At 40.5% G+C, this 922,746-nt stretch carries 771 protein-coding genes, 8 tRNA genes and 4 riboswitches (2 of these 783 only partly in view); of the genes, 344 read left to right on the forward strand and 435 right to left on the reverse strand.

The annotated features are described in order from the left end of the window. Positions 1-832, forward strand: the 3' portion of a protein-coding gene (locus ABFX33_RS02580) for a translocation/assembly module TamB domain-containing protein (RefSeq protein ID WP_346084109.1). It extends 3,554 nt beyond the left edge of the window; 832 of the gene's 4,386 nt are visible here — the last part of the coding sequence; its start codon lies beyond the left edge, outside the window; the stop codon is at positions 830-832. Positions 833-1,057: 225 nt separating this feature from the next. On the opposite strand, the gene ABFX33_RS02585 is transcribed toward ABFX33_RS02580, so the two are convergent. Both ABFX33_RS02585 and ABFX33_RS02590 read right to left on the reverse strand, forming a co-directional pair. Continuing rightward, entirely contained in the window at positions 1,058-2,383 is a 1,326-nt protein-coding gene (locus ABFX33_RS02585) for a trigger factor (protein ID WP_346084111.1), read from the reverse strand. Between the two features lie 68 nt (positions 2,384-2,451). Continuing rightward, positions 2,452-2,533: transfer RNA gene (locus ABFX33_RS02590), tRNA-Leu, on the reverse strand. 149 nt (positions 2,534-2,682) lie between these two features. Here ABFX33_RS02590 and ABFX33_RS02595 point away from each other — a divergent pair. The 5 genes from ABFX33_RS02595 (at position 2,683) to ABFX33_RS02615 (ending at position 7,874) form a co-directional block, all read left to right on the forward strand. After that, entirely contained in the window at positions 2,683-3,294 is a 612-nt protein-coding gene (locus tag ABFX33_RS02595) for a hypothetical protein (protein ID WP_346084113.1), read from the forward strand. Then, positions 3,291-3,593 (forward strand): winged helix-turn-helix domain-containing protein, encoded by a 303-nt coding sequence (locus ABFX33_RS02600; RefSeq protein ID WP_257093123.1) that lies wholly within the window; start codon positions 3,291-3,293, stop codon positions 3,591-3,593. The genes ABFX33_RS02595 and ABFX33_RS02600 overlap by 4 nt, the downstream gene beginning before the upstream one ends. 51 nt (positions 3,594-3,644) lie before the next feature. Then, on the forward strand, positions 3,645-4,136 hold the full coding sequence (locus ABFX33_RS02605) for a Coq4 family protein (protein ID WP_120259564.1): 492 nt from the start codon (positions 3,645-3,647) through the stop codon (positions 4,134-4,136). A gap of 4 nt (positions 4,137-4,140) precedes the next feature. Further along, positions 4,141-5,625, forward strand: a complete 1,485-nt coding sequence (gene creD / locus ABFX33_RS02610) for a cell envelope integrity protein CreD (protein ID WP_346084115.1) — start codon at positions 4,141-4,143, stop codon at positions 5,623-5,625. Positions 5,626-5,792: 167 nt separating this feature from the next. Beyond that, positions 5,793-7,874 (forward strand): S9 family peptidase, encoded by a 2,082-nt coding sequence (locus tag ABFX33_RS02615; RefSeq protein WP_346084117.1) that lies wholly within the window; start codon positions 5,793-5,795, stop codon positions 7,872-7,874. A 784-nt stretch (positions 7,875-8,658) separates the two neighbouring features. On the opposite strand, the gene ABFX33_RS02620 is transcribed toward ABFX33_RS02615, so the two are convergent. Both ABFX33_RS02620 and ABFX33_RS02625 read right to left on the reverse strand, forming a co-directional pair. Next, on the reverse strand, positions 8,659-9,606 hold the full coding sequence (locus ABFX33_RS02620) for an MlaD family protein (RefSeq protein ID WP_346084119.1): 948 nt from the start codon (positions 9,604-9,606) through the stop codon (positions 8,659-8,661). 62 nt (positions 9,607-9,668) lie between these two features. Beyond that, a complete protein-coding gene (locus tag ABFX33_RS02625) occupies positions 9,669-10,469 on the reverse strand; it encodes an N-acetylmuramoyl-L-alanine amidase family protein (protein ID WP_244211742.1) in 801 nt (266 codons plus the stop codon). Positions 10,470-10,670: 201 nt separating this feature from the next. Between ABFX33_RS02625 and ABFX33_RS02630 the strand changes: the two genes are divergently transcribed. From ABFX33_RS02630 to ABFX33_RS02640, 3 genes are all read left to right on the forward strand, one after another. Then, positions 10,671-13,301: a putative LPS assembly protein LptD gene (locus tag ABFX33_RS02630; protein WP_346084121.1), complete on the forward strand. Its 2,631-nt coding sequence runs from the start codon at positions 10,671-10,673 to the stop codon at positions 13,299-13,301. 145 nt (positions 13,302-13,446) lie between these two features. Then, complete coding sequence (locus ABFX33_RS02635) at positions 13,447-14,706, forward strand: competence/damage-inducible protein A (RefSeq protein WP_346084123.1); 1,260 nt, start codon at positions 13,447-13,449, stop codon at positions 14,704-14,706. Between the two features lie 112 nt (positions 14,707-14,818). Beyond that, positions 14,819-16,168 (forward strand): dihydrolipoamide acetyltransferase family protein, encoded by a 1,350-nt coding sequence (locus ABFX33_RS02640; protein ID WP_346084124.1) that lies wholly within the window; start codon positions 14,819-14,821, stop codon positions 16,166-16,168. A 123-nt stretch (positions 16,169-16,291) separates the two neighbouring features. Here the strand turns inward: ABFX33_RS02640 and ABFX33_RS02645 are convergent, their stop codons facing one another. After that, entirely contained in the window at positions 16,292-17,665 is a 1,374-nt protein-coding gene (locus ABFX33_RS02645) for an MATE family efflux transporter (protein WP_257093136.1), read from the reverse strand. A gap of 240 nt (positions 17,666-17,905) precedes the next feature. Here ABFX33_RS02645 and ABFX33_RS02650 point away from each other — a divergent pair, with 240 nt between their 5' ends. The 4 genes from ABFX33_RS02650 to ABFX33_RS02665 all read left to right on the forward strand — a co-directional run bounded on the left by ABFX33_RS02650 (position 17,906) and on the right by ABFX33_RS02665 (position 21,858). Further along, complete coding sequence (locus tag ABFX33_RS02650; protein ID WP_120259556.1) at positions 17,906-18,424, forward strand: Sec-independent protein translocase subunit TatA/TatB; 519 nt, start codon at positions 17,906-17,908, stop codon at positions 18,422-18,424. Between the two features lie 86 nt (positions 18,425-18,510). Next, positions 18,511-20,748, forward strand: a complete 2,238-nt coding sequence (locus ABFX33_RS02655) for a Tex family protein (RefSeq protein ID WP_346084126.1) — start codon at positions 18,511-18,513, stop codon at positions 20,746-20,748. A gap of 130 nt (positions 20,749-20,878) precedes the next feature. After that, positions 20,879-21,586: a hypothetical protein gene (locus tag ABFX33_RS02660; RefSeq protein ID WP_257093144.1), complete on the forward strand. Its 708-nt coding sequence runs from the start codon at positions 20,879-20,881 to the stop codon at positions 21,584-21,586. Further along, positions 21,583-21,858: a hypothetical protein gene (locus ABFX33_RS02665; protein WP_120259553.1), complete on the forward strand. Its 276-nt coding sequence runs from the start codon at positions 21,583-21,585 to the stop codon at positions 21,856-21,858. Before ABFX33_RS02660 ends, ABFX33_RS02665 begins: the two co-directional genes overlap by 4 nt. A 518-nt stretch (positions 21,859-22,376) precedes the next feature. Here ABFX33_RS02665 and ABFX33_RS02670 read toward each other — a convergent pair. The 9 genes from ABFX33_RS02670 to ABFX33_RS02710 all read right to left on the reverse strand — a co-directional run bounded on the left by ABFX33_RS02670 (position 22,377) and on the right by ABFX33_RS02710 (position 37,346). After that, the gene (locus ABFX33_RS02670; RefSeq protein WP_257093147.1) at positions 22,377-23,534 is read right to left on the reverse strand and encodes a sialidase family protein; all 1,158 of its coding nucleotides are present in this window, start codon (positions 23,532-23,534) and stop codon (positions 22,377-22,379) included. Between the two features lie 64 nt (positions 23,535-23,598). Then, entirely contained in the window at positions 23,599-25,470 is a 1,872-nt protein-coding gene (locus tag ABFX33_RS02675; protein WP_346084129.1) for a family 20 glycosylhydrolase, read from the reverse strand. A gap of 117 nt (positions 25,471-25,587) precedes the next feature. After that, positions 25,588-26,808, reverse strand: a complete 1,221-nt coding sequence (locus ABFX33_RS02680) for an AGE family epimerase/isomerase (protein ID WP_346084131.1) — start codon at positions 26,806-26,808, stop codon at positions 25,588-25,590. Positions 26,809-26,840: 32 nt separating this feature from the next. Next, positions 26,841-28,946: a GDSL-type esterase/lipase family protein gene (locus ABFX33_RS02685; RefSeq protein WP_346084133.1), complete on the reverse strand. Its 2,106-nt coding sequence runs from the start codon at positions 28,944-28,946 to the stop codon at positions 26,841-26,843. A gap of 29 nt (positions 28,947-28,975) precedes the next feature. Next, the gene (locus ABFX33_RS02690; RefSeq protein WP_346084134.1) at positions 28,976-30,211 is read right to left on the reverse strand and encodes an MFS transporter; all 1,236 of its coding nucleotides are present in this window, start codon (positions 30,209-30,211) and stop codon (positions 28,976-28,978) included. Positions 30,212-30,239: 28 nt separating this feature from the next. Further along, entirely contained in the window at positions 30,240-31,376 is a 1,137-nt protein-coding gene (locus ABFX33_RS02695) for a hypothetical protein (RefSeq protein WP_346084136.1), read from the reverse strand. A gap of 88 nt (positions 31,377-31,464) precedes the next feature. Then, positions 31,465-32,385: a dihydrodipicolinate synthase family protein gene (locus tag ABFX33_RS02700; protein WP_346084138.1), complete on the reverse strand. Its 921-nt coding sequence runs from the start codon at positions 32,383-32,385 to the stop codon at positions 31,465-31,467. Positions 32,386-32,461: 76 nt separating this feature from the next. Then, positions 32,462-34,027 carry a RagB/SusD family nutrient uptake outer membrane protein gene (locus tag ABFX33_RS02705; RefSeq protein WP_346084139.1) on the reverse strand — a complete coding sequence of 522 codons (1,566 nt, stop codon included), beginning with the start codon at positions 34,025-34,027 and terminating at the stop codon, positions 32,462-32,464. Between the two features lie 10 nt (positions 34,028-34,037). Continuing rightward, positions 34,038-37,346, reverse strand: a complete 3,309-nt coding sequence (locus tag ABFX33_RS02710) for a SusC/RagA family TonB-linked outer membrane protein (protein ID WP_346084141.1) — start codon at positions 37,344-37,346, stop codon at positions 34,038-34,040. A gap of 148 nt (positions 37,347-37,494) precedes the next feature. On the opposite strand from ABFX33_RS02710, the gene ABFX33_RS02715 reads away from it, so the two are divergent. The 5 genes from ABFX33_RS02715 to ABFX33_RS02735 all read left to right on the forward strand — a co-directional run bounded on the left by ABFX33_RS02715 (position 37,495) and on the right by ABFX33_RS02735 (position 45,749). After that, positions 37,495-38,223 (forward strand): FadR/GntR family transcriptional regulator, encoded by a 729-nt coding sequence (locus tag ABFX33_RS02715; protein ID WP_346084142.1) that lies wholly within the window; start codon positions 37,495-37,497, stop codon positions 38,221-38,223. A gap of 142 nt (positions 38,224-38,365) precedes the next feature. Then, positions 38,366-39,898 carry a sulfatase family protein gene (locus tag ABFX33_RS02720; RefSeq protein ID WP_346084144.1) on the forward strand — a complete coding sequence of 511 codons (1,533 nt, stop codon included), beginning with the start codon at positions 38,366-38,368 and terminating at the stop codon, positions 39,896-39,898. Between the two features lie 587 nt (positions 39,899-40,485). Then, complete coding sequence (locus tag ABFX33_RS02725) at positions 40,486-43,668, forward strand: SusC/RagA family TonB-linked outer membrane protein (protein WP_346084146.1); 3,183 nt, start codon at positions 40,486-40,488, stop codon at positions 43,666-43,668. Between the two features lie 5 nt (positions 43,669-43,673). Then, the gene (locus ABFX33_RS02730; protein WP_346084148.1) at positions 43,674-45,221 is read left to right on the forward strand and encodes a SusD/RagB family nutrient-binding outer membrane lipoprotein; all 1,548 of its coding nucleotides are present in this window, start codon (positions 43,674-43,676) and stop codon (positions 45,219-45,221) included. Between the two features lie 102 nt (positions 45,222-45,323). Continuing rightward, positions 45,324-45,749 (forward strand): tetratricopeptide repeat protein, encoded by a 426-nt coding sequence (locus tag ABFX33_RS02735; RefSeq protein ID WP_346084150.1) that lies wholly within the window; start codon positions 45,324-45,326, stop codon positions 45,747-45,749. On the opposite strand, the gene ABFX33_RS02740 is transcribed toward ABFX33_RS02735, so the two are convergent. After that, the gene (locus ABFX33_RS02740) at positions 45,746-46,516 is read right to left on the reverse strand and encodes a glycerophosphodiester phosphodiesterase family protein (protein WP_346084152.1); all 771 of its coding nucleotides are present in this window, start codon (positions 46,514-46,516) and stop codon (positions 45,746-45,748) included. The two genes, ABFX33_RS02735 and ABFX33_RS02740, sit on opposite strands and share 4 nt — an antisense overlap. A gap of 485 nt (positions 46,517-47,001) precedes the next feature. Here ABFX33_RS02740 and ABFX33_RS02745 point away from each other — a divergent pair, with 485 nt between their 5' ends. Together ABFX33_RS02745 and ABFX33_RS02750 are read left to right on the forward strand one after the other, a co-directional pair. After that, positions 47,002-49,332 (forward strand): TonB-dependent receptor, encoded by a 2,331-nt coding sequence (locus tag ABFX33_RS02745; protein WP_346084153.1) that lies wholly within the window; start codon positions 47,002-47,004, stop codon positions 49,330-49,332. Beyond that, positions 49,333-50,514 carry a PepSY-associated TM helix domain-containing protein gene (locus ABFX33_RS02750; RefSeq protein ID WP_346084155.1) on the forward strand — a complete coding sequence of 394 codons (1,182 nt, stop codon included), beginning with the start codon at positions 49,333-49,335 and terminating at the stop codon, positions 50,512-50,514. It begins immediately after the preceding gene. Between the two features lie 169 nt (positions 50,515-50,683). Here the strand turns inward: ABFX33_RS02750 and ABFX33_RS02755 are convergent, their stop codons facing one another. From ABFX33_RS02755 to ABFX33_RS02785, 7 genes are all read right to left on the reverse strand, one after another. Then, positions 50,684-52,168, reverse strand: coding sequence for a RagB/SusD family nutrient uptake outer membrane protein (locus ABFX33_RS02755; protein ID WP_346084156.1), 1,485 nt, complete (start codon positions 52,166-52,168; stop codon positions 50,684-50,686). 36 nt (positions 52,169-52,204) lie between these two features. Then, entirely contained in the window at positions 52,205-55,315 is a 3,111-nt protein-coding gene (locus tag ABFX33_RS02760; protein WP_346084158.1) for a SusC/RagA family TonB-linked outer membrane protein, read from the reverse strand. A gap of 263 nt (positions 55,316-55,578) precedes the next feature. Next, the gene (locus tag ABFX33_RS02765) at positions 55,579-56,304 is read right to left on the reverse strand and encodes a LytR/AlgR family response regulator transcription factor (protein WP_346084159.1); all 726 of its coding nucleotides are present in this window, start codon (positions 56,302-56,304) and stop codon (positions 55,579-55,581) included. Between the two features lie 76 nt (positions 56,305-56,380). Continuing rightward, positions 56,381-57,700: a RagB/SusD family nutrient uptake outer membrane protein gene (locus tag ABFX33_RS02770; RefSeq protein WP_346084161.1), complete on the reverse strand. Its 1,320-nt coding sequence runs from the start codon at positions 57,698-57,700 to the stop codon at positions 56,381-56,383. 20 nt (positions 57,701-57,720) lie between these two features. Further along, a complete protein-coding gene (locus tag ABFX33_RS02775; RefSeq protein ID WP_346084162.1) occupies positions 57,721-61,059 on the reverse strand; it encodes a SusC/RagA family TonB-linked outer membrane protein in 3,339 nt (1,112 codons plus the stop codon). A 34-nt stretch (positions 61,060-61,093) separates the two neighbouring features. Continuing rightward, the gene (locus tag ABFX33_RS02780; protein WP_346084164.1) at positions 61,094-63,697 is read right to left on the reverse strand and encodes a zinc-dependent metalloprotease; all 2,604 of its coding nucleotides are present in this window, start codon (positions 63,695-63,697) and stop codon (positions 61,094-61,096) included. A gap of 310 nt (positions 63,698-64,007) precedes the next feature. Further along, a complete protein-coding gene (locus tag ABFX33_RS02785) occupies positions 64,008-65,357 on the reverse strand; it encodes a sensor histidine kinase (protein ID WP_346084165.1) in 1,350 nt (449 codons plus the stop codon). Positions 65,358-65,535: 178 nt separating this feature from the next. Here ABFX33_RS02785 and ABFX33_RS02790 point away from each other — a divergent pair, with 178 nt between their 5' ends. From ABFX33_RS02790 to ABFX33_RS02800, 3 genes are all read left to right on the forward strand, one after another. Then, entirely contained in the window at positions 65,536-68,706 is a 3,171-nt protein-coding gene (locus ABFX33_RS02790) for an AsmA-like C-terminal region-containing protein (RefSeq protein ID WP_346084167.1), read from the forward strand. A gap of 179 nt (positions 68,707-68,885) precedes the next feature. Further along, positions 68,886-70,133, forward strand: a complete 1,248-nt coding sequence (locus tag ABFX33_RS02795; protein WP_346084169.1) for a hypothetical protein — start codon at positions 68,886-68,888, stop codon at positions 70,131-70,133. A 98-nt stretch (positions 70,134-70,231) separates the two neighbouring features. Beyond that, the gene (locus ABFX33_RS02800) at positions 70,232-70,765 is read left to right on the forward strand and encodes a hypothetical protein (protein ID WP_257093267.1); all 534 of its coding nucleotides are present in this window, start codon (positions 70,232-70,234) and stop codon (positions 70,763-70,765) included. Between the two features lie 20 nt (positions 70,766-70,785). Here ABFX33_RS02800 and ABFX33_RS02805 read toward each other — a convergent pair whose 3' ends face one another. Both ABFX33_RS02805 and ABFX33_RS02810 read right to left on the reverse strand, forming a co-directional pair. After that, positions 70,786-71,202, reverse strand: a complete 417-nt coding sequence (locus ABFX33_RS02805) for an NUDIX hydrolase (RefSeq protein WP_120259537.1) — start codon at positions 71,200-71,202, stop codon at positions 70,786-70,788. A gap of 228 nt (positions 71,203-71,430) precedes the next feature. After that, on the reverse strand, positions 71,431-72,597 hold the full coding sequence (locus ABFX33_RS02810) for an aspartate aminotransferase family protein (RefSeq protein WP_346084171.1): 1,167 nt from the start codon (positions 72,595-72,597) through the stop codon (positions 71,431-71,433). A gap of 221 nt (positions 72,598-72,818) precedes the next feature. Here ABFX33_RS02810 and pdxR point away from each other — a divergent pair, with 221 nt between their 5' ends. Together pdxR and ABFX33_RS02820 are read left to right on the forward strand one after the other, a co-directional pair. Continuing rightward, positions 72,819-74,258, forward strand: a complete 1,440-nt coding sequence (gene pdxR / locus ABFX33_RS02815; RefSeq protein WP_346084172.1) for a MocR-like pyridoxine biosynthesis transcription factor PdxR — start codon at positions 72,819-72,821, stop codon at positions 74,256-74,258. A 305-nt stretch (positions 74,259-74,563) separates the two neighbouring features. Beyond that, entirely contained in the window at positions 74,564-75,562 is a 999-nt protein-coding gene (locus ABFX33_RS02820; RefSeq protein WP_120259534.1) for a beta-ketoacyl-ACP synthase III, read from the forward strand. Between the two features lie 136 nt (positions 75,563-75,698). Here ABFX33_RS02820 and ABFX33_RS02825 read toward each other — a convergent pair whose 3' ends face one another. From ABFX33_RS02825 to ABFX33_RS02870, 10 genes are all read right to left on the reverse strand, one after another. After that, positions 75,699-77,147, reverse strand: coding sequence for a fimbrillin family protein (locus ABFX33_RS02825; RefSeq protein ID WP_346084174.1), 1,449 nt, complete (start codon positions 77,145-77,147; stop codon positions 75,699-75,701). A 20-nt stretch (positions 77,148-77,167) separates the two neighbouring features. Then, complete coding sequence (locus ABFX33_RS02830) at positions 77,168-78,814, reverse strand: fimbrillin family protein (protein ID WP_346084176.1); 1,647 nt, start codon at positions 78,812-78,814, stop codon at positions 77,168-77,170. A 365-nt stretch (positions 78,815-79,179) separates the two neighbouring features. Next, on the reverse strand, positions 79,180-80,295 hold the full coding sequence (locus ABFX33_RS02835; RefSeq protein ID WP_346084177.1) for a clostripain-related cysteine peptidase: 1,116 nt from the start codon (positions 80,293-80,295) through the stop codon (positions 79,180-79,182). Positions 80,296-80,646: 351 nt separating this feature from the next. Further along, complete coding sequence (locus ABFX33_RS02840) at positions 80,647-82,923, reverse strand: multicopper oxidase family protein (protein WP_346084179.1); 2,277 nt, start codon at positions 82,921-82,923, stop codon at positions 80,647-80,649. Between the two features lie 10 nt (positions 82,924-82,933). Continuing rightward, the gene (locus ABFX33_RS02845; RefSeq protein ID WP_346084180.1) at positions 82,934-83,398 is read right to left on the reverse strand and encodes a DUF2231 domain-containing protein; all 465 of its coding nucleotides are present in this window, start codon (positions 83,396-83,398) and stop codon (positions 82,934-82,936) included. Positions 83,399-83,402: 4 nt separating this feature from the next. Then, entirely contained in the window at positions 83,403-84,059 is a 657-nt protein-coding gene (locus tag ABFX33_RS02850; protein WP_346084181.1) for a DUF3347 domain-containing protein, read from the reverse strand. A gap of 11 nt (positions 84,060-84,070) precedes the next feature. Continuing rightward, positions 84,071-84,502 carry a hypothetical protein gene (locus ABFX33_RS02855; RefSeq protein WP_346084182.1) on the reverse strand — a complete coding sequence of 144 codons (432 nt, stop codon included), beginning with the start codon at positions 84,500-84,502 and terminating at the stop codon, positions 84,071-84,073. Positions 84,503-84,513: 11 nt separating this feature from the next. Then, entirely contained in the window at positions 84,514-85,407 is an 894-nt protein-coding gene (locus tag ABFX33_RS02860) for a DUF3347 domain-containing protein (protein WP_346084184.1), read from the reverse strand. A 401-nt stretch (positions 85,408-85,808) separates the two neighbouring features. Then, positions 85,809-86,267: a hypothetical protein gene (locus tag ABFX33_RS02865; protein ID WP_257093302.1), complete on the reverse strand. Its 459-nt coding sequence runs from the start codon at positions 86,265-86,267 to the stop codon at positions 85,809-85,811. A 209-nt stretch (positions 86,268-86,476) separates the two neighbouring features. Next, a complete protein-coding gene (locus ABFX33_RS02870) occupies positions 86,477-87,283 on the reverse strand; it encodes an alpha/beta hydrolase (RefSeq protein ID WP_346084186.1) in 807 nt (268 codons plus the stop codon). A gap of 249 nt (positions 87,284-87,532) precedes the next feature. Between ABFX33_RS02870 and ABFX33_RS02875 the strand changes: the two genes are divergently transcribed. From ABFX33_RS02875 to ABFX33_RS02885, 3 genes are all read left to right on the forward strand, one after another. Continuing rightward, positions 87,533-87,958 carry an SRPBCC family protein gene (locus ABFX33_RS02875; RefSeq protein ID WP_120259522.1) on the forward strand — a complete coding sequence of 142 codons (426 nt, stop codon included), beginning with the start codon at positions 87,533-87,535 and terminating at the stop codon, positions 87,956-87,958. A gap of 185 nt (positions 87,959-88,143) precedes the next feature. Continuing rightward, complete coding sequence (locus ABFX33_RS02880; protein WP_120259521.1) at positions 88,144-88,602, forward strand: MaoC family dehydratase; 459 nt, start codon at positions 88,144-88,146, stop codon at positions 88,600-88,602. Between the two features lie 48 nt (positions 88,603-88,650). Then, positions 88,651-89,112, forward strand: a complete 462-nt coding sequence (locus tag ABFX33_RS02885; protein ID WP_257093309.1) for a GNAT family N-acetyltransferase — start codon at positions 88,651-88,653, stop codon at positions 89,110-89,112. Positions 89,113-89,160: 48 nt separating this feature from the next. On the opposite strand, the gene ABFX33_RS02890 is transcribed toward ABFX33_RS02885, so the two are convergent. Then, positions 89,161-90,135: a YeiH family protein gene (locus ABFX33_RS02890; RefSeq protein WP_120259519.1), complete on the reverse strand. Its 975-nt coding sequence runs from the start codon at positions 90,133-90,135 to the stop codon at positions 89,161-89,163. A gap of 350 nt (positions 90,136-90,485) precedes the next feature. On the opposite strand from ABFX33_RS02890, the gene ABFX33_RS02895 reads away from it, so the two are divergent. Beyond that, positions 90,486-90,845: a bleomycin resistance protein gene (locus ABFX33_RS02895; RefSeq protein ID WP_120259518.1), complete on the forward strand. Its 360-nt coding sequence runs from the start codon at positions 90,486-90,488 to the stop codon at positions 90,843-90,845. 259 nt (positions 90,846-91,104) lie between these two features. Here the strand turns inward: ABFX33_RS02895 and cysM are convergent, their stop codons facing one another. The 4 genes from cysM to ABFX33_RS02915 form a co-directional block, all read right to left on the reverse strand. Beyond that, positions 91,105-91,977 carry a cysteine synthase CysM gene (cysM, locus tag ABFX33_RS02900; protein ID WP_120259517.1) on the reverse strand — a complete coding sequence of 291 codons (873 nt, stop codon included), beginning with the start codon at positions 91,975-91,977 and terminating at the stop codon, positions 91,105-91,107. A gap of 7 nt (positions 91,978-91,984) precedes the next feature. Further along, positions 91,985-92,794, reverse strand: coding sequence for a serine O-acetyltransferase (locus ABFX33_RS02905; protein ID WP_346084189.1), 810 nt, complete (start codon positions 92,792-92,794; stop codon positions 91,985-91,987). A gap of 203 nt (positions 92,795-92,997) precedes the next feature. Further along, positions 92,998-93,381, reverse strand: coding sequence for a DUF3037 domain-containing protein (locus ABFX33_RS02910; RefSeq protein ID WP_120259515.1), 384 nt, complete (start codon positions 93,379-93,381; stop codon positions 92,998-93,000). Further along, the gene (locus tag ABFX33_RS02915) at positions 93,359-94,156 is read right to left on the reverse strand and encodes a HipA family kinase (RefSeq protein WP_346084191.1); all 798 of its coding nucleotides are present in this window, start codon (positions 94,154-94,156) and stop codon (positions 93,359-93,361) included. The genes ABFX33_RS02910 and ABFX33_RS02915 overlap by 23 nt, the downstream gene beginning before the upstream one ends. Positions 94,157-94,386: 230 nt before the next feature. Between ABFX33_RS02915 and ABFX33_RS02920 the strand changes: the two genes are divergently transcribed. From ABFX33_RS02920 to ABFX33_RS02935, 4 genes are read left to right on the forward strand one after another with little or no spacing between them, the layout of a single operon-like run. Then, on the forward strand, positions 94,387-94,929 hold the full coding sequence (locus ABFX33_RS02920) for a DUF1599 domain-containing protein (protein WP_120259513.1): 543 nt from the start codon (positions 94,387-94,389) through the stop codon (positions 94,927-94,929). A 7-nt stretch (positions 94,930-94,936) separates the two neighbouring features. Continuing rightward, the gene (locus ABFX33_RS02925; protein WP_346084192.1) at positions 94,937-96,121 is read left to right on the forward strand and encodes a BT_3928 family protein; all 1,185 of its coding nucleotides are present in this window, start codon (positions 94,937-94,939) and stop codon (positions 96,119-96,121) included. A 6-nt stretch (positions 96,122-96,127) separates the two neighbouring features. Next, a complete protein-coding gene (locus ABFX33_RS02930) occupies positions 96,128-96,643 on the forward strand; it encodes a shikimate kinase (RefSeq protein ID WP_346084193.1) in 516 nt (171 codons plus the stop codon). A 17-nt stretch (positions 96,644-96,660) separates the two neighbouring features. Beyond that, positions 96,661-97,602, forward strand: a complete 942-nt coding sequence (locus ABFX33_RS02935) for a glycerophosphodiester phosphodiesterase family protein (protein ID WP_346084194.1) — start codon at positions 96,661-96,663, stop codon at positions 97,600-97,602. A gap of 118 nt (positions 97,603-97,720) precedes the next feature. Here ABFX33_RS02935 and ABFX33_RS02940 read toward each other — a convergent pair whose 3' ends face one another. Beyond that, on the reverse strand, positions 97,721-98,320 hold the full coding sequence (locus ABFX33_RS02940) for a DUF502 domain-containing protein (RefSeq protein ID WP_346084195.1): 600 nt from the start codon (positions 98,318-98,320) through the stop codon (positions 97,721-97,723). Positions 98,321-98,369: 49 nt separating this feature from the next. Beyond that, complete coding sequence (locus tag ABFX33_RS02945) at positions 98,370-100,811, reverse strand: bifunctional UDP-N-acetylmuramoyl-tripeptide:D-alanyl-D-alanine ligase/alanine racemase (RefSeq protein ID WP_346084197.1); 2,442 nt, start codon at positions 100,809-100,811, stop codon at positions 98,370-98,372. A gap of 75 nt (positions 100,812-100,886) precedes the next feature. Here ABFX33_RS02945 and ABFX33_RS02950 point away from each other — a divergent pair, with 75 nt between their 5' ends. From ABFX33_RS02950 to ABFX33_RS02960, 3 genes are all read left to right on the forward strand, one after another. Further along, positions 100,887-101,375: a regulatory protein RecX gene (locus ABFX33_RS02950; protein WP_120259507.1), complete on the forward strand. Its 489-nt coding sequence runs from the start codon at positions 100,887-100,889 to the stop codon at positions 101,373-101,375. Between the two features lie 112 nt (positions 101,376-101,487). Beyond that, positions 101,488-101,560 (forward strand) — tRNA-Gly (locus tag ABFX33_RS02955). Positions 101,561-101,565: 5 nt separating this feature from the next. Continuing rightward, positions 101,566-101,650 (forward strand) — tRNA-Leu (locus ABFX33_RS02960). Between the two features lie 239 nt (positions 101,651-101,889). Here the strand turns inward: ABFX33_RS02960 and ABFX33_RS02965 are convergent. Genes ABFX33_RS02965 through ABFX33_RS02980 form a run of 4 tightly spaced genes read right to left on the reverse strand, consistent with a single transcriptional unit; the run spans position 101,890 to position 103,944 of the window. Beyond that, complete coding sequence (locus ABFX33_RS02965) at positions 101,890-102,153, reverse strand: PD-(D/E)XK nuclease family transposase (RefSeq protein WP_346084198.1); 264 nt, start codon at positions 102,151-102,153, stop codon at positions 101,890-101,892. 21 nt (positions 102,154-102,174) lie between these two features. Next, on the reverse strand, positions 102,175-102,720 hold the full coding sequence (locus ABFX33_RS02970; RefSeq protein WP_346084199.1) for a hypothetical protein: 546 nt from the start codon (positions 102,718-102,720) through the stop codon (positions 102,175-102,177). A gap of 39 nt (positions 102,721-102,759) precedes the next feature. Further along, complete coding sequence (locus ABFX33_RS02975; RefSeq protein ID WP_346084200.1) at positions 102,760-103,371, reverse strand: peptidase associated/transthyretin-like domain-containing protein; 612 nt, start codon at positions 103,369-103,371, stop codon at positions 102,760-102,762. A 21-nt stretch (positions 103,372-103,392) separates the two neighbouring features. After that, on the reverse strand, positions 103,393-103,944 hold the full coding sequence (locus ABFX33_RS02980) for a hypothetical protein (RefSeq protein ID WP_346084201.1): 552 nt from the start codon (positions 103,942-103,944) through the stop codon (positions 103,393-103,395). A 718-nt stretch (positions 103,945-104,662) separates the two neighbouring features. Between ABFX33_RS02980 and ABFX33_RS02985 the strand changes: the two genes are divergently transcribed. The 3 genes from ABFX33_RS02985 (at position 104,663) to ABFX33_RS02995 (ending at position 107,925) form a co-directional block, all read left to right on the forward strand. Next, positions 104,663-104,902 carry a hypothetical protein gene (locus ABFX33_RS02985; RefSeq protein WP_346084202.1) on the forward strand — a complete coding sequence of 80 codons (240 nt, stop codon included), beginning with the start codon at positions 104,663-104,665 and terminating at the stop codon, positions 104,900-104,902. A 22-nt stretch (positions 104,903-104,924) separates the two neighbouring features. Continuing rightward, positions 104,925-106,820, forward strand: a complete 1,896-nt coding sequence (locus ABFX33_RS02990) for a hypothetical protein (RefSeq protein WP_346084204.1) — start codon at positions 104,925-104,927, stop codon at positions 106,818-106,820. A gap of 550 nt (positions 106,821-107,370) precedes the next feature. After that, the gene (locus tag ABFX33_RS02995; protein WP_346084205.1) at positions 107,371-107,925 is read left to right on the forward strand and encodes a phosphatidate cytidylyltransferase; all 555 of its coding nucleotides are present in this window, start codon (positions 107,371-107,373) and stop codon (positions 107,923-107,925) included. A 186-nt stretch (positions 107,926-108,111) separates the two neighbouring features. On the opposite strand, the gene ABFX33_RS03000 is transcribed toward ABFX33_RS02995, so the two are convergent. Then, complete coding sequence (locus tag ABFX33_RS03000; protein ID WP_346084207.1) at positions 108,112-110,751, reverse strand: alpha-L-rhamnosidase; 2,640 nt, start codon at positions 110,749-110,751, stop codon at positions 108,112-108,114. Positions 110,752-110,986: 235 nt separating this feature from the next. Beyond that, positions 110,987-111,082, forward strand: a riboswitch (TPP riboswitch). A gap of 60 nt (positions 111,083-111,142) precedes the next feature. Between ABFX33_RS03000 and thiS the strand changes: the two genes are divergently transcribed. The 8 genes from thiS (at position 111,143) to ABFX33_RS03040 (ending at position 118,397) form a co-directional block, all read left to right on the forward strand. Beyond that, on the forward strand, positions 111,143-111,349 hold the full coding sequence (gene thiS / locus ABFX33_RS03005) for a sulfur carrier protein ThiS (RefSeq protein WP_223579580.1): 207 nt from the start codon (positions 111,143-111,145) through the stop codon (positions 111,347-111,349). Positions 111,350-111,396: 47 nt separating this feature from the next. Beyond that, positions 111,397-113,211: a phosphomethylpyrimidine synthase ThiC gene (gene thiC / locus ABFX33_RS03010; protein WP_346084209.1), complete on the forward strand. Its 1,815-nt coding sequence runs from the start codon at positions 111,397-111,399 to the stop codon at positions 113,209-113,211. After that, positions 113,208-113,822 carry a thiamine phosphate synthase gene (locus ABFX33_RS03015; protein WP_346084211.1) on the forward strand — a complete coding sequence of 205 codons (615 nt, stop codon included), beginning with the start codon at positions 113,208-113,210 and terminating at the stop codon, positions 113,820-113,822. The genes thiC and ABFX33_RS03015 overlap by 4 nt, the downstream gene beginning before the upstream one ends. Further along, positions 113,771-114,406, forward strand: coding sequence for a thiamine phosphate synthase (thiE, locus tag ABFX33_RS03020; protein ID WP_346084212.1), 636 nt, complete (start codon positions 113,771-113,773; stop codon positions 114,404-114,406). Before ABFX33_RS03015 ends, thiE (ABFX33_RS03020) begins: the two co-directional genes overlap by 52 nt. After that, a complete protein-coding gene (locus tag ABFX33_RS03025) occupies positions 114,403-115,173 on the forward strand; it encodes a thiazole synthase (protein WP_346084214.1) in 771 nt (256 codons plus the stop codon). The genes thiE (ABFX33_RS03020) and ABFX33_RS03025 overlap by 4 nt, the downstream gene beginning before the upstream one ends. A 9-nt stretch (positions 115,174-115,182) precedes the next feature. Next, positions 115,183-116,307: a 2-iminoacetate synthase ThiH gene (thiH, locus tag ABFX33_RS03030; protein ID WP_346084216.1), complete on the forward strand. Its 1,125-nt coding sequence runs from the start codon at positions 115,183-115,185 to the stop codon at positions 116,305-116,307. A gap of 4 nt (positions 116,308-116,311) precedes the next feature. Next, positions 116,312-117,022 carry a HesA/MoeB/ThiF family protein gene (locus ABFX33_RS03035; RefSeq protein WP_257089860.1) on the forward strand — a complete coding sequence of 237 codons (711 nt, stop codon included), beginning with the start codon at positions 116,312-116,314 and terminating at the stop codon, positions 117,020-117,022. 133 nt (positions 117,023-117,155) lie between these two features. Beyond that, on the forward strand, positions 117,156-118,397 hold the full coding sequence (locus ABFX33_RS03040) for a YaiO family outer membrane beta-barrel protein (protein WP_346084218.1): 1,242 nt from the start codon (positions 117,156-117,158) through the stop codon (positions 118,395-118,397). Here the strand turns inward: ABFX33_RS03040 and ABFX33_RS03045 are convergent. The 9 genes from ABFX33_RS03045 to ABFX33_RS03085 form a co-directional block, all read right to left on the reverse strand. Next, on the reverse strand, positions 118,394-121,816 hold the full coding sequence (locus tag ABFX33_RS03045) for a sulfatase-like hydrolase/transferase (protein ID WP_346084219.1): 3,423 nt from the start codon (positions 121,814-121,816) through the stop codon (positions 118,394-118,396). The two genes, ABFX33_RS03040 and ABFX33_RS03045, sit on opposite strands and share 4 nt — an antisense overlap. Beyond that, positions 121,810-122,877: a hypothetical protein gene (locus ABFX33_RS03050; protein WP_346084221.1), complete on the reverse strand. Its 1,068-nt coding sequence runs from the start codon at positions 122,875-122,877 to the stop codon at positions 121,810-121,812. The genes ABFX33_RS03045 and ABFX33_RS03050 overlap by 7 nt, the downstream gene beginning before the upstream one ends. A gap of 9 nt (positions 122,878-122,886) precedes the next feature. Beyond that, positions 122,887-123,243 (reverse strand): response regulator transcription factor, encoded by a 357-nt coding sequence (locus ABFX33_RS03055; RefSeq protein WP_120258120.1) that lies wholly within the window; start codon positions 123,241-123,243, stop codon positions 122,887-122,889. Positions 123,244-123,247: 4 nt separating this feature from the next. Then, positions 123,248-127,162, reverse strand: a complete 3,915-nt coding sequence (locus ABFX33_RS03060) for a response regulator (protein ID WP_346084223.1) — start codon at positions 127,160-127,162, stop codon at positions 123,248-123,250. A gap of 334 nt (positions 127,163-127,496) precedes the next feature. Further along, positions 127,497-128,651, reverse strand: coding sequence for a TIGR03364 family FAD-dependent oxidoreductase (locus tag ABFX33_RS03065; protein WP_346084224.1), 1,155 nt, complete (start codon positions 128,649-128,651; stop codon positions 127,497-127,499). 18 nt (positions 128,652-128,669) lie between these two features. Beyond that, positions 128,670-130,010: a DUF5690 family protein gene (locus tag ABFX33_RS03070; protein ID WP_346084225.1), complete on the reverse strand. Its 1,341-nt coding sequence runs from the start codon at positions 130,008-130,010 to the stop codon at positions 128,670-128,672. Between the two features lie 185 nt (positions 130,011-130,195). After that, positions 130,196-130,774, reverse strand: coding sequence for a helix-turn-helix domain-containing protein (locus ABFX33_RS03075; RefSeq protein ID WP_259178541.1), 579 nt, complete (start codon positions 130,772-130,774; stop codon positions 130,196-130,198). Between the two features lie 151 nt (positions 130,775-130,925). Continuing rightward, positions 130,926-131,750 carry a glycoside hydrolase family 16 protein gene (locus ABFX33_RS03080; RefSeq protein ID WP_346084226.1) on the reverse strand — a complete coding sequence of 275 codons (825 nt, stop codon included), beginning with the start codon at positions 131,748-131,750 and terminating at the stop codon, positions 130,926-130,928. A gap of 113 nt (positions 131,751-131,863) precedes the next feature. Beyond that, complete coding sequence (locus tag ABFX33_RS03085) at positions 131,864-132,352, reverse strand: nuclear transport factor 2 family protein (RefSeq protein WP_346084228.1); 489 nt, start codon at positions 132,350-132,352, stop codon at positions 131,864-131,866. Between the two features lie 486 nt (positions 132,353-132,838). Between ABFX33_RS03085 and ABFX33_RS03090 the strand changes: the two genes are divergently transcribed. Genes ABFX33_RS03090 through ABFX33_RS03100 form a run of 3 tightly spaced genes read left to right on the forward strand, consistent with a single transcriptional unit; the run spans position 132,839 to position 134,736 of the window. Beyond that, a complete protein-coding gene (locus ABFX33_RS03090) occupies positions 132,839-133,771 on the forward strand; it encodes a ring-cleaving dioxygenase (RefSeq protein ID WP_346084230.1) in 933 nt (310 codons plus the stop codon). 33 nt (positions 133,772-133,804) lie between these two features. Then, positions 133,805-134,104 carry a GNAT family N-acetyltransferase gene (locus ABFX33_RS03095; RefSeq protein WP_120258127.1) on the forward strand — a complete coding sequence of 100 codons (300 nt, stop codon included), beginning with the start codon at positions 133,805-133,807 and terminating at the stop codon, positions 134,102-134,104. Positions 134,105-134,115: 11 nt separating this feature from the next. After that, positions 134,116-134,736: an alpha/beta hydrolase gene (locus tag ABFX33_RS03100; RefSeq protein WP_346084231.1), complete on the forward strand. Its 621-nt coding sequence runs from the start codon at positions 134,116-134,118 to the stop codon at positions 134,734-134,736. Between the two features lie 178 nt (positions 134,737-134,914). On the opposite strand, the gene ABFX33_RS03105 is transcribed toward ABFX33_RS03100, so the two are convergent. Next, positions 134,915-136,201, reverse strand: a complete 1,287-nt coding sequence (locus ABFX33_RS03105; RefSeq protein WP_346084232.1) for a Gfo/Idh/MocA family protein — start codon at positions 136,199-136,201, stop codon at positions 134,915-134,917. A gap of 405 nt (positions 136,202-136,606) precedes the next feature. On the opposite strand from ABFX33_RS03105, the gene ABFX33_RS03110 reads away from it, so the two are divergent. Continuing rightward, on the forward strand, positions 136,607-136,798 hold the full coding sequence (locus tag ABFX33_RS03110; protein ID WP_077434921.1) for a cold-shock protein: 192 nt from the start codon (positions 136,607-136,609) through the stop codon (positions 136,796-136,798). Positions 136,799-136,994: 196 nt separating this feature from the next. Then, on the forward strand, positions 136,995-138,119 hold the full coding sequence (locus ABFX33_RS03115; RefSeq protein WP_120258130.1) for a DEAD/DEAH box helicase: 1,125 nt from the start codon (positions 136,995-136,997) through the stop codon (positions 138,117-138,119). A 68-nt stretch (positions 138,120-138,187) separates the two neighbouring features. Here the strand turns inward: ABFX33_RS03115 and ABFX33_RS03120 are convergent, their stop codons facing one another. From ABFX33_RS03120 to ABFX33_RS03130, 3 genes are all read right to left on the reverse strand, one after another. Further along, complete coding sequence (locus ABFX33_RS03120; RefSeq protein ID WP_346084233.1) at positions 138,188-140,458, reverse strand: cation:proton antiporter; 2,271 nt, start codon at positions 140,456-140,458, stop codon at positions 138,188-138,190. 175 nt (positions 140,459-140,633) lie between these two features. Continuing rightward, positions 140,634-141,359: a LytR/AlgR family response regulator transcription factor gene (locus ABFX33_RS03125; RefSeq protein WP_346084235.1), complete on the reverse strand. Its 726-nt coding sequence runs from the start codon at positions 141,357-141,359 to the stop codon at positions 140,634-140,636. Next, complete coding sequence (locus ABFX33_RS03130) at positions 141,349-142,083, reverse strand: histidine kinase (RefSeq protein WP_346084236.1); 735 nt, start codon at positions 142,081-142,083, stop codon at positions 141,349-141,351. The genes ABFX33_RS03125 and ABFX33_RS03130 overlap by 11 nt, the downstream gene beginning before the upstream one ends. Positions 142,084-142,479: 396 nt before the next feature. Here ABFX33_RS03130 and ABFX33_RS03135 point away from each other — a divergent pair, with 396 nt between their 5' ends. Then, on the forward strand, positions 142,480-142,698 hold the full coding sequence (locus tag ABFX33_RS03135; protein ID WP_046672939.1) for a hypothetical protein: 219 nt from the start codon (positions 142,480-142,482) through the stop codon (positions 142,696-142,698). Positions 142,699-142,794: 96 nt separating this feature from the next. Here ABFX33_RS03135 and ABFX33_RS03140 read toward each other — a convergent pair whose 3' ends face one another. Continuing rightward, a complete protein-coding gene (locus ABFX33_RS03140; protein WP_346084238.1) occupies positions 142,795-143,973 on the reverse strand; it encodes a thiolase family protein in 1,179 nt (392 codons plus the stop codon). A 383-nt stretch (positions 143,974-144,356) separates the two neighbouring features. Between ABFX33_RS03140 and ABFX33_RS03145 the strand changes: the two genes are divergently transcribed. Together ABFX33_RS03145 and ABFX33_RS03150 are read left to right on the forward strand one after the other, a co-directional pair. Next, positions 144,357-145,535, forward strand: coding sequence for an acyl-CoA dehydrogenase family protein (locus tag ABFX33_RS03145; RefSeq protein WP_346084240.1), 1,179 nt, complete (start codon positions 144,357-144,359; stop codon positions 145,533-145,535). Positions 145,536-145,566: 31 nt separating this feature from the next. Beyond that, on the forward strand, positions 145,567-147,681 hold the full coding sequence (locus ABFX33_RS03150; protein ID WP_346084241.1) for a 3-hydroxyacyl-CoA dehydrogenase NAD-binding domain-containing protein: 2,115 nt from the start codon (positions 145,567-145,569) through the stop codon (positions 147,679-147,681). A 217-nt stretch (positions 147,682-147,898) separates the two neighbouring features. Here the strand turns inward: ABFX33_RS03150 and ABFX33_RS03155 are convergent, their stop codons facing one another. From ABFX33_RS03155 to ABFX33_RS03200, 10 genes are all read right to left on the reverse strand, one after another. Continuing rightward, complete coding sequence (locus ABFX33_RS03155) at positions 147,899-149,350, reverse strand: bifunctional 2-methylcitrate dehydratase/aconitate hydratase (RefSeq protein ID WP_120258136.1); 1,452 nt, start codon at positions 149,348-149,350, stop codon at positions 147,899-147,901. Between the two features lie 152 nt (positions 149,351-149,502). Then, positions 149,503-150,654, reverse strand: coding sequence for a bifunctional 2-methylcitrate synthase/citrate synthase (gene prpC, locus ABFX33_RS03160; RefSeq protein WP_346084242.1), 1,152 nt, complete (start codon positions 150,652-150,654; stop codon positions 149,503-149,505). 68 nt (positions 150,655-150,722) lie between these two features. Beyond that, positions 150,723-151,604, reverse strand: coding sequence for a methylisocitrate lyase (gene prpB, locus ABFX33_RS03165; RefSeq protein WP_346084244.1), 882 nt, complete (start codon positions 151,602-151,604; stop codon positions 150,723-150,725). Positions 151,605-152,086: 482 nt separating this feature from the next. Then, on the reverse strand, positions 152,087-153,589 hold the full coding sequence (locus ABFX33_RS03170) for a SusD/RagB family nutrient-binding outer membrane lipoprotein (protein ID WP_346084246.1): 1,503 nt from the start codon (positions 153,587-153,589) through the stop codon (positions 152,087-152,089). 50 nt (positions 153,590-153,639) lie between these two features. Continuing rightward, positions 153,640-156,870: a SusC/RagA family TonB-linked outer membrane protein gene (locus tag ABFX33_RS03175; protein ID WP_346084248.1), complete on the reverse strand. Its 3,231-nt coding sequence runs from the start codon at positions 156,868-156,870 to the stop codon at positions 153,640-153,642. Positions 156,871-157,187: 317 nt separating this feature from the next. Next, the gene (prfH, locus tag ABFX33_RS03180) at positions 157,188-157,808 is read right to left on the reverse strand and encodes a peptide chain release factor H (protein WP_346084249.1); all 621 of its coding nucleotides are present in this window, start codon (positions 157,806-157,808) and stop codon (positions 157,188-157,190) included. Positions 157,809-157,814: 6 nt separating this feature from the next. Further along, on the reverse strand, positions 157,815-159,206 hold the full coding sequence (locus ABFX33_RS03185) for an RtcB family protein (protein WP_346084251.1): 1,392 nt from the start codon (positions 159,204-159,206) through the stop codon (positions 157,815-157,817). Between the two features lie 459 nt (positions 159,207-159,665). Beyond that, entirely contained in the window at positions 159,666-160,979 is a 1,314-nt protein-coding gene (locus ABFX33_RS03190; protein WP_346084253.1) for a PDZ domain-containing protein, read from the reverse strand. A 356-nt stretch (positions 160,980-161,335) separates the two neighbouring features. After that, positions 161,336-162,412: a ligand-binding sensor domain-containing protein gene (locus ABFX33_RS03195; protein ID WP_346084255.1), complete on the reverse strand. Its 1,077-nt coding sequence runs from the start codon at positions 162,410-162,412 to the stop codon at positions 161,336-161,338. Positions 162,413-162,516: 104 nt separating this feature from the next. After that, the gene (locus ABFX33_RS03200) at positions 162,517-162,672 is read right to left on the reverse strand and encodes a hypothetical protein (protein ID WP_257089810.1); all 156 of its coding nucleotides are present in this window, start codon (positions 162,670-162,672) and stop codon (positions 162,517-162,519) included. Positions 162,673-162,802: 130 nt separating this feature from the next. Between ABFX33_RS03200 and ABFX33_RS03205 the strand changes: the two genes are divergently transcribed. Beyond that, the gene (locus ABFX33_RS03205; protein WP_346084256.1) at positions 162,803-163,666 is read left to right on the forward strand and encodes a winged helix-turn-helix domain-containing protein; all 864 of its coding nucleotides are present in this window, start codon (positions 162,803-162,805) and stop codon (positions 163,664-163,666) included. 226 nt (positions 163,667-163,892) lie between these two features. Here ABFX33_RS03205 and ABFX33_RS03210 read toward each other — a convergent pair. Both ABFX33_RS03210 and ABFX33_RS03215 read right to left on the reverse strand, forming a co-directional pair. Then, positions 163,893-163,972 (reverse strand) — tRNA-Leu (locus tag ABFX33_RS03210). Between the two features lie 114 nt (positions 163,973-164,086). Beyond that, complete coding sequence (locus ABFX33_RS03215) at positions 164,087-164,821, reverse strand: SIMPL domain-containing protein (RefSeq protein ID WP_346084257.1); 735 nt, start codon at positions 164,819-164,821, stop codon at positions 164,087-164,089. Between the two features lie 93 nt (positions 164,822-164,914). Here ABFX33_RS03215 and ABFX33_RS03220 point away from each other — a divergent pair, with 93 nt between their 5' ends. Together ABFX33_RS03220 and ABFX33_RS03225 are read left to right on the forward strand one after the other, a co-directional pair. Continuing rightward, positions 164,915-167,743, forward strand: a complete 2,829-nt coding sequence (locus tag ABFX33_RS03220; RefSeq protein WP_346084258.1) for a S9 family peptidase — start codon at positions 164,915-164,917, stop codon at positions 167,741-167,743. 171 nt (positions 167,744-167,914) lie between these two features. Further along, positions 167,915-170,104, forward strand: coding sequence for a glutamine synthetase III family protein (locus ABFX33_RS03225; protein ID WP_120258147.1), 2,190 nt, complete (start codon positions 167,915-167,917; stop codon positions 170,102-170,104). A gap of 96 nt (positions 170,105-170,200) precedes the next feature. Here the strand turns inward: ABFX33_RS03225 and ABFX33_RS03230 are convergent, their stop codons facing one another. Next, positions 170,201-172,654 (reverse strand): TonB-dependent receptor domain-containing protein, encoded by a 2,454-nt coding sequence (locus ABFX33_RS03230; protein ID WP_346084260.1) that lies wholly within the window; start codon positions 172,652-172,654, stop codon positions 170,201-170,203. A gap of 393 nt (positions 172,655-173,047) precedes the next feature. Here ABFX33_RS03230 and ABFX33_RS03235 point away from each other — a divergent pair, with 393 nt between their 5' ends. The 5 genes from ABFX33_RS03235 (at position 173,048) to ABFX33_RS03255 (ending at position 179,243) form a co-directional block, all read left to right on the forward strand. Beyond that, positions 173,048-175,066 carry an FUSC family protein gene (locus tag ABFX33_RS03235; RefSeq protein WP_346084261.1) on the forward strand — a complete coding sequence of 673 codons (2,019 nt, stop codon included), beginning with the start codon at positions 173,048-173,050 and terminating at the stop codon, positions 175,064-175,066. 203 nt (positions 175,067-175,269) lie between these two features. After that, a riboswitch (SAM riboswitch) is annotated at positions 175,270-175,382 on the forward strand. Between the two features lie 10 nt (positions 175,383-175,392). Further along, on the forward strand, positions 175,393-175,527 hold the full coding sequence (locus ABFX33_RS03240) for a hypothetical protein (RefSeq protein ID WP_257089796.1): 135 nt from the start codon (positions 175,393-175,395) through the stop codon (positions 175,525-175,527). A gap of 113 nt (positions 175,528-175,640) precedes the next feature. Next, positions 175,641-176,951, forward strand: coding sequence for an O-acetylhomoserine aminocarboxypropyltransferase/cysteine synthase family protein (locus tag ABFX33_RS03245; protein WP_077434955.1), 1,311 nt, complete (start codon positions 175,641-175,643; stop codon positions 176,949-176,951). Positions 176,952-176,978: 27 nt separating this feature from the next. Then, positions 176,979-178,022: a homoserine O-acetyltransferase family protein gene (locus ABFX33_RS03250; protein ID WP_346084263.1), complete on the forward strand. Its 1,044-nt coding sequence runs from the start codon at positions 176,979-176,981 to the stop codon at positions 178,020-178,022. A gap of 39 nt (positions 178,023-178,061) precedes the next feature. Continuing rightward, the gene (locus ABFX33_RS03255) at positions 178,062-179,243 is read left to right on the forward strand and encodes a homoserine dehydrogenase (RefSeq protein WP_346084264.1); all 1,182 of its coding nucleotides are present in this window, start codon (positions 178,062-178,064) and stop codon (positions 179,241-179,243) included. A gap of 309 nt (positions 179,244-179,552) precedes the next feature. On the opposite strand, the gene ABFX33_RS03260 is transcribed toward ABFX33_RS03255, so the two are convergent. Then, entirely contained in the window at positions 179,553-181,895 is a 2,343-nt protein-coding gene (locus ABFX33_RS03260; RefSeq protein ID WP_346084266.1) for a GH92 family glycosyl hydrolase, read from the reverse strand. 329 nt (positions 181,896-182,224) lie between these two features. Between ABFX33_RS03260 and ABFX33_RS03265 the strand changes: the two genes are divergently transcribed. Next, entirely contained in the window at positions 182,225-183,556 is a 1,332-nt protein-coding gene (locus tag ABFX33_RS03265) for a glucosidase family protein (RefSeq protein WP_346084267.1), read from the forward strand. 52 nt (positions 183,557-183,608) lie between these two features. Here ABFX33_RS03265 and ABFX33_RS03270 read toward each other — a convergent pair whose 3' ends face one another. Continuing rightward, positions 183,609-184,343: a GntR family transcriptional regulator gene (locus ABFX33_RS03270; RefSeq protein ID WP_120258154.1), complete on the reverse strand. Its 735-nt coding sequence runs from the start codon at positions 184,341-184,343 to the stop codon at positions 183,609-183,611. A 97-nt stretch (positions 184,344-184,440) separates the two neighbouring features. Between ABFX33_RS03270 and ABFX33_RS03275 the strand changes: the two genes are divergently transcribed. The 3 genes from ABFX33_RS03275 to ABFX33_RS03285 all read left to right on the forward strand — a co-directional run bounded on the left by ABFX33_RS03275 (position 184,441) and on the right by ABFX33_RS03285 (position 188,919). Then, complete coding sequence (locus ABFX33_RS03275) at positions 184,441-185,781, forward strand: sugar porter family MFS transporter (RefSeq protein ID WP_346084269.1); 1,341 nt, start codon at positions 184,441-184,443, stop codon at positions 185,779-185,781. Positions 185,782-185,843: 62 nt separating this feature from the next. Beyond that, positions 185,844-187,592 (forward strand): class I mannose-6-phosphate isomerase, encoded by a 1,749-nt coding sequence (locus tag ABFX33_RS03280; protein WP_346084271.1) that lies wholly within the window; start codon positions 185,844-185,846, stop codon positions 187,590-187,592. Positions 187,593-187,623: 31 nt separating this feature from the next. Then, complete coding sequence (locus ABFX33_RS03285; RefSeq protein WP_346084272.1) at positions 187,624-188,919, forward strand: amylo-alpha-1,6-glucosidase; 1,296 nt, start codon at positions 187,624-187,626, stop codon at positions 188,917-188,919. Between the two features lie 270 nt (positions 188,920-189,189). On the opposite strand, the gene ABFX33_RS03290 is transcribed toward ABFX33_RS03285, so the two are convergent. The 4 genes from ABFX33_RS03290 to ABFX33_RS03305 all read right to left on the reverse strand — a co-directional run bounded on the left by ABFX33_RS03290 (position 189,190) and on the right by ABFX33_RS03305 (position 195,925). Next, positions 189,190-190,626: a c-type cytochrome domain-containing protein gene (locus ABFX33_RS03290; protein WP_346084274.1), complete on the reverse strand. Its 1,437-nt coding sequence runs from the start codon at positions 190,624-190,626 to the stop codon at positions 189,190-189,192. Beyond that, positions 190,623-191,504, reverse strand: coding sequence for a sugar phosphate isomerase/epimerase family protein (locus ABFX33_RS03295; protein WP_346084275.1), 882 nt, complete (start codon positions 191,502-191,504; stop codon positions 190,623-190,625). Before ABFX33_RS03295 ends, ABFX33_RS03290 begins: the two co-directional genes overlap by 4 nt. A 3-nt stretch (positions 191,505-191,507) precedes the next feature. Further along, the gene (locus ABFX33_RS03300; protein WP_120258159.1) at positions 191,508-193,007 is read right to left on the reverse strand and encodes a DUF1501 domain-containing protein; all 1,500 of its coding nucleotides are present in this window, start codon (positions 193,005-193,007) and stop codon (positions 191,508-191,510) included. Between the two features lie 161 nt (positions 193,008-193,168). Continuing rightward, on the reverse strand, positions 193,169-195,925 hold the full coding sequence (locus ABFX33_RS03305; protein ID WP_346084276.1) for a DUF1553 domain-containing protein: 2,757 nt from the start codon (positions 195,923-195,925) through the stop codon (positions 193,169-193,171). Positions 195,926-196,494: 569 nt separating this feature from the next. Between ABFX33_RS03305 and ABFX33_RS03310 the strand changes: the two genes are divergently transcribed. Together ABFX33_RS03310 and ABFX33_RS03315 are read left to right on the forward strand one after the other, a co-directional pair. Beyond that, complete coding sequence (locus ABFX33_RS03310) at positions 196,495-198,732, forward strand: glycosyl hydrolase family 95 catalytic domain-containing protein (RefSeq protein ID WP_346084277.1); 2,238 nt, start codon at positions 196,495-196,497, stop codon at positions 198,730-198,732. Positions 198,733-198,756: 24 nt separating this feature from the next. After that, positions 198,757-199,755 (forward strand): metallophosphoesterase family protein, encoded by a 999-nt coding sequence (locus ABFX33_RS03315; RefSeq protein WP_346084278.1) that lies wholly within the window; start codon positions 198,757-198,759, stop codon positions 199,753-199,755. 141 nt (positions 199,756-199,896) lie between these two features. On the opposite strand, the gene ABFX33_RS03320 is transcribed toward ABFX33_RS03315, so the two are convergent. After that, positions 199,897-200,532, reverse strand: coding sequence for a nitroreductase family protein (locus ABFX33_RS03320; RefSeq protein ID WP_120258164.1), 636 nt, complete (start codon positions 200,530-200,532; stop codon positions 199,897-199,899). Between the two features lie 258 nt (positions 200,533-200,790). Then, entirely contained in the window at positions 200,791-201,768 is a 978-nt protein-coding gene (locus tag ABFX33_RS03325) for a DUF6268 family outer membrane beta-barrel protein (RefSeq protein ID WP_346084280.1), read from the reverse strand. A 304-nt stretch (positions 201,769-202,072) separates the two neighbouring features. Between ABFX33_RS03325 and ABFX33_RS03330 the strand changes: the two genes are divergently transcribed. Together ABFX33_RS03330 and ABFX33_RS03335 are read left to right on the forward strand one after the other, a co-directional pair. Next, positions 202,073-203,134, forward strand: a complete 1,062-nt coding sequence (locus ABFX33_RS03330; RefSeq protein ID WP_346084281.1) for a sensor histidine kinase — start codon at positions 202,073-202,075, stop codon at positions 203,132-203,134. Continuing rightward, positions 203,131-203,844, forward strand: coding sequence for a LytR/AlgR family response regulator transcription factor (locus ABFX33_RS03335; RefSeq protein ID WP_346084283.1), 714 nt, complete (start codon positions 203,131-203,133; stop codon positions 203,842-203,844). Before ABFX33_RS03330 ends, ABFX33_RS03335 begins: the two co-directional genes overlap by 4 nt. Positions 203,845-203,872: 28 nt before the next feature. On the opposite strand, the gene ABFX33_RS03340 is transcribed toward ABFX33_RS03335, so the two are convergent. After that, positions 203,873-204,112, reverse strand: coding sequence for a hypothetical protein (locus ABFX33_RS03340; RefSeq protein WP_120258168.1), 240 nt, complete (start codon positions 204,110-204,112; stop codon positions 203,873-203,875). A 235-nt stretch (positions 204,113-204,347) separates the two neighbouring features. Between ABFX33_RS03340 and map the strand changes: the two genes are divergently transcribed. After that, positions 204,348-205,112, forward strand: a complete 765-nt coding sequence (gene map / locus ABFX33_RS03345; protein ID WP_346084285.1) for a type I methionyl aminopeptidase — start codon at positions 204,348-204,350, stop codon at positions 205,110-205,112. Between the two features lie 83 nt (positions 205,113-205,195). Here map and ABFX33_RS03350 read toward each other — a convergent pair whose 3' ends face one another. The 6 genes from ABFX33_RS03350 to ABFX33_RS03375 form a co-directional block, all read right to left on the reverse strand. Next, positions 205,196-205,435, reverse strand: a complete 240-nt coding sequence (locus ABFX33_RS03350; protein WP_147420342.1) for a hypothetical protein — start codon at positions 205,433-205,435, stop codon at positions 205,196-205,198. A gap of 27 nt (positions 205,436-205,462) precedes the next feature. Continuing rightward, positions 205,463-205,738, reverse strand: coding sequence for a hypothetical protein (locus ABFX33_RS03355; protein WP_120258171.1), 276 nt, complete (start codon positions 205,736-205,738; stop codon positions 205,463-205,465). A 22-nt stretch (positions 205,739-205,760) separates the two neighbouring features. Continuing rightward, the gene (locus tag ABFX33_RS03360; protein ID WP_346084287.1) at positions 205,761-207,188 is read right to left on the reverse strand and encodes a TolC family protein; all 1,428 of its coding nucleotides are present in this window, start codon (positions 207,186-207,188) and stop codon (positions 205,761-205,763) included. A 16-nt stretch (positions 207,189-207,204) separates the two neighbouring features. Continuing rightward, positions 207,205-210,351 carry an efflux RND transporter permease subunit gene (locus ABFX33_RS03365; RefSeq protein ID WP_346084288.1) on the reverse strand — a complete coding sequence of 1,049 codons (3,147 nt, stop codon included), beginning with the start codon at positions 210,349-210,351 and terminating at the stop codon, positions 207,205-207,207. Positions 210,352-210,362: 11 nt separating this feature from the next. Beyond that, positions 210,363-211,508, reverse strand: coding sequence for an efflux RND transporter periplasmic adaptor subunit (locus tag ABFX33_RS03370; protein WP_346084289.1), 1,146 nt, complete (start codon positions 211,506-211,508; stop codon positions 210,363-210,365). 196 nt (positions 211,509-211,704) lie between these two features. Continuing rightward, complete coding sequence (locus tag ABFX33_RS03375; protein ID WP_120258176.1) at positions 211,705-212,604, reverse strand: helix-turn-helix transcriptional regulator; 900 nt, start codon at positions 212,602-212,604, stop codon at positions 211,705-211,707. Positions 212,605-213,195: 591 nt separating this feature from the next. Here ABFX33_RS03375 and ABFX33_RS03380 point away from each other — a divergent pair. Then, positions 213,196-214,047, forward strand: a complete 852-nt coding sequence (locus ABFX33_RS03380; protein WP_346084290.1) for a helix-turn-helix domain-containing protein — start codon at positions 213,196-213,198, stop codon at positions 214,045-214,047. 213 nt (positions 214,048-214,260) lie between these two features. Here ABFX33_RS03380 and ABFX33_RS03385 read toward each other — a convergent pair whose 3' ends face one another. After that, a complete protein-coding gene (locus ABFX33_RS03385; RefSeq protein ID WP_346084291.1) occupies positions 214,261-214,815 on the reverse strand; it encodes a cysteine hydrolase family protein in 555 nt (184 codons plus the stop codon). Between the two features lie 175 nt (positions 214,816-214,990). On the opposite strand from ABFX33_RS03385, the gene ABFX33_RS03390 reads away from it, so the two are divergent. Next, positions 214,991-215,770, forward strand: a complete 780-nt coding sequence (locus ABFX33_RS03390) for an alpha/beta fold hydrolase (protein ID WP_346084292.1) — start codon at positions 214,991-214,993, stop codon at positions 215,768-215,770. 76 nt (positions 215,771-215,846) lie between these two features. Here ABFX33_RS03390 and ABFX33_RS03395 read toward each other — a convergent pair whose 3' ends face one another. The 9 genes from ABFX33_RS03395 to ABFX33_RS03435 all read right to left on the reverse strand — a co-directional run bounded on the left by ABFX33_RS03395 (position 215,847) and on the right by ABFX33_RS03435 (position 223,686). Then, positions 215,847-217,145 (reverse strand): cryptochrome/photolyase family protein, encoded by a 1,299-nt coding sequence (locus tag ABFX33_RS03395; protein WP_346084293.1) that lies wholly within the window; start codon positions 217,143-217,145, stop codon positions 215,847-215,849. A gap of 156 nt (positions 217,146-217,301) precedes the next feature. Next, positions 217,302-218,360 carry an NAD(P)-dependent alcohol dehydrogenase gene (locus ABFX33_RS03400; protein WP_346084294.1) on the reverse strand — a complete coding sequence of 353 codons (1,059 nt, stop codon included), beginning with the start codon at positions 218,358-218,360 and terminating at the stop codon, positions 217,302-217,304. Positions 218,361-218,500: 140 nt separating this feature from the next. Beyond that, a complete protein-coding gene (locus tag ABFX33_RS03405) occupies positions 218,501-219,226 on the reverse strand; it encodes a LytR/AlgR family response regulator transcription factor (protein WP_257089719.1) in 726 nt (241 codons plus the stop codon). After that, positions 219,219-220,277 carry a sensor histidine kinase gene (locus tag ABFX33_RS03410; protein ID WP_346084295.1) on the reverse strand — a complete coding sequence of 353 codons (1,059 nt, stop codon included), beginning with the start codon at positions 220,275-220,277 and terminating at the stop codon, positions 219,219-219,221. The genes ABFX33_RS03405 and ABFX33_RS03410 overlap by 8 nt, the downstream gene beginning before the upstream one ends. Positions 220,278-220,353: 76 nt before the next feature. Next, entirely contained in the window at positions 220,354-220,863 is a 510-nt protein-coding gene (locus tag ABFX33_RS03415) for a GNAT family N-acetyltransferase (protein ID WP_257089713.1), read from the reverse strand. A gap of 70 nt (positions 220,864-220,933) precedes the next feature. Further along, entirely contained in the window at positions 220,934-222,352 is a 1,419-nt protein-coding gene (locus ABFX33_RS03420) for an aminotransferase-like domain-containing protein (protein WP_346084297.1), read from the reverse strand. 67 nt (positions 222,353-222,419) lie between these two features. Then, positions 222,420-222,650 carry a hypothetical protein gene (locus ABFX33_RS03425; RefSeq protein WP_346084299.1) on the reverse strand — a complete coding sequence of 77 codons (231 nt, stop codon included), beginning with the start codon at positions 222,648-222,650 and terminating at the stop codon, positions 222,420-222,422. Between the two features lie 7 nt (positions 222,651-222,657). Further along, positions 222,658-222,951, reverse strand: coding sequence for a hypothetical protein (locus tag ABFX33_RS03430; RefSeq protein ID WP_257089707.1), 294 nt, complete (start codon positions 222,949-222,951; stop codon positions 222,658-222,660). Between the two features lie 153 nt (positions 222,952-223,104). Beyond that, a complete protein-coding gene (locus ABFX33_RS03435; RefSeq protein ID WP_346084300.1) occupies positions 223,105-223,686 on the reverse strand; it encodes a TetR/AcrR family transcriptional regulator in 582 nt (193 codons plus the stop codon). A gap of 85 nt (positions 223,687-223,771) precedes the next feature. On the opposite strand from ABFX33_RS03435, the gene ABFX33_RS03440 reads away from it, so the two are divergent. Next, entirely contained in the window at positions 223,772-224,350 is a 579-nt protein-coding gene (locus ABFX33_RS03440; protein WP_257089703.1) for a GNAT family N-acetyltransferase, read from the forward strand. Here ABFX33_RS03440 and ABFX33_RS03445 read toward each other — a convergent pair. From ABFX33_RS03445 to ABFX33_RS03465, 5 genes are all read right to left on the reverse strand, one after another. Then, positions 224,314-224,880, reverse strand: coding sequence for a DUF6624 domain-containing protein (locus ABFX33_RS03445; RefSeq protein ID WP_346084301.1), 567 nt, complete (start codon positions 224,878-224,880; stop codon positions 224,314-224,316). The genes ABFX33_RS03440 and ABFX33_RS03445 overlap by 37 nt on opposite strands. A gap of 87 nt (positions 224,881-224,967) precedes the next feature. Continuing rightward, positions 224,968-225,804, reverse strand: a complete 837-nt coding sequence (locus tag ABFX33_RS03450) for a GNAT family N-acetyltransferase (protein WP_346084303.1) — start codon at positions 225,802-225,804, stop codon at positions 224,968-224,970. A gap of 98 nt (positions 225,805-225,902) precedes the next feature. Continuing rightward, positions 225,903-226,574 (reverse strand): type A chloramphenicol O-acetyltransferase, encoded by a 672-nt coding sequence (gene catA / locus ABFX33_RS03455; protein WP_257089695.1) that lies wholly within the window; start codon positions 226,572-226,574, stop codon positions 225,903-225,905. A gap of 49 nt (positions 226,575-226,623) precedes the next feature. After that, the gene (locus ABFX33_RS03460) at positions 226,624-227,019 is read right to left on the reverse strand and encodes a cytidine deaminase family protein (protein ID WP_120258190.1); all 396 of its coding nucleotides are present in this window, start codon (positions 227,017-227,019) and stop codon (positions 226,624-226,626) included. Between the two features lie 214 nt (positions 227,020-227,233). Beyond that, positions 227,234-227,833 (reverse strand): GrpB family protein, encoded by a 600-nt coding sequence (locus ABFX33_RS03465; RefSeq protein ID WP_346084305.1) that lies wholly within the window; start codon positions 227,831-227,833, stop codon positions 227,234-227,236. Between the two features lie 572 nt (positions 227,834-228,405). On the opposite strand from ABFX33_RS03465, the gene ABFX33_RS03470 reads away from it, so the two are divergent. After that, a complete protein-coding gene (locus tag ABFX33_RS03470) occupies positions 228,406-229,986 on the forward strand; it encodes a hypothetical protein (RefSeq protein WP_346084306.1) in 1,581 nt (526 codons plus the stop codon). A gap of 157 nt (positions 229,987-230,143) precedes the next feature. Here ABFX33_RS03470 and ABFX33_RS03475 read toward each other — a convergent pair whose 3' ends face one another. Then, positions 230,144-230,935 carry a helix-turn-helix domain-containing protein gene (locus ABFX33_RS03475; protein ID WP_346084307.1) on the reverse strand — a complete coding sequence of 264 codons (792 nt, stop codon included), beginning with the start codon at positions 230,933-230,935 and terminating at the stop codon, positions 230,144-230,146. An 81-nt stretch (positions 230,936-231,016) separates the two neighbouring features. On the opposite strand from ABFX33_RS03475, the gene ABFX33_RS03480 reads away from it, so the two are divergent. Further along, entirely contained in the window at positions 231,017-232,072 is a 1,056-nt protein-coding gene (locus ABFX33_RS03480) for an SDR family oxidoreductase (RefSeq protein ID WP_346084308.1), read from the forward strand. A gap of 87 nt (positions 232,073-232,159) precedes the next feature. On the opposite strand, the gene ABFX33_RS03485 is transcribed toward ABFX33_RS03480, so the two are convergent. Then, positions 232,160-233,059 (reverse strand): DUF4421 family protein, encoded by a 900-nt coding sequence (locus ABFX33_RS03485; protein WP_346084310.1) that lies wholly within the window; start codon positions 233,057-233,059, stop codon positions 232,160-232,162. 239 nt (positions 233,060-233,298) lie between these two features. Between ABFX33_RS03485 and ABFX33_RS03490 the strand changes: the two genes are divergently transcribed. The 5 genes from ABFX33_RS03490 to ABFX33_RS03510 are packed head-to-tail and all read left to right on the forward strand — an operon-like array spanning position 233,299 to position 236,547. Next, complete coding sequence (locus ABFX33_RS03490; protein ID WP_346084311.1) at positions 233,299-233,901, forward strand: RNA polymerase sigma factor; 603 nt, start codon at positions 233,299-233,301, stop codon at positions 233,899-233,901. Continuing rightward, complete coding sequence (locus ABFX33_RS03495; RefSeq protein ID WP_346084313.1) at positions 233,898-234,368, forward strand: anti-sigma factor; 471 nt, start codon at positions 233,898-233,900, stop codon at positions 234,366-234,368. Before ABFX33_RS03490 ends, ABFX33_RS03495 begins: the two co-directional genes overlap by 4 nt. Positions 234,369-234,394: 26 nt before the next feature. Further along, entirely contained in the window at positions 234,395-234,838 is a 444-nt protein-coding gene (locus tag ABFX33_RS03500; RefSeq protein ID WP_346084314.1) for a hypothetical protein, read from the forward strand. Further along, on the forward strand, positions 234,835-235,248 hold the full coding sequence (locus ABFX33_RS03505) for a hypothetical protein (protein WP_257089670.1): 414 nt from the start codon (positions 234,835-234,837) through the stop codon (positions 235,246-235,248). Before ABFX33_RS03500 ends, ABFX33_RS03505 begins: the two co-directional genes overlap by 4 nt. A gap of 12 nt (positions 235,249-235,260) precedes the next feature. Then, entirely contained in the window at positions 235,261-236,547 is a 1,287-nt protein-coding gene (locus ABFX33_RS03510; RefSeq protein ID WP_257089668.1) for a retroviral-like aspartic protease family protein, read from the forward strand. Between the two features lie 18 nt (positions 236,548-236,565). Here the strand turns inward: ABFX33_RS03510 and ABFX33_RS03515 are convergent, their stop codons facing one another. Together ABFX33_RS03515 and ABFX33_RS03520 are read right to left on the reverse strand one after the other, a co-directional pair. Continuing rightward, positions 236,566-237,015: an SRPBCC domain-containing protein gene (locus ABFX33_RS03515; RefSeq protein WP_346084315.1), complete on the reverse strand. Its 450-nt coding sequence runs from the start codon at positions 237,013-237,015 to the stop codon at positions 236,566-236,568. A gap of 86 nt (positions 237,016-237,101) precedes the next feature. Then, positions 237,102-237,407 carry a hypothetical protein gene (locus tag ABFX33_RS03520; RefSeq protein ID WP_346084316.1) on the reverse strand — a complete coding sequence of 102 codons (306 nt, stop codon included), beginning with the start codon at positions 237,405-237,407 and terminating at the stop codon, positions 237,102-237,104. A gap of 137 nt (positions 237,408-237,544) precedes the next feature. On the opposite strand from ABFX33_RS03520, the gene ABFX33_RS03525 reads away from it, so the two are divergent. The 6 genes from ABFX33_RS03525 (at position 237,545) to ABFX33_RS03550 (ending at position 247,885) form a co-directional block, all read left to right on the forward strand. Continuing rightward, a complete protein-coding gene (locus tag ABFX33_RS03525) occupies positions 237,545-238,114 on the forward strand; it encodes an RNA polymerase sigma factor (RefSeq protein WP_120258202.1) in 570 nt (189 codons plus the stop codon). A 142-nt stretch (positions 238,115-238,256) separates the two neighbouring features. Beyond that, positions 238,257-239,402, forward strand: a complete 1,146-nt coding sequence (locus ABFX33_RS03530) for a FecR family protein (RefSeq protein ID WP_346084317.1) — start codon at positions 238,257-238,259, stop codon at positions 239,400-239,402. 100 nt (positions 239,403-239,502) lie between these two features. Continuing rightward, positions 239,503-242,934, forward strand: a complete 3,432-nt coding sequence (locus ABFX33_RS03535; RefSeq protein WP_346084319.1) for a TonB-dependent receptor — start codon at positions 239,503-239,505, stop codon at positions 242,932-242,934. A gap of 20 nt (positions 242,935-242,954) precedes the next feature. Further along, on the forward strand, positions 242,955-244,832 hold the full coding sequence (locus ABFX33_RS03540) for a RagB/SusD family nutrient uptake outer membrane protein (protein ID WP_346084321.1): 1,878 nt from the start codon (positions 242,955-242,957) through the stop codon (positions 244,830-244,832). 30 nt (positions 244,833-244,862) lie between these two features. Further along, positions 244,863-246,185 (forward strand): IPT/TIG domain-containing protein, encoded by a 1,323-nt coding sequence (locus tag ABFX33_RS03545; RefSeq protein WP_346084322.1) that lies wholly within the window; start codon positions 244,863-244,865, stop codon positions 246,183-246,185. Between the two features lie 149 nt (positions 246,186-246,334). Further along, a complete protein-coding gene (locus ABFX33_RS03550; protein WP_346084324.1) occupies positions 246,335-247,885 on the forward strand; it encodes a DUF1565 domain-containing protein in 1,551 nt (516 codons plus the stop codon). A gap of 55 nt (positions 247,886-247,940) precedes the next feature. Here ABFX33_RS03550 and ABFX33_RS03555 read toward each other — a convergent pair whose 3' ends face one another. Both ABFX33_RS03555 and ABFX33_RS03560 read right to left on the reverse strand, forming a co-directional pair. Further along, positions 247,941-249,086 (reverse strand): acyltransferase family protein, encoded by a 1,146-nt coding sequence (locus ABFX33_RS03555; RefSeq protein WP_346084325.1) that lies wholly within the window; start codon positions 249,084-249,086, stop codon positions 247,941-247,943. Between the two features lie 102 nt (positions 249,087-249,188). Continuing rightward, complete coding sequence (locus ABFX33_RS03560) at positions 249,189-249,806, reverse strand: hypothetical protein (RefSeq protein ID WP_346084326.1); 618 nt, start codon at positions 249,804-249,806, stop codon at positions 249,189-249,191. Positions 249,807-250,218: 412 nt separating this feature from the next. Here ABFX33_RS03560 and ABFX33_RS03565 point away from each other — a divergent pair, with 412 nt between their 5' ends. From ABFX33_RS03565 to ABFX33_RS03585, 5 genes are all read left to right on the forward strand, one after another. Then, positions 250,219-250,806: a Crp/Fnr family transcriptional regulator gene (locus ABFX33_RS03565; RefSeq protein ID WP_346084327.1), complete on the forward strand. Its 588-nt coding sequence runs from the start codon at positions 250,219-250,221 to the stop codon at positions 250,804-250,806. A gap of 93 nt (positions 250,807-250,899) precedes the next feature. Continuing rightward, entirely contained in the window at positions 250,900-251,364 is a 465-nt protein-coding gene (locus ABFX33_RS03570) for a DoxX family protein (protein ID WP_346084328.1), read from the forward strand. A 106-nt stretch (positions 251,365-251,470) separates the two neighbouring features. Continuing rightward, positions 251,471-252,070 (forward strand): Crp/Fnr family transcriptional regulator, encoded by a 600-nt coding sequence (locus ABFX33_RS03575; RefSeq protein ID WP_346084329.1) that lies wholly within the window; start codon positions 251,471-251,473, stop codon positions 252,068-252,070. A 62-nt stretch (positions 252,071-252,132) separates the two neighbouring features. After that, on the forward strand, positions 252,133-252,753 hold the full coding sequence (locus ABFX33_RS03580) for a hypothetical protein (RefSeq protein ID WP_077435053.1): 621 nt from the start codon (positions 252,133-252,135) through the stop codon (positions 252,751-252,753). 12 nt (positions 252,754-252,765) lie between these two features. Further along, complete coding sequence (locus ABFX33_RS03585; protein ID WP_346084330.1) at positions 252,766-253,167, forward strand: DoxX family protein; 402 nt, start codon at positions 252,766-252,768, stop codon at positions 253,165-253,167. Between the two features lie 152 nt (positions 253,168-253,319). On the opposite strand, the gene ABFX33_RS03590 is transcribed toward ABFX33_RS03585, so the two are convergent. After that, positions 253,320-254,840 (reverse strand): glycoside hydrolase, encoded by a 1,521-nt coding sequence (locus ABFX33_RS03590; RefSeq protein ID WP_244211689.1) that lies wholly within the window; start codon positions 254,838-254,840, stop codon positions 253,320-253,322. 160 nt (positions 254,841-255,000) lie between these two features. Here ABFX33_RS03590 and ABFX33_RS03595 point away from each other — a divergent pair, with 160 nt between their 5' ends. Next, a complete protein-coding gene (locus ABFX33_RS03595; RefSeq protein ID WP_346084331.1) occupies positions 255,001-255,426 on the forward strand; it encodes a DinB family protein in 426 nt (141 codons plus the stop codon). Between the two features lie 67 nt (positions 255,427-255,493). Here the strand turns inward: ABFX33_RS03595 and ABFX33_RS03600 are convergent, their stop codons facing one another. Both ABFX33_RS03600 and ABFX33_RS03605 read right to left on the reverse strand, forming a co-directional pair. Beyond that, the gene (locus tag ABFX33_RS03600) at positions 255,494-255,946 is read right to left on the reverse strand and encodes a GNAT family N-acetyltransferase (RefSeq protein WP_346084333.1); all 453 of its coding nucleotides are present in this window, start codon (positions 255,944-255,946) and stop codon (positions 255,494-255,496) included. Positions 255,947-256,037: 91 nt separating this feature from the next. After that, a complete protein-coding gene (locus ABFX33_RS03605; RefSeq protein WP_346084334.1) occupies positions 256,038-257,027 on the reverse strand; it encodes a GlxA family transcriptional regulator in 990 nt (329 codons plus the stop codon). 134 nt (positions 257,028-257,161) lie between these two features. Here ABFX33_RS03605 and ABFX33_RS03610 point away from each other — a divergent pair, with 134 nt between their 5' ends. Together ABFX33_RS03610 and ABFX33_RS03615 are read left to right on the forward strand one after the other, a co-directional pair. Beyond that, entirely contained in the window at positions 257,162-257,614 is a 453-nt protein-coding gene (locus ABFX33_RS03610; RefSeq protein ID WP_120258218.1) for a DUF1569 domain-containing protein, read from the forward strand. 159 nt (positions 257,615-257,773) lie between these two features. After that, positions 257,774-258,298 (forward strand): hypothetical protein, encoded by a 525-nt coding sequence (locus ABFX33_RS03615; protein WP_346084335.1) that lies wholly within the window; start codon positions 257,774-257,776, stop codon positions 258,296-258,298. A 7-nt stretch (positions 258,299-258,305) separates the two neighbouring features. Here the strand turns inward: ABFX33_RS03615 and ABFX33_RS03620 are convergent, their stop codons facing one another. Continuing rightward, complete coding sequence (locus tag ABFX33_RS03620; RefSeq protein WP_120258220.1) at positions 258,306-258,515, reverse strand: hypothetical protein; 210 nt, start codon at positions 258,513-258,515, stop codon at positions 258,306-258,308. A gap of 257 nt (positions 258,516-258,772) precedes the next feature. Between ABFX33_RS03620 and ABFX33_RS03625 the strand changes: the two genes are divergently transcribed. Further along, positions 258,773-258,967: a YqaE/Pmp3 family membrane protein gene (locus tag ABFX33_RS03625; RefSeq protein WP_120258221.1), complete on the forward strand. Its 195-nt coding sequence runs from the start codon at positions 258,773-258,775 to the stop codon at positions 258,965-258,967. 62 nt (positions 258,968-259,029) lie between these two features. Here the strand turns inward: ABFX33_RS03625 and ABFX33_RS03630 are convergent, their stop codons facing one another. Together ABFX33_RS03630 and ABFX33_RS03635 are read right to left on the reverse strand one after the other, a co-directional pair. Then, positions 259,030-259,809 carry an alpha/beta fold hydrolase gene (locus ABFX33_RS03630; protein ID WP_346084337.1) on the reverse strand — a complete coding sequence of 260 codons (780 nt, stop codon included), beginning with the start codon at positions 259,807-259,809 and terminating at the stop codon, positions 259,030-259,032. A 45-nt stretch (positions 259,810-259,854) separates the two neighbouring features. Beyond that, entirely contained in the window at positions 259,855-260,283 is a 429-nt protein-coding gene (locus ABFX33_RS03635) for an SRPBCC domain-containing protein (RefSeq protein WP_346084339.1), read from the reverse strand. Between the two features lie 161 nt (positions 260,284-260,444). On the opposite strand from ABFX33_RS03635, the gene ABFX33_RS03640 reads away from it, so the two are divergent. Continuing rightward, positions 260,445-261,002, forward strand: coding sequence for a hypothetical protein (locus ABFX33_RS03640; RefSeq protein ID WP_346084341.1), 558 nt, complete (start codon positions 260,445-260,447; stop codon positions 261,000-261,002). A 170-nt stretch (positions 261,003-261,172) separates the two neighbouring features. Here ABFX33_RS03640 and ABFX33_RS03645 read toward each other — a convergent pair whose 3' ends face one another. Further along, the gene (locus tag ABFX33_RS03645; RefSeq protein ID WP_346084342.1) at positions 261,173-262,330 is read right to left on the reverse strand and encodes an Atu1372/SO_1960 family protein; all 1,158 of its coding nucleotides are present in this window, start codon (positions 262,328-262,330) and stop codon (positions 261,173-261,175) included. A 156-nt stretch (positions 262,331-262,486) separates the two neighbouring features. Here ABFX33_RS03645 and proA point away from each other — a divergent pair, with 156 nt between their 5' ends. Beyond that, complete coding sequence (gene proA / locus ABFX33_RS03650; protein ID WP_487047291.1) at positions 262,487-268,210, forward strand: anti-phage protein ProA; 5,724 nt, start codon at positions 262,487-262,489, stop codon at positions 268,208-268,210. A 7-nt stretch (positions 268,211-268,217) separates the two neighbouring features. On the opposite strand, the gene ABFX33_RS03655 is transcribed toward proA, so the two are convergent. From ABFX33_RS03655 to ABFX33_RS03665, 3 genes are all read right to left on the reverse strand, one after another. Beyond that, positions 268,218-268,580, reverse strand: a complete 363-nt coding sequence (locus ABFX33_RS03655) for a DUF7674 family protein (RefSeq protein WP_346084346.1) — start codon at positions 268,578-268,580, stop codon at positions 268,218-268,220. Between the two features lie 191 nt (positions 268,581-268,771). Next, positions 268,772-269,143: a hypothetical protein gene (locus ABFX33_RS03660; RefSeq protein ID WP_346084347.1), complete on the reverse strand. Its 372-nt coding sequence runs from the start codon at positions 269,141-269,143 to the stop codon at positions 268,772-268,774. 185 nt (positions 269,144-269,328) lie between these two features. Further along, on the reverse strand, positions 269,329-269,820 hold the full coding sequence (locus ABFX33_RS03665; protein WP_257089581.1) for a hypothetical protein: 492 nt from the start codon (positions 269,818-269,820) through the stop codon (positions 269,329-269,331). Positions 269,821-270,026: 206 nt separating this feature from the next. On the opposite strand from ABFX33_RS03665, the gene ABFX33_RS03670 reads away from it, so the two are divergent. Together ABFX33_RS03670 and ABFX33_RS03675 are read left to right on the forward strand one after the other, a co-directional pair. Next, a complete protein-coding gene (locus ABFX33_RS03670; protein WP_346084348.1) occupies positions 270,027-270,713 on the forward strand; it encodes a hypothetical protein in 687 nt (228 codons plus the stop codon). 66 nt (positions 270,714-270,779) lie between these two features. Beyond that, positions 270,780-271,421 carry a DUF4272 domain-containing protein gene (locus ABFX33_RS03675; protein ID WP_257089577.1) on the forward strand — a complete coding sequence of 214 codons (642 nt, stop codon included), beginning with the start codon at positions 270,780-270,782 and terminating at the stop codon, positions 271,419-271,421. 109 nt (positions 271,422-271,530) lie between these two features. On the opposite strand, the gene ABFX33_RS03680 is transcribed toward ABFX33_RS03675, so the two are convergent. Continuing rightward, positions 271,531-272,742 carry a DUF1266 domain-containing protein gene (locus ABFX33_RS03680; protein ID WP_346084349.1) on the reverse strand — a complete coding sequence of 404 codons (1,212 nt, stop codon included), beginning with the start codon at positions 272,740-272,742 and terminating at the stop codon, positions 271,531-271,533. Positions 272,743-273,023: 281 nt separating this feature from the next. On the opposite strand from ABFX33_RS03680, the gene ABFX33_RS03685 reads away from it, so the two are divergent. Together ABFX33_RS03685 and ABFX33_RS03690 are read left to right on the forward strand one after the other, a co-directional pair. Beyond that, a complete protein-coding gene (locus ABFX33_RS03685; protein WP_346084350.1) occupies positions 273,024-273,548 on the forward strand; it encodes a Crp/Fnr family transcriptional regulator in 525 nt (174 codons plus the stop codon). 54 nt (positions 273,549-273,602) lie between these two features. After that, positions 273,603-274,199, forward strand: a complete 597-nt coding sequence (locus tag ABFX33_RS03690; RefSeq protein ID WP_346084351.1) for a DinB family protein — start codon at positions 273,603-273,605, stop codon at positions 274,197-274,199. 188 nt (positions 274,200-274,387) lie between these two features. Here the strand turns inward: ABFX33_RS03690 and arsC are convergent, their stop codons facing one another. Then, a complete protein-coding gene (arsC, locus tag ABFX33_RS03695) occupies positions 274,388-274,744 on the reverse strand; it encodes an arsenate reductase (glutaredoxin) (protein WP_257089565.1) in 357 nt (118 codons plus the stop codon). 38 nt (positions 274,745-274,782) lie between these two features. Next, positions 274,783-275,154, reverse strand: coding sequence for a winged helix-turn-helix transcriptional regulator (locus tag ABFX33_RS03700; protein WP_257089563.1), 372 nt, complete (start codon positions 275,152-275,154; stop codon positions 274,783-274,785). A gap of 84 nt (positions 275,155-275,238) precedes the next feature. Here ABFX33_RS03700 and ABFX33_RS03705 point away from each other — a divergent pair, with 84 nt between their 5' ends. The 3 genes from ABFX33_RS03705 (at position 275,239) to ABFX33_RS03715 (ending at position 278,544) form a co-directional block, all read left to right on the forward strand. After that, entirely contained in the window at positions 275,239-276,066 is an 828-nt protein-coding gene (locus ABFX33_RS03705; protein ID WP_346084353.1) for an NAD(P)H-binding protein, read from the forward strand. Positions 276,067-276,551: 485 nt separating this feature from the next. Then, positions 276,552-277,460, forward strand: a complete 909-nt coding sequence (locus ABFX33_RS03710) for a helix-turn-helix domain-containing protein (protein WP_346084354.1) — start codon at positions 276,552-276,554, stop codon at positions 277,458-277,460. 82 nt (positions 277,461-277,542) lie between these two features. Beyond that, the gene (locus ABFX33_RS03715) at positions 277,543-278,544 is read left to right on the forward strand and encodes an aldo/keto reductase (protein ID WP_346084355.1); all 1,002 of its coding nucleotides are present in this window, start codon (positions 277,543-277,545) and stop codon (positions 278,542-278,544) included. Positions 278,545-278,755: 211 nt separating this feature from the next. Here the strand turns inward: ABFX33_RS03715 and ABFX33_RS03720 are convergent, their stop codons facing one another. Both ABFX33_RS03720 and ABFX33_RS03725 read right to left on the reverse strand, forming a co-directional pair. After that, on the reverse strand, positions 278,756-279,844 hold the full coding sequence (locus tag ABFX33_RS03720) for a porin (protein ID WP_346084357.1): 1,089 nt from the start codon (positions 279,842-279,844) through the stop codon (positions 278,756-278,758). An 886-nt stretch (positions 279,845-280,730) separates the two neighbouring features. Continuing rightward, a complete protein-coding gene (locus ABFX33_RS03725) occupies positions 280,731-281,210 on the reverse strand; it encodes a hypothetical protein (protein ID WP_346084358.1) in 480 nt (159 codons plus the stop codon). A 124-nt stretch (positions 281,211-281,334) separates the two neighbouring features. Here ABFX33_RS03725 and ABFX33_RS03730 point away from each other — a divergent pair, with 124 nt between their 5' ends. The 4 genes from ABFX33_RS03730 (at position 281,335) to ABFX33_RS03745 (ending at position 284,495) form a co-directional block, all read left to right on the forward strand. After that, on the forward strand, positions 281,335-282,066 hold the full coding sequence (locus tag ABFX33_RS03730) for a class I SAM-dependent methyltransferase (RefSeq protein WP_257089549.1): 732 nt from the start codon (positions 281,335-281,337) through the stop codon (positions 282,064-282,066). A 128-nt stretch (positions 282,067-282,194) separates the two neighbouring features. Further along, entirely contained in the window at positions 282,195-282,926 is a 732-nt protein-coding gene (locus tag ABFX33_RS03735) for a 3-keto-disaccharide hydrolase (protein WP_120258242.1), read from the forward strand. A 505-nt stretch (positions 282,927-283,431) separates the two neighbouring features. Then, the gene (locus ABFX33_RS03740) at positions 283,432-283,983 is read left to right on the forward strand and encodes a hypothetical protein (protein ID WP_346084361.1); all 552 of its coding nucleotides are present in this window, start codon (positions 283,432-283,434) and stop codon (positions 283,981-283,983) included. Between the two features lie 131 nt (positions 283,984-284,114). Then, complete coding sequence (locus tag ABFX33_RS03745) at positions 284,115-284,495, forward strand: hypothetical protein (RefSeq protein WP_346084362.1); 381 nt, start codon at positions 284,115-284,117, stop codon at positions 284,493-284,495. 86 nt (positions 284,496-284,581) lie between these two features. Here the strand turns inward: ABFX33_RS03745 and ABFX33_RS03750 are convergent, their stop codons facing one another. From ABFX33_RS03750 to ABFX33_RS03760, 3 genes are all read right to left on the reverse strand, one after another. Next, on the reverse strand, positions 284,582-285,052 hold the full coding sequence (locus ABFX33_RS03750) for a hypothetical protein (protein WP_120258246.1): 471 nt from the start codon (positions 285,050-285,052) through the stop codon (positions 284,582-284,584). A gap of 209 nt (positions 285,053-285,261) precedes the next feature. Then, entirely contained in the window at positions 285,262-285,579 is a 318-nt protein-coding gene (locus ABFX33_RS03755) for a DMT family transporter (protein ID WP_120258247.1), read from the reverse strand. A 78-nt stretch (positions 285,580-285,657) separates the two neighbouring features. Beyond that, a complete protein-coding gene (locus ABFX33_RS03760) occupies positions 285,658-286,215 on the reverse strand; it encodes a Crp/Fnr family transcriptional regulator (RefSeq protein ID WP_257089539.1) in 558 nt (185 codons plus the stop codon). A gap of 158 nt (positions 286,216-286,373) precedes the next feature. Between ABFX33_RS03760 and ABFX33_RS03765 the strand changes: the two genes are divergently transcribed. The 3 genes from ABFX33_RS03765 to ABFX33_RS03775 all read left to right on the forward strand — a co-directional run bounded on the left by ABFX33_RS03765 (position 286,374) and on the right by ABFX33_RS03775 (position 291,123). After that, positions 286,374-286,736 (forward strand): DUF1801 domain-containing protein, encoded by a 363-nt coding sequence (locus ABFX33_RS03765; RefSeq protein ID WP_346084363.1) that lies wholly within the window; start codon positions 286,374-286,376, stop codon positions 286,734-286,736. 113 nt (positions 286,737-286,849) lie between these two features. After that, on the forward strand, positions 286,850-290,116 hold the full coding sequence (locus tag ABFX33_RS03770; protein WP_346084364.1) for a TonB-dependent receptor: 3,267 nt from the start codon (positions 286,850-286,852) through the stop codon (positions 290,114-290,116). Positions 290,117-290,178: 62 nt separating this feature from the next. After that, positions 290,179-291,123 (forward strand): 3',5'-cyclic-nucleotide phosphodiesterase, encoded by a 945-nt coding sequence (locus ABFX33_RS03775; RefSeq protein ID WP_346084365.1) that lies wholly within the window; start codon positions 290,179-290,181, stop codon positions 291,121-291,123. A 142-nt stretch (positions 291,124-291,265) separates the two neighbouring features. Here the strand turns inward: ABFX33_RS03775 and ABFX33_RS03780 are convergent, their stop codons facing one another. Beyond that, entirely contained in the window at positions 291,266-291,865 is a 600-nt protein-coding gene (locus ABFX33_RS03780) for a nitroreductase family protein (RefSeq protein ID WP_346084366.1), read from the reverse strand. A gap of 142 nt (positions 291,866-292,007) precedes the next feature. Here ABFX33_RS03780 and ABFX33_RS03785 point away from each other — a divergent pair, with 142 nt between their 5' ends. From ABFX33_RS03785 to ABFX33_RS03795, 3 genes are all read left to right on the forward strand, one after another. Next, positions 292,008-292,307 (forward strand): winged helix-turn-helix transcriptional regulator, encoded by a 300-nt coding sequence (locus ABFX33_RS03785; protein ID WP_288810578.1) that lies wholly within the window; start codon positions 292,008-292,010, stop codon positions 292,305-292,307. 33 nt (positions 292,308-292,340) lie between these two features. Beyond that, a complete protein-coding gene (locus tag ABFX33_RS03790) occupies positions 292,341-292,913 on the forward strand; it encodes a Crp/Fnr family transcriptional regulator (RefSeq protein ID WP_346084368.1) in 573 nt (190 codons plus the stop codon). A 72-nt stretch (positions 292,914-292,985) separates the two neighbouring features. Continuing rightward, positions 292,986-294,068 (forward strand): DUF418 domain-containing protein, encoded by a 1,083-nt coding sequence (locus ABFX33_RS03795; protein WP_346084370.1) that lies wholly within the window; start codon positions 292,986-292,988, stop codon positions 294,066-294,068. A 120-nt stretch (positions 294,069-294,188) separates the two neighbouring features. On the opposite strand, the gene ABFX33_RS03800 is transcribed toward ABFX33_RS03795, so the two are convergent. Beyond that, positions 294,189-295,097 (reverse strand): NAD(P)/FAD-dependent oxidoreductase, encoded by a 909-nt coding sequence (locus ABFX33_RS03800; RefSeq protein ID WP_346084372.1) that lies wholly within the window; start codon positions 295,095-295,097, stop codon positions 294,189-294,191. 144 nt (positions 295,098-295,241) lie between these two features. Continuing rightward, a complete protein-coding gene (locus ABFX33_RS03805; protein ID WP_346084374.1) occupies positions 295,242-295,838 on the reverse strand; it encodes a class I SAM-dependent methyltransferase in 597 nt (198 codons plus the stop codon). A gap of 273 nt (positions 295,839-296,111) precedes the next feature. On the opposite strand from ABFX33_RS03805, the gene ABFX33_RS03810 reads away from it, so the two are divergent. Further along, on the forward strand, positions 296,112-296,774 hold the full coding sequence (locus tag ABFX33_RS03810) for a DUF1349 domain-containing protein (RefSeq protein ID WP_120258261.1): 663 nt from the start codon (positions 296,112-296,114) through the stop codon (positions 296,772-296,774). Positions 296,775-296,822: 48 nt separating this feature from the next. Here the strand turns inward: ABFX33_RS03810 and ABFX33_RS03815 are convergent, their stop codons facing one another. Together ABFX33_RS03815 and ABFX33_RS03820 are read right to left on the reverse strand one after the other, a co-directional pair. Beyond that, positions 296,823-297,668 (reverse strand): response regulator transcription factor, encoded by an 846-nt coding sequence (locus ABFX33_RS03815; protein WP_346084377.1) that lies wholly within the window; start codon positions 297,666-297,668, stop codon positions 296,823-296,825. A gap of 43 nt (positions 297,669-297,711) precedes the next feature. Then, positions 297,712-300,267: a BamA/TamA family outer membrane protein gene (locus tag ABFX33_RS03820; protein WP_346084379.1), complete on the reverse strand. Its 2,556-nt coding sequence runs from the start codon at positions 300,265-300,267 to the stop codon at positions 297,712-297,714. Positions 300,268-301,041: 774 nt separating this feature from the next. Between ABFX33_RS03820 and ABFX33_RS03825 the strand changes: the two genes are divergently transcribed. The 13 genes from ABFX33_RS03825 to ABFX33_RS03885 all read left to right on the forward strand — a co-directional run bounded on the left by ABFX33_RS03825 (position 301,042) and on the right by ABFX33_RS03885 (position 319,926). Further along, positions 301,042-302,343: an ATP-binding protein gene (locus ABFX33_RS03825; protein WP_346084381.1), complete on the forward strand. Its 1,302-nt coding sequence runs from the start codon at positions 301,042-301,044 to the stop codon at positions 302,341-302,343. Positions 302,344-302,447: 104 nt separating this feature from the next. Then, the gene (locus tag ABFX33_RS03830) at positions 302,448-303,047 is read left to right on the forward strand and encodes a TetR/AcrR family transcriptional regulator (RefSeq protein WP_120258266.1); all 600 of its coding nucleotides are present in this window, start codon (positions 302,448-302,450) and stop codon (positions 303,045-303,047) included. Between the two features lie 78 nt (positions 303,048-303,125). Then, complete coding sequence (locus tag ABFX33_RS03835; protein WP_120258267.1) at positions 303,126-304,322, forward strand: efflux RND transporter periplasmic adaptor subunit; 1,197 nt, start codon at positions 303,126-303,128, stop codon at positions 304,320-304,322. Positions 304,323-304,341: 19 nt separating this feature from the next. Next, positions 304,342-307,530: an efflux RND transporter permease subunit gene (locus ABFX33_RS03840; protein ID WP_346084384.1), complete on the forward strand. Its 3,189-nt coding sequence runs from the start codon at positions 304,342-304,344 to the stop codon at positions 307,528-307,530. Between the two features lie 24 nt (positions 307,531-307,554). Then, positions 307,555-308,982, forward strand: a complete 1,428-nt coding sequence (locus ABFX33_RS03845; protein ID WP_346084385.1) for a TolC family protein — start codon at positions 307,555-307,557, stop codon at positions 308,980-308,982. A gap of 306 nt (positions 308,983-309,288) precedes the next feature. Further along, a complete protein-coding gene (locus tag ABFX33_RS03850) occupies positions 309,289-309,771 on the forward strand; it encodes a DUF4822 domain-containing protein (RefSeq protein ID WP_346084387.1) in 483 nt (160 codons plus the stop codon). A gap of 526 nt (positions 309,772-310,297) precedes the next feature. Then, complete coding sequence (locus ABFX33_RS03855; RefSeq protein WP_120258270.1) at positions 310,298-311,404, forward strand: sensor histidine kinase; 1,107 nt, start codon at positions 310,298-310,300, stop codon at positions 311,402-311,404. After that, a complete protein-coding gene (locus tag ABFX33_RS03860; RefSeq protein WP_346084388.1) occupies positions 311,401-312,162 on the forward strand; it encodes a LytR/AlgR family response regulator transcription factor in 762 nt (253 codons plus the stop codon). The genes ABFX33_RS03855 and ABFX33_RS03860 overlap by 4 nt, the downstream gene beginning before the upstream one ends. A 230-nt stretch (positions 312,163-312,392) precedes the next feature. After that, positions 312,393-313,502, forward strand: coding sequence for an efflux RND transporter periplasmic adaptor subunit (locus tag ABFX33_RS03865; RefSeq protein ID WP_346084389.1), 1,110 nt, complete (start codon positions 312,393-312,395; stop codon positions 313,500-313,502). Positions 313,503-313,537: 35 nt separating this feature from the next. Then, on the forward strand, positions 313,538-316,687 hold the full coding sequence (locus ABFX33_RS03870) for an efflux RND transporter permease subunit (RefSeq protein ID WP_346084390.1): 3,150 nt from the start codon (positions 313,538-313,540) through the stop codon (positions 316,685-316,687). A 1-nt stretch (position 316,688) separates the two neighbouring features. Then, a complete protein-coding gene (locus ABFX33_RS03875) occupies positions 316,689-318,110 on the forward strand; it encodes an efflux transporter outer membrane subunit (protein ID WP_346084391.1) in 1,422 nt (473 codons plus the stop codon). A gap of 385 nt (positions 318,111-318,495) precedes the next feature. After that, positions 318,496-319,374, forward strand: coding sequence for a DMT family transporter (locus ABFX33_RS03880; RefSeq protein WP_346084393.1), 879 nt, complete (start codon positions 318,496-318,498; stop codon positions 319,372-319,374). 186 nt (positions 319,375-319,560) lie between these two features. Further along, complete coding sequence (locus ABFX33_RS03885) at positions 319,561-319,926, forward strand: VOC family protein (RefSeq protein ID WP_257089464.1); 366 nt, start codon at positions 319,561-319,563, stop codon at positions 319,924-319,926. A 71-nt stretch (positions 319,927-319,997) separates the two neighbouring features. Here ABFX33_RS03885 and ABFX33_RS03890 read toward each other — a convergent pair whose 3' ends face one another. The 3 genes from ABFX33_RS03890 to ABFX33_RS03900 all read right to left on the reverse strand — a co-directional run bounded on the left by ABFX33_RS03890 (position 319,998) and on the right by ABFX33_RS03900 (position 324,131). Beyond that, positions 319,998-321,227 (reverse strand): DEAD/DEAH box helicase, encoded by a 1,230-nt coding sequence (locus tag ABFX33_RS03890; RefSeq protein WP_346084394.1) that lies wholly within the window; start codon positions 321,225-321,227, stop codon positions 319,998-320,000. Positions 321,228-321,354: 127 nt separating this feature from the next. Next, positions 321,355-322,539, reverse strand: coding sequence for a Na+/H+ antiporter NhaA (gene nhaA / locus ABFX33_RS03895; RefSeq protein ID WP_346084396.1), 1,185 nt, complete (start codon positions 322,537-322,539; stop codon positions 321,355-321,357). A 605-nt stretch (positions 322,540-323,144) separates the two neighbouring features. Beyond that, on the reverse strand, positions 323,145-324,131 hold the full coding sequence (locus ABFX33_RS03900; protein WP_346084398.1) for a hypothetical protein: 987 nt from the start codon (positions 324,129-324,131) through the stop codon (positions 323,145-323,147). 270 nt (positions 324,132-324,401) lie between these two features. Between ABFX33_RS03900 and ABFX33_RS03905 the strand changes: the two genes are divergently transcribed. Continuing rightward, entirely contained in the window at positions 324,402-326,027 is a 1,626-nt protein-coding gene (locus ABFX33_RS03905; RefSeq protein ID WP_346084399.1) for an ABC-F family ATP-binding cassette domain-containing protein, read from the forward strand. A gap of 161 nt (positions 326,028-326,188) precedes the next feature. Here ABFX33_RS03905 and ABFX33_RS03910 read toward each other — a convergent pair whose 3' ends face one another. After that, on the reverse strand, positions 326,189-327,043 hold the full coding sequence (locus tag ABFX33_RS03910; RefSeq protein WP_346084401.1) for an endonuclease/exonuclease/phosphatase family protein: 855 nt from the start codon (positions 327,041-327,043) through the stop codon (positions 326,189-326,191). 332 nt (positions 327,044-327,375) lie between these two features. On the opposite strand from ABFX33_RS03910, the gene ABFX33_RS03915 reads away from it, so the two are divergent. Genes ABFX33_RS03915 through ABFX33_RS03925 form a run of 3 tightly spaced genes read left to right on the forward strand, consistent with a single transcriptional unit; the run spans position 327,376 to position 330,786 of the window. Further along, positions 327,376-328,551 carry a glycosyltransferase family 4 protein gene (locus ABFX33_RS03915; RefSeq protein WP_346084403.1) on the forward strand — a complete coding sequence of 392 codons (1,176 nt, stop codon included), beginning with the start codon at positions 327,376-327,378 and terminating at the stop codon, positions 328,549-328,551. After that, positions 328,539-329,540 (forward strand): lysylphosphatidylglycerol synthase transmembrane domain-containing protein, encoded by a 1,002-nt coding sequence (locus tag ABFX33_RS03920; protein WP_346084405.1) that lies wholly within the window; start codon positions 328,539-328,541, stop codon positions 329,538-329,540. Before ABFX33_RS03915 ends, ABFX33_RS03920 begins: the two co-directional genes overlap by 13 nt. Next, positions 329,527-330,786: a glycosyltransferase family 4 protein gene (locus tag ABFX33_RS03925; RefSeq protein ID WP_346084406.1), complete on the forward strand. Its 1,260-nt coding sequence runs from the start codon at positions 329,527-329,529 to the stop codon at positions 330,784-330,786. Before ABFX33_RS03920 ends, ABFX33_RS03925 begins: the two co-directional genes overlap by 14 nt. Here ABFX33_RS03925 and ABFX33_RS03930 read toward each other — a convergent pair. The 6 genes from ABFX33_RS03930 to ABFX33_RS03955 form a co-directional block, all read right to left on the reverse strand. Continuing rightward, on the reverse strand, positions 330,743-331,963 hold the full coding sequence (locus ABFX33_RS03930) for a sterol desaturase family protein (protein ID WP_346084407.1): 1,221 nt from the start codon (positions 331,961-331,963) through the stop codon (positions 330,743-330,745). The genes ABFX33_RS03925 and ABFX33_RS03930 overlap by 44 nt on opposite strands. Before the next feature lie 337 nt (positions 331,964-332,300). Beyond that, positions 332,301-333,884 (reverse strand): MDR family MFS transporter, encoded by a 1,584-nt coding sequence (locus tag ABFX33_RS03935; RefSeq protein WP_346084408.1) that lies wholly within the window; start codon positions 333,882-333,884, stop codon positions 332,301-332,303. A gap of 2 nt (positions 333,885-333,886) precedes the next feature. Continuing rightward, positions 333,887-334,990 carry an HlyD family secretion protein gene (locus ABFX33_RS03940; RefSeq protein ID WP_346084409.1) on the reverse strand — a complete coding sequence of 368 codons (1,104 nt, stop codon included), beginning with the start codon at positions 334,988-334,990 and terminating at the stop codon, positions 333,887-333,889. Positions 334,991-335,004: 14 nt separating this feature from the next. Then, complete coding sequence (locus ABFX33_RS03945; protein ID WP_346084411.1) at positions 335,005-336,315, reverse strand: TolC family protein; 1,311 nt, start codon at positions 336,313-336,315, stop codon at positions 335,005-335,007. Next, entirely contained in the window at positions 336,305-336,922 is a 618-nt protein-coding gene (locus ABFX33_RS03950) for a TetR/AcrR family transcriptional regulator (protein WP_346084412.1), read from the reverse strand. Before ABFX33_RS03950 ends, ABFX33_RS03945 begins: the two co-directional genes overlap by 11 nt. A gap of 466 nt (positions 336,923-337,388) precedes the next feature. After that, positions 337,389-337,781 carry a DoxX family protein gene (locus ABFX33_RS03955; RefSeq protein ID WP_257089436.1) on the reverse strand — a complete coding sequence of 131 codons (393 nt, stop codon included), beginning with the start codon at positions 337,779-337,781 and terminating at the stop codon, positions 337,389-337,391. Positions 337,782-338,022: 241 nt separating this feature from the next. Between ABFX33_RS03955 and ABFX33_RS03960 the strand changes: the two genes are divergently transcribed. Beyond that, the gene (locus tag ABFX33_RS03960) at positions 338,023-339,087 is read left to right on the forward strand and encodes a tetratricopeptide repeat protein (RefSeq protein ID WP_346084413.1); all 1,065 of its coding nucleotides are present in this window, start codon (positions 338,023-338,025) and stop codon (positions 339,085-339,087) included. 21 nt (positions 339,088-339,108) lie between these two features. Here the strand turns inward: ABFX33_RS03960 and holA are convergent, their stop codons facing one another. Then, positions 339,109-340,116 (reverse strand): DNA polymerase III subunit delta, encoded by a 1,008-nt coding sequence (gene holA, locus ABFX33_RS03965; protein ID WP_346084415.1) that lies wholly within the window; start codon positions 340,114-340,116, stop codon positions 339,109-339,111. 191 nt (positions 340,117-340,307) lie between these two features. Here holA and ABFX33_RS03970 point away from each other — a divergent pair, with 191 nt between their 5' ends. The 8 genes from ABFX33_RS03970 to ABFX33_RS04005 all read left to right on the forward strand — a co-directional run bounded on the left by ABFX33_RS03970 (position 340,308) and on the right by ABFX33_RS04005 (position 350,445). Beyond that, complete coding sequence (locus ABFX33_RS03970; RefSeq protein ID WP_257089430.1) at positions 340,308-340,769, forward strand: type I restriction enzyme HsdR N-terminal domain-containing protein; 462 nt, start codon at positions 340,308-340,310, stop codon at positions 340,767-340,769. A gap of 169 nt (positions 340,770-340,938) precedes the next feature. Beyond that, positions 340,939-341,640 carry an ATP-dependent Clp endopeptidase proteolytic subunit ClpP gene (gene clpP, locus ABFX33_RS03975; RefSeq protein ID WP_257089428.1) on the forward strand — a complete coding sequence of 234 codons (702 nt, stop codon included), beginning with the start codon at positions 340,939-340,941 and terminating at the stop codon, positions 341,638-341,640. Between the two features lie 2 nt (positions 341,641-341,642). Then, a complete protein-coding gene (clpX, locus tag ABFX33_RS03980; RefSeq protein ID WP_346084417.1) occupies positions 341,643-342,893 on the forward strand; it encodes an ATP-dependent Clp protease ATP-binding subunit ClpX in 1,251 nt (416 codons plus the stop codon). A gap of 250 nt (positions 342,894-343,143) precedes the next feature. Beyond that, on the forward strand, positions 343,144-343,968 hold the full coding sequence (locus tag ABFX33_RS03985) for an AMP nucleosidase (protein WP_120258294.1): 825 nt from the start codon (positions 343,144-343,146) through the stop codon (positions 343,966-343,968). A gap of 386 nt (positions 343,969-344,354) precedes the next feature. Next, on the forward strand, positions 344,355-345,518 hold the full coding sequence (locus ABFX33_RS03990; protein ID WP_346084418.1) for an efflux RND transporter periplasmic adaptor subunit: 1,164 nt from the start codon (positions 344,355-344,357) through the stop codon (positions 345,516-345,518). A gap of 72 nt (positions 345,519-345,590) precedes the next feature. Next, the gene (locus ABFX33_RS03995; protein ID WP_346084419.1) at positions 345,591-348,743 is read left to right on the forward strand and encodes an efflux RND transporter permease subunit; all 3,153 of its coding nucleotides are present in this window, start codon (positions 345,591-345,593) and stop codon (positions 348,741-348,743) included. After that, on the forward strand, positions 348,740-350,206 hold the full coding sequence (locus tag ABFX33_RS04000) for an efflux transporter outer membrane subunit (protein WP_346084420.1): 1,467 nt from the start codon (positions 348,740-348,742) through the stop codon (positions 350,204-350,206). The genes ABFX33_RS03995 and ABFX33_RS04000 overlap by 4 nt, the downstream gene beginning before the upstream one ends. Before the next feature lie 26 nt (positions 350,207-350,232). Then, positions 350,233-350,445 (forward strand): DUF6965 family protein, encoded by a 213-nt coding sequence (locus tag ABFX33_RS04005; protein ID WP_120258298.1) that lies wholly within the window; start codon positions 350,233-350,235, stop codon positions 350,443-350,445. 30 nt (positions 350,446-350,475) lie between these two features. On the opposite strand, the gene ABFX33_RS04010 is transcribed toward ABFX33_RS04005, so the two are convergent. The 5 genes from ABFX33_RS04010 to ABFX33_RS04030 all read right to left on the reverse strand — a co-directional run bounded on the left by ABFX33_RS04010 (position 350,476) and on the right by ABFX33_RS04030 (position 354,866). After that, positions 350,476-350,841 (reverse strand): response regulator transcription factor, encoded by a 366-nt coding sequence (locus tag ABFX33_RS04010; protein WP_257089411.1) that lies wholly within the window; start codon positions 350,839-350,841, stop codon positions 350,476-350,478. 257 nt (positions 350,842-351,098) lie between these two features. Continuing rightward, a complete protein-coding gene (locus tag ABFX33_RS04015; protein WP_346084422.1) occupies positions 351,099-351,302 on the reverse strand; it encodes a YwbE family protein in 204 nt (67 codons plus the stop codon). A gap of 243 nt (positions 351,303-351,545) precedes the next feature. Then, positions 351,546-352,871: an RIP metalloprotease RseP gene (rseP, locus tag ABFX33_RS04020; protein WP_346084423.1), complete on the reverse strand. Its 1,326-nt coding sequence runs from the start codon at positions 352,869-352,871 to the stop codon at positions 351,546-351,548. Positions 352,872-352,886: 15 nt separating this feature from the next. Then, positions 352,887-354,044, reverse strand: coding sequence for a 1-deoxy-D-xylulose-5-phosphate reductoisomerase (locus tag ABFX33_RS04025; RefSeq protein ID WP_346084424.1), 1,158 nt, complete (start codon positions 354,042-354,044; stop codon positions 352,887-352,889). Between the two features lie 15 nt (positions 354,045-354,059). After that, positions 354,060-354,866: a beta-carotene 15,15'-monooxygenase gene (locus tag ABFX33_RS04030; protein ID WP_257089410.1), complete on the reverse strand. Its 807-nt coding sequence runs from the start codon at positions 354,864-354,866 to the stop codon at positions 354,060-354,062. A 269-nt stretch (positions 354,867-355,135) separates the two neighbouring features. On the opposite strand from ABFX33_RS04030, the gene ABFX33_RS04035 reads away from it, so the two are divergent. After that, positions 355,136-355,843: a hypothetical protein gene (locus tag ABFX33_RS04035; protein WP_346084425.1), complete on the forward strand. Its 708-nt coding sequence runs from the start codon at positions 355,136-355,138 to the stop codon at positions 355,841-355,843. Between the two features lie 18 nt (positions 355,844-355,861). Beyond that, a complete protein-coding gene (locus tag ABFX33_RS04040) occupies positions 355,862-355,987 on the forward strand; it encodes a hypothetical protein (RefSeq protein WP_346084426.1) in 126 nt (41 codons plus the stop codon). 63 nt (positions 355,988-356,050) lie between these two features. Here the strand turns inward: ABFX33_RS04040 and ABFX33_RS04045 are convergent, their stop codons facing one another. Further along, on the reverse strand, positions 356,051-358,177 hold the full coding sequence (locus ABFX33_RS04045; protein ID WP_346084427.1) for a S9 family peptidase: 2,127 nt from the start codon (positions 358,175-358,177) through the stop codon (positions 356,051-356,053). 118 nt (positions 358,178-358,295) lie between these two features. Further along, positions 358,296-359,393, reverse strand: a complete 1,098-nt coding sequence (gene dinB / locus ABFX33_RS04050) for a DNA polymerase IV (RefSeq protein ID WP_346084428.1) — start codon at positions 359,391-359,393, stop codon at positions 358,296-358,298. 328 nt (positions 359,394-359,721) lie between these two features. Here dinB and ABFX33_RS04055 point away from each other — a divergent pair, with 328 nt between their 5' ends. Beyond that, positions 359,722-360,126, forward strand: coding sequence for a hypothetical protein (locus ABFX33_RS04055; RefSeq protein WP_121121613.1), 405 nt, complete (start codon positions 359,722-359,724; stop codon positions 360,124-360,126). A 21-nt stretch (positions 360,127-360,147) separates the two neighbouring features. On the opposite strand, the gene ABFX33_RS04060 is transcribed toward ABFX33_RS04055, so the two are convergent. From ABFX33_RS04060 to ABFX33_RS04075, 4 genes are all read right to left on the reverse strand, one after another. Next, positions 360,148-361,101: an exonuclease gene (locus ABFX33_RS04060; RefSeq protein ID WP_346084430.1), complete on the reverse strand. Its 954-nt coding sequence runs from the start codon at positions 361,099-361,101 to the stop codon at positions 360,148-360,150. A 4-nt stretch (positions 361,102-361,105) separates the two neighbouring features. After that, positions 361,106-361,687 carry a dephospho-CoA kinase gene (gene coaE, locus ABFX33_RS04065; protein WP_346084432.1) on the reverse strand — a complete coding sequence of 194 codons (582 nt, stop codon included), beginning with the start codon at positions 361,685-361,687 and terminating at the stop codon, positions 361,106-361,108. Between the two features lie 9 nt (positions 361,688-361,696). Next, the gene (locus ABFX33_RS04070; protein WP_120258309.1) at positions 361,697-362,647 is read right to left on the reverse strand and encodes a YbbR-like domain-containing protein; all 951 of its coding nucleotides are present in this window, start codon (positions 362,645-362,647) and stop codon (positions 361,697-361,699) included. Between the two features lie 332 nt (positions 362,648-362,979). Beyond that, entirely contained in the window at positions 362,980-363,984 is a 1,005-nt protein-coding gene (locus ABFX33_RS04075) for a BtrH N-terminal domain-containing protein (RefSeq protein WP_257089404.1), read from the reverse strand. Positions 363,985-364,483: 499 nt separating this feature from the next. Here ABFX33_RS04075 and ABFX33_RS04080 point away from each other — a divergent pair, with 499 nt between their 5' ends. Further along, complete coding sequence (locus ABFX33_RS04080; protein ID WP_346084435.1) at positions 364,484-365,119, forward strand: hypothetical protein; 636 nt, start codon at positions 364,484-364,486, stop codon at positions 365,117-365,119. A gap of 149 nt (positions 365,120-365,268) precedes the next feature. Here the strand turns inward: ABFX33_RS04080 and yajC are convergent, their stop codons facing one another. From yajC to ABFX33_RS04100, 4 genes are read right to left on the reverse strand one after another with little or no spacing between them, the layout of a single operon-like run. Next, the gene (gene yajC / locus ABFX33_RS04085; RefSeq protein ID WP_120258318.1) at positions 365,269-365,589 is read right to left on the reverse strand and encodes a preprotein translocase subunit YajC; all 321 of its coding nucleotides are present in this window, start codon (positions 365,587-365,589) and stop codon (positions 365,269-365,271) included. Between the two features lie 26 nt (positions 365,590-365,615). Continuing rightward, positions 365,616-366,077 carry a DUF1573 domain-containing protein gene (locus ABFX33_RS04090; protein WP_346084436.1) on the reverse strand — a complete coding sequence of 154 codons (462 nt, stop codon included), beginning with the start codon at positions 366,075-366,077 and terminating at the stop codon, positions 365,616-365,618. Positions 366,078-366,091: 14 nt separating this feature from the next. Further along, positions 366,092-367,039 carry a transcription antitermination factor NusB gene (nusB, locus tag ABFX33_RS04095; protein WP_108632211.1) on the reverse strand — a complete coding sequence of 316 codons (948 nt, stop codon included), beginning with the start codon at positions 367,037-367,039 and terminating at the stop codon, positions 366,092-366,094. 60 nt (positions 367,040-367,099) lie between these two features. Beyond that, a complete protein-coding gene (locus ABFX33_RS04100; protein WP_346084437.1) occupies positions 367,100-368,179 on the reverse strand; it encodes a Glu/Leu/Phe/Val family dehydrogenase in 1,080 nt (359 codons plus the stop codon). A gap of 181 nt (positions 368,180-368,360) precedes the next feature. Here ABFX33_RS04100 and ABFX33_RS04105 point away from each other — a divergent pair, with 181 nt between their 5' ends. Further along, positions 368,361-370,142, forward strand: coding sequence for an ABC transporter ATP-binding protein (locus ABFX33_RS04105; protein WP_346084439.1), 1,782 nt, complete (start codon positions 368,361-368,363; stop codon positions 370,140-370,142). A 133-nt stretch (positions 370,143-370,275) separates the two neighbouring features. After that, positions 370,276-370,620: a magnetosome magnetite crystal formation protein family gene (locus tag ABFX33_RS04110; RefSeq protein ID WP_346084440.1), complete on the forward strand. Its 345-nt coding sequence runs from the start codon at positions 370,276-370,278 to the stop codon at positions 370,618-370,620. Positions 370,621-370,750: 130 nt separating this feature from the next. Here ABFX33_RS04110 and ABFX33_RS04115 read toward each other — a convergent pair whose 3' ends face one another. The 6 genes from ABFX33_RS04115 to ABFX33_RS04140 form a co-directional block, all read right to left on the reverse strand. Continuing rightward, positions 370,751-371,995, reverse strand: coding sequence for an MFS transporter (locus tag ABFX33_RS04115; RefSeq protein WP_346084441.1), 1,245 nt, complete (start codon positions 371,993-371,995; stop codon positions 370,751-370,753). A 328-nt stretch (positions 371,996-372,323) separates the two neighbouring features. Then, entirely contained in the window at positions 372,324-373,415 is a 1,092-nt protein-coding gene (locus ABFX33_RS04120; RefSeq protein WP_346084443.1) for a dipeptidase, read from the reverse strand. A 1-nt stretch (position 373,416) separates the two neighbouring features. Further along, positions 373,417-374,523 carry a D-TA family PLP-dependent enzyme gene (locus tag ABFX33_RS04125; RefSeq protein ID WP_346084444.1) on the reverse strand — a complete coding sequence of 369 codons (1,107 nt, stop codon included), beginning with the start codon at positions 374,521-374,523 and terminating at the stop codon, positions 373,417-373,419. A 10-nt stretch (positions 374,524-374,533) separates the two neighbouring features. Continuing rightward, entirely contained in the window at positions 374,534-374,998 is a 465-nt protein-coding gene (locus ABFX33_RS04130) for a RidA family protein (protein WP_120258327.1), read from the reverse strand. 33 nt (positions 374,999-375,031) lie between these two features. Next, complete coding sequence (locus tag ABFX33_RS04135) at positions 375,032-376,360, reverse strand: GntT/GntP/DsdX family permease (RefSeq protein ID WP_346084445.1); 1,329 nt, start codon at positions 376,358-376,360, stop codon at positions 375,032-375,034. A 583-nt stretch (positions 376,361-376,943) separates the two neighbouring features. After that, on the reverse strand, positions 376,944-378,410 hold the full coding sequence (locus ABFX33_RS04140) for an aminoacyl-histidine dipeptidase (RefSeq protein WP_346084446.1): 1,467 nt from the start codon (positions 378,408-378,410) through the stop codon (positions 376,944-376,946). A 127-nt stretch (positions 378,411-378,537) separates the two neighbouring features. On the opposite strand from ABFX33_RS04140, the gene ABFX33_RS04145 reads away from it, so the two are divergent. Further along, complete coding sequence (locus ABFX33_RS04145; RefSeq protein ID WP_346084447.1) at positions 378,538-380,022, forward strand: glycoside hydrolase family 130 protein; 1,485 nt, start codon at positions 378,538-378,540, stop codon at positions 380,020-380,022. Here the strand turns inward: ABFX33_RS04145 and ABFX33_RS04150 are convergent. Next, positions 379,994-382,207 carry a glycosyltransferase family 4 protein gene (locus tag ABFX33_RS04150; RefSeq protein WP_346084449.1) on the reverse strand — a complete coding sequence of 738 codons (2,214 nt, stop codon included), beginning with the start codon at positions 382,205-382,207 and terminating at the stop codon, positions 379,994-379,996. The genes ABFX33_RS04145 and ABFX33_RS04150 overlap by 29 nt on opposite strands. 220 nt (positions 382,208-382,427) lie before the next feature. On the opposite strand from ABFX33_RS04150, the gene ABFX33_RS04155 reads away from it, so the two are divergent. Continuing rightward, complete coding sequence (locus ABFX33_RS04155) at positions 382,428-383,015, forward strand: sugar O-acetyltransferase (RefSeq protein ID WP_257089376.1); 588 nt, start codon at positions 382,428-382,430, stop codon at positions 383,013-383,015. 62 nt (positions 383,016-383,077) lie between these two features. Here ABFX33_RS04155 and ABFX33_RS04160 read toward each other — a convergent pair whose 3' ends face one another. The 3 genes from ABFX33_RS04160 to ABFX33_RS04170 all read right to left on the reverse strand — a co-directional run bounded on the left by ABFX33_RS04160 (position 383,078) and on the right by ABFX33_RS04170 (position 388,568). Continuing rightward, a complete protein-coding gene (locus tag ABFX33_RS04160) occupies positions 383,078-383,539 on the reverse strand; it encodes a GNAT family N-acetyltransferase (RefSeq protein WP_257097651.1) in 462 nt (153 codons plus the stop codon). Next, positions 383,539-385,044 (reverse strand): NAD(P)H-hydrate dehydratase, encoded by a 1,506-nt coding sequence (locus ABFX33_RS04165; protein ID WP_346084451.1) that lies wholly within the window; start codon positions 385,042-385,044, stop codon positions 383,539-383,541. The genes ABFX33_RS04160 and ABFX33_RS04165 overlap by 1 nt, the downstream gene beginning before the upstream one ends. A gap of 101 nt (positions 385,045-385,145) precedes the next feature. Next, a complete protein-coding gene (locus ABFX33_RS04170; protein WP_346084452.1) occupies positions 385,146-388,568 on the reverse strand; it encodes a trifunctional glycoside hydrolase family 18/polysaccharide deacetylase/glycosyltransferase family 2 protein in 3,423 nt (1,140 codons plus the stop codon). Between the two features lie 163 nt (positions 388,569-388,731). On the opposite strand from ABFX33_RS04170, the gene ABFX33_RS04175 reads away from it, so the two are divergent. The 5 genes from ABFX33_RS04175 (at position 388,732) to ABFX33_RS04195 (ending at position 394,519) form a co-directional block, all read left to right on the forward strand. Next, positions 388,732-389,568: a DUF4846 domain-containing protein gene (locus tag ABFX33_RS04175; RefSeq protein ID WP_346084453.1), complete on the forward strand. Its 837-nt coding sequence runs from the start codon at positions 388,732-388,734 to the stop codon at positions 389,566-389,568. A 258-nt stretch (positions 389,569-389,826) separates the two neighbouring features. Next, a complete protein-coding gene (hmpA, locus tag ABFX33_RS04180) occupies positions 389,827-391,029 on the forward strand; it encodes an NO-inducible flavohemoprotein (RefSeq protein ID WP_346084454.1) in 1,203 nt (400 codons plus the stop codon). Between the two features lie 88 nt (positions 391,030-391,117). Continuing rightward, complete coding sequence (locus ABFX33_RS04185; protein ID WP_120258337.1) at positions 391,118-391,582, forward strand: RrF2 family transcriptional regulator; 465 nt, start codon at positions 391,118-391,120, stop codon at positions 391,580-391,582. A gap of 1,645 nt (positions 391,583-393,227) precedes the next feature. Further along, entirely contained in the window at positions 393,228-393,890 is a 663-nt protein-coding gene (locus tag ABFX33_RS04190) for a hypothetical protein (protein WP_346084455.1), read from the forward strand. Positions 393,891-393,898: 8 nt separating this feature from the next. Continuing rightward, positions 393,899-394,519 (forward strand): hypothetical protein, encoded by a 621-nt coding sequence (locus ABFX33_RS04195; protein ID WP_346084457.1) that lies wholly within the window; start codon positions 393,899-393,901, stop codon positions 394,517-394,519. A gap of 42 nt (positions 394,520-394,561) precedes the next feature. On the opposite strand, the gene ABFX33_RS04200 is transcribed toward ABFX33_RS04195, so the two are convergent. Further along, entirely contained in the window at positions 394,562-395,041 is a 480-nt protein-coding gene (locus tag ABFX33_RS04200; RefSeq protein WP_346084458.1) for an SRPBCC family protein, read from the reverse strand. 117 nt (positions 395,042-395,158) lie between these two features. On the opposite strand from ABFX33_RS04200, the gene ABFX33_RS04205 reads away from it, so the two are divergent. Together ABFX33_RS04205 and ABFX33_RS04210 are read left to right on the forward strand one after the other, a co-directional pair. Beyond that, positions 395,159-395,668: a GNAT family N-acetyltransferase gene (locus ABFX33_RS04205; RefSeq protein WP_346084459.1), complete on the forward strand. Its 510-nt coding sequence runs from the start codon at positions 395,159-395,161 to the stop codon at positions 395,666-395,668. Further along, positions 395,665-396,510: a metallophosphoesterase gene (locus ABFX33_RS04210; RefSeq protein WP_346084461.1), complete on the forward strand. Its 846-nt coding sequence runs from the start codon at positions 395,665-395,667 to the stop codon at positions 396,508-396,510. Before ABFX33_RS04205 ends, ABFX33_RS04210 begins: the two co-directional genes overlap by 4 nt. A gap of 48 nt (positions 396,511-396,558) precedes the next feature. Here the strand turns inward: ABFX33_RS04210 and ABFX33_RS04215 are convergent, their stop codons facing one another. Further along, positions 396,559-397,140 (reverse strand): TetR/AcrR family transcriptional regulator, encoded by a 582-nt coding sequence (locus ABFX33_RS04215; RefSeq protein WP_120258343.1) that lies wholly within the window; start codon positions 397,138-397,140, stop codon positions 396,559-396,561. Positions 397,141-397,198: 58 nt separating this feature from the next. Between ABFX33_RS04215 and ABFX33_RS04220 the strand changes: the two genes are divergently transcribed. The 3 genes from ABFX33_RS04220 to ABFX33_RS04230 all read left to right on the forward strand — a co-directional run bounded on the left by ABFX33_RS04220 (position 397,199) and on the right by ABFX33_RS04230 (position 398,253). Continuing rightward, positions 397,199-397,387 carry a hypothetical protein gene (locus ABFX33_RS04220; protein WP_259182968.1) on the forward strand — a complete coding sequence of 63 codons (189 nt, stop codon included), beginning with the start codon at positions 397,199-397,201 and terminating at the stop codon, positions 397,385-397,387. Further along, the gene (locus ABFX33_RS04225) at positions 397,342-397,788 is read left to right on the forward strand and encodes a hypothetical protein (RefSeq protein WP_346084462.1); all 447 of its coding nucleotides are present in this window, start codon (positions 397,342-397,344) and stop codon (positions 397,786-397,788) included. Before ABFX33_RS04220 ends, ABFX33_RS04225 begins: the two co-directional genes overlap by 46 nt. 174 nt (positions 397,789-397,962) lie before the next feature. Then, entirely contained in the window at positions 397,963-398,253 is a 291-nt protein-coding gene (locus tag ABFX33_RS04230) for an RNA polymerase alpha subunit C-terminal domain-containing protein (protein WP_346084464.1), read from the forward strand. Between the two features lie 134 nt (positions 398,254-398,387). On the opposite strand, the gene ABFX33_RS04235 is transcribed toward ABFX33_RS04230, so the two are convergent. Continuing rightward, positions 398,388-398,816, reverse strand: coding sequence for a cold-shock protein (locus tag ABFX33_RS04235; protein ID WP_346084465.1), 429 nt, complete (start codon positions 398,814-398,816; stop codon positions 398,388-398,390). Between the two features lie 281 nt (positions 398,817-399,097). Between ABFX33_RS04235 and ABFX33_RS04240 the strand changes: the two genes are divergently transcribed. Then, entirely contained in the window at positions 399,098-399,379 is a 282-nt protein-coding gene (locus ABFX33_RS04240; protein ID WP_120258347.1) for a GNAT family N-acetyltransferase, read from the forward strand. Positions 399,380-399,434: 55 nt separating this feature from the next. Here ABFX33_RS04240 and leuS read toward each other — a convergent pair whose 3' ends face one another. Next, complete coding sequence (gene leuS, locus ABFX33_RS04245; RefSeq protein WP_346084467.1) at positions 399,435-402,218, reverse strand: leucine--tRNA ligase; 2,784 nt, start codon at positions 402,216-402,218, stop codon at positions 399,435-399,437. 218 nt (positions 402,219-402,436) lie between these two features. Here leuS and ABFX33_RS04250 point away from each other — a divergent pair, with 218 nt between their 5' ends. The 5 genes from ABFX33_RS04250 to ABFX33_RS04270 are packed head-to-tail and all read left to right on the forward strand — an operon-like array spanning position 402,437 to position 406,135. Continuing rightward, the gene (locus ABFX33_RS04250; protein ID WP_120258349.1) at positions 402,437-403,315 is read left to right on the forward strand and encodes a cell division protein FtsX; all 879 of its coding nucleotides are present in this window, start codon (positions 402,437-402,439) and stop codon (positions 403,313-403,315) included. A 2-nt stretch (positions 403,316-403,317) separates the two neighbouring features. Then, positions 403,318-403,563, forward strand: coding sequence for a DUF3098 domain-containing protein (locus ABFX33_RS04255; protein ID WP_120258350.1), 246 nt, complete (start codon positions 403,318-403,320; stop codon positions 403,561-403,563). A 15-nt stretch (positions 403,564-403,578) separates the two neighbouring features. Next, a complete protein-coding gene (locus tag ABFX33_RS04260; RefSeq protein ID WP_120258351.1) occupies positions 403,579-404,373 on the forward strand; it encodes an undecaprenyl-diphosphate phosphatase in 795 nt (264 codons plus the stop codon). Positions 404,374-404,382: 9 nt separating this feature from the next. Continuing rightward, positions 404,383-405,105 carry a tRNA pseudouridine(55) synthase TruB gene (gene truB / locus ABFX33_RS04265; RefSeq protein ID WP_346084469.1) on the forward strand — a complete coding sequence of 241 codons (723 nt, stop codon included), beginning with the start codon at positions 404,383-404,385 and terminating at the stop codon, positions 405,103-405,105. Positions 405,106-405,160: 55 nt separating this feature from the next. Next, positions 405,161-406,135, forward strand: coding sequence for a bifunctional riboflavin kinase/FAD synthetase (locus ABFX33_RS04270; protein ID WP_346084471.1), 975 nt, complete (start codon positions 405,161-405,163; stop codon positions 406,133-406,135). A gap of 161 nt (positions 406,136-406,296) precedes the next feature. On the opposite strand, the gene aroQ is transcribed toward ABFX33_RS04270, so the two are convergent. Beyond that, positions 406,297-406,719 (reverse strand): type II 3-dehydroquinate dehydratase, encoded by a 423-nt coding sequence (gene aroQ / locus ABFX33_RS04275; RefSeq protein WP_120258354.1) that lies wholly within the window; start codon positions 406,717-406,719, stop codon positions 406,297-406,299. A 197-nt stretch (positions 406,720-406,916) separates the two neighbouring features. After that, complete coding sequence (locus ABFX33_RS04280) at positions 406,917-408,590, reverse strand: gliding motility protein RemB (protein WP_346084473.1); 1,674 nt, start codon at positions 408,588-408,590, stop codon at positions 406,917-406,919. Between the two features lie 196 nt (positions 408,591-408,786). Between ABFX33_RS04280 and ABFX33_RS04285 the strand changes: the two genes are divergently transcribed. From ABFX33_RS04285 to ABFX33_RS04300, 4 genes are all read left to right on the forward strand, one after another. Further along, positions 408,787-410,202: a glycoside hydrolase family 125 protein gene (locus ABFX33_RS04285; protein WP_346084474.1), complete on the forward strand. Its 1,416-nt coding sequence runs from the start codon at positions 408,787-408,789 to the stop codon at positions 410,200-410,202. Positions 410,203-410,256: 54 nt separating this feature from the next. Next, on the forward strand, positions 410,257-411,081 hold the full coding sequence (murI, locus tag ABFX33_RS04290) for a glutamate racemase (protein ID WP_346084476.1): 825 nt from the start codon (positions 410,257-410,259) through the stop codon (positions 411,079-411,081). Positions 411,082-411,150: 69 nt separating this feature from the next. Then, positions 411,151-411,396, forward strand: coding sequence for a hypothetical protein (locus ABFX33_RS04295; protein WP_346084477.1), 246 nt, complete (start codon positions 411,151-411,153; stop codon positions 411,394-411,396). Between the two features lie 128 nt (positions 411,397-411,524). Further along, entirely contained in the window at positions 411,525-412,775 is a 1,251-nt protein-coding gene (locus ABFX33_RS04300) for a PQQ-dependent sugar dehydrogenase (RefSeq protein WP_346084478.1), read from the forward strand. Positions 412,776-413,335: 560 nt separating this feature from the next. On the opposite strand, the gene ABFX33_RS04305 is transcribed toward ABFX33_RS04300, so the two are convergent. Together ABFX33_RS04305 and rlmH are read right to left on the reverse strand one after the other, a co-directional pair. Next, positions 413,336-413,464 carry a hypothetical protein gene (locus tag ABFX33_RS04305; RefSeq protein ID WP_259182944.1) on the reverse strand — a complete coding sequence of 43 codons (129 nt, stop codon included), beginning with the start codon at positions 413,462-413,464 and terminating at the stop codon, positions 413,336-413,338. 44 nt (positions 413,465-413,508) lie between these two features. Then, on the reverse strand, positions 413,509-413,982 hold the full coding sequence (rlmH, locus tag ABFX33_RS04310) for a 23S rRNA (pseudouridine(1915)-N(3))-methyltransferase RlmH (RefSeq protein ID WP_077435332.1): 474 nt from the start codon (positions 413,980-413,982) through the stop codon (positions 413,509-413,511). A 138-nt stretch (positions 413,983-414,120) separates the two neighbouring features. On the opposite strand from rlmH, the gene ABFX33_RS04315 reads away from it, so the two are divergent. After that, positions 414,121-415,014, forward strand: a complete 894-nt coding sequence (locus ABFX33_RS04315; protein WP_346084480.1) for a DUF3078 domain-containing protein — start codon at positions 414,121-414,123, stop codon at positions 415,012-415,014. A gap of 128 nt (positions 415,015-415,142) precedes the next feature. Here the strand turns inward: ABFX33_RS04315 and dnaB are convergent, their stop codons facing one another. Then, on the reverse strand, positions 415,143-416,756 hold the full coding sequence (dnaB, locus tag ABFX33_RS04320) for a replicative DNA helicase (RefSeq protein WP_120258361.1): 1,614 nt from the start codon (positions 416,754-416,756) through the stop codon (positions 415,143-415,145). A 414-nt stretch (positions 416,757-417,170) separates the two neighbouring features. Here dnaB and ubiE point away from each other — a divergent pair, with 414 nt between their 5' ends. The 6 genes from ubiE (at position 417,171) to ABFX33_RS04350 (ending at position 421,503) form a co-directional block, all read left to right on the forward strand. After that, positions 417,171-417,911, forward strand: a complete 741-nt coding sequence (ubiE, locus tag ABFX33_RS04325) for a bifunctional demethylmenaquinone methyltransferase/2-methoxy-6-polyprenyl-1,4-benzoquinol methylase UbiE (protein WP_346084482.1) — start codon at positions 417,171-417,173, stop codon at positions 417,909-417,911. An 87-nt stretch (positions 417,912-417,998) separates the two neighbouring features. Next, entirely contained in the window at positions 417,999-418,760 is a 762-nt protein-coding gene (locus ABFX33_RS04330) for an SDR family oxidoreductase (RefSeq protein ID WP_120258362.1), read from the forward strand. Positions 418,761-418,770: 10 nt separating this feature from the next. Continuing rightward, a complete protein-coding gene (locus ABFX33_RS04335) occupies positions 418,771-419,220 on the forward strand; it encodes a GatB/YqeY domain-containing protein (RefSeq protein ID WP_223578792.1) in 450 nt (149 codons plus the stop codon). Positions 419,221-419,309: 89 nt separating this feature from the next. Continuing rightward, a complete protein-coding gene (locus ABFX33_RS04340; RefSeq protein WP_257089322.1) occupies positions 419,310-419,765 on the forward strand; it encodes a GNAT family N-acetyltransferase in 456 nt (151 codons plus the stop codon). Positions 419,766-419,774: 9 nt separating this feature from the next. Beyond that, positions 419,775-420,149: a DUF423 domain-containing protein gene (locus ABFX33_RS04345; protein WP_120258365.1), complete on the forward strand. Its 375-nt coding sequence runs from the start codon at positions 419,775-419,777 to the stop codon at positions 420,147-420,149. Positions 420,150-420,155: 6 nt separating this feature from the next. Next, a riboswitch (Fluoride riboswitch) is annotated at positions 420,156-420,218 on the forward strand. Positions 420,219-420,255: 37 nt separating this feature from the next. Then, positions 420,256-421,503 (forward strand): voltage-gated chloride channel family protein, encoded by a 1,248-nt coding sequence (locus tag ABFX33_RS04350; RefSeq protein WP_346084484.1) that lies wholly within the window; start codon positions 420,256-420,258, stop codon positions 421,501-421,503. A 69-nt stretch (positions 421,504-421,572) separates the two neighbouring features. On the opposite strand, the gene mgtE is transcribed toward ABFX33_RS04350, so the two are convergent. The 4 genes from mgtE to ABFX33_RS04370 form a co-directional block, all read right to left on the reverse strand. Then, the gene (gene mgtE / locus ABFX33_RS04355) at positions 421,573-422,889 is read right to left on the reverse strand and encodes a magnesium transporter (protein ID WP_120258367.1); all 1,317 of its coding nucleotides are present in this window, start codon (positions 422,887-422,889) and stop codon (positions 421,573-421,575) included. Positions 422,890-423,059: 170 nt separating this feature from the next. After that, the gene (pepE, locus tag ABFX33_RS04360) at positions 423,060-423,770 is read right to left on the reverse strand and encodes a dipeptidase PepE (RefSeq protein ID WP_346084486.1); all 711 of its coding nucleotides are present in this window, start codon (positions 423,768-423,770) and stop codon (positions 423,060-423,062) included. A 90-nt stretch (positions 423,771-423,860) separates the two neighbouring features. Further along, positions 423,861-424,037: a type II toxin-antitoxin system antitoxin gene (locus ABFX33_RS04365; RefSeq protein ID WP_120258369.1), complete on the reverse strand. Its 177-nt coding sequence runs from the start codon at positions 424,035-424,037 to the stop codon at positions 423,861-423,863. 10 nt (positions 424,038-424,047) lie between these two features. After that, positions 424,048-424,911, reverse strand: coding sequence for an SPFH domain-containing protein (locus tag ABFX33_RS04370; RefSeq protein WP_346084488.1), 864 nt, complete (start codon positions 424,909-424,911; stop codon positions 424,048-424,050). Positions 424,912-425,008: 97 nt separating this feature from the next. On the opposite strand from ABFX33_RS04370, the gene ABFX33_RS04375 reads away from it, so the two are divergent. The 5 genes from ABFX33_RS04375 to ABFX33_RS04395 all read left to right on the forward strand — a co-directional run bounded on the left by ABFX33_RS04375 (position 425,009) and on the right by ABFX33_RS04395 (position 431,115). Next, positions 425,009-425,491 carry a DNA-deoxyinosine glycosylase gene (locus tag ABFX33_RS04375; RefSeq protein ID WP_346084490.1) on the forward strand — a complete coding sequence of 161 codons (483 nt, stop codon included), beginning with the start codon at positions 425,009-425,011 and terminating at the stop codon, positions 425,489-425,491. Between the two features lie 53 nt (positions 425,492-425,544). Continuing rightward, positions 425,545-426,723, forward strand: coding sequence for an AIR synthase related protein (locus ABFX33_RS04380; RefSeq protein ID WP_120258372.1), 1,179 nt, complete (start codon positions 425,545-425,547; stop codon positions 426,721-426,723). Between the two features lie 57 nt (positions 426,724-426,780). Further along, positions 426,781-427,218 (forward strand): ATP-dependent zinc protease family protein, encoded by a 438-nt coding sequence (locus ABFX33_RS04385; RefSeq protein WP_120258373.1) that lies wholly within the window; start codon positions 426,781-426,783, stop codon positions 427,216-427,218. Positions 427,219-427,277: 59 nt separating this feature from the next. Then, on the forward strand, positions 427,278-428,213 hold the full coding sequence (rimK, locus tag ABFX33_RS04390; protein WP_346084492.1) for a 30S ribosomal protein S6--L-glutamate ligase: 936 nt from the start codon (positions 427,278-427,280) through the stop codon (positions 428,211-428,213). Positions 428,214-428,373: 160 nt separating this feature from the next. Beyond that, on the forward strand, positions 428,374-431,115 hold the full coding sequence (locus tag ABFX33_RS04395) for a DUF3857 domain-containing protein (RefSeq protein WP_346084493.1): 2,742 nt from the start codon (positions 428,374-428,376) through the stop codon (positions 431,113-431,115). A 71-nt stretch (positions 431,116-431,186) separates the two neighbouring features. Here ABFX33_RS04395 and ABFX33_RS04400 read toward each other — a convergent pair whose 3' ends face one another. From ABFX33_RS04400 to thrS, 5 genes are all read right to left on the reverse strand, one after another. Continuing rightward, the gene (locus ABFX33_RS04400) at positions 431,187-431,633 is read right to left on the reverse strand and encodes a DUF3060 domain-containing protein (protein WP_208642462.1); all 447 of its coding nucleotides are present in this window, start codon (positions 431,631-431,633) and stop codon (positions 431,187-431,189) included. Positions 431,634-431,896: 263 nt separating this feature from the next. After that, a complete protein-coding gene (gene rplT, locus ABFX33_RS04405; protein WP_046674462.1) occupies positions 431,897-432,241 on the reverse strand; it encodes a 50S ribosomal protein L20 in 345 nt (114 codons plus the stop codon). A gap of 99 nt (positions 432,242-432,340) precedes the next feature. Beyond that, on the reverse strand, positions 432,341-432,541 hold the full coding sequence (rpmI, locus tag ABFX33_RS04410; protein ID WP_002993964.1) for a 50S ribosomal protein L35: 201 nt from the start codon (positions 432,539-432,541) through the stop codon (positions 432,341-432,343). A 39-nt stretch (positions 432,542-432,580) separates the two neighbouring features. Beyond that, positions 432,581-433,141, reverse strand: a complete 561-nt coding sequence (infC, locus tag ABFX33_RS04415; protein WP_120258375.1) for a translation initiation factor IF-3 — start codon at positions 433,139-433,141, stop codon at positions 432,581-432,583. Positions 433,142-433,152: 11 nt separating this feature from the next. Beyond that, entirely contained in the window at positions 433,153-435,078 is a 1,926-nt protein-coding gene (thrS, locus tag ABFX33_RS04420; protein WP_346084495.1) for a threonine--tRNA ligase, read from the reverse strand. A gap of 343 nt (positions 435,079-435,421) precedes the next feature. On the opposite strand from thrS, the gene ABFX33_RS04425 reads away from it, so the two are divergent. Then, positions 435,422-436,045 carry a 7-carboxy-7-deazaguanine synthase QueE gene (locus tag ABFX33_RS04425; RefSeq protein ID WP_121121488.1) on the forward strand — a complete coding sequence of 208 codons (624 nt, stop codon included), beginning with the start codon at positions 435,422-435,424 and terminating at the stop codon, positions 436,043-436,045. 104 nt (positions 436,046-436,149) lie between these two features. Here ABFX33_RS04425 and ABFX33_RS04430 read toward each other — a convergent pair whose 3' ends face one another. The 3 genes from ABFX33_RS04430 to ABFX33_RS04440 all read right to left on the reverse strand — a co-directional run bounded on the left by ABFX33_RS04430 (position 436,150) and on the right by ABFX33_RS04440 (position 439,230). Then, on the reverse strand, positions 436,150-437,397 hold the full coding sequence (locus tag ABFX33_RS04430) for a hypothetical protein (protein WP_346084496.1): 1,248 nt from the start codon (positions 437,395-437,397) through the stop codon (positions 436,150-436,152). 143 nt (positions 437,398-437,540) lie between these two features. Continuing rightward, complete coding sequence (locus tag ABFX33_RS04435; RefSeq protein ID WP_346084498.1) at positions 437,541-438,611, reverse strand: Gfo/Idh/MocA family protein; 1,071 nt, start codon at positions 438,609-438,611, stop codon at positions 437,541-437,543. 28 nt (positions 438,612-438,639) lie between these two features. Continuing rightward, positions 438,640-439,230 (reverse strand): phosphatase PAP2 family protein, encoded by a 591-nt coding sequence (locus ABFX33_RS04440; protein WP_346084500.1) that lies wholly within the window; start codon positions 439,228-439,230, stop codon positions 438,640-438,642. Positions 439,231-439,695: 465 nt separating this feature from the next. On the opposite strand from ABFX33_RS04440, the gene hisG reads away from it, so the two are divergent. Together hisG and hisD are read left to right on the forward strand one after the other, a co-directional pair. Next, positions 439,696-440,547 (forward strand): ATP phosphoribosyltransferase, encoded by an 852-nt coding sequence (hisG, locus tag ABFX33_RS04445; protein ID WP_257089274.1) that lies wholly within the window; start codon positions 439,696-439,698, stop codon positions 440,545-440,547. A 21-nt stretch (positions 440,548-440,568) separates the two neighbouring features. After that, a complete protein-coding gene (gene hisD, locus ABFX33_RS04450) occupies positions 440,569-441,855 on the forward strand; it encodes a histidinol dehydrogenase (protein ID WP_346084501.1) in 1,287 nt (428 codons plus the stop codon). Between the two features lie 190 nt (positions 441,856-442,045). Here the strand turns inward: hisD and ABFX33_RS04455 are convergent, their stop codons facing one another. From ABFX33_RS04455 to ABFX33_RS04465, 3 genes are read right to left on the reverse strand one after another with little or no spacing between them, the layout of a single operon-like run. Then, complete coding sequence (locus ABFX33_RS04455; RefSeq protein WP_346084502.1) at positions 442,046-442,969, reverse strand: YARHG domain-containing protein; 924 nt, start codon at positions 442,967-442,969, stop codon at positions 442,046-442,048. A gap of 34 nt (positions 442,970-443,003) precedes the next feature. Next, positions 443,004-443,672, reverse strand: a complete 669-nt coding sequence (locus ABFX33_RS04460) for a DUF2306 domain-containing protein (RefSeq protein WP_346084504.1) — start codon at positions 443,670-443,672, stop codon at positions 443,004-443,006. A 7-nt stretch (positions 443,673-443,679) separates the two neighbouring features. Then, entirely contained in the window at positions 443,680-444,924 is a 1,245-nt protein-coding gene (locus ABFX33_RS04465) for an ABC transporter permease (RefSeq protein ID WP_346084505.1), read from the reverse strand. Between the two features lie 184 nt (positions 444,925-445,108). Here ABFX33_RS04465 and queA point away from each other — a divergent pair, with 184 nt between their 5' ends. Together queA and ABFX33_RS04475 are read left to right on the forward strand one after the other, a co-directional pair. Further along, complete coding sequence (queA, locus tag ABFX33_RS04470; protein WP_120258383.1) at positions 445,109-446,158, forward strand: tRNA preQ1(34) S-adenosylmethionine ribosyltransferase-isomerase QueA; 1,050 nt, start codon at positions 445,109-445,111, stop codon at positions 446,156-446,158. 85 nt (positions 446,159-446,243) lie between these two features. After that, a complete protein-coding gene (locus tag ABFX33_RS04475; protein WP_346084507.1) occupies positions 446,244-446,927 on the forward strand; it encodes a 2-C-methyl-D-erythritol 4-phosphate cytidylyltransferase in 684 nt (227 codons plus the stop codon). 11 nt (positions 446,928-446,938) lie between these two features. Here ABFX33_RS04475 and ABFX33_RS04480 read toward each other — a convergent pair whose 3' ends face one another. The 9 genes from ABFX33_RS04480 to ABFX33_RS04520 all read right to left on the reverse strand — a co-directional run bounded on the left by ABFX33_RS04480 (position 446,939) and on the right by ABFX33_RS04520 (position 453,882). Next, positions 446,939-447,094: a lmo0937 family membrane protein gene (locus ABFX33_RS04480; protein ID WP_120258385.1), complete on the reverse strand. Its 156-nt coding sequence runs from the start codon at positions 447,092-447,094 to the stop codon at positions 446,939-446,941. A 70-nt stretch (positions 447,095-447,164) separates the two neighbouring features. After that, positions 447,165-447,941, reverse strand: a complete 777-nt coding sequence (locus tag ABFX33_RS04485) for an MBL fold metallo-hydrolase (protein ID WP_257089262.1) — start codon at positions 447,939-447,941, stop codon at positions 447,165-447,167. After that, positions 447,938-448,207: a hypothetical protein gene (locus tag ABFX33_RS04490; RefSeq protein ID WP_346084510.1), complete on the reverse strand. Its 270-nt coding sequence runs from the start codon at positions 448,205-448,207 to the stop codon at positions 447,938-447,940. The genes ABFX33_RS04485 and ABFX33_RS04490 overlap by 4 nt, the downstream gene beginning before the upstream one ends. Positions 448,208-448,363: 156 nt before the next feature. Then, positions 448,364-449,491, reverse strand: coding sequence for a glycosyltransferase (locus ABFX33_RS04495; RefSeq protein WP_346084512.1), 1,128 nt, complete (start codon positions 449,489-449,491; stop codon positions 448,364-448,366). A 5-nt stretch (positions 449,492-449,496) separates the two neighbouring features. After that, complete coding sequence (locus ABFX33_RS04500; protein ID WP_120258389.1) at positions 449,497-450,447, reverse strand: glycosyltransferase family 2 protein; 951 nt, start codon at positions 450,445-450,447, stop codon at positions 449,497-449,499. A 98-nt stretch (positions 450,448-450,545) separates the two neighbouring features. Continuing rightward, positions 450,546-451,148 (reverse strand): DUF4199 domain-containing protein, encoded by a 603-nt coding sequence (locus tag ABFX33_RS04505; RefSeq protein WP_346084513.1) that lies wholly within the window; start codon positions 451,146-451,148, stop codon positions 450,546-450,548. Positions 451,149-451,150: 2 nt separating this feature from the next. Then, entirely contained in the window at positions 451,151-451,825 is a 675-nt protein-coding gene (locus tag ABFX33_RS04510; RefSeq protein WP_257089250.1) for a hypothetical protein, read from the reverse strand. A gap of 3 nt (positions 451,826-451,828) precedes the next feature. Next, on the reverse strand, positions 451,829-453,097 hold the full coding sequence (locus tag ABFX33_RS04515) for a dihydroorotase (protein ID WP_346084515.1): 1,269 nt from the start codon (positions 453,095-453,097) through the stop codon (positions 451,829-451,831). 215 nt (positions 453,098-453,312) lie between these two features. Beyond that, the gene (locus ABFX33_RS04520; protein WP_120258393.1) at positions 453,313-453,882 is read right to left on the reverse strand and encodes a UbiX family flavin prenyltransferase; all 570 of its coding nucleotides are present in this window, start codon (positions 453,880-453,882) and stop codon (positions 453,313-453,315) included. A gap of 348 nt (positions 453,883-454,230) precedes the next feature. Here ABFX33_RS04520 and ABFX33_RS04525 point away from each other — a divergent pair, with 348 nt between their 5' ends. Continuing rightward, the gene (locus ABFX33_RS04525; protein WP_346084516.1) at positions 454,231-454,881 is read left to right on the forward strand and encodes an ankyrin repeat domain-containing protein; all 651 of its coding nucleotides are present in this window, start codon (positions 454,231-454,233) and stop codon (positions 454,879-454,881) included. Here the strand turns inward: ABFX33_RS04525 and ABFX33_RS04530 are convergent. Both ABFX33_RS04530 and ribD read right to left on the reverse strand, forming a co-directional pair. Continuing rightward, positions 454,878-456,161, reverse strand: coding sequence for a DUF2851 family protein (locus ABFX33_RS04530; protein ID WP_346084518.1), 1,284 nt, complete (start codon positions 456,159-456,161; stop codon positions 454,878-454,880). The two genes, ABFX33_RS04525 and ABFX33_RS04530, sit on opposite strands and share 4 nt — an antisense overlap. Positions 456,162-456,232: 71 nt before the next feature. Beyond that, positions 456,233-457,276: a bifunctional diaminohydroxyphosphoribosylaminopyrimidine deaminase/5-amino-6-(5-phosphoribosylamino)uracil reductase RibD gene (ribD, locus tag ABFX33_RS04535; RefSeq protein ID WP_346084519.1), complete on the reverse strand. Its 1,044-nt coding sequence runs from the start codon at positions 457,274-457,276 to the stop codon at positions 456,233-456,235. A 33-nt stretch (positions 457,277-457,309) separates the two neighbouring features. Here ribD and prmC point away from each other — a divergent pair, with 33 nt between their 5' ends. The 5 genes from prmC to ABFX33_RS04560 all read left to right on the forward strand — a co-directional run bounded on the left by prmC (position 457,310) and on the right by ABFX33_RS04560 (position 462,400). Continuing rightward, positions 457,310-458,170 (forward strand): peptide chain release factor N(5)-glutamine methyltransferase, encoded by an 861-nt coding sequence (prmC, locus tag ABFX33_RS04540; RefSeq protein ID WP_346084520.1) that lies wholly within the window; start codon positions 457,310-457,312, stop codon positions 458,168-458,170. 118 nt (positions 458,171-458,288) lie between these two features. Further along, positions 458,289-458,361, forward strand: a tRNA-Lys gene (locus tag ABFX33_RS04545). Between the two features lie 827 nt (positions 458,362-459,188). Next, on the forward strand, positions 459,189-460,232 hold the full coding sequence (locus ABFX33_RS04550; protein ID WP_346084522.1) for a LacI family DNA-binding transcriptional regulator: 1,044 nt from the start codon (positions 459,189-459,191) through the stop codon (positions 460,230-460,232). A 91-nt stretch (positions 460,233-460,323) separates the two neighbouring features. Beyond that, positions 460,324-461,634: a Gfo/Idh/MocA family protein gene (locus ABFX33_RS04555; protein ID WP_346084523.1), complete on the forward strand. Its 1,311-nt coding sequence runs from the start codon at positions 460,324-460,326 to the stop codon at positions 461,632-461,634. 13 nt (positions 461,635-461,647) lie between these two features. Further along, positions 461,648-462,400, forward strand: coding sequence for a 3-keto-disaccharide hydrolase (locus ABFX33_RS04560; RefSeq protein ID WP_346084524.1), 753 nt, complete (start codon positions 461,648-461,650; stop codon positions 462,398-462,400). 105 nt (positions 462,401-462,505) lie between these two features. On the opposite strand, the gene ABFX33_RS04565 is transcribed toward ABFX33_RS04560, so the two are convergent. The 4 genes from ABFX33_RS04565 to ABFX33_RS04580 are packed head-to-tail and all read right to left on the reverse strand — an operon-like array spanning position 462,506 to position 465,383. Further along, positions 462,506-463,351 (reverse strand): hypothetical protein, encoded by an 846-nt coding sequence (locus tag ABFX33_RS04565; protein WP_346084526.1) that lies wholly within the window; start codon positions 463,349-463,351, stop codon positions 462,506-462,508. Continuing rightward, complete coding sequence (locus ABFX33_RS04570) at positions 463,348-463,731, reverse strand: GntR family transcriptional regulator (RefSeq protein WP_346084527.1); 384 nt, start codon at positions 463,729-463,731, stop codon at positions 463,348-463,350. The genes ABFX33_RS04565 and ABFX33_RS04570 overlap by 4 nt, the downstream gene beginning before the upstream one ends. Before the next feature lies 1 nt (position 463,732). Beyond that, complete coding sequence (locus ABFX33_RS04575) at positions 463,733-464,548, reverse strand: hypothetical protein (RefSeq protein WP_346084528.1); 816 nt, start codon at positions 464,546-464,548, stop codon at positions 463,733-463,735. Next, positions 464,532-465,383 (reverse strand): ABC transporter ATP-binding protein, encoded by an 852-nt coding sequence (locus ABFX33_RS04580; protein ID WP_257089208.1) that lies wholly within the window; start codon positions 465,381-465,383, stop codon positions 464,532-464,534. Before ABFX33_RS04580 ends, ABFX33_RS04575 begins: the two co-directional genes overlap by 17 nt. Positions 465,384-466,133: 750 nt before the next feature. On the opposite strand from ABFX33_RS04580, the gene ABFX33_RS04585 reads away from it, so the two are divergent. After that, a complete protein-coding gene (locus ABFX33_RS04585) occupies positions 466,134-466,607 on the forward strand; it encodes a hypothetical protein (RefSeq protein WP_346084530.1) in 474 nt (157 codons plus the stop codon). Here ABFX33_RS04585 and ABFX33_RS04590 read toward each other — a convergent pair whose 3' ends face one another. The 3 genes from ABFX33_RS04590 to ABFX33_RS04600 are packed head-to-tail and all read right to left on the reverse strand — an operon-like array spanning position 466,608 to position 469,388. After that, on the reverse strand, positions 466,608-467,384 hold the full coding sequence (locus ABFX33_RS04590) for an enoyl-CoA hydratase/isomerase family protein (RefSeq protein WP_346084531.1): 777 nt from the start codon (positions 467,382-467,384) through the stop codon (positions 466,608-466,610). Between the two features lie 9 nt (positions 467,385-467,393). Continuing rightward, positions 467,394-468,233 (reverse strand): hydroxymethylglutaryl-CoA lyase, encoded by an 840-nt coding sequence (locus ABFX33_RS04595; protein ID WP_346084533.1) that lies wholly within the window; start codon positions 468,231-468,233, stop codon positions 467,394-467,396. A gap of 6 nt (positions 468,234-468,239) precedes the next feature. Further along, on the reverse strand, positions 468,240-469,388 hold the full coding sequence (locus ABFX33_RS04600) for an acyl-CoA dehydrogenase family protein (RefSeq protein WP_120258408.1): 1,149 nt from the start codon (positions 469,386-469,388) through the stop codon (positions 468,240-468,242). 153 nt (positions 469,389-469,541) lie between these two features. Between ABFX33_RS04600 and ABFX33_RS04605 the strand changes: the two genes are divergently transcribed. Further along, positions 469,542-471,149 (forward strand): acyl-CoA carboxylase subunit beta, encoded by a 1,608-nt coding sequence (locus tag ABFX33_RS04605; RefSeq protein WP_346084534.1) that lies wholly within the window; start codon positions 469,542-469,544, stop codon positions 471,147-471,149. Positions 471,150-471,359: 210 nt separating this feature from the next. Here the strand turns inward: ABFX33_RS04605 and ABFX33_RS04610 are convergent, their stop codons facing one another. The 4 genes from ABFX33_RS04610 to ABFX33_RS04625 form a co-directional block, all read right to left on the reverse strand. Then, positions 471,360-472,019 carry a 3-oxoacid CoA-transferase subunit B gene (locus tag ABFX33_RS04610; RefSeq protein WP_346084536.1) on the reverse strand — a complete coding sequence of 220 codons (660 nt, stop codon included), beginning with the start codon at positions 472,017-472,019 and terminating at the stop codon, positions 471,360-471,362. 3 nt (positions 472,020-472,022) lie between these two features. Beyond that, positions 472,023-472,724: a CoA transferase subunit A gene (locus ABFX33_RS04615; RefSeq protein WP_346084538.1), complete on the reverse strand. Its 702-nt coding sequence runs from the start codon at positions 472,722-472,724 to the stop codon at positions 472,023-472,025. Between the two features lie 146 nt (positions 472,725-472,870). After that, on the reverse strand, positions 472,871-473,224 hold the full coding sequence (locus ABFX33_RS04620) for a hypothetical protein (RefSeq protein ID WP_257089191.1): 354 nt from the start codon (positions 473,222-473,224) through the stop codon (positions 472,871-472,873). 172 nt (positions 473,225-473,396) lie between these two features. Next, positions 473,397-474,443: a ferredoxin--NADP reductase gene (locus ABFX33_RS04625; RefSeq protein WP_257089189.1), complete on the reverse strand. Its 1,047-nt coding sequence runs from the start codon at positions 474,441-474,443 to the stop codon at positions 473,397-473,399. A gap of 177 nt (positions 474,444-474,620) precedes the next feature. Here ABFX33_RS04625 and ABFX33_RS04630 point away from each other — a divergent pair, with 177 nt between their 5' ends. Next, positions 474,621-475,337, forward strand: coding sequence for a superoxide dismutase (locus ABFX33_RS04630; RefSeq protein WP_120258413.1), 717 nt, complete (start codon positions 474,621-474,623; stop codon positions 475,335-475,337). A gap of 64 nt (positions 475,338-475,401) precedes the next feature. On the opposite strand, the gene ABFX33_RS04635 is transcribed toward ABFX33_RS04630, so the two are convergent. Continuing rightward, positions 475,402-475,800: an SRPBCC family protein gene (locus tag ABFX33_RS04635; RefSeq protein WP_257089187.1), complete on the reverse strand. Its 399-nt coding sequence runs from the start codon at positions 475,798-475,800 to the stop codon at positions 475,402-475,404. Positions 475,801-475,819: 19 nt separating this feature from the next. Next, positions 475,820-476,470 (reverse strand): orotate phosphoribosyltransferase, encoded by a 651-nt coding sequence (pyrE, locus tag ABFX33_RS04640; RefSeq protein ID WP_120258415.1) that lies wholly within the window; start codon positions 476,468-476,470, stop codon positions 475,820-475,822. A 22-nt stretch (positions 476,471-476,492) separates the two neighbouring features. Between pyrE and ABFX33_RS04645 the strand changes: the two genes are divergently transcribed. From ABFX33_RS04645 to gloA2, 4 genes are all read left to right on the forward strand, one after another. Further along, positions 476,493-477,080, forward strand: coding sequence for an NUDIX domain-containing protein (locus ABFX33_RS04645; protein ID WP_346084541.1), 588 nt, complete (start codon positions 476,493-476,495; stop codon positions 477,078-477,080). A gap of 57 nt (positions 477,081-477,137) precedes the next feature. After that, on the forward strand, positions 477,138-477,854 hold the full coding sequence (locus ABFX33_RS04650) for a 3-ketoacyl-ACP reductase (protein WP_346084543.1): 717 nt from the start codon (positions 477,138-477,140) through the stop codon (positions 477,852-477,854). A 117-nt stretch (positions 477,855-477,971) separates the two neighbouring features. Further along, on the forward strand, positions 477,972-479,033 hold the full coding sequence (locus ABFX33_RS04655; RefSeq protein ID WP_346084545.1) for an NADH:flavin oxidoreductase/NADH oxidase: 1,062 nt from the start codon (positions 477,972-477,974) through the stop codon (positions 479,031-479,033). After that, complete coding sequence (gene gloA2 / locus ABFX33_RS04660) at positions 479,030-479,422, forward strand: SMU1112c/YaeR family gloxylase I-like metalloprotein (protein WP_346084547.1); 393 nt, start codon at positions 479,030-479,032, stop codon at positions 479,420-479,422. Before ABFX33_RS04655 ends, gloA2 begins: the two co-directional genes overlap by 4 nt. Before the next feature lie 58 nt (positions 479,423-479,480). On the opposite strand, the gene infB is transcribed toward gloA2, so the two are convergent. The 4 genes from infB to ABFX33_RS04680 form a co-directional block, all read right to left on the reverse strand. Next, a complete protein-coding gene (gene infB / locus ABFX33_RS04665) occupies positions 479,481-482,627 on the reverse strand; it encodes a translation initiation factor IF-2 (RefSeq protein ID WP_346084549.1) in 3,147 nt (1,048 codons plus the stop codon). Between the two features lie 103 nt (positions 482,628-482,730). After that, entirely contained in the window at positions 482,731-483,972 is a 1,242-nt protein-coding gene (gene nusA, locus ABFX33_RS04670) for a transcription termination factor NusA (protein ID WP_120258421.1), read from the reverse strand. Between the two features lie 5 nt (positions 483,973-483,977). Continuing rightward, positions 483,978-484,442, reverse strand: coding sequence for a ribosome assembly cofactor RimP (rimP, locus tag ABFX33_RS04675; RefSeq protein WP_346084551.1), 465 nt, complete (start codon positions 484,440-484,442; stop codon positions 483,978-483,980). Positions 484,443-484,581: 139 nt separating this feature from the next. Then, on the reverse strand, positions 484,582-485,358 hold the full coding sequence (locus ABFX33_RS04680; protein WP_346084553.1) for an XRE family transcriptional regulator: 777 nt from the start codon (positions 485,356-485,358) through the stop codon (positions 484,582-484,584). Positions 485,359-485,459: 101 nt separating this feature from the next. On the opposite strand from ABFX33_RS04680, the gene ABFX33_RS04685 reads away from it, so the two are divergent. Next, positions 485,460-485,783 (forward strand): GIY-YIG nuclease family protein, encoded by a 324-nt coding sequence (locus ABFX33_RS04685; RefSeq protein WP_257089170.1) that lies wholly within the window; start codon positions 485,460-485,462, stop codon positions 485,781-485,783. A gap of 94 nt (positions 485,784-485,877) precedes the next feature. Here ABFX33_RS04685 and ABFX33_RS04690 read toward each other — a convergent pair whose 3' ends face one another. Then, a complete protein-coding gene (locus tag ABFX33_RS04690; protein WP_346084554.1) occupies positions 485,878-488,124 on the reverse strand; it encodes a penicillin-binding protein 1A in 2,247 nt (748 codons plus the stop codon). 515 nt (positions 488,125-488,639) lie between these two features. Between ABFX33_RS04690 and rpoN the strand changes: the two genes are divergently transcribed. The 3 genes from rpoN (at position 488,640) to ABFX33_RS04705 (ending at position 492,222) form a co-directional block, all read left to right on the forward strand. Continuing rightward, complete coding sequence (gene rpoN, locus ABFX33_RS04695) at positions 488,640-490,106, forward strand: RNA polymerase factor sigma-54 (protein ID WP_346084555.1); 1,467 nt, start codon at positions 488,640-488,642, stop codon at positions 490,104-490,106. Between the two features lie 83 nt (positions 490,107-490,189). Then, positions 490,190-491,065, forward strand: a complete 876-nt coding sequence (locus ABFX33_RS04700; RefSeq protein WP_346084557.1) for a carbon-nitrogen hydrolase — start codon at positions 490,190-490,192, stop codon at positions 491,063-491,065. 80 nt (positions 491,066-491,145) lie between these two features. After that, complete coding sequence (locus ABFX33_RS04705) at positions 491,146-492,222, forward strand: agmatine deiminase family protein (protein WP_346084559.1); 1,077 nt, start codon at positions 491,146-491,148, stop codon at positions 492,220-492,222. A 170-nt stretch (positions 492,223-492,392) separates the two neighbouring features. Here the strand turns inward: ABFX33_RS04705 and agaR are convergent, their stop codons facing one another. From agaR to proS, 3 genes are all read right to left on the reverse strand, one after another. Beyond that, positions 492,393-493,154 (reverse strand): transcriptional repressor AgaR, encoded by a 762-nt coding sequence (agaR, locus tag ABFX33_RS04710; protein ID WP_120258429.1) that lies wholly within the window; start codon positions 493,152-493,154, stop codon positions 492,393-492,395. Between the two features lie 234 nt (positions 493,155-493,388). After that, positions 493,389-494,177, reverse strand: coding sequence for a Rossmann-fold NAD(P)-binding domain-containing protein (locus ABFX33_RS04715; protein WP_346084561.1), 789 nt, complete (start codon positions 494,175-494,177; stop codon positions 493,389-493,391). Between the two features lie 12 nt (positions 494,178-494,189). Then, the gene (proS, locus tag ABFX33_RS04720) at positions 494,190-495,662 is read right to left on the reverse strand and encodes a proline--tRNA ligase (RefSeq protein ID WP_257089157.1); all 1,473 of its coding nucleotides are present in this window, start codon (positions 495,660-495,662) and stop codon (positions 494,190-494,192) included. 178 nt (positions 495,663-495,840) lie between these two features. On the opposite strand from proS, the gene ABFX33_RS04725 reads away from it, so the two are divergent. The 6 genes from ABFX33_RS04725 (at position 495,841) to purH (ending at position 502,784) form a co-directional block, all read left to right on the forward strand. After that, positions 495,841-497,004, forward strand: coding sequence for a hypothetical protein (locus ABFX33_RS04725; RefSeq protein ID WP_346084563.1), 1,164 nt, complete (start codon positions 495,841-495,843; stop codon positions 497,002-497,004). A gap of 74 nt (positions 497,005-497,078) precedes the next feature. Then, positions 497,079-498,668: an OmpP1/FadL family transporter gene (locus ABFX33_RS04730; RefSeq protein WP_346084564.1), complete on the forward strand. Its 1,590-nt coding sequence runs from the start codon at positions 497,079-497,081 to the stop codon at positions 498,666-498,668. 114 nt (positions 498,669-498,782) lie between these two features. After that, complete coding sequence (locus ABFX33_RS04735) at positions 498,783-499,538, forward strand: hypothetical protein (protein ID WP_346084566.1); 756 nt, start codon at positions 498,783-498,785, stop codon at positions 499,536-499,538. A gap of 11 nt (positions 499,539-499,549) precedes the next feature. Further along, a complete protein-coding gene (locus ABFX33_RS04740; RefSeq protein ID WP_346084567.1) occupies positions 499,550-500,467 on the forward strand; it encodes a LysM peptidoglycan-binding domain-containing protein in 918 nt (305 codons plus the stop codon). Positions 500,468-500,503: 36 nt separating this feature from the next. Next, positions 500,504-501,142: a uridine kinase family protein gene (locus ABFX33_RS04745; protein ID WP_223578639.1), complete on the forward strand. Its 639-nt coding sequence runs from the start codon at positions 500,504-500,506 to the stop codon at positions 501,140-501,142. A 115-nt stretch (positions 501,143-501,257) separates the two neighbouring features. Continuing rightward, positions 501,258-502,784, forward strand: coding sequence for a bifunctional phosphoribosylaminoimidazolecarboxamide formyltransferase/IMP cyclohydrolase (gene purH, locus ABFX33_RS04750; RefSeq protein ID WP_346084569.1), 1,527 nt, complete (start codon positions 501,258-501,260; stop codon positions 502,782-502,784). Positions 502,785-502,837: 53 nt separating this feature from the next. Here the strand turns inward: purH and ABFX33_RS04755 are convergent, their stop codons facing one another. Continuing rightward, positions 502,838-503,209 carry a YkvA family protein gene (locus ABFX33_RS04755; RefSeq protein WP_257089145.1) on the reverse strand — a complete coding sequence of 124 codons (372 nt, stop codon included), beginning with the start codon at positions 503,207-503,209 and terminating at the stop codon, positions 502,838-502,840. Positions 503,210-503,762: 553 nt separating this feature from the next. Between ABFX33_RS04755 and ABFX33_RS04760 the strand changes: the two genes are divergently transcribed. Beyond that, positions 503,763-504,473, forward strand: coding sequence for a DUF4397 domain-containing protein (locus ABFX33_RS04760; protein WP_346084571.1), 711 nt, complete (start codon positions 503,763-503,765; stop codon positions 504,471-504,473). 108 nt (positions 504,474-504,581) lie between these two features. Here the strand turns inward: ABFX33_RS04760 and ABFX33_RS04765 are convergent, their stop codons facing one another. Next, entirely contained in the window at positions 504,582-504,887 is a 306-nt protein-coding gene (locus ABFX33_RS04765) for an FtsB family cell division protein (protein WP_120258442.1), read from the reverse strand. A 236-nt stretch (positions 504,888-505,123) separates the two neighbouring features. Between ABFX33_RS04765 and lpxB the strand changes: the two genes are divergently transcribed. Then, positions 505,124-506,239: a lipid-A-disaccharide synthase gene (gene lpxB, locus ABFX33_RS04770; RefSeq protein WP_346084573.1), complete on the forward strand. Its 1,116-nt coding sequence runs from the start codon at positions 505,124-505,126 to the stop codon at positions 506,237-506,239. Between the two features lie 56 nt (positions 506,240-506,295). Continuing rightward, a complete protein-coding gene (locus tag ABFX33_RS04775; RefSeq protein WP_346084575.1) occupies positions 506,296-506,931 on the forward strand; it encodes a hypothetical protein in 636 nt (211 codons plus the stop codon). Positions 506,932-507,013: 82 nt separating this feature from the next. On the opposite strand, the gene ABFX33_RS04780 is transcribed toward ABFX33_RS04775, so the two are convergent. From ABFX33_RS04780 to ABFX33_RS04790, 3 genes are read right to left on the reverse strand one after another with little or no spacing between them, the layout of a single operon-like run. Further along, positions 507,014-508,093, reverse strand: a complete 1,080-nt coding sequence (locus ABFX33_RS04780) for a DUF3810 domain-containing protein (protein WP_346084576.1) — start codon at positions 508,091-508,093, stop codon at positions 507,014-507,016. Positions 508,094-508,099: 6 nt separating this feature from the next. Beyond that, complete coding sequence (locus tag ABFX33_RS04785) at positions 508,100-509,158, reverse strand: nucleoid-associated protein (protein WP_257089127.1); 1,059 nt, start codon at positions 509,156-509,158, stop codon at positions 508,100-508,102. Positions 509,159-509,167: 9 nt separating this feature from the next. Continuing rightward, the gene (locus tag ABFX33_RS04790) at positions 509,168-510,094 is read right to left on the reverse strand and encodes a histone deacetylase family protein (RefSeq protein ID WP_346084577.1); all 927 of its coding nucleotides are present in this window, start codon (positions 510,092-510,094) and stop codon (positions 509,168-509,170) included. A 167-nt stretch (positions 510,095-510,261) separates the two neighbouring features. Between ABFX33_RS04790 and ABFX33_RS04795 the strand changes: the two genes are divergently transcribed. From ABFX33_RS04795 to ABFX33_RS04810, 4 genes are all read left to right on the forward strand, one after another. Then, the gene (locus ABFX33_RS04795) at positions 510,262-510,903 is read left to right on the forward strand and encodes a YceH family protein (RefSeq protein WP_346084578.1); all 642 of its coding nucleotides are present in this window, start codon (positions 510,262-510,264) and stop codon (positions 510,901-510,903) included. Between the two features lie 3 nt (positions 510,904-510,906). After that, the gene (locus tag ABFX33_RS04800) at positions 510,907-512,097 is read left to right on the forward strand and encodes an MFS transporter (protein ID WP_346084580.1); all 1,191 of its coding nucleotides are present in this window, start codon (positions 510,907-510,909) and stop codon (positions 512,095-512,097) included. Between the two features lies 1 nt (position 512,098). Further along, the gene (locus tag ABFX33_RS04805; protein ID WP_346084581.1) at positions 512,099-512,986 is read left to right on the forward strand and encodes a DUF72 domain-containing protein; all 888 of its coding nucleotides are present in this window, start codon (positions 512,099-512,101) and stop codon (positions 512,984-512,986) included. Positions 512,987-513,089: 103 nt separating this feature from the next. After that, positions 513,090-513,329, forward strand: a complete 240-nt coding sequence (locus ABFX33_RS04810; protein WP_147420354.1) for a hypothetical protein — start codon at positions 513,090-513,092, stop codon at positions 513,327-513,329. A 98-nt stretch (positions 513,330-513,427) separates the two neighbouring features. Here ABFX33_RS04810 and eno read toward each other — a convergent pair whose 3' ends face one another. The 9 genes from eno to ABFX33_RS04855 all read right to left on the reverse strand — a co-directional run bounded on the left by eno (position 513,428) and on the right by ABFX33_RS04855 (position 519,368). Beyond that, positions 513,428-514,723 (reverse strand): phosphopyruvate hydratase, encoded by a 1,296-nt coding sequence (gene eno, locus ABFX33_RS04815; RefSeq protein WP_077435516.1) that lies wholly within the window; start codon positions 514,721-514,723, stop codon positions 513,428-513,430. A 212-nt stretch (positions 514,724-514,935) separates the two neighbouring features. After that, a complete protein-coding gene (carA, locus tag ABFX33_RS04820) occupies positions 514,936-516,036 on the reverse strand; it encodes a glutamine-hydrolyzing carbamoyl-phosphate synthase small subunit (protein ID WP_257089121.1) in 1,101 nt (366 codons plus the stop codon). A gap of 229 nt (positions 516,037-516,265) precedes the next feature. Continuing rightward, the gene (locus ABFX33_RS04825) at positions 516,266-516,547 is read right to left on the reverse strand and encodes a DUF2752 domain-containing protein (protein ID WP_346084583.1); all 282 of its coding nucleotides are present in this window, start codon (positions 516,545-516,547) and stop codon (positions 516,266-516,268) included. A gap of 29 nt (positions 516,548-516,576) precedes the next feature. Further along, positions 516,577-516,930, reverse strand: coding sequence for a TM2 domain-containing protein (locus ABFX33_RS04830; RefSeq protein WP_257089117.1), 354 nt, complete (start codon positions 516,928-516,930; stop codon positions 516,577-516,579). 332 nt (positions 516,931-517,262) lie between these two features. After that, entirely contained in the window at positions 517,263-518,261 is a 999-nt protein-coding gene (obgE, locus tag ABFX33_RS04835; protein WP_120258454.1) for a GTPase ObgE, read from the reverse strand. 38 nt (positions 518,262-518,299) lie between these two features. Next, the gene (locus ABFX33_RS04840) at positions 518,300-518,869 is read right to left on the reverse strand and encodes an adenylate kinase (protein WP_223578602.1); all 570 of its coding nucleotides are present in this window, start codon (positions 518,867-518,869) and stop codon (positions 518,300-518,302) included. A gap of 74 nt (positions 518,870-518,943) precedes the next feature. Beyond that, a tRNA-Arg gene (locus ABFX33_RS04845) sits at positions 518,944-519,017 on the reverse strand. Between the two features lie 172 nt (positions 519,018-519,189). After that, positions 519,190-519,263, reverse strand: a tRNA-Arg gene (locus ABFX33_RS04850). 31 nt (positions 519,264-519,294) lie between these two features. Then, positions 519,295-519,368 (reverse strand) — tRNA-Arg (locus tag ABFX33_RS04855). A 186-nt stretch (positions 519,369-519,554) separates the two neighbouring features. Between ABFX33_RS04855 and ABFX33_RS04860 the strand changes: the two genes are divergently transcribed. After that, positions 519,555-520,382: an alpha/beta fold hydrolase gene (locus tag ABFX33_RS04860; RefSeq protein ID WP_346084586.1), complete on the forward strand. Its 828-nt coding sequence runs from the start codon at positions 519,555-519,557 to the stop codon at positions 520,380-520,382. Positions 520,383-520,497: 115 nt separating this feature from the next. Here the strand turns inward: ABFX33_RS04860 and ABFX33_RS04865 are convergent, their stop codons facing one another. Further along, a complete protein-coding gene (locus ABFX33_RS04865; protein ID WP_104382695.1) occupies positions 520,498-520,833 on the reverse strand; it encodes a DUF3276 family protein in 336 nt (111 codons plus the stop codon). 264 nt (positions 520,834-521,097) lie between these two features. Here ABFX33_RS04865 and ABFX33_RS04870 point away from each other — a divergent pair, with 264 nt between their 5' ends. The 6 genes from ABFX33_RS04870 to ABFX33_RS04895 all read left to right on the forward strand — a co-directional run bounded on the left by ABFX33_RS04870 (position 521,098) and on the right by ABFX33_RS04895 (position 526,679). Then, complete coding sequence (locus tag ABFX33_RS04870; RefSeq protein WP_346084587.1) at positions 521,098-521,979, forward strand: LiaF transmembrane domain-containing protein; 882 nt, start codon at positions 521,098-521,100, stop codon at positions 521,977-521,979. 3 nt (positions 521,980-521,982) lie between these two features. After that, complete coding sequence (locus tag ABFX33_RS04875; protein ID WP_346084589.1) at positions 521,983-523,029, forward strand: sensor histidine kinase; 1,047 nt, start codon at positions 521,983-521,985, stop codon at positions 523,027-523,029. Further along, positions 523,022-523,762: a LytR/AlgR family response regulator transcription factor gene (locus tag ABFX33_RS04880; RefSeq protein ID WP_346084590.1), complete on the forward strand. Its 741-nt coding sequence runs from the start codon at positions 523,022-523,024 to the stop codon at positions 523,760-523,762. Before ABFX33_RS04875 ends, ABFX33_RS04880 begins: the two co-directional genes overlap by 8 nt. 31 nt (positions 523,763-523,793) lie before the next feature. Then, positions 523,794-525,236: a serine hydrolase domain-containing protein gene (locus ABFX33_RS04885; protein ID WP_346084591.1), complete on the forward strand. Its 1,443-nt coding sequence runs from the start codon at positions 523,794-523,796 to the stop codon at positions 525,234-525,236. Between the two features lie 319 nt (positions 525,237-525,555). Next, the gene (locus tag ABFX33_RS04890; RefSeq protein ID WP_257089105.1) at positions 525,556-526,530 is read left to right on the forward strand and encodes a 2-hydroxyacid dehydrogenase; all 975 of its coding nucleotides are present in this window, start codon (positions 525,556-525,558) and stop codon (positions 526,528-526,530) included. Continuing rightward, positions 526,527-526,679, forward strand: a complete 153-nt coding sequence (locus tag ABFX33_RS04895; protein WP_346084592.1) for a hypothetical protein — start codon at positions 526,527-526,529, stop codon at positions 526,677-526,679. Before ABFX33_RS04890 ends, ABFX33_RS04895 begins: the two co-directional genes overlap by 4 nt. Here ABFX33_RS04895 and ABFX33_RS04900 read toward each other — a convergent pair. Beyond that, positions 526,676-527,542: a mechanosensitive ion channel family protein gene (locus ABFX33_RS04900; RefSeq protein ID WP_346084594.1), complete on the reverse strand. Its 867-nt coding sequence runs from the start codon at positions 527,540-527,542 to the stop codon at positions 526,676-526,678. The two genes, ABFX33_RS04895 and ABFX33_RS04900, sit on opposite strands and share 4 nt — an antisense overlap. 146 nt (positions 527,543-527,688) lie before the next feature. On the opposite strand from ABFX33_RS04900, the gene ABFX33_RS04905 reads away from it, so the two are divergent. From ABFX33_RS04905 to ABFX33_RS04930, 6 genes are all read left to right on the forward strand, one after another. Further along, entirely contained in the window at positions 527,689-528,555 is an 867-nt protein-coding gene (locus ABFX33_RS04905; RefSeq protein WP_104382702.1) for a helix-turn-helix domain-containing protein, read from the forward strand. Positions 528,556-528,557: 2 nt separating this feature from the next. Next, positions 528,558-528,983 (forward strand): DUF983 domain-containing protein, encoded by a 426-nt coding sequence (locus tag ABFX33_RS04910; protein ID WP_104382703.1) that lies wholly within the window; start codon positions 528,558-528,560, stop codon positions 528,981-528,983. Positions 528,984-529,009: 26 nt separating this feature from the next. Continuing rightward, on the forward strand, positions 529,010-530,188 hold the full coding sequence (locus ABFX33_RS04915) for a cysteine desulfurase family protein (RefSeq protein ID WP_346084596.1): 1,179 nt from the start codon (positions 529,010-529,012) through the stop codon (positions 530,186-530,188). Between the two features lie 80 nt (positions 530,189-530,268). Continuing rightward, entirely contained in the window at positions 530,269-530,595 is a 327-nt protein-coding gene (locus ABFX33_RS04920; RefSeq protein ID WP_104382704.1) for a HesB/IscA family protein, read from the forward strand. A gap of 251 nt (positions 530,596-530,846) precedes the next feature. Continuing rightward, a complete protein-coding gene (asnA, locus tag ABFX33_RS04925; protein ID WP_346084597.1) occupies positions 530,847-531,893 on the forward strand; it encodes an aspartate--ammonia ligase in 1,047 nt (348 codons plus the stop codon). A gap of 137 nt (positions 531,894-532,030) precedes the next feature. After that, positions 532,031-533,335, forward strand: coding sequence for a DEAD/DEAH box helicase (locus ABFX33_RS04930; protein ID WP_346084599.1), 1,305 nt, complete (start codon positions 532,031-532,033; stop codon positions 533,333-533,335). Between the two features lie 90 nt (positions 533,336-533,425). Here the strand turns inward: ABFX33_RS04930 and ABFX33_RS04935 are convergent, their stop codons facing one another. The 4 genes from ABFX33_RS04935 to ABFX33_RS04950 form a co-directional block, all read right to left on the reverse strand. Continuing rightward, on the reverse strand, positions 533,426-534,154 hold the full coding sequence (locus ABFX33_RS04935) for a menaquinone biosynthetic enzyme MqnA/MqnD family protein (protein ID WP_257089091.1): 729 nt from the start codon (positions 534,152-534,154) through the stop codon (positions 533,426-533,428). After that, positions 534,147-534,773 carry a histidine phosphatase family protein gene (locus ABFX33_RS04940; RefSeq protein ID WP_346084600.1) on the reverse strand — a complete coding sequence of 209 codons (627 nt, stop codon included), beginning with the start codon at positions 534,771-534,773 and terminating at the stop codon, positions 534,147-534,149. Before ABFX33_RS04940 ends, ABFX33_RS04935 begins: the two co-directional genes overlap by 8 nt. Before the next feature lie 17 nt (positions 534,774-534,790). After that, on the reverse strand, positions 534,791-535,990 hold the full coding sequence (gene mqnE / locus ABFX33_RS04945; RefSeq protein WP_120258469.1) for an aminofutalosine synthase MqnE: 1,200 nt from the start codon (positions 535,988-535,990) through the stop codon (positions 534,791-534,793). 133 nt (positions 535,991-536,123) lie between these two features. After that, complete coding sequence (locus ABFX33_RS04950) at positions 536,124-537,947, reverse strand: ABC transporter ATP-binding protein (protein WP_257089085.1); 1,824 nt, start codon at positions 537,945-537,947, stop codon at positions 536,124-536,126. Between the two features lie 270 nt (positions 537,948-538,217). On the opposite strand from ABFX33_RS04950, the gene ABFX33_RS04955 reads away from it, so the two are divergent. Then, on the forward strand, positions 538,218-539,378 hold the full coding sequence (locus ABFX33_RS04955) for a pyridoxal phosphate-dependent aminotransferase (protein ID WP_346084602.1): 1,161 nt from the start codon (positions 538,218-538,220) through the stop codon (positions 539,376-539,378). Positions 539,379-539,462: 84 nt separating this feature from the next. Beyond that, the gene (locus ABFX33_RS04960; RefSeq protein WP_257089081.1) at positions 539,463-540,344 is read left to right on the forward strand and encodes a prephenate dehydrogenase; all 882 of its coding nucleotides are present in this window, start codon (positions 539,463-539,465) and stop codon (positions 540,342-540,344) included. Positions 540,345-540,510: 166 nt separating this feature from the next. Here ABFX33_RS04960 and ABFX33_RS04965 read toward each other — a convergent pair whose 3' ends face one another. The 3 genes from ABFX33_RS04965 to ABFX33_RS04975 form a co-directional block, all read right to left on the reverse strand. Continuing rightward, positions 540,511-541,707 (reverse strand): tetratricopeptide repeat protein, encoded by a 1,197-nt coding sequence (locus ABFX33_RS04965; RefSeq protein ID WP_346084604.1) that lies wholly within the window; start codon positions 541,705-541,707, stop codon positions 540,511-540,513. 72 nt (positions 541,708-541,779) lie between these two features. Continuing rightward, the gene (locus ABFX33_RS04970; protein ID WP_120258474.1) at positions 541,780-542,163 is read right to left on the reverse strand and encodes a hypothetical protein; all 384 of its coding nucleotides are present in this window, start codon (positions 542,161-542,163) and stop codon (positions 541,780-541,782) included. 102 nt (positions 542,164-542,265) lie between these two features. After that, on the reverse strand, positions 542,266-544,866 hold the full coding sequence (locus ABFX33_RS04975) for a TonB-dependent receptor (protein WP_120258475.1): 2,601 nt from the start codon (positions 544,864-544,866) through the stop codon (positions 542,266-542,268). 408 nt (positions 544,867-545,274) lie between these two features. Between ABFX33_RS04975 and ABFX33_RS04980 the strand changes: the two genes are divergently transcribed. The 12 genes from ABFX33_RS04980 to ABFX33_RS05035 all read left to right on the forward strand — a co-directional run bounded on the left by ABFX33_RS04980 (position 545,275) and on the right by ABFX33_RS05035 (position 556,097). Next, positions 545,275-545,901 (forward strand): Crp/Fnr family transcriptional regulator, encoded by a 627-nt coding sequence (locus tag ABFX33_RS04980; RefSeq protein ID WP_346084605.1) that lies wholly within the window; start codon positions 545,275-545,277, stop codon positions 545,899-545,901. A 153-nt stretch (positions 545,902-546,054) separates the two neighbouring features. After that, entirely contained in the window at positions 546,055-546,903 is an 849-nt protein-coding gene (locus ABFX33_RS04985; protein ID WP_257089067.1) for an NAD(P)-dependent oxidoreductase, read from the forward strand. Positions 546,904-547,004: 101 nt separating this feature from the next. Next, complete coding sequence (locus ABFX33_RS04990) at positions 547,005-547,748, forward strand: dienelactone hydrolase family protein (RefSeq protein ID WP_346084606.1); 744 nt, start codon at positions 547,005-547,007, stop codon at positions 547,746-547,748. Positions 547,749-547,881: 133 nt separating this feature from the next. After that, on the forward strand, positions 547,882-549,045 hold the full coding sequence (locus ABFX33_RS04995; protein ID WP_346084607.1) for a hypothetical protein: 1,164 nt from the start codon (positions 547,882-547,884) through the stop codon (positions 549,043-549,045). Between the two features lie 53 nt (positions 549,046-549,098). Next, positions 549,099-549,941, forward strand: a complete 843-nt coding sequence (locus ABFX33_RS05000; RefSeq protein ID WP_346084609.1) for a VanW family protein — start codon at positions 549,099-549,101, stop codon at positions 549,939-549,941. A gap of 173 nt (positions 549,942-550,114) precedes the next feature. Further along, a riboswitch (TPP riboswitch) is annotated at positions 550,115-550,207 on the forward strand. Positions 550,208-550,286: 79 nt separating this feature from the next. Beyond that, positions 550,287-551,090, forward strand: a complete 804-nt coding sequence (gene thiM, locus ABFX33_RS05005) for a hydroxyethylthiazole kinase (RefSeq protein ID WP_346084610.1) — start codon at positions 550,287-550,289, stop codon at positions 551,088-551,090. Beyond that, on the forward strand, positions 551,080-551,712 hold the full coding sequence (gene thiE, locus ABFX33_RS05010) for a thiamine phosphate synthase (RefSeq protein ID WP_346084612.1): 633 nt from the start codon (positions 551,080-551,082) through the stop codon (positions 551,710-551,712). The genes thiM and thiE (ABFX33_RS05010) overlap by 11 nt, the downstream gene beginning before the upstream one ends. Next, positions 551,709-552,551: a bifunctional hydroxymethylpyrimidine kinase/phosphomethylpyrimidine kinase gene (gene thiD, locus ABFX33_RS05015; protein ID WP_257089045.1), complete on the forward strand. Its 843-nt coding sequence runs from the start codon at positions 551,709-551,711 to the stop codon at positions 552,549-552,551. The genes thiE (ABFX33_RS05010) and thiD overlap by 4 nt, the downstream gene beginning before the upstream one ends. After that, complete coding sequence (gene tenA / locus ABFX33_RS05020) at positions 552,535-553,188, forward strand: thiaminase II (protein ID WP_257089043.1); 654 nt, start codon at positions 552,535-552,537, stop codon at positions 553,186-553,188. The genes thiD and tenA overlap by 17 nt, the downstream gene beginning before the upstream one ends. Before the next feature lie 224 nt (positions 553,189-553,412). Beyond that, positions 553,413-554,156 carry a GIN domain-containing protein gene (locus tag ABFX33_RS05025; protein ID WP_346084614.1) on the forward strand — a complete coding sequence of 248 codons (744 nt, stop codon included), beginning with the start codon at positions 553,413-553,415 and terminating at the stop codon, positions 554,154-554,156. A 233-nt stretch (positions 554,157-554,389) separates the two neighbouring features. Beyond that, positions 554,390-554,920 (forward strand): DUF1572 family protein, encoded by a 531-nt coding sequence (locus tag ABFX33_RS05030; RefSeq protein ID WP_346084616.1) that lies wholly within the window; start codon positions 554,390-554,392, stop codon positions 554,918-554,920. Positions 554,921-555,209: 289 nt separating this feature from the next. Further along, on the forward strand, positions 555,210-556,097 hold the full coding sequence (locus ABFX33_RS05035; protein ID WP_257089035.1) for a helix-turn-helix domain-containing protein: 888 nt from the start codon (positions 555,210-555,212) through the stop codon (positions 556,095-556,097). On the opposite strand, the gene ABFX33_RS05040 is transcribed toward ABFX33_RS05035, so the two are convergent. The 20 genes from ABFX33_RS05040 to ABFX33_RS05135 form a co-directional block, all read right to left on the reverse strand. Continuing rightward, positions 556,094-556,894 (reverse strand): DUF2490 domain-containing protein, encoded by an 801-nt coding sequence (locus ABFX33_RS05040; RefSeq protein ID WP_346084617.1) that lies wholly within the window; start codon positions 556,892-556,894, stop codon positions 556,094-556,096. The two genes, ABFX33_RS05035 and ABFX33_RS05040, sit on opposite strands and share 4 nt — an antisense overlap. Positions 556,895-556,919: 25 nt before the next feature. Then, positions 556,920-557,810, reverse strand: a complete 891-nt coding sequence (locus tag ABFX33_RS05045) for an urea transporter (protein ID WP_257089027.1) — start codon at positions 557,808-557,810, stop codon at positions 556,920-556,922. 43 nt (positions 557,811-557,853) lie between these two features. Next, positions 557,854-558,645: an urease accessory protein UreD gene (locus tag ABFX33_RS05050; RefSeq protein ID WP_346084619.1), complete on the reverse strand. Its 792-nt coding sequence runs from the start codon at positions 558,643-558,645 to the stop codon at positions 557,854-557,856. 2 nt (positions 558,646-558,647) lie between these two features. Next, entirely contained in the window at positions 558,648-559,286 is a 639-nt protein-coding gene (gene ureG, locus ABFX33_RS05055) for an urease accessory protein UreG (protein ID WP_257089023.1), read from the reverse strand. Positions 559,287-559,297: 11 nt separating this feature from the next. Next, positions 559,298-559,993: an urease accessory protein UreF gene (locus ABFX33_RS05060; RefSeq protein WP_346084621.1), complete on the reverse strand. Its 696-nt coding sequence runs from the start codon at positions 559,991-559,993 to the stop codon at positions 559,298-559,300. A gap of 3 nt (positions 559,994-559,996) precedes the next feature. Then, the gene (locus ABFX33_RS05065; protein WP_257089019.1) at positions 559,997-560,545 is read right to left on the reverse strand and encodes an urease accessory protein UreE; all 549 of its coding nucleotides are present in this window, start codon (positions 560,543-560,545) and stop codon (positions 559,997-559,999) included. 9 nt (positions 560,546-560,554) lie between these two features. Next, the gene (locus tag ABFX33_RS05070) at positions 560,555-561,139 is read right to left on the reverse strand and encodes a hypothetical protein (protein WP_346084622.1); all 585 of its coding nucleotides are present in this window, start codon (positions 561,137-561,139) and stop codon (positions 560,555-560,557) included. A 156-nt stretch (positions 561,140-561,295) separates the two neighbouring features. Continuing rightward, positions 561,296-563,017 (reverse strand): urease subunit alpha, encoded by a 1,722-nt coding sequence (gene ureC / locus ABFX33_RS05075; RefSeq protein WP_120258493.1) that lies wholly within the window; start codon positions 563,015-563,017, stop codon positions 561,296-561,298. Continuing rightward, complete coding sequence (locus tag ABFX33_RS05080) at positions 563,014-563,388, reverse strand: urease subunit beta (RefSeq protein WP_120258494.1); 375 nt, start codon at positions 563,386-563,388, stop codon at positions 563,014-563,016. The genes ureC and ABFX33_RS05080 overlap by 4 nt, the downstream gene beginning before the upstream one ends. 18 nt (positions 563,389-563,406) lie before the next feature. After that, a complete protein-coding gene (ureA, locus tag ABFX33_RS05085; RefSeq protein ID WP_077435612.1) occupies positions 563,407-563,709 on the reverse strand; it encodes an urease subunit gamma in 303 nt (100 codons plus the stop codon). A gap of 159 nt (positions 563,710-563,868) precedes the next feature. Further along, positions 563,869-564,279, reverse strand: coding sequence for a hypothetical protein (locus ABFX33_RS05090; RefSeq protein ID WP_257089016.1), 411 nt, complete (start codon positions 564,277-564,279; stop codon positions 563,869-563,871). A gap of 113 nt (positions 564,280-564,392) precedes the next feature. Next, on the reverse strand, positions 564,393-566,831 hold the full coding sequence (locus ABFX33_RS05095; protein WP_346084624.1) for a TonB-dependent siderophore receptor: 2,439 nt from the start codon (positions 566,829-566,831) through the stop codon (positions 564,393-564,395). Between the two features lie 177 nt (positions 566,832-567,008). Continuing rightward, positions 567,009-567,590 carry a GNAT family N-acetyltransferase gene (locus ABFX33_RS05100; protein ID WP_346084625.1) on the reverse strand — a complete coding sequence of 194 codons (582 nt, stop codon included), beginning with the start codon at positions 567,588-567,590 and terminating at the stop codon, positions 567,009-567,011. Positions 567,591-567,659: 69 nt separating this feature from the next. Further along, a complete protein-coding gene (locus ABFX33_RS05105; RefSeq protein ID WP_257089011.1) occupies positions 567,660-568,487 on the reverse strand; it encodes an ABC transporter ATP-binding protein in 828 nt (275 codons plus the stop codon). Next, positions 568,484-569,500 (reverse strand): FecCD family ABC transporter permease, encoded by a 1,017-nt coding sequence (locus ABFX33_RS05110; protein ID WP_346084627.1) that lies wholly within the window; start codon positions 569,498-569,500, stop codon positions 568,484-568,486. Before ABFX33_RS05110 ends, ABFX33_RS05105 begins: the two co-directional genes overlap by 4 nt. Further along, complete coding sequence (locus ABFX33_RS05115) at positions 569,497-570,498, reverse strand: ABC transporter substrate-binding protein (RefSeq protein WP_346084628.1); 1,002 nt, start codon at positions 570,496-570,498, stop codon at positions 569,497-569,499. Before ABFX33_RS05115 ends, ABFX33_RS05110 begins: the two co-directional genes overlap by 4 nt. Continuing rightward, positions 570,488-570,967 (reverse strand): urease accessory protein UreE, encoded by a 480-nt coding sequence (locus ABFX33_RS05120; RefSeq protein ID WP_257089007.1) that lies wholly within the window; start codon positions 570,965-570,967, stop codon positions 570,488-570,490. The genes ABFX33_RS05115 and ABFX33_RS05120 overlap by 11 nt, the downstream gene beginning before the upstream one ends. Before the next feature lie 83 nt (positions 570,968-571,050). After that, positions 571,051-571,779 (reverse strand): hydrogenase nickel incorporation protein HypB, encoded by a 729-nt coding sequence (gene hypB, locus ABFX33_RS05125; protein WP_120258501.1) that lies wholly within the window; start codon positions 571,777-571,779, stop codon positions 571,051-571,053. Positions 571,780-571,792: 13 nt separating this feature from the next. Then, positions 571,793-572,137, reverse strand: coding sequence for a hydrogenase maturation nickel metallochaperone HypA/HybF (locus tag ABFX33_RS05130; protein WP_077435628.1), 345 nt, complete (start codon positions 572,135-572,137; stop codon positions 571,793-571,795). 90 nt (positions 572,138-572,227) lie between these two features. Continuing rightward, positions 572,228-572,626 carry a hypothetical protein gene (locus tag ABFX33_RS05135; RefSeq protein WP_346084630.1) on the reverse strand — a complete coding sequence of 133 codons (399 nt, stop codon included), beginning with the start codon at positions 572,624-572,626 and terminating at the stop codon, positions 572,228-572,230. 204 nt (positions 572,627-572,830) lie between these two features. On the opposite strand from ABFX33_RS05135, the gene ABFX33_RS05140 reads away from it, so the two are divergent. Continuing rightward, positions 572,831-573,571, forward strand: a complete 741-nt coding sequence (locus tag ABFX33_RS05140) for a YqjF family protein (RefSeq protein WP_346084632.1) — start codon at positions 572,831-572,833, stop codon at positions 573,569-573,571. A gap of 418 nt (positions 573,572-573,989) precedes the next feature. Here the strand turns inward: ABFX33_RS05140 and katG are convergent, their stop codons facing one another. Continuing rightward, on the reverse strand, positions 573,990-576,269 hold the full coding sequence (gene katG / locus ABFX33_RS05145; RefSeq protein ID WP_346084634.1) for a catalase/peroxidase HPI: 2,280 nt from the start codon (positions 576,267-576,269) through the stop codon (positions 573,990-573,992). 267 nt (positions 576,270-576,536) lie between these two features. Between katG and ABFX33_RS05150 the strand changes: the two genes are divergently transcribed. Continuing rightward, on the forward strand, positions 576,537-577,118 hold the full coding sequence (locus ABFX33_RS05150) for a DUF4126 domain-containing protein (protein ID WP_346084635.1): 582 nt from the start codon (positions 576,537-576,539) through the stop codon (positions 577,116-577,118). Positions 577,119-577,272: 154 nt separating this feature from the next. On the opposite strand, the gene ABFX33_RS05155 is transcribed toward ABFX33_RS05150, so the two are convergent. The 8 genes from ABFX33_RS05155 to ABFX33_RS05190 form a co-directional block, all read right to left on the reverse strand. Further along, a complete protein-coding gene (locus tag ABFX33_RS05155; protein WP_257088991.1) occupies positions 577,273-577,725 on the reverse strand; it encodes an Hsp20/alpha crystallin family protein in 453 nt (150 codons plus the stop codon). Positions 577,726-577,832: 107 nt separating this feature from the next. Next, positions 577,833-578,126 carry a hypothetical protein gene (locus tag ABFX33_RS05160; RefSeq protein ID WP_257088989.1) on the reverse strand — a complete coding sequence of 98 codons (294 nt, stop codon included), beginning with the start codon at positions 578,124-578,126 and terminating at the stop codon, positions 577,833-577,835. 245 nt (positions 578,127-578,371) lie between these two features. Next, positions 578,372-578,710, reverse strand: coding sequence for a hypothetical protein (locus ABFX33_RS05165; RefSeq protein ID WP_077436740.1), 339 nt, complete (start codon positions 578,708-578,710; stop codon positions 578,372-578,374). 10 nt (positions 578,711-578,720) lie between these two features. Further along, the gene (locus ABFX33_RS05170; protein WP_199768592.1) at positions 578,721-579,278 is read right to left on the reverse strand and encodes an RNA polymerase sigma factor; all 558 of its coding nucleotides are present in this window, start codon (positions 579,276-579,278) and stop codon (positions 578,721-578,723) included. A 202-nt stretch (positions 579,279-579,480) separates the two neighbouring features. Beyond that, positions 579,481-580,362, reverse strand: a complete 882-nt coding sequence (locus ABFX33_RS05175; protein WP_346084637.1) for an FAD:protein FMN transferase — start codon at positions 580,360-580,362, stop codon at positions 579,481-579,483. 140 nt (positions 580,363-580,502) lie between these two features. Then, a complete protein-coding gene (locus tag ABFX33_RS05180; protein ID WP_346084639.1) occupies positions 580,503-582,701 on the reverse strand; it encodes a PepSY domain-containing protein in 2,199 nt (732 codons plus the stop codon). Between the two features lie 6 nt (positions 582,702-582,707). Next, positions 582,708-583,193 carry a DUF2271 domain-containing protein gene (locus ABFX33_RS05185; protein ID WP_257088969.1) on the reverse strand — a complete coding sequence of 162 codons (486 nt, stop codon included), beginning with the start codon at positions 583,191-583,193 and terminating at the stop codon, positions 582,708-582,710. 4 nt (positions 583,194-583,197) lie between these two features. Next, positions 583,198-584,709, reverse strand: coding sequence for an ankyrin repeat domain-containing protein (locus tag ABFX33_RS05190; protein ID WP_346084641.1), 1,512 nt, complete (start codon positions 584,707-584,709; stop codon positions 583,198-583,200). Between the two features lie 310 nt (positions 584,710-585,019). Here ABFX33_RS05190 and ABFX33_RS05195 point away from each other — a divergent pair, with 310 nt between their 5' ends. Then, positions 585,020-585,967 (forward strand): alpha/beta fold hydrolase, encoded by a 948-nt coding sequence (locus ABFX33_RS05195; protein ID WP_346084642.1) that lies wholly within the window; start codon positions 585,020-585,022, stop codon positions 585,965-585,967. A gap of 184 nt (positions 585,968-586,151) precedes the next feature. Here the strand turns inward: ABFX33_RS05195 and ABFX33_RS05200 are convergent, their stop codons facing one another. The 4 genes from ABFX33_RS05200 to ABFX33_RS05215 form a co-directional block, all read right to left on the reverse strand. Beyond that, the gene (locus ABFX33_RS05200; RefSeq protein WP_346084643.1) at positions 586,152-587,243 is read right to left on the reverse strand and encodes a family 43 glycosylhydrolase; all 1,092 of its coding nucleotides are present in this window, start codon (positions 587,241-587,243) and stop codon (positions 586,152-586,154) included. Between the two features lie 102 nt (positions 587,244-587,345). Beyond that, complete coding sequence (locus ABFX33_RS05205) at positions 587,346-589,190, reverse strand: glycoside hydrolase family 2 protein (RefSeq protein ID WP_346084645.1); 1,845 nt, start codon at positions 589,188-589,190, stop codon at positions 587,346-587,348. A gap of 29 nt (positions 589,191-589,219) precedes the next feature. After that, positions 589,220-591,265, reverse strand: a complete 2,046-nt coding sequence (locus tag ABFX33_RS05210; RefSeq protein ID WP_346084646.1) for a beta-L-arabinofuranosidase domain-containing protein — start codon at positions 591,263-591,265, stop codon at positions 589,220-589,222. Positions 591,266-591,423: 158 nt separating this feature from the next. Then, positions 591,424-592,587: an aldose epimerase family protein gene (locus tag ABFX33_RS05215; RefSeq protein ID WP_346084647.1), complete on the reverse strand. Its 1,164-nt coding sequence runs from the start codon at positions 592,585-592,587 to the stop codon at positions 591,424-591,426. A 171-nt stretch (positions 592,588-592,758) separates the two neighbouring features. Here ABFX33_RS05215 and ABFX33_RS05220 point away from each other — a divergent pair, with 171 nt between their 5' ends. Together ABFX33_RS05220 and ABFX33_RS05225 are read left to right on the forward strand one after the other, a co-directional pair. Then, positions 592,759-595,914, forward strand: coding sequence for a ligand-binding sensor domain-containing protein (locus tag ABFX33_RS05220; RefSeq protein ID WP_346084648.1), 3,156 nt, complete (start codon positions 592,759-592,761; stop codon positions 595,912-595,914). A gap of 2 nt (positions 595,915-595,916) precedes the next feature. Then, entirely contained in the window at positions 595,917-596,684 is a 768-nt protein-coding gene (locus ABFX33_RS05225; RefSeq protein ID WP_120258518.1) for a response regulator transcription factor, read from the forward strand. A 326-nt stretch (positions 596,685-597,010) separates the two neighbouring features. Here the strand turns inward: ABFX33_RS05225 and ABFX33_RS05230 are convergent, their stop codons facing one another. The 5 genes from ABFX33_RS05230 to ABFX33_RS05250 form a co-directional block, all read right to left on the reverse strand. Beyond that, positions 597,011-599,188 (reverse strand): hypothetical protein, encoded by a 2,178-nt coding sequence (locus ABFX33_RS05230; RefSeq protein WP_346084649.1) that lies wholly within the window; start codon positions 599,186-599,188, stop codon positions 597,011-597,013. 176 nt (positions 599,189-599,364) lie between these two features. Continuing rightward, positions 599,365-600,177 (reverse strand): DUF3823 domain-containing protein, encoded by an 813-nt coding sequence (locus tag ABFX33_RS05235; protein WP_120258519.1) that lies wholly within the window; start codon positions 600,175-600,177, stop codon positions 599,365-599,367. Positions 600,178-600,302: 125 nt separating this feature from the next. Further along, on the reverse strand, positions 600,303-602,363 hold the full coding sequence (locus ABFX33_RS05240) for a RagB/SusD family nutrient uptake outer membrane protein (RefSeq protein WP_346084651.1): 2,061 nt from the start codon (positions 602,361-602,363) through the stop codon (positions 600,303-600,305). A gap of 21 nt (positions 602,364-602,384) precedes the next feature. After that, the gene (locus ABFX33_RS05245) at positions 602,385-605,564 is read right to left on the reverse strand and encodes a SusC/RagA family TonB-linked outer membrane protein (protein ID WP_346084653.1); all 3,180 of its coding nucleotides are present in this window, start codon (positions 605,562-605,564) and stop codon (positions 602,385-602,387) included. Between the two features lie 125 nt (positions 605,565-605,689). Further along, on the reverse strand, positions 605,690-607,147 hold the full coding sequence (locus ABFX33_RS05250) for a glycoside hydrolase family 76 protein (RefSeq protein ID WP_346084655.1): 1,458 nt from the start codon (positions 607,145-607,147) through the stop codon (positions 605,690-605,692). Positions 607,148-607,537: 390 nt separating this feature from the next. Here ABFX33_RS05250 and ABFX33_RS05255 point away from each other — a divergent pair, with 390 nt between their 5' ends. Further along, the gene (locus tag ABFX33_RS05255) at positions 607,538-610,015 is read left to right on the forward strand and encodes an FBX42 beta-propeller domain-containing protein (protein ID WP_346084656.1); all 2,478 of its coding nucleotides are present in this window, start codon (positions 607,538-607,540) and stop codon (positions 610,013-610,015) included. Positions 610,016-610,072: 57 nt separating this feature from the next. Here ABFX33_RS05255 and ABFX33_RS05260 read toward each other — a convergent pair whose 3' ends face one another. From ABFX33_RS05260 to ABFX33_RS05310, 11 genes are all read right to left on the reverse strand, one after another. Beyond that, positions 610,073-610,822, reverse strand: coding sequence for a YoaK family protein (locus tag ABFX33_RS05260; protein ID WP_346084657.1), 750 nt, complete (start codon positions 610,820-610,822; stop codon positions 610,073-610,075). Next, positions 610,806-611,306 (reverse strand): hypothetical protein, encoded by a 501-nt coding sequence (locus ABFX33_RS05265; protein ID WP_120258524.1) that lies wholly within the window; start codon positions 611,304-611,306, stop codon positions 610,806-610,808. The genes ABFX33_RS05260 and ABFX33_RS05265 overlap by 17 nt, the downstream gene beginning before the upstream one ends. Beyond that, positions 611,293-611,811: a hypothetical protein gene (locus ABFX33_RS05270; protein WP_346084659.1), complete on the reverse strand. Its 519-nt coding sequence runs from the start codon at positions 611,809-611,811 to the stop codon at positions 611,293-611,295. The genes ABFX33_RS05265 and ABFX33_RS05270 overlap by 14 nt, the downstream gene beginning before the upstream one ends. Before the next feature lie 129 nt (positions 611,812-611,940). Next, positions 611,941-613,371, reverse strand: a complete 1,431-nt coding sequence (locus ABFX33_RS05275) for a TolC family protein (protein ID WP_346084660.1) — start codon at positions 613,369-613,371, stop codon at positions 611,941-611,943. A 10-nt stretch (positions 613,372-613,381) separates the two neighbouring features. Further along, on the reverse strand, positions 613,382-614,743 hold the full coding sequence (locus ABFX33_RS05280) for an HlyD family secretion protein (protein WP_346084662.1): 1,362 nt from the start codon (positions 614,741-614,743) through the stop codon (positions 613,382-613,384). Beyond that, positions 614,733-615,734, reverse strand: a complete 1,002-nt coding sequence (locus ABFX33_RS05285; RefSeq protein WP_346084663.1) for an ATP-binding cassette domain-containing protein — start codon at positions 615,732-615,734, stop codon at positions 614,733-614,735. Before ABFX33_RS05285 ends, ABFX33_RS05280 begins: the two co-directional genes overlap by 11 nt. 61 nt (positions 615,735-615,795) lie before the next feature. Beyond that, positions 615,796-616,227, reverse strand: a complete 432-nt coding sequence (locus ABFX33_RS05290) for a hypothetical protein (protein ID WP_346084665.1) — start codon at positions 616,225-616,227, stop codon at positions 615,796-615,798. 133 nt (positions 616,228-616,360) lie between these two features. Further along, a complete protein-coding gene (locus tag ABFX33_RS05295; RefSeq protein ID WP_120258530.1) occupies positions 616,361-617,719 on the reverse strand; it encodes a HAMP domain-containing sensor histidine kinase in 1,359 nt (452 codons plus the stop codon). Positions 617,720-617,747: 28 nt separating this feature from the next. Further along, positions 617,748-618,464, reverse strand: a complete 717-nt coding sequence (locus ABFX33_RS05300; protein WP_282255615.1) for a response regulator transcription factor — start codon at positions 618,462-618,464, stop codon at positions 617,748-617,750. 229 nt (positions 618,465-618,693) lie between these two features. Further along, positions 618,694-619,518 (reverse strand): siderophore-interacting protein, encoded by an 825-nt coding sequence (locus ABFX33_RS05305; RefSeq protein WP_346084667.1) that lies wholly within the window; start codon positions 619,516-619,518, stop codon positions 618,694-618,696. A 78-nt stretch (positions 619,519-619,596) separates the two neighbouring features. Continuing rightward, entirely contained in the window at positions 619,597-620,586 is a 990-nt protein-coding gene (locus tag ABFX33_RS05310) for a helix-turn-helix transcriptional regulator (protein WP_346084668.1), read from the reverse strand. 146 nt (positions 620,587-620,732) lie between these two features. On the opposite strand from ABFX33_RS05310, the gene ABFX33_RS05315 reads away from it, so the two are divergent. Next, complete coding sequence (locus ABFX33_RS05315) at positions 620,733-621,050, forward strand: hypothetical protein (RefSeq protein WP_257088847.1); 318 nt, start codon at positions 620,733-620,735, stop codon at positions 621,048-621,050. 468 nt (positions 621,051-621,518) lie between these two features. Here ABFX33_RS05315 and ABFX33_RS05320 read toward each other — a convergent pair whose 3' ends face one another. The 7 genes from ABFX33_RS05320 to ABFX33_RS05350 form a co-directional block, all read right to left on the reverse strand. Further along, the gene (locus ABFX33_RS05320; protein ID WP_346084670.1) at positions 621,519-622,649 is read right to left on the reverse strand and encodes a cytochrome-c peroxidase; all 1,131 of its coding nucleotides are present in this window, start codon (positions 622,647-622,649) and stop codon (positions 621,519-621,521) included. A gap of 37 nt (positions 622,650-622,686) precedes the next feature. Further along, positions 622,687-624,162 (reverse strand): DUF6850 family outer membrane beta-barrel protein, encoded by a 1,476-nt coding sequence (locus ABFX33_RS05325; RefSeq protein WP_346084671.1) that lies wholly within the window; start codon positions 624,160-624,162, stop codon positions 622,687-622,689. Positions 624,163-624,244: 82 nt separating this feature from the next. Continuing rightward, entirely contained in the window at positions 624,245-625,609 is a 1,365-nt protein-coding gene (locus ABFX33_RS05330) for a DUF4876 domain-containing protein (RefSeq protein WP_120258536.1), read from the reverse strand. 15 nt (positions 625,610-625,624) lie between these two features. Beyond that, on the reverse strand, positions 625,625-628,336 hold the full coding sequence (locus tag ABFX33_RS05335) for a TonB-dependent receptor (RefSeq protein ID WP_346084673.1): 2,712 nt from the start codon (positions 628,334-628,336) through the stop codon (positions 625,625-625,627). Positions 628,337-628,713: 377 nt separating this feature from the next. Then, positions 628,714-629,892 (reverse strand): purple acid phosphatase family protein, encoded by a 1,179-nt coding sequence (locus ABFX33_RS05340; protein WP_346084674.1) that lies wholly within the window; start codon positions 629,890-629,892, stop codon positions 628,714-628,716. 68 nt (positions 629,893-629,960) lie between these two features. Next, positions 629,961-631,703, reverse strand: a complete 1,743-nt coding sequence (locus ABFX33_RS05345; protein ID WP_346084675.1) for a RagB/SusD family nutrient uptake outer membrane protein — start codon at positions 631,701-631,703, stop codon at positions 629,961-629,963. Positions 631,704-631,707: 4 nt separating this feature from the next. Next, complete coding sequence (locus ABFX33_RS05350) at positions 631,708-634,974, reverse strand: SusC/RagA family TonB-linked outer membrane protein (protein WP_346084677.1); 3,267 nt, start codon at positions 634,972-634,974, stop codon at positions 631,708-631,710. A 390-nt stretch (positions 634,975-635,364) separates the two neighbouring features. On the opposite strand from ABFX33_RS05350, the gene ABFX33_RS05355 reads away from it, so the two are divergent. Together ABFX33_RS05355 and ABFX33_RS05360 are read left to right on the forward strand one after the other, a co-directional pair. Then, positions 635,365-635,547 carry a hypothetical protein gene (locus ABFX33_RS05355; RefSeq protein ID WP_346084679.1) on the forward strand — a complete coding sequence of 61 codons (183 nt, stop codon included), beginning with the start codon at positions 635,365-635,367 and terminating at the stop codon, positions 635,545-635,547. Further along, positions 635,522-635,869: a TlpA family protein disulfide reductase gene (locus ABFX33_RS05360; protein WP_346084680.1), complete on the forward strand. Its 348-nt coding sequence runs from the start codon at positions 635,522-635,524 to the stop codon at positions 635,867-635,869. Before ABFX33_RS05355 ends, ABFX33_RS05360 begins: the two co-directional genes overlap by 26 nt. A gap of 49 nt (positions 635,870-635,918) precedes the next feature. Here ABFX33_RS05360 and ABFX33_RS05365 read toward each other — a convergent pair whose 3' ends face one another. Beyond that, positions 635,919-636,806, reverse strand: coding sequence for an SPL family radical SAM protein (locus ABFX33_RS05365; RefSeq protein WP_346084682.1), 888 nt, complete (start codon positions 636,804-636,806; stop codon positions 635,919-635,921). 15 nt (positions 636,807-636,821) lie between these two features. Next, positions 636,822-637,235, reverse strand: a complete 414-nt coding sequence (locus ABFX33_RS05370; RefSeq protein WP_346084684.1) for a GNAT family N-acetyltransferase — start codon at positions 637,233-637,235, stop codon at positions 636,822-636,824. Positions 637,236-637,532: 297 nt separating this feature from the next. On the opposite strand from ABFX33_RS05370, the gene ABFX33_RS05375 reads away from it, so the two are divergent. Both ABFX33_RS05375 and ABFX33_RS05380 read left to right on the forward strand, forming a co-directional pair. Then, entirely contained in the window at positions 637,533-638,369 is an 837-nt protein-coding gene (locus ABFX33_RS05375) for a cold-shock protein (protein WP_257088794.1), read from the forward strand. A gap of 217 nt (positions 638,370-638,586) precedes the next feature. Beyond that, entirely contained in the window at positions 638,587-639,057 is a 471-nt protein-coding gene (locus ABFX33_RS05380; RefSeq protein ID WP_346084685.1) for a hypothetical protein, read from the forward strand. Positions 639,058-639,083: 26 nt separating this feature from the next. Here the strand turns inward: ABFX33_RS05380 and ABFX33_RS05385 are convergent, their stop codons facing one another. The 3 genes from ABFX33_RS05385 to ABFX33_RS05395 all read right to left on the reverse strand — a co-directional run bounded on the left by ABFX33_RS05385 (position 639,084) and on the right by ABFX33_RS05395 (position 644,018). Then, positions 639,084-640,850, reverse strand: a complete 1,767-nt coding sequence (locus ABFX33_RS05385) for an alpha-L-fucosidase (RefSeq protein ID WP_346084686.1) — start codon at positions 640,848-640,850, stop codon at positions 639,084-639,086. A gap of 33 nt (positions 640,851-640,883) precedes the next feature. Continuing rightward, entirely contained in the window at positions 640,884-642,167 is a 1,284-nt protein-coding gene (locus tag ABFX33_RS05390) for a Gfo/Idh/MocA family protein (protein ID WP_346084688.1), read from the reverse strand. Between the two features lie 174 nt (positions 642,168-642,341). After that, entirely contained in the window at positions 642,342-644,018 is a 1,677-nt protein-coding gene (locus tag ABFX33_RS05395) for an FAD-binding dehydrogenase (RefSeq protein WP_346084689.1), read from the reverse strand. A 299-nt stretch (positions 644,019-644,317) separates the two neighbouring features. Here ABFX33_RS05395 and ABFX33_RS05400 point away from each other — a divergent pair, with 299 nt between their 5' ends. Continuing rightward, positions 644,318-645,301: an aldo/keto reductase gene (locus tag ABFX33_RS05400; RefSeq protein WP_346084691.1), complete on the forward strand. Its 984-nt coding sequence runs from the start codon at positions 644,318-644,320 to the stop codon at positions 645,299-645,301. Between the two features lie 197 nt (positions 645,302-645,498). On the opposite strand, the gene ABFX33_RS05405 is transcribed toward ABFX33_RS05400, so the two are convergent. From ABFX33_RS05405 to ABFX33_RS05415, 3 genes are read right to left on the reverse strand one after another with little or no spacing between them, the layout of a single operon-like run. Next, positions 645,499-646,482 (reverse strand): Gfo/Idh/MocA family protein, encoded by a 984-nt coding sequence (locus tag ABFX33_RS05405; protein WP_346084693.1) that lies wholly within the window; start codon positions 646,480-646,482, stop codon positions 645,499-645,501. Positions 646,483-646,522: 40 nt separating this feature from the next. Continuing rightward, positions 646,523-647,005 (reverse strand): YdeI/OmpD-associated family protein, encoded by a 483-nt coding sequence (locus ABFX33_RS05410; protein ID WP_346084694.1) that lies wholly within the window; start codon positions 647,003-647,005, stop codon positions 646,523-646,525. A gap of 30 nt (positions 647,006-647,035) precedes the next feature. Beyond that, positions 647,036-647,995 carry an aldo/keto reductase gene (locus ABFX33_RS05415; protein WP_346085464.1) on the reverse strand — a complete coding sequence of 320 codons (960 nt, stop codon included), beginning with the start codon at positions 647,993-647,995 and terminating at the stop codon, positions 647,036-647,038. Positions 647,996-648,230: 235 nt separating this feature from the next. On the opposite strand from ABFX33_RS05415, the gene ABFX33_RS05420 reads away from it, so the two are divergent. From ABFX33_RS05420 to ABFX33_RS05430, 3 genes are all read left to right on the forward strand, one after another. Next, positions 648,231-649,271 (forward strand): sensor histidine kinase, encoded by a 1,041-nt coding sequence (locus ABFX33_RS05420; RefSeq protein WP_257088769.1) that lies wholly within the window; start codon positions 648,231-648,233, stop codon positions 649,269-649,271. Further along, positions 649,261-649,986, forward strand: a complete 726-nt coding sequence (locus ABFX33_RS05425) for a LytR/AlgR family response regulator transcription factor (RefSeq protein WP_257088767.1) — start codon at positions 649,261-649,263, stop codon at positions 649,984-649,986. Before ABFX33_RS05420 ends, ABFX33_RS05425 begins: the two co-directional genes overlap by 11 nt. 125 nt (positions 649,987-650,111) lie before the next feature. Next, on the forward strand, positions 650,112-652,637 hold the full coding sequence (locus ABFX33_RS05430) for a TonB-dependent receptor (RefSeq protein ID WP_346084696.1): 2,526 nt from the start codon (positions 650,112-650,114) through the stop codon (positions 652,635-652,637). A 90-nt stretch (positions 652,638-652,727) separates the two neighbouring features. Here the strand turns inward: ABFX33_RS05430 and ABFX33_RS05435 are convergent, their stop codons facing one another. The 3 genes from ABFX33_RS05435 to ABFX33_RS05445 form a co-directional block, all read right to left on the reverse strand. After that, a complete protein-coding gene (locus ABFX33_RS05435) occupies positions 652,728-653,438 on the reverse strand; it encodes an HAD family hydrolase (RefSeq protein WP_257088757.1) in 711 nt (236 codons plus the stop codon). A 101-nt stretch (positions 653,439-653,539) separates the two neighbouring features. Beyond that, on the reverse strand, positions 653,540-653,989 hold the full coding sequence (locus tag ABFX33_RS05440) for a DoxX family protein (RefSeq protein WP_346084697.1): 450 nt from the start codon (positions 653,987-653,989) through the stop codon (positions 653,540-653,542). A gap of 53 nt (positions 653,990-654,042) precedes the next feature. Beyond that, positions 654,043-654,609, reverse strand: coding sequence for a Crp/Fnr family transcriptional regulator (locus tag ABFX33_RS05445; RefSeq protein ID WP_346084699.1), 567 nt, complete (start codon positions 654,607-654,609; stop codon positions 654,043-654,045). Positions 654,610-654,778: 169 nt separating this feature from the next. Here ABFX33_RS05445 and ABFX33_RS05450 point away from each other — a divergent pair, with 169 nt between their 5' ends. Further along, positions 654,779-655,618 carry a helix-turn-helix domain-containing protein gene (locus tag ABFX33_RS05450; protein WP_346084700.1) on the forward strand — a complete coding sequence of 280 codons (840 nt, stop codon included), beginning with the start codon at positions 654,779-654,781 and terminating at the stop codon, positions 655,616-655,618. An 84-nt stretch (positions 655,619-655,702) separates the two neighbouring features. Here ABFX33_RS05450 and ABFX33_RS05455 read toward each other — a convergent pair whose 3' ends face one another. From ABFX33_RS05455 to ABFX33_RS05465, 3 genes are all read right to left on the reverse strand, one after another. Then, positions 655,703-657,289, reverse strand: a complete 1,587-nt coding sequence (locus tag ABFX33_RS05455) for a glycoside hydrolase family 16 protein (RefSeq protein ID WP_346084701.1) — start codon at positions 657,287-657,289, stop codon at positions 655,703-655,705. A gap of 169 nt (positions 657,290-657,458) precedes the next feature. Continuing rightward, positions 657,459-658,658 (reverse strand): transglutaminase-like domain-containing protein, encoded by a 1,200-nt coding sequence (locus tag ABFX33_RS05460; protein WP_346084702.1) that lies wholly within the window; start codon positions 658,656-658,658, stop codon positions 657,459-657,461. Positions 658,659-658,859: 201 nt separating this feature from the next. Then, positions 658,860-659,858 (reverse strand): hypothetical protein, encoded by a 999-nt coding sequence (locus ABFX33_RS05465; RefSeq protein WP_346084704.1) that lies wholly within the window; start codon positions 659,856-659,858, stop codon positions 658,860-658,862. Positions 659,859-660,451: 593 nt separating this feature from the next. Here ABFX33_RS05465 and ABFX33_RS05470 point away from each other — a divergent pair. After that, positions 660,452-662,989: a TonB-dependent siderophore receptor gene (locus ABFX33_RS05470; RefSeq protein WP_346084706.1), complete on the forward strand. Its 2,538-nt coding sequence runs from the start codon at positions 660,452-660,454 to the stop codon at positions 662,987-662,989. 101 nt (positions 662,990-663,090) lie between these two features. Here the strand turns inward: ABFX33_RS05470 and ABFX33_RS05475 are convergent, their stop codons facing one another. Then, on the reverse strand, positions 663,091-663,279 hold the full coding sequence (locus ABFX33_RS05475; protein WP_257088728.1) for a hypothetical protein: 189 nt from the start codon (positions 663,277-663,279) through the stop codon (positions 663,091-663,093). A 204-nt stretch (positions 663,280-663,483) separates the two neighbouring features. On the opposite strand from ABFX33_RS05475, the gene ABFX33_RS05480 reads away from it, so the two are divergent. After that, the gene (locus ABFX33_RS05480) at positions 663,484-664,530 is read left to right on the forward strand and encodes a hypothetical protein (RefSeq protein ID WP_346084707.1); all 1,047 of its coding nucleotides are present in this window, start codon (positions 663,484-663,486) and stop codon (positions 664,528-664,530) included. Between the two features lie 81 nt (positions 664,531-664,611). On the opposite strand, the gene galB is transcribed toward ABFX33_RS05480, so the two are convergent. The 6 genes from galB to ABFX33_RS05510 all read right to left on the reverse strand — a co-directional run bounded on the left by galB (position 664,612) and on the right by ABFX33_RS05510 (position 678,473). Beyond that, on the reverse strand, positions 664,612-667,128 hold the full coding sequence (galB, locus tag ABFX33_RS05485) for a beta-galactosidase GalB (RefSeq protein ID WP_346084709.1): 2,517 nt from the start codon (positions 667,126-667,128) through the stop codon (positions 664,612-664,614). Between the two features lie 65 nt (positions 667,129-667,193). Continuing rightward, a complete protein-coding gene (locus tag ABFX33_RS05490) occupies positions 667,194-669,425 on the reverse strand; it encodes a glycoside hydrolase family 3 C-terminal domain-containing protein (RefSeq protein ID WP_346084711.1) in 2,232 nt (743 codons plus the stop codon). A 149-nt stretch (positions 669,426-669,574) separates the two neighbouring features. Then, positions 669,575-671,800 carry a glycosyl hydrolase family 95 catalytic domain-containing protein gene (locus ABFX33_RS05495; protein WP_346084712.1) on the reverse strand — a complete coding sequence of 742 codons (2,226 nt, stop codon included), beginning with the start codon at positions 671,798-671,800 and terminating at the stop codon, positions 669,575-669,577. Positions 671,801-671,890: 90 nt separating this feature from the next. Next, positions 671,891-673,837: a right-handed parallel beta-helix repeat-containing protein gene (locus tag ABFX33_RS05500; protein WP_346084713.1), complete on the reverse strand. Its 1,947-nt coding sequence runs from the start codon at positions 673,835-673,837 to the stop codon at positions 671,891-671,893. A gap of 62 nt (positions 673,838-673,899) precedes the next feature. Beyond that, on the reverse strand, positions 673,900-676,179 hold the full coding sequence (locus ABFX33_RS05505) for a hypothetical protein (protein ID WP_346084714.1): 2,280 nt from the start codon (positions 676,177-676,179) through the stop codon (positions 673,900-673,902). A 41-nt stretch (positions 676,180-676,220) separates the two neighbouring features. Next, on the reverse strand, positions 676,221-678,473 hold the full coding sequence (locus tag ABFX33_RS05510) for a hypothetical protein (RefSeq protein WP_346084716.1): 2,253 nt from the start codon (positions 678,471-678,473) through the stop codon (positions 676,221-676,223). A gap of 529 nt (positions 678,474-679,002) precedes the next feature. Between ABFX33_RS05510 and ABFX33_RS05515 the strand changes: the two genes are divergently transcribed. After that, positions 679,003-679,884, forward strand: coding sequence for an AraC family transcriptional regulator (locus tag ABFX33_RS05515; RefSeq protein ID WP_346084718.1), 882 nt, complete (start codon positions 679,003-679,005; stop codon positions 679,882-679,884). Here the strand turns inward: ABFX33_RS05515 and ABFX33_RS05520 are convergent. From ABFX33_RS05520 to ABFX33_RS05585, 14 genes are all read right to left on the reverse strand, one after another. Further along, positions 679,871-680,302 carry an L-rhamnose mutarotase gene (locus ABFX33_RS05520; RefSeq protein WP_346084719.1) on the reverse strand — a complete coding sequence of 144 codons (432 nt, stop codon included), beginning with the start codon at positions 680,300-680,302 and terminating at the stop codon, positions 679,871-679,873. The genes ABFX33_RS05515 and ABFX33_RS05520 overlap by 14 nt on opposite strands. Before the next feature lie 79 nt (positions 680,303-680,381). Further along, complete coding sequence (locus ABFX33_RS05525; protein WP_346084721.1) at positions 680,382-681,941, reverse strand: SLC5 family protein; 1,560 nt, start codon at positions 681,939-681,941, stop codon at positions 680,382-680,384. 20 nt (positions 681,942-681,961) lie between these two features. Beyond that, a complete protein-coding gene (locus ABFX33_RS05530) occupies positions 681,962-683,134 on the reverse strand; it encodes an enolase C-terminal domain-like protein (protein ID WP_346084723.1) in 1,173 nt (390 codons plus the stop codon). Further along, the gene (locus ABFX33_RS05535) at positions 683,131-684,027 is read right to left on the reverse strand and encodes an aldo/keto reductase (protein ID WP_346084725.1); all 897 of its coding nucleotides are present in this window, start codon (positions 684,025-684,027) and stop codon (positions 683,131-683,133) included. Before ABFX33_RS05535 ends, ABFX33_RS05530 begins: the two co-directional genes overlap by 4 nt. Before the next feature lie 32 nt (positions 684,028-684,059). Then, complete coding sequence (locus ABFX33_RS05540) at positions 684,060-684,596, reverse strand: RNA polymerase sigma-70 factor (RefSeq protein WP_346084726.1); 537 nt, start codon at positions 684,594-684,596, stop codon at positions 684,060-684,062. Between the two features lie 270 nt (positions 684,597-684,866). Continuing rightward, complete coding sequence (locus ABFX33_RS05545) at positions 684,867-686,765, reverse strand: glycoside hydrolase family 97 protein (RefSeq protein WP_346084728.1); 1,899 nt, start codon at positions 686,763-686,765, stop codon at positions 684,867-684,869. A gap of 100 nt (positions 686,766-686,865) precedes the next feature. Further along, a complete protein-coding gene (locus ABFX33_RS05550) occupies positions 686,866-688,209 on the reverse strand; it encodes a MutS-related protein (RefSeq protein WP_346084729.1) in 1,344 nt (447 codons plus the stop codon). A gap of 187 nt (positions 688,210-688,396) precedes the next feature. Beyond that, positions 688,397-689,998, reverse strand: coding sequence for a glycoside hydrolase family 43 protein (locus ABFX33_RS05555; RefSeq protein WP_346084730.1), 1,602 nt, complete (start codon positions 689,996-689,998; stop codon positions 688,397-688,399). A 141-nt stretch (positions 689,999-690,139) separates the two neighbouring features. Beyond that, positions 690,140-692,551 carry a hypothetical protein gene (locus ABFX33_RS05560; RefSeq protein WP_346084732.1) on the reverse strand — a complete coding sequence of 804 codons (2,412 nt, stop codon included), beginning with the start codon at positions 692,549-692,551 and terminating at the stop codon, positions 690,140-690,142. A gap of 164 nt (positions 692,552-692,715) precedes the next feature. After that, positions 692,716-694,719, reverse strand: a complete 2,004-nt coding sequence (locus ABFX33_RS05565) for a DUF5054 domain-containing protein (protein ID WP_346084734.1) — start codon at positions 694,717-694,719, stop codon at positions 692,716-692,718. Positions 694,720-695,069: 350 nt separating this feature from the next. Then, positions 695,070-696,935, reverse strand: coding sequence for a RagB/SusD family nutrient uptake outer membrane protein (locus tag ABFX33_RS05570; protein WP_346084735.1), 1,866 nt, complete (start codon positions 696,933-696,935; stop codon positions 695,070-695,072). Positions 696,936-696,960: 25 nt separating this feature from the next. Beyond that, complete coding sequence (locus ABFX33_RS05575) at positions 696,961-700,134, reverse strand: SusC/RagA family TonB-linked outer membrane protein (protein WP_346084737.1); 3,174 nt, start codon at positions 700,132-700,134, stop codon at positions 696,961-696,963. 284 nt (positions 700,135-700,418) lie between these two features. Beyond that, complete coding sequence (locus ABFX33_RS05580; RefSeq protein ID WP_346084739.1) at positions 700,419-700,808, reverse strand: hypothetical protein; 390 nt, start codon at positions 700,806-700,808, stop codon at positions 700,419-700,421. Positions 700,809-700,819: 11 nt separating this feature from the next. Then, entirely contained in the window at positions 700,820-702,220 is a 1,401-nt protein-coding gene (locus ABFX33_RS05585; RefSeq protein ID WP_346084740.1) for an MFS transporter, read from the reverse strand. A 77-nt stretch (positions 702,221-702,297) separates the two neighbouring features. Between ABFX33_RS05585 and ABFX33_RS05590 the strand changes: the two genes are divergently transcribed. From ABFX33_RS05590 to ABFX33_RS05600, 3 genes are all read left to right on the forward strand, one after another. Next, a complete protein-coding gene (locus tag ABFX33_RS05590; RefSeq protein ID WP_346084742.1) occupies positions 702,298-703,146 on the forward strand; it encodes a helix-turn-helix domain-containing protein in 849 nt (282 codons plus the stop codon). 520 nt (positions 703,147-703,666) lie between these two features. Continuing rightward, a complete protein-coding gene (locus ABFX33_RS05595; RefSeq protein WP_346084744.1) occupies positions 703,667-704,242 on the forward strand; it encodes a Crp/Fnr family transcriptional regulator in 576 nt (191 codons plus the stop codon). A gap of 115 nt (positions 704,243-704,357) precedes the next feature. Beyond that, complete coding sequence (locus tag ABFX33_RS05600; protein ID WP_346084745.1) at positions 704,358-705,053, forward strand: type 1 glutamine amidotransferase domain-containing protein; 696 nt, start codon at positions 704,358-704,360, stop codon at positions 705,051-705,053. Between the two features lie 156 nt (positions 705,054-705,209). Here ABFX33_RS05600 and ABFX33_RS05605 read toward each other — a convergent pair whose 3' ends face one another. From ABFX33_RS05605 to ABFX33_RS05630, 6 genes are all read right to left on the reverse strand, one after another. Continuing rightward, positions 705,210-705,653: a tetratricopeptide repeat protein gene (locus tag ABFX33_RS05605; RefSeq protein WP_346084746.1), complete on the reverse strand. Its 444-nt coding sequence runs from the start codon at positions 705,651-705,653 to the stop codon at positions 705,210-705,212. A gap of 57 nt (positions 705,654-705,710) precedes the next feature. After that, positions 705,711-706,202, reverse strand: coding sequence for a hypothetical protein (locus tag ABFX33_RS05610; protein WP_346084748.1), 492 nt, complete (start codon positions 706,200-706,202; stop codon positions 705,711-705,713). 367 nt (positions 706,203-706,569) lie between these two features. Further along, the gene (locus ABFX33_RS05615) at positions 706,570-707,409 is read right to left on the reverse strand and encodes a hypothetical protein (protein WP_346084749.1); all 840 of its coding nucleotides are present in this window, start codon (positions 707,407-707,409) and stop codon (positions 706,570-706,572) included. After that, positions 707,336-708,490 (reverse strand): DUF8184 family protein, encoded by a 1,155-nt coding sequence (locus ABFX33_RS05620; protein WP_346084751.1) that lies wholly within the window; start codon positions 708,488-708,490, stop codon positions 707,336-707,338. The genes ABFX33_RS05615 and ABFX33_RS05620 overlap by 74 nt, the downstream gene beginning before the upstream one ends. Positions 708,491-708,563: 73 nt before the next feature. Further along, positions 708,564-708,905: a hypothetical protein gene (locus ABFX33_RS05625; protein ID WP_346084753.1), complete on the reverse strand. Its 342-nt coding sequence runs from the start codon at positions 708,903-708,905 to the stop codon at positions 708,564-708,566. A 65-nt stretch (positions 708,906-708,970) separates the two neighbouring features. After that, on the reverse strand, positions 708,971-709,471 hold the full coding sequence (locus tag ABFX33_RS05630; RefSeq protein WP_346084754.1) for a hypothetical protein: 501 nt from the start codon (positions 709,469-709,471) through the stop codon (positions 708,971-708,973). 331 nt (positions 709,472-709,802) lie between these two features. Here ABFX33_RS05630 and ABFX33_RS05635 point away from each other — a divergent pair, with 331 nt between their 5' ends. Continuing rightward, on the forward strand, positions 709,803-710,294 hold the full coding sequence (locus tag ABFX33_RS05635; protein ID WP_346084755.1) for a copper resistance protein NlpE: 492 nt from the start codon (positions 709,803-709,805) through the stop codon (positions 710,292-710,294). Between the two features lie 10 nt (positions 710,295-710,304). Here the strand turns inward: ABFX33_RS05635 and ABFX33_RS05640 are convergent, their stop codons facing one another. After that, positions 710,305-712,767: a PIG-L family deacetylase gene (locus tag ABFX33_RS05640; RefSeq protein WP_346084756.1), complete on the reverse strand. Its 2,463-nt coding sequence runs from the start codon at positions 712,765-712,767 to the stop codon at positions 710,305-710,307. 513 nt (positions 712,768-713,280) lie between these two features. Between ABFX33_RS05640 and ABFX33_RS05645 the strand changes: the two genes are divergently transcribed. Beyond that, positions 713,281-714,312, forward strand: coding sequence for a fatty acid desaturase (locus tag ABFX33_RS05645; RefSeq protein WP_346084758.1), 1,032 nt, complete (start codon positions 713,281-713,283; stop codon positions 714,310-714,312). Positions 714,313-714,577: 265 nt separating this feature from the next. Here the strand turns inward: ABFX33_RS05645 and ABFX33_RS05650 are convergent, their stop codons facing one another. Further along, positions 714,578-714,835 (reverse strand): FUSC family protein, encoded by a 258-nt coding sequence (locus ABFX33_RS05650; RefSeq protein WP_120258614.1) that lies wholly within the window; start codon positions 714,833-714,835, stop codon positions 714,578-714,580. 670 nt (positions 714,836-715,505) lie between these two features. Here ABFX33_RS05650 and ABFX33_RS05655 point away from each other — a divergent pair. The 13 genes from ABFX33_RS05655 (at position 715,506) to ABFX33_RS05715 (ending at position 732,870) form a co-directional block, all read left to right on the forward strand. Then, positions 715,506-716,192, forward strand: coding sequence for a class I SAM-dependent methyltransferase (locus ABFX33_RS05655; RefSeq protein WP_346084760.1), 687 nt, complete (start codon positions 715,506-715,508; stop codon positions 716,190-716,192). Positions 716,193-716,628: 436 nt separating this feature from the next. Further along, positions 716,629-717,222, forward strand: coding sequence for an RNA polymerase sigma factor (locus ABFX33_RS05660; protein ID WP_346084761.1), 594 nt, complete (start codon positions 716,629-716,631; stop codon positions 717,220-717,222). A 117-nt stretch (positions 717,223-717,339) separates the two neighbouring features. Further along, entirely contained in the window at positions 717,340-718,407 is a 1,068-nt protein-coding gene (locus tag ABFX33_RS05665) for a FecR family protein (RefSeq protein WP_346084762.1), read from the forward strand. 151 nt (positions 718,408-718,558) lie between these two features. Further along, positions 718,559-722,071 carry a TonB-dependent receptor gene (locus ABFX33_RS05670; RefSeq protein WP_346084763.1) on the forward strand — a complete coding sequence of 1,171 codons (3,513 nt, stop codon included), beginning with the start codon at positions 718,559-718,561 and terminating at the stop codon, positions 722,069-722,071. Positions 722,072-722,081: 10 nt separating this feature from the next. Continuing rightward, positions 722,082-723,521 (forward strand): RagB/SusD family nutrient uptake outer membrane protein, encoded by a 1,440-nt coding sequence (locus ABFX33_RS05675; RefSeq protein ID WP_346084765.1) that lies wholly within the window; start codon positions 722,082-722,084, stop codon positions 723,519-723,521. Positions 723,522-723,558: 37 nt separating this feature from the next. Beyond that, entirely contained in the window at positions 723,559-724,638 is a 1,080-nt protein-coding gene (locus ABFX33_RS05680; protein WP_346084767.1) for a redoxin domain-containing protein, read from the forward strand. A gap of 1 nt (position 724,639) precedes the next feature. After that, positions 724,640-725,827 (forward strand): redoxin domain-containing protein, encoded by a 1,188-nt coding sequence (locus ABFX33_RS05685; protein WP_346084769.1) that lies wholly within the window; start codon positions 724,640-724,642, stop codon positions 725,825-725,827. A 28-nt stretch (positions 725,828-725,855) separates the two neighbouring features. Further along, positions 725,856-728,132: a redoxin domain-containing protein gene (locus tag ABFX33_RS05690; protein ID WP_346084770.1), complete on the forward strand. Its 2,277-nt coding sequence runs from the start codon at positions 725,856-725,858 to the stop codon at positions 728,130-728,132. 164 nt (positions 728,133-728,296) lie between these two features. After that, on the forward strand, positions 728,297-729,550 hold the full coding sequence (locus tag ABFX33_RS05695) for a putative DNA modification/repair radical SAM protein (protein WP_346084772.1): 1,254 nt from the start codon (positions 728,297-728,299) through the stop codon (positions 729,548-729,550). Continuing rightward, entirely contained in the window at positions 729,550-730,308 is a 759-nt protein-coding gene (locus ABFX33_RS05700) for a TIGR03915 family putative DNA repair protein (RefSeq protein ID WP_346084774.1), read from the forward strand. Before ABFX33_RS05695 ends, ABFX33_RS05700 begins: the two co-directional genes overlap by 1 nt. A gap of 104 nt (positions 730,309-730,412) precedes the next feature. Continuing rightward, positions 730,413-731,009: a porin family protein gene (locus tag ABFX33_RS05705; protein WP_346084776.1), complete on the forward strand. Its 597-nt coding sequence runs from the start codon at positions 730,413-730,415 to the stop codon at positions 731,007-731,009. An 85-nt stretch (positions 731,010-731,094) separates the two neighbouring features. Then, a complete protein-coding gene (locus ABFX33_RS05710; protein WP_346084777.1) occupies positions 731,095-732,135 on the forward strand; it encodes a sensor histidine kinase in 1,041 nt (346 codons plus the stop codon). Between the two features lie 6 nt (positions 732,136-732,141). Further along, positions 732,142-732,870: a LytR/AlgR family response regulator transcription factor gene (locus tag ABFX33_RS05715; protein ID WP_346084779.1), complete on the forward strand. Its 729-nt coding sequence runs from the start codon at positions 732,142-732,144 to the stop codon at positions 732,868-732,870. Here the strand turns inward: ABFX33_RS05715 and ABFX33_RS05720 are convergent. The 4 genes from ABFX33_RS05720 to ABFX33_RS26690 all read right to left on the reverse strand — a co-directional run bounded on the left by ABFX33_RS05720 (position 732,867) and on the right by ABFX33_RS26690 (position 735,800). Continuing rightward, positions 732,867-733,778: a DUF6268 family outer membrane beta-barrel protein gene (locus ABFX33_RS05720; RefSeq protein ID WP_346084781.1), complete on the reverse strand. Its 912-nt coding sequence runs from the start codon at positions 733,776-733,778 to the stop codon at positions 732,867-732,869. The genes ABFX33_RS05715 and ABFX33_RS05720 overlap by 4 nt on opposite strands. A gap of 256 nt (positions 733,779-734,034) precedes the next feature. Then, the gene (locus tag ABFX33_RS05725) at positions 734,035-734,982 is read right to left on the reverse strand and encodes a hypothetical protein (RefSeq protein ID WP_346084782.1); all 948 of its coding nucleotides are present in this window, start codon (positions 734,980-734,982) and stop codon (positions 734,035-734,037) included. A gap of 52 nt (positions 734,983-735,034) precedes the next feature. Next, positions 735,035-735,436, reverse strand: coding sequence for a hypothetical protein (locus tag ABFX33_RS05730; protein WP_346084784.1), 402 nt, complete (start codon positions 735,434-735,436; stop codon positions 735,035-735,037). Between the two features lie 175 nt (positions 735,437-735,611). Beyond that, positions 735,612-735,800, reverse strand: a complete 189-nt coding sequence (locus tag ABFX33_RS26690; RefSeq protein WP_373564535.1) for a response regulator transcription factor — start codon at positions 735,798-735,800, stop codon at positions 735,612-735,614. 99 nt (positions 735,801-735,899) lie between these two features. On the opposite strand from ABFX33_RS26690, the gene ABFX33_RS05735 reads away from it, so the two are divergent. The 4 genes from ABFX33_RS05735 (at position 735,900) to arsB (ending at position 738,467) form a co-directional block, all read left to right on the forward strand. Beyond that, a complete protein-coding gene (locus ABFX33_RS05735; RefSeq protein ID WP_346084785.1) occupies positions 735,900-736,232 on the forward strand; it encodes an ArsR/SmtB family transcription factor in 333 nt (110 codons plus the stop codon). A 69-nt stretch (positions 736,233-736,301) separates the two neighbouring features. Further along, positions 736,302-736,775: a DUF6428 family protein gene (locus ABFX33_RS05740; RefSeq protein WP_346084787.1), complete on the forward strand. Its 474-nt coding sequence runs from the start codon at positions 736,302-736,304 to the stop codon at positions 736,773-736,775. 21 nt (positions 736,776-736,796) lie between these two features. Beyond that, positions 736,797-737,411, forward strand: a complete 615-nt coding sequence (locus ABFX33_RS05745) for a protein-tyrosine-phosphatase (RefSeq protein ID WP_346084789.1) — start codon at positions 736,797-736,799, stop codon at positions 737,409-737,411. Between the two features lie 3 nt (positions 737,412-737,414). Continuing rightward, positions 737,415-738,467 (forward strand): ACR3 family arsenite efflux transporter, encoded by a 1,053-nt coding sequence (arsB, locus tag ABFX33_RS05750; protein WP_346084790.1) that lies wholly within the window; start codon positions 737,415-737,417, stop codon positions 738,465-738,467. A gap of 161 nt (positions 738,468-738,628) precedes the next feature. On the opposite strand, the gene ABFX33_RS05755 is transcribed toward arsB, so the two are convergent. Next, positions 738,629-738,937, reverse strand: coding sequence for a peroxiredoxin family protein (locus ABFX33_RS05755; protein ID WP_346085465.1), 309 nt, complete (start codon positions 738,935-738,937; stop codon positions 738,629-738,631). A gap of 133 nt (positions 738,938-739,070) precedes the next feature. Here ABFX33_RS05755 and ABFX33_RS05760 point away from each other — a divergent pair, with 133 nt between their 5' ends. Beyond that, complete coding sequence (locus tag ABFX33_RS05760; RefSeq protein WP_346084792.1) at positions 739,071-739,697, forward strand: hypothetical protein; 627 nt, start codon at positions 739,071-739,073, stop codon at positions 739,695-739,697. Positions 739,698-739,796: 99 nt separating this feature from the next. On the opposite strand, the gene ABFX33_RS05765 is transcribed toward ABFX33_RS05760, so the two are convergent. The 11 genes from ABFX33_RS05765 to ABFX33_RS05815 all read right to left on the reverse strand — a co-directional run bounded on the left by ABFX33_RS05765 (position 739,797) and on the right by ABFX33_RS05815 (position 753,488). After that, complete coding sequence (locus ABFX33_RS05765; protein WP_346084794.1) at positions 739,797-740,663, reverse strand: helix-turn-helix domain-containing protein; 867 nt, start codon at positions 740,661-740,663, stop codon at positions 739,797-739,799. 42 nt (positions 740,664-740,705) lie between these two features. Next, complete coding sequence (locus ABFX33_RS05770; protein ID WP_257088631.1) at positions 740,706-741,092, reverse strand: hypothetical protein; 387 nt, start codon at positions 741,090-741,092, stop codon at positions 740,706-740,708. A 17-nt stretch (positions 741,093-741,109) separates the two neighbouring features. Then, on the reverse strand, positions 741,110-741,604 hold the full coding sequence (locus ABFX33_RS05775) for a c-type cytochrome (protein ID WP_346084796.1): 495 nt from the start codon (positions 741,602-741,604) through the stop codon (positions 741,110-741,112). 197 nt (positions 741,605-741,801) lie between these two features. Continuing rightward, positions 741,802-742,179: a hypothetical protein gene (locus tag ABFX33_RS05780; RefSeq protein ID WP_120258647.1), complete on the reverse strand. Its 378-nt coding sequence runs from the start codon at positions 742,177-742,179 to the stop codon at positions 741,802-741,804. A 194-nt stretch (positions 742,180-742,373) separates the two neighbouring features. Next, the gene (locus ABFX33_RS05785) at positions 742,374-743,228 is read right to left on the reverse strand and encodes an SMP-30/gluconolactonase/LRE family protein (RefSeq protein ID WP_346084797.1); all 855 of its coding nucleotides are present in this window, start codon (positions 743,226-743,228) and stop codon (positions 742,374-742,376) included. A 41-nt stretch (positions 743,229-743,269) separates the two neighbouring features. Further along, positions 743,270-744,061 carry an SDR family NAD(P)-dependent oxidoreductase gene (locus tag ABFX33_RS05790; RefSeq protein WP_346084799.1) on the reverse strand — a complete coding sequence of 264 codons (792 nt, stop codon included), beginning with the start codon at positions 744,059-744,061 and terminating at the stop codon, positions 743,270-743,272. Positions 744,062-744,074: 13 nt separating this feature from the next. Beyond that, positions 744,075-745,241 (reverse strand): mandelate racemase/muconate lactonizing enzyme family protein, encoded by a 1,167-nt coding sequence (locus ABFX33_RS05795; RefSeq protein WP_346084801.1) that lies wholly within the window; start codon positions 745,239-745,241, stop codon positions 744,075-744,077. Positions 745,242-745,253: 12 nt separating this feature from the next. Further along, complete coding sequence (locus ABFX33_RS05800; RefSeq protein ID WP_346084802.1) at positions 745,254-748,160, reverse strand: glycoside hydrolase family 2 protein; 2,907 nt, start codon at positions 748,158-748,160, stop codon at positions 745,254-745,256. Then, positions 748,147-748,854, reverse strand: coding sequence for an RraA family protein (locus ABFX33_RS05805; RefSeq protein ID WP_120258652.1), 708 nt, complete (start codon positions 748,852-748,854; stop codon positions 748,147-748,149). Before ABFX33_RS05805 ends, ABFX33_RS05800 begins: the two co-directional genes overlap by 14 nt. Positions 748,855-748,876: 22 nt before the next feature. Beyond that, positions 748,877-750,508 (reverse strand): sodium:solute symporter family transporter, encoded by a 1,632-nt coding sequence (locus tag ABFX33_RS05810; protein WP_120258653.1) that lies wholly within the window; start codon positions 750,506-750,508, stop codon positions 748,877-748,879. Between the two features lie 10 nt (positions 750,509-750,518). Next, positions 750,519-753,488 carry a glycoside hydrolase family 2 protein gene (locus ABFX33_RS05815; RefSeq protein ID WP_346084804.1) on the reverse strand — a complete coding sequence of 990 codons (2,970 nt, stop codon included), beginning with the start codon at positions 753,486-753,488 and terminating at the stop codon, positions 750,519-750,521. A 216-nt stretch (positions 753,489-753,704) separates the two neighbouring features. Between ABFX33_RS05815 and ABFX33_RS05820 the strand changes: the two genes are divergently transcribed. From ABFX33_RS05820 to ABFX33_RS05880, 14 genes are all read left to right on the forward strand, one after another. Then, positions 753,705-754,583: an AraC family transcriptional regulator gene (locus ABFX33_RS05820; protein WP_346084806.1), complete on the forward strand. Its 879-nt coding sequence runs from the start codon at positions 753,705-753,707 to the stop codon at positions 754,581-754,583. Positions 754,584-755,003: 420 nt separating this feature from the next. Beyond that, positions 755,004-758,120 (forward strand): SusC/RagA family TonB-linked outer membrane protein, encoded by a 3,117-nt coding sequence (locus tag ABFX33_RS05825; protein ID WP_346084807.1) that lies wholly within the window; start codon positions 755,004-755,006, stop codon positions 758,118-758,120. 12 nt (positions 758,121-758,132) lie between these two features. Further along, positions 758,133-759,695: a RagB/SusD family nutrient uptake outer membrane protein gene (locus tag ABFX33_RS05830; RefSeq protein ID WP_346084808.1), complete on the forward strand. Its 1,563-nt coding sequence runs from the start codon at positions 758,133-758,135 to the stop codon at positions 759,693-759,695. A 684-nt stretch (positions 759,696-760,379) separates the two neighbouring features. Next, positions 760,380-761,798, forward strand: a complete 1,419-nt coding sequence (locus tag ABFX33_RS05835) for a peptide-N-glycosidase F-related protein (protein ID WP_346084809.1) — start codon at positions 760,380-760,382, stop codon at positions 761,796-761,798. Between the two features lie 235 nt (positions 761,799-762,033). Beyond that, on the forward strand, positions 762,034-762,228 hold the full coding sequence (locus ABFX33_RS05840) for a hypothetical protein (protein ID WP_346084811.1): 195 nt from the start codon (positions 762,034-762,036) through the stop codon (positions 762,226-762,228). 150 nt (positions 762,229-762,378) lie between these two features. Beyond that, complete coding sequence (locus tag ABFX33_RS05845) at positions 762,379-763,713, forward strand: sigma-54-dependent transcriptional regulator (protein ID WP_346084812.1); 1,335 nt, start codon at positions 762,379-762,381, stop codon at positions 763,711-763,713. A 271-nt stretch (positions 763,714-763,984) separates the two neighbouring features. Further along, entirely contained in the window at positions 763,985-764,128 is a 144-nt protein-coding gene (locus ABFX33_RS05850) for a hypothetical protein (protein WP_167457155.1), read from the forward strand. A gap of 100 nt (positions 764,129-764,228) precedes the next feature. Further along, positions 764,229-764,612, forward strand: a complete 384-nt coding sequence (locus ABFX33_RS05855) for a DUF7674 family protein (RefSeq protein WP_120258665.1) — start codon at positions 764,229-764,231, stop codon at positions 764,610-764,612. After that, complete coding sequence (gene kdpF, locus ABFX33_RS26695; RefSeq protein WP_120259290.1) at positions 764,609-764,686, forward strand: K(+)-transporting ATPase subunit F; 78 nt, start codon at positions 764,609-764,611, stop codon at positions 764,684-764,686. The genes ABFX33_RS05855 and kdpF overlap by 4 nt, the downstream gene beginning before the upstream one ends. Before the next feature lie 105 nt (positions 764,687-764,791). Further along, positions 764,792-766,480: a potassium-transporting ATPase subunit KdpA gene (gene kdpA, locus ABFX33_RS05860; protein ID WP_346084814.1), complete on the forward strand. Its 1,689-nt coding sequence runs from the start codon at positions 764,792-764,794 to the stop codon at positions 766,478-766,480. Between the two features lie 22 nt (positions 766,481-766,502). Further along, positions 766,503-768,512, forward strand: a complete 2,010-nt coding sequence (gene kdpB / locus ABFX33_RS05865; protein WP_346084816.1) for a potassium-transporting ATPase subunit KdpB — start codon at positions 766,503-766,505, stop codon at positions 768,510-768,512. A 78-nt stretch (positions 768,513-768,590) separates the two neighbouring features. Further along, on the forward strand, positions 768,591-769,157 hold the full coding sequence (locus ABFX33_RS05870; protein ID WP_346084817.1) for a K(+)-transporting ATPase subunit C: 567 nt from the start codon (positions 768,591-768,593) through the stop codon (positions 769,155-769,157). A gap of 131 nt (positions 769,158-769,288) precedes the next feature. Continuing rightward, on the forward strand, positions 769,289-770,410 hold the full coding sequence (locus tag ABFX33_RS05875) for a sensor protein KdpD (protein ID WP_257088594.1): 1,122 nt from the start codon (positions 769,289-769,291) through the stop codon (positions 770,408-770,410). A gap of 1 nt (position 770,411) precedes the next feature. Next, a complete protein-coding gene (locus ABFX33_RS05880; protein ID WP_346084818.1) occupies positions 770,412-772,151 on the forward strand; it encodes a sensor histidine kinase in 1,740 nt (579 codons plus the stop codon). 275 nt (positions 772,152-772,426) lie between these two features. Here ABFX33_RS05880 and ABFX33_RS05885 read toward each other — a convergent pair whose 3' ends face one another. From ABFX33_RS05885 to ABFX33_RS05895, 3 genes are all read right to left on the reverse strand, one after another. Then, a complete protein-coding gene (locus tag ABFX33_RS05885) occupies positions 772,427-773,350 on the reverse strand; it encodes a helix-turn-helix domain-containing protein (protein ID WP_346084820.1) in 924 nt (307 codons plus the stop codon). 190 nt (positions 773,351-773,540) lie between these two features. Further along, positions 773,541-774,428 carry a CorA family divalent cation transporter gene (locus ABFX33_RS05890; RefSeq protein WP_346084822.1) on the reverse strand — a complete coding sequence of 296 codons (888 nt, stop codon included), beginning with the start codon at positions 774,426-774,428 and terminating at the stop codon, positions 773,541-773,543. Positions 774,429-774,711: 283 nt separating this feature from the next. Beyond that, complete coding sequence (locus tag ABFX33_RS05895; RefSeq protein WP_346084823.1) at positions 774,712-775,353, reverse strand: GNAT family N-acetyltransferase; 642 nt, start codon at positions 775,351-775,353, stop codon at positions 774,712-774,714. A gap of 524 nt (positions 775,354-775,877) precedes the next feature. Here ABFX33_RS05895 and ABFX33_RS05900 point away from each other — a divergent pair. From ABFX33_RS05900 to ABFX33_RS05930, 7 genes are all read left to right on the forward strand, one after another. Continuing rightward, positions 775,878-776,192 (forward strand): hypothetical protein, encoded by a 315-nt coding sequence (locus ABFX33_RS05900; protein ID WP_346084825.1) that lies wholly within the window; start codon positions 775,878-775,880, stop codon positions 776,190-776,192. Between the two features lie 116 nt (positions 776,193-776,308). After that, positions 776,309-777,085, forward strand: a complete 777-nt coding sequence (locus ABFX33_RS05905; protein WP_346084826.1) for a GLPGLI family protein — start codon at positions 776,309-776,311, stop codon at positions 777,083-777,085. Beyond that, the gene (locus ABFX33_RS05910; RefSeq protein ID WP_346084828.1) at positions 777,066-779,756 is read left to right on the forward strand and encodes a carboxypeptidase-like regulatory domain-containing protein; all 2,691 of its coding nucleotides are present in this window, start codon (positions 777,066-777,068) and stop codon (positions 779,754-779,756) included. Before ABFX33_RS05905 ends, ABFX33_RS05910 begins: the two co-directional genes overlap by 20 nt. 293 nt (positions 779,757-780,049) lie before the next feature. Beyond that, positions 780,050-780,637, forward strand: coding sequence for an RNA polymerase sigma factor (locus tag ABFX33_RS05915; protein WP_346084830.1), 588 nt, complete (start codon positions 780,050-780,052; stop codon positions 780,635-780,637). A gap of 60 nt (positions 780,638-780,697) precedes the next feature. After that, on the forward strand, positions 780,698-781,804 hold the full coding sequence (locus ABFX33_RS05920; RefSeq protein WP_346084832.1) for a FecR family protein: 1,107 nt from the start codon (positions 780,698-780,700) through the stop codon (positions 781,802-781,804). A gap of 171 nt (positions 781,805-781,975) precedes the next feature. Continuing rightward, positions 781,976-785,359 carry a TonB-dependent receptor gene (locus ABFX33_RS05925; protein WP_346084833.1) on the forward strand — a complete coding sequence of 1,128 codons (3,384 nt, stop codon included), beginning with the start codon at positions 781,976-781,978 and terminating at the stop codon, positions 785,357-785,359. Positions 785,360-785,409: 50 nt separating this feature from the next. Beyond that, on the forward strand, positions 785,410-786,927 hold the full coding sequence (locus ABFX33_RS05930; RefSeq protein ID WP_346084834.1) for a RagB/SusD family nutrient uptake outer membrane protein: 1,518 nt from the start codon (positions 785,410-785,412) through the stop codon (positions 786,925-786,927). 166 nt (positions 786,928-787,093) lie between these two features. Here the strand turns inward: ABFX33_RS05930 and ABFX33_RS05935 are convergent, their stop codons facing one another. The 8 genes from ABFX33_RS05935 to ABFX33_RS05970 all read right to left on the reverse strand — a co-directional run bounded on the left by ABFX33_RS05935 (position 787,094) and on the right by ABFX33_RS05970 (position 796,718). Next, entirely contained in the window at positions 787,094-788,416 is a 1,323-nt protein-coding gene (locus ABFX33_RS05935) for a tetratricopeptide repeat protein (RefSeq protein WP_346084835.1), read from the reverse strand. Between the two features lie 303 nt (positions 788,417-788,719). Continuing rightward, positions 788,720-790,246 (reverse strand): tetratricopeptide repeat protein, encoded by a 1,527-nt coding sequence (locus tag ABFX33_RS05940; RefSeq protein WP_346084836.1) that lies wholly within the window; start codon positions 790,244-790,246, stop codon positions 788,720-788,722. 380 nt (positions 790,247-790,626) lie between these two features. Continuing rightward, positions 790,627-791,007: a response regulator gene (locus ABFX33_RS05945; protein ID WP_346084837.1), complete on the reverse strand. Its 381-nt coding sequence runs from the start codon at positions 791,005-791,007 to the stop codon at positions 790,627-790,629. A 280-nt stretch (positions 791,008-791,287) separates the two neighbouring features. Beyond that, complete coding sequence (locus ABFX33_RS05950) at positions 791,288-793,330, reverse strand: hypothetical protein (protein ID WP_346084838.1); 2,043 nt, start codon at positions 793,328-793,330, stop codon at positions 791,288-791,290. An 11-nt stretch (positions 793,331-793,341) separates the two neighbouring features. After that, positions 793,342-793,524, reverse strand: a complete 183-nt coding sequence (locus ABFX33_RS05955; RefSeq protein ID WP_346084839.1) for a hypothetical protein — start codon at positions 793,522-793,524, stop codon at positions 793,342-793,344. Positions 793,525-793,869: 345 nt separating this feature from the next. Next, positions 793,870-794,220, reverse strand: coding sequence for a helix-turn-helix transcriptional regulator (locus tag ABFX33_RS05960; protein WP_346084840.1), 351 nt, complete (start codon positions 794,218-794,220; stop codon positions 793,870-793,872). A 709-nt stretch (positions 794,221-794,929) separates the two neighbouring features. After that, positions 794,930-795,103 (reverse strand): hypothetical protein, encoded by a 174-nt coding sequence (locus ABFX33_RS05965; protein ID WP_346084841.1) that lies wholly within the window; start codon positions 795,101-795,103, stop codon positions 794,930-794,932. A 52-nt stretch (positions 795,104-795,155) separates the two neighbouring features. After that, positions 795,156-796,718 carry a fimbrillin family protein gene (locus tag ABFX33_RS05970; RefSeq protein ID WP_346084843.1) on the reverse strand — a complete coding sequence of 521 codons (1,563 nt, stop codon included), beginning with the start codon at positions 796,716-796,718 and terminating at the stop codon, positions 795,156-795,158. Between the two features lie 612 nt (positions 796,719-797,330). Between ABFX33_RS05970 and ABFX33_RS05975 the strand changes: the two genes are divergently transcribed. The 3 genes from ABFX33_RS05975 to ABFX33_RS05985 all read left to right on the forward strand — a co-directional run bounded on the left by ABFX33_RS05975 (position 797,331) and on the right by ABFX33_RS05985 (position 799,930). Next, on the forward strand, positions 797,331-797,525 hold the full coding sequence (locus ABFX33_RS05975) for a hypothetical protein (protein ID WP_346084844.1): 195 nt from the start codon (positions 797,331-797,333) through the stop codon (positions 797,523-797,525). Positions 797,526-797,550: 25 nt separating this feature from the next. Then, entirely contained in the window at positions 797,551-799,308 is a 1,758-nt protein-coding gene (locus ABFX33_RS05980; RefSeq protein WP_346084846.1) for a hypothetical protein, read from the forward strand. Positions 799,309-799,537: 229 nt separating this feature from the next. After that, the gene (locus ABFX33_RS05985; RefSeq protein ID WP_346084847.1) at positions 799,538-799,930 is read left to right on the forward strand and encodes a helix-turn-helix domain-containing protein; all 393 of its coding nucleotides are present in this window, start codon (positions 799,538-799,540) and stop codon (positions 799,928-799,930) included. A 41-nt stretch (positions 799,931-799,971) separates the two neighbouring features. On the opposite strand, the gene ABFX33_RS05990 is transcribed toward ABFX33_RS05985, so the two are convergent. From ABFX33_RS05990 to ABFX33_RS06110, 25 genes are all read right to left on the reverse strand, one after another. Continuing rightward, complete coding sequence (locus ABFX33_RS05990) at positions 799,972-801,180, reverse strand: DUF4369 domain-containing protein (RefSeq protein ID WP_346084848.1); 1,209 nt, start codon at positions 801,178-801,180, stop codon at positions 799,972-799,974. 61 nt (positions 801,181-801,241) lie between these two features. Next, entirely contained in the window at positions 801,242-802,729 is a 1,488-nt protein-coding gene (locus ABFX33_RS05995; protein ID WP_346084849.1) for a RagB/SusD family nutrient uptake outer membrane protein, read from the reverse strand. A 10-nt stretch (positions 802,730-802,739) separates the two neighbouring features. Beyond that, on the reverse strand, positions 802,740-806,174 hold the full coding sequence (locus tag ABFX33_RS06000; RefSeq protein WP_346084851.1) for a SusC/RagA family TonB-linked outer membrane protein: 3,435 nt from the start codon (positions 806,172-806,174) through the stop codon (positions 802,740-802,742). A 262-nt stretch (positions 806,175-806,436) separates the two neighbouring features. Beyond that, on the reverse strand, positions 806,437-807,618 hold the full coding sequence (locus tag ABFX33_RS06005) for a FecR family protein (protein WP_346084853.1): 1,182 nt from the start codon (positions 807,616-807,618) through the stop codon (positions 806,437-806,439). Between the two features lie 144 nt (positions 807,619-807,762). Next, positions 807,763-808,374, reverse strand: a complete 612-nt coding sequence (locus ABFX33_RS06010) for an RNA polymerase sigma factor (RefSeq protein ID WP_346084855.1) — start codon at positions 808,372-808,374, stop codon at positions 807,763-807,765. 770 nt (positions 808,375-809,144) lie between these two features. Further along, complete coding sequence (locus ABFX33_RS06015; RefSeq protein WP_346084856.1) at positions 809,145-809,711, reverse strand: helix-turn-helix domain-containing protein; 567 nt, start codon at positions 809,709-809,711, stop codon at positions 809,145-809,147. 888 nt (positions 809,712-810,599) lie between these two features. After that, positions 810,600-810,995 carry a hypothetical protein gene (locus ABFX33_RS06020; RefSeq protein ID WP_346084857.1) on the reverse strand — a complete coding sequence of 132 codons (396 nt, stop codon included), beginning with the start codon at positions 810,993-810,995 and terminating at the stop codon, positions 810,600-810,602. Between the two features lie 487 nt (positions 810,996-811,482). Then, the gene (locus tag ABFX33_RS06025; RefSeq protein WP_346084859.1) at positions 811,483-813,864 is read right to left on the reverse strand and encodes a GumC family protein; all 2,382 of its coding nucleotides are present in this window, start codon (positions 813,862-813,864) and stop codon (positions 811,483-811,485) included. A 20-nt stretch (positions 813,865-813,884) separates the two neighbouring features. Further along, entirely contained in the window at positions 813,885-814,679 is a 795-nt protein-coding gene (locus ABFX33_RS06030; RefSeq protein ID WP_346084860.1) for a polysaccharide biosynthesis/export family protein, read from the reverse strand. 75 nt (positions 814,680-814,754) lie between these two features. After that, positions 814,755-815,843 carry a nucleotidyltransferase domain-containing protein gene (locus tag ABFX33_RS06035; protein ID WP_346084861.1) on the reverse strand — a complete coding sequence of 363 codons (1,089 nt, stop codon included), beginning with the start codon at positions 815,841-815,843 and terminating at the stop codon, positions 814,755-814,757. A gap of 1 nt (position 815,844) precedes the next feature. Further along, entirely contained in the window at positions 815,845-816,981 is a 1,137-nt protein-coding gene (locus ABFX33_RS06040; protein ID WP_346084863.1) for a glycosyltransferase, read from the reverse strand. A 38-nt stretch (positions 816,982-817,019) separates the two neighbouring features. Beyond that, complete coding sequence (locus tag ABFX33_RS06045; RefSeq protein WP_346084865.1) at positions 817,020-818,120, reverse strand: glycosyltransferase family 4 protein; 1,101 nt, start codon at positions 818,118-818,120, stop codon at positions 817,020-817,022. Further along, complete coding sequence (locus ABFX33_RS06050) at positions 818,120-819,259, reverse strand: glycosyltransferase family 4 protein (RefSeq protein WP_346084866.1); 1,140 nt, start codon at positions 819,257-819,259, stop codon at positions 818,120-818,122. Before ABFX33_RS06050 ends, ABFX33_RS06045 begins: the two co-directional genes overlap by 1 nt. Beyond that, entirely contained in the window at positions 819,225-820,517 is a 1,293-nt protein-coding gene (locus tag ABFX33_RS06055) for a hypothetical protein (protein WP_346084868.1), read from the reverse strand. The genes ABFX33_RS06050 and ABFX33_RS06055 overlap by 35 nt, the downstream gene beginning before the upstream one ends. 1 nt (position 820,518) lies before the next feature. Then, positions 820,519-821,517, reverse strand: coding sequence for a glycosyltransferase family 2 protein (locus ABFX33_RS06060; protein WP_346084870.1), 999 nt, complete (start codon positions 821,515-821,517; stop codon positions 820,519-820,521). A 16-nt stretch (positions 821,518-821,533) separates the two neighbouring features. After that, positions 821,534-822,415, reverse strand: coding sequence for a GT-D fold domain-containing glycosyltransferase (locus ABFX33_RS06065; protein ID WP_346084872.1), 882 nt, complete (start codon positions 822,413-822,415; stop codon positions 821,534-821,536). Position 822,416: 1 nt separating this feature from the next. Continuing rightward, positions 822,417-823,307, reverse strand: a complete 891-nt coding sequence (locus ABFX33_RS06070; protein WP_346084874.1) for a beta-1,6-N-acetylglucosaminyltransferase — start codon at positions 823,305-823,307, stop codon at positions 822,417-822,419. A gap of 7 nt (positions 823,308-823,314) precedes the next feature. Next, entirely contained in the window at positions 823,315-824,247 is a 933-nt protein-coding gene (locus ABFX33_RS06075; protein ID WP_346084875.1) for a capsular polysaccharide synthesis protein, read from the reverse strand. Positions 824,248-824,254: 7 nt separating this feature from the next. Further along, positions 824,255-825,724, reverse strand: coding sequence for a lipopolysaccharide biosynthesis protein (locus ABFX33_RS06080; RefSeq protein ID WP_346084877.1), 1,470 nt, complete (start codon positions 825,722-825,724; stop codon positions 824,255-824,257). A 16-nt stretch (positions 825,725-825,740) separates the two neighbouring features. Then, positions 825,741-826,619: a polysaccharide pyruvyl transferase family protein gene (locus ABFX33_RS06085; protein WP_346084878.1), complete on the reverse strand. Its 879-nt coding sequence runs from the start codon at positions 826,617-826,619 to the stop codon at positions 825,741-825,743. Between the two features lie 10 nt (positions 826,620-826,629). After that, positions 826,630-827,607, reverse strand: a complete 978-nt coding sequence (locus tag ABFX33_RS06090) for an NAD-dependent epimerase/dehydratase family protein (RefSeq protein WP_346084879.1) — start codon at positions 827,605-827,607, stop codon at positions 826,630-826,632. 14 nt (positions 827,608-827,621) lie between these two features. Beyond that, positions 827,622-828,770 carry an MraY family glycosyltransferase gene (locus ABFX33_RS06095; protein ID WP_346084881.1) on the reverse strand — a complete coding sequence of 383 codons (1,149 nt, stop codon included), beginning with the start codon at positions 828,768-828,770 and terminating at the stop codon, positions 827,622-827,624. Between the two features lie 50 nt (positions 828,771-828,820). Further along, entirely contained in the window at positions 828,821-829,327 is a 507-nt protein-coding gene (locus ABFX33_RS06100) for a TlpA family protein disulfide reductase (RefSeq protein ID WP_346084883.1), read from the reverse strand. A gap of 93 nt (positions 829,328-829,420) precedes the next feature. After that, positions 829,421-830,602: an OmpA family protein gene (locus ABFX33_RS06105; RefSeq protein WP_346084885.1), complete on the reverse strand. Its 1,182-nt coding sequence runs from the start codon at positions 830,600-830,602 to the stop codon at positions 829,421-829,423. A gap of 872 nt (positions 830,603-831,474) precedes the next feature. Then, positions 831,475-832,062, reverse strand: coding sequence for a helix-turn-helix domain-containing protein (locus ABFX33_RS06110; protein WP_257088524.1), 588 nt, complete (start codon positions 832,060-832,062; stop codon positions 831,475-831,477). Between the two features lie 805 nt (positions 832,063-832,867). On the opposite strand from ABFX33_RS06110, the gene ABFX33_RS06115 reads away from it, so the two are divergent. The 3 genes from ABFX33_RS06115 to ABFX33_RS06125 all read left to right on the forward strand — a co-directional run bounded on the left by ABFX33_RS06115 (position 832,868) and on the right by ABFX33_RS06125 (position 835,261). Continuing rightward, positions 832,868-833,056 carry a hypothetical protein gene (locus tag ABFX33_RS06115; RefSeq protein ID WP_346084886.1) on the forward strand — a complete coding sequence of 63 codons (189 nt, stop codon included), beginning with the start codon at positions 832,868-832,870 and terminating at the stop codon, positions 833,054-833,056. 15 nt (positions 833,057-833,071) lie between these two features. Next, the gene (locus ABFX33_RS06120; protein ID WP_346084888.1) at positions 833,072-834,769 is read left to right on the forward strand and encodes a fibrobacter succinogenes major paralogous domain-containing protein; all 1,698 of its coding nucleotides are present in this window, start codon (positions 833,072-833,074) and stop codon (positions 834,767-834,769) included. Between the two features lie 267 nt (positions 834,770-835,036). Beyond that, on the forward strand, positions 835,037-835,261 hold the full coding sequence (locus ABFX33_RS06125; protein WP_346084889.1) for a hypothetical protein: 225 nt from the start codon (positions 835,037-835,039) through the stop codon (positions 835,259-835,261). 429 nt (positions 835,262-835,690) lie between these two features. Here the strand turns inward: ABFX33_RS06125 and ABFX33_RS06130 are convergent, their stop codons facing one another. The 4 genes from ABFX33_RS06130 to ABFX33_RS06145 all read right to left on the reverse strand — a co-directional run bounded on the left by ABFX33_RS06130 (position 835,691) and on the right by ABFX33_RS06145 (position 844,376). Then, positions 835,691-838,750, reverse strand: coding sequence for a beta-L-arabinofuranosidase domain-containing protein (locus tag ABFX33_RS06130; RefSeq protein WP_346084891.1), 3,060 nt, complete (start codon positions 838,748-838,750; stop codon positions 835,691-835,693). 93 nt (positions 838,751-838,843) lie between these two features. After that, entirely contained in the window at positions 838,844-841,087 is a 2,244-nt protein-coding gene (locus ABFX33_RS06135) for a S9 family peptidase (protein ID WP_346084893.1), read from the reverse strand. A 71-nt stretch (positions 841,088-841,158) separates the two neighbouring features. Beyond that, positions 841,159-842,580 carry an APC family permease gene (locus ABFX33_RS06140; protein WP_346084894.1) on the reverse strand — a complete coding sequence of 474 codons (1,422 nt, stop codon included), beginning with the start codon at positions 842,578-842,580 and terminating at the stop codon, positions 841,159-841,161. Positions 842,581-842,600: 20 nt separating this feature from the next. Next, positions 842,601-844,376 (reverse strand): DUF885 family protein, encoded by a 1,776-nt coding sequence (locus tag ABFX33_RS06145; protein WP_346084896.1) that lies wholly within the window; start codon positions 844,374-844,376, stop codon positions 842,601-842,603. 702 nt (positions 844,377-845,078) lie between these two features. Between ABFX33_RS06145 and ABFX33_RS06150 the strand changes: the two genes are divergently transcribed. The 6 genes from ABFX33_RS06150 to ABFX33_RS06175 all read left to right on the forward strand — a co-directional run bounded on the left by ABFX33_RS06150 (position 845,079) and on the right by ABFX33_RS06175 (position 856,175). Continuing rightward, a complete protein-coding gene (locus tag ABFX33_RS06150) occupies positions 845,079-847,805 on the forward strand; it encodes a DUF5695 domain-containing protein (RefSeq protein ID WP_346084897.1) in 2,727 nt (908 codons plus the stop codon). A 179-nt stretch (positions 847,806-847,984) separates the two neighbouring features. Next, positions 847,985-848,548, forward strand: coding sequence for an RNA polymerase sigma-70 factor (locus ABFX33_RS06155; protein ID WP_346084898.1), 564 nt, complete (start codon positions 847,985-847,987; stop codon positions 848,546-848,548). Positions 848,549-848,636: 88 nt separating this feature from the next. Then, a complete protein-coding gene (locus ABFX33_RS06160; RefSeq protein ID WP_346084899.1) occupies positions 848,637-849,743 on the forward strand; it encodes a FecR family protein in 1,107 nt (368 codons plus the stop codon). Positions 849,744-849,774: 31 nt separating this feature from the next. Then, the gene (locus ABFX33_RS06165; RefSeq protein WP_346084900.1) at positions 849,775-853,275 is read left to right on the forward strand and encodes a SusC/RagA family TonB-linked outer membrane protein; all 3,501 of its coding nucleotides are present in this window, start codon (positions 849,775-849,777) and stop codon (positions 853,273-853,275) included. Between the two features lie 12 nt (positions 853,276-853,287). Then, positions 853,288-854,691 (forward strand): RagB/SusD family nutrient uptake outer membrane protein, encoded by a 1,404-nt coding sequence (locus tag ABFX33_RS06170; protein WP_346084901.1) that lies wholly within the window; start codon positions 853,288-853,290, stop codon positions 854,689-854,691. An 11-nt stretch (positions 854,692-854,702) separates the two neighbouring features. Then, a complete protein-coding gene (locus ABFX33_RS06175; RefSeq protein ID WP_346084903.1) occupies positions 854,703-856,175 on the forward strand; it encodes a redoxin domain-containing protein in 1,473 nt (490 codons plus the stop codon). Between the two features lie 161 nt (positions 856,176-856,336). Here the strand turns inward: ABFX33_RS06175 and ABFX33_RS06180 are convergent, their stop codons facing one another. Beyond that, complete coding sequence (locus ABFX33_RS06180) at positions 856,337-857,266, reverse strand: hypothetical protein (protein WP_346084904.1); 930 nt, start codon at positions 857,264-857,266, stop codon at positions 856,337-856,339. A 304-nt stretch (positions 857,267-857,570) separates the two neighbouring features. On the opposite strand from ABFX33_RS06180, the gene ABFX33_RS06185 reads away from it, so the two are divergent. The 3 genes from ABFX33_RS06185 (at position 857,571) to ABFX33_RS06195 (ending at position 860,515) form a co-directional block, all read left to right on the forward strand. Then, positions 857,571-858,038, forward strand: coding sequence for a PA2169 family four-helix-bundle protein (locus ABFX33_RS06185; RefSeq protein WP_346084906.1), 468 nt, complete (start codon positions 857,571-857,573; stop codon positions 858,036-858,038). A gap of 528 nt (positions 858,039-858,566) precedes the next feature. Beyond that, positions 858,567-858,740 (forward strand): hypothetical protein, encoded by a 174-nt coding sequence (locus tag ABFX33_RS06190; RefSeq protein ID WP_346084908.1) that lies wholly within the window; start codon positions 858,567-858,569, stop codon positions 858,738-858,740. A gap of 143 nt (positions 858,741-858,883) precedes the next feature. Next, entirely contained in the window at positions 858,884-860,515 is a 1,632-nt protein-coding gene (locus ABFX33_RS06195; RefSeq protein ID WP_346084910.1) for a hypothetical protein, read from the forward strand. Between the two features lie 159 nt (positions 860,516-860,674). Here the strand turns inward: ABFX33_RS06195 and ABFX33_RS06200 are convergent, their stop codons facing one another. The 4 genes from ABFX33_RS06200 to ABFX33_RS06215 are packed head-to-tail and all read right to left on the reverse strand — an operon-like array spanning position 860,675 to position 866,435. Continuing rightward, complete coding sequence (locus tag ABFX33_RS06200; RefSeq protein ID WP_346084912.1) at positions 860,675-861,373, reverse strand: ABC transporter ATP-binding protein; 699 nt, start codon at positions 861,371-861,373, stop codon at positions 860,675-860,677. 5 nt (positions 861,374-861,378) lie between these two features. Continuing rightward, positions 861,379-863,550, reverse strand: a complete 2,172-nt coding sequence (locus tag ABFX33_RS06205) for a TonB-dependent siderophore receptor (protein WP_346084913.1) — start codon at positions 863,548-863,550, stop codon at positions 861,379-861,381. Positions 863,551-863,577: 27 nt separating this feature from the next. Beyond that, a complete protein-coding gene (locus tag ABFX33_RS06210; RefSeq protein ID WP_346084915.1) occupies positions 863,578-865,008 on the reverse strand; it encodes a DUF3526 domain-containing protein in 1,431 nt (476 codons plus the stop codon). Beyond that, positions 865,005-866,435 carry an ABC transporter permease subunit gene (locus ABFX33_RS06215; protein ID WP_346084917.1) on the reverse strand — a complete coding sequence of 477 codons (1,431 nt, stop codon included), beginning with the start codon at positions 866,433-866,435 and terminating at the stop codon, positions 865,005-865,007. The genes ABFX33_RS06210 and ABFX33_RS06215 overlap by 4 nt, the downstream gene beginning before the upstream one ends. An 86-nt stretch (positions 866,436-866,521) precedes the next feature. Here ABFX33_RS06215 and ABFX33_RS06220 point away from each other — a divergent pair, with 86 nt between their 5' ends. From ABFX33_RS06220 to ABFX33_RS06235, 4 genes are read left to right on the forward strand one after another with little or no spacing between them, the layout of a single operon-like run. After that, the gene (locus ABFX33_RS06220) at positions 866,522-868,726 is read left to right on the forward strand and encodes a peptidase domain-containing ABC transporter (protein ID WP_346084918.1); all 2,205 of its coding nucleotides are present in this window, start codon (positions 866,522-866,524) and stop codon (positions 868,724-868,726) included. A 32-nt stretch (positions 868,727-868,758) separates the two neighbouring features. After that, positions 868,759-871,434: a lantibiotic dehydratase gene (locus tag ABFX33_RS06225; RefSeq protein ID WP_346084920.1), complete on the forward strand. Its 2,676-nt coding sequence runs from the start codon at positions 868,759-868,761 to the stop codon at positions 871,432-871,434. Between the two features lie 8 nt (positions 871,435-871,442). Continuing rightward, positions 871,443-872,288, forward strand: a complete 846-nt coding sequence (locus tag ABFX33_RS06230; RefSeq protein ID WP_346084922.1) for a thiopeptide-type bacteriocin biosynthesis protein — start codon at positions 871,443-871,445, stop codon at positions 872,286-872,288. Beyond that, entirely contained in the window at positions 872,285-874,231 is a 1,947-nt protein-coding gene (locus tag ABFX33_RS06235; protein ID WP_346084924.1) for a lanthionine synthetase LanC family protein, read from the forward strand. The genes ABFX33_RS06230 and ABFX33_RS06235 overlap by 4 nt, the downstream gene beginning before the upstream one ends. Positions 874,232-874,279: 48 nt before the next feature. On the opposite strand, the gene ABFX33_RS06240 is transcribed toward ABFX33_RS06235, so the two are convergent. The 4 genes from ABFX33_RS06240 to ABFX33_RS06255 form a co-directional block, all read right to left on the reverse strand. After that, on the reverse strand, positions 874,280-874,471 hold the full coding sequence (locus ABFX33_RS06240) for a pinensin family lanthipeptide (protein WP_120258748.1): 192 nt from the start codon (positions 874,469-874,471) through the stop codon (positions 874,280-874,282). A 911-nt stretch (positions 874,472-875,382) separates the two neighbouring features. After that, on the reverse strand, positions 875,383-877,047 hold the full coding sequence (locus ABFX33_RS06245; RefSeq protein ID WP_346084925.1) for a vitamin K epoxide reductase family protein: 1,665 nt from the start codon (positions 877,045-877,047) through the stop codon (positions 875,383-875,385). A 20-nt stretch (positions 877,048-877,067) separates the two neighbouring features. Further along, complete coding sequence (locus tag ABFX33_RS06250; RefSeq protein ID WP_346084926.1) at positions 877,068-878,156, reverse strand: TlpA family protein disulfide reductase; 1,089 nt, start codon at positions 878,154-878,156, stop codon at positions 877,068-877,070. A 188-nt stretch (positions 878,157-878,344) separates the two neighbouring features. Next, positions 878,345-880,855 carry a hypothetical protein gene (locus tag ABFX33_RS06255; RefSeq protein WP_346084927.1) on the reverse strand — a complete coding sequence of 837 codons (2,511 nt, stop codon included), beginning with the start codon at positions 880,853-880,855 and terminating at the stop codon, positions 878,345-878,347. A 592-nt stretch (positions 880,856-881,447) separates the two neighbouring features. On the opposite strand from ABFX33_RS06255, the gene ABFX33_RS06260 reads away from it, so the two are divergent. The 3 genes from ABFX33_RS06260 (at position 881,448) to ABFX33_RS06270 (ending at position 883,753) form a co-directional block, all read left to right on the forward strand. After that, positions 881,448-882,086, forward strand: coding sequence for a glycosyltransferase family 32 protein (locus ABFX33_RS06260; RefSeq protein ID WP_346084929.1), 639 nt, complete (start codon positions 881,448-881,450; stop codon positions 882,084-882,086). 143 nt (positions 882,087-882,229) lie between these two features. Then, positions 882,230-883,342 (forward strand): glycosyltransferase, encoded by a 1,113-nt coding sequence (locus tag ABFX33_RS06265; protein WP_346084930.1) that lies wholly within the window; start codon positions 882,230-882,232, stop codon positions 883,340-883,342. A gap of 45 nt (positions 883,343-883,387) precedes the next feature. After that, on the forward strand, positions 883,388-883,753 hold the full coding sequence (locus ABFX33_RS06270) for a helix-turn-helix domain-containing protein (protein ID WP_346084931.1): 366 nt from the start codon (positions 883,388-883,390) through the stop codon (positions 883,751-883,753). 130 nt (positions 883,754-883,883) lie between these two features. Here the strand turns inward: ABFX33_RS06270 and ABFX33_RS06275 are convergent, their stop codons facing one another. From ABFX33_RS06275 to ABFX33_RS06295, 5 genes are all read right to left on the reverse strand, one after another. Next, positions 883,884-884,615: a hypothetical protein gene (locus ABFX33_RS06275; protein ID WP_346084933.1), complete on the reverse strand. Its 732-nt coding sequence runs from the start codon at positions 884,613-884,615 to the stop codon at positions 883,884-883,886. A 13-nt stretch (positions 884,616-884,628) separates the two neighbouring features. Beyond that, positions 884,629-885,276 (reverse strand): hypothetical protein, encoded by a 648-nt coding sequence (locus ABFX33_RS06280; protein ID WP_346084935.1) that lies wholly within the window; start codon positions 885,274-885,276, stop codon positions 884,629-884,631. A gap of 9 nt (positions 885,277-885,285) precedes the next feature. Further along, positions 885,286-886,305, reverse strand: a complete 1,020-nt coding sequence (gene gwsS / locus ABFX33_RS06285) for a grasp-with-spasm system SPASM domain peptide maturase (RefSeq protein WP_346084936.1) — start codon at positions 886,303-886,305, stop codon at positions 885,286-885,288. Positions 886,306-886,484: 179 nt separating this feature from the next. After that, positions 886,485-887,501: a grasp-with-spasm system ATP-grasp peptide maturase gene (gene gwsG, locus ABFX33_RS06290; RefSeq protein ID WP_346084938.1), complete on the reverse strand. Its 1,017-nt coding sequence runs from the start codon at positions 887,499-887,501 to the stop codon at positions 886,485-886,487. 141 nt (positions 887,502-887,642) lie between these two features. Further along, positions 887,643-887,816, reverse strand: a complete 174-nt coding sequence (locus ABFX33_RS06295; protein WP_257088448.1) for a hypothetical protein — start codon at positions 887,814-887,816, stop codon at positions 887,643-887,645. A gap of 185 nt (positions 887,817-888,001) precedes the next feature. On the opposite strand from ABFX33_RS06295, the gene ABFX33_RS06300 reads away from it, so the two are divergent. Both ABFX33_RS06300 and ABFX33_RS06305 read left to right on the forward strand, forming a co-directional pair. Further along, positions 888,002-888,655, forward strand: coding sequence for a DUF6624 domain-containing protein (locus tag ABFX33_RS06300; RefSeq protein ID WP_346084939.1), 654 nt, complete (start codon positions 888,002-888,004; stop codon positions 888,653-888,655). 748 nt (positions 888,656-889,403) lie between these two features. Further along, on the forward strand, positions 889,404-890,942 hold the full coding sequence (locus ABFX33_RS06305; RefSeq protein ID WP_346084940.1) for a coiled-coil domain-containing protein: 1,539 nt from the start codon (positions 889,404-889,406) through the stop codon (positions 890,940-890,942). A 101-nt stretch (positions 890,943-891,043) separates the two neighbouring features. On the opposite strand, the gene ABFX33_RS06310 is transcribed toward ABFX33_RS06305, so the two are convergent. Both ABFX33_RS06310 and ABFX33_RS06315 read right to left on the reverse strand, forming a co-directional pair. Further along, positions 891,044-892,624 (reverse strand): murein L,D-transpeptidase catalytic domain-containing protein, encoded by a 1,581-nt coding sequence (locus tag ABFX33_RS06310; RefSeq protein ID WP_346084942.1) that lies wholly within the window; start codon positions 892,622-892,624, stop codon positions 891,044-891,046. A 138-nt stretch (positions 892,625-892,762) separates the two neighbouring features. Beyond that, positions 892,763-893,545 carry a LuxR C-terminal-related transcriptional regulator gene (locus ABFX33_RS06315; RefSeq protein ID WP_346084944.1) on the reverse strand — a complete coding sequence of 261 codons (783 nt, stop codon included), beginning with the start codon at positions 893,543-893,545 and terminating at the stop codon, positions 892,763-892,765. A 194-nt stretch (positions 893,546-893,739) separates the two neighbouring features. Between ABFX33_RS06315 and ABFX33_RS06320 the strand changes: the two genes are divergently transcribed. Both ABFX33_RS06320 and ABFX33_RS06325 read left to right on the forward strand, forming a co-directional pair. Beyond that, complete coding sequence (locus tag ABFX33_RS06320; RefSeq protein WP_346084945.1) at positions 893,740-893,913, forward strand: hypothetical protein; 174 nt, start codon at positions 893,740-893,742, stop codon at positions 893,911-893,913. A gap of 142 nt (positions 893,914-894,055) precedes the next feature. Continuing rightward, positions 894,056-895,687: a hypothetical protein gene (locus ABFX33_RS06325; protein WP_346084946.1), complete on the forward strand. Its 1,632-nt coding sequence runs from the start codon at positions 894,056-894,058 to the stop codon at positions 895,685-895,687. 409 nt (positions 895,688-896,096) lie between these two features. On the opposite strand, the gene ABFX33_RS06330 is transcribed toward ABFX33_RS06325, so the two are convergent. Next, positions 896,097-896,297, reverse strand: coding sequence for a helix-turn-helix transcriptional regulator (locus tag ABFX33_RS06330; protein WP_346084948.1), 201 nt, complete (start codon positions 896,295-896,297; stop codon positions 896,097-896,099). Beyond that, entirely contained in the window at positions 896,287-896,766 is a 480-nt protein-coding gene (locus ABFX33_RS06335; protein ID WP_346084949.1) for a hypothetical protein, read from the reverse strand. The genes ABFX33_RS06330 and ABFX33_RS06335 overlap by 11 nt, the downstream gene beginning before the upstream one ends. A 171-nt stretch (positions 896,767-896,937) precedes the next feature. On the opposite strand from ABFX33_RS06335, the gene ABFX33_RS06340 reads away from it, so the two are divergent. Continuing rightward, complete coding sequence (locus tag ABFX33_RS06340) at positions 896,938-897,282, forward strand: immunity protein YezG family protein (RefSeq protein ID WP_346084951.1); 345 nt, start codon at positions 896,938-896,940, stop codon at positions 897,280-897,282. A gap of 77 nt (positions 897,283-897,359) precedes the next feature. Here the strand turns inward: ABFX33_RS06340 and ABFX33_RS06345 are convergent, their stop codons facing one another. The 10 genes from ABFX33_RS06345 to ABFX33_RS06390 all read right to left on the reverse strand — a co-directional run bounded on the left by ABFX33_RS06345 (position 897,360) and on the right by ABFX33_RS06390 (position 903,942). Continuing rightward, the gene (locus ABFX33_RS06345; protein WP_346084953.1) at positions 897,360-897,782 is read right to left on the reverse strand and encodes a hypothetical protein; all 423 of its coding nucleotides are present in this window, start codon (positions 897,780-897,782) and stop codon (positions 897,360-897,362) included. A gap of 44 nt (positions 897,783-897,826) precedes the next feature. Then, complete coding sequence (locus ABFX33_RS06350) at positions 897,827-898,417, reverse strand: CHAP domain-containing protein (protein ID WP_346084955.1); 591 nt, start codon at positions 898,415-898,417, stop codon at positions 897,827-897,829. Then, positions 898,336-898,722 (reverse strand): hypothetical protein, encoded by a 387-nt coding sequence (locus tag ABFX33_RS06355; protein WP_346084957.1) that lies wholly within the window; start codon positions 898,720-898,722, stop codon positions 898,336-898,338. The genes ABFX33_RS06350 and ABFX33_RS06355 overlap by 82 nt, the downstream gene beginning before the upstream one ends. A gap of 18 nt (positions 898,723-898,740) precedes the next feature. Then, positions 898,741-899,334 (reverse strand): DUF6266 family protein, encoded by a 594-nt coding sequence (locus ABFX33_RS06360; RefSeq protein ID WP_428835641.1) that lies wholly within the window; start codon positions 899,332-899,334, stop codon positions 898,741-898,743. Positions 899,335-899,348: 14 nt separating this feature from the next. Next, positions 899,349-899,993 (reverse strand): DUF6266 family protein, encoded by a 645-nt coding sequence (locus ABFX33_RS06365; RefSeq protein WP_346084960.1) that lies wholly within the window; start codon positions 899,991-899,993, stop codon positions 899,349-899,351. Positions 899,994-900,442: 449 nt separating this feature from the next. Beyond that, positions 900,443-900,748, reverse strand: coding sequence for a hypothetical protein (locus ABFX33_RS06370; RefSeq protein WP_346084962.1), 306 nt, complete (start codon positions 900,746-900,748; stop codon positions 900,443-900,445). A gap of 43 nt (positions 900,749-900,791) precedes the next feature. Further along, a complete protein-coding gene (locus ABFX33_RS06375) occupies positions 900,792-901,622 on the reverse strand; it encodes a LytR/AlgR family response regulator transcription factor (RefSeq protein WP_346084964.1) in 831 nt (276 codons plus the stop codon). Positions 901,623-901,624: 2 nt separating this feature from the next. Further along, complete coding sequence (locus ABFX33_RS06380; RefSeq protein ID WP_346084966.1) at positions 901,625-902,659, reverse strand: hypothetical protein; 1,035 nt, start codon at positions 902,657-902,659, stop codon at positions 901,625-901,627. Positions 902,660-902,770: 111 nt separating this feature from the next. Beyond that, on the reverse strand, positions 902,771-903,748 hold the full coding sequence (locus tag ABFX33_RS06385) for a hypothetical protein (protein WP_346084968.1): 978 nt from the start codon (positions 903,746-903,748) through the stop codon (positions 902,771-902,773). A 68-nt stretch (positions 903,749-903,816) separates the two neighbouring features. Continuing rightward, a complete protein-coding gene (locus ABFX33_RS06390; RefSeq protein WP_346084969.1) occupies positions 903,817-903,942 on the reverse strand; it encodes a hypothetical protein in 126 nt (41 codons plus the stop codon). Between the two features lie 336 nt (positions 903,943-904,278). Here ABFX33_RS06390 and ABFX33_RS06395 point away from each other — a divergent pair, with 336 nt between their 5' ends. The 3 genes from ABFX33_RS06395 (at position 904,279) to ABFX33_RS06405 (ending at position 906,430) form a co-directional block, all read left to right on the forward strand. Then, complete coding sequence (locus ABFX33_RS06395) at positions 904,279-905,301, forward strand: helix-turn-helix domain-containing protein (RefSeq protein WP_346084970.1); 1,023 nt, start codon at positions 904,279-904,281, stop codon at positions 905,299-905,301. 104 nt (positions 905,302-905,405) lie between these two features. Beyond that, a complete protein-coding gene (locus ABFX33_RS06400; protein WP_346084971.1) occupies positions 905,406-905,975 on the forward strand; it encodes a MauE/DoxX family redox-associated membrane protein in 570 nt (189 codons plus the stop codon). Positions 905,976-906,106: 131 nt separating this feature from the next. Continuing rightward, positions 906,107-906,430 carry a hypothetical protein gene (locus tag ABFX33_RS06405; protein WP_346084973.1) on the forward strand — a complete coding sequence of 108 codons (324 nt, stop codon included), beginning with the start codon at positions 906,107-906,109 and terminating at the stop codon, positions 906,428-906,430. A gap of 42 nt (positions 906,431-906,472) precedes the next feature. On the opposite strand, the gene ABFX33_RS06410 is transcribed toward ABFX33_RS06405, so the two are convergent. Genes ABFX33_RS06410 through ABFX33_RS06420 form a run of 3 tightly spaced genes read right to left on the reverse strand, consistent with a single transcriptional unit; the run spans position 906,473 to position 912,550 of the window. Continuing rightward, positions 906,473-907,828, reverse strand: a complete 1,356-nt coding sequence (locus tag ABFX33_RS06410; protein ID WP_346084975.1) for a RagB/SusD family nutrient uptake outer membrane protein — start codon at positions 907,826-907,828, stop codon at positions 906,473-906,475. Between the two features lie 4 nt (positions 907,829-907,832). Continuing rightward, the gene (locus ABFX33_RS06415) at positions 907,833-911,000 is read right to left on the reverse strand and encodes a SusC/RagA family TonB-linked outer membrane protein (RefSeq protein ID WP_346084976.1); all 3,168 of its coding nucleotides are present in this window, start codon (positions 910,998-911,000) and stop codon (positions 907,833-907,835) included. Then, positions 910,997-912,550, reverse strand: coding sequence for a TlpA family protein disulfide reductase (locus ABFX33_RS06420; protein ID WP_346084978.1), 1,554 nt, complete (start codon positions 912,548-912,550; stop codon positions 910,997-910,999). The genes ABFX33_RS06415 and ABFX33_RS06420 overlap by 4 nt, the downstream gene beginning before the upstream one ends. Positions 912,551-913,124: 574 nt before the next feature. On the opposite strand from ABFX33_RS06420, the gene ABFX33_RS06425 reads away from it, so the two are divergent. Continuing rightward, a complete protein-coding gene (locus tag ABFX33_RS06425; RefSeq protein ID WP_346084980.1) occupies positions 913,125-913,400 on the forward strand; it encodes a helix-turn-helix domain-containing protein in 276 nt (91 codons plus the stop codon). Between the two features lie 3 nt (positions 913,401-913,403). Here the strand turns inward: ABFX33_RS06425 and ABFX33_RS06430 are convergent, their stop codons facing one another. After that, positions 913,404-914,273 carry a HEPN domain-containing protein gene (locus tag ABFX33_RS06430; RefSeq protein WP_346084982.1) on the reverse strand — a complete coding sequence of 290 codons (870 nt, stop codon included), beginning with the start codon at positions 914,271-914,273 and terminating at the stop codon, positions 913,404-913,406. Positions 914,274-914,436: 163 nt separating this feature from the next. Here ABFX33_RS06430 and ABFX33_RS06435 point away from each other — a divergent pair, with 163 nt between their 5' ends. The 4 genes from ABFX33_RS06435 to ABFX33_RS06450 all read left to right on the forward strand — a co-directional run bounded on the left by ABFX33_RS06435 (position 914,437) and on the right by ABFX33_RS06450 (position 919,466). Further along, a complete protein-coding gene (locus tag ABFX33_RS06435; protein ID WP_346084984.1) occupies positions 914,437-916,770 on the forward strand; it encodes a YecA family protein in 2,334 nt (777 codons plus the stop codon). 103 nt (positions 916,771-916,873) lie between these two features. Further along, the gene (locus ABFX33_RS06440) at positions 916,874-917,329 is read left to right on the forward strand and encodes a DUF6932 family protein (RefSeq protein ID WP_346084986.1); all 456 of its coding nucleotides are present in this window, start codon (positions 916,874-916,876) and stop codon (positions 917,327-917,329) included. Then, positions 917,326-917,844: a helix-turn-helix domain-containing protein gene (locus ABFX33_RS06445; RefSeq protein ID WP_346084988.1), complete on the forward strand. Its 519-nt coding sequence runs from the start codon at positions 917,326-917,328 to the stop codon at positions 917,842-917,844. The genes ABFX33_RS06440 and ABFX33_RS06445 overlap by 4 nt, the downstream gene beginning before the upstream one ends. 5 nt (positions 917,845-917,849) lie before the next feature. Continuing rightward, positions 917,850-919,466, forward strand: a complete 1,617-nt coding sequence (locus ABFX33_RS06450; protein ID WP_346084990.1) for a KGGVGR-motif variant AAA ATPase — start codon at positions 917,850-917,852, stop codon at positions 919,464-919,466. 76 nt (positions 919,467-919,542) lie between these two features. Here the strand turns inward: ABFX33_RS06450 and ABFX33_RS06455 are convergent, their stop codons facing one another. Then, the gene (locus ABFX33_RS06455) at positions 919,543-921,069 is read right to left on the reverse strand and encodes a hypothetical protein (RefSeq protein ID WP_346084992.1); all 1,527 of its coding nucleotides are present in this window, start codon (positions 921,067-921,069) and stop codon (positions 919,543-919,545) included. Positions 921,070-921,280: 211 nt separating this feature from the next. Here ABFX33_RS06455 and ABFX33_RS06460 point away from each other — a divergent pair, with 211 nt between their 5' ends. Next, positions 921,281-922,746 carry the 5' portion of a serine hydrolase domain-containing protein gene (locus tag ABFX33_RS06460; protein ID WP_346084994.1) on the forward strand. Its footprint extends 415 nt past the window's final position, so only the first 1,466 of its 1,881 coding nucleotides appear in the window; its start codon is at positions 921,281-921,283; its stop codon lies off the right edge, out of view.

Raw genomic sequence — 922,746 nt, forward strand, 5'->3', positions numbered from 1 at the left:
CAACAAAATATTTGACTTAAAGGAGGGTGGAACTGTACGATGGGCTGGCAATCCGACTGAAGCCAATATCAATATCAACGCAATATACCAACAGAGAACCAGCTTAGCTCCACTGTACAATGCTGCGGGAAGAGAGGAAAACCCTGAGCGTGTACTGGCGCAAGCGGACATGATTTTAAAAGGTCAATTGAGTCAACCCGATATTACATTTGACATCAATTTCCCACAGAACCCGGGCGTGAAGGACGAGCTGCAAGGGTATTTCTCTGATGCCAATAATGTCAACCAGCAAGCGCTCAGTTTAATTGTGAGACGTAGCTTCACCCCCGGAACACAAAGTGATTTTGGGAAAGAAGTCAACAATACATTACTATCAGCGGGCACCGAAATTGCTTTTAATCAAATCAATAATATCATCGCACAATCACTCAATATCAATTTCTTTGATATCAATATTAAATCACTGAATGACGCCTCTGCGTCCCTTCGTTTATTTAATGACAGGCTAGTTCTCACAGGCGGTATTTCGGATCGCAGGAGTCAGGCGTTAACAGATTTGAATGTATTCTCAGATCGTGTTTCAACGGATGCTGAAGCTATGTTTTATTTGCGCAAAGATGGTCGCCTTGTACTTAGAGCTTCCAACCGCCTAAACACAAGAAACTTTCTTCTTAGTCCAAACGATGGGGAATATATCAGCGCCTTTGGATTATTATATCGGCAGGAGTTTAACACCTTCTCTGAATTTCTGAAAAGGCTATTTCCATTGGGAAAAAAGAATAATTTCTTTATTCCAACCCAAACAGATGTAAAGAAAAGCCAGCCCAACTAATAATAGGCTGCTAAAATAATAGTAAAAGCTAGTCCAGTTATCCCATCACAATCAAAAAACTGAATGAATCAATAACTATCAAATGGTAAGATCAGAGCAAGGGATATATCTAGATCGCTTCTATAAATCAAAACGACCAACAGTATAAAGGAGACTTCATTGAAGGCATAAAAAAAGCCTTCCAAGATATTTGGAAGGCCTTCTTATAATAATGTTAAAAACCGCTTACGCTAATTTTTCGAATTCTTTAAATTCAATATCACTACTGTTCAATTTAACCAAACCTTTTAAGTGATCAAATACTTTCAAAGCTTTAGCTTCTTCGAACAAACGGTTACCTTGCTCTCTGTCTTGTAACAATTGAATTGCAAACTGATTCAATTGCTCATCAGAAGGCTCTTCATTGATATTGTACATTTTGATTTGTGCGTAGATACGTTCTTTCGCTAAATTGATTACCTCATCATATTTAACTTCAAGACCGTTTTCAGTAACGACACGGTTTTCGATGATTGTCCATTTCAAGTTGTTCAAGAAATCAGCAAATCCTTCGTTAAGCTCTTCTTCAGAAATACTAGGGTTAGTCGCTTTCAACCATCTTTTCAAAAACTCTTCAGGGAATTTTACGTCAACTTTGTCCATACCAAAAGTATACATATCGTTACGTAATTTTTGATCTGAGTTCTGCTTGAACAAGTTTTCTACTTCTTCTTTTACTTTTTCAGTAAATTGAGCTTCTTCAGTTACTTCACCTTCTGCAAACAATTTATCGAAAAATTCTTGGTTAAGATCAGCTTCTTCTAAACGGTTGATGTTTTTAACAGTCAATTCGAATTTTGTTACATCCAAAGCTGTAGCTTCTTCTTCAGTGATACCTAAGATACGTGCTAAATCTTCTGTTTTGAAAGCTTTCTTAACATCGATTTTAACAGCATCGTCTTTTTTAAGACCTACTAAAGATTTCTTGATTTTTGCATCTTCAACGATATCCGTACGGATCGAAGTTGTTTTCTCAAGACCTTCCTCTTTATCTTGTTTCAAGGTAGCATACAATACATCACCTTCTTCTGATACTTCTGGATTAGTCATCTTTCCATAACTACGACGTAAGTTTTTGATACGATCTGCCAAAGTCTCTTGATCAGCTTTGATATCGTAAACAGCAAACTCAGTCTCAGCAGTAAAAGGCAATTCAAAAGCAGGAGCTAAACCAATCTCATATTTAAAATTGAAATTGTCTTTATAATCCCAGCTATATTGTGCATCATCTTCCAAAGGAAGTGGCTGACCTAATACTTCTAATTTGTTCTCTGAAATGTAATTCGTGATTCTATCGTTCACCAATTTATTGATCTCATCAAATAAAATAGATTTACCATAAGTACGTCTGATATGTCCCACTGGAACCTGACCTGGACGGAAACCTGGTAATTTTGCCTTTTTAGCTTGCGCTTTAATCTCTTTGTCGACTTGAGGATTATAATCTTCAGGTGCTAATGCGACGTTGATTACCGCATTGATTGCATCTACATTCTCGTGTGAAATATTCATACTCTTTTTAGCTATATCGCATTCATAAAAAAATCCTCCCGAGGTTTTAAGTTCGGGAGGACATCAAGTGCGGAAGAAGGGACTCGAACCCCCACGCCTTGCGGCGCCAGATCCTAAGTCTGGTGCGGCTACCAATTACGCCACTTCCGCATTAGGATTTCTTTTGATGCCACAAAGATAGAAACCAAACCTATATCTTGCAAGTATTTTCCACTCTTTTTTTTATTTTTTTTCAATATTCTTTCTACCTCTTGCATAATTCATTATTATTCATTTACTTTGAATATCAAAGTACTTTTATGGAACAAAAAGATTTATTTAAAGAGCTTGGAGAGATCAGATTATTGATGGAGAAATCCTCCAAATTTGTTTCGATAAGCGGTTTGTCAGGTGTTCTTATCGGCTGCTATGCGTTATTAGGAACTTTACTTGGCTACTATGCGATAGCAAGTCCCGAAGCTGTGATCAATCGGTTCGCCTCTGGTCTGACTATTCCTACACTCTTTTTAATAGTTGCTCTATTGATTCTGGCGCTCTCATTAGTGACAGGATGGTTAATGGCTCGAAAGAAAGCTAAAAAAAATAAGCAGTCGATTTGGAACATTACCAGCAAATCTCTTTTATTTGCAGTTTCAATCCCTTTGATAACTGGAGGAGTTTTAGCGTTAGTCCTACTTTCTCAAGGTCATTATCATTTGATTGCTGGAATACTGCTTATTTTCTATGGCTTGGCTTTAGCTGCTGGCAGCATTTATACCTTCACAGAAGTAAAATGGTTAGGCATACTAGAAATATGCTTAGGTTTAATGGCAGTATGTCTTCCAGACCACGGACTGATGTTATGGGGATTAGGATTTGGTGTGTTACATATCATCTATGGTTTTATCGTTTACAAAAAGTACGAATCGTGAAATTAGATCTTTCTTTATATGACAAAATATTCGAAAATAGAGTCCGCTTACAAATTATGAGCATTCTTGCAGTGAATGAAGAATATGACTTCAATTCGTTCAAAGAAGTATTGGAAGTAACTGATGGAAATCTAGCCTCCAACCTCAAGACCCTGGAGAAGGAAGAGTATATTGTCGTGGAGAAAAGTTTTGTTGACCGGAAACCCAATACCAAATATAAAAGGACAACAAAAGGTTTAAAAGCATTTGAAAACCACCTTATTGCATTAGAAAATTTAATAAAACAACAATATAAATAATTTTTTTACCCAAACACTTTGAAATTCAAAGTACTTTTAAAACAATAAAACATGAAAGGAATTCGATTAAAACTCATGCTCCATCTCTACAACTGGTCTTCCAAAGTGTATGCAGATATTTTCAAATGGAACAAAAAAGCATGGGGAATTAGCAAAGAGGAATTTTTAACCTACCCAATTGGGAGCATTGGCCATAGTTTGGGTCTCTTTTATGCAAGCAAGGGATTTGATGTCATGCCGAAATTGGAAAATCACGATGTCTTCCATATTATAACGGGAACGGGAACTGAAATTCAAGATGAAATTGCCATGCAATATCTTCTGTTGGGTAACGGAAAAGTCAGTCTATACTTAATGGGAATGATCGCGATTGGTGGCATCCTGTTTCCAGAACATTTTAAATATTACAAGAAAACCTTCCAGAAAGGCCGATCCCTACAAAGATTCCACCATATTGAATTCAAAGAGATACTTCATTATCAGCTTACCGAACTCCAAATTGCATTATACAGTAAAAATATTCAGGTTGATTTAAACAAATGAAATCATGGAAAACCAAAATACACCCCAAAGCTCATTTGCAGCAGAACAGTATTCGCTTTTTGACAAAATTAGCAACTCAACTGTCCTAAAATTATTTGTCATCTTATTTCTTTCACTACTATTGCTCATACCACTGACATTGATCAGCGATCTAATTGAAGAACGTAAAACTCGCGAGCAAAGCGTATCCGAAGGTATTGCGCTTAATTGGGGCCAAGAGCAGGTCATCTCCGGTCCCGTCGTAGCAATCCCCTACAGCGAAATTATTCAGAAGCCCGCTGAAAAAAGTAAAAACTCAGTAACATTAGCATACAAACAAACAAAGTGGATATTTATTCTGCCCCAAAGCTCGAATATCAGCACAGACATCAGCCCGCAGCATCTTTCCAGAGGGATCTATAATACTGTGGTATATAACAGTCATATCTCGATCGAAGGTAGCTTTAATAAAATCGATCTAACAAAGCTGGAAATCCCAATTGAAAAGATTGATTGGAAAGGAAGTCGATTAGTATTTGGTATACAAGATTTTAAGGGTTTAGGTAAACGCCCTGTTCTCAAATGGAATGGTCTAGAGTCAGCTTTCGATCCTGATTTCAACAACCTCAAACTATTCAATCAAAATTTGGTCTGCCCAATTTCAATCAATCCCCAAAGCGAGAGCCTTTTCAAAATCACACTGGACCTAAAAGGTTCAAAATCATTAAATTTTGTCCCACTCGGTGATCAAACAAATATTTCCGCAAAAGGGAATTGGGCTAATCCGAGTTTTGTCGGTGCATTCTTACCAACTAAGCGATCAGTCGACAACGCCAATTTTTCAGCATCTTGGGAGATCCCTTCTTTTAGCCGCAAGCTGCCCCAACAATGGTCAGGAGATATTTATCCAATCTATCTTTTCGAAAAAAACAGGGCCAACCTGACAGATGAAGTTGAGTCGCCCCAGCCCACTGCCCCTGCTGCATCTGATACAAACGTACCTAGTGACATGTTGGTCAATTCGGATATGATCACTATCAATTTTCTGCCAGATATCAATAACTATCAAAAAACGACACGGGTTGCTAAATACGGTATTTTGATCATCCTTTTAACATTTACTTCGCTCCTATTCACCGAAATCATCAAGAAAAAAAGAATCCATATCATCCAATATGTACTAATTGGAGCAGCCATGGTACTCTTTTATACACTATTATTAGCATTATCAGAACATATCGGATTTAATCTCGCGTATTTAATCGCAGCAATCGCGACCGTAATGCTCATTGCAAGTTTTATAAAAGCGATTACAAAAGATCTTAAATCTGCACTTTTACTCGGGTCTATTTTGGGTACGTTCTATTTATTCATCTATGTACTCATGCAACTTAGAGATTACTCACTCATCGCGGGAACGATCGGAATCTTTATTATTTTGGCAATCCTGATGCGTGTTTCCACAAAAATTAATTGGTATCAATTTGACAACAATCATGCTGATCAATAAGCAACATCTCAAAATCTATTGTGTCATTATCGGCATATTGCTCAAGAAATAAACTTATCCGAACAAATGGCCGTCTTTTTACTAAATAAGACGGCTATTTTCATCCTTTGCTTAGCTTTTAGTAGCAAAATCTGTAACTTGCGAGGACATTTTTCAGCATTATATATATGAAAAAACTTACAATATTTACATTAGCGATTATGGCATGCAACCTCAGCAATGCGCAAGAAAGCAAAGGTGGAAAATCCAATGTTAAGATGGTTACTGAAACACCACAGCCGATTAACCCTAGCACCCTTTGGGATCTCGGACGTGTATCGGCTGAAGGACTTTCTTCAGATGGCAAAACATTGCTGTACGGTGTTTCTAATTACAACCCGGAAAGCAATACGAGTGAGAGGAATCTTTATACGATCTCATTAGCCAATGGTGCCGGTGGTCAATTTACGGATCAGAAAGGAGGCGAAGCTGTAGTCCAGATCGAACAAAATGGGGATGTTATTTATCTATCGAAAGGCCACTTGTGGAAAAAAAATCTGACAAAAGGAGAGGCAACTCAGCTGACATCCGGTGAGATGGCTTTGGAAAATGTCAAATTTTCTCCCGATGGAACACATATTCTTTTTAGCCAATCTGTATTAATCAAAAAATACCATAGCACAGATAAATACCCAGAATTGCCAAAATCGGATGCCTATATTTATGACAACTTAGATTATAGACATTGGGATACATTCAATGATGGAAAATTCAATCACCCTTTTGTTGCCAGCTACAGCAATGGAAAGATAGGCGATCCCGTTGATCTACTGAAGGATCAACCTTACTACAGTCCGCAGGCACCTTTCGGTGGTGCAGAAGATTTCATTTGGTCTCCAGACAGCAAGGCGATATTATATGTTTGCAAGAAAAAATTCGGGACAGATTATGCCGTGAGTACCAATACAGATATTTATCGTTATGAATTATCTTCTGGTACAACCACCAATCTTACCGAAGGCATGAATGGCTATGACATTGCACCAAGTTATTCTCCAGATGGTAAAAGTTTAACTTGGCTCAGTATGAAAACCGATGGTTATGAGTCCGACAAAAATGACATCATCCTATTTGATAAAAGCAGTTCAATCCGATTAAATTTAACAGCACACTGGGATGGTACAGTCAATAGTTTTATCTGGAGCAATGATAATCGCAAAATATACTTTACTGCTGCTACCAAAGGTACTGTGCAGTTATTTGAATTAGAGGTACCTTCGAATATAAAGTCAAAAAGTCTTCCAAAGATCCAACAAATTTCTACAGGAGACTTTGATATTACGGGGATTGTTGGTCAAACCGGAGATAAGCTGATTGTTACTTTGACCAAATTCACGCGCGCCACCGAAGTCTTTAGCTTTGATCTCAAAAACAAATCTTTGACAGCGGTCACAAAGGTCAATGACGACAAGTATGCAGCAATTGCGGAAAACAAAATTGAAAGACGTATTACAAAAGCCTCCGATGGTGCTGATTTATTTTCATGGGTAATTTATCCTCCAAATTTTGATCCTGCAAAAAAATACCCAACTATACTCTACTGTGAAGGTGGCCCACAATCTGCGCTCACGCAGTTTTATTCTTTCCGTTGGAACCTGCAATTAATTGCTTCACAAGGTTACATTGTTATCGCACCAAATCGTAGAGGCATGCCCGGCTGGGGAGTAAAATGGAATGAGGCAATTTCCCAAGATTGGGGCGGACAACCCATCAGAGACTATTTATCCGCTATAGACGACATATCCAAAGAAACATATGTCGATACAGCACGTAGAGCGGCAATTGGCGCAAGTTATGGTGGTTATTCCGTTTACCAGTTAGCCGGAGTCCATCAAAATCGTTTCAAAACATTCATTGCACATAACGGCTTATTCGATATGAGAAGTTGGTATGGTACAACGGAAGAATTGTTCTTTGCCAATCATGAATTGGGGGGTGCCTATTGGGATAGCAAAAATGAAAAATCTTATACCCAATTTAATCCGATTGAGAAAGCAAATAACTGGCATACGCCTATTCTGATTTTTCAAGGCGGAAAAGATTACCGTGTCCCTATTGGACAAGGTTTAGCAGCCTTTCAACTTGCTCAGTTGAAAAAAATAAAGAGCAGACTTGTTTATCTTCCTGATGAAAACCACTGGGTACTGTCAGGACACAATGCTCAGGTCTGGCAAAGAGAATTCTTTACTTGGCTTAAAGAAACCCTCTAATAACGCTGTAAAATCAGATAGTGAGATAATATACACTACTGATAATATCGCTAGTAAAATATTGCAATTGCGAAAATTAACGCCACTTATTGAGTGGCGTTAATTTGATTTAATGACTGACCATAAAGTAAACCCGATATTTCTGGATTCAGGATTATTGATTTCCCTTTCAAATTGACCATCCGCAGGGGCTGTAATCTATTTCATTCCATCTTTTTCGATTATTTCAGATAACAAAGGACCAAGTTAACTATTGATTAACACCTACTTATCTATTAAAAGGGAGATTACGGGGTATTAACAAGGGTATAACAGGGGGTTAACAGGGGTATATCCCTATTAACCCTCTGTTAGTACCCTATAAAAATAGTGTTAATAGAGTTTTAATATTGGATATGGTATCAACTTGGTCATAAGTTAAGCACCAGCAATGATAAACAACCTAGATAAAAATACACCAGGTGATTTCATAAAATAGCCCCAATGCCCCTTAAAAGAATATTTAACACCGTTAGCGCTTACCTGTAGCCGACTAAAATACGATGCACAGCCATAGAAAAACGTAACCCAAAAACAGTAAAGCAGAACTTCTGAACAGAAAAAAGGAAAAAGTCGCAGGACAGTTTGTCGGTGACAATAGTAGCGTATTTGAGAGCTATTCAGGTGCGACGTAACTTCCACTCTGATGGGAGCATAATTCCAGCATCCAAAGAAGCCTTATATAGAAAAAGCCTGCAAATTGCAGGCTTTTTTATGTTACAAATCTGTGATACGTACAAAAGGTCTATTTCTCACCTTTTTTTCCAAAAATAGAAAGCTTAATATATTTACCAGGTTTCTCCTTGACATCCTTCATCAGATTATCCATTTCTTTAGATGCATTATTCAGATTGCGGTATAATTCCTCATCATTAAGCAATAAGCCAATTGATCCTTTACCACTATTGATCTTACTCGTAATATTTTGAAAATCGGACATTGTCGCATTTACCTTGTTCATGGTTTGTTCAAAATCCAATCGTGCCGCTTTATCTGTTATATTATTTAGATTAGCCATTATTGCGTTGATTTTCTCACCATTTTGTGAGAAATTGGATGTGATCGATTCCAGATTGGCCATAATTCTATTTAGCCTTCCCTTTTCATTTCCCACGAGCCCCTCCACGTCTTTGGTGATTCCTTCAACATTTTTCAGTGAAGTGGATATGCTATGAATACTATTCTTAAAATCATCTTGAAATTGCTTATCTAGCACCGTATTCACCACAGTCAATGTAGAGTCAAGTTTGATGGTAATTGTTTCAATACGCTTTTGGATGGGTTCAACTTTATCCATGATATTCGGTTGGATACCCGAATTTAGAAAATCACCATCTTTGGCCATTTCTGTGCTATTACCCATCTCAAAAACAATTGCCTTGCTACCCAATAGATCTGTACTGGAAATCCGAGCGATAGTATTCTTAGGGATTTTATAATGGGAATGGATTTTAAATTCCGTTTTTATCTTGCCATCTGGTTGTAAGGTCATTTTTGACACCCGTCCTATCTGATAACCGTTAACTAAAACCGGCTTGGAAGCGGTCAACCCGTCTACTGTATGGTAAGTGGTATAAAATGTATTATCACTACTGAAGACGTCGTTTCCTTTTAAAAAACTATACCCTATAAATAATAGAGCAATTGCAACTGTTGCTAATATGCCGACTTTTGTTTCATTTGATATTTTCACAAATCATTTTTTTTGTAATGCATCATTAATATAACTTTAAAACAGCATAAAAGCAAATCTGTTTAGCGTTCAACAGAATTTTTATAAATTTTTAAAGCCGAAACCAAATTATTGACAATTTCTTGTTGCCCTTCATCCGATAAAAGATAGCTTTCCTCTTCCCTATTACTGATAAATCCGATTTCTGTCAAAACAGCTGGCATTCCTGCCTCTGCTAATACCGCTAATCCTTTTTCCCAGAACCCACGGCTATGTCTTCCCGCTTTCACGTACTCTCCCTCAATCATCTGTGCCAAACGAATACTTTTTTCACGGAATCTGTTTTTCATCAATGAAAAAATAATAGCACTTTCAGGGTCTTTAGGATCAAATCCCTGGTAATTTTCTTTATAATTTGATTCGAGCAATAACGATGCATTCTCACGGACAGCAGCATCCTGTTGCCCTAAACGATGCGAACCGGAAACCAAGCTTTCTGTACCATGGGCACTAGAACCACCTGAATTACAGTGAATAGAAATAAATAAATCCGCTTTGTTAGCATTCGCCAAACGAATACGTTTATACAATTCCACAAATTCATCAGAAGTCCGCGTGTAGATAATCTTAACTCCAGGAATATCTTTTTGAATTTGTCGGCCGAGCTTTAACGCCACGTCCAACGCTACATTCTTTTCTAGGGATCGACGGCCCTGTGCACCGGTATCTTTTCCACCATGCCCAGCATCAATAACGATGGTTTTAATCTGATAGTCGGGTGGTTCGGGTTGGCCGTTGTTTAATTTGAAAGAATTCAATAAAAAAAATCCCAAAGTAGCCAACATAATGCTACACCATTTTCTAATTCTTAAATCTGATTTCATTGAATATTTATTTGCTCTACTATAAACGATACAAAATGAGTCAATATTATTTCTTTAATAGATAACGATATTTAACATATTTTCTATTTGTTTTTTGACTAATTTTGTCCTTCGAAGTTTAACATTATTTCACAAAAATAACATTTGTCTTTAATTTTGAAGTCGTTAATCAACATTTTAACACTATTTATCATTCTTGCAATGAGCAATTCAACATTAGCTCAGAGCAATATTCCATTAAAACAGAACGGACTTCAAAGTAAGGACCCTGTCTCGGCGACCAGTAAACTGCAGGATACAACAAAAATAAAACCTGCTGATTCTACTAAATCCGGACAGGATACCACGAAGAAAAAAGGCAATGGATTGCAGGCGGAAGTCAGCATCATCGCAGTCGATTCCCAAAAATCGGAAGTAGCAAAGAATATTAGCCATTTATATCGTGGTGCAAAAGTAAAATATCAAGATTTTGAACTTTCAGCTGATTACATCCGACTCGACCGCAATCAAAAAAAGATTTTCGCATCAGGCATCTATGATAAAAGCGGCAAATATGTAGGCCGTCCTATTGTTATTATGGGAAATGGCGAATCTCCTAAAACGGTAGATTCCCTCTATTATGATTACGAAAAGCAGGAAGGTAATACCTATGGTATTATGACCGAGGTAGATGGAGGCTTTATCCAAGCCAATATCGTCCGAAAGAATATCTATGATGAGATGTCAATCTACAAGGGACTCTATAGTACTTGTAATTTACCGGAGCCACACACCCATTTTGGTATACATATATCCAAAGGAATTGTGACCAAAAATCAGATCATTTCCGGTCCTGCCTATTTAGTGGTGATGGGTGTCCCTATGCCTGTAGCCTTCCCTTTTGCATTTTTCCCTAAACCCGATAAAAGAGCATCAGGATTTCTTTTCCCATCTTTTGGTGAAGATTATACGCGAGGTTTCTCCATGCGTGACATTGGTTGGTATCTGGCTTTCAACGATTACTGGGATAGTGAAATTAGGGGGTCATTGTATTCAAAAGGCTCATGGGAAGTATCCATGAATACACGTTATACCGTAAATTATAAATTTAACGGTGGATTTAATATACGTTATGCAAATACGAAAACAGGGGTGGAAGGAACAAAAGATTACGGTTCCAATAAAGACTTCAATGTAACCTGGAATCATACCCAACGTCAAGAAGCTAACCCGGGAACATCTTTTTCTGCTAGTGTAAACTTTGGTACAACATCTTTCTTCCAAAACACCGGTACAGGTAGTGCACAAAATAATTACGAGAATTTAGCTCGTAACAGAATGGGGTCGTCCATCAGTTATGGAAAAGTGTTTGCCGATGGAAAAGTAAATCTAACAGCAAGTTTAACTCATAGTCAGAATATGGCTGACAGGAGTATTCAGTTAAGTTTACCAAATATCAGTTTAAACGTTTCTTCATTCAATCCCTTTGACAGCAAAGACCGGGTAGGTGAACAAAAATGGTATCAACGGATCAATGTTGGTTATAGTCTTCAGGCACAGAATACCGTCAATACCAAAGACAGCTTGTTGTTTAGTTCCGGAGGTTTCAAAAGATTCCAGAATGGTTTCCAACATAATATTCCGATCAGCTTATCACTTAATGCTTTTAAATACTTTCAATTCAATACCAGTGTAAACTACACCGAACGTTGGTATTTCCAAAGTACCAGACAACGGATCGACAACACACCTGCGGGGTATAAACAACGCCTTGATACGCTACAGGGATTTAATCGTGCTTACGATTACTCTGTATCTACTGGTCTTTCGACCAAGATATACGGTATGTATCCAAAGATCGGAAAGATCGAAGCGATCAGACACGTGGTCACACCGTCTATCAATTTTAACTACAGACCAGATTTCTCAGATCCACGTTATGGATTCTATCAACAATATAATGATCAATATGGCAATCGTAACGTATACTCCATCTTTGCACAGGGAGTATATGGTTCACCTTCTGCCGGAAAATCTGCGGGTATAGGCTTCTCAATTGACAACAATATTGAGGCCAAGGTAAAGAGCAAATCTGACACCACCGATGGTGGTTTCAAAAAGATACCAATTCTCCAAGGCTTGACTTTTAGTGGAAATTACAATTTTGTTGCCGATTCATTAAAACTATCTCCGATCACTTTCTCCGGTCGGACAGCATTTTTCGACCAGAAGATGAATGTCAACTTCAATGGTACATTTGACCCCTACTCCATCGACAATAATGGTGTGCGTATTAATAGATATGCGATCAAAGATGGAAGTTTGGCCCGTCTGACAAATTTCGGTTTATCCTTTGACTATAGTCTAAATCCGAAAGCGGCCAAATCACGTGGTGACAACATCGATTCACTGAGAAAGCAAATGTCCAATGCTGGAATGACCCCAGAGCAGGCACAGGCTTTGGCCCGAATCAGTTCCGACCCCAATGCTTTTGTAGACTTTAATATTCCCTGGAACCTAGCGGCTTCGTTCAGTTTTAATATGTCCAAGTTCTTTAATACGAGTACACGACGCATGGACAATCAGATTACGAGTACACTGAATTTACATGGTGACTTTAGTGTTACACCGAAATGGAAAGTAACATTTCAATCCGGGTACGATTTCAAACAAAAAGAAGTTGTCATGACTTCCTTCAATATCTATCGAGATTTACACTGTTGGGATATGTCCTTTGGGTGGATGCCATTTGGACGATATCGAAGTTATAATGTCACCATTCGAGCGAAGGCATCCATATTGCAAGATCTCAAATTGACAAAAAGAGCAAGTTCTGGAGGCGGTTATTTTTAAAATAACCGCTTTTTTTATGCAATTAATCCAGTATAAACCCAAAAATTCAAACCCAGTTACTACGCCAAAAGGACCATCTTTAAATTCTTTTAATCAAAACAATTTTAGCGTATAGTTGATCCATAATTTTATGTAAGTTTATACTATGAAAGCAGAAATTATTACGATCGGAGATGAGATTCTGATAGGTCAGATTATCGATACCAACTCCAGCTGGATTGCACAACAATTGGGAAAATTCGAGATAGATGTTGTCCAGATGACATCCATTCCCGACACGGAGGAAGCTATTTTCAACACATTAAAAAGCGCATCCACAAGAGCCGATTTGATTTTAATTACTGGGGGGCTTGGTCCAACTAAAGACGATGTTACGAAAAAAACTGCAGCAAAATATTTTGGCACAACATTAATCCGTGACGAAAAAGTACTCCAACATGTAACAAGTTTCTTTGAGTCCCGCAATATGGAAATGCTAGAGATTAATCGACAGCAAGCAGATGTTTTTGCAAACTGTGAAATATTATTCAACGATTATGGTACAGCACCAGGTATGTTGGTTTCTGAGGCACAAAAACACTATATTTTTATGCCCGGTGTACCATTTGAAATGAAACATCTCATGGAACAGCGTGTCTTCCCCTTGATTGAACAACAAAATAAAGATATCTTCATCCATCACGAAACCATACTTGTAGGCGGTATCGGAGAGTCTTATCTTGCTGAAGAAATAAAGGATATTGAAGAAGAACTTCCTTCAACTATTAAATTGGCTTATTTACCCACATTAGCTTTTATTCGTCTCCGGCTTTCCGGAAAAAGCAGAAACAAATCGGATATTATTCAAGAAGTAAAGCTCTTTAAGAGTAAACTTTTGAATCGCTTAAAAAATTATGTAATTGCGGATTACGACACCACTATTGAAGCATATTTAATTAAGCAATTTACTCAACAGCGACTGACCTTGACTACAGCTGAAAGCTGTACAGGCGGAAGTCTGGCGGCTTCATTAACAGCAAATCCCGGAAGTAGCGAAATCTTCGTCGGAGGAACAATCCCCTACTCCAATAGACTAAAACAGCAATTGCTAAACGTCCATGAAACAACTTTGGAGCAATTTGGCGCTGTCAGTGAGCAGACGGCTGTAGAAATGGCTGCAGGCGCAAAAGCAAAATTCAACACGGACTATGCCATTGCGACAACAGGGATAGCGGGTCCGGGCGGCGGTTCTGTTGAGAAACCTGTAGGGACAGTCTGGGTGGCGGTAGCGGGAAAAAAAGAAGTGATCACAAAGAAATTTCAATTCAACAACGATAGGCGCATAAACATCGAACGTACGCGCATGAATGCCCTTCTCCTGCTCTGGAAACTACTGGTAAAAGAAGAAGGGTCAAAATTCGAGTAACTTAAAATAAAATTTTAATAAAATCGTTTTTTAAGGAATAATATTTCAAATTGTTGAAAGTAAACCACAATTTAATTAACTTCGTTTTTCTATAACGAGATTGCTAAAAAATATGGCTTTATATAAACTCTTACTTCCAAAAATGGGAGAAAGTGTATCGGAGGCAACAATTACCAAATGGCTGAAACAACCTGGTGACTTGATTGAAGAAGATGACACTTTATTGGAAATCGCAACGGATAAAGTTGATTCAGAGGTACCTTCTCCTGTTAGGGGAGTTTTGAAGGAACAACTTTATACTGCAGACCAAATCGTTCAGGTTGGTGATGTTGTTGCAATTATAGAAATAGAAGGAGATACCGAAACAAGTGAACCTACTGTTCAGTCGCCGGAGAGCATAGTCGATCAACCTGCATTTTCAAGCGAAACGACCAATTTGGAAATACCAGGTATAGCGCAATTGGGTAATCCGGTCGAAGAAACAACAAATAAACATTACGAACAAGGTGTCCGCTTTTATTCGCCGCTAGTAAAAAACATCGCGCGTCATGAGGGATTATCTCAGGAGGAGCTTGATCGTATACAAGGTACAGGAGTCGAGGGTAGAGTTACGAAAGAGGATATTCTGTTGTACGTAGCCAATAGAGGCACGCAGCAAAACACAGATCATGCGAAACCAACAAATGCCCCTCTGATCAAAAATGAACCGGCTCAAGTTACACCAACTCCAACAGTCCACACCGTTGTAAATGGTAGCGACGAAATTATCGAAATGGATCGTATGCGACGCTTGATTTCCGATCATATGGTCAAGAGTGTCCAAGTATCCCCACATGTTTGTTCTTTTGTGGAAGCAGATGTAACCAACCTAGTCCTATGGCGCAATAAAGTAAAAGATGCGTATAAGAAACGTGAGGGAGAAAATATTACGTTCACACCACTATTTATAGAAGCCATTACCAAGGCTTTAAAAGACTTTCCTTTGGTTAATATATCAATCGATGGTTATAATATCATTAAAAAGAAAAATATCAATATCGGTATGGCTGCAGCGCTGCCAAATGGCAATCTCATCGTACCGGTAATAAAGAATGCTGATCAGTTGAGTCTAGTAGGGCTAAGCAAATCAGTGAACGACCTTGCACAGCGTTCACGGGCAAATAAATTAAAACCCGATGATACACAAGATGGGACATTCACATTTACCAACATTGGTGCTTTTGGTAATATTATGGGAACACCTATTATCAATCAGCCCCAAGCGGCGATATTGGCAGTCGGTACAATAACAAAGAAACCCGCGGTAATCGAAACAGAATACGGTGATATGATCGGAATTCGACATATGATGTATCTGTCCCTATCCTACGATCACCGTGCAATAGATGGCGCCCTAGGCGGCACATTCCTGAAACGGGTTGCAGACTATCTCGAAAACTGGGATAGCAACAGAGAAATTTAACGGCAACAAGCTATAAAAAAGTGGCTGTCCTTTTGGACAGCCACTTTTTTATTTAACTCCATATATATTCTCACAGGAATATACTTTCAGCTATATTAAGGCGTGTTTATCTTCCGGCAGCTTTTATAATATGCTATTTTCAAATTGAAGCTTCTTTCTCTTGATCACTAATTGGAACCGCAAATAGAGCAATACCGATGAAGTCAATAAACCAAGGGTCAAGCCGTACCAGATCCCTTCAATACCCCAGTCAAAAAGTATTCCCATCACATAACCACTTGGCAGTCCGATAATCCAATAAGCAATAAAAGTAATGATCGTAGGGATATTCACATCACCCATACCTCTCAAAACGCCTAGTCCCACGACCTGAGTACCATCAAATAACTGGAAAAGACCAGCGATGATCAGCAATTGAGCAGCGATAACAACCACCGCCTTATCAGACGTAAAAATATAAGGCAGATAATTATTGAAAATCGCAAACAATGACGCCGTAATCAACATAAAGATCAAAACCAACTGATAAGAAGTTATGGCAAAGCGCTCCAAACGGAACAGGTTTCTATTTCCATAGCTATTGCCCACTTTAATTGTTGCAGCAGCAGCAATACCACTAGCCATCATATAGGTCATTGCAGCTAACTGGATTGCTACCTGATGGGAAGCTTGTGCAGTAGCGCTGATCGTCCCAGCCAGTAGAGACGCTCCGGCAAACGCACCAATTTCAAAAACATATTGCATTGCAACAGGTGCACCGATGCGCAATATTTTCCCTAGTCTTACCTTGTCTATTACTGTAATTTTAAAATGTTGTATATAGCCCTTAAACTTTTGCGATCGCAACACATAGGTCATCATCACCGCCATCATCAAGATACGGTCAATCAGCGTGCTATAGCCGACCCCTTTTACACCCATCGGCGTAATTCCGAACATACCCTTGACAAAGATGACTGCCAATATAATATTGAGTACGTTTCCCCAGATGGTTACATTCATCGCTTGCTTGGTAAAACCCAGACCTTCGGCAAATTGCTTAAATGTACTGAATACCATCAGGGGTAACATAGAAAGACTTAAAATCAATAAATAAGGTTTCGCCTCCTTTACAACAGCCGGATCCTGATTCAGATGATCAATTGCGAGCATAGAACCAAAATAGACCAAACAGAACAACAATATACCAGTAATGATATTCAACCAAAAGCTATTTGATAATAATACAGCGCACTCCTCCTTATTATCGCGACCATTTTCCTGTGCGATCAATGGTGTAATCCCATAGGCAATTCCCAATCCGACTACCATAACGATCATAAAGACAGCGTTCACCAAGGATACTGCGGCCAATGGAATCGTCCCGGCAAAATGGCCGACTATAACGCTGTCCGCGGTATGTACCAATGTATGTCCCAATTGCGAAATGACCACCGGACCGGCCAATACGATCGTGCTTTTGTAATACGGCTTGAATGTTTTAAATTTTCCCAACATAATCAATTCCTCAAAAAAATAGGCACAAAAATACAAAGATATTTCCGCTCTATCGTCATATTAAAAAATATTTAGCAAAAATATAACAAAATTTACTCACCAAATACAGCTCCTTTGTTAAGTAATTTTTATGTTTCAAATACCTTAAAATTATCTTAAATTTACCTGTTAGTCTAAGAACTATAGAAATATAAGTGTAACTTAGCATCTAGTTAGTAATCAAAAGAAGAGGAAAAGAGTATGTACAATCCAGTAATAACATTTCTAAATATCGGAACACAGGAGATGATTTTAATCGTGTTTGCGATCTTGTTACTTTTTGGTGGCAAGAAGCTTCCTGAATTGGCTAGAGGTTTAGGAAGAGGGATACGAGAATTCAAAGATGCATCCGAAGGCATCAAGCGTGAGATTTCAGATCAGATCAATAATTTTGAAAAAGACATAGACGTTAAGACAGAAGTCAAAGAGGAAACCGTCCCTAGCGATGTAAAAGTTGCGGAAGAACAAGCCAAAGCTGAGCAAGAATCCCAGTCAGTAGAAACTGCTGAAAGCTCAGAGTCTGAACCAGCGAAGAAAAAATATGAATTTACAACTCCTGCGGGAGTCGTGGAACACAATCCACATAAGCAATTAGATTACGGAGAGGAACCTTCTCATATCACTTACGGATACAATGACCACTTTGCTGAGGCCAAAAACAACGAAGGAGAAGAAAAGAAACCTACAGAACAAGAGGAAAACACAAACAAACCTGCGTAACTCCATTGCATTAATTTACAATCAGATATTTCATAGAGCTGTTGAATGGTTATTCAACAGCTTTCCTTTTTAAAGTAAAATCTACAATGAGCTTATTATCACACGAAATTACTATTGCTAACGAGCTATCCATAAGCGAAAAACAGGTTCGCACGACAATTCAACTATTAGAAGAAGGCGCTACTGTTCCATTTATCTCCCGCTATCGGAAAGAAATGACAGGAAGTCTGGATGAGGTTCAGATTACGAACATCAGAGATCGTTCCCAACAACTGAAGGATCTGGATAAACGTAAAGAAGCTGTTTTAAAATCCATCGTTGATCAGGGTAAATTGACACCTGAACTTGAACAACAGGTCATGACAGCCGAGACGATGGCGAATCTGGAAGACATCTACCTGCCTTACAAACCCAAACGTAAAACAAGAGCCAGTGTCGCTCGCGAAAAAGGACTTCAGCCACTGGCAGATCTTCTTTTAGCGCAGGAAAAAACAGATTATCTGGAACTTGCAAGTTCGTTAATAGATGCAGAAAAAGGAGTAAACAATAGCGACGAAGCACTAGCCGGAGCAAGAGACATCATTGCTGAAATCATTGCCGAAGACGCGACAGTACGATCCAAATCAAGAGCGATATTCCTAGAAAAGGCTGAATTCGTATCCAGAGTGGTTCCGGGAAAAGAAGAAGCGGCTATCAAATATAAAGATTATTACGAGTGGTCCGAATCGCTAAAAGATGCCCCTTCACACCGCGTTTTGGCGATGCGTCGTGGCGAAAAAGAAGAATTACTTTATCTGGATATCGACATCAATGAAGAAAATATCCTTCCGACCATTGAATCACTTTATATAAAAGGATCCAACGATGCTGCCGCACAAGTAAAATTGGCATTGACAGATAGCTATAAGCGATTATTGAAACCTTCTATGGAGACAGAAATCCGTGTATTGACCCGTCAAAAAGCGGATGAAGAGGCAATCAAGGTTTTTGCAGACAATGTTCGTCAATTACTTTTAGCAGCACCATTGGGACAAAAAAGATTACTTGCAATAGACCCCGGTTTCCGAACTGGATGTAAAACTGTTGTATTGGACGAACAAGGCCAGCTAAAAGAAAACACGGCTATTTTTCCACACAATGGCGCAAATGGACTTGCCGAAGCACAAAAGACAATCAACTATCTTGTATCCAAACACGATATTCAGGCCATTGCGATCGGTAATGGAACGGCAGGACGTGAAACTGAAGATTTTATAAAAAAACTAGGCCTCAACAATGTGACCATTGTTATGGTCAATGAAAGTGGTGCTTCAATCTATTCTGCATCAGAGACTGCACGTGAAGAGTTTCCGGACCATGATATCACCGTACGTGGTGCAGTATCGATCGGAAGAAGATTAATGGATCCATTGGCCGAGTTGGTTAAAATTGATCCAAAATCTATCGGTGTCGGCCAATATCAACATGATGTAGACCAAAATAAGCTACAGACATCGTTGGACGATACCGTCATCAGCTGTGTAAATGCGGTAGGTGTGGAACTGAATACCGCCTCAAAACAGATATTATCATACGTCTCTGGATTAGGGCCATCTCTAGCGCAGCAGATTATTAAATATAGAAATGAAAACGGTCCATTTTCCTCACGTCGAGAATTGAAAAAAGTCCCTCGTCTTGGTGACAAAGCCTATGAACAAGCTGCAGGTTTCCTTCGGATAAGACATGCTGCCAACCCATTGGATTCTTCTGCTGTACACCCTGAGCGTTATGCACTGGTTGAGCAAATGGCAAAAGACCTGGGTAAAAAAGTAGAAGACTTACTTAAAGATGCTGAATTAAGAAAGTCCATTCCCTTGAAAAACTATATCTCTGCGGAAGTGGGCCTACCAACCTTAAATGATATTCTTAATGAACTAGCCAAACCTGGTCTTGATCCAAGGGAAAAGTTTGAAGCCTTTTCATTCACTGACGGTGTCAATAGCATTGGCGATTTACGTATTGGCATGAAACTTCCCGGCATCGTGACCAACATTACCAACTTTGGTGCTTTCGTTGATATTGGCGTACATCAAGATGGCTTAGTACACCTGAGCCAACTGTCCAACCGTTATATCTCCGACCCACATGAGGTGGTCAAAGTACAACAACATGTTACAGTCACGGTTACAGAGGTGGATGAGAAACGTAACCGTATTGCTTTATCGATGAAAACAGATGAAAAACCTGTTCTTCCAAAGAATAAGAAAAATGAAGGCAAAAGACAGCCAGAACCGCAAACCGATATGGCTAGTAAGCTTGCCGCATTAGCGAGTAAATTCAAATAAATTATATATTCCGCTAAAAAAGGCTGATTCCTTTTTAAAGAATCAGCCTTTTTTATGAGTCAGCAATCCCCAGTACACTATTCAACATTTTTATTTTGTATCTTTAAAAGACAACATGCTTTGATTTGTTATGAGAAACTGTATTTTACTATTGTGCTTATCGCTTGTAGCTGTACATTTCCAAGCTAAGGCACAACTTGCTGATGGCGCATATATTTCCACGGCAGGAACCACCAAAAACCTAATTTTGATCAAGGATCACTACCTTTCTTTCATACAATATGATGATACCAATAAGCATTTTGGTTATACTTGGGGCGGCGCAATCCAGCAGCAAGACAACACGATCAATGTAGCTATCGAATATGACACGAAAGACAGTACCGATATCGGTAAATCAACCAGCTTGTATGTTAAAAAGGAAAAAGGTAACATCCAGATAAAGTTGCCCGATTCCAGCAAGATCTTTGTCAAGCAGAAAACCATCGCCCAAGATCTAGATGCACTGTGGAGAATTACGGGGAGACAACAAGATGCAAAGATGCACGAGATTCCAAAAGCAGATCGCAAAACAATCAAGATTCTGGTCGACGGATACTTCCAATGGATTGCCATTAATCCGGCCCAAAAAGGATTTTATGGAACCGGTGGCGGACGTTACAGCTACAAAAACAATCGTTACACAGAGACAATACTATTCTTTTCAAGAGACAATAATAAGGTGGGGCAAGAACTGAATTTTAATGGAAAGCTGGAAGATAACAAATGGCATCACAGTGGAAAAAGCTCTAAAGGAGATGATATTTATGAAATCTGGAGCAAAGAATTAACAAAATGACAATAGAAGAATTTCAATTATTAGACAGTCCTATTCATCACTGGTCTGCTGTACAAAAATCATTGTGGTATGACAAAAAGGGGGATTGGAAAACCGCACACGACCTCATCGATCAGTTAGATGGTGTTGAAGCCGCTCACGTACATGCTTACCTTCACCGCAAGGAAGGAGACCCCTGGAATGCCCGCTATTGGTATAATCGAGCCCGACAGGCAGTATATGCAGGCAGTCTAGATGCCGAATGGAACGAATTGTTTCGATTATATTTCTAACCAATCTAACCATCCTTGTTTGTATTAAACAGGGATTTATTTTAGTATGAAGTTCTCAACTCTTTATAAACCCTTCTTTCTAAAATATTCCGCTGCTGTTTCACAGGAGTTTTATTTACAGCTGATTTACGGAGGTAAACCAAAATAATTTATTAATTATCACCAAACCACAAATTATAATTTATAAATATTCTCAAAACAAATCGTTAGCACTATTTGAGTAACAAAAATAACACAAAAGAAAAACAACAGTGGGTCGGAACACAAAATGGCATGAATATTGAATATAACTTTCTATACTTTAAAAAGTATACTTTTCATAAATTTAGGTTAATAATTGGTTAGGTTAAACACCTGAGGTTCCCCACTTCAGGTGTTTTTTTATAGCTATATATTATCGTTTATTACACTAATAGTAAGCTGTCATCATTAAACCAAAAGTTTATTCTTTAATCAAGTTACATCCAGATTTTGCAGCATAAAAATCAAATACGCTGTATTTTGTTATATAATTACACTTATTTCAGTTGGACCGGCACAAATACAATCTTTCGATAATTCTCCTTTTCGAATAAAACACCAATTCTATTTTTATTTAAAAGCACCAAATCGGAATAGGCTGTATAATCCCCTTTTACATCCGCAGGAGCTTTTGAAACCACATGATTGAAATACCAGGTTTTTCCCTGATCCTTGCTTAATCGAAGCGTTAAATTATCTCTTCTATCTGTGGTTGCAGCGTTGCAAACAGCTAACACATATTCTCCTTTCCTTTGCCAAGAGAGCACAGACCCCTGATTAACGGGATCGGGAAGGTTTTTATCATAATAGGTCGTATCCCAGGTTACTCCGCCATCGTTCGAATAGGATACGATTCGCTCTCTCACATTGCCTTGCTGATTACGGGAATTCATATACAATCCTGTTTCAGAGATCTGAGCTGCCATAGTTTCGTTTGATCCTTCAAATTTGACACTCGCCCCTATTTGGAACGTTTTTCCATGATCATCCGAGTAATAGGAGTGCGCAAAATAATCCCGACCATTTTCTTTGGGATCTCCTTCGGAATGATTTGCAGGAATATAGATACGTCCTTTATATTTACCGGAATCAAACTGCAAAGCATGCCCAGGTGTATTCGCATAGGTTCGCCAGTCCTGTTTGAAGGTATATGATGCATTTACCGCAGGTTGATTGGGGCGATGGGTCTCAAGCGTAATATTTTTTGGATCGGACCAGGTTTTACCACCATCTGTTGAACTAATTGACCAACATTCACGTATACCATTGCCTTTACGAACCTCGCCTTCGTGATTATTACCTGTATTGTAAAAAAGCAATAAACGTCCTTTTGGGTATGCCGGATCCAATAAGTCAACTACAGGAGCGGGATTGCCGACCTGCAAATTATCGTTATCAACAGCGACATGCAAGAGACCCCAAGTTTTACCATTATCCCTACTGACTTTATAAACGATATCGACATTACCGAAATCGCCCGCATGATCCACCCTGCCCTCGGCAAAAGCAATCAATTGTCCAGTTTTATCCTTTACTATTGCCGGTATGCGATAGCTTTTATAACCATCTTCGCCAGCAACAAATACATTGACTTCCTGCGCACGGCTGATTCCAAACAATAGGACTAATGCGGCTGTAATACCTAATTTCCTCATATCTATTTTTGTTAATTATAATACATTTTAATTTGTTCCATTTTTCCGGAAAAGATAGTTTTGACTATCTTTCATTGTCAATAGGAAGACAGGTAAACATCCATTTCAATGGATTTTGCCAATCCGTCCCTTTTAACTCTCCAACAGGAAGTTTTACCACAATTGTATTCCACCCTTGCCGTAATTTTACTTGGGAAGGAATACGATAACTATATCCTTCATCAAACAGCGGAATTTCAAGATCTCCTTTTTGACCAGCATGTTGCCAGTGCGGAGGGAGCACTTCACTCCCATTCACCCAAAGTTTGCTCATTCTATTGTCCCAGGTTCCCAAATGTGGCGAATCGCTTGCATAGGAACGCGAGAGATCATTGAAGCCAATCCAGAAGTTTTTGTATCCCGGTTGATCACTCCAGATCTTGCTTACTGCATAAATGGTGGTATTTTTAAGCGGGCGATCAATTGCCCCCTGAACCACATCCGCCCACCAATGTCGCAATACAATCGTTCCACCATAAAACACACCAATCTGCTGAGCTTCTTGAAACTTCCCCTCCTGCTCCTTATATAAAGACATATCCAGATTTCCCTTATTTTCAAAAGGCCCATACAATGCCCATGTTTGCTTACTCTGCCGATAATAGGGGAAAATAAAATTTTTAAAATACAGCTGTTTATGTTGAAGCAAACGTTCCTCAAATTCAGCAAATTCGGCAAGTCCCCGCGCATCGGTTCTGATATTACTACGCCATTCAAATTCTCCACCACCTCTCCAACTGCGTTCCGCGAAAACAAGCAAGGCCGGATAAATAGCATTTTGATGAAATACATCACGTTCATCACTTACAGCGCGATCTGGCCATGCACATAATGTCGCTCCAAGCAACTTCCTATTTTCGCTCGGCTGTCCCCCCAACTGTCTATAAAACAGTGTTGTTACAGTTTCCAATGGATCCATGTGATTGAGATACAAATGCTTCGAATCAATCACCTCAAAAGGATAATCGTTTGTAATCGACTGAGGTCCACCCATCCAAAGCTGACGTATTGTCTGTGGCTGTAGATTACCACCTGGATCCCAACCAATAGTCTTCATTCCAAGCTGTTCTATCCATCTGGTCATTTCCGGCAAAAATCGCTGATTATGAATCTTCACTTCATCGCCACCGATATGCAGATAAGGTAATCCTGGATAGGTCGTCGCAAATTCCCCGACGAGCTCTTTGATTATTGCAGTACCACTATCGTTTTGCATATCTGTTTTGAAATAACGACGAAAAGCCGCCGAGTGTCCCGGCATATCAATCTCAGGTACGAGCTGGATATGCCGATCATGACAATACTCAATCAACTCCTTCATATCTTCGACAGTATAATATTTCCCTTTCCAGCGCTCCATATTCGATGAATCCGTTAAACCTGGATATTTTTTACTGATCAGTCGCCAAGCAATATCCTCGGTAAAATGAAAATGAAAAACATTCAATTTATACTTAGCCATGATATCAATCTGTTCCTTCAGTATGGCTAGGCTTTGATAGTTGCGCCCCACGTCCACCAGGTATCCCCGCCAACGAAAAGAAGGATAATCGGTAATCGAACAATAGGGAAACTTGCCATAACCGCCCAGCTGACGCAAGGTTTGTAAAGCATAAAAAATACCGGCATTACTTTTGGCCTCAATCTGTATTCCCTTCGAATCAACCACAATTCGATAAGCTTCCAGAGATTCCGAGGGCAAACGCAATTCCATACCACAGCGAATGGATAAAGTAGCTTGCCTTGCATTGTCAAAATCAACCTTCTGTATGTTCCTATTCGCTAATAATACGATCAGCACCTGTTTATTAGCATTTGATATTTCTCCTTTTACCTGTACATTGACCGCCCGCTCAAGATCGTAATAACCTGTCTTCCATTCTACAGATTGGGGCATGGGCAGCAAAGGGCTTCCTGTGCCAGCAAAACAAAAGAAGGGGCTGATGATTAAGCACAAAAAAACAATCAGCTTAACAAAACAGCTATTTGTATCGCAATACCTTCGCATAACCATTTATAACTTGATCGAACTAAATTCCTTCAAAACTTGCATACAATACCACTCCTGACGCGGGAGATGAAAAGGTCCTTTAAATAAATTTCCCTTTGCGGTTTGCGCTATGGTTCCATCCCGGTGAAGATATCCGAACCATTCGCCATTCGTTTTATCATGAAAATGGTCATAAGCGTACTGATTGATTTGTTGATGCCAATGCTTATATTTCGGATCACCCGTCATAACATAAGCAAGTAATGTTGCTATAATCGTTTCATTCTGCGGCCACCAGAATTTCATATCCTGCCAGTATTCTTGAACAGGCTTATTATAGACATCCTTAAAATAGAGTATCCCGCCATATTCTTTGTCCCAGCCGCGTTCCCACATATAATCCAGCATACGGCAGCCAAGGTCAACCAAATCCGGATCCCCATTCCGATATCTTGCTTCATGCAAAATAAACCAAGCGCCCTCAATAGCATGGCCCGGATTGAGTGTACGTCCATCAATATGGTCGATAATTTCCCCCTGCGGCCCCACCTGTTCCATGACACATCGAATATCATCTTTTACAAAATCTTTTTCGATTTCCGCTATACAGGAACTAATGACTTGGTCACAACGTGGGTCATTAATAGTTTCGCGGATCTGTTGTGCCGTGTTGATCATAATCATCGGTACGCCTATTCCCTTCATTGGTCTAGTTGGTTCATATTTTGGCTCGATCAATTTTGCACCATTTGCATAGTCTATGCATATACCAAATAGATGTCGAGCTTCTGCCGCAATATTCAGATCCCCGGCTGCTTTTGCATAGGCAGCAAATGCTATGGCCGCAAATGTCTCGGAGAAAAAATAACGACGCATACGAATTGGATTTCCCTGACGGTCTACATGAAAATACATTTTGCCATTTGCATCAAAACAATATTTCTTCAGAAATTCATAACCAATGCGAGCGGCTTCCAACCATTCTTCTTTTTGTTCAACCGTATTGTAAAGTGTAGCCAGCAACCAGCATGCCCGGCCCTGTATCCATACAGCCTTATCGGTATCAATCAAGGTACCCTCCTGATCCCGCATGAATAGATAGCCACCACATTCATGGTCAATTGATCGAGGAAACCAAAATGGAAGGGTATCTTCTAAAAGCTTATCGCTATAAAAGACTTCCAATTCTTTCAAATAAGCAGCATCTAGTATTTCTGTTGTATCTTTTATATTTGTCTGTTTCATCTTTTCCAGTTTTTACATCAATTCGTTTAGGTTTACTTTATTCTCAAATCAAAGGTGGACACTGGTATACCAATTTCATTCTGAAGATTTGCCCGGCTGAAAGGTTCGTATCCATACAGCAGTCTGATCAGATCTACCGTTGGTTTTCGGATCTCGACGACATTTTCCGATACGATACTAGCGTTAGCTTCGAATATTCTGCCCCTATTGTCCACCAATTGAAAACCTTTTAGAGGGCCGTTGCCCTTTACTTTTAATCGGGCACAATGATCGAATGTCAATAACAGCTTATCCGCTTGGACCTTGCATCTTACGGGCTCCGGATGATTCGCATTCAACGATGCTCCATATACATATTTACTCACCAAGTTGGCCAGACGCTGGCCTACCAATAACTTTTCGTGCGGATGTACATCCAAAGAATCACCGAGATCAAATGTTACTGCCATATGGGTATCTTCAATCTGTTTCTCCAATAAGCGTTGCGAGTTTCTAAAGTCACCCCATGAAGGTCTATCCAAACTCGTCAGCTGAACAAAATAGAAAGGCAGATGCTGATTGAAATTTTTTCGCCAGGAAGACACCAATGTTTTGAAAAGACGCTCATGAAGTTCCATGTTATGGGTATTACTTTCACCTTGATACCAAAGTATCGCTTTCAAACCTGTATCCAGCCATTTATTGACTCCTGCTTCAAAATTGTAGGCCGGCTGATAAGGGTGGCGTTGGTTCCTTATTGTTGAATGAAACAAATTTTGACTGGCGCGCTCCCGACAAAAGTCCTGCAAAAAATCTGATTTCCGCCAGTTGTGGATATAAGAAGCCAACAGATCGTCGTTTTCTAAAGACTTGCGGTCAATCCATGATTCCGTATTAGATCCACCAACAGATAAATCAATAATGCCAATAGGTATATGTTGTTCTCTAGCGATCTGTTCAGCGAAAGAATAGGCTACGGCGGAAAACCCTGCCGCTTCATCTGATGTAGGCACAGCCCAAGCACCATCAAAATACAGTAAGTCGTTGACTTTTTTTAAGGTAGCGGTATCCCAGGCAACCGCGTTGGTTTCAGCTAAATTACGGCATTTAAAAAGACGCAGATTCTTTAAGCCAGCTGCATCTTTGATTAACTGCTCACCTTTTGTGGCTCTACGAAGTTCAAAAGCCATGTTCGATTGTCCGGAAGCGAGATATACATCTCCAAAGAGGATATTTTTTAATTCGATTTTTTTATTACCCGAGTATATCAGGATATTGTAAGGCCCCCCGGCCCTCATCTTGGGAAGTTTGATTACCCAAAAGCCATCAGGATGCACGATGGTCTTAAAAGTCTTTTTATTAAATACAATTTTTACCTCAGCTGCTGCAGTTCCCTTACCATGAATACTATTTTCCCAGTCACGTTGGAGTACCATATCCGAACCGAGCGTTTCAGCCACTTGCAAGTCCTGTTTAAGGGGGCGTAATATATTAGCTACCTGTCTTGCGATTATTGCTGCCCCTTGTCGATTTGGATGTAAATAGTCATCAAACAGATCAATTCGAGTATGGAGCGGCGTATGAAGATCAATCAATCCCACCTGATTACTCGCCGCTATCTGTGGTAAAAGTGCCTGAATTTGATCATACCACGCACGTGTCCCAGATAGAAAACGCGGATGGCCACTAAAAATCGGTGTCAACCGACATATATAAATCTGCATGTCTCGGTTGACCGCCCGTATGGAGTCAATCAATGCTGCATAATCCGATGAAAATGAATTTCTGTAATTGGGCCAATTTCTTGGATCCGTATCATTGAGCCCCAGGTGGATAATGGTAACATCGGGTTTAAAAGCCAATGCCTTTCGGTATTCAGGCGTTTTATCATACGGTCTATGCCCTTTACGCAATAGTGTAGCCCCCGAATGACCAAAATTACGTACCTCAAACTCCTGGCCCAGCAAGGCTTGAAGTTGAACGGGATAAGAATCCTGTGCCGGATGAGCAAGACCATAGCCAAAGGTTACGGAGTTACCGATACAAGCGACCTTAATAGGTGCTTGTCCCAGAGAGGTTGAAAAAGGGACAATCAAACTTATAAAAAACATCAGCTTTTTCAGCATGCGATTGGCGATCGACCCAATTATAGATTTCATCTTCATTGCCTGATATATTAAGGAAATCATTATTCCTCCGTCTCTTTCGGTTTCAGCAATAGTAGCTGCAATAAAAGAGCGATTAATACTGCTCCGCCTAGCACCGCGAACCCCAGTCCAAAGTGCCCTTCATCTTTAAACTTGCCCAACCATTGGGTTATAGCGGCACCGGCAAATACACCTACCATATTCATGAACCCATAAGCTGTTGCGCGCAAGTTGTTCGGCACGATCTGACAAAGAATAGGCATATTGTTTGCATCGAATATCCCGAAACCAATTCCAAAACAAATTGCGGCCCCCAATACGGCGGGCAGTGTCTGCCCGACACCCAAAAGCACCAAAGCGGGGATGGTTAACCCAAGACCAATAGCGCTGGTATAGATGCGGCCCCGAATATGCTTTTGCACCCATCGGTCACTCACTATTCCACCTACAATTACGCCGATAAAGGATGATATCGCAATCGTAATCGTCGATAAAGGACCTGCACTGGCCATTGGTATACCCAGACTGTCCGCAAATAAAGTCGGCAGCCAATTTTTTATGGCCCATCCCGGCAAACTTGGCGCGGCGAAATAAAACAATAGAATCCAAAATGCCACATTGGAGAAGATTAGTAACAGACTTTTATGCAGCGACAATTGGCCTTTCAAATTTACCTCTTCCGAAGCGGGTTCATTCTTTTTTTCCACGAGTAACAACGCGAGAACCAAGGCATAGCAAATTCCTATAATTCCAAACCAATGAAACGCAGTATGCCATCCCTTCGTCGCAGCCAATGTAGCTCCAAAGCCCCCCAATGCCTGACCAGTATATAATCCTGTCATATGCAGACCAATGGCAAGTGAACGGTTTTTCCCCGTATGATAATCTGCGATCAACGAAAGCGCAGTAGGAATATATAAGGCTTCACTAAATCCCATAATAGCCCTTAATACCAGTAATGTAGGATAGTCATTTGCCATCCCCATTCCATAAGTTACTGCAGACCAGACAAACAAACTTCCTACGATCAGCCATTTTCTATTGCTACGATCAGCAACAATGCCCGCTATAGGACTCATGATGCCATAGATATAAAGAAAAACTGCCATTAACACACCAAAAGTTTCGGCACTTTGCAATACGGGGATATCAATTTGCATGGCATCCCGCATGGTCGACAGCATTTGACGATCCATGTAATTCAATAGGGCTACCCCCCAAAGTAGGGCTACAACGAGCCAGGGATAAAAAGATTTATTTTGTAAGGAAGATATCATATTGGTCTATATTCTGTTTTTTATCCGATCACTTTAAAAATGTAGCCAGTAAAATCTTTGGGGATCGAACACCAGCTTTAACTTCACCACTCGGTAAGACAATCATATCATCCCATACAACAGCTGTTGTTGTCACCGGAGCATTGGAAGGAAGCTCCCCGGTCTTCTTCCATTTTTCATAGCTCAGATCATAACGCCAGATCTCCCGTCCAAATCCGGGGTGATTGCGCTGCAGCTGATTCTTAACCTCGATCAACTGTTTTGCTTCCTGTTGATCAGATGCGCGCTTGGCTTCAAAGATTAAAGTCTCAACACGATGAAAAGTAGTTCCACGGTCTGCGCTGAGCAGCCATAATCCATCATCCGGCAAAATACAGGCGACAGCAGCAGCGGCCTTAAAAGGGATTTCTGTTAGCTTTTCCCAGTGCTTTCCTCCATCCGAAGATTTCAGTACCGTTTGATACAATGTAGAGGCAGTATCCTTATTAGCCTTTCGTCCCCCAACGACAAATAGATTGTGCGATTTGTCCGCAAGCAATTGCAAATGTGAAGCCGCATATGGCAGTGTTCCGACCTGTATCCATCCCTGAGCGAGATTGTTCAGATCAAGTTGCAGGATTTGATCTGATACCGCATCCTGAAATTCACCGCCCACAATAAAAATTTTATTTTCGATGCAGACCGCTCCCATGTTGGACAGGGGCGATGGAAGATCTGGATAACGCAGTGCTGTGATTTTCCCTGTATCCTTATCAAAGTTAATTAAGTGACAGGCATTTGTTTTTCCTTCTTGGGTCTCCCCGCCAATGACGCACAGTCCATTTGGTAAACATAAACTGGCAGCATAGGCAACAGCCTCCGCTAGCGTATCACGTGCAAGCAAATGAACTGTCTTGCCTTTTTTTGAATAAACAAACAGCTCCCTTTGGATTTCTTTTGCTCCACCTTCCCAAGGCGGCAAATCCGGAAAATTAGCCCCACCACCAATGAGTAAATAACCGTTGGAGAGACCAGCAATTGGACCGGCAACCCCAATGGAAGGCTTTCCATTTTGCATCATCGGCAATTCAATGGAATTACGCCATTCCAAACGGCCTACCTGTCCATTAACACTACTTGCAAAGAGTATTCCCACGACGATTCCCATCCAATTTTGTTTTGTCATAATTATTTATTCTCGAATATCTCGTTAGCCATTCCTTGTAATTTCACCATGGGAAGCATATATTCCCATGGTGAAATTCTGATTTGCATTATTGCATGCAAAAATCCTGAAAACCGACTTTATTTACGTCAGCCTTAAAAGCCTCAACTTGTTCCCCAGGCATATTTTTAACAGGCAATCTAAATTCGCCACAATTTAAACCAATTAATTTCATATACGCCTTTCCCACCGCGATACCACCATACTTACCCAACAATGCAATCATATCAATTGATTGTTGCTGCAAGGTATTGGCCTTTTCCAAATCCCCTTCATTATACGCTTCGATCAAGTCCAGGTATAAAGGAGCTGCATAATTATAGGTACTCCCGACCGCGCCAATATTACCCAATACCAAAGCGGACAGCATATTTTCATCTCTTCCCCAGAGCATGTCATATTTGCGTTCAGCATAATTCATGCAGCTCAGAAAGTCCATAAAATCTTCATGTGTATATTTAATCCCCCTAAAATTGGGTATTACTCCATCCACTTTTTTCAATAATTCGATCATCTGAAAATTTCCGCCGGTCAATACCGGAATATGATAATAATAGAAAGCCGTATTCGGAGCAGCACGGGCGATTTCCATACAACACTTTGCCAACTGATCTACATTCGCAGGTTTAAAATATGACGGTGACGTAAAAGAAACAACATCGACTCCTGCCTGCTCGGCAAGCTCAGCCAGCTGTTTACATTCTTTGATATTCGTTCCCCCCAGGAGCATCATTAATGTAAACGCCGGATCGTCCTTTGTCAGTTTGGCCCAAGCGGTCATTACCGCAACTTTTTCGTCAAATGTCAGCGATACGCCCTCTCCGGTCGAGCCACAAATAAAGGCACCCGACACCCTATTTCGCTTTAGCATCTCATAATAGGATGGAATCAATTCGAGATTCAGCTCACCGTTTTCGTCAAAAGGAGTAAATGGCGCAGCAATTAATCCCGATATTTTTTGATTTAGCATATGATAATTTATGTGAATAGTTAAAAACACCCGCGTTCAATTTACCTGTTTAAAATTGAGATAGGCCATTATTGAATTAAGTTCCTTTATATCCAGGGTTTTGCTGATCATTTAATTGAGGATCTTCTGTTAAAGTCTGTAAATCGATCGGCCACAAAATTTTATGTTTCTGTGCATCATTGTTATCCAAAACTCCAACCAGATTCAGATTTTTACGAAACAACAGTGGCAGCCCATTTCCATCCTGCATTCTTCTTAAATCAAACCATCGCTTACCTTCCGACACAAACTCCTTTGTACGCTCGTAGAAAATTGCGATCTCATTCGCTTCAAAGCTTCCATTGTTAAACAACGGAGCTTGCCCGCCATACGCACGGTTCCGAACAGCCATAATTTCAGCGGTGGGATCCGCACCCAATTTATTCTTGATCTCTGCCAATAATAAATACGCTTCTGCCGCACGATAAATAGGATAGTCATCCGAATAGTTACGTACCCCATCAATTAAGGTACCCAGGAACTTTCTAAAGACAACAGCGGATGTGTTTCCTTTATTAAAATTTAAAAAAGTAGCATTGGCTCTGTTGTCCTTTTTTTCATATAATCTGTACAAATCCATTTTATATTCATAACGGATCAATCCCGTAGATCCCGTTTGCAGTGGATCTTTAGGAATCACTTGGCCGTTATCATCCATATACCCAGTAATATCATCACTTGCAGCATAAATAAAATTATTAAAAAAGGAAGTAGACTCACCATTCAAATAGCGGATGACAAAAATCATTTCAGCATTCCCTTTCATCGTTGGCATACTAGCAGACTTAAACTGTTCAGCAAAATTATTGACCAGATTATATTTAGGAATTACCTCTTCTACGGCAGCTTTCGCCAACTGCAAATCGGAGTTGGTATTTTTTGGAGATTGTCCATCTATGTTCACTTTTGCGGACCATAGATAAACCTCCGTTTTCAACATCTTTGTTGCCGCCAAGGACCATTGCGCTTTCTGATTTTTTGTCTCGTAATTCCCTGAAAATGATTTCTCAGATTTATCTATCTCTGATTTGATAAAATCAAAAGTTTCTTTTTCGGTATCAGTTCTCGCTTTATAGGCCTGGTCGGCTGAAGTTGGCGTATTTACCGCAGCTTGAGGTTCCGTCACTAATGGTACCCGTCCATAGGTTCTGAACAGATAAAAATAGTAAAATGCACGCAGCCCATAAGCCTGCCCCAAGTAATACCCTTTTTGAGCGTCGGTCAAATAATCCGCTTTCTCGACTTGGTAGATAAAATTATTGACCTGGAATATGGTGCCGTACAAGCCCGCCCATCCGCTTATACCTGGTGCACTTTCCCGAATATCCTGCGTAATTATCCCCGCCGAGTTCAGGGATGCGGTTCCGGTAAAACTGGTACCATCCCTTAATGTTCCAGCCCGCAGTTCGCCCAGGCTCCATAAGTTCTGCTGTTGACTACGCAATTGACTATGTAGCCCCAGCATCGCGCCGGCAACTTGATCATTACTTTTCCAGAAACTTCCACTTGCAAAATAGTCTTCCGGCGTAATTTCCAGATCAATTTCTTTGCAAGATGTAAATGCCGCTATGATAACACAGCAATAAACAAATATCTTTTTCATAATTTAACGATTAAAAGGTTAATTGAAGGCTAAAAATAAACGTCTTAGGGAGCGGATATCCACCGCTGTTTTGGTCTACTCTACCGCTTTCAGCTGAGAACAGTGTATTTTTTGTCCAATAATGGAGATTTTGACCTGTTAGTGAAACCCGCATTCCCTCCATTTTGATTCTTTGCGCAATCGCATTCGGCAGTTTGTATCCTAAAGAAATCTCACGTAATGCCAGATAATCGCCCTTATTATAAAACATACTGCTTTCACGGCTGGTGTTGTTCTTGAACAGTTGATCTGCCCAATAGTAGGTTGGGTACTTCGCATTTGGATTTTCCGTAGTCCAAGTATCGAAAACTGCATCTGTTGTATTAAAGGTGCCTTGCATCATGCCCAAAAACCAAGCTCTAGGTCCATCATAAGCAACAAAACCTAACGCATAATCCAATCGTGTATATAGGCTAAAGTCCTTGTAGCTTAGTGTTGCTCCAAAACCTCCTGTCCAACGCGGTACAGTATTGCCCATATATACACGGTCATACGAATTGATTATTCCATCGCCATTGACATCTTTCCACATGACATCGCCCAAAGCAAGCGGATAATACAATTTCTTCTGATCCTCCGATAGAGCATTAAAAGCATCCGGATGAACCAGTGTTCTCGCACCGATCAAATCTTTCAATTGACCAGCATACCGGTCTAAGTCTGCCTGGCTCCGAATGATTCCAACAGCTTCGTAAGCATAGGCAACGTTTGGATCTTGACCTTCCTGGGTTCCACCCACCCAAATCAATTCCTTTGAACCGGGATCGTAAACCTGGATACCTCCCTGACGATTATTAGCCACACCATTGTAAGGAAGTTTTAGTACTTTATTTTTATTATACGCGGTATTCCAGTTAAAGCTCAAATTCCAGTCTTTGTTGCGTAGTATTTGGTAATTTAAATCCACCTCCACACCTTGATTGGACATATCTCCATTATTGGTTCGAATTGTCCGGAACCCTGCCGATTGCGGCAGGGTCAATGTCGCAATTTTATCCTTTGTTGTTCTATGGTAATAAGCTAAGCTCAGATCCAAACGGTTAAACAATCTGGTTTCCAAACCAATCTCCTTAGTTTTCAAGCTTTCCCATTTCAGATTGGGAATGGACAGGGATGTCATTGTATAACCTACCGCACCATCATATTTTGAACTTCCATAAGCACCTTGTAAAATATACGAATCTCTTGTTGTCTGACCTTTGAATACAGCATCGACGTTACCATTTTCACCATAGCTCGCTTTTAATTTCAACGTATTGATGGAGTTGCCCGAACCAATATAATCTTTAAGAAATTCTTCATTATGCAAATTCCAGCCGACAGAAATTCCCGGAAATGTTCCCCAGCGGTTATTCAAAAGGGTGGAATACCCATCGCGTCGCGCGGTTAATGTCATCAGGTATTTTTGTTGATAATCATAATTGACACGGCCAAAAAAAGAGGTAATACGCTGACGATCATGATAAGAATCAATACTTCGCTTATTCGCGTCCGGACTGGTCAATCCCAAATCCATAAAATCATCTGTGGGTGCGCCAGTCCCTGAAGCGGAGAAACTTGTGCGATAGGAATCAAAAAATTCAGAACCCAACATCGCGTTAATATGGTGGTCTTCACCAATGCTTGTATTGTAGTTCAATACAGCATTGTAGGTTTGATTAAAGTTTTTGTAATAAGATGCGCCCGAATTACGAGTTCTAACGTAATTCCCGGGGCTTGCCAGATAATCGCGGTTAAACGACTCATTCGTTTCTTGATTAAAAAACCAGTTGCCGCTGACCCTTAAGCTCAGATTATCCAAAAAATCTACTGTGAAAGCCTGCCCCAAGGTTAGTTTTTGATTGATATTCTTACGAATAAATTTGTCATCATTGACGAGCGGGTTACCATCCTGCCAATCACGTCCCACCAACAGGTCTCCATTCATATTGGTACCGCGCATTGTTGGTGGCGCCCCCAGGGCCCTGGTCATATAATTCGCTTCACCGTTGATTGCGTCTCTCCATTTGGTGTAGGAGAAGTTCACGTTCGAATTAGACTGCAACCAAGGTTTGATTTTGTAGTCGCCATTTAAAACAAAGGTGGTCCGGTCATAAAAAGTATTGATGGGCAATCCTTTCTCATTATATTTTCCTACACTGGCATAGTAACTTCCCTTTTGTGTTCCCCCCTGTAAAGCAACATTGTAATCCTGCGTTAGACTATTATTCCGTAACGCATAATCTTCATAATCAAAATCTTTAAAAATCAATTCTTTACCTGTTATGGGATCATTCATGGTCTGCCATCCCTGCTGCAACAATTCACGATTACTATCATCCAGATACATTGTGCTCCACACAGCGTTACTGCTGACATTACCATCAAGATAATTTCCCTGATCATCCTTAAACTTGTTGCCTGTTCCAAAAGGTCCCACAGCTGACAACTGATTCAACTGATTTGGCTGGTAGATTCCAGAAGTTTGCACCCCTTTTCTTGACCAGTATAAATAATCTTTGGCGTTTAGGAAATTAAAAGGATTATTCAGTTTATTGATACCGATTTTCGACTGAACAACGATATTGGACACGCCTTCTTTTCCACGTTTTGTTGTTATGAGAATTACGCCATTGGAAGCTCTTGCGCCATAGATGGCAGTAGCCGAGGCATCTTTGAGCACATCTATTGATTCTATGTCATTTTGGTTGATATCATTAAATCCATCCCTAATGATACCATCGACGATAACCAAAGGAGTACCGCTACCATCATAATCTGTCCCACCACGTAAGACAATCTTAGGAACAGCCCCGGGTCTTCCGGAAGTTTGTTGCACTCTGATACCGGGTACGGTACCGGCTAAAGCAGAGGCAGGATTGGAACGAACGCCAGTCTCTAGCACCTTCTTGTCGAGCCTACTTACGGAACCGGTCAAATTGGATTTTTTTATTTTACCATAGCCCACCACGACGACTTCGTCCATCTGCTCCGTACTGGGCTCTAATTTGATATCCAGTAAGTTTGTTTGCCCAACTTTCACTTCAAAGGGCTTATACCCTGTTGATGTAATTATTAAGACCGTGTTAGGATTTGTGCTAACAGCGAACGTTCCATCAGCATTTGTCTGTAAGGATTGATTTGTTCCTTTGACTTTAACAGTGACTTTCCCCAAAAGTTCCCCTGTCTTGGCATCAGTGATTCTCCCTTTTACCGCATGGTCCTGTGCTTGCGCCAAGAGCAGATTACCTGTCAATATAGACAAGGCTAAAAGGGATCGTAATTTTAGGTTTGAATACATATTGGTTTTTGTATTAAGTATTACATATATGCAAATATATAGATTAAAAAATATGAAAAGCAAATTTTAATATAATTATGTAATACATATTATTGATTTTTATTAATTATCTTTGTCTAAAGGTGCCCAATGCGCCATGAAAATATATATGGAATCAAACTCTTCGCTAATAGAACATCTTAACACCCTCGATACCTCTTCTTTAGTAGACCGTGCAGAGAAAGAAATCATCAATCTGTTTGTCAATCAAGGTCTGAAGGTTGGGGACGCGTTACCCAAAGAAATCGAATTAGCAGAAACACTGGGCGTAAGCCGCACGGTTGTTCGCGAGGCAATGCTGAGATTACGCATGGTAGGCTTAATTGAATCGAAGAAACATCGAGGAGCAGTGCTTACAAGTCCTGATCTTATAAAACCTCTACGGAAATCGCTCTATCCGACGATTATGGAAAATAAGACCTTACAAGATCTTTTTGAAATGCGTATGGTATTGGAAGTAGGTATGGCAGATATATTATTTGAACATATACAGGAAAAAGATATCAAAGAGCTGGAAGCTATTGTCGCAAAAGAGCCTGTCAATTCAGACAATACAATTTTTGATATTGAAACAGAAGTTGCCTTCCATGGAAAGCTTTATGAAATAACCGGAAACACTATTCTCAAAGATTTCCAGAATATGTTATTGCCTGTTTTTCAATATGTACATATTAGTGGCCTGTTAACCAGTCCGAGTGAATCAAAAACCTTTATCTCGCATCGAGGCTTAGTAGACATATTAAAGGTCGGCAATGCAGAAGTTTTTCGCAATGCAATGCGCAAGCATTTGGACAATCATTATCAAAGACTTTTTCTATATAAGAAATCTGTTGGATAAATTACCTTCTGCTTCGGTTTTAGGAAGTAAGTGCAAATATGTAACGATCTCCATTTAGGATATGTTTTTTATTAAACTATTTTATGTAATACATAATAATCGTTAACTTTATGATTTAATCTGAACCGCTATAAATCTGTAAATGAAACTGAGAACGCTATTATTCACATTATTTATGCTGTTGATCTATACATACTCTTCAGCGCAGAAAAGTCCCAACATCATCATTATTATATCAGACGACCATGCCTATCAAACCATTAGTGCCTATGGCTCCAGGTATGCTAAAACGCCTCAAATTGATCGTATTGCGACTGAAGGGGCAATTTTCAACCATGCATATGTGAACAACTCCATTTGTGGTCCAGCCAGAGCCACGCTACTAACAGGCAAGTATAGCCACAAGAATGGATTTAAGGACAATGAAACTTCTGAATTTGATTTCAATCAGGATTTATTCGTCAAACAGTTACAACAGGTGGGCTACCAAACAGCTTGGGTGGGCAAAATTCATTTAGGAGAAAAGCTTCAGGGATTTAATTATTATGATATCCTGGTGGGTCAAGGCACGTATTTCAATCCAGATTTCATCAGCAAACAAGGGCGCAAGCGCGCTGAAGGCTATGTATCAGATATCGTGACAGAAAAATCCATCAATTGGCTGGACACCTTAGATTCAAACAAACCCTTCTGTCTGGTCATCGGTCATAAGGCGACACACCGCACATGGATGCCCGACCCAAAAGACTTCGGAACCTATGATACCGTGAATTTTACCCTACCATCAACATTTTATGATAACTACCAAAGCAGACAGGCCGCCGCGTTACAGGAAATGTCAATCGATAAGGATATGAAGATGGGTTATGATCTCAAAATGTTCAACTCATTAGAAGAAATGATGAATGACGGTAATTTCAAACGAATGGACCAAGATCAGAAAAACAAGTATATCGCCTATTATCGTCCAATTTATGAACAACTGCAACAAGGCAAGCTAACAGGCAAACAGCTTGCCGAGTGGAAGTTCAAACGCTATATGATCGATTATCTCAATACCGCTCAATCTATGGATCGCAATATAGGTAAAGTATTGGACTACCTGGATCAGAAATCTCTCCGCCAAAATACCATCGTGATCTATCTTTCGGATCAGGGATTCTATATGGGCGAACACGGTTGGTTTGATAAACGATGGATGTACGAAGAGTCATTCCGGACACCGATGTTAATGCGTTATCCCCCAATGATTAAACCTGCGACAAAAATCGAAGCAAAATTGGTGAATGCTGATATCGCTCCCACCCTACTCGAGTTGGCAGCAGTCAAAAAACCTGTTGATATGCAGGGAAAATCCTTTGTCCATGTCCTAAAAAACACAAAAGAAGAGCACCGCAAAGATCTATATTATCATTATTTTGAAAATGGAGAGCATGCCGTAAGTCCTCATTTTGGCGTTAGGGACGACCGTTATAAACTTATCCGTTATTATAAACGGGTCGAAAGCTGGGAGCTTTTCGATCTTGAAAAAGATCCGAATGAGCTTCGAAACGTTTATAAGGACCCAAGCTATCAGCGCGTAGTCACTAAAATGAAACAAAAACTCATCGCGCAAATCCGGCAATTTGATGATGATGAAGCCGAAACAATTTATAAAGTAAACATTGACCGTTAAATAAAAACAGGGTATCCATAAACGAGATACCCTGTTTCATTTCATACCTTCATCCTATTCTTGTTAATCCGCAAGGAAACTCCCTCTTCAACTATATTGTTGTATGGATTCCCCATGGCCTTCACCTTATAAAGACGTTTACAGCAACAATAAGGTACCGGCTAAATATGAACTTATATACCCCCATAGCGATACTTCATTCATACTTTATGCATACTTAATCCATACTGTATCTATACGACTAAGGTGCTTTACTGGTATTCCATTTGTATTATAAGCAGAATTCCAATAAGTTATTTTATGAAAAAGATATCCACTCAGTATTCCATTGCGATAAAAACGGTCGTCCTATCTAGCCAATAAGATTATCATGGGCATTCTGACATCATAATTACAAAAAAACAAAAAATAAAGTATAGTTATTAGGTAGATTTTATATATTTGCATTAACATTTTTTAACACATGAAAATCAGTGCAATACATATACCTGTAAAACGAATGCTTCTAGGAGATGTTTTTCAGTTCGATTCAAACGATCTCCTATAACCACAAACAAAAAGATCCACACATTATCACTAAAATTTATATGGCAAAAAACAACATAGATTTTGTCGTACTGGCAGCGCTTTGCTTAAGCACGGGCACGCTATACGCTCAATCCACCATAAAAGGAAAAGTTGTCGACAACAACAACAGCCCTATTCAAGGTGCAACGATTACAGAAATAATAAGCAAAAAACAGGTGCAAACGGATGCAAATGGCCTTTTCGAATTACCATCAAGTGGTAATACCATCAGTATCCAGGTTCAATATATTGGTTTTGATTCCAAAACTGTCCAAACCAATTCCGGCGGACTTACAACAATCCAGCTTTCACCAACGAGTTCCCAATTGGATGAAGTCGTTGTAACAGCCTTGGGTATTTCGCGCGAAAAGAAATCATTAGGATATGCGGTCCAAGAAGTCAAATCTGTTGAACTTCAAACACGTCCCACTAACGCGCTCAGTGCGCTTTCCGGGAAAGTAGCAGGTCTTCAAGTGACTACGTCGGGAGGCAATATGGGGGGATCCTCCCACGTTTTGCTTCGGGGTATCAATTCAATTGCGGGAAATAACCAACCGTTGTATGTTGTTGATGGTACTCCAATTGATAACACCGATTTAAACTCCTCATCTACCATAAACGGAAGCGCAGGCAAAGACGTCGGTAATATGATACAAGATATCAATCCTGACGATATCGATAACATCTCCGTATTAAAAGGTCCGTCGGCTGCTGCCCTGTATGGTTCGAGAGCCGCTAATGGTGTTATATTAATTACCACAAAGCGCGCCTCAAAGGGGGAAAAGATAGATATTTCGTTAAACACTGGTGTTGATTTTGAGAATATTGTCCGACTTCCAAAAAGACAACATTTATACGGTCAGGGTTACTCTACTGCTTTTCAAACGCAAAATATCAATGGTACAGACTACAAAATCGTAGATTATGCTGCAGATGAAAGCTGGGGTCCTAAACTCGATGGTACACCTGTCTTACAGTGGTATAATTTAAACCCTGAAGACGAATCCAATTACCTGAATCCGTCGCCATGGCTTTATCCCAAAAATGATGTCAGTTATTTCTTTCGGACTGGTGTAGCCAATACCAATAATTTTGCTATCGCCGGCAATAGTGGAAATACAAATTACCGATTTTCCTACACGAACAAAAATGTAAAAGGAACAACTCCAAATTCTAGTTTAGGTCGTAATACGTTTAACTTTTCGGGAGGAACGCAGCTGGGCAAATTGAAAATCAATTCTAATTTCAACTATATCCGTAACGCATCCGTAGGCCGCCCATGGACAGGTGCATCCAACAGAAATATTATCCTCGAGGCATTCCAATGGGGAGCAGTACAAGTGGATTACAAGTTATTGGAAAATTATAAACGTGAGGATGGAACTCCATTAGCATGGAATCGTACTGGATGGCAAAATACACCTACAGCAGAAGCAACGCGCTTTATCGATAACCCCTATTGGTCTGCTTACGAGTCTTATATGGAAGATAATAGAGACCGCTTTTATGGAAATATTGGCTTACAATATGACTTGAATAGCTGGCTTTCCTTAGGAGCTAAAGTACATGGCGATATTTATTCGTTCCAATCTCAGGACCGTATCGCTGTATACTCTCGCAGCACTTCACAATATGAAGAGACAAGCAATAAACTAAACGAATATAATTATGAATTTTTAGCTACAGCAAAAAAAAACTGGGATAAATTCTCACTCATTGGAAATATCGGAGCCAATCTTCGTGACCAGCAGCGCAAGCAAGATTATGCTATTACACAAGGCGGTCTAATTATTCCAAATTATTACAATCTAAAAAATGCGAATTCAGTCAAAATTGACAACTTTAAATATCACAGACGCATTGCATCTGTTTATGGAAGCTTTTCTTTAGGATATAATGATTTGCTTTACTTAGATGGAACAGTGCGTAATGATTGGTCTTCAACATTACCAACAGATAACAACTCTTTTATATATCCTTCCCTAACAGGTAGTTTTGTCTTTAGTCAATTAGAAGCATTCAAACAATTGGATTGGCTAAGTTTCGGAAAAATACGCTTAGGATGGGCCCAAGTCGGGAATGACACAGATCCTTATCAACTATATAAGGTCTATGAACCCGAGCAATCGTATGAAGGGCAAGCTTCCTATGGCCTCCCGAGTATTAAACCAAATGCTAATTTAAAACCTGAAATTACCAGTTCTTGGGAAACAGGTCTGAACGTGCAATTGTTCAAAAATCGCTTAGGATTTGATATAACCTACTACAACAATAATTCTAGAAATCAAATCCTTCCTGTTCCTGTTTCTTCGTCTTTTGGATACGCAAGCAAAGTATTTAATGCGGGAAAAATTAATAACAAAGGTCTCGAAATTGTTCTTAATGGTACGCCAATCAAAAATGAAAACTTTACTTGGGACGCTACAATTAACTGGGCCAAAAACAAAAACAAAGTGATCAAATTAGACGATCAGGTAAATACCTTAAGTTTAAGTAATTCGTTGGTTGAATTAGTCGCACGTGAAGGCGAGTCCTATGGACAATTTTTAGGCTATGACTTTGTATATGCAGCAGATGGACAACGCGTTGTTCAGGCGGATGGAACTTACATGAAAACCTCCCAATTGGTGCCCCTGGGATCTATTCTTCCTGATTTCACCTTTGGTTTTCAAAATAGCTTCCGCTACAAGAACTTTAGCTTAGGATTTTTGGTCTCAGGTCGTGTTGGCGGAAAATTTTTCTCCCAAACCTATAAAGTTGGTATGTATTCAGGCATCCTGGACAAAACAGCGGCTAATAATATCCGTGAAACGGGTGTTATTTTGGATGGTGTCAAAGGCGATGTAACATTCCACAGCGACGGTACATATGCCGTTGAGAACGTTCAACAAAATACCACCAATATTACAGCGCAGCAATGGGCGCGCAATGAGTACAATGGTCCGACCACTTTTTCCATTTTTGATGCCACTTATGTTAAACTGAGAGAAGTGACGCTGGGTTATAATTTCAAATTAGCCAATGCCAAAGTCATTAAAAATATTGGGGTCAATGTCTATGGCCGTAATCTTTGGAATATCTATACCAAGAGTAAATACATTGATCCTGAATTCACCTCCAGTGGCGGTAATGTACAGGGTATTGAAGGTGGTAATATCCCTGTTCCTGTTACTTACGGTTTTAATGTAAACCTTAAATTCTAAAAAAAATGAAAATATCAACTATATTATATGCTTCAGTAATCGGTGCTTCACTTATTGTTACATCATGCTCTAAATCTACATTTAACGATATAAATACAGATCCTAACCGTCCCGCCACCGTCACAACACCGACAATTTTGGTAACGGCCGAAAAGCAATTGATTAATGCCTTACGAAGCGAAGAGGTCAGTTTACGTGGAGCACAATTATTTTCACAATATTTTGCACAAAATATATACACCGATCAATCGCGTTATCAAATACCAACGAGTTATTCCGATAATTACTGGACGGCAACTTACAAATCACTCAATAATCTGAATGAAATTATAAAACTCAATTCAAATGAAAAGACTAAGGCCATCGCCGCAGCAGGAACAGCAGGTTCCAATGCGAATCAGATTGCGATTGCAAGAATTCTTAAATCTTATGCTTTTCAATCGTTAACCGATGTTTTTGGTAATATTCCCTATGAGTCTTACGGAAATAAAGATGCTGATTTTGAAGCCCTGCAACAGGACCCAGACAACTTAACGCCTAAGTATGCAAATCAGGAAAAAATCTATAAAGATATTCTAAACGAACTGCAACAAGCGGCTGATACCCTAACGAAATATACAACAGCAACTACATTTGGCACTGCTGATATTATCTACAAGGGATCCAATGCCAGCTGGGCAAAATTTGCCAATTCACTACGGTTACGGATAGCCAATCGCATTAAGGCAAAAGATGCTGCATTGGCAGCAACGCATATTGCCGATGCGATAAAGAAAGGCGTATTTACCGCTAACAGCGATAATGCCGTATTTAAATATTCTAAAACTCCACCCAATGAAGCACCACTATTCCGGGCCACAGTGACAGCCAACCGAAAAGATTTCGCCGTTTCAAATGTACTTATAGAAGCCCTTCAGGGTACACGTGGTCCCTTTAAAATTGCAGATCCTCGCTTGTCTAAATTCGCAAAACCAACATCCTCAGGAAACGCCTATTTCGGCCAGCCGTATGGGCTTCCTTTAGCCGCCGGAAATCTATTCCCTGTGGATAAAATATCTTTACCAAGTGACGCGATCAACGCGGCTGACTATGGCGAAGTTCTTCTGGAATACGCTGAAGTAGCATTCCTCTTGGCAGAAAATAACAATTGGGATCAGACTAATTATGAGAAAGGAACCCGCGCTTCGCTAGAAAAATGGGGGGTATCGCAAGAAGATATTAATAGCTATATCAGCAAACTGCCAGCTGCTAATAAAGAGCATGTGCTTTCCCAAAAATACTTAGCACTTTTCAATCAGAGCATAGAAGCTTGGTCAGAAATCAGAAGAACAGGCTACCCATTATTTCTCATCAAAAAAGGAGATGTCACCTGGAGCGGAACTATCGATGGCAAACCCGTCACCTATACCTTTAATCCCGAAGTTGGCGATGCCATACCAAGTCGTTTGGTGTATCCATTGAAAGAACAAAGTACAAATAGATCAAATTATCAAGCAGCCCTGGCGCAACAAGGAGATGATGTGATCAACACCAAAGTATGGTGGAATAAATAAAAAAGTATTTTCTACCCATTTGAACACCTGAAGTTTAAGATTTCAGGTGTTTTTTTCTCCAATTATTTCCTAACTTCGTAAAGACCATTAAGAAAGAATACCATGGATGATCAAATATTAGATAAAATCGACCAGCTGAGTGAAGAGGGTAATGCTTATTGTGATGACGAGAACTTTCGCGAAGCAATTAGGGTATGGACTGAGGCGCTCAATTTAATCCCTAGCCCACAAAATGTCCACGCTGAAAGTCTTTGGCTGGAAGCCTCCATTGGGGATGCTTATTTCCTAGAGGATGACTTCGAAAATGCACTTCCACACTTTGAAAATGCCAAAGGCAATATCATCGAAAATGCTTATGAAAATCCTTTTATCATGCTACGATTAGGACAGTGTTACCTGGAAACAGCTAATACCGAATCTGCACAAGAATACCTTCTTCGCGCCTATATGATGGAAGGAAAAGAGATTTTTGAAGAGGAATCACCAAAATACTTTAATTTTCTGGCTGATAACGTCGAATTGGATTAATCAATTGCATCTGCCACCTCCATTGGTAAATCAGATTCAAGAATAGATGCACCCTGGGCGAATATCGCCCTATATTTTTCCTTTCTTTGCTCTTTCTTTGTTAACTTGTCATAAGTTGGCGCTGACGAAATCATACACATCACCCCTTTCCCATTAAAAAAGCGATACATTTCCGCATTCGACTCTTTGATCTCGGGACCTATATAGACGATCATCCGATCATAAGGCAATCCCGAAGCCTTAAATTTAGCTAAGGCTGCCTGATCTTTGATATGCATAGACATATACTGATCCGGATTTTGAGCCAAATAGTAGGCCGCCTGTTCAACGTTATGTACGGTTACCCAAACCCAGCTATATGCATTATGCTTTCGCAATATAGCTGCGGTTGCCGACAACGGTAGATCTTTCTTATCGAGATTTAAAATGGTTTTCCCTTTTGCCCATTCAATCACTTCATCTAGGGTATTTATAGGATATTTAGTCATATTTCCAGCATGGTCTTTCAGACGAAGTGTACGCAATTCAGCCCATGTATAATCCGACACCCGACCGAACCCATTTGTTACCCGCTCCAAGTTTGCATCATGGAGTAATACCACAACACTATCTTTCGTATAGCGTGGATCTATTTCAAAAATTGCTGGAGTTTTACGTAACACAGCCTCAAAAGCCGCAATAGAATTTTCAGGAAGACCATCTTCTATCGTCCCGCGGTGACCGCTTATGATTTTCTTTCCTTCAGCATACTTAAAGTATGCACGCATGGCTTCTACAGATTCAAACTTTAGCCTCTGGTTGCTTTGAGCTAAAACTTTCGTGTATAACAAACTGGATAAAAATAATAATAGAAATAAAGAAATCGTTTTCAACCGTATATCATTGTGATCTGAAGCAGCCATCTACCTATTTAATTATGGAAATATGAATTGCTAAAATAGCGATCCTATATCAATAAATCGTAAACAAAATATGTACTCAAAATAAAGAAAATAAAACGAACAGCTTAACAACATCGAATAGATTTTTTGCTACAGCCCGTGTGCGATAGCAAAACATTCCTCTATTCCCTAATATTCATAGTGACAAAGAGAGACTCTCCAAATTGAATTCCGATTTATCTTCAGAGATTTTGTGAATGAGACAGCCGCTGGATGAGCATATTAAGCGAAAAAAATAGCCGTTTTTTAGATGAAGAAAAATTAAATATTCTATATTTGCATCAATTTATATTTGATCTAAATAAACTACCATGAAGAATAGAACACGATATATGATGTTCGCAGCAGGAAGCCTTGTCCTTCTCGGGACTCAGTTACATGCACAAGAGTTATCTCTCCTCGTTAAAAATACAGAAAATCAACCAGTGGCTCAAGCTAATATCAGGCTCAATGGGAAAAACATTGGTTACTCAAATCAGCAGGGGCAATTTTATCTCGCTAAAGTACCGACAAATGGCCCACTTCAATTTCGTGTTTCCTATACCGGTTACTCAGCCCTTGAAAAAATGGTGAGTTTAGATACGGTCAGCGGTCCTATCCTATTTCAGTTAAATGCAACACAGACTTTAGACGAGATTATTGTTACCGCTGGTCGTAAAGCCGAAAGTATCTCTACAGTGCCTTCGTCAGTATCCATTTTAACAACAAAAGAGATCGAAGCACAAAGCCAGATCAGCACCAATCTTTCAACAATACTTGGCAATACAATTCCAGGACTGGGTACGGCTACCAACAAAGCAACCAATTCAGGTCAGACTTTACGCGGGCGATCTGTACTGGTTTTAATAGATGGGATCCCACAATCCACACCATTAATGAATGGACAGCGCGATCTACGCACTATTGATCCCAGTGTTATTGAACGCGTGGAAGTTATTAAAGGAGCAACCTCCATCTATGGAAATGGCTCAGCTGGCGGGATTATCAACTACATCACGCGCAATCCAGCAAAAGATTCAGCTCCTATCCAAGGAATCACCAGCCTGAGAACAACCTTCAATCCTATAAACGGTGCCGGAACGTTGGGCTATCGTGCCGCCCAAACATTGTACGGCCGAAAAAATAAGTGGGATTACACCGTCAGCGGATCGGCAGATTATGTCGGTCTTCAGCGCGATGGCGATGGAACGGCGCTCGGTCAGACAGATGGTCTTTCAAATACCTATCAATACAATGCATTCCTCAAACTTGGCTACACCTTAGATAACAGTTCCAATCTATCCGCTGTATATAATTTTTATCGAAGCAACCAGCACAACAGATACATCAGCCAAACGGGTGTCTATGGACAATCCCCGACTATCGGAGTAAAAGGAGATGATCCCGGCAAACCTGCCGGTACGCCATACAACCACAATGCGATGCTGACGTATACAAAAAATAATCTTTTTGCTTCCACTTCTCTCGTTGCATCGGCCTATTACAATACCTTTCGATCCATGAATCGTTATGTTGAAAAAGCATCGGCATGGTATGGCCCTGGTCAAACACAGATCAACTCCGAGAAAAAAGGATTGCGTATCAATCTCAACACGCCATTTCAAGTATTTGGTTCTAACGCGGATGTCACTTACGGACTTGATCTCCTAAATGATGTCACAGATCAAAACCTAACGGATGGTAGGGTCTATATTCCTTATATGAATATGCTCAACGTGGCGCCTTATGCACAAGTAAAGATTGATTTCCTCGAAAATTTAATTTTCAAAGGTGGCGTCCGTTATGAGAATGCAACCGTCAAAATCAAAGATTTCAACACCATTGCGACAGGGCCGAATAATGAAGGTAGTATTGCTGTCAAAGGCGGGGAAATACCGTATAAAGGAGCCACGTTCAATGCCGGCCTTCGCTATAATAAATATGCATTCTTCAATCCCTTTATAAGCTTTTCACAGGGTTTTGCAATCAACGAACTCGGACGTATCGTCCGCAGGGCAACCGACAACGACTTGGATAGTCTGAAAACGGATCCTATCATTACCAATAACTATGAAATCGGGTTTTCCAGTAACTACAGTATTTTCCAACTATCCGCTTCCTATTACTATAGTACCTCAAAAATGGGCGTGGAACTTGTAGACATTGGTGGTTATCTGATGCCACAACGACTTCCTGAAGATGTCTATGGATATGAAGTAGCCCTAAGTGCAACCATCAGCCCGCAACTGACTGTGGGTGGAACTTATGCTTATGTGGAAGGAAAATCGAAAAAAGAGGACGGCACGAAATCCTACCTCAATGGCTCACGTATCGCTCCGATCAAAGCAACGGGATATATCTATTATACCCCGATCAAGCCATTGACCTTTCAATTATTCTGGGTACATACCGGGGCTCGTGACAGATTCCTACCTAACGACAAAGGCGTATATAAAAACAGCGAGGGGCCGGTTAAACCAGTAGATCTTTTTAACTTAAATGGTAATTATCAGATCAACAAACAATGGTCATTGGGATTAGGCGTTGAAAATCTTTTCAATAAGAACTACTACCCAGTTGTAAGTCAATACCGTGCCCTAAATGAGGAATACGTAAGAGGTCAAGGAATGATGGCTTCCTTTAATATCAATTACAAATTTTAGATGATCAAGTCGAGCATACTTTGGCTGCATAAATGGCTCGGGATAATCACCGGCATTATTGTATTCATTTTAAGTATAACGGGATGTATATATACCTTTCAGGATGAGCTCAAACTATGGGCTTATCCCGAAAGGTATTTTATAGCCCCGGTTGATAGCTCCTTGCCCCCACTCCCATTAAGCACCTTACTGCACAATGCGCAGCATAGTCTTGACGAGGGGCAGAAAATATCCCGTGTAGACCTCTATCCCGCGAAAGATCGAACCTGGGTATTTCGTGCCATGAAAACAGATGAGAAAGCCTTTGGCCATTGGAATTACTTTCGCTATTATAAAAGGGTATTCATCAATCCTTATACAGGTAAGGTGCAACAGGTTGAAAACACAAAGACAGAGTTTTTTCAACTGGTATTACAACTCCATCTCAATTTGTTGCTGGGAAAAAAATATGGTCATGCTTTAGTCAGTTGGTCTACTGCGCTATTTATTGTCATTCTATTGAGCGGGATCGTATTGTGGTGGCCGAAAAAATGGAAGGGAAAAAATCTCCGCAGAAGCTTTTGGGTAGACACAAAAGTTAAATGGAAACGGTTAAATCACGATCTGCACAATGTGATTGGCTTCTATAGCCTGTTTATTGCACTGGCTTTCGCTATTACAGGTTTAGCATTCGCATTTCCGGGATTCAAAAAGACGTATATCGCTACATTTAATCTTTTTCAACAGGAAGCGACATCTAAAACGCCAGCTGTCCCGACACCAATCCCCTTAGCTTACGAAAAATTTCAGGACAATGCACTGCACTATAGTCTCAAAAATTATCCGCAGGCCGAAATGCTTTCCATCCGGTTGAAAAAAGAAACAGAGCAAGAAGTCGATATTCAAATCAGAAGGTATGAAAAACGAAGCGGTGTCTTTAACTGGTTATATTTTGACAGAAAAGAGGCCAGTTTAAAACAAATCAAAAGCGGTGACAACTTGAGGTTCGGAGATAAACTTGGATCGCTCAATTATGACATCCACACCGGCAGTATCGGTGGCTTGGAAACAAAGATTATTGCTTTTATCGCCAGTCTTTTTTGTGCTTCCCTTCCAATCACAGGATATATTATCTGGCTGAACAAAAGCAAGAAGGCGAAGAAAAAGAAGGGTTATCAACATAATGTTAATAAGTACTGTTAATAACAGTATCTTTTCTTTTAAACAGCTTTTCAACACAGTTATTAACATAATGTGGAAAAGTACAACATTCATGGCCACCTATAAGTCTAATTTGTTACTATTACTCAAAGAAAGCCAGTAAATAAACATACTAGCTTTCTTTGAGTAATAGAAAACCAAAAGAATAAGACTAGAGATTTGGATTTCTTAAAGTCTCTTCGTAAGGGATAGAAAATAAGTAATAGGAGCTGTTTTGGACAAAAGTCGATCCGTCAGGAAATTTAATAACACGATGACCTTGACCATTAACCAGTTTAGGTTTACCATCAGCACCGACAATCTCTACTTGAATAGGTTTTCCATCGGCGTCAACATACGACTTCCGAGCCACCTTACCCTGCGTACGAAGAATATCAGATAAAGCAAATCCTTCTCCCCATAGCTCCTTGCGCCTTTCAATAAGAATTTCTGCAATTAATTGATCAACATCATTTCCAGTAAATAATTTTGCATTTCTAGCTATACGCAATTTATTCAATGCCGCTATTGCCTTATCTTTTTCTCCTGCTCTCGCATAGCCTTCAGCTTCAATCAAAACCATCTCGGCTGACCGCATATATACAATATCACCAATTAAATTAGATTTAAATTTAAATTTCTTATAGCGCAGAAATCCCTCTCTACCAGGTAAATTGTCCCATTCAAACAAAGTATAACGAACATCATTCGTGTCAAATAAGTTTTTAAAATAAGGGTCAGCCATAAAACTATAGTAATAAGATCCTGCAGATGACACATCCAGGTAGTGGAAGGTGTAACTTGCGACACTCTGCTCATTCGTTTGCATATGTCCCCAAATCCACTCTTTATTTCCTAAATCATTAAAACCAGTTTGATAATCTGACGCACTCATCAGTTCATAGTTTTTAGCAGCTTTTGCAGCATATTCCGCTGCGAGTTTCCATTGTCCAGTTTGCAGATAAGCACGCGCCAGTAAGCCATTAACGACATCAATGTTGATATCATATTTGACATCTCTCACAACAGTTGCCAACAGCTTTTCACTATCCTGAAGATCATTCAATATCAATTTATACACTTCTTCCAAGGTTGCTCTGGGGTGGCCCTGTGTTGCCGCCGTACTCGGTTCTGTATAAATTGGAACGGACTTAGCATTTTTGTCCTTTAAATAGCTAAACTGATAAAAAGAGGCCAAATTGAGATAAGAAAATGCACGCAATGCTTTTGCCCTTCCTTTCAAAATATTTTTAGCCTCAACAGAACCCGCGGCATTGTCCACTTTTGCGATAACATTATTCATATTGTCAATCACTTTATACAACATGATCCAAAAAGAATTAACGCGGTTGGACCGATTATTTGTTAATTCAGTAAATGCATAGGCATCCCGATAGCCATATTTGGTCGTTACAGCTACATCACTTCCCATGGCATCACTCGTGCGCATTACCGCTGTATACCCTGGGTTAGCATAGGTAAAATAGGTATCATTCAAATATTTCCAAGTACCATTAATAACCGTTGCGACATTGTCCGTATTTTTAAAGACCTCTTCTTCTGATACAGACGTAGTCGGACTGGTCTCCAAAATATCCTTACACGATGTATTGGCCAAGGATAAGGCTATAAGTATAGATGTAATTTTTAGTTTCATGATTTTCATTTAATTTTTTAGCTTAACAACACATCATTAAAAAACAAACTGAACGCCACCAGAAATTGTCCGCATCGCTGGATAACGGAAATAAGTAGCTCCATTCACCGTTTGTTCAGGGTCCATTCCTTGATGGCCATAAAATGTCAGTAGGTTTTCAGCAGTCGCAAAAACGCGGAGCTTTTCTATCCCAATTCTTTTAATTAATGCTGGTGAAAGACTATACCCCAGACTGACATTTTTAAGACGCGCATAGGTACCACTGTATAAAAAACGTGTCGATGATGAAGTCCAGTTCAGATTATCTGTCGTCAATTTAGGCACATCAGTTTGCGTATTCTCTGGTGTCCAGTGTTCAAGTATTTCCTTTGACCAAGCACGTCCTGGATTACTTCCATTGTGCATAATCTGAATATAATCATTATCCAATATTTGACCGCCAAGGCTGAAACTCAACAAGGCTGATAGATCAAAATTTCTGTAGGTAAAGCTATTCTGAATTCCGCCGACCAAATCTGGAAGCGAGCTACCTGCTATAAAATTGCCTGCTTTTCCATATTCCGATGTCTTTTCGCCTGTCTTATAACCATCTTTATCAGCTGTATACCATTGAGGTAATCCATTTTCAGGATTTACACCAGCCCATTCTGGCAAGTAGAAGTCATAAATACTACCGCCTACACGCAGGAGTTTATTTCCTGTCGGAATTGATTTATTGTTATTTGGCAGCGCCGTGATCTTATTTTTGAAATGCGAAAAATTAACATCCAGATTCCATCTAAAGTTTTCATTCTGAACAGGAATTGTATGGATATCAACATCGATACCCGTATTTTTCAAAGCGCCAATATTTGCATCATAGCCGGTATACCCTGTTGAATATGCCATTGGCATTGTGAACAGTAGATCTTTACTCCTTCGGTTAAAATACTCAACAGTTAACGATACCCTGTTGTCAAATGCAGACAGGTCAACACCTACATTGAGATTGAGATTCGATTCCCACTTTAAATCCGGAGTAGCCAATCTCCCCGTATAGGTTCCCCCTCTGCCCAAACTGTTAGCAATAGTATATAGCCCTTTGTAGGCATAATACGTTCCGAGATTATCATTTCCCTGCCCGCCATAGCTCGCCCTCACAGTCAACTGATTAATCGTGGAATTATCTTTCAAAAAGTTCTCCTGCTTTAATTTCCAGGAACCACCCAAGGACCAAAAAGTACCCCAACGGGTATCAGGGGCGAATCGAGAAGATCCGTCAGTTCTTAAGGATCCAGATAGATAATACTTGTTATCGTAGTTATATTCTACTCGCCCCAAAAAACTCAATAATCTATAATCAACACTGGATCCAGTAAAATCATTTAATTGTGACGCAGCCACTGGTTCAAAAAGATCAGGCATCACAAAGCGCTCCCTACTTCCACTAATATTACTGCTATTGAAAGCATAATACTCCTGGCCAGCCAATACATTAAGATAGTGCAAACCAAACTGTTTTTCGTAAGTCAATAAATTGTTCCAGGTCTGTGCAACAGTACGCACATTTGAGCGATATACATAACCTCCAGTATTCACACCATCTCCCAGGACTGGATTGGTATAATCATGTGTATTCCCATTCGTATAATCAACACTGTAGGTCGATTTTAATTTTAAATTTTTGGTAAATAATGCTTCCAAATAAGCCCGCGCAGAAAGATTCTCTCGACGAATATCATTTTTATCCAGCGGTAAAGAAGCTGCCAGATTATTTCGCGGCGTTGCGCCACTTGGTCTGTACTCCCCAAAATCATACACTTTATTTCCGTTGGCATCGAGCACAAAAGATCCATCCGGATTTCGTTCATAATACGGATAAAAAGATGGAACCAGTCTCGTAAAGTTGATGATATTAGCCGTATTGCTATCCTCGGATTGAGGGTATTTCTGCTGCGTGCTGCTACCACCGATATTCACCCCTGCATTCAACCAAGATTTAACCTTACTATCAATATTAGCTCTTAAGTTGTAGCGTTTAAATCCCGATTCTATTGCGATCCCTTGATCGTTAAGATATCCTCCCGAAATGTAATAGGTACTTTTTGCCCCACCCCCACTAAATCCAAGGTCGGCCTGTGTACGTACACCAGTACGCTGTAATACATCTGTCCAGGGATCATCCCAAAGGGTCTTTGCTCCCGCAACAAGTTTACCATCTTCTCCTACGGGCTGTGGAAACTGACCACCATAAGGATTGATATTAAGATCTGTCAACAATGTTTTACTTGCATTTGTCGCTGATTGAGCCGCAGATAATCCATTGGACATATTTTTATTTCTTAGAGCTTCCCAATAGAGTTGAAAATACTCATCGGTCGACACCTGATCATAATCGCGAACTGCCCGGGTTGAATAGCCTTGAGTAAAATTCAAATTAATTTTTGTATTATCAGAAGCGATACCTGATTTGGTCGTAATAATAATTACCCCGTTAGCCCCCCTAGAACCGTAAAGTGCACTGGAAGCAGCGTCCTTTAATACCGAGATCGACTGTATATCGTTCGGATTAATGGAATTGATGTCACCGGCATAGGGGTTGCCATCCAATACGATCAAAGGTGCACTGGAGGCATTGATAGATCCAATCCCTCTGATCCGGATAGTCGCCTCGGTACCAGGTTGGCCTGAAGAAGCGACCGACTGTAATCCTGGAACCTGACCTTCTAATGCTTTTGTGATATTAGAAACCTGTCTGTTCTCTATCGCTTTACTGCTCACGGTACTCACTGAACCAGTAATATTAGATCTTTTAGATGTACCATAAGCCACCACAACGACTTCTTCCAGGTCTGTACTTGATGGTTTCAAAGCCAAAGAGATAGTACCTCCGGTGGCTCTCAGTTGTTGTGATTCGTAGCCTATAAATGAAAAATCCAAAAGAGGAGCATCCTTGCCCAAAGTGCTAATCGTAAACTCACCTTTAGCATCAGTTAGTGTCACCTTATTCTGATCTGATATACGTACACTTACGCCAGCTAGCGCCTGGCCGGTGGTCGCATCAGTAACTTTCCCCTGGATGGAACGTTGCTGTGCATACAATTTATTCATACTGGCACTAGACAATGCTACCGCTACAATAGGAATGTATTTGAATGTTGAGTGCATATTAAGGATATTTAATAAATTAGTTAAGTATAATAAATATATAGAAAATAAATAAATTCAATGTAATTATTTTACCAAAAAACATGGCGAAACATAGTGTGCTTAAAAATCTACTAAATTGATAGATTTTATCAGATCGCAAATATAATACAATCTATACTAATTTACTATACATTTTTTGTAAAAAAATAAATTATTGAAAATCAAACATTTAGATAAACAACTCAGGACAACAAACTGATAGTAAGCAAACTAACAGATTGCTATTGATCCAGCCAGCGCTGAAAATTTGGAGAACGCTCTTCGCTAACAATAACTTCAATTCCCTTTGGAGTTTGGGGAATTAGTTCCAATTTAATTCTATTCCGACTTATTTTTAACATAGACTGAATGGAATCAATACGAACAAGAAATTTTCTATTAATTTGAAAAAAAACGAATGGATCTACCTGAGTCACCAAGTGGACCAGACTATCTTCAATAATATAGGCTACACCTGACTCTTTTTCCACCGCATACAGTTCTTTATCTTCTGCCATAAAGTAGGCAATATCGGCAATCGCCAAGGATTTTAAAAAGTTACCATATTTCACCAGAAAGCGTTGCTTTAGACGCGGCTCTGTTTTGGGTAACAGTGGCTCAAGACGTTTCATAATCTGCGCGAGCTCCTCCACATCGAAAGGTTTTAATAGATAGGCATAACCTTGATTTTGAAAAGCTTCCAATGCATATTGTTCATAGGCAGTTGTAAAAATAAGTGGCACATCAATCGACACCTGTTTAAATATTTCAAAACTCAGTCCATCCATCAGATGGATATCCATAAAGATCAGATCAAAATGATGCTTATTGATGGTCTTCACCGCTTCCTGGATCTCCTTTGTATTGGTAAATGTCAATGTGCTGTCCCCATAAAGGTCTGTCAACATCTCCTTTAAGCCTACAAAAGCCCAGTCTTCGTCTTCGACAATCAATATATTCCATCCCATGGGTTGAATGTAATAAAAAATCCATTTCCTAAGAAAGAAAATGGATTAATATATAAAGGATTTAAAAAAATTGACCTTATTTTAATAGATCTGGATTATTATTGATCGCTTCCTGTGGATAACGGATCACATAACGCGGATCGTTTTGCTGCAAGGTCACTGTTCTACCAAAACTCGCATGTGTTATTGAAGGTCTTGTTGTACGTTTTAAATCGTACCAACGCAAACCTTCGAGCGCCAATTCGCGTTTACGTTCTAGCAACACTGCATCCAGCAATTGTTCTTTGGACAAATTTGCATCAGCTTTTGTTTCTTTGGCGTAAGCATCGACCGTAAATCTGTTTTTCTTCAATGCGGACAGATATTTTAGCGCTTCCGCCGTATTTCCTAAACGCACATTGCATTCTGCAATTGTCAGATAAAGATCCGCATTTCTAAAGCTGACATTAAAGCGATTTTCTCCGCCTTTAAGAGATACATAGTCGCCACCACTTTTTTGGAAGTAACGTCCCTTTCTCAGATCACCCTCTGGATAACTCGCCAATAGTGCTGATGAAATAAAAGAACTGGTACGTACCCCCGGAACAGATACTTTCTCCAACGCCATAATGATTTCGGCAGACTCAAAATCATTGGGTAATAAACTTCCTCCAACATTGAGATCTACCAACTTATCATTTATTTTCAAAGCTTGTTTTGCCGCATCTATTGCTGCCTGCCATTCTCCACGATACAAGCGAACACGTGATGCCATTGCGTAAGCCCCGCGCTTGCTAAAGCGGTAATTTACGCCTTTGGCCTGATCGTCTACCGTAAGCAATGCCGTCCCCTTCTCCATATCTGATAGCACCTGCGTATACGAGTCACCTATGGTTGCCGGAACAAAACGTTGTTCCAGGTCGATTTTGGTCGACAACGGAACTCCACGCAAGCCTACATTGCCTGGCGAATAAACCTCACTATAGCAATTCAGTAGCTCAAAATGCGCATAGGCACGCATCAGGTAAGCTTCACCTTTGATCTGATCTACATTTGCACTGCTTCCCAGTTTCTCATCGATCGTACTGATGATCTGATTGGTATAGAAGATACTATTGTAAAATGCCAAATAGGGATAGGCAATCGTTGTCGGATCGGGATTTTGATCATTCCATAGGTAGATATCCTTAGTTCTTGCTGCATCTGTTGAACTTTCGTCCAAAATCAATTCGTCGGTACGCAGAGACAGGTAGGACTTATGTGCTGGAAAACCAAGGTAGCTACTTGTCATCAGACCCCTGAAATCACTTTCAGAAGCAGGAATAACTGTCCCTACAGGTTGTATATCTAAGTATTTATCACAGGAAGCCAATGCACCAGCTGTCATGATCATTCCAAAATAAACTATCTTCTTCATTTTATAATCAATTTAAAGAATTAAAAACTTGCCGAAAGACCAAAAGCAAAAGATTTGCTAATCGGTTGGGCATAATAGTCACCATAGGTTTCTGGATCAAAATATCCATCGTAATTCGCTCCGAAAACAAACAGGTTCCGTCCTTCTACATTCACGCGTAGATTGCTTGCCCCGATCTTCTTACTTAGTGCCGCTGGTAATGTATATCCCAGACGAATGCTATTAATACGGACATAACTCATTTTCTTGGCCCAGATATCATACTGATTAAATGAATTGATTGGGTCATTGCTTTCCATCCAGCCATAGGCCATCCAACGCTCATTTAATTCCGAACTGATACTTCCCAATGCCGGCAACGCTTTATTTCCTTGCAAAGCCATCAACAGATCTTTGGTATAATTCTGTCCACGGTCTACTTTTGCAGGATTGTATGTTGGTGTACGGCTTACCCAACGCTCTAAATTAAACACAGCTGAAATCGCCAAGTCGAAATTCGCATAGCGGAAACGATTAGTCATACCGCCAATAAACTTCGGATCCTTACTACCTTTATATTTAAATTTTGAACGATATTCTGCAGCAGTCATGTCTGTTTGCGAAGTATACCCCGGTAAAAAATCTGCCCAAGGATCATATAAACCATAGAAATCCTCGAAACTCGAAACCGATCCATCTAGATTTCTAAATTGCATTACACCATCTTTATCCAGCCCAGCGGTTTCCAGAACATATAAACCATTAATCGGACGGCCTTCCTGCGTCTCTGGCGCATAGGCTTTCGGGTTATTCACGACTTTCAATAATTTATTGTTATTGTGTGCAATATTAAAATCCGTAGACCAGGAGAATTTTTCTGTTTGGATCTGGCGGCTCGATATTGTCAACTCGACCCCCTGATTTCGAGCAGACGCCCAGTTGACCTGCACATTCTGAAAACCATTTTCCAACGGCAATGCACTGTAGCTGATTAAATCCGTGCTCTTTCGGTTGTAATAATCAACGGTAATATTCAGTCTATTTTTCCATAAGCCCAAGTCAATCCCCGCATTGTAAGATTGCGTGCGTTCCCAGCGTAATTTATCATTTGCGGGCATATCCACAACCACAGTCCCTTCTGTACTTCCCGGAAGAAGATTTGTATTACCATATTTTCCAACAATGAAAGGATAAGTATTCCGGTCCACATTTCCTTGAATACCATAAGAAGCACGTACACGGAGATCAGACAAAGCTGTTTTACCTTTGATAAACTCTTCCTCCAGCACATTCCAGGATCCAGATAAAGACCAAATCGGCAAGAAGCGATATTGCGGATCTACGCCAAACATATTTGATCCGTCATACCGGATACTACCATACACGTTATACTTACGATCCAATGTATAGGTTGCATTTCCGTAGAATGAAGCATACGAATTCTCGATAAATCCCTTGCTATACTGACGAAATCGTGGATCATTTTGATAATTACTATTTGGAAAATCAATATTCTGTGTGGTCAAAGTCGCTGGGTTATACCCAAAGCCTTTAGTAGTCACAATCTTATTCGTACTACGTCTTAACTCAGTTCCTCCCATGACTTCAAGCTCGTGTCTATCCTGCCAGCTTTTAGTATACTTGAGGTACGTTTTCCAGTTGTACTGGAAAATACTGTTATGCGTATTTTCAATCGTTCCTCCTGTTGGTAAGAAGTATTTATATGTTTTGCTCGTAGTATCATAATACCGTGTTGCTGCACGGAATTTGCGGGTATTATAGCTTTCTTGATCTGCAAATTTTTCAGTGGCATTTTCATCAAACTGCAGTCCGAATTCAGTACGCAATGATAATTGTGGTACAATTGCATATTCCAGATAACTGATAGCCTTAAACGCCTTATTGGTCAGGGAGTATTTCGTATTTTCACGTTCCTCTATCGCATTGAATGGAATATAGGTATCTTTTTCAAAGCCCTCAATATCCGGATCATAGTTATACTTGCCAGACTGGTCATAAACAGATAGATAAGGATTTACCGAACGGACATAGTAACTTGGGTTGGTGAAAGCATCCCTATCCTGTATCGGATTCTGTCTGTTCGATACCGACCCCAAGAGATTAATCCCTGCTTTAAACCGATCGTTGATATTGAAATCATTATTTAGCGTCAATGAGTAACGACGTAGATCAACAGCTTTTGTTGCTCCTTTTTCATCGTAAAATCCACTGGACAAATAATAACGATGTCCATCATTTCCACCAGAAATCGAAGCCGAGTACTGTTGATTGAGTGCTTGACGATAGAGTTCTTTTCCCCAGTCCGTTTGCTGCGTACGCAGCTGATTTATGGATTGCTGTACATCCGGAGATAATGCAGCCAGTCCACCGGAACGGTAAGCATCCAAGGCATTCGCATTACTCAATATGCGCATAATAGCTCCTTTATCTGAGCGGTAATTTAAGTCGGTACGATTAGCCATTAATAGCTCAAAATCCACTTTTTCATTGGCGTTCATCATATCGAGCTGCGCATAGTCGGGACGTTCGGTCACAAAGGTATTCGCTGAGACCTGCAATTTCGCCGGGCCGGATTTACCTCTTTTTGTTGTGATCACAATAACGCCGTTAGCAGCACGTGCACCATAAATCGAAGTTGCTGCCGCATCTTTTAATACCGTGATATCTGCAATATCATCCGGATTGATTCCTGCGATTGGAAGATTATTCAGACTATTCAGGTTATCCTTATCAATCCGATTCGGCAATTCTGTTCCTTCTATAGGTAATCCATCAATAACCCACAATGGGTCCTGTGTACCATTGAGTGATACTGTACCGCGGATACGGATCTGTGGTGCACTATTTGGACCACCATTAAAATTGCTCAACTGTAAACCTGCTACCTGACCAGCAAGCATTTCATCAATAGATGCAACGCCTGTCTGTTTGATATCAGCTACATTGATTTTATTATATGCTGTTGTATTTTTACGTTTTTTGATGTCGGTATACCCTGTTACGATTACTTCATCCAGTGATTCACCACTCGGTTGTAGCAAAATCGTTCTGTGATCCTGAAATACTGGAACCTGAATACGTTGGTATCCCACATAACTAATGGTGACGTATTTTAAGTTTCCAGGAACTTTTAGGCGAAATTCGCCCGAAGCATCAGTCAATGATCCCAATGCAGATTGTTGTACCTGATTGGGTACGCCAATGTCTTCCGCTACTGCCGAACTTTCGACAACAACCGTCGCCCCCACGACTGGCTTTAATGTGACCGCATCCAGTACCTTTCCTTTCAGCTCCTTGGATTCCTGTGCATGCGCCATTTGCACACACATAAAGGTCAGCGGTATTAAAAACTTATTCATTTTGGTAGATGTTGATATAATAGATGTTAATATATTAGTTCAATTCCAGTGTATTTGCAATACGCAATTGCAGATCCATATAATGTGCCTTTGTTGTGGCATCTCCTGTCCGTTGTTTCTGTTTCAACAATTGGTAAATCTCATACAGTTCAGCACGTTTATAGGTCAGCATATCCGATGTACGGATCATTCCTGTGACATGTACATTACGTAAACCTGTTTGAGCAGAAGCTGCATGATGCGGATGCAAGCACAGATTAGGTTGAGTTCCCTCAATCAATTGTTCGACACCAGCTAATTTCTTGGCATTTAATTTCTCCATGGACTTATTCGTAGAGACCATCAGTACATCTACGTAATTCTGTTGCAACATGCGTGTTTTAAGATCCAATGCCTGCCCACTGACCGTTTTTGCGAAAATCTCTTTACGTACCGAGGCCAAAAATGCAGGAGCACTCCATGCATTCTTGTCGCCAAAGAGGTTTTCCATTTCGACCATACGCAATAGACGCTCATCGTTGACCAATTTGTAAAGCATGGCATACTGAAATTCGCGCTGCAGATTATAAGGTGCATATTCAAACGGTCCCATAGGTGAATCTCTTAAAGGGAAAGTTTTCGCCATCAACTCCGGAACAAATAACCACTCCGGCATATAGAACACATTTTTCTTTAAATATTCCAGTGCAGCTACCTGCTTCTCTTTAGGTACTGGACTATATGCATTTTTTTGGTCGCCCAAAACAGCATTTTCAAGATAAATACCACCAATATTATTGAGCACATGGTCAGCGTAAGCATACCATTGACCAACGACGCCCATATATAATTTACCGGCACGATAATAGTCATCCCCCGTATTCGTGGTCCAGTTGATGATATTTGGCATCATGCGACGTAAATTTTTCATCCCATATTCACCGGCTTTCATTGCATCGTCACCAAGATCTTCGGACTGTGCCCGTGGGTCGACAATATTTTTGGAATCTTGTTGTTCACCGTAATGATATATCGGGTCATGCACATGGGCATCAATTTCTTTACGCAACAACGGTATTTCATCCCAAGGCTGTGTTTTGCCATACCAACGGTAAGCCCATCCGATAGCATATTTGTCATAAGTTCCGATCACGGGTGTAATCTGTTCAACACCATCTTCAGGCTGCGCCACGTAGTTGAAGCGCGCATAATCCATAATCGATGGTGCCGTACCGCCCATTTTTGCGGTAAAGCTTTTACTACGAAGTGAATCTACCGGAAAACTTGCCGACGAACCCATATTGTGCATTAACCCTAAGGTATGTCCAATCTCATGTGAAGAAACAAAACGAATGGCATGAGCCATTTTTTCATCCGAGAATACATTCGATCGCACCGAAGTATCGACGATACCTGTTTGTATCCGCATCCAGCTATTTAGGATCGTCATCACGTTATGCCACCAGATAACATCCGCCTCCAAAATTTCTCCGGAGCGTGGATCCACTACAGATGGCCCCATCGCATTGGCCTGCGCTGACGCTGCGTATACAATAGACGATACATTTGCATCATCTGGATCAAATTTGATACTATCCGGTTGCTGTTTTGCCAAAATCGCATTCTTAAAACCAGCTGCTTCAAAGGCTTCCTGCCAATCGTGAACCCCATCAATGATGGCTTGTCGCCATTGTTTTGGTGTGGCCGGATCCAGATAAAAAACAATAGGTTTCTTTGGTTCTACCAATTCACCTTTCAGGTAACGAGCTTTGTCCTCATCTTTCGGTTCAAGCCTCCAGCGGTTAACCAGATTTTTTTTATCCAGTTCCTGTTGCTTATCGTTAAAGTACCAACGTGGCGATGTAAAAAAGCCAATACGGGGATCCGCAAAACGCGCCACCATCGGCGTTTCAGGCAGTTCATAAAGGTTACTTGTAACCTCTAATGAAACCGGCACCGATTCATTTCCTTCCGTTACTTTTGTTGACAGGACCGATTTCACAACGATATTATTGGAATACGATTTAATTTCTTCGATGGTCGATATACTGGTTTTAGGAGAAGTACCTAAGCCCAAAGAAGTGAAAACATCCGTAAAGCTCTTTTCCGATCCGTCAAACACTTTATTGACTTTGATCACCACGGCACTGGAGTCTTTTGAATAACTTTCGACTTTAAATGATTCGATGTAAGAAGGGCGATAATTATCGTAGACCGATGCGGCAATCGCATCAGCTTTAGGCACTTCTACCTGAGGTTTAATCTCCGAAACCCATACTTCTTTCTTCTCTTTGCGCAGGGTAAATCGAATGACCTTATTTTCATAATTCATTCCCTTATTTACACCAGCTTCATTCAACGCCAATGGAACGGAAGACAATTTTTGGATCAGGAGAATATCCTGTCCCATTTTTTTCAATGGAATTTCAAAGTAATAATTATTTTCTTTTCGGATCACACCAAACATACCGCTATCCACGCGCGCGTCTTTAAACAGTTTGTCATAGGCAATCGTCGTATCTTTCTTGGCGGTAGAATCTTTCGCAGAGGTAACAGTCTCTTTTTTTCGTAAACCTACAGTTTGCAATACAGAACAAGATTGCATGAGGCCTGCCGAAAACAAGAGGCTAAGGGCTAGCTTGGTATAAGTGTTGTTCATTTAGAATAATTATTTCTGAGTGCTGTTTTTCAATAGCATACATGCATTTGTTGCACCCGGTTTGTTTTTCAATGGCATTGTAGTGATCATCTACTCCTGATAGCTCTCTTGTCAAGCGCTATTGAGCTGAAGATCATTTCATCCGAATAAGATTAGGTTAATCTTGCAATTAAATTCCTAGATCAGAAGCCAAATTTGTTAAAAATATTGTACAGAATCACCACGAAAGGGACGAGCCCGTATTTCTAACGTATGAACACGCGCATCGAAACTATGAACACGTGCTCAACAGACTTATCTTTACGCTATTTTAATGATCTAGCAAGGGTAAGTTGACAAAAAAGCGACCTTCTTCTGTTCCAAAGTCAAAACCATCCAACGTATAGTGGGCATACATAGATACCAAGTAATTAAGCCCATATCCTTCACCTTCCACCTCTGTCCCCTGTCGTGGCTGCCAATTGTTGCTTACTTTGATGATATTGGCGTCTGATAGATAAACAATATGGATCTCAAGTGGATTTTCCGTCGAAATCCGTGTATGTTTGATCGCATTTTCCACCAGCATCTGCAAGGCCAACCGTGGTAGCTTCGCTCCCATCACATCCATTGGAATGGAGATCTCCATATCCTTCAACGCTGTTCCAAAACGCACCTGCTGCAAAAAGAAATAAGCTTTTGCCAGTTCCAGTTCTTCTTGTAGCGAAGACCAGTCCGACTCGTCCGTACGCAGCATTTTACGATAGACCTTGGTCATCTTGCCAACGAATGACTTGGCCAGATCATTATCCTTACCGATCAGATATTGAAGTGAACCAAACGTATTGAACAAAAAATGTGGATTGATCTGTTGCCGCAATTGAACCAGACGCATCTGCGTATATTCATTTTCCTGCTGCAAAGCCATTAATTTGAGTTGCTGAATTTTGCGCCGCTCAAGCACATTAAAATAGATAAGTGCTATTGCTACAAGCATCAAACCAACTCCAAGTAAAATACTATAAGTCATCACCTCCTGGACTTCCTCCTCAATAGTCAACAACAAGACGCTTACCCGAATTTCACCACCCACAAAAATAATGGGACAGGGGTAGGAAGTAACCATCACATCCAACTTTAGGTAATCCGACTTGACGATCTTTCCCTGTGTAATAATATTACTATCCTTTGGGCGCCCCCATTTTCGGCTTTCAGGTGAAACAATGCAGATCCCTTTATCGCTATATATTTCAAAATAAGCTCTTCTTCCAAAATAGAGATTGGCGAAATAAGCATTTAATTTTTCAATATCGACATAGACATGGTATAAGCGATGTTGTATTGTACGGGTTTTAAGCAGTATCCACATCTTATTGTCGACACGATCCAAGTGACTGGCCGGAACGAGGATAAGTAGGGAATCACGGCGGATATCCCCCGATGGTAGGGCATCAACCAATCTTTTCTCAGACGTATATAGCTCCTGTTGTAACAATTCCAGCTGCTTATTCACCAGCAACATATTTTCATCGGCAAAATCTACCAATATTCTTTTATTCAGTCGATCTATTTTATGGTGGATAATACCGAGCAGTCCCCCACCTATCAACAGCAACAAAAGCAAACAGAAAATCAGGATGGTACTATTTTTCTGTTCCGCATTTTTAAATCGAAAATTCACCCTGCAAAAATACAGGAAAATTTTCGAGCAATACAAAACTACCTGATAAGAAAGGACTTTGCCCACTCATTTGTCAATAAAAAACCACATATTTCTTTAGTAGTATCAAAATAAATCAGTCAATCAATGGACTTTAGCAATAATTTTCGGACTTTTGTAGCCACAAAAAAACAACACTGTGTCAAAAGCAACATTTCTAAAGCTTGCCAAACGAATCTCTATCGGGTTAGTAAGCTTCATAACACTATTCATTCTTTGTATATTATCCATTCCCTACATCTTCGAAAAAGAAGTAAACGACAAAGTTAAGTCGCTAGCAAACGAGCATATCAATGGGGAGCTCAACTATACAAAGGTCAGATTGACCTTCTTTGATCAATTCCCGCTATTGACTGCGTCAATGGATGATGTGTTGTTAAAGGGCTCGGAACCATTCAAAAAAGACACCCTGCTTGCAGCCAAACAGGTAAGCTTTGGGATTGACCTCATGAGCCTACTCAAATCAAAAATCATTATTGACAAGTTTATCGTTAACCAGGGGAAGATCAATATTCTGGTTGATTCCTTAGGTAACGCCAACTACAACATATACAAGTCTACACCAACGGATTCCACAAAGACAAAGGATAATTCCGAGAGTAGCGCATTGGCCTTTCAACTGATTAAATTTGAAAAGACCAATCTGCATTACGAAGACCAATCTATTCCACTGTGGATTGATGCAAAAGATCTGGACTACGAGGGTAAAGGTGATCTGATGTCGAATATCTTTGATTTGAATACCAGAGCCAAGATTGCTGCTTTTTCTTTTTCTTTTGACAATGAACTCTATGTCGACAAAAAATCAATTGATGCCAACTTATTGACACGCATCAATACCGATAATTTATCATTCATATTCGAACGAAACGACATAAAAATAAACCAGCTACCAGTTCGGTTTCGAGGATTATTATCTTTTATATCGCACGGTTACCACCTGGATTTCAAGTTAAAATCCCAGGAGAGCACCCTGAGTGAATTGCTGTCTCTAGTTCCCAATAGTTACGCATCATGGATAAAAGATCTATCCGTCAAAGGCACTTCCGAAGTATTTGTGAATTTAATTGGCGACTATATTGTTGACAATAATGAGATGCCTGATTTATCCCTGGGACTAACCATCAACAACGGATATATGGCCTATAAACAATCCAATAATCCATTGACAGACTGGAACGCAAAATTAAAGATTGATCTTCCGGCATTAAATCCTGACTCGCTCCAGATTGACCTGAAACAATTTGACTTTAAAGTCGCATCAGGTTACTTCAACGCAAAAGGACAAATCGCAGGACTGCATCCAGTGACTGTACATGCGGATATGAAAAGCGACCTCGACCTGGGCATATTATATTCTTCACTACAATTCCCAGGTTTCTCTTTTGGCGGACGATGGAATCTTGATGCAAAAATCAACGGAACCTATGCCAAAGCAACCCGCAAAGTTGGTCTTCAAAAACGCGAGCAGGAGTATATCGCTTCCATACCGACATTTGATATCAAAAACACCCTCACAGACGGCCATTTCAAACTAGCTGATCTCCCAAAAGGACTTGACAAGATCGCTTATCGTCTCGAAGCAAAAGATCCGGATGGCAAAATGAAAAGCGCATCCATTTCTATTCACGACATCTCGATTCAAGCACTCAGCAATTATATTAAAGGTTATGTTTCCATAACAGATTTCAATAAAATTGCGGTACAGTCTGATCTCAAAGCCTTATTCAATTTGGCCGATATCAAAAGCTTCTATCCAATCAAAGATATCGAACTGGCAGGGCTGATCGATGTAAACCTCAATGCAAAAGGTTATGTTGATCTTAAACGGAATATTTTTCCGGAAACCAATACTTCCATTGTGATGAAAGATGGGTTTATCAAATCCAAGGAGTATCCTATTCCCATGGAAAATATACATGTTGAAGCCTTCGTGAATAGTGAGAAGGGATCTTTACGTGATTTGAGCGTCAAGATACTACCCGTTTCATTTACCTTCGCGGGGGAACCATTTTTCCTAAATGCAGATCTGCGCAATTTCAATAACATCAACTATAGCATTCAATCTAAAGGAAAACTCAACCTCGGTCCTATCTATAAGTTTTTCGCTTTGGACGGAACCAATGTTGATGGCTTTATCCATACAGATTTCAGTCTCAAAGGTCTTCAGAGCGATGCCACCGGCGGCCGTTATGCCAGACTCCATAATAGTGGACGCATCAACATCGGCAAGATCCAAGTACAGACAGATCTACTCCCTCAACCTATTGCAATCAAAAGTGGTGACTTTAGCTTCCATCAGGAGAAAATGAACTTTGACAGATTTCTGGTCAACTACGGCAGAAATTCGATCTCCGTAAAAGGTTACATGAATAATATCATCAATTATCTGACAAATAGCAACGCCGCTTTACAAGGACAGTTCACACTCAACAGTAAAAAAATCACCGTTGATGATTTCATGGTTTTCGCGAATAATCCTTCAGCAGCATCCTCTTCTTCTGAGACAGGTGTGGTCCTTTTGCCCAAAAATCTTGATGTTCAGGTGCTAGGTTTAGTCAACAATGTTTCTTACAACAACATGAACATCAGAGATTTCAAGGGAGATCTACAGATCAAAGAAGGCAAACTGGCGCTCAACAATACCACTTTTGAACTAGCGGGATTAAAAGCAGCTATGAATGGAAATTATAGACCAATAAATCCCCGCAGAGCTGCATTCGACTACGCCGTAAAAGCAGACAGCTTTGATATTCAACGTGCCTATAAAGAAATACCAATGTTTAGAGAGATGGTGACTGCTGCCAAAAACGCACATGGCCTTGTATCACTGGATTATAAATTAGGCGGTTTATTAAATGGTAATATGCAGCCTGTGATGCCTTCCATTGTCGGTGAGGGTAGCCTGACCTTGAACCAGATTAAATTCAGAGGTTTCAAATTATTGAATGGCATTAGCGAATCCACCTCAAAAGAAAAATTGAAAGACGGTGAAGTGAAAAAAGTGGTCATCAAATCGCATATCAAGAACAATGTCATGACCATCCAACGTACCAAAATGAAGATGATGGGATTCAGACCACGATTTGAAGGCCAGGTTACGCTTGATGGACGGATGAATCTCGGGTTCAGACTTGGACTGCCACCATTTGGAATCTTCGGAATCCCGATGCGTATCACTGGTACCGCCGATAATTTTCAACTTAAAATGGGAAAATACAAAGAGGAGGACCTCGACATGGACATGGACGATGAGGATAGCCAAGTATACAAAGAATCCCAAAAAGAAAAAACAGAGGCTGCAAAATAAGTTGGGCTTCGGTTGGAATACTAAAACCCATAAAATAAAGACTATAAATAAAAAGACAACAAACGTAATACAGATTTAATATTACGTTTATCCAAATAATAGTTGAATCATTTAGTTTCGCAATTAGCATACAAACTATTTGCTATTCGGATTGTATACGATTACATAAACCTACAACGATGATTCAAAGACAAACACTTGGATTGATTTTTATGCTTGCAGTGGCGAGCGTCAGCTGTCAGAAAAATGAAATAGCTCCAGCGCCCATAGAAACTGAAACAGCTTCGAAACTTAAAGCGAGCACAACTGCTGCAGCTGTCAGTGTCAACAATTATGTCAATACCAGTACCTATATCAATTCAGGATTCAGTTTTCTAAATCCTTCCCAAGTAAACAAAAACCGTCAGGCCATTGGCGGGAGTGCTTACACCGAGGTATATGGCTTCAATATTCCCGAAGAAAATCGGGTTCGGGGTATCCGGTGGAATAGTGATGATGAAACCACGGCCATCTGGCGGCCACAGGGTATTGCCGGATTCACAAAAGATGGAGTCCGTTATCTTTTGGTCAGCTGGTATGCTCGGAATAATGCTGAGCACAAAGGTTCCCGCATTACCCTGATCGACATTAGCCCAAGTTCGAGTACCTATCTGACCTACCGCCATATCCTTCTGGTTCAACCCGATATTCCTAGCGGAACGACAAGCCATACACAATATGGCACTTATGCTCCACTTAAAGTACATGCTGGTGGAATCGCCTACTTCAAAGGAAAAATCTACCTGAGTAGCACAAATCTAGGCGTCAGGGTGTTCGATCTTGATAAAATTATTGAAGTAAGCACGGGTGATGATACTAGCGAGAAATGCGGAAAAGATGCCAATGGCAATTTATATGCATTCAACTATCGGTATATATTACCACAAATAGGATATCAAAAGATCAATAATGCCAGTCCCTTTTCAACTATTCAAGTCAATGATGAAGGAACCCAATTTTGGACAGGGCAATACTATGCCGGCAGTGCTGATGCCGCAATCGTACCCCAAGTTTTTGGCTTTCCCATTGATGCAGATGGTAAACTCCAAAACTCAGGTATTGTTACAGTTACACCAAAAAACAGTCTATTTACTGATAACCATGCCCATGGAATCCAAGGTGTATTCCGAAAAGGAAACCGGACATGGCTATCCTGCACAGGATCTCCGAGCAATTCCTACGGATCCAATGCAAGATTGGCACGCTACAGCGATGGCGCAGATAACACCGTCCGTTACAGATGGCCCTATGGTGCCGAATCCCTATATTATGAAGCAACTTATGGTTATCTCTGGAGTCTGACCGAATTCGAACCCAATGCCGGGGCACAGAATGGCAGTCAAGTCAATCGCTGTATATTTGCCGTAGATTTTTCCAAATATGAATAGTCCTTCTTAACAGGTTGATGAACAAAATATAAATATCGTAATTTAAGAATGTAACGATATTTATTATCTTTAATACTGTATTTAAATCAATCGAAGCTATGCGTTATTTAACAAGTATACTATTTGCATTGTTGGCCATCTGCAGTTGGTCAAGTTTTAACACCGTTCAAAATCAGAAAAATCCATTATATGGAAAAATATTTCGGGAGATTAATGAAATTCCGGGATTGGCCAGCTATGCCCATGCATCAGGTGCAGTAATAGACGCAAGCAAAAGTGCAAGTGGTGACTATCGCTTTGCAGCGGGATATTATACCAGCGATAAAAACGGGATCTGTATTTTAAATGAACTGCTTGACGACAAGGAGAATGGAAAGGGCCAGGTAAAATATAAGATCTTGGATACAATCAATATTCGTAAGCTCAAAGCCAACGAACAACTTAGCCTTTGCAACTGTAGGGTAGGCAACAAATTTGACAGCGAAATCGTTGCTATCAGCGTTGTCGAGGAAGACAAAGAATATTTCAACAAGACCCTCAAAGCTTGGCGATTGAACACCAAGACTGGAAAGATAGATCCAATACAAAATACCAAAACAATCAATTGTGCCAATGAGGGCTATGGTATTTAAGCATAGCTATGGCCTTTAACTTAAATCAGGCCATCTGCTTTCAACCTATCAAAAACATGCAACACACCGATAACCTGAATAGGTTCGCGTAAATAATCTTCATGGGAGAAGTACTTCACTTCTCCTATTTCGTTACTTGGTTGTATCGTTTCCGTAAGTGGATACAGAAAACAATCCTGTTCCATGATCACCTCAGGGATCATACCATAGGCTGGAGCAGTAATATGGCAATAGTACGAAATCTTTTGTGGGTCAAGGTCTATGTTCAATTCCTCTGAAATCTCGCGTCGGAGTGATTGTAATGAATCCTCCCCTGCATCTATTTTACCACCCGGCAGGTACCAAGCTTTTTTATTATTGCTATAGGCCAGTAATATTTTGTTATCCGCTATACTAATTAATCCGGCTGTTGGTAAACCCTTTGTAATTGTCGACATCTGCTTCCGTGTATCTATCTAATTAAAGTATCTGTTGTGAAATTACTTTTTTGACGTCATTAATACAAGAAAAAAGCTAAACTCACCCATTCAAAAGAATATCCCCTCAGACACGGTTCATTAATAGAATACCGCGTTGGAAAGCGACATGCAGTTCTTCACGAATTACAACTGATAGGCAATTTCCTTTATTTGCATAAAAGGCTGCAGTATACAGTTCTTCACTAGCTATCCCATGTGATAAGAACGGTTTTGGAAATAATGGCTATTTTTTTTAAGCAATTTCTTTAAGCTCCTTAAAAAAATCTGTGCATGCTCCATTGTAAAGCTTAACGGTGGCAGTAGCCTTAATGTATAAGCACCGGCATATCCAGTAAAGATCTTCTCGTCAAATAGCAACTCCTGTCGCAGTTGTTGTATATCGGCATCAAACTCTACACCAATCATCAAGCCTTTACCCCTCACCTCAGCCACAGCAGCGATATCCTTCAATTCACTTATTAAAAAACCACCTACTTGCGCCGCATTATCAATCAGCTTTTCATCCCGGAGAACCTCCAATACCGCTATTGCAGTGGCGCAGGCCAGATGATTACCGCCAAAGGTCGTCCCCAATTGCCCCATGAGTGGATTGACAGCAGGAGAAATAATAGTCGCAGCCATAGGGAAACCGTTGGCTATTCCCTTCGCTACAGTAACTAGATCCCCCTTTATTCCGGCATACTGGTGTGCGAAGAACTTTCCGGTACGGCCATACCCCGATTGGATTTCATCTAGAATAAGCAAGGTGCCTGTTTTTGTACAGATCGCTCTGACTTCCTGTAGAAATTCATCTGTGGTGACCTGAATTCCGCCTACCCCCTGAATCGGTTCCACAATCACTGCGCAATATGCCTCGGTTTCCAATTGTTTTCTCAAACTGGACAACTCATTGAATGGACTGAAAAAGTAATGACCATTATCATTTACAGCAGCACGGAGGCTCGTATTATCAGTCGCTGATACAGCACCGGAGGTTCTGCCATGAAAGGCATTAGATAAGGATAAGACCTTTTTTCTCCCTGTAAAAAACGAGGCTAGTTTCAAGGCATTTTCATTTGCTTCAGCACCTGAATTCGAAAAAAACACCGCATAGTCGGTGTATCCGCTCATCAGGCCCAATTGATGTGCCAGTTGATGCTGCAAGTCATTGTATATCGTATTCGAATAGAAGCCAATCTTGCCCAACTGTTGCAAGGTACTATCGACAACATGCGGATGTGTATGCCCCACAGCGACAACAGCATGCCCGCCATACATATCCAAATAGGCCTCGTGCTGATGGTCATATACGAAACAGCCAGCCGCACGTTCAATTTGGATATCCAATTTTTCAAATACAGGAAATGGTTTCATCAAATGGTCAAGATTTAGTTAAACCCAAAAATCAGATTAAATCTTTCCTTGTAGGTAGTCCAGGATCAATTTAAAGCAAATAGTCCAGTTACTACCACCAGAAGTAAACAGCTCATCTCAAACCCAATACCCGAACAACAAGTGCGATCGAATCATCGTAAAGGGTTTCAATCCAAAAGAACAATTGTATCTTTGGGTGAATTACCGAATAAAATTGACCCATGCTCAGACCCTGGAATTTGACGATGGAGATAGACCGATCTTCCACCAAGGCGATATATTTACAACTGGCAGATAGTATTGCCGCTGATATACAGTCAGGCAGACTGGCTTGTGGCACAGCCTTACCGAGCAGCAGGGCCCTCGCTACACAGTTGAAGCTAAACCGTAATACGGTTGTTGAAGCTATCCAACAGCTCCTAAGCGAAGGATGGGTCGTGAGTCAACAGCGGCGTGGGATTTTTGTGGCCCAACAGCTCCCGTCTTTGCTTTCCAAAGCTGAAAGTTCCACCAAAAGCCCCCCTCTATCCACTCTTCAGACACCGTTGCGCATTATTTTCGATGATGGTAATCCAGACAGCAAGATTGCTCCGATCGACCAGCTCGGACGCGCTTATCGGCAAATTTTCAAGCGGAGTGCCCGATGGAAGATGATGGGCTACGCCGACCCAAGGGGACATATTGATTTTAGGCAAGCCATAGCCGACATGCTCAACCAGGAACGCAATATGAATATTACCCTGGACAATCTATGTATCAGTAGAGGGAGCCAAATGGCCATGTATCTTATTGCACAATGTCTACTGGAGAAGGACGACTATATTTTTGTAGAGTCTCCTGGCTATCACGCTGCCTGGAAGATATTCGAGCATACCGGAGCAAAACTTATACAGATCCCTGTTGATACAGAGGGGATCATTGTCGAAGAAATGATCCCCCATCTAAAGGATAAAAAAAATAGCAAAGCTGTATACCTTACACCGCATCGACAATATCCGACAACAGCTACGTTAAGCCCCGCCCGTAGGTCAGAGCTGATTCAATTATCCAATGCATATGGATTCACGATTATCGAGGACGATTATGATTACGAATTTCATTTCGATCACACACCATACCACCCGCTGGCCTCGGCTGCTGAATTGCAACATTCGATCTACATCGGAACATTGAGCAAAGTCGTAGCCCCTGCACTTCGTATAGGCTATCTTGTCAGCAAAAATGAACATTTATTGCAAGCTATTGCTCAACTACGTTACCTCATCGATATACAAGGCGATAATATCATGGAGCAGGCTGTTTTGGAACTTATTCAGGACGGCACCGTAAGAAGACATATCCGCAAAGCAACCAACTATTACCGAGGCAAGCGTGACTTTATGGTCAAGCAACTGGATCTCCATTTATCAGAGCATGTAAGTTACCATTGTCCGCAAGGTGGACTAGCCGTCTGGCTGGCGTTCAAACATCAGGTAGACTGGACATTGCTCTTCAAAAAGCTGAAAGAAAAATCCATTCATATTCCCCATCCCGACAACTATCATAAAGACGATAGTTACGGTGGCTTGCGTCTAGGTTATGGATCCATTTCCGAAGAGCTGATCGAAGAGGGAATCAGGGGCTTGGCGGAGCTGCTCAAACTTGCCCGGATTTCTGGATAAGTGCGCTAATACGCTAAAAATTGCTAGACCGTTTTGATCTTTTGAAAAGATTAAAAAGATTAAAATTTCGACAAATACAGCACCAACAGCATATAATTTCGCTTGATCAAGACCGATTAAAAGAATAGTATAGGATAAAAGTTAAAAACGGTTAATTTTATTCAAAAACGTAATTATTTTGTCAAAAACCTATCTTTTCAGCCTTTAGTTGTACAAATTAACCGTAGTTTTACGGCGCAAAATCTCAACTTGACTAATTTGTAAGATTTGGCTGTAGAAAAAGAGAGAAAAGAGTACATTATTTTATGACTGAAAGAATACCGAGCAGGCCGTATGCAGCAATAACTGGGGTTGGTGGATATATCCCACCAAACAGAAGATCCAATACCGATTTAGAGCAGTTTTGCGAGACCTCCGATGAATGGATTATCAAACGTACGGGAATTAAGGAGCGAAGGATATTGGATGAAAATCTTGCCACATCGGACATGGCCGTCAAAGCCATTCAGGATCTAGCAAAACAATATAATAAAGATTTGCGGGATGTAGATGCGCTTATCGTAGCAACATCTACACCAGATATGCCTATGCCAGCAACGGCCAATATTATTCTCGAAAAATTGGGGCTGACCAATGTATGGGCATTTGATGTCAATGCCGCTTGTTCAGGTTTCCTTTATGCGTTGGATATGGCTTCGTCGCTCGTGGAGACACAACGTTACAAAAATGTGCTTGTTGTCGGCGCAGATAACATCAGTACTTATGTCGATCTAAAAGACCGTTCTACTAATATTCTATTCGGAGATGGCGCTGGCGTAATTTGGCTTGAACCTTCAATTGAGGGTGGTGTTATGGATGCCTACCTGCGTAGCAATGGTGCTGGACGTGAATTTTTGAAGATCGAAGCCGGTGGTTCCCTCTACCCGATCGACAGCAACCTACCCGTAAATGACAACCGTTTTCTCAAACAAGATGGCAAAACAGTCTTCAAACATGCTGTTCAATCGATGAGTGATGCCTGCAATACTGTTTTACAGCGCAACAACTTAAAAATTGAAGATATCAACTGGTTAATTCCACATCAAGCCAACCAACGTATCATCGATGCGGTTGGTCGTAGTCTCAATATTCCTGAAGATAGAGCACTTAGTAATATCGAATATCTAGGTAATACCATAGCAGCGACAATCCCTTTGTGTATCTGGCAGAATATTAAAAAACTGAATACTGGAGACTTAGTGATGCTTACTGCTTTTGGGGCAGGATTCTCTTGGGGAGCAAGTCTATTTAAATGGATGATTTAAACCATCAAAACCCGCTCTGTTTAAAGAACCGGAACAACATAAAGAAAGCGCCAGAAACAAACAATTTCTGGCGCTTTTTGTTTATATTTTTTTCGGCGAGATAGATTCTATCTATCACGTTAAATAGCAGCTCTTCTTATTTATTTGTACCAGTAATGACAATGTTATCCAAACGTAAACCCAAACTATTGGCGCTGGCTGCTCCATAAAACTCAACCGTATTGCTAGCTATGGCAGGAATGTTGCCCACAACCTCCAATGTGTAAAATTTATTTCCGTCAGTAGATCCTACTATCGGCTGATCTGTAACTCCGTATTCAACACCATTAACCTTTACTTTCATGATATTCAAATTGCCGGTATTGGTTCCAGTGATATTTGCAGCAGCATCAAATTTAATCTTCAATTTCGTATAGCCCGAAACAGCAATTCCGGCAATCATGAGTGAAGCATCTTTATTGGCCGGTAACCAGACATGTGCATTTGTCCCCTCGCCATAGGTAGAAATTGTACGTAAGTCTGCTGTACCATAGCTATCTGTAAAACTTAGGGTCTTGTTATCAAAGTTGCTGTATGTCGCTATTTTTGGCCGCGCTGTACTTGATATAGTTCCCGTACCAAAAGTTTCAGTAACAAGCACTTTATCCTCACCTGCTGGCGGATTGACTTCATCGTCCTGACCAACTGTGTAAGAACCAGATGGGACATTATTCCAGTCAGTAATCGTCGCGGTCAACGCAACAGCCTGAGGTGTTGCTGTTCCATCATTTTTCAGTTCGATCGCATAGGTATATTTTTTTCCCTGCTCAAATTTTGTAGCGGTTGGCAGTGTTAATTTGAAAATACCTGTAGCCAACCTAAAGGTCACTACTTTACCTGAGGCATCTTCAACCGGCAAAACAATCGCTTCAGAAATTAAAGCATTATTGACGGTACCGGTTTTTGCAACAATGTCACCTACCTCGGTCTGTGTTCCCAACGTGCCTGTGGCAAGATCAAAATTAGCTTTTGTATTTAAACCAGCAATAGTCGCGCTTAAACCTGTCAGATCAGTAATACCAGCACCTGCTTTAATGGTGAACTCGATTTTAGCTAATTGGTGGATAAAGTTTAAGTTAGCGGCTGTACTTGTTTTATTTAGACCTGTAGCGTTGTTGGCATATAATAGATCTATTGCACTCTGATTACTTTGATTGTTGACATCAACTGAATAAATCGTATTTGCAAGATTCTGTCTAAAAGGATAGTAGGCAATAAAATCTACATTGCTCCCATTTTCAGGGTAATATAGCGTCTGATCGGACGAAGAAGCTGCAAATTGTCCGTCTCCTGCCGTATTGTATTTTTTGTTGGCAGCGAGCACATTGCTAAATCCATTACCGGTTTTCATAAAAACACCGATTGCATCATTTGTTTCCCAAACGTCGTTGACGGCCTTGGTTTTGATCTGACCATTGATTGATGATGCAAATTTGATACCTGTAGCGATTTCAGTTCCGGTCCCCGTCGACCCTTCTTTTTTACACGAGCCGAACAGAACAAACAGCATAACAGCTGCTGCAGATAGAATTTTTTTATTTTTCATGTCGTTATTATTTTTCTTATTTATTTCCAGATGTTAGTGTCAATTGTTTCTTTTAGGTTTCCGGCCAATTGGGGAAAGAATGTAAACCCGGTCTCTTTTTCCAAATCACTTACATTGACGCGATAGCTGTTATAGTTGCTGGTCGATGGAATAATCTGGTTATTGATGCGAAATCCGATCGTGTAATAATTATTGCCTTTTTTCATCGCAAGAGCCTTGTAATAATATTTAGGAATGGCTGACCCTTTTAAATAAGTGATATTTTGATCGTTTGCAGAGGTAATCGCTGCTCCGGTCACCACATAAAGCGTGTCACATTGTGCGGTCCAAACCCGTACTTGCTGTTCCAGGTTGTTCCAGATTCCCTGATTCATCGATGAAATCTGGGCCGTCATATTGGAGTAATAGAAGGTGGTCGCATTAAGGTCTCTGCTCGCTGTGCGGTCTCCGCTGGGAATCTGATGACCACGGTCGTAGCCGTTGCCAAAGGAGCTGCTCAAATCAACCTGAAAGCTTGCAGCGATCGACGGATCAAAAGCCCATGCATCAGAACGTCCCGAACCACCGATGTATGAAGTATGCATGGGATAGGCGACCCAATATGCCATTTTATATCTCTTATCGTATAACATGGCATAGTTACGTACATCAGATTTGCCAGGGTAGGGATGTGCCACATATAGGATATTATCGTCGGTTTTTACAAGCGGAGTTTCCATGTAACCATATTTTACCGGCGGATTGACCTCCGTTTCCTGGTCAAGGCTATAACTTCCGGATGGAACCGTATTCCAATTGGTAATCGTTGCATTTAGCGCCACCGCTGTAGCTGTACTACCCGCCCCCTTAAGCTCTATTTCATAACTATATTTTTTACCCTTCTCGAATTTTGTACCCGCAGGTAGAGTCCAGGTGAATGTTTTTGTACCAATGGCAAAAACAACTTTGGTATTGGTCTCATCGGTCGTAGGGATCAATATTGCTTCTGAAACAGCGGTACCAGCAGCAATACTCGTCTTAGTCAAAATTGTAGCTGTTGGGTTCTGAACATTGATGACACCTGCAGATAGATCAAAATCGGCTTTCGATTTTACACCAACGATACTAGTCGTCAGGTTATTCAGATCTGGCACACCCGCTCCGTTCTTAATCGTAATCTGAACTTTAGCTAGCTGATGGGCGAAAATTAAATTAGCAGCTGTGGTTGTTTTGCTCAGACCAATCGCATTAGTCGAATACATCAGATCAATTGCAGCCTGATTACTTTGGTTTTCGATGTCTACAGGATAGCTATTATTGACCAGTTGTTGTTTGAATGGATAATAGGCAACAAAATCTACTGTACTCCCGTTCTCGGGGTAGAAAAGTGTCTGGTCTGTAGCTGCAGCTTTAAATGCACCATCCCCTGTTGTATTGTAATTTTTGTTTGCGGACAGTACATTTGTCAGTCCATCTCCCGTCTTCATAAAAACGCCGATCGCATCATTGGCATCCCACTTACTTTCCGCAGCCTTCGTTTGGATATCGCCATCAATGGATGCGGAAAATTGGGCCGCAATACGATTGTCCTTAACAATTTCCGGCACAATGGTGTTATCCTTTTTACAGGCTGTAGCTAATAGAAAGAGCGCAGCAATCGATGCAACATGTAAATTTCTAATTTTCATTATTTACTTGATTATGTTAAAAATTGACTTTTATTTATGAGGGTTAATGCGAACATTTTGGAGCAATCGTTACTGCTTTAAATTCATAAACAGTAATCAACACCCTGCTAGCAATATATTATAATGGACAGCTGTAAAATAAACCATTAGAAATATAAATAGAGTTAATACAAAAACAATTTTATATTAATAATATAAAGAAATACGACCTATTGATAACTTAATATTAACAATAGACTACAACATAAAAGCTCGAAGAACAAATTTTATAAAAATCAATACCGGGGGGGGGTAAAAATAGAAAATACGCTATTGGGATAAGCCTGAGATTACAAGAGTCTGGACGATATTATTTATCCCTGTCGTTATTCCTTAACAAAGGAATCAAAACCGCTATCCTTCGCCCATTGTAGGGACTTATAGTAAGGATGCACCCATTTATTGCGATCGTCTGGGACGTAACAGGATAGGCCTGAAAACTTTAAGATCGGTTTCCCTAAAAATGTAGGTGTATGTGCTTTATAAATGACCAGTTTAGCAACAACACGATCAATGTCTGCTGTTGCCGAAGAAGCTATATTTTGATGGGTAAAATCAAGGAAGTCAAACCCTGCCGATAGTGATTTTTCATCAAGATCCAATCGCTGTAGCCCCTCTCGATAGATGGTACCAAGTGGGTGTTGGATCAATATTTTTTTCATTTCGCCTGCAAGCTCAGTCCAATGGCTATTATTGATGACAGCGATGGTCGCCGAGCGATATTGGCCCGATAGCTGATCATAAAATGTAAAATACGATGCTGCAGCAGACTTTACCCCGCTTTCAAGGTCTGGATTGATCAAGTGTTTTAAAACCTGTTGATAAGGCATACTTGTCGATAGCACTTCGGTCGGAGAAGCTATGGTATATCGAGCTTTATCCCGTAGTTGATAGAGCACTTCTACACTGCCCATTGAGCAGGCATCAAACATTAAAAAATCAAGACCAGTAGGTAAGATCGACTCCAGATCTTTCAGGTCAGTCTTACGTCCTTTATCATTATTAAAAGACATTAATTTAACCGGTGCATCAGGCAACCAGTTCGTCGCATGGGACCATAATATAAGTCCTGTAGTCCTATCAGCAACATAGCCTTGCATCGTCCCCAGAATTTCCTTCATAACAGCAGGGTTTGCTGAATTATGAGGCTCATAAGATTTAATTACCTGGCTCTTTATATCAGGCCCTTGATCCGCAACAATTTTATAGATTTTAGGCGCCGTTCCTGCCAATGTCGCATAGACATAGATATCAGCATCCAAACCGCTTAGCCCCTCTTCCATTGCATTGATACTATTGTAGGCGTCCGAGACCAGATTGTTATTGGCCCCCATATAAACTAAAATAGCACGATTGCCGCTTTTGACAGCCAGCTCTTCTTTATCGTTACAGCTACTGAAAAGAGCAAGAGCCAAAAGCCCATGTAAAAGGAAAAGCTGCATACAAGTTACATTCATCTAAAATCTATCAAGATCATTTCAAACTTACATAAAAGCAATTACTATTGTGCTTTGATAACAATTTCATAACATAGGATCTGTCACGAGGGTTCTTTGATTAAATTGGTTTAGAAGCATCTCTTGTAAAAGTTTATCCTAAACAACAGCAGCATTATAATTTATATATTAGTGATGAATTATATTGGAGAAGTCTTTTTGAGAGAAACAAACATAATAGAAGGCGTATTAAAATTTCCAAAGGGTTTATTGAAATAGACATGTAATCGAGAATCTAATAAAAAAACAGGGTATCTCATGATGAGATACCCTGTTTTTTCTGCTTTAATAAGCCTTTTAATAATTCAACGATAAGCCCACACCAAAGCCCATATCACTATCGTAATGTGTTCTGAAGGCCATATTCTTCGTGATGATATAATTCAGTCCGGCCATATATTCAAGATCCGAATTGACCATAAAATCGCCACGTATTCTTCGTGAAATCGGGATATCTTCGCGCATCATCTGCAATCGGACAATACCATCATGGTATACTTCAGCTTGAAAATTCACCAGCATCGGCAGCGTATACATAAAACCCAGGCTCACCGCTTTGCGGCTATCTTTTTTATTTGCCTGACCGAAGATATTCTTTTCATGTTCATCGTCGCCCATTCGGCGGTAACGGTAATCAAAACCTACAAAAGGCATAAACCACTGCATTTTTCCAAAAAAACGTCCCAAGTGTGTCTCCACCTCGTAACCATGCATATCGTTGTACCCCAGTCGCCATTCCGATCCCAGTTGCCAGCGCGCATTTTGGAACATTGCCTGACCATCATTTCCATTAGTTGCAAAGTCATTCTGCGCCATAAAATGCGTCATATTACTTTCATGTTGCAGCTCCTTATATGCTTTGGCTTTATCCGGTAAATAGGGATTTTTATAGTCATCCACAGCAAATACCCGGTTCATTCCGGCCATCATATGGTATAAGATATGGCAGTGAAAAAACCAATCTCCTTCTTCATTTGCCAAAAATTCTATGGTATCTGTTTCCATTGGCATGATATCGACCACATTTTTCAATGGAGCTTTTGCACCTTTGCCATTCAGTAATCTAAAGTCAAAGCCATGCAAATGGATCGGGTGGCGCATCATGGAATTATTGTAGATGGTAATCCGCAGTACTTCCCCTTTCTTCACCGGAATCTTATCCGTTTCTGAAAGAATTTTATTATCCATGCTCCACACATAACGGCTCATATTTCCTGTAAGGGTAAATTTAAGATCCCGCACAGGAGCGTTCTTCGGCAATTCGGTCTCATGGGGAGATTCCAGCATTGCATAATTCAATGTGACAATATCACCCAGTGCATTCGCATTGTAACGGTTTGGGTCCTCTTCCGTCTTCATCTTCCCATGATCCATACCACTATGCTTGCTGTGATCTTCCTTTTTCTTTCCATCTCCGGTAATTTCAGAATACATGACTACATTCATATCCATCTGATTCAGGCTCATATTCATGCCCATATCGTTTAGATTACCATCCATCTTCATCATGTCATTCATCATCTTCATTCCCTCAAAATATTTGAGACGAGGGAGTGGTGAAATCAATTGCTTAATGCCATTACCCACAAAATAACTTGCCGATTGGGTCCGATCCTCGGTTGTCGCCATAAACTCGTAGGACGTCCCTTCATTCGGGATCGTCACGACCACATCGTAGGTCTCCGATACAGCGATCATCAGTCTGTCCACCTCCACAGGTACCACATCATTCCCGTCGTTTGCAACTACGGTAATTTTCCCACCCGCATAGCGCAACCAAAAATAAGATGAGGCACCACCATTGGAAATCCGCAAACGTACCTTGTCTCCCGCTTTCAATTTCTTTCCATCTACTTCCTTTAGATCCGTAGAATGGGCACCATTCAACAGGATCTTGTCGTAGTACACATCACTGACATCCATGGCGAGCTGACGCTTCCATTCATTGGTGATTTTCGTTCCAAACTTACCCTCTTTGATCGCCTCCGCGTAAGATTGGGTAGCCCCTTTTTTAATAGCTGCCCAGTCATTTCCCGTATGGAGCATCCGCTGGATATTATCTGGATTATAATTTGTCCATTCACTTATGATTAATGGAATAGTCGGTAAATCATCTATTCCTTTGCGAAAAGTCTTGTCATCCGCACGTTTGTTCAAAATAAGGCTACCATACATGCCGATCTGTTCCTGCAAGCCCGAATGCGAATGATACCAGTGCGTCCCGTGTTGAATAATCGGGAAACGATAGGTATAAGTTGAGTTCGGCTTAATCGGCTCCTGCGTTAGATGCGGTACACCATCCTCTTTGTTTGGCAAAAAGATACCATGCCAGTGCAGCGATGTACTTTCTTTCAACTCGTTGTGAACCACAATTTCCGCAGTATCTCCCTCAGTAAATGTCAACGTCGGCATAGGGATCTGCCCATTTACGGAAATAGCCCGTTTTGCTTTGCCTGCATAATTCACAATGGTGTCCCGAACATACAGTTCGTGACGCACCACCTTCTGTGCAAACACAGCAGCCTGTGTCATCAATAGTAAAACAATTATTAATATATTTCTCTTATTACTCATTTTCATGCGATTACTTAATTAAAACTCCATTACTTTTAGGTCCCACACCATACTGATAGACCAGCCGTGCGCCATGGTGTCCCGTGATAAATAGTGTCACAGACAAACTTATCAACAAAATGACGATCAAATAGTTTGTCCAGATGACCTTACTCCATCGCAATGCCACGAAGCGTACCACTGTGGTTATCCCAGCCAGCCAAAAGCTGATCCAGGCATAACGTTGGTGGGTATCAAACACGGCAAAGGCTTCTTCATCCGCATCTCCCGAAATATGGGATGCTGTCTGGATTGCTGCAAAAGCCCCTATTGTTCCCAAAAGCAATAGGACAAAAGTCACTATATTTAACTCCCCCCGATACCGGCTATAGCTTACAGCCACCACCTGACTGAGCAAAGCTAAAAGCAGCAGCACTATAGGGAAATGAACCACCAAGGGGTGCAAGCTGGGAAACCCTTCAAACAATTTCTCCATCACGCTATTGAATTGTTTCTACAGTAGATCCACAGGTAGGCATTGATTTGCCCAAATAAGGATTGTCAATTGCCTTTTGTTTGCTCAACCAATACGCGCCTTTACCCTCATTATACATTGGACAATGTTGGTAGTAGACCGGAGCATCCGGTTTCACCACTTTTAACAATGCGTACATATTTTTGGATAGCGTCACAAAGTGCTCACGTTGATGTCCATTTTCATCAATCCCGGCGATATGTTCTGTATCAAAGGCCAATTTCCGTTGATACTGTTTCCAAGCAGCAGCGGTAGCGGTCTCCAGCTTGGCGGCATCAATTTTTGCAACCACAACCTGCATCTTTTTGGCAGCCTGCTGTGCGTTCTGCCCATTATCTCTTGCCAGCGCATCTTTTAATTCAAAGTAAGCACTGTACACCTCCTCAAAAGATCTATCCTTTGCAACTGCAGCATCCGTCTTTGTGTTAGCAGCAGTTTCAGTAGCCAGCGCTTTTGCTGTTGTATCGGCTACCCCAGCTGTATCTGCTTTCGTTTTATCCGTAGCAGCGCTTGTCTCCTCATCTTCCTTCGCCGTATGTGCGGCATGCGTATGATTCGGTTTTGAGTTGTTGCAGGCAGCAAGTGTCATTGCTGCAACTACAATCAGTATTATTCTTTTCATTTTAAGTCTATTTATTGGTTTATATTTTCAACGTATTTCCGATAATTTTCTTCGTTTTCAAAGTAAGAAACTTCCCCCTGATCGCCCGTTATGGCAATAGCTGCATTGGCTTTATCAACCTCTTTCTTGGACAAGGGATCAATAGCAACACGAACAGCGGCTTCTTTAGGGATTCGTTCCTTACACATTTCACAGCAGCCATAATAAGCCCTGCCTTCATGTTTGACCAGCAGTTGTTTCTTGGCCATAAAAGCATCGTTGACCATACATACATCTTCAGTAGGTACGAGATCCCCTTTTTTATACTGCTTTGCAGCAGCTGTTACCTGCATCGTTGTATCTTTTTCAGGACTTTTAAGCGCTGCCTTTGAATTGCTTTGTGGATTGGTGCATGCCGTCAATGTGAGGACAAACACTGCTATAATAGCAACTAGATATTTCATGGGGTCAGCTATTAGTTAAGCGTTTCAACTGTACTTCCACAAGTAATCATTTGCGATCCGTAGAATGGATTTTTAACGGCCTTTTCCTTGCTCAACCAATTTGCACCTTTCCCTTCGTTAAACATTGGACAATGTTGATAGTAGACAGGACTCCCGAAAGAACTCACTTTGGCCAGTTCATAGAGCTTCGTCGAAAGCGAGGCAAATGCAACACGTTGTTTGGTCACATCCTTACTCTTTGCGATGGTTGTAGCATCAGCAGTCAAATTGTTCATCACCTTCATCCAGACAGTATGTTCAGCGGATGCAAGCTTATTCATATCCACGGCCTTGATCGCTTCCTGCAATGCCGCGGCCTTGGTCGCCGCCGTCTGGGCATCCGTCTTGACCAGCGCATCTTTTAAAGCAAAGTATTGATCGACCACATTTGTCAATTGTGTTACTTTTCCGGTTACCGCAACCGCTGCTGTAGCATTTTGGTGAGCTGAATGATCTGTTTGCCCCGACTGATGTTGTCCACTAGGTTCGGTAGTTGTTGCAGTCTGCGATTTTGATACAGGTTTTAATGTTCTTGTGTATTGATCTGCTTTGGGCAACTTGGCATAAGCGTCGTCCGGTGCCAGAAACTTCTCACTGTCAAATCCTGCCAAGGCAATACGTTTTAAAACGTCATCTTCATTTGTTTTTGAAGCATCATAGGTGATGGTCGCAATTTTAGTTTCCTGGTTCCAGTCTACCTGGGCGGTCTTTCCGGCCTTACCTTCCTGCTCGATGGCAGTTTTTGCAGCAGAGGTATTTCCGAAGACTTTTACCGTTGCTGTTTTCGCATTTTTGATCTGTGCCTGTATCGTGTTATTGGTCAGTAATACTAGGGTTACTAAGCCAATTATTGAAATGGATTTCATCTGTAAATATTTTTTTTAATGACCATATGGAATATCCCGTCTATTTTCATAAGTGTTTGTATTTTTCCAACATGGATATTTCATCTGTAAATTTTTATTGATGGTGTTTGTTTTCATTGGTATCAATGAACGCATTACACTCAGTTTATATTTTAATAGTATAGGATATACCCCCTAAAATTTGATTCGTATTTATGCTTTTCAAATAAGAGTACCTGATGACGAATAAATTTTAAATAAATAATAACGAAAACTTCCTTAATAGCCAGTTATCCATCGCTAAAAGCCGTAGACCATCACTAGATCATATCATATAATGGGTATTTTCATCTTATATATTAAGAGGGGTTTTGAACGCCGATGGCGATCCAAAAAGACGTAGCATGGGCTACCATCGATAATTAGGCTATTTTGGGAGGCTGCCAGATCGAAAAATAAGCATCCGAGCAAAACGGTTGCTTGTACAGGGTAGACAATTTGAGCTGATCTGTGTCCGATGGTAAAATAAGATCCACTTCATAAAAAGAGATCATCGGATTACATTGCATCGAAGTACGACATGATTTTTCGGCACAGTGTTTACCACAGTCATCTCCGTGATCATTTGAAGCTCCAGAATCCTGTTTTTTATCTTTACAGCAATCTTTCGTGTCAGTCTCCTTTACATCTTGCGCTTTGTCCGTATGTTTTGGATCTTGACCTTGCTCGCTATCCTTTACATCCTGACCTTTTTCTGCACAACAGGATTTCTTCTCCTGCTTCGGCTTTTCGGGGACTGAATGGCAGGCAAACCCCAGACTTGGTGCTAAAAATAGCCCCAAAATACAGATGACCAACAAGATGTTGACTTTTGCCCACATAGGAATTCAAATTTATTTTATTTATGCTATAATACCTTATTTACAGGAAATAACCCTGTATGTAGCTATTACGGGATAAAGATCGTTACTATTTCCGAAACAGCTGTTGTAATATTTTTATTTTATTTTATAAAATTTCTGACGGGAAAATCAATCAATCAATCAATCAATGGCTTAGCACTATTGTGTTAACTTTGTAAGGCCTAGTTTTATTTTTCCAGCTCCTTGATCCAATTCAGTAGCAGCAAGCAACCCGGTGCATAGACGGCTCCATGATCAAAGCCCTGTAATTGATATAAAGAGGTTTTTGCATGACCGACCTGCTTTAATATTGCTGCGAGATGCGCATTCTCTTCATATCGTGCGGGCAGCTCCAATCGCGCATCACCTGTGATCAATACAATAGGTGGCGCATCCTTTCGTGCAAAGGCTATAGGCGCATACTGATCAATCTGTGGGATGATCATAGATTGTCCACGTTCCTTTTTAATGGTGTAATGTGTATTGGTCTGACCACTGATCGGTGCGAGGCCTTTTATCCGATTCGCATCGACTCCGTATTTGTGTAGATAGCTGCTATCCAGTCCCACCATTAACGCTAGGTATCCTCCAGCAGAGTGTCCTGACACATAAATCTTTGCCGGATCACCACCATAGGAAGCAATATGGGCGAACGCCCAGGCAACAGCCGCTGCAGCATCTTCAATATAACCTGGCGCTTTCTCCTTAGGGCTCAACCTGTAATTGACAGCGACCACAGCCACCCCCTTCTCTTTAAGCTCCAATGGAATAAATTTGTTTCCCCCTTCCAGTCCGCCACCATGAAACCAGACGATCGTGGAAAAATCTTTTCGGTCAGTAGGAATATAAAGATCCAGCTTACATCGTTCCTTTTTATACGCGTCGGTATCGGTATTTTTACAATAACTGATATCTGCTAGGGTACGATATTTCTGTGCGAAGATCCTGTTCGAAGTAATCAATAAAAAGAATACAATAAGGAATTTTGGAGACATAATAAATGGGTTTAAGGATTCACATTCATAAAGTTAACAAAAAGCCAACGGATCCCCTCCCTTTTAACGCAAAATTGTCTATTCCCAAGAACAACACATCAAGCTAATATCCTTAATGATCTTTTTTAGAAGCATATTAATGATTATCTTACAGGGGACATAACAAAAGGTAAATTTTCCTGTTATTAATAAAGAAACTGTTATTAATAGGGAAACTGTAAATACTTTAGAAAAAATCAGTAACATAATATGGAGCAGATAAAAATACAAGCGCATATTGATGTGCGTGTGGAGATCATCTGGAACGCCTATACCTCAGCAGAAGATATTATGCAATGGAATCAAGCTTCCGATGATTGGCACTGTACAGGTGCAATCAACGATTTACGCATCGGAGGAAAATTCAAGAATCGTATGGAGGCAAAAGATGGCTCCATGGGTTTTGACTTTATAGGAACCTATACGGCACTCGAACCGTTCAAAAAAATAGCCTATACGATGCCCGATGGCCGTAAGGTTACCATAAATTTCAACTCGAAAAAATCCACGACCGAGATTACCGTTATTTTTGATGCTGAATTCGAAAACCCTGTTGAGATGCAACGGCAAGGATGGCAAGCCATTTTGGACAACTTCAAAGCCTATGTAGAAAAAACATATGGGAGCCCATCATAGCGACAAACGCTTTAAATGCGGTAATTGCAGCATATTCAGCTGATGACAATCAGTTCAATTAGTAGACATATAATAACAGACATACTTGGATTGCTAACGACAATGGTTATCTTTAGCCAAAATTTGATATTCCTGTATGTAACCTACGGAGCAAATTCCAACGAAAAGCGATAAAGACATAACATATGACAATAATTAACAATTATGAAGAGTACAAAGCCTTTGAAGGAAAGTCATTAGGCGAATCTCAATGGCATACAATCGATCAAAAACAGATTAACCTGTTTGCCGATGCAACCTTAGACCACCAATGGATCCACCTCGATAGCGAAAAAGCAAAAACAGAGAGTCCATTTAAATCGACCATTGCACATGGTTATCTGACCCTATCCTTAATTCCTTATTTGTGGAAACAGATTGCAGAAGTAAGGAATGTCAAAATGGAGATCAATTATGGCATCGAAAACCTACGTTTTGCACAACCGGTCCTGGTCGATAACGAAGTACAATTACATACACACGTTAAATCGGTTGTCAATCTCAGGGGAGTGATCAAAGTAACCATTGAAGCAACTTTAAAAATTAAGGATAGTGCCAAACCGGCTTATGTTGGGGATGTTATCTTTTTATACCACTTCAATTAAATCAATCCGAATAGGATTCATTTTAAAAACTTCAGACAGGCTATTTACATGTTAGCTGAATTCGAAATAAAACAGATCACAAATCATAAGGACTATCCTTATGATTTGTTGCTTCTGGCCGACGAGACTGTCACCGCAATCAATAAGTACCTTTTTGATTCCTCCGTCTTTGTTGTTCAGGAACTGCAACAGCCAATTGCTGTATTTTGCTTATACCCCGTCGATAGTGAGACGCTGGAGATCAAAAATATTGCTGTCGCTGCTTCACATCAGAACAAAGGCCTTGGGAGCAAAATAGTACAATACATCCAGGAGACTTATTGTACACAATACCCCAACCTGATTGTTGGCACTGCCGATTGTGGTTTCGATCAGATCCGATTTTATGAACGTAATGGCTTTGTTCAATATAGTGTCCGTGCGAATTTCTTTATAGAGAATTACGAACAACCTATCTATGAAAACGGTCAATTGTTAAGAGATATGATTTTATTGAAATATCAACCCTAACTCCCCTAGCAACAGCAGGTTCCGATTGCTATTTGATACTGCCCTTTTCTATAGACAGAAATAAATATAAATTAACACAGGGATGGCAAGGCACAACCACAATACAAGCCCCTGTAGGATCGCTTTATAACCTACAGACAGTAACACATCTCTTGACAGGCTGGCTCCGATTAAAAAGAGCGTCAATGTTAATCCGACTTTGGAAATATGAACCACATAAGTTCCTATCTCTTGAAAAAATGGAATATAACTATTCAAGATAATAGCCAATACAAATAATCCGATAAAATAAGGAATTTTAATCCGCGTCCCTTTGGTATTAAAAGCAAGCGCACTCAGCAAAGAAATCGGAATAATCCATAGTGCCCGCGTCAATTTAACCGTCGTTGCCACCTGAAGAGCTTCTGTTCCATACTTACTTGCCGCACCGACCACCGAACTCGTATCCTGTATTGCAACCGCACACCAAAGTCCAAATTGTGTCTGGGAGAGATCTAGGGCACGACCGATGACCGGGAATACAAACAAAGCAAGTGCATTCAAGACAAAGATAGTTCCCAAAGCGACACTGATCTGCTTTTCATTGGCTTTCACAGTGGGCGAAACCGCAGCAATAGCACTTCCGCCACAGATAGCAGTTCCTACGGTGATGAGATAGGCAGTTAGCTTTTCCAGTTTTAATAATTTACCCAATACATAGCCCAGGGACAATGTCCCGATAATAGAGATAACAGTCAGTAAAAATCCATCTTTGCCTGTCTGAATAGCGGAGTCAATCTGCATACCGAAACCCAAACCAACAACAGAAAGTTGTAAAAGGATTTGCGTGGCTTTGTGATTAACAGCCAAAAAGGGATGTCCGATCCACTGGGCAACAATAATCCCCAGCAGTAGCGCCAGAGGAGCTGATACGACTGGTGTCAGACATAAGATAAGCAAGAGGATAAAGATGATTTCCCGGATAGTAATCTTTTTGTTGAGTATATGCTTGTATCGCATGGTGGGAGTCACTTTTTTGTACATGATTTTGTGTTTTGATCTGGCACAAAATTGAATAACTTTTATTTATCAATAAAACTATAAATACTAATAAGTCATAACTATACGTTATATTTCATAAAAACATCGCAAAAGAGTTCAACCTGTAAATGTGGATTGCACAGCCATCCAGATCAAATGCGGCATCGATATTTATTGGAAGAATATGAGGATCAAATACGATCAAAAAAGATAAATCCATGGGTTCAATGAGATCACACTTATAACAGTCCATATTTCGGTATTGGCATTCCACTTGGAAAATAATAAGTATAGGTGGAAGATCCAAGATAAATCACTATATTTCAATAAGATTCAAATAATACAAGTAAACGATGAGACTAACTGCGATACACCCCAAATTACCGATGCGCGACAAAGCTGTCACAAGCGATTTTTACTTAGGTCAGCTGGGCTTCATACCTTGTGGCACCGAAGATTATGAAGGATATCTGATGATCAAAAAAGATCAGATCGAGATTCATTTTTTTGAATTTAGGGAACTGCCACCCGAAGAAAATTATGGCATGATCTATATCCGTACGGATGATATTGATGAGCTTTATCAATCTTTTTTAGCACGCAACATTGCCATCCATCCGAATGGCAAACTGGAGACAAAACCTTGGGGCCAGCGCGAATTTTCCATATTAGATCCAGATAGCAATTTGCTAACGTTCGGACAGGGAGAATAACACTAAACGTTTAACTACTGTAGCAAAGGTTTGACAAAGAGGCAGCTGGTATACTGGGTATATGCAGACCCAGCCAATACACTTTATTGAAGATATCCTGTCCAATGGAAAACGACACGACAAATAAAAGGAGAATAGCCCTTGAGACGATTAGACACGTTAAGAAAAAACAAAAAAACCTGTCTTTATTATGCTTGGTTTTGCCATAATAAAGACAGGTAAATATTTTATAGAACAGGTCTGTTTAACCAGGAAAGGACTAGCCAAATAGGTCTGAGCTCAAATAACGGTCACCCCTATCACATGCGATAAAGACAATGATCCCTTCCTCAATTTCGCTGGCAATTTTCAATGCGCCAGCAAATGCCCCCCCTGTACTCATACCTGCAAATACTCCTTCGCGTTTCACCAATTCACGCGCCAGTTCGGTCGCTTCCTGCTGTGAAATATCAATCACTCGATCCACACGGCTTGGATCAAATATTTTTGGTAGATAGGCTTCTGGCCAGCGTCTGATTCCAGGTATAGATGACTCGGGTGTAGGTTGACAACCGACGATCTGTATCTCCGGATTTTTCTCTTTAAGGTAAATGGAATTCCCCATAATCGTTCCCGTCGTCCCCATTGCACTCACAAAATGGGTAATTTTCCCATCTGTATCACGCCAAATTTCTGGCCCGGTTGTTTTGATATGGGCTTTATAGTTATCCGGATTGGCAAATTGGTTTAGGATATAATAGCCTTCCTTCAACGCTTTTTCTTCCGCATAGTCACGGCATATTTCCATAGATTCTAAGAGCGTAACCTTGGCGCCATAAGCCTCCATCGTCAACGTCCGTTCGCGGGTAGACGATGCGGGCATAACCAGTTCCAAACTTAAACCATATATTCCGGCAATCATGGCTAGGGCGATCCCTGTATTACCACTTGTTGCCTCAATCAGTTTGCTTTCTTTCGAAATTTCACCACGCTCCATTGCTGAACGTATCATATTTAATGCCGCGCGATCTTTGACTGAGCCGGCGGGATTATTCCCCTCCATCTTTGCAAAGATCCGTACCTTGGGATTCGCATGAAATTGGGTGATCTCCACCAAGGGTGTATTTCCGATGGTATCTATAATATTTCCCATAATGTATCTATATGATTGGTTTTGAATCTATAAATTTCGCCGTTGCCTGGTGGTATACTGTAGTATAAGGTTCGACCGAGCTCGTCAACCAAACATTCCCACCGATAACGGAATGATGACCTATACGTGTCTCACCGCCCAAAATAGTCGCCCCGGAATAGATGATAACATGGTCCTCGATCGTCGGATGGCGTTTGACATTCGAAAAGACCTTGTCCACACTCAAGGCGCCCAACGTAACACCTTGGTATAGTTTAACGTAATTACCTATTATACAAGTCTCTCCGATGACTAGCCCTGTACCATGATCTATATGAAGGTGATGACCAATGGTCGCCCCCGGATGAATGTCAATACCTGTCTTGGAATGTGCATGTTCGGTCAATATCCTTGGGATCAGGGGCACACCTAGACGGTGGAGCTCATTTGCCATTCTGAAAATACAGATGGCAAAAAAACCGGGATAGGTGCGTACAACCTCACGCTTATTTTGCGCAGCTGGATCTCCATCCATCAATGCATCAGCATCCCAGCACATCAGCTCGTACAACGCCGGAATACGTTCAAAAAACTGATGGGCCACTTGTGCATGATTGCAATGACCACAGGCTTTTGACTTACTCAGAAGCTGTTCCAACTCCAGTTCAAATTGCTCAAAGGCAAGTTTTACATCTTCTACCGATTTCATTTCGCCAGAATTTCGCTCCGGAAAAAGCACATCCAAAATTTTGGTTGCCCAGCCACAGATCTTCTTATTGGAAGGCATTTCTAAAACAGCTAATTGCTGCTCATAGATATGTTGATAAAAATCATGCATCTTCAAAAGTAAATATTAAAACAAATATACTATACAATATTGATAGATTAAGCCTTATTAGCAATAAGGCTACGATTAAATCATTTTTTTTCTTTCTATTTGAGTCCCAAACCCGCTCCAAATTTATTACCTAGGGCATCGTTGCAGCCAGCATTTCTTCCTCTTTTTGGCACAAGCTCCATTTAGTGGCCTGACGATGTCTATCAAAGTACCAGGCGCTCAAACAAGTTTTGCAGTGTTGCTTCGGGATCTTCACAGAGTCCGGGATGTGAAGCGGAACATTGGATGACCGTGCTCCGTTTGGCGGTAAGCCAACGGAAACGCTCTGTGATATCCAGCGCAGCTAGTTTTCCGGCATCTTTATCGCCATTACAAATCCGTTGAAAGGAAGACAGATGGTTTTCGATGAGTTCCAATTCAATTTTAGGACAGAGCGCACGCACCTTTTGCTCGTCGATGGCATAGACCATCTTGGCAAAGCGATATTTACGACAGTAGAGCGCAATACCAACATTGATAAATTCCTCACGCTCTACACGTGGTACCAGTCGCACCACAGCATATTCATATAAGGTTCTCTCTGGCATCTTCTATCTGTTTTACAAAAATTGACGAACTCGCCACACGTTGTTTCAAGAATGAAACGTACACCTCTCTCGCATCCGCTGCTGACAATTCACGTTCGGAATCCTCCAACCATTCGTCCGGTACAACGGCCAATATCTTACGAAAAACATCCTCCGTAAAAAGAGGACTGAATTCAGCATCTATTTTTTCAACAATGGTCGCGTTTTTTAACAACACATGATCTTTAATCTGCACGAAAGGTTTGTGCGATTGTTCCTCCCAATTGTCCCAGCTATGGTGGAAATACAAGGATGCGCCATGGTCGATCAACCACAGTTCTTTGTGCCAGATCAACATATTGGTATTCCGGACTGTGCGGTCAACATTCATCAACAAGGCATCCAGCCACACAATCTTGGAAGCCTCTTCCGCTCCAATCACATCCACATTGGCATCAAAAGTAATTGCCCCACTCAAAAAATGGAGCCCAAGGTTTTTCCCCACGCTGAATTTGAGTAGATCCTGTATTTCTTCATCCGGTTCGGAGCGCCCAAAAGATTCATCCAGATGGGCAAAGACGATTTCAGGCACTCTTAATTTTAACAATCTGGCCAGCTCACCGCCGATCAGTTCGGCAATCAGTGCCTTTCGTCCCTGTCCTGCTCCTCTAAATTTGATGACATAACTAAAGCCATCATCAGCATCGACCAGCGCCGGCAAAGATCCTCCTTCCCGAAATGGCTGAACATATCGGGTAATCTCTACTTCGCGAATAATAGGTTGTTGAAAATTCATGAATTTCTATTTTCTTGCTATTCAAAGTTGGCAATCAACTCTGCACATAATATCAAACTAAGATAAAGTTAGTTTTAAAACCTTTAATGGTCGAAATATCTCAAATATTTATTTAAATTTTAGCAAAATAGCACAAATTGTACATTCATTTGACCATCAGAAGTACTATTTTCTAATTATATTTGTCCTATAATCTCGACTTGTTTAATCAAGTTCTTTTCAAAAGCGATATGGATACTATTCAGGAATATAACAGTGTTATCAAGCACTGTCAAGATTTATTTATAAAAAAAACAAAAGATTATGGAACGGCTTGGCGGATCATGCGCCTGTCTTCTATTACCGACCAGATTTATATCAAAGCACAACGTATACGTACGCTCGAGGTCAAAAAAGTATCCAAGGTTGGGGAGGGTGTCATAGACGAATACATCGGTATTATCAATTATTGCATTATGGCTATGATCCAGATTGATCTGGGTGAAGATGGCGAGGAAAACCTCGACTCTAGCTTTGTCAATCAAAAATATACCGAAAAAGTAACAGAAACCAGAGACCTCATGCTGGCCAAAAACCATGATTATGGTGAGGCTTGGCGCGATATGCGTGTTTCTTCTATGACAGATCTGATCCTAATGAAAATTCATCGGGTCAAACAGATCGAGGACAATGATGGCCAAACTATTGTTTCCGAAGGCATTCACGCCAATTACCAGGATATGCTCAACTACGCAGTTTTTGCGTTAATTAAATTAGGACTAGCACAACAATAATCGGATAATGACAGCAGCACAACAGACAACAAAGACAAATTACCTTTTAGGATTTTGCCGCATTTTCACTGGACTTCTCTTTATTTTCTCTGGATTTATCAAAGCCAATGACCCGACAGGTTTCGGTTATAAACTGCAGGAATATTTCGAGGTATTCCACTTGACAGCCTTCAATGAATACGCGACGGCCATTGCTGTGGTGATCTGTGGTTTTGAAATTCTTTTAGGTGCGCTATTGTTGTTTGGTGTCTATGCCAATTTGGTGGCTTGGGGATTACTGTTATTGATCCTATTTTTCACCTTTTTGACCTTTTATTCCGCATTTTTCGAAGTTGTCACCTCCTGTGGATGTTTTGGCGATGCCATTCCATTGACTCCTTGGCAATCCTTTTCCAAAGATCTGGTACTATTGGCCCTGATCCTGATCATCTTTTTTTACCGCAAACAGATCCGATCTATTATCAAAGGCTCCGGCAATCAATTTGTTGTCACATTGATTACAGCCGTTGTTTCCTTGGGTATCGGCATATATACAGTCAACTATCTTCCTTTTATAGATTTCTTACCCTATAAAATTGGCAATAATCTCCCTTCACTAATGGTTCTTCCAGAGGGAAAAGAAGGGGATGTCTTTGAGCAGCTCTATACCATGAAAAACAAAAAGACAGGCGAGACCAAGAAAGTCAATGACAAAGTCTATATGGCGGATAAGCTCTGGGAGGACGAGTCTTGGGAGATCATTGGCGAGCCAGAAAGCAGGCTTATCAAAAAAGGATATGATATTCCTATCCCCGACCTATTGATCACGGACGCAGATGGCGCTGATCATACGCAGGAGATCATTGCCAACCCCTATTATAATGTTATCATCGTCGCCAAGGATCTTTCGTCTACCAATATAGATGCGCTCCAGAAAATCAATCAGACGGTGACACAGATGACCAAAGATTACAATGGTCTTCGGGTTGTCTTACTGACTGCCTCAGCCTCCAAAGATGCTCAATACCTGAGTGATAAGATGCAATTGATTGCTGAAATATACTATGCTGATTTAATTCCATTGAAAAGTATGGTCAGAGCCAATCCGGGGGTGATCTTGTTAAAAGGTGGAAATGTAATGGGCAAATGGCATTACAATAATTTCCCGGATGCAAAGACGATTGAAGACAATTTTTTAAGTAAAGACAAATAGAATAATATGCCTAAACCTATTTTTTTGATTGGCTATATGGGCAGTGGAAAGACCACGCTGGGGAAAAAGCTGGCCAACAAATTAGATTTACCTTTTATCGACACCGACGAAGAGATCGTAAAGCAGATTGGCATGAGCATTACCGAATATTTCGGCGAACATGGTGAGGCAGCCTTTCGAGAACTTGAGCGTGAACAGATCCGCAAATTTGCGGACAACTATGCCGTCATATCTACCGGTGGTGGCGCTCCATGTTTTTTTGACAACATGGATTGGATCAAAGCCAATGGTTATGCGGTGTATCTGCAAATGAGCCCCAAAGCCTTATTTGATCGTCTGTCACAATCGAAATTACACAAAAGACCTATTCTAATCGGCAAATCACCGGAAGAATTACGGGTCTTTATCGAAGAGAAATTAACCGAACGCGAGCCCTACTACAGCCAAGCCCATCTAACAATAGACCAGCTCAATACAACAGTAGAGGCTTTAGTTACCCTGATCAATCAGCATAATACTTAATCGTACAATAGCTAATAATGAGCATACGCCCGCACTTCTTTTTTTTATTCTTAAGCTGTGTACTACTTCTTAGCAGCTGTTTTCGCCATAGTGGCGACACCGAAGGCTTACCTGTGGGCAAGCGTATTCAGCTGACGACCGTAGAAGATCTCTATCAATTTCTGACTTACGATGACAATCGTTATCCGCTGGTTAGCTTGCATCGTGGCGGCCCTACTTCTGGTTATCCCGAAAATGCATTAGAGACCTTCGCTTACAATGCCGGTCTACAACCTGTTATTGTGGAGTGTGATGTTCGCTTGAGCAAAGATTCGGCGCTGGTACTTATGCATGACAATACGCTCAATCGCACCACGACAGGTCGAGGATCCGTCAGTGAACGTACATTGGCCGAACTCAAAAAACTACGTTTGCTAGACAACAACAAGAAAATAACTCCTTACAAGATCCCTACACTTGACGAAGCACTCGCTTGGGGAAAAGGAAAGGTCATCTTTACACTGGACATTAAAAATGATGTACCCTACGAATCGGTGATCAATGTCATCCGTCAGCAACGTGCCGAATCCAGTGTTGTTATCATCACGTATAGTGCTGGTCAAGCCGGCAAAGTGCATAACTTGGCTGGGGACCTAATGATATCCGCTTCTGTGAAGAACCTTGATGATCTTGCCCGCCTTAATGAGAAGGATATCCCTGACAATAAGCTGCTAGCCTTCGTGGGCACACGGGAAGCTGATCCTGAGCTGACCAAAGTATTGCATGATCATGGAATTATGTGCATTCTGGGCACCCAAGGTAACCTCGACAGACAAGCCGCCAAAAAAGGATTTCAGTTGTATGCTAGCTTTATTGAACGTGGTGCAGACATCTTGAGTACAGATCAGCCAAAGGAAGCTGGACGGGCCTTAAATTTTTATGTCAAAAAAAGAGGGATATCTTCGAAATTTGTACAATAAACGACCCCGACCGCTTTGCTTCTATTTTCAATTGTAGAAGCATCGCCCTCCACAAATCCTATCGTTGTTTACCTGCTGTATAGATTCTTTTTTCGTTACGCCCTACTCCGTTAATGTTCTAATGCGCTATCCCACTGACACCACCGGAAACCACAAGTTTCATCGCATCCGTAGGTGACATCTCCAGCTTTTTAACTTTATCCGCACTGATAATAACAACCTGACCGGCAAAGGAATAGGAATAGGGGAAATAAACCATTACCTCGTTTTCTAAACCAATACTTTTCAGATCATGCTGTGTCAGGAACCCGATCTTTTTTAGTCCGAACTCGTTTACAGTCACCAGCACGGGTTCATTGAATTTTTTCGCGTCACCCACAAATGCTTCAGTGAAATCCTTTATCGAGGTGTACAAAGTATTCAAAAGCGGTATTCTTTTGATCTGATGATTGATCCACACTTTAATCGGATCAGTCACAAAATTCGTAAATATCACCCCCGCAAGAACAAGGATAAGAATGACTGTTAAGATTCCGATTCCGGGAATATATAGCGGATGCCCTTTTTCATCCTGAAAAAAATGTTCAGTCAGATTCAGCGCAGAGTCTATCGATGCAAAAATCCATACGATCAGAAAGACAGCACCAGCCAATGGTACAACAACGAGAATACCTCGAATTAGATAATTAATAAATCCCCTGAATAATTTGCCCAGCATGAGTTAGTAAATCAAAATATATTTATACAAAAATGCAGAATATCCTTTATTATTCATAAAAATATACTCTTTTTACCCGTTGCGAGATACTCGTCAACAATTCGTAAGGAATAGTTCCGATAGATTTCGCAGCAAGCTTAATATCGGGGTAAACGATTACCTCGTCTTCCTCGGCTACTTCGATATCCGTAACGTCAAGCATACACATGTCCATGCAAATATCTCCGATCGTTGGTACAAGACAGCCATTGACCATCATCTTACCCACACCATTACCAAAACGTCTGTCATAACCATCTGCATAACCAATTTTTATGGTTGCAGTTTTGCTATCCCGGTGCAATACCCCATGCCGATTATAACCTACTGTCTCTCCAGCAGCCAAATGTTTTATTTGCGTCACATTGGTCTTCAAACTACTGACTTCTCTAAGCGGAAGATCATGTCGTTCAATATCGATCCCATACAGTCCAATTCCCAACCGAACCATATCAAAATAAGCCTGCGGCCATAGTTCGATGCCCGAAGTCGCTGCAATATGTCTTAAGAATGAATAACCGAGACCTTCTTCAAGGCGCTTTGTAAATTGATCCAAGAGATCAATCTGTTGTTGGGTGAAAGCATTATCCTCCTTATTTCCAGCGGAGGCCAAATGGGAAAATGCCGACTTTACCTGAAGTATCGAACCTTCTTTTAGCTCCGTAATGAGTCTATCGACCTCATCAGGCATGAAACCAAGACGATGCATTCCTGTATCCACTTTGATATGAACCGGAAAGGACGCGATCCCCTTCCCTTTTAAGTAATTCAAGAAAGAAGACAGAATTCGAAAGCTATAAATCTCAGGTTCGAGATTATGCTGAACGATGGATTCAAACGTATTTTCATCCGGGCTCATCACAACGATTGGCAATGTGATGCCTGCTCCCCTCAGATCAACCCCTTCGTCGGCAAATGCAACAGTCAGGTAATCCACCCTATTGAACTGTAAAAGGTTTGCAATCTCAAAGCTTCCACTGCCATAAGAAAATGCTTTGACCATCGACATCAATTTTACATGTTTTGGCAACAGCTGGCGATAGACATTCAAGTTATTCTCCATGGCATTCAGGTTGATCTCAAGCACAGTATCATGTGATTTAGCCACCAACAACCGGCTGATTCGTTCAAAGTGAAACTCCCGTCCCCCTTTCAATAAAATAGTAGAATCTTCCAATTGAATAGCCCTGATATCTTCCAAAAATGATGTTGTACTAGGATAAGACACCGATGGAACAGCAAATTGATCAGCGACCTGTGTCAAGATCTCCCCAATCAAGATCAGTTTATCTAGCCGGTATTCTGAAAGTAAGCGTTTCAATTTTGACAAACTTTTCTCATCCGTTATATTTACGCCCGGTATATCGGAAAGGATTAATATTTTTCGGGGATGCTGTCCCTGTTGATTTAAAAACTCAAGCGCGATCTGCAGGGCATCCAGATCATTACTATAGGAATCATCAATAATCGAGCTATTCTTTTTCCCTTTTTTTAGCTCTAATCGCATCGCAACTGGTTGTAGCTCCTTAATTCTCGATGCAATTACCTCTTTTTCATAACCAAAACGCAGCATAACGGCAACGCAGTTGATCGCGTTTTCCACATTTCCCTTATCGACAAAAGGTACCTCGATGGCAAATGTCCGTCCGCCATAGAAAAGTGTGGCTACCGTGAACTTATCATCCACCTGCTTGAGGGAATAAACCTCCAATGAAAGCCCTTCATCAAACCCCCAGGAAAACTTTCGAGGTCGATAGGGCAGTTGAATATCCTCCACATAACGGCTGGGAAAGATCATGGTTTCAACATCCTTGAACAAGTTGATCTTTTCGTAGATCTTTTCGTTCTTTGACTCAAAACCAGCTTTATGGGCCACGCCTATATTTGTTAGTAGGCCGATTGTTGGTTTGATCATATTTTCCAACTTCACCATTTCTCCCTTCTCAGAAATTCCAGCTTCGATAATCGCCAGGTTATACTGGTCCGATAAGCCCCATAGCGAAAGTGCAACACCCAATTGTGAATTATAGCTTTTAGGACTACGGTAGATCTTATATTCAGGAGACATGAGCTGATATAACCATTCCTTGACTATTGTCTTCCCATTGCTGCCAGTGATGCCGATAACCGGAAAACTAAACTTCTGCCTATGAAAAGCCGCCAATACTTGCATAGCTTCGAGGCTATCCGAAACCCATATCAGATTTGCATCCGGAAATAACAGTTCCTGCTCCTCATCTATCTGCAGAACAAAGTTTCTCACGCCCTTATCATAGGCTTCTTTGATATAATGATGACCATCCCTACTCTTCTGAAGTGCGAAAAACACACCGTTATCAGCCTGAACAATCTTCCGACTATCATAAAATAAATGCTGAACTAAAGAATTGGGATCCGTGATAAATGTGCGATTAGGGTGTAAAATCTGGACGATTTCCGATATTTTATACATTCTCCTGATATTTTGATTGGATCAAAACTGAACATTTTTTTAGTTATTTCATATTATTTTTGAAATTTTGACAATATGTTCGAAGAAGATAAAAGAAACAAAAAGATACTAACAGCACGTCAGGCTCAATTAAAGGCTGAAAGTTATTGTGCTTACCAGGAAAGATCCCAACAAGAAGTGCGGGACAAACTTTACGGCTGGGGGCTGCATGAGGAGGATGTCGAAAATACTATAGCAAATTTAATCGCAGAAAACTTTTTAAATGAAGAGCGCTTCGCGATAGCCTATTGTAATGGGAAGCTTCGCATGAAAGGATGGGGCAAAATCAAAATCAAACAGGCTCTAAAGGGAAAGCGGGTTTCTGAGCAATTGATAAAAATTGCATTCAAGCAGATTGACCTGGACGAATACGAGACTATATTGGAAAATATTATTGACAAAAAAATTCGGGAAATAAACAGCAAAGATTCTTTCATCGTTAGGAACAAAGTCTATCAATTTGCGTTGTCTAGGGGATTTGAAAGCGATTTAATTTTTTCTATACTGAATTCAAAGGAGTTATAAAAAACGACAAAATAAAGTAAACAAATATTTTGCAATATTAAATTTTCGCTCTATATTTGCATCACCAAAAAGGAACACGAGGTTCTTTTTAAAATTGAAATAAAAATTCCATGCGAAAATAGCTCAGCTGGTAGAGCACAACCTTGCCAAGGTTGGGGTCGCGAGTTCGAATCTCGTTTTTCGCTCACCTGCCTAGGTGGTGGAACTGGTAGACACGCAGGACTTAAAATCCTGTTCCCGTTAAGGGAGTGCGGGTTCGATTCCCGCCCTAGGTACAAGAAGGGATTAGCGAATTTCCTTCTATGGCTTGCTCCACAAAGAGCAAGCCTTTTTTGTTCATAGTCAGATAGTTATAATGAAACACCGGATTCAGTGAAGGTGTTCTAAAAATACCATTTTTAAAGGTCAGGCCCTCTTAGCATCGCACATTTCTCGTTCCTCCTTACTTAATTTAGCATATGCGCCGATCTGAAACAGGTTTTCGATTAGGGTTAATTTTCAATTGGTATCGAAGCTATAGGTTGGTCTGCGAGCTTCGCTGCACCTCAATCACAAACTGCTCCCTGTTATTGCCCGTACAGGTCAGGTCAAAAATCACCGTGCCGATGTCGGCATTATCGCCAACATGCTCGTTCTTGTTATAGACCAGATCTCTGATCACCTTGCGCCCGCTGAACAGCTCATTGAGGAATGCCAGCAACAGATCCTTCTGGGCTTCTGTCCCCCCCTTTTTAAACGCGAAGTCGGTCGTGAGGTCGATAAATTTTGACGGGGTCATAAAAGTTTCTTTGTGCTTGCCTTACTTATTGGTAATGTCAACGGCAAATTCTCCTTCCGATATTACTATATTCTTTTTGCCAGTGGCCACCACGATTCCCGCAAAACTCCCCTCAACACGAGCCTTTGAAATCGACTTGATCTTAACTTCAAATGCATCGCCCGACAGGGATGATCCGGTGGTCGCCGAATAGTTTGCCTGTACTGAAGTACCGTCACTCTTATGTGTTACTGTACCGTAGGTAATCACCATTGTTGGTGTGGATTCAAGCTCGTAGGTATCTACTTTGATTGTTTCATTGTCCAGAATAGACAATTGAAGGTGCGTGTTGTCTTCCCCTCTATTAATATCGCCTGTATTGCCTTTTACCGCCAGTGATCTTTCGTTATTCTGGCTCGAACTAAAAAATTTAAATTCGACCGTTTTTCCGTCTATTTTGGCACGCAGATAACCACTACCATTAGCACCGTCTCCATTATCATCTTTTTTGCATCCAATAGACAACGTTGAAAGTGTTAAAAGAGCTGATAAGAGGATAAATCCAGATATTAATCTACTGTTTTTCATATGCTTTATTTTTTATTGATGTTCACGATCTTAAACACATTACCAATTGGCGAATTTGACATCCAGCACCTCGTTTTCATTTTTTATCTCTACTTTCTTTTCCATCAGATATGCCTTCGTTCCCACATCCACACCATCATAGGTATGCGTCATGTAGTATTTGGTCTGCAACAGATATTTACCCGGTTTCAAGTTTTTAAATTCGAAGTTACCATATTCATCGGTGGTGGTTGAAAGATAGTATTGGAGGCATTCATCCGAAAGGACATACCTTTTATTCCTGTTCTTGAACATTTTTGAATTTTGGGCATCCCACTCGGCCAAGTGCTTTGTAAAAGGGAGCAGATAGACCGTTTCCCTAGTGATTGAGGTCTTAGTTCCGGTCATACCGAAGCCGTTCTTCGTCCGGGTATAGGCTATGCCTTTGATAGAACTACTTCCGGGAGCGAGCAATTCTTTTGCCTCCGATGGATCGAAAGCAGCTTTTGGTGGAATGTTCAACTGCGCGCTAACAGAGAAAGCTGATAATAAAAATATACAGAGCCATGTTAGTTTTATGGGGTCCCCAACTTTCATTATAAATGCGATTGTCTTCCTGACATTGTTCACTGTGAACAATATCCTTGAATTGTATAATTGAATACGTTTCATTTGTTAATAATTTATAGATTTCTACTTCATCGACAGGGAGAACTCTCCTTGGGTAACCTGCCTGAAAGTTTTCAGATCCCCTCCGCTAGCTACACGCAATTGCCCCGAGAAAGTGCCTTTTGCAACACCATTTTTCAAAGACGAAAACGTTACCGTTAGCTCATCGCCAGAAAGGGCCGACGCCGTAGTTGCTGACCAACTGTAGGTATCTGGTTTTTCGTTTAGATACTCGGTGAAAGTGGCCATTATATCGGCACTTCCGTCATCCAGTTTGTAGGTCTTTTCTTTAAGTATACCATCCTTGTCGCGGATATTGATCGTCATGCTCGTCCTTCCTGTCAGTGAGTAACTTCCACTACCTCCAGACAGCGCATTCAGATTCCAGGTCTTATTCTCCTTTTCGGCCATGACCGCCAAATGGGTCATCATAATCTCTTCACCGTCGATGGTTAGTTTGATGTAATTCCCTTCCGGAATTTCTGTATCCTTATCCTCACTCTTGCTACAGCTTAAAATGAGGGCAAACGTTATAAAAATTAGGAAAAAAAGTGTTAGAATTTTCGATACTTTCATAATCAAAAATTTAAGTTTTATAACTTACACCGCCAAAGGATATGCCACTATGTACAGTAGTTATAATTTTAACAACATTATGTAGGATTTCGTAAGCAAATGTTACATAGCATGCTAGATAGACCCCATGAAAGCTCTTACAAACAAGATCTCAACGATCCGATTGCAACATTTCATGAGACGCTAATTAGAGAAGAGAGTAGGAAACTTTAGTGTAACGTAGACCTGTTTCATCAATACCTGAAAAGCTTTAAAGTCGAAAATATTAAGCTCAATGTATTCATATAAAGACTGCTTATGCTTTTGATCATTACAACCTAAACTTACCATTTGATATGGGGGGCTTGGGTTTTATTAAGCCTCCCTTTTGCTAGTCTCATATATGGCCGCCATTAGTGACAGCCATCAAGCAAAAAAATAGAATGGTAGTAAATCCGCTTCGCAGATTCCAGGGCCGCAGGTGATCTCTTTTATGGAAAGGTCTGAACCGATCTACCTGCGCTTGGGATATAAGACTTTCCTATAGGACTCTTATTCTAAAATTTCTTTAACTGCTCGGCACGGTAATGGTTTTTGGCCTGTTCAAAATAGCTGTTTAAACATTGAAATTAAAATAACTAAATAGAAATATAACTTTGAATAAATTAGATGAGTGTTATATTTCTAATAATATTTTAAAATAATTTCAATAACCACAATAAATGTATGGACGTTAATTTTGTTAAACATTTTAAGCAATAATTACAACTTAAAGTATTTAAAGAAATCAATGGACAAAAAAAAACAAGTGTACGTGTCGCCGCTGTTGATACGTACTGAAATTGAAATGGAATCCGGCATAGCCGCGGGTTCTGCCACCTTGAGGCCGGGAGATTCCGGTAATCCGGACAGTCCGAAAGTCAATGACTGGTCTAGCGGGGGCGATGTTGGATCAGGCGACAATGACTTCGATTTTTAACCGAAAATTAACCATTTAGAATATGTACAAAACGAAAAAAAAGATGACCTTACCGCTAGGTAGGCTGATCGGACAATGCCTTATCACACTACTCATTGTTTCCTGTTCTCGCGACAAGGAGGAAGTTGTCCCAGATAAAAAATCAGATTCGGTCATCAAGGTGATGGTTTCGGGAATCAATGAACCCACGACCATATCGACCGTAAAATCCCGCGCATCAAAAGCTAATCTGACAAAAAGTGAAGGTGGAGCAATAAGGCGGGAGGAGAAATTCGTCCACGCGTCTGGAATGGATGTCCTAACGACGATGGAAAGCCCTGTGCAAATAGGTAATAGCACAGACAAATTGGCCGATAGCCAAGCCAAAGAAAGTTCAGAGGTAAGTTTAAAAGCAGCATCTGGTGCTGAAAAGTTCGCAGCAGTTCCAATGATCACCGAGAACCAATACCGCATATTGATCTATGATGCGACGGGGAGTACGCTGCTGCAGAATGTGGCAGCATCGTCCGGCACCAATCCAGCGCTTCAGGTTGAAGCGGGTACCACCTACCGCTGGTTTTCCTTTTCGATCAATGAACGGACTGTTCCTGATATTAGTAACGGAAAAGTCGCAGCGGCAGATCTCGCTAATAAAGACGTGCTTTTTGCTTCGGGGACCATTGACACCAAATTAGGAGAGAACTTTCTGAACATTACTTTTGACCACAAGACCACAAGATTTGATGTCGACGTGGACACCCGTGGAATCTTCGGTAGCGTAAACACTTTCCGCTCGCTTCAGCTCGGCACAGAAGCATCGGATGGGGAGTATACTACATTACTCTATACTGCTGACCTGGATATCTTTAGTGGCAATTTCGGAACGCCAACCGAGATGGCAACGGCAAATACGGCCGCACACGTCGTAAATAAGGATATCAGCACGGCGGATATGGTAAAAACAGTTTCCCTTTATACAGTCATCCCAGCTGGTCGTACCATCGATGACCAGGCGCTTCGGATCTCACCGGTATTTTCAATCAACCTTGACCACGCAGTGCTCTATCCGCCAAATACAACACCGGTGACTACCCGGGAGTTTGGCAGTACGACAGACCGTCTTCGTATCGCTAATCTGCGTTTTTCACCTCAAGCAGGAAGTACCTACTCCCTGGGCATGCGTGCAATCGAATCGGGTATTCTAGCTAACGGCACGATATGGGCACGGAGTGACCTGTGGTATGATGGCACTGCTGCCCGTACATTTGACAAATATCGTTTCCGATCCGACCCGGCACACGCACCCTATCCTGGCAAATCGGATACTGAGCAGACTGAATACTGGCACTGGATGTCTTTGACCCCAGCTAGTCCCATAAAAACCGGCGATCCTTGTTTGGAGGTTTATCCAAAGGGGATTTGGCGTCTGCCTACCCGGTCAGAGGCAGAGAGCCTTGTCCAACAGCGAACCCCTTATCCTTATTCCGGATTTTCTAATCCGAACAGCAATGCGGATACTTATGACTGGATTGCCTTAGTGAACCTGAGCTTTGATGGAGATGGAGGCTCTTCCAGGGGAAACTTTTCGGAATACAGCAACAGGATCTTGTTTGCATTCAACGGTATAATGGATGCAGACGGTAAATTAATATCGTCGCGCAGCCAGGTTGACTCCCGCAGCAACACGGCAAGGGATGGGATCTATACCCATACAAGTCGCTGGACCAGCGATGAGTGGGAAAGCGTACCTGACGCAAATTGTACCAACTGTGGGACTACCTTTGCACACGTCGCCTATACCACTGATTATCGCGGACCTAATGATTTTACGGTTAACTATGCTGGTCGTTCGACACGTTTTGATATAGGTTATGCACAAGAAACACAATTTCGTCAGATCCGTTGCGTACGTAACCAATCCTGGTCAGGAGAGTTATAATTTTATATGATCAATTATAATTTTATATAGTCAATATACTATAGCTACTTACTCCATCAAAAGGAAAGAGATCTTCTTTTTGATGGAGTTTTTAGTAAATTTTATAAAATTATTACGATGATTAGGTCGACAAAGCAGGTTACTGATGAGGACGGCAAGTATATATTACATTTTATAATAAGATGATTTTCAAGCCATAATCCCCCTGCACTTTCTTATCTTTCCACGCTCTGTTTTATAATAGTACAAATATTTTAAAGGTCAAATAAACCTATAAATACAGTCCATTGCGCATTATACGTAAACGCAATGAAGAGATGACGATGCCTGTCATCCTACAATTATTTAAATCCTTCATGCCTTAAGATGAATTTTGCAAATTCTTCCACCTGCTGGTCGTTGCAACCTCCCACTATCACTTGAAGTTCGTTGCTAAATTCAAAACCCAACCTCCGGCTCCTATCCACCTGTTTTCTGATTGCTGCTATTTGCCCTTTCTGAAATTTTATACCATCGTTTTAAGATTAGAGTCGAATTCACGAGAAAACTCGTGCATATAGGCACGGGCATTATTTCACTGTTATTCCCTATTTTACTTGCGATTCATTGGTCCGTATTACTGCTTTGTGGGTTATTTGCAGTGATTTTGGTCCTGTCCCTAAAATTTAATTTATTACAATCTATTCATGCAATTGACCGAAAATCTGCGGGTAGTCTAGCTTATCCTGCCGCAGTCTATCTTTGTTTTGTAACTCAGGCTTATCTGGATGATCGCTACATTTTCTATTATCTACCTTTGGCTACCTTAGCTATCTGTGATCCTATGGCCGCATTATCTGGCAAAAAATGGCCCCTATGGCCTTATATGATCCTTGGCGCAAAAAAGACCTTGACAGGATCTATTGTTTTCTTTATCAGTGCTATTATTGTAGCCTTTTTGGTCTGGAAATACGCCCACGGCTCGAATCTCGGCTTTCAGGAACTCAGCATAATAACCTCGATTGCGCTCATGGCTACACTCGCTGAAGCACTGAGCAAAGATGGCTATGATAATTTAACCATTCCTATAAGTACCATCGCAGGTTTGTATATTCTTCTTCCTTAGGCTCCTCTTTCTTCGTACCAACTCCCACCGTTTCAGCAATTCGCTTCGGATTGTCTTCGGTATTTCATCGGGAAAAATAGCCGGAGAAACCGATGAAATATCGCGCAGCTCCCGATGTAAAGCAGAAGTTGGTACGAAGTTGGTACGAAGTCTTTAGCTCGTCCAAAGCCTATATTGCGCGTTATTTTATTTCAATTCCAGATCCATTTGATATTTCCCCGCTTCCAATTGGACAACATTGCTATTGCGGATATTCTCAGGCGGATAAAACGTTGCCGTGGCATTTGCCGGTATCTCCACGGTATATTCAATCTTGTTCCCCTTTACCTTCCAGCTGGACAGGATATTGCCATAGGAAGACTGATAAGAAATCGAAGACTCCTTGAGCTCCTTCGGGAAAATAGGCTTTAACAATACATGTTTGAAGCCAGCTTGTGTTGGATCAGGCAAGATACCCCCAATGGATTTAAAAAACCAGCCTCCAATCTCACCAAACATCATGTGATTATCAGAGATATCTCTTGTTGCTTTCAGATCCCAGTTTTCCAGCAATGTTGTCGCCCCATTGACAATCCACCAGCCCCAGGAGGGATAGGTATCCTGTACCGCAACTTTATAGGCTGTCTCACCATAGCCGTTATCTTTGAGCGCATTCAAAAGTGCTTTTGCCCCCAATACGCCAACATCTAAGTGAAAATTGGTCGCTTCTACCCTATTATTTAAATTGGCTGCAACTTTGGCTTTCATCGCTTCCGGTACCACGCCCCAATATAAAGGCACACTCAACTCTGTCTGCGTCCCCGTGCTATAGATCCCTTTTGAACGATCCAAAAACTTCGCATTGATGGCATCTTTGATCTTCTTGCTTAACATTTCGTATTTCTGCTGATCAGCTGTTTTTCCAAACATTTTTGCGGCAGAGGCCAAAATTGTCGCATCAACATAAAAATAAACAGATGAGGTAAGTTCGAGATTAGACTGCGATTTGACCGGCACCCAATCTCCCCTACCGAAGGTTGTCAAGCCATTGGGACTGATTCCATCCACGTAATCCACATAACGTTTAATATTGTCATAACATTCAGCTAGCAAGCTGGCATCTCCGTAAAACAGATAAGTTTGCCAAGGAATAATGGCAATGGTGCTTGTCCAGTCCAAGCCATTTGCGGTACCATAGCCCCAACCTCCTGTTGGTATGATATCAGGCAACACTCCGTTTTCCTGCTGTTCGTCCCGATGATCGGCCATCCACTTTTCATAGACAGTGATGCCGTCAAAATTATAATAGGCTGTTTCGATTGCGAGATGACCATCACCAGTCCAGCCATTTTTCTCCCGTTGCGGACAATCTGTGGGATAACCCATTAAGTTGGACAGATAGGCATTGTTGGTTGCTTCCCATAAACCGTTTATTAAGGGGGATGAAGTTTTCAGCTGACCAATTGGACGTACATCGCTATGCATGAAATAAGCTGTAACAGCGGATTCGTCCAATACAATCGGATCACTGCTGCTCACTTCGACATAGCGAAAGCCTTTATAGCCAAATTTCGCCATAAATTCATCCTCTTTCCTACCACTCAACGTCAAGATGTCGGTTTGAAAGGGTTCCAGTTCTTTATTCCCACGATAATATACATCAATATTGGACAGATCCAAGCGTCCATTTGCCTGCAATCGTTCGCCATGCTTGATTTTGATCACCGTCCCTGCCTTACCACCAATCTTGATCTTTGTCACACCGGCCATATTCTGTCCCATATCAAAGATGTAGGTTTTCTCATCCATCTTTTTCATTGATTTCGGCGAATACGATCGAACCAGGCGGATGGGCACCATCTGTTGGGAAACAATATTAGTAGAAGGTGGGTTCCGATACTGAATGGCATGCCACTGTGAATCGTCAAACTGTGGAGTATCCCATCCCGGCATCTCCAGACGGGCATCATAATGTTCGCCGGTGTAGATATTATTATAACGGATAGGTCCCGCCGCCGTCTTCCATTGTTGGTCTGTAGTTAACGTCTCCTCACTGCCATCCTGATAGACAATGCGCAGGTTCAAGCAAAATGTGGGACGATTACGCCAAGGGGCTTTATCAAAATTCCATACCGCTAATGGTTGATGATTATACCAACCATTTCCCAATACGACAGCAATGGCATTGTTTCCCTGCTGGATCTGACGGGTCACATCCTCCACCACATAGAGGGTACGTCTATCAAATCGGGTATACATCGGATCCAGACGATGGTCACCTATTTTTTTGCCATTTATTGAAAGCTCGTAAAGTCCCGCCACAGCAATATAGGCACGGGCAGACTTAATCGGCTTGGTCGTTTTAAATGCTCTTCTGAAATACGGTGCCGCCTGCTCGTGAATATCCTGATTATCACTGATCCATTTCCCCTTCCAGTTCTCCATCCCCATCATACCAGTCTCAAATGAAGCGATGGAAGATGTACTTTCACTCGCATTTTTGTCCCAGACACGCACTTTCCAATAGTATTTTGTCTGCCGTTTCAAGCTAATACCGTCATAATGAATCAACATCGCCGAACTCAGTCGCTTTCCGCTATTCCAGCTATTAGCTTTATTTTTTACCAATGCAAGTGAATCACTGCTTACCAAGATTTGATAAGCAGATTGCTTCGCTCCCTGTCGCTTATCGGTCAGTCGCCAGCTTAAGCGGGGATTTGATTTATCCACACCCAGCGGATTCACAAGATGTTCACAGTTCAATTCAATTGGCAGACATTCTTTTTGTTTTTGTGCATACAGTATCGAGCTTACACACAGCATCGTCATCAGTAAAATTTTCCGCATGTTTAGTTTATACTTCGTTCAGCTTTCTGTATTTCCTAGCATAGCATTTAGGTTCTTTCCTGGGTGACAATGCACACACTCAACAGGAATACAAAAAGTGTTAAATTGTTTTAGTTGATTCAAAAACGAATATATCAATTATTATCAAGATAATTAAACTGTACTGTCCTGTTATCCTGCCGATGAAAATTAATAGCAATGTTTTGGATTATTCATCAAAATAATCCTATATTAGTCCCGACTTTAGGGGTGTCTGCATATGCGGGCTGAGATTTTACCCTTATAACCTGATCCAGATCATACTGGCGTAGGGAAAAGTAAGCTATCTTCCAGATACATTACTGTATCTTGTTGTTGCCATTCCTAAAGTTTTACCAAAAAAATAAAAGGAATGGAACTAACAATCAATCATCAAATCCGATTTTTCGACCCCGCACCGGGCTCTTTGGCCGAACTTTTACAGACGGAATTATCCGGTAAAACCCAAGGTATTGCCGTGGCCCTCAACAACTGCGTTGTTCCAAAAGACAACTGGACCGCAACAGTTTTACAACCCAATGATCATATCCTACTCATAACCGCTACACAAGGCGGATAATCTCGTATGGAGCAGAATCAATTCAATATACCTAATTCCCCATTAACATGACAGCAGAAAAAATCACACAAACCCCTTTTCCAAATTCAACCAAAATCTTTGTTCCTGGTACACTCTTCCCTATCAAGGTGGCCATGCGTCAGATTTCATTGAGTCCGACCAAATTGAGTAATGGACAGATCGAGGTCAACCCGCCCATCAGTATTTATGACACCTCTGGTCCCTATACAGATGGGACACAAGAGATTGACATCCGTAAAGGACTTCCCCGTCTTCGTGATCAGTGGATCCTGGACCGCGAGGATGTCATACAGCTTGAAGGGATCAGTTCGCAATATGGTCAAAAACGTCTGGCAGATACCACATTGGACGAACTTCGGTTTGCTTACAGCCATAAACCTAAAGTTGCTGCACCGGGTAAAAATGTGACGCAATTACATTATGCCAGAAAGGGGATCATTACACCAGAGATGGAGTATGTTGCCATTCGTGAAAACCAACGGATAGAGCAACTTGCTGATAGTACACCGGGCATGGATCATCAGCATCCGGGCGAAAATTTCGGTGCCCGAACTGTCGGAAAATATATTACACCAGAGTTTGTCCGTGAGGAGATCGCCGCTGGTAGGGCAATTATCCCTAATAATATCAATCATCCGGAAAGTGAGCCGATGATTATCGGTCGCAATTTTCTGGTAAAGATCAATGCCAATATCGGTAATAGTGCAGTGAGTTCAAGTATCGAAGAAGAGGTTGAAAAGGCCGTTTGGGCCTGCCGCTGGGGTGCCGACACAATTATGGACCTGTCTACAGGCAAAAATATCCACGAAACCCGCGAATGGATTATCCGCAATTCACCTGTTCCAATAGGTACTGTCCCGATCTATCAAGCGCTGGAAAAGGTCAAAGGTGTTGCCGAAGATCTCACCTGGGAAATTTTTCGGGATACCCTGATCGAGCAGGCCGAACAGGGTGTATCCTACTTCACAATACATGCTGGGGTTCTATTGCGTTATATCCATTTAACAGCACAGCGGGTGACAGGGATCGTGTCAAGAGGTGGATCCATCATGGCTAAATGGTGTCTTTTCCATCATCAGGAAAACTTCCTTTATACCCATTTTGAAGAGATCTGTCAGATCATGAAACAGTATGATGTTGCTTTTTCGCTTGGTGATGGGTTGCGCCCCGGCGCAATTGCCGATGCCAATGACGCCGCACAATTTGCAGAGCTGGAAACTTTGGGTGAGTTAACCAAGATTGCCTGGAAGCATGATGTACAAGTGATGATCGAAGGACCGGGCCACGTTCCGATGCAGCTTATCAAAGAGAACATGGAAAAACAGCTGGAATGTTGTGACGAGGCTCCATTTTATACCCTCGGTCCACTGACAACCGACATTGCTCCGGGTTATGACCACATTACTTCTGCCATTGGTGCGGCAATGATCGGCTGGTATGGCTGTGCCATGCTCTGTTATGTAACACCAAAAGAACACCTCGGACTGCCCAATAAAAAAGATGTGAAAGATGGTGTCATCACCTACAAACTGGCTGCGCATGCTGCAGACCTAGCCAAAGGACATCCTGGGGCACAGTATCGCGACAACGCCCTGAGTAAGGCGAGATTTGAATTCCGCTGGGAGGATCAGTTCAACTTGTCATTGGATCCAGACACTGCCCGTGAATACCACGACGAAACTTTACCTGCAGACGCTGCCAAAGTAGCACATTTCTGTTCGATGTGTGGCCCAAAATTCTGCTCCATGAAAATTACACAGGAAATCAGGGATAGCGCAGCACAGGGTATGCTTGAAAAATCACAGGAATTCATCGCCCAAGGAAAGGAAATCTATTTATGATCATTGCATTGACAGCAGCGGAAGAATTCACTTCAGAACTTCAGACCATACATGCACTGTTTGAACAGGGGCTTGATCTTTTGCACTTGCGAAAATATCATTTTTCAGATGAACAAATGCAGCGATATGTAGCATCAATAGATGCAACATATCACGATAGACTGGTTCTGCATTCTCATCCGCAGCTGTCAAATGCACTTCATATTAACAGAATTCATTTAAATGAACATCATCGGCGAAACGGCATTTTTGATCCGCAGCTGACCAACTGTATCTGCTCGACATCAGTCCATCATATCAATCAGTTCAATACGCTGGACAAATGCTGGAATTATGCCTTTTTAAGTCCATTATTTCCAAGCATTTCCAAAGCAGGCTATGGGCAGCACAATGCTGTACTGGATCAATTACAGTTCCGTTCCAATTTTGATGTTCATTTAATCGGTCTGGGGGGGATAAAAGCTGAGAACTGCCTGCTTTCAATGGAAGCTGGAGCAGATGGAATCGCTTTACTTGGCGCTTTATGGCAAGCCCCCAACCCTATTCAACATTTTATTACATGCAAACATCAACTATGCTCGAAAGACTACAGTATATCTCGCAGGGACTGACACGGACAGAACAGAAGAACAACATCCTAAAGGCATTGGATGCTGGCGCCAACTGGGTCCAAATAAGGTGGAAACAAGCTGACGAGCAAGATTTCATTCGGCTTGCACAGCAGATAAAACAGATCTGTGAACAATTCGGAGCCAAATGCATCATCAATGACCATGTGAAACTTGCCAAGGAACTGGATGTCGATGGTGTACATCTTGGACTAACGGATTGTGCTATCGCCGATGCACGTCGGCTATTGGGGCCATCCAAAATTATTGGCGGTACCGCAAATAGCCTGGAAGATGTGCAAGGCCGAATAGCAGAACAATGTGATTACATCGGACTCGGCCCCTATAGACATACTGATACAAAACAAAAGCTCAGTCCATTATTAGGCCTAGCGGGATATGAAAATATCATCAACCAAATCAATCAGCAGGGACTCCCTCCTGTTCCGATTTTCGCCATCGGTGGAATCAGCAGTCTTGAAGACATTCAAAATCTGTTGCAGACAGGAGTTTATGGTGTAGCGGTATCAGGATTGATCACCCAGACACCAAACATTATTTCATCCATTAAAAATCTTTTACCATGAGCATATTACAAATAGCCGATCGCAGCTTTGCGTCCAGATTATTTATGGGGACAGGCAAATTTGGCAATCTGAACGAAATGAGTGCGGCCATTCAGGCTTCTGGTTCGCAGCTGGTTACTGTTGCACTCAAGCGGATTGACCAGCTTGCTGCACATGACGAATTAATCGCTGCAATTGATCTAACGACAATAGATCTACTTCCCAATACTTCGGGAGCAAGAACAGCAGAAGAAGCCGTTTTGGCGGCCCAACTTGCCCGAGAGGCTCTTGAAACAAACTGGGTCAAACTGGAAATCCATCCTGATCCACGCTACCTATTACCTGACCCGATTGAAACATTACGGGCAACAGAAGAACTGGCAAAATTGGGGTTTGTTGTCATGCCCTATATCCATGCAGATCCTGTGCTCTGCAAACGACTGGAAAATGCCGGAACAGCTGTCGTTATGCCTTTGGGGGCGCCCATTGGCAGCAACAAGGGGCTCCGTACATTGGACTTCCTGGAGATCATTATCGAAGAAAGCAATGTACCGGTAGTTGTTGACGCTGGAATTGGCGCCCCTTCGGACGCCGCTAAGGCCATGGAAATTGGTGCTGACGCCGTATTGGTCAATACTGCAATTGCCGTTTCCAATAATCCGCTGTACATGGCAGAAGCTTTTAAAGAAGCCGTCATTGCGGGACGTAAAGCTTATGAAGCTGGTTTGGGCCCTATCAGTTCCCGAGCGATCAGTTCGAGTCCGTTAACCTCATTTTTATTCGATTGATATAGCGCCATGAACGATTTTAAAGAGATACTTGACCAATACAACTGGGAAGAAGTTCAAACAAAGATCTATGGCGCCTCGGATCAAGATGTACTGCGTGCATTAAACCGCGCGAATTTGACACTCAACGATTTCATGGCACTTATTTCTCCCGCTGCAACACCTTATCTGGAGCAGATGGCACTTAAAGCACAGCAGATCACGCAGCGACGATTTGGCAAGACCATCCAGCTTTATGCACCACTGTATCTCAGCAATGAATGTCAGAATATTTGTACCTACTGTGGGTTTAGCATGGACAATAAGATTAGGCGAAAAACACTGAACAACACCGAATTATTACTGGAAGCGATGGCACTCAAATCCATGGGTGTCAACCATGTATTGCTGGTCAGTGGGGAAGCAAACAAAACGGTGGAAATCAATTATTTCTTAAATGCAATTGAGCTGCTCAAACCTCATTTCTCCCAAATATCGATCGAAGTCCAACCCTTGGAACAGGAAGAGTATCAATTATTACAGGCTGCAGGGGTGTATGCTATTTTGGTCTACCAAGAAACTTATCATCGGGAGGTGTATAAGAAATACCACCCGAAAGGGAAGAAATCCAATTTTGATTATCGTCTGGATACCCCAGACCGCATTGGGCGGGCCGGCATTCATAAAATTGGATTGGGGGTATTACTCGGATTGGAGGATTGGCGTGTAGACAGCTTCTTTACGGCTACCCACATCAGTTATTTGCAAAAACAGTATTGGCAGACCCGGTATTCTATTTCCTTTCCAAGGCTGCGACCAGCCGAAGGCTCTGTAGCGCCCAATTTCCACCTCTCGGACAAGCACCTGCTCCAATTGATCTGTGCTTACCGCTTATGGAACGAAAATCTGGAAATCTCAATTTCCACCCGGGAAAATGAAAGCTTCAGGGATCATATCATTCCCATCGGGGTGACAACAATGAGTGCAGCCTCAAAAACAAACCCCGGTGGCTATGTGGTAGATCCACAAGCCCTGGAGCAATTTGAGGTCAGTGACGAACGGGATATGGAAACCATAAAAAATCAAATCCGGAAAATGGGATATGACCCGGTGATGAAAGATTGGGAAAGCAATTACTCAGGATTAGTACGTTAGGCAGATGAAAGAAGACCTTATTTTCGAACGGTATAGCCGACAGATTTTTATCGAGGAAATCGGTGTTGTGGGGCAACGAAAAATCATGAATTCCAAGGTGCTTATTGTGGGTGCTGGAGGATTGGGAAGCCCCGTATTACAATATCTAGCCGCAGCAGGCATCGGTCGTATTGCTTTAGTTGACTTCGACCAGGTCGAACTTCATAATTTGAATAGGCAAGTGATCCATAGTGAAAAGCAGCTACATGTCAGCAAAACAAAAAGTGCAGCCGATTACATCAAACAGCATAATAGTACCATTGACTTTCAACCGGTACAGCTGAAGCTCGAGGCTGACAATGCAACAGAAGTCTTAGCACCCTATGACATCATTGTGGATTGCTGTGACAACTTCAAGACGCGTTATCTGCTCAATGAAACCTGCGTCAGGCTGAACAAGCCCTTAGTCTATGGAAGTATATATGGATTCGAGGGGCAATTGGCCGTATTTAATTATCAAGGAAGCAAGCACCTCCTGGACCTATTTCCAACAGTTCCCTCTCCTGAACAAGTACCCAATTGTGATAAAAATGGTGTACTAGGGCCATTACCAGGCATAATAGGGAGTATGATGGCTATGCAGGTGCTCAAAATGGCTGCCGGCCTGCCCGTAGATTGTAATCAATTGACTCTTGTCGATACCTATCACTGGCGCTTTACGAAGCTTTCTTTTTAAGATATAACTTAACGAGCTCTCCTATCTGCGGAGAGCTTCTTCTTAAAATTCATCTAAAACAAGCATTGGCAAACAATATTTTCTAATTTTAGTTTATATATTAGCAAGCTAAATGTCAACTATACAATCTGGAATGAAAAAAGTAATCTATCCATTACTATCACTCGCTTTATTGCCTTTATTTTCAATTGCCCAAGAGACAAAAATCACCGCTGATGATCTCTTTGCCAAAGCACGTAAGGTCGCTTTTGATTCAAAAGACTATCCGCAGGCCATCCAATTATCGAAACAGGCGCTTGTACAGGCACCAGAGTATACCGACATCAGCATCTTTCTGGGGCGTCTTTATACCTGGTCAGACAAGATTGATTCAGCCCGGACGCTCTTTCATGAGCTAGATAAGAAAAATACAAAAGATGAAGACTTCTTTTTAGCTTATGCAGCGCTGGAGTACTGGAATAACCAGGCTGAGAAAGCGAGCCAGCTGACCGACAAAGGGCTGGGTTTTCACCCGCAATCACAGGATCTCCTGTTGTTGAAAGCCAAGATCAACTATAGCGCCAATCACTATGAGGTCGCCGAAAATGCAGTGCATCAACTCCTCAAACTAGACCCAAAAAATGCGGAAGCGCGATCTTTGGCCAAAAACATTGAGGAATATACCGCTAAAAACGCCATTGGTTTAACCTATAATTTCGTCTATTTTGACAAACAGTTTGACAATAATTGGCATATCGTTGGCTTAAGCTATAAACGTGCTACCCCGATTGGATCTGTGATCTTTAGAACAAATTATGCAAATAAGTTCGCTGAGAATGGTGTACAGTTTGAAATGGAAGCTTATCCACGTCTATCCAAAATATTTTACCTCTATGTCGGAGCAGCATACTCCAATAATGTAGGCATATTTGCCAAATACCGTACAGGTGTCTCCTTATACGCCAACCTACCCAACAGTTTTGAGGGGGAAATCGGATACCGACAGCTTTATTTCAGTGATAATATCTGGATGTATACAGCTTCCGTCGGGAAGTATTACCAAAACTTCTGGTTTAATCTCAGGACATACCTCACACCCGGCGAGAAGAATATTTCCCAATCTTATACCGGCACAGTGCGTTACTATACCAAAGGTGCAAACGATTACTTCGGATTTAGTGCCGGAACAGGTTTGAGTCCCGAGGAAAACCGGAATAATCTATTGGACAACGCTCCATACAAATTAAAGACATTCAAAGTAGGTGCTGAGTATAATTTTTCGGTTAAACAAAGCAACCTATTCTCGATCTCGAGCACCTATTATAACCAAGAATTCCGACCAAAAGAAAAAGGAAATCAACTGGATATCATCCTAGGCTATATCCGCAAATTTTAGTCTTTCTTCAAGGGTCTAAAATAGTTGACATAGACACTGTCTGGTAACAATCTTTTTTGGGTATAAAACAGTTTGTTCTTGCGCTTAAACAATTCAAAGCACTTGGACAATTCTTCTTTTGCATTATCCGGGGCCACATCTTCATTGAATGTGCCATCCAGTTGATATAATTGGCCCTCAGAAAGGTGATAATTACCGCGCACAAAGTCAATCAGTTGATTCTTGCTCTGCATCATGGCGATCCCCTCTCCTTTCGCTGATGCGCCTTTATCAAGGCCTTGACCAATCCAGGTCACTTGAGTTGGAGTTTTTAGGGCAAAATTTTCTCTATAATATGCCAGTACCGAAGGAGCAATGTCAAAATGGCTCACAAAATTGTGAAAGGTCTTTGCTTCTTTTAGCAGGGACGAATAAATCAATAGTGGCACATGATAACGGTCTATTTTACTCTGTAAAGGTATCTCCGGCATAGCGTGATCTCCCGTGATAATAAAAATGGTATTCGCAAAATCCGGTCTTTTTTTATATTCCTTAAAAAACTGTGCCATCGCATCGTCCAAATTTAAAACTGAAACAAGCTGTGTCCGGTTCTCCAGGGCCCATTTTTTTTGCGTCGGAGACAGCTCCATAGATGCGATTCGCTGATCAAATAACTGCTCATAATGGGCTGCATTATTAATTAAAAAAGGATTGTGTGTCGATAGCGTCAGCAGGACATGGAAATAGGGATTCTCCTGCACTTTTTGTACTTCAAGCAATTTGCTAAATACAGCCTGATCTTCATATCCCCAACTTTCGCCTCCTTTTTCCGGTAACTTCTTATACGGTGGACCAAAAGCCTCCTGGTCAATGAGTCTATCAATTTTGTTATAGTCCATGAATTTTTTCATGAAATCGAAATTAGAATGACCACCATAGAAAAATCCGGTATTAAACCCGTTATGCTTTAGAATGTTGAACAGATTAAAGTTATCCGGCAAAGTATCCTGCTCAAGGAAACCATGCATGGCGAAAGGCAATGAGCCAGTTAATGTAGGCAATACCGAAAATGTCCTTCCCGAGGAGCTCATATTATTATCCCAATACAAGGATTGTTTTTTCAACGCACCTATAAATGGCGTAAAGTTGCCAATATAACCATTTTCCGAACTATAGGCATGTCCCAAACCTTCAATAACAAGAATGAGCAAATTCGGTGCCTTCGTTGTCTTGTTTAAATAGGCTCCCAGGAAATCCTTGGTATCTTCAGTTTTCAGAAAAGGAAATTTACTATCCAGCTCCTTCGGATCCGCATCATCTTGACCGAGTACAGCCAACATTCCGGGATGCTCCGCCACATAATCGGATAAATTGGAATCAAAAAAATAACGCCATTTACTTCGACTTGCATTGGCCACAAATTCATCTTTTGCTGAAGCGCTTCCCAAGATTGAAGCCGAAGAAATAAAGCAAGACACAAGGCCTATTGAGACGAAAGCAATCCCCGCATAAGCCTTTTTAAAAGTCTGCTTATTGGCTATCCAAAGCGGCACCCAGGCGATCACAATCAGTAATAAAAGTAAAGCGATATTCGTAAAACTCAGCATGCCACTGGCTTCCAAAATCTGTTTCATCTCCTCGGAACTGTAATAAAATAGGTCTGCGCCAAGCAGATTTCGCGATTCCGCAAAATACAGAAACAGAATAAATTGAATGACAACGATTGCTGATAATGATACGACCAGCAGAAACTTCGACCAAAAGCTACTGAGAAACTGAAGCAATAAATACCCTATCCCAACGCAACCAAGCACCTGAAAGGCAAAGAGCAGATTGTCTCCAAGCAAGTATTTCCCTGCCCCCACATCTGCCAGCTGGACAAAACGTCGGCCATACCACCACCATTCTATGCCGATGGACAACATGTACAACACAAAGAAAACAGCCATGACTGGACCGATTCCCTGCAATGCTAAATTTAATCGCTTACCCAAGTATTTCCAAACGGACTCATTCGACTCCTTTTGTTGAAAACCCTGTCTTGTCATTTCGCCCCAACCATGTTGCTTACGAAAGTAATCTACTACCCCCTGCACACCGGCTTTGACAACAATGGGATGAAAATATAAAGGTTCAAGAATGGCGGTTGTAAGCAAAGTCGAGAGATCCCGTTTTTTTGTATAGACCTGGTGGCTGACAAGATCAACCAAAATCGCATAAATTGAATAGAGAATTCCAGAAGCGATAACCAGCGCAAATAAGGCAAAGAAGAAAGGCCAGTTGATGATTCCTAGAATAAAAAAGATCACAAAAACAATGTAACCTGTAAATTCGACAAGAGGTCCCAAAAACTCAAAGAAAAACCAGTAAGGCATACTGATCATACCAAAACGACCGTATTTGGGATTAAACATCAGTTTTCGATGTTTCCATAAGGTCTCCATGGTGCCTCTCATCCAGCGATTGCGCTGTTTGCGCAGGACCTCTTTTGACTCCGGCACTTCCGTCCAACACAAGGGATCCGGAATATTAACGACTTCATAGGCTTGCTTTTGCTCTTCCATATAGCGCCGCATACGTACCACGAGTTCCATATCCTCACCCACCGTATTTCTGTCATAACCACCACAAGCCAGAACGATCTGACGATCAAAAGCACCAAAAGCACCAGAAATCAAAATCAATCCAGAAGCCCTGGACCAAGCCATTCGCCCCAAAATAAAGGCACGAATATATTCCAGCGCCTGCGTGCGACCCAACCAAGACTTTGGAAGATTTACCTCCGTCACGGATCCATTGACTACATTGCAATTATTGGCCAAACGTATTACGCCACCACAGGCAATAACACGTTTCTCTGTTTGTTCCAAAAAAGGTTTCGCCAATTTTAAGATCGCATCCTGTTCCAGAATACAGTCCACGTCGATACAGACGATATAATCACCTGCGGAAATGTTAACACCAACATTGAGTGCGTCCGCTTTACCGCCATTCTCTTTATCGACAACAATGAGTTTTTTAAAGGCAGGATTTTTACTTTTATAGATCCCCCGAATTTCCTTAGTTTCAATATTTCCCTGAACAAAAAAAGAAGTGGACTCGAGTTCATAAGCTGCAATCAATTTCTGCATGGAATCATCCTTACTGCCATCATTCACAATAATAATTTCCAAATTATGATAATACAGGGATAATAAAGAGCGTACATTCTCAATGATCGTCATTCCCTCATTGTAGGCCGGAGCAATCAGACTGAAGGTGGGTGCATTGGGATTAGTAGCAATAATACTATAATCGGTAAATGCGTTTTTATGTTTATAACGAAAGACTGCTCCATAAGCATATAGTCCAATCCACGTATAGATAATAAATACGGCGGCAGAATAAAGTAAAAACAGCCAAACTACAATTTCATATACAATATGGGAAAATTCTAACATTTTTTCTCTTGCAAAGCGTGTTTAATAATCTGGATAAGTTGGTCGTAAGTATCTGTTCTTTCCGAAATTTCGCGTAAATATTGATCTTCCCCTAGAACGACAAGCACTTCAGCCGCAGAGATTTTAACGGATACCTCGGCATGATTCCACAATTGTTCCTTCAAAAAGTCTTCACATTCCCTGCTCCGGGCTACTCTCATGGATTTAAGAATTTCAAGCTGCACTTCAATGGGCTGTTGATCGAAGCAGGTCATAAACTGGCTGATCGTCGTATGGTTTTCTATGGCTTGCATCGTCCGTATAGCCTGCACACGAACAGATATGGCTGAATGGTCAAGTAGGTCATAGACCGCTGTATACATCGCCATCAATCTAAATTTTCGGATCAGGCGCAAAGTAAATATAACGACCGAATCATTTGTACTCTTTAACCAACTGTAAACCTGCACATCAGAAAGTTCAGGTATATGATGAATAGAGTACAGGAGTCGCAACTGCTGCCAGTCTGATAACGGTTTATCAAAATGCTCCAAAAATCCCAGACCTTCATAGCCCTGAAAACTTACCATAGCATACTGTGCCTCCTGATAAATCGCCGTACGGTCGTCATTCAGCTTTGCCTTTATCTCCGGAATTGCCGCTTCAACATTCATTGCAGCCAATTCCTGTATACCACCGGCGATGAGATAGGCTTTTCTTTGCCTTAGCTTTCGCCAAGCCTCGTCTTCCAATTTGAATTCATAAAAGAGGCCATTGATAGCTTTTTTTGCCCCACCGGAAAATTTCCGGTCCGAAGCAACCAATACATCCAAAAAAAGTGCGCGAAATGAAGGTTCCTTGAGATGTTTGCCAAATTCCTGATCCTGTTCAGTATTCTGATCCGTTCCCACAATCGTCTCCATAATTTTATACTCAATAATCTGTCTCCAGGAATGTCGATTATGTAAGATCCTATAGCTGTAAAAACTGTAGCCCAGCACGGCTATAATCAGCAATAGCACTAGAACTAGAACGGCGATTATTGCTAGGATAAGCTCATGTAGGACGATATGCTGGGACATAATCTAAGTCTATTTATTTGTTAAGCGTTTTATTCTCAGGATAAGCTCGTTTGGACTGAATGGTTTAACCATAAAATCTGAAGCCCCAAGGTCAAAGGCCTCAACAACCACTTCCTCCTGCCCCATGCTTGACAGCACAATGACCGGAATTTTCTTTCCAATACGTTTTATCGCGGAAAGAATTTCAATCCCCGACGCAAATGGCATCATAATATCGGTCACGACCAGATCAAAATCTGATTCTCCGATCTTTTCGATCGCTTCCTGACCATTTCTGGTCAAAACAACTTCGTGTCCTTCTTTTACTAATTTGTGTTCTACGGTGCGTAAAATTAACTCGTCGTCTTCGGCAATTAAAATCAACATGCTCCTATTTATTTAAAATTTTTGTAATCAAATCCAGTCCGATTTCCATTTCTGCTTCGATAGCAGTAAATGCTTTTGACAAATCGGTATCGAAGGAAATACTAGTTTCCAGCTCTTTTGTTAGTTGAGCCAGCTTAATAAGTCCAGCAGTTGATGAAGTTCCCTTCAATTTATGCAATAGCTCCTTGATACGCTTCAGATCATTTTCTTTTTTTGCATCTGCAATCTGCGCCCTCGATGCTGTAATTTCTTTGATGACCAAGTCGAGGAAAAAGGATAAAAATGCGGGGTCATCACCCGCCTGTTCATTCAAACGCTGCAGATCCAAATGGGTTGCCAAATCTGCAGCCTCGATCTCCGATTGTTGAGAAGAATCCATCGATAACATTGCTTGCTGCAAGGCATTAAACAAATCCTGTTGTCGAATAGGTTTAGCTAAAAAGTCAGACATTCCAGCAGCTAAACAGCGCTCTTTTTCACCCGAAACATTCCCGGCAGTGATACCGATAATAGGTGTATCTTGATATTGTTTCATTTGACGGATCTGTTTTGTAGCTTCGATACCATCAACTTCCGGCATTTGCACATCGAGCAGGATAAGATCAAAATTCACTTCCTCACATGCTCGAATTGCCTCGGCTCCATTTGACACCTCTGTCAAAATTGCATCTGGCATAATACTGGCCATCATTCTTAAATTCAATGCCATGTTGACCGCATTATCATCTGCCAACAAAACCTGAATACCTTTACCATAGACATCCGTAGGTAGGGATAGATTTACTTTTGCCTGTCCAGCCTCTTCTTTATTTTGTTGGATAGCCCTGCGCAAGGTTTGATACAGTTCATCCGATTTAATCGGCTTCAGTAGACAAAACGAGCGTTCTTCCTGTCTAAACGCTGAAATTACTTCGTGCTCCTCAGAAGATGTATGTAATACAATCAACGGAATCCCCTCTCCCTGTTGCCGAAACAGTTCCTTAATCTTTTCAATGGTTTCAAGTCCCGATAAAATAGGCATATGATAATCCATCAAGATCACATCGAATCGCTCTCCTTTCATCAGCAATTGCAATGCCTCCATACCATTTTCCGCCAATACAGACTCAACCTGTTTATAAGCCAGCATGTGTTGTAGGATAACCCGATTGTTGGCATTATCATCCACCACAAGTACCCTATTTAAGGGTAGAGTGCCATCTTCCTGCTCCATCATTTCGCAGGATACCTCAATATCAAAGTAGAACGTCGATCCTTTTCCCAGTTGGCTGGTCAAATTCAACTTGCTCCCCATATATTTTAACAAATTATTGGAGATGGTCAGTCCAAGCCCGGTTCCACCATACCGTTTGCTGACAGAACTGTCTTCCTGCGTAAAAGCATCAAAAATACGTTGCTGTTTTTCCTCAGGAATTCCGATTCCTGTATCGCGCACTTCAAAACGTAGGCTTAACTTGTCGCTATTATGATGAAGCTGACTTATTTTAAACTCGATCTCCCCTTTTTCGGTAAACTTAACCGCATTGCCCAGTAAATTAATAAGGACTTGTTTAATACGGGCTTCATCAACCCATATAAAAGCAGGTAATCCTTGCTCGATATTCAAAAGCAATTCAACTTCTTTTCGCTGAGCTTGGTATAATACCACATTGATCACCTGATTTGCGATATCGTATACATTATATTTATCGACAAAAAGTTCCAGTTTTCCAGACTCAATCTTCGAAAAGTCCAGAATGTCGTTGATGATATTTAATAAACTGTTCCCAGATTCATTAATATAGCCCAAATATTGCATTTGCGTATCATTCAGCGGAGTTTTCAATAATAAATCTGAGAACCCGATCACACCATTTAGTGGTGTCCGGATTTCGTGACTCATATTGGCTAAGAATTCCGATTTGGCTTTACTTGCCAAATCCGCCATTTTTTTTGCATGTTTTAATTCCTCATTTATTTGGACGGATTCCGTGATATTTTGCGTGAAAATGATAATCCCACCGATGCTGCCATCGGTTAGATGCCATGGCCGTACTTCCCAGTTGAAGTGCTGCGGCTCGGCTATTCCGCCGACCTGAATCACCTCATCTATATTCTTATAGGGGATTCCCTCCAATGCATCCTGATAGATTTTTTTCCGTTGGTACGGAATATCCGGAAAAAGTTCAAACAGGTTCTTATTAAGTAATTGACTTTCATCTTTATGAAAGTCTTCAATCCATTGATTGCTGAGCGATACATAATTGAAATCTCGGTCAAACATCGCCACCGATGCAGGCACATAATTTACAAAGGCACGTAACATGGATTCTTTACGTTCCAATTCGAGATACAGGGATTTACTCTTATCAATATCCTGGATAATACCAAATACCCGTTTACAGACATCATTTTCAAATTCAGGAATCCCTTTTACCCTAACCCAGATTGTTTCTCCATTCTGTTTTAACAGGCGCAATTCGGTATCATAAGGTTTTCTGCTACGGATCGATTCTTCGAATATATGTCGTAGCGCTATTTGGCTTTCGGGCTCATAAAAACCAATGGCATGTTCAAAATCCGGCGTAAAATTTGGATCAACACCGTGAATCAATTTTGTTGAGTCGGACCAATAAACTTTATTTTCTGCGAGGTTTACTTCCCATCCGCCGACCTGAGCCACAGCATTGGTCTGTTCGAGGATCTGTTTGGTATGCAGCAAATCGTTCTCCAGGCGCATGCGATCGGTCATATTCAATGCTGTACTGACCACATAGGGCTTCCCTTCTTCATCCAATTCGACCATATTATGATAAAGCCAGGAAATATTTTCACCATCTTTTGTTTGCAGGACCATCATGGCCGAATCCTCTTTATTTAGCGCGATACGTTTTAGGTAGTCCTCCACCAATCCCACATGATGTGGTGGGACCAATTTCTTTAGGTTAAGCGATTTGACTTCCTGCTGTTCATATTTAAGCACCGCCCGTCCTTTTTCATTGACAGCCAAAATATTACCATCCATATCATGCATGCTCATCAAGCCAATCGCATTTTCAAAAAAACTACGGAAACGACGCTCCGAATTTTCCAGCTTCAGTTTTTCCTGACGTTCCTTTGTGACATTCCGGCCAAAGGCTAGAATTTCATGATTGATGGCATCGTATTTAAAATGCCATTCGATTATGACCTCACTGCCATCTGTTACAAATGTCGATGATGTGGATTGAATCCCATAATCTGCATCCACGATCTGTTTTAAATCGGAGGCCAATGTGTTTGTATCATCTTGCAATAAACTAAACAGGGACTTCCCCATACTATCTGATCTTGAGATCCCTAATACGCTGGTAAAAGCAGGATTGACATCTTTGATCTGACAACTTTCATCTAATACACAAATGACATTATTTGTCAATTGAAAGATTTCGGAGAAATATCCAGCCTGTCGCTTTCTTTTCTTTCCAAGGAGAATCTTAGTCACTCCTATTCCCAACTCTTCCAATAAATGTCGTTGCTTGTCAGAAAGTGACTTTGGTTGAAAATCTATCACACAAATGGTTCCTAATACATCGCCATCCTCATCCATCAGTGGTACTCCCGCATAAAAACGAATATTGCCTTCCCGAATCAGGGGATTGGAGGATGAGCGCGGATCTTCAAAAGTATCCTCTATGACAAGCAGTTCCTTACTTAGGATCGTATATTGGCAAACTGTATTTTTTCTTTCGACCGTATCCAGTTCCATGCCTACACAACTTTGTATGCGTTGCGTTTGCTCTTCCATCATGGCTATCAAAGCGGCGGGACAGTCGGTAATCAGGCAAGCCGCCTGCGCAAATACATCCAATTCAGGGTCTTTCCCTAAGCCCATTAACTCATAGGATTTTAATTTCTCAATCCTTCGCCATTCATTTTCAGGGAAATTTTGGTTTGCCATATACTACTGTTCGTTATTTCTGGTCTATTATGCCTGTGAAGTTAATAAAAACATTGTTTAACACATAACCAATAAGGAAATATCATTGAATTACGCTAATTTAAACAACAATGATCATCCTAAATTGTTGGTTTGGATTGCAGAAAATCTGCTAAAAACAACTGTAAACTGCTATTAAAAATTCTTAATAATTAATTTTCTAAAAATATCAATCCATTTCACCTGTCTGACTTTTTTTCCTCCTATATGAACTTCAGATAGAAAGACAAGACCTGTATAAAGACAAGAGGCCTACTATTTCTAGCAGACCTCTTGTATTCAAAAAATAATAGGCTTAAAACAGCTTCTCAATACTTTGCTCAGCGTAACCGGCACTGGCTGTCATTCCTTTACCACCAATTCCGGTGCGCACGTGAATACGTGGGCTGATATCAACCTCAAGAATATGATCTTTATGCTGTGAATAGAATCCCGACCAGGAAGAGGCAATCCAATCTTTCTGCATCGGAATAATACGGTTGGCTTCGGCAATCATGAGTTCATTAATATAGGTATCAACCGAAAAACCCAATTCATCTAATCGATTGCCAGCCGCATATTCATGGGAATCTCCGACAATAATACTACCGTCAGTAGCCTGTTTAAATAAAATATGTATTCCATATTTTCGCAATTCATTATAATGCTCAGGTACAGGAATAGCGCCAAATGAAGGGCAGTATTCTTCAAAACTTTCATAACGGCGAATCGTCAATCCCGTCAGGATATTTCCCGGCAACTGGATCTGATGCAAGGGCTTCGTACGCATCATTTGCAGTTTACTGATTTCTAAACCACTATCATCAAACAAAGAGCGGTAAAGGATCTTAAATTCGTAACCATTACAAATAATAATTTTCGCTCCCTCGAATACATCCAGACTACTTGTTGTTAAACGTGCCAGTGCATTGCCATCTTCACAAGCGATGACTGTTGTGTCATATTTAAGCGTATAATTTTCAAATTTTGCTTGCATAAAAACATGCAGCTGACGAATCATTGTTTCGGGCTCTGCACTCAGTTCCTGCTCAAAAACAATAGCCTCTTTGACGTAATCGGCATTCATGGCAGGATATTTTGCCAGAACTTGTTCTTGGGACCAGAGCGCATGAGCATAACCTTTCGTCTGATAATGTGCTGAAAGTTCATGAATAACCTGTACCTCGTCGGCATCAGAAGCGATATAGATACTACCATTATTCCGGATGGAAATATCCATCTCCTGTTGAATGGATTGATATATTTCCAATCCCCTTACACCATAATCAAACCATTCCCCGGCCATTCCTGATGGAACAACCTGACCAAAGTTGCGCACTGTAGATCCTACAGGAAAATTATCTTTTTCAAGCTGGAGAACACGCAATCCTTTTTTTAATGCGTGATAGGCATGAAAAGTTCCCAGGATACCCCCGCCTACAACAATTAAATCGTATGTATTTGTTTTCATTCTTTAAAAATATTAGCGTTAACTTATTTGTACTTCGCCACTGGATGCCTGCCAGGGCTGAACCAATTCACCACCTTTCTTTGATTTCATCTGCTCTTTCTTGCGGACGAAATAAACGAGCGAAAAGATCGCCAGAATAGCGCCTATAATGGAGGCAAGATAGACCAGCTGGATAAAATAGGCGCCCCAGGTGACTGAATTTGGCAAAAATTCTTTATTCATTAAAATCAAAAAGCTCCCTAAATAACCAACGGAGTCCGCCATATACATGACAAAACCGATATTACTTTTCATGCGATAGGTGGCGATCATCCGTTCAAAAAAAATGGCATTATAGGGAATATAGGCCATGTAAAGTCCCAAACCGACCAACAACATCCAACTGAGACCTCCGATCCAGTGCATGGTAAATAAATAGGTGGAAATCCCAGCCGTAAGAAACCCCAAAATAATCATATAATGAATCAGTTTAAATGCTTTCAGATTGTCTTTTACCATTATCAGGCAGCCTATTAAAATTAAGACAATTAATGCTATCGTTCCATCAACTTTGGCAAAAATTCCGGCGCCTTTGAGATGCAGCATTTGCCAGATTTCTATCTCGAAATTATCCCTTACATCACGTAGGATCGTCAACATCGTATAGATGATAATGGTCAAAATAATGCCCGGCATAAATACTTTAAAAAAATGTTTGCGCATCGTTGCATCCATTGCCACACGTTCGGTCCTCAAACATTTATCTTGTGCTGTTGGTCCCGGCGCATTTTCGAGGATCCAGACACACAGCACAAAGGGTAAGAAAAAAAGCATTCCTGTCAAAAAAGGCATCCAAAACTCATCAACCTGAAATGTAGCCATTAACCAACGACCGACAGTCTTGATAAAACCGGAGGCAAAAATTAGACTCACAGACATCACCGCCCCCATGATTTCTGTATACCGACGTCCTTCGAGGTAACTGAACACCAAGCCCCAGACCATTCCCAGCGGAAAACCATTGATAAAAAGAAAAATGACATTCCATGGTTTAGGCACAAGCGCAAAAGCCAACAAACCGGCCCATGAAATACAGATCAATGCGATCAGGTAACGCCCTCTATGACGCTGCTTGCTTTCAGAGATAAATTTAATTCCGTAGAATTTTGAAACCAAATAACCCAACATCTGAATAATAACCATACAGACTTTATAATCTATGCCTAAAATAGATTCATTGGCAAAAGCCGAAGCGGTAAATGATTTCCGGAATGAATACATACTTGTATAACATAAAAATGCTGTAATAGCCAGTAGTATGGCCACCGAACGCTCATCTAATCCCGCTATACGTCTTTTTATTCGCTGGTTCAAATCCATGATTTAGAATTGTTGACGGACCTCATTGTCCGCAATCAAAAGTAAATTCTGGAAATTAACACAACACTAAACTTTTGTTAAGTATTTATAAACAAATATAAATAATCGAACCGATATTTTGGGGTAGAAAAAAAGCATCATTGAAATAGTCAATGATGCTTTTATGATGCTCCGATAGAATTCTGTTAGCGTTTGTTCTCAAAAAAGTAAACAATTAGCATAAGGGCTTTTTCCTTTCCTACATTGCGTGGTGTATGCGACAATCGTCCATTAAAGAAAATAGAATCACCTTCTTCCAGTCTAATCGTTTGGTCCTGGAATACATATTCCACCTGTCCACTGATAATATATTTATATTCATAAGCTTCTGTTTCCACCATTGGGCGCTGCGCATCAGGAAGTAATTCCAGAAGCACAATATCCATGGTAGAACTATCCATTGCGGAAGTATAAATACGTTTATAGTTAAATCCAACAGCATGCTCTTTTTCAAAGGCTGTATAGCTATCTTTTTTTCGAACAACTACAGGACCTGCATCGAGGTCGGAATTAAAGTCTTTGAAAAATTCATTCAGGTCGACATCCAGCGCGTTAATAATATTAATCAGCACCAGCAATGAAGGTATTGTCCGATTATTCTCAATCTGTGATATCAGGCCCTTACTTACGCCAGCTTTATCAGCCACTTCCTGTATCGTTATCCCCTTCTCCTTGCGGATTTCCTTTATTTTATAACTTATCTTAAATATTGTATTATCTTCCATAATTGGGGTCAAAAATAAACATTATTTTCCCGGTCGGTATGTTAAGTTTTTGTCACTTAATTCATCTATTGATTACCATTGAATCGCTAATCCATCTTAAATAGCAAACACTATAGTAACGCTATATTAATAGGTGGTAACCACAGTCCGGTTATTGATAAACCTTAACCCAGTCCACCCGCATTTCGACAGGTAATTGTTTCTGATCTACTTTTCCTACCCAGCTACCGCCTAGCTGTTGGTCTATCAACAGGTAAAAAGGTTGATCATAAGGCCACTGGGATGCATCAACACCACTTATTCGCGGATAAGTGAATGTATCTTCGCCATTGAGCTGAAATACAATTCGATCTGGATACCAGCTGATGCCATAGACATTATACGCTCCGGAGGTGACTTTTGCTGTCCCCGAATGCTTAGGATTATCCTTTTGTCCCAAATTCAGCGTATAATGCGAATGAGTTGTCTGATAAATAATATCATCAAAATTGAGGTGTTCCATGATATCAATTTCACCATTTCGAGGGTATTGACCATATTTATCCAACTCCGCCAGCATCCACATTGCTGGCCAGGCTCCTTGAGCACTCCCTAATTTCGCTCTTATTTCAATACGCCCATATTGGAAGGCAAATTTCCCCTTACTCCATATTCCTCCGGTCAGGAAGGGTCTTTCGTCCTTCTTCCGATCTGTATTATTGATACCTTTCAGAATCAATTCCCCTTTTTCCCAACCAAAACAGGCATCATCCAAACTCATGTGCCGGTTCCAGTCTGCTCCACCAGCGGGAATCCGGGTCCACTTGGTCGTATCCAAATTGGGTGAATTAAAATTCTCCTCCCACACGAGTTTCCATTTCTTCGTTTCTCGTCCCGGATTCTGTAGGTATACCTGTGGATTTTCCTTTGGATTGTGATGAACACTACAAGCTGATATAAGGATATAAAACAGGCCTGCGCCTAAAATTCGCTTCATTTAGATTAATTATTTTCTATCTTCAATACAAAACTACCCAATTTATTGATAGCGTATTAAATATAAGGCCTTTTTTAAAAAGGAACTAGCATTAATATAAAAAACAGTCTTGATTAAAACATCGGATGCCCATTTGCAGACTCTTTTGGTACATCTTGCTGTGCATCCCAATGTTCAACAATCTTTCCATTTTCCAACCGGAAAATATCTATTGTAGAGGTGAGACTCCCATCAGGGTTTTTATTCTTAACATGGATAAATACAAGGTCACCGTCTGAAGCAATACGTTGCACGTCTACCTTGGTTTTTGGCTGCCCTTCAAACCACTTTGCCGCTGCGGCTTTAAATGCTGCTGCACCATCTGCTACTTCGGGATTATGCTGGATATATTCCGGCGCAATATATTTGTCCACTGCCGACAGATCCTTGTCACCGAACATCTGCTGATAGAAGTCCAATACGATCCGCTTATTCTCTTTATTGACCTCAAGCTGGGTCTGATCCTTTTCTCCGGGCTTATTATGCTGGCTTTTTTGTTGGCATCCGGTAAATAAGAGACATATTAGAGCCGCCAGTATAGTAAAATTTATATTTTTTTTCATTGTTTTCAAACCGTTATTTAGTGCAAAAAAGAACTTATCACTCACGCTCCTCTCTTTTAGGAGATAATAGGTAAACAACATTTAGCCGCAGTATTTTGTTTTAAACAGCAACCTTTATGAACGGTTAAAAATAAAAAAGATGGCATGATAATTGAAAATATTCCGATAGTATAATATTCAGAAATATACATTTCATAAATTTAGGTTAATAATTGGTTAGGTTAGAAACACCTGAAGTCCCCAACTTCAGGTGTTTTTTTTTGAATTGTCTGTTTTCTATTGATCAGAAAGAACCTTCAGTTGATTTTCATGGCTGTTGGTGCTTATAAAGAGCATGAAGGTTTTGTTTAAAGACCGCCCCTTTTTAAAAGTTACCAACAAACTAAAACAAAAAGTTCATTTCCTGTTTTTATTAATCTAGTTCAATGATTTTTTTTCTCAGCTGCCGTAATTTTACATCAGTTAAGAAAATAAAAAACAACAACCATGGACAATAACATATTAGGACTGCATCATATTACAGCGATAGCTGATAACGCAAAACGGAATCTCGATTTTTACACCGGTGTACTAGGGCTTCGCTTGGTAAAGAAAACCGTCAATTTTGACGACCCAGGTACCTATCATTTTTACTTCGGTAATGAGCAGGGAGATCCGGGCACTATACTGACCTTTTTCCCTTGGGAAGGTATTGGTAAAGGTAGACAGGGCGCTGGTATGGCTACCCATATCGGTTACGCTGTTCCTGAAGGAAGCCTGGACTTCTGGAAAAATAGGTTAAAAGAACATCAGGTGGCTTTTCAGGAAGACGAAATTTTTGGTGAGAAATTGATTTCATTCACAGATCCTGACGGATTACAAATCCAATTTATTGAGCCTTCGACCAAGGATAATAGAAGTGTATGGACTACAGCGGAAATAAAGGACGAAAACGCATTAAAGGGTTTTCATAATATTACACTTTCTCTGAAGGAAGCTGACCCCACATTACGGGTTTTGACAGATATCTTGGGCTACACTGTACAAGGACAAGAAAACGGACGTTATAGATTGTCTACGGACAGTATCGGGACCGCAAATATTGTAGACATTCTTGCAGACCCCAATTTATCCTTCGGTCGCAATGCCGCTGGCACTAATCATCATGTTGCCTTTCGTGTAAAAGATGATAATATCCTGATGGACTACCGCGAAAAAGTACTTTCGGCAGGCTTGGATATTACACCGAAGATTAATCGGGACTACTTCTTCTCCCTTTACTTCCGTGAGCCGGGCGGTGTTTTGTTTGAGATCGCAACAGACAATCCCGGATTTACCATCGACGAACCTTTGGAAAGCTTGGGGACAGACCTCAAGTTGCCAAAACAATACGAGAACCACCGGTCAGAAATCGAAGCGTCATTACCAAAAATAGATTAGGATCAAAGTAAGTAATATTAATACAGTAAAACTATGGAAAGAACAGAAATTGTACTGGATAAGAATCAGCGTGGCGAACTTCAATTGTTCTCCGATGAAACAAAAGCTGGCTTAATGAGCATAGCCATTATCGATGGCAAACTGGTTGTTTACCACACAGAGGTCGACGAAGCCTTTGAAGGCAGAGGATTCGCAAAAATACTGTTGGAAAAACTGGTCTCCTATGCTCGGGAAAATACCATGAAGATTGTCCCACTATGTCCATATGTAAATGCGCAATTCCATCGTCATCCCGACATATATGACGATGTATGGTTTAAGAAAACAGTATAGGAAAAACTATAATGAGTCACTCAAGTAATATTAAAACAGCTGGACACAGTTTAGAAAATACAGAAAAGGCACTGATTATGATTCATGGCCGCGGCGGGAATGCAACGGATATCTTGAGCACGTCTGCTTATCTGAATGTGGGGGATTACGCACTACTTGCACCGCAAGCCGACAATTACACCTGGTATCCACATTCATTTATGGCGCCTGAGCAAAGTAATGAACCTTGGTTAAGTTCGGCAATTCAAGTCATTGAAAATACGGTACAACTTGCTTTGGATAAGGGGATCAAGACTGAAAACATCTATTTCTTCGGATTCTCTCAAGGAGCTTGCCTGACACTTGAATTTCTGGCACAACATGCCAAACGTTATGGAGGCGCTGTTGCCATTATTGGCGGACTTATTGGCGAAGAGATAGATTTAAGCAAGTATAGCGGAGATTTTAGGCAAACACCGATATTTATCGGTACAAGTGATCCCGATTTTCATGTTCCACTGGAACGCGTCAATGCGACGGTGAAAATGTTGAAAGCACAAAATGCGGATGTTAAACTAGCTGTTTATCCAAATTTCGGTCATTCAATTAATCAGGAAGAGATTACGATTGCCAACCAGTTTGTCTTTCGTTAGGCGTCCGCAAAAGCTGCACAAGCAACAGTAGGCCATCAGTCAGCCCTTTGACGGAAAAGCTATGTATATGCTGACTTTGAGCTGCGTTAATTTTAACGGTTCAAAGTCAGCATATTTTTTTTGAAGTCATCAGCTCCCGATTGGTTGCGGCCTCGATAGCAGGTCTTGCCAGCCGCTATCAAACCTTGGGGTACTTATACCCATTATGATATACTGATGCTAAGTATTTATTTGCCTTTTCGTCATTAAAACGTTGTTTTTCTTTATCCCAGTAGAGCTTCTGCCCAGTTCTATAGGCAATATTCCCCATCTGCGAAAAAATAGCAATATGCGCACCGGCTTCAAGCGGGGCATGCAGCAGCTGTGGATTTTTTTGTCGAATAGCATCTACGAAGTTTGCCATATGTTTCTCCAGTCCATTGTCAACGGATGGTCGCAATGCAACGGCCTCCATCCTTCCCTTCTCGGGTATGACTTCCCAACCGTTACGGTTTAAGACTAAGGTTCCATTATTTCCAATAAAGGCAACACCATGGTTACGGCTGTAAGGTCCTAAATCTATTCCTTTGGCATGTTCCCACTGGATATTGAAGTTGTCAAACTCGTAAACTGCAGTCATGGTATCCGGTGTTTCCCCAGCATCATCCGGGAAGGCAAATTTTCCACCCGAAGCCATAATGGATTTCGGATCGGAGACTTTCATGCCCAGCAGAGCATAATCGAGCATATGTACGCCCCAATCTGTCATCAGACCGCCTGCATAATCCCAAAACCACCTGAAATTAAAATGAAAATGATTGATATTAAAAGGTCTTTTTGTGGCCGGCCCCAACCAGTCCATGTAATGGACCCCCGCAGGAATAGGTTCGTCAGGTTGAATAGGAATACTATTTTTCCAGCCCAGGTACGACCAAGCCTTGACCAAACGTATTTTCCCGAGCTTACCCGAATGTACAAAATCAATGGCATCTTTAAAATGCTGTTGGCTCCGCTGCCATTGCCCTACCTGAACAACAGCATTACTTTTCTTTGCTGCCGCCAGCATCAGCTGACATTCCTGAATAGAATTCCCGATAGGTTTTTCGATATAAACGTGCTTACCTGCCTTCACGGCATCGATCATCTGTAGACAATGCCAATGATCAGGCGTTCCGATAATCAAGGCATCCACATCCGAACTGCTCAACATCTTTTTATAGTCAACATAGCTGGCCACCTTGATATTTCTTTCCTGAAGTTCTTTCACCCTTTTGTTCAATATATTCTCGTCGACATCACAAAGTGCGGTACAGATTACCCCTTGTTGCTTTAACAAAGCATTCAGGTCAGACCAGCCCATCCCATTGACCCCGATTACACCTACTCGAATTGGCTGTGTAAATAAACTGGATGCCTGGCTTTTGCCTATGAACGATGCTGCGGCTAAAATACTGGAAGTCCGGATAAAGTCTTTTCTATTCATCATTATGTTGGTTTATATGCTCTTGGTTTAAGTTCTCGATGAAAATACAAAATTCAATTTAAGCCCTTACCAAAATCATTGTAAAATATATATCGACATTAAAACTAATAAAGATAACCGCCCTAGTAGAAAATCTCCAGGTGAAAGATGACAGAATAAGTTTGTTTCCACCCGTTCATGTTTTTTATTGGCTCTTGGCGATATGCATCCAGATGCATCTGTTACAGAACCCTATTAAAGGCAGTTCACTAACTGACTTTCAAGGCAATAGAAAAACAGGTCCTACACCCTTTGAAGGTTGATTATCATTAATTAAATGTTAAGAAGGAAAAAAAACTTTGTTATTTCAACGAAAAATAAAAGATTAATCATTTATTATCCCTACCTTGCAGGACTTAATTAAAAATAATGAATACAGGTAAAATTAAATTTTTCAATGAAACTAAAGGTTTTGGTTTTATTACACCAGAGGATGGTAGCGCAGACGTTTTCGTACACGTTTCTGCTCTTAAGAACCAAGTATCTGAAGGCGACGTTGTAACTTATGATGTAGAAAGAACTCCAAAAGGAATCAACGCTACAAACGTAAAATTGGCGTAATCCAAAAAATACACTTTCTTGTTAATGGGGTAATTCATAATGATTTATCCCATTTCTTTTTCGTATTCTTCCCTTGTTATTTTCAATACACTTATTCATATTCAGGCGACACAACAATGCCCCTAATCAATCATTGAATAGGATTGAGACAACATAAAGGGTTTTAGTTTAAGCTTATTTTCCTAGTTATATTTTAATGGAATTCAAACAACTCAATTTAATTTCTCCTCTTCTCAAAGCAATCTCAGAAACAGGATATACAACCCCTACTGCAATCCAACAAAAAGCGATCCCCGTTATATTAAGCGGTCAGGATCTTATCGGATGTGCACAAACGGGTACCGGAAAGACGGCAGCCTTTGCTTTACCTTTACTACAGCGTTTGTCTGAGCACAATGCACATGGTAAAACAATGCCTATCCGCGCTTTAATCCTCACACCAACACGTGAACTTGCCATACAGATCGGTGAGAATATCAATTTATATCGCAAACATCTTAAACTAAATTATTGCACCATTTTTGGCGGCGTCAATCAAGACAGACAGGTCAAAGAAATAAAAAAAGGTGTGGATATTTTAGTTGCTACACCAGGTCGTCTATTGGATCTGATGAATCAGAAGTTGGTTTTTCTGGATAAAATTGAAGTCTTGATCCTTGATGAGGCTGACAATATGCTCGACATGGGTTTTATCCACGATATCAAAAAGATCTTGGCAAAAGTACCGGAGAAAAGACAGACCCTGTTTTTCTCAGCAACGATGCCGCCCAATATTCGCAAATTTGCGCATGGTATACTCCACAAACCTGTTGAAGTAGACGTAACTCCAGTGAGTTCAACTGCTGAAAAAGTAAATCAATCGGTTTATTTTATAGAGAAAAAAGAGAAAATAAAACTACTCACAAACCTGCTTAAGCAATTTAAGCAAGACCGTACGATTGTATTTTCCCGTACAAAACATGGGGCGGATAAAATTGTCAAATTATTGGCAAAGAATGGCCTTCGTGCTGCTGCAATTCACGGTAATAAATCACAAAATGCACGACAAAAAGCATTGGGTGAATTTAAAGAAAATCGGCTGAAAATTCTGATCGCTACTGATATTGCCGCACGCGGAATAGATATTGAACAGTTACCTATGGTCATCAATTACGACCTACCGAATGTACCGGAAACCTACGTACACCGCATCGGTCGGACAGGTAGAGCGGGGTTAGAAGGTAATGCCATCTCTTTCTGTGATGTCGAAGAAAGACCTTATTTAAGTGATATTGAAAAATTGATCGGATTAAAAATCAAAGTGAATAAGGTCGGGAAATAACTTCCAGCTTTATTATATACAAAACGCGCCGCAACTATTTAGTTGCGGCGCGTTTTGTATATAATCTTTTATTTTTTTCGGTCTGCAAGCAGCAAAGTGGATGGTGTAAGATGGAGCCAGTCCATCTTTTTATTGACAATTTTATGCCAGCAAGGCAAACTAATAAGCATCAGATCTTGTTGCGTCCACAAGTCAACATCAAGATTCTTCTCCTCCAAGATCGTCAAATGATTGGGCACAAGTTGCTCCAACTGTCTTAATTTCTCCCGAAAGCTTTCATGGGTACGTAGGATCTGATCAAAATCCCATACCATCACCTGCGCATCCGAATGGTGAATTAATCGCTGTACAAGTGCGCATAGGAATTCATCGTTTTTCAATAGGATCGGAACAATAACACGACGTGCTTTGACAAAGTTTTTGTCAATCAAAATTCCCACCATCGCATTGACTTTGGCATTGATCTGTTGATTTCGGTCAAAGGTAGCAAACGGTGATTCGGCGTTTGTGACCGTATGAAACAATTTCTCCGGATTAATAATGCGCGAGGTGAAATCCAAAAAGCGTCCCAAAAGACTACCTTCATAGATGGATTCACTGACACCCAACAAGAGCAGATCCTGACTTTGCTCATTTGAGGTCTGCACAATTTCACTGTCAATGTCACTGGAAATTTTGAAAATCGTCTGAATAGGTTGTTCCAAATCCTGTGCAACTTGCTTTATTTCCCGAAAACTATCCTGCTCCTGCGTTTCTACTTCATAATGATGGAGCTCATTGGACGGTTCGATATGCAATGCTGTAATTTCCGCCGTATTTTTTGATTTTAATGTAAGCGCATCTGCGAGATGAAGCAATGAAATCCCAGTATTGCTTTTGGCAAATGACAGGAGAATTTTAAATTTCGATTTATTCTGGATTTCTTCCTGTAACGAGCGTTTCTTGGGTCGGTATAGATAATTAATCAAATCCAACGAAGGACCGGTCATAAAGGTCGTGATCAATGCCATCACAACCATCATAGAGAATAACTCAGCACTTAATACACCAAGATCGTAACCGATATTCAATACAATCAGTTCCATCAGTCCTCTGGTATTCATCAATGCACCTATGCTCAAACTATCCTTCCAGCTCTGTCCGACAAAGCGGGCGGCCAATGCACTACCGGCAAACTTTCCAATTACGGCGACCAAAATAATCACGATGGTGATCATCCATAGTTGTGGATCATTCAATAGACCGATCTGTGTACGCAATCCTGTATACACGAAAAATAACGGTAATAACAATAAGGTGGATACATCTTCGATTTTTTCGATAAATGCTGTACGGAAACGGCTGCTTTCGGGCATAATCGCTCCGGCCATAAAAGCACCAAACAGCGCATGTATACCGATTACTTCGGTTGCGTAAGCAGACAATAAAAGGACAATAAAAAATATCGCAACAACAGGTTTATTCAGTCCCTCACGCGTCCCCTTCACCTCCCCTACGCGCATCAAAAAGGGACGTACAATTTTGATCATCAGCAGCACATAAGCAATAGCAAGCGCGATCGTATATAAAGCACTTGCAAAATCGCCGGCCTTCACGATCGCAATCACCACAGCCAAAATACACCAGGCAGTAATATCATCGGCAGCGGCGCAGGTAATGGCCATCGACCCAAGTTTACTTTTTTGTAGTCCGCGCTCCTGTACGATCCTTGCCAGGACCGGAAAAGCAGTAATGCTCATCGAAATACCGATAAACAAGCTATAGGACAAAAACTCCACATTCGCCGGTGGATGGTACAGGTATAAAAAGTAAGCTAAGGAAATTCCCAATGTAAACGGTATAACGATACTCGCATGTGAAATCACCACAGCATCATGTGCTTTATTTCGCAGCACATTGAGATCAAGTTCCATTCCGATAATAAACATAAACAGGATTAAGCCGATCTGGCTCAGAAACTGTAGGTTGCTCAGGGATTCAACGGGAAATAGTGTATGGGAGAATTCAGGGAAATAAAGCCCCAATAAGGAAGGCCCCAATATAATACCGGCAAGCATTTCACCGATCACAACAGGTTGTTTAATCTTGATGCATATCCAGCCCATTATCCGGGCAGCAATAATGATCGTCACAATCTGTGCGAGCAATATTGCCAATGGATGCTGAAGACTATGTAATAAAGTCGATTTAAAATCCTGCCAGGCCCCCTGACTTATCTTTTCACCATGGAGCATCTCCTGGCTTTGCAATTGTGCTCCCAAATGGATCACCCAGTACATCACCACGAGCAGCGTACCAATTAACGTCACATAAAAAATCGTATTCTTGTATTTCTTCATCTTTTTCGCTTTAAATAATATCAGGTGATAACAGCATGTAAAAGTCTATCCCAAAGTCGTCAATGCATCAATTTTGGGAAGAGAACTACAACAAAAATAGAATTCTACAGGAGTTTTAAACCTTACCGGGAAGGAAGAACAGGAAAATATGTAATGAACCCCGCGAATTTTGTAATCAAGCGAATTTTTCGAGGAATGATTTTTTATAAGAATCTCCTAAGCTAAAAAGAATAGCTGCATCCTGCTCATCGACCAGACTGCTGGTGATCACATCAGCTGAAAAGAATTTCACAATTTTCAGGGCGATAATTTCCTTTTTGTTGATACGGATAAAATCCTGTTCCGGCAACAGCGAGAGTAACCTATCGAAGCTGATATTTTTCAATAAAATAGTGGATCCATCCCCAAGGAATACGGTCTTGTCGCGACTATCTACTTCCGCAATCTGGACATAGCTGATCTGACTGAAGTAAAGGATTGCCTTCCCCTTATTGGTATTGAATTGAGCAAAAGGAGAAGACTCAGTTGATCGGCTATTGATGACCTGCTCTACTTTCAATACCGCTTGCTGTAGACGTGACAGCGATATTGGCTTACGCATGTAATCCACCGCATTGATATCAAAAGCATCGCTGGCATACTGTTTATAGGCAGTGGAGAAAACAATGGGATAGTCTCCCAGTTCCTTAGCAACATCAAAGCCATTAAACTGAGGCATTTCAATATCCAAAATACAGAAATCAAAGTTTAGACTTTTATACTCCTTAAGTAAAACGGCAGGATCATTAAATGCTTTAACCACCTCCAGACCGGGAATTTGTTCACAGAGCATCTTCAAAAACCGCAAACTCGGCAGTTCATCATCCAGTAAAATGCATTTCAGGTTTTTTTCAATTCTCATACAATCGGATCTGAAGGTAGGCGTTATAGACATCATTTTCTACAAAACGTTTTAATTCATGCCTATCTGGATAATAGAGCATCAGCCGTTCCTCCAACGTCTTACTGCCTATTCCACCTTTGGTTTTATACAAGGGTGAGCGCTTCGATATTTTATTGCTGACAGTCAATTCCAGCAGACCATTGCGAAAGCTAAGTACAATCGAAATAAAGGAGTCGGGATGGTGAAAATCAGCATGCTTAAACGCATTTTCGATGAGGTCTACAGTCATCAATGGTACCAGTGAAGGACGTTCCAATAATGATTCATTCAATTCATCAATATCAAATTTAACCCGCATATCAAACAAGGGGCTCAACTTAACCTTATTGACTTCAATTAAATTACGGGCAAACTCGATCTCTGCTTTTGGGGAGACCAGTTCCTCTTCACTTTCATATAATACATAATCCAATACCATAGCCAGCTTATCCATTGTATAGTAGGTTTGATAAGCATGGGAAAGGATACCATTGAGCGAATTTTTCAGCAAATGTGGGTTTAATCGATTGCGATGCACATGATCCATCTGCTCATTATCCATTCGTTTAAAAAGTTCCTGATGCCGTCGCTCTTCCACCCTGAGCTTTTTGTATTTCTGTATTAATAATATATACAAAATCAACAGGACAACGACTGCTACAAGCAGCAATATGATCATTATATTGGAAAGTTCAGTAGTCATGATTCCACTCAAACTTAATTAAAATTTTATTAGTAACGAAAAATGAAACAGGATCTAAATGATCTTCCTGCTATTTAACTGCTGGCTTCTTTCACGCAAGTTCTACTTAAATCCGTTAAGAAGATTCCCTTATAATACAAAACTTGGTTAAACCCACCTTTCCGACGACAATACCGCTCAAAACACAGGGCAAAAAATGCTATTTATTAACTATAAAATTTGCAGGTATTGATTACAAAAATTAACAGTTTCATTACAATTTAGTCACTTCAAACTATTAATTTCAGATTATTCTTCTTATATTGAGAGTATTGTAATTAGCCGATCAAATGATTGTCTACGCTATTTTGGTTAAACCTGCCTGATTTGTTCTAATCGGGCCTAATATGAAACACGATGGAAAAGCTCATTTTCGAAACTAATGCACAACATCCCAGTCTTGTAGACAAGATCAAACAAGCTGTTGAAAAATTAAATGGTATCCATGAATGGAAAATAGATCTGGATTCTATTTACAACCTGTTAACCATTGAAGGCATCCGACTCAATCCGACAGAGATCGAGTCTGAACTTGCACTTCATGGCGTTGAGGCAAGTCGCCTTTATGAGGAATAACCTCAATCAATGTTCTGGCACATTGTCATCAACCAAAGAATAGACTTTGTCCAGATAAGTACTTACTTTAAAATAAATACTTATCTGGACAAAGCATTATAGTTTTTTTATAATCATTCCCGAAGCACCACCACCACCGTTGCAAATTGCAGCAAGTCCGATTGTCCCGCCTTCCTGTTGTAAAATGCTCGTTAAGGTAACGACTATTCTCGCTCCGGAACAACCCAATGGATGACCCAGGGAAACTGCCCCGCCATAGATATTCACCTTACGCATTGGAATATCCAGAATTTTAGCGTTTGCAAGTGCAACAACAGAGAAAGCTTCATTAAATTCAAAATAATCAATATCATCTTTCGTTAGTCCAGCCTTTTTCAAAACCTTTTCCGTTACTATAGCGGGACTTGTCGTAAACCATTCTGGCGCTTGTTCTGCATCAGCATAGGCTATGATTTCAGCCAATGGTTGCAATCCCAGTTCTTTCACTTTCTCAGCACTCATTAATAATACCGCAGCCGCCCCATCGCTTAATGTGGATGCATTCGCGGCAGTTACTGTTCCATCTTTCTTAAATGCAGGTTTTAATTCGGGGATCTTATCAAAATTGACCTGTGAAAACTCCTCATCCCTGGAGATTATCTGCTCACCCTTGCGTCCTTGGATAGCGACAGGACTGACCTCCTTGATAAATTTATTCTTCTGCCAAGCCTCCAGGCTCCGCTTATAGGAATTAATCGCATACTCATCCTGTTCGGCCCGGCCGATACCATATTTCTCAGCACATAATTCAGCAAAACTGCCCATTGGTTCATTTGAATAGGCATCACTTAAACCGTCCCGTTGCAAACCATCAACGAAACTCTGGCCTCCGAACTTGGCACCCCAGCGCATTGTATTCGCATAATAAGGGACTTTACTCATATTTTCCATACCTCCGGCAATGACCACATCGGCATCCCCCAACAAAATAGATTGCGCGGCAAAAGCAATGGCTTTCATTCCACTGGCACAGACTTTATTTACTGTAGTCGCTGTTACCTGATCAGGTAAGCCGGCAAGCCGTGCAACCTGACGGGCGGGAGCTTGCCCCAAATCAGCCTGCAGAACGCTACCGATCAGAATTTCATCGACTTGGTCTGCAGCAATCCCAGTCTCATCCAATACAGCACGGACAGCATGAGCCCCCAGCGCTGTCGCCGCAACCGATGATAATCCACCTCCAAAACTTCCTATTGGCGTACGCTTTGCCGCAACGATAAATACACTTTTTGACATGTTATTCTGTTTATAATTGTTTTTTCTTGAATTCAATAGACTTGCGACCCGATTCAACTGAGGATTCATCAGCCAAAACTGGTATCATTCCTTTCCTAAAGATAAAAAATATAACACAAACAAGCGAACCCTCTTATTTTATTTTTTAGGCCAAAACAAAATAAATAGAAAAAAAACAGAGCAAAAAGTTCCCTACATAATCTATTTGACAAAAAATAAACAATAAATATTTGCAGAAAAGCCAACGCTTTTCGCTAAATTCGGTTAGACATTCCGCTCTTTTTAACAAGAGCGATGTTATGCCAAGATAAAGCAAGAGACAAATCGTTTTCAGTCCGCAATCATGTAACTGAAACCAATAACCAAAAGTAAAATAAACAATTATGCAGGCACGCAAACTCACAGCCGAACATCAGATTTTTCGCGAAACCATTCGGGCATTTATTCACAAAGAAATTATCCCGCATGTAGATCAATGGGAACAACAGGGTGAAATAGATCGAAGCATTTGGAAGAAAATGGGTGACATGGGTTTTATGGGACTCAACTACCCGGAAGAATATGGTGGTCTGGACCTGGATTTTTACTATTCGATGATTTTGTGCGAGGAACTATCCTATTGTTTTTCGGGAGGATTCACGATATCTGCTCTGGTCACCCAATACATGTCAGCTCCTTATCTATTGAAATATGCATCTGAAGAACTCAAGCAACATTACCTTAGACCAGTGATCGCCGGTGATATGGTGAGTGCTGTTGCTATTACCGAACCTGGGGCGGGGTCTGATGTCAAACAGATCAAAACAACTGCCGTCCGATCGGGCGACCACTATATTGTCAATGGCTCCAAAACATTTATCACCAATGGCTACTACGGCGACTTTTTTATTACTGCTGTTAAAACCGATCCGGAAAAAGGAACAAAAGGCATCAGCCTGTTACTGATAGAAAGACATGCTGAAGGTGTTTCGGCAAATAAACTCAACAAATTAGGCTGGCATGCCTCGGATACTGCTGAATTGGGTTTCGATCAGGTTAAAGTCCCTGTTTCCAATCTGATTGGAAAGGAAGGTGATGGCTTTCTTTATTTAATGGCCGGATTGCAATTGGAGCGTTTGACTGCCGCCATACATAGTCTGGCTACAGCGGATTCCGCATTACAGTACACCCTGGAATATATTGGTCAGCGGGAGGCATTCGGCAAAAAGATCCAGGAGTTTCAGACGATTCGTCACCGCATTGCCCAGATGGCTGCCGATATCGCAACGACAAGGGCTTTTGTCTATCAGTGCTGCGATCTCCAAAATCAAGGTGAATATGCTGTTCAGGATTGTTCCATAGCCAAACTGCAAGCCAGCGAGCTTGCGGTACAGGTCGTGAGCCAATGTCTTCAGTTATTTGGGGGCTATGGATTCACCGAAGATTACAAAATCGCCCGCCTATATCGGGATGTACGGGTCGGGACAATCATTGGCGGAACATCCGAGATTATGCTGGAAATCATTGCCAAGATGACGATTGACAAGGTCAACTATCAATCAAACAAACCCAGCCTAACATAAACATTTTCAATATTAAAAGCAGTTCAGCATAATGAATTATCAGGTACACCCATTTTTTCATATCGAACAGGACAATCAACATATTGTCACCATAAAACCATTGGCAGATGCAGCAACCGAGGAGTCAACAGTCCGTGATCGTATACAAGAGTTTGTCGACCTGGTGGCTAGTGTACTAAATGAAAAAGAAGTCCGCGGATTGATCTATACCTGTCCGCTAAATAACAAGCAGACCGATTACATCCGATTATTTGATCAGGTTTCCAATGGTCAACTCGATCCCGAGATCATACAGAAAACCACATGGAAGGCATTGCAATGGAAGACCTTGGGCAAACCTATTGTATCGATCTTGGATAGCAACTGCACGGGCATCGGTTTAGCAACGATGCTATGGTCAGACTACCGTATTGCAGGTCCACAGGTAAAACTGGGCTTCCCAGAGAGTAAATTCGGCCTATTTACTGGCTTTGCGACAACCATTACCTTAGCTCAACTTGTAGGTTCTACTGCGGCGTTGAACCTGTTGACCCAAGCGAAACTCACCTCAAACAAAGAAGCTCTTGAACTGGGTTTAGTGAATGAGGTAACAACAGATCGCGAGCAGAGCCTAGTGCTGGCAAAGAACTGGATTCTTGAAAATTCAAAAACCAGTATTTCCACCCCTGGCCCAACAGCAGTCTCCGCCGAATTTGAAGAAGCTTGCGCTGCTGTTTTAAAGAAAACAAGAGGATTGTTACCGGGCACCAATGCTGTTGTACAATTATTAAAAACGAATCAATTGCTGTCTTTAACAGAAGCTGTGGAGGCCGAGGCAAAGCTATACCATAAGGTATTAAGTGCCCCCGAGCCGCTGCACATGGTTAGGACATTGTATGAAGGCATGCTACAGGCACAACATCCTGACCGCATCAAATCACTTGGCACCTATGCAATCAAAAAAATAGGAATTCTGGGTGCAGGTATGATGGGATCCGGCATCGCCTATGAAGCCGCCAGAGCAGGCATTTCCGTTGTTTTAAAAGATGTGAACAGGACTCAGGCGGAGCAGGGAAAAGCTTATTCTGCCAAACTTTGTGATAAATTACTTGCACAGGGACAGATAAGTAGCTTACAACAACAGACGCTTTTAGCCAATATTCAACCCAGTGACCAAGTTGCTGATCTTGTCGATGCTGACCTTATTATTGAAGCGGTATTTGAAGACCTGGAGTTAAAAGCCGAAGTAACCCGACAAAGCCTTCCCTATCTTGCCGAAAATGGTTTTTTCGCATCCAATACAACGTCATTGCCCATTACAACTTTGGCTGCTGCAATGGATCTGCCAGAACGTTTTATCGGCATGCATTTCTTCTCCCCTGTAGATCGCATGCCATTGGTCGAAATTATCTGCGGCACGCAAACCGATCAGGTAACATTACAAAAAGCGATTGCAACCGCTTTGCGCCTCGGTAAAATTCCCATTGTCGTACATGATGGCCCCGGGTTCTTTACATCCCGTATTTTCTTCAACTACTTACTGGAGGCCATCACCATGTTGCTGGAAGGTATTCCGGCAAGTCAGATTGAAGACGAAGCAATACAGGCCGGATTTGCTGTTGGTCCATTAGCGGTACTCGACGAAATTTCATTAGAGTTGATGCTGCATGTCTACGATCAGTTTCCAGCATTGCATAACAGTCAGCGACGTGCGTATGCCCATTTAAGCAAAATGATTAAAAATGGCAGAAAAGGTAGAAAATCCGGCCATGGATTCTATGATTATGATACAGCTTCCCGAACGAAAACAGTCTGGCAGAACCCCGCACTACCTACATCAGGAGAATCCCCTTCCTCCGAAATAATACAAAAGAGGCTCCTTCATGTCATGGCCCTTGATAGCTACCGCTGTCTCGAAGAAGGTGTATTGGAACAACCCATTGATGGGGATATCGGCTCCATCCTCGGCGTAGGCTATGCAGCACATACCGGGGGTGTATTTGGACATATCGACCTTACAGGCCTTCCTATCTTTGTACAGGAATGTCAGTCATTTCTACACCTGGGTGAACAATGGGAAGTCCCTCGTTCGTTAATAGAACGTGCTGACAGGAATTTTAAATTTTATACAGGTTTTGATTCAAATTGGCCAGGAAAGAAATCCTAAATTGAAAAAGTTATAAGTTAGCCAGGAAACAAATGTGTATCTGACAGCGTTCTCGAATAACCAGGAAAGAAATCCTAAATTGAGCGGAAGCACTTTGGCGCGAACGTCGGAGATCAAATAAGTGATTTGTATTTAGCTAAAACTCATCCATTAAATAAGATCTCTAAGACAGTCATTGATCGATAGTTTGCCTGCTACCGATCAATGACTTTCTTATTTAGCGGGCCAGGAGATCCATCAGTTCGGATACATCCAGGTCAATGAAGGTATCGTAATCCAAAGTCACCTCAAGCAATTGTTTTTGCTGTTTTTCAGAAAATACACGGGCAAGATTCGTTTTATACTTTTCGATCAATTTAGGAATCCCCTCCTGCCGGCGTCTCGGATGTCCAATCGGATATTCCACCACCAGCTCCGGCAATACTGTACCATCCTTTAATACCACCGTCAGGGCATTTGAGATCGCCCGTTTTTGTGGATCATGATAATCAATTGTAAACTGTGGATCTTCAACACAGAAAATTTTGTCCCGCAGTGCATCAATACGTGGATCCAGTGCAATATGGTTTTCATAATCCTCCGCTGTCAGACGCCCAAAGATTAAGGGTACAGCAACCATATATTGGATACAGTGATCCCGATCGGCCGGATTATGCAACGGTCCCTTCTTGTCGATGATTCGGATTGCGGCCTCATGTGTACGAATGGTAACACGCTCAATATCATCACTGCTTTTCCCAAACTCTTTTAACTGCTGGTGCAATTGCATTGCTGCTTCGGCTGCGGTCTGTGCATGAAATTCCGCCGGGAAAGAAATCTTAAATAGAATATTCTCCATCACATAAGATCCATAATCGCGCTGAAATTTAAATGGGTTGCCTTTAAATGAAACGTCATAGAAGCCCCATACCGGTGCTGTTAACACCGATGGATACCCCATTTCACCCGTTTGTGCAATTAAAGCAAGGCGTACTGCACGCGAAGTAGCATCTCCGGCGGCCCAAGATTTACGGCTTCCTGTATTAGGCGCATGGCGATACGTCCGCAAAGCCTGGCCGTCGACGAAGGCCAATGAAACCGCATTCAGCAATTCGTCCCGACTAAGGCCCAAAAGTTTACCAACAACGGCTGTAGAAGCAACCTTTACCAAAATTACGTGATCTAATCCCACTTTATTAAAGGAATTTTCAAGCGCTAACACGCCTTGAACCTCATGTGCCATAATCATCGCTTCAAGCACCTGTTTTGCCTTTAGGGATTTCTCCCCTTTCGCAATCTGTGTTCTGCTCAGCCAGTCCGCAGTAGCCAGAATACCCCCAAGATTGTCCGATGGATGCCCCCACTCCGCAGCCAGCCAGGTATCGTTAAAATCCAACCAGCGAACGATGGTACCAATATTAAATGCGGCCTGTATAGGATCCAGTTGATAATTCGTTCCGGGTACTTTTGCACCATTGGGAACAATCGTACCGGGTACAACCGGCCCCAGTAATTTGGTACAGGCCGGATAGGTCAGCGCTTCCAACCCACAGCCGATGGTATCCAGAAAACAGTAAAAAGCTGTATTCCATGCAACTTTACTTTCGATTTTGTAATTTAACACGTAATCCACAATAGCCACCAGAACCTGATCTGGCTGTGGTCTTTCATTTGATATCGTTGAACTCATTATTTTATTTCTTATAAGACTGTTGTTCTTTTCAATTTATTTTTTCCGAACGCATCTGCAGCAATCATCAAAAAAACACAGTACTGTTCCTTCAATGCGAGAGGCAAACGACTTCTTTCCGTTTTATTTTTCACATTATACGTTTTATTGTATTATCTCGCGGATATGGGCACGAAAGGTCGGTCATCGGGACCAATATAATTCGCGCTCGGCCGAATGATTTTTCCATCTTGACGTTGTTCAAAGACATGGGCAGACCAGCCTGTGATACGCGAAAGCACAAACAGCGGTGTGAACATTTCGGTTGGAATCCCCATCAGGTGATAAGAAACAGCCGAATACCAATCTAAGTTGGGGAACATCCGTTTTTCTTCCCACATCACCTTTTCCAAACGTTCGGCAATCAGGTAAAGCGTCATATCACCAGCCTCTTCGGATAATTCCTTGGCGACCTGTTTAATCACCTGATTCCTTGGATCCGAGATAGTATAGACAGGATGTCCGAAACCGATAATCACTTCTTTATTTTCCAACCGTTTTCGAATATCGGCTTCGGCCTCATCAGCATTTGCGTAGCGGCTCTGGATCTCAAAAGCGACTTCATTGGCGCCACCATGTTTGGGGCCGCGTAACGCACCGATTGCACCAGCGATGCAGGAATACATATCAGATCCCGTCCCCGCAATCACCCTAGCGGTGAATGTGGAAGCATTAAACTCATGCTCAGCGTATAAATTAAGCGAAATCTGCATCGCCCGAATCCAGGATTCGGAAGGTGCTTTGCCGTGTAACAGATGCAGAAAATGCCCGCCCAGGGTGCTGTCATCGGTTTCGACCTGAATTTCGCGTCCATTTTGACTAAAATGATACCAATACAGTAAAGCCGAGGCCATGGAGGCCATCAGGCGATTGGCGATATCTCTAGCACCTGCCAAAGCATGATTTTCTTTTTCCGGATTCACACTTCCAAAAAAGGACACATAAGTACGCAGGACATCCATTGCATGGGCAGTAGATGGCAACTGTTTCAGCACCTGCTGTACCGTGATGGGCAGCCCCCGCTGGCTCAGCAACTGGCTTTGATAGGACGTTAGTTGTGCCTGTGTAGGTAGGCTGCCATAAATCAATAGATAGGCGACTTCCTCAAAGGAGGCCTGATGCGCCAGATCCAAAATATCATAACCTCGATAATGGAGGTCATTACCACTTTTTCCAACAGTACTCAAGGCTGTATTTCCGGCAGGAACACCAGAAAGTGCTACGCTTTTTTTGGGTTTAAAACCAGTATCGTTTGTCTCTTTCATCGGAATATATTATTTATTGGCGTATATGTTAAACCGTAAAATACGCGCCTGTATTCGGTTTGAGATTCTTATGATTTAGTATTGAACAATTGATCCAGGCGATCTTCGTAAGCATAGTAATCTATGCTCCGATACAACTCATCGCGTGTCTGCATGCGATCGATAACAGCCGCCTGACTACCATCTTTGCGGATATGCTGATACACATCAGTTGCAGCCTTATTGGCTGCACGGAATGCAGATAAGGGGTAAAGCACAATGGACACATCCGCATGTCGAAGTTCATCAAGATTAAACAAAGGTGTTTGTCCAAACTCTGTAATGTTGGCAAGTATCGGCAGCCCGGTTATTCTGCTGAATTGCATATATTGATCCAGATTGTGTACGGCTTCTGCAAAAATAAAATCAGCACCAGCTTCTTTGTAGGCCACAGCCCGCTCCAAAGCACGTTCAAGTCCTTCTGAAGCCAAGGCATCAGTACGTGCGCCAATAACAAAATGAGGATCTGTCCGGGCATCCACAGCAGCTTTCAGGCGATCGACCATTTCATCTTTTGAAACCAGCTCTTTCCCTGGGCGGTGACCACAACGCTTGGCGCCCACCTGATCTTCCATATGTACGGCGGCAGCCCCGGCTTTAATCAAGCTTTTTATGGTACGTGCAACATTAAAGGCCGAAGGCCCAAAACCGGTGTCAATATCGACCATCAAAGGAAGCTTGCAGACATTCGTAATGCGCTCCACGTCAATTAATACATCTTGAAGTGTTGTGATACCCAAATCAGGTATACCGAGCGATCCCGCAGCAACACCGCCACCAGAGAGGTAAATGGCTTTAAAACCAGCTTGTTCGGCCAAAAGTGCATGGTTTGCATTGATGGCTCCAACAACCTGTAAGGGCTTTTCTTGCTTAATTGCTTCCCGAAAAAGGAAGCCTGGAGAATCTATCATATCATTGAAATTTGAAATTCCACAGTCCATAGGTTCTGTAGGACAAAATCCTTCCAGGGGCGCCATGAACAGTATCTAAGTTTATTTTAGTTTGAACAATATATATTTCGATCGTTCATCCTAAAGATACTAATTATCACGGCATTTCAACAAATTATTTTCTACATTTCAAGCGTTTAACAGAAGAAAATATGGAAATAAACAGTTTCAAAACCTAGCAGAACAAGCAAGCAATATAATTTTCAAACAGCATCTATTTATTTGGTTGCAATTCGCGATTCAGACTAACATTAATGATCAACCAATAGTATACTGACCATTCGACAAGCTGCTTATGGCTAAATTACATTGGACTTCGGATTTCAAAAATCAGAAAAGCCCTGATCAGTGTGATCAGGGCTTTTCAGTTCGATTGAGGTTAAAAGAAAAACGACATTTTTCAATAACCCTTAAATACATTTCTTGTTTCCTTCCGGCAACACCTATTCTTTTCCATTATCTTTTGCCCACCATAAGCGTTTTCCCCAGTTGTAATCCACTGTCCCTGTAGCGGCAGCTTTGACGTTATCCGCATTATATAAATATTCATTATTCGGATAAGGTAAACGCCATGGTTGGTCAGTATGTTTTTTCTGAAGTTTAGATGGATAGTTTGTTGTTGGAATTCCTGTTCGTCTATATAAACTCCACGCTTCATAGTTTTCTTTAAATAAGGCTACCCACATATCCCAATAAACACGTTCCTTGGTTCCATTAAATTTACCTGCTCCGGCAAGATAAGTGGTAATGGCTGACGTCTCAATTTTATTGTCTTGCATAGATAATGTCACCGCTTTTTCGTAGGCATCTTTTGCTGATATTCCCACGTTATATCCAGATAAAGCTGCTTCTGCCAACATGTAATAAGTTTCACAGGCTCGATAAAATGGTGTAGCTCCCGCGGGGTCATTGACATAATGCTCACCAATCCAGGAAATGGAAGTAAACGGATTTGGATTATTTTCGGAACCATTTATAAAGCCGACATACTTACCGGCATTATTTTTTCGTGCTATCGACGCTATTCTCGGATCTTTCGTTGTGTTCAAATGATCAATGAAAATATCAAACATCCCCCAGTTATTGAGACGATTGCCATATATTCCAGATTCATACCAAGGTTCCATATAAGGCAAAGTACCTGGATAAACCATGCGACAATTTTCAGCATTTGTTTCAATGACAGGATATTTCAGCTTATTTCCAGCGATTTCCTCAATAGTAGTTTTTGCCAAAGCTGGAGCAACCGCAGAAATACGTGTAGCCATACGCAAACGAAGTGAATTACAGAACTTTTGCCAGTTCAACATCTGCGCCTTTAGAGCTGCAGCTCCAGTCTCTTTTGATCCGTATATAATATCATATTCTCCAAGTTCGTCTGTGCCAATCCCGGCAGCAAGTTCATCTGCCAATGCTTTAAGATCTGCCAATACCGCCGGGAAAACATCTTCCTGTTTATCATATTTGGCCTTCAAAACCGAACCATCTTCGGGTCTTCCTTTAAAAGCCTCCGAATAGGGAATATCACCCCAGCCATCCAACAGATAAGACCACATATAATTGTTCCATATCCGTGCGACAATCCGAATGTTTTTAAAACCTGCAGCCTTATCGTCTGTTTTTTTCAACAAATCGTTCATTTGCGTAATATTGTAATAACAGGCTGCCCAACGATTTCCGTAAGTATTATCTGTTGGAATCAATCCACTCAAGTTATCTGGATATTGAATTTTGACAATATAGCCCGCAAAGGTGCCATAGCCATCCACATCCCCACCAAATTGCTCACCTGCATTTCGTAGTACATTGACCAGCATATTTTGTGGTGGGACATCTTTCAACGCATCGGGATCCGTATTAATTTCCTCAAAATTTTTGGTACATCCTGAGACCAAAAGCATTGCTAAAAGGGGCGTATATTTTAGTTTTTTAATAAAAGTGTTCATAACCATAAATTTGTTTTTGTTGGATTTTAAATTTCAAACTTTTGTATGGATTAAAATGTAAAACCAAGTTTAAGACCTATACTTCTTGAATTAGGGACAGAAGCCTGCTCAAAGCCTACGCCACGCGAATCACTTGACACCCCTCCACTCTCTGGATCCAAGCGCATAGTATTGGATTTATGTACCCAAAGCAGCGCCAAATTGGTTCCAGTGATAGAGACATTCGCACGTTTGATTCCTTTTATTCTACTATAAAGAGCTTTTGGTAGATTATAAGAAATATAAGCCTCTCTCAATTTCAAAAACGAACCATCAAAAACATACATTTCGGCAACACCTCCCAATTCATACCAACTCTGTGCACTGGTTTCAATTGTATTTTCAACCCAATTATCCCCTACCTTCATAGCGAATCGCTCATTTTTCATCACATCTTTACCTGCAACAATAGCACGTTCACGAATGCCATCGGCAGCTGTAATTTCTGCAATCCCGGTTGTATATCCGTGCGACATTGTTTGTGACCAAATATCACCTCCTTTTCTGAAATCAAGCATAAAGCCAAATCTGAAATCTTTTATGGTGAAATCATTTCGCATGGAAGCTAGAAAATCAGGCACAACATTTCCGAGTACTTGAGCACTAAGAGGCTTATCTATCAACCCATTAGCAGCTACTTTTATCGCCCCTTTCATTGGTCCATCTTCTACTCGATCATAACCTGGCCCGACTAGTGTACCCCAGGGTTGACCTATTGAGGCCATATTGGAAATACCCCATGTCCAGCCTAATCTAAGATCGTTCAAATCCAATTGCGGATAGAGTTCAACCACCTTATTTTTATCCTTTGAGAAATTGACCGTTGTTGTCCAGTTTAGCCCATTTTCATTTCTGAGGATATCACCTCTCAATTGGATTTCTACGCCCTTACTTCTTATTTCTCCAGCATTCAAGAAGATGTTGCTAAATCCTACAACGTTGGAGGTTGGTACAGAAAGCAATTGATTCTTATTTATTTTTTGGTAATAGGTCAGATCCAAGTGAAGACGATCTTTAAACATACCCAACTCCGTTCCGATTTCGTAGGATGTAATTGCCTCCGGCTCCAGGCCTTCAATGGCATAGGTCATACTTTTATACATTTGCGACAAATTATTATAAGCATCTGTCTGTGCATAATAATAATTTCCATTCGAATAAGGAGTTGTTCCATTACCGACTCCTACCACATTAAATCGTAATTTCCAAAAGTTTAGGTAGTCGCTTTTTAGTCCCTCAAAAGTCGCCGTTGGAAGCCAACTTAAACTTGCTGATGGATAAAAGAAAGATTTCCTCAAGGTGGAAGACCAATCATTACGCGCCGTTAAATCCAAATACAATTGATCTTTCCAGCCTAGATTAGCTTGGGCGTATATCGAATTGGAACGACCTTTTGCATGATCCATCACAGTGTAGGCATCGCCAATCTTATTAGCAATAGTATATACACCCAACACATTTAACCCTTTAGCACCGAGGGTATTTGTTTCAAACTGATAATCCCGGTAATTTGCACCTACAATCCCCGATAAACTAAGATCACCAAATTGCTTGTTGAAATTTGCGATAAAATCTGCATTAAAATCAGAATTACTATTTTTTATCTCATTGAATTTACCATCTTTATTATCATAGTTATAATAGGTAGTTTCAAACATATGTGTATTATAGTAATCCAATCCGACCCTACCTTCAAATCTCAGGAAATCAAAGGGTTGATAAAACAATGATGTTTTTCCAAAAATACGATTCATTTTCAGCGCGTTCCGAGATTCGTGCATTGTATAAAACGGATTCATATGATAAGCTGAATTCCAATTGTAGTAGGTATAATTACCCTGTGCATCACGCTGATCCCAGTTCTTTTTCAGATCCTGCATGTCCACTTGTCGACCAAACCAGATTAAGCCATTCATTGGGTTAGCAGAATCATAACCTTGGGTTACTAAATTATTACTTTCTGTACGCGTAAAGTTAGCCATGATATCATAGGAAACTTTATCGCTGATCTTATAATCATTATTGAGTTGCGCGGTATACTTCTTCTGATCTGTATTAGGCACCGTTCCTCTCTGATCCCTAAATGATATTGAGGCCCGTGTCGAAGAACGATCACTCTTAGAAAGCAGTGACAGGTTGTGGTTTTGAGAGAAACCAGTTTGGAAGAATTCTTTGACATTATTTTTATGGGAATTCCATGGTGTAGCTTGACGCACACCATTCACAACAGGACTATTGAATTGCGGAATTAATAATCCCATATCCATTCGAGGCCCCCACGACTCATCAATTCCATCGTTAACACCATTAGATCCAGTTCCATCAACATAACTAAATGAATTTTTTAAAACATAATCTTGGTACGAAAGACCACCACCATTGGTTTTATAGCTATATTCATCACCTCTAGATCCTTGACCATATAAATTCTGGTATTTTGGCAAATTAGCGGCTCTATCAATAGAAAAATTTCCGTCATACGATATCTGCACACCATTTTCGGCCCGTTTACCAGATTTGGTGGTGATCATAATAACACCAGTACCGGCACGCATACCGTAAAGTGCGGCTGCACCACCTTTTAAGACGTTGATGCTTTCAATATCATCTGGATTAATATCATTGAGTCCAGAACCGTAGTCTACGCCTGAGTAAGTGTTATCACCGCTACGTTGCGCATTATTTGTCACAGGGATACCATCAATGACGACTAGTGGCTGTTGATCTTTTTGCAAGGAGGTATTACCACGGATAGAGATCCGTGCTGAAGAACCTATAGCACCACCAAATTGATTTACCTGAACACCGGCCACTTTGCCCGCCAATGCACCTGTAAGACTGTGCTGTCCCGCATCGGTCAATTCCTTTGCTTTTACTTCCTGCATCGCATAACCCAGCGATTTCTTTTCTCGTGTAATCCCAAGGGCAGTCACTACGACCTCATCCAGATTTTCCATCATGGATTCTAGCGTGACATTGACAACAGTTTGATTATTGATCTGTACTTGTTTGGGCTTATAGCCGATTGCGCTGATATTTAAGACCGTTCCGTTTGTATAGGTCAACGAAAAACCGCCATCAGCACCTGTCTGTGTGCCTGGCCCATCCTTAATAGATACGGATACACCCGGAATGGGTTTACCATCCTGATCCACTATCTTTCCTTTGACTGCTGTTTGAGCGTAGAGCGCAGAACATACTAGTATATTGGATGCTAGTATCGCAATACTTCTTTTGTTCATAAGTTTAGTTAGTTTTAAAATGTTTTTACAACAACCAATTTATATAAATATCGAAGTAGAACACAGGAGTATATTACCCAGTATTGCCCACATCTTAACATCAAATGTTAAATTATTTCCGCCAGACTAGGGTTAATTGAAATATAGGATTAATGCAATAGGCGCAAATTCTTCCTTATTATAAACCTTTACCAAGCCGGGATGACCAAGTCAGGCCAACAATTAAGCCCTGATCACCGATGATCAGGGCTTAAACAGATTATTTATCGATACAAAGAAATTCAGATTGCCACCATCTCTAGTTTATGGAGAAATGATTACAGTTCTTTAAATTTAGATCCAAAGAAAATGCGTTTCGAATTGCCTCTTTCAATAGCAATCTGCTCTTTCCAGCGCTGATTTTCCGCTGCGGCCTTTTGTAACCGTTCAAGCGCCATCAGCTGTTCCTCCAAACGCAAAACAGCAATTTCTCTATTTTGCAATTGGGAACGGGTATCCATTACCTGCACCATCAATCCTGTGGGAAGATGGGTCGCGCGAACAGCCGAGCTCACTTTATTCACATGCTGTCCCCCAGCACCACTGCTACGCATGGCTTTAAATTGCACATCTTTCAGGTTCAGTTTTGCTGCGCTTTTTGCCGGATACCAGTCCTTCAGCTCCACAAACCAATTTTTACGTCGATGGTTCGGTCGAAAAGGGCTTTGACAAATCCAGCAGATTGTACCTAGCCAACGGTCCCTGAACACTCCGATTTCTCTACCGATCAATTTTAACACAATTGAGCTTGGCAGCCCGTCCATTTTCTCCACTTCCACTGTCTCGATCTTCACCCCATATTGATCCGCCTCTGCCAGTATTCTTTCCAAAACCAGTTGAACAGCTAAATTACACTCCTTAGGACCTCGTCCTGAAGTAATTAAAATATACTTTTCCATCCCGTCTTATTTATCCATACGAACAATCTTCGGACTGAATGTCCCAAGCACATTAACCAACTCATTTTGCAAGCCCATCACCCGATGGATATCTTTATAGGCATGCGGAGCTTCATCTAGCGCCCCGCCAATTAACTCCACACCATGCTGCTCCAATTCTTTGAGCATGGCACTTTTGGTGAGGCTACTTTTACAGGCTGCCCGGGACATCACGCGTCCAGCACCATGCGAAGCCGATTGGATACTCAAAGGATTTCCTCGCCCCTCAACAATAAAACCCGGTGCGGTCATAGACCCCGGAATAATTCCCAATACCCCTTGCCCTGCTGGAGTTGCTCCTTTACGATGCACAATACATTCCTTTCCATCGACCATTTCCCGCCATGCAAAATTATGGTGATTCTCAATGGTCAACACAGGCCGTTCACCCAATGCTTTTGCCAAGCGCCTATGGATATCCTCATGGCAGGCCTGGGCATAATCACCGGCAAGGTTCATTGCCAGCCAATACTCCTGACCTTCCTGCGTATCCAGATCCAACCAGGCTAAATGTTGTACAGGACGTGGCAAAGGGCATTGTTTTGCGGCTAAATTTGTATACTGTTTAGCGATATTGGCTCCCAAACCACGGGATCCGCTGTGCGATAGTACTGCTAGATAAGACCCGGGCCTAATTCCCCACTCGGAACGAACCTGATGCAATTCAACCACGCCGAATTCAACAAAGTGATTTCCACCACCCGAAGTCCCGAGTTGCCTGTAAGCCTTGTCCAACAGTGATCTCAATAAAGGAATATCTTTAAATTCCGATCTGCTAAAAATAGCATGGTCTTGTTTCTCCCGATGCGTATCGTACATACCGAATTGGGTATTCTCCTTCAGTATATTGCGCAACTGGAATTCTCGTCCTTTGAAATAACTCGCGGGTAGGTCAAAGATAGACAGACTCATTCGACAGCCAATATCCACACCTACACCATAAGGTATCACGGCATTATCCGTTGCCAATACTCCGCCAATAGGCAAGCCATAACCCATGTGCGCGTCTGGCATCAATGCTCCTTTGTATGCAATGGGCAGCTTCAAGGCCTCATACAGCTGCCTTTTGGCCTGCTCATCAATTTCATTTTCACCAAAGATGGTAAAAGGCGCCATTTGCTTATTGAGCTGTTGCTTGCGCGCTTCAACCGGCTGAATCAGACCTTCAGCGAGCTTGGCCCAAACAGCATCTTCCCTAAATTTTTCAGGCGCTTCGAGCACCTTCTTTGCTTCCAAAAGGATGTTTTCTTTCTTTTCCCCTCTTCGGTAGCGTGTGATTAGCCCTAAGGCTAAATTCATTATATTATTCTGTGGAAAACCGATTTTAATAAGGTCTTTCCCCGATAATTTACTTCCCATATTCTTTTAAAAAAAACTTAATATACAGTCCTATCCATCTCAGGGATAGCGCATTTAAATATTCGGGTTTTCTTTTTCTTGAATCGCTATTTGCCAGCTGCCAGCGCTTCGCGTTCTGTATAATGAACAAAACAGTTAGGCATCAACCTTATTGATGCACATAATGGCCAGTATGGTATACCATCGACCGGTCAAAATATGACCTGCACAAGCTGGCTAAACAGAAAATAGAAGGCAATAAAAAACCCGAATGATCTTCGGGCTTTTTTTCATGTCGTAACGAGTACGTTATATGTGAAGAAAAGCACGAAGAATGCTTTCAGCAAATCCATTTGCTGCAAAAGCGCTTTTTGTTTTAATCTTGGAGACCAACATAGTTCTTCGTCTTTAATTGTTTAAAAATTAATATCGGCAGCAAAGGTAAATAAGTTTCTTCCACTTTTCCAAATTTTACAAAATTTAATTTGCATTAAAAGGCAGCGGATCCTTTAAAAAGAAAGTATATTCCATCATTTGTCCGTCTCTTTCGATCTTAAATCGAATTTCTTTACCTTCCTCTGATTTGAAAAGCGTATGAATAGTTTCCAAAGAATAGGAAGAAGCCGAACGCCCATTGATTTTCAACACCTTATCATCCGGTTTTAATCCGGCAATTGCTGCTGGTGAACCTGCCCGAACAGTTGCAATTTTATACATGTTTTTCAGTACAAAGCGATACTGTACACTGTTGTCCATACGGATCTCTGTCCCGCCATCTTTCTTTAAATAGACAGGTACCTCCTCTTTCTCATACTTTATCCCATCATGTATAATTTCGAGACCACTCATGTTTAAGTAATAGAATTTATCAAAGTTTCTGTTTTTTTGGAGATAAACGACATTATTGGGGTAATCGAGAATAACCTTAAACCTACGTAGGAGTTCGTTTCCGACAGAACCTATTCGTTCATTTACAAAAGTTGCATGTTGTGTAGAACTCAATTCTGGATAGGCCACCAAAGGATAATTCATCTTAAATGGTCCCAGCTCCAAGGATTTGATCCGATTTCTTTTTCCATAAATTTCGCCATTGAATCCCTGACCGATGTAGTCATCAATAAAGGGAGGTTTGATTGCAAAATCATTTAATTTAGACGGAATAAGCATCAACGCATCACTATTCCCCATATCAATCAATACGCGGCCTTCAATGTCTGCGGAATCCTGATTAAAAGCAACGGAGATATACGGTCTGCTATTTAAAATGTCGAGCGGGAGACGTTGCATCTTTGGGAGTCCTTTGGGATACTCACCTTTTTGGTAAAGGGTAATCCGGTGTTTCAAAAAATCCATCTCAACAACATGATCACTAAAAAAACGGCTCCCCATGATGCCATTTACCTCTACCCCGATACGGGTAGAAATATCAATATGTGCATTTTTAAGAATATAGATGGGCTGATCCAGATCCTCATAGACATTAGCAACACTAACCTTATTATTGACAGAAAGATAACCATCCAGGCCCTCGTTCTTACCCAAACCCTGAAACTTATTAACGAAGACTGCACTATCAATCGATTTCAGGGTTTCTCCGAATATCATGGTCTCCTTGACCCCTGTATCCAATAAGAAGTTCATCGTATATCCATTTACCTGAACAGGAATAATAACCAGATTATGAACAAATAGAAACGGGAATCTAACCTTCTTTTTTTCTTTCAAGACAAAGCGGTCTTGCCCCAAGGCAAAAAAGGAACAGAATAGGGCAAAAGATAAAAATACTGCTTTCATCCAAGTTTATATTTGGTATTTCCAATTTAAACAAGAATTTTCATAATAAAAAAGGTTTATACAAAAAAAGACTGTATATATCTTTGCATCAACTTAACGAGCATTTTATTCGAACACTCTCATCACTTTGCTTGGGACAACATACCACTTGCTTAGCCCTTTCTCTGCCGTTTGAAGGCTATTTTATTGCCATTAAACCAAAGAAACAGCAAAGAAATAGCAAACAAACAGCAAAGCAGTCCCAAGGAAGGTCCCTAGAAAGTACGAAGAAGTCTCGAAGAACTAGCCTAGAAACGGCAATAAATAACCCACGAAACAGCAATAAAATAACAAAGGATAAGCAAAGAAAAAAGGTCCTATTTCCCTTTAAAGTCTGTGATGGTTTTCCCATTGTAAGCAGAAACACCATCTGGCGAGCCAAACCAAATATTGCGTTTATCATCTTCTAAAATCCCGAAGATCATTGGTTTATTTGCGATTTCAGTTACCGTTGGATACCCATTCGACAAGGATTTTTCTGCGTAACGGGAAAGCACCCAGCTTTTCTTATCAGCACTTTCTGAGCTGGTCAAAATATTGCCTTCTTTGTCTTCGTAGATATATCCAACAAAATTCCTGGTAAAATTGGTAAATGTGCTACCATCATAACGCCAAAGACCATCATAACCTCCTAACCAAATATTACCTTTTCTATCCTTGATTATTGACCTGACATTTGCAAATGGTTTTCCGTCTTTATGGGTTACAACCTTAAATGTCTTTCCATCATAAATGCAGGCATATCCCCTGGTACCAAACCAAAGTTTTCCTGTATTATCTTCAACGGTAGCATTCACATCATTGTGCATGGGATGATTTTCCGGAAACTGCTCTTGGTAAACCGATATATGAACAGAATCAGCCGTAACTGGAACTGTCGCTTTATTCATTTTAAAATTTTGAAAAGATTTCCCATCGTAGCGGCTTACCCCATTATCGGAGCCAAACCATATATGACCAGACCTATCTTCATAAATAGTCGTTACCCGGTCACTGGAAAGACCCTCCTTACTTGTAAAATTCCGAAAGGATTTTCCATCGTAATAATAGACACCCGAACCGATAGAAGTAAACCAAAAGTTTCCCTTTTTATCTTCTAACACAGAAAAATAACGCGCTGAACTCACCGTATTGGTCATATTGGTAAACGATTTTCCATCATATCGAAAAACACCCTCCCATGAGGCCATCCAGATATTCCCTTTTCGATCTTGTTTGATTGTACGTACGATACTGTTTGGGCCATGCAGCGAAGAAGCGGTATTAGTTCCAGTTGGCATACGGTCTACTTCAGACTGCATATTGCCTAGTTGTTCAGCTGTTTTTTTGCGCTGCGCGCTACAATTACTAGCGACAAATAGTGAGAGTAACGTATATATAAGTATGTATTTCATATTTTTTTTATCTAATGAGCAGAACCACCTTGGATCAATCTGCTCTTTTATTTTTATAATTTATTTCTTTCAATGGGCATATTAGTCATCGTGCCACAGCGGAGCTAAGTCGGTGCTTTCCAAAACAATTCGTTTTTTTCAATATTGGGCTGACAGACGACAGCTCGGGTATCGTTTTTCGGCCAGGTCAATCGGTGAAAATCAAGTATTCCCAATAGCCAGATCAGCACAAGCCATAACACAGTTTTTTTAGTTTTCATCCCATATCAAAGTTGATACAGCGAAATTACTTTGGTATTTTTCAGTCCGGGGAATTTGGATTGTAAATAAAAATGTAAACTTTGTAAATAAATCGTAAATAGCATGTTATATAAGGAAAAACTGTTCAAAATGAGAAGTAGATATGTATATGGGGCCTTGCTGCTCCTGTCTATTTGTATCGTCTTCGGTTCTTTTAGCATCAACAATACCGACGACTTTGATTTCGCAAAAAGGGAAGTTTTGCTTCGCAGAATCGGACACGAATTACTCTTACAGACTGGTGACAGCACCTCAAGGGTGCTCCCTATAGAAAAGGTTGCGGAAAACGAATATCAGATCAGGTTTGAGCATGACTTCAGTTTTCAGCCGGATTCTTTGGTGAATACAACACGACGTCTATTAGCAAAAGACCCCTTCGCTGTCGATTATATTGTTCGTGTTCTAAAATGCGGCAATTCCAATGTGGCCTACAGCTATTCCATATCCAAAAATAGAAAAGATGATATTATCGCATGTATAGGGAGAATGCAACCTAGTGCCTGTTACATGATCAATATTAAATTCAAACCGACGGGAATTCATACAACAAAAAACAGCTATTTGCTGGGTAGTCTCCCGATCTTAGCTATTGTTGGATTTATTTTTTTGAGATCTGTAAAGTCGCGAAAAACCCCAGCTAAAGATCAGTCGACCACCCTGTTCACCCTGGGATCAGTGTTGTTCAACGCAAAAGAACGCCAACTGATTATCCATGACAGAACGATAGACCTGACCGGAACCGAAGCCCGTCTGCTACTCATTTTTGCATCCTCACCAAACGAAACTATCATGAGAAGTCGCTTGCAAAAAGAGATCTGGGAAGATGAAGGTGTTATTGTGGGGCGCAGTCTGGATATGTTTATATCAAAACTGAGAAAAAAATTGGAGCTTGATCCGAGGATCAATATTGTTGTTGTACGTGGTAAAGGCTATAAGCTTGAAATTAGCGCTTAAGGAGAACCCCACACCGAAACCCTTAGTTTTATATTTAATTATATGACCTGCTCCTAAAATCAAGATAAGGGCTTCCTAAAATTGTGCCCTGCTGTAAATGGGACGAACACATAATTTGCTTAGTCCACAGTTTTTGCATCTGATCCCGGATCTACCTCGCTCGACCTATGTCCCTGATAAAGTATACAAAAAAAATCCCTCTCTACTTGCGTAAAGAGGGATTTTGTACCCGGAGCCGGAGTCGAACCGGCACGGTTTCCCACTGGTGTTTGAGACCAGCGCGTCTACCAATTCCGCCATCCGGGCATATCCGTTTGGGATGATGCAAAAGTAGGTTTTTTATTGAAAAAGAGAAAACTTTTTGAACAAATTTCCACTTAAATTCAATAGTACACTGAAATACAGTCAAATAATTTTTCGTTAATTACTCAAAAAACTCGCTCTAACGGTTATATTCGCTGTTTTCTTACGTGAAGTTGTATTAAAAGCCCCTCCCGAAGAGTACTCTTCGTTATCATTTTGGCCAGTTATCTGAAAAATTCCCAGATCGGCTTTCACCAGATTACCTAATCCCGCATTTGATTCCTTCGCAATATTGTCGGCACGTTGGTGTGCATTTTTCGATGCTTGAGAGATCAGTTCTAATTTCAGATCCTCCAGTTTTGAGTAATAATAATTTGGCGTACTCGAACTCAGCTCTATTCCTTTCGAGATCAATGTTGATATCTCTCTTGAAGCGTTGTCCACTTTATTCAGATCCCTAGATTCCACACTTACTGTCTGTGACAGGGTATAACCCGAAAATGTATTATAACCGTTCCCCTTTCCATCGGTATGGTATTCAAAATCTTTAGCGATATTCACGGCCTCAAAACGAATTTCATCTACCTTAATCCCCTGTTGCACTAAAAAGTCACGTACGAGATCACGATCTGTTGCCAATTGCGCCGAAGCTGCACTTAGTTCAAAATTCTTCCTACTGAATGTTGCGTTCCATTTTACCAGATCAGATTCAAAATCTTTCTTTGCATTGCCGTTGACGGTAATTGTTTGTGTGGATTTATATTTATACCGATATGCATTGCCCAAGATCCATGCAGTAAACAACACGGCAACACTCACGATAACAGAAACAATAATAGATGATGATTTCATAATCAGTTTTTTATATTTACGTAACAATGAATATACCAAAAAATCAACGATTTTTTATTTTTTATAGATAAATTGCAGCAAAAGAATTTAAACATGAATAAGAAAAATATCTGTATCCCACTCTGTTTTCTCGCGACCTTAGCTGTGCACGCACAAAAGAAACCAGTGGACCATACGGTATATGATAGCTGGCAAAGCATATCATCTCCCTATATCAGTAAATCCGGTAAATTTGTACTCTTTCAGGTTGCTCCACAAGAAGGAGATAGCCAACTGTTCCTGAAAACAAAAGAAAACAAAGAATTGATCCAGATTCCGCGGGGCTATAATGGCAAATTGACCGATACAGAAAATCATTTGATCAGCTTAATCAAAGCACCCTTTGCTGTAACACGTGAGGCAAAAATCAAAAAGAAAAAAACGGAGGATTTACCTAAAGACTCCCTGGCAATCTATAATTTAACCAGCTCTTCGCTTGTTAAATTTGCACAGGTGAAATCCTATAAAGTTGCAGAACAAAACAACAATTTTGTTTCCTTCCTATTTGATAAACAAGCAGACGAAAAAACAGGCTCATCCAAAAATCCGGCCGACACTACTCAAAACAAGAAGAATAGCAGCGACAAAAAGAAGAAAGCCGTCGCTACATTAGCTTTGTATGATCTTAATTCTGGAGATTCAGTCCAATTCTCGCTAGTAGATCAATATGAATGGAACAAAAATGGAACAAAACTTGTCTTTTCTAAGAAAACTGACGCAAAAGACAGCCTTTCTAGAGAATCTGGAGTCTATTTATATGATATAGCAACCAAAAACCTCAAAAAAATATCAACAGGCAAAGGTGAATACAAAAATTTCAGTTTTGATGAAACGGGCAATCAACTGGCTTACTTAGGTGATCTCTCCAAGGAAAAAGCATTGGTTAAAAACTATAACCTCTATTATTATACCAATGGTATCGATACCGCACAGTACCTAGCTACCAAAAATAGCTCGGGTATTCCCAAAAACTGGGCTGTCAGCGGAGATGGAAATATCCGGTTCAGCAAAAATGGTGAAAAGCTTTTCTTTGGTATCGCACCTATCCCACGTGTCAAAGACACGACATTAGTTGATTTTGAACATGCCAAAGTCGATGTGTGGGGCTGGCAGGATGACTACCTACAACCCATGCAGCTGGTCAACCTAAAAAAAGATCTTTCCAAAAATTTCTTAGCGGTTACCTACCCCAAAAGCAATCGTACGATTATCCCCCTGACAGATGAGACCTTCAATTCCACGACCCTTACAGCGGATGGAAACGCAGAGTATATATTGGCCCGTACAGATTTTGGCAAACGGATCGAAAGTCAATGGAAAGGTGGCACAAAAGAAGATATCTACCTGGTCTCAACAAGAACTGGTCAACGGGAATTAATTCTTTCCAACTTCTCGGGAAATGTGGCACTGAGTCCAGATGCAAAATATGTCGTTTATTTCGATGAAGAGAAAGGAACCTGGAATTCTTATCAGATTAGCTCTAAAAGGAAGGTCGTATTGAACGAAGGTATTCCGGCATCCTTTGCTGATGAGGAGAACGATATGCCTACCGCAGCGCAGGCTTATGGCATGGCGGCCTGGAGCGCTGACTATAAAGGCGTATACCTCAACTCACGTTATGATATCTGGTATTTTAATCTGGATGGATCCAATAAATCCATTCTCACCAACGGTTATGGCGCTGCCTCCCAAACGACATTCCGTTACCTCCCTTTACGACGTGATGAAGACCGTGATCAGCCATTGACCCTGGACTACAAAAAAGGAGGCTTCCTGACATCATTTGACAATAAAACCAAAGAATCTGGTTTTTATCAATTCAAAGGGCAGCACAATGACCCCAAAAGCCTCTTTGTTGAACCAAAAACATTTAGAAATATAAATGCTTCTGCTGATCAACAAACGATCCTTTATAGCAAGGAAGACTATAGCAATTCGCCCAACGTTTATATCAATAGTACCAAGTTCAAAGATGAACTGCAACTTTCCGATATTAACAAACAACAAGCAAATTATAACTGGGGCACCGCCGAACTTGTGCACTGGACCACACCAGCAGGTCATCAGGCGGAAGGTATTCTATACAAACCTGAAAATTTTGACCCTGCAAAAAAATACCCGATCATTGCTTATTTCTACGAGAAACTGTCGGATGGTCTTTATACCTACCAACCACCTGCTCCTACCCCTTCGCGACTAAATATACCCTATTTCGTAAGTAACGAGTATTTGGTATTTGCACCAAATATCAGTTATGAAACCGGACATCCCGGAAAGTCAGCAGAGGAATATATCAATTCGGGAATGCGTTATTTAGCACAAAACTCCTGGGTAGACAGCACCAAAATGGGCATTCAGGGACAAAGCTGGGGCGGCTATCAAGTAGCTCACCTGATCACACGCACCAATATGTATGCTGCAGCATGGACCGGAGCACCAGTAGTCAATATGACTTCCGCTTATGGGGGAATACGTTGGCAGTCGGGTATGTCACGTCAATTCCAGTACGAGCATACACAAAGCCGTATCGGAAAAACCTTATGGGAGGCGCCCGAACTCTATTTGGAGAATTCGCCCCTGTTTCACATGAACAAGGTAAATACACCTGTTGTTATTATGGCCAACGATAATGATGGTGCTGTGCCATGGTACCAAGGTATCGAAATGTTTACAGCATTGCGTCGGTTAAACAAACCGGTCTGGATGTTGAACTATAATGGCGACGAACATAATTTGATTCAACGACAAAACAGAAAAGATATACAGATTCGCGAACAGCAGTTCTTCGATCACTACTTAAAAGGAGCTCCTGCGGCAAATTGGTTAAAGAAAGGAGTACCGGCCACCTTAAAAGGAATAGACTGGGGACTTGATTACAACTAAAAATACTCGAAATAGGTCGATTTATACAAATCGACCTATTTTTTTTGACCAAAAACCAATTTCAGAGACACATTTTGTAAAAAAAATCAAAAAAAATTTCAGTTTTCCGCAAAAACACAATATTTTTGAAAAACAAAATCAACAAAACTGTAATTTAATTATAAAATACAAATGTCGAACCTAAGATTCAAAGCAGTAGAGGCAGCGGGCTCACGCCAGATTGCACAATTTGAAAAAGTTGAAACTAAAAAAGCAACTGACATCTACGGAAAGAACGTTTTTTCCGTAAACAAAATGAAAGACTACCTTCCTAAAAACTCATACAAGGAGTTAGTTGCATCCATCGAAGAGGGACAGATTATTTCAAGAGATTTAGCTGAGCACATTTCACAAGCGATGAAAACTTGGGCCCTGAATCATGGCGTTTCCCACTACACACACTGGTTTCAACCTTTGACAGGTTCGACAGCTGAAAAACACGATGCATTTTTCGAGCCTGATGAAAATGGCGAGGCCATCGAAAAATTCACGGCAGATGCTTTAGTTCAACAAGAGCCAGATGCTTCATCTTTCCCTAACGGTGGTATCCGTAACACATTCGAAGCAAGAGGATATACGGCATGGGATCCATCTTCGCCAGCATTTATCTACGAAACTGGTGCAGGTAAAACACTTTGTATCCCTACTGTATTTGTTTCCTATACGGGTGAATCATTAGATTATAAAGCACCTTTGTTGAAAGCAATCAATGCTGTTGATAAAGCAGCAACTGAAGTTGCACAATATTTTGATAAATCAATCACGAAAGTAAACGCTTCTCTTGGTATTGAGCAAGAGTATTTTTTAGTTGACCTTTCTTTATACAATGCACGCCCAGACCTTCAATTGACTGGACGTACGCTATTCGGCCACATGTCTGCAAAAGGACAACAATTGGAAGACCATTACTTCGGTGCGATTCCAGAGCGCGTATTAGCGTATATGGTTGACTTAGAAAATGAGGCGTTAAAATTAGGTATTCCTTTAAAAACGCGTCACAATGAGGTGGCACCCTCGCAGTTTGAGTGTGCGCCAATGTACGAAGAGATCAACTTGGCAATTGACCACAATCAATTGTTGATGAACGTGATGGAGCAAGTTGCTTTGAGACATAACTTCAAAGTATTGTTACATGAAAAACCATATTCTGGTGTCAACGGTTCTGGAAAACACAACAACTGGTCTTTAATTACCAATACTGGTGTTAATCTATTGTCTCCAGGCAAAACACCTAAAAATAACCTGATGTTCTTGACATTCTTTGTCAATACCATCAAAGCGGTATTTGAGAATGCAGATTTAATGCGTGCATCTATTGCAAGTGCGAGCAACGACCACCGTTTAGGTGCTAACGAAGCGCCACCCGCAATCATCTCGATCTTCTTAGGTTCTCAATTAGACGAATTATTGGAAGAAGTAGAATCAGCTCGTGTAGCCAAGAAAGTTAAAGCTGAAGCAAACTTGTGGCACGGTATCCCTAAAGTTCCAGAATTGAAATTGGATAACACGGACCGTAACCGTACTTCACCTTTCGCATTTACGGGTAACAAGTTTGAGTTCCGCGCTGTAGGTTCTTCAGCAAACTCTGCCCTACCAATGACGGTATTAAATGCTATCGTTGCTGCACAATTAAACGAGTTCAAAATAGAAGTAGACAAACAGATCAAAAAAGGCACGAAAAAAGATCTTGCGATCTTAAATGTTGTCCGTAAATACATCAAAGATTCAAAAGCTATCCGTTTTGAAGGAAATGGATACAGCGAAGAGTGGGAAAAAGAAGCGGAAGCACGCGGTCTTTCAAACATCAAATCTACTCCTAAGGCATTAGACGTCTACGTAAAAGAAGAGTCATTGGCTTTGTTTGAAGCAATGGGCATCTACACAAGACGTGAATCAGAAGCTCGCCATGAGATCTTGCTAGAAAACTTCTACAAGAAACTTCAAATCGAGGCTCGTGTGATCGAAGAGATGGTTAATAACCAAATCGCACCAGCATGTTTCATCTACCAAAACGAGTTGATCGAAAATGTGAAAGGCCTGAAAGACTTAGGTTTGGCTCAAGCAGCATTTAGCTCGCAATTGAATTTCGTAGAACGTATCTCGACACATGTAAACACAATCTTGGAACAAGCTGAAGCTATGCGTCAAGAGCGTAAAAAAGCAAACCAGATCGAAGATATCCGTGAGCGGTCAATCGCTTATGATGAATCGGTAAAACCATATTTTGATGTGATCCGTTACCATGTCAACAAATTGGAAAAAATCGTTGACGATAAAAAATGGCCTCTTCCAAAATTGAGAGAGATCTTATTCTTAAGCTAATATCGTTTAAATATAAAAAGAGAAGAGCATTCCGTCTGGAATGCTCTTCTCTTTTTATATATTGCCCGTTGAGCTAAAAAATACCCGACCCAGCTACTATTTTTTCAAACGGTTGTCCTCATCATTATTTCCGGCCCGCTTATCCAAGGATTTAATATTGACGTTTCCAAAACGGTAAGAAAGTGAAAGCCGGATCACTCTACTATCATACCCATTGCGAATGCGATAATACCCATTTTCCTGAACACTGGACAACCGTCGTTGACCTCTGGTATTCAATATATCATTTACGGCTAGCTTCACATTCAGCTTTTTATCAAGAAAGGTTTTCCCTGCTCCGAGATCAACACCATAGTAAGATTTAAAACTAAAGACACCATAGACAGCCGGTGAGAAATAATTAGCGGTCAGCTCCACATTGGTTGTCTCGCCAATTCGGATATCATGATTGGAGCTCACCTGAAAAGACAACTTTTCCAGCTGACGTTGAGCACCCGAGCGCTCGTCAAAATTATATTTGCTATAAAACGCAGTCAAGTTGTTGGAAGTAGTCCACCACTTAAGCACTTTAACCGGTATATTGATATTCATATTATAATAATCGAAATAGGTCAGGTTCCGATCCGTCTGTGCGATGGCCTTGGTTTCCGAATTGCTCTCTATGACCTGCGTGATCGCATCATTGGTTCTCTTATAACCAAGACTCAACAAATAACGCTCCTTAAAGGTATAATTCAGTTCATAGGAGTTGGTATATTGTGGATTTAAATAGGGATTACCATATTGATAGGTATATTGATCCAGGTAGTAGATAAAAGGATTCAACGCACCATAATCCGGACGGTCTATCCTTCGGCTATAACTTAGACCAAGTTTGTGATTATCATTGATCTGTTGTTGTATAAATACCGTTGGAAAGAAATCCGTATAATTACGTTTTGTCTGCTGTCCTAAGGTTATTGAATTGCCCAATGAACTGGTATTTTCAACACGGAGTCCGGCTTGCACAGAAAACTTTCCAAAGGACTTATTCAGCGTAAAATATGCTGCTGCGATGTTTTCGTTATACAAAAACTGATTGCTCTGCTTTTCGTTTCGCACAAATTCTCCGGCCGTGTTTTGATCCTCATAGATCAAAATATTATCCGTTTTCACACGACTATATTTCAGACCAGCTTCGAGTTTTGTTGTTTTGTCAAAGGGATGAACAAAATCTGTTTTGAAAACTAAAATTTTGGTATTGGACAACATGTCATTTCGAAAAATCTTTGGCAGTTTAAATTCGGCCCAATTGGGATCTAAGAAACGGTTTTTCACGGTGCTGTTATCGTTATTTTTGGAATACGAATAATCTGCATTCGCTGTCAGTTCAGTCCCCAATGTATCGAATGTTTTTTTATAATTGAGGTTGTAAGCCAAGTAGTGATAGGTGAAATCCGAAAAGTTGCTTCCCTGTACCACTGAATCCAATTTTCCTTTTTCCGAAGCGATTAAATTATCTCCATGCCGTGTAGAATTACCATTGCTTACGTTACCATTGACAACAAAGCCAAGTACTTCTTGTTTGCCCAGATTAAAATCTGCAGCGAATTTAAAGTTATGTCCGCGATAACGAAATTTCGAATAAGAATCCGAATTGAAATAGGTTGTTCCTACTGAATCCCTGACAGAACGATCGATCGTTAAATCATTAAAGCCCAAACTATTCTGGTAATTATAGGAAGCAAACAGATTTACCCAATTGTTGCGATGGTTGACCAGGAAACCGCCATCACCTTTTGTGTATTTTCCCTGTCCCAGATTGAAGTTCAAGCTAACGTTACTGCCGAATTGTGTGTTTTTTTTGGTTTTGATATTGATAATACCAGCGTTTCCAGCAGCGTCATATTTCGCCGGCGGATTGGTAAGGACTTCAATCGAGGCGATTGAATTTGAAGCCGTATTCTCCAACAGTCTGGAAACTTCATCTGCAGAGAGATAAGTAGGCTTTCCATCGATCATAATAATTACATTACTTTTACCGCGCAGGTTGATTTTTTTATTATCCAAAGTCACACCGGGAACTTTTTGCAGAAGTTCCAATGCGTTGTTTCCGGTTGCCAATACACTATTCTCTACATTGAGGACAATCTTGTCAATTTGACTTTCAATTAGGGGTTTCTTGCCAACGACCTGAGCCTCGCCCAAAACTCGTGTTTCCGCTTGCAAGCGAATGGTATCCAAAGACATGATCGCCCCCGCCTTCAATGTAATTTCGGTAGAGCGGTAAGTTGTATAACCTACTGCTGAAACTTGCATCATATACTTTCCGCTGGGCACTTCCACAAACTCAATGTCTCCATTCTCTTTCGACAACGTCCCTTTCAACGGAATATCCCCCGGACTCCGTAACAGTGAAATACTGGCCGCACCGAGCGGACTATTATCCTGACCAACAACAACAGCGTGAAGCTTCCCTCCTCCAGATTGTGCATAAACTGTTCCCCAGGCAGAAACAAGGATTATTATAATGGACAGTAGCAACGATTTATTTTTCTTTGGTTTCATCATGTATATCTTTATATCATCAATTAGGGCAGCAATACGCATTTATATATTGATGACAACAAACCTCGGATTTTCATTACAGGCTGACCAGCACAAATAGATGGATAACCAAAAACAGTCGGTAGAAAGCCAATTAACCTCGGTAAACCACATTGCATCCATACAATGAGTGGCTTACTACAGTTCTTCCAATAAAGGCTGTTCCGTCTCCAAACATGGCCCATCGGCACCGCTAATGCGTGTATGTAAAAAAAACAGCGTTTCAAACAGCACTTGTTTCAAAATAAAAATTCACAAAAACAACAATATTCAAAATAAATAAAATGTATATATAAAATATTAAGCATAATATTCGTATTTTTGCAGCGAAAATTAGTAAACTGATTGATGGGCATCGTGTCATTAAAGAAAAGATTCAACCGTATTTATAGCCTAGTTATTCGATTTATCCGAGGCGAGCACAGTGGTGACGCGCTGCGAAATGTATCCATCAGTATTTTACCGAGTTTAGCAATCTATTTATTAGGGGTTCCGGCGAGCACTGCTATTGGAATTGGTGTAGGCTCTTTGTTGACGACCTTGACGGATCCTCCAGGTAACCGCAAGGATAAACTATCCTCTGCATTGGTATGCATTCCAACATTCTTTGTTGCTTCGTTTCTTACGGCTTATTTATTCCCCGTTCACTGGCCCTTGGTTATTCTCCTTGGTTTAGCCGGATTTACTTTTACCTTATATGGTCTTTTTGGTCCGCGTTATGCTGCAATCGGCAACATGACTTTGATCTTAATGAGTTTTGTCATTGGTCTCGCACCAAAACATCCCTTGGCGGTCGGCCTACAAATCACTACAGGAGCAGCGATTTATTATTTGTTCAGCTTGCTACAGGCTTATATAAGACCCTACCGCTCCTTGAAGTATGCAATGGCAAATGGTTTTCAGGGTTTATCTCAATTCTTACTGATCCGTGCCCAATCCTATGACCCCAGCATTCCACTGGACATTACCTACAGTCGCGTGGGCAAAATTCATGGTCAGATCAGTGAACAACAGGAGCAAATCCGTTCATTACTGTTCCGCGAGAAAAAAATTATTGGTCATCAATGGCCCAAAAGTAATTATTGGCTCAGTCAGGTTTATGGTCTGATTGATCTGCACGAGCTCATCATCGCACTCGACCATGACTATGATGCAATCCGCAAGAATCTTGCAGACACAGGTAGCCTTCCTGTGATCCGTCGTGCAATAAAATTATTGGCATTAGAAATTGATAGCTTTTCACAGCCACGTATCAGATTCCGATATGCACAGCAATTGTATTACAATACAATTAAACTGAACGAACTCCTGATCGAGCTTAAAAACATTCAGCAACAACAAACCGGTCCAGCTGGCCCTATCCTACGGTCTATTATCACCAATATGGAGTCAATTCTCGAGGTGCTGCGTCGGATCCAGGTTGCTTTTTATCAGAATCAGGAAATTCAGGACAAAATAGATACAGCGGAATATCAACAATTTATCAATCGCCCCCTGGGCAGTCTGGATGAGATCAAAAACAAACTTCACCTTAAAAATCCGCTATTTCGTTTTGCATTACGTATGGCCCTACTTTTTGGTGTTGGCGCATTGATCGGCATTTTGTTTCTGGACTTCAAATATACCTATTGGATTTTGCTGACGATCGCTATCGTAGCGAGACCAGCATTTTCGATGACCAAAACCCGTAACATCGAACGGATTGTAGGGACATTTTCAGGTATTTTGATCGGCATCTCCTGCTTAGCATTCTTCGAGAGCCTCCCCTTATTGTTGAGTCTATCGGCAATTGGTCTTTTTGGCTTCTTTCTATTCAACCGATCCAATTATATGGTCAGTGTTATTTTTATCACATTGGGTGTTGTCATTGCGCTAAACCTATTTGAAGGTAATATCAATCTTATTTTGGGCAGCCGCATGGCTTTTACATTGGTAGGCGCATTTCTAACGATTGCGGGATACTTCCTGATTCCAGTACGCCAAAGCTCAAGCTTAGTGCATTTGGCAAAGGAGGTAGCAAGTTACAACCAACATTACTTCCAGATTATCAACCAACGCCTATCGGACAATCTACAGAGCTCTTTTGACATCCGGTTAGCGCGTAAAAAGGCGCAAACAGCGATGGCCCTATTTTCGGACTCCATCAACCAAATGAAGAAAGAGCCTGAACACAAATGGATAGACTGGTCCCATATTCACCATTTTCAGGCACTCTCCTATCGCATCAATTCGCATCTGGTCGGACTGTCCATTTCCATCAGTAAAAAGAATCCGGAAGCCCTGCACAACGACATCTATGTCAGAATAGATGAGTTAAAGCCGTTATTGACCGATTTGGATCAAATTGCGGAACATATCTCAGGCAGTAAAAAATAAGGTGCAATTCCTCCCTTAAAAAGTAAATAACCACATGATTTTCAACTTAGCCTATATTTCTGTAAGGTATTGAGAACATGTATTTACCAGATAGTTTTAATTAAAAAATTGTTTTTCTTTTGCATTAATAGAAAAGAAGTTTATATTTGCAGTGTCTTCAGATGAAGATTTCTAATCAACACCTTCCTTAATCAGCAGGTCTTGATTTATAAAGAAGTGGCGAGAGACTGGCTCTATGACCCACTGGCAACCTTCAATTTGGTTGAAAAGGTGCCAAATCCTGTCCAAAGCAATATCGTTTTGGAGCATATAAATGAAATAAGACAATGATTATTACATTACAGAAAACCATCAACAATTTAGGTTCATTTCAGACGAACCAACTAACAGGTAAAGGAGCAACACATAGCATTGCCATGTCTATGCGAATGCGCATGCATATGCACCTCCCAACTTGTTAAGCATCATTTTCCTTTTTCCTGGATAACGATATTAACAGACCTTTTCAGCAGGTGTGTATGCTTCCTTTTTTTCCTTGTTAACATTTTTTTGAACCCTTAAAATCTGATATATTATGTCTTCCAACAAAAATCTAAAATTCGAGACGCTACAAGTTCACGCTGGCCAAGTGGCAGATCCAACTACTGGATCCAGAGCGGTACCTATATACCAAACATCTTCATTTGTATTTGAGAATGCTGAACATGGAGCCAATCTATTTGCGCTGAAACAATTTGGCAATATCTATACACGGATCATGAATCCCACGACGGATGTTTTTGAACAACGTATTGCGGCGTTGGAAGGTGGAGTTGCGGCATTAGCTGTTGCTTCGGGTCAAGCGGCACAATTTATCGCCTTAAACAATATCCTTGAAAACGGTGATAACTTCGTGGCTGGTTCTAACCTATACGGTGGTACATTTAACCAGTTTAAAGTTGCTTTCAAACGCTTGGGTATCGAAGCCCGTTTTGCGACTGATGCCGAAGCAGATAAAATTGAAGCGCTTATTGACGATAAAACCAAAGCAATCTATGTGGAGACCATCGGCAATCCTAGTTTCAACATTCCTGACTTTGAAAAAATTGCTGCTGTTGCTAAAAAATATGATTTACCTTTAATTGTTGATAATACATTCGGTGCCGGAGGTTATCTGTTCAAACCATTAGAATATGGCGCACATGTTGTCGTTGAATCCGCAACAAAATGGATCGGCGGTCATGGCACAAGTATTGGTGGTGTCATCGTTGATGGCGGAAATTACAATTGGGGCAATGGAAAATACCCACAATTCTCCGAACCATCCGAGGGCTATCATGGCTTAGTATTCTCTGAAGTATTTGGTGAAAAAGGACCATTTGGCAATATTCAGTTTGCTATACGCGCCCGTGTTGAAGGTCTACGTGATTTTGGCCCAGCACTTTCGCCATTCAATTCATTCTTATTGTTACAAGGACTTGAAACACTGTCATTGCGCGTGCAACGCCATGTGGACAACACCTTAGAGGTTGCCAAATGGCTTGAAGCACATCCACAGGTAGAGAAGGTAAATTATCCAGGATTAAAAAGTTCACCGAGCTTTGCCAATGCCCAAAAATATCTCAAAAACGGTTATGGTGCTGTCCTTTCCTTCCAGTTGAAAGGTGATGCTGCTCAAAAAGCAAATGCTTTTATCGACAGCCTAGAGCTCATCAGCCATCTGGCCAATGTAGGTGACACCAAATCATTGATCATCCACCCTGCTGCAACGACGCACCAACAGTTAAGTGATGCAGATCAGGCAAATGCGGGTGTATTTCCGGGATTATTGCGCCTTTCTGTAGGAATCGAACATATTGATGATATCAAAGCCGACCTACAACAAGCATTCGATAAGATCAAATAATCAGGTACATCCATAAATTTAAGCGTAATGAGCAGGCATATTTATCAACATCCCGAGCCCTTTGTATTTGAAAACGGGAAAGAATTTGTCGATTTACAGATTAGCTACGAGGTATTTGGTGAACTCAATGCTGATCGCAGTAACGTGATTTGGGTCTGTCATGCCCTGACGGCAAATGCGAATGTATTGGACTGGTGGCCGGGCCTATTTGGTGCAAATGATCTGTTTAATCCGAATGATTACTATATTGTATGTGCCAATGTAATTGGATCCGCCTACGGTAGCAGCAATCCCCTATCCATCAACCCGGCAACGGGTCAGCCTTATTACCTATCCTTTCCGGAGTTTACGGTAAAAGATCTGGTCAATGCACATCAGTTGCTCGCAGCCCACCTGGATATCAATCAGCTTGAGGTTTTAATTGGCGGCTCACTAGGTGGCCAACAGGCCCTGGAATGGGCCGCATCCAACACAATCGCCATCAATCAACTCATTGTTGTCGGCACCAATGCGGTACATTCCCCCTGGGGCATTGCTTTTAATGAAAGTCAGCGTTTAGCAATTACGGCAGACCGTACCTTCTATGCCAACCATCCCGATGGTGGTAAAAAAGGTCTTAAAGTTGCCCGCTCGATTGCGCTGCTATCCTATCGCAATTATATCACCTACGACCATACACAACGGGATGAGGATGACAACAAAGTGAATGGATACAAAGCTGCGTCCTATCAAAATTATCAAGGCGAAAAACTTGTTAAACGCTACAATGCGTATAGCTATTTCTACCTAACAAAGGCGATGGACAGTCATAATTTAGCCCGGGGAAGGGCTTCTTTGGAAGTAGCATTGAACGGAATCAGCTGTCCGACACTGGTATTGGCTGTCAATACGGATGTATTGTTCCCACCAGCTGAACAGCGATTTATAGCGCAGCATATTCCAAATGCAACTTATCAGGAGATCGAGTCAAGCTATGGCCATGACGGATTTTTGATAGAGACAAAAAAACTGACGGCTATTATCCATAATTTTTTAGAGAATAAAAAAGCGTATATCAACGAATTAGTCTAAGAGAAGTAAACAATTATATAAGAGAATTTAAGAAGAGATATGAGTAATAAATTAACGATAGGGATGTTTGGGTTTGGCGTGGTAGGCCAAGGTCTCTACGACATTATCAAAACCAAAAATCTGAATCTGGAAATCAAGAAATTTGTCATCAAAAATGCGGACAAAAAACGTACGCTACCAGCGGATCTGTTTTCAACAGATCCTGAGACAATCCTAGCGGATCCAGAGATCAACACTGTTGTCGAACTGATCGATGATGCCGAAGCTGCTTACAAACTGACTGTACGTGCATTGAAATCAGGCAAAAATGTGGTGTCTGCAAATAAAAAAATGATTGCCAGTCACCTAGAAGAGTTGGTAGATATTCAACATGAATATGGCACCAGCCTACTTTATGAGGGCGCTGTCTGTGGAAGTATTCCCATTATCCGTAACTTGGAAGAATACTATGACAATGAGCTTTTGCATTCGGTCAGCGGTATATTCAACGGATCTTCAAACTACATTCTTTCGAAAGTCTTTAATGAAAACCAACAGTATGCAGATGCGCTAAAAAAAGCGCAAGAGCTGGGTTTTGCGGAAACAGATCCTACCCTTGATGTTGGCGGATATGACCCTAAATTTAAGGTCTGTATCGTCGCTTCACATGCTTATGGTATCTATGTCAAACCAAATGATGTCTTCAACATCGGTATTGACAAATTAGGTCAACAGGATATTCGCTTCGCAAAGGAAAAGAACTTAAAAATCAAGTTGATCCCTACAGCCAAAGAGATCGACGGCAATAAAGTCGTACTGTATGTACTTCCTCGTTTAGTAGGTAAAGAAAGCATGTTGTACAATGTAGAAAATGAAAATAACGGTGTATTGGTCAAAGCTGCTTTTGCGGATGAGCAATTCTTCTATGGCAAAGGTGCGGGTGGCCACCCTACCGGTTCGGCAGTATTGTCGGATATTGCCGCATTACGTTATGGTTACCGTTATGAATATAAAAAGCATTTAGAGTCCAGTGCCTTAAACTATAGCCAAGATTATCTGCTCAAGGTTTATTTAAGATACACTGACGATCAACTGATTGAGAAATTAAATTTCAGTGAGATCACCGAAAGATATTACGCAGCAGATTTCAAATATGTTATTGGCTCTATTAATCTTCAACAAATTGCAGCTCACAAGGCGGATTTGGACAAAGGGGGCAATTTCATTGCTGAGATCGCGTAGGCAATCAACAAACCAACCTACCTTCAAGGGGTGTTCCAAAAAATTTGGACACCCCTATTTTTTTTAAAATGCATATTTTTTATTGATTCGTATTTTTCATTAAGGAATCAATAAGCGCTACGTTCGGTTTATTGACCAGAAGGAACCTTCAATCGATTTTCAGCGCTATTGGTATTTGTGAAAGCCTGAAGGTTTTGTTTTATATATTCCTTGAAGTCATTTTTTAAAATTCTTCGGTCCCGGAAAGGTTAGCTTTTACTTTGTGGCCAACTACTGTTATTCATTAGCAAGTACTGCCATGACCAAACCTTAATTTGTACTGGCGCTGCTTTTCAAATGCACGGTCATTACCCCGCCTTTCACCAATTGTTCAAAAGGAAGCTGCCAGCCAGTCCAAGGCTTATTATTCAATCGGACCTGACCAACGTAAAAACTATCCGGATCCGTCTTTTTAACCTGAATTGTAAATTTGTTTTTTCGTAAAGTTTTGGGCAGTTGTATCGTCACTTTATCAAACAGAGGTGCTCCTATCTGAAAGGCAGGGTTTTCAGTTGTTAAGCTTCTCACATCGAATAAACCGATACCTGACAGTACGTACCAAGCGCCCAATTGGCCTTGATCTTCATCCTGCCCATAGCCATAACCGTGTATAGGATCGGTACCATAAAATTCGTTTGAAATAGCCCGTACCCATTTTTGACTGAGGTCGGGTCTTCCTGAAAAATAGAACAACCAGGAGATATGTAAGTTGGGCTGATTGCCATGGTTATATAAGCTTTCAATTCCGGCGAAGGCATCGATGTGGGTTCCACCACCAAAAACATTCTTTTGTGATACTGTAAATATACTGTCCAGGCGTTGATTGAATAGATCCTTTCCGACGAGCTTAACCAATTCCTGTGGAACGTGTGGCACATAAAACGTATACTGCCAGGCGTTACCTTCCTGAAAACCACGCCAAGGTTGATAAGGATTAAAATTTGGAATAAATTTCCCCAAACTGTCTTTTGGCCGCATGAATTTAGTCGATGGATCGTATAATCCTTTCCAGGCAGCTGAAAGTTCATGAAGTTTTCTGTAGTCTGCATCACGGCCGAGTGATTTTGCATATTGTGCTGCAGCAGCGGCCGAGAATGCATATTCCAACGTATGGGAAGCACCAAAAGGTGATCCGGTGGTCAATAATTCAGGACTACCGGTATTGTCCTGGATATAGGGTGAATAACCTTTATCGACAAATACCCCAACATCGAGCTTACCAGCTCCCGGAATCCGTCCGCGCGATTCAAGTTCATTTTTTCGCACAGCTTCATAAGCAAAATTCGTATCGTAATTCCGGATTCCGACATTATAGGCAGCAGCAATCGCCAATCCCGTAAAGTTAGTACCCACACCGGAGACATATTTACTATTGGCAATACCATCACCAAGCCAACCCGCATCGCGGTATACCAAGAGTTGGCTCTGTACCCAATCGTTGTAATAATCTGGATAGGCAATCGACCAAAGCTGTGTCAGGTTCCAAAATGCTCCCCAGATCGCATCTGTATTATAGTGCTGATGTATCGGTTTTCCTTGCGCATTTAAAGCGATCTGGCCAACTGAACCATCATTTTTGGGATAAGCCCCATTGATATCACTGGCAAGTCCCCGTCCAAGCAGGGCATGGTATAATCCTGTATAAAATTTTACGCGGTCCGCTTCTTTACCGCCTTCCACCAATATCCTTCCCAGTTCGTTATTCCAGGTCTTGAGCGCTTCCGTCTTCGCTTGATCAAATGTCAGATCTTTGGCCTCCTGCTGCAAGTTTAATCGCGCATTGTCTACTGAGGTATAGGACAAACCTGTCTTGATTGTAATGGATTCATCGGTCTTTGTATCGAACCGAAGAAATACCCCGGCACCCTTTCCCTGTATCGTTTTCTTTTCTTTAAAAATCACCGAATCCTGGAATGTTCCATAGGATTTTGGCAACTTGCTGAGCTCCGCAAAGAAATACATCTTTACAGTGGCTCCCGGCTGGTATTTCTGCACATAAACAGGGTTAGTGACCACATAACCCCATACAGACTGCTTATCATAATTTACCTCCGCATCCACCACTGGACCGCTTTCTCCCATGACATGTCCAATATTAAATATAATATTAGCGGCATCTGTTTTTGGGAAGGTATAACGATGGAAGCCGACTCTTTTGGTTGCAGTCAGTTCCGCCAGGACTGCATAGTCCTTCAATTTCACGCTGTAATAGCCTGAGGTGGCAAATTCGTCCTTCTTATCAAATGACGACCGATAACCACTTTGTGGCTGATCCAATTTACCCGGAACTGTTTTGAGCTGTCCTACCGAAGGTGCAAAGGTAATCCCGCCCACCTGAAATTCGTGAAAATTCGCGAAGCCTTCGATCGAGCTGTGTCTATCATCATAGCCCACCGCTTCCCAACCAGACTTATTACCATAACTTCCATCGGTACTTGGTGCCAATTTTGCCATCCCAAAGGGGACCGCCGCTGGGGTGTAAAAAAAATATCGGCTATGAACAGATCCGATATTCGGTTTTACCAGTGAGGTTAAATCAGTCTTCCCTTGTCCCTGCACACAGTTTACACTGAAGAATATGCAAAAAAAATAAAATATGAGTCGCTTTGCCATTGTTGTCAATTAGGTTCAAAAACAAACTTACGAAAAATAAACTATGTATAAACATTAAGGTATAATTTATTAAAAAAAGCGGGTAACAGACAGAGCTAAAAACACCATCAGATTGTAAAAATTTAAATACCATCCCAATTAGATCCTATAAAAAGCTTAAAACGATGGTTATTTTTATATTTTTGTTTGTACATACATAACAAACGACAACCAAGAAGTTTTAATTCAGCAAGGCCAATCTAAAATCAGCGATCATCACTCTTATTAAACCAATCGTACGTAAAGGCTACTGAAATGCTTCAACAATTCAACTAATAACAATAGTTCTCATGAAAAGAAAACTGACATTTTTTAGTCTTACATTTATTTTATTCGGAAGCAGTCTGTCCGCCCAGCAAAAAGTACCATCAAAAGGGACAGAACTTAAGCTCGCACAAGCCATTTTAGCCGATAAAAAGTTAAAATATGTAGACAGTTTAGCCCGACAGGTCATCAAAGAAGGTTTTAATGCCGGAAGTGGCTATTCGCAGATCTGGGCACGGGATCTCAATACTTTTATTGAAACTGCACTGGAGGAAAGATCGCCTGCCGATGTCCGGGGTGCTATTCTCCTGTTTTTCCAAATGCAACAGCCTAACGGTGAGATGGTCGACGGTTATGTGCTCAAGAAAGATTTTACCTGGCATGACGATACCCCCTATTATTCTAAAAATGCCCCCGGCCATGTTGGGTTTAAAAATACGGTCGAGACTGACCAAGAGAGCTCTTTGATTCAGTTACTGGGCAAATACATACAGAAAACCAAGGACTACAGTATTCTTGACGAATCGGTCGGTGGGCTTTCCGTCAAAGAACGTATACAGCTTATGCTGGACTACCTCAAACGAGAGCGGTACAATACAAAATATAATCTGCTATGGGGTGCAATGACTGCAGATTGGGGTGATGTACAACCACATGACGATTTTGGCTGTGATTGGAACGCACTTTCAAATGAAGCCATTGACGTATACGACAATGCCATGCTCATCATTGCCCTACAGCTATTGATTGAAATACAACCCAATGCAGCGAAAACCGCTGACTGGAAGGCCTTTAAAAAAGAGCTTAAAAAAAACAGCAGACGCTATCTCTGGGATCAAAAAAGGCAAAAATTTATTCCCCATATCTATCCAAAATCATCCCCCCTCCCTAAAGGTTTCGATGAAAATAAGATTCATTACCATGGCGGAACAGCAATTGCGATTGAAGCGGGTCTGCTCAAACGGAGCGAAATAGCAACTGTCAATAAGCAGATGCTCGAAAATGTACGTCTCTCCGGGATGCCAAGTATTGGTCTTACACTTTATCCGACCTACCCCGTTGGATTTTTCAAAGGTTGGATGGCTGAGCCTTATCACTATCAAAACGGTGGTGACTGGACCTGGTTTGGCGGAAGAATGATTCAGCAGCTTATCCAACATGGTTTCTATCAGGAAGCCTATGATGAATTACAGCCAATGATTGATCGTGTGGTCAAGAATAAAGGTTTTTATGAATGGTACGGAAAAAACGACGTCCCAAGTGGATCCGGGAAATTCAAAGGTTCGGCAGGTGTATTGAGCAAAGCCATCGCAATGATCAACCAGTGGGCATCGGAAACGGCTACTCAACAGCAATAATGCTATAAATGAAATGATCCACTAGCTTGCCGCTACTGGATCATTTCATATTTTAATAATCTCTTCGGCTTTCAACTGTATAGGTAAAGCTTTCTGCACGATAGAATCCCAGATTATATTCAATTGGCTTTCCAGACTGATCGAAAACAAATCGCTTCCGTGACAAAATAGGATCCCCGATATTAATTTCGAGTTTATCTGCGATAAATTTATTTGCCGCAATAGCGTCAATTTCCTCCTGCGAAAGATCAGCCACCACATGATAGTCAGCTTCCAATATTTCATACAAAGGACGTTTAAAATCTTCGTCGCCCGTCAAACCGATACGTGGATGGAAATAAGATATGAAATAGACGAATGGATCATCTTTCTTTCCCCGCAATCGCTCCAATTTCAACAGCTTTTGATCCTCATCAACAGCAAAAAATTTTGTAATGGCTTTATCAGGCACTACCCAGCTCACGTGTAGTTCAAAATTCTTGACCTCAATCCCACGATTCTTCATCTCCTGCGAAAAGCTCAGCCAATTTTTGGATTTCGAACTGAATTTGGAACTGGCAACCTTGGTGCCGATCCCCTTCTTTCTGATCAATAGCTCTTCATATACCAGCTTATTAATCGCCAGACGCAACGTGGAGCGGGAAATAGCCAAGCGCTTAGCCAGTTCTATTTCATTGGGCAACATCTTCCCCTCAATATATTCCGGCTGTTTTATCAACTCCCGCAATAGATTTTCTGCTTGTATATGCAGCGGAACTGGACTTTTGTGATCTATTTTTAAATTCATTACATAATATTGCTTAGGCTAAAATAAGATTTTTTGCATAATTAAAAAAATAGATATATGTTTGTATGTATATACATATAAAACTTATAAACCAGGTATGTCTAAGAATTTTATCATTATTTTATGCATCGTTTCACTGGGGGGGCTACTTTTCGGGTTCGATATGGCTGTTATAGCCGGAGCTTTGCCATTGGTTAAGCAGTTTTTCGGGCTGTCACCAGCACAGGAAGGTGTTTTTGTTAGTTCAGCACTGATCGGATGCATTATAGGTGTATTTTTTACGGGATCTTTTACAGACAAATACGGTCGTAAACAGGCCTTCATTGTTGCGTCCTTACTTTTCTTATTATCTGCGATCGGTTGTGGATTTAGTCCCAACTATACTTTATTGATTCTGAGCAGGGGTATCGGAGGACTAGGTGTGGGCATCGCTTCTATCGTCGTGCCTCTTTATCTTGCCGAAATATCACCCAGTAAATTCAGAGGCAGATCGGTTACCTGTTATCAACTGGCGATCACATTTGGTATTCTGATCGCTTATATTAGTAATTACTTTATTCTCCAACTGCATTCATTGCCACAGACAGAACTTTGGCGCGGTATGTTTTTAGTTGGTGCAATCCCTGCTATCCTACTCTGCTTGGGTGTTTATTTTATTCCCGAAAGTCCACGTTGGCTTGCAAAAAATGGGCGCAGCGAAGAGGTTGCTGTCATTAGCGCTAAACTTGGTCTGACAGATCTACATGATTCGCCAAGTCCAGCCAAAGGAAATATCCGCGATTTGTTTTCACCTATTTACCGCAGAGCTTTTCTCCTGGGATTATTCTTACCCTTGTTTTCTCAACTCAGTGGGATCAATGCGATCGTCTATTACGGGCCTAGTATCCTCCTTGAATCGGGTATCTCTTTAGCTAATTCCTATCACGCACAATTGTTTTTTGGCGCTGCAAATGTCTTATTTACCTGCTTTGCTATCTGGAAGGTAGACAATTGGGGAAGAAGACCCTTATATATTTTAGGTACATTGGGTGCGACCATCAGTTTGATCGTGACAGGCTATCTTTTCAGTCTGGAACAGACAAATAATGTCGCATTGATTGTTTCCATCCTCTCATTCTTGTTTTTCTTTGCTTTTTCTATCGGTCCATTGAAATTTGTGGTGGCAGCTGAAATTTTCCCCAATGCCATACGGGCGCGCGCAATGGGGATAAGCATTATGGTCATGTGGATCTCCGATGCTATCGTTGGACAGCTGACTCCGATTTTGCTTGCATCATGGGGTGCCCATTATACCTTTTGGTTATTCGCTTTCTTCTGCGCAATAGCTTTTATCGTTGTATTGGGCTATCTACCTGAAACAAAGGGAAAACCTTTGGAAGATATCGAAAAATATTGGATTGAAAAATCAAAAAAAAATCCCAGCAATCAAAACGCATAATATCATTTTAAAAACATCATATCAATTCAGTCAATTTTTAAATACGCAATAAATAACATCTTATGTATTCCAATACTCAAACGACATCTTTTCAATACAACATCTTACCTACATTTCCAGTTCAGGGCAAATTGTCAAACTCATATCATGAGTTGGTCGATCACCTGATCGAACATGATATACACTGCATAGATGGATTTGTCGGCATAAATTGGGAAATACCAGTGGCACAGATTCAGCAGGAATTTGTTAAACGGGGATTAACAGTACGGTTTGTTTCTATGGAAACGGCATTCTTACCTGAGTCAAGCATTCAGGAGAAGGTTGCCCCCTATCTGGGTGGCAATGATCCATTATTCGGAAAAAAAGCGCCCCTCCAACTGGCAGCATACTTTGATACTGTAAAGTTGGCCGCTTTTGAGGAAATCCTAAATAATACAGCTGCAGATGAATATATCATTTTTTACGGTCCGGGAGCAGCACTTCTGGATAACTCCAGTAAAGTGATGTACATCGATCTGCCCAAAAATGTGCTTATCCAACGGATGCGTGCCGGGCAGGCCTGGAATTTGGCTTGTGCTAAGCAAACGAGTCAAAAAGAACTTTACAAACGCTACTATTTTGTCGACTGGGAGCTCCTCAACCGACACAAGCGGACAATCTTACCCCGGGTGGAGATCCTGGCCGATCAACTGTCCCTGGAAAATCTACCCTGGATTTCAGGAAACGATTTAAAAGAAACCTTACATGCCATGTCCGAAAATTATTTTCGGGTAAGACCGACATTTGAACCTGGAGTCTGGGGCGGACAATGGATGAAGGAACATTTAACGGGCATCGATCAGCAGGCAAAAAACTATGCTTGGTCTTTTGAGATGATCGTCCCCGAAAATGGTATATTACTTGAAAGCAATGGACAGGTGCTCGAAATTTCATTTGACCAACTAATGTTTCAGGAGAGTTCAAATATATTGGGCACTGCACAGCCACGTTTTGATGTTGAGTTCCCAATCCGGTTCAACTTTCTTGACACTTTTGATGGCGGCAATCTTTCGATTCAGTGCCACCCTAGTCCAAGTTATGCCAAAACGGAGTTTGGGGAAAATTTCACACAGGACGAATCCTATTACATCGTTGACAGAAAAGGAGATGCTCAGGTTTATCTGGGATTCCAGGAGGATATTGATGCCGACCAATTCCGTACTGTGCTTGAGCAGAGCTTCCATACAGGTGAGCCCATTGCGATTGACAAGTACGTCCAAAAATTTGACTCACAAAAGCATCAGTTGTATCTGATTCCACATGGTACTGTACACTCTTCAGGTACAAATAACCTTGTGCTGGAAATCAGTGCTACCCCGTATAACTATACCTTTAAGATGTACGACTGGGTACGTCCAGATTTAGATGGTAAACCACGTCCATTGAATATTGACAGAGCTTTCTCCAACCTCAACTTTAACCGGAAAGGTGAAGTTGTAAAAAACACGCTCCTGTCACAACCTCAAATTGATGTACTCGATACACAGTCGATAAAAGTACATTTACCGACGCATGAAGATCATTTCTATGATGTTTTCAGGTACGAATTTGAAGATGAAGTGCGCATTGAAACAAAGGGGCAATGCCATATTATGATGCTCGTTGAGGGGGAAGCCGTAGAACTGACGACTGCCAATGGAATGAAAAGAATCTTCCATTATGCAGAGACATTTGCTGTTCCCGCGGCTGCGAAATCTTATTCACTCCGTAATCTGGGAGCTAGCCAAGCGAAGGTCATACAGTCTTTTGTCAAAGACTCTAAATGTTAATTTAAGTATACTAACGATAAAAAACAGCATCATGAGAAATTTATATTTCGCGCTATCTACTTCATTGTTAATCTTATCCTGCAATGGCGGGGGAAATAAATCTACAGGCAGCAACACAGCGCAGCATGCTCCCCAAGATAGTAGCTTCCAGCTCGTTAAAGATATGGCGACCAATGTTATCAAAGCTGGGTTCAACGCCGGGGACGGCTATAGTGAGGTGTGGATCAGGGATTACAATACCTTTATTACCTTGGCGACCAAAGTACACCCCCATGATCAGATCAAAGATCAGTTGGGCATATTTTTTAAATTGCAGGGTGCCGATGGCAATATCGCTGATGGCTTTGTCAAAAAATCCAGCCTAAAGAATGGTGTTTCCGACTATTATACAATCACGAATCCCCTGGCAGCGGAATATGCAGGACATAAAAACACGGTGGAAACCGATCAGGAAACATCCCTGATCCAGGCGGTACACAAATATATCATCGCAACCAAAGACAGTTCCTTTCTGGCACAGAAAATCGGCGAAACGAGTGTAAAAGATCGCATGGAACAGGCTTTGCAATTCCTAATGGATAAACGCTACAATAGCACATACGGATTATTATGGGGGGCCACAACGGTTGATTGGGGTGATGTACAACCCGAACATGATTGGGGCGTACATTTAGATGAAAGCTCACATATTGCACTGGACATTTACGATAATGCGATGTTTTTAATTGCACTGGACAATTACATTGACCTTTTCCCTGAGAAAAAGGAGAAATGGGGCAAGGTTCGAGAGATGATCGCAAGCAATACGATGAAACATCTTTGGGATGATAAAAATCAAAAATTCATTCCACATATTTATATTAAAGGTTCGCCATTTCCGAAAGATTTTGATGAAAACCAGATTTACTACCACGGTGGAACTGCGATTGCCATTGAAGCGAACCTGCTCAGCAAAGAGCAGATCAAAACATCTCTGGACAAGATGATCAAAAATGTAAAGGATGCAGGTGCTGCTACCATTGGTCTAACGGTATATCCGACCTACCCAGCGGGTTTCTTCAAAAACAAAGGCATGTATCCTTATGGTTACCAAAATGGTGGAGACTGGACCTGGTTTGGGGGAAGAATGATCCAACAATTGGTTAAGAATGGTTTCCAACAGGAAGCCTACGAGCAGATCAAGCCCATGTTGGCACGTGTTATTAAAAATAAAGGCTTCTACGAATGGTATACCAAAGACAATAAACCTGAAGGTTCGGGAACTTTCAGAGGCGAGGCTGGTGTACTTTACGATGCGATCAGTCTATTGGAAAATACAGGGAAATAACCCGCAGTATTTATACACGACAAATAAAAATAGGGAGTCCGAAAAGATCGGACTCCCTATTTTTATTCAATTTTGTTCGCATTCCCTACCCCCTCTTTCCAAATATTCTATAAACGCTATCCTCCTCCAATCGCTTCTTTCCAATAACTACAAGTCAGGTCTCCAATACCCTTTACGTATTGACTAAGTATTGCTTCAGTATAGACTAAGTATCTATTCAGTCGTATTATCGTCAATGGATCATACGACTTGGTCTGTACTTTATCATCGCTAGAACCTGACTGTATCTGTAGCGATAAATGGCAATCGGTAATTACCTGTGTCGATGCGAACCTTACCATGTAATGCTTTTAAGGCCGTACTGTCCTGGCTTCCCGTTTGATAGATGTATACATTTTTCAGATTAGGAATATCCTTCAAATTTGACAAACCCTTTGCGGTTACTTTTGTTCCCACTAGATTGAGATAGATCAACTTTTGCAGTCCTTTCAATTGTGACAAACCTTCATCGGACACTTTTGTGTTCTCGAGATGCAAACGCGAGATGACAGGCATGGATTTTATCGTAGAAAATGCCTGATCTGTAATGGCGGTATGTCCAAGTTTCAGCTGAACGATATTCTCTTTAATGGCCAACAGATCTTGCAGATCCTTATCATTAAACTGTGGGTAGTTGATGGCATTGACCAGCACGAGATTGTTTTCTTTAGCCACAGGAATGATTTTAATACCTTTTGCCTGCCAGGCATCGACTTTATCCTTTGGTAAATCGGGTGCTTTGGGAAAATCTGCATACAATACCGGAGACGCTTCCTGCTCCCCTGTTTCTAGCTTTTTCAATATTGCTGCAATTTCTTTTGTCTGTGTAAGTTGATTCACTTTTTTATCGAAGTTCGCTCCTTGGTCAATCCACCAGGCGATCAATTTGATCTGGTCAGGACTGATTGGTGTACGTCCTTTTGGTGGCATTCTTTTTTTGTGCCCTTCCGGTAAGATCAATCGTGCATACAGCTCACTTTCTTTGGACTTGTTATCGACCAGTACTTTACCATTCTCTCCCCCTTTTAGCAGGCTTTCCTTTGTATGTAAGGCCAAACCGCCCTCCTGTTTGCGATCACCATGGCAGCTTTGACAACGCTGCTTGAGTATAGGCTGAATAATACCGTCATATACAGCGGCCTCTTGTACATTCTCAACGATTAATACCTCTTCACTGCTCTCCTTCATGCCAAAAGTCTTTTTCATTGCTTGCGGCATCGCCTCAATAAAGTAACCCTTGCCATGTGTCAAGGTGCCACCGTAGTGTCCTGTGATTCCCAGCAATACGACCAGGATCAAAAATAACCAAAAGCGAAACCTAATGATCTTTTTTGACCATTGCAACGTTTCACTTTTTTCACGATAGAGCATATAGAGCAGTATGCTGCATCCCGCCACCACAATGCCCAACCATTGATGGTAATTGAGCACCTGTATTTCGTAACCACCATTGCGCGAAAGCAGAAATCCTGAGAGCGCCGCAAATACAGCTGCTATACTACCTAATAACAAGGATAACCTAATCGCAGGCCTGTATGGATTTTCCTTCTTGAATAGCTCCAAAAATGCCATCACAAATGCGATCAATAAAATTCCGATGGGTAAATGCACTAAGATGGGATGAAAGCGTCCCAAAAAGGCCATCAATTCTTCAAGGAAAACCATCATTCTTTATACCTGTCTTTGAGTAAGTTCAACATATATACATTTACCGACCATTGGTCAGCTACGGGTTGCTGCGTAAAAGGTAGTGTTGGCAGATAGCCTGCCGGGCCGAACTCTGTCGTGATGGTCAGCACCTTAGCTCCATTTTGTTTATGCTGCTTAACGATCTCATCCCACCAGGCCAAATGTTGATCGACGGTATTTTTCCATTCTGGTGCCGCAGGATCATTGACCTGTGGTCCTTCAGGGTGTCCGATCCGGGCATGGATATGTTCTGTCCGGGCGAGCGCCAAAGCTACCGCTTCTTGCTGGTCACCGAGCAGGGACTCATGTACATTGCACCAATGTGAAATATCCAGAGCAAGCCTTAAAGAAGGAATCTTTACTAAGTAATCTTTGGTCAGGTGCGCTGCAAAGCTAAATCTACCACGATGCGTTTCATGGTATACCGGAACATGCTGTTTTTCCATGACGACCTGCCCAATGTCGATCAATTGTTTATTTTGTTCAAAGGAATAATATTCCTTACCTGTATGGCAGTTGATATAATCAGGTTTCATACCTGCAGCTTCTTCCAGATTACGTTTAAAGCTTTCACGGTACTGTTCGAAGGAAGCTCCAGAACCACCAGAAAGCAAGCCTAAGCTCAGACCGTATTTTTGTAGGGCATCAATCATTTCCTTCCGTTCTTTCAGATCTCCGGGTAGCCAGGCTTCGACACCTTGATAACCTGCTTTCTTAACACGTTCACAAAACCGATCCCAGGAATCGGCATTTCCCCAATTGGTACAATAATATTTGATATGTAGTTTCTCTTGCTTCTGAGCTAAAAGTGTAAAAAAATTGGCCATCAGAAGTATTAGTAATAGGAATCGTTTCATTATTTAAATAATCGCTTGTATAAGTTCACCTTCCACATCCGTCAAACGGAATGGTCGGCCCTGAAATTCATAAGTAAATTTTTCGTGGTCAAAGCCAAGGAGATGGAGCATGGTTGCGTGGACATCGTGTACGGAAGCCCTTCCTTCAACACCCGCAAAACCGATATCGTCCGTTTGTCCATAACTGATACCATTGCGCACCCCGCCCCCCGCCATCCAAATGGTATAGGCATCGGTATGATGGTCTCTACCCAAAAATGGCATATCACTATTATCCCGGTTCTCCTGCATTGGTGTGCGTCCAAACTCGCCGCCCCAGACCACCAATGTATCTTCGAGTAGACCACGTTGTTTCAGATCCAAAATCAGTGCCGTCATCGGACGATCAATCTCCCGACATTTATTTCGAAATCCAAGATCTATGGAGTCCGATGCATTGGTACCATGGCTATCCCAGCCCCAATCAAATAACTGGACAAAACGTACCCCCTGCTCCACGAGCTTGCGGGCCAATAGGCAATTATTGGCAAAAGATTCCTTTCCCGGTTCGGTACCATATAACTCATGGATATAAGCTGGTTCGTTATTGATATTCATCACCTCAGGTACTGCAACCTGCATTTTATAGGCCATTTCATATTGGGCAATCCGGGACAGTGTCTCTGGATCTTTAAATGTGTCATACTCCGTTTTATTCACATTATTGATCGCATCAATAAGATTTCGTTTCATGTCCCGATCCATCCCTTCAGGGTCAGCAATATACAGAACGGGATCTCCCTTCGAACGACATTGAACTCCTTGATAAACCGACGGTAGAAAGCCACTTCCCCAGACGCTCTTTCCCGCATCTGGTGTTTTACCACCAGAAGTCAACACCACAAAACCTGGTAAATTGCTATTTTCAGAGCCTAGACCATAGGTCACCCATGAACCGATACTCGGACGGCCCAGACGGGCACTCCCGGTATGCATAAACAACTGTGCCGGTCCATGATTAAACTGATCGGTATGAACAGCTTTCAAAAAACTAACATCATCAACTACCTTACTGAAATGTGGTAAATGATCGGATACCCAAGCGCCACTTTGACCATATTGCTTGAAGGTAGCCTGTGGTCCCAACATTTTAGGCACCCCTCGAATAAAGGCGAACTTCTTACCTGCCAAAAGTGATTGTGGACAGGGTTGATTATGCAGTTTCTGCAATGCAGGCTTATAGTCAAAGAGTTCAAGCTGTGAAGGGGCTCCCGCCATATGTAGATAGATGACACTTTTGGCCTTGCCCGGGAAATGTGGCGATTTAGGGATCAATGGATTTAGGGCATTGAGATCCAGACTCCCTTTAGATTTAGATGAATCCCATCCGCCGCAACTTGCCAATAGGCCTCCAAGTGCAATACCACCGATACCAGCGACGCAATCTTTCAGAAAATGTCTTCTTGTCACAGCCTTCAATTCAGATTGCTGTGCCTCTTCAATTAGTTTATTCAGATCTTTCATTCAAGTAAATCTTTTGTAACAGCATCATTCTATCAAGAACCTACTATTATCTTAGTTTATCTATTATTTTAAGCTTCCGTCCATCGCACTCACTCACTCACTCACTCACTCACTCACTCACTCACTCACTCACTCACTTCAATTATCTTTGTGTCTATTCCTTATGATTTTGTCAAAAACTCATCTAAATTCAATAAGGCATTTGCTACCAACATGTAAGCGGCTTTGGATGACAGTTTTTTGTTATTGTCCTTTGCCAAATCACCGCCCAGGTATTTCGCTGCCGAAGCTGGTGTTTTGTTAAATTCGGCAAGCGCTTTTTGGTAGAGCAATTCGAGATCAGCAATCTTCTTGGGATCAGCCTCCCGGAGCATCGCTCTTCGATAGCCTGCACCGATACTATTTTTTGTATTTCCTTTGCCTTCCCGCTCCATGATCTCGCCCAAATGTTTTGCAGCTTCGAGATATACCGGATCATTGAGCGTCGCCAAAGCCTGTAGCGGTGTATTTGTCCGTATACGATCAACCAGACAGACCTCCCTACTGGATGCATCAAAGGAAACAAAGGAAGGATAAGGGCTGGTGCGTTTTAGGAAGGTATAAACACCGCGTCTAAACTGATCTTCGCCTTCGCTTTTCACCCAGGACTCACCGCTATACACCGTCATCCACACACCATCCGGTTGATAAGGCATGACACTCGGTCCATACATTTTATTGCTTAATAATCCACTGACGGCCAAAGCCTGATCGCGGATCTGCTCTGCAGAAAGTCGGAATCTTGGTCCCCTTGCCAAATAATAATTTTGTGGATCTTTTTGTACATTGTCACTATTTAACGTTGACGACTGCCTATAGGTACCCGATAGAACGATCTCACGGACCAATTTTTTCATGCTCCATTTTTTCCCGTTCATAAGATCTAGGGCCAGATAATCCAATAATTCACGATGAATCGGAGGTGTACTCTGTGTCCCCATGTCACCTAAAGGTTCAACCAATCCCCGACCGAAGAGCTGTGCCCAGACACGGTTAACCAAAGTTCGGGCAGTCAATGGATTTTCTTTACTAACAATCCATTGTGCGAAGCCCATACGATTTCGAGGAGCTCCCTTTGGAAAATCATTCAGTGATTCCGGAACCATGGGTTGTACTTCCGCGCCCAGAGACAAACGATTTCCACGGATAAATACATTGGTTTTCCGCTGCATATCTTTCGGGTTTTCGATCATAACAGGCACACCTTCGGGCTGTAGATTGACGAGCTGCAAAAAGGTATGTTGCAGATGCTGATTTTCCATCGGTTTCCCGAGAGGAAAATCTTCGCGAAAAGCAAACCATTCAATCATACATATTGGCTGACCAGTTGCAACTGCTGCATTTTTAAAGACCAGGTAGAGATCATGTACACCTGTAGTCGGTACGATTGCTGCCTGAATAACCTGTCTTCCTGAAGTTTTCGGTAAATCTACATTGGTTAACAGGGGGCCGTTGGGGCTATTGAGATGCACCTCCATTTTCCCTCCGACCGCATCGGTCCAGAAGTTCATGAAGAGCTGCTTTTTGCCATCCAATGTAATTGCTTTCAGACGAGCCGATCCACGGTTGCGTACACCAAGCCATTTTGTATCATACAATGCACCATCCACAATCTGATCGCTATAATGCGCATGAATCTTGGGTTCTAGCGTATGCAGAAACAGGTCTGCTGATTTCACCACGTTTACATTTCCGTTTGCTGCCAGCCAATGCTTAATGCTATCGATACGTTTTTCGTCCTGTGCAGCGTAAAAACGTAACTTCGGATGATCTCCCTGTGTATCTTCATCTCTTGTATTATTGAAAAATGCCAGCGATTTATAGTATTCTTCAAATTTAAACGGGTCGTAGGTGTGGCTATGGCATTGTACGCACTCAAATGTTGTACTCAACCATACTTGATAACTGGTATTTAAACGGTCCAAGACGGCTGCCATCCGAAACTCTTCACTATCGGTTCCCCCCTCATCGTTATTCATCGTGTTGCGGTGAAAAGCAGTTGCGATGAGCTGATCTTTGGTCGGTTGTGGCAGCAGATCTCCTGCCAGCTGCTCGACTGTAAATTCATCGTAAGGCATATCGCTATTTAAAGCTTTGATCACCCAGTCCCGATAAGGCCAAATGCTACGGGATCCATCTTTTTCATAACCTTTGGTATCTGCATACCGCGCCATATCCAACCACCAACTGGCCCATTTTTCGCCATATTTGGCGGAGGCTAATAAGCTATCCACTCGACGGGAATATGCGTCGTCGCTCTCATCTTCGATAAAAGCACGTGTTTCGGCCAAGGTGGGCGGTATACCGATGAGATCCAGATAAAGTCTTCTTAATAAGGTGGCCCGGTCGGCTTCATCCGCAAAAGTCAGATCTTTGGACTTTAATTTATCCTGAACAAAATAATCAATGTCATTATTCACCCCTTTGGGTTTTATTCCAAATAGTCCCGCAAACGAAAAGGTTTTGGGTACTTCAACGTCTTTGGGTAAAGTGTAGGCCCAATGTTCACCCCACTTCGCGCCTTGATCAATCCATTTTTTTAGAATATCAATCTCATCATCATTCAGTTTGGGTGCATTGTAAGGCATACGTAATTCGGGATCATCTGACAGCAATCTTTTCATAAACTCGCTATGTTCCGCGTCTCCCGGAATAATCGCCGATTTGCCAGACTCAGCTTTGGCAAAAGCTTCATTTTCGAAAAGAAAACTAAGCCCTCCATTTTTCTTCACGCCACCATGACAGGTAATACAATGTTTATTTAATATCGGTTTGACATCTGCACTAAAATCTATTGTTTCTTCTTTGCGAAATGTAAATATTGCAATGCAGGCGACAACTAAGGCCAATGATGCTAACACCATTAATTTTCTATTCATAGCAATAAGGTCTATTCTATATTAATCAGTTATTAGGTTTATTTATAATTCTTATGTCGCTATGCCAGTATCAGTTAATGGAATAGTTACAAGTAAATCAACATCAGATTGGATATTTATTTATGGTTATAAAAATAGAGAAGAACAATGGGATATACTAGAACTAGATTAACAGAAATATAATCTATATTACCCTCACAGGGGCCAATCTTCGTTTTTACCCCCATTCGTGCGATACGGTTCCCATCAGCACCCTATAACAATTTGGTTACGATATCGTAGTCAGCATTGCTTTTTATACTTTTAATCTGGTGCTAAACTGATACTCTTTCTATCTTACGATCTATTTATCCTGTCTTTCTAAGCGATAGTAGATAAGGCTGGTTGCTGTTAACGGGGCACGGCTTGGAAGCATACAATTTGCTGTTGGATATAACAAGTGAAAAGTAAGATACAAAAGACGGAAAATGAAAAGCAACAAGGGTAAAATAAGCTATAAAAATGCCCAAATAGTGTCAGCCTTTGATGGTGGTGACTACTAAATTTGTAAAACCATATCCACATAAATTATGAAATACAGCTTTCTTATCGTACTATTTTTCGCAGCGCGTCTGGTTATCGCGCAGCCATCTCCTGCTTATAATCTTAACTTTACGGATCTTGCAACACGATGGGATGAGGCTATCCCTTTAGGTAATGGTCAGTTGGGTGCATTGATCTGGAAAAAGGAAAATACCATCCGGCTATCCCTGGACCGCGCTGATCTTTGGGATGAACGCAAGGCATTTGAGATAGAAAAACATGATTTTAAATGGGTACAGCAGCAATTGAAAAACAACAGCTACCAAACGGCCCAACAATGGGGCGATTCGCCTTATGACCGTTCTCCCTATCCCACCAAGCTTCCTGCGGCGGCAATGACCTTTGACTTAGCTAAATTTGGAAAGGTCGTATCCAATGTACTGGATATACAAACTGCTGTACATACACTGAAATTTGACGACGGAAAAATACTGACCTCTTTTGTCCATGCGACCAGTCCAATGGGTTATTTTGAAATCACAGCGAAGAACATTGGCGACCTTAGCCCAGAGCTTATTCCACACCAATATGAAAATAATATAAATGCAGACGAGCAAAAAAGTGTTGTCGATGGTCAAAGTTTAGCCCGGTTGGGCTACAAACAAGGGACTATTGTTAAAACGGGGAATGCGCAGGTATTACATCAGGAAACATATGATCATCACTTTTTTGAGGTCATGTTATGCTGGGAAAAAGTCTCATCGACCAAATTGATCGGCTATTGGACAATCAGTAATGATCAAAAGGTCAAGAAACAACCGCTATCACTCCAACAATTTGAAAAAGCAAAGCTAAGCCATCTCACATGGTGGACAAGCTATTGGTCTAAATCTAACATTTCCATTCCTGAAAAAGATCTCGAAAAACAATACTATCTGGAGCTTTATAAATTGGGGGCCACAGCACGCCAAGGAGCTCCGGCAATAACCTTGCAGGCTGTTTGGACAGCAGATAATGGTGGGCTACCACCCTGGAAAGGCGATTTCCACAATGATCTCAATACCCAACTGAGTTATTGGCCGGCTTATACCGCCAACCGAATGAATGAAGCACAAAGTTATACGGATTGGTTATGGAAAATCAGACCGAAAAACCTTGCCTACACCCAGCAATATTTTGGTGTTGACGGATTGAATATCCCGGGTGTGCTGACCTTGAACGGCTACCCTATGGGCGGTTGGATTCAATACTCCCTTTCCCCTACCGTCAGTGCCTGGACAGCCCAACATTTTTATTGGCAATGGAAATACAGTATGGATCCCACTTTCTTAAAAGAACAGGCCTATCCTTATATTATAGAAGCAGCGACCTATCTAAAAAATATTACCTATTTCAAAGATGGGAAACGCTATCTCCCCCTGAGCAGCAGTCCAGAATATAATGATAACAGCACTGCCGCCTGGTTTACTAGTTGGACCAATTTTGATCTCAGCCTAGCGCATTACTTATTCGCTATAGCGGCCGAAGTCAGTACGGCTAACGGCAAAGCCGAGGCAGCAAAAGAATGGACACGATATGGCGCCGAATTGCCCAATTTTGCTATAGATGAAACTGGCCTCCGCGTTGCAGAGGGTCTGAGCATGAAACATTCACATCGACATATGTCACCCTATATGGCTATTTATCCCTTAGGAATACTTGATATCAATAACACTCAAGACAAATCGTTGATTGAAAAATCGCTTTCACATTTAGAGCAATTGGGTACACGGGCCTGGGTAGGATATTCATTCTCCTGGATGGCCTGTCTCCATGCGCGGGCGAAACAAAGCAAACAGGCTGTTAGCAACCTACAGAAGTTTGCGCATAACTTTTGTTCCATCAATTCATTTCACCTCAACGGTGATCAAAACGGTGGTCAGTATTCTGATTTTACCTATCGTCCATTTACATTGGAGGGAAATTTTGCCTTTGCACAAGGGGTTCATGAATTGTTAATTCAGAGCAAAAATGATTACATCGAAGTTTTTCCGGCCACTCCTGAGGAATGGAAAGATGTATCCTTTAAAAACCTGAGAACAGCGGGCGGCTTTATTGTCAGCGCTGAAAAGAACAACAACAAGATCACGCTGTTGAAAGTAACCACTAGCCAAGATGCTATCTTTCGTATTTTTGAAAATACAGATCTTCAGGATATTTCAACTAAAAAACGGCTTTCAAAAGATAAGAATTTGCAATATATTAAACTGAAAAAAGGTCAAACAGTTCAACTAAGTAGCATCTAATAAAATACGTATTATCAATTCGTTATGATCAACCGAAAAAAATTCATCCAGCTAGGTGGTTTAGGCATAGGCGGTCTCTTTGTCAATAAGAGCCTCGCCAGTGCACCTATAACCTCGACAAAAAGTACTGTACTCAAAACTGACAAAGTTAAATTTGGCGTTATCGCAGATCTCCATCATGATCTCATGCACGACGGTGCGCGTCGGGCCAAACTCTTTATTGACGCGATGAAGCGTGAAAATCCCGACTTTATAATTTCCTTAGGTGATTTTTGTTTCCCAAAAGCCGAAAATAAAGAATTAATGGATATCTGGAGTGGTTTTACAGGAGAAAGCCACTTTGTCATCGGTAATCATGATACTGATGGCGGATTCACAAAAAAACAGGTAACCGATTTCTGGAATAGCCCTGCTCCATATTATTCCTTTGACAAACAGGGATTTCATTTTGTTATCCTGGATGGTAATGAAAAAAGCCAAACCAGGAAAATTGAAGGTTACCCCCGCAGTATCAGTCAGCAGCAACTGGAATGGTTAAAAAAAGATATCCGCGGCACCAAAGACAAAGTGATCATTTTTTGCCATCAAGGATTGGACAATGACGATGGTGGATTGGAAAATGGTATGGCCGTAAGGTATCTGTTAGAGCAGCTGAATAGCGAAGCCGGGTTCAATAAGATTTTACTTGTCCTGACTGGCCACCATCATCTCAACTATCATAATGAGATCAATGGAATTCACTATGTGCAAATCAATAGCGCCTCCTATTACTGGGCTGGTGATACATTTGAAAGCAAAGCATTTGATGGGGAGTTCTACAAAAAGCACAACATTCTAAGACGGACATTGGTCTATCAAGACCCAATCTGGGCGACTGTTAGCATAGATCACAAAAAAAATATCCATATCCAGGGAGCTGAAACCACAATGGCCGGAATCCCCTTGTCTCAGGTGGGTATAGATATCCATAAAGACGTATATCCCATCAGTTCAAAGATCGATAACAGGCACCTGCGCTACTAATCAAAAGCTATACCTCATTGTAGGACCGATCCATAATAACAATGGCCAAAGTACATCCGAAAAGATCTCTTTGGCCATTATTAATTTTATAATTCTGTAATTTATTGAACAATAGTTGTCATAAAATCAACAATCCTCTTTTTAGGGTAGTTGAATCAAAAACTCGTCTTTCGGCAATCTAAATTTCTTCAATTTCAACAACCAATCCTCCTCACCCAGGCGGTAACCTAGTGGTAGCAAAACAACACTCTTTAATCCTCTTTTATCCAAGCCCAGTAATTTATCCAATTCACCGTTAGAAAATCCCTCCATTGGTGTGGCATCTACTTTCAATTCTGCCGCTTGTGCAATAGCCATTCCAAAAGAAATATAAGCTTGTTTAGCAGCATGTGCTGCCTGCTGTTCTTCAGTAAGTGCAGCAAACATCTCTTTCAACCTGTTTTTGTATTCATCAGTTGTATCCAACGGTAGACCCCTGTGATTGTTCATATGATCAAAAGTTGCATCAATGCGTTCGTCGGTGTATTTATCCCATGCCGCAAAAACCAGAAGATGTGAGCTTTCCGCAATAATTTGCTGCCCCCAAGCAACAGGTACAATCTGCTCTTTCAACTGTTGATCCGTAATCAGCACAACACGAAATGGCTGTAAACCAGAGGAACTCGGTGCCATACGGGCCGCTTCGATAATTTTGTCTACGTCATTTTGATCAACTTTCTTTGTTGAATCGTATTTTTTGGTTGCATAACGCCATTCAAGTGTTTCTAATAATGCCATTTTCTTTTATTTATTTACTGTCTATTTTATTTTTCAACGCCCTAATATTAGGTTGTTATCTCTTATAAATTTGATAAAAAAAATTAAATCTGGAAATAGTGTGCGAACGATTGTCCATATTTTTAATTTTTATATTACATGATAAATATAGCAACTATTTAAATGTTCAAACATAGAAACGAATTTAATGCCAAAATCGTTTTTGGATTCTAATAAAGTTAATCTTTCAGACATTTCTGAGGATTAGTGCTCGTTATACTAACGTCTTTTTTTCGCAAAAGGATTAAAAGAAAGTCCGACGTTCACGTAAAAAAATGGATCTGCAGAAGCTTCCCAAACATAATTATTTTGACGTTCACTTTTTTCAAATATGCGTGACCTAGGAATAGCCTTCATACCCGATTTGACTGTTGCTATAAATGATCTTCCCAAATTATGTTCGTAGGTCAATCCTGAGTTGATCTCTAGCTGACTTAAAGTATACACTTTATCCAATCCCCAAAAATCATAGAGATAGAATGTCGTTGTGTTGAGGTCTGCCCCTAAGGAAAGACGCCCATTCCGCAACATCGTTTTCCGTACAAAAGCGCCTTTTGGCAATAACACATCAACCATCCATCCATCGCGATATTGCTGCTTATAGGTAAACGTGGGGACAAGGGGAATAATTGCTCCTGGATCAACAAATCCAAGCAGGCCAATTGTCATTTGTACATCCCGCGTTGCTTTGAGTACCCACGTACCGGTCAACATCCCACGCAGCCGTTCAATCCCCTTATCGCTTCCATCTGCCATGATGCTGGCTGAGTAAATAACCGTTTTTCCAAATAGTTTTGAGAAGTAAGAGAAATTAAGTGATTCATAGTGGTAATGGAAATCCTGTGTACGCATTTTTAAAGGTTCTGCGCTTAAATTGGATTCTTGGAGATTCAATGCGGTATACTGATATCCAAGGCTAGTACCCAAAGCCCAGTTACGCCGGTTTAAAAAATTGACATTTAAACTCCCACCAGCCTGATGGAATGATTCCACCCTACCTTGGGTACTGGCAGCCCCCTTAGCATTGGATGAATATTTGTAGCCGCCATTGTATTCATAACTTAGATTGAGTACTCTCGCTGCGGGAAATTTGTCAGCAACAATGGCCTGTACTTTTTGGGGAATACTGTCTTTTGTCTGTGCGGAAGCACTGCATATCAGGGCAAAGCTTCCAAACAACACGAAACTCTTTTTCATTTGGATATTTGTTTTTGTCTATCTATTCTTTTTCAATTAAATACTCTGCGAAAACTGCTCTTTTGGAAATCCGAACTGAGCTTTAGCTTGTTACAAGAATAGATCAATTGGCTACGCCCATTTATTTTTTTATACAAAAGGGGCAATATTTTATACAAAAACAAACGCTGTTAAACCGGTTTCTCCCCAGCCTAATTACTGTATTTACTTTAGTATAAAAAAAAGCGGTGTTCGTATAAAAGAAAGCCATTTTGAAACAAAAAAAATTACTTTTGCTGAATTAGGGTCAGTAATCCAGATCAATATGCTAGACTGCAACAATCGTATTATTTTACGCTACTTAACGGAAAAGAAATTCAGGCTTTTACGGCATGGCCTGTTTTTGGTTGGCCTGCTTATTCTTTTTGCCAATGCCAATACAAATAACCAATTTCTGGGTAACTATAAAACCTACTTCTCTTTGGCACTCTGGACGGTTTTCGTGGCCATGTTTTATATCAATATGTATGTATTGATCCCGCAGTATTTTTTCAAGGGAAAATATGAGATCTATATCCTCTTACTTATTCTTCTGGTGACAGCGAGCCTACTCGTGGTCATGCAGATTGCGATATATATTTTTAGTATCCATATCCCGGCGATCGAAAGGCAACGAACCAATACCATGGGTTTTGTCAGCGGTTTATTTATCTGTATTCCCATTATCCTGACCACCACCACTTTTAAGCTCTTTAAGCGTTGGATCGAGGATAATAAACGAATTTCAGATCTAAAAAACCTGGCGTTGACAACGGAGTTAAATGCGTTAAAGAATCAGATTCAGCCACATTTTTTGTTTAACATGCTCAACAATGTGAAGGCATTAATTCGGAAAGACCCCAGTATGGCCACCGAGGTTATTATCAAACTTTCCGATTTTTTGCGCTATCAGCTCTATGAAAACGATACAGATAAAACGCTTTTAAAATCCGAAATAAACTTTATTTTCAATTTTCTAAAACTGGAGGAAATACGTCGGGATAACTTGAGAACGTCATTGTCCTGCGCAGCGGAATTAGAAAAGCAAAGTATTTTTCTGCCGCCACATCTTTTTACTGCCTTTATCGAGAATGCGATCAAACATAGCGTGAACTTACGCGACGAGCATACGTTTATTACCATTCACTTTACGCAGACAGATGAACAACTTTGTTTCGAATGTGAAAATTCGATCGATCCAGATCTTTCGAATACCCGTTCTAAGTATGGTGGACTGGGATTAGTCAATGCCAAACGACGGCTGGATTTGCTGTATGGTGATAATTACGAGCTTACAATATCAAAAAATGACCTGCTGTATCAGGTGAAATTAAAAATTCCATTATGAATTGTATCATTGTAGATGATGAGCCCTTAGCAAGGGAAGAAATGAGAAATCTGGTCGAAGAAATTTCAGCTATAGAAATTATGGGCGAGTTTTCCAATGCCCTATCTGCGATGGAATACCTCGCGACCAAATCTGTGGATCTTATTTTTCTCGATATCGAGATGCCTACGGTCAATGGATTGGATTTTGCGCAATCCTTACCTAAAGATGTACTGGTGATACTAACAACAGCCTATACACAGTATGCGTTGAGGGGTTTTGAGTTGGATGCACTCGACTACCTCCTTAAACCTATCAAAAAAGATCGCCTGGCCAAGGCAATTGATAAAGCGCTGACCTATAAAAATCTGCTCAATTTAAAGGAAAATCAAAGCACCTTTGAAGATGCGAATGAAGATGCTGTATTTATCAAATCGGATCGAAAATACTACAAGATCTTATTTGGCGATATTCGATTTATTGAGGCGCTCAAAGATTATGTCGTTATTTATACGCGCACCAATAAACTTATTACGGCAATGAATCTAAAAACAATGCATCAAAAACTACCGGCCCATATATTTGTTCGGGTTAGCAAATCCTATTTGATCAATTTGTCTTTTATTGATTCTTTTGACAACCATACGATATACATTGACAAATTCGAAATCCCGATTGGCGAGATTTTTCGCGAGCAGTTTTTTAAGCAATATACAGGCGGGTTATTGTAAGATCGTCTGTACTGTGCTTTGAATAGGATTAGGCCAGTACAAAGCGATCTAGAAAATCTACTTTTATACCATGCTTGTGCAGCAAAGCTGTCAGTAGATCGACGGAACATTCTTCTGTTTCTACCCGAAATATAGCGTCTTCGTCATCCAGATCCAAGGTCGCCGACTGTACCTGTGGCAGGTGGAGCTTTAACAACTGCATCAGGAACGTCTTCTTCTCTTTTGTTCGCACAGAGCTTTTAAAAATTAATATCTGCTTTGCTTTCATTTTGTAAATTTAAAATTGTATCCACCTTCTCCCCGGTTTATATTTATCCGGGATTTTCACAAATCTATTATTTCATGCTTTCACTGGCGGGGATTTTATACGAAAGCAGACCTTTATTATACCAAAACTCGCAAAAGTCTGAGCCGGACCGTCACCTGCTTTTCTTTATCGGATTATCTATTTTTTTTAAGACCTTTGTATATCTTTAATTGAACAAGCAAATACAAAAAGCAGGATGTCTATTACCAACGAGAACGAATTGACCGGAATGCAAAAAGCGAGTGCGGCAGTTGCCCAGACGCTTAAAGCGATGTGCGACTATGCTAAGGTGGGCATGTCAACCAAAGAATTGGATGAGTACGGGGCGAAGATATTAGAACAATTTGGTGCAAAATCAGCACCAGCGCTGACCTATAACTTTCCGGGTTGGACCTGTATCAGTGTAGATAACGAGTTTTGCCACGGTGTTCCGTCTGCGGATCGCTTGTTGCAGGAAGGAGAACTTATCAATATTGATGTATCAGCGGAACTAGATGGTTTTTGGGCTGATAATGGGGCTTCTTTTGTGATCGGTGCGGATATTCATCATCATCAAAAATTGGTGGACGCTTCAAAGGAAATACTTCAAAAAACGATAAAAAATATACGCGGTGGTGTCAAAATTGCGGACATTGGCCAACTGATGGAAACGGAAGCAAAAAAGAGAGGCTATAAAGTGATCAAGAATCTCGGTGGCCATGGTATCGGACGCAGTTTACACGAAGATCCAGATGAGCTGCTCAATTATAGGAACAAATTTGATCAAAGGCGGTTTAGAAAAAATTCAATTGTTGCGATCGAAACCTTTATCTCGACAACATCTACCTATGCAACGGAATTAAATGATGGCTGGACGATGGTCGGTGACAAAGGTGGATACATGGCGCAACATGAACATACCATCATGATTACCGATGGTGCTCCAATTATTTTAACGGCAGAAAATGGTATTTTCTGTTAGGAAATTATACCCGAAGAGCTATTGTCTTTTACTGTCTCAGACGATACCTCTTCGGGATAAATTACCTTTATAGGGAACTCTTTCTACACTGGTCTCTCCATAAAATCTAAAAGACTTATCTTCAACTGTTTTTGCTCCATCAAACGAAGAATCAATTCATCCACCTTTTTTGTTGATTTGACCACCATGGTAAATAACTTATCATCGAGATCAAAAGAGATGGATATCACTGTTGGAACGAGCAAAAAGATATGTGTCTCCAGTTCTTTCCTACGTGATAGTACTCCTCTCCCTACTGCAAATAATTGTATATAACGCATCATAATTATTCAATATAAATCCTACCTTGATTACCTAGCTATTCCTAATTTTACCCCATAGCATTCAACAGCAATGCGATAAGATGAATGTTCTACATGACAAAACAGCTGATTCAATCCTTCCAAGTGCTGCATGATGATCACTTTTTGCTTTCTTTTTTCAAGTATTAGTGCCAGATGATCTGCAAAATCCAGATCGTCATCAATAAGTATAAACCGATCGGCGCGAAGCGCGGCAGCCATCTTTTCAGTTTTCTCGCTGCTTTGACTTGGATTGATCAGAATCAGCATGTTTGTTGTTTTCATTTCGAGTATTAAGATCGTGAGATTAGAGCCATCCGCCTCCCAAGGCACGGTAAAGGGATGTTATGGCATTAATTTTTTGTGCTTTCACTGTCGCCTGATCCAATTCGGCCTGCAGCCTATTGGTCTGCGCGACGATCACTTCCAGATAGGTTGCCTCATTAAATTTGTAAAGCAGCATTGCATTTTGAACAAGCTTGTCCGAACGCTCTACCTGCAAGTTGGATGTCTCCAGTTGTTCCCCCAGTTTATCAATCTGAATCAGTGCATCAGACACTTCACCAACGGCTTTTAACATGGTCTGTTTGAAATTCAATTCCATTTGATCCTTTGCGATTTTTGACTGCTCCAAACGTGTCTTTAATTGCCTGCCGTTCAGAATGGGCTGTACAATTGTCCCAGTTGCAGCGGCAAACAGTGACCCTGGTAGATTGAACCAATTATTTGCTTTAAATGCATTTAACCCTCCCTGTGCAGTGATATTTAAATTTGGATACATGCTTGCCCGTGCGACATGTATTGTGGCCAGGCTCCGCCGGATATCCAATTCGCTACTACGCAGATCTGGCCGATAGCTCAACAGGTTTGCAGGGACACCCAGTGAGAGATTTGCCGATGACTCCACCTGATCCAATCGCATGGTCCTTTTTACTGGCCCCGGCACTTCTCCAACCAAAATGCTCAACGCATTTTCCTGCACCTGAATGCCCGCCTCTAAGGCCGGAATCCGTTTGGCAATCTGATCCCGTGTCACTTCCTGTTGTTGGACCGACAAGATATTTGCTAGCCCCAACTCGACCTGTTTATTAAGGATAAATAGGGTGCTATCCGCAAAGGCTAAATTGCGCTGTGATATTTCCAGCTGTCGGTCCAACAGCAGTAGGTTGTAGTAGCCTTGAACAACCTCAGCGACCAAACGTGTTTTGATCGCGCGGACAGCTTCCTGAGTTTTGAGAAGATCTACCAAACTCTCCTGTTTTTGCCCATTTAATTTACCCCAAATATCAGCCTCCCAGGAAATCTGAATTGAGGAGGTATAATCCATGGTATATTTTTGACCCATAAATTGACTGGCCATCATACCATTCATACTGTTGCCCGAAGGACGGTTAATTCCCACATTGGCAAGATTCGCATTTACAAGTGGCACATTCAGCCACTTGGATTGCTTATACCCTTCTGAAGCAAATTCGATCTGCTTTAGGGCGACTTTCAAATCATTATTTTTCTTCAATGCGCTATCCAGTAACTCAACAAGCATCTCATCTTTAAAAAAATCACGATAGGAGATCTTCGCGATACTACTATCAGCTTCATGCTCGTCCTGATTTCGGAAATGATCAATCGGTTTCATTTCCATTCCGGTATAGTGTGGTACACGGCAGGCATTCGCCCCTATTACCGTTGTCAGAAAGACTACACTATACCAGCAATTTCTTTTTATCTGTTTCATTTTATCTGATCATTAATTAGTAGTCCCATTCACTTTCATCCAACTCGCCTCCATTCAATCTTTCATGGAAATACTGAAATACCACAAAGAGTACCGGTGTAAGGAATATCCCCAATACCGTACCCACCAGCATGCCGAAAATAGCGGCATAACCAATGGAATGGTTCCCCATTGCTGAAGGTCCCACCACAAAAACGAGTGGCACGATCCCTGTAATAAAAGCCAATGAGGTCATTAAAATAGGTCTTAGTCGTGCTTTTGCACCTTCCACCGCAGCAGCAATCAAGCTTTTTCCCGCTTTTCGGCGCTGACTCGAAAACTCCACAATCAATATCCCGTTTTTTGCCAATAGCCCAATGAGCATCACCATCGCGATCTGCACATAGATATTGTTTGCTATACCTGCCATACCAATGCCTATAAATACGCCGGAAAGTCCCACCGGAATGGACAGCAATACGGAGAATGGTAATATGTAGCTTTCATATTGAGCAGATAACAAGAAGTAAACAAATACAATACAGAGCACAAAAATGACTGTCGTTTGCGATGTCGCCATGCTTTCTTCACGACTCATGCCCTTATAATCGAAGGTATACCCCGGTGGAAGCAGTTGTTTGGCCACCTCCTGTATGGCTGACATGGCTTGCCCGGTACTATAACCCGGAGCCGGCATTACAGTAAGGTTTGACGCGTTGAATAGGTTGAACCGCTCTACAACCTCGGGTCCGGTAACCGGTTGAACCCGTACCAAGGTACTGATCGGAATCATTTCTTGTCGGCTATTTTTCACGAAAACCCCTTGTAAGGATTGTTCGTTGGTTCTGGTTTCTGCCGTTGCCTGAACCAGTACACGGTAATATTTGCCAAAACGATTGAAGTCCGAAGCCTGTATACTGCCATAATATCCCTGCATAACACCGAGTACATCACTAACAGCTACACCAAGTTGTGCTGCCTTCGCTTCATCTACGACGACCTCATATTGGGGGTAGGAAACATCAAATGTGGTAAAGGCCATCGCAATCTCCGGCCGTTGCATCAAAGCGCCCATCATGCCATAGGATATATTGCCTAACTTTTGCAATTCCGCATTCGTTCGGTCCTGTAGAACCAGTTCCATTCCACTCGAATTACCAAAACCATCTACTGTAGGTGTATTTAAAACTAGAAAGTTGGCCCGCTTATCTTGTCCCAGTATCCCCTGTAGCTCGCCCATAACGGCCCCGAGATTACTCACTTTGCCCCTTTCTTTTTCAGCTTTCAGGCGAATAAAGAACGTACCGGCGGCAGATGACATTGCTCCAGTGAACAGGCTTAACCCATTTACCGAGATTACTTCACGAACAGCAGGATGAGCCATTAACTTGTTTTCCGTATCTGACATCAACACCGTTGTCCGGTCTTTTGATGTTCCAGCGGCCAAATTGGCGGTCACAATGATAAATGATTGATCCTCGTCAGGGATAAAACCCTTAGGTGTATTCATCGTGTACCAGGCAAACAATCCGCCAAACACCGCCAAAAGCGAAAATGCGATCCACTTGCGTTTGATCATCATTAAAATTGCCTTTCCATAGCGAAAAGTAAGTTTATCAAAGGCGGCATTAAATCCGGTGAAAAAGCGTTCCTTGAATGTAGCCTTATGATTTTCGTCGGAATGGGCTGCATGAGATTTCAACAGAATCGCACATAAAGCCGGACTAAGTGTCAAGGCATTCACCGCTGAGATGACAATTGCGATAGCCAATGTCAGCGCAAATTGTTGATAAAATAAACCTGTAGAACCGTCCATAAATGCGACCGGTACAAACACAGCTGACATCACTAAGGTAATCGAAACAATAGCGCCCGAAATTTCCCCCATCGCTGACATCGTCGCCGCTTTGGCATTTAGTTTCCGTCGTTCCATTTTGGCGTGTACTGCCTCTACAACAACAATGGCGTCATCCACGACTATACCAATCGCGAGGACAAGGGCGAAAAGCGTCAATATATTGATTGAAAACCCAAATATTTTCATGAAGAAAAATGTCCCTACAATTGATACAGGTACAGCGATGGCCGGAATTAAGGTAGAACGGAAATCTTGCAAAAAGATAAAGACGACGATAAATACCAAAATAAAGGCTTCAATCAGGGTTTTGATGACCTGATCAATGGACTGATCCAGCGATTCCTTGGTTGCATAAGGTATCTTATATTCCATGGTTCCCGGGAAAGACTTCTCCAATTCTTCCATTCGCTTTTGCAATGCGATTTGTACCTCATTGGCATTCGATCCACTCATCTGAAAAATGGCCATGGTCACTGCAGGTTTCTTGTTATAGTTGGATGCTACGGTATAGCTATAAGCCGCAAATTCAACCTTGGCAACATCTTTCAGACGTAATACCGAACCATCATTCTGGGCCCTGATAACAATATTTTCGTATTGCTGCGGTTCAGTGAATTTTCCTTTATAACGCATCACATATTCCTTTACCTCGGTACTCTGTTCACCGAACCGGCCAGGCGCGGCTTCCAAGTTTTGGGACTGGATGGCACGTGATACATCACCCGGTGTCAAGTTATATGTATTGAGTTTGCTGGGGTCTAACCATACGCGCATGGCGTAATCCTTATTGCCATATACCATCGCGTCCCCTACTCCTTTGATACGCTTAAGTTCGGGTACAACGTTGATCTTGCTGTAGTTTTCCAGGAAAAGGTCGTCCATTGTACCATCCTTACTGGTTAGGGTGACCATCGCGATCATACTATTTTGACGTTTTAAGGTCGTGATCCCGCTTTGAATAACTTCTGCAGGTAACTGATTGGTAACCTGGGCTACACGGTTCTGGACATTGATGGCGGCCTGATCCGGATCTGTTCCCAACTTGAAGATTACAGTAATATTTAATGTACCATCATTACTCGCTGTCGACGAAATATAGTCCATATTTTCGACGCCATTGATGGCATTTTCTATGGGTGGCGCGACAGACCGTGCAATTGTTTCGGCATTTGCACCGGGATATACAGCGGTCACCATAACGGTCGGTGGTGCAATATCCGGAAATTTGGTAATGGGCAAGCTGAGCATACCGACCACACCAAGAATGACCAATAAGACAGAAATCACGGTGGCCAATACTGGTCGTTTAATTATTTTTTTTAACATGAATTGCTGTCTTATTTTTTGTTTTGAGTTTGCTTTTGCGCGACAACCGGCATTCCAGGTTGTAGGCGTTCGAATCCTTGAGCGATATAACGGTCTCCCTGTTTTAATCCTTCGCGAATAATAAAATTATCTTCAGATTTCCCAGAAATAGCTACAGGTATCTGTACGACTTTATTTTCCTTATCGACAGCATAGGCAAAGACTTTGTCTTGGTAAGATACTGTGGATGCAATAGGTAACAGGGGCATTTCTTTCAATTGTTGATACATCACAATTTTGCCTGTGTTGCCGCTACGCAGCTCCGCGCGAGGGTTATCAAATTTTGCACGCAAAGTAATGGAGCCCGTATTTTTATTGAATTGACCTTCAACGGCATCTATTCTCCCTTTGGTATGATACTCCTGTCCATCCGAAAGTAACAGTGCAACGGGTGCTGCATTTTTCAATTTCTCCGCAACCGTATTTCCTGTATGTTCGCGCTGAAACCGTACAAAATCGTTCTCACTCAAGCTAAAATAGGCATACACTTGATGGTTGTCAGAAACGACTGTAATGGCATCTTGATTTGAGGCAGACAGCAAACTACCCAAGCGGTAGTTGAAACGTCCGATATACCCATTCACGGGCGACTTGATGACTGAAAAGTCCAGATTGATCTGTGCTGAGGCGATAGCTGATCTCGCCTGCGCTACTGATGCTTTTGCGGCGGCATAACTTGCCTGAGCTTCCTGCATCTGAATATCCGAAACGATACGGTTTTTGGTCAGCTCAGTTTTTCGATCCAGCTCAATTTTGGCGGTCAATAAATTAGATTCGGCAACAGACAAGGCCGCCCGCGCATTTGTTAACTGCTCCTGAAAGATCCGATCTTCAATTTTAAATAGCGCCTGTCCGGCACGGACGTAGTCACCTTCATCCACAAATATCTTTTGGAGATAACCGGTCACCTGTGGTCGTATTTCTATATTGGACACGCCTTCTATGGCACTTGCATACTCATTTCGGATCGTTGCATCGCCTGTTGTTACAGTGCCAAAAAGAACCTCTGCAGGTCCTTGCTGATATCCGCCATCCTGTTGTTTACCTGAACAACTGGATAACAATACCAGCGCAATAAACAAGTTCGTGGCGCGCTTTTTAACGACGTTTTGCTTCATAATGGATTTTGCTTTTATTTTTATGTGTAGCAAAAGTCCAAAAAAACCGATGTCTGAATTCGGCGCAAAGACGCCAAAATTTGTTTAAAAGACGCCAAAAGCGTATAGACCGGATAACAAAAAACAAAGGTGCTTTCCCTATCTATTACTGGAAAAGCACCTTCATCTGAGCAAAGATTGGACTGATAAAAATGACCTAGAAAAGGTCATCCATTTTGTAGTCACTTGGATTTCTTTCGGTATGTTTTTTGAAGAACTTACTAAAGACCGTTTGATCTGAAAAGTTCAGCAAACAGGCCACCTGGCCAACGTTATTCGCAGAATTCTTTAAGAGAATCTTCGCTTCAATAAGTAGGATCTGGTTGATAATCTCTTTGGGTGTACGCAACATCGCTTTCTTGACTACCTTCGTGAGATATTTTCTACTGACAAATAGACGATCTGCATAAAACTGAACATCATGATGTTCGACATAATATTCCCGTACAAGCGCAAAAAAAGCGCTTGTAATCTCTTCTTCCCGGGAAGAAAAACTGGCCTGCTGCCGAAAATTTTTGGAATAATTTTCAATATCATACATCAACAAGGAAAAGTAATGCCAGATCATCTCATTACTATAATAGACCGGATTCTTAAAATCGTTGAGATAAGCAAGTTCCTTTATATAAAATGCCAATCGTTTGTAGAGGTGTTGCTCGCCACGAATGATATAAGAGGGATTATTGGAAAAGTTCTTTAACATATCATTTGAGCGATAATTAAAGCCGGCATCTGATAGCATATCTGTAGAAAAGAAAATTTGTTTTTGCTTGATGTCTGCGGAAAAGTAAATGACTTTAAAAACCTCCTGCGGAACACAAAAAAGAATATCACCTTTTTGAAGCTCATATTCATAGTCTCCCACCCGATAATAGGAAATACCCTCCTCAGCCAACAGCACTCCAAAAAAAGAAGCACGATAATGGCAATTGCGCTGTATTTGCATATTGTCACTTGTAGACTCTAGCACCATGTATTCCTTGCTACGTTGTGGAAACAGTAGTTCACGCGTCATATCCTCCATTTTTAGCGAAATGACGTACTCCTTTTTTTTCATTATGTTGCGTTGACCTTAAAATAACTTTTATTGAAGCAATCAAAAATAATCGATTAAAAAGTGTAAAAAATCATATCACAGTCCTGATTTGGAATTTGACAAAAAAGAAATAAAAGATTTGTTTAACCGCATCGCGCCCGACAAGCGCTGCTTTCAGCATCTTTCAGAAGTATATCAGATGCTAAATTGAAGGCTATAAAAAATATAAGGGGCCTCTCTTGACGAGAAAACCCCCAAATAATATATTTTAATATGGCTATTCAATCTTTCCTATATCAATCAAATAGTTCCTTTTTTTAAGGAAAAGAAATGTAATATACCTTTTAATAAGTATTCAAGTGGGATGAATATCACTATTTAAGTTTTGCCTATTTGATTATATCATAAAGGTAAATCAAATCTTTCAATAAAAAAGTGACGAAAATCACATTTCGCATAAATCTCTCAATTATTTTAGAAAAATATTTTTATCCGAACTGTTAAATGAATGATAAGGCATCCAGTCGTCCGGTTATGTTAATGCAAGATTGTACATATAGCGCTATATTTAGCCCTAAGATTAGTACTTTTGATTGATAAAGTATACTGCTATTGAGAACGATAAAATTCCATAAAGGTGAATGTGGCGTTGAATTTCTATTAAACGTATTAAATCAACAGGAAACAGACTATACCCATCGCGAGACCTATCATAAAGATTTTTTTGAAATTTTATTTTTCAAAAAGGCTAAGGGACGTTTACGATTGGGACAGGAAGTCATCGAATTAACGGACAACAACATTATCTTTATTTCTGCCTTTCAGAAACATACCTGGGAACTGGACCCTACGCATCTGGAATTCACCACATTGATTTTTCAGGAAGATTTTCTCAATGAGTTTTTCGCAGATAAGCTTTTTACGTATCGATTGCTGTATTTCTATCAGTTGCACCATACAGTAAAAATAGCTGCAGATGATATACATCTATCTAAATTTTACACACTGCTCGCGGAAATAAAATCGGAGCTTGTTCAGACAGAGGCAGACAGTGCACATATTATACGCTCTTTGCTCTATTATTTGCTACAGACCTTGAATCGAAAATATGCCCGGTTGAATGGACTTTCTTTGCAAAAACCTGAGAATAATTTTGCTTATCAGTTCAGGATGTTACTCGAACAGCATATTCAACAGAAACAGCGGATCAACGAATATACAGCATTGATGGGCATCAGTCGCATCACACTGAATCATGCCGTTAAAGCACAATTCAATACCACGGCAACACAATTACTCAAACAGCGCTTATTATTTGAAGTGCAGGATTTATTGATACATTCAGACAAATCTATCAGTGAAATTGCTTTTGAACTGAATTTTTCCGAGCCTAATCACCTGATGCGTTTTTTTAAGGCGCAGACGGGTAAGACCATCAGTGCATTTATCCAGGAATTACGGTAAAAGGTCTATTACGGGCTGTCCCTAGCCGGTTACTCACAGTAATTACAAAAAAAGCTGACAGTGTATAGCAATGTTGCCATACACTGTCAGCTTAAAATTCCAATGCTATACCGCTCCAGTTTTAGAATAGCTACTTTTGTGCGAGGCAGGTTTCTGTCCTCTGAGTCTGCGCATAGAAAAATGCCGATGCGGAACCTCCCAGTTTTAGAATAGCTACTTTTGTGCGAGGTAGGTTTCTGTCGTCTGAGTCTGCGCATAGAAGAATTCCAATGCTGCTAGAAACGCGTGATGCACATCGTCAGCTTTGACCGTAACACCGTTAATTTCCAGGTCACGTGTTGCACAGGCATCCCCGATTACTGTACATGGGAAACCAAAATCAACCGCAGCCCGCGTCGTGGCATCAATGCACATGTGCGTCATCATGCCAACAACAACAAGTTCAGTAATTTGATTGGCTTTCAGATAATCAAAAAGTTCGGTTTCCCTAAAACTATTTGGAAAGTGTTTTTGGATCACTTTCTCTCCCAGCAGTGGTCTGACGTTTGGATGGATCTCAGCAGCAACCGTACCTGCTATAAAAAATGGCATTTTCGTTGGATCGGGAGAAATATGCTGAATATGGATAATCGGGGCTTTTATTTCTCTAAAATGGCCGATTATTTTTCCGGCATTTACGCTTGCGGCAATTGGGTTTACAAGTTCCATTCCGCCATTTTCAAAATATTCATTTTGAATGTCTATGACAATTAACGCTGTAGTATTCATGTGTTATCTATTATTATGTTTTCGTTACTACAAAATTAACTTGTCAACGATGGAAGGCACTACCAAATAGATCATCGACACTACCATTTTGATAAGAAGGGATGTTTTAGCTATCTTAGCCATCGAGAATGGCCCTTATAAGGCCACTTCAATTCGTTTAAAGGAGAGAAATATCGTGAAAGAATTACTACACAGCAAAATATACGGCGCAGAAAACGGTGGTACACCGCTTGTTGTTCTGCATGGCCTTTTTGGTATGGCGGACAACTGGGGATCTTTTGGCCGTAGCTTTGGAGAAAAAAGACAGATACATTTACTTGACCTGCGCAATCATGGTCGAAGTTTTCACAGTGACGGCATGTCCGTTGAGGAAATGGTCGAGGACCTGGGCGCCTATATCGCTTCGATCGGAGCAGAAAAAGTCTTATTATTGGGTCATTCTCTCGGCGGCAAAGTTGCCATGCAATTTGCCATTGAGCATCCGGAACAGGTTGAAAAATTGATTATTGCGGATATAGCTCCCAAGGCTTACCCACCACATCATGAAGATATCTTCAATGCCCTTTGTGCGGTTGATATCAATAGTATGGACAACCGAAAAGATGTACAGACAAAACTCGAAAGCTACCTTGATGATCCCGGAGTAATTCAATTTTTGTTAAAAAACGTCTATATTAAAGAAGACCGTAAATTGGGTTGGCGTTTCAACCTGGATGTTCTGCAACGGAAATATGCAGATTTCATTACAATAGGTGTAAAAGCGGGGATTTATACTGGTCCTACCCTTTTTTTAGCAGGCGAAAAATCGCGCTACATTCTTCCTGAAGATAAAATCAAAATCAAGGAGCAATTTCCAGATGTTAGCTTTGAAACAATACCAAATGCAGGACACTGGGTACAAGCTGAAAACCCACAAGCATTCGACGCCTTTGTTGCTGCTTTTTTGGATCAATAAAAAATCTACTATAGGATAGATCAATCCCACCTCAGCCGATCAGGTCTGGTGGGATTGATTTATCATTATCCGTCGCTTACTTCAATGCTGCTGCATAAGTTTTTAGCGCACGTTCTCTGGCAATTGGATGCGCTATAATAGGTTCGGGATAATCTGTTGTCCCAAGTTCGGGAATCCATTGTCTACTATATTCTTGTTTTTTATCAAATTTTTCGGCCTGAATAATCGGGTTAAACACCCTAAAATACGGGGCGGCATCGCAGCCACTCCCTGCTGCCCATTGCCAATTCCCGTTATTCGCAGATAAATCATAATCGTTGAGCTTTTGCGCAAAATAGGCCTCTCCCCATCGCCAATCAATCAATAAATGTTTGCATAGAAAACTCGCTGCAACCATACGCACACGATTATGCATATATCCGGTACTGTTCAATTGCCGCATACCCGCATCGACCAAAGGATAGCCTGTTTTTCCTTGACACCAGCATTCAAACTCCGTTTCATCGTTGCGCCACTGGATATCGTCGTATTTCTTTTTAAAGGATTCGTTGACCACATTGGGAAAATGAAATAAGATCTGCATAAAAAACTCCCGCCAGATCAATTCAGACAGCCAGACCTCATTATGCTGTTTTGCAAAAGCAACACAGCGACGAATACTAATTGTTCCAAAACGAAGTGCAATACCCAAATTGGTCGTCCCCTCTAAGGAAGGATAATCACGGTATTTATCGTAGGTATTAATAATAGCTGTATTCAGTTGTGGTGGTTCAAAAGTCAAATCCGTCTTTTTAAACCCTATTTTTTCCAAGGGGATTATTGGTGCGTATGTCTGCTGAAAAAAATGCCCAACTATTTGATCAGTGAATTGATAATCTTCTGCCGTTAATTTCTCCCGCCATCTTTTTGCATAAGGTGTATAAACGGTATAGGGTGTACCATCAATTTTCAAGATTTCATGCTTGTCAAAAATAACCTGATCTTTTACGGCATTAAATGGAATTCCAGCAGCATTGAAAAATTCAGCGATCGTCCGATCCCGTCGGATCGCTTGAGGTTCGTAATCGCTATTACAATAGACTTCCTGAATATTGTATTGCTCATGCAATGTTTTAAAAATTGCCACAGGACTACCATGAAAGCTCGTTAAAGTAGTTCCATATTCCCTTAGTTTTTTATTTATTCCATCAAGAGCCTGATGGATATAATCTACACGTCGGTCTAACTTATCTTCCAATCGCCCTAAAATATCTTCATCGAATATAAATATCGGCAACACAGGAAGCCCCTTCCCCAATGCCTGAGATAGTCCTACATTGTCTTCCAACCGGAGGTCCCGACGGAACCAAAACACCACAACTTTACTTTTCTCCATAAAAATAGTGGTAACTCGATCAACTACCGACGAGCCCCATCTGTTTAATTTGATAACACCAAAAATAAATCCCAAGAAAAAACGCTGATCAGACAAAGCTAAGCCTCTACTAAACTGAAAGCATGTTCTCTTGATTTAGCTTTGTCTGAACTGATTTTAATTATTTTTTAAACTATCCATATCGATAACAAAACGATATTTCACATCGCTCTTTAACAATCTGTCGTAAGCCTTATTGATATCCTGCATACGTATTAATTCTATATCCGAAGTGATATTATGCTTTCCACAGAAATTCAGCATTTCTTGCGTTTCGGCAATACCACCGATCATCGATCCGGAGAAACTTTTACGTGTAGGGATTAAGCTAAATGGAGCTACTGGCAGAGGATGTTCAGGAGCACCGACAAGTGTCAGTGAGCCATCGCGTTTCAATAGGCTCAAGTAGACGTTGATATCGTGTTGCGCGGAGACACAATCTAAAATAAAATGCAAAGTACCAGCATTCTTTTTCATCTGCTCCTGATCGGTAGACAAAATGACTTCATCCGCGCCTAAGCGCTTGGCATCTTCTACTTTACTTGCAGAAGTTGTTATCACGACGACATGTGCACCCATTGCTTTGGCTATTTTCACCCCCATATGTCCCAAACCACCAATGCCCACGATGCCTACTTTTTGTCCGGGACCAACCTTCCAATGCCGTAATGGCGAATACGTTGTGATACCTGCACAAAGTAGCGGAGCCGTTGCTGCTAAATCCAGATTTTCGGGAATATGCAAGACAAAATCCTGATCCACCACGACACGCTCCGAATATCCGCCAAAGGTCTGTTTGTCCAAATGCTTATCATGACCATTGTATGTTTGGATATTTCCATTCTCACAATATTGCTCCAAACCCTCTTTACAGCTCTCGCATTCACGACAACTGTCAACCATGCAGCCAACACCGGCAAGATCACCTACTTTAAATTTCGTTACATCGGAGCTTACTTTTGTAATCCGTCCCACAATCTCATGACCTGGAACATTGGGGTAAATTGTTCCGCCCCATTCATTACGTGCCGTATGTAAGTCAGAGTGACAAACACCACAGTATAGAATATCAATTTCTACATCTTTCGCCGTTACCGCACGACGTTGTACCTCCAGTTGCTTTAAGTCTGCCGTCGGAGCCTCGGTTCCGAAAGCTTTTATTGAAAATGTACTCATATTAAAATAAATGATCTATGATGAATTGTTTCGTTAAAAATAACCCTTGATAATCAAAAAAGTTTAGTTTAGAACAGCAATGTTTGAAAAATAATCTGATCAGACTCTGTATCAGCATACAATATATTGAAGTTTCAATACTACTTTTGGAAATACAGCAGAAGCTCCCGTCGGTAAGTTGATCCAATTGGCAATTTTTCCCCAGAATCTAACTCGGCCGAACCGCCTGAAATTTTACTGACACGCTCCAGTGAGACAATATGTGATTTATGTATTCGCATAAAAAGATCTTTGTCTAACTTTTGTTCCATTTCAGCTGTCGTTAGTGAACTCACAAAGGATCCCGATGTGGTGAAAATCTTAACATAATTGCCCCAGCTTTGTATGTATATGATGTCTTTACACATAATCCGCACAAAATCACCATCCACTTTAACGACTACAGAGGAGGCTGCTGCAGTGGCAAGCACGACAGGATGATCCAATATTGTAGGTCTGACTGATGGATATCTAGAGAAAACGTTGTCAATCGCTGACATAAACCGTCTGATGTCAAAAGGTTTCACCAGGTAATCGACCACCCTATATTCATAACTTTCCAAAGCATATTCTTTATATGCTGTTGTTAAAATTACAAGGGGCGGATTAGACAGTGCTCTTAACATCTCCAAGCCATTCAATCCGGGCATATTGATATCCAAAAAAATAAGATCAACTTCATGATCATACATATAATCCATTGCTTCAACGGGATGATAGAAGGAAGCTTTTAGATCCAATTTTTTGATATCCTTGATATAATGATGAAGGACTAGATGCGCCCCTTCCTCATCGTCAACCACAATGCACCTCAAACGCTCATTCATATGCTGAAGATTTTAAGTTTAATGTTAAAAAAGTATGGTAATCATGCCCCATTTCAGCACAATGCAACTTATATTGTGTCGGATAAAGCAGGGCTAAACGTTGGCGGGTATTCGCTAACCCGAGACCTGTGGAATTATTTTTCAGTAGTTTATCTGCCAACGAATTTTTGATATCCACGGTCAATGCACCATCGCTAAAAGTAATAAAGATATCCACATACCATCTCCTTTCGTTCGTAAGACTATGTTTAAAGGCATTTTCAATCAATGTGATCAAAAGTAATGGTGCAATCCGATAGCGATTCAATTCATCGTCCTCCCCTGCTAACACATACCTTATCGCACAGCGTTTGCCAACGCGTTCCTTCTCCATAGCAACGTAATTAGCGATAAAATCAACTTCCTCCTTTAGCCTTATCATATCTCTATTGGCATTTTCCAACTGGTATCGCATCAATTCCGATAGTTTCAAGATCAGTTCAGGTGTACGGGATGGCTCAGTTAAGCTCACGCCATAAAGGTTGTTGAACATATTAAAGAAAAAATGGGGATTTAGCTGTGCATGTAAATATTTCACATTGATCTCACTTAGCATCAACTGTGCTTCATTTCTTTTCTCAACCTCATTGGCATATTGGCGTAAGAGGAAAAAAGAGAGCATTGTAAATGTGCTTATCACACATAACATAATTTGGTAGGCAAAATCTTGGAATACGGATATCTCCCCTCTTTCATAATAGGCAGTATCGATCCAAAAATAATTAACCACAACCAAGAGTGCTGCTCCAGTTAGCGTTGAAAAAACGGCGCCGATCACATAGATAAAATACTTTTTCTTCATGAAGAATGAGAAAAAGAAGTGACGGTGCAACTGTGCTTGGATATACAGTAGGCTAAAAAATACCAGGCCTTTGATAAAATCGATAATGGTATCAATTTTCATCCATTCATGGAGCATCGTCAGCAAAAACATGGCGGTAAACAGTATAAACTCCTGTAAATACCGCTTTGAATACCACCGACTTTTGTTTGTCATGAGACGTTGTTCCATATCCTGAAGTAAAATTCAACTATTTATGGGTAATATGCAAAAAATCATGATGAACTGAGTTCATCATGATTTTTTATCAGTTCCGCTTCCATATCATGATATAGGATTTCTTTCCAAAAGGTTCCAGAAGAGATTGCTGCTCGATGCTAAACCCACAATCTTCGAAAAAAGGAACGAGCGGGTCAGTTTGCAGCAATTCGATCCAGCATGCGTTGTAAAAGTTCGTAACCGATTGACATTTCTTCCATAGGCACTCCCTTATCGCCTGATTATCATATTGATCTCGAATGTAAAAGTCGGCATAATGGATCGCTTTCATACCCTTTAATAGCTCAGGAACAGGCGATTGCTTAATCATAGCATAGCCTGCAGGTTCAGCGTCCGCGAAAACGCTGATCAGCTGTGTACTCAGATTGTTGAGTTCGTCTGCCGCTCTTTGATTATTCAATTGTATATCAAGATAATTGTTAAGATCTTTTGAATCGATCTGGTTGTCATACATACGATGGATCTGTTCCCTTTTCAATAGGAACAACAGTTTCAATCCCTCCTCTGACGCAATGGTAAATTTGGTTTGTAAATTCATATCACATTATTAAAACACAAATTTACAGGCTCCAGCTCAGGGATTCTCGGTTCAGATTATGAAGGATAGATCAGTACAGTTCCTTTTTAAGGAGGTTTCCAATGTTTGCTATCGTTTCGAGATGTATGTCTGCAATACGTTGGGAGAAAACAGTTCTAAAGCAATGATCATAAGCATCTGTAAAGGAAAAAATTGCTCCTGGTGCAAAGTAGGCACCAGATTTAGCACAGTTATCATAGAACAATTGCATATCGATCGTTGCCGGTAATCTGGTCCATAGACTATATCCCCCAGCGGGTGTATAGGTATGACTCTCCGCAGGAAAACAGCGATTGATTTGCTCTACCAACTGTAATGCCTGCTTTTTTAGTTGCTGCCGAAATATTCGGAGATGCCTATCGTAACTCGATGTATTAAGCAATTTTGTGAGGAGCTCCTGGTTAAGCGGTGAGACCGATCTCCCAAGCGAAAATTTCAATCGTTCAGCTTTTTCAAAAAATTTTCCAGGAGCTAGCCAACCCAAACGGATTCCAGGGGCAATGGTTTTCGCGAATGACGAAAAAGTAAGCACAAGACCTTCGTTATCGAGATTCCGAATAGTTGTAGGTCGGGAATGGCTGAAATAGAGATCGCCATAAATATCGTTTTCAATAATTGGGATATGATGAAAATGAGCAATTTCATATACCGCGTGCTTCGTCTCCCCAGACATTAAAATTCCTGTCGGATTATGAAAATTTGGCGTCACAACGATCGCCTTAATATTATTTTTACGACAGGCATTTTTAAGGTATTCTGTATCTAAGCCACCCTCTCCACGAACGGGAATTTCGATGGTTCTCAAACGTAGACTGGCAATAACCTCCAGCATAGAAAAAACACAGGGGCTCTCTATGGCCACAATATCATTGGGTTCGGTAGTGATAGCTAAGGCAATATAGAAAGCCTGCAATGCACCGTCAGTAATCAGTAGTTCATCCATGCTGATGGCTGCCCCATGTTGTGCCGAACGTCGTGCAATCAGTTCTCTTAGCTCATCACTCCCATTACTCGGATAATACCGCAATAGTGCTGCTGATTTTTCGCGAATGATCTGTTGCATGGTTCGTAGTACCAATTTTTGTGGTACAAACAGATCTGAGGGTGTTGCAGCATTAAAAAAAGCAGTTTCAGCATGTTGTTTTCGATAAGAGGTTAGACTGATGTTGTCTCTGAATACTGCATTTCTGGGAGTAAGATTTAATGTAGCAAGCGTTTCATCATTTACGTTTTTTGTCCCCACAGCGACACAATAACCGGAACGGGGGAAACTCGTCGCCAGTCCTTTAAACATGAGATCATCGAATCCACTCTGGACTGAGCTCGTACTTAAACCATATTCTTGTTTTATCCGTCGAATAGAAGGTAACCTGTCACCTGCTTTTAATATTCCGTTTTTGATGTTTTCCTCGATTTTGGAAGTGAACACCTCATATTTATACTTCTTCATCGGCCGAATTGAAAACTAGGACATGTGAATTTTATAATAATGCATTGAACCGGATGGTCGCAGATCTTCAGTCTACATCTTCCACCTGGACAAATTGCATGGTAATTCCCCGTTGCTGACAAATATTCAAAATTGAAAATTCTAAACGGCTATTAATTTTAACAACCAGTAAAAACTGCCGGTCATCCAACAATAAATCAATATTCTTGATCTCTGGGAAACTCTGATATAGGAAATGAAAGAGCTCACTTGCCTTCCATTTCAATTTGCGTGATAGGGAGTAAACAACTTTATACATAATAGATTTATTTCAATATCTTAACAGTAATTTGGTTTAACTGGTCAATCAAAATCCCTTTGTCCTTCAATTCATTAAAATTTCGAGCCAATCGAACTTCTTTATTTGTATTTTCTAATGCAAGCGCCAATTCATCCAGTCGTTCGATTTCCTGATGCACCAGTAGATAACAATCAAACTCCGAATTTAACAACCCGGTAGACTCTGGACGTATATGCTCATCCGTTTCAACCAACACGAGCACATATTTTTGCGCAGTTAACGACCTTCGTACCCTTCCTATTTTTGCATTTAATATCATGTTATTTCGTATTTTCGTTAGACATTCCAATTGTTACATCAAAACAAACACCTATTCAAATAGACATATTTTGTATTTATGTCGAAATCTATCGCTAAAAAAACGAGCAAATGCTCATCTATTTACTGGGGCCTGAAAACGTCTAAAATCAGCTTATTTTAACCCCTTTACACATATACTAATCAACCAGGCAAGCCGTGCTTCAAAGTCAGGAAACCGATCAAAAAGCAATACTTCCTGCTCAAAACAACGGGATGTCGTCACTAACATCTCTGAGAGAAACAGCATATCCTTTTCTTCAAGAAACTGGATTTCCCCTTTGGCAATAGCGATCCCGATCATATCACGGATCAATTCAATTTCATCATCCAACATATAACGTGTCTTGGAGACCATTAATGCCGGATCGGATTTCATATCCTCAAAAGCCAAGTGAAAACGTTTCGTAATCAAATTGATCTGACGCAATTTAGCCCTTAGAAAGCCGACCAAATTATCCTCTAGAGAAGCTTCCCGGCTATAACTTTCTTTGGCAATTGTAAACACCTGCTGACATAAATATTCGGCTATTGCGTCAAAAACGTCCATCTTGCTCGTAAAATAGTAGTACAGTGTACTACGTCCCTTACCACAGGCTTTAGAAATATCCTGCATTGAAACCCGCGTAAAACCATAAGTTTCAAACACTTTCATCGACGAAAGAATAATTTCTTCCTTAATATTTTCCTGTTGCATTGTCATTACTAGACAAAAATACAAAAAATGTCGAAAATTCAAATCATCATTCTGCTTTTGAACATATTTTATTATTTTTACTGTTATGATATCGGATACATTCCCAATTTTAACAACAGAACGTCTTCATTTACGTCAAATCCAAGATTCAGATGCTGCCGCTCTATTTTCTTATTTTTCAAAAGATGAGGTAACATTATATTTCGATTTACCAACATTCCAGCATATAGAGGAGGCTTATGAGCTTGTAAAAACCTGGCAGAAAAATTTTCTAGAAAAAGAGGCTATCCGTTGGGCAATTTGTTTAAAGGACAATCCGGATCAGCTCATTGGTTCTTGTGGTTTCCATAATTTTTCCAACGAGCATTTTCGTGCAGAGATCGGTTATGAACTTCATCCTGACTTCTGGCAACAGGGCATGATGACAGAAGCTATTTCCGCTATTATTTCATTTGGTTTCGACTGCTATAAACTCAATCGAATAGAGGCTTTTATTGACCCGGACAACTTAGCTTCCCGTAGGTTGCTGGAAAAAATGGATCTTGTTTCCGAAGGAATTCTCCATGACTATTTCTTTGAGAAGGGGCGTTTCGTAGATGGTGAAATATTTGCCTTGCTTAAAAAGAACTATAGCCAGCCTACTTCCTTTCGCCAGATTGTATAATCCATATCCTGCTGATCCAAAGTCGCCAGCTGGTCTAAATCATACACGGTATAAAGTTTCATCTGAGAAAGCTCAGGTAGATTCATCCGCAAACGTTGTTTATTGAGGTTCGCTTTGTCTTCGACCGGATAGATTCTACCATCAGAGGTCAGTTGTGTTCCAAAACGCTGTGGTTTGCTCTTAAAATAATGTATTCTATCGTATAAATAGGCTATATGAGCAGGGTCGATGTCTTCTTTTTCATTGATCATCAGTTGATAACAGTGTTGCATGAAACCGGGTTCTGAGATAGCATGTTGCACAATTAACCATGCCGCCTCACTGGCCTTTGCTCCTACTTTTGAAATACCGGGGTAACCTATCTCGGCAATTATCTCCCGTAATCGCTTCGCGTTATCACGGTGAACGGCCGCCATTGCGGGATGATAGCCCTTCTGAAGTTCCCCCTTCTCGGCCAGTTCGTTCCGTAATAGGAGATCATCATCTGCTAATTGGACCAGTTCGTTCGCTAACTTTTTGTATAATATCATACCGATTGTCTCTTATATACTCACAACTAGATGTTATTGTTTGGTCAAATGCCAAGAAAAACCACATTTGACATGCGAGCACCTGGTTTATAGCAGCTTTATCATTTCAACCTGATTGATGCCATTGACCAATCCCTGTTTTTCCAAAAATAATTTCACCTCTTCCGCTTTCGCATCAACGTTGTTGAAACTTATTTTTTCCGCAGGAATTTCTTCTTTAAGCGTCTGAAAAAGCTGCGTTCCAATTCCTTTCCGCCGATATTCGGGTGCCACAGCGACTTGGTATATCCGTTTGTTTCCAGGATTAAAAAGAATATACCCCACAAGTTTGTCCTCGATATATGCTCCTAATGCACTAGGTTGCAAACGATCCATACTCTTTGCTGCGCTTTGCCAACTTGGTAAAATATCCCAAAACGATTGAAATTCCTGCCAGGAGAAATTAGACAGCGGTTGGATTCTCGCCACATGGCTCACCCTAGCTGGCTGAATGACACCACTGAAACATAGCAATTGTCTGTTGATCGAAAAACCACTTTTCTCATAGGCACGGATGGCCGCGCTGTTACTTTCTATTGCTTCCAAAACAACCTGCCTGACCTTGTTCTCATTAAAAAACGGGATTAGATAATGATACATTTTCCCCACTAACCCATGCCCGCGGAATTCAGGCAGTACACCCGTTCCACCATTGTAGACCACAAGCTGACGATCTATTTCCCGCAGACCATGCATCATAAACGCGACAAGTTTGTTCTCCGCAAACGCAGCAACAGACCAAGTTAACTGAATATCTTCCATGCTGATTTTCTGTCGCAATTGTTCTATATCGAGTTGAAATGGAACAATATAATCCTTAAAAGCTCCATTAATAGTTTGCAGCAGCTGAGGAATATCGGATTGCGTTAATTGTCGTATTTTCATTGAGCTATCATTTGTTTATTACCAAAAGAACAAAACAGTTTGGCGTACAGACAGAATCCAGACAAAAGGACTGTTCTGAAAAAGGCGATTTCTTAGATTTATACCTGAGATTTAAGAACTGTCCCGATGTCCTTACAATATGCCTCCAGTGTCGCAATCAATTTAGCGACATGTATTCCATCACAGACAGCATGATGCACCTGAATTGCTATAGGCATTAAGATTTCATCGGCTTGTTGCTGATATTTTCCAATCGTAAAAGAAGGTGCAAAATAATCTGTAAAGTCGGCAATATGAAGGTTAAAGCTATCAAAATTAATCCAGGGAATTGCTGAAATATTAAAATGATTCTCTGGAGGCGTCTCCGGAAAAAAACGTAAATCGTCGGCATGTCTTTCGGCAACACGATTGTAATTGGCCATAAACGCTGCAAAATCCGCATCGTATACAGTCGATAGCGCCGAAAAAGTTTCCGCTTCCGGATGCAGCACAGTATATATCGGATTTACATAGTCCCATACAATGAGTTCCCCATCCTTCATAGCCATCTTAAAAGCCTCATGATTGTTTACGGCCCTTGTAATTAGGTAAATCATGACAGGATAAAATTTATAGCCATTTTCCTTTATAAAAGGAAGCAGGTTAGTGATATTAATTTTTGTCGTGAGGCTAAATCCGCATTTCATCTGGCTACGATAGACTGAAAAATGCTCCTTTCGGTTCCAATCCGCTAAATTTATCTTCTTATAATCTGATCCTATTTTTCCCATTTTATTCCACTAATTATTTATTTTATACCAATTGGTCCAATCCTAAAAATCACCAATTCCTATCGAGATCTTCTTTCCAGTCAAAAGGCAGTAATTCCTTTAACGATTTGAATACCCCATTTTTCACTTCCACGATTGCATCAAGATTAGTCTTGGCAAGCTGGCTTATCAATTCTCTACAACGCCCACAGGGGGGGACGGCATTTCCCGCAGCATCCACCGCAACAAATGCCCTGACTTGAAATTCATGGTGTTTCAGCATTTCAGCAACAGCGCTATGCTCAGCGCAAAAGCCCATAGAGCAAGCCGTATCAATGCTGATTCCAGTATAAATATTGCCGGCCACTGTTTCTATAGCAGCTGCCACACCGGCATATTCAACAAAGTCATTTAATGTTTTTGTACCTGCAAGCCCGCTTGCGATTTCTTTTAATTTGTTTGTCATATCTTCCTCCGATCCGATTCTAGGTATGCGATAAGGTCGCCACTTTCATGTGCTCCTCTTCAAAAAACGACAATAACTCCCACGTAACAAATAATTGCAGATCGTCTTCTTTCCATATTCGCCATTCGATTAAATTCCAATCGTAACGTTTCGTTGTCCTGATAACCAATGTACAACCTATAGTTTTTATCCTTAATCAGTATGTTTTCCATGATCATTGGATCCTTTCCTTGTGCCATAGCAAAGCGATTTTTTCCTGGGTTTTTAAAAATAGATCTTTCCCCATATTATAATCATTTCCATCCTTCCAATCGAGCTGAGTTAATTTTTCCTTGAGCTCCTGATAGCTTTCCCGGATCGTTGGATGTGCGATTAGATAGTCGCGTAATGCGAGGTGTCTTGTCCAATCGGACGAACCTTTTACAAATGCATGCAAATGTGCAATACGAAGCTCATGATCATGCAAGATTGCGGGTATATCATCCCCTATTTTTACGACATCTGGAACACCGATGCTATAGATAGGTTCCTTCAATAATATAAAAAATCGGCGTTCTGGCCAGTCCTGATTATATTTTTCATAGTAAACAATATTCGGTAGTTTCAATAAACCAGGTAACCAGTCTAGATCAGTTTCGTTCTCCACACCGATCTGTATATCAATAATTGGTTTCGCTGAAAGACCTTCTACCGCAGTACTGCCGATATGATCAATTTGAGGATTTAAGGGTTTCAACAGGAATTGTAGCTCTAGTTTAATGGACTCAAATTGTTTTTTCCATTTTGGATCATGGGGTTCAAAAGGTAATATCATTTAAATAATTGTTTAAAATTCAATACATAGTTTGTTTTATGCCGGCCCAATCTATCTCGATTTTCAAAATGGACAGTGGCTGCTCCAATAGATTGATTTTACGCCGTAATTACCAATAAGTTGAAGCTGGTAAAACAGTAAAACGTTGGAGGCAAAATTAAAGTTTTTCGATTTTCAGTAAGCATCCATTTTTTTGCATAATGTGTGCATATTATAAGATTTTACACGTTACAACTTCTTTTTAAAACGTAAGCTGCATCATCTCTGATATGGAACGTAGCGCCGGTTGTTGCCCTGTAGATGTTTCTCTACAGGAAAAACTTCATTCATCAAACAATACTTCTTAAACAAAAACTTCCATTTAATTTTGCGTCAGAAAAGCATTTACCATAATCGTTATCATATTACTGACACATTAAAAAATACATAGCTTTTACTTAAATATTGCTGGATAAGTGTACCGCTAAAAGCTTGTTATATAACATAAAATTACATTAAAATAAAGAAATCCATTACATAAAATATCGAATTACATGAATTTAAAGTCTTATCGTAATCTGAAAAATATACTAATGCTAACGTGCATTGTACTAACGGGCTCAAGCCTCTACTCTTGTAAAAAGAGTGGTGAAACTACAGATTTAACAGGAGAAACAGTCGTTAAGATCAATCTACAGGGTGTTGAAGCCTATACTGAGAACGATGGTAACACTGTAGGTCAAAAACAGGGATCTGCAAAAGCGTCCCTTGCGTCAAGCAGTATATCAGATGTTCAGGAAATGACCGTCCCTTTTGGTAACGGTTGCTCCATTGATGTTGTTTTGACTAACAGCTCAGCGGCGGCTGTAAAGAAAGGATTAGTTGCTGCATCGAGCCCGAAACTCGCCGCTGCAAGTGTAACAGAAAAACCACTGGACAAAGATATCAAGTATAAAGTTGTTGTTTATGACAACCAAGGTACCTATGTTACTGAAAAGACGTACAGCTATGGCGGTGAATCAACTGCAGCGGGTATCGTTCTTGACGCAGGGAAAACCTATACTTTCATTGCCTATTCCATTAACAGTACAAGCACAGTACCCAATATCAATAACCAAAACAAACTATCTTCGGCGAGTTTAGACAATATCAGCGGAGATTTAATGTTTTTTACAGGTAACTTAAAATTGAATGTGGGTGTAAACAACTTGAATGTTGTGTTAAAACACCGTTTTAGTCAGATAACCACGACCTTGACAATGGATCCGAACATGACAGGTGCAATCACCAAACTTGAAAATGCTGTCTTCAAACCAAGCCATTCTACAGCGAACTTCAAATTATCTAATGAAGCTCTTACTTACAATGGGCTGAACAATTCGGGTGTATTGGCACAATTTCCCAGTTTAGGTACTGGTTTACGTACAGTTGTTAGTGCTCCTTCCCTATTGATCCACCCAGGGACTAGCACGGGAACACTTAACTTAGGAACGCTAACGATCGATGGTGAAACCAAATCGAATTTTAACATTCCAAATGTGAAGATCAATCCAGGGCAGAAATATGACCTTAAACTTAATTTCAAGACCTGTACACAGGACGTGACAAGTGATGGACTAAACTGGAGTTATCCCGAAACAACCTCTGGCGGCGTAAAAGGAATTAGAAAAGATGGTGTATTCTATGCGAATGGTAAAACAATTGAGCGCAGTTTTACCGCACCTGTGGCAGATTATGGTTTTGTATTTGATATTACTGAATTGGACAACGCTTTCAATATGGAAGTAAACGGTATCAAACTGGCAACACAGGAAATTCAGTTCCAGAATGCAGGTGCATCTTCAAGACAAAATATTCAATTTGCAGATGGAAGCAAATATGAGGGAACCGACGTTGAAACAAATAGAAGAGTTGGCAACATCTATGACTTGAGAGGTACAGCCACAAAACCGTTGATTAAACTTGTGATCAGCAGAACTGGCCAGGTGACCATGTTTGGTAGCAAGACTTCCGGTGGTGAGTTGTATCCGCTTGTATTGACGAATGGTAATACATTCAATACTTTCCCGTGGAATGGTACACAAAGTAATGCAGTGAAAGTTACCCAACTTGTTGATGGTAGAACCGTGATTAAAGGTGTGGGTGCCGGCAAGAAGAAAATACCTTGTAATTAATTACCAGGGTATACATGATAAACGTAGCTCGATAGTATATGCATGACTAACTAGCGATAACAACAATCGCACAGTCTATGTGTAATCCTATCTGAGATGGCAGCATAACAAAGCCAGCAAAAACATAAGTTGTTTTTGCTGGCTTTGTTATTTTTCTTTAAACCTCTTTCCCCAGGATCTTGGTCAGATGACTGACATCTGTCAATCCAAATTCTTCGGCAATTTCTTTTAAAATCATTCTTCCGGCGGCTATGCGTTGCCGAATAAGTCTATTCCGATATTGATGGATATAAGTCCTTATCGTCATACCAACATGACGTTTGAAATAGGTACCCAAATAATCAGCCGCAATATTGAAATGAGGGGCCATAACCTGGGATCTCAACAGATTTGGTGTATATATGTTTTTATGAATATAACAAAACATGGCCTGTAAATCGCGACTTCTAGGTCCATCCATTTGTAATTCGGGCATATTTCTTGCCAACAGCATTGAAATGCAGAGCAGCTGATGCCATATTAAATCCTGATTCGCAAAGATATCGTGTTTTAGGGACGCAATTACATTAAACAACAGACGAACAGTTTGTAGATCAGCCGCAAGAAGTGGGAATCCATGTTGATGAGTTTCCCTGCTTTTTATTAAATACTCCAATTGACGGGTTAAATTACCCGATTCGGCTGTGGTCCGATAGATGTAGGCATCGGTAAATTTTAAATAAATAAAATGCGTCTCCTTTCTAATATCAAAATAGTGATACTCTTCTGGTCCGATAAAAAAAACGGCATCACTTTGATAAGGTACTGCGTAGCCATTGATCACATGGCTTCCCTCCCCGCTTAAAATAAAGATAAGTTCGTAGTGATTGTGATTATGCTCCGGATGTGTCCAAGCACTGGATTTAAATTCCGAGATCAGGATAGGTTCAAATTGTCGATAGCGTTCCATTCCAGAAATTTACAAAATTATAGCCGATTTTTACCGCTCTTGGATTCAAAGCAACACTAATTTTGTTAAAAAGCAATTCATATGGAAACTATAAAAAATACAGCATTGATTGTGGGTGCAAATGGAGTAATCAGCACAAATCTTATTGAACATCTTAGCAGTCTTGGTAACTGGGATATTATCGGACTGTCCCGTCGTGGCGGAACCGATCATGACCATGTTCGTTATGTTGCTGTAGATTTACTGGATTTAACAGACACAGTTAACAAACTAAGTGCATTAACCAATGTAACGCATATCTTTTATGCTGCCTATCAGGACAAAGATAGCTGGGCAGCATTGGTCGAGCCTAATTTGAGGATGTTGGTCAATGTAATAACGGCGATTGAGCCAGTAGCCAAATCCCTGCAACATGTTAGTCTTATGCAAGGTTATAAGGTTTATGGCGCCCACCTCGGCCCATTTAAAACACCAGCCAAAGAATCTGACGCTGGTCATATGCCACCTGAATTTAATACCAGCCAGCTACAATACCTTCAACAGCAACAAATTGGCAAGCAGTGGACCTGGTCCGCTATCCGGCCATCGGTTGTGGGCGGAACGACCCCCGGAAACCCGATGAACCTTGCACTGCTGATAGCTGTATATGCCACTATTTCCAAAAAATTAAATATACCGCTTCGTTTTCCGGGCAAGATTGGCGCATACGACACCTTACTCGAGATGACAGACGCTACTTTATTGGCAAAGGCAACGGTGTGGGCAGCAACAGAACCTCAAGCGGCCAATCAGGCTTTTAATATTAACAATGGCGATTTATTTCGCTGGAAAGATCTCTGGCCCAAAATTGCAAAATACTTTAATATGGAAGTCGACACGCCCCTACCCCTAAACCTGCAAACGATGATGTCCGATAAAGAAAATATATGGGCAGACATACAGCAACAACAGGGATTGAATTATAATTATCAGGAAGTATCTGCATGGGCATTCGGCGACTTTGTCTTCTCCTGGGATTACGACTTTTTTGCAGACGGTAGCAAAGCACGAAGATTCGGTTTCCATGAGTACATAGATACCGAGCAGATGTTTTTTCGCTTATTCGATGAGATGCGGAACAAACAGATCATTCCTTAAAGATAAACCTGTTTCATGGTAGCAATAAAGGCAGCCATGAAACAGGAAATGAAGTCTAGTATTTCAAGCTGCCAGATGTCCGAAAGATTAAAATGAAAAATTAATTTGTCTGGTTACAGACAACTGTAGATTTACATTCGTGACTGTATAGTCCTTTTTTGTCTCAAAAAAGTTCATTTTATTATTGATCATCATTCCATAGGTGAAAGACCAATCATTCTTGGTATAACTGGCCACTGTCCTGGCCAGTACAGTTGGGTATACTTTAAAACGAAAGTTCCGGAAATTTTCGACATCGTTTCCAATGTTAAAACCAATCGTTGTATATGCAGTGATGAGCCAATGCTGCCCCAGAACCCAGGAATGCGCATACCCTCCTTGTGCTCCGACTTGAAGATTGTCGAGATTTTGCACAAAATTACCATCAAAGCCTTCAAAATCCCGTAGTTGATGCCAATACACATTGGCTCCTAACAGGAAGCTTCCTGCACTCTGAAGCTGTCGCTCGCTTCGTTCAAAGGCTGCTTTTAATGAAAATCGTGTATGGTTGAACACATAAGTCTGCTCGAGTCCCATCTGACTGATTTTCATCGCCGGAAAAAGCTGAGTATCTTTTCCATCCATGGCAAAGAATCCTTTATAACGCTGAAAATAGATATCTGTTACAAATTTTCGACCATAGCGATGCACCTGAAAGTCTGTCGAACTCGTTTTACCGTATGTCTTGTCTTTTAATGAAACAATCTTTGTGCCCACAAGAAAATTAATCATTGTATTCCGAATCCCCAATCCCACTCCGATTTTCAAAGGGTTATTCGGTTCAAAAGTTTTGTCTTCAGTGGTCATATTGACCGCACTTGTAGAGAGATAACTCGTTATCCAGGATGCATTGGGATAGGTATAAATAAATGTTGTGTCTATTTCCTGTCCCTTTGTGTAAAGGCAGCATAAACATAGGATAAAGAGCAGCAATAAATTCCTCCGCATCAGTAATGGGCATAAAGTTTTCAATAGTACAATCTGTATGAATCTATCCCGTGAATATACAGCTTATCGCGTAAAAACAATGAGCTCCTGAGTAGGTCTCATCCCCGTCTTTATTTCCAACAAAGAAATCCCATGAAACTAGAAAACAAAACAAACTAAAAATCAGTTAGATAAATAATTTAAAATATTTATTTTTAAATTATTGCAACCTAAATTTCACTTATGGGTCTTATTTGTCCGTGAACACAGAAACAGCTATACAACGTCAAGCAGACCGGGAACTCGTCTCTCAGATCCTCCAACGGGATCCGCATGCTTTCCGCAAGCTTATCGTTGATCATGAGAAGCTCGTCGCGCATTTGGTTTACAAAATGATCCCAATCGCTGCAGATCGTAGGGACATTATACAGGATGTCTATATTAAAGTTCACAATAATCTAAGAAAATTTCGTTTTCAGAGCAAATTATCGACCTGGATCGGACAGATTACCTATAATACCTGTTTGCATTATCTGCAGAAAAAACGTCCTATCCTCATGGAAAGTTTTTTTGAAAATGCTGATTCGTCTTATACAGATTATAAAATGGTACAAGCAGCCAGCAACGAAACAGAAAATAGGCTTTTTGCGCGCGAACTCAGCCAGACAATAGCACAGGCTGTGGCACAGCTCTCCGCATTATATCAGACACTGATCGGGTTACATTACCAACAGGAACTGAGTCTACAGGAGATTTCTGAAATCACTCAATTACCGGAGGGTACGATAAAGTCTTATTTGTTTCGTGCACGCAGACAATTAAAAGATATTCTACTCAAATCACAAAAAAGAGAGGAACTATGAACAGTACACATTTAACAGAAGAACAGTTGCAGGCACTTGCTGATTCCACTGACGATACAACAAGATTAGAAATGGATCATATTTCCACCTGTGCAGCATGCAGAATCAAATTTGAAAACTATCAGTTGATCAACTCCACTATCCAGAAATTACCCATGGCAAGCTTTGATCCTGATCTACCCGATTATATTGTCGGTATGCTAATTCCCCAAAGGGCCCCAATTCATTGGGCAGTCCTTCTTGCGGCAAGCTTAGGAGGGTTATTGGTTACAGTTGCTGCTGTTATCTACGGGAAACAATTTATCGCGTTATTTATTCAGCTTCCCAATATTTTACGTTATTTCTTTGCCCTCCTACCGCTTTCTTTAATCAGCGTACAGACCGTACTATCCCTCATCCGATATCGCCAAAAAATGAACACCATCATAAAAAAAACAGATTCTTTGCAACCTAAGTTGGATTGGTAGGTCTGATATACTATAAAATCAATTGTATGAAACGCATTTTGAACTTAACATTGATACTGCTTACAGTCAACACTATGCCGACAATAGCTGCACAACAAGCTGCTTCAGTAATGGCAGATAAAGAAGTTGTTTTTTTCTCGCTCAACGCGATTGCTGTTTTGCTGTCCATCTGGATCGCTTCCTCTTTTTTGCTCAAGCTTGTCAAGCTATTCCTAAACGATCGTCTGCGTAGAACCCTGATTGAAAGGAATGCACCTTTGGAGATCGTTACTGAGATCCTTCCGAAAGAAAATAATCTTGTAGAACAAGCCTTAAGCTGGTGCTGTGTTTTATTAGCTGGCTCTGTTGGACTTACGTTATGTTATTTTACACAACCTCTCGGCTTTCACTCAGCTATTATCTTGAGTATAAGCTTAGCATTCGGTTTGCTCGTCTATTATTTCATCCGAAAAAATAAAAATCAATCATGAAAACAAATTACACCCTTATCGCAATAGCTATGCTATGTATTGGCTTATTTGCATCCGGCAAACAGCTATTCGACCAATTCGCTCCCAATCAGTCTAGAACTGCCGTTGTTTATGATGAGATCGGTCCACTCTGTACCTTAACGGCAAGCTTTCCAAAGGCAAAATCGGCGTCAATTGGCCAATACATTAAAAGCTGGAGTAAAAAAGCAGGTAAATCTTTGGTTTTGTCGGGAGATACGGCGATAGTATCATCCGTTAATGGTCCCCGTTACAAGCTCTATATGGATGAGACCAATCTGAAAGTCATCGCAAATCGCAATCAGTTTGACCGGACTGCATATGCCCTCATGAAAGACGACTATAAATTGCTTACAGATTTTATTACAAAGGGAAGCGAGCTGCGCAACTAAAGCATAAAACAGATGAAAATAACAACACAGCTTCTCGCCCTTAGTTTGAGTTTTGCTGTGTTTATGCTCGCCAAAACTCAAGGCCAACAAAATCTGCCTGTGATTCAGGCCAGCAAGCCCATGGTTAGTATCCGTGATGGAAAGCTATTAGCTAAGGATGTATGGAAATTGAGCCCAACAACGGCACCTGATATTTACTATACACAGGTGCCGAGAGCAGCACGTAAGATCACATTTATTACGAATAAGGATTCCATTTCTTTTACGACTACGTATGGTAAAACCTATGATTTTATCATATTACTGAATGGACGAGATCGTATGCTGACGCGCATATCGGCCAATTATGAGCAACTATTAAATCCTACCGTACAATCTAAGCCAGCGATACAATCCTCGGATACCATTCCCTTTTTTATGAAAAATAGTCGTCTTTATTTTAAGGGAAGCCTCAATGGCTATAAAAACTTGACAATCATGTTTGATCTGGGAGCGGGTATCACCTGCCTCAGTGAGCAATCTCGGGCAAAAGCGGCTGTCAAATTTGATGGTCACATCAGTGTCCAGAATACGGATGGAACAAACAATGAGCCCAGTGCTAGTATCAATAGTTTGGAAATTGGTGGATTGCACTGGGATAAAGTTCCATTGGTACAAATTCGAAATCTAGCGGAGGGTGAAGATATGATCATCGGAAATTCACTGTTCCGGGACAAGATTATCGAAGTTGATTACGAGAAAAAGATTATGATCCTAAGTGATCAGATAAACAAAGACCTACAGGGCTATCAAGTTCACGATGTTGACTATTTCCAACATCGCCCCCGATTTGAAGTCAATATCAAAGTCGGAGAACAGGATTACCCCTTCCATTTTCTATTTGATACTGGTCGGGATGGCAGTATGCTTATTGGGGACGATTTTACAAATCGCTATGGTCTTTGGAACAAATATCATTCGCTATTTTCTTTTGGCGGAAAAAAGATCATTGTCATTCCGGAGCTCAAAATCGGGGACCAAGTATTTAAAAACATTGTAACCAATGCCAATAATCCCGATTATCCGAATGCCAAGCAAAGCTTATTGGGCAATAAAATATTGAATCAATTTAATTTTATCCTAGATAATCGCAACGGAAAAATATATCTGAAAGCAAACAAATACCAAAATGACAACTACAGCGCATACAATAAGTTTAAACTGGTAAGGATGTTAATTGTCATTTTGATCATCGGACTGCTGCTCTTTATAGGCTATCGTATCCGAAAGTCATATCTTCGAAAACAATCCTCATTATAATCTCAATGTTCAGGCAGCCTACATTTCAGGGAACCTATCTCCTACCAGATTAAGCAGAATATTAAATTCCAGATATGCTTTCAGATTGGCCAAAACGAGTGTAAATCCTTCAGTACTATCGCGCACCTCAGCAATGAGGGCCTCTGTTGTTGCATGTTCGAATGTATTTGTAACCGAGACAAAGGTTCCCCCTGTAATTTTTTTGAATTTCCATTCAACGATGGATGGGCTGTCGTGATTACGCCAATTGAAAATAATTGTTTGGTTTTCGACAATCTCCAGTACCTCAACATTGACCTTATGGTTATACATCTCCCATTCCCATTCAATAGTCTTTCCCTTTTCTAATTTTCCCGTACTCTTAGTAAACCAGATTTTAGTTGTAATCGCAGGATCTACCATCGCCTGAAACACTTCAGCAACATCTTTCCGGATAAACATTTCTGCCTTTGCAAAATTCTTCTTCATTTCTCTATATTTTGTGATCGATAATGTATCTATTTATTCAAATGGATACATTATCAAATTTTGATCAATTTCAGGATACGGCATCCTTATTTAAAAATAGTAATTTCCTGATAAACAAAAGATTTTTGATCAACAACCATCAATATCTCAGACCTTGATCTGAACGGCAAATGGGGAGCGAAATATCCACATGTTACAATTGGGATAACCTTGTTTTTTTTTAGAATTCCCTGTAGAGATATCAAATCTGTTTTCCTTGCCTTATAGGAAGCAACTAAAAAATGGCCTAGATCGCTATCTAACGGGGACTTTAAATTGCTCGCCATTCTTCCCAAAAAATAGACTCCTTTTCCCCTCACTTTATCAAATAAAACCGGTATATCGCCTTTCATAAAACTCGATTTCCATAAGAACTAAATTATACCCACTTACAGATCATGGCACTGGCGGATTAGATTTTGTTTTATTGTTATTTTATACTTACTTTGAGAAGGTTTTGTGGGATACCTATTGTAAACAGAATTAAACTATGAATTTCTCCGCCTGTTCGGATCAGCAAATTTTTGAATCAGTTTGTCAAGGTGAGGAACGCGCGCTACAACACCTGATGCATCGCTTTTGGCAACCACTGTTCAAAACAGCGTCTGTCACGATGCAGGATCCCGAAGTCTGTCAGGAACTTGTCCAAAATGTATTTATCAATATATGGCGGAACAGAGAGAAAATAAATCTTAAATATTCCATCAAAACCTATCTATTTGGCTGCATTCGTTACGAAGTGTTCCGAAATGTCAAAAAGAAAATGGATTATGTCGAATTGAAAGATTTAGATGAGGACTATGTTGATTCCTTCAACCCATTGTTAAAATTGGAATACAGCGAACTGCTGGATTATCTGGATCAAATGATCAACCAGCTTCCTGACAAATGTAAGGAGATCTTTTACCTCAGCAGAATGGAGCAGCTAAGCCATAAGGAGATTGCTGAGAAGCTGAATATTTCCGTAAAAACAGTAGAAAACCAAATTTCTATTGCATTGAAACGATTAAAACAAGGTATGCAGAATATGCACATCTTTTTTCAGATTTTCTTTTTCTAACAAGAAGCTAAAATACAATCAATTACAATAAATACAATCTAATAAAGACTCTTTTATATTTTCTTTTTAAAAAAAAGTGTAATTCCTTTTGGGGGCTAATTGAAAAAATGAACTCTATAAGAACGAATCAATTATAGATTTCATGAAAAAACCTGAAATTATAGACTTAATCAAGAAAATTTTGCGCAAGAAATCGGCTGAAGATGAACTGCGTGAAGTAGACGACAGGCTCTTGGATGCATATCATGATGATACTTGGGACGAAGATAAATTCGGCCCTGCAGAAAATATAGAAACACAGATTAAGCGCAACGTAGAACAACTTATTCAGACAGAAGCTGGCAATACAAAAAAAATAAGCATTTTCCGTCGTTACCTCCCCTATGCCGCCTCTTTCTTATTGGCAGTTTCCAGCATTGCCGGATATTACTTTTTTAAAGCTCGAAATGCCGACCTACAAGTCACAAATCAGCGGGCATACCTGAATCCTGGTGCAGAAAAGGCCTCTTTGAAAAATTCAGATGGCAGCAGCCTAGACCTACAGCAACAGCAGGTTGGAGACACCGTTCCTTTTGGAAAGCTGTTGTTCAAAATTGACCAGAAAGGCATTATTAGTTATCAGGCAAAGACAGAGAAAAAAAATATGGAATCTCAACTTGTCACCTTAGCAACCCCCAAAGGCGGTAAATATCAGATCAATTTAGAAGATGGTACCAAAGTATGGCTCAACGCCGAGAGTAGCCTGATTTTCCCGGAGCATTTTGCTGCTGACCGTCGTCTCGTTCAGGTCAAGGGAGAAGCTTACTTCGAAGTTGCAGAATCAAAACACAAACCTTTTATTGTAGCAGGTAATGGATTTGGAATCCGGGTACTGGGCACCAAATTTAATGTATCCGATAGGGATAACCTCCATCTTGCAAAAGTCGCCCTGCTCCAGGGATCAGTAAGTCTAACGTCAAAAGCTGGCCATACGATGCTCAAACCTGGCGAGCGTGCAAAGATATCTGCCTCAGGAGTTCAGATAGATCAATTTGATGCTGAATCCGAAATCGCCTGGAAGAACAATTATTTTATTTACAAAGATGAAAATATCAAAACCATTATGGCGGACGTAGCGCAATGGTACGACGCCGAAGTAATATTCGAGGGAAAGGACTGGGATGATGTAAACCTCAAAATGAAAGTCTCCCGAAGAGAAAATATTGAAGAGATCTTATCACTTCTCGAATTAACCAAATCAGTCAAATTTAAAATTGTGGAAAGGAGGATCTACGTCACAAAAAGATAAATCGAAAACTTAAGCCGGGATGCTGTCACATCCCGGCTACGAATAGAGTTTAAAAATTTTCTGTCAAAAATTAATTAACCTTTTAATTCTTAACAAAATTATGAAAATAATACCGGGAAAAGAACAGCATATGTTCTTAATTAAGACCCTATTGATTATGAAGTTCTATCTACTGCTCGCATTTTTTGGCGTTGTTCAGGCTAAAACTCCGGTTTATAGCCAAAAAATGAACCTACATTTTAAAAATAGTAAGGTCGATCTTGTTCTCGCAGAAATCAGCAAACAGGCTCAGCTTGATCTGCTTTATGATTCAAAGCTGATCAAGAAAGCAAACCCTGTCACGCTTAATCTGGAGAATGCCACATTAAATGAAGCGCTGACAGCCCTGTTTCGAAATCAGGCACTTGAGTTTGAGGTCATCAAAAAGACCTTAATAATACGTCCAAAAGAATCGACTGGGGTAGCTCGTACCGCAGAGGTTACCGAAAATCAGAAAGCGATCAATGGCTCAGTCACAGATCAACAGGGAAACCCATTAGCTGGCGTAACTGTACGTATAAAAAATACCCAGATCACAACGACAACCGACGGCAAGGGAAATTTTACCATCGCCCCACCCTCCGGATCAGGTCAGGTGATGTTAACATTTACATACGTAGGCTATGAGCCTATTGAACGACCAGCAGATAACAAGGACCATTTAAATATCACCTTGGCATTGGCCAATAATAATCTGGACGATGTTGTTGTTGTAGGTTATGGTACACAGAAAAAAATCAATGTCACGGGTGCCGTAAGTTCGGTCAATATGGCCGATATGCGTACACCGGTTCCCAATTTATCAAATGCTTTAGCAGGTAAAGTCGCCGGTATTATCTCCGTGCAATCAAGCGGTGAACCCGGTTATGACAATTCAAATTTTACAATCCGTGGGATCGGGACCTACGCCGGTAATTCGTCTCCACTAATTATCATCGATGGTGTGCAACGTGATGATGTCAATGGCGGTTTCGGTGGCTCTTTCAATAATATTGATCCCGAAGATATTTCCAGTATTTCCCTATTGAAAGATGCTTCATCTACGGCCATGTATGGAGCTAAGGGCGCCAACGGTGTTTTGATTATTACCACGAAAAGAGGTGTTGCCGGTAAACCAAAGATTTCCTTTAAGGCAGAAACAGGCTTCTCAGGTTTTACAAAAACGCCACAAATGCTGGATGGCGTAAAATATATGGAACTGCAGAATGAAGCAAGAAAAAATATGGGCTCGACCCCAACCTATTCTGATGAGTTGATCCAAAAAACGAAAAGTGGACTGGATCCTTATATGTACCCGAATGTAAACTGGATTGATGAAGTCTATAAGAAGAATTCCATGCTCACCAATGCTAACATCAATATTACCGGTGGTGGTGAATCGATGAAATATTATATTTCGGGATCGTACTATAATCAAACAGGCCCTTATAAGGTCCGTAACTTAAACAATTACAATCCTAATCTCGATTTCAAACGCTATGATTTCCGGAGTAATGTGGATGTCAATTTATCAAAAACCACCTCCGTTCAGCTCAACTTAACGGGGATGTTGGTTAACTCCCGCTACCCCGGTATCGGTGCCGGTGATTTGTGGTATTTGGCCTATGCGACCACGCCCGTTGCCTATCCGATTCAATATCCGGACGGTAAATGGGCCGGACCACTGAGTGGTGGTGGCGCAAACCCATTAAATGAAGTACAAAACAATGGTTATTCCAGCGAATTTAAACCCATTGTGCAGTCGGTACTGACCATTAATCAAAAATTAGACGCAATTACGGAAGGATTATCTGCCTATGCCCGGTTCTCATTTGATAGTTATGGTGAATTCAACAACCGTCGCTCAGGGAAAAATGATTTATGGCAGGCGACGGGCAGAACACCTGAAGGGGAATTCATTTTTAACCAAAGCAGAGTCGGTCAGCAATTTTTGGACTATAGTAAAGAATCTTTCGGCCAACGCGTTATGTATCTTGAAGGTAATTTAAATTATGACCGGACCTTCAATGATCACAAAATCGGTGGGATGTTTCTTTATAATATGCGTAACCGTTTGGTCAGTTTGGCAGGTGACGTTGTTGGATCCATCCCCTATCGCAATCAAAGTCTCGCCGGAAGGATTAACTACGGATTTCGTGATAAATACCTTGTAGAAGTTAACGCGGGCTATACGGGATCTGAAAATTTCGAGAAGGGCAATAAGTTTGGCCTGTTTCCTTCCGCTTCGGCTGGCTGGGTGATTTCCAATGAAGATTTTTTTGAGCCTTTGAAAAAGACATTTAGTTTATTAAAGCTTCGGGGATCTTATGGTATTGTTGGAAACGACAATATTGGAGCAGGCGATCGCTTTCCCTACTTAACACAGATCGGTGATGGTGGCTCTACAGGTTTTGGTCTCAATGGAAGTTGGGTTGGCGGAAAAACGGAGAGAATATTGGGTGTAGAAAATCTCACCTGGGAAAAATCCTATAAAACCGGGATCGGTCTTGAAATCGGATTATGGAATAAACTTAATCTAATCTTTGATGGTTTTGCCGAACGTCGGAAAAATATTCTGATCCGAAGACAATCCATTTCTTCCATTGCCGGTTATAACAGTCTTTTTGTTTATGCCAATATAGGAGAGATGGACAATAAGGGTATGGATGCCAGCATTGAATACAACGATAAATTTGGAGAGGTTGGTCTCCGCCTTTTTGGTAACGTCACCTATAGCCGCAATAAAATAGTATTTGCGGATGAGCCAGTCAGACGTTATGGTTATCAATCAATGACGGGAACACGCTTTGGCGAATACCAAGGGCATATTGCCTTGGGCTACTTTACGAGCAAAGAAGAGATAGAATCCGCCCCGCAGCAAAAGTTTAGCCCAGTATCACCGGGAGATATCCGTTACAAAAACTTAAATGCCGAGGACGATAATATAATTGATCCTTATGACAGAACCTACCTTGGAAAATCCTGGTTTCCTTCGTGGCTATATGGTGCCGGTTTTTCTGTTTCGTATAAAAACTTTGACCTTTCCCTATTCTTTCAAGGGGTTGCTGACGTAGGTATCATGGCCAATGGTAGCGAAATTCCCGGAAAAGGCATGGGGGTCAATGGTGTCGGAGTCCTCCCTTTTTCGGGTCTGGGAATCTACCCCAACAATACCATGTCCATTGTTGAAGACCGTTGGACCACAGAAAATCCACGTCAGGATGCTTACTACCCGCGCCTGACAATGGCCAGCGGCAGTGACAACAATTACATCAACAGTACACATTGGTTAAAAGATGGGGCTTATATACGCATGAAACAGGCTTCTTTGGGCTATACTATTAAAGCAAAAGAATTGGACAAACTTGGTTTCACGTCACTTTATGTCTATTCATCGGGTCAAAACCTCCTGACATTTAGCAAATTCAAGCTCTGGGATCCCGAATTGGGAAGCAACGGTGCCAAATATCCATTAAATCGTATGATCACCTTCGGCGTTCGGGCACAGTTTTAATCTAAATCTATACAATAACCATGAAACAGATATCACCAAAATATATTGCATCAGGTCTATTAGCGCTAGCCTTATGCCAAAATATGCAAAGCTGTAATTATTTGGACAAAAAACCGGATAACCTCCTCACTTCAGACATGGTTTGGGAGACCCGAGCCAATGCAGAATCTTACTTAAACCAGATCTATAGTTATATCGAAACACCAGTAGACGATTTTACGACCCTTGGTGCCAGCGATGAAACCTCATGTAATATACCCGTTGTGAACGTTCGGCAAATGGCTGTAGGGAACTGGAATGCACAAAGCATGTACTGGCAGCATTATTGGAATAACGCATACACTGCCATTAGGCAGTCATTTATTTTTGAGGAAAACATCGACAAAGTTCCTGAAGGCGCATTGAGTACAGAACTTAAAGTACAATACAAAGCCGAAGCAAGGTTTCTGCGGGGCTGGTACTATTGGAAATTGCTACGTCAATATGGCCCGGCGGTATTGTTGAAAGGGACGTTGGGTTTGAACGAAGATTTCAACAAATATCCCCGCAATTCATTTCAGGAATGCGTCGATTACATCAATAGCATGATGGATCTTGCTGCAGCAGAACTTCCTGTGGTATGGTCCGCCTCGTCCAATTATGGCCGTCCAAGCAAAGGAACCTGTTTGGCCATAAAATCACAGGTGGCGCTATGGGCTGCAAGTCCCTTATGGAATGGAAATCCACGTTTTGCAAATTTCAAAAACAAAGATGGTAAGGCACTTGCCCCACTGCAAAACGATGCCAATAAATGGCAATTGGCTGCTGATGCTGCAAAAGCTGTTATTGACTTAAATGCCTATAAGCTCTTTACCAATCTGGATGAAGGAGATTCAAAATTCGATCCTTACCTGTCTTTCCGTAACCTCTTTTTAACCAACTGGAATAGTGAGATTATTTTTTCCACGCACAAAGCGGACACCTGGCAATGGGGACATGAGAAACGAAGTGCACCTGAACCCGGTGGAATTGCGATGATGAATGCCACACAAAATGTGGTGGATGCCCACCTGATGCGCAATGGCAAGACTATTGACGATCCCAGTTCTGGTTATCGGGAGGATGGTTTCGTAGCAACACATGATCCAGCCGACTGGGGCAAAAGCCGCGATGGCGTCAATAGAGGTTACATCGCTGGCAATTCAAATATGTATGTAAACCGGGAAGCGCGATTTTACGTCAATATTCTCTACAATGGTAAGCCTATCCTACCCGCACCGACAGCCGATGACCGCAACTTCTTTTCGTCGGACGGCAACAAGGATGGACGCGGAAGAGCCGAGTTTTATTATTCGGGAAAAGCTGGTTTGGTCCAGAATTCAAATAGTGCCGATAAAACAGGATACCTTGCACAGAAAAATGTCAGTCCAGCCACTAATATTCGCCAGGATCGTCCCGCATATCGTCCGTATATTCATATCCGTTTGGCCGAAATCTATTTAAATTATGCCGAATCGCTAAATGAAGTTAATCCGAGCCATCCCGATATTCTGACCTATCTGAACCTGATACGTCAACGGGCCGGTTTACCTAAGTTGGAAGCAGTCTATCCGCAGGTGGTAGGCAATAAAGACGAACAACGTAAATGGATTCTCCGCGAGCGACAAATCGAGTTAGCTTTTGAAGGCGACCGTTATTTTACCCTAATCCGCAGACTGATGATGGGAAATCCTGCCTCCCGGGCAATATACCGGATGAGTATCGCTTCAAACGATAACAATCAGGGATTTTTTTATCAGGACTTCTATAAGAGAAACTTATTACAAAACAGATACTGGGATGATAAAATGTATATGTTCCCTATTTTACAGGATGATATCGACAAGAACTCGGCGCTTGTTCAAAATCCAGGCTGGTAATTAAGGTTTGAATTTTAACTTTTACTATTTATGAAATTAATATATAAAAGGAATTTAGTTTTCCCTCTCCTATCCTTTGCGATATTGGCGGGAATATTTTCATGTAAGAAAGATCATATGGGTGCAACACATGATCCCAATGCGGCCATTGTTGTCACGGACTTCCTTCCAAAGCAAGGTGTCTATGGAACAGAAGTTCTGATCAATGGCGAGAACTTTACAACGGACACAGCTGCGATTTCCGTTAAACTCAATGGTATACCGTTAAAAGTCATTGGCGCAAATGGCACCCAAATCATGGCCATCATCCCTAAAAGAGCTGGTAGCGGACCTATTGAAGTCGCTATTGGGGGGATAACTGGGACATCCAAAGATAGCTACAGCTATATCTACAAAAGAACGGTCAGTACCTTGGCGGGCAATGGTACAGCAGGCTTCCTCAACGGAAAAGGTGCTGATGCGAAGTTCAATTTTGGTGGTGAGTCCTGGTATCGCAGTGGCGGTATTGCTGTAGATGATGCGTTAAATGTCTATGTCACTGACCCTGGCAACCACTGTATCCGTAAAATCGATCCTGCCGGAAACGTAAGTACCTTAGCCGGATCCCCTAGTAATGCCGGTATGGCGGACGGAAAAGGCGGTGAAGCACGCTTCAGCCTCCCTTATGGATTAACCATCGATGAACAGGGGAACTTATACGCTGTTGATCCGGGAAATTGGGATATCCGCAAGATAACACCCGATGGGACGGCAAAGGTTGTCGCCTGGGCCGCAAGAGAGCCTTGGTTTATTGCTTATGACCGCGTGTCAAAAAAGCTATACTATAATTCTGTGACCTCCCCTGCTCCTATTTATCAATTAAATACAGATGGTACAGCAGCAACGACCGTCATCGATGGATTGAATTTTCCAGCAGGTATGGCCTGCGGTCCGGATGGCAGCCTATACATCTGTCTACATGGCGACAACCAAATCAGAAAATATGACCCCAAAACCTGGAAGCCCACCATCTTTGTCGGTTCCGGTAAATATGGTTATAAAAATGGTGTTAGTACGGCGGCTGAATTTGCACTCCCTTGGGGTATTGCGGCTGACGGCCAAAACAATGTGTATGTTGCCGGAAATGGTACTGCCGGTGGCGATAGCGGCTCTCCCGATCAAAGCGTTCGTTTTGTGGATGGCAAAACATTCCAGGTAAGTACATTTGCAGGATCTAACATCGCAGGTTTTACAAACGCCGTCGGCGAGGCTGCATCATTTAACGTGCCTGAAGGTGTGGCTGTAGATAAAAATGGTACAGTCTATGTCATCGACAAGAAAAATAATAGTGTCCGGAAGATTATATCAGAATAACCTAGCGGGTGTCCGAAATAGAACCATCGGACACCCCTTTTTTTCTTGATTTTTGTTTGTATCCCTGACAAGATCTTTTCAATTTATGCATCCTCAGAAGCTCCGCTTTTATGTCTCCGACAGCTTCTTCAAATTTCAAATGACTTTATATGATTTTTAAGCGCTTATTTTCCTTGAGCTACGCACTATTGCAAGGTTTGCTATTGTGCGCGGCATGCGGTCATAGAGATCATCTCGAACCTATTCAGACCGACTCAACCCCTCAAAAAAGCAGGTACGTTTCGGTCACCGGTAATGACCAGAACAAAGGTACCGAGAGCAAACCTTTTCGTACTATCTCACGCGCTTTAGATGCAATATCACCGGGCGACACCATTTTTGTGCGTGAAGGCGCCTACCATGAGAAACTATTGATTTCAAAATCGGGAAGTTCAGCAAAACTCATTACGATAAAGCCCTATCCCAATGAAGCTGTGGCCATTGATGGCGAAGGACTATCCATCTCCGGCACAGAAGCATTGGTAACGATCAGAAATGCCCGATTTATTCAGTTTGACGGTTTTGAAATCCGAAATTTTAAAACACAAGCCAAGGGCAATGATGTGAATGGGATTATTATTGACCAGGGTTCAAAAAACATAACCATACGAAATAATAGGGTTCATCATATCGAGAACAATGCCAGCCCACAAGATGGCAGAAGTGGGCATGGTATTCTGGTCATCGGCAATACCACCGAGGCCTTACAGGATATTATTGTGGAGGATAATACGATCCATGACTGCAATACCGGTTACTCCGAAAACCTCACCATCAATGGATATGTCGATGGCTTTATTATCAGACGGAACAAGGTATACAATGGCGAAAATATCGGCATTGTTGCAGCTGGAGGATATGCCGCCAATGCTACAGCAAACCTGAACTATGTACGTAACGGATTGATCAGCCAAAACGAAGTTTATGATATTGATGGTAGATCTGGTCCTATCCCTGCATTTGCTGAGCATAACGGGGCCATTGGAATTTACATCGACGGAGCCCGGGATATCATTGTTGAAAGAAACAGTGTCTATCGCTGTGGGCGCGGAATCGGCCTAGTAAGTGAAACCGACAATTTTCCCACACGTGACTGTATTGTAAGAAATAACGAGGTCTATAGCAACTCACTCGCGGGGATAAGCCTGGGTGGCTATTTAAATTACAGCGGTGGTGGTACGTGGAAGTGTTATGTTGTGAATAATACCCTATTTCACAACAATATCGACAAAGGATATTTTGATGAAATTGAAGGTGAAATACGACTTGTGGAGAACTGTATAGACAACATCATCCAAAATAATATTATTGTTGCCAAGCCCAATAGCGTATTTATTCATAAATACACCAATACAGGTAAATCCAATGCGATTGACTACAATTTATACTTCAGTACCGGAGATGATCAGTGGATATGGAATGGGAAAGTCATCCGGGATCAACAAACCTGGAAATCAACCCTTATTGGCGATACGCATGCGATCTTTGGACAGGATCCGGGGTTTATATCAACGACACAAGCAGATTTTGGATTAAGGGATTCATCTCCTGCCCTTGACAAAGGAAATTTTATTAGTCAAGCGATCAATGGCGTATTGGATTTGAGCGGAAAGGCAAGATCAGAAGCAAATCGCATTGCGATTGGAGCATTTCAAAAATAATCGTTTAAAAAGAAAATAGGCCAGTCAACACGAACTTGACTGGCCTATTCTACGCTTAATTTGAATTCTTTCCCTTTGATTTTAAAAATCGCTGGGTCAGATATTTTCGCACAGGGATATCGTATAATTTTAAACAACTATAAGCGAGCAAAATACTACCGATTACGACCGCAGCAGCACCGGGCAATGATTGCTCAAAATTGAGGTTTTCATTTTTCACCCAAGCGTAATACAAATAGATAAAAGGATAGTGCACCATATACAAAGGGTAAGAGATATCTCCCAAGAATTTAGACAGTTTGTTTGTAAAACTGCCCCCTTTTCCGGAAGCCCCCAGAACAACTAGCAGTGGAAAAACCAGCACACAGCACAGCGTATCATAGAGTCCATTCATCCAGAGATTTTCAGCTCCCCCGATACGAGGAATCGCCAAAAGTGAAACAAGGATAATACTACAGATCCAAAATGCACCTTTAATCCGAAAAGGTTTAAATACGCGCGATAAAAACAGTCCGGCTGTAAAGGAGAATAAAAGACGTAGGGATCCCGCTGTAAATTCTGTTCCGGTCAGCGAAAACCCTGCACAAATATCGCCCAAAGGACCCCAGATCGCAAATATGGCTAATCCACAGCCTGCAGCGACCACAAGTCCACCAAGTGCTTTTGTTGAAAATTTACGGATGATCAAAACATAAAGGATATTACCGATATATTCAAAAAACAAGGACCAACTCGGACCATTGAGCGGGAACATCTCACCCAAGCCTCTTACTTCATGTCCGGGGAGAGCAGGGATCAACAGTGCATTTAATACCGTCGCTAGCAATAAAGCCGAAACAGTCACTTTGGATACGTCCCAGACCGAACAACCCTGAAAATAGAATAGGACAGCACCAATGATGGCCCCCATAATAACCATGGGATGTAGCCGTATAATCCGGCGTTTGATAAAATCCATTGTCGTCATCGTTCCCCAACGATCATCATACGCATAACCGACGACAAATCCAGATAACATAAAGAAAAAATCGACCGCGAGGTAACCGTGGTTAATACGTTGATCCAGATGGCTGGTTGCAAAGGCTTCGAAAATGTGAAAACATACTACTGTGATAGCTGCAACACCGCGTAAACCATCAAGCACGTTATAATGCGGTTTGGTATCAGCATATGCAGAGGTAGAGACTCTTGTATCGGGCATAGAAAGGGTAAGATTAGTTTGATTGATTTCCTAAAAACAAAGACGTAAATATAAACAAATTTCAAAAAATGCTGTATAATCGTCGTTCAAACTAATCTTTTCTTATTTGACAAGGGGAATGTAGTCTCTCAGATAGACCTGCTCCTTCCGCATATCCTGAATATATTCCTTACTAAAAATTTCCAAAAGTATTTCTGAAATAGCTGTCGTGGTGGGCTTATCTTCCTCGGGTTCACCAAAGGAGAAAATCTCCTCCTCCGTTCGATCTTTCTTCGTTAAGAAATAATAAAAATCTGGACTTTCCCAGCCTTTTATCCCTGAACCCGCTTCTTCTGCTATGTTGAGGGCTGTGTATGTTTTTTGTAGAAAATCCTGAAGACTCTGGTAATCAGTTTTATTTTTTGATGTTTTAGTCGCATATAAATAAGCAAATTTACCATCCTTATTTTCCGCCATCGCTAGCGCAGGAAAAGCGACACCATTCAACATGGCCAAGGTATCTTTGTCTTCATTATAAGACACCGTGGTATACCGGTAACCATAATATTTTTCCGGTTTTAGCTTCTTGGTCTCCCAGCCGGAGGTAGACTCCAGGTAAAAGGGGGTCGGCAAACTTCCTTCACTATCAAAAATCGCGATTGTATCTTTCTTAAACATGGCTGTTTCAAAAGCCTCTTTTAACGCCTTCTTATCCATCTCTTTCACATCAGAAGCTAACATGGATTCCGTTTTTTTTATTTTCGGCGCATAAAAGGTTGAGACATCAAAGCTAAGATCTAATTTGTCCAAGAATACAACCGCTGGATCCTGAGATTGACAAGAATATAACAGTGTCGATAAAAACAGTAAAGAAAGAATACTTGTATGTCTAGAACTAAATAGCTTCATGGAAAATTGCCCAAAATTATCTTTTCATTTTCTATCTTAAACCAACGGTAAAAGATATCCAAATATACAGCGTATGGAGCGATATTAACACGAATATTTACAATCCGCATAAACTCATTTTAAAAACGTCATTTATTATTCCAGGGAAGTGGTACACTTTGTAGAATGTAAAAAATAGATCTTAGTCTATTTAGGATACAGCAGCTATTCATTATATTTGAGAAAACATGAACCATACCCCTTTATGTCAATCGTTTACGACAGTATACTACATCATATCAGTCAACACAGTATCTTATCAGAGGAAGAGAAAGAACGCTTTTGCGCAGCATTGACCTACAAAAAAATACGCCGCCGGCAATATTTACTACAAGAGGGAACGATCTGCACACGGGAGTGTTTTGTGATCAAAGGCGCCCTGCGGCAATATGAGGTTAGCCCAACCGGCCGCGAGAATACCGTGCAATTTGCTTTTGAGAACTGGTGGATTTCAGATTGGTATAGTACCTTGCAAGCTCAGCCTTCGGTTTACAATATCGATGCATTGGAAGATACGGAGGTATTCTTAATAGAAAAATGCAAGCTGGAAGAACTGTTTATGGAAATACCAGCCTTAGAAAGCTATTTTCGGAAAATATTTCTAAAAGCCTTCGTTTCCCTCCAGAAAAGAATACTATTTCAGCAGAAAACAGCTGAGGAAAGGTATCTTGAGTTTATGAAATGTTATCAATGGTTTGAACAACGTATCTCCCAGCAACATATCGCCTCTTTTCTTGGTATTACAAGGGAATCGCTGAGTAGACTCAAAGGACAACAGTATAAAAACAGCTAAATCTGTGATAAATCGCACCGGTTTTATTTATCAAATAGCACAGGTTGACAAGTTAATTTCCAATTAAATTTGTTCATCATAAACCATAGTAAGATGAACAAAAAGATTAAACAATGGATTCTGTCAACAGACAATAGCTGGACAGCCTTTATTTTGCGGCTAACATTGGGGCTAGTGCTATTTCCCCATGCAGCCCAAAAATTATTTGGTTGGTTTGACGGCCCCGGATTGCAAGGAGAAATTGCGTACATGACCAGTCATGTCAATCTCCCGATGTTCTTAGCCGTAAGCGCAATTGCAGTTGAGTGTCTGGGAACATTTTTTATCCTATTGGGCTTTTTGACCAGACTCACCAGTATTGCTATTTTTTTTCTATTTATTGGTATGATTGTAGTCGATCACGCCGCACATGGTTTTTTTATGAACTGGTTTGGAAAAATGCCGGCTGGTGCTGAGGGTTTTGAATACCATTTGTTGGTCTTGGGGATCTGTCTCGCACTCATCCTACAAGGTGGTGGCAGATATGCGCTGGATAAATTATGGGGTTCAAAGTCCTGAAACAGTCGTGATCAACACTAAATTTGCTTAAATTTGCGTCTTATTTAGGCACCCACAAAAGCGATATTTTTGCAATAAAGCCTGTCGGTGTTTTTAATCAAGAGATATGAATTTAGACGCTATCAGTTCGCTATTGATCGACCATTTCAAAGAGATTGTGCCACTCACTGAAGCGGATATACTGTCCATTCTCCCAAAATTGGAAGTAAAAGTTGTAAAACGGAAAGAGTTTGTTCTTCAGGAGGGGCAGATTTCCAAACATATGCGATTCATTGTAAAAGGAAGTCTATATGCCTATTATATGGAGGAGAATGGCAAAGAACATATTGTGCAACTCGGGATAGAACAGTGGTGGATCAATGATCTATATAGCTACCTGAGTGAATTACCATCTCGCCTATATATCCGTGCAAACGAGGATACCACACTCATACAGATCAGCAAACGCCATCTGGAAATATTGTATAAAGAAGTGCCTGCCCTATCCGAGTTTTGGCGATTGAAAATTCAGCATGCCTATGTAAATTTACAGGAACGTACTTTCGAAAATGTACGCTCTGATGCGTATACCAAATACCGCAAATTTATCTCGGACTATCCTACAATTGAACAACGGTTTCCGCAATATATGATTGCTTCTTATCTTGGGATTACGGTCGAATACCTAAGTTATTTGAGAAAAAAACACCTGTCACGTCTTTCTTAAGATTTCTTAATTTTTATCCCCTCCGCCTTGTCTAGTTTTGCTCGTAATTCAAACGAGAGAACATGAAGACAATAGCTATTACACTTGCACTTTCTACCTTGGTTGCTGTGGCCACACATGCTCAGCAACTATCCTACACACCTGAGGTCGTCCTGGGACATCGTTCATACTTCTATATGCATCAGGTCAGTTACAAGATCAGTGACAAAATAAAAATCAACAATCTATCGCTTTTTGACACAGAATATACAACCGATAAAGAAAACATCTTTTTTATCAGAAATACGGCTTCCTATACGGTTAGTAAACGATTCACATTGAATGCAGCTTTTGGAATGAAAAATCCCGGAGCCTTCTTTAGCGCGTTTGTACAATATCGCGTGAGCAAGCCTACCCAGTCTTTTTCTTACGCTATAGGCACTACCTATCAAAAAGGATTTACGCTCGAACAGTCCTTATCATTTGAGTATACTCCCTATTTAACCGCACAGAAACAGGCCTATTTCAGTGTACTTGCTATCGGTAATGTAAATACCAAAATGTACCAGCGTGGACTTCAATTTATACGGCTGGGCTTAAAACAGGACAAGCTTATGTACGGACTGGCATCCAATTTTGACCAATTTAATAACAGTAAAAAAACACTGGAAAATATTGGCGCTTTTGTAAAACACAACTTTTAAAATAATATTATAATGAAAAAAAATCTTGATTTAGGCATTTTAATCAGTAGAGTAGCTATTGGCGGTCCCATGTTGGTGTACGGGATCAATAAGTTAATCCATGGCATCGGGTTCATTAAGGACATCATCGTCAGCATCGGACTTCCCTCCTTTTTTGCCAATGGCGTATTTGTCGGCGAAATCATCGCACCGATTATGATTATCCTTGGTCTACGCATACGTTTGGCGGGTGTAGTATTCGCCATTAACTGTCTTACGGCGATTTGTCTCGCCCAAAGCGGTAATATCTTTAAATTGAATGAATTTGGGGGCTGGGCGGTAGAGCTATTGGTTATCTACATGCTGATTGGACTAAGTTTTCTATTTATGGGGGCTGGTAAATATGCCGTTTCGACAAATAATAAATGGGATTAATCGCAGTGCATTAATTCGAAAGCAGAAATGGGCTGTCCAAAAAGATTTCGGACAGCCCATTTTCTTTCATTTTATTCGTCCCCCCTCTCACACACATGCACTACTCAGGGGATGTTTTTACTCTTCGGATTACTTCTTTTCCGTTTATATTCTTATTGTTTGGTTCCTTCGAGAGTCGACACACTCTTTGCTGGAATAGTTAAGCTATATACCCCATTTGCTGTTGGCGCAACCATACCGGCAAGTCCCCAATGCCCTGTACTGGTCGCTGTAGTCTGATAATTGGATAATTGTCCCCCTACAAAACCTGACAGATTGATATCCAACGGGACACTACTGCTACCTGTATTTGTCACGACCATCGCAAATTTACCTGTTTGCGGATCTTTATACGCGGATATCAGTAATCCGTTGGCATTTTGTACCGCCACATTGATACGCTTGTAATTAGCTTTAATAAATCTGGAATAATGCCCCATCACGTCATAAGCCTTGGTAAATTCCAACGAACCATCACTTCGTGTACAGATCAAGGCCTCGTTATTTTGGAATGCGAGCATCCCTAGCCAGAAGACATAAGCGCTGGCATCACAATCTGCCAGCAATTTGTGCATATTAACGGCAAGCTTCAATCCACCTTCAATTCCAGCATCGTAGTTTCCACCATCGTCCGATGCTTCAGTTACCCACATGGGTTTACCGCCAGTGGAAAATGTCCACTTTGATGGGCTTTGGTTGAAACCTCTTTTTCCGCCGATCAACTCTGTAATTTCAACATAACCATGTCCTGCCAGAATATCGACATTACTCCTGTCCATTCCAGATAGGAAGGTATTGGCTGTACCCCAAGCCGCATTTTCAGAAGCGATGATTTTGGTACTTTGCAAACCTTCTTCATTTAAAGCTGGTCTGAGGTTGTTAGTGACAAACTCACCAAGTTTATTCGAAGCCCAATAAGATGCATCCCAATCCGAAAACACATTTTCAGGTTCGTTCGTTGGCGATATGGCATTAATTGTGATCCCTTCATTTTGATAGGCTTTAGCGAAACCAGCCAGATAGCGGGCAAATAGCGTCGATGAGGTATTCAGATTAAGTCCATTAAACCATTTACCACTGATACTATTGGGATTCGTCTTCATATAAAGCGGCGGTGTCCAGGTACTCGCGATAATAACGGGGACCTGAAATCTTTCCTTCGCTTTTTTTAGAATCCATAGCTGTCCCAGATGCTCCCGCGCATCTGCCGAGAGTGCCTGATAAGCCGGACTATTCACTGCGACATCGATATCAACCCCTGCAGGCTTAATGGTCACTACCCTATTCTGTTGATTAAAGGGATAGGTATGTAATACCTTGCCGCGCAATATATTCAACTTCAAACCCGAATTACCCCACAGATAGTCCAAAATACTATCTCTCTTCGGAGATTCAAAGAAAGGAACAATACGCCCCCCGAAGGCACCAAAACCGTCTATTTTTTGACGTTCCTGGTTCCATTCCACAACAGCATTTGTCGTTACTGCGGCAGCCTGCGCATTTAACTGATTCAAACGATTCACCGCATCATCTTCATTCGTCGATAATACCTGCTTTTGACAACCCGTCAACCATAGGGATGCCATTAATCCAAAACAAGAGATGGATTTAAAAACAAATTGATTTCTGTTCATAAATTTCTATTTATTAATTTGCAATAACAGTTTATCTCTAAATATGACTTGCGGTAAAATTGTTTTGTCAAATTTCAAACAAAGTATTTATTTTTTGAAAAATTAACAATCCTTGCAATCGCTTAACAATAAGCTATTATCATATTAACATTCAATAAAAATGAACGATTTTATACAAGACTTTGAAGTGCTCATAGCTACTTTCCCGACCGAACTATCGGCCATTGATACCATAGCATTTAGTGCAAAGCCAGTTCCAGAAAAATGGAGCAAGAAGGAAATTTTAGGGCACCTGATCGATAGCGCCATGACAAACTACCTCCGGTTTATCAGAGCACAATCTGAAGAAAACCCACAGATCTTTTACACACAGGATGACTTTTGTGAAAATGCAAATTATCAACAGTCAGAAACTAAACAGCTGCTTGATTTATGGTTAGCGCTCAACAAGCAACTTTTATTTCTATTCAAGACTTTGATTACTAAAAGCCTGACAATGCGAAAATGTAATGATCTAACACTTGCCTTTTTGATGGAAGATTATGTAGCCCACCTCAATCATCATCGTCAACAGATACTTTCTTAATCATAAAATAGCTGAAAATGTCTAGTCCATAAAATAATCTAATGATATGAACTAGACAAAATACAGTTTACTTTTTACTCCACCAATGGTAATAGTTGTGAAGTCCATCGTATTCAAAACCGCAACGCGGGTATAGCGTATTGCCAATGTCATTTGTTTTTTCTGTTTCGAGCATTAACCCGCAGGCACCGGTTTCAGCACACCATTCTTTGCTCTGATCGATCAGTGCAACTGAAAGTCCCTTACCACGATAATCTTGGTGGACAAACAGATCGCTCAGCAACCATTGCATTTCTAACTTAGTGTAATGAAACAGTTTATACAATTGTACAAACCCCACGGCTTTACCGTCAGCCAGGGCTAGAAAAACAATTGATTCGTCCTTCAGAAATCGCTCTTTTAAAAACGTCTTCCCTTTTTCCAGATCAGATTCCTGACGGTAAAAAATTCGATAAAGGTTAAACAAATCCGCGGTTTCGTTCAAGTCGTCAAGACTGGCTCTTTTAATTTGATAATTCATTTTAGTAAATATTTTGATTTATACAGGCAAAAATATTCGTAAAAAGAATCCATATTATCATCCAGATTTGAGATGCCGGATAGTCCAGTCATTAAACTTCCTCAAATTGGCCCTTGTATCTGTTTCTATAATCTATGGGTGTCAATCCGGTTATTTTCTTGAATAAGCTGCGGAATGTTTTTAAGTCATTATAACCGATACTATAGGTAACATCAGCTATATTTGCATTCCCCATTTCCAATGCTTTTTTTGCGACCTCTATCTTTGTCCGCTGTATATATTCTATCGGATTCAATCGGGTTGCATTCTTAAATCTTCGAATAAAATTTCGTTTGCTCATATTGACATGGTCAGCAATCTGTTCAACCGAAATATCTGCTTTAATTTTCTCTTCGATATAGCTTTGCGCCCGATGGATATCTTGATCATCGTGAAGACGTTGCCCCGAGAAAACTGAAAATATATTCTGTGAGGTACGACCATAATCCAATGCATAGAACTTACTGAGTTCGATGGCGATTTCCTTGCTACAATTTTTTTCTATAAAATAGAGCATTGCATTTAATGCCGAAAAACCACCTCCGCCTGTAATAATTGCTTTGGAATGAGTGACCACATGATCTGGTTTAAACAGGATCTTGGGATATCGCCTTGCCAGATCCGTTATGGCGTCCCAATGCGAAGTTGCTGGCATCCCATCCAACAATCCACTTTCGGCCAAAAAATAGGCTCCGGTGCACAGACTGATCACTTCCGCCTTGCGCTCATATTTATCTCTGATCCAACCGATCAGCTCCCAGTTGTCATCTAAAAATGATTCAATCTGCCCAGCGGCTATATTCATGGGGGGAATTATAACCACATCCGTTCGGGCAACCTCCGCGAGTATTCTCGTACAATAAAATTGGATCGGGAGAATGGACTGCACCGTTTTTGTACCAACCCCAATTAATTCAATCTCAAATGGTATCGGCATCCCCCTTTTTAAAGCAGATTCATTTGCGCTCATGAGTAAAGCGACCGTAGTTGATACGGCCGTAGATAATACATTGTTATAGATAATGACTGATATATGTTTCATCCGTAAATATTTATGTACACCGCTATTTTCTCTCTTAAATGTACACATAATTTTGGCACGAAAACCACCCTCAAATGTCATTTTTACGTGGTAATGGTCGGCCATATCTGCCCTAACTTTACAAAAAAAACAAGATGAAAACAATATTCAATAACTCAGAAAGAGCAGAACTGATTGAAAGGATCGAGCTCCTTACCCCCAATAACACAGCGCAATGGGGAAAAATGAATGTGTATCAAATGATCAAACACTGTACAATCTGGAATGATTGGGTGCTAGGTCGGAATAAACATCATTACAAACAAGAATTTCTTGGGAAGATATTTGGGAAAATGGCCCTAAAAGGTATGATAAAAGACGATAAGCCACTGAAAAAAAATGTGCCTGCGGGAATTTTCGCTGTTAAGGACAATATGGGGCAGGTTGATGCCGCCCAGAAAAAAAATTGGATGGAGCAAATTGAATCCTATGGTCACTATTCAAATCCAGATTTCGTCCACGATTTTTTCGGAAAAATGGAAACGGAACAAATTGGCATTTTTGTGTATAAACACATGGATCATCACTTGCGACAATTCGGTGTATGATCGAATATAAAATCTTTTCAGACGAATTGTAAATGTAAGACGTATCGACTGTTGCACACGATTATATTTACGAAATAATCTGTCGTTTTACATTACTACTGATCAATGAATAGGTTGATTACGTGAAGTAAAAAATAGATCTTCATTTATAAGGAGCTTATGGTTAATGAGGTGCCGTCTGAAAAGATTTATTATCATCCAAACTGGAAAAGAATCACGATCGCTGTTATTTTAGTTCTCATTGGAACAGGAACATTATGGGTAGACATGGCTCCTTTTTGGGGATCAATACCTTTAAAGTTGATATGTATCCTGATCGGGTTTTGGATGTTAAAGAACAGCAAAAAAGCCGTTCGGGCGAAAACAGATACAAGGGGATTTTATTTCAAAAGAATGCCCGCAAGACATGCGTTCAAAAAAGCCATGGCTGACCTCGATTTATTGGTGTTTGTTCCATTCGTACAAATTGTCAACATCCGGATTACTGCAAGTATCTGGGAAGGGACAAGACTTGAACTAGAAACTACACAGGGAAAAGAGATACTCACGATGTTAAACGTGTTGAGTAGAAAAGAGAAACAGCAGATCTATCAAACTATCAAAAGATTTGGTATAGCGAATGTGGTCAAAGCCCAGGAGGAAAAGGGGAAAATTGATTACATTAAAAAACCTGCTGTAGATTAGTTCCCTTTTAACTGAAGTTGTCCGATAATAGCTGATCTACATCTTCCCTAATTTCTTCGGGCAACATCAGGTAAACCGATGTTTTTAAATTCTTTCTACTGGCCTCTCCTTCTATAAAAATGTTCCTAAATCCTTCATTGAGCCATTTTCCGTCTTCTTCCAAATAAGCTTTATATTTATTGTCCAAAATCTCAATAATGTTTTTGCTCTCTTTCATGTGTTCCGTCATTTATCTTATTGTAAACTGCATCTAAAAATATTCGACAGGGGAACATCAACATTGGTGCCACTCCTGCCCCGAATTTTCAAAAGAGGATTGGAAACAGAAAATTTTAAGATTTCTTAACATCTTCCGCGATTTGCTTTCTTCCATATTATTGTCGATTTTTGTTGTGTACATTTAAGCTATCTGTATAACCAAATGAAAGGATCTTGTTTTTGGTTATTATACAGTTCTTTTATAAATCGTTTGATATGATATTGATTGCAGTACTACTTCCTTGGTTATCCTTCTTTTTAAGAGGCAAAATATTCAGTGGAATTATTTGTTTAATCCTCCAAATTACTATTTTGGGCTGGTTGCCCGCAGCAATATGGGCCGTTGCTTCACGTGTTGATGGCAAAAATCAACAACGCATACGAAGTTTGGAACGTAGTATGCGCCGCTAATTGTCTCGTCTGCTGTACTAAAATCGCCTCAACCCAACGAATAGGACTTGAATAGGAAAATGCTATTCGGCCTCAAGGAATTTTTGAATCTGAAGGACAGTAAAATCAATTAACTCTTTATCTATTTGTCCATTAAAATCTTTCATCATATAATTACCATGATTAGCGGGTAGAACCATGAGCCGTGCATTGGGAATCTGCTGTTGCATTTGTGCCAAATGCTGCCCTTTGACCACGTCCTGATCTCCTCCGATCAGAAATACTGGGCAAGCTAAGTTTTCTAAGGTACCCGGTTCAAAATCCTGAAAATTTATCATGCGCTGGCTATCCTTTTCATACATATTTTTAAACTTTTCAGGATCCGGATTCAATTTCAAAAAATTTTCTTTCAAATAAGGCGGCATAACCTCAATCGTAGAAGCTGACATGCTATCAAAAAAGCCATCTAACAAGCCCTCTCTTTTGGTGTTACCCGAAGCAGCAATCAATTTGTTTACCCTATCCGGGAAAAGAGAAGCGAGTTTCAAAATGGTCGTTGCGCCATTACTGAAACCTAAAAATGAGGCTTTATCGATCGCAAGGTAATCCAACACCGCTATAATATCCCTTGCATCCTGTTCAAATGTTTCCGGAACGGCCCTATGCTCCGATCGACCATGATTTTGCATATCCAGCAGAATCAATTGATAGCGATCTTTCAATCGGATCACCGTCTCCTCAAAATCAAAAAAACCTGAGGAGCCACCGCCGTGGATAAGCACTAGTGGCTTTCCGGCCCCATATATTTCATAGTATAACTTTATCCCGTTAGCGGCGGCAAAGCCTGAGTGATTATTCAACATGCTCATGATTCAATTTAATTAGTTTCGTCTATTAAAGATCTAGATTTATCTGCTTTCTACAAATTTTTTAAAGTTGATCAGAACAGCGTCGGTGAAATTTTGCTGAAGATCCAGCGGCGTCACCGCGTCTGGTTCAAACGTCTCCCTTATAATCGTATTATTATCGATAGCCTGAAATTCAACAATACAGTTTCTTCCGCCACTGGTACTTTCAATATATTCTAATGGGATAATACGATCATATACCCCACGATAATCAAAGCCTTCATGATCAGCCCGTCGTTCCATTCGAAAATTAAATTGCCCACCTTCCCTAAAATCGTTCTCTACTTCTGGACAATGCCAATCATCGAATGGAATATTCCATTGTTTTATGGACGCTGATCGGATCCAGTGTTCCCAGACATCTTCGAGCGGTTTCTCCACCAAAACAACTGAAACAAGGCTTTTTTTCCCTGAGTTTGCGTCTTCCATATGTTATATTTTTAGATTAAATACGATCTGTTTATTCATTTCTACCGCCTATTGAATATATATTTCAAACAACTGCCTTCGGCCGGCATAAAGCGATGGTTGACCCGCAATATTAGCTGCAATACAATATTAATAAACAGCGTATTAAATTAACTTGTCCTATGACAATATTTACGGTTCACTTAATTTTTTTTAAACAAAGGGATCAATATGACAAGTATGGTATATTTATTGCAGCGCAGAACAAAACATATAAAAAACCGATTAAAATGAAAAAAATAGCATTTTTAGCACTATGTGTTATCCTATTTGCAGGATGTAATAATGCACAGCAACCAAAATCTGCTGAGAAAACAGACAGTCTGGCCAAAGAAGAAACACCATCTATCGGCGGAGATAAGGATGAACATGGATGTCTTGTTGGCGCAGGCCAAACCTGGAGTGAAGTTAAACAGGGATGTATTCAGGTCTTTAATGTAGGAACACGTCTGAATCCTGTTGATGTTAAAGAAGGCGATGCTATCATCAGTGCATTTGTTGTCGCTAATGATGATAAATCTAAAATGGAGTTATTTTTACCAGACGACAATAAAACAACGATTATTTTGGATAAAACTGAAAACAATACATACCAAAAGGATACCTATAAATATGATGCGGATAAATCAGATTTATATGTAAATGGTGCAGTAAAATATAAAGGTGAAGTTAAAAAATAACATCCCTGAAACTTTATAGGACGTATAAGGTAATGCCAATGTTTATCACATTGGCATTTTTTTATTGTCTATTTTTTATAGAGCCGTTTTTTAATTCAGGTATCAATTCGCTCGCTGCACTCGGCTTATTGGTCATAAAGGTCCCGCAGTCGATTTTCACAGCTAGCTAGCTATTCAATTTCGAAGACTGCCTGTATCTCTACAGATGAATTTACAGGTAAAGATGAAGCTCCAAAAGTCGCCCGGGCGTGTTTCCCTTTTTCGCCAAAGACCGTAACAGCAAGATTGGATGCCACGTTCATCAGGTCGGCATGTTTACTATAATCGTCTTTCGTATTGAAAATTCCGGTTAACTGTACACAACGTTTGACCCGGTTTAGCTCTCCACCCACCGCCTCATTAAGAACAGAAAGTACATTAAGCATTGTTATTTCAGTCGCTTCCTTCACCTCCTGCTCACTTACACCGGCCCCTAATTTTCCGGGTTTAAATATTTTACCATCCTTGAGTGCCACCTGATTGATAAAGACTAAATTTCCGGAACGGACATAAGGTTGATAATTCCCCGCCGGTTGGGGTACTTTTGGAAGTACAATATTGTTTTCCCGTAACCGATTATGGATTGCTACCGCATCCGGATGAGCTGGGCTACTTTTTTTATCAAGAGCCTTATTTTCCCTTGTACCCGCTAGCGCTAGGGCAACCTTCGCAAAGTTCATTCCCTGCAACTCGGCCAGATAGCGCTCACTTTTGCTTGGTCTTTCGGTAACTGTCAATGAAGCGAGACTTGTTGTCCCCAAGACTGTATTTCCCTGTGGAATGGATTTATCTATTTTGTCATTCCCCATAATACCGGTAGGAACCAGAATCATCCCATGTACCGCCAGGCTATTCCAGAATGACTGCAATGCCAATTCCTTTCCTGCACCACTCCCTGCAGACATAAATACTGTAGCGGGGATGCCCTCCAAAGCGTGCTGGGACCATAGCTCTACTGTTTTGGACAGGAACTCGCTCATTGCTGTACTTATATTACCAAAATAAACAGGTGATCCAAATGCAATCCCGTCATAATTAGACAGTTCTTCTACTGTTGCTACAGCAAGACTACTCAGCTTTGGATCAGATGATGGTTTCACCAGTTTAACCACAGCCTGTACCTTACCATTGTGTTCAATACCTTTTGCAACTTCCTTGGCTAATTCATACGTTCCGCCTTTATCGGAATGAATAAGAACCAAGACCTGTGTTTTATGAGCCTGTGCCATGACAACATTGGTCAACACAGCTAACATTACTCCAATAAGGGAGGCATATAATTTTTTCATCTTAAATCACTTGTTAAATCTGACACAAAATTAAAGATGCCTCCTTTATATATTTTGCCAAAAATTACACTCAAAACGACAACTAGAAATAGCGTATAAAGCAATTGGGAGTATATAAATTTTCTATATCTTTAAACTAATATATTTTTTTTTAAAATGATCGAAACTAATGCTTGTTTTCAGGTTGCAATAGAGAAAGCTTCTCACTTTAATTATAGCTTCTGTTTCCATAATCTGTCGCTGGTGGAAAAAATTAAAATCACCGCGGTTACAAAGGATCTTGAACAGATAAAAATTGAGATTACTTCTGAAATCGGATTGTTCAGCCCCTACACATTTTATATAGACAGGTTTTTGGAAGGAACACCAGTGACAGTGGAAAATTTAGCTTTCGATTACAACATTCCATTTATCCGTAATCTGGTAGAGAAAGATTTGGATACGCTTACCTGTACGATTTATTCTAAAAATGAAATCTTATATCAGCAAAAATTCACCGTAAACGTGTTACCGATGGATTATTTTGGCGGATTAAGTAAGTACCCCGAGTTATTGGCTTCTTACGTTTTGCCCAATCACGATATCATCTATACGATTAAAGCAGAGGCGGTCAAAATTCTTGAGAAAAACAGGTTAACGCCAGCGTTTTTGGGCTATCAATCCGATAGCAAGGATCGTGTCCTGCAGGAAGTAATGGCCCTATATCAGGCTATTCTAAATATCAATATTACATACAGCGCCATGCCTGCAAGTTTTGAAACTGAAGGTCAGCGTATTCGTCTGGTCGATCAGATCTGGGAAACGAAGTTTGGAAACTGTATCGATATCTCGCTACTATTTGCAGCCTGTCTGGAAGCAATCGATCTGAATCCAATTCTTATTGTCACTCGAGGGCATGCATTTATAGGCGTTTGGCTCAACGACCAGCGACTAGAAGCTGTTGTCAATTATGATCAAGCCGCTATTTCAAAACGGATCGCGCATGGAATTGATGATATCGCTTTGATCGAGTCTACACATTTATGCCGAGGAAATGCCTATACCATGCGGGAAGCAATGAACATCGCCGAAACGCAGCTATTACATGCCAACAACTTTATTTTATCCCTTGATATCAAACATGCCCGTTCGCATGGGATCCTTCCCTTACCTTTTACTGGAAAGGACGAGCTGAACAACGTAGCATTAAAGAATACCACTGGATCAACCAAAAAACAGGCTATCGATTATTTTAATATCGATGACAACAAACTCGATCTCGTTCTCAGTGAAGTCAAAGATCTAACAAAACAAAAAATCTGGGAACGAAAGCTGCTCGATCTTTCACTCAGAAATAACCTATTGAACCTCCGGTTCACTAAAAGTATGTTGCAAATAGTGGATCTGAAAACAGATCTCTTGGAAGATCATCTATCAAACGGAAAATCACTTACTATACATCCCAACAACAGTCAAGAGGTTTTACGTCGTTACAATCTTTATTTAGAACCCTTGCATTCTTCTGAGCCATTATTTAAGCTTGCTGACGATGAATTCAGATATAATCGCCTGCTGACACTTTATCATCAGGATGATCTGGATAATATCTTAACACACCTGTACCGCAATGCGAAATTGGCCGAAGAGGAAAATGGAAAGAGCACCTTGTATCTGGGAGTCGGTTTATTGAAGTGGTTTGAACCCAAAACCAATCAACAGCCTAGACTTGCCCCCATCCTATTGATTCCTGTTGAATTATCACGCAGATCTGTCAACACCAAGTTTACGCTCCGAAGCCGTGAAGAGGAGGCCATGATCAATATTACACTATTGGAGTATCTCAAACAGGAATTTAAGCTTAACCTCAATGCACTGGAAGTGCTACCAATGGATGAATCGGGAGTTGACGTACAAAAAGTATTTGCCATTCTAAGAAAGTCTATTTTAAACCTGGAAGGATGGGATATTCAGGAACAGGTTGTCCTTGGAAACTTCTCTTTTAACAAACTTATTCTATGGCAAGACCTAACCAAATATGCAGAAGAAATTAAAAAAAGCACCATTGTAAAGAGCTTGATTGACGGGCGACTTTCGGATCTATTGGATATCACTGGTGATTCGGAAAATCTGGAGCAGCTCCCCTCTTCCTTGTTAACATTACCCATTCCAACAGACAATTCCCAGCTTGAAGCTGTACGTCACTCCAACGCGAATAAGAGCTTTGTATTACATGGCCCTCCCGGTACCGGTAAATCCCAGACCATCACCAATATTATCGCAAATGCACTAGCGAATGATAAAAAAGTACTTTTTGTCGCTGCTAAAAAGGCTGCTTTGGATGTGGTACATCGCCGTTTGGAAAAAATTGGTTTAGGCTCCTTCTGTTTAGAGTTACATTCAAATAAATCTAAAAAATCAGATGTCCTACGGCAATTGGAACAGAGCCTGGAAACACCCAAGTATCAAAGCCATATCGATTTTCAGGAAGAAGCACAACGTATTGATCAGCGCAAAGCAGCATTAAGTCAATATGTTGACTCCTTACATCAACCCTTTGCAGTGGGCTGGAGCCTGTATGATTCCGTTTCCTATTTGGACAGTCATCATATCGAAATCAACACGGACTGGTTGCTATCCCTGCAACTGGAACATATTGACAAAAAGACCTGGAATAATTGGCAGGACTGGGCAATCCCCTTCGGAGAGTTAACGCATAAATTACCAGCGATTGACAAGCACCCATTGCACTTGATCCACTTGAAAGATCAGAACTTTGCTCACAAAAATAATATCGAGAAATCTATCGAAGATTATATACAGGCAGACGCTGAGGCAACAAAAGCCCTCTCGGATCTGCAATTGAATCTTACGAAGAATTGGATCGAAAACAAGACCTCGCTATATTCACTTCTCGAAAAGATCAGCCACTTTTCGGCGCATCAGACCATCGTCAATGTCTACTTTGATGTTCGTCAAAAGAATTTACTTGATCATTGGGTTGAACTGCAAAGCCAAAAACAGACATTAGAAAATGTACTTGTTACAGATTTTGGCAACCGAATATTTACGACAGACTGGAATCTGATTGAATCCACCTGGAATCAGTCAAAACATTCCTGGTTTCTGCCCAAATGGTTAAAACAACGTAAAGTAAAAAAATTCTTAAATGGTTTTGCCACAAACAAAATTACTTCCGAACAGCAGGTTGATCAGTTCTTTTATCAGAAAAATTCCTTCGATCTGGTGGCAAAGAATTTAGCGGAACCGCAATTCTATCCGATAAACGAGGCGACGAGTTATTATCTCATAGGCAATACCTATAATTTAGTTACACTGCAACAGCATCAGCAAGAACTGCGGGCATTCAATGAACTAGCGCAACAGCTCAAATTTGAAAACTTTCAATCTTGGTTAAACTATATCCTCACGCATATAGATCTAAAGTTGAGAATACCTACCCTTATTTTAACGCTCCAACATTACGCAGATAAGCATCAGGCCATTTCGGCATTTTTAGTTCATATTCCAGAAGTCGAGATTTTAAACCAAATAAAACAAGATTTAGATCAACTTGAAGACTGGATCCGGTACAATTATTATAAGGATCAGGGCATAAAACTGGGACTATCCTGGTTGATTGATCTACTTGAAGCGAACAAAATCAATAAAGATGCACTGAGCATGGATATGGAAAGTGTATTGCATCTCAATTACTTTGTAAATTCTTTGGATCAGTCCAGCATTTTAAATGGTTTTGATGCAGCTGTATATGAAGCACAGATTTTACAATACAAGACACTTCATCAAGAGTTTACCCGATTGGTACGGGAGCAATTGGTTTTGGAGCTCAGCAACAAAATCCCCAACCTCTCCCAGGAAGCTGTTCATAGTTCGGAAATTGGAATCTTACAACGTGCGATCCGAAATCGAGGACGTGGAGTCAGTATCCGCCGTTTATTTGATCAGATTTCGACGTTACTTCCGCGACTCAAACCCTGCATGCTGATGAGTCCGATTTCGGTTGCCCAATATTTTGATGTAAATACCGATCATTTCGATCTGGTTATTTTCGATGAAGCATCGCAGCTACCGACATCAGAAGCAATCAGCGCCCTCGCCCGGGCTAAACAGGCCATTATTGTGGGGGATCCAAAGCAAATGCCACCAACGAGCTTCTTTGCCAGCAACAAAATTGATGAAGATCATCTGGAATTAGAAGACCTGGAAAGCATCCTGGATGATTCCCTCGCCTTGTCCATTCCATCGAAATACTTATTGCGTCATTATCGCAGTAAACATGAAAGTCTTATTTCTTTCAGTAACTCCAATTTTTATGAGAACAAATTGTTGACATTTCCTTCCCATGACGATCAGGACAAGAAAGTAAGTTTTCAATTTATCGATGGTCATTATGACAAGGGGAAAACCCGAACAAACCTAAAAGAAGCTGAGGCAGTGATCCAATATATAAAACAGCATTTGGAACATCGCCCCCATCGTTCATTGGGTGTGGTCACTTTTAGTCAAACGCAGCAGAATTTAATTGAAGATTTGTTGCAGTCATTATTCTCAGCGCATCCCGACTTAGAAGAAACGGCACTACAGGGTGATGAGCCTATTTTTATTAAAAATTTAGAAAATGTCCAGGGCGACGAACGTGATTTTATTCTATTTTCCATCGGCTACGGCCCAGACGAAGATGGCAAGGTATCGATGAATTTCGGCCCTTTGAATCGTGATGGCGGCTGGCGCAGACTCAATGTTGCTGTGACCCGGGCCCGATACGAAATGCGTGTTTTCTCTTCGCTAAAGGGAGATCAGATTGATTTAAACCGTACCAATTCGACTGGTGTGGAGGGACTAAAAGCCTTTTTAAACTTCGCTGAAAGAGGCATACTGCAGACAGCTGAAGCTGTAGCCCATGATCAGGAAAAATATACGCTCATCCAATCGATCGCGAAATATTTAGACCAACAGGGTATAAAAGTGAAAACAAATATAGGTACTTCAGGCTATCGCGTTGATATTGGTATTGTAGACCCGATGCATGCTCATCAGTATATTTTGGGGATATTGGTTGATGGGAAAAACTATTTCAATACACAGACAACCAATGACAGGGAACTGCTGATTCCGAATGTGCTGCAATCACTGGGCTGGAATATTTACCGCATCTGGACCTTAGACTGGATAAAAAACAGAGATAAAATACTGAATGCCATTAAAGCGGAAATTCAACGCATCGTAAACGATACAACGGCAAAAGAGCCTATCATCATCGATGCTTCTCAAGCACAATCGAAAACCACCCTTTCAGTGCGATCCGATGACGCCATTGTTTCATCTAAAATGAAACCTTATGTGAGCGCCAAAGTCAATCCAATGACAACAGCAAGTCCAGAATTAATTTATGATGCGGCCTATCGAACGGTATTGAGCGATCAGATCCTGAAGATCATCCGCACGGAATCTCCAATCAGTCAAAACCATCTCTTTCGCAAGGTACTACGTTTATGGAACACCACAAGAGCCACATCAAAACTTGTCCAGTATCTAACTGAACTGACGAGAAAATTGCCCGGAGTAAAGGAGGAGCTTTCCCATCAAATTTTTTATTGGGATCACGAACAATCGGCCACAGCGCTGACATACTACCGCGACAATAACCTCGAAAAACGAGCGATCGAAGATATTGCGCCTAAGGAAATAGAGATCGCACTTATCGAGGTCATGGACAACAGTCTCAGTTTATTAAGAGAGGATCTTGTACGCGCCACAGCCAGATCTTTTTCCTTTTCAAAAACCGGTGCTCAAATTGATAACATTATCAATACTTCAATTGATAAACTACTCCAACAGGGCTATTGGAAATCAATAAATGGGAGAATTGTTTTGATATAGATCAGGTTTAATAGCCTGATCTATACATTTGATTGATGTAAGCGGTATAAATTCCGATGGGAATCTTGCCAGTCACCATTCCACGCAGCGATTCGGGGCAGGCTGTCAAAATACTGTCCAATGAGAAAACAAATATATTCTCCACTGCATTTTGGAGTCTCCGCTCCCCTTTTTCGTGCATGTATTCCATCAGGTGCAGTGCTTTACCCAACTCATCCTCGCGTCCTTGCTCGATCATCTTTTTGATATACGATGTAAGGATGCGGATTGTTGTGATTGGATTGCCAGCATTTTCTGGCTGCGACATTTCTGCTTGCGCCAATGGTATCACCGAAACAATGATTTCCTGAGCTTGCTTTATATTCATCATATATTCACTTTAAGCGGTTTAAACATTCTTGTTATAAAATAGCTTTTTATAAATCCGATATTAAATAACACCGGCTGTCATCCGAACTTTGGCCCGCAATCGATTTTGGCTTACAATCTGTTATACAAGCCCGCCGTATGATTACATTAGTTATTTTCATAGGGATAGTATTCGCCAGCTTTGTTTTTCTCCTAGTCATTCCTACCTTCTGGAAGAATAAGCTGTTGTATCGAAAGGGGCAAACGGGCCTCGAGGTGACTCCATTCAATCCTGTTACATGCTTTTTTAAATCTGGAGAAGGTCTTTGGGAGTAATCCGTTTATTACAATCTGGAGTTCTAAAGTTCCACGCTCAAGTACATAAGCCACGACCTGCATGACCCATTCAAAACGGCGCCAATCTTTGGCATAAATGACATCCTCAGCAAACTGAGATATGACATTGACAATATTTTTGTAGTCCTTTTTAAGTTCGGTTTTCCTGAGTCTAAGATTCAGCTCCGGGATTACAGCGGCAACAAAATCCACCGTCTGTCCTTCATCCATTTTTTTTCTTGCTTCCATTGCATTGTTTTTATGAATACCTATTATTCATTGTTACTGGCATAAGCCAAACAACATTCCACAACAAAAAACAAGAAATAACAAACTGAAATACAGCTCTATAAATTTATTTTACAAAGTTTTTAATAAGAAAAATGATATCAAAATGAAAAGGTTATTCTCAAATTGGGATAAATCGATCTCCATTACATTGTCCAAAGACTCCATTTCGATTTTATTGCGGCTGGGTTTATTTGCGCTATTTTCTTATAAAATTTAACAAAATCTTTATTCCATAGGGTATAGTTGTGTGTAAACTTAAATACTATTTTTTGATTGTCAGCCCCATTGATAATGACCTGCCAGACCCTATGATTTGTGATTGTTATTGAAGTCTTGCTCAGCTCGATGATATCCGTTAGCGGGAAAACTACCTTTCTCTGCTGTTTATTATCAATAGCATAAAAGTTTATATCATCAAAGTAGAAATCTTCATCACTAACAAGATTATCTTCCAAGCCAAACAGGAAAGGACGGGATGAAATCTTTCTGATCTTTTCTCCTACCAAATCAGCTGAAGCTTCATAACTGATCTGATTATTTTTAGGTTTAAATCCAGCAGTATACTGCCTGAAAATTAGGCTAAATAGTACAATGAATAGCGCAAAGCCTATTAAAAATATAAGGTATAAATACATTCTTCTCTTTATTAAATGAAACTTGTCTTTCACTCCAGACATCAAAAAAACCGTCTAAATATGCAATGCAGTAATTAATTAGCCGCACAAAATTATCAAATTTAATCCAATATGCAGATTTTTATGAACGACAGCGAAATAAGATGGGCCGAAGGTTTTATTTTACTGCTGAATTAACTATTTTAGGTACAGTAAAATCAAGATCGATGGATTATTTAAATAAGATAAGGAAGTTATTTGCTTTAGAACAGGATGGTATTGACGGATATAGCGAACTAGAGATCCAGAAACTTGAAGAAAAAATAAATATCGTTTTTCCTAAAACTTTACGGACATATTATCAGACTTTGGGTGCAAATAATAACATCAATTATTGCTATAATCGATTACTTAGCCCCGAAGATGATGTAGCGCTATTGGATGGTTATCTACCCATCTATGAAGAGAATCAGGCTGTAGTCACCTGGGGAATCAAAACGACAGATCTATCTTTGGATAATCCGCCGGTGTATGCAAATTACGATACCACATACGATTCAGACTGGGAGCTAGAAAAAACACATGTTTCAGACTTTTTGTTGATGATGGCAATCTATAATGGCACTTTTGGGGGTTTACGGTATTATGCCAATTGTCTTCACACGATTCCCTCCACTATGGTGGCTGCAGTGGAAAGCAATTGGGAATTAATTCCGGAATTGAGTGTTGATAACCAAAAAATATTTACCCGAGATTATACGGATGTTATTAGCCTTTCTTTTGATGGCAACGGCGTATGTCAAGGGGCATTTGTCGGAACAATGGATCCGCAACTCTTTGACAATATACTCGAGGTACTTGATGTTGATTGGTCTTACATTTCATTTGAAGATGAAGACGAAGACGAAGATTAAGGCAGCTGTGTATAAATTTTCAGCGGAGAAATCCGGCTATTTAAATGAAAATCATTGTTAAAAAGTATGACTATAGAAGAAAAGAATGCCATAAAAGAGGCGAATATCAAACAAATTGAGGCCAAAAATTACCGCTTTACAGCTTGGTTACCAGTTTTAGAGGATCCGAATACCAGAAGCATTGATGCAGTAAGAGGGAGAATGTCTGTCATGAATGCGCTGATCAATATATCCTTTGAAGCTCCGGTGGAAATTATCAGGAACTGGATCGACCATCATGGCCTGACCAAACGTTTATCGAAATGGGAACAGGAAATTCTACAAAAAAATAACGATGCACTTTCAGACCGTGAACTTAATTCATTAAGATGGTACCTTGAGGGTCTCTGGGCATTGATGTGGGTAACTGAATTAGTCGATAATCTGGATGAAACTGCATGGTGTGGCGACCATATGGCCTCCTTGTTGCCAAACCTCGAACGCAATGAAAATAATGAAAAAATTGATCGTCTGTCGTCGTTAAAAAGCGGAAATGAAATTTACGCCATGCTTGATTTTTATTATCGTTTACATTGGTACTGTGTCGATGAGAGGCTAAAGGGAAAACAAGCATTGATCAATGAAGGACTTGTCTATGAGCGCCGAAAAGCATTGGAATGGCTTATCAACAAAGATTCAGATTGGGATGATATCGAGATGGGAACATAAAAAATCACTCAATGCTTGTCATTGAGTGATTGATAAGCGGCATAGTATGCCGCTATTTTTATAATAAACAACAGTATGATACGTATTTCCGTTTCTTGCGATAAAAAGACTAACTTCCAAAACTGATATCATACAAGGGTGTATCGCCGGAGTGATTCTCGACACGATCAAGCCCCTCAAAGAATATGTGATCCCCCAATTCCTTGCCTATCAATTGTTTCTCCATTTGATACAATAGGTCCAGTGCGGTAAAATTCTTCCCATTGGAAGCTTGGATTCGGGCGCATATTTCTACTTGAAAATATCCATCATCTCCATTATCCTCATCAAAAGCCTCTTCTTCATCATCCATTAGTACCTCATTGGGATTCAAATCTTCCATTCCCTTGATCCAACACATATAACAAAGCTCTATTTCGGGCGCATCGACCACAATTTCATTGGCATCCCATTTCGCCCGATCGCCTAAAATATCACGCTGATACTCCGCAACATCGGCATCAAACTCCTGGGAGCTATGATACGACTTGGCCTGAAATGTCCAGGCAATAGCTGACAGCACACGGTCTTGGACTGGTTGGGTATTCCAATCAATATTATTCCAAGGACTGCCTATCTTTTCCCTTAAATAGCCAACATATCTTTTTAAATAAGATTTCCCGATTTTATTGTTTAGCCCAACATGATGTTCTCCCTCCAAAAATTTTTCGGAGAAAGTATGCCAATCTTTAAAGTGCAATCTTGCGTAGGAAGAAAGCTTTTTCAAAATGTCCAAAGCGGCTGATTTTGGCAGATACCCTACATCAGCTGCGGCGGTCGTGATATGACTACTGACAGTAATGGCAAGCGCATCCACACCGGATTTGCTGATATCCCAGCTTCCACTGTCGATCTGATCTTCCCGACCTTCCAGAGCGGTTCCCCCTGTCCTAATTCCGAGCAAGTTAAAATATGCTGCTAATATTTGCAGGCAGCTTTCCGTATCTGCAATAGCGAAGTCTCTTTTCAATAGTTTCACCAGTTCATCGCGGTACTCCGCTTGTTTGGGATAAGTCCCGAACTGATATAGATGAACCGGATAAGTTCCATCATCACCAGCACTGCCGAATACGGTAAACCAATCGCCAAAGACGATAACGCGGAATGCCGCGCCCAACGCTGTACCGAATTGCTCTTCATAAGGAATATTGTTCAGCGTATCCTTACTGTTAATTTGCTGTTCTTTTGCTTTATCCAATTCCGCTTCCTCTGCGAGTTCCTCTTTCGCTTCCCTTACGCCCTCCTTTGCTGCACTCAATAATTCTTTGAAAAATTTAAACATAATTTTAAAATATTATTTTTAGCTAATGATTCTTATTTACATTTTATCGCAACCACAAAAAGGCTTCATGCAGTGAGTTTAACGACTCATGACCACCTTTATGGACTTGAGATTTCAATTTACTGCTGTAAATCTGAAAATAAATATTTACTTTTTATTCAGAAATCCATATTAGTCTGGAGCCCGACCATATTTGTGGCCGAAGACTCCATATTTGAAGGAAGATAACAGGAGTAATTTTCATCATTACGAGCGCTCCATTCATTAAAGCAACATCAGACATGACTGTATTCAAAGATCTAATTACACCTACCGTTTTTAAGAAAACGCTTACATTCAAGCGGAATGAACTGATTAAAAGCAGCGGAACTGTAGACTCAAAAATATACTTTATAAAAAAAGGCAGCCTTAAAATTTCCATCTTCCAACAACATGCCGAACAGATTATCCGGCTAGGTTATACTGGAGATCTTATCGTGGCCATGGACTCCTTCTTTGATGGTTGCCATTCAGATTTCGTTATTCAAGCCATTAAGAAAACTGAAGTATTGGTCGCGGAAAAAGAAGATTTTATGCATTTCGTCTATGAAAGTCCTGAGAACACTTCGCTTTACATCAACATATTAGAGGGATTGGTGAAGCAACAGCTTGACAGAGAACAGGATCTGCTGCAGGACTCCCCTAAAATCCGATATGAGCGTGTTTTTAAGAGAAACCCTCTCTTATTCCAAATTATTCCCAATAAACATATTGCCAACTATTTGAGGATGACACCTGAAACTTTTTCACGGATCAGTAAATCTTGAGTTCAATCAATTTTTTTGCCCTTTTTTTTCGTGTATTTTATCAAAAAAACGAAAATGAAATATAAATCTTTAGCATTACTTGAACAGCTCAGTACACAGACAAGGGAACATATGACTTTTGTTGAATCGTTGAAAACGCTGTCGTTAGATGATCTCAATAAACGGCCCCATAAAGGCTCATGGAATACCTTAGAGTGTATCGCACATCTCAATCTTTATGGAAACTTCTATCTGCCCGAAATTTCAAGAAGAATGGCAGCTAGTCAATCGAATGCAGCAAGCTATTTCAACAGTGGCCTTTTAGGAAACTATTTCGCAAAAAGTATACTTCCAAAAGATCGGCCCAACAAAATGAAGACATTCCAGGAGATGGATCCTATATATAAGCAACTGGACAGAAATGTGCTTGCTGTCTTTTTGGAACAACAGGAGAACTTCCTTCAATTACTTGAGCAGGCAAAATCAAAAGATCTCGGCAAAATCCGAACAAATATTTCCATCAATAAATGGATAAAAATCCGTCTCGGAGATACTTTTCGTTTTCTGGTTAACCATAATATCAGGCATATCGTACAGATAAAAAATATCCTTTCAAGCTGCTCCATTATTGATCAGACCAGTCCGGTTTTACCAGCTGCCAATCACCAATAATAGCACCAACTTATTTTATTAAGAAATAGAAATGCATGCCACGAAAGACATCAAGGAGCATATTTCGGTCCTTCTAGACAAGATGGCTAAGGATACTTAAACTATGTAAATAATTTGAAAATATCCAGCACCGCTGCAAATATATTTAGTATCTGTTTCATGGAAAAAATAGCGCAATTATCGCGCCATTAGGATGATCGTGGTGTAAAGAGCTCGATTACTCTTTCCAATGGACGGCCGATAACCGCTTTACCATCTTTTATAACGATAGGCCGTTCGATCAATATGGGATTTTGCAGCATCACCTCAACCCACTCCTCATCTGTCAATTGAAGATGTTGAAATTTTTCGAGGAATAGAGCTTCATTCTTTCGAATAAGCGCTAGTGGTTTAAGTCCGAGTTGCGACAATATTTCAATGAGCTCAGCTTTACTGGGGACTTCTTCAAGATACTCTTGCACCTGCAGATCTACAGTATGCTCTTGCAAAAAATCCAACGCTGCGCAACTCTTGCTGCATTGTTTATTATGGTATATTTTAATCATAGTAGCTTGTTGTTGGGTTTCTTCTCAGAAAAAAGATGTTATTTGCGTAGTTTATCTATTACTTCTTTTCGGTGCAAATCTCCCCAGTCAATAAGGTTCTCAATCAAAGGTTTTAGGCTCATACCATGTTTCGTGATTGCATATTCCATTTCAATCGAATAGGTTGATTTTTTATGCCGGCTGACAAGTAAATGTCCTTCCAGAACCTTAAGTTCTTTGGATAACATCCGGTCTGTAATCGGAGCGATATAATTCGCAAGATCTCTAAAACGCTTCGGCCCTGTTAACAAGGCGGCGATGATCTGCAGTTTCCATTTTCCCTGTAAACATTCCAAAGCATCCTGAATCTTCAGGAAAGTGCCTGGAGAATGAAAGGGGCAATAATGATCGTTATCTACTTTCTTAGTCATACTGGTACACTATACTCCGTGATAGTAGATGTGTTGATCTACTGAATGATTCTCTAGCTTTACAATAATATAAAAAAAAGATAAATGGCAAACAATAAAATTGAAACTGTACTTGTATTGGGTGGTAACGGAAAGAGTGGCCGTCGGGTAGTAGAAAAATTACGAGCCAAAGGAGTTGAAGTTCTTGTTACAACCAGGGAATTGGAAAAAGCGTCCAAGCATTCGCGGTATTTTATTTGGGAGAATGATCGTAATTGGGCTGAAGTATTAAAAGGCGTGGATGCACTATTTATTGTGCATCCGGATACATCTATGCCTGAAGCGTTACAACAAATCCGCGTGCTTTCTGAACATGCATACAAAGCTAATATTAAAAAGATTGTATTGCTATCAGGCCGAGGCCAAGATTCTGTGATTGCTTGCGAGAATGTGATCCAACATTCTGGTCTTCGCTGGACTATTGTTCGTTCGGCCTGGTTCAATCAGAATTTTACCGAGGGACATTTTGCTCATGGTATAAAAACAGGAGAAGTTGTTTTTATGGCAGGACAGGCCGGCGAGCCATTTGTTGATCTTGACGACCTTGCGGACGTCGTTGTCGCATCCTTATTAGAGCCTATCCACGATAATCAAGTTTATGAAGTGACCGGTGATATACTCTACACTTTTCGAGATGCCGTAGCAATCATTTCAAAAAAAATCGGCAGCCCTATTACCTACCGTGAATTGGATAAACAAAGTTATTTGGAACTGTTACTGCAACATGGTCTACCCCCGGCTGTTGCTCAGCATCTTGTATTTGCATTTTCGGAGATTCTCGATGGAAGAAATCAATCCTTAGGCGATGGCATTGACCGTGTGCTTAAAAGATCACCTAAATCTTTTGCCTCTTTTGTCGATGAAGCTTTTTAAAAGGATTAAAGCAGCTATTAAGGACGGCTAGAAAATCGTTCTTATTTTCATTTTTTCCTTCGGGGGACGCAGGATTCGTCCAGGGGAATTTACTTTTCCCTTAGGGGATTTTGGTTTCCTCCGAAGGAGACACAGCATTCTCCCAGGGGAATTTACTTTTCCTTTAAGGGATCTTGGTTTCCTCCTAAATTCACCCGCGATAAACCAATGCTACAAATCATGCGATTAAAAGCAATAAATCCACTTTTCACAGAAAAACAGCTTGTAATTCAATAAATCACAGGGGTAAAATTGTGCCAAAAAGTTTTTTGCACTTCCTAAATTTTGGCACAATTTTACCCCTTCTCTACTATGCTGCGAATTGTTTATACGGGCGGACTAGTCTCTTATTTATTTGAGAGACACGGAAGTTATCAGCAATTCCGCCGATAAAATTGAACTGTAAATGACCGTGGTTTGTAAAACGAATTTTATAATTTAGTAGTATGAACTCAGCTGAAAGTGTAACAGATTTCTACAAAAGACAACCGGGCTTTGCGAACCTAGACTTACCGCTTAATAATACGGGCATTGGTCACTTCAATGTGTTTAGCCGAGAATCCTGTACAGTAATCTCCCCTTATAACCGTCGTGATTTCTATAAAACTTCATTGATTATAGGTCGGGGCAAATTATATTATGCTGATAAATGGATACAGATCGATCGACCGGCGATGTTATTTGCCAATCCGGTCGTACCTTACGCCTGGGAACCGGAGTCTACGGCACAATCTGGATGGTATTGTGTCTTTACGGAAGAATTTATTCAACATAGTGAACGCATAGAGAGTTTAAAGGATTCTCCCCTTTTTAAAATTGGGAGCAACCCAATTTATTTTCCAAACACAGAACAACTGGATGAAATCTCAACAATTTTCAAAAAAATGTTGTCTGAGATGAATTCAGATTATGCACATAAAGACGATGTCTTGCGCAGCTACCTGCATCTATTGATCCATGAGACAATGAAGTCAAGTCCTGCTCAGGAGTTTGGTGCATATACCAACGCATCTACCCGTGTATCGAGTCTATTTTTGGAACTCCTGGAACGTCAATTCCCAGTAAACACATTGGATACTGGTTTGCAGCTGAAAAGCCCAGGGGATTATGCCCATGCCCTTTCGGTGCATATCAATCACCTGAACCGTTCTGTAAAAGAAACAACAGGTAAAACCACAAGTGCACATATCGCCAGCCGCATTGCGCAGGAAGCGCGGGCATTGCTACTGCATACCAATTGGAATATCGCCGATATCGCTTATAAATTAGGTTTTGAATACCCTTCTTATTTTACGAACTTTTTCAAAAAACATACTGGAATGTCACCAAACCAATTACGGATGACGACTGTTTGAATAATATAATTATCTGTTTGATTGTCTTAAGTAAGACACCGTATACCTTCGCTACTTTTGTATTGAACAAAATATAACAGTTATGAAATATAGAAATCTCGGAACAACAAACGAACAGTTATCTGCTATTGGATTAGGTTGTATGGGAATGAGTTTTGCCTATGGACCTACAGACGAAAAAGAGAGTATTGCTACACTTGAAAGGGCATTGGACCTTGGCGTAAACTTCTGGGATACAGCGGACATGTACGGCAATGGCGCCAACGAAGAATTGATCTCAAAAGTTCTGGTTCCCAATCGTGACAAGGTATTTATTGCAACCAAATTTGGCTTTCGTTTCAAGGATGGACAGGCAGGACCAAGCGGCACCGCAAACACCTATTTTGACGGATCACCTGCCTGGATAAAAATTGCTGTAGAAAATAGTCTCAGAAGACTTCGCATCGATACCATAGATCTGTATTATGCACATCGAGTGGATCCGAATATCCCGATCGAAGATACTGTAGGCGCTATGGCGGAACTGGTCAAAGAAGGAAAAGTAAGATATCTTGGACTGAGTGAGGCATCGCCGGCTTCGATCATCAAAGCCAATGCGGTTCATCCCATTGCGGCACTGCAAAGTGAATATTCTCTGCTAACACGTGATGTAGAAAAAGAAATACTACAGACTGTACGTAATTTGGGTATCAGTTTAATCCCCTATTCACCACTTGCCAGAGGTTTATTTTCCAATGCCTTAAATTTAGATAGTCTGGCAGCAGACGATTTCAGAAGGACACTTCCCCGCAATCAAGGAGAACATGCGGAAAATAACGCTCGTTTGATTGCTGAATTTGCGCTTTTAGCTCAAGATAAACAATGTTCGCCAATACAATTGGCGCTGGCTTGGGTGCTCGCTCAGGGGAATGACATCATTCCAATTCCAGGCACGAAAAAAAGAAAGTATCTAGAAGAAAACGTAGGTGCCATCGAAGTACAATTGTCGGATTCGGATCTAAACGCTATCGAAGAAATACTTCGGAAATACCCGAATGTGGGTGCTCGTTATAGTGATGGCGCAATGGCATTGGTCAACAATTAATAGATCAACTTTAACCGATACGGGGTATAACATGCATTTTACACTAAATGATCTGTCCGACTCCGTATTTGTTTTATTGAGACTTATACCTCTATCCGCTCTTGCAGCTGAGACATAACTATACAACTGAAAATGGGGTGCAGCATTTTTTGCGCTTCATTTCCAAAACCTTGCTGTTGTCTATTGATCCAACAGCAAGGTTTGTTTTTATTTAGAAACTAACAGTTAGTGCCATAACAGCCGTTGTGCTATTTTTTACCAAACTATTATTCCGATTTAGGAAGATTGCTTCTTTATTGTTCAGATTACGTATTTCTGTCCGCCAAAGTACATTGGGGAGAATTGCATAATCCGCATTGAGCGAGTAGCCAAATGTTTGGAACCAATTTTTTGCCTCGGTAGAGATAATGACACCCTTTTTATCCTGATAGTATTCACCTCGAGCAGTAAGGCTGAATTTATCGGCTCCTGTATAACGTGCAATTAATACCGGGGTATACCAGACATTGTATTTGCTGCTCCCTTTTTCCTTTTGCTCCGCACCGATGTCAAAACCCACCGTGAATCCGACCTGTTTATTTAGCTGATAAATAGCATATAAGTTATGAAAATAACGCATCTGTCTGACACTATCCGCTTTATCACTGCCGATAAAAGATCCACTATTGATGGTTAAATTATCGGTCGGCTTATATACAAGCTGATGTCCGAAGGCAGGCAAACTATTGCCATCGACACGCTGTATACGTTGCCAACCGTTTAATACAAGTCCGCTAAGAAATAATTTTCCAGATGCAGAGGTGTAAGATATTTTTGCGCCGGTTTCAAAATAGGGCGAATTATCGGCAAAAAGGCTTCTTGTCACTGTCCAATTGTCCTTTCCAATGGCACTTTCAAAACCCAGATGGGAAGAGAAAATACCGGCATCAATCCATAAATTATGCTTCCTTGAGATGCGTACACCGGCATTGGCTTCGTAGATATTCTTCAATACTCCAGGCTCCGCCGCATAGTTGGCATTCATGTAGGTACCTGTTGCCAAGGTTACATTGGCCCGCGTGTTCTCCGTATTATAGGTAGCTTTTAGCAAGGCCAGATTAATATTCACTTCATTGTTCCTGTTATGGCTGTAAACAAAACCCGGACGTGTATTTCCAAGAGGATTATTGAAATCCCGCATATAATAAGCTTCCACATATCCGTTGAATGAAAGCGGGTTATTTTTTGTTGTGTCTTCCTGTGCAAATAGTGATGTTGTTGACCCAAGTACGAGGGAGGTCAACAGGGTTAATTTCTTCATTTATTTAATTTTTGATTGTCATTTATTCTATTCGTATAGCTACGTTTTGGCATTTATTTTCCCATCATTGTTATTCTGCTATCACCTAGATTCGTTTTACTCCGGCTAAGGACTGCAGTCCATTGTATACTCGACATAATGGCTATTCCGGCTATATTCTATCGCCAAAGGCTGATATCGCGATTGTATTTTCAAAATTTAACCGAGATACAGCTAATAGATCATGGTAAGGATCAAGATGATCATCACAACCTTCGCTATGCGATCCATAGACAATTTTCGGGGCGACTGCTGCTCCTGATTTTCTTTTAAATCTTTCATGGCTAACGTTAACTTAAGTGTTATTCTACTTTGTATTTTCTTAGTTTCTCTCAAAGGAATCCATCAGATTTTAAAGCATAACTAAAAGCAAAGTATTCCAGTTATTATCAGTACTCGTGTTTTCACTTTGCTGTGGATTATTAAAGATTCTTGAACTATTATTTTCATTCTTGGAGATGTCATATCATCCGCGGTCGGTATATCAGCTTCAATGTGGGCGGGCTCTGTGCCGATTCTTTTATTTTTCTAATCATCTTCATTTTTATATACGTTGCCCCTATATGCCAAACAATATTCCACAGTTCTCACGAACAACGTAAAACACTAAAAGACAATAGATTTAAAAAGAAAAGACTAAAATCAAAATTGCTAGATCCTATCAGAATGACAGGGTTATTTTATCAAAATGAGAATTGATTTGTGAGAGGAACTATCCAAAATGAGGGATACAGTCCCTGTCAACGGCTGATTGATTGATTGATTGATTGATTGATTGATTGATTGATTGATTGATGACCAACACGGTGTTTTTCTCAGGTGAGCATTGGTCCGTCGCTAAGGAAAATTAGATTTCCTCACTATCTTCTAAGTTGTCTACCGAGATTGGCTTATCAGAAGAAAAATTTATATTGATACCATAAGGATCACAAATGCTAAATAAACCTTCAGCAAAACGCAGCACCCATTCCTCCTCGTCATCGTAAAGAATAACTTCGGGGAGATCCACTGGGAACTCTTCGATCTCCCTCACTAGATACTCCCTTTCCCTACCGCTTATTTTGAAATCAATAGCTTGTTCGGTCAATGTTCTCTTCAAAAAGGATATTCCAGTTTCGAGATAACGCTCCATATGACCAAGAATAGCTTCGGCAAGCCTTAGCATGTTATCACTTGGTTTTTCTGCTTTGGTTAGTATATAAAGCGGAATTTCTCCATCAAAAAAACGGTTGTCCACAACAATCCGGGTAGACCACACGGATGTTTCCTCTGGACCTTCGCTGCGTTCCAGTACACCAAAACTTGTCATAAAACTTTTATCAACCATGCCATTAATTTAATAACAAATCGTATTACTACGCAAAAAATAAGCGTAATAAAAACAAAAAACATGAATAATCTGTAAATTAGGCAATCAAGAATAGGGAGCAAACTTAACGCGCAACAATTAGATGCAAGAAAATAAATACGACGATCCACAATTTTTCGAAGAATATAGCAAAATGTATCGGTCACAGAAAGGCTTATTGGGAGCTGGCGAATGGCATGAATTTCAAAAGCTCTTACCCAACCTGAGGGACAATGCTGTGCTCGATTTAGGCTGTGGATATGGTTGGCATTGTCGATATGTGATTGAAAATGGCGCAAAATCTGTTATTGGCGTAGATCTATCCGAAAAAATGCTGGAGAAGGCCAACGAGATCAATAAACTGGAAGGAATCGAATATCAACGAAATGCAATTGAAGAGCTTACTTTCAGATCCGGACAATTTAATCTGGTGATCAGTTCTTTGGCATTTCATTACATAAAAGACTTTGATGCACTCTGTCGGAATATTTACAATTGGCTCCAACCTGGAGGGCAATTTTTATTCTCGATAGAGCATCCTGTTTTTACCGCGCAAGGCAACCAAGATTGGATCTACGACAAAGATGGAGACAAACTCTATTGGCCTGTAGACAACTATTTTCTCATAGGGGCCAGAGAGACAACATTTTTAGGAAATACGGTTCTAAAGTACCATAGAACAATTACTTCTTATCTCAGTAGCATTCTACAAAGTGGATTTAAAATAAACGCTTGTGTTGAACCTGAACCTAGTACAGAAATGCTCGAAAATTTTCCGGCAATGGGTGATGAATTGAGAAGGCCGATGATGTTGATTATTTCCGCTGAAAAGTAGTTCGCTACATCGGCTTCCTCTGTAACAAATTTGCATAAGAGCCTGTATTTATAATGGAAAGCAAACATTAAAATTTATTTTAGTGTATCAGGTTCCTAAAAACATTCATGTACAACAAACTTTAAACAATGATAAACTTAAACCTATTCAAAAAAATTGCAGTGGCTGCCTGTATCAGCTGTCTATTTTATTCGTGTAATAAGGAGGCGAGCGCTCCAAATACATTGACTGAGGAAGAACAAAAAGAAGGTTGGCAACTCCTATTTGACGGCACTACCCTGAACAATTGGCATACCTACAACAATGAGAAAAAAGCACCTACTGCCTGGTTGGTGCGGAATGGTACGATCTATTGCGATCCAAACAACGAAAGTCAAAAATATGATCTTGTATCCAACACTGACTATAAGAATTATGAGTTCAAATTTGAATGGAAACTGGAAAAGGAAGGTAACAGTGGCGTTTTTGTCAATGTACAGGAACAGCCGGATATCAATGCGACTTATCACTCTGGCCCTGAATATCAATTGCTCGCAGATTCGCACCCTGACTTTGACAAACCATTGAAACGTGCTGGCTGTCTCTACACGTTTTTACCACAACAAAATTTTGTCAGCACCAAAGCTAAAGATGATTGGAACCAATCAAGCATTGTACAAAAAGACGGTAAAATAACCTTCTATCTGAATGGTAAAGTCACAGCTGAAATGGATTTCAATTCGCAAAAATGGAAGGATCTGGTAAAACATAGTACTTTCAAAGATTTTCCGGAATTCGGTCAACATGTTAGTGGCAAGCTCGCTCTTCAAGACTGGTCAAGGGGTGTATCCTTTAGAAATCTAAAGATAAAACAATTATAATCACCCCTGCATATAGCCTCAAAAGTCCTTCGTTCTTGTATGAACGAAGGACTTTTGAATTTTCAAACAATTCCGGAATTATCCGCTTCATATATAAAAACTGACCGCTAAGTACATGAACACAAGCAAATCATTATTTAACCTATTACTTTTCTTTGTAATTGCCTCTCCTGTAGTCGCACAGACAAAAATTGAAATTGACCAATCGATTTTCCAGGTAGAATCAGGATTAATCCCAGTGATACGATTTGACGAGTGAGCTGTTAGACAATAGCCTGTTTACTATGTTCAGCAGTGTAATACCTATAGATTTTATCTTCTTTATTGACATCTGATTACAGCAATATTCAGTAACACACCTATATATCAGAATTAAAATTCAAAAAAACAAAAACAAAAGAAATAAAATATTTGTTAAACATCAATGTAGCGAATTAAATTCCAACCACGTTAAGAATTAGAGAGTCACCAAAATCGTGGCTTCTACATATATTAAATGAAAAAAATGATCATGATTTGCCTTATTGCACTCGCGCAATTAAAAGGCTACGGACAGGAAATCCCGCAAAGAAAATCTGAAATCAGAGTTGGCTATGGGCTTGTACCTGTCCAAGAAATTGGAACACTATTGGGAGATTGGATTACAATGGGGATCGTGGGCAGAAGAGTGGAAAGTACCGAGGGTACCGGTGCTATTTCCGCAGGATACTCGCTCAATTTAACACAACGATTTTCAGTGGGAATCGACGGTTTTTATGGAAAAAATACAGTCCGTTACAAGGATGATCTTGGAGATTCCAAATGGAGCACTTATGGTGGACTGGTAAACGCAAAATATCTGTATCTGGACAGGGGCAAATTGAACTTATACGGTAAGGGTGCTGTTGGTTATGCCCAATACCACAACCGTCAAAAAGAGAACTCCGACAACTTTGGCGCACTATCCTACCAAGCTTCACCATTCGGTATTCGTTATGGTAATAAAATTGGTGTATATGGTGAATTTGGTTTCGGATATCTGGGTATCGCCAATGTTGGTATATCTTTCAAATTATAATATTTCATACTATAAATTAGTATAGTTTTTCAAACATTTAAATAAAAATTACTATGATCAAATCTATCATATCATTACTATCTGTTGCGCTTATAAGCAGCAGCTGTTCAACAATCCAACATAAAGAAAAAATGGATTCAACTAAAAACAGTGTATCGGTAAAACTTCTGAATTCCAATCCCGTTACCATCAAAAATCCTTCTGGTAAAATTACCCTCTATGCTGTGGCTGCAAACATTGCTGATGTACCAGCAACGATAATAGCTGAAAAAAGCTTTAAACAAAGTGAATTACCGTTTGAGATCAAATTGGATCTTCCAAAAAATCATTACAAATTAATCAAACCGGCAGTTAACGAAACTGATCCCATAAAATATTACGTCGCTTTGGAATGGGATTCCAATGGTGACGGTACAGTGGGCAAAGGAGATGTGAGGATTGACTTTAACAAGAAATTTCCAACCGTATCTCTTGGAAATAATAATGAGGTATTTGTCTTACAGGCAGATTAGTACTTTTTACAGCTTTCCAAAAGTATTTTCTTAAAAATGCTTTTGGAAAGTATCATTATAGACAGCTCTATTGCCCTTCAGCACCATCATCGCAAATCGATGCGGGCATCTATCCAAAAGTACGCCCTGTTTTTGCGGAATAAGTCATCGGGTAATTGATGATTATAAATCAGTTCTTCCAATGTATTAAAATTGTAACGCAACACCTCATCGTTCTTAAACTGGATCGGACGTAAAATCGCGTCTTCATCATCAATAAAAATATCAGATTCGAAAAGATTAATTTGATTTGTTGTGACCCAGGCTATAGCGGCTACTTTATCCATTTTTATCAAAGCCTTGGACGCTTCTTGGTATTGTTTCATTTCCCAAGGGAGATCTTCGGGATAATGGGAGGCAACATAGTCCTGATATATTTTTATATCCCCTACTCGCAGGCATTCGTTACGAATTAACAGCCTTGTTGTATCGCGGGCAAAGCTCACATAGTCGGGATGCATAAACAAGCCGTACCGTTTACTATACAATGCTATCTTATCTGCCAATTCTTGCCTCATAATTTATGTACGCAACAAAAATCATCCCAACATCCTCTTTTATAGCAGGTTTTAAACTAAATTGTTGATTTTTTAGGTAAAAAAATAGGATTTATTCAAATTCATGCAGTATATGGGAAATATAAAGAGTTAGTTTTTCCAGTAAAGAGAAAGGATTCTGATATCACTCCTATTTATATGCAAAGTGATATCAAAATCCCTGATTGTTATTAAAATATTTTTAAGCCTACAATACCCGCCACAATTAAGGTCGCCGACAAAAGTCTAAAGACGTTTGCTGAATCGCCGAAGAAGAATATCCCGACCAGCAATGTACCGACAGCACCTAAACCAGTCCAAACCGCATAGGCTGTACCGATTGGGATAGCCTTTTGCGCATAAAACAATAGTGCTCCACTGATAGTCATCGAGACAACAGCCAATATAATCCAACCAAATTTATTGCCATCTGGTTGTTGCGCCATCTTCAATCCTAAAGGCCAACCAATTTCAAAAATACCAGCGATAATTAATGCAATCCAATTCATTTTCAATTATTTAAATGATCCGCTACAAAAGTAGTGACTTGATTGACTGCATTTTTTGATCTATATCAAAATCGTTCCTTAACGTCTGATACGACTCAAAGTCTCCTGTGTAATTCCCAAATAGGATGCAATGTGACCAAGATTGACTCGATTTAACAAATTTGGCTGCAACTTGATCAGCGACTGGTAACGTTCTATAGCAGATTCGGTGTGCAAAGAGATAATACGTTCCTCCAAGACAATACATACCTCCTCCGCAATTTTTCTCCCAATAAGGTTTAACTCCGGATATTTACGATAGAGTTCATTCAGATCATCCACAGCAATTGCATAGACCTCCGAATCTTCAAGAAACTGAATATTCTCAAAGGAAGGTTTTTCAGTATATACAGGTAATATCGATCCAAAAATTTGATTTTCTTCACCAAACCAGCTGTTGAGCTCCCGTCCATTTTTAAAGAAATAGGCACGAATCAGACCCTTACTTAATACAAAATAACTGGATACATGCTGGCCCTCTTTTAGAAAATGTTCTCCCTTACGCTTCGAAAAATAGTTGATCCTTTGTTCGATCTCCTTTTCGGCGGCTTCATTGAGATGCCCATATCTTCTGAACTGCTGGATTAATGGATTCATGGCTTACTATAAACTAATGGATCTGAAGATACAAAACTCTCAAAAAAACGGTGAAAGATATGATAAAAAAGTCAGGTGTAATGTATCTTTGTTTAAACGGAAAACCTGTCAATAAAAATTAATCCGTTTGGAAAAAAGCAGTACAGAAATCGATAAATATGCAAGAACTCAACCAGTTTTATTTAAGTCAGGAAGAACCCAATAAGAGCTGTCTGTTGGCACTAAAGCATATTATTCTTCAGCAGGATACAGAAATCAGGGAAACGGTAAAATATGGGATGCCTTGTTTTTGCTATAAGAACAAAGCATTTTGTTACCTGTGGACTGACAAAAAAACAAAATATCCTTATCTGCTGATGGTAGAAGGAAAATATCTGGATTATCCTGAGCTCGAAACCGGAACACGTTCGCGGATGAAGGTCTTTCCTGTCAATCCAAATGAGGATCTTCCACTGGAGACCATCAGAACTATTTTAAATGCAGCGATCAACCTATATCGCGATGGAAAAATCGCCTTTTAGCACCATCCTCCGAAACATTTAAATAATACTTACTTAACCTAAAATCAATAATACAGCACTACCTTTACCGCGGTTTAAAAAATCACCTAGTCATTTAAACAGCTACTAAACAAATGAGAAAACATTTGATTACCAGCATTTTGCTAAGCACAATTGGTACATCGATTACCTATGCGCAAAATGAAACTACCTCTGCCCTAAACGGAACAGTCAGAGCGGGCAACACGCCTATCAATGGTGCAACAATTGAAGCTATCCATTTACCATCTGGGACAAAATACACGACTTCATCACGAAACGATGGCCGTTATAACCTTCCGAATATGCGTATCGGTGGTCATTATCAAATCACTGTAACTTATTTAGGTCATACTCCAAATGTCAAGCAAGTAGAAAAACTGGCATTGGGACAAAGTTCAACACTTGATATTCAAATGATCGCCAATGATCGGCTTTTGGAAGAAGTCGTTGTCGTGGGCACAAGACAGGGAAAGGTCTTCAATTCAGGTCGAACTGGAGCTTCGCAGAATATCTCACGTACAGCAATACAGAATCTACCAACACTCAACCGGAGTTTTACAGATTTCGTCAAGCTGACACCTCAATTTTCAATGCAATATGGCAATCCTTCCTTTGCAGGAAGAAGCAATCTCGCGAACAACTTCACCATTGATGGCGCATTATTTAACAATGCCTTTGGACTACAGGGGACAATTGGAAGCCAGACAAACTCGCAACCGATCAACATGGATGCCTTTGAAGAGATCTCGGTTAATATCGCTCCCTACGATGTGAGACAGAATGGCTTCACAGGTGCTGCAATTAATGCTGTCACCCGAAGTGGTACAAATGAGATACAGGGTTCATTAAACTACTATTTCAGAAATCAGGATCTGGTCAATAAGTATAATTCGGCAGGTCTGAAAGCTCCTGTCAATAATTTTAACCTCAAAGGATATGGGTTTACAGTCGGCGGCCCAATTATTAAAAATAAGCTTTTCTTTTTTGCCAGTGGGGAAATTGAGCGAAGGGTAGATCCCGGAACAAACTTTATCGCTTCACGCGGAGGCAACACCGGTCCGAACGTATCAACCGTCTCTGCCGAAAAACTAGATGATCTAGCAATCTATCTCAAATCTATCGGATACAACCCAGGTTCTTATCAGGATTATCCTTTGGATACACGCAGTGACAAGTTTTCGATCAAATTAGATTACAACATCGACTCCAAAAATACGCTGAGTGCCAAATACTTTTATTTCCGCTCCTATCGGGATATCCTACCGTCAAATAGCGGCGCACCAAAAAATAATAGACAACCCTCAAATATCAGTCTACCATTCAGTTCAGCGGGTTACGGTATCAACAATAATATGGATAATGTGAATCTGGAATTGCGTACGCGTATCAGTAGCAAATATTCCAACTCCCTGACCGTAGGCTATAATGTGATGGACGACTACAGAGAATCTAAAGGTGGACAGCCATTCCCTTTGGTAGACATTATGAATCCGGATGGAAGTAGCATGACGGCTTTTGGCTATGAACCTTTTACTGCATTTAACAGCCTAAAAACGAAAGTTTTTCAAGCCACCAACAACTTCAATATATACGCTGGTAAGCATGAAATCACACTGGGAGCTAACTTTGAAAATTATCGGACAAAAAATGGTTTTGCACCAAACTACTATGGAGCTTATACTTTTGCCAGTCTTGACGATTTTTATAATTCAGCTAAAAAAGACGTTTCAAATGCGACCAAATACCAGATACAGTATTCGGTATTGGCTGATGGATCTTTCCCTTATGCTGAGGTTTCTGCCAATATGGTTGGTCTGTATGTGCAGGATGCCTTTGCTGTAAACAATAATTTTAAACTCACCGCTGGGCTACGGGCTGATTACACCCACTTATCATCACCTAGCAATCTAAAAAATGATAATGTCAGCAAATTGACCTTTGATCAGGGCGAAAAAATTGATGTTTCAAAATACCCTAAAGGAACTATTCTATGGTCGCCCCGTATTGGATTTAACTGGAACGTCAATGGAACGAATCAAACTCAAATACGTGGGGGGTCAGGGATCTTTACCGGTCGTCCGCCATTGGTATGGATCTCCAACCAAGCTGGCAACAATGGTGTTATGTTTGGCTCTGAAACAATAGACAAGCCAACCAATCGTCCTTTCACGCCGGATGTGGATGCCTATCGCAATGTGAACCACCAGACTGCGGCAAACAATTCGAGTTATAACCTTGCTGTTACGGCCAATAACTTCAAATTTATGCAGCTATGGCGTACAAATCTTGCCGTAGACCAAAAATTGCCGGGTGGAGTCATTGGTACATTTGAGGCAATGTATTCCAAGGATATCAATTCTGTTTATTTCCGAAATGTCAATCTAAATACGACAGATGGTACAGCTTTAACCGGTGCCGATAACCGTATGCGTTATACGACACCGCGTATATATGGTGCTGCGAAACCTACTCCTGAAAATCCAAATATTTCGGATGCGATCGTCATGTCCAATACTTCAAAAGGATATAGCTATACGCTGACAGGAACATTATCCAAAGAATTTAAAGGTGGATTTTTTGCTAATATCGGTTATACCTATACAGATTCAAGATCCGTTAACGACGGCGGTTCTATCGCACAATCGATGTGGCGGGATCGATATGTATCCGGAAACCCGAATAATGCGGACCTCTCCTATTCAACTTACCTGGTAAAAAACAGATTTATTGCCAACTTCTCTTACCGGAAAGAGTATTTTGATCATTTGGGAACGACATTCTCCTTATTTTATCAATTGCAGGATGGCCCACGCTATTCTTATACTTATGGAGGCGACCTAAATAATGATGGTCTGTCTGGTAACGATTTGATTTATATTCCAAACAATAAGGCGGAAATTGCATTGGTAGGTGATAATGACAAAGATATGCGTACGCCAGATCAACTGTGGTCACAATTGAATGGCTATATCAATCAGGATAGCTACCTGAATGCACACCGGGGTCAATACGCGAAACGCAACGCCTTGGTCGGAAAAATGATCGGTACGCTTGATATCCGTGTTGCTCAGGATGTATTCTTAAATGCGGGTGGAAAAAAACATCAATTACAACTTACATTCGACGTATTCAATTTTGGAAATATGATCAATAAAAGTTGGGGTGTGGCACAATTTGCCAATAAGGCGAATGGTATCCTAAATTATAAAGGACTCAATGCGGAAGGCCAACCAACTTTTTCTTTCCCTTATTTAGATGCGACGAATCAGATTCCATTGACCAGTACTTTCTCAAATAGTGTTGACGAAACATCGCGTTGGAGAATTCAACTTGGCGTCCGTTATCGCTTCAATCAATAAGTAAAAAATAATGTAAATTTGACCCATCCTTGTTTAAGGATGGGTTTTTAGTTTAATATGGTATGAAAAAAATATTACTTTCTTTTGTTGCACTCTTTGTATGTATTTCCTCCCAAGCGCAACATTTCGAATTAATCCCTTTAGGTATATATGGTGGTGAGCAAGAGGATAATCTATCGGCCTACCTGGTTGGGACACCAAAGGACACCGCATTTCTCTGTCTTGATGCCGGTACAATAAATACCGGGATACGAAAAGCCATTCAGCTAAAAAGTCTCCATGGAACAGAAGAAACGATACTACACAATCAAATAAAAGGGTATTTTATTTCTCATGGTCATTTAGATCATCTATCGGGTCTGATTATCAATTCTCCGGCAGATAGCAAAAAGAATATTTTTGCCCTTGCTCCTGTACTTCAAATTTTGCAAAACCACTATTTTATAAACGATACCTGGATTAATTTTGCTGATCAGGGTCAAAAACCAATTCTTGGAAAATATCATTACAGTGAATTGCAAGAAGGAATAGAACTTGCGGCACAAAATACCCCTTTCTTCCTGACGGCATACGAATTAAGCCATGTAAATCCATATAAAAGCAGTGCTGTGCTGGTGCGCCATCATGATCATTATCTACTCTATCTCGGAGATACAGGTGCCGACCGAGTTGAAAAGGCTGACCGACTTGACAATCTTTGGAAAAATATTGCGCCATTGATCAAAAAAGGTCAATTAAACACGATATTAATTGAGGTGTCTTTTCCCAATAGCCAAGCCGAAAACCTGCTGTTCGGTCACCTTACCCCTAATCTGTTATTGGAGGAGTTAAACAAACTAAAAGATAAGATCGGGCAAAATGATTTAAAAGGATTAAACATCGTGGTCACCCACCGAAAACCAACAAGAGATAATCCAGAAATCATCAAAAAGGAGCTCTTAAAAAACAATCCTTTAAAAGTAAATTATATTTTTCCTGAGCAAGGAAAGAAGATTAGTCTACCTTAACCATATCCGGCAACAAGATCTCGCAAAAGTGCGATTCTACTGAAATTGAATTGCTGAAAGAAGACGATTGAGGTTACGAACAAAATTAAAGAACAATAGGGATGACCGAGTTTTTTGGCCGTCCCTATTGCTATTAAGAGAACTATATTGCCTGAATAATATCCGCCATATTCAAACGTGATTTGGCTGTTATGCTAGGTTGATTTGAATCCTCCACATTCCGATAGCCAATGGCGACGGCAAATAATGTATGGTATTGCTCGAGCCCCAAGATTTGATCATAACGATCATTTTCAATTCCCTCCATTGGTGTTGCATCAATATTATTTGACGCACAGGCAGCAAGAAAAAATCCCAAAGAAAGATACACCTGCTGTTTCATCCAGGATTGCACATGTTGTTCCCCCTGTGATTTTAAAAATCGATGGTAATAATTTATCGATCCCTCGGGAAGCGTGCTGTTGATCTGCTCCTCGAATCGGTGCACATCGTTAAGAGCACTAAAGACGACCAGATGACTTGCCTCATTAATTTTCTCTGCATTCCAATAGGATGCTTCTGCTAATTTTGTTTTTGTCTCTCCATCTGAAATAAAGAAAAACTTCCAGGGTTGACTATTGATAGATGATGGACTCAGGCGAAGTATTTCTTTTAGCTCAGCAATCTTGTCCGCTGAAATTCTTTCTGTTGAATTATACTTTTTTGTTGTATAACGTTGTTTTGCTGTTTCTATAAATGCCATAACATATAATTTTAAATTAACTATATTTTTTATAGTTGCAAACTTAAATATAGTGCTATATATTTGCAATAACGGTCAAAGTTGATAGTAACAGATGTATTTGATAGACAACAAACAATACCCATGCAGTACCAGCCTGACAATGAAATACATAGGCGGAAAATGGAAAGCAGTCATCCTCATTCATTTAATTGAAAAAAAACGTTATAATGAACTGAGAAAAGAATGTCCAATGATTACCGAACGTACATTGAGCCTACAGCTGAAAGAGCTGGAAGCAGACGGCTTGGTCACTCGGACAGTACACACGGACAAAGCGCCTTTAAAGGTCGATTATGAACTTACGGAATTTGGCAGGACACTTATCCCTCTATTGGAATCTATTGCACTATGGGGCAGAGAAACGGCAAGTAGAACCGGAGCCGTTCAACAGGTTAAATAGAATCCAGGTCGTGGCTATGCTTATCAGTAACCTATGAATGAACATCTCCTTAAGATCAACAGCATTATAGAACAGCTCGACGGGGACACCCTCAGTGCACTCGAGGCTGTCTCAAAAATAAAAACCTATAAAAAGGGTGATTTTCTACTCTATCAGGGTGAGGTCTGCCGATATAGCTTTTGGATCGAATCCGGTATCGCAAGAAAATTTTATTTGAACGAGAACAAAGAGCTAACGACTGAACTGCTCTTTGAGAATGACCTCGCCGTTGCGTTTAGCAGTTATGTAACCCAACAGCCCAGCCAAGAGTTTATACAAGCGGTCACAGATGTTAGGGTATCATCAATTGATAACAGCTCTTTCCAGCGTATAAAAGGTCAATTTTCGGCTTTAATGGAGCTCGATCTCCTGATGACTGAGTATTACACCATGTGGCTGGAAAAAAGACTTTTTGATTTTCATACACTTGATGCTTCCACGCGTTATTCACAGCTCCTGAGAGATCAACCCAATATTGTACAACAGGTTCCCCTTACCTATATCGCATCTTACCTTGGCATTTCATTAGAAACCTTAAGCAGAATCCGCGCAAAAATCAAATACTGATTATTTGACTTAAGTCAAATGCCATGTTAACACATCTTTCAAAATTTGCATAACATTTTGAAAACAATTGTCATGGCAGAAAAAACGAGATTTATAGGATTTGACTTACTAAGAGCGTATGCAATCTTTGGGATGTATATCGTAAATTTTAACATGGTGTTTGCAGACCACAACGATACCAGTTGGCAGGGACAATTCCTCTCCCTCTTTAGCGGTAACTCAAGCACTATATTTGTTATGTTAGCAGGTATGGGATTAACCCTGATGACAAAAAAACAGGCATTTGGCACCGCTGAAGAGCAGCTAAACCAGAAATATATTGTACTTAAACGGGCCGGATTTTTATTTGTTTTGGGATTAGTACTCGCGATCTGGTGGCCAGCGGATATTCTACATTTTTACGGGTTTTATATGTTCATTGCCTCCTTTTTCCTTTTCCGCGATAAAAAACAATATATCTACGGCGCAATTATCTTTGCCCTCGTCTTCCACCTGCTACTTCTTTGGATTCCCTATGAAACAGGATGGAATTTTGACACACTGGAATATAAAGATATGTGGACTTTAGCTGGTTTTATACGAAACTCTTTCTTTAATGGCTGGAATGCTGTTTTCCCTTGGATGAGTTATTTTATTACCGGAATGTACCTGGCAAAACTAGACTGGACGAATTTAAGTATACAGAGGAAAACATTTGCTGTCGGACTAGTCATGTACTTATTGATCCAACTATTGCAATGTATTCCCAAAAATCTGATAACTCCTGAGATTGATTTTTTTCTGAATGCAGATTATCTCCCCCCTTTTCTACCCTTTTTAATCAGTACAATAGGATTTGGATTAATGTTAATTGCTTCGTTCATGTATATCAGCAAATTTATTGCACATCACAAATTTGCAAACGATTTGGCCAAAACGGGACAAATGACATTAACACATTATATTTCCCATCTAACAATCGGGTTAGTTTTCTTCTCATGTATGATAAATCAGGGATACTTTGCCAAGATCAATCCATCCAAGTCACTATCCCCGATGCTCATATTTATTATTTCGCTTCTCTATTTTGCATGCAGTTACTATTTCAGTAAACTTTGGGCCAAAAGATTTAAACATGGTCCGTTCGAACTTCTACTGAGAAAAATGTCTGCTTAAGTTGGGCTAAGCACAATGGCTCTTAAAAAGTTCTTCATTCGGAAGCGTTCATCTCAGATCGCTTCCGAATGAAGTTGAGATTAAATTTGTTGTGGCTGGCTACGATCTTGCAAGTTTATATTAGAAGTTTTCTTCAACTAATTCTTTATTGACCATTGCTCCCGCTAAATTGCCCGCTGCTACAGCATTGGAAACGGATCGCATCATACTCGTATTATCGCCGCATGCAAAAACCCCTTTAATAGTTGTTTTCTGAAAATTGTCAACGACAATATGCCCTTGTTCAGTCAAGTCACAGCCCAACTCAACAGGAATACTTGAATGCTGCCTAAAAGGGATTGCTGCATATACGGCATCAAATGCTATTGCTTTGTTGTCCTTGAAAATCACTTTTTCCACCCAGCCATTCTTGTGCTGGATTTTACTAACCGGTTCATCTATGACAGTTACACCGTGCTTCTTCAATTTTGCAGCCTGCTCCGCACTGAAATTTGCTTCTCCAGAAGTCAATATTGTCAGATCGGTGGAGAGGTTGTTGACTAAAGATGCCAAATGTAAAGCCCGTTCACCGTTAGCCATAATTGCTGTTTTCTTGCCTCTGAATTCATATCCATGGCAGTATGGACAATGGATAACTGAAATCCCCCAACAGGCCGAAAAACCCTGGATACCCGGCATGATATCTTCTACCCCAGTCGCAAAAATCAACTTTTTTGCGCTAAATAGTTCACCATTTTCAGTATTGATTTCAAAGCCATTGCTTGTTTTCTTTCCACTTACAGCAAGTCCTTTATGGAATCTTACTGTTGGATAATTTAATACCTGCTCTTTCGCTTTTTTAGCAATAACCGATGGTTTTTCGCCATCATGAGTTATAAAATTATGCGAATGCGGTGTCTGTCTATTACATGGTAGACCACTATCAATAATAAGCACCTGACGTAGTGATCGCCCCAGTGCCATTGCAGCCGAAAGTCCGGCATAACTTCCTCCAATAATGATGACATCAAAATTTTTATCGTCTTTCATCTTTATAAATTTGATTTTAAATGCTGATAATACTGGCAGATTTATGGACCTGTAAGTAAGAGGTTTTCGTCTCCCGAACGTATTCACTCCAACAGGTGAATTAAATAAATCAGAATAGTTTCATCTATGATTGTCTTGTTTATTCTATTTTTTACAAATGATCAAATAAAAAGGATAATTCTCTTCTACTTCCTTGATTTCAATCAACCCATATTTTTCGAACTCCGAACGAATAGATTCCAAGTCATAAAAGAACATGCTAACACCTCCAAACATTTCAAAACGATCTGTGCCTATGGCAGTCCCCTGCCTATAAATACTTGCCTGTTTTGACACAGTCGTAAAGATCATGTAACCATCGTCGGATAGCTGCTCGTAACAGTCACGTATAAATTTCGTCCGTTCCTCAGTTCCTAAAAGATGGATAAGTGCGTAACAAAATATACCACCATATTTTTTGGTATCAAATGGCATATCTACGACCGAACCATGATGTATGATCGTCTGACTTCCAACATATTTTCGGGCGATTTCAATTGCTGTATTGGACAACTCAATTCCGGTAACAGCTATTCCATGATCAAGAAATATATGACCATTTCGCCCATAGCCAAAGCCCGGAATAAGGATTTCCTTGATATTTTCTGCTATAAAGAGATCTTTCGCTAGAAGCGCTGAATGAGCAGGACTGCCTCCCCACATCTCCCCCTTTTCTATAAAATTACGTTCCCAAAACTCCATATCTGTAGGTTTTTACATTAAGTATACGGTCTATTTTTGATTGAATTCTGCTTCCGATAGACTCTTTAATTTCAATAATGATAGGACGAAGGTAAGTTATTTTATTATTGCAACTATGTAGCAACAGTTTTAAATGCAATTAAATTGCAAATAAATTACATTTAAAGACTGCTATTCACATAATGGTTATTTATCAGTATTGAAAAAGACAGTGTGCCGACGATATCTTTGCCTTTAGACAAAAGAAATACACCTCTTGCTAAAAAGAATAGAATGAAAAAAATAAAGACACTTTTTGCGGCTTCATTGCTTCCTTTCTTCGCCACACAGGCCGCCGCACAACAATTGGACAAAATGACCTGGTTTAACGAACCTACGGAATGGACAGTCAGTAACAACTCCCTTTCCATGTTTGTCACACCCAAGAGCGACTACTGGCGAATATCACATTATGGATTTACCGTAGATGATGCACCCTTTTTCTACACGGAGAGAGGGGGTGAATTTGAAGTGAAGGTCAAAATTTCGGCCAAGTATAAAAATCGTTTTGATCAAGCAGGTATCATGCTGCGTATAGATCATGAAAATTATATAAAAGCGGGAATAGAATTTGTCGATGGCAAGTACAACCTGAGTACTGTCGTCACGCATCGAACCAGCGACTGGAGCATCGTACCAATAGATAAAGAAATCCCTTTTATATGGATAAAAGCAATTCGAAGATTAGATGCTGTAGAATTCTTTTATTCTTTTGATGACAAGGAGTATGTGATGATGAGAAATGCCTGGTTACAAGATAATCATCCTGTCATGGTTGGTTTGATGGGTGCATCCCCGGATGGTGATGGCTTCCAGGCTAAGTTTGAACACTTTGGGATCAAGCATCTTCCTGACCAGCGTAGAACCAAATGGTTAAAAGAAAATAATTCCAATTGAGCAGCTTAGTCAGGTCTGTCAAAAGCTACTCTTTTGACAGACTTCTTACTATAGCGAAGTATCATCTTGATTATACATTTTATTATATATACTGATTGCTTCATGCGAATTGCGCACCCGCAGTTTTTGCAGAATATTCTGTCGGTGTCGATTGACGGTATTAACGCTCAAAGTTAGCTTCTCGGCAATATCTTTACTGCTCATACCTGCTCTAATACAGCGCAAAACCTCCCTCTCCCGCACACTCATGACATCCTTCATCTCCTCTTTGTCAAGTGGAAAAACTTCTCCGCTGACCTGATTAAAAATATAATTTTTCTGACTTTGACGATTTTCCCGATCCGGCATTAATGTATAGCAGCATAATGCCAGTTGCGGAAATTCTTGACCGGGGGTATCCAAATAGATAATCTGATGCGACATCAACATAATTCGTCCATCTTTTCCTTCTACACGGAGTACACTATTTGCCTGATATCGAAAACGCTCTTTCGGTTCGGTTTTCTTGACCAGTTCAAGAAACTGCAGTTCAAGTGCATGTTTTACAGCTAGATCTTCAGGGTGTACGCGCTCTAGGAGAAAATCCTCCCATATACTGTTGATCTCCAATTTTCTTTTGGACGAACTCAAATGTAAACGTTCAGCAATTTCGCCCATAAAAGTAAAACTCCAATTGGCTGTCAGATCACTCAATACCACAATGCCGTTATGAATGTCGGCATATGTTTTGGCATATTGCTTATAGTATTTCAAGACAGATAGGTCTACACTTGTATTTCGCAGTCCTTTACCAGCAAGATTTTTATTTAGTGTCTTTTTTAAATCCGATCCCATAGTTAAATATTTCACAAGTTCATGGACATCCCCGGACCATTTTTCATTTATATACAACATGAACGGACTTTTCGCTACGCTCTTGTTAGGCAAACATTTACGCTTAAAAAGAAAGGCCGATCCGAATATAAGGCAAAGTCGCCTCTTTGCTAAAACCCAGCACTCCTTGAATCGTAAGAAGCTCTCCCGGCATAAAATAAATTCCTCCACCATAGCCCATATGCCATGTATCTGAACTTTCCGCTGTCATCCAAACCCGCCCAACATCGTAAAAACCAATCGCTCCTACAGTTCCTGGAACGAGATAAGATGAATAACTGAACAGTTTCAATCGCATGTCAAAATTATTATATACAGCTGTTTTCCCTGTAAAGCGTCTTGAATTATATCCACGCAGACTCATCTCACCCCCGATCTGTGCGTGCTGATAAAAATATGGATCTCCCCAAACAGCATCTACCCCCGTCCTATTCGCAAATGTGATGTAGTCATTGGCAATTGTTTTATAAAAACTCATCGCATGATGTAGTTTTGTATATTTCCGTTTCTCGCCGCCGATTTCAGCATTCCACCCTACTCTGGTATAGATATGCATACCTGATTTTGGATTTGCAGCGTTATCACGTGTATCATAATCTATTCCTCCAGTAATTCCTGTAAAAAAATTGCTCCCATAAATAGGTTCAGAAGGAAACTTAGTATTAAACTCCTCAAAGTATTTTCCAATATTATTAGCCTCTTTACTGTTGTAATACTCAGAAGATGAACCATAAAATATTTTCAGTTTAGGATCTAGATACTTTTCCAGAAAAATGTCGCCACTTACAATATCAAATCTATTTCGATAGTAAGAAATACTCCTTGAATCCGATTTTTCAAACAAGGTGTTGTTTCCATAACCAAAAAAATTGCTCAGATTTCTAGGGCCAAGTGATGAAAGGTGAATAGAAAGATCCTGATCTGCAATCAGTTTCTTAAAGTGGCCTTTGTAATCAAACATAAATGATTCGCGTCCTGTTAAATAACTGGCCATAAATTGGTGCCGATAAGCATAGGGTTTCTTCCGAAACCCTTGATTTTCTACCAGGTATCCTAGTCCGAAAATCAGACCGCGGTCAACACCATAGTCCAGATTGACTACGACTCCTTTACGATCGTATACAAAACTATCGTACTCAAATTGGTGAATAGCAGTATCTGCGCTCAATTTTAGTCGCACATTTTTATCAACCTGAATGTTGGAAGCCTGTTGATTTTTAGAATCATAAATATAAACCTTACGTCCATTGTCAAATTTATCAGAAGTACGATATAGATCTTCACCTTTTCCACCTATTAAACGAAGTTTGATAGGAGATCGGCCCGATCCATGGATTTTATATTCATCCGAGCCTGAAATCCCATAGATTCTGATTTCCTCGGTTTGATTGGGTAAAAAAGTACGTTTTATAAGCTTTCGACCTTCAGTACCATCCTTTTTCTTATTGTGTATATTGACCGATACAGAACCGTCTTTATTGTAATCGATATCAACGAATTCAGATTTGGCAGATAAGGGCAAATCAACAACACGGGCAAGAAAACGGTAATAGGTTAACCCACTCTCCATGAGATCGTCCCTTCTGGATCGAATATTTGTTTCCAGCTCATTCGCGCTTAATTTTACAATAGTATCAGGCATAGTAAGCATAGCCTGATGAATCAGCGAATCGGTAAGTGTTTTCTGAACAAATTTTATTTCATCGATCCATTCGTCTTCTGTGAGATGGGTAAGAAAAAAGTGATCAAAATGACGCGCGTTAAAATTCCAATGGGCCACATTACGGATATGTGGGCTAAATGCTTGTAAGTGGGCTTTTAACCATTGATAGGAAAGTAAAGTCGGAAACAGACCCGAAGTTTTATAATAAACCTTATCCCGATCACGTGGTACAGGGGTATAAATCTTCTTGCCCTTCTCTTTTTCGGGATCCCATCGCCAATTATCTTGATGACGGTCCCAATCCCCTAACGTAAAATCGAGTAATCGTGACCGTAAAGTTAGTTTTTGATCAATCTGTGTATCATTATCTTCCAGTACCTTTCGGATAACTTTTGCACTATTATCTGTTTTTTGGTCTTCAAAGGGTGTACGTGCCTCAAACATATAAGGCCTATTTTTAAAGACCTCGCGATACTCGCCAAATCCAGGATCATCACCAACAAAAACGAGTTCTGGAGATGCATGTGGAATACCTAAAGCCTTATTAAATGGCGGAACGGTCAAAGCACCAAATGGATGATGTATCGATATTTGATCCTGAACGATATCTTTTGCAAATGTTTTTCGAAGACTTTCCGGAAGACTGCGTTCCGGGTATTTCTGTATAGACCTGAGCACCCATTCTCTGCCAGAAGAATCGGCCATCCGAAGTGATTGGGTCTGCATCCCCCCGCCCAGTTTTATGATATGAAGCCCCCCTTTTTCTGTTTGAAGATCCATAACACGCATTTTTACAGGCGTATTATATAATTTACGGTAGCTATCGCCCAACCAGAAACGATGAACCAAGCCCACTCGGTCATATTCAGGTGCAATAACAGATGTAATACTGTCAACTTGTTGGCCCTGCGAATTTAACGCACAACAGCAAGCGATTAAAGTAAGGATTCTTCTCATTTTATCTAAGTCGGTCTTCGGGAGAATCAACATTCAAATTAATAGCATATGCAGATTCTCTTTCCGCATTAAGCGAATAGATCAATAGTCACCTGTCATAAATAATCAAAGTACTAACTGTCTATCCAGGCTAAAGTTCATATTTTAAAGCATGGAATCAAAAACTTTCTGTCCCTTTTTTAGTTTAAACCTTATATTTTCATAAAATTGATAAGTTTCGATCCTCATCACATTGTGATATCACACGTAAATAACGTCAATCATTCGCTTTTGACCAGTGTGTAGCTTGTGGCACAAACAATCCTTATTCAGTTGGCTACCGCTTCAAAGAAGATAGATGGAAACCTGTTGATAAGTACATGCGTTAAATATTCATAAGATATTGTATTTTTATCTATAACTACAATCGTCTTTATGCGTATGTTTCCAAAGTTTTCCAGGGCAACTTGGCTCATTTTTTTTGTTTTAACAGTCATCATAACCATCCTATTTTCGAGATTTGACAGTCCCTCGGATGGTAACGATGTGCTTGGTTTCCCCTTTCCTTTTTATCGGTATCTGGGAGGAAAGCGTTACCCAGAACCACCGGACAGAACATATTTCAACGGCATATATCTTCTTCTGAACCTTATTATCTATTTTGGAATCTCTTATGCATTCACTTATTTTATAAAAAAGTTCAGAAATAAAAGAGCGAACACGAAGTAGACAATCTATTTGTGAAACCTGTTATTTTTAACACCTTAAATTTTAATTACAAGAATTGCTATCACCATGAAAAAAAACACGCAGATAACCAACCTAAGTATAGAATCCGCTGGTTTACCTAAAGATCCAAAACTGGTCATTGCTGAATATATATGGAACGGCTTTGACGCAAAAGCGACCGAAGTCGATATTGCAATTGATAGCAACGAACTCGGTTATATAAACAGTATTAGCATCAGCGATAATGGAGAGGGGATCGTTTTCGATACACTACCCTATTCATTTGGTAATTTTCTCGATTCAGTAAAGAAAAATAGTATCAAGCGAAGTTCCTATACAAGAGGAAAGAAAGGAAAAGGTAGATTTTCTTTTTCATTGTTTGCGACAAGAGCGATCTGGAATACCATTGTAAAAGAAGAAGGAGAGTTAAAAACATACCGCATCCAGATCGATAGGGACAGCAAAGAACAATATGACGTTAGCGAAAGTACCCTGGTAGAAAATCAACAGACAGGTACCCGAGTAAGATTGGAGGGCGTTTTCGGGCTAAATTCGTCCCATTTAGAATCCCAAGAATTTATAGATTTCATGGCGCAGGAATTTGGCTGGTTTCTTTACCTTAACCGCGATTTAGGCCATACCATAAGAATTAATGGAGCGCCGCTGAGATATGATCATCTGATTCAAGAAACGGATCTTCTATCTTGGACTTTATATAGTCCTGAAGGTGATTCCTCCTATACTTTTCAGGTCAATTACATTCGTTGGAACCAACAAATCGGAGACCGCTATTACTATTATTTGCGCAATAGCGAAAAAAGAGAAGTGGCAAAAGTACTCAGTAGCTTTAACAATAATGCAATAGATTTCCATCACTCGGTCTATGTAACATCCAACTTTTTTGACACTTTTGAACAGGAAGATATCAGCGTCTCTACAGACGTAAATCTCTTCACGGGCAAAGAAAAACAAGTTGTCTACCGAAATTTGCTTGCTGAATTGCGCGATTTTCTGGATCGTAAGCAGAAAAAATACGTTCGTGAAAACGCTGTTGCTGTCAAGCTCGCTGAATTGGAAAAGAAAGGATTTCTGCCCCATTATGACCAAACAGAAAAAGACAGGAAAAGAAAAGAAACATTGCTCGCATTGGTTCAGGAAATCTATATCATAGATCCGCGCATCTTCTTTGGAGTCAAAACCGACCTGATCCGTACCTATTTAGGTTTCCTGGATCTCCTACTACAAACAGAGAAAAGTGCAGAGATCCTACCCATACTCGAAAAGGCAATTCCATTGTCTGACAAAGAGAGAAGCCGAATAAAACAGATCCTAATACTTCCCGATAATCTCGATAAAGGAGCCATTTAAGCGCATTTGGGAGGTATTTTTATTTAATGACTTTTATATGTCATTAAATAAAATAAAAAGTTTGAATTTTGCTTAACACTGTTAAATCATTTATGCATTAAAGCATGGGTAGTAAAGAACGCATACAACGTATCAAAGATGAGAATAGAACTAATATTCTCGACGCCGCTCTTCAAATCGTGAAAGAAGAAGGATGGCAGGCATTGAGCATGCGTAAAATTGCGGATATCATTGAATATACTGCACCCATGATTTATGAGTATTTCGCAAATAAAGATGCAATTTTAAATGAACTCGCTAACCAGGGATATCTCTTACTTGCCAAAAAAGTCAGACAAGCCAAATCAACTCAAACCGACCTGGAGAAACAATTGGAAGCGATGTGGTTCAGTTATTGGGATTTTGCATTCGAGGAGCGCGAATTGTACCAACTCATGTTCGGCGTTGGAACAGCCTGCTGTGGATTTGAAAAGACTTATAAGTGTGCGGAATCTCATGGTAGAATGATCAGTGACGTGATTCGTGAGATCATGAAGGATAAAAATCCATCAGAAGATTTGATCTGTAGAAAATATTTTACATACTGGTCAATTATACATGGGCTAATATCAATCAACTTGGTTAACCAAGGTAATGGTGAAAATACCAACCAAGAGGTTCTAAAAGATGCGATCTACGGTATCACCCGCTCGCTTACTGACTAAATTTTTTTACACCAGAAAATACAACGTTAAAAAATCTAACACCGTTAAATACACCACAACTTCAATTTTTAATATCACATGAAAACAAATGTATCACCAAGTCTTAAGAAGATTTACATTCCTGCACTTAACAGTGTTAAACGAATTAATATCGTAAAGACCGCATATGTGCTTAGTGCAATCTTTTTATACAGCTGTTCAACAGGAACCAGCAAACCTATTGATCCTCCTCCTGTTAGCCTACCTGTTGTTGCTATCGAAAATGGTAATGAGACAATCTATCAGGAATATCCAGCAACAATAGAAGCTTCGGCAAATATCGAGATCAGACCTCAGGTTGAGGGGATTTTGGAACAGATCTTTGTCGATGAGGGTGCGAAAGTCAGTAAAGGACAGGCGCTTTTTAAAATTAATGACCGGCCATTCCAAGAGCAATTGAATCAGGCCAAAGCTAATTTATTAGCTGCAAAAGCTGCGTTGGAAAACGCCGAACTGGAAGTTGAGAAAAAAACAAAATTAGTCAATACCAAAGTATTGACTGACTTTCAGTTAAAGACAGCGATCAGTGCACGTAATGCTGCTAAAGCAAATGTTCAATTAGCAGTATCTGCTGTAGAAACGGCTAAAATCAATGTTGGTTATACGCTGATCCGTGCTTCGGCGGAGGGGTATATTGGAAGGCTACAACGAAAACAGGGAAGTTTAGTGGGGCCAGCTGATCCGCAACCTTTAACTGCACTGTCAAATGTCAGAGATCTTCACGTCTATTTCTCATTGGGAGAAAATGACTTTATCGCTTTCAAAAATAATACAGAAGGCAGTAATCTTCAACAAAAATTGAATAACCTCCCTCCCATCAGTTTGGTACTTTCCGATCAGACAATCTATGATCAAAAAGGAAAAATAGATATGGTGGATGGTCAGTTTGACAAAAACACAGGCGCAATTACCTTACGTGCGACATTCAGTAATCCTGAAGGGGTTTTACGTAATGGAAATACGGGCCGTGTCAGACTCCAAAAGAAATATGATCAGGCTTTATTGGTGCCACAACTTGCCACACTTGAAATGCAGGACAAGATCTTTGTGTATACTGTCGGAAAAGAAAATAAAGTTGTACAGCAGCCCATCACCGTCATCGGAAAAAGTGGCGCAAACTATCTCGTAAGCAAGGGAATCAGTGCCGGAGATCGCATTGTTTACAAGGGTATTGATTTACTTCAAGATGGCCAAAAAATAACACCACAACCTTTATCAAAAGACAGCATCAATTAATATTATAAACAACAGACTTATGCTTAAGAAATTTATAGAAAGGCCAGTACTTGCCACCGTCATTTCCATATTACTTGTGATATTGGGCGTGATCGGTATCCTAAAGCTGCCCTTACAGCAGTTCCCAGATATTGCCCCACCAGCAGTACAGGTAACAGCATTATATCCGGGCGCAAATGCCGAAACGGTACTTCGTGCTGTAGCCCCCTCTTTGGAGGAATCCATCAATGGTGTCGAAAACATGAGCTATATGAGCTCTACCGCAAGTAACGATGGATCATTGATGATTACAGTATATTTTAAGCTGGGTACTGATCCTGATCAGGCTGCTGTAAATGTGCAGAATCGCGTGGCACAGGCCACCAGCCAACTCCCTGCCGAGGTGGTTCAGGCGGGAATTACAACTGCCAAACAACAAAATAGCTTGATCATGGTATTGGATCTATATACGGAGGACGAAGGTAAATATGACCAAACTTTTATCACCAACTATGCACAGATCAATATTATTCCGGAACTTAAACGTATCCCTGGCGTAGGACAAGCATTGGCTTTCGGTGGTAGTAAAGATTATTCCATGCGCGTATGGCTTAATCCAAATCAAATGGCCGCCTACAAATTAACTCCGCAGGAGGTTATGGGGGCTATTCAAGATAAAAACGTCGAAGCTGCTCCAGGAAAATTTGGAGAAAGCAGCCGTGAAGCTTTTGAATTTGTCATCAAATATAAAGGTAAGCTTAACCAGCCAAGCGATTACGAAAATATCATTATCCGCTCAAATACCGATGGCTCCGTCTTAAAGCTTAAAGATGTGGCCCGCGTTGAATTGGGATCGTATACTTATGCTAGTCATACTCGTATTGATGGTAAAGCAGGGCTCAATATCGGGGTCATGCAATTAGCAGGATCCAATGCCAATGAAATCCAGATTGCTATTCAGGAATTTATGGAGAAAGCTTCCTTAAGCTTTCCAAAGGGTGTAAAATATCTTGTTTTATATAATACCAAAGACGCGCTTGATCAGTCTATTGATCAAGTTAAACATACCTTGATCGAAGCTTTTATTCTGGTCTTTTTAGTTGTTTTTCTATTCCTTCAGGATTTTAGATCAACACTGATACCGGCCATTGCTGTACCAGTGGCGATTGTGGGGACATTTTTCTTTATGCAGCTTTTTGGTTTCTCCATCAATCTATTAACATTATTTGCGCTTGTACTGGCAATCGGTATCGTTGTGGATGATGCCATCGTGGTGGTCGAGGCCGTGCATGCCAAAATGGAGCATAATAATCTCCCGCCCAAATTAGCAACGACCTCCGCCATGAGTGAGATCACGGGAGCCATTATCTCTATCACCCTTGTCATGTCCGCGGTCTTCCTCCCTATTGGTTTTATGGAAGGTTCGACGGGAGTTTTCTATCGACAATTTGCCTTTACACTGGCCATAGCAATTGTAATTTCAGCGATCAATGCCTTGACTTTAAGTCCAGCCCTCTGTGCATTATTTTTAAAACCTACGCACCATAACCAGGACGAGACTAAGAAACTTAATTTCAAAGAACGTTTCTTCACCGGATTCAACGTTGGTTTTGATCGCCTGACCAAAAACTATTTAGGCAGCTTACGTTTTCTGATCCGTTACAAATGGGTAGCTTTCGCGGGTTTAGGTATCACCTTGTTGTTGACAGTTTTTATGATCCGTCGTACCCCGACTGGATTTATCCCTTCCGAAGACCAAGGTTTTATAGCAGTATCATTATCTATGCCTGCGGGTGCCTCTTTGGATCGTACTTCGGGTGCATTGGCAGAAGCTGAAAAACAACTTCAACATGCTGACTTCACCAAGACGCTAAACGTTTTGGCTGGTTTTAATATTTTAACGCAATCAACCAGTCCATCGGCAGGTGTAGCATTTATTTTGCTGAAACCACATAAAGAACGTGGCGGTATCAAAGACATCAATGCTATTATGGCTGATGTAAACCAACGCTTAGCAAATATCAAAGGTGCCAACTTCTTCGTGTTTACCTTTCCGACAGTTCCTGGATTTAGTAACGTCGATGGGCTCGATATGGTTCTTCAAGATAGAACAGGTGGACAACTTAGTAAATTCAGTACAATAGGTCAAGGTTTTATTGGTGAACTCATGAAGCGTCCCGAAATTATGATGGCCTTCACAACCTTCAAAGCCGATTATCCGCAGTACGAACTACAAGTTGATGATATCAAAGCCGAACAACTTGGTGTAAGTACCAAGAGCATCTTACAGACTATGCAAGCCTACTTTGGTAGTGCACAAGCGTCAGATTTTAATCGATTCGGAAAGTACTATCGTGTAATGGTCCAAGCGGATGCAAAAGATCGTAGCGAACCAACTTCTATGGACGGAATCTTTGTTAAAAACAGATTGGGCGACATGGTACCTATCAATACATTGGTTAAACTGGAGCGTGTCTATGGCCCCGAAACGGCTTCACGTTACAATCTATTCAATTCGATCGGAATAAATGCAATCCCAAAACCTGGCTATAGCTCAGGGGATGCAATCCGTGCCGTGGAAGAAGTAGCCAAACAGCATTTGCCAACTGGATTTACCTATGAATTTTCGGGTATGACGAAAGAAGAAATTGTCTCTGGAGGTCAATCTACGCTTATTTTTATCCTCTGTTTGATCTTCGTTTACTTCCTTCTGGCGGCACAATATGAGAGTTACATTATCCCATTAGCCGTTATACTCTCTATTCCAACAGGTATATTTGGTGTCTTTGCAGCAATTAGCCTCACCGATACTGCCAATAATATTTACGTTCAGGTGGCTTTAGTCATGTTGATCGGATTACTGGCGAAGAACGCTATTTTAATTGTTGAATTTGCCATTCAAGGTCGAAAACAGGGACTTTCGATACCAAGCGCTGCGCTTAAAGCTGCACGTTTACGTCTGAGACCTATTATCATGACATCTTTGGCTTTCATTGTAGGTATGATTCCTATGATGACTGCAGTGGGTCCCTCGGCACAAGGTAATCACTCGATCAGTATTGCAGCGGCAGGCGGAATGCTTAGTGGGGTTGTATTAGGGCTTTTTATCATTCCGATCCTCTTCATCGTATTCCAGTTTATACAAGAGAAAGTAAGCGGTACGCCAAAAGAAAAACAACTGGAGAATGAGCATATTTCTTTGGAAATCCCAGTGCATACAAATAATTAGTAAACAATGACAACATCGAAATATATGAATAGAAAAGTAAAGCTACTGACGGTTTTCATCTTATCTTTTGTCGCGTGGTCTTGTAAAACAGATAAACTGGTTAGCAATAAACATCTTGCACCAAATCTGCCTGAGCAATACCGTGATCAGGGAAAAGCAACACAAGAAAACAATATCGGTTCTATTCCATGGCGTGATTTCTTTAAAGATCCTGTTTTACAAAGCTTGATCGACAGTGCAATCCAGCATAATCTGGATATGCAATTGGCACTGAAAAATATAGAGTCGTCTCAACTGAGCTTGAAACAAGCAAAAGCGGGCTATCTGCCCACAGCACAGTTGCAGGTTAGAGGAAATAGTACCAATCCTTCCAATAATAGCATGAACGGATTGAGCTTGAATCAATTTCTAAAACAGCATCACGTCGAAGACTATACAGCATCCATTGGTTTATCCTGGGAGGCTGATCTATGGGGGAAAATCAAGAATCAAAATGCGGCGGCGTTGGCTTCTTACCTGCAAACTGAAGAAGCAAAAAAAGTGATACAAACCCAATTGATTGCCCAAGTGGCGCAAGGTTATTATCAACTTTTGATGCTTTATCAATTACGGGATATCGCACAGCAAAATTTACAGTTGAGCGATACCACGCTCCGTATTGTCAAGCAACAATATGAAGTTGGTGATATTACATTGCTTGCTTTGGAACAAGTCGATGCGCAACGTCTATCCGCTGCTGCGCTTATCCCTGATTTCGAACAACAGATCCATCTTCAGGAGAATGCGATCCAAATTCTCAGTGGTAAACTCCCAGCGGAAATCAAAACACCGGAACAATTGGTCAACGTTCGTTTTCCTGAAGATCTGGCGACAGGAGTACCGGCAGATTTATTAAGCCATCGCCCTGATGTGAAACAGGCAGAGCTTGCTGTCACTGCTTCTCAGGCCTATCAAAAAGCTGCTAAAGCAAGAATGTATCCTTCGCTGGTCATTAGTGCTGAAGCAGGTGTCAATGCATTTAAAGCAAGTAATTGGTTTAATCTGCCTGCATCTTTATTTGGTGCAATCACAGGTAGTATTACACAACCTATTTTTCAGCGTAGAGAGCTGAAAACGCAATATGAGCTTGCCCGTATAGAACAAGAGAAGAATGTTATGATTTTCAAGCAAAAAGTCATTTCGGCTGCCGGAGAAGTTTCCGATGCCCTGATTTCAATCCAAAAATTGAAGGAAAAACAACAGATTACTTTGGATAGAACGACTCGTTTAAAAGAGGCTACAAAACATGCCAACCTTCTCTTTGAAACTGGTATGGCAACTTATCTGGAGGTAATCACCGCACAAAGCAATATATTGCAAAGTGAACTTGAGTTGGCTCAAGTGAAGAAAGCGGAACTTTCGGCTGTCGTAGATCTGTATCGCTCCTTAGGTGGTGGATGGAGTAATAACTAATCTAAAAAATTTGCAATTTTTCTAATTTTATATCACATATCTGGGAGACAGGGGACCGCGAGGGTCTCCTGTCTTATTTTATAGCAACAACCTTAAACAATGATCACTCCCCCCTCATTGCACTTCTCCTACTCTTACTCTTACTAAGCCCCCTTTAAGCATCAAAACAATAAAGTAGGGGCCCTTTTTAGAAGATCGTGCCTGTCATTAAAGTCATCGTTATAAATCCTTCAAACCTTGGAATAAAAGGAACAAATGCAACAGTTATAATGTAATTACTTTTGTGAAACAATAAATTTAATGATTATGAAAGATTTAAAAAAGATTGCATGGGTATGTTATATTACCATTTGTACATTACTGATCGCGAGCTGCAGTAAGGATGATGAAGTTACACCAGAGCCTCAGCTTACACCGAGCGAAGTATTGGCTAGTACCGCTTGGGAAACAACAAGCGCCAAAAATAACAAAGGTGAAAATGTGGTATTGACAGATGCCAATGTCTCAAATTTTGTAGGTTTTGCCTATTTCAAATCCGATGGTACCTTTACCATGTTCAATCTTGATGACTCTCCCAAAATGCGTGGAGACTGGTCTGTTCCAGCAGATGGTAAAACACGGACTATCGTTGCTAAAAATGCAGCAGGAGAAACACTTTTCACACGTGTAGTTGATATAACGGTATTAACAAAAAAGGAATTTACCTACCGGATCTATCCAAACAACGACAATAAAACCGTTTATTTCGATATTATCCATACACCAACTACACACAAAGAACCGAAATAATCAATAGGGAATATTTGATTATACAGGGGCATAATACCTCTTAAACCATAAGGATTGACAAAATGAAACTTTGTCAATCCTTATTTTTTTCAGTGAAACGCCCAACACTTTTTTTAGATTATTTCAATATCAATCGAGAAAATCGTTAAAATCTTCAATAGCGTGGTAACCGAAAACTCACATATCGAGATTATAGACAATGTCCACATACATTTTCATTTACAGAGGAAATAATCCGGCCACAATTTAAATGAAATAGCGCTGCCATAAAATATATTAATTTTGATGGCAGTCAGTTTAAGAAAATAATGGATGAAATACCTTTATTTTAATTGTAAAACAGAAGAGAATTCCTTATATTATATACTAAGGACAGGGATCAGAAGATTGAAGCAATATACGGCTGGGGTATACCAAAGTGATATTTCAGCTTGCTCTTTGTACGTTTCAGAATAAATTTGTGATCCAATCCTTAAACGAATTGCGAAATTTGTAGTGATTTAATAGCTATATACAAGTAAAACGAATGCAGGATAAGACTATCTATAAAAATGAGAAAAATCTAATCAGTACAAACAAGAAAAGGTTATTATTTACCCTACTCTCTTTTTTTCTCATCTATCTTGTTGCCTATATTATAGATCCATTTTCTAGTTGCTGGAATGGCTATTTTCAACGAAATATGTTTGAAATATTAGGAGAATGGACCTTTACCATTATTTACAGTTTCCTTATTTCAGAGTTCAGTATTATTGTCCATAATAAATTGGATCGTATCTTAACATGGAAAGACAATCCAACAGAAAGGCTTCTGATTGAAACCGTCATTAACCTCATCGTGGTTCTTCTTATCAATTTATTACTAGTTTACATTATTTCCCGTTATTATTATGAGCTACAAAACCTCACCATTGCAACATCCTTAGAAGAAAAAAGAGGCGCCATACAAAATATCTCCATCAGTGTTATGATCGCTTTAATGATTATGGGGATTAACATTGGTATCCATCTGATCAACAACTGGAAGAATGAATCTATACGTGCCGCCAAACTGGGGCAAGTTATTCTCGAAACAGAACTTCAATCACTGAAGCTACAGATTGACCCGCATTTCGTTTTCAACAATTTGAGCGTATTATCCGAAATAATTTTAGAGGATCAGCAACTTGGTTATGAATATGCCGAAAATTTCTCCAAAATATACCGTTACCTATTGGTGAATTCAAAAAAAGATGTTATTTCTCTTGAAGAGGAACTCAATTTCTTAGATTCCTATATTTTCTTAATAAAAAATAGATTTGGAGAAGGAGTTCATTTTGAAATAAATGTAGATCCTGCAAAATCCAATTATCAACTACCGCCACTCACCTTACAGCTTTTGGTCGAAAATGCACTAAAGCACAATCAAACCAATAAAAAACGTTCGTTAAAAATTAAGGTATACACCAATGCACATAACCAGTTAGTTGTCGAAAATATTTTGATACCAATAGAAAATGTATCAGAGTCATCGGGAATAGGTATTTCGAATATCATTAAAAGATATGATCTATTGTCAAATCTGCAACCAGAGATCTTGAACAATGGAAAGACATTCAAAGTTAATCTACCACTTATAGAACAAAACTCATGAGTATAACCAACGTATTGATTATTGAAGATGAAAAATTGAATGCTGATCGTCTAAAACGACTATTGAAGGAAATAAAGCCATCAATACAGATACTCGATGTCTTGGATAATATTGCCGACAGCATCACTTGGTTTCAAAGTAATAAGTCTCCGGATTTGGTCATGATGGATATCCGTCTTTCTGATGGTCTAAGTTTCGAGATCCTGGAAAGCATTAAAATTGACTGCCCCATTATCTTTACGACAGCCTTTGATGAATATGCCGTCAGAGCCTTTAAATTCAACAGTATAGACTATCTCCTAAAACCTGTAGAAAAAAAAGAATTAGAAAACGCATTGGTCAAATTAGACAGTCTTCAACTTCAACAGATGAGTCAGGATCCGATCCAAGGCCTATTGGATTTTATCTATCCCAAAGATTTCAGAACCCGGTTTCTCCTGCCCTACAAAGACGGTTATAAAACAATACTGGTGGAAGACATTCAATATTTTTACTCAGAGTTTAAATTAACACATGCCAAGCTGAAATGTGGTACCGTCGAAATTGTACCGCAAACCTTAGAAGAACTGGAGCAACAATTAAATCCCAAAGTTTTTTTCCGTGCCAATCGACAATTTATAGTGCATATAGATGCAATAAAGAGATTACATAATCATTTTAATGGCAAACTTAAAATCGAAATCAAACATAGCGAAGATGTCGAAATCCTTGTCAGTCGGGAAAAAGCCCAGCTCCTAAAAAACTGGTTGGACTATTAGTATACAGTAGTTCTTATCTCGAAATTTTTGGGTACAATCAACGAAGTGCCGTCAGGTGTTTAGGTAGCGTCTTTCTAAGGAAAACGACAAAAAAGACCTGTTTTGATTAAATAATATCAAAATTCAGCGCATTATAGCTACGTTTCAGTAAGCAATTGTTACGTCTCGGTAGATTTCCTTATTATATCCCTTAAAAGAATTCTTTCTTTTGCTTTAAATAAAATGATAAAATGGCACTAAGAACGATGACTTTAAAACCTATCCTTACATTTATTACAGCAGCTACACTATTATCGTCCTGTGGAGGCAGCCAAGAACAACCGCAAGAGCAGGCAGTTACTGTTGACTTTATCGAATTATCCCCCGCACAAGCGGAGACGGAAAAAAAATACCCCGGTACCTTGGAGGGCGCCGTCAATGTTGATGTAAAAGCTCAGGTAACAGGTTACCTGGAGCAAATCTATGTGAAAGAAGGGGATTATGTCACAAAAGGCCAAGCCCTTTTCAAAATAAAAGGTGATGTATACAATGAACAGGTAAATAATAGCAGAGCAGCCTATCAAGCGGCATTATCTGCGGAACAAAATGCGAAACTGGAAATTGAAAAAATCAAACCACTCGTAGAAGGTAAAGTGTATACCGACCTTCAGCTTAAAACTGCAGAAGCGAACTACGCTGCGGCAAAAGCGCAGGTTGCCCAAGCACAAGCCGCTTTAGGTTCCTCGCAGATCAATGCAAGATTTACATTAATCAATGCCCCCGTAAGTGGCTACATTGGACGGATTCCCAATCGTATTGGAAATCTGATCACTGCAGCTGACGCAATGCCATTAACAACATTGTCTGAAATCAATACCGTGAACGTTTATTTTTCGTTGAGCGAGGCTGATTTTATCAGCTTTATGAAAGATCATAATACGCAATCAAGCAATCAACAAGCAACATTGATTCTCGCTGACGGCACAGCGTATAATCACCCTGGAAAAGTAGAAATGGCCAGTGGTAATATCGATAGAACGACCGGTAGTATGATACTAAAGGCTGTTTTCGCCAACCCAGACAAGATACTTCGTTCTGGCGGTTCAGCCAAAGTTGTCTTAAAAAAGGCTCATGATAATGTATTGTTAGTCCCTATGGCAGCTGTTAAAGACATTCAGGATCGCTATTTTGTCTATGTTATTGGAGACAAAAACAAAATTGCCATGAAGCAGATCGAAATTGCCGGAAATACGGCCAATGAGTATCTACTTAAATCAGGTCTGACAGCGGGCGAAAAAATCGTAATGAATAGAATTGATATGCTTAATGACGGAATGCAGGTTCAACCTACTAAAAAATAAAAGCCTGTATTAGATTTATCTAAAATTAAAATAAAATGCTGAAGAAATTTATTGACAGGCCAGTTTTGGCAACTGTTATATCTATCATATTTGTCATACTCGGGATAATTGGTCTTTTAAGGCTACCGCAGACACGGTTTCCCGATATCGCTCCACCTACAGTCCAAGTTACGGGAAGCTACCCCGGGGGTAATAGTGAGACCGTATTGCGGTCAGTTGTTACACCGCTGGAGGAGCAGATCAATGGCGTTGAGGACATGGAATACATTACCTCAACGGCAAGTAACGATGGTACATTCTCTGTACGTATTGTCTTTAAGGCTGGTGTAAATCCAGATCAAGCGGCCGTAAACGTGCAGAACAGGGTGCAACAGGCAACACCGATCCTGCCACAGGAAGTTGTGCGAATGGGATTGACGACCTCCAAACAACAGAATAGTATGATCATGATTTTTAATATCTATACAGTAGATAACAAAAAATATGACGAACTATTCCTACAGAACTATGTGAATATCAACCTAATTCCACAGATCAAACGTGTTCCGGGTGTAGGTCAGGCTATGGTATTTGGTTCGAAAGATTACTCTATGCGCGTTTGGTTGAATCCTCAGAAAATGGCGAGTTATGATCTTGTACCCCAAGAAGTCATCGCTGCCATTTCCAAGCAAAGTCTGGAGTCCGCACCCGGAAAACTAGGTGAAGAATCAAAGGCACCATTGGAATATGTGATTCGATATAAAGGGAAAAAGAATCTTCCGGAACAGTATGAAAACATTATTGTTAAAAATAATGATGTTCAGATCGTTAGGTTGAAAGATGTTGCCCGGATAGAATTCGGTTCAATTAGTTATAATGGTAATTCGCAAAACAATGGTCTAAATACCGTTACTATTGGTATTTTCCAGACTTCTGGTTCCAATGCCAACGAAATTGAAATCGGTATCGATAAACAGATCGAAATAGCGCAACGCTCATTTCCTCCTGGAATCAAGATATTTAAACTGATCAGTACCAAAGAGCGTCTGGATGAGAGTACCGCTCAAGTCCGTTCAACATTAATTGAAGCGTTCATTTTGGTCTTTTTGGTTGTTTTCTTATTCCTACAGGATATCCGATCGACCATTATTCCGGCGATCGCAGTACCAGTAGCCATCGTAGGTACATTCTTTTTCTTACTGGTGTTTGGGTTTACCATCAATATATTAACCCTTTTCGCCTTGGTACTGGCCATCGGTATTGTGGTTGATGATGCCATTGTCGTCGTCGAAGCTGTCCATGGCAAGATGGAAACATCAACCATGACCGGTAATGAGGCCACACACAGTGCCATGAGTGAAATAACCGGTGCGGTCATCTCGATTACATTGGTCATGTGTGCAGTGTTTATTCCTATCGGTTTTATGACCGGTTCATCGGGAATGTTTTACAAACAATTTGCCTATACACTGGTTATCGCTATTGTGATTTCAGCGATCAATGCATTGACGTTGACGCCGGCTCTTTGTGCCTTGTTACTGAAAAACACACATGCCGAAAATCATGATGGGCGAACTCAAAAAACAGGATTCTCACAACGCTTTTTCAAAGCCTTTAATGCTGGTTTTGAAAACATGACAAATCGATACGTTGGCTCGCTGAAATTTCTTGTTAAGAAAAAATGGTTAGCAGCGTTATTAATTATCGCTACAATAGGCGCTGCAGGATATCTCATGACCAGTACGTCAAAAAGCTTTGTCCCTATGGAAGATGATAACTTTGTCGTGTACAGTTTGGAGATGCCTCCGGGTACCGGTCTCGATCGGACAACAAAAGCTGTAGGAAAAATAGAGAAACTATTGGCTGACTTACCTTCTATTGAAAGCCACACGAGTATCACGGGTTTCAATATGATTGGTAACAACTCCAGTGCAGCTTATGCAACAGGGTTCATCCGTTTAAAGGATAAGAAGAAACGTGGCGAAATGAATGATATTGATCAGATTCATCAGGTGATTTCTCAAAAGCTAACTACGGTTAAAGAAGGTAATGCGATGGCTTTCCGCTCCCCTCCTGTTGATGGTTATGGTATGATGAACGGTGCCGAACTTGTACTACAAGACAGAGCCGGAAAATCTCCGGTAGAGCTTAAAGCAATGTCCGATTCTGTTATTGCCAAGATTATGCAACAACCAGGTGTACAATTTGCCTATACCATGTTTAGAGCAGATTATCCACAAATGGAATTGGAAGTTGACGAAGATAAAGCGGCTCAGCTTGGTGTAGATGTCAGTGAAATGCTTTCGTCTGTTCAGACGTATTTTGCAGGCGACCAGTCATTGAATTTCAATCGCTTTGGTAAGTTCTACCGTATCGCTGTAAAAGCGGACGGAATTTTTAGAACAGATAAGGACGCATTCAATGAAATATTTGTCAAGAACAACAAAGGGGAAATGCTACCGGTAAATACATTGGTAACACTTCGCAAAGTCTATGGACCAGAGTCCGTGACACGTTACAACTTGTATAATTCGCTTACCATTAACGTCGTTAGTAATCCAGGTATCAGTAATGGTGCTATTATGGAAACACTGGAGAAAAATGTGCTGAACAAATTGCCAGGAGACTATAGTTACGAATGGACAGGACTTAGTTTGGAAGAAAAATCTTCTGGCAATCAGACGATGATCATTTTGACATTGAGCTTATTGTTCGTCTACTTCTTACTTTCCGCACAGTATGAGAGCTACCTGTTGCCACTGGCGGTGCTGTTATCGATCCCGACAGGGATTATAGGATCATTCTTGGGAACACGTGCTATCGGTCTGGACAATAATATATACGTTCAAGTCGGATTGATCATGTTGATTGGTCTTTTGGCGAAGAATGCGATCCTGATCGTTGAGTTTGCATTGCAGCGTAGACGGGCGGGTTCTTCACTCATTGATTCAGCCCTGGAAGGTGCCAAAGCACGTCTTCGCCCAATTTTAATGACTTCATTAGCCTTTATAGCGGGTATGATCCCGCTGATGTTTGCTACTGGAGGAACAGCAACAGGTAATCACTCTATTAGTACTGGGGCAGCTATGGGTATGTTAAGCGGGGTGATCCTTGGGGTGATCGTTATACCATTATTGTATCTGGTGTTTCAATATTTACAGGAGAAGGTTTCAAGAAAAAAACTCGTGGACAAGACAAACGATTAAAATGAAAAAATTTCATCACTATATTACTATTTTAGCAGGTACTTCCCTACTTCTCGCTTCGTGCAGTGTGGGCAAAAAATATACACGTCAAGACATGGAGTTACCGGACAACTTCAGAAATAACGAAATTGTCCTGACCTCAGATACACTGGCATTATCGTGGCGGAAGTTTGTGAAAGATCCTAATTTGACTGCGCTTATTGAAAAAGCACTGATCAAAAACACAGACGTTAGTGTAGCACTTTTGAGTATGCAGCAGCTGGAGCTCTCCTATAAACAATCAAAAAAGGGCCTTTTACCAACACTTGATCTAAACGTAGGAGCAAATAGAACCTGGTTATCTACCAATTCCCTGAATGGATCGCTCAGCGATCAATTTATTGGGACACCTTATATGGATGACTATAACGCCACACTCCGACTTTCTTGGGAGGTAGACATCTGGGGAAAGGCAAAGATGCAGAAAGAAGAAGCATTAGCAAACTTCTTTGGACAGAAGGAGAATTTATCTGCGTTGAAAACCCGTATTATAGTTCAGGTTATCCAATCTTACTACAATCTGATCGCATTGGACGAACAGTTAAAGATTGCACAAAAAAATGTACAACTTAGTGACAGTACATTAAGTATGATACGTCTGCAATACAATTCCTCGCTCGTGAGTTCATTAGCTGTAGAACAGGCCGAAGCACAAAAGAAAACTGCCGAATTGCTGATTCCACTGGCAGACCAGAATATTGCTATTGAAGAAAATGCCATAAGTATACTATGTGGTGGCTTCCCCGATAAAATCCAGCGTTCCGAAGGTCTTGATGCAACTGTTGTCGGTGGGACATTGGCAACGGGAGTTCCAGCCGAACTGCTTAGCCGGAGACCTGATGTCAAAGCGGCCGAGTATGCTGTTGTTGCAGCTAACAGTAGAATAGGATTGGCCAAAGCAGCGATGTATCCTTCGATAAGTTTAACTCCTTCGATCGGCACAAACTCTTTTCAATTCAATCGCTGGTTTGATCTTCCGGGGTCCATTGTGAAAACAATAGCAGGAAATATCACCCAACCGATCTTTCAAAAAGGTGCGTTAAAAACGAACTATGAGATTTCGATAATCGAACGGGAAAAATTGGCGGTACAATTTAAACAGTCTGTTATGCTCGCAGTTTCGGAGGTATCGGATGCTTTAGCAAAAATAAAGCATAGCGACCGGAGACTTCAGCTGATTGAAGCTAAATCCAACTCATTGGCCAAAGCAACTTCAGACGCTGCCCTATTATACAAAAGTGGCATGGCAAATTATTTAGAAGTCATTACTGCGCAAAACAACGCGTTACAAAATGATCTCGAACAGATTAGCATTAAACGGGAAAAACTTAATGCCGTGGTGGATCTATACCGTGCATTGGGAGGAGGAAGCGACACCGAGTAATAAATCATCGCGTATACTGACCCAGGTTCGCTCAATTCTTGAGCGATATTCAGGATCATAATAGTTTAATTAAGAGGGCTAACGAAAGTTTAGCCCTTTTTTATGCGCTTTTAGTCATCATATAAAACACAATTTCCTTTAATTAATACTGATATTCGCTACAATTATTTGAATTAAACCACTGGATTTTATTATCTTCGGGTAAGAAATAGAATGTTATGAACAGAACAAGCTGTCTTCCTCCTCCAATCGCTTAATATTTTTTTAAATATTAATAAAGCATGGCACCGAATAATCGGCTGATTCCCCATGTTTTATATTCTCAATCAAATTTTATAACAATAGTATCTGTCTTTTCAAAGATAGAGCTGGAAGACAATATTTTATGAAACATTCATATTTCATACTACATCTTGCTGTGGTATGTTTGGGCATATCCGGAGTATTGGGCAAAGTCATCAGTCTCAATGAAGGTATGCTAACCTGGTATCGTGTATTTTTTTCGGCCATTTTCCTTTTTTTTATTGCAAAATGGTCAAAAGTAACCAATGAAATCAGCTTACGTGAAAAATTAGCGATTGCAAAAAATGGTTTATTGATTACCGCCTCCTGGTTACTTTTCTATGCCAGTATCAAATACTCCAATATTTCAATCGGGGTAGTTTGTTACTGTATGGCAAGTTTCTTTACCGCAATCTTTGCTCCTATCATTAACAAAACGAGATTTAAAAGTTCAGAGTTTTTTCTGAGTGGACTAACGCTTTGTGGCATAGCTTTAATATTTCATTTTGATACAGCACATCAAATGGGCATTATTTTCGGGATCATTTCACCGGCTTTTGCTTCGCTTTATGCAATTTATAACGAACGTCTGGTCAAGCGACACAGCAGTATAATCATCAACTATTATCAAATGATTGGTGGAAGTGTCGGTCTTGGGTTGATCCTCCCCTTTTATCTTTATTATTATCCGATATCGTCTTTTATCCCCAATACAATGGATCTCATTTACCTCCTAATTTTGTCGCTGTGCTGTACCGTGGCTGTATACCTTGCCTTCACAGAAATTTTAAAGAAAATTTCTGCCTTTACACTCAATTTAAGTCTCAATCTAGAACCTGTATATGCCATCCTGATTGCATTTTTATTCTTCAATGAATCCAAAGAGCTCAATCTTTCATTTTACATCGGGCTTTCCCTGGTTATGCTTTCTGTGCTTATACAGGCGCTCATCAGTAGAAAAAAGGAAAAATCAGAAAATTAGTACATAAAAAATGGCTTTTGAGTAATATAGTGTGATTGCTATCGGATTAAATGATGTTAATTCAAACAAAGAAGCCTAAATTCTGTTCGGAGAAAATCCTATATTTACATAACATCGGGCATCCACTTGATGTTGGAAATTCAGGTAGATTCCTCCAATAAATGACAATATCAATTAAACAATATCATGAGCAATTCTTCTTCAGACAATAAACTTGTCCACGAACAAATTCAATACCTTGAATTTATATCTAGCGATCTTGAGCGAGCTAAAAAATTCTATTCAGCAAGTTTTGATTGGAACTTTACGGATTACGGCCCTGAGTATACAGCCTTTGATGGCAAATATGTGGATGGAGGATTTACAGTCGGCACACCGGTAAACGGTAGCATTTTGGTTGTCCTTTATTCGAATGATTTGCTATCCACACGTGATAAAGTCGTCCGTGCAGGTGGCACCATCGTTAAAGATATCTTTAGCTTTCCTGGTGGTAAACGATTTCAATTCAAAGACCTCGATGGTTATGAATTGGCCGTATGGGCAACAGAATAATCCCTATCATAATAGAATAGGCCCCATCGAAGCGAACATTGGGTAAAAACAGAAAAGAGCTTAATTTATCATTAAGCTCTTTTCTGTTTTTGGTAATTTTTATTTTTGTTCTTATTGAAACGTCTTCGATTTTGTGGATTGCTGCTTTTCTTCGCCGGATTATATTCGGGCCCAGCTTCAAAGCCTTCCGGCAAAGCGATTTGTTCTACGGGATAACCGATCAGGTTTTCGATCTGAAAAAAGCGCTGCTGATCTTTATCATTCACAAAAGTAATCGCTGTACCCGTTGTCGCTGCACGTGCAGTACGTCCGATACGGTGTACATAATCTTCGGGATCTGGTGGGACATCGTAGTTTACGACCAGACTGATACCTACGATATCGATACCACGTGAGATAACATCTGTTCCCACAAGTACCCGCACCTGACGTGATCTAAATCTGCTCATGATATCCTCACGTTTAGCCTGCTCAAGATCTGAGTGAAAGCCTTCGGCATCTATACCCTGTTTTTGAAGTTCTTGCGCCAGTAATTTAACTGTAGTTTTTTGCGAGGCAAAGATGATCACAGAAACATAATTAACATCCTGTAAGATGATCTTTAAAAGATCCATTTTTTGCTTATCATATACCAGATATGCGCGCTGGTCTATACCCTCTGAAGGTTTTGAAATGGCGATATTGACCTCAACAGGTTGATAAAGAATCTTTCTCGCAAAATTTCTGATCTTGAGGGGCATAGTTGCTGAAAAAAGCAACATTTGCTTTTTCTTAGGTAAGTAACTGACGATACGCAATATATCATCTTGAAAGCCCATATCCAACATGCTATCCGCTTCATCCAGTACGAAATGCGTCAGATGAGTTAAATCGACTTTCATCGACGTAAGATGGCTGATTAATCGGCCGGGGGTAGCAACAATAATATTAACCCCTTCCCGAATAGCTCGTTTCTGTTGTTCGTAGCCCATTCCATCTCCGCCTCCATATATGGAGATGGATGTCGCCCCTGTGTAATAAGACATGCCCATGATCTGTTGATCTATTTGCAGTGCCAATTCCCTTGTCGGAACCAGGATAATCGCGCGAATAAACTCCTTTGCGTCTCTCGCAACAGCATCTAAAATTGGCAACATATATGCCGCCGTTTTACCGGTACCTGTTTGCGCACAGGCAATCATATCACTACCCTTCTTAATGATGGGGATTGTCTGTTCCTGAATAGGCGTCGCCTCTTCAAACATCATGCTTTCTAAGCCCTCTTCCAATTCCGGAACAAAACCAAATTCAGTAAATCTCAAATTTTATTATTTTATTAAATATGCGCTAAGTTACTAAAACTAATCTATATATGATGTCAGCATTTGTTACGCTAGGAGTTACATAGAAAATATATCCTGAGAACTCTCCTAGCGAATCTTCGTTATTTTAACCTAAGTTACTTTTGGAAGTATCAGCCAATCTCAACAATGTGTATCCTAATATACCTGCACAAAGAGAAGCAATGAGCACCGCAAATTTGGCTTCCTCAATCAAAAAGGCATCGTCAAAGGATAAGATAGATATGAAGATAGACATGGTAAAACCAATACCTCCTAATAAACCAACACCGAATATCTGCGGCCAACTTGCACCTTCTGGAAGTTGCGCTATTTTCATTTTTTTAGCAATAAAACAAATCACAAATATACCAATTGATTTTCCTGCAATCAATCCCGCAATAATACCCAGCCCCAATTTGGACGTTAAACCGCCAACCATTTCAGCATGAATTGGAATTAATGTATTTGCGAAAGCAAATAAAGGAATGATTATAAAATTTACAGGCTTGGTCAGTAGATGCTCCAGTTTTTCCAATGGCGATTCTTTTTCATCTGGCGTTGTGGGTAACGTCATGGCAACCAAAACACCGGCTATAGTCGCATGAATGCCCGAATGGTGGATAAAATACCAAATGAATACCCCCGGAATAAGGTAGGCCCATAGGGCTTTTACACCAAGTTTATTTAGAATAATCAGAAAAGCAAATATTCCCAGCGCAATAAATAGATAGGTCGCATGAATTCCACTGCTATAGAACAAAGCAATGACTAAGATCGCAAGCAAATCATCTACAATAGCCAAAGCTGCTAAAAAGATCTTGAGACTTGCCGGAACTTTATTTCCCAAAAGTGTGATAACAGCAAGTGCAAATGCGATATCCGTAGCCATTGGTATCCCCCATCCGTGTGCGGTGTCGCCCGCATCTTTATTGATCACAAAATAGATTGCCGCTGGCAGGAGAGCTCCCCCTACTGCTGCCAGAATAGGAAGAACAGCCTTACTTGCTGAAGATAATTCTCCCTCAACAATTTCTCTTTTGATTTCCAATCCGACTAAGAGGAAGAAAATAGCCATCAGCCCATCGTTGATCCATAAGAGCCATGAATATTTTAAATGGATATTATCCGTTTCAAGTCCCACCTCCCGAAGAAGAAAGTCCATTACCGATCCATATAGCGATGTATTCGCTACAATGAGTGCCAAGATAACACAGGAAAACAGAATAATCCCACCAGCAAAGCTAGATTTCAAAAATTCTCTAAAGACAGTTAAATTAATAAGTTTTGACATGACAATAATATCTTTAAACGCTTAAAAGGTTTACAATATACGACTTTACGACCATTAATGCACCTTTTGAGCGGCATTACCTGAATATATTCCATTAGTACACTAAAAAAAACTTCTTTTTCACCGTGCCGCTCCAAATCCAAAATTTTAACAACAACTTTATCAATTATAGGGGTAATTTGACTTTAAATTCCCCTCTCAAAACATACATACTTCGCAAAATCAACAGCTTACGTTACAAAGTATATAAAACCACATTTAGATATTGTCATTTTTGTAAAATTAATTTGTCTTTATTGCAAAAAATAGTTAGCTTGCTACTATAGTTAATAAACCGTTTATTATGTGCAAGAAGTGGATTTTCATGGTGCTTCTTTTCGTAGCAAATTTTACATATGCGCAGACGACAGAGGATACAACCCAACATCAACAACAATCAGGCTCCCATTATATCATTTTAGGGATCGTAGCAATTATTGTCATCGTTTTTATATTATACAGAAGGCAAAAGAGGAAATTTAATGAATAAGGGAGATCAATTGATCTCCCTTATTGTTTCTCCCTGAATTTCTATCGAAATAAATTCATCCCCTTGTTTATCCACATCATTCATTGTGTTTAATCGGCTCATTTGTCTGTGCCAAACGTTGCGATCCTGTATTCGCTGGACAAGCAATATCATCTGTCGCATCATAAACCAATTTTTTACCTTTCAATTTCGTGATCAGTTCCTCCGGTACATACACCTGTACTTTGGTTACGGAGTAACCGCTTGGAAAATAACGCACATAGTAGCCATCGGGATGAAGTGTCCAGATTCCACTCGGAACATCCGTACGAGGTTCGGCCATACCTGCCATAATTGCGTACTTTTCAAACTCAGCATAAGAATAGTTGCCTGAAGAAACCAGCTGTCTGATATTATTTTCTGCTTCAAATATCGCTTGCACAGCTGGAGGCATCTGGTCTTTAGCCTTTTGCACCACATCAAACGGCAATATACCTAGCGCGCCACCTTCTAGCATTAATAATTGCTCCGGTGTCAATAACCGCAATGCGGTTTCCTTGACCTCCCCGGAATAGTCTATAAATTTAGTTTTAGCAATAATTGTCCATAATAACATCTGTATTGATGATTGTTCAACTTCCGGATGTTTTTCCGCGCTTTTCAAGATAGCGATGACAACCTCCCGCTTTTTCCCTAATGTAGGCGCATACATATAGCCATCCCCCTTAGATGGTGCATAAGTCCCTGCCTTTAAGCAATAGCTTTTGTTGGTCATTTCAAAATGGCCAGCTTCAAGCAAATAGCCGTCCTGGCCATTTTTCTGCAAATTTTCCAATGGCTTATAAGTAGCTGTATTTTGAAAATCAGGCATCTGTTCGCCTTTCCGATTTACATCCTCAAAACTTGTGCTTATCGCCTCAGGTTCCTTTAAAAGCTTGTCTAACCCTAACGCTTTACTCCCTTTCGAAGCAACTGCCTTACTTGCTTTGTCAAGCAATCCACCAAATTGAGCATAGGCACCCTGCAAATTCAGCAAAAAAGCAGCAACGAGTACTAAAGCATACGTAATGCTATTTCTTTTCATAATTATTCTTTTCATTTCGACGCTAAAGCCACAAAAAAGAAGCCAATTTATTAGCAAAATCCCAATTCATAATTTATTAATCTGGTGTGCATCTTTTTCAATGATATACGATCATCTGGACTGTCTCAAATTTTATATTTCATATTTTTCTTTCGTTGGTCAATCGCTTGGAAAGCGATATTTCTCACGATCCATTATTCGGGTTATTTGATAAGGAATTGATGTTTGCAAATAGTTAAAAAATACAAGATTAAAACGTATCTTTGCAGCATGATTAACGTGTCAAATCTCTCCCTTCGTTATGGTAAACGTGTACTATTCGAAGATGTCAATTTAAAATTTACACCTGGCAACTGTTACGGCATTATTGGTGCCAATGGAGCTGGTAAATCTACTTTCTTAAAAATTATTTCTGGCGAAGTTGATCCCTCTACAGGTTCGGTGGCATTCACGCCTGGCGAACGTATGTCTGTATTGAGTCAGGATCACTATGCTTTCGATGAATATACAGTGTTGGAAACTGTCATGATGGGTAACCAAGAGCTTTACAAAATCATGAAAGAGAAAGACGCTATTTACATGAAAGAGGATTTCTCTGATGCAGATGGTGAACGTGCCGGTGAACTCGAAAGTCTTTTTGCAGAAATGGACGGATGGAATGCAGAATCCAATGCAGCTACCCTATTGAGTAGCTTAGGCATTAAAGAAGAGCTTCACTACAAGTTAGTATCTGAAATTGATGGTAATCAAAAAGTACGTGTCTTATTGGCACAGGCACTATTCGGTAATCCAGATATCTTGATTCTCGATGAGCCTACCAATGACTTGGACATCAATACAATTGCGTGGTTAGAAGACTTTTTGGCTACTTATGAAGCAATTGTACTCGTTGTATCCCACGACCGTCACTTCTTGGATGCAGTGTGTACACACACTGTTGATATCGACTTTGGTAAAATGACCATCTATACAGGTAACTACTCGTTCTGGTACGAATCTTCACAATTAGCGTTAAAACAACGGTCTGATCAAAACAAAAAGATGGAAGACAAGGTTAAGGAACTTCAGGAATTTATCCGTCGTTTCTCAGCCAATGCTTCCAAATCAAAACAAGCTACTTCCCGTAAGAAAGCTTTGGATAAGATCAATATTGATGAGATCAAACCTTCCAACCGTAAATATCCTGCGATCATGTTCAATACCATGAACCGCGAACCGGGTGACCAAACATTACAAGTAGAAGGTTTAAGCAAAACGGTCAACGGTGAGGTATTCTTCAAGGATATCACATTTATGATTAATAAAGGTGATAAAATTGCGGTGTTGGGGCCTAATTCCCTAATCACAACTGCCTTTTACGATATTATCACAGGTAGAGACACTGACTTCGGTGGGGAATTCAAATGGGGTATTACCATCACTCCTGCTGATATGCCAATTGAAAATGCAGCGTTTTTTGAAGGTAAAAATGAAAATTTGGTCGATTGGTTAAGAGACTATACAACAAACCCTGAAGCGGATGAGCAGTTCCTACGTGGATTCTTAGGAAAAATGTTATTCTCCGGTGAAGAAGTAATGAAAAAAGTTTCTGTCCTTTCCGGGGGTGAAAAAATGCGTTGTATGTTTTCAAGAATGATGTTACAGGGGGCTAACTTCTTGGTTTTTGATGAACCGACCAACCACTTGGATCTGGAATCAATTACAGCATTGAACAATGGTATGTCAGACTTTAAAGGATCAATGTTATTCACATCCCGTGACCACGAGTTGACTGAGACTGTTGCAAACAGAATCATTGAATTGACACCAAAAGGAATCATCGACAAGTTGATGACCTATGATGAATACATCAATAGCGATGTTGTAAAAGCACAACGCGCAGAGATGTATAAATAAGATAATTTATCCCAATTTTATAAAGGCTCCATAATTTATTTTATGGGGCTTTTTATTTATAGGTGCCCTCCTATTCTGGTATTCGAAAAATGCCAAAATACAAAAAAGCACTGAAGGGGACTCAGTGCTAATCGCGATTGATATGAAAGAATTGAGAAAGTCTACTGAATTGAAGGCTTTATTAGATGCCACCCCAATTGTAGCGATACCGCACAATGGTCAGACAGATCCTGCCCCGCCCTATTTTGAAAAAGTTTCTTTTGAACCTGATAGTTCTTTGCTTCAAATACCATCCGATCATTATTACGGTAATAGATCTTATCAATGCCCTCACAGTCATCTGTTAATTCCAATGCGGCCATGGCAACAAAGTTTTGCTTGCTTTGAGGGATCTTACCCCTATTTTTCAAATTCACCCATGCATCTACCAAACCTAGTTCTCCCTGAAAGGAAACAATATTATCCAATGCGTACGCATAATGAGCATTAAAATCTCCCATGATTAACAAAGGCTGTCCTGCGGAGTTCTTTTGAATATAGCTTTTCAATTGATTCAGGTTTTTCTGACGTGCTATTGCCGCATTAGGATCATCCTGAGCTGTTGCATGTACATTGTAAACATCAATAAAAACCTCTTTTGCCAATTGAATGCGTGCATAGGAAAAACCTTTGGGAGTCAAGCAATCCGCTCCATTACAAGCATCCCACTTTACGCGCTCAAAGTCTTGGATCGGATATTTCGACAACGTACTCAATCCATCACCAAAAGGTACACCGCCCATGTTTTCCGTTCGATAACTATGTCTATTCTTGCTGTATAAAAATTTATTGTAATTGAAATCCTCTTGCACGTTCACAATATCAAAGGGATTTACCAGCTCGCCAATGGAAGTAATACTCGAAACTCTTTCCGTTACAGCGCTTGAAATTAACTCTGGAAGACCGGCAATATTATAAGTTAATAAATTAAGCTTTCCCTCGCTGGCATCAGGCATATCGACATACACCATGTTCATTGGTCTAACTTGTTTAGGTTTCAATTTGAATCCCAACATGATGCCTGCAGAAGCACAAACAGATAAAATAAGAACTTTACGAAGACCTTTAAGTCTAGTTTTCCTTTCGAACAATAAATCTAACAACATGGACTGAATAATTTGTTCATTCCAAAAGTAAAGCCCCAAGATTAGCTTAACTATATTCTTAAATTAATTTTATTTATAAAAATTATTTACAAATCATTAATAACAAACAATTTATAAACACTTTAATGATAAAAGATTAATATCAAAATAGCTTTTGAGTTATCCTTTTCGAATATTTTTATGAAACCCCTAATAAGAATAAAATGAGAAAGGTAGCCTTCTTTACAGAAATACTCGTTGAGGATTTCGACGGTGCATCTCGAACAATGTTTCAGCTGATAAACCGTATTGATCAACAGAATTTTAAGTATTTCTTTATTTATGGTGGTGGCCCCACACAATTCCGGGACTTTCATTCGTACAAAGTGCCTACATTTAAAATACCAGTCAATGAAGATTATTGTCTGGCTATTCCGCAGCTTATCAAAAAAAAGCTCGAACTGGCTTTGGATGAATTCGCGCCGGACATCATTCACATCGCTACACCATCTCTTCTCGGTTTTTTTGCGTTAAATTATGCCAAACGTAGAAATATACCCGTATTAACGATCTACCACACACATTTTATATCCTATATAGCCTACTACTTCAAAAATATCCTCCCGCTGGTCAAACCCACCGAACAATGGATGAAACGGGCGATGAACAATTTTTATAACAAATGTGATATTGTCTATGTTCCCACCAAGTCTATCTTAACTGAGCTCCAACAGATTGGGCTTGAACAGGACGGCTTAAAACTTTGGCAAAGGGGCATTGATACACAATTATTTACACCTCAAAAAAAGAATAGCAGTTATATTCAACAACTGACCAAAAATCATAAACCAACGGTATTATTTGTTAGTCGGATCGTTTGGGAGAAAAATATCAAAACGCTGATCGATATCTATCAGCAGATACAAGCCCAACAACTGGACTACAATTTTATCGTTGTCGGGGAAGGAACGGCCAAAGTAACAGCAATGCAAGAAATGCCTAATGCTATTTTTCTAGGAAAAAAGACACATCAGGAACTTGCGGTACTGTATGCATCAGCAGATGTATTTGTCTTTCCTTCAGTTTCAGAAACCTATGGCAACGTTGTAGTCGAAGCATTGGCATCGGGTCTTCCATGTGTGATCGCTGATGGTGGCGGTTCAGCATCGCTAATTCAACACGGGGTTACCGGGTTTAAATGTCAGCCTGAAAATGCAGCTGGGTATGTCTATTATTTAAAGAAAATTCTCTCTGACAACGTGCTAAGAAAAAATCTGATTACAGCCGGTCTTTCTTATGTAGGCCAATTAGATTGGACACGATTATCCCAACAGTACTTTGATGATATTGAATTACTTGCTGAAAAAACGCAAGACGCAGACCTCGCATGGGCAAATTAATAACATCCCGTCAATTGATCAAAGCTGTCTTCTTACTTCTGATCTTGACATCTATGATAATTTTTGTAATCCACAGCGATCTTTCGGCGTTGAAAAAAGAGCTGTCAACGATTGGCTATCGCTTTATTTTTATCGTATTTACGACTTTAGTTGCCTATCTTTTTGGAACGCTAGCCTGGTGGGTTTGTCTGGACACTTCCAAAAAAAAGATTAATATTTTAGAACTTTTTGCCGTACGTCAAATTGGCGAAACTGTTGGACTCTTTAATCCCACCAGTATTATTGCCGGCGATTTACTGAAAGCCGAGCTGATAACCCGATATGACATCCCTTTACAGCAGGGACTCAGCTCGGTCGCCATCTCACGCATTACAGCCATACTTTCCCAATTAAGTATTTTCTTACTGGCCATGATCTGGCTGATGCTTTCGCCCTTAAAAAACAAGGTGATGCAGTATACGGGATACGCTATCTATGTCGTATGCGTAGTATTGTTGCTATTTGTAGTCTTAATATTCTACTGGCTAGTTTCCACCAAAACAACACCTAAAAATAACTCTGCTGATACTTCATTTGTATCGAAAGCAAAAAATCAGCTCCAGAAATTCCTTTGGGATACGAAAGACTTCTATCAACAACAAAATAAAGTATTTTGGTACTCCTACCTGCTGTTTGCGCTGCATTGGCTAATTGGTAGCCTGGAATTCTATCTGATCTTAAAATTTCTGGCTGTCGATGTCAGGGTTATTCACGGATTAATTTTAGACATGAGCGTCATCCTATTTAAGAGTGCAGGCGCATTTATTCCCGGTCAACTGGGCGTTGAGGAAATATCCAACAAACTACTGCTTAGCACGATTGGAATTTCAGGTGGAAGTATCTGGTTGAGTGTCTCTCTCCTACGTCGTGGCCGCCAGGTATTCTGGACAGCTATTGGCGCTATATTTTATCTATGTATCAAAAGAAAAACCATACATGTTACCATCTGAAATAGAAATTTTGTTTATCAGCCATAAATATCCACCTGCGGTTGGAGGGATGGAAAAACAGAGCTTTGAGCTCATTAATAATGCTGCGCTCTATCTCAAAGTACATACAATCGTTTATGACAACGAAGAGTCCATTTTGACGTTCTTCTTTCGCCTAAATCAACGTATTCTATCCAAAATTAAAGATAATCCCGGCATTCGGCTTCTTCATTTTAACGATGGATTAATCGCTGCTTTAGCATCTTTTCACAAGGGCTACGATCATTTAAAAAAAGTTGTCACCCTTCATGGTCTTGATATTGTTTTTCCATTTCCTTATTTCCAACATAAAGTAATCCCCCGCTTCAATACATTTGATCAGGTTATTGCGGTCAGTCAGGCCACCGCCAACGCCGCTCAATCGCGTGGTATTGATTCTTCCAGAATCTCAGTTATCCCAAATGGAGTAGATCCTGCCCTTCCCAACACTGCTTTAATACCAGATAAGCACAGGGATTTCACCGAAACTGAGCATCTTCAATTAAAGGGGAATACGCCACCTCCGCCTTACTTTATCACACTTGGAAGGCCAGTAAAGCGCAAAGGGTTCTCCTGGCTAATGCAGCATGTCATTCCTGCCCTTCATGGCAATTTCAAGCTCCTGATGGTCGGGCCATTTGATCAAAGACCAACCTTGAAAGAGCGTCTGCTCAATCTCTTACCAGCTAAACTCTACCATCTGTCCACCTTATTTTTGGGGCATCCAACTGATCAACAAGAAATGCGCAGATTATTGAAAGCCTATCCCGAAAAAATCCAGCATCTAGGGAAGGTTCCCTTCGCCCAATTAAAACATCTTCTTGCAAATGCGAAGGCGTTCCTGATGCCCAATATCCACGTACCGGGAGATATGGAAGGTTTCGGCCTGGTTTGTCTTGAAGCATCTTCAGCGGGCGCTGTTGTTGTAGCCTCCGAATTGGAAGGAATCACGAGCGCAATTACACATAACCACAACGGTCTTTTGCTCAACACTCAGGATACGGATGCCTGGATCGGGCAATTGCAATCCATTTTGGATAATCCCGACCATTATCAAAATCTTGGACAGCAATTTAAGAACAATACCAATGCTGATTTTAGCTGGGATATCATGGCCAGAAGCTATTGTCATACCTTCTTCGGGCTCTGCCAAAAACCGCAACCAGACGATAAACTTAGCTCTTTCACAAATGAAGAATCCGTTCGTAGTAATGTTTTATTGGTTTAAAGAATATCAACTGCGTTATGATGCATGCTGAGAAGACAAGCAGTACTGGAAAAGAAAAGAAAGTAATTGTTATAAAGAATAACAACAGAAAAAGACGCAGCATTTCAAGCGGAAAGACCCATTTCTCATGTTCCAACAATCCACCGATACAGATGACACTACACAAAATAAAAAGACCACCAACAAGCAATTGTACAATATTTTGATAACTACCATAAAGTAAAAAGAAAAACAGAAGTCCCATGGTTAGCATCGATTGGAAAAAAATATATTGACTCAATTTCTTTCCGTGTACCTGAACTTTGGTTCCCGCAAAGATTTTCTGTTCCAATTCGTCCCTAATTTCTGGTTGTATGTCATCGGGGCGGCCAAATATCGTCCGAATCTTGTTTCTAAATCCCTTCGCACGATTAAAAGACATCCCTATTTCAAAAAGATAATGAAAATGCTGCCAAAGGAACGTGTACCGATGAATGGGTTTGGTCAGCCCATAGACACAGGGTTCTTCTTTCTTCTCAGCAATAAAAGTTCCAAACATTTTATCCCAAATAATCAAAATATCACCATAGTTCTTGTCCAAATAAATCTCATTGCTACTATGATGTACACGGTGATGAGATGGGGTGACAAGAATTTTTTCAAGAATACCCAAACTACCCACCGTTTGCGTATGAGAAAAAAATGGATATACACCATGAACCAATAGGATTGCGGTCATCATAAAAGGTGGAAAACCCAAAAGTGGAATAAAGGCCCAAAACAAGGAACGAAATACTGCCTGAAAAATAGTAATCCTTGCTGCAACGGTAAAATTATAATCTTCACTTTGATGATGAACCACATGTGCTGCCCATAACAGGTTGATCTCATGACTGTAACGATGATACCAATACCACAAAAAATCTGTGAATAGAAAAAGTAGGATCCATGTCCAAAGGTTGGCTTCAATATGGAAGATTGCAAATTTTTGATAGATCCACACAAAGAAAAAGTAGAATAAGCTAACTGAAAACATGTCGCACATGCGTTCGACGATACCGACATTAAGATTAGCGATAGATTCATCAAAGGTATAATATCGCTTTTGTTTCTTCAGACTATACCAATACTCCAACAGCATCAACACCAAAAACAAAGGAATAATAAAAGCTAAAAAATTAAGTCTCCCTGTATCCATGCTTGCTTATTTTGAAATAATAACTTCTTTGTATCGACCACCTTGTGGAAATAAATTCCAAAGATTTTTTTATTAATTAACAATCTATTCCGAATCAGGTTTTCATTTTATATTTTTCTGTTTATAAAACCCGTATTCTCCCACGAGCATCAACAGTTATGAAAATCGACTGAAGGTTCTTGCTCCCCAATCATCCGGGTATAGCGAGCCCATTGATACCTTAATTAAAAAATAAGAATTAATAAAAACAGGTGTTTCCACAAAAAAGCCCTCAAAAAAAATTTCTGAGGGCTTATCAAATTATATAAATTCGAGAATAACGTATTCCTTACGATCGCTAGTGCACACTTGACATATCCACCTGGGTTTTGCCCTGTTTGATCATCAGTACAAAAGGTACACAGATTAAAAATACAACCCCTAAATACAGAAACACATCCATGTATGACAATACCGTAGCCTGTTTCATGACAGTCATGTCAAGTATCTGGTGAGCTTTGGCCAGTGCCTCATTTGGGGCAAAGCCTTTCGCCTGAAAACTCATTTGCAATTGTTGCACACGTTGTTGTACCTCAAACTTACTGGGATCCAGGTTAGCGACCAGGTCTACACGATGCTTTTGAGAGTCACGTGCAATAAATGTTGTGATCAACGCAATACCGAATGAACCGCCAAGTTGACGCATCATACCAGTAAATGCCGCTCCCTCGCCGATCGACTTACCGTGAAGAGTAGATAGCGATAAGGTCATTACTGGCACAAATAGCAGCCCCAAGCCTACCCCACGGAGGATAAGTGGCCAAAACATGTGTTCCGAACCCGTATCATTTGTCATCAGGCTGTACATCCAGAAACAAAAGCCGAAGAAAATGCTCAAACCCACCGCTACCATATATTTCTGCGGAACACCATTCTGGATCATTTTACCAATAAAAGGCATCATGATTCCGGTCATGATTGAACTTGGTAACAGGAGCAAACCTGCGTCTGTTGCGGTCCACCCCAATATGGATTGTGTATAGATCGGAATAATAAAAGTCGATCCAAATAAACCAAATCCAAGGATAAAACTCATCACAACCCCTACCTGTAGGTTTTTATCACGCAATACCCTTAGGTTAACAATGGGTTTGTCATATACCAGCTCTCGCCAGATGAAGAACAATAAGCCAAATACAGACAAAATCGATAATCCTAAAATTAATGGATCATCAAACCAATCGTCCTGTTGACCATGTTCTAATACAAACTGGAGTGAACCGATAAACATAATCAAAAAGATCATACCAAACCAATCCACCTCTTTTGCCGATTGCTTCTGGCTATATTTCGGACTACGTACAAAGGACAGTGTGAGCAAAGTGGCTATAATTCCCAATGGTACATTGATATAAAAAATATAAGGCCAGGAGAAATTGTCTATGATATAACCACCCAATGGTGGACCCAAGGTTGGTCCAATGATCACCCCCATACCGTAAATCGCTTGCGCCATACTCCGTTTCTCTTTCGGGTAACTTTCGGTGATAATGGTCTGAGCAGTCACCAACAAGGCTCCCCCACCCATCCCCTGCAAAAAGCGAAATGCAACAAGCTCCCAGATATTGGTCGCATTACCACATAAAAATGAAGATACTGTAAATATGACAATTGACGCCGCAAAGTAATTACGTCTTCCAAACTGTTGGGACAACCAACTGGTCATTGGAATAACGATTACGTTTGCTATGGCATAAGCCGTAATAACCCAGGCCACGTCTGTCAATGTTGCCCCCAACGAACCTTTCATATCGTTTAGGGCCACATTCACAATCGTCGTATCCACGATTTCCAGCAGGGCACAGAGCACAGCCGTAATCGTGATGACTACGCGTCGAAAACCATATTCAACCAGACTATCTTGTTGATTTAAATTTTCCATAGTTATTGAACATGCACATCTACGTCAGCATTCATGCCCGGTCTGAGCAAAGCCACATTTTCAGCTTTATTATCTTTTGACAATTTGATTTTTACCGGTAAACGTTGTACCGTCTTCACAAAGTTACCCGTCGCATTATCCGGAGGCAGCAAGGAGAAACGTGAACCTGTAGCTGGGGAAAATGAATTGACTTCACCTTCAAATTCGATATTTGGATAAGCATCCACTTTAATACCCACCTTTTGGCCCGGTTTCATTTTTTGTAATTGTGTCTCTTTAAAATTCGCTACGACCCAAGTTTCAATATTATCAACAATGTAAAATAAAGACTGACCAGGGTTGATCATCTGACCTGGCTGCACTTTGATATTGGATACCTGACCATCTACTGACGCCAATACTGCAGTATATGAAAGATTTAATTTTGCAGCTTCCAATTGCGCTTTCGCTCTTTTTATATTCGCCTCAGCCACAGAGGTTTGCTTAGAAGCTACTGTAGTCTTACTCACGATTGCATTACGTTGAGAAGCACTGGCATTACGTTGTTGTTGCAGGATTTCGACTTGTTTATCCGCTTCCAACTTGGTCGTCAAAGCTTGCTCATATTGCTGTTTTGTAATCGACTGATTGTTATATAAATTTTGGTAACGAATGTAATCGTTATTCGCCTGTTTCGCACGGATACGTGCTGCATCAATGCTGCCCGAATTGGACTGTATTGTTGCGTCAGAAATCGCTACATTGGCAGATGATGCTGATACGTCCGCTTTTGATACATCAAAGCTACTTTCCGCAGCCGCCAATGCTGCTGCAGCTTCATCTACTCGAACTTGATAATCTTGGCTTTCGATTGTGAACAAGGTATCCCCTTTCTTCACCAAATCGTTATCCTTGACGTAAACCTTGGAAATAAATCCACCAACCCGAGGGATGATCGGACTCATATTTTTCTCAACCTGCGCATCGTCCGTGGTCTCATGTGCTTGACCATGCAAGTATTTATAACCACCATAAGCCCCGCCAAAGATGACCAAAGCGGCTAGAATAATTGTAAATTTTTTATTTGTACCCTTTTTTTCAGGTGCGTTTTCAACTGTATTTTCCATGTCTAGATTAATTGCTATTTAATGTTTAACGACCCATTTGCCAATTGCAGGTCATAGTATTTTTCAATTGTGTTTGCCTTGCTTATCGCTAAATTTATTTTGCTCTGAAGCTGTTGTACATCAGCGGTCAATAAGTCGTCCGTATCCGCAATACCATTATCATATTTATCCTTTGTGATGCGATAATTTTCAACGGCCTGATCTACCGCCTGATGGTACACCACATCCTGTTTCTGGGCCAACATGTAGTTTTCATTTGCCTGTTGCACCTGAACCTTTACCCGATCGTTGAGCAGTTCCAGATTCTCATCAATTTCCTTGATCCGATTTTTGACGACATTGACCTCCCTTTTGTTCTTATACAAAGAACCAATATCATAAGATACCCCAACACCTACCATTGCCGCGTTGGTTACCGTAACCACCTTCTGTAGACCAAAAGCATTGTAACCTGCCGTTGCCGAAACCATTGGCAATGTCGAAGACTTGGTCACTTTCAATTGATCTTCGGCAACTTTACGTTGAGAAGCTAACGATTTTAGATCCGATCGCTCAGTTTTTGCAGTTTCATAAGAAGCTTTCAATCCGAGATCAATTCCAGTTACCTCAGCCAGATTAATCTGATCCAATTGCGTATCCTCCGCAATTTTTAGCAAATTGGCCAATTGATAATTTAGCACTTTAATGTTCTTCTGCGCTTCCTGGAGCGATACCTGATAATTAGACAGCTGCAATTCCGCTTTAAGCAGATCATTTCTTGCAATCAGCCCATTATCCAACATCGCTTTAAAGTCTGAAACACGTTGCTCAGACTGCTTAATATTTTCAGCGATCAACAAATTGGTTTGCTGTGCTTTATATAAATTCAGATAAAGTGCAATCGCACGTGAAGCCAATTGTTCTTTACTTGCTACAGCGTTCCATTGTTCGGCCTGTAGCGCATCTTTTGCGATCGCTATTCCCCCTTTAATCCTCCCCCCGGTATAAATAGGCATGCTGACAGATGCCTGCCCCAGCCACAGCTGATTTGCTGCGATATCCGGAGCCGAACCACCTCCACCAAGTGCCAACTTCAGATCCACATTCGGTGTGGTCATCGCCATGTATTGCGCGCTCAATTTCGCATCAGGAAGCTGTTTCGATTTGGCACTCTCGACCTCTAGCTGTCTTCCCAATATTTTGGTATCGGCAGTTTTCGCTTCCACACTTTGGTTTGCAGCCATGTGAATTATTTCTTCCAAGCTCAGGTGTTTGTTGTCTTGTGCCAGCAAACCCAGAGGACTCAAAAGCAATAAAGCACTTAAATTGGCCAACTTATTTTTCATATGTCAATAAAGCTTTAATTGTTTTCTGTATAAATTCTGTTAATGTTGTTTCAATATATCGACCATAGCCATCATCATCGGCTATACCCAGTTGATCCTGTAAAAAGACCTGGTTCATCTGAAAATTCATAAAAGTCCCCATCATCATCGAATGAATCAAAATAGGATCATTGCCCGCTTTAAACACCCCCTCTTCAATGCCACTGTTAATGATCGAAGTGATGACCTCCAGATTATGTATCTTCAATTTTTTAAAAGCATCAGATGTCAACATCCGTTGTTTTAAGGTGCTTTCTATTGCAATAACACGGTAGAGTTTCCGATGAGAGTTCATCGATTTGACATACCGATCAACCATCACATCCACTTTGTCGAGTGCATTTCCAACCAAAGAAAGCTCATCCACATTGATCATAAAATCTGGAACACGCCACTCAAAAAAGGTTTCTAGCAATTTGTCTTTCGATCCAAAATAATAGTTGATCATGGCTACATTGACATTGGCCTCCTGCGCAATGTCCCGCACTGAAGCTCCATCAAAGCCTTTTGTTGCAAAAAGTCGCTCTGCGGCAAGGAGGATATCTATTTGCTTCTCGTTAAATTCCATTTAAAACTTGATCTTTTTATAGATAATTGCACCCACTGTTTTGAAGGATAAAATCATCATTTGTTAAATGCGAAGCAAAGTTAAACAAACGTTTAATTTAAACAAGTGTTTAATTATTAAATTTATGTAAAAAAATACACCGAAATCTGGATTCAGACAGCCAAAAAAGATCTAACATATTATTTTACAACGAATTAATATTTTAAAAAATAAAACCCATTTATTGCTATTTCAAATAGAATACAGATCTTATGAAAGAAAAAGGGTACACAAAAAATAGAATAGAGTCAATCATAGCTTCAAAAAGGGGTTGAGCTGCTGGAAAGACCATTACCGAATGTATGGTTTGTTTATATATCGCTATTGGGTGAAGCGGCAGAAAAATAGCACTATAAAAAGTATAAGTCCGATCCCCAGCCGCCTATAATGTTCGGGCAAACAGTATAGGCGACTGATAAGAATAAGACTAATGGTTGTATAAAAACTTCTTCTCACTGGGCCTAAAATACCAGGACACAGCAATCAGGACCAGATAAAGTAGTGCCGGAGCTATGAGGCCAAAAGAATCCCCAACAACAATGTGTGAATATAAAGCACCCGTTACCGTGAAGAAAATACCCGCATAAGCCCATTCTTTCAATAGAGGTCTCTTTGGAGATAGCAATGCTACGACTGCTAATATTTTCCAGATTCCCAGTAGTGGGAGGATATAGTCCGGATAACCTAGATGATCTACATTTTGCACCCCTCCTGCTCCCTCAGTTTTTATCCCAAAGATTTGTATAATGGCGGTAGATACCAGCCCCAAGGACAACCATACGGTTGCAATCCAATAAATTATTTTATCCCTCTTTTTCATTATTATTTTGTTTTAGTTTACGATTGGCTATCTGTTGTGATCCCCTAGAAAATTAGCAAGGCTTAAACATGTAGCTACTTGGCTACAAATATACATGTAGTTATTTAACTACAAAACATTTTTTGTTTTTTTTTCGATTGATGCAGATTTGAATAGTTTTTATTTTCGGTGCCAATTCAGCTCTGAAAAAAGATTGGAACAACAATTGTATGCAGTTGAGTCAATATTAAACTTTCAAAGCATGCCATTAAAAGCTTATTTTTTTATCCTGTTCATGGGCCTATCTCTGCTTTCGGTAGCTCAACCCAGACACATACGATTAGTAGATGCCCTTACAGCCGAAAATTTCGCAAAACATTTTAATACAGATACGGTACAGTTAAGCCAAATAAACATAAGCAAAACACCTGCAGGAGTTTTTGTTGCTTACAGAAAAGCTGATACACTTAATTTCAAGCATGAATTTTATAAGAGCTTTGGAGCTGAAGATTACATCAGGGTTGGATTGGCATTTTACGCGAGAAAAGGAAATGACTATCGGCTCTCCTTCAGGAATGACAACGCCTTCTTTTGCGCATCATGCAATAATATGAGCCATTATGACGTAAATGCTAGCAACGATACAGTAAGAATCTCTATTTCATGGGGACCAAACGCCCATGGTCAAAGTGAAAGCTATCACTTTGTCTATCGGCCAGTCCCAAAACGTTGGCAATTAGCCCAAATTAATCGATCAGGCTCAAGTGATATAGGCGAAAGTCGCAAAGAGTATAGGACCTATACTAAAAACACCAAGGTATACTTGGATGACTATTACGCCGAGGGTCTTCCTTATGATTCTACAGTGATCAGCAATCAGGCCATTAGTCTCACTTACCAACCGGGCAATTATGCAGCTTTACTCCGATCGTTCAAAGAAATACCTAAAAACAGTCTATTTTTGCTCCCTAAAGTTTTTAATGCGTCTACAGCTAAGTATTTTATGGAAGCAGGTCTGGACGAGAATCAGCCTGACAATACAAATCCTATTCATGGTAAAAATGTCCTTTCGGCCAATGAGATCGGCTATTTTTTGGAGCAGACGAATCAACTGGATGCGGCGCAAGTTTTTTTAGATAAAGTAATTGAACGTTTTCCTGAGCGTGAGGTCGCCTATTTAAACCGCGGTGATGTATTTTTCAAAAAAGGCCAATCTTCGTACAAAAAAGCGGAAAAAGATTACCGTACCTATGTCGAACTAATGAATAAACGTGGCTTGCAGGCAAAAATTCCACAAAGAATAATGACTTTTTTAAACACACAATAATCTTTAGCAATTTGCTATTCCCTAATTTAAGATCCGATAGACCATTTCTTTGAGGATCTCCTCACTATTGAAATTGCTAGGTACGTTGACGCCCTTTGATTTCAGGTCAGTGTCTTTGAGTACATTCAGTACATCAAAAGTTTTCCGACGGTTGTAATTTCGGGCTGCCAATTCATATTCTTTTAGGAAAAACGGATGCACCCCCAATTCTTTTGCAGCAACGGATTTATCAATGAGATAATGGTATTTTAGTATTTTGGTAAAATAAGTAGCCACCTGCCCGATCACCATGACCAGTGGGTTATTCTTTGGATTTGCCACAAAATAATCCACAATCTGATAAGCTTTCAAGGCATTACGTTTTGCCAAAGCTGTATTGAGCTCAAATACATTGAAATCTTTTGAAATACCAATGTTACGTTCGACATCGTCCATGCTGATCTCCTGACTCTTGGGTACATTGAGCATCAGTTTATCCAGTTCATTAGATACCTTCGCCAGATCATTCCCGAGATAATCCGCGATCAGCGCTGCCGCCTGTGGGTGGATGCGCCAGCCTGCATCCTTTAGATAGCCGCCGATCCAAGGGGCTACTTTATCATCATATAATTTAGCGGCATCGATCACCAATCCAGCCTTTTCAAATACCTTATAAATCTTCTTCCGCTTATCGAATTTCCCGTGTTTATAGCAAAAAACCAAGATGGTTGTTGGTGTCAGATGTTCAAGGTATTTGGTCAATAGCTCCTCCGTTTCCGATTTCCACTTCAGTTCCTGCGCTTCCTTTATAATAATCACTTGATGATCGCTCATCATCGGGTATCGTTTTGCCGCATTAACCACTGTAGAAATATCAATATCCTTCCCGTAAAAAACAGATTGATCAAAGCCTTTTTGAGCATCATTTAGCACTGTAGATTCCAGTGCGTCCGCGATGGTATCAATAAAATAGCTTTCCTCCCCCTGCAATAGGTAGACAGGCTTAAAGGATCTGTTCTTTATATCGGATAAGATCGGATTTATATTCATATAGGCGAAATTACGATTTTACTATCAAATCCGGAGCAACCCAGCGATTAGAATTCGACTTATTATCCAACTTATTTCAACAAAAAAGATCTAACCGACTGATTAAAAGAAGTAATGCAAAAAGCAAAAAAAACCATGTGAGAGAATCGTTTGATGTACTTTTTTTTGCTAAAATTTTAGTATATTTGTGTATGTTTTCACCGACACCACTCAATTTGCCACCATTCAAAGCGAAAATATCCAAAAAGAATAATGCGATTTATATTTTTGATGAGTTGCGAAAAAAAGAACTGGTATTGACACCGGAGGAATGGGTCAGGCAACATTGGATAAACTATTTAGCATTGATCAAGAATTATCCAAAGTCGCTGATGAATATTGAGGGTGGATTGAAACTAAACAGTCTCCAGCGACGGAGTGATTTACTGATTTACAATAGTGCGGGACATAAGGTTGTTTTGGCCGAATTCAAAGCACCGCATATCAAGATCACACAAAAAGTATTCGAACAGATCGCCAATTACAATTCTGTGCATCGGATTCCATACTTACTGGTGAGCAATGGTATAAATCATTATTATTGCAAAGTTGACTTTGAGACCGAATCGTATCAATTTTTAGAAGAACTTCCCGACTATAACGAAATCGGTTAAGGACTTCTATTTGAAACGGATAAAGCACAAGCCCTATTATAAAACGCCTTTCTTTGCTGAAAGAGGCTGTATCGAAAAAATGTAAAGTGGATGTAAAACATCTTTTCAATTTATTTGATTTTTAAAATATAGTTTTATATTAGTCCTACAGAATAGAAAAAATAAAAAGATGAATATAGATAAAAACGAATTCAGAAAATATGCAGTAAAGCATCACCGTATTGGAAGTCAACATGTTGACAGTTTTATTGCCCGTACAGAGACTAGCATTCCAACAAATCTTACACCTTACATCGTTGAGGAGCGTCAATTGAACGTTGCACAGATGGACGTGTTTTCACGTTTGATGATGGATCGCATTATTTTCTTGGGAAGCGGTATCGATGACCAAGTAGCGAATATTATTCAGGCACAATTGTTGTTTTTACAGTCCACTGATGCACAGCGTGACATCCAGATTTACATCAATTCCCCAGGAGGAAGTGTCTATGCAGGCTTGGGTATCTACGATACGATGCAATATATTACACCAGACGTAGCGACCATCTGTACAGGAATAGCAGCATCTATGGGTGCAGTTCTTCTTGTAGCTGGAGCAAAAGGCAAGCGTGCCGCATTACGTCACTCACGTGTGATGATTCACCAACCATCTGGTGGCGCTCAAGGGGTAGCAGCAGATATGGAAATCAACTTGCGTGAAATGATGAAATTAAAGGAAGAATTATATACCATTATTTCAGAACACTCCGGACAAAGCTATGAGTGGGTAGAAAAATCTTCTGATCGTGACTACTGGATGAGAGCCAATGAGGCCAAAGAATTTGGTATGATTGACGAGATTTTACTTCCTAAGAAGGAGATTATTAAATAAAGATGGCGAAGAATAACGATAGAGACATTCATTGTTCGTTTTGTGGAATAAGCAAAAATGAAGCTCAGATGCTCATTGCTGGAAATGGAGCACACATCTGTGACAGATGTATCCAACAGGCAGGGGAAATCTTGGCAGAAGAATTAAAACAACGGAAAAGCAAGACATTACAGACTGCGTTAAAATTAATACGCCCCCAAGAGATCAAAACTCACTTGGATCAGTATGTAATTGGTCAGGACGATGCAAAGAAAGTGATTTCAGTAGCCGTTTATAATCACTATAAACGTTTGAATCAAAAAGTGGATAAAGATGAAATTGAAATCGAAAAATCCAATTTGATTATCGTAGGTGAGACAGGTACTGGTAAGACATTATTGGCAAAGACTGTTGCCAAAATATTGAACGTCCCTTTCTGTATCGTTGATGCTACGGTATTAACCGAAGCAGGTTATGTCGGAGAAGATGTAGAAAGTATTTTGACACGCCTGCTTCAAGCTGCCGATTATGATGTTGCTTCAGCAGAACGTGGTATCATCTATATCGATGAGATTGATAAAATCGCACGCAAGAGCGACAACCCTTCTATCACGAGAGATGTCTCCGGCGAAGGTGTACAACAGGCGTTATTAAAGATTTTAGAAGGTACAGTTGTCAACGTACCACCTCAAGGTGGCCGTAAACATCCAGACCAGAAAATGATCGCAGTCAATACCAGCAACATCCTATTTATCTGTGGTGGTGCATTCGACGGAATCCAAAAGAAAATTGCGAACCGTCTACGCACACAAACAGTGGGTTATAAGATGAATGAAGACGAAGAGGAAATCGACTTGAACAATCTATACAAGTATATTACACCTCAGGATCTCAAAAACTTTGGGTTGATTCCAGAGTTAATCGGACGTCTTCCGGTCTTGACTTACTTAAATCCATTGGATAAAGAAACCTTGTTGAGTATTTTGACAGAGCCAAAAAATGCTCTGGTCAAACAATACAAAAAATTATTTGAGTATGAAGGCGTCGAATTGAAATTTGATCCCGAAGTATACACATTTATTGTAGATAAAGCTGACGAATTTAAACTTGGAGCCAGAGGCTTACGCAGCATATGCGAAGCAATTATGCTGGACGCCATGTTTGAAATGCCGTCAACGAAAGAGCAAACGGGACAGAAAAGTTTGGAAATCACCTTGAATTACGCGAAGAAAAAATTCGAAAAATCCGATCTGAAAAAGCTTAAAGTCGCTTAAAAAAAATCCCGTTCGCTGAACGGGATTTTTTTTTACCCATGCATTTTAACTGTTTCACTTTGCCGCTGGCTCATCTCATGAATGCTATCCAACAACACATTGCTGAAAGCAATTTAGTGGATAAAAGCGCCTAAAACAAGGCAAAACATAATAAAAAAAGAATTTAAAATCTTATATTACAATAATAACGTAGCCATAACGGAATGTTGACAGACAGATAAGAGATTAGTGAAATTAAAATTTAATGACTATGACAAAGAAAACTACAAAAAATACTGTAAATAGCCCGATAACACCAGGTTTAAAAACCAAAGAAGAAATCGTGAACAATTGGCTTCCGCGTTATACCGGGAGACCTTTGGAAGAGTTTGGGGAATATATCCTATTGACAAACTTTTCGAAATATATTCATCTATTTTCGGAAATGCATGACAATGCGCCTATCTATGGAGAGGACAAACCTATGCAATCCGTGACCGCTGGCGGTATTACCATTATCAATTTTGGAATGGGTAGCCCGATGGCCGCAACGATAATGGATCTACTATCCGCCATTTCCCCTAAGGCCGTGCTATTTTTGGGCAAAACCGGAGGAATCAAGAAAAAGATTCCTGTAGGAGAATTGATCCTCCCTATCGCTGCTATCCGTGGCGAGGGAACATCGAATGATTACTTTCCACCTGAGGTGCCCTCATTACCCGCATTTGCTATGCAAAAAGCGATCTCCACGACAATCCGTGACCATCAACGAGATTATTGGACAGGAACGGTCTACACTACCAACAGAAGGGTATGGGAGCATGACAAGGCATTCAAAAAGTATCTGAAATCGATTCGGGCCATGTGTGTCGATATGGAAACAGCGACAATATTCAGTGTTGGTTTTGCGAACAAGATTCCGACAGGAGCTTTGTTATTGGTTTCTGATCAACCAATGGTCCCTGAAGGAGTCAAAACTTCTGTAAGTGATGTCACCGTTACAGCGAAATATGTAGAGGCACATATCAGTATCGGTATTGATGCCCTAAAACAACTTATCAATAACGGATTAACTGTAAAACACCTTAAATTTTAAGGGGTTGATACAATAAGGAACCCAATATTTTAGTTCACTTAAAAAGTTAAGATCAACTAAAAATGATGAGCCTGATAAAAAATTAGGCTCATTTTTTTTGATGGAGTTTTATTCCATTCCCTCTAGTCTGCTCCAACTGCACACCACCTGTCTATTTTGTCCTGCTATGGTTAGCTTAATAAACCAAGGATACCGATCAACTAATACCTACTGAAAACTAGACATTTAAAACTAATACATAGAATACTTGATATTAATTGAGCGATTATTAACTATAAATTGAAACGTTAACAAATGTTAATTTACACAATAATTAAACTATTTGGCGTTATATCTTGTAATAGTAACATTACAATAGCACATATATCAAAATTTAATCAAGTATTGTGAAGAAAAAAACATTATCTATTTTCAGCGTATCCTTATTGATTTGTTCAATCTTAGCCAGCCAGGTAAGTTGTTCTTCAAGCTCTTCCAAAGAAAATAATACCAATGAAAAACCTGTGGCCCTGCCCGTCTATACAGTTGTAAAATCTGATGCGACCACGATCAAGGATTATCTAGGTACCATTGAGGGAAAAGTGAATGTAGAGGTCCGTCCCCAGGTTGAGGGCTTACTTCAAGAAATCTATGTCGATGAAGGTTCTTTTGTACAAAAAGGACAAAAATTGTTCAAAGTAGATCCTTCTACCTATCAAGAAAATTTAAACAACATGGTAGCCACGGAACAGGTTGCGCGGGCCAAACTTAAAAACGCACAATTAGAAGTGGACCGTTTGAAACCATTGGTTCAAAATGACGTCATTTCAGATGTAAAGTTGGCATCAGCCAAATCTGACTATCAAGTAGCAAAGGCAACCCTAGATCAGGCCAGTGCCGCCGTACGTTCTGCGCAGATCAGTAAAGACTTTACGATCATTACAGCACCTGTAAGCGGATATATCGGTCGTATTCCCAAACGTATTGGGAATTTAGTGTCCAAAGGTGACAAAGAGCCCCTCACCTACCTATCCGATATACAGGAAGTCTATGTTTATTTCTCCATGAATGAATCCGACTTCCTCTACTTCTCTAAAGCACAGGCGAAAAAAGACAGCATTGAAGGCAAGAAATACAACCAGAATCAAAAACTGGTATTTCCACTGGTAACGCTGGTTCTCGCCGACGGTGAAGAATATGCGAAAAAAGGGATTGTCGATGCTGTCAATGGACAGATAAACAGAACCACAGGAGCAATTTCTCTACGTGCAACTTTCCAAAACCAAGACAATATTTTACGTTCGGGAAGTAGTGGCACACTAAAAATTGCGGAAGTAAAAAAAGATGTCCTTCAGATCCCACAGATTGCCATCAATGAATTACAGGACAAAACTTTTGTCTATATATTGGATCAAAACAATAAAGCACAACGCCGCAATATTCAGCTTTCAGGCAAAAGCAAAGGCAATTATATCGTAGACTCAGGTCTCAAGGAAAACGACCGTGTCATTACCAGTGGATTTGACAAACTAACCGATGGTTCTGCCGTCACCCCTATTCCACAGAAATAATTATCGCACATTTTTACATCGCTGTGGTGACCTATTTTCAGGTATGTCCGAGCAATGTCTAAAATCTATTATATGTTAAAAACCTTTATAAATAGACCCGTTCTAGCCACGGTCATTTCTATTATTTTAGTCATATTGGGCTTGGTGGGATTAAAGCTGCTCCCTGTATCCCGATTTCCAGAAATTGCACCACCCAGTGTCCTTGTGTCATTGAGTTATCCCGGTGCCAATGCTGAGACAGTAGCAAAAAGTGTTTTATTACCGATTGAAGAGGCTATTAATGGTGTGGAAGATATGACCTATATCAAATCGTCTGCTTCCAATTCCGGTTCGGGGACTGTGTCCGTCTATTTTAAAACGGGAACAAATCCAGACATTGCCTCGGTCAATGTGCAGACCCGTATATCCAAAGCGATCAGTTCTATTCCTGCTGAAGTAAACGAAGCTGGGATTACCGTCATGCCACGTCAGACCGGGGTTATCATGACCATCAATCTTTACTCGGATCATCAAGATAAGGCCTATGATGAAACCTTCTTACAGGCTTATGCACAGATCAATCTCATGCGTCCTTTATTACGTGTAGACGGAGTAGCTCAAGTGTCGCGACTCGGAGCAAGGGATTATGCCATGCGGCTTTGGTTGAATCCAGAAAAGTTGGCCCTTTATAATCTGGTTCCTCAGGACATTATGAATGCCATCAAAGATCAAAACTTTGAGATAGCGCCAGGTAAATTTGGTGAAACTTCCGATGAGGCATTTGAAACGGTTATTCGACACAAAGGACGCTTTACCACACCCGAAGAATTTCAGGGTATCGTCATCAAGACAAACAATGATGGTTCGGTGCTATACCTCAAAGACGTTGCACGCGTAGAATTTGGTGCAACAAATCTCAGTAGTGACAATAAGGTCAATGGTCATCCCGGACTGACACTCAACCTGACCCAAACCAGCGGCTCCAACGCCCATGATATTGATATCGCTGTCCGGAAAGTACTCAAAGAACAGGCCAAGACATTCCCAAAGGGATTGCATTATGACGTGACTTATTCTGTACGTGACCAAATTGATGAATCCATCAGCCAGGTTGAACACACACTTTTCGAAGCATTTATTTTGGTCTTTATTATTGTTTTCATCTTCCTACAGGACTTTAGATCAACCTTAATTCCCGCGATTGCTATACCTGTTTCGTTGATCGGCACTTTCTTTTTTCTCCAGCTCTTTGGATTCTCACTCAATGTATTGACCATGTTTGCCCTGGTATTGGCCATTGGTATTGTTGTCGATGATGCCATTGTTGTTGTGGAGGCCATCCATGAGAAGATGCATAGTACGGGATTAAAAGCTAGAGCGGCGACATTGTCGACCATGTCAGAAATTACTGGTGCAATCCTCTCCATTACCATGGTCATGGCAGCGGTATTTTTGCCTGTTGGTTTTATGGAGGGTCCAGCAGGTATCTTCTATCGGCAATTTGCCTATACCCTGGCGACAGCGATCTTAATTTCTGCATTAAATGCCTTGACATTGAGTCCTGCCCTATGTGCATTATTGCTCAAAGCGCCCAAGCCTGAACAGGAAGAAGAAGCCAAATCAAGAATCGGCCAGTTTAAGGATCGTTTCTTTAAAGCATTCAATACTTCTTTTGATCGCCTGACTGCCCGATACGTATCTATTGTACAGTTATTGATCAATCATAAAAAAATCGCCTGGATAGGCCTGCTATTGATTACTGCAAGCGGAGTCATTTTAATGATCAAAACGCCAAAGAGTTTTATCCCAACTGAAGATGACGGTTTTATCACCTACAACATAGCGCTCCCTCCAGGAGCTTCGTTAAGCCGCACGACAGAAGTACTCTATCGCGCTGACAGTATATTGAAAAAAAGAAAAGATATCGAGGGTATGACGACAGTTTCTGGTTTCAATGCACTGGATGGTAGTTCGAGTCCAGCCTTTGCTGCAGGGTATATTACACTTAAACCACATGCCAAACGCAAGCACATCAAAAACATTAACGCCTTTATGGATACGATCAGGAATGACCTTGCACAAATAAATGAGGCCACATTTACGGTATTTCCTAGGCCCACAGTACAGGGATTTGGTGATTTTGCCGGTATTGAGATGGTTCTTCAAGATCGTATGGGCGGTGACGTAAGAGACTTTAATACCATTGCAGATACCTTTATCAGCCAGCTGAATACCCGTCCGGAAATCCGTAGTGCTTACACTAGTTTTAAATCCAATTTCCCCCAATACGAGGTGAACATTGATGCTGTCAAAGCAAAATCACTCGGTGTGGAGATCAAAGACTTAATGTCCACCATACGTTCCTATTTTGCACGGGTGCAAGCCAGTGACTTTAATCGTTTTGGCCGTCAGTACCGCGTGTATGTACAGTCTGATTTTGATTTCCGTAAAGATCCAGCATCTTTCAATTCGATTTTCGTACGGAATAACAAAGGCGAGATGGTACCCATCAATACTATTTTGACATTAGAAAAAACTGTCGGCCCCGAAACCATTACCCGCTACAATCTATACAATGCAATTTCGGTCAATATCACACCAGCAGAAGGCTATAGTACCGATGACGCCATGCAGGCCATCCAAAAGCTAGCGGACGAAAAACTACCCGGAAACTATGGTTTTGAATGGACCGGTATGAGTTATGAAGAAAGCCAATCTGGATCCCAGACTATTCTGATTTTCGTCCTGAGTATCTTATTTGTATACTTTTTACTCTCCGCACAATACGAAAGCTATATTCTTCCCTGGGCAGTTTTACTATCCATTCCTGTTGGTCTGATTGGTGTCTTTTCAGTCATCAACCTTGTCGGTCTACAGAACAACATCTATGTCCAAGTTGGATTGATCATGTTGATCGGTCTACTGGCAAAAAATGCGATCCTCATAGTCGAATTTGCCGTACAGGAACGTAAAAATGGAAAAACCATCGTGGAAGCCGCTATCAGTGGTGCAAAGCTAAGGTTAAGGCCAATCCTAATGACCAGTCTAGCCTTCGTTGCGGGTCTGGTTCCACTGATGTGGACTGTTGGTCCGTCTGCCATCGGTAATCACTCCATCAGCTTCAGTGCAGCAGGCGGTATGCTATTGGGAGTTGCCTTTGGCATCTTTATTATTCCGGTGCTCTTTGTTGTCTTCAAAGGTCTGGATGAAAAACTACAGGATAAACTAGCTAAAGAAGAAGAATGAAAAACATAAAAAAATACGTTTCAGCACTATTTATGGCTACCGGGTTACTGATATTGGCAAATGCCTGTAAAGTTGGTAAGGATTATGTTCAGCCCAAACTAAAACTTCCCGGCTCCTTCCGTGGTGACACCTTAGCTTATTTTGGTGACACCTCCAGCATGGGATTGATTCATTGGAAATCGTTCTTTCATGATCCTACCCTCAAGCTACTGATCGATTCGGCACTGACCAATAATTTCGAAATGAAAACAGCCCTGCTCAACTTACAGATCTCCAGCAGGGTAATGGCTCAAAATAAGTCAAATTATCTACCGAGTGTCAGTGCCACCATAGCGAATGGAAACCGCACCTGGCGATCGAAAGAATTTGGGAGCGGTCCATTGTCAAAATACTATGAGCACAAAGCTGAGAAAGCACCAGAAAATATGTTTGTTTACCAATCTCAATTTGGATCCGACATCAGTTTTAGCTGGGAAATAGATATCTGGAAAAAAATTAGCAGCAAACAGGAACAGCTATTGGCGGAATACCTGGACACACAGGAAGCCAAAAATGCCATTCAGACCAATATCATCACGTCTGTCGCCAAAGGTTATTTCAATCTGTTGATGTTAGATGCTAAAATTGAAGTCGCCAAACGTAATGTTCAGTTGAACGACAGTACATTACGTATGATTAAGCTCCAATATAAAGCCGGTGAGATTACAGCACTTGCCATTCAACAGACAGAATCGCAGCGTTTACTGGCAGCCTCACTTGTCCCAGAATTGGAAAAACAGATTACTATCCAAGAGAATGCATTGCAGACATTAACAGGAAGGCTCCCGGACAGTATCAAACGAGGCACTTCATACGAACATCTGTTTGCAGAAAGTAAGGACATATCGCTTGGTTCGCCCATTGAAATCATACGCAATCGACCAGATATCCGTTCCTCCGAGTTTCAATTAATGGCGGCGAATGCCAATGCGAATATACAGCAGGCTATGCGCTACCCTTCGCTAAATATAGGCGGTGTACTGGGCGTAAATTCCATGCTTCCCCGAAACTGGTTCAATATACCAGGCGCATTATTAGGTGGTATCACTGGCAATCTGACCACGCCTATTTTCAAAAACAAAACATTAAAAACACAATATGAAGTTGCAAAACTTGAACGGGATAAAGCCGAAATTCAGCTTCAACAGCGAGTCGTCGAAGCAGTTGCGGAAGTCTCCAACGCTGTAGTTACGGTAGACAAACAGCGGGAACAGCTCGAGCTAGCAAGAAAAAGAGTGGATAACGCGCATCTTGCGGTAAAAAATGCAAACCTACTCTTCAAAAGTGGCTATGCGACATATCTAGAAGTGATCACTGCACAAAGTAATGCCTTGGATAGCGACCTGGATCTGGTCGAGTTACGCCAGCAGCATCTGGATGGATTTGTGGATCTCTACCGTTCTTTAGGTGGCGGTTGGAGATAATGAATTAAAAACGCTATTTTTGTTTTATGACACCAGAAGAATTACAACAATATTTTCAATCTAGGGAATTACCCAAATCACTGGAAATACAACAAGATATGCAAGTGTTTGATGTGGAAAGATTTATCAGCACAAGTTTTATCCATGTTGGATTATGGAAAAAAGATTTGAGCAAATGCCCGGCGTGGGTCAGGCTTTTAAAATTTAAGGAAGCACTGGAAAATAACGAAAAAGCCTAACAAATTGTTAGGCTTTTTTTATGCTTTTAGCTAAAGTTGTTGTAACAATGCGGACATATCTTCCTTTGCGAAGATCTGCTCCACCCCTCCGGCCAACATTTCAATCCGTTCGCTTTCATCACTACTCGAGGTCAGACCAAATAGACGAATGGAAGGGAACTTCTCCCTAACGATCTTTGCGGTTTCGATACCGTTCAAAATCGGCATGTGCAGATCCAATATGCACACCTCAGGTAGCGCTTTATTATGTTCAATCAAATAGTCGATAAGGTCTCTACCATTAGAGGCGCAATAAACTAATTCCAACGAATGGGATTGGGCCATGGCCTTCATCATAACATGATGGATCATCGCATCATCTGCGTAGACAATCTTACATTTACTTTTGGTATCCATTCGAAAAAGAGATCATTCAACTAATTAATACAATAAAATTCTATAAATATGTAATAAAAATAAAAAATTTAGAAAGAAGTTAACAAGAATTATGTTACTATGCAAATCTTATTTCAAAAAAGTGCAGCACAACACAACCATTAAATTCAATTTAGATCGAATAATAAGAACATCATTAGGTAGCAATAATTTCATTTAGACAACATATCTAAAACAATAGGAATAGTCGAAAGATCTAATTTAACGATACGATATCGTTAAAAGTCATCCTCTATAATTTCAGCCACTCGTCCTACTTGACCATCTGTCAGCCTTACTTTTATCCCTCTTGAATGATAAGATGAGGATGTCAGTAAATCTTTGACAATGCCCTCTGTAAGATCCCCCGTACGCTGGTCTTTTTTCAGAATGATATTAACCAACATTCCAGGCTTTACATCCGCTCTATTTCTTCCGTCCATGGTCAAATGTAAGAAATAAAAAAGGAGTTTTCCAAAAGAAAACTCCCCTATTTTTTGTTGAATTATTTATTTTTTATCATCTCATATAGCCGTTGAAACCATTAACATCAAGATTTTGATCTATATTTTTTATTTTCAACGAGATACATAAATAATTTTTTATTGTTATATATTCCGAATGCTGCGATCCCATACTGTATCCATCCTATGAGAAGAAACACATAGGGACTTTCAGACATTTAGTTACTTGAACAATTTAAAAATATCATTTCCGAATATAAACACCATCAGGCCCAAAAGGATAAAGAATCCGACCATTTGTGCTTTTTCGAGAAATTTCTCACTCAGTGGCTTACCTTGAATCATCTCGATCAGCAAGAATACGACGTGACCACCATCCAATGCCGGAATAGGCAACAAATTCATAAATGCTAGCGCCATTGAAAGCATACCAACCAAAGACCAGAACCGGATCCAATCCACTTCAGTACCAAACAATGTGGCAATACCGATAGGTCCAGAAAGCGCTTTATCAGCACGTACCTCTCCTTTGAAGATTTTACCGAATCCTTTCGCATTATCTGTGATTACCGTAAAAGCTTTTTTAGCACCGATCGGAAAAGCTTCCATAAGTGTATAATTCGTTGTAAACGACTTGATCGAATTATCATGATTGACACTGATACCTAACATTGCATCCGCTGGTACGTTTCCTTTTAGGGAAACCTCCGCTCCTGCACGGATTACTTTAATGACAACAGGTTTATTGATATTTGCTTTAACTAAGGTTCTGAATTGATCAAAGAAAGGCACTGGAGTATCATTTAGGGCGACAATACTATCCCCCTTGGTGAATCCCATCTTGCTTGCCACTGAACCTGGGGCCACTTGTGCGATACTTGTTGTTTTAAAACGAGGTTCAATAAACTTCTCTCCTTTTTTATCGGACAAGGTATTCAATAAATCCGCTGGAACCTTGATTTCTGTTGTCCCGCCATCACGTTCTACCGTAAGGGATACACCACCCATCAATACTTTAGAACCAAGCAGCTCGGAGTAGTTTTCAACGCGGTGACCATCTATTGCGATCACTTTATCACCTGCTTTAAGACCGATAGATTCACCAATGGATCCCGGTACGATACCATTTACCATTTGATCCATCTTGACATCTGTATTACCCATTTTAAAGGTCAACATCCAAAAGACAAGGATACCAACGACGATATTAACGATAATACCACCCAACATCACGATCAGACGCTGCCATGCCGGTTTTGAGCGGAACTCCCAAGGTTGTGGCTCGCCTTTCAATTGTTCAGTATCCATCGACTCATCGATCATCCCCGCGATCTTCACATAGCCCCCCAAAGGCAACCAACCGATACCGTACTCACAGCCTTTATAGTTGAATTTAAATAATTTCACTCCCCACGCATCAAAGAACAAATAGAATTTTTCCACTTTAATTCCAAATGCACGTGCTGCTAAAAAATGTCCTAACTCATGTAGAACAATTAAAATTGACAAGCCCAAAATCACTTGTCCGACCATAATTAAAACACCCATGTATGCTTTCTATATTTAATCTTTGATTATTTCTTTTGTTATTAACCTTGCTAGCCGATCCGTCTCCAGATAGTCCTCCAGTGTCGGATTGGCGATAAATTCCACTTTTTCCAATGTATTTTCGATGACGTCGCTCATTTCCAGGAAGCCGATTTTATCGGCTAGGAAAGCAGCCACCACAACTTCATTTGCTGCATTCAATATACAGGATTTATTTCCACCGGCGCGAAGTGTTTCGTAAGCCAGGGCTAAATTTCGAAAAGTTTCCAAATCTGCTTTTTCAAAATGAAGCGTCGGATAGTCCATAAAATTGAAGCGTTCAAAATTATTTTCAAATCGGGCGGGATAAGTCAATGCGTATTGAATAGGCAGCTTCATATCCGGAACACCCATTTGTGCTTTCATAGATCCATCTTTAAATTGAACTAGGGAGTGCACGATCGACTGTGGGTGTACGATGACATCCACCTGATCGATAGCGAGATCAAAAAGCCATTTAGCTTCGATCACCTCCAGTCCCTTGTTCATCAAAGAAGCCGAATCTATCGTAATTTTGGCCCCCATAGACCAATTGGGGTGTTTTAGGGCCTGTGCTTTCGTTACCTGCAGCAACTCGTCCCGCTTTCTTCCACGAAAAGGACCGCCAGATGCCGTCACATAAATTTTTTCAATGGGGTTTTGCTCCTCACCGACCAGACATTGAAAGATTGCCGAATGTTCAGAATCTACAGGCAACATATTGACACCGTATTCTTTGACCAAGGCCATAATCAACTCTCCGGCAACAACAAGGGTTTCCTTATTCGCCAGGGCAATATCTTTTCTGGATTGAATAGCTATTACCGTAGGTTTTAAACCTGCGGAACCCACGATTGCATTTAAGACAATACCGATTTCGGCATATTGCACCACTTCAATCAAGCCCTCTTCACCAAATAATACCGTCGTATCCTGAAACGCTAAGGCTTCTTTAACTTTTTTATATTGGATTGGATCGGTCACTACGACCGATTTTGGTTTAAACTCCAACGCTTGTTTGATCAATAGTTCAGCATTGCTACCGCAAGTCAGAACTACTGCTTCAAACTTATCCGGAAAGGCTCTAATAACATCCAAGGCTTGTGTACCGACACTACCCGTTGCCCCTAAAATGGCAATTCCTTTTTTACTCAAAACCTTCTCTCTTTATTAAAATATATTATTCAAAATCTTCGGGTCCTCTCCACCGTGATAGTCCGACATCATTTCCCGGTACGCAACCGAAACAACAATACTGGCCAAAGGTACCACTAAGAACGAGCTCACAAGGTTCAAAATAATAAAAATTATGTAATATTCTAAATAATTAAAATACATCTGTAGCAATTGAAAAAAAGCAAATACGGCCAAGATTAATAATAATCTGAAAACATTGCCTTTGGTCAACGCAAAGCTAAAGCGTAGTGATTTAAAGGTTCCCGCATGTTTATCAATAATAAAGAAAGGATAAAATGCTACACGAATAATCAAAATAAATGTCAGTATTGCTGCCACAAAAACGACAAAGACAGTAAACTTACTCATGATTTCTGCCCGATTTTCGCCATTTTCAAATAAATACAAAAATGGAAGCGATACAGCTCCTAACATCATCAATAAGGCAATAGACAGAACCATGATACTCAACATCGCGCCAAAAAAATAAGCGATTTCTTTTGAACTTGGTATACAATGGATCAATTTCTTATCCTGGTTGCCATCGATCAGATTGAGGATGTATTTAAACAAAGTAAGGTTCAGTCCAAAATACATGATCATAAAAAAGAAGGCCATAAAACCACTGAGTACGACATTAAAATCACTGATCGTCGTTGCCAGGAAATTGGATAAACCAGAGGTTACAAACAGCAAAAAACATAGGCCAGCAACAGAAAAATAATGCTTTTTCAATAGCTCCAACGACCTATTAAAAACTTCATTTACGGCAAAAGTACTTTCCTTTAGGAATTGAATCATTTTTTCTTTGAATAAACTTTTACAAAGATGCCATTATTTTTAATTTCCAACAATTTACACCGCTATAAAATTGATATTTTTTGAGTTTTTTAACATCATATTCGATCCAATTATTTTTTCAGGGCATCTATGGCCTCAGCTTTATTTCAATGCCGGTAAAAATCCACTTCAAATGTGGTAAAAAAAACGTGCGGCGGTCTAAACATTCGATTCATTTTCTGAGATTTTTGCTATTTTAGAACATCTGGACAAAGTCATTTACCGTTTCAGTGAGCGATGCGATTGACCGGAAAAATACGGTTTCGCAGAACGGCCAAGCCGCCAAAAATAAGTTAAAGCAAAATCACTATAAGACACAACCAACAGGTATGGAAACAGAGGATGCCTATCGGCACATGGAATTTGAAGAATTTCAGCTTTTAAGAACACCCCGGGAGCTTCATAAATTAGCGACACAATGTTTTTTCTACATCCAACAATGGATCGTTGAGAGCCCATTTTGTAGTGAGGCTACTGCCCTGATGCTATTCTGGGATAACTATCCTTTTGAAGCTATTCGTCGAAGCTGGAAAACAAGAAAAGGAACTGACGAGAACTTCGACATTATAAAAACGGTTATAAACAATTCTGAAAAAGGGTTTTATCTCAAAACAGACATCAGTTATGATCCCACAGAAAAAATTGCACAGGCTCCAAAAATACCAGCGGTCGTTTTGCAGGCAAGCCAGGGAGAGGAACCCTATATTTATTTAGAAGAAACGGAAGTTCATAGTTGGTTTGGAGAACATTTAATCAATCAGATCAGGCGGAGTGATAGTACCATTGAACTGTACAACATTGCCGTCTTATTGAAACATCGCGAATTCGACGTATATCAAACTGTAATCGAACATAAATACTGCGATAAAGCAATTGCTCTTATGGTTTATTGGCTGCTTGAAAGGTACTCGACCTTGGCATTATATGCTGAAGATTGACCGGAAATAAGGGCCATTTTGGAAAACATTATTGATAAGCTCGAACGAAATGAATACCCTGAGATTTTAAATTATGATCCGGTCAAAGAAGTAAATCCCATCAAATGGGAGATTCCGGAACACTTATTTAACAAGATCAACTAACTACACAAAAAAACACGCGGTTAAGTTAAACCGCGTGTTTTTTCTGTAACCATACCCAACAATCTACTTAAACTCTTTTGGAAGAGGTTTCTCCAATAAATATTGATAATAAAAACGTGCACGCTCATTAAAGTCATATTTACTTTTTGAACGGTCAAATCCATGACGGCTGCCCGGATAGATCATCAATTCAAAAGGTACGCTTCTATCTGTTAATTTATCAACCAGTTGCGTTGTATTCTGCAGATGGACATTATCATCCATATCACCATGCATAATGCGCAATACGCCCTTGTAATTGTTTGCATAAGTCAATACCGACCCCGCTTTATAACCTTCAGGATTATCTTGAGGCGTATCCATCCAACGTTCGGTATAATGGGTATCGTACAGCTCCCAGGATGTTACCGGCGCACCAGCAATACCAAAGTCAAATACATCAGCGGCTTTGGTCATCGCCAGACAAGTCATATAACCACCGTAGCTATGGCCTGTGATCAATACTTTGTTTTTAGCTACCCAAGACTGAGATTTCAACCATTTTACGATCGTAGAATAATCGATAATTTCCCAATGTCCCAGATTACGGTGCATGTAAGCTACGCCCTGCTTACCGAAGTGACCAGAAGCCCTGTGATCCGCCGAAACCTGGATAACACCTTCATTCGCCCAATACTGATTGCCCGTACCTTTCCAGGTATCCTTCACAGTACCTGCATCCGGACCACCATAGATACTGAAAACAACAGGATAAGTTTTTGATTTGTCAAAATCTGTAGGATAAGTGATCGTCAGTGGTAAATCAAATAGACCGTCATCCGATTTAATATGTAAATACTCCGTTTTACCGTAGGTGTACGAACTAAAGTCCGCAGCTTTGCTATCCGCCAATTGACGTACCACTTTACCCTGATTATCCACTAAAGCAAAACGGTCGGGTGTACTCACATTAGAATATCGGGTGATAAAATACTTGCCATCAGGCGATACGTTGACATCATGTGAATATTCACCAAAGGTCAAACGTCTCAGATTTTTACCCGAGTAATCCACTCGGTACAGATCAAAACGGGCTGAATTTTCCTTACGTGCGGTAAAATAAAGCACCTTATTTTTCTCGTCTATCCGTTTGATTTCGGTCACCTGCCAATCACCAGATGTAATCGGGTTCACTAATGTGCCATCCAACTTATATAGGTAATAGTGCGCCCAACCAGTTTTATCCGATTTTAAGATGTAATATTTATTGTCAGCAAGGTAAGTAATACGCTCGTCATGATCCAGGTTGATCCAAGAAGCTTGGCGTTCATCATAAATCTCTTTTTTCGAACCCGTATTTGGATCCACCTGATAAAATTTCAGGTTATTCTGATCCCTGTTCATCCATTGCACCATGAAATTTTTACTATCGAAAGCCCAGTAAGGTTGTCCGAAATACTGATCATCCTTTTCATTGAAATCCGCCCAGGTCACCTGTCCACCATTCAGTTGGACGATACCCACTTTCACCTCAGGATTAGGATCGCCTGCTTTCGGATAACGTGTTTCCTCTAGATAACCATGTTGTCCTTTGGATGAATATATTGGGAACATAGGCACTTTAGTATCATCAAAACGCATAAAAGCAATCTTCTTGCTATCCGGAGACCACCAAAAAGCCTTATAGTTTGTAGGGCGTCCCAAAATTTCCTCATAATAAACCCATGAAGACCAACCGTTGTAAATCACATCGGTACCATCATTTGTATACTGCGCCTCTTTCCCCGTAGCGACCTCTAAACTATACAAATTGCTTTTACGTGTGAAAGCAACATATTGACCATCTGGCGATAAAGTTGGGTTCTGTTCTGCAATGTCGGGTGAATTGGTCAATTTCTTTGCAGTACCTGAGCCATTTTTGATAAAAATATCATTTTTCTCTACATAGACCACCGTCCCCTCTTTGGCAGGAATTGTATAGATACTTCTCTTCCCCGATTTGACGTTGACCTGATAGAGCTGGCTATCGTTGACGTCATTTTCCAGATAAGCGGTTCCATCCGCCCAGCCCGGATATTGATTTGTGCGCACAGTTAAAGACTGTTTCTGTCCCCAGGATTGCGCAAAATCCAATTTCTTCTGTGCAAAAGTCAGATCATGCACAAAAAACACAATAGATGCACCTAAGAGCACTCTTGATACTGTATTCATTAATTCTTGGATATGTTTATTAATTATTTCAGCTAAGATAAAGAATTGTGGTAAATAACGACGATTTTACCTGTAACAAGCTTATTCAGCTTCATGTACAGGTGATGGCTATCCCCTCTTACTGATAATTCTCAAAAAGAGCGAGTTGGACACCCTCTTTTGGAAAATCTGTCTCATCAACAAAATTAGAGATCGAAATCCCCAGCAGCCGCACCTTATTTGCTAAGGCAATCTTACTCAGTAAACTATGGGCTGTCGCATAGATTTTCTCTTCAGAGTCGAAGCTTGTATCCAGCGTCAGGCTTCGCGTCAGCTGCACGAAATCAGCATACTTTAGTTTCAAGGTCAGTGTCCTGCCCGATATTTCTTTTTTGCCTATGCGTCCCCAAAGCTGTATGCTCAGTCTTTGCAGTATGGCGTTCAGTTCTTCAAAAGTTTCGATATCAGTCTCAAAAGTATCCTCTATTCCAACAGATTTACTGCTTCGGTTGGGCGTGACCGGTCGCTCATCTATCCCGCGGACAATACGGTAAAAAAAATGCCCGGTCTTACCAAACCAACGCACCAGATCGTCTTCGCGCTGTTTTTTGAGATCCATCCCTGTAAATAAACCCAGCTCGTGCATTTTCTTGGCGGTCACCTTACCTACACCAAAGAACTTCTCTACCGGTAAGGATTCCATAAATTTAAGAATCTTTGAAGGCCCTATAAATGTCAGGCCATTGGGTTTATCCATATCGGAGGCAATCTTGGCGACAAATTTATTGACCGAAACTCCGGCGGAGACAGTCAGATTAAGCTCTTCTTTGATGGCAGATTTGATCGCTTTGGCAATATCAATGGCCGAACCAATTCCCTGTTTATCCATCGTTACGTCCAAAAAAGCCTCATCAAGCGACAACGGTTCAATTAAATCCGTATACCGCTGAAAGATTTCCCTGATCTGATACGATACCTGCTTATATACCTCAAACCGTGGTCGGGCAAATATAATCTCCGGACAGAGCTGCAATGCTTTGCGGGAACTCATGGCTGACTTGACACCAAATTTCCGCGCTTCATAGCTGGCCGTGGCCACTACCCCCCGCCCGTCAGGCGAACCGCCCACAGCAATCGCCTTCCCCCGATATTCCGGAAAATCCCGCTGCTCTACGGACGCATAGAAAGCATCCATATCCAGGTGGATAATTTTACGATATGTTTGGGGCGAATCCATTACTCAAATTTACAAAAATTAGCAAGAATCACTATAAATCGCAACAAAATACTAACATAATTAGTTTATCAAACCAATTCTCCCGCAGTCAATTTCTGAATCAGACCCCAACTGGTATTAGTGCTGGTACTTTTTCAACCCTTAGAGGCAGATCATGCTCTCCGTGCTGACCGCTCCCCACGCTGCCTATACTCTCATTAGCAATGATACTTTTCAACCCGTTATAATTGGCCGAGTTCTTGTGTATGATGGACATGGACAACTTTGCGCCAAAACATATTAGATAAAATGAAAAGAAAATAATACAACAAAAACTAGCGAAAAAATTATGGAAAATTTACCGGAACAAAAAAAGACCAAGTCTGGATTTAAAAAATTTTTATTCATCCTGCTCCTCTTTTTGTTAGTAGGCTTCGGATCCTATGGTTACTGGAAATACTATTACGTATTTGGTGAAGGGGTGAAATCTGGCTACTTAAATTTTGCTGTCAAAAAAGGCAATATATTTAAGACCTATGAGGGAAAGCTGATTCAGGAAGGATTTGGTAGTGTCAAGACTGGCGGAATTGCCAGCAACCAATTCGAATTTTCTATTGAAGATGATTCTATATTTCGCCAGCTTGAGCTCAATAGCGGTAAATATTTTGACCTTCAGTACAAAGAATATCATGGAGTATTGCCTTGGCGTGGCAATACGGTATACGTTGTTGACAAGATTATCAATATGAAATAATAAAGGAGGGTATACCCTCCTTTATGCTGAAAGCACATCTCTTACCATTAACCTGTCGCCAAAATAGCTTTTGAGTATTGTCCCGTCGCCATGTAATGTCCATACCTCTTTCGGGTCAACCATCTTAATATAATGAAGAATATCATTCCAGTCCACATGATCCGAGATATACAATTCGATATCATTCTGCGCCTGTAGTCGCTTCCATCCAGAAGCAAAGGCTCGCAATACTTTTGTCGCCCTAAAATAACTATTGAAAGTCATGGGCGGTACCAGATAAACCTTATTCTGCTCCCCCTGTTTCATCTCTCTACGGTTATAAGGTTCATAAGTCATTTTTTTAAGCCCATGTTCATCATACAGACGATGGTAAGGTAATATTCCACTATGTACCAGCACCCTTCTTTCTGGACAATACCTATTGATCAGATCTGTGATCCGTTGCGCTTTCCCCAGCACATAAGTTCCCAATAGAATATTGCTCGCGTGCCCCTCCAGCTTCTTGATCTCCTGAATGGGATCTGGATGGATAACTTCAGGATTCGCGAAAGTACTTTCGGTGATCAATACATCAGCCTGCTGCACTTCGATAGGTTCACATGTCTCATCAGCCTGCAATTTGTAATCGCCGGTATACAAATAGCGTACGCCCTGATATTCCATTAAGATCTGCGCCGATCCCAATATATGACCAGCCGCTAGAAAGGTAATTTCCACCGGACCGATTTTAAAAGTGCCGTTGAACAATTTGACCTGATAGGAATCCTTACGGTTCTGCTTATAGCGATAGCTCATAAACAATGCCGTTCCATTAGTACAATAGACATAATCATGTCCTGAACTGGCATGGTCACCATGGGCATGAGATACCACATTATGTGCTACGGGGCTACCCGCATCGATAAAAAAGTCGCCATAACGGCAATAATACCCTTCCGGTTTTCTGACCAGAAAGTCAGACAATATGATAGACATATATTTATTTTAGAAATTTTTGATGCAATGTCCACACTTGCGGTAATAGTGGAGTAATTCCATCGTTAACGATGACGAAGTCGGCAAGCTGCAGTTTTTCCTCGTCAGACAATTGTTTGTTAATACGTTCCTGTACCTGTTGTTCAGTTGCGCCATCCCGCTCGATGACACGTTGTATACGAATATCCATTGGCGCAGTAACCAATATGGTATAATCCAGTTCTTTGTATGAGCCACTTTCAAAAAGCAGCGCAGCTTCTTTGAGTGAATAACGCGTGGTCTGCCGCTCAGCCCAATCTTTAGCTTCCTGGATGACAACCGGGTGTACAATACTATTTAGGAGCTCAAGTTTATTCTTATCCGAAAAGACCATATTGGCCAGGAATCCCCGGTCCAGCAGCCCATCCTTGTAAGTTGCCTCACCGAACTGCGCAATAAGTTTTTCCTTGATACGTACATCGGTATTCATCAACCTTTTGGCTTCCTCATCCGCATTATAAACCGGTATACCGAGGGCTTCAAAAAGCCTGCAGATAAAAGTCTTTCCGGAACCTATTCCGCCTGTTATTCCTATTTTCAGCCCCATTTTTATTCCCTATTTTCGTACAAAGAAGTCCACATTCTGTGGCACAACACTGATAATCTTACAATAATCCGGCACCTTGGTCAGCAGGATCGGTAGATATTGCACCTCATTTTTCTCCCAATCGGCCAGATCTACCACAGCCTCAAAATCACGGGATGTATAATTATTATAATCCTTGACCGACATCAGCACAGTGATCACCACTTTACTTGGATTGGGCCTCACGGAACTATAGCGCTGTCCATTTTCAACTTTTACGGGCAGTTCGATGACTTTCTCCGTCAGCTCCCCTACCGGCATCAGCACCTCCACAGATGTGGGATAGACATTGATATTTCCCTTTTGATTGCGGGTAAGATTTGCCACAGTGCGCACATCAGTCTCCACCTCTTTCCCACGTACGGTATCCGTTTCCCAATATTCTATGGTCGAAACATCCTCATAGGGCCCTGTTATCGTCACGTATGCAGGCGTAACCTTCGTATCAGCGATAACACCATAGCCCCTTTTAAACAAGATATTGGACAAAGGTTTTACAGGAACCTTTCGCTGTGTTTGTTTTGAAAAATCAAAAAACAAGGTATCCGGGCTCACCGACACCACACGTTGTTCATGCGGAAACTGGCGGTTGATAAATCCCAGCTGGTTGGAAAATACAATCCAATCTTTTGTTTTCAGCGAGCTGAGATCCACCTGTACTTTGGGTGTTTCCAATGCAGCTTTCGAAAACAGGAATTGCCATCCCGTCATCTCAAGCTTTACTTTGACTGTATCCGATTGTTGGGGGTGAAAAGCCCGTTTTTCGGGTAGGTTGACGTATTCTATCGCAGCTTTGACAGACACGGTATATTGGTTGGAAATCGAAAACAACAACCAAGCCAGCAACGAAATTGCAACACAACGCACAAAGATGTTGATCTTGCGACGTTGGGTCTTATTTAATCGAACTGCGTTTGCCATGTTACAAACTTAATCAATTTACGTAAATATCAGTTCTTGGTGGGATAAAAACTTGGTTGGGAATCTCCGCTATCCTTTAAGTAAATTTAAAAAGTTCAATATCTCTCCATCAAATATATCCGCAGACTATTTTTGAGGAAAGGGGTTATGTAGAATTTTAGCCTTTTTAAGCGTTTGCTGAATTTTGTAAAGACGCGTAGCCATTTCAAATCGTTCTTTATATGTACGGTTAAGGCCTTCCTTCAACAAAGCAATCTCAGATTCGCTAAATGACCGTGAGGCATTTTTTTTGTTACTATACATCGTATTAAACTTAGTTAAAAACTATCTCTTTACAAAGATACATGATTATTTAGGCATTCACTTAACGTCCCCAACCGCTCCATTACCTTTTTCTCTTTATCAGCTAGGATTTTGAGGATTTCCGAAGCCTGTTGTATGTATTCAATCCGGGCTGACTCACTGATTTGATAAAATAAGTCTGAAACGGATTTCCATAACAAAGCTATTTCCACAAATTCTTGATATGCTTCACGAAGTTGCTCAATCTTGAGCAGGTCATAACTTTCCTTTAGAAAATCGCGATATAAATTTCGAAACAATGCACCGCCAGTGCCGGCTTTTTCCATCAGATTGGCAGCCATTTTAAATTCGGTGGCTACATCCTTACTCCTATTAAACCATTTTATAAGCTCTTGGCTCGTCTTCAAAATCCCCTTGTAAGAAATATTTGTGATAGGCGGATTCAGGTATTCGTTGGCATTGTTGACAATAGCGGTAATGACAGATTTTTTTAAGTCAAAGTCTTCATTCGTTCGGTGTATTGTATAGTATAAGTTATTAGATGCCATTGGCCCCTTCTCCGCTCTCGCCAAAGCCAGACTTTCGAGCGAGGTTTTGACTTTCCCACCCTGTTGTCTGGTATCGACCAAAAAAGCGTTATGATTGTCATAACCGTAAATCGCAGCATAGTGACCAGCGAAATGGAACGGATTAGTGAAATACTCAAGGTAATAAGCATCAAGTTTGAGCCCAACGATTTGCCCCTCATCCAAAAGCTGTTTGACCTGTTGCCAGGCCTTTATTTTTGAGGTGGTTTCCTTTACAGAAAGCTCGAGGTTGAGGTTTTTACAGAGATTCTTTGTCAACAGATCAGTCTTGATACGTCCACCCAAAAAAGGGAAGTCCATTGTTTTCATATTCCAATAGATAAAACTAAGCCCCTCCCCGAGTCCAAAAAGCATAGGTTCGGAAAGTTCAATTCCGAGCTGTCGCAGTAGAGTTCCAGTCGCTGTAGTTTCACAATGTTGTCCGTCAAACAGTTTTAGATTGCTCATGATATTTTCTTTTGCTTAAAATTAGCAGTCTGAATTGACATCACTATGTCAACAGGCTGTTATAGATTAGAAAATACCATCAATACAGCAAGGATACTTAATACAGTCAGTCCCTTGTCCCGCATGTCAATATTTATTTTCATAATTGATTATAGGAGTCATTAAATTACAAAAAATTATTTTCACTAGTAACGCTTTCAATTTTACCTCAGTTGATGATTCCTAAAGCTAAAATCAGTTTTTAAGGACAAAGTATCTATGGGAATGCTCTTCACCCTATTAAGTACAAGATAACAATTGCTTATTACCAACTTCTCAATTAACAAGGTAAATACAGGGAGTTAACAGGGGGTTAACAGGGGTATTACAGGGGTAAATCCCTATTAACCCCTTATTAATACACTGTAAAAATAGTGTTACTTCGCTTTTAATTGCGAATTTGGTATTAACTTGGTAATAAGTTAGATACCAGCAATTATAAACAATAAAAACAAAGACTATGGCGATTTTACAAAACGGGCCTAATGGTCCAATTACCGGAAAATTTGGCTCTGTTAGTGCGTATATGTTAAATGGTCAAAATGTCGTACGTGGGCTTAGCAAAAAACGTACTTCTCCCCCTAGCGAAGCAGAGCTTCTAAATAGGGAAAAACAAAAGGTTGCAGGACTGTTCGCTAGAGACAATAAGGCGATACTCAATTTTGGTTATCAATATATGAGCGAAATGGGAAGACGAATAGGGGCCTTCCAATTGGCTCAGCGCCATATTTTTAAGGAAGCTATGGAATTGGATTTGGAGAACAATCCTTTTGTAAACCCCGAGAAACTGATCGTGTTTGCAGGACAGTTGACGCCATTGACCAATTGTGAAGTTAGCCTTCATGGTGATACGATTGATCTCAAATGGACCTCCAATGGTCAGTATGACGACAATATCTACAAACTCAATCTGGCACTATTGGGTTTATATGGCGAATCTCATTTGCGAACCTCGATTGCAGAAGTGAAACAGGGAACCTGTATGTTACAGTTTAAAGGAATAAGTCGAAAAAACTGTGATTACCATGTCTATGTGTGTATATGGGATACATTTCGAGGCATCTTTTCAAACTCTACCTACTGCGGTGTAATATAGCACAAACAATGCACTAACTGACCGCACGCAAACAGCCGGAATAGCTAGCATGCTAGCATTACCATACTTTGGCTGAAACAGAGAAGATAACTAATAAAAAAGCCAATCTCCTATGGAGACTGGCTTTGCTATTTTTTCAATAAAGACGCTTATGAAGCGCTTTTCTCAGTTGCGTTCGCAGCTTTTGAAGCATCTAAAGCAATGGCAGACTTGTCAAAACGAATTCTTACGCCCGAACCTACATCTACCAAGAAAGTAGTGTCAGATACCTCTACAATGCGTCCGTGGATGCCCGCAGTGGTAACAACTTTAGAGTTTACACCCAATTCTTCAATATATTTCTTATGGTCTTTTTGCTTCTTCATCTGTGGTCTGATCATGAAGAAATAAAATACCACAATGATCAAAACCATTGGTAAAAAACTCATCATGCTACTCCCACCTGCTGCTTGTAATAATACTGTATTCATCTGTTATTATATCGTTTAATAATTCGTTATTTTGGTAATACTTCGCCCTTTAGCTGAACAGTCGTCATACTGTTGGAAGCATTCGACTGGATCGTGATGATCTTCTGCTGCTTACCTACCTGTCCCTCACTCTTGAAAGTCACATGGATATCCGATGTTCCTCCCGGTAAAATAGGGCTTTTTGAAAACTCAGGCTGTGTACATCCACAAGAAGCAGTCACTTTGGACAAAATAACCGGCGCATCACCCGTATTCTTCAATACGAATGTGTGTTTCACTTCTGCACCTTCTTTGACCTGGCCAAAATCGAAAGCCGACTCTGCAAATTCTACCTTACCCAATTGTGCCGCAGCTTTAGAAAGACTGTCTGTTGCTACTGCCTCAGTTCCTGTCTTAGCAGCTTCTTCTTTTCCTTTTTGAGAATTTCCGCAAGAAAAGAAAAGCACTGATGCTAAAGCTAAAACTGAATATTTACTAAAGTTCTTCATTTGTTGATTGATCTTTAATCCCTTAAACCACGACCTGCCTTCTGGATTCTTCCCTGTTGGTTCAAGTCGCTTAATATTTTATCTAAGATACCATTAATAAATGTATTACTTTTCAATGTACTGAATACCTTAGAAATTTCAATATACTCATTTATTGTCACTTTCACAGGAATTGATGGAAAATTCACCAATTCGCATATTGCCATGCGCATCAATAAGGTATCCATCAAAGCGATACGATCTGATTCCCAGTTCTTTGTCTTATCAGAAATCAATTTTTGATACTCATTTGTATTGCGGATTGTCTTACCCAACAAAGCAATGACATAATCGCTATCATCATTCCAGTTTTGCGTGATTTCAGCAAGTTTGTTTTTACGCGGATCTTCCGAACTGAAGTTTTTAAAAGTTTTCGCGATCAATGCTTGCAGCACTTCTTTATCGACAGGCCAGTTTATAAATTTCTCTTCAAAAACCTGCTCGATAACTGGTGATTTCAGAATGATCTTTTTAAAGATATGTTTGATGATATCTTTTTCTGTACCGATCGAACGATCTTCTTGCTGTAAATATTCCAAATAAGCTTCAGAATCTTTCAATTGCAAAAATACTGTACGCACGATCTCCGGATCAAAGCTCCATGAAATCTTATATTTTTTGACTCCCTCGGCATATTGCGGATTTTGTCTTAATGACTCAATAAAAGTATTTGTACTTAACTTGGTCGTTAGAGACAAGTCTTTTTCAGTTGGCAAAAACTTGTTGGCTCTGCCTTCTGCGTCTATCAATACATAATCGGATACCTCATCCAATAGATTCAGTGTCCAGATATACATCTCGTAGACTTCATCCACATTTTTTAATAGTGCTTTTTCAAATGTTTTGATGTCTTTGTCTTCTGTAAGACTGTACGCATAAAGCGTTTGCACTACTTTTACCCTCAGGTGTCTCCTGTTTAACATAGTAATTTTAAAGAACGATTTTTTATAAACTAATAAATAAGAACGATTTTGGAAAGAAGACTATCTTTTGATTTTTTTAATATCTTGGATACGCTTCTCCGCGATGCGATTAGCCGCTTCAAAAGTAGAGATATTCTCTTCTTTTGATTTTTTCAACACGTCTCTAGTCGCATTATATATGTTTTTGATCACAAACTCCGTGTGATCTACGCCATAATTCTGAATTTCTGAATAACAGCTAATCAATGCACCTGCATTGATCAAGTAATCCGGTGCATACAAAATACCTCTTTCGTGAAGAATAGCGCTGGTCACTACCTCATCTTTCAATTGGTTGTTTGCTGAACCTGCAATGATTTTACATTGCATTTTTTTTGCTGACTCTGGATTTACTGTACCGCCCAAAGCACAAGGTGAATAGACATCAAACTCATGATCAAATACTTCATTGTATGGGATTGGCTCTGCTTTGTATTTCGCCGCCACCTTAAGCATTTTCTCTTCGGTAATGTCACTCACGTAAACCCGTGCATTTTCTTCACGCAACATGGCGATCAATCGCTCACCAACGCTACCTACTCCGTGTACAATAACTTTTTTGCCTGCTACGCTCTCTGATCCGTACAACTCTTTCAAACAGGCTTTAATCCCGAAATAAACACCTTGGGCTGCAAAAATTGATGTATCTCCAACGCCACTGCCGTGAATTGCTTTTGGCAAACCGGCAACATGATCCGTCTCGGTATAAATATATTCTAGATCGCGCTGGGTGGTACCCACATCCAAAGAAGCAATGAAATTACCATTCAATCCTTCGATAAACTGGCCCAAACGGCGCAATAAAACCTCAGATTTGTCCAAACGACTGTTACCAATAATAACAGCACTTCCGCCGCCCAAATTCAATCCAGTGATTGCCGATTTGTAGGTGATGGCCTTGGATAAACGTAAAGCATCCTCAATAGCTTCTTCTGTAGTTTCGTATGGCAACATACGAACCCCTCCTATTGCCGGACCCAATGTGGTATCATGGATCGCAACAATAGCTTTTAAGCCCACTAATTCATCATTACAGAAAAATAAGTTTTGATGGCCAGACTGGCTCATCAATTCAAAAATAGAATTTTGAGATGTTGACATAAAATGTACTACTCTAATTTGTTTTAATTTTTTAAGGTACTTGATGCAAAAGTAGGAAAATTATTCGTTGTGCATAATATCTTTTTTTATCCAAGACTTAACATTTGATTTCCCAATGACAGTAATTTCATCGAAATATAAAGCAGAGTTGACGAATTAGTCCTATTTTTGTACCCATAATATGAAGGATCTCGCTTACTTAAATAAGTACTTTTATAAATACCGCTGGAAACTGGTTCCAGGGGTGATTTTTGTCATCATTTCCAATTACTTCGGGGTGCTCCCCGCTAAGGTAATCCGTGAAGCGTTTGACCTGGTACAGGAAAATATTTATCTCTACCGCCTGTTTGACGGGTTTGATAGACAGGAGCTTATCTATAAGGTATTTGGCACGAGCCTGCTATTCTTCGGTTTTGTCGTCCTGTTGCTCTCGCTCCTACGGGGTATTTTCCTATTCTTTATGCGGCAGACCATTATTCTGTGTTCCCGTTATATCGAGTATGATCTTAAAAATGAAATATACAACCACTATCAGGAACTGAATTTCGGTTTTTTCCGCAAAAACAATACGGGTGATCTGATGAGCCGAGCAACGGAGGATGTCAACCAGGTACGTAATTACCTAGGGCCAGCCATTATGTATGCCATTAATACCGTGGTACTGTCCATTATGGTCATTTATGCCATGTATAGTGTGAATGGAAGACTGGCGACCTATGCATTGGCACCTATCCCTGTCCTATCTGTCATTATCCTTTTTGTCAATAAAATCATCAATAAGCGCAGCTTAAAAATCCAAAAGCAGCTAGCGAAACTCTCTTCCTTCGTTCAGGAAACCTTCGCGGGAATCCGGGTCATCAAGACCTATACCCGTGAGGAAAATAAAATGAAGGCTTTTGAAAAGGAAAGTACGATCTACCGCAACACAGCATTGGACTTGGTCAAGGTACAGGCCGTTTTCTTTCCGCTGATCTTATTGCTGATCGGTCTCAGTACCGTCATCACCATCTATATCGGTGGTATTGAAGTTGCTAAGGGAACGGTCACAGCCGGAAACATCGCCGAATTTATTATCTATGTCAATCAATTGACTTTTCCGGCCATGTCTTTAGCATGGGTGACCTCGCTGGTACAACGGGCCGCAGCATCACAAAAACGGATCAATGAGTTCCTTGAAAGCCAATCGCCGATTGCCAATGGGAAAATAGAGAAAGAAATCGCAGGTGAAATCAAGGTAGAAAATATCTCGTTCACCTATCCCGAAACAGGCATTCAAGCCATTAAAAATATATCATTCCAGGTTCCTATTGGAAAAACGCTGGCTATCATCGGAAAAACTGGTTCTGGCAAATCTACTTTGGCCAACCTACTACTGCGAATGTACGATATAGATCAGGGTAATATCCAATACGATGGTATTGCATTAAAGGATCTCAACTTCAAAAATCTACGCCAACAAATTGGTTTTGTCCCACAGGATGTATTCTTATTTTCGGATACAATTGCCAATAACATCGGTTTCGGACTGGATCATTTCACACAGGAACAGATCGAACAAGCCGCCAAGGACGCTGCTGTATATGATAATATTATCGCTTTTGAAGATGGTTTTGAAACTGCTGTCGGAGAGCGCGGTATCACCCTATCGGGTGGTCAAAAACAACGTGTATCCATTGCCAGAGCATTGGTAAAAGAACCCAATATATTGATCTTTGACGATTGCTTATCTGCTGTTGATACCAAAACCGAAGAAACGATCTTACGCTCATTAAGCCGCATCATGAAGGGAAAAACCTGTATTTTCATTGCCCACCGGATTTCAACTATCAAAAATGCGGACCATATTCTTGTCATGGATCAAGGTCAGATTGTCGAGCAGGGCACTCACCTTGCGTTAATGGAGAAAAGAGGTGAATATTTTGAACTTCACGAAAAACAATTGCTGGAAAGCGTCGAAGGATAGTTACAATTGCCCTAAATAATGACAGTAAATACTGCATAAAATTAAATATCCCTGAATTCAGCTAAAGAAAACAGGGATTTTCTCTTTTACATTTGCCTTATACATTTACATCACAATTTATCGTATAAGTATCATGGAGAGAAACTCAGTGCAGAGCACATCATCAAACGAAGGCAAAACAGTTGCTATTATTTCCTATTTAACCCTCATCGGCCTGATCGCTGCCATCATCATGAACAATAAGGAAAAGACTTCTTTAGGTCAGTTCCACATCAGACAGAGTATTGGCATTACCGTCACAGGAATTGCATTGGGTTTGTTGCGCTTTATCCCGGGTATTGGTGGAATAATCATGACTGTTGTCGGTATAATCTTGCTGATCGCTCTTATATTGGGTTTAATTGCGGCATTCTCGGGCGAGAAAAAAGCGCTTCCTTTTATTGGCGAAAAATATCAGCAATGGTTTGATATGATTTAATCAAGCCTTATTTAGCCCCTATTTTAGAAAAAAGGCTGTTCAAAAAACTAGCATGAACCCCAAAAGTACGATAAATACTTTTGAAGGATAGTTTAGCATTTGAGCAGCCCTTTTTATTACTTCGCTAGAATTACTTTATATCCCCTGCTGTCTGTACCGTTTTTTCTTCTTTGAAAAAAACAGCAAACAGCAGCAGACAGAAAAATGAAATTCCAGCCGGTATAAACCATAGGTATTCCCAGAATTGATCGGCATAGGCCACTTTGAGGTAATCTGAAACCCCACCCGCAACCCAGAATCCGATCAGCATCCCTACACCATACATGGCAATCGTAATCAGTCCCTGCGCCGAAGCTTTATATTTCTCTCCTGCAATCCGATCGGTATAGATCTGTCCGACGACAAACATAAAATCATAACAGATTCCATGTAGAACGATACCCAAGATAAGCAGAAAAGCCTTTTCCTGTCCATCTCCAAAAGCAAAGAACAAGTATCGTAGTGCCCATGCGGCAATACCCAATAGGATCATTTTCTTATACCCCAAACGTCTAAAGAAAAATGGGATCAGCAGCAAACAGATCGCTTCCGAAAACTGTCCCAACGCCATTTTTGCAGTAGGATTGGGCATACCGACATTGACCAAAAATGGATTGGCGTTCTGATAATAGAATGAAATGGGAATACAGATCACGATGGCCGTAACAAAAAAGATCAGGAAACTCTTTTGTTTTAACAGTCCCAGGGCATCTAAACCAATGGCTTTTCCAAAATCAAATTTTTCATCTTTAACCCGTATCTGCGGTGGAGTTTTGGGAAGAAATAGGCTAAACAATGCCAAAAGCACCGAACATACCGCTCCCAAAATAAAGGTATTGTGCAGGGTTCCCTGACTTATTGCCTCTGGGCTATCCCAACGAAACAGGTAGCTGATCACAAGCCCCGAACAGATCCAACCGATTGTTCCCCATACCCTTATCCCAGGAAAATACTTTTTAGCATCTGTGATATGGCGGAAAGCAATACCGTTGGAAAGGGAAACGGATGACATATAAGCCATGAAATACACAAAGATATAGGGGTAAAAATGGCTGGCATCAGGCGCCTGGGACATCCCATAAAGCAATGCCGCACCCAATAGATGCAAAACCGAGAGCACCCGCTCCGCATTAAAATAACGGTCTGCGACAAAGCCAACAAAAAAAGGAGCAAATACAGCCCCCAGGGACTGCGTAGAAAATATATTGGCAACTTCCATTCCTGATGCATTCAGGGACTTGATCAGGTAGGTACCTAAAGTGACAAACCAAGCTCCTTTGATAAAATACTCCAAAAACATCATCAAGGATAATTGGAGGCGTAAAGTAAACGTCATAGTGGTTTAGAATTGTTTCTGTTTACGAATATATCATTTATTTAGAGTACATACCCACCGCGAAAGCAGCCTTAGATGTAACGATCTGCTTACCATAATCTGATTTTATCTGTCCCAAATGCTTAACCTTGAAGTGACTTTACAGAAGACTACCGCCCTCTAAAGGGTTAAACCTGTGTTTTCAACGATCATTTTTTGTCAACGATCATGGCCCTAATCGCCAAAGACAAAGATGGTGATATGATGTCAGGCATCTCGATAGGATGATAGCTATCACGAACTGCCATTACTCAGGGAAGACTTTCTGCTATTCCAGTAAGACTTTCCCCTATTCCGGTAAGACATTCCGCATAAAATTCAACCAGTTCTGACTGGCGATTTTTTCAAGATCAGCGCTGCTGTATCCGCGTCCTTTCAATATCCCAAAAACCTTTTGGATATCGGCAATGGTTTCCAGATCGTAAGGACATTGTTCCCGACCAAAGGCTCCATCCAGATCACTCCCTACCCCAACATGATTGACATTGCCCGCCAACTGACAGATATGATCAATGTTATCGGCCATGATTTCCATCGAACAGTTGCTGGATTTGGGATCAGATATACCACGTACCCAGTTGGGCACCATCATCCAGGCATCTAAAGCAACGCCGATAACGGCTCCCTTCTCCACCAGAATCTTGATCATCTCATCGCTAAACTGTCGGTTGTGATCCACAAACTTCCGACAATTGTTGTGGCTGGCCCAGATTGCCCCATTGTATCTGCCCATCGCATCCCAAAAAGCATCGTCATTAAGATGTGTTGCATCTAGGATCACCCCCAATCGTTCCATTTCCTGCAATAACTGTACACCTTGCGCATTCAGTTTACCGGAGGAATCTGTTCCATTGGCATACCTCCCCGGCCCATAATGTGCTGGGCCGATCGCCCGCAAACCGTAATTGTAGGCAACTTCCACATGACTGATATCCACCAGAGAATCGGCGCCTTCCAAACTCAGCAGGTAACCGATGGGCTTATTTGAGTGATCAGTTCCCTGGGACCACAAAGCACGATGTTGATCCAAATCGCTCTTTGTTTTAATCATTTTCATATGTCCGTCAGCCTCCATGGCCTTGTACCAGGCCAACTGCCCCTGTGTCTGCGCCCAGGCCTGCTCTGCCGAGTTCCAGCCCGGCAAAGTGCTGTCCGGACGGACAAATCGTGCAATCTGCGTAGCTACAACGATACCGATATTTCCTTTACGTAGCTCCTCAAAAGTAACCGTAGCTTTTGCCCTGTCGGGCTTATCTTCCATCCCCTGCTCCCTTCGGTTCAATTCCTGAATGGGTAGCCGGAGATCTCTATTCCACTCCATGGCATTCATGCTCAAATCTAAGTGAGCATCAACCACAAAAGGCATTTCAAATTCGTACATATCAATAATTTATCTTTTTACCTCGTGCAAGCACCTTCCATACCTGATCCACAACTGCATTGTTGACCACCTGCAATTCGTCGTAACAGGCAACTGTAGGACAAATATGCCGCGGCACACAATACAGTTCATCACCTATCTTAAAGTCGGCGCTGTCCCTGACTTCAACGACCAGATGTTCTTCACTCTGCATTTTGATCTCACCGATCCGCTGATCAAAAAATTTGACACGGGGCTGCGGCGATTCGCTGGCAACAGACTTGTAGCCAAGATCCAGGCAGAGATGCTTGTGATCTACAATGGAAACAACACGTGTCAGCAACACAGCGGCAACTAAAAAGTCCTGTTCGGCATAATTTTCGGCGTAACCAAAATCCCAAAACACGAATGTCCCCGGACTGCATTCTACATCACTGCGCTCGGCATGAAACGGAAAACTGGGCGATCCGCCGATGACCTTCGTTAATGGAATAGTCGTGGAAACCTGCGCCATGACATAAGCCATTTCGAGCACACTGTAAGCCTTTTGACTTTGTTGCTCACGTACTTTGTCATCTTTATCGTGGATATGGCCATCGTAGCCGTGTACACCGACCAGTTGAATTCCATCCAATAGTTGGATGTCTAACACAAGGCGCTCTATCTGTGCAAGAGAAGCTCCAGTACGCCCCATACCAACGTTTACATCGATATAAACTGCGATAGGTCGCCCTTTTTCCGCCCCGCATGCAGATAGCTGTAATGCAGAATCGGCATTATCGACCAGACAGGCATAATGTGTGTCGGGGAAAGCTTCAATCAACTGCAGCAAACGATCAATCTTGGGTCCCACAGGCTGATAAGCCAATAGCACATCCTTTGCCCCTGCAATACCCAACAATTCGGCTTCAGCAATAGTTGCACATTTGAATTTGCTGATCCCGCGCTCCAGCATCAGCTGACAGACCTCCTGACATTTATTGGTTTTGATATGTGGCCGTAAACGATCCACACGGCCGTCCACAAACTTCAGTGCGCGGTCTATATTCCGAACGATACGATCTGGATACACCAGCAATGCCGGTGTATCTACCTGATCGACATTTTGTACCCGATACCAAGTTTCCATGATCAGTTCGTTAATATAATTCGAATAGCGCTTCGATTTCGACAGGGATATTATCCGGTAAAGAGCCGAAACCAACTGCACTCCGTGTACCGATTCCATTTTCTTCGCCCCAAACCGCAGCAAACAATTCACTACAGCCATTGATTACCCCAGGGTGGTATAAGAAATCGGAGGTACAGTTGACCATACCCAATACCTTAATAACCCGTTTAATTTTATTTAATGACCCCAAATTGGTTTTGATCGTCGATAACATCGTCAAGCCTACCTGTCTGGCCGCAAGTTTCCCTTCCTCCGGGCTGATATCACTACCAATCCGTCCTATAATCAGGGAAGCATCATCCTGTACCGGCCCATGTCCAGAAAGATAAAGATACTTTCCATCAATAACATATGGTTTATAGACACCTTTAGGTGCTGGCGCTGGTGGTAATGTCAAACCTAATTTCTCAAATTGTTCATCTGCGTTGTACATCGTGAATGATTTTAAAGTTTAAAAATATAATAGCTAATATAAAATTATTTGCAATAGCAAAACAGCAACCAATCCGACGATGGAAACAATTGCTTCCATAATCGACCAGGAGAATAAGGTATCCTTGATGCTCAGGCCAAAATACTCCTTAAACAACCAGAAGCCCGCATCGTTGACATGGGAAAACATAAGACTTCCCGCCCCGATTGCCAAAACCATCAGATTGGGGTCAACCTTGCCCGCTGTAACAATGGGTAATAAAACTCCCGCAGCGGTCAATGCGGCAACTGTTGCTGACCCCACACAACCTCTGATGACCGCAGTAATTAACCATGCTAACAGCAAAGGTGAAATAGGAAGTTGCTGTAAGGTATTGGCCAATAAAAGGCTCACACCACTATCCTCCATGACTTGTTTGAAAACTCCAGATCCGGCAATAATCAATAAGATCATCGCAATATCCTTGACTGCTGACTCATAGATCGACATGACTTTGACCATCGAACGGCCAAGTTTCAATCCCAATAAGTAGGTGGCCACAACGATCGCAATGACCATGACCACTGTTGTGCTGCCGATAAATTTCAACCAGCGCTGTACGTTGGCATCGTCGGTATGGTATATATAAGGTATAAGGGTAAATAAGATAATCAATAGGACGGGTAACAAGGCAACGACCAAACTGGTACCAACCGTAGGCTGCTTGTATTCCTGTTGATCGACTGTTTTTTCCTGCCGGAAGATTGATTCTTGACTCGGGAGCATATTCCGTAGTGATCGGCCAAAAATAGGACCACCTAATATGATAGCGGGAATGGCAATCAGAAGACCATATATCAGTGTCAGTCCCATATCCGCATGAAAAAGTGCGACCAGCGCAACTGGTGATGGATGTGGGGGAATAAATCCATGGGTGACCGATAATGCAGCCAGCATGGGCAGCCCAATATATACGGCCGGAAGCTTGTATCGATAAGAAATCGAAAAAATCAGCGGTACCAGCAGCACGAAACCAACCCCGTAAAACAACGGGATGCCGACAACAAAACCGGTCAGCATCAGACCCCACTGCAGGTATTTCTCCCCCATCAGCCGAACCATCTGCACAGCGATAATTTCAGCAGCGCCACTTTCGGCAACAATCTTGCCCAACATGGCCCCCAGCACAATAATCAAGGTCAGGCTTCCCATAACCCCTGCAATACCTTTTTCAATGGTACCGACCAGTTGATCCGGCGCAATACCCAAGCACAGTCCGCTGAGAATAGAAACGAATAAAAAAGAAAGAAACGCATTAATCTTAAAATAAGTAATACATAGGATGAGCAAACAAATGCTGATTACAATGAGGATTATGGTCATTATATCAATATTAGGTACACCCCTCAATCGAGAGGTTTAATAAAATTTTGGTCTAGTAAATCATTTTTTCATCCTGAAAATACAATTATTTTTCGTTTTCTGCAAGGAAAGTGAAAAATAATTGAAAATATCGCCATATACGACTGTAACAACAGCCGCTGTTTTTTTAAAGCATCGAATATTGCAACTACTCACCTACTTGGGACGATGAAAAAACGTGGGACGATGAAAAAACGAAGGTAATTTTTTCAAATGCGTAAGACAAAATATTACGTTAACTTCTAATATTTAAGAGATAGACACGTAAAAGACAGACTCGCTAAAAAAATGGAGCCCCATTGAATGAAAAAGAAAACAGTATGGCTATAATCTGAATCTGCAGGGTTTGGGAAATCCTCGCAGCGATAGCGAAAAAGGACTACCTAAGAGAAAGCATCCCAAGAAAAAGGCTGTCCAAATTATTGAACTGTACCCGCAGATTTAGTTTAAAAACCTATGTAGTATAGTTCAACTTTTCAAACAGCCCTTTGTATATTGATTCGATGATCTAAGTTGCTAATGCAGCAAAAAAAGAACAGCGACCTTACTTACGTGGGATCTCTTTTAGAATTTCGAGCACAAAACTCCAATATTTCTGAACAGAAGATATCGAAGCGCGTTCTGCCGGTGAGTGCGCCCCCAATATCGTTGGACCAAAAGAAATCATATCCATACCGGGATAATTGGTTCCCAATATACCACATTCCAATCCAGCGTGACAGGCCACAACTTCTGGAGCCTCCCCGTGTTGTTTTGTATAAATGGATTTAAGCACCTCTAAAATTTCTGAATTTGGGTTGGGTGCCCATCCCGGATAATTTCCGGAGAATGCCACATCAAAGCCTCCTAATTCAAAGGCTGCCTGCAATGAATAGGCTAGATCAAACTTGGACGTTTCAACCGAAGATCTGGTCAAACATTTGATCGCAATCTGCTCCGATCCGACCTCAACTTTAGCGATATTATTGGAAGTTTCAACAAGATCCTCGAAATCTGCACTCACCCGATATACACCATTCAACGCCGCATAAACGCAATTAATTAAATTCTCCTGTACAAGGACAGGAACAACTGTTGTCCATACTGCTTCCGTTGGTTCCACCAAGATTTCCATAACCGGTTCAGTCGTCGCAAACTCGATTTTGATAGCCTGTGCCAGTTGTGTTAATGCCTCAACAAAAGCTGCCGATTTATCTTTGGCAACAACAACCTTAGCCACACTCTCCCTTGGGATTGCATTACGAAGGCTTCCACCCAATAACGATGCAATGCGTAAGCCATAGCGCTCATTTGCCTTAAACAGTAGACGGTTCATCACCTTATTCGCATTTGCAAAGCCCTTATGGATATCCATACCTGAATGTCCGCCATGCAAACCTTTTACCGTAAGTTCAAAAGATACGGTATCCGAAGGACAGGCTTCTGCAACATAGGATTGTGTTGCCGTAACATCAATACCGCCCGCACAACCGATGTCTATCTCATTGTCATTTTCAGTATCAAGGTTCAATAGGATCTCGCCTGACAACACACCACCTTTTAATCCCAAAGCCCCAGTCATTCCAGTCTCTTCATCAATGGTAAACAAAGCTTCAATCGCTGGATGAACAATTGTTGTCGATTCTAAAATAGACATGATCGTAGCCACCCCCAGTCCATTATCCGCTCCCAAAGTAGTTCCTTCGGCTTTTACCCAGTCACCATCGACATACATTTTAATACCCTCATTGTCAAAGTCAAAAACGGTATCGTTATTCTTTTGGTGGACCATATCCAAGTGCGATTGCAGCACCACAGTTTTGCGATCTTCCATTCCCGCACTTGCCGGTTTCTTGATCAGCACATTACCTATTTCATCTACACTGGTTGCTAAGCCCAGTTTTTTTCCGAAATCTACCATAAATGCAATCACACGCTCTTCTTTTTTCGAAGCCCGTGGAACAGCATTTAAAGCAGCAAAATTTTTCCAAATTGCTTTTGGTTCTAATTTATCTAAACTATTTTCCGCCATATCTAAAAATTTGTACCCGTCAAAGTTACTCCATTTTTATAATATATCCCCCTTTATCGGAAGCTTATAAAAACAAAAACCCTTCGCTGATCGTTCTTATAAGAGTGTAAACTTGAAAAATACTGACATGCACAAACCCGTAAAAGTAGAGCGAAAAGACATTTATTTCAAACCGGATAAGAAAAGGGTACTGGCAAGGTTCTTCTCTCTCGGTGAGGAGCGTACCATCAAGGTCATCAAACGTGCACTGGAACTGACCGAATCTGAGCGTAAAGAGGTTTTTGGCCAGGTTCTTCGGAGCTACACAAAAAGACATCGTAGTATTATCAATATTTTCGAACGTAATTTTGAGCGTGTGAGTTACTTACTGGAAAAAATCCCTTTTCCAAAAGAAAAACTCAGCCAATTGGACAAACTACTGATCGGCTCTTACTTTACGATGGAGTATTCCATTGAATCGGCGGCCCTTTTTAATCCCTCCATCGTAGAACACCCGGATCAGACCGAGCTCTTTAAGGGCGAAAAACGGGTGATACTCAGCTTTCGGGCCACTGGTGAAGGCCATGTATCCTCGATTGTATTTCGGGCCGGAACACTTGATCTGGACAATAATATTCACATAGATTACATCGGTAATTTGTTGGATAAACCTATTCAGGTCAAAAACCACCGTTACCATAAAGAATCTTTCTTAAAGAAGATGAACGAGCTTCATGCCGAACCTACTGAAGTCAAGACGAAACTTGAGGAGAAATTAACAGCAACATTTACCTATGAAGAACTCAAACGCTATATTGACGAGGTCAGGCAGGACAGTGAGGAAAATCTAGAAAACATCACTTTTCTGCAGCAGGCACTGTGGCTTGCCTCATCGCATTATGAAATGACCTTTTCGCTGGACACCTCCATTTCCGAACGTGTGATCTTTCCGATTGCGGACACCGAAAAAAGAGGGATTGAAGATGCCCGTTTCGTGCAATTCAAAGATGAAAAGGGCGAAAGTGTCTACTATGCCACCTATACGGCTTACGACGGTTTTAGTATCCTCCCTAAGCTTTTGACCACGAAGGATTTCTATCACTTTAAAGTGAAACCGATCTATGGGGAGATCGCCAATAAAGGCGCGGCGCTCTTTCCCCGAAAAATCAACGGACGATACGCGATGCTCTGTCGGATAGACGGTGAAAACAACTATATTGCTTATTCACATAACATTAATATCTGGCAAGAAACCGCCATACGTATCCAACAACCCGAATATGCATATGAATTTGTGCAGATAGGCAATTGTGGTTCACCGATAGAAACACAATATGGCTGGCTGATTTTGACCCATGCTGTCGGACCGATGCGCGAATATGTCCTCGGCGCCGCCCTACTGGATCTGGATAACCCGCATGTAGAAATAGGCCGCCTGCATAGCCCTTTGATGACCCCAAATGATGAAGAGCGCGAAGGTTATGTACCGAATGTTATTTATTCCTGTGGTGCACTGGTTCATAACGAACAGCTTATTTTGCCCTATGCGATGTCCGACTATGCATCGACTTATGCAACCATCAATCTGGAAGAACTCCTACTCGCTATTTTGAATCCTGAGCGCTATCAATAAAGGCCCGGTAAACCACGATATATGCGAGGTAAAAACAGAGTGTACTTTCAGCCCCTTGATTTCGGTTGATTCCATAGGATTCAAGGCCATCACAGCATCCCTTGGTCTCCTCATCATACAAGCCTAGTTTCAAGTCATTCTCACCTAAAAACCAGCGGAAGGATGCGATCATACGGGCAAAATATACTTTTTTGTTGGTGAGTCTAAAGGCCTCACGGTACATAAACACCATAGCTGTGACATCGAGGGGCTGCTGGCCAAATTTGCTGATATGCTTTCCCTGTTTTGCCCATTCCTGATTCCCAACCAAAGAAAGACCTCCGTTCTGAACAGTAATACCCTCCAGGAATGTCAAGGTCAGCAAGCCTAATTGCTTCACAGCCTCATCATTCAGAAATGGATAGGCCGTCAATAACGCATAGGGCAAAATGGCATTGTCATAAGCCAGTACCGGTTCAAACCATTGCCAACTGTCGTCCGAGCTCGCCTCATATTCTTTGATCAACTTTCCGATCAGCTCCCGCATTAGTTCGACCATAACTTCGTCATTCGACTGGTGACGCAAATACTCCGCAATTCCGAGTATGGTATAGGCAATAGCACGGTTTGACCGCAACTGCTTAAAATGTGGTACGGATCTGAAAAACAACTCATGTCCCAACTGATAATAACTTGTCAATTTCGTTTCCCGAAGGAGTACACCCAAAGCCCAGACCGTTCGACCAAAAGAATCTTCAGACCCCACTTCATCCAGGAAATTATGCTGAAAACTCATGAAATTATGAAACAATCCGTCTTCGCGCTGATGATAATAGATATAACTCAAATAAGTTGAGATACGACGATCATGCCGTTTGTCCGCAAAGTCAGGCTGAGCCAATAGCGTCACCAATAAGGCCCGCGCATTATCGTCCAGGCAATAACCTTCCTTATAATTAGGCAGTGAGTATGTCGCATGTTGCAGTATACCGACCTGGTTGGTCAGGCGATCAATATGCTTCCAGCTGAATTTGGGCATTTCATCTTTGGAAAATGTCACGTTTTCCTTAAAGCCATCAAGCGAAGGAACTACTTTATCCAAAAGTCGGGAATAGCGGAGCCCGATATTCCGCCAGGTCATTTCTTTACCAAAGACACGGGCATTGTCCCGCAGCGTCATGCGATATTCCTGATTGCTAAATAGAGCTGCCAAGGTCGTTGCCATTAATGCTGGATTCTTAAATTCGACCAGTACCCCCCGCCCATCAGCCAATAACTCCTTGGCATGCCAATATGGAGTAGATACCACTGCTGCTCCTGCTCCAATGGCATACGACAATGTGCCGCTGGTGATCTGGGCTTCATTGACATAGGGAGTGACATACACATCACAGGCAGATAAATAGGTCACTAGATCGGACTGGCTCACAAAAGAATTGACAAATTGGACATGATCTTCCAAATGGTATGCATCGACCATACTCTTTAGGTATTCACGGTATTCTTCCCCGGAATGGGCAAGCACATTGGGGTGTGTCTTGCCAACAATCAAATAAATAAGATCGGGTTCGTTTTTAACGACCGCAGCAAGTGACTCGATAACTGTTTCGATTCCCTTATTGCGCCCTATAAACCCGAAAGTCAGTAAAATCTTTTTCCCGGAAAATCCCTTTTTCTCTTTTGCTTCCTCCTGAGTAAGATGAAATTCGGGCACACCATGATGGATGAGCCTAACTTTTGCCGTATTGATCCGATAGACAGATTTCAATAGTGTAATTGCATAATTACTCATGACAACAACAATCGAAGCCCGTTTGACTATTTCAATTAAAATTGCTTTTTCATCTACATTTGGCTTTTCCAGAATGGTATGTAAATTGACCAACAAAGGAATATGGAGTGCATTGATAAGCGAAAGAATATACATACCGCTATTTCCGCCAAAAATACCATATTCGTGTTCCAGGATAACGCAATCGTAACCGTTATTGTTGATGTAGTCGGCAGCCGCGATATAGGAAAGCTGATGCTGTTGATCTATGGTGAAAACCACCTCTCCAGGATAAGCATAGTCGCGGTCCGCAACGGCAATAACGTGCTGGGTCAAATCCTGGTTGTGTAAGGCCACAGCATGTAACAGATCCGAGGTGAAGGTGGCAATCCCACATTCTTTTGGTAGGTAAGTACTGATATAAGCGATTTTCATTGAAATGATTGTTTTTGAATAAAAGCCTTTTGTAAGGGCAATAGCATTCGTGTGTTCCATTATCTAAATGCTTTTCAACAGCAAATTGTTTGTAAAGAGTATGTTATTTAATCCGGAAGGAGTAAATTTCGTGGATAAATGGCTTCCTTAAATTTTATACGCCCATATGGAGCCTGAAAAACTTCCTGTATATTTGCGCCAGATCAAAAATATTGACTGAATGAAATCACCCAAGGAGAAAATGATTGCGGGCATCCCTTATATTGATACGGATGGACAGCTATTTAAGGAAAGACAATATACAAAGGAAGAACTCAAACGATTCAATGACTCCGAACCGAAACAGATCAAATTCAGAAAGCAGATCATCCAAAAGCTATTTAAAGCGACCGGTACCCGTTTCTTTTTGGAACCACCATTCCGTTGCGATTACGGTTACAATATTTCAATAGGTGAAAACTTTTACAGCAATTACAATTGTACCATTTTGGATGGGGCTCCGGTGACAATCGGTGAAAACGTATTGTTTGGTCCGAACGTCAGCCTTTTCACCGCTGGTCATCCGATTTATTTTGAAACAAGAAATCAAGGCTGGGAATTTTCAGCACCCATTGTCATTGAAGATAACGTATGGATCGGTGGTCAGGTCATTGTTAACCCGGGTGTCCGTATCGGCAGAAATGCGGTGATCGGATCGGGTTCGGTGGTGACTAAAGATATTCCGGCAGATGTCGTTGCCGCTGGAAATCCATGTCGTATCATCCGGCCGATTACAGCGGCAGACCGTATTGATTATACAAGCATTTAGACGGTATAAAGATATCGTTTACTAGCAAAACAAGGTCATCATGTACCTGATGATCGTTGTTTTTAGATACTTCGCCATGCGTAGCGGACATGATTTGCATTATTCTCAACATCTCGTTGCAGACAATGCGAGCTTGAGGGCAATCGGTCCGGCTTACCTGATTCTTTCATCATGACAAATCCATTTCGTATCCAAAAATGATGCTGCTCCGAAGTCGCCCGAACAAAAAGACTACGACCTTCAACTGTTTTAACAAATTGGAGTGCATAACGAAGTAGCGCGCTACCTGCCCCCTGTTTTCTAAAATCGGGGTGAACGGCAAAATAAAGAATCTCATAATCCCCTTCCGAGCACAGCAAGGTAAGTATACCAACAACCTCGTCACCACTATAAGCTGCGAAATGAGCCGCTTCAAAATCCCCATCAAGCATGACCTCCGACAGTTGCCCTTTGGCACTGAACACCTCCTTTCGGAGCTTCCAGGTGCGAGCCGCAAATACCTGTTCAATATACCAATCTGTCATCACTGTATTTCAAGTTCTAAAAATGCCGCTGGAAGGTAACTAATAATGTCTGAAGGCAATAAGGAATAAACGCCAATCGAAGGTACCGCAATATCAGCTGCCCTTCCGTGAACGTATACTCCCATAATCAGTGCTTCCCGGGAGGAATAGCCCTGACCGATCAAAGCTGTCAATATCCCTGTCAAGATATCTCCGCTGCCACCCGTCGCCATTCCTACATTGCCGGTGCTATTGAAATAAATTACTCCTTCAGGTGTAACCATCGCACTGTTGGCTCCTTTGATCAAAACGCACAACTGGTATTGTGCTGCAAAGGCCTTCACCTTATCCATCTTTTCGAAATCATTTTGCCAAGTTCCCAGTAATCGACTTAATTCTTTGGGATGTGGAGTCAATATACTTTGTTTCGGAACGAACTGCCATAGCTCAGGTTCTTGCGCCAAGATATTCAATGCATCAGCATCTAATACCAATGGGGTATCAAGACCCTGCGCGATAAACACCTTAAAAGCATCAATCGTAGATTGGGCTGTCCCCATACCAATGCCGATACCGATGGATTGAAAGCTATGTATATCGGGAAACTGTGTGATCAGATCGTCGTCGGTGTCATTAATTACCATCGCTTCGGGGACGGTAGTTTGTATACTTGTATAGCCACAGGATGGTATGTAAGCAGAAGCTAAACCACAGCCCGCACGCAAAGCAGCCTTTAAGGCCAATTGTACAGCGCCCATCTTACCCCTACTCCCACCGACGATCAGACTATGCCCGAAGGTTCCTTTGTGATCAAATTTATTTCGTTTCCGATAGAACGACCTAAGCAAAGCTGAATCGACATAGTGAAAAGCAGTATCAACCTGATCAAAGGCCGTTGAGCTCAGCCCAATATCCAATACGCGAAATGCTTTGACCCGAAATCTATTCTCAGGCATTAACAGTCCCAATTTAGGGGACTGAAACGTATACACCAGATCTGCCTCCACCACGGGTGAATTCTGGGGTGTAGTTTCGTCACTTAAAAGACCTGAAGGCATATCTATCGCATAGCGTGGTCCATCACAATGATTGATGGCTGCGATGAGATTCCGCCAATCTTCCTTCAATGGGTATTTCAAACCGTAGCCAAAAAGGCAGTCCAACACAATTGCCCCTTCAGGAATATGAACCTGACTTTCAGTACTGATTTTTTGGATAAGATGAGCAGGAAACCGGTTTTGGTTTGCTAAGTTATCCGCTGAATAATCCGGCGTATCAATTAAATAAACGCTGACATCAGCTTGCTGTTGATCCAGGAGCCTAGCCAGCACCAGTCCATCGCCACCATTATTGCCTTTACCACAAAAAATACAAAAAGAGTGCTGCTCCAAGCTTGGATGCTGTTGCTTGATTGCTTCAAAAACAGCTGTCGCTGCCCGCTCCATCAAGTCAAGACTACTGATCCTCTCATCTTGCATCGTTTGCCTATCCACCCAGCTCATCTGGGCTGCCGAAAGTATTTTCATGTTTATCTTCCTTTTTTAGCGAATCATGTCTACTCGACTATGAAAACAGATTCTCCCGTTCTAAATTACTTAGAAAATGGGGTACCGCCAAGATCTAGTCCCTATTCGCTGACCGTTACCTCCCGCACTCCCCCAGTTCGCTTCAATGTACCCCAGGTATTCAATTCACCTTTAATGGCTTTTCTGACCGATTTGAATAGCACAAAATACATCAGTTGCCGCCAGAAAAAACGCTGCGGAAACAGGTAGATTAAATTTTTCATTTTCTCACCTTCCATCCGAAAAGCAATCCCGGCAAAGAAAATATCCACGAATACAAATAAAAAGTAATAAAACATGACCTGACCAAAACCATTATGCAAGGAGAACAAACCGGCGAGCCCTGTCCAGCTGATTCCATTGACTTCGCTCAGCGAAAACAGGCCACTGATCAAGGAAAACAGCATAAATAGATCTGCCAATGGCGCAAATAAGGGCAGGATAATCTGAAAAATCAAGATATTGGGCATACCGACCATACCAAAATATCCGTATCGGGGGTTTAACAAGGTATTCTTATTTTTCCAGAAGCTTTGCAGCACGCCAAAACTCCAGCGGAAGCGTTGCTTGAAAAGCATTTTTACAGTATCGGGAGCTTCGGTGAATGCAACCGCTTCTGCCGAGTTGCGTACGGTATAGCCGGCTTTCAGTATACGCATGGTCAGATCACAGTCTTCGGCCAATGTATCTGTTGTAAACCCACCGACTTCCAAAATGACGGATCGCCGAAAAGCGCCGATTGCACCGGGAACGACCGAAATCATATTGAGCAGATCAAAAGCCCTTCTATCCATATTCTGCGAAGTGATATATTCTATAGCTTGCCAATGGGTCAACATATTGTGTACATTACCGACTTTCACACTACCGGCAACCGCAGCCACCTGATCTTTATTGAAATACTTCATCAACATCCGCAAAGCGTCAGTCTTCAACTGCGTATCTGCATCTATACAGAGTACAAAAGCCGCATCGGACTGTTGGATGCCATAATTCAGCGCCGAGGCTTTACCGCCGTTGGGTTTTGTAAACAACCTGACCTTTGGGTGGTCGCCATAGACCTTGCTCACAATTTCGAAGGTTTTATCTTTGGATCCGTCATCAACAAAAATCAGTTCATAGGCTGGGTAATCGAGATGAAGCAGGCTTTTGATCGTTGCCAAAACGGTCACCTCCTCATTATAGGCTGGAATAATAATACTGACCTTTTCCTGTGGATCCGATATCAATTCCGATTGTTCCTTCCTATTTTTTCTTTTTTGTCGTATGGCCAGATAGGCAATCATGACTGTACGGAAGATCGCCAATACAATCGCTAGTGAGAAAATCAGGTTAAGAAAGATATTTCCGTAAAACAGTGTTCCTAAAAAAAGTCGATTGGATGATCCGCTGAACCCCGAATCCGATGCATTTTCCACGGGTGGCATTAGCTCATCGCGTTTCTTACCCATAAGGTCTCCGATCGTCGCAAATTTATAACCATGCGCTTTGAAATAATGAATAATACGGGGTAGTGCCTCAATAGTAGCCTCCCGATTACCGCCAGCATCATGCAGCAGGATAATATTACCATTATCACGTTGTTTTACAACTTCATTATAAATTTCATCCGCAGTACGACCGGGAAGCCAGTCATTGGGATCAATATACTCACCGACATTAATATAGTTTTCCTTTCGGCTCTGGGCGACCGGAAGAATTTCAGCGACAGTCTGCGGTTCGGCATCAGCATTAAACGGTGCACGGAACAGAATCGTGCTATGCCCAGTAATACATTCAATGATCTTCCGGGTTGCATTTAACTCAAATTTGACCCGATTGGGACCTATCGTTGACATATCGGGATGGAAAAAAGTATGGTTCCCAAGTTCATGCCCCTGCTGATATTCTTTACGTACCAGATCCATATTTTTTTCGGCCATAACCCCCACAAGAAAAAATGCTGCCGGAACATGCTCTCTTTTTAAAATATCCAAAACCTCGGGTGTGTAGGTAGGATCAGGGCCATCATCAAAAGTCAATACGACGGTGTTGTCCCTTTCGCCAAAACGCTTAATCACATAATTGCTTGGCGTCTTGACATATTGTTGATCCTCAATCAAACCATTAGCCGGATTGTATGCAAATTTTACCAATCCTGGCTCGGGACTATTCACCAAATCCAGAATCTCACCATCACCAATATATTGTATCCCCCCGACCTTGATCTTACTTATTTTTTCAAAATCAAAAGGCTCCTTGGCCAAATGATCATGATCCAAAGATCTCGAGATAAAGGACCATAAACGGGCATCTTCACTTCCCAACCGCCAAAGTGCTATACCCGCCAATCCCCAATCGTCAGCTTTACGGATCAAATTGAAGTAGGTGGCTGCATCCGTGAAATAGACATCATGGCGCATGCCAGTGCCATCCTTGTAACTAAAATTAAGATTCGCTGACTCCCGATCGAACCGAATGTTTGCATTGTAATTATGTGCCAGGATAACGGCATTATCATAGGTCAGGGTCTTGCCCACTTTTCCAACGGGCCAATCGTATCCATAACAGGCCAATGCCAAAATCACTTTATCCGCATCCACCTTACTGCACAGCTCATCCAGGTTCTTTTCGACCCAAGCCTGGTGGGAAATCGCACCGGCATTACTTTCGATGGAATGCTGATCATAGGCCATTAAAATGATGTAATCATTGTATTTTTGTAGCGAAATGGGATCATAATCATCATTTTCGGGTGAAATATCCTGTGAAACCAGCAAACCTTCGCTATGAAAAACCTGATAGATTCGCGCCATAAAATCGTTCAAAGGTTTACGGTCATCCAGTTGAAGGTTTTCAAAGTCGATATTGATACCTGAAAAACCATTCCGCTTTATTTTGATTAAAATATCATCAATAAAACGTTGCTGTTTTGCTGGATCTGAAAGTATTGTCCGTACAGTCTGTCCGTCAAAGTCATTACCGCTGAAATTGGAAATTTGGGCAATTGCTTTCCGTTTATATTGATGGATCACATTCAGGGCAGCGGTATCGGCTTTATCGACAATGGTATCCTGACCGGGCACCGTAAAAAAGGACTCCATGGCAACCATATCCAGATGTCCTATGTTTCGCCTGAGGTCTGACAAAGATTGCTGACGAACCTCATTGGACCAGGAACTCACATAAAAGCCCATGTTAATCCTATTTTTATTGCCAAGATGCTTCATATGTTTCAGCTCCCGGTCGCGTTTAATCTTTTCAAGTTCCGATCTGACGACCGTAAACTCCTTAAACTGTTTCGAGTTTTTCAACTTTGCGGTAGACTTTGCCGTCAAAGGTGCATTTGTATTGATTGTTGGAAATGGAGGCACCTGGATCTTGCCCAGGGTATAGACAACACATACGATGGCTACGACCATTCCAATAATCAGTGCCCTGCTCATCCATGAAAAAGCGTACCAACGCTTTTTGCTCGACGTCTGAAAAATCTGTTTTTCTGACATAAAATATTGCGATTAACTTCGGCTAAGCTACATCAGAAAATGATCCAAAACACTCATCTTCAGCTTAAAAATTTCTTAATTTTACAGGACTACTCAACCTGGGCACTCTGCCGAATTTTGACTATCTTAGTAAGATCGGTAACACTGACTTAAAAACTCTGATATGACAACAACATACCTGCTATTATCCATGCTATCCTTACAAGCTCTTATCGGCTGCGGACAGTCTAATTCAGCAGTATCCCAACCGAAATCCAAAGACCTAACTGTGGAGACCAACAATCCTGACGGGAGACAGTTTATTGATCCAAAGGGAATGACTGTCAAATCAAGAATCTTATTGCCCGCAGGTTTTGAAAGACTCAGCTACACGTCGAAAGATTTCGGTAGTTTTCTCGAAAACCTTCCCTTATACCCCATTGATCATGAGGTACGTTATTATAACGGAAAAATTAAGCCCCGAAACAACATCTATAATAGCGTTATAAAACTCGATATTGGCAAACGCGACCTGCATCAATGTGCCGACGCGGTCATGCGATTAAGGGCAGATTACCTCTACCAGCAAAAGAGATATCAGGACATTAGATTCAATTTTCTCTCCGATGGCAAACCACGCACCTATACAGATTATGCCAAAGGAGACTATTCGTATCCAAAATACTGGAAGTATATGGAGTATATTTTTGCCTATGCCAACACGGCTTCTTTGCACGATGAGCTTCCTAATGTAAAATCGTCCACAACTGTCAAAATCGGAGACACTTTTATACAGAAAGGCTCCCCCATTGGCCATGCGATTATCGTCGTTGATCTTGCAAAAAATAAGGAAGGCAAAACAATTGGATTACTTGCCCAAAGCTATATGCCTGCGCAGGAAATACAGCTATTGAACAATTGGAACAATGCAGCGTTAAGCCCTTGGTACGATATTGACAAAGATGTGATCAATACCCCAGAATGGACTTTTTATTCCCGTAACCTGAAAACCTGGAAATAGTGTCATCATCCTGAAAATTCTTTCAGCACTTCTTGAACAATAAAACCGAATTACGGTCTACATAGTTCTATGATTTTGTGAGTAAATTAAATAAAAGATATTTTTGTCTTTTATTTAATTTTACTATTTTTGCTTACGATAGTCATTTGCAAATGTACCCTATCAAGGAGTAGTAACAACCTCTAAAAGAGGTAAAATCACATTTCATTCCTTTTTTTTATTAAAATAAAAGACAAAAAGGTATTTAAATATTTTATTATGATTACCGAAACACAAAAAGATTTAATCAAAGGCACTATACCCGTTTTGAAGGAGCACGGTGTTGCGCTAACCAGCCATTTTTACAAACGCATGTTTACGCACAATCCTGAGCTCAAGCATATATTCAATATGGGGAATCAGCAAAATGCAAAACAGCAAACAGCATTGGCCACCGCTGTATTGGCTTATGCGGAGCATATTGATAATCCAAGTGTACTATTATCCGCTGTCAAACACATCGGACAAAAACACAGTAGTCTCAATATTCGTCCTGAACATTATCAGATTGTTGGCAAGCACCTATTGGCTTCCATCCAGGAGGTATTGGGCGATGCTGCTACAGATGAGCTCATCGAAGCATGGAAAGTTGCCTACTTTCAATTGGCCGACCTGATGATCGGTATCGAAAAAGAGATGTACGACCAAATGGTCCAAAACGAAGGTGGCTGGACAGGTTGGAAACCTTTTAACATCGTTAAAATCGTTTCGGAGACCGAAGAAATCCAGTCGATTTACTTAGCTCCGACTGATGGCGGTCAACTTCCAAAACATACTGCCGGCCAATATGTAAGTGTACGTGTGTATCTACCTGAGCTTCAACTCTACCAGCCGCGGCAATACAGCCTATCCGACGCCAGTAATGGTCAGTACCTTCGTATTTCTGTTAAAAAAGAAACTCCCCTGGGAAAACCGGAAGGCATGGTCAGCAACTACTTACATCAATACTTTCAGCAGGGAAAACAGCTGGAATTGACAGCACCTACGGGCTCCTTTAACCTGATTGAGAACGAGCATCCACATGTGTTTATCAGCGGCGGAGTCGGTCAGACTCCGTTGATGGCCATGCTGGAACAACTTATCAAGGCAAAGGGTCAAAATGCGGTGACATGGATTCATGGCTGTAGAAATAGTGATTTACACGCATTTAAAGACAGACTTAGGACACTTGAGACACAACATGAGCATATCAGATGCTTCTCATTTTACGATGAACTCCAGGAAGGCAACAGCGACAATCTCCCGGGCTGGGTAGATCTGGCTAAAATCGATTCGGATCATCTGCCACAAAAAGCCAATTACTACTTGTGCGGCCCCTCAGGTTTTATAGAAAAACACTTCAAGTATCTGACAGGCCAAGGTATCCAAACCGAGCATATTCATTTTGAAGAGTTTGGACCAGCTTCCCTACAGCTCAACTAGGCAGCAGTGATAGCCATCCGTAAATTTTCCATGGATTGCGGATGGCTATTCTTGATTTTGTACCTTTGTGGAAAAGCAAGAATAGATTATGGGTATTTTCTCCAAAACATGCGAATATGGTCTTCGCGCAGTTTTTTTTATCGCACAGAGTTCACAAGAAAACAAACGTGTCGGCATAAAGGAAATCGCCGAAAATATCCATTCTCCAGAGGCCTTTCTCGGAAAAATCTTGCAAAATTTAAGTCGTGCCGGTATTATTCGTTCTATGAAAGGACCTGGTGGCGGGTTCTATCTGGATGCATCCGATATGTCTACCCCTTTGTCAGATGTAGTTAAAGCAATTGATGGAGAGAACCTTTTTGTGGGCTGTGGAATGGGGCTGGAGTTCTGCTCAGAACAGTATCCTTGTCCGCTACATCATGAGTTTAAAAGTATTCGCAATAGCCTATCGGAGATGCTTCAAAATACAACTGTTGGCCAATTCAATGATGACCTTATAAAAGGAAAAATCCTGCTGACAAAATCCAAAATTACGCCAGACCAGGACAACTAAAGCGCCACTCAAAAGTGGACGACATAGGTCCAAAATAACATATTTTTCACCCCATAATGGATGCCTTCCCAGGATTCCAGTTGCTGCTGCAGTCTTTAACGCCCTATCTTTATTGAGATTTCTTATCATAAATAAAAAAAACAAATAAACTTCATAATTATATTGATATAAAGCAATTTAAAAAAACTAAAAAACCAACAAACCAGTATTCGATCTCTTTTTGATCTTATAGGTATAACAGCAGGTACTGAAGCCCCCTCTCCCTAAAAAGAACAACTAAAAAGAATTCCCTCACACCATTACCTACCTTCCAATACCGTCTGCATTAAATAGCTGTAAACGATACGTTAATCAAGAATAAGTCTGTGAATGAGTAGGTCAATTTGCGAAAAAATGCTAAAATAACAGGGTTCAAAAGCGCATTTCTTATGGGTTAAAACCACATAGACCATGCGCATTATTGGTCAAAATAGTATTCTTACATAATTTTCACCCATTTGCACAAAATTTACAAAAATACATTATATTATCATTTAAAATAGAACACTTTACAAACATCACATAAATAAAAAAATAACCTATAAAACACAGTAAAAACTACGGTTTTCGACTAAAAAAAGGTATGGATAAAATTCTATCCACACCTTTTTCTTCAATACAACAACCTCCCCTACATCGCGTCAATCTAAAATGTCATTTTTCAAAAGCTGTATATTTCTACTACACTTTGCTTGCTTGCTTGCTTGCTTGCTTCAGACAAAACACCTTTCACAATTTCCAAACGAAGGGAACAAACGATCATTAGCAGCTATCCGTCAGCATGCATCACAGCCACCCTTTATCTAACCGCATTTTTAAGCGACACAAGCCCTTTGCAGACAACAAGAGCAGCAAGACATGGCTCAAATCAAAAGATGTCTTAAAAACCATAAAAAACAGATCTAATCCAAAACAGCTAGCACGGACCAAACGATCATCACCAGCTATCAGCCAGCATGCATCACAACCACCCTTTATTTAACCACATTTTTAAGCGACACAAGCCCTTTGCAGACAACAAGAGCAGCAAGACATAGCTCAAACCAAAAGATGTCTTAAAAGCCATAAAAAATGGATATACTCCAATCAGCTTGTACAGAGCAAACGATCATCAGCAGCTTCCCACCAGCATAGGTCATAACCAACTTTCATCTAACCGCATTTTTAAGCGACATGAGCCCTTTGCAGACAACAAGAGCAGCAAGACATGGCTCAAACCAAAAGATATCTTAAAAGACATAAAAAATGGATATACTCCAATCAGTTTGCACAGTGCAAACGATCATCAGCAGCTATCCATCAGCTTGTGTTGCCCTTACGCTAACGATATTTTATAAGTGGTACAAGAAGTGGTACAAGCGCTTCATGTGTAGTACCACCAGATTTACCACATGAAAAAACAGCCAGGAAATAATTAAAAAAGACAAAACAAACTATTCTTCAGTAAAATAACACCATCTAAATAAACAGAAAAATCACATCTAAAAAACACAATCCAAATCGTAAAGTCCAAAAAAAAGTGAAAACTACAGCAGAAACTTTAAACACAGAAACATCCAAACAATCTTACTTCTTGTTATCTTTGCTGTACTACATAATTCATTATATGCATAATTATTCCGCTGAAGACAGTTTATTTATACAGATCGAGATTAAGAAAATAAGAAAAGCCCGTAATAACGCGATCTCTTTCATTATGGCAATCTTTCTCATTTCCTTTGTCATCTTGTTATATGTTTTTTCGGACCGATGGCTGAACACTCCAGACAAGCGGACTGTTTACCATAGCCCCACCATATCTCTTTACACAATATTCCTATTCCCTACCATACTATTTACTGGATTAAGTTGGGCCTTGTCTATCAAAAACCAAAAATATATTAGCGTACTACAGCAGCTCGACAGCCACGACTTAGATATCTATCGACGATACACAAGCGTACTTGCTCAGCGATATGCAGCCATTGCGCTCTACATTTTCTGTAAAAATGAACTTATATTCTTTCCTTTTTTTGGAAGTAAAAAGATTCCAATCAATCAGATCAAACGTATAGAAACAAAATATGTCCATAATTATCGCTCCACTTACAGCTACCACATCTATTTTTATAACGATGCTACAAAAATCTATCAGACAACAATGCACCAAATAGCTGCCTTCGATTTTCTACAGAAACAGCTTCTGGAGGAAAATCCAAATCTAACGATCATCGCACGGAACCAGATACCCTCGTATTTGAGAACAAAAGACAAGCCTACACACTATTAATTTATTATATGGAAAGTTATTCGTCCACGAACAGTTCATTTTTACAAACGGAGATAAGGAAAATCTGCAAAGTCCGCAATGCCATTATTGGACTATTTATAGCGATGTTTCTTTTTTGCTATGGCTTCTTCTTCTATGTTTTTTTGGATAAGTGGACAGCTGCTTCAGATAAACTGACATTTTTTTACAAGTCCCTCCCACTCCTAAGTACATTGTTCGTCTATTTCGGCGTATTATTTGGCGGGCTCAGCTGGGTCGTTTACGCCAAAAATCAAAAATTTATTATTGCCCTACGAGGTCTCAATAGCCGTGATCTTGATATTTATCAGCGGTACACCCGAAGACTTGTCCGCATCTATGCAACTATTGCGCCGTACCTTTTTCAGGAGCATGAACTTGTATTTTTTCCTTTTTTTGGAAGTAAAAAAATTCCGATCAGTCGGATTCACCGTATAGAGACCAAGATTATTCTGAACCACCGTGGCCCGAATAGTTTTCGCATCTATTTTTACAATGAATTCTCCAAGATTCATCAGGTGACAATGAACCAAAGAGGTGCATTCGATTTTCTACAGGAACAGCTTTTAGAAGAAAACCCGAACCTCAGCATCATTGCGAGAAACTATTAAACTCCTCACACACAGGCTACATGTAAAAAGCAATCCTCCACCCTACCCTTCGAGATAACGGCTATAATCTCCTGACTCGGCAACCAGCTTGATGATATGGTTACGTTCTTCGAGAAACCTTCTCATATACTGTGTAAGGAAAGACCATTCGGCAAACCGCCCCAAAGGACCCAGGGGCGCCCTAAAATTAAACACATCCCGCATCAGCACCGCACCATCAGCCTGCTCTTCGAAAAGATGCTGATGTTCCATCGACTGAAATACCCCCTGTATCATTTTATCTTCGAAAAAATAGGGTTTTTCCATTTTTGTGATCCGCACCGTCAACGTTTGATATACACCCAGATGTTTTGCCCGCCACTGGACGGTCTTTCCGGCTTCGATCAGTCCACTGGTCACACCTGCGATCGCCTTCTCGTTTGTCTTCCCAGTCGAATACATATGTAAGTCTATACTGCGGGCCAAATCAAAAACTATCTCTATTGGTGCATTTACAGTGGTGTCTAATACAAGTGTTGGCATAAAATCTTGCTATCGGTGAATTCGGAACAAATTTCGTAAAAAACACGAATTTCTTAGGAAAGAGTCTAACAATTATCTAATTTAACCCTCCAATCTAATATCAATAACAAGAAGGCTATGATCACATTACTTCCATTTGAAGAAGCTGACTTCGACCGCTTCAAATCCTGGATCAGATCTCCAGAAGAACTCCTGCAGTTCGCAGGTCCATATTTTTCATTTCCAGTGACTGACGAACAATTAAAAAAGTATATTAACGATCCCCAACGCCGTCCCTATAAAATTGTCAGTACAGAAACACAAAACGTTATTGGGCATTGTGAATTGAACTTTGAAAGAAGTATACCACGATTATCCCGCATATTGATTGCTGACAATACCGAAAGAAATAAGGGCTATGGTAAGAAAACTATCAATGCGATGCTGAAACTGCTCTTTGTTGATAACACTTACGATCAAGCGGATTTAAACGTTTATGACTGGAACACGAACGCAATAAAATGTTATGAGGGTGTAGGGTTTCAGATCAATGAAGGCGCCACAACTGAAACGTCAATCGGCAATGAAACCTGGAAGGGCCTGAATATGCAAATCACCAAATCAAACTGGCTAGCCAAAACACAATGAAGAAGAAACGTTTTTTAAAAAAAGCCTTTATTACCCTGACCTTGGCCGCTGCTCTGCTCGGTTATTATGCCTGGCAGATCGAACCACATTGGGTCAAATTCGAACAGCTAAAACTCCCTATAAAAAACCTCCCTAGCAACCTTGAAGGGAAAACGCTCGTTCAGATTTCGGACATCCACATCGGCGACTATGTCAGTAAAGATTTTATCAAAAACAACTTCGCGAAAGTTGGTATAACACATCCGGACATTATTGTTTACACAGGCGATTTTGTCCGATTGGTCCACAATGCCCTCCCACTCGCTGATCTCGACGAAGTCATGCAATTAGCACCAAAAGGAAAACTACAGACATTGGCCACCCTGGGAAATCATGATTATGGAAGAGCCTTTAAAGACAGTACTGCAGCGGATTCAATCACTACACTGCTAAAAAAGTATGATATTACTGTTTTAAGAAACGAAAGTGTGAATATAAATGGTCTACAGCTCTATGGTATGGACGACTATTGGGGAACAAACTTTGACCCTGTAAAAACTATGCAGAACTACAACCGCAACCAAGCGAGCCTTGTCCTCTGCCACAACCCTGATGTTGCTGATCTGGATGTATGGAATGGCTATGAAGGGTGGATTTTATCAGGCCATACACATGCCGGGCAGGTGCGGATCCCATTTTGGGGTTCACCGATTATCCCCGTATCGAACAAAAACTACGATCAGGGTATTAAAAAACTTTCTGGAAACCGAACCCTCTACATCAACAGGGGCCTCGGTCATAGTATCCCCGTCCGCTTTAATGCACGACCTGAAATAACCATTTTCACCTTAACAAAGGACTAAGATCGGAGATACGGTCATGTTTAATGCTTCAATAAACACCCTATGGAATTAAATGAGGTATGGATAAAAAGCAACCGCTATTGTTTGTCGATAGTCTTCCAGCGCATCCGATTCAAATCGACCGCCCAATACCGCAAAACTCGAATACCAGAAATCTGATATAATAAAAATCTGACGTACAAAACCCTTCAGAATGGCTATTGGTATATCCTGTCTAAACATTCCCAATTTGGAGTAGTGCTCAAAGAGAGAAATAAACTGCTCCTCACGTCGTGCAACAAGAGTCCGATAAGCATCCCCAATAGCGGGTATCCAAGTACAGATCTCGACGAAATTGACAAAAATAAACTTATACTTATTGATCAACAGATAAGAGCCCTCCGTAAATTCCTGCAACAACTCCTGAAATGTGGTATCTTTCTGATCAAATAAAACCACCATTTCGTCATAGTCCCGCTGGAGCTGCTCAAAAATAGTAAAGATAATATCTTCTGTATGTTTGAAGTGATAATGGAGATTGCCAGCACTAATACCCATTTCCTGCGCAATCTGTCGTGTCGTAACAGTACGTATTCCCTCCCGATTATATACCCCTAACGCTGCCACTACAATTTTTTCTTTCGTATTCATGACACAAAATTAGAACAATTGTTCTAATTTTGTGTCATGAATGATAAATTAAGATAATATGAAAGACGAAAAGAAAGAAAGTTGGCTAAAAAATCAATATATAGATCTAAAGCAGACGCTTATTCCGGCCCATCCAAATGATGGTCCCTGGAAAAAATTCGGCAAACAGACAGCTTTTTTTATGTTTTTAACGTTGATGGTATGCGGAGCAATAGCTATGTTGATCGCCATTTCCTTTGCGCATTAGTAAAGAATCTGTTTGACGGTATATTTATTTTTTATTGGTTATGCTGGTTCTTTATTCGATTTACACGGCTACAGCATTTTCCTATTCCATTTTTAAACAGCTGGCTTACGGACCTTGTCTTTGTCCCTATTATTGTTCATGTCGCATCTATTACAGGAAGCTTTCTATTCAATAAAGGAAAACCGCATGGATATCCATTATACCAAATCTGGTTGATATCGGCTATTGTTTCACTACTATTTGAGTACGTCATGCCTAACTACACAGACTACAATACGGGGGATCCCTATGACGTCATTGCCTATTTTATGGGAGGACTATTTTACTTTTTATTCCATCAGCCCCGTTATATCAGAAAAAATTCCGATGGAACCAATCATTTGGTTTGCAGCCAAAATTAAAGCACAGCTGATAAGAACACGTTCTGGAACAATATAGAATAAACGCTCAGAAAAGCTCACGCCCAAAGTCCCCTAGAAGATCCTGTTGGTAAACAAACCTTCAAATGGCAAAAAGTATAAACTATAATTGGAAAATAGTGTTGATATTGTAATTAATTAGCAGATTTAGGCCACATGACAAGGATCAAAAGCAAAAGAACATGTAGTAATGGGCACAGCTTCTATAAGAGTACAGACTGCCCAACATGTCCAATATGTGAAAAGGAAAAGAAACCCGAAGATGGTTTTCTAGCCCTTTTGGGTAGCCCCGCTAGAAATGCGCTGTTAAACCATGGTATAGATCAACTTGAAAAACTAACGCAGTATTCAGTGAAGGATCTACTGAAGCTCCATGGTCTTGGAAAGGCCTCCTTGCCCCTGTTAAGTCAGGCTTTAATGGAAAAGGGATTAAAATTTAAGGAATAGGCTGCTCCAAAGGCTATTCTGTCAGTTGATAGCAAAAAAATAAGCCCTCGACTGGCTTCCATATAGTTTCTCGCTACTTAGAAGTACTTGAGGGCTTTATTATTCAACGCTTTTAACTCAAGCGGAATCTTCGTTTACTGGTACTCGATCAAAACTTCAGTTACCTGAGCACCTTGTTTTGCACTTTTGAATTTAAACTTAACTTTCTGATTCAGGTTCAATTTCTGTCCAACAAGACGATCATTGAAATAAATAGATTGTTGGGTCTCATTATCTCTGATAAATCCATAGTTGGAGTCGGTATTGTAATGGACAACTTTTCCGAAAGAATAGTCATCTTGGTGGTTCGAAGACATACTTGGACTCTCCCCTTCTTTCAATTTGATCGCAGGTCTGTCTGAGATATTCCCATGTTCATCAACATAAGCAAACAGTTCTTCCAAAGATTTTCCTTTGTCATTGTTTGTTTTGTTGAATTCTTTTTTCTCAATTTTTTGTTGTTTTTTGAGTAATTTCTTTTTTTCTCGTTCTTTTTTGTTAAATGTAATTTGGCTTTTGCTCATTCAATATGGATTAAAATAAAATGTTCCCGAGGAGATGTCGGACCTTTAGAGCTTCGTTGAAAAGATAAAAATGCGAGGTGTTCTAAGGAGATAATTGCAAAGGTACGAAAAAAATAGGAAAAATCAACGACATCCTATAATACATCTGACAGCCACACAGCCTCAATCCGGAGACGCTCCGACTATCACCATAACAGACATATAGCCAACATAGCAACACAAAATTTGAGCGTTTTCATAAAACAAAAATATCTTTTGGACGTTATTTTGAAAAAAACATTATGGAAGTAAAAAATATCGAAAGAGACGACAGAGGTAATTTCATTGCTGAAGTGGAAAATAATGAGGCCGGAATTTTGGAATATACGTGGCAGAGTGAGTACGAGTTTTCCATAGACCATACCGAGGTCTATGACGAATATAAAGGAATGAGTGTCGGTAAAAAACTCGTTCTTGAAGCCGTAGATTATGCCCGGAAAAACGATGCTAAGATTGTCCCGAATTGTCCTTATGCAAAATCAATTTTTGACAAAACAATTGCCTTTCAGGATGTACTGGCATAAAAAAGCCATTTTATCATTGGGACAAAATGGCTTTTATTTTTAATAACTGTATAGACTAAGCTACAATATTGATTATTTTCCCTTTTACAAAAATAATCTTCTTAATTGGCTTACCGTCCAGATGTCTTTGTACATCGGCATGTGCCTTGATCGTTTCTTCAACAGTTTGTTGATCTAAATCCAATGCAAGTGATAGATTAAACTTCATTTTACCATTGAAAGAAACCGGATAAGCAAATTCAGACTCGACCAGATATTCCGGCTTGAACGTAGGATAAGTTGCCTGAGAAAGTGTACCTGCCTCATGCCCCAATAGGTTCCACAATTCCTCCGTAATATGTGGTGCATAAGATTGAAGAACAATAACAAGTTGCTCCAATATCTCGCGCTTATTGCATTTCAAATCGGTCAATTCATTCACACAGATCATAAAGGCGGAAACAGACGTGTTGAACGAAAAACGCTCGATATCATCTTCCACTTTCTTAATAATCTTATGTAAAGCTTTGAACTCAGCTTTGGAAGGCTCTTCATCTGATACATTAAAATTACCTTCGGCATCGTGAAACAGGCGCCATACTTTCTTTAAAAACTTGTAAACACCTTCGATACCATTGGTATTCCATGGTTTGGCCTGCTCCAACGGACCCAAAAACATTTCGTAAAGACGCAAGGTATCAGCGCCATAAGTCTCAATAATATCATCTGGATTAACGACATTGAATTTCGACTTGGACATTTTCTCCACCTCGCTACCACAAATGTATTTACCGTTTTCCAAAACAAATTCAGCATTCGCAAAATCAGGTCTGAAATTTTTGAATTTTTCAAGATCCAAAACATCATTCGATACGATATTAACATCGACATGCAAAGGAATTGTATTGTAATCGTTTCTCAAGCCATAGGACACAAATTGATTGGTTCCTCTGCCCTCTTCATCGAGTACACGGTAGACAAAATTTGAGCGCCCTTGAATCATACCTTGGTTGATCAATTTCCGGAATGGTTCTTCCTCATTATGATAGCCAAGATCTTTTAAAAACTTATTCCAAAAACGTGAATATAACAAGTGACCTGTAGCATGTTCTGAACCGCCAATGTATAAATCAACAGCTTTCCAATAGTCAACAGCTTCTTTTGAAGCAAAGTTACCCTCATTTTTTGGATCCATGTATCTGAACCAATACCATGAAGAACCTGCCCAACCTGGCATTGTACTCAACTCATATTCATACTGATCTTCATATTTCCAGTCTTTAGCACGTCCCAAAGGAGGTTCACCAGACTCTGTTGGCAAGTATTTATCAACCTCAGGTAATAATAAAGGTAGTTCTTCTTCTTTAATAAGGTATGGTAGACCATTTTTAAAGTAGACTGGAACAGGTTCACCCCAATAACGTTGACGACCAAAAATCGCATCGCGCATGCGGAAATTGATCTTCGCTTTACCTAATTTCAATTCTTCCAGCTTCGCAATCAGCGCAGGCACAGCCTCCTGATAAGTCATACCGTTGATAAAATCAGAATTGATGTATTTTCCATCCTTATTCGGATCAGCCTCTTCTTCAATCTGCTGTGTATCCGAAATCGGAATAATTTCTAAATTAAAATGCTTGGCAAAAACATAATCACGTTGATCGCCACTAGGTACAGCCATAACCGCCCCTGTGCCATATCCCGCCAAAACATAATCTGCAATCCAGATCTGCACATCACGGCCTGAAATAGGGTGTTTAGCAAATGAACCTGTAAAGGCTCCCGATACTGTTTTGGTATCGGCCATACGATCTAGTTCAGATTTTTTTGAGGTCTTCTCAATATAAGCTTCAACTTCAGCTTTTTGTTCGGCTGTCGTCAACGCTGCAACCAATTCATGTTCAGGTGCCAAAACGACAAATGAAACACCGAAAATAGTATCCACACGTGTTGTAAAGACTTCAATTGCGGTGTCCAACTGTGGAACTGGGAATTTGACCGAAGCTCCAACGGATTTTCCGATCCAGTTACGCTGCATTTCTACCAAGGGCTCTGGCCAATCAATGGTATCCAAACCTTTTAACAGACGATCGGCATAAGCAGTGATACGCATTGACCATTGCATCATCTTCTTTTGCTCTACAGGATACCCGCCGCGCTCGGACACGCCGTTAATCACCTCATCATTAGCCAATACGGTCCCTAAAGCAGCACACCAATTGACTGTGCTCTCACGCAGATAAGCAATGCGATATTTTAACAACTCACGTTGTTGTTTTTCCTCATCAAAAGATTTCCATTCTTCCGAAGTGAATTCTAATACATCTTCGTCAGAAACAGCTTGAACAGCAGCAGAACCATTTGTGGAAAATTTCGTAATCAATGTATCAATAGATTCTGCTTTATTCGTCTCCTTATTATACCAAGAATCGAATGATTTCATAAAAATCCACTGCGTCCATTTATAGTATTCAGGTTCAGAAGTACGAACTTCTCTACTCCAATCATAAGAGAAACCGATGTTGTCCATCTGCTCGCGGTAACGATTGATATTTGCCTCGGTTGTAACAGCAGGGTGTTGACCCGTTTGAATCGCATATTGCTCTGCAGGAAGTCCAAAGGAATCATAACCCATTGGATGCAGTACATTGAAGCCTTTTAGTCGTTTGTATCTTGAAAAGATATCCGAAGCAATGTATCCGAGTGGATGACCAACATGTAGTCCCGCCCCAGATGGATAAGGAAACATATCCAACACATAGTATTTTGGCTTCTGATGCGCATCTGATGTTTTATATGTTTGATGATCCGCCCAAAACTTCTGCCACTTTTTCTCTAATGATTTGTGATTATACTCCATTTTTGTTCGTAAGGAATTTTTATGACTTGCGAAATTACGATTTTAATACTGAAATGTGATAAAAGTTTTGTAGTTTGAACAATAAATTCTAGTATTGAAAAGTTATTTAAACATAGGTAGAAAACTAAATTCGAATTGATTTTTATCAAAGTAATTACAAGATAAATTCGAAATCTTCCGCTCAATTAGTTACTTTCGCAAATAAATTTTTGCTTATTATGTCAGAATACGAATTAAGCACACAAAAAAGAAAAACAAAGTCTGTATATGTATCCACAGTTATCAGTATAGCACTGGTACTATTGGTAACAGGTATGTTAGGCTTATTATTGGTGCACGCTAAAAATCTTTCAAAGTACGTTAAAGAAAACATTGTCCTGAATGTCATTGTAAATGATGGCACCAGTGAAGGCGATGTACTTTCTTTGCAAAAAGATCTTGAAAAAGACCCTTATGTACTCCGCTCAGTGTATATCAGCAAAGAAATTGCTGCCAAAAACCTGAAAGAAGATCTTGGTGAAGATTTTGTACAGTACCTTGGGCATAACCCCTTATTGCCATCGTTGGATGTCTATATGAAGGAGAATTATGCCAATACGGATAGCATCAAGACTTTCATCGAAAAAATCTCTAAAAACAATAAAATAAAAGAGGTTGTCTATCAGGAATCATTGATTGATATGGTCAATAAAAACGTACGTATCATCGGTATGATTGTTTTGGCCTTTGCTGTTATTTTATTGATCATCGCTGTAGCTTTAATTAACAATACCATACGTTTGGCTATTTACTCGCAACGTTTCTTAATTAAAAGCATGCAATTAATTGGTGCAACCAAAAACTTTATTCGTAAACCTTTTATCACTTATGGTATTATCCATGGCTTATTGGGTTCGTTGATTGCGATTCTACTATTGATATTGACGCTCAAACTAGCCCAACAACAAATACCTGAATTGGTCTTTTTACGCAACTGGTTTGAGTTTGCAATCATCTTCTTAGGTGTTATCTGCATCGGGATTTTAATCTCAGGGCTTAGTACCTACTTCGCTGTAACTAAATATTTAAAAGCTCAATCTAACGATTTATATAGATAAAAATGGCTCAAATAAAGAAATCTACTGAATCTGTAAATAAAGGTTCCTTCGTATTTTCAAAAGTAAATTATCAGCTTTTTATAGCTAGCTTGGTTCTTGTCGTCATTGGCTTTGCGCTCATGTCCGGTGAAACTGATATCTATAGTTTTACCAAAATCACTTTAGCGCCAATTGTAGTCGTTCTCGGCTTTGCATTGGGATTTGTAGCGATCTTATATCGCCCCAAAACAACTAAAACTGAAGAATAATCTTATAAAAAACAGATGTCTATTATTGAAGCTATAATCCTTGCTATCATCGAAGGATTAACGGAGTTTTTGCCTGTCTCCTCTACAGGCCACATGATTATAGCAACCGCACTGATGGGGATTCAGCCCTCAGCCTTTGTTAAATTATTTACAATTGTCATTCAATTGGGAACGATTTTATCCGTTCTCGTTTTATATTACAAGCGATTCTTTAAATCGCTTTCATTTTACTATAAGTTGGTGATCGCTGCTATTCCAGCATCGATACTTGGATTACTTTTCAACGATTTCATCGATTCACTTTTGGAAAGCCCGCTGATGGTTGCGATTATGCTGGTAATCGGTGGTGTTGTCCTGCTTTTTGTTGACAAATGGTTTAATAAACCTACCGTTGAAGATTCGGACAACGTCTCTTACAAGCAGGCCTTTATGATTGGTGTATACCAATGTCTGGCTTTGATACCTGGCACATCCCGCTCCGCAAGTACCATCATCGGTGGTATGGCCGAAAAATTAACACGTAAAGCCGCTGCAGAATTTTCATTTTTTCTGGCATTACCGATGATGTTTGGCGCTTCAGCTGTTAAACTCTTGAAATTCTTCAAAGAAGGAAATACATTTACAGGCGAGGAGCTCAACCTTCTTATTGTAGGTAACCTCATTGGTTTTGTTGTCGCAATTGTTGCAATTAAATCCTTTATTGGATTTTTAACCAAATATGGCTTCAAGGCCTTCGGATGGTATAGAATAGTTGTTGGAGTTGTAATTCTCGCATTACTTCTTTCGGGGCATAGTTTACAAATTATCTAAAATTTTTTCATGGAGAATATAGAGGTTGGTGAAAACTCAGCAAGGTTTAATTTTGCTGAAGGCGAAATGTTGTTGATTGATAAACCTTTAACATGGACAAGTTTCGACGTTGTTGGGAAAGTCAGAAACTCACTGAAACCATTAAAATTAAAAGTTGGCCATGCTGGTACATTGGACCCCTTAGCAACGGGCTTGCTAATTGTCTGTACAGGTAAGTTGACAAAAAAGATCGACAGCTACCAGGCCGAAGACAAAGAATATACAGGGACAATTACATTGGGTGGAACCACCCCCTCCTATGACCTGGAAACTGAAATTGATGAGCTATTCCCTATCGATCATATTACTGAGCAAATGATCTTTGATGCAGCTAAGACCTTTGAAGGTGACATACAACAGTTTCCTCCAGCACATTCTGCCATAAAGATCAATGGTGAACGTGTCTATGCAAAAGCTCGTCGCGGTGAAGAGGTTGAAATAAAATCTCGTCAGGTACGGATCAATAGCTTTGAAATTGAAAAAATCGAACTCCCGAATGTACATTTTCGCATTTCTTGTTCAAAAGGCACATACATCAGATCATTAGCATACGACTTTGGAAAAGTATTGCATAGTGGATCCCACCTAAGTTCTTTAAGACGCACCAAAAGTGGTAATTATACGATTGAAAACGCCTGGAATCTTGAACAGCTTATCGCCGAAATAAAACGTCATAAGGAAATCATTAAATAAAGCCGTCGCTGCACTTTATTGATTCTTTATCTTATTTTTGCAAAAAATCCAATAAATGAAAATCTACAGAAGTTTAGAAGATTTCTCCCCCGTTGAAAATGCAGTAGTTACCATTGGTACTTTTGATGGTGTTCATATTGGCCATCAAAAAATATTGGTCCACTTAAAAGAGGCTGCTCAAAAAATTAACGGCGAAACCATATTACTTACTTTTTTTCCGCATCCCCGGTTAATTATTAACCCAGATGATGATAGCTTACGTTTAATAAATGATATTGAGGAAAAGGTAAGCCAACTAAGCAAGGTCGGTATTGACCATCTTATCATTATACCCTTCTCCCGGGATTTTTCCAATCAAACTCCTGAAGAATATATTAGCAATGTGCTTGTAGGTAAATTGGGCACCAAAAAAATCGTTATCGGATATGATCACCATTTCGGAAAAGATCGCAAGGGTACATTAGGCGACTTGGAACAGTTTGCGTCGATATTCGACTATAGTGTAGACGAGATCCCAGAACAAGATATCAATGACATCGCAGTCTCTTCCACGCGTGTGCGTGAAGCACTGATTAAAGGTGATATCAAAACAGCCAATCTATATTTAGGTTATCCTTTTGAATTAACGGGAACAGTGATCCGAGGGGATCAAATCGGACGTACCATCGGATTTCCTACAGCCAATCTACAGGTACATGAACCGCATAAATTAATTCCTGCTTATGGTATATACGCAGTAGAGGTTTATATATACAACCACATCCAGAATATTACTACAGGTGAGTATAAAGAAGAGAATCCTATTTCTATCGCTAAAGGCATGGGCTATATTGGCACAAGACCTACGGTTGACGGAATGAATCGTGCGATTGAAATCAGTCTATTCGATTTTGATCAGGATATCTACGGCAAGACGCTCCGTGTTAAATTCCTGCACTTTATCCGTCATGATGAACGCTTTGACTCACTAGAGGAAATGAAAGCGCAAATCAAAGCAGATGAAGTAGAAATAAGGAGTCTTATTGGATAAAATATCTAAAGGCGATACAGTTAAAAAGAATAGGCGGGAATTCCCGCCTATTCTTTTTATAACTAACGTATTCTTTCTGTCTTCATAGCTGTCAACTCCTCTCATTTACCCCCCCTTCTTCACTCCGCTCAGCACGGATGTTCTAGAAGTAAACGAAGTACCTACAAAACTAAAAGAGCTTCGATGCCAAGTCTATAACTATCCAGCCCAAAGCCACAGATTACCCCCTTACAGTTTTTTGCCAAGAAGGAATGATGTCGAAATTCTTCCCGTTGATGAACATTGCTGATATGAACTTCAATAACCGGAGTCTGAACAGCAGCAATAGCATCTCCAATAGCAATAGATGTATGGGTATATGCTCCAGCGTTCATTACAATGCCATCATACGCGAAACCGACCTCATGAATTTTATCAATTAACTTGCCCTCAGAATTACTCTGAAAATATTCCAATTGGACTGTAGAAAAACGTGTCTTTAATTCCTCAAAATAACTCAAGAAATCTTGACTTCCATAGATTGACTTTTCCCTAACACCCAATAGATTTAAGTTTGGGCCATTTAATACAAGGATTTTTTTCATCGGTATTTAGTGATTGATTCAATATTATCTATTTGGGGTTATGCATTCAAACTACCCCAGTAGTATCGGTTACATTTTAAACGATATTAAAATGAATATATTAAACAAAAAACATCATGATTATACATTCCCTTATACGGCCTGAATAATCATGATGTTTTCATAAGCTGTAATGTGCTCAAATATATAAAAACTTCCTATAAATCATTATAGATTGCTCTAAAGCTTGAACGAAGTCCAAATGTAACCACGCCCGATTTATTCACGACAGGTGTTTCATACTGTGCTTTCGCATAGCGTTGCATATACCCCAATTCTAAACGAAGATTATATTTAGGATTAAGTACATACGCTGCTTTCGCATCCGCATAATAGATATTATTTTTTATTCCTTGCGCGATATGGTTTCCATACATATTTGGAATGGTGTTATAGGATTGAAAGATATTTCCACCCATATTCGTTCCGTCAGGCAGATCCAATCCATTCTGCGTATACATTCCCTGTAATGAAAAGTCCCATCTGTCCCATGCATAGTTTACGAGACCAACCAACTCTCTAAAGTTAGCACCTTTTGGATGTGCCAATGGTTCGGCATTGTTACTATAATTGGAATAGGATTTAAAGTGTGCATAGGTATAAGGTCTAGCCGTATTATACTCCGCAAGGAAGTTTAGGTTTTTGACACCAAACATGTCATAACCTCTTACACCTAACTGTGCGCCCCACTTGTTATGAGCATAACCATTACCCGCAAAAAATTCCTTGGCCGTAAATTCACCTAATAAAAACTGACCATAAACCGTCAAATTATAAGGCAATTTATATTTTGAGGTCAACCCTAGAAACATCTTATCGGGAGATGTGCGATTATTATTCTCGACAGGACGTATAAAGATAATCGGACTTATGTAACTAAAGTCAAAACCTCTTTTTCCAGCGTCATCCTGAGCGGCCCAGACCACGGACTGAAAAAAGCCAACGGACAATTTATTGGTCACATTCCAATCCAAATATTGAAAAGCTCCCCATTTCTTCCCATCTCCTAAACGTGTGTTATTTTGCCCCTCCATAGGATATACCCCAGTTAGATCCTCTCTTGGATGTGTCGGATCATTCATGTAAGCCCAAATTGATGTATACTGTACATTGCCAATCGTACCGGTCAGCTTCAGATGCGCATAATTAGATGAAAAGTCAGAAAGCAGCATCGAGCGGTAACCATCACCAATAAAGTTTTTATCGTACGCTATAGTCGCTTGGATATACTTATGCGCATCGTAAGTCATACTTGCTGTCGCATACATCCAGTCCATTTTATTTTTAGACTGAAATTTGGTATTTCCCTGACCAGGAATTACTTTATTAGCGACAATATAATCGTCAAGATACTTTGGAAAAACAGCTTGGCTTTCAAATGCCGATGAATTAAAAGTGAATTTATTACCCACGTTCAATCCCACTTGAAATCCTCTACCATTCATCCATGTACGACGTTTATCACCCTGCATATCTTTTCCAATATACATATCCGGCAAAAAGTCCGCATAGAATGTATAATCATCTTTCTCGACTTGAACCAAATGTTCATTAAAGATCTTACGCATGAACCAATTCGATGAGGAAACTGGTTTATTGGATTGAATCGAGTCAAATTTGGCCAACAACAAAGAATCCTTGATGACGAATGGTTTAGCTGTTGTGTGCATTCTCGTCTCAGTAGAATAAACGACATCGTTCATTTTCTGATAGAAATGATACGAATAAGGCTGACTTTTAATTTGCCCAAAACCTGCAAACGAGACACCTACCCCGATGCCTGCCAGCACAATTCGAAGTAAATTATTTTTTTTTGATATATTAAGCCCCATAAAATTATTTCAAAGATTATTTCTTCTAGCAAAATGCATTCCTAACTGCAAATTAACCGAATAAAAATGACTTTATTAACATCTGTAGTCAATTTTATAATGCTAAATCGTATTTGCTGTTCTTTATATTCAAAAATATTTATATCTTGCATCTTAGTAAATAACCTTGTATAACAAAAAATCGGCCCTAATAAACATGAAACGCAGAACATTTATCCAAAACGCAACCTTATTGACAGCAGGTGCATTCGCAAGCAAATTTTCTTTTGCTCAGGAACATTCTTTTCCGACTGTACGCACTGCTAAAGAAAAACGGCTTTTTTCAAGTAAAGTAATTGAAGATGCCATTACAGAGTTTCAAAAAAATGTCAAAAACAAGGAACTGACCTGGTTATTTAACAACTGCTTTCCAAATACATTGGATACAACTGTATTTCCCTATGTTCAAAATGGCAGAAACTATACCTATGTTATTACAGGAGATATAGATGCAATGTGGTTACGTGACAGTAGCGCACAGGTATGGCCCTACCTTCCTTTTATGAAAAAAGATAAAAAATTGCAGGATCTCATTGTCGGATTAATACAAAAACAAAGTAAATGTATCAACATTGATCCTTATGCGAATGCTTTTTATAATGACCCAACAAAAAAAGGGGAATGGTTCAGTGACCACACGAGTATGAAACCAGGAATCCATGAACGGAAATGGGAAATTGATTCACTATGTTATCCGATTCGACTTGCTTACCATTACTGGAAGGAAACAAATGACAGTACTCCATTTAACGACGAATGGCTAGAGGCTCAGCACAAGATCTATCAAACTTTTGTTGAACAGCAACGTAAGGATAGTTTAGGCCCCTATAAATTTGAGCGAACGACGTCAAGGGGTTCCGACACGCTGCAAGTAGATGGTTATGGCTATCCCATAAATCCGGTAGGTTTGATCTGCTCAAGCTTTAGACCTTCGGATGACTCGACTATTTTTTCTTTCCTAATTCCTTCTAACCTATTTGCGGTGGTCAGTTTGAGACAATCTGCAGAAATTCTCAAAAAGGTTAAAAACGAACCGACGCTTTCCGCAAAAATGGAATCGCTCGCGAATGAAGTTGAGGCTGCCGTAAATAAATATGGAATTATAGATCATCCAACCTTAGGGAGAATATATGCGTTTGAAGTAGATGGTTATTCAAGTCATCTCATGATGGACGACGCAAATATCCCTAGTTTATTGGCTCTGCCCTATTTAGGTGCAGTCAATCTCAATGACGAGGTCTATCAACGTACACGTAATTTTGTGCTGTCCGATAAAAACCCATTCTTCTTTAAAGGTACCGCAGCCGAAGGTATCGGGGGACCGCATATTGGCCGCGATATGATTTGGCCAATGTCAATTATTATGCGTGCGCAAACTTCGACAAATGATGAAGAGATCCGCAATTGCATCAAAACTTTAGTGAGCACGCATGGTGGTACAGGATTTATGCATGAATCCTTCCATAAGAATGATCCGAAAAAATTCACAAGACATTGGTTTGCCTGGACTAATACATTATTTGGCGAATTAATTTGGAAAATATATAAAGAGAAACCATCTTTGCTTCAGTAAAACTGAATCTTATAACGCAATGTTATAGGTGGATGTAACTTATAGCATTGCGTTATGGATAATACACTGACTTCTGGTCCTATTGGCATTTTCGACTCCGGTTATGGCGGCCTTTCTGTATTTAAGGAAATTCAGCAGCTCCTTCCTCAATATGATTATATTTATTTAGGTGACAATGCACGTGTTCCTTATGGCACAAGGTCGTTTGAGACCGTATATAATTACACCAAGCAATGTGTATTTAAATTGTTTGATTTAGGCTGTAATCTCGTTATTTTAGCTTGTAACACGGCTTCGGCAAAAGCATTAAGAACGATTCAACAAAACGATCTTCCTCCAGGAAAAAAAGTGCTTGGAGTCATCAGACCAACAACTGAAATCATCCATAATTATACGAAAACAAACAAAATCGGTATCCTCGCAACGACAGGGACGGTAAAATCTGAATCGTATAAGATCGAGATACATAAATTTAATCCAGAAATTGAGGTTTTTCAACATGACTGCCCTTTTTGGGTTCCTCTGGTTGAAAATAATGAGATCAATACAGAGGGAGCACATTATTTCGTCCAAAAAGATATCCATGAACTGTTGCAGAAGTCCGATCAAATAGATACCATTGTATTGGCCTGTACACATTACCCCTTATTATTACCTGTAATCGAAAAATACGTCCCAAAAAATGTCAATATTATCTCCCAAGGACCTATAGTTGCGAAAAGTCTACAGGAATACCTTCACCGTCATGCTGAAATAGAAACATACTGTTCAAAAAATAGTCAGTTGGCCTTCTACACCACAGACGACCCTAGAGATTTTGAAAGCAAAGCAAAAATATTCTTCGGAAAACATGTAGATGCTAGTCACATCAGTGTTTAAAATAAAAAGCTGCGAATTTTTAAAACTTTTATCGTTTACCTTTCGTTATTCTAGGTAAAGGAATGTACGATGAAAAAGAACTATGTAACCATTGCATATAATCAAGAGACACGGCATTATGAGTCAAAAGAGTTTTCAACTTTCCAGGAAAGTGCAGACTATTTTAAGACTTTCGAAACATCCGCTCAACCCAATTATATTCCGGTCTGTGTCTATAATTTAAGCACAAATGCACTACTAGAGGTAAGCGATTATTATGTCAATAAAGACAATGAATTACAACAGATACTGACGCATTGTCTGGGCACCCCCTAATTTCCCCTCACCCCTTTTTTTGGCTTATGACCGGATGTCGATAAATTTATTACATTATATCGCACAGCATTTCATTAATTTTTAATATCTTCAAACGAACAATCAGACCAAAATACAAGTCATTAATAATGAAAAACAAACTGACAATAAGCCTTTTAACGATATCGCTTGGCTTGACTGCCTGCAATTCCAATCATGCAAATTCAAACTCCGGTTCAGATAGCACAACTAATCCTACAGATACCACAAGCTATCCACCGGTAGAAACGCAAAAAGCAAATTCGGACTACAAACCTGCTTTTGCTGGGCAGACCAGAATTGCTGGTGCTAAAACAACTACAGCTTTCGAGGGCAAAGTTATAGCCGAGGGGCTAAAGTCTCCTTGGGGTATTGTAGCGCTGCCTGATGGCAGACTGCTAATCACAGAGAAAGAGGGCGATATGCGTATTGCAAGTGCTGATGGCAAATTAAGCGAACCAATCAAAGGTATACCTGCGGTCAATACAAGTGGCCAAGGTGGATTACTCGGATTGAGGCTCGATCCGAATTTTAGCTCCAACCGTATGGTCTACTGGGTATTTGCGGACAATACCCCCGCAGGAACATTAACGGCAGTTGCTAAAGGTAAGCTCTCGGCGGATGAAAAATCATTTGAAGAGGCTAAGGTTATCTATCAAGCTACTCCTGCTCATAAAGGTAACCTCCATTACGGCGGACGTATCGTTTTTGACAAAGAGGGAAATATTGTTTTTAGTACCGGAGAACGCTCCGATTTAGTGACAAGGCCTCTGGCTCAGGATTTGAATGCTGCTCTGGGCAAGATTTTGCGCATTACAAAAGACGGACAGCCTGCATCAGGCAATCCATTTATCGGAAAAGCAAATGCACGACCAGAGATCTACAGTTATGGACATCGTAATCCGCAGGGGCTTGCTTTCCATCCTGAAACTGGTGATTTATGGGAAACTGAATTTGGTCCACGCGGTGGAGATGAACTCAACAAAATCCAGGCAGGCATCAATTATGGTTGGCCAACGATAACCTACGGAATTGAATATAAAGGAGATAAAGTGGGCGCAGGAATACAACAGAAAGAAGGACTTGAGCAACCCGTTTATTATTGGGATCCTGTGCTCTCTCCAAGTGGGATCACGTTCTATACAGGACAGAACATTCCTGAATGGAAAAATAACCTCTTTATTTGCGGTTTAAGTAGCACGCATATTGCAAGAATAATTTTGAAAGATAATAAGGTTATTGGCGAAGAACGATTATTAGGCAGTGAAGGACAGCGATTCAGAGATATTACACAAGGACCGGATGGAGCCTTGTATGCCATTACTGATCTTGGCAGACTCTATAAAATAGATAAAAAGTAAAAATAAAAAACAGCGATGTCCGAAAAGCTCTAACATCGCTGTTTTTTTTACTCCATTCGTATCCCCACAACAGTTTTGCTTCTACCACCTACTATGCGGAGGGTTCTTTTTACTTTTTGGAAAGTTCCTTCAATAATACGTTCAGGGAATTTAGCCATTAACGCTTGAGGTGAAACTCGCACTTATCCCCTATTTTTCTCAATTTTATTACTTGCGGTACCAAATACTAAATTATAAAAAGGCCACGGCACAATCTAAAGTTTGGCTCGATTATTGATCAAATACAGTCGAAACAATAAAATATTATATGGTAAAAAAAGAAAAAATGAAAAAATTATTAGAAATTAACCCCTTATCATTCTACGTGACCAACTGGGGATTTGTCAACAACACCGAACCAAAAAGAACGCGCAAAACCTGCCAACCTTCTCCGAAAAATTAAGCGTTCTCCTCCAAACAATTTCAATCAAATTTATTAAAATCATCTGCTGATATCCTCCATACGGATATTAAGTAAGAGATTTATTCTTTTACTTCATCCGTAACTAGAGGATATCAAATTATGCAAAATAAATTGCCAATAAAATCACAATAACGATACAGGCTATCATGACGTATTTATTCAATTGGCTATTTTTCTCTCCTTCATCACTTTTATAGTGATAATCACGTTTATTCGGTAAATTCATAAGTCTGTTTTTATTAATGATGAAGTTACGGACTTTTTTCCATATTATTCATGATGATAAGGTTCACCTTTCATAATTGAAAACGCCCGATAGAGTTGTTCTGTAAAAAATAAACGGATCATCTGATGCGAAAATGTCATCTTTGACAAGGACATTTTGGAACTGGCCCGGTCGTAGATCTTTTGATCAAATCCGTAAGGACCGCCGATAATAAACACCATATGTTGCACACTATTGATCATCATTTTCTCCAAATAAGCAGAAAAATCCAACGAGCGAAACTCTTTACCAAACTCATCCAATAGTATGACCATATCCTGTGGCTGCAATTGTTTTAAAATCAATCCGGCTTCTTTGTCTTTCTGCTGCTCCTCAGAAAGGCTTTTGCTATTTTTGATGTCCGGTATCACCACAATATTAAAGTTGACATAGAACTTTAGTCTTTTGATGTATTTGTCGATCCCTTCGATCAAGTATTTATCATCTGTCTTTCCAATACAGAGTAACGTTATTTTCATAGTATCAATCAAGTTCCCAAAGTTCCGATTTTATTTAAAATATACGTAAACAAAAAGCCACAAAACAATAAACAAAGTTATACGTTTAGTTATAGAACATTTATTTTCGCAGCATATGCACAAAAACCAAATTTTAGTATGAAAAAAATTAAATCGATCGTTCTTATTGCCTTAAGTTTAATTAGCTTTCGAAGTTTCAGCCAAGAAACCCCTACAGATACCTCTAAAACATGGACAATCAAAGGTGAAAACACGTTTTTGATCAACCAGAGCTCCTTCTCCAATTGGGCCGCAGGGGGTGTCAATTCATTTTCGGGAAATCTTACCTTAAATTATGATTTCAATTATAAGAAAGATAAATGGTCTTGGGATAATAAAGTATTAGCGGCTTATGGTTTAACTTTCCAAAAGGAATCGGACTGGCGCAAAAATGATGATAGATTAGTATTGAATAGTTTACTGGGACATAAAGCCTCAGAATATTGGCTATATACCTTTTTCCTGAACTTTAACACGCAATTTGCCGATGGGTTTGATTATGCCAAAACTCCGAAAGAGCGTATTTCACGATTCCTAGCTCCGGCATATTTAAGCTTTGGGCCGGGTTTTGCCTACAAGAAATCCGACAACTTAAGGTTTAATCTATCCCCAGCGGCGGTAAGATTTGTTTTTGTTAATGATACGGCCCTTTCCCAAAGATATGGGCTGGATCCGGGTAAAAAAGTGAGAACTGAATTCGGAGCCTCTTTTGATGCTTATTACAAGGTAAACCTCATGGAAAATGTTTCCTTTGAAAATATCTTGAAACTCTATTCTAATTATCTGGATAAACCACAGAATGTTGACATTGACTACACTGCGAATCTCTTCATGAAGGTCAATAAGTTCATAACTGTAAATGCTGGTGTACAGATGATTTACGATGACAATACAGCCATTCCTGTTATCAAAGAAGGAAAAGAAATTGGAAAAAGGAACTCTGCTTTACAGATCAGGCAGATCGTCGGAGCTGGGGTGACTTACAAATTCTAGCCGCTTAAAGTGAAAATATGCAGCAATCCATTAAAGATTGCTACGGTGGTTGATTAAACTTAGGTCAATAAAAAAGCCGAATATGATATTCGGCTTTTTATTTATGGATACTAATGTAAAATTACTGATTAAAAAGGTGCATCGTCAGGCATATCATTCATGCGGGAAGGCATTGTAATGCCTCCGCTAAAGCCTGCTCCACCGAAGTCTTCACCAAAATTTGGTGACGGATTCAACGCTGAGGCAGAAAATGTGGTTGGAGCATCTCCAAAACCATCACCGCCACCCATTCCGGAGAACTCATCTTCAAGATCGACAAATTTAACGAATTTACCTACGAAACGAAGTGGCACAATCCCCGTTTCCCCATTACGGTGCTTGGCGATAATAACTTCACCGACACCGGCTGTTGGACGCCCTTCTTCATCTTCGGTCAAGCCATAGTACTCTGGCCTATACAAGAAAAGTACCATATCGGCATCCTGCTCAATAGATCCGGATTCACGCAAATCCGATAACATCGGTCTTTTACTATTTCCTGGTCTCGACTCCACGGCACGGCTCAACTGCGACAATGCCAGTACTGGAATACTCAGCTCTTTCGCAACAGATTTCAAAGCACGGGAAATACTACCAATTTCTTGCTCACGGTTACCCCCACCCTTGCCCTCAGCTTTACCATGCATCAATTGCAAGTAATCGACAATCACCATCTGGATATCATATTGTGCTTTCAGACGACGGCATTTTGCCCTAAATTCAAATACGTTCAATGCAGGAGTATCATCAATAATGATCGGCGCCTCTGTCAGTCGACCGATACGTGAATGCAATTGTTGCCATTCGTGATCGGCAAGATTTCCTTTTTTCAGCTTCTCTTGTTCAATTTCGGTTTCACCTGCGATAAGACGATTAACTAGCTGAACAGAGGACATCTCCAGCGAGAATACGGCAACAGCCTTACCATGTTCAACAGCAGCATTTCGCGCTACAGACAATACAAACGCCGTTTTACCCATCGCTGGACGAGCGGCGATAATCACTAAGTCAGAAGGTTGCCAACCAGAAGTCATGCGATCTAGTGCAGTTAAACCCGATGGTACACCCGTCAGACCATCTGTACGATCACGCAACATCTCAAGATTGGAAATTGCTTCACGCATAATGTCATCCATCTTACGCGAATCTCTTCTCAAGTTATTTTGTGCAATATCAAACAAACTCTTCTCGGCATGATCCAAGAGATCAAAAATATCCGAGGTCTCATCATAGGAACTATTGATAATCTCAGTAGAAACTTTGATCAGCTCCCTTTGGATATATTTTTGCGAAATAATACGCGCATGGTATTCGATATTAGCAGCAGAGACAACTCGATCGGTGAGCTGCGTGATATAATAAGCTCCCCCCACCATTTCCAGCGCCCCCATTCTACGTAACTCGGAGGTGACCGTCAGGATATCGATAGGCGAAGTCTTTTGAAATAAGCCAAATATAGCTTCAAAAATTTTCTGATGTGATTCTTTATAAAAAGACTCTGGTTTTAAAATATCAATAATCTCGCTCAGTGCATTTTTTTCAAGCATCAATGCGCCCAAAACAGCTTCCTCAAGATCTACTGCCTGGGGCGGTAGCTTACCCAAGCCGCTTACCATGTTGTTTAATTTGGTACGGCGCTCACCATAACTACCTCTTTTGTTATTATCCGTGTTATTCGCTTCAAAATTGCTCTCGTTCATCATGATATTATATCAGAAATATAGCTTCCCAGCTCTTAAATTTAAGACGGGATAACAAATGTATAAAAAATAAAATTCACAAAGATGCTGAATTACAAACAGCATAATTAGTCCGTCAGGCACCAAACGTCAAAACGCTTTGAAGGACACAGTTTTAACGATGCACTTTTCAACATTAGATGTTGAAAACATGTTGAAAATAAAAAACAAGCACTTAAAATCAATACATTAAAAAGTGTTGATAACTTAAAGCATTGTGAATAACCAAAATGATCGAAATTCAAAATGATTGGGTTTAATTCTATTGGGACACCGCTCCAAATCAGCTTTCTTAAAGAGGAAAAGACTTCAGCTTTAAATCAAAAAACAAATCCTATTTTAAGCATTAAAAATATACTTATATTGTATATTTGTAAAATGACGCACGATTCTTCAACATTAAAGCCCTATAAAGATGCCAATGATGGCAAGAAAAAACAGGTAGCGGATATGTTCAACAATATTTCCCATTCCTATGATTTCTTAAACCACTTCATGTCCATGGGGATTGATATTATATGGCGAAAGAAAGCCATTAATGCCCTGAAGTCCATTAAACCTCAGCTCATGTTAGATGTGGCTACCGGAACAGGTGATTTTGCATTGGAATCCATCAAGATATTGAATCCAAAAAAAATAATTGGGGTCGATATCTCTCAAGGAATGCTTGATGTCGCTAAAAAGAAAATCGCAAACAAAGGACTGGAAAATCAATTTGAAGTACAATTAGGCGATTCGGAAAGGCTTCAATTTGAAGACAATACCTTTGACGCTGTTACTGTTGCATTTGGTGTCCGTAACTTTGAAAACTTAGAAAAAGGATTGTCCGACATTTACCGCGTATTGAAACCCGGCGGTAAGGCCGTTATTTTGGAATTTTCGAATCCAAAAAAATTCCCGATAAAGCAGCTCTACAATTTTTACTTCAAATATGTGACACCGACCATTGGAAAATTCTTCTCAAAAGATGCCAGTGCTTACGAATATTTACCGGAATCCGTTGCTCAGTTCCCAGATGGACAGAAATTTGTTGCAATAAATAAAAAAGCTGGCTTTGACCAAACAATTGTGAGACCACAAACATTTGGCATTTGCACGATTTATATTGCGACCAAATAGGTCTATGAAAGACTCTTGGATTGAGTTTTATCAACAGATGAAATTACAGTCAGCAATGAGATTTACTATTTCAACTAGTTAAAAAATATGACAAAGACAGTTTTCATCACAGGAGCAAGTTCAGGTATTGGTCAAGCCTGTGCTGAAGTGTTGGCGAAGGAAGGCTACAACCTTTTGCTTTGTGCCCGTAGACTAAATCGACTGGATATATTGAAGGAAAAATTGAATTCAATCTATCCCCACATCAAAATTCATACGTTTGAATTGGATGTCAGAGATTCAGAACAGGTTCAAAACCAAATAAACGGTTTACCAGAGGAATGGAAAACAATCCATGTATTGATCAATAATGCAGGGCTTAGCCAAGGTCTGGATCCAATCCAGGATGGTGATATCGGTGACTGGGATAGAATGATCGACACCAATGTCAAAGGACTACTTTATGTCAGCAAAGCAGTCATCCCATTAATGGATACCGCAAATGGGGCACATATTGTCAATTTGGGCTCTATTGCAGGCAAAGAAGTATATCCAAATGGTAACGTATACTGCGCAAGCAAACATGCGGTAGATGCACTAACAAAAGCAATGCGTATAGACTTACTTTCCAAAGGTATCAAAGTTACTTCTATCGACCCCGGTATGGTTGAAACAGAATTCTCTGAGGTTCGCTTTCATGGAGACAAAGAAAGAGCAAAAAGCGTGTATACAGGTGTACAGCCCCTGACCGGTACCGACATTGCCGAAACTATTCTTTTCGTCATCACCAGACCAGCTCATGTTAATATCAACGATCTATTAATAATGCCGACAGCACAGGCTACAGGCACGATTGTCAATCGAAAATAATTTAAATATCATGTCATTAGAAACACAAATAAATCAAGACATTAAAGCGGCAATGATTGCAAAAAATACGGCTGCATTGCGTGGATTACGTGCGATTAAAGCAGCTATTCTCCTCGCGAAAACGGAGAAAGGCCATGCAGAAGATCTGAATCAAGAAGCTGAAATTAAAGTTTTACAAAAATTGGTAAAACAAAGACGTGAATCTGCTGAAATCTATAAGACTCAAAATCGTGAGGATCTTTACCAAATCGAGGTAGAAGAAGAAAAAGTGATTGAAGCTTACCTTCCTAAACAAATGAGCAAAGAGGAAGTAGAGGCTGTTATCAAAGCGATCATCGCTGAGACGGGCGCTTCATCCATTAAAGAAATGGGAAAAGTAATGGGTGCTGCCAATCAAAAATTAGCGGGACAAGCTGACGGAAAAACAATTTCCGAAGTTGTAAAAAGCCTATTGGCATAATTTTCCCTTTTAATAACACAAATTGAGTTACCGATCATCCACTGAAACAGATTGATCAGTAACTCAATTTCCTCTCTTAATTCGCTATCATGCAATATAATTGGAAACTTAAGAATTTTGAAGAGCTAACAAACCGTGAATTGTACCGTATTTTAAAATTACGTACAGAGGTTTTTGTAGTGGAACAGGAGTGTCTATATCCTGAACTGGATGATAAAGATTACCTCTGTCTCCATCTTTGGGCCGAGCAGGATGGAGAAATTGTCGCTTACACCCGTTTAGTCCCAGCTGGAATTTCATATCTACAACCTTCCATCGGACGTGTTATTGTTGTAAAAGAAGCCCGAGGAACAGGCCTAAGTCAACTCCTTATGCATAAATCTATTGAAGCTACTTTAGACGCTTTTGGACCTCAGGATATTCAAATCGGTGCGCAATTTCACTTAAAGTCATTCTATGAGAAGTTAGGATTTGAGCAAAACTCTGAACCCTATCCGGATTACGGAATCCTGCACATTGACATGACTAAATCTATTATCAAATAGACCATCTATATGAATAACATTGTAATCATTACTGCTGCCCTATTAGGCGCGTTGGCAATTATACTTGGAGCCTTCGGGGCGCACGCATTCAAAAAAATTCTATCGCCCGAAAAATTGGATTCTTTTGAAGTGGGTGTTCGCTATCAAATGTATGCAGCGATCACCTTATTGATTCTTGGGCTAAACCTATCCTTTGAATATCAATCTGAAAGAGTTGCCTATTATTTAATTACATCGGGTACCCTTTTGTTTTCCTTAAGTATTTATTTTCTTTCCTTTGCAGAATACTGGAAAAAAAATCTAAAATTTCTTGGACCAATCACTCCTCTAGGGGGATTATTGATGATCCTCGGCTGGATTGCAATTATCATTCGTTTTTTATAACTTTGTCTAACATATGGCAATGATGTCTGCCCTGAACCGCCTTAATAAGCTGATGACGTCTACTTTTTAGTATAAAAACAACAAATTTTATATAGAGTGTAGACTTATGGCTATCAGAATTTCAAATCAACCACCTCAAATTAATCTCCGTTTTATTGCTAAATGGCTTATTACTTGTTGTATAATAGGCTTTAGTGTTGGATCAATCTGTGCATTTTTTCTTTTTTCGCTGAATTGGGTCACACAATATAGAGAAAACAATTCTTGGATAATCTATGGATTACCATTTGCAGGTTTGGTTATTGCCCTATCCTATCAGCGCTGGGGCAACCCGTCAAGCAAAGGGAATAATCTCCTAATCGAAGAGTATCTTCGTCCACAACGCAGGATACCGCTTGTTATGGCACCACTTGTGCTGTTCGGAACTTTACTTACCCACCTATTTGGCGGGTCAGCCGGACGTGAAGGAACGGCAGTTCAGATCGGCGGAGCAATAGCCGATCAGCTCAACCGTTGGTTTGATTTCGACAAAACCGAACGACGCATCCTGATATCTATCGGTATTACTGCGGGTTTTGCTGCCGTCTTTGGCACACCACTAGCCGGTACGATCTTCGGCCTTGAGGTCCTGCTCATTGGTAAAAAAAGATATTTTGGTATCCTCCCCTGCCTTCTCACAGCCTATATCGCAAATTTTAGCTGTCAATTATGGCATGTACCGCACACACATTACCCAATACATGAAATGATTCCTGCGCTTTCTTTAAGCAATATTGGGTTGAGTTTGATTGCTGGAATTTTATTTGGCTTGGCAGCCTGGTTGTTCACCCTCACCGGAGACTTCTTCAGTGCTCAATTTAAAAAGATCAAATCCCCTCTGCTCAGACCTGTTATCGGTGGCATCATCATCGTGATTACGGTGGTATTGCTAAAAAGTACAAAATATATCGGCTTAGGTATTCCAATGATTCAGGAGGCTTTCAATAATCCCTCGGATTATTATGATTTCTTAATCAAATTGATCTTAACCACATTTACCCTTTCTGCCGGTTTTAAAGGCGGAGAAGTGACCCCTTTATTTTTTATTGGGGCGACTCTTGGCAGTGCACTCAGCGGCTTTATCCCACTCCCGCTTGGATTATTGGCTGCGATGGGCTTTGTTGCCGTATTCTCTGGCGCTACAAATACACCCTTAGCTTGCATCATTATGGGCTATGAACTTTTCGGCTTCCAACCTGTTGTTTTTATAGCAATTGCTTGCATAACCGCATTTATATTCTCCGGAAAAAAAGGAATTTATATTGCCCAGAAAGGTGGAATTAAAGAAAAATTGTATCGAAAATTGAATTTGTAATTCCGTCAATAAAAAAGCATAAAACCAAGCTGTTGTTTTATGCTTTTTTCTATATTTTTTCTGAAAGGCTTACAATAATTTACCTTGCAAAAAGAATGCTGCAACGGTAAAATAAATAATCAATCCCGAAACGTCCACTAACGTTGCTACGAAGGGCGCTGATGCCGTGGCTGGATCCAATCCAAATCGACGCAAGATAAATGGAATAAATGAACCAGACAGCGTACCCCACAACACGATAAACACCAAAGACACTGCTACTGTAAGACCTATGGCAATCCAATACGGACCGTAGTCATACAGACCAAGAAAATGCCAGGCCAGTATCCGTAGGAAACCAATAGTACCTAATATCCCGCCCAAAATCAATCCGGAAGAAACTTCCCTTTTCATCACATACCACCAATCTTTGAGTTTCAATTCGCCCAGAGCCATGGCACGAATAATAAGTGATGCTGCCTGTGAACCGGAATTTCCACCACTGGAAATAATTAGAGGAACAAACAATGCCAATACAACTGCCTTTTCCAGTTCTCCTTCAAAAAAGCCCATGGCTGACGCCGTAAGCATCTCACTGAAAAACAATATAATAAGCCATCCCGCCCGTTTTTGTACTAACTGAAGTAATGGGGTCTTTGTATATGCCAAATCCAATTCCTCCATACCCCCAAATCGTTGAATATCTTCGGTGTCACGATCTTCGATCCGGTCTAATACATCGTCAAATGTCACAATTCCGACCAATACACCAGCTTCGGTAACAATCGGTAAGGCACTTCGATCGTATTTCTGGAAAATTTCGAAGGCTTCCTCCATGGGTGTGGAGGCTTTAATAGCCGCAAAATTATAATCGATTAAGTCCGAAATCTTTGTAGATCCATCAGACAATAGTAGCTGACCGATTTTCAAATCGTCAATCAACACATTTTTCTCGTCAACGACATAAATGAAATTGAGTGTTTCCGCTTTTCTTCCAAAGACTTTAATATGCCGAAAGACATCATCCACAGTATAATAAGGACGTACCTGTACATACATTGGTGTCATTAGTCGGGCAATACTATCCTCTTTATATCCGATCAGCTCCAGGGCCATCTGCTTTTCACGTTCATTTAAGAGATTAATCAAATATTTGATTAGATCATCTGGCAATTCAGAAAGCAATTCGTTTCGCGTATCCGGTTTTAGATTATTCAGCAATTCGGACAACTCCTGCTCGGTCATTGATTTAATCAATGTATATTGGACATCTACTTCCAAAAAAGAAAAGATTTCCAATCTATCCTCTAATGGATAGTCCATAAAATATTGATGTTGCTCACCTTTATTTAGACGCGATATTTCTTCCGCAATATCGGCCGGGTGTAATGCTGAATTTTGTTCCATTGGAAGAAAGTTTTAATGGATTTAGCGCAAAAGTACCTTATTTTGTATGATATCCAATCATCTACAAAAGTATTTTTTAACGAAGAAAGACCCAATATTTATTTAAATAGACAGCAACCTGCTTTTACTTTATTATTAAGCTACAAAAAGAGTGCAGATTTTACAAAATCTTAAAAATTAATTAATCCAGGATCAAGTTCAACAGCGTCCATATTTGGTCTGAATAATCGGGCAGTCAACGTTCCTTCAAGTTCTATCTCACCTTGACTTACCTTAAGCCAGCTCCCTTCCCGAAGTCCGACGACAGGTTGCGAATTAAGTTGATGAAACTCCTGGATACGGGTTTCACGGGTTTCTCCTTTATGTGTCGAGTTCATATCCGGATCCAAAAAATGTGGATTAATATTAAAAGGTAAAAATCCCAAGGCATCAAAACTAGGTGGATAAACAATAGGCATATCGTTCGTTGTACCAATGGTCAATCCTGTCAGATTAGATCCAGCGGAAGTACCTACATAGGGAATTCCTTTCCCTACCTGTACGCGTAGTTGATGCACAAGATCCAGATCATACAAGGTCTTCAACAACAAGAATGTATTTCCGCCACCAACAAAAATTGCTTTTGCCTCCTGGATGGCCTTTTTCTTGTTCTCAAATTCATGTAATCCGGTTACCTTTATATTCTTATCGTTGAGAGCCTCCTGAACTTTCGCCGTATACGCATCAAAAGAAATTCCGGATGGTCGCGCAAAAGGAACAAATAGCAGCTCATCAGATGCAATAAACTTTACAAAATCCTCTTTAATATATTCCAGGAATTCACTACCATGGATAGTACTTGTGCTTACGACCAATAAATTATAAATTGGATTGATCACCATATCTTATTACTTAAATATTACTTAACAAAAAAATGTACCTTTGGCTTCGTTATAAATGAAGCCAAAGGTACATTTTTAGTTTTTGATTCTTTATTTTTTATCTGCAGACTTTTTCTCCGCACTCAATCTTTTATTTTCTTGCAGCGCTTTATGTAAAAGATATTCTATCTGCCCGTTAACACTCCTAAACTCATCCGCAGCCCATTTTTCCAATGCTTTGTACATTTGGTCATCGAGCCGCAACATAAAGTTCTTTTTATCTGCCATTTTATTCAGTTTATTGATACAAAGTACCGGTATTTACTATTGGGGTTGCTGCCTTTTCTCCACAAAGTACAACCATAAGGTTACTTACCATAGCTGCCTTTTTCTCATTGTCCAATTCTACTATATCTTTTTCGGACAATTTTTTTAGTGCCATTTCAACCATTCCTACGGCACCATCGACAATCTTAGAACGTGCAGCAACAATCGCTGCAGCTTGTTGCCTTTGTAGCATCGCCCCAGCGATTTCAGATGCATAAGCTAAATGACTAATTCTAGCCTCTTTAATAATAACTCCTGCAGGTGCAAGACGATCTGAAAGCTCCTGCTCAAGGATATGGTTAACGGTATCCCCGCCTTCGCGCAAAGTGATCTCAGCCCCCTCATCCTCAAGGTTATCATAAGGAAAACTTCCCGCAAGATGCCGTACTGCTGCTTCGCTCTGTGTACGTACATAGGAAGTATAGTTACTTACATCGTAAGCAGCTTTATAGGTATCCCCTACCTGCCATACAATGACCGCGCCTATCTCGATCGGATTTCCCATCTTATCATTTACTTTCAGCGTTTGCCCCTGTAAGTTGTCTGAACGCAGACTGATCTTGATGGTAGAATATAGCGGATTGACGAAAAATAAACCGTTTTCTTTGACCGTCCCCACGTATTTACCAAAGAAATTCAAAACACGCGAATGATTTGGATTAATAATCATCAATCCCTTCAGAATAAAAAATGTTCCGATCATCAAGGCTACGCCAAGTACAACATAAAGCGAACTCGTATCGATATTGGCAAACGAAAATATGGCAGCTATAAAAGAAGCTACCGCAATTAACAGGGCTAAATAGCCCGACATAGGTTTAATTAACTTTTCCATAATTTATTAATATATATTTGATATCATTTTAATATCATAAATATAGCAAAAAATATTTCATATTTCAAAGCCAAAATTTTTATTATTATTTTTGATTATGCTCAAACGGTCTTTTTTACCTCTTGTGAATGCAAACACAAAAACACTCATCCTGGGATCTCTGCCCGGGGACAAATCATTGGAGCAAAATGAATATTATGCACATCCGCAAAATCGCTTTTGGAAAGTCATCCGGCATTTATATAACAGCCCAAATGCGACAAACTATGCTGACAAAGTAAACCTGCTAGTAGACAATGGCATTGGCCTTTGGGATGTATGTGCGGAAGCTTCTCGTCCCGGCAGCATGGATTTAGCCATTAAAGATGAAAGTCCCAATCCAATTATAGCTCTGCTTGAGGCAAATCCTGCAATCAAACTGGTCGTTTTTAATGGACAGAAGGCCCATAATTTATACGTAAAGTATTTTGAAAAAAAGGAAAACGTAACTTATATATGTCTCCCCAGCACAAGCCCTGCAAATGCAAAAACAAACCTCGAGAAACTCATCGTGCATTGGCGAGCGATCATAAGTGATTAAATTACATAAATAAGGTTCGTTAATTCAGCGCTATTGCTTATTTTTGCGCTAAGATGTCAGATTTAAAATACAATCAACGAGGTGTATCCGCTGGAAAAGAGGATGTACACAATGCGATAAAAAATATCGACAAGGGTCTGTTTCCCAAAGCATTCTGTAAAATCATTCCAGATATTTTGGGTGGAGATCAGGACTGGTGCAATATTATGCATGCTGATGGTGCTGGCACCAAATCTTCCCTAGCCTATGTCTATTGGAAAGAAACAGGAGATATTTCGGTTTGGAAAGGTATTGCACAGGATGCAATTATCATGAATATTGACGATTTACTCTGTGTTGGAGCAACCGATAATATCCTACTATCATCCACAATCGGAAGGAATAAAAATCTTATTCCAGGAGAAGTCATTGCAGAAATCATTAACGGTACGGAAGAAATATTGTCTGAACTTCGTGATTTAGGTATCGGTATTTATTCAACTGGTGGTGAAACTGCTGACGTTGGTGATCTGGTACGTACAATAATTGTCGATAGCACAGTGACATGTCGTATGAAACGTGAAGATGTCATTTCAAATCACAAAATCAAAGGGGGCAATGTAATTGTCGGTTTGGCATCCAATGGAAAAGCAAACTATGAGAAAGCCTATAATGGCGGGATGGGTTCCAATGGTTTGACCTCTGCACGTCATGACGTTTTTAACAAAAAAGTAGCAGAGAAATATCCAGAAGCATATGACCCAGCAGTTCCATACGAACTTGTTTTTGCAGGAAGCCAAGACTTAACCAATGACATCGTAGTTGAAACGGGCGAAAAAGTGACAGCGGGTAAACTTGTACTTTCAGCTACGCGTACCTACGCTCCAATCATTAAAAATATATTAGATAAATACCGTTCTCAAATTGATGGAATGGTACATTGTTCGGGTGGAGCGCAAACTAAGGTACTTCACTTCGTTGACAATGTACATATTATTAAAGACAATCTTTTCCCGATCCCGCCGCTCTTCGAATTGATACAGAAAGAATCGAATACAGATTGGAAAGAGATGTATAAGGTATTTAATATGGGACACCGTATGGAATTATATGTACCTGAAGCCATTGCTGCGGACATTATTGCTATTTCCGAGTCGTTCGGCGTTCCCGCGCAAATTATCGGTCGTGTGGAAGAGGCAACTTCTAAAAAAGTAACGATTACATCTCCTTTTGGAGAATTTATTTACGAATAAATAGGAATGCACCAATTTCTATTGAAGAGATTGGTGCCTCTATTCCATTTGGTTTAAATGAAAGAAAAACTTCTTGTGGGTTGGAAAGAGACCCTAGATTTACCTGAATTAGGAATATTTGGCATAGAAGCAAAAATCGATACCGGTGCTGCTTCATCTGTTTTGCACTGTAATTCCTATAAAATCGTTAATGAAGATGGCCAGGACTGGATTCTCTGTGAACTCATTACCAATTTCGAGACAGAAGAAACCAAAGTTCTAAAATTAAGACTTTACAAAACTAAACTGGTTAAAAGTTCATTTGGTCAGGAGGAAAAGCGTTATTACATCCGAACCACAGCGAAGCTTTATGATCAGGTTTTCAGTATCAAGATTTCATTTCGAAATCGCTCCAAAATGACTTATCCGATGCTTTTAGGAAAGAATTTTCTATATCGCAGATTTTTGGTCGACGTTTCCAAAGAAAATCTCTCCTTGAAGTCCCCGTCAAAATAAAAACAAATAGCAAAGCTATTTTGTTATATTAGCACAAAAATATATTCAATATACAAACCGTGAAAATTGCCGTATTATCGACAGTAAAGAGTTTATACTCAACTCGTCGTCTCGTAGAAGCTGCCCAACAAAGAGGACACGAATGTGTTGTCATAGATCACAGTAAGTGTTACGTTGGCATTCAACAAGGTAAACCCAGTATTCATTACAAAGGACAAGATCTTAGTGGTATTGACGCTATTATTCCCCGAATAGGCGCTTCGGTCACCTTTTATGGTTCAGCTATTGTTAGACAATTTGAGGTGATGGATGTTATTTCCGCAAATCCAAGTCAAGCGATTACCAGATCCAGAGATAAATTGAGATGTCTGCAGATCTTGTCCGGTGCAGGTATTGGACTTCCGATTACGGGCTTTGCTCGTACAGCATCCGATGTTGATGATCTAATCAGTATGGTCGGCGGCGCTCCATTGGTGATCAAACTATTGGAAGGTACGCAAGGGATTGGTGTTGTTTTAGCAGAAACTAAGAAAGCAGCTTCATCTGTTATAGAAGCGTTCTACGGCCTCGGAAATAATATTTTGATCCAAGAGTTCATCAAAGAGTCGAAAGGCTCTGATATCCGAGCTTTTGTGGTCGACGGGAAAGTTGTGGGGGCGATGAAACGTACGGCTAAGGAAGGTGAATTTCGCTCCAACATACACCGCGGTGGTACAGCGCAGGTCATACGCCTAAGTAAGGCAGAAAGAGAAACTGCAATTGCTGCTGCAGCCCAATTGGGACTTACGGTTTGTGGTGTGGATATGATTCCTTCAGACCGGGGACCGCTGGTACTAGAGGTGAATTCCTCCCCTGGACTGGAAGGTATAGAAAAAGCCACGAAAAAGGACATTGCTTCTGAAATCATTCAATACCTTGAAAGACAGCATGAAATGAAACAGGCACAAATGCCTAAAGTGGTGAAGAAAAAGAAAAAAAGAGAGAGTAAACTATAATATCTCCGGATTGAAAGATAAAAGGGTTGCCTGTGTACACAGGCAACCCTTTTATCTTTTTAGACAGCCAGATTTTTACTCCATAAAGATTATTAATGATCCTTAAATTAAGCTACAGTTACGTCCAAATTTTACTTATCTTAGGTTAAATTATTAATTGATGAAAAGATTTAGCCATCTTCTATTAGCTTTTGCACTCGTACTAGCTGCATGCTCTTGGTCATTAGCCCAAACATCCATTCAAAAAACAGCATCACCAAGTTGGCTTCGGTCCGCCACAAAAAAGCCCATAAAACCAAATTTGGATGATATTAGTGATGGGTATTACTATGAATTAATCGAGCATCAAATAAACTTAGGGAGCCAAACAAAATATTATAAGGACATAAAAGTATTATTTGATCAAAGTGGAATCGAAAATCTGGGACAAGTTCAGGTAACTTTTGATCCGCATTTCCAAAAACTTCAATTACATGAGTTGAAGATCATTCGTAACGGGAAAGATATTAACTTATTACCGCAAGCAAAATTCAAGCTCCTCGCATCCGAAACGGAACTTTCGAGATCTATCTACAATGGAAGTCAGATGGCCCATTGTGTCCTGGAGGATTTGCGTAAAGACGACAAGATTGTATTTGCTTATTCAATAATTGGTGCAAACCCTGTATTTGAAAATAAATTTTTCGACACCTATTATTTACGCGGCTATGAGCCTACCGGCTTGGTTCATCTCAATTATATTGTCCCTCAAGGTCGTAAACTTCAATTCAAAAGTTTCAATGGCGCTCCAGAAGTACAACAACAATCCGCGGGAAATACAACCAATTTCTTTTGGGAACTGACCGAAGATAAAACAGTACAATACGAAAATTATAGTCCGGCTTGGTATAGCCCTTTAAAATATATCCAGTGTTCAGAATTCAATACTTGGCTGGAGGTAGATCAATGGAATAATAGGATCAATCCCATCCCACAGATTGCTCCGTCAAGCGCACTTCAAACTTTCGTTAATCAACTATGGAAAGAGTCAAATGGACAGCCCTATGTGTACCTAAAAAAGGCCTGTGACTTCGTACAAAACGAAATACGGTATATGGGTATTGAGATGGGCGAATATTCACACCGGGCGAATGTACCGGAAAAAGTGTTTTCGCAGCGCTACGGCGATTGCAAAGATAAATCAATGCTGCTGGCGACAATACTTAAAAACAAGAACATTGGCGTAGGACTGGTATTAGCCAATACCTATAAAGACCGCGGGCTACAAGAAGAACTCCCATCGCCCTATGCTTTCAACCACATGGTTATTGAGGTGAATGTTGACGGACGTTACCAATATATAGATCCAACCATCACCAATCAAGGTGGAGATATCAAAAACAGATATTTCCCTGCCTATGGGAAAGTACTCTCAGCGATGGGTAAAGGGAAACTGACAGATGTACCACAGAATATTACCGGAAATATTAAAGTCAGGGAAACATTGACACTTGAAGGCAAATCCGAAGCTACCCTTGATGTACAAACTATCTATCTCGGCAACGAAGCAGAAAATATGCGGACTTATTTTCAAAGTAGTGCCAAAAATGATATACAGAAGCAATACCTGGAGTACTATGCGAAAATCTATCCCAAAATCAATAAAATCACCAATGTCCAATACAAAGATGATATTGTAAACAATCGTGTGGAGATCATTGAAAAATACAAAATAAAAAATATCGGAAAAGCAGAAAACGGATCTTCTAGAAAATATATTTCCATGTTGGGCACAAATATCAACGACAAGCTGCCCGAAATTATGGAAGATCGTATAGCTCCACTAAACCTGCCTTTCCCTAATGATATCGAATATGAAATCTATGTGGTTAACAAGGGAAAGAAACTATTTGGCAACCATAGAGAAAACAGTTTTTTCGACCGTAATGCCTATGTATTCGGTAAAACATTGGAGATAAATCCAGATAGTATTAAAATTGCGTATACCTTAGGTTTTCATGAACCATTTGTTGAACAAAAAGATCTGAAACAGTATTATACGGATTTTGCTGATCGGGACAATATCTTTTTCAATGGTTTCTATCTTGATGCTGACGGATATGCGACAGATGGAATAACGAACTTGGGTACACCTGCATCATCGAAGGAGATCAATTGGTTCACCCTACTTTTATTCATCGTCTCTGTACCGACTGTGATCTGGTATATTGTTAAAAAGTATAACAAGAGCAAACCTATTATCATCAAACCCTATGATGAGGTTTATTACGATCAAATAGGCGGATGGATGATCGTACTCCTTATTGTGTTATTTATCAATATATTGACTTTATCTGGCATATTTTTCTTCCAGCAGTCCTTTTTTAATTTAAACACCTGGCAAGCAGTTGATCAGGTAGCTGGAATTTCATCCTTTTCATATAAAATTCTACTGCTGGTAGAAATGATCGGTAATGTATTGATACTTGCTGGTTTAATTTATAGCGCTATTCTACTGATCAAAAAAAGGGATATATTTGCCCAGACCTTCTTTATCGTCGCTCTATTTATGGCCATATTCTGTACAATGGATGGAATTGCATATTATTTTATTTTCAACGGATATTTAGATAAAACAGAAGACCTATTCACGACCTACAAAGATAATATTAGAGCCATCCTCTTTTTCTGTATCTGGGGAACTTACGCATATAACTCCGAACGTATCAAAGGGACCTGTCTTCGAACATATCACGATGACAATCATATGCAGCGAGCTGTTACTCCGCATCCTTTTGATCAGGATTTCTTAGAGCCCTATCCCATACAAGAACAAAATACGCAAACTGTATCTGGAGAATATAAAACACAAAAAGACGAAATAGATCGGGAGCGGCCCGATGATAATCAAGCTAAAAACTAAATACTATTTCTAAATAAAAAAGGGTTTTGCATGATATCATGCAAAACCCTTTTTTATGGGCGCCTTTTCAGCTATTTCATCTTCATTACCATATTATCAGCTCCTTCGGTAGATACCTTTACTTGGCCAGATTTGTTTTTAGTTGACTTGTAGTGAACATGGTTTTTAACACCTTCAATTTGCACTGTCTCCAAAGAGCCAATATTAACCATATTGTCTGCGCCCTCAATTGTAACAGTTGACACGTCGTTTCCCGTTACTGTATTACCTTTACCCTCAATAATAACTTTACTAACATTACCACGTATCACAACCTTATTATCGGCGCCTTCTATTTGGATTGTCTCTCCTCCCTTGGCCTCTATTGTCCGGGTGTTACCCACTCCCTCAATTGATATAACTTTTCCTTGTTGATCAGATACAGCTTTTATTGGAGCTTTGTAACCTGGCCCCTTAGCCATAACCATACCTCCTAATAAAAGAAGTGAAAATCCAAATGCGATAGTTCTTGTTTTCATAATTGTATGTTTTTAGCTCATTCTACAAAAATCAAACCTAATATTGAGCGTAAATGGCTGTTACTTATAGTTTGATAATTTCAGTTGTTCAGAGGGGCTATAAGGCTTTTTCCAAATAAAATACGCCGAGCAGTTCCCCGCTATACATACAAACACCGTCCCAAAAAGACTACAGTAATCTCAGCGGTAACAAATGATAACAAAAAAAGGAGCCTTTTAGGCTCCTTTAATATCTCTAACAAATTGATAACGGATTAAAAACTCTATTTTACTGCGTCTACAACTGCTTTGAAAGCTTCTGGGTTATTTAAAGCTAAATCAGCTAAAACCTTACGGTTCAAGCCAATGTTTTTAGCGTTTAATTTACCGATCAATTGGGAATAAGAAATTCCGTGTTGACGAGCTCCAGCGTTGATACGTTGAATCCATAAAGCTCTAAACTCGCGTTTTTTGGTTTTACGATCGCGGTAAGCGTATTGTAAACCTTTTTCTACTGTATTTTTAGCAATAGTATAAACTTTGCTACGTGATCCAAAGTAACCTTTTGCAAGGCCTAGGATTTTTTTGCGTCTTCTTCTTGAAGCTACTGCGTTAACCGAACGTGGCATATTTTTAAAATTAGTTTGGTAAAAGGTGCCATGTATTTCAATGAACTTACGACCCTGTACCCGGTTAAAAAATTATTATTAAATAAAATCGAATAAAACTTATTTACCGATAGCAAGCATACGTTTTACGTTGCCCATGTCGCCATCAGATACATAACTTGTTTGTGTTAAGTTACGTTTACGTTTTGTGCTCTTTTTTGTCAAGATGTGGCTTTTGAAAGCGTTTTTTCTTGCAATTTTACCTGTTCCAGTCAATTTGAAACGTTTCTTTGCGCTGGAATTGGTTTTAACTTTTGGCATAATACTTATAAATTTTATATCAATCTGTTAGAATTCTTATTATTTTTTAGGAGCCTTTGGAGCTACTGTTAAAAACATACGTTTCCCTTCCAATTTTGGTAAAAGTTCTACTTTACCGTAATCTTCTAGTGCCTGAGCGAAGCGTAACAACAAGATCTCACCTTGATCTTTGTGTACGATAGCACGACCTTTGAAGTGTACGTATGCACGCACTTTCTCACCACTTTCAAGAAACTTAATCGCATGTTTCAATTTGAAATCAAAATCATGTTCACCAGAGTTAGGTCCGAAACGAATTTCTTTGATAACAGTCTGTTTTGCATTAGCTTTGATTTCCTTTTGTTTCTTCTTCTGTTCGTAAACAAACTTACTGTAGTCGATAATCTTACAAACCGGCGGTACAGCATTTGGCGAAATCTCCACTAAATCAAGTTCCAACTCATCAGCCAACTCTAACGCTTTGCGCGTAGGGAAAACTCCTTGTTCCACATTATCTCCTACCAAACGTACCTCAGGTACCTTGATTAACTCATTAATGCGGTGATCTGGTTCTTTCTTTCTCATTGGTGGTCTTGGACCACCGGGTCTTTTTAATGCCAAATGTTTAAAAATTAAACGGTTATTTCCTTAATTAATATATCTCTAAATTCGTCAGCAGTCATAGTACCTAATTCTACTGAGCCATGTTTACGTACAGAAACTGTGCCATTTTCCACCTCTTTTTCCCCTACAATTAACATATAAGGAAGCTTTTTCACTTCGGCGTCTCTGATTTTTCTGCCCACCTTCTCGTCACGTAAGTCTATCAGTCCGCGAATATCGGAATTATTTAGCGAATTCAAAACATTTTGCGCATATTCTTCGTATTTTTCTGACACTGGTAAGACGATAAATTGCTCAGGCGCAAGCCATAACGGAAATTGTCCAGCACAATGCTCGATCAAGACGGCCACAAAACGTTCCAACGATCCAAATGGTGCACGGTGAATCATCACTGGACGATGTTTCATATTGTCACTTCCAGTATACTCTAATTCAAAACGTTCTGGTAAATTGTAATCAACCTGAATAGTACCCAACTGCCATTTACGTCCCAAGGCATCTTTTACCATGAAATCCAGTTTTGGTCCATAGAAAGCCGCTTCACCATATTCCACAACTGTCGGCAAACCTTTTTCTTCAGCGGCCTCAATAATTGCAGATTCGGCCAAAGCCCAATTTTCATCGGTTCCGATATATTTGGTACGGTTTTCAGGATCACGCAACGATACCTGTGCAGTATAGTCATTAAATCCTAAAGCACCAAATACATAAAGAACTAGGTCAATTACTTTTTTAAACTCATCTTTTACCTGATCCGGACGACAGAACAAGTGTGCATCATCTTGAGTAAACCCACGCACACGAGTTAAACCATGCAACTCACCCGATTGCTCGTAACGATATACAGTACCAAATTCAGAAAAACGAACAGGTAAATCTTTATACGAACGTGGTTTCACTTTGTAGATCTCACAGTGATGTGGACAATTCATCGGTTTCAACAAAAACTCTTCACCTTCGATAGGTGTTTTGATTGGTTGAAACGAATCTGCACCATATTTTTCGTAGTGACCTGAAGTCACATACAGTTGCTTATGACCAATGTGTGGAGTGACTACAGGTTCATATCCCGAGTTCAATTGCGCTTTTTGTAAGAAATCCACCAGTTTTTGACGCAGCGCAGCCCCTTTTGGTAACCATAAAGGCAATCCTGCACCAACTTTTTCTGAAAATGCAAAAAGCTCTAGTTCTTTACCTAACTTACGGTGGTCACGTTTTTTTGCTTCTTCGATGAACTTCAAATATTCAGTGAGCTCCGATGCTTTCGGAAAAGTTACCCCATAGATACGTGTTAACTGTTTACGTGATTCATCACCTCGCCAATACGCACCAGCGACGTTAGTTAATTTTATGGCTTTAATAAACCCTGTGTTTGGAATATGAGGACCACGGCACAAATCTGTAAATTCCCCTTGGGTATAGAATGTAATCTTTCCATCCTCCAAATCTTTAATCAGATCAAGCTTATACTCATCTCCTTTTTCGGTAAAATACGCTAAGGCATCTGACTTCGAAACAGCTTTACGCTCAAAAGTTTCTTTACGTTTGGCAAGTTCCAACATCTTGTCTTCAATGGCCTTAAAGTCATCCGAAGAAAATTCACGGTCGCCAAAATCAACGTCATAGTAAAATCCGGTTTCAATAGCCGGACCAATACCGAATTTAATCCCTGGATACAAAGCTTCCAAAGCCTCAGCCAGTAAGTGAGCCGAAGAATGCCAAAAAGTAGATTTTCCTTTTGTATCATTCCAGGTTAACAACTTAACACTAGCATCTTCTTCAATAGCACGGGCAGAATCCCATACCTCACCATTCACCTCAGCCGCAAGAACATTTCTCGCTAGCCCTTCAGAAATTGATAAAGCAATTTCTGCTGCAGTGATTCCTTTTTGATATTCTCTAACGGAACCATCAGGTAGTGTAATTTTAATCATTTACAACTATGATTTTTTATATTGTTAAAAAATAGAAAACACAAAACAACATGTACAATTATGTTATTACACTTATGTTTTCAATAAATAAATTGTGAAACAAATTTAGCAAAAATTCTGGTAATAAACAGTTTTTTTATGATCTCTTACCCCTTTTGAACAATCCTCCCCTTTTTATGGCCAAGTTTATTTTTTAAACAAAACACCTATATGATGCTCATGAAACCTGAGATCGTCATTAATTTTTCAACCCAATAAAAATGACACGAATTCTACTGAAAACAACAAGAGAAATTGAGCATATCATTAATATTTGCTACTTTTGCAGACTCAAATTTTAACTATGTCGAATCAAGTACCAGAAGACGGAACACGATTACCTTTGATGGAAGAATTTTACACCATTCAAGGAGAAGGTTACCACACCGGGACTGCTGCTTATTTCATCAGATTAGGTGGTTGCGATGTTGGCTGCCATTGGTGCGATGTAAAAGAAAGCTGGGATGCATCTATCCATCCACTTACAGCTGCAGATTCAATTATTGAAAATGCAAAAAAATATCCTGCTAAAACAGTTGTTATCACAGGAGGTGAACCTCTTATCTATAATCTGGATTACCTCACAAAAGGTCTCCACGCTGCGGGCATAAAAACTTTTATTGAAACATCAGGCGCTTATCCTTTAAGTGGAGAATGGGATTGGATATGTCTGTCTCCCAAAAAATTCAAAGCCCCAAGAAAAGACGTCCTCGATGCCGCAGGTGAGCTCAAAGTTATTGTTTTCAATAAAAGCGATTTTGCCTGGGGAGAAGAATATGCACAATTAGTTGGACCAAATTGCAGATTATACCTTCAGCCCGAATGGTCAAAATCCAAAGAAATGACCCCGTCTATTATTGACTATGTCAAGGAGAACCCGAAATGGGATATCTCCCTACAGACACACAAATTTCTAAATATTCCGTAACCAGAATATAAAAATAATCAAAGCAAAAAAGCATTCAATCTACTTAGTTTGAATGCTTTTTTTATGTTAACTTATACTTAGTCTTCTACTCAACAAAATCTAAATCACTTTACATATTCCTTTATAAACGTATCAAGTTCAAGTGTTTTGGTCTCCTCCCCTTCTTTATCTCTCACCAAAACTTTACCAGCACTATCTACATCCAAAAATAATAGACTAGGATTAATAATAATTTTCCCATTCTCGTCCAACAAACCTATTTTCCCATCTTCCGAAAACATCAAATAATTATTTAAAAACTTACTTATATTTTCCTTCTTATCAAGCAAAACCTTCCCTTCCTGTGTGACCAATCCAAAATTTCCATCTTTTTGAAAAATAGCCAATCGTTCAGTCGCTGGAGTAAGCCAGTCAAATCCCGTTTTATTGACCTTGTTCCCCTTTTTGTCCAACAACCAGAAGTAATTATCCTTGTCTGAAACAATGGCAATCCGATCGTTAAAATAGGCCAATGAGAAAAGTGAACATGGCAATACCTCTTGCCCCGTTGAACTCTTTATTCCATAATATTCATCACTCGTATCATTATCTTTCACCATCACCCATTTAAGTGACTTATCCAGGGGAAAAGTATCTTCAAACAAACTTACGTCCCCCCCTTCTTCTGTATGACTACTCCCTGATATATCAACAACTTTAACATCCTGAGGCAATTGAAAGCCTTCCACAGTTGAAACATTAGAGACTTTAGTTGTCTCAAAACCCAGATCTGTATTTTGGCCCAACGACAGTTTAAGCACCGCTCCCGGGAGATCATTTACAAATGAAAAAGCAGTCATGTAGTATGTTGGCACCGCCTCCGAATACCAAACAGTTGCTTCCGCAGAATCCGCCTGATTTTTGATAAATAATTTTGCTTTTTTACAGGTCACACCGGCAACCTCTTCAATCTCTCCTAAATCTTGCATCCATACATAGGGGCCTTCAGATTCCTTTAACCTGTTGCTAACAATTTTATAAGAAGGATGATAAGTATCTGCTGTTACAATATCATCTCCTGCAGAGAAAGAATAGGTTTTCGCCAATTTTCTATTCAAAATAGCATGCTCTTTCTGATTGACAACAGCTGAAGAATAATTGGCATCTGCTAAGACCTCAACATTCTTGTAGGCCGTCTTCCCTTTCAGAAAAGGCTCGTAAAACTCTTTTGCAAACTCTGGAATCTCATTTTCAAATTTTTCGGGTGAAATCTCACCTTTAAACACAAATTCCATCTGCCATTGTTTATCTTGCCCATGCACTACAGGAATGGACAATCCAAACAATAACGCCACTTTGAATAAATTCTTCATAAGAATGATAAATATGTAGCTAAATAACAAAAGATAGACCAAAACGCCTATCCTTCTGCTATATTTTTTATTTAATTGTTTTTTTCCTTCTCAATTTTTCATAAAAGGGACAAAAAAAACAGTAAATCTTACACGAACTAAAATTACAATAATATTGTCTGTTTTGTTTTAACCGCTTCGTCACAAGCAAGCGCTATACGTAAACTATTGACCGCATCCTCCATGGAAGAAGACAAATCAATATCCTCAAGGATGGCCTGCTGAAAAAAGCGTTGTTCCCTGTTACACAACTCCTGATGATCTGGTTCATTGGCCAAGTTCACCCACTCATCTTTTTTAACAAATTCATTATTCGCATCTAAATCAGCATAGTGTACCCGTAGGTTTTCTGTTTGTGTATGCGCCGCTACCGAATCCGATTTACCCTCGTTGCTTGCTTTGTCAGCAACAATGGATACCGAACCCTTGGGACCGAAAACATCTTTTACAAAAAAGGCATTTTGACTCACCATAGGTCCCCAGCCCGCTTCGTACCAACCTACAGATCCGTCCTCAAAATGCAACTGAAGCTGACCATAATTGTAGTTCCAATCTGGAATATCGTCTGTAAGCCGGGCGCCTATCGCCGAGACACGTACCGGCCTGACACCTACCATCTGGCACATAACATCGATATAATGTACACCACAATCAACTATTGGGCTTAGGCTAGACATCAGATTGCGATGGACATTCCACATGTAACCGTGGCTTTGTTGATTAAGATTCATCCGCATAACCAAAGGTTTTCCCATAGTTTTCGAAAGCTCAATAAATTTCATCCATGAGGGATGATAACGAAGAATATATCCTACAACCAGTTTTTTATTATACTTTATAGCGGCGCTCACGACCTCTTCTGCCGATGTGACATCTTCAGCTAAAGGCTTCTCAATAAAAACATGAGCCCCCGATTCGAAAGCCTTAATTGCATAATCTTTATGTGTATCAGGATAGGTCGCAATACAGACAGCATCGGGTTTTGTTTGCAGCAATGCCTCTTCGTAAGATTCAAAAAGTGCGTAATCAGCACCTAACTCCGTATTAAGCTTATGTTTACTATCCCCTCTCGCGACCAAACCAACGATCTTAAATCCATCCAAATCGTGGTAAGCTTTCGCATGAGAAGCTCCCATATTACCACAACCTACAACCAATATTTTTATCACTTGCATCAATTATTCATTTAAACTTATTTCTATTTTACTTTCTTAACCCATCCAATGCAAAGGCCGACCCAGCCCCCAATACCGCTCCAGCGAGTACATCCGTTGGATAATGCACACCAAGATACATTCTGGAATAACCAACACTACCCGCCCAAAGTAAAGACGGTGCAACAACATACCATTTTGAGTAGGCACGGGACAAGGCTGAAGCTGTTGCAAAAGCTGATGACGTATGGCCTGAAGGAAAAGAATAGCCACCAGCCGTACGAACAGATATAAAGTTCGGATATTTTTTAAAGGGCCGACTCCGCTTGATCAGATGTTTTATTCCGACATTAACCAATGCCGTCACAGCGGTACTACTCGCGACATAAAGTGCATTTTGACGCATTGCCTTATCATTATTGATAGCACCAGCAACTAATAGACCAACAGGCACAGCAACCTGCACACAGTTGTTGATATCGGAGAGTACTTTAAAAGTCTGTGTCTGGGGTTCAGTTCTTGTCTCAGCTATAGATTCTAAAATACGAATATCTAACGTGGAAGCCGGTTTTTCCTGGGCAAGTGCAGTACCCGTCATACATAACATCCAACTCATTAAAATAAATACTATTCTTTTCATCTACTATAGATTATTTTTGACATGATATTTGCCTTTTTCAGCCACTTAATATTGTAATCAATAGAAGCAGTTACGAACAATGTATTTTTCGAAAGCTCCAACGGATGTAGTTTATGAGCAACATAGAGCAAAAAAAAGCTTCACTCCCTAAAAATAAGGAAATTTCCAGTAGTTGCCAGTCTATGTTTCAAACTTTATAGAAAATAATACGAAATTTTAAAAATCTGAAGCACCAACAGAACGAATCTTTTAACTTTTTAAAATGATAATTTTGTATTTCCCATTAATTTACTATACATTTGCTATCAGTTATTAATACAAACATGATCTATACCTACGTACATCATTTTCATTTGCATCATCGCCATGTGGCGATATGTTAATTTAATGTGTTCTTACGTAGAATACCCTCCCTCTAGTTTGATTTCTTATTATTAATAATTTACTGCTAACATTTATAAAGCGTTGAAAAATCTTAAAATTGCTATCCAAAAATCGGGTAGGTTAAACGAAAAATCTGTTCAATTACTGAAAAACTGTGGTTTAGATTTCGAAAACTACAAAAGTTCCTTGATTACTACTGTGGGCAACTTCCCTTTAGAAATATTATTTCTTAGAGATGATGACATCCCAGGCTATGTCGAACAGGGAATCGCCGACCTTGGTATTGTTGGTGAAAATATCATCGACGAAACAGAATCAAAAGTGGAATATATAAAACGACTTGGATTTGGAAAATGTACCTTAAAACTAGCTATACCAAAAGATAGTTCCATTCAAGATATCAAAGACCTTAATGGCAAAGCAATTGCAACCTCCTATCCCAATATCCTTAAAAATTTTCTTGACGACTACCAAATCAATGCGGATATACGATTGATATCCGGATCAGTGGAAATTTCACCTGGATTAGGACTTAGTGATGCAATATGTGATATCGTTTCCACAGGTGGAACATTGAAAAGCAATGGTCTAAAACCCTTTGCCGATGTCAAAAATTCCGAAGCTATTTTAGTTGGTAGAAAAGGTCTCGAAGGAAATGAAGTCCTTGCCGAATTGGTTCAACGTATAGAATCTGTTCTATTGGCTAAAGAAACCAAATATGTGGTATTGAATGTGGAGAAAAAGAACCTTCCTGCCATCACGTCTTTATTACATGGTGTAAAGAGTCCAACTGTAGTTCCATTGGCGGAAGAAGGCTGGGTAGCAGTACACACCGTAATTACGGAAGACGATTTTTGGGACAAAATCAATAAACTAAAAGCAGAGGGTGCCCAAGGTATCGTTGTGATGCCGATTGAAAAAATCATTCTCTAAACTTGACCGATTCTTACGATCATGCTAAAAAAATACGAATACCAATCTTTAGGAAAAGCGGAACTGCAACAATTGGTTGCTCGGAATACAGATCCGAACAATTCAATTCAGGAAGTCGTCCAAGATATTATTCAGCAGGTACGGGTGCAGGGCGATAGTGTCTTGCGTGAATATGCTGCAAAATTTGACAAAGTTCAACTTGACAAGCTCTTTTTGAATGAAGAAGATATTGATGAATTAGCGACTACCATACACCGTGACCAACAACGTGCTTTGGAAATAGCATTCCAAAACATACACAGGTTCCACAGTACACAGCTTAAAAGAGAACGTACAGTAGAGACTATGCCTGGTGTGAAGTGCTGGCGGGAAATCCGTCCGATTGAAAAAGTAGGACTTTATATTCCGGGGGGGTCTGCTGTTTTACCTAGCACGCTATTGATGTTAGGTATACCTGCTCGAATTGCCGGATGTAAAGAGATCGTCGTTTGTTCTCCCCCGCAATCCAATGGAAAGATTAATGGGTTTGTTGCGTATTGTTTAAAATTACTCAACATTAAACGTATCTATCTTGTTGGAGGCGCACAAGCGGTTGCTGCTATGGCCTTCGGTACCCAATCTATCCCTAAAGTTGACAAAATCTTTGGTCCTGGAAACCAGTTTGTCACGAAGGCCAAATCAATCATACAGGGACTAACGAATGTTAGCATAGACATGCCCGCAGGGCCCTCTGAAGTGCTTGTGCTTGCTGACGAAACAGCCAACCCAGCATTCGTAGCAGCAGACCTTCTGGCGCAAGCAGAGCACGGCATAGACAGTCAAGCTGTATTAGTAGCAACTTCTAATGCTTTAGTAGATGCCGTTAATATTCAACTTGAAACACAATTAACGGTGTTGCCGCGGAAAGAACTTGCTTCTAAAGCAATAGAAAACTCATATGCAGTAATCGTTAGCAACCTCCAAGAGGCGATCCAATTTTCAAATGAATATGCTCCAGAACACCTTATTCTAGAAACAGATCAGTGGGAATCCTTGACACGTCACATCAGCAACGCAGGTTCGGTTTTCTTGGGACACCTTACACCAGAAAGTGCAGGCGACTATGCATCAGGAACCAACCACACTTTACCGACATCCGGATATGCTCGTTCCTATTCTGGTGTTTCAGTCGATTCTTTTGTAAAGAAAATAACATTTCAGCATATCAACGAAACCGGACTCCAACAGATTGGATCCACAGTTGAAATACTCGCTGAACTTGAGGGCTTGCATGCACATAAAAATGCGATATCCATCCGAAATAAATAAGTTTAGTTCAGTCGAACCAAACAAGGCATAAACTCAACGGGGTCTCCAAAAAAATTAGGGACCCCGTTTTTCTTTAATCCTATTCGTACCCCTATTACCTTTTTTAATATTCGATCTTCAGGGTCCGTTTTTACTTCTTTTCCGTTTCTTTTTCTATCAGTTATAACGCAATACAAAAAACAAATGCAGATTACCTTCCAAAGGTATCGTAATTGTCCGTCGCATACTTCTCAAATCTTGTAAGAAGCGCAATATTATCTTTCTCCAACGGGCTGAGATCCGAACTTACATCTTTCGAAACCGGCACATACCAATCTACTGGATCGAAAAACTGACGAATGGAGGGTTTCGTAAAAGCATAACCATGCCGTGCAAAAATTGTATTCCGAATAATCTCTAGATCTAATTTTTTCAAGTTTTTCAAGTCTTTCTCCGCCAATTTTTGTTTAGAAGCATTTATACTGAACACAGCCGGCGATGCGGACCGATAATATTCCATCACATAAGTATAAGTAGAATCACCATCTTGATCTATCGCTTCTTTCTTTTTTGCGTTGATCCAGTCGACCAAAGTTCCATATTCTTCATCTTGATTATTTAACATCAGGTTTGGATTATAGGCAAATTGCTTTTTCAATAATTTGAAATTTCTTTTCTTAATCTTCACCCCTTGGTCGTAAGCGATCCAACTCCCAATTAATGTATCATTCTTCAATTTTATCTCAAAACGACCATCTGATTTCTTATCACCTGGCTCATCTAGTAATAGCTGCACCGCATTCCCGTCACCCTCAAGTTTCCCTGTCAACGAACGTAGATTTCCTTTGACCACATTTTGCCCAAAAACTTTCCCTTTGTCTGTTATTTTTTTGATTGTCAGGTTTATCTTTGGACTATAATCCGTATTTGGTAACCCCTCTCCATCTTCAAGAGAATTTTCATCAATCACAAAATTCCCTACCCAATTACCATAAAGCTCCTGATGGGCCTCCTGTTCAAGCAAAACGGAATCTTGCGCTTTGGGCTCAACAGCCTTCTTATTTGTTCTATCTTTACAGCCGATCATGGCGGAAAGCACTAATAATAAATAGATATTCCTTTTCATAGCTTTCATAATTTGTCTTTTTAAACGAATGAATTTACTCCATTTATGATCTGGATAGATCATAATCGTTACTTAATTTATGATTTTTTCGATAAATAATAAACTCAATAAGTAATAAATTAGGCACCCAGCCTAGCCAGGCAATAATCTGATACAGATCCATCGGATTCGGTTGAAATAGATAAACCAAAATCACTTTCCAGAAACGCAATGTAAGGGCCGAACAGGTTAGTGCAAAACTACGCAGCATAAAATCTTCGTGTGCATTAAATTTCTTCTGAACGGCCAAACGAACGGCCTGAAACGTAAAATAGAACCATCCCAGAGCAAGCAGTTCAAAGGAAATAATCGCAAATAAGCCTCCATTAGCGACCGATCCGATCAGTACTCCCGAAGGTGCAGCGAAGCCCAAAATACTAAATACATAAACGTAACCAATCCTCCGATGCAATTGCGGATATTTCTTCAGTAACCCCGAACGAAATTGCGTAAAACCAGCAGGTAAGGCGAGTATCGCTGTGCAGACATGTATATAGAAAGCGTATTTGTACCACCAAAGCGCCTCAATTTCCGTTTGTTTTATCATCAGAAAGTTAGCATCCAATGAAAAACTATGATATCGCCATGTGATTTCCGCCATCAATACACAACTGTAAGCAAAAAGCAAAAGCCAAAATCCTTTCAATATCGAAAATTGAGCTTTTTTAACCATAGTCAGTTTATTTACTTCGAATAGCTTCGACTGGATCTAACCGAGAGGCCATCAAAGCAGGTACGATACCTGATATCAGGCCAATGAAGGTAGAAAGTGATACCGTAAGAATAACCATTTTTACGCTGACAACAATTGCTACACCCGTTGCAAGTTGAACGATAAAAGCAAGAAAATAGACAACAACAAGACCAATCCCACCTCCAAGTAAACAAAGCACAATAGATTCAATAAGAAATTGCGATAAAATAAAGAAGTTTTTAGCGCCTAATGCTTTTTGAATACCGATAATGTGTGTGCGTTCCTTGACACTTACAAACATGATATTGGCGATACCGAAACCACCAACTAAAATTGAAAAAATACCAATAGAAAAACCAGCAAGATTGATGATACCAAAAAGCTGATCTAATGCCCCCGTAATCATTGTTGTCTGGTTAATAGAGAAATTTTCCTCCCGTTGCGGAGAAATACGACGGATCGAACGCATCAATGTTTTTGCTTCGCTTTCAGCTTCTCCCAATGTATAATTAGACTTGATGACCATCGCTATACTCGGAGAAAAATTATCATAATTGACAAGATTTCTAGCCAATTCAAATGGAATGAAAGCTGTATCATCTGGAGAAGTATTAATTAATACACCATTCCCCTCTTTTTTTAAGACACCGATTACCTGAATTTTTCTCCCCAACATACTAATATACTTGCCGACTGGTTCCTCATTTGGAAAAAGTCCATCCGCAATATTGGCTCCCAGTACTGTGACTAAAGCTCCACCTCTGGATTCACTTTCCGCAAAATATCGACCGTCAACAATATTTAAGTTTTGGATATATAGGTTTTCATAGGTTGCAGCATTTACCGATGAACCTTGAGCAGAATTGTTTTTATACTTAATCGTTGTGTTACCGATATTGATCATATAAGCCATATACTCCGCTGTTGTCATACGGCTTCTTAAGTCCTGGTAATTATTGTACGTAGGTTCAGGTCTGTTCAAATACTTCCACCAAGGATAATTCGGCCCACCATCCCAAGGCCATTTCTCTATATAAAGTGTCTTACTTCCTATCTTTTTTACAGATTCCTCAATATTATTTCGTAAGGTATCCACCGCTGAAAACACACCTATAATGGTAAAAATACCAATAGTCACGCCCAGCAAGGAAAGCATGGTACGTGTACGATTGTCCTTTAACGCAGAAAACGCAAACTGACAACTTTCCAATATCAATCTAAGGAATAACATAATTGCATTCTAAAATACAATATAGTTTTGATTTAATGTCAAAATCAATAAAAATATATCTATAAATTAGAAATAAGACCTTTTGATACCCAAAAAAGTTATAACTTTGTATGCTTTTTGCAACCTAGTATTTGGTGCACTGTAATGCACTGAAAGGCAGACATTAAAATATATATCATTAAAGATGAAGTTATCTCAATTTAAATTCAACTTACCAGAATCATTGCTTGCTTCTGAACCTTCTGAAAATCGTGACGAATCGCGTTTGATGGTCCTACATAAGGATACTGGTAAAATTGAACACAAAATTTTCAAAGATGTATTGGACTATTTTGACGACAAAGACGTCATGATATTAAACAATACAAAAGTTTTTCCAGCACGCCTATACGGTAATAAAGAAAAAACTGGAGCTACGATTGAAGTTTTCTTGTTACGCGAATTGAACAATGAACTTCGTCTTTGGGATGTATTGGTTGATCCAGCACGTAAAATCCGTGTCGGTAACAAATTGTATTTCGGTGACGATGACTTGTTAGTGGCTGAGGTTGTCGACAATACGACTTCACGTGGACGTACTATCAGATTCCTATTCGATGGTACTGATGAAGAATTCCGTCGCAATATCGAGATATTAGGTGAAACACCTCTTCCTAAATACATCAAACGTAAAGCGACTCCAGAAGATAAATTCCGTTACCAAACTATATATGCCAAAAATGAAGGTGCTGTAGCAGCTCCGACTGCTGGTCTTCACTTCTCTCGTGAATTAATGAAACGTTTGGAGCTTAAAGGTGTCGATTTCGCTGAAGTAACATTACACGTTGGCCTTGGTACTTTCCGTACAGTGGAAGTTGAAGATCTAACGAAACATAAAATGGATTCTGAGCAATTTATTATCACGGATGAAGCTGCAAAAGTAGTAAACAGGGCAATTGATAATAAACGCCGCGTTTGTGCTGTCGGAACGACGTCTATGCGTGCGATCGAATCCTCTGTCTCTGCAGATCATCATTTGAAGGCTGCCTCAGATTGGACAAGTAAATTCATCTATCCTCCTTACGATTTCAGCATTGCAAATTCAATGGTTACCAATTTCCATACACCGGAATCAACTTTATTGGTAATGATTGCTGCATTTGCAGGCTATGAAAATGTGATGAATGCTTATGAGGTTGCTGTAAAAGAAAAATATAGATTCTACAGTTATGGCGATGCGATGTTGATCATCTAATCAGCTTTAGATAAAAAAAATCTCTAAACGTGGGTAGCAACAAACTATCCACGTTTTTTTAAATAATAACTTTCAACCACTGTCCATGAATTTTGTCATTATCGTCGCCGCCGGAACTGGGAGTCGTATGAATAGCGATTTGCCGAAGCAATTTCTTGATTTAAATGGTCTACCGGTAATTATGCATACCATCGACCATTTTCACCAATCATCAGATATTTCGGAAATTATCTTGGTAATCAGCAAAGAAATGGAAAAATTCTGGATAGATTTATGCTCAATGCTGCAATATAGCACGCCAGTGCATTTGACTTTTGGAGGTAAAACCCGCTTTGAAAGTGTAAAGAATGGTATTGAATATATCCAAGAAAATTTTGAAGTAGGAGCTGCAGATTATATTGCTGTACACGATGGAGCCCGTCCTATTGTCTCCACCTCATTAATTACTAAGGCATTCCAAGGCGCCTATAAATACCAAGCAATTGTTCTAGCGCAAAAAAGTATCGAATCCGTACGACTTGGTAATAATACATCAAATAATGCTACCGACCGAAATCAGGTTTGGTTAGTACAGACCCCACAAGTATTTCAGGCCGAATTGCTTATAGAAGCTTATCGCCAAGAAGAGGATCCTTTATTCACAGATGATGCATCGGTGGTCGAAAAAATGGGCAACCGCATTTCAATTGTTGAAGGAGATTCCAAAAATATAAAAATCACCTATCCACAAGACCTACAAATTGCCCAATTTTATTTGAATCTGATATAATACGGAATTGGTTAAGCGTTACCGCGAATGACACGTAATAGTACGACGATAATTGCAATCACCAATAGAATGTGAATGATGTTTCCACCTCCTGCATATCCTCCAAAAAAGCTGATCGCCCAGATGATCACTAAAATAACGGCGATGATGTACAATAAGTTTCCCATTTGTTTATATTTTAATACCTAATTCTGTTTTGTATAGGTATAACAACGAGAAATGAACTATAGTTTTATATTAAATAGAATTATCAATATCGATCTGCAGTCTATCATAAGCTAAGAACATGTTTGGAGGTAGTTCTTGTGAGACTTCTGCATGTAATCCCATCCGGTGCCCAATGTGCGTAAAATAGGTTTTTTCCGCCTGAATATCTTGTGCAAATTCAATGGCTTCCTGCAAGGTCAGATGGGAAATATGGGATTCTTTTTGCAAGGCGTTGACCACTAGAATTTTTACACCCTCCAATAACTGTCTCGATTCCCCAGTAATAAATTTGGCATCTGTAATGTAGGCAAAATCGTCTATCCTAAATCCAAGCACAGGCATTTTATAATGCAATACTTCTATGGGCATGATCTCCTTCCCAAATAAGAGCAATGGCTCACCAGCTTTTATTTCTTCTAGGTCCAACCGAGGAGCACCCGGATATTTAACTTCCGTAAATGCGTAATAGAACTCTCGCTTTAAAGCATCGTGAAGCGCTTCCGTTCCATAAATAGAGATAGAAGAATGCTGCTGATAATTAAACGCTCTAACATCATCCAAGCCCGCAATATGGTCTTTATGAGAATGTGTCATCAACACCGCATCCAGATGCATTACCTTCTCCCGCAGCATTTGATATCGAAAGTCAGGCCCCGTATCTATGACAAGAGTATGATTATTATATTCAACAAGAATGGAAGAACGCAATCGCTTGTCATGTTTGTCTTGAGATTGACAGACTTGACATTGGCACGCAATAACGGGTACCCCCTGTGATGTTCCGGTTCCTAAAAATGTTATTCTCAAACTGCTGTTTTTGATTTCAATACCTCTTCATAAATTGGAAAGAGTTTTTCTGAAATATACTCTAAATCAATCTCCACATCCAATAGAATATTCCATAAAGATTGGATTTTTATCTCCAGATTCGAAAACTTATTCACAACTACAACCTTTGTTGCCTGTAACATACAGGCGCCTGTACGGAATGATCCCTTTTCATACCTAACTTTATAGCCCTGTTCCTTAAAAAACTCCTCTATCTTTGCTAAACTGCTCTGTGTAAACGGCAACAAAATCTCTCCTTCTTTTTAATTTCTTCCTCAGTATTTCAAACTTAGATAAATTTGCTTTTATATACAAATAAATTCAGCTATACACGTTTATTAGACATTTAATAGGAGGTCTTTAGAATTTCTCTTTTTTCTAAAGCTTATAATAGATGTATTTCAATCAATCAATTTAAGAAGCTCTTTCCCAAAGGTATCCCAGCTATATTTTTTCTTCTCGTCAATAATATTTGTTCTGAATTGAGCTTCTTTATCATGGCGATAAAAAGACACAATTCCTTCCGCTATGCTATTAACATTTGGTTCCACGACATACCCTACATAACCATCTTGTACCAGCTCTGGTAAGCCCCCTACATTGCTGACAATCATGGGTAAATCAAAGTGATAAGCAACCTGAGTAATACCACTTTGAGTTGCACTTCTATACGGTAAAACAACACAGTCAACCGCCGAAAAATACCACCCAACTTCCTGATTCGGAATAAAATCAGTATGCATATAGATAGACTCCTCCAAACGGTGTTTTTTGATAAGTGCTAAATACGGTGCTGGGTCCCCGTAAAACTCTCCGGCCAATAATAATTTGATATTTAAATCTCGAACCCTTACATCTGCTAAGGCCTCTAGCAACATATCCAAACCTTTATATTGTCGGATAAATCCAAAAAATAAAATAACCTTATCTTGCTGATCAATATTGAGCAATTTACGCGCATCGAGTTTGCTCAAGTGAAGACCATAATTATCATAAAGAGGATGTGGTGTATAGATAGCTGGAATCTTCGGGCTCAACGTCTTTAAGTCAGCCAATACGCTTTTGCTCATGGTAACACAGGCATCAACTGATTTTAAGAAATAACGGATTAATAACTTATCTCCAAATCTTTGCTCGTGAGGAATGATATTATCTGCTATACAGACAATTTTGGTATGTTTATTTTTTCGTACCTGTCGTTGAATAGTACCTAAGCAAGGTCCAAAAAAGGGCATCCAAAAGCGAACAATAAGTAAATCATATTTCGCCCTTCTTAGTTCTCCGCCCACTTTAAACCAATTCAGCGGGTTGATTGAATTAACTTTCGTCTGTATATTCAAGCCAGCTGGAGCTGGTTCATCTGAATATTGAGATTTACCGGGAAAGAGAAAGTTGGGATACTGTAATGCAAAAGAATAAATATCAACCTCATGCCCCAATTCTTGAAAATGGGTCGCCAATCGTTCGTTGAAAGAAGCGATCCCCCCTCCCCTCAAAGGGTAGGCAGAACCCAGAATCACAATACGCATAATGATTAAATGACTTTTTCGATTTGATAATCATTTCGATCCGAACTACTTCTTGAAACCAGTTCAGCTAAAAATCCTGTCAAAAACAATTGGGTCCCTAGAATAATCGCCGTCAATGCAAAGAAAAATAATGGCTGATCAGTGATATCCCTAAATGGCGTACCACTGGCGATACTCATCAGTTTGTGACAGATTAAATAGACAGAAATAAATAAACCGGCTAGGAAACTCATAACACCCATGACACCAAAGAAATGCATTGGCCGCTTAGCGAATTTTCCAACAAAAAATATAGACAGCAGATCTAAAAATCCTTTAACAAAGCGTCCTGGTCCAAATTTCGTTGTGCCATATTTACGTGGATAATGCTGAACGATTTGCTCCTGAATATTCGTAAATCCTGCCCATTTTGCAATGACTGGAATATAACGGTGCATTTCACCGTACACCTCTATATTTTTGACAACTTCTTTCTTGTAAGCCTTAAGACCACAATTAAAATCATGTAAATTGTGAATCCCCGACATTGATCTCGTTACGCCATTGAATAATTTGGTTGGAATTGTTTTTGTTAATGGATCATAACGTTTTTGCTTCCATCCCGAAACTAGGTCAGCCCCTTTATTCATAATTCGGTCATACAATTCCGGAATCTCATCTGGACTATCCTGTAAATCCGCGTCCATGGTGATCACAACATCGCCCTGAGCTGCTGCAAACCCAACATTTAAAGCAGCGGATTTTCCATAATTACGTCTGAATTTGATGGCCGAAATATTGCCATTTTGCAATTTTAATTCTTCAATGATCTTCCAAGAGTTGTCTTTACTCCCATCATCAACCAGAATGATTTCATAAGAGAAATGATTGGCCGCCATGACACGGTCAATCCAAGCGGTCAATTCGGGTAAAGATTCTTCTTCATTAAATAATGGAACAACAATAGAAATATCCATGTGAATGTTAATCATGCTAAAAATGTACTATTTTAATACAAACAAAGGTATTACTTTTCTCAGCAATACCTTGTAGACTATATTTTATTTTATAAAACCTAATTACTTTGCTGCACAAATACTGGCTTTTCCCTTTTTGAGAGCGCCGATAACAACAATGCAAACACAAACTGAAATAACAGTGTGATAGCCAAACCCTTAAAGATTTGACCCAAGGTAATCTTTCCAATCGCATCAACTTGTTTTTCCAACTCCGCAATTTTTGAATCTATGACCTCATCAGGCACATTATTCTTTTCCATATATTCAATGGTCACATTGATGGTGTGCGTGACGACTTTTTCCTGCAAAGTCGGATTCACAAAGTTAACATACACCTGCGTCCCTATAGTAGAAATAATCGTCGAAATAGCCAACATCATAAAGATGGATTTGAGCGCTATGGAAAAACTCCAATAACCGCCATTTGCTTTTCTAAGAGAAAAAGAAAATAACGCAGAGATAATAACAAAAATGCCTGTATTGACAATAAAGGACATAGACATAACTCCCCAGAAGGAATTCAGGTCCTTAACAATAAAAAGAACGATCAGTCCAAGAACAAAGGAAATCACGCCTAAAACAATGCCATAGATAATACTCTTCTTCTTGTCAATTACTGCATCGAATCCGGCATTACTGGGGTTGATTGAATCTGCCATAATTATTTACTATAATAAGTACTAAGAACTTTGTATAGAGCCAAATCAAATGCTTTATTGCTTGACGCAGCAGTGTACTCCTCAAATTGCTTTTCATCTGGGTTCAATTCACCGAAGAAACTCATTACCGGATAGAACAATTCATAAACTTCGCTTCGAGGATTAATTCCCTTAGCCACTTTAGCAATTTCAGCATAGGGACTATCTACCAAAATCTGGTTAGCAATGATATCCTCATAAATTTCATGTTCATCTTGAAACTCATCTTCATCAACCAGTAAAAACTCTTTTAAGAAATCATCTAGTTCAGGCTCGATCTCGTCATCTTTGCATTCACCTAAATAAAGGAAAATATTCAGTAACTCCGTTCCACGGTCTATCGTTTCGTCTTCAATAGCCTCCCATTCTTCAGAATCCAAGTAGTCATCCTCAAGCTTGAGTACATCACTAGAAAAGAAATTCATCAATAATAAGTCGACATAGACTTCACGAAGTTCATCAAACAAAGGATAGTCGTCAAAAGACTGGTCTAGCAGCTCCAATTTTTCCAGATAGCTCGCATCTGTATTGAATACTTGGATCAGTTTCTCTAGAAATTCTGGGGCGGTGGAAATCCCATCAACCTTTCCATAATTTAAAACACCTGCCTCTACAGCAGCTTTTATATTTGCTTCCATGGTTTAATCGTTTTTAATGATTTGATTATTATTGATGACCAATTCGACAGCCCCCTTTAAAGTCTGCCCGAATAGTGGAGAATTTTTTGATTTGGATCTATTTGTCTTTTCATCGAAATTCCAAGATTTCGCAAGGTCAAACAAAACTAGATTTGCGGTAGCACCTTCCTTAATCTGCGGAATAGCAAGACCCAGAATTTGCCTTGGTCTTACAGCTAAACTGTTTACAATTTGCTCTTCGTTTAATCCGGCGCGAACTAACAGCGGTAATACTGTTTGTAATCCGATTATTCCGTTTTTAGCAATATGAAATTCCACATTTTTATATTCTATTTCCTGTGGAGTGTGTTGTGATACCACCGCATCTATTACACCATCCTTTATACCTTTTATCAACGCTTTCGCGTCAGCTTTGGTCCTTAATGGTGGGCTTACTTTATAGTTGCTATCAAAACCAACGATATCCTCATCCGTAAATACTAATTGATGTGCGGCTACATCACAAGTTACCCGAAGGCCCTTCGCTTTCGCTTTTTTAATTAAATCTACAGCTTCAGGTGTACTGATTGATGCAAAATGGATTGGAGCTTCTGTATATTCCGCTAGATAGAGATCACGGGAAACCATCAATGATTCCGCAAGGTTAGGAATTCCTTTCATTCCTAAATAAGTGCTCATTGTGCCCTCATTCATTTTATTCCCCCCTGCCATAGACTCATCTTCAGCATGTGAAAAGATCAGTCCTTCAAATCCTTTTGCATACAACAAAGCTCTACTCATTAATCCAGCTTGTTGTACACTCTTATTTCCATCACTGAATGCAACTGCACCATTTTGCTTCATATCGTACAGCTCAGCCATTTCTTTGCCTTCACGCTTCTTGCTAATAGCACCGATGGGATGTACATCGACAATATTTCCTTTCGCCGCATTAACGACAAGCGCCACCTCAGACCGACTTTGAATTGCGGGTTCAGTATTAGGCATCACTGCCACGGCGGTAAAACCTCCAGCAGCGGCGGCAGCCGTTCCTGTTCGGATATCTTCTTTTGTTTCCAAGCCCGGTTCCCCGAAATTGGCGTGTAAATCGAAAAATCCAGGCGATAGAACCTTACCTGTTCCATCGATTGTCTCTACGTTTTTATCAGCTACTTTGATGGTGTTTCCAATCTGTGCAATCTTCCCTTTTTCGATAAATACGTCAACAGTCTGCTGATGATATTCGTTACCCGGCAAAATTACTTTAACAGAAGTAATCAATAAGCTTTTCATATATGAATGTGATTGAAATTAATAGGATACAAATTGTCTGTTGAAGCATGTAGCGTGTTCCATGATGATAAACAAAAAACGAATTTATCACTATAAATTGTATAGCTATAAACAGATTTTTCGCGTGATGCTTTTGATTGCTTCATTTCGAGAAACAAAGTTACAAAATACAATTTTATTATAGAACACTAAAAATAGATTTCAGTGAACATTCACTAGGAATTTTCTCCCCACTGATAATGTTTAAAATCAAATCCCGCTAAACTTAGAATTCGATCGACCACAGTCTCAGCCAACTCCTCTAAAGTTTTTGGAAGGCTATAGAAAGATGGAGAAGCAGGACAAATAATTCCACCAGCTTCCGTAACCAGCTTCATATTCTGAATATGGATAATACTTAATGGTGTCTCCCGTGTAACCAAAATAAGCTTCCGTCTTTCCTTTAACATTACATCCGCTGCACGGGTAGTAAGATCTGAAGAAGTTCCATAAGCAATTCTTGATAAGGTTCCCATAGAACAAGGACAGACAATCATGGTGTCAAAACGCGCCGAACCCGATGCAAATGGTGCAAAAAAATCATTTTTATCGTAGAACTTGAAAGGCACATCTTGATAGCTCTCGTCTCCCAATTCGGCCCGCCACACATCCTTCGCATTATTAGACATCACAATACCGACCTCAGCTAGCTGAGATTTTAGTGAATTCAGTTTTTCCAGCAACAACTTCGCATATATAGAGCCACTCGCTCCTGTAATAGCAACAACAATCTTTCTTTTGGACATTTCCTTTAAATATAAAAACAAAGCTATAAAAAAAGGGTCGAAGTGAGAAACACCCGACCCTACATCTACCTATGAAAAACATGCCCTTGGGAGGGGCTTAACAAAAGTACATCTACTTTTTAATTTTCAAAAATATTATATGAATTACTACACATTTGTGTATATAAATTTTAAAAAAATGCCCATTTCAGCCCTTTTCCTATCCTAATTATTCTAAACATTTATATCCCCTACCATTTTCGCGTTATTAGTACCACGCTGATTTAGGAAATAAATTCGCTATTCAAACAGTTATTTTTCATTAATAAAACCTATTTTAGTAGAAGAGTTACGCAATTACATTTGAAAATGAATCTTTCTGTTTTAGAACAATATATTGAAGAAGGAAAAAGTCATGACATCGATCTATTATTGATCGGAAACCCTGAATTATTACAAGAGACAACCAGTCATGGCATTTCCCCTTTATTATTAGCATGCTATTATAACAAACCACAAATCATCCGGATACTTTTGCAACACACCAAATCGATGACCATCCATGAGGCCTGTGCAGCAGGATTAACCGCATACGTGGAAGCAATTATCCAACAGGCTCCATCTGTTGTCAACGAATGGTCTTCCCACGGTTTTACACCGTTGACACTCGCAACCTATTTCAACAAGGCTGATATCGTCCGTCTATTATTATCCAAAAAGGTAAACCCAAATGTTGCCAGCAGAAACGAACAGCTTGCTTCCCCCCTACATATTGCTGCATCAAATAATAATGAGGAAATCGGTAAAATGCTTATTGAAGCCGATGCCGATGTAAATGCAATCCAGGCAACAGGAGAAACTGCACTACATTTTGCTGCCCAACATGGTAATATCGACTTCATCGTAGCTTTATTGGAATTTGGTGCAGATACCCAAATTGTCAACCTAGCAGGATTTACGCCAGCAGACCTCGCTTTGGAAAAAGGATATAAAGAAATCGCCGAAATACTAGCAAATTAACCACTTCGCAAAATTTCGGCACCAATCCTACAATGAAGACATTGTTTCTTGTCGCAGTATAATTTCTTCAACTGTAATATTGCCTGGCTTTGAGAAGCATTTTCTGCAACCCATTCGAATTCTTCAAACCGTTTTATGATCGTATTTTTTTCGGCTGGTAGCGTCTCCATAAAGTGGATAGCTCTGTCGATATATTTCTCTATCCCATAATACTTCCCATAAGCAAAAAGAAAGAGCACTACCACATTAACAAGGAGGACATCAATGGTACCTTTTCCTATTTTCCCAGAATGTTCAATGGACGTCTTTCCGCCTAATGAAAAACGACACTTCCAGTATTCATTTAACGGGTCTATACAAAACAATGATCGTGCATCCGCCACATTCTCCAAGCTTAAAATCGTTGAAAGATTCAGTGATTTCTGACTAAACAATGCAACCAACTGCGCGATTCGAAGTTCGGGAAAATTATAAGGTCTCATTCTCAACTTTTTCCATCCCCCATTTACAATCGCAATTTCATGAACGCGCTGGTGATAGATAAACTCTTTATAGAGTAAATTAGCATATTTATCATCTCCTTCACCAGGCAGAAAGCCCCCCGTTCCAAAAAAAATCGCTTCGATCTTCAATATATCAGAACGATATTTATGCAATAAGGGCAAGGGAAGTTTCTCTCCAAGCTCATGAAATGTCTCTGCATTCACCTTTAGGCCCATGCACCTACACATCCAGATCCAGAAAACCTTCTCCCAATCATTTCCATGGTCAGCCAACAAACCAAAGATCACCTGAACTTTCATTTCCAAACGCTCATAAGATAAGGCATCCAACCACATCGTTTTCTTTAACGAATCAACTGAGCTCAGTTGCGACTGACAAGGAACCCAGTTTGTCGTATTCATCATCATCGAATACTTATCAAGTAAATGCGGATCTACACATTCCGAAAGCAAGATCGTCGGGATAACACTCCCATCCCTACGCTGTATGACTTTATCATTTACCCAAACAACATGAAGTATGACATTATTGTAAGCAGTATCATCCTGATGATGATGTCGATCCCAGTCCGACGAACGAATATGGATTTCAATATTTCCATACCATTCCTTGTCTCCAAGTCTGATATGAGCCATTAAAAAATCTGGCCCTGCGTTCAGGTTATGCTGACCAAGGTTTATCACAGTCAACGGCTCTCCATCACTAGATAACAATCCTATTGTATTGAATAGCCGTAGTTTCCAGATAAACTGCATTAAGTTTTCTGTAACCACCATAATTGTATTCTAAAAAATTAGATCCTGCAGATCAAAGGTTTATAATTTCCTAAATATACAATTTATTGGGATCATTTCACATAAACCACAAGCAAATCATTGGAAATCATTTGCTTTTCAAGAACCCTACCATTCAATTTTGGAGCAGGTACACCAGTATGCAATTCTGTCTCAGATTGAAATACCCGCGCTTCATCCCAGAGACCAGCATCAATAAATGTTTGTAAGGTCTTCGCTCCGCCTTCAATGATAATAGATTGCACATCCATCAGGTACAATTGATAAAGAATACTTTGTGGTAAATATAGACCATAGTTTTCAAGCTCAATATGTTTAATATGGCCTTGCCAGTCAGTTTTTTTTGCATTAAACACAATAGTATCAGCTTTTTCATCAAAAATCTTAGCCTCCGGTGAAATGACTAAATCTCGATCGATCAACACACGGATTGGATTTTTACCTTTCCAATGCCTAACGGTCAAACTGGGATTGTCAATCCGGGCAGTATTTGTTCCCACTAAAATTGCATCCTCTTCTGCGCGCCAACGATGAGTCAATTGTTGGCTAGCGGCGTTACTAATCCAAACCTGTTTATCCTCTTGACCTATTAAGCCATCTTTAGATTGGGCCCATTTTAAAATAACATAAGGGCGATGTTGGCTAATTCGTGTAAAAAAACGGCGGTTGAGCCAGATCGCTTCTTTCTCTAAAAGACCAATTTCAACCTCAATACCTGCCTCTTTTAATATTTCAATACCTTTCCCATTGACCTTTGCATAAGGATCCAAACAAGCCACAAAAACCTTCAGCGGTTTAAGATCAGCGATCATATTCGCACAAGGCGGTGTTTTACCATAATGTGCACAGGGCTCAAGGCTCACATAAAATGTACTTGCAGCCAATAATTCTTTTGCTGTATCACCATACCTGTCCAACACCTGACTTACGGCGTTAACTTCAGCATGAGGGCCTCCGTAAGGAGAAGTATACCCCTCGCCTATAATTTGGTCGTCATGAACGATAACTGCACCCACCATGGGGTTTGGGCTGACAGATCCTGCTCCTAGCTGAGCGAGATCCAAGCAGCGTTGCATATATTGCCTGTGCATATTCATAATGCAAATCTATGAAAATCGTACCTTTGACGCATGAGAATACTTCAAGATTTCGAATTAACGTTTCAACATGAATTAAATTCCATCTATGACAAGGACGAAATAAAGTCTATATTTTTACTTGTTGTGGAAGAACTATTGGGTATAAAAAGAATAGCATATCAATTGAAAAAAGGTGATTTCGTATCAGAAACGGAGGCTATTCGCTTTTTGGACATTGTTCAGGATCTCAAAAAAAACAGGCCTATTCAATATATTTTAAATAAGGCCGATTTTTATGGGGATTTTTTTGAAGTGAATGAATCTGTTCTGATACCGAGACAAGAAACAGAGGAACTTGTTGATTTGATCATAAAAAAACACGCTAGTTCATCCGGATTAAAGGTCATTGATATCGGAACTGGTTCGGGTTGCATCCCTATTATTTTATCAAAACACTTAAATCAGGCACATGTAACCACAGTAGACATTTCCAAAGAAGCCATCAATACCGCCAAAAAAAATGCGCTACGACTAGGGGAATCAATCCATTTCATCAATGCGGATATTTTAGAATGGGATTACGTCTTTTCAGACCAACAATACGACATTATCGTTTCCAATCCCCCCTATATCACGCCAAATGAAAAACAGTACATGCAACAGAACGTATTAGCTTACGAACCTGAGCTCGCTTTATTCATTGAAGAAAGTGCACCATTGATCTTTTATGATGTAATTTCCTCATTTGCATTAAAACATTTGGTACCTCATGGCGATCTTTATTTTGAGATTAATCAATATCTGGGACCGGAAACAAAGGAGCTCATAGAGAAAAAAGGTTTTCATCATGTTCAGCTTATCAAGGATATCAATGGTGCAAACAGGATACTTCATGCAAAAAAGAGAGGCTAGCAAAAAATAATCTTTTTATTTATTAGACAGTTACCGCCGATAAACCAAATTTTAAAACCAATAATTTGGAGCATATAGAAAGAAATTATACCTTTGCATCACTTTCAAAAACAGAAAGGATTCCGTAGCTCAGCTGGTAGAGCAATACACTTTTAATGTATGGGTCCTGGGTTCGAATCCCAGCGGGATCACTAAGAAAAAAGCTAATCGCAAGATTAGCTTTTTTTGTTTAAGAACATAAGGATTCGAAAGAAGGGTCGGCCGGGTTCGATCCTACGGAGGCTCAAGAATGTACTCGGGAACTGTGGGACTGAGCCAATCCCAGCGGGATCACTAAGAGAAAAGCTAATCGCAAGATTAGCTTTTCTTGTTTAAGGATATAAGGATTCGAAAGAAGGGCCTGACCAATTAGATCCGTCGAATATCCTACAAGGCACACAGAAACTGTGGGACTCAGCTATTCGCGAGATATATTGAAAACTATTTGCAGTTTAAATTGTCGTTATTATATAGAAAACAAATAATTAATACGATCCATTATGAAAAAAATAGTGCCTTTCTCCTTAATGTCAAGTACGCTTTTATTAATGACAAGCTGCTCTGTGATAGAGAGTATTTTTAAAGCCGGTGTTTGGACAGGTATACTCATTGTTGTAGTTGTCGTTGCGCTTGTCATCTGGCTAATCAGCAAGCTTTTCGGCGGGTCCAAATAATGCATGGGATCTGGCAACTTTCATGAAAATTGAAAGATGCCAGATCCTATGTTCATGCCCGCGTCGCTCTCCTTTTCCCTAGCCCGTCCCCGTCAACTTCGGTAAATAAGCCTTTTTGCATTGAATTACCGCCGCTTTTTGAAAACCCCATTTGAAAACCTCTTTTTTATGTTATCTTTATAATTTAATAATTCATCATCTGAATACAATTAAACCTGCGAAGCAGCATTCATAAAAATAACGCATACCCTATTCTACAGCGAATAGCGGATGAATAATGATAAGAAATGGAGAGGAAAGAGAACATGAAAAGAATTACCTTAAAAGAGATTGGAAAGCAATTAAACCTTTCACCGGGGACCATTTCCAAGGCGCTTAATGATAGTCATGAAATCAGTGCGGAAACAAAAAAAATGATTCTAGCTTACACGCAGAAGATTAACTATATTCCAAACTTTTCAGCCAAAAGCTTAAAAACTGGACGCTCAAATACACTGGCTATTATTGTCCCTTTTATTTCAAGCTCTTTCTTCTTCGATTTCTACGAAGAAATCTCCCTGATATTATCCCAAACAAATTACCAGTTAATCTTACTCCAGACGTTCAACGATGAAAAAAAGGAAAAAGAAGCACTGGAACTCTGCGTACAAAGTAATATCGATGGTATCATCATTTCACCCGTAAAAAATGACTCCAGTTTATCCCTGTTGATGTATATCATGGAGCAGATATGCCCAATCATTATTTTTGACCGAATAAATCATCAACTTGACACCTTTAAAATCGGCATACAAAACAACAAGGTAATCTATCAAGCTACAGAAGAAATGATAAAAAATGGCCGTAAAAATATCATTTTACTACTTTGTAAAGATATCGGAGGGAATGCCAGCAGGATTAAGGGGTACAAAGATGCACTATTCAACTGTTCGATTCCTTATAACGAACAAAATATTGTGGAAATATCTTATTCAAGTCCCAAAGATGATATTGATGAAGAGCTCGAAAGAAAAATAAGCAGCTTATTAAGCACCCCCCAGCCCCCAGATGCACTTCTATCGACCACGGACACTTTATCATTAAAGGTCTTACATATATTAAATAAGTTAGCCGTAAAGATTCCAGAAAACATGAATTTAATCGGCTTCAGCAACACACCTTTTGCGAATAGCTTAAACCCGTCCTTGACAACTATTACCCAACCAACACGTCTTATGGCCGATCGATCTGTAGAACTGTTATTAGAGATGTTAAAAAATAGAAATAAAAAAAATTATTTCGAATTTGAAACTTACTTTTTAGACTGTAAAATAGAACATCGAAAATCAACTTCCGTATCTCGTGAATAGGCAGTATCCTTTTTTAGACCAATATGAAACAAACGTTACATCATTTAACAACTTAACACCATTATATTCATTTATAAACATTAAATACAATATGTCATTCAATTCCGATAACCATCCAGGAAACAACTCAAGGAGATCATTCCTAAAAAAATCCAGCATCATTGCCCTCGGAAGCTCCCTCCCAACCTCTTCGTTGTTCTCCTTTACCAACCAATCAAAAGATCAAATCATTAAAGTAGGACTTATTGGCTGCGGCGGCAGAGGCACGGGCGCAGCGATCCAAGCTCTACAAGCCGATCCAAATTGTCAAATTACGGCTATGGCAGACGTTTTCCAGGACCGCATGGACCAATCCTATGCCGCTTTGATGGAAGTTCGCCCAAAACAGGTAAAAATTGACAAAAACAACAAGTTCTTAGGTTTCGATGCCTTCGAAAAAGTAATCAATAGTGATGTAGACGTGGTATTGTTAACCTCTCCGCCGGCTTTTAGGCCACTGCATTTAAAAGCTGCTGTTAACGCAAAAAAACATATCTTCTGTGAAAAACCTATGGCCGTTGACGTACCAGGGCTACAGAGTGTATTACAGTCGGTAAAAAAAGCAAAAGAATTAAACTTATCACTTGTTTCTGGCTTCTGTTTCCGTTATGATCTTCCAAACCGAGCTACATTTACTAAAGTGTTAGAAGGAGCAATAGGCCAGGTAAGATCAGTTAGTACATTTCGCTATGGTGGCGAAGCGACCTATATCGACCCACGTCCAGAATGGAATAAAATGACCCAACAAATGAGAAACTGGTTTTATTACAACTGGCTTTCAGGTGATTTTATCGTAGAACAAGCAGTACACAGTTTAGATATGATGTCTTGGGCCATGGGTGACGTTATGCCTATTTCAGCGATGGGTACAGGCGGCAGACAAGTCCGTGTAGATTCAAAATATGGGAATATCTACGACCATTTTGCGATAGAATTTAAGTATGCAAATGGAGCTATCGGAACACACTTCTGTCGACAACAAGCTGGAGCCACCCCTAGAAACTCAGTAAGCATGTTAGGATCAGAAGGTGCGGCCGAAGTCATCATCGGCGGAAAACATACAATAACTGGAAAAATGGACTGGAATTACACCGGAGCAAAAAACAATATGTACCAAACGCAACATGATGAGTTGTTTGCGGCAATCAGAAGTAACAAACCGATCAATGATGGCGAGTGGATGACCAACAGCACATTACTGGCTATTTGGGCACGCATGGCAGGCTATACAGGTCAAAACCTAACCTTTGATCAAGTAATAAATTCGAAAGAAAGTCTTGGGCCGGAGTTATCGTCTTATAATTGGGAACTTAACATAGACGGACCTCTTATTGCTACACCTGGAAAGACAAAGTTTAGCTAACCTCCAAAACCTTATGAAAAGACTTATTTATTCTATTTTCAGCATTTTATTGCTTAATAATAGTAACCTCCTAGCCCAAAACAATACCTTATTTAATTTTGGCCAGGAAATCCAATGGGACGATTGGGTAGTAAACAAGAAGAACGCAGAAAAAATTCACTGGATTAATGTCAATACAGACCCTGAAACATGGCGTATCGAAAAGGGGAATCTCATTTGCAAGGGAAAACCAATAGGTGTAGTACGCTCTTCAAAACAGTACGAAAACTTTATTATCCATGTCGAATGGAACCATCAATACGCTGGTGGTAATTCAGGAATCTTCGTTTGGTCAGATGCCAAACCTGATCCATCCGGCAGGCTACCTGGTGGCGTAGAAGTACAAATGCTCGAATTGGACTGGGTAAATCAGAATCATATTGATGGCAAACAAGCACCAATTGCCTACGTGCATGGCGAACTATTTGGTGTCGGTGGTGTTACCACAATACCGGACACCCCCCGTGGTACACGTAGCAAATCCATAGAAAACAGAGCTAAGGGGAAAGGCGAATGGAACAAATACACAATCATATGTGTTGACGGCACGATCAAATTAGCTGTCAACGGGAAATTTGTCAACGGAATACGCAATTCAACTGTAAAAAAAGGTTACCTCTGCCTCGAATCTGAAGGATCGGAGATTCATTTCCGCAATTTTAAACTGATAGCACTGGAACCTGGCGTCACAACTGATCAACAGGTCGCAGCGCTTATTAACCCATAGATCAGGATATACCAAAAAGCTCAAAATTCAAACAATTGGAATTTTGAGCTTTTACAAAATAAATACCCTTCAAAAGACCTTAACAAACAAAATCAGTGCGGAAGACTATTTGATCAGATTACGCAATGCATGCACTGGCAAATCAATTTTTGTATCGTTCGACAAACGTCCTTTCAATGTATTCCATTGCAAGCTATCCAGCCGGACAGAAGAAACACCTTCGGTTTTGATATCCAAAACATCGACCCTAGACTTATCCCCTTTTCTATTAAAATAGACCTGCGAATTCTTAACAAGAATATCAGCAGTCTTGTAATCAACTCGAGGCAACCCTAGATTGGTGTTGGTGACATCAACCCGTAAATGACTGACGGGTGCTGTATTTTTGTCGTCACGGGACCCAAAATCATCTATATGCGAATTTGTCAAAACCAAATTAAGCGTATTGATGGCCGTTTCTCCACTTAAAGAAAAATTCTCAACACTGTCACCAACAATAGTGAATTCATCAAGCTTTGCAGAAAACTCGTTCACATCTGCTTTCTTTAATTTTAAGAATTTCAAATCCGGTGTAAAAATATAGACTGACTTATAATACTTATCACCACCCTCCAAAAAATCCAGCACAAGAAAACCATCGGCATCTACATTTACCTTTACAAAATCCGCCTGGCTCTTATTCACCTTCAGCATAAACTTATCACTTTTCACCACATATAAATTGATCCCCCTGGCATCTGAACCAAGGATCTGTAGTTTATCAAATTTACCTACAGGAAATGACCGAAAATAAACATCTGCCGCACCAGGGTTTGACACCTCCTTTTCTACATTTTTATGATAAACGTTTGCATCTAACCTATTGATCCGAACCAAATAAGAGGCCACCAATGTCGGAACAACAAAAAGGAATATTGCGAGCCCTATCAATAATTTAGTACTTAATTTCATGATTCATTTTGATTAAAATTCTGTTCAACAAACTGTCTGTAACGTTGCTCCAATTCAGGTAAACCGATTTCCAATAAATAAATATTCCGAAAGAACAATGGAAGATCCTCTTCCAAAAAAACCGTCTTCCGGTAAGATTTAACATTCCGGACAGAATCCCCGGTCAAGAAAAAACCGATTCCGCGTTTATTCGCGATAATCTCCTTCTGTTGCAGCATATCATAGGTCCTCATAACTGTATTCGGATTCACCTCCAATTGAACTGCCAGCTCCCGCACCGAGGGCAACTTGTCGTTCGTTTTCCAGGTTTCCATTAAAATATGATCACATACATATTCCGCAATCTGTAGATAAATCGCTTTGTTGGCATTAAATTCCATATTAAATCTCCTTCTCTTTTAACCTTAAAAAGGCAATCCCCCAGAATATCAATGTGAGCGCTATTCCTGTCACTGTAATTAGCCCAAAGATGTGATTTGAATCTGACCAATAATTATCATCCATGCGCCCCACTGTATTTTCCGTTTGTGTTTTCATGAGATACACAAAAAAAGACATCCAGACCACGCAATAAAGCAACAGTGAGATCGCGGTCTTAATATATTGATAGCTCTTAAAAACAATCCCCCCCAGTAAAAATATGGCATTTAATAGGACAGGTAAAAAACAGGCATAATACGCGCCGCTCGGATAATCCACGGTAAAAAAATATTGCCAGAACTCCACCGTAACCTGTTCACCAAGTTCATTCACCTCCGTTCTAATGGAAGGACCAAAACCTCGCAAATAGGAAATGAAGGCTAGATCGATCAGATAATAGATCAGTAGATATGAGCTGATCCCAATGATCACTGTATAGAAAATAGCGACCAGAAATTTCTCCAACTGCGAAGCAGGTATCATCAATTCAAAAATAGCTTTTGTCTTACGTCCAAGATCAGCAAAATAACTGCTCGAGATCACAGTCACAAAAAACAATCCCAATACACAGAATAAAGGTGATCTAAAATTCAATATCGAATAAACATTGGCAAAATCATGCTGAAGATGATCATAATTAGTCCCCACATTGAAAGCATAAAAACAAAAGATTACGCCTGCGATTACACCTATTGACATCAGATATATTCGTCCAAAACCGACCCATTGCCTACGGATCAGTGCAAAAAAACGTGTAGTATTAAACAGGTCTGACATATTCATCGACTTTAATGAGATTTGTAATTTTTTCCTTTTGCTGTAACACCGCATTGAACAACAACTCCAGATCCAGTTTGGAATCTTCCACCAGTGTATTTGGAAGAATCACATTGAAACCTCCAAGCGCCTCCTCCGCATGCAGCACATCAAAAGATAGTTCCTTCATCTTTTTAAAACAGAGCTTATCAGTAATCAGGTTAACAGGTGCATTCAGCGCTACCTTATGCTCATCAAGTAAAATGACCGCATCAATCAGATTATCCAGATCACGTACCTGATGGGTTGAGATAATTACACAACGGTCGTCTGTGATGGCCGAAGCCATAATTTTACGAAACTGCGCCTTAGAAGGAATATCTAGCCCATTCGTTGGTTCATCCATAATGATAATTTTCGTATTGGAAGCCAAACCGAAGGAAATAATGTATTTCTTTTTCTGACCATAGCTCATCTCCGCCAATTTTTGTTCTACCGGAATTTCAAATTCTTTGATCAAGCGATAAAAATGTTCCCGGTCAAAATTGGGATAAAACCCAGCATTGGCTTTTAAAAATTGTTCTGATTTTACCGCAGGCAAATAAAACTCCTCCGGAATAAAACTGATCTCCCGCAACAAAGAGGGCTCCCTTCGAGTTGGGTTGTGTCCCAAGACTTCAACCACCCCCGATACTGGATACACTAAGCCGGCAATATTTTTGAGCAAGGTAGACTTACCCGCGCCGTTCTTTCCAAGTAATCCATAGATATGCCCCTGCTTCAAAGTGAGGTCCATTTGAAGAAAGAGTGGCCTGGACTTACTATAACTAAAATTTAGATTTTGGATAGTAATCATACTACTGTATTATTTAATTAATACACTAATATAGATACTAATTCTCGATGTTTCCAAAAAATATTTAAAAAAAAATAAATCTGTAGCCCCTATTTTAAAGGCTATAGGCTCGCGAGATCTGCACCTTATATAATAACTAAGAATCAGTAAAAACAGAAAACAATAAGTTTATATAAAAATCATATATACACTGATAAAAAGATCATTAAATAAATGAATTATGAAATTCATAATGAAAAAATAAGATCAGAACGCACTATTTTCGCACCTATCTAAAACCGCCGCAACACAAAAAACTTAAAATTAGCACCTTGAGAGCACTTTTTTAATCCAACGAAGCGAGAGGTAAAGCAACTAGCAAAAAACCTCTCAAATCGCTTAAAAAACATAAAAAACCACACATTACGCACCCCAATCACCAAAGTAAATTAAAATTGGAATCCGCCACCATACTTTTTGAGCTAATTTCCCTATACAATCTAGCCAAAAACCGCGTTTGCAGCACTCAGAAACCAATTAACCTTAAGTTAATACCGGACATATGTAGATTTTAAATAATTAATAATCAAAACACTACAAACACTACATAAACAAAAAAATAACATTAAATTCAAGCCTCATTTTTATCATCTTCTCATTCGACGATAGAACTCAGTAATCATTTTTAACCCGAATCTGCTTCGCAGTTGTCACAATAATCAGCTGACTGAAGTGTTTTTTAATGTATTTTATGTTCATCTTTGTATCGCTATGACTTCTATTTACGCCTTTATTTTAGCTTTACACTCCACCTGGCGATGGATTGTTTTGATCATTCTTATAGTTAGTTTATTACGTTTTGCCTATCAACAAAAGAATAGACTCCCCTTCACCCCTACCGATAATTTCTTAAAAAAGGCGGTCATTATTGCTTTTTATATGCAAGCATTAATGGGTATCATACTCTATATATTAAGTCCGATCACACAATATTTTCTGACACATTTTAAAACAGCTGTACACTTACGACAGATCCGTTTTTTCGGAATGGAGCATAGCAGCATGATGATTCTCGCAGCAATCATTTTGCTCATTGGAAGTCTAAAAAGCAAAAACGCCGATACAGATGATCGACGTTTTAAAATTTTACTCATTTGGTTTGGTCTTGCTTTATTGATCGTATTAAGTTCTATTCCCTGGGAATTTTCTCCTTTGACCAGTAGACCAAGTTTCCGTTCTTTTTGATCAGCGATTCTTCCACTCTCCCTTTCGTTTATCACGCATTGCCGCCATCCCTTCTTTGAAGTCGGCTGTCTGACGAAGTTTAGCAAGCTCATCCAAAAGAAACGCATATTTATCCACCAACGAATTTTCTTTCAATTTGCGAAGCGCCCCAAAACCCTTTGCGATAGCCAAGGGTGCATTCTCTACAATAGCTCTTTTCAATGCATCTAATTCGGCCTCCTCTGGTTCCAAAATCGCATAAAGCAACTCCTTTTCCAGTGCCTCTTCTGCCGAGAAAGACCGACCTTGAATACAAAGATCCATTGCCTTCCGTTCGGGCATATACTCCAGGAGCAACGCCAATACCTGAAAAGGAAAAAGGCCGATCTTCACTTCCGGTAACGAAAATCGCACCTGCGGCAGGGCAAACAAATAAGTGCAGGATAGGGCAATTAAAAACCCTCCCGCAATCACATCGCCCCGAACAACACATATCGACGGTTTATCTAAATTAGCAAACAGTTCGGCCAGCGATTTCTCGACCTTGGGAATCCGAGGATTAGCCTCATCAACCAACGGATCTTCAAAAGCTTTCAGATCCATCCCGGCACAAAATACGGGCCCTTCAGCTTCAACCTGTATCAAACGAATCTCTGGATCCGCATTAGCCACTGCCAAAGCATAGGCAATCTCACTCACCATGGTCGGACTAAAAGCATTCCTTTTCTCCGATCGCGCCAGCGTCAATATAAACACATGCTGTTCGCGTTGTACCTTTATGAAATTCAGTTTTTCCATTTATTCTATCTACAAGATCATCTGCCTAAAGCTCTCCTCCAGGGCCATCTTCTCCATCAAACTCCCCCTATCAAAAAGATCCAGCAAAATTTCTGACGGAATATTTCCAACCAAATCATCTTTGGCAAATGGACATCCACCATAACCCAATAATGCCCCTTCAAACTTACGGCAGCCTGCATCGTAGGCAGCCTGAACCTTTGCAAGACTATCTTCCCGCCTGGCATGAAAATGCGCCCCTACAGCGAGCTGCGGATATCGCGTCCGGACAAGACCAAAGAGGTCGGCAATCTGCCCAACACTCGCCTCTGAAGTAGTATCCGCCAAAGAAAATTCGGCTATACCAAGCTGCATCAATCGATCGATCCATTCTTCAACCAGATCTACTGACCATGGATCACCATATGGATTACCAAAAGCCATGCTAATATACACGACCAATGCCTTACCATAGGTATCAGCCAAGGTTTTCATTTCCTTCAATTGCTGATAAGAATCATCCAGCCCCCTATTCGTATTGCGCAACTGAAAGGTTTCTGATATAGAAAACGGATAACCTATAAAATCTATTTTTTCCTCTTGAACAGCCTCTTGAACACCTCTCAGATTGGCGACAATTGCCAATAGCTTTACCCGATCATTCTTCAAAACGCCATTTAGGACTTCTTTTGTGTCAGCCAATTGCGGAACCGCCTTTGGAGAAACAAACGAACCAAAATCAATCACATCAAATAAGCCACTTTCTATCAACGCATTGATATGTTTGACCTTTTTGTCTGTTGCAATAAAATTATGCAGCCCCTGAATGGCATCTCGTGGACAATCGACCAATACAACCTGATCTTTCATATTATACTATAAAATATCTTTTTCAATTTCGCGCGCAATCACCATCTTCTGAATACTGGATGTTCCCTCGCCTATTGTACATAGTTTGGCATCACGAAAGAACTTTTCAGCAGGATAATCTTTTGTAAAACCATATCCACCAAAAATCTGTACAGATTCATTTGAAACACTTACTGCCGCCTCAGAAGCATACAGTTTGGCCATTGCGCCAATTTTGGATACGCGTTCCCCATGATCTTTGAGATACCCCGCCTGACGGGTCAATAGCTCACTCGCCTCTACTTGGGTAGCCATATCTGCCAAGGCAAACGAAACCGCCTGAAAATCATAAATCTTCTTCCCAAACTGCTCTCTTTCATGTGCATATTTTAACGCACATTCATAAGCACCACGTGCAATACCCAAAGAAAGGGCTGCAATGGAGATTCTTCCGCCATCCAAAAGCTTTAGAGCCTGCACAAATCCTTGACCTTCCTCACCGATGAGCTGGTCACGATGAATCCTACAGTTATCAAAAAATAAGCATGCAGTCTCCGAAGCACGCATGCCTAATTTATTTTCTTTTTTTCCTGCAGTAAACCCTGGCGTATCCTTTTCGACAATAAAGGCGGACATTCCTTTTTTATCACCCTTTTGCCCCGTCCGGGCGATCACAACAGCGACACTCGAACTAATGGCATGTGTAATAAAATTCTTCGAACCATTCAGCACATAATAATCTCCATCCCTTTCGGCAAAGGTGGTCATACCACCGGCATCCGAGCCTGAACCAGTCTCTGTGAGGCCCCAAGCACCAATCCATTCCGCAGTAGCTAATTTCGGAAGATAGCGTTTCTTCTGTTCTTCATTAGCAAAACTCAAAATATGATTGGTACATAATGAGTTATGTGCCGCCACCGAAAGTCCGATCGATCCACAAACTTTGGAGATTTCATCCAGTACGGTGATATACTCCTGATAACCTAGGCCCGAACCTCCGTATTCCTCGGGAACGATAACGCCCATGAAACCGTGTTCACCTAATTTTTTAAAAACTTCTATTGGAAATATTTGGGCTTCATCCCATTCCATCACATAAGGTTTGATATGATACTGTGCAAAATCTCGTGCACTCTGTCTGATCATATCCATTTGTTGTTTATTTTCAATAAACATAAGCATGAATATTAAATTTACAATCGGTAATACAATTCAAATATATCAAAATATTTAGGAATAAAATTGCAAATATTTTAAAATTTTATTTTAAATTTATCTAAAAATAAGAAATTCTTAATCATATCGCTTTTTAAACCAGAATTATAAACTATGAAGGAGCTGCTCGCATTACTTCGCCAAAAAAGAGAAAATTTAAAACTCGGTGGTGGCATCGATAAAATCAAAAAATTGAAAGAGAAAGGTAAGCTGTCGGCATGGGAAAGAATAGCATACTTACTGGATCCAGACCGGGAGTACCTCGAAATAGGTATGTTTGCTGGAGAGGGCATGTATACAGAACATGGAGGCTGTACCAATGCCGGTTGTGCAGCGGTATTGGGTTATGTTAAATCCAAACTTTGTGTTATCGTTTCCAATGATGCCACAGTAAAAGCTGGAGCCTGGTTTCCGATCTCGGCAAAGAAAAATCTTCGTGCACAGGAGATCGCGATGGAAAACAATCTTCCAATAATATATCTGGTGGATTCCGCCGGTGTTTTTTTACCGATGCAAGATGAAATCTTCCCCGACAAAGAACACTTTGGACGGATATTCCGTAATAATGCCCGCATGTCCTCCATGGGCATTCCGCAGATTGCCGCGATTATGGGCAGCTGTGTCGCAGGCGGAGCCTACTTACCCATCATGTCGGACTATGCTTTCATTGTCGAAGGTACAGGATCTGTATTCCTAGCTGGCCCTTATTTGGTTAAATCAGCTATTGGGGAAACTGTGGATGCCGAAACACTCGGTGGCGCTTCCACACATTCTGAAATATCAGGTGTCACAGACAACAAATTCCCCGACGACCAAAGTTGCCTCACAGCAATTAAAAACGTAATTGACAAAATCGGTGGGAATGCAAAAGCAAATTTCAATCGCAAAGAAAGCCTGCCTCCAAAAACAGACCCCGAAAAAATTGCAGAAATCCTTCCGGAAGATCGAACCAAACCTTACCGCATGCAAGACATCCTCGAAGCGATTGTTGACGCAGAAACACTGGAGGAGTATAAACCCGATTACGGCAAAACCATTGTATGCGCGCTTGCACGTGTAGATGGATGGGCTGTGGGTATCGTCGCCAATCAACGGGAAATCATTAAAGCAAAGAAACCTGGTAATGCAATGGAAATGCAAATGGGTGGCGTTATCTATAGTGACTCTGCAGACAAAGCTGCACGCTTTATCATGAACTGCAACCAACAAAACATTCCGCTTGTCTTCTTTCAGGATGTCACTGGATTTATGGTCGGCAGCCGATCCGAACAAGGTGGAATTATTAAAGATGGCGCCAAAATGGTCAATGCAATGGCAAATTCCGTCGTACCCAAATTTACATTCATCGTAGGAAATAGCTACGGAGCGGGAAATTATGCGATGTGCGGTAAGGCCTATGATCCTCGGTTGATCTATGCTTGGCCAAGCGCCCAGATGGCCGTCATGAGCGGCGCCGCAGCTGGTAAAACGCTATTTCAGATCCAGGAATCAGCACTAAAAGCCAAAGGAAAGGAAATCAATGAAGAAGAAAAGAATATACTATTGAAATCCATTGAAGACCGATATAATGAGCAGCTAAGTCCCTATTATGCCGCTGCCCGACTTTGGGTAGATGGAATTATTGCCCCTGATGAAACCAGAAAAGTCATCAGCATGGGAATTGAAGCCGCTAATGAAAAGCCCATTGTCGAACGATACAATGTTGGGGTAATTCAGGTATAAATATAATACGAAAAACGTCCACACGACAATAACTGCCTCAGTAATAAAAAAGCGCTCCTGTATCGCATGATACAGGGGCGCTTTATTTAAAGGGTTCCACGAACCTTTTATTGTTTATACCTTGGCCATATTTTACTGATGATTTCAAATTCAGTCAGCCCCCACTTTGGTTGCTACGCTACAAATCCATTTATTTGTAACTTTTCTTACTTAAAAAACCATTTCGGGTATATTTTCATCGGCAATTAATTTTCCAGCGGTTGCAGTTCTTATTTCCTCAACACTTACACCTGGAGCTCTTTCTAAAAGCTGGAAACCTCCCTCTGGTAGAATTTCGTAAACGCCTAATTCAGTGACAATTTTTTTTATGCACTTTACACCTGTTAATGGAAGTGTGCATTCTGCGAGGAGTTTACTTTCACCACTTTTATTAACTTGTTGCATGGCAACGATAATATTTTTGGCCGAGGCGACAAGGTCCATGGCGCCGCCCATTCCTTTTACCATTTTTCCAGGGATTTTCCAATTAGCAATATCGCCACTTTCGGAAACTTCCATGGCACCTAAAATGGTTAAATCTACTTTTTGGGCTCTAATCATCCCAAAACTTAGCGCTGAATCGAAAGTTGCAGACCCCGGCAATGTGGTAATGGTTTGCTTACCCGCATTAATCAAATCTGGATCTTCGCTGCCTTCGATAGGAAAAGGTCCCATCCCCAGAAGCCCGTTCTCGGATTGCAAAACCACATTAACCCCTTCTGGAATGTAATTGGCCACCAAAGTTGGAATTCCGATACCTAGGTTAACATAACTATTATTTTTAATTTCTTTTGCAATACGTTTTGCAATTTGTTCTTTAGATAATGCCATAATTTAGTTTTTAGGTCTTACGGTTCTTTGCTCGATTCTCTTTTCGTAATGTTCTCCCTGGAAAATTCTGTGAACATAAATTCCTGGAGTATGAATTTCATCTGGATTTAGCTCACCAACCTCTACCAGTTCTTCAACTTCGGCAATGGTTATTTTACCAGCCATAGCCATTACAGGATTAAAGTTTCTAGCGGTAGAACGATAGATAAGATTGCCTGCTTTGTCGCCTTTCCATGCTTTAACAATAGCAAAATCGGCATCGAAAGCATATTCCAAAAGATAATCTTTGCCTTTAAAGTTTCTCACTTCTTTGCCCTCACCTACTTCGGTCCCAACGCCTGCCGGTGTATAAATGGCTGGCATTCCGTATCCTGCAGCCATACAACGTGTCGCCAAAGTGCCTTGCGGGATTAGTTCTACTTCCAATTCGCCGCTTAGAAGCTGCCTTTCGAATTCGGCATTTTCGCCAACGTAAGATGAAATCATTTTTTTGATTTGCTTTTTTTGTAAAAGTAAGCCTAAACCAAAATCATCAACACCCGCATTATTAGAAATACAGGTTAAATCTTTCACTTCTTTTTTTACCAGCTCGGCAATAGAATTTTCGGGAATGCCGCAAAGCCCGAAGCCACCTAACATTATGGTCATTCCGTCTTCGATGCCATTGCAGGCTTCTTGTACATTTTTTACTGTTTTATCTATCATTATTAGCGTTATTGGATTAAAAGTATTTCAAACTGATGTTTGATTTTATCATTAATAGGTTTTCCTAAATCAACTGATTAACATTGGCCGCATCCTTTTTGCTCACCATTTCTACCTTCGTATGTATGTAACTAATGGTTGTGAAATTAACGCTGAAGGAACCCATTGGAATGTGCAAATACGTTGGTATCTGTACCCGTGTCACAGCGAAATATATGTTCAGCATAATTTAATGTCGCCTCCCTAAACCAGGTCGATCCAAACAAGCTGTTGCTGTCCACTGGATAAGCGAATACACTGCTAAAACCAAAATGAAATTTTATAGTAAAGTAAGTTGCGACATCCTGCCAAAAATCAGTGATAGTTGACGTTGACCATGTCCGTAGATCATGATAAGACGCGAAGGATAATTGATATCGTTGTTCGATATACTGTTTGAATTTATTGATCTCAGATTGAGATTTTTGTTCTCCTATCGGGCCCCAGAGTAATTTTCCCATAATAGTTGGATATAAAAAACGGTTATACCCAAACTTAGCTAAATTTGCTTTTAAATGCAATTTTAATTGCAGCACATAGCAGAACAAATAGATAATAATAAATAATATATTAAAATATTATTCGGGAATACCCGCAATTAATCAAACAAACGAGATAAATACAACCTGTTTTTTAAAGTACCTCAATTTCTGTTCCTTCAACAGTAGGATGCCCCGTGCACAACAAGATACGCCCATTTTCCATTTCCCGATCGGTTAACACTTCGTTATAATCCATTCGGACTTTCCCCTTGGAACATTGTGAGATACATGTACTGCACATGCCAGATTTACAAGAATAGGGTAGCTTGATTTTATGCTCCAGTCCTACATCCAGAATAGATTTATTATACGGGACCTCAAGATCATAGCTTTCGCCTTGAAAATGTAATTTGATTCGATAGGATGTCGTATCAATTTCCTTTTCAGATTCATCGTCATCATCCTCTTCATTTTCGGGCAATAAAAATGTTTCTCTCTTAATCTGATTGGCATCGAAGCCCATACCCAAAAGTGTAAAACGACATAAATCCATATAAATCACCGGTCCGCAGGTATAAAATAGTGCTTCCTCTTTTTCCCCAACAAGATGATCCTTGACAATGGAAAGAATATAATCCCGATTCAGTCGGGCTTTCATCAGATATTTACTATTGGAATAAATCCAGACAATCGTTAAACGATCGGGGAATTTCATAGCCCATTCCTCCAGCTCCTCACGGAATGGCGTTTGATCAGAGGCACTGTTGCTATACACCAGTACCACCTTAGACTTATCTTCAACAAGCAGCGCCGTTTTAAGAATGGAATATAAGGGCGTTATACCAATACCTGCTGCAAATAAAAACAAGGTTCTTACTTTATACGCATCAGGCTCATATGTAAATAATCCCTGTGGTTCCATGGCTTGAACGATATCCCCTTCAGCAATAGTATGATGAAGCAATCTTGAGATCTCTCCATTTTCCACACGTTTTACCGTAATACTTAATGGCTCATCATAATCCGGCGAACTATTAAAAGAATAGGAACGACGAACCTCCCGATCACCAAACATAAATGAAAGTGTAATAAATTGCCCTGCTTTGTATCTAGGATAGTCGCCGGCAAGAGATTCCAACTGAAAAGTAATATTATTATTGGGTTGGGGAATTATCTTTGCTATTCGTAATGCGTACATAGTTCAAATATACTGTCGAATTTTGGCTTACACAAATGTAAAAACCAGAACGGAAATAGGCTTTTTCAGATACCTTTTATAACAATTTTGTTGTATTACAATTGGCAGACAATTCTTGTACAATATTTGTAGAATTTCACGTTATATTTATATAGAAACTTATTATAATAAGATTATATGCAAACACGCAGAAACTTCCTTCAAAATGCAGCAAAAGCCACATTGGGTATTGCTGTATCTGGATCAATATTACAAGATATTGCTTCCGCGAAAGCAACTGAATTAAATGCCGCTACCTTAAAGTTTTCCCAAGTAAAGTTACCTTTCAGTTATGCCGCATTGGAGCCCAATATTGACGCCTTGACGATGGAAATCCATTATACAAAGCATCATATGGCCTATATCAATGCAGTCAACGAAGCTATTGTTGCTGAGGCGATCAAAGAAACTTCAGAGGAACAGCTTTTAGCTAATATATCCAAATATTCCCCGAAAGCCAGAAATAACGCTGGCGGTGCATGGAATCACAATTTCTTTTGGGAAAGCCTGTCCGACAAAGCTAGTCAACCATCAGAAAAATTGTTAACGATGATCAATAAATCCTTTGGTTCATTAGACAAATTTAAGGAGCAATTCGCCGCCGCAGCGACAAGCCGCTTCGGTTCAGGCTGGGCCTGGTTGATTCTTGATGATTCGGGGAACCTGAAAATAACTTCTACCCCAAATCAGGATAATCCGTTAATGGATGTTGCTGAAGTAAAAGGCATCCCAGTTTTGGGACTCGACGTTTGGGAACATGCTTATTACTTGCATTATCAAAACAAGAGAGCAGACTATATTAAAAATTGGTGGAATGTCGTCAATTGGAAAAAAGTAAATGAGCGACTTGCATAATAACATAAAAAAAGCTCGATCTTAGATCGAGCTTTTTTTATGTTATATTCCGTAATAAGACCTACTATCCCAATACAGTTTTAAGTTTGTTCACCTGAAAGTCAATCAGTTTCTGAAGTGGCCCTGATGCGATCATTTTCATCATCATATTCAGATCTGCATCAATTATAAACGTAGCTTTGGTCACAATTTCTGATACTGCTTGCAGTTCCCAACGCAATGTAACCTCGAAAGGCGCTTTTTCAGAAGGAATGAGTTTGATCAATTGGTTTTCTACACGCTCCTCCACTCTTAGCGCTAATTTTGCCATATTTTGAATGGTAAATCGCGCTTCATCCGACGTTGAAGACCAATTATAGATATTTTCAGGCATTAACTGCTCATGATTATTGAGATCAGTTAAAAAAGCAAATACCTCGCTGACATTTCTGTTGATTTCTGTTGTGTTCTGAATAGTAGTCATAACGGTAAATTATTCATCTTTATTGAAAATTTTCACCCCATCCTTCAGGGTTCAATCTCCATTTTTTCAAAATTTCAACATCCTCATCCAAGACATAGCCATTTTCAGCTGCGACTTGAATCAGTGCATCGTAGTTACACAAGCTGAAATAAGGACATTTTGCATCAGCAAAATTATCAGTCGCTTGTTGTAATCCGTACGTAAATATGGAAACCAATCCAACAACATTACAACCCGCTTCACGCAATGCTTTGACCGCGATCAAGCTGCTTTTTCCTGTCGAAATTAGATCTTCAACCACAACTACACGTTGCCCACTGACGACTTCACCTTCGATCATGTTTTGACGTCCATGATCTTTAGCTGAGCTTCTAACATAAGAAAATGGTAAGCCCAAATCCTGTGCTACCAACACGCCTTGTGGAATACCTGCCGTAGCTACTCCAGAAATCATATCTACAGATCCAAACTCTTCTTGAATAAGCTTAGAAAGCTTCTGACGAATATACGTACGTATCGCTGGATGAGATAAAGTGATACGGTTATCACAGTAAATTGGAGACTTCCAACCCGACGCCCAAGTAAAAGGACTTTTAGGTTGCAATTTTATTGCTTTAATTTGCAATAAGGATTCAGCAACTTTTTGTTCAACCTCATTTAAATTATTCATGGCGCAAATTTATAAAATTTATATGAACGAAACCGTGCTAATTTTAGCCGATTTTGTTCCTTCGAAAACTAAAAACACGCAAACAATTAGTATTCAAGACATTGAACTTCAAAAACTTTTCAAACAATCTGAAATTGATAAAGTCCCGAAGACATATCTCTACGTCAACAGGGATTTCGAAACCGTATTTCAAAACCTAAAAAGCAAGTTAAAAATCATTAAAGCTGCTGGTGGACTGGTTAAAAATGGTGATGGTGATTACCTTTTTATCTACCGCTTGGGCAAATGGGATCTTCCGAAAGGCAAAGTGGAAGACAATGAAAAGATGAAAGAAGCCGCTGTACGTGAAGTAGAAGAAGAATGTGGTATTAAAATCAACTATTTAGGTAAAAAGATCATCACATCCTACCATACATACTATCTACGTAATGGAGAATTTGTATTAAAGGCAACCAATTGGTATGAAATGGGCGTTAATAAAGTTCCGAAATTAATACCACAAACAGCTGAAGACATTACAAAGGCAGAATGGCGTCCTGTAGATCAATTTGATGAAGTGCGGGCCAATACCTATCCGATTATAGAAAATATCATTAAAAAAGTGAAATAGGCTGTCTTTTGAGGTTCATTTGACAGTAATCCATGAGATCATGCTTACTTTTATACTATGGAAAATATAACAGGAAAAAGGGCCTTAGTGACAGGTGGAGCAAAGGGGCTTGGGAAAGCCATTGCTGTTGCATTGGCTAAAGAAGGTGTACACGTTGCGATCACAGGAAGAAACGAAACAGCATTGAAGCAGGCTGCCGATGAGCTCAAAACGTTAGGCACACAAGTTACTTATGCTGCATTTGATGTATCAGATAACGAGGCAGTACAACAGGGAATTAATAATCTCAATGAAACCTTTGGCTACTTTGATATTCTTATCAACAATGCCGGCATATCTTCCTTCTCCTCTGTAATGGATATGGACGTGCAAGAATGGACTGAGATTATCAATGTTAATCTATTGGGAACCTATTTTGTTACAAAAGCTGTCCTGCCACAACTAATCGAAAAAAATCAGGGTGATATTGTCATGGTCTCTTCTACAGCAGGATTGAATGGTGCAGCTACGACCTCAGCATATAGCGCTTCAAAATTTGGTGTTATTGGATTGGCAGATTCATTGATGCGTGAAGTACGTAAAAATAACATTCGGGTCTGTACCCTAATGCCAAGTACCATTGCATCGGATATGTCCAAAGATCTCGGTCTGACGGACGGCGACCCCGAAAAAGTATTGCAACCGGAAGATTTCGCGGAACTAATTATCGCGAATTTAAAATTGCCTAGAAGAGCGATGTTAAAATCTGCCTCTCTATGGTCTACAAATCCATAAAAACCACTATTGCGAGCCTTTAACAACACTAAAGGCTCGCAATAGAATTATTTGTGATCTATCAACACCATTCTCAGACAGGAGCTCACTACATCCGTCTAATATAAACAACAAATTATGAGTAAACTATTTTCATCGATAAACATCGGTTCCTTAAACCTGAAAAATCGCTTAGTCGTTTCCCCTATGTGCCAATATTCTGCTGAAGATGGCTTTGCAAACAACTGGCATCTTGTCCACCTTGGTCAATTTGCCATTGGAGGCGCAGCAGCAATCATACAGGAAGCAACAGCCGTGGCACCCGAAGGTAGAATCAGCTATGGAGACCTTGGGATATGGGATGACCAACATATTGACAAACTAAAAGAGATAACAGCTTTTATCAAAGCAAATGATGCTATCCCCGGTATTCAGCTCGCGCATGCAGGCCGCAAAGCCAGTAGCAACAAACCTTGGCTTGGTCGTGGTCAATTTGCCCCTTCAGAAGCCCTAGGATGGCAGACTGTCGCTCCATCGGCACAGGCTTTCCATTCGACAGATTACGTCCCCAAAGAGCTTAAAACAAATGAGATCGAAGAAATCATCGAACAGTTTGGACAAGCTACCAAAAGAGCTATTCAAGCTGGTTACGAAATCATCGAACTCCACGCAGCACATGGTTACCTCATCCATCAGTTTCTCTCCCCTTTGTGCAACTTACGAACAGACCAGTTCGGCGGTCCATTTGAAAATAGAATCCGCTTCCTGCTGGAGATCATCAAACGGGTAAAACAGGAAATATCGGCGCAAAGTTTATGGGTACGTATTTCTGCGACAGATTGGGCCCCGGATGGTTGGGATCTGGATCAATCCATAGCGCTATCACAGCTCCTGACCGAGCAGGGAGTTGATATCATTGATGTATCGAGCGGTGGAGCAGTTTCCCATCAAAAAATTGATATTGGCCCTGCCTATCAACTTCCATTCGCCCTCGCGATCAAAGAGAAAACCGGAAGCAAAACTGCTACTGTCGGCATTATTAAAACAGCGACTCAGGCCGCCGATATTATCGAGAAAGATCAGGCAGATTTAATTATGATCGCTCGGAGTTTTTTAGATGATCCACATCTCCCTTTACACTTTGCAAAAGAATTATCCGTCGATATCCCCTGGCCAAAACAATACGAAAGAGCAAAATGAAATTAAGCTTAAACAAAATACACCATATTGCGATCATATGTAGCGATTATCAGCGGTCAAAAAAATTCTATACCGAGGTCCTCGGCCTTGAAATCTGGCAGGAACACTATCGGCTAGAACGGGATTCATACAAATTGGATTTAAAACTCAACGAAACCTACATCATTGAACTATTTTCCTTTCCATCTCCCCCTAATAGACCAAGTTTTCCTGAAGCTGCTGGTTTAAGACATTTAGCTTTTGAAGTCGATAATCTGGATGCGGAAATACATAAATTAGAACAGGCAGGTATCGTACATGAAGGGATAAGGATCGACGAACTAACACAAAAAAGGTTCACTTTTTTTGCCGATCCAGATCAACTTCCGATAGAGTTATATGAGCGTTAGAAACAAATAAAAGCGTTGATTTTCATCAACGCTTTTATATTAGGTCGTAAATCGAAAATTACAATTTACGTTTTACTTCTACTTGTTCGTAAGCCTCTACGATATCACCTACCTGGATGTCGTTGAAACGGTCAATATTCAAACCACACTCGTAACCTTGTGCAACCTCTTTCACGTCGTCTTTAAAACGTTTCAAGGAAGCCAATCTACCAGTATGGATAACCACACCCTCTCTGATTATGCGGATATCATTATTTCTATTGATTTTACCTTCTCTAACCATACATCCCGCAATGGTACCCACTTTAGAGATTTTAAATGTTTCTCTGATTTCAACCTCAGCAACAATTTTCTCTTCAAATTTCGGAGCCAACATACCTTCCATCGCAGATTTAATCTCTTCGATAGCATCATAGATGATAGAGTACAGACGAACGTCGATTTGCTCATTCTCAGCCAATTTACGCGCATTTTGTGTTGGACGTACTTGGAAACCAATGATGATCGCATCAGAAGCAGATGCCAATAATACATCTGATTCAGAGATCGCACCTACTGATTTATGGATAATATTCACCTGGATCTCATCTGTTGATAATTTCAACAATGAATCTGATAATGCTTCGATAGAACCATCCACATCACCTTTCACGATAATATTAAGTTCCTTAAAGTTACCGATAGCCAAACGACGACCGATCTCATCCAAGGTAATATGTTTCGTTGCACGCATACCTTGTTCACGTTGTAACTGAAGACGTTTGTTTGCTACCGTTCTAGCTTCAGATTCGCTTTCAAGAACATAAAGCTTATCCCCAGCTGTAGGTGCTCCAGCCATACCCAAAATCTGTACAGGTACAGAAGGTCCCGCTTCTTTAACACGTTCACCTCTTTCATTGGTTAGTGCTTTCACCTTACCAGAATGCGAACCTGCCAAAATTGGATCTCCGACACGAAGAGTACCTCCTTGGATCAATACTGTAGTCACAATACCACGACCTTTGTCCAACGCTGCCTCAATCACCGAACCAACAGCACGTTTTTTCGGATCAGCTTTCAAATCCAACATTTCAGCTTCCAAAAGAACTTTTTCTAAAAGAAGGTCAACATTTTCCCCAGTTTTTGCAGAGATCTCTTGTGCTTGGAATTTACCACCCCAATCTTCAACCAAGATATTCATTGCAGAAAGCTGCTCACGGATACGATCAGGATTTGCACCCGGTTTATCCACTTTCGTAAATGCAAATACAATTGGTACACCTGCTGCTTGCGCGTGATTGATCGCCTCTTTCGTTTGTGGCATGACTGCGTCGTCCGCTGCAATAACGATAATAACGATATCCGTTACTTTGGCACCACGTGCACGCATCGCCGTAAAGGCTTCGTGACCCGGTGTATCCAAAAATGTAATTTTACGGTCATCATCCAATTTCACCGCGTATGCACCAATATGTTGGGTGATACCACCGGCTTCACCAGAAGTAACGTTTGCTTTACGTATATAATCCAACAAAGATGTTTTACCGTGGTCAACGTGTCCCATTACGGTTACGATTGGAGCTCTAGACACCAAATTCGCCTCATTATCTGCTTCTTCCAGTTCCGCAGTTTCCTCATCTTCAGGTTTAATAAATTCAACTTGATAGCCAAACTCATCTGCTACGATAGTCAAAGTTTCCGCATCTAGACGTTGGTTGATAGACACAAACATACCTAAACTCATACAAGTTGCGATAATCTGTGTGACTTGAACATCCATCAGATTTGCAAGCTCATTTGCTGTAACAAATTCTGTTACACGCAATACCTTCGCCATCAACTCTTGCTCCATTGCAGCTTCTTCCGCATGTTGAGCGACATCATCACGTTTCTGACGTCTCAACTTCGCACGTTGTGCAAATTTACCGGATTTACCTGCTCCACTTAAACGAGCAAGTGTTGCTTTGATTTGATCTTGGATTTCTTTTTCAGAAGGTTCCTCTTTATTTTCAACAGGTCTTCCTTTTCCTCTATTGTCAAAACGACCATGTTGTGGCCTTGCTCCACCTTGTCCCGGTCTACCTTGATGCTGGTTGTTTCCACCCTGCCCCGGTCTGCCTGGATGCTGGTTGTTTTGTCCCGGACGGTTGTTCGGATTGTTGTTGTTACCTTGATTGCCACCTCTGTTCCCTTGTTGGTCACGGTTGTGGTTATTGTTTCCATCACGAGGACCACGGTTTTGGTTGTTATGCCCCTGACCTTGTCCCGCATTCGGATTTACTGGACCATTAGGATTCGTGCGCTTACGCTTACGTTTCTCATTATTGTTTCCAGCATTTGAAGATGATGCCACAGGTTTGTGCGAAGGTCTAGCAGAAGGTAATTCAATCTTACCAATTACTTTAGGACCTGTCAATCTTTCTGCACGAGCAGAAATAATATCATCGCCTTCTTTTTTCACAGGCTCCACTTTTGGAGTTACTGGTACAGCAGCTTTAGGTGCTGTTTCGTCTTTTTTCTTTTCTTCTACCTTCACAGGTTCGGTTTTTGTCTCTACAACCGGAGTTGCTTTTACTTCAGTTTTATCTACTTCAGGTTTGGGAGCTTCCACCCGAGGTGCCACTACTTCGGCTTTTTGCTCTATAACCTTTGTTTCTTCTTTTTTCGCTTCGATGACCGGAGCTTTAACTTCGGCTTCTTTCTGCTCTACTACTTTCTCTACGGCCTTAGTCTCTACAGGCGCGTCATGCGTAACTTTAGGCTCCTCCTTTGAAGGCTCCTCTTTTTTACCCTTGTGACCACCTCTATTCAAGGCATCAAGATCAATTTTGCCAACCACTTTCATACCACCTTGATGAACAGGTTCCTCAGGCTTGGCAGGAGTGACTTCTTTGACAGATGGGATTTCTACAGTATTCTTAACCAAGATTTCTTTTGGCTCCTCATGTTCTTCAAAATCCTCATTTCTAGACGATTCTTTAGGAGAAGTGGACGGCGACTCCTCACGACGAATTTTGCCAATAACAATTTGTTTAGCTTCATCTTTCAGTGATTTGTCTCCCTGAAACTCTTTTAACAGCACACCATACATCTCTCCGCTCAATTTAGTGTTAGGCTTTGCTTCTACATCATATCCTTTTTTCACTAAACATTCCACGGCAGTATGTATCCCGATGTTGAGTTCCTTTGCTGCTTTAAGCAAGTTTGTTCCTTTTCCTTCAGTCATCTATAATATAAACTATTTTAATATAATTACAAAAATATGTTTTTTTCCATCCATAAACAATTTATTCCGAATGTTAGATAGAAAAAAATTAACAGGCTGAATTTTATTCAAATTCAGCTTGCAATATACGTAGGATATCACGAATGGTATCTTCTTCCAAATCGGTACGTCTAACAAGTTCTTCTTCGCTAAGTGATAAAACAGATTTTGCAGAATCCAAACCTACACGCTTCAATTCATCAATAACCCAGCTTTCAATTTCATCACTGAATTCTTCGATATCCACATCCTCATCAAATTCATCATTCTCACGATAAACATCAATCTCATAACCAGTCAATTTACCAGCCAATTTAATATTATGTCCACCACGACCAATTGCCAACGAAACCTGATCCGATTTTAAGTATACAGCAGCAGTTTTGTTTTCTTCGTCAATCTTAATTGAACTGATCCGAGCAGGGCTCAAAGCACGTGCGATATATAACGAATGGTTTGTAGTGAAATTGATCACATCAATATTCTCATTACGCAATTCTCGAACAATACCGTGAATACGTGATCCTTTCATACCCACACAGGCTCCAACCGGATCGATACGGTCATCATAAGACTCAACCGCCACTTTAGCACGCTCCCCTGGTTCACGGACAATTTTCTTGATCGTAATCAGACCATCAAAGATTTCAGGAACCTCAAGCTCAAATAAACGTTGTAAAAACGCTGGTGCAGTACGTGAGATAATGATTTTTGGATTGTTGTTCATCATATCCACTTTATGAACTACCGCGCGGATACCATCGCCTTTTTTGAAATAATCAGCAGGGATTTGCTCTGATTTAGGTAAAATCAACTCATTGCCATCTTCATCCAACACCAAGATCTCTTTCTTCCAGATCTGATAAACCTCACCAATAACCAACTCCCCTTCTCTATCTTTATATTTTTTGAAGACTTCGTCTTTCTCAAGTTCTAATACCTTAGAAACAAGCGTTTGACGAGCAGCCAAAATAGCACGACGTCCAAAGCTTTCCAAAGTGATCTGTTCGATAAAATCATCGCCTACTTCAAGGTCCTCATCGTGTTTTCTCGCTTCCGCCAACTCGATTTCAAGATCATCATCCTCAGAAAATTCATCTTCAACAACGACACGCGTTCTCCAAATCTCCAAATCCCCGTTATCTGGATTCACGATAACATCCACATTTTCATCCGTACCGAAACGACGACGGATCATACTACGAAAAACCTCTTCCAATACTGTAATGACCGTAGGTCTATCGATATTCTTAAACTCTTTAAACTCCTGAAAAGAGTCTATCAGATTGATGTTGCTGTTACTCATTATTTTTAAAATGAAATTACCACTTTTGTTGCTTTTATTTGATCAAAAGGAAGTTCTTTTTCCACCTCTTGCGCTTTTTTACCTTTTTCTTTTACTTTTTGAAGAATGCTGATCTTTGTCTCATCCGCCGCCAATAACGTTCCCTCAATTTTTGTATTATCGTCCAACTTAACCTGTACAGTACGACCTATATTTTTCTGATACTGCCGATTATTGACGAAATTTGAATCGATACCCGGTGACGAAACCTCCAAACGATAGGCATTATCAACGACATTTTCCTCCTCCAAATGAAAACCGACATGGCGGCTCACTTGCGCACAATCATCAATACTAACCCCGTTATCCCCATCTAAGAGGATCTCCAAAATCTTATTTGGACGCATCTTTACACTAACAATAAACAAATCCTCGCGATCTGCTATTTTTTCCGCTATGAGTTCAATGACTCTTTTTTCTACATCTTGCATTGTTCTACTGCCTAGAATGCTAAATTAATTGTATTAAAAAAAGGGGGCAATACGAGCCCCCTTCCTTTCAGATATGCAAATATAGTATTTTATAAAATAAAAAACAAATACCCAAACAGCAACGGAAGTATTTTTTCTGTTATTTCGAATTATCAACGACTGCATTAATTGTTTTTTGCATCTGTGCCATCATACTGGTTAATGTTTCCATTGTTGGCTCAGGAGTTGGCTCCGGCAGTTGAGTACTAATAAAAGCTTTCGCCCGCCACACCTCTAAAATATCAGGGGTCTCAACCCAGTATGGTTCGTAGGTTTTATTATCAGAAACAAGCTTCAAACCTTTATCCTCTTTAAATTTAAAGGCAATACGCTTGTAGACAACTCCCTCTTCCCGGGATACAACGATATAAGTATGTCCCGGTTTTATATCATGCCAATTTTCGACATATTCCGCCACAATAATGGATCCTGAGGGCAATGGCAACATCGAATCTCCTTTGATCTCAAAGGCCCGAAAAGTCCCCTGCCCAAACATGGGTAGTGAAAACTTCGGAAGCTCAGCGACATACTCCGGATCACCATAGCCATTCAGGTAACCCGCGCTTGCTTTAACCGGCACAAGCTCAATGTTTTCGCGGTCATCACCATCAACAGTCACACTTAATACCCTGAGATTAGACGCATTGCTTTTGGGTACCGGCTTCCACTTCTCATCAATCACATCATTCGCCAATTCATCCATGGTTAACCCATAAAACTCGGCAATTTTCTTTAGCAATTCGTATTTAGGCTCCGCTCTATCTTCTTCATAAGCACCGACAGAAGCGCGCTTAATCTCCATGATATCAGCAAATTGCTGCTGCGTAATTTTCTTTCCTTTTCGAAGGAATTTCAAGTTGGACGAAATATTTGACATATTATTTTTTCAAAAAATATTTTGCAAAAACTAAATTTATTAGTAATATTGTGCCAATAAAATTAGTAAATAAAATTTAAACATCCAAATTATTTAGCATTATGAGCAATTTTATTGTATATATAGTAACGGACAACAATAGAAGATACTTTGAAATCGACTTCACATCCAACATGTTTAGCACAGTAATGGAACTCCAACAAGCCAATAGCTTTATTCTTCAACAGGGTCCCCATTTAAACAGGATAATCTATTCCGAAGCTTTTTCAAAATTAGCATGTGCAAAAAAGAGAATGAACGAATTGCAAAATTTCACACGCATGCAAATAGAAAGAGTTATTCGCAAGAACAACCCGAATTGGAATAACCTCTACCCGCAACAGCATCAAGCCTACCCAAAAAGAAACACCAATTTCGCGGCCTAACCATACATATATAATAAAACAAAAAAGCCACCCAATTTTCATTAGGCAGCCAGTTATCTGTATATATCCAAAACAGGATAAAAGCTTAATCAATTTACGTCGACGAGCTCTGCTCCAATGCCCCTATGTTTTCACTGACACTACCTCCATTGTTATTATGCTCAGTAGCTCCCTCAGTAGACTCCTCTTCAGGCCCAATTAACCCCTCGTCTGTCTGCTCATCAATATTTGTTGAATCACTTTGTTCTGGTTCCGGATCACTATAACGCGGCGTCTCACATTTATAAGATTTCGTGATTTCAACTGTAGATTCAGGGAATTTACCCTGCGTATACCCCAATTGCTTATCCTTATAAACAGATTCCAAAAACACACCAAATATAGGCAGAGCCGTCCGCGAACCTTCACCGGTATGCGAATTCTTGAAGTGTATGCTTCTTTCATCACATCCAACCCAGATTCCGGTGACTAAATCCTTAGTCACACCCATATACCAACCATCAACATATTCCGAAGAAGTTCCAGTCTTCCCACCAATTTCGTTTTCTTTATCAAAAAGATCCCATTCCCATAAGCCCTGCGATGTACCTCTTGGCTCTTCCATCCCACCACGCAACATATAGGTCATCAACCAAGCATCCTGTTTATCCACCACCTGCTTGCGTTCGGCCTGAAAAGTAGCAATCACATTTCCATCGTGATCTTCAATTTTGGAAACCAGTACTGGCGTAACTCGCTCACCATGGTTCATCATCGTCGAGTAACCGTTGACCATCTCAAATACCGACACATCATTAGGCCCCAATCCAACAGAAGCCACAGGATTCAGCTTACTTGTAATACCACAACGCTGAGCGGCATCCACTACTTTTGCCGGTGTCACCATATCCGTTAACTGAACAGTAACCGAATTGATGGATCTCGCCATGGCATGACGCAAAGTCATCTCCCGATAGGAAAAATTCCAATCCGCATTTTTAGGTTCCCATACTTCAACAGAATCCCCCTTATCAATCTTTATTGTAACAGGTTTATCCGTAATCTTATCACAAGGCGACATACCCGACTCTAAGGCTGCCAGATAAACAAAAGGTTTAAATGTCGAACCCGCTTGTCGTTTGGCCTGCATCACGTGATCATATTTGAAATATTGATGATCTATCCCGCCTACCCAAGCTTTAATTTCTCCTGAATAAGGATCCATCGACATCATCCCGGCATTCAGCATCATGGCATAATATTTCAGGGAGTCCATTGTGGACATTTCCTTTTCAATCTTGCCCTTATCCTTCCAATTGTAGACTTCCATTTTTTTCTTCTTATTCAAGAAGAAATTGATGCTATCTGGAGTATTGGCATATTTTTTACTCAGAAACTCATAATAAGGTGTTTTCTTAGCTAAGTTCTCCAAAAAGTTTGGTATCACTTTTCCGGAGAGATCCCGCCAGGGCTCCTGGCCATCCCAGGTGTTATTTAAACGCTGTTGTAATTCCGCCATCTGTTTTGCGACAGCCTCTTCAGCATGCTTCTGAAGCTTGGAGTTGATGGTTGTATAAATCTTCAAACCATCGGTATAGATATCGTAATTATTCTCTTCCGACCATTTTTCCAGCCACTTAGCTACAGCTGTACGCAGATAGGAATCCCCTCCAGCATTTACATCTTGATTATTGGTATTCAAGATTATTTTTTCCTTAACCAACGCATCATACTCTTCTTTTTTCAGAAAGCCCCCCTTATGCATTTGGCTCAACACCGTGTTTTTGCGGTCAAATGATTTTTCCGGATTTCTGATCGGATTATATAAGGTCGTTCCCTTTAACATACCGATCAATACAGCCGCTTCATTTTGATTCAATTGATTTGCTCCTTTTGAAAAATAACGTTTTGCTGCGGTTTCTATTCCATACGCATTATTACTAAAAGAAACTGTATTGAGGTACATTTCCAAAATTTGGTTCTTCGTATACCGTTGCTCCAACTTATAGGCTGTCATCCACTCTTTAAATTTGGTAACGACCAAACCCGCAACAGGTAAACGGGTCAATAGCCCCCCCGCCTTATTATAACGGGTGCGGTAAAGATTCTTGGCAAGCTGCTGCGTTATCGTACTCGCTCCACGTTTATCCCCCTTTAATGTAGAGACAATACCCGAACCGAGCCCCAAAAAGTCAACACCATTGTGCGAATAAAAACGTACATCCTCTGTTGCGATCAATGCATTAATAACAGTTTTAGGAATACTGTCAAAAGGAATTGGATTTCTATCCTCGTCGAAATATCGCCCGATCAATACACTATCGGCAGTATACAGCTCTGTCGAAATATTGACACTTGGCATAATGATATCTTTTTTTGTAGGCGAGTAGCCAAAAAGCCACAAAAAATTAAGTTGTATAGCACAAACCAAAACTATAACAAAATATATTGCAATAACGAGATAACGAAGAATCCGATTCTTAATACGTCTAAACATAAATGGAAATTTATCTTATATTCAACATATTGAATCACCAAAAGGTTTTATCCCCCCGCCCAATATGCGTTTATATCTGTTTCAGGGGCTAAATATACAACTAAATAAATGTCCCTAATCAACTATTTACATTTTTTAACAATAAAAAACCAGCATGTATTCAAGCAGAGACATTCAGCAAAAATACCCTATACAGGACCTGCTATTTCCAATTTATGGAATTAAAACAGCAAAAAAAATGAAGAAGGACATTGTTTAGATCAATAAGTTAGCCTACGGGTTCCGCAAATATTATACCTAATTTTGATTTATTATCTATTTTATTTTAAAATAATAATGATATTTGTTTAAATTTAGATGTAAACTAGTCAACTATTAGCATGTTAAAACAGACATTACAACAAAAGCTATTACAAAAACTGTCTCCACAACAAATTCAATTTATTAAATTGTTGCAGGTACCAACAGTTTCATTAGATGCCAGAATAAAAGAAGAATTAGAAGAAAACCCCGCATTAGAAGATGGTAGCTTGACTAATATGACCGATCCAATAGAAGAATATCCAGATAAAGATCCGGATGACAACTTCGACAACGAAGAAGGATTCGATTCAGATGATTTCAGTTTGGAGGACTATATACAAGAAGACGACTACAAAGATTACGGAAATGGATATGATTACGGTGATGACGATGATGAAAGAAAAGAGATGCCCGTTGCTATTCAACATTCATTCTATGAACAATTACAACAACAATTAGACCTTCTCGCTTTAGATGATAAGCACTTTTTAGTGGGTCAACAAATTATCGGCAGCCTGGATGACGACGGTTACTTAAGACGTCCGATCATCAATCTGGTAGATGACCTGGCGTTCGGTCAAAATGTAATGACCGAGGAGCATGAAGTATTAGAAATGCTAAAAGTGATCCAAGATTTTGAACCCGCAGGAATCGGTGCCAGAGATTTGCAAGAATGTCTTTTGATACAATTACAAAAGAAAGACACGAACAACCCGACCATCAAACTCGCTATAAAAGTCGTCTCCAATTACCTGGATGAGTTCACAAAAAAGCACTATGACAAACTAGAGAAATCATTAGGCGTATCTTCTGAGGACCTGAAAAATGTCGTTAATGAAATCTTAAAGCTCAACCCCAAACCGGGTGACTCAGGGGCTGTAGCCGGAAAACAACTCCATATTATCCCAGACTTTCATATCAGCAACAATGATGGCATCCTACATTTAACCCTGAATGGACGTAATGCACCAGAACTTCGCATAAGCCGGGACTATCAGCACATGTTTGAACATTACGAAAAATCCGATCAAAAGGATAAAAAGATGAAAGAAGCGGTACAGTTTGTCAAACAAAAACTCGATTCGGCAAAATGGTTTATTGATGCAATCAAACAACGCCAGCAGACACTGCTCAAGACAATGAATGCGATCATGGAGTACCAATACGATTATTTTCTTACCGGAGATGACCGTAAATTGAAACCCATGATCTTAAAAGATATCGCCGATAAGATCGACATGGATATCTCAACCGTTTCCCGTGTAGCAAACTCTAAATATGTACAGACTGAATTTGGCACATTTCTATTAAAATCATTTTTCTCCGAGGCAATCCAAACAGACTCCGGAGAGGAGGTTTCAAATAAAGAGGTTAAGAAAATACTCGAAGAATGTATTGCGAAAGAAAACAAGCGCAAACCACTTGCCGATGAGAAATTGACCGAAATTCTCAAAGAAAAAGGCTACAATATTGCTCGTCGAACGGTAGCCAAATACCGTGAAGCTTTAAACATACCAGTTGCAAGATTAAGAAAAGAGCTCTAAGAGCTCTTTTTTGTTTTTCGGGTGACAATCAAATCTAAATTAAGAATAGTATCTTTGTGCTCGAATTAAATAAGCATGAAGGAATGAGCAAAGTAAAAGTTGGAGTTGTACAGATGAGCTGTACCGCAAGCAAACAAGAGAATCTCGAAAAAGCTATCGCTAAAGTAAAAGAAGCCGCTGCAAAAGGTGCGCAAATTGTGTGTCTGCAAGAACTCTTTACCTCTTTATATTTCTGCGATGTAGAAGATTATGACAATTTCGCACTGGCTGAATCTATCCCTGGTCCATCCACAGATGCCCTGTCCGCTGTTGCAAAAGAAGCAGGAGTCGTTATTATCGCTTCATTATTTGAAAAAAGAGCTGAAGGTCTTTATCATAATACAACTGCCGTATTAGATGCTGATGGCTCCTATTTAGGCAAATACCGTAAAATGCATATCCCAGATGATCCAGCATTTTATGAGAAATTCTATTTCACTCCGGGTGACCTTGGTTATAAAGTATTTAAAACAAAATTTGGTAAAATAGGTATATTAATCTGTTGGGACCAATGGTATCCCGAAGCATCAAGGATTACCGCATTAATGGGTGCCGAAATTTTATTTTACCCTACCGCGATTGGCTGGGCTACAGATCAGGACGAAGAAACCAACAAAGATCAGTACAATGCTTGGCAAACCATTCAACGCTCTCATGCTGTGGCAAATGGTGTGCCAGTAGTATCTGTCAACCGTGTCGGATTTGAGCAGGATGGCGCCATGAAATTCTGGGGCGGAAGCTTTGTGGCAAATGGACAAGGTAAACTGTTGTACCTCGCTTCTCACGATAAAGAAGAAATTGAAGTAGTTGAACTGGATCTAGCCGAATCTGATTATTTCAGAAAACACTGGCCATTCCTGAGAGATCGTAGAATTGAGACATATTCTCCAATCACCAAACGTTTTATCGACGAAGACTAATATCAAATCATATTGGCCATTTTAATCTTGTAATTCATCAAAAGAAGAGCAGATTAAAATGGCTTTTTACATTTTAAAGCATGGAACAAGAAAGCACTTTCACACAGGCATATTTTGATAACTCCCCAAAAAAACAAGGTTTTTCGTTTCCCGCGGAATGGGCAAGACAAGAAGCTTTGTGGTTGAGCTGGCCTCATAAAGAGGAATCTTGGCCTGGAAAAATTGACACCATATACCAGCCCTATTGCGAGTTTATTAAAGCTGTTGCTGCTGGACAGAAAGTCCGAATTAATGTTGCTGACGAAGATATGAAGGCATTCGCCATCGCAGAACTGAAAAAAGTAACGGCCGATTTTAGCAATATTGAATTTTATTTCAATCCAACCAATGACGCTTGGTGTAGAGATCACGGCCCCGCTTTCCTGATCAATCAAAATTCAGATACAAAAGCAGTTGTTGACTGGGGATATAACGCCTGGGGTGGCAAGTATCCACCTTTCGACCTGGATGATGTCGTTCCTACACGGATAGCCAAAAAGTTCAACCTTCCTTTATTCACACCGAATATCGTTATGGAGGGTGGTTCTGTCGAATTCAACGGAGCCGGAACTGTGATGACAACAACAGCATGTCTGCTCAATGAAAACAGAAACCCTGGTTATACAAAAGAACAGATTGAGACTTACCTCAAAGAATTCTATGGACAAGATCAGGTACTATGGCTAGGCGACGGAATCATTGGAGACGATACAGATGGTCATATTGACGACATTACACGTTTTGTCAATGAAAATACTGTTTTAACTGTTGTCGAAGAAAATCCGGAAGATGAAAATTATGCCATCCTCCAGGAAAATCTAGAAACACTTCGTTCCTTCAAATTATTAAGCGGAGAATCACTTAATATCGTTGAACTACCGATGCCAGCAGCAGTGATCTATGAGGACACCAGACTTCCGGCATCATATGCAAATTTTTATATCGCAAATGATGTTGTCGTTGTTCCAATTTTCAACGATCCTAATGACCAGAGAGCATTGGATATTATTCAGGAATGCTTTCCGACACGGAAAGTTGTCGGAATTAATTCAGTAGACATTATCTGGGGACTGGGTAGTTTTCATTGCTTGAGTCAGCAAGAGCCCGCACTCAGCTAAAGATAAAATTATACTATAAACAGAAAGGCTTCTTAATCTATTAAGAAGCCTTTCTGTTTATAGTACCTGCGCACAAACACTATCAAATTAGATATTCCTATAACAAAGTTTGCAGTATACTTGCGACAACTGTTCCTTATTAACTCATCGCCCGAGCGTTAAATAGAAAACTAGACCACCACCACATGCACACCGGACTTCTCTAACGATTCCACAAATCCAGCACTCACTTTATCATCTGTAATCAAAATATCGATTTTTTCGAAGCCACAAATTCGTCCAAAACTACGTCTTCCGAATTTAGACGAATCAGCGAGCACAACGACCTTCTGAGCTGTATCTATCATGATACGATTCAATTGGGCTTCTTGCGCACTGGATGTTGACACACCATACTCCAGATCTATTCCGTCCACCCCTAAAAATAACTTACTACAATAAAAATCATGTAGTAAATTTTCAGCATATTTCCCAGTGACTGAAGTAGAAGTTTTGCGTAATGTACCTCCCATCTGCATAATTTCTACTGATGGGTATTTAATTAGCTCCATGGCAACATTCAGCGCTGAAGTTACCACAGTGATATTTCCCTTCGGTACAATCTGCCTGGCCAACGATTGCATTGTTGTTCCGGAAGCAATAATAATCGAATCATTTTCCTCAATCATCTCAGCAGCCTTCTTCCCGATTCTACTTTTATCGTCCGAACGAAGTTTCTCTTTTTCAAATACCGTCCGATCTGTCGTATATGGATTGTATTGTGTCGCTCCGCCATGGGTCCGAAAAAGCAGACCACTCTCCTCCAAAAGTGTAAGATCCTTTCGGATGGTAACAGAAGATACGCCAAGTTCCTCACAAAGGTCAATCACTTGGACTATACCCACCTCTTTTAATTGTTTTAAAATATATTGATGTCGCTCTACGTTTGTCATGGTTCTTTTATATGCGCTAAAATATTAAATCTACCAGTTGTTTATCCATACAGATACATTAGAAAATATAAAATATCAACTAAAATCAATGCTAGATTTTAGCTTTCGATATTCTATACAAATTTCCCTAGCAGAACTGACGTTAAAATAATGAAATTATTTAATTATTTATACTCTCTATAAAGCAAATTATACTTTATTCTAAAAAGATAAAGTTTTTGGATTTCAACAAATTCAAAATTCCAAGGGATTGGGCCAAATAAAATGGTAATCCAGCTCCTTTTGAAGCAGGCTTCCACAGACTACTTTTTGAAAATGATCCCCTTGGTCAAATTGCAATGGCAGATCGAAACCATACTTTTGCGCAGAGGCCAGGATCACATCCTTTTTCTTTGGGTGCATCGGTGCCACAACATTGTAAATACGATGCCTTAGGTCTTTGATAGAAGCCAACATAATCAACTGCACAACATCATCGAGATGGACAAAATTGGCCGGCTGTTCACCCGTTGTGCAAATACGATTGGCAAAGTATTTAGCAAAAATGCGATTTTTACCAAATAAGCCCCCAAGTCGATATACATAAGTATTGGGCAGCTGTAACATGAACTGCTCAGCCAAAAAAAGTTTTTCGGAAAATTCAATTCCAGCTGAATCTAATTCACTATAGACAACATCTTTATCAGGATAAATGCCAACGGAACTTAAAAATACCTGTTTGGTCCATTGGATGTTTTCAAGAAATCCCTTAATATTTGAAAAACGAGTTTCTAAACCAGAAACACTATTTTTTTGGCTGGCAGGAATACTATTTAATACAAAGTCAAACTGGCCTGGCATAAGCACATCAGGCAACACACTACCCTTATCAAAGTTAGCAATAAACGAAAAAATACCATCAGTTTTAAGCCGATGGTATTTTTCATATTGGGTTGTACTTGCCCAGACCTCATGCCCCTGATGTTTCATATCCATGGCAAACGATTCTGCCAACCATCCACATCCTAAAATGAGTATCCGCATAAGGTCAAGATATTAATAAGCTTTTGCAAATAAAACGCGTCTGTTAGACGGTTTACCTGTAAAGATACAAACACCTTCCTCCTCTTTTGCATCCAAAGGAATACAACGGATTGTGGCTTTTGTTTCCTCTTTCACACGCTTCTCAGTTTCTGTTGTTCCATCCCAATGGCAAGAAATAAATCCTCCCTTACCTTCCAGAACCTCTTTAAATTCATCATAAGAATTCACCTCAGTAAAATGGGATGTCCTAAAGTTTAAGGCTTTTTGGTAAATATTTTCTTGTATTTCATGCAACAACTGTTCAATATTTCCAGCCAATCCTTCCTGAGCGACAGTCTCTTTTGTTTGTGTATCGCGACGCGCTAGCTCCACGGTTCCATTTTGCATATCTCTTGCTCCCACAGCGACACGCACGGGTACACCTTTCAATTCCCATTCAGCAAATTTAAAGCCCGGACGTTGTGTATCGCGATCGTCATATTTCACCGAGATATCCTTTATCTTCAGTTCGTTTGTTAACTGATTTACAAATGCATCAATCTGCGCTTTTTCTTCTTCAGTTTTGAAAATCGGAACAATAACAACCTGAATTGGCGCCAATTTTGGCGGCAAGACCAACCCTTGATCATCAGAGTGCGCCATAATCAAGGCACCCATCAAACGGGTAGAAACACCCCATGATGTTGCCCATACATGTTCAAGCTTCCCCTCTTTAGACGTGAATTTTACATCAAAAGCTTTTGCGAAATTCTGTCCAAGGAAATGCGATGTCCCTGCCTGTAAAGCCTTACCATCTTGCATTAAAGCCTCAATACAATAGGTATCCAATGCGCCCGCAAAACGTTCGTTTTCAGTTTTACGTCCGCGTACAACAGGTACCGCTAAAATATTTTCTGCAAATTCTGCATAGACATCAAGCATACGTTCTGTCTCTTCGATAGCCTCTTCCCTAGTGGCGTGTGCTGTGTGCCCCTCCTGCCATAAAAACTCTGCCGTACGTAAGAAAAGACGCGTACGCATTTCCCAACGAACCACATTTGCCCATTGGTTGACCAAAATTGGCAGATCACGATAAGATTCGATCCAACCACGATACGTATTCCATATAATCGTTTCAGAAGTCGGACGTACAATCAACTCTTCCTCCAACTTTGCATCTTCATCCACCACAATCTTACCGGTACCATCGTTTTTCAACCTATAATGTGTGACCACAGCACATTCAGTAGCGAAACCTTCTACGTGGGCAGCTTCTTTAGAAAAAAACGACTTGGGTATGAATAAAGGGAAGTAAGCATTGCTATGGCCTGTTTCTTTAAATCTTTTGTCTAAGATCGCTTGCATTCTTTCCCAGATAGCATATCCGTATGGTTTGATCACCATACAGCCCCGTACAGCTGAATTTTCAGCCAGATCAGCTTTGATCACAAGTTCATTGTACCATTGCGAATAATCTTCTGCACGACTTGTTATTCCTTTACTCATATGAAATTGATAAATTATTGTAACATTATTACGTTAAATCTCGTCTGTATCTCCAATACAAAAAGCGTTCAATAAAAAATATTTGTATTTTTGATTACTTCGATTAAACCCCCTCGAGAAATTTGCGTCTAAGATAGTAAATAAGGCTGTATAATCGAAAATAACGATTTAGGATATTATGAAAAAAAATAGATTATTTATCGGAGCACTTGCCATGACAGGAGCATTTATGTTAGGTTCCTGCGGTACTAGCAGGCAAATCTATGGCGACGATGTCTATGGCAATAACGGACAGGCTAGACAGAAAGTCTATCAAAGTCCAGATTACTATTACACAGATGCGGATCAGGTTCAACAAGGAGGACAGGCTCAAGGCGGTTACTATGATGACGAATATTCAGACCAGGATTATAACAATGATTCCTACGAAGATTTAGAATATGCAAATCGTATAAACAGGTTTTATTATGCGTCCCCTGGAATGACCTATTTTGATCCATTCTTCGATCCATGGTATGGCTATGGTTTTGGTGGTATGTACGGATATGGTCCATCCTTCGGTTTAGGCTGGGGTTGGAATTCAGGCTGGGGTTCTTCATGGTCTCTTGGTTTTGGCTGGGGCTGGGGTTCTAGCTGGGGTTGGGGATCTCCTTGGTATGGCGGCTATCACCCTTGGGGTGGCTGGTATGGTGGCGGTTACTGGGGATCTGGCTGGCATGGTAACGGTTATTGGGGCGGTGGCTATTGGGGCAATTCAAGACCTTATTATGCTTCATCTCGATCAGCTTATAGAGACAACTATAATGTACGGACCTCTTCTTCCCGCACCAGAAGTTCGGGAAATTATGACCGTACTGGTGTAGCCCGGGATTCCAGAGGACGTATTACGTCAGTCGCTAACACGCGATCAAGTGCCAGTGGCCGAACTAGATCATCTGATGGTTCTATATCACGTAGTTCTTCTTCCTATGACAGATCAAATGGTAGAACAAGGTCTTCGGACGGTATCTCAACAAGAGGCGGTTATACAGATGGTGGCAGAACACGATCATCGGATAGATCTAATGCAACTTACCCAACTATGCGGAGCTCCAATGGAACTTCAAGAACCCGTTCAAGTTCAGGTGATGTTTCTCGTCCAATGAGCCGTTCCATGGAAACTCGTTCAAGCAATCCAGGTTCGACATCAAGACCATCCTATTCTCCTCCAACAAGAAGCTACGATGGTGGATCGACACGCTCTAGTGGAGGTTATTCCGGTGGCGGTAGCACAAGATCCAGTGGCGGATTCTCTGGCGGCGGCGGTGGTAGCACCAGATCTGGCGGCGGACGTACACGCTAATCATAAAAATAGCTTATTACAGTAGCATACATTACCCTGTGTGCTACTGCTTATTATAGACGATATTTTAGCATATGACAATCAAAAAATTACTTTTTGGAACTGCATTTTTAATCGGTGCAGCAGGGACTGCTCAGGCGCAATACACGAAAGATGTGCTTTTATTTTCCCAAGGGGATAATGGTGGTACTGCTCGCTTCAAAGCCATGGGAAATGCTTCAACCGCTTTGGGTGGTGATATTAGTTCAATTACCAGCAACCCGGCTGGTTTGGGGTATTTTAACCAATCAGACATTTCGGTAACAGGTAGATACCTTAATAATAAAAATAAAACAGATTATTTCGGACAGAATACAAATAGCAGCAAAAACAATTTCAATCTGGATAATGCTGGGATTGTTTTTCATTTGCCTACCTACCGGAATGGAGGAAACCTCGAAAAAGGTTGGTTGAACTTCAATGTTGGTATAGCTTATAACAGAAACAATGTTTTTAACAATCGTTTAGATTATCGCGGTGTTAATACGGACAATTCTATTACACACTCTTTTGCCGATCGTTTGACATTTGACGGAAATGCTGCTGGTTGGGGACAGGACTTCTACAATAATTCTTTTATGATTGACGATGACCCTAACAATTCAAAGGATTTTTATCCTATTGCCATCGGAAAAAAAGTAGGATCTTATCCAGGAAACGAGCAAATTAACTCCATTATAGAAAAGGGCAGTAAATCTGAATCGGTGCTTTCCTTTGGCGCGAACTACAGTAATAAATTGTATATAGGGGCCTCTTTAGGTTTTACAGCGTTCAGCTATAACACCTCCAATTTATTCACAGAGTATGGACAAACAATGACGGAAGCCCAATTAAAGGCTTATAACAGTAAATCTATTTTTTTGAATCCCGCCAAAGACGAGCACAAATTTTTAGATAATGACTATGAATTGTTTGAAACCTATAACCAGATCACCGACGGTACGGGGGTCGACTTTAAATTAGGTATGATTTACAAATTCACTCCTACTTTTAGCATAGGTTTTACCGCGAAATCACCTACATTTATGAATATCAAGGATGATTCGGAAAATTATACCAAAATCAACTATTTTCTTCCAGATGCAAACAATGCCCACTATCAATTCGTCACCAATGATAAAATTGGCGTGAGTTCTTGGGAATACAACATGAATACACCGTATCGTCTTTCATTGGGAGCAAGTCAGGTATTCTCCAAAGGGTTGCTTACCGCAGATGTAGAGTGGGTGGATTATGGTGCAATACGGTATAAAGACGCCGGCGGCTATAATAGGATTCAAGAGGATCAGATGAACCAGAGTATTAAAGATACCTATCAGGGAGCACTTAATGCACGTATTGGTGGTGAAGTTTTATTTGACAATGTTTTTAGTGGTAGAGCTGGTTTCAATTATAGTGGTAATCCGTACAAAAATGCAGATTACACAAACTATACTGCATCTTTAGGTATTGGCGCGAAACTCGGTCGCGGCATGTATATTGATCTGACAGGAGCTTACAATGCCATCAATTACAAAGAAAGCCCTTATGTCATCGATGAAGCCCATTGGAAAACTACCAGCCCAGTCGCAGATATAAAAAATCAACGAACAAATGTCGTTTTGACAATAGGTTCTAAATTTTAAGAGATTTTTCTCAGAAAAAACGTCCAGCTTGTCTGGACGTTTTTCATTTATTACAATCCCAGCAGCCATAATTTAAAAGCTTTTAGTAAATTTGTCCTCTTGGTTGAAAATCACATGACAAATCAGACAGTCTCAAAAGCATTCAATGTTCTATTTACTTATCCCATATGGCGGATCGAGATCGATGCCGAGAATAGACTGATTGCAGTAGAGACCAGAAATCCAACAGATACACTTCCCTATTTCAATGTGATTTCTTTTGAAGGAGATTATGTCCTGCAGGACTTCAAAGCCATCAGCAGGGAGTGGGTGTTGGCTGGAGTTCAATGTCAGAAACTCATCCTAAAAAAGATCTCGGACACTTCACCCATCGATGCTGGTGTTCAAATTATAGACTGTTATCAGCCACAACAACACGAGACCTGGTTTAACTACATTTTTCTCGAAATGGTCGGTGAAGGTATACTGCTCAGGCCCAAAATGATCGCGCAAGGAATGCAATTGTTTTTAGATCTAAAGACAATGTCGATTGGAGATAAAAAAGAAGAGCCTGTTAAACCTTTTGACAGCCAGATAGTCTACCCAGTAATCTACAATGGTCAAATACCCCATTTTTTGACAGATTTCACAATAGATGACGAAATTTGGCTAAGCGCTTTGGATGACTATTTTATTTGGGCTTTCTATGAAAAAAACAAAGATAATCACTATCAAATCCGGATAGTTCGATCAACAAAAGATAGGTTAATTGAGTCTGTAGTTGCAGTAACTCAGTTGCCTTTAAAGTTTTTCAACATCTATTTTCTTGTTAACAAACAAATATTCCTTTTGACAGACAATAAACGGGAGTTTGTTTCGTATTTAGTATAATTGCAAAATATATGAAACTATTATTCGAATTAAATACATATAAAAAGGTAGCCATTTTATCGATTTCTATGCTATCTCTTCAACAGGTTGAAGCCAAAAATTTCACGTCATTACGTACAACCGCAGTTCCTGACTCTGTTGGGACAGAAATAGTCAATGGTGAAGAATTTGTCCTTTTCAAAATAGAAAAAGGAGATAATTATTATCAACTCAGCAAAAAGTATAAAACCACCGTGGGTCAGCTCACGCAAATAAATGGAAATGGTACATTAAGTATCGGTCAGATTGTCAAAGTACCAACCGGTCGAAAACCAGCTCCTATTGTGAATAAAATACCGGTCAACACAGCGCAACAGAATCCACGTGACCCACAACAAGGCTTTACAGCCTATATCGTTGGTGAAAAAGAAACACTCTACGCCATATCCAAAAGATTTGGCATTACTGTCGAGGATATCAAAAAAGCCAACAACCTCAAGAACAACACCATTGGTGGCGGCATGAAATTAATGATCCCAAATCAACCCTTACCGCCTGAAAGACCAAAATTAGTTGAACCTAAAGGTATTGAAGTCGTTGTCCCCGATTCTACAAACGATGACGATAAGGAAGAAAATCAGATTTCAACAAACCGCTACGGAATACGGGAAAAAGCGGAGCGGGGAATTGGTGTCTGGATCGATGGTTTGTCTTCCCAAGGAACAAGCAATTTAGCGCTCCATAAAAGTGCACCTGTAGGAACAATACTAAAAATTACCAACCCAATGACTAAAAGCGTTACCTACGCGAAAGTAGTCGGCAAATTTAATGACAATGCTGAAAACCAAAATGCTATTGTGGTGTTATCAAAGTCCGCGGCGGCAAGTATTGGCGCATTAGATAAACGCTTTCAGGTAGAAATCGCCTACGGGTTACCTTTAGAAAATTAATTAAAATAAAAATAGCTCTTGCAGCGCAAAACAAGAATGAATAACAAACCGTATGTCATAGGGATTGCCGGAAGTAGTGGTTCTGGAAAAACTTTTTTTTTGAATAGCTTTTTAAAACATTTCAAAACCGATGAAGTTACATTGATTTCCCAAGACGATTATTACATTCCCGCCAATACAAAAACGCAGGAAGAAAATAGACTCTATAATTTCGATATCCCAACATCCATAGACAGAGAGGCTTTCTATAAAGATATTAAGGCACTCTTTAATGGAGAGACTATTTATAAAGAGGAATATACGTTTAATAATCCTTCATTAACACCCAAAATATTAGAGATAAAACCCGCTCCGATATTGATTATCGAAGGACTTTTTATTTTCTATTACACAGAAATAAATGCGCTTATAAACCATAAGATATTCCTGAGCGCTGATCAGGATATCGCACTCAGAAGAAGGCTACACCGCGATTTGGTTGAACGTGGTTACTTTGAGGATGATGTGATGTACAAATGGGTGAATCACGTCCTCCCCTCTTACAACGAGTATTTATTACCGTTTCAGGATTCTTGTGATCAGGTCATATTCAATAATACGGACGAACCTGAGCCGATCTGGGATATTACCAATCAGATTTCTGAAGAGCTGAAAACAAAACTCAATTTAGTATAACGTAGATAAAGACGGGCTTAGGTATAGATAAGCCCGTCTTTATTTAAAAGTAGTTGATTTATTGACATCAAGACTTTAAATTCTTATCTTTGCGCCACGAAACAAATCCATCATAATGAACCATCCTGTAAAGATTAAAAATGCTTTGGTTTCAGTCTATTATAAAGACGGCCTAGCTCCTTTAGTTGAATTATTAAACAAATACGGTGTTACATTCTATTCCACTGGTGGGACAGAAACATTTATCAAAGATTTAGGTATAGATGTCGTTCCAGTTGAAGACCTGACAAGCTACCCTTCGATTTTAGGAGGCCGTGTTAAGACCTTACATCCAAAGGTGTTTGGTGGAATTTTAGCGCGCCGTCCGCTTGAATCGGACCAACAGCAACTTGCACAGTATGAAATACCAGAGATCGATTTGGTTATTGTGGATTTGTATCCATTTGAGGAAACTGTTGCTTCTGGAGCTTCTGAGCAAGATATCATCGAAAAAATCGATATCGGTGGAATCTCATTGATTCGTGCAGCAGCGAAAAACTTTAATGATGTTGTTATCATTTCTTCTAAAAATGATTATAAAGCGCTTGAAGAAATTCTAGCGAACCAAGAAGGTAATACCTCTTTGGAGCAACGTAAAGAGTTTGCGAAACGCGCCTTCAATACATCGTCACATTATGACACTGCAATCTTCAATTATTTCAACCAAGAGAATCCAATTGAAGTTTTTAAACAATCCGAGCAAAATGCTCAGGTATTGAGATATGGTGAAAACCCGCATCAAAAAGGTATCTTCTTTGGTGACCTGGATAACATGTTCGACAAATTAAATGGCAAAGAGCTTTCGTACAACAACCTTGTTGATGTAGATGCGGCTGTCGCTTTAATCGACGAATTTGAACAACCAACATTTGCTATTCTAAAACACACAAATGCTTGTGGGGTTGCATCAAGACCAACAATTAAACAAGCTTGGTTAGATGCCTTGGCCTGTGATCCGGTTTCAGCATTTGGCGGGGTTTTAATCACCAACGGCGAAGTGGATGGCGCAACAGCAACAGAGATCAATAATTTATTCTTCGAGGTCTTAATCGCACCTTCTTATTCGGAGGAAGCAATTGCTATTCTTACCGCAAAGAAAAATAGAATTATCTTAGTTCGTAAAGATGTAAAACTACCTAGCCAACAGTTCAAAACCTTATTGAATGGTGTCATTCTTCAAGATAAGGACAATACAATTGAAGGACCTGAGCAAATGGTAACAGTAACAACTGTAACACCTACAGCTGAACAATTGGAAGATTTATATTTTGCGAATAAAATTGTAAAACATACAAAATCCAATACCATTGTCTTTGCTAAAAATGGCACATTGTTAGCATCGGGTGTTGGGCAAACATCAAGAGTCGATGCCTTAAAGCAAGCAATTGAAAAAGCAGTTTCATTTGGTTTTGACCTACAAGGTTGTTCAATGGCATCAGATGCGTTCTTTCCTTTCCCTGACTGTGTAGAAATTGCATCTGGAGCAGGTATTGCAGCTGTATTGCAACCAGGTGGTTCTATCAAAGATCAATTATCCATTGATATGGCCAATGAAAAAGGAATTGCGATGGTAACGACCGGCGTAAGACATTTCAAACACTAAGAGTGATCCCGATCACCTCATAAAAAAAGCTACTTTTTACAAAGTAGCTTTTTTTATTTGTTGACCTGCCAGCCCAATCGCTCTGATTTGTATCGTTCTATTTCTTCCGAAAGTTTCCGGATAGCATAGGCAACAATAGCAACATCATCTAACCAACCACCTACAGCAATAAAATCCGGAATAGCATCAACCGGGGACACCACATAAATAATCGTCCCGATAATAATGGATAGATTCCAGCTGTTCATTTTAAACTTTCCTGTAATTGCATCCTTGCACATGGCGATTAGCAATTTAAAATCACTAACATAGCTTCCCAGATTTTTTGCCTTAGATTCTGCTTGTGACAGCTCCGCTTCCGTAATTTTACGATGTCTAAAGCGCTCAAACATACCCGATGCAATCTTTTTGATTCTACTGTTCATAACTCAAAATTATCAATATTTTTTAATTAGCAAAGCCTGTGCCTTTTTTACTAAGTAGCACTCCACTCGAACCGAAGTCCCCTCAAGTCCGTTCAAGTCCCTTCAAGTCCGCTCAAGTGCCAACAACATTCGACAACAATTCGAGAATACTTCGATACAACTGGGGGATAACTTCGGGAATAGTCCGCCTACACTACGCCTATTCTCCACCTGGACTCCGACAGCAACCCGAACAATATCCCTACAATAACCATAGCCAAGTCAAGCGAGTCCCAAACCAGTCCCGAGCCAGTCTCGAAGAACTACCGATAGATCTTCGAAGAAGTTCCGACGACAGGTCATAAGAAGCCCGAGCAACTTTCAACGTTTTGATTCCCACGTGCCCCTTCCACCTCCAAGGAAAGCATAAGCTGAAATCGGGTTTATGATAAAATAAAATACAATTTTATTATTTTTACAACTAACTGTAGCAAAGTGTAGGTCCTCTCCGTATAATAGACAACACAAGCGCAATGTGTTTTACACAAAAAAAAGATTTTAATATTACACGGTTATGAAAAACTATAGATTATTTAATTTTATTGCCATCGCAGTAGCGACATTCTTCCTATCCAGCTGCCTGAAAGATAATGACGACCAACGAATTCCAGGTGCATTATTTACAATGGTCAATGGATACACTGACGCCAATGCGGTTGTATATTATGCCGATGGGGGACCCTTACAAAGTCCATATTATCCCTTGGATTTTAAAAGCTATAGCCAAGTTGGCCTATTTACGGGGGCTAGAAAAATAGCGATATCATCAGAGTATAACAATGTTTTGGTTGATACTACGGTTACTATCAAAGATAGTACAATTTATACATCATTTGTTTATGGCAACAAAACAAAAGCCGTTCAGGTCATCACAACGGATAAAGTCAATAAAGATATTAAGAACACAGAATCTGGTGTACGTTTCTTTAATTTTGCTGAGGGAACCGATCAGGTAACCCTTCAAATCGGTAGCCAGGCTTCTCCGACAGAATGGACCAACCGTGCAAAAGAAACCCAGAATTCAGCGACTGCACATCAAGGTTTTATCGCGCAAAAAAGTGGAACCTTTACTGTTATTGCGAAAGATAAAGCCGGAAAAACCATTGCGACCCGTACTGATATCAAATTGGTTGAGAATTACTACTATTCATTGATATTAATCGGCAAGGCCAATGATGAGAAAAAACCACTATACCTTGGTTTGGTAGCGCAGGCCGCAAATTAGAATACCCCGTTTTCTATATACTGAAAAAGACCATCGCATTCATGTGATGGTCTTTCTTTATTTGGTACAAGCCATCTCTATAATGGGATAGCTCTTTTCCGTCAAACACTAAGGGGTTTCTTTGGGCGCAACTTTAGAGACCACATAGATATCCTCATTATCTTTCTTCATCTTATACTTCTCTCTTGCGATACGTTGCACCTCCTGTGGATTGGATCGAATGTCGTTTATTGTTTTTATAATCGCCGCATTCTCCTTCAGATAAAAAGACCGTTCTGTTTCCAGGTTGGCTCTTTGCTTTTGATAACTGTATTGTGTGGCAAAATCATTTCGATCAAAAAACAACATCCACACCAAAAAAGCCAAAGTGGCTAATAAATACTTATTTCTTATTAAAGACCATAATCGTTGCATAGGACAAAAATACTATTTAGCTTTTATACTCCTGATATTTTCTTCCAAAGTTAAACATCTTTAATAAAGATATGGAATAATGTACTCAAATTCATCATATACTTAGAATAATCTTATCTTTAACAATTCGAAACAACATTAATATTCCGATGAAATATCCGTATTTGAAAAGCATAAATAGCCTTAAAAATAAAGTGGATATTCCATCTGGCCATTAAAGAATAAATCATTTACATATGAAATACTATCTCATTGCTGGCGAAACATCAGGTGACCTACATGGAGCCAATCTCATCAAAGCACTTAAAATAGAGGATCCCACGGCTACATTCAAAATCGTTGGTGGTGATCTAATGCAGGAAGCCACTGGAGAAAAAGCATTGATACACACTTCAGCGATGGCTTTTATGGGTTTTGTGGAAGTTTTGAAAAACCTGGGCAAAATAGCTAAAAATTTGAAAGCAGTTAAAAGTGATCTGTTGAACGAAAAACCTGATGCTGTTATACTCATAGACTTTCCAGGCTTCAATTTAAAAATTGCCGAATTTGCCAAAAAGCATGGTATCAAAACATGTTATTATATTTCACCAAAGGTATGGGCGTGGAATCAGGGTCGTGTGAAAAAGATCAAAAAAATTGTCGACCATATGTTTTGTATTCTACCATTTGAAGTTGATTTCTACAAAAAATGGCGCATGCCGGTCGATTATGTGGGCAATCCGCTGCTCGATGCCATTTCAGCCTATTCTTTTAATCCGAAATTCAGGGAGGAAAATGGTTTTACAGACAAACCACTTATTGCCTTATTGCCGGGTAGCAGAGAAATGGAGATTTCCAAACTTTTACCCATTATGGCTGAACTCCCCTATTTTTTTCCAGTACATCAGTTTGTCATCGCCGGTGCGCCTAATTTTGACAAATCTTATTACAAACAGTTCATGAAGGGTATCGATATTCCGGTTATTTTCAATCAAACATATGATATCCTAAACAATGCTGAAGCCGCAGTAGTCACCAGCGGTACCGCCACGCTGGAAACAGGTATATTGAAAGTTCCGCAAGTTGTGGTATATAAAGCAAATGCAATATCGGTTTGGATCGCCAAATTAGTGGTTAAAGTAAAGTTTATTTCACTGGTAAATCTAATAAACAACTTTCTTTCTGTAAGAGAGTTAATTCAAGAAGATTGCACGGCATATGATATTTCCTATGAAGTGGGTGAACTGATCAACAACAAGGCGCATCGGGCAAGTGTATTAGAAAATTACGATATCCTCGCCGAAAAACTGGGCACACCGGGTGCCTCGGAAAAAACAGCTAAATTAATTGTAAAATATCTTAGTAAAAATTAAACTCTTTGGGCTTTCAATTGTCAAACTATTAATTAGTTACATATAATTAAAGCTTTATGAAATCAAAACTTATTTTAGGCTTTCTTTTTTGTGTCGCGTTTGCCTTTGTTGGTAAAGCGCAAGAAACACAGCATTTTTCCAAGCTCGAAATTGGGAAAAAAGCCAAGAAAAATATTGACAGTAAAGACTCCACGGCAGTTATCCATATTGACACATTGATCATGAAGGATAACTCCACCTTGTCCTTTTACGGAAAGAAAAATGTAAAAATCACCATTGGTTACGCTGAGATCGGAAACAAAGCAACTTTCTATGGAACCGACGGAAAGAATAATGGTGCCAATTTTGATATTAACGCCAATTTTCAAAAATTGGGTTCACTGTATATTATCGCAAAAGGCGATGATGCTTTTAATGGAACCAAAACATTCCCCAATGGAAATGGTGGCAAAGTGAAAGTTACCCTGGCAACAGGAAGTATAAAACCGCAGGCGACAAATAAGAAGTCACCAAATTATATCTATGCCGATGTCGTAGCAGGCGGCAGAGCTGTCAATGCAAACACAGACTTGAGAAATATCTATGATCGGATCAAAACTGCACCGACAGGTCTTAGAGGTTTACCACAAGGGCAAATTTATTCCGGCAGTGCCGGTACGGAAGGCTCCTTTGAACTGATTTCTACCCAATAGGAAGACCGAAACAACATAGCACTAAAAAAGCATCAATGTGAGCATTGATGCTTTTTTAGTGCTACGCGTTTTTATACTAACTTCAATGACAGCCTCTCTTTTTTAGTTCATAGGCTAACACCAATCTTGTCATCCGGTCATATCTCGCAATTCCCTCTTTCTGATTGTTATGTGTTAGGTATTGATTATAAAACAATCCCATCAGATCGTTGATCCAACCGGTATAATCACTCCAAAATAAACGTTCATCGGCTATATCCGCCAGCACCAGCTTGCTTAATCTTGTTTGATAATCCTTCGAAAGATCCGGGTACATGCCTCGCAATTCTCCCAGCATATATATGGTCGTTTGTAAATAAGCTGAATAGCGATAAAAGGATTCCGGATGGTGCTGTAAGCGAACAAAAGCAATAAAATTGGCTTCATCCTCAAAACCTACCCCCTGTTGGTGGGCGAGCTCATGTACATAAGTAAACGGAAAAGATAAAGCTGGCATGGCATAATTCACCTGCGCTTCGTGTGTAAACGGATTGAAATAACCTGAAACACCGAAATACGAAACAACCACACTATTTAAAGGCGATTTGGCCTTCACCTGGCTTCTTGATAAAAAAGAAGAAAAAGTGGTATCATTTTTCACCCAATTTGCCAGATCCGTCCGTATATCATCTTTCCGATCCGCCCACTGTGCCGGATTGACCTGTTCCCGCAAAGCATTTGTACTATCCAGGTATTCATCGAGTACCAGGAGATAATCCGCAAGCTTCAGGCTATCAACCTGCAGATGTGCATTCACACTGATCGGTTTCCGATAATAATTCAAACCCCAGGAGACATAAAAGAAGATATATAGCCCAACCAAAAGATTTATAATAGATAAAAAGGTTCGGCAAACATCCGACCATTTTTTACCCCATACCTTGCGTATAAGATTAACCAGGCAATAGAGCAGATAAATAACCGTGAAAGCGTAAAAAACATCTCCTATGCTAAAGGGAATATAACCAAAAATATACTTCGGGATATGGCCATAAAATCGATAAAATCCCTGTGCATAAAATTCCTCTATCCATAGGCTATTGCTTTCGATCAACGATAAAACGAATAGCAGGCCAATAAATGATCCAAAAATAAAAACAGCTATTTTATCGAGCTTTGTCATAAATTATTAGCTTTCGTTTTCGAAATAGACCTTATAATAGTTCATCCCTTTATCTTCATCAAATCCCTTCTCAAGGTATTCCCGTTTTCCGTGCACATAGATATGAAAGTTCTTATCCAATTTTAGTACAGACTTGTAGGAAGATTCCATCTTTTTGACGGCTTTATCCGCTATTTCAAAACTTGACTGGAAGGGTGAATCAAATTCATTTTCGAAGCCAGCTTTATAATCCTGGAACATGGCTATCGCCTGGGGATTTCCCAATACTTCTTCTTCAAATTCCTCCTGAACGAAAGTTTCCTTTTCCTTAAAGTAGTTCATCGATTTATTCATCAAATCAATCTTATCGGCCTTCTCCAGTTCAAACGTTTCATCGAGTTTCTCCTGAACAAAATTCTTATAGACTTTTAAGTAGTTGCCTGTCTGATTGAAATTGTCATTACGCACGCGCAGTTTTAGGAACTCGTCTTTCCAATACACAGCTTCCTGCTGTCTATTGGTCTGATCCAGTACAAGCACCTTATACCCTTCCTCTTCCTCAACATTGATGATAATACATCCCTTGTCCAACTTGTTGATGTTGATTGCCTCCTGCTCATATTCCAAAGTGAAAGCCCCTTGTTCAGGATATACCTTTAGGTAAGTCTCTTTGTTTTCCGACTTGAATATACCAATAGCATCGTGTTCCTCGCCTTCGATCTGCACATTTTTCAACGCCACCACATACACCTCCCCTGCTTTAATCTTAGGATGGCTGGACACCTCATACAGATGCTTCGAAATCTGCTGGGAAAAATCGTGAAAAGGCAATTGTTCCTTAAAGTATTGGCGCACAAAATAAAATACTTCATTCAGATCCAGTTCCTCATTAGGATGATATAGACGGTATACTTCGTTCACTTTTGCAAAGGGATTCATAAAGTACTGCATCAAAAGTCCAGGCAATACTTCATCGCCTTCAAGAGATACAGGGGCGTCAGACAGGATATAAAATTCGTCCTGTGCTTTGTTTCCTACACGATGTATAGATAATGCTTCAAAAGTTGCGTCTTGGTGAAAAAACATATTCTTATTTTATAAATTATATAAATCTATTGCTATTTTAAATGTTTGACAATGTGCATTGACAATATCTTTGATCTGCGGAGAATAACCGCCCCCCATACTTATCTGAACAGGAATGTGCTGCTGATGGCACAGTCCCAATACAAGTTCATCCCTTCGCGCACAGGTCGCTGGACTTAAATTCAATTTACCCAGTTTATCGGTCCCCAGTATATCTACACCTGCCTGGTAAAAAACAAAATCAGGGTGGATACGATCAAATAAATCCACTAGATTGTCTTTAAGAATTTCCAGATATTCTTTATCTGTTATATTTTCAGCAAGACCGATATCCAAGTGAGAACGCTGCTTGATAAAAGGATAATTCTTTTCCCCATGCATCGAAAAGGTAAACACTTGTTGATGTCCTTCAAAGATATGCGCTGTTCCATTCCCCTGATGCACATCGAGATCAATGATGAGGATTCGATTTGCAAGCTTCTGTTGTAATAGATACCCCGCAGCAGTTGCTTGGTCGTTCATCAGGCAGAAGCCTTCACCAAAATCATAACCCGCGTGATGCGTTCCACCTGCAATCGTGAAAGCTATACCATATTTCAAGGCATAACCTGCGGCCTGAACAGTTCCATCCAAAATATAGCGTTCGCGGTCTACCAAGCTTTTAGTCAAGGGGAATCCGATCCTACGCACCATTTTTGCATCTAAGGTCAAATCAAAAAGTTTCGCAACATAAGCTGGATCATGTACCAAACAACAGGTGTCGAAACTTGCCAGCTCGGGCCTGAAAAAATTAGCTTCATTGGTCAATCCCTCATGCTTCAACTGCAGGGGGATCAACTCGTACTTTAACATCGGAAAACGATGTCCCTCCTTGACTGGATGGATAAATTCGGGATGAAAAGCTATCTTGAGCACTTTAAATCTTATTTTATTCATGCGAAGATAAGAAAAACTAAAGCAATCCTATTTTATCCAACAATATCAATCGGATATTTTGGAGTTGTATCGGAAAAAGGGCATCTTTGGGTAAGAACAAATCCTCAAGTTGATGCCGTTTGACATTAAACTTATATTCGATCATAAATAGATACATTAAAAATAAAATGGAAACGACTAATTTGCCTCAATTGTCTGCAATGGAGCAGCGTGTCCTGGGTTCCCTGATTGAAAAATCAAAGGTAACCCCCGAATATTATCCCATGACGGTCAACAGCCTACAGGCTGCATGTAATCAAAAAACTTCACGTAAACCTGTTGTTCAATACAGCGAAGAGGACATCGTCAATACGCTGGATATCCTAAAAAAGAGAGGGTTGATTTCAACCGTTATCGGTGGTGGATCCAGGGTAACCAAGTATAAGCACAATTTTGCCATACAGTTTCCCCTTGTACCATCCGAACTGACTATTATTTGCCTATTACTCCTCCGTGGACCAATGACTGCCGGTGAAATCAATTCAAATGCCGGAAGATTATACGAGTTTGACTCCTTAGGTGAAATTAATGAACAATTGGAGAAACTTGCTCAGGAGGGCTATCTGAAATCTCTTCCTAAACAAGCCGGACACAAAGAGGTACGTTATATCCACCTATTGGGTGAGGTAAATATAGACGCTTTTGAAAATAGCAACAGTGCAGCAAGCGGGGCAGCAGATCCGGCGCTTTTGGAACGTATCGGACAACTCGAACAGGAAGTCGCTGAATTAAAACAGAAGTTTCAGGAATTGTGGGACGAACTACATTAATCGATGACGTATACAACTGATTCCAAAACAGAATTATCCCAAGCCACCTTATGGCTGATGACCATTGCCACAGGTCTGGTTGTCGCCAATAATTATTATAATCAGCCATTATTGGGGCTGATTGCTAAAGACCTGGGTGTTAGCGAAGCCACAGTGAGCAATTCGGCCATGTTAACACAAATTGGTTATGCCTGTGGGCTTTTATTGATTGTTCCCCTGGGTGATATGTTTAAAAGAAAGAAAATGATCTTAATTGATTTTATATTCATTATTCTCTCTTTGGCCGGAATGGCACTTTCCCAGTCTATCACAGCCATCCTCATCTTTAGTTTTTTGATCGGCTTTACCTCCGTGATACCACAAGTTTTTGTACCCATGGCTGCGGAGCTTGCCCCGAAAGGGAAACAGGCAGCTGCAATAGGTATGGTCATGTCAGGATTATTGATCGGTATCCTATTATCACGCGTGGTCAGCGGATTTGTCGGTTCCTACTTTGGCTGGCGCGAAATGTATTGGATCGCTACGGTGATCATGCTCATCACAGCAATGGCTATCGCCATCAAATTACCCGAAGTTAGCCCTAATTTTAAGGGTACTTATAAAGAATTGATGCTTTCGGTGTGGAACTTCGCCAAGAAACAACCTGTCCTACAATTGGCGTCATTTCGTGGTGCGATGGGATTTGGGGCGTTTTCAGCATTTTTTACAACCCTCGTTTTCCATATCGAAGGCCCACCATTTTTTGAAGGCCCAGCTACCGCCGGCGCATTTGGCCTTGTGGGCGCCTGCGGTGCCCTTGCAGCTGCTTTTGTCAACCGGATGACCGTATACATGGGTACCGCGAAAATTATCCGCTACGCGATATTATTGATGGTCTTTAGCTGGCTGCTTTTTGCGCTATTCGGAAATTATTACTGGGGACTAATCATTGGGGTGATCCTCATTGACCTTGGATTACAGTCGATGCACATCCTAAATCAGAGTGATTTCTATGCGCTCAATCTTGGCGCGAACAATCGTCTGAACACCGTTTATATGGTCAGCTATTTTATCGGTGGTTCAACAGGCACCTTTTTTGCGGCACAAGCATGGCAGCATTTCCAATGGCCGGGGGTTATTGCAGTTGGAACAACATACACCCTATTGGCATTGCTCGCACACTTATTATTTGATCATAAACTAAGAAAAAACTAATATGAAATTTGGCCAAGTAGATCATCCAGAAGAGGTAGATTTCACCCTACCAGCTACTCCAAAAGAGACTTTAGCCCTTTTAAAACATTTCAAAAATAAAGAACCTTTTGAAGTATATGTCGGCTGTGCAAAATGGAACAAACAGGATTTAAAGGGGTTTTATCCCAGAGGTACAAAGGACGAGCTTGTTTACTATGCCAATCAGTTTAACAGCATCGAACTGAATGCCACGTTCTATAATTCACCCAGCTTGGAGCAGGTAGAAACCTGGAAAAAGAAAACTCCGGCAGATTTTAAATTCTTCCCAAAAGTTCCTCAGTCTATCAGTCATTTTAGCCGGTTGCTTAACGCAACGGATAAAGTCAAGTTGTTTACAGATGCTGTGGTTCGATTTGATGAAAAATTAGGGATGGTCTTTCTGCAGATGCATGACAACTACAGTCCAAAGGATATGGCGCGGTTAAAATTATTTTTGCACGACTGGCCGAAAGATGTTCCCTTAGCATTGGAAGTACGAAATAAGGACTGGTTCTCAAAAGCCGAATTAACGAATGAGCTCTACACCTTATTGGAGCAAACCGGTGTGACCAATGTATTGGTGGATACAGCTGGCAGAAGGGATATGTTGCACATGCGTCTGACTACGCCTGTCGCCTTCATCCGTTATGTCGGTGCCAACCATGCATCGGATTATGCGCGTCTGGATAATTGGATAGAAGTATTAAAACTCTGGCGGGATAATGGATTACAGAAACTGTATTTTTTCATCCATCAGAATGTTGAAATTGAATCCCCCTTACTAGCAACCCACTTTATTAAAAAAGTGAATGAAACATTTGATTTGAATCTTAAATATCCAAATAAAGCAACAGGCAATACCTTATTTTAATTCATATAAATCTATGACAAAAATATTTATGGCATTTTCATTTATCCTCGTGGTCTTCTTCTCGTGTAGTGTCCAGCAGGCCATAATGAAAACCGATTCAAACATGAAAAAGATACAACTAGGCATGAGTAAAGAAGAAGTGATCAATACCATGGGGAAGCAATATAGAATCGCTGGTGCAGACCGCCTGAATGATAACTCGATAATGGAATTGATAACCTATGAAAATGCATATAATGAAGAGTATCAGCTATGGTTCAAAAATGAGGTACTCATGAAATGGAACAGAATATATAAATACAATCATGATCATGATCGAAGTAGAAGGGATACAATCCGTTAAACTGTAATTCTTATGCTCTTTCCAGGATAAAACTATGCTAAAAAAATAAGGCCCAATCTACAGATTAGGCCTTATTTTTTTAGCATAATAGGGTAAACCTATTTTTTTGCATATTTAAAGTTTTTACCGATGAAGCGAGCATTACCACCCAATTCTTCTTCGATACGCAACAACTGATTGTATTTAGCCATACGGTCAGAACGAGAAGCCGAACCTGTTTTGATTTGACCACAGTTCAACGCAACCGCCAAGTCAGCGATCGTCGCATCTTCTGTTTCACCTGAACGGTGAGACATTACTGAAGTGTAACCAGAATTTTGCGCTAAAGTCACTGCATTGATTGTTTCAGTCAATGAACCGATTTGGTTTACTTTGACCAAAATAGAGTTTGCAGTATGGGTATCGATACCTTGTTGAAGACGTTTTGTATTTGTTACGAAAAGATCATCACCTACCAATTGAACGTGATCGCCAATTTTGTCAGTCAATGTTTTCCAGCCAGCCCAGTCATCTTCAGCCATACCATCTTCGATAGAGATAATAGGGTATTTCGCTGTTAATTCAGCTAAATAGCTTGCTTGTTCTTCGCTAGAACGTACTGCACCTTTATCACCTTCAAATTTAGCATAATCATATTTGCCATCTTTGTAGAATTCAGAAGAAGCACAATCCAATGCTAAACAGATGTCTTGACCTGGTTTGTAACCTGCGATTTCAATTGCTTTCAATACGGTCTCGATTGCATCTTCAGTTCCCTCAAATGTTGGTGCAAATCCACCTTCATCACCTACTGCAGTAGAAAGACCTCTATCGTGTAAGATTTTTTTCAATGTATGGAATACTTCTGTTCCCCAACGTAATGCTTCAGAAAAAGAAGGAGCACCTACAGGCATGATCATAAACTCTTGGAATGCGATAGGCGCATCGGAGTGAGATCCACCGTTGATGATGTTCATCATTGGAATAGGCAACGTATTCGCATTAACACCGCCAATATAACGGTATAAAGGTTGACGTGACTCTTGTGCAGCTGCTTTTGCTACCGCCAAAGAAACACCAAGGATAGCGTTTGCACCTAAATTACCTTTATTTTCACTACCGTCTAAATCAATCATGATTTTATCGATGGCATTTTGCTCGAAAACATCTACGCCTTCCAAAGCTTTCGCTATTTTGGTATTTACATTTTCAACAGCTTTCAAAACACCTTTACCTAAGTATTTTGACTTGTCGCCATCGCGCAATTCTACTGCTTCGTGAACACCTGTTGAAGCACCTGAAGGAACAGCTGCACGACCAACAAAACCATTTTGTGTAGTAACATCTACTTCGATTGTAGGGTTACCGCGCGAATCCAAAATTTGACGCGCATGAACATCGATAATTAAACTCATCTCTTTATTAGACTATAATTTATTTTCATTACTTAGTGTAAATAAGACACACTCTTATCTACAGACATTTTTCACAACCAAATATAACAAAAAATGTATTTAATCCGTCATTTATTGTGAATAAAATATGACCAATCTGAATAATTGGTTCTGCAAATAGCATAAAAAACCCTCCACGATAGGGAGGGTTTTTTATGCTATGCTATGTTTGCTTAGTTTTTGATCATTGCAACGAAATCATCAAACAGGTAACGTGAATCGTGTGGACCTGGGGATGATTCAGGGTGATATTGAACTGAGAACGCTTTTTGCCCTTTGATACGGATCCCTTCGATAGATTGGTCGTTCAAATTGACGTGCGTTATCTCAACATTTTCCGAATTTTGGATATCTTCAGCTACAACACCAAAACCATGGTTTTGTGAAGTAATTTCACAACGGTTAGCGATAATATTTTTGACTGGGTGATTGATACCACGGTGTCCGTTATGCAATTTGCTTGTGCGGATGCCATTAGCTAGCGCTAAAATCTGGTGACCTAAACAGATCCCAAACATTGGCTTGTTTGCATTCAAAATAGATTTTACGGTTTCGATAGCGTAATCCATTGGTGCAGGATCACCGGGGCCATTAGAAATAAAGTAACCATCAGGATTCCATTTTTCCATTTCCTCAAATGTTGTCTTAGCCGGGAAAACCTTTGTATAAACGTCACGGGCCTCAAAGTTGCGCAGGATATTTTTCTTGATACCCAAATCCAATACTGCAACACGTAAAGATGCATTTTCATTTCCAAAGAAATAAGGCTCAGTAGTTGTTACCTTAGAAGACAATTCAAGACCATCCATCGAAGGAACTTTTGCCAACTGGCTCTTTAACCCTTCAACGTCTAGCGTTTCCGAAGAAATGATTGCATTCATGGCTCCTTTATCACGGATATGTCTTACCAATGAACGTGTATCCACATCGGAAATACCCACCAAATTTCCTTCTTCAAAATAGCTTTGAATAGACTCATCAGCCATTTTACGGCTATAGTTGATGTTGTAGTTTTTACAAACCAAGCCCGCAATCTGAATTTGATTTGATTCGGTGTCATCCTCATCAATACCATAGTTACCAATATGTGCATTGGTTGTGACCATGATTTGTCCAAAATAAGATGGATCTGTAAAAATCTCTTGATAACCGGTTGTTCCTGTATTGAAACAGATTTCACCAGTAGTCGTACCAATTTTACCAGCGGCTTTACCGTGATAAACTGTACCATCTTCTAAAACTAAAATTGCAGGCAATTTGCTGTAGTTGGTCATTATCGATGTAATATTATAAAATGTGTATCTCTTCTGTTCTGAATCCTAAAGCCTTCCTTATTGGATATAAAAAAAGCCCTCAAATGGGCTAAAATATTAATTAACAATGCATTACCACGATTGACAAACCGTTTCCTAAGGCACCTACCAATAAAGACTCTACTTTAATTTTCACGGGAGACAAAGTTACGACATATCAGTTAAAAGTGAAAAACATTTTTCAATTATTTTACATGGAAACTGCTTGTCTATGTATAAATCGATAAAAGTCTCTTAAAATTAAAAAGATGAATGCCGGAACGAGGACATAAATCATCGGATTTGCAGACCAGGCATAGGCCCATTGCATTCGCAGCAGCGCCATAAATGCGGTCGTCAGTCCGCAACCGGGACATTCATATCCAGTAATTGCCTTCCAGAGACAAGGAATGAGGATATGAATATCCGACAGCATGTATAATGCGAGAGCAGTGCCAAAATACCCTATAACAATGGTGTAAATCCAGTGCACTCGCAGGTATTTCAGCACAAGCCAAGCCATTAATTATTGTTTACCGGACTTTTGATGTATTGACCATCTTTATCCTTGTATTTCCCAACAATGATCATGATCAGATCTATAAGCGACCAGATTCCACAGCCGCCTAAAGTAACCAACTGGAGAACCGCTGTTCCGATCTGTCCCAAATAGAAACGATGTCCACCGAAGGGGCCAAGAAACAAACAAAATAATAAAGCAGGCAGCCAGCGATCATCCTGAATGCTACGACTCTGTTGGAAAGGTTGGTTCGCGTAGAATATAGGCTGTTTCGCGCCGCAAAGAGGACAGACCTCAGCTTTGACATTAATTACCTGACCACATTCCACGCAATATTTTTCGTCTTCTGTTTTCATTTTAGATTAATTTGTCAATGAAATTAGCAAAAAAACTCAAAACACAGCTATTTTTTATTGCTATCTCGCAATCAACGTAAAAAAGCCATCACAAAATTTCAAACAAATACCGAAATAAACTGCCTATCACTTCATGGCAAGTAATTACAATCACCACTGCACACTTTTCCAAACTCAGCTTCCATCCACATGCTTTGCAACCGGGTTACAACAGAATACCTGAGGTAGGGCGAAAAGTTCAATAGGGCTGACTTAAGTAGAAAAATAATATCAAAAAGTGATATAAAAAAAACGCTTCATAAATGAAGCGTTTTTATATATTTTGCTAGCTATTAAGAGTTTATTGCTTTCCAGATCATATCTTTCAATGGCAGAATATTTTTACCACTGACGGATGAGATGAAAATATGCGGAAGCCCCTCAGGAAGCTGCTGTTCCATTTCCTTCTCAAGTTCATCATCAAGCATATCAGACTTTGTAATCGCCAATAACTTGGGTTTATCTGCTAATTCGGGATTATATGCTGTCAATTCATTCAGTAAAATACCATACTCTTCTGCTATGGTGCGGTCTGTATCAGCAGGCACCATAAATAACAATACTGAATTGCGTTCAATGTGTCTTAAGAAGCGATAACCAAGTCCCTTCCCTTCCGAAGCCCCCTCAATGATCCCCGGAATATCGGCCATCACAAACGAGCGGTTATCGCGATAACTCACCATACCGAGATTAGGCACCAATGTGGTAAATGGATAATTGGCAATTTCGGGTTTTGCGGCTGAGACTACGGACAACAAGGTTGATTTACCTGCATTCGGAAAACCTACCAGACCAACGTCTGCTAGTACCTTAAGCTCGAGAATCATCCATTGCTCTTTGCCTGGCATCCCTGGTTGCGAAAATCGAGGGGTTTGTTTCGTAGGCGACTTAAAATGCCAGTTACCTAAACCACCCTTTCCTCCTGGAACCAGGATCTTGGTCTCACCATCTTCGGTAATATCAAACAACACCTCTCCAGTCTCTGCGTCCTTGGCAATGGTACCCAGTGGCACCTCCAATATTTCATCATGACCAGTGGCACCTGTCCGTAGCGAACTACCACCTGACTCACCATTGGAAGCGATAATATGCTTACGGTACTTCAAATGAAGTAATGTCCAAATATTAGTCGTTCCTTTCAGGATAATATGTCCTCCACGACCGCCATCACCACCATCAGGTCCTCCTGTAGCTGTGTGCTTGTCACGATGCAAATGAGCCGAACCTGCCCCACCATGTCCCGAACGACAACACACTTTCACATAATCAACAAAATTCGATCCTTGCGCCATTTACAATGTATTACAGTCTAAAAAAGTATTTATTTCAATTAATAATTATCGATAATATCCGTTAGGTTTTTAAAGATTGTATCGATATCACCGATCCCATCTACCTTGGATAATTTACCTTGCGCTTCATAATAAGGTAACACATGAATTGTTTTTGTAAAATACTCATCAATGCGTTTTACCAATTTATCAGCATCGTCATCTGAACGGCCAGAGATCTCTCTACGTTTAGCGATACGCGCTTTCAGTTCGTCTTCATTTACATCTAGTGCGATTACAACTGAGATTGACGTGTTGATACCTTCCAAAAAAGCATCCAATGCCTCAGCTTGGGCAACGGTACGCGGAAATCCGTCAAAAATAAATCCTTTTGCTTCAGGATTCTTTTTCACTTCCTCTTCCAGCATTGCTATCGTAATCGAATCTGGCACTAAATTTCCCTCAGCAATAATCTGGCTTACTTGTTGACCAAGTGGCGTTTGACCTTTAATATGTGCTCTAAAAATATCACCAGTTGAAATATGAATCAATTGATATTTTTCAATAAGCTTTGCAGATTGAGTTCCCTTACCTGCACCCGGAGGGCCAAATATTACAAGGTTTAGCATAGTTTTATTTAAGAAATTAAAACGAGTTAAAAAATAAAAGCCTAATCACAGATGATGACTAGGCTTTTCAGTCGTGCGCTCCAAGGGAGTCGAACCCCTAACCTTCTGATCCGTAGTCAGATGCTCTATCCAATTGAGCTAGGAGCGCAGTAAACCATTACGTTTAGAACTCTGTCCCATTTGTTTTGGTGACGCAAATATAGTCAGAATTCATTTTTTTACAAACTTTTTTTCAAAAAGAAGTTTCCATCCCCCTCAACACTCTACGCTTACTTCACCTTCTTTCATAAAAAAAGCCAATCTTCGAGATTGGCTTTTTGTGCACTCCAAGGGAGTCGAACCCCTAACCTTCTGATCCGTAGTCAGACGCTCTATCCAATTGAGCTAGGAATGCCTCTTTTTAATAATACAGGGACTGTATATTGTGCGCGCCAAGGGAGTCGAACCCCTAACCTTCTGATTCGTAGTCAGATGCTCTATCCAATTGAGCTAGGTGCGCTGGGCAACCAAAACAAATCCGTATCCTTTTCCGTTTTGGTGATGCAAATATCGTTATATTTATCGATTTAACAAACATTTTTTCTCTTTTTTTAACTTTATGAAACAACATTTCGTTTATCTCGTTGATAATATTATATTTAAAATATCAACTTTTTTTTTCAGACACTGACAAATGTTATTATTCATGAGCAAAAGAGAATTAAAACTCAGCAAAATCCGCATTGGAGATATCAGCATCTCCTATTATATCCGTCCCAGTACCAGATACCCTGCCCCTAAAACCGCGTTATTTATTCATGGGTTTCCTTTCAATAAGAACACCTGGAAACAACAATTGTTAGATCTTGACGAGGAATATACTGGGATTGCCCTGGATGTCAGAGGGCATGGACTCAGTACAAATGGACATGGTTTCTTTTCTGTCGATGTGTTTGCAAAGGATCTTGTTGAATTTATCCGGAAATTGGATCTCAATCATGTTGTACTCTGCGGCATCTCCATGGGTGGCTATATCGCCCTGCGTACCTATGAACTGATTGGTCAGCAGCTCGCCGGATTGATTTTATGTGACACCAACTCCCTTGCTGATGACAATAAAGGCAAACAAAAGCGATTTGATTCCATACAAGCGTTACTTAAATATGGTCGAAGACCATTTGCCATCGGTTTTACGGAAAATGTGTTTTATGAAAAAACAATCCGGGAAAACCCTGAGGCCGTCGAACTCATCAAAAGCTGTATCCGCAGAAATGAGCTTTCCAGTATATGCGCAACACAACTTGCCTTGGCTTCCCGTACAGATACTACACATTCCTTGAAAACGATTATTATCCCTACATTGGTCATTAAAGGTAAACACGATAAATTGATGAGCGAAGAGCAGACGAGCATTCTTATCGAAAATATCCCTGATGTTAGATTTATGGAGTTTGAAGAATCGGGGCATCTGCCAAATCTTGAAGAACCCGAAAAGTTCAATAGGGTATTAAATGAGTTTTTAGCCAGTATATAAAGACGTCGTTACAGTAAAGCGATCATAAAAATAAGAACTAAGGAAAGTCCGAATATAAAAAAAGCCACGCGAGTGGCTTTATTTCTTTTTTCATTGAGATTTCATCCTGGGTACGTTAGAACGAAAAATCATCTTTTGAACGACTATCGGCTTCTTCAGCGTACGCATCGTCAAAGTTAGGCTCGTAACGTTTTTCGATTACTTCCTGGTTAGACTTAATGTAATTTACAACATCTGTCAAACCCTCCGCAAACTTCTCAAAATCTTCTTTGTATAAGAAAATCTTATGCTTAATAAACTGGCCATCCTCAAAGCGCTTCTTGCTTTCTGTGATAGTAATGTAGTAATCGTTCGATCGAGTTGCTTTTACATCAAAAAAATAAGTTCGCTTACCTGCTCTCACCTTTTTTGAAAAAACCTCTTCACGCTCTTTGTTTTCAAAATCTCCCATTGGTTGTTATTTAAGTTTAAAGTAATCTTAATCTTTGATAAATATATAATAATTCATTTTAATACACCAAATAATATTAAAAAAAAAGACAATAAACCGTAAAAATGGCATATTCATTCCATCGATAGCCGATAAAAATTAAACAACAAGATTTTTTACCGACGAAATCAGTACATTTACCGAAAATATAAGTTGTATTACCTAAAGCGAATATGTATAGTTTATTTGTGCCTCTATCTTTGAGTCATAAATAGTAAAAACATTATGGAAAAAGAACCTATCATACCAAACAGCAATAACAGCCGCAATATCGTGGGGGCCATTGTCATCATCGTAGGTATATTCTTATTATTGAATAACCTGAATTTAGGAGACTGGTTTCCGGACTGGTTATTTAGCTGGCCGACAATATTGATCATTATTGGTTTAGTGATCGGCGTAAACTCTCAATTTCAGAAAAAATCGGCAATCATCTTATTGATTATCGGTGGTGCCAGCCTGATTTCCCGAATGATGCGTACGGACTTTGGATCAGTAACCGTCCCTATTATCATCATTTCGCTTGGGATTTATTTTATCATGAGTAAGCGGAAACCGCCGATGGTTCCGCCTGCTTACCCTAATCCGCCACAGAATCCTTACGATTGGGATAAGCGTGTCAATAGTCCTACAGATACTCCGGCGGACGCCACAGCACCCGATGCCGAGGCGAAACCTTTTAACGAACAATACGGATCAAGCCAACAAGCCTCGCCTAACGCGCAGGCTTTTGGCAACAAAGAGAATAGTTCATTTCATCAGTCTTTTGAGGACAGCCTTAATCTGAATACGATTTTTGCAGGCCAAAAGAAAGTCATTTATTCCAAGCAATTTAGAGGTGGAAATTTGACCAACGTCTTCGGAAGTATTGAATTGGATTTAACAAAGGCAGATATCCAACAGCCTATTGTCATCGATACATTTCAGTTATTTGGCAGCGCACGTATTATCATCCCACCACATTGGACAGTATTCAGCAATGTGGCATCCATTTTAGGATCTGTCGATGACCGAAGATTTCAGACGATATACAACCCTGACACCGACAAAAAGATCTATATCACTGGTACATGTATATTGGGCAATTTAACGATAAAAAATGCTTAATAGATGAAAAACAAACTGTCCCTCAGTGTTAAAAGTCGATTAATAGGCATTATTTGTATATCCGTATTTATCGGATATCTTGCATTACAATATTTACTGATGCTACGTTCAGGATTTGATTCCGAACTGGCATTTAAAGATTCATTGATCAATAGTGCTGTGATGATGTTTTGCTGCTATGGCATGTCCTCTGCGTTAAACTTCTACACACCACAACCCCGCGAGATATGGAAGGTGCTGATCATAGGCTTGATTATGGCCGCCATCAGTACAGGGTTGAGCCGTTTTCTAATGAGCTATTTTATTCAGCCCAACTTTATCGCGCTACTGGATTTAACACTCCCATTTCGTGGTATCGTTAACTTCCTTATCCTCACTTCTGTTGCTATTATCAATATTGTCTGGAATATCCAGGAAGATAATATCAATAACATCAAACGGAAACAAGAGTCCGAAAATCTGCTTCGCGAGGCAGAACTCTATAATTTGCGGCAGCAGCTGCAACCACACTTTTTATTTAACAGCTTAAATTCGATCATCGCTCTAATTGGCGCGAATCCGGATGAAGCACGTAATATGACATTTCAACTATCTGATTTTTTACGGGGCACGATGAGAAAGGAGAACAATCAGATTATCACACTGGAAGAAGAACTGGACCATCTACAACTTTATCTTGATATTGAAAAGGTACGCTTTGGTCATCGTCTGAATACTTCCATCTCCTCCTCGGAGGAAATATTTAGTAATAAATTGCCAGCAATGATCATCCAGCCTCTGGTAGAGAATGCCATTAAGCATGGATTGTACAATATAACCGACCAAGTCGAAATACAAATTAAATGCACCTCAAATGAGGGACAGCTTCTGATTCAAATTACCAATCCATTTGATGTCGAGGAGCAATCGAGTCCTAAAAAAGGTACCGGATTTGGGCTTTCCAGTATTCAACGCAGATTATATCTTTTATATGGAAGAAATGATCTTATGGAAACACAGATTCAGGACAATATATTTACTAGCACCCTAAAAATACCTCAATATGATTAAAGTCGTTATCATTGATGATGAACCCTTAGCACGCTCCATTATTGCGGGCTATTTAAAAAATGAAGCTGATGTAACCATTATGGCTGAGTGTGGAGATGGTTTTGAAGGCGTTAAAGCGATCCAGATACATGAACCTGATCTGGTTTTTTTGGATGTCCAAATGCCTAAATTGACTGGTTTTGAAATGCTCGAGCTGGTGGACAACCCTCCTGCCATTATTTTCACCACAGCGTTTGACGAATATGCGTTAAAGGCCTTTGAAAAAAATGCACTGGATTATCTGCTAAAACCGGTCTCCCCGACACGTTTCAAAAAAGCATTGGAAAAGTTTAGATCCAGCTATTCTGCACCCGAAAAGAAAGTCCAACCTAACTATGAGGTCCTCGCGGCACAAGACGAAACGAAGATCGACCGTATCGTTGTCAAAACAGGTACACAAATCAAAATAATCCCTATAGATACAGTCAAATACCTGGAGTCTTATGATGACTACGTAAAAATCCATACCAAAGATGGCATGTACCTCAAAAATAAGACCATGGCATTTTTTGAAAAATCCCTAGATCCAAATCAGTTTGTACGCATCCATCGTTCGTTTATCATCAAAGTCGATCAATTGGCCAAATTGGAGCCCTATGAAAAGGACTCTTATATTGCTGCGCTGATCTCTGGTGAGAAGCTCAATATCAGTAAATCAGGCTATGCCCGATTAAAACAATTGATTGGAATTTAAACATTCCGTAGATTTGTGCCTAACAATGGTTATGAAACATTTTTTTACAGCAATATTGTTGGGCATCACATCTTACTCCTTTGCTCAGACAAATCAAGCTGAACAGATCAACAAAGGAGTTTACAATCGATTGGAGTTTTTCATCAATTCCCAGATGACAGACTCTGCCTATAATCTAGCGAGCGATTCCTATAAACAACAATATAGTCTTCCAAAGTTTACACAGATGCTGCGGCAGATCTACCCTTTGGGAAGGATCAAAAGTTCGGATATCACTAATTTCGAAAAAGGTACAGCAACCTATCGTCTGGATTTTGATAATCAGGCTTATGAAGTGTTGTTTGCGACAGATTCGACACTCAAGTTTAACACCCTACACTTTAGTCAGCTGAACGAACCTACAGCGAACAAAAATATTGCTGAGAAACCTATTGAGACGACGGTCCATTCAAAAGCTGTCGACAAAGAGGATTTTTTCATCGATTCTGTTGCCAATTCTTACTTAAAACAACAAAAAACACAGTCGCTTGCGATAGGTATTATTAAAAATGGGCAGTCGAAAACCTATTTTTACGGCGAGACCGCAAAAGGTAACCAAACATTACCGACAAAAACCTCGCCCTATGAAATTGGTTCACTCAGCAAAGTCTTTACAGCGATCCTATTATCTAATCTTGTTGAGGAAGGAACAATTACCTTGGACCAACCTATATCATTATTCCTTCCAGATACACTGAAAAAGAATGCGGACCTGGCGAAGATAACTTTTCAAATGTTAGCCAACCATACTTCGGGATTTCCACGACTTCCCGACAATTTTGATAAAGTAAAGGGATATAATGAAACTGATCCTTACAAAGGATACGATAAAAAAGCACTTTATAGTTATTTATCCTGTTTCAAAAACAAAAAAACACCGGGCGAGGAATACGAGTACAGCAATTTGGGTTATGCCATATTAGGTGATATCATCTGTAGTATCTACAAAAAGCCTTATGAACAGATTGTTCGTGAAATCATCTGCAAACCACTCGATATGAATAATACCTTTCAGGTATTAGACCCTAAAAGAAAAGATACTTTTAAAGTATACAACAAAGAAGGGCAAGAAGTAACTCCTTGGTCTTTTGACACTTTTAGTGCTGCCGGTGGATTAAAATCAACCGTGGAAGATCTGCTTAAATTTGTAAATGCACAGTTTAAGATGCCACAGAGCCCACTAGAGAATGCGATGGCCAACACGAAATTATTTACTTTCTTTCTCCCTCCTGATACGGACTTGGGATTGGCATGGCACATGAACCTACTTGATGATCTTACTTTTTATTGGCACAATGGTGGCACAGCAGGAAGCAGTTCCTACCTCGCCTTGTCCCCAGATAAAAAAAGTGGCATAGTCATCTTGTCCAATACCGCAATCTCTGTCGATGACATAGGGAAAAGCATTTTGGACAATCTACTTCACACAAAATAAGACCTTCGTGCCTTTACAAGCACCAACAGCGATGAAAATTACTGAAGGCTCTTTCAGACAAATAGACTGCGTGTAGTGAGCACATTGATACCGTAATAAAAAATACGAATCAATCAAAACACCAATGGTTAAGAAAAAAACAACATTTTATTATCGGAGCTATATCGAAACAACGATATAGCTTTTTTTGTTGTCATAAAAAGGGTTAATTTTTTGTTGTTACACAAGCTGTTAACCATTAACTTTGATTAACAGCCCAAATAAACTGGGTTTTCATAATTTAATTTTACAACAGGCTCTAGGATAGCATAACATTTACATGAAGATATTTATCACCAAACGAATCCCACAAAAAGGTATTGACCTATTAACGGCTGCCGGACATGAGGTAGCAATACATGACTCTGCTACCCCACTATCTCCTACCGAACTTATCCAAGCTGGGCGACAGGTCGATTATATACTGAACGGTGGTATGCAAAAGTTTGACGAAGAGTTTTTCCAAAACTGCCCCAATCTTAAAGCGTTATCCCTTATGAGTGTTGGTTATGATAACGTTGACATCCCTGCAGCAACGAAATATAGTATCCCTGTGAGCAATACACCAGGAGTGCTTTCTGGTGCTACAGCTGATGTTGCTTTTCTATTGATGTTGGCCGTTTCCAGGAAAGCTTTCTTCAACCACAAGCAGATTTTGCAAGGCCAATGGAAAGGTTTCGACCCTACAGCACATCTGGGTATCGAACTCAACAATAAAACATTGGGTATCTATGGGCTTGGACGGATCGGTCTTGAATTTGCCCGCAAAGCAAGGGCCGCCTATAATATGGAAATCATTTATTATAACCGTGGGCGGAACTTGGAAGCCGAACGGATCTTGGGAGCGAGATATGTCAATTTTGATGATCTGCTAACCCAAAGTGACGTGCTTTCCATTCACGCTGCACTCACGGCAGAGACATCCAATAGGTTTAATCGGGATACATTTAAACGTATGAAAAACTCGGCGATTCTGGTCAACACGGCACGTGGTGGATTAGTGCAGGAGGAAGACCTCGCCAACGCATTACGCACGGGAGAGTTATGGGGAGCGGGGCTCGACGTGACAAACCCTGAACCCATGGCAGCGGACAATCCACTGCTAAATCTCGAAAATGTCTGCATTCTACCCCATATCGGATCCGCAACTGTGGAAACCAGAGACAATATGGCACTAATGGCAGCAAGCAATTTATTGGCAGCAATCAAAGGTGAAAAGATGCCACAAACTATCAATCCAGAGGTCTATACATGAAACGACATTTCTTTCAGTTCCTGAACAAGCTAAATAAAGCGATCCTGCCCAAATATGGGAAGAAGGATCCACTTAAACTAAAAAAGTACCAGCAGGCCATATTAGCCTACCGGTACTTTATTCTTATCCGTGCCCTGGCAGATGATTAAACCTCTGCCTTCGCTGGACTTCCCTGATCATTTGCATTGGGGACAATGCTAATCTGTGTCGGATTCGGAGCCACACTCATATCGTTCCGCTCTAATTCCAGCATAATTTTTTCCTGCATCGAATTACGTGCCGGCCAGTAGTTCTCCCGCTTGGTCCATGCCCGTACGGTCAATACAATTGCGCTATTTCCCAGCTCTTTGACAAACACCGTCGGCTCGGGTGTTGTCAGCACATTTTCATTGGACCGAAGTACTCGGAGAATGATCTCTTTTGCGTCTTTTATATTTTTGTCATAGGATATACTCACTGTGTATTCAAACATCCGTTGAACGATTTTCGTATAGTTCTTGATCACCGAATTAGCTAATGGACCATTCGGACTAAAGATACGTACGCCATCGTCACCGATCAATGTTGAATATAATATATCAATTCGCTCGACAGTTCCGGCTGTACCATTCGCACTCGAGATGTAATCCCCTACTTCGAAAGGTCTAAACATCAGGATCAACACGCCACCGGCAAAGTTACTTAGACTCCCCTGAAGGGCCATACCTACAGCCAAACCGAAGGCAGACAATGCCGCTATAAAAGAGGTCGTCTGAATACCAATCTGACTAGCAACCGTCAACATCAACATTACCCACATCACAATCCTTACGATACTTGAGATAAATGCGCGTATTGAAGGATCAACATTTCTCTTCTCAAAACGCTTGTGCAATAACCGGTTGACCAAATCGATAACATATTTACCAATAATCAATAAAATAATACCACCTATAATACCTGGTATTGAATCAATGACGATATCGGTCAATCGCCCAAATTTAGTCCCTAGACTATTTAAATTACTTTCCATGCTTATTAATATATTTCCATGCTTTTTGAAACAAGGATTGTTCCAACATCCAAACTTAGCATTCAAAATATTAACATCATTGAAAAGTACCATAAAACACCAAATTAACACCACTATAAAAAGAATATTTGAGCTAACTTTGTAGTATGAATAGAAAAAACACCATTCCTATTATAGATAGTTGCAGTCTCGACCTCAACAATAAAACAACTATCCATATTGATGACTTAAGTGAATACGTCATCAAACATGCAAATATGGTGTTTCCCCATAAACACAATTTTTTTCATTTTGTATTATTTACGAAAGGTTCAGGTGATCACATCATCGATTTCAATCATTATAAAATTAAACCCTTTCAAATCTACTTCATGGCACCCGGTCAAGTGCATACCTGGAATTTTGTTGGCGATGAGGGGGGCTATGTCGTCAATTTTTCGGTCGACTATTTCCAATCGTTTTTATTACGCACAGATTATCTGGAGCGTTTCAGTTTTTTACAGGGCAAAATTGAGCATTTAATTTTTGAACTGGAAGGACCTTGCCGCGCGCAGGCGACGAATATTCTGGATGAGATCTTATCGGCGAAGTCCAGCGGTCTATCCGAAGATTATATTCGTACACTGCTGCTCCAATTTCTACTCTATGTCTCCATCTGTTCTGAAAAAGAGCAAAAAGACGGAAGCAATCCTTATAATCATAAAATATTCAATAGCTTTCAGCAATTGGTGGAACAACAGTTTAAATCCACCAAATTACCGAGTGTATATGCGGATCAGCTATTTATCACGCCAAATCACCTGAATGCGATCTGTAAATCCTATATCGGTCAGTCCGCTGGAGAGATCATCCGCAACCGGATTGTCCTGGAAGCAAAACGACTGTTAATTAACCGAAATTTAAATATCACTGAAATTGCAAATGAATTGCAGTTTAAGGACAACTCTTATTTCACCAAATTTTTTAAAAAATCCACTGATCTCACACCCGAGGAGTTCAGAAAACAACTATAACTATGGAAGAAGTTAAATACGAATTATCGGAATTCAAAGCTGCATGGCAAGCAAAATGTCCAAGATGTAGAGTCGGCCATGTATACAAAGGTCCTGCCTATGGTCTAAAGGTCCAAAAGATGAATAGTCATTGTGAATACTGTGGTCTCCGCTACGAACGTGAACCGGGTTATTTCTATGGTGCCATGTATGTCACCTATGCATTTGCAATCGCAGAGATGGTGACGGCCTGTATGGCAACTTACATCCTTACCGGAAATGACTCATCCTTCATTCTTTATGCGACTGTTGCTATATTAAGCGTTGTGTTGATGTCACCTTTCAACTACCGGTATTCACGCATTATTTTGATGTATTGGCTGACTCCGGGACTACGCTATGATCCCAATGTCAAAAAGAAGGAAGTTGATGTGAAAGCTTCTGCATAAACAGCATTATCCTTATCTTTATCCTGATGAAGGATACCATATATTTGGACAACAATGCAACCACCCGAATTTTGGATGAGGTATGGCAGGAGATGACTCCTTATTTCATCCAAAATTATGCTAATGCGTCCAGTGTTTACCACCAGATGGGTAGAGCAGCAAATGCAGCGGTTCAACAGAGCAGAGCGCAAGTCGCTGAGGCTTTAAATTGTACACCAAAGGAAATTTTTTTTAATTCCGGAGCTACGGAAAGCATCAATACCGTACTGCAGGGTGTATTTGACAAATACCGGTCTCAAGGGAATCATATCATTACCGTCGCTACAGAGCATAAAGCAGTATTAAGCTGCTGTGAACAGCTGACCAAACAGGGAGCCCAAGTCACGTATCTTCCTGTTGACAATCAGGGGCGCATAGCCTCGGATGATCTTAAAAATGCCATTACCGCCAAAACCATATTAATCTGTCTGATGGCTGCGAATAATGAGACTGGGGTGCTAGCTGAAATCGAACAGGTGGCTTCCATCTGCCATAAAGAAGATATTCTATTTTTTTGCGACGCCACACAAGCAATCGGAAAAGTTGCGATCGACCTCCAACAGCTCCCTGTTGATCTTTTATGTCTGAGTGCACATAAAATTCATGGTCCGAAGGGAATTGGTGCACTTTATATCCGGCGCAAATCAAAACCCATTCAGCTTACACCATTAGTTTTAGGTGGTGGTCAGGAGAATGGTTTTCGGGGCGGCACCTACAATGTTCCGGCCATCGTCGGCTTTGGAAAGGCGATCTCCATGCTAAGCCCACAAGCCTATAGCAACGTTCGGGCATATCGGGATCTATTGGAAGCCGAACTGGCTGATATTCCTGAAATTATTGTACACGGGCAAAATACTCCCCGCCTACCGACGACAAGTTATATCAGTTTCAAACATGTGCTCGCAAGCGAGATTATGACCGCCTGCCCTACCTTGGCCCTCTCCTCCGGCTCCGCCTGTGTTACCGGATCAAGGGAACCGTCACATGTCCTGCTGGCCATGGGTATATCCAAAGAAGATGCACTTTCGGCAATCAGATTTAGCCTAAGCATATTGACCACGCGTGAAGAAATCCTACAATGCGCACAATTGATCAAAGAAGCCGTACAAAAAATAAGGGATCAATCACCCATATGGCAACTCTATAAGGCCGGTTTGATCGGTTAATTTATGACATTCTAAAAACTTAAGAGCAGGCGAAATATAGCGAGATTGTATGTATCTTTGTTGTAGACAAAGATACAACTATGATTACAGTTACTGATAAAGCAAAAACTCGTATCGAGGAAATCATGAAGGATGAGCAATATGACGGCAATTACTTTGTGCGTGTTGCTGTAGAAAGTGGTGGTTGTTCAGGCTTAAGCTATAAACTGAATTTCGATAATGAGGAAAAAAAGGGAGACCAGTTTTTCGAAGATAAAGGAGTTAAAATCTGTTTGGATATCAAATCATTCCTCTATTTAGCGGGAACAGAACTTGATTACTCCGATGGGTTGGACGGAAAAGGATTTGAATTTCATAATCCAAATGCAAGCCGTACATGCGCCTGTGGCGAGAGCTTCTCGGTATAACCAGATCCCTTCCAATAGAACAAAAAAAGCCCTGAAATAATTTCAGGGCTTTTTTTGTTCGGTCGGGCGAGTTTAGTTGCACCGACAAATTAATAGTTTTATAATTCCCTATTGACCTATTCGCTTTTTCTTGTAATATTTATATTTTTTCAACATTTTAATGGATAAATATCAAAAATCACAACAAAACATATTAGCAAATGATATTTTCATATTTTTGTATCAAATAACTGAATAAGAAAAATGATGCGATGTACAACAATCCGTACATGGCTTTTCAATTGACTCATATGGAGGGAAGAAAACTTTTAAATACCGAAGTTGCTATCAGCTTCGTTAAAGATACATTTGTCCAAGAATTAAAAAACAAGTTAAATCTGATTCCAATTTCATCACCATTGGTGGTCTTGGACGGCACAGGATTAAACGATGATCTGAATGGCATCGAGCGCCCTGTTTCCTTTCCGATCAAATCTTTAAATGAAAAGCGGGCAGTCGTGGTTCATTCCTTGGCAAAATGGAAAAGAGTGCGCTTAAAAGAGCTTGAAATGTTACCTGGTGAAGGTATTGTCACCGACATGAAAGCCCTTCGTCCAGACGAAGATTATACCCCTATACATTCCATTTATGTAGATCAATGGGACTGGGAAAAAGTAATCGGAAAAGAACAGCGTAATTTGGTTCTTCTGAAAGATACGGTACTCAATATATACGATTCACTTCGATTTACAGAATTACAGGTGGAGCGTAAATACCCACAGATAAAAGCAATCCTTCCGGAGACCATCACATTTATCTCCTCGGAAGAGTTATTGCAAAAATACCCCAACCTAAGTGCCAAAGAACGAGAAAATGCCATTACAAAAGAACACGGTGCGGTATTTCTGTACGGTATCGGTGGTGCACTGAGCAATGGAGTAGCACATGATGGTCGGGCGGCAGATTACGACGATTGGAGTACTACAAATGAAGCTGGCTACAATGGTTTAAATGGTGATATCCTTGTTTGGAATCCAATTTTAAATTCAGCATTCGAACTTTCGTCCATGGGTATCCGTGTCGACAAAACGGCGTTAGCCCATCAGATGGAAATCAGAAATTGCAGCGAAAAGTCCAAACTGACGTTTCACAGTATGCTTCTTAACGATGAATTACCCGAATCTATGGGCGGTGGTATCGGTCAGTCTCGTGTCTGTATGTTTATGCTTAAGAAACAGCATATCGGCGAAGTGCAGGTCAGTATCTGGGAAGAAGATAAAAAACAAGCTTTGCGCGAAGAAGGTATTGATATACTCTAAAACAATACTATTAAAGTATAATACATTGGATCATTAAAAAGCATTCTTTGCTATCAAGTCCAATATAAAAATCTGACAAAGGTAATCCATCGGAAAGAGGTGGGTTACCTTTTCGTTTTAATTAGTACTTTTGTGCTATGCAGCTAGAAGCTATTTTAAATAAATTCGGTATTTCATCCCTGAATGAAATGCAACAGAAGGTACTGGACACCTACCAACAAGACAAAGATCTCATCTTGCTCTCCCCTACTGGATCAGGAAAAACCTTAGCCTTTTCATTATTAATACTACAACAGCTAAAAGATATCCCGCGTGAAGTACAAGTGCTGGTTTTAGTCCCTACCCGTGAACTCGCCTTACAGATCGAGCAAGTCATCCGGAAACTGACAACAGGATACAAAGTGACCTGCGCCTATGGCGGACATAGCACACGTATCGAAAAAAATGCATTCAAAGATGCTCCATCTATTCTAATTGGAACCCCCGGTCGAATAAAACAGCATCTTGAAGAGGGGAATTTTGATCCGACCCAAATCCATACCCTCATACTGGATGAATTTGACAAGTCCCTGGAGCTTGGCTTTCATCAGCAAATGGATTTTATCATTCGGCACATGCCAAAAATTAAATCGCGCATATTGACCTCTGCAACAACAATGGAGACCATTCCGCCTTTTACGCAGATTCAGGATCCCGTTACTGTCGATTTCCTAAAAGATGCAAACAATATCCCGCGGATCACGATAAAAAAAGTAGTTGCCACCAGTCAAAAGAAACTAGAAGCGCTTTTAAAACTTATCTGCAAGATCGGTACAAAAAAAATGATTATTTTTTGCAACCATCGTGATGCTGTCGACCATATCAGCGACCTATTGGACAATCGTAATATCATTCATGACATCTTTCATGGTGGTCTGGAGCAGCAGGACCGAGAATTGGCACTGCTAAAATTCAGGAACCACTCCAACAATGTCCTGATTACGACAGACCTTGCTGCCCGGGGATTGGATATTCCTGAAGTGGATGCGATCATTCACTATCAGCTTCCACATAAAGAAGATGATTTTACACACCGCAATGGACGCACAGCGCGTATGCAGGCAAAAGGTGACGTATATATCATCTTAAAACCTGAAGAAAATTATCCTTATATTTTGGAAGATACGGCAGAAGAGGAGTTCCCGGACTTCTATGACCTGCCCGAAAATTCACCTTTCGCTACACTCTATGTCAGCGCCGGAAGGAAGGATAAGGTCAACAAAATTGACATTGTTGGCTTTCTGTTAAATCTGGATGGCATCGAAAAAGACGATATTGGAATTATCGAAGTCAAAGACAAAATTGCTTATGTTGCTGTCAAACGTAAACTGGCTTTAGCGATCATCAATGCCGCTAACGGTCAGAAAGTCAAAGGCCGAAAAGTGAAAGTCGGAAGAACATAGAAAGCATAACAAAGTATATTAAAAAACATATAAAAAAAGAGGTTTGTTAAACAAACCTCTTTTTTTTGTAGCGCATTGCGCTTTATTTGATTAATCCAAATCTTTTAAATAGCCCAGATAGCGTTGTACAGCTTCCCGTTTTTGATCCGTGAGATGAAAATCAAGATGTGCCGTTAAATATTTTGTATAGTCAAACCCTTCAAATTCGGGCAGCCCCGTAATTACATCGGTCGCATGGGCTACACCATAAGCGAGGGCATCATTGAAATCTTTCACAAATGATTCAGGTAACTTTTTATTGCTTACCCACAGGGCAAACGCAAACGGCAACCCTGTAAAATCAAACCATTCCTTCCCCAAGTCATAGACATAGGGTACAGTATTCTTTTTACCGAAAGTACGATCCCCGATCAGAACATAGGCATCTGGTTCCACACTGTCGTCTGTAATCAGCTGAACCTCGCGTTTCCAGTAATTCTTTAACAGCACACGGGCAAGGCCATTAGAAGTACGCGATTGCTTATCCAGTCTAAGGGTCTCCACCTCCGTAATAGGTTTATTGGAAAAAATAAACACCGAATCAACGGCACCTTCAGTTCCGATACAAAAATCCGTATTGATATAATATTCAGGAAGACTGAGTAGTGCGGCAGTCGGGATAATTCCCATATCTGCCTCGTCATCTATTACCTTTTGTGCGCAGGCACTTGGATAATCGACACTGAGATCAATCTGATCCATTACCTTTGATTTGCGTATTCCGTTCAAAAACGGATATGTGTTTGTATATGATACGGCTGAAACTCTAATTTTATTCATTCATCAATGCTTCTAAGTGGTCTGTATTATAATGGTCTATAATTTCAAATTGACCATTATTGTACAGCAATTTATATAAAGCAGTATTTGTGTGTGGAAAATCATCCATATATCGGGCATCAATAGCAGTCATCAGGCAAAGCATGATGCGTAGGGCACGACCATGCATGCAAACAAGGATATTTTCTTCATTTGCTTGGGCCAGCATATGGTCCAATGCAAGCTGTTGGCGTTCCATTAATGCGTTGGGAGATTCTCCATTTTCAATACTGACATCCAATTCTCCGTTGCGCCATGCAGCGACCAATTGTTCAAAACCAGACAACAATTCAGGAGTCTGCTCTTTCCCTTCGTAGATTCCCCAGCTAATTTCATCCAACCCGACAAGCTGTTCCCAGGGCACATTCTGGTCAATAAAGCCCTGTACCGTCTGATGGGTCCGTAATAAAGTCGAGGTGTATACTTTGTCAAAAGGCACTGTATTGTACCGTTCAAAGAAAGCCTGAGCCTGGGCCATGCCTGTTTCATTTAATGGAGAATCAACTCCTCTCCCCTGCACGATGCCTTTTAGATTTAGATCAGTCTGTCCGTGTCGTATAAAATAAAATGTCTTTTTCAAAATGAATATGATCTAGTTTATGGGTTCACAACAGGTAGTGCGTAATAATTTTTCTTTTTGGTATCCTCTTCAAAGACAACATCATTATAGTCAGTCACCACGTTATACAATGTGTCGCGTTCAATGGGATGACGGCCTACCTTTTTAATCAATTCCACAACCTCTTGAGTTGTCATTCCTGGTTTTTGCTCTTCCGCACCAGCCATACTGTATATTTTGGTCGTATCGTCCAAAGTACCATCAATATCATCCACACCAAAAGCCAGAGATAATTGCGCTGTATCTCTTGATATCATTGCCCAATAGGCTTTGATATGATCAAAATTATCCATGTAGATCCGTGCGATCGCATAATTTCTTAAATCTTCGATAACAGAAACCTCAGGGATATGTGACATCTGGTTCTCTTTATTCCGAAATTTCAATGGAATAAAAGTCTGGAAGCCGCCCGTTTTATCCTGAAGCTGTCGCAAACGTTCCATATGGTCTACCCGATGCCAAAATTGTTCAATATGACCGTATAACATCGTCGCATTTGTATGCATACCCAGACGGTGAGCTTGCTCGTGAATATCTAACCACTGCTCAGCTGTACACTTATCATGCGCAATCTGCTCCCGGATTTCAGGATGAAAGATTTCAGCGCCACCACCGGGCATTGAGTCGAGTCCACAAGACTGCAAATATTTCAGTCCGTCATAGTGGCTCAACTTTGCTTTCTTGAAAATATAATAATATTCTACTGGTGTGAGTCCCTTAATATGTAATTCGGGTCGATGTGCTTTACATCTTTTAAAGAAGTCTGCATAAAATTCGAGATTTTGCTTTGGCACAACCCCACCTGTAATATGCACTTCGGTAACGGCTTCATTGTCATATTTCTTCACGATATCCATCATGCCATCGACTTCCATTTCCCAACCTTCAGCGCGCTCTTTGATCAGTCTGGAATAGGAACAGAATTTGCAGTCATATACACAGACATTCGTAGGCTCAATGTGAAAATTACGGTTAAAGAAGGTATGATCGCCATGACGTTTCTCACGGATATAATTGGCGAGAACACCAAGATAGCCTAATTCACCTTTTTCGTATAAAAGAACTCCTTCATCAAAAGTGATACGCTCCTCTCGCAAAACTTTCTCGGCTATATTTCTTAATTCAACGTCTAAATGTTTATCATTGATCAAGAAATTTAATTTATCTATTGCGTTCATTAATGTATCTCCTATCTTAAACAAATGTACCTAAAAGGCGACAAAAGTTATAATAAAATGTGATAACACTCATTCAGGATTGCGTCATGTTTAGTCCTCGAAAGACAAATAAAACTTTCCTAAAACGACATGCTTAGTCGGTAAATTGCTGCATCTCAATTAACTTCTTATATAAGCCATTATGCTGTAGCAATTCACTATGGCTACCTGTTTCAACAATTTTCCCAGCTTCGATGACCACAATCTTATCTGCATTTTGAATGGTGCTCAAACGATGCGCAATCACGACTGTGGTCCGATTATCCATCAATTTATAGAGGGAATCTTGTACTAGTTTTTCGGATTCGGTATCCAGGGCCGAAGTGGCCTCATCGAGCAGCATAATCGGTGGGTTTTTCAATACCGCCCGTGCAATACAGATCCGCTGACGCTGCCCACCCGACAATTTACCGCCACGATCACCAATATTGGTTTGGTACCCCTGATCTGTCTTTAGAATAAACTCATGTGCATTGGCTATTTTTGCTGCTGCTTCGATTTCCTCCTGACTAGCGGCTAGATTGGCAAATGCGATATTATTGAAAATCGTATCATTAAATAAAATGGATTCCTGATTGACCACCCCGATCATACTCCGTAAAGAATCCTGATCCAGATCCCTTAGATCTATACCGTCAAAAAGGATCTGTCCGTCAGTGACATCCATAAATCGTGGGATGAGATCCACCAATGTTGATTTCCCGCCACCTGAAGGACCAACCAAAGCCACTACTTTTCCCTTTTCAATCTCAAGGTCTATCCCCTGAAGGATCTTCTTATCTTTTGTATAAGCGAAATTTACATCTTTGAAAACAATACGTTGCTCAAAGCTTTCGACCTTTTTCGCATTCGGTTTGTCGGTCACCTCACTGCGTTCATCAACTAATTCCAACACCCGTTCTCCTGCTGCAAGACCATTATGAATACCACTAAAAGCATCTGTCAATGCTTTTGCCGGGCGCATCACTTGCGAGAAAATGGCTATATAAGCGATAAATGCAGGTGCTGTCAAACTTTTATCTCCAGATAGCACCAAATGCCCACCATACAACAAAATAATGGCAACCATCATCACTCCAAGCAGCTCCGAAACCGGAGAACTCAATTGTTGTCTCTTCGCCATTGCCCGACCAATATTGGCATATCGTTCGTTCTCATTATGAAATCTATTTTTGATAAAAGAGACTGCATTAAAGGCTTTGATGATTTTGATACCCGATAATGCTTCATCCAGATAGGATATCATATTTCCATAGGATTCCTGAGCTGAACGCGCCTGGCTTTTTAAATTTTTTACAATTCGTGCTATAAAAAATGCTGAAATCGGAATAACCAACAAAGAAAAGAAGGTCAGCTTGGCCGAGATATTAAACAACATCACAATATAGGCGATCAGCTGCAAAGGTTCTTTGAATACGACTTGTAAAGTACCCGTAACGGAATACTGCACAACCTGTACATCGGAAGCAACCTTGGAAACGATATCTCCTTTCCGCTGTCCCGTAAAATAACCGACATGCAGATCCATCACATTGTCAAATACTGCCCTGCGTAGTTTCAACAAGGTGTGGATACGAAAATTTTCCATAATCCGCTGGCAGAAATAACGAAAAAGATTACTGATAAATACGGAGATTACGATAACAATACAAACGTACTTTAATGCCCCATAAGCACCAAGTTGGTTATTTGCTACATTCGCATAGTAATTAAACCAAGCCAAAATATCCGTATAAGTCTCGGGTTTTACAACTTCAGTGACAGATTTACCGGAATTAAAAAGTGTGTGGAGTAATGGAGCGAGTAATGCTAAATTTAAAGTGCTAAAAACAACCGTAATCAAGGTGCAGATTACATAAGGAATCGCAAATTTCTCAATGGGTTTAGCAAATGATAAGAGCCTAAAATATGTTTTCATTTATTTTGAACTAAGACAAATTAATTTGATACAAAAAAATAATTTGTCGCCCTCTCCTCTTCCATTAAAATTCTATTAAGCGAGGAAATTGAACAAAAATAACAAATTAATCAAGAAAAGCACTCATACAGTTCTATTCAATAAAATTCCCAAGGGTCAGTGTGAAACGATGAACATGCTATTCATTTGAAAAAAAGACAAAAATAGCTACTTTTTATAGATAATTCCCTAATTTAGCTTCATTCAAATACCAAAATTATTAAAAATAAAATGCAAATAGACGTTGCCAAAAGATTGCAGCAAACTGAAGAATACTACTTCTCGAAAAAACTAAGGGAAATAGATGAGCTTAACAAACAGGGTGCACGTGTAATCAATCTAGGAATTGGAAGTCCTGACTTACCCCCTCACCCGGAGGTAATAGCGACATTGAATACGAATGCCCAACTTCCAAATGTACATGGCTATCAAAATTACAAAGGAGCTCCAGCTTTAAGACAGGCTGTTGCCGATTGGTATCAACGCTATTATCAAGCCACTTTTAATCCCAATACGGAAATCTTACCACTGATTGGATCGAAAGAAGGTATTGTCCATATTTGCATGACCTACCTACAGGAAGGAGACAAAGCTTTAATCCCCAATCCCGGCTACCCGGCCTATGCTGCGGCTGTAAGATTGAGTGGGGCGGAGTCGATCACCTATAAGCTTACGCAGGAAAAAAATTGGCTGATTGACTTTGACGAACTTCGGAAACAAGATCTGTCAAACGTCAAGTTAATGTGGATCAATTATCCGCACATGCCTACGGGTGCCTCAGCATCGGATGCGTTTTATAAAGAACTGATTGAATTTGCAAAGGAATTCAATATTCTTATCTGTCATGACAATCCCTATAGTTTTATCCTGACGGACAAACCACGTAGTATCATGAGCGTGGAAGGCGCAAAAGAGGTCGCGATAGAATTAAATTCATTGAGCAAATCATCCAATATGGCTGGTTGGAGAGTCGGAGCATTGGTTGGTAGCGAAGAGCGTATCAACCAGGTGTTACGTTTTAAAAGCAATATGGATTCCGGGATGTTTTTACCTGTTCAATTGGCGGCGGCAAAAGCCTTACAACTGGAAGCTTCATGGTATCAAGATCTTAATAAAATTTATGCAGATAGACGTCTTAAAGTCTATGAAATCATGAACTTACTGGGCTGTTCATACCAAAAAGATCAGGTTGGTTTATTTGTATGGGCTCAAATCCCGAATTCCTATAAGGATGGTTATGCGCTTAGCGATGCTGTCTTGGACAAAGCACGCGTGTTTATCACACCGGGAGGGATTTTTGGAGATGGAGGAAATCAGTATATCCGCATCAGTCTCTGTGCGACAGTAGAAGTTCTTGAAGAATCCATCCAACGTATTAAGGATAACTTCTAGACACATTTTTCAAAATTAACATTTCAATCCGATGAAATATCCGCGATTACAGCAGACAAATAAATAGAATCCGGGTATTTCATTATGGGCTTTGAAAGACAAACACGAATAAATAATTATTCACATATGAATATTGCCATCGTAGGCGTAGGCTTAATTGGCGGCTCAGTTGCCATCCGCTTAAAAGAAACAAAATTCTGCAGTAAGATCATTGGTGTAGATAAAAGCGAAAAAAATCTTGATAAAGCCAAGCAGATAGGCTTTATCGACGAAGCAATGACTTTGGAAGAAGCAATAAAGAACTGTAAGGTACTTATATTGACTATTCCCGTTGATGCGATTTTGCAGGTAGTTCCTCAGATCCTCGATCAGGTGACGGACCAGGTCGTTATTGATATGGGGTCTACCAAGACTAACATACTGAACAAAATCAAAGATCACCCCAATAGAGGTCGCTATATTGCAGCTCACCCGATGGCTGGTACGGAATATTCTGGCCCTGAAGCAGCCGTAGCAGGCCTTTTCAAGGGCAAGATGATGGTCTATGTTGAGGCCTTTAGAACGGATGAAGATGCATTCGAAGTTACTGATGCGATCACGGATCAACTGGAGATGCGTACCTGCTTCATGAATGCGGACGAACACGATGTGCATACAGCTTATGTTTCGCATATCTCCCACCTTACTTCATTCGCATTAGCATTGACAGTATTGGAAAAGGAGAAATCGCAGGGGCGTATATTTGAGCTGGCAGGATCAGGTTTTGAATCTACAGTCCGTCTGGCTAAAAGTTCACCCGATATGTGGACACCTATCTTCAAACAGAATCGCGAAAATGTACTGGAAGTCCTGGAAGAGCATATCAAACAATTGCAATCCTTACATGATTCAATCGCCAGCGAAGATTATGACAAGTTGCATAAACTCATCAAGCGTTCAAATAAGATTAAACGTATCATTAAGTAGGGTCTGAACTGGTTTAACATAGAACAATCACAGGCTCCCGTGGGAGCTCAACTAAAAATACAAACGGGGCTATCCAAATTCGGATAGCCCCGTTTCTATTTAATTGTATTCATGCTCCCCGCAGTCTCTATTCAATTCTCCTGGGGAAGCTTTTCTTTTTATGGTTTTATTCGTCTTCCAATTCATTAAACTTATCTAAATCGAGCTTGGCCCCCACTGCATCACCGAGCTTTTCTTTGATAGCAGCACGATAAGAATATAAATCCGAATAATAAGGATTCAAGTCAATAGCTGTAGAATAATCTACCAATGCGCCATGCATGTCCTCCAGTTTTTCCTTGAGATCTGCCCGCAAAGAATACACATAAAAGTCATCAGGATTCAGTTCGACCAAACGGTCGAAATCAGACAATGCCTCAGGTAGACAGCCCAGACGTTCCAATAAGGAAGCCCGTTCTTCATACACAATAGATGAGTTGCTGTCATTTTCTTCCGCTTTCGCATAATCGTTAAGTGCTTTTTCGGAATAGCGGTAAGATTCAAACACCTTAGCACGGAATACATAGGCAGCAGTTTGATTTTCATCCAGCTCGATCGCCCGATTAAAATCATTTAAAGCCAACTCAAAGCAGGTCAATTTTAGATAGAGACTTCCTCTGAAAACAAAGAGGTTACTATCTCCTGTTGTATTTTTATTGATGGCCGAGGTATACAATTCGATCGCCTTCAGATAATCATAACAATGGACGTATTCAAGTCCTAATGAATTCAGCTCGTCCGTACTGAGTTCTTTGGGTGTAGATTCCAGCTCTTGAATAACCAGATTTTCGGCTTCAAAATAGCTCAATTCGGCCTGATTTTCCTGCCATTCCAATACACTGTGATAATTAAAATCCAATCTTTTGGCAATCTGGTAATCATAAAATGCGCCCTCATCTTCGCCAATCAAGCGATAGACCAAGCATCGGCTTGCGTAAAAATAAGGTTCCTCTTTAAAGGATTCAATTGCCCTACTATAAACAGCGATTGCTTCTTCGTAGGCTTTTATCTTAAAATAATAGAGTCCAAGGTAACTGTATGCCAGCGCACTGTTTGACAGCGCGATGACCTCCTCCAGGACTTGCACAGGATCGTTATCAGCAATAATCCCCATCGAAAAGCCCTTTAACAGGAGCTTGATGCCTTCTTGTTGGATGTGATCAAACTCATCCGGGGAAAAGGGAATGATATCCGTTGGAAAAAAAGACGAAATTGGCAAAAAAGAAAATTTAGCAAGCAATACAGGTGAGGGAAGTTTAAAATCCGCTGCTGTAACAGCATCGCCCCGAAGGGTAACAGATAGATTTGATATCATTAGCTTCATACCCAAAACTAAGCTAAATTTCAATACAAAAGAAATTTAACCGCCTCGCTTTCCTACTTAAATAGAAACGATTTAATTCAGTTCACCGGTCAAATAGAGATATTTGTACCGAACGATATCCCTCGAATTCGTAAATCTGACTAGCTTTTCACGTTTAAAGACATAATTAGAAACCTTATCTTCCATTAAACGTAAGAACTCAACAAACTCCGCGAAAAAGCTTTGGCGTTCACCGGCTGTGAACTGACTATTTCTTACAATCCAAAAAAACTGGTCTTCATTGACATGAAAAGACACTTCATTTTTCTTCTCTTTTCGAAAAATAAAAATCGGGTCATTTTCTTGGTTAATAAATAAAGCAAAACCGGTATTTCCACCATCCAGGTTTACCACAAAAGCGGAAAAATAAACGGTACCTATCTGTAAATTTTCCAGACAAATTAATTTATGCAACATCAGGTTGGCAGTTAGATCACCTAAAAGTATTAAGTTTTTATTAAAAAACAAAAAAAGACCCACAATAATGTGAGTCTTTTTAATACTAAATAGGGTATCTTATTAGAATGTGAATTTCACTGAAGCGTTCCAGGTTCTTCCTAGACCGATCAATACTGTGTTAGAGGTATTGATTCCATTCCAATATTCATTCGTCTCGCCGGCCTTCGTGTTTTCAAAAATATTTGTAGTCGCCTCAGAAATATAGAACTTGTTCAATAAGTTATTGATGTTAAATCTAAAACTTATTGCGTTTTTATCACTGATATCTATTTTATAAGAAACACCTGCATCAACAAGTTGGTAGGAAGGCAATTCTAATACTTTGCCCTGACCAGCTTGTCTTGAAGAATACAAACGATCGTAAGATCTCCAGTCTCCATCAACAGATAAACCTCTTGTGATAAAATACTTGGCACCTAAACCATAGGTTGTTTGCGCAGCATCCCCAACTTGACCACCAGTTAAATCGACCTTTTCGGTTGCCAATTCTACCCGGTTTTCATTACGGACAATTGAAACTGATTCGCCATCATATTTCCAATCACCGATAGACGCAAAACCTTTAACAGTAAATCCTCTGAACGGACGAGCAGCAAAATCCAACTCTACCCCTTTGTGGTTCTGTTTTACACCATAATTTGAGAAATAAAGATAATCTCCCTCTACTAAGATGTTCGGATCATTGGTTGGATTATACTTTGCAACATCTGCTTTTGAAGCATTTCTTGAGTTACCAGTCACCCTATTTTCCCATGTTGTCTTATAAGCATTCACATTCACATCAATGTATCTTGACATAAATTTATACCCTAATTCAAGACCTAAGATCTTCTCGTTCTCCGCATAAGGGTTCACGTCATTTCTATAGTTCATGAAGATATTGTTCTGATAAGGCTGACGTGAATAGTAACCAGCATTAGCAAAAAGACTATGTTTGCCTAAGGTATAGCTTACACCTCCTTTGGTGTTATATCCAAAATTATTAACATTTTCCGATTTTGAGTTCTCGGGTTTCTCTAAATAATATTCTCTACGGCTATTTTGCTGTTGCGAAACTGACCCTTGGAAAAACGCTGTAAAACCATTTTTAGCATATTCCAATTGACCAAATAAGCCGCCGTAACGGATCATTTGCTCATAATCCCATGCTAATCTATTTTCTGTCGATTTCGGTTGGCTTGAAAATGCCTTCCATGGATTGGTTGAATAAGTTTCTGTAATAAAGACATTATTGCCCAAGTTTACGTTACCTACGTTGGCAATTGATGACTGACCCAACATATCCGTTACCTGACGATAGTGCTCACCTTTATAATCACGCAAATCGAATCCAACATTGAAATTTAAATTCTCATTTAATTTACGGTTATAGTTAGAAACGATACCATACCACTGGTGATTGTTTACATCAGCTGCTAGGTAAGGGCCTTTATTGAATTTATCTGTTCTCTTGGTTTGACCACCACCACTCGCTACTGAAGCATAAACAACGGTAGATAATGAAGATTTATCATCAATAGTCCAGTCCCAGTTGAAATTGGCTACCGGTTTATGGTAGTAATTTTTACGGTAGTTAACTTCGGTACCATTAACTGTCTCGACATTACTATTGTATCTTCTTCCATTTTTCAAGTAGTTGTCCAATGTTGAAGTGAAACCTTGATTATGCCATTGTGGAGCACCAGTAACCATTAAGTTAAAGTTATGCTTATCGCTCGCTTTATAACCCACAGACAAGAAATAATTTTGTCCCTGCCCTTGCGTACCATTCACATATCCATCACCGGACCAATGCGTAAACATTGCTGAAACAGCAAAACCGTTTTTCATCATTCCAGTACTATAGCCTACAGTTCCTTTCATCAACATATCATTACCGACTGTCGTCCGCACAAAACCGCCTTCTTTCATATCTGTGGACTTGGTTACAAAGTTGATTGTTCCCCCTACAGATGAAATCGCTAGTTTGGAAGAACCCAAACCACGTTGGATCTGTACCAAAGAAGCAATATCTGTAAGGCCAGACCAGTTAGACCAATATACACGGCCATTATCCATTCCATTCACCGGCTGACCATTCAATAAAAATGCTGTATTGGATTGGTCAAAACCACGTGTAGTCATTGAAGATTCACCAAAACCTTTCGCCTGCCCTGTAATGTAAACTGATGGCGTATTCGCCAAAGTTGACGTGATATCTTGCGCACCTACTTTTTCTTCAATTTCAAGTCTATTAATCGTTGAAACTGCGATAGGCGTTTTTCTCCCAGCAGCAATATCAATAACACCATGACCAACAACAACAACCTCATCTAAATCCGTTGAAGTACCCTCCGAAAAAGTCGGATTAATATTCAACGATTCGCCCGATTTCAACATGATGTTTTCAATGACAACTGGTTTTTCACCAATGTAGGTCACTTCAACTTTGTAGGGACCTCCCTCTTGAAGATTTGAAATTTGAAATTTTCCTTGAGCATCAGCTGAGCCGCTTACAACTTGTCCACTTGGGATGTGGGTAATTTTAATGGTTGCTCCTTTAACTGTTTGTCCAGTAGCCTCTTTTACAACTCCTGAAACCGAACTAGTATTTGCCGTTTGTGCATGAACCGCGCCATAGCTAGCAAAAACAAGTGCAAAAAAAAGTAAAGACTTTTTCATCTTAGATGTGATTGTTTTGTTTTTTGTGCCGCAAAATTAGGAATTGATTGTCTTTTTAACTAATTTTAACACTAGCACAACTGTAAACAGTCCGTTTATATTAACTTCAAATTTTAATCTTCCATAGATTAAGCTTGATTTTAGAATCAAAACAGCAAGTCAAAATTAAGCCCGTTAATAGGAATACAACAAAAACATTGTTTTAATGAAAATATATCAAAAGTAGTTAGAATAAAATTTTGTCTCCTTTGAATAAGTCAACACATTCTTTTATTTCTGTTTTTTATCCGGATATCTACCTGAGACATCCTTTATTATTACAGCGGAGCATAAGGTCTTAGCGTTTTTTAATCAAACACAGCATCCCTTAAGATCAAAATGGCTATATTTAAGTACTAATAAAAAACTATGTTGTCCATTGAACAAGCTTACGCAGGTGTTCTTGAACCTGCATTGATTGAAGAAATTATAAAGAATGCTCGCATCAAAACTTTCCGTGAAGGCGACCTCATCATCGATACCGATCAATACATCAGCGCAATGCCCTTATTGTTAGCGGGAGCGATCAAAGTCGTCCGCGAGGATGAAGCCAGAGGAGAACTCTTACTCTATTATCTTGAACAGGGACAGACCTGTACTATGTCTATCGCCTGTTGTCTGGGAAATAAAAAAAGTGAAATTCGGGCTCGGGCTGAAAAGGATACAACCGTAGCCATGATCCCCAATGAACAGGTCAATGACTGGATGGGAAAGTACCCTTCCTGGCGGAATTTCATTATATCGAGTTATGCCAGCCGGATGAATGAAATGCTCCAGGCTGTAGATAATCTTGCATTCTCCAATATGGAAGAACGTATCCTCAATTACCTAAAAGCTAAAGTAAATCTTACCAACGACCGGATTCTAACCCTCACCCATCAAGATATTGCATCCGATCTGAACACTTCCCGTGTTGTCGTCTCTCGGATCTTAAAAAAATTGGAAAATGAAGATAAGATTGTACTGCTCAGGAATGAGATCAGAGTATTGATTTAACAGCAGAAATAAATTCATATCAAACGGATATGGAGCTTATACTATCGAATTTAAATACCTCCTATTGTTGTCCTAGCTTTACGCCCTATAGATCCAAAAACATTTGTACCTTTATTGTGAGCTGAATGTTCGATTCACATGACACAATTTAATATGAAAACAGAAAACATAGGATTTATAGGATTAGGAAATATGGGGAATCCCATGGCAAAAAACCTTGAAAAAGCAGGATTTCCGCTTGCCGTTTACAACAGAAACATCGCCAGAACAACAGACTTTGCAGCACAATCAACTGTTTATAGTGAAGTCACAGATCTGATCGGGTCCAGTGATGTGGTTTTCACCATGCTGACAAACGATACCGCCGTCGAGGAGGTTTACGGTAAAATTCTTGAACAGCCTATCAGCGGAAAATTATTTGTGGATATGAGTACCATCGCTCAAGATGTGAGTATCAATCTTGCCAATAAGCTAAAAGCGAAAGGTGCCGCATTTCTGGATGCTCCGGTCGCTGGAAGTACCAAACCTGCTGCCGAAGGTACATTGATCATTATGGTCGGCGGAGAACAGACCGACCTTGAACGTGCCAGACCTTACCTTGAGAAGATGGGAAAATCCATTAAACATCTTGGTGAAAGTGGCAAAGGTATTGCCGCCAAACTAGCCATAAATTATTTTCTATCAATCATCTATCAAGGTTTGGCCGAAACCATCTTATTCTCTGATCAATTAGGGATTGAACGTAGTGAAATGCTAGAGATTATCAACGATAGTGCCAGTGGTAGCGGAGCAACAAAAGTAAAAACACCTTTGCTCGTTGAAGGAAATTATACCGCAGCATTTGCGCTGGATCTGATGTTAAAAGATATCCGGTTGGCACAACAGGCGGGAGCCTCCTATCCCCTTCTTGGCACCTTGCTCGACACCTATCAAAAGGCGCATGACAGCGGTTTGGGACAATTGGATGTGATCGGAATTATTGAATCAATAAAACCTTCCTGAGCCTAAATTTGTTTATCAAGCACACGAAGGATTTTCACCGGAAACAGCGGTATTATCTTTAATCACACAGGCCATCTGACGGCTAAAAAAATTAAGAACAGATGAAAACAGCTTTGACATTTTTTCTATTAACTATGGTTACCATGGGTATGAAAGCACAGGAGTTAAAACAAGTATCCTACAAAGACGGAACACAGCAACTGAACGGACTTATCACGTCCAACGCCAACAAAAAAGGGCCTGCGGTCCTTATTTTACCCGCATGGAAAGGCATAGATAACGAGGCGAAACAAGCCGCATTGCAACTTGAAAAAGAAGGTTATATTGCTTTCATTGCCGATATCTATGGTGAAGGAAATATCCCCGCCGACAATACAGCGGCTTCGAAAATCGCCAGCCATTATAAAGCAGACTACAAGGCCTATCAGCAGCGCATTGCGGCTGCTCTGAAACAATTGAAGGAAGCTGGAGCTGATTCCGAAAAAATTGCAGTAATCGGTTACTGTTTTGGCGGAACCGGAGCACTGGAAACAGCACGCGCTGGTTTTCCTGTGGCAGGAGTGGTCAGTATTCATGGTGGACTCTCCAAATCAGCCGACAGACCTAATGCAGCGATCAATGTGAAAGTATTGGTTGAACATCCCGCCGCTGACAAAAGTGTATCAAAAGAAGATTATGATGGGTTAGTCAAGGAACTTAATGAAGGAAAAGCGGACTGGCAGATCATTACCTATGCCAATTCTGGCCATACCTTTACCAATCCGGAATCACCTGAATATAATCCTGTCATGGCCAAACGTGCTTGGGAGCATACTTTACTATTCCTAAAAGAAGTACTAAACTAAAGCATATAAAGCCAAAGCTTCCCCTATTCAAATGAACTGTCATTCCAGATCAATAGCGCCCCATCCCATTATTTTCCAGTTATTGGTACTCTTGTTTTGTACGACTGTGGCACGATCCCAAACGATAAAATCAATGGAAATCGGGGCACCTACCCAAGCGATCTTGTTCGTTACCAATGAATCCGATAAATCAACGGATTTCGCGATGCGTCTCCATGATCAAAAGGCAAATGAAATTATTAGACAGGTTCCCTATAGTACCACCAAACTCCTGGTCTCAAAAACAGATGCCCAAAAATTTACTTTTGTTGTCAACAAGCGTAAGTGGACAGTGGATGTACCGACCCTCAAACAACGAAATGCCATGATCCTGTTTGATGGCCAGAGCAGACCAAAAGTGATCTATGACAGTCAAAGCTATCTACAGGCCGCAAAGCCAATAATGACAAATAATAAGCAGACAAGTACAGCTCAAAAAGCGCTTAAATACGATGCGAAACTATTCTTCGATTCCATAGCAGCTATTCCGTTTAAACCATCCAGGCAATATGCTGAGGCCGTCATTTCCCGCCCCAGTCTTCCGATCTACTCCACGCAGAAAAAAGGCAAATATGACGGAACTTATATTTCGCAGACTTTTACAGGGGAGAACCTCGAAAAACCCAGCGGCATTATAACAACCGTTTATCAGCGAGGCAAAGAACTCTCGGCAAACAATTTGGCTAATGGGGTCAACTATTACACCAAATATTTTTACAACAAATGGGGATTAATCGATTCGATACAACAGCTTCAAAACAGCAAATGGTCCTCTAGTACAATTTATCAATACTTACCGCATGCTATTCTCATTACCGATCCTGAGCGGCGAACCGTCTCCATCCAGCATTTAAATGATCAATATCAATTGATCCGGGAGGAGTCCATTCATTTCGTTTACCAACGGATGCATTGGGTCGACCACCGTTACAATGAAAATGGGCAGCTTATTGAGGAAGTTTCAGGGCTAAATGACGCTATCGAAAAACGTACACTGTATTATTATGATACCCAAAAAGCAGACAATTTCTCTTCGTGGCAGGTATTTGACCCAACAGGGAAGCTCACTGCCGAATCCAAAATAGCTGTGCAAGACAACGAAAGCACCTATCTGTTTTATCGTGATGGTACATTGGAATTGAAAATAGTCTCAAAGGACCTGGGCGACCACCAATACGAGAGCACTGTATTTGACAAACAGGATAAAATTACCTCTAAAACAATACAAAAAAAGGAAAGTTCCTCCAATTCTCAATAATTCAAACGCGCAAACTGAAATAGAAGCAAGCAATAAACCATCATTTGTCATTAGTGAAAAAACGGAAATTAATAAGTCAACGCCACCCTTTACTGTATTTTCTCGCTGTCTGGGCAAGAAGGACACAAAGAAAAGCCATTTGGTTACTGGATAATAAAAAGTACACAAAAACCAAGTCTACAACAGCGCTGCAGTACCGCATCAAAAAACACCAGTCTGTTTTATTAAAGAAGCTGGGAGAAAACAATATGCAGCTGCAGATCAATAAAGTGACCAATCTAAAGATTGCAGCAAAGCAGATCAATGGTGTACTGATCCAGCCCGGTGAAACCTTTTCATTCTGTAGACTGGTCGGCCAGCCCACACAGAAGAAAGGCTATCTTCCGGGGATGGAATTATCTTTTGGCGAAGCACGGGCAGGTATAGGCGGTGGAATCTGCCAGATTTCCAACCTGATCCATTGGCTTGTTATCCATAGCCCGCTGACAGTCACAGAGCGTTATCACCATTCTTTTGATCCGTTTCCCGATGATGGGCGTGTATTACCTTTCGGAAGTGGTGCAACGGTATTTTACAACTATCGTGACTATCAGTTTACCAACAATACCCCCTATACGTTTCAGATTAATCTCTGGTTTACCGAAAAATGTCTTGAAGGTGAACTGAGGATCGATCAGGAGCTCGATTTTGCCTATCACGTCATTGAAAAGGAGCATCAATTCCTTAAAATAGGAGATCAATTCTATCGAAAAAATGAAATCTGGCGGGAAAAATTCCTAAAATTTCAGGGTGGAAAGGTTGTTGATACGGAACTCCTGACGAAAAATTTTGCCCGCGTCACTTATACCCCTCCTGACTACACGGAATTGCCAGCTGAAGACAATATAAATTCTTAACAAGCAGCTTAGCTGCACGAGATCATTTTGACATCATCCTCTACTCGTTGTCGGTTCAATCTATTTCCCATCTAATACTGAAAATGTCTGTCAAATCGCTCGCTGTCATTTTTACCATTCACGGACCGAATAAAACAGGGGTTATAAAAAGTCCTTTTTTTTGTCTAAATTTGATATGGCTTTGGGGGTATTCTGTATAGAATTGAGATAGTCCCTTCGAACCTGATTCGGTTTATACCGGCGTAGGGAAAAGCAACCGCTTACGTATATTACAATATACCGGACAGCCCATCTGTCTCATTTCTTCCTGACAAAGCCACGTACAAACATAGCGAACAAAAAGGAATGGAAGATTTAATTATCGATCTGTTAGCACAGGTCAGACGACAAAAACCACTTGTACATAATATTACGAATTTGGTAGTGATGAATAGCACCGCCAATGCACTCCTTGCTCTTGGAGCTTCCCCAGTCATGGTTCACAGTCCATCCGAAGTACGCGAGGTTGTTGATCTTGCCCAGTCGTTGGTACTTAACATCGGCACATTGAGTGAACTTACTGCCGAGTCCATGCTTGTAGCAGCAGAACACGCCAATAACATTGGCCGCCCTTGGGTATTGGATCCTGTGGGTGCGGGAATATCCGCTTTTCGCAATGACTTATTGGCAAATCTCCTGGAATTAAAGCCCACTGTGATACGGGGAAATGCATCAGAGATCATGAGCCTTTACAATTTCAACCAGGTCAATACCAAAGGAGTAGACAGCACCGCAGACAGCAAAGCTGCTATCGGCTTTGGTAAAGCATTACAAGAACAATTGGGATCTATCATCTGCATCTCCGGAAAGGTAGACTATATCCTGTCCGAACAGCATACCGCAGAGGTACACAATGGGCACCCCTTGATGCCCCAGGTTACCGGACTTGGCTGTAGCGCAACTGCACTCATCGGTGCATTTTTAGCAGTCACAGACCATCCTTTTGAAGCAGCGACCGCCGGTGTCTCCCTTTTGAGCTTAGCAGGTGAACTGGCAACAACGCGATCCTCTGGTCCGGGTTCCTTACAGATGAACCTCTATGATGAGCTCTATCTGCTGAATGAAGAGCGTATCCGGATGCATCTCAACTTGAAGCATTATGGCAATTAATCCCCTATTTCCTTACCCCTTGTATCTGGTTATCTCCGAACAGGACTGCTACCCACAATCTTGGCTCCACGTTGCCGAAGAAGCCATAATCGGCGGTGTGGATATTATTCAGTTACGCGAAAAGAACGAAACGCCGACAGGGTTTCTGGAAAAAGCCAAGAAGCTAAAACAGCTTACCGATCGCTACGGAATCCCATTGGTCATCAATGATGCCGTGGATATTGCGATTGAAATCGAGGCCTGGGGGGTGCATGTCGGACAAAATGATCGTCAACCTATAGCAATAAGGGAAAAATACGGACATCGTCTTCAAATTGGCTGGTCGCTTGAAGATCGGACACAACTTGACAGCAAACAGATGGCCGCTGTAGACCACCTTGGTGTCAGCCCAATCTTTCCAACAAAAACAAAAACAGACACCATTACAACCTGGGGAATCAGTGGATTGGCTGAGTTACGTAATCTAACTGAAAAGCCCTTGATCGCCATCGGAGGTATGAACCTGGATACCAGTGCAAGTGCCTGGCTGTCTGGCGCAGATTCCATTGCAGTCGTATCAGCAATTTGCCAAAGTAAAAATCCAAGAGAGCGTAGCGCTCAATTAAAGGAATTATTAACATGAACATAACGAAAAAATATACAGTGCCCACTGTACTGAGCATTGCGGGGTTTGATGGCAGTGGCGGAGCCGGTATCCAAGCTGATACGAAAACTATATCAGCCCTTGGATGTTATGCCATGAACGTCTTAACGGCATTACCAGTGCAAAACACGCAAGGAGTGCGGAATATTTACGAGATACCGACCCAAGCTGTGCGTGAGCAACTTGATGCGATCTTCGAAGATATTTATCCCGATGCGATCAAAATTGGGATGGTTCACACGATTGAACTTGTCGAACTGATCAGCAGCTATTTGAAAGATTACCGTGGAACAATCGTATTTGATCCGGTGATGGTATCAACAAGTGGTCACAAGTTAATTCATGATGACACAATACAGGCATGTATGGACTTGCTTTTTCCACAAGCGACGATTATCACTCCCAACCTGGATGAAGTCAGTGTACTTGTTGGAAGAACCATAGCTAAGGTCCAAGAAATGGAAAAAGCAGGCATTGAACTTCTTGAAAAAGGATGTCAGTCAGTCCTTATTAAAGGTGGACACCTCCAGACAAGCGAGCTTACCTCTCTCCTCTTTCAGCAAAACGCATCACCGTTGGTATTTAAATCAGAAAAAATTGACAGCAAAAATACACATGGATCCGGCTGTTCTCTTTCTTCAGCAATAGCGAGCCAGTTAGCGCAGCAATTCCCCCTTGCTGAGGCTGTCGCTACCGCTTTAGATTATGTCCACGAGGCAATTAAGGCAAGCAAAGACCTCGTTATTGGCAAAGGAAATGGGCCACTTAATCATTTCCACAACCCTTCTAAACTTATTTTTCATGAAATGGAGCGATAAAGCCTGGGATGCTATAAGACCAATTTATGCTGATATCTTAGCCATGCCTTTTATTTCCGAGCTGAGCAATGGCAGTCTACCGCTGGAAAAATTTCAATTCTATATGCGCCAGGATGCTTTCTATCTGGAGGAATTTGGACGTGTTTTAGCTTTTATCGGTGCAAAGAGTGCCGATAATCAACAAGCCCTGGATTATTTTGAATTTGGGCGCAATGCACTTATCGTCGAAAAAGCGCTGCATGAAAACTATTTTAAAGAATTTGGCCTGGATCCGGAAGACGACAACAAGATAGAACCCGTTTGCCACCATTACGTGCATTTTTTAAAAAGTGTGGTCGCCTTTGAGCCTATTGAAGTCGCTATGGCTGCGACTTTGCCCTGCTTTTGGATTTATAAAGAAGTTGGCGACCACATCGTTTCGATCGCCAGTGGCGACCAAAACCCCTATTCCAAATGGATCGATACCTATAGTGGTGAGGACTTCGCCGAGGGTGTGAACAAAGCCAAAAATTACGTCGATCAAATTTCTGAACAAACTACTGCAACAAATCGGGAGAAAATGCGACAAGTATTTATAACAGCTTCCCGATTGGAATATCATTTCTGGCAGGCAGCTTACGAAAAGAGAATGTGGTAACAAAAAAACAACAGTTAAATTGTTCGATAGCGAACACCAGTTGTTCAAAAATGGGCAATAGGAGAAAACGTCTAAAAGTAAAAAAAGATGTTTATCAGCGATTTACATGGTTTTTAAATTTTGGCACCACTATTATAGATGTAAGGAAGGAAATGAGGCTGTTTTTCGAAATTAAAATAAAAATTATAATAGCATAGAATTAAAAACTACTAATAGACAAAACCATGAAAAGAATTTTAACCATCGCCTTTATTTCATTTTTATACGTGGCTCAGGCCCAAGAACGTGAAACCCGTAAAATTTCTGCTCCGGATGGCATTTCTGCAGCGACATCGCTACGTGTAGATTACGTTCAATCCAATCGCAATGAAGTTGTTGTTGAAGCTGACAATGCGGAGCATCTGTCGCTGATAGAGACAAATGTTAAAAATGGCATATTACATGTGCAATATAAACGGAATTCACAGATCAGAAATGCAAGAAACAACCGTGTAACGGTATATTCGAGTAAAATTCCGACAAGTTTTTCGGCTTCTTCCAGTGGATCAATCTACAGCAACGAAACCATCAAGGCAAACAAAATATCTGTCAATGTTTCTTCATCGGCCAGAATTACACTTAAAAAATTAATTGCTGATGATATTTCACTTTCAACAAGTTCCTCGAGTAGGTTAACGGCTGATGTAAGTGCAAAAAATCTAACGGTAAATTCAACAAGTTCGTCAAGACAGGAAATTGCAGGAAGTGCGACGAATCTGGATTTAAATACCAACTCCTCCGCATCAGTTGACATGGCCGCTTTTACAACAACCAATGCGGAGGTCAATGCCAGCACATCGGCTGGTGTTACCTTAAGTGTTAAGGATAATCTGCACGGTAAAGTTTCTACCTCGGCAAAGATATCCTTAAAAAATCAGCCACGAAATGTCCAAGTTGACAAATCGACAAGTGGCCGAGTCGTTATGTAATTTTAGTTTAGGTCTTTAAAAAAGACTGTTTATTTATGTTTAATGTTTAGTTAGCTAAAGGTGGCGCCCTCCCCAGTGCCACCTTTTTTTGCCTGTTCGGCCTATCCTCATCGGTCAGAAACTGGATTAGTTTATTTCCAAACAGCCTGTTAACAGGAGCCAATTCACCGGATATCATCTGATATTTTCGTATCTTGTGCTAAGAAACACAAGCACACATAACACACAATCCAATGGATAATTTTTTAGCAAGTAGCCTCAAGCAATTTCATGAATTCAAATCTTTGGGAGACAAGACTTTCGATCAATTGAGTGATGAGCAATTGTTCTGGCAATTCAACCCTTCCAGCAACAGTATTGCCCTCATTGTGAAACACCTCCATGGGAACATGCTTTCGCGTTGGACAGACTTTCTACATTCGGATGGTGAAAAAGAGGGAAGAGACCGCGATATGGAATTCGAAAATACCGAAATGAGCAGAGCACAACTGATCGCACAGTGGAACGAAGGTTGGGATTGTTTATTTCAAGCACTTGAATCTTTAAATGAGCAAGACCTGACCAAAACAATCTTTATCCGCGGAGAAGGACATACCGTATTGGCGGCGATCCACCGCCAACTTGCCCACTACCCCTATCACGTAGGGCAGATCGTTTACATCGGAAAAATGTGCCAGGATGAGCAATGGACATCACTATCCATTCCAAAAGGAAAATCTGCAGATTTTAACCAAGAAAAATTTGGTCAAAGCAAAAAAGTATAAATTGTAACTATTGGTTGTAGCTGTCCAATTGTTGATTGGGCAGTCATTTCGCCTAAATTTTTAAATTGCAATCGTATACTACAAATCCGTTTAAAACGTTACATGGAAGGAACTGTTTTAAGTGTTCTTTAGCAAAGAATTGATTATATTTGTGTGATCTACCGTTACTAATTCCTTTACGATTCAATCCCATGGGAATTAGCTTGTTTAGGGTTGCAAAACAAATAGCAAGTACAGGGAGCTCAATGATCTACTTGAGCGTAGACAGGTAATTTATAATTATTTACAGATGAAAAATTCGATTAAGATCATCAACAATTACGAGTATAAAAAGTTATTCTTACCTGATGTTTCTGAGCATAATCTATTTAACGAAAGTAAAATCCAGGTTTATCGAATCGAAAATTATCTTCGAAGCATTTTAATGCCCGTCATTCCCTATCGTACTACCTTTAATTTTCTAATTTTCGTAACGAAAGGTTCCCTGACTCAACACCTGGAATCGGCCTCCTATACACTGACTGAACATCAAGTCATCAATATCAAGCAAGGTAATATCACCGCAACGTTAGCGATCTCCGATGATGTTGAAGGTTTTTTTGTGGTTTACGAAAATGAGATTGTCACTGATATCGAACTTGGGATCAATGACATCAAATTTTTCAATTCCCATCCCTTCACGACATTAAAGCCGCACGTTGCCCATTGGATTCAGCAGCTGCTGATTCTTTTGGAGGAAGAACTTTTTACTGAAGGCCGCGTGATGGAGGTATGTATCTCGATGATGCAGTGCATCTTATTGAAGGTTATAAAATCGGATATCGAAACCAAGGCACCGATGAGCAGGCAACTGGATATTGCATTTCGCTTTCGGGAATATGTCCAAAAGTTTCATATTGACCATAAAAATGTATTGTTTTACGCCAACCTATTGCATATCTCCGAAAACTACCTGAACAAATGTGTGAAGGAGGCCACCAATAAGCCACCCAAGCAATGGATTACTGAAATCAGCATCTTGCATAGTCAGATCCTCTTGCAGGACGCCACGAGAGATATTGCGGGGATAGCTTTCGAACTGAAGTTCCAATCGCCCTCCTATTTCACCAGGCTATTTAAAAAAATCACCGGGTATTCACCCAGTGATTATCGAAAACATAAGTTTATGGCAGACTAATGTTTATGGTAAGGCAGGTTCCAAATGAGGTCAACCGCCAGATAATGCACACCAAAATCCACTTGATCATAGCCTTTGATCAGATCATTCATGTAGCCTACATCCAATCGTAAAGGCGTCTTTGGGATATCTGTCATATAGTAAAAACCCAAACGTGTTTCCTTGTAACCAAAGCTCGACCAAGCATCCGGTTCGTTCAGTTTACTGATTGCAAAAAGACCTTCGGCACTCAGCGCCAGTTCCTGCTTATTTTTATCGGATATTTTAAAATTCAACTGCGATTTCAGTCGGGTTCTAAACTGAAAATTCTCTTCTGCCTTGTGAAAGTCTGCAGTAAAAAATTTCCGGAACTCCTGTCGTAGTGTATTTTTCCATTTCCAGCGTTCAGACAGTTTAAAAGTATAGGCATAACGTCCATACAATCGGAATTCCTGTTCAACTCCTTCATTGTGGTAGGGTGCTTTTTCATCATATACATTTTGACGCCTGTAGCTCAGCGCATAGCTATATTGCTGATTTGGTGCAAATTTGTGATAGACCTCATGATTCAACACCCAGATAGCCTGCTTATGAAAAGGATTGGAGTCGTCGGGTGTACTTTTGGTTCCCAGGCCGATATAGGTCAGTGCTTCCTTTGTTCCGGCACTGTCCAACTTGCGTCGCAGGCCCAACACCGACCAGGAGGCCGTTTTGGCTTTACCAAGCCCTGGTGGACTTACCTGCCCATATACTGTATTTATATGAATTCCCAATAAGAGCATTATTGGGAATAGATTTATTAAACGAAATTTCAACATCAGATAAAATTTTAGTAAAAAAAGACTAAGATGTCTCCGCTGTCGCAGAAAATTTAGCCACCAACCAATTGTCCAGTCGTTTGATAGGCTCCATTGCCCACATCGCGACCACAAAAGGAAACGTTAGCGTCGTCCAACCATTGTGGATCAGGAAATGGTCAAAATAGGTTGCTATAATAACCGCAATGAGTACATAAATACCATCTCTGACGCGTTGCCCGCTCAAAGCAATCCCGCATAACACTGCGTTGAAGCTAAAGATCCCGTTATTCGTCATATCGGTTGATTCATGCCCATGATGCGATATATAAACGCTAATGATTACAGCTGCAGAAGCATATAACGCCGCGATTGGCTTACTGATAAAAACACCAATGAAAAAGATCAGACCCGCAACTAAGCTACCCTGAAAAATAACCTGACCAAAGGCATGTCCCTCAATAAGGAAATCGTCCATTTCCTGAATATCCACAAAGTGCTCTGGAACGGTCCGTAAAGCCAATTCTGGAATACTCAATACATATAGCGCAATCCAGGTGATCATGATAAATGGAAACGTAAATACAGGAATATTTTTCTTCAGTGCAAAGCCCATTAAAATCGTAGTCAATGCAGAACCGATGATCAAGGCAGCCCATACCCAGATATTAGCCTGAAAATAAAAGACCAACGCAATCCCATATAATGTGGCATTAAATCCAAAGAGCCCATCATTAATATGGTCTTCGTCAAACTTCATCAATTTCGCTGTTATTACCCCGACAAGATTCGCCAGTATCCCAGCAAATCCCATGAGTGCGGAATCATAAATAATAGCCCCAATAAACAGGACTCCGGTCCAGATGTTACCCTGTAACATAATCTGTCCAAATCCCTTAAAAACAGCTTTAACAAAAGCCAGGATGTTATTTTTCATTAGAATAATTTGTTATTTAAAAATTGTATTCAGTCCCCGTTATTTAATTCAGGAATAATTTTTCCCATAAAGCACTTTGCATCTCTTTAAAAAGAAGGTAAAGTTGCTCAGCACCATACCCCAACACACGCACCATAAAACCATCATGTTGCAAAGCACTGATACCAAAGGCAACATCCTTGGTTTCCCCATATTTTTCATAGAATGCTTCGATCCATTCATCTGGACTTAACCCGGCACTATTCAGATAGATCAGCGTCCCTTGGTGTGTGTATCCTTCCAGAATGCCCAATCCCTGAATGGGCATACGATCGGGTTGTAACAGCACATTATCTTTTACAACCAGTCGACCATTCACATAACATTCCGTCAGATTCTGAAAATGATTGTACTGAAATTCCTCCCCCGACATTTTCCTTCCACAGGTCACGATTTCACTCAGTAGTAGATGGCAATTGGAAGCAAGATGGATAATGTTGTGACTCAAAAAATGAGAGGAATGTTGTGGCACCACTGGGTGAGGAACATAGGAAAACACGGAATCTTCGCCCAGACTCACCTGCATTGTTTGCGAAGAATGCCCCTTCATATGAAACAGACGCTGATAAGCCTGCGTCTGCAACTGTAATTTTGCTCCCGGCGCAATATCAATTTTGATCTGATGATCATCACCATCCAATAATCCCGGTGAGGAACTCATGATCATCAAATAAGCCGCATTGTCTTTTTGATATTGACCGACAGGGACAATGCGAAAAGGTTGAGTGACATAAGCATCCTTCATAAAGGATTTCCCTTCACGATGTGCTATTTTGACGGCTAAAGAACAAATCATAATTAACGAAGTAAATTAGGTTCTTCAATATCCTGAAGCAATGCATATTTCTTGATCCAGCCCACAATCTCTTCCAGACCGTCGCCAGTTTTCAAATTGGAGAACAAAAATGGAGCACCTTTGCGCATCATACGGGCATCATGTTCCATGACCTCCAAGCTCGCGCCCACATAAGGCGCCAAGTCTTTCTTGTTGATCAATAACAGATCCGAACGTGTAATCGCAGGACCACCTTTACGTGGCATTTTTTCCCCCTCAGCGACATCAATTACGAAAATGGTGATATCTGCCAAATCTGGGCTATAGGTTGAAGTTAGGTTGTCGCCCCCACTTTCGATCAAAATAAGTTCCAGATCAGGAAAACGGCTAGCCAGTTCGTCTACAGCTTCCAGATTCATACTCGCATCTTCACGGATCGCGGTATGTGGACAACCTCCTGTTTCAATACCGATAATACGTTCGCGAGGTAATAAGCTATTTTTCGCCATATACTCCGCATCTTCTTTGGTGTAGATATCATTTGTAATAACCGCCAGATCTAACTCATTTACCAGACGTCTGCTCAATCTTTCCAATAACGCTGTTTTGCCGGAACCCACAGGACCGCCGACACCGATCTTAACATATTTTCTATTTTCCATTTTATTTGATTTTAAGAGATATAAACTCTAGAATATAATCGTTCGTGTTGCATGCAGCGGATATCAAATCCGATATTGCACAGCCCCACTAAATTTCGTTCAACTGCTAAAGTCTCGTGACAAAGCCCAAGTATATCATCGTGGAGGCCAAAAAGAATATCCTGACCATCGAGCTGTCCGAGCGGCACGAGTTTCACGGCATTCGTCACCATGGTGATGGCCGCATTGTAATAAAAGCCATGTAATGCTTCTTCCAAAGGAATTTCCAATAACGAAGCCAGCATACCATACATCAAGCAATAATGGCTATCTACCTCCTTTTTCTGAATTAATTTGCCCCAGGCAATAACAAAATCCTGTTGTTGATAACGGCTAAATATTTTGTAAATGCGTACGCCCAGTTTTTTACTGGCTTCCCGGATTTCTTTTGGACTCTTCAATGCTGTACACTCCTGATCCAAAGCGATCAATGCATTTAAATCCTCGGATGTGGTGGCCTCGTAGGCCAATTTCATTAGGGCAGCATCGTTATACTTTAGATTGTACCATAAATTATGGCGCACATATTTGTCAGTAGTTGCTTTATCACAGACTAAGCCCTGCTGCACATAGGTTTCCAGCCCATTTGAATGGGTAAATCCACCGATCGGTAGCGTCGGATCTGCGAGATGGAGCAACTTGCCCAGAAAAGTATTTTTTATTGACATAAATTATTTATTCATTATTGTTGATGCGACCGTCGACGCAATACCAGTATCCTCTTGCTCCTGAATGAACAGAGGAATATTTTTTGTCGAAAATTTCAACTTTTGATGATGCTTCGGGTCTACGTTTGCGTGGAGTGGGTTCAGCAGCTGCTGCATACAGCACACAGGGTCAAATCCATTTTTGGTCAACCACTCGTACATGGAGCGTTCGTAGGGTATCAGCAATTCATTTGCCTCTACGAATAGAGGCAAATGTTTGTTTCCGATTTCACTGCTGACAAAAGCAATTTGAAGGAAATCAATTGCCATCACTTTAATAACTTCACAAGGTCTGATGGTAACCACAACTACTTTTTCTTCATTTTCATACAAGATATCGCCGTCCTGCAAGCAGGAAGTATTGCCCAATAATTTTACAGCGATATCCATCCCCTCCGCTGTACGAAGACGTTGAATACGTTTGGTGGATTCATACCATTCAATCGACAGCAGATCATGACGCTTATTGGTCCGCTCGCGATTGATATTCCTTGTGATTTCTGTGATAATCATTTTCGTGCTTTAAAAAAATAGATTTTTTGACAATCCCAATCCCACAGTTGATCCATTGATCCCTGTAATCACTTCGTGATCATCTGGAATAACAGCATCCTTGCCATGCTTCTTCTTGTAAGAGAGCTCCGCGACTTTTGCTTTCAAAGCCCAGCCTTTTCCGAGGTCAATACCCACCAACGGATACACTCTGAACAGGAAACCATTGTAGCTTCCATCCACCATGCCTCCGGATGCATTAACAACATGCTGGTCACCCCAGATGTAATGTGCATCCACTTGACCGATCAACATAAAATGTTCCCCTAACGGCCAGGTATTACTGTAGAATGGACCAACTTCATGGGAATGATCTGTAAAGTCAAGCGCCTTCGTATAGGCGTTGTTGAATCCATAATTTATCCCCACATTCATGTTGTCATTAAAAAAATAGCCTACGCCCACTGGTGCCGCACTAAATTGGTGGCCAGCAGCGGTTTCATGGTAATTGAGCGAACCATATAGCATGATTCCGCCTTTTTGAGCAGAAGCCGATTGTATCGAAAAGCATGCTATTGCCAGACAACATCCCAAAAATATTTTTAAATTTTTCATTGATATATCGTTGTTTTTAAGGGCAATAAAACGATCATGAGCCTTCCTTTGCCCATTGATCATCAGCGCTACGTTTGGCTCACGACCGTTTTATTAATGTGTTTTTCTTTTATAATGGCCTGATGCAAGATCAAGCCATGGTAGTCTCCATTCAGATTAAAACAAGAAATACAACTGTCCTAAAGAAACGGTATCAATCGGCTGTGAACGCAAAATTTCTCCATCCAGACTTACTTCATAGTTCTCCGGATTAACGATAATTTCGGGTGTAGCGTCGTTGTGGATCATATCTTTTTTGGAGATATTTCTACAGTTTTCTACAGGAAGTAAGCCTTTTGCTAAGCCATATTCCTCTTTAATGCCGTTTTCAAATGAAATTTTGGAAACAAAGTTGAAACAGGTGTTATGAACAGCTTTTCCCAATCCGCCGAACATTGTACGTAAGATAATCGGTTGTGGTGTAGGAATGGATGCATTGGCATCCCCCATTTTGGACGCGATGATCATACCACCTTTGATAATCATTTCCGGTTTAGCACCAAACAAAGCTGGGCGCCAGATAACCATATCTGCGATTTTACCCGGTTCGATAGAACCTACGTATTTTGAGATACCATGTGCAATTGCGGGGTTGATTGTATATTTTGCGACATAACGACGTGCACGGAAGTTATCGTTGTTTTTCCCTTCATCTTCAGGTAGCGGACCTACTTGTTTTCTCATTTTGTCCGCTGTCTGCCAGGTACGTGTGATAACCTCACCTACACGACCCATTGCCTGCGAATCTGAGCTCATGATGCTAAATACACCACGATCTTGTAATACATCCTCAGCAGCGATTGTCTCCGGACGGATACGTGAATCGGCAAAAGCCACATCCTCAGGAATTTCTTTACTCAGGTGGTGACAAACCATCAACATATCCAAGTGCTCATCAATCGTATTTTTTGTAAATGGACGTGTCGGATTTGTGGAAGCTGGCAATACATTTGGATACATTGCCGATTTGATGATATCCGGAGCGTGACCACCACCGGCACCTTCTGTATGGAAGGTATGGATTACACGACCGTTGATCGCCTGAATCGTATCTTCTAAGAAACCCGCTTCATTTAATGTATCGGTGTGAATAGCAACCTGTACATCGTATTTATCAGCTACCGTTAATGCTCTATCAATTGTTGCGGGCGTTGCTCCCCAGTCTTCGTGAATTTTAACCCCCAAAGCTCCGGCTTCAATCTGTTCAACAATGGGTTGTTCAGTTCCTACATTTCCTTTTCCAAAGAAGCCAAAGTTCATCGGTAGATCTTCCACCGCTTGCATCATACGACGGATATTCCATTTTCCTGGTGTTACGGTGGTTGCGTTTGTTCCGTCCGCTGGACCGGTACCACCCCCGATCATGGTGGTAATACCGCTGTATAAGGCTGTTTCGACCTGTGTAGGGCTGATATAGTGAATATGAGTATCTATACCACCCGGTGTTAAGATATAGCCAGATCCGCCATGCACTTCGGTAGAAGCACCAATAATCATATTTGGCGTAATGTTATCCATTGTGTCCGGATTTCCAGCACGGCCGACACCGACAATCTTACCATCCTTGATACCGATATCACCTTTCACAATTCCCCAGTGGTCAATCACGATAGCATCTGTGATCACCATGTCCAAGGTACCTTCATCACGTGTGTGAACCGAAGATTGACACATACCGTCACGTACGGTCTTACCACCACCAAATTTTGCTTCATCGCCATAATAAGCGTAGTCCTTTTCAACTTCGATAATGATATCGGTATCGCCTAAACGGATTTTATCGCCACTTGTCGGACCAAAGATGGCGCTATAATTTACTTTGTTAACTTTTAAACTCATGATACTTTGTTTTTAAAGCCTTGTTCTTTCACTTTTTTCATTGCATTTTCCTTCGCGACTTCGGTTTCGGTATCACCGTTTACCAAGTCGTTGTGCCCGTAGATTCTTCTGGCACCTGCATAAGGAACCAATTCTATATCTTTGGATTCCCCCGGCTCAAAACGCACCGCTGTACTTGCGATAATATTCAATCGCTTGCCAAAAGCTTTTGCACGGTCAAATTCCATCATCTTGTTTACTTCAAAGAAGTGAAAATGTGAACCTACCTGAATTGGTCTGTCTCCTGTGTTTGTTACGGTAATCGTCGTAACTTCTCTACCTTCATTACAGATGACATGGCCATCCGCTATAAAAAATTCTCCTGGAATCATAAATTATGTTTTTAAGAATTATCGAATCGGATTATGAACGGTCACCAATTTGGTACCATCCGGAAAAGTCGCCTCAATCTGCACGTCGTGAATCATTTCGGGTACACCTTCCATGACATCCTCACGTGTCAATAATGTAGCGCCATACTGCATTAAATCAGCCACAGTACGGCCATCACGTGCAGCTTCCAGAAGCTCACTGCTGATCAATGCAATAGACTCCGGATAATTTAGTTTAAGTCCTCTAGCTCTACGTTTTTTCGCTAGTTCACCGGCAAGATGAAGCAATAGCTTCTCTGTCTCTCTAGGTAATAAATGCATATAAAATATTATTTAAATTGTTGTTATTTCAGTCGAAAACAAGTCAGTACAAGCCCTGACGACTTTAAAAAATCGTTCAAAAAACCTGATAAACCAAGCCCATAGCAAAAGCTTACGGCATAGCGTTTCAGTTCTCAGCGTTGTAAGAAAAGGAAAGGATTATCCCTGAAATGGGATCTTTAAACTTTGGAAAAGAATGTATTTTGGTGGTAGGACCAATCGATCCATGTAAGGTGTTCTGTTATTCCGCATGTTGAGACATACAGGATAGCAAAATATAAAAAGACAAATATACAATACGGTCCAACCGAGGAGCTTACTCCATTCATCTTTTAAGTCGACCTGTTCACTAACATCATAAAGGTCATGATCGTGTACAGCGGCAACTACATTTTCCCGTTCAGGTTGATCAGCACTTTTGTCAATTTGTTTATGGGTGCTGGACACACCAAGGGAGGTACCCGAGGAATTATGAATTTTAAGCTGTTCAGAAATAGTCATTCCTTTCAGGAGCAGGACGCTCAAAAGAAAAACTAAAAAAACTAAACTATGCCTAATCATTGTATTCACAATCCTATTATTTGTTGTTCAAATTTACAACCAAAGCAGGCCACTTCACTAGTACAAATCTTGAATTAAATAGTCTAAATTTGTCGAAAACCTACTTTGATTGTTTTTTTAAATTAAAATGAATAACCAATTGAAACCATAATGTTTCTTGGTGCCCCCGCGAAGGCACGTGTATAGTCAAATCCCCCTAAAAAATAGTATTTATCAAATACATTGTTTAGGTTAAGCGCCATTTTCATGGCACCAATATGATAATAAGCGGCCGCATTAACTGTCGTATAAGAAGGCCATTGTCCCCAAAGGGCATTTCCTTCGCTATCCTTCCCAATGCTATTGTCCATGCGTTTGCTATCAACATAATAAACACCGGCACCAAAGCCGAGTCCTTTTAAGGAAGTATTGGAGAATACATATTTTAACCAGGCGCTGGCCATATTTTTAGGTGCTCCCGGTAGCGCCTGCCCGACTTCAGAGGCAACAGAAGAGGCCTTCACTTCAGTATGGTTAAAAGTATAATTTGCCATCACCTGGAATTCTTTGGTCAGCTGCCCGCGAACATCCAGCTCCACTCCTCGTGACAATGCTTTTCCAGATTGTCTATACTCCGGCAATCCCGAGTCATTGATTGTTCCTGTTGCAATAAGCATATTTCTACGCTCGATCTGAAACAAGGAAAGATCCATTTGCAGCTGATCTTTAAAAAAGCCCGTTTTCAGCCCTGTTTCAATTTGAAAACTACGTTCAGCTTCAAAAGGCTTATCTGCACCATAGTCTTTATAGTTCTGGATAAAATTAGCGCCTACCGGTACAAAACCCTGCGAGTAGCTTGCGAAGTAATTAATCTGCTTGTTGATTCCATAGGTCAGACCGAAACGGGGCAACAAAGCATTTTGTGTAGCATGGAAGCGATTCTGTCCATCGATAGTTTCCGAAGAATAATGTTCATGCCGTAACCCCACAATTAATTTCAGACGATCCGCAATACTGATCTGATCCTGTATGTATTTACCGGTCGTTTTATAGGGACTCAAAAAAGGATAAGCGACCTGTGTACGCCAGACGTAGTTGGTTAGATCATGTGTGGTATAGGTCGGGTTGTTCAGGTCAAAAGTCAATGGCACCACTTTGCCATCCACAGTTTGCTGTCTAGCTTCCCGTAACTGATTTTCTTTGTCACCACGATACTGTGCGAAGTCAATCCCCGCAACGATATGGTGGTCAATTTTATCTCCTAGCAGATCCCATTTGATATATCCGACGACGTTGTCGGTATAATCACGGCCATGACGGTCAAAGAAACGCATATTCATGATGGTGTTATGTGGGGCATCCGCAAAAGTATTTAGCGTACGGTGCTCGTTGACATCTTCCTGATAGATGGATTTCATATAGCTCAGGTTCAGGCTCACATTTTCTGCCAGCCTTTGCGCCAATCGTCCACTAAATGAAAAAGTCTTGGAATTATAGAAATCAGAAGGCTGACTTAAAGTAAACGAACGTGGCAGGGCATAAAAGTTATTCTCCTTTATCCCCATTCCCCGATCCAGATAACCGTTGAATTGATTGTATACCACATCGATGTCCACGGTTGTCCCTGCAGCGGGCTTAAATGTAAATGAAGGTGCCAACATCATCCGTTTTTGACGGTTCACATCGCGAAAGGTTTTGGTATCTTCATAGCCTGCATTAAAGCGATAGAGAATTCGTTTTGCACTATCCAATGGACCACCCAGATCTACTGTGGTGCGCATCGTTTCAAAACTTCCAGCAGCAAAACTGACATGACCTTTAAAATCTTCCAAAGGCTTTTTCGTCGTCATATTGATGGTACCACCAGGTACAATGTCACCAAATAGAGAAGCTCCAGGGCCTTTCAGCACCTCAAGGTTTTCGAGATTTATTGTTAACGGGGAATTATAATAACTATTGCCGTAACCATAGCCCGAACGTAGACCGTTCACCAAACGGACTCCAGTTTCATAACCGCTTTTAAAACCACGGATCACCACATCATCATAAGATGAAGCCTCAGTGACACCTGCAAGGTCCTGCACCAGTGCCCCTGTTGTAAATGCTTGCTTATCTTCAATAAATTCCTTACTCAGTACAGCCACAGATTGTGGTAGGTCTTTCAGCTTTCCAGCGAACTTACCGCCCAACTCCATGTTGTTGGTCAAATAGGAATTATTACGACGGCCGGTAACCAATACTTCATCCAAGGTCCGCCCCCCCTCTTCCATCACGATTCGAATTCCTTTTTTCGGATTCCAGGTAGTCTCATCAATAAGAATAAGTTGTGATTTATAACCGATCGCTTCGGCACGCAATTGTACCGGAAAGGTTGTCGCTGTAGTAAAAGCAAATTCGCCATTCGTGGCAGTACCTATCTTTTGTCCTTGGTTTTCAAGTGTCAAAGTCACTCCTGGAATTGGATTTCCGTTTTCATCCTGTATCTTCCCAAAAATCATAAAGCTCTGTTGGGCGTAAACAGCCACTGGTGTGACAGCACTTGCCAATAATGCGAAAGCGAGTGCTTTCATTGTGTTTTTCATCTGTATTTTTTCATTAGCCAGATGGCACATACCCTGTTTAAAACTCACCTACGATGATCTTATTGAAATAAGATGCTAAACAGGGACAGTTCCTCTGGAATTATTTTTTATCTTCTATTGCTGATTTATTTTATTTCTTGCGTTCAACACGAATTCAGTTCACAAAACTGAATAGCCTTATTTTGACAATTCCAGTTCCGCTGAACATTTCAGTTTAATGGGTTGCCCCAGCAGTAGTTCCATGTGAATTGTCGGAAAGCCCGATTCATCGCAGCATTCTTTGAGATAGAATCCTTGTTTTAACCAGAATTCATGGGCTCCCTCCAAAAAAGGATGGGTGTGTAAGTACAGTCTTTCAACCACTTTCTCCTTGGCCACCTTTGTCAATTGGCGGAAAAGTGCTGTTCCAAGTCCAGAACGACGGTAATCGGGGTCGACAAAAAGACGCGCGACCTCGACAGTCTTCCTGGCATCTAAATCCAGATGCGGAAAACGATAATCATAAGCGAGCATACCGATCACACCAACCAGTTTTCCGCTCTTATCCCTTGCCTGTAGAAATGTTCCTGCTTGTCCATCCAGATACAACTGTTTAAAGTCCAGCAAATCTCTGGGAATCTTTTGCGGGTCAAGCATGGGAAACAGCTGTTTCCGAAATTCAATAACATAAGGTAACACCGTTTCCAGATCCTGAACAGTGACTGTACTTATCGCAATATTTCTGATTGAATCTGTCCTTTGCATACCTATTTTATTCATACTATTTTCGTTTTTTGCGTCCGTACCGCCACTAGGATCTGTACCCTGTTCACACATTGTTTACAGCCTTTATAGCTTATTATTTACGCCTTCCAGTTCAAGGGATTTTATCGAAGCCCAGTCATGTGCATGAAGCATGGGTGCAAACATCCATTTCCCTTGGTTTTCCAAACTGATCAATGGCAACTCATAGGTCTGTTCCAATACTTTCCGAACCTGCTCTCTGTTCATCCCTTGTAGATCCACCAGTGTATTGTCCCGCATCAAATAAAAGCGATCGCCAAAAAGATAGGCCATATTGGGGTCGTGCATAACACAGAGCACTGTTGTTCCCTCCTTGACCAGTTCTTTAGCGGTCTGCAAAACGGCAATCTGATAGTTCAGGTCAAGATGGTTTGTCGGTTCATCCAAAAGCAACAGATCAGGCTGTTGCACCAGTACACGACAAAGCAAGACCAGCTGCCGCTCCCCTCCTGACAGGGAAGTATATGATTTATGCTTTAAATGTGCGAGATTAAATTTCTCCAGGATTGCATCCACAGCCTCAAAATCTTCACGGCGCGGTGAAAAGCGGGAGAATGATGCACGTCCTGTTAAAATAACATCTGCCACCTTAAAAGGGAAAGTTGTCTGATGAAACTGGTTTAAGAAACCCAGTTTAAGCGCATTTGATTTGCCTACCTTCCAGTTTCTACGTTCCGTTTCACCGATCAATATCGATCCCTGATAATGTTTCTCCAATCCGGCAATAACATTGAACAAGGTCGACTTACCGCTACCGTTCCGGCCCAGAATAACCGAAAGCTTTCCTTCCGGAAAGGACACATTGACGTCCCGCAAAATAGTATCCTTACCATAGGCAAAGGATAGGTTTTTGATATGGATGGATTTGCTCATGAGTTCCAGTTAATTTCGTTCCGGCGCATCAGGTAGATAAAGAGTGGCGCGCCAATAATCATTGTAAATACCCCTATCGGAATTTCGAAAGGCATGACTGCACGGGAAAAATCGTCAATCAATAACAGGAATGTTCCACCGATACTGATATTCGCCCAGACGACAATATTATTGTTGGGGCCAAAAATCATACGGCTGATATGTGGGACAATGAGTCCAAATAAGCTTATCACGCCTACTGCAGCAACAGCTGATGCGGTGATCATGGTCGCAACCCCGATCATCACCAATTTCAGGAGTTTTGGATTCACCCCCACAGCAATTGCTTCCTGATCTCCCAATGCCAACAAATTCAATTTCCAACGCAATAAGATCAATATGATCAATCCGATCACTATCGGTAAAAAGGCGTTCTGCACTTTTGACCAGGAGGCGGTATGGAGATTTCCCATCGTCCACTGCACAATAGCCTGTAATTTATAAGGATCACTGATATATTGTAACAGGGTAAGCATCGCCGTAAATACCCCTGAAATAACCATTCCTGCCAAAACCATCCCAATGATGGATGTTTTTAAACCGGCATTGGATACAAAGTAAGTCAAGGCCACAGCACAGACACCAAAAAGAAATGCCGAAACATTGACAGGCAAAAGTGGAAACAGCATAGCTAAGGCGGCACCGAAAGCAGCACCGGAAGATATTCCCAACGTAAATGGGTCTACTATAGGGTTTCGAAAAATCGCTTGTAAGGTCCCGCCAGATGAGGCAAGAGCGGCACCGACCATAAAGGTCAATAAAATCCGTGGCAAACGTACTTGCCACAAAATGGTATCCATGCTGCCCATCAATACCGTCGTATCATTTCCTTTATAAAGCCCTAATTCCAATCCGATACGCTGACAAAGTTCAATAAAACCAATATGCTGACTTGAGCCGATCAATAATGAAAGCAGGAGCAGCACTAATGGCAATATCACCAACAATAAAAGCTTTTTTAATTGAAGTATCATTGCAGAAGCCCCGTTTTACCGTATAATTTTTCAAAAGCCATTGTCATATCCTGATCGAGTTGCTCCTTGGTATAACTCGGGAAACACCAATGCCGCACCTGTTTGGCGAAGAGCATAAATTTCACGGTATGTGGATCAAAAGGAAAGGACGGTGACATCACAAATACCTGTTTATTTTTTACGGCAGGCAGTGCGGCCAATTCTTTCAGATTGTAAACATCAGAACTTTTGGAATTCCATAGAATCATGAGATCGGGATTCCACTTGTAGATCGTTTCAGCCCCTACATTTGGTGCTTCCATTTCCAAGGGACAGGCATTTGACGCCCCTGATAGGCGGATGGCCATATCGATGAGACTACCTCTTCCCGAAGTCGAAAGTACACGTCCTTTGGACCAAGCATAATAGACCTTCTTTTGCGGTTGATCGAGCGGAGCGGCCATCTTTTTGACCTCATCTCCGACAAATTTCACAATTTCCTCAGCTCGTGCTTTCTTGTCGAAAAGCGTTCCCATTCCGATCAATTCGTTAAAGATACTGGTTTCATCTTTCGATGAAAAAGTGAAGACGGGAATATCCAAATTTTCGAGCTGTGTGATATTATCCTGATCGGTATTGAATGTCAGAACAAGATCGGGGTTCAGGCTTACGATACTTTCTACATTGTTGGCCTGACCACCGAAAGTTGGTGTAGCGATACTTTTCTGAACGATACGTGGGTCTAATTTCGATAAAAAAGCATAGGTATCTTCCATTTGATAGACTTGCTCAGGAATGCCGACCAATCGGTCACTGGCCTGTAGCATATAAACCTCATCCACAAGAGAGGGATACAGGACAACAACACGTTGGGCCGGTCGCTCCAATGTGATTTCCTTGCCGCGGCTATCCATGGCCTTCACCCCATTTTTACTTGCATTGGACTGTTGGTTTTGGCAGGCTTGTAAGCATACAAGCAAGACCAGTGGCAACAGCAATGTATATATTCTAATTTTCATGCTTTCTGCTATTCTTTAGCTGCTGGCGAATCCGATTTTCAGACAGCAATATCGCTTCCTCCAATTGAACAGACGTGCCATATTTCGCCGCAATTTGCTCATAGAGTCGACCATCATACGGCAAATGGAGAGACTGGAGCTGATCGACCTGGAATATTGGTAGATGTCGGTTACCGACGAAATAACCAAAATCTGCCAGTTGAACCAAATCCGAGGGGTTAAACCTGATCGCCAAGGTTGGCTTAACAGCGACGATTGCCTGCAGTTCCCCATTGTGGTACAGCGCATCTCCATGATGCCACTCCTGCCCCTGCTCCAATTGCATCAAGATCGTATTGCCAGACAAGGTATTTCTGGTCAAACGGCGTTTATTAATTTCAAACCATTCGATGTATACCCGATCTACCTGATCAGTGATGGCTTGGTACTGGGGCACAATGGTATCTATCGTTACAGGCAATCTATTCATTGTTATATTAGGGTATATCATTCAAACTTTGCGCTGTGATCAACCATCGTTCCATCTGATCGTTGATCACCTTCGCACATTTATTATTTCGCCGCAGCTACTTTCTGTTGTTCTTTTTTCAGTTGGACTTTCTCTTTCAACCAGTCACACCAGCTATCTAGGCCATCTCCATTCAAGGTACTGATTGTAATCACTTCCAGGTTTGGATTGACTTCACGTGCATCTTTTGTCACGGCATCTACAGAGAAAGGCACATAAGGTAACAAGTCTGCTTTTGAAACAAGCATTAATTCGCTGGTCAAAAACATACGTGGGTATTTTTTTGGTTTATCATCACCTTCGGTTGTCGCCAATAAAGTGACCCGATAGTCTTCACCTAGATCAAAAGCCGAAGGGCAAAGTAAGTTTCCGACATTTTCGATAAATAACAAATCAATACCTTCGATATCGATGTGGTCCAGTGCCTGCAGAATCATTTGTGCTTCGATATGGCACATACCGCCGGTAACGATCTGCAACGCATTGATTCCAACATCACGCATACGGATCGCATCACGTTCCGTTTCAGGATCTCCCACTAACACAGCAATGTTTAGATCTTTTGAAAGACGCTTTCCAGTCTCTTGCATCAAAGTTGTTTTACCAGAACCCGGAGAAGAGCATACATTAATCACACATACATCTTTCAGTCTGTCACGGATACTTTTAGCGACAAAATCATTTGCCTTTAATAAATGTAGGGTTGTATTTTCACATTGAACCGAACCGACACGGTTACCTAAACTTTTAGGGTTTTGAGTATTGTCTGACATGATAAATGATTTTTTAATCGTGTTTAAAAATTACTTTGGAAATATAGAGTTCATTTCCTTGAACAATTGTACTCGAAGGTTGTCCACAGTCGCAGACAAATCGGTGAAAATGAACAGGAAAATTCTTCTGACAGTGCTCACAATAGGCGATGATATCATTTACCACAACCTCCATTTCCATATCCCGGTAATGGGTATTTTCGGTGATAAATGCGTCAAAAGCATTTTGGATCAGCACAGGCTGCACATTGGACAATAGTCCGGCTGTCACCTGAATTTTCTGGATATCATCCACTCTGGTCTCGTAATGCGAGGTCAGGGTATCGAAGATATCCTTTACTATACTTAGCTCGTGCATTGGTATATTTTAAGAAATCAATAAAATAAATTTAGAATAGAAATTACGATTTTTCGTTCAATTTCCGTGAAGGGTAAAAGTTCAAAATCGTTAAAATGGAATTTTTATTTGCTCAAAAAGCAGGAACCGTGCTATGGGAATCGGTTCAATATCCAAAATATGCAGATAACGGTAGTCGTTCTGCAAAGCCGAAGGCAGTAATTCGTGCCAGAGCAAATCGACGACAACTACCCAGCGGTCTGTTAACCAATCCTGATTATTTTCGACGTCCAATTCGGCGATAGATTGCACCGATGGGTATAAAGGATCTAAATCTGGATTGTCTAATTTTTGAGGGGTAGATAGCGAAAAGTCAACTTTATTTGGTTCAGTTTTTAGGGAAGATATCTCGCGGTGAAAACTATCACTTTTCGGTACAATACTGTTTGCATTTAAACTTTTAAATGAAACAAACAGAACTGTAATTAGAAAAATAAAGTGCTTCCACATAGCTGCAAACTAACAAAGTAACAAGTTTCCTTTTGAAAACAACACAAAGTTACTACCGATCAAACAACAAAAAGTAGCACAAATCTTGAATTTTATTTCACAAAATAGGAAAAGCCCAAAGAAAATTCCATAATTCTTCATATATTAAATTAAAATTTGGTTAAAGCGAGATTAAAATGATCTTAGAGGTATAAATTGAAGATTTTGGCGCAAAAAATTAAAACAATTTTAAGAGATTATCATCATCGTCCATGGCCTATGTCAACTAACCCCTGGCGATACTATCAGGAATGGCTTGATTTACTTTTTTTACATTTTCAAGTCGATTATGATCTACTCCGGCCATTAGTTCCTGCCGAATTACAAATCGATCAGCATGAAGGTAGCTGTTATGTATCTTTGGTTGCCTTCAAGATGAAAAATATCCGTCCCAGAAATTTGCCTGCATTCCCACCTATCTCGGACTTTTATGAGATCAATGTACGCACCTACATCGATCAGGATGGTAAAAAGGGTGTTTATTTTATCCATATTGAAGCCAGTAAATCCTTATCCACATTTATTGCAAAAAAATTATCGGGTCTGCCTTACGAAAAGTCCACCATGCTGCGGAATACACAAGGGTATCACAATCTTAACAAAGAAAGGGACTTTAGGTTGAAAACGATCTTTGCGGTGACCGATGAGATTAAAATCAAATCCAGCCTTGATACCTGGCTTACCGAACGCTATTGCCTTTACCTGAACAAACCCGATGGAATATATTGTTTCGACATCCATCATTCGGAATGGCCCTTATTTTCAGTGCAGTTGCAAGAATGCCAGTTGAACTATACAGTTGGTGATATTCATCTCCATAACGAAAATATTGCGCTGATACACTACTCTCCAGGTGTACAAGTACTGGCCTGGAACGCTGTAATGATCAAGCCCCACCAACGGTAACAATAATATTTACATTCACATTTTCTGGGCAAATCCATCTGCTGAAATGCAAAACCCCAGGAGAAAACTATACTTTCCCTTAGGGGAATCCTGCGTCCTCCGAGGGGAATTTGTTTTTACCCGAAATCTAGGCCTGAGAAAGCTGAATAACAAATTATGGGATTAAAGACAATAGACTAATTTTTTAACAAAAAACAAATTGTAATTCAATAAAAAAATAGGGTAAAATTCCGCCAAAAAATCTTTCGTATCTCCTGAATTTTGGCGGAATTTTACCCCTACTATCACCCTTTAATTTTGTATACAACGCAAAAAAGGCCTGTACCACTGATCATGTACAGGCCTTCCTATTATTAATCGCTTGTCAGGCGCCGCTACTATGCTTTGAAATTACATTAGTGAGCGGTGCTCCGTCCAGTTATCTGTGTAAATCAAAACGATCCAATTCCATCACCTTATTCCAGGCAGCGATAAAATCTTTAGCGAATTTTTCTTTCGCATCAGCACTACCATAGATTTCAGCAACTGCTCTTAATTCAGCGTTAGAACCAAATACCAGATCTGCACGTCCAGCAACCCATTTCTTTGCGCCCGTTTTACGGTCTGTCCCTTCAAAGAGTTCCCGATCCTGCGAAATTGCTGTCCAAGCTGTCCCCATGTCCAATAGGTTCACAAAAAAGTCATTGGTCAATTGTCCAGGACGTTCGGTCAGCACACCTGTCTGAGAGCCATCAAAATTAGCCTGCAGTACACGCATACCACCGATTAAAACGGTCAATTCCGGAACAGATAAAGTCAGTAATTGTGCTTTATCAATCAATAATGATTCTGTGGAAACAGTGTAGGAACCCTTCCGATAGTTTCTAAAGCCATCAGCAATAGGTTCTAAATATCCCATTGATTCTACATCAGTTTGTTCTTGAGAAGCATCCATACGTCCCGGATTAAACGGAACCTTTAGCGCATGTCCGCCAGCCCTTGCCCCCTGTTCGATTGCTGCTGCACCGGCAAGGACAATTAAATCAGCCAACGACACCTTTTTACCGCCTTGTTGTTTACCATTAAAATCCTGTTGGATCTGCTCCAGCACAGTTAGCACTTTTTGCAATTGCGTCGGGTTATTAACCTGCCAATAACGTTGTGGCGCCAAGCGAATACGGGCTCCATTTGCTCCACCACGCATATCCGACCCCCGGAATGTAGAAGCCGAAGCCCATGCGGTAGTCACCAACTCCGCGATACTAAGACCTGACGCCAAAATAGCAGATTTTAAACCCTCAACATCGTGTTCATCGACCAATACATGATCTACAGCTGGAATAGGGTCTTGCCATAACAATTCTTCGCCAGGTACTTCAGCTCCAAGATAACGTTCACGTGGACCTAGATCACGATGCGTTAATTTAAACCAAGCGCGTGAGAAAGCATCCGCGAAAGCATCCTGATCTTCATAGAATTTACGGGAAATCTTTTCGTAAACAGGATCAAAACGTAAGGACAGATCCGTTGTCAACATCGTAGGTCTACGTTTTTTATTTGGGTCAAAAGGATCGGGAACAGTAGCTTCCGCTCCCTTGGCTACCCATTGATGCGCGCCGGCGGGACTTTTTGTAAGTTCCCATTCATTTTCAAAAAGATTTTTAAAGAAAAGGTTCGTCCATTCTGTGGGTTTCTGGGTCCAGATAACTTCCAGACCACTGGTAATGGCATCAGTACCGACCCCAGTACCGTAACTGCTTTTCCATCCCAGTCCTTGCTGTTCAATCCCTGCAGCTTCAGGTTCCTTACCAACATTATCGGCTGGTCCGGCACCATGTGTTTTTCCAAAAGTATGTCCTCCTGCGATTAGCGCAACAGTTTCCTCATCATCCATCGCCATACGACCAAAAGTGTCCCTAATATCCTTTGCCGCTGCAATAGGATCGGGGTTTCCATCTGGTCCCTCTGGGTTCACATAAATCAATCCCATCTGTACAGCTGCCAAAGGTTTTTCGAGATTGCGCGAATGTTCTTTACCATCAGCATTGTCATCCGCTGATAAAACACCGTGCGACTCAACCACACCTTCAGAACCATGTGCATAACGTACATCTCCACCTAACCAGGTTTTTTCTGATCCCCAGTATACATCCAATTCCGGTTCAAAAGCATCTACACGTCCTCCTGAAAAGCCAAAAGTTTTAAATCCCATTGATTCCAGTGCAACATTCCCCGTTAGGATCAATAAATCTGCCCACGAAATATTCTTACCATATTTTTGTTTGATCGGCCACAACAGTCGACGCGCCTTATCCAAGCTCACATTGTCAGGCCAACTATTTAAAGGTGCAAAACGCTGCTGTCCAGAACCTGCACCACCACGACCATCACTTACACGATAGGTTCCTGCACTATGCCAGGCCATCCGAATAAATAAGGGACCATAATGTCCAAAATCTGCCGGCCACCAATCCTGTGAATCTGTCATCAATACATGTAAATCTCTCTTAACGGCTTCCAGATCCAATTGTTTGAAAGCTTCAGCATAATCAAAACCTTCATCCATTGGATTTGATTTTGTCGCATGTTGTCTCAAAAGATCCACACGAAGTCTATTTGGCCACCAATCTTGATTTTGGGTTCCCCCTCCCGCAACGGCGTTGCGCATAGTTCCATTGTGAAATGGGCATTTGCTAATGTCTTTTTCGTTGTTGTCCATATTAAAAGAAAGTTTATTTATATAATACCTTAAATGATCAAATTGTTTGACTTTTACTTTCATAAAATTAAACAAATACACGATCGTCTACTCATCGAATGATTCGATACAATATAATCAAAATCTATAAATAGAACTAAACATTATAAAGACAAACAGTTACAACGAACAGGAGACTCCATTTGTTCCGCCGTTCACAACAATTTTAAAAACAAAAAACACTCTTTTTTTATTCTACTAATAGATAGAACTAAGCATCCATTTATCATGGGAGAATTATCCACATATCTGGTCAGTGCATTTATTGGTATTAGTCTGGCTGCGGCAACAGGTTTTCGAATTTTTATGCCTCTGTTTTTGCTCAGCTTGGGCTGTCGTCTGGAATTATTTCAGGTGGGTAATGAATGGGCTTGGGCAGGTTCCAATTTGGTACTGATCACCACAAGCATCGCGATGGTTATCGAAGTTGCCGCTTACTACATACCCCTTGTTGACAATATTCTGGATACCATATCCATTCCTTTGGCAACGATTGCGGGAACATTACTATTTGCGGTGCAGTTTACAGATATTTCTCCGTTTTTCCGCTGGTCAGCGGCCATTATCGCCGGAGGAGGAACTGCGGCAACGATCAGTACCGTACTGGCTGGTACAAGAGCTGCTTCTTCCATCGGTACTGCGGGTCTTGGCAATTTTATTATTTCGACCATGGAGACTATTGGTTCCTCCGTCTTAACCATTCTAGCCATATTCGTTCCTTTTATGGCTGTTTTGGTCGTTTTCGCCTTATTCTATTTCTTCGGGAAGTTTGGAAGAAAACAACTGCAAAAGAAGCTTAAAAAAACATAAAGGGAAAAGCCTCCAAAAATAAAAGCTCCCTTAGAATTGAGTATTCGAAAAGAGATTATAGGGAGGGTGCCAACTAAATTAAAGAAAAAGGGGTTGTCCACAATACAGACACCCCTTTTTCTATGTGCTATAAAAGCGTTACAACCCGTCAAACCTAGTCAATAATGACTTCTTGCGGTCTTTTTACCTTGTCGAGGTCCTTGGGAAGAATGACGGTTAGTACACCATCTTCAAAACTGGCATGTACGTTATCTGTAAGCACCTGTTCATTTAATTGAAATTCACGCTCAAATGCAGTCCCCAAATGCTCCTTATAGATATAAGCTGTCGCATCGTTCGTATTTTCTGTACAGGAAATCGTTAAGATTCCTTCATTTATACTTACCTGAAATTGCTCTTTCTTTCGGCCTGCAGCAAATACCTGCACTTCGTAGAACTCAGAATTTTCAGAAATATTTACAGGAACAAATTGCTGGCCCTCTCCGCGCTGTCCTGCTTCGCCTTCAAAAAAATGCTGTTGAAATTTTTCAAAGCGGTCTTTGAAATGTTGACCGCAAAATCTATTTTGATTTGAATGTCCGTTGGAATAATGATCTCTTTTAAACATGTCTTTATTTTTTTAGTAATGAATATTGTGTATTGCGCAATGAGCAGTCCAAGGGACTTCGCTATTGCCGCTATCTATGTTATTTGGTTTTCTACCAAGTCCAGCTATTAATATACCGGAACAATTGTCGCATTCTTAACCCGTTGTTGTTTGTGTAAAGGAACGATTGCACTATTCGTCCTCGAAGCACTGTACATTCCTGGATGGACCGAAGCCTTGTCCATTTTAAATGAACGCATTTCTCTCCTGCGCATTTTGGCCATTGCAAAGCTTCCTATTCCGAATAAGATCGTTGCTACCAACAACAGCTTAAAGATCGCTCCCATAATCAAGCTGGCTAAACCCACTATTACCGTCAATGCTATCAAGCGGGGTAATATAAATCGAATTTTATTTTTCATTTTTTCTTTAATTTAATTGTTCTTTAAACCCAAAATCTGTCAATCCACTAATTGGTAATCCTATTCGATATACTTCTTTCGTTGTCAATTTCTCAACCCGCATAATTGTTGTATATCGCTAGTAACAGATCATCGCGTCCTGTCATTCCCTTTACAGTGTTTCTTCAGCTTTTGGCATAAAAAAGGCGCCTTTATAGAAGAAGACGCCTGTATCAGGTTTTTACTTTAAAAAATTTACTTTTTTTTCAGAATCCGCATCGTCCACTGAAACGACGTTTCCATTCCTCCCGCAAGCGCTCCCTTTCCTCTTCCGAAAGATCTTCATGGCGGCCCATATCAGGGGGGAAATTTTTACGGAACCCACCCCTTCCCGGCTTACCAAACCCACGTCCAAATAGAATGCGTGATAGTACAAACAGTCCAAACGCCTGCCAATACGTGATTGCCTTCAAACTGAAAATATCACACATCAATGTATTCCACAGATATTGCAACAAGGCTACCAGCAAGAAAACTCCAATGATAATGGCAACAAACACAAAAGCAAATTTACCTTTTCCTTGTCTTCTCATTCTTCTATTCATAGCTTTATTTTTAAAATTTTAATTCTTCATACAAGTTCCGCAAACGTAAACGCAGATGTTTTACAGCATAGCCCTTTCTGCTTATGATCGTTTTCAGATTTTCATTTTCCATGTCGGCAATCTCCTGTAAGGTTTTATCTTCAATTTCATTGAGCATAAAAACCCGACGTTGTTTTTCGGGCAATTCTTCGAGGGCTTTCATCAATTCATCCCAAAAAATGTCTTTGAATAATTTGAGTTCAGGGTTGTTCGAATCATCGGCCAGTAGAAACTGACGTATCGGAAAGGCTGTATCCACTTCCTCTCCATCCGCCATTAAATCATCAAGTGACTCATCTTTCTTTTTTCGATAACTATCCGTAATCTTGTTTCGCGTTACAGCATACAACCATGCCCCAGCATTTTCCAGTTCGTCCATATTGGTCAAACGACTGAATTGATACCAGACTTCCTGCAAGATATCCTCGGCATCTTCCGTCTTTTTGACCTTTCCTTTTACAAAACGCAGCAATTGACTCCCATAGGTCTTGACGATGTCTGTAAATGATCTGGAGTTTTTTTCTGCCATATGATTTTGGTATGCAATGTCCATAATTACATAGACGAACCAACAAAGCTTTTACTCTAAATTATTTTCAGCTGTGATGCAGCTATCTGATTTATTCATGCCTGTATGTTTTACACTGCATTCATGAGCTCAATCTTTCGGTTCACCCAGTGTAAAGAAATCATGATGGTTGCATGAACATACAGGTTGTTATTTAATAGGATTACTTGCGTTTATCCCGGACAACCTTTCCTTTGTCTGTAATAAAGATAAAACGATAATTTGGGAAATTACGGATTAATTTCTTTCCATCTTTTTCACCCAGCACCATAATGGAAGTACTTAGGGCATTGGCTATTTCTACCGACGGCCCATAGATTGTTACCGAAGTCAGTCCGGTAGCTGGATATCCGGTGATGGGATTAATAATATGGGAATAACGTTTTCCATTGATTTCGGCATATTTTTCATAGCTGCCTGAGGTAGCGACAGCTATTTCATTCAAGCGAAGAACCCGAACCATCTGATGTGATTTGAAGGGGTTATTCACCCCAATCTTCCAGGGTTCACCATCTGGTTGGCTACCCCAGGTAGATAGATCTCCCGAAGCATTGACGATTCCAGCAGTGATTCCACGGGCTTTCATGATTTCCCTTCCCCGATCGGCGGCATAGCCCTTCCCGATCGAGCCAAAGCCAATTTTCATGCCCGGAAGTTCCAAGAAAATAGTCGAAGCAGCACTATCCAAAACAATATGTTTATAGCCAACTTTGGCAACCGAATTTCTGATCGCATCGGCAGAGGGCATTGTATCCATACTGCCATCAAACTTCCATATTTTATCTAAAGCCACAATACTAATATCAAAGGCTCCTTGTGAATTCCGGCTGTATTGAATTGCCCTTTTGGTCAGGTCAAATACTTCGCGGTCAACTTTAACAGGTTTAATCCCTGCATTGCGGTTGACCTCCGAAATCTGCGTATATGGACGCCACTCCGAAATTAGGTTTTCGATACGTTCAATCTCTGCAATGACTTCGACAATATGCTGGTTGGCCTGTACGCTATCCTGATCAACTAGGGTAATCTCAAAAACAGAACCCATAAGGGTTACCTGTTTTTTGAGCATTACCTGTGAAAAACCGTTAGCAACGGCTATCAACCAAAATATTGAAATCAGTAAATATTGCTTATAATAATTCATCACACATTGTCAAAATAAATGATAGCATAAGATTGTCGTGTTTAATAACAATCTGTCAGGATCTGACCATTTTCTTTGTAGATGTTGATCGATTTGCCTGTACTTACCAGCAGTATCTCGTTTAAAGTTGCTTCGACATCCTGTTGCATACGAAGTGAACCACATAATAAGATACAGCCCTGTTGTTCGAGCAATTCAACAAAGTACGTACCATCCTGACGGATCAGATCCATCACATACTGCCCCTGCTGTTCCCGTGAAAAAGCCAGCTGTACATCGTTCAGTTGTCCCAGTTTTTTTTGTTCATCGGTAAATTCCAAATATTGTGCTGTCATCTCATTGTTCTTGCGGAAGCCTGCATAGAGTTTGACAGGTATTTTATACTGATTTTCTGAAATCATACCCAAAAACGGTGCAATACCGGTTCCATTTGCAATCAAGGCTACAGCAGGTGCTGCCTTGGGAAAATGAAAACTTGGATTGGCCATGACACGCGCCTCCAGAACCTGATCAACTTTTAGTTGGTATAGAAATCCCGAGCCAAAACCATCAGGAAATAGCTTGACGACCAATTGAACCATCCCATCCTTACATCCAATGGAATAGAAACGTTCCCGTTGATCCTGCGCCGGATAGATGGCCAACAAATCTCCGGACTGCACTTTCATTTTTCCAAGAGGTTTCAATAAAAGTGTAAAGGTACTGTTGCTCTCTGAAACAGTTGATCTGGCCATAACTTTAAATTTCTTCAATCCAACAACTTTGGAACTGTATATCGCTGGAGCAGAAGCCAAGGCAATATTGGTATGTTCACTCCAATGATGTACCCATGAAATCAGTTCATCAACACTTTTGTCATTGACCGTATGTAGGGCTATCAGTCGGGAGGCCCATGCTTGCTCACTGAGCGACTTGTCTATTGCATACGCATAAGCACAAAAATCAGGGTATGCTTTCGATCCAAAACCGAGAACAGAGAAATTAATCGACTGCTGCTGTGGATAGGCCAACAGCTTTTTCTCAAACTGAGTCGCATTGGAAGGCGCTGTTCCCAGACCGTAGGTGGACGTAAACAGCAAAAGATGTTTTGCTTTTGGAAAATACTGATAGTGGTTCATGCCAAGCAAAAGTGATTTTTTACCATCCGCCAACAGCTGTTTGTGAATCTGATTGGCAAAAAACAAGGTACTTCCATTTTCAGTACCTACCAGAATAACAATTTCGGCGTCGGCCGCCTTATACTTATTCTTAATCTTTGTTCGTGTACGTTTGAAGGTAATGACAAAACCTGTATAAATAAAAAACACAATATTCAGTGATGCAAGCCCCAAAATGATGGCCCATATCATATTGGTCTTACCCGTGTGAAGGTCGAGCGAAAATTGTTCTGCAAGTGCAGTAAAGGGATACTTGACTTCTTTATGTATGGCACCGTTCAATTGATTTACGGTCAACTCGCGGTCTTTCAGTTTGAGAACATAATATTCGTCAGGATCTCCTTCCATAAAAGGAAACTCTACCTTAACTACATCGTTAAGCTTCGTTTTTTTGAAGATCGGAAAATCGGTTATCGCCAGCTCCTCGGTCTCATTTTCCTTCACGGGATATTCAACCGTTTGGTTTGTCTTCTTTAACAGTTCGATTCGGACCATAAATAAATAGGTCCCCGTCAAAGCCAAAATTAAAATGGGTATTAGAAACAACCGCCCTGAAACAACATGAAAATATTGTGCGAAGAAATCCCGATTGATTTTGGCAAAGAAATGTCGAACGCCCTGTTGACGTTTGATAATCAACACCAAACCTGAGATTGTAATCAAAAATAGTAGAAAAGAAGCGATGCCAATAATGATTCGGCCGGTTACCTTTAAGAATAGGGAACGATGCAGGGCCGTAGTCCATTGAACAAACTGAGTTTTGTTCTTTTGCGCACCCAGATATTTGCCGGTTTGTGGGTTAATATATCCTTTTACAGTATTTCCCTCAGCATCTATGGCGTCAATGCTCACAAATTGATTGTGGTCAACCGAAATTTCAATAATTTCAGGATAAACCTTTCGCAGACTGGTAATGGTCTGCGAAAGATTCAAAGAATCTATATTTTCTATTCGATAGGGTGGTATTTTTTCATTGACGGCGTCAATGGCTAAAATTACGCCCGTGACCGATAATAATAGTAAAAAAACAGAAGAAACAAGGGCTAAGGCTAAATGTGCATACCTCCAGACAGATACCAGCATTTTTTCTTATTGTACTTTATTTAATTTGACAAGCTTAATGTATCCCTTACCATTTGCTTTTTCAGTGATAGCCTCTTTTGTTAATGGGATTTCTACATCTGCAGTATGATATTTCTGTTCTTCGACAGCGGATTCAAAGCGAAGTTTATACCCTTTGTTAAATTTAGACTCATCTATTTCCAAAGTACGCATCGCACGATCACCTCCACCAACGGAAGCACCAGTCACTGCACTCAGCTTTTCTTTGGTTTTAGCCTGAAATTTATACCATTCTTTCAATGTGTTATACCATTGTTTATCTGGCCCCAATACGGCAAGTGTTTTATCGTATGCCCCCTTCGGGTTTATGAGTGAAATAACAACATAAGCTCCCTCCCCTTGATAAGCGTTCATTTGGATCATACATTTATACTTACCCGTTTGGGCAAATGTGCTAACAGAAACTGCAGAAAACAAAAGTGTGATTAGCGCGATCTTAATTATAGTATTCATCTTATTATTTTAAAAAGTCCAACTGTACATTTCCTTTTGACAAAAAGTCATTTTCTTTGGCCAAATCGTATGCGGTTTCATCAAATTCGGTTTTCAGTTCTTTTTTTGCTCCCAAAGCGACCAGTGTTTTCAATAATGAATCGTCTTTGGCAATCAAAGCTGCTTTATGTAGTGCTGTGGTTCCTTCTTTATCCTGTGCGTTGATGTCTACCCCCAATTCACTTGCTTTCTGGATCAAGTTTGAATTTTCCTTGGCTACAGCCAAGTGATAGAGTGTACTACCGTTTTTCTGTGGTGCTACGACATCCAGTCCACCAGCTTTAAGCACGCTTAATTTCTCTTTAAAATCATCTACCTGAGGACTATTGGATTGCGTACCCTGTTGTGGGCGCCCACCCTGCGGAGCTTCTTTGAAAGAATTAAACCAATAAACAGCTAAGTTGTTACCATCCTTGTCCAATAATTTGGTATCGGCACCATTTTTAATCAAGAGCGCTGCGACTTCAGCTGTACCATTACCCACCGCCTTGGTCAATGCAGATTCACCTTTTTCATTCACAGCATTCACATTCTTTGCTTTGGAAAGTAGCAGTTCCACTAATTTTGCGTCTTTGCCATTCGCCGCAACCATAAGCGCTGTATTGCCTTCGTTATCCGCTTTTGCAACATCAACTCCCTTATTTAAAAAGTAATTGATCACCGCCATATCTGGACGGCGTACAAGTGCATGCAATAAAGTCGCACCATCTTTATTAATGGCCTTCGGATCCAATTTCAGTTTCTCTACCAAATAGGTATAGGTCTCCAGTCCATTTGATGCTTGTCTGGATCCCTGTGTAGCAAAAAACAATGCATTGTTTGTCGGTTTTACACCACGGGCAATAAACTTTTCGACCAATGGTATGTTACCTAATTTCGCTGCATAATCCGTAACGACACGGCCGTATTCATCTTTATCTTGTATAGAAAGTCCCTTCTTGATAAAGTAATCTGTCAATGCAAGATCTTTATCCGCAGAAGCCGCCAGCATCATTAATGTGGCTCCACCTTCATATTTTTGTTTTGGGTCTACTCCAGCTTTAAATAAAGCATCATAAACAGCGGTATTGGTATTTCCTGTCGACGCAGCATAGGCAACGATCGGATAGCCATGGCTATCTTGGTAGTTGACATCCGAACCTTTTGCAATTAGATAATCCACCAACTCAGCATTACCACTTGAAGCAGCCCAATGTAGATAGCTCCGGCTATGGTGTGTTTTCTTCGTTACACTGTTCCCTTCTTGCTCAATCATGAATTTGACAACATCTGTCGGAGCTCCATTTAGGATTGCCATCGTTACGGGATCAAAAGATGCCGCATTGGGTTGTGAAGGGCTATTTCCTTTTGTAATTTCCTCCTTGACGGTAGGCAAAGTAGGTTTACCTTTCCAAAACTCACCATTCATCAATGAGTTTGTTTGTGCTTGGGCATAAGATGCCGCTAAAAGTAAAGCTGCTAAAAGTGTCTTTTTCATTAGAACGTATTTTTTATTGATAATGAAGTCATCATGAACAATCGCTATTCCCGCTAGCTGTTTGTGAATTTCGTATGGCTCTTGCTAACCTCAGCTGAATACAAATATTAAACCGAAGAACTAATCGCTTATTTAAATTAATTCTAAATTACTGCAAATCTAAAAAATATTCTGATACTAAAAAATTAATACGGACTAAATTTGCTCATTATACTCCCCTTTTAGGATTTTTTTATCCAACCTCGACAAGCCCAACTTGCAAATCCAACAAAATTATCTTAGTTTACACTTACACTAAGGAAGCGACATAATGAATACGGTATCGTCCAATCTTTTTCCAATAAGTTCTTTTGAAGGTAAACCAAGCCATAAACTCTTCTACAGTATATTTGAACCTGTGCACCAAACGGTATTAGCGACAATATTGATTGTTCATGGCATGCAGGAACATAGTGGCCGGTATCAAATGCTTGCCAATCATCTGGCTGACCGTGGTTTTGCTGTACTCAGCTATGATCAGTTGGGGCATGGGAAGACGGCCGTGAATGCGGATGGATTAGGGTATTTTCAACAATCTGATCCAGCGGAACAATTGGTACAGGATGCGTTAACAATGAGCGCTGTCTTGCAACAGGGCTATCCCGATCAACCCCATTTTATCTTGGGGCATTCAATGGGATCTTTTGTTACCCGTTGTGCCTTACAAAAGGCAGGAGATCGTTTTAAAGGGGCGATAATCGTTGGGACGGGCGCGCGACAAAAGGGATCCACCGCTTTTCGTATGCTGCTGGCTGTTCTCAACTCCTTTGCACCTAAAAAACGAAGCCGATTGATTAACAGCATATTTGATCAGCGTAATAATGCCGGATTTAAAAATGAACCCAATCAAAATAACAGCAACTGGCTAAGTGTCAACAAAGCGAATCGCATTGCTTTTATTGAAGACCCTTTATGTGGTGGTTTATTTACGAACAATGGATTTTATACCGTATTGAGTTTATCGCTACGTGCGACAGATAAAGAACTGACAAAACGCATTCCGAAAGGTTTACCCCTATTATTTATTAGTGGACAGGATGACCCTATTGGTGATTTCGGAAAGGGAGTGGAACAAACCGCCACCCAATTACGTACGCAGGGACAGACCGATATTACTGTGAAACTGTACGAAGGCATGCGTCACGAAATACTCAACGAAGATTGCAGGGAAGAAGTCTTTCAGTTCATTGATCATTGGCTTGACGAGCATTTAAGCTAATCGCCTACGGAAGCATCTGCGAATAGGTTGATCGACATTTCACAACAGCAAAGACGAAAAAGTAGTCAGGTTAACAATATCCTTGCGTTTGATTCAGCAACCATATTTTCTCGTGAAAACTGCAATGGAGATGAAGTATTTGCCCAATTACGGTTATAAGGTTAATCAACTATTACTTTAAGATCTATTTAAATATCGGAGCCTTTTTCGCGATGACACTGCTTGTCTCGCCTTCAATCATCGGCCAATCTTCTTTCCAAATTACCTGATCCAATAATAGCATGCGACGATTACCCCCTGTTGAAACGCGTGGTCGTTTAGGGTCCATGGCGTGATAAAGTAACCAATCATTGCCCTGATCATCGGTTATAATCCGGGAAGTATGCCCTGTCCCAACAAATTTATCATTCCCCTTCAGCAATAAGGTTCCATTTCCCCTCTGGGCCAAATCACGACCTTCCCGATCCAAATAAGGTCCCATCAATTTTTTCGACCGACCAACGAGTACATGGTAACTACTTTTTTCACCTTCGCAACAGGATCCCTTTGAACCGATAAAGTAATAATAGCCTTTTCTTTTATGAATCACCACAGCTTCAAAATCACCCGCTGCAACTTTAAATTTCTTATTCAAATCGGGTACTTGCATTCCATCGTTATCCAGAGATACTCCATAAGTTCCTTGCGTAGCGGCATCGCTAAAACTTCCCCAGAAGAGGTAGTTATGGTTCTTTTCCCTAAAAAAATAGGGATCTATCGAATTAGGCACATCGATCGATTTACTATCGAACAGTTTGCCCCGATCTATAAATGGCCCTTCGGGCTTGTCCGCTACAGCTACTCCAATACCTGGATTAGGATCGCCCCAGGTGGAGTACGCATAATACATCACATATTTTCCATTCAATAATACCACATCAGGAGCCCAAATCCCACCTTCTGACTTCCAGTTTGGTTTGGCCGAAAATGCTGTCCCGATCCAGGTCCAATGCACCAAATCTTTGGATTGCAAAATAGAAACTAGACGCTGCCCTTTGCCATCACCCCAGTTGTCCGCCGTCCCATAAGCATAAAATAACTTATTCTGCAGATCATGTACCACCGTAGGGTCCGCAAGTATCGGTTCAAAAACAGGATTTATATAGGTCGTCTTATTAACGGACGCCCCTGTGGTCTTTATAGTTTGTGCACCTGAACCTGAAGAACTTTTACAGGAGCTCAACAGGCACAGGTACAAAACTCCACTACAATATTTTAGCAAGGTTGACTGCAACATTTTATCATTTTTATTTTATCCCGATACTTCCACACATTGTATCTGGAAAATTATTTCTAAGCCGCTACAGCCTCCATTGATGGAGTCCAAGCATTAACTGACTTACTTCGTTGGCGGTTGATATAGGGCCTGATGGGCAGTATTTAATTCCGCTTCAGGCATTTTTACCACCTTACGATCATAAGTCATTAAACCATTGGTTTCCACCTCCACATCTGTGGTCTGTGTATAAACTGCAGCTGACAATCCCATTGGAATTAATCGCGTCAGATCACGGATGAGTTGCTTATATCGTTCGAGAAGTTCGGTTTTATTTTTAAAGCTCTGGTAGCCCCAGTTATCCTTTTGCTGCCAGGAATGACCATCTATGGGCAGCCCCAGTCCACCAAATTCGCCCAGTGCCAGCACCTGGTTTGCACCAAATATTTTTGGATCCGGCATCGCTGCATCCGGGTAATTGTGTATATCCAGTATATGACCTGTTTCCATAAAATTACCACCACTGGCACTGTTTACCAATCGGGAAGGATCATTGGCCATTGTCCATTCGGTAATCTCCTTTGTCTTAAACTGACCCCAGGCTTCATTAAAAGGTACCCAGATCACAATGCTCGGGTAATTGTGCAGCACGTCCATGATGGTCTTCCATTCTTTTCTGTAGTATCCTTCTGACTCCTGCGAACGTGCTTTATCCCGATTTCCACCTGATATTTTCCCAGGTTGCATATCCCAATGATTTCCTCCCAGGTCACCACTTGGCATATCCTGCCACACAAGCATACCGATACTATCACAATAACGATACCAGCGTGCGGGTTCAACTTTAATATGCTTACGGATCATATTGAAACCCATTTCTTTTGTCTTGATCACATCAAATTTTAAAGCTTCATCCGTAGGGGCTGTATGCAAGCCATCAGGCCACCAGCCCTGATCAAGTGGTCCATATTGAAAGGTAAACTTGTTGTTCAACAGCATGCGTTGTATCCCCTTTTCGTCTTTTTCCATTGAAATCTTACGCATGGCAAAATAGCTTTTTGCTTGATCAATGACCTTACCCTTGCGAAGTAACTGAATTTCCAGGTCATAAAGTTTTGGATTACTCGGTGACCAGGCTTCCAAATTTGGGACAGAAAGTTCAAAATCTGCATTTGGTTGCCCCACTTGTTCTTTAATAACTTGCGTTCCATTTAATGCGCGAACTTTGATTTCATCCCCCGCTTGACTCCCCGCTACTGTGGCCTGAAAAGCAAGTACACCTTCATCTAATCTTGGTGTCTGTTTTGTTTTCACAATGTAAGACTTTGGTACGCTCTCTAACCATACCGTTTGCCATATCCCTGTAACCGGTGTATACCAGATACCATTGGGACGGTTAACCTGTTTACCGCGCGGTTGTGGTCCATCATCGGTAGGATCCCATACGCGAAGAGCAATTTCCTGCTTGGCTCCTTTTTTGAGATAAGAGGTCACATCCATCGTAAAAGGATCGAAACCACCTTCATGTCTTCCGACCAATTGATTATTTACATAGACATCACATTGCCAATCCACCGCTCCAAAATGGAGCAACACATTGTTTTTGTTGACAGACTTGTCCAAAGTAACCGTATTCGTATACCAAAGGGCTTTATCCTTGCCAACGTCCTTACCTACCCCAGAAAGTGCCGATTCTATAGCATAAGGAACCAAGATACTTCCATCCCACTGTTGAGGAATTTCTTTTGTATTTACTGGGGTAATGGCATATTTCCATAAGCCGTTTAAATTTTGCCAGTTATTGGTTCTCACCAGTTGCGGTCTTGGGTATTCTGGATGGGGCTTCTGTGCTGTTACCTTTTCACCCCAAGGAGTCAGAATGTGTGAACCAACAGGTTTCCATTCCTGCGCAAAATTCAGTTGAGCAGCCATCATCAGACTGGCAAAAAATAAGGTTTTCTTCATCATAAAAATCGTTATGTCATTTATATCTTTAATTACTTTACTGTCGGAAACGCCGCAATACGTAAGCGGGCGGCACCCATAGGAATCAATTCTACTTCCTGTACCGCAGCTTGACTCGCTACAGGGCTCAATGGCAATACCCCTGTCAATCCATTTTCATCTATTTTCCAACCATCAATTTTTTTTGCTTTGACCATAATGGAAATCGGTACTGCGTCCGCTTCGAACGGGAAGGCATCTTTAGGCCAAGCCCGCTTGACCACCTTCAATTGATCCGGTGCTGTTAACTGATTTTGAACAAGACCATAATTCCAATCACTTGCCGGAAGGATCTCATAGGAAGGCCATTTTGTCGGATCAGCTGTTTCCTGCCATTTTGAGTCTCCAATGGCAGAAGCTTTACTATCCTTCTGCACATAATTCTCCTTGATTTTCAAAGCGTAGGTCAATGGTCCCCTCTGGATACTCACCGCATTTTTATTCGCTGTCCAGGTATTCAATACAATGGACATCGGCAGCGAAAGTTCAACCTGATCGTTATCTTTCCATTTTCGATCAATCCGGATATACTTTGCCCCCGATTCAACCTTTTCTGTCTTTCCATTAATTTTGATCTGCGCCTGTTTTGCCCAAGCCGGAATCCGCAAGTAAAATGGGAAATCAATTGTCTTTCCGTTTGTTCCGATGACAAAGCGAATAGCTTCTTCAAATGGATAATTAGAGCTTTGTTGAATTCGGATCTTTTGATTATTTCCGACCTTAATATCTGCATTGGAAGCTGCATATAATACCGCCGCAACACCATTATCGTTTGTTGCCATATAGAGATGCTCCGCATAATACGGCCATCCCTGACTATGGTTGTGCTGGCAACAACGTGAACTAAAGGGATTCATCATCAAAAATGGACCATTGTTATCAATGCCCGGAGCATGATTGTGGCTATCGCTAATGGTCATATTGGGGCTAGTGATATAACGTAGTGCCTTAAAATCTGCTGTTACTGCTGCAGGATATGTATTGAAGGCCACATCTTCGGCATGATCAGCCCAAAAAGGATCTCCTGTTATTCCCAGCAGGATCTCATTGGAAGCCATTTGTTCAACCATGCCACAGGTTTCGACGCCCTGCCGCGGGTCTGTATACCCTGGACGGGCATTTTCATCAGCACCAAACATGCCACCCGGCACCTGACCGAATACCTGTCTGACAAAGTGAAAATTAGCATAGGTCGCCTTCAGGTCGTCACTTGATTGGCTCTTAAGGTAGTAGGTAGCCGGCTCCCTGAAACACTGTGCGATATTGACATTGTGCCAATTGGGTAAATCATTCTTTTGTCGCCAATTTGCTGTATTGCGATGAATTTTATCGGCCAAATCCATTAGCCATTCATTCCCTTGTGTCCTATTATAAAGCCAATAGACTGACAATAAATTATCTCCACCACGACTGTTCTCCCAATAATCTTTTAGAAAAAAACTATCAGGTAGACTTGCCTGCCACTTAAAATAATTGGTCATTAAGGTCAGAACACGTGGATCAGCGCTATATTCGTAATACGATTGCAAACACCAAAGCATAATCATATTACCCCATAAATCCGGTTTATTGTTACGTAGCATCAAGGGCCCAAAGTAACCATCCGGACGTTGGCTTTTAATTGCTGCTTCCAACCATATTTTTGATTCAGCTATTATTTTGGAATCTTTCAGAATATAGCCCAGGTTTGCATAACCTTTCAACCAATAGGGAACTTCTTCCCAGCCGTAGTCTCCTTTTCCATCCGAACTCAACCAGGCATTGTTTTTTTTGGATAACCATGCGCTAATCTCTCCCAAATGTCCCGTAAGGCCATTTTTCTGTAATTCCAAATATTTCCCCAACCAACCTTGAGGAACAATGCTACCCACAGGTAGTTTCAGCAGCGCATTCTGTTTTAATGGTAAACGGTTATTAATATAGTTTAAATTCTTCCCTTCAACCGGTAGCTGATCAACAGCGATTACGGCATTGTTTTGCGCTGAACTTAGAAAACAAATTCCAATTAAATAAGATAATAGGCCTATTTTTTTTGTCATTATTGGCTTGATTAGTTTTATAACTGATTACCCAAAATTAAACTTTAATCAATGAGTTAGATGATTGATTTTTCTCAAAACACTGCCTATTTGTATCAATAGAAGAAAGCACATCTCTATCGAGATGTACTTCCAAAACCAATCATTATTAATATGTATTATTTTACCGAAAAACGATACAGGGATTTCGTTTGATAGACTTGTCCAGGACTTACAACTGTCGTTGGAAAGTTGGGTTGATTTGGTGCATCTGGAAAATGCTGTGGTTCGAGACAGAAAGCTGTTCGGAATGAATCCTTTTTCCCGTTTTTCAACTGCACTTGCTCATTCATAAAATTGCCACTATAGAATTGGATCCCCGGTTCATTCGTCAAGATATCCATAACAATACCGGATTTATCACCTACAACATGTGCGGCTTTATACCATTCACCCTCTTTGTCTTTGTTCAATACAAAATTATGGTCATAACCTTTCCCATAACTGAGTTGCTGATCATTGGTATTGATATCTTTTCCGATCGCCTTGGGCGCAGTAAAATCGAAAGGAGTTCCTTTCACCGCTATCAATTGGCCAGTAGGTATCAATGTACTGTCAACGGGCGTATATTGATTAGCAAACAATTGAAGTTGATGGCCTAGTATTGTACCACTACCCTCTCCATTCAGATTAAAGTAAGCGTGATTTGTTAAGTTAATGACTGTTTTTTTATCTGTTTCGGCACGATAAGCAATCATCAATTCATTATTGTCATTCAGCGAATAGGTAACTTCCATCTGAATATTACCCGGAAACCCTTCCTGACCATCCGGCAATGTATAGGTGAAAGTAAGGGATGACTGATCGGCCTTCTTTAAGATCCAATGCGCAAAATGTACGCCCTTAAAACCGCCATGCAATGTATTCGGACCATTATTCACCGCCAATGTATAGCTCTTATCATCCAATTTAAATTTTCCTTTTGCAATCCGATTGCCAAAAGGCCCTACAATTGTTCCGAAAAATGGTTCTTTGGGATTATTGTAATCACTGGCTTTCGCGAATCCCAAAACCACATCACACAATTTCCCCTTATTATCGGGCACCCAAAGGCCAACCAGTCGTGCTCCATAATTTGTAAAATAGGCCTGTACACCATTCTTATTGGTTAATTCGTATAAATAGACTTTTTTCGTATCAATCGTTGTGCTAAATGATGAAGTGTCCATCAAGGCTGCGACACTGTCGTTTGGGGTGGTTTTTGAACTATTCGTTTGCTGACAAGACAGGCAACAATAACTAAGTATACCAGCAATACCCAGCAACATCAATTTTCCTTTCATTTGTTATGATTTAATGGTTTATAATCTTTATTGAATGACAAATGTGTTGTTTTCTATATTTTTTATAATTTTATTGGTTACAATACAAATACTAAAATCCTAATTTTTTTTATTTTTTTGGGATTAAATTGTTTCAATTTTGAGCTATTTTGTATCAATAACCAAATGATCATGATCAACCTTAAGCCGGTCCGTTTTCTATCTTTCTTGTTGCTGTTTCCTTTTCTGATCCAGGCACAGCCCTATTACTTCAACCATTATCAGATTAATGAGGGGCTTTCAAACAATGCAGTGATCTGTAGTATGCAAGATAGCTATGGATTTCTTTGGTTTGGCACGAAGGATGGCTTAAATCGCTTTGATGGAAATAGTTTCAAACATTTTGATGCCTCGGCTTCTGACAAGAATAGTTTAGGAGGCAATAACATTATCTCCCTGAAAGAGGATTTCAAAAAAAGAATCTGGATAGGAACCGATCAGGGGATCTATTGTTACAATCCTGTCGACGAACAGTTTAAGTTATTAAGCAAACAGTTTGAGCATGCAGATGTACCCGTTATCATTACGGACCAAAGAAAAAGGATCTGGTTTATATCCAATGGGATGCTTTACTACCACAATCTGATCAACAATGAAATCAAACAGATTACCACATCTGATCTTTATATTACCGCAGTAAGCTGTACAAAAAATGGGACCATCTTCTATGGTACTCCAGAAGGCAAAATCTTCCAGATCAATAGTTCGGATAAGCCCGCACTCCTGTTGGATTTTCAGGTAAAATATGGTTCAAAAGATTGGTTCAGCATAGAAAAAATCACAGAGAACCGCAAAGGGGAACTCATGATCGGCACCTCTAAATCTGGCGTTTATGTTTACGATTTTAAGGAAAAAACTTTAAAATCTATGCTTGGTCCAGAGCGACTAAAGCAATTTCTCTATGTCCGCGATATCCTCCAGCCGAATGATACTGAATATTGGTTTGCGACCGAATCAGGATTATTTATTTATCAAATTGCTGACCAGAGCTTTATCAATATTCAGAAAGAACAGGAAAATCCATGGGGTATTTCCGACAACGCGGTTTACAATATCCTGCAGGACAAAGATCAAGGAATCTGGATCGGTACGTACTTTGGTGGAGTCAACTACTATCACAAGAACAACAGCATTATTGAAAAGTTTTTACCTCAGGACAAACCCGGTAGCTTAAAAGGTTCGGTCGTACGTATCATTACCAAAGACCCGACAGGCAAGGTCTGGATCGGAACCGAAAATGGTGGTTTGTCCAAGCTAGATCCCAGCTCAGGACAGATTCAAAATTTCTCTGAGAAAAAGGGAAATCTGGCCAACAATAATATTCATGGCATCCTGCCCTATGACAATAAATTATTGGTCGGAACTTTCGTCAATGGCTTAGATATTTTCGATCCCATACAGGAAAAAGTTGTTTACCATATCGATCGAAATAGTTCCCCTAATCCCGAGTTACAGAGTAATTTTCTCTTTTACCTGTATAAAACTAGGAAGGGCGAAATTTTGGCAGCTTCCACCCGAGGTTTATATCGTTTTGATTTCGCCAAAAAATCCTTTCATTTGATGCGCAACGTTCCGGAATATATGTTTTATACGACCGTGCTTGAAGATAAACAGGGAAATATCTGGCTGGGTACCTGGCGAGATGGCTTATATTGCTATAATCCCAATAATGGAGATCTCAAGCATTATACGCATCAAAAGGACAATCCGAGCTCTCTCCCCAACAACCGCATCAATAGTCTATTTGAAGATTCTAAAAAACAGATCTGGATTGCCACAGAAGGTGGTATGGCAAAAAAACTTCCCACAGGTGAAGGTTTTGAAAAGATTGGTATAAAAGAAGGAATGCCCAGTAATGTGATCTTGGCGATTCTCGAAGACCAGCAAAACAATCTTTGGGTAAGTACTTCCAAAGGGCTCGTCCGTTATCATTTATCGAATGGAAAAAAAAGGATTTTCAACCTGGAATCTGGCCTACCTTCCATTCAGTTTAATTACAATTCTGCATTTGACGATGGCGATGGTCGTTTTTACTTTGGAACAATCAATGGTTTGATCCGTTTCGATCCAAAAAAACTCAATCAGATCGATTACAATACCCGGATCCCGATCTATGTCACCAACCTTTACATCAATAACAGAGCAATCAATCAGTATACAGACGGGCATATACTTTCGAAATCCATTTTATTTACGGATAAGATTCAATTGAAACATGATGAATCATCGTTTAGTCTCGATGTGGCGGCACTTCATTATCAGGCCCCCCATTCTGTTCATTACAGCTATAAGATGGAAGGTCTTGATAACAATTGGGTTGATATCACCGGCAATCAACGGGTGTATTTCACTAAACTCGCACCGGGGAGTTATGTTTTTACCGTCAAAGCTGAAGATCCCAATGGAAATGTCATCCCCACTGCTGCAAGTCTTAAAATTGTTATTCTGCCGCCTATTTGGGCAAGCATACCAGCGTATATCTGCTATGCGCTCATTCTCATTGGCCTGATTATATTTATTATTTATCATTTTAATGAAAAGATAAAACAACGTAACCGCCAACATTTGCTTACGGTGCAGAATCTTCGGGAACAGGAGCTCTATCGGGCAAAAATCAATTTTTATACGGATGTAGTGCATGAGATACGTACACCATTAACATTGATTAAAGCACCTTTGGAAAAACTCATGAACAAAGTCGAACACAATCCCGTAACAGATAAGCTGCTTTTGACCATGCAGAACAATACGGAAAAACTAATTGCACTCAGCAATGAGTTGCTGGATTTTAGACAGGTCGAAACCGAGGGTTTTAAATTACATTTTGAGCTGGCAAATATTAGCCAGACGGTGCAAAAAATCAGCAACGATTTTGGTGTCACTATCCAAGCGCAAGGGAAGAGTATGCAGGTTTTAATCACGCCTGATATCATTGGTTCGGTTGCGATAGATGCTTTTGAAAAGATCTGTTATAACTTGTTCAATAATGCCCTAAAGTACTCATCAAAGGTCATTGAAGTGAATTTAGAGCTGGATAAACAGAAAAATATTGCTATATTGACGGTGAAAAACGACGGTGCATTAATTCCTTCGGAGGAAAGGGAAAGAATTTTCGAACCATTCAATCGCTTAAAACAAAACAAGAACATTCCAGGCAGTGGTTTAGGCCTGGCGTTAACCAGATCCCTGGTTTTAAAACATCAGGGCAGTTTAGTGTATGATGTTGAAAATTTTCATTGGAATGTATTCCGCTTAACTTTACCACTAAACCACAACTCAAACCAATAATTATGAATGCAAAAGCCAATTTATTAGTGGTAGATGACCATGCTGAATTACTTGAATTTATTGCAGATGACCTCAATGAGGATTACCATATCACCACAAGTACAAATGGAAATGAGGCCTTGGATCTACTTGCATCTGAATACTTTGATTTGATCATCAGTGACGTGATGATGCCCGAAATGGATGGCTATGAACTCTGCCAAAAAATTAAAGAAAACATCGCTTACGCACATATTCCTGTTATTCTATTAACAGCAAAAAACAGTATAGAATCAAAGATTCAAGGCCTGGAATATGGTGCTGATGCATATATCGAAAAACCTTTTTCGCCCGCATTTCTACGGGCACAAATTGCCAGCTTGCTGAAAAATAGGATTAAAGTCAAGGAATTTTTCATCAAGAATCCGATGTCTCAAATCCAGCAAATCGGACAGAACCAAAACGATCAGGATTTCCTGCTCAGGATAGAGGAAATCATTATGCAACATTTGGATGACCCGCAATTTAATGTCGATAGAATGGCGGATATACTCTGCATGAGTAGACCAACACTGTATCGAAAAATCAATATGGTGTCGAGCCTCTCTCCAAATGAACTAATCAATCTGACCAGGCTTCGGAAAGCGGCGGAACTGCTTAGTTTACGACAATATAAAGTCTACGAAATTTCCAATTTATTAGGCTATAGTTCGGCAACACATTTTTCCCGAAATTTCCAAAAACAATTTGGACTCAGCCCGACGGAATTCCAGGAATCGCAATCGAAGTAATATTCTTTTCGGATGGTAGCTTCGGTTAGAATCGCGATTTCCGTTAAACATGTACTCATCTTCGAACTGAAAATTTAACCGCGGATCATTGTAGCTATCTGATTGAAACAATCGCAAAGAACCTGACTTGAAACAGCTTCATACTGGTATTCTGAATTCAGTTATCCACAAAAAAACCAGATTCTCTCGAATCTGGTTTTTTGCTATCTGATACGGCAACTAAGGCTTATTTCGTCCCAAGTTTACCGCATCGTGTTTTATATCCTCCTTTTTATATGGATGGCACAGTCTCTTTCATTATAATAAAATTCAAGCGATCTAATATGCTACCATTTGATATCCACGTATACACCCTCGGGGCTATTTTCAAATTCCAGCAGATAGGTTTTTGTTTTCGTATCCCAATTTGCTTCTGCAAAAACTTCCTTTTTATCCACGACAAGGCTCTTTGGTTTGCCGGGTAATAATATCCGTGAAATGTTTGTGGTATTGATCGGGCTTTTAGCCGTAAATGAGTATTGATGGCCCGTCGATTTTTCATCGTAAATACGACTTGCCGATGCCAATACCTGCGGCTTTTGTTTATTTGCTACATGATCTATATTGACAAACAGGCACTGTTCATTCGGTTGGATATTTTTCGAGGTAACAATTGGTAGAGTCGGATCAAAAAGATCGATTAAATTCCCCTTAACCTGATAAGGCTGATTGCTCACACTCTCATCCAATACAGCGATCAGGTCATAGATACCCCTTGTCAATGTAAAATAGTTTTTAAATTGAAGTTTCCCAGATTTGCTCCTAGCATCGTAAAGACTTTTAGTCAGATCCAACAGTTTCTGACTGTTGTTCGGCTTGACAACAAATTCTTTGGGATCTGAACGCAAAACATAGAAAGTACCTTTTCCGTAGCTATATTGCCCCTCCTTAGCCATCCCATCCCGCAAGCCCATTTTTTCAAATAAATGATCTGATGGTCTTTGATATTGGTTGCCATTTGTATTCCACCATTCCTGGACGGATTGAAAGGGATCGAGATCCGTCGCACAATATATAAGTACGCCCCCATTTTTTACCCAGTCCGCAAGATATTGATGGGCCTCGGGAGCTAAGGGCTTCATATTGGAATACGACATCAACAGCACCTTTGTCTCAGCTAAGGCATTCTTGACAGCCAAATTCTCCAGATGAACTGTTTTAACGGGAACACCGCGTTTTAAGAAAGGAAGAGCAAGTCCGTAAAAATTGGCCAATTGTGGATCGTCGTATCCGGCATGTGTCGGAAAACGTTGAAACATCAGTGAATTTGCCACCAGAATGCTGATCCCTGTCGATCCGGACACTTTACTGGTGGTTTTGGGCATGCTATTCAGACTATTGATCATCACCTGCATCTGGGTCGAATAATGCCGCGGTATTTTTTCCTTTTGGTCACTCTTGGCGCTTGTTTTATACAATCCTTCATAGATTCGTTCGGGCCAGGGCATGACTTCATAATCGGCAATATTCGGATATAAAAGTTGCGCGGTAAAAGTCGCCTGATAGTTTTTCTTGTAATCTGCCCAGTCACGAGGCCAATCTTCGATCGGGTCCGTCAGAAAAAACATCTTTCTTCCGGTCGGTGCAGTCATGGATTCCATTGCGCCGTACTCTAAAAATGCTGTTTCGAAAACCCGTTCTTTCGCCACACCATTAAAATAATTGGGTTCACGTGAAGTCCCCGTCCATACCTGTGCGATATATCCATCGACACAGGGTAGCGAGGCCAAGCTTGCCTCAGGACTGACAATCATCCATTGTGAATAATTGATCAACGAATGTGTGGGCACATAACATTTTACATCCATCCCTTTGGTTTTCCCATAAGATTTGGCGTAAGTAAAGACTTCATTCAGTGCATTGAGGTACAAAGCGTACTTTAATTTATTGGATAAGTAGGTATTCTCAGGCGATTCGTGCTGTGGGCGCCAATCAAAACCGTAATACTTTTTCCATTCCTTCTTAAATGATTCGCTATAACCTGCCCTTGCCCAGAATTCGGGTTCCTCCATAAAAATGGCATCAATCCCCGCATCAATAACACGTTTGACATGCATCTCCTTGATGTATTTCAAATAATTTTCAGTAGGGACAATATAGGGAACCATGTGACCATGCCAGATGGTATCACCTTTTACATCAACTTGTCCCTCATCCAGGTGCATTTTTCCATCCCATTTTCCCGTAAAATAATCCTGATACTCCCCCCAGGCAATACCCGTCATAAAATGCGTAATATATCCCCTATCACGCCAGGATTTTACCCGTTCTTCAAACGGAATTTTTCGGGATTTGTCGGAAGGATTTCCCCCGGTTCCATATATCATGACAGCATCTGCACGGTTGTCAATTGTCGGACGCCACTCTCGGGAGCTCTGAAAGGTCGTCTTTACAGGATCTCCTTTTTGGGCGGTCGCTGTGAGTGCTGCCAGCAACAATAAGGCGAGTATATTCGTTTTTATCATAATCTATTGTTTATTTTTCACTTAGAAATAATTATTGATTGAGCATCTGTAATTGTTATTTTAAATAAGCGGGTTGGTTCCTTTTATGATTTGCTCAAATGGAACCGTCCTTATTTAAGATTCATTTTCATCCATGAGAGCTTAAACAGGACGGTTCAACATGTGTATTGATTTTCTTATGGGATATCTACTCGTTTGGCTTCATTGTAGTTCCATCTACGATTGCCCGTTCCACGCGGAGTATCATAGTTGATACGGGAGGCTGCACGAACAAAGACCGTACGTCCCTTCGGAATTTCACCAGTAGACACTATATCAATAACCTGCCCTAACTTTGTCTTGAAGCTATCGCCGTTGTATTCGATTTTGCTCGACCAGCGTTCATCTCGTGCACGATATCCAACCGTGGCGGAATAGCTAACAAAGAGCTGTATATCTGTAACATTTAAAAAATCTGGATTGTAATTTCCTAGTGGCTCGATCTTATCACGAAAAAACTGCTCAGTTACAGCACGGGTGACCTTGACTTTCGCTTTTATCTTTCCATTTTCAACAACTGGATCGCCAACCCATTCCACTTTAAGAAAGGGGTGAACTTCCATTTTTATTTCATGTGAACCATTCAGCTCCATATTTTTGCTATCGTCTGACAGTACCTTACCGTCTCCGTCTGTGCGTACCAAAGGGATAAATGGGCCATCAACGGTGATATTATAATTTCCCTTAAACAGTTTAGTATTTTGGAATGTTCCGTCAGGCATGCAATAGAAGTCAGGATTGTGTTCCACATTATCTCCCCAACTAAGCTCGGTCAATCGAACGCGGATGCCTTCACTACCCTGATCGGTCAATACCGGTGCACCCGTTTGTGCGTCGACGACTATGCCTTTCAATTCCACGGCGGGGGCCTCATAGTTATCTGCCTCAAAAAGACTACACGAACTCAACATACATAGTATACCCAGTGCGCTTAAAATGCTATTTTTCATTTTTTATACGTTTAGTGGTGGCTTAGACTTTTAGAATTTAGTTCCACCAGTTATTGCTTTATTAAATTTCACTCCTTCCCGACAAGTTGTGCTGGAACATGAACATGCTCAGCACAATTTCTTGACTATCGATTAGGCTGCTGATCTATTTTTGGACTTTTAGCCACCTCGTCACCTGGTATTTCAAAATAATAGTCTACAGGTGTGTACCGAAACGTTTTGGTACTTACCCATTGAAACCGTGCATCAAAGAAATATTTCCCTGTTGCTGTGGAAAAAAACGGATACAATCCTCTGAACCTAAAGTTCTCGTTGTTACTGTATAGATTTTTATCCTTTTGTGTTCCCCAGAAACCGTCCCGGCCTTCAAAATGCAGCACGCGCCAGCGACGTAAATCCCATTTCGCCTTATGTTCAAATGCTAGTTCCTTACGACGCTCTCTCCGAACAATATCTCGGCCTGTATTATCTCCTGAAATCGTGCCTGCTAAAAGATCTGCTCCTGCCCGTGTACGAATTTCATTGACCGCGGTGGTCGCCGTTTGCAGCAGGTCGCTTCCATCCGCCGGACTAGCGCCCAACATTTTGAGTTCAACGGCTGCTTCGGCGGCATTCAATAATACCTCCGCGTAACGCATCAAAATAAAAGGTTGGTCAGATTTTCCTTCTCCAACTTCTTTGGCTGGATTTGTATTGAGCCATTTACGTACATAAAAGCCTGTTAGGGTTGCTTCACCATTATCAAAGAATGGTCCTTCGTTGCCAGCGGCATTCATTTTTTGTCCATTGTAATCCACTGTTTGTTGTCCGCTACCATCTCTTGGGCTCAGATACAAGGTTTTTGGTGATCCTGTGTAGGCCCCCAACTGTTGATAGCGCGTGTCAGCTGTTGCATAGGAATAATCTGTAAATAGAGGCTTTACAGGAGTTTGACCAGTATAAACCCCTGCTCGTATATCCATTTTTCTTTGCTTGAAGATATCATCCGGAAAAATAACATAGGCACGTAATCTAGGCTCCGCATTTTTAAAGAAATCCATTGGTTTGTCGTACAGCTTATATTCCCCTTCCCTGTTGCTTTGTCCAGTAGTCACTTTGACTGTTCCATCCGGATACTTGTCAAATCCATCAAACAATTCCATAAAATCTACTGTCGGGCAGGTACCTGCCGAAAGTGGAGATCTAAACGTGAAAGGTGAACTAAAGGCATCAAAACTATGTGTCAACGTTGGATAGACATATTCTTTGACATAGATATTTTCAGGACTACTGAGGTCACTAAACATATCCACCATATTTTGATATTGTGCCTCCTTATCGTTCGCTGCCCATTTCTTTTTATAAAGTGAATAGCCCCCTGCTGTCATCACCTGCCGTGCAGCCGAATAAGCTTCTGCAAAATACTTCTGTGATGCTGCCTTTGCTGTGCTGGCGTCAAATCCGATGACACGGACACCAGTTTTACGGCCTAGTCCTGTCAAGCGACCAGAAACAGTTTCGTTGTATTTGGCCACACTTCCTGCGTAGAGCATCGCTTCGGATTTAAAAGAAAGGGCTACGAACTTGTTGGAATAGCCAGATTTAGGGCCCTTTGGAAGCATTAATTTGATTGCTTCATCATAATCTTTCAAGATCTGGTTCCAGGTATCTTCTTCACTCGAACGGGGTATCTCCAAGTTTTCCAATGTATTCGGGTATTGTAGTTCCTTGGTCACCAAGGGAATTCCCCCAAAACGTCTAGCCATCGCATAAAATACGGTCGCCCGAACGTAATATCCTTCGCCCAGATAATGATTATAAAGTTCTTCTGAAAATTTATCCTTGTAATTGGGCAGGGTTTCAATTAGATGATTTGCATCGCGAAGTAATTCGAATGCTCTTCCCCAATAAGCAGTCCTTTCACCTGTAAAAGAGGTGCTGATACCATCCCTGGTCACAGCTTCACCGGTTCCTTCAATGCCAATGGCAGCCAGCCAGCCGTTGAATTCAATCCCCCATTGTGCCATGTATTTGAAATCTTCAAAAGGCATTAAACTGTACATCCTGGCCATATAAATATCCATACCAGCGGGTGTATTCAATAGGTCTTGGTCCGTTACAATATTTTTAGGTGTAATATCTAGATCAGCGCAACCTGTAAGTCCGATTGAGCCAACTAATGATAGTATAATGAGTATTTTTTTCATTGTAATATTTTTTAGTGAATGCTAAAAAGTAAGTGATAAACCCAGTGAATAAGTCTTGTTCAATGGATACATACGACCTAGGTTATCATCAGGATGCTCAGGGTCTACAAATCGTACACCTGTAATCGTGAATAAATTATAGGCATTGGCATAAACTCGGAGACGCATGGATGACGAAGGTTTTAAATTTGAAAAGGTATAGCCCATTTCTATACTTTTTAAGCGTAAATAGGATGTACTCACCCGATTGAATTCAGAATTTGATTTCGGGTATCTACCTGTAAAACCATAGTAGCCTTTCACCCATTCTGTCGCCGGATCGTAGGGATCAGCGGAAGGATTCACAGGATGCCAGCGATCAAGATACTGCTCTAACGTTCCACCACCATTGGATCCCCAGATCGCATAAAGTGGTTCTTTATATTCCATCGAACCCAACGCCGATCCCTGAAACAATATATTCATATCGAAATTCTTGTAAGCGGTTTCGAGATTCATGCTATAGTTAAGCCACGGAGTCTGGTCGAATGCAAAAGGATGTTCATCCTGACCGTTAATTTCGCCATCTCCATTCCAGTCCAGGTATTTATAGTCTCCAGGTAATACATCACGTTCCTTATAAATCGGGTAAGTCCAAATATCTTCCCAATTCTCAAATCTTCCAGCCGATTCATAACCAAATTGAATCCCTTGATATCTATTGTTGAAGTTGTCATTGCGCCAACGGTCATATGAGTTTTTATAGGGGCCATTTTGGACGGCGGTCAGGTATTTATTTCTGGTCACAGTCGCTATTGCTCGAACATTGTATGAGAAATCGTTGATTTTATTGCGGTGTTTCAGTTCCAATTCTAATCCCATATGGCGATCGCTATTGGCATTTTCCATGGGAGCCGTTGCACCGATCACAGTTGGAAATTCACTCGTGCGACGCTGAAATAGCCCCGATCGTGTGCGTTCAAAATAGTCCAATGTAAAACCAAACAGCCCATTCCATCCCTCGAAATCTAAACCAACATTGAATGTTTTCGCTTTATACCAAGTAATTGATTCATTGGCGATAGCTTTCCGACTTACGCCGGTGATATATTTATCACCAAAAATATATCCTGGTGCATATTGATTATTGTAGCCATTTTCAGCATTTCCGCTCGTCGCAGGATAAACATAGCCGGGTACCCAACCAAAATCCCAAGAAGAGGATAAGTCATCCCCTAGCACACCATAGCTACCTCGAAATTTTAGTTGATTGACAAAGGAGAGCGCCTCAATAGATTTGAAAAATGGTTCCTCGGATATCCGCCATCCCAAAGAAGCCGAGGGGAAAAATCCCCATTGATGCCCTTTGGCAAAACGGGAGGAGCCGTCATATCTAAATTGGAATTCGGCAATATATCTACCCGCAAAATCATAATTAACCCGCCCGAATAGGGCCGACTTCGCTTCGTTATAATAATCACTGATACCACCATACATGGAGGTCATTTGGCCATCTTCTACACCTGCGAGCAATTGGTCGGAACCAAAAGCAAGATTTTTCAGGCCATAGAAGTTATCGCCATCGTTCTTTTGTGATTCCCATCCCACAAGTCCCGATACTTTATGCTGATCGCCAAACGTACGATCGTAATTTAATATCAATTGACCTAAGACCTGTTGTTTATCAAAAAACTCCCGTTTCATTTGATTTGGGCTACTCAAGTTATAGAGTTTCTGATCATATTTATTGGTCGTTTTATTCAAGGCATATTGATAATATTCCTTTCTGAACATGGAATTGTTATCTGCACGATAATCATAACCAATCAATGCCTTTGCGGAAAACCCTTGAAGAATCGGAGATAAATAACTCAGGTCATAATTCAATGCAGCTGAGGACTGAAAGGTTTTCTTTTTGAATTTGCGATAACCAGAAATATCCGCATCCATCATCGCCACGGTATTTTGCTCCAAATCTAGACCTTCATAATTTAACAAGGTATTTTCGGGATCTGCATACGCGGCAAACAACATCCCCTGTTTCCAATAGTTTCGAATAATGTCAACCGAACTTGTGTAGGGACTATTTTGCTGATCGGCCATGCCACTGATGTTCAAATCCAATTTCAATCCCTTGGCCAGTTCTGCTGAGATATTCGAACGCAAATTGTATTTATTGTAGTTGAGATCACCCGATTTAAAGAAGCCTTGTTGATAGGAATAACCACCACCAATATAGTACTGCACTTTATTGCTTCCACCCGAAAAACTAATGTCATGTTGTGTCTGTGGTGCATATTTTGAAAAGATCAATGAAGTCCAATCCGACGAGCGTCTTGTTCCATTTCTAAAATCTTCAAAGTCTTTTTCGGTATACACTGGACTTCCACCATTGATGTTGTTCATGGATTTCTCATTGTAGATCGTCATTGCACTGATCGCATCGGCCAATACAGGCATGCCAGAAGGCTTTTGAAAAGTATAGGAGCCATTATAGCTGACTGTGGTTTTCCCTTCTTTTCCCTTTTTTGTTGTGACCAACACGACACCATTTGCAGACCGCACGCCATAAATAGCCGCGGATGCATCTTTTAGGACCGAAACCTCTTCAATATCGCTCGGGTTCAGGCGCTGAAAATCTTCGCTTGTACGTGGTACCCCATCGATCACAACTAACGGAGCTCCGAGACCACGGATATCGAAATTGGCACTATATGCTCCCGGTTCGGCGCTTTTCTGCCATACGCGAACACCAGGGATACGTCCCGCCAACATATTTTGTGGGTTTTCATTCTTCGTCTGCCTCATCTCCGTCCCCTTCACGGATGCAATAGCGCCCGTCAGCGACTGCTTCCGCTGCGTACCGTAACCGACGACAACAACGGTCTCCAATTGCGTATCATCGTTTTCCAGGATTACATTAATCGTGGTTTTCCCATCTGTAATCTCTTCCTTCGCACTAAAACCTAGCGATTTAAATAAAAGCTTCTTTCCTTCTGGAACTACGATCGTATAACTACCATCTGCACTGGTAGTGGTTTCCACACGTGTACCCGCATTCTGGACAGAAACCGTTACCCCAGCGATAGGCTTATTGTTACTATCAAGTACTTTTCCGCTGACATTTTTCTGCTGCGCCCAACTCATGGACGGAATACCCAGCGCCATCAGCACAAGCAGTGTGCTAAGTCGCCGCCTTGATTTCCCTAAATCCTTTTTCATATTTATAATTTGGTTTTAAATAGTGATTAAGCTATCTGATGTATTTTTTAGGCTCGCAAGCCTGGTTTTATTGGTATTTTTTTTGGTATCACAATTGTATACGTCGATCCTTTTACTTCATCTTGCTATTTTTCGATCTGGTATTGGGACAACATTGCATACTGTGCCGCATAAGTGAACATGAACATTCCCTCCAGGTTATTTTTGTCTTTGTCTATATGCCATCCACCAAGAAGATCTGGCGGCAATAAACCGGAACGTAAAAAATGGGCATATCCATAGTCCAAATTCTGCTGGAATGAGTCCATATAATGTCCAGCTTTGTCGAAGACAGGAGAAATCTGAAAAAATCCCCTTAGTAATACGCCGTTAAACCAATTGTTGAACCCATCGGAAGCATAGGTATAATGCGCTGGTACCTGTGAACCTAGTTTGGCAAAGTATTGAAAACTGGCATCGCTCAGCTTCTTTCCATCCTCCAAATAGACCTTAGATCGGGTCGCCCGGTACAGATCAGCGGCGCCAGAAATCATGGTTCCACTGTTATAGGAAAATGAGGTTCCAACGGCTTTCCTTAATTGGGTATTTTTGCGATACTTTATACCATTGACGATTTCATAGACAATACTGCAATCGGGATAACAGTCCCCCATCATATCATCGTAAACACCTTTACTGTTCAATAAATGATCTTTTTGCCAAGCATAAATCCTTTTAGCAAAATCCAAATAAAAATCAGCTTTTCGCAGCATTTTAGAACGACGCGACTGCTTATCTCCGGCATCAATATAGTTGTATGTGATCTGATCGTTCTTTTTCTTATAGATTTCATGTAGCCACACCAATGGACTGATCATGGGCGCATTGCTACAGGCATGTTTGGTCACGTAGCCCGGTCCCCAGGGAATTCCACCATTTTCATTGCCCTTATCATCTAGTGTGCAGTCCCACCCATCCAATACATAGGTGGTTAGGTATTCTGCCTCCTTTAAATAGCGCTCTTTTCCTGTCAGGTGATAGGCTTCAATCAGTTCCCGAATTAGCCACATTTGATCATCATAGACATTTAATACCCCAGTTACATTTGCTGCACCCTTTGCCTTTGCACGATCCACAGCATAAACCGTCCAGTCTTTGCTCTGTGTAAAAGAAATAAGATTAAATGTTCCTAAATAATAAGCGGCATTTTCGTGAAGCTGGACCAATAAATCCGCGTAACGCTTGTAATGTTTGTCAAATAGGTTATGATTTCCTCTTTCCTTTTGAGCTTTAAGTCCATGTAAGATTGCATTGACAGCCTCTATCGAAGCAGAGTACATCCACACACTTGCCTTTTCCTCCGAGCGCACCTCCGTATCGGGATTGTAGAAACGATGCATAGACTTTCCGTCTGCAGAGAAATAAACTTCCATTGACCGGTCCAAGAGCGCCATTGCACGTACTAGGTTTTGATCCTGCCGAGCCTGATCGCTTTTGATATTGTCAACGGAAAAAGAAATTTGAGTTTCAGCTTGAACTTGCCGCACCATCAGCATGGATACGGAAGCAACAAAAATAAATTGCAGCTTTTTAAAGACTTTCATAAGTAAGATTCCGATTTATAATTAGTTCGAATTTCTACCGAAAATATCGGGAGGAATTCTAACGCAAGGTAAAGTCGGTTGATTAATTTTTGGGTTAAAATTGGGTTAAAATGCAAAAATAAAACGATAACCCTCTATTTTATTTCCTCACCTCCCCTCATTTGGGAGGCCAATACAAACAGCAATTGTAACACAGCTTTTATTTTATTGAGCGCATTTTTTTGCATACTTTTAAGTCCTGTAAGATATTGATAAGGGATATACTAACCGTTACTATATTTCATAAAAAGCCGGCAGCTGACAAATTATTGTAAATAGGTCTTTGTCGATAACTATTGGTTTAAGTTTTTTGATTGCGCTATGCGACCCTGTATATTATATATTATTTTTTTGCTTTTAATTCCTCGACTTTCCCAATCCCAGGGTCTCAAATTTAGAGGTGGACATGAGCCTATAGACAAACGCAGCTCCTACGAGTTATTTGACAAAAGGGCAATTTCGTTTGAACAGGAGTTTACGCTAAAATTTCAACTATCCATTTATTCATCAAATTCTTTGGGCAATATTTTCCGTGTTAAGAATAAAGACAATAACACGGTTTACAATTTATTTTACGATGAGGAGGCCGGTAATTGTATTTTCCGTCTGAACGAAGAAGGTAAAAGCAGTCTAATCATCGCAAAAATAAATCAGCAACAATTATTCAAGGAGGAATGGATCACTATTCAGTTGACTTTCGACCTACATAAGCAATTATTTAAGCTTCAGATACAAAATCAGATTTTTCAATCACCAAAAGTGAAATTGCCATCTCAGTATAGTCCTCAAGTGATTTTTGGAAAAAGTGACTATCTGATCGATGTTCCGGCCATGTCTATCAAAAATGTGCAGATTGGGAATAAAGCTGAAACCTATCTATTCCCATTAAAAGAAAGCACAGGCACTGTCGTACATGATGAAAATGGGATTGCTTATGGCTCCACTACAAACCCAACCTGGCTCATTGTGGATTCTTACAAATGGAAAAATCTCTTTGCAAGCGGTTCCTTTTCACAAGCTGGTTCCAACTACAATCAACGGACCAAAGAGATTTATTATTTCAATCAGGATTCTATAACCATATACAACATAAAGACCAATCAGACAAAAAAACGGGCCTTTCAGAAACCATGTCCCGTAAAATTGGTTTTAGCAAACAATTTTATAGACGCTACGACAAATAAACTGTATGTCTATGAACTTTTCTATACCCAGCCTTATCAAGGCCCTACGGTAGCCAGCCTTGATCTGGAAACTTTCGAATGGAAGGTCGAAAGTGACGCCCTGATGAAGAAAGAATTAAATCATCACGGCTCTTTTTATGATGCACAACAGCGACAATTCTATATTTTCGGTGGCTATGGAAACATGGCCTATAGTGGGCAGTTTAACCGATATGATTTAGATTCTAGCAAATGGCAAACTGTTGAGGGATGGACAGGCGATAAAATTTTCCCACGCTATTTTCTTTCGGCTGGCCAAGGGAGCAATAATCGAATCGCTTATATCTTTGGAGGTATGGGAAATGAATCCGGGGAGCATATTGTAGGCCGAAAATACCTCTATGATTTCTATCAGATAAATTTGGACACCAAGGAAATTACAAAAAAATGGGATGTTCTTTGGAAGGATAAGCATATCGTACCTGCCCGTGGTTTGGTGTTCCCCGATAGCAGCCACTTTTACGCCTTATGTTATCCGGAATATTTAACGAAGTCCAATATCCAATTGTATCGCTTTTCTGTCAAAGATGGAAGTTTTGATATCCTAGGAGACTCTGTTCCGATCTATTCAGATAAAATAAGTACACATGCTCAACTTTATTATGACCAACAATTAGGTAGACTTCTCGTTTTGGTCCAAGAATCAAAAGATGATATACAGTCAACGCTAAAAGTCTATTCCTTGAATATGATGCCGATAACCTCTAACGAATTAAATGCCGTTCCACTGTCTAGATCCAACCGCAAGGTATTCTTACTATTGTTGTTATCTACGATTTGCGGAGTTGGCCTCTATTTCTTTTGGCAGCGAGGTAAGCAAAAGCGAAAAATAGCAAGGGTAACTGAAAAAAGAGTCCTTCAGGTTCCGCCGATAGCAGATACAGAAATCATACAAAAAGACGAGTTTGTACGGGCAAATGCAATTTTCCTGTTTGGTGAGTTCCGTGCTTTTGACCGCAACAAACGTGATATCTCCCATTTGTTCAGTACAAAGCTGAAACAGGCATTTTGTCTTATCCTGTCTAACAGTGCTGGTATTAGTTCACCATATTTCAGTCAGATCATGTGGCCCGACAAATCAGAAGATAAGGTAAAGAACTCAAGAGGAGTCACGATCAATCATTTACGAAAAGTGCTGAGTGAGTTTGCTGGGATTGAGCTCGTCTACAAGCAGGGAAGATTCCTTATCGAACATAGCGCTGAATTTTATTGTGATTATGTAGATTACATCCAGTTGCTGGCAAACCCTTCGGCTGCTTATGAAAGTAGATTAATTCAGATCATTCAAAGGGGAAAATTCTTACAGGGGTTGGATCTGCCAGTGTTTGATACATTGAAGACCGAGGTTGAACAAAATTTATTACCCATTTTACTGGCGGAACTTCATAAAACTGACATTGCACATCTGCATAAAAAAAGCATTGAGATTGTGCATACGATATTCTTATTGGATCCACTAAATGAACAAGCATTATTTTCCGAAATGAAAGCGATGTTTGCTTTAAATCAGCATAATGAAGCCCGCATTAAATTTCAGCAATTTTGTCTCAACTATAGACAGCTGATGAACGAGGACTTCCCCTACAACCTGGATAAAATGATATAAATAAGCCCCACCATACGCTGCTGTATGATGGGGCTTGTATTATTATCGGCAAGAGATTTAGGCAACCAACTCCTCGCGATGACGTTTTACAAATTGTTTTTTGAGCAGATATAGTTTATAATGATCATATAAACCTATGATAAGCAAAACAAAACAAACCACATAAAATGTTTTATTAGACAAGTAATTAAAAGAGATTCCACTGAGTAGTCCTCCCATTACATAACTTGTGACAATGGTCAGTAACAGATGAAACTTATCCACCAAATCTTTATTGTTTCTATTGGCTTCTTTGGTGAACATGGATATTAGTATCGCTAGATCCGTCGTCAATCCGGTCAAATGTGTTGTTTTCACAACAGAATTGGATATACTTGCAGTAAGTCCATTTTGCAGACCCATCGCAAATAATAAGGCTCCAACCAATATTTCGGTTTCCTTAAGTGAATCTTCGTAGAAAACATCGAGATATATCCCGACAAACAAAATACTTAATATCTCCAGCACCAAGGGTATCGAATGGGTCAGGTATGCGCTAAACTTTCCCTTACCATGGATGATAATCAGATTGGAAAACATGCTTCCAATGAGAAACAACAGTATCCAAAACAAAACGACAGCTCCTTGATACCAATTCCCTTTCGCAATCTCCTGTGCAAAAACGGCATAATATCCTGTTACATTCGATGTAAAGGAAAAAAATACAATAACTGAAGCGACGTTGACCATACCGGCAGAAAATGCCGTTAGTCCTCCCAGTTTTATATTATCTTGAATTGTCCTATGATTGCTATATTTTCTTAGCATATTTTTCCTTTCCTCCTTTGTTCAGCACGATACGTGCTATTCCCTTGGTCTGCATATCCAGATTGAGATGCAGGACCAGCTGATTTTTGTTCAGTTTCTGTATGACAAAACTTTCCACGAGTTCGTTATTTTTTCGTAGCTCAAGGATATGTCCCCTTCCTTTCAAAAACCAGTTATACTGCTTATCCTTGTGGTGGGCCACAAAATTCTTTTGGCCCATTTTTTCAAAATGCCATAGGCCATCCTGTAATGGCGGCAAATGCGCGATGGCGGCATCTTTGATCCCTTCATGGATAATCGCCTGTTTTTTGAAGGTTGGCGATTTCTCCACCTTTTCAAAGTACCAGCCCTGTTCTTCCCACTCTCCTTCTAAAAGTCGTTCGGGGTTTTCATAAAGCATGACCATCGCTGATGCCCCAAAAAGCAACAATGCCAAAAAGACAAAGTTGAATCTTGCCAGTATTTTTCTTTTAATAGTTAACATCCCATTGTTTGTTAAAAAATAAATCCGCTAAGACATTTCCTCCTGTTTTGTGCGTTGCCGGTTTTTCAACAATGGCTACATGCCTACGTTTACTTTCGTTGAGGTCCAACAAAGCCTGTCCAACATCAAAAAAATGTCTTGTTCTTTTTTCAAATTGATAATCTGTTGGAATCTTGACCTCGTCAATACGAGCTCCACTCAGATAATGATGTAAATAATTGGGATTATCAGTACCGATAATATCTGCATAGATATTCAGTTTACGGTTTTCGTATCGGTGGCAGATCATTTGGCAAGCTTTCAAAAAATCCTCTGACTGAAGGTCGTTGAGTTGATCCGCGAGTGTAATTCCTAGTAATTCGCTGATTGAGGTGCTACTTTTATTTCCATAAACTAAAATAATGTCAAGCTGCTCAGCCTTCGACTGCTCAATACTATGGATTACAAAAAAAAGTGAATCAATTGTAAAATCACTTGGAATCAATATTCGTGTCGCTTTTGCCATACCCAATTATTTTTTAACAAAGTTAATGGCCGCACATGGCAACAGAATGAAGCTAGAATTAGCTTTTCATTAGAATTTCAAGAGACTTATTAAAATGAGATTAAAAATAACTGGGAAATTAAAATGGGATTAAAATTTAGTTCCGGCTTTATAGTACAGTTCTGCTAACGCTTTCCGATAATCGGTAAAAAGTTTCTCCTGCTTTATCTTCATTTCTATCAGCTTATTTTCTCTGCTGTTGACAACAAATAATGTCGATTCCCCAAGTCTAAACTTATTCAACTCACCTTTGAGCAATAGTTCCTGATTGCTCACATTTACCGATTGAAGTTCAATTTGCTTGCTATACGCACTTAAATCGTTATATTTTCTCACGATGTCATTGTAAATATTTCGCTCTTCAATACGTCTTTCAAACTGCAGATGATCTTGTTTAATTCTTACTTCTCTTAATTTTCCACGCTCACTACGAATAAATAGCGGAAATGCAAATTCGAACCCCAATTTATAGTTATGCCATTTAAAATCATACTCTGGAGGGATAAAATTATTGAAACCATTACGACTTGAAATAAGTGTACCTGAAATGTTTAACTTTGGCTTGAGCATTTCCTTTCGATAACGTTCCTCAAAAACTAATTGCTGGCTTTTGCTAGCGAGTTTTACTAATTCGGGATGTGCAACTTTTGCGGAGTCAAGAAGCTCCAAAATCACCTTACTATCCGGCAAAATTGCCGTACTATCCGCTTTATAAGGCACTGCATGCTCAGGAAGCTCCACAGGAAGTTGCTGTGCATTCCATAAATGATTTGACAACACAATTTTTGCATTCTGAAGTTCGACTTCATACTTTGACAGTTCTATTCTCCTCTCTTGCACGACAACCGCTGCTTCGACTGAATCAATACGTGGTTTATCCCCCAATGCTGTCTGTTCACTGATCGCCTTAAATCTCTTATCGGCTAATTTTACGCCTTCCAACAAAAGTTCATATTGCTTATAGGCAAAATACCAATTCCAATAATCTGACAATGCTTGATACCAAATTGTATTTATCTGTTTAATCTTTTCTGCCTCGACATAACTTAACATGGCCTTCGCTTGCCGCAGGGTGTTTCTTCTACTGTCAATTATGAACCCTTGTCCCAGTGGAATAGTGATACCTACAGCAGATAATCCGTCATTGTTCGTCCTTGATTGAGGATTGCTGTAGCTTCCAACATTTCTATCATAAGCAATTTTTAGGTCAGCACCGGCCAGCCATAATGGGATTTTTAATTCATTGTTCCACTGATTATAATAACTGGTATTACCAAAATTTTTATTCTTAAAATTTGAATAAATAGTTGGATCAAATTTTCCTGCGGCTTGCACAACCTGGGCTTTAGCCGTTTCAGTCAATAGGTTTATTTGCTTAACAATGGGATGATTGGCCATTAAGAGCTCTTCCAGATCATCCGTCGTAAAATCTATTTTTAAGCGATCTTCCTTCTCTTGTGCGGATAGCTTATGAAAAAAAACAACACACAAGGCGATAATGATAAAATTCAATTTATTCATATAATTACAATCACTTTTTCTTGTCTTCTTTCGGTTCACGTTCCAAACTTGGTGGAAATCCATTTAATTGTCTCCAGATCTCATACCATAAGGGGACTTTATTTAAAATGATTCGACCATAGGCGCCGGACCCCAGATTGAGCTGAGCTGGCCAGGGCTCGTCATCCTTCGGAACAGGATCTGTGGAACGGATCAAGATTCGAAATTGGCCATTCGTGCTACTCACTTTATCAATGACCGAAACTTTTCCGGCGAAAGTACCTACCGCTACTGAAGGCCAACCTGAAAATTGGATGGATGGCCAACCGTCAAATTGTATTCTAACGTCACTCTCCAGCAATATAAGAGGTACATCCATTGCATTTACATAAAGTTCTACAGCAAGTAGTGGCGTTTTGGGCTGGAGTGTTGCTACAGATTCTCCCTCTTTCATATTTTCGCCAATTCCTGCCTTAAAGGTTTTTACAATATAGCCATCCTGCGGAGCCCGGACGATATAAAGACCACGTCTTATATCGATATTGGAAATCTCATTTCTTAATTTAGCAATATCGCCCTGTACAGAAGCCTTGGAGGAAAACGCTGAACTTAAATCGGATTGTGCCTTAGCCAACGATTCATTATATTTTGCCCGAATATTATTGAGTTCGATACGTGCATTGGATAATGCCTGTCTTGAGTTTAACAACTTATTTTCAGCACTGACTACCTTAGCCCGATCATTCTGTAAATTTAGGCGCCTGGTCTCGATATCTGTAAGGGAAAACAGCCCATCTTGATAACCTTCTTCGTAACGTTTTAGTCTTTTTTCGCTTGTTTCAAAAAAACTCATTATTGCAATAACCTCAGCACTATCACTTTTTACAAAATTTTGAGCTTGTATGACCTTATTTTGTGCGGACTCCAACTGATAAGTCAGCCCTTCATTTAAGGCCTTAATTTGTTCTTCTGTTGCATTCATTTTTTGCTGTGCTGCAGATTCTCCACTTCGCTTTGCAAACAATTGCTCCTCTAATCGTAAAGGTAAATTAGGATCAAAGTAAGATTGTGATGTCTCGGATAAAACTAAAATTGTATCTCCTTTTTTGACCTCTTGTCCTTCACTAACCGCCCAATGCTCTATGCGGCCTCCAATTTGATTTTGTATTGTTTGAGGTCTATCTTGTGGCCGTAAAGCAGTGACGGTACCTTTCCCCGGTATTGTCTGTCTCCAGGGCAGAAATAAGGCAAAAGCAAAAACCAGCCCTGATAGGACCAGGATACGACCCAATACAAGTGATCCCTTATCTTTTAAAAGAGCCTGAACTGAATGATGGGAAAGATCTCTCCAACTGACAGTTGTTTTGATAGGTTGTTCCTCCTTAGTCAACATAATAAGCTGCGCCCTCCTCTAACGCTAGATCTGTTACCGTACCTAACTTGACAACACCCGTCAACATATCAAAAATGGTATTTAAATTTGTCATTAGTTTTTCTATGGCATAACCAATTTGGACAATTACCACTTCGGCAGCGACAAACTGACCAAAAGTTATTTGTCGCTCAACAACAAAATAAGATCCCAGCAAAAGCATTATTCCAAACAATGCGGTCCGTAGCAGGACTGACCCAACAAAGAAGCGTTTTAGCACTTTAAAATGCTGATTCCTGGAATTCAGATATCTGCTTACAATAGCATCCGTAACTTGAGTAACTTCATTCATTTTAGCATCATTTCCTCGGTAGTGGTCGATATCCTCGGCAACCTGTTCCAGATAAGCAACAGTTGCATACTTATGTTCAGATTCATCAATACTAGTTTTCAGTCCGCGTTTATAATACAAAACAAGTATGATAGCCACAGCGATTATAACCACAAGTCCAAAGGCTAAAAATGCCGGATGATAAAAAGATAAGAGTACCACACTAAAGAATATGGTTACAACCGCAGCAATGATATCTATCAAAAGCTTAATAATACCCTTTTGAATAATGATCACATCAAAAAAACGGTTCACCAGTTCCACAAGGTTTTTCCCAATTAACTCTTTGGGTTTTATCCTCGGAAGGCGATAAGCAAATTCCATTGCTGATTTTAGAAAGATTTTCTGTTCTAGATATTCAACGAGTGCTAATTGCCCGATCAAGAGAGATCCTGCAACGATAACCCCCAATAGAACAAAAGCAATTAAAATATAGGTGGAGCTATACATGGCACCATTGCTCAAAAAGTTAAAAATTGCTGTTATCCCAATGGGAATGGTTAAACTAAAAATACCTATAACGATCGCGTAAATAAAAATATAATTAATCGTCTTCCGTTCAGTATGCAGTAAATTGACCAAACGTTGTAAAGCTGATGGGCCGCCTTGTGTGTGAGCCATATAAATAGAAAATAGTTTGAAAGTATGCGGCGATAATTTCTTTAAATAATCAATGTAAAACTTACATTACCGAAATGGGATGAAGAACATGGTTCTTTAGTTTCCGTAATGCTTTCCCTACATCGAAAAAATCACGTGTTTTATTCTGATAGCTATAATTAGCTGGGATCTTGATTTCGTTTACACCCGCCCCTCGCAGGTAATGTTGTAAATAACTGGCGTTGTCGGTTCTTATGATATCCGCATAAATAGTCAGCTTACGGTTCTTAAATCGTTGACATATTCTTTCGCATGCCTTCAAAAAAGCATCAGATTGAAGTTCATCGAGTTGGTCTTCCACTCCAATAGCTATTAGTTCGCTCGCAGATGTGCTGCTTTTATTACCATAAGCAAGAATTACATCAACTTCTTCTGCTGATGACGATTCAATACTCTGTCTTACAAAATAGAGTGAATCAACGGTAAAATCACTTGGGATTAATATACGTGTCATTTTGGCCATACTTCTTTTGGACAAAAATAGTCGGCACAAATGGCAACGGAATGAAGCTGGAATTAGCTTTTCATTAGAATTTTAAGAGACTTATTAAAATGAGATTAAAAATAACAGGGGAATTAAAATGGGATTAAAACCGAATGTAGGTTGGCAATTCAATCTCTACAGTCGTGCCTTCCCCAACGACGGAATTGACCTTTAATGTCCCACCGTGGAGCTTTATTATATTTCTTGCTAAGGGCAGGCCAATGCCGTATCCATCTATTCCATTGGTATTGGATGCCCGAAAATAAGGATCATAAATATATCCCAATTCTTTTGACGGGATCCCGATACCCTTATCTTTTATTAGGATAAACACTTTATTGTTTAAAGCACCCAGGGCGATATAAGCAGTCCTATTGGAAGAATACTTACAGGCATTACTAATGATATTGGATAATGCAAGCTGGAGTAAAATGGCATTTCCATTGACTTTGAGTCGCATGCTGTCATCGGGCAGCAAACTAAAATCTGTCGTAATTTTAAATTTATCATTGATAGCTTTAACAGTCAACTCGGCATCCATAACAATCTGGTCTATACGAACAGGATTAAATGTTGTCGAATTGCTCACAAAACCAGTGCGGGCCAACATCAAAAGCGCCTTGGTCTTTTTTTCTAAATGCTCCGCAGATTCTATAATTTTACATAAGGTACGTTGGTATTCTTCCACTGTTCTTTCTTTGGACAGCGCTAAGTCAGCCTGCCCTATAATCGAAGTCAGGGGGGTATTCAATTCGTGTGAAGCATTGCTGATAAAATTTTTCTGCGTTTCAAAAGAGGTTTCCAAACGTGTCAGCATGCTGTTGAATGTAAACGCTAGATCATGGAGCTCACCCTTATATTTTTCTTCATCCAGGCGCTTGTCCAGATTTTCAGAGCCAATCTGCTGGACTTCCTTCATCATGGTCAGGATAGGTTTTAGAAATGAACGTTTCATAAAAACAGAAACCACCAAAATAAAAAGAATACCCAAAATCAGACTAATGATAAGCAGATTACGCAGATAGGCCAGGTGATGCGTATAGAAGTAATTTTCCGCCGATGCACCGACAATATAATGCTTATTGTTTTTTGAAAAATACTTTGTCGAATAGAATTGATGCCCTGCTTTAAAATTTGATGTTCCGGTCTTGTTGATTTTATCCCACAATTCAGAATAGAATCCCTGACTTTGAACAATTTTTCCATTCTTATCAAATTCAACCAAAAACTCATGCTGATTGTTCAGACTTTCTATAAAATCCAGACTCCATTGATCTGTTTGCGAAGCGGATTTACTATTGAGGAACTTTTCTGCTGCAATATTTCTTCGCAGATCCAGGCGTTTATAAAAATCGGTGAAAGCAAAGTTTGTGATGGAGTAAAAGATAAAGCCAACGAAACAGCTGACATATATAACTAATATTGCTATGAGATAGATGAGTTTCCTATTGTAATTATTCATTTTAACCTATTCAGTCTTCTTAATCTATTCAGTCTTCGATTTTTAACACGTAGCCCATTCCGATAACGGTATGAATGGCCTTTTTGCTCGTTACCTTCTCGATCTTCTTCCGCAGGTAATTGACATATACATCAACGACATTTGATCCGATATCAAAATTAATTCCCCATATTTTATCCAATAACTCACTGCGCTCAAATACTTTCTTTGGGCTTTGGATAAATAATAAAAGTAAACGATACTCTGTACTGGTCAGGTTAAGTTCCTGACCTTCACAATAGGCAACTTTCTTGTAATCATCAATCGTTAGAAATCCATAACTGAATGTATCTTTTGGAGGCTGTGCTTCGCGTTGGGTCGCCTGAACAATGGATTGCTGTCTACGGATCAATGAACGTATTCTGGCTTTAAGTTCGATTAATTTAAATGGTTTAGAAAGATAGTCATCAGCGCCATTATCAAGACCAAGGACAACGTTTTCAGGGGTTCCGAGTGCCGTCAGCATCATAACAGGCAGATCGGTATAGCCCCAATGTCTGATCTGTTTGCAAATATCAAGTCCGTTGGTGCCGGGCAAAAGAATGTCCAAAAGAACAAGGGCTACATCTTGTTTGGCCAATAGTTGCTCAAGCCCTTCGGCACGCCCCAGATGAATGACCTTATAACCTTCCTCGCCCAATCCCTGTACGATCAAATCCGCAACGTCTTGCTCATCTTCAACCAGAATAATTTTTTGCTCCTCCATATGCATCATAATGTGTCTTTCCCGTTATCGCTCATCGCCAAACCATAAAAATACTGTTTTGATCCTACAGACACAAATCTCTGCCTAAGATAAACTCGGAGGTCACAATAGATACATCAAAAAAATGATTCTTTTCACCATTATCTCATGATAAACAGAAGTAAAAAACTGAAAAACTAGCTTAGCTCAAGCAATGAGGTGATAGCAGTGGTCTTGTAGTTTGTCTTATTTATGAATTGACCTCCTCGTTCTCTTTGTGTCGTTCACTGGCTGACTTATCTTCTGATACACCGCTTTTCCAATAAGAATAGGCATAAAGTTCCTCCCTCTTCCATGCAAGATCCTTGCGCAGGTAATTGCGTATCTCCCGAACGGTAGAATACTCTGCAGCAATGTAAGCAAAGCGATCTGTCTGAGGAAGAGACTTTATCTTCACCAGATCCGCCAGCAGACTACCTTCTTGTGGAGCATCATTATGCAACCAGATAAATTCAATATTCGCTTTCGTATATAATTTTTGTACGTCCTCCCGACCATTCACCTCAATGATGCAGGTTCCTTTTGCTGATGCTGGTAAATTTTCCAATATTGCACCTAATACCGGAAGTGCCGTTGCGTCCCCCGCTAATAGATAGTTTTTTGTCAGTGGAAATAATTCGGTCTTACCAGCTCTCATAAGGACACCCAATACATCCCCCGGCTTAGATCCTATTGCCCAGGCAGAAGCTGGTCCTTCATCCCCATGTGCAACGAAATCTATCCAAATTTCATTACGTCGAAGATCTATCCCCCGATGCGTATATGTACGTACCGTTGGCCGAATACTGTCATCCATGGGTTTCCATTGCCCCTTTTCAAAATCGAATTCCGGAAAATAGACTTTATTCAATCCCAAAGGGGGAATCAGAATCTTATTGTTAACACCGATGGTTGTGTCCGCGATTTCTGAGACAGCTTCTCCTGTCAGATAAATGCGGATATAATGTGGGGTCACATATTCTTTTCGACTCACAGTCAATTCTGCTTGTATAATTTTCGCTTCAGCTCTACCCATGGTTTTATAAAATTTAAGGATAAATGATCTATCAATTTTTTAATAGCTATTCTTAGCCCGCGTTATAGGTCGGGTAAACTAGCTGTATCTCTTTTTTAATTTACTTGGTGGAAATCCGAATTTCCGTCTAAAAGCATCTGAAAAATGACGCTGATTTTTATACCCAATGGCATCAGAGGCTTCACCAATGGTCATGTTTTTGTCTAAAATGAGTTTTTTGGCATGTTCCATTTTTGCATCATTCCAAAAACCGAAAACTGTCGTACCAAACAACTCCTTAAACCCCTTCTTTAATGTAAACTCATTTGTCCCGACCAGATGGGCCAGGTTGACAAGTGTATTGTTTGAATCCATATTATCCAGTAAAAATTCACGGACCGCATAGATTTTATCAACATCAGGCTTTCTGAGGGTCGTGTTCGAAACGCTGTTGTCGGCTAACTGCTCCAACTGAAGCAGCAATAACTCCATGATCTTGGCTTCGAGAAATATTTTTTTAAACACCCCCTTACGTTCACAATTTATGATACTATCAATAAGAGCATGCATTTCATGGGTAATTCTTCTATTAATATCTGTCAATAAGCCAGATTTTCCCTTTTCAATAATATTTCTGAAGTCATTAAACAAGATGGAATTATCGGGTAGAAATTTCTTAAAAAAATCTAGAGACAAATTTATCTCACATAACTGGAATTCTTCACGTTCCCATTGCATCTGGCCACAGATCGAATTGCCATAAAGGATATTGTGCTGGCAAGTTTCAAAATCTATGGTAGCGGCTAATGTCTCCCCAGCTGCCCGACTTCTACCCTTCAATGCAAAATGCATTTCGACCGTCTCAAAGTCACTTTCAAAACGAAATAGTATCCGTTCATACAGATTTGCATGACCAAAGCCAATATGAATTCCATCAAAAAAGATCTCTTTGTAATAGCCATCACCAAATGGAGCGCCCAGCTGTGTGACACATTCCTGGATACCGGCATCGATTGAAAAGAAAGTCTGTGGATAGTTTTTTTCCAACAATAAACTAGCCGAATCAATATCATAAAGTCTTAATCCCATTCCATATTTCTTCAAGTTTCAACTATTCCTTTTCACGGACTTTTTACTCCTCATTACATACCCAACAATGGCACTACACCTATTATCTTTGTCTAAATTACAAATTTATTTAGAATGATTCTTAATTATTTAACACAAATAAGCACATGCAAAAGAAAAAAATTGAAACTAAGCTGCCATTAATTCAGGATATAGACAGCCAGCTGCTCCCAGATAGCATTTATAATAATATCAAAATGGGCAATCCCCTCGCTAGTAAGTTGGACGTCATTCTTGCAGCGGAGAAAGCCATGGTACTGGACTTTGCCTGGGAGTTTCCGAAGGGTTTGGATACCTTTGTTGATGATGAACGTTATCCACTTTCGGCCGATCAAAAGCAACGTATCAATTTGGCCCGTATATTTTTAGAAAATGTACGAAATACGGCATCTGAAGCTAATATTTCGAGTTCTGATGTATTTTAGTGATCCATCTGCTGGGAGTAGAAAAGGAATGAGAACAAACTGAGAAGACCGACTTTTGACGCCATTTTGATTTCCTATAAATTAAAAAAGACACATAAATACTAACGCATCGAAAATTACCTATAAGCCTTCTTATGTACCCTTATTACACTTTTAAAGTACATTCCGCTTTGTAACAAAATAGTGCTTTATCTGTACTTAATTGGTACTATATCCGTACTGGGAAATTGCTTCATCTTATAGGAAGTAATTTAATAGCTATAAAAATATTATAATAACTATAAAGACTAATTATTTACCAATACAAAATAGTAAAATTTACCCCCATTTGAAGAATCAGATGGGGGTAAATAAAGCCTGTAAACTCGTAGCCTATTCAGTCATTTTTAGGAGGAAACGACGCTCCCCCCTCAACCCACGACAACAATCCATCTTATGATCCTTAATTACATCAAGCGCTTATAGACACTACCGCGGCAAGCTTTCAGGACGCCGCATCCGATAGGAAGTTGCTGTGATGGCATGTAAAAATGCCTCGATATCTTTTATTTCCTCTTTACTAAGATTCAAAGGTTGCATTAAAGGATCTGTAACCGGATAAAGCGGATCTTTAGCCTTCTGCTCTGGTTTGGCGGAGTTCATCTGCATCCCACTGTTATACATGTTCAGCAATCCGGTCATATTCCAGAATAATCCATTGTGCATCCACGGATCGGTATTCATTACGTCCCGCAGTGATGGTGTCCTAAAACGTCCTACGTCAGCTGGATCTTTGGTAACCTCATACCTACCCAGATCTTGATATTTACGCTTGTAATAAGTCAGTCCAATGTTATGATAGGAGTCATCCGTAAAAAATTGACCACTGTGACAATTCATACATCTCGCTTTTGTCCGGAAGAGATGCAGCCCACGTACCTCTTGCTCGGACAGTACTTTATAATTACCATCCAAAAACTCGTCAAAGCGACTACGTCTACTTGTTAAAGTCCGTTGAAAAGCACCTAAAGCCTTTAAAACCTCTGGCATAGAATAATCTTCCTCTCCAAAGGCTGCTAGAAACAGCTTGTTATAGGCCGGGATAGCTTTCAATTTTGGAATCAATTTGGTCAGATCCATGTCCATTTCATGATGTGCTTCAATGGGACCTAACGCCTGCTCTTCCAGCGACTTGGATCTTCCATCCCAGAACAATTCTTTCCGCGCATACACATTCAGTAGTGATGGTGTATTACGTGTCCCCTCCAAATGATCATTGCCAACCGGAACCGTCAATTTATCAGCCCATGATGTCTGGGGATTGTGACAGCTGCTACAAGAGATCTGATTGCTGCCAGACAGTATCGGATCAAAAAAAAGATATTTTCCTAACTTGACATCCGGCTTTTCCATCAAAGAAAAATAACTTGTATCAACCTTGGGCAAGGACTTAAATTCCTTCCAGCTGACACCTGCATCAATCGTCGGTTTAGGCCACTCGCTTATCGGTCTTCGATAAAGTAACTGCAGTTCTTCATACAATGCTTTTTGTTGATCTTTCATAGATAGTAAACCAACAAGTCCAATGATACTGACCAATACTGCAAAATGTTTTTTCATTACCAGTTTTTTTATTACGATTATTATCAAAAATAATTTATAAAGAGAGCCGAATCCCAATTTCCATATTCGTTCTATTTCCAGTTGAAAGAAATTTAGGTTTTATATCGTCTTTTAATTCAATAGTACCTGAAGATTTTCGGAGATCTAACTTTGCATAAAATGCAAGGTTGTTTCCCCAAAACCGGTCCTTATATTCTACACCAAATTTTGCACCTAAGTATTGGGTCTTATAATAGTAATAGTCCCAAAAAACAACGTTTTGAATAAAGGTGTTTATGGATAAGGGGCTATATTCCAATGTGGTTTCTGTCGGAATAGTCGCATAAGGTGCAAATGCAAATTGTATAAGTTTCGTGTTGCTTTTTTGCAAATATAATCTTAGAGATGGCTCAACACGCATTTGTCCCACTTCAAAGTCGATCGCCTGCAAGAGATCTTTTCTATTTTCCGTATAGTAGGTGACAAGAAAACCTAATTCCTTCGCTAGCTGATGATGTCTATGCCAAAGCTTAACATATTGTCCTGTAAGGGAAAGAGTGCTAACTTTATAATTGACTTTATTTAGGCTACCCGTAGTCAATTTGTTACCATCAACACCTTTATTATATTCGCCATCGAAAATCAATAATTGCTGCCCCTGATCACCATTATATTTGACTGCATCTACGAAAAATTTAATGGTACTTTGATCATAAATAGCCAAAGGGCCGCTATAAAGAACAGACTTCTTAGAATAATTTTGGTTTGTATTGTGATATTGTTGGTATTCAATCTCTGTTTTGGTATGCCAGCTATAAAGCTTTTTAAGGTACTGAATCCCTACCCCTTTATAGTTATCGTATTTAAAATTAACTCTTGTCGTATCTTTTTGACGTGCCGTCCCGTATCCATAATTCATATAATACATTCGATCTGGATACAGATTTGAAGATTGAAAATCCATGTTTTTGTATAACAAAGAAACATTTTCATCTGCTCGCCCAATTATTCCATATAGCCCCAATGTGCTTTTCGGAAAATTTAAGGTAACACCAGGTTTGACTTTCAAAGTAAATCTATTAGATTTTAAGCGCGGATCCACTGTACCTGCACTCCAATGTCGATGGTAATCCACTTGGAGAAATGGCTGTACTGAATGAGCTAATTCATATCCGAGTGAAGCATTTAGCTGATAATTTTGACGCTGATAGTCACCACTTTTATTTGCGTAAGGATAATAAGGGCTTAAATCTTCTAATCCAGAACGAAGGCTATTTGCCAAACTATCTTCGCGGATGGAGTTGAACGCAAATTTTGCTCCCAATAAGAACTTTCCCAAACGATTGAATCCATTGGCTTGAAAACTTGTTATCACACCGTTGTAGGCTTGTTGGGCCTTTCGAAATCCTCCCTTATTCATTTGATAAGCAACTCGAACATCACCATAAGACATCAATGAATCTCTTTGAAGAAAAGCGGGTCTCAAAAGACTGCGTTCAACTAAATGATGATCAATGGTATAACTATACACAGAATCCTTTTTACTTTGAGCAGAGCTCAAAGTAAAAAGGGAAACCAAAAATATTATAGCAAAAATGTTCCGCATATGGATTCTAATCTATAAATGATGCGTCTGTTTTGGTTGGATTGGCACGTTGTAGCACACCAAAATCATTTGACGAATTGTTTGTATCTTTAAGAATACGTCTATTCCCAATTTTCCTTTCGGTCCTACGGACGACGGACTGACTAGAGTAAGCTCCTCCAGGTACAGATATTGCTCCTGCATCAAATTTTTGTGGTAAACGACGTGGAATTTGATCAGCTACAACAGCGTCCTGAATTTCAACAGCATCCAAGATAAACCTTGCCGGCATTTGAGCATAACGCACAGTACTCGTTGTAACAGCTTTTACAGTTGGAATCGCAAATGAGGGAATATTATTTAAATCAAAGGTTCCATCGACTTTCATCAATACAAAAGATTCTCTAGCCTGTGGCGGGAAATACATATCACGCATACTTAGGGCAAGAAAAACCTCTAAGTTTGTAACGGATGGATTATCTACGTCATTCGCGAATATCGTTCGCCCAGGCTGAATTTTCTGTTCGTAAGGATACAACCAGGCTTCAAAATCAGCTTTACTCAAATCCACTGTAAGTTCAGGCCTCTGAGCACCAATTATTTTCCCGTTGTTGTCGGTATATGAACCAGCATGATTTAAGGCCGAACCAGCGATAATTATACTTTTCCCCGATTCGACAGGATATTTTTTACCCGTCCCATCACTTGGAATCATAAATATTCCTTTGGCATAGACATAATCTTCATTTGCATTATTAGACACGGTCATATTGATAGACTTGCTCCAATCATACTGATTGTTGCTTAGGGAATATTCGTCTGTTTTATTATTCGGTTTTCCATATGCTAATACCACAAGTAAGCTATCCGCATACAACATTTCATCCGAGTTATTATAAATCTCAATAAAATTATCCCGGTTAAGAGCTGCATCCTTGGTATCTGATCCGGCATAGTAGATCTGCTTAATAACAAAACCGCCAATAGGTTCACTGGTCACTAAGCGAATATTAAAGTCCTCATTAGCAAACAAAGCTTTATCAGCCAAAGCATAGTTCAGATAAAAAATAGATGTGCGATTTACACCCGTCAATTTGGTATATTCTTCTGCTGAGATTGCCAACGAGACATTGATACTATAATTACCTGGAGCAATATTATTCAATGCAATTTTACCTTTTGCATCTGCTTGAATTTTGTAGGAACTGCTATTACCTTTATTTATCAACGTAATTTCGGCCTTGTCGTAAGGTACCTCAAACCAAACCTCCTCAGGGTTTACCGTTAGTTGTACGTTCACTTTTATTGGCTGTACTTCGTCAATGTCTTTTTTACAACCTCCAAATAAGGCTAGTATTAAGGAGAAAAATAGTAGAATATAATTCTGTTTCATAGTATATAGTATTTGTTAAAGTTTAATTGATATTCCGCCTGTAATGCTTAAAGGACTATTGTAAGTCACAACTACGTCCTGGTTTGTATTGGGATCCCGATACGAACTAGTGGGTTGCACATTAAAGGTATTATAGGCTGTCACAGCAATGCGGATCTTTTTGCTGATTTCCTTGGCAACTGACATTGAGAAATTCATATAAATAATACGTTGCTGGCCATCGAAGAATTCTAGCCCACGAATAGGAAGAGAGGACGCCAAATCGTTGTTTATCAACACTTGTTTCATATTAGCATCCAAATAACCTACCGGTTTTTGAAAATTGTCATTATAGTTCCGTTTATAGCGATTCTTCCAAAAAATATCTGTATTGGTCATGATGACAAATCCGATAGCGGGAATGTGCGTGGTAGTGTTTAACTTACTTGTCAGTACATATCGTTTCCCTTGGTTACTGGGTTGATACAACAGATAAGAAATTGGCTGCCCATTGATTTGAACTGGAGAGGATAAATCTATTGCCTCCAGTATCTTATCGTTTTGTTCAGATAAAATATACGAAGTACTGGTGGAAAAGCTCGTACGGATAAATTTGATTTCCTTAAAGGCTAAGGACCAATCAAAACCGTAGGTATAGGAGTTTTTAAAATTTTCAATCTTATTATATGACTTGTCATAATAATCAATGTATCTTCCAGTCTCCTGATATACAATTTGATTTAGACTCTCATTATAATGGTAATCAAATATAGGCAAATGAAATGGTTTGTAGACCTTGACGGAATTGAAACCATTGCTGTTATTTTTATAATAAGAATTGATACGGGATGTAATCCAGTGATTTTTGAATTCTATATTAAATTCAGCGCTCTCAGATTTACTAGATTTTAAGTTTTCATTCTTAGTAATAAATTTCTCTGTATACACTAAATATAAGGAACTCTGGGAGTTCTGCGCAATAATAAGTGGAACATCTATCCAGGAAGGTGATGGATAGCGATGCGCTAAAGTTGGAGATTTGGTTGCAACTCCAAAGGCAGCACTTAACGCCCACCTCTTATCTAAAACAATCCTCGTATTTAATCGTGGCTGAAAGCTGGTGCTTCCATTTTGATTATCAAAACGAACACCAAAATTGCTATTAATTTTTTTACCAAACAGCTTATAATGAAAGTTATCTGTAATGTATATACCCGTATTGATTAAAGCGGGATTAAGCTCAAAAGAATAAGGTCTAATATTTTGGTTGTTAAAATTGATAAAACGCGGTCTATCCGGGTCAGAAATAATCCCTCGCCCACCATTGTTTGCATAACTCCCATTAAACCCATACAATAGACTGTGAAAAGTCTTACCTATTTGAAACCTTTTTGTAAATTTTAAACTTGTGCTTGCTGTTATAGGTTTTCCGATAATCTCTTCCTCAGCGAGATATTGCGAATTAAGTAATATTCCCTCGTATATGCCAGTGGTATCTTTTGCAGTATAAGGTTTGTTGCCTTGATTTAATAACCATTGTGCAAAGCTCTCTTGCTTGCGGATAGAATAAGAAAGCATGAAATTGATTTCGTCAAAAAATCGTGTGCTATAGTTCAATTGGGTTGTGTTTGAAAAGCGGAAACCGATTTCTTTTGAATAATATTTTCTTCTTGAATTATCATCCGGATCCTGTTTTGCATCATCTATTCTCATGTTAAAATCTAAGCTTAACTTATTGCGAAGCTTACGTGACGCCACCGTGTTCCAACGCAATGAACCACCATAGCGTCTATATTCCTGCACCTTATCTTGGGGGTTAGAGTTCGAAATAGCATAGTTTAGGTCTGTAGTTATCCCCCCCAAATTTTTAGGAAGACCAAACCCCTTATTGAGTGAATAATTACGAGAGCCATCATTTATATTTGTTGAAAAGTGCAGTGGCGAATTTCCTGTTTTTCTTTCGATTAAAATTGCACCATCAGTTAATTCGCCATGTTCTGCAGAAGCTACACCTTGAATTACCTCAATTTTCTCAATAGACTCTACAGGTATTTCTCTTAAATCCACTCCCCTAAATGGTACATCTGCCGCATTTCCACTGGTTACGGCAGGAAGCACAGACCCTGCCATTCCCCGTTGTCCTACGGGCCGTGATTGCATATTAGCATCATTTGAAAGCCGCACCCCATCTATTATTATAGGTATCCCTAGTGAATTATTAAGACTATTGCTCTCATCAAGGGTGTTTCTCAGATTCAAAGTCTGCGGTGCATTGATATTAGGAGCTGTCATTTGCTTGCCTGGCAATGTGTTCAACACATCCATCAGACTAAACGCCTGAACCCTTTCTATAGCCTCCTCATCAAACACAATGGAAGAAATGGAATTTTTATTTTGTTTAAATATCTGGTTTACATTAATCTCATCTAAGGTTAAACTATTGTCCCGGAGTATAAAATCTAAATTCTCTTTTTTTTTTCTTACATCAACCCACAACTCAACCATTTTTTTCCCTACATAGCTTACGGATAATAAAACACTATCACTATAGTTTTTGACTGGAATAATCAAATTAAAATCGCCTTTTGCATCCGTCTCACTAGTGAGATCAAATGAATTAATGGAGACAGTTGCGCCACTTAGAGGTCTTCTCTTTTCATCTAACACTTTCCCCCCAATAGCTGTATGCTGAGCATGAACTATAATGCTACAGAAAACAAGAATTAATATAAAAAAAGTCTTTTTCATAAGTACGAACAAAAACGCATCTAGAAATACGCTTGTTTAAAATCGTTCTAAACAGTTGCAAATATAGGCTATTCGAAAGCATTTATTCAAATTATTTTTAATAAATCTAAATTACATATCGCAACATAACTCAGTAAATAAATAAAAAAACGCACAAAAACGAATACTAATATTACCTCCACAACTTAATAATAGGTTATAAATGGGGGAATTTAAGGGCAGGTAAAAAACGGAAAAAACCTTGTTTCGATGACGGGCGCTTCGTCGACGAAAACAATCCGAGAGCTTTAATTAGGAAAAATCACCATTAAAACCGGGGTTTCATCGGTAAAAAAGGTCTGTCTTAGGAATAAGAACAGACCTCGAATGCACGGTAATTAGTGTAGGGGTGTTATAGTTACTTCATCAATAAGTTTCCCCTGTTGGTCAATAATTTTAAAAGACCCTTTAGCAGCTAAATCTACTTTAAGCAAATTATTATTAGAGTTCACGATAACAGGAAAATTGACCTTATCAGACACCTGTTTAATGATATGTCTATGCAAATGTCCACACAACATAATTTGCGCACCGGACCTATTTAGAATAGGAACAAATTTATCCAAGATCTCCTGTTCGCCATGCCAACCGCCAAATGGTGGCATATGACATATGATTATCTTATATTTTGCATCTTTATAATCCGGTTTTTCCACGGCTTCCTCCAACCATTTTGCTTGTTCTGTACGATAATTATCCATCTCTACAATGCCACTGTATTCCATATCAGAATCTGGCTTATCCTCACCACAATCCAACACGATAAAAGCAGTTTCACCGTGCTTAAATTGATAATAAAGCTTTCCTGTCGGTGTCGGGAAGTATTGTGGATAGGTAATGGCAAATGGCCCTCGGGTTTCATGGTTCCCTCTTGAATAGAACATAGGTTTCTCACTCGCAAATCGTTTGATTGCCGTATCCATAAAACCGTCAAACATCTGTTGTTCACTCAATAAATTATCGACCATATCACCATTAAAAACAATAAAGTCCTGCTTAGGGAGATCAGAGAGATCAAGTAATTTATTCAACACATCGTTACGACCATGAATATCATTAACCACAGCGAATCGGGTTACTTTAGCCGGTCCGAGCGTAGTAAATGCCAGCGGTTCCTGTCGATATACATTGGTTGCTACAATTTTCCCGTATTCCACATTGACGCCAACGTGTTTAGTTACCTCTTGGCTATATACCCGATAACGGTATTTTGTCCCTGGTTTTAATCCATTTAAATTCACTTGGTGAACAGTCCCGACTTTTTTAAAACCATAGGCTGCAGCATAATATTTGGGTCGTTCGATATGATAAAAATGACTCGAATCATCTGGCGCCAATTCTACCCAACCCGTTGCTGGGCGATCAGTTGTCCATATAATGGACACCGAATGATCTGTCAAGCCTTGGATATAAGGCAAGTGTGTCAAGCTAACTTTTTCATCCTGCTGTGCATTACAGTGCAAGGTTACAAACTGTAGTGAGAAGATCACTGCAATACATTGGAGGTACTTATACATAAGATTTAAATTAGGTTTAAAAACTAAGGTCACTCATCAGTGATGAGTGACCTAAAATACGAAAATTCTTAATTTCCCCAACCGGGGTTTTGCTTTAAGTTCTTATTTAACTGCAGTTCTTGCACTGGTATCGGGTATAAATAATCTTTATTTTCATCGAATGCTTTTTTAATATGCGAATTGATGATCACATTTCCTTTATTTCCATTTTCTAGGGTAATTTCCGATCCGAGTTTCAGCAACTGTATTCCCGGGGCAGTAGGCTTGTCTCCCTCATAGATCCAGATATCATCTTTACCATCATTGTCCAGGTCAAATTTGCCTGTACCAGGAAAGTACATCCCTTTAAACTGCCTTGTCACCAACTTCCCACTTTTCCATCGCAGAATATCATCCCACCGAAAAGATTCCATCACCAGTTCAATACGACGTTCTCTTCGTATTTCAAGTACCCCCCCTTTCATATCACCATTAACATTTGTATAATCTTTTGTAAGAAACGCATCTGGATTGGATTTAACCTGTTCCAAATTTAAATTAGGCATCCCCACGCGATCGCGAAGTAATTTGATCGATTTATCTATATCAGCTTGACTTAATATTCCCAATTCCGCTTTGGCTTCAGCATAGTTTAGCAGTACTTCTGCATATCTAAATATCGGCATATCGTTTTCAGACCGGTTGAAATTATCATATTTTACATCGCCTACAAATTTAATCAATTGGTATCCAGTCACTGAATTCCCAAAATTGGGCGGAATAGTTGCAACGCCACCGATACGTTTATATCCCGGTGTCCGTATAGTCTGGCTCAAACGAGGATCACGATTTAGTATTTCTTCCTTAAACGTCATTGTTTGATAGTTTGCTTTATCCGTAAATCTGGTTCCATCTTTCATCAAATAAGAATCCACCAAATTTTTATCCAGCCCCGGCTTACCATAGGAAGCTGTAATCGTATAATAATTAACATTATGCCAGATCTGCAGTGCATCCGAGAATTTTCGAGCTAATATAACCTCTTGAGGTAGACTATTGACACTATAGAACAGTGCAGCATATGAATTTACACCTGCGGCGTTATATATACTATACTGCCCTCCTTCAATAACTTTATTGGCAGCATCCGCAGCTTTCTCCAGTAACTCATTCGCCCCTGACAAATTAAATTCAGTATGATATTTTCTAAAGGTTCCCTCAAAAAGAGCCACTCGGGATTTTAATGCCAAGGCAGTCCATTTCGTTACTTTTTCATCACTTTTTACTGAAGAGAGATGTTCAATTGCATAATCCAAATCAGCCAGGATGTTCGTTACAACAAGCGTCCGAGGGTCACGGGGCTTTGTTAATTGTTCCTCATTATTTTGGTCTATAACCTTATCATACCAAGGCACATCGCCAAAACGCTTTAATTTATCGAAGTAAAAATAAGCACGAAAGAATCTAGCCTCCGCTGCATAGGGTGCAGCAGCCGCCTCCGGAACAGTATTAAAACAGTTTTCCAAAAAATAATTAATGTTCCGTAGATTAGCCCAGCTCCATCCGCCTCCGCTGATAGGCACCTGTCTTTTCCCAGTCAGTTCATCATCTAATGTTGTTTTAACAATATTATCAACCGACTCATTATAGACACCTTCAGCCGAAGGCAAGGCCGCATCGTAAAATGATTTTGTAAATAACCCCAGATCTTTTTCTGTTTTAAACGAATCTTCAGGTCTAACCGCAGACTCAGGGAAACGTTCCAAATAATCTTTCTTACAGGCTGTCAAACCTGTACTCAACAAGATGCATATAAAAAATATTTTTTTCATGATATTAAAAAGTTAAATCTAGACCAAAAGAAAATGTTTTAGAGACAGGATAGGATCTTCCATTTGCTTCCTGCGCAGATTGTTCAGGATCAATATATTTGGAGCGAAGCTTTGTTGCAGTCCAGATATTTTCCCCTGAGACATAGATTCGTGCATTGGCCAATCTCACACGTTTCAACCAAGCCTGAGGCATCGTATACCCTATCGTTAAATTCTTTAGGCGTATATAAGCTAAATCCTGCAAATAACGATCTGATTTTACATTTAGAGACCCGCGATCATTCAAAGCGATATAACCCCTCAGCAATGGGAAATAAGCATCCGTATTCTCAGGCGTCCATACATCATTTTCAAAATCTTTAGGTACAAAAGAGTAATACGGTCTGGAATAAGGACCCCAGAATTTGTCCGCATTCGCGCCAGGCCACCAATGCTGCCTGCCAATCCCCTGAAAGAATGCCGACACATCAAAACCCTGCCAATTTGCACCCAGATTAAAACCAAAATTATAACGTGCTCTACTATTTCCTATAACCACCTGATCTCCAGGATTCATCAGGGTATTATCGCCGGCATCAACTTTTCCATCCGGAACACCGTCTTTACCTCCAATATCAACGAACCTTAGATCTCCAGGTCGTAATTTTGACCAGTCTCCGGGAGCTGCTAGCCGTTGTTTATCAACATAATCCTGATTAACCTTCCAATTATCAATTTCTGATTGGGACTGGAAGAAGCCGTCTGTTTGATACCCCCAAATTTCACCCAATGTCTGACCTACATAATAATTACTCAACAACATCTCCTTGTTATCAAAACGCGTGATCTTTGCTTTGGAATCCGACAGACCAATCCCAATATTATATCCAAAAGGTTTTCCATTCAATTCAAGTTGATCTCGCCAGGCCACAGCAAGTTCCCAACCCTTATTCCTTAAGTCTCCCGCGTTGGTCTTTGGTGAAGCTGAGCCATATACAGCTGGCAATGTTTTGCCTGGAATTAACATGTCCAATGTATTTCGGATAAAATAATCCGCGGAGACCGTTAATTTACTTCTAAAAAACTCCAGATCCGTACCGAAATTCAATGTATTTGTTCGCTCCCATGTCAAATCTGACGAAATCGGAGTAGGCGCACTTAAATACTGGGTCTTTGCACCATTGGTTATATAGTTGGACAATCCTGCATTCAACAATTGGATATAACCATATTCCGTTGCTTCCTGCGCATTTCCGAGCGCGCCATAAGACACCCTAAATTTTGCTTCGTTCAAAACGGGCTTCAAACGCTCCATAAACGCCTCTTCTGATAAACGCCAGCCACCGGAAAAAGATGGAAAGAATCCGTAACGCTGATTCGAGGGAAATTTAGAGGTTCCATCGTAACGACCATTAACTTCCAGTAGATACTTCCCTTTATAATTATAATTCAACCTTCCGAAAAAGCCGCGCAATGCCCAAGTATTTGCATTTCCCAGCAATTGCATTTGCCCTGTCCCTAAAGCAAAATCATTCAGATCTTCTGACAATAAGTTGTTGTGTGTCCCGCCAATACGTTTATAACCGGTAGTTTCCTGGTTAAAACCTACTGTAGCACCAATCTGATGATCCCCCAATTGCTTATTATAATTTGCAAAAAGATTCAGCGAATGCTTAGGCCTATTGATAATGGTTTCGGTATAGGTATCGTTGCCTAAATAATTGATTACACCAGGAAAAACCGACCAGGGAGCTGTAGTTCTTCTATTCCAATTATGAATCGGATTGTACGTGAAGGTATAGTTTCCCGTAACTGTTAAATCCCTTGTCAACTGAAATATAGCTTCAAACATATTGATAAATTCATATTTATCCTCCCCTCCTTTTGATTTTCCATGCAATAAGTCCGCGTATATTCCATCACCAATGTTGTAATTATTAAGTTCTGTTCTATACGTTGCGGTACCATCTGGGTTCATTGGCACGTAAGACGGTAATGCATGTACGGTAGTCGAAATAAAGTTATTATTGTTGTCAGGATTGGTAGCCCAACCTGGATAGGTATAGTTTTGATAATTAAGCTGTGTATTCGCTCCAACTTTTAACCAGGGCGTAACCTGTGCATTTATCCTTGACCTTACGTTGTAACCATCAAATTTATCCTGATTGATTTTCATCAATCCACCTTTCTCGTAAAGACGCCCCGAGATATAGTAATCAATTTTTTCGGTCCCTCCAGAAAAGTTCAAAGAATGTTCCATCGACGCCTGCGTCTTACGGTACATCTCGTTCCACCAGTCTGTATTTCCATAGTACACATATTGATCCTTTCCATTTCTATTTTGGATAACGACGGAAGGTAAGGAAGGGTCTGTTTTTCTTTTCAACAATTCCGCATAATCCTCTTCGGTATAGCCGGTGTAACTATTACCGGTGGCCCGGATAAAAGCCTCATCATTCAATCTAGCGGCATCGTATCCACTTGTCATAAAATCAGTTCTGACAGTAAGTCCAGACCAACCGAAATTATTACTATAATTGATATTCATTTTACCGGCCTTCCCTCTTTTGGTTGTCACCAACATTACGCCAAATGCCCCTCTTGCACCATAAATAGCTGCTGCGGATGCATCTTTTAGGACAGAAATTGATTCGATGTCTCTGGGATTGATGGTATTAATACTACCTGGCACCCCATCAATAAGAATAAGTGGCTGTGCATTCGCAGAATTGATCGAAGCGAAACCACGGATATTTACATTTCCTTCGCCACCGGGTCTTCCATTTGTAAACGTAATGTTTAAATTAGGGATTGCTCCCTGCAAGGCTTGCGTCGCATTGGCAACAGGTCGATTTTCAAGTACCTTTGAGTCAATTTGTGTTACCGCTCCAGTCAGATTAACTTTCTTTTGTTTACCATAGCCTACAACAATAACTTCGTCAAGTGATTGATCCGTAGATACCATTTTAATCGTCAATGCCGTTGATTCGATTTTTAGTTGTTGCGTTTCAAATCCAACTATTGATATTTTCAACAGCTGTCCAATTTTCCCTTGAATAATAAAAGCACCATTGGCGTCTGTTTGGGTAGATTTTCCGGTGGATGTGTTTAATATTGAAGCTCCAGCAATCGGTTCGCCGGCAACATTTTTCACAAGACCACTGATAGATTCTTGAAATTTGGAGGGAATTTCAACATTTGGGATAGCTGTCAGAAAGAGGGGCCTGCTCTCCGCCCAGCCGCTCAAAGACATCCCGATCATTACAGGAAGTAATACGTGTTTCGTTTTCATGATTTTGGTTTTGTTTTTCTTCGGTTACAAAGAAAGGTTATTTAATATTTGTAAATTATTAATAAAGTATTACTAAACAATTAAACTACAACCGGTTAAGTCAATGTTAAGATAACGTATTTTTAACATAAAAAAAGCCATATATTTTTATTTATACAGATAAAATTTACCTAAAAACATTAACAAAAAACACAACATACTGAAAAGCAAACACATATGGATAACCGGAATATTAACACAATAGCTTATTATCTGCAAAACGAAATGTAACATATTTAACACAAAAAGAAGCAAATACAAATGAAAAACAAATAAAGACGAAACAATTAAAAAGATTAACCACAGATAGTTAATCAACTATTTTTATTAATTTAGAGTAAACATTCAATTATGGGCAGGTCTATTTTCGTTTTCATCCTCACCTTTTTGGCAATCAGCAATAATTATGGCCAAAACATTCGGTTAAAATTTAAAGTCTATGCTGATACCTTACCTCTATATGGCTATGTATTGATGGATGAAGATGTCTTCAAAACGGAAATTAAAAATGGAACTGGCTACCCCAATCATTGATTTTTGGAGCACATGGTGCGGCCCCTGCATAGCTCAGCACCCTGAGCTACAGCGTATCGTTAATGCGTATAAAGCTAACGGAAAATTTAAATTTGTAGGTATAGCTGTTAATGACAAATTTGCAAGCTGGAAGCAGTATTTAGAAAAACATGTGTATACCTATGAAAACTACATATTCCAAGACAGCGATTACCCCAACCTTCGAAAGGAATTGGGTATATATTCATTTCCACGTTATGTAATCGTCAATACAAAGGAAAACAAGGTTGTCCGATCCAATTTTCAGATCAATCAACTTCGTGAAATATTAAACACATTGTAACTATAATTATGGGAATCAGCAAAATGGGGATCAAATTTTAACAAAGCGATCAACACAAAAGGCTATCCCGCAATCCATACTGTAAACACAACGATTTAGCCTTATCTGTAAAAGCTTGACGATAGTAGTCTGGTAATTTACCATCTGCGCCAAATAAACGCTGATACTTTTGTATTAGATGTGGATAATGCTTTTCAATAGCACGCATGACCAGGGCTCTATTATCCGCTGGATCACTCCCATATAAAGCAAGGGTGGCAGGAAAAACATAGCTGGCATCAATAGCCTGAAAAGTCTGAAATAGCAGTTCCAGGCTTGCTCCGGTATCCGATATATAGGGCAACAGTGGCATCAGACTGACCCCACTATGGAACCCGTGTTCACGCGCTCGCCTTAATGCTTCCAATCGTAGTGAGGGGGATGGAGCTCCGGGCTCAAAAATATGGGCGACACAATCATCTATAGTCGAAAATGAAAAGGTAACAAAAGCCTTATGTCCTAATTTCGACTGAAGATCTTCAGGAAGTATTGCTTCTGCATCAATCCGTTTCAACACATCAAAATCTCGGGTAACTAAGTTCGACTTCGTAATAATATGCACCGGAAAACGATAGTGTAAGATTACCTCCAATAACTGTCTGGTAAGCAATTCAGTCTGTTCCATTTGCAGATAAGGATCTGTTACAGAAGAAAGGACAATAATTCCATATTGTTTTTTACGCGCACGTATTGCCAGCTGCTTTTCCAGCAATTCGACAGCATTGCTCTTCATACTCAGTTTTTCAGCCATATTGATCCCGTACTTACTTCCCCGGATATAACAATACAAACAATTAAAAGAGCAACCACTATAGGGATTTAATGTATAATCGTCAAGAAACCAAGGATCTCTTTGTTTTGTCTTATTCAGGATGGATTTCGCAATTATACGATGCATAATAGCCTATTCATTTTAAAACTTTCTACCCATACCTCTCGATGCGGGCCACACTTCCTTAAAACCATATTGCGCATAGAGCTGGAAAGCCGGACCATCGGCTATCAAACTGACATAGCAGCTATCTGGCAGGTTCGAATTCATGTATTCATCAAGTTTCTGCATAATCAGTTTTCCAAGTCCTTTTTTCTGATGTTCGGGAAGCACGCAGATATCAACGACCTGACAATGGCAAGCACCATCGCCAACGATCCTACCCATACCTACTATTTCATTATCGTTGTCCTCATCCAAAATAGCCACACAGCATAAGGAATTTTCCATTCCTAGACGTGCAGCTTCGTCCGTTTTTGGTGATAACCCGGACTGTTGTCTTAAAAATTGATAGCGTTTATAATCTATCTTCTGGTATACGGCTTGATAGTGCATAGTAAAATGATGAGTTTATTTGTTATGAAATTATTCATAATAATACATTTTTCAAAACCGCATTGATTATACACGAACAAAAGACACCTACAGAGTTATTGTAAACTCGAATTCCAGTCAGGGATCAACAAGCTATTTATCCGTAGATCAATCAACTGACTTGTTTTCGTTGTATCTTGACAACCAGAAAATCATTTCAGAAGAGCTAATGCATTAAAAAAATCTCTTTATTCATTGGATAATCGCAAATATTTAATTTTCAATGCATAATAAATATTTTTCATTACCTTTATAGCATTGAAACAAAACTCAACACCAGCCATGTTTATCGGCGCTGTCAAATGGTTCGACAATAACAAAGGATTTGGTACCCTTGCGTTACCTTCCGGAGAAGAACTCTTTGTGCATATACGCAGGTTTAAAATCCCTCCAGAGCATATCATCCAACCTGGAGAGGTAATAGTCGGAGACAAGAAATCGGATCCCAAGCGGAACGGTTACTTAGCCCACAACTGTAAAATTCTCAAAAGGCCTGAAGATTGGAAATTCGTTATCTCCCTTCTGGACAAGGACCATATCGTACTCATCCCCGATAACCACGGCCACGAGCAAAAGCACAACCTCACCTCATTAGCAGCAAGACAATTACTACGAACCCAGGGCAAAGACAATGTAGTTTCTATGTTGACTTCTCACTTTGATTTCCGGTTCAACTGTTCCATTTTCATGGATTATGCCGAATTACTTGACAAAAGCATTTCGGGCACCTTCGAAAAAGAAACGGCAACAGAGCTTCTCTCTCAGGTATTTAAGTACTTCGGAAACCATGTCTCACATCAGATTCTATTTCGGGTATGGAAAGAAAGAATGTTCAGATATATCGGCTATCCAGCTGATGGTGACTATGAGATTCCTGAAGAAGTGCTGAACCTGAACGCAACAGAGATCAATTATGATGATTTAACAAGAATCAGAGACTACAGTTTTGGCAAATCCTTCTGTAACGAATTTGTAGAGGCTTTATTTGATGATTTAGAAACAATGGACAAGCAGGATATTGAGCCCCTGATCCCTTATGTTGATTTCCTTGAAAACGAAGATTCTATTGAGAAAATTAATCTAATCATGCAGTAAGATCAGCACCATTTTACTGCTCTTCTTCCTACTTGTTTATCTATCTATCAGCGGGTTCGACAATGGGAGAACACCGAAAAAACCAGCAGAAGAATTAAATCAAGAAGAAAACAAATAAAACAACAACCTTTCAAATATTAAGATAAACGAGTAATTTAGTTAGTGTAAAGCGACTATTAAAAAGAGATAAAGCGGTAAGATTAACTAAATTAAAATAATGCAAGAATTGTTATATACATTCCTATTTCGACAGCTATCCGATCATTTTTATCTAATAGACTCTTTTCAGAACGACGATAATTTTATAGTGACCTTGCTCCTGATGGGCTCACTTGTTTTTCTGGCACTCGCGGTAATAAGCATCCTTCTTGGCTTACTTTTTATCGTCACAATCATCCTACTCATTAGTGCGGGCATTATTTCAACATCTGTTATCGTCGGATTACAACAGCGATCCATAACCAAAGGTTTCAAAACCCTATTTCTTTCCTCAGCCATATTGGGCAGTAGCATTGTTTCCGTTATATTTTGCATTTTCCTAAATGCAGTTTACGACTGGAGCAGCAATAACATGGCCATTCTAATCGGCCTCGTCCTAGGGATTATTTTGGGTACAGGCTTAGGCTTACTTGCGTTTAAAGCGATGGCCGGACTAATCCGGTTTTTGATGAGTAAGTATCGAAAGTAATACCCCTCTTTGCAAATCCCCCCTTCCTATTCCACATATTTAAACCGAAGCGCAGTCAGACTCGCCTTATCACCATTGCCTTCGACCAACGAAACAGTTATTTTATATCGTCCAGCCTTTTCAAATTTCATCCAGCCCCAGGGGTACCAGTTATAGACATGGGCCGACTCTTGTTGGTTTTGAACAACCTCGCCCGCTGAATTTTCAATACGCCATACCATCCTCCCTTCGCCTGCATAATTCATGTCTACCTGATAATAACCAGGCTTTTTGACAGCTATTTCATAGGAGAACATACTTTTTTCTGTCCATTTACTGACCTGAACAACATGTTTCCATTCACCAAATTTCTCCATCCACGATTTTCCTTCTTTATTACAGCCCTCCACCTCTCCAAAATCAACAGGGATAACGGTTTCCAGTGCTGGATCAACCCCCAGCATTTTTTCGACCTGAGGTGTACCGTTTAACTTAACCTCGATGACAGATACCATCTTTTCGGGGGCAATTTTCGGAATATCAATTTTAAGCCAGTCTTTTTCAAGTGTATAATTCAATTTTTCTTGATCTTTCGAACCCCGGAGTTTAATCGACTGAACCCCTTTGGTCAAGCCCGGAACGTATAAGGTTCCATCTGCAGGCCAATGATAGACCAGTAAGGAAATACGATCCCCCTGTACGGTGGCATCGCCCCAAGGTAGCGCATGCTTCCAAGGTGATGCTTGCGCACCATAAACCGTTTCGGGATAACGCTTGATCCAAGCACCTGCATTGCGCAGAGCCAAACCCGCCTGATCCGGAATAGAACCATCCGGTTTCGGGCCTACATTCAGCATGTATGTCCCCCCACGTGCGACAGTTGATAGTGTACGTTGTAATATCTCCTGGCTACTCTTCCAATTATTGTCATACCAAGCATAGCCCCAGGAATCATTAGTCACATCAACCGTTTCCCAAATGCCATCCACATTCTCCCGAGGCACCTCCATGTCACCAAGAGTAGAATAATCTCCGAGGCCATGCCCTACCCTTCCTGACACATAGGCTCCCGGTTGATTCTTGTGTACCAGTTCAACAAGCTTCTGTGCGTATTTTTTATCCATTCCACCCGGCGTATCAAACCATACCAGTTCTATAGGACCATAGCCTGTTGTAATTTGCTGTACCTCAGGATAGCATTTCTCCCAAAAGTAATCGTCAAAAGATTTCGCTTTCCCCTGTGCATCAACCTTTGGCCCACCGTTTCCACCGGGATAAGTCCAATCCTGATTTTGAGAATAATAAAATCCAAAACCGATGCCGCCTTCTTTACAAGCTTGCGCCAATTCGATCATTGGATCACGTTTAAAATCCGTCGCATCGACAATATTGAATGGGTTTACTTTCGAATGAAACATCGAAAATCCGTCATGGTGTTTACTAGTAATAACGATATAACGCATTCCAGCATCTTTTGCCAGCTGCACGATCGCTTTGGCATCAAAGTGATCCGGATGAAAGGAAGATGCCGCCAACTTATATTCTGCTGGCGAAATATTCGCCATACTCTTGTTCATAAGCCATTCTCCGATTCCATAAAAGGTTTTTCCCTGCCATTTATTTGCTAATTGGGAATAGATACCCCAATGAATAAATAGCGCATATTTCCCCTCCCGAAACAGCTTTCCTCTATTTTGTGAAACAACACCTTTCCCGCCAGCACCATCCCACATCTCTTCCATTCGTTGCGCAAGAACCTCCTGCGTGCATAGCGCACTGATCATTGCCCCCAATACAATCTTTTTAAAACTCATCTATAAAAACTTTTGATACGTCTGGGAACAACATTATACCTTAGGCATACTATACCCATTTTGATAACTTTTAGCTAGATAGCGATCTGCCTCCCTATCATTGAAAGTTCGCTTATTTTTATCCCAAAATAATTTTTTCTTGCTACGATAAGCAATATTCCCCATTTGAGAGAAAATGGCAATATGAGCACCCGCTTCGATCGGCGCATGAAGTCCTTCACTGGATTTATTTCGAACTGCAGTTATAAAATTGACCATATGTTTATCGAGCCCATTATCTTTTGAAGGTTGAAAAGCAACAGCTTCCATACGTCCTTTTTCAGGAATGACCTCCCAACCTTCACGATTAACGACTAACGTACCGTTATTACCGATAAAAGCGACACCATGTGTTTTTTGATAGGGACCAAGATCTATTCCTGTTGCCTGCTCCCATTGCACATTGAATCCATCAAACTCATACACTGTGGTTAAGCTATCCGGTGTTTCGGCTGCATCATCGGGATAAGCAAACTTTCCTCCAGCTGCCATAATGGATACCGGATCAGAAACCTTCATCCCGATCAAGGCATAATCCAACATATGGACTCCCCAATCGGTCATCAAGCCACCAGCGTAGTCCCAATACCACCTAAAATTGAAATGAAAACGATTGGGATTGAAAGGCCGTTTTGGAGCTGGTCCCAGCCACTTGTCATAATGAATACCTGCAGGAACGGCAGCATCTGCCAACACAGGAATACTCTTCATCCAACCTTGATAAGCCCAAGCTTTGACCAAACGGATTTTACCCAGTTTTCCACCATGTACAAATGCCATTGCATCTCTGAAATGCTGTTGACTACGTTGCCATTGCCCCACCTGTACAACACGATTATATTTTTTCGCAGCGGCAACCATGACTTCACATTCCCGAATGGAGTTTCCAATAGGTTTTTCAACATATACGTCCTTGCCTGCTGCAACAGCATCTACCATCTGCAAGCAATGCCAATGGTCGGGTGTGGCTATGATAACAACATCCACATCAGTTGCTTTAAGCAAATCTTTATAATCAATATAGGTTTTGACTGTAATATTTCGTTTTTTTAATTCCTCCACTCGGTTGCTGAGTATATTTTCATCTACGTCACAAAGTGCTGTACATTGGACACCGGGGACTTTCAATATCGCATTTAGATTGGACCAGCCCATACCGTTTACACCAATCAGTCCAACACGGATAAGTTCAGATTGAAAACCGAAAACACGTGTATTGGCAAATAATGTTGAGGCAGTAAGAATCCCTGCATTACGGATAAAATCTTTTCTTTTCATTGCTTAGTTTGGTTTATTTTGATTTTGCTCTACTATCTTTTTAGTAAAGACGATTCATGCAGCACTTTCCCTAGAAATAACTAATATAAGATTTAATCTTGAAGATTAGGCAAAATAACGACAATCCTTGTTTCATCGTTAAGGTTTTGACGGCATTAACGAGAAATTATTGGGTTATGGGCGATTGGCTTTACCAGCAATATGTTTTCCCGCTTTCATTCCAGAAAAAATACAACCACCCAAAAATGTCCCTTCCAATGCTCTGTACCCGTGCATACCACCGCCTCCAAAACCTGCCACCTCACCAACGGCATACAATCCTTCAATAGTATCATCATCCATCGTCAAAACCTGCGCATCAAGATTGGTTTTAAGCCCGCCCAAAGTCTTACGCGTCAGTACATGGAGCCGTACGGCAATCAATGGTCCATTCTTTGGGTCCAATATCTTATGCAGAGCCGAAACCCGGCCTAGCTTATCACCAAGATATTTCCGCGTACTACGGATATAATTGACCTGCGTGTCTTTGGAGAATTTGTTATCCAATTCCCGATCTCTGGCTACGATCTGTGACTTAATAGATTCATAATTTAACAGATCATCGCCAGACAGGAGGTTCATCTTATATACCAATTCCGACAATGTATCTGACACGATAAAATCGACTCCATTCTCCTTAAACGCTTCAACTGGACCAGGGGCCTTTTTGCCAAAAATTCGTTTGAGAAAGAGCTTATAATCCCTATTGGTGATATCGGGGTTTTGTTCGGAGCCGGAAAGTGCAAATTCTTTTTTGATGATTTTTTGTGTCAGAATAAACCAGGAATATGAATACCCGCTATCTTGGATATGCTTTAGGGTACCTAAAGTGTCAAACCCAGGTAAGAATGGTGCTGGAAGTCTATTTCCTTTTGCGTCAAACCAAAGTGAGGACGGGCCGGGCAGGATACGGATACCATGATTGGGCCAAATCGGATTCCAGTTCTGGATACCTTCTGTATAATGCCACATACGGTCTTTATTAATCGTGTGTGCCCCGACTTCTTCGGCTATACTGATCATCTTTCCATCCACATAGGCTGGAACTCCTGAAATCATATGTTCTGGTGCTTTTCCCAATCGTTCAGGCCAATTCTTCCGGACCAGCTCATGGTTGGCTCCAAGTCCACCCGAAGCGATGATAACATCTGAGGCACGGTACTCAAATGTGTCGATGACGTCTCTATTGGTCGCTGCCCCCCTTTGCTGATCATCAGCTTCTAAAATATCGCCGAACACTCCTGTTACAGTGTTATTTTCCGTTATCAGTTTCCTCACGCGATGCCTAAACTTAAATTGCAATAGTCCGCTTTTTTCGGCAGCATAAGCTTTTTCTATAAATGGTCCGACCACCCCTGTTCCAGTCCCCCAACTCACATGAAATCTGGGTACCGAATTGCCATGACCAGAAGCACTGCCATCTCCGCGCTCGGCCCAGCCTACCATAAACATGAATTTGATACCTAACTTGGTCACATACGCGTATTTCTCGCCAGCAGCAAATTTTAGGTAGGCTTCCGCCCATTGACGAGGCCAATAATCTTCGGTTCGATCAAATCCTGCGGTCCCCAACCAGTCTTGCCGCGCCAGCTCCAGGGAGTCTTTGATTCCCATGCGGCGTTGCTGTGGTGAATTGATAAGAAATAGACCTCCAAATGACCAAAAGGCCTGCCCACCAATATTTTCTTCGGTTTCCTGATCCAGTAAAAGCACCTTCTTTCCAGCATTGGTAATTTCCATTGCCGCAGTTAATCCCGCCAGACCAGTCCCTATAATGATGGTATCAGGTTTAAATTGTTGTTCTCTCCGCATACTGTTTATACCAATGGATTCGATTTTCTTTACGGCTTCTTTTACGTAAGTTCATTTTTGGTTCCCTTAAATTTACCAGTTTCTGTTCTGATGTACAAAGAGAAATAAAATTCAAGCTATGAAAAAGCAATACAAACTATAATTAAAATTATACACAAACACAATTTAAGTTATTTTAATGATAGAAAATACTATTCTACCTTTGCTTCATCACAAACTCAAATAATAATATTAAGCAAGTCGCCCCTTTTGATTTGATGAAGATATTCAGAGGGTAACAAAGGTTAAAATAACAAAATATGGAATACAGAAAATTAGGAAAAACAGATTTAGAACTTTCAGCAATTACCTATGGTGCTTTCGCCATTGGTGGAAATATGTGGGGTGGTAATGAGAAAAAAGACTCTATCCAGTCTGTTAAGGCTTCCATCGATCATGGAGTTACCACCTTAGATACAGCTCCTTTCTACGGCTTCGGTTTGAGTGAGGAGATGATAGGCGAAGCGATAAAGGGTTACGATAGGTCTAAAATTCAGTTGTTGACCAAATTTGGGTTGGTATGGGACGGAAGTAATCAAGGTAAAGGTGAATTTTTCTTTGATGCTGAGGAAAAGGGCAAAACTATCCCCGTTTACAAGTATGCCTCCAAAGCTAGTGTGATCAAAGAAGTCGAAGACAGCCTAAGACGCCTGCAAACGGACTATATAGACTTATTGCAAATCCATTGGCCAGACAATACCACAGCCATTGCTGAAACAATGGAAGCCTTAGATCTGCTTTTACAGCAGGGAAAAATTCGTGCAGCGGGTGTAAGCAACTATAGTGTTGAACAAGTTTCTGAAGCTCAGCATTCAATCCAAATCGCGAGCAATCAGGTCGGTTACAGTATGCTAAACCGAGGTATTGAGCAAGATCTTGTACCTTATGCACAACAGCATGATTTGGGCATTATTGTTTACAGCCCGATGGAACGTGGCCTGCTTACAGGTAAATATTTTAATGAAGGTAAATTGAAAGAAAATGATCACCGCAACGGCTACTTTCAGCAATTTGATCTCAAAAAGGTAAAAACTTTCTTAGATACCATTAGTCCGGTGGCATCTGATAAGGGCGTCAGTCTTTCACAACTTGTGTTACGCTGGACCAGTCTGCAACCAGCAATTACTGTCGTATTGGCCGGTGCCAGAAATGCTGAACAGGCTATAGCAAATGCAGAAGCTACAGCAATCGATCTCACTGGAGATGAACTATCATTTATCGATACAGCCTTGTCTAAGATTTAAAATTTAGCCTTCTAAAAAGAACTCTTATGACAGTGCGCCACTCCAGGATTGTTCTGTTATAAGAGTTGAAAATTCAATATTGTAACTGTCCTTGGGCTAAATACTGACCACCATTAGGCTTCATTTTTGACCCACCATAGCATAGGAATCGACACTTAATAAACATTGAAATCTATCGCTAGCCTACCAGTAGTCACTTATTTTATTTCAGCAAAACAATCAATGATTTTCATAAGAGTCAGCGCTTCCTCCATCGAAGCAGGGTTTGGCCCATTACCTTCAAAAAAGGCAACTGTACTCGCGATCATTGGATATTGTATATGCTCGGGATGCTCAAATACGAATTCTTTTTCTCCCTGATCAGATCTTAATAGGATGGAATTGCCAAATATCGAAAAGATGATTTTTCCCTGGCTACCTACAATTTCACAGCAATCTATGTTATCTTCTGATCGGACATTAAAACACCAGCTTCCGTTAAAGATGATCTGATTCTCAAACAACATGGTACCAGTTGTTTGATCAGCAACGGCACTTGCAGCATCCTGAAGTTGGCTAAATCCGTTATAAGAAATAGGTGCACCAAAGAAATACAGCATTAGATCCAATTGATGTGGTGCAAGATCAAAAAAATATCCACCACCCGATATCGCTGGGTCTGTACGCCAGTCTGCTGCACCTTTAGTGACCAGTTCTGGTGCCCGGCTCTGCCATAATCGAAGTTGAACAGTTCGGATAGTTCCTATCTCTCCTGCCTCCAGCAATTCTTTTACTTTGAGAAACAAGGGTAATTGTCTTCGGTAATGTGCAACGACGAGCTTGCCACTTGTTTTTCTAACAGCCTCTAACAGCAATGTGGCTTCATCCGCATTTAATGTAACAGGTTTCTCCACATAAACATTCTTTCCGGCTTCTAGCGCCTTCAATGCATAGTCATAATGCGAAGATGGTGGAGTCGCAATATAAATAGCATTCAATGCCGGATTGTCCAACAAGTCCTCAACCTTCGAATACCAATTGGCAACTTGGTGTCTCCGAGCATAATCGGCGGCTTTTGCAGCGTCTCTGCGCATGACAGCAAGCAATTGACTATCTTTAACCTTATTGAATGCCGGCCCGCTCTTTTTTTCGGTCACATCACCGCAGCCAATGATCCCCCATCTTACCTTTGTATTTTCCATTTTATTTTTGTTGATCCAATCTTCCAATAAAATCTTTTTATCAGGGTTTTTCACGCCCAATAAATCTGTTGTTACCAAGCAAAAATCCGATTGCTTTTTCAATATTTTTACGCCGGCTGTCGTCGGTCTTTAAAAAAGAAATATAACGGATAATCTCTTTTCTTTTTGATGGTGCTAAACGGTCAAAGACAGTTTTGGCTGCTTCATTTTCTGCCAATGCCTGCTCAAGTTCGGGGTGCGGAACCAAGCTTCGGTCCGTCGGATCAAAAACAACGGATAATTCCAAGATTTCACCAATTCGTTTCGGTGAATTTGGCAAGATTTCCGTATTGATATACAATCGCCACGCTCCCTGATAACGCAACAAAGTCTGTTTGTAATCTTTCCCGTTTACCATTCCTTTAATAGGTATATATCCCTTGTTGACCCCAGCTTCTTCAAAGAGTAGATGCAATACATCATCGGGTACAAAAACAAAGGGATTGATTCCTATTAGTTCTAGTTTGGCTTTAAAGACCGACATAGGCGTTTAAATTTACCATCCATCAAAAAATTAAGTTGTAGCAAGAATATGTGCGATCTGATCGAGTTCCACAGTACTAAAGCTCAAATTGTCGAGCGATTTTAACGAATCAGTCAACTGTTCACTGTTTCGTGCTCCGACCAAAACCGAAGTCAGGCGTTCGTCTTTCAATAACCATGCAATTGCCATTTGAGCCAGCGATTGTTCGCGTTGCATTGCAACTTCGTTCAAAGCAGACAATTTTGTTATCAGTTCGGGTGTAATTGCAGTACTCTTTAAAAAATGTTCTTTTGAGGCCCGAGACTCGGTTGGAATATTACCTTGTAAATATTTATTGGTCAGTAAACCTTGTGCCAACGGAGAGAAAGCAATCATACCCACCCCCTCTTCATCCAACACGTCCAACAGCCCATCCTCTGGGTTACGCACCAACATCGAGTACTTTGGTTGATGGATCAGACAAGGGCATCTAAGATCCTGTAAGATAGCAATTGCCTTCTTTGCTAAATCCACGGGGTAGTTTGATAAACCGACATAGAGGGCTTTCCCCTGTCGTACAATATCACTTAATGCACCCATCGTTTCTTCAAGTGGTGTCTGTGGGTCAGGTCTGTGATGATAGAAAATATCAATATAGTCAAGTTTTAGACGTTTTAAGCTCTGATGAAGGCTGGCCATCAGATATTTACGGCTCCCCCAATCGCCATAGGGTCCATCCCACATGGTGTATCCCGCTTTGGTCGACAACAAAAGTTCGTCCCGATGTCCAACAAAATCTGAGCTCAGAATAGCGCCAAAATTTTGCTCCGCGCTACCGGGAGGTGGGCCATAATTATTGGCGAGGTCAAAATGTGTGATACCATTATCAAAAGCCGTACATAGGGTCTGCCTAAACACTTCTTTCTGATCAATATCACCAAAATTTTGCCACAGACCAAGGGAAATTGCTGGAAGCTGGATCCCACTTTTCCCACATCGCCTGTAAGGCATTATCGTATATCGGTTTGGATTGAATGTCACGTTGTCAAGTTTATGTATGCAAAATACAAAACTATTTTGAAGAGTCTATGCAATTGCAACTGTCAATCTAATCGAAATATTTCGGTACGCAACAATTTAAATTAAAATTTATACCAGTCCACTCAACAGATACCATGCTAGTATCACAAATATTTTTATATTTTTGACTATAGTCCAATAATAGCACAACTTTAAGAACGTCCCCATGATCAGTAGATTCTTTAGAAAATTCTATTTACATATTGTGATATGGATCATTCTGCTCTTACTGCCTTTTATTACTTATCTCTATCAACCTGATAAAATCGCTGATTTTAAAATCTATTCGGCACTATCCCATCTGGCCAATATCATCTTTCTGGCAAGCAATTTTTATCTGCATTGTTATGTTGTCGCACCGCGCTATTTCTTTGGCCGTCGAAAGATTTTTGTCCTCTTCATCGCGTTGGGATTTGTCGCCTATGTCCTACTCAATTATGCGATCGTCTATTTCAATCCTAATGGAGAATTAGCTCATTTTAAAAAGGAGAATATACTATTTGTACGACTCGTTGTAGGCCCGGGAATTATCTACTCACTTTGTATGATCACCTCGTCCATGATCTTTCTTTATAATGAACAGGCTAGACAAAAGGAACTTAATAAACAAATCGCATTAGAAAAGACAACTGCCGAACTCACTATTTTGAAACTTCAGATCAGTCCACATTTTTTATTTAATACGCTCAACAATATCCGTTGGCTGATCCGCAAAAAGTCTCCCGACTCCGAGGGGACAATAGTCAAGCTCTCCGAAATGCTGCGCTACATTCTTTATGAAGTGGATGGACCAAAGGTCGAACTTTTCAAAGAAATTGATCATATGCGCAATTTCATTGCTTTACAGACATTAAGGCTTCCCATTGCGGGTGAAGTTGATCTAAAAATAGAAAGCAGCCTCAAGAATAGAATGATTCCACCGCTATTATTTATTCATTTTGTAGAAAATGCTTTCAAATACGGAGTAGATAGTAAAAATAGCCCTTACATCCAGTTTGAATTCGTAGATATTCCGGGTGGTCTTATTTTTAAATCGGTCAATAAAATATTACAATATACCGAGCACCGGCCAAATGAAGGGATCGGATTGACGAATGTAAAACGACGATTACAGTTGCTTTATCCCAACCGCCATGACCTCAAGATCAAAAGGACAGCAGATGACTATTTTGAAGTTGCACTCAGATTAATGACAGATGAAGATTAAATGTATACTCATTGACGACGAACCATTCGCGCTTAATTTGCTGGAGGACGATCTGTTGAGTTTTGAGCAAATTGAAATTCTACAGAAATTTCATGCCCCTGTAGATGTTGTTGACTACCTGAAAAACCATTCAGTCGATCTCATTTTTCTGGACATCCAGATGCCCGAACAATTAGGAACACAATTTGTCAGGGACCTCGAAGATCCACCGTTAATTATATTCACAACAGCCTATCATCAATATGCTGTTGAGGGATTCGAACTAAATGCGGTAGATTATCTTTTGAAGCCTATTTCAAAAGAACGGCTCACGGCTGCGATTCGAAAAGTAGCAGATATTATGACACTACGCAACAAACAAGTTGTTGAAAAAGACCATATTGTCGTGCATGTGGAATATAAAAAAACCAAGATCTTTCTCCAGGAAATCAGTTATATCGAAGGTTTAAAAGACTATGTAAAAATCTATTTGGTTGACCGGCCGGTTCCACTGCTAACCCGGAGCAATTTACGTGGTATGGAAAAATTGTTGCCAACAGGCAACTTCCTCCGAATACACAATTCCTTTATCGTCAACAAAAATAGGATCGAACATTGCACAGTTGCAAAACTGGCATTACCTGAAGTGGAACTGCCGATTGGCAAAAAATATGTCAAAAATATGGAGCAGTTTCAGACAAATGGGCCAGCGAGCAAAGATAACAGCATTCGATAAGGGCCATTCGTCTACACATTAGGCCCGTCGGTCTACAGATAATTGTGTAGAATAAAAATCATTTACAAATTTGCTTGGGGTCAATTTGTCCAACACTGGCTATTGATCCGTATAGCAAAGAAAAAATGAAAAAAATTATAGCAGCACTCTTATTGGCAACCGCCGTTGCCTCATTACATGCCCAAACAGCTCCCAGTGGCCGTCCCAGCAGTTTCGCTGTCGCTGAAGGCAAACTCTCCGGTCAACTGATAGACCTTCAGGGCAAACCAATCGCACAGGCTTCAGTCAATCTACTGCGGGTGATCCATGATCAGTCTACGGGCAAAGAACGGGAAATCTTATTCAAAAGCACGAGTTCGCTTGAAAATGGAAAATTTAGTTTTACGGCACTATCCACCAAAGACAAATGGAAGTTAAAAATAAGCTCAGTAGGTTACACCGCTAAAGATATTGCGGTCGAGTATGGTTCTGATAGCAAAGTTTTGGATAAAGATCTTGGTGCTATCACATTGGAAAATGATAATCGAAAGCTAGACGAGGTAACAGTCACTGGTCGTAAAGCTTTACTTGAAATGGATATCGACAAAAAAGTATACAATGTAGAAAAGAATATTGTAGCAGCGGGTGGTACTGCCATCGATGTTATGCGCAATATGCCTTCTGTGCAAGTTGATATTGATGGGAATGTCAAGCTCCGGAATGCTGCACCAACTATTTTTGTAGATGGCAAACCGACAACACTAACGCCAGACCAAATACCTGCTGACGTGATCGAAAAGATTGAAATCATCACCAACCCCTCTGCTAAATATGATGCTTCGGGGAGTATGGCCGGGATATTAAATATTATCCTAAAAAAGAATAAAAAAACAGGTTACAATGGTATGGTTACCCTTGGAGCTGATCGCTTTGGCGGAACCAATTTTATGGGAAGTCTCAATTTGCGTCAAAACAAATTCAATATATCCCTTACGGGGATGAATATGCGTATGCGAACAAATACCGAAGGTGATAGCTATCGGGAAAGCACAATTGATGGCGTTAAATCTACCGTTAACCAGGATATTGAAGGTAAAACCAAGGGAATGATCAGCTTTGGAAGACTCGGGTTAGACTATGACCTTAGTCCGCGCACGACCGTATCTGTTGCTGGAATCTTTGTCGAAGGTAAATTTCGACCCTATGAAAACACGATGATAACGACGGAAACGCAAGGCAATAGCAATAGAATTTCAGCGTCCGAACGTAGTTTCAAACCTAGAGGTTTACAGGCAGGCCTTGTTCAGAAATTTAAAACCGAAGGCGAAGAATTGACCGCGGACTTCAATTATTTCGGTGGAACAAACAAATCTAACGGCACTTACACCACTAATTATTTAGATAACAGTGGAATCATTGGTTCACAGATCCAAAAGAACGTTGGATCTGGCGACAATAAATTTATGACTGTACAGGCAGATTATGTTAAACCATTCAAAAATGGGATGAAACTTGAGACGGGAGTTCGCGCACAGATCAACAAACTCAAAAACCTGAATAGTAACAGCCTTAAAGCCCGCGATAAAGATGATTATGAGGATATCAGTGCTGCGTCAGCCAATTACGACAATAAGAATACGGTCTATGCGGCTTATGCTTCACTTGGTGGCAACTTTAAAGATTGGGTATCTTATAAAGTCGGTTTACGTGTCGAGAATTCCACCTATGACGGTGAACTAATCAATACAAACCAAAAATTCCACAATAAATACCCGCTCAGTCTCTTTCCCTCCCTATTCCTGAGTAAGAAACTGACGGAGAAAGATCAGCTACAGATGAGTGTCACCCGTCGTGTCAATCGTCCCAACTTCTTTCAGTTAATTCCTTTTGTCGACTATACAGACAGCTTAAATATTACACGTGGTAATCCGGACCTCGTCCCAGAGTTTACAACGTCGGGCGAATTGTCTTATAGCCGAACACATGGTAAAGGGACCTTCTTGGCTTCATTTTATTACAAATATACCACGAACCTGATCACCCGATACCTGACGCAGGAGCTCAATCCCATTACGGACAAAATGGATTTCATCAACACCTATATTAATGCAAATTCCAGCAAAAACTATGGTGCAGAGTTCACCTACACCAATAATTTAAAAACATGGTGGGATCTGACAGCAGACCTCAATTTCTACAATTCAAAAATTGAAATCGATGAAAAGACACCATCAGAAGGTATGTGGACCGTATTTGGAAAATTGAATAATACGTTCAATTTGAAAAAGAACTGGAACCTTCAACTCGCATTTGAATATCAAGGAAAAACAAATATGCCGGTCACACAAAATCAAACCTTTGGCCCACCGATGAATCAGGCTCAAAGTTCCTCTCAGGGGTACATTAAGCCTTTTTATGGAATCGATTTTGCCATCAAGAAGAGTTTCTTGAAAAATCAGGCTGCTTCCGTGACATTGGCGGTAAACGATATCTTCAGAACCCGCGGAAATACCATAATCTCTTCGGGTGATGGCTTCTACCAAGAGTATTATCGTCTCTCCAATCCACAGCTTGTCAAATTGAATCTATCTTATCGTTTTGGCAAAATGGACATGAACATGTTCAAGAAAAACAAAAACCAAAATTCCATGGAAGGTATGCAGATGCAATAGACACTTGCATTTAGCTCGACATATTAACGCAGAAAGAGACCGATTAAATGGTCTCTTTCTGCTTTATTCATTTTATCTATCTTCACTTCATTAAACCAGCTGACTTGGGATATTGTATTTTTCTATAATGGGTACAATTTCCAGTAAATCATCAATCACGTAATCTGGATTCGCTGATTTTAGCTGGTCAGCATGATGGGCTCCTGTCGTAATGCCAATGCTTAAAGCACAACCAGCATTCTGCCCCTCCTTTATATCAATAATTGAGTCCCCTATTTTCACTACGCCTTTGGGATCTGTTATTGCAAAATTTGCTCTTGCAAGATCGATCATATCCGGGTATGGTCTATTTTTAGGCACATCGGATGCTGTAATCAATGCATCAATATCTCGACCTACAACCCAATTAAGTTTTTTCAAAAGGGATTCCGCTGTTTTGCGATCATATCCCGTATTCAATACCCGAAGTATATTCATCTCTTTCAAAATCGCAAAAAGTTCATTGGCATTTGAATTCGGATAAATGTCTGCTGCTTCATAGGCCTTTTCAAGTGCTTGCAAAAATGATTGGAACATCTGCTCAGCCAATTGATCGTCAACTATATTGAGGCAATTTTTTAGTACAGTCTTAATGGCCTGTAACTTTTCTTTGCCAGCTCCATGCTCCAACACTTCTGTCAACGTCAGTTGATAACCACCAATGTGATTTATCACCTGTAGAAGTGTTTTATAAACTATATTATCCTCATTTACAGTAGTACCTGCCATATCAAATACTACCATCTTGATCGCTTCTCTCATCTATTCACTATTAAATGTTTAGCAAAAATAAAATATTGTTAAATAAAACTAAACTTTTCAATATTAACTTATTGCTATCTTTAAGTTAAGAGGAGCATAAATTAACGTAGCACAAAATAATAAGTCCAGCCGATCAACAACAGTTGAAATGGAATTCTAAACCACAGATAACCTGGACCTTTCCCATCAAAAGTCGCAGTTTCATAGTTCAGGTACCTCATACTCGCATATATATTTGTCGGTAGTATCAGCATAAAAAAGACAATTAAAAGCATCCCTGTAAGACGACTTAAAACTGGTATAAATAAACCGAAGGCTCCCATGACCTCCAATAGTCCAGTCACATAAATCATTTCTTTTTTTAATGGGATAAAATCCGGGAGCATCAGCACCATACCCTTTGTGTAGATAACGTGTCCAAGAGAGGTGAACAATAATGTGGCAGCAAGGGCTATTTTTCCAGCCAAATGGTAATCCATATCGCCCTTATACTGTCGTATAACTAAATTGCTGATGAGAAATACTGTAAGTAAAACAAAAAGTGGTTTCATAATCTTTTTATTTAAAGTTATGAGCCTTTCTATTCCTTATCAATGAACAATTGTTAATAAATTTCCTTCCGGATTCTGCTTAGCGATTGGGGTCTAATCCCGATATAAGATGCCAGGTATTTAAGGGGGATATTTTCAATTAACTCAGGCTGTTCCCGCATTAGATTGACATACCTCGTTTTGGCTGAATCTTCAAGTAAGGTAAATTCACGTTTCATTTTCTTCAAAAAGATATCTTCGATAGCCTTTCGTCCAATAAAATTCCCCACCTGTGTCGTTTTATACACGATATTCAGATCATCATAAGATATCCGCCACAAAACGCAATCTGTAATCGCTTCAAGATTATAGGACGATGCAGTTTGGGTCAGGAATGAATCATAGGCGCTCACAAAGGAGTTTTCAAAGGCAAAACCAAATGTAAAATCATAATCTAATTTTGGAATATTGAATCGGACAATCCCTTTTTCAATAAAAGATAGATAGCGCTCGGTTTTACCCATTTCCAGAATCAGTGATCTTTTCGGAAAAACTGTCTTGGTAAGCATTGACGAAAAAATATCCCAGTCTTCCGCCTCCATCGCAATGAGCGAGTCAAAATAATTTTTGATTTTATCCATGCTATCCAAATTTTAAAACAAGATAAAAACTTCTGGTCAATACATATCTCAAAAACACCTTTTTCTGATACAAAAAATAGAAAGAGCAGGATAAAACGTGACTATTCAATTTTATCATTCATTTTTTTTATATACTTGAATAACACATAACCCTATTTAACCTAAAAAAATGTTTGAAACAGGTATCGTCAAAAAAAGTGGGGATCTAAAAAAAGATCATGAGACGCTCTATACTGAATGGCAGGGACGGCTCCATAGAACAAGAAATTTTCAGAACGACGAATTTATTATCACCCTTTCCAAATCAAAAAGAGGAGCCCACCATATTGATTTGGGTAAGCATATCATGCGGGGATATCAGCTACATATTGTTTTTCCGGGACAGCGAAGCCATTTCAGTATTTTGGATTATACATTTGCCTATCAACTTCGGATTGCCAAGATAAATTTTGAAAAGGTTTGTACTGCATTACGTTTTAGCCTTCATTTATATAGAATACACCCCGTACAAGATCTTACCCAATCGGAATTTGAGAAACTCCTCTATGAGTTAAGAAATATCGGAAATGAATTGCATATGGATCGACCCCTACTTGAAATCATTTGTTCACGGGCACGTATCACCTTACAGGAAATCAGTAGAATTTTAGAAAAGCGTATTAACGATATTAATTTATTTAAAATACCATCTGTTTTATTTGAATTTTTGCAGCTTGTAAAGCTCCATTACAACAAAGAGCATAACGTCACATTCTATGCAAAAAAATTAAATGTAAGCTCAGACTACCTTTTGAGCCTGACACGAAATCATCTAAATGTAACACCGACAAAAGTAATCAAAGACGAGATATTAGCAGAATCCAAGCGCCTATTGAGTCTCGTTCCCATTACAATCAAAACTGTCATGTATCAAGTTGGGTTTGAAGATCAGGCTGTCTTTACTCATTTCTTTAAGAGCTTAACTGGTATGTCACCAACTGAGTTCCAAAAGAGCACAATAACCTTTTAACGAAAACAGGCTCCATGTATTGATTTTTATTCAACTACATGGAGCCATATTTCCATTATTATGCTAGGATAAGTTTCAGTTATTTTATTTCTTCTTTACCATGATATTATCTAAATATAAAGTCTCTTTACCTGTGTTCGTAAAAGCTATTCGCACTATTTTTTTATTTGGCTTGATTTCCTGACCAGTCTCAAAATTAATTTCGTGCTTTTTACCTTTCTTACCCAACTCCAGTATCTGTTGGCTTAGATTCGACAGCTCTCCGGTCACAACCTTAACATCGTCTACTGCTACGGCTATACTGCCACCTCTACCCCAATACCTAAGGTTAAATTGTTGCGCTGGGTCCAGATAAATGTATTGCTCTATCTTTTTCCCTTGAGCAAGTACGAGAGCCTTACTCCCCTTTTCACCTAAGCCTTCTTCAATCGTCCCTTCTCCTTCCCAGGGCTTAAGACCAGCTTTCCCCTCAAAATCGGGATTAGGAAGCTCATTTCCATCACGCAAAGGCCAGTTATAGGCACGGATATAATCGACCTCCATATTTACCCCACCTTCGGAACCATATGCGCCCAAAAACACATTCATAAAATGGTTGGGTGAGTAGATTTGATTTTTATTGTCGTACTCTTTAATTAAATCACCATTGATATAATGCTTAATACTTGTTGGGGTCCACAACACACCATGGGTAACCCACTGGCCTACATGCTCATAACCTTCGGCAATATGTGTGGCAAGGTTACGTTGAAATATCCCTTTCGCATCGACATGTCCGTGGATGACAAATTGAGCCGTGATATATTCAAACACATCTATTTCAAACAATTGGCCTTTTGGACGTATTCCTTTTATTCCGTCAACCTCGCCCCCCTCTTGAAGATAGTAACGAATATCTGGTCCTGGTGAGTCAAACCAAAATGCAGTATTTGTTCCTTTCGGGTTACCTTGACGATTGCGGCGTACTTTTACCTCAAAATAACCACCTTTACTATTGTCCAACAGGTTTTCATTCGTTTTCCAGTCATAAGTCTGAATGGACGAAATCTTTTGGTTTCCACCTTCTGTAAAAATGCGCTTTGGGATGGTATCGTTCACATAGAGGTTAATTGCGGATCCGTCAAGCGTATAGGCCGGCTGGGGTAATTGATCCTGCAACATTTCCCGCTTTGATTTTTCATTTAGGTAATTCAATGAGGAGAAATAATTGGTGGTCCATTTATTTCGGTTTAAAAGTCGATCATTAAATTCGTCCTGCCAAAAAATTTCCATACCGACAGGAACAACAGCTGAACTTGGATTTCTTTTCTCTTCCTCGAGCTCGGTGTCATCCAAAGTCCAACTTTTGGAGGTATAGGACTTCCCTTGCGCCAAAGGCTTGCCAGCTGCAGATTCCACCCAAACATAATAAATTGTCTCAGGATCAACCTGCTGGATATAATAGCGTTTGGTACCCTCCGCCAGTACCGCATTGGCAACAGCGGGCTTCCTATGCGTCTTTGACCAGAACAGCTTGGCACCCGAAAGATCGTTCTTTCCATCTTTCATATCAAGTCGTATCCAACTTCTTGTTCCCAACAATCGTAATGGAGCATCGGACTTGGCCGTTTGCGCTGACAATAATAGAACCGACAACATTTGAGCTGCAGCCAGTGATATATATTTTTTCACTTTATCTTATTTAATTGCTAATTTACTATAGCAATACGATAATAATGAGAATTATTAGCATTGGCAACTCCGATCAAAACGCAACCGTTTGTTCAAATTAATACCATAATAATCTGTTACTTGAAATTACTATTTGGTTAATCACCGGCAAAATAAAATCTTCGGGTTTTTATTCAAGGAAAATAGTTACTGTCATAGGATCATTCTCTACTTTCACCTGCTTTTCCACTGCTCCTTGTTTATTATTATACTTAAGCGTGTATATTTTGTTTTTTTCTACGGCAAACTGCAACCTGTCGTTTGCATCTTGTCTTGCATCTTTGGTAGACCCTCCGCCTACTTGATCCTTCCCTTGAAAGATATCGATATTACATTTTTTTCGATCTTCGGGCGTGGTCTTGTCCTTACTTTCATAAGCAATAACATAAATTGCCGTATGCTTATTGTCTATGTTAATTTGTTGCTGTTGCTCGTTATATAAAGCTTTATATGTAGGCGTTACGTTCACCCCATTCACATATTTCAAGTTTGTATCCCAAGCCAAAGGAAAGTACGTTTCTGCCGCTTTGAAAGAAGAAGCATAAATGGCATGCTCCCGATTACTTGCATCTGCTTTGCCCGCATCCGCTAAGAACCAAGAACGATTCAACTCTTTATCGGGGTAATATTCTGTAAAATACCATTTCCCATCTATCCAGACCTCACACCAGTTGTGATTTCCACGATTGTCAAACCAGTTTAAGGTTCCCGCGACCCTGGATGGGATACCCACTGCACGAAACGCATCAGTCAACAGAATTGACAGCCCACTACAGGAAGCCATCCCTTGATCAATGGATTCTGAGGGAGATTGATCAGGCCGTTTTCTTTTTGTGTTATAATCAACCATAACTTCGTCCCGAATATTTTTATTGACAGCGGCGATGGCCTCACGGAGTGTCTTACAAGACTCCACATACTTTGAAAACCTATTAAAGAGTTCTTCGCGCCATTCGTCCCGATTTTCATTGAGCACGGCGTAAGGCAATACCTCATTTAAAAAAATGGAATCTGGTAGCTGCTTCGTCCAAGCGAACTTCTCTTTCGCCCGATAGGCCAATTCAATATTGCGCAATAAGAAATCACTGCTTAAGGATTCCAGATCCCGTTGTGGCATATAGGAAATTAAGAAGACTGCACCTTCCTTCATATTTTTGGGCACGTCTTTGAGCACTTTTTCCAATGAAGTCCTATTTTTTCCTGCTTTGGCAAGGGCTATTTCAAGAGGTTGGTCAAGCTGTTTAGCAATAGCGCGTGTATCTGCAGACTGTGCTAGACATAAGTTAAAAAGTGATACCGATAGGGCAAAAAATAAAGAGCGTAGTTTCATAGTAATTCAAAAAAATAAAGCTACTAATTTTTGCTGAGCTATTGCAAGCTATCAACGCAATAAAAACGGTAGGAAATTCGATTAACAGAGCACTAATTAATTATATAAATAAAAATTAAAAGAATCAAAATTACTTTTTTTAACCTTGGTAGCCAGCACGTTGTTGATTACATCATGCAGCAAAGTCCTGCATAAAAAACTTTAATTGCCTTTTTCTTCACGAACAAGAAAATCATAGGAATACCAAAACTTCAAAGGTGAGAAATTATCTAAACTTCTGAGCGAATAGCTGATGGGGAAATCAAATGAATTACTTTGTTTTTCAAACTCTTTTTTAAATTCTGTTATCAGCTTAGTTATTTCTTGCAAACCGCTTTCGCGCCTGATAAAACTCTCTCTCTTACCACCACGTAGATAGATTAGTAGATCCGAAGCGTTCAAGATCGTTTCCTCCCTTTCTGTCAAAGGCTGACCGTCCAATAATTTATCAAGTACATTTTTGAAATCAATCCGAGGATAATCACTTTCTCCCATCATAATCAAATGGGTACCGTAATTCGCAATATTTGTATAATAGGGATTAAAACCAGCTTGTTTTAGCTGGGCAACATCTTTTCTGCTAAAAGCTGACGAAAACTCATTGAATTGTGCCATCAATGAAAATGCTATATTTTCACTACGCATCAAACAGCTATATGCTCTTTTGATTGTTGTTGAATCATGGTGTTCGACAAGCTTTAAAACACTATCTACGTCAGGGCTATTATTGAGATGGTAACGTATTGATTCATAATCAAAGAAATCTGTTATGGAAAAACCTGACATTGTCAGCTCAGTGCTTTTATTTTTACGGGCATAGGAACGAATTCCGTCGAAGGTTGGAACGATCTTCGCATTTGAAATAGCGGAAGTGGTAGGCACAATTGTAATTTTAAAAGGCTTATAATGACTACGAAGGGAAGCTAGCTTCACCGTGGGTATAGTATCTTTCAATCCCCATACTGTTCCCAGGTAAAAATTTTTGTCTATGGTTTGATCGACATAAATCTGGTTTACTGAAAAACCAACAGAGCGACCTATAAATTGAAACTTTTTGGCTAATGCAGCACCGTCGATCTCCATGGAGTCTGGATCACCTTCTTCCTTGTCACAACTGGACAATAGGAATAAACCGAGCAATAGTACAAAAAGATATTTCATAATTCAAAAATTACTCGTTCCCCAAAAGTCAAAATATCTCCATGTTAACAGCGGAAAGGCTAAAGGCTTTTGGTTCTTTATCAAAGATATATAAAAATACCTATCCAACCTATATAAAAATCAGAATAACAAAGAAATAAGATAAAGTGATTTTTATTGTAGGATAGCGGTAGTGTCATGAACAGCCAGTTCAGCGGTGGAAAGGATCATGATAATACAAATTTATAAAAAGTAAAAGCCGCTGGAATGGGGAATTCCTAACGGCTTTCTTCTAACCTAATGAAAAACATCGATACCGTGATCGGTACCCTGTTGATCTCCTAATTCCAAATATATCAGGTCTATTTATCCTAGGTATCATTCATTTACAATCCGCGCTTATGATTTACGATTCGTAGTGGTTAATAAAAACATGACAGACCACTGAATGTCAATACTTTAAACACAAAAAAAACAAGCAAATATCCCAGTATTCTTATCTACAATAGTATTAAATAAAAGGTATGTTATTTTTTTATTTTAAATCAGTCTAAATAACTAAATTAATTGTATGTTTGCGCCGACAAATAATTTAGACTAATTCAATATTAATAATGAAAAGATCTCTTCTGGGGCTTATCTTAAGTCTGGGATTGGTAGGAGCGACACATTTGGATGTTTCGGCTCAAAGTAAAGGGGTACATGGACGCGTCAAAACCAAAGATGGTGCAGCAATCGAGTCAGCTACAGTAACCATTACAGCACTTGGTAGATCAACTTCAACTTCCCGTGATGGCAGTTTTCATTTCTCCGATCTTCCGGATGGGACCTATACCATTCGAATCAAGAGCATCGGCAACGCTGTTGAAGAACAAACAATAACTGTTAAAGATGGTAAAGCGCAAACAGTTATTGTAGCGATGAATATTTCTGAGGCGCAATTGGAGCAGGTTGAAGTATTTGGGTATAATTCCCATAATAATAAAACGGTCAACGTTGGAAAAGCTGGTATTATTGATAAAGACTTGCCGCAAAGTGTACAGATTATTAATAAGCAGATCATTACCGATCAACAAGTCAATAGGTTGAGTGATGCGCTCAAAAATGCGAATGGTGTAGCCATGGGGGCAAATCGTGGTGGTGTAAATGAAAACTTCTATGCGAGAGGTTACAGCTTGGGAGCAAACAATATCTTTAAAAATGGCGCACGCACAAATAATGGTGGTTCGATAGAAGCCAGTACATTAGAATCCGTTGAAATCCTTAAAGGAAGTGCTGCATTACTATATGGTGGTGTATCCGGCGGTGCGGTCGTTAATCTGGTTACCAAAAAGCCTAAGTTCTCCTACGGCGGAGAAGCTTCAATGCGTGTAGGTAGTTATGACTTTTATAAACCTACAGTCGATGTTTACGGCCCAATTTCAAATAAAGTCGCTTTTCGCATGATAGGCACGTATGAAAAAGCTGGCAGCTTCAGAGATCAGGTCAAGTCAAAACGAACCTATGTAAACCCATCTGTATTGTATAAGATTTCCGATCAAACGGATCTAAACTTTACATTTGATTACTTGAAAAGTGATTTCACACCAGACTTCGGAATAGGGACTGTCGACGGCAAATTAAATCAATCTGTCGGAAGAAATACATTCTTAAATGTACCTTGGGCTTATAACAATACAAATACTTCAAACGGTCAGATCAATTTCAACCATAAATTTAACGGATCCTGGAATTTAAATGCGATTGCAAGTTATCAAACCTACGATCGTGACTATTATGGGTCTGATCGGATCCAGGCTGACAAAAATGGTATTGCTCCCAGAAATTTGACAAGATCCAAATCAAACGAATTTACAGCCAACCAGCAGTTAAATTTAACGGGTACTGTAAAAACAGGTGCAATTAAACATAAAATTCTAGTCGGTGCCGATGCAGATCAATCTCATGCAAATGTGTATGCATTTTTTATGGAAGGGATCAATTATTATGATAACAAAAATGTATTAAAAGCAAATCCTTACGATGCGATTTATGTTTTCAATCCGGGTCAAACAGCACAGCATACGACTACAGGCAACGGATTGAGAACTGATATCCCAAGAGCTGATCTGTTGACAAAAACCACAACAGATATCTATCGATACGGTGTATTTCTACAGGATTTAATCGAACTGAATGAGAAGTTTAAAGTTTTGGCCGGAATACGCTATTCGTATCAACGTACGCCCTATTCCGAGCTATTTACTTACAAAGAAAATAAAACAGAAGAAGTTGTTACAAAAGATGGACAAGGGAATCCAATGGGAGCCAAAGTTGATAAAGCATGGTCACCTAAATTCGGCTTGATTTATCAACCGATACCTTCATCAAGTATATATGTAACCTATGCGAATAATTTCACCTCAAACTCCGGCTACGATATCAATTACCAACCTCTAGCACCATCAATAATTGATCAATATGAAGCTGGTATCAAGAATGATTTTTTCAATGGTCGTCTATCTGCGAATCTTGCCTGGTATAGAATCAATAACAATAGATTCGCACAGCAGCTGCTGCTGAAACCAGATGGCACCGAAAACGGCGATGCCAACATGAAGGAGTTCTCCGGAAAAACAGCTTCTGAGGGGCTAGAAGCGGAGCTAACGGGAACATTATTACCTGGTCTAAATGTGACAGCTGGTTATTCCTACAACTATATGCGCTATACGCATACAAGTCCCATTTCAAGCTATACAACAACAGCCGGAAATGAAACGAAAGTTGTGGAAATTTCAGGAAGTGAGGAAAACGTACGCTTAGTGGGTACCACAGCCCATACCGCAAATGGGACAGTATTTTACACTTTTCAACAAGGAACTGTTAAAGGATTAAAACTAGGCTTCTCTTCTTTTTATACGGGCAGACGGAATGCTGGATGGAACAATAGCAAAATCAATGTTCGAGACGGTCTTAATCGTTTGATTTCTGTCAGTCCATTTACCACAATTGACTTTTCTGCCGGATACACCTATAAAAATTGGAGCATTCTTGGAAAATTGTCCAATATCACCAATGCATTTAATTATTACATTCACGAAAACTATAGTGTAAACCCTATCCCACCCCGTAGTTTTATGGCAACACTTTCGTATAAATTCGAAAAAAGATAGCGTAAATCGTTTTTTTTATATTGCAAAAAAAGGGAGCTTTTGAATAAAAAGGCTCCCTTTTTTCACGCCTCTATACTATTTGAGTTTTCGGGTGTAGCGTTTTACGCTTCATTCTTATTATTTCTCAACAAATCTACAGCTAGTAAAGCTGTAATGGATGCTGCAATTAATGCCGAAATAGCCATATTCATCGTACTAATTAAGATGTTATCAGCGAGTGCGTACCTGATGCTATAATAAGTGATGACGTAAGTAACCAAATAAGTGATAAATGCTTTAATAATTTCCATAAACTAATACATGGGATACAGCTAAAATAATTTCCTTGTACAAATATAAAGTACCATTTACAGCTGTTTTTCCTGCTCTTACAATTCGTCCCAGATGATTTATGATCCGTAGTTCTGACAGTGATTTATGGATGGAATTTTAACCTTATGAGTAAATAATATAAAATATAATACCTATTTTCAAACCAAATTAAAAGTAAATCGATGAAGTCATTCAAACATCAATATCCTCTATTGTTGCTGATGCTATCATTTGGTATGACAGCATTTTCTCAAACCAAAGAAGAACTCAAAAAAAAGTACCAGAACAGCAGTATAGATCAAGAGCTCAAGAAAAAGATGGCTACGGAATTCGTCTTTCCTGACAGCTTAATATTGCCTCCTTTACACTATACCAATTCCTATTATGTATTGGATTCGGCAATCAATGATTTCCAATCTATTTCCATCGATATTATAGTGCAGGACGATATACCTGATCATTATTCATTTTATATTTCCCCTTTTAATATTGCGCTGAACAATATTCCTTTGTATTGTGGTATTCAATCCGCTGGTGGTGGTATCAGTGTTAAGACAGGCAAGGAGCAAGAAATCAAATTTAATGGTATCTTTTCACGCTGGTTCGAACGGACGAAAAAGGCATTGAAAACAACAGGTTATTATGCTAGTTCTGACGCCGAAGGCGACTTTATCAGTGTCCGAAATACCGTGGGATGGCATAAGGGGGCTTATCGGATAACGCTAAAAAAAGACGGTTATATCCCCGGCAAGGCGGTACCCGACTCGATCAATCACAAGGAAACCTATTTCAGCTGGGGAGATTATGAACATTCCTGGATCACCATGTATGTCGAAGATTTAAGCAGCAAAAAGATCAGCAATGTGGGGTCTTTGGCATTCCCAGGTAAAAAGATCCAAATGAGGAAACAAATCACCTCGTTCTTAGAACAATACAAATACTTTATAGATTTTGCACAAAGACCGAGAAATCTGGAAGGGATGACTGTGATACATTATGACAAATTGCCTAAGATAACCATTGTACAGAAAAATTTACAGATCAATGGCCAAACGGTCCATCTTGAGAAGGTGCCCACATCCCACAACCGTACACATAATCCCGAACAAAGTAAGGTAGCCGGAGAAATGCCCATCTTATCAAAAGACAGTTATAATCCCTCCACTGGAGAGTTAACTTTGGAGACCGGCGTGTTTGTTGGCTGGCCGGAGAAACGAGAAACAGAATAAATAGAAAAATTGCTAAAATCCAAAACCAACAAAACCATCTTAAAGAATGGTTTTGTTGGTTTAACTCAAACTTAAATTAGGTTATTTGACCATTATTTTTACGGAAGCCAGGTTTAACTCTTTACTTGTTGCTTTAATACGGATTTCACCCTTTTCTCCTTTTTTCGCCTTCACGATAACCAGTGCCATTCCGTTGTATGCTTTACGCGAATGACTTTGGAAAGAAGTAAAATCAATTGCATTTCCATTATCCGTAGATACTATTTCTCCGGCCCCTCCGACCGAGAAATCAATCAGAGCGTCCGATTGGGGTACCAACGTTCCCTTTTTATCCGTTACTTTGACAGAAACGAACACCAATTCCGATTTTTTCCCATCAATCGTCACACGATCTGCCTCCATTTGAAGTCTTTCCGCTTTTCCTGCAGTTTTAATTTCAGATTTAGCCCATTCCTTACCATCCTTATAAGCAACCACTTTGACCGTTCCTGGTTCGTAACGAACACTATCCCATTGTAATCTAAAATCTTGGCTCAAAGCTTTTTTCTTACGTCCTTGGCTTTTTCCATTTACAAAAAGTTCAGCTTCGGTTCCGGAAGTATACACGTGAACAGGTGTAATCTCTCCCTTTCTATTCTCCCAAGTCCAATGTGGTAGGATATGTGCTATCGGCAATTCTGGTCGCCAATGGGATTGGTATAGGTAAAACCGATCTTTTGGAAAACCGGCAAGATCTATAATACCAAAATAGCTACTTCTTGAAGGTGGATTCTTCTTTTTCAATTCTTCCAGTGCAGCTTCTAACTCAGCGCGTTTCGCAGGATCCGTCCTAAAATTCAACAAATTGGTCTCCGCCGAATTATATGGTGTTGGCTCACCTAAATAATCAAAACCCGTCCACACGTATTCTCCCAGCAAGTTTGGATATTGTGCCAATATCCGAAACTGTGCATCCGGTGAACAACCCCAGCCCGGGGCAGCACGATCGTAGGAGGTGACCTGCCAGCCATCGTAATCGGTTCCAAAAAAATATTCTCCCCGAGAAGATACACAAGAAGAAGTCTCGCTGCCTAAAGTCGGCATATTCTTGTAACGTGGATCTTTATCCCAACGTCCTTGTTGACTAAAGAAATAATTAACTCCCATAATATCCAACGCTGTCGCAGCACCCGATTCCCGACCTCCATCAGGATCATTATAACCATTGGAAACCGGACGTGTAGGATCTGCATGACGGATAATATTAGCCAAATGCCCAGTCATCTCAACATCTTGCTGTTCAAGCACCTCATTACCGATAGACCAGATGAAAACCGAAGGATGGTTGCGGTCGCGATGAACCATCGCCAATAGATCACGCTCGTGCCATTCATCATATAGTCTGTTGTAATCTTTAGCACGTTTACCTGTTCGCCATGCATCGAAAGCTTCATCCCAGATCAGGATCCCCATTTTATCCGCCAGTTCCAATAATTCTGGCGCTGGTGGATTGTGTGAGGTACGCAAGGAATTCATACCCATTGTCTGTAACATTTTAAGCTGGCGCTCCAATGCGCTTTTATTGAATGCGGCACCCAATGAACCCAAATCATGATGATTACATACGCCTTTTATATCCACACGGCGACCGTTTAATTTGAAGCCCTCATGTGCTGTAAACTCAATTGTCCGTAGCCCAAAAGGACTGTAATATGTATCGCTTACTTGGCCGTCAACGATTATTTCAATCTTTTCCACATAACGATTTGGAGACAGAATATCCCAGCGTTTCGGTTGATTGATACGTGTTTCAAGATTCATTTTGCCACTCGCATTGGCATGAAGGTCTACAAATCCACTGGCAGTCGCCACTTGTTTTCCAGGTTTATCTTGCGCATCCAACTCGAAATAGGTGGCTTTTACCTCAGCATGTACTGGAAAAAAACGGAAGTTCTCCAATGTTACTTCGTTCTTTATCGTGGCGTATTGATCGTTGATAACCGGTGTTGTAATCGAAGTCCCCCAATGTGCAACATGCACAGCAGAAGTACGCACCATCCATACATGACGATAGATTCCTGCTCCGCTATACCATCTTGATTCCCAATTTTCCGTATCCAAACGTACAGCCAAAACATTCTCACCCTCTTTTTTCAGATAGGGTGTCAAGTCCATACGAAAGGAACTATAACCATAAGGCCAGGTTCCCACATAACGATCATTTAACCAAATTTTGGCATTTGCCATAGCACCATCAAAATCCAGATAAACACGCTCTCCAGCTTGAAGGTTCTCGACTTTAAAATGTTTTCTATACCATCCTATTCCTTTATACGGCAGCTTTCCCGATTCACTGGCCAATTCTATACGGAATGGTCCCTCAATAGCCCAATCATGCGGAAGATCCAAGCTACGCCAGGTATTATCGATAAACTCGGTCTTATACAAATCATTCGGTTCCGCCAATTGATTACCATCGGCCTGCAAACCAAAGCGGGAAAACTTCCAGTCCCGATCAAAAAGCTCAACACGCGCATTTCCCATGCGTGTAATTTCCTGCTGTTGTCCAAATAAGGAGAAGGACAACAGCGCTAGGATCATTCCGAAAACTGCTTTCATTTATTATTATTTATTCGTTGATTATTTAAAAATATGGACCTATACAAGCCTTCTTCTATTTTGTCTTAATAAGGTCGATACGCTGTTCCTTGCATTGTAATTTCTCGCTCAACTCCCACAGATTTTCCTGGTTGACCACCACCGATATATATTTTCACAGATCCCGTTTTTTGTATCAATTCACCTTTTTCGTTGACCAGGGCCAGATCTTCAGGGGTCAATGTGAAAGTTATCTTTTGAGAACGTCCTTTTTTGAAGAATACACGCTGAAATCCCTTTAAAGCACTGTTTGGAACCTTATAATTTCCTTCTTTTTGATGAACAACATATAATTGTACAACCTCATCGCCATCACGATCACCGGTGTTTGTAACCTGCACTGTTACTTGAACATCGGTTCCTGTTTCCACCATCGCCGGAGTATTTAGCTGATCGTATTCAAAATTAGTATAGCTCAGGCCGTAACCGAATGGATAACGTGCTTCACCTTTAAAGTAACGGTAGGTTCGGTTAGCCATCGAATAATCCTCAAAATCAGGCAAATCGGCATCGCTCTTATAGGTTGTTAAAGGCATACGGCCCGCGGGATTATACCGACCAAAAAGCACGTCTGTAATGGCATCCCCAGCCGCCTGTCCACCATACCATGCCTGCAATATCGCATCGACATGTTGCGATTCCCAGTCAAAACTCATGACGGACCCCGACATATTAACCAAAATAAGCGGTTTTCCTGCCTTCCTCAGTTCTTTCAAAAGCGTAGTTTGTACCTCAGGAGAAGCCATAGTAGAACGGTCGCCGTTCACAAAAGCACCATAGCCCGCAGCCCCTGCATCACCTGCTTCCCCTTCATAATCTGCAGTTATACCACCAACAAAGACAATAACGTCTGCTGCACTAACTTTTTTAACAATTTCTTCAGAAGAAGGACCACCATCTATTTTTTTCATGATTTCAGTTCCTGCGAAATAGTCAATAGCGATTTGCTTACCATAACGTTTTTGCAAACTGCTCAATGGAGTGATGATTTCTGAAGGGGTACCAAAATAATTGGCTAACTGCGCATGTCCATTATTGGCATTGGGTCCGATCAAAGCAACTCTCTTTATTTTATTGGGGTCAAGGGGTAGCACATTATGCTCATTTTTCAATAGCACCATAGACTCCTGTGCCATTTTATAAGCATGTGCTTTATGTGATTTACTTTCGATAACCTCACGACCGATCTTCGCATAAGGCACGAGCGCTTGTGGATCAAACATGCCCAATTGAAACCAGATCTGTAAAAGTCGGGTCAGGGATATATCGATGTCTTTTTCAGATAAAGCACCTTGCTTTACCCCCTGTTCCAGCAATTGATATAAATTACCACATTCAAGATCTGTTCCCGCTAATACGGCAGCACTAACGGCTGCTGTATTATCCGGATGAGTATTATGTCCACTGGCAAAATCATTAATACCGCCGCAATCCGATGTCACATAACCTTTAAAGCCCCATTGCTGACGTAAAATGTTATTGAGTAATACATTATTTCCACAACAAGGCATTCCATCCAAACGATTATAGGCGCACATGATACCATGTACCTTAGCTTTTACGACCAATTGGCGAAACGCCGGGAGGTAGGTATCCCAAAGATCATAAGCTGTTACTTCGGCATTAAAAGAATGTCTGTTATGCTCAGGTCCGCTATGCACAGCATAATGCTTGGCCGCAGCAACTGCCTTTAGATAATGTGGATCATCCCCCTCCAGTCCCTGAACAATTGCTGTTCCGATCTGTCCCGTTAAATAAGGATCCTCACCATAAGTTTCCTGTCCCCTTCCCCACCGTGGATCGCGAAAGATATTGATATTGGGTGTCCAATAGGTCAAGCCCCGATAACGTTTACCTGTTTTTCCAGCCTTTAAATCTTCATTGAAAAGCGCGCGCCCCTCAGTCGACGTGTAGTCACCCATCTGTTTGACCGCAACCGTATTGAAGGTTGCTGCCATCCCTATTGCCTGTGGATATACCGTCACTTTTTCTTCTGTCCTTGCAACACCGTGCAGTGCCTCATTCCACCAATCGTATGCTGGAATGTCCAATCGTGGAATTCCTTTAAACTCATGTTTCATCATCTGCACTTTCTCTGATAGAGTCAGTCGTGCAATCAGATCTTGTATACGTTCTTCACGGCTCTTTTTCACATCTAGAAAAGCATAATTTTTGCTTTGTGCCATAGCCTGCTTTCCTCCAACTACAAGCAATAGAAAAAGTATAGTCAATTGTGAAAAACAACAGTTAAATTTCATCGTTTTATCTATTAGTCAGTAATGATTTTCTCTTTTCAGTTGTTCCAAAACGGATTATCTTCATATCCACCATTGCAAAGCCGAATCGGCTAACCACCCCTGTTGATCAAATTGTTTCGTTCCTGGGACCAACTATGCGACAATGTATTCTAGCGAACAGCCACTAGATAAAAGTGGTCTCCTTTTTTTGTATCTATTTGTAGCCGGTTTCCTTTCATTAGCCATGTCTTTTTTCCATTTTTATGGCAGGAGACCTGTTTACCCGGCCAGGGGTTATCCAAGATTAGTGGCTGTCCCTGTTCACTTAAAATTTCGACATAATCGACCGCCCCATCTCTGAGGCTCGATGATACTAAAAAAGCACCGTTGACACGCAAATTGGCAAATAGAGCATTCTGCTGTTTTGGCCATACAGGAAACAATTTTAAAACCGCACCATGCGTTCCACATAACATCTGATTTATTGTAGTCGGTACCGTGCTGCAATTCTCTATTCCATGTGGATTATCCAACTGAAATCCATTAGGATAAGTATGTCTACTATATTGGTTGAGATGTTGCAAAATACGATCGGCAGGATATCCCACCCGTACCGCCGCAGGAAAAAAACTATTGGTCCCATTGTTATCAGACCATCGTCCCATTTCTTCAATGGTATTCCGTGCGATATCGATTAGGTTCTGTTCGCTTTCCAGATCAATTTGCATGGCAGGAAAAATATGTTGTATGCCCAATGAATTATCGTTCCACCAAGCGGGCCCTTTTTCAGTATAGCGAAAAACCTGTTTCCCATTTCGTTCCTGAATAGGAAATACGGCCAAATTCTCTTTCACCTCCGCCCATTTTAGTGCTAACTGGTCGTCCATATTTAAATAGGCGCTTAAATCCATCGCAAGCTGTAATGTTTGCCTAGCAAGCCCAAGACTTAAAATCGGATTACTGTCTCCCACCGTTCCCTCATGGATGGCATCGTTGAAAATCACATAACGACCGTTGGCATCTTTCTTCACATAACTACTCCAAAACTGTGCTGCTCCCCGCACATAAGAGTATATTTTCCGCGCATAGCGACGATCATAAGTTGTATAAAATGCTGTAGCCATATTGGTCACACCGTAGGATACATTACTCTTCTGTCCAAAGAACAAGCCTTGATACTCAACCTGTCCACCTTTGATGTATCCCCCAAAAGTATTTTCCATAATTGCATTTTGACGGGTTGTCTCCATCCCTTTGGGGCCTATCCCCACAGGATAGAGTAAACCGTCCGTAATCCCAGCAATTTCCTTAGAATAAAACTTACCACGTTCCATAAAATCAAGTAATGGTTGTTCATATGAACTAGCTGCGCCAAGATGATTGGATGAATAAAGTCCATAGTAGGGAGCCATGTAATTGTAGTTCAAATGATAATCACCATTCCAATTTGGAATTTCCTTGGTGATCCATGTCCCGAAAATTGGGGGAGCAAATTGGGTATCCCGACTACAGGAGCCCATCAAATAGTGTGAGCGGTAATATTGTTTTTCAATTAGCTTGTCGGGGATTTCAACATAGGACTCAGCCCAGAAGTCCGCCCACCATTTTTTATGGGCACTTTCTAAAAGCTCCACCTTCTTCGCTTTCAATCCATTCGCTATTTTTAGTACAGCTTGCACGCAATCTCTATTTTTGAAATTGGACGACAGTGCACAAACATAGGTTAACGAGTCTCCCACATTCAAGTTGAAAGTAGGTTGCTGCAGTCCGAGTATCCTGCCCGCTGCTGCAGCTTTTGTCGGAATATCAACCAGCGTATCGAAGCCCCTACTGATCAATGTCGTTCCGTTCGTCCCATGCTCCATTTTCGTGACCGCTGGGAAAAGCATTTCCGTCGGTGGATTATTTTTAAACTGATCTTTGTCAGGAAGAAGGAGATCTATTTGTCCATTAATTGGTAGTATCCCCTTATTTTGAAGATGTAAAATCAAACAGTCATTTTGAGCTGAAACAAAAGATTTAATCACCAGTAAGGCATCTCCAGACTTGAACGTAGAAGTCGCAATCGCTGTATAGAGATCAACATTGACTTGATAACTTGCTTTTTTCAGCATGGGCATACTAAGCTCTACCTTCCCTAAGACGGCAGGATAAGATTCATTAAATCCAGATTTCAACCGCCAGAAATCGTTTCGCGCCAGATAATAGCTTTGCTTTTCAGGAGGGCCAGCAATGGCAACTCCCATGCTTCCATTTCCCAATAAGGGTGCGTCGACCGCCACTTGAGAGGGTATCCGTGCCGGTGGTTGGTCAAAATTGGCGGTATATTGCGACACGATGGCTTTACTTTTTTGCAACAATCCCTGTTTTGACAGAGCTTCTTGTGCTATACTCATGTTGCTAGAACAAAAACTCAGGATACAGGCAAAGAAAACAATCTTAAGATTTGACGATTTTATCATAACACTTGATTGGGAAATTATCGGTTAATGTAGTAGCTTTTTGGATTCAGACCATATCAATTGGGGTTTATCCCTTTTACTGATAGATTCAAAAGGACCCGGAAATGGGTTAGACGACTTTCTTTTTTCACCAAAATAGTCGCGATCAATCTGAAGTGCTGATCCATCATGATTCTCGAAAGGCAATTGGGAAATTACCGTTGGCAACAATGATTTAGAAGTCACCAGGTTCCTTTTTTGTTTTGACCATTTTTCGGAGAATGGAAATGCCAGATAAACCTCGCCATCTTTTTCCATAAACTTAACTTCAGCTACTTCATTGGTATCAATTAATGCGTCCTTTTCTACTGCGGCATGCATTACATAGGATTTCATTTGCTGTTGGGCATCGGCATGAATTTCGCCCATTCGTTCATTGACCTTATTGGTCGCAACCCCGATACTGCCCTCTAAATAAATATTCCCATCTAATAATACAGGAAGGAAGGCTTTGTTATAATCGCTAATATCTGCTCCTTTTGCAAAAATATTATTGATGAACTGTACGTCGCCACCGGGATTATCTTTTAACGCGACAAGTCCTGTTGAATGCGGTTTAAGATAGGGTGTCAATCGGCTATCGTAGGCTATTACTTCGATTTTTCCAGCAAAAAGATTATGCACAAATGCTACTCCTTGCGCATTCATTGATAGATTTTTTGTAGAGAGCATGACGTTATTGGCCAATATAGCAGGTCCGTGCGTCACCTCCAAAAATACATCAAGATCATTGTGGTCAAATAAGTTGTTCGTGATCTGTGCTCCCTGAGCCATCCAATCTAGCCAAATCCCCATATTTGTCCGGAAAATGCGATTATTCCTGATACTCACATCTACTGCACCGTGAAATTTTATTCCGGCCATCTCCGCCCCGGTAAACAAGCGTTCGATATGAATATCATGGATTGTATTATGTTCGACTGTACTAAATGAACAGCCCATGCTCCCGACAATACCAGCCTGCTCACAATAGGCAATCTTATTATTACCTACATAATGACCACCGACACTATCTTTATTCCAACCAAAAGCTAGCGCTCTTTTTATTGTGCCGACATAGCCTTCGGCAGACTCCGTATCTTTATTGTCATAGTGATCACCATATTTTCCCAATGCAATTCCAACACATTTAGAATACTGTATGGTATTGTTTACGATGCGCCAGCCCTTGCTCCAATGTGTGCCCACAAGTCCCTCCTGCTCGGCTGTCGGTGGAGCCCAGTTGGTAGCAGCCTGTTCTAGTACAAAACCGTCCACGGTAATGAAATTGACAAAAGGCTGGTCAGGATAGAAAACCCGACGGCGTACATTAATCTCTACTTTTTGCTGGTTAGGATCGGTATGTGGAAATCGAGCCCATATTGATGTCTTCTCTCGATCTACCGAAGCCCACCATCCCCCCTTGGATGAATGATCTTTCAAGAGCTGTTCTTTGGAAGCGGCTTCCATCAGCCAATGTCCATTGAGATAGACTGCTCCACGATGATATTTACGTTCTTTGGGTGCAGGCCAAAACCAGTCTCCCCGAATCTCCTCCTGATAGGGATTGAAAGCACCAAAGAATGAATTAGGTAATTCTAATTGCCAGATATCGTCTTGTAAAAATTTCCAGCCTTTCACTTCTTCTGAGCCCTTGATGACGACCTTTTCGCCCTTCGCCGCACGGTAGGTAATCCGTTCTGTTTCCGAAAGCCCACCTCTTGGCGGAACAATATGCTCTCGATAGACTCCTTCATGGACCGTGATGATATCGCCGGGCATAGCGAGCTTCGCCGCCGCCATAATGGTTCGGAGTGGCTTTTCCCGTGTACCAGCCTGTCCATCTTTACCCCCGATAGCAACATGATATTCCTTAGATTTCGAGTCCGTTTGAGCGACCAAAGAACCGATACTGAAGAGGAAACTACATACAATCAAAAACTTTACTTTCATTCGCATCATTTAAATTTTAGTAAAAGCCTGTATTCCGCTTAAACAGAACACAGGCTTTCTTTTTAATAGCCTTTAGCACGAGTCAATTTTGACAGGAGTTTTTTACCTGATCCATCTTTATTCAGGCGATAAAGATTCCAATGATCTTTATCCAATTCCTCCAGCCTAAAGCTTTGGCTTGGATCCACCAGATTTTTTTTCACCCATCTCGGAAAGGCATTTGCAGCACGTGCATTTTCCCAAATACGGATTGTCTTGAAAATAGCATCCTTCTGCAGACAACTTTCCACCTGTTGCTGATTCAATTTCAGACTATAAGTCGAGCCAGTCCCCACAGACATCGCCTGGATATGTTCATACTCTTCGACAGTGGATTTTTCTGTAATTGGGAAATTTCCACCCATACCTGCCGGAAAGAAATTGGCATAGCAAACGTCACGTAAATCTTTCCCCTGACTTGTCGCGCTCCCCCATTCCCGCGTCTGCGCATCGTACAGGTTCTTTCCTCCACCAACATTCCATATACTCTGGTAATGCCAAGATCCCTCTGATAAAGTAGCACCTGTAAAGCGAATATCCGCCAGGCCATGTTGTTTCGCCCGTTCAAACATTTTGCGGAAAAAACGTTTTGCGGAATAATAGCCATGACCATTGTTAAATAGAAATTCCTGACCGTCAAAATCATAATAGCCTAGACCGTTGATCGCACATACATCGGCGTAATATTCCGCTATTTTATCCTGTAACTGTATATTCGGGATCAGGCCATCATAACCATAGTTAATTGTTACCTGCAATTTATACAAGGTATCGTTCGCTTGATGTGCTGTTGCTTTGGAATCCCAATAACCACGTTTTACATTCAATAGTCTATATGGTTTGGTGTCGCTTACACCCAAATAATGGATAAGTTCTTTTCCGATTTTAATCATATTCAAACTTTTGACATGCCCTTCCCAACTTCCAATCTCCTCCAAATGCGTAGGGTCGTCTACATAGATTAAAGTATCGGTAGCACTGATACCTTTTGCTAGAAGTCTTTTTTGCTGATACCAGATACTGTCACTGGGAACGGGGCTGGCATCTTTTGTTCCTGGAGCTAGGGCATTTGTAATCGGTGTACGACCGATCACAATATTATGTTTAGCGGCTAATACAGCATATTCCTTATGAGAAAGCGCATTCCCCTTCGAGAATTTTAACGGTTTATGTTCAAAGTTTTTACCATCAATGTACCCCTCATTACCACGGTCTGGACGTAGAAATCCTTGGTCGTACAAGCTGATTGCCTTAAATCCCAACCGATCTGTATAATTGATCATATTATCGTAATTGCCGCCTTCAGTCAATATATCCGGCACATAGGCCGCTGGATCTTTCACCCACTTGCCATTTACTGTAGGGTACGGTAGACCTTCTTTACGCACAATATCTTGTACCACATCCATCAAGGCAGTACTATCCGGACTACCCCAAAAAGCGACCGTGGACCCGATAAAGTCGACTCCGGGAATAGGCTGTACCTGCAAATGATTCGGCTTGTTGGAAGGCATATTAGGAATCAGTGAATAGTAGACTTCGCGTGGACTTCTACGATCCCGAGATTGGTACGTAATGGATATCCGTCCATTTTTATCCACCTCAGCTGCATTCCCGTACATAATCCGATAATAAGGTTCTTTGTGCGCATAGAAGGCAACATCGCTGATACCATTCCCACCTAAAGTAAATATTTGGCCTTCATGCAGGTCATTTGGCAATGGAAAACGCGCTGCATCCGGTGAATGGATAATGTACTGAAATGGAGCCGCATCACCCTGAATATCTGCCGTCCCGCCCAACGTATTGTCATTTAAGGCTAGCATACCGATGGCATAATTAACAGATTCGCTTGTATCCCTACTTACACCGATAATCTCCCCCAATAAATTGGTAATGTTTGTATGGTAAGAACCCCATTGAATCGCCTCAATTTCCTCCGAATTGGTCAATGAGAGTAATTTCATCTTGAAATATTTCGCCTGGGGTAATATGCTGATTCGTGCTGTAGAACCGTTCGGATAGCGTAAAGTCATAATCTTATCACTGGCAGAATAACTGGCTTGTTCTGGATAGTTATATAGTCGCTTCTTGGCATTATAAATCACCATTAAAGGCGAAGGTTTGTCTGCTGGACTAAACTCCCGGTTCGGTTTCTTTGTAATATTCTGCATACTCGTGATATAACCTTTCTGATCGATCACAATCTTAAAATAATCTGTTTTTAATGTTGTCTGACTATAGCCTGCAACTGATAGTGCCATCAACCCGAGACATAGTAATTTAGTTTTCAAAAATTTCATTAGCTTTATTTTTAAACATCTTGTATCTGTACTGCCCCTCCTTATATCGTGATCTGAACCGTGTCCCCAGCTTTGATTTTAATTTTTTTACTCCAGTCCAAAAAAGCATTTTCTCCCAAAGGTTTCGTTGATTGGACGGCATCTTCTGCCAGCAGCGAGACATTCGCGTCATAGCTTGTTGGATTATACAATGTCATAGCTAAACCCTGACTTGTTTTCTTGATCACTTTCACGATAATATGATCAAAGGCGTAAGCTGTTCCTTTGTCCTTGCGGACATAAAGACCTGGGATCTCCAGGGCCATCAGTGCACCATTGGTTTCATTCCAGCCTGTTTTACCGCCATCACCGCGTGAACCTCGGCTATCTGCATCACAATACGTCAGGCGTTCGGTAATCTTTCCATTTGGTTGGATACCTTCAGCGTGAGCATGAATAACATCGCGGATCAGGTCAGCATACAAGCTTATTCCCGTTTCCCGAAAAAGTTTAAATAGCACATCACCGGACTGTGTACAGAAGCCTGGAGCACCATGCTTATTCTGCGTGCTGGCCCATACAGCTCCTGTTAGGTTAGCTCCCAATTTAGCGAGAGCTGTATTTTCGGGTAACTGATAGGGAAAAGATACCGTCCATGAAGCGGTGTAATTTGCTAGATCTTTTGCCTGCTCCAGATACATCCGATTTCCGGTCTGTTCAAAAAGTGTCATCAACGAAGTAGTCAAAGCGATTGCGGTTTCGGAGTCCGCATTTTGAAGTATATCGCCACAGGCCCCCGAAGTAAAACCAACCAGTGCAAAATCACCGTAATATTTTTTTGCAGCCTCTTTTGCTATCAGCAGATAATTGTCGTTTTTAAAATAAGAGGCCGCCAATGTGAGTCCCGCGACAGCCATCGCCCCCCCTGTTGTATTATAAGCTGCTACTTTACCAGATTCAACGGCCAAATAATTACCCCAAGTTCCTTCCTCATGCCAAGTTTTCACAAATGCATCCGCAAGTTGCCGGATTGAGTTTTCCCACTCTTTGACAATCAAAGAAGATTTACCCTGTTTTTTCAATAACATAAACTGCTTCACCATCCAGTAGAGGACATCGGCATTTTTACGCGTCAATCCGATACCTGGATTTAGTTTGGCGCCATCCCGATAAATAACCTGGCCATCTGCACCAAGCACGTCATAGTAATAACCACTGGCGCCACGCCCCTGAGGAAGTGCGAAATTGAATGTGCTGTTCACTCGTCCAAAATGTACACTATCGCCCAGTGCAAGCATAGGATAGGTATTGATCAATCCACCAACCCAGCCATAGGACATCCAATCTGCATTTTCAGGGCAGTAAAATCCCACCTTATCTTTTGAATAATAACGTTCATCAATATTTTTTGCCATGCGGGACAGGACTTCACTCATCGGCATTAAATTACGGGGAGATGCTTCCCTGAGGTGTAGTTTCCGCTCCTTCATAAAACGAGCGTAGAGGCTAGCGACATTCTCGGCCTGAAATTCTATCCTAGTGACCCGAATCTCAAGTTCATCACCTGGGGCTACAGTTATCCCACGATCGGGGCTATCGCTAAAACCAATAAACTCGGGTTTACGTGATCTTACTCCAGGAGCACTGACAACAAAACTAGCTATGCTCCGATCTGAGCTTTCTTCAACAATTAATGCATGGTCTTTCACCTCACTTTTCCATGTGATACCTTGATCTGTAAAAAGAAAAACTCCTCTTTTTTGCTTGCGGTCCAGGTAGGCCATCAGTGGCGTGGTAGTATTACTTATATTGACCTCCAATTGGGAGCGTGCGCCAAATTCAGGGGAAAGCTGGGGAATCGGATTGGATGTTAGTGCCAAATCCTTTCGATAATAATCCGTTTTGTCTAGCCCTGTCGCATATTCGCGGTTAACAATACGTTGTCTATTACCATTATAGACGACAGCAGGGATCATAACAAAATTATCGCTAGACCAATCATATGCATCAAAAGCTACGGCTACCCCCACATCTTTCATGGCCTTTTTCGCCTTAAAAATAAATCGGTAACTTACCGCATTGTCCCCTATCTTTTTCAAAATCTCCTGCTTGACATCCCAGTTGTCGGAATGTATGCCTATAACAGAACTTTGCTTTAATTTTGCACCCTCATAATGGCAGTCCAATAAACGGAATATCCCTTTTTTATCCTGCTGTTTGGGTAACCAGACCTGAGAAAAACTATTGAATGTAGTTACACAGAGCAACAGGCTTCCCACTATTTTTTTTAGTAGTATATTGTATTTGCTTCTCATCTATTAGATTTATTATTCTGATCAATAGTCGTTTGATAACATAAGTAGTTGGGTCGTAATAATAGCCCAACTTACACACAGGTCAAAAGGTACTCTAAATTATACCGCGACTTTTTCATTTTTATATCATACAGTTTATGCAAAATTACTTCCGGATCTTTCCATAGATCTGCTCTATCACTTGATTCACAAAATTGCTAAACTCATGAAATTCACATCGAGATCATCATTCTATTTCAATTTTACTCCCTGTACGCTGAATTTATACTTTCCGGGCCATAAACAAGCGTATTCTATTGAACATGGTTATTTGTATCATTTATATAGCTCAGGTTATCTGTAAATTTCGCGATTATATAAAAAGCGAACCACCAATAAATTGCTCTTTTATTATGTTATTTTGCATAGGACATTTGCTACATGGACATCTTAAATGCTATAAATTAACAAAAATTTTCTCTACCTTTAACTAAATTATGCAACCGGTTGCTATAATGCAAGGATTTTTAAACGATTTAAAGCTTTTATTATGATGCAGCATATTTATGAAAACTTTACATTTCCACCTGATCAATCATTTACCGTCCGTAGTGAAGAACTCGAAATCAAGAAATACACTTCGTTAAAGTCGCACTTGAATTTTGAAATTGCACTCTTGGAAAATTGTATCGGAAAAAGATTTATCGGCGACCATATCGAAGACTTCGAAGGAGATGAACTGGTACTTTTAGGCAGCTATCTACCACATTGTTGGCAATATCATAATACTGTTGAGACAGACAAACCAGCAAGTGCTACCATCATACATTTCTATCCTGATTTTCTGGGAAAAGATTTATTGACTAAGCCAGAGGCTATCCTCCTCAACCAGTTGTTTATAAATGCTGCAAAAGGAGTTATATTTTCCGGCCCTATCGTCAGACAGGCCAAAGAAATTCTCAAAGAGATGTTGCACGCAACAGGACTATCCCGTGTTGTATTGATGTTACAACTTCTAGACAAATTAGCCTTATCTAGATCGTATAAAACTTTATCTTCTCCTTCTTTTAATATCATTGAAAATTCCAGTGATGCGAATCGGATCAATCGAGTTTTTGACTATATATTCCAGCATTTTAGGGAAGATATCACTTTACAGGATGTGGCTTCTGTTGTCCCCATGACTTCTTCGGCCTTTTGTCGTTTTTTTAAAATGCAGACCAATCGAACTTTAGTAGATTTTATAAAAGAAATACGCATTGGTCATGCCGCTAAATTATTGATGGAGGGAAGATATAATATTACAGAGACCTGCTATAAAAGCGGTTACAATAATATTTCAAACTTCAACAAACACTTTAAGGATGTCAAAGGTAGTTCACCCCGTGAATTCTTAAAGCAATACCGTACGCCGGAAGCTATTTGTTTTTAAATTCGTAAAAAAGATCTGTTTCTACCCATGTCTGTTTTTCGCTGGTTCCGCGGACCCCATGCTGATAAGTATTCATGAGGAGGTTCCATTCCGCACATTTTGGGCTGTAGGATTCGGCTATCTTACCCATCTTTGCCAGATCGGCACCCGAAGGTACACGAATTGTCATAACAATCAGTTTATCGAAACGATAAAGTGCAATCCGCTGGTAACCTGCTTTTTTAAACCCAGCTTCCACTTCAGGCCACACCTGCTTGTGATAAGTCAAGTATTCCTTTAATTTTTTGGCATCGTCTACAATATTGACAACAAAGACATGCTCATCATAGTCAGGCAACGGAGATTTTGAGACCTCCCCTTTACACATTACAAATAACACAGCGGTGCATAGTCCTAATAGTCGAATAAGAATTTTCATTTCCAATTTGTTTATTCCATCAGTTAAATGGTCGATATGTTGAAACCAGATTAGATCGGATACCAATTCACGAATAATGTCAATTAAAATAAAGATAAATCATGATCATAACAATTGCTAGAACAGCCCAGCTCAGCCAGACAGATTTAGACTGCCCTCCTGTCTCTCCTTTGTGTTGTTCAAACAAAGTTGGTATTTCCAGATTATCTTTGGATTTGGTCAAGAGTGACACCGCAACAATAACAAGACTCAATGCGACAAAAATATAAAAAGAAAGCATTAAAAAATGCGGCCAGTAGCCCTGATAGGGATAATTTAGGACATGACAGATACCCAGTACCAAGCAGGCAAGGCCGCCACCATAGAGTACAACTTCGGCAGCAATACCATTGACGCCACGCCAGATAACTCCCCAAAGAAAGACTACGGCCAGTGGCGGAGCTAAAATGGACACCAAGCCTTGTGTCAGATCAAAAAAACCCTTTCCGGAATAGGAAAATAACATGGCTATTCCAATCCCTACCAAGGCAACAAATACCGTTACCCACTTCCCCATACGTCTTTGCTGATTACTGTTCAGCACTTTAAATTGTTGGACCACATCCAATGTAAATACTGTACAGAACGAATTTAAGCTGGAGGATACCGTATCCACCAATGAAGCAATCAGAGCTGCGATACTCAAACCCAATAAACCGTGGGGCATCAATTGTTTGATCATGGTAATATAGGCATTGTCTGGCTCGGTGTCCCTAAATAGCACGAAGCACATGATACCCGGCAAAATAAATATGATCGGCATAATAATTTTAAGTGCGCCAATAAATAAGGCACCATATTGTCCCTCCTTGAGGTTTTTCGCTGCAAGCACTTTTTGCACGATCGTCTGATCTGCACACCAATAATAGATGGCAACCACAGGATATCCCAATACAATACCTATCCATGAATACTCGGGATTAGATGCCGGAAGAAATAATTTCCAATAAGATTCTGGAGTTTGGCTGACCAGAGCATCAAGAGAACCAATCTTTTGAAAGCCAAGGAAGGTTAAAATAACAGAGGATATGATAATGATCACAGACTGAAAAACTCCGGTACGAACGACAGCCTTCAATCCCCCTATTGCGGTAAAACTAGTAGCCACTACAGCAATGATTACGATGGCTGTAAGTAGCTGGCAACCGAAGACACCAGAGATAAGCAGTCCCCCCGCATACAAAGCGCTACCCAACCATACCACCAATATGGAGATCAAACTATATACAATCAGAAAATTATAGGATTTTTTGCCAAAACGAATCAGTAGAAACTGTGGGATCGTACTTATTTTGGCTTTCAGGTAGTAAGGTAGGAAAACCATCGCCAGCAACATCAGAAAAACCCAGGCGAGCAGCTCGAAATTACTAGCTACAATACCGTGGGAGAATCCGATACTCGCAAATCCGATCAACATCATTGGTCCAGCATTGGCGCCAAAGATAGAGAAACCGATCTGCCACCACTTCAGCGACCGTCCACCCAAAAATATATCTTGTTGACTTTTTTCCTTTTTACTGAAGCGAAAACCGATATAAAACAGAGCTATTGCATATAATACTAAAACCAGATAATCAATACTATTAAATGTTAGGCTCATTAGATTCTATTTTTATGGTGCTACATGCTAACTAGGGGATTATATCCTGGTAAGTCCTGCTTTAACCAGACCTGCTCCCGGACGATTTTATTCTCTTTAAAACAATAATCCCAATCAATCCTTACAGGCAATCCTGCTGATTCTGGTAAATGAAAATGCCCCTTTTCCAATGTCGGTCGAATCATAAAATACTTTTCCAAACCATACATCAGGGAATACAAATATTCGATCGTACTGTTTTCGCTTGCTGTTGTCATTAAAAAGCTCGAATATAAGGAATACCCGCCAGAAGAGAGCTGCAAATTACGCTTCGCACATAAGTCCCGAACTTCCATCCATTCTCTTATGCCACCAAACTGGGTGGGTACCGGTTGTAAATGCTTGACACCACAATTAGCCAACATGGGAAAAATCTTGGAAGTACGCTCAGATTCACCATAGGCCACAGCTACCGATGTGCGCTTGCAGAGCTCTTCAATCTGATCGTATGCCGCAGAATGTAAAGGTTCCTCAAGCCAACATAATTCATCCTCACCAATGGCATCTATAAATCTAAATACATCTGCTGAAGACCAGATCTGATTAACATCCACAGCCACTTGCATCTGATCCCCCGCCAATTTACGCACATGTTTTACCCGATCAATATCGGCGGCCATATTCGTTCCGAAATCCTTACCGATCTTCATTTTATAGCAATCTACTCCAGCATCCAAAAATAAGGCAACCTCATTTTCTAACTCCTGCAATGTATAATTGGTTCCCCCTCCACTACCGTAGATCTTTACCCGATTTCTTTCCCCACCGATATAACGATACAAGGGTACACCTTGCCTGCTGGCCGCCAAATCATGAAGGGCCATGTCGACCTGTCCCAATAAAGCAGAGGCTGCACCTTTAAATCCTTCATTTCGGATAGACCAATACAACTTTGGGAAAAACTCCTGGTAGGACATGCCTTCACAATGAAATAATATCGGAAATAAGCAGGTTTCTAATATATTGTTATAACTGTTATATACAGGAGCTTCACCAACATAACCATCAGCATCCTCAATACGGATGATCGACAGGCCGAAACTCGGGAAAGGTCCCATTGTTGCATCTTGAAAAGGAGTTATCGTCGCGACTGGTTCTAAGACTCGAATACTGATTTTTTGGATATTAAAAATCTCCTGTTCTATTCTATTCATTTATTCTCGTTAAACGTTTGCAGTATTTCATTATAAATCGCGACCGGCAGAGCACCGTGGCTAATCGCATTAAGGGAACTATTTAGTTGATATTGATTTGCAGCTCCTATTACAATTTTAAAAGATGCGGGTATTGTGTATAAAAATCGTAATGCCATTACATCCAACAGCATACCATACCGTTCCGCAATGGCGTGCACCCGTCTTGCCTGTTCCACCTCTTTGGAACCAAGCCAGTCGGGTATTGACTGAGAGAATTGCCTAAAATTACATCCCAACAATCCCATATTCAGCGGGCTCGCAGCATAGTACTCTTTTTGAGCTTGCACACATATCGGAATAGTGCTATGAGTTGCATCTAGATTACAGGCATTCAACCTATTATACTCCATTAAAACATCAAATTGCCCCTCTACGAAAAATGGCCTGAACCATTCCGGCAGGTTACCACCTAGGCCGATCTGCTTCGCTAGGCCCTGTTCTTTAAACCGTAACATCTGACATACGACCCCTTCGGCCATTTCTGGTGCTACAACAGCAGGTTCATGTAAAAAAAGTACATCAACCTGTGGTACTCCGAGTCTAGCTAGACTATCCTCTAGACTCCTTTCCATCCCCCTTTTCGAGTAGTCATAACGAGCCTGGGTAGCAGTATCCCCTTTTAATCGGCCTACTTTGGTACTAATTGCAGGCTTCACTCCTGCCCATTGTTTTAAGGCTATGCCAACAAAATGTTCTGCGCGCCCATAGGCCGGGGCTGTATCCAATGCCATAATTCCATGGGACAAAGCGTCAAATATGGTTTGAACAGACTCTTCCTCGTCCACAGCTCCCCAGGCACCACCCAATCCAGCTGTCCCCAATATTACCCTATCTATTCCTTGATTGTACATGTTATTTAATCAAAAATCCAGTATCTAAAATACTAAGAAGCCAGCATATATTCTTTCAGGTTAACCGTCAATACTTTAAGCGCTTTGGTGATATGATACTCCACCCCCTTTAGTGAAATCCCTAATTGTTGAGCGATTTCTTTACCACTAACATAACTTAACCGGCTCAATTCAAAAACTTCTCTCGTCTTCATAGGCATTGTATCCAAGGTTTGCTGCGTTATTTGCTTAATTTCTTTTAGGAAAATTTGTCCATCATTGACTTCGTTTGAGTTGTCAATCCGCAGTTGCTGTTCCCACTCGTCCCAATTATCCAAAGATTCTATCAATTGCCGATGTATTCGCTGATGCTTCAGATAATCCAGAGCTTTATTTCTAATTACCTTTAGCAGAAAGCTTTTTGGTGATAACAAATTCTCCTCCTGCATTCGTATCCATGTTATCATAAGTGCATCAGCAGTGATATCTTCGGCAACCACATCAATATGAACAAAAGATTTTGCGAATAAAAACGATCGGTAATGATACGCTTTAAATAATTGATCAAAGTTGTCTGCTATCTGTTTCATTACATAGTTTAGAAATATGGAAAGCTTTTGTCTTCATTGCAATGGAGTTTTATCTCTCCCTACCTAACAAATTGTTTCTTTCTTATCTGTAAAGTTTCAAATATGTCCACACTACAACCACGTCAAATTTGACTATTATTGGTGTTTTCTTTGCAGCCCTTTAAATTCATCATCATTTGCCAAAAGGGTAAAAACATAGATTGAGGCTAAAATAAAATCAGCCATTAATGTCAATGGCTGATTTTAAAAGTATTAAAGATTGAACGACAGTTATTTCAAGGTATCTACAATCAATACGGCTCCTGCATTAGGTGGTAGCACTGTAGCAAATGTTGTCGAATTAAGCTTGAGCTCTTTTTTATTTACGATGTTATTGATTAGATCCTGTGTATCTTGACTCCATAAATGTGCTTTGAAACGTTCCGGATTCCCGGCAAAAGAAAGGTCTATTTTGATATCTTGTTTTATATTTGCGCCAAGCATAGCAATATACCAGCGATTTCCCGAACGCCTGGCGATAACACCACATTCTCCAATATCCGATTTCAAAATTTTGGTTTCATCCCAAGTTACAGGGAGACCACGATAAAATTCTAGGGTATTTTCAGATTCATCAATCAAGCTTTCGTGTTCTCCTCCTGCGCCACCAGCTTTATGCGGTGCATTAGCCGGACGGTCGTACCAATAGATAAACTGCCATGGGCTATAGATCATAATTGCCTTGGCCATTTGGGCTGCCTTCCCTCCCATTTTGGTATTTACACGAACGGCATGATAACAGTTAGTATAATCACCAGCACCTGCAATGGCACGTGTAAACATTGTCGTCAGACTCTGTTCAGAGCTCGGCGATTCCTCATCACCACGAATACCCTCCTGTGTCATCAGATTTGGAAAAGTGCGGGAATACCCCGTAGGCCGATATTCATCATGTACATCAACCATCAATTTATATTTAGCGGCTTTACGAATAGCCTCATGAAGCCATACCGTAGCCTCTTGACTACCCACATTAACAAAGCCAAATTTAAGGCCTTTGACGCCCCATTTTTGATAAATTGGTAGGATTTCATCCAACTGCTTTTCCAAGGCCTTTTTATTGACGTAAAGTAAGATACCTACATTTTTTTTATTCGCATAGTCAATAATATATTGCAGATCCAAAGGGCCTTTGGAACGTGCGAGATCAACGTTTACCTGAGAGGCATCCGAGGTAGTCGACTCCTCAGGTCCATACCAGCCTGCATCAAATTCTACATAAGCAATCTGATTACGTGCTGCAAAATCAACTGCTGCAATCCCACCATCAGTGGTCAAAGTCACCTCACGCAGCACTTTGCCGGGCTTTATCCAAGAGGTATCTTTAATTGTGTTAGGCTTGTTGAGGTTAAGAACAAAATAATTATTTTCAACCAATTTTCCAGCCGAATTTCCCACCATAACATAACGCCAAGGACTTTCATATCCAGCCTGATCTAAATCAACTGCTCCGGATAGTGCAGACTGAACAACATAGCTTTGTTTTTCTTCCTGATAAGTAAATTTCATACGGGCATAATCCACCAAAGCTGCCTCTCCAATGGCCATAAATAATTGTGGCGCAGGACTGACAACCAGCGGTCTCTCGAACTCACCCTTTAACTGACTCAGATTCGTTTTTGTATAAGCACTTTGTGCAGCGCCAGACACCCATGTCGTTGCATCAGTCCCAAAGTGGAAGGCTGTATATTCAGATTTAATAGCAGCGCCAGAAAAATCATTGGCATCAAAACCATACTTTAAGGCTATTCCCTCATCATAAAGTCGTATATACACATAGATTTTCTTTTTATTTCCACTAGACTCCAATTGCAGGTCCAATTGATTATAATAATCTTTGATATTATCACATTCTCCAAAAACAGGTTTCCATTTCTGACGCACTGTATTCTTATTACTTTTGGATAGTCGCCAGTCTCCTTTTACAATATTCTCAGTCCAGTCAAAGTTTAACAGATCAATAGTCGTAAGCACCTTCTTAGCACTGGACAATAATTGTATGGAATTTTTCTGTGAAGTAAAATTTACTTCAGCCTGCAATACAGCCGTAGGGCTCTCCAAATTTATCTTTTGTGCATGTACAATAGAAATAAGCGGAATAAATAGAGCAAGTAAAATAACCTTTATCATAAATTTGATTTTTTATCTAAAGAAACTCTTTGTATAAGACGTGTAGAATCACCGCAACCCTAGTATGCTTTTAAAGAAAATAAAATCTAAACTATTGCGATCATTGCTGTGACTGAGTTTTCCGCAAAATATCAAATACATGTTCTCGCCGCAGGAGCCACATGCCTAGTTTGTCTTCGGCCACACCTTCGGCAAGCTGGTAGGTAAACAGGAGTCCTTTCTCCTCATCTAGCCTGACAGCCAAGTGCTTCATTATGGTAGTTCCTCTAGCTAGCAAAGATGAGATTTCAGTGATATGGGAAGATAATAAGAATACACTATTGTCAAATTTGTGAAGACAGTTGATGAGTTCCAATGTTGCCTCACTGGCATCATTGTGATTTGTGCCCTTAAATAGCTCATCCATCAGCACAAACATCTTTTTACCCGCAGCAAGTAATTCAGCTAAGTGTTTTACACGAAGTACCTCGTTAAAAAAATGGCTCGCACCCGCATTGATATTATCGCCTAGATTTATTGTCGCTGATATCCCATCAAACAACACCGTTTCCATAACCTCCGCAGGGACAGGAAAGCCAAGATGCGCCAAATACACACAGGTTCCAATGGTTTTCAATAAGGTAGACTTGCCCGTCATATTCGCGCCCGTAAGGTACCATAAGTTACCACCTCTTTTTATTTCAATATCATTCTTGACCGGATCTTCTAGAAAAAGATTATACGCTGCCCCTATTTTTATCATATCGGAACCTAAATTTCGATCGTCAATACTAGGGAAATTAAGGGGCTTACCTTTGGTAGCTTGAGCCACACCATACAAAGCGTCCAGTTGATATAAAACCTCAAATACTTCCCGTATTGCATTTCGCTTTATATTCCTAAACTGATAATCATATTTAATCATCAGTTCCAGGGACAGTTTATTTTTCAACAGTTTTTCAAACTCAGCCTGATCGATATCTTCAAGTACACAATCAATTTTATCGCAGTAATTGGCTATAATACTTCTGGTGGGATGCTGAGACTTAATGGACCCGAGAAATACGTTGAGATAATCTATGATTTTCGCTATTTCATAAATAGAGCGTCTGATTAATAGATCGCGTTTTTTGAAGTCTAACGAAAGAAAATTTGTCGATACCAGTTCCAAGTAATAGGATGTTTTGGTTGCTGAATAGGGTTCCAATGGTAACGATAAATATTTTTCGAGATCTTGCATCATATATTTATCCAGAATATCCGTAATATCCGCCCCTTGCATAAAACGAATAATCCACTGTCTATCTTCTATTTCCGATTTGGCGGAAAGCGGTTCAAGAAAATACGTATACAGGGTATCTCGACCACCCCATGTAATTGTACGGTCAAAAAAATCAACCATGTCTCTATACTGACTGTTCGTAACATTTAAATCTGCTAAGGTCTGTTTGTCAACAATATTCATATTTTCTCACGAGACTGCTTCATGCGTGGTTCTTGGTACTGTTTTCTAAACTTACTTAAAATCACTGTTATTGCCAATACTGTATCAGAATAGTTATGCATTTTGCAAAAAGCAGCAAAAAAGCCTAGTATCGTCAAATTATACTAGGCTTTCGTGCAAATATCAGCTATTATTTTTAAAACTTATTTTACTTATTCGTGAATCTAAACCAGTTAAAGTCGGCATAACCGTCCTCCCCTTCAGCACTTTTACTATAGTTGAACAGTGCAAAACGGTTTGCTGTCCAAGGTAAGCCGAGTTGCATGGTTAAATCATTTCCAATGACATAAAAATTTTCACCATCGGTACTATAATAAAATTTCGCAACAAATCCCTTATCGGTCACACGCGCCCGCACCCATAGTTTGTCACCTTCAAAATTCTCTTTGCGCTCAATAATCTTATCATCATTGCTCATGATAATTTTTCGTTTGCCATTGACCTGTTCCACAGCGACGAAAGCATAAGGAAATTCAAAGATACCAAAGCCAGCTACATTGCCATTTTTCAATCCCTTCAGATCAATTTCAACAGTACCTTCCGAACTCGGCCCCTGCACACGTTGTGTCAAGGTATTACGGGCCGTTTTTAAAGAATCTGCGCGTGAAGCATGTAAACGCATATAACCTTTACGTTCTTGCAGTGACCATCTGCTATTGTCAGGATTATGATTCCATTGCCATTGCAATCCTAGTTTTGAACCATTGAACTCATCAGTCGTAGCCGGAGTTTTTATGGGGTAAGTCTTTCCGACATTTGGTTTCTTATAGGTAATGACATCCTTGTTACCGGTTCCGAGCATTGGCCAGCCATTTTCCCATTTGACAGGCAGAAGATGAGGGACCCGACCTATGGCACCGCGATCTTGCATAATTATAAACCACCAGTCCCCGTTTTTCAATTGCACCATTCCACCTTGGTGTAGGCCGTTATCAGGATAGGAACTGTTATCATTGAGAATCAATTTGTGTTCATAAGGACCATAAATATTATCTGAACGCAAACAAATCTGCCAGCCCTGTGTTCCACCGGCCGGACAGGTGATATAATACTTGCCCTTGATCTTGTACATATGTGCTCCTTCCATTCCAAAATTTCCTCCAAGTTCTTTGGCATTCTTGAAACTCCCCTGCCAAATTTTGACTTTATCGCTCTTCACAGATTTAACATCTGCATTTAATTCCGTTAGATATAGTGTACCTTGTCCATGCACGACATAAACTTTACCATTATCATCAAAGAACAGTCCTGGGTCATAGAGGTATTCAGGAAAGATTGTCCGCTTCCAGGGACCTTCAGCTTTATCTGCCTCACAGATGGAAAAATTACCTTTTTCTCGCCCCCAACCATATGGTGTACAGAATCCAGCGTAGAATTTTCCATTATGATGCTTCAAGGTTGCTGCCCATGAACCATTCAAGTACAAAGTTCCTCCTTCCATATTATAACGGGGATCCTCTTCATAACGATCTACGGCATAACCTACCATTTCCCAATTCACCAAATCTTTAGACTTCACAATCGGTGCACCCGGTACATAGTGCATACTCGTTGAAATCATATAAAAGTCATCACCAACACGGATAACATCCGGATCGGGCCAATCACCCCAAAACAAAGGGTTGGTAAACGTTCCGTTTCCATTGTCAGGGCTCCATACCTGTTGTGCCGACACCCGGCCAAAAATTGATAGTGTCAAAGCCAGCGCAAATCCCAGTTTCGTGGATGACTTACAGTAGCGCTTCATCATAATAGTAGTATTTATCTTAATTTAATTATTAATTATCGAAACAAGGTTACTTTGGCCAAGCCCGCTCTACCCTCAGAAACCTCCAGCATATTGACCCGAATAAAATCACTTTCGATACTCACTATGTCTTTACTCAATCTGCTATCTTTTCGTCAAACTTACCGATTCACCCTTCATACGTGTATTATATCTGATGATAACCTCTGGCTTTTCATCCCCATTATTGTCACAAGAAAATGCGATAGCAGAACCACCTTTTGGCAGCATGGCGGTCCCCTCCACAGATAAATCCGCAATAAGGCGATAATTCTTGTCTGTTAATATTGCTTTTCCTTTATGATCCAATAGGATATACTGATCTTTTTCTAGTTTCCCCAAGATTTTGACAATACCCTTATCGGTTTTAAAAGATGGATTTTCGATGATACCGTCACCTTCTACTTTTATCCGTAAGGCAAATGAACTCTCTTCCGGAGATTCCCATGACCAGTCTGCTCCCCCAGGTTGTCCCGGCTGCATCGAAGAGAGGTCACAATGGTATCTTTTGGAGACAAATAATGGATAAAGCATAAATTTAGTATCATCAATCTTTTCCAAATGCCATTCGGTCTTTGGATCCTTTAGCCTGAGTTTTTGTTCCGCCGTAAAAACATCGGCCAATCGCAGTTGATCCCAATTCTTCATGCTTTCCAATAACAAGTCTATCTGTCCATGTTGTTGTAAAGTTTTCATATCGATACTCATGGCATATCCTGAATCAAAACCTGCGGATTCGGAGAGTGCCCATTCCAGATCTTCCAAAGAGGTGGCTTCAAACTTTCTATCCGCTAGTCGTACCAAAAACCAACCCAACATTCGTGGGAACAAGTTGCGATAAAAATAAGCTTGGTTCTTGATCCGATTTTTGACCTGCCCCGTACGCATTTCTTCGCCCCAAGGCTCACCCCAGTTCATCCGGGTATGGATATGCCATAAATAATGGTCGAGACGACTGGCATCATTGATGAGACCAGTTTTATTTTCAAGACCTTGATAGAAATCAGCCACAAATTTGCCTGTTGCATAATAATCCTGGCCGGTATACATGCAGCCCTCCAGACCATCAAATGAAATCTGTTTCACACCTGTTTTATTAAAAATTGTGGTCAGTCTTTTGGCATATTCATCCTGAAGCGTTAAATCCGGAAATAAAGTCTTATAGGGATAATCCCATAATTTATAGACACTTTTCTCTACCCCATGGCTTGTTTTTTTGGTACCAAACGCTCCCCGCACACAATTGGTCAATATCCATTGATCCCCCTTCTTTTCGGCTTTGCCATAAGTGATCAGCTCGTCCTCTATCTGTAGTGTATTAAGTGTCAGCGGTAAGGAAAAAAGCTCACTATTCTGAACAGTGATCTCTTGCTGATTAGCATCCAATGCAGCAATGAGTTTCAATTCACCCTGTTTGAGGAGGTGCTTGCTGGGGACTGGTGTAACATAAGGATCATTGGTTGTCGTAAAGTTAGACAAGGTATGGATACCAATATCGATTCCTCGCTGCGCAGCCCTATCGACCAATTTTTTCATGCCAGCATCAGCTTCTGTACTCAACTCTTTGCGCCACTCGAAATGTCCCCAATTAAGAAAAGGATCGGGATGGTATAGATTTTTAAATCCTGCGAGTTTTGTCTTTTCCAATGCAAAATCCAAATTGGTAGCGGAAAAGTTTGTAATCAAGTATGAACGCATCGCGTCACGTGATACCTTAGCCCACTCCCCTTCGATCATAGGATGAGGCAAGCCCTGCTCCACCTCCACTCTTCCGATCCGCTTTAATATCTGGCTTCGTTTATCACCAAAGAGTGCTACTTTAGCCCCAACGATTAATCCATCGGGACCTTCAACAGGCAATGTCATCATATTGTTCAATCCTTTCACCTGTTGCAATTCCCCCTCACTCCGATTTTTGGCAGACAACTGAAATACAGTTCCATTTCCGGCATCCACTGCTGCAAAATGACCAAATGAAATACTAGCTACGGATAGGTCACTATTTGCTCCCTTATAGCCAAAAGTTGTACTATAATTCCCAATATAATCTTTGGGAATACCGGCAACGGTTTTAACATGTAAAGACTGCATACCAAAAGCCAGATCCTCCCCCTGAGCTACTCCTACGACCTCACCAACAACCTCGTGAAGCTTAATTTTTACAGGGCCAAACACCAGCAACTTATAAGCCGGTGATAGCTTTAGAACTTCATAGGTAATCGCTTCCTTATGTTGGCCAACTTTCAGTTCGACAGCCTGACCGTCCTCCATCGTTATTGAAAAACGGTCCCCATTAACCTTAAGCCCTTTTGGCTGTATGATTTTTTGATCTTTATAAACCGACAGGATTGGATATTTACCAGCCTCAAGAAGCTCCTTACCGTCTACTTTAATTGAAGTATAGTAGCCCTGTTGGTTAAAATGTATTTCCGTTAAATTCGTTTTTACTTCCTGCGCCAATACAGGAAATCCCAATCCCGAGATCAATAGGCCAACCAGAAACGTAATATTTTTCATTGTATTTAATCTATTTATTTGTATATAAATAACTATTTATTCGTGTTTATTTCAACGGGGTTATGAGTTCGCTCCTTCGTTTTTTAGATACCCCGATTGTCTATCCCAATATGCGATTCGATTATAGTCACTTCCTTGTTATTTTGTATTCCACTACAAGATGTTTATTTTGCTTTCTGCGGTATCCATTCCATATCAAATCGGTATGTCATTGTACCACCAAACCACATTCTAAAATTAGTTCCCCAAACATTATTAAATAAGCAAAAATGTAAACCACTATTAATATTCGGTTGACGCACTGAATAATTCAGCAAATCCCGCTCGCCAACGGCTACCAACAAAGCATCTTTACTACGGATGCGTATTTTACCTGCGTTCGTCACTATATCCACGTAATGATCCAATCCATGCAGTTGCCTATTTCCTCCTTCCACAACATCCAATACACGTACTGGTTGACCTACTTTTTCAACGAGTATATCCAGGACATCCTTCGGATAGAAGCTCAGCCAGTATGCTTCCGGCAAACGGTTAGCCGGTTTATCCACCAAGGTGTAGCTCAACTGGATATGATTTGTTGTTTCATTGAAATGATAAGTGCTATAGATCTGTTTTGGGAGCACCTCTTGTTCGACCCCATCTCCCCCCGTTAGACTCAAGCGATTATATATTTCATTTTTAGTTTTATTATAAACAGATTTCTGAAGAGAAGCTATCAGGGTGCGGCTTTCGGACATATCCGAGGTTAGTCCCGGTTTGCCAAAATCCCGAATGGCCCAATCCACTTTTTGTGTAATATAGGAATCCATAAAACGTTCAAATTCCTTAGTTGAAAAACTCTGATAGCTTAGTTCCCCCATTTTCATCCGAAGACCTTTTTTATCCAATTGGAATGATCCATCTTTGGTGAATTGTAGCGAACTATCTTGTCCTTCAAATTTGGGTTTAGGAACCAGTGCCAATTGCTGTAGAACACTATCGGCCTCAGCGCGCAGATCTTTGGGTAGATATTGCAGTGACCGTTCAACATGAGCTTCTTTTTCGGCCCAGGAAGCTTCTATTTTTTTGAACGCAGGTAATGTTAACGCTTGCGTAAAATCTGAAAAACGGTACTTATCCCAGTGTTGCAAATGGGTCTTGACATCCAACCCCCAAGTATGTTCGGCCACGAGGCCTAGATGAATGGCAAAGCGGATGGCAGCATCACTATTTGGATTTATACGCCCCTCTTGAACCCAAGTCTCATAACATCTGGATAAGGCTCTAAACCGAGCCATCATTAAAGGCGAACTTCCGAAGCCATGTATCCAGGTGTCGCCGATCTCTTGTGTCATCACAGGGAGCTTATTTCTCATCGGTCGTAATACATCAGCAACATCACTAAGTGTTGAAGCTTGCAATATAGCGTTTGGGTAACGCTTCTGGAGGGATGCATAGATTTCTTTAACCTGCTGTACGGTATGTGGTCCATGATTATCGCCGGTAAATGCAATGACCATCGCTGTCTTTCCGTCAGGCAATATCATGTCACTACCGTAATCCTTTTGGTACATCAACGTCACTTCGCTACCATCGGGACTTTTCCAGCGACATAGTGCAGGAACATTTGGCACTTTGCTCGCTGGATTTACACCTACCTGCAAGAAATCTATTCCATTTTCTTTCAACAAAGGAACGATTCCTCTTGTATGACCGGGAACATCAGTCATCTTTGCTGCCCGCGTTTGTTTGCCAAACTGGCGATCTAATTTTTTGGATAATTGCAACATCGTTCCAAAAAGTGCTTTATTCAGCGATTCCGATTCCACCGTATAGGGGATTGCGTTCCACACAATATCGCCACGACGAATAGCTGCTTCCAACCGTGCTTTGTTCTCTGGACTTGCCTGTTCCAAATAAGTAGCAATCAACCAGGAGCCTGTTGTCCATACATAACGCTCCTTTGCCCCAGAATTCCGAAGCTCCTCAGCGACAGCAATGGCTTTGGGAATAAATTCATTGATATAACGTTGCTCCACAACCGAACTAAGTTCGGTAAATCCGATGTCGAGATGTGTTTTGAAGATCAGGTATACCTTTTGAACTGCATCATTTTGCTGCTGCCCAAAAGCAAAAAAAGAGGTCAGTACAAAAAAACAGGAACAATAAAATTTTCTGCGTTTCATGGTTAATATTAGGTTTTTCTTCTATCAAATATCGTTTATTTTCTAACAAGACGATTGAAAAGTAGTAATCCCTAGTCAAAAATTGAGAATAACAGAAAAATATCTTCCTATAAAGAAGTACATACCAACTAAACACGGTCAGACAAAATATCCATTGTTACACCCTATTTAGGTTTAGTTAACATTGGCAAAAAAAGAAAATATAGAGGAACACTATACATAAAAAAGGGCTTGTACAAAAATGTACAAGCCTCTTTTCTATTATTATTTTAACGTCTTTTTAAACTTAATGTAAGTAACGTTCATAGGCACCATGAGCTGCAGCGCATTAACCGAATTATAACCACTCACTATTGCAAGGGGTCAAAGGTCCCACCCCATTCTTTGTTCTGAGGGAGCTGATCTGGTTCAATAGAAATTTGTGCAGGATTTAAAGAATTAAACCAGTGTTTGAGACTGAGTTTATAAAATTGATTAGCGGAAGCCGTTTTATCTAAGTTTTCAATAACGACAGCAGAGAATTTCGATCTTACCGCAGCATTCATGATATTATCTGTATTTCCTGGAAGGGCCTGACCTTTATTTAACATCAATAATAACCCTTTTCTAGTACCTTGCGCATTTAAGATATCATAGCGTTTCCATCTTCTTAAATCAGAGTATCTGAATCCTTCAAAAGCAAGTTCCACCTGACGCTCATTTATAATTACCTGACGTAGATCTGCCTGTCCAGTCGCCGTGATACCATAATTTATCGCTGTTCCTGCTGCAATCCCTGCGCGCTTCCGAATAGCGTATAATGCATTTAATGCTTCACCGCTCCGGCCAGTTTCATTCGCAGATTCAGCAAGGTTCAAAAGAAGCTCGGCATAACGCATTGGTGAAAACCAGCTTTTCGCATTGGCCGCAACACCCACTAAAGCATTTCTATCCAAAAGCGTATCTAAACCTTTACGTTGAAAAAATCCAGTTACACCATTTTCATCACCATTTTGGATCAGTGGAGAAATCCCTGAAAACAAACTATTATCTCTAGCTGGAAGCACAGTACTGGGCGTTGCCTTTTCCTTCCAAGTCCAGGCCTGCCAATAAGAGCGCGACCGCGGAGTGGTCATTCCGATAACATTGACATCAGGTGTTGGATATACTGTACCCCCACACCAGATCGTTGCATAGAAACGATCATCACGATTGGTATAAAAATCTGTTAAGAACTGTTGATTATAAGCCGGATTGGACAATTGGTTCTGATCAAGCTGCATAGGACTACCATCACGTTTAGGATATGCAATCAATAAGGGAAGTATCGGTTGGTCACTGTTTGTACTTCCATTCGTGAATGCAAGAGGTCTAATCGGAGCAAAATTCATATAACTATCGGGATAGTAATACTGCCTAACCATAATCTGCTCTTTATTTCGCGAATACCAGATCAATCGGTAGTTTTCAAACAGTCCAAAACCAGCAACATCAGCAGCTTGCACAGCAGCTTTTGCTGCATTATACGCATTTGTCCATCTCGCTTGATCGTTTGTTGCATTAAATAACGGACTAGCATACCACAAAAGAATCCGCGCTTTAAGGCCCAAAGCTGCTGCACGATTTATACGGCCATAGTCAACCCCACTGTAATTGGGAGGCAAAGACGAAGCGGCTTCATCCAGGTCCTTTATGATCTGTGCAACACATTCAGAGGTTTTACTTCTGGGCACTTTCAATGAATTGAGATCACTACCATCTTGTGTGTGCAAGATCAAAGGTACACCACCGATTGAACTGACCATCTCCCAATATTTCCAAGCCCGCCAAAATTTAGCTTCACCGATTAATCGATTTTTCGTTGTTGCATTGAGTACAGACTCCTGTACACCCGCCAATTGATCCATAAAATAATTGGCCTTGTCGATATAGGTATAATCCAAATTAGTGAAGTTGACTGCTACATCAACAATCCCCTGTTGGAAACTGCCTAAATTTCCTCCTGCCGCGTTTATCCCTTCGTCGGCATTCGCTCCACTTCCAAGCTCCCAGCGCGGCATAAGACCACCATATATATCATTTAAATAGGCCTTGATCAGAACAGAATCTGTCCAGACGTTTTTGGGATTTATCGCTCCAGTATTTTCGTAATCTAATCCCTTTGTACAAGATGAGGCGCCTAAGGCAACTAGTAGTACAACATAAAGGATCGATTTAAATTGATTTAGATATTTCATTTTGATTTCCTTTTAATGTTAAAATTTAGAAGGTTAAACTGATTCCGGCATTAAATGACTTAACAATAGGGAAAGACGTCCCTCTATCCATCTCAGGGTCATAGAATTTTTTATTGAATTTACTGATCACAAAAAGATTAGATCCCGATACATAGAAACGAATATTGTTCGCATATTTCTTATACCAGCTTTGCGGAAGATTGTAGGCAATATTCAAAAACTTTAAGCGTACGAAACTTGCATCGGCCAACCAAAAATTACTTCCGCTTGTATTAACCACTCTCACCTCATCATTTGCACTGTAGCGATAAGGTAACCATGCGCCTGTATTTTCTGGGCTCCAGGATTCGGTAGCCCAAGGTCGCCACATCCGGTTCCACTCTACACCGTCGCTCAAATTATTGAAAGACTTTTTATAACCCAACGAACCATTGAAATTCGCGCTGATACTTAAACCTTTCCAATCAGCACTTAGGTTTAATCCTACGACTTTCGGATTATTGCTCTTATTTAATACAGTGATGTCATTCTCATTAATTGTATTATCTCCGTTGAAATCTCTATATGCAAATTGTCCAGGTTTAGGTGCATTGCCTTTAAAGTTATAGCCCGGGTGAGCTGCTAGCAAAGCATCGACATCAGACTGTGTTCTAAGCAGTTTATCCACTGTATATCCGGTGATCATATTGGAAGAACGGCCGTTACCAATTAAATTCTGATAATCGTACGTGATATTTAAATCTCTTATGGTATACCAAGAGTTTCCATAAGTGAAATTAAAGCCGATATTATAATTCAGATCGCCTGTTCTGTTTGCGTAATTCACACTAAGATCGACACCATTCGCCTTCATTTCTCCATAATTAACAGATGGTAAAGGTCGACTGAAAGTAGGTGGAGTAGATTGAATTCTCGTACTTAAAATATCATAAGTACGTGTCTCCCAGTATTCAGCTGTTGCATTAAAGTGTTTCAGGAAACTGATATCGACACCAAAATTTTTATTCAGGTATTTTTCCCAGGTAATGTTTGCATTTGGGAGAACATCATATTGTATACCTGGATTGAGTGTTGGCGTTTCGCCAAAAATCGCACTATTACCAGTCACATATTTATCTTCATATTGCCAGCGTTTGGCATTTGCATCATCTTTTCCCCCACTAGGGTTTATCGCAACGAAGTCATTACCAGTTAATCCGACCGAAGCTCTGATTTTCAATGACTCTATTCCATTGACATTTTTAAAGAAATTTTCTTTAGAGATTACCCAAGCAGCTGAAACAGAAGGGAAAAATCCCCATCGTTTATCCTTCGGAAAATTGGCAGAGCCATCGTAACGGTAAGCAAAAGTGGCGACATATTTATCCGCGTAGTCGTAAGCAAATTGTCCAATATAAGATTTACGTCCTACTGTTGGTAAAAATCCATAAGCATTGTTAATTCGCTTTGTCGCTGTACCATTTACAACGCCCGAACCACCTGTGGACGCCCACCATTGGTCTGTCATATAGATCGGAAAACCATTGATAGTCGCATCTATACCATCATAGCTTCTTTCCTGTCTCTCATAGACCAATGCTGCATTGACATGATGTTGGCCAAAATCTCTTTCAAAGTTTAGTTGTAAGTTTGTTTGGTCTTCTTGGTTCCATGCAGCCATTTTCTGTATACCTGGTGTATGGTAAGTGAGGCGCTGGCCCACGATATTATTTAGATCCCAAACCACAGGTTCTATCTGAGCCAGCTGATAGTAGGTAAAAGGATGTGAGTAAATTTTCTGATTACTATTGTTAAAGGTTTTGATGTAACCAACTTTTGCACTTAAGCCCTCCAAAAATGGCATTTTGTAGGTCAGGCTCAAATTTACAACAGACTTAAGACCTTCCGACTTATTATAACCAGAGAGTCCTTGTGCCTCTCCAGATTTATTGGAAATCCAAAAATAATCTACTGGTAAGCCTGAAGCCGTGAAAGAAGGCATATACGGTTGCCATAGTAGCAGTTTTGGAAACATATCTCCGGACCAGTCCCCTTCAGGTGAATTAAATTTATTATTGTTCAAACTGAGACCAGCAAAAACCGAAACGTTTTTGGTTAAATTGGCCGTTATATTGGTCCGTACATTGTACTTTTTTTCATTGGTGTTCTTGATAAAAGTTTCCTGATTTACATAGGAGGCGCCGATAAAATACTGAAGTTTATCCGTACCTCCAGATGCACTTAAATTATGCGTAGTAATGGAAGGGTTTACATACACATCTCTTAATTTGTCAAAACCATATCCTTTACCGCCACCAAAATCTCTGTCTTTAAAGTAAGCTTTTGCAGTCTCTGTCCAAGGTGTGTTTGCTGGCCCACCGGCTTCACCCCAGATTCTGTTTTGAATCTGTCCCCATTCCATAATGCTCGTTAACTCCATATTCTTTCCACGAACATCCCGTCCAGTATTCACCGAGTAGTTGATAGAAACTTTTCCCGCTTTCCCGCGTTTGGTCGTAACCAGCACAACACCTGCACCAGCCCGGGCACCATATGCAGCTGTAGTCGCAGCATCTTTTAAAATAGACACTTCTTCAATTTCATTAGGGCTTAAATTGTTGAATTCTGCAGCATCGATAGTCACCTTTCCATCAATGACATAAAGTGTAGGTGAAGCATTCCATGAACTCGCTGTCCGTATACGGATATCGGGTTGTGCTCCGGGTATACCACTCGGTGTGGACACATATAAACCCGGCATCCGACCGGCCAATAGATTTCCAACAGAGGTCGTTGGAATCTCGATATCTGCTTCCTTAAATTTTACCGATGCGACAGAGCCGGCCAAAAGGCCTTTCTTTTGTGTGGTATAACCCACGACTACAGTTTCATCCAATGTAACAGCAGTGGGAACCATCTCTATAACAATACCCTGCTTCCCCATCACAGTTATTGTCCTGTAACCGATCATTGATGCCTTTAGGCTTGATCCTTCGTCTGTGGTAATCGCAAATTTACCTACAGCATCTGTCTGTACAGAAGAAAGTGCTGAATTTCCTTGCGCCCCTACGATAACAACTGTAGCTCCTGCCAAAGGAGTTCTTTTCTCGGAGTCAATAACTGTCCCTGATATCTTAATTTGCGAAAAAACATGGTGGGATTGCAATAGCATGAAGACAATTCCGAGCAACCGTAGGTGCATTTTTAAAATTTCTTTCATAATTTCTAGTTTTTTGGTTTTTCAGAGGCATATTTTAATAATACGTCCGTCAACAACAAATAAAAGCGGAATATTTCGCCCAAACCACGCTAATCTTAGCAAACATCTATGTTTTTTTCACTTATCTACTCAGCTTACAAATGGACTGATCGTCAGCAAAAACGCCCTTCACAACATGCTGTGGAGGGCGTTAGATTATAGCTATCGATCATTTTGTTACAAGTATCCAGCCTATGATTATCCTATGTAAGTGTTTTTCTGCTTGAGGATCTAGGTGGAGATTGCTACAACCAATGCTCGATAAGATGAAACCACAAAGCCTTTTCCTCTTTAATCAGAAAAACAGCAGACGACCTGCGTCGTGTAGTTGTATTTCCAGTGGACTGTATTTCGACATACGTAGCCAGTGCATGATCCTGCGAACAGGCTATTTCGATATTTTCTAGGAATACACGACGATCCGGAAATATACCGTATACCGTGGGTAACCAAGTCTTAAACGAGTCCAATGAGATCCGGTTACCATCACCGCTCACCATTTCAAAATCAGCTGAAAACCCTGAGAGGATCCTTTTAGATAGTTCTTCCCTATTTGCTTCTCTCCTTCTAAACCAAAGTTCGATGTCTGTACAGAAGCTTTCCAATGCCAATCTTGCTTTTTCTTTATTCTCCATTGTGTTAAAATTTATTTATCAATTGTATTAAATGCATTATTTCTCAGTTCGAACAATCTGCGACTGATAAGCAGGCTGATGATCTGGAACAATGCAATTGTTGCTATTGCCAGCGCAAAGGCTTTGGGAAAACCTACAGTTTCAATCAAACTAAAGAATAGTGTCCCAATGATAGCACCACCAGTAACCCCACCTATCTGCATACTGATACTGACCAGAGCAGAGGCCAGCCCCGCCTTCTCTTTGGGGACAAGGGCAATAGCGGTACGCATCATCACGGGCATCATCGTTCCATGTCCCAATCCTGCCATAAACAGCGTAATATGTGTTGCCCAAAAAGGTTGTTGTCCGTAATAAAACAGCAAGGCTGTCCCCAAAAAACCGCCCATGAGCAGTGTCAATCCGATATAAATAAATCCATTTGTTGTAAATCTCAATCTAGCTACAAGCAGCGGTCCCAAGAAGAATGCTATGCCATAGGGAATAATTGCAAAGCCCGTATCTATGGCATCCCAGTGTAAGAATTCCTGTAAATAGTAGGGATAACAGATAAACAGGCCGGCTGTAAAATTGTACAGAAAGATCATCGGTAGACAAGCGGCAAACTGCTTATTATATAATAACATGGGATCGATCAGAACAGGTCGCTGCAGTCGATGAGCAGCTACCTCATATTTAAAAAATATGTTCAGCAAGAGCGCTCCGGCCATCATGACAGCAAATATCCACCAAGGCCAGTGGTATTCACGACCAAAAATAAGCGGGCAGATCAACAGCAATAAAGCAATAATCAATAGTAAAGCACCTTTGTAGTCAATAGCAGCCCCCTTTTCAGTACCGTTGTTGTCCATCGTAAAATGAATACCGATAATGCAGCAAATTGTGACTGGCACATTGACCAGGAAAACCATTTCCCAGGATAAATTGCCCCCATGTGTCATTAATAATACACCACCGAGCAACTGACCAGCCACTGCCGCCAGACCAAATACCGCACTGAAAACACCAACCGCTTTGGGCTGTTCGTTACTATCAAATAGTACACGAATAGAAGCCAATACCTGAGGAGCAAGCAGCGAAGCTCCTATTCCCTGAATGAATCTTGACACAATAAGAACGGTAATATTCGGTGAAAAAGCACATGCCAATGACGAAAACAGAAAGAGGTACAGCCCCCATATAAATATTCTTTTGCGTCCATAAATATCCCCCAGTCGTCCACCACAGACAATAAGTGCGGCATAGGTAAGGCCATAAATCGCGACTACAAGCTGTAACTGCTGGTCACTGGCTCCAAAGGCATTCTGTATCGCAGGTAATGCCATATTGACAATAAAATAATCCAAAGGAGATAGAAAAGCTCCTGCCACGAGGAAGCCTAGGGCTTGCCATCGCTTTGTATAAATATCCATAGTTATTTTTTATGCGAAAATAACCTTCATTTATACCATATAAATTGTACTTTTAAAGGAATATAACGTATGAATAGATGAAGAGCATACATACAGAACGGATCGGAGTCCGTGAGATATCACTGATCAATACATCGGAGACCATCCGTACAAAGACATCCCTATCTTTTGTGTATGTAATTCAGGGGGAGGGAGCTTTTACCTATGAAGGACATACACTTGCCTTTGACATCGGGAAATTTATCGTTGTTCCACAGCATCAGACTTATCATTTTGAGAGTAGCCAAGCCAAACTAATATTGATTCAATGCCCATTGACCTTTGTTGATAAAATACGTCTCGAAGCAGACCGGATCGAAAGCTGTGAAAATCTATACAAACTACAATACATCAGCAACAGTTACCATGCACGTGCGGGCTGTGTATTCAAGGACAAATCGGATGAAAAGTTTGCCGAAATGCTCGTTCTACAGATCGCAAGAGAGTTCAGAAATAAAACCGACGATTACCTCGTCATCCGAAACAGTATTTCCATTCTCCTGAACCTGATCGCCCGAAACCTCATCGGAAAGGAGATATCAGATATCCGGGAAAATCAAAAAGCCTTTTCAATTTTAAAGATCATCACGTACATACAACAGTATGCCAAAGACAAAGAGAAAACCCGCATTCAGGAGATAGCCTCCCACTTTGGTATAGCTAAGAATTACTTCGGAGAGTATTTCAAACAACAGACCGGTATATCCTACCAAGATTACCTACTCGATTATCGATTGAAATTGGTCGAAACCTATCTACGCTATAGCAGCATCCGCCTCGGAGAAATTGCATATGAATTGCAGTTTACTGACGAAAGCCATCTTTCTAAACTATTTAAAAAACATAGAGGGCTTACGCCAAATGAATATAGAAAACAAAAGTCTTAATAAAAAAACACCCGATAGCATGGGGTACTCCGGGTGTTTTAGCCATATTATTAACCTATTTTATGAAAAGTGCCCGTGATGGGCAACACTAAAGTAGAAAATAACTTTGTATAAACAAAATAAAAAATGAAAAAAACCGGTTTTTTCCTATCAAGCTAAACCGGTTGAACATTCATTTAGGCAAACAACCTAGCCTCCTTTATCTAGTGCCCGAGCTCATAACTAATTATCCCCAAATCCGATAGTAACATCGTCATTATAGGGAGATAACAGGGGGTTAACAGGGGTTTAGCAGGGGTAATTCCCTATTAACCCCCTGTTAATACAGTATAAAAATAGTCTTACTTCACTTTTAATTCATAACATGATATTAACTTGGTAATATCATATATATTAGAATGTTGTTCTGTCATCCTTTCTAGTGAATATCCAAGCATATGTTAGCACTCCCAAAAGGAGATACACCGCACTGAGATTACGAGATTTTGCTTAATTTTAGTCTATTAAATAACGATAAGCTATGACGGGTCGCGAAATTCTCAGGCAACATATCAATAAAACTGTCCACTTGAATGATGATCAATTTGATTATTTCTTTTCTTTTTTCAAACCGGTATCCTTTAAAAAAAAACAATCGATTATCACCATTGGCGATACGGTGGAATGTGAATATTTTGTCCTCAATGGCTGCTTAAAAACTTTTGTGGTCAATGATGAACAAAAAATGCATATCCTACAGTTTGCTACAAAAACCTGGTGGGCATCTGATTATAATGCCTTACACAACAATACGAAAGCAACGGTCAACCTAGATTGTGTAAGTGATGCGGATACACTTTGTTTATTTGCTGAGGATCGTGAACGTGTATGCAAGGAAATCCATGAGGTCGAAACATTTTTACGCTGGCGTTCGAATAAGGGTTATATCGGTCTACAAAAGAGAATTCTATCCCTGCTCAACAATGACGCCCGCAGTCGTTATGAGGAATTGATGCTGCAATATCCTGAATTGTACAATCTTGTGCCCAAGCATTTGATTGCAGCCTATCTTGGGGTTTCCCGTGAGACGCTCAGCCGGCTCTATCACAACAAATAATGTGATCTATATCACCAAAACAAACCATTCTTTAAAATGTGATGTATATCACATAGGGGTCTAACGATTTATACCCTACTTTGTGTTATCATTTAAACAATTAATTTTTTTGAAGATGAAAAAAGAGAACTTAAAGGTATTGGTCGTTTTGACTTCACATGACCAATTGGGAGATACAGGAGCTAAAACAGGTTTTTGGGTTGAAGAGTTTGCAGCCCCCTATTATGTTATGGCTGATGCAGGCGTTGACATCACCATTGCTTCGCCAAAAGGCGGGCAACCACCTATAGATCCCAAAAGTGCGCTCCCTGATTTTCAGACAGCAGCGACAAAACGTTTTGATGCAGATCTTGAACTTCAAAACAAACTGGCAAACAGCATTGTCCTAACAGAAGTTGATGAGCAGGATTATGACGCGATCTTCTATCCGGGTGGCCATGGCCCCCTTTGGGACCTTGCGAATGACAAGACTTCCATTGCATTAATTGAGTCATTTTGGAAACATAATAAACCTGTAGCCGCTGTATGCCACGCTCCTGGTGTTTTCAGGTTTGTTAAGAATATCGATGGTAGTCCATTGGTACAGGGCAAAAAAGTAACAGGCTTTTCCAATTCTGAGGAAGAAGCTGTACAATTGACAGATGTCGTCCCTTTCTTGGTTGAAGATGAGCTCGTCAAACTTGGCGGACACTATAGTAAAGGTCAGGACTGGAGCAGTCATGTGGTCAAAGATGGTAAACTGATTACCGGCCAAAATCCCGGCTCATCGGAAGAGACAGCAAAAGAATTGTTAGCCCTGCTGGAGCAGTAAATAGCTATCAATTAAAGTAGCGTTTCTGTTTTGAAATATACAACGGTACGCCAGGTTACGGAAGGTACCAATAACACGATTATTAAATCCCATTTTTTTCGTTTTCAACGTATAAAAATGGGATTTTTGTTAACTGACGCCGAATGATACGTATCATTATTTAACTAGTTTCGTTTCTAGCTCCTTCAGGTTATTGGCGCTTGTAATATTTCCCAGATCGGCAGCCTGTCTCCAATAGATCTTTGCTTTTTCGATTTCATTTAGTTTAAAGTAAGCTACCCCCAGATCATTTAACAACATTTTACGATCATTGTCACTAGGCTTTCCTATCTGAAGATATTTATCAAATTTGACAATCGCTTTTTGAGGGTCACCAGATTCCAGATAAATGGTTCCCGAATATTTTAATGCTTCTCCCAGATCAAACTCTTCAGCTTTTTCAAAATAAAACAAGGCTTCCTTGTATTTACTTTCCTTAAAATATTCTTTCCCCTGATCCAGATACTTCTCCCCATCACTTCTGAACAAGAAATAGTAAGCCATTCCACTGAGTAGAAGAATTAGTCCCAAGACTGCGATTATCTTTCTAAAAATCTCCATACAACTGATAACTATATTTTTTATTTAATTCCAAAACCAGGTATAACAAGCTTCCACTTATCCCCTCTGTACATTAAGCTGAGTTAATTGGATCAGCTCTTGGATTTCCTTCAATATAGGTTCCACATTTTTGGTTCTACCGATACGCTCCAGCATTTTTATGCTTTTATGATCCTTTGTTACCACAATGATGTCCGTACCATTGTGTAAAGCGATAGCAAGATGTTTGAGGGTTTCGAATTTTTGGATCTCTTCGATGCGGATCTCCTTTTTGAATAGTCCAAAATAGGATTTGCTCATGGTACCCGCCGCACAATCGATGGTCATCTGCTGGGCAAAGATCCTAATCTGCACACAAAAGACAATAAGCCCAAAGATCCAATACCAATTCTTTTCACCAAAAATATTTCCATCTTTAATTCCAACGATTAAAATACCAATGGCCATAAATAGCCAGAATAAAGCTAGGCAAAGCGCAAAATATCCAATCCGTTTAGAGGTATATCTACTGCCGTCCTGCGTAAAATATTTATAATTATGCTCTTCCATTTCTATTGTCTTTTTATGTGGGGTCTCACCTAGTTCAAAAATTATTTACGATCAAATATAGACAGTAATAGGCGGGTATTCCTGCCTATTTAAAATTCGATAACATCCATTTAATATTCGCAGGGATTGAGGAAAATCAGCTCACAGAATTACCAAGATCATGTGAAAGATACAAAACGCGGATTACTACTCATCCAGTGTAAAAAAATCCGCAGTCTATTTTTTAACAAACTGCGGATCAATCCTGCTAATTTCGTAAAAGGTGTAGGCTCAACAAATTCCGAAAAGTCTTTTATTTAGCAACAGGGAAGTAACATGCATAAATGAAGCTGTGCTCAAATTTACGTGAATTAAATTTTCAAAAAAACTATCCATCATATTGCATCGTTAGTATTTCATGCTCTTGCATTTCAACATCCAAAATATGATCAGGCATATATTCATCGCCACTGGCTACCTCGGCATATATACAGCCATTATCACCTATGATAATTTTTAGCCCGAATACCTCCAGCGTGTCATACCAATCTGTATCGGCTTTTTGCGGCATGCCCCCAGCTAATTCTTGGTTATAAAATAGGATCATTTCTTTTTGACAATCGGCCATCCAAAAAAGATAGTCATTGATCCGATCAATATAATCCTCCGGTTTACATATAGCATAGATAAATACTTTCACCTTTTCTGCTTCAACGATCTTGTTGAATACAACAATATCTTTTTTTATACAAATAAGATTTTCATCAATCGCAGATACAACAAAGTCCGCAGGTTGAAGTGCAATTGGGGTATTTCTATGTTTAAGCTTTCTGAGGTCTTTTATAATAAAATTATTCTTATGAGATTTTGCTTTTGATTCCAGCGTATAAAGTTTGGCGATATTTTTCCTATCCGCCAATTCCATACATAACTTTGCCAGATCGTAAGCCGATTGATGATAACCCAAAAATGTATAAACGTTAACAAGTATCAAATCCTGATCTTTTGTTCGATCTGCTTGTTCTAAACGATAGAGCAGATCATACATTTTTGCTACACCTTCTTTTGAATTACCCGTCTTTCGACATTCATCAGCACATTCAATATAGCTGCTTTGATAATCTTTTTCCATTATATATGCTTCCCTTTTTAACTTAGTTATCAAATCTTGCCTTAAATGCCTCCCGTTGGCGAAGAACCTCTGCGAGAATTGTCCGTATAAAATCATAGGTTCTCAGCTCATAGTCTAACGTAAGGCTTTCTATTTCTGTTGCGATCACATTATTCCGTTGTTCATTTTCATACGCAAATTTTTGACTTCCTGTTCTCACAGACACAGTCGTACCAATTATTGTCAATTCATCGATCTCAAAGTATTTCCAATTTGGTACCGCATAAATTACGATAAACTTTTCGCATACAATCGCTGGATGTGGTGCTAAATCATCACTATGCTGAAATCTATTGTTTGCATCAAGTTCCTGTACCAAGATTTTCATGCCAGTCCCTTCAGTAAACATATTGATGATACTGTTATTTTTATCATAGTTAAGTGTACTAAGACATGTCAAAACCCCTTTAGTAAGTTCCAGTTCCAAATTGCAAAAATCTGGTTCTGGAGGAGTTAGAAAAGCATTTTTGTTGTTTAAAGTACCTACCGCTTGTAATAATATGCTATCTACAGGTCTTTGTGCTTTTAGGACAATCGATTTAAAAGTACCAGTAGTCAGTACATCAAAAGACAGTTCGGTATAATTGTCATTGATTTGCAAATCGAAAACTGGCATGCCATAACTATCGCCATAAGGATTTTCAACAAACTCAAAACAGCCCTTCTCTTTTCTGTATTCCAAAATGACACCGTTGTTGGCCGTTGAACCAATATACAATCTGAATGCATCAAAGCTGTGTGGATTATGTTTCAGATAAAAATTATTCGTTTTGATTATTTTGGGCTTGGCTCTTTCCATACCGAATACAAAGGCGGCTTCCAGAATAAAATTGGTGAGCTCTTCGGTATAGCCATTATAGATAAATCCCCAAAGAAATTCAAGATCCTCCTGCTCCTGCTTAAATGTGGAAAGCTGTTTAAAAATCCATTTTATGCTTTTAGAGATTTCCTTTTGTTGCTTATTGCTCTTCAGCAGCAGCTCAATATACTGATCTAAATCGTCTGCACAATCCTCAACATTCTTTATACTGAAATAGCGATCCTCTTCGCTTGCCGCTGCATAATCAGCCAACATCTGATTTATTATGGGCCCTTTTTTTAATTTTATAGTTTCAATATCGGTCATTTTAACACTCATATTTTACAGCACTTTCATTTACAAAATTTATATCACAAGATATTTGTTTTTACTTTGCTTTCAGCTCCTTGAATTACCCTTCTTTTAATCTTCCTGTCAGCGCAGCTAAGGCAATTTTCAATTCATTTTCTTCTCCATTCCGAAAATGGATACATAAAGATAAGTCAGGAAAATTGTTTTGATTAATGATATCTGTCAATTTCAGGTGAAGCTGCTTGTCTACTATCTCAAACTTAAAATCACTCTTTAATACGCTCACATAATTTACCTGATCATTCCATTCGATTTCAATCTCGTCTTCATAGGCCAAAGTATTAAACGAGAGATAATTTTCATGGCTGACAAAGGTTATATTAACAATCTCATCCCAGTTGGCCTTTGTACTATAGATTATTTTCTGGCTATTAAACTCCATGATTTTTCGTTAAAAATAGCATTACTGGTGTGGGTTTTATCATACCAGGTCCTGTAATGTAACCATTAAAAAATAAATAGTTTCATATCCTCAATAACTGCCGGAAAAACAAAACTTTCAATCTTATCATAATCCATTCTCTTTTTTAACTCATCAAAATCCTCCTTTTTTACTTTCTTCGAGATCAAAACTAAAAATGATCCAAAGGCATCATAGATAATATCCGCATAAATCCGGGGAGACATAAGGGGTTCAATTTTTGTTGAAATCACAGAGAGTAGCGCAAACTTTAAACTTCGCTGCTTGTTAAATCTTGGTTCCGGACGAAATTTATCCTCGGTGGTATTGAAAGGACAGTCCGTAAAGAATTTATGCTTTTCAGGATCAAATTTCTTTAGGTCCAAAGTAATCCTATATTTAAACTGATCATCGATCAATATCTTTTTACCCACCAATAGATTACGATAGATATAATCCCAGATATATTGTGCCACCTCAGGTGAAATCCTTGGTGTAAATTCTACTTCTGCTTTTTCAACCATTGTCCTTATTTCAAAATATGCCATTTTATAATATATATATGATTAGTCCATTTTGTCAAAATGTATAGCTGATTTTTCAGTATAGCTAAAACTACATTATTTTGACCATATAAAATTAGGTTCATTTACGATCCGTTTGTTCCTTTTACAAACTGTTGAAAAAAAATAGAAATATTTGTGGCAAAAAACTGCTAATTGATACCTTTTTGGAATAGATTGATATATGATTACATATATTTTAGGTATGGAAATATAAGAGAGGCACTACTTGATCATCAGCGGACATTAGTGATATAAAAAACATTTGAATTTACTGGTATAGTAGTTGTGTATTTCAGGTTATAAACATACATATATGAACAAAATCTTTCATTTTTTTTTCATCGGAATGACAACCATTACGATTTCTTCTTGCCAAAACAGTGGCAAAACATCTACTAGCGCAGCTATTGATACAGCGGCAATGACAGATACATTATCTGCTGCTAACAATACCACACAGTCGACTGCTATACCCGCAATACAAACCCGATATGCTGGGACAGTTCCCTGTGCAGATTGTGAGGGGATCAAAATGGTACTGACTTTGGTGAATGAAACCTATAGTCTTGAGGAAACCTATTTGGGAAAATCAGATCAAGCCATACGGTCTAAAGGTCCAATGTTGATCGAGCGCGGCTACGAAAAAGACAATGATGCAACCTTATACATCCTAAATCCAGATAGTGATACTGAAAAGCGTTATTTTGTACGTCTGACAACACAACCTGGTAAGTTGATCATGTTGGATAAGGATCAAAAGATAATCAACTCGAAATTGAACTATACGCTATCCGAGGAAAAATAAAATCAGTGTTTCACGAATTAGATTCCAGTCTGCCAATAGAAAGCATATTAGCAAAAAGACGATAGGCTCCGGACACCGCAGCGGGAAGCTGTCTAAATAAAGACAGGCTGCTGTAGATGTAATATCCTTTTCCCTTTCTATTGACAAGCAACAAGCCATCTTCATTTCCGCTATCGGAATTTTGGGTACGCAAGACCGGTTTAAAATCACTATTCCAGTCTTTGGGGAGAAACAGCGCGCGGTCCTGTACCCAATTGGCAAAATCTTGCTGTTTTATTTTATTTGGATAATTCAAGATTCGATGGGTAGGATCCAAGAAGCTAATGGTTGATTCCATATCGGTAATCCGTTCGCCAGTAACCGTTAAAGGATAAGCACCCACCTCTTCCAGAGGTAGATCATAGGGGGTATTATATTGGGTTATCAAAACGCCGCCGGCTTCAACATATTCGCGCAACTGTGTATGGAAATTCACCAATTGTGGATCGGTATTATAAATTCGGATGCCTAAAACTATGGCATCAAAACTCAACAGATCTGCATCTTTCAAAGCGGCCACTGATAGAAGTTCTATCTCATTCACCAATTGCTTTAGGCTACCTAGAAGTTCATCCTTTTTTCCAGCGATGTAGGCGATCTTCTTAGCAGTGTTTGCCACGGGACTATCTAAAACCTTAAAAAAAGCTTTGGGATGATATACGACATCCTCAATATGGGGATAGCTAAGCGATTTTAAACCACATTGGTGGATCCCATAACTACTTTCTATCTCAAATCCAATCCGTTGTATCTGTTCAGCGGATCCCAAAGAAGTCAACTGAAAATGAATTTTTTCGGAAGCATTACCCTCTAAGGTCAATGTATGCTCTTTAGGAAATAGCCCCAGCTCATCTGCTCCCTTTAACCTCACCATGACAGACTCTACTGTAGAGACATTGGATTGTAGTTCAAGTGAGACAGAACGACTGGTAGAATCCGCCAGAACGATAATATCTGTATCAAAGGTGCCGGTAATAGCTGGAGCAATCGTGATTGCTTTATTGTTATTCAATACAGGTACACTAATCGCCATGGATACCCCGCCAAACTGTAACTGCAATTGTACAACGATCGGATTGTTATGTTGAGCAAGTACAATATCATTGAAAGACCGCGGAGAATAATTCCCCCTATCTCCTTCTTCCTTTAACCAGGATGGTAATGAGGGCTCAATGGTGCTGCTAAGCCGACCCGTAATTTCTATCCGTTCTGTACCCGATAATTGATGAGGTTGATGATATAACGATTCAAAAAAGGGAACTGTCACATGGGTCAACACCAGATCAGAATCCTGAGGTATATTTGCCTGCAAAAATAAATTAACATCGGTGCCGGGTACCCAGCTATCGACCAATGAATTTATTTCAAAGGATACCCCAAGTGTGCGTAGTAAAAGCAGCTCCAAGTCAGCGCGTTTTTCATGGATTACACTATTTTTGGATACAGTTCTCATCCAGATCAAAATTGTTGCGATCGTCACTGAAAGTTCCCGATTATCTCCCTGGGCCTGTTTCGCAAGCAAACGATCGACAAGTTTCTTAAAAACAGGGATATACTGGTCCTCCATTTCAGTTGAAGTAAATAAAGCGTCAGCAGCTGTAGGATCAACAGACTTTCCCCTCAATAATTCAAAATATTCAAGCGTGGGCGTATGTTGCGTTAAACTAGCCATCGCCTGAGAACGATGTTTATTACGGCTTTCAGCAGCAATCTCACCATGATGCAAGCCCGTATAACGATTATATACAGGGATAGTGACCGAAAAATGCTGTGGTAAAGGTATTACCTTACCCCCAATATCTTTGACGCCACTCTCCTGATAGACGTTCCAAAACAAACGCTGCGTCTGCCAGACAGACAATTCCTCCAATTGTTCAGGATAGGCTTTCGGATCCGCAGCGAGATCATAGGCCTTTTGTGCTAGGATCGCCGAACTCTGGTGGTGTCCATGGAGATCAGGAATATTCGGCGAGAACCTAGTGATCATAATATCTGGCCTAAAGTACCGGATGGTCCATACGATATCCGCAAGAACAGCGTGCTCATCCCATCGGAGCATTGTTTCAGTTGCAGATTCTACAAATCCAAAGTCTTTGGCCCGTGTAAAAAATTGTCTTGTACCCTCGGTCTTCCGCGCAGATAAGGATTCCTGTACTCGAAGAATACCAAGATCTATTCCTTTTTCGGAACCTATAAAATTCTGTCCCCCTTCGCCGCGCGTAAGCGACAAATAAGCAGCATCTACAAGCTGGTCCTGAGCAAAAAATGTTAATAGCTTGTTGTTCTCATCATCTGGATGGGCACCTACATACAAAATCCTTCCAAAAACCTTCAACTTGCATAACTCACGCATGAAACCAGCATGGTTTATTTGCGAAGAAATTCCGTTTCTAGGTTGTTGTCGAGATTGTTGTGTGAGAAATTTTAATGCCATATCCATCTATTTTAATACCTGCGATGGCCAAATATAGCAATAATTTCCAAAAGACTACTAATCCTATAGATATTGTTAATAATACAAAATATAATGTAGTCGAAAGCTTACGAAGACACGGACTCAAAATACCTTGTTATTTCTTCGGTCTGATTACATAGTATGTGCCCAAATCTATCCCAGCATCGGGCAATACAACGATACAGCCCAGAATGACTGCTCCTATTATTATTTTTTTTATCTTCATTTTTTATTGTTTCTCCAAAGCACGCACTGGATACTTCTACTCGAAATAAAGATATCGAGTTCTGGGTAAATAAGGGCCGCGAATAATAATTTGGAACCTGTAATTAAAAAATGAAACAGCTATTTTTCCCTATCATATTGTATCAACAAATCCATTAAATAGTACTAAAAGATTTGCGGTCATGTGTTAAACTTTTGGAATTAACACTTTTTAACCGATATATACCGTAGCTTAGCGCTTTATCAACAATTAGATCAACCAACAGAATGCCCTTTTTAGATCATGTGCTCCAAAAACCCAGCTACGGATGGAAAGACGACAATGGAGACCTTATTAAACCCAGCCCTAAACAAATATTCAGCGAGTTTTTCAAAAGATTGAATGTTTTTAAGGACCAACGCAACTGGTTACCTTTTTTTAGTTGGCTGAAAGTAGCTTGTCTTATCCCTTTTTTCTTTGTTTTTCTCTTTGCTCACCTTAGCTGGTGGACTGTGCTGGCAGCTTTTATCTACAGTATGATCATTATGGGGACACATGGTACGATCTGGCATCACAGATTTTCTACACACGGTGCTTTTAAGTTCCGTAACCCCTTCTGGCGTTTTTTCACACAGAACCTCACAATCAATGTGATTCCCGAGGAAATCTATGTCATTTCGCACCACGTACACCATGCAAAATCAGATCAACCAGGAGATCCATACAACGCACAGGCAGGATTTCTATATTGCTTTTTGGCCGATGTCAACCATCAGCCGATTGCTAAAGATCTAACAGAAAACTCTTACAACCGCGTCAAGTTGCTTATGAAGCATACGGGTGTTACAGCCAATACTTATGCTCAATATCAAAAATGGGGTTCCTATGTCAACCCGACACATGCAATCCTATCCTGGGTATTAAATTGGTCATTTTGGTATGTTGTATTCTTTTTAATCGGTGGACATGCCCTAGCCTGTTGTCTATTTGGTGCAGCTGGCTTTTGGGCCATTGGCGTGCGTACATTTAATTATGAAGGACATGCCAAAGGAGAAGATAAACAACGGGAAGGGATAGATTTTAATGAAAAGGATAAGTCCATTAATCAATTGTGGCCCGGTATTGTCGCCGGAGAATGGCACAACAACCATCACCTCTATCCCAAAAGTGCGCGAAGTGGTTTTAAACCTTACCAAATTGACCTAGCCTGGTGTTATATCAAAATGATGCACAGATTAGGTGCTGTCAGCAGTTATCGCGATGACAAAAAACGGTTCGATGAACAGTATCATAAACCTTATCTCGATGCTAAAAAATAAAAATAGATCGGTTATCTGATTCCATGTATCAGATAAAATTAAGTATATAATAAAACAGAAAAATAGCTAGTACTAGCTATTTTTTTTGTTTTGGAGCATGCTAATTTTAGCTGCACATCCAACACAGGAAAAACATTCCTTCAGGTTCCTTAATACTAAAAATAAACAACATCTAGACGTCACCTAAAGCAGGCTGATTTCTTCATAACGAAAATACCGAAGCATTCATCGCTTCGGTATTTTTGTTTTACAGATCCGGCACGGGTTATTTTTCGTTCAGGTTTCTGGATTTCAACTCATTGTCAAGTGCCTCATCCGTTTTCTTCCAGCGAATAAAAGCCCAAGCTCCCATAACGATAAGCATAAACGTAAAAATAGTAATACCCTTATTTACGACACCATAAACAACAATCCCAGCACAAAATCCGACAAGTATGGCATTGATCAGTTTGCTACTTTTTTGTTGCTTTTTTTTCTCCAACAATTCCTGATCGGTCAATTCAGTTAGTTCCTTTTCTTTCATAGTTTTAATGTCTTGGTCAATATAGTATGGAGCAAATATACAATCTAAAAAAATATTCACCTATTTCACCAATAAGATAATGGTCTAAGATATGACCGATGAAAGCCTACTTTTCACACATTACAGACATCCCCCTTCCCCCAACGGAAGCGAATGCAGAATAAGTAAGGCGTGTAAAATCAACTCTCCAGTACGTTATTAGTATTACTTAAGTATTGTTTAAGTATCGACTAAGTATCACTTCAGTAGTATTATACGAAATAGACACGACTACTTCTCTCTTAGCTTATAAGGCATTGAACTTTCCATATCCTTGCATGATAGCTAATTTACCTGTGCGGATACAGACCTTACGATGAACAGATTTGACGTTGTTGTGTCTTCCCCCTCCTTTGGAAGACATAACAGTATTAAATCTTATCAAGCTCCAGCATAAGGGCTTTAAAATAGACCTGTTTATTGCCCTATAGCCGGAACGATAAAACGCTCCCGATGAAGTACCTTACCCATATATTTAAGTTATCATGGTATAAAATCAGCTTCGCTTACTTTTCCAGAACCAGACTAATCCCTGTAATCTAATTTATGAAAAAATATATTCGTCTTGACATAAATTCAACCCTTTGTTCAGGATAATATGGATAAATTTGTATGTACTAAAAGTATCGAGATGATTGAAAGAATAGCAACTTATTGGGATGGAAGAAGTGCTTCATGGCGCAAGGAACGAGATGAGGCTTGGTCGCGCCCCGAAACCGAGCGATGGCTTGATTTTTTTAAGTCTGTCCGACATCAAACAGCTGGAAACAGCGTACTCGAGGTCGGTACTGCAACGGGATATTTTGCGAATATCCTAACACTGGCCGGTTTTGAGGTGACAGCCATAGATCTTTCACCACAGATGATTGAAGCCGCAACGCTTGTGAGTGAGGAACTAAAGCTAAATGTAAATTATAGCGTCATGGATGCGCAGTCCCTGCAATTCGAGGACAATACCTTTGATCTACTGTTCACACGTCTAATGACCTGGACTATCCCTGATCTGGAAAAATGCTACCGCGAGATGCAGCGCGTGCTCAAGCCCGGAGGTAAGCTGATCAACCTGGATGCAGATTTCGGAAAAACCGTTTTTAGCACAGACAGGCATGACGAATGCCCATCTGGTGCGATTGAAGAGGTGAATGCCATCAAATCGGCGCTGGAAATCAGCCAGCACGAACGTCCAGCCAAAGATATCGACATATTGCAAACAATCGGATTCGGTTCCGTTGAAGTTGACATCCATGCCCAAAACCGTATTCTAGGACTTCCCTTGACAACTGAAGGGCTTTTTATGCTCGAAGCAACAAAAAAATAACTATTTGATAATCGAGAGGTATTCAAGAATAAAGATCCCTCAATTCTAAACAATTGAGGGGGTCTTATTTATTTTCAAAACGGAGCTGATTAAACTTATAGCTAACGCTTCCAACCACGTTGAGTAATCGCTATACATTAGTGATGGTATAACGAATCCATTAATACTTATTGGCCAGTTTATCCCTTCAACCCCATACTTAATTTTCGGGCGTCGTAGAATGCGTTGGCGTCCCCGCTCCTTGGCGAAGCCTTAAAACACTATTCTCGGATCTAATGACAACAGGATATAGTTTTTGAGGCTTTTTAAGCTAGTAAGTGTTGCAGAACGAAATGGTTTGGTAAATTTTGCTTCAGCCACTTACCATCGGCCCATTTTTTAAAACATTGTCGTTTTATATATCCATAATGTTACCTTTGTAGAGGACAAGACATTCATGAGTAAGGATCGCGATATACTAGAAATACAATTGTGGGAGGCGCTAAGAAGTGGAGAACAAGCTGCTTTACAGCAGTTATACATGTCCTATTACAAAGGCCTGTTAAAATATGGACTGCGGTATACAGACGATCGGGATACCCTAAAGGACAGCATCAACAATACCTTTCTTTATTTCTGGGAAAAACGCGAAAGTATAGGCAACGCCAATCATGTTGGCAACTATATTTTCAAAAGTTACCAGCGACAATTAATCAAGGACCTCAATAATACAAATAAATTTGAAAAGCTTCTCGAAAACAACGAAGACACCGATACGGTTGATGTTGAAGAGTTTCAGTTCATTATCCGACAGGAAGAAAATACACGGGTTAATGTCCTTAAAAATGCAATTCTCCAATTACCCAAACGGCAACGTGAGCTCGTTCTGCTTCGTTATTATGAGGGACTCAGTTACGATGAAATTACGCTAAGAACAAACCTGAGCAAACGTGCGGTCTACAATCAGATCCATAGCGCCATCAATACATTAAAAAAAGACACTAGTCTGCAAAATCTCAAACAGATTCTCCCCCTATTAATCTTATTTTAGTTTTTTAGAAAAAAATAACATTCAGATACACAGCTTTTTACGTATTTAACTAAAAAAATAACTGGTAAAAACCAAACTCGGTAGACTCTATCTATATAAACGACTAATTTTTAGACCATGAGTGCATACCAGTCTGTTCAGGATTTTATATTGGATGAATCTTTCTTTCGCTATGCGGTAAGACAAGATCCATCGGAAATCTTGAAATGGGAAAGTTATATTAAACAACATCCCGAGCAGCAGGAACTTATACAGCATGCTAAGCAAGAATTGCTGGCTATGCAAGATGCACTGTATTTGATTGATGCCGAGCAAAACTATGTCCGGCTTGTACCCCATTTGGATCCCCCCGTCAAAAACATACTGTTAAAGAAAAAATGGACCTATTATTCGGCAGCGGCTATTGTCTTTCTGTGTTTGATCACTTCCCTATATGTCTTCCAATATCATTTCAACCAGTCGCAGACGAATGCTTACCTAACGCAACCTGCTGAAAAGAAAACAATTAAACTCGCCGATGGTACACTGGTCAAGTTAAACGCTGCGAGTAAATTGGAGATCGTTGATGGATTTGGTAAAACAAACCGTGCGGTCAAACTTGTTGGTGAAGCGTATATGGAAGTTGCTAAAAACAAAGCATTACCCTTTACCGTAACGACTCAGGCACTGCAAGTCCGGGTATTGGGGACAACGATCAATGTAAGAGCCTATGCCAACGAAGAACTTACTGCTGCCTCACTGATTGAGGGCAGTGCGGAGGTTATTCTGAAGAGCAGATCCCAAGCGCCTATCCGTCTAAAACCAAAAGACAAAGTCGTTGCTCCACTGGCAGAAGCACAGCCTAGTTCCAAAAACAATACAACAGGCATAGAAAAAAAATCCGATTACAAATTGGAGACCGTTACACAGTATGATGCTGAGCAACGATTGGCCGAAACCTCTTGGGCCGACCAGAAACTTGTCTTTGTTAACGAACCGCTGTCTTCAATTGCTAAAACGTTAGAACGCTGGTATAATATTACTATTGAATTCCAAAATTCGGACATCAGCTCCCGAAAATATACAGCAGCATTCGATGACCGCGAAGAACTACAGAATGTGCTCCAAAGCCTACGGAGCAGTATCCCTTTCAACTATCGAAAGATCGGGCCACGCAGCATCAGAATTTACCTAACTAATCCATAAAATAAAACTTATGAAAGATACAGTTACCTAACCAACAGAGAAAAAAAAGGAGCATGCCAGGCATACTCCCAAAATCGTTAATTAACACAACAGGCTGTGACTGCGAATCCTAGGCGCTGTTGTCAATTGTTTACATTAACCTTGCAAACTTATGAAAAATAACGCAATTCGCGTTAAGGGAAGATATTACCCTAAACTTTTTAATACGATCATTCTCGTGAAACTGACCATCATCCTAACCCTGCTGTTCCACCTGACTGCGATTGGTAATTCTTTGGCTCAAAATGAACGTGCTACCTTACATCTCACATCGGTGAAGTTGAGCACGGTTTTAAAAGAAATTGAAAGCCAGACCAAGTATCGCTTTGTTTACGGTGACGATCTCGTCGAAGGTCTGGGCGCAGCATTTGCTGTGCACGCCCAAAATCAACCTGTCAAAGATATCCTCGATGAACTATTGACGAATACTGACCTCAGTTTTCGGATGCATCGGGAATACCTTATCATTCTTTCAAAGGAAGAAAAACAGGCACTAGCGACCCAGTCTAATATTCGAGGTCTTGTTCAGGATAGCCAAGGCCGACCATTGCCTGGTGTTACGGTGAATGTGTTAGGGGAAAACAACAACACGGTATTGACCGATCAAAACGGAATTTTTCGGATCCGAGCGTCCGTTGGACAAGTACTCCGGATTTCATATGTCGGTCATGTTTCACAAAATATCAAACTTACGACAAAACATAGCATAGAAGGAATCAAAGTACAGCTGGAAACTGGGGTAAATACCTTGGAAGAAACCGTCGTGGTGGGATATGGGAGTGTCAAACGGAAAGATCTGACCGGATCGGTTGTCTCTGTTGACGTGAAGGAGATCAGGGATGTGCCTTTTACCAGTATTGATCAGGCCCTGACAGGTAAGGCGGCAGGTGTGCAAGTCATACAAGCTGATGGCTCGCCAGGCGGGGTCGCCAAAATACGTATTCGAGGCGGTACCTCGCTTATGGGCGGTAATGATCCCCTTTATATTATTGATGGGGTGCAAATGACCGTACAAAATCGTTATGTGAGCAATTCAGCTGAAGTGGTCAACCCGGTAGATCGCTTTGGATCAGACGATCCAAACAGCGCAGTATCTGGCTCATTCGCACGTGGACTCAATAGTCTAGCCGGACTGAACATCAGCGACATCGAGACAATAGATGTATTAAAAGATGCGTCTGCCACAGCAATTTATGGATCTCGGGCTGCCAATGGCGTTGTCATTATTACCACTAAACGTGGAAAACGTGAACAAAAACCAACTTTGGAGGCCAATTATTATCATGGTATTAGCAAGCAACGACCGATCAACCTGCTCAATCGTGACCAATATATCATGATTATGCAAGAGGCTAATCGCAACCTCCTCGATGCCCGCAAAGCAGCAGGGGAAACACTCACGCCTGAGGAACTTGTCGATTTTGACAACCGGATCAACAATCCTAATTTTTATGGTCCTGCGAATACGGATTGGCTAAATCTGGTCACCCGGACGGGAAAATCCGACAACGCTGATCTCTCCGTTAGGGGTGGTGGTAATGCTTCGCAGTATTTTATTTCTTTAGGATATACCGGTAATCAAGGCGTTGTATTAGGCACCGACTTCCAACGTTTGTCGGGACGGATTAACTTAGACAACGAGATCACTAGTAAGCTCCGCACGCAAGCCACATTTGGTTATGGCTATACCATTAATAATATCACCAATGGTCTTTATACACAGGCACTCTTTGCCCCGCCAACTTTTGCAGCTTATAATGCGGATGGTTCCATTGCTAAATATACCGGCGAATCTATAGGAGGATATGATTATCAGGGCTATCAAAATCCACTTGTACTCCTCGACGGAATAAACAGAGCAGCCAGTCACTCTCTCCTAGGATCAGTGGCAGCCGATTATAAAATTTTACCGGAACTTATTTTTCGAAGCACTGCTTCAGTCAACTATAATAGTACGAACCAACGCAATTACGTAACCGGTGATGCCTTAATCGCCGCATCAAACGGTGTGGGGACCTCCAGTCTAGGAACGGGATCGCAGTCGCAGAATCAGTTGACAGACCTATTTTTTGAAAATACATTGACCTGGGACAAAGTTTTCAATGCGCAGCACCGATTCAATATTGTTGGTGGTACTTCTTGGCAGAAAACTCGTTCTCAACTTTTTGGTGTTACCGCACAGGGTTATCCTGATGACAAGTATTTGAACAACCTTTCATCAGCTAGCTTGGTGACAGCGGCCGTTGGGACCAGTGGACAGAACTCCCTACTAAGTTTTTATACACGTGCACGTTATGCCTGGAAGGACCGTTATATTGTTACCTTTACAGGTCGTTCGGATGCTTCCTCCAAATTCCCAAAAGTCAACCGTACTGGATTTTTTCCTTCTGGGGGTGTGGCTTGGCGCATCTCCGACGAACCCTTTATGAAGGGTCTAAAATGGGTAGATGACCTCAAATTACGGGCAAGCACGGGTTACACAGGTACTCAAAATATTGGCGATAATATGTTCTACACCTTATACAGCCCATATGCATACGGCGGTAAAAGTGCAATGGTACCTACACAACTCGGCAATGAAGCGATCCGTTGGGAATCTACTCTGCAGAAAGATGCAGGTTTGGATATCAGCTTATTTAACTCGAAATTTGGTGCCAGTATAGAAATTTACGAAAAAGCGACTTCTGGTATTTTGTTCACCAGAGCAGTTGCTGGTAGTTCTTCCTACCGTAGTGTCATTGCCAATCTGGCCAATATTCGTAACCGAGGTCTGGAAATCGCTCTACGTGGCACCTTTCTAGAAAAGAAGAACTTCTCTTGGAATGGTGCTTTTAATATCTCGTTTAACCGCTCCCTAGTAACCAATGTGAACCGCGACTTTACCAATCCAAATGATATCACAGACTATAACCTCGGGAATGCAATCGTCCGGGAAGGTGAGCCGCTCGGACTGATTTATGGAAAGGTATTCACGGGTCTATTACAAACACAAGAACAAGTGGATGCCTATAAGGGGAAAAATCAGTATTGGATGTATTTTGACCCTTATTTGGGAATTGGTGATCCAAGTTATAAAATTCCAGAAGGTGAATTTTTTCCTGAAAATGAAATCATTGGACGTGCAGAACCTAAGTTTTACGGTGGTTACACCAATAGTATATCCTATAAAGGACTCAGTCTGACAACCTTATTTACTTTCAGCTATGGAAACGACATTCTGTACCAGGGTGATATCCAAAATAACAATGTGAGTAACAGGTCAAATAAGACAACAGAAATTTTAGGTCGATGGACACCGGAGAATCCTACATCTACACGGCCAAGACTTCTTTACGGACAAAATGGAACTGCTTACACAAATAGCTCAGCAGTATATGACGGATCATTTTTACGCCTTAAATCATTGACCTTAACCTACGTCCTACCGGAGGGATTACGCAAACGGATCGGTATTCCTCAGGCCTCAGTATTCGGTTCAGCGACCAATATTCTAACATGGACAAGCTATCCTGGTGTGGATCCTGAGGTTAGCAACGACCCCTATAGCCTAGTCAACGGCGCAAGTGACCCAGGCACATTCCCCGCTGTTAAACAATTTATTCTGGGACTACGTTTTTCACTTTAATGACGAGAATATGAAAAGAAAACTCTTCCATATACTATTTGGATTAACCTTTATAACGAGCAGTGTGAGTCTAACTTCCTGCGAAAGCCAACTCGGTGCCCTGCCTGAAAATGCAAAAGTCGATGGCAATACTGTATTGGATGCGCCAACAGCTCGCATCGCATTGAATGGTATATACTTTCGTTTTGCGAACGTGTCTCAAGACAATGGCATCACCCAATGGACCAACAATGAGCGCCTTCCCGCCCAGTTATCCGGGTATATGACCTATGGTTACGGTACGGGAGCCGGAGCACCCGAAGATAATCAAATGGTCAGTTCATCCGAAGCCTATTGGTCTTATAGCTATGGTATTATAAACGCGGCCAACTCATTGATCGGTGGTATGGATAAATTACCTCAAGGTCGTATTCCAACGGCTGAACGCGAGCCTATCGAAGCTGAAGCGCGATTTCTAAGGGCCTATGGGCATTTCAAATTACTAACCTTCTATGGACAATGGTTTGATCACTCCAGTCCTTATGGTGTATTATTACGCTATGAGGCTGTCACAATCGGCAATATCCCAAAGGCTCGCTCCTCAGTCGCAGAAAGTTATACCTCCATCCTACAAGATTTGGATTACGCCATTTTGCACTGTCCCGCTCAGCATGAAAAATATTATGCCACCTTGTGGGCGGCAAGAGCTTTGAAGGCCCGCGTACTGATGTGTCGTGGCCAGGCAGGTGATTATGCTGAAGTCATCAAACTAACCGAAGAGATCATCAACAATAGTCCTTACCGACTTGAGCCACTGGCAAAAGATATCTTCCGCACCAAAGGAGCCAGTAGCTCAGAAGTCATCCTCAGTATAACTCCGCAGCCCAACCAACCTGCCTATGCCTACAGTCGTAGCCGACAGTTTTATCCAGGTGCATCATCCCTATACTGCGCAACGCAAGGTCTACGTGATCTCCTGATAGCTGATCCAAGACAGGATTGGATGGTCGGTAGTTTCCGTAAAAACTACGCTAACTATTTTTTCACAAAGTATATTGCTGAGGGTACAGTCCCAACAGTCGTTTCGGAAACGTATTATGCGATCCGCCTGACAGAAGTACATTTATTGAAAGCTGAGGCTTTGCTGCGCAATAATGGATCTATCACTGAGGCCAAAGCGATCCTCAAAGAAATAGGTACACACAATGGCTTATCCGATTTTTCCAAACTTGATGCGCTGACGAGTCGTGAAGATATACTCAGGTACAACTACCAGGAAACGTCCAAGAGCCTTGTAGCAGAAGATGGACAGGAATGGTTATGTCTGTTGCGTTTGCCATTAGCTACCGTAACGTCCATCCGTCCTAAATTAACCAATATCCAGCAATATATATTGCCAGTACCAAAAAGTGAATTTGCAGATAATTCCAAATTTGGCGAACAAAACCCGGGTTATAATATTGATCTGTAAGAAAAAAGACTTTGATAAAATTTTAAAAGATAACAATATGAACTGCAAAAACTATATACTTAGTGCTTTACTGCTCACAACAACACTAGGTGCCCTGGCACAAAAGACAAAAGTTTCCGGTCTGATCAAAGGTATCGGCGACGCTCAAGTGGCTATTGGTTACCTAAAAGATGGCAAGATGAAAACAGATACTGTTAAGATTCAGAAAGATAAATTTGTTTGGGAGGCAGATATGCCCGAACCTCAAAAGGTCTATCTGATGTTCCCATCGCGTTACGCCGAACTTTTCCTCGAAGCGGGCAATATCAGCATAACCGGCCAGGCCGATTCATTACATTTATTAAAAGCCAAGGGCAGTAAAATACAGGCTGAGGCCGAACGTTACCAAGCGACCTTAAAAGACCTGGAACAACAATCCAACCCACTTTATCAGCAATGGGGAAAAGGTACAGAAGAAGAGCAATTAAAACTCGAACAACAACTGAATGCAATCAGTACCGAACGTCGTGCCCGAGCAGCAGCCTATATCACCGCCCATCCCAAGAGTGCCTTTAGCCTGAGCCTGGTCTCTGACCGATCGGCTATGGGAAGCTATGAAGAGGTGAAACCTCTTTACGATGTACTCGACAAAACCGTACTTGCTATGGCAACAGGTAAACAGCTTACTGAACGTATGGAAGTGCTCAAACGTAGTGCCATAGGAGCGACAATTTTGGATTTCAAGCAAAATGATCCCGAAGGCAGACCGATCAGTTTCAGCAGCTTCAAAGGAAAATATGTATTGGTCGACTTTTGGGCAAGTTGGTGTGGCCCCTGCCGTGCCGAAAACCCCAATGTCCTTAAAGCTTATAACAAATACAAGGACAATAATTTTACTGTTATTGGGATTTCTTTGGATGACAACGCCGAAAAATGGAAAAAAGCCATCAAAGATGACGGCATGCCCTGGTCGCAAGTATCTTCATTAAAAGGCTTCGAAAATGAAGTATCCACCTATTATGGTATTCAGGGCATACCTAGTTCGCTACTGGTAGATCCCAATGGAAAAATAATTGCTCGCAACCTACGTGGCGCATCCCTACAACAAAAGCTGAACGATATTTTTAAAACACAATAAGATGAAATATACCTTACTATCCATTGTAACCCTGTTACTTATGCAGGGTTGCAAAAATTCACAAACGGACGGAAAATATACATTACATGGACAAATCAAAGGTATTACCTCAGGGACAGTCAAATTACAACGTCTCGATGATGCCACCAGACAGTCAATTACGATAGATAGCACAGTGCTACAAAACGGCAAATTCCAGCTGACAGGTCCTATTGATCGGCCAGAGATGATGTCTATCAAGATCGAGCCCGGCAACTGGTCAGCCACCCTGTTTATCGAATCGGGTGAACTTCAATTCCAGGCAGATACGAGTGGATCCACCCATTATGATTATACTGCTTATGGTGATAGCAAAGGCGCCATCTTACGCAATTGCAGTTTAATCGGTTCCGAAAACCAGGACATATTTGATGCGTTTGAGAAGCATCCCAAAAGCCTTGCCGCCAAAAAGATGTTTGAACAGCTCAACAAGAAATACGAGGTCGCAGGCAAACCTGAAGAAAAAGAAGCCATCCGTGCAGAAATGGAAGCTTTTGGAGATAAACACAAAATCTGGGAACTTCACTGGATCGATAGCATCACTCAACAGCACCCATCACTCGTAGCCGGAGCCTACCTCTTGGAGCGCTATCAACTCTTTAATGAATCCATGCCGGTTGCGGAACTCGACAAACGTCTTCAAGTGTTTCAGTCTCCCGCAAAAGAATCCAATTACATCAAAAATCTTCAAGGCAAAGTGGCCGTAAAAAAAGCACTGTTGCCCGGTAATCAAGCTCCAGATTTCAAAGCGCTAAAACGTGACAGTAGCGATTTCCAGCTTTCCTCACTTCGTGGCAAGTATGTCCTTCTCGATTTCTGGGCCAGCTGGTGCGTACCTTGTCGCCAAGCCATCCCCCATTGGAAGGAAGCCTACAAAACATACCATGATAAGGGCTTAGAAATCGTTGGTGTCACCAATGACAGTCGCTGGCCAGACTGGTTCAAAGCACTCGATCAGGAAAAAATGCCCTGGATCCAAGTAGCCGATGATTTCCCTATCAAGAATAGTCCAGCGAGGATCGCAACCCTGTACGACATTCCGAGCTTGCCGACTTATGTCCTATTAGACAAAGAAGGAAAAATTATTATACATACCACCTCTAAAGAAGAAATGGATGCCCAATTAAAAGCAGCATTCAGTACCTTATAGCTCATACGAGTAGATAGACCACAGCAATATGAAAAAGAGCACATTATCATTCCTGTTTTTAGCCCTGGCCAGTCAGGCTTTTGCGCAAAAAACAAATACCGTACTGACAGGCAAGTTAGACAATCTACCTAAAGACCAATGGATCTATCTTTCTGGATTCGGAAACGGACAGAAGGACTCAGTCCAACAGACTGAAAAAGGCTTTCGGTTTGATCTGGATATCCCTGAAGGTGAAGGCGATTTTTACATTTTTCAGGTAGGCAAAATGAAAGCTTCGGGAGAGATGAACGGCGCCTTTATATTCTTAGAAAAAGGTAAGCTTAATATCAACAGCAAAACCCCTATGCTCAAAGATGCGAAATATAGTGGTGGCAAACTCGCAGATTATTACAACCTATTTCAGCAACGCTCCAAAGTAACTGGGTTAGATGCTTTATATGATCAGTTTGGTGAAGCCCGCAAGAACAAGGACCAAGATCAGATCGCTACATTACGGAAAAAGATAGACAACAAAAATGCTGAACAAGCCACGCTGGACAAGAGCTTTGTACTAAAACATAAAAACAGTCCCGCAATCGTATATCCGATGTTCTTTACTTTGCGCAATGGTGACGATCTTGCTTCCCTGGATGAGCTGTTGCAACAGGCTAGTCCACAAGCAAGAAATAATGTCCCAATCAAAGCCATCGAACATAGCATCAAAACCGATAAACTGACGGGTATCGGCCGCACAGCACTGCCTTTCACACAAGCCGATACCTTAGGAAACAAGGTCTCTCTAGCTGATTTCCAGGGTAAATATGTCTTGATTGATTTTTGGGCCAGCTGGTGTGTACCCTGCCGCATGGAAAATCCCAATGTAGTCAGTGCCTTCCAGCAATACAAAAACAAAAACTTCACCGTATTGGGTATTTCATTCGACTATCCTGGACAGCAAAAACGTTGGTTGGATGCGATTCATAGTGATCATCTAAACTGGCCTCAACTTTCTGACCTCAAAGGCTGGAAAAATGAAGTCGGCGTGCTTTATGATATCAAATCCATCCCCTCCAACCTTCTGATTGATCCCAATGGTGTAATCATCGCCAAAAATCTTCGCGGAGAGCATTTGGACAAGAAACTAGCAGAGCTCCTTGGTGCGCCCGTCATGGATAAAAATACCCTCGTCATTAAGGGAGAAATCGAAAATCCTGCAAAAGCATCCTGGTTCAATATACGTTATACCGATGCTGCAGGGAAGAAAGTCGCTGACAGTACCCAGATTTTCAATGGTGTATTCAGTTACCTCGGCAAAGTGCAAGCCCCTACACAAGCCACAGGCTACTTCAGCGATGGAAAAAGTGGCGCGCCTCAGTCCTACGAACAATACCTACAGTTTTATATTGAACCAGGTATTCTACAGATCAGTGGGGATGCTAGTTCTCCCCAGGAGATAGTCCTATCTGGTTTAAAAACTCAGGATGAATTCAATACCTATAACAACTTGATTAAGTCCGAAATTGCTGCCTTAAAACCACTCAACGAGTCGTACAATAACAAAAACAATGAATACATCGCCTTGAAAAAACAAGGAGCTTCCGAGGAAGCTCTCAATGCTAAACTTGATGAACTTGAAAAAATCAAAGAAGACATGTCCCCTATGCAGCAAGCAATACGCGACAAACAGTTTTCCTATATCAAGAAGCATCCTAATTCAGCTGTTTCCGCTGCGCAACTTCGCTTTTTCGTTAGCAGTGTAGACCTAGCAGAACTTCAAAGCATTTACGACCAGATGGGACCTGAGATCAGAAACTCAGTCAATGGTCAGGAACTGGCGGAAGAAATTACAAAGTTGAAATCAGGTTCACCGGGAAGTACAGCCACGGATTTCTCAGGAATGGACATCAACAGTAAACCACTTAAGCTATCCGAATACCGTGGCAAATATGTATTACTGGATTTTTGGGCGAGCTGGTGTGTACCCTGTCGTAAGGGTAACCCGCACCTCTTGCAACTCTACAGTAAATACAAAAAGAGGGGTTTTGAAATTATCGGTGTCTCAGATGATGATTCCAATCCTAAAGCGTGGAAAAAAGCGGTCGATCAAGATAGGATTGGTGTATGGAAGCATATCTTACGTGGCTTAAAGACAACTCCTCAAGGTGATTTTGATAAATCAGAAGACCGTTCAGAAGCCTATGGTATCCATACCTTGCCGACCAAGATCCTCATCGATCCGAATGGTGTTATCGTTGGCCGTTACGGTGGTGGTGGTGGTAGTGATGACGATCTAGACGCTAAACTGAAGACAATTTTTAAACTTTAATGCAGAAGCCGTAACGAAGATATATTCGTTGCGGCTTTTTACATTAATCAGCCAAGCAACATGTTATCGATAGTTTTCGACCAGACCGGATTATTTTTTGAAACCATAGCATTATATTTACTAATAAAAATAGTAATTTTACGCAAATTACTAAGATATTAATCATGATTGGATTTGATAATAAGCTGAAGATCTTAGCTGATGCAGCAAAATATGATGTCAGCTGTAGCTCAAGTGGTGGAAAACGAAAAAATACGCATGGCATTGGTAATGCATCAGCGAGTGGGATTTGCCATTCCTATACGGAGGATGGCCGATGTGTCTCTTTGCTGAAAATTTTAATGACCAACTATTGTATCTATGATTGTTCATTTTGTGTCAGCAGACGAAGCAATGATGTTCAACGAGCAGCATTTTCAGTGAAGGAAGTCGTTGATTTAACGATGAACTTCTATCGCCGTAATTATATCGAAGGCCTATTTTTAAGTTCCGGTATTTTTAAATCCGCGGATTATACAATGGAAAGGTTGATGCTCGTCGTAAAAAAGCTCCGCACCGAAGAAAGATTTAATGGCTATATTCATCTAAAAGCTATTCCCGGAGCCAGCGAGTCGCTATTGAAGCAGGCCGGCCTATACGTTGATAGGATGAGTGTTAATCTGGAGATCCCTACGGAGGAAGGCTTAAAACTTGTTGCGCCAGAAAAAGACCATCAATCCGTCCGCGAACCTTTGGCAATTATCAAAAATGAAATCCTTAACGTTCAGCAGCATAAAAAGATTGTTAAAAAACTTCCGCTCTTTGTCCCCGCAGGCCAAAGTACACAGATGGTCATTGGGGCCACACCGGAGACAGACCTACAGATTATGCAGACCGCGCATGAATTCTACAAAGATTATAAGCTCAAGCGCGTTTACTATTCAGGTTACATCCCCATAAACGCCACTGATAGCATGCTTCCACAAATCGGCACGACTCCACCTCTCGTGCGTGAAAATAGACTTTATCAAACAGACTGGTTATTGCGGTTCTACGGGTTCTCCCTGCATGAAATTCTAAATACCAAACATCAACAGCTTGAACTGGATATAGACCCCAAGCTCGCTTGGGCTTTACGTAATCCCCAGTTCTTTCCGATCGATATCAATACAGCGGATTACAGTTTAATTATTCGAGTTCCCGGAATTGGTAGACAGTCTGCAAAAAAAATTGTGCAAGCACGTCAATACGGAAAATTAAAGGAGTACCAGTTACGTAAGCTGGGAATCGCCTTTAACAGAGCAAAATACTTTATGATTTGCCTGGATACCGTCATCAGTGCCGGATTCCATTATCCGGAACAGATCCGGAAATCTCTTCTTGGACATCAGTCCAGTACCAAATCAAACAGCATTCAAACGCAGTTAACATTATTTTGATGAACTATATTTTCGACGGGAGTTATCAGGGGTATTTATGTTGCATTTTTGAAGCCTTTGAACGAAAAGAATTTGACGCTATTCCAACAACTTCACAGCAGCTGGAAAACCATATCTTTTCGCAGAAACGCCAAATCTATACAGATGAACGTAAAGCCACACGTATTCTGACCGCGATGAATAAACTTATAGGATTACAAAATACCAAGATCTTTTACCATAATTTTCTAAGCGACAGTCCATCCGAATGGACCAACGGATTCCGGCTGATCGTGGAGCTTTTCAAATCCGGAAAGATGAATATGCAGAATTATGGACGACCTGATCTGTTGCGTATACACCAGATGATAAAGAAAGTGAGCCGGGAAAGACACCGGATGAAAGCCTTTATACGCTTTGTCAAATCCGATACAGGTCTGTATACAGCTATTGTGGAACCCGATTTTAATGTCCTGCCATTGATCACTGATTTTTTTAAGAATCGCTTTACTGACCAACAGTGGTTGATCTACGATATACGACGAAATTATGGATTTTATTATGATTGCCACCGCGTAGAGGAAGTAACTAGTTGTGCTGAAAATGATTTTCAGAGTGCTAATCATTTGGAAATAGATCTGGACCCAAGGGAAAAAGAATTCCAGCATCTCTGGAAGACCTATTTTAAAAGCACAACGATCGAATCCCGGAAGAATTTAAAACTTCACTTACGACATGTCCCCAAGCGATATTGGAAATACTTGACCGAAAAACAATAGGTGATCATCATTTTAACTTTCGTCACCACGAGTATGCAGTTCGTCAAAGACTTTTCTGTATCGCCGCTGGCCTTCGTTTTTTTGTGCATATCAAAACAATAAAAATGAACAGAAAAGCAATTTTATCATGCGTTGTACTCTTCGCGATGATGTTAAGTAAAATGGTCTTTGCTCAGGAGCAACCTCTTATTCAGATTGGTATCAAAGGCGGAAGCAGCCTCAACAAGCTCAACACCGAGCTTGCAGACCTGGATGACAAATACGCCCTTGGGCTCCATGTCGGTGGTATGGCACGTGTCAACCTTGGAAGAGCATACATTCAGGGCGAGGCACTTTTCAGCAAACGTAAAGCAGCGCTCAAACCACAGGGACAGACTGAATCCAAGCTCAAATGGAATGCGATCGATATTCCCGTGATGGTCGGTTATAAAATCTACCAGCAGCAGGACATGAACTTTCGTGTATTTGCCGGTGCAGTATATAATTATACCCTGAATGACAATCTATCCCCCTTGAAGGCCATCAAAGAAGGCGTCAAACATTTCGATAAGTCCAATGTACAGTTTACAGGCGGTCTTGGGGTCGATATCCAAAGGTTCAGTATCGATGTCCGCTACGAACGTGGGTTTTCGAACCTGTCTAAATCCTTCAAATCCAAGCCACAGGCATTTTCCATTGGTGTAGGTTACTTCATATTCTAATACAACCCTTAACACATCAACCTTTGAAGGCAATCCTGTATTCGCTTTCAAAGGTTTTTGTTATATATTTGACTATTTTTGTCCCATGTTTCTCAAAAAAAACTATCTCCATCGGCACCTGTTTCTCACGCTCTTCTGGCTTGTCCTCTGGTTTGCCCTGTGGATACAAGTGAAGCAGGATATGGACACAGGCAGCGCACTGATCCATAGCTCATTAGTGATGATCTGTTCCATCAGTATCTCACAGTTCCTGAGTGACAGCATCTTACCAAAAGCCATTAAGACACAAAAAATGAAGCCCTTTGTTTTCAAAGCTATCTTTTTCGTCCTTATTTTAGCGTTGCTGATCAGTGTGGTGGATGTTTATTTTATTATGCATAGCCAGGTGTTATCAGAGGATGAGCGAAACACACTTTTATTTGTTCAATGCTATAAATCTATTCCTTCTTCCTTGCTGATCAATGGCACAGCCTGTGGTATCCGTTTTTATCAGGAACATGCCAATATTCAACAAGACCATAGCCAGTTGCAGCAGAACTTTCTGGAAAGCCAGCTCAAAATTTTACAGGATCAGGTCAATCCACACTTTATGTTCAATGTCTTGAACCATATCCATATCCTGATGAAAAAGAATGTTGATATGGCTGATTTCTTACTGCTAAAATTCTCAGATATCCTACGCTACCAGCTCTATGAATGCAACCAATCATTTGTGCTGCTGAGCCGTGAGCTGCAATATTTACAGAACTTTATCACGATTGAACAGATGCGTTGGGGAGACGAACTGGAGGTTGACTGCAGCTGGTCACAGTCAACAGAAGATCTCCATATTGCACCACTGATGCTCATCTGTTTTGTGGAAAATGCCTTCAAACATGTGGATCGACTTCCGAACCAAAAAGGCAAAATCAGCGTCAACTGCGCTGAGAAAGACGGCTATTTCCAATTTCATATCAAAAATAGCTATCAGACCTATCCCCTGCAGGCATCAACAAGACACTCTGGTATTGGCTTGGAAAATGTCAAAAAGAGGCTGGAACTGCAGTATGAAAATCAGTACAGCTTAACCATTGACAAGCAAGACGACAGTTTTTGCATCGACCTGACAATCAATCTTAACTGCTAAACGACTATGGAACAAACAAAGATGAAATGCATCATCGTGGACGATGAACCCCTGCTACGGCAGCATATTGCCGAAATGACCGAACAGGTTGATTTTCTTGAGCTCGTCGCAACTTTTCCTTCAGCCCTAGCGGCAGCCTCCAGATTGCAACAAGGCGATATTGACCTTATTTTTTTGGATATCAATATGCCTTATCTTAATGGTATTGATTTTTTGGAATCACTTGAAAATCCTCCCCTGTGTATATTCATTACAGCCTATTCGGAGTATGCCCTGGAAGGATTCCGTCTTCAGGCGGTGGATTATCTCCTGAAACCTATTGTATTCCAGCGGTTTTTTCAGGCAGCAACAAAAGCCTTTCAGCAATTTGTACAGCGCAATAAATCGACACAAGAGCCTGTTGCCAATGATACCATGCTTTTTGTCCGGCAAGGTGATGCCTTCGTCAAAATTTCCTGGACAGATATCCTCTATGCCGAAAGCATGCAGAATTACACCAAGCTCCATTTTAAAGAACGGACCCTCACCATCCACCAGACCATGCTTGCATTGGAAGAGGCTTTACCGGATAGCCATTTTTTCCGTATCCACAAATCTTATCTGGTCAATGTCAATCATATTGATATTATCTCAGGTGGAAGGGTTTACATTCGGGAACAGGAATTACCCATCTCCCGTACAAAAAGAGAAGAGCTTCTCCAAAACGTGGTTTTTAAGAAGCTCCTTAGCCGTTAATAGGGCATATTCCATTTAAATCCTACCGAAGTATAGAAGGTCGGTGAAAAGCGGGGATCGGCCTGCTTCTTATCCTTGAAGAAACTCTTTAAGGACCGGTCGTTTTCAACATACATCCGGGCAAGTGTGCTGCCCCCCGTTAGCTGCAATTTAAGATTCTTACCGAGGTTGAATTGGGGTTGCAGACCGGCCGTTAACAACATAAATCCGCCGAGTGTAGACTTCCCATTCTTTTCACGTTCAGCCGTCATACCATCCAGGTTGACTACTGCGCGAAGATCCATAAACTTGTTGACCTGGTAAGCTGCGGCAAGCCCCTGAGGGAAATTCACATTGAACTTAACCTTACCATTAGTCTTCCAGTCAAAATACAGTCCCGGCAGAATCATCGGTACACCAAAGCTATTGCTCAATACCGGACCAAATCCAAAGGCAAGATTCGGCTTAAACCGTTTGATAAAAAGAACTCCCCCCTGCCCCAGGACATCCTTGCCATTGACTTTGACCAGATCCGAATAGATACCGACCGAGGCAAAAGTCAATAGCGACCAGTTTTTCTTTAAAGAAGTCAAGTATTGCAGTCCGATTTCGGCATTCAACATTTCAGTCGGAAAAAGCTGTTGTTCATAATCGCGATTTTGCATCTTTGCGTAAGCAGCCCCCATTTTCCATGACCAGCGTTTGATATTGCCCAAGGAATCAACTTTGGTCGACAAAGGTATTTCAAGATTAAATTGTATCCTTTTGAAATCACTTTTAGAACCAGTCTTTACGCTATCTTCTGGTCGGATATAGTTTGACAGTGGGACATAATCGACAATTACCTGTCCGGATACTGCATTTTGAGCATGTGCTGTCAGCGTCGCTAAGCTGCTGAACAAGATGGCACATAGAATTTGTTTCTTCATGTTTTTTTCTGCAAAGGAAGGCCTCGATCCCCAGAAGCGGTAAACATTTTGACGTACCGCTGCTTTCCATTGACCAAATGCAAAGCTATTGCGATCTCAAAAAAAGCAGAAGCCTTTTTCGGATCATAAAAGGTTGTTTACGGATTGTAAACAATTCTATTTTCTTAGTCATCCATGGTCTATTGGTACTATCCATCCAGATTTAAAATTGATAACCATTCAGTTTAGAGGATGAACTGTTATCTTCTTTTTTACATTAGCAAGGAGACCACCAATGTATAGATTGCGCTTTACCATCTTTAAAGTACATTTTGATATGGCCATCCAAAATCCCTTCGTTGTCTTGCAGCAATGTGATTAGCCACAATTTCCCCGCTTTATCCATTTCCTGCCGTTCACGCACAGCTGTTGGGAAAAGCCGTTTCATATCTTGCATCGTTGTATTGGCATCTATCCGTATCCCATTGTAAGTAATGAAATTTCCATTCAAAAACCAGAATTCTTCTACTGCCACCCTATCTCCACTGGTTTCAAAGCGTGAACCACTTTTATATAGGTATTTATCATCTGGAGCTTCGGTATCAAAAATGGTGACGCAGGGAGATTCATCTTTCAGCAACCGTATACTATCGGGCCGACCGAAAACTTTTTCAAAATCACTTCGGGTAAAAAACCTATCCAGCTTACCGTTAAACTTGATATCTTCATCTAACATGACATCCCATAATGTATGCCCCTTGCTCGATTTGGTCATGGCTGTTGTGGAACTGCATAACTTGGAAAGATCATGTTCTTGCGCAATACGCCTGTCATATCGCAAGATTAGGGGATTATCGGGGTCGTTTGTTATATCTAAAAGTTGTCTGGTTTTCTGATGAAATTCCAACCAGCCCACGGCGTGTTCTACCAATCTTTTTTCTAATGGGTTTTCCGAAATATCATTAATAACATACAACTTGATCGTCAGCTTTTCAGGGCCTAGGTAAGCCACTGCGGCCTGAACAAGCGTATCACCAAATTGACTAAATGCGATTGCATTGCTTGACTTCACCAATTGCGTTACAACTTGTTCACAAGAAACAGTATTATTTTTCGGAACGATAATTTTCGCATCAACAGTATCGGTTTTCTGCTGTGCCTTGTTGGTCGACTGTCCCTGGCATGAAAAAAGGACTAATACAAAAAAGACAGCTATTCTTGACATATTATTTAGTTCGTTTTGGACAGGGCATCTATTTCCCTGCGGATCTTTATTTCTATTTGGTCGTACGTTTAAAAATTCTTGTTTCGACAGTTCCAGTTTTCACCATATTTCCTGTTTCATCCCATATAATCGATTTTGCCCTTACATTCAATTTCCCTTTTATAACCTCCATTTCCAGCGCGTCATTAAGGCCCTGCTTGGCTGGGATAAACAAGACCTTTCCTTTTAATTGGGCCCGAAAAGTTCTTGGCGGAGCCTCACCGCTGCCAATGTCTTTAAAACTTGCATAATCCTTACCCGGTTCAAACCAGATCACCACAGTATTGGTCTGGAATCGGGTCTCATATCCCCAGGTACCCGTAAAAGTAGATTTTATACGATCGGGAATTTCGGTGGTCTGTGCCCCCGAACGGCCGATAAAAAGAATGAATATAATCCATAAAATAGGTCTCATCTATCGTTAATGGCTAAATTAAATTTGTTTACGCAGGTATTTTTAGCATAAGATCAATCCTGAAGCCAATTTCGGCTTATGTATAATCTTATCGTAGAATACCATTTTGGCGCCCTAATCAAAGTAACCTCAACAATTTTATTGCCAAAAAGTGTGCAATGCAAATTATTGAATATCAATCATACCAACCCCCATTCGATGCGTTTACGCACAAATTCGCCAACACTTTTGGTTTCCGTTTTCTGAACAGATTTTTCTGGTGAGTACGCACCCTGTCAGGGGAGATAAAAAGCTTTTTTGCAATCTGTGGACTGGAGTTTCCTTTAGCCACCAAAGCCAGGATTTCCATATCACGCTTGGTCAATAGTGGAATAGCACATTTCGACTCTCGATAAACAAATGGAACCGCCCATATTTGGATATTTAAAATTATTATCGTAATATTGCGATATAATAAGACAAGATGGGACTTACAAAGACAGAAATTTTCGCTGATGAACAGAATAAACTGGCTGTAGCATTTAAGGTTTTAGGACACCCCGCACGTATAGCTATCCTTCAATATATTATTGACAAGAAAGCATGCATCTGTAATGATCTGGTTGATGAACTAGGGCTAGCACAGGCAACTATTTCCCAACACCTTAAGGAATTAAAAAATACAGAAATAATACAGGGGACAATTGAGGGAAAATCTGTTTGTTACTGCATTAATGAAGCAGTCTGGAAACAAATGCAACAGGAATTCAACGCATTTTTCAATCAGGACGTAAACATTTCAAGTTGCTGTAAGTAACTTTTTTTGAGTGAATACATCGTAATATTGCAATATATAGTTTTTAATAAATAATAAAATTAGTCCTTTATGAAATTATCAGAAATCAAAGAAATTTTAGCAACATTGGATCATGTTGATTTTCAGTTGGAAAATGGCACATTTGTTCCTGAACACTTCCATGTCACCGAAGTAGGTCAGATCACAAAAAATTTCATTGACTGTGGTGGTGTTATCCGTCAGGAGAAAGTGGTCAACTTCCAGCTCTGGAATGCGGATGATTATGAGCACCGTCTAAAACCAGGCAAACTATTACATATCATCAATTTGTCTGAAGAGAAATTGGGGATCGAAGATGGGGAAATTGAAGTGGAATACCAGAGCGGTACGATCGGCAAATACGATCTTGACTTCAATGGTAAAACCTTTGTCCTGAAAAACAAGACCACAGCCTGCCTTGCCCAGGACGCTTGTGGTGTACCATCAGAAAAGTTGAAAATAAATCTTTCTGCGTTGCCAGTTAGCGGATCCTCTTGCTGTACGCCAGGTTCAGGCTGTTGTTAATCATTTAAATTCCTCCGCAGCATGTATCAGAAAATAAAAGAAATCATCAGCACAATTATCAGCAGACAGCACTTGTCTGAGGAGCGTAGGGCAGTATTGAATCCCTTGATTCAATTTATTCAGGACAAAGTTGATCGTGGACAGCCGATCAACCTCAATTTCATCTGTACCCACAATTCCCGTAGAAGTCATTTATCTCAGCTTTGGGCGCAGGTGGCGGCATCCTTCCATCATATTCCAGCGGTCAACTGCTACTCAGGAGGTACGGAAGAGACCGCATTATTTCCTAAGATTGCAGAAACATTGGTTTCACAGGGGTTTGAGGTTTTTAAGATCGCTGACACAGATAATCCGATCTATGCAATAAAATATGGCGACAATGACCCAGCGGTTATTGGCTTTTCAAAAAAATACGACAGTCCGTTCAACCCAATCTCTGGCTTTGCTGCAATCATGACCTGCTCGCAGGCAGATGACGGATGCCCTTTTATTCCCGGTGCTGAAAAAAGGATACCGATTACTTTTGAAGATCCCAAGATTTCAGATGGTACACCCGAACAGACAGCAGTGTATACAGAACGTAGTTTAGAAATTGCGGCCGAAATGTGTTATGTCTTTTCAAATATTAAAATTTAACCCATGCAATCGAAATTAAAATTTCTTGACCGTTACCTCACCTTATGGATTTTTCTAGCCATGGTTCTTGGTATTTCTTTGGGTAATTTTTTTCCCACTTCTGCACGATGGATCAATAGCTATAGCAGTGGAACAACAAATATTCCGCTTGCCGTCGGGTTGATTCTCATGATGTACCCGCCATTGGCCAAGGTACGTTATGCGCAGATTGGAAAGGTTTTCCGAAACCTAAAAGTCCTTAGCACCTCCCTGGTCCTCAATTGGATAATAGGACCGGTTTTAATGTTTGTATTGGCACTTTTATTTCTGAACGGATATCCTGAATATATGACCGGATTGATCCTGATCGGACTTGCTCGCTGCATTGCAATGGTTGTCGTATGGAATGAACTCGCAGATGGTAATAGAGAATATGCCGCCGGATTAATTGCGTTGAACAGTATCTTCCAGGTCTTACTCTATAGTTTATATGCATACTTTTTTATTACTGTTTTACCCCCACTTTTTGGTGTGACCGGACTTTCCGTGAACATTTCCATTGCTGAAATCGCAAAAAGCGTTGCTATTTACCTGGGAATACCCTTTCTCGCCGGAGTTCTGACTAGATATGGACTGATCGCCTTAAAAGGTGAAAATTGGTTTCAGAACCGTTTTATACCCTTGGTCTCCCCGATTACTTTGATAGCGTTGCTCTTTACCATTGTGGTGATGTTTAGTCTCAAAGGCGAGATGATCTTACAGTTACCTTTGGATGTATTGCGTATAGCTGTCCCATTGCTGATTTATTTTGCATTGATGTTCACAATCAGTTTTTTTGCTGGCAAAAGGGTCGGTGCCGATTACTCACAAAGTACAGCCATTGCTTTTACGGCTGCAGGCAATAATTTTGAATTGGCTATTGCAGTCGCAATTGGCGTATTCGGCATCAATAGCGGGCAGGCTTTTGTCGGAGTGATTGGTCCACTAGTCGAGGTTCCCGCATTGATAGCACTGGTCAACCTCGCATTTTGGTTCCGAAAAAAATACGTTATAAAAGAACTTTCTACTCAAGTATAACTTTATAAGAAATTCCAAGCCATGTCAAAAAACATGGCTTTTTTTAAGGTATACTAAAAGGATATACACTTGGCATATAAAGTTTTCTTAGCTACATGTTTTCCCCCTCAGTCGCTTACACAGAAGTATTTTCAAAAATTCCACTTGTGCAAAGACATTGCCTAGCCTCCCAATTCTTTGGACAAATAAATTTCAATCTCTTCTAATGAGGCTTTTTTATTTACAATATTCCCTTTCTTATCGATCAGTACAGCCGTTGGAAAAAGTCTAATATACATTTCAGAGGTTTTGACCGCATTTTCATCGAGATATTGCATCCATGGAAGTTGCTGTTCTAGGATTACTTTCTTCCAATTTTTAACACGCATGGTCCGGTCTGTCGATACGCCGATAATTTCGAAACCTCTGTCTTTGTACTTGCTATAGAGGTCAATCAGTTTTGGAAAAGCAGCAATACAAGGTTTACAGATCTAGCACAAATTATTCAAAGGTGAAATTCGCCATTACATCGATAAAAATTAATTTGCTGTAGCATAAAGCACAGTCAAATCGTTCTTCCTGAAAGATTTAACAACATCATTTTACAAACCATTATATTAAGCCATGAAGTACATTTACCTACTAATTACCCTATTTATCTTTTCTGCCTGTTCGAAAGAAAAGGGATATGGTCGCTTTAACCTAAGAGATGGACAAGAGGTCGAGCTTTTGGTCAGTCACCATTATGGTGCTATTAACGATGCCCCCTTGTTATTACCACAAAAAGAATCAGCGGAGCTGCCTCTTTCAAATTTTAAAGATAGGGAGCCCGGATATAATTATAAAATAAAGGCCAAGATGGTCGCTTACAATGGCCCTGAACTGATGGATGGTGGCCCATCCGACGGTCTTCAATTTATTAAAATTATCAGTCGGGAGAAATATACAGGCAACGATTCTTTTGAAATATCGCTTATACACTCATTTATACCTGGACCGCCCCAAATCATACTTTGGAAAGAAGAAGATAAGTATCTTATCAACATTGGAACAAAGATCCAACTCAGCTACGCCGATAAAAAGGTTGGAGATCAACTGGAGGAAATCTGGCAGTACAATCATAAAAGATTGACTGATTATAGTTTGGTTTCCTTACCCCTTAAATGGAAATCCATTCAAGCGACTGTCACACATGACCCCAAAAATTTTGGAAAGGCTTACCTTGTATCCAATATCAAGCTGGTCGAATAAGATGACATGTTAAGAAAAACAATTCGGACAGTAGGCGAATGTGCTAAATGCGAGCCTACTGCCGAATCTGAGGTTGCCGCTTCTTACTGCCTTTACTATCTATTGGGTTTTCCTAAATTCCTCAGGGCTCTGCCCTTTCTTGGCCTTAAAAAATGTGATAAAATAAGGTACATTGTCAAAACCTAGTTCAATGGCTATTTCCCTTACCGTTTTAAACGTATGATAGAGCAGGCGTTCCGCCTCCAATATGATCCGATTCCGGATCAATGCACCACAACTTACCGCTCTCTTTTCACGGCAAATGCGGTTGAGATGATTGACTGACATATTCAGTCTTTCGGCATAGAAAGACGGGAATCGCTTCTCTCGATAATTTTCGTCCACCAAAGTCTCGAAAGTCATTATCCGTTCTTCCTTTTCGTCCATCTGCACAGCGCCAATATTTTTTGTAATCCGATGCCCCAATAGCTGTAGCAAACTAAGCAGCTGATTGCGCAACAGCTCCTTTGAGACTAATTTTGCTGTACGATATTCCGTCTGCATCAGCTCCATCAGGTGGCTACATCTTTCGATGTCATCACTGCTTAATACAAAGCCGTTCATCCGGTTACATTTTAAATAGTTAAAGTAGTGCGCCCCCTCCTTATCGTAGCTCTGCATAAAAAAGGCTTCTGTAAAAAGGATGATACTTCCTTCGACAGGTATATTATGCAGGAAGCTACAGACACAATCGGCGCTGATGCTCAGCATATCATGCCTGCCCATGGTATACATTCTTTTATCTGCCACCATCGTCAGGCCACCACTCTTAATCAGCAAAACACTATAGTATGAATGCGCGTGCAATTTCTTTTGTTGAACTTTGACTTGTAAATATTCGGCAATAGGCATAATAACAATCCCATTGGAAGCCGAATCAATATTTGTTAGTCTTAAAAAATCTAGTTTTTCTTTTCGTATTACCATTATCTTATTCTTTTTCTTCAATAAAAAATTTAAAGGGAATGGTTATACGATTGGAGGTTTAAAAATCCGGTCAAAGATCCCCTGACACAAGGGTTTATCTTCCGTTAGCGGATGAGTTATTCTTAAAATTCGGGTAAAGGGTTGCTGCCGGGTCAGCTCTTGAACAAGCTGTACAAACAGCGGTATCTCAGCACTTTTCACTTTGATCAGCACATCACTGGCCTCTTTTTCTTCCACTGTTTTCTCACTCAGGTAGCAGAAGCCCTTACAGGTAGCCGCAGGTTCATAGCGATAGACACATAGCTGCTGCTCAATATAATCCCGATTGCATTCAAAGCCAATAAATACCCACAATAGATTGGTTGCCTGTAGGCAAAGAGCCCAGGCCATCAACAGACAGAAAAGTCCTTTCAGCTTGTAGGATTTCATCGATATAGATTATTTCTTTATTTCGTTGCGCTATTCCGTTCGCGGAGGTACTCCAAAATTGCGCGCGCATCTTCCTGTTGCATCCCCAGACTGATCATAGGTGACGCAAACTCCTTGCTCAGTGCTTTTGCATCAGGATCTTTTTCAAGCATTGTTGCCGGATCGAGCATCATATTCATGATCCATTCCGGTGTACGGCGTTTGATGACACCGTCCAATGACGGACCAACCAAGGTACGATCAAAACCATGACACATGGCACATTTGGAGACAAATAACTCTACCCCCCTATTTGCGAGCTGTGCATCAAAGGGTTTGTGCTCAAAAGATGTAACAGGACCTACCCCTTTGGCTCCTTCGGTTTTATAGTCCAACATTTCAGTTGCTGGAGATGCCGCTGCAGGCTCAGTAGCTTTGCCGGTTGATACCTTTTTCTTATCCCCATTGTCCGCACAGGCAAGCAGAACGATAAAGCCAAAACAGACAAGGATTATTGTGATTCTATTTTTCATTATTCTCTTTTTCTAATTGTTTAAAACAGTATATAGTATTCCCTTGTACTATACCTTCAGCTGATAGAAGATTTGATAGCCAATCCCATTAGCCTAATCCAACTGGATCAATAATGCAAAAGGGGGGAAATATGTGCAAATTGGACCGTTTACATAAAACGCCAATCATTACATCCGATAAATTCGTTAAAAAGGTATTAGACGAGTGGAGGGTGGAAAATAGAAAAGATGGGGCGGTAAGCATAATCTTCTTTCAGTTCTGCAAAAGCCAGTTTAATATAAGCTCCCCCAGATGAAGAACTGTCAAAGGTAAAATTCAGGGCATTGTTGATAAAAACAACATCGATGATGCGAGTCTCAAGTTTTTTCTGCTCCTTTTCTTCATGTTCACGCATCTTTTTCATCAATATACATTGTCCTCTACAGGATAGCGCCTTTTCATTAAAGCGATTGATACATTCATTTTTGGCAATATAGTCTCTATTGAGTTCAAAAACAGTCCATACCCATACTGTGGAGAAGCTCTGGAGGAGCATCAATGGCAGTAAGATCCATATGAATTGTTTCGCTTTCATGAATTGACAGTATCGCAAATATAATAATTGTTGTCATTGGAGGTGCAATAATTTTAGAAGTAACAACAAACTACTAGTCTATTGTAATTAAAGTGAGGCAATAAATGTATTTTTTAGGGCCAGTGCTTTCGAGCTTGAATTGTGCTCATACAATTAGGTAAAGTGGACTTGTAGGTTCAACTCCTATTCAGAGATCAGTTTTTAAAATGGAATACTTTTCCACTGTCGGGATATACCTCCAGTTGAGCATCGTCCAAGCCTTCCCTTGCGGTGGTAATAAAGAGATCCATTCCCGTAGGTCCTCCGAAACAACAGGAAGTTACATGTGGTGCATTTACATGCACTCTATCCAATAGTTCTCCTGTTTCGATGTGCCACTTATAAACACCAAAGCCGTTCCAATGTGCCACCCATAAATGGCCATCAGGCCCCATACACATACCATCTGGCATGCCAAGTTTATCAGGCACACGTACCAATGTATGGTATGCTTTTGAGAGGCCCGCTGTTTTATCCCAGGTAAACCGTCGGATTTCCCGTGTATGGGTATCGATAAAATAAAAAAAACGGCCATTGGCAGACCATACGATCCCATTCGGGATAGTCACCGCAGGAATAATGGTCTCCAAAATACCATCTCGAAAGCACAGCAGCTTTCCCTGATTTGGCAAAGCTTTCATATGCATTGTTCCGATCCAAAAATTACCAGCTGGATCAATCCCACCGTCATTGGTTCGAATTTGACCATTACAGGTGTCCAAGGGTGCGACGATTGACAAGTCCTGATCTTCCTTGGTCCAAATTGCCAGCCCTTCCTGCATGGCAATGAGAAATCTGCCGCCATCTTCTTCCAAAGGAACAATCTTACTGACATAGCCAGGGAGTTCCCAGAAAGTCGAAACGTTGTTCTCCAAATTATACTGATGAATATGCTTTTGCAAGATATCCACCCAATACAAACTTTGATCATGCTTATTCCACAAAATGCCTTCGCCGAGCAGACTTTTCGTTTCTAGCAATACCTGCGCTGTTTTTACATTTCTTTCCATAGCTATTACGCTTCAAGCTTCCCTATCGATGTACCTATTTCTTAATCTTCTTGCATTAAAGCATTTCTACCCCCATCAATGAGATAGGTAGTTCCACTCGCAAAAGAAGCGTAAGTACTGGAAAGAAATACACACCAACCACCGATCTCTTCGGCTGTACCAAGTCGTTTAACAGGATGTCTATCGATAGTTTTTTGTCGCTCCTGCTCAGCGTCCGGAAATGAATCGAACCATTTTTGATTTCCAGGGGTATCAATAAATCCCGGAGCGAGCCCTACCGTACGGATCGCCGGTCCCCATTCAACAGCCATGGCCCTAACGAGTGAAAGAAGCGCTCCTTTGCTTACGTTATAAGGAAAGCAACCTGGTATGGAGGCATAAGCATGGTTAGAAGCCATGACAATAATCACCCCAGGCGAAGCTTGGGCCAACAATGGTTTTAATGCCCTTGCCAGCAACCAATGTGATGCCAGGTTTAAGCTATTATTGCGATTCCAATCTACTAGCGTACACTCATCCAAGCCTTTGAACATATTCTGCCCAGCATTAGAAACCAGTATATCCAGACGACCATACTCCTGTTGAAGGAGCACAGCCAATTCCTGAATAGCAGCCTCATTGGACACATCAGTCGCATAATAAAATGCACGCCGCTGAAAGGGCTCCATTTTCGCAAAAAATGAAGCCACTGTCGGATCATCAACACTTAATTCGGCACAGGCTATAACGGTCGCACCTGCCGCTGCAAATTGTAGACTCGCTCCCAGCCCAATGCCCGAAATTCCGCCTGTGATCAGGACAACCTTGTCCGTTAAATCAATTGTAAATGCCATCTACTACTAAAATTTACACGTAAAAACCTGGTCTAGGTTCCAATACCCCAGGATGCTTAAGCATTTCTTCTTCGATCAAGTCTACACCTAATCCCGGTCTCTCACTCAATATCAAATGACCATTCTTCACCATATCCTTAATTGGATGATCGATAACTTCATCCCTCCAGGGAACATCGTTGAACATAAATTCCTGTCTAAAAAAGTTTGGTACTGATGCACACACATGAGCACTTGCCAAGGTTGAAAGTGGCCCGTTGGGGTTATGTGGTGCCAACAATACATTGTAGGCTTCCATCATCGTTGCCATCCGCTTCATTTCCGAAGGCCCGCCACATCGCGTAATATCAGGCATCATAATATCACAGATATTTTTTTCCAGTACCGGTCGGATTCCATGTCTTGTGTAATGTCTTTCTCCGACACAGATCGACACGTTGGAAGGTATGCGTTCACGCATAGCACGCAGGTTGTCCGCATTTTCGGGGCCCGCAGGCTCCTCGTACCAGGTAATATTGAGTTCAGAAAGACGTTGCGCCATCTGTACAGCGACACGATAATTGAGCATAGCATGTGTTTCGATCATGATATCAAAATTGGGTCCAACTCCATCACGAACCGCTTTACTCACCTCAAACGCCAAGTCCTGCTGCTCGGCAGTCAAAGTTAGGTTAGCCGCCAGATCTTCCCCATACAGATAGTTTGTATGTGCAAATGGGTCAAACTTTAAGCCTGTAAAACCAGCTTCTTTGACCGCTTGCGCTTGTCGAGCATAATCTTGGGGATTATGTCCACCACCAGTAAACCAATAGTTGGCATACAACAGGATCTCTTTACGGAAAGCACCGCCCAACAGTTCATAACAAGGTACACCAAGCACCTTGCCTTTCAAATCCAATAGAGCCATGTCAATACCCGAAATCGCACACATGCTAGCACCATAAGGTCCAATCCAATTGAGATCGCGGTAGAGTTTGGTCCAGATAAAATCTGTTTTCATCGGATCCAGACCAATAATGCGCTGCCCCACATGCTTTGCAGCCTCAAACACAATGGGACTGCCGGGCCAGTTGGTCGCTTCCCCTACCCCAGTATGCCCCGTATCGGTATAAATCTTGACTAAAGTCCAATTATATTTTACGCCTTCAACCAGCCAGACTTTAACATCTATAATCTTCATTGTTCTACTATTTTAATTTATCTTAAGAATAATCTGTCCACTTAACTTATCGCCTTTTTTTAGCTTTTTACGCCCGTAGCTGTGCGGTGATCCATAAAAAGGCTCCGAGCCATTATTCGAATAATCTGCTATCAACCATTGTATCTGCTGATCCTGTTTCCAGGCCCGCGCATGCTGCTGGCCATTCGACAACACCTTTACCGTTGCCGCAGGGCTACGCAAGCTAGCCCAGTAAATATTTCCTTTGGTCGACCTAAAGTCGTTCGATCCCAATATATTGGCATCATCTTTCCAATCTTTTGCCTGTGGCTTACCATGCTCTTCTACTTCATACAACGGTACGGCATGCAATACAGCCTCGCCTTCATTGCGTCCGATATGATTGGCAGGATAAGTGGAAAATGATCCCTTTCGTGACCAAGCCAATTTATCGTAGGATAAAGGTAATTCTAGCATCAGACCGGCCTGATAAAGATCTATTTCCTGCTCCCGTTGATAAAACATTTCGTATTCTACACGCAGAAGACCGTTCTTAAGGAAAACAAAAATTTGTTTTCCTGTGCCATTCTGATACCGCAGGTCCATGCGAACACTTATACTGTCTCCTGTCTGACTGGCTTCTATAGCATCCGCAAATAAAGTATACTGCTCGTACTGCTTCAATGGCGCAATGTTATTTTGATACGTCTCTCCAGCAACATTTGGCTTACCGCCATCTTCCGCATTTGCTTCGATGAGCGCTACGGCCGGTCCCTTCGTCAGAATCAGTTCACCATTTTTGCGCACAGCAAGCAGTTTACCATAGGTTCTGCTAAATGTATAATCCAGATTTCCTTGTTTTACATAAATATACGCTGAATCTTGTTTCAGTTGTAACGCTGTCTCCAAAAACTGTTCTTGATTTTTTCGGCCTTTCTGAAACAGCTCATTTTCGACCTCATTGCCTTGATTATCTGTTGCAATAATCTGCAATGCGTTGTACCCGCTTGGAATTGGCAAGGTTACCTGTCCACCTTTACGAGGTCCGATAGCAGCTTTGAACGGAAATTGTTTTCCATCGACAATGGCTACAAATTTAATTTGATCAAGTGAAAGAAAATCATACCTATTTTCAATTTCGATAACGACTTTACTACCTTTAGTAACCGGTTTACCGATTTTGATGGGCGAATAAGCCTTTTTCATGCCAAAGTACTCCGGTTTCGGTCTGCGCCATCCATCGATTGGCCCCCAAGGCCCATAACCCACAATACGTCCATCTGGGAGGTGAAAAGTATCATCAATACCACTCCATATAGCACCCCCCAAGTTGGCTGAATGCTTATAGATAGAATCTACAAAAGTTACCAAAGGTGCATTATAAGCCTCACGAATACCAGGATCGGTCAATAATTCACGTCTATTATAGGTAGACAAATGGGCGTATTCACCAAATAAAGTCGGTCTTGTCATGGTATCTGTTGCCTTAGGTCCGTTAATACCGGGATAGTGGTAATTGGCGATATCCGCTTTGCTTCCGCCATTGTTAAATCCACCCCAGGTCTGATCATGGAAACTCGTCGGGCGCGTTGGATCCAAGGCTTTTATACGCGAATTAACCTCGGCCCATAAGGGGCTCCAATGCGATTCATTGCCCAGAGACCAAAATAATACCGAGGGATGATTGCGGTTGCTCAGCACATTATCGATATTTGCGCCAAGTAGGACAGGCAAGAAACGCTTGTCTTTATAATCCCATTTGCGCCAGATTGGTGAGGCATGATGCTGGATCCAGCTCAAAGCGGCCTCGCTCTCCACATACATACCCAATTCGTCTGCTGCATTCAAAAATTCCTCTGATGGAGGGTAGTGCGACGTGCGAATATAATTGACATTCGCCTGTTTGAATAAAAGCACATCCTGTCGATCTATTTCTGGATTTGAAGCCCTCCCGTTCAATGGATGTACAGCATGCCTATTCACCCCTCTCAACTTGACCGGTTTACCATTCACCATCAGCTGATTTTTGACGACTTCAATTTCACGGAATCCGACCTTTTGTTTATTGCTCTGTATCGCCTTACCATCCACAATCAATGCCGTTTCCAACACATAGAGGTAAGGTGTCTCGGCCGACCATTGCTTCGGTTTTTTTACCACTAATAGACTTTCGATCTGTTTATGGCTCCCTACTCCAAGCTGAATCTTGTCGGAGGATTTTTGAAGGACCGTTTTGCCGTCGGCATCTCGGAGTACGTAGCGCAATTGGACCTGCTGCTTCTGGTTCGAGCCATTTTGCACCAGACCAGCAAGTTTAAGCATTGCATGGACATATTTTGAATCGAAATCTGTTACGGCCTGTGCATCCGAAATATGTACCTTAGGCAGGGTAAACAAAGTCGCTTTGCGCAGAATTCCACCCACGGTATGTGCCGCATATTGAGAAACACAGGAGAGAATATCACTGATGGTGTTTGCCTGAATTTCTACAGTCAGTTTATTTTTACCCTTCTTCACTTTTCCGGTCAGGTCGACCTGAAAAGCAACAAATCCCCCTTCATGTTCACCAACCAACTGATCGTTAACTTTCACAAGCGCATGCGAACTGACCCCGTCAAAGCGAATATATACCGGATTACCTTCCCAATCGTCGGGCATATCAAATGAACGTTCATACACTGCCGTCTCACCCGCAGCGACATGCTGGCCTTGCATTTCCCATTCTCCCGGTACCTGAATGGCCACGGGTTTAGCGTCGGCCACTCTAAAATTCCATTGTCCATTCAAAAGAATGCGACTAGTTGTAGTCGTGGACAATTGATCAGGCAATGGCGTCAAAAATTGTCCGCCTTGTTGCGCAGATAGATTTCCTAAGCTGGAACAGGTCAACAGTAGAACCAACCAGCTTCCTTTGGATAATTTGAACTTACATAATTCCATATTTTTCAAATGCTTCTTTGGCAGCCATGCCTTCCATCACTTTGTTTAATACTACTTTTTCTGCTCTCGCTTTCTCGAATGCCCGAGCGAAAACCTCCTGTTCATGTGCACGTGGAACTACGCAGACTCCATCAATGTCGCCGATCAACATATCGCCATCTTTGATCAGGACATTCCCAAAACGGATTGGCACGCGCCAGTCTATCACCTTTCCGCGCGGTGCCTGGTCCTGCGCATAACAGCCCATGGAAAAACAAGGAAAATCCAACGCCAAGATCCCGACGGTGTCTCTTGAGTAACCATTGACTATCGCCCCATGCGCACCCAATGCTTTTGCTCTTGCACTCATAATTTCACCCCAAAGTGCATAGTCTGGTGAGGAGCCACTGCAAATATAAATTTCTCCCGGGCCTAAATCATCCAAGGCTTCAAGCATAAAACCAAATGCTTTTGACAGCACCGGATTTTTCGATTGCTCCTCAGCATTCCCGCAGACATCGGCCTCCAATACCGTCATTGCTCTGCCTATTAAAAACAGATCGGATTTTAACGGTCTTATATTCGGTGGTAGAAATTGATGAAACAATCCCATTTTGTCCATCACATCCCCAATGACAGCTGTAAAAAGTTCCTTACGGATCAGCTCAAAGAGCTCCGCATCATTTGCCCATTCCACCAGATAGTTTTCTTTCATTTTTTATATCAATTAAATCATGTTACCACAAAAAGACATACAGGGCTACCAATACGCCCAGGATGAATAAACTCACTAATTTGAAACCACTGGAGGTCACAAAAAGAGTTCTATTCACGATTACTGTATCATTACGATAGTTTCGATTGCCCAGCAGGCTCACCAATACCATTGTTGCCACCGTACATATAAACACCACAAGAATCCGATTCATAAAGGGGCTTTCATCTAACCAGAAATTTTTAAAAAGCAAAGAATAGGCAAATGTAGCAATGGCGCCAGCAAAGGCTGCGTTAGGTGTTGTCCACGTTGTAAAGATACCCATCAGAAAAATCGCCAATACGCCTGGTGTGATAAAACCTGTAAATTCCTGAATAAACTGAAAACCCTGATCCAGATGCTGCAATAGCGGAGCCAAGGAAGCACCAATGACCAAGGCGATCAGTACAGTTACTTTGCCCAGCTTCACCAAAGCTGTATCGCTCACGGCATCGCCTTTTATATTCTTATAAATATCCAAAGACACAATCGTTGCTATACTATTAACCTTTCCAGCCAGTGAGGCCACGATAGCAGCCGTTAAAGCTGCAAAAGCCAATCCTTTGAAGCCCGTCGGTAAAATCGAGAGTAGCAGCGGATAAGCTTTGTCCGGCTTCACCGTACTCCCCTCAAGCATACCTTGTGCAAAATTTAGGTTAGAACCTTCGTTGTATAAATAGTATGCGGCAATGCCGGGCAGCACTACAATCAAGGGCATAAACAGCTTCATAACGGCTGCAAACAACATCCCATTTTGGGCTGTTTTTAAATTTTTGGCTCCCAGTGCACGCTGGGTAATATATTGATTACATCCCCAATACGATAGATTGATGACCCACATGCCGCCCAATAGAACCGACCATCCAGGCAGATCCATATAAGCATCGGTACCATCGGGTTTTATCATCTGTCCTTTTTCGATAAAAAGATGAAAATGCTGTGGCACCTCCGTTTTCAAGATAAGGAGTCCGTCCAGCCAATGTCCCATGCCCTTTGTATGCGCCACGAGATTCAAGGCAATATAAGTTGTCGTAAGTCCACCAATAATCAATAACACAACCTGAATCACATCAGTATAACCAATCACCTTCATCCCGCCTAAAGCGATAATCAAGGCCAATACCGCCAACAGCCAAACAGCTACAAACATGGGAATCCCCGCAATGGACTGAATGGCCAAACCACCCAGATAAAGTATCGAGGTCAAATTGACAAAGACATAGACCAAGACCCAGAATACAGCCATCACCATACTCACCCGCGGATCGAAACGCTTACGCAGAAACCCAGGCATGGTAAAAATCTTATTCTTCAGATAAATGGGTAAAAACACGACCGCCACAATAATTAGTCCGATAGCAGCCATCCATTCATAGGATGCAATGGCCAGTCCCAGTGCAAAACCCGACCCCGACATCCCTATAAATTGCTCTGCAGAGATATTCGAAGCAATAATAGAAGCCCCGATTGCCCACCAGCTTAAGGAACCTTCCGCCAGAAAATAGTCGTGCGTTAGTGAACCCGAACTGTGTTTACGTCGATAAATGTAATAGCCATAGCCGCCGACAACAATAAAATACAGCAGATAAATGATTTGATCAATCCAAGCAAACATAGTGATATCATTAGAATTTTAATGTGATAGATCCCTGACAGGGTGAAGCTTCCAAGGTCTTGCAATAATTGCCCCAAGCAATTTCAGGATAATCCCATTTGTTGTTTACATACAAAACCAGTTGCTCATTTTCCAGGCGATCCATACGGCAAGCATTGTCTGCTTGCGGAGAAACCACATGCATCAGGTTCTTTGCGCCACTACCCATAGCGTAGTAGTATATATTCTCTTTCATTCCCTTCGCCTGCTGTGTTAGTGGATGCTGACTACGCGCTCCTTTATCGGCCCAATAGTAATAGTTGTGCGTATCCATGTACCACGACTGTTTGGGTTCTTGACCGTATGGCGTCTTATCTACATAAGACAAGCTTGCTGTTCCTTCATTACCCGCAAATGATTCTTGGGGATAATCGTTCCAATAACCATTTCTGCTCCAGGTAATACGATCGAGTTCATTGCTGAGATAATACTTTAGTCCAATTTCACGCAGGTAGCCATTGGGCTCACCCTGGGTATGGTATAAAGTCTTCATTTCTCCTTTACCATCGATAGTCAGATCAAACTGAATGGATAAACTGCCATTTTTTCCCACAATCGATACCAGGGCCAAATTGTCTTTGATGCGTACATCCAATTTGTTCAATTGCCAATTTTTATCTTCGAGCAGGTATTTGCTTGCACTTTTGCGTACTTCTGCACCGGTCAGGTGGTTGAGGTTGATGTCCATATTTAAGAAAGGACCTTTTTGGATCACCACTTTACCATCGATCAGCGCATTTTCGATCAAGCCTGTTATTTTTGAAACCGGAAAGGTGAAATTCCTTCCCGTGATCAGGTAACGATTAGGCTCTTCAACAAGTTGTAGACCTCCATTTTGAGTCGATTCAGGTATTCTGACCTGATGCTCACCCAAGAAATAACGGTAGCTATCCAGCAGCATCCCTTTGCTATCCACAAAGCGCAAAGTCAGTTGCTCCCCCTGTTGCCAGGCTAAACCCGGTAGCTGAATATATCCTTTCTCATGCGGAGCAATATCGGGTAATGCCAATGTATAGGTCTTCCCCTCATAGGTGTATTGCAGTTTAACTTCCTGGAGCGAAGTATGATCAAATCGATTGTATACGGGGATCGCCAGTGGCTGAAAGCGAGCAAAATCAGGTATTATCTTTCCTTTCAACGTAACTAATACAGGAGACTGCGCTTTTTTTGTTGACCAAAATTCAGGTTTCTTGCGCCGCCAGACATCGACGATCCCCCATTCACCGTAGCCTACCGCCTGTCCCTGAAAATCTTCAGGTTTGGCGGTACGGGAAAATTCCTTCCAAAAAGCAGTTCCCTTCTTCAGCTGCTGTGGAATCATAAATACCTCATCCACATAGCCCCATATTGCACCGCCAAGCCCACCTTGCTTCGGAAACAACCCACCCCACATCATGTCCATGGAGATACCCCAAAATTCACGGATATTCGGATCATCCTGTAAGGTTTTATACGTATAACATGCCGGATGAGCCCATTCATCAAATAAAGCTGGGATGCCATGTCCCTCAAAGTTACGCGTGGTCTTGCCATACTGTGTCAAGTTACCATACACGTCCTGATAGTGCATGCTCAGGATTTCATAAATCTTAGGTTCGGTGGTTTGCGAGCCCGGATAACTCCAGATGATAGGCCTTGTGGGATCCGCCTGTTTCACAAAATCGTGGCTTTTTTTAAAATTATCGCCATAGATTGATTCATTTCCAATGGACCAGAATAGCACAGCGGGATGGCTTTTAAAGGTATTGACCATCTCGCGCGATTGGCTCAAGTATTGGTCCGTCTTTTTCGGATCATTTTGCGAGTTGCCCGGGGCATAGTTTTTTTGTCTATACGTATCCACAAAACAGATCGCAGTCTCTACTTCCACATAAATACCGTATTGGTTGCAATATTCGACGAAACGCTCCGTAGGTGGATAGTGCGAAGTACGAACGAAATTGATATTTGCTTCTTTAAACAATTGAACGTCTAGGCTATCATAGTAAGCCGAAGCACTGCGTCCTAAGGTCGGGTGCATATCGTGCCGATTGGCTCCACGTAGCTTTACAGGTTTGCCGTTTACCATAAGCTGATCTTTGACCACTTGTACTTCGCGGAAACCGACCGATTTATGAAAGGCATACGTAGCGCTCCCCTGCTCTTTCACTTCCACATCCAACCGATAAAGATTTGGATGTTCGGCATCCCATTTTAGTGGTGCAGCTACACGCAACACATGGCTGTTGGCACCATCTACAATTGGTTTTTCAGGATTATCCAAGACAGTACTTTTGCCGTTTGGATCAGTCAATGTATACTTAATCGTAGCTCCTTTGGCCGCAAAACCGCCAAAATCCAATTTTAGCTGAGCGTCTGTATATGACGTATCAAAGGCTGTTTCAAGGTTAAAGTCGGTCACAGGATGTGTAGCAGTTGCAAATAAGGTAACATCCCGTAAGATTCCACCTACCGGATGATGTGCATAACCAGATGCGTACGAAATATCATCCAGTTGATCCTGTACTTCCAGCTCGATTTCATTTTGCTTTCCGAAGATCACATAGGGTGTAATATCTACTTCCCAACGTGTAAATCCACCATGATGGCTTGTCACCGCTTTACCATTGATGCTCAGTTTGGCAAAGCTATATACACCATCAAAACGGATAATCGTCTTTTTGCCCTTATACTGACTGGGTACTAAAAATTTGCGTCTATAAAAAAATGATTGGTCGTGTTGAATACCATAGCCCTGCATGACAGCTTCCCCGGGAACCTGAATATTTTCCCAGTTCGAACTACGGTCAAATTTGAAATTCCATTGGCCATTTAAGGATAGTACAGGAGCTTTCAGACCAGTCACTTTGGCCGGCAACTGATAAGCTGCCTGCTGCGCCATTGCCAAACTCCCCATTACCCCCAACAAGGCCAACAATACCATTTTTTTTAGTTTTTTCATATCATAATAGGTTGTAATTCCACCCGATTCAAACGCAATACGACGTTGTTACATTCTTTGCCAAAGATAGATGCTCTCGTATCGCAATACTACAACTGGTTATACAAAAAATAAAACTATTTATACCCAAATAGTAACATTTAAAATATTATTAAGTGAATATTGTTTGATATAATAACAAATACAGTATTTTTGTAGCAACCAATTTAGCTATGTATGAACAAATTATCCAAACCTCAATTTATAGAGCTTACGCCACCCAGCGAAAAGACAATCCATGTCAAATTGGTCGATCAGGAATTTTTAAGCAATCCACTGCACTTTCACGAGCTCTGTGAACTGGTGCTGATATTGGAAAGTTTCGGCAAGCGCATTGTGGGCAACAATGTAGCGACCTTTACACAAGGAGACCTGGTCTTGATGGGCCCCAATATCCCGCATATTTGGCGCAACGACGACTTATTTCTGCAGGCGAGCAATCAGTTGCGTGCCCGCGCCATCGTTGTCTATTTTCCGGCAGATTTTTTACTTCGCCTGACCGACGAACATCAAACCATCCAGGCCATGCAGCAATTTATCCGCAAGGCGCAACGTGGACTTCGTTTTTATGGTGAAACACTTGATAAGGCACAGGTCTTATTGGCAAAACTCAGTGATAAAGAAGGATTTCCTAAAATCATAGAATTCCTCAACCTTATCCAATTGCTACAGGAAACAGATGAATTTGAAAGCCTCGCTTCTGAAGGTTATCGACCCACATTTAGTGAACAGGAGACCCAACGTATCAATAAGGTCTACCTCTATGTCATGAGCAATTTTAAAGAAGATGTTAATCTACAGGTTGCCAGCGACATGCTCAATATGACCCCAAATGCTTTCTGCCGCTTTTTTAAACGCCATACCCAAAAGCCTTTTTCACGATTTGTCAATGAGATGCGGATTGGTCATGCTTGCAAATTACTGATGGACCGTACACTGAGCATTTCGGAGATCTGTTACGAATGTGGCTATCAAAACCTGACGAATTTTAATAAGTTCTTTAAGTCCATTATGAACAAGACACCACGGGAGTTTCGAAAAGAGATGGATTTATAGTATCTCAATTGACCACTTCTTACAGAAAATCCGATTATTTCTTGTCCTTTAAACCACTATGTAATCAACATTAAAGTGGTTTTTTCTTTTTCTGGTTAGTCCTACATGACCTAATTTCCTTTTTTACATCAGCACTGGTCATCCATCTTCAAAACATTACTTTTCTACCACTATCAATCGAAATACGGGTAGAATAATTCCAATAACAGACAGAATAGTGTTGGTTATCCATTTGCTGCCACATTAATTTTACAATACAAATAATTAGCAGGATTTGTCCCAAAAGACAGAAGGCTATAGACCAATGAATAGAAGCATCACCTATATATAGAAAAACACATCATATTAATATTCAAATAAATAGGTAATTCTTCTCAGCTGTAAAATTTACAAAACTTTTTATAAACTAAATTTTAATACATGAAAAGAAAGCTCAACGTTGACTTTCTAGGTGGCATGACAGCCTTCTTACTTTTGTTAGGAAATGTATCTTTTACGAAAGCAAGTATGCTCCATTACGCCTTGACAAATGCTACGCTGGATTTGCAGGAAAAAACCATTTCTGGGACAGTAGTTGATTCGGATGGCAAACCCATCACTGGGGTAAACATCAGTGTAAAAGGAACTTCCACAGTAGCTACTACCGATGCTGCTGGTAAGTTTACAATTGTTGCCGCTGAAAATCGCATCCTAGTCGCTAGTTTTATTGGTTACCTATCAAAGGAAATTCAACTAACAAAAAATTCTTCCAGCTTGATGATAAGCTTAGATTCGGATGTACACATGCTCGAAGAAACCGTTGTTGTTGGATTTGGAACACAAAAGAAAGCGACACTTACGGGTTCCGTCAGTGTAATGAAAGGTGATGCTGTCTCCAACAGGCCAATTACAAATGCAAGTCAAGCCCTCTCTGGCCAAGTACCGGGAGTATGGGTCAATCAGCAATCTGGCCAGCCTGGTCGTGATGGTGCCAGCATTCGCGTGCGCGGAATTGGTACAATAGGAACGAGTGATGCATTGGTTATCATTGATGGAATTGTGGGTTCCCTTGGTGCATTAAACGCAAATGACATTGAGTCCATATCTGTTTTAAAAGATGCTTCAGCAGCAATTTATGGCTCTAGAGCAGCAAATGGTGTCATTTTGGTGCAAACCAAAAGAGGAGCAAAAGGAAAAGTAAAAATAGACTTCTCCACCTCTTATGGTACACAGACAGCAACAAAACTACCGGAAATGATTACTAATTCCGTGGATTACATGAACCTTTACAACCAAGCGCTCGTCAACCAAGGAGCTCCAAAGTTTTTTAGTGAGGCTACGATAAACGAATATAAGAACGGTAAAGATCCAATTATCTATCCCAATACAGATTGGCTCGATGTTATTATGCGCAATGCGATGATACAGACCAATCAACTTGGTATTTCTGGTGGCGAAGGTAACACACAGTTCAATGTTTCATTAGGTTATATCAATCAAGACGGTATTGTTCAAAATGGGAATGCCAAACTCTATAATTTAAGAACTAATATTGATACTAAAGTCAATGAAAGATTGGATATAGGTTTGCGTTCGGGGGTTCGATATCAAAACCGCAAAGAGTCCTTTAATGGTTCAGGAAATTTATTTACAGAGCTGTATCGCACACTGCCTTATTATGGCACCTATACGTCCACAGGTGAATATGCTTCTACTTGGGTAAATTCCATCAATGCACAATTTAGAAATCCTTTGGCGATGGTCAATGAAGGAAAAAACAACAGTGCCTATGGCAATATCAATACCAACGTATTCTTAAATTACAAACTTCTCGAAGGACTTAAATTCAATGTGACAGCAGGGATAAACTATTCGACCAATGACAATCAGCTATTTGTTCCCAAAACCCTAGTTTACAACCCAAAAACCAATACGGCTACTTCCACAATGAATGCATCGGGGCCCAATGCCAGCAATAGTTGGGACAAAACGCTTTACAAAACGTTGTTTAGTAGTTTGACCTACAATAAGACTATCGCAAAAGACCACGATTTCACTTTAGCAGGTATCTATAGTCAGGAGGAAGAGGAATATCGCAGCCTGTCTGGTTCCATTATGGGATTTGTCAACAACTCCCTATCGGAGCTTAATGCCGGTCTGACCACTCCCCTCACAAATGGAACCACCTATGGATGGGCCCTTCGCTCCTATATTGGTCGGCTTAACTACGCCTTCCGGGAGAAGTATCTATTCGAGGTGATAGCACGTTATGACGGTTCTTCTCGCTTTTCACCCAAAAATAGATGGGGATTTTTCCCGTCGCTTTCCGTTGGCTGGCGCGTTACACAAGAAAATTTCATGAAAGATCAAACCTTCTTTGATGAGCTGAAGATCCGCAGCTCATGGGGTAGATCTGGAAATGATCGCATGGGATTCAATGACCAACGTGACCTTTATGCCTATATACCGACATTAGCCTTTGCCCGCTTCTATCCGATCAACGATAATATTGCGACCGGTATCGCGCAAATGTCGATTGTAGATGAAAACATTAAATGGGAAGTTGGGACAAAACGTAATATTGGGTTTGACGCCACAATCCTCAAACGGAAACTCAATGTCACTTTTGATTACTTCACTGATAAACGTGAAGGAATTTTACGCCAAATACAACTTCCAGATTTTATTGGTATTCGCAATGCTCCTTTCCGTAATCTTGCGACTGTTAGCAATAAAGGCTGGGAACTATCTGCTAATTATCAGCACAAAATTGGAGAATTGGATATTAATGCAGGTTTCAACCTAACTCATGTGAAAAACAAAATCGATTATATCCCGGATCCACAGAAAGGGCGTAACGCTTTGCTTCAAGGTGAGCCTATCAACGCTTTTTATATGTGGAAATCCCTCGGTATATTCCAATCTCAAAAAGAAGTAGATGAAAGCGCCAAACAGAATGCAGTCCCTACCCAGCCGGGAGATATCAAATTTGAAGATTTCAGTGGCCCCGAGGGAAAACCGGATGGTATCATTGATGCCTATGACCGACAAATTGTGGGTAAGCCTATTCCAACCTGGACCTACGGAGCCAACATCAATTTAGCTTACAAAGGCATTGATCTACGTGTTAATTTACAAGGCGTTTCCGATGTAGAATCCTATGTTGGAAGTGAATTATTTTTTCCTTTCTTAAATGGGGCGGGTGTAGCCAAAAGATGGGAATCTGGAAATACATGGACACCAGAAAACCCGAATGCTAAACTACCTAGGTTAGTACAATATAGTGCTTCAAATAGCCAGAATTATGCAGATAACAGCTTTTGGCTTCAAGATGCCTCATTTTTACGCATTAAAAATATCCAAATAGGCTACTCTCTCCCTGCCGATGTACTTGCTAAACTCAAGATTGCAGGTTTACGTATCTATATTGATGCACAGAATGCATTTACATTTACCAAGTTTGAAGGGTTGGATCCAGAGCGCGATCTCGCAAATTCTTCTCCGGCTCAATATCCAAATGTGCGGATCATCACAGCCGGTTTAAATTTAAAATTCTAAAAAAAGTATCTCATGACCATAACAAAATATTTCAGCATTGGACTGGCAACAATATCCCTGTTTGCCGTCTCTTGTCAAAAGGATTTTCTAAATAAGCTTCCGCAGGACTCGGTCTCGCCTGAGGTCTTTTGGAAAACAGAGGAAGATGCCAAAGCAGCCAATATTGGCTGTTATTCGGCACTTTGGGACGTCACGACCGAAGTACTTCCCTATCTGGATGTCTTAACACCAAATGCCTATAGCAATTACCCCTGGGAAGGATGGAAGAATATTTCGCTCAGTGCACAAACGCCCACTAGTTTAGGTGGTATGGGCGGAGTTTATACCGGTGCTTATGGTGGTATATCTGCAACAAACAACTTTTTGGCGAACATCGATAAAATTCAGATGAACGAAGAGCGAAAAGCCGTCATGAAGGGTGAAGCATATTTTTTAAGAGCATATTACTATTCCCTACTTGTAAACTATTGGGGCGGAGTTATTCTCGTGTTGGATTCTCCTAACATTGAGCAGATCAACGCAAAGAAAAGCACTAAGGAAGAAGTTTACGCACAGGTAGAAAAAGATCTGACTACTGCTGCGGGACTCCTACCTGTAGAACCAGCAGAAAAAGGAAGGGTAACAAAAGGATCAGCTTATGGTTTATTAACACGGATCAATCTTTACCAAAATAAATGGAATGATGCTGTAAAATCGGGCTCCGAAGTGATGAAATTAGGATATCAATTGTTTCCAAATTATCGTGGGCTTTTTTTAGAAGCGAATGAAAACAATAGCGAAGTGATCTTCGATGTCCAATTTCTACAGCCTAGGTTTCCTACAAGCTGGGATATTTACTTAGGCATTTATGCTCCTACAAATGCCCCTGGCTGGAGTTCAATAGAGCCAACACAAGATCTTGTTGACGAATACGAGATGAAAGATGGTAGTAAATACAGCGCTAGTAATCCTATTGTAGACCCCAAAGATCCGAATAATAACAGAGATCCAAGGCTTGACCAGACAATATTCAGAAAAGGTGTATTATACAACTCTGTTCCTTATCCTGTCACCGAAGACGGCTGGGCTGGTGTTTATACAGGATATAGTTATAAAAAGTATACCATATATGACAACAACACGAGCCTTTCTAACGCCATTGGAGGAACCGGTCTTTCTCAGATTAACGGTATTGTCATTCGTTATGCCGATATCCTCTTGATGTACGCCGAAGCGTTGAATGAACTATCTGGTCCAACGGCGGAAGTCTACGCAGCCGTCAATCAGGTACGTGCAAGGCCATCCGTTAAGATGCCAGCCTTACCAGCCGGACTCAACAAGGAACAAATGCGTGAGCGTATCCGTCACGAACGAAGGATAGAGTTTGCAGGCGAAGGACTATACTATTCGGATATACGTCGCTGGAAAATCGCCGAGGAAGTACTCAACAGATCCATCGTCTTAAATGGTGGGCAAACCAAGGGAGCAACAGAAAAAAGAATATTCCGAAAAGAAAAAGACTATTTGATGCCTTTTCCACAGAAAGATATCGACAACGCACCAAATATGAAAGATCAGCAGAATCCTGGTTACTAGTCCTATTAAAAGAATACAGTCCCATGCATATACATCGGACTGTATTCATCTCTTTCATCCACAGAAAGCAGATCTTTAATCCATATTTCCTCCTCATTTTTATTTCTGAATTCGAATTGTTGTTTTCATCCAATTTATTTTGTAGTCTTCATTGCATTCACCCTCTCTCTTTTAGTTTTCTTTGTATACCACATACATAACAACATTTACCTCTAATGAAAAGAGGTGGACTGGGCCATCATCCAAATTGCATTAAAAATCAGACAACATGTTGTTACATTCCTCACCATTAGATTACATTTTATTAACATTAGAAAAATAAAATTACACCACCAGCAAACAAACCGAAAGATTTACCCTAACATGGTAATCATCGTTTATTACTTATTTAGCCCATCATTTTGCATAAAAAGGAAAAATAGATTTGCAAGCCAAATAGTAAAGTTTTTAAAAGTTTTTAAAAAAAACATAAAAGATTGCAAAAGTTATTATAGATATACTTTATATTAGTTTTAATATTAAGGCTTCCTTAGTCGCAATAAATCAGTTATAACAGGCTCCTAAAGAGATCCATATGTTTTTTACTCTTTGTGGCTACAAGATACAGCTAAACGAATCATTGTTACTTGGACATGCATTCAGGATACAGAAACCAGCAGATTACATTTTTAAACTTAATATAATATGAGATCATTAAATTTTAAACTACCATTAGCGCTAGCTATGGGACTGCTTTCGCTGGCCTCCTGCCAAAAACAATCCGAAAAGGAAGATGTACTTCCGAAAATTTCAACTCGGGCACAAGTGCCTACGCCTAATATTGGTGAAGTGAAACTTCAGGAAGGTGTATTGTTTTATCCTGCAAATAAAGTATCCAACATCAATTCCAGTACTGTGGCGCTCGAAGTCGGCAATTATGACAAATTGGTGTATGCGACCAAACTAACTGACTTACAACAGCAGGGACTGGGGGCCACATTAGCACTCAACCTCAATGTATATGCCGGAACGGCCCAAACAGAACCATTCGGGTATCTCTATTATTTTAAAACTGCCAAGGGAACAGCAGTTCCATCGACAGAAAACGACCCCGTCTTGACAACTGCATATCAGACAGGTCGGGTAGAAATAGCGCGTTATATTCTTCCCTACCTGTCTACGGTATGGAATCAAAGCGGCTTAGTTACGATTACAACCAGCTCTCCAGTAGTACCCTACACGTTCGATATCAGTCCCTTTGCCTCAGCGCTCAAAGATCAGGATTCGACAGTTTGGATTGCATCCAGTCAGGGGCAACCCGGTAATAGTTCCTATACATACAAAACCGATCTAACCTTAACAAGTTCAGGCAACACCGACTTAAGTTCCTGGCAAAAAGACAACTATACTTTACCGATCGTTGGTTTTGCTGGATTGGGCAGCACATTGTCACAGACCAAGTCCATCAGCAGATCTTTTACGGTTCCTGACGATATTACCAATGCAAAAATTAGGGTCATTTACACTGGACCTGAAGGCTACTATACGACAAATGTCTTAAAGTTAGACAACCAGCAAATAGATTCCTACAGTACACGTATGGTCTGTGTACCCGAGCAACGCTACCAGCAACGAAACCCGTCTGTAGCCAACGGAACTGTACAACCCGGCCTATGGAACTATCCTACAAGAAATTATTGTCAAAGCGACACCGTTCCACCGCATACAACCTTGCTGACCAACAAATTGACCAAAGGAACCCATGAGATCAAACTTGACATGACACAGAACGTCGCGGGCAGAAGCGACTACGGAGGTAGCATTCAGATCTCCATTAGTCTTATCGGTACCCGTGTCCTAGGTGCTACACTATTTCAACATTGCGATTATGCCGGCAACAATGCGATCCTTGCCATTGGCTCCTATACAACTGCTCAAATGCTTGCAAAAGGCATCAATAACAATGATATTTCTTCGCTCAAAATTCCAGCAAACTATAAGGTCACGCTCTACGACGGGGACAACTTTACTGGGGCTTCCTTAGTACTTACTGCAAATGAAACCTGCCTAATCAACAAAAACTTTAATGATAAGGTATCATCCCTAAAAATTGAAAAAATCTAATTTTAACACATTCCAATGCCCACGATCTGCTTAATACATATGTAGGTCGTGGATATACATTATGCTGTAAAACGTTAGCCTATCATTTTGAAAATAACCTTCTCAAAATGATAGGCATCTGTTCAAGCTATGCCGGCATCAAATATCCACAACTAACTAAAAATCAATATATTAAAAATAAAAAACCATTACTGGAGTAAATTTTGATTTAAAATAAAACTAATTTAAATCAGAAATGAACAGATTGAATATAAAATGGAAACAGGAAGTGGAACCGCCATCATTTCCAAAGTGGCTCAAATCCTATCACCTCCTGCTATGCGCTGTTATTATAGTAGTTGCTTTTGGAGCAGTTTTAAAACATTTTGGTGCAAAAAGAATGGATGGCAATAGCCATTACAGTTCAAGCAAGATCACGATATCGAGATAGCCCGATTAGATGACTTTATAACATTCCTAGCGATCAAGCCATCTATTGAAGCTAGAAATTCGTAAATACACAAACTAACTGAAAGCTAAGCGACAACATGATCGCGACATGTAGCGTCTGCCATGCTTTATCAACAGGAAATTATATCACGTGAAAGTACTTATCATTGATGATGAAGACAAGTTGCGGAACTTGTTATCAAAAATTATTAGCTTCGAAGGCTTTGAGGTCTTTCAGGCCTCCAGTATTAAATCAGGCTTAAAACAATTGGAACTGGAAGAGATAGATGTCATTGTATCTGACGTCAAACTTCCCGATGGGAATGGCGTAGAGACAGCCAAGATTATCAAAAGCAAATATCCTGCAGTCGAAATTATTCTTTTGACTGCTTTTGGGAATATCCCGGACAGTGTTGACGCCATCAAAAACGGTGCTTTTGACTATATCACCAAAGGGAACGACAACGACAGAATAATCCCACTGCTGTACAAAGCCGGTGAAAAGGCCGTGCTCAATAAAAAAGTTCAAAAACTCGAAAAGCAGCTTGGTGAAAAACATTCTTTTGATAAGATCATCGGACGGTCTAAATCCATCATGAAGGCAATTGATCTGGCCAAAAGAGTCGCTACGTCAAATACAACTGTACTACTGACTGGAGAAACCGGAACCGGAAAAGAGGTTTTTGCTCAGGCAATACATCTGGCCAGCTTGCGTGCAAATCACAATTTTGTAGCAATCAATTGCTCAGCTTTCAGCAAAGAGCTCCTTGAAAACGAGCTTTTCGGACATAAGGCTGGCGCTTTTACAGGAGCGGCCAAAGATCAAAAAGGGCTCTTTGAAGAAGCGCACAAAGGAACAATCTTCTTGGATGAGATCGGTGAAATGGAAATAGAGCTACAGGCCAAAATATTACGTGTATTGGAAACAGGTGAATTCCTGCGCGTGGGCGATAACAAACCCACCAAAGTAGATGTCCGCATCATTGCAGCCACAAATCGCAATTTAGAAAATGAAATTGAACTCGGTAATTTTAGGAATGACCTCTTTTATCGCTTATCGGTCTTTGCAATACCACTTCCCTCCTTGCGCGAAAGATCCAAAGACATTCGATTATTGGCAGAACACTTTGTCAGTTGGTTTGCTGTAAAGTCCAATCGACGAGCATTGACATTAACAGAAGAATATCTCGGCGCATTAGAGAGAAATGCATGGAAAGGCAATATCCGTGAGCTGAAAAATGTGATCGAACGAAGCGTGATATTAGCAGAAGATGAGATCCTCACCTTAGATACCCTGCCAATAGACCTGCAACAAGACAACAAAGACAGTGCGATGACGTCAACATTTTCGATGGCCAGCGTAGAAAAAACACATATCCTGAAAATATTAAACTACACCCAAGGCAATAAAACAGAAACAGCCAGACTCTTAGAAATAGGCTTAGCAACCCTATACCGAAAAATAGACCACTATAAAATATCCTAGAAATGGGCAAATTTACGCCCATTAAAACCCAATCCAAGAATATTCCTATCAACAGCAACAGCCTGCAGAGATCAATCAGCTGCTATTCATATCCGCTTTTTATGTAAAAAACAATAACCTATCATTTTGATAATCCACCTTATCAAAATGATAGGTTATTTGTTTTCCACCCTCACAAAAATAAACCACAACAAACTAAAAAACAGTCAATTACACTACCACAAAAACTATTGGAATACATTTTGGCATATCGGATATAAAATAAATAAAAATGAGCAAGACAGATGTTAAATGGGAACAGGAACAAGAGCCACTATCGTTCCCTAAATGGTTAAAATCTTATCACTTATTGTTCTTTGCAACACTTGTGGTATTGATTTTCGGAGCAATAATAAAACAGTATAGTACAGTCTAATCAATCACAAAATGATCACATTAATATTAATACTGGCAGGAGTAGCCTGCTTCGGTCTATTCATTAAGTCAATTGACTTTTTTGATAAAATCTAGTAAGAATGAATAAAATAAATGAACAATCCGCAAGTCAATATCTTGCCGATCATTATGGGGAAATAAAAGAAGAAATCAATGATCTGTCATCCCGAAGAAATTTTGCTGGAATATTTCAGGCCATTGTGAACCATATCAATTACCTACTTTCTAATGGCCAGATCGAAAAAATTGGTAATCGATTAAAATATATGGGATGGCTTTATAGAAGGGGAAATGAACAGGTACGCAACATCATCGAAAATCTCTTTGTACGTTCTTTTCGGGGAATGAAAAGAAGATGCACATCCGAAGAATGGATCTATATGTATCAGCAGATTCCAAAAAATCTTAAACAAATTTATTTGTTGCAAAGCAACAGCTATATCACTCAAAAATCTTTTATATGACAGCACTATTTGTGGTAGCTATTGGTGTATTCGTTTACATCTGCTACGTACTGCTAAAACCAGAGAAATTTTAAATCACAATAGCTGATGAAAGAAGAAAAGGTTAAAATCTTATGTAGATAAGGGACAACAGAATTTCATCAGATAGTATGTAGAGAAATTAAATAATATTAACAGAAATGAATACAGAAATTTTAGGAATAATCGTAATGTTTGTCATAACAGTATTGCTTGCAATACCGTTAGGCAAATACATTGCAAAAGTCTATGGAGGCGAAAAAACACTGCTTGACCCCATATTTAATCCCATAGAGCGGATCTTTTATAAAGTCAGCGGGATCAATCCACAGACGGAAATGAACTGGAAACAACAGATGGTAGCGATGGTCAGCATCAATATGATCTGGTTTTTAATGGGTATGCTCATCTTGATGACACAGGGGAGCCTGCCACTGAACCCGGACAATAATCCGAGTATGTCGGCGGATCTCGCATTCAACACGGTCATTTCATTTGTCGTTAACTGTAACCTGCAACACTATTCAGGTGAGACCGGACTCAGTTATCTGGGACAATACTGGCTAATGTTCCTACAATTTGTAAGTGCAGGTATCGGTATGGCAGCTGCCGTACTTGTGTTCAGAGCATTCCGTGATCGCACGGCAAGTACATTGGGAAATTTTTACAACTATTTTGTAAAATCATGTACACGTATATTATTACCGCTTTCATTGCTTGTGGCTATCATCCTTGCTTTTGAGGGTACACCAATGACTTTTGAAGGAAAAGATACCATTACAACGCTGCAAGGTGATACTGTAGCCGTGTCGAGAGGTCCTGCTGCAGCCTTTGTAGCCATTAAACATATCGGAACAAATGGCGGTGGATTTTACGGTGCAAACTCAGTCCACCCATTTGAAAATCCTTCGTATCTCTCCAATATGGTCGAGATGGTCGCGCAGATGATTATCCCCTTAGCCATGATTTTTGCGCTGGGTATCTTCATCAAGCGACGGAAGCTCTCCTGGATGATATTTGGTGTCATGACAGTCGGCTTCCTTTTTCTTGTCATTCCGAATATTATGATGGAGACCAAAGGTAATCCAGCGATTGCTGCGATGGGAGTCGATAATTCTCTCGGAGCAATGGAGGGTAAAGAAGTCCGCTTTGGAGCGCCCGCATCCGGTTTTTGGAGTATCGTGACCACAGTAATTTCGACAGGCTCGATTAATTCCATGCACGATAGCACCATGCCTCTATCCGGTATGAATGAGTTACTTGCCATGATGATAAATGCCTTCTACGGCGGTTGTGGCGTAGGTATCCTGAACTTCTTTATTTTCATCATTCTTGCCGTGTTTATCAGTGGACTGATGGTTGGCCGGACACCTGAGTTTTTAGGAAAAAAAGTGGAAGCCAGAGAAATGAAAATCGCTATGATTATCGCACTGCTGCATCCATTTCTAATCCTGGTAGGAACAGCTTTAGCAGCTGCAGCACCACAATACACCGCAGCAACACTAAACAACCCTGGATTCCACGGCTTTAGTGAAATGCTTTACGAATACACGTCATCGGCGGCAAATAATGGTAGTGGATTTGAAGGATTGGGAGACAACACCCTATGGTGGAACGTCAGTACAGGTTTCGTACTTATTTTATCCCGCTTCTTACCGATTATCGGACCTGTGGCCATCGCCGGTTTATTGGCTGAAAAGAAATTTATTCCTGAGGGAGATGGAACATTGAAAACAGATACAGCAACTTTCGGACTTATGGTATTTGCTGTCATAGCCATTGTCGCTGCACTTTCCTTTTTCCCTGCATTGGCATTAGGCCCTATTGCGGAGTACTTCTCACTTTATTAAACATTGATTAAAGAAATTAGAAATGAACAAAAATACATCACTGTTTCAAAAAGACATGGTACAGGAAGCACTGAAACAGTCTTTTGTGAAACTAAACCCGAAAACAATGTTCCGCAATCCGGTTATGTTTACCGTATGGATCGGAACTGTGGTCATGCTGATCGTCAGTTTATGGACCTTGGCAGGAGCACAAGGACAGGGAAGTTTTGGTTACAACTTTGCCGTATTTGTCATATTATTACTCACACTGTTGTTTGCCAACTTTGCTGAGGCCATTGCCGAAGCAAGGGGAAAAGCGCAGGCGGATAGCCTGCGCAAAACAAGAGAAGAAACTCCAGCCAAACTTAAAAGCGGCCAGACTATCTCCTCTGCCCAGTTAAAAAAAGGCGATATTTTCGTCTGCGAAGCCGGCGATATTATCCCCTCAGATGGTGAGATCATGGAAGGACTTGCTACAATTGATGAAAGTGCCATCACCGGTGAATCCGCCCCTGTCATTCGGGAAGCAGGTGGAGACAAAAGCTCCGTAACAGGTGGAACCAAGGTGCTTTCCGATAAAATAGTCGTGCAGGTAACCACACAACCCGGTGAGAGCTTCCTTGATAAAATGATCGCCCTGGTAGAAGGTGCTTCAAGACAAAAAACACCCAATGAAATCGCCTTGACTATTTTACTGGCAGGCTTTACATTGGTATTTATCATCGTCTGTGTGACATTAAAACCATTTGCAGATCATGCGAATGTCGGTATCACCATTGCATCATTCATTTCCCTATTTGTCTGTCTTATCCCGACGACAATTGGGGGATTACTTTCAGCAATAGGTATCGCCGGAATGGACAGAGCCCTACGTGCAAATGTCATTACCAAAAGTGGTAAGGCTGTGGAAACAGCAGGTGATATTGATGTATTATTATTGGACAAAACAGGAACAATAACCATCGGTAACCGTAAGGCTACTCATTTTCACCCCGCACATGGTATTGATGAGAAAAAATTAATAAAAGCAGCTGTATTGAGCTCTATGGCTGATGAAACGCCCGAAGGTAAATCTATTATAGAACTTGCCGGCATCAATCCGCTGAGCTATGAAGTGAAGAACCCTGCATTCATCAAGTTTACAGCTGAGACACGAAGTTCAGGTATAGACTATGAAAACATACGTATCCGAAAAGGTGCAACTGATGCGATTAAAAATCTTGTTACAGGAGCTGGCAATAGATTCCCAGAAGAAGTCGAGGAAAGTGTTAAGGCGATCTCCCAAAATGGAGGAACACCCCTAGTGGTTTCCGAAAATGACATCGCCCTGGGTGTGATCGAACTACAAGATATCATCAAACCCGGTATTCATGAAAGGTTTGAACGTCTTCGTAAAATGGGGATCAAAACAGTGATGGTAACGGGTGACAACCCCTTGACCGCGAAGTTTATTGCCGATAAAGCTGGTGTGGATGATTTTATCGCCGAAGCCAAACCAGAGGACAAAATGAACTACATCAAAAAAGAGCAATCCGAAGGCCGATTAGTGGCTATGATGGGTGACGGAACAAATGACGCTCCAGCTTTGGCACAGGCCGATGTGGGCGTTGCCATGAATTCGGGCACGCAGGCAGCAAAAGAAGCTGGAAATATGGTTGATCTGGACAACGACCCGACCAAACTGATCGAGGTGGTTGAAATCGGTAAACAATTATTGATGACCAGGGGAACATTAACGACCTTTAGTATCGCCAATGATGTCGCTAAATATTTTGCGATTATTCCCGCCCTGTTTATCACCGCTATTCCAGCGCTACAGGGGCTGAATATCATGAAATTGCACAGCCCAGAAAGCGCTATTCTGTCAGCCGTTATTTTCAATGCCATTATTATTCCGATGCTGATTCCATTGGCACTTAAAGGTGTTGCCTATAAACCGATTGGAGCAAGCGCCTTATTGCGCCGAAACCTACTCATATTCGGATTGGGCGGGATTGCCGTTCCTTTTCTAGGTATTAAGGTGATTGATATGTTCGTCGCTATTTTCTTTTAATCCGTAAATAAATCAAGAGGAAAAAAATCTCACAGGACTTGTTTCCTTGCAGTTTTACCCTCATAAAATATAACTGAAATGAAAAAACACATTTTACCCGCATTAAAGCTGACCATCATTATGATCCTCTTCTTTACAGTGATCTATCCTTTAGTTGTCTGGGGAATGGCCCAGTTTTCCTCCAACGCGGGAAAGGGAAAAATCATTGAGCATAATGGTAAAAAGTACTATTCAAATATTGGTCAGGCCTTCACAGCCGACAAATACTTTTGGTCGAGACCGTCTGCCGTAAATTATAATGCTGCCGGTTCCGGAGCCAGTAATAAAGGGCCTTCAAATGAAGAATATCTTGGTCAGGTGCAGGCACGTATCGATACATTTTTAGTACACAACCCTGGTATCAAAAAATCCGAAATACCCGTCGATCTGATTACCGCAAGTGGAAGTGGATTAGATCCAAATTTTTCTGTTCAGGCGGCCAAAGTTCAGGTCAAACGTATCGCTACTGTACGAGGTATCGAAGAACAGAAAATAAATCAATTGATCGAGGAAAATACCGAAAGCCCTTTATGGGGAATTTTCGGTCCTCAAAAAATCAATGTGTTAAAGCTCAACATCGCCTTGGATAAGTTGGCGAGCAGATAAAGAACTCCAACCAAGAACCTATCATGCTTTGTTTAGCTGCTTTTTCAGCTAAGCAGGGCGGATAGATTAATAATTCCCCTTGGCAATTTGTTTAAGGGGAATTTGTAAGTTTATAAAAGTTATCACATGTTATGGATGAAAGAAAAAGTGCAGAACATTTTTTAAATCTGATTCAGAAATCCCGAAGAGGTAAATTCAAACTCTATATCGGGATGAGTGCCGGAGTTGGGAAGACCTTCCGTATGCTTCAGGAAGCACATGCGCTTTTACAGAGTGGTATCGATGTCAGGATCGGCTATATCGAAACCCATCAGCGTATCGAAACCCATGCGTTGCTGGCCGGCCTACCTATTATCCCAAGGAGAACATTGTTCTACAAAGGCAAGGAGCTCGAGGAAATGGATGTACAGGCCATTATAAATCTTAGTCCTGAGGTCGTTATCGTCGATGAACTAGCACATACAAACATAGAAGGAAGTAAAAACGAAAAAAGATGGCTGGATGTAATGGATATTCTTGATGCCGGTATTAATGTCATCAGCGCTGTAAACATCCAACATATCGAGAGCCTCAATGACGAAGTCAGAGAAATCACAGGTATCGATGTGCAAGAACGAATTCCCGACAGTGTGGTTGCCCAAGCCGATGAAGTTGTCAATATCGACTTAACGGCAGAGGAGCTGATTAACAGGCTAAAGGAAGGTAAGATTTATGAAAATTCAAAGATAGCCGCAGCCCTCAACAATTTCTTCAAAAGTGAACATATCCTGCAGTTGCGCGAACTGGCATTAAAAGAAGTAGCCTCACAGGTGCAAAGAAAGGTTGAAACGGAAGTTGCCCTCAATCGAAATGTTAAGAAAGAACGTTTTCTGGCCTGCATCAGTTCAAACGAACAAACGGCCAAAAATGTCATCAGGAAAACTGCCCGTTTGGCCAATTACTATAATAGCAAATGGTTTGTCATGTATGTACAGGTTCCCAAAGAAAGCATGGATCGGATCGCATTGGATAAACAGCGACATCTCATCAATAATTTTAAACTGGCCACCGAGCTGGGGGCTGAAATTATTAAAGTAAAGGCCAAGAATGCCACCAAAGCCATTATCAAAGAATGTGAAGAACGTATGATCACGACGGTCTGTATCGGTAAACCACATATCAATCTGATTAAAGTCATACTCGCAACCGATACATTCAATACATTATTGAATAAATTGTCTCAGGAAAATATTGATCTCGTAATATTGTCATAAAATGAAAATTAAAGCAAAATTAACATTTGGAGTAGGGCTCCTATTTATATTGATCGTAGCCCTGGCTGTTATTAGCGGATGGTATGTTAATCTGCTCAAAAGAGACACGAATAATATACTTGTTGCCAATTACAACACCTTACTCTATTCGCGGAATATGCTTCTGGCACTGGAAGATATCAATAAGGATGCTGCAGCATTTGATACGTTTCAAAATAATTTGACGCTACAAATGGGCAACGTCACTGAAATTGGCGAGATCGAAAGGACAAACCTGATTGTCAAACACTTCAATTCGCTTAAAAATAAACCCGATGATGCACAACTAAGCTCATCCATCCGAAAAGACATCACCGAATTAATGCGGCTAAATATGGATGCGATCAGTAGAAAAAGTAACATTGCAGATGAAACTGCCCGCAGAGCAATACTCATCATCTCATTTACAGGAGCACTCTGTTTTCTGATCGCGGTCATATTACTGATCAATCTTCCGTCCAATATTGCCAATCCCATCCGGGAGCTAACCGAAAGCATCAAGGAAATTGCCAGCCAAAATTATTCAAAACGCGTCAACTTTGGCGGACATAACGAATTTGGAGATCTGGCACGATCATTTAATACCATGGCTGAGAAGCTGGAAGAATATTCGGACAGCAAATTAGAGAAGATCCTGAAAGGGAAAAAGCGGATCGAAACCTTGATCGACAACATGCATGATCCTGTTATTGGTATCGACGAAAATAAAAAGGTCCTATTTGCCAACGATGAAGCCTTGAATATATCAGGACTGCGGAAAGAAGATTTCATTGGAAAAGCCGTACAAGATATCGCCGTCACCAATGATCTGATCCGGGATATTATAAAAGACATCTTTCTACCAGCACCAAAAAGCAACAAAGCCGAACAGTTGAAGATCTATGCGGATGGTAAAGAAAGTTATTTTGAGAAGGAAGTCATCGACATCAATATCGTCCCCACCGGCGAAACAGATATTAAATTTATCGGCCAGGTGATCCTATTGCGTAATATTACCCCCTTTAAAGAACTTGATCTTGCCAAAACAAATTTTATGGGAACGGTATCGCATGAGTTTAAAACACCTATTTCATCTATTCAGATGGGCGTACAACTGTTGGAGAATGAAAAAGTAGGTCTTTTAAATAGCGAACAAAAAGACCTGATCAATGGGATAAAAGACGATACCGACAGACTACTGAAAATAACAGGAGAACTACTCAATATAACACAGGTCGAAAGCGGATCCATACAAATCAATCTGCTACCATCAGAGATCAAACCTATTATCGAGTATGCTGTCAACGCTAATAAATCTGCCGCAGACAATAAAAACATACAGATTGCAATTGAAATGGATGAGAATGCCTCTACAGCTGTGACTGACAGTGAAAAATCGGCTTGGGTACTGACCAATTTAATTTCCAATGCGATACGTTATTCGTACGAGAATTCGAAGATATCCATCAAAACGGAACGTGAGAATAATCAGGTCAAGTTTTCAGTCTCCGATACCGGACAAGGTATACAGTCCCAATATCTAAAAAAGATTTTTGAGCGATATTTCCGTATTCCTGGCACAAAAAAAGAAGGCACTGGTTTAGGCCTGAGTATCAGCAAAGAATTTATTGAAGCACAGGGCGGAGGAATTTGGGTCGAAAGTGAGTACGGTGCCGGAAGTACCTTTTATTTTACACTTAATATGGATAATAAAGCGGTGTAATCAGCTGGTTCTATGTACCGAATTTAGCGCAAAGTGCGGGATACAGATAACAGGAGTAGTTTTAGCTGAACTCTACAACTGCCGTTAGGATTGTTTTTTTTATAAACAGGACTGTCCAAAATGACAATGCCCCCAAAAAGCCTTTAACTTTTTGGGGGCATTTTTTATGAACCCCGCCCTCATTCATTGCTCAGTGCCTCGGCTTTATTTATTTGGCAAGTCGTCTATTTTGTCATTGTTCGCTGCAAATCGCCATCGCCCTTTAGCTCTTCAGATCAGTACGCAGACTCCTCTAGAAGGGTTATCCCCGTTAAGTTTGCTTCATTATTCTTCAGAAAAGCATAGGTCAGCCGATCAACCTTGCAATCGGAAAACTCCACTTTTTTAAATTTTCTATTGTATTTAAAAAAGGTATTCAAGATGGTGGCTCCCTGAAATTTGACTTTATAAAACCCACAGCCCTCAAAATGACAGTCTTCGATCATACCTTCAAAAATAACATCACTGATTCCTGTATTTTTAAATGAGGTGTTTTTCAGCACGGTATTGGTCATTTCATTGCTCTCAAAACAACCGGTATCAAATCTGGCACCGGTAAAATCTGCATCAGAGAAATTACACTTTCCGATATTGCTTCTCGAAAAATCAGCGTCAATAAAGGAGCAACGATTAAACTGATTCTTTAGCAGATTAGAAGACTGTATTTTACTGTTTGTGAGGTCTGAAGAGGAGAAGTCACATAATTCGATATTATTCTTGCCAAGTATCAACCCCGATAGATCTGCGTTTATAAACTTGCAATTTTTTATATTGGAAGAGCTGAACTGTTCCTTCAGATTCTTTAAGCCGGAGAAATCTGCATTTTCCCAGTTGCCTTTCGACATATCCCAGCTACGGCCGACTTGGTTTTCGGATTTCGATACCGGCTCCGTTAGGTAAGCCTGATGATCGGCAGACTCCCGATCCATATGGTCAATTTGATCCCTATGAAAACTTTCGGAAAAATAATTGAGGTCTACAGCAAGTATCTCCGCTAGCCTGTTCAATGTCACGATATCTGGCATCGATTCACCGCGCTCCCATTTACCTACCGCTTGTGGACTGATCGAAACCTGCTGCGCAAGTTCGGCCTGTGAAAGATTTGTTTTCTTTCTTGCTTCGGCTATTTTATTGCCGATTGATTTAGAATTTAGCATCATGTCTTTATATTTTTTTGATACTACAAAGTTATTTTGCAGGCCAGTATCACAGCGAATAAACAGCACTACCCTTAGTTGTATTTACACTACTTATTGTTGTATTTAACAATCCATGGTTGTATTCCTCTCTTTTAATAAAATATAAGCGTTATTTTTCCGATCGTACTACGAGTAGCATAGCATTGGAAATTTAGATAATCCGTCTGCGTTTGAACCATAAATAGATGATTATAGAAATAATTGCCATTACCCCGAGCGTGATAAAATAGCCAAAGCGCCACTTCAATTCGGGCATATTTTCAAAGTTCATCCCATAAATTCCTGCTAAAAAAGTCAATGGTAAAAAGAATGCCGAAAAAATAGTCAGCAATTTCATGACATCATTGCTTTTTTGGGCATTGACAGAATGGTAGGTGGTCAATAAATTGTTGGCATTTTCGATGACTTCATCATAACTGAGTATAAGATTCAATAGTTTGTCTTTTATATCCTGCAAAGCAGTCTTGTTATTCTCCGCCACCTCAATTTGGTGGGTTACGTTCTGAAAGATCTGTAAAAGTTTCTTTGTAATCCGGGTCTGTGCTTTCAGGAAATATAGATCTTTTAAAGACACCCTTGCATAGTCTTTAAGAAATATTGTTTGTTCTATTTCGATGATCTTTTCGTCCAGTGTATCCAATGGTGTTTGGTAAGTTTCAACCATTTTATAAATCAAATAGACCAGTAGTTCTTCCGAGGTTTCATATTTTTGCTTTACGGTATCTAAGAAAGCAAATTGGCTACGATGTATCGTGATGAGCTTGTGTCCATTGTAGAAAAAGGCTATTTTATTTGATAATTCATTGATTGTCGTTGCCCCCTTTTCAATGGTGGATGTAAATGCCCTCAATATCAAAAAATTATAATTGGGTTGACTTTCAAACTTGGGCAAATGCCCCGGTTCCAGGCTATCCTTTATCTGAAAATAGTCTAATTGATATTCTTCAGCAATTTTGTTCAGGCTTTCTTTGTCCGGTTGACAGATATCTATCCAAACGAAGTTATCAAATTGGGTTCTATGTTGGTCAATAGTTTTCATCGAATTTTTATTTTCTTCTACTTTAAAAGCTGACTTTACATGCGCATCTATCCTTCCAGCTAAATGGTTGTTTATCCTTACATGCCCCTTCGAAATTAATAATATTTCAATGGATTAGTTTGCTCAGCCCAAGAAAATTTTTGAGATGATTAGACTTATATGCTAACTCCTATATAAAAAAAACCTCCTTCCTTTTGTCTGTAAAAAGAAGGCGATTCTTATGGTGTAAGTGCGTTGAAAAATGCGGGATTTTATAAATCCGTTTAATCAGAATCAGGTCTGATCAATGAATGGTCGGACTATTATAAGACCTTCGTTTTTTTTCTATAGCTAAATTTTGTACTGTACTGGGATCAAAAAGCATGGCTGTGCAGTAACAGTTTTTGAATTCCTTTTTCTTCAAGTCTGGGTAGTTAATGCAGTTCTGACATTTGTCCCAAAAAGAAGGGTCCTGAGTGATTTCCGAGAAGCTGACTGGATATAACCCCAGTTTTGAATTGATTTTCATGGTAGCCAACGAAGTCGTAATTCCAAAGATCTTTGCTTTGGGGTATTTTAATTTCGAAAGTTCGAAGATCTGTCTTTTCATAAGTGTTGCGATACCCCTACGTCGCCAGGATGGCGAAACGATAAGACCGCAATGCGAAATAAATTCCGCCTCGGCATAGGCTTCCAGATAAATATAGCCAATCCATTCTCCCTTTTGAGTCAATGCGATGACCGCATTACCCTCAAGGATCTTGTTGCAGATCGACTGTGGAGTCCTTGTCCCTATTCCCGTGCCCCTTGCTTTTGCTGACGAAGCCGTTTCCGCTGAAATCTCCATCGCATATTTTAAATCCGCTGCTGTTGCTGTTCGTACAATGATACGATCTGTTTCATCAGCAACCCTGGTGTCGATACTTGATTCACAAAAATTTTTCATATAAAAACTCATTTTTCAAATTGTTCATTTTGCAACTTTCAGTAAGTATCTGTCGAGGCCCTATCAACAGTAGTGCGGGTGCTACATATTCTCCATCCTTTGATGCCCTTCGAAAATTCATGCTATTTTTATTTCACTGATGCCAAAAGTATTCCATATTACAAAAAGAAACCGTATCACACTAGATACAAGAAATATACAGTAACTCACACAATAACTTTCAGAAGCAAACTCTTTCATTTTGATAGCGAAAATTTCCATTATGAGAAGGAAATAAATACGTCCATCCTTCAATGAACATGCATCGAGCTATCTATTTAGGGGATCGTTGATCTGTCTATACCCTAGTTTAGGCTTGCTCAGGCTCCAGCGAATAATAAACCAGCAGCCACGGATAATGCATCACTTGACACGAATAATAAATCACCCTATAAAGAATTAAAACTACACATTATTTTTACTGCCATACAATAAAAGCATGCCTCAACAACATGCGATGGTTTAACACAATTAAATAACAAACAATGAAAAAATTAATGATGAGTCTAGTAGCCCTAGCAGTGCTGTCAACTGCAGCCTCAGCTAAGACAATGGAAAATGCATCCCACAAAAATGCAACGGCTAAAACCTCTACTTACCGCCTTCCAAACACAAACACCATGGTGAAGGTAACCGAAGAAGTAACAGAAATGCAAAGCGGACTTACGCGTTGTGTTTTTGTCTTGAGTTTTTATGATTATGATACTGCACAACTGGTAGGTACGCACACTTCAGAGACCTATACCAATGGTGGTTGTGGATCATTCTTCAGAGCCTGCCGGGCATTTTGGGGGGTATAATCCCAATAGGTCAGTGTTCATACCTACCTATTGAAGTAGTTTTTAAGGTTTAATCAGTGTTACAAAAACACGATATGAAGCGGGGGATAGCCCCCGCTTTTCCCAAGCTAAATAACATGTATAAATATTATATATTCTTTCTGCTTCTGTCCCTTTCGGGAACTTCTTTTGCACAACGGCTTCATGCGATCTATGAATATATGCCCTCGCCAATGGCTACATTTAAAGAGCAGGTCTATTATGATGGAACGGTGAAGATAGCCGTTCGTGATTCGCTACCAAAACGCAACGAAGATATCAACAAGGATATCGACGGTGAGGTAGCACCCACATTTTCGATGACCGTCGGCTCGGGCAAGTCCTACAACAAGGTTGTAATACAGCAAAACAATGTTGCACAACAATTAGAAACCCGCTCTATCGACGGCATTAATTACCTTGTGAACGACCAATTTCCGTCACTGGTCTGGAACATCAACTACACTGATGTCGATACTTTGGGCAAATATGTGTGTCACAAAGCAACAGCACCTTATCGGGGTACTACGCTGGTTGCTTATTACACGAATGATATTCCCGTACCCGTGGGACCATCAAAATTTGGTGGATTACCAGGACTTATCGTCATGCTTTACAACGAAAGTGCCAATCCCAACTACTGGTATTTGAAGGAGGTAAATTATCCCTACGCTGGCAATATACCGATCAATGATACATACATTTACGCTTTGCCTAAACTAACGCTAGAAGAATTTGTCAAGAAAAATGACCGAATTACCGAAGAGCGAATGCGCATTTTGTATAGCAAAATACCTGTAGTAGAAGGCGTGAACGTAGAAGGAAAAAAAGTCCGTGGTAGTGTAGAACAAGTATATGAATGGGAACATCAATAAGCTGGCATTGCTACTGCTCGGGCTTTGTCTACGCTGCATAGCTGCTCAGGCCCAAGTTGCAATCCACGGAAGAGTCAGCTCCAATGGAAAGGTATTGGGCAGTGTGCGGATTGAATTACAACGTGACGTTGATGCCAAAATGCTGGCCTATACGTTTAGTGATAACGAAGGGAAATACCATTTACAAACAACGCAAAGCGGAAAATTCACCTTGCTGTACAAGGCACTCAGCTTCGCACCAGTTTCTCTGCCCCTAAAAGCGACACAGATTGACACCCTGATTGATGTGCAGCTGGTAGCCGGCGGTGTAGAGCGACTACAGGAAGTGATTGTTCATTCCAAACAGCCCTATCGTCGTGGTAGAGACACCATCGAACTAACGGTAAAATCCTTTTTGCAAGGCGACGAACGTTCGGTAGAAGATTTACTCCGAAAGATTCCCGGTATCAATGTAGGTGTCGATGGTAGTATCAAAATAGGCGATAAGGAAGTGGAGAAAGTGATGGTGGAAGGAGATGATTTTTTTGAAAAAGGATACCGTCTACTGACGCAGAATATGTCTGTACAGCCACTGGAAAAAATTCAGGTGCTACAGCACTATTCCAGCAACAAGCAATTGAAAGGTATCGAAAACTCAAACAAGGTAGCCCTAAACCTCCAATTGAGGGAGGATAGTAAAGCGCAATGGCTGGGTTCGGTAGATGCACAGGGAGTTCCTATAGGTCCAAAATACTATCAGGCCAATGCCAACCTGATGAATTTTGGAAAGAAGAACAAGTATTATCTATTGGGCAGTGCCAATAACAACGGGGTTGATGCCGTTAGCAGCATCAATCACCTGATCCAATCCGGATCGGCCGATGAACCTGGACAAATTGGTATAGGGATAAGCACACCCGCCCTGATCGACAATACCCCGAGCCTGCCCGACTTCGATTATAGGAGAACCAACTTCAATAATGACAAATTACTTTCTGTCAACACAATTCTTAATCCCACCAAACAGTTCAAAATCAAATGGCTGGGCTTTGCTAATCCAACAAAAAAATCATTTTACCGTAATACAGTACAGAACTATCGTTTGGAAGGTATTCAATTTACCAATACCGAAGATTATCAATTTACCAGAAAGATTGATAATTATTTCACCAAATTAGAATTACAGTTCGAACCCAATGCGCAAACATCATTGAGCTATAGCGGTATACTCGGCTCCCTTGGGAAAAATGATGTGGCTGCCCTCCTCTTTAATGGTGACCAAAGTCAGGAGCTAACTAAAAGCAAGGGCTTTCTGACCAACCACAACCTCAGCTATAGCCACAAATTTTCAGAACGGGAAGCCCTAGTTAGTTCCATTCGTTGGATAGCGCAGCAATCACCCATAGACTACAGTATCGATCAATACTATTACGAAGATCTGTTTGGGAAAGGAGATATGGCAGGGTTAAAACAACATATCGAAAATGATCTGCGCTATATTGGTGCCACCACGCACTATCTAAATCGCCAAAAAAACGGCGATTTTTTTGAACTAGCCCTGACCTCAGCTTATCAGCAGCAGCAACTGAACAGCCAATTAATACTGCAGGCCGATCAAGAAAAGGCCGGGGAAAGGGATATCTACCCTGAGGGTTTTTCCAATAAGATGGATTTGACAGTGTTCCAGACCAATCTTATTTCCAAATATACCTTTAAACGGAGCAAATGGGAATGGACACCCCGTCTGCAAATTGGTCTTGTACACAATAGACTAACAGATTTTGGAAAACACAGTCATAAAAATAACCTACAATTTTCTCCTGGCCTAGTGGGCAAATGGGCCTTACACCGCAAAGGACGGCTAGAGACAGAACTTTATTTTCAACAACAGAATACTGCGTTGGCCGAACTTATCCCCCATTATTACACAACAGGGGTTCGAAATTTTATAAAAGGAATGAGTAATATAGCTACTTTAAGTAGTTCAGGTGCCACACTCACATACACCTATGGTAGTATGACAGATCGTTTTTTTGCCAACCTCAATATCGGGCATCAGATTTTATTTGATTATGTTGGTACAGAGAGCAGTCTGGATCCCAATTTCAATCTCGCGCAACAGCTATTGCTCAAAAACAAAAGAAGCAGCTTTTATAAAACAGACCTGAATTATTACCTCAAAGTCCTAAGCGGAAATTTCCGTCTGGATCTAGGTGTAAATAACGCGGAGTACGAAACAGTGGTGGCTGGATTGGGCAACAGACAAATCCATACAGACACATACGATTATGGATTATCATTCAGAAGCGTTTGGAAATCCCGATTAAATATCTATACCGGATATACAATACAGTCTATTACCTATCGCTCAGAAAGTAAGAATACATTAAAAAATAGCCGCGGATTCCTGAATATATTTTTGAATATGGGCAAAAATATACAGTGCAATCTAAAGAATGAGTCCTATCGTTTTGGCAGTTTCCTTGGTCAAGATTCCAAAACCTATTATTTTTCAGATTTGTCCTTATCATATGAACTGAGACAGCATCGTACAAGATTTAACGTGACCGCAAAAAATATCTTCAACACCCGCTTTTTCAGAAATGCCGAATTAACCGATCTCTACAACAGCAACACTGAATACAAACTGTTACCAGGCTATATTAGCTTTGGGATAGATTATAGCTTCTAAATTTCTAGTGTAAATTTAATTTTCGAGCTTACGATATTTCAATTAAGGGTATTTAATCAGTTTTCTAATTATGAAATATTTACTACACCCTTACAAAATGAAAAAGATTGTCCATAATCGAGCGAGAAATCCTAATCATTCTCCTCCAGCTCAAACAATTCTTCAATAGATTAACAATGCGCTTTAGCAACCAAAAACGGTATCTATAGAAAACACAAAATTCCGGCGCCGTATTTTTCAACATAAATTTGTTACAATCCACATTGTTTACTATAATTGCCAGACGGATAACCATGCAAAGTGTGCTATATAATGATGAACAAGAGCTGCTAACCAAGCTGCAGCAAGGCAGTTCCACCGCTTTTCAGGAACTCTATAATAAGTATTATGGATTGCTCTATCTGCATGCTTCCCAAAAATTACAGGATCGCGAAGCGGCCAAAGATCTTGTCCATGACCTTTTTTCCAATATCTGGCAAAAAAAAACAACGCTGATCATTCAAGGAAAAATATCCTCCTATCTCTATACAGCTATTCGGTACCGCATCATTGACTATCTAGCCAAAGAACAGACCAAGACAAATTATTTGGACTCACTTTCGATATATCTGGACAATAAGGTATCGGAAACCGATCATCTCCTGCGCGAACGACTCCTGCAGGAACAGATTGAACAAGTACTCAAAAAGCTTTCGCCCAGAGTACGGGAAATATTTGAATTGAGCCGCAAGCAGTACCTTAGTCATAAGGAGATTGCCGAAAAACTAAATTTATCTGAACATAGTGTCCGCAGCTATATCAAAGAGGCCCTGCGCCTGCTGCGGGCCAAACTTGGTGGCCTACTCTGGACATTATTGGTGCTATATTGCAAAATATTTTAAATTCTCCCCCCCTATCCCCCGCTTTCATCCGTCCTATATACGTAACCATACAAACGTATCATGGCAAACCAAAATCTGTTTGAAGCACGACACCTATTGGAAAAATATCTTTCAGGGCAATGTGATGAAAATGAAAAAGCAAAAGTAGAGGAATGGTATCTCACCTTCAATCAAGAGGGCTTTGATCAGACAGATGAAGAAATTATTTCAGATTTTATTGAACTACAGAAAAGATTAAAGCAAATCCCTGATGTTGCCAAGCCCAAGCGCAGACGCTATGTTGCTGCCGCAGCGGCTGCTCTATTCTTGCTACTGACTACAGGTCTGTTATGGCAGCAAATGTCAAAAGATAAACGAGCGGCATCACATACAGCCATCACCCATGATATTCTACCGGGTACCGATCGAGCCCAGCTATCTATAGATGGCCAGGCGCCCATCGCGCTCGACGGTCAGAAGGAGGGACTGATTTCAAAAGGCCTTGCTTTGCGCTATGGCGATGGCACAGCCATTACCGAGACCAATAAAGTACAGCTAGTGACCCTATCAACCCCCATCGCCGGGCAGTTTCAGGTGACACTACCAGATGGCACCAAAGCCTGGCTCAACGCTTTGTCTTCTATACGCTATCCTACGGCCTTTGATGGCCCCGAGCGCAGCGTCCATATTACCGGCGAAGTGTATCTGGAAGTTTCGAAAAATCGGGCGAAGCCATTTATCGTCCATACCGAACAGCAACGTATCGAAGTTTTAGGCACCAGTTTCAATGTCAACGCCTACCAAGACGATGATCAGACACTAACGACGCTCGTATCCGGCAGCCTTCAGGTTACCGACGTAAAATCAGCTGCACAAGTTACCTTAAAACCAGGGCAGCAGGCTATCGTTGGTAAAGAAAAAAATATCCAAGTAAACACGATCAATGTCGAGGACAGCTATGCCTGGAAAAATGGGCTGTACATATTAAACGAGGAACCACTAAGTCAATATGCCCGAAAAATTGAACGTTGGTACGATGTAGAGGTTGATATGGGGCCCTACGGAAATACACGACTATCCGCTATTATCCCGCGAGATGCCAAATTATCGGAAGTACTGCAAGCGATTGAACTTAAGTGCAATGTAAGATTTAATATCCAAGGAAGGAGGGTGACTGCTATGCGATAAATAGACTATTTTGATATTTGGATTCATTATCTGGCAATAATGTAATGCAGCCAGCTATCAGATCCTACCAACAACCATCATTATAAACCAACAGTACAGACCTTATTTATGATCTATCGTCCCCTGTAAATACGATATTCCATAAGGGTGTATTGCATATGAACTTAAAATATGAATAATCAATATCTAAGGTATGCTCTAAAGTACCTGAAACCTTCTCATTGCCATTTGTCCATGAAACTGACCATTGTGTTATTTTTTGCCTCTATCATGGTTTCATTGGGCAACGCAAGCGCGCAGCGCATTACGCTAGACCAAAATCAGATCCAACTAAAACATATCCTGATCGAAATCAGCAAACAGTCTGGATATACCTTTATCTATGACGAAAAAGACCTAAAATCCATCCGACCAATTTCCATTAACGTCAGCAATCGGAGTGTCACGGAGACCTTGGACGAACTGTTATCTGGACAGCCACTCAGCTACCAGATCAAAGGTCGCTCTATTGCTATTTCAAGAAGGCAAATATCGAAAACAACCGTTAAGAATACAGAGGAAAGTATCGTTCAGAAACGGACGATAACCGGCCGAGTGACCAATGAAAATAACGAACCGCTTGTAGGCGTCACTGTTCTTGTCAAAGGAAGTATTGCAAGAACAAGTACCGGCTCACAGGGACAATTTTCTATCGATGTCCCTGATGAAAACAGCATACTAATCTTCAGTTCTGTCGGCTTCAATTCGCTGGAAGTTCCCACACAGGGCAAAAATCAGCTCAACGTGATATTAACAGTAGCCAACAGTAATCTGGAAGAAATTGTTGTTGTTGGTTATGCGACACAAAAGAAGGTAAACCTATCCGGCTCTGTTGCCAGCGTTTCGGGCAAAACCATCACTGAACGCCCAGCACCAAATATTCAGAATCTATTACAGGGCCGCATCGCCGGACTCGATGTCGTGCAACCTACTGGAGAGCCAGGTCGGGATAACGGTACCATGCGCATAAGAGGCTTGGGATCGAGCGGAGCTTCCTCCAATCCACTTGTTTTGGTCGACGGCGTTATCGGCTCGATCTCCAACCTGTCGCCACAGGATATCGAGAATATCACTGTACTCAAGGATGCCGCTTCAGCATCTATTTACGGTGCACGAGCAGCCAATGGGGTCATCTTAGTGACCACCAAAAAGGGAAAAGCAGGCACAAGCAATATTGAGTACAGCGGCAATTGGGGAACCAGTGAAGCCACCAAATACCCCGAGCTTATTACCAATTCGGTCACCTATATGGAAATGTACAATGCCGCACGGGCACGTAGTGGGCAACCCGCTGTCTATACACAGGCACAGATCGACAGCTATAAAAACAATCCCAATAACGAAGCCTATCCCAACTTTGACTGGCTCGACTATATATTAGGCAAGGGGCCAATCCAGAACCATAACCTGAGTTTCTCTGGCGGTAGCGAGAAAAGCACACATAACGTGTCGCTTAATTACTTAGATCAGAATAGCATCACCAAAGGATATGAATATAAAAGATATAATGGCTTGTTTGATTATGGCACACAGGTACATAAACGAGTTAAAATAGGTACCAATGTCAACTTTTCTTTTCAGGACCTCAGGGCTCCCTGGATGACCAATGATAACCTGCTCCTGCTAGCCTACGCGGCGGCACCTACCTTCAAACCCTGGCTACCTGATGGCAGCGGGCGATCAGCGGGTCGCGACTATATGAGTACAGGTGGCACCAACCGTACCCCGGAAGAGGTTTACAATACGGGGTCACAGCTCACCAAAAACTATAATGTCAATGCCCAAGCCTATATGGATGTGGATATTATCTCCGGTTTGAAGTGGTCCACAAAAGCAGCCTTTACGTTCTTCAACCAAGATTACAGACAGCGCCAGTTTGGAAGTCCAGCCTTTGCTTACCATCCCAATGAAAATGGTGAATATCAGCAATCTGGAAATGGAAACCCAAGTTTTGTTGGTCTGCAACAGAGCTCAGGACGCAACCTGACCAAAACCTTTTATTCCACACTTCAGTACATCAAAACCTTGGCCAACGACCATAATATTAGCATATTGGGCGGGTATGAGCAACAGGATAACAGAAGTACCAGCATTGGTGGCGGTCGTTATGATTTTCCGAACAATACGATTATGGAACTGGACGGAAGTTCACCTAAAGACCAGAACCTCAATGGAAGTTCGTTTGAATGGGGCCTCCGATCATTATTCGGAAGAGCCAACTATGACTATAAAGGAAAATATTTTGCCGAAGCAAATATCCGTTATGATGGTACCTCACGCGTCGACCCACAATACCGATGGGGTACCTTTGGTGGCGGATCCGCTGCCTGGCGTATCTCAGAAGAGGATTTTATCAAAAATAGACTTTCCTGGATCGATAATCTGAAGCTCCGAGCATCATATGGTGCGTTGGGTAATCAGGAAATTACTCGAGGAGGAAACCTGGATTATTACCCCTATCAGGATATTCTCAGCACCACAACATATCCGTTTACTGGGCTTGAATCGGGCGCGATGAAAACACGCTTGGTGGAGAAAAACCTACGTTGGGAGAAAACTGCAATCACCGACTTTGGGCTGGATGTGGATATCTACAAAGGTCTCTTTGGAGCTACAATAGACTGGTACTATAAAAATACGACCGATATTTTGGAGGAGCGCACCGACGTCCCCGCAAGTCTGGGCTTAACACCGCCTATTGTTAACGCGGGAGCCATGGTCAATAAAGGGATAGAAATCGAATTGCGCCACCAGAATCAGATTGGCGAATTTACCTATGGCGCCAACTTTATTTTCAACCGTTACCGCAATAAAGTAACCAAGCGATTAGCAGAAACAATAGGAACGATTGAAGTAGGCCAGCCTTATAACAATTTTTTCCTGTATGATTGGATCGGTATTTTCCAGAGTCAGGCCGAGATTGACAATTCACCGAAGCAACCCAATTCGGGGACGCTCAAACCGGGCGACCTCAAAATGCGGGATGTGGACGGCAACGGTACCATCGGACCTGAAGACCGTATCCGAATCAGCCGCTTTCCAGATTACTCCTATTCTTTCAATCTGTACGCAGGCTGGAAAGGATTTAATTTCAGCGCATTCTTCCAGGGAGTACAAGGTCAAAAGGTACAGGTAAGCCAATGGGGCTATGAGCCTTTTATGCAAGGATCAGCTCCGCCGACCAAATTTTTGGATGCATGGACACCGACCAACCCAAGCAATACTGTTCCGGCGGTCTATCTGACCGGATATGCAGGTGTCGCCGGTTATCCGTCCACCTATTTTCTTCAGGATGCATCGTACCTGCGCCTAAAAAATCTGTACCTGTCCTATACCTTTCCTACCGCAATCACCAATCGTATTGCAGCCAAGGGAATTACCGTATACGTATCAGGCGATAATCTGATTACCTGGACCAAGTATGAGGGCAACGACCCCGAAAGATCAGGATCAGGACGATTTGCACAGTTTCCGCAGATCAAAATGTATACAGCTGGTGTAAAGATCAGATATTGATCTAACCTATTTTGACAATAAAAAACGGATGTTAATAGATGATAACAACGATGAAAATAAAACAAATTGGCTTCATGGCGATCGCAACGATCGGTATGCTGAGCTCCTGCAGTAGCGATCTGCTTGATAAAAATCCTACTACTGCTATTTCTGGTGAAACATTCTGGATGACTGATGCCGATGCACGCATGGCACTGACCGGAGTATATAGACGACTACAGGCCGGTTTTTATGGGCAGGGCAAATTATGGCTGGATACCTACTCCGACAATGCCTTGGATCGGCATTCGTATTATGGTTTTGGTGACCTTACCCAAGGCATTGTCAATTCGACCAATGTCAGCGACGCATTCTACAACACGCCGTATGCCGGTATTTCGGGTTGCAACTTTTTTCTGGACAATATCGACAAGGCCCCGAGCACCGAAGCACAGAAAGTTGTATACAAAGCGGAAGCACGATTTATACGGGCTCTTTTCTATTTTGATCTCGTACAGGCCTTTGGTGCTGTGGTACTTTATAAAACTGAACCGAAAACCGTGGACGAGGGCAAAATCGCCAAAAGCTCAAAAGAAGAAGTCCTGGCATTCATTCACAGTGAGCTGGACGATGTGATCAGGGACTTACCAGATGCAGCTTATGCAGGGCATGCCGTCAGAGGGAGCGCACAGGCACTCAAGACGCGCGTATATCTTTTTCAGCAAAACTGGACAGAAGCCGCTAAGTTGGCTGACCAGATTATGAAAGGCGGCAAATTTCAGCTCTATCAGGGCGGCTATCAAAATCTTTTTCTGACGGCTACGCAGCAGAATAATCCCGAGATCATGTTCTCCACGAAATACCTGGCCCCTAACAATCCACAGGGAGGTGAAGGCGTCTTGGTCGAAATCGGTTGGTACGGCGCTATTGCACCTTACCAGAACCTGGTCGATGCCTATGAAATGAAAAATGGAAAACGTATCGAGGAACCGGGATCGGGTTACGTCGCAACCGATCCGTACAGCAATCGAGATCCGCGCCTTACGCTGACGATCAAGGTGCCTACCGAAAAATATATCAATCCGGATGGATCGGTATTTGAAGAATCAGACCCCTTGCTGACCGGCTATTCACAAAAAAAATATGTGAATTTAGCCATGTTGCCATTCAACCGGACAAAGACACCGATGACCGATCAGAATATCGTCCATATTCGCTATGCGGATGTGCTACTCATGTATGCCGAAGCAAAAAATGAAGTAAGCGGTCCTGATCAGAGCATTTATGATGCCCTGAATGCAATCCGCGAGCGAAGCGGTGTGAATATGCCCAAAGTCAACACAGCCGTGTATAATACAAAAGAAAAATTACGCGATTTTATTTTGCATGAAAGGCGGATTGAATTGGCCTTGGAAGGACATCGTTACTACGATCTCAAAAGGCGCAATCTGATGCAAAGTACGCTGACACCGCTCAAAAATCCAGGCGGCGCCCCATTGCGATTTGGTGAAATCAACAATGTCTTGCCTTTTGCGCAATCAGAACTGGACCGAAACCGGCAGCTCGTTCAAAATCAAGGGTATAATTAAGCGCCTCGTTCGCTTTACTTTTTATGGTTCCAAACTGCAAGGTTTGGAACCATAATAGTTTACTGTGGATAATATTCATGTCGATCATTTCCTGAAAGAAACGCTGTGCGGGGCGAAATTTGTAATTTAAAGCGGAGAAATTAGCGCGACAAAAATTATCTTGTCGCTAGCTAGGAACTTGTGTTTGAGCAGAAGTATCTGCGAGTTCACGCATCCAGTTATTAAAATCCGCATCCGAAGGGATTTCAAATTTTTTTCGTAATCTGTTCTTGCGGATCTGTACAGCCCGGATCGTCACAAAAGTATATTCGGCAATATTTTTTGTCGAAAAGTTAAGGAAGGCCATGGCGAAAAATTCGAGTTCAGTGCTTCTAAGATTTGAATCAAGTGATTTCAACGCCTGAATAAACTGCGGATACAATTCAGTAAATAAAGTCAGGAACTCCGGGTTATTTCTTTTAGCCAGCTCGATCAGATTATTGAATTTATTTTCCCCGATCTGCTCGGTCAGTTCTTTATTGATCGTTTCCGTTTCCAGTAACGCCTCTTCTTTCTGTCCTAAAATCCTACGATTGTGCCTTGTTCGCCATACAAAAAAGGTGACCGTCCCAAGAAGCAGTATCAAAACCAGGATGGAAATAGTAGCTGCCTTTGACACCTTAGTCTCCGATTCTTGGTCTTTTAGTTGCAAGATCTGGTTGAGTACCTGATCGACAACCTGTCGATTTTCATTTTCCAGGGAATCATTGAGTCGGCTAAAGGCCATTTCATAGTAATCAGCTTTGGCTTTATCAAAGTTGGTTGTTCGATAAAAATCAGCCAGTTCTCGATATGAATTCTTCATCCCGATCCGACTACCGGCGGCCCGCTTTTTTTCGAGACTTTCTTCATAAAAAGCCGCAGCTTTTTTTAAGTTCCCTCTCGTTTTCTCTAAAAGACCTAATGCATTATAGGTATTCAGAACGACAGGAATTTTATATTTCTTTATCAGCTCCAGTGATTTGTCAAGATATTGCTGCGCTTTTACTAAATCACCTTTCTGAACATATAACCTCCCCAGATTTTCATAAACAATCTGATAACGCATGGCCGCGTCTTTTTCCTCAAAGACCTTCAGGTTCGCCAATTGTAGCTCAGTATATTTTTGCATAGAATCCAATTGCCCCAGACGGTGAAAAACAACAGCCAAATTTTCATAGTTAAACTGGTAGGATTTTATTTGTTTTTCGCCCGTGAGTTTGCTGATCAGTTCCTGCTGCATACGAAACTCCCGAAGGGCTTGCTGATCAAGCTTGAGCCACGCATAAGCTCTCCCACGTAACCGATGGACTTCGGATTGCATGAAAATTTCATTCTTATAGAAGTCTGTATTTTCAATACGATCCAGCTGCTTCAGTCCTTCCTTAAATAACCCTACAGTTACAAGCCCTTCTGCTATATAAGTGCCAGATTTTGCTTTTCCTTCATCATACTTGGCAGCATTGGCCAAATTAAGCGCTTTTATTGCTGTCTATATGTAGGTCACCAAATCTCCTCTACTACCGAATTCCATAGCTTTCGCTAAGAGTGAGTCAACCTTTTGCTTCTGGGGATCGCCAGCAACTGCTTTGAGTGTAAATAGTAATAGAAGTAAAAAAAGAAATTATTTTCTCATTCAGTAGGTTGTCAATTTATTAGGCTGTTACTTTTCACAACAATTTAGACTCCTTTCGGTATTAAAACATTGCTGTGCGAATCTATGCATTTAAGAACATTAAACCACCATTAAATTATGTCCAAAAACCACTTTCTATCAATACTTGATTATTTCTCTATCGTCATGCCTTAGCTTATCATCGCCCTTCGCCAGCTGATAGGGTGATATCTGGTTACGCATCCAATTATTGAAATCTGCGTCCGAAGGGATGTCAAACTTTTTACGCAATCTGTTTTTGCGGACCTGTACGGCCCGGATCGTCACAAAGGTATATTCGGCAATATTTTTTGTCGAAAAGTTGAGAAAGGCCATGGCGCAAAACTCTAGTTCAGTGCTTCTAAGATTTGAATCACGAGATTTCAATGCCTCTATAAACTGCGGATACAATTCAGTAAATAAAGTCAGGAACTCCGGATTATTACTTTTGGCCAGTTCGATCAGGTTATTGAATTTATTTTCCCCGATCTGCTCGGTAAGTTCCCTGTTTACTGTCTCTGTCTCCTGTAAAGCATCTTCCTTCTGCAACAAAACCTTACGATTATGTTTGGATCGCCATACAAAAAATGAGATCGCGACAAGGAGCAACAATAAAGTAAAGATTGAAATCCGAACTGATTTTGAAACTTTAGCCTCTGATTCCTTATCTTTTTCATTTAAAACTTGATTGAGGACAACATCGATTATCTTTCTATTTTCATCTTCCAAAGAATCATTCAGTAAAACAAACGCTAGTTCATATTCTTTAGCTTTATTTTCTCCTAGCTTATAAGTTCGACAATAATCAGCTAAAAACTTATAATCGTTCCTAATCTCTTCCCTATTCCCTACATCTTTGGCATTAGCCAAGCCTTTTTCATAATAATATAAGGCTTTTTCGGGTTTAAGTTTCTTTTCTTCCAAATTACCTAAAAAAGTATAGGTATTATAAAATATAGAAATGTTAAATTTTTCAATAAGCTCCAACGATTGATTAAGGTAATATTCCGCTTTCCCAAAATCGCGCTTCCTCGTATATAAATCCCCTAATGCGTTATACAACCCGAGGTACATGTACTTTTCTTCCTTTTTATCAAAATCTGATAAATATTCTAATTGAAATTGACAATATTTTTGCATTGAATCAAGCTGTTCCAGTTGATCAAAAGCAGTAATTAAATTTGCATAAGTATTCAGATTAGTTCTCTTTTGATGCATCTTATTCTCCAAATGCTTAGTACAAGCCAACTGCAAATAAAACTCACGGATTGCTTGCTGAGGTAATCCGAGCTTTAAATAAGTCCTGCCCCTAACCCAATGTATCTCGGTTTGCATGAGTACGTTTTCGTTATAATACTCTGTGGACTCAATACTTTTAAGATGCTTAAAGCCTTCTTTAAATAATCCTATATTTACGAGCGCATCAGCTGCAAAAAAATGAGCTTTTGCTATTCCTGTATCGTATTTCGAAGAATTAGCTATTTCGAGAACCTTCAGGGATGTTTCCAACTGCGGTACAAATTCAGCTTGCTGGTGAAATTCTCTTATTTTAACCAAAAGTGAATCTACCATCTGCTGCTGACGATTTTGCGCAATTGTCCCAAAACTAAATAATAGTAAAATTATAAGTAAAAGATGTTTTTTCATCAGTAGATAATCAGCTGTAATAGGTTTTTGTTCATTAAATTTGCTCGAGACTCTCACAAGCCCAAAACATTTCATGCAAAAATAAATATTCTAAACTATTTAACTCCTATTAAATAATTTGCAAATTGATCTTTTAGCTACTAACGCCTTAAGATTAATTAATAAATATCAATAAAAATTGCTTCTTCATTAAGTAGAACCTCGATAACTAGCGCGTTCCAAAGGTTATGTTCCATCGACGTTCTGTCAAGATATACCCACGCCAAATCTAACTATAATAAAAATGACCGAGCGATATAAAATTGCCTTTAAGCTATTTATACATCACCTATATCTACTATTGGTACAGCTTTAATTATGTTTAGATCGCAAAAATGCTTTCATAATATCTGTTTAGAGTCGGAATTCAATACTTTATTTACAACAGCCAATAGTTCATTGATCTCAAAAGGTTTAGGCAGGAAATAGTCAGCTCCCGCACCCATAGCAATATCCCTGCCCGCATCGAAAGCTGAAATACACAGGATAAAGAGATTATCAAATACTTTGTGTGAACGAACCTGTTTGATAAGACCTTCACCATTTAGTCCGGGCATCTGTAAGTCACAGATAAAAATATCAGGCTTTTCATTTATAATGTAGTTTAAAGCTTTAGAACTTTTACTTTCACTTACAACCTTAGCATCGGTGATACTCAGTATCAATTCTAAAGCCTCCAAAATGACCAGATTGTCATCACATAAAAAAATCTTTTTCTTCATTTTCTATAAACTATCCTAAAAATCTACCATAGCAATATTTCATTTCGACCCGAATCACTGCACAACGAATCACTGATCTACTATTTCAGAAAAAAGTCACTTTTCGTTCAAAATCAATATCTTGATCATTACGAATACATGACAAAATAAGATTAGCATAAAAAATGAGATCAGGTAGTACGAACTGTATTACCTGATCTACTGTAAATAACAAGATTACAAAAGCAAGCACAATGGTTATGGTTAATAACTATGCCGTGATTGCTTACACTGTCATTTATTAAGGTGTTAATGGTGCAGGCGCATATTTCCAAGTACCAAAACCATCAAATTCAGAACGTTTTACTGCCCAATAAACTGCATTACCAAACAGATTACTATTCCAGGCGTAATCTTGTCTTGTTGTATAACCGTTTCCGGCAGTTCCATACAACCTTGGTTTTGGTCTATTATCGTCATCTGTCCCAAAAGGACAGCGGTTGGCATCGTTAAAATTGTCCGGATTTGAAGTAAGCGCTCTTGGGTTAGAAATAAACCCACCGTCACCCACAAAGAACAATCCCTTCGTTTTATGCTTAAACATCGTTACATAATTATCATAAGCGGCAGTAGGCGTTCTGTTAATACCCCTACCGGAAGAGTAGACCTCAATCTGAGATAAAGTGGCAGGAGACATATTTCCCAACACCATTGTCTCTCCAAAATCTTCCCCCCAAAGCTTACCACGCAAATCTCCAAATACGCCATTGACTATTTCATCATTGACATTGTTAATACGATACATCGTTCCACCACTACCGTAACCACTCTGTGCAGCTGTGATACCATTATCATTGAAGAATTGTCTCATAAAAGACTGAACAGAAGGTGCGTTGTCAGAGCGTTCGATCATCATAATAACCACCCCTTTTCTATTGATATAATCTATTAACGCTGCCTGTGTGGAAGCAGATTCTATACCGGCGTTGTAGCCTATGATCACAACATCGGGATTTTCAGCCAATTTAGTACGGAATTCAGCTTGCGTATTTGCATAATTTGCGGATCCTGCGTTCGTAGATGCAGCCGTTGTACCATACCATGGTTTTTGTACCCTAAGTAAGCTATTTGCCGCTGTTCCAAAATTATTATCCGCATTGATAAATTTCCATCCTTCACCAGATTGTGCAGCATAGCCATATCCATTCGTTAAAGCTGTTGTTGTATAGTGCAGTATTCTTCTTTGCGTAGCTGTATAAGAAAGATTGGCCAATCCCAAAAGCCGTTGACCGGCAGTAGGAGAGGTAAAGTTAAAATTGAAAATAATGTTTGGTGCGGGCATCGTTGCATTGCTGTATGTCGCCAAGTTGCGGTTTGCCATACTTGGGTCTACATTATTAAAGGTTACTGGCAAATCGGTAACTTTCACTTGAAATGAAGTTAGGGCCACTGGATCAGCAGTATAGTAATTCGCTTCCCAAATATTTGTTGGAGAGGTTGTCGTGAAAATAGCTGTAGTAGGAACGACCTGAAGATTCCCCATGCTATTTCCTTTGATATCAAATGTTCCCTTTTTTAGATAATCATCTTGAACAAAATTCACCTTAATACCGTTTATGGTGGCATATTTTGCTAATATACTGGCGTCAATCTTAACACTTACCTGCGCCATTTTATGCTGAAATGTAATCGCAATAGGATATACATGATGCTCGCCACTCGGCGTTACAGGAATACTTGTTTCGCCAGTAGCATACAATAAATCCTTATTCACAGGTGCATCAATAGACGGATTCGCTATGTTTGCTGGCTCTGGAAGAGTTTCTGCGTTATTGTATGAGTAGGCATACCAAATGTAATTACTACCCTTTTCTACATCCAATTGAACCTCTGTCCCAGCTACAGCCTGAACCGTTTTCCATAATACACCGGTCTCCTTGTTATAAACCAAAATACGGTACGTAAAGTCTTGGGTCATGGGCTGCGTAGCGGCCATAGCCCCACTATTCCCCAATTTGGTTGCTACAGATTTCGCAAGGTTATTAGCAACACCTAGAGATCCTATAGCAGTTTGCTCCGCCATTGCCTCTACCGTAAAGCCACCTGCATGCTGCTTTAAGGATAGACCTACCTGATTATTATTACCAACCGAAGCAGCCGCTTTAGTACTGATGCCCTGGCCAATATCTGTTCCCAAGATCCCATTAACTTTTATAACCATCTTAGTACCAATCACTTCTTCCGCAATATTATTCTTGTCTTTTGAACATGAAATCACTAGAGATATTATTAATATGGAAATTAAAGTAAAAGCACTTTTAGTATTAAAATATTTGTTATTCATAATTTCTAATTTTAAAAATCCCAAGTTTGCTGATCATTTGACTCAACGAAATCTTCAACTAATGGGGTGCCGCCTGCACCTCCTGGAGTAACCTGTGCAGAACCGGCAGCTATTCCTTCTTCCATTTCTACAATTGTAATTCTCAAAGTTGGAGGGATATAACCTTCCTTTTTCTTTTGATCTTTTGTTTTCATGACTATTAATTTTCTGTTAGTTTTTTATTTGGAACAAATCTTTCCAATCGCTGTTACGCTAGATTATTAACTTATTAAACCTTCACCCTACATCACTGTAAGCAACGGTAAGATCATTTTAACTATTGGAAACAAAGATTAACATTTTAAAAAACAAAAAGTGCACATACACCTATCACAGATATATCACAAAAAAAATAAACACTTATCTATCAGTCAATTATTTCCATTCTATCTAGATAGAATGGAAATATTGGATTATTATTGCCTTTAAATTGTCTCTATGGTATGCTCTATTTTAATTTATGCCTTAAATTTTCTATAAACCTCTAATCAAGAATTTTACTATATACTCTCATCGGGGCTTTGCTCCTTTCCAGCTAGAGGATTTCTTTGAATCTGCTCACGCATCCAATTGTTGAAATCGATGTCAGAAGCGATATTTAGTTTTTTGCGCAATCTATTTTTGCGTACCTGCACAGCGCGTACTGTGACAAAAGTGTATTGAGCAATATTTTTAGTCGAAAAATTCAGAAAGGTCATCGCACAAAATTCCAGTTCGCTGCTCCGGATTTTAGGATTTATTGTCTTCAATGAGGCGACAAACTCGGGATAGATTTCATTGAACAAGGCTAAAAATTCAGCATTATTGTTCTTCGCTAAAGCAATTAAATGATTAAAGTCATTCCTTTCCATTGTATATCGTTTTTCAGTAAGTTTTATTCTTATATTCCGCTCCTTGAGCGAAATCTTTTCACTCAAAAGCCGATAATTATTTTTGCTTTCCAGAAGAAATGGGCCGTCTTTTTAATTTAAACCCGATAGGGCTCCATCTGCCCTATCGAGTAAATCCAAATATATTATCACGGACTTTTACGCATTAATCCGAGGATAATTCAATACGGCCAACAGTTAAAGGTGATAAGACAGCAGATTTGTGCTGTACTTTAATCCGGCAGCCTAGCTACTGGATGTCCGACCTAATTCTGCTTGACAAATATTTGCATTAAAAGAAAGAAACGAAAAAAAGCACCTTTCACATTAATATCACACTTTTTAAAAATCTGAAAAACAAGACATTACTATTACAAAATAAACACATACTATGAAAACCTATAAACTAGAGATAAGTCTCATGTGCGTAAAATAAGAGACCGTATTGTAGAAAAAGACCGCTTATTTTTCTTTTTTTCAATTAATGGTACCCCTAATTTGAAAGCGATCTATGTCGCCTGCTGCTTGCAAACTCTTGTTCTGAACACATGCTTCCAATATGCACGATAGTATTATATAATTTAACTTCTGGCGTTGAACAAAAAATCGATGCCATAAAAAACCCGACAGGAATTAATTTAAAACCTGTCGGGCGAACTCAGATGAATCAAACAATTTTGAAGCGGAGGGATTACCAGTTGATTAAACGATTATCATCATCGGCATTATCCCAGGACTCTTGCGGGTAATTACTAATCGTATTTCCAGGAGCAGCAGAACCTGCTGCAATACCTTGCTCCAACTCGACATTCATCGCCTCTATCTTTGGGCTGACATATATATTTTTTGACTGATTTGTTTTCATATCTTATATTCTTATTAAATACGATTTCTATGCATTTAAAATTTGATGCTGACTATTGCGTACAGGCAACTTTCTTTCTTCCGCTTCCGGCACCAACCATTTTGGTTGCTCCTTGGACAACTTGAGTAATTTTGACATTATTGGTCGTAGAGCTCCAAGGCACCGTGTTGAAAGAACCTTGCGTCAATACCAAAGGATACAATTCGCCGCCATTGGCTTTGCTACCATACATAGACACTTCACCTGAGCGGCTAATCACCACACGAATTACTGGGTTTGCCGAAGTACCGGTCAAACTGTACACCTGAGGAACGGTGCCACCTTCTGTATTGGTTCCGCCATAAAGGCTGCCGTCCGCAAATTGAACATTTCGTGGCGCAATGGCAATACCTGCTTCAAATTGAATCTCCTGCGTTGCTAATTTAACGCCGTTTACCTCCATGTTAAAGGAATTGTCCAGTTGTTGGATATCAAACACGAATCCATAATCAGCTCCCGGAGCAGTAAGATCTTTGGTCACGACATATCCTGCCGGTTGGGCTGTTCCATCAACAACAGCGCCGGATCCAGAAGCAGGATAGCTCCAGTTTAGATCTGCTCCACCTGTTACCGGCTGTGTACAAGTCTTGAAATTTAGGTTAAGATTATAACGTTGTCCAGGGACGATCTTTAGACCTGCTACAGATACATTATTTTTTGTTTCGCCGTCAATCGTAATCGATCCAAAGCTAAATACCCCATTTGTTGCACCCGGATGGATCAATAGGGTCGGATTACTTGAAACCGAACGTAAACCTGCACCCAAAGCCGGGAATTGTACCGCAGTACTTGTGGTATTGCCATTAACCGTTATTGTACCATCCGCCAATTTTAGATTTGCACTCGGATGTGTAGGATCTATTGTTGGCGAAACCAAGCTTGTGATAGCTCCTGTCATTTCAGTTGCCATGCTCAGGTTGGTCGTCACTTCACTATACTGATGTTTTAACACAACAGCCAGATTGTTGTCTCCCGGCTGAACCGCTAAATCCTTCTTAAAGTACATCAAATCCGCACTGATATTGTCCAAGCTGGCATTTGCGATATCAGCTTGTGCTGTTACTGCAGGAACAGTCGCGGTACTATTGACCGAATAAGCGACAAAAGTATAAGTCTGTCCCGCATCCAATGCGATTGCAGTAGTGTTGTCAACTGTATTGGTATAGGTCTTTTCTGTTACATAATCACCTTCGGCATTGTACACCACGATTTTATACTTGATGTTCGCTGCCAATGGCGTTCTTTCTTCCGTCACCGCAGCACGGCTTCCGGACGAGGCCCGCAACAGGTTGCCACTTGTTACGGACGGCTCGTTCGTCAAAGTTGCTTCAAAAGAACTTGAGTTTGTCAAAGGAACCACTACAGTCTGGGCTGTCCCAGTAGCGTTACCGCCCTTACCTGCTTTCTTTGTGGTCACGATTGGATTTTCTACCCCCAATAGCTGAATATTCACGCTTGCCTTACCGCTCGCAGCTACACTGTCTTTGCTTTCCTTACAGGAATACAACGATCCACACACTAAAGCCGATAGAACGAATGCTCTCCAGCTTACCTTTGTCTGTGTTTGTAAAATCATTTTTTTAATTGTTTTTGTGATGATTAATAAACATTTTAATTAATTCGTCGCAAATATTGAAATATTTTCCTGAAAAGAAACAACAAGTACATATCACACATATATCACATATTAAAGTCCATTTTAAAACCTTAACACGCTATTAATGTGAAACATTTTATCTTTATAAAATAATAATGTTGTAACACACAAAATAACCTAGATAGATGCAGTTCATTTGGCCAATAATTTTGATCAACACTCAAAAAGATCACACAAAACTCAGTTTATCAAAAAAATAAAGCTAAAAGTGAAATGTAAGTGATACTTGTGTGATACATATGTGGTATAGCTATTCTTTTTTTCTCAATTATCTTTGAAGCAACAATTAGGATCTATTTTAATGGATCAAGCTATATATCCTGAAATAAAGACCGTTGTTCGGCTAATTATTTAAATGAAGAGAAATTACATAGACAACAATATATATTCATTAGACAAAAACAGTACTAGCAATTGGAATCCGACCAACAAAAAGCATTTATTTCCTTTATCCAGCGGCTTTATCCAGGATTAAACGCTGTGCCATGCATAATAAATGTTAAGTGTAAACCAAATAATAAATAAGATAATATGAAAAAGAGAACTGAAAAAAAGATTTACGTGAAACCCGTAATCGAGCAGTTACAGGTGGTTATGGAGGAAGGGATAGCTGCAGGATCGGTTGGATCAGGCCAGCCCGGAGGCGGAAGTGGCGTCAACGAAAACGAATGGAACAATGGTGGAACAGAAACCAAAGATCCGGATGGCGGAGAATGGTGGAACTAGCAACAATCAAAATTTATTTATGACAATGATGAAAACAATAACACAGATCACAAAGATAAAACTAGCCCTGATTGTTCTTGTAACGCTCGCCGTTTCCTGCAGTAAGGAGAAGGCTGAACTTATTACTGAGGCAAATCGAGGTGGTGTAAAACTGGCTTTAACAGAAGCGCAATTTAGTGGAGCTGACATTACTACAGCGAAAGCCTCCACAAAGGCCAGCACGGTTCAACCACTTGCTTTAACGCAGGAAGTTCAGGCCGGACCATTTACCGTTACCGCAGAACTGACAGAAAATATAACGGGCGGTACCGGACTTAAGGCATCCAACAGTAAAAAGGCAGCCTCAAAGCTGCTCTCACTGCGAGGTGCTGTAACCTATCGGGTAGTCGCTTATGAAACAGATGGTACTTATATCGACCAGGCTGTTGGTGACGCTGCGGATTCGACACAGGTATTTTTTGGAGATAAATTGATCGCAGGCAATAAATATACCTTCGTCATCTATTCATTAGGTTCTACAACGACCCCTCCACCTGCTGCTCCGGCGACAAATTTATATAGCGCAGGTGCCGTAAATTTCGCTTTTACCGGCTTTGAAGAGAATGGAAGTGATTTGATGTACGCTATTGAAAAAGACGTCACTATTCTTGGAAACAATACACCAACGCCATTAACGGCTCCATTACAGCATCTATTTACCCGTGTTACGCTTCAAGTCGACAATAGCGATGCGACAGGCACCTTTGGTACTGCAAATTATCTAAAAGGAGGCTATCTTTCAGAGGTTCCCGTACAGGCCGAATGGGTTTCAGCTTTCGCAAACGCCACTGTCGACCTGAGCACCGGAGCTACGGTAGCTGCAACGAATGTCACTAGTGTACCTCCTGTTTCAAACCTTAATGCAACCGCTCAAACTTTTATCGTTAACCAGAATCAGTCGTCTACTTTTTCAATTGCCTTAACGATACCAAGCGGCCAGATCAAAATTGGTCATGATGTCAATGTGCAAGCAGTTAACTTTAATTTCTCCAATGCCGGTTTAGGTTTGAAACCAGGATACTCCTATACGATGAAATTGCGTTTTAACAGTGATCGTTATGTCAACGCATCGAATGTTACCCGAAGTGCCACTGCAGCTGATGCACGCTATGCGGTCATTGCCGGCCATCGATGGGATCGTTATAATCTTGGTGTAACCGATGTAAATCCTACGACCAATAATCCGGATGCCAATCCTTCGGTACAGGCGCTATATGGCAATTACTACCAATGGGGCCGCCAATTGCCTGTCGCAAATGCCTACAGTGGTGATGGCGCGATTGCTGGATGGAATACAACGCCTGCTCCAGATGGATCGTGGAATAACGGTACTGCGACAGCTCCTGTTAAAGCAGCATTGGATCCATGTGGTACGGGAGATCGCGTACCTAGTCAAGCTGAATTCAGCCGTTTGGGCAACGCTACCCGCCATACATCTATTGGTAACTGGATCCCATTTTCGGGAAGCGGAACAGGGCCTGGATTATCAGACTTTACTGCCGCACATATTATGACCAGTAAAAAAAGCAGTGACATCAAATTAAGCTTTCCGGCCGCGGCGCACAGAAGTTCGGTCGATGGAAGCCAGATTCTTAGACAAAGTTCTGCTATTTATTGGTTAAATATGGCCGTAGGTGGTAACGATAGAGCACTACAGGGCCGAGGATTCCAAGGCGGTGGTTGGGATACATCGAATTATTTTAAACGTTCTGGTTATCCGATACGCTGTATCCAGGATAAATAGCTGACAACTTATATTTTTATTTTATAGTTTTCATAATTATCCCTACTTACTTAACAACACCTATCGGAAGCAATAGGTATCTAAAGCTCGGCATGGTTTCCATCGCCGGGCTTTTCTCGCTCCTATCAATTCGGATAATATCGCCCGACCGGGATGTAATGCCTATTCATGCACAGCCGCCCGGATATAGGATAGATAGGACAGCATCAGAATAAATCCCTCATAAACTATGAAAGCAGAAAGCAGAGCCACCCAGATCACAAATCGATATTTACTATTTTTGGACAGACATATTGAGGATGTTATACAAGGTCGTACGATAGCGTTCATGGAGATCAATAGGATTGCCCGTGAACTGGCCATTTCACACAAACATCTGATTTATACCGTTCAAAAAGAAAAAGGAAATCATCCCAGTTATTTTTACAACCAGAGAATCATTGCTGCGGCAAAAGAATTCCTGATCCATTCAACACTATCTATCGCAAAAATTGCATTTCTGCTAACTTACGACCCTTCCAATTTTTCAAAGTTCTTTAAAAAATGGACTGGGGAGACACCGGGGAGTTTTAGGGCGAAAATAAAAAAGACTAATCTCACGACTAGTCCTTTTATTTTTTAGGGAGTCCTTTCGAACTCGTTTATAGAAAACGTTAGTATCTATTATTGCGCTCCAAATACTTCAGCTAGCTTTTTGTCCAACTCAGTATCCGTTTCGGATCCGCTGGCATAGCGGCCTACAATCATGCCGTTCGGATCGATCAAAATCTTGGTCGGTAAGGTACTGATGCCAAAGTGGACAGAAATGGATTTAGAACGATCAAATTCACCGTTTTCAAACTTTAGTCCATTAAGTACATGTCTCCAAATACCTATTTTATCTTGATCGACAGCTTTATGCCAGGCAGCCTGACTCCGATCATCGTCGGCAACGCCGATAATTTCGAAGCCTTTGCTTTTATATTTTGTATACAGATCTATTAAATGCGGGTTACCCTTTCGGCAAGGCACACACCAGCTCGCCCAAAAATCCAGCAGTACATATTTGCCCTTGAATGCAGCAAGTGCAATAGCCTTTTCATTGATATCGGTTGCCGTAAATTCAAATGCTTTGCTCCCCGGCGAACCGTTTTTGATGCCCTGAATCTTTTCTGCGATCTCCCTCCCGTTACCGCTGTTCTTGATCTGATCGGATAAACCATTATATAAACCCTCGATTTTAGCAAGATCGGCACCTGTTGTCATAAATTGCATAAGAAAAGAACTCACATACGAATCTGGGTTTTTCTTAATAAATTCCACATCCAACTGGGCCAGTCGGTCATTAAATGGCGTAAAATTTTCCCGGTAATCATAGGCTTCCTCCTTCAGCTTCTTCACTTTAGCTTCCAGCAGCTTCAGTTCGGCATCCGCATCCATGTATCGTTTATTCAAACGGCCATATTCTTCCAGCACGGGTTCCATTTCCTTGCGGATGACTTTTTTATCTACATTCAATTTCGACCATTCATCCTGCGACTTTGAACCTTTGATCAGGGCATCTTTGAATTTGTCTTTCTCAAGCCGGATACTCATCTTTTTGGGTTCTAAATAAAAACTTACCGCATTCGGATCGTCCACACTTCTGCTGTTCCGGTCCACATAGAGATAAGCCATGACCGGCTCTTCGATTTTACCTTTAAAAACAAAAGCATTATGTTCGATTTTTACACTGTCCAAGGTATGCTTGCTTCCATCCCCGCTACGATAGCCCAGGTAGGCATAGGGTGATGAAACGTTAACAGTTTCACCCTTCAGTACAAAAGGTTGCTGCCCGAGGGCAACCAACGATAGATTGGTCAACAACAAAATGCTTCCTATGTATTTTTTCATTTATATCTAAATTTAAGATGGTTATTAAAATTCATGTTTATCAACTCAATTCTTTATTAACTCAATTCTGAACCAGGTTAGGATTCGCGGTGATCTCTTCCTCTGGTATCTGCATGATTACTTTTTTGTCGGTCGGGCTGATATTCAGTTCGGCAGAACTACCAGATTTATAATTCCGCGTCATGGGCAGACCATTCCGGAATTCATCGTAACTGGCATGCCCTTCAAATGCCAGTTCCAGCTTGCGCTGCTTCAGGATCTCAGTGAGCAGTGCTTTTCCTTCCAGCCCCGATAAAGCAACCAATCCAGCCCGCCGCCGGATGATATTGACATCATTCAAGGCACTGGCCGCATTATTTAGCTTTGCATAAGCCTCCGCCCGATTGAGGTACATTTCGGCCAGCCGTAGGTAACGGAAGGGTGAAAAAGTATAAAGTGACAGATAGCGGATCATATATTTTGACACTGCCCGTGTATCGTCGGGATATCCTGGTGTTAGATTGTTGATGTAAAAACTATTTCGCTTGTCGTTAGTCTCCAGCAAAGACAGCAAATAAGGAGAAGGCCGATATAATCCACCGGTATAACCGATCTGTACCGGCATCGCAAAATAATTGCTGATCAGCCCCTGCGAATAGTCTATATTTACCGCAAAGATGTCCTCTTTGTTGTTGATGTTATTTGTTTTATAATAATCGACATAAGCCTGGTCCTGCAAAAGCTGATAGCCCCCCTCTTTAATCACTTTGTCGGCATATTCTGCGGCTTTCTGGTTGGCACTAGCTACCGGATTATCGACAGTTCCACCCATGTACAGATACACTCTGGACAGTAATGCATAGGCGGCGTATTTACTGCCATAGCTGTTTGATTTCTTTTGTGCCAATAGCGGTGCTGCTGTCTCCAGATCGTTTAGGATCTGTGCGTACACCTGCTGTACAGAGGCTCTTTTCGGCGCAAATTCAGGGCCGTTTTTATCATCTAGAACAAGCATCACCCCCAGCGATTCACTGGGCGACTGATAATAGGGTTTGCCATAGAGACGTACCAGGTTGAAATAGACATAAGCCCGTAAAAATAAGGCTTCGGCTTTTGCCTGCAAGATTTCAGGGTTTGTTTCACCTGTTTTCACATGGCCCAATATCTTGTTGAGGTGCAGCAGAACAGTGTAACTTCCGCGCCAAAACTCGTAGCTATGCGAACGGTCTTTTGTACTGGAGTTGATATAGTCAAACACATCCGTATTCTTGTTCACCTCGGCATCCAGCGCCCTGATCGTGTTGCCCTTTGCCTCCGAGAGGAAGATGAGCATATCATTATAATTAAAGGAAGATGCTACCGCACCACCGGCCACCAGGTTATAAGCGCCCACCACAGCCTTGCTATAGCCTTCGGGGCGTTCAAACTGAATATCCTCAAAAATAACATTATGCGGACGGAGTTCATCCAGCTGCTTATTACAGCTGCTTGTCAATCCTGCAACAAGCATGCTGACTAGAAAATAAAGACTTCTATTTCTATGATATCGGTATATAGATCTGATTTTCATCTGTAAATAATTAAAACGTAACTTGAACTCCCAGTAAAAAACGTCGTGGATTTGCAAAGCCCGCGCCTACACCGCCAAACGAGCTTCCGCCGAGTGCAGCCCCTTCGGGATCCGCACCTACAAAATCTTTGTCTTTAATGACCAACAGATTGTCTCCGCTGAGGTATACGGCCGCATTTGTCATTTTTATACTTTTCAGGATATGCTGCGGCAAGGTATAAGCCAACCGCACATTGCGCAAGCGGGCATGGCTGCCATTTCCCCATATTCTTGAGGAGCGGTAAGTCAGTGCCGTCCAGGCATTAGGATCCGTGCTGAATACATCCGGATAGTTGGCCTCCGTATCGCCCGGTCCCTTCCAGACATGCTGGTTATCGCCGAACGCGATATTATTGCGGCCCTGTCTTGGTGATGTCGGACTCTGAAAGTTATTGACGATACTCATCATCAAATAATTGCCATACTGAAACCACCATTCAGCGCTCAGGGTAAATGCTTTGTATTGAAAAGTATTGGTAAAACCGCCAAAAAACTTTGGTGTAGCCGAGCCAATCGGCTGCCAGTTGCGCAGGTCGCTCGTAGCGCCGAGTCCCTCTACAATCGTTTTTTCACCATTGACAAAGTTATAATGCTGCATATTGCCATTATCCGGATTGATACCGGCATATTCGACGGCCTTGATGACGTTAATATCCTCACCGATCTTTCGGTAGTAAGCGCGCGAATAGCCATCCAGCAGCGAGTCCTGATAGAGTTTTGTGGTTTTATTTTTGTTGACGCTAAAATTAAGGCTACTATGCCAGTTAAAATCGGTTGATTTAATCAGATGCGCATTGAGCATCAATTCCAGCCCTTTATTGACAATCTGCCCTACATTTTGGTATTGTGCCAGCGAACCTTGGGCAGAGGGCAATAGTACATTCTGCAGTAGTCCATCGCTTCGCTTATGGTAAATATCGAAGGTGATACCCAAACGACCAAATAATAGGGCATCCACCCCAATATTGGTATTGTATAGCGTTTCCCAAGAGATGATGGGATTTGCCAACTGCGAAATGCGGACCCCTGTATTGCCCTCCTGCTCATAACGGAAGAGGGAACTGCCATTTCCTGTTGCATAGAAGGTTGTATTCAAATAGCCATCCCCCAGATCGCGCCCCGAAGTCCCATACGAAGCACGCAATTTGAGGGAATTAATTGCTTTGACATCTTTTAGAAAATCTTCCGCAGACAGCAGCCAGCCTGCGCTCAGGGAATAGAAAGTACCATACCTTTTGTCCCGTCCAAAATTGGTTGTTGCATCTGTCCGTACCGACGCTGAGGCCAGATATTTTTGTCTATAGCTATAATCGGCCTGTCCGAATACCGAAAATGTTGCTCTTTCCCGATAAGCTCCGATCGGTGAATAAGGTGTTGAATAGGCCAGGTCTACTGCACTGCCAAACCTTTTTGCCGCCCCCATATTCCGTTCACCGGCAAGCAGATCGTTCATATTGACCGTAGACAAGTCTGTGGTACGTTTGCCCCACTCCTGCCCGACCAGCGCCGACAGATTGTGCTGCCCAAAATTTTTCCGGTAATTCAATGTATTGGATGTCAGATAGTCGACCATTTTTGTCTCGTCCAGATCCAAAGTTCCATTGGGCACGGTCATGCCCGGCCGGAATAAATAAGGAAAGCCACCATATCGCCCAGAAAATGATCTTGGATCAAAATAAGAGTTGACATTTGTACCCATATAATTGATTGAGTTGGTACTCTGGATACTCAGTTCCGGCAAGATATCATAGCGTAAGCGCAAACTACCGAGGTGATTTTGCACATTCGTCAAACGTGTGTTGTCATAATCCTTTTCGGCAAGAAAGTTTTGCATCCAGCTTGTCGTGACCGGACCATAGTTGCTCGATTGTTTAAGCTGCAAGCTATCCAGCAAATTGCCCTGCTCATCATAAGGCGACATAAAAGGCTGGATCATATACAGTTCAGGAACACCGTTTCGCCTCGAAGTTCGGTCTACGATGGTACTGAGGTTAAGGCTAGTGTGAAATTTGCGCGATACAGCGTGATCAATATTGACCCGCAAGCTTTTACGGTCAAAAGAATTATCATATAACGCACCATTCTCTTTAAACCAGCCTATACCGGCATAAAACTTTGTCTTTTCTGTACCACTTCGGACGCTAATTTCGGTATTGCGCAGGTTGCCGTTGCTATAAATGGCATCTTCCCAGTTGAAATTCCGTGAGCGATCTGCATCGGTATATACACGGCGTTCGCGGATAAAATCATTTACGTCGGGAAAAGTCTTGCGGATAGATTCCGTCTGTTCCCAATAGCGGCGCATCTGCTGATCCATAAAACCGATAAGCTCGGTCGTATTCATAAAGCGCAGGTCGCGTTTTGGCTGGATAATCCCATATTGAATATGTGCATCTACCGTGCTCTTGCCCGACAGTCCTCGTTTGGTCGTGATGACGATGACACCCTGTGCTGCCCGCGAACCATATATCGCTGTCGAAGAGGCATCTTTCAGTATCGAAATATTTTCCACATCGGCTGGGTTCACAGCGTCTTGCACGGCCTGGTAATTGGTAATTACCCCATCGACCACAATCAGCGGTCCCAGATAGTTGTTGGTAGGTGTCGTCATGGAGGACTGCCCCCGTTCGACCACCTGGCCTTTTGCGCCGGACTCACCCGATGTCTCCGTGATATATAAACCTGTGGTTTTGCCCTTTAACATGGACAGCACATTGGACGAGGTGACACTGCTACGCAGGACATCCCCGCTGACCTGCTGCACAGCGCCTGTCACTTCAGAGGCTTTCTTATTCATATAGCCCACCACGACCAGCTCTTCCAGGTACTGGCTCTGTTGCCGCAAGCGGATCGTTCCAAAATTTTCAGTTGCTTTTATCCGCTGTGGCAGATAGCCCAGCAAGGAAAACTCCAGATAGCTTTGGTTGGGTACATGTTCGATATAAATATCCCCACTGCCGTTGCTGCTGGCGTATTTCACCATTTTCAGATCTGCTGAAAGCACTTTAACGGTCACGCCCAAAAGACCATTATTGAGCGAATCGGTCACCCGTCCCCGAACCGTCATTTCATCCTGCGCAACCATCGACTTTCTTGCAACCGTGGCCTGCTGTTCCTTGATAATGATCAGCTTGCCCTCAAGCTCATAGGTCAGCGGCAGTCCTTGAATGATGGACTGTATAGCCTCCTGGAGCGGCTGATTTTTAATATCGAGGCTTATGTTCCTGTTGCTCTCCACTTGCTGCGCGGACCAGATGTAGTGGTAGCCGGTCTGTTTGTTGACCTCCCGAAAGGCTTCCTTGAGCGTAATTTTTGTGCGCCTGAGCGTCACCATCTGCGCAGCCGTCTTGGCGCTGATATGGACCAAAAACAAGCTACAAATTATAGCGGTAATTGCTGTTTTCATAATACACGTTTTGGTTCGGTTAGGTAACCAATGTACATCTTTCCTGTTTATTTTATACATTTGTGTTGGTTGGTTAGGTATTAAAATGTGTTGTTCAAGATAGTTTTGATCACGACTGACAATGTAGTTCAGGGGCGCCGCAAACGCCCCTGATTATTGCCCGGTTCGCCATCTTATCATTTTCTTCCATTATTTTATTTCATAGGCAATCTGGTTTTTAGGTTTCCTTTTATCGTTTGTAATCCTTGTCTTTTATTAGCGTTTATTTTTTCCTGACAAGCAGCAGGTTGCCTTTGCGCTCAAATCTGACATCACCCGTTTTTTCCAAGGTTTTCAGCAATGTATCCAGGTTCTCGTAGCGGGGTATGATGCCTTCAAATTTCAATTTCTTTAAATTGGCATCTTCAAATTCAACATCGATAGCATACCAACGCGCCACCTGGTTTAAGATGATCTCCAGCGATTCATCCGAAAAATTGAATGTACCCTCTTTCCAGGAGATATAACCCGAGCTTTCGACATCCGCAATTGTGATTGCCCTCCCACGAATGGTGGCTTGCTGATTTGGTTTAAGGTATTGTTTGTTTGATCCGTCCGGCAGCGACAGCTCGACCTTGCCCTCGACCAAGGTCGTCCGATCCGGCTCACCGTTGTAAGCTGTGACGTTAAATGAGGTGCCTAGCACCTTGATGGTCTGACCTGGGGTATGCACGACAAACGGCAGCAGTATTTTTTCCTTACCTTTTGTCCTATACTGGTGTGCCACTTCAAAATAAGCCTCCCCTTCCAGTTCCAGCGTCCGGGTTTCGGCAGTCCGATCAACGATATAGCGCAGACGAGAATCCGCATTCAGCCAGACTTTTGATCCGTCGGGAAGCGCAATTTTATAGGTGCCCCCTTTGGGGACATCAATGACCATATTTCGTCCGCTCACATCCTCAGCAGCTACTCCTAGGACCAATGATCCATCTGCATAAGCCAGTTGCTGCCCCAGGACAATCTCCGACTGGCTTTCGCTCAGGTCCACTTGCGTACCATTGTCCAGCCTGATTGTTGCTTTATTTCCACCTGGTAAAACCCTAGCCTGTCTCGGAGCGTTTGCATCGTTATTGACCAGATAGTGTATGGTAAGCCCCAGCCCTGCCAATAGGACGATTGCACCCACAAGCCGGATCCACTTGTTTTGAAAGCTTATTATTTTTGCCGGCTTCGGCTGTTGAATTGTCTGCAAGACCTTTTGCTCCAGCCCCTGCAACCAATTATCTTCGGTATCAAGCTGCTCTCCATGAATAGGATCGCTTTTAAATCCCCGCCCAATCAGCTGGCGCAGTTGTGCATCGTTTTGCTCATCCGCGATCAATTGCTCCAGCTCCAGCATTTCCTTTGGGGTCAATGTATTCGCCAGGTAACCTTCAAACAATTCTGAAAAACGAGAAGTTTGCATAGCTCTTTTTATTTAGTAATACGAACGAAATGAAAAAACCAATGAAGCAATCTGAAAAAAAAATAAAAAAATTTATAGCACAGCCTTTAGGTATGACCCGCTTTCCGGTGAAGCCTTTTGAAAAGAAGCTTAAAATAGGGATGTTTAGAGTGTATCCGGGGCAAAATTCGCAAATAAAAATACTAGCAATACCATTGACGCCAATTCAGGGTGCTGTCTGAAATAAGCCTTGATGGAAGCATTCGCATTGGTGATATGGGAATTTACTGTGGCGACCGAAATGGATAAAAGCTGGCTTACCTCTTCATAGCTCTTGCCTTCTATTTTGCAGAGTTCAAAAACCCGGCGACGTTGCTCGGGCAACTGCTGGATACCACGTTGTAGCACAGCCAGCAATTCTTTATCAAAGATCCCCTCTTCGATATGGGAGTAAGCTTCGATAATATGAGCGAAATAATCAACAGACAAGCGTTTTTCACGTGCGGCTTTGCGTAATCGGTCATAGACCAAATTTTCGGCTATCTTGTACAGATAGCTCAGGTAACGTTCGGGGTCCAGGTTATCCCTATTTTTCCAAACCCGCAAAAATAGTTCCTGCAGGAGCTCTTCGATATCCTCCCGGGACTTGATCAACCGTGACATGGACAAAGCCAGCGCACCTTTGTATCGGCCCATCAGCTCCTCCAATGCCAGTTCATCACCTGCTTTCAGGCGAAGTAGTATATCCGATTCCGTTGTATAAGCTATGTTTTTCAAGTAAAACGATCAAGTTGGGGTTGCCTGCCCTAAAGTTAGTAATAACAAGTTAAAGCGCAAAGCCTCTGCCCAGATCTTAAGCCAGCCGATGAAATTCAGGTTGCCAATACAAGGGTGCAAACAGACCTGGGTGGACACTCTAGCAGCATATTGTCTCCATGATATGCCGTAATCTAAAACTATTAAAAAGTTCTTTTAAAAAGTAAGTGGTATCAGAAATGCTCCATGATGCTTTAAGACGACTGTAGTTTTGTCATGCGGTTCAATTTGGCACAGAATGTGTATTAGTTTAGACTCATAATTTAGGTTTATAATTGGTTAGTTAAGACGCTTGCATCTCCCCGGTTCAAGCGTTTTTTTATGCTTTCATACCAGTAAAATAAAAAAGGCCGGATCAATTGCTGTTCCGACCTTAAAAAAACTATCCTTTAATCCTACGTATACCTTCAATCTTAGCATATCTTCAACTAATGAACAATGCTAAAGGCAAAATAGTTTCAATAAATGGTCAATGGGTTTGTAGGTCCTAATTTCCGCATAACCTTGCTCTGACACAACGAATAGGCATTGCCGTTCTCGGCATAATTCCAACATCAAATGACTGAACAATTAACTCAAATAGAAAAACACTTCTGTTTTAACAGAGAAATGGTAAAATTTAAAACGAGGTAAATGGATTTTTAAACCAATAGACTATTGAAATATAGCGGATAGGTATTGTGCGTTGGTATTGAGCGCAAAATGAATTCATATGACGCAATAATATGAATCTATTTTTTCTGGAAATACTCTGATGGGGGAACGCCCATTACGGATTTAAATACCGAAGAGAATTTGCTTATGCTGGAAAAACCGGCACTTTCAGCAAGGATGGAAAATTTGACATTGAGCAATTCAGGGTCACGTTCAACTCTTTCAATCAAGTAAGCGATACGGGCCTGTTGGACGTAATTGTTAAAATCCTGACCTGTAACCATATTGACAATATAAGAGGCATAACGTTGGTTGGTACTAAGTAAATCAGCCAGATCACCCAAACTCACCCCCTTCTTTAAGAAGAACTTATTGCTATGCGCCTTATTGAATTCTTCTATTAAACGATCTGCAGTAATCTTGCTGATTAATACTTCCCCTTTTTTGGATTGTTCGGTTTCAATTTTATCAGGAATAATTTCATCAAATTCTTCATCCTCTTTGATAACAGAATCCAATGAAGATACATTCTTTTGCTCTTTTTTTAATTGCCGCTGTTTGTAGGTAATGACTAACAAAAGCACATTAATTACGCAAATGGTAATATTTAAAATGAGAATTAGAATGTTGTAATTGCCTTCCATAAATTTTGTTAATTCACTTTACAATACGTATTAATTACTACAAGCAGTTATATCATAGATTTCGAACCGAGACATTCCTACTAAATATTAAATCATTGAAGTAAACGGTTAATTGACTAATTTTTAGAGATAAAAATATCTCCGGAGCGTTTACTATTTTTTCAAAGTAGCCTCCTCTCTTTGATCACAGCGCTTATCCTTTATTGCTATTCAATAAAACACTTTGCCGCTATTCAAAATTCAACAAAACAAAGTCTATATGGACTATTTCGGACAGCCTACCAAGCTTTCCATTTTCCGTAAAAAAAACATTCGGTATATCTATACAGCATAAAACATACATTTTGAATATCCAATAAATCAATATTTCACCAAGATTTTCCGTATCTATAAAAATAGATTTTACTGATATCAACAACTTTCTTTCACATATTGGCAAACACAATTCGGCAACGCTAAAGCAATGATCCTTTTTTTGTAGACATATCGCTACAAACCTCCACTTTATTCAATAGCTTAATCATCTATACAGTTATATAAAACCATATCCAGCGAAAGTCGATCCAATCATCTTTTTATGCATTCCATACTGATGCATGAGGCTCGTTGTATTTAAAAACTTGTGTAACTCTTGTTGAATCGGCTATTCATTTTATAGTTTCACAGATAGATGTACTAAACATAGAGAAAGTTATTATTAAAACAAAATAACTTTTCTATTAACTATTTTTCAAATAACAAGAAAATCAGCGTTTTGTTTGTTCTCTTACTAAGAGACAGCCATTACTTTAACATGGTGGATTTATAAAAAATGGCGTTATTGATTTTACCCTCTTAAGGATTAAAACTGATTACCAGTCTATCTAAATATGTAAGAGAGCGCTCGAATTAGCTATTCTTCCTTCTTTTTATACGCATAATATCAATTTTGTAGGTCTTTTCTGCATAATTGATTAGGATTTCAAGATCATTAATTTTATTGGTTAATACATTTTGGAAACGTAATAACTCCATGTTTCTATTTTTGAAATTAGCCAATTCTGATTCAAGCCGTATAATTTTCTCCTCAGCTGAAGGCCTTATATCTTTTTCACTCGTATTTTTACAATTTATATCCTTGTTTTGTTCTTTCTCAATGTGATCAGCTTTCATAGCACGCTTCGCCCAACTGACTATTGTTCTCCTATCTTTGACCTGACTCTGCTCCATCGCTTCCTCAATCGTTAACTTGCCCATTAATACCTGCCTGGCGACATGTAACATAAGCGTCTTTTTCTCATTCATACACAACTTGACACTAGGTTAAAACTTATTACAATACATATATCTACAACTATCTAATCTATACGTTTAATTGGTTAGTTTTTCCAATGAAAGACCGTGATCAGACCTATAGTCGATCACGGCTTTATTCATCGAAATAAAAACATGAAAGATCATGTTGCGTTCTTGACGCTCTACTTATTCAATGCTATGATGATACCTTCCAGACCTCCATTATCAAGATTGTAATCAATGAACTTGCCAGAACAACTAAACAAATTTTACGAGAATTTTATTGATTTCAAACTACCATCTATCAAAACTTTCAGTTAACGGACATTACGATAAAAGAAAACTTTAATAAATATCATTCATCAACTATAATCCCAACTATGTACTGATCATATTTTCATCGACTAAAAAAAAATTTTCAGGAAACACTCAATTTTTAGCGTCAAAATTCTTGAAATGTAAATCAAAAACAATTTTATATTTTATACGTTTTTTATCATCTAAACAGATTACGAATCTTTCGAGCAAATCTTTTCCCAAAACCTCGCCCTTCGTCGGCATTATAACCGTAGCCGTAACCATAGCCATAACCATAGCGCGATTGCCCCATTTCAATTCCATTGAGGATCACTGCAAGATTTGATAGTCTCTTTTCTTCGTAAATTTTCTGTATTTCTGGTAATTGACGTTTATCCATTTTCCCCGCCCGTACAACAAATAATGTCAAATCTGAAATACGGTCTACAACAGTAGCATCTGCAACTATTCCCATCGGCACCCCATCAATAATAATATAATCGTATTGATTACTTAGCTCAGCAATCATTTGATCAAGTCTTTTGCTCAATAATAATTCAACAGGATTTGGTGCTTCTGTACCAATGGAAATATAATCAACATTTCCACCGCGCAAATTTCTGTGAATTATTTCTTCTATACTAAGATTAATATCGGAGAGGTAATGGCTCACACCTTTGCCCTCTTTGATACCGATACGCTTACTTAGCGTTCCCTTGCGCAGATCCAGATCGATAACAACAACTTTTTTATCCAAAAACGACAGCGTATTGGACAGATTTAATGAAGTAAACGTCTTCCCAACGCCTGGGATAAAAGATGTGAACGTAATTACTTTAGGATGTTTTCCCTCCCTGGACATAAAACTGATGTTTGTGCGGAGGATACGGAATGCCTCTGTCAATGGATCCCTACCCACACTACTAACCAATATACTATCCTGTGCCGATCGCCTCGTTCTGATGAAAGGTATCTCACCCAATAGCGGCACCGTGATAGCATCTTCAACATCCTGACGGCGTCTGACCCCGGTGTCGAGTATCGATAGGGTCAAAATAATAATGGCTGGCAAGATAAAACCAATTCCTATCCCCAAACCTAATTTACGAATTTTACTAGGGCCGATTGGCTGAAACGATGCTGTCGCGGGATCAATAATCCGAATATTATCTTCGGTCATTGCCTGATTTATCGCATTTTCTTCACGTTTGTTCAATAAATACAGGTAAAGTTCTTCCTTTACTTTTTGTTGCCGTTCAACAGATAACATCACCCGTTGTTTTTGCGGAACCTGTAGTGCTTTTCCCCGAGCCTGATATTCTTCGCGTTTCATGTTATTGGCCTTGATATGAAGCCCACCAATTGCATTATCTACCGCTCGGGCAATATTGTTTCGTATTGCATTCAGGCCTTTATCCAGATCCTGAACAACAGGATTGGCCTCACTGCTCCCTTCGATCAGGCGATTACGTCGCAGTAGTGTTGCATTATAGTCGCTGATCTGAGCCTCGACACTCGCGTCCACCAAACCAGTATTGTTGGGTATCAAATCAGTTCTTTTCGCTTTATCTGCCAAATAATTACGCATCATTTGCGCAAGATTCATGTCGGTCTCTACCTTTGTCCGTTCGGCCTGATATGTACGTGTATCGGCAAAATAGGCTTGGCCCACCGTTGCAGCATCCATTCCCTGATTTTGTATCCGCAGGTCCTGAATATTCGACTCCACAGCACCAAGCTCCTGTTCGATGATGGACAGACGCTCCCTGATAAAATTGGCTGTGTTTATACCAATCTGATTTTTATCCTGCAGCGCGATCTCATTATAGACGACCACCATCTCCCCGATCAGGTCCGTTGCACGTCTGGGATTGGTATCCTCACAGACCAACTGAAGTAAAGAGGCATCCTCCTCCATCTGTGTGATGGATAGGGTCGATACAAAGTAGTCTACCATATCCTCCAGTGCATATTTGCTTACCTTGATCTCCTGATCAAGATACGAATCTGTAATATCCTTATTCCCCTGGACAACAAGCTGTCCTATGGGCGTCTTAACCGTCTTACCCAAGGCAGTTTTAACCTCCAAAGCTTTATTTCCTACACTCCAATTGGATAACAATACTTGATTATTCCCCAACAATGTCACTGTAAACGAGAACGATGCTTCTTCCTTCACTTGCGGCAGGGTAATTAATACAGGACTATTCTTGTAGAGTTCTTTCTGCCTTAACCCTTCTACGATTGAGTAGCTCATTTCTGCCCCGATCCGTTTCACCGTCTGCCGCATCAGCTCTTTGGATTTTAGCTGTAGAATTTCACTCGCCACACTGATTGAGTTATAGGCCTCGTTCGTTCTTGAAATCCGCGCTGTTCTCGGGGTATTCATCGGTGTTTTGATGATGATCGTTTCCGCACTTCGAAAGATGAAGGGAGATTTTGCATACTGGTAATAATAATACGCGCCAAATATAAGAATGGATAAAGCAAACCATTTCCAATGGTAGAGCAAATGCTTTAACACATCCAATATATTGATAGATCTGTCTTTTTGTATTGTGGTATATTCTGTTGCTTTCATCTCTTAGTTATTTTATCACGTTATTTTAACAGGTTTATCGCAGTTAATATGACAGTAACCACACCTGTCGCTATGGCGGCAAATCGCCAGGTCCGATCTTCCTTCGGTGTGCTCTCAGCAGCAATCGGCTCTACATAAACGATATCATTTTGCTGTAGGTAATAAGCCGGTGAATCGAATATATCTTGAGATCCGATATTATTGATCAGCTTTTTGCGTACGCCATTCTCCTCACGTATGACCGTTACGCGGTCTGAAGCAGCATTGCGTGTCAACCCACCAGCTTTTGAAATGGCCTCCAGTAGATTAATACGAGCATCCGGAACATCAATAATACCAACTCGATTCACTTCCCCCATCACGTTGACCTTGAGATTCAAAAGCTCAACCTTGACAATCGCATCTTTGATAAACCCGCCGTCCGAAAGACGCTTGGACAATAGGTCACGAACCTGCTCCAGGGTTAATCCTTCCAAGTGGAAATTACCCAAAATTGGGAAGGTGATATTTCCTTGCTGATCGATCAAATAACTCTGGCTTTCCTGTCCAGCAGTATTGCTACTCACACCATTTTCCTTTTCGCCCAAACTGTAACTTCCGCCAATCACATTAAAAGGGGCCGCAAGTTCAGGGTTTTTTGCACTGATTTTGATGCTTAGCCGGTCGCTTTTTTGCAATTTTAACATCGGAACATCAAGCATACGATAGTCTATATTTGGAACCATGTCATTGACATAAACAATTTTCTTGGGGGTCGCACAGGAACTAAAGAGGGCCAAACCAAGTAAAACAATCCATAAAGTGAGTTTTTTCATATTTTTATTAATAAGTTAATTTTTACTACATCTGATATTATATCGCTTTGTTATACGAGCTCCCGAGCTCATACATTATCTATCTTTTACGCCATTAAAAAAATGTATAAATGGAAACCAAAATGCTTCCTTAGGTACATAGGGAAAATATTTCAGTAAACGTTTTGTCAAGGTAGCTGTCCGGTTTTTACGCAGCATATAGTCGCCTTCTATCTTTTCCATATTGGATGTATCATGAAATCCAAAATTACCAACCGTCCAAACCTCATCTATAATCGCTAAGGAAGAAGGCGTCTTGGAGACAGGAAAAGGGAGCTTTTCTTTGCGAAGACCAATATTGTCGACAAGCAGCTGATGTACCGCAGTAAACCAACGGCTCAGTCCCAGTCGATTATAAATTTGATTTAATCTTTCTCCTTCCAGCTCTACGTAATAATTGTTATATAAAGAGGCCAAATCGCAGAATTGACGCAGCCCAACACCAAAGGCAAGTGAATGTTTAAGAATATGTGCCGCAACCTGCAATACCTGAACTTGAGGAGCCAATATTGGAATCTGCTTTCCGTCTAGCGTTACCGTTGTATCCGGAAAATCTCTTCTCAACTGCTTCAGTATTTTTTTCGAAAATGGGTTATACAGGTCAAATAGCCGATCATGAAGATCCAGCTCACTCTCTTTCCAAAAGTAGACTTGGCTCCCCTCCAGCAATTTGGGAACACCTAGTCTTGTCAATTGAAGACGAGCTAATGCCAACTCTTCCTTACGCTCAAAATACCAATCAATATCTCCACAAACACGGTGTGACGGATTAGCATAAGTTGCCGCAAGTCCTTGTCCTTTCAATAAAAGGGGTTGTAGGCCATGCCCTGTAAAAAATTCATATTGCTCAGCGATATGCTTGTTCGCAAGCTGATTACGGCGCTCAATCCGATCCACCTGTACCGACCACTTTATCTGCAATAGTCTAGGTGGCAAATTTTCTGGTCTCAAACGCAGGATACCATCGTATAGAATTGCCTCAACGGTTTGTTCCCTTGCTCGTTTGTACAGCAGAGACCATTCGTCATCCGACAAGGGAAAAAACTCTTCGTTGCGTTTTCCCTCGCCCCAGAGCCCTGTCTTCAATAGGTAGAAGAATGCCTTTTCCATGTTCGTATTATCCATATCAATTCGCCAAAAGAGTATTAGTCGCCAACGCCTGCTTATAAATAAGCAGGCATTTTTCTATCATTTTGTCCCGGGTAAAATAGTCTTGAAAACGCTGTAGGCTTCCTTCAGCATAGTTTTGGTAGAGCGCGCTATCAGATCCGATCCGGCCAATGGCAAGTGCAAGTGCCTCAGCATCTCCAGGTTCAACAACCAAGCCCGAGATTTCATGTTGATTTACCCAACTTACCCCTGAACCGGGTATCTTCGTCGATACCACAGGTTTGCCACAGGACATTGCCTCAATTTGCACAATGGCAAAGGCCTCCGTTTTCCAGATCGAACTCAAGCAAAAAATGTCCGCCGCAGCAAAATAATTCGCAAGCATTTCATCATCAACAAAACCGATCATACTCACTTTCTCCTGCAGTTTCAGATCAGCAATAAGTTGTACAAGCTGATCTTCAAGCGGTCCTTTTCCCCCAATAACAATATGAAAACGGTCGTCCAGCTGTTGCGCCGCACGGATCAAAAATTCGTATCCTTTATATTCCACGAGCCTTCCAAGGGAGAAAACCATAATTTTGTTGGAATAGTGGTTTCTGATCGCATCGACTTCCATTGGTTGAGCAACAATAGCATTCACACCAATGGGAAGGTTATCAATTTTATGCTGTACATGCTGTAAGAATGAAGATTCTTGTACATAGACAGGCGTTGTTCCCAGGATTTTGTCAGCTCGTTTTATCAGCCAGCTCTGCAGTGGTTTATACAATTTGAGCAATGTTTTTTGTTTGATAATATCTGAATGCCAGTGTAGAATGACCTTACCTTTATAGCCTGAGAGATACAAGGCCAATGTTGCCATTGGATCCGGATGATGGATATGGATCACATCGTAGTTTCCGGCAATTGCACGCAACTTAAAGATCATTCCTGGAGCTAGCATAGTACCTGCCAATTTTATTGCAGTGTCTATCACAAAGAGTGTCGCATTTGAATTTACATGAATTACAGCCGCAGGATGCCCTTCTGTAGCGGCGCATAACATGTCGCAACGTACTCCCGCCTCAGACAGTCCGAGCATAAGATCATACATCACCTTTTCTACGCCACCCCGAACGGGATAAAATTTACCGAGTTGTAATACCTTCATCTTTGTATGTTTATAAATCAATTTGTCAGTTTGAAAAATCAGCGTAATAATTTATTGAACAAATCTTCCCAACTTAAGGAAAATGGTTCCTGCAATGGTTCCTTCCTGACCTCCCTCAAAAATGAATGATCTCCTTTTATCAATGCTTTCATTTGCGCAGCAAGTGTCTTGGCATCATCCGCGTCAAAAAAAGATATTGCTTTACTTCCTGCCGCCGTGTCATGGGCGTAAGGCAGGTCCGCTAGCAACATAGGCTTTTCATATTGCGCAAATTCCGATATCGGCAAGCCCCAGGATTCTACTCTGGAAGGGTAAATCAAACAGTCACTCGCGCAATAATATTCCTCCAGTACCTGCCTAGTGACAAAGCCCATAAAATCGACAGTCGACAAATGCCCCCAATTCCGATGCAGCCATTTGGCATACCTATTTTCATTACCCTTTACAGTAAGATGAACTTTAAAATCTACTATTCCTTCCTTTTGCAGCATCTCTGCTGCTTTACAGATGACCTCAAAATTTTTGTGACTATTGGGTGAACTCGCAAACACGAAAGAATAGCAACTATTTTTGTTCGCTACTGCACCTGGAGTAATCAATCGGGGATGTGCCGGCGGGGTTACAATAATTTTACTTTTGCTAATCCCAAACATGTCATGCAATCCCTTCCGAAACCATTCCTGTTGCACAACGATATCCTTATTCGCATGTATATTGGGTCTATAGATGTATTTACTGAACCATGCAAACAATACTATTTTTGGTGAAAATAGCAGATCATGCATTTTCCAGCGATAAAAAGGGAATGCATTGTGACAGTATACGGCCCGTCGTTCGGCTACTACATTAGGTGTTGTATCATGCAGTGAAAACCAAAGATATACCGGTCCTATTTTCTTCGATATCGACCGCATCGAAACATATTCATACCAGAGTCGGTTGATCCAGCGTTTTTTAGGCCATTGTGTCTCGATATATTCTATATTCGGAAAATCTACAAGTGATTTCTTGTACACAACTGCCACGATCCGATACTCTCCTTGCTGTGCCAGCGCAGATAAATAGCTCAGGCTATCCTTCAGTATCGTTAATGTACCAGCCTCTACTAGGTTAACAGCTGAAATGACGATCGTTTTCATTAAGCCTCCTCCTCCTTTCTTAACGACTCAAAGAGCACAAGCCATTGACGCATAATACGTTCTTCACTAAAGTTTTCCGACATTTCCCTTGCCCTATTTCCCATAGTACTTCTTAATTGTTGGTCCTTCATTAATCGGCATACTTTTTCAGTAAAATCTTCTAGGTCACCTTCGGCAACTAAAAAACCATTCTTATCCTGTCGGATGATATCTCTCGGTCCACACTTGCAGGCAAATGCTACCATCGGAATACCACAGGCCTGTGCTTCAAGTAGGGCCATAGGTAGTCCTTCATAACGTGATGTCATGACCACGATGGAACTGTCAAGGTATACGTCCATGATATTTTTTACCGGGGCATGAAGGATCAGCTGTCCACTCAGGCCCAATCGATTAATTTGATCTGTTAATTCTTCCTTTAATGGCCCATCTCCATAGATATCCAGTGTCCATTCCGGACACGCTGCATTGATTTTTTTCCAGGCCTTGATGAGCTCATCAAATCCTTTTTGATAATCAAACCGACCGACCGCAAGTGCATGCTTACGCAATAGCGGGGCTGTCTCAGTAGGTAAGAAAGTATGTGCATTTGGAATGACCACAATATTTTTGAGACCTTTCCAATAGGCTAAATCTTCGTTGGTCAATACGACAAATCGATCGTATTTTTTTGCTATGGCGAGATCTTGATACATACGCCATTTATTCAGCACTTTCCATAATCCGGTCCGATCGTATTGTAATCTTTTAAACCTTGAAAAGTGGATCTCCAGCAACTTCTTGCTCCCGTCTTTGATCCGATGGAGAAGAGCGGCGTCATGGTCAAACATCGATATCGCAATATCCGCTTTGAGTTCAAATAAGACCCCTTTGAGCTGCTTATAGTGCCGACGCTGTCTTTTTTTAAATGACCAAATTTTGCGCAACATCCCCAGATCCTGATCATCCGTATAATTAATACCAAGATCAATTTGCCGGATCGCAGGATGTAACGGAAAGTTCGGTCCACGTCCCTTCTGATCTGTGGTAATAATAACAAGTTCATGCCCCTTTGCAGCAAGATAATTGGCTTTATTTGCAAGCACCCGTTCCATGCCACCGGCATTATACGTTCCCAAGATAGAATAGACGATTTTCATTTTCCGTATGAAATTTGGTGGTAAACAAAGCTCCCTGTAGTCCTTCAACACAATAAAACAGGGCATAAATCAAAAAGATATCAGTTGATACTTTAAACCAGATCGCGAAAGAAAAGGCCAATAACATGAGAAATAATAATTTATGCTTGCTGTACTTTTTCATAAAAGCAATCGCATTGAATATAAAAAACAGCACAAAAACACTAAATCCCAATATTCCACAATACAATACAAAACGGCAGTAGCCGATATCCGTATTGAAAATCCAGCCATCAAAAAGTCCTGTACCAATGAACCAGGTCTGGGTATCGCTGGGCCATACCCACATGTTCATCGCCAGTTTATCGGTCGAATCTGTACGCCATTCGCCGGTTTCGTAAAAATTGAAGAACCCTTCAAAAGCAAAATGCATGTACCCCCTGAAAATTGCATTGCTCTCATAGAAATACATCGCCACCAAGGTTGCTAGGAAGAGTAATATCAATACAACAGAGAAAAATCTGACAAATTCGATACGGATAATACGGCTGAATAGTCCTGTTGAGAGGAGTATATAAGCAAATCCCAATGCTCCCCCAATAGAGGTCGTCCGTGAAATAACGTTACCCAAAACAAAGATGGCAAAGAAAGTTATCACCAAAATAGCAATAAGCGGTACATGGCGTTTTTCGAACAGATCCTTTGTAAACAATGTGGACAGCATAATGAGTACAATAGAGAAACGAACCCCCGCATTATCCAATGATGCTCCGATTCCATAAAGTCGGTCCACTTCCTGTGCAAAAGCCTGCCCCTGTTCGACGTAACGATCGACCAGCGACTGTACTGCAGGTGAGCTATCGATCCAAAAAGCGAGCACACATTGTAGCAAACATGCCGCCGCCAGGTAAAATGTCAAGAGATGGAAGTCAATAAATCCATGTATTTTATAGATCACAAAGGCTACGGTATATGCCGCCAGGAGCCAGATCGCAAAGCTCATAAAATAGGTTGCATAAGCAAAGTCATCCGTACGGTTGACATCCGTGGCGATAAAACAGACCAATGAAAAAACAATGGCCAAAGCCGCTGCAGTAAATAGCTGTTTGCTGATCTCGATACGCCGTGCCTGAACCATCTGTCCAAATAGCAACAGACATCCCACACCCGCCAAAATGATTTTGGTGTTAACACTGGGTGGCAAAAACGTAAAGCCGAATGAGAAAAAATAACAGCTAACGACCACCAAGGCACAAAAAATTAAAAGCGCTCGAATCATCTTATTTGTAGATTAATCCATAAATCATTCGTAATACAATTGCATTATAAAGCCTAACTGCCCAAAATTGTTTTTTCCAGGCAAGCCATTGCAGCATCCGGGTACGCAAGGAAACCGATACATTTTTAAGGATATATGGGTTTGACGACTTAAACCAATTTGTCCAAAGGATATAATCCGCTTTATGTCCAGTTACCAATAATGGCAATTTGATATTCAACTTCAAAAAATCCACTCCTGACCCGATTTTATCAGCATAAGCGCTCGCCTTGAGGTAGCTTTCAGTTTCCTTGATATTCATTTCCACCTCCTGTTTGTGCTTTTCCGAAAATGTTTTGCTAATGGAGGTTGTATTGTCCTGCCTATAGTGATAAAACACCTTATCCAAGAGGACAATTTTCTGTGCATGTACCATAAGCTTCATCATGACTGTTAGATCCTCGCCCATATTGGCATCCGGAATAAATCTGATCAGATGCTCATCATAAAGTGAACGGCGTACCATAAACAACCACAGGTTCCAGCGCATTTTGCCAGCCATCATCGCCTGGATCGCCTCCAAAGGAGTGCTACAAGCAGGTTGTGTCATTTTCCTGCCGTTTTTATGGAAGCTCAACCACCAATGAAAATAAACCAGGTCAGCGCCAGACTGCTGCGCTTCTTTCACGCAACTTGCAACAGCTTCCGGCTGAATGGTATCGTCAGCATCCACGTACATAATAAATTCACCTGTAGCATGATTCAATGCCGTATTCCGCGCATTGGCAACACCCCTATTTTCCGGGTGTGAGATCACCATTGTCTTTAAGCGAGAGTCTTTCAAAACAGCGTCTGTAAACTCCATCAACTTGCTTAAACTATCGTCTGTACTCGCATCATTTACGAAAATCAGCTCAATAGATTGATAGGTCTGTGCCTGCAGGGAACTCAATGTTCGATCGAGTGTAGCCGCTGCATTATAGACCGGGACAATAATGGAAACCAATGGTAGACTGTTCATCGTATCAATAAATGCTTTAAGAAGTAAAAATTTCGCTTATAATCTGCTGTTTGTATCGTTGATCATCCGAAGTCAGTTCGGCTGTCTCACCTGCAACTTCATTTACATATTTGCCTTCAATCGCTATTTTCTGTGTGGCCTTTTTCAAGAACCACTCATATTCAATATCCACATGTCCGATATCCAATGCTTGGATTCCGGTCAGAGAGAGATCATAAGCGAGCACAGTTGCTGTTGGCCCCAACGCCACCAGCACAAGATCATATTTCCCTGCCAAACGTGTTGTCTCGGCTAATAATCGATCGTATACCGAAAATGCGTTTTGAGATAATGTTATGATTCGGTCTACCCCCCCTGCATCACCGAATAAATCATTGCCAACCCCCAGGCGGCTCATTTGTCCTTCAACAAGTAAGATCCGTTTGCCCAGCCACAGCTGCTTGAGCTGTTTAAAAAATTTGGCGCTCTTGGATTTGTCAAGCCAATCGATATAGGGTCTTGTCACACAGGCGTCGTAATAAGGCTTGGCGAAATTGAAATAGGGTATATATTTTCGGTAATGAAAAACGACAAACTGTTTCCAAAAGAAGCGCCCCCTTGGATTCAGATGTTGCACCGAATGTAGCCCATAGGGAACACAGATGAGACATCCTTCGGTATTGCTTCCGAGAATTTCACGTAAACGCTGTGACAGCTGATCATCAACAGTTTGAAAGCCCAGATTCTCCGTCTGATTGATCATATGGAATTCCCCGTCTCCAAATCGTGCCATCGAAAAATTTGAAGAAAGAAGCTTCTCCAATGTTTCAACATTGGAATAAATCTTCGGAAAGGGCAATACGGTCTTGAAGAAGATATACCTCACATTCAGATACAAGCGTCGAATTACATTGATCATATTAGATAGCGTTATGAATCGGTTTAATATTGGCATGGTTGACCACGCGTTCAAGGAGCCGTCTGTCTGTGGAACTGAACTTCCGGGCAAATAGCATATCCGAGGCAATTAGTTTATCAAAATCGTCGTCTGTCCATGCGATCAATTCGCCATCCTTCCAACCGATGATCCGTTGACAACCTCGCATTTCATTGCTGCTGTTGAACAGTCTGAGTCTAAAATAGGAATTCCAACAAAGGGTCTGTATAAAGATCTCATCACTACAGAAGGTCTTCTGGTATATTTTTAATACCTCTTCCTTTTTAGGCAAAATATACCTCACAAAATCATCTGTTACACTGATCCACTGTGGTCCTTTTTTAAAGACCAAATCAGCATTTCGTTTTATATTCAAAAGAAACTGAAGACGCAAAAACAAGGCCCGCACTGTTTTACGCCAGATTGCAGTAATCCCTTTCCCCGATCTGAACTGTCGGGGGTATACATGAGTGCGTCGGACTTTTCGGTCAATCTCCTTTTCGGTTGCTGCTTTAGAAATGCCGATAAACTCGCGGCCCTGGTATTTATGGAAGAAAGCATGCACATCATCCTGATGTTTAAGTGGTAGATCAACCCCCGATAGGACATGATAATAAGCATATGCTTGTCGTGCAGCTGCAGCCTCAAACAAATTATATTCTGCCTGGATCATCGAAACATCCCCCCAACGCACATCGACACGATCTGACAGCACAACAAGCCTAGCCCTTTGCACCTTAAAATCGGGTAGTTGATCCAATTTTTTATCAAAATGAATATAGATATCATTACGTTCATCATCCAGGCAATAAAGAAGCTTCTCCAAGACGGAAAATTCATTATGCGCTAAAATCAAAAATGCGTGTTTTACCATATCCGCCTTATTTAAGATTATCTTCTTTATTGTTAAATGCAGCCAAATTTCCCTGCAAAACCTCCTCCAAATATTCCACTGTATCCTCCTTAAAATAAGTCATCTTATGTATACCTGTACGTTCAAAAATTTCGCTGTAACTGATTGGATAATTGCCACCTGAAAGTTTTGTCTGTAATAAATGCGGCGTAACATCACTGACGATCTGGCCTCTATCATATCCAACCCCCGAAACCATTAATTGTTCATGGAGGATCTGGAAAATAAAATAGTTAATTGCCTTATTCGCTGTCTTCCAATAATTAAATAGTAAGTCCGTCATAGAAGACAACAATGGGTCATGCTTTTTGGCGAAAATGATGCTGTTAAGCATTTTCACTTTGTGCCGCCTGTCCCAGCCCCAGTAAAAAGCATAGGTATTCTTCCAATAATTGGTATATTTTTCTGCTGCATCCCGTTGATAAACAAAAAAATCCTGCGCGCTAAAGGCTGTAGGAAGACTATCCGTCAACAAAATTGTCGCATCAAGCCAAACACCCCCATAGGTCTTGAGTAGGGCCAGTCGTAGTATATCCGAAAAAAAAGTAGGGCTGATTATTCCCGCGGCTTTTTTTTCAAGTATAAAATCCGGAAGGTCTAGGTATTGGCCTACGGTATTATCATCCACTCTAATGACGGTATAATTACCTTTGAACTTGTCGACTGACTGAAAGCATAATTTGACAATAGCGGGTAATCTATCGGCTGCCAACCCCTGCCCCCAGTACTGCCAGATAACCCCGTTGGGCGGCAAATCTACCTTTGGCTGCAGCGGATAATGACTAAGCAGACCAGTATGATCCTGCACAATCAACTTGTTCCATAGGGATGCAACATGCCGATGCCTTTGCCAAATCAAGCGCTGACGAATAATACTCCAGGTTTTAGTTAAAATAGACATGTGACACTTAATTTCGATTGATTACACCATTTTTTTTTTGCCAATTATTCTTTACAAGGTCCTTAATGGACTTATATTCTTCCAACTGGATCAGGCTACAGAACCACCAGAATGCCAATACATAACTTGCAACCAGGACAAGAGCTTTTGCCCATATTTGCAAGTCGAGCAATAGCAGGTCACTCCCCCACCAGATTAATGCGGCAATACCACAGGCGATCAGGATGCTGGGCATAAGGTCAGCAAGTTGCTGCAGCATTGCATACTTCAGAAATTTAGCGGTATAAAACGTATTGATAAACAGGGATGCGACCGAAACGGCTACTTGTCCCCACAACAATCCATAAATACCAAACCGAAGACCCAGCACTACGGCGACAATGATCAATAGTTTTTTAATAACTTCTAGCCTGAGGTAGAGATCAGCACGCCCTTTTACCTGCAAAATATTTAAATTGTAGTTGTGTATCGGTTGAAAAAGAGCACCCAATGCCAGTATCTGGAAGTATGGGACAACGGGCAACCATTTTTCACCCAATAACAAACCAATAATCGGCTCTGCAGCAATCATCATGATACATATGAGTGGCGCAACGATAAAAATTACAAGCTTAAGGACCTGACGATAGGCATTACGCAGTTTTTCATCATCGTCACTAAATTTCGCAAACAACGGATAGGTCACCTTATTCAGTGCTGTAGAAACATTGTTTATGGGCAGATTTTTCAAAGATTCGGCCCGATTATAATAGCCGAGTGTTGTTTCGGCAAAACGTTTCCCGATCACGATCGAGTAGATATTGTTAAAGAGGACATTAAGCAGTGCCGAAAGTGTAAGCCGGAATCCAAAAGCAAAATGGTACCTAAACTTCTCACGGTCGAATTCAAATGTTGGTCTCCAATCACTGTAAAACCAATATTGTATGGTATAAAGTGCGTTTTGAATCAATGCTGAATAAACCAGTGACCACACGCCAAACCCCGCTAAGGCAAAGCCCACACCACATAATCCCCCCACGACAATCGATGGCAATCGTACTTTAAACGTTGTTTTAAAATCCAGGTTTTTATCAAAAAGTACAGCCTGTACATGAACGAAACTATCAATAATTAATACGATACTATACACGCGAATGATCGGAGACAAAATAGGCATCGTATAAAATCGAGCAATCCAGGGAGATGCTATAAATATAACCAGATAAAGCAGCAGGGTCATGACAATATTGAACCAAAACACAGTCGACAAATCGCGGTTATCTACTGCCTGTGTCCTGACTAAACTACTACTCAAGCCTCCATTGATCAGTACAGACGAAACATTAATGACCACATTGAAAAGTGCTATGGTACCAAAATCCGCAGGCATCAATAGGCGCGCCAACACCAAGCTCACCAAAAATGAGACTAATTGTACGCCAAACTGGTCTAAGAATACCCAGATTGCCCCCTGTGTGACCTGCTTCTTTAAATCCATGGTTATCCTGTTAGTCTTAACTAATTAAATTCTGATACTTTCGCCGCAAGGAAAGAGGGAAAGCCTTTAATAGGCGGCGCTGTAACGTTTTGAGATCAACCCGACTATTGGCTTTGTCGCTATTCATTTCAAACAATGACATCCAAGCACTTTCGCTAGCAAAAATCTCCTCCAGATTCTCAAACCCCTCATAAAAGGGAATATCTACAGAGCTAAAATAATCCCGAAATTTGAACCCATCTGTATCAATGTATCCTTCTTTGATCCACAATGCTGGTATCCCATAAGCATGTGCTACAATAAGTCCATGTAATGAAGTTGACAAAATATATTCGCAATCGCAAATAGCATGTACAATACGTTCTACATCATGGGTACGAAGATCGATAATATTAAAGCTATGCCCCAGCTTATCCTGAAATGCTTCAACCTCTTTCCAATGCGGTATGAGGCCGAGCTTGTGTTTTTTCCCCTTCTTTGCAGGTATCCATAATGGGAGCAATAGTGCGGGATCACCAAATATTTCACACTTTGGGTATCCCATCCGAAGGAGCTTCTGACTTGTCAATTTGCCACGCACAGCATGAATTTTTCCGCCGCCAAAAGGCTCATCGGAATTCATAAAGCCAGATCCCCAAACTCGGGATCTTGAATTCCCCCATCGGATCACTGATCCCACAGCAATTATCGATTTCTCTTGGGGCCACAGAATAGTGTCCAATTCCGCAAATCGTAAACGGACAATCTTTCCGACGAGGCTCTTTAATCTCGCGGCATACGAAGGCTCCCAGCTTTTATACTGCGTGGGCAGTCCCGTCAGCTCTTCAATTAGTCTTGGGCTCAACGCATCTCCAAAGTTCTCCCCGGACCAGTATATTAGATTTATTTTTTTCATTCAAAGCGTTTTATACAGAATTTTCATTTGATACAGAAAATTCTGCTTTCAAAACTTGTTTTAAACCATATTGCAGATCGTAGGGTGGGATAAATCCCGAATTCATGGCCTTGGTCGCATCATACTGTGTCACCGCACAGAATTTTTTGACACGGATAGAACTAATCGATAGTTTGCGGCGAATTATAAAAGCCAGCACATCAAAACCGTAACCACCTAACATTCCCAACCAATAGGGAACGCGCACAGTCGGTATTTTTTTCCCTAGTATCCTTCCAGTATAGTGCACCAGATCATTGGTTGAAAGATCTGGCTTGTCAACGTAATTATAAACGTTATAACCCGTTGTCTTAACCATGACCAAATAATTGATAAATGCAATGATATTACCGATATAGGACATTGACTTCTGGTTGGTTCCCGAGCCAATCATAATAAATTTACCTGAAGCGATCTGATGCAATAAATTATACACATTACCTCGGTTTCCTTCCCCAAAAATGACCGTAGGTCGGATAATATTCACGTTCCAATCCGAATGATCCCTGTACCATTCCTGCAGGACCATTTCAGCTTTTAGTTTACTTTTTCCATAATGGTTAAAAGGATCCGTTGGTGTATCTTCTTTGGGATTTTCTTTATCTAGCCCATAGACCGCCACGGAACTCGTGAAAATGATCCTTTTTATCCCATTGGCTTCCATTGCTTCAAGGGTATTTTGCATCCCCTTGACATTCACATCATAGTATTTTGATACCGGACTGACGTCATCCCGGTGCTCGGCAGCAAGTAAAATAACGGCCTCTACTCCTGCCAGCATTGCAGTTAATCCTGTTCTGTCCAATACATCGCCTATCATTGTAATGGAAGGGTGTTTACTGCTTGCTGATTTATCAATATTACGTATTTCATTATCCGATACTTGGATAAGCAGATCGATAAGTTTTGTACCAACGAAACCAGATCCTCCGATAATTGCTATTTTCATATTGATTTAACTTTTTATAGATTGATAAATAATTGTAGTTTGACTATCATTTGTCTTTTTTCCAATCTATTGAATAACCAGTGGAAGGCGATCCAAAAAATGAGGTCCATTAGAACGACAATGTTGTTGCTGATATAGCGTACAGTCACGATATTAAATAGACAAAAGACAAGTGTAATGACAAGAATAAAGATCAGGGCACTATGACGGCTCAAACCAGCACGCAGCAATTTGTGGTGCAAATGGTTGCGATCAGGCTTGAAAATCGGCCTTCCGGTTCTCCAACGGACAAACATTACCCGGGCGACATCCATGATTGGAATAATCAGGGTGGAAAAGGCCACGACAATCGCTCCATCCGCAAAAGGCTTTATAAAATGGTTATTCATGGCAAAACTGACCACTAAAAATGCTATCGAAAAACCAAGGGTCATACTGCCCGTGTCGCCCATAAATATCCTTCTTCGCCGACGTGACGTACCGAATACATTGAAGTAAAAAAATGGAATGATCACCCCGATTGTGATAAAAGCAAAAATCGCATGCAACCAAGCTCCATATGATGCAAATAGTCCCCCCAAAACCAACAAGCCAATGGAAACTACGCCTGAGCAAAGCCCATCCAGGCCATCGATCAGGTTAATTGCATTGATGATCAATACGACAACAAAAACTGTCAACGGCATTCCGATCCATGCCGGGATACCGATGATAAATCCCAGTCCATAAAGATCATTTATCCATACGCCACTTAAGGGCAGGAGGCATCCGACCATGATTTGAGCAACAAATTTCCATTTATAGCTGACACCGATCAGGTCGTCACCGATACCGATCATAAATAGAATAACCAGACCACAGACCATCAACGCCATACTAGGTAGAATAATCCAAGAAGCTACTTGCAGATCCAATTCTCCAATATTCAGTTTGTAAATGCAGACCAATGCAATCACCAATATGCAACATTGGATAGGCGCAAAGGCCACTCCGCCTAGGCGAGGGACAATATGCTGATGCAATTTGCGCGCATCCACTGGATCGAATAACCGCTTTTTATACGAAATCAATAAGATATAAGGCATCATTCCCCAGCTTAAAAGCATGGCGCATAGAAAAGGTACCATGACAGTACACCACTTCATTATTTCCAAACTATTCATCTTAATCTATTCTATTAATGGGTATGATTCTTGACGGATGTATTCGACATTTATTTATCCAAAGCCGATAAAAGGCTTTGGTAATCAGCGTCCCTCTTCAGCAGTTCATTGTTTTCATTTATAAGCAGCAGGGTCGGATACAATTTGATGGCAAAGAATTCTTTTTTCGAAGCCTCACCTTTAATATCGAATCCATTGATCCACTGTGCCGGAATTGTGTTTTTATAGGTATTCCAATCGTTTAGATCCCCTACAGGACAAATAGCCACCACACGCAGTTTTTCCTTTTTTATCAAATCTGCCAATTGTGTGCTTTTTTTCATTTCAGCTATTTGCTGCTGGCTTTGCTTTCCCTGTGGATCGTAAAAGATTAGCAGTTTATTTTCAGCCTTGACATCATTCAACAGATGTCTTGCTCCTGCAATATCAATAAATTCATAATCGGACAGCACGGGCTCAATTGACACTTTCTGCGAGGCATCATAGCTAGCTTCACCTTGACATGAAAAAAAGACTAATGCAAGAATATTCCATAGGTATTTTCGAAACGGCTTCATAATAAACGACTTGTTTTAATAGTGTTAAGAAATGCACGGCTTAACCATTTAGAAAAACCGTACATAACCTTAAAAAACAAAACTTAATCTCATTTATTTCGCGATGGTAATTACCGCACGACTTAAACGAGGATCATCATAGTACATATTAGCGACCCCGCCCTCATGAGCAACCTCCAATTGCGCTGGGTTCACATCAAACTCTTGTACCAATACATTATAAATTGCCTTAGCACGATCACGACTAAGACGATCATTGATTTCGGTAGTCCCGGTTCCCTTGTCGGCATATCCGGTTACTTTGTATACCACATTTTTATTTCCCGTCTTAATTACTTTGGCAAAGAATCCAAGATTGACGCGCGCTTCATTGCTGACAACACTTTTGTTAATTGGGAAGGTCACCAATATCGGAGCAGCCAGGATTTTTTCCTCGACCTTGATATTCGTAATAGTTTTGTCACCTGCAGCAGCAAGCTGTGCTTTCAGCGCTTCATTGTCCTGTGAAAGCTTGTTTACTTTATCACGTAGACTATTTAACACCTCATCACTATAGCTGATAACCACCGTACTCGGTTTTTCCCAGCCACGTTTTTTGAACTTATAGGTCAATCCCACGAGTCCGCTCAAAATACCGTCCTGACTCCGGTTTCCAGTCTCGCCATCGAATCGATCATTGACCATGGCCCCACGAATATCGAGCGTCAGATCCAAAGCGTTGGTCAAACGAAAAGTATTGTAAATACCGATATTAGCACTTACCTCCTTTTGGGAAGGTGCATCGTTTGTGACCATCCAACCTAATCCAGCATAAGGACTAATTGTATAAAAACGATCTTCTTTGTAACCACTGAAAATATTCGACAAGTTGAATAAAACATCTCCATGGATATGGAAATAATTGAATTCCTGGTTATACAACCAATAACCTTCCCAAGGTTTACCTTCATATCTTTCACCAGTAGAGTGGCTTCCGTTTTGCGTAACACCTTTTATTTTAAATCCATTCACTCCGGCACGAACACCGATTCCAGGGCTAAACCATTTTCCTAAATTGAATTCAAAATTGGGTGTCAGACGTTCAGATAATTTCATCTGCTTATTATGATCGCCAAAGTAGATCTGTGCTCCCGCACCTACATTTACAAACCAGTTGTCCCAAAACCCATTGGTTTTTACCTGGTATCTATCATCTGATACAGTAACTACGGTATCCCGTTTTACATCCATTTGCTGTGCCAGCGAAACCTTTGCTCCTGCAACAGCTAACATCATTAAAATTGTCTTTTTCAAAGTCATTTCGGTCAAGAATATTTGTTTAGTACATTTGCTATTTTATTCGAAACAAAATTGAATAAAACAAACTTTCCACTCAATATAACCATGACCAAACCAGACTTTCCATTTTCAAAAAAAAATGCACCCAAGCCCCATATGCCTTATTAATACTGTTCCTGATGAAAAGAAATAAAGCTTTTATAATACTTTAAGTACCTGTTAAAAACCACAATTTTCTGTAAATAGACAGCAAATTTCAGGTAATGAAAACAAAGCTAGCCCCTTGAAAAAACCAAATAGTCAATACCTGTAGTACAGTAGCTACAGATTAACCAATTATCAACGATACACCCGTTTACTTACCAATTGATAAACAGTAAATGCTCTTTTTTGGGGCTTGTTCAACATATTTTTCCCGGGCCTACTAGATGAGTATAATATACTCTATGTCACAGCATTACCCCCCAAAAAAAAACAACCCTTTCTCGTGCATGCATATAAATATGCATGCACGAGAAAGGGTTATCAAGTAGCACTGTAGAAAATAACAGTTTATCTAAACCATTCGCCAAAAGACAATCCTTTCTAGCGTGTCGGTATGCGTGTTAATTATAAAAAATAGAGGTTACAAAATATCAAAGTAAAAAATAGCCACAGCCCAAAGTTAAATGGCTTATGCGGTCAATATTCCGATCAGATCACGCATAATCACCTATATTATAGACATTAGCAGCCTGAAGAATGATAAATTATTGGAGTGACTTGTCTTCGTATAACATCTTATTGGCAGCTATACACGAAAAGTGATAAATTATTAGGATATTGAAGATCCTAATAAGGTAGTATAATAATTGAATATTTACGTACCACTATCTCATCCGTAAACGCTGAAAGTATGCGGAAGGAGAAATTCCTATTACAGACTTAAACACAGAAGAAAATTTACTGATACTTGAAAATCCGGCCTTATCAGCAAGGACGGAGAACTTCATCTTTAACAAATTTGGATCATGTTCTACACAATCGATCAGATATTTAATACGGGCCCGTTGTACGTAACTATTAAAATCCGAGCCAAAATATTTATTTATAATATAGGATGCATAGCGCTGGTTAGTCCCGAGCAGATCAGCTACATCATTTAGACTTACGCTTCGCTTTAGGAAAAACAACTTTGCTTGAGCTTTCTCAAATTCCTGCAACAAACGATCTTCGGTAATCTTGCTTATCAACACATCGCTACGTTTTGACTCCGCTTTCAAGTACGCATCGGGCACATCGCTATTTACCAGAGCACCGTCGGACTCAATAGCCAAAGATTGATCGGATTCAATGAATTCGCCTGGTTTAGTTTTCTCAATTAGATAATGTCTGACAGAAATAAGCAACAATACAATGTTAACCGTTAAGAGGCTTACATTAATCAGGATAAAAAGATGATAATAATTACTGTCCATATTTATTTGTTGTTGACTATCAAAGTGAGGTTCTCAACCTCAATAAATCAGCTCTAAAAACAGCGAACAGACTTACAACATCTAATTTCTATAAAAATGTATTACCGGAGAATACCATTTAGGGCTCAACAATCAGACATGTAGCGATGTGGCGACAAAATCTAGCGGAATAGCTACAAATACAAATATTCAGTGTATCCATCCCCTTTTACCCACCAATTTTCCAAGTCATATAACCCTACCTGATATTTATTCAAATCCTATAGGAGAAATACAGTAAAATAATTTTAGAAGTCAGAATTGGAGCAAACAAGGGAGCGTTTACTCTTATACCTTTTAGGTTTTAAAGAATTAAAATTATAGTTATTGTAGTAAATGTACTACAAATTTACGTAATAAAACACTTATTATAATTTCAAAAATATATTCAATAACTGAAATTTTATTTCTCATTTAAGAAAATATTGTGTTGAAACAATTATTTAAACTAGTAAAGAAAGCTATCATTTACCTTGATTTTGCCCATTGCCCCTTGGTTTTAGGTGCTACTACTAGATTTTTTTAAAAAAAGGAAAGCCAGCTATAACCACCAATATAGTGTCAGTGAGTTTGTTTTGCTCAATTTTGCTTCAGATCAACAAAAAAGGTTTACGAGTTTACTAAACGATTTTATAAACAATATTGGCTGAAACGCCTTCAAAAGGTCATCTTAATAATTTTAATTATAGAAGTAGCGCGGGTTCTCCAATGCATAAATATATTTTATTCTAATTAAAGAATGAGGTGATCATAAATTTTTTTAAACATGAAAAGAATGCAAAAACACATGCCTTACAAGGCCCCAAATGTCAGCACGCTGGTGCTTGAAATGGAGCAGGGCCTTGCCGCAACATCGACGGGAACTGTTAATCCCGGAAATTCAAGCACGCCAAATCAACCTAAGGTAGAAGACTGGACCGATAAGGGGTCCCAAAACAAAGACTTTGATCTATAATAAAAAGGGAAGTATATGTTACTAAAGAATATAACCACAAGATTCATTTGTCTATTCATGATAGGGGGTATTTTTGTATCCCTCACCTCATGTTCTTCAAAAGACGAACAGGTCCTACCTGAAAAAGGCGCTGTACTTAATGTCGGCGTGAAGGGAATTGAGGAAGTCATTGTCGAGACATCTTCAAAACAAGGATCGATAAAAACATCCGGTAAAGAAAAGTCTACTACACTGGGTCAGCCCATTGTTTCGTTGGGAGACGTCGATGCCTTGATCGATTTTGAACAAGGATCAGCTTTACAAACACCAACTATTCGCAATAATGTTCCAACTATCGCTGACACTGGACCCGCTAAGGCCGCAACAGGCGGATTGAGAGCTGCTACCGCTTCATTAATGGATATCGGGGTTAAATTTCGTCTTTTGATATATGACAACACCAATACCCAAATTTTCAATCAGGTCGCGACCTCAGGTACAAATCCACAGATACAGCTTGTTGCCTATAAAAAATATACCTGGTATGCCGTTTCTCTCAATGAAAAGAATGGCACCGTTCCAACGATGAGCAGTAACGGGGTTATTGCACGTGCGGGGTTAGAAAATAAGGACGTTTTATATGCTTCAGGTTCATTCGATGCTCTTGACGGCCCCAACTACCTGGATATTATATTCAAAAGGATGACTGCCAGAATTCAGGTCAAATTAAATGTGCGGGGATTATTTGGCACGATAGAAGATAATACAAGCGTTACATTGGTTAAAAATAGCACAAATACCACTGTCCTAAAAATGGGCGATTTTAATGTATTAACAGGTCAATTTGCTCAGATCGTTGATGTCAATAAAGCTGTTTTGGGGCCAGAGATGATCGCAGAGAGTGGCAATCCGACAGGGACGGTCAAAGTGGCGAACTTTTACACCTTAAATACCGATGCAATCAATGCCAACAACTTTAAAATTAAATTTAACACCTTAAAAATCAACTTGGACGATTCACGGGTCCGTACTTTTGCACCGCCGCTATACACTTATCCAGGAGCTTACACACCTACGATAGGTTCCACCTATGCATTGAACATACGTTTGATTGAATCACCTGTAAAAGTCAAAGGTGTGCTATGGGCCCGATCGAATCTTATCTATAACAGCTCCCACATGGACAGTTATCGATTAAAATCCAATCCTGGCGGTTCGACATCCGCGACTAGAGATACGGAGTTTTGGAATTGGAAATCAGCTACACCAAATAGTGCAACCTCCAATGTAGATCCCTGTGTATCTGTTTATCCAGCTGGGACCTGGCGTATGTCTACCAAAGCGGAATGGGAGTCTATCGGCCAACCTGATGACAAACAAGAGGTATTAGGTTTATTTTGGGGCGCTCAATATGCTTATGTATGGCAGCGCGATAGTGATAATCCGGCCAATGCTGCCTATGACGATAATAACCTGGTATTGTCCTTTGGTGGCTACCGTACCACTGGTGGAACAGTGACAGGTAGTCCGGGCGGTATCGCATTAGGAGCCTTCGCTTCGGGCGAATGCCATTATTGGACATCCGACAATGCAAATTCAACTACAGCTTATGCTGTTAAATCATCATTCACAAGAGTTGCCTGGTTATTCTCCTGGGGAAATGTCACTTATCCAAACCTCAACAAATCCGAAGGCCGAAATATCCGTTGCGTACGACAAATCGTAAATAATTGATATTAAAATAGCTGCACCGAGACGGCCTGCTATCATTCAGTTTAACGACTGATCTTTAATCGGATCTCTATATATTACAAGTAAATATGGGGATCCGATTTATTTTGGATCATTTAAATTGCTGCCCATAATAAAGTCTGCGATACTGGTACTTCTATGTCCAGAAATTTCACTCAGCTACAATTGGAATATTCAAGTTTAAAAACAGATAGAAATAACTAGCCATTATTTCAAAATTATTAACTATTTAATCATATATTAATAACTATGAAAAAGCACCATCAAATGGAGCCTTCGAATCCTCCTAAACCACCATTTAAAGAAAGGCTTCAGTTAGCTGTTTCGGGCATTATGGAAGGATATTTATTATTAGAGGAAGCTGTCGATAAATACCAAGTTCCACCGTCCAGTATCATTAAAGTCTTAAAGAAAATACAGAAATTAAAAAAAGAGGCAATGAAAATACCCAAAGACAAACAACAAAACAGCTAAAAATACAACAGCAAACCCCGACATCTAATCGCTTTAACAGTCACCTTTTAAGGCGAAGTCATTCATCCTTTTGAGTATAGCTATACTCAAAAGGATTATGGTAAAATCCTAGAAATAGCGAATAATTGGCTCGTCTCATCCTTATAAACTAACAATTTATCACCGTTTTTTATCCAAAGCGCCACAAGTGCTTAATTAACAATGTGACACTTTGGGTAATCAGCAAAGGATTTTTAGCTATAGGATATACTATACCTATTTACAATCCTGTCGCAGGAGGTCCAGATGAGTTTATGCCCGTCACATTTGTCAACTTTACTTCGACTTCAAATGTTCCCGCGGTTAAAATAGATCACACTATCACGATAGCGAATGGTATTACTTAAAAAACATCCCCTGCTTTGAACAGGAGCAGATAATATCCTGTAATTATTTCAATGTAACATCCAGATAAACAGAGTGTCGCCCATAGGTATCATAGAAAGGTTTAAAGTCAACGCCATCAATCTTGAAGGCCAAACGTTGCGGGTCACCTGTGATAGACCTGCTGATATCCTTCGCATCCAAAGTCACTTTACGCCAGTCTTTTCTCGCCTCAGTTTCTTGAGCCGCCAACAAGATAGGTCCATAAAATAAACTGGCAATATTCTGTTGATCCATCACCGGATCTAAATGAAACTGGAAAGGCATTTTCAGCGTGATGCGATCCCCCTTTTTCCAATTGCGGCTCAATTTCAAATAAGTACCCGGCTGTGCCTGTACTCTTTGCGCTTTACCGTTGATAGCCACATAAAATCCTTTGGTTGCCCAGCCGGGTACACGCACATGAAGATCAAATCTGCCATTTCCTTTAATTGTCAGCTCCGTCTCGTCTTGTTTTGGAAAGCTCGTTTTCTGCTCTACAGTTATTTGACGTTCCGTCCATTCCAGCGTAGAAGGAATAAATAGATTGACATATAAAGCCTGATCATCCTTGCTTTTAAAATAAATACTATGCTGCAATTTGGTACCACTCTCGATTGCCGTACCATTACAACAGGTAAAGCCTGTCATGTTGGGATTCCCAAATTGCTTTATTGCACCGGGTCTCAGTGGCACATGATAGGTATTGGCTGGCGTGTTTTCAGCTACCGATGCTAAAATATGGTTATACAGTCCACGTTCGTAGTAATCCATATATTCAGCACGTTGATCAAAAAGAAACAGGTTGCTCGTCAACTTAAGCATATTGTAAGTCGCACAAGTCTCATTCTGTCCACCTTCAGAAAAACCGTTCTCATATAAGGTCGCGGGCTCTGCAGTAAAAACCTCCGCATTGGCCGGATTGCGCGCACCGGCAACCCCACCTATGCTATACATATAATCATTGACAGCCTTGTACCAGAAATTATCTGCCACCCGGTAGTATTCAGGTAGATCAGAAACCTGATAGAGCTCGATACTACCCACAATCTGTGGAATATGTTGATTGGCATGCAGCCCACGAAAAGTATCGACATTCTTGGCCAGTCCATGTGTATGCTGCGCATCGCCAAAGAACATATCGATATTGTCAAATAGTTGTGCGGTTTTCAAATAGTGTTCCTTATGGGTGATGCGATAGAGATGCGCCATTGTCTCATTCATTCCTCCAAATTCACCCGCAATGTACGTGTTCCACATTTGTATCAGCGTTTCCTTAGGCAGTTGACTCAGACGTGCATGCACCCAGTCTGCCATCCCCGTAGCCACTTGAAGCGCCTTTTCATTCCCGCTCACTTCATAGATATCAATTAAGCCGGCCAAAATTTTATGTAAGGTATAATAGGGCGCCCAAACTTGCGTTATCTGTCCCCCGTATTTCGCACCCTTTTCCAACATAATAAATTGATCTGGCGGATACGCGCTAATATAGCCTACACCCCAATTCCAATAATCCGTACGGATACCTTCCTGGCTCAGATCAGAGTCATAAGCGGATTTACCAGGACCATAAGGTATGGCAATCGGGTCAGCTACAGCCACGGCACCTTCTTGCTGTGGTTTACCCGACAATTGTGCCAGTTCGTATAGGCTATTGACCATATACGTCATTTTCCCGGCAAAATTAGCCTGCAATGTTTTATCGTATCCGGTACTTGCATAAGCCTGCGCGATCGCCGTCAAATAATGCCCCGTAGCATGGCCTCTGAGTTTGGTGTCCCGACTATCCCATACCCCTAAAGGTTTAGCCCCTTCAGGCTGCGGTTTTCCAAATGCATCGCGAAACATATAGAGAAAAGAATTGGGATCAGTCGTCGCCAAGGTTTTGATAAATTTATCCCGATTTTCAATGAATTTTGTTTGTTGATTTTGCGCATCCGCTTGCAAGGAGACCTGATTCAGTCCAAAAGTTGCCAACTTCAACCCCGGAGCCGCAGCGGCCTTACTTGCCTTAACAGTCACGATTGCTTTAGGCTGCAAATCCGTTCCCGGCACTCGTCCTGTAATAGTATAACGTCCAGCTTCCAATACGGTGCTGTTATCATTTGGCGAAGGCCACAATACCCGTACTTTAGGGCCAAGCATATCCTCCTTATAGGTTCCCGGTACATAGCTTGGTAAACGAGGTAAATCTCCTAATGCCGTTTCCACCTGCACATCCGGTACAGCAACGAGGTAAGCATTATAGAGTTGCGCTTGGGTCAATGGAAACTCAGGCAGGTTATCCTCCACTTTGGTCACATTTCCGGCGCGATTACTTACCCCAGGTTGTGCATTGGAATAAATTGCAGTAAGCTGATTTTTACTCAACGGAACACGGTAGATCCGAAAATCATGTAACATTCCGTCTAAGGTCGGCGATCCCGTTAAAAGTGATTTTCCAATATACAGCTTGTTCTTGTCTCCTGAAGATCCAAAAACTTTGGACAACTCACGTGGTATCTGCTTAGCCTCACCAACAGGCACAGCATCCACATAAGTCGTCATCATTTGAGCCGGAATATCCAACACAATTGTCAGGTAGACCCACTTATTCAATACCAATGCTGGAGAAACAGCTCCCCTTTGATTATTTTTCCCAGCAGTAATCACGCTTTGGAAACCTTCCTGAAGATTTGTCCCAGAAGGAGCGGCGAAGAAATGTGTATGCATATCTTTTCCAAAGTCAAAAACAACCTGGTCTTTTTTCTGCGAACGCAGATAAACCCACCCCGAGATACTCAACGACTCCATATCCGCCAGTGCCTCGGCAGGGATCTGGATAAAATCATTTTTTTTACCCGACAAGGACAGTACTTTTCCAAAGCGCTTATCGTTGATAAATGTAGCATGCTGGTCAGCTGTAGCATGCAGATTGTTGCGCGACCAATCTTTCAGATCGCCATTAAAGACATATCGCGCGATCATGCCCGTTTCGCCGATTCCATCCAATATCTGATCACCACTTTGTGCCTGTACGGTACTAAACCCTTTTGTTAGGATCGTGGCAATGAGGATAAAACGTAAAAAAACTGTGTGACTTTTCATTACTATATCATTAATTGTGAGCTCACGAGCTCAATTTTCATCCAATTTAAGTTCAACAACATGCAAGAGAGCGTTAGTTTTCGGGTACCTTGGCTAATAAGCCGTCCAAGCTGGAGGTTCTACTCCAAGCAAGTGTCTCACGAAATAATCGCGACGTTTCTTTTCGCCAAAATCACCACCAGAAGAATGCCCCATTCCCGGTACCATAATGAAGTCGTGATCCTTACCATGTTTAATCAACTGATTGACGAACTGATAAGTCGATGCTGGATCCACATTATCATCGAGTTCCCCCACGATCAAGAGCAACTTTCCTTCTAATTTATATGCATTTTCGATGTTAGAACAAGCTGCATATTCAGGCCCGATCGGCCAGCCCATCCATTGTTCATTCCACCATATTTTGTCCATACGATTATCATGACAGCCACAGGATGAAACCCCTACTTTATAAAACTCAGGATGGAACAAGAGCGCTCCGGCAGAAGACTGTCCGCCGGCAGAAGTACCGTAGATACCGACTTTTTCAATGTCCATATATGGATATTTAAGTGCAGCAGCCTTCATCCAGGTAATACGATCGGGAAAACCAGCATCTTTTAGATTTTTCCAGGCGACATCTTGAAATGCTTTCGAGCGATTAGATGTTCCCATTCCGTCAATCTGCACAACGATAAAACCCAGCTCAGCAAGTTCAGCGAGTCCTGCTGGATTAGCAGAAAACGATTTAGGGACAAAAGCACTATGTGGACCAGCATAGATATACTCGATCACAGGATATTTTTTGTTGGGATCAAAATTTCGTGGCCGGACTATAATGCCCCAGATATCTGTTTTACCATCTCTCGCCAGCGACTTGAACACTTCCGGTTTGCGCCATCCCGCATCTTCCAGATCCGCAATATCCGCTTGCTCCAAATCCATCACGATCTTTCCATCTGCCACACGTCGCAGTACGGCCTTCGGAGCTTGGTCAACCCGAGAGTAGAGATCTACAAATAAAGAATGATCAGGATTAAAGGTCCCCTGATGATTAGATGCTTCAGGAGTAAGCTCTTTCAGGCCCTTGCCATCAAAACCAATCGTATAATAATGAACAAGATACGGGTCCTCATCCTTATGCATGCCACTCGCCTCAAAAATAATCTTTTTGTTATCCTCATCCACGTGGACAACTTTACGTATCACCCAATTTCCTTTCGTAATCTGCTGTTTCAATGCCCCTGTTTTCGCATCAAACAAATACAGATGATTCCATCCATCACGTTCCGAAGCCCAAATGATGGCAGCTGTTTTTTTGAGATCATTCCGGTATTTCTTTCCACTGTAATCGATAAATGTCGCACTACGTTCTGAAATAATTGCTCTGGTTTTTCCGTCCACAGCACTCAATTCCATCACATCGTAGCGTTGATGACCACGTTGGTTATATTCAAATGTGATTCCACTATTATCTGCCTTCCATACCAGTGCAGACAATGAAAATTGATTGGCTACCTGAGCCGGATCTACAGTGATCAGTTGACCATTTATCACATCAATAATCGTTGGATAATATTGTGACAAAGCATCACCGGGCTTATTATAGTCTCTGGTTTGTAATTTAGGCTGTAATTGATCCGTTGGCGAAGATTCCAGTAAAGTCAACTGTCTGATTTCAGCCTTTCTCACTTTTGAAGCCGCCAGTTTTTTTGAATCATAGGACCATTGGATACGGGTGCTATAATACGCTCCGGGACTGCCATCAAAGGTCAACTGTCGCTCAGTTTGTGAATCCCCCTTTTTACTGATATATACATTACTATTTTTAATATACGCTGTATAGATCTTATCGGGCGAGTCTACCGATTCACCCTTACTATCATCCCATCGTGCTCCCCAATATCCATCCGATCGACGGTCATTACCTGTTGAAGGAATATCACGCAACCTGCTCAATTTATTTTCCTGTCCATTCCACTTCCACAGCACTTTCTCTTCCGTAAACTCAACCTCGTTTGCCGTCAAGACTTTCAGATCTCTTCCCCACAAAACGCCTAATTTAACTTCTTTACCCAGCTGAGCGGATAGCTGCATTTCAATCGCAGCAACATCGCTATCTATTTTCTTCTTCGTCAGCGCATCCACCAGATATAAGCTTCTCTTACCGTCTTTGCGATTCACCCGATAAGAAAAACTATCCCCTTTTTCAGACCAGATAATCTGCTGTGGTACCTGATACACCTTGCCAAATGAATTTCTGATCTCTTTGGCTCGTTTATAGTCCTCCAATGTCCCTTGCGCCATTGTCGAAAGCTGAAATATCATCAATAAAACAGCTGTGAATGTTAACTTCATATGTGTTTTTTTTAATCGTATATGTTGATCTGCCTCTAGTTCCGCTCAGGCAGGATTAAAAATAAGTAATCTTATGTTTTTAGGTCTTTCTGTTTCACAAAATAGTATAATGGAATCCCCAAAAGAGTGATGATGATACCCGGCCACGTAAATTGCGGTTTATAGATCACCAACAAAATAATAAACGATATTCCCATCAAAATATAGACGGCAGGTACAAAAGGATAGCCAAAAGCGCTATAAGGTCGCGGTAGATCCGGACGTTTATATCTTAACCAAAAGATGCCGATGATACACAAAACATAAAAAATAACAACGACACAGGTAATCATATCCAGCAAATCGCCATACCTACCCGTCAAGCACCACAGCGAGGCGATGGCCGCCTGTAACCACAACGCATAAGCCGGTACTGCATTCTTATTTAGTGTACCTATTTTCTTAAAAAACAAACCATCTTTAGCCATGGAATAATAGATCCTTGCACCCGCCAAGATCAGGCCGTTATTACAGCCAAAAGTGCTGACCATAATCATAATCGCCAAGATGGCTATGCCAACAGGACCAAAAATTTCTTGCGCTACCAGCATGGCCACGCGATCTTTAGGCGCGCTGGCCATCTCCTCGATCGTCAATACACCCGTATACATCAAATTGGTCAAAATATAGATCACTGTTACAATCAGCGTTCCTAGCGCCAGACTCAAGCCAATATTGCGTTGCGGATTCTTGATCTCCCCTGCTACCGCAGAAGATGAATGCCAAGAATCACTACTGAACAATGCCCCTACCATTGCAGCAGATATGGCCCCGAACGCACCAAAAGTGGCATAATCTGCTGTCGATCCATCCACTTTTAATTGCTGTAGGTTCCACCTATTCGCTGAAGACCAATTTTGATTCCACACCTCCAGATCGAAAGCTGCAAAACCGAAAATGACCAATAAAACCAGACTTAATATTTTGATCAATGTCAGCACCGTCTGTACTGTTTTACCATTTTTTACACCACCTGTATTTATCAAGGTGAGCAGCAAAATGACAAAGATAGCCAACACTTGAGCAGATGAAATATGATAGGCCCCTATTACCAGCAAATAAACATCTTCATCTAGTACCGGAAACAAATAAGCTGTAAACTTGGAGAAAGCTACCCCCACAGCTGCAATCGTAGCCGTCTGGATAACGGCAAAAAAAGTCCATCCAAACGTAAAACTGACCATCGGCCCATAGGCTTCTTTGAGATAAACATACTGACCACCAGCTTTCGGAAACATGGCACTGAGTTCGCCATAACTCAAGGCTGCGGCCAGCGTCATAAATCCACAGATCACCCACACGACCATCAGCCAGGCAGCAGAACCCGTATTTCGGGCGATATCCGACGATACGATAAAGATCCCCGAGCCAATCATACTTCCGACAACGAGCATCGTTGCATCCAATAAACCCAATGACTTTTTGAAATTCTGACTATTTTCCTGATTACTCATAATTTAGGGTTGGATTGCGCCTATTTAAAATTATAAAATTTCCATTTTGCCTGATGGTTAGGTTCAAGCTTCTGGTTTGTCAATATCGCCCGGACCATCTCCATGGGCAAGTAATTTTCCTTGATGACCCGGTCATGAAATTCGGTATAGGACATTTTCCCCGATCCTACCAATTCATCACTGATACTCAGCAGCTGCAAGCCGCCGATCAAATAAGCCAATTGATACAAAGGATCGTAAGAACCTTCAAATGATCGCTTCACCTCACCATGCGCGTTTGCAGGTTCATGCCCCACTTGATTGACTAAATAATCAACACATTGCTGTGGCGTCCATTCACCCAAGTGAAATTTAATACTAAAGGTGATCCGCGCACAACGATGCATTCGCCAAAATAACATCCCGATACGTTCTTCCGCTGTCTTTGCAAATCCCATCCTGTAAAGCAGCAATTCCCAATATAAGGTCCAGCCTTCCGTCCAAAATGGCGTATTGAAATTTTCCTCACGATAGGGCTTATACCTTTTATTCATAAAATACTGTAGGTGGTGTCCCGGATTGAGTTCATGCTGCACCGTACCCAATGAAAAATGTGGATTATTCCCCCGCATGCTCATCATCTTCTGCTCATAGGTCATTGTATTGGTCGGATAGGAAATACTGATCTCACGTCCGCCCGTAAAAAAAGGATTGACCAATTGCCGTTCAGGCGTCATCATGATCATTCCCCAAGTTTCATCCGCCAATTCAGGAATAACGATCAGATCATGCTCTTTGATAAATGTTTGGGCCCTATCATATAACGCATTGATCAGTCCGGGCTGCTGACCTTCCGGAACATAGGTATTTTTAACCTTTTCCTGCGCTGCTTTCCAATCATCTCCAAATCCCATCTCACGAGAAGCTTTTAATAACTCCGCCATGCACCATGCCCATTCCTTATCAGCGATACGTATTAACTCATCCGCATCATAAGCGATCATTTCCGCCCGCAGTTTTTTGTTGAGCGCAACTTTTCCGATCGGCTGCCCACCAATATCACTTCCATCATTAAACACTTTCCAGTTACTCTTTGCCGGCAATGCGCTTTTGTATTGGATTAATTTTTCGTTTAAACTTTCATAAGATTTGGGCACCCACCAGGTAAACATCGGATCATAACCATTGTAGAAATCAAATGCACTCTCCAAACGGATTCGTAGTGACTCCACCGTATTGACAAGGAAATTGACATCAGTGGACTCGATTGTTGTTACATTTTCTAGCTTTTGGATCACTTCATCAACCTGATCCCTCGTTTTTTCCAGCAGGATAGCAATATCTTTTCCCACAACGGCAGCACCTCGTCGACGTTGCTTTTCAAATTGAAGAATATTTTCGGCAAATGGCAAGTAAGACTTTAGCCGCTCGTAAGAAGCTAATGCCTCTTTACTTTCTTCCTGATGTCGCTGCACTTTTTGGCTCAGCAGGATATAATCGACTTGACCACTGGTATTCAATCTTTTATAATCAAAACCTTTTAATTTAGCTAAATAGTCCGCATCGATCTTGAGCAGTCTATTGATCTGCTCGGGCGAGGCTGCCGACTGCTGAAATCCCCCATTTTTGGGCATAGGGCCATAAAAATAATTGACAGCCTCCAGATCATGGCGGTATTGGATGATATAAGGCTCAATGGCTGTTGTGTGTTGGTACAAATCCATATCTTGGGCATCTGTTAGCGAAGAAGCCATACAAAGTACACCAATGACTATAAATCTCTTTACGTTAGGGTTATTGTTGTTTTTCTTCATCATTTAGGTTTATTTTTGTCTATTGAAACCGATCCGGTTTAAAGCCCGAGATATTTGTTTCTGTGTCCCATCATAGTGCGCACCCGCAATGCGAATAACTCGCAGCTCTTAATTTAAGTCAACGCGATTAGCAATAGCATCAGCAATGACCCCATTAATTCAGCCATAGTTGGTCTCCAATCATTTAAAATTTCCTTAATCAAAGAAAGCAACTATAAAAACGCTAAACTAACCGGCTTTTAATAATTACTTATTGGATATTGACATTTATAATCTATCCGTAAAGTAGATTTCTATAATTAGCCATATACATCATAACCCTCCCTACCCAATAGCTGCCCTGTTCCCGCCTTGATCCAGATGAACTGATACTCCTCATGACAATGTATATAAGGATAAAACTTATCCAACAAATCCTACTGAATAAAAACGGTCCTATCTTTGGGAATAGGAACTTGATATTGAATGGGTTTCATAAATCATGAATCGTTTAGGGTCAAAATAAATTTAATTAAATGTCATTCATACATTTATATATGCTAAATTTAGTATTTAGTTATTTACAAAACAACTCGCTAAATAGAAATATCAAAAACGGACTATCTTGGGTTAAAATCTGGCAATTAAAAGAGGTCCTAATAAATCAACTTTGTACCAGTTCACTTTCTGATCCATAAAGAATAATAGATTTCTAAACCTGACAAAATGAATTTAAAGAATAGTTACTACATCCTGATTACTTTACTTTATGTCCAGCAGACCAATCCCGTATTTAGCCAACAGGATGAGCATCCAGTATGGAAAGCCACTAAAAGCCAACCTGCAACTTTGGGTATCGATCAAGGATCTAAAAGCTTTGCTTTAGATAACCTAAAAATAAAGGTGCTCAATAACTCCCAAACTTTATCAGCCTTACAACCATTACATGGTGATGCTGCTTTCGACTATACTCCTGTGGAAATGTTGGCGAAACGGGATCGCAACAATTTCTTTCATATCGGTGATATCAACATCAGTCTTAAGCGTCAGGGAGAAACCCATTGGTCTCATTATTCTTCGGCCAATGACCGCAAGAAAGTAATCGAATTGACTCCTTCCAAAACCATCTTAGCTGCTGCTGACATCAGCCCCACATTAGGTGATATTCCCTTAAAAGTCAAGCGCAGTTGGGAGAGTGCAGGGGGCGATCTTATCTTGAAATTTCAACTTACAAATCCCACCGATCAAGCTATTGAAATCGGAGCTTTAGGCATACCTCTCCCTTTCAATAATAATATGGATCAGAAAAATTTGAATCAAGCGCATGCACAAAATGTGTTTTTCGACCCATACATCGGCAAAGATGCCGGCTATCTCCAAGTGAACCATTTGCATGGAAATGGTCCGAGCTTATTGGTGATCCCTTACAGCAATGCCGGATTTGAAGCCTACAACCCCTTACTTGATGATCCTACGCCCAGAAGTATTACTTTCGAAGGTTTCCATGAGTGGATGATCCACAGCAAAGCACTTGCCGAAACAGCATGGAAAGGAGTAGAACAATGGAACACAGCAACTTCGACCCTATTAAAACCAAATGAATCCAAAACATTTGCCCTCAAGTTTGTCCTAGCGCCGAACATCAAAGAAATTGAAAATACACTGCTAAAAAATAACCGGCCTGTGGCCATCGGAGCTCCCGGATATGTCGTTCCATTAGATAATCCTGTCAAGTTGTTTATCAAGCATAACAAAGCCATTAAAAACCTTTCTATCTATCCTGAAGGCGCATTAAGTGTTATCAAGCAAAAAGACACCCCACAAAAATGGCATCAATATGAGATCAGAGGTCAACAATGGGGACGAGCACGGCTGACCATCACCTATGAGGATGGAACCAAACAAACCATTCATTATAAAGTCATTAAGTCAGAAAAAGATGTGGTGAATGATCTTGGAAATTTCTTGACGACCACACAGTGGTACGAGAATGACAAAGACCTTTTTGGAAGATCTCCCGCTGTGATCAGCTACGATTATGAAGATAAAAAATTAGTCACCCAAGAACAACGTGTTTGGTATGCCGGTCTGAGTGATGAAGCCGGAGCGGCAAGTTGGCTAGCGGCAATTATGAAGCAGGTTTTGCTACCAAATCGTACAGAGATCGCAAAATTGAAACGCTTTGTCAATGAAACCCTATATGGTCGTATCCAGCACAAGGAAGGTGATCAAAAATATGGCGTGGTCAAGAGTTTATTTTATTATGAGCCTGACGTTATGCCAGCAGGCACTTACGAAGCAGCTATCAACTGGAAGACCTGGTCGGCATGGCCTAAAAAAGAAGCGGATAATATTGGCCGTTCTTATAACTATCCGCATGTTGCTGCTGCACATTGGGTCATGTATCGTCTCGCTCGCGATTACCATGATCTTGTCCAGGAAGAGCGCTGGAATGTCTATCTGGACCGTGCTTTTCAAACAAGCATGGCGATGATTGAAAAAGCACCCTATTATGCCCAATTTGGACAAATGGAAGGCAGTATCTTTTTGCTTATCCTCCATGATTTACGTCGTGAGGGATTAACAGCGGAAGCGAATCAATTGGAAGCTGTGATGCGTAAACGGGCCGAACATTGGAAAGGCCTTGATTATCCATTTGGGAGTGAAATGCCCTGGGACTCTACCGGACAGGAAGAAGTCTATTTATGGTCCCGATACTTTGGTTTTGACGACAAAACTCGGGTTACCTTAAATGCTATTCTAGCGTATATGCCTACCGTGCCACATTGGGGATATAACGGCAGTGCCCGTCGTTACTGGGATTTTGTCTATGGCGGAAAATTATCCCGTATCGAGCGTCAACTTCATCATTATGGCTCGGCTTTAAATGCTATCCCTGTATTAACCGAGTACCGGGATCATCCAGATGATTTCTATCTTCTTCGCGTGGGCCATGCCGGTATGATGGGCGCACTCGCCAATGTCACTGCAGATGGCTTTGGACCTGCAGCATTCCATTCCTACCCGTCTACACTAGCCAACGATGGTATCTCGGGCGATTACGGCACTGGGTTTTATGGCTATGCTGTCAATTCAGGTACTTATATCATAGAACATCCAGAATTTGGCTGGCTGGCATTTAGCGGTAATCTTAAAGAGAATAAGGATAACATCGAAGTAGCTATAAAAACAGCATCCAAAGGCCGCATTTTCTTAGCAAAAGAAAATCTATGGTTGACCACTGATGCCGGAGAAATCGAAACACTAACATACAATCAAAAGGATAAAAGTGTGATCTTGAAATTTAATCAATCCGCTCTTGTGCCAAATGTTTTGCTGAATATCAATCCAGCGAGCGGGTATGAAATTGAAGGTTCTCAAAAGAAAGATAAATTCAATCGATATGAATTGTCCCCTTCTACCAGCACGCTGATACTTAGAAAAACGAAATAATACGCGCTGCAAGTTTCGTCCGTCTATAGGCGGATGAAACTTGCAGCGAATTGGATCCATGACAAGGAAAAAGTGAAGTAAACACAAAATCGGACAATAGGCTTTAAAACTTTCGTTTTTTATTTTTGAAAACAATGTCCTAAATTAGCTCTACAAACTAGTATCAACTCAACAATCCGGTGCAGTACGATTACCACAATTTAAAAGAAGATACGCTCTTCCAACTTGTAAAGGCCAACGATGAGTTAGCCTACAGGGAATTGTTCGATCGTTATAAAGAACTCCTGTTTCGCCATGCTTATCGAATGACCCAAGACAGCGAACTTAGCAAGGATATCGTTCAGGATATTTTCCTCGTTCTCTGGAATAAAAGAGCATCCATTGAAATCAGCCAGTCGCTGGAGCCGTATTTGATCAAATCCATCCGCAATAAAATAATGGACTATTTTAGCCATCAGGAAGTGGTTGAAAAATATCGGGAAGATATCTTATCCTTTGTAGAGCAGGGGACCTGCTATACGGATGACCTCCTCTTAGAAAAAGAACTTGCCGCTATGATCGAACGGGAAAAGAGTAAACTATCGCCCCGTACCAGGGAGGTTTTTGAACTCAATCGCGAGCAAGGCCGTAGTTATAAAGAAATCAGTGCGCTCTTATCTACTTCCGAAAAAACAATTAAAAAGCAGGTACATAATGCCTTACGGATACTGCGTACGAAATTTGGTTCTTTCTTTTTTTTCTGATCATTTTTTTTATTTTTTTCATACTCCCTTTTACCTGTTTGGCCGTCATTACTACTAGATAGCCTTCTTATGGCTATCTGCCTAAAGAATGGAGAAAGAAACACTAAAAGAAATATTCCGGAAATATAAATCGGGTACAGCATCCCCCGAAGAATTGCGGATCATCCATAGCTTCTATCTGCACAAAGCAAATAGTTCATCCGAGACATTGGACGATCAATTTGTTCAGGAGCAACTTGATGCGATGGATCGGCATTTATTTCCACAAAAGGAAAAACGTATTTCGGTATGGAAATATGCGGCAGCAGCACTCATCATTCTTAGCTCAGCATTTGGAATTTATAAGTATACGCAGCAGGAGCTTTCCGAAAAAGAAACGCAACAGGCTACCGAGCTGTTTGCCGCAATAAAACCGGGGCATGACCAAGCGACCCTCCGCCTTCCCAATGGAGCGGTAATTGCATTGGGTCAACAAGACAAACTGATCAATAGGGATGGCATGGTACAACTGAATACAGGCAATCTCGATCTCAGCACCTCGACGGGCAATCAGATGATCACGCTACAGACACCCCGGGGTGGACAATTTCAGGTTCAACTGGAAGATGGTACCAAAATATGGCTCAATGCCGGTTCAACCATCAGTTACCCGGCCAAATTTGGCCCCAATGAACGATCCGTCATGTTAAAAGGTGAAGCTTATTTTGAAGTTGCACACAACCCGAAAAAACCATTTAAAGTTAACGTTGGGAACGATGAAATTCAGGTGCTGGGTACGGGATTTAACATCCAGAGCTATGCAGACAACCTCGCACCAATCACCACATTAGTGCATGGAAAGGTAAAAGTGACCCGCAAAAATAAAGAGCAGCAATCACTGATCTTACAGCCAGGACAACAAACTTTAGCACATACAAATCTACAAAAGGCAAACAGCGATATCAGTGGTATTATCGCCTGGAAAAATGGACTTTTCAGCTTCAGACGGAGCTCGGTAAAGAATATTGTCCGCGAATTGGAACGCTGGTATAATATTGATTTTGTCGTTGACCAGACAGCTGCCGAAAACCGCCTGATAACAGGAGAAATCCCTAGAAACGTAAATCTTGACGATGTCATGCAGATCCTTTCCTATTTTGACATCCAAGGCCAGATGAAAAACAACAAAGTGTATTTAACCATCAAAAAACAATAGCATAAACAGATAACTTAACCCCACACCTACTATGAAACAAACCTATTCGTCCAGGCTTAACAAAAAAGCCAGGGCCATGCTACTCTATGGCTTTTCGGTACTGTGCAGTTCCTACAGTTTTGGACAGATTAACATCCAGGCCAATAACGAATCAGCTCTTTCTGTCATGAAACAGATTGAAAAACAATCGGCCTATCATTTCGTCTATGATGAGGCACAACTGACTATTCCAAAAGTTAAACTTCGCCTCAACGATGTCTCGCTCAAGGAGGCCCTGGATGCAACATTTACGGCCAACAACATCCAGTACAAGATTGTCAAAAACACCATTTTATTAAAAAATGCGTCTGCCGGAAAATCAATTTCTACAGCAGCATCGGCGCCAAGCCAACAGTACAAATTGCACGGCCAAATTTCAAATGCCGCGGGAATCCCGCTCAGTGGTGCTACGGTAAAAATTAAAAACACGAATATCTCGACAACGTCTAATCAAAACGGACAGTTTGAGTTGACTTCACCGCAGCGTAGCGCCACGCTAGCTGTATCATTCTTGGGTTACGAGACCCTTGAAATTAATGTCAGTGAAGAATCCGCTACGATCGTACTCAAGCCAAGCAATACCAGTCTTTCGGAAGTTGATGTGACCATCAATACGGGATATCAGACCATTGCCAAAGAACGCGCTACAGGGGCATTCTCCAGCTTACCGAAAAATAGCCTGCAGCAGCAGCGGCTCAACAACCTAGGAAGCTTGCTGGAAGGCCGTATCGCGGGGTACCACAATGGCCTACTTCGTGGAACAACCTCCATGAGAGGAGTTACCCTGCCCCTGTATGTTATCGATGGTTTCCCCGTAGACAATACAAGCATGGATTTCAATGGCAACGTCGTAGAAAACCTCCCTGACCTCAATTTGGAAGATATAGCGTCCATTACCGTCTTAAAAGATGCGGCGGCAGCATCCATTTATGGCGCACGCGCGGCAAATGGGGTTGTTATTATTGTCACAAAAAAGGGAAAAAATAAAGGGACTGAAATCAATGTTTCAGCAACGCTGACACATAACCCCTATTATTTTAATACGGATCGTCTGGCATCATCCGCGGACATGATCGGCATCGAACGGGAATGGGCTCAGCAAAATCCAAATTTAAAAACAATGACGCCAGCGCAGGCGCAAAGTACTCTAGACGATATGTCTTACAGAAGCCTTGGTATTCGCACGATCCTCAAAAAATACGCCGGTCAGCTCAATGAATCCGAAATGAATGCCGAATTGGACCGTCTCTCCCAACAAGGTTATCGTTATTATGACGATGTCGCCAACTATGCTAAACGGAGTCCTTTTTCACAGCAGTACAACCTGAACCTTTCCAATGGTACGGAAAAGAGCAAATTCTACTTTTCGACGACCTACAAAAAAGACCTCCTGGAAGACCGTTTCAGTAAAAACCAAAATCTGGGCATCAATCTCCGGAATATCACCCAGATCAACAAATGGTTAGAAGTAGAAATGAGTTCATTTCTCAACTATGCAGATGATGACAGACAAACTTATGATGCGCTTGCACCCGGATTTTCTTATCTGCCTTACAATCAATTAAAAAATAGCGATGGTCGTAATTATACCGCTTACATGGCCGATTATATGAGCCAGGCAACTATCAAGAGCATCAACCAATATGGCCTTAATACCTTAGACATCACCCCATTGGACGAGATAAAAAACAATATCGAACAGTCCAGTGGCTTCTCCAACCGAAGTTTCATCAAATTGAATGCGAAGATTGCAGACTGGCTAAGCTATTCCACCTCTTTTCAGTATGAAATCAGCAATAAAAAACTCGAGCTTCTCTACGGGAAAAACTCCTATTATACGCGATCGAGAGTCAATCAATTCGCGTTAATTGCGGATGGAAAAGCGACACTGATGATGCCCAATGGCAATATCAATAAAACAACGGATCTCAAAAATAATGCATTTAATTTTAGGCAACAGATCAATATCGATAAGGACTTTGGCGAAAAACACAGTCTGAACGCCATATTGGGTAGCGAGATCAAGAACAACCGCATGCGTTCTCAGCTTCAAAATCTCTACAATTTTGATCCCGATGCGCTCACCTACACCATGCTCGATCCGAAAATAGGTACCGTGGGTTCTTTCAGCCAAAAGTATGACAATGCCAGTCAATACGAATCTATCAATCGCTTTGTTTCCTTTTATGGGAATGTTGGCTATGCCTATTCGAAAAAATACCTCTTCACCGGAAGCTTGCGCTGGGACAGATCAAACTTATGGGGAACAAGCTCGAAATATCAGAATAAACCGATATGGTCCGTGGGTGCCGGATGGAATCTGAGTGAGGAAAATTTCATGCAGCTGGACTGGTTAAATCAACTTAAGCTAAGAACGTCGTATGGTATCGGCGGCAATATATTGCAAAATGTTGCCCCTTTTATGACAGCGTATTACAATACGAATTCTCACGTCGGAGGAACACAGGGTACGGTCTCTGACCGCCCCAACCCGTCACTTTCGTGGGAAAAAACAACCACTACCAATGTTGGGATGGATTTCGGTTTGTTCAGAAATCGTATTTCGGGAAGCCTGGATTACTATAGAAAACAAGGGAAAGACCTCTTCGCCTCCACCATGGGTGTACCCACAGAAGGTTTTGGCTATTCAACCTATGCCATCAATAATGGGCAGATGACCAATCATGGCTTGGAACTGACTTTAAATGCCAACATCTTGCAGAACAAAGATTTCAGCTGGAACAGCAGCCTTCTTTATGCTTATAACAAGAACAAAGTTACTTATGTCAATGTCAAAGCGCCATTTTATATCCTACAATTGGATTACCCTGACGCCTATCCCCGTATAGGAAACCCATACGAGGCAATTTATGCCTACAAATGGGCCGGGCTCGATCAGCAGGGAATACCGCAGGTGTACGACGAAAATGGAAACAAAACCACGCAAACGCCGACGACGCTGGAATCGATTGTCTATGCAGGTACGAAGGTACCTACACATACGCTTTCCTGGACAAATAGCCTTTCCTACAAAAACTTTGATTTTTCAATGATGATCACTTACGAGGGTGGCCATAAAATCAGAAACGTAGATCTACCATATATGGGTATCGGCAATTATCTGACATTTACGACCCTTGCACCGATGAATAAAGATATTCGCAAGCGTTGGCAACAGGAAGGTGACGAACTCAAGACCGATATTCCACGTTTGGTATTTCCAGAAGAAACAACTCTTTACAACTCAGCAAGTGGCACCGTGTACCAATATGCGGACCTCAATGTCCTGGACGCCCGTAATGTACAGATCCGAAATATTAGTCTCGCCTACCGGCTTCCGGCTGACTGGATAAAAAAGATGCGCCTGGCGCAGGCAAGGCTACAGTTCAACGCTGAAAATGTAGCCATGTTTACCAAATCCAGCAACGCAAAATATATGCTGGGCGGCTATCGTACACCGAATTATGTTTTTGGCGCTTACCTAACCTTCTAATTTAAAATTCTTATGAAAAAGATAATATACCTCCTTGCGATCATACCCGTACTGTTTTTCGCTTCTTGCAATAAATATTTGGACATATTGCCCAAAGGCAAGAAAATCCCGCAAACCTATGCGGATTTTGAAGCACTGTTGCGCGATGAAGCAACTGTTCACCAGGTCCCCATCCCACAGGCTATTATTTTGCCCAACGATCGTTTTGTGTCTCCGGCCAACCTCAATTATTATAAATTGTGGGACATCAACTATAACTGGAAAGAACAAGAGGATCGGAAGATCTACAACAATTCCGATGAAAGCACCTATTATTATGCCTATTCGAGCATATCTGTCTGCAATCTCATCTTAGAGCACGGGCCGACGATGACTGAGGCTACAGCCCAACAGCGGGATGAACTGATGGCTACGGCCAGCGTACTCCGGGCCATCAGCTATTATACATTAGCAAATTATTATGCCGCGGATTATGACAGCAAGACGGCGGGCCAATTGCTATCGGTCCCTTTGATTGAAAGTGCGGACATAGGCGCCCCATCAAAGCAGGTCACTATCGCTGAAATCTACGACTACATGATCAATGATATCAAAAGCGCCCTTCCTAAGCTTCCTAACCAGGGGCAAACGATCCTGCATCCGGGCAAAGGGGCGGCCTACGCATTACTGTCACGTATCTACCTACAAATGGACAACTATCAGGATGCGTTGGAAAATAGCGAAAAAGCGCTGGAATACAATGACAAACTATATGACTGGACAGCTTACTATAATGCCAATAAATCGCAGATCGAAGAGCCTGCGAACTATGCATTGAAGAAGACTCCCATGGATTTTGCCTATGTCGAGAATTATTATTTCAGACATGGCCAATCACCAAACTATACCGCCTCCGAATTATCCCTGCAGGTAGAACGTGCCGCTGGATTTGAAAAAGGAGACAGTAAATTCGCTTCACGCTGGAAGTTACGTACAGTAGTGCCCAACACCTATTATACGAGCACGATGACCGGGTTCTATAACACACAGGGTCTGACTACGGTCGAAGTCTATCTGATTGCCGCAGAATGTCAGGCGCGTCAGGGAAATATCCAAAAGGCCATGGATTTCGTCAACAAAGTCCGTAAGACAAGGATCCTTGCCGCAAACTATACGGACCTGACCGCACAAAATGCCACTGACGCCATAAAAAAAATCCAGCAACTTAAACAGAATGAACTGATCCATTCCATTATCCCTTTTGCTGATTACAAACGCCTCAACAAAGAAAGTGCCTTTGCGACAACACTGCGCAAAACGATCGATGGCAAGGTGGTCCAACTGAGCCCAACATCACACCTATGGATTATGCCCTTTCCATTAGGAGCAACGGAGAATCCGGGCAACGGGTCAATTAAACAGAATGTTGAAAAATAAGACAGAAAAACATGAAAGTAAAAGCTTTAACACTCGCACTCCTGTTCGCAACGACAGTAGGTTATGCGCAACAACAAACAGGGAATAGATACGAACAATACCTTCCCATTATTGAGAAAGGTACATTGGTACAGAAAGATTCGTTGGCCAAAACATTACTTGCAGAGGTCAAAAGTTACAAAACGGAAGCGGACTATCGTACGACCATCAATATCCTCCGTTCGCTGGACAAAGAAAACGAAATGGCTACCGTTGAAAATATTGCCAAGAAAAAATTCCCAAAGGGCGCAATAACACGGGATGCCTTTATTACGGATGTTTTCTACAATGCAGGCACGTCGACAGCTAAAGAGAAAGCGTATACTGAACTGATCAAAAAATGGCCTGTTAAAAATTTCAGTGAAGAACCGCTGACCTATGATTACGTTTTAGCCAATTTGGCGCAGAATTTTGCCAATGAGGGAAATGCACAAAAAGCTGTTCATTATCTGGGTGAAATGAAAGAAAGATTCTGGCGTGGAAATGGTTATATTCCAGTTGGTCAGATACTCTTGAAGGCAGGCGATACGACTACTGCTGCACCACTTTTGAAGACCGCCATGGATGATAGTTATTATTACCTCACGCTGCCCGAAGAACAAAAGGACAATAAAGCCCGTTTTGCGGCAATGGGCTATGCCAGTTCGATGTCGGCTTATGTGAATATTCTTGTTGCACAAAAGAAATTCACTGAGGCTGTCGAATATATCGAAAATGCGCTAAAAGCGGCGCCCGAGCAGGCGGATGGTTTGGCGATGGTTTATTATAAATCGCTGATGGGGACAGGTAGAAAGCTTGAGGCGTATCATATATTAACAAAGTTATATGCCAAAGGGCAGTTTGCCGTTGAGGATGATCTTAAAAGATTATATACTGAATTGAACGGATCAGCCCAAGGTTATGAGCAGTTCAATGCTTCCCTGAGAACGGAGTTAACACAAAACATCCGCAACCATATCAAAGAGATGGCCACCTTTAAACCGGCCCCCAATTTCGAACTGCTCAATCTAAAGGGTGAAAAGGTATCCTTGGCCAGTTTAAAAGGAAAAGTTGTAGTTCTGGATTTCTGGGCAACCTGGTGTCAGCCCTGTGTACGATCTTTCCCGGGAATGAAGGCTGCGCAAGAATCTTACGCAAACGATAAAGAAGTACAATTCTTATTTATGAATACGTGGGAGCGGGATAAGAATTACAAAGAAAATGTGGTATCCTTTATCACAAAAAACAACTATCCATTTGAGGTGCTGTACGACGATCAAAAAGATCCGCAGACAGGAAAAGTCATGGCTGCCGAATATGGTGTCAATGGTATCCCGGCCAAATTTATTATTGATAAGGAAGGAAATATCCGATACTTTCTTACTGGATCAACGCCCAACGTGGACTATATCAAACTCGAAATGAAAGAATTGATAGAAGCTGCTAAAAAACCTTATAAAGGCTAATAATCTGTCTGCCTCTATCCAGAGGCAGACAGACACAGCTCCTATTTTTATTTATTCGCTCCCTTCATGCTCATGGAGCTGTTTTCGATGTTTGTTTCCCCACTTGCTAAGTTGGGCTACTTTGCAAACCTGGGGTAACATCAAATGTTTTCACTTTATATCTATTTCTTCGCTTCGGTACTGGCAAAGGTTACTGGAATTTCTTTTCCTACTTGTGTAGAAAACCAAAATCCGCTTAAGCTTCCATATGTATTTTTAATTCGGAAAAAGCTTTTGCGATCTTCTTCAATAAATAGCACATATCCATTTTCCAATGCGACGATTTCAGCAAATGATTGCTCCTCTTTGTTTTGATATTGATAAGTGGTTTGATCGTACGAAGGATCTTCTTTCCACCCATTTACTTTCCAATTAAGAATCATCTTTCTGCCATTAATGGTGGTTGAAAAGGTAGTTTGCTCCAGCAATGGTAATTCAACTATAGCTGCGGCGCTATCAACCGCTGCTTCTACCGCTTCTGAGGCAGCAGTTGCCGCTTCAGCAGCAATAGGTTCGCCAGGTTCTTCTGCGGCAACAAAATCTTCAAAATTACCATCGAAGGCTTTTAGATCTTTAAACAAACCGCCATACCATTGCTCTTTGAATTGAATTAAATCAACATAGCGCAACACATAATTCTCCTCTTTGTTCCTGTTGCTTTTGACCCAGATAAAACCGCTGTATTCCATAATACCCTCATAATTTTCGGCATTATTGTTATTCGATTTGATTTCTTGGATGTACAAATCTTGCCAATTGATTTCCCCGGTCTTAACCTCACAAAAATCTTCCAATATTTTTCCCATCATTTTATAATATCTGCTTTCGTTGTACACCTCGGCTAGGTCGGACGTACGGGCATCAAAATCACCACCGCTGATAATGATTTCGGAAAATGTTTTTTGATCGGGCCACAATGTTTTGAAAGCCTTCGCATCGCGGTTTTTTATCGCTTCAAATGCTTTGTGCAAATGTTTCTCAGCTGCTGCATTTTGCGCCATCGCTAGTGTATTGACTAGCATAACTAGTACGAGTAAGAGGTGTTTTTTCATAAAAGAAATAAATAATGAATTTTTTAAATATAAAAATATTCATCCCTGAAATGGGTAGCCATTTAACATTCGTCGTCTTTCCTTTAAGATTCGCGTTTTTTGTGAACAAGGAGAAAGAGCAAATCGTTAGAAAGCTCTACATGCTGAAAGTAAAGATCTGGGTTTAAGCTGCATTTATTCCCCGACAATAAAAAGGTAATAAATACGGGGCCTGAATTAAATACCTAAATCTTGGATTTTTCAAACGATCGTTGGTTACAGGCTGTTTTTTGAATAGATAAAAATGATAACAAATAACAGTATTATGGAAAAAAACATCAATAATCCCGAAATCATCAATGACATTATCAAAATTAATAACGATCGTATTGAAGGCTATCGAAAAGCCATTGATCTAGCCACCAGCCATGGTTTAGATAAATTGTTGCCGACATTTCAGAACTGCATTGAACAATCAAACGAATTTATCGCGGAACTTAAACCTTATGTGGAACTGGAAGGCAAGGAACCGACAGACAGTACGATGCTCAGTGGTAAGCTATTCAGGGTTTGGATGGGCATAAAAGTAAATATCACTGGTGACGACGAAAGAAGTTTGTTGGAAACCTGTGAACAAGGAGAAGATGCCTTCAAATCGACTTATCAAACAGTACTAGCTGAAGGATCGAATGAACTTTCACAACATGTACATAGTCTGATCAATACCCAGCTTAGTAAACAACTTGAATCACATAATATCATCAAAATGATGCGCGACAGTAAAGCAATCTAAGCTTAAAGTTTAAAAAAACAACTACCGAAGCCTAAATCGCAGCGGTAGTTGTTTTTAGTTTGTGTGCCCTAGGCGCGCGCCCATCCTGCAAAATCTGCTATACCTACAAACGAAATTTACTCCATCTCCAACCGAGAAGCAGTACCAAGATAATACCAAGAGCCCACAAGGACTTCGTAGATAGCACCATGTTACGGCCCTTTTCATGCCTGGTCTCCTGTTGTGGTTCCTGTTTATTCTTCTGAGTCAGCTCCTGTAGCTATTTACTGATACGACCTTCCAACTCCTGCACCAACAGAGTACCCGACTGCGCAAAACAGTCCGCTATACGCATGGAAGTGATAAGCTCTGTTCTATTTTCTAGAAAAGAGAAGCTTTGTTGTAGCGATACAGCTACAACAAATATGTTTAAACATAAATAGAGAAAACCCTTTCAAGATTTCCTTTAAATTTGTTTTTATTAATCTAATTAATATTAAAATTACAATAAAATTAAAAATAATTTAATATAAATTTAATAAATCCAAAATGAAAAAGAACGAAAACAACTTGGTCATTGGCTGTAACACACCTGTTTATGAAGCACCAGTTATCCAGGTTCAAGAGCTTGCATTAGAGTACAGTATTTCGACAGGTTCAGTACAGCCAGCACTCACAGAATCCTGGGGAACCGAAACGCAGACAAAAGAATTGGACTGGTAGCACTTTGTAGAAAATTTAGTCTATCCAATACCAAAATGCTCCATTTAATGAACCAGTGCAGCTGTCTTGGAGACGGCTGCAATTCGTTTAAACTGGATATAAAATAGCAGAATTTAAGATTTTTTTTTAAGAAAAGTAAAAATATGAAAAGTAACATAAGGTATAGCTATAGTAGCCTTTTATTTATTCTGGTTATACTTATCAATGCCTGTAGTAAAGAGCGCTCCGATATCAGCAGCATAAATGGTTCCACTGTACGATTAAAAATCGGACAGACATTTTCTTTGCCGGATGACAAGAGCAAAATCGCTGTAACGGGACGACGTATAACCGACGCATCCCAGTCAAAAGAAATCGCTTATAATGACCAATACACACTAGTCGCTACGCTAAGAGAAGTAGGACCACAAGCCTCCTATCCCAAAGCTTCCAATAACAGCGCAACAGTGCCCGGCACAAGTGAACAGCATGCGCTAAAAGAAGGTACATCATATTACGTAGCGATTTTCGATGCCTCAGGTGAATACAAAGAGACAAAATCATTTAAACAGGGTAGCAGCGTTCAGGATTTTACAATAAATAATGGAAAATATACTTTCGTCGTCTATGCTTCTGGCACAAATGCCCCCTTGTCCTTCCTAAATTCAGGAACTAAATTGAATACCGCAAAATTTGAACAATTGAGCGCAGATGAGGACCTGATGATGGATCAGGTTTCTTTCGAGGTAAAAGATGGCCAGAATGAGCTCGCTGCCCAATTAGCGCATCTTTTTACACAAGTTACCTTGAAGTTAGATGCTTCGGCAGTCGGCGAAATTCGTATTGGAGAGGGCGCAATATCCCCCTCACATCCGAAAAAATCCATCGATATCTCACTTGCAGATCGAGCCATCTCTTATCGTGGAGCAGTAGAATCCGTACCGCTTGTGTTCCAAAACAAAAGTGGTCAAGTAATTTCTTCGGATTCGACTTTTATCGTAACTCCAGCAACTGCAAATGGTATCATAAAACTACGTGATGTATCCGTCAATGGAAGTACCCCTAAGGATGTGGTGCAAGGCGGCTGGAATCTACGACCTGGGGTAAAGTACACTTTGGAGATTAATCTCAAGGCACCAGCTGATCCCGTTATACCGGTGGCAGGTACGAATTGGAGTATAGGCGATCTAATTTACAGGGACGGAATCTATCAATTTGCCCCGCCCAGCGATGAGAGCATTTACTATACTTGGTCGCCATCACCGACTGATCAGACGGAGGCTTTTTGGTATACGGATTTTGACGACAGCGTCAAAGGTATGCGCATGTATCGTGTAAACGGATCCTATGCACAAGAGCCACTTGCCGTAGCAAATCAAGATCCCTGTGCATCGGTAAAACCATTAAATGCATGGCGACTTCCGACCAGTGCCGAAATCGTTAACTTAATGTCCAGTAATACTAAAATATATCATGCAAAATATGATACAGGAAATAATAGTTATCTGAAGACAGGCTTGTTTTTTGGCGTTGACTATCAGCCTGAAAAACCCGAAATGGATAAGTATTTATATTTCCGGTCTTTCTACTTTATCTCTGCTGGGATGTATCGTTTTGCGCCAACTACCCAAAGTGCCTATCTGCTTGCGGGGAAAAAATACCTAGCCTTTGAGCAGCCCTATAGCGACGACAAACGGACTACTTTAGGTAGTTATGAGATCAAGCCGCTGACATTTAGGCCGAGCGCATCAGCTCCTAGTGAAGCTGTTAGAATCCGTTGTGTTAAAAATAAATAGTTCAAGCGCGCTAAAATTAAAATAGGCTAGGCAATCAACGCCTAGCCTATAAGAAATACAATAAACTAATGCCTAAGGTAATTGAACAACCATTTTCAGGGCAGGAAGGTTTATACCGCAAGCTGTATGACAAGAAGTTAGAGTAGCCAGATATAACGATCAGCTTCGCATGATCGTTAAATAGATCTTTTCAAGCTCGTTGGCCGAAATCTCATCTGCACGAAGCGTATTCACCAGAGTTCCCTGTTTCATGATGCCGATACGTGTACCGCTGTGGACAGCACTATAAATATCGTGCGTAGCCATTAAGATTGCCTTTCCAGCCGCCCTCATTGCGCGCACATTTTCATTAAACTCATACATCGCCTGTGGGTCCAGCCCGCTGGTAGGTTCATCCATCAATATCACTTTCGCATTTTTAGCCATGGCAATTGCAATCCCGATCTTTTGTCGCATGCCTTTGCTCTGCTGTCCCACTCTTTTTTCAAAAGCTTCGGGCTGCAGTCCCACCTGACTCAGGTAATTACAGAGTTTATCTTTCGGATACCTGTATCCCGCGAGCCGGCTAAAAAAATCCAGGTTTTCCAGGCTGCTCAAATACGGGTAGAGCATCACCACTTCGGGTATATAGGCAATATTCGATGCCTGTTGCCCAGGAGATACCAGCTTTCCGTCCACCCAGGCCTGACCGGAGCTAGCGGCAATAAAACCAAGGAATAAATTGAGGGTTGTCGTTTTTCCAGCACCATTCTGCCCCATCAGGCAGAATACCTCGCCCGATTTCACCTGCAAGTTTAGGTGATCCAGCACGATATGGCTGCCATAGTGTTTCGTCAATTCAACTGCTTCTAACATCATATCCGTTAAAATTTAAAACCTACTATTGCCCTAATGTTAAAGGGGTCACCATCGATGTAGTAATAGTTACGTCCTTCATAAGGGTACGATGAAATGATATCGCCAGAGGCCATATAGCGCCGGTTGGTCAGGTTATCTGCGATAAGTTGTACAGAAAGCCTGTTGTGCGTATAATTTAGCCCGGCATCAAATTTGGTAAAATCAGGAATAAACAGATCTTTTTCGGAGGTACTACGTTTTATCCATGTACTTTGACCAACGCTGAGCTTCAGTACCGCCTTATTTTTCAAGGGAAAACCATATTGTACCCAGGTATTTACGATCTGTTGTGGCGTCTGGGGTGTTTGTTTCCCGATCAGGCTTTCATCACTATTTTTAGTAATTACAGCATCCACAAAAGTATAATTCGCAACCAGGGATAACGCATCTGTAACATGACCGATGACATCCAGTTCGATCCCTTTGCTGATCACCTGACCAAGTTCTTTGACAAAGCCCTCATGTTCGAGGTCGGTGATAACGCCATTTCGCTTGACCGTCCGAAACGCGCTCAGCCCCGTATACAACCGGGAACAGAAAAAATTCCGCTTGACTCCCATCTCCATATTTGTTCCGTATTCAGGGTTGACAGCTTCAGAGCCCACCACTTCATTCCCTTCGTTTACAATCGCTTTCTGCCCGGTCTGCGGAATAAATGTCTCGTCATAGAGCAAGTAAAAGGTTGTAGCCTTATCCATCAGATAAGTCAGTGCCACACGTGGCGATAGAGCCTTCTGATGGTATGTATTCGTACGAACAACGCCTCTGGCATTGATGGACTCCTGATCACTTTTGTACCAGGTATATCGGGCACCCAGTGTGAGTCGCAATTTTTCCAGCAGATCAATATTATCGTAGGCATAAACCGATTTGAGGAAGGTATTTCGATCGAGCCGCGAAGCTCTTACCGTGTTGCTCACCGCTGCATCGACCTGATTATCCGGGTTGCTTCGGAGGTAGACAAATTGCGCTGTTCCGTTGTTGAGGGATAGAGAGTCCTTACTATTGATGTAATCGGCTCCAAATACAAGCTGATGTTTTATTGCACCTGTTGTGACCGTTCCATTGGCAAACAACTGCGTGGAGAAGGTCTTCCCCGCACCCATCGTCAGCGAACTACGCCGGCGTGTGGTATCGCCATCCCTAAAATTAACCAGACTTCCTGCAGATGTCATATTCCAGGAGCGGTAAGGCGACCAGAGGAAGGAAGACTGGGAAGTCAACTGCCAGGATTTATTGAATTTATGCACCCCATACAATCGTGCGGTCTGATTCTGGGCATAACTTCGTGGCAGACCAAGCCCTGCACTGTAATTCACAGCGATCGGTCCTTTGAGTTTATCGGCTTCATTGCGCACTTTAACAATTGCTGTTCCATTTTTTGTTTCACCACGCACCAGATTATATTCCGCCAGCATATAGGTATTGGGACTGAAATTGTATTGGATTACCGGAGCCAGGGCATATTTATCTGTTTTTAAATAGTCGAGGAAAGAATTACGGTGCTGATAAGCCAGGTTTAAACGATATGAAAGCCCTTTATCTTTTACCGCAGACCCCAGATCGGCCGTGGTACGGAAGAAATTAAAGCTGCCCAAGGATTGACTGACGTTCAAGAGCTTATATTTTGGCGTTTTGGTCACAATATTGACCGAACCCCCGGGTTCACCAAAAGAATTCAAAAAACCGGCGGGCCCTTTGACGATTTCAATGTTTTCGATCAGCGCTTCATCGTCTATTGCAGCACCGTAGTTAAACCGTCGGGACATCCCGTTCAGGGTCGTATATCCCATAAAACCCCGCATCTGCACTATAGCCGAATTATCGAATGGTGTACTGTTGTAACCAAAATATACACCACTTACATTTCGTGCGACATCCTTCAATTCGAGCGCCCCCTGGCTCTGTAGCAATCCCGAGGAGATGCTGATGATATTTTGAGGGATTTCCAACAGTGGCAACTGCAGCTTTAAGGTATTGGACAAGGTATCTGATTTTACCTTCGTATTTCGCAATTGCTGCACACGCACTTCCTTGAGGTTGTAGGTACGGTAGATGGTATCCTGCTTGGTCGCTTGCGCATGGCTGGCAAGTTGGTATAAAGAGAAAAATACCAGGAGGGAATGCTTTATTTTCATGCTTTTCATTTTTGATATGATTCGTTGTTAGTATTTCTTTTCCATCGGTCGCATTTTCGCTGCTATAGCCCAGACAGCTAAGGTCAGGAACAGTATGCCAGCTATTTTCCAGGCAATGGAGCTTATTCTTCCCGGATCAGTAGATGGAGAAAATTGTGGAAGGTGCTTTAGGTCTTCTTTCGAAAGTTTGGCATCCCGCAGCAAAAAGCCATTCATATGCAGTACCCAGCGGTGCTGAAATCGAGCGACATCCCCCTGATAATGCAGGTAGTCGCCCAGTCCCGTTTGGGCAATTTCATTGAGCAGGGACTGCATCTGGGTGACAGGATTGAGCCAGCTGGTCCTATCCAGCCAGCGCTGATGCAGCTGTGCTTCTTGCTGGTATGCACGGATATTTTTATCCATTCTTCGCCCCAGCAGATCATAGTAAGCTACAAATCTTTTATTTCCATATTGTGCGGTATCTGTGGGTCGCCGCAACGGCACATATTGCAGATTATTGTTATAAAATTGCTCAACGATCTGAGGTATAGGCATCTCCCAAGTCTCGAGCATCGTTGCCCGTTGCTTGGACACCAGTTCCGTCCGTAGTGGCAAAGGCTGTTTTAGTGCGACCAGCCGATTGCAGAGCGCAGGCAGCACAATCGTCAGTCCCAGCCAGATGCCCATGAGTAGTAGCACACTTTTGCGGGATGAGCTTCCACGGAGGACAACCATCCAGGCCAGCACAAACCAAAACAACAGATAAATTAGGGTCGCCAGGTTCCAGAGCAGAAAATCAACGCCATCTTTTGGTATAGGCGGCGCCATCATCAAACCGATACCGTTGAATGTCATTAGCAGCAGCCAAAGCAACCCGAGCCGGAAGAGTAATTTATAGAAAAGAATGCGTCGCAGACTTCCTCCATGTAGGTGCAGCAAGCGATCCGTCTGTTGTTCTTTCTCCCGGGCAAATAAGTCATAGGAGAGCACAATAATCAGCAGGGGGATCAAGTAGATCAGCACAAAAGATAAATCAAAATTACCGGCAGCCAATTTTTCGGGGTTGGCTATAGCGGTATTGGGAGGCGTAAAAAAGTCCCTTTTACTATTGACTATATCATAGGATGGCAGGATATCCCGTTGTCCGATTGCCATCAGCGCCAGTGCTGCCGGGGGATTGGTCGCGATTGGCGATGCCCGGTATTCGATGACCTGCGGCAGGCCCGCCTGAACAGCCAAATTTTTCCCTTCTATGGTGCTGGTATCACTGTCAAACCGCTGTATCAACTCAGCGAATTGCCGCTGCTGATTCCTTTGGAGGGTATCGAGCCCCCTAAGCTGCTGCTCGACAAAATGCCCTCCCGTGTACAGGCTGTATCCCCCCAGCAAAATGAAGAAAAATAGTAAAGCAAGTTGCAGGGGCTGTGCAATAAACTGCTTCCATTCGAATCGAAATATAAGTTTAAGGAGATTCATAGCCTAGTTTTAAAAAATTTCAGACGGAAGCCTAACACAAGGGCCAGGACACATGGCCAGACCAGGAGCCCAAAAAGAGGGATACCCTCCCGCCACAGCAGAACGGCAAGCTTCGGAAAAGGATAGTGAAAAGCAGGGAACAGTGCGGCCGGAGCTGCTGCCGAGACCTTATGCAGTTCCTCCTGTTTCGTTTTTTTAGCAACTTCATTGTTGAGTCGGCGAATGAAGGTATTTCGATAATCCCTGGCCTGCTGGAAGAACAGCTGATGGTGAAAAAAATCTGTTCCCGACAGTGTCATGGACAACCTTCTCAATGCCGTAAAGGGGTTCAACAGTCCCATAGCAGATAAGCTTTGTTGCTGTTGATCAATTATCTTTTCCACGTTAGCATAGTAATAGTCAAATACTTTTTGCTGATAATCCTCATTGTACTGCAAGACCAGACCATCGACGTTCAGAGGCAGTTCCGCTAATTTTTTGACTCCATATTGGCTACAAAGCTGTTCGAGGTATTTCTCTACACGGGATCTACTGTCCCCTTCCCCATGGATCCCTTTAAGATAGCCCTGTCGGACCTGATGATTAAATTCAGCCCTTGAGGACAAAGGGTAGCGCTGATCAATCCAGGTCGTCCCGATTTTTGGCAGCACAATCGCTCCCAACAGCCAAATTCCCATGGCGAGCTGTATCGCCGAACGCGACGAACGACTGCACAAAGAGATTAGCGCAGCAATTAAGGTCAGGGAAAAATAAAAGACCAGATAAGCCAGCATCATAAAGCCAAATCTGCCCAGCAACAGATGCCCAGGGTCAAATAAACATAATAATATCAGCATACCCATAAAGACAGGTAGCAACCAGAGTATTGCAAACATATAATACGCGATGATTTTCGACCAAAGTAGTCTGGAAAGACTGGAGCCATGCGTCAGCAGCATCTTTAGGGTGCCCTGCTCGCGCTCTTGTGTCAGCATCGTGCAGCACATCGTTAGGTAGAGAAAGGGAAGCAACACCTGCAAGATCAAGGTCAATGTCAGGCTTCCAAAACGCAATTGTGCATCTGCACCCTCCGCATTGCTGTAATCGACTTCATGCTGTACATGCGCCTCCACCCGATAACTCGTCCCGAAATAATCATTGAGCCCAGGGTCAAAAACCGTCAGTGGACTCAAAGGCTTGAAAAGGTAAGTACCATAATGGGCCACATCATGCGCATCTGCGTGGAATGTCCGCAGCTCGCTGCTAAATTTTTTGTTGCTCTCCTGTCGGTCCTGCGCATCCTGCTGATATTGCAATATCCCCAAAAGACCACTTAAAGTCAGCAATACAAATACGATACAGGAAAAAATAAAGATCGTCCGGTCGCGGTAAGCAACTTGAAATTCTTTTTTGATCAAGCTAAAGCTAAGGGATAAGGACTTATTCATCGTAAATTAATTAATGCATCAAAGTTGCAAATAAATAATAATATTTGCAACTTTGATGCATTAACACTTATTCAAACTGTTGGTATATGATCCTGTCCTTTCGACCAAAGCGAAGATTTCCATTTTACAAGCAGCCCGACGCCATGGATTGTGGTCCTACCTGCCTCAAGATCATCACAAAATATTTTGGAAAAACATTTCCATTGTCCCATTTTCGAAGTTTGTGCCGCATCGGCAAGCAGGGTACCAGTTTTCATCAGCTGGCTGAGGCCGCACAGCAGCTCGGTTTCAAAACACTGTCGGCATCATTATCCTATCAGGTACTGAGCCAACAGGCTCCTCTACCCTGCATCCTGCATTGGGAGCGTGAGCATTATGTGGTACTTTATCGGATCACAGCCAAGTTTGCCTACCTTGCAGATCCGGCAATGAACGGTAAAGTGAAGATCAAAACAATGGATTTCCTACGCTCCTGGGAGACTGCCGCAGGTACAGGTGTCGGCCGGGCATTGTTGCTTGAAACAAGCCCTGATTTTGAATCACAAGCCAGTATCGCTGATCCGTCTGCATCTGTTTGGTCCCTGCTGCCCCTGCTCAAAGACCACCGCAAAAAACTGATCCCCATCGGTATCAGCTTACTGATTGCCAGTCTGATCTCCCTTTCGGTCCCCTTTTTGACACAGCTCACGGTAGACAAAGGCATCGCCTATAAAAACACCCATCTGCTGCTGCTAATTTGCCTGGGGCAGCTGATGTTATTCTGCGGCAAAATGCTCATGGATTACCTTCGGGCGAGACTCTTGTTTGCTATCGGCGCCCGGACGAGCATCAAGATGCTCAAGGAGTTCCTCGCCAAACTGATGGAACTTCCATTTTCTTTTTTTGACAACAGGCAGGCCGGCGACAATATGCAACGTATCAATGACAATCAGCGTGTCGAAGATTTTCTGACCAATTCCCTGATCAATTTTATGCTTTCGGCCATCACACTACTTGTTTTTGGTGCAGTTCTTTTTTACTACAACTGGCAGATTTTTGCCATCTTTCTCATCGGTGCGCTGCTGAGTGTGCTCTGGTCCAATTCCTTCCAGCACAAAAGAAAGGTGATCGACCAGCGAAAGTTTAAAGTACTCTCCGCCAATCAGCAGCTACTGCTGGAAATCTTTTATGCGATGCAGGAGATCAAACTGACGGGTAGCGAGCAGGAGAAACAGCAACTCTGGGCCGGCATCCAAGATCAGTCCTACGGTTTGAAAATGGAGTCCCTACAGTTGGATCAACTTATGCAGGGTGTTGGCTTTTTTCTCAACGAAATCAAAAATGTCCTGATCACTTACGCAGCTGCAATGCTGGTCATTCAGGGAGATGTAACCCTGGGCGGTATGCTGGCCATCACCTATATCTGCGGGCAGTTAAATGGCCCCGTGACCCAACTGATTGAATTTGCCCGCGTCTCTCAGAACACCAAATTCAGCCTGCAGCGCATGGCGGAAGTACATCAGGAGACTGCTGAAGATCAGGATATCCCCAGCCAGCCTATCGCCGCCAGTCCGCAGTCTATCCATGTCAACAATTTAACTTTTCGGTACGATACCGCCAACAGCGAAGCAGTCCTCAAGGATATCAAGCTCCATATTCCAGCCGGCAAGATCACAGCCATAGTGGGCACTAGCGGCAGTGGCAAGACAACACTGATCAAGCTACTGCTCAAATTTTATCGGACCGATCCAGGATCAATCATCATCGGCAATACCCCACTCGACCAACTGCATGCCAAGGCCTGGCGTGCCCGTTGTGGTGTCGTCATGCAAGATGGCTACATCTTTATGGATACCATCGCCAACAATATTTACGCCGGTGCATCAGTCAAGGACGAGAGACGCTTGCAGGAGGTGGCACAACTGGTCAATATGCACCATTTCATCCAAACCATGCCCTTCGGCTACCAAACCATTATAGGCCGGGACGGCTATGGGCTGAGCAGTGGGCAAAAACAACGCCTCCTGATCGCCAGGATGATCTATCGCAATCCACCCTATATTTTTCTCGATGAAGCCACAAATTCGCTTGATGCCCACAATGAGCTAACGATTGTCAATAACCTGAACAGTTTTTTTGAGGAAAAGACTGTCTTGATCGTGGCCCACCGCCTCAGCACCGTGAAAAATGCCCATCAGATTATTGTGCTCGATCAAGGCACCCTTGTCGAACAAGGCACACACCAAGAGCTGATCAAAAAAAAAGGCAGCTACTACGAACTGATCAAAAATCAGCTTGAGTTAACAAATTGATTGCTATTCCAACTTTATTAAATCCATGCATCATGATTGAAATCCTTCCCTATTCCCTCGTCCGCTATGCAAGTTTGCCCGTCGCTACTTTTGCCCCATTCCACCTTGCAGGTCTAGAGCAGCGTCTGCAACATATCCATCACATGCAGCATGAGCGGTCGCTGCTGCAGACGGCCATCTGCGATCACCTGTACGAATTGGTCCAAACTGCGCCAGGCGATACCGAACGTATCAATCTGATCCGGCTCAAACGGGTGATCTACAACAATAAGACCATCAGTATTCAATTACTGACCGACTGTAGCCCGCTGTTGCCGCCCGCATTACAGGCACAACTGCGCAAACTATTTGACCTGATAACTGCCATAAATATTACCGAAAGCAATCAGGAAACACATTACCAGCAACATCTGAGCAATAGCCATCGCCACCTTCAACAGCTGGCGGGCAACCCCTTATTACAAAATGGACTCCTATTGTCCAGTCCAGTGCTGTACAGCCAGCTCCCCGACTATATCAGCAAAGATCCCAAAGATTTCGGTCCGAAGGAATGGCGGCTGATCTTTAGCCTGCTTCGTTACCTGACGCGAATGACCTTTAAAACATCGCCATTCAGCAGCTTCACTTATACTGGACAGGCACAGTTTATCGGCAACCATAACGCTATTTTCGACAGCGCAAAACCATCGATCCGATCCGGTATCCGCCTCCATAACGGATTATTTGAATACATTAAATCCATCCTTAATCAGCATCCTGTCCTCAACGAATATCTGCTGGTAAGGCTCAACAATACCGTCCGGCTCGAAGAGAATAAATTGTCCTTTTTATTTAACCACCACAATATCGAATCCTTCCAGAAGCTTCCCGCGGTGGGGCTGCAGCGTTATATTTTAGAACAGCTGCGTACCGCAGGCACTTCCAATATGACTTTCTCCGCGTTGATTCAAATGCTGGAACCTGTAGTTGCTCCTGCAGACCGGCACCAGTTAAAACAACATCTTATGCAATTGGTGGATACAGGTTTTCTGGAGCTAAGTACCGATATTTCGGCGATGGACCACCATTGGAGCCAGGCCTTAAGGCATTTTTTAAGCGCTACAAACTGCAACCATCCTGATATGATGCTCCTCATTCGGCTGCTTGACAGCCTTGCTACGGTTCAGGCAGCCTACCCGCAGGCCAATGTCATGCTACGGAAAGAGCTGCTGAAAGTCGCGGAAAAAGAAGTTAATAGCTCTCTTAAACAGCTCCAGGCTGAAACAGGCGCCGCAGCCCCAGCGATTACCGCCAACAGTGCTGCAGCTCCATTCAAAAAAACAAATCCCGGTCCCTTGCATTTTTCAGGACGACAGCTTATTTACGAGGACTGTTACACCGATACAACAGACAGCCTTTCGGAAGCCGCTGTCCGCCAGTTTATCGAAAAAACAGATGCATTGCTGCAGTACCTTCGACCCATGGAGGCCATGGCTCCCGAAAGAGAAAAAATGCTTTCCTTTTTCAAACAGCATTATCCTGTCCGGGCCAGCGTCAATATCCTGGATTTCTATTTCGACTATTATTCCAATGTCAAAAAGCAGGAAAAAGAGGCAGCTCCGCCACAGCTGACAAATTCCGGTCCATGGATTGAAAACCTTGGCCGGCACCTCAAAGAAATTGTGGTCCCCGGCCAGGACATCCTCAATCTTGATGCACATTTTTTCGACGCTATATCCCACGCTCAAAATGGCCATCAAAAAACAGGCTACTCACGGGGAATATTCGTCCAGTTTTACGCGGAATCTGGAGATAAGGCTTCGGAGAGCACCCTTACTGGGGTTATCAATGCGGTGTTGCCGGGGATGGGAAAAGTCAGCGGCCGCTTTCTGCACCTATTTCCCCCAGCCATGAGCGATAGTATCCGCAGTCATAATGAGCGGCTCCATCCCGACCTGCTGAAAGCCGAGCTGAGCGATGGCTCATTCTTTAACGCCAACATCCATCCGCCATTGCTCTTTCAGGAATGCAGCCTTTCGGACGAACATCGACATTATCCCCCAGAAAGACAGATTCCGGTACACGAGTTATCTGTTTGCCATATCGAAGGCGAAGACTTTCTGTCCTTATTTTATCGGGAGCAGGAAGTATTTGCTTATGACCTTTGTCTGGAATCCTTTTACAACCGCTCCAATTTCTATCAGCTGATGGCACATTTTAACAGCGATGACAAAGTTTACCTGCAGCCTTTTATTAACTGCATCGACCGACAATATCTCCCCCAGGATCCGGCCACCCTGCCCCTGATTCTGCTACCACGTATTGTGTATGCCGAAACAGTCATTATCCGGCGCAAAACTTGGTGCATCCAGCGGCGTGTTATACCCGCGCCGCAAGGGACGGAGACCGCTGCGCAGTATTTTGTACGCCTCAACAGCTGGCGAGTGGATGCAGGCATACCCGCTGCCGTCTTTTTATTTTTACGGAAACGGTCCTTTGCTATCGAGGAAGTCGTCAAGGGTCATCAAGCACAAAAACTTTTGCCGGATGATTACAAGCCCCAGTATATCTCGTTTGAGCAGCCGATTCTAGTCGATCTCTTTGTTCGGCTACTGGCCCGTGCCGGTCAGTACCTTATCCTTGAGGAAGTACTCCCCGCCCTCGATCCGACAGCAGGGCCAGCACAGGATCAAGTCAAAGAACACCTTATCCAATGGTACAACTATTAACAAAAAAGATGAGAGACAATTGGTTATCTGTACACCTTTATAGCGCCGTGAGTTTAGACCTGATTCTGCTCCATATTGTCAGGCCTTTTCTCGCAGACCATTTTATACCATCAGCTGATTCTTTTTTCTTTATCCGTTATTGGGATGAAGGAAGCCATATCCGTTTGCGGATGCAGGTACCAGCTGTTAGGGAGCCCGATCTACTGGATGCGCTCGACCAACAGATCCGATCGGTACCATCACTGGGATGCAAGCTGAAGGTTGTTGCTTACGAACCCGAAATAGACCGCTATGGCAATGCCCACACGATCCATTTTGCCGAGCATTATTTTTTCCTTTCCTCCCGCTATATTTTAGCCCATGTTGTCCCAAAACCACAGCGTGGGTCGCCCTTGACTGAGGCCATACACCTGCAGCTGATCCTGCTCAAGGCCCTCGGCTGGGAGATTCCCCACCTGTGCCAATTGCTCGATTATTTTATCGGTGGCTGGATACGCCGCCTGTTTGATCCTTTGCAGGATCCCGAGGCGGAGCATCGGTTTTGGTCAGACCAGTTTGAGAAAAACTTCAATCATAAGGCAGCAACTTTCAAACCTGCTATTGCTCAGCTTTGGAGCGATCTCGACAACAAAGAAAAGTCTGATGACACTACGGTCTTTTTAACAGCGAGTACACAATTGCTCCGCAGCTACCTAGCAGCCATAGATGATCCCCAAAAAAAGATTGCTATATGTGCGAGCCTGATCCACATGAACAACAACAGAGTAGGCTTGTCAAATCTGGATGAAGCCTACGCATCCTATTGTCTTCGGCATTCTTTACAGGCTATTTTATCTTCCCAAAACCCCATATGACAACTCTTTTTAACAGTACCCAGCGGCAACGGCTGACCGAACATCTCGAACAGGTCACCCAACATCTCCTCCGGGCCTGCCGGCAGCACCAAAACGGGCTATATTGGTTGAGCCCCTATTATACAAGTGAAACGACCTACGATTTTAAGGTCACGACCGACCTCTTTCAGGGCAATAGTGGCATTGCACTTTTCTTCCTTGCCCGTTATTCGTATAGCGGATCGCAAGCCGATCTGCATATCGCCCAACGGACAATGGATTTTGTCTCTGATCATCTGGAGCAGAACAGCCCGCAGGCCTTTGGTTTATTTACAGGACTTTCGGGAGTAATTTACACCTATATTCGGTTATTCGAACTTGGCGGCGGTCAGCAGTATCTTGACCGGGCCCATGCACTTGCCCTAAGCTATCAGGAGCAACTTGTGCGGCAGACCATTAAAGCCGATCTGCTCAGCGGTTACTCAGGGAGTCTATTTGTGCTTACCCTGCTACAGCATTATCGTCCCGAGCCAGCACTGATCCAGTTGATCCAGCAACTGATCGATCGCCTGGTCAGCGAAGCTCGTCCTTCCGAAAAAGGCTTAAAATGGGACTACAACCAATCCAAATCCGCCTACGATAGCCTGACCGGGTTTTCCCATGGTGCCTCGGGGATCGCTTATATACTACTGGAAGTCGCCCAATATTTTAACAATAAGGCCCTATTGTACCTTGCCGAAGAGGTGCTGCTCTACGAAATGCAATATTTCCATGCCGATTTTGACAACTGGCTCGATCTGCGCCTCGGAAGCCATCGTCTCCAGACCGCCAATATACAGCATTGGGAGCTGAAAAACTTTCTGCCTCATATCCAGGAGCTCAATTCCTGGGCACATGGTGCCGCAGGGATCGGCCTGGCCCGGCTCGCAGCCTGGCGGGCAACGGGTAAAACAGTATACCTGGATCAATGCCGCAACATCGCCCAAAAATGCAGCACGACTATCCTTCAGGCTGAACGGCAGGACTATACCGTCTGCAGTGGATATGCCGGGCTATTGCCTTTTATGCTAACCTATCCCCATACGGCACAGGAATACAGTTGTGAACTGCTCCTGCATGTCATTGATCAAGCGCAGCTACAATACCAGACTACCGGCAGTTACAACAGCTATATCTCTGCTGGCCGTGACGACTATGGGCTGCTTTCCGGCGCGGCCGGAATCGGCTACAGTATCCTGCAGCTCCTCGACAGCGATATGTCTTCTATCTTCTGCCCAAGCCTCCCGCCTCCCCATAAATCAGTACAACAAGCAATCAAGCTAAACTTTGGGGACCTGCAGCGGGGGCTTTTGGAAAAGTACTACCCCCTGACCCTACAACAGCTCGAGCAACACCCCAGCATGCGCAAGATCCTTGATCAGGAGAACGGTCTCCATGATTTTGAAAACAGCTTGACGGAACAGCTCCTTCAGGCTGATCCAGCCCCTAGCTTGCAGGCTGTTTTTGCACTGGAGCAGACCCAAAATAAGCTGTGGAAACAACATAAAGGCCATCTGTGTTACAGCAAGAAAAATGCCTATATCAAAAGTAAGATCCAGCAGCTAACGGATGGAAAAATGCTGGACCTAAGCCCGCATTCCCTTATACTGGCCGACCACGTCAGCTTATATCTCCTTGACGAAGCGCTACGGGGAGCTCTGGCACTCCCTTCAGATAAGCTGGCCGTCCTATTTATAGCTGACGAATGGGGTGTCAGCAGCAGCTACATTGGGTTGACCAGTATGCTGATTGTACAACAGGTGGAAAATACACCGCTAACAGGAGCTTTATTGTGTGATCAGGTCAGTAACAAACTGATATCCATGATCGGGAAACTGGATGAGGACAATTCCCTAAAGGCCCATATATCCGCGCAGATCCGACTGCTGTTTGAAAGTGGTATATTGACCACAGCGGATGTATAAGCAAGAAAGTCAGGTACGCGACCTGACTTCCCTATTCTTATCATTGCATTAGCAGATTACCGTAGTACATCTGACCGGCGGGTTATGATGATCATCTGTAGGCTCGGTATGTGTTGGTTCGGACACATTTCCCAAACCACCAGACAGGCGTTTTGCCACCTCGCTATCGATACTTGTTACAAAACTTTCTAATTGGAGATCCTCCAGATTTAATTTGATTTTTTCTACTGAATCTTTCATGACTACTAAGTTTAATTGTAATGCCTACTGTGATAACGGGTTTTCAGCTTATCCCCGGTTGCAACAGTACTAAGTTATAATTATTGCAACATAGTTGCAAGAAGTTTTAAAATTAATTTATTTTCTTTTGAACACCGTAGCGCTCGCTCTAAATTAGTCAGGTTGGTTTTTCTAGGAATAAACTGAACTCAAGTATTTTGATATTTAGCAGCAATAGGTATCTGCCAACGAAAGTATATAAAATAAAAAAGGCTAGGGAATGAATACCTAGCCTTTAAAAAATACAATAATCTAACCTGCCTGTGGTCATTGAACAACCATTTTCAGGGCAGGAAGGTTTTAAAAAATTAGCATCTTCTAATTAACTTTATTTTTCTCCTGCTCTTTTAAAACCAAATGTTCCCGTCTACCGTTCCACTAATTTTTATGGTGACGTCGGCGTAAGTTTTTAAAAATACATTCGCTAGGACAGTTATTGATTTTAATTCGATGACTATCAAATGAAAAGATTAAAAAAAAACAAAATTTTAAACACCAAAATATAAAAGCGGCAAGTAAATAAACTTGCCGCTTGAATAAGTTCTCTCTAAAACGTTAGATTAAGCGTAACAACAGTAATTACAAACTTTGTTTTTAGAACATCCTGTGCTACATGTAGGATCGTTCACACAATCTGATGTCACAGGCGCAGAACTACCACCTAATACATTTTTTAGGTCGTCTTTTGTAAGTTTTTCAAGACTAAGTGTCTTAAAATTCTTTAAATTGATTTTTTTCATAATATAAATTTATGATTTGTGATGCTAAATCCGTCCCTAGCATCTTGGGAAATTGAATGCATTTCTTTAAAACACAAACAGTATCATTATTTATTACAAACAGCCTGAAAATTCAACCGATTAAAACCTGTTTTAATCGGTTAAAAAATACTTTAAATCAGCAACCTTGTATTCTACAGGCAGTTCATACCCATTGACGAAAATAGTTGGCGTAGCACGGATTTTCATCTCATTACACCAGTTGTCCATAGTAACCATCTTATCTTTTTGCACTTTAAGGTTTACTTCGATTGGAAATTTTAAGGCAAATTGGTTATAATCTTTGTCTTTCATTTCATACCAGTTATCCAATGCCTCACGTACTTTTTCACTTCCATATTTTTCCTGAATTGCCAAAAAATGAGATACAGGCGCTGTTATCAAACTGAATTCTTCACCTTTACCGACAAAAATCACTCGCATTTTAACTGCAGGGTTTAACCGGATAATTTCTTCAAGAACTGGATGTGCCCTGGAACAGGGTCCACACAATGGATTGCAGACTTTTGTAATTTCAATCGGTGCATTAGGATCGCCAATTAAAATTCCCATCCCATCTGTACCCTTTGTAATTCGCTGACTACTCTTTAATAATACATCAAACACTTTACTGTTGTAGCGAATTTTTTGCAGGCCCCTTCTGTATTCAGCACTTTCAAATGCCGATTTAAAAATGGGAATAATAAGATGAACCAAAAATAAAATTGTTAACCCGAATAAAATCATCTTTATTATCACCATTGTCCCGATAGAAGAAAAAGGTGCCATAGCACTTAAAAGATAGATTGCATTCAACAGGTTAAGCATAAGTAGTCCCTGAATAAACAGGCATAAGCGGCACCATTGCTTTATCACTTTGGCCTGATAATAAATCGAGTAAATTATATAGGGTGAAGCTAACAGGGAGGCAAACGCCCAGAAGAACGAATAGTTTAACCGATCATCATTAAAAAGAAATGTGGACAATAATTGTGTCAAGAAGTATGACATTCCTATTTCTGACCATCTGATGGACAAAACCGAAGCACCTTTAGAACCCAAAACCACATTACAGCTCATTTTACTGTTTGGGTTTCCTTCCCCACAGACCTCCTTTAGAAAGGGATTATTTGTGTCGATCTCATGCCATATAAGCAATGCCGAAATGAAAGACCCTATGGCTCCGGTAAAAAAAACTAAATTTGAGAAAATATTCGATTTAACACCGATGTCACTGCTCCAGATACTGATAAAAGTAAATAATACCAGTCCAATCAGTAAAAAATAGGGTACCGCACGACTGATCTTTTTAAGTTTTTCGATCCTAAGATTTTCGCTGAATTTTTGTTCATCATTTGCAGAATCCAGATCTAATAATAGAACAATCTCTTTATCAATTAACTCGAACTCCTGAATATTCATTTTTTCCAGCTTCCCGGAAATTGGATTAAGGTATTCGATCAGAGCATCATTAATTGATTCTACAACTGTAAAGTTGGGAGAAGACCAGTCCGGCCGCTGTACACTACAGATAAAAGGTGTATCAAACTCTTCATAACTGTGGCTTCCTCTCCTAACCGCCGCATTTTCTATCCCATAGTGTTTCAATGTTTCCTGGACAGAAAGAAGCGACGGGAAATTCGGATCATTATTTAACAGATTCTGAACATTAGTTTTTGTAAAAAGGATATTTGCTTTCCTTAAAATATGTTCGCAGACAGCGTATATTTCGTTATTTGAACCGGATTTCTTAAAAAACCCAAATAGGTCAGTAATCATATATATTATGCGGATAACATTTAGTTTAATTCCTTAATTAAATAATCTTCCAGATCGGAAAGAGATATCTTTTTATTGATTATATTCCCCTTTCTGTCAATAAGAATAGCGGTAGGAAACATTCTGATATACATGGAGGACGAGGTAATAGTTCCATTTTCATCAAGGAACTGTTTCCAGGGCAGATTTTGTTCCTGTATCGCTTTCTTCCAGTTGTCGATTCTTTTCGTTTGGTCTGTCGATATCCCTATAATTTCGAACCCCTTATCTTTATAATGGTCATAAAGGCTTATTAATTTAGGAAAAGCTGCCAGGCAGGGTCTGCAGTTGCTGAACCAAAAATCAACCAGAACAATTTTATTCTTTGGTATAGTTAGTTTTTGGGGTTCATTTTTTTGGTCTTTAAGAGTGATAAGGGGAAAGGGATGCCCTTCCTTAATTAAAGCATTATGTAGATCATGATAAAGCAGATTCCATATTTTGGATTTTTTGACATTTCCAGAAAAATGATCTAACGTTACTTCCCGCAATGCCGTGTGTCCGAAAGTAAAAAATCTCTGCGCAAGATGCCATAATGCAACATACGACTCTGGATTGGCTTTTATATAATCCAGGTATATAGAATCAATTTTCTCCGACCTGTCCATAGAAATTCGATAATAGAAATTATCATCATTATCTTCTTGGAAATAGGGCTTCAAAAATGGCTGAAATTTATTTCTGTACTCATTTCCTGTTTCTCCTATAACATAGCCGTTTTCACCATTTTGGTAGTTAAATACTAACTTTGAACTTGTACTATCAATAAAAAAAGAACCCATTCTTGATGATAGTACATCTATATCCTCAGTGAGAAAAGTATAATATAATTGTGGATAGGTGGCTCTATTCTTAAATACAAAAGAATTTCCCGAAACCTTAGCCGATCTATCTATTGTTTCATAATATTTTGGTGGAATAAATATATCCGGTTTTAGATAAATACTGTCAGATACAGTTTTACCATTAGTTATCTCACCCTCCAAAATTTTACTCTTTTGACAATATACATTCGAATATGACAAAATTAAGAAAGTTGCTGTTGCAAGAATACGGTTTAAAAACTTCATTTTAGAGATTGTTTAATATTGGATGTATATTTATATCATAATTCACAATAGACCATTGCTACCCGCTCCAAGAACACAAGATACAAATAATTTTCTTAATGTAAACATATTATTTAATTCTTTAAGTAGAATACATATTTTTCAAATTACAACTTATTTCCTTCTTTTTCCACTCATCTCGGCAGTTATTAAACAGCATTATACATTAATTTTAAGAATACCGTGTTTTTAAGCTCCACCTCCAATTTGCGAAAATGACTAGCGGTATGTCCATCCAAATATTGAAAAATTGCTTCTTTATCAAATGCCAAAATTCCAAAGTTTTCCTGACCATTACATAGCAGTTGACTACTGAATTTTGCATACTGTTCAGAAAAATGCCCCATGAAATATAAATCACCGACTATCTTGTTACACTGCCATAGTAAATAACTGCAGCATCCTGTTTCTAAGCTAATTTCGTTGGAAGCCTTATTAAACATTGCTAAAAAATAAAAAGAGTAGTTTTCTATGATCCGGAGTAAACTGCCGGAACTGATTTTTTCGTGAGTAGCTATTGATGAAAATATAATCATAAGCTGGCAGATATCTATCATAGCGTATTTTTCGAGCGCAATTTTCGGTAAAGGCCAATAGCCTACAATCTGATCAAGAATAAGCTGTAGACATTCATGATGGATCAAAGATCTGAATCTATGTGTGTTTTTGTGGCTATTCTGATTTCTATTCCTAAGAGAGAGATAGAGTAGCTTACCTGCCATTCCATTGTGTAGACCTATTTCCTCCTTATTGCCAAACAGATACGATGAATAAAAAAGATTATCAAAATCCTCAAGGACTATATTAGAATCTATATCCAGAATATGTCGTTGAGACAGGGACTCTATGCCAAACCCTATTCCGACCAGTCCGGATGTAAAAGCAATGTCATCCACTTCATCCAGACCATCCAATAACATGGAAAAATGCTGACTGGCCACTTCTTTTGAACCATTATGGAATTGGATCCATATCCTTCCTATTGTGGATTCCAGCCAGCAATTAGGGTCAGTTGTTCTGATTTTACCTGAAGTACATTTTTTCCTCCCATTCATTACGAGATCTTCTTTGACGGTCATGTCTTTTAATTCTTCCGCCGCAGGCTTCAGCGCTGTTAGCTTATCATCACTATTTAATGGGGTAAAAAATTTATACCCATATTCTATCCTGTGTTTAATTACACTACGATCGCTAGATCCATTTTGAGTCATGATGGCATCAATAATCTTCTCTTTCAATCCAAGGTGTATTTTTGGATCGAAGGAGGGTAAAGTCGGCTGAAATTTCTCCTGATGCAACGATAAAACCTTTATATCTCTTAATTTATCCACAAGCACCTGAAAAAAGGGATCGACGTAGAGTACGGTCTCACAAATACATGTCAAATAATCGCTATTGTCTTCCGTCAGAAGAAATCGACAAATTTCCTTAGCATCAATGAGCAGAGGTGGATATAAACATGCCCGGTCGGTTTTAATGGCATGGGTCAGTATCTTCTTAACATGATTTTCCTGTTTCTTCAGAGCAACCCAACAAAGATCAGTTATTCCCTTCAGGCTTTCAGGAATATCATGATAGGCTATTACAACAATGGCCACCTTAATATTACAGATTAAATACCGGACTATAACATCTATGTTATGGTCATAAGAATTTCCGAAGGCCAATAAGTCAATAATTACAGTGATGTCTGAGAGCTCGATTCTCCTTTTCTCCAGCTCATCCCTGTTCCGCAAGATCAAGTCCCTCATCGGTGCACTACAGTTATCTGAGCTGATGGATCTTATATCGTCATCGTAGATCGGTGAGTAGTTTAAATAGCTTCCTTTTCTAAAAGCAGTTTTATCTTCAGAAGAATGAACCCCCGAATAATGAAGTATATGGCAATTATTCCATTCTGAAATTGGATCTTGAGGCCAGCAAAAATCAAGTTCTGGTATTACTTCCAGCTGCGCACCTCTTTTCCAGCCACACCATAGCAAAACCCACATGTCAGTGCACCAGGATTGAACAATAACCAACTGCTTTCCAGCTATTAAGGCTCTTTCCCGTAGCCTTGCATTAAAATTTTCCAGGAATATAAATAACTCTTCGCATTTTTTTTCAGCTTCTCTCCAGAAGGCCGCATCAAGATCTTTTAATAGGTATTGAGCCCCTCCTACATGATTATCGTTATCTTTTACCGTCCCGGAATCTATACCAATTATCTTAGCCATTCCTTCAATTAGCATTTTACCTCCAATATGATATAGATAGTCATACCCCAAATACGACTGAATATTTGACGCAAACCACTTGTTGCCGTTCGATAATTTTTCAAAATCAGGCAGTTCCCTAAAGATAATATCTGAATCGTGATAAAAAATAGCTTCTTCCTGCAAATTGGGAAACTTTTCGAAATGCTTACCTATCAAGTGAGGTCGAAGCGATGATGCGTAAACACGGGACAATCTCTCATCAGCATAAATAAATATACGAGCTCGTGTGCTGTAGTAACTTACAAACTTTTTGATATGTTGCTGTAATCCTCTTTTTTGATCAAAACCAAGTAATATATGGATTTTTTCTTTTGGAATCCCTAAAGAATGAAAGTTAGCAATTTGCAGTTCCAATTGCCATATGAAATAATAGTCATCAGGCTGAGCAGACAGGAAGATCATAATCGATACTTTTTATTTATATAGTTATGTGAAAGGCCTCACAAAAAGCCACATCAATTTCTCAATAATTTATTTTAACGCACATAAATATTGTCAATTTAAATTTTTGAATTATTAAACATCCACTAATTTAGGTAATATTTAAAAAATCCACCTACACCTACCCCTATTTCGTTTTAAAATTATTAACTTAGAACAGTATTTCTTTTATTGTACAAATAAAAGAGATCTCATTGAAATACATTACTACACCATGTAGCAACTGTAAGCCTAAGTAAAAGAAATAATATGGAATTTAACAAAAATTGCATTCAAACTATAGATTATAAATTATCAGAAGGTGAAATAGATATAGCTATAAAAATCTTGAAGCGTCATTCAAAATGGCACAGGGGATTATTATGAACGGAGAAGAATTGTGTTCACCACTGGAGGAAAAAGCGGTATTACCTATCGAAGGAATCCGTTAATATCCCTAGAGAAAGAGGATGTAATTGGGATACTGAAGCCCCGGCAAAGTGTACGTTAATTTTTTAGATTATAATAAAGTCTGGAATAGTTTCAAACTGAAAACCCCGTTAAATTTAGGATCATGTTACCAAAAATAATCCATCAGATCGCAGGAAAATCGCCAAGTAAATTAGTCAGTGTGTGTCTAGGTTCGTGGCAGAGCCTCCTGGACTTCAATTACGAAATTATCTATTGGGATGATGAATCCCTTGCTGATTTTATCGGAAAACATTATCCCTTTGCTCTCGAAGCTTTTCTTACTGCCAGAAATACCGCGGAAGCAGCTGACATCGCTCGGTATCTTTTGGTCTATCATTATGGAGGATATTATATTGACTGGGATATTTCGCTAAATAATATCAGCTTATTTAAGGACTTATATATAAGCAAGCCAAATGGATATTTTGTTATTGATCCATTGAACGACACATTAGCTTCGGAACATTTTTGCTCCCCTCCAGGGAATAATTATTTACATCAGCTCGTAACCGATATTGTCGCCACTTATGACCGCGGCGAACGTGATCTCATGAATACACCGCAATATTCCGGGCCTTATCGGATGCGTTCGACTATGCGTAAGTTTTCCACCGATAATTTTACATTTATCCCCGTTAAAGAGATCTTTGAATATTCTTATGATGAAATCCGCGGCCAAAGTATCTTTCGGAAAAAAGGCATTATGACACACTTTTGGGAGCATTCCTGGATAAACCAATAAATTTAGCATATAAAACCCAAAAAGATTATTCCATGATAACAACATTTTGTCTCTCGGACCTCCGTAGCCAGCTTTGTGCTCATGGAGAGAATAAAACTTTTATCCAGCCTTTTCCGAACGGGTTTAATTCGATCAACCAATTATTGTCCGAAGGTATAAAGTGGGCTATTGAAAATGAGGAGGATGTTATTTTATTTGTACTTAATCCTTTAAACCAACTACCAACATATGCGTTAATAGAAAAATCTATTCAAATTGCCGTCGATAGCAACATTCATCTTTTATATATCCAGAATCATCATACAGACGGTATAAGATTCAGCAGTCACTTTTTGATGGAAAATAATTTGATCGATGTTGATGCCTTTTTGATTACAAAAGGGCTCTTCCACTATATAATTCATATTCTGGAAGAACTGGATCAAGATATCGATAGTGATCTTCTTTCAAAAATTTTAAAGCTGGTCTGTCCGTATAATTTTGTTCTGAATCCAGAACAGGATTTTATTCAAGCTGAAAATAATATTGTCCTGATTACTCCTTTTAGAAATGCGGGAAATTATTTACAGGAGTGTGTAGATTCTGTCGCGCAGCAAAACTATGGTAATTATAAACATATTTTGCTGGACGATGATTCAGATGATGGGGGATTAGAATCGATTAAAGAAACAGAAAAGCTTATTGCAAAAAAGAATACTATCAGAAAATACGCCATCAGAAATATTGCAGACGAACTTTTAAACACCGATTTCGGAGATGATGATATCATATGTTTCCTCGATGGTGATGATGCGCTGGCTCACAACTATGTTCTAGCGATTATAAACGGTGTATACCATCAATATAACTGCGCCCTGACGTATGGCGGAATGAGCATTATGAACGCAAACGGAGTTGTCAGTGATAAATATTCATCCAGTGAGTTTCTTCGTTTAAGAGAAGTAACCTGGAAAGCTTTCCATTTTAGGACATTTAAATATCATTTATTTAAAGAAGTAATCCACCAGGACCCCCACCTTAGTTTCCTGAAAGATGAAGAAAATAACTTTTTAAAAATGCCTTACGATATGGCCATATTATTCCCCTTAATGGAAATCTCAGGTTATCAAAAAAGTAAACATATCAGTGCTTCTTTGTATAAATATCGTCTTCACAGTCAAAACGATCACATTTTATCTGAGAGCGAACAAAGCAAGGGTGAAAGGATAATCCGAAACAAAGCAAGTTTCCCTATTACAAACCACAATGATATATAACTAGCAATACAACATATGGATGCCGAATTATTTCAGAGAGAGATTATGGATTCAATTAAGTCAATTCGAATTAAAAAAGGATATAGTCAGTTTTATATCAGTGAGAAATTGAATATTTCCCAGTCTAATTATAATAAAATAGAAAATCATCAGGTCTCCGTGAAATTAGTGCTTTTTTTAAAAATTTTGGACTGTCTAAATGTTTCATTCCGGGAATTATTAATTGATAAATCAGATCATGATGGCATACCAAAGCATACTGTCGAGGCAAACAACAATGAGCGGGAAGAAATATTGCTGGGCATTATAAAGGAACTGAATGAACAGATCAGACTTTTAAGAGATTCGAGAAAAAGACGTGGGGAGCGGATTACACAGCTAAAAGAGGATCTAAAAAAATTAAAGACCTGATCTGATTTTTTTTCAAATTACTGGGCAACAAAACTAGGAGCCTCCCCAAGCTTTCACAATACCATGTATTCACGCTGCTTCGGATTTTAGAGATCATATAAAAATAAAGGGAAAACGTATAGCTATCCTCTTAGAGAAAACACGATATAAATCGTTCTTTGAGTACCACATAGCGTGAATATTTATGTATGAATTTAGCTTTATCTTCTGCCATGGCTGAGTCACATTCCTTAAACCCAGTATAGTGAAGATAAACATTTTTATACAGCTGAATCTGGAGTGCGGTAATCTGCAAAAGTTCTTCGAAATCCTGTTTCCCATACTGTTCCATTTTTAACTCAGGAAGAGAGGGCGGGGAGATCTGCTCATGGAAAAGAATCTTTCTATTAAGCAGTTCAAATAAATTCGTTTCGAAAGAATTCTCATTTACTGCCGCATAATTTTTAATTTTACTAAATGATGGCCTGAAAAACACCATTATTGTTGACCCAAAAAAACAATTAATCCATGAAATCTTTTCCGATAATGGCACTAAATCTTCGACAATTGTGGCATTTAGCAAAAGTAAGTCAATACCCCTGACCAAAGGAACCTCAATATCTTTAATTACCTCTTCGATATCAAAATCCAAAATTTTAGCATAACAGTCTGTTATAAAAAGGAACAGGTCTTCTTCATTGTCCAGACAATAATCCACACAGGATTGTAATGATAACATTTTCTGTTGCTCTATGTTAACGCCAGAACTAGCTGATAAAGGGGATAAACAATCGTATACGTATACTTCCCCCTTGGAATTTAACAGCTGAAGTTCATTTTTATCTTGTTCATTTGGTAAGTGAAATATTGGAAAAGATATCATTATTTATTTTTAGCTATTTGTTATAGAAGTCATCTATCTTTCGGTTTTTCTCCAGTCGATTTTCAGTATTTAAAAATAATTCATAACTGTTAATCTGGTTTAAGTCATGAATGGCTGTTGCATCAGAATACCCAAAATATGTCTGTTGTGAGAGAAAAGGGAAGCAGGTAAAAATCTTTGCAGAAATACGGCTTATGACAATATCTAATGGATCAGTGCCCGAGAAACTGTAATTTAGAATTGCCGGATATAATTTTTTATAAATCAGTAAGAACTGTGTTCCATTAAACTGATTGAGCCAATATAAGTTTTCTTTAACACGCACAGCTGCATCATACCAGCTCACGCCGCCCAATAACACTTCGGCCCCCATTCTCTTTGAGGTATGAATCTGGTCAAGTAAAAATTCGGATGAAAAATGCTCCGTAAACTGATGGTCATCTTCGCAGATTAGCACATAATCAAGATCTAATTCCGACGCAGTCTTTACGATTGAAAGGACACTTTTTATTAGTCCCAAAGATCCGTTTTGATCAATAATTGCATCAAAAATTTCGAGATCAAATTCTTTCTGCCGTTCAAATTGTCCAATAATATGTTTCCGTCTATCCGCTCGATGCTTAAGGTTAATTGCAAAAGTTTTAATTTTTTCTCTTTCCATATAATACGACTAATTCAAGGTTTCCCATTGGGCAAGGTAGGGATTATACGCACATTTCAGGGGCTTGGATGTAATGGATTCGGTACTTCTATATGCACGACAATCTATGCATATATATCTAAATTCGCACACCTGACAGATTTCGACCTGGTCTTTAGTGATTCCCCATAGTGCACTGAAATTTTTATCATTAATTACTTTTATCAAAGAAACATTTCCGTGCTGGCCAAAATCGTTCGTCATCGATGGGCAGTTTTTTATTTTTCCACGTTCATCGATTGAAATCTTTTTATTTAAGCAATTGTTAAAATGGATTGATTCTGTAAACAGCATCATATTTGGGGAAAAATTTTTCTCATTAATCCGCCCACAAAATGAATGATCCAAAATACACTTACTTGTGTATCTTAAAAAACTATAGTTGTCTTTTATTTCAATCTCTTCATTCATTGGTGCCGAATGCACCTGGATATAATTCAGCCTTCGGAATTGACCGGTAAGTTTTGAAAAAAAATCTGGGGTCAAAAACTCCGTATGTTTAATTATTAAGTCTATTGACTGAATCCGGGTATTTTGTATCAATGTCAGTAGATTGAATAATTCTTCGTTGCCTGGGGTATTTAAAAACCGGAGTTCTAGGCCTTTGCAATTCAGCTCACTTAACTCACTGAATATCAATTTATAATTATGAGCTGAATGCTCATCGATCGAAATAATCGCATTGGACACCAGGCTTGGGTATTCAAACATGTCACTCAGGGGTGGAAAAAGTTCCGGACTCGCTGTAACAAAACCTAATCTTTTGCTGATTATAAAATTAATATACTCCGCTAAAATAGGTTTTTCTTCACCCTCCGTTTCCTGATACAACTGATCTACGGGAGTAATTGACAGCTGGTCAATTATATCAATTAAACTATTTGGAACAAGATGATAGCTCAGATTTTGTAGATCACATATCATTCCTCTCCTAGCCCCCCGAACTGTCTTACACACAGGGTATAAAATTAAAAATTCATCTTTTCCCATAAAATTAAAATTCTAACTGGCTAATAGGTTTATAAAACTTATGCAAATAATATTTTCTGTCCTTATAGAAATCTACCTTGTCTGTTCGATTAAAATGTGTTTCTTCCGAGGGGGCAGGAGTCATAAATAAATAAGTTGCTGGCAACATATTCAAATCTGATTCATTTTTTAGTGCATGTTTAAGCTTGGGGAGTAAGTTTTCTTTCATAAAATCTTTTATCCATTTCCATAAATTTGAGTGCAATTTTTTTTTCAATATGGTAATTGCACGGAATTGAAGTCATGCCGAACTGCCCGATCGGATTTACTTCCAAAAATATATATTCATCTTTATCGGATACAATCATATCTATTGAACCTGTACATAACCCTAGCTCTTTCATAAGGATTTTAATTTTCTTATTTAAAGCATCTGGTAGTAAGAATGGGGTCTTTTTGATTGATAGATCATTATAATTTTCAGCTCTAAAATCAATCTTAGTAGCGTCATCCAGTTGGGAAAAAATCACCATTGAATACATCTGTTCAAAAAAATAGAATGTTCGAATTTCAAATTTTTTGTTAATTAAGGTCTGAAAACAGGCTGGAAAAAAAGTTTCGGGCAACTTATCGAGTAGATCAGCGTTAATTTTTTCCGTATACATATTGAAAGCTGTATGATCAATTTTCATAAATTTCAATTGGTACAAACTTTTAATGATGACTTCACCATTTGATTTAATAAAATTTCTCAAAACACTCTTTTCACCGGTTATAAGTGTTTTGGGAATTTCTAAACCTATAGCTTTCGCTTTTTCCAATACTACTAACTTATTAAGCTTTATGTTTTCAATCGGATCGATCCATTTGCAGTCTTTATAATAGTATGCAAAGAGTTCTTTTAGTGCTGCATACTCATTCCTGATATAGCTTTCGTTTTCTTTATTGAGGATTTCGTCCTTAAAAACATGAGATTTCTGAAGCAACAGTGGATTGCTAACCCATCTTCTATTCCAGATTACACTTATTTCAGAGGGAGCAGGGAGATTAAATTTATCTGAGCTCAATTGCCACTTCTTGTCAACGAGTGAATAGATGTATGGGTATATAAGTTCATCACCATTTATTTTAAAGTAATTAGCCCCATAATGGTCTAACCAGTCTATTACTTTGTTAGTGGATTCTTCAAATTCTATTTGACTTATTATCAGGATCATAATTATTATTCAGCTTAGACTTTTTGTAAGTGCTTTTATACGTTTTATACGAGGCAAGAATTTGAAATGAACATTATTTTTAAAGGTGAAGCAGATTTCGATGAAATCTGCTTCCAACCATGTTGAGATATAGCAATTTTTTTATGCATCTTCGTCACCCCAATCGGAAACCTCTCCGCCGGTAGTGTAAATTTGAGTGGCTGTTCCATGAAGACTTACACCACCTTTTAATCTCTTTAACTCTTCTTTTGTGATCTCAACAAATAACGGATTGTCGTTAAGTGACTCTAACTTTAACTTTTTAGGTTTACTCATTTGTATAGTGGCTTCCCGCTTTACTGATCCATAAAGCATTGTCCGTCGCTAATATAGACCTGAAACAATGAAAGTAAAACTATTTCAGGAATAGAAAAATTCATGACACTAATAAATTTATTCATTATAGGATTATTAAATTAACTAAGTTCGATTGGAAGTTTTCCAGCATTAATCAAACTGCAATGAAAAAAAATATTTTATTTATCGTATTTCAGTTATTTATTACATTTTTATGTAATGCACAAATTGACTCAGTTCTTTCAGATAAATTAAAACATATGGCGGAGCGTGATCAGGAAACCATGCAACATCCGCCGAAAAGTATAAAACCGGCAAGCAAGCCACATATGGCACTTATTGATAGTATAGCGACTGTAAATTACCATGAAGCGAAGATAATTTTTGATCAGTATGGGTTCCCAGGCTTTGATCTTGTGGGTGAAGAGGGCAGTAAAAGCTTTTGGCTTATTGTGCAGCATTGCGACAAATGGCCTGAGTTTCAACAACAGGTTTTAGAAAAGATGGAAACGCAGGTAAAAAAGAAAAATGCCCATTCTACCTATTACGCCTATCTTGTCGACAGGATAAGGATCCGTGCCGGCAAAAAGCAGCTTTACGGGACACAGGTATCCTATCGTACAGATTCATGCCAGGCTTTTGTTGCAGACGTTGAAGATCTAAGCAATATAAACCAGAGAAGGCAATCTGTTGGTCTGGAGCCCATTGAAAACTATCTGAATACTGTAAGTAAAAATCACTTTCTAAGAAATGAAGAAAATTTCAGAAAGAGAGGAATTATTGGTCCTATCTTGTATCCCACCGGAGAAGAAGAGTAAATAATGTCATGTACGAGTTTATCAAAACTCGTATAGGCTAGGCAATCAATACCTAGCCTATAAAAAATACAATAATCTAACCTGCCTATGGTCATTAAACAACCATTTTCAGGGCAGGAAGGTTTTGAAAAATTCTCGAAATTTCCAGCACATACAAAGTAAGATCACTAGTAAACCAATGAACCAAAGATCTGGAGTGGACATTGATCGGCGTTTACCGGTTGTTGACTTTTGTGCGCTAAGCGCATTGACATGGGTTGAAAGGCGCTTGTTTGCCATCCTATCTGACTTTGCTTCCTGCATAAAAAGTCTCCCTCTTTGACCGATCAGTCCACTATCCGGATGAAATCGAAAATTGCTGGCTGTCCAAAAATACCAGTACCGAGACAAACTATCACGATTCCACTGTTGCTGCTGCTGTCTTTGCATTATATACAGCAGTTGCCCTCTATTTTCTGGACGATCCCCTGCAGCGGTCTTATTGTTAATGATCAGACCAGTTGTTTTTGGATAAATTCAATTCTTTTTAAATTATTACGATTAAATGAAAGGTGTAAAAGAGGAGGCTGCATTTTATAAAAATCACTAGTTCTAGTGATTGACCATCATCCAATTTTATATTATCTTGAGGCTAATTAGCCGATACGATACTACGCCATACCATATGCCAGCAGATGGCACTTGGAGTTATTGATATCAATTGTCATTAATCCAATGAAATGATGTTAACCATAATAAACGGATCCATATGAAAAGACAACTCCTATTAATCGCATTGGCACTGAGCTTTACCGCCCCTGTCCTGGGCCAAGTTGCCACAAAAGTTTTCACATTGGACTTGGGTAGTCCTTCCCGAAATTCGCTTACGAGCAGTGACAATTCCACCAGACTGGATATACGAAGCCGTGAGCCCTTAGCCTTCAAACTGATAAACGCAAATCCCTACAAGTATACCTATGTGATCAACCATAGATTGGTCAATCTCTTTGAAAACAGCGGCCCCAATCCATTGGACAGTATCGGAAAAATCCTCAGTGGCAAGGCTGTCCCGATTCCTCCAACGGACAAGGAGGCCGCCGCCACTGATCAGAAAATCAAGGATGCGGACGCGGAGATAGACAGCATAAACAATGAAGTCAAAGCGCTTGAAGAGCAAAGGTCAGCCAATCCGAAAAGTAAAGACGCGCAAAACAAAAATCTTATTATAGATATGCAGATCATGCAAAAGCAGCATGAAATTAATACCCTGATCGCCGATCGCGATAAATTAAAAAAACAATTGGGAGCTAATTATACATCGCGTTCAACTTATTCCACCAATTTTGTCAATACCGTTAAATTCAATAATTTTTTAGGTACAACACGGCTTGGCACGGCAAAAAAAGAAAGCGATGATATCGAAAATATTAAAACAGCAATCACCATACTTAGCCAAAAGTTCAATGATCTGGATCTGGAGCTGAACAAATATATAGGGAAGATCGCTGCCGAAGATTTTCTTGATGCAAGTGACTTTTCAACTAAGAGAAGCGATTTTTTGACCGCCTTTGCATCCGTGATCAACAGCAGCCAAGAAATCGGCAATGAAGCCAACCAGTTTGACGAAACCAAGAAAATCTATGCAGAAACGCTTAAAAATATCCAGCCCGTTTCGGACAAGATCAAAGAAAAGGTAAACGAAATGCAGCAGCTAAAACTTCACAACTACCTGCTGCCCGTGGATATCAACGGCAAAAATATCGATGCCGTCGAAGTGACGGTAGAACGTTATGCCCGTAATAAAGCGACCCCCTCCCTGGATAAATATACCTACAACATCTGGGTAAAAGGTGGCGTCAAAATTGACGTCAGCGCGGGTGTGTTTATTTCCTCATTAATGGACAAAGAGTACGAGATCAGAGGAACAGGCGCAAATCAAACTATCTGGGATAAGAAAAAAGGAGATTATGATTTTGGCTTTGGGTCAACGGTCAATCTTTCCCTGCGCAGTGCGGATTGGGTGCGTCCAACATTGAGTCTGGGGGCTCTATTTACAACCAATCAAAAATTTCAGCTTTTGACCGGCATAGGTGTTATTTTAGGTAAGGAAGAGCGCATTATCCTTCAGGGCGGTCTGAGTATGGGCCGGACTTCCAGCATCATGGGCGATTACAAAACCGACGGTTCAGTTGGCTATGATCTAGGCACGAGCGGTACTGTACCCACAAACGACAAATTCACTTTTGGCCATTTCTTTGGGATTTCCTATAATTTCGGAAAGGTCAAAAAAGAAATCCCAGCCAAATAAGCAGATCGCAAATCGGCTTTTATCAACTGCTACAAAAATAACTTCCACTGTTACCTGAACAGTGGAAGTTATAACAACGTAAGGGTTGCCCACCCCGCCGATCAAGAGCGCCAGGCCAGCAGATACGATCCACCTTGCAAGTGATCAATTACCTCTCTGACGTAAACTGGACTTACCACAAAACAGCCCAGCGACCGCCCCGCATTTTTATCGGTCACATACTCGCCGGGATGCAACACAATATATCGTTCACGCGTATGGCTATTGGTTTCCTGCAATCCATCCAGATAGAGCGAACGGCCATTTTTATCGCTGATATACGTTTTTCCTGTCTTAAAAATCCCCAGACAGGATTTATTGGAGCCAATTTCATTCGAAAATTCAGTCGCATATAGGTCACCCGAATTTTTAGCATGTGACACCATATAGCTTTTTACTTCCTTATTTTGAAGATCAAAAATAAACAATCGTTTTTCGGTGCGCGGTTTATTGTAATCCACAATCGCCCAATAGTTGGCCTTGCTTTTTGGATCAAAGTCAAATAGCTCCTGCAATTGATGCTTTTGTCCAATCTCTTTTGCTAACGCCAATGCCTGCTGTTTTAACGGATCACTTTGCGTTGTACCTAACGTTGGCAATGCCCACATATTTTGAGGTTCAGCATCAAGGTATTGATCCACATAGGCTTGAATATCCTTTAACAGGTCATCACATTCCTTTTTGATCTGTAGACCATCTTCGTGATCGCCGACATTTCTGATCGGGTTCCAATGTCGGGCAGCACTACGCAATCCTACCGCAGTAAACTCGACCGAAAAGGCCGGACTAGTTTTGGACAAGTACTGAAACACCTTACCCTCCCCTTCGCCGTAGTTTTCCGCATCCTGCAGACTACAATGCGCACCTTTAGCAAACAGCGCGATGGTACCATCCTGCGACAATTGATATTTACCAAAAATTTCCAGCATGAGTTTCCGGCCGGATGCCGAAACAGCTTCCAGAATATCATAACTGGTCTGAAAGAGTCCTGCCTCCGAGTTTTCAGCTGTCGGCACCTTTATCTTTGTCGGATCGCCCCTTCCTGTGAGCTTACCGCGATCCCAGCCACAACAATGCTTTCCATTGCTTTCCATCAGCCCCAGACCGAAAAGCATCACAAACAATCCACGTAGGCGATCCTCCGCCGTGCCCAATTCATTTGCTGTCTCCTTGCTGATCAACTCCTTAAAACGCAAGAGCGCGTCTTTATCGCGTTTATCCCCCAAGGGCTTTGAAATATCCAGTGCTACGCGATCTCCCTTTTTTAGCCCTTCGTATAGATTTGCGTAGAGCAATCCCATACCATAGTAAAAGCCATATGGAGCCTGTCCCCTATTGCCATTCTCCCACCTTGTTTTTGAAATTCCCGTCCGGTCCACTAAGCTTGGGATCGCGACAAAGGGATCATCACTGAGCTCCTTTTCCACCGTGAGGCCAAGCAGCTTCAATACTGCGGCGTCTAGTTGCCCATTTCCGTCCAAATTATGCGCATCCCGAAAGGATCTGATGGCATTTTTGGTCTGGTTTCCATAGGCCCCATCAATATTACCCAAACTGTAACCTAATTCGGTCAGTTTGATCTGGACAGCCTCTACATGTTGTCCTTTGTCTCCAAATGAAGGAATTATTGAAATTGTTTTCATAACACTGGTTTTAATATGCTTGACACAATTTATACATGGCTAATACCCCCAAGATCACAAACGATCTATCAGGTCCTATAAATTTACCAAATGCAATGGCACAAGAAAATAGCTAGTCCTAGTGATATTTTATGGAAACTAAATCCAGCCTTCCTCAATGGATTTTTTGATCAGTTGTAGTGGTGTTTTGACAGCCGCCTTTGCCAAAATATTTTTACGGTGAGAATTAATGGTATGGATGCTTAAGCACAGGAGCTTTGCAATCTCATTGCTATTCAGCCCCTCGACAATGGCTTTTAGAATTTCCCTTTCCCGATCGGTAAAAAGTAACTTTTGGGCAAAAGTAATGGTCCCGTCCTGAATATTGTAAAAAGACGGTTCACCATGCAGGCCGATAATCGAAAAATTGGGATGACTATTTTTTTGGATATGCGTAATATCGGTATGCACATGCAAGCTATGATAAATGTTTCGTTCTTCATGATTGACTACCACATACTGAATTAATAAACGGGCATAATGACCATCCTCTTTCCGGACCCTTAAATCATATTGTACCTTGTAATGACAGATTTTATCTACCGGGATCTGATTGAAAAAGTCAGTAACCTGACGTTCGAAAGTCAGAAAATAAGGCATATCCTGTGGATGTATGTGATCCATAAAAAAAGCCATGTTGATCACCTGCGGATCAAAGCCCAATACCGTCATCATTTCGGCGCTGGCTTCAGCAATGGTCCCGTGATAGATATCAAATAGCAAAAAATAATAATCACCGGCCTGAAAGATATTGAATAGCCGCCTATAGATTTCGAGCTGCTGATGGAGTCGCAGGGGATCGATTACTGCTGCTTTGTGGACAACAGACTTCCAATATTTTTGTACTTCAAGGTAGAAGTCCTCATTTTGTTCAGGTTTCATCAATCAGTCAATCAAAGGTTATTAAACGTTTATATCGCTATCTCAGGTTACGAGTTGAGCAGTATCTGGCAAAATTCCTTTTTTGCTTTTTTAAAGCAGTCAAAGGCAATAGTGAATCAGTCAAAATAATTTAACTAAAGCTCAACGTTTGGCTCTTCAAATATTGGTTTTTATAAGGACATTTTCAAGTTTCAATGCAAAAGAACGAAAACAACTTGATCCTTGGCTGTAATACACCTGTTTATGAAGCACCAAGCATCCAGGTTCAACAGCTTGCTTTAGAGTATAGTATTTCGACAGGTTCAGTACAGCCAGCACTCACAGAATCCTGGGAAACCGAAACGCAGACAAAAGAATTGGACTGGTAGCACTTTGTAGAAAATTGAGCCTATCCAATACCAAGGTCCTCCCATTAATGAAACAGTGAAGCGGTAATGGAGACGGCTGCAATTCGTTTAAACGGCATATAAAATAGCAGAATTTAAGATTTTTTTTAAGAAAAGTAAGAATATGAAAAGTAACATAAGGTATAGCTATAGTAGCCTTTTATTTGTTTTGGTTATACTTATCAATGCCTGTAGTAAAGAGCGCTCCGATATCAGCAATGTAAATGGTTCCACTGTACGGTTAAATATCGGACAGACATTTTCTTTGCCGGATGACAAGAGCAAAATCGCTGTAACGGGACGACGTACAGCCGACGTGTCGCAGTCAAAAGAAATCGCTTATAATGACCAATACACACTAGTCGCTACGCTAAGAGAAGTAGGAGCACAAGCCTCCTATTCCAAAGCTTCTAATAACAAATCGGCAGTACGTGCAACAAGTGAACAGAAAGCGCTAAAAGAAGGCACTTCTTATTATGTCGCGATTTTTGATGCTTTAGGTGAATACCTAGAGACAAAATCATTTAAACAGGGAGAAGGCGTAAGGGATTTTACAATAGACAACGGTAAATATACCTTCATCATCTATGCTTCTGGTACAAATGCCCCGTTACCCTACTTAAATTCGGGGGCTAAATTGAACGCAGCGAAATTTGAACAGTTGAGCGCAGATCAGGATCTGATGATCGATCAGATTCCTTTTGAGGTAAAGGATGGTCAGAATGAACTTAATGCAACATTAGCCCATCTTTTTACGCAAGTTACGTTGAAGTTGGACGCTTCGGCGGTTGGCGAAATTAGTATTGGAGGAGGAGCTATAAGCCCTTCACATGCCAAAGGATCTATTGATGTCTCGCTTGCCGATAGAACCCTCTCTTATCATGGAGCGTTAGAGTCTGTACCACTTGTATTTCAAAACAAGAGCGGCAAGGTTATTTATTCAGATTCAACATTTATTGCATCCGCGGCAACGGTAAGTGGCTCAGTCAAACTAAGTAATGTATCCGTCAATGGAAGCACCCCAAAAGATGTGGTACAAGACGGCTGGAATTTACGACCTGGGGTAAAGTACACTTTGGAGATTAACCTCAAGGCACCAACTGATCCCTCTATAACAGTGGCCGGTACGAATTGGAGTATAGGAGATCTAATTTACAGAGACGGGATCTACCAATTCGCTCCTCCCAGCGATGAGAGCATTTACTATACTTGGTCGCCATCACCAGCCGATCAGACGGAGGCTTTTTGGTATATGGATTTTGACGACAGCGTCAAAGGTATGCGCATGTATCGTGTAAACGGATCCTATGCACAAGAGCCACTTGCAGTAGCAAATCAAGATCCCTGTGCATTGGTAAAACCATTAAATTCATGGCGACTTCCTACCAGTGAGCAAATCGTTAGCTTAATGTCCAGTAATACTAAAATATATCATGCAAAATATGATACAGGAAATAATAGTTATCTGAAGACAGGCTTGTTTTTTGGCATTGACTATCAGCCTGAAAAACCCGAAATGGATAAGTATTTATATTTCCGGTCTTTCTACTTTATCTCTGCTGGGATGTATCGTTTTGCGCCAACTACCCAAAGTGCCTATCTGCTTGCTGGAAAAAAATACCTAGCCTTTGAGCAGCCTTATAGTGACGACAAACGGACTACTTTAGGTAGTTATGAGATCAAGCCGCTGACATTTAGGCCGAGCGCATCAGCCCCTAGTGAGGCTGTTAGAATTCGTTGTGTTAAAAATAAATAGTTCAGCGCGTTAGCTTTATAGCCCTTTATCCACATAGGCAAGAGCAACTTATCTGTCATCCAAAGAGATGAAATCAAGCGTATTTGGAGAAAGTATCTTATGCAGAAACCTTTACTGTATCTCGCAACAAGAGGTATCTGCCAATGAACGTATATAACATTAAAATAGGCTAGGGAATCAACACCTAGCCTATAAAAAATACAATAAATCTAATGCTTAAGGTAATTGAATAACCATTTTCAGCGCAAGAAGATTGGGGTAAAAATAATCACAGTAGTTTTGTCATTCGGTTTAGTCTGGCACAGAAAGTGTATTACTTTAGACTCATAATTTAGGTTTATAATTGGTTAGTTTAAAACGCTTGAATCTCCCCGGTTCAAGCGTTTTTTATAGCTATTCCCTAGCGCCTCTAATCTTTATCCTCCAGTTCAAACAGCAGCTCAATAGGCTGCTGGAGCACACGCGATATCTTGAGCGATAGCACAGTAGATGGTATATATTTTTCCGCCTCCAATGCATTGATGGTCTGTCTGCTGACACCGACCAAGTCCGCCAACTGCGCTTGCGAATAATTTTTCATCAACCGATGTATCCTGATCTTATTCTTCATGTACGATCCTCCTGTTCATCTTCCATATATTAAGGTTAAAAATACCAATATATGTTAACAACAATAAATGCCCGAAGAAAAATGCAAATGTCACAAAGGTCATTCCGTAGACAAAGATGGTCACAATGACACCAAAAACGATCATTAAAATAACAGACCAGGACCAGCTATATAGCCGTATAGAATTGATCATTTCGTCTTCAGTCTTCCTTTTACAAAATGCTATACAGGACAGACCGATTAGCAAAGTCACCAAAATCAAAGTCAATAATAGATCTACTTCCTTTAGCTGAAATAAAGCGGGTGGATTTCCGGGGGTGTCGTCGATAAAAACAAAAGTTTCTACAAACAATCCGCCGTTAGTCGAACGATCCCGCAGCGCATCGTTAACATAAAGGGCTAGACTGGCAATGACAAAAAGTAGGCCGATCCATCGGAAATACTTAGGCAATAAAGGAATTGTTTTCATAAAATATGTCTTAAGTTTACATAAGCAAATGTAAAACATATCTTACATAAAGACAAATAATTATTACATTTTGTAAAATATACTTGTCAAATATACAACAATAGGTATAAGTAATCCTGCAAAAAATCACTACATTTATATTAGAAAAAAAGGCTCCAAATTATTAATGAGATGAAAACAACCGACGAAATATACCAAGCTATTGCTGATAATATAAAAGCTGTTATCGGAGAAGAATGGGCTTATGCGGAGCTAAACATTGAAACCATTGGTACTATGGTCAGCTTTATCGGCGAGTATATGAATGCCAATAAGGAGAAAAAACAGATTAATGTTGATGAGTTCGATTTCCAGTTAACATTTGATATCCTTGAGCTTCACCAGATCAGCACTGAAGATGGAGTCAATAAATGGAATAAGGCCACTATCCATTTAACCTCAGAAGGGAAATTCAATATGGAATTCATGTGGGACCAACAATTTTACGACGAAATCGACCGTTTATCAAAAGAATAAAATAGGCTAGGCAATCAACGCCTAGCCTATAAAAAATACAATAATCTAACCTGCCTGTGGTAATTGAACAACCATTTTCAGGGCAGGAAGGTTTTGAAAAATTTTCGAAATTTCCAGCCCATACAAAGTAAGATCACTAGTAAACCAATGAACCAAAGATCTGGAGTGGACATTGATCGGCGTTTATCGGTTGTTGATTTTTGTGCCTTTTGCGCGCTAAGCGCATTGACATTGGTTGAAAGGCTCTTATTTGTCATCCTATTTGACTTTGATTCCTGCATAAAAAGTCTCCCTCTTTGACCGATCAGTCCACTATCCGGGTGAAAACGGAAGCTGCTGTCCGTCCAGAAATACCAAGAACGGGAGAGACTATCACGCTGCAGGGAATACCATCGCTGGGCCAGCTCCTCCTTTTGTACGAGCACACATGAAGACTTCAGCTCTTCCCTATTTTTCTGCTGGTAAAGTTTACAGGAACCAAGAACATACAGAGCAGCCATGATTATCCAAACATATTTCAAATACTTTGTCATACCCACTTCCCTCAGTCCAGCCAGTTTGAAAAAGCATAAATAGTTAATACAGAACGCCGTTTTGATAACACTTGATTTGCAACATTTCCCTCCACGGTCAGTATCCAGTGTCCCTGCACTTTCTGGACGATGCCCACATGGTCAATGCGCCTGAAATCCTGATTATAGATCCCAAAGAGATCCGCGGGTTGGATACTCCCCTCCCGTATCTGCTGCCCGGTATACCGCCGGGCTAGTGGAAAGAGTGCCGGGCTCCAGGCATTGCGCGGAGCGGACAGTCCCGCCTGGCCGTAACACCAGGAGGCAAAAGCCGCACACCAGGAATGCCCTTTGTCAAGACCTGTATAGGCCAGATATTCTTCCACCTTCGTACCATCGTTTCTACCCGTCGCTTCCTGGACACCGATCTCCTGTGCCGCAACAGCTACAATACAATCGCGCAGAGCGATCATGCGATCCTCATGTCCAGGTCTGGCCCCCATAGCCATAGACCTGGGCTGAACTTCTGCTATTTCTCGCTCTACAGCAGAATGGCCAAAACCGCCAAAAAAGAGAACAGCGACAAAAAGAACACCGAAAAATAAAGAATACATTGTTGCCATGATGTCAATTGATTAAAGTGATAACTAAGGTCTTGCCTAAAGAATTTAAAAGGCTGCCAAAGAATCTCTTGCAACCAGTAACAGCAGTAAATTGCGAGCAATCCAGCCAGAAAGCCAAATAACAGCACGGATAATATGCCAATATCCAATACGCCCGCTGTAGGGTCTATGGCTTGCAGTACAAGCCCTGCAGAAATAAATAATATGCAAAGACAGACGAGGACAATCCCCAGCAGCTGCCTACTTGTTAAAGGCCAATAAATATCCTCGATACCAGTGACCAGTTGTTTTTGTAATGTTTTCATTTTTTATACTATAAAAATTTAATTAATCTGATAGGTACCCAAATACTGACTACGCGCATACTTTAAACCATCTCTTTCGTTGCAGAGAATATACAGCAGGAGTTCTTTCCCGATAAGGGATTCAGGTATGTCAAGGGAGACTTGCTTTTCACTCCGCAAAGCGAGGGACTGACTTCGTATCGCCACACCTTCCTTTACCTGATAAGCGATGAGCCTAACATGGTCGTCCCAAGCACAAAAGGAAGCAAAGCTAGTATAGGATACACGTATCCTACTCCCTTCTATCGTCACATCCAAGACCAGCAGCCCCGGTAGATTACCATCGCTGAGCCAAGCTTTCTGCGGATCCAGACTAGGTACACCTGCCTGGTCGGAAATCGCCACCTTCAGGACCTGTGACATGGCAAGATTAAATGGATAGACAAACCGTTTCTTACGTTTGGCCACAAATCTGAAGCCTTGGTCAATGATATCTTTCAATGGCCTCAAAAAACTGACTGCCAGTGCAAATCGTTTTTGTTGTGCCAGCTGTGCAGGTGTTTTTTTATTTTTTCTATTTTTCTTCATGATATATTTTGATATGAATGGAATACCGTCCATAATGGACGGCATTCCAACATTAAAACCTAGCTGAGCTGTATCAGCCCTAAATAACTGCTTTTGGATACCCGCTTTTTCTTGCGGTCAGCCATAAATATCCACATATGTACCTCCCCTCCAAGCAGATGTGTCGGCACACCAAAGGTGACTGTTCCCGCACTGCGTGTCGGAACCGAAGCCGGTGCCAAAAATTCATCCTGATCCGGATGATAACAGATGATGTAGACACCGTCATCATCGGCAGTCTTATAGATATCATTGTTAGTCATATCCCAGCTTACCGTCAGCTCTTCATCGGCATAGACCGGAGCTCGCGGCGGCCCCAGATAGAAAGCACCATCTGCAATACGCATTTTACTGTAATCCAGCGTAAAACTTGGATAAGTGCCCTGGATTACCAGTGGCAGATTAAACTGAAATGCCGCATTGAGTGGCGTCAGCCGATCGGCTTTTTTCTGACCGAATCCCACCTGTAAATAAGAGGTGATCGGTAATAAAAATCGCATCACCAGCTTGAATCTGGCCTGCGTGATCAGCTGCTCTTCGGTAGCTGGTTTGTTGCTCTTTTTGTAGAGACCTTTGAGGTAGTTGATACTCTTCCAACTTGACCCTATCACGGAACCGGTTTTACCACTTATTCCCCCATTTATTCCATTTACAATTGTTCCCATTTTTTTCTTTTTTTTAAAATTTAACCATAGTCAAAGGCTAAGACATACCGGTATTTAAGCCTGACAACACAAACGTAAAAACTTAAAAATCAAAAACATACCAGCCAAATCAGGTTGACAGAGTATTGGCAGGAGGACTTCGGCAGATTAGCAGGAGTATGGCAGGGCATCCAGAAACTACTGCCTAAGTCACAGCATGACCTGACCAACACCAGTCTAATTCCTGCCGGTCCACCAGCCAGCCATCGTTGTAACAAGAGGAGGCTTCGGGTCTAACACCAACAACAGTAATGACTCACCCGAACAATACCGAAGGAATAGCAAAACAAGCGTAGGTAAAAGGCAGATGATGGATAGGTATTGGTCAGGTATTGATCCAAGGAAAAATAAAAAAAGGTCCTTCAAAAACGAAAGACCCCTAAGGCTATAATCTCAATTTTATGGGTTACTCACAGGTTCCAGTAAGCACGTTTAAAACGTTCGACCGCAGTGGCGAGAAAAAGACGTTTTCCATTGTGCTTCCTTACAGTTCCTAGCATCCCCTTATGTTGATAGCGATACAATGTCCGTTCACTGACACCCACATAATCCTGCACATGGGCAGCATCCCACCAGACCGCTTCCGTGTCCTCTGCTTCGATCTCGTTATGCTTCATGTTATGCAGCTGCTTATAGAGTATATGCAACGCAAATAAAATAGCTCCATCATTCCCCCTGCGGATGCTATTTCTGGTTTTATTTAAAATAATCCTCATAAATCAGTTTTTAATCCGTTAATTATTTTCAGCTTTCTATTTTTTAATTGTCTGCCCTATCACGGACGATCCCATGTCTGTTGAGCTTGCCTGTGATCGTATTCTGTTCGATCCACTGATCAAAATATGTATACTTCCCTCTTTCACCTCTTCTTATTTCTATCCCTGACAGGATCACTAGCTGGGTCGTAATGGCCGTAATATGTTTGAGCGACACTGCGAAACTCCTATGCACCTGCGCAAAACTGGCCTTAGGTAAGCACAAAACCATATCCCCAAAACTTTCGTTGACTTCGATATAGGTTTTCTCTTCGATCCAGATCCGGGTCTGGTCATTTTTAGCCTCGATATAGATGATTTCATCATAATTGAGCCGTTGTTTTTCCATCCCCCGAGTACCATAAAAAAAACACTTATTTTCCTCGTCCAGGTCATTCAGTCCACGACCCTGGATTTTATCTTTTGCCTTGGCCATCGCTTTATAATAGCGCTCCTGTTCAAAAGGTTTAAGAAAGTAATCGGTCACCCCATAATGGAACATTTTATCGCCCACCTCTCTATTGGTGCTACAGACGATGACCTGCAGATTGGCAATTCCCGGATTGATACGCTGCAAACTTTCCAACTGGCCCAACACATCTAGACCATTCACGATAGGCATCTCAATGTCCAGAAATAAGATATCCAATTTGAGACGTCGCAAGGCCACCAGTGCTTCTTTCGGGTTGGTCGTTGCATAGGCACATTCGACGCCATCCGTTAGATCTACGTACCTTTTTAATTCTGCGACAATGTCAGGGTCATCGTCTACAATGGCGACACGGATTTTCCGCATCCGCCCTTCCTGTTTTAATATTTTCTTTATCGTATCCATGTTTAAAAATTTATTTCCAGATTCAAATAAAATATGCCTTCATTCGTTTTTTGGATCAACGAAAATGCCTCACCATATTCGAGACGAAGCAATTGCATCAATTTTTCCAATCCTGTCCCACCATCCTCAAAGATCCATGCCGATTCAACGGCCACTTTATTCCTGCAACTAATTAATACCTTATCTGTATCGCTAAACACGCGAATAATACCCAACTGTGAAAGATCACTAAAATCACCATGTTTGATCATATTTTTATACAGGCTCAGAAGCATAATGGGAATAATCTGTTTATTCAATTCCCTAATATCGGTAATCAGCTCAATCCCTCGCTCGTCATACAAACGCATGAGCTGTTGGAGGTAAAAAAGCTCATCTTCCAGCTTCCCAAGCATGCTGTTCCCAAAATTCAGCTTACGCATAGCATAGGCCTGTATACCAAAAAACAGATCGATTCGAATCAATGCAGCACTTCTTTTCCTTGCCAGCCGGGTGAAGCTCTGCGTCAGATTGCCCATAAAATGGACAGTCCAGTCGCGAAAGAGCTGCGTTTTTCGACTTTCTGCCGATTGTCCCCTCAACAAGCCCAAATGCCGGAATAAGCCCAATGTCAAATTATACCCGACTTCGATGGCCACGATGATCAGTCCTTTAAGCGCAAATGAAATATAAAAGGTCAGCACATCAATGACAAAATCAACTGACCTGAAAAGCTGGGGATTCTTTAGTATCCGTCTGCTCAATTCCGTTGGGAACTGATAAAGCAATAAAAATACAGCCAGCGCCGTAAGCAAAAAATAACTGAGCAGGGTAAATATGGCACCTGTCGAAAACCTCCTAAAAAGCATCCGTCTTAGCCAAACCCGGTTGAGATAGCTAATAATCAACATGACTAGCCCCAAGGGAAACATGACTGGCAGATGTCCCCATCCATATTTGTAGACATTCACAGTGCTGATCCAGATAAAGTAAATTGTCCAGCAAATAGCATGAATACGATAAGGTAACGGTTTAAGAATATTGCCCTTGGTCATCATTGGTTTAGGTTACAAGTAAAACAAATCTTAATTTAAACAGATTAAAATTGTTTAAAAAGACAATTTATAAATTAAAAGAGATTTTCACAAAACTGTAACAAGACTGGGACATTAAGGAATGACCCCAATTTTTTTAAATTTCCGGAAGGCTATTTCAAATTGCTTTGCTCCGATACCCACCGAATCACCAGTGGCTATATCAAAGAGCATCCCTGTACCGCCAACTAGAAATGGTAGCCAGACAGCCTCGCCGAGTTTCTTATCGGCTGGATCAGCCTGTCCTTCAAAAATTGTTGGTAGGCACTCCCACTGAAGCAGTTCCTCCGCGTCTAAGTCCCGCAGCAATTCAACGATAGATTGCATAACTACAGAATAATCTGCCTTACTTTTCACACAAAAATCTTCGGTAATTCGCAGTTTGATTTGTCCGGCGATCGTAGTCACTATAAGTGGTCTAATGGCAGTACCCGTCCAATTGGCCAAAGCAGCAGCTCCTTCGCGTAGCAGCAAATCAATCGTATGCAGTTTTATCCTGGCCCATCCCCTACCTGGCTCACCAAAATGCAGCTGCCCGTCAATGAAGATGATTACATCATAGCCCTTAAAAAGAGCCTCCCGGAGTTTTAACAATGGATTGCCGCGATCAGCTTTAATAAACATAAGTTCAGCTTCAACAGCTTCACGACCAAAGGACAGTTTGTATTGCTGCCGATAGAACTGTCCCTGTTCTTCAAAGACATCTTCACGGAGCAGTATGGCCAGCTTTCGGCCCAGTATCATCAATGCTCTGGCAATCATTGCATAAGGACCAATATGCATGCAGGCCCAGATACGGGGCTGCCGATCGAGCAGCGGCCATGAACTGATCAGCTGATCCAATAAATTGTCATCTGCTCGATACTGCTGCTGTGCCAACCAACTTTGCCGCATCCGCAGTAGTCTGATCAGATCATCATTGCTATGGATCAGCGCCCAGCGGTATAAAACAGAAATACTTTTGAGGCTTCGGTACCATCTATCGGTACCGAGGTATAATTCATCGTTTGTCCAATCTGGGGCTGGCCTCTGATGTTGAAATATTAAGTTCATGGTTGTTCAAATAAATTGGTTATCAAAAAAAGGGTGTCCGGATCACCCAGTGGTTTATTGCCGAAGCATTATAGGTAGTATAAACTACATTTTTCTTCCGCAGATTCGATCATGAGCTTTACTGTTTCCGAATTGGAAAATGTATATAGCGCCTGATCAGCCAAAAGCTGCATTTTCATAAAAAGATCTTCCATATCTATTACATCTTTTTTATCCATACTCAGCACCAAACTTGCCCTGTTTGGTCACTTTGCTTTCGGGCCAGGAAAGCGAGGTGATCACTTGGCTAATTTGGCAGAAATGCAAGAGTTAAGGATCATTTTTGGATGCATAGGTGCTGCGAACCTGTGAACGCTAAATTTGGCTAACCGTTAAATTTCATCGTATCTCAGAGTCGTTTCAACAGCTGCCCAATCCTATACACAGTTTTTTTTGGTGTTATTTCCTGTTTTTATTAGAATCTATAATTTAGACCATTACCCACAGTAAACCAAATAGTTAAGAAAAAACATATTAAAACCTATCATCTTATGGAAAGAAGTTATGACTTTACCCTTCCCGAGGAATATCAGCTCGCAGAGCTGCCAAAATATGACTTGAGCTACCCCATTCGCAATGCTCAGGAGCGGCATTGGATATCGCCCGACAATTGCATTAGCGAGCAGACCTTTGACGGTCGCTATGGCTATCTCTATTACTATGAATTCTGGATGGAAAAAGAAGAAATTATCCCAGTGTACACTACACTGGGCGACCTACATCTTACCTATTCGCTACAAAGCAGCTCGCCGATTAGACAGTGCCACGAGATACATAATTTTGTGATGGATTTTATAGAAGGGCGGGGTGCTTACCTTTATCTGGCCAAAGGCGAATACAGGCTTATCATACCACAAGGTCATCATATCTTAGTCGGTTTTATATTAGATGCTGGACTCTTTAGACCACCCGCCAACCGGCATTTTAATTTTTTGCAGCAACTGGTCAATGCCAAGAAAGAGCAGTCCCTCCGATCAGATAAAAGTGTTACATTTCGTGTAGGCGAAGTGACCAAGCGCCAATTGCAATTACTTTTTAGCAAAATCAATCCCCATATTCTTGATAATGAATATATGCTCTTAAAGCACCTGATCTTTTTGATTCAGCTGAGCCGGTTTAAATTACTGACGGATAACCAAGGAAGACTGATTGACCAGGCACGTAATTTATTACAGATTATGATTTTGCATCAAGGGGCTAAAGTCAGGTTATCGGATGTTGCCGCAGTGCTTTTAAAGTCCAGAGATCGTATCAACGAAGAACATAAAAAACAGTATGCTTACACATTTCATGACTACCGCAATCAGTTGCTCCTGAATTATATTGCTTCCATTATCGCGGGCAATGAAAAATTAGCTACCACTGCTGAGGAATGTGGCTTCAGCAGTATCAATGAGCTTCATAAATTTATCAAAAACCAGACAGGACTTACTCCACTGACCTTCAAGCAACAGCAGGAAAATGCGGGAAATGACCGATCGTCTAAAAATGATCTTCAAGAACCGCCCTCCTAACCAATCCTATTATCTACCAATCGACAGCTTGTTTTCTGCTTAACACTCGGCCTTTTATCATTGTAATTTAGCCTAATAAAAGGTAGTAAGAGATTGAACAAAAGATGAAACAACACGAAAAATATAATCAAAACGATGGGATTGTGGCAGAAACTAGCGCACTAAAGAATGTCCGAAGAAATAAATTGGAAACATTTATGGAAGTCTACATCCTATTTGCATTAGTGATGTTGATCTTACTGTTTTTCGTGACTGGGCTAGGTAAAGTGTTTAGTCATTCGGTTTTTGTAAGTCAGCTAAATAGACAACCTCTTCCTGACTGGTCGACAGCTATTTTAGGCTATCTATTGCCCATGCTAGAACTGGGAACAGTAGCATTGTTATGTATTCCCAAATTAAGATTTTGGGGATTGGGACTTGCTATTTTGCTGATGACAGCATATACAGTTTATGCATATTTAGCTTTCATTGAAATCTATGGTTATGTTCCCTGTGCCTGCGGTAAAGTATTTGAAAAGATGAGCTGGAAGCAGCATTTCTTTTTTAATCTGGGCATTACATTACTAGGCGCTCCAGCATTTTTGATGGAGTATAAATTAAAAAGGAGATTAAAAAAACTATGCATAGTGAACTCTGACGGGAGTTCGACCAACAGGACACTGGTCAATAACTGATCCAGATCTTCGCTCGGGATTGCGACAATTCAGATATATATTAAGCATAACCTAGGGCAAGTCACCGGGACAAGATTTGGAACAATTAGAAACCAATGATCTGTATTTATAAACATTAAAATATTATCAACATGAAAAGAGTAAAATTATTTGTTCCAATTTTGGGAGCAATCTTAGGAATGGGTGTCTATGTTGGACACGCCAATGAAATGAGTAAAAAAGCAGCTAGTGCTGCTGAACAATCATGGGAAGTTATTGATCCTACAGGAGACTTGACTGATCCCAACAACTATCAATCGTATTCGGGCGATATCGCAGATTTATGTCCGGAGGATAATGTTTTTTGTGGCATCAAAGCTGAAAATAATGCTGGCAAACCACAGATGACTCCACAATTGGAAGCTGAAATCAACAGTGGTGTGCCGACATCACATGTATTTTATCGAGGTGAATAAGGGCGATTAAGAAAAGAGAGGGCAAAATGCCCTCTCCTCTTACTATGGATTTTGCAGCAGATCGCCTTCGACAATAATCGTTGGCGGAATCCACATGGCAAAACGTTTATCATTCGGCTCTAGCACATACTCTTTTCCATCGACAACCCGTTTTATGCTTATGCCAGCATCATAAAGCATATTCAATCGCTTAATATCAGCCCATCTGATCCCAAATCGAAAAGCCAGTTCTTTTTGACGTTCACCCAATATAAAATTGGTCAGTCCAGATTTATCTTTGGGTATAATAGGTAGCTTACCTGATTCAAAGCGTACTTTCAATAATTCCGTCATGGTATTGTTTGCATCAAGCAACTTATTTGATCTCGCTTCACATTCCGCTTTTATCAGATAAATCTCATCCGTGGCCAGGCCGGCAAACTCAGCCGTTCCTGTTGGTCCGCCATAGCTTCCCTTGAAATTATAGTATCCATTTGTATTCTGTTTATAGAATAGTGCTTTCCTTAAATCATCCGCATGGTAGCTGTTAAACAATAGCGTGTCAACATACGATTTTGTTCCACCAAATATTTTGTCTGAAGCGGCCAGGCTACAGTGGAAGATCACTTCGCTATTCATGAGTTCAAAAGGTGTCGCAGCATTCGACGGGATGAGATTATAGTCGATCAGATCAGGTTGGATCTGTAGGCAAAGCGTCGCGTACTTTAAAGCTTCATCCAAATTCCCCATATAGAGCAGTGTCCTTGCCAAAAGGGCATAGGCAGCAGCCTTGGAAGGTCTTGTTTTTTTGATTGGCAGATCGGGAAGCAACGAAATTGCTTCTTTCAGATCGCTGATGATCTGTACAAATGTTTGTTCTAAGGTGGCCCGCTGGAAACTGACATTGATATCGGATGTATTACGGAGTGGTATCCCTAGTTCAAAATTTGCTGTACCACCATCATAAGCAGGTGAAAACTGCTGTACAAGCCAAAAGAAATTCCAGCTGCGATGAAACAATGCCGTTCCTTTTGTCAAGTTTTTATCTGCAACCGTTAATCCATCAAGCGCGGCCCTGTCAATATTGTCCAGGACAATATTGGCATACATAATCTTTTTATAACTTTCAGACCAGTCAGAAAGTTTCGTCTCTTTATTGTTCAATAAGTATATGTCGCTGAGCTCGCTCCCTAGGCTTTTCACATCGTTATCATTCATGAAATAATAATCAGCGGCCACATCTATCCCAACGGGAAAACTACGAATGGTATACAGTTCATAGTCCATTAGAGCCTGCAAGTCTTTGACCGTTTTGGGAATTGCCAAAGAGCTCTTGGATTTCTCCTCCAAAAATTTATTACATCCAGCCGTAGCTACCAACATGCAGCCTAAGATGAGCCGAGTTAAAAATCTGTTCATAATTTTAAAATTGAGCGTTAACACCTAAGGAAAATTGTGCTGGAATGCGTACCGTGATGCCATTGGGATCCAGGTCGGTCTTTGTTGCTTTCCAGATAATACCAAGATTACGGGCATAGGCCTGCAGTGAAATACGTTTGAAATAAGTCGACTTGGCAGGAATCGAATAACTCAAACTTACATCTTGAAGCGAAATGTTATCTCCCTTTTCGACCAGGATATCTGAATTGGTGTAAAACTGATCCCTATTCGAATTCAATGGATAGATAAATGCAGGCACGTTGGTCGTTACCTCATCACCCGCCTGTTGCCAGCGTTTGTAATAATCACTATGCAACGGCGTATTGGATGATAGAGACGAATAGTTGACCGATTCCCTTCTGAAAAAATAGTTGAAGCGATATGCAATGTTTACACCTAGCTCCCAAGCCCCATAAGTAAAAATGTTCCTTAGGTTGCCAAACTGCTCCGGCACTGCCGGACCATGAAATACAAGGTCTTCGAGCGTTACCTTTGATTTTAGATTCGCATAGTTCATATAAGGCTCACCGTCCACGCTAAATTGTGGGCTGCCAGTATCCGAAGTGAGCCCCATAAAGCGGTAACTGACGAGATTATAAGCTGAGTATCCTTCTATTGGCGACAGGTTTTGTCCCGAAGCCACCAAATTGGCGATCACATTCGATTTATAGCTATACTTGGTGATCTTTGTTTTATTAGATGAAAGCAAAAGGCTTGTTCGCCACTTCAGAGCCGCATCAATATTCAGGGAATTGAGCTGGAGTTCCCAGCCCTGTGTTCGCAAACTCGCCGCGTTTCTATAGAGCAGATCGACACCTAGGGTCGGGTCCACATTTACAATAGCAATTAAATCTGTTGCATTTTTTCTGAAATAAGAAAACGATCCTGTTATACGATTCTTGAAAGCCGCAAAATCCAATGCGCTATTTAGTTGGCTCACGTTTTCCCAACGCAGATCAGGATTGGGAGGATTATTTACATAAGCATTGGTAAACCCACCTAATGAGCTCGCGCTGGAACTGTATGTTATAGTCGTCTGAGCAGGAATGGTATTATTGACATTTCCGCTTTTTCCATAGGTAACCCGCAGAGAAAGGCGCGGCATCCATGTCCAGCTATAAAAACTTTCCCGCTCAATATTCCAAAGACCACCGACTGACCAGAGCGGTTTCCATCTATTATTGGTATTCACCCCAAATAAGTTGGACGCATCCCGGCGGGCACTTGCAGAAATTGTATATTTCTTTAATAGATTATACGAACCGTTAAAATAGGCAGATACAAAACGGTCGACATTACGTTCATTATTGAAATTATACCATATCCGCCCCCTTCCCAGCCCTGCATAATAATCATAAATGGTCCCATAATCAACAGGCTGGGATATTTCAAGATCCGGGTCATAACCATATTGCCGATAAGTATTCCCAAGTCCTCTATTATCCCTAATCTCTGTACCGACCAGCATGTTAATGTCTCCGAGGCGAGCCTGCTTATCGTAAGAAAGCTGTGCCCTTACATTGTGGCCATATTGCCGGCTCGAAGTTCGATCCATGATATCTCCCAGTGGAATGGGACGTTCGGGTAAGTTGCCCTTCAATTGCGTGTATTTATTGACCAGGTCCCGTACATAAAATGAATTCCGATCCATGCGGTCCTGGTCGAGTCCATTTGACGTAAAATATTGATACCGCAACTCCGAGCGAAGTCCTTTACCCCATTCGTATTGTGCCGCAAAGTCAAATTTGAGCACATTTGAATTATTGACTTTATCCAAAAGCTTCTGATCCACCAATGGATAATAAGACCAGTCCAAGAGTTTACCTGCACCCAATGTATCCAGAAACCGGCTTCTATAGTTCTGTTCCACACGGTTTGGATTCCCCTCCGTGTCTACAAGACGTGTATAAGGATATGCTGCACCAGCACTTCCGATCCGAACGGAAGTAATTCCATTGTCTGAGGTATTATTCGCATTGAATTGTAAGCCACCGGTCAGCAACAGTCGAGGTACCGGCCGCCACGTCTGCTCGGTGCGCAGCGTAAAACGGCTATTACCATTTCCTACGATATTGCTTCGTACCTGATCAAAACCCAGCGACCATATGGATGCCAGCTTCTCGTTTCCGCTACTCAGCTGCATATTATACTGCTGGTTGATTCCTTTTTGACGGAGGTATCTTGAGATGTCTCCGCGCAGATCACCCTGAGCAATTGAATTAAGCTTCGCATTAAGAGACGCATCATCTATGAGGTCATTGCGGTGATCATTTAGCAGCTCCACGACGGGACTGATTACCGGATAATTGTTCCGGTTATTGAGCAGATTGTTGTAATAGCCCTGATCGAATAAAAAACGCTCCGTATTGATATAGGTCATATTGTCAACCTGTGATCGATAGTACGGATCTTCTTTACTGACTACGGATATATTGCTGGTCACAGAAAGGCGTATCGGTACATTAAATTTTCCTTTTTTTAGCGTAATGACTACTACCCCATTCCCCGCTTTTGCTCCCCAGATAGAGGTAGCTGCAGCATCTTTGAGTACAGTAATATTTTCGACGTCATTTGGATTGATATCATTGATATCGCCTTCGTAAGGGAAATTGTCTACCACGATCAGCGGTCCCTTGATCGCAGCTGTAATGGTACTCAGCCCTCTGACCATAAAATCATTCTGCGCATTGCCACGCTTTTCAAATAATATCGCATTACTTAAGCCATCGAGCCTACCTAGGATATTCGTGCCTATCTGTCTATCGAGTTCCTTCTGCCCGATCACATCAAAAGCACCTGTTGCCCGCTCTTTTGGAACGGTCTGATAACCCGTTGAGACCTGTACCTCTTCCAGCTCATTCACTTTAGGATTTAGGTACACAAGCCAATTACGTTGCTTCAACATTTCCAACGAAAGTGTATCGGGCAGATAGCCCAGCCTGTGAAAAGTAAGACAGGTGACCTCTCCTTTTAAGGCCAGCTCCCCTTGTGCATCTGTAGCACCCAGCAGCTTGCCGCCACAGTCTTTTATTGACACAGCAGCTAGCGGTAATCTTGTATCAGCATCTTGAATCCGGATGACTTCTCCCTGCGCCAATGTTTTTAAGCAGGTAAAGACACAGCTGATTATTATGAGCAGAAAACTTTTCATCGTGTCCCCTCCTTTCCCTGAACTGTGACATAACCCTGCTCTGTCAGTTGCAGTACAGTGCCATCGCCCCGGTATCCATCTTCTCTAAGTACCAGCATGACCAGATCTCGGTTTTCAAGCGACAAAGTCATTCCCCGGGCAGCAAATGCTTGTTTTAATTGCTCCAGGTCATTGATATTATCCGGCAATGTGATACTGACCTGATCGCTGAGCCCCGTCTCATCAATCATAAACGGCAATGTAGCAATCTTCCTTCGGTTGAAAAGATTGGGGATATGCTTGACCGCAATACCTATAATGGCGTTTTTTACCTGCTTGTAATCATTCTCCGCTTTTTGCAAAAATTTTCCGTTTGCAGTGCCATCACTCTCCATCAGGCCGTTTAAGATCACTTTTGGAGATTGAGTGGATTCCTTGTTTATGATCAGCTTTCTAGGGTCTGCAACACGTATCACCAGGCAGTTTACATTCCGCTTCTGATACGATCCTGTCATGCCCAAATAGAAATTAAGGTCACGCTCCATTTTCCTATAGATCGTTTTATCCTCATAAGCGATCGGGCTCACAGACTCGTAGGTATACTCCCAAAAATGCTGAATAGTGCTCAGCTTATTGACTATACTATCTGGATCATTCACTTCCAATATACATCTGGAAGGGATCCTGGCTATACCCGGCCTATAATTCGAGCCATGCTGAAGGGCGACTGCATATTGCATAAACACATTGAGATTAGGTACGACTAATTGTTTATAACCCTGCAGGGAATCCACATTAAACACAGAGGCCTGGGAAATTCCCCTACCGTAAGGCAAAAGTGTACTGTAATAATAATTGTGGATTTTATTATCATAATATGGGCCAAGCAGCGGTCTCTTAAATTCAATGACCTGGGCTGCTATCGGTACAGCATTAGTATCCCGGATCATTTGCCGCAGCGCAGGAGCATTCAGCTCACTGGGCTCCGACAAAGAGCGTACTACCCCCCTATTATCAATACATACTGTGAATGGGATACCACTCTTCTCAAAATATTTAGTCAACAGCTTATCACCTACGACAGAGGAAAATGTATTTTTCAGCCCCTGCGACTGGATAAATTCACTTTTATTGATAAATTTTTCGATCGCAGAACGGTCCTGATAAGTAACTGAAAGTACTTTTATCTGATCACCAAGATCGTTCTGCAGCTTATAAAGACCTGGAAACGCAGCTATACAGCTCGAGCACCAAGTGGCCCAGAAATCAAGGATGATTAACTTTTTACTACTATAATCACGCAGGGTCATCTGCTTTGCTCCTGCCGGGTGTCCTACGACATCAAGTCTCAAATCCCAAAGGGCCTGAGGGATGGTATCTCCTATTTTGAGATACTTGATTGATAGCCCATCGGCCCCACTGTCCTTGCGGGGCGTCTGAGCTGATAAACTAAACATAGAAACTAAAGTTGTAAACAAGAGCATCAAGCGCATCGATACCTGCGTATATTTAAAATAATTTAGATTTGATAGAATAGAAAGTACCCTTCCACCCCTATAAAAATTTATCATTTTTTAAGGTATTAATGGTGGTTCAAGCGGTTTCTATTACACTGCTGGATTGTTTATTAAACAATACCCGAGTCCGAGACAAGCTCAAACCACCGAATAAAAAATAAGATTATCTGTACCTCTAGTGCGGTGAAAAATTTCTATAACAAGGTCAATAACATAATGGTCGCTACGCACACTAGTAAAAATCGGAAGCCGATATATGGATGAGTCTTTGGGACTGATATATAGCATATTCCCAAAGTAATTCTCAACCTATAAAAGCTATTCTGGAGGGCATTTTTTTAGAATCAATGGATCCTTAAAAAATGTCCTTGTGATATATGATAGATAGAAAAGGAACCTCCCTTGCTCAATGGTTGAGCGTGAGAAACTACGCGACCATATCCTTAAATAAATAAGGGAGGCCCTATCTAAATATTTTCTGTATTCTTTTAAGCTTATAATGTTCATTCGTCTTGGTTTTCAGTTTCTCACGCTGTTACCAATGAATGAATATGCAAATATAAGAAAAATAATATAATTATTCCAAATTTGGTATAATAAATTTATTATTTTAAAGGTCTATTTGTTTATGGCTGAACAGTACATAGACAAGGAAAATTTAGAAATTATCAGAGAAAGACTTTGGGCTATTTCAAATAAAAAAGAAATTACCCTTGAGGATATCCAAGATCGCACTGGATTTAGTTATAGCCAAGTTTATAGAATCGTACGCGGAAGTAACAATATGTCAATAAGTGGCTTTATCGCAGTATGTAAAGCGTTAGAAATTCAACCAAGGGAGGTATTTGATTTCGAGATCAAAATTCCCAAACATTTACCACTAAGAAGGGATCGAAAGGCTTAAATCTTAAAGTTGTACAATACGCTGCTCACAGAGCCTAATGACTATTTCTTCTAATTTATCAACTTTACTAATCAATTTTTTTAGATCATTGGGTGCAATAAAATAATCGTCCTTATAACGGGCATCGATATAAGCGTCGTTTAATATTTTAAACAATCTATTTTCCTCACTGTCCGTGCGTGGATATCTAAAGACTCGATAAAGATCTTCAGAGACATGTTTAGCATATTTACGATAAGCTTTAATACGGTGGGTTTTAGGTTTATACCCAGTGTATACTAATAAAACGCCACTGTAGAATCTTTCCGCTGATTGGTTAAGATTAAAAATTACTTCGTTCAAAGGCAAATTCCTTCTAGAAAAATCATCATACAGAAGTTTAGTAGCTTCTAGAAACCTTGAACCACTTTTAACCCATTTATTAAAGTCTTCAATAGCAAGCTCCTTTAGCTGTTCATTAGTCAGAGGTCTACTTTCGACAAAAGAATATTCTCCGCTATCATAGAGGGTTATCCCCTCTTTGACAATATCGCTAAAGAAGTATTGTCCTCTTTCTAAACCATTATTGATATAGGAAATCGAATGTACAATTGCACTAACCTCGTTCTTAAACTTTCCTGTACGGTTATCAATTTTACTAGCAATCTCAAGTTCTTCACCTTTTTCCTTGTCAGATAGAACCACCAAAATATCGTAATCGCTAATATAGGTATAGGTCGTTCCTTTATCGACATACTCATCCTCTACCCACTTACCAGTGGCGTGACTCCCAAACAAAATTACCTTAGCCGGATCAGCCACCTCACAAATGACCTTAACAATTTCAGCTAGTTCGCTCTGTTTGTGTTGTGGTAGATGGGATAGTTGGTTCATAGGGTAAATTTACGAATTTTACTTTCAATACAAGAAGTGTTATTTACTTGAGAAAAACACTTCATATTACGGGAACCCATATAATATTAATTTGTTGGTTTCTTATTTTTGTACTAATTTAAAGAATCAGTGAGCCATATACTAAATATTTACCTGCAAAATTATGACCAATTCCTCGACAAAAGAACAAGTATTAGAAAATCTTAAGGAGCTAATTAGTAGTAAAGGATATATCTATGCATTATGCATGATACTTTTTGAGGACTTTCACCATGACCTGGATAAAATACACTTAGTAAATTATAGAGAAAAGCTTAGTGTTAAAGAGTGTTCACTGATAATCGGCTTCTTAGTTCAAAATGAAATAGATTTCACAACTCCGGATTCCCCTGAGAAAGTTATTGAGATGAAAGAAAGGACTTATGAAGTTATGCATCAACTACACTTGTCTCTAACCCCCTCACAGCCAGATAATCTTAAAGAACTTTTTGAAAAACATGATAAAGGCGAAGATATTTCGAATCTTTTTAATGACAAATCTGAGATTTTCGTTAAAAATGGTGGTATGGTAGAACCAATGTTTTACGCAGGCGATGGTATATATGACTTCCAATATCTTGAGTACTTAGAAAAAAAGTACAAATACGATAAAGGATGGCTTTTAAAAAATAAAAATTTTGATCTAGAAGAGTCCTTAACATTAGTAAGAGAAGTAAGGAATATTTTGCACAAAAAATCAAAAAAAGTAAGTCTGTTTGATCTAAAGGAAACATTTTCTCAAATAGCAGAGAAAGAATCAAAAAAACTAAAAAAACACCATTCTCAGAAAGAAATTGAAGAAATAATAAGACAACAATATGTGTGGGCCAGTTTTTACCAATACCGTAACTTATTCAGAAATAACCTTAAGAAAAATGAGGCTGATAAGGAAGACTGGGATTTCTTTTATAAAAATCTACTTGACCTTTTTATAGTAAGCAGTGAAGATTTTGATAAAAATGATAACTTCTCGAACTTTATTGCCAACTTTTCTTTTAGTCCCTCAAATGATGTAAACAAAGATTATAATGGTCCTGGTTATTTCAATGTATTAAACTCTCGACCGTTTATAAAAATTGATTTTAGTAGTTATTTTGTCCCTATTAATTTTCTTGTTGCCGAAGCTGTTTATGAATCTCCATTTTATTGGATGTATGATGATAAAGATTACATTAATAAGATCGCAGAACATCGAGGAAATGTTGGAGAGGAAATTTCTTTTGAATTACTTTCCAAAGTTTTTGGTGAAGAAAATACATTTAAATCTGTTCTAGTCACGACCAAGAAAGGAGAACCCGACACAGATATTGATGTACTATGCGTATTAGGCAACAAAGCCATTTGCGTTCAAGTCAAATCTAAAAAGATTACAATGAATGCCAAAAGAGGGGTCTTTGAACAGTTAAAAAAGGATTTCAAGGGGGCTGTCCAAGATGCCTATGATCAAGGTCTTGTTTCAAGAGAATGCATATTAGGGAAAGGTGCAAAATTCACTGATAAAGAGGGTAATGAAATTCATTTAAAGAAAGAGATAAATGAAGTGTATATTATGGGATTGACAACTGAAAATCATCCCTCTTTAGTTCATCAAGTTAGAACACTTCTTTCTAAAGAAAAAGAAGCACCCTTTCCACTCGTTGTATCGGTATTTGACTTAGAGTTATTAGTACATTATCTTCCCGACCCATATGATTTTCTTTATTATGTTCGCCAAAGAATAGCGTTGATGGATTATTTTTTTGCAGATGAAGAGCTTGCGTTTCTCGGATATCATTTAAAATATAAACTATGGAAGAATGATGAGTATAGTGGAGGAATCATTGATACAGATTTTGGCGCAATTATAGATCGAAATTATTATCCATTTAAAACAGGCTTATCACACCTTCTTTCAGATAAAAATGATCCTATTCTTAATAGATGGAAAGACCCAAAATTTGATCACCTTGCCAAAATAATAAAAGGGAGTAATCATTCAAATACTGTAGATATTATTTTCAACCTTTTAGATTGGTCAGGAGAAACCAGAAAGGACCTTGTTGACCATATGATTAAGATAAAAAGAGATTCTATTAAAGAAAATTCAGATAAGAGTATTGCTACAACAACTGCTCCAGAGTTTGGTTTTAGTTATCAGGTTTTCAGAAACATTGATTTAAACAATCTAGACGACAAGGTTAATATATATTCTAATGCAAAAAAATATCAACAAAAATGTGATTCTTGGTTGGGTCTAGGAAGTTTCGCCAAAAGTAGAAATCTAGTTGACTTCTTAATATACCTAGATGAACCATGGTCTTTTGACCATGAAATGGAGAAGGCTTGTAAAGATTTTTTCGAACACGCCAGGGGGAAAGCTATAAAACTTAATCCGGCATTATCAATAAGTCGCAATGATCCCTGCCCATGTAAAAGTGGGTTGAAGTATAAAAGATGTTGTGGATTAAGCCGGCTCTAGAATATATTATACAATATCGTTGATAAAAATATAAAAAATTATTTTACATAAACATTTTTACAACAAAATTGTTGTAATATTGTAATAGTCATTTTAACCATTTATGAATATCGTATTTAATGAAGAAACAGGATTACTAGTGCCTGGGGAGCATAAATTAACAATTGAAGAGTTTGAAAAAATATTTGTATACAATGACAAAAGACAACAGATATATAATGGCTTTCGAAAACTAATGACTGTTTTTAGAGAGATTGGTTGTAGCCATTTATATGCAGATGGAAGTTTTGTAACAAAAAAGCCTTATCCGGGAGATATAGACGTTTGTTGGCACATGCACGATGATATTGGGCCGAAAATTGCTCAATTAACAAAGTTAAAAGCTATCTGTTCTCCAATCTTTGAGCTAGATCGCAAGTTTATCAAAGATGAGTTTTGTGCAGATGTATTTCCTGCAAATCAAATGGAAGGTGGATCGGGTATAATGTTCAAAGATTTCTTTCAAAAAGATAAACATACAAATGAATCAAAAGGAATCGTAATTATTGAATTGTTATGATTAAGAATACAACTCAAGAAAATCTAACCAGGGAAAGGATTCAAGAACTTTCTTTACTTAGAAGAAAAACGTCTGAAAATCAAGAACTAAGCGATATTGAAAAACAATATTCACTTAACTCTTTTGACGGAATGATCTCAATTCTACAAGAAGAATTAGAAGAATATGAAGCTTTAAAAAACAGTAATTTCAATATTCTTGAAGCTAAGTCTCTTGATGAACTACCTCAGCTTCTAATCAAAGCTAGAATCGTACAACACATGTCACAAACGGCGCTTGCAAAACGTTTAGGGATACAAGCCCAGCAAATCCAACGCTATGAAGCGAATGATTACCAAAGTATCTCGTTCGATAGATTAATAGAAATTGCAAAAATTCTAAATGTATGTGTAAATTTCGAAAAAACCGTTACTATTGGAAGCGGACCAAGATTTGAGATTCCAACTAATATTAATGAAGACGACATCGAAAAAGCGGAACAGATCATCAAAGAGAGAGGTTCTCTTGTTTTATAAATAATATGAAAACAATAACTTTTTATTCCTACAAAGGTGGAGTTGGAAGATCTCTAGCATTAAGCAATATTGCGATCAAACTTTCCCAACTTAAAAAGAAGGTATTTGTCATTGATTTTGACCTTGAGGCCCCCGGTTTACAATTTAAATTTGATGAAGACTATAGTTTAAATAGCAACGATTCTAATAAAGGGCTTGTAGATTATATTCACAGCTTTGCTAATGAAAATATATTACCTGAGAATTTAGCAACTTATACATGTAAATTGAAAGCAAAAAATATCAACGACAATAACATAGATTTTCTTTCTGCTGGAAACTTTGAAAATGATGAATATTGGAGAAAGCTAGCAACAATGAAATGGTCACAGTTGTTTTATTCTAGAAACTCTCATGGTATTCGCTTTTTCTTAGACCTTAAAGCCAAAATTGAAAAAGATTTTGCACCGGACTACTTGCTCATCGATTCGAGAACAGGGATAACAGATATTTCTGGTATAACGTTGAAGATATTTGCAGATGAAATCGTGCTATTAGCTGTAAATAATACAGAAAATTTATTTGGAACAAAGAAAATAATAACGAGTCTTACATCCCCAAAAAATGAACTTTTAAATCATAACCCTAAAATTCATTTCATATTAACTAGACTTCCCTTTCCTAAAGAAGCGGAAGATAAGGCCTATGAGTACAGTATAATAAAACGATGGGAAAAGGAATTAATTGGAGTTAGTAACGGAAAGATAAAAGAAATATCTATAATCCATACTGACAAACAGGTCCATCGTAAGGAAATAGTAAAGATTGGATCTTCAAGTGGCACCAATACTATTACCTATGATTATTTGAAATTATTCGAGAAACTTACGGAAGATAATCTGGATGAAAAAACGGATCTAAAATTCGAAGCTGTTAAAAAAGCTGAGAATTTTTTCAATAAAGCCTTAATGGAGAAAGATACACTGCTCCAACTAGAATACTTAAACGAAGCAATCAATTTGGATCCTTCAAGACACGAGTATTTTATGAGAAGAGGATATTTACTTCATTCAACAAATAAATTTGATGAAGCACTACAAGACTACAAAGAAGCTTTAAAAATAAAGCCGAATGATCCGCTAATATTCTTTCAACTTGGTAATTTACATTATTCACTTGGTGATTATACTACTTCTTTGGAATATTTGAATCAAGTAAGCTTTCCATTTGATTGGCTATTATGTCTACAAGGAATGGCTCTTGAAAAATTAGGAAAAACAAGTGATGCGGAAGAAAAATACTCAGAAGGAATTGACCTGTTTCCAACTGCTTTTGAACTTTTAAATGGAAGAGCCAACCTACTGCGCAAGCAAAAAAGATTTGACGAAGCCTATTCTGATATTTATAAAGCCATAGAAATCGATCCAGACCAAGGATTCTTATTTGCAACACTTGCTGAAATTAATCTAGAATCTGGAAAAAAAGACGACTTTTACCTTAATCTAAATGTAGCTCTTTCTAAAAACACGAACGTTAGCCAACTAAACACTGCTAAAGAAGTATATCAAAAAGTTAAAGATGAATCTCGTTTTTTACAATTGCTAGAAAAATATCAGATAAGTCTTGATGATCTTTTTCAATAAAATTTAATCGCACCGTACTTAATTTGACGCGAATATTTGATAGACCGCTCCAGCATCGAGTGGTCTATTAACACATTCACTCAATATCTTGCAATTCAGATTCAACTCTAATAATTAACAAAGCTGTCAAGTTCGCCTGAGACTCTAATCGAATACGATTGCCATTTTCCCAGAAATTATTGATATCGAATGTTCCTGATTCTAATAAATATCCGCCAACTTTCAGTGAGTTATAAAACGTATTTCCATCGATTTCATTGCCATAACTTTTAGATCCGGTATTCGCACTTGAGTCTAATACAATACAGGCAACTGGCGCCACAGTCGCTACTCCCCACCGATTAAAGTTATTGCCCTGTATCTTGGAATTTGTTACTCCCTCAGACAAGATGGAAGATCCTGAACTAGTCGTGAAATTGTTGTTACTGATGATTGTTATATCTATCCTGTCGGCATGTACTGCTCCTTTGGAATTGTAAGGTGGGTTGGTTCCGGTATCTGAATAGCGCTGTGCGTGATCGGCATTATTAGACGTAATATTGCTATTAATGATATTGCCAGATTTAATAAAATAACCTAAAAGTGTGTAGTCAAGATTACCGGTCACAAGACTATTGACGAGATTACCCATAAAGAATGTGTTAAAACTGTCGCTAAAGTTACCAACGATATCAAATCCATAGCCATCTGTGGTTTTATTATTGATCAATGCAAAATTTTCCCGATTGGCATTGCCACTATCGAATGAATGGAAGAAATTGTTCCATATCCGATACCCTCTGGCACTGCCACCATATTTCCCCAAGGTATTGAACTGTTTAAATAGCATAGCATTATGACCACCGCTAAAAGTATTGTGCTTAATGGTGACCTGACGTCCCCAAAATTCTAGATGGGTCTCGGCATTGCCGAAGTCACAGCCTTCGATCACCGCATCAATGTTATTTTCCAGATCATCTTTCCATGGATCGCCGGAGTTTGGGTATTCATCGACTCTTTTGAACAATACGGCTACAGAACTTGCGATGTTAACCGATCGCCCCCTTATGGCCACATCTTTAAATGTGGTTCCCTGTGAGTAGTTTCTTATGGTATATAGGTCCGTAGAGCTTGCCATCAATTCGATACAGGATTTAACATAGGAATTACTCCCTTGTTCGCTGACAATGCCCCCTCCTAGGCTATCATGTGGTATACTGAGTGTTTTTGAACTATAAAATTTGCGCCCCGGAAGGCTGATACATTTTCCCTTGCCTGCACAGTAGTTTAACGCATTCTGTAAATAGGGATAATCATCGGGATATGGCGGCTGTCCGCCTGTCTCTACACCTTTAGCGCCAAAATATAGCACATTCACGTTACCGACGAAATTATGAATTAGTTTAATTCCTCCAGTTGCAATTACGCTGCCACCATCCTCTGGTCCAGGATCAGTTGAAGAGAGGTAATACATAATCGGCTCTGGAGTATCTCCTTCTTTGTAATAGCCCAGTAGTTTAACTCCCGAATAGACTGGATATGTTCCTTGTAATCCTGCAACCTCATTAGCAGAGAGATCCTTCATCTCCTGCATCGTGTTTTTAATTAAAATCTGATTTGCCATATTTTATTTCTTTAAATGTGTATAGCAAAAGTAGGTGGGCTGGAACCACTATTTGAGGGAAAGAAGGGGTATGTAAGCGGTAACAGGGAGATACCGAAAAGTCGGGGATTTTATGGCTTTTGTGATCATTTACGCAATTCATCAATCCGTCTGGATGGAGACGGACTGATTCAGCAAAGATCATTGCTAATTTGCAAAAAAGAAAAAGCTTATGTTCAATTTAAAAACATTCTTTATCATAGCACTCGTTGCAGCAAGCTATTTTACCTCAGCAGGACAGACCTCTTTCAATACAAAATCCAACATCATAGCCAAGCTGCATAAACAGCTTGATACTATTATACGAAAGGAAAATATTGCGGGTCTGATGGTCTCGATTGTCAAAAAAGATAGCATGCTATACGTTGGCGGACTGGGCTATGCTGACCTTCAGAAACGTCGTCCTGTAGATCAGCTCACCCAATTTCACTTTGCCTCTGTTACAAAATTTTTCGTGGCAATGGGGATCCAGCAGCTAGTCGCCAAAGGAAGGCTTAAACTCAGCGATCGCATTCGCGATATAGCGCCTGAAATTCCTTTTAACAATCGTTGGGAAGATACAAATCCGGTGAGGCTGATTCACCTTTTGGAACACACCGCTGGATTTGATGATGTACAGCTCAACAATATGGTAAATATTGGTGAAAAGCCCCCACTTGGTATCGAAGCGATCAAGGCCGTAAGCAATTCGCTGACCGTCCGCTGGAAGCCAGGGACGATGATGTCCTACTCCAACCCCGGTTATAATGTACTCGGTTATATCATCGAAAAAGTGACGGACATGCCTTGGGATAAATATTTAGAACAGCATATTTTTTTACCACTAAATATGAGTAATAGCTTATTTGACCGCAATGGAATGCGTAGGCCTAACTTCGCCACAGGTTATGATTTTCAAGATGGTGAATTCAGGCCTATGCCGTTCTATCAGCCAGGCAGCAACGGAGCTAGCAGCGCATTGGTATCAAATGCCCATGATATGGCCAAATTTATGCTTTATCTGCTCAATGGCAGTGCCAACAGCACACTACCAAATAATACCTATTTAAAGGAAATGGAGACTATTCACAGTACCCTTGCCAGCCAGGCGGGATTACAGACTGGCTATGCACTGGGAAATGATCTATTTCCGAATAATAAAAAGGTTAGCCTGCGAGGCCATAACGGCAAAGGGGAAGGTTTTGTATCCTGGCTATTTTTTAATCGCGAAGCTGGTATAGCTTATGCCATAGCAGCGAACAGTGTAGTCAATATGTGGCCGATCTCGCAAGCAATCGAAGACTTTCTAACTAAAAATATATCCCCGCCGAAATTGACCAGCTTACCGATAGATGAACAAAAAATAAGACCGCTATTAGGCTACTACCAATTTATGAATCCCAAAAATGACCGTTGGGAATTCTATAGGCGGATCTTTGGCGGTATTGAATTAAGAGGGATCAGCAGGGATCGGCTTCTCGTCAAAAAAGAAAACGGACAGGTGGATTCACTGATCCACATCGGCAATGGCTTATTCCGCGCAAAAGAGGATATTATTCCTTCCTTTGTAATAGCCAAAGATTCCATGGGCCAACCTTTCTTTCAGGGTTATGGCAATAGTTTCTATCGAAAAGTTCCTCGGGCTTCCATACTCATACA

It is taken from the genome of Sphingobacterium ginsenosidimutans, assembly GCF_039536865.1.
GTDB classification, from domain to species: Bacteria; Bacteroidota; Bacteroidia; order Sphingobacteriales; family Sphingobacteriaceae; genus Sphingobacterium; species Sphingobacterium detergens.

Excerpts from the sequence above, each read along its gene's own strand:
- ABFX33_RS02585 (WP_346084111.1), bottom strand. The coding sequence starts at position 2,383 with ATGAATATTTCACACGAGAATGTAGATGCAATCAATGCGGTAATCAAC.
- ABFX33_RS02595 (WP_346084113.1), top strand. The coding sequence starts at position 2,683 with ATGGAACAAAAAGATTTATTTAAAGAGCTTGGAGAGATCAGATTATTG.
- ABFX33_RS02605 (WP_120259564.1), top strand. The coding sequence starts at position 3,645 with ATGAAAGGAATTCGATTAAAACTCATGCTCCATCTCTACAACTGGTCT.
- creD (WP_346084115.1), top strand. The coding sequence starts at position 4,141 with ATGGAAAACCAAAATACACCCCAAAGCTCATTTGCAGCAGAACAGTAT.
- ABFX33_RS02615 (WP_346084117.1), top strand. The coding sequence starts at position 5,793 with ATGAAAAAACTTACAATATTTACATTAGCGATTATGGCATGCAACCTC.
- ABFX33_RS02625 (WP_244211742.1), bottom strand. The coding sequence starts at position 10,469 with ATGAAATCAGATTTAAGAATTAGAAAATGGTGTAGCATTATGTTGGCT.
- ABFX33_RS02630 (WP_346084121.1), top strand. The coding sequence starts at position 10,671 with ATGAGCAATTCAACATTAGCTCAGAGCAATATTCCATTAAAACAGAAC.
- ABFX33_RS02635 (WP_346084123.1), top strand. The coding sequence starts at position 13,447 with ATGAAAGCAGAAATTATTACGATCGGAGATGAGATTCTGATAGGTCAG.
- ABFX33_RS02640 (WP_346084124.1), top strand. The coding sequence starts at position 14,819 with ATGGCTTTATATAAACTCTTACTTCCAAAAATGGGAGAAAGTGTATCG.
- ABFX33_RS02645 (WP_257093136.1), bottom strand. The coding sequence starts at position 17,665 with ATGTTGGGAAAATTTAAAACATTCAAGCCGTATTACAAAAGCACGATC.
- ABFX33_RS02650 (WP_120259556.1), top strand. The coding sequence starts at position 17,906 with ATGTACAATCCAGTAATAACATTTCTAAATATCGGAACACAGGAGATG.
- ABFX33_RS02655 (WP_346084126.1), top strand. The coding sequence starts at position 18,511 with ATGAGCTTATTATCACACGAAATTACTATTGCTAACGAGCTATCCATA.
- ABFX33_RS02660 (WP_257093144.1), top strand. The coding sequence starts at position 20,879 with ATGAGAAACTGTATTTTACTATTGTGCTTATCGCTTGTAGCTGTACAT.
- ABFX33_RS02665 (WP_120259553.1), top strand. The coding sequence starts at position 21,583 with ATGACAATAGAAGAATTTCAATTATTAGACAGTCCTATTCATCACTGG.
- ABFX33_RS02670 (WP_257093147.1), bottom strand. The coding sequence starts at position 23,534 with ATGAGGAAATTAGGTATTACAGCCGCATTAGTCCTATTGTTTGGAATC.
- ABFX33_RS02675 (WP_346084129.1), bottom strand. The coding sequence starts at position 25,470 with ATGCCCCAATCTGTAGAATGGAAGACAGGTTATTACGATCTTGAGCGG.
- ABFX33_RS02680 (WP_346084131.1), bottom strand. The coding sequence starts at position 26,808 with ATGAAACAGACAAATATAAAAGATACAACAGAAATACTAGATGCTGCT.
- ABFX33_RS02685 (WP_346084133.1), bottom strand. The coding sequence starts at position 28,946 with ATGAAATCTATAATTGGGTCGATCGCCAATCGCATGCTGAAAAAGCTG.
- ABFX33_RS02690 (WP_346084134.1), bottom strand. The coding sequence starts at position 30,211 with ATGATATCTTCCTTACAAAATAAATCTTTTTATCCCTGGCTCGTTGTA.
- ABFX33_RS02695 (WP_346084136.1), bottom strand. The coding sequence starts at position 31,376 with ATGACAAAACAAAATTGGATGGGAATCGTCGTGGGAATACTCTTTGCA.
- ABFX33_RS02700 (WP_346084138.1), bottom strand. The coding sequence starts at position 32,385 with ATGCTAAATCAAAAAATATCGGGATTAATTGCTGCGCCATTTACTCCT.
- ABFX33_RS02705 (WP_346084139.1), bottom strand. The coding sequence starts at position 34,027 with ATGAAAAAGATATTTGTTTATTGCTGTGTTATCATAGCGGCATTTACA.
- ABFX33_RS02710 (WP_346084141.1), bottom strand. The coding sequence starts at position 37,346 with ATGTATTCAAACCTAAAATTACGATCCCTTTTAGCCTTGTCTATATTG.
- ABFX33_RS02715 (WP_346084142.1), top strand. The coding sequence starts at position 37,495 with ATGGAATCAAACTCTTCGCTAATAGAACATCTTAACACCCTCGATACC.
- ABFX33_RS02720 (WP_346084144.1), top strand. The coding sequence starts at position 38,366 with ATGAAACTGAGAACGCTATTATTCACATTATTTATGCTGTTGATCTAT.
- ABFX33_RS02725 (WP_346084146.1), top strand. The coding sequence starts at position 40,486 with ATGGCAAAAAACAACATAGATTTTGTCGTACTGGCAGCGCTTTGCTTA.
- ABFX33_RS02730 (WP_346084148.1), top strand. The coding sequence starts at position 43,674 with ATGAAAATATCAACTATATTATATGCTTCAGTAATCGGTGCTTCACTT.
- ABFX33_RS02735 (WP_346084150.1), top strand. The coding sequence starts at position 45,324 with ATGGATGATCAAATATTAGATAAAATCGACCAGCTGAGTGAAGAGGGT.
- ABFX33_RS02740 (WP_346084152.1), bottom strand. The coding sequence starts at position 46,516 with ATGCGTGCATACTTTAAGTATGCTGAAGGAAAGAAAATCATAAGCGGT.
- ABFX33_RS02745 (WP_346084153.1), top strand. The coding sequence starts at position 47,002 with ATGAAGAATAGAACACGATATATGATGTTCGCAGCAGGAAGCCTTGTC.
- ABFX33_RS02750 (WP_346084155.1), top strand. The coding sequence starts at position 49,333 with ATGATCAAGTCGAGCATACTTTGGCTGCATAAATGGCTCGGGATAATC.
- ABFX33_RS02755 (WP_346084156.1), bottom strand. The coding sequence starts at position 52,168 with ATGAAACTAAAAATTACATCTATACTTATAGCCTTATCCTTGGCCAAT.
- ABFX33_RS02760 (WP_346084158.1), bottom strand. The coding sequence starts at position 55,315 with ATGCACTCAACATTCAAATACATTCCTATTGTAGCGGTAGCATTGTCT.
- ABFX33_RS02765 (WP_346084159.1), bottom strand. The coding sequence starts at position 56,304 with ATGGGATGGAATATATTGATTGTCGAAGACGAAGACTGGGCTTTTGTA.
- ABFX33_RS02770 (WP_346084161.1), bottom strand. The coding sequence starts at position 57,700 with ATGAAGAAGATAGTTTATTTTGGAATGATCATGACAGCTGGTGCATTG.
- ABFX33_RS02775 (WP_346084162.1), bottom strand. The coding sequence starts at position 61,059 with ATGAATAAGTTTTTAATACCGCTGACCTTTATGTGTGTGCAAATGGCG.
- ABFX33_RS02780 (WP_346084164.1), bottom strand. The coding sequence starts at position 63,697 with ATGAACAACACTTATACCAAGCTAGCCCTTAGCCTCTTGTTTTCGGCA.
- ABFX33_RS02795 (WP_346084169.1), top strand. The coding sequence starts at position 68,886 with ATGATTCAAAGACAAACACTTGGATTGATTTTTATGCTTGCAGTGGCG.
- ABFX33_RS02800 (WP_257093267.1), top strand. The coding sequence starts at position 70,232 with ATGCGTTATTTAACAAGTATACTATTTGCATTGTTGGCCATCTGCAGT.
- ABFX33_RS02805 (WP_120259537.1), bottom strand. The coding sequence starts at position 71,202 with ATGTCGACAATTACAAAGGGTTTACCAACAGCCGGATTAATTAGTATA.
- ABFX33_RS02810 (WP_346084171.1), bottom strand. The coding sequence starts at position 72,597 with ATGAAACCATTTCCTGTATTTGAAAAATTGGATATCCAAATTGAACGT.
- pdxR (WP_346084172.1), top strand. The coding sequence starts at position 72,819 with ATGCTCAGACCCTGGAATTTGACGATGGAGATAGACCGATCTTCCACC.
- ABFX33_RS02820 (WP_120259534.1), top strand. The coding sequence starts at position 74,564 with ATGACTGAAAGAATACCGAGCAGGCCGTATGCAGCAATAACTGGGGTT.
- ABFX33_RS02825 (WP_346084174.1), bottom strand. The coding sequence starts at position 77,147 with ATGAAAAATAAAAAAATTCTATCTGCAGCAGCTGTTATGCTGTTTGTT.
- ABFX33_RS02830 (WP_346084176.1), bottom strand. The coding sequence starts at position 78,814 with ATGAAAATTAGAAATTTACATGTTGCATCGATTGCTGCGCTCTTTCTA.
- ABFX33_RS02835 (WP_346084177.1), bottom strand. The coding sequence starts at position 80,295 with ATGCAGCTTTTCCTTTTACATGGGCTTTTGGCTCTTGCTCTTTTCAGT.
- ABFX33_RS02840 (WP_346084179.1), bottom strand. The coding sequence starts at position 82,923 with ATGAGTAATAAGAGAAATATATTAATAATTGTTTTACTATTGATGACA.
- ABFX33_RS02845 (WP_346084180.1), bottom strand. The coding sequence starts at position 83,398 with ATGGAGAAATTGTTTGAAGGGTTTCCCAGCTTGCACCCCTTGGTGGTT.
- ABFX33_RS02850 (WP_346084181.1), bottom strand. The coding sequence starts at position 84,059 with ATGAAAAGAATAATACTGATTGTAGTTGCAGCAATGACACTTGCTGCC.
- ABFX33_RS02855 (WP_346084182.1), bottom strand. The coding sequence starts at position 84,502 with ATGAAATATCTAGTTGCTATTATAGCAGTGTTTGTCCTCACATTGACG.
- ABFX33_RS02860 (WP_346084184.1), bottom strand. The coding sequence starts at position 85,407 with ATGAAATCCATTTCAATAATTGGCTTAGTAACCCTAGTATTACTGACC.
- ABFX33_RS02865 (WP_257093302.1), bottom strand. The coding sequence starts at position 86,267 with ATGTGGGCAAAAGTCAACATCTTGTTGGTCATCTGTATTTTGGGGCTA.
- ABFX33_RS02870 (WP_346084186.1), bottom strand. The coding sequence starts at position 87,283 with ATGTCTCCAAAATTCCTTATTGTATTCTTTTTATTGATTACTTCGAAC.
- ABFX33_RS02875 (WP_120259522.1), top strand. The coding sequence starts at position 87,533 with ATGGAGCAGATAAAAATACAAGCGCATATTGATGTGCGTGTGGAGATC.
- ABFX33_RS02880 (WP_120259521.1), top strand. The coding sequence starts at position 88,144 with ATGACAATAATTAACAATTATGAAGAGTACAAAGCCTTTGAAGGAAAG.
- ABFX33_RS02885 (WP_257093309.1), top strand. The coding sequence starts at position 88,651 with ATGTTAGCTGAATTCGAAATAAAACAGATCACAAATCATAAGGACTAT.
- ABFX33_RS02890 (WP_120259519.1), bottom strand. The coding sequence starts at position 90,135 with ATGTACAAAAAAGTGACTCCCACCATGCGATACAAGCATATACTCAAC.
- ABFX33_RS02895 (WP_120259518.1), top strand. The coding sequence starts at position 90,486 with ATGAGACTAACTGCGATACACCCCAAATTACCGATGCGCGACAAAGCT.
- cysM (WP_120259517.1), bottom strand. The coding sequence starts at position 91,977 with ATGGGAAATATTATAGATACCATCGGAAATACACCCTTGGTGGAGATC.
- ABFX33_RS02905 (WP_346084189.1), bottom strand. The coding sequence starts at position 92,794 with ATGCATGATTTTTATCAACATATCTATGAGCAGCAATTAGCTGTTTTA.
- ABFX33_RS02910 (WP_120259515.1), bottom strand. The coding sequence starts at position 93,381 with ATGCCAGAGAGAACCTTATATGAATATGCTGTGGTGCGACTGGTACCA.
- ABFX33_RS02915 (WP_346084191.1), bottom strand. The coding sequence starts at position 94,156 with ATGAATTTTCAACAACCTATTATTCGCGAAGTAGAGATTACCCGATAT.
- ABFX33_RS02920 (WP_120259513.1), top strand. The coding sequence starts at position 94,387 with ATGGATACTATTCAGGAATATAACAGTGTTATCAAGCACTGTCAAGAT.
- ABFX33_RS02925 (WP_346084192.1), top strand. The coding sequence starts at position 94,937 with ATGACAGCAGCACAACAGACAACAAAGACAAATTACCTTTTAGGATTT.
- ABFX33_RS02930 (WP_346084193.1), top strand. The coding sequence starts at position 96,128 with ATGCCTAAACCTATTTTTTTGATTGGCTATATGGGCAGTGGAAAGACC.
- ABFX33_RS02935 (WP_346084194.1), top strand. The coding sequence starts at position 96,661 with ATGAGCATACGCCCGCACTTCTTTTTTTTATTCTTAAGCTGTGTACTA.
- ABFX33_RS02940 (WP_346084195.1), bottom strand. The coding sequence starts at position 98,320 with ATGCTGGGCAAATTATTCAGGGGATTTATTAATTATCTAATTCGAGGT.
- ABFX33_RS02945 (WP_346084197.1), bottom strand. The coding sequence starts at position 100,811 with ATGTATAAAATATCGGAAATCGTCCAGATTTTACACCCTAATCGCACA.
- ABFX33_RS02950 (WP_120259507.1), top strand. The coding sequence starts at position 100,887 with ATGTTCGAAGAAGATAAAAGAAACAAAAAGATACTAACAGCACGTCAG.
- ABFX33_RS02965 (WP_346084198.1), bottom strand. The coding sequence starts at position 102,153 with ATGACCCCGTCAAAATTTATCGACCTCACGACCGACTTCGCGTTTAAA.
- ABFX33_RS02970 (WP_346084199.1), bottom strand. The coding sequence starts at position 102,720 with ATGAAAAACAGTAGATTAATATCTGGATTTATCCTCTTATCAGCTCTT.
- ABFX33_RS02975 (WP_346084200.1), bottom strand. The coding sequence starts at position 103,371 with ATGAAACGTATTCAATTATACAATTCAAGGATATTGTTCACAGTGAAC.
- ABFX33_RS02980 (WP_346084201.1), bottom strand. The coding sequence starts at position 103,944 with ATGAAAGTATCGAAAATTCTAACACTTTTTTTCCTAATTTTTATAACG.
- ABFX33_RS02990 (WP_346084204.1), top strand. The coding sequence starts at position 104,925 with ATGTACAAAACGAAAAAAAAGATGACCTTACCGCTAGGTAGGCTGATC.
- ABFX33_RS03000 (WP_346084207.1), bottom strand. The coding sequence starts at position 110,751 with ATGCGGAAAATTTTACTGATGACGATGCTGTGTGTAAGCTCGATACTG.
- thiS (WP_223579580.1), top strand. The coding sequence starts at position 111,143 with ATGGAACTAACAATCAATCATCAAATCCGATTTTTCGACCCCGCACCG.
- thiC (WP_346084209.1), top strand. The coding sequence starts at position 111,397 with ATGACAGCAGAAAAAATCACACAAACCCCTTTTCCAAATTCAACCAAA.
- ABFX33_RS03015 (WP_346084211.1), top strand. The coding sequence starts at position 113,208 with ATGATCATTGCATTGACAGCAGCGGAAGAATTCACTTCAGAACTTCAG.
- thiE (WP_346084212.1), top strand. The coding sequence starts at position 113,771 with ATGCAAACATCAACTATGCTCGAAAGACTACAGTATATCTCGCAGGGA.
- ABFX33_RS03025 (WP_346084214.1), top strand. The coding sequence starts at position 114,403 with ATGAGCATATTACAAATAGCCGATCGCAGCTTTGCGTCCAGATTATTT.
- thiH (WP_346084216.1), top strand. The coding sequence starts at position 115,183 with ATGAACGATTTTAAAGAGATACTTGACCAATACAACTGGGAAGAAGTT.
- ABFX33_RS03035 (WP_257089860.1), top strand. The coding sequence starts at position 116,312 with ATGAAAGAAGACCTTATTTTCGAACGGTATAGCCGACAGATTTTTATC.
- ABFX33_RS03040 (WP_346084218.1), top strand. The coding sequence starts at position 117,156 with ATGAAAAAAGTAATCTATCCATTACTATCACTCGCTTTATTGCCTTTA.
- ABFX33_RS03045 (WP_346084219.1), bottom strand. The coding sequence starts at position 121,816 with ATGTTAGAATTTTCCCATATTGTATATGAAATTGTAGTTTGGCTGTTT.
- ABFX33_RS03050 (WP_346084221.1), bottom strand. The coding sequence starts at position 122,877 with ATGTCCCAGCATATCGTCCTACATGAGCTTATCCTAGCAATAATCGCC.
- ABFX33_RS03055 (WP_120258120.1), bottom strand. The coding sequence starts at position 123,243 with ATGTTGATTTTAATTGCCGAAGACGACGAGTTAATTTTACGCACCGTA.
- ABFX33_RS03060 (WP_346084223.1), bottom strand. The coding sequence starts at position 127,162 with ATGGCAAACCAAAATTTCCCTGAAAATGAATGGCGAAGGATTGAGAAA.
- ABFX33_RS03065 (WP_346084224.1), bottom strand. The coding sequence starts at position 128,651 with ATGAAAACAAATACATACGATTTAATTGTTGTAGGCGGGGGTATCCTG.
- ABFX33_RS03070 (WP_346084225.1), bottom strand. The coding sequence starts at position 130,010 with ATGGATTTGAACCAGCGAATAAAAAGACGTATAGCGGGATTAGATGAG.
- ABFX33_RS03075 (WP_259178541.1), bottom strand. The coding sequence starts at position 130,774 with ATGGAAGATAATACAATATTTAAGATAAGTTATAAAATAAAGGAAATC.
- ABFX33_RS03080 (WP_346084226.1), bottom strand. The coding sequence starts at position 131,750 with ATGAAGCGAATTTTAGGCGCAGGCCTGTTTTATATCCTTATATCAGCT.
- ABFX33_RS03085 (WP_346084228.1), bottom strand. The coding sequence starts at position 132,352 with ATGAAAAAAAATATAAATTTTACTATACTGGCGGCTCTAATATGTCTC.
- ABFX33_RS03090 (WP_346084230.1), top strand. The coding sequence starts at position 132,839 with ATGGACAATAACATATTAGGACTGCATCATATTACAGCGATAGCTGAT.
- ABFX33_RS03095 (WP_120258127.1), top strand. The coding sequence starts at position 133,805 with ATGGAAAGAACAGAAATTGTACTGGATAAGAATCAGCGTGGCGAACTT.
- ABFX33_RS03100 (WP_346084231.1), top strand. The coding sequence starts at position 134,116 with ATGAGTCACTCAAGTAATATTAAAACAGCTGGACACAGTTTAGAAAAT.
- ABFX33_RS03105 (WP_346084232.1), bottom strand. The coding sequence starts at position 136,201 with ATGATGAATAGAAAAGACTTTATCCGGACTTCCAGTATTTTAGCCGCA.
- ABFX33_RS03110 (WP_077434921.1), top strand. The coding sequence starts at position 136,607 with ATGAATACAGGTAAAATTAAATTTTTCAATGAAACTAAAGGTTTTGGT.
- ABFX33_RS03115 (WP_120258130.1), top strand. The coding sequence starts at position 136,995 with ATGGAATTCAAACAACTCAATTTAATTTCTCCTCTTCTCAAAGCAATC.
- ABFX33_RS03120 (WP_346084233.1), bottom strand. The coding sequence starts at position 140,458 with ATGAAGAAATACAAGAATACGATTTTTTATGTGACGTTAATTGGTACG.
- ABFX33_RS03125 (WP_346084235.1), bottom strand. The coding sequence starts at position 141,359 with ATGAGAATTGAAAAAAACCTGAAATGCATTTTACTGGATGATGAACTG.
- ABFX33_RS03130 (WP_346084236.1), bottom strand. The coding sequence starts at position 142,083 with ATGACTACTGAACTTTCCAATATAATGATCATATTGCTGCTTGTAGCA.
- ABFX33_RS03135 (WP_046672939.1), top strand. The coding sequence starts at position 142,480 with ATGGAAAAGCTCATTTTCGAAACTAATGCACAACATCCCAGTCTTGTA.
- ABFX33_RS03140 (WP_346084238.1), bottom strand. The coding sequence starts at position 143,973 with ATGTCAAAAAGTGTATTTATCGTTGCGGCAAAGCGTACGCCAATAGGA.
- ABFX33_RS03145 (WP_346084240.1), top strand. The coding sequence starts at position 144,357 with ATGCAGGCACGCAAACTCACAGCCGAACATCAGATTTTTCGCGAAACC.
- ABFX33_RS03150 (WP_346084241.1), top strand. The coding sequence starts at position 145,567 with ATGAATTATCAGGTACACCCATTTTTTCATATCGAACAGGACAATCAA.
- ABFX33_RS03155 (WP_120258136.1), bottom strand. The coding sequence starts at position 149,350 with ATGAGTTCAACGATATCAAATGAAAGACCACAGCCAGATCAGGTTCTG.
- prpC (WP_346084242.1), bottom strand. The coding sequence starts at position 150,654 with ATGAAAGAGACAAACGATACTGGTTTTAAACCCAAAAAAAGCGTAGCA.
- prpB (WP_346084244.1), bottom strand. The coding sequence starts at position 151,604 with ATGATAGATTCTCCAGGCTTCCTTTTTCGGGAAGCAATTAAGCAAGAA.
- ABFX33_RS03170 (WP_346084246.1), bottom strand. The coding sequence starts at position 153,589 with ATGAACACTTTTATTAAAAAACTAAAATATACGCCCCTTTTAGCAATG.
- ABFX33_RS03175 (WP_346084248.1), bottom strand. The coding sequence starts at position 156,870 with ATGAACAAAAGAAGTATTGCGATACTAGCATCCAATATACTAGTATGT.
- prfH (WP_346084249.1), bottom strand. The coding sequence starts at position 157,808 with ATGGAAAAGTATATTTTAATTACTTCAGGACGAGGTCCTAAGGAGTGT.
- ABFX33_RS03185 (WP_346084251.1), bottom strand. The coding sequence starts at position 159,206 with ATGGGAAGTAAATTATCGGGGAAAGACCTTATTAAAATCGGTTTTCCA.
- ABFX33_RS03190 (WP_346084253.1), bottom strand. The coding sequence starts at position 160,979 with ATGAAAGCAGTATTTTTATCTTTTGCCCTATTCTGTTCCTTTTTTGCC.
- ABFX33_RS03195 (WP_346084255.1), bottom strand. The coding sequence starts at position 162,412 with ATGAAATACATACTTATATATACGTTACTCTCACTATTTGTCGCTAGT.
- ABFX33_RS03200 (WP_257089810.1), bottom strand. The coding sequence starts at position 162,672 with ATGAAAACTAAAAAAACTGTGTTATGGCTTGTGCTGATCTGGCTATTG.
- ABFX33_RS03205 (WP_346084256.1), top strand. The coding sequence starts at position 162,803 with ATGAGAAGTAGATATGTATATGGGGCCTTGCTGCTCCTGTCTATTTGT.
- ABFX33_RS03215 (WP_346084257.1), bottom strand. The coding sequence starts at position 164,821 with ATGAAATCATCATCTATTATTGTTTCTGTTATCGTGAGTGTTGCCGTG.
- ABFX33_RS03220 (WP_346084258.1), top strand. The coding sequence starts at position 164,915 with ATGAATAAGAAAAATATCTGTATCCCACTCTGTTTTCTCGCGACCTTA.
- ABFX33_RS03225 (WP_120258147.1), top strand. The coding sequence starts at position 167,915 with ATGTCGAACCTAAGATTCAAAGCAGTAGAGGCAGCGGGCTCACGCCAG.
- ABFX33_RS03230 (WP_346084260.1), bottom strand. The coding sequence starts at position 172,654 with ATGATGAAACCAAAGAAAAATAAATCGTTGCTACTGTCCATTATAATA.
- ABFX33_RS03240 (WP_257089796.1), top strand. The coding sequence starts at position 175,393 with ATGATTATTACATTACAGAAAACCATCAACAATTTAGGTTCATTTCAG.
- ABFX33_RS03245 (WP_077434955.1), top strand. The coding sequence starts at position 175,641 with ATGTCTTCCAACAAAAATCTAAAATTCGAGACGCTACAAGTTCACGCT.
- ABFX33_RS03250 (WP_346084263.1), top strand. The coding sequence starts at position 176,979 with ATGAGCAGGCATATTTATCAACATCCCGAGCCCTTTGTATTTGAAAAC.
- ABFX33_RS03255 (WP_346084264.1), top strand. The coding sequence starts at position 178,062 with ATGAGTAATAAATTAACGATAGGGATGTTTGGGTTTGGCGTGGTAGGC.
- ABFX33_RS03260 (WP_346084266.1), bottom strand. The coding sequence starts at position 181,895 with ATGGCAAAGCGACTCATATTTTATTTTTTTTGCATATTCTTCAGTGTA.
- ABFX33_RS03265 (WP_346084267.1), top strand. The coding sequence starts at position 182,225 with ATGAAAAGAAAACTGACATTTTTTAGTCTTACATTTATTTTATTCGGA.
- ABFX33_RS03270 (WP_120258154.1), bottom strand. The coding sequence starts at position 184,343 with ATGAATTTAAAAATAGATCACAAAAGTCCAGTTCCGCTGCATATACAA.
- ABFX33_RS03275 (WP_346084269.1), top strand. The coding sequence starts at position 184,441 with ATGTCTAAGAATTTTATCATTATTTTATGCATCGTTTCACTGGGGGGG.
- ABFX33_RS03280 (WP_346084271.1), top strand. The coding sequence starts at position 185,844 with ATGTATTCCAATACTCAAACGACATCTTTTCAATACAACATCTTACCT.
- ABFX33_RS03285 (WP_346084272.1), top strand. The coding sequence starts at position 187,624 with ATGAGAAATTTATATTTCGCGCTATCTACTTCATTGTTAATCTTATCC.
- ABFX33_RS03290 (WP_346084274.1), bottom strand. The coding sequence starts at position 190,626 with ATGATGGTTTTCCTTGAAGAATTGATGGCCTTTTTGGGACGCTTTCAT.
- ABFX33_RS03295 (WP_346084275.1), bottom strand. The coding sequence starts at position 191,504 with ATGAAACGATTCCTATTACTAATACTTCTGATGGCCAATTTTTTTACA.
- ABFX33_RS03300 (WP_120258159.1), bottom strand. The coding sequence starts at position 193,007 with ATGAAAGATCTGAATAAACTAATTGAAGAGGCACAGCAATCTGAATTG.
- ABFX33_RS03305 (WP_346084276.1), bottom strand. The coding sequence starts at position 195,925 with ATGAATAGAAAATTAATGGTGTTAGCATCATTGGCCTTAGTTGTCGCC.
- ABFX33_RS03310 (WP_346084277.1), top strand. The coding sequence starts at position 196,495 with ATGAAATACAGCTTTCTTATCGTACTATTTTTCGCAGCGCGTCTGGTT.
- ABFX33_RS03315 (WP_346084278.1), top strand. The coding sequence starts at position 198,757 with ATGATCAACCGAAAAAAATTCATCCAGCTAGGTGGTTTAGGCATAGGC.
- ABFX33_RS03320 (WP_120258164.1), bottom strand. The coding sequence starts at position 200,532 with ATGGCATTATTAGAAACACTTGAATGGCGTTATGCAACCAAAAAATAC.
- ABFX33_RS03325 (WP_346084280.1), bottom strand. The coding sequence starts at position 201,768 with ATGAAAAAGAGTTTCGTGTTGTTTGGAAGCTTTGCCCTGATATGCAGT.
- ABFX33_RS03330 (WP_346084281.1), top strand. The coding sequence starts at position 202,073 with ATGCTAGACTGCAACAATCGTATTATTTTACGCTACTTAACGGAAAAG.
- ABFX33_RS03335 (WP_346084283.1), top strand. The coding sequence starts at position 203,131 with ATGAATTGTATCATTGTAGATGATGAGCCCTTAGCAAGGGAAGAAATG.
- ABFX33_RS03340 (WP_120258168.1), bottom strand. The coding sequence starts at position 204,112 with ATGAAAGCAAAGCAGATATTAATTTTTAAAAGCTCTGTGCGAACAAAA.
- map (WP_346084285.1), top strand. The coding sequence starts at position 204,348 with ATGTCTATTACCAACGAGAACGAATTGACCGGAATGCAAAAAGCGAGT.
- ABFX33_RS03350 (WP_147420342.1), bottom strand. The coding sequence starts at position 205,435 with ATGATGCGTTATATACAATTATTTGCAGTAGGGAGAGGAGTACTATCA.
- ABFX33_RS03355 (WP_120258171.1), bottom strand. The coding sequence starts at position 205,738 with ATGAAAACAACAAACATGCTGATTCTGATCAATCCAAGTCAAAGCAGC.
- ABFX33_RS03360 (WP_346084287.1), bottom strand. The coding sequence starts at position 207,188 with ATGAAACAGATAAAAAGAAATTGCTGGTATAGTGTAGTCTTTCTGACA.
- ABFX33_RS03365 (WP_346084288.1), bottom strand. The coding sequence starts at position 210,351 with ATGTTAAAAAAAATAATTAAACGACCAGTATTGGCCACCGTGATTTCT.
- ABFX33_RS03370 (WP_346084289.1), bottom strand. The coding sequence starts at position 211,508 with ATGAAGCAAAACGTCGTTAAAAAGCGCGCCACGAACTTGTTTATTGCG.
- ABFX33_RS03375 (WP_120258176.1), bottom strand. The coding sequence starts at position 212,604 with ATGAAAAAAAAGGAGTACGTCATTTCGCTAAAAATGGAGGATATGACG.
- ABFX33_RS03385 (WP_346084291.1), bottom strand. The coding sequence starts at position 214,815 with ATGAATACTACAGCGTTAATTGTCATAGACATTCAAAATGAATATTTT.
- ABFX33_RS03395 (WP_346084293.1), bottom strand. The coding sequence starts at position 217,145 with ATGGAGAAAAGTAAAGTTGTGGTGTTTTGGTTCCGTCGGGACCTCCGG.
- ABFX33_RS03400 (WP_346084294.1), bottom strand. The coding sequence starts at position 218,360 with ATGAGTACATTTTCAATAAAAGCTTTCGGAACCGAGGCTCCGACGGCA.
- ABFX33_RS03405 (WP_257089719.1), bottom strand. The coding sequence starts at position 219,226 with ATGAATGAGCGTTTGAGGTGCATTGTGGTTGACGATGAGGAAGGGGCG.
- ABFX33_RS03410 (WP_346084295.1), bottom strand. The coding sequence starts at position 220,277 with ATGGAACAACGTCTCATGACAAACAAAAGTCGGTGGTATTCAAAGCGG.
- ABFX33_RS03415 (WP_257089713.1), bottom strand. The coding sequence starts at position 220,863 with ATGAATTTACAAACCAAATTTACCATTGCGTCAGAGGAGGGATTGAAA.
- ABFX33_RS03420 (WP_346084297.1), bottom strand. The coding sequence starts at position 222,352 with ATGAAGAAGTATAAATATGAGGTGTTCACTTCCAAAATCGAGGAAAAC.
- ABFX33_RS03425 (WP_346084299.1), bottom strand. The coding sequence starts at position 222,650 with ATGTATAAAGTTGTTTACTCCCTATCACGCAAATTGAAATGGAAGGCA.
- ABFX33_RS03430 (WP_257089707.1), bottom strand. The coding sequence starts at position 222,951 with ATGATATTAAATGCAAAAATAGGAAGGGTACGAAGGTCGTTAACTGCG.
- ABFX33_RS03435 (WP_346084300.1), bottom strand. The coding sequence starts at position 223,686 with ATGCAACAGGAAAATATTAAGGAAGAAATTATTCTTTCGTCGATGAAA.
- ABFX33_RS03440 (WP_257089703.1), top strand. The coding sequence starts at position 223,772 with ATGATATCGGATACATTCCCAATTTTAACAACAGAACGTCTTCATTTA.
- ABFX33_RS03445 (WP_346084301.1), bottom strand. The coding sequence starts at position 224,880 with ATGATATTATACAAAAAGTTAGCGAACGAACTGGTCCAATTAGCAGAT.
- ABFX33_RS03450 (WP_346084303.1), bottom strand. The coding sequence starts at position 225,804 with ATGAAAATACGACAATTAACGCAATCCGATATTCCTCAGCTGCTGCAA.
- catA (WP_257089695.1), bottom strand. The coding sequence starts at position 226,574 with ATGGGAAAAATAGGATCAGATTATAAGAAGATAAATTTAGCGGATTGG.
- ABFX33_RS03460 (WP_120258190.1), bottom strand. The coding sequence starts at position 227,019 with ATGACAAACAAATTAAAAGAAATCGCAAGCGGGCTTGCAGGTACAAAA.
- ABFX33_RS03465 (WP_346084305.1), bottom strand. The coding sequence starts at position 227,833 with ATGATATTACCTTTTGAACCCCATGATCCAAAATGGAAAAAACAATTT.
- ABFX33_RS03470 (WP_346084306.1), top strand. The coding sequence starts at position 228,406 with ATGCTAACGTGCATTGTACTAACGGGCTCAAGCCTCTACTCTTGTAAA.
- ABFX33_RS03475 (WP_346084307.1), bottom strand. The coding sequence starts at position 230,935 with ATGGAACGCTATCGACAATTTGAACCTATCCTGATCTCGGAATTTAAA.
- ABFX33_RS03480 (WP_346084308.1), top strand. The coding sequence starts at position 231,017 with ATGGAAACTATAAAAAATACAGCATTGATTGTGGGTGCAAATGGAGTA.
- ABFX33_RS03485 (WP_346084310.1), bottom strand. The coding sequence starts at position 233,059 with ATGCGGAGGAATTTATTGCTGCTCTTTATCCTATGTTTATGCTGCCTT.
- ABFX33_RS03495 (WP_346084313.1), top strand. The coding sequence starts at position 233,898 with ATGAACAGTACACATTTAACAGAAGAACAGTTGCAGGCACTTGCTGAT.
- ABFX33_RS03500 (WP_346084314.1), top strand. The coding sequence starts at position 234,395 with ATGAAACGCATTTTGAACTTAACATTGATACTGCTTACAGTCAACACT.
- ABFX33_RS03505 (WP_257089670.1), top strand. The coding sequence starts at position 234,835 with ATGAAAACAAATTACACCCTTATCGCAATAGCTATGCTATGTATTGGC.
- ABFX33_RS03510 (WP_257089668.1), top strand. The coding sequence starts at position 235,261 with ATGAAAATAACAACACAGCTTCTCGCCCTTAGTTTGAGTTTTGCTGTG.
- ABFX33_RS03515 (WP_346084315.1), bottom strand. The coding sequence starts at position 237,015 with ATGAAGAAGAATTTTGCAAAGGCAGAAATGTTTATCCGGAAAGATGTT.
- ABFX33_RS03520 (WP_346084316.1), bottom strand. The coding sequence starts at position 237,407 with ATGAAAGGCGATATACCGGTTTTATTTGATAAAGTGAGGGGAAAAGGA.
- ABFX33_RS03525 (WP_120258202.1), top strand. The coding sequence starts at position 237,545 with ATGAATTTCTCCGCCTGTTCGGATCAGCAAATTTTTGAATCAGTTTGT.
- ABFX33_RS03530 (WP_346084317.1), top strand. The coding sequence starts at position 238,257 with ATGAAAAAACCTGAAATTATAGACTTAATCAAGAAAATTTTGCGCAAG.
- ABFX33_RS03535 (WP_346084319.1), top strand. The coding sequence starts at position 239,503 with ATGAAAATAATACCGGGAAAAGAACAGCATATGTTCTTAATTAAGACC.
- ABFX33_RS03540 (WP_346084321.1), top strand. The coding sequence starts at position 242,955 with ATGAAACAGATATCACCAAAATATATTGCATCAGGTCTATTAGCGCTA.
- ABFX33_RS03545 (WP_346084322.1), top strand. The coding sequence starts at position 244,863 with ATGAAATTAATATATAAAAGGAATTTAGTTTTCCCTCTCCTATCCTTT.
- ABFX33_RS03550 (WP_346084324.1), top strand. The coding sequence starts at position 246,335 with ATGATTTTTAAGCGCTTATTTTCCTTGAGCTACGCACTATTGCAAGGT.
- ABFX33_RS03555 (WP_346084325.1), bottom strand. The coding sequence starts at position 249,086 with ATGCCCGATACAAGAGTCTCTACCTCTGCATATGCTGATACCAAACCG.
- ABFX33_RS03560 (WP_346084326.1), bottom strand. The coding sequence starts at position 249,806 with ATGTTAGCTTCTGATGTGAAAGAGATGGATAAGAAGGCGTTAAAAGAG.
- ABFX33_RS03565 (WP_346084327.1), top strand. The coding sequence starts at position 250,219 with ATGTCAATCGTTTACGACAGTATACTACATCATATCAGTCAACACAGT.
- ABFX33_RS03570 (WP_346084328.1), top strand. The coding sequence starts at position 250,900 with ATGAACAAAAAGATTAAACAATGGATTCTGTCAACAGACAATAGCTGG.
- ABFX33_RS03575 (WP_346084329.1), top strand. The coding sequence starts at position 251,471 with ATGAATTTAGACGCTATCAGTTCGCTATTGATCGACCATTTCAAAGAG.
- ABFX33_RS03580 (WP_077435053.1), top strand. The coding sequence starts at position 252,133 with ATGAAGACAATAGCTATTACACTTGCACTTTCTACCTTGGTTGCTGTG.
- ABFX33_RS03585 (WP_346084330.1), top strand. The coding sequence starts at position 252,766 with ATGAAAAAAAATCTTGATTTAGGCATTTTAATCAGTAGAGTAGCTATT.
- ABFX33_RS03590 (WP_244211689.1), bottom strand. The coding sequence starts at position 254,840 with ATGAACAGAAATCAATTTGTTTTTAAATCCATCTCTTGTTTTGGATTA.
- ABFX33_RS03595 (WP_346084331.1), top strand. The coding sequence starts at position 255,001 with ATGAACGATTTTATACAAGACTTTGAAGTGCTCATAGCTACTTTCCCG.
- ABFX33_RS03600 (WP_346084333.1), bottom strand. The coding sequence starts at position 255,946 with ATGAATTATCAAATTAAAAGAGCCAGTCTTGACGACTTGAACGAAACC.
- ABFX33_RS03605 (WP_346084334.1), bottom strand. The coding sequence starts at position 257,027 with ATGAAACATATATCAGTCATTATCTATAACAATGTATTATCTACGGCC.
- ABFX33_RS03610 (WP_120258218.1), top strand. The coding sequence starts at position 257,162 with ATGAAAACAATATTCAATAACTCAGAAAGAGCAGAACTGATTGAAAGG.
- ABFX33_RS03615 (WP_346084335.1), top strand. The coding sequence starts at position 257,774 with ATGGTTAATGAGGTGCCGTCTGAAAAGATTTATTATCATCCAAACTGG.
- ABFX33_RS03620 (WP_120258220.1), bottom strand. The coding sequence starts at position 258,515 with ATGAAAGAGAGCAAAAACATTATTGAGATTTTGGACAATAAATATAAA.
- ABFX33_RS03625 (WP_120258221.1), top strand. The coding sequence starts at position 258,773 with ATGATATTGATTGCAGTACTACTTCCTTGGTTATCCTTCTTTTTAAGA.
- ABFX33_RS03630 (WP_346084337.1), bottom strand. The coding sequence starts at position 259,809 with ATGTTGAATAATCACTCAGGCTTTGCCGCCGCTAACGGGATAAAGTTA.
- ABFX33_RS03635 (WP_346084339.1), bottom strand. The coding sequence starts at position 260,283 with ATGGAAGACGCAAACTCAGGGAAAAAAAGCCTTGTTTCAGTTGTTTTG.
- ABFX33_RS03640 (WP_346084341.1), top strand. The coding sequence starts at position 260,445 with ATGACAATATTTACGGTTCACTTAATTTTTTTTAAACAAAGGGATCAA.
- ABFX33_RS03645 (WP_346084342.1), bottom strand. The coding sequence starts at position 262,330 with ATGAAAAAATTATATGCCTCCCTTATTGGAGTAATGTTAGCTGTGTTG.
- proA (WP_487047291.1), top strand. The coding sequence starts at position 262,487 with ATGATCGAAACTAATGCTTGTTTTCAGGTTGCAATAGAGAAAGCTTCT.
- ABFX33_RS03655 (WP_346084346.1), bottom strand. The coding sequence starts at position 268,580 with ATGATGAATATAAAGCAAGCTCAGGAAATCATTGTTTCGGTGATACCA.
- ABFX33_RS03660 (WP_346084347.1), bottom strand. The coding sequence starts at position 269,143 with ATGGAAGCAAGAAAAAAAATGGATGAAGGACAGACGGTGGATTTTGTT.
- ABFX33_RS03665 (WP_257089581.1), bottom strand. The coding sequence starts at position 269,820 with ATGTATTTATACCTTATATTTTTAATAGGCTTTGCGCTATTCATTGTA.
- ABFX33_RS03670 (WP_346084348.1), top strand. The coding sequence starts at position 270,027 with ATGGATTATTTAAATAAGATAAGGAAGTTATTTGCTTTAGAACAGGAT.
- ABFX33_RS03675 (WP_257089577.1), top strand. The coding sequence starts at position 270,780 with ATGACTATAGAAGAAAAGAATGCCATAAAAGAGGCGAATATCAAACAA.
- ABFX33_RS03680 (WP_346084349.1), bottom strand. The coding sequence starts at position 272,742 with ATGTTTAAATTTTTCAAAGAATTATTGAGTGCAGCAAAGGAGGGCGTA.
- ABFX33_RS03685 (WP_346084350.1), top strand. The coding sequence starts at position 273,024 with ATGACTGTATTCAAAGATCTAATTACACCTACCGTTTTTAAGAAAACG.
- ABFX33_RS03690 (WP_346084351.1), top strand. The coding sequence starts at position 273,603 with ATGAAATATAAATCTTTAGCATTACTTGAACAGCTCAGTACACAGACA.
- arsC (WP_257089565.1), bottom strand. The coding sequence starts at position 274,744 with ATGATTAAAATATACCATAATAAACAATGCAGCAAGAGTTGCGCAGCG.
- ABFX33_RS03700 (WP_257089563.1), bottom strand. The coding sequence starts at position 275,154 with ATGACTAAGAAAGTAGATAACGATCATTATTGCCCCTTTCATTCTCCA.
- ABFX33_RS03705 (WP_346084353.1), top strand. The coding sequence starts at position 275,239 with ATGGCAAACAATAAAATTGAAACTGTACTTGTATTGGGTGGTAACGGA.
- ABFX33_RS03710 (WP_346084354.1), top strand. The coding sequence starts at position 276,552 with ATGAACTCAGCTGAAAGTGTAACAGATTTCTACAAAAGACAACCGGGC.
- ABFX33_RS03715 (WP_346084355.1), top strand. The coding sequence starts at position 277,543 with ATGAAATATAGAAATCTCGGAACAACAAACGAACAGTTATCTGCTATT.
- ABFX33_RS03720 (WP_346084357.1), bottom strand. The coding sequence starts at position 279,844 with ATGAAGAAATTAACCCTGTTGACCTCCCTCGTACTTGGGTCAACAACA.
- ABFX33_RS03725 (WP_346084358.1), bottom strand. The coding sequence starts at position 281,210 with ATGGTTGATAAAAGTTTTATGACAAGTTTTGGTGTACTGGAACGCAGC.
- ABFX33_RS03730 (WP_257089549.1), top strand. The coding sequence starts at position 281,335 with ATGCAAGAAAATAAATACGACGATCCACAATTTTTCGAAGAATATAGC.
- ABFX33_RS03735 (WP_120258242.1), top strand. The coding sequence starts at position 282,195 with ATGATAAACTTAAACCTATTCAAAAAAATTGCAGTGGCTGCCTGTATC.
- ABFX33_RS03740 (WP_346084361.1), top strand. The coding sequence starts at position 283,432 with ATGATCATGATTTGCCTTATTGCACTCGCGCAATTAAAAGGCTACGGA.
- ABFX33_RS03745 (WP_346084362.1), top strand. The coding sequence starts at position 284,115 with ATGGATTCAACTAAAAACAGTGTATCGGTAAAACTTCTGAATTCCAAT.
- ABFX33_RS03750 (WP_120258246.1), bottom strand. The coding sequence starts at position 285,052 with ATGAGGCAAGAATTGGCAGATAAGATAGCATTGTATAGTAAACGGTAC.
- ABFX33_RS03755 (WP_120258247.1), bottom strand. The coding sequence starts at position 285,579 with ATGAATTGGATTGCATTAATTATCGCTGGTATTTTTGAAATTGGTTGG.
- ABFX33_RS03760 (WP_257089539.1), bottom strand. The coding sequence starts at position 286,215 with ATGAATCCATTAATCCAGCAGTTCAGAAGATATGGGCATCTCAATGAA.
- ABFX33_RS03765 (WP_346084363.1), top strand. The coding sequence starts at position 286,374 with ATGCAAGAACTCAACCAGTTTTATTTAAGTCAGGAAGAACCCAATAAG.
- ABFX33_RS03770 (WP_346084364.1), top strand. The coding sequence starts at position 286,850 with ATGAGAAAACATTTGATTACCAGCATTTTGCTAAGCACAATTGGTACA.
- ABFX33_RS03775 (WP_346084365.1), top strand. The coding sequence starts at position 290,179 with ATGAAAAAAATATTACTTTCTTTTGTTGCACTCTTTGTATGTATTTCC.
- ABFX33_RS03780 (WP_346084366.1), bottom strand. The coding sequence starts at position 291,865 with ATGGCATTTATAGAAACAGCAAAACAACGTTATACAACAAAAAAGTAT.
- ABFX33_RS03785 (WP_288810578.1), top strand. The coding sequence starts at position 292,008 with ATGAAATACATAGGCGGAAAATGGAAAGCAGTCATCCTCATTCATTTA.
- ABFX33_RS03790 (WP_346084368.1), top strand. The coding sequence starts at position 292,341 with ATGAATGAACATCTCCTTAAGATCAACAGCATTATAGAACAGCTCGAC.
- ABFX33_RS03795 (WP_346084370.1), top strand. The coding sequence starts at position 292,986 with ATGGCAGAAAAAACGAGATTTATAGGATTTGACTTACTAAGAGCGTAT.
- ABFX33_RS03800 (WP_346084372.1), bottom strand. The coding sequence starts at position 295,097 with ATGAAAGACGATAAAAATTTTGATGTCATCATTATTGGAGGAAGTTAT.
- ABFX33_RS03805 (WP_346084374.1), bottom strand. The coding sequence starts at position 295,838 with ATGGAGTTTTGGGAACGTAATTTTATAGAAAAGGGGGAGATGTGGGGA.
- ABFX33_RS03810 (WP_120258261.1), top strand. The coding sequence starts at position 296,112 with ATGAAAAAAATAAAGACACTTTTTGCGGCTTCATTGCTTCCTTTCTTC.
- ABFX33_RS03815 (WP_346084377.1), bottom strand. The coding sequence starts at position 297,668 with ATGTTGTATATAAATGAAAAATGGTCCGGGGATGTCCATGAACTTGTG.
- ABFX33_RS03820 (WP_346084379.1), bottom strand. The coding sequence starts at position 300,267 with ATGAGAAGAATCCTTACTTTAATCGCTTGCTGTTGTGCGTTAAATTCG.
- ABFX33_RS03825 (WP_346084381.1), top strand. The coding sequence starts at position 301,042 with ATGAAAAAAAACACGCAGATAACCAACCTAAGTATAGAATCCGCTGGT.
- ABFX33_RS03830 (WP_120258266.1), top strand. The coding sequence starts at position 302,448 with ATGGGTAGTAAAGAACGCATACAACGTATCAAAGATGAGAATAGAACT.
- ABFX33_RS03835 (WP_120258267.1), top strand. The coding sequence starts at position 303,126 with ATGAAAACAAATGTATCACCAAGTCTTAAGAAGATTTACATTCCTGCA.
- ABFX33_RS03840 (WP_346084384.1), top strand. The coding sequence starts at position 304,342 with ATGCTTAAGAAATTTATAGAAAGGCCAGTACTTGCCACCGTCATTTCC.
- ABFX33_RS03845 (WP_346084385.1), top strand. The coding sequence starts at position 307,555 with ATGAATAGAAAAGTAAAGCTACTGACGGTTTTCATCTTATCTTTTGTC.
- ABFX33_RS03850 (WP_346084387.1), top strand. The coding sequence starts at position 309,289 with ATGAAAGATTTAAAAAAGATTGCATGGGTATGTTATATTACCATTTGT.
- ABFX33_RS03855 (WP_120258270.1), top strand. The coding sequence starts at position 310,298 with ATGCAGGATAAGACTATCTATAAAAATGAGAAAAATCTAATCAGTACA.
- ABFX33_RS03860 (WP_346084388.1), top strand. The coding sequence starts at position 311,401 with ATGAGTATAACCAACGTATTGATTATTGAAGATGAAAAATTGAATGCT.
- ABFX33_RS03865 (WP_346084389.1), top strand. The coding sequence starts at position 312,393 with ATGGCACTAAGAACGATGACTTTAAAACCTATCCTTACATTTATTACA.
- ABFX33_RS03870 (WP_346084390.1), top strand. The coding sequence starts at position 313,538 with ATGCTGAAGAAATTTATTGACAGGCCAGTTTTGGCAACTGTTATATCT.
- ABFX33_RS03875 (WP_346084391.1), top strand. The coding sequence starts at position 316,689 with ATGAAAAAATTTCATCACTATATTACTATTTTAGCAGGTACTTCCCTA.
- ABFX33_RS03880 (WP_346084393.1), top strand. The coding sequence starts at position 318,496 with ATGAAACATTCATATTTCATACTACATCTTGCTGTGGTATGTTTGGGC.
- ABFX33_RS03885 (WP_257089464.1), top strand. The coding sequence starts at position 319,561 with ATGAGCAATTCTTCTTCAGACAATAAACTTGTCCACGAACAAATTCAA.
- nhaA (WP_346084396.1), bottom strand. The coding sequence starts at position 322,539 with ATGTCAAAACTTATTAATTTAACTGTCTTTAGAGAATTTTTGAAATCT.
- ABFX33_RS03900 (WP_346084398.1), bottom strand. The coding sequence starts at position 324,131 with ATGAAAAGAAATAGCATTACGTATGCTTTAGTACTCGTTGCTGCTTTT.
- ABFX33_RS03905 (WP_346084399.1), top strand. The coding sequence starts at position 324,402 with ATGATTAACGTGTCAAATCTCTCCCTTCGTTATGGTAAACGTGTACTA.
- ABFX33_RS03910 (WP_346084401.1), bottom strand. The coding sequence starts at position 327,043 with ATGAACATGGTGTATGTCGATATGCCTGATGCCAGCGAGGGAAAGCTT.
- ABFX33_RS03915 (WP_346084403.1), top strand. The coding sequence starts at position 327,376 with ATGAGAAAGGTAGCCTTCTTTACAGAAATACTCGTTGAGGATTTCGAC.
- ABFX33_RS03920 (WP_346084405.1), top strand. The coding sequence starts at position 328,539 with ATGGGCAAATTAATAACATCCCGTCAATTGATCAAAGCTGTCTTCTTA.
- ABFX33_RS03925 (WP_346084406.1), top strand. The coding sequence starts at position 329,527 with ATGTTACCATCTGAAATAGAAATTTTGTTTATCAGCCATAAATATCCA.
- ABFX33_RS03930 (WP_346084407.1), bottom strand. The coding sequence starts at position 331,963 with ATGGATACAGGGAGACTTAATTTTTTAGCTTTTATTATTCCTTTGTTT.
- ABFX33_RS03935 (WP_346084408.1), bottom strand. The coding sequence starts at position 333,884 with ATGGAAAATTTAAATCAACAAGATAGTCTGGTTGAATATGGTTTTCGA.
- ABFX33_RS03940 (WP_346084409.1), bottom strand. The coding sequence starts at position 334,990 with ATGGAAAATACAGTTGAAAACGCACCTGAAAAAAAGGGTACAAATAAA.
- ABFX33_RS03945 (WP_346084411.1), bottom strand. The coding sequence starts at position 336,315 with ATGAAAAATAAGTTGGCCAATTTAAGTGCTTTATTGCTTTTGAGTCCT.
- ABFX33_RS03950 (WP_346084412.1), bottom strand. The coding sequence starts at position 336,922 with ATGGAATTTAACGAGAAGCAAATAGATATCCTCCTTGCCGCAGAGCGA.
- ABFX33_RS03955 (WP_257089436.1), bottom strand. The coding sequence starts at position 337,781 with ATGAAAAAGAGGGATAAAATAATTTATTGGATTGCAACCGTATGGTTG.
- ABFX33_RS03960 (WP_346084413.1), top strand. The coding sequence starts at position 338,023 with ATGCCATTAAAAGCTTATTTTTTTATCCTGTTCATGGGCCTATCTCTG.
- holA (WP_346084415.1), bottom strand. The coding sequence starts at position 340,116 with ATGAATATAAATCCGATCTTATCCGATATAAAGAACAGATCCTTTAAG.
- ABFX33_RS03970 (WP_257089430.1), top strand. The coding sequence starts at position 340,308 with ATGTTTTCACCGACACCACTCAATTTGCCACCATTCAAAGCGAAAATA.
- clpP (WP_257089428.1), top strand. The coding sequence starts at position 340,939 with ATGAATATAGATAAAAACGAATTCAGAAAATATGCAGTAAAGCATCAC.
- clpX (WP_346084417.1), top strand. The coding sequence starts at position 341,643 with ATGGCGAAGAATAACGATAGAGACATTCATTGTTCGTTTTGTGGAATA.
- ABFX33_RS03985 (WP_120258294.1), top strand. The coding sequence starts at position 343,144 with ATGACAAAGAAAACTACAAAAAATACTGTAAATAGCCCGATAACACCA.
- ABFX33_RS03995 (WP_346084419.1), top strand. The coding sequence starts at position 345,591 with ATGTTAAAAACCTTTATAAATAGACCCGTTCTAGCCACGGTCATTTCT.
- ABFX33_RS04000 (WP_346084420.1), top strand. The coding sequence starts at position 348,740 with ATGAAAAACATAAAAAAATACGTTTCAGCACTATTTATGGCTACCGGG.
- ABFX33_RS04005 (WP_120258298.1), top strand. The coding sequence starts at position 350,233 with ATGACACCAGAAGAATTACAACAATATTTTCAATCTAGGGAATTACCC.
- ABFX33_RS04010 (WP_257089411.1), bottom strand. The coding sequence starts at position 350,841 with ATGGATACCAAAAGTAAATGTAAGATTGTCTACGCAGATGATGCGATG.
- ABFX33_RS04015 (WP_346084422.1), bottom strand. The coding sequence starts at position 351,302 with ATGGACGGAAGAAATAGAGCGGATGTAAAGCCTGGAATGTTGGTTAAT.
- rseP (WP_346084423.1), bottom strand. The coding sequence starts at position 352,871 with ATGGGTGTTTTAATTATGGTCGGACAAGTGATTTTGGGCTTGTCAATT.
- ABFX33_RS04030 (WP_257089410.1), bottom strand. The coding sequence starts at position 354,866 with ATGATTCAATTCCTAAAGGAAAGTACTTTTGCCGTAAATGAAGTTTTT.
- ABFX33_RS04045 (WP_346084427.1), bottom strand. The coding sequence starts at position 358,177 with ATGAATACAGTATCAAGAGTGCTCTTAGGTGCATCTATTGTGTTTTTT.
- dinB (WP_346084428.1), bottom strand. The coding sequence starts at position 359,393 with ATGGATTCGCCCCAAACATATCGTAAAATTATCCACCTGGATATGGAT.
- ABFX33_RS04055 (WP_121121613.1), top strand. The coding sequence starts at position 359,722 with ATGGAAAATTTACCGGAACAAAAAAAGACCAAGTCTGGATTTAAAAAA.
- ABFX33_RS04060 (WP_346084430.1), bottom strand. The coding sequence starts at position 361,101 with ATGTCTATCATATTGTCTGACTTTCTGGTCAGAAAACCGGAAGGGTAT.
- coaE (WP_346084432.1), bottom strand. The coding sequence starts at position 361,687 with ATGGGGCTGAAAATAGGAATAACAGGCGGAATAGGTTCCGGAAAGACT.
- ABFX33_RS04070 (WP_120258309.1), bottom strand. The coding sequence starts at position 362,647 with ATGGCAAACGCAGTTCGATTAAATAAGACCCAACGTCGCAAGATCAAC.
- ABFX33_RS04075 (WP_257089404.1), bottom strand. The coding sequence starts at position 363,984 with ATGAGCAATCTAAAACTGTTTGACGGACAACATTGTGAAACTACAGCG.
- ABFX33_RS04080 (WP_346084435.1), top strand. The coding sequence starts at position 364,484 with ATGGCGATTTTACAAAACGGGCCTAATGGTCCAATTACCGGAAAATTT.
- yajC (WP_120258318.1), bottom strand. The coding sequence starts at position 365,589 with ATGAATACAGTATTATTACAAGCAGCAGGTGGGAGTAGCATGATGAGT.
- ABFX33_RS04090 (WP_346084436.1), bottom strand. The coding sequence starts at position 366,077 with ATGAAGAACTTTAGTAAATATTCAGTTTTAGCTTTAGCATCAGTGCTT.
- nusB (WP_108632211.1), bottom strand. The coding sequence starts at position 367,039 with ATGTTAAACAGGAGACACCTGAGGGTAAAAGTAGTGCAAACGCTTTAT.
- ABFX33_RS04100 (WP_346084437.1), bottom strand. The coding sequence starts at position 368,179 with ATGTCAACATCTCAAAATTCTATTTTTGAATTGATGAGCCAGTCTGGC.
- ABFX33_RS04105 (WP_346084439.1), top strand. The coding sequence starts at position 368,361 with ATGAAGGATCTCGCTTACTTAAATAAGTACTTTTATAAATACCGCTGG.
- ABFX33_RS04110 (WP_346084440.1), top strand. The coding sequence starts at position 370,276 with ATGGAGAGAAACTCAGTGCAGAGCACATCATCAAACGAAGGCAAAACA.
- ABFX33_RS04115 (WP_346084441.1), bottom strand. The coding sequence starts at position 371,995 with ATGACGTTTACTTTACGCCTCCAATTATCCTTGATGATGTTTTTGGAG.
- ABFX33_RS04120 (WP_346084443.1), bottom strand. The coding sequence starts at position 373,415 with ATGTACGAATTTGAAATGCCTTTTGTGGTTGATGCTCACTTAGATTTG.
- ABFX33_RS04125 (WP_346084444.1), bottom strand. The coding sequence starts at position 374,523 with ATGGAAACTTGGTATCGGGTACAAAATGTCGATCAGGTAGATACACCG.
- ABFX33_RS04130 (WP_120258327.1), bottom strand. The coding sequence starts at position 374,998 with ATGTACAACGCAGATGAACAATTTGAGAAATTAGGTTTGACATTACCA.
- ABFX33_RS04135 (WP_346084445.1), bottom strand. The coding sequence starts at position 376,360 with ATGACCATAATCCTCATTGTAATCAGCATTTGTTTGCTCATCCTATGT.
- ABFX33_RS04140 (WP_346084446.1), bottom strand. The coding sequence starts at position 378,410 with ATGGCGGAAAATAGTTTAGATAAATTAGAACCAAAAGCAATTTGGAAA.
- ABFX33_RS04145 (WP_346084447.1), top strand. The coding sequence starts at position 378,538 with ATGCACAAACCCGTAAAAGTAGAGCGAAAAGACATTTATTTCAAACCG.
- ABFX33_RS04150 (WP_346084449.1), bottom strand. The coding sequence starts at position 382,207 with ATGAAAATCGCTTATATCAGTACTTACCTACCAAAAGAATGTGGGATT.
- ABFX33_RS04155 (WP_257089376.1), top strand. The coding sequence starts at position 382,428 with ATGAAATCACCCAAGGAGAAAATGATTGCGGGCATCCCTTATATTGAT.
- ABFX33_RS04160 (WP_257097651.1), bottom strand. The coding sequence starts at position 383,539 with ATGACAGATTGGTATATTGAACAGGTATTTGCGGCTCGCACCTGGAAG.
- ABFX33_RS04165 (WP_346084451.1), bottom strand. The coding sequence starts at position 385,044 with ATGAAAATACTTTCGGCAGCCCAGATGAGCTGGGTGGATAGGCAAACG.
- ABFX33_RS04170 (WP_346084452.1), bottom strand. The coding sequence starts at position 388,568 with ATGTCAGAAAAACAGATTTTTCAGACGTCGAGCAAAAAGCGTTGGTAC.
- ABFX33_RS04175 (WP_346084453.1), top strand. The coding sequence starts at position 388,732 with ATGACAACAACATACCTGCTATTATCCATGCTATCCTTACAAGCTCTT.
- hmpA (WP_346084454.1), top strand. The coding sequence starts at position 389,827 with ATGATTACCGAAACACAAAAAGATTTAATCAAAGGCACTATACCCGTT.
- ABFX33_RS04185 (WP_120258337.1), top strand. The coding sequence starts at position 391,118 with ATGGGTATTTTCTCCAAAACATGCGAATATGGTCTTCGCGCAGTTTTT.
- ABFX33_RS04190 (WP_346084455.1), top strand. The coding sequence starts at position 393,228 with ATGCATAATTATTCCGCTGAAGACAGTTTATTTATACAGATCGAGATT.
- ABFX33_RS04195 (WP_346084457.1), top strand. The coding sequence starts at position 393,899 with ATGGAAAGTTATTCGTCCACGAACAGTTCATTTTTACAAACGGAGATA.
- ABFX33_RS04200 (WP_346084458.1), bottom strand. The coding sequence starts at position 395,041 with ATGCCAACACTTGTATTAGACACCACTGTAAATGCACCAATAGAGATA.
- ABFX33_RS04205 (WP_346084459.1), top strand. The coding sequence starts at position 395,159 with ATGATCACATTACTTCCATTTGAAGAAGCTGACTTCGACCGCTTCAAA.
- ABFX33_RS04210 (WP_346084461.1), top strand. The coding sequence starts at position 395,665 with ATGAAGAAGAAACGTTTTTTAAAAAAAGCCTTTATTACCCTGACCTTG.
- ABFX33_RS04215 (WP_120258343.1), bottom strand. The coding sequence starts at position 397,140 with ATGAATACGAAAGAAAAAATTGTAGTGGCAGCGTTAGGGGTATATAAT.
- ABFX33_RS04220 (WP_259182968.1), top strand. The coding sequence starts at position 397,199 with ATGAAAGACGAAAAGAAAGAAAGTTGGCTAAAAAATCAATATATAGAT.
- ABFX33_RS04225 (WP_346084462.1), top strand. The coding sequence starts at position 397,342 with ATGCGGAGCAATAGCTATGTTGATCGCCATTTCCTTTGCGCATTAGTA.
- ABFX33_RS04230 (WP_346084464.1), top strand. The coding sequence starts at position 397,963 with ATGACAAGGATCAAAAGCAAAAGAACATGTAGTAATGGGCACAGCTTC.
- ABFX33_RS04235 (WP_346084465.1), bottom strand. The coding sequence starts at position 398,816 with ATGAGCAAAAGCCAAATTACATTTAACAAAAAAGAACGAGAAAAAAAG.
- ABFX33_RS04240 (WP_120258347.1), top strand. The coding sequence starts at position 399,098 with ATGGAAGTAAAAAATATCGAAAGAGACGACAGAGGTAATTTCATTGCT.
- leuS (WP_346084467.1), bottom strand. The coding sequence starts at position 402,218 with ATGGAGTATAATCACAAATCATTAGAGAAAAAGTGGCAGAAGTTTTGG.
- ABFX33_RS04250 (WP_120258349.1), top strand. The coding sequence starts at position 402,437 with ATGTCAGAATACGAATTAAGCACACAAAAAAGAAAAACAAAGTCTGTA.
- ABFX33_RS04255 (WP_120258350.1), top strand. The coding sequence starts at position 403,318 with ATGGCTCAAATAAAGAAATCTACTGAATCTGTAAATAAAGGTTCCTTC.
- ABFX33_RS04260 (WP_120258351.1), top strand. The coding sequence starts at position 403,579 with ATGTCTATTATTGAAGCTATAATCCTTGCTATCATCGAAGGATTAACG.
- truB (WP_346084469.1), top strand. The coding sequence starts at position 404,383 with ATGGAGAATATAGAGGTTGGTGAAAACTCAGCAAGGTTTAATTTTGCT.
- ABFX33_RS04270 (WP_346084471.1), top strand. The coding sequence starts at position 405,161 with ATGAAAATCTACAGAAGTTTAGAAGATTTCTCCCCCGTTGAAAATGCA.
- aroQ (WP_120258354.1), bottom strand. The coding sequence starts at position 406,719 with ATGAAAAAAATCCTTGTATTAAATGGCCCAAACTTAAATCTATTGGGT.
- ABFX33_RS04280 (WP_346084473.1), bottom strand. The coding sequence starts at position 408,590 with ATGGGGCTTAATATATCAAAAAAAAATAATTTACTTCGAATTGTGCTG.
- ABFX33_RS04285 (WP_346084474.1), top strand. The coding sequence starts at position 408,787 with ATGAAACGCAGAACATTTATCCAAAACGCAACCTTATTGACAGCAGGT.
- murI (WP_346084476.1), top strand. The coding sequence starts at position 410,257 with ATGGATAATACACTGACTTCTGGTCCTATTGGCATTTTCGACTCCGGT.
- ABFX33_RS04295 (WP_346084477.1), top strand. The coding sequence starts at position 411,151 with ATGAAAAAGAACTATGTAACCATTGCATATAATCAAGAGACACGGCAT.
- ABFX33_RS04300 (WP_346084478.1), top strand. The coding sequence starts at position 411,525 with ATGAAAAACAAACTGACAATAAGCCTTTTAACGATATCGCTTGGCTTG.
- ABFX33_RS04305 (WP_259182944.1), bottom strand. The coding sequence starts at position 413,464 with ATGAATTTACCGAATAAACGTGATTATCACTATAAAAGTGATGAAGGA.
- rlmH (WP_077435332.1), bottom strand. The coding sequence starts at position 413,982 with ATGAAAATAACGTTACTCTGTATTGGAAAGACAGATGATAAATACTTG.
- ABFX33_RS04315 (WP_346084480.1), top strand. The coding sequence starts at position 414,121 with ATGAAAAAAATTAAATCGATCGTTCTTATTGCCTTAAGTTTAATTAGC.
- dnaB (WP_120258361.1), bottom strand. The coding sequence starts at position 416,756 with ATGATGAACGAGAGCAATTTTGAAGCGAATAACACGGATAATAACAAA.
- ubiE (WP_346084482.1), top strand. The coding sequence starts at position 417,171 with ATGACGCACGATTCTTCAACATTAAAGCCCTATAAAGATGCCAATGAT.
- ABFX33_RS04330 (WP_120258362.1), top strand. The coding sequence starts at position 417,999 with ATGACAAAGACAGTTTTCATCACAGGAGCAAGTTCAGGTATTGGTCAA.
- ABFX33_RS04335 (WP_223578792.1), top strand. The coding sequence starts at position 418,771 with ATGTCATTAGAAACACAAATAAATCAAGACATTAAAGCGGCAATGATT.
- ABFX33_RS04340 (WP_257089322.1), top strand. The coding sequence starts at position 419,310 with ATGCAATATAATTGGAAACTTAAGAATTTTGAAGAGCTAACAAACCGT.
- ABFX33_RS04345 (WP_120258365.1), top strand. The coding sequence starts at position 419,775 with ATGAATAACATTGTAATCATTACTGCTGCCCTATTAGGCGCGTTGGCA.
- ABFX33_RS04350 (WP_346084484.1), top strand. The coding sequence starts at position 420,256 with ATGGCTATCAGAATTTCAAATCAACCACCTCAAATTAATCTCCGTTTT.
- mgtE (WP_120258367.1), bottom strand. The coding sequence starts at position 422,889 with ATGGAACAAAATTCAGCATTACACCCGGCCGATATTGCGGAAGAAATA.
- pepE (WP_346084486.1), bottom strand. The coding sequence starts at position 423,770 with ATGGTGATCAATCCAATTTATAATTTATTGGTCGTAAGCACAAGTACT.
- ABFX33_RS04365 (WP_120258369.1), bottom strand. The coding sequence starts at position 424,037 with ATGGCAGATAAAAAGAACTTTATGTTGCGGCTCGATGACCAAATGTAC.
- ABFX33_RS04370 (WP_346084488.1), bottom strand. The coding sequence starts at position 424,911 with ATGGAAAAGTTAATTAAACCTATGTCGGGCTATTTAGCCCTGTTAATT.
- ABFX33_RS04375 (WP_346084490.1), top strand. The coding sequence starts at position 425,009 with ATGCTCAAACGGTCTTTTTTACCTCTTGTGAATGCAAACACAAAAACA.
- ABFX33_RS04380 (WP_120258372.1), top strand. The coding sequence starts at position 425,545 with ATGTCAGATTTAAAATACAATCAACGAGGTGTATCCGCTGGAAAAGAG.
- ABFX33_RS04385 (WP_120258373.1), top strand. The coding sequence starts at position 426,781 with ATGAAAGAAAAACTTCTTGTGGGTTGGAAAGAGACCCTAGATTTACCT.
- ABFX33_RS04395 (WP_346084493.1), top strand. The coding sequence starts at position 428,374 with ATGAAAAGATTTAGCCATCTTCTATTAGCTTTTGCACTCGTACTAGCT.
- ABFX33_RS04400 (WP_208642462.1), bottom strand. The coding sequence starts at position 431,633 with ATGAAAACAAGAACTATCGCATTTGGATTTTCACTTCTTTTATTAGGA.
- rplT (WP_046674462.1), bottom strand. The coding sequence starts at position 432,241 with ATGCCACGTTCGGTTAACGCAGTAGCTTCAAGAAGAAGACGCAAAAAA.
- rpmI (WP_002993964.1), bottom strand. The coding sequence starts at position 432,541 with ATGCCAAAAGTTAAAACCAATTCCAGCGCAAAGAAACGTTTCAAATTG.
- thrS (WP_346084495.1), bottom strand. The coding sequence starts at position 435,078 with ATGATTAAAATTACACTACCTGATGGTTCCGTTAGAGAATATCAAAAA.
- ABFX33_RS04425 (WP_121121488.1), top strand. The coding sequence starts at position 435,422 with ATGTCGAATCAAGTACCAGAAGACGGAACACGATTACCTTTGATGGAA.
- ABFX33_RS04430 (WP_346084496.1), bottom strand. The coding sequence starts at position 437,397 with ATGAAGAATTTATTCAAAGTGGCGTTATTGTTTGGATTGTCCATTCCT.
- ABFX33_RS04435 (WP_346084498.1), bottom strand. The coding sequence starts at position 438,611 with ATGCAAGTGATAAAAATATTGGTTGTAGGTTGTGGTAATATGGGAGCT.
- ABFX33_RS04440 (WP_346084500.1), bottom strand. The coding sequence starts at position 439,230 with ATGAAAAGAATAGTATTTATTTTAATGAGTTGGATGTTATGTATGACG.
- hisD (WP_346084501.1), top strand. The coding sequence starts at position 440,569 with ATGCTAAAAAAATACGAATACCAATCTTTAGGAAAAGCGGAACTGCAA.
- ABFX33_RS04455 (WP_346084502.1), bottom strand. The coding sequence starts at position 442,969 with ATGAAAGCTATGAAAAGGAATATCTATTTATTATTAGTGCTTTCCGCC.
- ABFX33_RS04460 (WP_346084504.1), bottom strand. The coding sequence starts at position 443,672 with ATGGTTAAAAAAGCTCAATTTTCGATATTGAAAGGATTTTGGCTTTTG.
- ABFX33_RS04465 (WP_346084505.1), bottom strand. The coding sequence starts at position 444,924 with ATGTTATTCCTTAGATTGATATTGGAAAGTTGTCAGTTTGCGTTTTCT.
- queA (WP_120258383.1), top strand. The coding sequence starts at position 445,109 with ATGAAGTTATCTCAATTTAAATTCAACTTACCAGAATCATTGCTTGCT.
- ABFX33_RS04475 (WP_346084507.1), top strand. The coding sequence starts at position 446,244 with ATGAATTTTGTCATTATCGTCGCCGCCGGAACTGGGAGTCGTATGAAT.
- ABFX33_RS04480 (WP_120258385.1), bottom strand. The coding sequence starts at position 447,094 with ATGGGAAACTTATTGTACATCATCGCCGTTATTTTAGTGATCATCTGG.
- ABFX33_RS04495 (WP_346084512.1), bottom strand. The coding sequence starts at position 449,491 with ATGCGTATTGTGATTCTGGGTTCTGCCTACCCTTTGAGGGGAGGGGGG.
- ABFX33_RS04500 (WP_120258389.1), bottom strand. The coding sequence starts at position 450,447 with ATGGATATTTCTATTGTTGTTCCATTATTTAATGAAGAAGAATCTTTA.
- ABFX33_RS04505 (WP_346084513.1), bottom strand. The coding sequence starts at position 451,148 with ATGGCAGATTCAATCAACCCCAGTAATGCCGGATTCGATGCAGTAATT.
- ABFX33_RS04510 (WP_257089250.1), bottom strand. The coding sequence starts at position 451,825 with ATGGAAGCAAATATAAAAGCTGCTGTAGAGGCAGGTGTTTTAAATTAT.
- ABFX33_RS04515 (WP_346084515.1), bottom strand. The coding sequence starts at position 453,097 with ATGAAAAGCTTATTGATTACTTCTGTTAAAGTAATTTTGCCGGGTAAC.
- ABFX33_RS04520 (WP_120258393.1), bottom strand. The coding sequence starts at position 453,882 with ATGTCCAAAAGAAAGATTGTTGTTGCTATTACAGGAGCGAGTGGCTCT.
- ABFX33_RS04525 (WP_346084516.1), top strand. The coding sequence starts at position 454,231 with ATGAATCTTTCTGTTTTAGAACAATATATTGAAGAAGGAAAAAGTCAT.
- ABFX33_RS04530 (WP_346084518.1), bottom strand. The coding sequence starts at position 456,161 with ATGGTGGTTACAGAAAACTTAATGCAGTTTATCTGGAAACTACGGCTA.
- ribD (WP_346084519.1), bottom strand. The coding sequence starts at position 457,276 with ATGAATATGCACAGGCAATATATGCAACGCTGCTTGGATCTCGCTCAG.
- prmC (WP_346084520.1), top strand. The coding sequence starts at position 457,310 with ATGAGAATACTTCAAGATTTCGAATTAACGTTTCAACATGAATTAAAT.
- ABFX33_RS04550 (WP_346084522.1), top strand. The coding sequence starts at position 459,189 with ATGAAAAGAATTACCTTAAAAGAGATTGGAAAGCAATTAAACCTTTCA.
- ABFX33_RS04555 (WP_346084523.1), top strand. The coding sequence starts at position 460,324 with ATGTCATTCAATTCCGATAACCATCCAGGAAACAACTCAAGGAGATCA.
- ABFX33_RS04560 (WP_346084524.1), top strand. The coding sequence starts at position 461,648 with ATGAAAAGACTTATTTATTCTATTTTCAGCATTTTATTGCTTAATAAT.
- ABFX33_RS04565 (WP_346084526.1), bottom strand. The coding sequence starts at position 463,351 with ATGAAATTAAGTACTAAATTATTGATAGGGCTCGCAATATTCCTTTTT.
- ABFX33_RS04570 (WP_346084527.1), bottom strand. The coding sequence starts at position 463,731 with ATGGAATTTAATGCCAACAAAGCGATTTATCTACAGATTGCGGAATAT.
- ABFX33_RS04575 (WP_346084528.1), bottom strand. The coding sequence starts at position 464,548 with ATGTCAGACCTGTTTAATACTACACGTTTTTTTGCACTGATCCGTAGG.
- ABFX33_RS04580 (WP_257089208.1), bottom strand. The coding sequence starts at position 465,383 with ATGATTACTATCCAAAATCTAAATTTTAGTTATAGTAAGTCCAGGCCA.
- ABFX33_RS04585 (WP_346084530.1), top strand. The coding sequence starts at position 466,134 with ATGACTTCTATTTACGCCTTTATTTTAGCTTTACACTCCACCTGGCGA.
- ABFX33_RS04590 (WP_346084531.1), bottom strand. The coding sequence starts at position 467,384 with ATGGAAAAACTGAATTTCATAAAGGTACAACGCGAACAGCATGTGTTT.
- ABFX33_RS04595 (WP_346084533.1), bottom strand. The coding sequence starts at position 468,233 with ATGAAAGATCAGGTTGTATTGGTCGATTGTCCACGAGATGCCATTCAG.
- ABFX33_RS04600 (WP_120258408.1), bottom strand. The coding sequence starts at position 469,388 with ATGTTTATTGAAAATAAACAACAAATGGATATGATCAGACAGAGTGCA.
- ABFX33_RS04605 (WP_346084534.1), top strand. The coding sequence starts at position 469,542 with ATGAAGGAGCTGCTCGCATTACTTCGCCAAAAAAGAGAAAATTTAAAA.
- ABFX33_RS04610 (WP_346084536.1), bottom strand. The coding sequence starts at position 472,019 with ATGGCATTATCTAAAGAACAAATTGCAAAACGTATTGCAAAAGAAATT.
- ABFX33_RS04615 (WP_346084538.1), bottom strand. The coding sequence starts at position 472,724 with ATGATAGATAAAACAGTAAAAAATGTACAAGAAGCCTGCAATGGCATC.
- ABFX33_RS04620 (WP_257089191.1), bottom strand. The coding sequence starts at position 473,224 with ATGGGAAAATTACTCTGGGGCCCGATAGGAGAACAAAAATCTCAATCT.
- ABFX33_RS04625 (WP_257089189.1), bottom strand. The coding sequence starts at position 474,443 with ATGTACGCATTACGAATAGCAAAGATAATTCCCCAACCCAATAATAAT.
- ABFX33_RS04630 (WP_120258413.1), top strand. The coding sequence starts at position 474,621 with ATGCAAACACGCAGAAACTTCCTTCAAAATGCAGCAAAAGCCACATTG.
- ABFX33_RS04635 (WP_257089187.1), bottom strand. The coding sequence starts at position 475,800 with ATGACTACTATTCAGAACACAACAGAAATCAACAGAAATGTCAGCGAG.
- pyrE (WP_120258415.1), bottom strand. The coding sequence starts at position 476,470 with ATGAATAATTTAAATGAGGTTGAACAAAAAGTTGCTGAATCCTTATTG.
- ABFX33_RS04645 (WP_346084541.1), top strand. The coding sequence starts at position 476,493 with ATGAACGAAACCGTGCTAATTTTAGCCGATTTTGTTCCTTCGAAAACT.
- ABFX33_RS04650 (WP_346084543.1), top strand. The coding sequence starts at position 477,138 with ATGGAAAATATAACAGGAAAAAGGGCCTTAGTGACAGGTGGAGCAAAG.
- ABFX33_RS04655 (WP_346084545.1), top strand. The coding sequence starts at position 477,972 with ATGAGTAAACTATTTTCATCGATAAACATCGGTTCCTTAAACCTGAAA.
- gloA2 (WP_346084547.1), top strand. The coding sequence starts at position 479,030 with ATGAAATTAAGCTTAAACAAAATACACCATATTGCGATCATATGTAGC.
- infB (WP_346084549.1), bottom strand. The coding sequence starts at position 482,627 with ATGACTGAAGGAAAAGGAACAAACTTGCTTAAAGCAGCAAAGGAACTC.
- nusA (WP_120258421.1), bottom strand. The coding sequence starts at position 483,972 with ATGAGTAACAGCAACATCAATCTGATAGACTCTTTTCAGGAGTTTAAA.
- rimP (WP_346084551.1), bottom strand. The coding sequence starts at position 484,442 with ATGCAAGATGTAGAAAAAAGAGTCATTGAACTCATAGCGGAAAAAATA.
- ABFX33_RS04680 (WP_346084553.1), bottom strand. The coding sequence starts at position 485,358 with ATGTCAAATATTTCGTCCAACTTGAAATTCCTTCGAAAAGGAAAGAAA.
- ABFX33_RS04685 (WP_257089170.1), top strand. The coding sequence starts at position 485,460 with ATGAGCAATTTTATTGTATATATAGTAACGGACAACAATAGAAGATAC.
- ABFX33_RS04690 (WP_346084554.1), bottom strand. The coding sequence starts at position 488,124 with ATGCCAAGTGTCAATATTTCGACAGAGCTGTATACTGCCGATAGTGTA.
- rpoN (WP_346084555.1), top strand. The coding sequence starts at position 488,640 with ATGTTAAAACAGACATTACAACAAAAGCTATTACAAAAACTGTCTCCA.
- ABFX33_RS04700 (WP_346084557.1), top strand. The coding sequence starts at position 490,190 with ATGAGCAAAGTAAAAGTTGGAGTTGTACAGATGAGCTGTACCGCAAGC.
- ABFX33_RS04705 (WP_346084559.1), top strand. The coding sequence starts at position 491,146 with ATGGAACAAGAAAGCACTTTCACACAGGCATATTTTGATAACTCCCCA.
- agaR (WP_120258429.1), bottom strand. The coding sequence starts at position 493,154 with ATGACAAACGTAGAGCGACATCAATATATTTTAAAACAATTAAAAGAG.
- ABFX33_RS04715 (WP_346084561.1), bottom strand. The coding sequence starts at position 494,177 with ATGCGGATACTCATTTTAGGATGTGGATGGTTGGCAGAATCGTTTGCC.
- proS (WP_257089157.1), bottom strand. The coding sequence starts at position 495,662 with ATGAGTAAAGGAATAACAAGTCGTGCAGAAGATTATTCGCAATGGTAC.
- ABFX33_RS04725 (WP_346084563.1), top strand. The coding sequence starts at position 495,841 with ATGAAAAAAAATAGATTATTTATCGGAGCACTTGCCATGACAGGAGCA.
- ABFX33_RS04730 (WP_346084564.1), top strand. The coding sequence starts at position 497,079 with ATGACAATCAAAAAATTACTTTTTGGAACTGCATTTTTAATCGGTGCA.
- ABFX33_RS04735 (WP_346084566.1), top strand. The coding sequence starts at position 498,783 with ATGACAAATCAGACAGTCTCAAAAGCATTCAATGTTCTATTTACTTAT.
- ABFX33_RS04740 (WP_346084567.1), top strand. The coding sequence starts at position 499,550 with ATGAAACTATTATTCGAATTAAATACATATAAAAAGGTAGCCATTTTA.
- ABFX33_RS04745 (WP_223578639.1), top strand. The coding sequence starts at position 500,504 with ATGAATAACAAACCGTATGTCATAGGGATTGCCGGAAGTAGTGGTTCT.
- purH (WP_346084569.1), top strand. The coding sequence starts at position 501,258 with ATGAACCATCCTGTAAAGATTAAAAATGCTTTGGTTTCAGTCTATTAT.
- ABFX33_RS04755 (WP_257089145.1), bottom strand. The coding sequence starts at position 503,209 with ATGAACAGTAGAATCAAAAAGATTGCATCGGGTATGTTTGAGCGCTTT.
- ABFX33_RS04760 (WP_346084571.1), top strand. The coding sequence starts at position 503,763 with ATGAAAAACTATAGATTATTTAATTTTATTGCCATCGCAGTAGCGACA.
- ABFX33_RS04765 (WP_120258442.1), bottom strand. The coding sequence starts at position 504,887 with ATGCAACGATTATGGTCTTTAATAAGAAATAAGTATTTATTAGCCACT.
- lpxB (WP_346084573.1), top strand. The coding sequence starts at position 505,124 with ATGAAATACTATCTCATTGCTGGCGAAACATCAGGTGACCTACATGGA.
- ABFX33_RS04775 (WP_346084575.1), top strand. The coding sequence starts at position 506,296 with ATGAAATCAAAACTTATTTTAGGCTTTCTTTTTTGTGTCGCGTTTGCC.
- ABFX33_RS04780 (WP_346084576.1), bottom strand. The coding sequence starts at position 508,093 with ATGACAAAGCTCGATAAAATAGCTGTTTTTATTTTTGGATCATTTATT.
- ABFX33_RS04785 (WP_257089127.1), bottom strand. The coding sequence starts at position 509,158 with ATGTTTTTTCACCAAGACGCAACTTTTGAAGCATTATCTATACATCGT.
- ABFX33_RS04790 (WP_346084577.1), bottom strand. The coding sequence starts at position 510,094 with ATGAATAAAATAAGATTTAAAGTGCTCAAGATAGCTTTTCATCCCGAA.
- ABFX33_RS04795 (WP_346084578.1), top strand. The coding sequence starts at position 510,262 with ATGGAAACGACTAATTTGCCTCAATTGTCTGCAATGGAGCAGCGTGTC.
- ABFX33_RS04800 (WP_346084580.1), top strand. The coding sequence starts at position 510,907 with ATGACGTATACAACTGATTCCAAAACAGAATTATCCCAAGCCACCTTA.
- ABFX33_RS04805 (WP_346084581.1), top strand. The coding sequence starts at position 512,099 with ATGAAATTTGGCCAAGTAGATCATCCAGAAGAGGTAGATTTCACCCTA.
- ABFX33_RS04810 (WP_147420354.1), top strand. The coding sequence starts at position 513,090 with ATGAAAAAGATACAACTAGGCATGAGTAAAGAAGAAGTGATCAATACC.
- eno (WP_077435516.1), bottom strand. The coding sequence starts at position 514,723 with ATGAGTTTAATTATCGATGTTCATGCGCGTCAAATTTTGGATTCGCGC.
- carA (WP_257089121.1), bottom strand. The coding sequence starts at position 516,036 with ATGACCAACTACAGCAAATTGCCTGCAATTTTAGTTTTAGAAGATGGT.
- ABFX33_RS04830 (WP_257089117.1), bottom strand. The coding sequence starts at position 516,930 with ATGAAAACAGAAGACGAAAAATATTGCGTGGAATGTGGTCAGGTAATT.
- obgE (WP_120258454.1), bottom strand. The coding sequence starts at position 518,261 with ATGGCGCAAGGATCGAATTTTGTTGATTATGTGAAAGTGTGTTGTCGT.
- ABFX33_RS04840 (WP_223578602.1), bottom strand. The coding sequence starts at position 518,869 with ATGCTAAACCTTGTAATATTTGGCCCTCCGGGTGCAGGTAAGGGAACT.
- ABFX33_RS04860 (WP_346084586.1), top strand. The coding sequence starts at position 519,555 with ATGAGCAAAAGAGAATTAAAACTCAGCAAAATCCGCATTGGAGATATC.
- ABFX33_RS04865 (WP_104382695.1), bottom strand. The coding sequence starts at position 520,833 with ATGGGAGATTTTGAAAACAAAGAGCGTGAAGAGGTTTTTTCAAAAAAG.
- ABFX33_RS04870 (WP_346084587.1), top strand. The coding sequence starts at position 521,098 with ATGGAAAAAGAACCTATCATACCAAACAGCAATAACAGCCGCAATATC.
- ABFX33_RS04875 (WP_346084589.1), top strand. The coding sequence starts at position 521,983 with ATGAAAAACAAACTGTCCCTCAGTGTTAAAAGTCGATTAATAGGCATT.
- ABFX33_RS04880 (WP_346084590.1), top strand. The coding sequence starts at position 523,022 with ATGATTAAAGTCGTTATCATTGATGATGAACCCTTAGCACGCTCCATT.
- ABFX33_RS04885 (WP_346084591.1), top strand. The coding sequence starts at position 523,794 with ATGAAACATTTTTTTACAGCAATATTGTTGGGCATCACATCTTACTCC.
- ABFX33_RS04890 (WP_257089105.1), top strand. The coding sequence starts at position 525,556 with ATGAAGATATTTATCACCAAACGAATCCCACAAAAAGGTATTGACCTA.
- ABFX33_RS04895 (WP_346084592.1), top strand. The coding sequence starts at position 526,527 with ATGAAACGACATTTCTTTCAGTTCCTGAACAAGCTAAATAAAGCGATC.
- ABFX33_RS04900 (WP_346084594.1), bottom strand. The coding sequence starts at position 527,542 with ATGGAAAGTAATTTAAATAGTCTAGGGACTAAATTTGGGCGATTGACC.
- ABFX33_RS04905 (WP_104382702.1), top strand. The coding sequence starts at position 527,689 with ATGAATAGAAAAAACACCATTCCTATTATAGATAGTTGCAGTCTCGAC.
- ABFX33_RS04910 (WP_104382703.1), top strand. The coding sequence starts at position 528,558 with ATGGAAGAAGTTAAATACGAATTATCGGAATTCAAAGCTGCATGGCAA.
- ABFX33_RS04915 (WP_346084596.1), top strand. The coding sequence starts at position 529,010 with ATGAAGGATACCATATATTTGGACAACAATGCAACCACCCGAATTTTG.
- ABFX33_RS04920 (WP_104382704.1), top strand. The coding sequence starts at position 530,269 with ATGATTACAGTTACTGATAAAGCAAAAACTCGTATCGAGGAAATCATG.
- asnA (WP_346084597.1), top strand. The coding sequence starts at position 530,847 with ATGTACAACAATCCGTACATGGCTTTTCAATTGACTCATATGGAGGGA.
- ABFX33_RS04930 (WP_346084599.1), top strand. The coding sequence starts at position 532,031 with ATGCAGCTAGAAGCTATTTTAAATAAATTCGGTATTTCATCCCTGAAT.
- ABFX33_RS04935 (WP_257089091.1), bottom strand. The coding sequence starts at position 534,154 with ATGAATAAAATTAGAGTTTCAGCCGTATCATATACAAACACATATCCG.
- mqnE (WP_120258469.1), bottom strand. The coding sequence starts at position 535,990 with ATGAACGCAATAGATAAATTAAATTTCTTGATCAATGATAAACATTTA.
- ABFX33_RS04950 (WP_257089085.1), bottom strand. The coding sequence starts at position 537,947 with ATGAAAACATATTTTAGGCTCTTATCATTTGCTAAACCCATTGAGAAA.
- ABFX33_RS04955 (WP_346084602.1), top strand. The coding sequence starts at position 538,218 with ATGCAAATAGACGTTGCCAAAAGATTGCAGCAAACTGAAGAATACTAC.
- ABFX33_RS04960 (WP_257089081.1), top strand. The coding sequence starts at position 539,463 with ATGGGCTTTGAAAGACAAACACGAATAAATAATTATTCACATATGAAT.
- ABFX33_RS04965 (WP_346084604.1), bottom strand. The coding sequence starts at position 541,707 with ATGAAGCTAATGATATCAAATCTATCTGTTACCCTTCGGGGCGATGCT.
- ABFX33_RS04970 (WP_120258474.1), bottom strand. The coding sequence starts at position 542,163 with ATGTTGCATAAATTAATTTGTCTGGAAAATTTACAGATAGGTACCGTT.
- ABFX33_RS04975 (WP_120258475.1), bottom strand. The coding sequence starts at position 544,866 with ATGAAAAAGTCTTTACTTTTTTTTGCACTTGTTTTTGCTAGCTATGGC.
- ABFX33_RS04980 (WP_346084605.1), top strand. The coding sequence starts at position 545,275 with ATGTTGTCCATTGAACAAGCTTACGCAGGTGTTCTTGAACCTGCATTG.
- ABFX33_RS04985 (WP_257089067.1), top strand. The coding sequence starts at position 546,055 with ATGAAAACAGAAAACATAGGATTTATAGGATTAGGAAATATGGGGAAT.
- ABFX33_RS04990 (WP_346084606.1), top strand. The coding sequence starts at position 547,005 with ATGAAAACAGCTTTGACATTTTTTCTATTAACTATGGTTACCATGGGT.
- ABFX33_RS04995 (WP_346084607.1), top strand. The coding sequence starts at position 547,882 with ATGGAAATCGGGGCACCTACCCAAGCGATCTTGTTCGTTACCAATGAA.
- thiM (WP_346084610.1), top strand. The coding sequence starts at position 550,287 with ATGGAAGATTTAATTATCGATCTGTTAGCACAGGTCAGACGACAAAAA.
- thiE (WP_346084612.1), top strand. The coding sequence starts at position 551,080 with ATGGCAATTAATCCCCTATTTCCTTACCCCTTGTATCTGGTTATCTCC.
- thiD (WP_257089045.1), top strand. The coding sequence starts at position 551,709 with ATGAACATAACGAAAAAATATACAGTGCCCACTGTACTGAGCATTGCG.
- tenA (WP_257089043.1), top strand. The coding sequence starts at position 552,535 with ATGAAATGGAGCGATAAAGCCTGGGATGCTATAAGACCAATTTATGCT.
- ABFX33_RS05025 (WP_346084614.1), top strand. The coding sequence starts at position 553,413 with ATGAAAAGAATTTTAACCATCGCCTTTATTTCATTTTTATACGTGGCT.
- ABFX33_RS05030 (WP_346084616.1), top strand. The coding sequence starts at position 554,390 with ATGGATAATTTTTTAGCAAGTAGCCTCAAGCAATTTCATGAATTCAAA.
- ABFX33_RS05035 (WP_257089035.1), top strand. The coding sequence starts at position 555,210 with ATGAAAAATTCGATTAAGATCATCAACAATTACGAGTATAAAAAGTTA.
- ABFX33_RS05040 (WP_346084617.1), bottom strand. The coding sequence starts at position 556,894 with ATGTTGAAATTTCGTTTAATAAATCTATTCCCAATAATGCTCTTATTG.
- ABFX33_RS05045 (WP_257089027.1), bottom strand. The coding sequence starts at position 557,810 with ATGAAAAATAACATCCTGGCTTTTGTTAAAGCTGTTTTTAAGGGATTT.
- ABFX33_RS05050 (WP_346084619.1), bottom strand. The coding sequence starts at position 558,645 with ATGATTTGTTCTTTAGCCGTCAAAATAGCACATCGTGAAGGGAAATCC.
- ureG (WP_257089023.1), bottom strand. The coding sequence starts at position 559,286 with ATGGAAAATAGAAAATATGTTAAGATCGGTGTCGGCGGTCCTGTGGGT.
- ABFX33_RS05060 (WP_346084621.1), bottom strand. The coding sequence starts at position 559,993 with ATGTCAATAAAAAATACTTTTCTGGGCAAGTTGCTCCATCTCGCAGAT.
- ABFX33_RS05065 (WP_257089019.1), bottom strand. The coding sequence starts at position 560,545 with ATGATTATCACAGAAATCACAAGGAATATCAATCGCGAGCGGACCAAT.
- ABFX33_RS05070 (WP_346084622.1), bottom strand. The coding sequence starts at position 561,139 with ATGAAAAATTTAAAAATATTTTTGGGATGTTGTCTGGCAATAGCATGC.
- ureC (WP_120258493.1), bottom strand. The coding sequence starts at position 563,017 with ATGAGTTTAAAAGTTAACAAAGTAAATTATAGCGCCATCTTTGGTCCG.
- ABFX33_RS05080 (WP_120258494.1), bottom strand. The coding sequence starts at position 563,388 with ATGATTCCAGGAGAATTTTTTATAGCGGATGGCCATGTCATCTGTAAT.
- ureA (WP_077435612.1), bottom strand. The coding sequence starts at position 563,709 with ATGCATTTATTACCTAGAGAGACAGAGAAGCTATTGCTTCATCTTGCC.
- ABFX33_RS05095 (WP_346084624.1), bottom strand. The coding sequence starts at position 566,831 with ATGAAAAACACAATGAAAGCACTCGCTTTCGCATTATTGGCAAGTGCT.
- ABFX33_RS05100 (WP_346084625.1), bottom strand. The coding sequence starts at position 567,590 with ATGAATAAAATAGGTATGCAAAGGACAGATTCAATCAGAAATATTGCG.
- ABFX33_RS05105 (WP_257089011.1), bottom strand. The coding sequence starts at position 568,487 with ATGAGCAAATCCATCCATATCAAAAACCTATCCTTTGCCTATGGTAAG.
- ABFX33_RS05110 (WP_346084627.1), bottom strand. The coding sequence starts at position 569,500 with ATGATACTTCAATTAAAAAAGCTTTTATTGTTGGTGATATTGCCATTA.
- ABFX33_RS05115 (WP_346084628.1), bottom strand. The coding sequence starts at position 570,498 with ATGAAAATTAGAATATATACATTGCTGTTGCCACTGGTCTTGCTTGTA.
- ABFX33_RS05120 (WP_257089007.1), bottom strand. The coding sequence starts at position 570,967 with ATGAATAGATTGCCTGTAACGATAGATACCATTGTGCCCCAGTACCAA.
- hypB (WP_120258501.1), bottom strand. The coding sequence starts at position 571,779 with ATGTCAGACAATACTCAAAACCCTAAAAGTTTAGGTAACCGTGTCGGT.
- ABFX33_RS05130 (WP_077435628.1), bottom strand. The coding sequence starts at position 572,137 with ATGCACGAGCTAAGTATAGTAAAGGATATCTTCGATACCCTGACCTCG.
- ABFX33_RS05135 (WP_346084630.1), bottom strand. The coding sequence starts at position 572,626 with ATGTGGAAGCACTTTATTTTTCTAATTACAGTTCTGTTTGTTTCATTT.
- katG (WP_346084634.1), bottom strand. The coding sequence starts at position 576,269 with ATGGACAACAACGAAAAAGACATTAGCAAATGCCCATTTCACAATGGA.
- ABFX33_RS05150 (WP_346084635.1), top strand. The coding sequence starts at position 576,537 with ATGGGAGAATTATCCACATATCTGGTCAGTGCATTTATTGGTATTAGT.
- ABFX33_RS05155 (WP_257088991.1), bottom strand. The coding sequence starts at position 577,725 with ATGTTTAAAAGAGATCATTATTCCAACGGACATTCAAATCAAAATAGA.
- ABFX33_RS05160 (WP_257088989.1), bottom strand. The coding sequence starts at position 578,126 with ATGAAAAATAAAATTCGATTTATATTACCCCGCTTGATAGCATTGACG.
- ABFX33_RS05165 (WP_077436740.1), bottom strand. The coding sequence starts at position 578,710 with ATGAATAGAAGAATGAGAAGACAAGGAAAAGGTAAATTTGCTTTTGTG.
- ABFX33_RS05170 (WP_199768592.1), bottom strand. The coding sequence starts at position 579,278 with ATGGCAGAAAAAAACTCCAGATCATTTACAGACATCGTCAAGACCTAT.
- ABFX33_RS05175 (WP_346084637.1), bottom strand. The coding sequence starts at position 580,362 with ATGGGTTCTGTTTTTGAGATTACCCTAGTTGATCAGGATAGCGTACAG.
- ABFX33_RS05180 (WP_346084639.1), bottom strand. The coding sequence starts at position 582,701 with ATGCTGGTATCTGTCTGGAGGTATGCACATTTAGCCTTAGCCCTTGTT.
- ABFX33_RS05185 (WP_257088969.1), bottom strand. The coding sequence starts at position 583,193 with ATGAATACTATAATTAAGATCGCGCTAATCACACTTTTGTTTTCTGCA.
- ABFX33_RS05190 (WP_346084641.1), bottom strand. The coding sequence starts at position 584,709 with ATGAAAAAGACACTTTTAGCAGCTTTACTTTTAGCGGCATCTTATGCC.
- ABFX33_RS05195 (WP_346084642.1), top strand. The coding sequence starts at position 585,020 with ATGAATACGGTATCGTCCAATCTTTTTCCAATAAGTTCTTTTGAAGGT.
- ABFX33_RS05200 (WP_346084643.1), bottom strand. The coding sequence starts at position 587,243 with ATGTTGCAGTCAACCTTGCTAAAATATTGTAGTGGAGTTTTGTACCTG.
- ABFX33_RS05205 (WP_346084645.1), bottom strand. The coding sequence starts at position 589,190 with ATGATGAAGAAAACCTTATTTTTTGCCAGTCTGATGATGGCTGCTCAA.
- ABFX33_RS05210 (WP_346084646.1), bottom strand. The coding sequence starts at position 591,265 with ATGACAAAAAAAATAGGCCTATTATCTTATTTAATTGGAATTTGTTTT.
- ABFX33_RS05215 (WP_346084647.1), bottom strand. The coding sequence starts at position 592,587 with ATGAAAGGAAAATTGATGTTGCTGGGTATTGCTGGTATACTTAGTTAT.
- ABFX33_RS05220 (WP_346084648.1), top strand. The coding sequence starts at position 592,759 with ATGATCAACCTTAAGCCGGTCCGTTTTCTATCTTTCTTGTTGCTGTTT.
- ABFX33_RS05225 (WP_120258518.1), top strand. The coding sequence starts at position 595,917 with ATGAATGCAAAAGCCAATTTATTAGTGGTAGATGACCATGCTGAATTA.
- ABFX33_RS05230 (WP_346084649.1), bottom strand. The coding sequence starts at position 599,188 with ATGATAAAAACGAATATACTCGCCTTATTGTTGCTGGCAGCACTCACA.
- ABFX33_RS05235 (WP_120258519.1), bottom strand. The coding sequence starts at position 600,177 with ATGAAAAATAGCATTTTAAGCGCACTGGGTATACTATGTATGTTGAGT.
- ABFX33_RS05240 (WP_346084651.1), bottom strand. The coding sequence starts at position 602,363 with ATGAAAAAAATACTCATTATACTATCATTAGTTGGCTCAATCGGACTT.
- ABFX33_RS05245 (WP_346084653.1), bottom strand. The coding sequence starts at position 605,564 with ATGAAAAAGGATTTAGGGAAATCAAGGCGGCGACTTAGCACACTGCTT.
- ABFX33_RS05250 (WP_346084655.1), bottom strand. The coding sequence starts at position 607,147 with ATGAAAGTCTTTAAAAAGCTGCAATTTATTTTTGTTGCTTCCGTATCC.
- ABFX33_RS05260 (WP_346084657.1), bottom strand. The coding sequence starts at position 610,822 with ATGCTAAGAAAATATAGCAATCATAGGACAATTCAAGATAATATAAAA.
- ABFX33_RS05265 (WP_120258524.1), bottom strand. The coding sequence starts at position 611,306 with ATGTTAACTATTAAAAGAAAAATACTGGCAAGATTCAACTTTGTCTTT.
- ABFX33_RS05270 (WP_346084659.1), bottom strand. The coding sequence starts at position 611,811 with ATGGCAAAAGCGACACGAATATTGATTCCAAGTGATTTTACAATTGAT.
- ABFX33_RS05275 (WP_346084660.1), bottom strand. The coding sequence starts at position 613,371 with ATGAATAAATTGAATTTTATCATTATCGCCTTGTGTGTTGTTTTTTTT.
- ABFX33_RS05280 (WP_346084662.1), bottom strand. The coding sequence starts at position 614,743 with ATGTTGACTAAGGAGGAACAACCTATCAAAACAACTGTCAGTTGGAGA.
- ABFX33_RS05285 (WP_346084663.1), bottom strand. The coding sequence starts at position 615,734 with ATGGCTCACACACAAGGCGGCCCATCAGCTTTACAACGTTTGGTCAAT.
- ABFX33_RS05290 (WP_346084665.1), bottom strand. The coding sequence starts at position 616,227 with ATGACACGTATATTAATCCCAAGTGATTTTACCGTTGATTCACTCTAT.
- ABFX33_RS05295 (WP_120258530.1), bottom strand. The coding sequence starts at position 617,719 with ATGAATAATTACAATAGGAAACTCATCTATCTCATAGCAATATTAGTT.
- ABFX33_RS05300 (WP_282255615.1), bottom strand. The coding sequence starts at position 618,464 with ATGGAGGAGCAAAAAATTATTCTGGTTGAAGATGAGCAAGACGTTGCG.
- ABFX33_RS05305 (WP_346084667.1), bottom strand. The coding sequence starts at position 619,518 with ATGGGTAGAGCTGAAGCGAAAATTATACAAGCAGAATTGACTGTGAGT.
- ABFX33_RS05310 (WP_346084668.1), bottom strand. The coding sequence starts at position 620,586 with ATGGGATTAAGACTTTATGATATTGATTCGGCTAGTTTATTGTTGGAA.
- ABFX33_RS05315 (WP_257088847.1), top strand. The coding sequence starts at position 620,733 with ATGCAAAAGAAAAAAATTGAAACTAAGCTGCCATTAATTCAGGATATA.
- ABFX33_RS05320 (WP_346084670.1), bottom strand. The coding sequence starts at position 622,649 with ATGAAAAAACATTTTGCAGTATTGGTCAGTATCATTGGACTTGTTGGT.
- ABFX33_RS05330 (WP_120258536.1), bottom strand. The coding sequence starts at position 625,609 with ATGAAACAGAATTATATTCTACTATTTTTCTCCTTAATACTAGCCTTA.
- ABFX33_RS05335 (WP_346084673.1), bottom strand. The coding sequence starts at position 628,336 with ATGAAAAAGACTTTTTTTATATTAATTCTTGTTTTCTGTAGCATTATA.
- ABFX33_RS05340 (WP_346084674.1), bottom strand. The coding sequence starts at position 629,892 with ATGTATAAGTACCTCCAATGTATTGCAGTGATCTTCTCACTACAGTTT.
- ABFX33_RS05345 (WP_346084675.1), bottom strand. The coding sequence starts at position 631,703 with ATGAAAAAAATATTTTTTATATGCATCTTGTTGAGTACAGGTTTGACA.
- ABFX33_RS05350 (WP_346084677.1), bottom strand. The coding sequence starts at position 634,974 with ATGAAAACGAAACACGTATTACTTCCTGTAATGATCGGGATGTCTTTG.
- ABFX33_RS05355 (WP_346084679.1), top strand. The coding sequence starts at position 635,365 with ATGGGCAGGTCTATTTTCGTTTTCATCCTCACCTTTTTGGCAATCAGC.
- ABFX33_RS05360 (WP_346084680.1), top strand. The coding sequence starts at position 635,522 with ATGGAACTGGCTACCCCAATCATTGATTTTTGGAGCACATGGTGCGGC.
- ABFX33_RS05365 (WP_346084682.1), bottom strand. The coding sequence starts at position 636,806 with ATGCATCGTATAATTGCGAAATCCATCCTGAATAAGACAAAACAAAGA.
- ABFX33_RS05370 (WP_346084684.1), bottom strand. The coding sequence starts at position 637,235 with ATGCACTATCAAGCCGTATACCAGAAGATAGATTATAAACGCTATCAA.
- ABFX33_RS05380 (WP_346084685.1), top strand. The coding sequence starts at position 638,587 with ATGCAAGAATTGTTATATACATTCCTATTTCGACAGCTATCCGATCAT.
- ABFX33_RS05385 (WP_346084686.1), bottom strand. The coding sequence starts at position 640,850 with ATGAGTTTTAAAAAGATTGTATTGGGGGCAATGATCAGTGCGCTATGC.
- ABFX33_RS05390 (WP_346084688.1), bottom strand. The coding sequence starts at position 642,167 with ATGAAAAGAAAAGATTTTATCCGTAATGCAGGGATTCTTACTGCCTCA.
- ABFX33_RS05395 (WP_346084689.1), bottom strand. The coding sequence starts at position 644,018 with ATGCGGAGAGAACAACAATTTAAACCTGATACCATCATTATAGGGACT.
- ABFX33_RS05400 (WP_346084691.1), top strand. The coding sequence starts at position 644,318 with ATGGAATACAGAAAATTAGGAAAAACAGATTTAGAACTTTCAGCAATT.
- ABFX33_RS05405 (WP_346084693.1), bottom strand. The coding sequence starts at position 646,482 with ATGGAAAATACAAAGGTAAGATGGGGGATCATTGGCTGCGGTGATGTG.
- ABFX33_RS05410 (WP_346084694.1), bottom strand. The coding sequence starts at position 647,005 with ATGTCGGTCTTTAAAGCCAAACTAGAACTAATAGGAATCAATCCCTTT.
- ABFX33_RS05415 (WP_346085464.1), bottom strand. The coding sequence starts at position 647,995 with ATGCCTTACAGGCGATGTGGGAAAAGTGGGATCCAGCTTCCAGCAATT.
- ABFX33_RS05420 (WP_257088769.1), top strand. The coding sequence starts at position 648,231 with ATGATCAGTAGATTCTTTAGAAAATTCTATTTACATATTGTGATATGG.
- ABFX33_RS05425 (WP_257088767.1), top strand. The coding sequence starts at position 649,261 with ATGAAGATTAAATGTATACTCATTGACGACGAACCATTCGCGCTTAAT.
- ABFX33_RS05430 (WP_346084696.1), top strand. The coding sequence starts at position 650,112 with ATGAAAAAAATTATAGCAGCACTCTTATTGGCAACCGCCGTTGCCTCA.
- ABFX33_RS05435 (WP_257088757.1), bottom strand. The coding sequence starts at position 653,438 with ATGAGAGAAGCGATCAAGATGGTAGTATTTGATATGGCAGGTACTACT.
- ABFX33_RS05440 (WP_346084697.1), bottom strand. The coding sequence starts at position 653,989 with ATGAAACCACTTTTTGTTTTACTTACAGTATTTCTCATCAGCAATTTA.
- ABFX33_RS05445 (WP_346084699.1), bottom strand. The coding sequence starts at position 654,609 with ATGGATAAAATCAAAAATTATTTTGACTCGCTCATTGCGATGGAGGCG.
- ABFX33_RS05450 (WP_346084700.1), top strand. The coding sequence starts at position 654,779 with ATGTTTGAAACAGGTATCGTCAAAAAAAGTGGGGATCTAAAAAAAGAT.
- ABFX33_RS05460 (WP_346084702.1), bottom strand. The coding sequence starts at position 658,658 with ATGAAACTACGCTCTTTATTTTTTGCCCTATCGGTATCACTTTTTAAC.
- ABFX33_RS05465 (WP_346084704.1), bottom strand. The coding sequence starts at position 659,858 with ATGAAATATCTTTTTGTACTATTGCTCGGTTTATTCCTATTGTCCAGT.
- ABFX33_RS05470 (WP_346084706.1), top strand. The coding sequence starts at position 660,452 with ATGAAAAGATCTCTTCTGGGGCTTATCTTAAGTCTGGGATTGGTAGGA.
- ABFX33_RS05475 (WP_257088728.1), bottom strand. The coding sequence starts at position 663,279 with ATGGAAATTATTAAAGCATTTATCACTTATTTGGTTACTTACGTCATC.
- ABFX33_RS05480 (WP_346084707.1), top strand. The coding sequence starts at position 663,484 with ATGAAGTCATTCAAACATCAATATCCTCTATTGTTGCTGATGCTATCA.
- galB (WP_346084709.1), bottom strand. The coding sequence starts at position 667,128 with ATGAAAGCAGTTTTCGGAATGATCCTAGCGCTGTTGTCCTTCTCCTTA.
- ABFX33_RS05490 (WP_346084711.1), bottom strand. The coding sequence starts at position 669,425 with ATGAAATTTAACTGTTGTTTTTCACAATTGACTATACTTTTTCTATTG.
- ABFX33_RS05495 (WP_346084712.1), bottom strand. The coding sequence starts at position 671,800 with ATGAGTATAGCACAAGAAGCTCTGTCAAAACAGGGATTGTTGCAAAAA.
- ABFX33_RS05500 (WP_346084713.1), bottom strand. The coding sequence starts at position 673,837 with ATGAAAGTAAAGTTTTTGATTGTATGTAGTTTCCTCTTCAGTATCGGT.
- ABFX33_RS05505 (WP_346084714.1), bottom strand. The coding sequence starts at position 676,179 with ATGAAATTTTTGAAAACTAAATTACTATGTCTCGGGTTGATGGCACTA.
- ABFX33_RS05510 (WP_346084716.1), bottom strand. The coding sequence starts at position 678,473 with ATGAGAAGCAAATACAATATACTACTAAAAAAAATAGTGGGAAGCCTG.
- ABFX33_RS05515 (WP_346084718.1), top strand. The coding sequence starts at position 679,003 with ATGATGCAGCATATTTATGAAAACTTTACATTTCCACCTGATCAATCA.
- ABFX33_RS05520 (WP_346084719.1), bottom strand. The coding sequence starts at position 680,302 with ATGAAAATTCTTATTCGACTATTAGGACTATGCACCGCTGTGTTATTT.
- ABFX33_RS05525 (WP_346084721.1), bottom strand. The coding sequence starts at position 681,941 with ATGAGCCTAACATTTAATAGTATTGATTATCTGGTTTTAGTATTATAT.
- ABFX33_RS05530 (WP_346084723.1), bottom strand. The coding sequence starts at position 683,134 with ATGAATAGAATAGAACAGGAGATTTTTAATATCCAAAAAATCAGTATT.
- ABFX33_RS05535 (WP_346084725.1), bottom strand. The coding sequence starts at position 684,027 with ATGTACAATCAAGGAATAGATAGGGTAATATTGGGGACAGCTGGATTG.
- ABFX33_RS05540 (WP_346084726.1), bottom strand. The coding sequence starts at position 684,596 with ATGAAACAGATAGCAGACAACTTTGATCAATTATTTAAAGCGTATCAT.
- ABFX33_RS05545 (WP_346084728.1), bottom strand. The coding sequence starts at position 686,765 with ATGATAAAGGTTATTTTACTTGCTCTATTTATTCCGCTTATTTCTATT.
- ABFX33_RS05550 (WP_346084729.1), bottom strand. The coding sequence starts at position 688,209 with ATGAATATTGTTGACAAACAGACCTTAGCAGATTTAAATGTTACGAAC.
- ABFX33_RS05555 (WP_346084730.1), bottom strand. The coding sequence starts at position 689,998 with ATGATGAAGCGCTACTGTAAGTCATCCACGAAACTGGGATTTGCGCTG.
- ABFX33_RS05560 (WP_346084732.1), bottom strand. The coding sequence starts at position 692,551 with ATGAAAAATATTACGTTTCTGGTTGGCCTATTGATCTCGGGATTGGGA.
- ABFX33_RS05565 (WP_346084734.1), bottom strand. The coding sequence starts at position 694,719 with ATGAAACGCAGAAAATTTTATTGTTCCTGTTTTTTTGTACTGACCTCT.
- ABFX33_RS05570 (WP_346084735.1), bottom strand. The coding sequence starts at position 696,935 with ATGAAATATCTAAATCAATTTAAATCGATCCTTTATGTTGTACTACTA.
- ABFX33_RS05575 (WP_346084737.1), bottom strand. The coding sequence starts at position 700,134 with ATGAAAGAAATTTTAAAAATGCACCTACGGTTGCTCGGAATTGTCTTC.
- ABFX33_RS05580 (WP_346084739.1), bottom strand. The coding sequence starts at position 700,808 with ATGGAGAATAAAGAAAAAGCAAGATTGGCATTGGAAAGCTTCTGTACA.
- ABFX33_RS05585 (WP_346084740.1), bottom strand. The coding sequence starts at position 702,220 with ATGGATATTTATACAAAGCGATGGCAAGCCCTAGGCTTCCTCGTGGCA.
- ABFX33_RS05590 (WP_346084742.1), top strand. The coding sequence starts at position 702,298 with ATGAAGAGCATACATACAGAACGGATCGGAGTCCGTGAGATATCACTG.
- ABFX33_RS05595 (WP_346084744.1), top strand. The coding sequence starts at position 703,667 with ATGACGGGTCGCGAAATTCTCAGGCAACATATCAATAAAACTGTCCAC.
- ABFX33_RS05600 (WP_346084745.1), top strand. The coding sequence starts at position 704,358 with ATGAAAAAAGAGAACTTAAAGGTATTGGTCGTTTTGACTTCACATGAC.
- ABFX33_RS05605 (WP_346084746.1), bottom strand. The coding sequence starts at position 705,653 with ATGGAGATTTTTAGAAAGATAATCGCAGTCTTGGGACTAATTCTTCTA.
- ABFX33_RS05610 (WP_346084748.1), bottom strand. The coding sequence starts at position 706,202 with ATGGAAGAGCATAATTATAAATATTTTACGCAGGACGGCAGTAGATAT.
- ABFX33_RS05615 (WP_346084749.1), bottom strand. The coding sequence starts at position 707,409 with ATGATTTTATACGGACAATTCTCGCAGAGGTTCTTCGCCAACGGGAGG.
- ABFX33_RS05620 (WP_346084751.1), bottom strand. The coding sequence starts at position 708,490 with ATGAGTGTTAAAATGACCGATATTGAAACTATAAAATTAAAAAAAGGG.
- ABFX33_RS05625 (WP_346084753.1), bottom strand. The coding sequence starts at position 708,905 with ATGGAGTTTAATAGCCAGAAAATAATCTATAGTACAAAGGCCAACTGG.
- ABFX33_RS05630 (WP_346084754.1), bottom strand. The coding sequence starts at position 709,471 with ATGGCATATTTTGAAATAAGGACAATGGTTGAAAAAGCAGAAGTAGAA.
- ABFX33_RS05635 (WP_346084755.1), top strand. The coding sequence starts at position 709,803 with ATGAACAAAATCTTTCATTTTTTTTTCATCGGAATGACAACCATTACG.
- ABFX33_RS05640 (WP_346084756.1), bottom strand. The coding sequence starts at position 712,767 with ATGGCATTAAAATTTCTCACACAACAATCTCGACAACAACCTAGAAAC.
- ABFX33_RS05645 (WP_346084758.1), top strand. The coding sequence starts at position 713,281 with ATGCCCTTTTTAGATCATGTGCTCCAAAAACCCAGCTACGGATGGAAA.
- ABFX33_RS05650 (WP_120258614.1), bottom strand. The coding sequence starts at position 714,835 with ATGAAAGAAAAGGAACTAACTGAATTGACCGATCAGGAATTGTTGGAG.
- ABFX33_RS05655 (WP_346084760.1), top strand. The coding sequence starts at position 715,506 with ATGATTGAAAGAATAGCAACTTATTGGGATGGAAGAAGTGCTTCATGG.
- ABFX33_RS05660 (WP_346084761.1), top strand. The coding sequence starts at position 716,629 with ATGAGTAAGGATCGCGATATACTAGAAATACAATTGTGGGAGGCGCTA.
- ABFX33_RS05665 (WP_346084762.1), top strand. The coding sequence starts at position 717,340 with ATGAGTGCATACCAGTCTGTTCAGGATTTTATATTGGATGAATCTTTC.
- ABFX33_RS05670 (WP_346084763.1), top strand. The coding sequence starts at position 718,559 with ATGAAAAATAACGCAATTCGCGTTAAGGGAAGATATTACCCTAAACTT.
- ABFX33_RS05675 (WP_346084765.1), top strand. The coding sequence starts at position 722,082 with ATGAAAAGAAAACTCTTCCATATACTATTTGGATTAACCTTTATAACG.
- ABFX33_RS05680 (WP_346084767.1), top strand. The coding sequence starts at position 723,559 with ATGAACTGCAAAAACTATATACTTAGTGCTTTACTGCTCACAACAACA.
- ABFX33_RS05685 (WP_346084769.1), top strand. The coding sequence starts at position 724,640 with ATGAAATATACCTTACTATCCATTGTAACCCTGTTACTTATGCAGGGT.
- ABFX33_RS05690 (WP_346084770.1), top strand. The coding sequence starts at position 725,856 with ATGAAAAAGAGCACATTATCATTCCTGTTTTTAGCCCTGGCCAGTCAG.
- ABFX33_RS05695 (WP_346084772.1), top strand. The coding sequence starts at position 728,297 with ATGATTGGATTTGATAATAAGCTGAAGATCTTAGCTGATGCAGCAAAA.
- ABFX33_RS05700 (WP_346084774.1), top strand. The coding sequence starts at position 729,550 with ATGAACTATATTTTCGACGGGAGTTATCAGGGGTATTTATGTTGCATT.
- ABFX33_RS05705 (WP_346084776.1), top strand. The coding sequence starts at position 730,413 with ATGAACAGAAAAGCAATTTTATCATGCGTTGTACTCTTCGCGATGATG.
- ABFX33_RS05710 (WP_346084777.1), top strand. The coding sequence starts at position 731,095 with ATGTTTCTCAAAAAAAACTATCTCCATCGGCACCTGTTTCTCACGCTC.
- ABFX33_RS05715 (WP_346084779.1), top strand. The coding sequence starts at position 732,142 with ATGGAACAAACAAAGATGAAATGCATCATCGTGGACGATGAACCCCTG.
- ABFX33_RS05720 (WP_346084781.1), bottom strand. The coding sequence starts at position 733,778 with ATGAAGAAACAAATTCTATGTGCCATCTTGTTCAGCAGCTTAGCGACG.
- ABFX33_RS05725 (WP_346084782.1), bottom strand. The coding sequence starts at position 734,982 with ATGTCAAGAATAGCTGTCTTTTTTGTATTAGTCCTTTTTTCATGCCAG.
- ABFX33_RS05730 (WP_346084784.1), bottom strand. The coding sequence starts at position 735,436 with ATGAGACCTATTTTATGGATTATATTCATTCTTTTTATCGGCCGTTCG.
- ABFX33_RS05735 (WP_346084785.1), top strand. The coding sequence starts at position 735,900 with ATGGGACTTACAAAGACAGAAATTTTCGCTGATGAACAGAATAAACTG.
- ABFX33_RS05740 (WP_346084787.1), top strand. The coding sequence starts at position 736,302 with ATGAAATTATCAGAAATCAAAGAAATTTTAGCAACATTGGATCATGTT.
- ABFX33_RS05745 (WP_346084789.1), top strand. The coding sequence starts at position 736,797 with ATGTATCAGAAAATAAAAGAAATCATCAGCACAATTATCAGCAGACAG.
- arsB (WP_346084790.1), top strand. The coding sequence starts at position 737,415 with ATGCAATCGAAATTAAAATTTCTTGACCGTTACCTCACCTTATGGATT.
- ABFX33_RS05760 (WP_346084792.1), top strand. The coding sequence starts at position 739,071 with ATGAAGTACATTTACCTACTAATTACCCTATTTATCTTTTCTGCCTGT.
- ABFX33_RS05765 (WP_346084794.1), bottom strand. The coding sequence starts at position 740,663 with ATGGTAATACGAAAAGAAAAACTAGATTTTTTAAGACTAACAAATATT.
- ABFX33_RS05770 (WP_257088631.1), bottom strand. The coding sequence starts at position 741,092 with ATGAAATCCTACAAGCTGAAAGGACTTTTCTGTCTGTTGATGGCCTGG.
- ABFX33_RS05775 (WP_346084796.1), bottom strand. The coding sequence starts at position 741,604 with ATGAAAAATAGAATCACAATAATCCTTGTCTGTTTTGGCTTTATCGTT.
- ABFX33_RS05780 (WP_120258647.1), bottom strand. The coding sequence starts at position 742,179 with ATGAAAGCGAAACAATTCATATGGATCTTACTGCCATTGATGCTCCTC.
- ABFX33_RS05785 (WP_346084797.1), bottom strand. The coding sequence starts at position 743,228 with ATGGAAAGAAATGTAAAAACAGCGCAGGTATTGCTAGAAACGAAAAGT.
- ABFX33_RS05790 (WP_346084799.1), bottom strand. The coding sequence starts at position 744,061 with ATGGCATTTACAATTGATTTAACGGACAAGGTTGTCCTGATCACAGGC.
- ABFX33_RS05795 (WP_346084801.1), bottom strand. The coding sequence starts at position 745,241 with ATGAAGATTATAGATGTTAAAGTCTGGCTGGTTGAAGGCGTAAAATAT.
- ABFX33_RS05800 (WP_346084802.1), bottom strand. The coding sequence starts at position 748,160 with ATGGAATTATGTAAGTTCAAATTATCCAAAGGAAGCTGGTTGGTTCTA.
- ABFX33_RS05805 (WP_120258652.1), bottom strand. The coding sequence starts at position 748,854 with ATGAAAGAAAACTATCTGGTGGAATGGGCAAATGATGCGGAGCTCTTT.
- ABFX33_RS05810 (WP_120258653.1), bottom strand. The coding sequence starts at position 750,508 with ATGTTTGCTTGGATTGATCAAATCATTTATCTGCTGTATTTTATTGTT.
- ABFX33_RS05815 (WP_346084804.1), bottom strand. The coding sequence starts at position 753,488 with ATGAAAAAACTAAAAAAAATGGTATTGTTGGCCTTGTTGGGGGTAATG.
- ABFX33_RS05820 (WP_346084806.1), top strand. The coding sequence starts at position 753,705 with ATGAACAAATTATCCAAACCTCAATTTATAGAGCTTACGCCACCCAGC.
- ABFX33_RS05825 (WP_346084807.1), top strand. The coding sequence starts at position 755,004 with ATGAAAAGAAAGCTCAACGTTGACTTTCTAGGTGGCATGACAGCCTTC.
- ABFX33_RS05830 (WP_346084808.1), top strand. The coding sequence starts at position 758,133 with ATGACCATAACAAAATATTTCAGCATTGGACTGGCAACAATATCCCTG.
- ABFX33_RS05835 (WP_346084809.1), top strand. The coding sequence starts at position 760,380 with ATGAGATCATTAAATTTTAAACTACCATTAGCGCTAGCTATGGGACTG.
- ABFX33_RS05840 (WP_346084811.1), top strand. The coding sequence starts at position 762,034 with ATGAACAGATTGAATATAAAATGGAAACAGGAAGTGGAACCGCCATCA.
- ABFX33_RS05850 (WP_167457155.1), top strand. The coding sequence starts at position 763,985 with ATGAGCAAGACAGATGTTAAATGGGAACAGGAACAAGAGCCACTATCG.
- ABFX33_RS05855 (WP_120258665.1), top strand. The coding sequence starts at position 764,229 with ATGAATAAAATAAATGAACAATCCGCAAGTCAATATCTTGCCGATCAT.
- kdpF (WP_120259290.1), top strand. The coding sequence starts at position 764,609 with ATGACAGCACTATTTGTGGTAGCTATTGGTGTATTCGTTTACATCTGC.
- kdpA (WP_346084814.1), top strand. The coding sequence starts at position 764,792 with ATGAATACAGAAATTTTAGGAATAATCGTAATGTTTGTCATAACAGTA.
- kdpB (WP_346084816.1), top strand. The coding sequence starts at position 766,503 with ATGAACAAAAATACATCACTGTTTCAAAAAGACATGGTACAGGAAGCA.
- ABFX33_RS05870 (WP_346084817.1), top strand. The coding sequence starts at position 768,591 with ATGAAAAAACACATTTTACCCGCATTAAAGCTGACCATCATTATGATC.
- ABFX33_RS05875 (WP_257088594.1), top strand. The coding sequence starts at position 769,289 with ATGGATGAAAGAAAAAGTGCAGAACATTTTTTAAATCTGATTCAGAAA.
- ABFX33_RS05880 (WP_346084818.1), top strand. The coding sequence starts at position 770,412 with ATGAAAATTAAAGCAAAATTAACATTTGGAGTAGGGCTCCTATTTATA.
- ABFX33_RS05885 (WP_346084820.1), bottom strand. The coding sequence starts at position 773,350 with ATGATGCTAAATTCTAAATCAATCGGCAATAAAATAGCCGAAGCAAGA.
- ABFX33_RS05890 (WP_346084822.1), bottom strand. The coding sequence starts at position 774,428 with ATGAAAACTATTGACCAACATAGAACCCAATTTGATAACTTCGTTTGG.
- ABFX33_RS05895 (WP_346084823.1), bottom strand. The coding sequence starts at position 775,353 with ATGAAAAATTTTTGTGAATCAAGTATCGACACCAGGGTTGCTGATGAA.
- ABFX33_RS05900 (WP_346084825.1), top strand. The coding sequence starts at position 775,878 with ATGAAAAAATTAATGATGAGTCTAGTAGCCCTAGCAGTGCTGTCAACT.
- ABFX33_RS05905 (WP_346084826.1), top strand. The coding sequence starts at position 776,309 with ATGTATAAATATTATATATTCTTTCTGCTTCTGTCCCTTTCGGGAACT.
- ABFX33_RS05910 (WP_346084828.1), top strand. The coding sequence starts at position 777,066 with ATGAATGGGAACATCAATAAGCTGGCATTGCTACTGCTCGGGCTTTGT.
- ABFX33_RS05915 (WP_346084830.1), top strand. The coding sequence starts at position 780,050 with ATGCAAAGTGTGCTATATAATGATGAACAAGAGCTGCTAACCAAGCTG.
- ABFX33_RS05920 (WP_346084832.1), top strand. The coding sequence starts at position 780,698 with ATGGCAAACCAAAATCTGTTTGAAGCACGACACCTATTGGAAAAATAT.
- ABFX33_RS05925 (WP_346084833.1), top strand. The coding sequence starts at position 781,976 with ATGAATAATCAATATCTAAGGTATGCTCTAAAGTACCTGAAACCTTCT.
- ABFX33_RS05930 (WP_346084834.1), top strand. The coding sequence starts at position 785,410 with ATGAAAATAAAACAAATTGGCTTCATGGCGATCGCAACGATCGGTATG.
- ABFX33_RS05940 (WP_346084836.1), bottom strand. The coding sequence starts at position 790,246 with ATGAAAAAACATCTTTTACTTATAATTTTACTATTATTTAGTTTTGGG.
- ABFX33_RS05945 (WP_346084837.1), bottom strand. The coding sequence starts at position 791,007 with ATGAAGAAAAAGATTTTTTTATGTGATGACAATCTGGTCATTTTGGAG.
- ABFX33_RS05950 (WP_346084838.1), bottom strand. The coding sequence starts at position 793,330 with ATGAATAACAAATATTTTAATACTAAAAGTGCTTTTACTTTAATTTCC.
- ABFX33_RS05955 (WP_346084839.1), bottom strand. The coding sequence starts at position 793,524 with ATGAAAACAAAAGATCAAAAGAAAAAGGAAGGTTATATCCCTCCAACT.
- ABFX33_RS05960 (WP_346084840.1), bottom strand. The coding sequence starts at position 794,220 with ATGGAAAGGAATGACTTTAATCATTTAATTGCTTTAGCGAAGAACAAT.
- ABFX33_RS05965 (WP_346084841.1), bottom strand. The coding sequence starts at position 795,103 with ATGAAAACAAATCAGTCAAAAAATATATATGTCAGCCCAAAGATAGAG.
- ABFX33_RS05970 (WP_346084843.1), bottom strand. The coding sequence starts at position 796,718 with ATGATTTTACAAACACAGACAAAGGTAAGCTGGAGAGCATTCGTTCTA.
- ABFX33_RS05975 (WP_346084844.1), top strand. The coding sequence starts at position 797,331 with ATGAAAAAGAGAACTGAAAAAAAGATTTACGTGAAACCCGTAATCGAG.
- ABFX33_RS05980 (WP_346084846.1), top strand. The coding sequence starts at position 797,551 with ATGATGAAAACAATAACACAGATCACAAAGATAAAACTAGCCCTGATT.
- ABFX33_RS05985 (WP_346084847.1), top strand. The coding sequence starts at position 799,538 with ATGAAAGCAGAAAGCAGAGCCACCCAGATCACAAATCGATATTTACTA.
- ABFX33_RS05990 (WP_346084848.1), bottom strand. The coding sequence starts at position 801,180 with ATGAAAAAATACATAGGAAGCATTTTGTTGTTGACCAATCTATCGTTG.
- ABFX33_RS05995 (WP_346084849.1), bottom strand. The coding sequence starts at position 802,729 with ATGAAAATCAGATCTATATACCGATATCATAGAAATAGAAGTCTTTAT.
- ABFX33_RS06000 (WP_346084851.1), bottom strand. The coding sequence starts at position 806,174 with ATGAAAACAGCAATTACCGCTATAATTTGTAGCTTGTTTTTGGTCCAT.
- ABFX33_RS06005 (WP_346084853.1), bottom strand. The coding sequence starts at position 807,618 with ATGCAAACTTCTCGTTTTTCAGAATTGTTTGAAGGTTACCTGGCGAAT.
- ABFX33_RS06015 (WP_346084856.1), bottom strand. The coding sequence starts at position 809,711 with ATGGAAGGCAATTACAACATTCTAATTCTCATTTTAAATATTACCATT.
- ABFX33_RS06020 (WP_346084857.1), bottom strand. The coding sequence starts at position 810,995 with ATGAATGAGAAAAAGACGCTTATGTTACATGTCGCCAGGCAGGTATTA.
- ABFX33_RS06025 (WP_346084859.1), bottom strand. The coding sequence starts at position 813,864 with ATGAAAGCAACAGAATATACCACAATACAAAAAGACAGATCTATCAAT.
- ABFX33_RS06030 (WP_346084860.1), bottom strand. The coding sequence starts at position 814,679 with ATGAAAAAACTCACTTTATGGATTGTTTTACTTGGTTTGGCCCTCTTT.
- ABFX33_RS06035 (WP_346084861.1), bottom strand. The coding sequence starts at position 815,843 with ATGGATAATACGAACATGGAAAAGGCATTCTTCTACCTATTGAAGACA.
- ABFX33_RS06040 (WP_346084863.1), bottom strand. The coding sequence starts at position 816,981 with ATGAAGGTATTACAACTCGGTAAATTTTATCCCGTTCGGGGTGGCGTA.
- ABFX33_RS06045 (WP_346084865.1), bottom strand. The coding sequence starts at position 818,120 with ATGAAAACGATCGTCATTTCAGCTGTTAACCTAGTAGAGGCTGGTACA.
- ABFX33_RS06050 (WP_346084866.1), bottom strand. The coding sequence starts at position 819,259 with ATGAAAATCGTCTATTCTATCTTGGGAACGTATAATGCCGGTGGCATG.
- ABFX33_RS06055 (WP_346084868.1), bottom strand. The coding sequence starts at position 820,517 with ATGATTCGAGCGCTTTTAATTTTTTGTGCCTTGGTGGTCGTTAGCTGT.
- ABFX33_RS06060 (WP_346084870.1), bottom strand. The coding sequence starts at position 821,517 with ATGAACAGTCTACCATTGGTTTCCATTATTGTCCCGGTCTATAATGCA.
- ABFX33_RS06065 (WP_346084872.1), bottom strand. The coding sequence starts at position 822,415 with ATGATCAATGTAATTCGACGCTTGTATCTGAATGTGAGGTATATCTTC.
- ABFX33_RS06070 (WP_346084874.1), bottom strand. The coding sequence starts at position 823,307 with ATGGTAAAACACGCATTTTTGATTTTAGCGCATAATGAATTTTCCGTC.
- ABFX33_RS06075 (WP_346084875.1), bottom strand. The coding sequence starts at position 824,247 with ATGTCTATTTTAACTAAAACCTGGAGTATTATTCGTCAGCGCTTGATT.
- ABFX33_RS06080 (WP_346084877.1), bottom strand. The coding sequence starts at position 825,724 with ATGGATTTAAAGAAGCAGGTCACACAGGGGGCAATCTGGGTATTCTTA.
- ABFX33_RS06085 (WP_346084878.1), bottom strand. The coding sequence starts at position 826,619 with ATGAAAAAAATAAATCTAATATACTGGTCCGGGGAGAACTTTGGAGAT.
- ABFX33_RS06090 (WP_346084879.1), bottom strand. The coding sequence starts at position 827,607 with ATGAAAATAGCAATTATCGGAGGATCTGGTTTCGTTGGTACAAAACTT.
- ABFX33_RS06095 (WP_346084881.1), bottom strand. The coding sequence starts at position 828,770 with ATGAATAGTTTGGAAATAATGAAGTGGTGTACTGTCATGGTACCTTTT.
- ABFX33_RS06100 (WP_346084883.1), bottom strand. The coding sequence starts at position 829,327 with ATGAAGCCGTTTCGAAAATACCTATGGAATATTCTTGCATTAGTCTTT.
- ABFX33_RS06105 (WP_346084885.1), bottom strand. The coding sequence starts at position 830,602 with ATGATGTTAGCTGTTGCAGGAGCAAAGGTTTCGCTGGCACAGCAAATG.
- ABFX33_RS06110 (WP_257088524.1), bottom strand. The coding sequence starts at position 832,062 with ATGGACAGTAATTATTATCATCTTTTTATCCTGATTAATGTAAGCCTC.
- ABFX33_RS06115 (WP_346084886.1), top strand. The coding sequence starts at position 832,868 with ATGAAAAGAATGCAAAAACACATGCCTTACAAGGCCCCAAATGTCAGC.
- ABFX33_RS06120 (WP_346084888.1), top strand. The coding sequence starts at position 833,072 with ATGTTACTAAAGAATATAACCACAAGATTCATTTGTCTATTCATGATA.
- ABFX33_RS06125 (WP_346084889.1), top strand. The coding sequence starts at position 835,037 with ATGAAAAAGCACCATCAAATGGAGCCTTCGAATCCTCCTAAACCACCA.
- ABFX33_RS06130 (WP_346084891.1), bottom strand. The coding sequence starts at position 838,750 with ATGAAAAGTCACACAGTTTTTTTACGTTTTATCCTCATTGCCACGATC.
- ABFX33_RS06135 (WP_346084893.1), bottom strand. The coding sequence starts at position 841,087 with ATGAAGTTAACATTCACAGCTGTTTTATTGATGATATTTCAGCTTTCG.
- ABFX33_RS06140 (WP_346084894.1), bottom strand. The coding sequence starts at position 842,580 with ATGAGTAATCAGGAAAATAGTCAGAATTTCAAAAAGTCATTGGGTTTA.
- ABFX33_RS06145 (WP_346084896.1), bottom strand. The coding sequence starts at position 844,376 with ATGATGAAGAAAAACAACAATAACCCTAACGTAAAGAGATTTATAGTC.
- ABFX33_RS06150 (WP_346084897.1), top strand. The coding sequence starts at position 845,079 with ATGAATTTAAAGAATAGTTACTACATCCTGATTACTTTACTTTATGTC.
- ABFX33_RS06160 (WP_346084899.1), top strand. The coding sequence starts at position 848,637 with ATGGAGAAAGAAACACTAAAAGAAATATTCCGGAAATATAAATCGGGT.
- ABFX33_RS06165 (WP_346084900.1), top strand. The coding sequence starts at position 849,775 with ATGAAACAAACCTATTCGTCCAGGCTTAACAAAAAAGCCAGGGCCATG.
- ABFX33_RS06170 (WP_346084901.1), top strand. The coding sequence starts at position 853,288 with ATGAAAAAGATAATATACCTCCTTGCGATCATACCCGTACTGTTTTTC.
- ABFX33_RS06175 (WP_346084903.1), top strand. The coding sequence starts at position 854,703 with ATGAAAGTAAAAGCTTTAACACTCGCACTCCTGTTCGCAACGACAGTA.
- ABFX33_RS06180 (WP_346084904.1), bottom strand. The coding sequence starts at position 857,266 with ATGAAAAAACACCTCTTACTCGTACTAGTTATGCTAGTCAATACACTA.
- ABFX33_RS06185 (WP_346084906.1), top strand. The coding sequence starts at position 857,571 with ATGGAAAAAAACATCAATAATCCCGAAATCATCAATGACATTATCAAA.
- ABFX33_RS06190 (WP_346084908.1), top strand. The coding sequence starts at position 858,567 with ATGAAAAAGAACGAAAACAACTTGGTCATTGGCTGTAACACACCTGTT.
- ABFX33_RS06195 (WP_346084910.1), top strand. The coding sequence starts at position 858,884 with ATGAAAAGTAACATAAGGTATAGCTATAGTAGCCTTTTATTTATTCTG.
- ABFX33_RS06200 (WP_346084912.1), bottom strand. The coding sequence starts at position 861,373 with ATGATGTTAGAAGCAGTTGAATTGACGAAACACTATGGCAGCCATATC.
- ABFX33_RS06205 (WP_346084913.1), bottom strand. The coding sequence starts at position 863,550 with ATGAAAATAAAGCATTCCCTCCTGGTATTTTTCTCTTTATACCAACTT.
- ABFX33_RS06210 (WP_346084915.1), bottom strand. The coding sequence starts at position 865,008 with ATGAATCTCCTTAAACTTATATTTCGATTCGAATGGAAGCAGTTTATT.
- ABFX33_RS06215 (WP_346084917.1), bottom strand. The coding sequence starts at position 866,435 with ATGAATAAGTCCTTATCCCTTAGCTTTAGCTTGATCAAAAAAGAATTT.
- ABFX33_RS06220 (WP_346084918.1), top strand. The coding sequence starts at position 866,522 with ATGATCCTGTCCTTTCGACCAAAGCGAAGATTTCCATTTTACAAGCAG.
- ABFX33_RS06225 (WP_346084920.1), top strand. The coding sequence starts at position 868,759 with ATGATTGAAATCCTTCCCTATTCCCTCGTCCGCTATGCAAGTTTGCCC.
- ABFX33_RS06230 (WP_346084922.1), top strand. The coding sequence starts at position 871,443 with ATGAGAGACAATTGGTTATCTGTACACCTTTATAGCGCCGTGAGTTTA.
- ABFX33_RS06235 (WP_346084924.1), top strand. The coding sequence starts at position 872,285 with ATGACAACTCTTTTTAACAGTACCCAGCGGCAACGGCTGACCGAACAT.
- ABFX33_RS06240 (WP_120258748.1), bottom strand. The coding sequence starts at position 874,471 with ATGAAAGATTCAGTAGAAAAAATCAAATTAAATCTGGAGGATCTCCAA.
- ABFX33_RS06245 (WP_346084925.1), bottom strand. The coding sequence starts at position 877,047 with ATGATTACTGACCTATTTGGGTTTTTTAAGAAATCCGGTTCAAATAAC.
- ABFX33_RS06250 (WP_346084926.1), bottom strand. The coding sequence starts at position 878,156 with ATGAAGTTTTTAAACCGTATTCTTGCAACAGCAACTTTCTTAATTTTG.
- ABFX33_RS06255 (WP_346084927.1), bottom strand. The coding sequence starts at position 880,855 with ATGATCTTCCTGTCTGCTCAGCCTGATGACTATTATTTCATATGGCAA.
- ABFX33_RS06260 (WP_346084929.1), top strand. The coding sequence starts at position 881,448 with ATGTTACCAAAAATAATCCATCAGATCGCAGGAAAATCGCCAAGTAAA.
- ABFX33_RS06270 (WP_346084931.1), top strand. The coding sequence starts at position 883,388 with ATGGATTCAATTAAGTCAATTCGAATTAAAAAAGGATATAGTCAGTTT.
- ABFX33_RS06275 (WP_346084933.1), bottom strand. The coding sequence starts at position 884,615 with ATGATATCTTTTCCAATATTTCACTTACCAAATGAACAAGATAAAAAT.
- ABFX33_RS06280 (WP_346084935.1), bottom strand. The coding sequence starts at position 885,276 with ATGGAAAGAGAAAAAATTAAAACTTTTGCAATTAACCTTAAGCATCGA.
- gwsS (WP_346084936.1), bottom strand. The coding sequence starts at position 886,305 with ATGGGAAAAGATGAATTTTTAATTTTATACCCTGTGTGTAAGACAGTT.
- gwsG (WP_346084938.1), bottom strand. The coding sequence starts at position 887,501 with ATGATCCTGATAATAAGTCAAATAGAATTTGAAGAATCCACTAACAAA.
- ABFX33_RS06295 (WP_257088448.1), bottom strand. The coding sequence starts at position 887,816 with ATGAGTAAACCTAAAAAGTTAAAGTTAGAGTCACTTAACGACAATCCG.
- ABFX33_RS06300 (WP_346084939.1), top strand. The coding sequence starts at position 888,002 with ATGAAAAAAAATATTTTATTTATCGTATTTCAGTTATTTATTACATTT.
- ABFX33_RS06305 (WP_346084940.1), top strand. The coding sequence starts at position 889,404 with ATGAAAAGACAACTCCTATTAATCGCATTGGCACTGAGCTTTACCGCC.
- ABFX33_RS06310 (WP_346084942.1), bottom strand. The coding sequence starts at position 892,624 with ATGAAAACAATTTCAATAATTCCTTCATTTGGAGACAAAGGACAACAT.
- ABFX33_RS06315 (WP_346084944.1), bottom strand. The coding sequence starts at position 893,545 with ATGAAACCTGAACAAAATGAGGACTTCTACCTTGAAGTACAAAAATAT.
- ABFX33_RS06320 (WP_346084945.1), top strand. The coding sequence starts at position 893,740 with ATGCAAAAGAACGAAAACAACTTGATCCTTGGCTGTAATACACCTGTT.
- ABFX33_RS06325 (WP_346084946.1), top strand. The coding sequence starts at position 894,056 with ATGAAAAGTAACATAAGGTATAGCTATAGTAGCCTTTTATTTGTTTTG.
- ABFX33_RS06330 (WP_346084948.1), bottom strand. The coding sequence starts at position 896,297 with ATGAAGAATAAGATCAGGATACATCGGTTGATGAAAAATTATTCGCAA.
- ABFX33_RS06335 (WP_346084949.1), bottom strand. The coding sequence starts at position 896,766 with ATGAAAACAATTCCTTTATTGCCTAAGTATTTCCGATGGATCGGCCTA.
- ABFX33_RS06340 (WP_346084951.1), top strand. The coding sequence starts at position 896,938 with ATGAAAACAACCGACGAAATATACCAAGCTATTGCTGATAATATAAAA.
- ABFX33_RS06345 (WP_346084953.1), bottom strand. The coding sequence starts at position 897,782 with ATGGCTGCTCTGTATGTTCTTGGTTCCTGTAAACTTTACCAGCAGAAA.
- ABFX33_RS06350 (WP_346084955.1), bottom strand. The coding sequence starts at position 898,417 with ATGGCAACAATGTATTCTTTATTTTTCGGTGTTCTTTTTGTCGCTGTT.
- ABFX33_RS06355 (WP_346084957.1), bottom strand. The coding sequence starts at position 898,722 with ATGAAAACATTACAAAAACAACTGGTCACTGGTATCGAGGATATTTAT.
- ABFX33_RS06360 (WP_428835641.1), bottom strand. The coding sequence starts at position 899,334 with ATGCCGTCCATTATGGACGGTATTCCATTCATATCAAAATATATCATG.
- ABFX33_RS06365 (WP_346084960.1), bottom strand. The coding sequence starts at position 899,993 with ATGGGAACAATTGTAAATGGAATAAATGGGGGAATAAGTGGTAAAACC.
- ABFX33_RS06370 (WP_346084962.1), bottom strand. The coding sequence starts at position 900,748 with ATGAGGATTATTTTAAATAAAACCAGAAATAGCATCCGCAGGGGGAAT.
- ABFX33_RS06375 (WP_346084964.1), bottom strand. The coding sequence starts at position 901,622 with ATGGATACGATAAAGAAAATATTAAAACAGGAAGGGCGGATGCGGAAA.
- ABFX33_RS06380 (WP_346084966.1), bottom strand. The coding sequence starts at position 902,659 with ATGATGACCAAGGGCAATATTCTTAAACCGTTACCTTATCGTATTCAT.
- ABFX33_RS06385 (WP_346084968.1), bottom strand. The coding sequence starts at position 903,748 with ATGAACTTAATATTTCAACATCAGAGGCCAGCCCCAGATTGGACAAAC.
- ABFX33_RS06390 (WP_346084969.1), bottom strand. The coding sequence starts at position 903,942 with ATGGAAGATCTTTTTATGAAAATGCAGCTTTTGGCTGATCAGGCGCTA.
- ABFX33_RS06395 (WP_346084970.1), top strand. The coding sequence starts at position 904,279 with ATGGAAAGAAGTTATGACTTTACCCTTCCCGAGGAATATCAGCTCGCA.
- ABFX33_RS06400 (WP_346084971.1), top strand. The coding sequence starts at position 905,406 with ATGAAACAACACGAAAAATATAATCAAAACGATGGGATTGTGGCAGAA.
- ABFX33_RS06405 (WP_346084973.1), top strand. The coding sequence starts at position 906,107 with ATGAAAAGAGTAAAATTATTTGTTCCAATTTTGGGAGCAATCTTAGGA.
- ABFX33_RS06410 (WP_346084975.1), bottom strand. The coding sequence starts at position 907,828 with ATGAACAGATTTTTAACTCGGCTCATCTTAGGCTGCATGTTGGTAGCT.
- ABFX33_RS06415 (WP_346084976.1), bottom strand. The coding sequence starts at position 911,000 with ATGAAAAGTTTTCTGCTCATAATAATCAGCTGTGTCTTTACCTGCTTA.
- ABFX33_RS06420 (WP_346084978.1), bottom strand. The coding sequence starts at position 912,550 with ATGATAAATTTTTATAGGGGTGGAAGGGTACTTTCTATTCTATCAAAT.
- ABFX33_RS06425 (WP_346084980.1), top strand. The coding sequence starts at position 913,125 with ATGGCTGAACAGTACATAGACAAGGAAAATTTAGAAATTATCAGAGAA.
- ABFX33_RS06430 (WP_346084982.1), bottom strand. The coding sequence starts at position 914,273 with ATGAACCAACTATCCCATCTACCACAACACAAACAGAGCGAACTAGCT.
- ABFX33_RS06435 (WP_346084984.1), top strand. The coding sequence starts at position 914,437 with ATGACCAATTCCTCGACAAAAGAACAAGTATTAGAAAATCTTAAGGAG.
- ABFX33_RS06440 (WP_346084986.1), top strand. The coding sequence starts at position 916,874 with ATGAATATCGTATTTAATGAAGAAACAGGATTACTAGTGCCTGGGGAG.
- ABFX33_RS06445 (WP_346084988.1), top strand. The coding sequence starts at position 917,326 with ATGATTAAGAATACAACTCAAGAAAATCTAACCAGGGAAAGGATTCAA.
- ABFX33_RS06450 (WP_346084990.1), top strand. The coding sequence starts at position 917,850 with ATGAAAACAATAACTTTTTATTCCTACAAAGGTGGAGTTGGAAGATCT.
- ABFX33_RS06455 (WP_346084992.1), bottom strand. The coding sequence starts at position 921,069 with ATGGCAAATCAGATTTTAATTAAAAACACGATGCAGGAGATGAAGGAT.